We start from the raw sequence: 922,746 nt of genomic DNA on the forward strand, positions 1-922,746 counted from the left end.
TAATTGCTTATCTGAAGGAAAGAAGTGATGGAATAAGCTTCTTTCCTTTCGTTCGTGTAAGTGTACTTTTACGAACGGTTTCTTCCTGAAAAACTTCATCCAAATTATGTTAAAATTAATATGAGAGTATTTGAACTACTTAAGAATAATTCTTGAATAGTCAAAGAGATAATTTAAGAAGAAGGAGCTTAGTAAATGAAGCATATTTATGCCTTTGAGGAAATAAGAGAGTATGAAAAATTTCAAAATATTATTCAGCGTTTCAGTAAGCGACTAAATGATTATCAATTCCTCTTAGAAGAAGAGTATGCCTTAGTAGACAAACCAAAAGGCGTGGTTTGGACTTCAGCAGAAGCAGCAACTACTATTTTTTCTGATCTACCGATTCCTGCATTTACGAATAAAGACACGATATACATAACACCGGATGTAAAAGCTTGGAGAAAGCTATTTATCCAGCAATTGGACGGGAAGGATCTTCCTCATATTCAACGGTTTTACGAACGGCTTTCTGAGAATCACATCCTTACAATATTAGGTCACGAATTGACCCATCACTCAGATTTATTTTTAGATGAATTTGGAGATGATCGAGAAGACGGCATATGGTTTGAGGAAGGCATGTGTGAGTACTTACCGAGGAAAAACCTTTTAACGGAAGGTGAGTTCGAGACGATATCAGCAATCGAAAAAGAATTAGTAAATGTATTTACTGAAGCATATGGGGATCGGTCCCTTGATGAATTTGGAAGCAACTCATATACAGCGAGTTTGTCCAGCATCATGTTTGATTACTGGCGAAGTTTTCTTTCCATAAGATATCTTGTGGAAGAATGTTATGAAAATAACATTAAGGCAGTTTTTGAAGAATATCATAAGTGGGATATAGAGGGACGTGTGGTCTCTCTAAGGGAACATTTTGGATTAGACAAGGTATCGATATAGAACAAGATAGCAAGCAGAAATGGGGAAATGAATGTAACTTAAGTGCAGTTAAGTTACATTCGAAATTCAATTTTAAGAGATTAAAGCGAATAGAGGTGTAATTAATGAAAAAATGGACTGTAGTTTGGATAGTAATTTTCGCCGCAATTTTAGAAAGAGTTGTCCATCATTTATTTTTAACAGACAGCTTTATAATTCGTTTATTTACTGCGCTCATATTCGTAGCAATAGGCATTGGAATTGGTTGGATCTCACTGAAAAAGAAGCAATATAAACAAGTTTAATTTTTTTTGATAAGCTTATGAAATCAGTTTTGAATGTAACTTAATGTGAATTAAGTTACATTCACTTCCGAAGAAAATCAATCTTAAAATATAAAGAGGATGCTCTAGAAGAGAGCATCCTCTTTATATAAACCCATTAATCTTCCACAACATCGATCAAGTCATTATGTATTTCTATAAAGTAATTTTCCAATAAAGTTTCTATTTTCCCATTTTCTGCGTAATACGCATTGTCCGCGGACTCTACCTTACTGTAAAAATTCTCTTCCTCAATTTCATTCTCTTCCAGAGCCTGGTACAGTTGCCACAAGTGCTCAAGGTAAGTCTTTTCAACGACGGCATAATCAGCAGCGCCGATTTTTTCCAGGATGTTTACAAGTTCTTCCCGATACTGTTGGATCCCAACTTCCTTGATATAATCTCCCAGCCAATGGAGGAGCATCTCATGTCCGCCACTTTCGAGCTCTGAATAATAATGATAGACAACCCATGCTTCATTGACTCTCTTGCTTTCAAACGGGAAATCCTTTTCGCTAATCACACGAATAACAGCATTCCATATATCATCATTGGTCATCAATTCTTTTCTGTTCATTTTCAGCTTCACAATCGTCCCTCCAAATGTATGCAGTGAGCAGTTCTTTGCAGATATTTGACTCAATACTCAATTCGCCATGCTCCAGGAAAATCCTCTTAAGACCTTCTTTGAAAAATGAAGAGTTTCAATTATCATCAAAAGTAATTTATAGAGCTGACGATTGAGTTTTTTAAAATTCTGAATGTAACTTAATCTAAATTAAGTTACATTCAAAAACTTGATTCTACTGGATTCACCAGAAAATCATTCAGAACTAATTTTATTAGAAAAAATGATACATTCAGAATGCTTTTCTATAAGGTTTTAAAACATGAATCTCAAAAAATGTAGGTTTACATATCAAAACTTATCGGAAGCTGTACAAATAGAAAGGGGGAGTAGATACATTTTTGTTCGCATATACTCTCCCTTTTGTTTGCAAAAATGAACTTTTATGAACGGTCAATTTAACAAAGAATACGATTTATGAATACTTATGGAGAATTAAATATTTATAAAGAATTGAGACCTGATTGTGATATGGTATTTATATGGAAGTGAAATTACTGAAAATAGTAATAAAGAAAATTGGTTTTAGGTGATGAGGTATTGAAATATAGATTTTGGCGGTCCGTCAATTAGTTTTAGTGGTGTATCTTTAACTTCATTTAGCATTCAAGATAACACATACTATACAAATATTATGCTGATTTAGGGAGTGAGTAAAATTGAAAAAGAAAAATATTTTATTTCTTATTACTGTCGTAGTATTCCTAACATTATTTATAGGTGTTAGCGGTTATGTGTATCCTTTTTCACCCATCGGCTACACAAAATCCGTCACCGTTCAGCATGGTTTTACGGATAAATACGATAGCAAATTTGAAGAAATAGAAAGTATGCTCAATAATACAAATTCGAATGATATTTTTCTGGATCAAATAGAGGTTACTCTAGAGACAGTAGATTTAAACTGGCTACGGTCAAATGAAATGCAAAAAGTGAATCTAAATCAATTGCAAAAAATGGAATTGGAAGCTCAAGATCAATACCAAGGAAATTTAGGATTATCGAGAGGGTATGAAAATATTGACGCGAAATCTTTGCAATACTTAAACGCATTAACAGATGGATTTAAGAAAGCGGAGGATGAACTACAAAGAATTATATACCCTGAATTAAGCTCACGATCCAACATCGAAGAGAAAGTGTCTCATTTACCGTCAATCTATTACGTTATCCTTGTTAACATTGAACGTTTAGTTGAAGAATACCAAAAAAATTAAAGGGCTTGTCATAACAACAATAAAGCTGCACTCAAATTAGGTGAAACCTAAAAAGTGCTCCCCCTTGGAACAAACCCAAAAAGTTAGAGAAAGAATTAAGCCATAGGTTCGGTATTCGTCCGGACTCATGGTTTTTAATGATTCTCCACTAACTATCGAGATGTTCGAACAGGATGAATGAAACTATATGCAATAAAAGGATTTACTTATTTACATGTAATTCTTGACGGTCTCATTTGGAATTTAACTTAATATCAAGTAAGTTATATACCAAAACTTAATTCAAGAAGCTTCGAAGCTCAAGAAAAGAAAGTAGATTAGCTAGAAAAAATCATACATTCAAAAGATCGCTCCATAAAGTTTTTAAGGTTGAATTCCAAAAGAATATAAGTTTACATATGACCAATTATCGGCAGGGAAGAAGTGATGGAAAAGCTTCGTTCCTGCCTTTTGTTCTTTTAAGTGTACTTTTACGAACGCTTTTAATCATTAACAAGTAAATATGAAAAAGCAGTGGTGAAAATATTGAAGTTGCACCTCTGTTTTAATTAGAAATGATTAACTTATAGATGTGACGCTGTTTCTTTCACTAGTTTTAACCCTGTGGAAATGATCGTTGCTACGTTTTCGGAACCTTGGACATGGCCTTCCACAATCACTTCGTCTATGATTTCAAAACTGAAATAGTTTTGCATTACAGCACGCATAGATATTTTTATAATTAATTTTATGAAGCTTTTTGCAGACATTATTACTTTATTTGTATAAGAATCATGTATCATAATATAATAGTAAAGAAATAGAATCAGGAAAATTGGGGGGTGATTTAAGTATGAACTTAGAAGAAGAACTCCAATTATTCATCCATAATTTAGAAGGAATGGATAAATACCGATTGCCACAAAGAGCATATCATACGATTCGACTGGCCATCCGTGACTTAATTCTACCACCTGGAACAACCCTCCTTGAACGTGAAATCAGTGAAACGCTTCAAATGAGTCGTACGCCTGTCAGAGAGGCACTGGTTCGATTGGAGATAGAAGGTGTTGTTCGACTGGTTCCCAGACGGGGATTTATCGTAGAGCCGATCGAGCAGCATGATCTAAAAGAAGTTTATGAAATTATCACCACATTGGACAGCCTTGCCATCGAAACAGCCACTGCTAATGCCACTATTGGAGAACTGGATTATCTGGAAACCATTATCGAGGAACAGCAAGCCGCACTGATAAAAGAGGATTTGAAGCAGTGGTCGGTACTGGATGATTTGTTCCATACGACAATCACTGAGTATGCACAAAATAAGCGCTTGAAAGCGGCGATTGACAGCTATGCTGATCAATCGTACCGGGCGAGATTGTTCACAATCAAAGAACGGCCCATTCCACAGCGGTCGATCATCGAACATAAAGCCATTGTTTTCTGTATGCGTGCAAAAGATGGCAAGGCGGCTAGTATGCTGATTCAATCCCACCGGAGGCGTGCTCAGAAAGAAATACTGGAAGTGCTGGATAACATCAATCAAATTAGAATCGCAAGCAACTAAAAAGCGGCCTTCTCTATCAAAGAGGAGACCGCTTTTTTATTGCATCATCAGTTTACATCAAATGCCCAAAAATGATTGGCACGTAGAAGTAGGCGATGATAACAGAGAAAACTATGGAGAATAAATTAAGCCAAACACCGGTTAAGGCCATAGTGCTCATTTTTACATAACCGGTTCCAAACACAATCGCATTTGGCGGAGCGGCAACAGGGAACATATAGGCAAATGTAGCGCCCATATTGGCTGCAACCATAAGGATGATTGAATCAGTCCCAAGCGTTGTAGCAGCAACAGCAACAATCGGATAAACCATCGTCGCAGTAGCTGTATTTGAAGTAAACTCGGTCATGATAGTGATGGTCCCGACAATTAAAGCGATAGTAACAAAAAGCGGGATGTTTCCGAATCCGGTCAACTGTCCGCCAATCCATTGATCAAGCCCCGATTCCATAATGCCGGCCGCTAGTGCAAGACCACCGCCAAAGAGCCATAATATTCCCCATGGAAGCTTTAAAATCGTATCCCAGTCTAAAATATTTCCATCTTTATTCTTGGCTGGAATGGCAAATAAGAGAATCCCTGCGATTAAAGCAATTAAGGTATCGTCCAATCCAGGAATAAACTTGTTAAGGATAAAGCTACGAGTAATCCAAGCCACACCTGTTAGAGTGAAAACTGTTAAAATGACTTTTTCTTCATAACTCATTTTTCCTAGACCAACCAATTCTTTCTTAACGATTTCCCTGCCACCTGGCATACTTTGCAATTTCATTGGAAAAGCAATTTTTGTCAGGTAAAGCCAAATAAGTGGAATTAGAATAGCCACCATCGGAAGTCCGAAAAGGAACCAGCGGGCAAAAGTGATTTCAACGTCATATAAGCTTTTGACTGTGGCGGCTAGGATGATATTAGCTGGAGCTCCTACCAAAGAGCCAAACCCACCAATAGTTGCGGCGTAAGCGGTCCCAAGCATTAATGCAGTTCCGAATGGGAATTTTCCGGGAGTAGTATCGACTTCAGTTTTACCTTTAAGTGAATCGGCAACGTGCTTTGCAACAGCCAGACTTATAGGAACCATCATCATGGTTGTAGCGGTATTTGAAATGAACATAGATAAAAATGCTGTAGCTACCATAAAACCGAGAATAAGCATATTTGGATTGGTACCGACAAATGAAATGATGGATAAAGCAATACGCTTGTGTAAATTCCATTTCTCCATTGATAACGCTATCATAAAACTTCCAGCAAACAAGAAAATTAACGGATCTCCATAATTTGCGGAAACAACACCCGTCTCCATCACTCCGAGAAGCGGGAATAGTAATAATGGAAGCAAGGAAGTGATTGGAATCGGCATGGCTTCCGTAACCCACCACGTAGCTACCCAGGCAACGATTGCCAAAACGGTTACTGCTGTTGCTGACATATCAGCGGGAGAAACCAGTAACTTTATCAGGAGAAAAAGAATCGGGCCAAGTAACAAACCGATTAACTGAGGCTTAGTATAACTGGTCGATCGATCATGGGGTTCTTTTGAATTCGCGTATTTCGTCTTTTCTTCTTTAGAAAGATCGGCAGTTGAGCGAGCGGCCGTACTCATAGCTAGGACATTGAGTGTTAGAATTGCTTTCATCATTGCTTTGGCCTGGTCATTCCAAGCCCACATTTGAACCCACCATTTTTTTGCAACTGTCATAAATACTTCCCTTCTTTCTTCTTAAATATTATCGAAAAATGATACCGCTTACACAATTGGGGAAGAGCTTTTAAAAATGCTGTTGACGTCTTACTTAAGTAGAATTCTAACTTTATGTATACGTTAATGTCAATGCAAAAATAAAAATATTCAAAAAACTTAATTAAAATCTCATATTTAAGGGTTGAATCAATTACTATTAAATTATTTTTGAAAATTAAAATATTTAATTGACATTAATGCATACGTTAATATAATATACAGCTTAACACTAATAAATATGCCAGTGATGGCAACTATAGGAGGAATTGCAGATGAGTGAAACTAAAAAATTTCGATTGGCGGTTATCCCAGGTGATGGAATAGGGAAAGAGGTAGTTAGAGAAGGAATGCGTGTACTGCAGCATATGGCGGAAGAGTCTGATGGTAATTTTTCTTTTGAAAGCGATTACTTTCCGTGGGGTTGTGAATATTATTTAGAACATGGCAAAATGATGGACGAAGACGGCGTGGAGAAAATCAAAGATCATGATGCGATTTACTTTGGAGCAGTTGGGTTCCCGGGCGTGCCAGATCATGTTAGTTTATGGGGATTGCGCTTGGCAATCTGCCAAGGTTTCGATCAATGGGCAAATATTCGGCCGGTTGAATTTTTACCGGGAGTACCCAGAAGATTAAATCATCCGAATGTTGATGATTTAAATTGGATATTGGTACGTGAAAACTCCGAAGGAGAATATTCAGGAATTGGTGGTCGCAATTTTGCTGGTCGCGGCACTGGAAATGAAGTTGCTGTTCAATCGTCTTTATTCACGGAAAAAGGCTGCGAACGAATTATCCGCTTTGCATTTGATTTGGCCCGCACACGGGATAGAAAAAAAGTGACAAGTGTGACGAAGAGTAATGCACAGCAATACGGCATGGTATTATGGGACGAAGTCTTTGCTCGGGTCAGCAAAGACTACCCGGATGTTGAAACAGATCAGTGGCTCGTTGATGCTATGGCCGCTCAGTTCGTATTGCATCCCGAAGAACTGGAAGTAGTAGTGGCATCCAATTTATTTGCCGATATTTTGTCGGATCTGGGAAGTGCTCTCGCTGGAAGCTTGGGAATCGCTGCAAGCGCGAACTTGAACCCGGAAAGAAGAACGCCAAGCATGTTCGAATCTGTCCATGGATCTGCCCCGGATATTGCGGGGAAAGGCGTAGCCAATCCAATTGGCACTATTGGAAGCGCGGCATTGATGCTTGATCACTTAGGATTGAAAGACGAAGCAGTCCAGTTGAATAAAGCAATTGAAGAAACTACGAGACAAGGCATCCTGCCCCGTGATTTAGGCGGTTCATTTGATACAGTAGATGTGACAGATGCCATCATTAAAAATTTAGCAAAAGTGAAGACAGAAGCTTAATTTAAAGAATGTCGTAATCGATTCAGTTCGATTGCGACTTTTTTCTAAGTCGGAAAAGGCAGGTGTGAACTATGAAGGTATTAATTGCAATGGATTCATTTAAAGGAAGTTTATCTTCTATAGAGAGCAGTACAGCAATTGCGGCGGGAATTAAAGAAGTTTATCCACATGCCGATATCGAAGTGCTTCCATTGGCTGACGGGGGCGAAGGGACTGTGGAAGCGCTTGTAAACGCAACGGATGGAACTCTTGTTACGATTCCAGTAACAGGACCACTTAATGAAACAGTAAAAGCAACCTATGGGATTCTTGGAGATGGGAAGACAGCGGTAATTGAAGTGGCTGAAGCTTGTGGATTGCCACTTGTTCCTTACGGTGAGCGCAATCCATTAAAAGCAACCTCTTATGGGGTCGGGGAAATCATTTCTGATGCCATCGAGAAAGGGTCTCGCGAGTTTGTCATTGGACTTGGAGGCAGTGCGACAAACGATGCGGGCATTGGGATGCTCCAAGCATTAGGATTTTGCTTTTACGACATGAACGGTGAAAAAGTAGGAATAGATGGCCAATCGCTAACCGATATCTGGAGCATAGACTTGAAGCAGGTAAATCCTATGTTGAAAGAGTGTAGATTCAGAGTCGCTTGTGATGTAAAAAATCCTCTTTACGGGCCGGAAGGCGCAGCTCATATTTTTGGGCCGCAAAAAGGAGCGACGCCTGAAATGGTGGAACAATTGGATAAGGGACTTAAACATATCGCAGAGATTGTCCTTGATACCCTTAAGACCGATCTCAATCAGATTGAGGGAGCCGGGGCTGCTGGAGGGTTGGGTGCTGCTTTTTCAAGCTTCTTGCATGCCGATCTCCAATCTGGAATCGAATTGGTGATGGAAATTATTGAAATGGAAAAGAGCATGCAAGGGGCAGACTTCGTCATTACGGGCGAAGGGAAGTTAGATGGACAAACCTCTATGGGAAAGGCGCCGCTTGGCGTAGCAGAGCTAGCTCAGAAGCATAACATTCCGGTCATTGCCCTTGCGGGGGGGATTACGGAAGAAACGGCAGTTCTAAACAAGCTGGGGATCACTTCTTATTTTTCCATCTTGAATCAGCCGATGACGCTGGAAGAAGCTATGGATTCGAAGGTGGCCTACAACAACTTACGCGCAACAACAAATCAATTATTCCGGTTGATTCAAGCAGTTCGCACTACTGTGAAGATATAAGTGGTTATTCCTTTTTCTTGGTTAGCTAAAAGACAAGTTTAGAAACGAAAGGGGGCAATGCGATGAAAAGAAAAGTGGGCGTTAGCGGCACGGGAAGAATCGGACGCTTAGTGATCAGGCAAATTTTATCTGATGCAAACAGCCAATTGGAGTTAGAAGCTATCAACTCTACTGCCCCTGCAGAAACTGTGGCTCATTTATTAAAATACGATACTGTCCATGGAACATGGAATACAGAGATCTCCGTGGAACACGGGAATCTATTAATTGATGGCCAGCTCATTCAAGTGGTGTCTGAACGCGAACCTGAGAACATCCCATGGGAATCTTTAAACGTAGAGATTGTGATAGATGCCACCGGTAAATTCAATCACCGTCAGGGCGCACAAAAACATCTGGCAGCAGGGGCATCTTATGTAATCATAACCGCACCTGGAAAAGGGATGGACTTAACCGTCGTAATGGGTGTAAATGATCACCTATTGGATCTTTCGAAGCATACACTTTTATCAGCTGCTTCTTGCACGACAAACTGTGTTGCCCCTGTGTTAAGTATATTGGATCAGGCTTTTAGAGTAAAAAGAAGTTGGATGACGACCGTTCATTCCTTTACTTCTGACCAAAGACACATGGATAATCCCCATAAGGATTTGAGAAGGGCAAGAGCTTGTATGCAATCCATTATTCCAACCACAACAGGAGTAGGCAAAGCACTTCGGGATGTGCTTCCTCATCTCGCGCCTTACGTTGAAGGACTCTCACTGCGTGTTCCCACCCAGGATGTTTCTTTGGCTGATTTTACTGTTGAGGTGCCATGTCAGGTATCGATAGATGAAGTGAGGTCGGTTTTTAAAACAGCTGCGCACGAAAACCGTTATGTCGGTTATACAGAAGAACCTTTAGTATCGGCCGATTTCATTGGCTGTGATAAATCAGCAATTGTTGATGGGCTTTCAATCATGGTTGCAGGAAATCAAATTAAAGTACTTGCCTGGTATGACAACGAATGGGCTTATGCCAACCGGGTCATCAATTTGGCTCAAGCAATCCAACAAAGAATAGAGAAAGCAAAGTCGCTTCAGTTATAGAGTTAACATTGCCGACTCTTATAAACTTCTGTTTTTACAGTCTCATTCAATTTTAAAGTTTGATTTACAGCTTGATAGGGCCTAGGTTAGTATCCAGAGTCATTAAATTGATACTAGTTTACGTCACTCATATCAATAACTTAGCACTATCAAAATTTGAACTCCCTTAGAGTTTACATATCATCAATTTATCGGAAGTGAAGAAGCTAAACTAGAGATTGTCCTTTTTCGGTATTGAAGAATACTTAAAAAAGACTTCCTCTGTTTAGAAGAAGTCTTTTTCTAGTGTAGTATTCATTTAATCTCCTGCTACTTAGCAAATTTACCGGACATTCTCCTACAAGCACTGAGAATCCTTGAGAGAAGAAGTATACATTGGAAATAGGTACCTTTTTCTTAAAAGTGTTTATACTTGATTCTTTTTCTTATTTCTCTAGCTTCTGAGCTTATGCTTTCGTTCTTGTCTGCGATTAATTTCTCGATTATTTCTTTAAGTAAAAAATGCAAGTTTTTATCCGACTCAATAATGTAGATTTCAAGATTGTTATTTAAGATATTAGTAACAGTTTCCCTAATTAGTACCTCTGAATGAATAGCGCATTTCAAGAGCTGTTCGAAATACCATTTGTGGTTTTCTGGATATTGAAGATTTAATAAGGTCACTTCGATTAATAGAATATCATTCCCCGAAAAGATCGTTTCAGCTGCTTCTTCAGAAGTACCCCAATCTTCGTTGTCTTCGTCATTTTCGAAGAACACTTCTTCTTTTGAAAGGTTATTTAAGAAATCATCAAATGTATGGGCTACTTCAATTATTTCTTCAGTTTCTGGTTCCAAATAAATCACCGGAGGGTTTACTGAATCCTTTCTGTAATCAAGAGCAAAAAAGCTATTCCCATCTCCGCTGAAAATAAGAATATTTTTCGGAAGACCCCATTCATCAATGAGATAATCTGAATCTAAAATACCACCTTGACCACAACCATAAATGTGATTAATCTCAAAATACGCATTGGTTTCAAGATGGTTTTCTTTTTTTACCGAGTTAAACTTTATGGTACCGCCATTTTGTTCTAAAAGAATCTCTTTATAAGAAGCTGGCAATTCCGTATTTAGTTGTTTTTCTATTTTGTTAATCTCTACTTCTGAAGTTTTTGGTAACTTATAATCATCTTCTACTTCGTTAACCCATACGAACATCAAGTAACCTCCTTAGGTTTTAATGAATAGTCTTCTTTAATATAGTTAATAACCATAATAAAACAAAATGATTCAAAAGATACGTTTCACAAAAATAGGAAGTCAAATTTTTTTTACTATCCATACGTTTACATAATGCCGGATTATCGGAAGTCATGTGTATTTCAAAGGAGAGAAGGTGTGCTAAGCACATCTTCTCTCCTTTTTGTGAATCTGTACTCTTACGAACGATTTTATTCAATAAAGTAAAGGTAATTATTTCATATACATATTATGGGAGTTGGTGTTAGTCTAAATGTAGTTGATGTTTGAAAAAGTCGAATGTAACTCACCGCACTTAAGTTACATTCAACTACCAAAGATTAAAAGAAAGTCTTTATGGCAATGACTTTGAAATTCAAGAAACCAAAATTATGTAAGGAAGGGTTAAATGACTTACTTTTTCTTAATACTTCTGGTTTTCTTTATAATTGTCGCAAATATTATTGGGTTTAAAGGCTATAAGAAAAAGAAAAATCTATATTCTGTAGCGTTTACAATACTATTATTAGCGATATTATTTGGGACAATCGGCGGTGCACTGGCACTATTTCTTATTCGTGATGCTTTTGCAATATTTTATGGCATGCAAGTAGGTTACTGTCTCTTAATAAATAGTTTCATCGTTTTTATAATTGCGATTGTAGCAACTTTAATAAAAAACTATAACAGTAGAAAAATATAATTTAAAAAAGCATAGAACTAAGTCGTACTTAGAGAGCGTAAAATATCTTGTGTAAATGAATAAATAGAAAAAGGAAGACCTTTTCTTGTAGAATTAAATCACCACAACCAATTCACAGAAAAGAGGCCTTCCCTATGACTCAGTTTACAACAGATATTATGCAAGCTCTAGTAAAAAAAGAAGACATCTCCGAAGTTTTTCGCAAACATTTGGAGACGGCGGTGAATACGCTCCTTCAAACGGAACTAACGGCGTTCCTGGATTACGAGAAATACGACCGCATTGGGTTCAATTCGGGCAATTCACGGAACGGTGCCTACGCGCGGACACTCCATACGGAGTATGGGGATTTAGAGCTTTCGATGCCACGGGACCGGAACGGCGAATTCAACCAACAGACGGTCGCTCCGTACAAGCGCTCAAACGATACGCTGGAAGCCTTCGTTATTCATATGTTCCAAAAAGGCGTGACCATGTCCGAGATTTCGGACCTGATCGAGAAAATGCACGGCCATCATTACACGCCACAAACCATTTCCAATATGACGAAAGTCATGAGCGAACAGGTCGAGGCGTTTAAATCTCGTCCGTTAGAACAGCGTTACGCGTGTGTCTATCTGGATGCAACTTACATTGCCCTCAAGCGCGACACGGTCTCGAAGGAAGCCGTCTATATTACGATTGGCATCCGAGAGGACGGCTCAAAAGAAGTGTTGGCCTATACCGTGGCACCTACGGAATCCGCATTTGTTTGGGAAGAAGTCCTGTTGGACTTGAAAGAGCGCGGTGTCGAAGAGGTGCTTTTGTTTATCTCCGACGGCTTAAAAGGCATCACTGATCGCATCTTCTCGGTCTTTCCCGATGCTCAATACCAGGCGTGCTGCGTCCACTTGTCGCGCGGGATCCGCCACAAAGTTCGCGTTACCGATCGCAAGGAGATTCTGGATGATTTCAAATCGGTCTACCGGGCAGAGAACCGAGAACTGGGTGAAAAAGCGTTGAAAGTCTTTGTCGATAAATGGAAAACGGCCTATCCCAAAGTGGCGAAATCGTTGGAAGCGAATCCCTATATTTTCACTTTCTACAGCTTCCCAAAATCCATTTGGCGAAGCATCTATTCAACGAACCTGATCGAATCGTTCAACAAGAACGTAAAGAAATACAGCAAGCGCAAGGAGCAATTTCCGAACGAAGATTCCTTGGATCGCTTCCTGGTTTCCCAGTTCGAAATCTATAACCAGAACTTCTCCACCCATTGCCATATCGGATTCGATCAAGCTCGTGCAGAGCTGGCTGAGATGTTCAAGCAAGCCTAATCGATATACATACAAGAAAAGGATTTACTTATTTACACATAATTATTGACGGTCTCATGTAATTTCTTGATACGTTTTTAAGTACTCTTTTGTTTTGTAATTCGCAATCGACACTAAATTCCATTGACTCATGCCAAATGAATGATCGCAGTGATGATGGGTGAGAACCAAGTACTTAATTGGCGGCAATTCCATTTTTTCTAGCTCAAGCTGAAATTCACGTGCATGTTTAGGCGAATTTCCTGAATCGACAATTAAACAATGATCATCTCCAATTACAAGTCCAATCAATGGCCTGCCTGTTTCATTGCTAGGCATCATGTAGTAAATTCGCTCAGTTACTTTCTCCAACATTCCTGTCACTTCTCCTATCGTGATTATTTGAATCGATCCATTTTTAGCAGGCGATCCATTAATTTTACACTAAACCAAGCCTATGAATTTTTTATTGACAGAAAAATCTGCGTAAATTGACAATATTTAGAGATGAACAGTGTAAAGTGGACGGGACGGTTCAAGAAGGGTTCTATTATGTAGTGGAAGTGGAAAGTTCAGTGCGTGAATACGAGTTTCTGTTCGATGCCGCTTCGGTTCGCTTTTCGCAAAGAAAACCCATCAAGCTTTAAGCAGCTTGATGGGTTTTTGGTATTCACGTCAATACAGAATCTGAAGTGGTGCCTGTTTTCGCGGACTGCCGCGCCTCTTTTTCTTCCAATGCTTTTAATTCTTCCTCGGTCAGGAATTCGACTTTCAGCCCGACGAATGCCATGAAGATGGAAATGATCGGGACGGTGTAGTTTAGTACAGCATACGGGGCGTATGCGAAAGTGCTGACGCCGAGAGTCGCCACGATAAACACGCCGCATGTATTCCAAGGGATCAAAGGCGAAGTGACGGTGCCGCCGTCTTCCAATGCCCGCGATAAGTTCTTCGAATGCAATTTTTTGTCCCGGTACGCTTTGGCGTACATTCTTCCCGGGAGAAGGATCGATATGTATTGTTCAGAAGCAGTCGCATTCGTGAAAAAAGCCGAAACGATCGTTGCGGCAATCAGGCTGCCCGCAGATTTTGCCACTTTCAGGATTTGGTTGACGATGGCCTGGAGCATCCCGACTTGTTCCATGATGCCACCGAAGATCATCGCGACAATCGTCAAGGACACCGTGTACATCATCGACTCGATGCCGCCGCGGTTGAACAAATTGTCGACCATTTCATTGCCGCTCGAGATCACGAACCCGTCGTGGAGTGTATTGACGGCGTCCGCCACACTGCCGCCTTGGATAAAGACATAACATAGCCAGCCGAGCAAAACGCCGATCGTCAAAGCGGGGAGTGCAGGAACTTTTTTCGCTACCAAGACGATGACCGCAAGCGGCACGAGCAGGAGCCACGGAGAGATCACGAAATTGCTTTCCAACGCGGATAGGATGCTGTTGATGTTGCCGATATCCACGGCCGTGCCGGCAAACTGCCTGCCGAGGATAAAGTAAACGACTAACGCAATAATGAGGCCTGGAATCGTTGTATACACCATATGCTTGATATGCGTAAACAAAGGCGTTTCGGTAATGCCGGCTGCCAAATTGGTCGTGTCAGACAGCGGGGACATCTTGTCGCCGAAATAAGCGCCGGAAATGACTGCGCCGGCTACCATGGCGGCAGGGATCCCCATGCTCACGCCGATGCCCATTCCCGCAACGCCGATCGTTCCCATGGTCGACCACGAACTGCCGATGGCCAAAGTGACGATTGCGCAAATGATGCAGATGGTCACGAGGAAGAGGGAAGGGGCGATGATTTTCAATCCGTAATAGATCATGGTGGCCACGATGCCGCCGCCGATCCAAGCCCCGATGATCAAGCCGACGAGAAGGATGATGACAATCGCCGGAAGCGCCATGCGAATGCCTTTGTAGGCGCCTTCTTCGATGATTTCCCATTTGTGCCCGTAGCGCCAGCCGATCAAAGCGGCAATAGCTGCCCCGATCAATAATGGGATGTGCGGGCTGCCTCCGAATTTAATGATGGTGATGGCCATGATGCTGATCATCACAACGAATGGAATTAACGCCATAATAAATGGAATTTCTATTTTCTGTTGATTCTTCATGGTTCATCTCCTCAATGCAAGATAATGAAAGCCTTTTCAACTATTTTGCCATGAGCTTTGAAGAGGTGCAAATGATTTTTTCAATAATTTAAAAATCTAAAATTTTTGCGCAAAAAATTTTTGCACTATTTTGAAAGTGATTTTTTTGACGAGTATCCCGGAGGATGGTGATTTTAGGTGATCGAAAAAGAAGCCCAGCCCGTTATGGATGGACTGAGCTTCTGTAGTGCGCAAAGGGAACCCGCTTACTGTTTGTTCAGATTGATTTTGGCCAGCCAAATGTTAAACACAATGAACACTCCACACGACAGGATGCTGAAATGATTGACCTCACCACCCGGCAGCAATTGGTTTTCTGCGACGTTCAAGACGCCGCCTGGGGACAGCTGAAACACAAGATGGTTAAAGCTTTTGATCAGGATCAAGAAAATGGAGACGGCAATCGTCGTGACCGCGATGAGAATGGGCCCCTTGATGAATGTGCTGATTAGAATCGCTAGGCTGATGACGTAGAGAATCCACAAACTGTACATCAAAAGAAATAACAAGAAATCGGAAAAAGAGAACGAACCGAATAAAAAAATCGTGTAGCCGTAGGAAACGGCGGCTCCAATGGCAATGGCGAACATGCTGATGAGCCAGTGGCCTGCAAGCTTTGACAATAAATAAGACGGAATGGCAACCGGGCGGGTCAAGATAAAGTCCTGCATGCCGCTATTGCGGTCGGACGCAATGAGCCCCATGAAGCTGATGATTAAAATGATGAGTCCGATTTGATTGAACTGCCCGGAAATGGTCGACAGAAGAACTTCTCCGGAACTCGGTACCGGCCGGTTCGGTTCAATGGTGATGCCATCTGCGCCGCCTACGTTTTCGAGGATCACGTCCATATAGTTATTAATCAAAGGCTGGGTGACACCCAAAATGACGAAAAACAATGTCAGCCAAATAAATTTGTATTCTTTTGCGGCTTCCGCCAGCTCGGTTTGGGTTAGCGTATAAAAGTTGGTCATGTGTCCGACACCATCTCCAGGAAAATTTCCTCGATTCCTTTTTCATAAAACTCGATGGACGTGACATCCAGCTCTTGTGCATCCAAGTCATGGACGACTTTTTTCAAATCAAGTTGTTCAGTCCCTGTCAAAAGGAAAGCGGTAGGGGACAGGCGTTCAATATACGCCACGCCATCACCGGGCCAAATGCCGCTTGCTGGTGGAGTCTTCGCTGTCTTCACCAAAACTTGTGTACGGTCTGCATGCTGAAGTTGGCTGTCGATGGTTCCAGAAATCGCGCCATCTTTGATCACAATGTAGCGGTCGCAAAACGCACTGGCATCATCCAGGATATGTGTGGAAATAATGATGGTCGTCCGTTTCTTCAAGCGGGCGATCAATTTTTTCACTTCGTTCCGGCCGATCGGATCGAGAGCTGAGACCGGTTCATCCAAAATCAATAATTGCGGCTCGTGCAAAATGGCTTGTGCGATTCCGAGCCGCTGCTTCATGCCACCGGATAATTGCTCCACTTTATAGCCCTCTTTATCCTTCAGGCCAACTTCCTCCAACACCGCGGGGATAGCCTCCTGTAAAAATACCGCATCCAGGCCTGATAGTTTTCCGAAGAAACGAAGCGATTCCCCGCAGCTCATCCACGGCTTGAAGTCTGTATGCTGGGACAAATAGCCGATATCTTGCTTGTGCTGGGCAATGGGCTTGGAATGGAAGGTGATGTTCCCTTGTTCATAGTGCAAAACGCCAGTCATGCATTTAATAAGCGTTGTTTTGCCGGCACCGTTTGGCCCCAATAAACCAATGCATTCCCCTTGTGCAACCGTAAAAGAGACATCGCTCAAGATTTTTCGTTTTTTGATCCTCTTATGAAGTTTCTCGACTGTAATCATGGCGAATGACCTTCCTTCCGATGACCAAATACAAGATCGGCCCTAATGATTGGAATAATAAGATGGCGGCGAGCCAAGCATACGGTGCCGCAATCCGATCTTTCCGCTTAAACCAGTCGTACAGTGCGACGCCAATGAGCAATAAGTTGAAAAAGATAATGGGCAAGGCGAACGGCAGGATTTTTGCCCAATCGATTTCCAGTAAAGCAGTAATATCAGTATTCATATTTATCACCCTTTCTATTATCATTATCAATAATGATAATAGAAACGTCAACTACTTTATGCATGCTCCGTATTTTAATCAGGTTTCGAGTTGCCAGCCGGCCATTTAGGTGGAGTTGGTAAATCAACGGAAAGAATATATAATAGCTAATTAAGCGCACTCAAAAAGGGGACATTGCACATGGAATTTGATTTATTTAAAAACCAAGTTAGGTTTAAAATAGCTTTGGAATTGATCGATGTTGATGAGGGCTTATCGATCCTGCAGCTGAATAAACTATTGAAAGAAGTGTCGCAAGCGACTTTGTACAGACACGTGAATTCCATGGTGGAGGATGACTTGCTGAAAGTGGTGGGCATAAACCGCAGCGGGAAAGTGGAAGAAAAACTCTATGCACTGAACACGCAAGCTTATAAAGTGAGTCAGGAAGACTGGCAGTCAGCTACTTATAGCGAGAGAATCCGGTTCATCACGTACTATTTCATGTACATTCTGCAAAACTATAAAAATTACCATGAGCGCAGCGTGGAAGAGCAGTCCCAGGATCAATCGACATTTTCTTTAGTGAAGCTGAATTTAACAGACGATAGATTCAATGATTTTCAATCGGAGCTTGGCTCATTAATGGAGAAATATTATAATGCGCAGGAGCCGGAACAAGGAACCGAACGCGCTGTTTCGTTGGTGATTATTCCATAATCCGAAAATAAATATGAACGCAATAAAGCACAGCTGAATGGGATCAGCTGTGCTTTATTTATTGAGAAGGCAGTGATGCGCAAATGAAAGCTGCACTTATAGCTGCGTTATGTTGCTTTGGCCGATCGATCAGTTAACCCCGACAGCCGAGAATGCTGCTTTGACGCTTGCGACTTCAGCGCTCGATGCGCCGTACAGATCCGTTGCCGCTTGAATAGTAGAAACGCGGAAATGGCTGTAGTTGGAGTTCGGCGTCAAGTATTGCGTCAAAGTCCGGTAGTAGATTTCGCCCGCCTTGTCGTTGCCGATGCCGTTCACGCTGACACCGTAGTGCGTGCCGCCATTCGCGAGCAGATACGCCGCTTTATTGCTGATGCCGGAGTTGATATGGACGCCGCCATTATCCCCTGTGCCGGTATAGCGCTTCGAATAATGATCCGGATCTCCGCTCAAGGTCGGATCTTCCATGGAACGCAATGCATCGCCTGCCACGTTCGGCGTATAGATGTCTTCGCCGACCTGCCAGTCCGGGTTATTATTGAAATGGTGTTCGACAAGCGTTCCGAAAATATCGGACATCGATTCGTTGATCGCGCCGGATTCGTTCTGGTAGATCAAGTCCGCGGTCGTGTCGGTTACAGCATGCGTCAATTCGTGTGCGATGACGTCCAGCGCACCGGACAGCGGAACGAAGGTATTGCCGTCACCATCGCCGTAAACCATTTGGGAACCGCTCCAGAATGCGTTATTGTAACTGCGGCCGTAATGGACAGTCGAGATCAGCTCAGCCCCGTTGCCGTCATAGCTGTTGCGGTTATGGACATCCTGGAAATAGTCATAAGTCTGGCCAGCGTAGGCATGGGCATCGACCGCAGCCCCGTCATAAGCGGCATTATAGACATTATCGCTGTCGAGCCATAGGGTGCCAGGAATCCGTGTGCGGTTTTTGGCATCGTAAGTGAAAATGCCGTTGCCGCGCGTCCGGTCGACCAGGTAAGAACCTTTGCTAATGACCAGGGTATTGAATGATTTCGTATCGCCCAGCACGCCTTTGCCGGTCGCTGTCGAATCTTCTCCCGTCAAGTTCGCCCTATCAGATGGCTTCGCTTCATGGATCTGGTTATAGGAATCGAGGATGTCGCCCGTCTTGGCGTCCACGAAGTATTGATAATTCCCGGGTTCCGGGTAAAGGAACTCGAATTCAGCGCTGTATGCATAATGCGCTTGGCCGTCTTTGGAGTAGATGACCAATTCCGGTGCCACTTCAGCCTCAAGTTCCGAGGAACTGCCGATTTTTTCTTCCAGGTCTGCCGCTGCTTTTTCAACAGCTGCATCGGCTTTCAATGTCGCGCCTTTTTTCAAGGATTGCTTATCGTATAATTCCGGCGCCAAATTGCCGGAGATGGACATGAGGACGCCATTTTGGCCTACATGTGCGTTAATTACGGAACCGAAAACAGGCACGCCTTTGAATTTCTGCTGGAGCTTCACTTTGGTGAAGCCGAGATCGTCTTGTTCCTGGCTGATGACCTTGAAGCCGGCAAGTTCTTTTTTGCCAAGTTTAAACGTGTCCTGGTTTTCCTCCAAATATGTAAAAACGATATCTTTTGCTGCTTTATCGGACGGATCGGTCAACTTCCCGGAAATGAAATCAGGCGTCTTTGTGTCTTTATTGACGTGGACGTTCTCCGTTGCCTGATTGGATAAGGTATCGGCGGAAACCGCTGTGGCGGAAAATGCCAATGATGCTGCCAAACTTAAGGTCAGTAATTTCTTTTTGCTCATCAAAAGTCACTCCTTCTCGTCTTACCGGTATTGCAACTCGGTAAAAACATCATAACTATTTAATTATTCTGAATATATAGGTTGGAGTAAGCATTTTGGCGAGACCCAAAAGTGATGATTGCCTCTCTGGCGAAACGGCAGAAAAAGCGGTTTGCCTATTTTATAGGCCGATTGGATTCCCTGGTAGCGCATTATTGCTACATGGAGAAAGCGCCTGCGCTCTGAACGGCCAAGGATTCTTAAAAAGCGGTTTATTGAAAAAAAGGCACATGGGTTTTTCTGTAAGAAAGAAACAGGTAATGATCGATAGTTCATGCTGGATTTCCTGCAATGCTATACTGGATGGAACAACCTGGCTTATACAGCAAGGCCAATTCCTGGATGAAGAGGTGTGGAGATATGGAAACTGTGTACTTAGCGGGCGGCTGCTTATGGGGAGTGCAAGCCTTCATCAAAACCTTGCCCGGCGTCGAGTTCACCGAAGCGGGACGGGCGAATGGCAGCACCGGCACACTCGAAGGCAAGTACGACGGCTACGCGGAATGCGTGAAAACCGGCTTCGACCCTTCGCGCGTGTCGGTGGAGGAATTGATGGTGTACCTGTTTGAAATCATCGATCCCTATAGCGTCAACAAACAAGGCGAGGACGCCGGCGAGAAATACAGGACCGGCGTCTACAGCGAAAAGCCGGAGCACTTGAGGGCGGCGCAAGCTTTTATCGATGAACGAAGCGACGCATCGCGCATCGCGGTCGAAGTCCTGCCGCTTGAAAATTATGTGAAGAGCGCAGAGGAGCATCAGGACCGGTTGGGCAAATGCCCGGATGATTATTGCCACGTACCGAAATCTTTGTTGTCCAAGTATGCGTAAGCACTGCGTGGATGAAAACTTTTTGTGGAATAGGGGGGAGAGCCAATTGCCTGGCTCTCCTTTTTCGTGTTGGAAATTAGGCGGGTTTACGCGGCGGCCGGCTAGCTCGGCACAAAAAATGCCCATCCCGAAAACAAGCGATTCAAACCGTGGATAAAGCCATGCCCCCTGCTGCCGATTGCAATAGTCAAAGCGCTTGTAGTATCTTTAGAAAAAGTGTAAAAATATATTCTTTTGCATTTTCGGAAGAGGAGGGATCAAATGCACCACCAGACAGTCAGCCCTTCCAGAAAATTTCAGAACTTCAATGATGCAGCCAATCAGATTTTGAGTATGCTGAGCAAGCAAATGGACATCAATACGCTTTTCATTGCTGAAAATGATGGAAAAACCAATACGATCAAGAAGGCGTTCAATAGAGAAGAGGAGTTGGTGGCGGAAAACAGCCAGTCACCGCTTGACCAGACCTTCTGCAGTTTGTCGATCAATTACGGGCAGGAGCCACTGCTGATCGAAGACATCTCGCAAGATGAAAATGCAGGCAAACTCGAGATTTCAGCGCAATTCGGAAACGGCGCATTCATCGGCATCCCGATCTATTTCGAGAGCGGGGAAGTGTATGGCACTATCTGCGGATTGGACAAGCATCCGGTCCGTTTTACGGAAGAGCAGCAGGAGATGTTCGAGATGATGTCTTCTTTATTGAGCTATATTTTGGAGCTCGACAAAGCCCAAAAGGAAATCCAGACCTTGTCGTCGCCACTCGTGCCTTTGACGGATGAGATTTCGATCCTGCCGATCATCGGCCACATCACGCTGGAACGCGCTTATCAGCTGATCGATGATGTCGTGATGAAAGCGAGCGAAGGCGTTGATTTTCTCATCCTGGATTTCTCCGGCATTACGCAAATCGACCCGCGCATCGAACAGCCTTTGCTGGATTTGATCAAAGCCTTGAAGATCATGGGCATCACCCCGATCATCACCGGCATTTTGCCGACGATGGCGATGAAAGTCCCGCATTTCGCCCATTCCCTGAAAGGCGAACGGATGGAAGCGACACTGAAAATCGCCATCGACCAGCTCGGGTTTGCCTTAATCCGGAAAAATGCGTTTGGGTCCGCTTCCGTGAAATAAAGGAAAATGGATAAATGGACAGGCCTATACCCCGGCGAAACCGCTTCTGGCGGATTCACCGGGGTTCATTTTTTTCTGTCTTCAGGGCGTTAAAGGCACTGTCCAGAGGGTAATACACAAAGACAAGCTTGGTTGAACGATCAATCAGGGCATGCCGAAGCGTGAGGAGGGATTGCCATTTCATTTGAATGGCTTAGCACCATAAGCAATGTTTTCATTTTCATCAATTTAGTGTTGGCGTTTTTCATTTTATTTTTCGAACGGAAAACGGCTTCATCGGCATGGGCATGGATTTTGATCCTGTTCTTTATCCCGATCCTCGGCTTTGTGCTGTACTTGCTGTTCGGGAAACCTTTGAGGCGCAGCCGGCTGAATCGGCCGGTTGCCTATGAGAACCGGGATTTCATGGATGAAAAAGACCGCCAGCTGGCGGAGATGAAATCAAGAAGCTTCCAACCGCCCGCGGCACTTGAAGGGAAATGGCTGGACATTGTCCAAATGAATGCTGCGCGGACCGACGCGCCTTTGTCGGCCGCTACCGATATCCAGATCTTCAACGACGGCAAACGGAAATTCGACGCCTTGTTCCAGGATATCCGTTCGGCGTCGAAGCATATCCACTTGCAGTATTTCATCCTCAATGACGACGATTTGGGGCGGGAACTCATGTCGCTACTGACTGAAAAAGCGGATCAAGGCGTAAAAGTGCTGTTTTTGTATGATGACCTGGGGTCGAGCAGCCTGCCGAAGCATTTTTTTGATGCATTCCGTGAAGCGGGAGGAAAGACGGCCGCTTTTTTGCCGGCCATGCTGACGAGCATCAACCCGCGGCTCAATCACCGGAATCACCGGAAACTGGCCGTTATCGATGGCCACACGGGCTATATCGGGGGATTCAATGTCGGCGATGAATACATCGGGAAAAAGAAAGAGTTCGGCTACTGGCGCGACACGCATCTGCGCATTGAAGGGGAAGCGGTGCATTCCTTGCAGAACCGCTTTTTCATCGATTGGAACCAGGCCGCTGAAAAATATCCGATGAAGTATGCGGAAACTTATTTTCCGAAGATGGACCATCGGGAAGGCGCTCCCATGCAGATCGTGTCGAGCGGGCCACTGGATACCCATGAAGACATCAAAAACGGTTATCTAAAACTGATCCATCATGCGCGCGACTCGATTTACTTGCAGACGCCGTATTTCATTCCGGATAAATCCATCATGGATGCCCTGCGGACCGCGGCGCTTGGCGGGGTGGACGTGCAGCTGATGATCCCCCACCAGGCAGACCATCTATTCGTCCATTCGGCGACGCTGTCATTTGCCCGTGATTTGCTCGAAGATGGCGTCAAGGTCCATAGCTATAAGAACGGCTTCCTGCACGCCAAAACGCTCGTTGTTGACCGGCAAGCTTATTCGGTGGGCTCAGCGAATATGGATGTCCGCAGTTTCGCCTTGAATTTCGAACTGAATGCCTTCGTCTACGATGCTGGGTCGGCACAGGAAATGGCGGATCTGTTCCTGCAGGACCGCAAACTCGCTGTCGAATTAACCGATGCGGACTTCAAGCAACAGCATTGGATTGAAAAAGCCAAACAGGATATTGCAAAACTGGTGTCGCCGATCCTATAAAGCCGGTGATCATTTCTACAGATAGAACATCAAAGCTTGAGCCATTTTTGGACTCAAGCTTTTTTTGGTGGTTTGGCTGCCCGCTATCAGCTGAACAGCAAGAAAAAAAGATTCTATAAGTACGAAAAATCGTATACTATGACAAGAGAAGAAATTTTACAATGAAGGTTAAATTTTGAAATTTTTTTTACTATATAAAATCAGCGAAGAGCTGGGGGCGGGGCATCATGCATAAATCATCGGAAAAAGGCATCAGGCATAAATATCTTCGATTAACATTATCTTCTTTGCTTGTTTGTTCATTATTGATTGCCGGAATATATTTCTACATGAACAAACAACAGGAGGATAAGCAGGCGGAATACGATCAGCTCACAGAAAAGCAGGAGACGCTGCAAGGGCTTTCCGAAGCCTTAAATCAGCTTTTTTTCCGCACAAGAGGGTATTATGCTTTTCAAAATCAGGAAGAGCTGAGACTGGCGTATGTAGAGCTGGAAATCTTGAAGAGCGCGATTGAAAGGCTGGAAAGTTTGTCGATTACGAATGAAGAACAACAGGAAATTTCGGATTTGTCTATATTTATAGCGACATTCGAGCAACAAGTATTTCCCAATGCGCTTGAAGCGGTACAAAACGATGATTATCAAGCGTTGAGGAACCTGTCCAATGATGGCACCAATGCTGCAGTAAATGAATTTGTCGCTTTTGCCGACGAATACAAAACCGCATCCGAAGCAGAATTGGAACAATTGAACGAAGACATGATCAGGCAGTCGGAGAATTTTTCGTTTGCGTTGATTTTATTGTTCATCCTGCTGTTCATTACCACGGCCTTGATCATTTATCGGGCCATGAATGATATCGTCAAGCCGTTGGAAGGCATGCGCGAATCCATCGAAGGGTTCGGCAATGGCGAGCAAATGTCTTACGCTCCTATCGAACGGAAAGATGAGATCGGCTTATTGTCGATGACTTTTTACCGGATGATGAATACCATCCGCGAAAATCAGGAAGACCTTACTGCCCAAAACCAGGCATTATTGGTGAACAAGGGCCAGCTGCAGGAAAAGCAGGCAGAACTGCAAGAGGCACTGGAAGAAACCGGAAAGACGAAAGACCGCTTGATCCGCTTCAACGATTTGAACCATATCCTGTCGTTTACATTGGATAAACAGAAATTGATCAATGCCACGCTCAAGTACTTTACCGATACCTACGAGATCGATACGGGCGTGCTCTGGCTGCCGGGTTCTGGCGAATACGCGCTCAAGGGCTTCACGGAGAACATGTTCGAGCAATTCCAGGAGCAGCAAATCCCTTATCTATCGGCCCGTTTGAAAGAAGATGAATCCTTTACGGTCACAAGGGAAGCGCTGGAGCAAAAAGGCTTTGTGGACGGGCCGGTCTATATTCATGATTTATACGCATCTGTAAAAAATGAGCAAAACGAAGGCATCGCGCTGATTGGTTTGTCGCGCGTCGGCAGAGCCTTTTCAAAAGAGGAAGAAGCCGATATCGACGGATTGTTGAAACGCATCCATTTGGCAATCGACCGGATCCAATTGTACGACGCGGCAATCCATGAACGGACATTGAACGAACGCATCGTCAATAATATCAATGAAGGCATCCAGTTCATTGCAAAAAATGGCAGCATGGTGCAGCGCAATGAAACGATGTGCACGATGCTGAGCTGCGGAAATGCATCGCTGGATGCAGTGATTCCACAAAACGAATGGGTCCACCGGATGGCGGAACAAACGACTGCTCCAGAAGCGATGGCTGAGTTCCTCACCATGTGCATCCGCAACAAAGAAAGTGAAGCGAAGACCTTCCAATATACGGTCAAAGCCCCTTATGAACGGGTCATCGATGTCTATAGCACGCCGGTCATCGTTGACGGTGAACGGACGGGCACGATTTTTGTTCACCGCGACATCACGAGAGAGCACGAAGTCGACAAGATGAAGTCCGAACTGGTCAGCACTGTCAGCCACGAGCTGCGGACGCCGCTTTCCAGTGTGCTTGGGTTTACGGAGCTGCTTCTTAATAAGGAATTGAAACCGGACAAGCAAGTGCGTTATTTGAAGACGATCTATAAAGAAGCGATGCGCCTGACCAATTTGATCAACGACTTTTTGGATTTGCAGCGGATGGAATCCGGTGACCAAGTGTACCGGATGGATAAGCTGTCGATGAATGAGCTAGTCATCGAAGCGGCAGAAAAATTCAGGACGCAGTCGACGCATTCTGTCGTTTTGATCGACGATGCATCGGATGTGAAAGTGGAAGGGGACCGAGAACGTCTCGCCCAAGTATTGATGAACCTGGTCGGCAATGCCATCAAGTTTTCCCCGGAAGGCGGCAACGTGACCATCTGCATGAAAAACCATGCGAATCACTTGCGCGTATCTATCCAGGACGAAGGAATCGGCATTCCAGCTGAAGACATTCCGAAGCTGTTCTCCAAATTCCAGCGCATCGACAATAGTTCACGCCGCAAAATCGGCGGAACCGGGCTGGGCCTTGCGATATGCCAGGAAATCATTGTCAAGCACGACGGCAAGATTTGGATCGAATCACAGGAAAGACAGGGCACGACCATCCACTTCGAATTGCCGCTTGTGTCCGGCATGCAGGAATATGCCACACAGGAAGGCGCGGAAGAAAATCCGCCTGTGATGATTGTGGAAGACGATATGAGCCTCGCGCTGTTGTTATCGGAAGAGCTGAAACTCAACGGCTTTAAAGTGATTTACCATACTTCACCGAAAGAAGCATTTAAAGAAGCGAAGCGCACGCCTTTGGTCGGCGCTGTCGTGGATATCATGCTCGGCGAGGAATTGAGCGGCTGGGACCTGGTCGATATGATGAAAGAAGACCCGGCGACACAGAATATCCCGATCGTCATCTCTTCTGCACTCGATCCATCAACCGATGCCAGTAAAATCAGCAAGATCAATCATTACCTGACCAAACCGTATGCTCCGGTGAACTTATCGAAAGTGATGAAAAACCTGCAAAACGGACAGGAGCAAAACGGCGTCATCTTCTACGCCACATACGGCCTGGACGACGAGCCGGAGAGCTGAGAAATAGTATACAACATAAAAAAACGACCAGCCCATAAGATAAGGGCTGGTCGTTTTTTTTATGACACCAATATATCTTCCACAAGCGCCAATAGTTCCATCGGACTGAAGGGCTTGGACATAAAATAATCCGCCCCGTTCAAGATGGCTTTTTCGCGGTCCGCGTCTTGCGCTTTTGCTGTCAGCATCAACACTTTCGTGTCGTTTTGGTCTTTCCTGACCTCCTCGAGCACTTCCATGCCAGTGAGGTAAGGCATCATATAATCCAGCACGACCAAATCGTAGTCATTAGCCCGGATCTTCTCCAGGGCTTCTTTGCCGTCTTCAGCCTCTTCAATCAGGAAGTCATCTTCCAATGTATCCGCGATCAGGATGCGCAAAATATCTTCATCATCTGCGACTAATATTTTCTTCATAAGTATCCTCCTTGCAATTAAGTCGAAATTCCTTTGCGTTTCATATCGCCCCAATGTGCTTTCTTTTGGAAAGTGGCAATAATTCCTCTGACTCGCCACAATACCATAAGCGGGCGGTACCAAAAGGCTTCAGTCAATGCCCAGAAATAAAGGCGCATCAAATGGGAAACCTTCGGGTATTTGTGGAGCGTTAATTCTTCTAATAATACAGCAAGTGCCGAAATGAGCGAGCCGTAGAACACCGTCACCAAGAACATGACGCCGGCGACTTGCGGATCGACCAATGAGAAGAAAAAGCCGCCAAAAATGATGAAGTAGCCGATAAATTCGAATACGGCGCCGAGCAATTCGACAAACAGGAAATAAGGCATCGAAAACAAACCGATCGAGCCGTATTTCGGATTGAGCATCATTTTTCTGTGATTCCACAAAGTTTCAAGCAGCCCGCGCTGCCAGCGGATCCGCTGAGACCTGAGCACTTCCAGTGATTCAGGGGCTTCTGTCCAGCAGACAGGGTCTGGGATATATTCAATGCGCTGCTTGGATTTTTCTTCCCTCAGCAAACGGTGCAGCCGGACGACCAATTCCATATCTTCGCCGACGGTGTTCTTATTGTAGCCACCGGCTTGGATGACGCGTTCTTTGTTAAAGACGCCGAAAGCCCCGGAAACGATCAGCAAAATATTCAAATGGCTTAATGCCAGGCGGCCGATCAAGAAGGCGCGGAAATACTCGACGATCTGCATGAGGACGATCGGGCTTTTCGGCAAGCCGACAATTTCCACTTTGCTTCTGGAGATGGTCGAGCCGTTGGCGATTCGGACAGATCCGCCGGTGACGATAATTTGGCCGTCTGATTCGATAATCGGTTTCATGCATTTTAACAAGCCGTCGTTTTCCAAAATGGAATCTCCATCAATCGCACAGAAGTAAGGGAAGGAAGAGAGATTGACCCCGGCGTTCAACGCATCTGCCTTGCCGCCGTTTGCTTTTTTGATGAGGCGGATATAAGGGAAGATCGAGGATTGGTAAATGGCCTCGACTTCCGCGGTCTCGATGTGTGTGCGGACGGCGAAAGGAATTTTTTTCATCTTGAATTCTTCAATCATGCGCAGCGATGTGCTGTCTTTCGAGCCATCATCAATGACGATGATTTCTTTTTCGGGGTATTCCAGTGCCAATAGCGAACGCACCGTGCTGACAACGCCGACTTCTTCATTGTACGCAGGCACTAGGATCGACACCGGATAAGTCGATTGGTTTCTTAAAAAATCTTCTGTAGACTCTCGCTTATCGAGCTTATTTTCTTTTTTGACTTTCCCGTATGCAAGCGCAAAGAGCCCGAGATAGCTCAGGCTTGAAAAAAGCATATAGGCGATGACGATATAGGATAAAATCAGCGCTACTTCCTGCATTATTGTTCACTTCCTAAAAGGGAGGTTTTCCATTGATTCGCCATGTCGCGTGCATAGCGGTCGGGATGGCTTTCTGCGAGATGGGTAAGCACGATATCCCCTTCAGAAAACTGGGTCAAGGCTTCGGCTGATGAGTAGCGGACCCACCACACCGGGTCCCCGAGCAGCTCACTGAGCATTTCCTTATAGCGCGACAATTGCAGCTTTCCGGCAATTTGGGCAGCGAACATGCGCTCAGGCCAAGCGGTCGACTCGAAAAACGGCGCAAGGGCGCTTGGGGAATTCATGTATTGCAGGTGAAGGATCGCTTTCAGTGCCTGAATGCGCATCTCCATCTCGGGGTTCTGCAATTCTTCTTCAACGCGGGGAAGAAACAGCGTCATGCCGGCCATGCCGATATAGGAAACAGCAGAATGTTTCAACGTCTGGTTGTTATTTTCTTCGTTTAAAGCAGCATTCAACTCGTCCAGTTTCGTCAGTTCGTCCAACCGTTTGAAAACATCGATATACAGACGGGCGGGGGCATCGGGGTATTTCGCAAGCGCCTCAATGGCCACCGTCTCATTCAAAGAAGCGAGCGTGCGGATCAATTGCTGCGTCTCCTGGTCGAGCCGGGAACTTTTCGCTAATTTTTCCTTTAGCTGTGGAACGAGCGACTCCATCCGAAAGTCTTCGATGAAATATAAAGTATTCATTCGCATCGCCCAGTTTCCGCGCTTGAGGAGCTTCATATAGCGCTTGGAAAGGAACTCTTCCGACAGGCGTGAGACAGCAGGCGAATCAGCGCCACCCTTGGTGACGGATACGTAATGGTTCAATAAGCGTTCCAGCACGACCAAATGGTAAGGGGAAGCTTTCAATTCTTCGATGAACCGTTCGTCTGAAGGGTCCATCATATAAGAGCTGAATGAATCAGTTAAGGCATCGTATTGGCCGTTGATTGCGGCTTCCCGTTTATTCGAACGCTGCTTGCGCCAAGCTAAGATCAACAAGAGAAGCAATTGGCCGAGGAACAGGGAGGCAATGAGGATCCAGAAATGGGATAAGTTCACTGGAACATCCTCTTCGTGAGCCGCTGTACACGGGCTACGACTTCCTGTGCATAAAACGGTTTGACGATGTAATCATCGGCTCCGCTCTTCAAGGCCAAGACGATATCGGATTCGTTGTTGCGGGACGTGAGCATGGACACGACGATATTGTCGTGCGGATATTGCGAGCGCACATGGCTCAGCACTTCCAGCCCGTCCATTTTTGGCATGACGCCGTCCAGCAGGATCATGTAATTCTCATCCGGACGGTACCAGTCGGAATCGACCAGCGCGAGACCGTCTGCGTATTCTTCGATCTGGATATCGAAATCCTCCGCTTTCCAATTGGAAAATTGCTTGGCGACCAATTTGCGCACGAGTGAGTCGTCGTCGACAATGACAATATTCAGTTTGCGTTTCAAGTCATGTTCTTCGGATTCATAAACCATCGTCTGGTTGCGCCCGTTTCGCTTGGCTTGATACAAAGCTTTATCGGCTTTATTGACAATCGTTTCCTGCTTGAGCCGGTATTCGCTGACTCCTGCGGAGAAGGTCAAGCGAATCGGGGCGTTGGCGTGAATAGCGAATTCCGTTTCAGATAGTGCCTTATGCAGGCGATCGATGAATGCGGCAGCTTCCTGCGGCTTGGTCTCGGGTAGAATCAAGGCGAATTCCTCTCCGCCATAGCGGAAGAACGAGTCCGATTCACGTTTCAAGTTCAACACAAACTGGCTGAAGGAACGTAAAACCTCATCTCCCACTGAATGCCCGTGGTCATCATTGATTTTCTTGAAATGGTCCAAATCGAGCAAGGCCAATGTAAACGGCTTGCCGGTTCTTTCAGCGAGATTGGTCATTTGCAGCAGGACCTCATCAAAGGCTTGGCGATTTCCGGCTCCGGTCAATTCATCAATTCGCGTGCCTTGCAAGATGATTTCCTGGCCACGCAGGCGATTGGCTAAATAGGGAAGGAAATACGCCATATTCAATGGCTTGACCAAAAAATCGGTGGCGCCGACTTCCATTGCCCGGATATGGTGATCGATCCGGTCATCTTCACTCATGACGGCGAGGGGAAGGTGGCGGCTTCTGCCGGCTTCGGCAATTCTTTCGGCCAGGCTGAAGCCGTCAACATCCGGCAGCTTCGCATCCAATAACACCATCTGCGGATGCAATGTGTAAAATAATTCCGTGCCTTTTTGGCCATTCAAAGCGATGACGACAGGAATGCCTTTAGGCTCCAATGTCTCTTTGAGCTTCGCGGCGAATTCAGCATCGGAATCGATGACCAATACGAGGGCTTCTTCACTCGAGGCTTTGCTTTCCGGCGCCTCCAACTCGGTCTCTTGTTGGCTTGCAGGCTCGTCAGCTGCAAAATAATTTCGGAATGAAGACATGAATCCTGCCAGCAAATCGACAGCAAGCAACTCGGTGCTGTGTTCTGAGAAAGCATCCAGCTCGCGTGCGCAAAAATCGGACAGTTCCATCATGCCAATCGTTCCGGCAGTGCCTTTCATCGTATGCAAAAACCGGTAGACTTCGCGTTCTGGAATTGTGCCTTGAGCAGCCCATTTCGAGAAATCCCGTTCCATTCGTGTAGCAAGTAAAGCTTTATAATCTGTTTGGGCCAATTTCTTTCACCGTCCTTCAAAGAATGTCCCGAACTTGATGTGGGACGATATGCGGAGTTTTGGGCTTGAAAATGATGTTCATTAATATGTCATTTGAATAGTTAAATAGATAATATTTTCCACTTATAGAATAACATCAATCGGCTTCCGAGTAAGTGATTTATCCTTTGAAACATGACTTTCCAATGACGCTTTCCAGGTTCTTTGCAAAAAAGAGTGCCAGAAATGAAAAAAATAAAAAGACACTTCCAAAAATCATGAGAAGTGTCTGATCTTTTCATGGCTTGAGCGTCATCCAACTGCCAACATGGTGGATAGCAATTCCTTCGTAGGCGGAGTATCCCGAGTAATGGGCGGCCACTTCAGCCAACTGCACATTCATGAACGCTTCGCCTTCTTCGGCAAAAGTGATGATGCTGCCTTCATCGGTGACGCCTGTTTCTACGCCCACTACCACATGTTTGCCGTATTTTTCGGCCATGGCAATTTCAGTTTTGACGATATCGATGATCATCGGCGCGGAATCCCGGTAAGCCATCAATGTCACTCCGTCCGTATTGGCGATCACCCATTCGGCCAATAACCCGCTGCCGAACGTATTTTTATAAGAGATCTCGTCGAACCAAAATGGCATGTCGGCTTCGAGCGGTAAGTTCAACTGTGCAGAGCTCACTGCGGCTCTTTGCAGAAGCGATTGATAGGATTTCACAGTAGCGGCGCGGTTTGAATTCCATCCGCTGTATAAATAAGGCTCCACATCCAAATGGATTCCATCAAAAACTGCCTGTTGTGTCGATCCGCTTTGATAATTACCCAGCCAGTTCATCAACATGTTCTGGTTCGTATAGCCTTTTGGCGCAACCCAGGCCGGTGCTCCATCGAGTGCAAATGCGGCTATGCCGCGTGCATGCGCTTGCGTGACAAAACTGCGGTACGTATTTTTAGGAATGTCCCGATCGATTTGCACATAGACTTTATTGACGTTTTTATTTTCGAGAAAAGTGAGCACAGCTGCTTCATCTTCCACGAACATCCACGGATTCCATAGCCAAGTGGCACGGGTATCAGGCGCATCGCCGCTTGCCTGTACGTTTTCTGCATGGCTTAACGCTAACATAAGGGACATCGCGAACATCAACATCGCCGCTTTCTTCAACATATTCTTTTCCTCCATTCTGTCAGCCGAGGTCCACAGAATGGGTGCCTGGCAACCTGACAACCGTACACTGTGCGGGCAGTGGGTAGGCTCATGGCTTTGCGTCCTTCCTTTTCAGGTAAGTTTGCCTTTTTCAGTTTTTTTCTTATTATAATTCCAGTATGTTGCATTAAAATAGTAACTATGTACCTATTAAAGCTTTTACATGACACTTATCGAGAAGTTTGAAATAAAAAGCTGTGCCATGTCCTTTCTTTTCTTGATTTCGCGATTTTTAAAAAGAAGATTGTATGAGAAAGAGCGCGGACAAACCGAACAATGCAGCAACGGACATAAAAAGGATGCCCCCAGCAATTCGCCTCTTTCTGGCATCGTCGGCATATTTTTCTTGGATATAAGCGGCCCATTTCCAAACTAGAATGTGAGTTATCACGATAAAACCAAGAATGAGCAAGCTGATAAGAGATTGTGTCATAACAAATCCTTTCCATTGAAAGTTATTTCCTGTTATCCCTCCTTACCCGTAAATGGGTGGATCACGCTAAACTTTTAGGAATGAAAAGTTTATAGTTCACCAGTTTGGTAATCAAGTATCAACGGCCTTCCAATTTCCTGCCGTCCTGCAATTAATACTAGAGCCTTCGCGGAAACTGCTATAGACTGGGAATATAGAGAAATTCCTTCCACATACCCGTTTGATCATTACGCTTTTCAGGAATTTGCTTTCAATTGAATTCAATTAAGACATATTACTTGAAGGAGGATTCCGCATGATCAGTTCAAAATACTTGGATCTACTGGCAGAAAAATACGATAGTGAAGAAAAAGTGGCGACGGAGATCATCAACCTGGAAGCCATCTTGAATTTGCCGAAAGGGACGGAGCATTTCGTCAGCGATCTCCACGGCGAGTACCAGGCATTCCAGCATGTGCTGCGCAACGGCTCCGGCAATGTCAAAGTGAAAATCAGGGATCTGTTCAAGAACGAGATGAGTGAAGAAGAGCTGAATGAATTCGCGACGCTCGTCTATTATCCGGAAGAGAAATTGAGCCTGATCAAAAACCATTTCAGCAGCAAGAAAGAATTGAAGGAATGGTACATCGATACAATCGAGCGGCTTTTGAAGCTGGTGTCTTACGCCTCGTCCAAATACACGCGCTCCAAATTGCGCAAAGCTTTGCCGAAGCAATTCGTCTACATCATCGAAGAGCTCTTGTACAAGACCGATGAGTTCACCAACAAGAAGGATTATTACGCGAAAATGCTCGAGCAGATCATTACCCTGGGGCAAGTGGACAAGCTGATCGTCGGGCTGGCCTATACGATGCAGCGGCTGACGGTCGACCATCTGCACGTCGTCGGCGATATTTACGACCGGGGGCCGGATCCGCATAAGATCATGGATACGCTCATCGACTACCATTCCGTCGACATCCAATGGGGCAACCACGACGTCCTGTGGATCGGCGCCTACTCCGGCTCCAAAGTCTGCCTCGCGAACATCATCCGCATCTGTGCGCGCTATAATAACCTGGACATCATCGAGGATGTGTACGGCATCAATCTGCGGCCGCTGTTGAATCTGGCGGAGAAATATTACGAAGACAATCCGGCCTTCCACCCGAAGCGGATTTCCGGTGAATATTTGACGGATCAGGAACAGCTGCAAATCACCAAGATCCACCAGGCGATTTCGATCATCCAGTTTAAATTGGAAAGCCCGATCATCAAACGGCGCTCTTGCTTCGCGATGGAAGACCGCTTGCTATTGGAGAAAGTCGATTACGATAAAAACGAAGCGACGATCCACGGCAAAACCTATCCGCTTGAGAACACGTGCTTCGCAACGGTCGACCCGGAACATCCTGACCGCTTGCTTGAGGAAGAGCAACAAGTGATCGATAAATTGCTGTTCTCCATCCAGCATTCCGAGAAACTGTCGCGGCATATGAACTTCCTCATGAAAAAAGGCAGCCTGTATCTCCAATACAACGGCAATTTGCTGATTCACGGCTGCATCCCGCTCGAAGAGAATGGCGATATGAAGAAAATGGACATCGAAGGCGAAAGCTATGCAGGGCGGAAACTGCTCGATGTCTTCGAAGAGTATCTCCGCTATGCATTCGCGCATCCGGAAGAAACCGACGATTTCGCGACCGACATGGTGTGGTACCAATGGACAGGCGAAAATTCCTCGCTGTTCGGCAAACGCGAGATGACGACGTTCGAACGTTACTTCATCAAGGATAAAGAAACGCATAAAGAACGGAAAAACCCGTATTACCATTTGCGTGAAGACGAAGACATGTGCCGCAAGATGCTTGCGGAATTCGACCTGAATCCCGACCATGGCCGCATCATCAACGGGCATACGCCGGTCAAGGAACGGGACGGCGAGGATCCGATCAAAGCGAACGGCAAAATGATCGTCATCGACGGCGGGTTTTCGAAAGCCTATCAGTCGACGACTGGAATCGCGGGCTATACGCTTCTGTACAATTCCTACGGCATGCAGCTCGTCGCCCATCAGCGCTTCAATTCCAAGGAAGAAGTATTGCAAAACGGTACCGATGTCTTGTCGATCAAACGATTGGTCGACGAGGAACTCGAGCGTAAAAAGGTGAGGGAGACGAATATCGGGCAAGAGCTCCTGCAAGAAATCGCCAATTTGAACAGCTTGAGAAAACATCGCTATATGAATTAACCGTATCAAGAGCAAGAACTGGCATCCAGTTCTTGCTTTTTTTTTCAGTGAAGATAGATTCGAGAGAGCTCTTAACTGAAACAGCGAAACCCAGTTAATTGGAATTTGTGTTGTGGGAATTTTTGGTTATCTCTGTTAGTCTAATAAGGACAAGGTCTTAAAGAATATGAATTTAAAAAAGCTCACTAGGAGGGAGTCCATGCCGATTTGTCAAAATTGCCACAAGCAATGGAGTTGGAAGCAGACGGTCAAAAAGATGTTCACATTGGATACGGGAATGATTTGCCCCTACTGCGGGAAAAAGCAATTGCTTACTACCCAATCGAAAAAAAGGGCCGGTCTTACCAACTTTCTGACGCCATTGGCTATGCTTTTCGGGGTTTTATTTAATCTTTCGTTCGTTACGATATTCCTGCTGATCATCGCTAGTGGAGTCATCGTTATAGCTGCCTACCCATTTTTAGTCGAATTGACAGAGGAAGACGAACCGCTTTGGTAAAGTAAGCGGGAAGAAGGACGTGTTCATATCTTTTATCCATTCAGTTTTTACATAGCCATTCTAATAGCCCTCCTGTACTGCGTAGTCTTGTGGATACTGCGAAACCTAGGGAAATTCAGGGTACCTTTGTTTTTCTACGGGCTTGCGGTGCAATTGTCGTTTCTCGCGTTCTTTTTTGGGATGAGCCGTTATTTCAGGACCAGCGACAGTGTGAACCGGGATTATTTCGATGTCTTTGGGAACGGCCTCGCGATCTTCTATCTATTGATGGTCGTTCCATTCGTCGTTGCGCTATGGGTGCAGGTCTATAAAGGTGTATGGCGGCTTGATATCGGCAAAATTTCCAAAATCATCATGATGGTGTTATTTGTCCTGATGACTTTGGTAGTCGGGTTCTTCGGTTTTTATGCACATATCCTGTTCTACTACGGTTTTGCGCCGTGATGATTAACAGCGGGCTTTCTTGAAAAAGGGGGAGATGAGATGTTCAGTAAATATTCAATTGGACTCGTCATTTTGGGAAGTCTATTGCTCATGCTCAACCGTTTGATCTCTGGGTATTCCGAGCCGCTTGCACTTATCGGTTTCCTGCTGCTGTTTGGAGCGGCGGGCACCGTTTTCATTGCCGTGTTGAAAAGAGAGCCGGGCCAATTGAAGGTTTGGTCGCTCTCAGTTTTTTTCGTCATTCTTTTTGTCATCACATGGGCAGAACCCTTCGAGATTTTGCGCCTGATGACGTGGCTGAAAAATATTTAATGAAAAAACGTGGGGCACCGATTGATTCGGTGCCCCACGTTTTTGAAATATAAACTTAAGCGGTCGTCATGCCGCCTGTGATGCTGTAGATTTGTCCCGTAACATAGCTCGATTCGATGGAAGCGAGGAATACGTATACGGAAGCAAGTTCTGCCGGTTGTCCTGCGCGGCCGATTGGCGTCTCTGGTGTGCCTTTGCCGAATTCAGGAATGTTTTCCTGCGGCTGTCCGCCGGAAATTTGAAGCGCTGTCCAGATTGGGCCTGGCGCGACCGAGTTGACACGGATGCCTTTGTCCGCCAATTGTTTGGACAAGGATTTCGTGAAGCCGATGATCGCGAATTTCGTTGCTGAATAATCGAGCAGCATCGGGCTTGGGTCAAAGCCTTCAACCGAGCTCGTCGTGATGATCGACGCGCCTTCTGGAAGGTATGGAAGCGCCGCTTTCACTGTCCAGTACATGGAGTAGACATTGACTTGGAATGTTTTTTCGAGCTGTTCTGTCGGAAGGTCAGCAATGTCTTTGACGGCTTGCTGCTTGCCGGCAACGAGTGCCAAAATGTCCAATCCGCCAAGTTCGGTGTTCGCTTTTTCAACCATTTCCTTGTTGAACGCTTCGTTGCTCAAGTCACCAGGGATCAAGACGGCTTTGCGGCCTTCCGCTTCGATCAATTGTTTCACTTCATCGGCATCGGATTGCTCCGCCGGCAAGTAATTGATCGCGACGTCTGCGCCTTCTCTCGCGTAAGCGATGGCAGCAGCGCGGCCGATCCCGGAATCGCCGCCGGTAACTAAAGCTTTGCGGCCCTCGAGCTTGCCCGAACCTTTATACGTCTTCTCGCCGCAGTCCGGCACCGGCGTCATTTGGTTTTGTACGCCAGGGGCTTCCTGGTATTGTTTCGGAAAGTCTTCCGTCGTGTATTGTGTTCTAGGATTTGGGATATTCGCCATTTCAATCTCTCCTCAGTTTGGTAATAGTTGGTTCCTCCCTTTATCTACCACTTGAAACAGGCGTGAAACCTCCACGGGAAATGTAAGCGCTCCAATGGTGAAAATTGAAAAAAACGCATTAAAACAAGGGAAGTTCAAGTCGGATGAATGAAATGCGCCGTGGAAGTGTGTTATAAAGAAACAGGAAAATACATAGGTACTGCGCCGATTGGGTTCTATTGAAAGCGGTGCAAGAATGTGAAAGGAATGATTGTTTGTTTGATTTTATCGATATTGATTGGGGACACTTATTAGTCGAAGCGGGAATCATTGCCGCTCAAGTCATCGGGATCATCATTGCGTTTGCGATTGTCCGGGCAATCGGGAAAAAGTTGATCAACCGCTCGTTTGACCGGTTGACGAAAAAAGGTGATGTGACAAGCGGCCGTGCATTGACGCTTCGCTCCCTATCCGAGAACGTCTTTTCTTATGCGCTGGTTTTCGTATTGGTCGCCACATTGTTCAATATCTTCGGGCTGTCCGTCGCCAGCCTCATCGCCGGCGCGGGAATCGTCGGCCTGGCGATCGGTTTCGGCGCACAGGGCCTTGTCAGCGACGTGGTCACCGGTTTCTTCCTGTTGCTGGAGAAACAGATTGACGTCAACGATTATGTAACGGTCGGCGCAATCGACGGCGTAGTAGAATCAGTCGGGCTGCGGACAACGCAAATCCGCAGCTTCGACGGCACCTTAAATTTCATCCCGAACCGCGATATCACGACCGTCAGCAACCATTCGCGCGGGAATATGCGTGCACTTGTCGATATTGGCGTATCGTATGACGAAAACATCGACGAAGCGATGGCCGTGCTGAAGACGGTATGTGAAAAAGTCGCGAAAGACAATGCGGCTATCGTCGAAGGGCCGGATGTCATCGGCGTGCAAGCATTCGGTGCATCGGATGTCACGCTGCGCATCATTGCCAAAGCGAAAAGCGGGGAACAATGGGGAGTCGAGCGCGAACTGCGCAAAGCGATCAAAGAAGCGCTGGATGCGAACAGCATCGAAATCCCTTTCCCTCACCAAGTGACGATCCATAAAGGCTTGGGGAACCCTGTCCAGACCTGACAGAATAGAGCGAGTAAATGATCGGCACCGTTAAACGGGGCCGATCTTTTTTCGTGCAAAGAATCAATGCTTAATTGCTTTTTAAAGGGTAAAGATGGCAAAAAACTTTCTATTGTTAATATATTGACAATAGTCATCAACAGATGTAGATTTTAGTCAATTGACCATGAAAGCCTATAGAGAAATCAGGGCTGACACGGAATTTAAACGAAGGTTCATCAAGGGCTGAGCAAGCTTTGTTCTTGTGCGGAACTTTTTTAGCGGGATATGGAAATGAGGAACTGATTTGAAGAAGCAATTTATCGTGATCGGCCTTGGAAGATTTGGCAGCAGCATCTGCAAAGAGCTGTTCAAACTGGGACATGATGTCATGGCAATCGATTCATCGCCGGAACGCGTAGACTTGATGCGCAATTTTTCTTCCCATGCAGCGGTGGCGAATGCGACTGACGAGGCGAGCTTGAGGGAACTCGGTGTGCGCAATTTTGAACATGCGGTCGTGGCGATCGGCGAGAATATGCAGACGAGTGTATTATGCACATTGATGCTTAAGGAAATCGGCGTTCCGCTCGTATGGGTCAAAGCGAAAGACCTGCAGCACCAGATGATCCTTGAGAAAGTCGGGGCGGATCGCGTCATCCAGCCCGAAAAAGAGATGGGCATCCGCATCGCCCATCATATGGATTCGGAAAAGGTCGTGGATTACATCGATTTATCGGAAGACTATAGCATCGTGGAGCTGGTGGCTTCAGAGAAATTGATGGATCAAAGCTTGCTGGAGCTGGACATCCGGGCGAGATACCAATGCACGATTCTCGCCATCAAGCGAGGGGACGAAGTAAATGTCGCGCCGATGCCGGATGATCAAGTGAAGTTGGACGATGTGCTCGTCGCCATGGGGCATCGCGATGATTTAAAACGATTTGAGGCAAAAGGAATTTAGAATAGTATCGGATGTGGGGAAGTCCCCGAAGAGAGGCACACTTCAATGGAAGTATGCCTCTCTTTTTTGGCTGATGGAAATGAATAAAAGGAGAATGAGGGAGTGTGTTCTTCTATTTAGGGTTAGGCGATAATTCTCCGTACAATTGGGTATAATAAACGTATTGCGCAATGGATCAATGAAAGAAACAGGAGGATTACCATTCATGAAAAACTTGCAAGCGACTGTCACGTTAAATAACGGAAGTGAAATGCCCTGGCTCGGCCTCGGCGTATTCCGTGTAGAAAACGGCCCTGAAGCGGCCGAAGCCGTCAAAACGGCAATCGTCAACGGCTATCGCAGCATCGATACCGCCGCCATTTATGGAAACGAGGAAAGCGTCGGGGAAGGGATCCGCCAGGGAATGAAAGCGGCGGGGATCTCGAGGGAAGACTTGTTCATCACTTCAAAACTATGGAACGACGATTTCGGCTACACGTCCGGCATCCAAGCTTACGGGACGAGCCTGAAGAAATTGGGGCTGGAGTATCTGGACCTGTACTTGCTCCACTGGCCCGTTGATGGCAAATACAAAGAGGCATGGAAAGCGCTCGAGCATCTCTATATGGACGGCCAGGTCATAGCGATCGGCGTCAGCAATTTCCAGATCCATCATCTGGAAGACCTGATGAAAGACGCGGACATCAAGCCGGTCGTCAACCAAATCGAGTACCATCCGCGCCTGACGCAAGAGAAGTTGCTCGCGTTCTGCCGCGACAACGGCATCCAGGTGGAGTCCTGGTCGCCGCTCATGGCAGGCGAAGCGCTCGAACAGCCGGAGCTGAAAGAAATCGCCGCAAAATACGATAAATCGGTCGCCCAAATCATTTTGCGCTGGAACCTGCAAAACGGCGTAGTGGCCATTCCGAAGTCGACCAATGAACGGCGCATCGTGGAAAACTCGCAAGTGTTCGATTTCGAATTGGCGGAGGAAGACATGGGGCGGATTTCCGCATTGAACGAAGACCGCCGCGTGGGCCCCGACCCGGACAACTTCGATTTTTAAGAAATGACAGACGCTGACATTAGGTGATTGTTTTCATCTTAGTTATAACAAAAGGAAGCGAAAAGCCCTGGAGCTTTTCGCTTCCTTTTATGTTTCCAATCTATAGCCGATTTTATTCAACGCCGATTCAATGTCGGCGACGTACCCGGTTTTCAACTGCGGCAAGTCCATGGCAAACGAATGGATGCCTTCAACGGCTGTATGGCGCGAACTGCATGCCGTGATTTCACTCCTCGAGCTTGAATGAGAGTTCTGCTCCAAATATTGAAAAAGGCGTACACAAAGTGATTGTGTACGCTTTTTTCGATGGGCAGTTTAAACTGCAGACACCGTGTGAAGGTAGCTGCCTTTAGTATGGACATAGCCTTCCAAGATGAGGCGGGCGGTTCGGACGACCTTGATATTGCTGATGTGCCCGGCAATGAGGTCCACTTTCGTTTCGATGATTCCGGATGGATGGCCAAGACGGACGATATTGGCATCGATCCGGATCAAGTCATTTAGGATCGTATCGGGCAAGAACGCGCCTGCTGTGGTGCAGATAGCGCCGGTTATGGCCAATGCCTGATGCGGTTTTTGCATGGACATCATCCGGATTCGGCAATCCATAGTATCGGCTTCCCGCCGAATGCCGTTGACGTCCGAGTAAGCGGCAGGCGGGGCTACGAGCGTCAACTTTGGCACTGCGGGGGATTTGATTGTTGCTTCTTCTTTCGAACAGAATCCACATAATTCTGCCGCAGCTGCCCGGATTTCCTCCAGCTGCCCGAGCATTTGCGGAGTGAAATCGGCAGGCAGTTCAGAGCCGGTCAATCCCACATCCTGCGCTTTGACGAACACCAAGGGATTGGCCACATCGATAATCGAGACGGCAACCGTGCCGAAAGCGGTCTTGATGTGATCGACTGGATGGCCAGTCGGGAAGAGCTTGCCCGTGACGGCGCCTTGCGCGTCGGTGAAAGATAAATAGATGGGCGAGCCGGTGCCCGGGACGCCTGGAATTTCACATTCACCTTCCGTTTTCACTTGCCCGTGTTCGACTTCCACTTCGGCGATGATCACTTTTTGTGTATTGGTATTGAAGATTTTGACGCTCGTCATCGGCTCTACTGCCGGAACGAGCCCTTGCTCGATAGCATAAGGGCCGACTGCGGAAGAAATATTGCCGCAATTGCCGCGGAAATCGACCAATTGATTTTCGATGCTCACTTGCGCAAACGTATACTCCACATCGATGCCTGGAATCGCTGACTTTTTGATGATGGCGGCTTTGCTCGTCAATGAATTGCCGCCTCCCAAACCGTCAATTTGCCGTTGATCCGGGCTTCCCATGATATCCAACAGAAAACCATCCCACAAAGTTCGGTCTACGGGCATATCCTCAAAATTAATAAAAATCCCTTTGCTGGTTCCTCCACGCATTACTGATATTGGTACTTTCATGCTGCAGCCACCTTTCGTAAGTTCGATTGCTTATGAAAAAAGCTTATGGTATTTTTAGTCATAAGTGAAATAGATATTATTAAGGTGTTGTTCTAAAAAAAACTTATAACCTGATCGGAGTGGACAGAATGGATGAGAAAGATTGGGAAGCCATGCAAGTGTTGCATGAAGAGAAAAACATCAGCCGCGCTTCGGAACGCTTGTATATTTCGCAGCCGGCTTTGACGTATCGCTTAAAGAATCTGGAGAAAGATATGGGGACAAAGCTTTTCTTCAAAACCAAAAAAGGCATCGAGCTGACGGCAGAGGGAGTCTATCTCGCCCAATACGCGGATGAAATGATTACGAAATTGCAAAACGCCAAAGATTATATCCAGAATATGAACCAAGAAGTCCAAGGGATCCTGAGGCTCGGGGTATCGAGCAATTTCGCGCAGTATAAATTGCCTGCCTTATTGAAGGAATTCATCACGGCCCATCCGAAAGTGCAGTTCAGCGTGAACACGGGATGGAGTGCGGACGTTATGGGATTGCTCAATTCATCGGAAGTCCATTTGGGGATTTTGCGCGGCGACTATAACTGGACCGGGTCAAAATCGCTGTTGCATACGGAACAACTGTTTTTAATCTCAAAAAATGAAGTGAATATGGAAGAAGTGCCTGAATTGCCGTTTATCAATTACAAAACCGACAGCTCCTTGAAAGACATCATCAATAAATGGTGGCACGATCAATACAACGAGCCGCCGATCATTACGATGGAGACTGACCGGCAGGAGACGTGCAAGGAAATGGTCAAGAACGACTTAGGAATCGCCATCCTTCCGGAAATTTGCCTGCGCCCTTCCGACGAGATCCATAAATACCCGTTGTTCTATAAAGACGGGGAACCGGTTATGCGGGATACGTGGCTGATGTACAACCAGGAATTTTTGAAGCTGTCGACCGTCCAGAAGTTTGTGGAATTCTTGAAAAACCACCCGTCGCTTCTGTCCGAAGTTTAGGTTATAAGTTTTTTTGTGTCTTTATTATAAATTCTCTCTATTTTACTTATTTTAAGTAATAGAATATTCTTAAAACTAATTCGTATCGCTAATTTGCCAAGGGGTGGGAAATTTAATTGTTATGTAAGCGAATACATTTAGAGGGGGAATTTATATTCTTACACTATTAGGGGTTTCAATGGTAATTGTATTTACGTATTTGATCATGGCGAAAAAAATGTCGCCGGTCTCCGCGTTGGTGGTGGTGCCGATCGTCTTTGCAGTCATCGGCGGCTTTTGGTCAGGTTTAGGGACGATGATGATGGACGGGCTTAAACAAGTCGCCCCGTCCGCAGCTTTGTTACTGTTTGCGATTTTATTCTTCGGGATTTTGATCGATGCCGGGCTGTTTGATCCTTTGATCAATCGAGTCATGAAGCTGGTGAAAGGGGATCCAGTGAAAATTGCGATCGGGACAGCGGTCATCGCCATGATTGCGTCATTGGACGGCGATGGCACGACGACGCATATGATCACCATTTCAGCGATGCTTGCCCTTTACATCCGCCTCGGCATGAACCCGCTGGTGTTAGCGACCATCTCCATTATGTCCGTCAGTATCATCAGCGGCATGACGCCGTGGGGCGGTCCGGCGACAAGGGCTATCGCTGCGTTAGGCTTGGATGCCAATGAATTTTTCATTCCGATTCTTCCAACGATGTTTGCAGGAATCCTGAGCATTTTGGGAATTGCGTACATGATGGGGAAAAAAGAACGCGAACGGCTCGGCATCATTAAAGTGGAAAACATTCCTGCTAATTCCGAAAGCATGCTTCAAGTTGCCGCTACCCATGCCTTGGACGAAGATTTGAAAAAGCCGCAATTGATCTGGGTCAACCTCGTATTGGTACTGGCCGTCATGAGCGTCTTGGTAACGGGGATCTTGCCCGCTGCCGTCAGTTTCCTGATCGGCTTCGTGTTGGCAGCTGCCATTAACTATCCCGACCTGCAAATGCAAAAAGAACGCATTTTGGCGCATTCCGGCAATGCCATCACGGTCGTCGTACTGGTCTTTGCGGCCGGTATCTTCTCCGGAATTTTCTCCGGCACGCAAATGGTCGATGCCATTTCCAACTCGCTGATTTCGATCATTCCGGCGTCTGTCGGCTCTTATTACCCATTGATCGTCGCCATTACGAGCATGCCGTTTACGTTTGCTTTGTCGAATGATGCTTATTATTTCGGCGTGTTGCCCATCTTGGCAGAAGCGGGCGCTGCGTATGGCGTGAGTCCTCTTGAAATCGCACGTGCTTCCGTCTTGGGGCAGCCGATCCACTTCCTGAGCCCATTGGTGGCTTCGACCTTATTGGTAGTGGGAATGATCAGAAAGGATTTCGGGGAAATGCAGAAATTCGCATTCAAATGGGCGTTCCTTTGCTGCTTATCCATTATTGCGGTGGCTTTCATTACCGGGGCCATTTAACTTTAGGGAATTTTAAGAACTCGTATTTTCCGAAGCTTATCGCTCGCTTTCCGCGGGCGGGAATCGAGCCTCCTCGTCACTTCGTTCCTGCGGGGTCTCTCAAACCCGTCGCTTCGCTGCTCCCGCAGGAGTCGAGCGAACGCTTCTCCAAATACTTAGGTAGATCATTGATTTTTGAATGTAGAAAAGATAATTCTTTTTAACTCATAGCGAATTATAGGCTTCTTCCATACTAAAAAAAAGATTCCGCCCGGCTGGGACGGAATCTTTTTTATTGGCTTGCTTGTTGTTCGCTTTCGGTGATGACGCGAGCGATTAATCGGGACAGCTTCATAACGGTGTGGAGGCGAGTGTCGTTCAGGAACTGGGAAGTCGGAAGGGGATCCAAATAATTCACGATTCCCTGGAAATGATAGTCGCCAGTTTCTGGAAGCATTCTCTCCAGCGCTTTCCCGGGCATCAGCGGAGCGTCTACAAACAGAACATCGCCTACTTGTTCTTTCGCGCCAAGGCTCGCATCTACGCAGATGATCAGCGGATGGTGATAGGTTTTTTGAATGTCTTTTAAAGCAGGCTTTAAATTGAACGCATGGATAGGCTCTTCCAATGTCCCGTATACGCGCTCGATTTTGGCATTTTCCACAATCAAGCTTCCGGTGAGAGGCCCCAAGGAATCGCCGATATACCGGTCAGACCCGATGCACAAATAAACGATTTCGCGCTGCTCGGAACGTGCTTCGCGGAGAATTGCCGACAAATTGTCGATGATTGCCTGCAATGCTTCAGGTGCAGTCTGCTCATTAAACTGAAGCGTATTTTTGGGTTTGGTTGCAACTTCGTGGAGTTTATGTCTGCGGAAGGTATTCATCATGTTATACCACCTCTATACGTACTTTTATCAATTGCTTTCATTATAACTTTAATTAAACTAAGAGCATAAGATGAAGGTGTACCTTGTAGAAAGTAAAGTAAAAAATCTCTTTTGGGCTCTATTCGTTAAAGCCACAAGTATCAAAAAAAGCGTATTCGAATTTACCGAATACGCTTTTGTTCATTTCAAATTTTTCATTATCATGAAAGCAACTAGAGTTACTACACCCACAAGTAAGAACCCCATTGTTTAGAGGTGTTTTTCGCGTAGCTAGGTAAGCAATGAATTCTCACTTCTCCTTTAGCAATGGTTCGGCAGGGCGCTTCAAAGTTTCAAGCATCTTGTGAATTTCCTCAATGACTGCTTGAGGGTTATCGATGTGAACGGCGTGTCCTGCGTTTTCAAGAACGACGTGCCGGCTATTCGAACTTAAAGCTGCTAAATCTTTCTGGAAATCCATCCAATGGGCCCAAGATTCAGGGGTGTGGACAGGCTGGTTGCCGCCGGTAACGACAGTCAAGGGCATATCGCCGAGTGTTTTGTGTTTCCGTACTTGCTCCAAGCTTTCTTCGAAGTCTGCTAATGTGCCTTCTACCGCAAATTGCCTGAAATACTGCTTCTGGTTTGGGGGAGACAGCGCCGGGGCCATCAATTTGTTTTGATCTTCGTGGCAAGCGTCTAAGAGCAGCACGCCTGCCACTTCTTCAGGGTATAGACTGGCGTATAAACGGACGTTCAAGCCACCGAAAGAATGGCCGACTAAAATATAGGGCGGTTTTGCGTTCGCTTTTTGAAGCAGCAGCCGTAAATTTTCAACGTTTTGCAGACTATGGCGCGGTCGGTCGTCGATGGTGCTTTTTCCGAGACCCGCCCGGTTGTACACGAGCATTCTGGAAAATGCAGAGACCTCCGCCTTAATCGGGTTCCAGCTTTTCGTTCTCCATCCATTGCCTGAATCAAAAACAATGACAGGACTCTCTTTGCTTTCACCGAGTTCTTCAAAGTAAAGCTGGATTCCTCCAATATCTATACACTGGCCTATCCATTGCTTTGTCATGTTCTTCCTCCATTTCATTAGACAAGCTTCTAATTGCTGCTTAAAAATATTCTCTTAATTATACTACAATATTCTGTAAATTGATTGGATGTGTATACAAAAATTGGATATAGTAGAAAGGGATGAAATTCATTTACGAAGTTTTAAATTGGGCTTTCGATTACGAGTTTTAACAATACAGAAATCAAAAGTTTATAGCACTCACTTGTCGAAGATACTAGCCGCACTATTATGTAAGCGACGTTGAGAGATCAAATTTAATGTTAAGTGGATTTAGAAAGGTAGATTATAAAAAATGGTTGATATTAAAGGGAGAAAAATTGAGTTAATCGAAAATACAGCAGAGAGCTTAGATGAACTATATTTCTGGCGGTTTGAAGAAAAACAGCAGGAAGCAAAAAAGTGGAACGGGCCATATATTCCTGAAGAATACATCAGCAAAGAACAGCACAGGGAAAAATGGCTCGACGATGAGGCGATTGCTGCGGGTGTTCCGACTTCCCTAACGATTAGGGCAGGCGAAAAAGTGATCGGTTATGTAGGTGCGTATTGGGTGGACGAAAACACCAATTGGCTCGAAACAGGAATCGTCATCTACGATAAAGATTACTGGAATGGCGGTTATGGCCGAGAAGCTTATACCTTATGGATTGATTTTCTTTTCGAATCGACGGACCTTCACAGGCTTGGAATGTCGACCTGGTCAGGCAATGAAAGAATGATGAAAGTTGCCGAAAAGATTGGCATGAAAGAAGAGGCGCGCATCCGAAAAGCGCGAATGGTAGAAGGGCAGTACTTCGACGCCATCAAGATGGGGATGCTGCGAGAAGAATGGGAAAAGTAGGCGATGGATTTCTTCAAACAGCCGATGCAAGGATATATTTTAAGAGGAGTGTTTCGTTGAACAAAAAAACTCATATATTTTTAGTCATTGCCCTAGCGCTCAACACGCTAAGATACGGCACTTATCTAATGGAAGGCGACGCAAACATCTATTAAATTATTATGTTTTTAGCCAATCTAATAGCTATGTTATTTGTCATTATCTCTAGAATGAACAAAAAAAGATCGGAAACTGATAGTTCCATAAGAGAGAGCCGGTGAACGAATTGAAAAAGCCTATTATTATAGCAATTACGGGTGTTTCAGGCGGTGGTAAAACCGCGCTCGTCACTCATTTGGCCAAGCATATCAATAATGCCGAAGCGCTGTTCTTTGATGATTATGACTTGCATGGACCGGAAGATGTATTGGAGTGGGTCGACCGCGGCGCCGATTCTCATGAGTGGAATCTCGAGCCGTTTGTTGCTGATTTCGTGGAATTGCTGAAGCAACCGTTGGAATACATATTTTTAGACTATCCGTTTGCGTATCAACATACGCAAATGAAAGAATTTATTGATCTGGCTGTCTTCATTGAGACACCGCTCGATCTTGCCTTGGCCAGGCGGGTTAGTAGAGACTTTCAAAATAGTTCCGGAGAAGAAATAGTGGCACAAGTGAATCATTATGCAAGTCACGGAAGACGCGCTTATCTCAACATGATTGAAACTATTCAGCCGGATTCTGATTTACTTGTAGATGGAACTTTAGCTGTCGAAGTTCTTGCAAATCAAATCATGAAGAGTGAAAAGTAACTGTCGTAGACGCCGTTCGTGAACTACAAAATTAAGACGGTGAATGGAGAAAATTTTGAATTTATGTGTCACTGGATCATCGTAAGAACAGGCTGTCCATATTGATAGCGCATACAATTTTTTGTGAACAAAAAGTCGAAATTTACAACAACACAAAAGCAGTTAAATGCCGTTCCCGCCGTTCCGGGGTTGAGGGCAACTGCCGGGTAAAAGTAAGCGTATTCCTGTTCTTGATCCGCATAAAATAGCCGAGCGGATATATTCATTCAACAGCCCGAAAGGCGTATAATCCTCCTTGCATAAAATACAGTATTTAAAAAGGAGAAGTAGGATGAATACTCAAAAACAAGGAGAAGTGAACTGGAAGTTGCTCTTGATTTGTGTCGCCATTGGGGCGACTATCTGGTTCATTCCCGCACCTTCTGGATTGGAAACGGATGCCTGGCATTTGTTCAGTATCTTTGTGGCTACGATTGTGGCATTGGTGATCAAACCGATACCGATGGGAAGCACGGCGATTCTTGCGCTGACAATAATTGCGCTAACCCAAATTCTCACCTTGGAACAAACGTTAAGCGGATTTCAAAATACGACCATTTGGTTGATTGTCATCGCTTTTTTCATTTCCCGCGGATTTATCAAAACCGGCTTGGGGACACGGGTTTCTTACCTGTTTGTCCGGCTGTTCGGCAAGAAAACGCTCGGCTTGTCGTATTCGATGCTGCTGAGTGATTTGATTTTGGCACCAGCTATGCCATCAAATACGGCACGGGCCGGCGGAATCATTTTCCCGATCATTCGCTCGCTTTCTGAAACGTACGACTCGAGAGTTGGAGACGGCACAGAGCGGCGCATCGGGGCATTTTTGGTCAAGGTCTCTTTCCAAGGAGATATGATCACTTCGGCGATGTTCGTCACGGCTATGGCCGCAAACCCGCTCGCTGTCCAGATTACGCAAGAAATTACAGGAGAAACAATCACCTGGGGTGGTTGGGCACTTGCCGCATTAGTGCCTGGCTTGATCAGTTTAGCGCTCATTCCTTTTGTCATTTACAAATTGTACCCTCCTGAATTAAAGGAAACACCGGAAGCCTCTGCCATTGCGGTAGAGAAATTGAAGGAAATGGGGCCGATGAAAAAAGAAGAACGCTATATGATCGGCGTCTTCGTCCTGCTGTTATCGCTCTGGATTTTTGGCGGAAACTTCGGCATCAGTGCGACGACCAGTGCGTTCGTCGGACTCTGTGTGCTGCTGCTCAGCGGCGTGTTGACCTGGTCGGATATCAAGAAAGAACAAGGTGCCTGGGATACGCTCGTCTGGTTCTCTGTACTTGTCATGATGGCGACATATTTGAACGAATTGGGCATGATTCCTTGGTTTAGCGATTTGATGGGGAATGCCGTTGGACAAATGTCGTGGATGATGACCTTGGTCATTTTGGCGATCGTCTATTTTTACTCTCATTATTTCTTTGCCAGCAACACGGCCCACGTCAGTGCGATGTATGCGGCGTTCTTGTCGGTCATTGTCGCTTCAGGTGCACCGCCGCTATTGTCAGCACTGATCCTCGCGTTCTTCTCGAACTTGTTCAGTTGCTTGACGCATTACGGCGCTGGCCCGGCTCCCGTCTTTTTCGGAAGCGGCTATGTCAGCCAAAAGAAATGGTGGAGCCTTGGGTTCATCATTTCCCTTATCCACATTGTGGTCTGGTTTGGCGCAGGCGGCCTATGGTGGAAAGCGCTTGGCCTTTGGTAATAAAGAATAAATTTCTCGAACTTTTTTCTACTAACGATGACTTTGGAGGATATCGATGGAGCACAAAATGAAACTTTACGAAGAACCTTTCCGGGCAATCCAGTCCGGAAAGAAAACGGTAGAAATCAGGCTATACGATCCAAAGAGACGAAAATTGAAAGAGGAAGACACAATAGAATTCACGCAACTGCCAGGCGAAGACGAAAAACTAACGGTGAAAATCACAAAGTTATGCACATATCCGACGTTTCGGGAAATTTTTGAAGATATTCCTGCTGAGAAATTCGGAATTGTGGATAACAATATTGAAAAACGCGTTGAATCCATCCACACCCTCTATTCACCAGCGCGTGAACAAGAATGGGGCAGCTTGGCAATCGAAATCGAGCTGCTTTTCCCCTGAAACGGTGGATAAACTGTTGAAGGAGCTGGAAGAAATGACAAAAACCATAATTATGTTTTCCACAGGCTTAATAATGTTTATGGCAGGTATGTATATATCCACATACTTATCCACTTTTGCGGTGGCTGTTGGTACTGCGCTTGCTGTAGCAGGTGGGTGGTTTATGGGAAGCAGCGCCTTTTTCTTGCTGAAAACCCAAAAGAAGTCAAACTAGGATAATCGATTTAATTATAGGTGAGTTATGCACCTAAAAAGAAACGGAGCCGATCGACAAGATCAGCTCCGTTCTTTGTATTGTTTTTTATTTTGAAACCAGCTGTGCGAGGCCATCGTGGATCGGTGTTAGCGGACGTCCGAGCACTTGTTCAAAATCGCTGTTTGCGACTTCGAGCGAACCGTTGCGTATGCTTTCCTGGATGCCGACGACAATCGGGATGGCGAAGTCGGGCACGCCGGCACCTTTCATCACTTCTGCGTATTCTGCGTCGCTTACTTGCTGCACGGAAACTGGTTTATCCAGTACGTCACCAAGTGCCGAAGCCAGTTGTTCCTGTGTTAACAAGGGACCAGAAAGTTCGTAAGTTTTGTTTTCGTGGCCGCTGCCAGTCAATACGGCGACTGCTGCGTCGGCATAATCCTGCTGCAAAGCCCAGCCGACTTTTCCTTCCCCAGCCGAAGTGACCCAAGGCGCGCCTGCTTCTACAGCTTGAATGCTGCCCAGTTCATTTTCCAAATACCAATTATTGCGAAGGAAGACATAAGGGATACCCGTTTTGATGATAGCGGCTTCTGTCGCTACGTGCGGCGGGGCCATCAGGTTTTGGCTTTCTGTTGCATTGGCGAGGCTCGTATAGGCGATAAATTTAACGCCTGCGCGCTCAGCGGCGTGAACCGCATTCTCGTGCTGGCGGATTCTCGTTTCGTTGTCGCCGTCGGTTGAAATGATCAGCAAGCGGTCGATTCCTTGAAAAGCTTGATCCAATGTTTCCGGAGAATCGAAATCACCGTGGCGAACGTCGACGCCTTGAGCGCGCAGGTCTTCAGCCTTTTCGGGATTGCGGACACTTACGGCAAGATCGCTAGCAGGCACTTGTTTCAATAAAGATGCCACTACTTTGGAGCCCAGTTTTCCTGTTGCTCCTGTCACCAAAATTTTCATCAATAATTCCTCCTGTTCATTCGTTCTTGTAACTGTGTTGATTACATGTTTAGTTTATTCACTTGTAACCAATTTGTCAACAGGTTGGATTTAATATATTTTCGTCTCGAAATTTGTTACAATTACTTGTAACCGAAACAATTACATCATGTGAAATTCAACATAAATACACAATGGAGGGCTCAACATGTCAATCAGCAGTCGATTTGCCGTCGGAATCCATATACTGGCGTTAATTGATTTGAATAAAGAAACCGCCTCATCTTCCGAATTCATCGCGGGCAGCGTCAACACCAATGCAGCGGTCATCAGAAAAATCATGGGAATGTTGAAAAAAGCAGGATTGATCGACGTGCAGCCAGGGGTGGCGGGCGCTAAACTTTCGAGAGAGTTATCGGAGATTACGCTGTTCGATATTTACAAGGCAGTGAACGTGGTCGAGGAGAATGAATTATTCAGCATCCACGACAAGCCGCATCCCGATTGCGTAGTCGGTAAAAACATCCAAAACACCATCGAGCCGATCTTCATGGCCGCCCAGTCGGCAATGGAAAAAGTGCTTCAGAACCTGACGCTCGAAGACATCGTAAAAGATATTGAAGCGAAAGAACATATTAAGTGAAAAAGACATTCCACGTGGATGTCTTTTTTAGTTAAAAAGTGTATAAAAGTTTTAGGTATGAAAAATTTAGTTGTGTTGAAGGGATTTTTCAAAGGTTATGATAATAATTAATAAAGAGACGATTTACTACAAAAACTGAAGGAGGATGAAAAATGCCCCATCTCTATACAGATAGGTTAGAGTTGATGACTTTCACGACAGAAATGATGCAAGCCGCGACTTCGACTAGGGAGGAGCTGGAAGTAGCAACAGGCTATTCCGTAGCTAGTGGGTATCCAAGTGAAACCTATAAAGAAATTCTTCCTTATAAAATTCAGCGCTACCGGCATTTCCCGGAGGAAAACGAATGGGAAGGGCTCATTATCCATAAGCAAGACCAGTGCGTCATCGGGGATATGGGCTTTCGGCGAAGCACCGACAATCCAAAAGAAATCGAATTGGGCTATAGCATCGTTCCCGCTTATGAAGGCTATGGTTATGCGACGGAAATGGCCGAAGCAATTATTGAGTGGGGGCTTAACTTAGAGGGAGTAGAGCGCATTATCGCGAGCTGCGACCCCAACAATGCGGCTTCGGCAAGGGTTTTGGAAAAAGCGGGTTTCACCAGTTTGGGTGAGCGTGAAGGGAAAATTTACTGGTCGACATGAAGACCTTGGGAATGAAGAGGTGAATAGCGGATGGACTATATTTTTCAAGCCATGACGCAGGAGCAAGCGGAGGATATTGCAGCAAGCTGGCGTTATCAAGGAGAGTATTCCTTTTATGACATGAACGCAGACCCGGAGGACTTAGAGGAGTTTTTGGATCCTGAAAAACGCGAGGGCGTATATTTTGTGGTTCTTTCCCAAAATGAAATCATCGGGTTTTACAGCTTTCAACAATCTGATAAAGATACGGTGGATATCGGGCTTGGAATGAAACCGGAGTTGACCGGTAAAGGCAACGGTGCGGCATTCTTGGCAGCAGGCTTGCAGTTTGCCGAAACAAGGTATCGCCCGAAGAACATAACTTTATCAGTAGCGGCGTTCAATACGCGGGCCATAAACTTATATGAAAAGCTTGGATTTAAAAAAGTGGCATCTTTCGTGCAGCCGACAAACGGGGGGCAGTACGATTTTGTGAGGATGAAACGTAATGAATAGCGAATCATTGTTTTGCTAAACATGTATTTACGTTAAGCTATTCAAAATTTGAGAGGGAAATAATAATGGGGAGCGTAGGATTGGTGCCGCACGATGACGCCTATTGCGAAGAAATTTTCAGGCTTTCTTCTATGCCGGCTGTAAAAGATGCTTTAGGTTTACCGGATGGAACCCTGGAAGATACTATTCGTTTCAGCCAGCTGGTAAGGGAAGAAGAAAAGTCAGGAACGAGAGTACCGCGTGTGATTTTGGGGGAGCAAAACCAATTGGTCGGCTTAACCGACTTGATGTTTATCGATTACTCGAAGAATTCCTGCCATATCGGAACGTGGATTGGCCAGGAATATTGGGGACAAGGGTTAAACGAAGCGTCTAAAGTCGCCATATTGAAAATTGCTTTTGGGGAGTTGGGATTGTCGCGTGTCTTCGCGGGGGCAAGAACGGTCAATATCCGTTCTCAAAAAGCGCAGGAAAAATTGCCTTTCATTAGCCTGCATGTGGAAACTGAATTCCCGGAAGAACATAAGGCGCTTGAGGACAAGGAAAAGCAAGCATGCGTCCTGCATGTTTTTCGGAAAGAGGATTTTGATGCATACCTCGCAGATAAAGAGAATCCGCACATGATATAGAGAAAGGATGAACACAAAAAAACCGGCGCTGCCGGTTTTTTTAGTGTGGCTCCACATGCACATGGACAGCCGAAATATCGTAGCGTTTCATGAGTTTGACTTCCACTTTGGTCGAGATGTCGTGTGCGACGGCGATGTCCAAATCGCCCGGCACCAAGACGGTGACATCGACTACGGCCCGGTTGCCGTAATTTCTCGCGCGGATTTCGCGGACTTCGGTGACGCCTTGTGTGGCGAGTGCAGTTTCTTTGAACGATTTGATGAGTTCCTCGTCAAAGCCGTCCGTCAGTTCGTGTGTCGCTTCCCAAAAGATGCCCCAGCCGGTTTTGACGATCAATACACCGACAAGAAGAGCCGCAAGCGGATCGAGCCACGGCAGATAAAACTGCGCGCCGACGATTCCGACGACCGCGGCGATGCTTACCCAGGCATCGGATAAATTGTCTTTAGCTGCCGCTGCAACGGCTTTGCTATTGATGCGCTCGGCTAGCTTTTTGTTATATCGATATACCAAATACATCACGATAGCAGAAAATCCTGCGGTCCAGGCCGAAAGCAGCCCAGGTGTTTCGCTGGTCCCTTGGAAAACCGACACGACGGCTGAGTAGGTAACTTGCAACCCGACTGCGACGATAATGAACGACGCCACCAAGGAAGCTACCGTTTCTGCCCGCCAATGCCCGTAAGGATGGTTGGCGTCTGCCGGCTTTTGGGATAATTTCAAGCCGATCAAAACTGCCGTTGATGCAACGATATCGGTGACGTTGTTCAAGCCGTCCGCTTTTAAAGCTTCTGATCCTGCTATATAGCCGATCCATAATTTAATAACTGATAAAATAATATAGGTAGCAATGCTGAGCATCGCGCCCCGCTCGCCTAATTTCAGATTGTCGAATCGTTCTTGTTCCACCTGTAATTCCCCCGTCCTGCAAGTACTTGAGTAGGATACCATCCGTAAATCGAGTGTGTCTACGGCAAAGTTTTTTCAGTATAGCAACTGAAAAGGGGCGAGGAAAGAAAGTTTCTGAAGGGAAAACGGGAGAATATTTGGTCAATGAAACTTTGGGTATAAAGGGAGTAGCGAATAATACCACAAACCAGAAAGCGGGGCGGACAGTGATGTGTACAGCGATCAGTTTCGAAACGAAAGATCATTATTTTGGCCGCAATCTCGATTTAGATGTTTCCTATACCGAAATGGTGACCATCACACCGCGGAATTTTCATTGTTACTTTCGTAAAGCCCAGGACATGATGAGTCATTACGCCTTGATCGGCATGGCAGCGGTCATCGACCATTATCCGTTATACTACGACGCCACCAATGAAAAAGGCTTGAGCATGGCGGGGTTGAATTTTCGGGGAAATGCTCATTTCCATCGAGAAGATCCGGACAAAGACAATATCGCGCCTTTTGAATTCATTCCATGGATTTTAGGCCAATGTGAAACGGTCGAGGAAGCAAAAATGCTGTTGTCGAAACTGAATTTGGTGGATATTCCTTTCAGTGAACACCTCCCAATCGCACCGCTTCACTGGATGATTTCCGACCAGCAGCAGTCGATTGTCGTGAAGTCTGTAAAAGAAGGGCTGAAAGTTTACGATAATCCAGCCGGCGTGCTAGCGAATAATCCCGAATTCGGCTACCATTTGTTCAATTTGAACCAGTATTTATCGGTGACAGCTTCCGCCCCTGAAAATCGCTTTTCGAAACAATTAGATCTCAAGCCATACAGCCTTGGAATGGGCGGCATCGGCTTGCCGGGGGATTTGTCCTCGACTTCGCGTTTTGTCAGGGCCGCATTCGCCAAATTCAACTCGGCATCCGGCAGCAGTGAAGCTGACAGTGTCGGGCAGTTCTTCCATATCCTGAAATCGGTGGCGCAGCCGAAGGGGCTCAATGCGCTAGAGGACGGGAAATTCGAATACACTTTATATTCTTCCTGCTGCAATATGGACAAGAGGATTTACTATTACACAACGTACGACAATAGCCAGATTACGGCGGTCGATCTGCACGCCGAAGATTTAGACAGCGCACAACTCGTCTCTTATCCGCTCATTTCGAGCCAGCAGTTCCGTTTCGTCAATTGAAAACAGCGGAGCATGCCAGTGAGGAGCTGGACACTTGCCGGTTTTAGGTTGATTTTATACGGGTCTATCAGGAAAGCGGCACTGGCGTTTATCGGAAACACACGGACATTCCATTAGGGGTATAAAAAGTTAAACTGAGGATAGGAGAATGAGGCAAATATGTTCAAATCATATGTAGCGGCAATCGAAAAGTATCGGGGCTTCATCATTGCTTTCAACTGTTTGATCGTACTTATTTCTTCGGGGGGCAATAATTGGGCCCTGACATGGATCATGGTGGGTGGCCTCATCATTTGCCCATTGATTGGCATTTCGGATTTGAAGCAAGCTCGTGCACAGCAACATGACAGGTTAAACGATGTGCAATAATGAAAAGTCCCGCTGCAAAAAAGCAGCGGGACTTTATCTATTTAATAGAAAAAGCTAAAAGTTTAACCATCGCAATCAGTTGCTTAAAGTTTACATGCGCAAAAAAAGACGAAGCCTATTCCAAGGTTTCGTCTTGTTCGTGTAATTCGATTTTGCGTGTGCTCATTCGAACCGTTTCCTGCAAGGCGGCGAGTTCCTGTTCGATTTCCGGGAATCCCGGGATTTCCGGAATCACGTGCTCCGCAAATGGCCAATTGCCTTCCAACGCATTCGCCATCATTTCGAAAAACAAATGGAGCTGTCCGAGCTGAACGGGAGATAAGGCAAGCCGGTCTTTTTGCGCAGCGTTCTCAAGCAGGAAGGCGAGCTGTTCGGAAGCGAAAAACACCTGCTGCAAGAGGGCGAGATTTGGTGGCCGCTGCGGCAATTCACCTTGAGCTGTGTCGAGTACTAACTTCAAATTGCTTAGGTTGGTGCGCATTTTCTTTTGTTCGATCGGTTGTGCCTCGATGTCTGGGCTATAGGGTGAAAACAGCAGGCTCATGAAGCGCTGCTGGCTTCGCAAAGTTTTGGACATGAGCGGAGGGAGCAACGTTGACGCACGGCGCCTGCCGATCAATAAGACCCCAATCAGCCCGATAGCAGAACCGATCAAGACGTCGACAATGCGCGCGGAAGCGAAATAGGAAAGGTCTCCGATCTGCGACGTGCTTTCCGCGATCATCAATGCGTTCGGCGTGATGAAGAATGCCGCAACGGCATAATTCAGCACAATCGCAAGCTCCGTGAGCGCCGTCAATGCAAAAATCATCAACGCAATGAACAGCCCATCCGGTTGAAAGGACAGAATGACAGCGGCAACTACAATGCCGACAATGGTGCCAGCCGACCGCTGAAGCGAGCGGTTGAATGTCGACAGGATCGTGGCGCCGGACATGACAGCGGCAGCCGACAATGGCACCCAATACGATGGGGCGATCGGCAAGAAGTGGGCAACGAATGCCGCAAACGCCAAGACGACACCAAAGCGGATGGCGGCGAAAAATACCATGGAATGTTTATTGAAAGCATTGGCAAAGACGGCCTTGAACGGTTCCGCTTTTAGTTCTGTATCACGCGTCCGTTTATCGCGCTGGCCTGTAAGAATGTCATAAGCTTTTCGAGTGCTTTCGGTTAAGGCATCTCCTGTTTCCGTCTGCAGGCGCGGTGCCGCGGCAAAGGATTTTTTGCCTGACGCTTCGACTGATGAAGCGATGAGCCGCAAATTCTCCACGGTTTCTTTCGATACGGCTGAATAGCGGTCGCCGCGTTTGATGATTTCGGCATAAACCGATGTTGCTTGCGCATGCAATAAGGTCAACTGGACGAGCCGGTTCGAGCGCGTCCATTTAGCGCTTGCATTGCTGAGAGCCGTTTCGGCGGATTTCAAGGTGGACCAGGCATGTTGGCGGACTTCATAGAACTCAGCGGACCCGGCCGATTCAGCCAAAGCGGTGAGTGCCATGTATCCCTGTTTCACGGCCTTTGCTTCTGCTGCATGGGGCTTGAAGGGAAAAGCCCACATCGCCATCAGCCAGGACAGCATGCCGCCCAGGAACACAAGAAAGCCATGCAATAGGAATAGCGCCGGATTGTCTGTCATATTATTGTTGATCAAAAACACCAGAACGAAAAAAATCGCGGTCGGCCCTGTGAATTGATAGGCGCCGAAGATGAACACCGCCAACGCGCCGATTAGGCCGACAGCGGCTGCCGCAAGAATTGGTTGTTGCAACAACAGCACGCCGAGCCCTGCAGAAAATGCCAAGCCGAGCGCGGCGAAAAAGATTTTTTTCGATCGAAGCGCGTACGGTTCATTGAACATATAAAGAAATGCCAAGCCCCCGAGCCCTGCGATCAGCCCGTATTGCAACTGGCCCAATAAGACCCCAATCAGTACAGGAAGCCCGGAACTGATGCCGGCAGCCAATGCTTTGGCCCAAGGGAGCGGGCGTTGGTTGATGGCGAACGCCTGCTTCAGGAGCCTGCGGAATTCACCATTTTTTGCGATTCGGTTTCGTTTCATTCCAGCGCCTCCTAACGAATAAATTCTCTTATGCCCATTATTCCACAGATCGATTTTGAAGGGCGAGTCCCAGCTGTTCGCTTGAAGAAAACTCTTTGTAACAGCTCTGTTCATCATCAGATTTATTATTCATTTTTTAACGTTTTTCTTATCTTTTTGAAGCTTTTACTTTTTTCCCAAACAACTAGAGAGCTGAGGGAATACCGAGAAAACAGTTACCACAAGATGCTGCAGTAGCATTAGGCTTCTTATTTCCTAGACAGTACATGACTTATGAATCGGAAAGCTACTAAAAATATTATGCAATTAAAAGTATTTACCCATTCATCTAAACTATTGGTACCTAATACTAATGTTAGGTGCTAAAATGAGGTGAGTAAGCTAAAGGGGTGTATGAATGAGCAGATCAGCAGCACGAATCACAGCCATCGGATCGTATGTACCCGAAAAGAGGCTAACAAATTTGGACCTGGAACAATTGGTTGAAACAAATGACGAGTGGATCCTCCAGCGCACCGGCATCAGAGAGCGCCGCATTGCGGGAGAACACGAATTTACGAGTGATATAAGTACAAAAGCAGTACAGGATTTGGCAGAGCGCTACGGAAAATCGTTCGACGATGTCGATTTGATCATTGCCTGTACGATGACGCCTGACTTCAAAACGCCAAGCGTGGCCGCAATGGTCCAGGCGAAACTGAACATCCCGAACGCCGGAGCGATCGATTTGAACGCGGCCTGCGCCGGCTTTTCTTACGGCCTGCAGATGGCGAACGGCTTGATCACTTCCGGATTGCATAAGAAAATCCTAGTAATCGGCGCGGAAACGTTCTCGAAGATCCTCGATTACACCGACCGCTCGACGTGCATCCTGTTCGGCGATGGCGGCGGGGCAGTGCTAGTCGAACACGACGCAGACAACCCGAGCTTTATCGAATCGCATATGGGAACGAACGGAGCCTTGGCGAACAACCTGTATTGCACAGACTTGGCTGGCGAGATGTTCGGCGAAGACTTGGCTGCACGCAACGTCGTCTGGCAAAATGGCCGCGAAGTATACAAATGGGCGGTCAATACAGTGCCAAAAGGTGTTAATGCTTTAATGGAGAAAGCAGGCGTCACGCCTGGCGAAGTGGATTGGTTCGTGCCGCACAGCGCCAATTTGCGGATCATCGAATCGATTTGTACAAGAAGCGGGCTATCGCTCGACAACACCATCTATTCACTCGAATATTACGGCAATACGTCTGCCGGCTCGATTCCGTTGTCGCTTGCCGAAGGCGTGAAAGACGGTCGCATCCAAGCGGGCGACCAACTGCTGCTGTACGGATTCGGCGGCGGCTTGACCCATGCCGGGATGCTGGTGAAATGGTCCATTTAACTGACAGAAGCACAAAATCCATAAATACTGAGCTCTGAACTCTCCTGGAAAGGGGAGTTTTTTCTATATGCAAATAAGCCAAATCATCCCCGCGACAAGATTAAAACGATCAAAGGTTTCGAAAAATTTTTAAGGAGTATTAGTTAAGTCCTAGGACACTTCCTGATTTTCATTAAGCTGGTAGTACTTTCTATTCTAATGACTGAATATTCTATAACTTTGTAACCGTTTTCAATATTTCGGGAAGGGAAATTTTCGGGTAGAAGGGAATACTTGTTAGGGCTGTAACTAGAACCCATTAAAAGGAGGAAGATGAATTGAAAAACATGAAGTGGAAAACGGCGTTTTTATCGGCGTTGCTCGTCACGTCCAGTTTTTACGCAGCACCGGCCGGCCTGTTCGAACAGCAGGCCGCACAAGCAGCTCCAGGGAAAAGCGGCGCGGCATTCGACCAGAAAGTGATTGCGCGCATCGACCAGGAGCGGATGTATGAAGATGTCTACCATCTGACTGAAACAATCGGCCCGCGCGTCGCCGGGACGGAAGCGGAGAAAGAAACCGCGGATTTCCTGGAACAGCGCCTTGAATCTTACGGCTATGAAGTCGAGGTGCAGGAATTCAGCATCCCGGATTTGGTGATGGGGCATTTGCATACCGAATCAGGAGATGAAGTATTGATCAATATTCCATCGGGGTCCGCAGCGACAGCCGATGATGGCTTGACGGCGCAGCTGTACGATGCGGGGCTTGGCTATCCGGCTGATTTCAGCGCGGACGCGTCAGGGAAAATCGCCTTGATCCAACGCGGCGGCTTCACCTTTGCGGAAAAAGTACAGAATGCCGAAGCAGCAGGAGCTGCGGGCGTCTTGATCTATAACAATGTCGACCAGGCAGGGCCGCTCAACCCGTCACTCGGCGGCAATGAAATGGCCATCCCGGTCGGCGGCATCACCAAAGTGAGCGGGGAAGCGTTGAAAACGGACGTCCTGGCAGCGGACGCAACTGTCACGTTGACCGTCCAGGCGTTTGAAGGCGCGACCTCGGAAAACATCATCGCGACACGCACGCCGAAAAAAGGCGGCAGTGACGGCATCGTCCACGTCAGCGCGCATTACGACAGCGTGCCGTTCGCGGCCGGTGCGAGCGACAATGCATCCGGTACGGCCGTGGCACTCGAAATTGCACGCGTCTTGAAGAGCTATCCGATCGATGAAGAAGTGCGCTTTGTCTTTGTCGGCGCTGAAGAAATCGGCTTGCTCGGCTCGCGCCATTACGTCAGCGAACTGACAGAGGACGAAGTGGCGAGAAGCATCGGCAACTTCAATATGGACATGGTCGGCACGTCTTGGGACAACGCCACGGCGATTTACATGAACACGCTCGATGGCCAGGCGAACATCGTCACGGAAACCGCGAAAGCGACCGGCGAACGCATCGGCACGCCGTCTGAACTGATTCTGTATCAGCGCGGATCGTCCGACCACGTGCCGTTCTACGAAGCGGGCATTCCGGCAGTGAACTTTATCCGCAGGGAGCCGGGCACGGCGAACCTTGAGCCGTATTACCACACGCCGCTTGATACGATTGAATTCATCAGCGCAGAACGCCTGAAAGAAGCAGGCGATTTGGTCGGTGCATCCGTTTACCAATTGATCCGAAAATAATCCAGACGAGGGAGTGGCTGTCGAATGAAAAAAGACCATCTATCAAATGAAGTGAAAACCACAGGGCTGAAAAAGAAATTCCTGAGCTATACACTGGCCGGGGCGCTCGTCTTGAGTGTCTCCCCAATGGCCTTGCCGGTCGCGGATTCGGGCACGGCAAGCGTCGCCTATGCGGCGAACGGCAATTCCGGCGCAGCGCATGATCAGAAGATCGTCAACCGCGTCGATGCGGAGCGGGCGATTGAGCACATCCGCTACTTGTCTGAAGAAATCGGTTCCCGCCCGGGCGGACTCGAAGGGGAGAAAGAAGCGGCTGATTATGTGGCGGACACGTTACAAGGGCTTGGCTTTGACGTCGAGTACCAGTACTTCCCGGTAGCGGACCAGTATATCGGGGAAGCTGCATTTTCTGACGGCACCGTTTGGGAAATGGGCGCTGCGCCGAACGGCAAAGTGAGCCAGCAGGCAGTTGAAGCGCCGGTCATTTACGTGGAAGGCGGCGCAACAGCAGCCGATTTCCCGGCAGATACCGAAGGCAAGATTGTCCTGTTGACGCGCGAGTCATCGACCGCTGCTTATCGTACACAAGTCGATAACGCGATCGAAGCGGGAGCAGCGGGCGTCATCCTGCAAAGTGTCGTCGGCGGCCGCGGCAACTACGGCTCGACGTTCAACCCGAACTTGACGAAATCCTATGGCGTGCCGGTATACGGGGCGGCGTACATCCAAGGCGAATGGCTGAAAGAACAGCTCGCGGATGGGCCGGTCAGCCTGAACTTGACCGCGACGCATTATACGGACCTCGAATCGGTCAACGTCATCGGAACGAAAAAAGCGAAATCGAAAGATGCGGATGCTAAGGAAGTGCTGCTGACGGCCCATATGGATAGCGTCGTCGGTGCACCGGGCGCGAACGATAACGCGTCCGGAACAGCCCTGATGCTCGAATTGGCACGCGTCTTCAAAAGCTACAACACCGATAAGGACATGAAATTCATTGCCTTTGGTTCTGAGGAGCGCGGCTTGCTTGGCGCACGTTATTACGTCGATCAGTTGAGCCAGGCGGAGCGTGACAAGATCGAAGCGGTCTACAATCCGGACATGGTGGCGACAAGCTACGAGAAAGCGGAAAATCTGTATGCGATGACCGTCGACGGCTCAAGCAACATCGTCACTGAATCGACCGTCGCTGCCGGTGCACGCCTCGGGAACTCGGACATCCTCCCAGGCCAGTTCGGCTCGAGTGACCATGTACCGTTCCATAATGCAGGCATCCCGGCCGCCCTCTTCATCTGGATGGGTATCGACAGCTGGAACCCTCTCGTCTACCACATTGAAAAAGTCTATCACACGCCACAAGACACTATTGAAGACAATGTCTCCGAAGAACGCATGCAATCAGCGCTTGAAGTGATCGGCGCAGGCCTGTTCGATGTGGTCCGGAAAGATGTGCCAGGGGTTAAGCATTGAGAAGTAAAACGTGACGCATCAACTTACGAAGCCGTTCCGGTATCATTTTCGGAACGGCTTTTCGTATAGCTTTTTTAAACCGGTATTTGTCCCTCTTTTTCCATCAATTGGATAGGAAAGTCAGCAAGCATGTCGAATATAAGGAGGAATAGAAACTGCCGGCGCCTATGGATTTGAAATCCTGAGGAGGAGAAGAAAATGGACGTGATCAAGCATTCCGAATGGGCCGATACGAAGTTCACTTTGCATTTGCTGTCACAGATCCTCGGCAAGATCAAGCTCGAAACCGCCGAGCAGGAACCGCAATGGGCACATGTCACGCTTGCTGTGACGCCAAACGGGTTTACGACGGGTTTGTTGTTCCATCAGGATCAGGCGTTTCAAGTCGACTTGGATATTTACGAAAGCCGCATTCTTATCAATGTCGAAGGCAATGTGCAAGCTGTGCCGATCGAAACGGCCAAGTCGATCAAAACCTATTTCGAAGAGATTTTCGAAGCGCTGGCATCGAAAGTCGTCGAGTTGAAAATCAACCCGAGGCCGCAGGAGATGGCGTATAAGAACAATCTCAACGAAGACGCCACGCCGCTGACCTTCAATTGGGAACAGGCGATACGCGGGCTCAAACTCTTTCATTTTGCGGCCGCAGCACAGCTGAAGTTTATCGGCCCGTTGCGCTCCCGAAAAATGAAGCCCGCGTTGTTTTGGGGAACCTTTGACGTTTCCTCGCTCGTTTTGCCCGGCATCCGCCAGCCGTATCCGGAAGACAAAGTCATCGAAAAAGCGGCGTTCGATGAACACTTCATCGAATACGGTTTCTGGACCGGCGACGCCAATGTGGATGTGCCGGCTTTTTTTGTACTGCCCTATCCGTTCGTCAATAAAGAACTCGACAGCGAGCGGTTAAAGCCTGCCGATGCGTATTTTGAAGCTTCGATGAGCGAATACTTTCTGATGCTCGATAAAGTTGCGGGCTCGCCCGACCCGGCGTAAGCGATGCAGGAATTTTTCCGCTCGACTTTTGACATCCTCAGTGAAGAATTGGGCTGGCCGGACTGTTCATATTATTTTACGCCGCTCGATATGCCAAAACAGCAAGCGAAAAAATGAAGGAAGAGACGAGGAGAAGATATGCCGATTCAAGCATATTTTCTCTGTTTTTTATTCGCGGTTCAGTCACAGTGACGAAGATTCCGAGGGCATCAAAAGTCCCGAAAAAATATTTTTGAAAGTATCTATTTTTATGTCTTCCGATGTGCTTTAATGGATTTAATGAAATTGTAAAAAAATTGAAATGGGGATGGTAGGATGGACCGCGCGTTCAAGATTGCGACGAGTTTTTTAATGGGTGTATCACTTTTTGGGGTTTTACCGGCAACACAAACGGCGCAAGCCGAAGATTTGGTGGATGCAGATGTACTGGAACAAGGAGATGACGTGAGCGATACGTTTTCTGCAGAAGATAACGAGCATTGGTACCAGATCGACGTCGATCCTGCCCAAGTCACTGCACATACACATTTTGAAGTTTCCCTCCAGTCTGATGACGAATTGACCTTTACGGTTTACCCCGACGCAGAACGCGCGACCGCCGACCAGCCTTTCGATCCGTTCAGCAACTACAGTTTTGCAGAAATGAAATCGACTGTGAAATTCCCGATTGCCTGGGAAGGCCCTTACTACATAAAGGTCTCGTCTTACGCTGACGAATTGCCCGTGGAATTGCCTGAAGGCGAAGAAGCGGAAGATGCGAGCTACACGATCGGCTTTGACGGTGTCACTGTGAAAGCATCGAAACCGACAAACGATGAGCAATGCCCAGCAGAACTTGTCATGGGCGACGCAGCTGGCGACCAGGCGCTGCTTGACCAATTGCGCGTTATCCGCGGCGAAGTGCTTTCCCAAACAGAAAGCGGCAAAGAATTGACTAAGCTCTACTATAAACTGGCGCCATTTATCGGCTACCAGGCCGTGAAGGAAGCAAGCGTCCGTGATTCATTGAAGAAAAACCTCAATCAGCTCGACGGCTTGATCACGAGCATTGCGGAAAATGGTTTCCAAAGCTCGAAGACGATCACCGCAGCAGACCAGAAAGCGATCAGCGAATTGTACGCGCTCGCATTGAAAACAGCGCCTGCGAATTTGAAAGATGATGTGGAAGCAGCAGGGCAAGCGATCAACATCAACAAACTGGCTGGAAAATCGGTCATGTCGGCCATGCTTCCGACTCCATACGTTGTAAAAGATGCTTCCATCAATAAAGTTATCGTGAAAGTAAAAGAAGGCGAAACACTGACAAAAGCGGAAGCCGGAACAGCCGGCATCCAGTCCGTTTCTGAGTTTGACGCTGATGCACCGAAATTCGACCAGTTCTTTGTGGTGGATTTGAAGTCAGGAATGTCAGCCGCTTCAACGGATAAAACTCTGCAGTCGCTTGAAGAGTTGCCGGAAGTTGAGTTCATCGAACCGGTACAGCAATACAAGCTTCACTCAGAAGATGCGTATTATAACGAGCAATGGTCGCTTGAAAACAAGGGCGACGGCTTTGGCATTGAAGACGCGGACATCGATTTCGAGGAAATGACGTCGCTTGCAGCCCAAAAAGGCCAGTCAGAAGTCATCACAGCGGTCATCGATACCGGCGTTGATTACACACTGGCTGATTTGAAGAACCAAGTGATCAGCACAGGCTATGATTTCATTAATGACGACAATAAAGCATTCGATGACCAAGGACACGGTACGCACGTTTCCGGCATTATCGCAGCGGAAGCGGGCAATGATTATTCGATGACAGGCATCAACCAGTCTACGAAGATCCTGCCGGTGAAAGTGCTGGATGCATCAGGGTACGGCGATACGGAACAAATCGCATACGGAATCATCTGGGCAACTGACCAAGGAACGGATATCATCAACATGAGCCTTGGCGGCGGCTACAGCCGCGTCTTGGAATACGCCATGAAATACGCAAGCGAGCGCGGTGTGACGATTGTCGCAGCGTCCGGAAATGACGGATGGGAAGAAGTGTCCTACCCGGCTTCATCGAAATACGCCATCGCAGTCGGCGCAACGAACAAACTCGACCTCGTCTCGGATTACTCGAGCTACGGTGAAGAGCTTGACTTGGTCGCACCGGGTACGGATATTCCAAGTTTGCTGCCGGACGGCAATGTAAGCTTGATGTCCGGAACATCCATGGCAGCTCCGCACGTCGCGGCAGTTGCGGGTGTCTTGAAATCGATCAATCCGGATCTCACGTCAGGTCAGCTCGAGAATTTGCTGACAGCATCCGCGGATGATGTCACGTTCATCGGAGAAGACGGGCCGCCGAGTTTCGAGGACGAGTGGGGCTTCGAAGAAGATTTCCCGTATGAGATGGAAGAATTGGCACCAGGCTTTGATCTTGTCTCCGGTTGGGGCCGTTTGAACGGCGCACAAGCGATTCTGGCACTGAATGATAAATGGAATCTTGCTGACCGCATCAGCGGGGCAAGCCGCTACGATACAGCGGTGGAAGTATCGAAAAAAGGCTGGAGTACATCTAAAAAAGTTGTTTTGGCAACAGGCGGCGATTTCCCGGATGCCTTGAGTGCAGCGCCGCTCGCGGCATATCAAAACGCACCGCTATTGCTCACGAAAACCGATTCGATTCCAGCCTCGGTAAAAGATGAACTGAAACGTTTGAAAGTGGAAGAAGTGACATTGATCGGCGGACAGGGCGCAATCAGCCCGATGGTCGAAATGGAACTGAACGAACTTGGCATCAAAGCAGCAGGGATCAAACGCATCAGCGGCAAAAACCGCTACGAAACATCCGTCAATATTGCGAAAAAAATGACGAACTCGACACAAGCAGTCGTCGCAACCGGTGCAACATTTGCGGATGCCTTGTCGATCGCACCGGTAGCCGGCAGCCAGAAAATGCCGATCCTGCTGACGAAACCGAATGGCTTGCCAGCGGAAGTGAAAGCACACTTCGCGGCAAAAGCTTATAGCAAAACCTTCATCGTCGGCGGTAAAGGCGCTGTTTCCGACAGCACGGCGAAAGAAATCAAAAACCCGATCCGCCTATCCGGCGCATCGCGCTACGAAACGAACAGCGCAGTCATCAACCATTTCAAAGCATCTTTCGATAAGCAGAACATGTACTTGTCGACCGGCGCGAACTATCCCGATGCACTCGCAGGATCCGTTCTGGCAGCGAAAACGAAAGCACCACTCGTCTTGACGGCACCGAACGGGCCAAAAGCGGAAACCGTGAAAACGGTGCAAGCGCAGCTCGAAAACGTCACAGGGATCTACATCCTTGGCGGTGAAGGCGCTTTGCCGACATCAAACATCCAGCAATTGTTCGAGTAAGACATGAAAACAGGCGGTTCGGATTCCGGACGCCTGTTTTTTGATAACGTAAATGGGAGGTAACTTGATGAGAGAATTGATTGCAGGCGGGATCGGCGTCATTTCTGGGATTTTATTGTTCGGCTTTACGTCGATTGCAGCGGCGGTGTATTCGATGCATTTGAGGGAAGTCGGCTATTCAGGAGAGTTTGGCCTGTATTTATCGGCCTTATGGGAAGTAGGGATTGTGCCAATCATTTTCAGCCTGATTTTCTTCTTGTTAGGACTGAGGTTTTTGTTCAAGGCGACCGACCGGGAATGGCGGGCCAAATACTTTTTAGTGGAAGAAGAAAAAAGTACTGGCGACAAAGAAGCATGAAAGGGCGATTAGATGGAGAACGATTATGTATTCGAATCCGAACACCTTGGGTTCAGGCGGTGGCAAGCGTCCGATTACGCGCCATTTGCGGCGCTGAACGCAAACCCTGACGTAATGGAGTTCTTTCCAAATACCTTGAGCCGCGGCGAATCCGACGCATTGATCGGTCGCATTGAAGCGCATTTCGAGGAGAAGGGCTATGGGCTTTGGGCGGTGGAACGGAAAGAGGACGGGGCGTTTATCGGCTTTATCGGTTTATTGGATGTCAATTTCGATATCGGAATTGAAGACGCAACTGAGATCGGCTGGCGCTTGGAAAAGAAGTTTTGGAAAAAAGGCTATGCGACAGAAGGGGCGAATGCTTGCCTGGCGTATGCATTCGAAGAGCTTGGCAAAAGAGAAATCTACTCGTTCACTTCAACGGTCAACACACCGTCTGAAACCGTCATGAAGCGGATTGGCATGGAGAAAGCAGGGGAATTCGAGCATCCACGCGTTCCACAAGGCAGTCCGTTAAGAAAGCATGTTTTGTATAAAAAAGAGTTAACACAAGAATGAATAAGGTTTTCATGTACATTGAATCACGATAAAGACTGTTAAGGAGAGTGGCGCATGAAAAAAATGCTTTTACTGGCAGCGGTGACTTTAGTGATTAGTATCGGTATTTATGAATTCAATGATAGGGCGAGCTTTAAAAAAGTTCATATGCTGCCTTATGATGTTCAGGTAAACGTGGATACAGACCTCAGGCTCCAACAGATCTATCGAAACAATTATTCATTTATAGTGTTTCACAGTGCTGGAATTGTTGAACACGAACTGCAAGTAGAGGGTGATATGGTGAAGATGTTGCTGAATGTTTCGGATGAAGGAGCCCACAACGAGCTTCAGCAGTATTCGTACAAATTGGAAACGGGCGAAGAACACGATAAAATCGCTGTTTTTTTAGATGGCCAACTTATCCCCTTCGATAATGTTGTAGCAGGAAAATAAGGAAGCTATAAGTCAAAGCATAAAAACTGTTTGCATGCTCTGGCAAGCGTTTTTTCTGTTTATTGACATAAGATTTAATGACATCTTTAGCACATGGTAACTTCCTAAAAAAGAAAAGTCCGGAACGGAAATTTAGCTTCAAAGCAAATTCAGGAGTATCGGTTAACGCCTCAGAATGGAAAAGGAGAGATCATTCAGAATGAGGGAAGAGATTAGTAGAGGAATGGATAGAATGAAACATACTTTCTTAGCCATGCTTATACTGTCACCCTGATCACCTGGTATTTATCTTCTTTGATCTGAGAGCTTTTCTGTCGGACCTTTCGGCAAATTTAGCTGTCGCGGTACCTAATTTTGTATTGCTATCGGGCGTGATTTATTAAATCGGGCAATAGAGCTGGAAGAGGGATGCGCTGAACGATGGCGCATCCCTCTTTTTGGTGGGGCGACATTTCATAAGTTTTGCCAAGCTTTAATCTAAAATACGATTTTAGGCGTTTACTGAATAGAGTCGAAATAATACATACAATATCACCAATTCATTGTCGGGGAACTTTCCGAAAGCGAACTCGACAGTTTGAAAGAAGGGCCGGAACCGGATGAGGGAAGTTCCGGGCATCATCATTAAAAGCGATTTTGTTGCCGAAACCTTCTTCTCGAAACGCAGACAAAGTCCTGATTAACTAAAATTGTTAAAAGGGCATGAGTAAAAGGTTTAGAAAAATTTTCATTGAATGGGAAAAAGCAATAATTTCGGGTATAGGACATTATGGAAAATTTTTGGATCCGCGGAACAGGACGAAAGGACGGTATAAGTGAACGAAGAGTTATTGATTGCTGATGAAGTACAAAGAACCTTGAAGGCACGCTGCGAATACCGTGAAGGAAAGTTCCATTTTACGAAAACCAAGAAACTGGACATTTTCCTCGGCTCCAGTCTTTTCGTTTTCAAACTGGATATGGAAATCAGCTTCGGGCATTTCCAGCAAGACGGGGCGGCTGTCAATAAAGCCCGCGTATACATCTTGCCGGAAGAAATGCTGGCTTTTGAAGACACCTTGCGCAAATTCCCGATTCCGCTGCCAATTGCATTTCGCCAGTGCATCCACATGAATCAAAACCTTGTTGAAATCACGATGGAATCGCTCGAGCCGCCGCGGAATTTTGCCTTGCGGCTGGCCGCAGCACTGAAAGAAATCGAACCATGATCCATCTCCGATCCAACTCAAGCAATGTTGACTTCGCATATGACAGAAACCAACCCTTATAGATCGGAGAGAATGAACATGAACCACTTAAAAACAGAAATCAAAAGCGAGTTGCTAGAAGCCATGCTGAACGGCAGCCAAGTAGCGGCCGTCGTTACAGACCCCGAACAACAAGACAATCTGATCATCTACTATAATGAAACCTTCGCACAACTGACAGGGTACGCAGAACACGAGATCATCGGGCGAAACTGCCGCTTTTTGCAAGGCGACAACACCGACCGTTTCACCATCGGAAAGATCCGGCAGGCCATCCAAGAGCGCGAGAAAATCACCGTTACGCTGGAAAATTACCGAAAAGACGGAACAACGTTTTGGAACCGGCTAAATATTGAACCCGTCACCATGGACGGCCACTTGTATTTCATCGGCACACAAACGGACATCACCCAAGAAGTCGACCAGCAAGTCGAGTTGAACGAAAAAGAACAGGAAATTAACGAGCAGATGCTGCCGATTTTGCCGATCGACGACAATATCGGAGCAGTGGCCTTGGTCGGGAAAATGAACAATTTGCGTTTTGACGTCCTGACCTCGAAGTTGAGCCATTTCGTCCGCGATACTCGCACGCGGCACATCATCATCGATGTCACGGGTGTGCTGTGGGAGAAGAATTTTCTCTATACCAACCTCTTGATGATCCAGGATGTGCTGAGGCTGATGGGCAGTAAATTGTATATTTCCGGCATCAGTCCCAAAACCGCCATGGAGATCGTCAATATCAAAGATGACGATCAAACTTTATTGACCTTTGCGACGGTACAGCAAGTCATTCAGCGTTTGCAGGTGAAATAGAAAATGCTTGGTAAGCAAGGATGAAATATGCTGCTGTGATAAACTGGAAATGTTAATCAGATGATAAAGCATTGAAGGGGAGAAGACAGTGGCAGAAGCTGAAACGTTCGAAGCAACATCAGAAACAAAGAGGTTAACTATCCGGCCGCTGGAACGAGCGGATTATGCCGAGTGGCTGGCAGGCTTTAACGGCCGTTCGCCCTCGAAGCATGTCTACGATCCGGGCAGACTGGATATGAGTGCGTGTACCGAACACTGGTTTCAGGAGCTGGTCGACAAGCACCAGCAACTGGCGCATGACGACACGGCCCACGTGTTCGCCGTATTCCGAAAAGAAGACGGGCGCCATATCGGCATGGTCGATTTTTCGACATTGGCGCGCGATGATTTTCAATGGGGACGCATCGGTTACACCATCCATAACCAATATTGGAACCAAGGCTTCGGAAAAGAAGCGGTCACAGGAGCGCTGGATATTGCTTTCACCGAGCTTGGCTTCCACCGGATTGAAGCACATATCAATCTCGACAACGAAGCTTCTGTTCGGCTGGCTGAAAGTGCGGGCATGAAGTTTGAATGCGTGCGGGAAGCTTTTCTGTATGAAGGCGGGGCGTGGGTCGATCACTTGATCTACTCAATCAATCATAAATAGACAAAGAAAATCCCCTTGTTCCACATCGGAACAAGGGGATTTCTGCGTTCTACTGCTGTGACTTTGTGTAATCGTGATAGCCTTGCTTGAAAAACCCGTACCATTCATCGATTTCCGCTTGCGGTGCGGCATTCAGCGCTTCGAGCACTTCTTTCCCGAATTCGAGGAAGGCGGAGCCGTTGGCGGTAATGAGCTGTCCGCTGCGGACGGCTTGCTGTTGGAGATAGTGCGCTTCGTTCGTGTAGCGGTCGCCTGAAGTTTCCTGCAAATCTTCCAAGTGATTGCTCGTATGCGGCACATCGTTTAACAAGCCGTTCTTTCCGAGAAATACCGAGGCGTCGCAAATAGTGCCAAGCACGGCTTGCTGGCTGATTGCTTTGTCGACCAGCTCCATAACGCGTTCGCTGCCGTCTTTGCGCCAGGAATTACCGCCGATGAGGATCAATCCCGCGAATTCCTCCGGTGCATCGTCAATACTATAATCGGGCACTACGGTAAAGCCGCCGATTGATCGAACCGGCTCTTTTGTCAGCGATACGGTCTTCACGTCGAATCTGCGGCCGTCGCCTTCCGGTTCTTCGTTCAATGCCGCCGCCAAAGACGCTGCTTCCCAGTCCGCATACTCGTTCAATAGCACAAAAAGGACATTCTCGTTCATGCTGCTCATTCCTTTCGTGTGAATATTCGCTTCTTCGTTAAGCGAATTATAGCACAGTCGTATGCGTTCACTGCCGGGAAGTGGCTATGTGTCAGTGGCCGCCGGTGATTTCCAGGTAGAAAATCATAAACAGGCTGATGAGGCCGATGACTGCCATGATGCCGTATGCGATTTTTCGGAATATGCCTTTTTTGAAATAAGCGAACAAGACGAAAAAGTACAGCACCGCTGCCGGCACGAGGAAGGTCAAAAAGCCGCTGACGTCTTCGATGTGATGGGCGAAAATCGAGATCGCGAGACCCAGGAACAGGGCGGCGCCGTAGAGTGTCATGATTTTCTTTAAGCTTTTTTCAGGATCGTTGTTTTGTGAAGCAGCCATAATATCCAAACTCCTTGTCGTTTTTATCAGTCCCAATGATTGAATATCAATTGGCCTGTCGTTTTCGGTTTCCAATAAGCCGCTTGTTTCAATTCGGCTTTGTTTAACTGTAGCGCGTTTAGCTGTTCGCTATCAAGCGGCACGTCGCAACAAGCTTCATTTTCTGCTAACCGGATGCCTTCACTGTGAGAACTTCATTGCCCGGGAAATAAAAACGAAGTGTTTCTCGTTGACGGGAACATTTACGAATGGTAAATTGGGTTTAATTACAGACAACAAGAGTCTTTAATATCCGCAAAAGAACTTGAGGAGGATGCCCGATGAAATATTCCAATGCCACGAACTACGCCTTGCATACGATGGTGCAGCTGATTCGCCTGCCTCGGGATGCGGTGATCGGCGTACAGGAACTGGCGAAAGCCCAGCAGTTATCGCCGACTTATTTGTCGAAAATCTTGACGAAGCTGACAAAAGCCGGCTTGATTGAATCGACGCCGGGCGCAAAAGGCGGCTACCGGCTGGCGCGCGGCGAGCGGAACATCTCGTTTTTCGATGTGATCCAGGCGATTGAAGGCGAGAGCCATTTATTCGACTGCACGCTCCATCGCCACGAGGGCTGCCTGATCGAGAAAGTCATGCGGGACGCCGAAGCCAATATGAAACAAGAACTCCAGGAACAGCTGTTAGTGGATATTGCGAAACAGGCAGGACAACACCAAGGAGGCGATGGGAAATGAATGATTCGTTTGCAAACCAGGAAGCGCTGCTCGATTGTGCGATTATCGGCGGCGGGCCGGCGGGGCTCAACGCAGCGCTCGTGCTCGGCCGTTCATTGAAAAAGACCTTGCTGTTCGATGACAATCAGCCGAGAAACCGCGTGACGCATGAATCGCACGGATTTTTGACACGCGACGGCATCAATCCCCAGGAACTGAAACGATTGGCGCAACAAGAACTCACGCATTATCCGGATGTCGAGATCAACACGAGCCGCGTCGCAACGGTCACGAAAGAACCAAAAGCTTTCCGCATCGAAACGGAAGGCGGGGAAGTATTCCACGCGAGAAAAGTGATTCTGGCGACCGGATTCACGGAAACCTTGCCGGACATTCCAAGACTCACAGAATTCTACGGCACGAGCCTGTTCAGCTGTCCGTTCTGCGACGGCTATGAAATGCGTGGCGAGCCACTGGTCATCATTTCGGAAAATGAAGCAGCGGGGCATCTCGCAAAAGTCGTCTCCAACTGGACGAACAATTTGATCATCGCGACCAACGGCAAAAAGCACATCACGCCGACGGAACAGAAAACGCTTGAGCATCACGGCGTCCTCGTCTACGAAGAACCGATTCGCTCACTGGACGGCGAAAACGGCAAGCTGCGCGTCGTCACGTTCGAAGACGGCACGACGATCGAGCGCTCCGGCGGGTTTGTCACAGCCGAGTGGCACCAGTCGACATCCATCGCGAAAGACTTGGGTTGCTACATCAACGAACGCGGCGGCGTCGAGACCGACCCGATGCAGCGCACCAATGTCGAAGGCGTCTTTGCCTGCGGCGATATTTCCATGGGGCCCGCGCAATTGATCATCGCAGCCGGACAAGGAAGCCTTGCTGCCACCAGTGTTGTCGCGGCCTTCACGGAAGAACGGTTCGGCGAATGAACCATGGAGAAAAGAGGGAGCCTATGCACAAGCACCATAACAAAATTGCCTATTTGGACGATCCGCAGCGAAACGGCGGGCTGACAGCGGAAGTTTTGCTCGACCAGCTGGCAATTAAAAAAAGCGACCGCATCCTTGATTTCGGGGCAGGCACCGGCTATTTCACCTTGCCGCTCGCACAGCGAATCGACGACACCGTCTTTGCACTCGACACGGATCCGGCAATGCTTGAATTGATCGACGAAAAAGCGCAAGCGGCAGCTATTGAAAATATCGAGTTTGTATCCGGAGAATTAACAAACGCAGCGCTCGCAGAAGACTCGCTCGACATCATCCTCGCGTCGCTCGTCTTGCACGAAATCACGCCGCTCGATCCGGTGCTCGACAATATGCACAGCTTATTAAAGACAGGCGGGCGCTTGATCGCCATCGAACTCGAACCGAAAACCGGCGGGCCCAAAGCGCCGCGCCTAACGTCGAGTGGCTTGGAACAGCAGCTCATAGCAGCGGGATTTGAAGTGGCGGAGAAATTCTTCCCGGCACAATCCTTATATGTGCTGGTGGCACAGAAATAAATCAAAAAAATGCTCTTCCTTAGCGGGAGAGCCTTTTTCAATCAATGGTTATCCTTGTTGCGCTTCCTCTTCCTGCGCTTTCCGGTACGTCCTGCGGAACACGGCGAGCGTCACGATTACGCCGATCCACAAAATCGGGCTCGTGAGCGACAAGCCGCTCGCGGATTCTCCGCCAAGTGCCGTCAGGACAACCAGCAACAGGAGCGGATAGATGACCGAAACGACAGGAAAGGTGATCAAGAAATGCTTTTCTTTGTCCGGCTTCAAGCTCAGCGCGGACAACACGATCATGACTGCCATAATCGCAAACAATAGCCACACCGGGATGCCGATTGCTTCGAGTGTGCCCGGGAAATAATCGTTGATCAACAGCAGCGATAGATTGAGCAGGAGGACAACCGAGATGAGCCAATAGGTTTTCATGAAAAAAATCCTTTCTGTGATTCACGGGATAAGTCCTTTCAGTGTAACAAAATATCCACTTTGGCAGGCGTCTTTCATTTGCAGCGAACATCCCCAAAATGATATTGGATGTCTTATAATGAAGAAAACGACGGGGAGCGATGAACATGCCTGCTGAAAAGACATTGCGCATTTGCGATAAAGGCCACCGGTATTACAAAAGCAGCGACTGTCCGACATGCCCGGTATGCAACGAGGAAAACAAGCCGCAACGCGGATTTCTCCGAGAGCTCAGTGCGCCGGCGAGAAACGCGCTGCTGCAGCAACAAATCGATACGCTTGAGAAGCTGTCCGGTTATAGCGAAAAGGACATTCTGGCGCTTCACGGCGTCGGGCCCGCGTCTTTGCCGGTTTTGAAGCAGCATCTAACGGAAGCGGAATTGACGTTCAAAACTTGATAACGCATGAAAAAAGGCACTCCCAAATGGAAGCGCCTTTTTTCATGCAAAACTTTATGCGTTCTCTGCTTTTTTCTCGGATGCCCGCACATACTCGAGCCAGGAAATCCACAACGCCACCGGGACACCGATCCATAAGACCGGGCTCGATAGCGAAATGCTGTTTTGGGATTCTCCGCCAAGTGCCGTTAATACGGCCATGACCAACAGCGGCACGCCGACCATCAATGCAGGAAAGATGATCATGTAGCGCTTTTTCTCGCGGCGCGGCTTGACGGTGGCCCAGCTGAGGACGACCATCAAGGCGATGACCACGAACAGGATCCACGGCGGAATGCCCAGTTCAGCTAAGGTTCCCGGGAAATAATCCTCGATCAACAGCAGAGACAAGTTCAGCAATAACACAGCAATAATAAGCCAATAGGTTTTCATTATAAAAATCCTCTCATAGATGGCATATATTCGCCTTCCCCTCAGTCTAACAAAAATATTTCGATGTGAAAGGGCATGAGCGGAATCGATTGTTCGCTGTGAAGATTCAGTGACACGGAAAGCCGAAAACGCCAAGAGCCCTCCGGCGAAGGAGAGCTCTTTTTAGTGGAATCAGGATTGTCGATCGGCTTCTTTGGACTCTTTTATGTGCTGCCGCCAGTTGGACCATAAGAAGAACAAAAGGATAACCCACAGGAATGGGCTAGCCAGTGAAATTCCAGATGACGATTCGCCGCCGAGTGCCGGAAGCAGGATGAGCAAGAAAGCCGGATAAAGGGTCAGAAAACCAGTAGTGAAGATGCGGAAGCGTTTCTCGAGTTCCTTATTGTAGGTCAGGAGATTGGTGAAGGCGACGAGCGCCAGCGCCGCGAACAGCGTCCACAGCGGAATACCGAGCGCATCTAATGTTCCAGGGAAGAAGTCGTTGACGAGCAATAAGGTGATATCGGCAAGTAAGACGATCCCGGTCAGCCAGTAGATGATCACGTTGAGACCCCATTTCATGCATCGATTTACTGGAAAATACGCATGGCAGCCAGAAAAGTTTCAAGCCGCGCAAAATAAAACCTCATCTATTCAGCTGCTACGCTCCCGCGTATCGGCCAAATTCGCCGTCCAGTCGGCGAAGATGATTTTCATCAGCTTGTCCGACGCTTCCTGCGGCCCCATCGTAAAGCCGCCTTTGACCCAGGACGCCAAATAGCCGATCGTGCCCCAGCCCGCGAAGACGGCCAGGTCCTCATCACCGAAGGCATGCTCGAGCTGGCAGGCAAAGCGGCTCGTGAGTTCATGGATGCGCCCGGCATCGGAAAATTCCTGGCGGTAGAACGAACGGTAACGGAAAATATGCCGGCAGATCTTCAAATTGATCGTCTCCGCATCCGACGGTTCGGCGTAGATCTGCAGGAGCCGCCCGTTCAACTGGCTGCGCACGGTGTCCATCAATTCGTATTTATCGGTGAAGTGCAGGTAGAACGTGGAGCGGGAAATGCCGGCATAGGCGACGATGTCCTTGACCGACAAGGCTTCGAAGTCTTGTTCCGAGAGCAAGTGGATAAAAGTTTCGGTAATGGTTTGTTTCGCTGTTATCATTTATGTCACCTCGTTGGACAAAATTGCAGAAAATGTCTCGTGTTTTTTACGGAAATTACGCTTACGCTAATTATAGTAGATAACGGGGGGAATTGCTCATGACGAAGGATGTTTACGTGATCACAGGCGGTTCGGAAGACCTTGCCATCGCATTGGCACAGCACATCGGCCAAAAAGGCACACTGCTGTTGGTGGATGCATGCGAAAAATGCCTCGGACAAGTGAAGCAACAGCTTGAGCAAAAAGGCATCAACGACGTCCGCTGCGAGACGGCCGACCTGACATCGAAACAAGCGGTCGGAAAGTTAGCGGAAAAAACGTCGGCACTTGGGTCTTTGAGAGGGCTCATCCATGCAGCCGGCATGTCGAACACGAGTGATTCCAAACGCATGATGGCCGAAAACGTCATCGGCATGAGCCACGTGCTCGAAGCGTTTTTGCCGCTTGCGGATGAAGCGACGTCCGCCGTCATGGTGTCATCGATGAGCGCCTATATGGTGCCGCAAAACGGCCAGTATATGGACGCTTTGAAACAGCAGCTCTCAGCCAACTTGCTTGAGACACTCAACCAGTTTACGCAAGGGGATGCGGGTGCGGCCAATAGCATGTCAAAGCTCGCTGTCCAATTGATCGTCGAAGACCAGGCATGGGCGTGGGGCGAAAAAGGCGCCCGCCTCAACTCGGTATCGCCTGGCCTGATGAATGAGCCGGGTGCTTGCGAGGACATTCAAACCATGCTTGACCACACGCCGCTGCGCCGGACAGCGGAACCGGAAGAAATCGCCTCCGCGATTGGATTCCTGTTGAGTGATTCGGCTTCCTATATCACCGGCATCGACTTGCGCATCGACGGCGGGGCAATCGCCAACTATCCGCGCATGAAAGCCGCGATATCACAACAGAAGACCAAGCGGTTTCAATAAATAAGCGAAATATCGCCATAAACCAACCCTGCTGACAGACGGCAGGGTTTTTTTGCATGAAGATTTTAGGGATTATCTATAACATTTTTTCCAATAAATGTTACCATCAATAGACAGTTTATTGATTTCAATGAAGGAGGAAACAAATGATGGTTTTAAGCAACCTCGCCTATTCGATTAGAGGGATTCTTGATTATATTTCACTGTTCGGGGAGCTGTTTTTCATAACGAGCTGCCTGGCAACGATCATCTACATCACAACGAAAAACCAGTACATTTCCTATTTAGCGGCAGGGCCGATCTATTTTGCGCTCGCTCATTTCTTCTACCAAACCTCGCATTTGGTCCTCGTCATTATTGCCATGTCCATTCAAGCACTGGTCATCTTGTTTATCCAAAAGAGGGGCTTGCTTGGGAAACTAGCAACCAAAACGCAAGCGCCAAGAGCGGAATAAATAGATAAAAGTAGGGATTGAACTATCAGAACAATTAATGACTTATCGCTTTTGACAAACATAAATCATTTCATTGGAAGAGGAATATAAGGGCTTTTTATCCCAGGAACTATATGCTTCCAATATCGCAAAACCGTTGTCTGTGAGAAGCCGTTCCATTTCCAAGGGGAACACATAGCGCAAGGAAATACTGTCTTGTTCTACAGAATTCTTGTTGGAACCCTCGAGTATTTCACGGACTGATGTACAGTGCAAAATCTGAGTCAATGGATGATAGGTTTCGGTATTTTTCTCGCGGATCTTGCGATGGCGTTTATCGGTATAAGTTCGTGTTGATTCTTCGACGTGTGCAAGTTCACTTAAAACAGGGAATCTGGTATTGAAAATGAAGACGCCGTTATCGGTTAAATGAGCTTTTACAGACTCCAACAACTGATCTTGTGATTCATTGGTGAGAAAGTGCTGAAAAGAATTTCCTGTCATATAAATAAGTGGTGCTTCAGTGTTCAAAACAAGCTGTGTACAATCCTGTAAAACCCAATCGATTGATAGATTGGTATCGAGTGTTTTTTCTCTAGCCCGGCCCAGCATGCCCTCGTGCAGATCCACGCCAATTAATTGATGCCCTTGCTGAGCTAAAGGGATTGTGACGCGTCCTGTGCCACAGCCTAAATCAATAATGGGACCAGTCGATTTTTCAGCCCATTCAGCGAGAAACGGCACATCGCTTAAATAGTTCTGGTACTCCAGATCGTAGTATTCGGGGTCTTCGTATTTCTCAAAGTTATTATTAAAATCATTTCTGCCAGAATTATTCAACCAGATCCCACCTCTTTGTTTTTATAAGTACGCTTTAGATAATTAGTTGTTTATTTTACATAATATACCACAATGTTGAATAGGATATTTAATTTTCATGAACGATAGATAAGCCTTATAAAACACAGAACTAGAGGAGGGGGAGATTAGATGAGTACAACGATTGCAGTTATAGCCGATGTCCACGGAAATAGCCGCGCTCTGCTTTCAGTATTGGCAGAAATCGATCAGCATCCTGGAGTGGAGCGCATCTACTGCATAGGCGATATGGTCGGAATAGGGTACGAGACCAACGAAGTGCTGCGAATTTTGTTTTCCCGAAAAGACGTTTCGTTTGTCGTCGGAAATCACGAAGAAGAATTAATGGCGATTTTTGAAGGGAGGAATGGGGAGAGCCGAGGTGGCGAAAAGCTTCATCACGAATGGTTGGCAAAACGATTCGATCAGCGCCTGCTTCCGAAATTGAAAGCCATTCCGAAAGAAATAGCGGCGGAATACGAAGGGCACAAAATTTTGTTTACGCATTATCATTTGGACTCTGAGCAGCAATTTCTTTCCATCGAGGCTGAGCCGACAATTGAAAAGTTGGATCAACTCTATAGAGAATCACCATTCGATTTGGTCTGTTTCGGCCACCATCATCCAGTCCATCACTTTTCTTCTGCACACCGAACTTACTTGAATCCAGGGTCGCTTGGCTGTTATGACAAGCCGTCTGCCAGATATGCCATCGTTGAGTTAACGGCCAGAGAGATCAATGTCGCATTAAAGCAAGCTCCTTATGATAATCAAGATTTTCTCTTGGGATATGAACGATTGGATGTTCCGGAAAAAGAATTTATTTTAAACGTCTTCCATGGCAATCAAACATCAAACAAATAAAGTCGATGTAACTGTGGAACGCAGCCATTGATAAAATATGCATTCAAGTTAACGGAAATTATTTTTTATCGATTATAACTCCTGAAAAAGAAGGTGAGCCCATGTGGCTGGAAATCGGATTGGTTATTTTAGGGATTGTAGCATTGAACTCTCTTATAAACTTTGCTCTTAGAAAACTATTGAAAATCGATAAAGAAAAGAAAGAATTTTTTTCGTTCGATTATGTCAATGAAAGACACGAAGAAATAGATAAGTGGCTCAGGTGGGTCTGGCTACTCTTAAGCGCCGTTATTATTTACTTAGTGTTTATCCATGAATTCCCTATTATTCTCTACCTCATGTTGTTCATCATTTTGATGGCATTGGACTATTTCGTCAGAGCCTATTTCCAATGGAAGCACTCCGATCAGCCGAAACAGGCCGTTTTGACTATCAGCGAGATGATAGTTTGGATATCTGCAGTCACCTTCGTAATCTATTTCGACGTCTTTAACTTTTTGACTTAAGTCTCATGCTTTTTGAAAGGAGCGGAAAGATGACAGAAGAAAAGAAAGTACAGTATTTCAACATGATTTTATGCAAAGCCGGCATGCTGTTGGTTGGGCTAGGGCTCATTCGCGTGCTCTCGATTCATCAGGATCAGCTCGGTTTCCTGCTTGGATTTGGCGGTTTCTTAATGGTCTCGATTCACATTCAAGCACTCGAGAAAAGATGGGACATTCCGAAAAAGCATACTTGGATCAGCACCGGCATCTTTGCATTGCTCTTTATTCCGCTTTCCTATTGGCTTGCTTTTCCACCCATATAATAAAAGAAACTGGGGGACTGAGATGAAGAACATCGAAAAGTTCGTTGTTTCAATGTTATTTTTCATTGTGCTTGGGGGCTGCTCCTCGCAGCCGAAATTCGTGCCTTACGAAGGAGCAGGTTTGAGTATCGCCGTAGTGGGTCAAGCACCAGATGTGAAAGAATCGCAAGTCGAGTTCGATGAAATTTCATTTGATGAATTCAATGAAGTAGCATTGAGAAAATACGATGCGGTGTTCATCATGAAGGAGAACCTTTCAGAAGCTGCGGAAAGTGAATACGCTTTGATCTATACGGGAGTCCATATTCCGTTTTTCTTTATAGAATCAAATAAAGACGCCTACCCGTTCATTGATCCGGAATTGGCCTATGAAGACTCGAGGGAAATACCGTATCATGATTACTATGCGACAAGCTTCCTACAAATGGACACCGGTGAACAAACTACGGTGACATATGGTTTACATAACGATGAAGAAACTGAGGAACATGTCCAAGCCCTGTACTCACAACTATTTTCATCCATTGAAACAAGTGGCAAGGGCCAATAAAACGCGAGTGCGAATAGAAAGAGGCATACTTATGAATATCCACTACCAAAAATTCAGTTCTGAACCGCCCCAAGAAATAGCGGAGGAAATCACCGCGCTGCACCGGCTGATTTTTGGCGGACCGGGACACTGGCTGGAGAAGCTGAACCGCCAGGAAACGGCATGGACCTATGTGGCGTCAGTAGATAATCGCGTCGTAGGCTATAAAATTGGCTACGCACTGGACGGTCAAGTTTTCTATAGCTGGCTCGGCGGTGTCCGTCCCGATTGCCGCAAGCTCGGAATCGCCTCTGAACTGATGCGCAGGCAGCATGCAGACCTCCGGGCAACAGGCTACGAAATCGTCCGCACCAAGACGATGAACAAATGGCGCGGCATGCTGCTGCTGAATATCCAGACGGGTTTTGACGTCTTGAAGACGGAAATCGATCCACGCGGCCAATTGAAGATTGTGTTGGAGAAGAAACTGCTTTCTTGAAGCAAACAATCAGGACAAGTATTTCAGATCGTTGCAGCGTTTAACTTGAAAATTGGCACAAGCGAACAGGCAGGCCAGCTGTATTTCGACCTGGCCTGCCTGTTGTTGCTGTTACTGCTCTACTTAGCAGTCCATGAGGAAAACAGTACATGGCAAGGTAGTCATTGATTCGCAGGGGGAAGGAGGCGCTGTTTTTGGTAATGGCAATTGCGATAGTATTTTTCTTAGGAATTGCAGCTATTTCCTATCAGCTAGAAGTTCTCTCCTATCTTATATTAACGGGATTTGTGATTTTGTTATTCGTCAATAATAAAAACCGGTTCCTTATCTCGCTAGTGTTGTCGTTTCTCATCGGCTTTGCGGTATTTATGATTGCCAATGGTTTTGTTGAAACGATGTCCGTCCCACAAGAACTGAAGATTATCCTTAATCGTTTGTTTTTAGGTTTTATCCTCATCGGCATCGTTTTCAATCATCTGTTATTTAAGAAAAAGTTAGTTTGGTACAATAGAAAACCTGATTGGACCAATCCGATCCGTCTGCCATTTCATCAAGTGAATGTATTTTGGTTTTGGCTGATCGGGATCGCCGTGAATGGAATCGTATATTCGTTTTTCATCGCCCGACAAGACCCCGAGTCCATCCAATCGCTGCTGGTGTTTTGTTTGGTCTTTTCGCTGATCAATGCGGTGTTCGAGGAAGTCATTTGGCGAGGGATCATGCTTTCGGCTCTTGAGGAATGCGTCTCCACCGGATATGCCGTTGCCGTTACGAGCATCGGGTTCGGGCTTCTCCATCTCGCAATCGGTTTTCCCATTCTTCTCAGCTTGTTGATTGCACTTGCCGGAGTCATCTACGCAGTAATCACACTTAAAACAAAGAGCATCTACCCGAGTATCGTTTTTCATTTCGTCATAAATATTGGCATGGTGTATAGCGGATTGATCATCTGACAAAAAAGCTGCCTTAACTAAAAAAAGCTCAGCACCTTAAAAGAGGGCTGAGCTTTTAATATGTGTGAGTCCGCGATGGAGTTGCGAACCTTATTCTAATTAGAAAATACTGTACTGTTCAACCGACCTTGCTAATAGCAATGGTTGGTTTTTGAAGCGGAAAAATTTCCGCTCTGGTCTGATTTAATAGATCAATACACTTTATCGCCGTTAAAAATCGAATTCTTGACGATGACATAATCCACTTGGCGGATAGCGAGCAAATGGTTGCCGCCTGCATAGGAAATCGCCGACTGCAGATCCTGTTCCATCTCAACCAAAGTGTCTTTCATCGAGCCTTTGAATTCCACGAACATTTTCTTGCCTTCAACGTTTTTCTTTTCGCCTTTTTGGAACTCGGACGCTGAACCGAAGTATTCCTTCAGAAGCTTGCCGTCCTGTTCAACGGTTTGCCCAGGGGATTCCTCGTGACCTGCGAACAACGAGCCAATCATGACCATCGACGCGCCGAAACGCACCGATTTCGCGATATCGCCGTGCGTGCGGATGCCACCGTCTGCGATGATTGGTTTACTCGCAGCTTTCGCGCATAAGCGCAGTGCAGCCAATTGCCAGCCGCCCGTCCCGAAGCCGGTTTTGATCTTCGTGATGCATACCTTGCCTGGACCGATACCCACTTTCGTCGCATCCGCGCCCGCATTTTCCAGTTCGCGCACCGCTTCCGGTGTCCCGACGTTTCCGGCGATGACAAAGCTTTCTGGAAGCGATTTTTTGATGTGCCCGATCATGTCGATCACGGAATTCGAATGGCCATGTGCCACATCAATGGTGATGTATTCCGGCGTGATTCCAGCGTCCACTAGCTCTTGAACGAAATCGTACTCTTCCGGTTTGACCCCGACGCTGATTGACGCATACAGCCCTTGCTCTTGCATGTCTTTCGCGAATGCCAAGCGTTTTTCTGGTTCGAAGCGGTGCATGATATAAAAATAGTTATTTTCTGCCAAAAATTTAGCAATCTTTTCATCGACGATTGTCTGCATATTGGCCGGCACGACCGGTAATTTAAACGTGCGCCCGCCAAACTCTATGGATGTATCACATTCTGAACGGCTATTTACCACTGCTTTTGCAGGAACGAGCTGGATATCTTCGTAATCAAACACATTTTCCATTAATTACACCCCTAAAAACGAATATTATTCGATAGAACGAATGTTATTGTTCGTCCATATGATAATTTACTCTATTTATTGGGGAATGTCAAAAGTTCTTTGACTGGAGCGACAAACTTTCTATCAGCTTTCTTTTTCTGCTATCACACTGCTTCGCGCGGGATGTTGTAATGAACTTTTCACTCGCTTCAGTTGGGCGACGATGATGACCGAGATGATGACGAGCAAAAACCACGAGCTGATTTTGCCGATGTGGACGAGCGACCAGGCCGCTTCCTGGTTCGGGTATTGCCAAGCGCCGAGCAAGGTCGTGATGTTTTCCGCGATCCAGATAAAGAAGCCAATCAACAGGAACAACCGATTCAACGGCATCTGTAATGGTTTCCTCTTAAGGCGAAACGTCACCAGGGTACTTATAAACATTTTGCTGAACTCCTTGCCTCTCACTCGCAAAAAAATCGTCAGCTCGAAATACGTTGGCGGCATCCTGATTGCACTGCTGATTGTCTTGCTTTCTTACATCTACAGCGTTAGACTGCTACGCTTTATCCTGAAAGTTGTCTATCTAGACTTATGACCAAAGAGCTTTCTGATAAAAGGTATAATTTAAATCGACGTAACAATCTAAAGGTCGTAATGATTTTTTAATTAGGTCTCTTATAATGAATAACTGCAAAAAAAAAACTCACATGAGATTTTTTTGTGAAATCATCAAAATTGCTTTGCACAAGGAAAAAAGCGGCCATTTCAGAAGGCCGCTTTTCAAATGCTCTATATTATCTTTTAATCGACTTTACTCCCGTTGAAAATCGAGTTCTTTACGATGACGAAGCATTCAGAAAGCGGTTTTTGAGGTGGTGGATTATATCGATTACTGCATTCGTATAATATGCACCACATCAATTTTGATTTATTTCTGAGTGATTCCAGCGTCCACTAGTTCTTGGACGAAATTGTACTCTGCTATCCCAACGCTAATCAACGCCTACAGGCCGCGCTCTTGCATGTCTTTTACAAACGACAAGTTTTTTGCGGTTCAAAGTGGTGCATGATATAGAATTGACATTCCCACGGCTAGAGCCGCAAGCTCGATTCCTTTTAGTTTCGAGTGAGATTCCAAAGTACCTAAGCGTCCGCACTTCATTTCTGCTTTGGACAGGTCTTTAGATGAGGGTATGCCATTACCCTTCCTAAGACAGTGCATATAGCATCTTAGGCTGATTGACTTTTACCATCAATCACAGGTGCGTATCGAATGTTCATTGCACCAACGATATCTCTGTGTTTTTCGAATCCACATTTACACTTATACCTGCGATCATTTGCTTTATTCTTTTCAGAACAAGTTGGGCAGGTTTGGCTTGTGTACGCCGGATTCACATACTCTACTTTGATGCCTTCTAAATTCGCTTTATACTCGATGAATTGGGAAAGGCGGTAGAATGACCATGTGTGCAGGTTCTTTTCGTTTTTACGGCTTGTTCTTGCCGTCTGTCGGATGTTCGCTAGTTTTTCTAAGCGAATGACAGAAACGTTCTCTTGTTTTGCAAAATTTATAATCGCACGACTGACTTTGTGGTCTTGATCTTTCATCCATCGTTGTTCTTTGTCATCGAGGTTTCGGATGGCGTTTAGTTTCTTTTTGTGTCCGAGCCTCTTCCGTTTAGCACGGAATCTCCGTTTGACAAATTTATTCTGTCTGCCATTTCCGAAGAAGCGAGATTTGTCATTGTCTGTTATAGCAACAGCTGGTATTTTTAATCCCAAATCGACTCCCATGATTTTTTTCCCGGTCTTTTCCATCGTTTGAATAGTGACAGCAATTTGAGCAATCCATTTTCCTGACTTTTGGTTGATTCGGAGCGTACCTAATTTGTGATTCAACAAGTCATAGTTGCGGTTATTTTTGTCGGTTAATAACGCGCGGACAGGAACTTTTTTTGCTTTTCCATCAATCATCAATGGCAAATAGATATGGGAAAAATCGAAGGAGTAATTTTGGTTGTTCCATACACAAAGGGGTTTTTTGAGAAAAGGAATAATCGAATAGTTACTTTTTACGACTTTCATGCCGAAGATACTTTTTGCGTCTTGAATGGCTTGGCATTTAACGGCACTCGGAAGGTTTGATATCACATGTTTTGAAGTCTTCCTTGTTTTTTTCTTCTCGAGTACCATTTCCTCAACTAGTTGGTTGATGAGAGAAATGTAATCTCGACTCATTTGACCGAGGACACGTTTTTGTTCTTTAGTTGGAAGTAATTTCACCTTAACCGTAATCGTCTGACTCATGGGTTTCACCCCCTGGTTTTTTGGAGTTCAACGTAACGTTTAATCATTTCACTCGATACGCTTTCTGAGGTGGAAACAAAATAGGAACGTGTCCAAAGACTTGGGAGATGGTTGAGATGTGAAAACTCTTCTCTCAATATTCTTGATGTTTTTCCTTTAATCTTTGCCATTATTTCGGCGGGACTTAAGGTGGGCGGAGCATTCAGAACCATATAGGTGTAATCTTGATTGCATTCTAAGGTAACGACATCGATATCCAATTCTCTACATATTTCATTCGTTAGAAACTCGAATCGTTTCTCTACATTTTCCTGAAGAAAAATCTTTTTTCTGTATCGTGGACAAAAGGCAAAATGATAATTAATTTGGGAGAAGGTTGTCTGGATTTGTCTGTAAGTGTTAAACATATTAATAATGTATCAGTAAACGATGTTTACTGCAACAATTTGTATTACTCATATTTATTAAAAATTTCAGATGATAAGTGGTTGAATCTATTTAAACGTTTTTTCCGAGGGCTATTTCTACGGTAAATATAATACATTCTCATTTATAGATTTCATTGTTATATTAAAGGTGTGAATTGTGCCATACTCCATTGCCACAAAAGTTGGATTTTCATTATCAGTCATCGAGAAATCCGTTGGTCCGGAGTAAAATGAAAGGGGATAAGTATGGGGAATATCGGGAATTTATCTGAGGAGAAGATTTTTCAAGTGTTAAAATCCTATTTGATCGAGGCTAAGAGTCACAGGTCTATTCAGGAAGAGATACTGAATATGGATGCACCAGCTCGTGGGGGTGGCTTCGTTGCTATGCAAATTCTTCATCATTACGGAATACGGGGAGATCGAAAAGGTATACTGTTAAGAAATTCACTTGAGGAAGAATACGCTAAAGCAGAAGGGGATTATAAAGCAGCTTTAGAGATATTAAAGCATCATTTATAAAAATAAATAACAGCTAATCTTAATGAAGAAATTAGAAATACAAAAATCAATAATTAAGATGACAAAAAGGCTCTCCGAATGGAAGCCTTTTTGTCATCTTAATTATAGTTTATTCAAAATCGACCCCGATTACCCAGATGGGGAATTTGATGATGTTTTTAAATTCTTCCAATGTTGATTTTGCCTTGCCGATATTGACTGTACCATCACTGATGAAATTCTGTAAATCACCGGCCGCGGTAATATATATCAGTAAATCTATCTCGAAAGTCTGTTCTATTTGGATGGTTTTCAAAAGGTCATAGTAAATCAATGCCCAGTTACCGAATTGGACTTCTCCAATTATTGTGGGGATTTTTTTATTATAAGTGATATCAATACCATTATCATAAGAATCCAAATCGTGTAAATCAGCTAACTCTCTCCAGTTGCTTCTCTGTTCCAATTCGAAATCCCATATTTTTGCTCCACTATGTACACTTCTTCTACCAAAGCAATAGTTGCGGAAATTTATCAGGTTATATAAATCATCATAAATTCCAAAATCGAACCCTTTGATTTTAGGCGTATCATAAAATATGCCATCCCTATATTCCACCTCAAACTTCATGTGGGGAATATAGTCTCTCAAATTACTTTTTAGGGCGGTATTCAATGTATCAGCAGTTATACGTTTTCTGAAAGAGTGGGTGTCCTTCTTTTTCACTGCAGTTGAAAAGTGCTTAACATTCTTCAATTCCTGTTGGAGTGCCTCCAGAATATCACGCCTGATTTCTTCGAAGTTTGTAAGAAATAGATCTGCATGGCGGAAATGGAGCTGATGTTCTTCTTTGATGATTAGCCTACCATCAATTTTATTATTCCAGTCTTGTTCAGTTATTGGTTTCTTTTCATTGTACTCTATGGCGTCGTCCCCCTGAATATAACCTCTTCATATTAAAGGAATCCTAATATTAACAAAAATTATAAGATTGTTTAAATATGCGTTTATCAAAAACATAGCATAATTACTTCGTAGGTTAACATACCTATCCCTTGTGTAGTATAGTGTAAGTGGAAATATTATACTAGTTTATTACAGTATATAGGAATTAATGTTCAACAAGGTCTCATAGACGAACAGACTAAAGAATAAAAGGAGACTTTGATTATGGTAAATATGAAAAGTTACGAAAAAAATTTAGGTTCTTCAAGCAGCATCGAAAAGGTGTTGGCGGAGACCTATATCGAAAATCCTGAGGAATTGAAGATACTATCAATTGAAAAACATGATTTCGCTACAAATGGTGTACCAATTCTGGTGACAAGATTGCACAGGCAAATCACTGAACTTGAAAGGCTGCCTTCTGTAAGCGAATTCATGGATTACTATGCTGATTATTCCTTAGAGAAGCGCAATAGTTCTTTAGCGAAAAGGGAGTTTCTCAGATATGCTGCATTCAAAGGTTATCTAGGGTTAGTCAGAGATCTTCATTTTTTCATGGTGTTGAAAGAATCGGAGTTGTTTGAAGACGTTATCCTAGACGAAGAGTTGGATTTATACGGAAAGATGGACATCATCGTACGGAATCAAGGAACAACGATGGGAATCCAGCTGTTCGCTGGTGGGAAATTGGATATAGATGAAAAGTTGAAGAATGCAAACCGGATGAAAACAATCCAGTCGGGTTTCGAGGACTATTATTTTCCACTATATAATGATTACGTCTCCACACAAAGAATCGAATTAAAAAGCGGTAGAAGCATAGAATTATATAGCCATGAAGCTGCTCGACATATCGCACAAGTGATGATATCGGAGAATCCCTATAAATATTCCGCTCCGATAGACCCTCCGAAATATGTTGTGCCGGACATACCTGTGCATAATCCAGCTGGTGACTCGGCGGAGTGGGACATCAGACATTCACTGCTCTTTGCAGGTGAGCTTGAGATGTTCAAAAGCAGGTATGATATTGTCTCTCTTCTTGCGAAAGGGATAACTGTCCATCTTCTATGTGAAGAAGAACTGGGAATCGAGCATCCTTCGCTGAACATGCACGTTCTTGCAGTGATACCGGAGCAAGTGATTATAATTGACGGAGTTTTCGAGACAGGAACTTATAACCGACTCGAGCATCTTGGGATGACTAGCACTTTCAATCATCAACAATATATCATAGAGCACGCTCCTCTAAATAATCATTTGATAGTGAATGCTGGAGCAGGAAGTGGAAAGACGACTACAATGGTATCGCGAATCATGTTTCTTCTGAATACGGATGATTCAATCAACCCGGAAGATATAGTGATGATTACCTTTACAAGGGAAGCTGCTGACAATATGAGGAAGAAAATAATGGAAGCGCTGGAGATACGTTTTCGCAGCACTAAGGACGATAAATACCTCACTTGGCTTGAGCGGGCAATGGAGATGAGGATAATGACTATCGATGCGTTCTCTAGGTATCTATTCCAAAGCGTCGGGTCTATAGATGGTTGGGGACAAGATGTGAAAGTGACCTCTTATATATACAAGAGAGAGGAGATTTTCCGGGAAGAATTTTCAAGATTTCTAAATGGATGTAACGAGAAGGATTACAACCATCTCCTGGAGTTGAAAGATTACGATCTCTTCAAATTCCTCGCACAGATTTACGAAGAAATAGAGAAGAAAGGCCACTCCTTAGGGAAGCCTTACTTGCAATGGGACGTATCACAGGATAATTTACGATTGGACACACTTGTCCGCACGGCAAAATCGGTGATACCCGATACTTACAAGAGAATGGAGACAAAGAAACTGGAGTCGAACGAAGCCACGCTGGCAGACTTGAAGAGGAAAGTCGGCGAACTGCGGGATAACCTTGAGCCGGGTAGGTTGAACCACCCTATCAAATACCTTTTCGTCGATGAATTCCAAGATACGGATGATGCACAAATCGACTTGGTCTCTACGATTGTTGAGAAGCTGGGTGCCCGGTTATTTGCTGTAGGTGACATCAAACAGTCCATTTACAGATTCAGAGGGGCCAATTCGACTGCATTTCGGGTGCTCGAGGATAAATTGGGCAAAGCTAATATAGATACATCTTCATTTGCACTGAATACAAATTATAGAACCGATGGTCATCTCTTGGATTGGATGGAAGATATTTTCGATTCATGGCGTAACGGAGAGGAGCGATATCTTCCACAGGAAGTCGATTCGAAAGGCCGGAACATAGGAAGGCTGACTCCTTATAAAAAGAAGGCGTCCTCAAAAACGGCCCCTATACATCGAGTGAAGCATCGGAAGCTAAATGCATTCCTTGAAGAACATATCGAAAGCCTGTATCGAGATTTGTGGGAAGGGCATGAACTCAGAGAAAGAGGAGATAACCGATCTTTGGCGATTCTGGTCAGAGAAAATTGGCAGGTCAAGGAAATCGGGAGAGTTCTGGAAAAAATGAGATTGAAAGAAGGGTCGGGCGAGTCGATCGCTTATGAACTGTCGGTTGATGGTAATTTATTCGCTTCAAAAAGTGCTAAAGATGTATTGATTCTAATTAATGCTTTAAGGCTAGAGGATAATCCGGAAGGGTATTTCGCTTTGCTTCAGACTCCCTTTATTGCGGGAGACTTCGACTTGACCCAGCTTGTATCTCTGGAGGGCGATAAGGAAAAGTTGCTCGAAGCGATCCAACAGTTTTTCCGTGCTGTAGCTGCGGATTGGGTTTTCGATGCTCAGCGGGAGTTGCGTTTCGAACCGGCGATGAAAGTCCTATACGGCATATTGATGAAGGTAGAGATTGAAGGGAATCTCAAGGGGGTTGAACAGAGCCATGAAATCATAAGATATAGGAAAAACCTTTCGAAACTCCTTTCGGAGGCTCATAAGACACTAGGGCAGGCTGCTGATGATATACAGCTTCTATATGAATGGTTGAAGATACAAGTGGCGACTAACCGGAACACCGATGAAGCTGATATTATGGAAAACTTGGATAAGGACATCATCCGTGTCATGACCGTACACAAAGCAAAGGGGCTGGAATTCCATACTGTTTTACTTCCATATACAGGTCTCCCATTCATCAAGAGTAATGACCAGAAGAATAAGGTGATAATCCATGATGGGGAACAGAGCGATGAACCGAAGGTGACCTTGAAGTATAACTGGCCAGGCGTTACCGAACCATTGCTTACTGATGAATTCGAGTCAGCTGATCAATTGGAGGTCACTGAGACAGTAAGGGAAGAAGCACGACTCCTGTATGTAGCTATGACGAGAGCCGAAAAGAAACTTTCCGTCATCTTACCGGCTACCAGGAAGAAAAGCCTATGCTGGGCAGATTTGCTTGAAAGGAGTGATGGAAGATGAGGCAGGTATTGACCTATAGGGTGCCGGGAGACCTTACCTGGAAGGAGTCCGTTTTCCAGAAGGAGTATGCTGATGTCATGCATATCGTGGCCACTCCCACTTTACTCGAATCTTTATCTGAAGGGTGCTGGTGGATAAAAGCACCGATTGTCACTATCGGAAGTGTATTGGAAGGGATATTCGGAAAGGGGTGGAGTTCCCCAAGAGCGCAGATGAAGCAGTTCCTGGCAGTCTCTTCCGCTTTAGAAGAGCTGTGGGGAGAATCAGTTTCTACAAGTGAGAGGAAATTGATATTTTCCTTTAAGAAGAATAGAAAGGAAATAATCTATACTTTAAGGATTTTATGTGAATTAAGGCTGATGGATTCAATTGAAAGTGGAACAGAAGAGGAAGAGTTATTGGTTAAGCTATGGGGAAAGGTGAAAGATCAGTTTGAATTGCGGGATTGGGAAGCGGTGTTATTGAAGAAGGAGGGGGCTTTCGAGAAAGTGCTCGTTGACATATTCAAAGATATGGGTACACCGAGTGAATTGGAGAAGCATAACATTTTCGATGAAGCCTTCCAATCCGATAGAAGCGTCGTGAAAAGCCTACAGAAGAAAAAATTGATTTTACATGGATTCTATTTCATCACTCCTATACAGGAATATCTCTTTAAAATACTTGAAGAGAAGTATGAATTGGTTTTTTTAAACTTATATAATGAAGATTATCCAGCAACTTTTCGTATTGTAGAAGAATTTCTTCAGAAAGGTAAGTGGACATGGCAGCCTTCCTTTAACGAACCTGGCTATAGAATCCATCCATTGGCAGCTTCCTTGCTACTCGGTTTTGAAGGAGAGGAAGTCTCAGCGAGAAAAAAAGATGTCACTGTCCACCGTTTCACTGATTTAACGGAATTCATCCGAAAGGAAAAGAGTAGGAGGGAGGCATCCGATAAGCCATTCGAGCATGTGGTCACGTCTAGGGGAGGCCAGGCGCGTGAACAACTCTATTATTCGGACCTTCTCGTGAAGAAGAACCATAGCCTTTTGGAATATCCGATAGGCAGGTTTCTGTTTACACTCCATGGCATTATCCACGAGAAGAAGAATCCGGAAGATGGGGAGAGCCGTTACTATGAAGCGGTGACCCCTGAATCCATGAAAACTCTCTTCTCGAGTGGCTACCTTGTCTATAAAAATCCGGAAAATGGCCAGACAATCAATATGAAATCATATCTGAAAGAACTGGAAATGTTGCTGCCTTATTTCTCTCTTGGAGACGGATATATTCAAGGGAAGGAAAAAAACGAGCCGGCGATCGAAGAGTGGATCGTTAAAATCGATGAAATCATCGAAGAGAAATTGTCCTGGAATCAGGAGGGGATTCCAGATTCAAGGGTACACCGTCTGCATTCCAGACCTTTTGAACAGCTATCGTATTTCAAGTTGGGAATCGAGGATTTAAATGTGGTCAAGAAAGGTTTCTTGGCGGTGAAAGAGATGGGCGAAGACCTGTTTGGAAGCCAATCGGAATTGAACATCACCGGGTATATCAAGAAGTTGAAGAAGTATACTGAAGCGCCGCTTGATGCTGAAATAATACGAGAGGAAAAAGAAGTGATTCATGGACTGCTTAAACAGATGGATGAACTTACTGAAGATGAATTGACCTTCAGAGTATCGGACATCAGCCAAGGACTACGTTATTTCCTGACGTCCGGGCTTCCAAGTGAAAAAGATGATGAGAGTGAAAAGATTGACCGGCTAGGAGGACTATATCTAGGGGATGGTATCCCTTTCAAGTCGAATCGTGATATACATTTGGCATTTGCTGATCACAAATCCCTGCCGAGTATCGTGAAATATAAACTTTGGCCATTAAGTTCGAAGACGGAAGAAAGGCTCATTGAGCACCGACCTGAATTGGGCCTCTTTAGGGTACATTCGCGCTTTGCAGGAAGTATGAATAGATATCTCCTCTACGCGATGTTTTCTTCAGCCGATAATGTGAGGATAAGTTTTGTCGAAGATTTGAATGAAGAAACTGGTTTAAGGTTGGCTGCTTATTTCAAGATGATAGGATTAGAGGGGGAGACTACATCCGTTAAGGCAGACAAACACAAAGCAAACCTGATTGAAGCTGTTGCACCAAGCATGGATTTTTCCAATTGGAGCGAAATGATGGAGGAAGAATGGAAACTATGTAAAAAAAGGGCCATCTTCAGTTATATCTTAAATGACTATAGCTCATTCCAAGAAGATTTCCATCAGAGAAATATCTTTTCAGGTCTTTTGTGGGAAGCTCACAATGTTTTTGGGGATTGGGAGAATGCATATAATTCAATCGAAGCTCTTTTCCCGCAATATAGCAGTGAGTATAAAAAGTTCGTCAAAAAGCAAAACATGAAAAAAAAGAATCGTCGATATAAAATTAAATATCATAAAGTGGAAGACTACGAGTATGCGACTGTCGTAAGGACGTCGCGTCTCCTAGGTATGTTAAAAGAGAATGACGATACAAGTGAACAGAAAGGCTCTATAGCATCACCGGGATATAACTGCAGGTTCTGTCCTCATCTGAACATCTGTGCGGAGGGGGTCTATCCAAAAGATGGGAGATAAAATTAAACCCCCAGCCGGTAACGAATTAAGGCAAAAACTACTTGATGGATGGGTAATTGCCCATTTATCGGTTTCGGAAAATGAAGGACAGAAATATGACATCTCTAAATTAAAAAGTCAAGAAATGGATAGAGAGAAGCAGAAATTCGATGACTTGATGGATGATGATTGGTTTTAAGAAAGGGGATGAATTTGAATGGTGAAAATGATAATGACCAAGGTGCAGAACGATGCAATCGATTTCGAGGCGGAACATATACTCATAAAAGGCGCTCCCGGTAGTGGCAAAACCACAGTCTTGCTCTATAAATTATTGAAATTGATGAAGACGGATCCTGAAGCGAAAATCCTTATGATCACTTACAATAAGACGCTCACCAAATATGTGAAAGACTTCTTTGAATCGAAGGGTGAAGCTACGGAAGGAATCACGATTTCCACATTCCATGGGTGGGGATGGCGTCTTCTTTTGAAAATGAATGGTCGGAAGCCTAATTCCTCGCCGAAAACTGTAGACGAAGCCTTTGAAGAAATCTATTCACAAAGAAAAAAGGTTTCCAAGCATAGATTCTATAAAGAGGATAAATTCAAGAAATTCCTTGAAGAGGAAATTCAGTGGATAAAAGGTCAAGGCATAGGCAACTTGGAAGACTACAAACAAGTGAAAAGAAGTGGGCGGAATGCTCGGTTGAGTCAAGAGGATCGGAAAGAAGTCTATCGATTCCTAGAAGCCTTCGATTCACTACTGGCTAAGAAGGGAATCATTCCGTTCGATGATTATGCCAACATCCTTTCCAGCAGAATTGATGAGATACCTTCTAGCTTTAAATACGACTTCATCTTGATTGACGAAGCCCAGGATCTTAATCAATCGGAGCTTTCACTATTAAGGAAATTGAATCCAAAAAGTCTGGTTGTTTCAGCTGACATGGGGCAGAAGATATACAAGACAGACTTCACCTGGAAAAGCGTAGGTATCAACGTGGTGGGAGGGCGGACGAAGTCATTGGAGGAAATGCATCGTTCGTGCGTAGAGGTTGTGAAGCTAGCCCAGCCCCTTTATAAAAAGAATCTTTCAATTGAAAGTAATAAACAGGCCGATGACAAAGAAGAATTGCTTATGCCGACAAGGGAAAGCGGTATTCCTCCCGAGCTTCACGTCTACAAGGATACAACAGCTGAATTCCAGGGAGTTGCAGCTTCCGTCAATGAAATCTGGCGAAACAGTAAGCGGGATATAACCATCGGGATATTAGTGCGTAATGTAAAGAGCCTTTATGCGTTGAAAAGGGTATTGCCCCCGAATCTGCCTGTTGAAATAATCAATAAGGACGATGGGAATTCTTTAGAGCCCGGAATTAAATTGGTAACGATGCATTCAGCTAAGGGGTTGGAATTCGATGTAGTCTTCATCGTAAGACTTACAGAAGGGAACTTGCCGTATTTGACCAAAGAAATGGATAAGGAAGATGTAGAAGAAGCGGCCCAGTCAGACAGGAGATTATTGTATGTGTCCATGACACGGGCCAAACATCAATTGGTGATGACGACCTATGGAGATAAGAGAAGTCGTTATCTGGATGAATTGAATCCTGAAGATTACAAGTTAAAAAGAAAGTAAGTTGCTGTAGGAAGAGGAAAGGGAAGCTGAAATGAATTCATTTCAGCTTCCCTTTCCCCATTTCTGTAAATTCATTTAAGTTCCTTTGTTATTTCCCCTATATATTCCCGATCAATCCAAAATGCTTGTTTCGTTATAGGCTGTCCATCAGGCAAGATAATTCGGTCACCAGCATTACGCGCTCTAGGTCTGACATGACAAAGTCCGTTAGTTTGCGGGCCTGGAAGATTGTTCGAGATTCCCCTATTGGTCTTCTTCAAAAGAACTCCTTTTTCGAGAATGGCTCGTCCTTCCAACCAAAAATCTTTTAGCCTACCCTCAATTTCCTCCATGGGCATGTTCCAGAGGTGAACGCCTTTAAAATAGAGGTTCCTGTCAGGGTTTTCGCGTAACGTCTCTTGGTATCCGAATACAACCAATAAATATTTCGTTTCTTCGAACATAGTGCGTAACAAAGAAGTTTCCCATTCTTCATTTATCCATTCCTGGAAGTTGATAGTATGGAACGACATATGTTCCTTCGGTTTCCCGTCCGGCTCTAGCCTAACGGTCTTGAATTTGATGTTGGCCTTGGAGAATTCCTCTATATCTTCCAGAGAAGTCCCTTTGACCCCCAGGAGTGAACTGACGAACAGCGGTAGGAAGGATTTGGATTTTGTATTCAGTGGGGCGTCAGCTTCCTTGGCGATATCTTCAATAGCCATTCCTTCATATTTCTTGAACCGATTTGACAACAATTGGTCGAGACTTTTCTGCTGCAATTCGTCGGGCTCCGCGATGGGAACAAGATGTTCAGCTGTAATCAATTCACGGATAAGTGTTGTCATATATGACGCCTTCAAAGAAAAAGCGCGCTGCATGGCCGGTTCGTGACTGAATGGCTGGGTCCGAATGGATTTTCGGTTGGCCCCCTTGGTGCATGCACTGAGGTATGCAGTGTCGCCTTCCGAAATGAGGTGCGCTTGTCCTGCCTTTATCTTGGCAACGATTATCGACCAATCATTCCGGATTACTTGAAGGTCGGATTCTGAAAATCTGTGCAAATGGGATTTCAATATCCTGTAATCGCCTCTTGGAATATCGGGAAGCCATTTATAGAACATTAGAAGGAGGGATTCGTTCTTTCTCCAAAAACTAGAGTCCTCGAAGGAATTGAGTGCTTCTTTGTGAAAATCGATGATATTAAGAACGAGTCGCTCTTTGGCGCTTAGTTGCCCATTTTTCAACTCCTTGACGGGAGTAACCTTCAACTCGATACCGAGTTCTGCAAAATCAGCCTCTGCATTGGAATTGACTTCATATCCAAAAAAACTTTCTTCTATGATTTGGCCGAGATGCCCCTTGGCTTTCTCATTATCGATACGTCCCGTTCTATCAATTTCATAAAAGCTCATACCTTCGGCTTCCTGAGCCCTAGATAATAACTCAATTTCACTCTCGAACCTCATGGAATTCCCCCCACTCTTTTATTTCCCTATATTTTAACATGAAAAAAGCTGACATCTATGATGATGTCAGCCGAACACTGGGAATTCCATTTGGATTTCATGCACTTCATTAGCTTTTTCTATTTCTTCGATACGGATCCCCATGCGCTCTATCAAGTCGACTACGAGGGCATTGCCCATACAGAAGTACCGCATGCGATCGTTCATGCCGGCGGTCCAGTTGTCGGGGAATCCATTAAGCCTTTCACATTCGACCGGGGTCAGGAAGCGCTTCTTCCCATCCACTTCAACGATATGTGTGCTCCGGTTGATGGAGCCTTCGCTAGTCAACATGGTACGGCCCGGCTTATCCAAATCGTCCGTAGGGGACATCCCGCCTTCGGAGAAGTGATAGACATGACCGTCGGCGGTCTTGCGTTCAATCTTCTTGGGCCCGCGCAAGTAAGCGAATTTCTCGCTGTTCGCTTCGGTGAGATAGAACTTCTCGGGCACCGCTTCTTCATCGATTAAAATATCCTTCAACGGAATCGGTTCTTCCAATGTAGGTGAGAGATGGGCAGTGAAGACCTTGCCTTCACGCATATATCCTGAGGTGTGGAATCCGTATGAGAATTCGTCTGAAATCTCCACGATATCCGACGGTAATTCGACGGAGGAGATACGATTTTTGTAAGGCTCTTTCTCAACCGGGAAAGGCTTGGCGAAGAATCCCTCATTGAAGACTATCTCATCGGGTGAGAAAACCTTCTGGTTATTATCGAAAGATATCCCGTTCCTATATGCAAAGATGAAGACCCTGCGACGCCGTTGAGCCATCCCGTATTCGGCAGCATTGATCACTCGCCACTCGACGGAATAGTTCAAGTCCCGGAAGGTCGCCAGCATGACCGCGAAGTCCCTGCCTCTCTGGGAGGAAGGGGATTTCAAGAGGCGATCGACGTTCTCCAATAGGACATATTTGGGGTGTGTGTTCTCAATCACCCGCTTGATTTCCCAGAAAAGGACGCCTTTCTTTCCCTGAATCCCTTGTTCCCCTGATTTGCTGCGGGCTACCGAGTAGTCCTGGCAGGGGAAGCCTCCGACAAGCAGGTCGGCACGGAGGTCATGGAATGTATCGTCGGATACCTTGGTGATATCCTCGTTTGAATGGATTCCCGTATCGAAGTTGCGCGCGTAGCAATCGAAGGCATCCTGGGCTTTCCGTGAAGGTTCCCACTGGTTGCCCCAGACCACTTCGAAGAGTTCGTGGTTGGCTTTCTGCAACCCCAGGCGGAAGCCGCCGACACCGGCGAAGAGTTCGATGACCCTGAGTTTCTTTATTTGTTCCATTTACCGAACATCCTTTCGGTTTTTCTTAATTATAGCGAATTATCGGGGAAAGATCAATAAATATCCGTGAAAACCTTAATTTTATATAAAAACTTTCGGTTATGCCATCAATCCGACTCCTTATATCTTCTCATAGCTGCCTGGATGAATTCCAGTGTCGAATCGACTGTTTCATCCAGGTTCTTGCGTATGTCATGTTCCCAGACGCGGAGTACATGCCAGCCCAATTCAGTGTAATGGGCATCGACCTCTAGGTCGCGTTCCTTATTGCGTGCTATCTTCGCATCCCAGAATTCCTGGTTGCTCTTCGGGCGTTTGTAATGGAGGGGACAGCCGTGCCAGAAGCAGGAATCGACGAAGATGGCCCCCTTGTATTTCTTTATGGCGATGTCCGGGGTGCCGCGCAGGTTGCGAACATTCTTGCGGAATCGAACGCCTTTATGCCAGAGCGCTTTGCTGAATAGATTTTCTAATTTAGACTGTGCACGAATAGAGCTCATCGTCCGACTTCGTTGTTCTTGTGTCATTCGGTCTGCCATAGAGCGTCAATCCTCCTTATCAATTTTATTAAGAGGATGTCAAAAATCTATCTTTTAATGCTTTTAGTTTAAATTGATATTAAATAATAGTTGATCACACTATTTAGATTAGAATGAAAAAATTGTTATAATTTTAATAGAAGTATATTTAGTAATAAGAGAAACTATTTCCAAGTTCCTGGATTTATATAGCGAGACATATAATATGTAATTTTTTCATACCGAGACTTATAAGTTTTGAAATAGTTTGGAGACATATAAACATAGTTTTCGCACCGTATATAATCTGCTTCTTGAAGATAATCTAGGATGATTATAGGGTCTTGATTTCTTTTTGTAATCAAATCGCACATTTCAAAAGTATCTATTGTTATTCCCAAAATCACATTAAGGTGCATTTTATTGTATCTCCAGTCTTTTTAGTCAGTGTATTTAATTCAAGGGATAAATGCAAAAATAATTCAAAGAAATTTTTAGGAGGAAATGAAATGGCTTTTTGGAACTTTCCGGTTGTAATAGGTGGAAATATTAATTCAATAAATAATGCTGGTTTAGAGACTTTCCGCGATGATCCGATTGATTCCCTTACTAGAGAAATATGTCAGAATTCACTAGATGCTGTTGAAGATGAATCGAAACCAGTCATAGTAGAGTTTAAAAAATTCACGTCAAATGTATTTCCAGGAAAAGACGAATTACGGAATAACTTTGAGCGAGCAAAAATGACGTGGGAGGGAAAAAATAAAAAGAGCACAGAATTTATAGAAAGTGCATTGAATATTTTATCTGAAAGAAATATGCAATGGCTTCGAATAAGTGATTTTAATACAAGGGGGTTGGAAGGAGCTCGCGCAGGTGAAATAGGAAGCCCTTGGAGTGCCTTGGTTAGAGAAGCCGGTTCATCCAATAAAAACGATTCTTCAGGCGGAAGCTTCGGGATAGGGAAGGCCGCTCCTTTTCTAAGCTCGGGATTAAGAACAATCTTTTACTCTAGCTTGGATCGAACGGGCTATCGTTCTTATATAGGAGTGTCGGATATTATGTCCTTTCAAAAAGATGGGGGAGGGATGACTGTCGGGAAGGGTTACTATACCGATGGAGAGGATTCGAGGGCTATACCCGATTCTCTGAAATTGGATTCCGGCTTTGAAAGAGAGGAAGCCGGTACTGATATATTTATCAGCGCTTTTATAGATATTTATGATTTAGAGAAGAAAATACTTCATTCTATTCTTCATAATTTTTTTCTTACAGTTTACTACCAAAAGCTTATTGTTAGAGTAGGAGATTCTGAAATTAATCATAAAAATATTAATGAACTTATTAAAAAGCTAGAAGAAGATAGTAAAGAAAATAAAGATTTAAAGAATTTCTTTAACCTCCTGAGTTCTGAAAATACTCTTAGGATTGAGTACCCTTCCAAAAGATATGACCAAGGAAGAATAGAATTCAAAGACGGAGAAGCTGTTTTCTTGCTGATGGAAGGAGAGGACTTTAATAGAAAAGTTCTTATGACAAGAAAAACAGGAATGAAAATTTTTGAACAAGGGCATATCAGCGGCAATATAACATTCACTGGAATGTTAATGATACAAGGGGAAAATATGAATCGTATTTTCAAAGAGATGGAGAACCCTGCCCATAATAAGTGGGTTCCAAGCCGGTATGAAGAAAACCCTAAAATAGCTGAACAAATTTTTAAGGACTTGAGAAAATTCATGCGTGATACTGTCAAAGAATCATTCTCGCCACCAATCTCTGATCAAATGAACGCCTTTGGACTCAGCGATTTTATACCAGATAAGCGAAACCTGAATCAAGGCGACGAGCAACTGGTGGAAAGCCTTGACTCAGTGGTCACAAAAATAGAAATGAAAAAGAAAAATCGAAAGGCTGCTTCTACAATTTTTGAAGATGAGAGAGAAAGTGAAAATGAGGCTTCAATAGACCGAGGAGAAAATGCATTGGGAGATGGAGAAAGGGGCGGATTTGGAGAAGAAGAAGCGGGAGAAGGCGACTCTTCCAATAATGGAACTCAATTACCGGAAGGAGAAGTGGGTGTAGACCCTAATTCAGATGGAAATGTAGATATAAGTGAATCTCGCCGCAAAAGAAAGCTAGTAGCTAATAAGTGCCGGTACATAAGCTTGAATCAAAAAGAAGGCTTGTACAGATTTTCGGTAGTACTTGATAAAGCTTTTGAAAAAGGGACTATTGAATTTAAGCAAATCGGTGAACAAAATATAGTGAAATTGCCAATTGAAAATGTGGCGTTTGATCAGCAAGATATAAAAATTGAAAAAATCAATAATAATGAAGTGGTTTTTTTAAATGGAAAAAAGGTCCAGAAATTAAGTTTTTTATTAAAAATAAAGTATTCGAATTTATGTGCAATGGAGGTGCAAGTGTATGAAAATAGCTGATTCTTATCCATACCCTGTACTAGATCAGAATACTGAGGACTATATAGATTCAATTTTTGAAGTGGAATATAAAGTGATTCCGGTGTTCGGTGAATTAAAGATTAATCTTAGTCTGAAACTTAAAAATCCCGGTATTGAAGCATTAATCAATAAGGGTGCGGCTACTTTCACTCTCCATGTGGAGTGTCCTCAAACGAGCTATAGAAGAATGTTTAAACACTCCGAAAATGTTATTAGTGAGACAATTCCACTATCTACTTTACGTGGAAAAATATTTATCCATACATTCATTCTTGCGGAAACGAAAATTGAAAAATATACCAATGAACTATTGAGTGATTGGTTTAAAAATGTAAATCTGACCTTTGAAAAAGGCTATATAATGGGGATAGCAGAAGCTATAGAAATAATAGTGCCAGATGATAACACTGACCTACTAGAATTTCCTTCTATTATTGATATTCATCGCTCCATAGAAGGAGAATATATGGAAGTCGATATGTACTCACAAAACATTATTATTTCTTTACCCGCATCAGAGTATGATGTGTACGCTCGAAATGGAGACAAAAAGTTTAAAAGCACTATTATAGCAGCAGTAATCTTTCCAGCGCTCATTTCTATTTTTGGAGAGTTGAAGGGGAATGTCGGAGAATTTGAAGAGCATACTTGGTACCAGGTTATGGATAAAACTTTCAAAGATAACAATTATGACTTGACGACTATGGGCAAAGGATCGCTCACTCCTTTGAAAGCCGCACAATTAGTTTTAAGAAAACCATTAAGTGCAGCTTTATCAGAAATACAAAATAACATGTCAGAGGAGGAAGAGTAGTGAAGTTAAAATTCCTCTCGATTGATACTTTAAGTGACTTGAAAATTAATAATAACGCTTATCTTAAATATTATTATAGAAAAGATTCAGAGTGGTTTGATAAATACTTGTCAGAAAAAGGTAGGGTATTAGAGAGCAATATTACAGTTGGAGATGAAGATTTAAAGCTCTCGCGAAATCCAGAATACTCGCTTAGTGATAGCGAAAATGTAAAGATACTATATACAGCATTAATTCACTTAACGCCTTCGCAAGCCACACAAGAAAGATTATGGGCAGGACTTGCTCATATTCATTTGAGAGACTATATTTTTTACAGACTAGAAAAAGAACTGGAAGAAGAGAATAGCACAAGGATATATTCTGCTCTATTTTATAAATATGGACCTAAACGCTCTATTTTTATTCACATTATTTCGCGACTCTGGTGGGCAGGCTTCATGACATATGATGAAAAAAATGAAAAAAACCCATTCTGGTTGACCGATTTCTTCACAAAAAGCGATTTTTCAGCTAGGTGTACAGTCTTTTTCTCTAGTAACTTCACATCGAATCGAGACATAACTCTAGGTATTCTGGAAGCATTATATAATTGGTCTGAAAAGGGGCATCATATTAAAAGAGAGCATTTTATACAAGCTACCAAACATTTGAATATCATGGGCGGTGCAACCATACTTGATGTATTAACAAGAGAAGACGTAATAAAGATTGTCAATGACGAAGTACTTGAAGTGCCAGAGGAAAAAGTAACAGAAAATACTTTATAGAAAATCGAATGCGAAAAAAATAATATTTAGTAGCGAAAGTTGGTAGGGGAATGCCTAATTACCTCAAATTGGTAAGAGATAAAATTCCACAAATAATCGAAAATAGTGGTCTTCAATTCGAAACCCGTATTTTATCAGAAGAAGAGTATAAAACGGAAGTGACGAAGAAACTCGCTGAGGAGCTTCAGGAATTCGAGAAAACGGAAAACCCAAAAGATGCAGTCGAAGAACTCGCAGATATCCTAGAGCTGATTCACGCAGCCGCTGAACTCAACGGATCTTCGTTCGAAGAAGTCGAAAAAGTTCGTGTCAAAAAAGCGGAAAAACGTGGAGGCTTCAAAGAGCGCATCTTTTTGATCGAGGTAGAGGATGAGTAAACTGCAGCTGGTCACCTCGCAGCTTGTGAGCCACTTGAGTCGGTTGGCACGAGAAGCTGTAGAAATCAATTGGATCAACGCGTTTGCGATGAAGTCGGGTGTGAGAATCGTGACGCCGTTTATGAAAGAAGCCGCAGACCGAGGTGTGCCGATCAAGCTATTGATCGGTGATTATCTTTTCGTAACGCAGCCGGAAGCACTTGAGATTCTGTTGGATGAAGTGCCTTCCGCTGAAATTCGTTTGTGGAAAAGCGGCGGTGCTTCGTTTCATCCGAAATCCTATCTGTTTCGGGGAAAAGAGACTTCGCATCTTATCGTTGGATCATCCAATTTGTCCCGCTCCGCATTGACCGAAGGCGTGGAATGGAATTTGATCGCCCCAACTTCAGTGGATGAAACGGTATTCGATGAGGCAGTGGAACAATTCCAGGCACATTTCTATGCGGAGGAAACCATTCCGTTGAATAAGGAAACGCTCCAAGAGTATAAAATGCTTCATGAAAAAGCGAATCTTAAGCGGCCGGTCAGCCCCGTTTGGTCGGAAGCGGAAGAAGTGGGGCTCACGCTTGGAGAATCGCAGCCGCAAGAAGCAATCGAAACAGGCGTTTCGTACATAACCGATTTAACTCCGAGGCCCGCCCAGCAGGAAGCGCTTGATGCACTCGATAATGTCTTGGAGGAAGAGTATAACCGGGCGATGGTCGTGCTTGCGACAGGGCTAGGAAAAACTTATCTAGCGGCGTTCTTCGCCAAGAAGTTCAAGCGTGTATTGTTTGTCGCGCACCGCCAGGAAATTCTCCAGCAGGCAAAAGAGTCGTTTCAAAATGTGCATCCAAATAAAAAATCTGCGTTCTATCATGCAACAGAAAAGGACACGTCCGCCGATTTTCTGTTTGCATCGATATATACGCTAGGCAGTGAGTATCACCTGAATCAATTTGAGCGAGATTCGTTTGATTTAATCATTGTGGATGAATTCCATCACGCCGCTTCCCCGACCTATAGAAGGCTGCTGGAGCATTTCAACCCGCAGTTTTTGTTAGGGATTACAGCAACTCCTGACCGCATGGACAATCAGGATGTGTATGCCTTATGCGATGGCAACGTCGCGATTTCCATTCATTTCCTCGATGCCATCGAACGCAATTGGCTCGCACCGTTTCGTTATTTCGGGGTATACGATAATACCGATTACTCGAAGATTCGTTGGCTCGGGAATCGCTATGATGAAGAAGAACTGCTTCAGGCGCAGTTAAGGGAAGACTATGCTGAAGCGGTATTTGAGGCGTGGCAAAAGCATAAGCAGACCCGCACGATCGTCTTTTGTTCGACGGTCCGGCAGACGCAATTTATGGACCAGTTTTTCCGGGAGCGTGGCATCCGTTCGATGAGTTTGTCGGGCGGTACTCCTGCAGAAGAGCGGAAAGCGGCGAGAGCACAATTGGATTCAGGAGAGTTGGAAATCATCTTCACGGTCGATCTGTTCAATGAAGGTGTCGATATTCCGAAAGTCGATACTTTGCTCTTCATCCGCCCGACCGAGTCGCTCACAGTCTATACCCAGCAGATCGGCCGGGGATTGCGCATTGCGGACAAAAAAGATCATTGCGTGATCATCGACTTTATCGGCAATTACCGCAATGCCGATCTGAAGCTTTCTGTCTTCGATACACAGCCTCAGGCTAAAGGAAAAACGCAAGGCGTGGAGCCGCTCGTTCCTGCGAACTGCGATTTTCAGCTGGAACTCGAAGTCGTCAATCTTCTCGAGGAGCTGCGGAAAAAACGCGCGCCGCGAAAAGAGGCGATGGTTCTTGCATACCGGGAGCTGAAGCGCGAGCTCGGCAGGCGTCCGACCTATTTGGAATTTCATCTACAGGGGACTGCCGTTTCGAAAACGGTCAAGCAGGAATTCGGCAGCTGGTTCGGCTTGCTTGCCTATGCGGCGGAACTGAATGCGACAGAGATTGAAGTATGGACTAAACATCAGAATTGGTTTTTGGAAGTCGAGAAGACCGGCATGAACAAAAGCTATAAGATGGTCGTCTTGAGTTATATGTTGTCGAAGGACGTGGAGAGCTGGCTAGATCCGATTACACCGGTGGAAGCCGCTCCTTATTTCCATGAGTTCCTAACGGCTAAACAATACAGACTGAATGCAGATTTCAATGATGTGCAGGGCAGGAAGCTCAGAGACTATGATGAGAAGAAAATTGCAGATCTGATTGAACGGATGCCGATGACGAAATGGAGCGGCAGCGCAAAAGGCGGTTTAGTGACATTCGATGAAGGATCGTTTTCGTTGAATCTATCGCCAAGTATTGAGCATCAGCGGATTCTTTTTGACTGGACAAAGGAAATTGCTGAATATCGTTTGCATGCTTATTTTGAACGTAAGGCAGCGAATAGAAATTAAAAGGACCACAAGAGAGTGGCTATACTTTACTGCTCTCTGTGGTCCTTTTGATATTAAGTAAATTTTTAAGAAAATTCCAGGAAGAAGTCTCTATTGATGTCCTCGATACTCATGTTTGTTTGGTTGGAAAGGAATTCGCGGATTTTGCCGGAATCATTTTCTGTTAGCAGTTTCTTAAAGATGGCCGTATTTTGTTCATAGCCTTCGAAATAAGCACTTTCACTTTCCGGATTATGGTAGAGCTTCAAGTACTCCTCGTAGTCTTTTGTGTTCAACTTACCTTCGATTTGGGACAACACTTGCTCCCATTTTTTACTTTTCTTATTGTGAAGAACAGCTTTCGGCTTGGCGTCTTTTGCTTTATCTGCACTGATCTGGACGAGTGTTTTTTGGACATCCAGTCTATAGCTGAGCAATTCGCTTCTTTGGCAGGTGTCTAAACTTGGTAAAATTTCGTCATTATATAGCTTATAGTGCTGCTCTAAGTAGGGAATTGTTCGTGCTGCTTCTTTTTTTTCCTTGCGTTCATTTTGCCACTGAGCAACTTTGTCAATTTTGTCGATAGCGGGTTTAATAAGATGGGGATTTTTAGCAATTTGATCAACAACTTTCGGTCCATGCTTTATTGCAAAATCGGCAACGGGTTTTATAGGTATCTTAGCCATGGTAGAAGATCCTCCTCTTTGTTTATATCTACATTATAGTAAAAATGTTCCTGTTGGAAGAACTATCTGGGTTGATGCTAACTATATTAGTGATGCGTTTTAAACGATGAGCAATCTGCTTGAAAATATATACCCTAAGGGGTATTATAAAGTTAATCAAAGATATCACTTACACGGGAGGAATCCACATGACTAACCAAGTAACTGTCTATTCAACTAACACATGCCCTTACTGCACAATGCTCAAGAATTTCCTGGATCAAAACGGCATCGCCTACACCGACGTCAACGTCCAGAAAGATCCAGTAGCGGCGAGCCGCCTTGTCCAGGCAACTGGCCAGATGGGGGTTCCGCAGACGAACATCAACGGCGAGTGGGTGCTCGGCTTCGACCCGCAGCGCGTCCAGTCTTTATTGAAGCAGTAATCTAGGAATGAAATAGCTGCTGATTCCATGTTTTACAACTAATCGCAAGTTTTGCAAAAAAACTTTCGAAACACTGTCTCCTTTTCCGCAGTTTCCATCTATCTAAGAGATGAAAGGCAATTTTCTTAGACGGGAGGAAAGCTGATGGAAAAGGAGTTTTTTGTTGAGGCGATTGAGCATTCGGAGTTTGGGGAAGTGTACCGCTTTTTTGAGGTGGATCCGGCGACGGGGGAGGAGCAGGCGGTCGATCCGTTCGACAGCGGGATGGTGAAGCGCTACCAGGAGCCGCCGCCGGAATTGTTCTACATCACGTCGAAACGCGGGGCGGATGCGAGCGGGTTTTACGAAGGCGAGCGGTTTGTCGTACAGCGCGGCTCGAAGTTTGCGGGCACGACCTCGCCGAAATGCCCGAAGCGTTATTTGAAGCTGCGGGAAGAGCTATTGCTGTCGGGGAAATTGATGCCGCTCGGCCACCAGTATTTGGTGATGGAAGATGTGGAGTTCGCGTCGCCGCTGATTGCGATGGGTGTCGCAATCGGCGGCTGGGCGAAGGGAGCGCATGATTGGAAGAAGATTTAAATGTCGGGACATGTGAAGTTGATGGCCAGCGGATAATTGAACACAAAACAGTATAAGCATCGCTCATGGCGGTGCTTTTTTGCGTTTTTTCACAAAGAAAAAAACACTGAAAAGATCTCAGTGTTTTCCTATATTAATTTTGAGTTGTAGTCACTGCACTTAACTTTATTCCCCAACCATCCCGTCATTATCGTTATCCCGCATATGCGGATACAGCCAATGGTCGCTCATGATGGGCATGGTGAAACCGGCGTCTTTCGCTTCCTGGATCGTCACTTGGCCGTTGCCGTTGGCGTCCACGCTTGATACATCACCGCTTGTTTCGGGACCGCTCGCTTCCGGGGTGGTGGATTCCACTTCTGCGGGCTCACTGTCCGTCAAGCCGAGGGAGGCGTTGACTTCATCGGGGTTGACGTTGTCGAAGGTGTCGACCACTTCGTTGCCTCTGACGGTGTAGCTGTATTGGTAGCTGGAAGGCACTTGCGTTTCGGTATCGGGATAGGTGATGATGGCTTCGAAATTCGTGGCGCCGCCCGCATCGCGAATGACTTTTTCCATATACGCCTGGTCGCCGTGGCGGTTCAGCGTGCTTTCTTGCGGAGTGATGTTATAGGCGTTCGATACCCCGCCGAGTGAATCCGCAATGACGTGCCCTTCGTCCAATATGCCACTTTCGACGCCAGGAACTTTTGCTTCGTCGGAATAATAGCGGCCGGATTCGAGGACCGGTTCGTTCGTGTCATCTTGCAGCACAATTTCATCCGCCACGACGCGTTCCAATTGGCCATGTTCATTCGTGAACGCCCAATATTCGCGGTCGCCGTAACCGACTGATACGACGGTGTTCGCTTCGCGGTGTCCGGACAGGTCGCCTCCGTCCACTTCAATCAGTTTGTATCCCGCGAACCGATCATCTGCTGGTTCCGCGACAGTTTCTTCTTCGGGGCCATCCGCAGCTGACTGTTCTGTTTCGCTTTTGGCAGTTTCATCGTCCGTGCCGGTTTCTTGCGTTTCGTCTGCCGGTTCTTCCGATGTTTCCGTTTCAACGGCGGTTTCATGTTGCATCTCGGTTTCTGGAGTCGCCGCTTGTTCTGTTTCGGTGCAGCCAGCCATAAAGACGGTTAGCAACAGGATGATCCAGTAGGTCATTTGCTTTTTCAATTCAAGACACTCCTCTAGTTGTGAATTCTTCAGCTGGGTTTCAGTCGGCGATTGGGCCGTTGTCAATTGGCAGAGACCGGCCCATGAAGAAGGAATATAATCCTTTTTAATTTATTATACCAAAAATTAACATTAAATGCAGAGGGAATTCCAGGCTTTGACGCAATAAGACATAAGGGATTGGTGTATTTAATTGAGAATTATTTTCAATTAGAGTATGCTAAATGTATTAAAGGATTCTACAGGAGGAATTTGGATGCACATCTATTGGACGAAAATCAATCAAATCATCGACGAAAGCCCGGAAGTGAAGACTTATCTGCTCGACTTGCCGGCAGGCTTCTCGTGGGAGGAAGGCTCGCATACCCATTTTGCGTTTGAAGGCTTCAACGCCGGAGACAAACCGAACCGCGGCTTGATCCGCCATATGTCGATCTGTACCTTGCCGCATGAAAACGCCATCGGCATCACGACGCGCATCAAGGATCAATGCTCGGAGTTCAAGTCGATTTTGCGCGAGATGAAGCCGGGCGATGAAGTGGCGATTTTCAAGACGCATTCGAATGTGCCGTTAAAGCGCGAAGGAAAGAACGTCTATCTCTTGTCATCAGGCGTCGGCCTTGCGACGTTCCGTCCGCTCGTGCTCGAGTATTTGAGCAATGCGGAAAGTGTCTTGTCGATGCATTCCTTGAATGTCGATTCGTCGAAAGCTTATTTATTCCAGGATGTCTTCGCTACATCTGACGACGACAATTTTACCGTGCAATTCGCCGATAGCCGCGCTGAGTATTACGAGGCAGTAAAGCGTTTCGCGGATGATGCGGACGGGTTGTTTTATATCGTCGGAAGCGATGACTTCCTGAAAGAGAACATTGAGCTGCTTCGCAGAAACGGCGTCAAGCGTGAACAGATCCTGCTCGATAAGCGCGAACAGTCGATCGCTGAATTTTTGCCGGTTGAATTATCGGTCTAACCCACAGTAAAAGCCTGACCCTCCGTCGAAAAAATGGGGAGTCAGGCTTTTTTTATTGTGGGAAGGGTTTCCAGATGTGCAAAACGAATGCCATTCCGGCTATACTGAAAGCCAGGAAACGGATCAATTACATTTCCATTTTGGAGGAGCCATGAAAAAAATTGCCTTGTATTCTCTTGCGGGCGTTGCGGCCGCATCTGTCCTATCGACCGTGTTTTTGAAAGCGCACGCGCCGCTCGGATCGACGCCGACTAAAGTGCAACAGGCGTCGTTTGTGAAGCGCGGCCATTACCAAGACGGGAAATTCACCAATCTGGAACAAGCGGACATGAACATCAGTGCATCGGAAGGCTTTTCGATGCTGCGGGAAACTTTGTTTTCAAGCGACGAGGGTCGAGCGCCAGTTGCCAAGTTGCCTGTGGCGGATATCGACCGGGAGGCGGTCAACGGCCCGGAAGACAGCCTGACCTGGTTCGGCCATTCGACGTTTCTGTTAAGTATTGACGGAAAAAAACTGTTCGTTGACCCGATGCTTGGAAAACGGGCGTCTCCTTTGGCTTTTGCCGGAAGTGCGCGCTATAGCGTGGACTGGCTGGAGAATGTCGAGCGGCTGCCGGAAATCGACGCGGTGCTGTTGACGCATGACCATTACGACCATCTCGATTACGGATCAATCCGTGCGCTGGAAAGTAAAGTCGGGCATTTCTTCGTGCCGCTCGGCGTCGGGACGCATCTTGAGCGCTGGGGAGTGGAATCGGCGCGCATCACCGAACTTGACTGGTGGGAAGAAATCCACTTTGAAGGCTTGACTCTTGTGTTGACCCCGTCGCAGCATTTCTCGGGACGCGGCTTGTTCAACCGAAATTCGACATTATGGGGCGGCTGGGCCGTGCTGGGCCGCGATTTCCGCTTCTATACGAGCGGTGATGGCGGCTATGGCAGCCATTTCAAGGAGATCGGCGATAAATACGGGCCGTTCGATCTCGCCTTGGTGGAAGGCGGCCAGTACGATCCGCGCTGGGAAACTTCGCATATGGCGCCCGAGCAATCGGTGCAGGCAGTGCTCGACGTCCGGGCGGATAAGATGATGCTCGTCCACTGGGCGGCGTTCACTTTGGCGTTTCACAGCTGGACAGACCCGGTGGAGCGCGCCTCACAAGAAGCGCAGCGATTGGGTGTGGAATTGCTGACGCCAAAAATTGGCGAGACGCTTTCTTTGGAGGAGCTTGATTCCTATACGTCGGCGCGTTGGTGGGAGCAGCAATAGAAGACTCTGCTTGGGTTTCCAAGATTTGAGATTCAGCTCGTATTCTTCTAAAATAAAAGGAATACCAAGATATTCGGAAAGAGGGATGACATGACTTTAACTAAAATTTCCATGCCGGACGCGATCCGCATCGAAAAGGCTCGACGGGAAGGCGTAGAAATCGGCGAGCTTTTGAAAAACGATAATTTCGCATCGCTCGGTTCAGAACTCGAGGCGATATTCCGTGACGGCTACCAAGTGAAATTCTTGACGATCAACGGCGCGAAGAACCTGTTGCGCTTGAAGTTCGGCCAGGAAGCGGACCTCGACTACACGGAAACCGAACAGGGGCTGTCGGGCATCATGCTGGACGAAGCGCAAGCGGAGACGTTCCGGCAACTGCTTTCCGATAATTGCCGCCTGGAACAGGAAACTGGCGGATCGTACCGGATCTTATGGGCGTAATGATTGGGAGCTAAAATGAAACCGGGGACGAAGCGAAAGCTTTGTTCCCGGTTTTTTATTTGCGCAAGGATTCGCGGCATATCTATTGCAGGACAATGAAATGCCCCCTTTACGTGAAGGGCATTCCGGCTTTGTTTAACGGGATTCGGAAAGGGTATTTAATCCTCAAGAATCGAAAAGCGATAAACGGGGAGGATTTTTTCAATGGATTATATTAACTTAGGCAAATCGGGGCTTCGCGTCCCGAAATACATTCTCGGCACGATCCCGTTCAGCGGGACAAACGGGTTCGAAGCGGCAGGGAATGTACAGGAAAATACAGCAAACCGCATGATCGACATGTCGCTTGATGCGGGCATCAATATGTTCGATACCGCGAATTTGTATTCACAAGGCAATGCCGAAAAAGTGCTCGGCGCGGCGATCCGCGGCAGACGTGACAAAGTATTGTTGACGTCGAAGACCGGATTTCCGTTTGACGACCACCAAAATTCACGCGGCGCCTCGCGCATGAATTTGTTGAAATCGATCGATGAATCGCTGTTGCGCCTCGGCACCGATTACCTGGATCTGTATTTCGTCCATTTATGGGACGGCCAGACGCCGGTCGAAGAGACGGTCGAGACGATGAACGACTTGATCAAAGCCGGCAAGATCCGCCATTGGGGCGTGTCGAACTACAGCGGATGGGCGCTAGCGAAGACGCATACCTTCGCTGAACAGAACGGCAAAATTCCGCCTGCGACCCAGCAGATCTACTACACGCCGGAAGCGCGCGAAGCGGAGTACGAATTGCTTCCAGCCGGCGCGGAGCTTGGCGTCAGCTCGATGATCTGGAGCCCGCTCGGCGAAGGCTTGTTGAATGGCAAGATCGGCCGCGGCAAAGAAGCGCCGAAAGATACGCGCCAAGGCGGCGGCTGGCCGGAGCCTTGGGTGTATGACCAGGAGCGTTTGTATACCGTCATCGATGCCTTGGAGGAAGTGGCGGCAAACCACAACGCCAGCGTGCCGCAAATCGCCTATGCGTGGGTGCGCGACCGCCCGAACGTCGGGCCGATCGTCATCGCGGCGCGCAACGAAGAGCAGCTGGAAGAAAACATCGCGTCTTACAAGATCAAGCTCAAGCGCGATGAGCACGACTTGATCGAAGCGGCAGCCCGTCCGGCGCCATTCTATCCGCATTGGCACCGCGCCATGAGCGGGCCGGACCAAGCGAGCCCGTCCGAGAAGGTGTATTTGGACGCTTACAAGAAAACGATGGGCATTAAATAAGTTGCAAAATCTGGCCGGTGCGCAAATGCGTGCCGGTTTTTTGAATTGAAAAGGTATTTCCTTAGAATCCGGGAACTTTTTATAGGATTTGCGATCTTTATAGAAAGAACAGGGGGGAGGCAGATGAAAGCAATCATTTTTGATATGGACGGGACTTTGTTCCAGACCGGCACGATCTTGGAGCAGTCCCTGGAAGAGGCGTTCTCGGTTCTTCGCGAGCGGGGCGCTTGGCAAGGCGCGGCGCCGGTGGAGGAGTACCGGAAGATCATGGGTGTGCCGCTGCCTGCGGTGTGGGAAGCGCTGTTGCCGGGGCAGTCGGAGGAGACCAAGCGCGAGATGGATGCGTATTTTCTCGAGCGGCTGATCGCAAATATCGGCCAAGGCAAGGGGGCGATGTATCCTGACGTTACAGGAGTGTTCAGTGAGCTTTGTTCGGAAGGCTACCGGATTTTCATTGCGAGCAATGGGCTTGTCCGTTATTTGGCGGCGATTGTTGAGTATTACGGCTTAGATGAATGGGTGACGGAAACCTTCAGCATCGAACAAGCCGCCACATCCGATAAAGGGGAACTCGTGCGCATGATCAAAGAGAAATACGGCGTGACGGAAGGGGCGGTTGTCGGAGACCGCTTGTCGGATATCCGTGCGGCGAAAGCGAACGGTTTGTTTGCGGTCGGCTGCCGCTTTGATTTTGCGCAGGAACAGGAACTGAAAGAGGCGGACGCCATAATTAATGGCTTGGCGGATCTGCGAAACGTTTTGGAGCAGTCGCCGGCAAAGGGCTGATCGAAAATATGGCGGAAAAGGCGCATTTGGATATTCCCTTCCACCAAGAGATGTGATAATATTGAGATAATTAAACGGAACGGAGGTGAAAAGAATGGAGAAATGTGCTGCGGTGATGGGTGTGAAAATGGAGGAAGCTTTGTATTTCACACGTGTCATTACGTTTGATTTGACGCCGACGGGAGAAGTCTGCCCTTTTTTAGTCAATTTCAAAATTACGCGCAGCTGATATCTGACATTCTTTTCACCAGTAGAGAAGACTGCCCGATACGGGCGGTCTTTTTTTGTACCGATTTTCAGCTGCGCCCTGGAGGCGTAAACGATGCAAATCACAGCACAACAACTAACGAAATCCATCGGCGGCAATGAAATCTTCACCAATTTATCGATCGAAATCAATGAAAAAGAACGAATCGCAATTGTCGGCCGCAACGGTTCAGGCAAGACGACTTTATTCCAACTGCTGGCGGGGCTGGAAGAGCCGGATGCCGGCACGATCATCCGGACGAAGAATACCCAGATCGGCTATCTGCACCAAATCCCTGACTATCCGGGATATAGCGTCTACGAAGTGTTGAACGAAAGCTTCAGCGAATTGCACGGAATGCAGAAGCGTCTTGGCGAACTGGAAATCCAGCTGGCAAATGGTGCGGACGAGCGGGTGCTACGGCAATACGGCGAGCTGCAGGAGCAGTTCATGGAGGCCGGCGGTTATGAAACGGAGTCCAAGATAGCAGCCGTGGCAAACGGACTTGGTGTCGCACATCTGACGGCCCAGCAGTTTGATTCGCTCAGCGGGGGCGAGAAAACGAAAGTGATGCTCGCGCAGCTCATTTTGCAAAAGCCTTCCGTCCTGCTGCTCGATGAACCGACGAACCATTTGGACCTGTCGGCGATCGAATGGCTCGAACATTATTTGGAATACTACAGCGGTACGGTCGTCGTCATATCGCATGACCGGCAATTCCTCAATAACGTCGTGCACAAAGTCTATGAAATCGAAGACGGCGAGATGTGGGAAAGCAAAGGCGATTACGATGCCTACCTGCGCAATAAGCAAGCGAAGATGGAACAGCAATTTGCGGCGTATAAAGAACAGCAGAAGAAAATCCAGAAAATCAAGGAATCCATACGCCGCCTGCGCCAATGGGCGAACGAAGCCTCACCGCCGAATCCGGATCTGTTCCGCAAAGCGAAAATGATGGAGAAGATGCTCGAGCGTATGGAAAAAGTGAAGCGCCCGGCAGCGGAAAAGGCGATGAAGTTGAAGCTGCAAGCCAATGACCGCAGCGGCAAAAGGGTGTTCGAGCTGCAGGATGTGTTCCACGGCTTCGGCGATGAAGTGCTATTTGCTGATGTCGAGCTATCCGTTTACTGGCAGGATCGCTTGGCAATCGTCGGCGACAACGGCACCGGCAAATCGACTTTGCTGAAGATTTTACTTGGTGAAATCGAACCGGTCGGCGGGGAAGTGCGCCTCGGCAGCAATGTCAAAATCGGCTATCTCGCCCAGCAGTTTGAGGCGTTCGACGGAGAGGCGCGCGTTATCGAAGCATTCCGCGATAAATTGTCGGTGACAGAAGGCGACGCTCGCCATTTGCTTGCGCAATTCCTGTTCTACGGCCACGACGTCTTCAAGCGCGTCAAGGATCTCAGCGGGGGCGAGAAGATGCGTTTGCGTCTCGCGCAGCTCATGCAGGAAGATTGCAATGTGCTCATATTGGATGAACCGACCAATCATCTCGACATCGAATCGCGTGAAGTGCTTGAGGAAACCTTGAAAGAGTTCAACGGCACGATCATCGCGATCAGCCACGACCGCTATTTCCTGCAGAAGCTGTTCACGAAAATCGCTTGGATTGAAAACCAAACCCTCACGTTGCATGAAGGTTCTTACGAGTGGGCAGTGGACAAGCAGAAAAACGCTAACGGGATTCTGCAATGACCAACTGAATTACTGGACAAAAAAACGTTCCTGGCATCGTGCCGGGAACGCTTTTTAATGATCTTTAGTTGCCGTGCGGTTGAACAATAATACAAGAATCGGCCCGACCACCGGCAGCAAAGCCAATTGCTTGAAGTTCGCGTCCGGCAAGAAGCGGTACATGGCATAGATCGACAAGCCCCATAGCACGAACCAGTCGATGGTCATGACCGACACCAAACTGGAAGTTTGGAACGCTTCCGCGTAGGCTTCTGGCGAAAAGCCGCGGAAGACGGTGAGGAAATTGATGATGCTGATGGCAGCGACAAAGATCAGCCACGCTTTCGAGCGCAGGATTCTGTGCAGCCAATTCGGGCCGCGGCGCTTTTTCTCTGGCGGCTTGTCGCCGAATGCGAAATACGGCAAGAGCGAGAATGCCCCGACTCCGAACGACACGAGCGCGAACGGCCACGCCGGCCAGCGGAAGCGGTCATTCGGCACAAGAAGCGTCAAAAAGACGAGCGGGAAGATGCCGAGCGAGTTGAAGACAGCGAGTATGAGCGGGTCGACCCCTTCCCAATAGCCCATGAGAAGCGGGCCGAACTCGATGCCGCCGGAACCCGAAGGCGCGAAAAAGACAGCGTATGCAATCATCATCAGCCAAATCACTAGAAATGCCATGCGTGTCACCTCGATTTTCCTTGGTTTTTCCTTATCATAACGCATACAGCTCCGGCTGTCTTTGCCGAGCCGAAACGGTATAATGGATATATTCAGCAATGAGGGGGAATGGAACATGGATGCATTGACGAAAAAACGCGGCAAGGCGATAGCGATTGATTTTGTGGTATCCGGTGCATTGACTGCAGTCGTGGAACCGCTGTTACGCAAGAAAATTAAACAAGAGTGGGTGCATGCGCTTGTGACGCCGACTGCGGTGTTCTGGGGACTCGAATACGTCCAGTTGAAGACAAGCGGGCAGACGCTCGGGCAAAAGGTGGCAGGCATTAAGATCGAAAATGCGGACGGTGGGGAACTGACGGATCAGCAAATCCTGAAACGCCTCGCACACCGCGATTCGATCATGCCGCTCCAATGGTTCAAACAACGCGGGCAGGACATGGGCGCACAAATGCCGCATGACCGATATGCGCACACCTTAGTACGTGAACTCGATAAGTAAACAGCAAGGCGGCATCCAATGGGGCGCCGCCTTTTTCGTGGAATAGAAAAAACGCAATTTCCAAAAGCGAAACTGTCTCTAGCGGCAAAAGAAAGGTTACAATATATGTAAGAATTTTTTTTTCGTTAGACAGGAGGAACCTATGAACATTCGAGAAATGAACGTCAACGGACAGAAAATCATCCCGTCGCTGGAATTGAGCATGGAGAAAGGCAAAGTGCTGGGTATTCAGACCAATGTCCAGCGCAAGAAAATCCTCCTGGCCCAATTTGCAGAGCGGGGAGATGCCTATTTGTCGTTTGCGGAACAAGGCGAATACACGCGTTTGACCGTCGAGGAATTGCTGCGCTTTATGAAGTCGGTCAGCGGCCACGACAAGCCGGTCCACTCAATGCTTCAGTTGTTTCAATTGGGCGACTACCACAAAGTGAAAATTGCCGATTTGCCGTCGTCGAAGAAAATCTATTTGTCCTTGCTGCGCGTTTATTACGCACAGCAGCCGATCATCATCTTGGAGGAGCCGTATTTTCAACTGGAAGAACCCGATCAATTGGCATTTAAGCGGCTGTTGGAAGAATTGTCGGAAGAAAAACAAATCCTGATTCTCACTGCTAATCTGGAAGATGCGTTGATCAGCTGCGATGCTATTTACCGTTTGGATGAAGCGGGGTTGCATCTATTGGATATAACGGATGCTGAAGATGAAGCGGAAAATGCTCACGAAACTGGCGAAGCGGAGTTCAAGATCCAAAAAATCCCGACGAAAAAGAACGATAAAACCATTCTGTTCAACCCGCCGGAAATCGATTATATCGAAAGCATCAATAGCTCGGCTATGGTTCATGTGGCAGGGGAGACCTATACGTGCGCACTCACCTTGGCGGAATTGGAAGACAAACTCCAGCATTACGGGTTTTTCCGCTGCCACCGCTCGTATATCGTTAATCTGCAAAAAGTGCGGGAATTGATCACGTGGACGAAAAACAGCTATAGCCTGCGTTTGACGACCGGAAAAGATTCCGTCGTGCCGCTGTCGAGGACGAAATTAGCCGAATTAAAAGAGTTGCTGAACATTTAATTTCCCGGGAAATAATCACCGAATCACGGATTTTACGGTACAGTTCGGCCGGGAAATGGTACATATTAGCGGAATCACAAAGCGTCTGCTCCTTTTTCTTACTATGCTGGTGTTATCAACGAAAAGGAGTGGCGCACATGAATGCAATTTCCGTACAGAATATCCAAAAAGCATTTGGCGGCAATATGGCTTTAAAAGATGTATCTTTCGAAATTCCGAAGGGAGAGATTTTCGGCTTTCTTGGGCCGAGCGGTTCCGGAAAAACGACCTTGCTCAAGATTTTGACTGCCCAATTGGAAGCGACGGACGGGCATGCTGCTGTCATGGAGATGCCGTCTAGAATGATGCAAAAAACAGCCCAGAAACGGCGCTTCGGCATCTTAACTGACAATAGCGGCTTGTATGAACGGTTATCTATTGAAGAAAACCTGGATGTGTTTCGGCGTTTGTATGATTTACCCAAATCGTCCATTGACCAAGTGCTCCATTTCGTCAATTTGAATGCCGACCGCAAAAAGCGGGTCAGTGTGCTGTCGAAAGGGATGCGCCAGCGCGTCACGTTGGCGTGCGCAATTATCCACGAGCCGGAATTGCTGTTTTTGGATGAGCCGACGTCCGCGCTCGACCCGGTCAACACGGCGCATATCCATAAAGGCTTGCGCTATTTGAATGAACGGGGGACGACGATCTTTTTGACGACCCATGATATGACGGAAGCGGAATCTCTGTGCGAACGCGTAGCGATTTTGCATAAAGGAGAAATTCGTGCGATTGGGGCGCCTGACGAATTGAAAAAGGTGCATCGCGATGGCACGCTGACGGTGGAATTGACGTCGGGAGAAAAAGAGCGCTTGTCGATGAACGAAGATTCGGCGACGGCCATTGCCGGGTGGATGAGCCGTGGGCAAATCGACCGCATGTACACGAATGAGCTGAGCCTTGGTGATATTTTTATCAAACTGACGGGGAGTGAATTGGTATGAACGTGTCTTTAAAGCGTATCCAAGCGATTTTCATCAAAGATTATAAAGAGTTCTCCAGGAACTATGCGGTGTCCATCATGATTTTGTTTCCGATTGCGTTTGCGCTCCTTTACCGGTCGGAAGCTGGCGATCAGGCAGCGATCTATGCGTTCATCATGAACTTTTCGCTGGCGATGCTCACCAGTTTCGTACAGGCCTGTTTAATTGCCGAGGAGAAAGAGCGCAATACGCTGCGTTCGCTCATGATGACCCCGGCCTCGATGCTCGATGTGCTGATCGGAAAAAGTGCGCTCGTCTTCCTTATTTCAGCGGCTGTCCTGGCGTTCACCACCTACTTATTCGGTTACGAGACCTCGAATGTGATGCTGCTGGCGGCGGCGCTCGGGATTTCCATCTTGCTTTATACAGCGATTGGGACGATTTGCGGCTTGTACTCAAAGACTTTGCTGGAAGCCTCGCTATCGGTTTTTCCGGTGCTGATCATCTTTACAGCCGGGCCGTTTGCGTTGGCCTTTGAAGAACAGTATCCGTTTTTGGAAGTGCTGCGCTATTTACCGAGCAGCCAATTGAGTGAGTTGCTCGTGGCGATGGAAGTTGGAGCGGCTGCTGGGGAACTCGCCAGACCGCTTGTCATCATCTCGGTATGGGCAGTGGTGTTGACCATTATTTCGTTTATCCTTTATAAAAAGCGCTTGATGGACCAATAAAAAAATCCGGCTGAACCGAAAAGTTCAGCCGGATTTTTTATGGTTATTTTTAAAGGGAAGCCCGGTGCATGTGATTAGTTTTTCAAGAACTCCGCAATTCTCTCCACCAGACCGTCTGCAAGCGGCAGATCGGGGTCGGCATAAGCTGCCATATTGGCTTGCTGGTCATCCGGTACGGGTTTCAGTACGTGGTTCATGTCGTCGACAATCAATAGTTCGGAACCGGATTTCGCTTCGTGCAGCAGTTCTGCATCCCGTGCCGGCACTTGCAAATCACGCGTGCCGCCGACAAACAATGCCTCCGCGTCGAGTTTTGCGGCTTGTTCAATCGGGTCATACGCCATCCATGACTGGAGGTATGGCTGAACGGAAAGACGGAAGATTTGCTGCAGTTCCGGGCTCACCTCGTCCACCGTTTCGCCTTGTGCGAGTTGCCCAAGAATCGCATCAGCTTCCTCCCGCTGTGCGGCCGGCAAAGTACTGAGCTGTTCTTTCAACAGTTCATCCGCTGTGCGCCCGACGCCCGTCAGCGATACATAGGAGTCGACGCCTTCCTGGTTGGCTGCGACGAGCCCGACGAGCGCGCCTTCGCTATGGCCGATGACCGTGATATCCGTAAAGCGCCCGTCTTCTTTAGCGAAACGGATCCAAGCGGCGGCATCTTCCGCGTAATCGTCAAAGCGCAGTTCGGATTCGCTTTTGGCGAGTGCGGCATTGTCCCCGACGCCGCGCTTGTCGTAGCGGATGACCGCGATGCCCTCGGCTTTCAGTTCTTCAGCGAGCATCTTCAGGCTATTGTTCTTGCCGGTGAGTGTCAGCGAATTGCCGTCTTTATCGGTCGGCCCGGAACCGGCAATAAGGATCGCTGCGGGGTGTGGCCCGTCCGTATCAGGAATTTCTTCCAGCGCCTGCATCATGCCGCCCTCGACTTCCGTTTCGATAATTTTCTCGGGATCGGCGGCTTGTTCTTTCTCGCCCCGCTCGAGTTCAAACGGGAATTTCTGGTTTTGCTGCGTCATGTTGCCGGTGATTTTTTCTGTATTCAGTGCTCCTTCGAACACCAAACGTTCGCCTTGTATGGTAGTGTCAAAAGCCACTTCCGGATCATCAAACTTAACCGTCGACAAAGGATAGTTTTCGATGCCTTGCAGCGGAATACTCAAGCTGCCTTCGCCTTCAGTAAATTCAATCGAAAACGGGATCGGCTGTCCTGGAACTTCAATCGCGCCTTGCCAAAATCCATCGATTTTCGAAGGCGTTGCGCTTTCTGCTGTGTCTTCGTTGTTTCCGCCTGAACATCCGGCAGCGAGCAGGATTCCTGCAAGCGCCAGTGCGGCGGCTGTCCATTTTTTCATCTATTGGCCTCCTAATGCTATAACTTTGAGTTTGTTTTACAACGAATAGAATATTAGAGATTAAAGAATGGAGGGCGGCGACTCCTAAGGGAGCAGTGACGGAGCACAGCGAAGGAGCGACATGAGTCTGGAGACCCCGCAGGAAATAAATGGACGAAGCAAAGCTGAGCACATTTATTTGCGTCGCATCTGCTGTGCAGATGTGAAAGCACACGGTTTTCGTAGCGACCGAGGAGGCTCCAGCCATGCCCGCGAAAAGCGTCCGTCCAGAACGAGTTTAAGTTTTTCACTAATATACACTTCACTAGAAGAGCCCCGTTTTCCTCCCTCTTTTCAGCCGAATGGATGATTTCCACACCGCCGCGCGAGCCGTTATACTGAAAAGGATTGGGAAAAGCAAGGCGAAAGGATGGAGAACATGGAACAATACCGCATCAATCCGGACAACGGTCTCGAGTTCGGCATCTATACACTCGGCGATCATCTGCCGGACCCGCATACAGGAAAACGGCAATCGGAAGGGGAGCGGGTCCGCGAGATCATCCGCTTCGCGCAGCTTGCCGAACAGGCAGGCGTCGACTTTTTCAGCGTCGGCGAAAGCCATCAGGAATATTTCGCGACGCAAGCGCATTCAGTCGTCCTCTCGGCGATCGCGCAGGCAACCGAAAAAATAAAAGTGTCGAGCTCTTCGACGATCATCTCCACATCCGACCCGGTGCGCGTTTTCGAGGATTTCGCGACAATCGATTTGATCTCGGAAGGGCGCGCTGAAATCATCGCCGGGCGGGCGTCGCGTGTCGGGCTGTTCGATTTGCTCGGCTATGACATCCGCTACTACGAAGAATTGTATGAAGAGAAATTCAAGCTTCTGTTGGAAATCAACGAACAGGAAACCGTCAATTGGAACGGCCGCTTCCGCGCATCGCTAAAAGACGCGCAGATTTTGCCGCGCCCGGAACACGGCCGGCTGCCGATTTGGCGTGCGGTCGGGGGACATCCGTCAAGCGCCGTCAAAGCGGGGCGGGCTGGCGTGCCGATGATGCTCGCGACGCTCGGCGGCCCAGCGGAAACGTTCAAGATGACCATCGATGCCTACCGCAATGCCGCGACAGAAGCAGGATACGACGCAGCGCAATTGCCGGTTGCGACAGCCGGCTTCTTCAACGCCGCCGAGACGACCCAGCAGGCGCTTGCGGAATATTATCCACATGTGGATAAAGGAATGGTCAAAACCAATGGGCGCGGTTATCCACAGGAAGCGTTCCAGCACGGGGCGACGAAAGAAAGCGTCATGAATATCGGCAGCCCCCAGCAAATCATCGAGAAGATCCTGTATCAGCACGAACTCTACGGCCATCAGCGCTATATCGCGCAAATGGATTTCGGCGGTGTGCCGATGGAGCGCCTCGAGCGCAATCTCGAATTATTGGCGACGGAAATTTTGCCGGCAGTGCGCAAGTATACGCGCAAGGATTGAGGGCACAGGAAAAAGGCGCGCAGCCGGATCAGCTGCGCGCCTTTTTATTATTCCAATGGCTTCGCTGAGGTGCTTGCCGCATTATAATCAGGCTCGCTGAGAAAGGCGTCGAGGCTTCCCGGCGGCAATGGGCGGCTGAACAGATAACCTTGCCCGACGATGCCAAAGGGCTGCAGTAATTCTGCCTGTTCCTCGAGTTCAATGCCTTCGATGACGATACGGGCATCGAGGTTCTTCCCGACTTCGATGATGGCCGCGAGGATGAACAGATTGCGCCGGTTGATGAGCACTTCATCGATCAGGGATTTGTCGATTTTCAAGGTATCGATTTCGACATTTTTCACGACGTTCAGCGAAGAATAGCCGGCGCCGAAATCGTCGATGGCAATGCGCAGCCCGAGCGCTTTCAGTTCGCAGATGATGCGTGCGGACCGTTCGATATCGAGCATGACGCTTTCCGTGATTTCGATCTCGAAGCGCCTTGGGTCTGCGCTCTCCTGTTCGAAGATGGCGCGTACCTTTTCACTGAAGTCGGGATCCTTGAATTGGCGCGCCGAGACATTGACGGAAATGTTTTCCGCCGCATGGCCGAGCGCACGGAACTCTTTGGCGTCACGGCATGCCTGGCGCAGCGCCCATTCGCCGATCGGCACGATCAAGCCGGTCTCTTCTGCGATCGGGATGAATTCCGATGGCGGCACATTGCCATAAGGCGATTGCCAGCGCAAAAGCGCCTCATAGCCGATTACTTCGCCGCTCGCCAAATTCACTTGCGGCTGATAATGGAGGGCGAATTGCTGTTCATCGAGCGCTTTTTTCAGCGCCTGTTCCATCTGGCTCCGGCGTGTCATCAAGCTGTCGAGTTCGCGGGTGAATACCTGGAAATTGTTTTTGCCGTTCTGCTTTGCGGCATACATCGCGAAATCGGCTTCTTTGATCAGTTCCTCGCCGTCGCTTTCACAGCCGGTCTGGACAGCGATGCCGATGCTCAAGGTCACGGAAAATTCCTGTCCGAGCAATTGCACCGGTTCGCGCATCACTTGGAGGATCGCCTGGGCGAGTGCGTGGGCTTGTGGTTCGCCCGTATTTTCCGACACGATGATGAACTCATCGCCGCCGAAGCGCGAAATCGTATCATCCGGGCCGAGGCAGGAATGGATGCGGTTGGCGACGATTTTCAGGAATTGGTCGCCGCCGAAATGACCGAGCAGGTCGTTGACGCTTTTGAAATCGTCGAAATCGACCAGCAAGACCGCGATTTTTTGCTGGTGCTCCTCGGTTCTGGCAAGGACATTGCGGATATTCTGGTAAAACCAGTGGCGGTTCGGCAGCCCTGTCAGCTGGTCGGTGAAGGCGAGCCGGTTGATTTCCTGCTCGTTCGATTTTTTCTCCGTGATGTCACGGACGATGGCGAAGACGCCGTCGATTTCACCGTTCCTGCGCTTTGGCACGGCGTTGATGTCGACTTCGAGGATGTCGCCGTCTTTTCGTCTAATGCGCTGTTCGAAATTGACGGCTTCGCCGTTGAGTGCGGAGGCGAAAAAGCCTTGCACCCGCTCGACCTGTTCGGCGATGAGCGGGGTGAAGTCGAGGCCGATCAATTCGTCGAGCCTGTAGTCGCTGAGCTGCTCGGTCATCGCGTTGGCGTTCACGAAACGGCCTTCCCTGTCCATCTCGAAAACGGCATCGAGGTTGTAGTCGAACAGTGAACGGTATTTTTCTTCACTTTCGGCAAGCAGGACGAGCGCCCGTTTTTCAGCGGAAATGTCTTTGGCGATCCCGTACACGCCGGTCACGGTGCCGTCGATCAAAATCGGCATATTGGTGATGCGCAGCGACACGCGCCGCCCGGATTTATGGATGCCGACTGTTTCGTAATTCTGCGTCACGCCCTCAAGTGCCAGGCGGAACTTCGCTTCGGTCGCAGAAAGATGGCAGCTTTCGACGACTTTATGGAAAGTCGTTTCGGTCAATTCTTCCCTCGTATAGCCGAGCAGGCGGACGAGCGAATCGTTGACATCGATCAAGCACCCGGAAGCGTCCATCGAAAAGATGCCGTCCGGGTTGTTGTGGAACAGCGATTCATAGCGTTGGCGGTTCAGTTCTAGTTCACGGTTGATTTGCTTCTGTTCGGTGATGTCGCGGATCAACAGCTGCGATGCTGAATTGCCTTCGAACTCAATGCCCATTCCGGTCACTTCCACATCGCGGGCTTCGCCTTGCGGAGTGATCCAGATCTGTTCAGCGGGCTGGGTGCTGTGGCCGCGGTTCATCGACTGGATGCGCGACTTCGCCAGTTCACGGTAATCGGGATGAACATAAGCCAGCACATCTGTCCCGATCAGTTTTTCGGCGTCGGTTTCCCCGAACAAGTTCAAACAGGCTTGATTGACGAATAACAGCCTGCCATTGCTGTGGATGGCGATCGCTTCCGGCGATAATTCCGCAAGTCTCCGGAAGCGCCGCTCGCTTTCACGGATTTTCTTCAAATAGCGTTGTTCATTCATCAGCTGTTTCTGGTCGAGATACGCCAGATAGCCGGCGATGGCGAGCATCAGAAGAATCAGCGCCGAGACGACGAAAGCGAGGCCCATATTGCTGAAGGAATGCGGCCCTGTCGGCATTTCGGAATAACTGACCGCTTCCATGCCTGTATAATGGGCCGCTGAGATCATCGCGCCGAGGATAGTGGCGCTGGCGAGTTTCCTGCGCGCCGATTCCGGAGCTTCACGGTTGCGGGAGAAAATCCGCAAGGCGACCAGTGAAAAACCGAACGCCACTAGGACCGACAAAGCGAACGGCGTCACATGGAAGCTGGGTGTGCCGACTGCTTGTGCAGCGGCCATGCCGGTGTAATGCATGAACAATACGCCGAAGCCGATGGAAAATCCGCTGAGCACAAGCCGGGATTTTGGCGGATCCGGCAAGCGAAGTATATAAAAAGCCGGGACCGTGGCACCGACTGCACCGATAAAGGAAACGCTCAGCAAAAGCGGGTCATATTGCACGGGTGCGGCGGAATGGTGGGTCAGGATGCCGATAAAATGCATGGAGAAGATGCCCGCGCCGAACACGAGCGAGCTGCCGCCGACCCACCATAGCGGATGGGTGCGGCTTTTGTCGGTAATGCGCCCGATCAAGAGCAGGGCGATATAGGAAGCGGCGATGGCCGTCAAGACGGAAAAGCCCACAAAGACCAGGCGCGCGAATTCCAAAGGCATGAAAAACAGTCCTTTCGCAATCATGTTGTGGGGACTATTATACCTCACTTGAATAGCAATAAAGTACAGAAAAAATATCCATAAGTATTATATTTTAAGAAATTTATGGCAATAAACAATGAAAAATAAAAACGGCTGCATGCGGCGAAAACCGTCAGGCAGTTATCCGTTTTTCCGTTGCCGCAGATAATCGATGGCGTTGGTGATTTCCTTGACGACTTCCATCTTTGTGCCCGTTCCTTGGATGCGCCGGCACCAGATGAAGGCAGAGACTGGCGTAGCGGGCGGATGCTCGATGACGAGAATGTCGTAAGGCGGGACTTCCGTTCCTGCTGTAGGAACAAAGTAAGCTGAGTAGAGCGTCGTCTCGACGACCGTCCGGCGAACGGGATAGTCTTCACCGAATGTATCGGGATTCAATTCCTTTATGCGCGAGAGGTCGGGCTGGTTTAATGGCGGTATATAGTTGCACCTGTCTTTCTGTAGAATTTCGTTTGGGTCTTTGTCCATACCCGATACCGAAAAATGTATGCGAAGCACCGCGGGTTTTTTGGGGTGTTATCCAAACAGCGCTGCCTTCGGGTCTTCGCCGGGATTGTGGGCAACCATCGCATGCGATTGGCCGCGATGATGGGAAGGGGGCGATGCGCCGGGCAACCGGCTAGTCCCTTTCAGCCGGCTGCACATTTCACTTGCATTTTCCTTGTGAAAAAGCGCCCAGCATGAAATCGGGACGAGAGAGTTTGCGGGGTGCTTGCGCTGGCAATAACAGGGGAAATGGGCAACGCATGGCTGCATGTGCCGGCCGACAATACTGGGAACGGATAGGAGCTTGCTTTATGAAGTTTTCGGGAAGCGCGATGATCATTTTGGCTGCGATTTTTTGGGGAATTACAGGAGGGCTTGCAGATATTCTAATGGATAAAGGCTGGGATCCGCTGGTCATTTCATTTTACCGGGGAGCTGTCGCGCTGCTTTGTTTTACGGGCTGGTTTTCCCTTAGCCGAAAAGGCGGGAAAATATTCTCTGCTCCGTTGATTCTTTGGTCTATTGTGGCGGGCATCGGGGTAGCGGGGAATTTTACGTTCTACTTTCTGAGCATCGAGTCGACAAGCGTCCCGATTGCGGCGACCTTGATGTATACCGCCCCGTTATTCGTCATGCTCGCTTCTTTCCTGTTGCGCATCGAGCGTTCGACCTGGTTTAAATGGATGTGCATATTCAGCGTGCTGGCAGGCATCGTGTTATTGACCGAAGCATATGATACCGGTTCTTCGGCAGTGAATCTGGCGGGCGTCGCGACAGGCTTGGCAGCTGGCTTATCCTATGCCTTGTTCATCTTCGGGTTCAAGAAGTCGGCGGAAGCCGGCGAGCCGCAGACGGTGCTGGCCTTGGCGTTTTTGGCATTTTGTGTGGCCTTGTCTTTCTTTGTGAACTTCGAGAAAGCGGCTTCGGTCTTGAAGTCTGGAGATATCGGCTGGTTTATCGCCATCGGCATCCTTGGCGCCGGCTTGTCGTTTGCGCTGTATACGATCGGCATCAAACGGACGGCGCCATCCACCGCTTCGATCATCGCAATGGTGGAGCCTGTGACAGCGGCCTTGTTCGGGATCGTGTTGCTTGGTGAGGAATTGAGCATGATGCAATTAGCCGGCATGGCGGTCATCCTTCTGACGATTACCGTGTTGAGTGTCAAAAAAGGCGATTGACTGCCAGCTTGCCCGGCGGTTGAGCGATCAGGTACAGCGGCATTCATATCGGAACCGAATCGCGAACATGCGCCGCTGCAGCGTGACATCCTCTTAGGCGCTGCAATCGATCCGGTGGCGTAAAAATCTTGGGCGGCGTCAATGCCTCTCTCCTAGAGCGTCATTCCACAAGTGCCGCTCTTTAAATATGGGGAAATCCGGTACCAACCCTAACCTTAGGTAGGTGTTTGGGCGGGTCCCGTATAACAATGGCTAAACCCTTAGCACTGTTCTTTTCAACTCCCTCCGCGAAGCGTTTCCTGGGCGTTTAAAAGGGGTATTTAAATACAAAATTCTGCGCTTTTTTTAAGAAGGAGGCGAGCGCTGTGGGGGCCAAGCAATCGAATCAAGGAAAAGTCGTGGTCATTACAGGAGCGTCAAGCGGAATCGGCCGTGGGCTGGCGGAACGTTTGGCGCGTGAACAAGCGAAATTGGTCATTGCTGCCCGCAGGACACGGCTGATCGAAGAGCTCGCGGACTCGCTCGGGCCATTGGTCATTCCCGTGACGGCCGATGTCAGCCGGATCAAGGATGTGGAAAGTCTACACAGGGCGGCGGTGAATAATTTCGGGCGCATCGATGTGTGGATCAACAACGCCGGGATCGGCGTCTACGGCCCGTTTATCGATACGCCGCTGCGCGATTTGAACCGGACGGTGGAAGTGAATTTGCTCGGCACCATTTATGGCAGCCATTTTGCGCTGCGCCGCTTCAAGGAACAGCAGCATGGCACCTTGATCAATGTCTCTTCCTTTGCGAGCAAGATCCCGATGCCTTACGGGGCTGCCTATACCGGCAGTAAATTCGGCGTCAGCGGATTATCGAACGGCTTGTATGAAGAGCTTCGGCTCGAAGGTTATCCCGATATCCACATCTGTTCGATCGATCCATGGGTCACCGACACGCCGTGGACAGAGCATGCAGCCAATTATTCGGGACATGAAATCCTCGTCGGGCCGCCGGATGACCCGGCCAAAGTGATCGATGCCATCCTCGGGTTGATCGAGGAGCCGAAAAAGGTTCTGGAAGTCGGCGGCAAGGGAAAAGCCGCAGCCTTTTTCGGGCAGTTGCTTCCGTCATTTTCGAAAGGGCTCAGCGGCGAGGAGCTCAAAGAGATGATCGAATCGGCGCCGGCAACGGAATTGACTGCCGGCAGTTTGCACGAGCCGGTTGAGGAAGGGCGTGCGGTCACAGGGGATTTGCGGGAACGCTTTGAACAACAAGAAGAACAGTGAAGAAAGGAGGAGTCGGCATGGTACAGGAAAAATCACGGCGCGGCAAGACGATCGTCATCACCGGCGCCTCCAGCGGGCTCGGCAAAGAAGTGGCGCGCCAATTGGCGAAGGATGGCGCGAATCTTGTCCTGGCGGCACGGCGTACCGGCTTGATCGAAGCGCTTGCGAGCGAACTCGGGCCAAACGCCATTGCGGTCACGATGGATGTCAGCCGCGAAGCGGACGTCGCGTGGCTATTCGAGGAAGCGTTGAGCAGTTTCGGCAAGATCGATGTCTGGATCAACAATGCGGGCGTCGGAGTCATCGGCCCGTTTACGGAAATACCGCTTGAAGATCTCGCGCGCATGGTGGAAGTGAACGTCAAAGGAACGGTCAACGGCAGCCATTTCGCGCTTCGCCATTTCAAGGAAATCGGCAGCGGCACCTTGATCAATATCGGGTCGGTGGCGAGCGATGTCGCATTTCCTTATTTCACCGGCTATAGCGCCAGCAAGCACGCTGTCCTCGGTTTCAGTTCGGCACTCAATGAAGAAATGAAACTCGAGGGATATCACGACATCCATGTCTGTTCCGTGCTTCCGTGGGCGACCGATACCCCATGGTTCGAACACGCCGGCAATTACTCGGGCCATGTGGTCGACATGAAGCCGATGGATGACCCGGCGCAGGCGGTCAAGGTCATCATCGATTTGATCGATGAGCCGAAAGAAGTCGTCGAAGTCGGCCGGAAGATGAAGACCGTTCGCTTGTTGACGCGGATCGCGCCGAAGATGCTGGAGAAGCGCTCGGCAAAATTCATCAAGGTAGATTTAGAGAAAATGCCATCTGAAGCACCGCATAGCGGAGCGCTCCATGAGCCGGAAAACACAGCGAAAGAATCCGGGGACCAAAACCCGAAAGCTTAAGCAACAGCTGCTTAAGCTTTTTTTCTTGGTCGGCAGCCAGCTCACCTTCTTCCAGTCATTTACAAGGACACAAGAGTGTGATTAGATGGAAATAAAAGGGGGAATATTCCATGGGTCTTCAAGAAAAAGGAAAAGAGCAGAGGATGCTTCATGAATGAGCCGACTGCTTACGCTGAACTGAATCCATTTACGGCCATTTGGACGCGCCCTCGCGAGACGGTGCGCTATGTCATCGAAGAAAAAACCACACGCTTCATCGTGATCCTTCTCATTTTGGCCGGTTTTACAGGCGGGCTTTCCGGTGCGTCGAGCGAGGAGCAACTATTTCCTGCGGTGGCAGTAATCTTCGGATCTTTAGTGCTCGGGCCGCTTGCTGCGGCCGCAGGGATCGGGATCATCTCGGGCATCTATATTTTGCTCGGTAAATTGTTCGGCGGAGTCGGGACGTATGCGGAAATGTTCCGGGCGGTCGTCACTTCAAGCATCCCGCAAATTTGGCTATTGCCGATGTGGCTGATTTGGCTGCTCATATCGCCTTCGACATTCTATACGGAAATCGAACCTAGTGCGGCAGAACCGGATACGGGACTTGGCATGGTCATCGGCCTGTTGCTGCTGGCAGCCGCATTTGTCGTCGGCATCTGGACTTTCGTCATCCAATGCAAGGCCGTGGGGGAAGCGCAGCGATTTTCAGCGTGGAAAGGGTTTTTCGTAATTGTAATCCCGTCCGCGCTGCTTTCGATTGTCATCATTGCCTTGTTGGCGCTGGTGTTCTTTGCAGCGTTTTGACCGGTTCATGGAAAAAGCGATCCCGGAAAATGTCCGGAATCGCTTTTTTTATGGTTTTTCGTAGCGCTGGACATTGTTCTCGTCGATATCGACCGTCTCGCGCTGCACCGTTTCAGTAATATGCTTCGTCTCCTGTACTTTGCGTTTATGGACGACGATTTCCTCGCTGACGTATTTCACTTTGCGCACTTCCAGGCGTTCTTCAATCACGGGAATGTGCCAGAGGCCGTCTTTTTGATAGGCCTCAGCGGAGTGGCCGCTTGATTCATATTCCGACAGCTCCTGATTGACGGGCCGGCGTTCGACTTCGACTTCTTCCCGTTCATACGGAACATCGAGCTCCTGTTGTTCTTCGACCGTCTTTTTGCGGATATCGACACTTCCGGTTTCGACCCAGTCCTTATCGACCGCGAGACGCTCTTCGTGAAGTTCCATCTTCTGTTCATCGCTCAGATCGGGCGTTTCGCTTGTGTGCCGGGCATCCGGTGTATGCTTATTTTCACTCAAGCTGGCTGCCGCGGCATCGAAGTTCTGGTAATTCATGCCGTATTCGCTGTCGACGTACAATACGAGCTTGCCGCCTTGGACTTGCTTGTAATACTCGTCGGCTTCCGAGTCGGAGAGGCCCATTTGCTTGAGCGCATCTTTTGTTGGGTCTTCCCCGGAAATGAACGATTTGAATTTGTCCATGAAATCGCCCTCGTCCGTATTCAGATGGACATCCGTCTGCCCCTGCACCATCTGCAGCTGCTGGCCGTTCAAGGCGATGACGTACATGTCCTCTTCTTTATATCCCTGTGCTTTCAATTCACCGATTTCATGGATCACTTCCGCTTGCACATCGAATGTGCCGATCAATTTATGGCCGTGTTTTTGCATATTAGCATCCTCCTGTAAGGTCAATGATTTGCCGTGTCTGCGTTATGGCTTATGTACCCGGAAAACCGGGAGTCATAAACCTTGGGCAGCGCAGTGCTGGTTCGATTGAAAGTGAAAGGAGGAGGCTTGTGATTGTGATGATTTAAGAAATTATTGCCTGTAAACACTGAAACGGAAAGGTATTTAGACCTACTGAAAAATATTTTTGTAACCCTATTGTAATGTTCGTAAAATATCATATAATTGGAAAAGAAATGAATACATTACAGAATGGGGAAACGATTAACGATGATTTACGGCAAAGTATTGACGACTGCGGCATTGGCTGCAGCTTTGGCTCTTGGAGCGGTTTTACCGACCGGGGCAGCTTCTGCGGCTACACTTACTGAGGGCAATTCCTACCGCGTCTTTGGGAGCGATCGCTACCAGACGAGCTTGGAAGTTTCTTGGTATGGCTGGGGAGACGGAGAGGCGGAAACGGTTGTCGTCGCAACAGGCGCTGACTTCCCGGATGCTTTGGCTGCAACACCGCTTGCATCTTCCTATTATGCACCGCTGCTTTTGACGAAAAAAGATTCTTTGCCTGCAGGATTTGCGGATGAACTGAAGCGCTTGGGCGCGAAAAATGTTATTTTAATCGGCGGTACTGGAGCGGTTTCCGAAAAAGTCCAAAATGAAATCGCGAAGCTTGGCATTGCAGTAGACCGCATCAGCGGGAAGAGCCGTTACGAAACTGCAGTGAAAATTGCTGAAGAACTCGGAATGGATGGCTCTTTATTCGTTACGACTGGCGCAAGCTTTGCCGATTCGTTATCAATCTCCCCATCGGCAGGTTATATTGAAGAACCGATTCTTCTTGTGCCTGCAACAGGCGCGGTCCCGGCGGTAGTTGCGGACTATATTAAAGCGAATCAGCCAGAATGGCCATTCATCATCGGCGGCGAAAAAGCAGTTGCTCCTTCAGTGGAAGCATTGTTCACGGAAGAACCGATGCGCCTCGCAGGTGTCAGCCGTTACGACACAAACCAGGCAATCAATGATTTCATGTATGAAGTTGGGGTCTTCGAGGAGAAGTATGATGTTTTTGTCTCGACAGGGACCAACTTCCCGGATGCTTTATCCGGCAGCGCACTCGCTTCACTTTACGCGGCTCCACTTGTCTTGACTGCGGCAAATCCGACTGCGGCTTCTAAGGAACAAATCGTTGAATATTCAACAGAAGATACTTTCTACACGATCCTTGGTGGGGAAAAAGCCGTTTCATCTGATACGTTGAAAAAATTGTTCGCAAAATAATATCAAAAAAATACCTGCCTAATAGCGGGTTTTTTTGTCCCGAAAATCAAAATGCTATTTCTTGTATCAGATTGTAGGTATAATGAATCTGTTGTACCAAATCAAGCAAGCAACAATTGATAGAGGTTCCAATGGAAAAAGAGATGGCTTTATTCGGTAAACGAGTGGAAGAAGATAGATATATGATTGCGCAACTGATCCAAGAAGAACGGCTGTCGGTATTGCCGGAGAAAGAAATGGAGGAAAAACGTGAGTTCTCGGAGCTGGTATTGGAAGAGCGCGCCCGTTTCATCGACCTGCTTGGAAAGGCGATGCAGGACAGCTGCAATGAAGCAAAGAACATGGCTGTAATCACGGAATGGGGCAATGCGACGGGGAATTTCTTTCTGGAGCAGGGCATGACATTGGACATGGCACTCGCAGAAACGGCGTTATACCGGAAGCATTTGGCAGCGGTGATCAAAAGTGAAGGCCGCCGCTTGGATATTTCCCCGGAAATAACGTATGACGCCGCGGAGTTATTGCATGCGCTTCTGGATTATGCAATATATGCATATACGCATGCCTATACGGTTTCCTATCAGGACAGCTTGACTGCAGCACGCCAGGAGTTTCTGGAATTGTCGGCGCCTGTCGTCCCGATCAGCGATTCGGTCGCCATTTTGCCGTTAGTCGGCAGCATTGAACTGGACCGGGCACAGTATATTTTGGAGCGCACCTTATTGTCGGCCAGTGAATTGAAGATCAACACATTGATTGTCGATTTATCGGGTGTCATACGGGTGGATACGATGGTGGCGGAACAAGTCATCAAAATCATCCAGTCGCTCGGGCTGATCGGCGTCGGGGCCATTCTGACGGGAATCCGGCCGGAGACGGCGCAATCCTTGACCGCCCTTGGCGTGGATGTGCGGACATTGAACATCGGCGGCAGCTTGAAGCGTGCCTTGGAGAACGTCTATAACTGAACTGAAAAAAAGCTTCGCGGGCCCTCGGATGGGCCTGCGAAGCTTTTTCAATTGGTGATCGCGTCCTGTTTAGCGGAAGGCAGGAATTGCTGCAACGTGGCGGTTTCTTCTTCTGTTAACGCGAGCATCGGCAAACGCACGCCGCCGACCGGCACATCCATTAGGTTGAGTGCCGCTTTGACAGGGCTTGGGCTCGGTGCTGCGAACAAAGCTTTCATCGTCGGCAAAAGTTTGCGGTGAAGCGCAGCGGCTCCGGCTGTGTCGCCCATGCGGAACATTTTGATCATGTCCTGCATTTCGTTGCCGATGATATGTGCTGCGACAGAGACGATGCCGGTTCCGCCGACAGAAAGCATCGGCAAGGTCAGGCTGTCGTCGCCGCTGTAGACGGCAAAGTCATGGCTTGTCCGTTCGATGATTTCAGAAGCGGCATCCAAATCACCGCTTGCTTCTTTGACGCAGGTGATATTGTCGATCAGCGACAGGCGGACGATGGTATCGACCGATAGATTGACGACGCTGCGGCCTGGGATGTTGTAGAGCATCACCGGGAGCGCCGTGGCGTTTGCGATGGCTTCGAAATGGCGGTACATGCCTTCCTGTGACGGTTTATTATAGTAAGGAGTGACCAGCATGATGCCGTCGACACCCGCTTGCTCCGCTTGCTGGGTCAAGGCGACCGATGCCCGCGTATTGTTCGAGCCGGTGCCTGCGATGATTTTCGCGCGCCCGTCTGCCGCGGTGACGACATGGGCGAACAGCGCCACTTTTTCGTCTGTCGACAAAGTCGGTGATTCGCCGGTCGTCCCGGCGACGACGATGCCGTCCGATCCGTTATTGATTAGATGTTCCACGAGATTTGTTGTTGCCTGAAAATCGATTTCACCGTTTGCGTCGAATGGCGTCGCCATCGCAGTGATCACTTGACCGAATTTCATAGAGAACACACCCTTTTCTAAGTTTTTTTCAAAAGTTAGAGGTGGGGGCCGGTCCGGAGTAAACAAAAAGGCAGCAACGGGGGCCCGTTGCTGCCGTTAGAAACAATGTTTACCAATCGTTCCTGTTCGTCAGATAGCCCTCCATATAGTTTCCTATATGACAGTCCGGCACTTCTTCAGTGCAGAACCAGCGCACAGGAATATGAGCATCCTGCCGCTTCGGCAAATCCCCCTTTCGGCAATCGTCCTAAGAGCTCATACTCCTCGGATTGCGTACTGATGGTTTTTGCGCCTCTATCCTCGCTCCGCTAAGGAAGCAAGAAATTATTGAATTAGCTGTAATATAACAGAAAGAAATGGGAATGGCAAGAGAAAGAATGTTTTTCTTTTGCGGAAAGCGGCGAAGGAAAATTGGGGTTTTATGTGGCTGCACAAAAGAAAGGAGGCGATTTCATGGGCGATCATCAGTTGGACCGGCAATTGAATATCCAAACCGGAGGTGGGCAGATGGGCTTTAATGCATCGATGCATGAGCACCGTTTTGAAGTGACGCCTTATGCATGGTTGGACGTGTTGTTCAAGGCGCATCCGCTGAAAGGGGAAGGCAGGCTGGTCGATTTCGGAAGCGGCAAGGGGCGCTTGAATTTCTTCGCGCATCATTTGTTCGGGACCCCGTCTGCTGGCGTGGAAGTTGACCCGTCGCTTCACGAAGCTTCGCTGCGGAACGGGAAACGTTTCAAAGGAAAGGGCGACATCGAATTCATCAACGGTTATGCGCAGGATTATGAAATCGATCCAGAGGACCGCTGGTTTTATTTTTTCAATCCGTTTTCGGATCCGGTGTTCATGACCGTAGTGGACAGGATCCTGGCGTCGGTGGCGGAACATCCGCGGGAAGTGGAAGTGATCTTATTTTATCCGTCAGTCGAATATACCGATTTTCTCGACCGGCGCACCGCTTTTGAATTGATCAGCGACATTGCACTTCCAGTGGAGGCAGACGATCCGCGCGAACGGTTTTTGGTCTACCGTTTGCCGAGATGGGATTAAAGTTTCTAATGAAACGGGTATAGCTTTATTAAAATGGATGCGGAAAGAGGGTTTCGGTTATGAAATGGAGAGGGCGAGCGGGAAGCAGGAATGTAGAAGACAGGAGGGGGCGCGGCGTCGGCGGGCCGGTTCTTGCCGGCGGCGGGATCGGCGGCTTGCTGATCGTCCTGTTGATCACGTTTCTTGGGGGCGACCCGGGAGCGATACTCGGCGATGGCGGAGGGGCTTCTAGTTCGGAACCGTATGTCGCGAGTGAACGGGAAGAAGAACTGGCCGATTTCGTATCGGTCATCCTTGCGGATACGGAAGAGGTGTGGGCGGAAGTATTCGCGGAAGAAGGCATGGAGTATGTCGAGCCGACTTTGGTGCTGTTTTCGGGAAGCGTGCAATCAGCGTGTGGCATGGCCGGTTCTGCGACGGGGCCGTTTTACTGCCCGGCGGATTCCAAGCTGTATATCGATTTAAGCTTTTACGATGAACTCGAGCGGCAGTTCAATGCCCCGGGTGATTTCGCGATGGCGTATGTCGTCGCGCATGAAGTCGGCCATCACGTGCAGAACCTGCTTGGCGTGCTTGGGGATGTCCAGCAGGCACGCAATCAGCTGAGCGAGACCGAATACAATCAATTGCAAGTGCGCCTGGAATTGCAGGCGGATTACTTATCGGGCGTCTGGGCGCATCATGCACAAGGCATGGGCTATCTGGAAGAAGGCGATCTGGAAGAAGCCTTGACCGCGGCCAGTGCGGTCGGCGACGATACGATCCAGAAGCGGACGCGCGGCTACGCCGTTCCGGAAAGCTTCACTCACGGCACATCCGAACAACGCAAGGAATGGTTCTACAAAGGCTTCCGCGCCGGTGATTTGAATGACGGAAATACGTTCAATGCTCCGGAATTATAAGCTTTCGAAAAGATTGATATTTTGCGCTTGGTGATTCATTATAAAGAATAGACAGTCTTTTTCATCGGCAACTGTAAATGAAGAAGAAATCCTATTCTATGAAGGAAGTACACTCATGACAGAAGAAATAATGACGGAAGACAATATCACCCGTCTCGAAGTGGACGGCAAACAATTGATTTTGATCGGCACCGCGCATGTTTCGAAACTGAGCGCAGAGCAAGTAAAGGAAGTCGTCGAACGCGAACGGCCGGATTCGGTGTGCATCGAACTCGATGCACAGCGCTATGAATCGGTCATGCAGGATAAGAAATGGAAAGAGACCGATATCTTCAAGATCATCAAGGATAAGAAAGCGAGCCTGTTATTGATGAACTTGGCCATTTCCTCGTTCCAGAACCGTTTGGCGGACCAATTCGGCATTAAGCCCGGTTCTGAAATGATCCAGGGCATTCGTTCGGCCGAGGAAACAGGCGCGGAACTGGTCCTTGCCGACCGCAATATCCAAGTGACATTTTCGCGCATTTGGGGCAATATCGGCCTGATGGGCAAGGTCCAGCTCATTTCTTCCGTGTTCTTCAGCATTTTCAGCAAGGAATCGATTTCCGAAGAGGAGCTCGAGAAGATGAAGCAGCAGGATACGTTGAACGCGGTGATGGATGACTTCACGAAAGCCTTCCCGCGCATCAAAAAGCCGCTCATCGATGAACGCGACCAGTATTTGGCGCAGAAAATCAAAGAAGCACCCGGCAAAAAGGTCGTCGCGGTGCTCGGTGCCGCACATGTTCCGGGCATTACGCGGGAGATCCACCGGGAACAGGATTTGAAGGCGCTCAATGAAGTGCCGAAGAAGTCGAAATGGCCGAAGATCATCGGCTGGGCCATTCCGGTGATCATTTTGTCCATTATCGCCTATACCTTCTACGCGAACCCGGCGGCTGGCTTGGACCAAACCGTCAGCTGGATCCTATGGAACGGCACGCTTGCCGCAATCGGGGCGGCGGTCGCATTCGGCCACCCGCTGGCGATCCTCACAGCCTTTGTCGCAGCGCCGATTTCCTCGCTCAATCCGCTCGTTGCGGCCGGCTGGTTTTCAGGCCTGACACAAGCGTTTATCCGCCGGCCGAATGTCGGGGATTTTGACACTTTGTCAAAAGACGTCTTCACGGTCAAAGGCTTCTGGGACAATAAAGTGACGCGTGTCTTGCTGGTCATCGTATTGACCAATCTCGGCAGTTCGCTCGGCACATTCATCGGCGGGGCAGACGTTCTGCGGCTATTTTTCGAAAACCTATAAACGGGTTCATGTAGGAACTGATACAAAGATATCAGAAATGGAAAAGCCGGAGAAAAAGAAGTTCTTTTTCTCCGGCTTTTCTAATTTCGAACTAATTTTTTAATACTTTCTAGATTCATAAGAGCTGATGGAAATGGAGACGGTGACTCCTGCGGGAGCAGTGACGGAGCAAAGCGAAGGAGCGACGCGAGCTGAAGACCCTGGACTGAGCGTAGCGAGGGAAGCGGCTGAAGCCGTGCCCGCGGAAAGCGTCCGTCGCAATGGACATCAGCTCTTCTTTTGGGGATAGGTTTTTTACTAGTAATTTCACATGATAAAAATATGCAAAAAGCATCGAAAATGAATGATTTTTAACAGAAAAAGGAGTATAACTAAAGTATAAAACCGAACGGAGGCGCATGAAGATGGATTTCCTGTTGATGGGGATCTTGTTATGGTCACTGGTCATTGCTGCATTGCTGCTCGGATTGTACGGAGTATGGAAAAGATCGTGGAAAGCGTTGTTTTGGGGAGGGATTGCATCACTTTTGCCGATGGGCCTCATCTTCATGGGAGATGACAGCTGGGTGTTCAAATTGAGCATCTTGCCGCCGCTTTTGATGTTTATCGGGGCATACTTCCTGAAACAGCGGCATCCTGAAAAAGTTTGAACGAAAACCGGCCGAAAAAATTCGGCCGGTTTTCGAGTGTTTAAAGTGGTGATTTCCGATTTGTAGTTATACAATAGTTATACAATAATCGGAGGGAGCTAATCCTTATGCAGTACATACTTGAACGCAGTAAATTATTCATCTTTTTGATTTTGATCCTCATGCTGGTCGGGGTCTACACTTTCCTGACACTGCCGCAGCGTGAAATTCCCGAAACGCCTCCCGGGCTTGTGCTGGTCTCCACGATCTTGCCGGGCGCGGAGCCGGAAGAAGTGGAAACGAGCATCACGAACCCGATTGAAAGGGAGTTGCAAAGCATTGACGGCATCGCCTCGATGGATTCCATTTCAGCGAATTCGGCTTCCATCATTACATTGGAAATTGAAGACGGCGTCGAACCTGATGGCTTGATCAATACGATCCAGCAGCAGGCACAGCGCGCTGCCGGCAGTTTCCCGGAACAAGCGCAGGATATCAGCGTTGAAAAGCTCGACCTGACTTTCCCCTTGGTTTCCTATATGTTCTATGGAGACGAAGCGGAACTTGCGGAACTTGAAGAACCGCTTGCGGATTTGTCGGATGAAGTGGAAGCGGTATCCGGCGTTGCCGGCACGCAAGTCAAAGGCTTGAATGGCGAGCAGGTGGTCATCGAACTTGACGGGGATGCGCTGGCGGAAAACCGATTGCAGCCGTTCGAAGTGCTTGAAAGCCTTCAGCAAGCGAATCAGCCGCTGTCCCTTGGCACCCATAGCGACGGCGAGCAGCAATTCGTCTTGACCGTGCAGCAAAGCCAAGGCGTCGAAAAGCTGCGTGAACTGCAGGTCGGGCAGGCAGCCGTCCCGCTCGCTGATGTAGCCTCGGTCGAATTGGCCGAAATGACGGCGGAAGATATCGTCACGTTCGAAGGCGAGCCCGCAGTGTCCTATACGGTCTTTTTGCAGACTGGTCAGGATGTTCCGTCTGTCGATGACCGCGTCAGCGAAGTGATCGAAGGCTTCAATGAAGACTTGCCTGCGGGCATCTCGGCTGAACGCTATGTGTCACAGGCCGAAAACGTCAACGAGATTTTCGGTTCGCTTTATATTTCGCTCTTGATTGCGGTGCTCGCGGTATTGGTCGTCACGACCGCGGGATTGACGCTGTACGGTGCGTTTGCCGTCGCGCTGACGGTGCTTGCGTCCGTCTTGATCGGGCTTATCCCGATTCCGGCACTCGGCGTCGATTTGAACCAGATCTCGGTCATCGGCTTGATTATCGCGATCGGGATATTGGTCGATGACAGCATTGTCGTCAACGATAATATCCAGCGCCGCTATAAGCTTGGCGACAACGCGATGGCAGGGGCCATCAACGGTGTCCGGGAAGTCTACCCGTCGATTGTGTCGTCCAGTCTGGCAATCGTCGTCACGTTCTCTCCGCTCTTGTTATTATCAGGCGGAAACGGCGCGTTCATCAAAGCGCTGCCGAGTATTTTGATTACCACCATCTTGGCTTCGACGGTATTGTCGATTACGCTCGTGCCGATGATGCAGTATTTGCGCACGAAACGCAAAAAACGCAAAATTTCCGATACTCCTGGATTCCTTGGCAAACCGCTTGAAAAGCTTGCGCAAGTGTATTCCGGAAAAGTGCTGAAAGGTGTCCTGAAACACCCTTGGTTGACGGGAATCGGCGGCTTGGTGATTGCGACAGCCCTGCTCTCGCTCGCCTTGTTCACGCCGTTTGAATTCTTCCCGGAAGCGGACCGCGAGGAAGTGACGATGAACGTGCGCCTCGCGGAAGGCACGACCATCGAAGAAACCGACGCGTTCATCCGTGAAGTGACGCAGGAAGTGGTGCAGGAAGACGGCGATGTGAACGAAACGGCTGTCTTCACGGGTGAAGGCCTGCCGAACCTCTTCGCTTCATCCATGGACAACACCGGCGCCAATACCGGCCAAGTGGCGTTCCGCGTCGACCGTGAAGCGACTTCCGCTTCCGCGTTTATCGATAAATGGGAACCGGAGCTTCGCGAACGCTATCCGGATGCGGAAATCTTCCTCGACACGATCGTCCAAGGGCCGCCAGTCGGCGCACCGGTGACGGTGACCGCGACAGGTGAGGATATCAATGAACTCGCAGCGCTCCGTGACACGCTCGAAGAAGAAATGCTCGCAAACGGTGCGACCATCATCACCGATAACTTGGGCGCTGCCGTACCGGCGATTGAATATGTGCCGGAGCAGGAGACGCTTGAAGACAATGGCATTGCTTTGTCGACGGTCACCAATCAATTGCAGCTCCTGACGCAAGGCGTCCCGCTTTATACGCTGTACGAAGGGCAAACACCTTACGAAGTCGTCTTGAAGCAAGCAGGCATCACAGAAGGCGAACCGATCGACCTCGCTGACTTCAGTTTGCCGGCATCCAGTTCCGCTGCAAGCGGTGAACAAGCGGAAGCCGGTGGCGAAGCAGGGCCGCCTGCTGCCGCGCAGCCAGGGCCGCCTGAATTGATCGGCCTGGACGAGTTACTCACTGCAGAAGAAACGACGGTACTAGCACAAGTGCCGCATAAATCAGGGGACCGTGCGATCACGCTCCGCGCGTTCGGCGAAGCGGAGGACTTCGAAGCGCAGATGCTCGACGTCGTCGATAATGCACGCGCTGACTTGCCTGCCGGCTATGAACTGTCGACTGGCGGCGAGAACTCCGACCAGGAAGCCTTCTTCGCTGAAATCGGCATCTTGTTCCTGGTCGTGCTGTTGCTTGTCTATCTGGTCATCGCATTCCAGTTCAAGTCGTTCGGTTTGCCGTTCCTTGTATTGATTGCTGTCTATCTCGGCATTTCCGGCGCGATCCTCGGCTTGTTCCTGACGCAGACACCGCTCAGCTTCCTCGGCGTCATGGGGATCGTCTCCTTGACGGGGATTGTCGTCCGGAATGCGGTCGTGCTCATCGACTTTGTGGAAGCACGCCGCCTGACGGGAGACTTCAACATCGAAGAAGCGATCATCGAATCAGGGTATGCGCGCATCAAGCCGATCGTGCTGACGTCCTTGACTTCAATTGTGGCGCTCTTGCCGGTCGCGTTTTCCGGCGACCCATTGTTTGAACCGCTGGCCGTGACGATCATTGCGGGGCTTGCGTTCTCCGGGATTTTCACATTGGTCATGATTCCGGCGCTGTATCTTTTATTCCATCGCATCGTGCGCAAGGAGAAGAAACAAACCGCCTGATGGAAAGCTGCAGGGTCTTCGGACTTTGCAGCTTTTTTTGTTTTTTAGTGGCAGAGTAAAGCTTGTGTGATGGGGTAAGCAGGAGATAAAGGGCGATTTTTGAGAAAGGGGGGAGATGCGCTTGGGGAAAGTGGAATTAGAAGCGCGGCATAGGAAACCGCTGCTCGCGGTATTGATGGCCGGCGTGTTTGTGGCGATACTTAACCAGACGCTGCTCGCCACCGCTTTGCCGCATATCATGGAAGATCTCGACATCACCGCCAACACGGCGCAATGGCTGACGACGGTGTTCATGCTCGTCAACGGCGTCATGATCCCGATTACGGCTTTCTTGATCAATAAATACACGACACGCCATTTGTTTTTCGTGGCGATGGGCTTGTTCGCGGCAGGGACGATCATCTGCGCGCTCGCACCGGGCTTTGCGACTTTGATGGTCGGGCGCATCGTCCAGGCCTCGGGCGCTGGCATCATGATGCCGCTTGCCCAGACTGTGCTGTTCGTCATCTTCCCGGTTGAAAAACGCGGGCAGGCGATGGGCATGTTCGGCTTGATCATTTCCTTCGCACCGGCGATCGGCCCGACTTTATCCGGTTATTTGGTCGGGCAATACCCGTGGCGGTCTTTGTTCTACATCGTCATTCCAATCGCGCTCCTTGATTTGGTGCTGGCGTATTTCTTCCTGCGCAATGTGACGGAACGGACTTTCCCGAAAATCGACATTTTGTCGATCATGCTATCGACTTTAGGGTTCGGCGGCTTGTTGTATGGCTTCTCAAGCGCAGGGGCAGCGGGATGGGGCAGCACTTCGGTCATCGCATCAATCGGTGTCGGGGCTGTCGCTTTATGGTTCTTCATCCGCCGGCAGGGCAGGCTTAAGCAGCCGATCCTTGAATTCCGCGTCTTTAAATACGGCTTGTTTACTTTGTCGACGATCCTCAGCATCATCGTCTTCGTCACGATGATCGGCAGTGCCACGATCTTGCCGATCTACATGCAGGACATGCATGGGTTCACGGCGCTTGAATCCGGGCTCATGCTGCTGCCGGGCGCAATCATCATGGGGCTCATGAACCCGATCGCAGGGCGTATTTTCGATAAAGTCGGCGGCAAATGGCTGGCGGTTGCCGGGCTGTCGATCGTGACGGGCTCGACCTTCCAGTTTACGGTGCTGACAGCCGAGACGGCATTTGTTTATTTGACCATCATGCACGCCATCCGCATGTTCGGCGTCGCGCTCGTCATGATGCCGGTGACGACGGCGGGGCTCAATCAATTGCCGGACCGGCTTATCCCCCATGGCACGGCGATGAGCAATACGATGCGGCAAGTGTCGGGTTCGATCGGCACGGCGCTGCTGGTGACAATCATGACCAGTGCGGCGCTTGACCCGGGACGCTACGGCGTGGAAGGGCTGATCCGCGGCGTCAATATCTCGTTCATGGTGACGGGGGTGCTAAGTGCAATCGGGATCTTGCTGGCATTTTTCATGAAAAACCCAAAAAAGCAGGAAAGCGGGAGCGCATAAATATATGAAGAAAAGCTGTCACAATATGTGCATTTACATATTGTTTAGGATTTGGTAAGATGTCTGACGACAGACAATGAATAACAAAAAATTGTTCAATTTTCTGATAAAACTACTTTTAATGAGGTGAAGTTGTGAATTTATTGTGGGGCATCTTCGGTATCATCGTCGTTCTTGGAATCGCTTTCTTGTTCTCCGATGGAAAAAAATCCATCAAGCCGCGGACGATTCTCGGCGGATTGGCCATACAGATTACGTTTGCATTTATGGTACTTGAGTGGGAATTCGGCAGAAATGCCTTGCTCGGATTGTCTCAAGGCGTCCAGAACATCATCAACTATGCCGGTGAAGGGATCGCGTTTGTTTTCGGTCCTGCAGCTGACACGGAAGGTTTCGGTTTTGTTTTCGCTTTCCAAGTGCTGACGATCATCATTTTCTTCTCGTCTTTGATTTCAGTCCTTTATTATCTTGGCATCATGCAATGGATCATCCGTTTGCTCGGTGGGGCGTTATCGAAGCTGCTCGGCACGAGTAAAGCGGAATCCATTTCGGCATCTGCCAACATCTTCGTCGGCCAGACGGAAGCGCCGCTTGTCGTCCGCCCGTTCCTTCCGAACATGACCAAGTCCGAATTGTTCGCGGTCATGACCGGGGGCCTTGCATCGGTCGCAGGTTCCACGCTTGCGGGCTATGCGCTTCTCGGTGTCCCGCTTGAATACTTGCTCGCTGCCAGCTTCATGGCGGCTCCTGCCGGATTGATCATGGCGAAAATCATGATCCCTGAGCAGGAAGAAATCGAGGAAAAAGAGTTTGTCATGGAAAAAGACGACCGTTCCGTCAACGTCGTCGATGCGGCTGCACGCGGGGCTTCAGACGGCCTCCAGCTGGCCTTGAACGTCGGGGCGATGCTTCTTGCATTCATCGCGTTGATCGCATTATTGAACGGCGTCCTTGGCGGCATCGGCGGCTGGTTCGGTGCTGAAAACATCACCATCCAAGGCATTCTTGGCTTTATCTTCGCGCCGCTTGCATTTGCGATCGGTGTACCGTGGGAAGAAGCGGTCCAGGCCGGAAGCTATATCGGCCAGAAGCTCGTCTTGAACGAATTCGTCGCGTACACGGCATTCGCTCCTGAAATTGCGAACCTGTCCCCGAAAACGGTCATCATCGTCAGTTTCGCGCTTTGCGGATTCGCCAACTTCAGCTCACTCGCCATCCTTCTTGGCGGCCTCGGTGCGATGGCGCCAAGCCGCCGCCCGGATATTGCACGCCTTGGCATGCGCGCGATCGCAGCAGGTATGCTTGCATCGCTATTGAGTGCGGCAATCGCTGGGATGTTCGTTTAAGCAATAATTCATTGTCCGATTCAAGCAAAAATCGCCTGTTCCTTTCTTCATCCTACGTGATGAGCGGGGAACAGGCGATTTTTTCATTTGCAAAGCTATGGCCTGCTTCTTGGAAATGAAGCATTTATGCCTGTCATTTTGCGTTTCCATGAGTGGCTCCCTTTCAAGAGGAAAGCCTTGACAGCGACTTTTTTTAGGATTACACTTCTATCTTGGCTCACCTGATTTTTCAGGCAGAGCGGGTAGGGAGAGGGCTAATTTCATAGAAGGTATGTCTTATGGCAAATTGGATGGACCGGTTTTTCGGTCTTAACGAAAACGGGACGACCATCAAGCGGGAAATGACAGCCGGCTTGATCGGGTTCTTCACCGTTGTCTACATCATCGCCGTCAACTCGCTGATTTTATCGGAGTCCGGCATGCCAATCGAGTACGCAATCATCGGCACCATCGCCGCTTCCGTCATCGGGGCGTTGTTGATGGGCTTTTGGGGCAATGCGCCCATCCTGCTCATTCCGGGCATGGGGATCAATGCATTGTTCTCCTATACGCTCGTCCAGTCGATGGGGCTGAGCTGGCAGGAAGCGCTCGCTGTCGTCTTCGTCTCGGGTGCGATTTTCGTCTTTGTCGCGTTTACGCGCTTTTCGAAAATGCTCAGCGAGGCGGTGCCGAATTCACTGAAAGAAGCGATCACGGTTGGGCTCGGGCTGTTTCTGATGCTGTTAGGCCTTGAGAAAGGCGGCCTTGTCGGGCCAGGCGACGGGGCGATCCTTTCGCTCGGTTCGCTGTCGGACCCGCTCGTGCTGTCGACGGTATTGACGTTTTTGCTCGCGATCATTTTGTTCATCCGCAACGTGCCGGGGAATTTTTTGATCACCATTGTGCTGGGAACGGCCATTGCGTATTTCTTCGGCATGATCGATCTCGGCCAATTGAGCGAGCCGGGCGTCAATCCGGCAGAAGCGTTCGCGGTGTTCGGTTCGATGTCGTTCGGCAATTTTTTGTCGACGACGTTCTGGGTTGCGGTATTTTCCCTGACAATGGTGTTGGTGTTTGAAAACATCGGCCTCGTCCATGGGCAAGTGAATTTCATCAACCGTCCTGAAAAGTATTCGCGTGCGTTCCAGGCGACGTCGGTATCGACGATGGCGTCTGGTTTTCTTGGCACAAGCCCGACCGTTGCAAGCGTCGAAAGCGCGGCAGCGATGGCTGCTGGCGGCCGCACCGGTTTGACTTCGTTGACGGCTGGCTTTTTGTTTATGGGCGCGGCGTTCTTCATTCCACTGATCAAGATCATTCCCGACAGCGCGATTGCGCCGATTTTGATCATCATCGGCGGGTTGATGCTCCAGAATATCAAGAACCTCGACATGAAGGACATGAGCGAGACCTTCCCGGCATTGTTGATCATCGCGCTGATCCCGTTTACGTACAGCATCGCGGACGGCATCGCAATCGGATTTATCCTGTATCCGGTGCTGAAAGTGGCGATCGGCAAATGGCGTGAAGTTTCCCCGGCCCTTTATGTGATTGCTTGCCTGTTTTTCGTCAATTATGTATTCCACGTGGTTGGCTGAAGAAAGCGCATATTTTTTTAACCACTTAGAATAAGTCGCTAAAATTAGAAAGCAACTGATTTTATGCAACAAATAGTCTATAAACTTTCTAAGTGTTTGGAGAAGCGTCCGCCCGACTCCGGTGGATCAGCGAGACGACCGAGACCCCGCAGGGAATGAATGAGCGAGGCAACGCCGAGTTCATTCATTTGCGATGCTTGAGCACAGCGAAAGTAGCGCAAACTGAGGAGGCTTGGGCGCGAGCCCACGGAAAGCGGGCGGTTTAAGCTTCGGAAAACACGATTCAAGAATCCCAGACATGTTAAAAAGCGCATCCGGTTGATGGGTGCGCTTTTTCTTTGCTTTGCCGTGTTATAATAAAAGAAAAGGAGCGGATTACGATGCGCTATTTTAAATCGAATATGGAGAAACTGGTCAACCAGGAACCGGAACTGAAAAAACGGCTGAAGGTATTGATGAAGGAAATGGAGCTTGAGAAAAGCTTTGCTTTGAAGGCGCTCTACCACTCCGAAGTGGCAGACAGCGGCCCGTTCATGACGCAATACCAGGAACTCGATAAGCAGTAAAAAAAGCCATGCGCGAAGGATTCCTTCACGCATGGCTTTTCTGTTCTTTTAAGATGTACGGGTGGCTTTGAATCCATCGAGCCATTGCTGCCAGGATTCGAGCGTCGTGCCGATGCAATAGCGGTTGACCTTCTCGTCATCACAGTCGATGCCTTGGCCGCCGAGCAGGAAGCGGAGGCCCGGAATCGCTGCAGAAAGTTCTTGGATGTACTGTTCTGCGACAGGCCGGCTTTTCGGTGTGGTGACGGACATGCAAACGAGTTGGAAATCCTGCTTTGCCGCCATTTCTGCAAGGCCATCAAGCGGCGTATCGGGACCCGTATAGACGACGTGAAAGCCATTTTCACGAAGGAATAGCGAGAACAGCAGCAGGCCGAGCTGGTGATGTTCCCCGCTTGGGCTGAGTGCCAGCACTTTCGGCAAATGAGGCGCAACCGGGAAGACACGGAAAAACTGGTTAAAGCGCTGCTGGATGATGTTGGTGATCATGTGTTCATGCGCTACACTGATTTGGCCTTCTTCCCACTCGGCACCGATCCGTACCATGAGCGGCGCGATGATCTGGAAGAACACGGTCTGGTGGTGGAATAGCGAGAACTTCAAATCGAGCAAGTAATTAAAGCGGTCAATGTCTATCTCTACAGCGGCTTGATACAGTTCTTCAATTTGCTTTGCATACTCGATAGGTTCCGTGGAATCAGTGACTTCGGGATGATAGAACTTTTTCCTTGAAGTGTGCAATTGCTTAACAGCTTCACTGATTTTCATGCCGTTTTCCTGGACTTGGATTTTCAGCCATTTCAAGTCTTCCAAATTTTGGTCGGAATACAGCCGATGGCCCGATTCTGTGCGCGCAGGCGTAATGGCATTGTAGCGCGTCTCCCAGGAACGGATGGTCACTTTTGGCATATCGAGTATTTTGGCAGCAGCTTTGATATTGTACATAGCATGACCTTCATTCCGTAGTTTTTTGTTATACAAAGATTATACAACCAACAATCCCCAGCGTAAAGCTATTGGCTTTCTGGCGTAGCAAAAAAAAGGCCAGAAAAAACAAATCCATAAAGGAAACAGGACTTTTGGTAGTGCAAGGCATTACAGCACATCCTTTAAATGGAAAAAAGACAGTGCAGTATATCGGCTGCATTGTCTTTTTGCGAATATATTAGTGATACAAACCTATTTCGTTTTCACGGTTAGTTGAAGGGTTTTTATTTATTGTTCCACGGCCTGGGCTTGCTTAGAAGCTCTTGAGCGCTGCCAGCCGGCTGTAATGACGAGTGTTGCCAACAGCAGCAATAAGCCGAGGATGAACGGGAAGATGATGTTGATGTCGAACAGGATGCCGGCAAGCAGCGGGCCCATGACATTGCCGATGCTCATATAGGCATTGTTCATGCCCATCGCAAAGCCGACTTCGCCTTCTGCGAGTTTCGAGATCAAGGTATTCAAGACCGGGCGCAAAATCGAAGTCGCCAGGAAGATGATCAGCGAGACCCCGAAGAACATGGCATAGCTGCTGGCGAATAGCGAAGCGAGAAAGCCAGCCGCGGCGACGCCGATGAATGTGATCAAGACGCCGATTTCCCCGAAGCGGGAGACGATGCGGTCAACGACGAACAATTGAACGATGACACTGACCGTACCGGTTGCCGTGATCATGAACGCGATATCTTTCGCGGTGGAATTGAATTGATTGTCGAGGTAAAGCCCGAGGACGGACTCATAGGCGAGCAAGCCGAAGCTCATGACCAGCGTGATGACCAGCGGCAAGAAGTACGGAACCGAAGTCGAGCGTGCAATCTTTTTGAACATCGATTCGGACTGTGTCATCGTCAAAGCAAGATCAGGATCCGCTTTCTCGGCATCGCTGTCTTTCAGGACAAACACGGAAAACAGCACCGCTGCGAGCGACACGAGCGCTGATACGAGAAACGGCAGCTTCAGGCTGAAGTCGGCAAGAAAGCCGCCGATTCCAGGCCCGATGACGATGCCGAGTGACATCGCTGCAGACACGAGGCTCGTGCCTTTAGCGCGCTGATCGAACGTCGTGATGTCGGCAATATAGGCGAAAATGGCCGGTACCAGCATAGCGGCGCCGATTCCGCCGATAACGCGGGAAAAGTACAGCACCCAAATGAAGTCGGAAGCATAGAAAATGAACATCGATAGGGTCAGCCCCGCAAGGCCCCAAATGATCATGATGCGGCGGCCGTATTGGTCGGCCCATTTCCCCGCGATCGGCGAGAAGAGGAACTGCGCAGCAGCGAAGATGGCGATCATCAAACCGGCTGCCATGCCGCCTTGGTTGATGGAGACGAGATACGATGGCAGGATCGGGATGATGATGCCGAAACTGGCGATGGCGATGAACATATTGATCATCAAAATCAGGATTTTTTTGCGTTGGTCTTTGGACATTGAAGTGCCTTCTTTCTTATATATATGTACACATGACAGTTATATTGACTTCCCCATATTATGGATACTTCCAAAGCTTGTCAATTACTTTGTAACGGCAAGGTGAATTTTCTTTCCAAGAAAGGAAGGCAGCTTTCGTGCAGCCGAAAATCGAAACGGGTTGAATGGCGTGTATTCAAGGGTATAAGGGTAATATCCAAGACAGATAAAGGGAAGGGGATGGCGATGGATCAACGACTGGAACGAATCAAACTGGCGGCTTTGCACGAACGGGTGGTTAGCGCTGAACAGGCAGCCTCCTGGATAAAGGATGGCATGGCAATCGGGCTCAGCGGATTCACGCGCGCAGGGGACGCGAAGGCTGTGCCGAATGCCTTGGCGGAACGAGGGGAGAAAGAGGCGTTTCAAATCGATGTCTATACAGGCGCATCGCTCGGATCGGGAAGTGATGGGCGTTTCGCAAAAGCGGGCATCGTCCGCAAACGTGCGCCCTATCAATCCGACCCCTTGATGCGTTCTGCGATCAATTCGGGAGAGGTACGGTTTGTGGACCATCATTTATCCCAAACAGCGGAATGGGTCAGGGCAGGGGTTATAGGCCTGCTTGATTTTGCCGTTATCGAAGCGCTTGGCATCACGCAGGACGGCTTGCTCATCCCGACCACTTCCGTCGGCAACTCGGCTGCATTTGCCCTTCACGCAAAAGAGCTCATCGTTGAAGTCAATACCGCACAGCCTATGGAGCTGGAAGGGCTCCACGATTGCTGCGAACCGCAAGCGATCGGCGTGCGCCAGCCCATTCCGCTCGTCTCGCCGCGGGACCGCATCGGCACGAAAGGCATCCCGATCGATGTATCCAAAGTAAAAGGCATCGTCTGGACCCATCAAACGGATTCACCCTCGCCGATCGAGCCGCCTGATGCGGAAACGGAAGTCATGGCTGGCCATTTGCTCGATTTCCTGCGGGGCGAAGTCCAGGCGGGGCGTTTGGGCAAAAACTTGCCACCGCTTCAATCGGGCGTCGGATCCATAGCGAATGCGGTATTGCATGGCCTGCTCGATTCGGAATTCGAAGGGCTGGAACTGTATTCCGAAGTGCTGCAGGATGCAGTGTTCGATTTGCTGGATTCGGGCAAGGCGTTATTCGCATCTGCCTCGGCGATCACCTTATCGCAGCCTTATATGGAAAGGATCTATCAAAACTTCGGCCGCTACCGGGATCGGCTTGTGCTGAGGCCGCAGGAAATCTCCAATCACCCGGAAATCATCCGGCGCCTGGGCCTCATTTCGATTAACACTGCCCTGGAATTCGATTTGTACGGCAATGTCAACTCGACCCATGTCGCCGGAACCAAAATGATGAACGGCATCGGCGGATCGGGCGATTTCGGGCGCAATGCGCAGCTCGCCATTTTCGTCACCAAATCCACCGCCAAAGACGGGCGGATTTCCTGCGTCGTGCCGTTCGCTTCCCATATCGACCATACCGAGCATGATGTGGATGTGTTGGTAACAGAGTACGGCTTTGCGGACATCCGGAATTTGGCGCCGCGTGAACGGGCAGAGCGGATCATCGCGAATTGCGTCCATCCCGATTACCGTCCGCAGCTGCAGGATTATTTCAACAGGGCAACCGCACAAGGCGGGCATACGCCGCATATCCTCGATGAAGCTTTATCATGGCATGCCAGGTATACGCGTGCGGGCACGATGTTAAAGAAATCGCCATAATTGGCAAGAAACTGATGGGGCAGCCGCGAAGCTGTCTTTTCTGTTCAATCAAAGTCATGTATACTGATAGCACTTGAATCTTACTGGAGGCCCATGCGCGATGGAAAAAATTACACCCGGCCCGTTATTGGACGTGATGGGGGAACTATTCTCCGATGAAGTCTCGATAGCGGTATCCAATATGGAAGAATATACCTATTACCGTCCGAGCAAACGGATCGATTTGAAAATCAAGGCAGGGGATAAAGTGCGTGAAGGCACAATCGCCCATAAAGCGCTGACGACCGGCCAAAAAGCGTCTGAATTCATCAACCGTGAAGTGTTCGGCGTGCCTTATCATGGCATGGCGGTCCCGTTCGAAGAAGACGGTGAGCTCGCGGGCTGTGTCATGGCGATCTACCCGGCGTATACGGAAGGGAAATCGGTCGTGACGGTGAAAAGCCCGGACGGCTGGAAACCGATTCCTTTTACGGAAGTCCGTTACCTCGAAGTGAAGGACCGCAAAACCCACGTCCATTCGGCGGATTTTTCCGGCACGAATAAAAACTCCCTGCAGGAATTCGAATACTTGTTGCCGAGGGATTCGTTCATCCGCTGCCACCGGTCGTTTATCGTTAACGTCCATCATATAGAAGAAATTCATCCCGATACCCATTCCACATTCGTGCTGGCAATGGATAACGGAGACCGCCTGCCGGTCAGCCAATCGTATTCCAGCTATTTCCGCAAACTGCTCGGCTTCTGAGGGCGCATGAAAATGCTGTCTCGGACAGCCGATTTTCTGTTTTACCCGGGATATGCACTCTTCCATTCGGATATCCCCTTTTTCGCTTCCGCACAAGTTAATATTATCTAATAATCAGACAAATAGATTGGGTGTTTTGCATCCTGTCTTTTTTAATGGAAGAAAATATAACCCATCGTCAACATGAAAACGCTTCAACAAACGCCATACATTAGACAAAAACATACAGAAAGAGAGCGTGGATAGAATGGAAAAGAAACTTGAGCGTATCAAAGCGGCAGAATTGCAGGACCGAGTTGTCACAGCGCAGGAAGCGGCTGCGTGGATCCAAGACGGCATGACACTTGGGCTTAGCGGATTTACTAGAGCGGGAGATGTGAAAGCGGTTCCTTATGCATTGGTTGAACGCGCTGAAACGGAAAGCTTCAAAGTCAACGTCTTCACCGGTGCATCACTCGGTTCCGATATTGACCGCCTGTTTGCGGAAGCTGGAATCGTCAACAAGCGTTTGCCTTTCCAAGCAGAGCCGGCAATGCGCAAAGCGATCAATGCAGGCGACATGTATTTTGTCGACCATCACTTGTCCCATACGGCGGAGTGGATCCGTTCTTCGGTCATCGAGCCGATCGATTTTGCGATCGTCGAAGCCTTGTCCATCACAGAAGACGGCATGATCATCCCGACGACTTCTGTCGGCAACTCATCGGTCTTCGTGAAACACGCGAAAAACATCATCGTGGAAATCAATGCGGCCCAGCCTGAGCTATTTGAAGGCATCCATGACATTTACGATACCGGCAAACAAGGCGAACGCAACCCGATCCCGTTGACTTCCGTTGACCAGCGCATCGGAACGAAAGGCATCCCGGTCGATATGGAACGCGTGCGCGGCATCGTCTTCACGCACCAGGAAGATTCGCCGTCGAACATCGTAGCGCCGGACGCGGAAACGAAAATCATGGCTGACCATTTGCTGAACTTTTTCCGCAGTGAAATTGAAGCAGGGCGCCTGACAGAAAAACTGGCCCCGCTTCAATCCGGAATCGGCTCAGTCGCCAACGCAGTGCTGCATGGCATGATCGATTCGGAATTCAAGAATCTGGAAGTCTATTCGGAAGTGCTTCAAGATGCCGTCTTCGATTTGATCGATGCAGGCAAAGTCGATTTCGCTTCGTGTTGCTCGATCACTTTGTCCGAGCCGAAAATGAAGCAGGTATTCAGCGAGTTCGACCAATACCGCGACAAGATCATCATGCGCCCGCAAGAGATCTCGAACCATCCGGAAGTCGTACGCCGACTCGGATTGATCTCGATCAATACGGCACTTGAATTCGACATGTACGGAAACGTCAACTCGACACATGTATCCGGCACGAAAATGATGAACGGCATCGGCGGCTCGGGTGATTTCGCCCGCAACGCACGCCTCGCCATCTTCGTCACGAAATCAACCGCGAAAGACGGCAAGATTTCGAGCGTGGTGCCATTCGCCTCGCACGTCGACCATACAGAACACGATGTTGATGTAGTCGTCACCGAGCAAGGCTATGCCGACCTCCGTGGCTTGGCGCCGCGCCAGCGCGTTGAAGCCATCATCGAAAACTGCGTGCATCCGGACTACCGCCCGCAAATGCGTGAGTATTATGAAGAAGCATTGACACGCGGTGGCCAGACGCCGCACGTCCTCGAGAAAGCTTTCTCATGGCACGAATCACTCGCCAAAAACGGCACAATGCTTGTGAAAAAAGAGCAATTGGTCTAAACAAATAAAACCGGACAGCCACATAGGCTGTCCGGTTTTAAGTTGATTTTAATATCTTCAAAAGTGATATCTCATAAGTTTCTTGAATGAATGTAACTTGAGAAACTGGTTAGGTTATTTCCGATAATTTGTTTATTAAAAGCTCCAGCGGTATTTGCGAAGCATCTGCTTCGCAGATGTGGGAGCAGATCTTTTCTGCGATGCTTGAGCATAGTGAAAGTTGAGCAACGAAGTTACACGCTACCATGCCCTGGCAGCTGGCAACGCGACGTCCTGTCGCGCCAGTCGCATGACCCGCAACCTGTGGGCTGGAGCGCGTCCGGCGCAATGGACATCAGCTGTTTTCTATCAAATATTCTCTTGTCTGTTCAACGGTTGCCGTACATTTCTGAAGTGTTGCGGGAATACAATTCGATGATATTGCCGAACGGGTCTTCGGTGTAGACGAGATAATGCGGTTTGCCTTTATTGATATTCCACATTTTGCTGCGCTGGCGCCCGCCATGCTGGACAATCTGTTCAATCGTCTCGACGATGTCATCGACAACCAGGGCGATATGGAAGAATCCCGCATGACGCGGCGGCTCTTCAGAAAAAGAGGGGTCCTGGAATTCGAATAGTTCAATGCCGAAGCCGTCGGAAGACATGAGGTGGACGTTGCGCATCTTGCGGATCTCAGGCCCCTGCAAATCGTTCGTCATGGAGCCGGGGCCTTCCGCTTCTGCATCGAAATCAAACGGCCCCGCCAAAATATGAAAGTCGAATACTTTCCGGTACCATTTAATTGCCTTATCTAAATCGGGGACCGCCAGCCCCACATGTGTAATTGCTGCCATGATGATTCTCCTCCTTTTTTCTGTATTGATTCTGTACCCTTCCGGGGGCGGGAATATGCAGGAAATTGCACGTCCAAAGGAATTAACCCAAAATAGTTGTTGCCAGACTGGATTTTTAGTATTATAATAAGCAATTGTGAAATTCTGAAATGAGGGTCCTAATATGAAAAATTCCATCTATGGATTGACGATAGAACAATTAAAAGATTGGTTTGTAGAAAATGGCCAAAAGAAATACCGTGCGGAACAAGTGTGGGATTGGCTTTACATCAAACGTGTCACTGAATTCTCGGAGATGAAGAACCTGTCGAAGGATTGCATCGAGCTTTTGGAAAACAATTTTGCGATCCGTACATTGGACCAGGCAGTCAAGCAGGAATCGTCTGATGGCACGATCAAATTCCTTTTCCGTTTGCAGGATGGCAACTTGATCGAAACAGTTCTCATGCGCTTTAAATACGGAAACTCGGTATGTGTTACGACACAGGTCGGCTGCAACATCGGCTGCAGTTTCTGCGCCAGCGGCCTGTTGAAGAAGAGCCGCGATTTGAACGCGGGCGAAATCGTCGAGCAGATCATGCAAGTGCAGGCGCATTTCGATGCGGAGAAAAAAGACGAGCGCGTCAGCCATATCGTGGTCATGGGCATCGGCGAACCGTTCGATAACTACACGAACCTGATGGATTTCCTCCACGTCGTCAACTCCCAAAAGGGGTTGGCAATCGGGGCGCGCCATATCACGGTTTCAACGAGTGGCATCGTGCCGAAGATCTACGATTATGCGGATGAAGGTTTGCAAGTCAATTTGGCGATCTCCATCCATGCACCGACGAACGAATTGCGTTCACGCATCATGAAGATCAACAAAGCTTACCCGATCGAAAAGCTGATGGCTGCAATCGATTATTATTTGGAGAAATCGAACCGCCGCATCACGTTCGAGTACATTTTGCTGCGCGACGTCAACGATCATGTCGAGGAAGCGAACAAGCTGGCGAAATTGCTTGAAGATAAGCGCCACTTGTCTTACGTCAACTTGATTCCTTATAACTCGGTCGATGAGCATGACCAGTACCAGCAAAGTACGCCAGAAGCGATCAGCGCATTCTTTGACGCGTTGAAGAAAAAAGGCATCAATTGCGGTGTCCGCCAAGAACAAGGCGCCGATATCGACGCGGCTTGCGGACAGCTTCGCAGCAAGCAGATCAAAAAAGAGAAGAAACCGGCAACGGTCTAATCGCGTGACAGGCAAAAAGCCCCCGAATGATTCGGGGGCTTTTTTTGTTGGGCGCAACGATAAAAAGCTTGCAACCTTATTGGCTGCAAGCTTTTCATTATTTTCCGCCGGACTGCAGATTGATGCCTTGGATAAAATACTTCTGGAAAAAGAAGAAAATGATGATGACTGGCAGCAATACGAGCAGCGAGCCGGCCATGAGATAGTTCCATTGGGTATTGAGCTGGCCTTTGAAGACCTGCAAGCCGATCTGGAGGGTGTACAGGTTCTCGTCGTTCAAATAAAGCAGCGGGCCAAGGAAGTCGTTCCAGGCGCCATTGAACGAGAAGATGGCGACAGTAGCAATCGCCGGTTTGGTGAGCGGCAAGCCGATCTTGCGCCAAATATAGAAATGGCTGGCCCCTTCCATCTTCGCGGCTTCAATCAGTTCATTCGGGATTGTCATATAGAACTGCCGGAGCAGGAAGATGTTGAACGCACTGCCGAAAAAGGCCGGCACGACCAAAGGATAATAGGTGTTGACCCAGCCGAGCTTGGCGAACAGCACGTATTGCGGGATCAAGGTGACGAACCCGGGAATCATCATGGTCGCCAATACAATCGCAAACAGCAAATTCCGCCCCCGGAACGGGATCTTGGCGAAGCCGTATGCGATGAACGAGTTCGACAGGACATTGCCGATGACGACCAGTGTGGTGATGACGAGCGTATTGATCGTGTACTGTGTAAACGGCGCCGCTTCCCAGGTCCGGATGTAATTGGACCAATTCCAGGATTCGGGGAAGAAGGTGGGCGGGAACGACATGACTTCCGCCATCGTCTTCAGGGAAGTCGACAACATCCACCATAAAGGCGATAAAATCATCAGGCTCCCTGCTGCAAGCAGGACGAAATTAATGAGTTTGAGCATTTTTTTCCGGTTGCCATGATGCTCGAAATAGCTTGGGTTTTTGATATCCCTGGTCGTGCCCGCTTCCTCTACATAACGGGTATCTTCTTGCGGGGAGGTCATCGGTTATCGCCTCCCTCGTAATGGACCCAGCGCGGGGCAAGTTTCAAATTGATCATGGTCAGGATGAACACGATGATGAACAAGATCCATGACATCGCCATCGCGTAGCCCATATTGAAGTTTTCAAAGGCCTGGCGCCACATGTACAGGTTGTAGAATAACAAGGAATTCGCGGGGCCGCCTTCGCCGTTGCTGGACATGACATAAGCTTCCTGGAAGATCTGGAAGCCGCCGATCAAGCTAGTCACCACATCGAAGAAAATGACCGGCGTGATCATCGGCAAGGTGATATGGAAAAACTGGCGGAATGTATTGGCACCGTCGATTTCCGCCGCCTCATACAAGGTCTTGGAAACGCCTTGCATGCTGGCGAGATACAAGAGCATCGCGCCGCCGACACTCCATAATTTCATGAAGATCAGGGACGGCTTGGTCCAGGCGGGATCGAATAGCCAGTTGGGCCCGTCGATGCCGAACCACCCGAGGATCAAATTGATCATCCCGGTGCCTGGATCAAGGAGTTGCATCCAGAGCAGGTATACGCCGACGCCAGAGAGCACTGCAGGCAAGTAATACAGCGTACGGAACACGCGGATGCCCGGGACGTCCTGGTTCAGGAGCGCAGACAGGAAAATTGCGCCGATCGTCGTCAGCGGGACAGAAAACAGCACATAGTATAAGGTGTTCCAAAGGGATGTCCAAAACAACCCGTCTTCTGTAAAGAGCCCTTGATAGTTTTCGGCTCCGACAAAGTCCATCTGGGATGTGATATTGTAATTGGTGAAACTTGCGAACAGTGAAAAGAGCAGGGGCCCCGCCGTAAAAGCAAGAAACCCTACGATCCACGGCATGACGAAAATATAGCCGTACATCGTTTCTTTCCGCCGCATAGCAGACTTTGTTTTAGCCATGCGAAGCCCTCCTTACTCGCGTGTGTTTTTTTCGACCAGTGATTCGACATCGGCTTGTGCTTCTTCAAGTGCCTGTTTCGGCGTTTTCGAACCAAGGAACACTTCATCGATTTTCGGGTTGACGCTGCCCATGAAGTCAGGGGCAGATACCGGCACCGGTGTAAGGAGCGTATCGCTCATGTATTCAGTTGCCATGCTGTAGACCATGGTGCCATCTTCCGTGAATTCATCCGATTGCGCTGCACTTTCGGCGGCTTCGATATTGGCGACATTGTCGAAGTTCTGGACTGCCCAATATTCCTGGGCTTCTGCGCCTGTCAGGTATTTGATGAATTCATAGGAAGCTTCGGGATTGGAAGCGCCGGCCGGAATCTCGGCGACAAACCCGCCGCCCCAGCTTGTATGGCCATTGCCTGGTTCCATCTCCGGCAATTTCGCCACGCCGAAGTTCAGGTCATCTGCATAATCGCGGATTTGCGTATAGAAAGTCGGTGCGCTGACATACATGCCAAGGCTGCCGTTGAAGAATGGGTTGCCTTGCTGGCTGTCGATCTGCGCTTTATAGGAGTTGATGACATCGTCGCCGTATTTATCTTGCCAGCCTTTCAGCCATTCGAGCGTCTCGAGGTTGGTTTCGGTGTCGATCAGGACTTCATTGTCTTCATTGATGAAATTATGGCCGTTGGCATTCAGCATCCAGACATCGTAATTGATTCCCCACAATGGATAGAATCCGATGCGTTCGTAATCATCCCCGTTTTTCACATCCAGCTTCGCAGCGTATTCCTCAAGCTCATCCCAAGTGGTAGGGGGCTGTTCGGGGTCGAGGCCGGCTTCTTCAAATGCGTCTTTGTTGTAGAACAAGACCCGTGTATCGGTGTTGAACGGTATGCCGTAGGAATCGCCTTCATAAAGTGTGGCATCCCAAAGCTCTGGATAGAACTGATCCGAAATATCGTCTTCTGCCAGGAACTCGGACAGGTTCATGGCCTGATTTTGTTCGCCGCGGAGAGCGGTCGCGTTAATATCGTTGATGACCACATCAGGCGGGTCGCCGGCTGCAATCGCTGCCAGTTCTTTCGTCCAGATGTCTCCCCAAGGCAGGTAGGTGTGCTGGACTTCGATTTCATCCTGTGATTCGTTGAAGTCGGTGATGATTTTTTCGATTACGGGACGGCGGATTTCAGAGCCCCAGAACGTCCAGAAATCAAGAACGACTTTGCCTTCTTCGTTTTCTGCAGAACTGTCATTATTGTTTCCGGTCTGGAAACCGGCACAGCCAGTAAGGAACAGTGAAGACGCTAAAAAGGCTGCGGGTATTGTGTACAGTTTTTTCATGATTTTCCTCTCCTTTTTCTTATATCTTCGGTTACCATAATTTTTGCCTATCGAAATAATGGCCGGAAAGATGGGAAGGAGCTCGCTATTCATGTCTCTAATAGTACAGAATATTCCAGCTTCATTAAAAACGAGTATACAGTACAATCCATGGCTTGCCAAACATGTATTTGCAATTTACTGCTTATTCTCTATAATAGAAGAAAAAGAATCAGAGGAGAATGGGACATGGCAGAACTTAAGATCAACAATTTAGGAAAAAGGTATGATAAAGGGGCGCTGGCTGTCAGCGATTTCAATTTACATATAAAAGATGAAGAATTTATCGTGTTTGTCGGTCCTTCAGGGTGTGGAAAATCGACGACCTTGCGCATGATTGCAGGGCTCGAGGAAATCACGGAAGGCGAATTCTTCATCGACGGCAAACGGATGAATGATGTGGAACCAAAAGCGCGGGACATCGCGATGGTGTTCCAAAACTATGCACTGTATCCGCATATGACCGTCTACGAAAATATGGCATTCGGATTGAAGCTGAGAAAGTTCAAAAAGCCGGAGATCAAGCGCCGCGTAGATGAAGCCGCAGCGATCCTTGGCCTGGAAGAGTATTTGAACAGAAAACCGAAAGCGCTCTCAGGCGGGCAACGCCAGCGTGTGGCACTTGGACGCGCCATTGTCCGTGATGCAAAAGTCTTCCTGATGGATGAGCCCTTGTCGAACCTCGATGCCAAGTTGCGTGTGCAGATGCGCGCGGAAATCTCCAAACTGCATAACCGTCTGAAAACGACGACGATCTACGTCACCCATGACCAAACGGAAGCAATGACGATGGCATCGCGCATCGTCGTCATGAAAGACGGGTTGATCCAGCAGGTGGGAACACCGAAAGAAGTCTATGATTTCCCCGAAAACCGCTTTGTCGGAGGTTTCATCGGTTCACCGGCGATGAACTTCTTTGAAGGCAAGCTAGTCGATGGCGCTTTCGCCATTGGGGAAAAGAAAATGGCCATTCCTGCGAAACTATTGGATGTGCTGAAAGCGGAAGGCTATGACAACACGCCGATCACGCTCGGCATCCGCCCGGAACATATCCATGTCAACAACGAAGACTTGTCCGGCATTCCGGCCAGTGAATTCGATGCGACGATCACCGTATCCGAACTGACAGGGGCTGAGACGATTCTCCATGCAATCTATGAAGACCAGGATTTCATCGCCCGTGTCGACGCATCGACTTCGATCGAAGCAGGCCACCAGGCAACACTGGCTTTTGACATGGCGCATGTGCATTTCTTCGATGCAGAAACAGGAGCACGCATCAAAGCTGCAGAACGCGCGGAAGTAACTGTATAATATCCATCGGCCCCGGCCGGCAAAAACGCCGGCTGGGGTTTTTTATGTATGTATCGAATGTATAGCCCGAAAGCAAGAGAATGAATAATGGTCTGAAGCCTGAACAGAATTCAATCGTTTCCGCTCGAAAGGTTCCACTGTCGGCCCCGAAGCAGGAAGCGATTCCCCAACCGGCAGATGAATAATCGAGAAGCAGACCCATATAAATACATCTGTTTCAATGAAATCTCAAAGCCGACCAGCGCCAAGGGTGAGCCGACGCCAATGGTAAAAATTTTATCCAAGCATCATGTGAAACGCCTTGCTCCCACATCTGCCATGCAGATGCGTCGCAAATGAATTGTCTCAACTTCCTCTCGCCAATTCATTGGCTTGCGGCTAAAGGCCATCCCAAAGCAGGGAGGCGGCTGCCGTCTAATGCTAAAACCGGTTCAAAATACTTTATTATGAATAAGCCTATTCACACGCTATTCGAAGCATGAAAATTTGAAAAAAATGGGGGAGTTCGCAGAGGATAAGTTTAGAGCGGCGGATTAGGGGAAAACAATTTAACATAGAGTTTTCAAAAAAAGGAGTGGACACAGAATGGTGAAAATTGCAGTTGAACATCCATTTACATCCGTACGCGATGCGTTAGTACAAAAAGGGTACCGTGCAGAAATGCTTGAAAAGAAAACAGATGCAACGGATTACGACGTAGTGGTCGTCCGTGACCAGGAAGATTTGACGGATTTCCACATGAGCGTTTCATTGGTTGAAGCAAGAGGGCGCACATTATTCGAAATCGTAGAGGAAGTCGAAGAGCGTCTCGTGCGCCAGGGCAAAATCCAATCGCCTGCACCGATGGCACCGGAATACGGTTCTGATTCAAGCGGAGGCGGCGGAAGCTTCGTGGCCGGTGCTGTGACAGGCGCTTTGATCGGCGCTGCAGCAGGCCTCTTGCTTGCGCCTAAGAGCGGCAAGGAATTGCAGGAGCAAGTCAAAGCGAAGACTTCGGATTCCAGTGAAAAAATGAACACGTCCATCGAACAGGCGAAAGTGAAAGCTGACGAACTGAAAGCGAAGCGCGAAGAAAAGAAAGAAGAAAAAGAATTGAAGAAACAAGAAAAAGCGATTGAAAAAGAAGCGAAGCAGCAGGAAAAAGCTGAAGAAAAAGAAGAGAAGAAAGAAGAAAAAGCCCAGAAAGAGCATGAAAAGGCTGAAAAGAAAGTTGAAAAAGAAATTAAGAAAGCCGAGAAAGAGTCCGGCGGCGTAGATGTCGTGGAATTCGGCGAATCATCAATCGGCAAAAACTCAGACGGCAAGATCAAAGTCGAGCCGACTGACGCCAAAAAGAATAACTAATCATGAATAAGAGCCTCCCGCGATGATGCGGGAGGCCTTTTTATGTGCAATGGATTATTCAGCGGCGACTTCATCGACCGGATCGTGGGGCTCAGGTTCCGGAACGAAGATGAGGACGGCCAGCCCGATGATGAAAAGCACGACCAAACTCAAAACCCCTAAACTGGAGTTGCCGGTAATCTGGGAAGTGACGCCGACAAGCAACGGGCCGGTAATCGCGGCGAATTTGCCAAAAATGTTGTAGAAGCCGAAAAACTCATTGGCGTTTTGCTTGGGCACCAGCTTGCCGAAATAAGAGCGGCTCAAGGCTTGGATGCCGCCTTGGCTAGTGGCGACCAGCATCGCGAGAATCCAGAAATCCATGATCGTTTCGATAAAGACCGCATAGACGCAGACGATAATATAGACGAAAATGCCGACATACAGCATTTTCTTTCCGGTAAAGCGGTCGGCGAGCTTGCCGTAGAGAATCGCAAAAGGAGCGGCCACCACTTGAGTGGCGAACAAGACGATCAACAGGCTGGTCGCACTAAGCCCAAGGTCGGTCCCGTAGGCAGTGGACAGCGAGATGATCGTGCCGACTCCGTCGATATAGAAGAAATACGCAACCAGGAACAAGAACAAGGCGCGATATTGGCGAATTTCCCTGATGGTTTTATTGAGCCGGCGGAAGCTTTGGGCGACGGGACTAGCTTCGCGTTCAATGAAATGCTTCTGTTTTACGTGGCGGAACAATGGAATCGAGAAAAGGATCCACCAAGCGGCGGTGATCAAGAAGGCAAGCCGGCTGGCATTCGTGACAGACAGCGGCAGGACTTCGTTTTGGGCAAGCAGGATGATCAGGATGGCGAGCGCAAAGGGAATGGTCGAACCGATATAGCCGAGCCCATAGCCGAACGCAGAGACGCGGTTCATGCGCTTTTCGGTCGTGACGTCGACAATGAAAGCATCGTAGAACAGATTTGCGCCGGTCGCTCCAAGTGCGGCGAACACGTAGCAGATCAAGAGCCATAGCCATTGCCCTTCCGGAACGAAGGCGAGCATCGCCGTCGAAACTGTCCCGAGCAGGAAGAACGCCGTGAAAAATTTCTTTTTCATCCCTTCGTAATCGGCAATGGTGCCAAGAAGCGGTCCGAGCATCGCCAGGATGAATGTGAAAATAGCGATGGTGTAACTTAAATAGGCAGTGGAATCCGCAAGTTCCACACCGGCATCTGTTGCGGCTGCTTTGTAGAAAAGCGGAAACACTGCGGTCGTAATGATGATGGAATAGGCAGAGCTGCCCCAATCGTACAACGCCCAGCTTTTTTCCGGTTTCGTAAACTTCGCCATAGCCGAAAGCCCCCTTTTTCATTAAGTCTATTGTACAAGATAGGTTTATAAAAAAGTCGTTTTTGACTGAATATTTGCTGAAATTTTACAATAAAAAGCTTAAGAAACCGGAAGCTCCGTCATTGAGGGAGAGCCCTCATTCCGCTAAACTGGAAAAAGAAAGTGAGTGAATGGGATGAAATTGGTATCATGGAATGTGAATGGCCTGCGGGCCGTGATGAAAAAAGGGTTTATGGATTTCTTTGAAGCAGTGGACGCCGATATTTTATGCCTCCAGGAAATCAAATTACAGAAAGGGCAAATTGATTTGAAGCTTCCGGGATATCATACATATTGGAATTACGCAGAAAAGAAAGGTTATTCAGGGACAGCGGTGTTCACGAAGCATCAGCCATTGGATGTCCGCTACGGAGTAGGGCTTGAAGAACATGATGCGGAAGGCAGGCTGATTACGTTGGAGTTTCCTGGATTTTATTTGGTGAACAGTTACACGCCGAACTCCCAGCATGGGCTGCTGCGCCTGTCGTATCGCCTGCTGTGGGAAGATAAGCTGCTTTCCTACATCCAGCAGCTGGACCTCGAAAAGCCTGTCGTTTTATGTGGGGACTTGAACGTGGCTCACCAGGAGATCGATTTGAAAAACCCTAAAGCCAATAAGAAGAATTCAGGCTTCACGCCAGAAGAGCGCGGGAAGATCGATGATTTCCTCAACAGCGGATTCGTCGACACGTTCCGCTATTTCCATCCGGATGAAAGGGGCCATTATTCGTGGTGGTCTTACCGTTCGAATTGCCGTGAGAAGAATGTCGGCTGGCGTATCGATTATTTCATAGCCTCCAATCGTCTCATGGGGCAAATGAAGAGTGCATCGATCCATACGGAAGTGTATGGATCGGACCACTGCCCGGTGGAATTGCAATTAAGCGATTCAATGACTTAATGGCTTATTCATGATTATTCATTTTTATAACGAAAGAAAACCGGCAAGCTTGGATTCACTCCAAGCTTGCCGGTTTTCTTGTCTCATTATAAAGTTTCACGTGAAACATTTATACGTTCATGACGCGTTGTGCCAGGCGTTTGCAATTGTCCTGGTCGAAATAATCGATATACTCCTCGGCTTTCCCGTACCACTCGTTATGGGTGATATTGTTTTCGAGCATATAGGAAAGCGTGCGATAGACGTCTTCTACAGTCTGGGATTTATAACCGTAAAGGTCTTTGTCGAGGTCGAGGTAGGAACCGCGTTTTTCCGTGTATTCCTGCTGGTCGAACATGAAGAAAATGATCGGCTTATTCAAATACAGGAAGTCCCAGGAAACACTGGTGATATCCGTCAGAAGCATATCGTTTTCTTCAATCGAGCGTTCGATGGAAGTGTGGTTGAAATCCAGGAATTCGATGCCGTAATCCTGGTCGGCAAGCGGGAAGAAATGTTCTTCAAAGCGCTTCATGAATGGGTGGAGTGCGATTTGAAGGTGGATGCCGTTGGATTTCAGGAGTTCGCGTATCCCTTCGTGCTCCAATAAGCCGATCGTGCTGCGGAAGTAATTGCTGTCGAGAAATTCTTCTCTCGACAGGTCAAACAGCCATTCCCGCCAAGTCATCATCATCAAAATGCGCTTCATCTCTTTTGGCGGCTGGTCCGGCAAATAGCGGTCAAAGCGGGGGAATCCGGTGATGATGAGTTTTTCTTCAGGGATTTTCCATTTGTCGCGTTTCAGCTCGTATTCGTAGCGCGATGCGCAATTGAAATAATCCGTCCGCTTGAGCAGCGGGACGTCTTCTTTTTGGATGAGGATTTTCTTGAAGCCCTCGATGCCGTGGCTGACGTGCGTGATGACCGTCCGCCGGTTCAAGTTCAGGAATTTGTCGGCTGATGGCACGATATCGTAAAGCAAGGAGTGCCCGTGGAATGTGTAATCGGCGCGGAAGAACAGCAAATAATTGCGGAAGCTGCCAAGCGGCACGGCATTTGGAATCCGCCCATTCTTCGCATAGTCGGTCGATGGATCATACATCCAATAGGCCGTGACTTGGTCTGCGTGGTTATTCACCAGGTATTTATGGAAAACGGAAGCATTGTCTTCGTATTTTTCTCCGAGGTTCCCTCCCACCAGGGCGATTTTAGGGCCTTGTGCATTTCGGTAAAACCGGGAGAGAAGATAGGCCGCTGATACTTTCAAAAAAACTTTCAAAGGGTCCCATCTCCCTTTCTCTTTCAAGGTAACACTCATTTCCAGCCCTGCTTTCTGTAAGTCGATTCCATTCTAGTTTTCCATATCCAGTGGGATTTGTCTATTCCAAGGGGGCGGCACCGGATTTTCTTGGGTGGAGAGGGCACGCCTAATTTGAAGCGGATGCGTCCAAGGGATGATTTAGGGGAAAAAAGGTTTATGGGAAGGCTGGGGGGGGAAGAGGGAAATGATGGCATTAAAATGAAGGAGGATTATCATGAAGGACACGAATGAAGAGCTTAAGAAAAAGATGTCTGAAGGTGAAAACGAAGAGACCTTGACCAACCGCCAAGGGCACCCGGTAAAAGATAACCAGAATTTGCGCACTATCGGAAACCGCGGTCCGGCGACTCTTGAAAACTATAACTTCATCGAAAAAATCTCTCATTTTGACCGTGAAGAAATACCTGAACGCATCGTCCATGCACGCGGTGCCGGGGCATTCGGTTATTTCGAGACTTATGGAACGGTCGGCGATGAGCCGGTCGAAAAATATACACGCGCTAAAGTATTTTCAGGCAAAGGCAAACAGACGCCCTTGCTCGTGCGCTTCTCTACGGTGGCAGGATCCCGCGACTCGCCTGAAACGGCACGCGACCCGCGCGGTTTTGCCGTGAAGATGTACACCGAAGACGGCAACTGGGACCTTGTCGGGAATAACTTGAAGATTTTCTTTATCCGCGATGCGATGAAATTCCCTGATATGATCCATGCCTTTAAGAACGATCCGGTTTCAAATGTTCCGGATCCTGAGCGGATGTTCGACTTTGTCGCCCGTTCCCCTGAAGCGACGCATATGATCACGTTCCTGTTCTCCCCTTGGGGCATTCCGGCAACCTACCGCCATATGCAAGGCTCTGGTGTCAATACCTACAAATGGGTCAACGATAAAGGCGAAGCGGTCCTCGTCAAATACCATTGGGAGCCGAAACAGGGCATCCGCAATTTGACCCAGGCAGAAGCCGATGAAATCCAGGCGAAAAATGTCGGGCATGCAACGGAAGACCTTTACGATTCAATCGAAAATGGCGACTATCCGGAATGGGAGCTGTTCGTGCAGATTATGAGCGATGATGAGCATGCCGAACTCGACTTCGACCCGTTGGATGATACGAAACTATGGCCGATGGATAAATTTCCGTTCCTGCCAGTCGGCAAAATGGTCTTGAACCGCAACCCTGAAAACTACCATGCGGAAATCGAGCAGGCAGCATTCGGAACAGGCGTCCTTGTCGACGGCATGGACTTCTCGGACGATAAAATGCTGATTGGCCGCACGTTCTCGTATTCCGATACACAGCGCTACCGTGTAGGCGCGAACTACTTGAAGCTGCCGGTCAACGCACCGAGAAAACGTGTGGCGACCAACCAATACGGAGGGGCGATGGATGTGCCGCGCGGCGAGAATGCGAAGAATCCGCATATCAATTACGAACCGTCCGTGCTTGGCGGATTCAAGGAAGCAGATCGCCCGAATACGCCGGATTATGAGCCGGAATACCACGGCAAACTGACGAAGGCGCCGATCGACCGGACGAATAATTACGGCCAAGCCGGGGAGACGTATCGCAGCTTCGAGGATTGGGAGCGCGATGAACTGATCAACAACCTCGGCGATGCCTTGTCTGCGTGTGATCCGCGCATCCAGGAGGAAATGGTGCATCACTTCACGCAGGCGGATGAAGATTATGGCCGCCGCGTCCGTGAGAATATCGACATGAAAGTGAAGAAGATGAAAGAAATGAAAGACAGTGAAAACACTGAACCGAAGCTTTATGGAAAGCCGGCAGCGAGTAAAGTGGCTCAAGCCGCGAGTTCCAAAGGGCACGGGGCAGAGCGTTATTAAATAGGAAAACCGGTGCGCCTCGGAGGCGCACCGGTTTTTTCATGGATTCAATGAAGAGTGGTTGACGCCGAAAACATTTTCCACGTCGATCAAGAAGGCAATGCCTTTTCCGGGAGCATCGAGGTCGACTGCCTGTTCGATGCTGGCGACCACTTTTTCTGCAAACACGGCCGGCACCAAGGTCAGTACGACATCTTTTTCCGGATCGATCGTAAAGTTCATGAACTTCTTCTGTTCGTTGACTCCGGTACCGCGCCCTTCCAGGATCGTTCCGCCTTCAGCGCCGGCTTTTGCCGCCGCTTTGACGACTTGCCCGGAATCCCCGGAATTGACGATGGTGACGATCAATTGAAAATCTTTCGGTTCTGGCATTTGTTCCACTCCTTGCTTCTTTTTTCGGTCGTCTTCGCGGTCGTTGAGATGGGGGACCCCCAGCAATTGGCTGAGGTGGACGGTAAAGCCGAGGCCATGACCGGATTTGCCCAGTTTTCCGGCATGGCTGATCGCTTCTGCAACGGCCAGTTCGATTTCACCGTCGACAGCGATAAAGACCACATCTTTTTCGTGTGTGGCGGGAAGCCCGAGGAACGTGGGCTTTTCGTTTCGGCCGATCCCTTCCGCGTACAGTACCGTCGCCCCGTCAGCGCCGGCTTCTTTCGCCGCTGCAATGACATCCCTCGAAGCGCCGCGTTTTACGATGGCAATCATCAGTCTATGATTCAGATTCATGGTTTTGTTTTCCTGCCTTTCGGTTAAAGAGTAAGCCGACTACAAGTACGGAGATGATCGGCGTCAATGCCACCAACGCAATCATCCCAAAGCCATCGACGAGCGGGTCCCGGCCTTCGGTGACTGAAGCGATGCCGACTGCCACGGAGACGATGAACGTGACGGTCATCGGCCCGGTAGCGACACCCCCTGAGTCAAAGGCGATGGCGATGAATGTGCGCGTGGAGAAAAAGATTAGAATGAGGACAAGGATATAACCCGGCAAAATGAAATACCAGATCGACCAGCCTGTCAGGATCCGCAGCATCGACAAAGCGATGGACAAGCCGACCCCTGTCGATAAAGTGTAGAGCATGATTTTCGAAGAAATATAACCGCCCGTTTCGCGGTCGACTTCCTCGTTCATGATGCGGACAGCCGGTTCGGCAAATGTCGCCACAAAGCCGAGCACAAATCCGATCGGAATGATCGCCCAGCGATATTGCCAATCGCCCAGTTCCGCACCCATCAATTCACCGAAGGGCATGAAGCCGATATGGACGCCTTGCAGGAAAAAGGACAACCCGAAAAATGTCAAAACGAAGCCGAGTCCGGTTTGCAGCACGCGTTCTTTCGGCAATTTAAGCATGAACAATTGGAATACGCTAAAGAATACGACAAGCGGAAGGAGGGCCATGCTGACTTCGATCAGCACTTCCCCGAAACCATGGAAAATATGCAAGTTCACCGGTACAGCACCCCAACAGCATGACAGCGATAATGGGGCCGATCGAGGCCAGCCCGATCAAGCCGAAACCTTCGCCGCTGCTTGGCTTATCGGAGCGCAGGACGGAGGCGACACCGATGCCCAGTGCCAGGATGAAAGGCACTGCCATCGGACCGGTCGTTACCCCGCCGGCATCGAATGAAATCGGGATGAATGCTTCAGGGACAAAGAAAGAAAGAAGGAAGACAATAGTATATCCCCCGATCAGCAAATAATGGATCGGAATGCTGAACAGCGTCCGGACCATCGCCAAGGCGACGAAGATCGCCAGGCCGATCGAGACGGATAAGATCAGGATGTTTCTTGAAATATCGCCTCCTGATACATCATCGATTTGATTGGCCAGGACGCGGACATCCGGTTCGGCGATCGTGACGGCGAGCCCAAGCACAAGGCCTGTCCCGATGACCAGCCATGGTTTACGGGTCAAGGGCAGCTTTTTGCCGATCAATTCACCGATCGGGAGCAGCCCTGCATTGACGCCGAGCAAAAACAGGAAAAAGCCGGTACCGACAAAAACGACCCCGATCAAGAACTGGAGCAGCGCTTCAAACGGCAGGCGGATGATCAGGACTTGAAGCAAGACGACGACAATCGTGACAGGAAGAATGGCAGATGCGACTTCTTTAAACGTGCTTTTGACATTTTCCATGCAGCATCTCCTTTACAGCGGATTTGGGTTGAGGCAATTCTCGCGGCGGATGGGACAAGAAACTGGATTGTCGTTAAGATGAAGAAAGAACATACGCAAGCCAGGAGGAATGATGATGAAAAAGAACAAGAAGACCGAACCGATGCTTCCCCCGGAATTAGAAACATTTTCTTTTATTGAAGCATTAGATGATGGATATGTCCATGATTGCCGGATCGTTTCCGAGGAATTACCGGCAGGGAACGTCCATTTTGACCGGGTGCTGTTCGAGAATGTCCGTTTTTTGGATGGCGAGTGGGAACGCAGTGAGTTCGCGGATGTGGTGTTCATCAATTGCGATTTATCGAATGCTGATATGAGGCGGGCGGTGTTCCATCGGGTGAAGTTCGAGAATTGCCGGTTGTTGGGAACGGATTTCACGGAAAGCGCGATCCGCTATGCACGTTTTAAAGAATGCCGTATCGATTATGCAGTTTTCGGATTTTCCCATATAGGCGACGTGATTTTCGAGGAAAGCATGCTGCGGCAAGCGGATTTCTATGAGGCCGATCTGAAAAATGCGCAATTTTTGGCCAGTGAGTTGAATGAAGCCAATTTTACGGGAACGTCCCTTAAAGGCACGGACTTCAGCTCAAGCCGCTTTGCGGAGCTGCAAGTGACTCCCGGGTTGCTTGAGGGGTGCAAAGTATCCACGGATCAAGCCTTATTGTTTGCGCGTAAACTGGGATTAATTATCACAGAATAAGAGTTTTTTAATTATTACATGCTTTATGACCCTTTTAACTTCCAGTAATTAGATTAAATAGATACTGTTCACTAAATATTCATTCTATTTTAAAAAATTATCCATAAAATGATTGCTCATTCACTTTAATTGCAGTATATTTAAAATAATTAGAAATTTACTAAAAGGAGCAGGAATCAACCATGAAGCAATTAAGCAAAAAAATAAAAGATTTAAGAGAAGCGAGAGGACTTTCCCCGGAAGAGCTTGCAGACCGTTTGGGCTTTGCGAAAAGCACGGTATGGGCGTATGAAAGCGGAAAGAAACAAGTGTCAGTTGTACATCTGGAACGCCTCGCCGATTTCTTTGAGATTTCTGTGGACAGCCTATTGGACCGCAACGACCGCACGATCAATGTTGATCTTCAAAATACGAATTTCCTGAACGAATATACAGTGATGCTCGATGACCAGCCGTTGAACGAAGCGGAACTCGCCGAGGCGGCTTCCTTCATCCAAGTGAAAAGACGCATGGGCAGCTATGGCTTGGCGACTTGATAGACATGTACAAGCACTTCTTGGCCTGTTCTCCTGTAATGAGGAGGACGGGTTTTTTTGTGTGATTGAAATCATTGATGAATTGTTTTTGACAGAATTATCTGTCAAAATAAAAAGGAGACTTGAGGAAATGGCGGTGGGGATTTGAGAAGATACATAATGTACGAAACATACCGGCTGGGCATTCTCATCGACCATTTAAAAGCGGAAGACTTAATCAGGCAAATCGATGAATATATTGAAGAAACGCCAGTCGATCAGATCCCCCACATCTTTTACGTCCTGTCGCTGGCAAGTAACCGGCGCATCATGATTGAATTGCTGACGGATCTGGCACGTGGGGTCGACGAAGAGCTGCCGGCGTCGATTGTAGCCGGCATCCTGTATAAGGACCGCGAGCGTTATACAGTGGAAGAGCTTTACGGAAAAATCGGGATGCTGGCTTCGCTGCTCGCCGATGAAGATGGTGAAATCGCGGCAAGTTTCCGTGAATTGAAAACTTCCTACGATGAATTGCAAGCGGTTTACGGGCGGCGCTTCAAGAGAAAGAAGGCAAGGGAGCGCATGCTTGCCCGCAGCGAAAAGGTGTTGGAGGAGACGCTGTCTGAATATGCCCATTTCGCGGAGGAAATGGACCGGAAAGAATGGTGGCTCAATTAAACCTGTTTATTCTGGTTGCTAGGGGGAAGACAAATGATAGCAACTTACAGAATCAGGAGGAGATCACGATGAGCAAAACGATTTTCATTACAGGAGCCGGAAGCGGGCTTGGTAAAGGCACGGCACTGGGCCTTGCGGCAAAGGGGCATAAAGTGATCGCCCCCGTCGAAACAGCGCCGCAAGTGACATCGCTTCGCGAAGCGGCAACGGACGCCGGGGTCGAATTGACAACATTTAAGATGGATATTAAAAATCCGCAGGACCTGGCACAAATGCTTGACTATGATTTCGACATTTTCGTCGCGAACGCTGCCGTCAATGAAGGCGGGCCGCTCGGTGAAGTGCCGATGTCGAATTTCCGTGAATTGTTCGAAGTGAACGTATTCCAGACGCTTGAGACGGCGCAAATTGCGGCACGCAAATTCGTGGAGAAAGGAAAAGGCAAAATCATTTTCCTGTCTTCCATGGCAGGCATCATGTCGACACCTTATGTCGGCCCATATACGGCGACGAAACATGCCATCGAAGCGATCGCGAAAACGCTGCGCAAGGAAATGGCGGAGTTCGGCGTGCAAGTGGCGACGATCAATCCGGGCGCTTTCGACACGGGCTTCAATGACCGCAGTGCGGAGGCGAAGTGGAAATGGTTCGATGAAAAAACCCACTTCACGCGTCCTGAAGACATGAAGGAAGCGGAGAAGGGCTTGGAAGACCAATTCGACCCGCAGGACATGATCGACAAGATGGTCGAAATCATCCCGCTGGATGCCCATAAATTCCGCACGGCTTATCCGGAAGAAACCGAACAGCAGATGAAAGACGAAGAAGCGAAGCATTGGGAACTTGAGATCTAACCGGAAAGGGAGAAGGCCATGAAGCCGGATCGATGGATGTGGAAAGTGTTGGAGCAAGGCGGAACCACTGCCGATGAAGCATGCCGGCTGTTCGATGCGCTGGAGCCAGTTGAACCCCCCGCGATGTTCGGCACATGGAAAGGGCACGAATTGGCTACAGGGCATCCATTGGACGGCTGGCTTGAAAAATCGGGCTGGTATGGCAAGGCTTTCCACAGCACCAAGCATGTCGACCCCTTATTATTCAAGAGCCCGCTCGGAAAGCCGTTCCCGCTTCATCCGTTTCCGCCTGGCTTGATCTTCAATCTACTGAGCGGAGCGAGAGGGGCGGCGCGTCTTTGCAAGATGGAGTGGCGCGGGAAAACGAGTGCGGTAATGATATACGATCAATTGCCGATCCAGGATCATTTCCGCAAAGTGAACGACGATGTGCTGATGGGGATGATGGACTGGAAAGGCATGAAGCGGCCTTATTTCTTCCTGTTGGCAAGAGTCTACACATGAGATCATTTTCACTGCCTCAATCCGAATGAAAAGGCCTTTTCAGCCACCCCGGAAAATAATCGGTTTTCCGGGGTGGCTTTTCGTATGCCAAAAAAGAAATAGCCCTTCAAATATGGTAAGCTACGTTCATAGCAAAACAGTATGGGGAGTGTTCAAAGGTGTTGGAACAAGCAAGAAAACTACTGCAGTCGCATTTCGGGTACGACAGCTTCCGGACCGGCCAGGAGCAGGCTATTACACAAGTATTCGACGGCCAAAATACGATTTGCGTCATGCCGACAGGCGGCGGGAAATCGATGTGCTACCAGATTCCTGCGCTCGCCATGGAAGGAACGACCATCGTCGTCTCCCCGCTGATCTCCCTCATGAAAGATCAAGTCGACTCATTGCAGGCAGCTGGAATCCCGGCTGCTTCTATTAATAGTTCACTCGATGTCCACGAAGTCCGCGACATCCTTCATCAAGTGCAGATGGGCATCATCAAGTTATTGTATATCGCGCCCGAGCGCCTCGATTCGGAAATGTTCCTGGATGGGCTGCAAGGTGTCAAGGTACCGCTCATCGCAGTCGATGAAGCGCATTGCATTTCGCAATGGGGCCATGATTTCCGGCCGAGCTACCGGCTGATCAGCCGCATGCTGGAGATTTTCCCGGACAATCCGACGGTGCTTGCGTTGACGGCGACGGCGACGCCGCAAGTGCGGGAAGATATTTGCCGCATCCTGGACATCGAAGAACAGAATACCGTCATCACCGGTTTTGAACGGGCAAATTTAAGTTTTTCCGTCATCCAGGGCCAGGACCGCGAACGTTTTATCCGCGATTACGTCCAGAAAAACGATAATGAGGCGGGCATCATTTACGCAGCGACCCGCAAAACGGTGGACTCGGTCTATGAATCGCTCATCAAGCGTGGCGTCAGGGCAGCGAAATACCATGCAGGCATGCCCGACGACGAGCGCCGCCTTGGGCAGGAGCGGTTTTTGAATGATGAAGTGAATGTGATGGTGGCAACCAATGCATTCGGGATGGGCATCGATAAATCGAATATCCGTTATGTTGTCCATTACCAGCTGCCGAAAAACATGGAGAGCTATTACCAGGAAGCGGGGCGCGCCGGGCGCGATGGCTTGCCGAGCGAGTGCATCGTCCTCTATGCATCACAGGACGTCCAGACGCAGCGCTTTTTAATCGACCAGGCGCAGGACCCGTCGCGCATACCGGGCGAGCTGAAAAAGCTCCAGGGCATGGTCGATTATTGCCATACGGAAAACTGCCTCCAGCAATTCATTGTCCATTACTTCGGCGACGGAAGTGCAGCCCCGTGCGGCCATTGCGGAAATTGCGTCGACGAGCGCGAGGGCCAGGACGTTACGGAAGATGTCCAGAAAGTGCTGTCGTGCGTCATCCGCATGGGCCAGAAATTCGGCAAGACGATGACCGCCCAAGTATTGACCGGCTCGCGCAATAAGAAAGTGCTCGATTTCCGGTTCGATCAATTATCGACATACGGCGTGCTGAAGCATATGAATTCGAAGGAAGTGTCGAACCTCATCGAATTCATGATTTCACAGGAATTGCTAGCAGTCGAACAAGGCAGCTTCCCGACGATCTTCGTTCCGGATGGCGGGCGCGATGTGCTGCTCGGGAAACGCCGCGTCATGAGAAAAGGCGCTGTCGTCACAAAGCGGATCGCCACCAACGATCCGTTATTTGAGGAATTGCGCACGGTCCGCAAGAAATTGGCGGATGAGGCAGGCGTCCCGCCGTTTGTCATCTTCTCGGACAAGAGCTTGCAGGATATGGTCGCGCGCAAGCCGAAAGATGAAGAAGCCTTTTTGGAAGTGAATGGCGTTGGCGCCAACAAACTGGAGAAGTACGGGGAGCAATTCCTTGAAGCGATCCGGATGCATGAGACAGTGAACAACCCATAATCCGTCTTCGTGGGTTCGGGACGGCGAAACGCCGGTGAATCTTTGGCTGGCGAATATTCTTGCAGGGGGGTTCTCGCCAGCTGCCAATAAAAAAATCGCTTCGATAAACGAATCGGCAAGTGATATAGGAAAAACCGGGAAGAGAGAGCCTTCTTCCCGGTTTATTTTTTTTTGGCTTTTTTTTTCGCTTCAGGGCGACTATGGGGAAGAGATGCTCTCTGCTCCTTATTTTCTGTATTAATATGCATAAATAACGAATAAAGAAAACCTAGTTATAGCGTAAATTGAAAGCGTTTCCACGAAAAAATGTCGATATGTCAATGAATCTTCATGCATGAATTAGTTTTCTCACTAGTCTAATTTGTATATATATTCAATTATATGATATACTATCAAAACATTATGACAATGAATGCGTATAAAGGAGGCGGTTTTATTGAGAAAGAAAGAGTATCCGATCGCACAAGGTCTGTATCATCCCGATCAGGAACATGAAGCTTGCGGCATCGGGATGATCGCTAATATAGACGGAAGAAAATCCCACAATATCGTCCAGAATGCAGTCAACATCCTGTGTAACCTGGAACATCGCGGCGGCCAATCATCTGATACGAGCACAGGGGACGGGGCCGGCATTTTGACGCAGATTCCGCACCGCTTTTTCCTGAAGCAATGTGAAAAAGAAGGAATCGTTCTTCCGGAAGAAGGGAAATACGGGATCGGCATGATTTTCATGCCACAGGATTACGATCTCCGCATGAAAGCTAAGGACATCATCCAGCGCATCGTCGAAGAAGAAGGCCAGGAAGCACTTGGCTGGCGCCCTGTGCCGGTCAACGATTCATTCGTCGGCAAAGTGGCGGCGAAAACCAAGCCGGTCATCCGCCAGATCTTCATCGGCGCATCAGCGGAACTTGAGACACGCATGGACTTGGAGCGCCGGTTGTACATTATCCGTAAACGCATCGAGCAGGAAATGGGAGGTCAGGAAGAGTTCAAGGATGTCTATTTCAGCAGTTTGTCTGCCGGAACGATCGTCTACAAAGGCATGCTCATCCCGGAACAACTGGATTCCTTCTATATCGACCTCAACCATCCCGAATTCAAATCGGCGTTGGCACTCGTCCACTCACGGTTCAGTACGAATACCTTCCCGAGCTGGCAGCGTTCCCACCCGAACCGCTACTCCATCCATAACGGCGAATTCAATACGCTTCGCGGAAATGTCAATTGGATGAGGGCCCGCCAGTTTGCCTGCAGCTCCCCTTATTTTAATGACCAGGACCTGCAAAAAGTCCTGCCGGTCATTGACGAGACAGGAAGCGACTCATCCATGTTTGATAATTGCTTTGAATTTCTTCATCTGTCAGGGCGTTCCCTTGCGCATACGGCCATGATGATGGTCCCGGAGCCATGGGTCAACGACAAATCGATTGACAAGAAAAAACGGGACTTCTATGAATACCACAGCACATTGATGGAACCTTGGGACGGCCCGGCCGCTTTGGTCTTTACAGACGGCCGCCAGATTGCAGCCTGCCTCGACCGTAATGGCTTGCGCCCGGCACGCTATTATATTACGAAAAGCGGCATGATCGTACTTGGTTCAGAAGTCGGTGCGCTCGATATCTTCTCTGATGATATTATCTACAAAGACCGCTTGCGCCCGGGTAAAATGCTATTGGTCGACCTGGAAGCCGGAAAAATCGTGCCGGATGAAGAAATTAAAATGCAAATTGCCTCCGAACTTCCTTACAAGGATTGGGTCGAAAATAACTTGCTCGGCCTGGAGGACCTGCCGGAGCCGAAAGAGCCGGAACATATCCGCGGTGAGGAATTGCTGAAGCAACAGCTTGCTTTTGGCTATACGCAGGAAGAAGTCCAGAAAATCATCAAACCGCTGGCATCCGACGGGAAAGACCCGGTCGGTTCGATGGGTTACGACTCGCCGCTCGCGGTATTATCGAAAAAGCCCCAGCTTTTGTATAACTATTTCAAGCAATTGTTTGCACAAGTCACCAACCCGCCGATCGACGCCATCCGTGAGCAGATCATCACGGCAGCGCGCACGACGATCGGGGCAGAAGGCAATCTGGTGGATCCGAAGCCAGAAAGCGCCCGGCATATCCGTCTTGAAACACCGGTATTGCTGAATGCAGAGCTTGAGAAGCTGCGCCAGCAAAACTTGCCGGAGTTCAAGACAGTGACGCTTTCCATCCTCTTCAAGGCAGATGGGGGAGCGGAAGCGATGGAAGCGCGTCTGGAAGCTTTGTTTGCTGAAGCGGACGAAGCGAGTGACAATGGCGCGACACTGATTATTCTCTCCGACCGTGGCGCAAACAGCGAATATGCAGCCATTCCGGCATTGCTCGCAGTGTCCGGCCTTCACCACCATTTGATTCGGCAAGGCACACGGACGCGCATGAGCATCTTGCTGGAATCTGCGGAACCGCGCGAAGTGCATCATTTTGCGATGCTGATCGGATACGGTGCCGAAGGGATCAACCCTTACCTGGCATTTGAAACAATCGAAGACCTGGTAGCGAAAGACGATATCCACGGCATGAACGTCGAACAAGCCGAAACGAGCTATGTACAAGCCGTAACGGATGGCATTATTAAGATACTGTCTAAAATGGGCATTTCGACCATCCAAAGTTACCGAGGCGCGCAGATTTTCGAAGCGATCGGGATCCATATGGATGTCATAGACAAATACTTCACCCGCACATCATCGCGCCTTGGGGGCATTGGGCTCGATATTATCGCCAAGGAGGTCCTGCTGCGCCACGCGTCTGCTTATCCGGACCGCGAAGGGGCGAACCCAGCGCTGGAGTCGGGCGATGAGTATCAGTACCGTGAAAACGGCGAAGACCACCAATACAACCCAATGACGATCCACACGCTCCAACAAGCGTGCCGGACGAATGATTACGATACATTCCGCAAGTACTCGAAACTCTTGACGGATGAAAAAGCCAATCTCCAATCCTTGCGAGGTTTGCTGAAATTCAAGGAACGCACGCCGGTCCCGATCGAAGAAGTCGAATCGGTCGAAGAAATTTGCGCACGCTTCAAAACCGGCGCCATGTCGTACGGTTCGATCAGTAAGGAAGCCCATGAAGCGCTGGCAATCGCGATGAATAAAATCGGCGGCCGGAGCAACTCAGGAGAAGGCGGCGAAGAAGTTTCACGCTTTATCCCTGACGATAACGGGGACAGCCGCAGAAGCGCCATCAAGCAAGTCGCATCGGGCCGCTTTGGCGTCACGAGCCATTATTTGGTCAATGCCGACGAAATCCAGATCAAAGTCGCGCAAGGGGCGAAACCTGGAGAAGGCGGGCACTTGCCAGGCAAGAAAGTCTACCCTTGGATTGCGGAAGTGCGCGGTTCGACGACGGGCGTCGAATTGATTTCACCTCCGCCCCATCACGATATCTATTCGATCGAAGATTTAGCGGAATTGATCTTCAACTTGAAAAACGCCAACCCGCGTGCGCGCATCAGCGTGAAATTGGTATCGGCCGTCGGTGTCGGAACGATTGCGGCAGGTGTCGCGAAAGGCCGTGCCGATCTCGTCTTGATCAGCGGCTACGACGGCGGAACGGGTGCTGCGCCGAAAACGAGCTTGAAGCATACCGGCTTGCCGTGGGAGATCGGCCTTGCGGAGACGCACCAGACGCTTCTATTGAACGGCCTGCGCGACCGCATCGTCGTCGAAACAGATGGCAAGATGATGACCGGCCGCGATGTGGTCACGGCAGCGCTTCTCGGAGCTGAAGAATACGGCTTCTCGACAGCACCGCTTGTCGTGCTTGGCTGTGTCATGATGCGCGTCTGCCATCTGGACACATGCCCAGTCGGGATTGCGACGCAAAACCCGGAACTGCGCAAGAAATATACGGGCGAAGCGGACCACGTCGCGAACTTCATGCGCTTTATCGCCATGGAAGCACGCGAATTGATGGCGGAGCTCGGGTTCCGCACGATCAATGAAATGATCGGCCGCACCGACGTTCTTGAAACAAATAAAGCGATCAAGCACTGGAAAGCGGAAGGGCTCGATTTGACACAGCTTCTCTATCAGCCGGACCTGCCGGAAAAAGTCGGCCGTTATGCAACAGTCAAGCAAGACCACGGCTTGAAGCATACGCTCGATGTCCAGGAACTGCTCCCGCGCTGCCGCAATGCGATCGATACCGGCGAGCCGGTCGAAGTATCGACGGCCATCCGCAATATCCACCGCGCGACCGGGACGATCATCGGCAGCGCCATCTCCCGCAAATACGGCGCAGAGGGCTTGCCGGAAGACACCATTACATTGAACTTCCAAGGTTCTGCCGGCCAAAGTTTCGGTGCGTTCATCCCGAAAGGCATGACGCTCAATTTGATCGGAGACTCCAATGACTTTGTCGGAAAAGGCTTGTCCGGCGGCAAGATCGTCGTCAAGCCGGCGGCGGATTCGACATTCCTCCCTGAAAAGAACATCATCATCGGCAACGTATCGTTCTATGGTGCTTCAGCAGGCGAAGCGTATATCCACGGCATGGCCGGCGAACGTTTTGCCGTCCGCAATTCCGGCGCCAAGATCGTTGTCGAAGGTGTCGGCGATCACGGCTGTGAATACATGACTGGCGGGCGCGTCGTCATTCTCGGGGATACCGGCAAGAACTTCGCGGCCGGCATGTCAGGCGGTGTCGCCTATGTCCTTGATGAAGATGAAACATTCAGCGCACGCTGCAATGCGGAAATGGTGCATATGCAGCCGCTCGCAGACCCCGTTGAAATCGCGGAACTGAAAGAGATGGTCGAAAACCATGTCCGCTATACAGGAAGCCTGAACGGCAAACGCGTATTGGATCATTGGGAGATTCTTTCTGCCAAATTCGTCCGCGTCATTCCGAAAGCCTATTTGAAAATCAACGAGCGCATAAGCAAGCTGCAGGACAGCGGCATGGCGAAATTCGACGCTGAAATGGCCGCATTCGAAGAAAGCAAAATGGCTTCGGCCGGCAAGTAACAGCACCGGCCACTGCTGCCTTTCATAGAGAAAAGCTTGATAAATATGCGAACTGGAGGGAAACGATGGGGAAGATAACCGGATTTATGGAATATGACCGACAGACTGTAAAAGAACGCGACCCCGAACAGCGGACGCATGATTGGAAAGATTACACGATTCCGCTATCTGAACAGGAAGTACAAAAGCAAGGGGCGCGCTGCATGGATTGCGGCGTCCCGACTTGCCAGACGGGAATGGATCTCGACAATGGCACGACCGGATGCCCCGTCAATCACTTGATCCCCGAATGGAATGATCTGGTCTACCGGGGGCAATGGAAAGAAGCGCTTCACCGGGAACACCTGAAGAACAACTTTCCGGAATTCACCGGCGTCGCTTGCCCGGCGCCGTGTGAAGGGGCTTGCGTCCTTGGCATCAACGAACCGCCTGTCGCCATCCGTACCGTCGAGCGATCGATCATCGAACGCGGATTTGCGGAAGGCTGGGTGGTGCCGGAACCGCCGAAACAGCGAACGGGCAAGAAAGTGGCGGTTGTCGGATCGGGTCCTGCGGGACTAGCGGCGGCAGCCCAATTGAACAAAGCCGGCCACATGGTAACGGTTTTCGAGAAAAGCGACCGCGTCGGCGGCTTGCTGACTTACGGCATCCCTGAAATGAAATTGCCGTATGATATGGTCATGCGCCGCGTCAAGATCCTCGAGCAGGAAGGCATCACATTCGTGACGAATGTCGAAGTCGGCAAAAACTATCCTGCAGCGAAATTACGCGATGATTTCGATTCGGTCATCATGGCGGCCGGGGCGACTGTCCACCGCAATATCGATGTCGAAGGGCGTGAGTTGGAAGGCATTCATTTCGCGATGGACTTCCTGCATGCCAGCACAAAAAGCTTGCTCGATTCCGACTTGGAAGACGGCAATTACATCTCGGCAAAAGGAAAAGACGTCATTGTCATCGGCGGCGGTGATACAGGAACAGACTGTCTTGCAACATCCGTGCGCCATGGCTGCAAGAGCCTTGTGCAATTCGATGTGTACGATCAAAAAGGTGCCATCCGTGATGAGAAAGGCAACCCGTGGCCGCAATACCCAAAAATCCATCGTGTAGAGTACGGCCACAAGGAAGCAGCCGCAACGTTCGGCGACGACCCGCGTGCATATGCGGTCATGACGAAGAAATTCGTCGGCGATGAAAACGGGCACGTGAAAGAAGTCCATACCGTCAACGTCAAGCTGAAAATCGATGAACAGGGCAACCGCATCCGCGAGGAAATCCCGGGCACGGAAAAAGTCTGGAAAGCGGATCTGATCCTGATCGCGATCGGCTTTAGCGGGCCGGAACAGCTGCTGATCGACCAATTGAATGTCGAAACGCATGCCAATTCACGCGTTAAAGCTGAATACGGCGATTACCGCACGAATGTCGAAGGCATTTTCGCGGCCGGCGATATGCGCAGGGGCCAGAGCTTGATCGTCTGGGCGATCAACGAAGGCCGTGAAGCCGCACGGGAATGCGACCGTTATTTGATGGGCAGCACCGTATTGCCATAAAAGAGTTTCATTGAATGACAAGCCTGCAATTTTTCCTTGCAGGCTTTTTTCTTTTGGGGTTACAAATCGGAATAAAGGGGAATGAATAATAAATTGATTATTTAAATAACTTTAAATAATCATCTCGTTTCTTTATTGTAAATTTTTTCAGGAGTTGTTGTGCAAAAGTCCTAGCGTGTATATACTGAAGGATGTAGGACTATCGGTCGCTTATATCGCCAGTAACAGAAATATAAAAAGGATAAGCGGTCCGCAATTTCTTCAAAAAAAATTAAATCAACCCAGGAGGAATACGCATGTTCAAGAAAAGTATCGCAGCCGTCATCTTCTCATTCATAATGATTTTATCAATGGGAACAGGAGCGTTTGCATCGGGAATTCCAGTCGTAGATGATGTGCCGCAACACAGTATTGATGGGACAATGACAAAAGAAGTGCAAGAAGCGATGAAAGATATCAATAAAGTGAATGCAAAAATCGAAGCGGAAATCGCTAAAAATGAAGAAAAAGCCGCTAAGCTTTATGCTCGCTACCAAGCTGAACTTGAAAAAGAAACAGACATGGAACAGAAAGCGGAATTGACTGCAAAGTACGAAGAAAAAATCACAAAGCTGATCACGAAACTCCAGGAAAAAGCTGAAAATATGACGGAAAAAGGCATTGAGAAAGCTACCGAAGCCGGAATCGATGCAAAGATTGTCCTAGTTGAAGGATTCTTCGGTGACAGAACTGCCCTTATTGACCCTATCGTAGTAGTTTCTTGGTGAGAATATTGTAGATATCAGTTAAAAAGAGTAGTATGAGAGTAGAGGAAACTTTGCTCTCATTTTTTTTATATAAGGGAAGTGAATTTGTGAGAGGCTTGGATATATTAAAGGGGAACTATCTGGAAAAAATTGAAAACGACACCACCACTCTGTCTCTGTTAGGAAGAGGGGGAGGTCTAGAACTTCTAAAACAAACAATTCTTAAAGATAATAGCTTTATCCTTTTTCCAAGTGAAGTTGCCGATGCTCATGAATTTTATTACATATTAGAAGGAGAGATTCAGGCGGAAGTTGAAGGGAATATCATTACCTTAAGCAAGGATGGTTTCTTTTCATGTAACGAATTGGAAGTGCCTGTTTCTTTCAGAGTCATAGAAACAGTAACATTATTCTCAGTATCCACTGCTCCTGTATTTCATTATTTAAGTAAAATCATCGAAGAACTAAGAAAAATTGGCGAACGTGTTGAGCAAAAGGACCGCTATACTTTTAACCATAGTGCCCGAGTCGCCAATTATGCTGTTAAGACTGCTGCAAAATTAAAATTAACAAGAGAACATATGGAGTCATTATTCCTGGCTTCCATCCTTCATGACATCGGCAAAATCAATATTCCGGAAGAAGTCTTGAAAAAGCCTTCCAAATTGACGGATGCAGAATTTGACCTGGTGAAAAAGCATCCAGGAGATGGCGCCGATATGATTCGGGACACCCCTTATAAAGATATCGCCGACATCGTCGAGCAGCACCATGAACGGGTGAACGGACGCGGATACCCATTCGGCTTGAAAGGCGATGAGATCTTGATCGAGGCAAAGATCATCGGGGTCTGTGATACTTTCGATGCGATGACGGAAGATCGTGCCTACCGTTCTGCGTTCACCGCCCAATATGCGATGGAGGAACTCGAACGTCTGATCGGGATTCAATATGATGAAGAAGTCGTCAAAGCATTCAAGCAAGTATTGTTAGAAGAAGGCAAATTGATAGATACACCTTAAAGGGCGCCCTGTTACAAGGGTGTCTTTTTCCTTTTTAGGGAAGCGATGTTTGAAAATAGGCAATTCCGTCTATACTTACTACACTAAGTTTTATTAAATGAAGGAGGAGATTATAAAATGGCACGAAAATCAGGCGGATTTTTCAGCAAACTCGTATTGCTGGGGGTAGGCGCGGCAATCGGGGCAGCAATGACACAGAAAAAGTCGGAAACCGGCAGCGCACAAAATACCAGCGGTTCTTCGACGGGCACGGCCGACATGAAAGAGAACATCAAGAAGAATTTGGATCGCTTCAATGAGCAGTCGGGCGGTATGGTCGATAAAGTGAAGCCTCATATCAACAAAGCGGTCGACACGGTCAAGACGACAATCGAGAAGCAGCAGCAAATGATGGATAAGGAAAAAGACGCGCTCGATAAAGCGAACAAGACCGTCCAGGATGAAGTCGGTGAATCGAAAGGCTCGGATTCTTCATCGGGCAATACAGCATCATCCGCCAATAAAGATGCGTTCTCTTCCACTTCTTCCTCTACGGATGCCGATAAGCCGAGCGGCGGTTCGTTCGGCGGCAGCACGGATTACACCGAATCGCTGAAAAAGAAGCCGGAAACCGATTCCGCTTCGGGCAAATCTTCAAATGGCGGCACAACGAAAAAATAACTTCGGTTATAATAGAACAAAGAACAGCTATGCCGAGCATGGGCATGGCTTTTTCTTTCCCTCCAGTAGACAGAAAATTCATACCTTTTGAAAATCAGCGGGATTTACTGGCGGCATTCTGATAGAGGGGGTTCGGCCACGTGTTTAACGATTATAAAACCAGTCCATTTTTTGATGAGATGTTTACGCCAGACGGAAAACCGAAAGCCCATTACGAAACCTTCCATGAAGTGATCAAGCGATTTTCAGAAGATGAACTAAGGGAAAAGCATGAGACAGCGCAATTATCGTTTCTTCGCCAAGGCATCACTTTCACTGTCTACCATAATAATGTAGGGACCGAGCGGACCATGCCGTTCGATTTCGTGCCGATCATCATCCCGCCGGAAGAATGGGAAGTGGTCGAAAAAGGAATGACCCAGCGCGCGGAAGCGCTGAACCGCTTTTTGGACGACGTCTACCACGACCAAAGGATTATCGAAGCGGGAATCGTGCCGCGCCATTTGGTCGAAGACAATCCTTATTATTATGAAAAACAGATGAAAGGGGTCAAGATTCCGCTCAGCAATCACATCTTCCTGGCGGGGATTGACTTGATCCGTGATGAAAATGGGAAATACCATGTGCTTGAAGATAATTTGCGCAACCCCTCCGGTTTGTCTTATGTGTACCAGAACCGGTATGTCATGCGCCAAGTGTATCCCGAGTTTTTCGTCAACCATTCGGTGAGGACGCTCGAGCATCAGATGAGCTTCCTGCATGAGGCGATTTTGGATCATGCCCCGAAAGAACGGAAAGACAAACCGTTTGCAGTGCTTTTGACGCCAGGGATGTACAACTCGGCTTATTATGACCATGTCTTTTTGGCCCAGCAGATGGGCATGGATTTAGTGGAAGGCCGCGATCTGGTCGTCCGCAACAATATCGTCTATATGAAATCGATTCGGGGGTTGAAGCGCGTCGACATCATCTACCGCCGTATCGACGATGATTTCTTGGATCCGGAAGCTTTCCGTCCGGACTCTGCGCTCGGGGTACGCGGCGTGATGGAAGCTTACCAAAAGGGCAATGTCGCGATTTTGAATGCGGTCGGCAACGGTGTCGCGGATGATAAGGCGATCTATGCATATGTGCCGGAGATGATCCGCTATTATCTGGGTGAAGAACCGATCATCGACAATGTGAAAACTTATTTGCTTGATAAGCCCGAAGACCGCGAATGGGTGCTTGAGCATCTTGAAGAGCTTGTCGTCAAAAATGTCGGGGCATCCGGCGGTTACGACATGCTCGTCGGCCCCCATGCCTCGAAGGAGCTGATCGAAAAGTTCAGGGAGAAAATTATCGAAACGCCTCATCAGTATATAGCGCAGCCGACGATCAAGCTGTCCCGCGCACCGGCTTTTCAAGGAGACAAGTTCTACCCTTGCCACGTGGATCTGAGGGTATTCGTCATGAGAGGCGAAACGACGCATGTCCTGCCCGGCGGATTGTCCCGTGTCGCGCTGAAAGAAGGGTCGCTTGTCGTCAACTCTTCACAAGGCGGAGGCGGAAAAGACACGTGGGTGTTCAAGAAGAAAGAAGAAGGGGAGGATGCGTAAATGTTAAGCCGTGTCGCAAATTCATTGTATTGGATGTCCCGGAATGTCGAGCGGGCGGAGAACAATGCGCGCATCCTCGACGTGCAATTGCTGCAGATGATCGAAGCGGCTGATGAGGAACTCGTGCGCGATTCGGATTGGAGGCTGATTTTTGAGATCTGCGATTCGACGGAAACGATGCGCCGCATCAAAGCCAACCCATCCTATGAAGAATCGGAACTGGTGCAATACTTGGCGATGGCACAAGAAAACGCCAATTCAGTCGCCAGCTGCGCGATGGTCGTCCGGGAAAATGCCCGCATCAGCCGCGACCATATCCCCGATGATTATTGGGAGACCTGGAACCGTTCGTATTTGGCGCTCAATGACATGGACTTGAAGAACAGCTCGGTCCGTGAAATGAGGTCGTTCCTGGAAACCATCAAAACGACTTCGCTTATTTCCCAGGGAATTGTCGAGTCCTCGATGTCCCGGGGTGTGGCGTATCAAATGATCAAAATCGCCAAATGGCTCGAACGCGCGGAAAAGACGGCGCGCATCTTGAATGTCGTCTGCGAGCGGACGCGTGAGCGCGTCAGGAAAGAGCAGACGGATGATTATTATTTCTGGCTGGCGGCTCTCAGGATGACCAATGGCTATAATGCATATTTGAAGAGCAATCCGCCGCGCATGGAACCGAAGAAAGTACTGGGCTTTTTGATATCGGACAAAACCTTCCCGAGATCGATCCGCTATTGCCTCGACCATGTGCGGGACGCAGTCGAAGAACTGGAAGAAGGCAAAGTGTCCCATTATTCGTGGGAGTTATATGCAAAGCTTGATGAAGTGCGGACTTCCTTCAGCGAGACGGATATCGAATCGCTGGATTCGGATGAATTGATGCATTTCCTGAACCGTTTCCAGGATGGCTGCAACGAAATCAGCCGGATTTTCTCCAGCACTTATTATTTGACCGATCCCGAGGCGGAAACAGCGATGGCGTTCCAATCCCAAAGGATGGATATGAAAGGAATAACTTCTATGAAATACAAAATCGAGCATACCAATATTTTTGATTATGAAACCATCGTCGACCAAAGCATGAACACGATCCGTCTGAAACCAAGAACGGATGAATGCCAACGCCTCCTGTCCTACCGTGCAGATATTACGCCAGCGACATTGACAAAAGAACATGTCGACATTTTCGGCAATAACGTCGAGACGTTTTTCATTGCCGAACATCATCAGCATCTGGAAGTGAAATCGACTTCCATCGTCAGCATCCAGAAAAGCCCGTTCATCCACCGCATCGACTATTCGCCGGAAATGAACGTCATTTTCCATTCCCAATTGTTCACGGAGCATTATATGGCGTACTTAAGCAACACAGCCTATACGTATATCACGCCGGAGCAGATGGAATTGGTCGACCGCGAGCTCGGGGAGATGACCAACCCGGTGCAATACGCGATTGATGTGACCGAGTATGTCTTTGACCATTTCACCTATGACGGCGAGTCGACGACCGTCACAACCAAGGCGAGCGAATCGTTCGATTTGAAAAAAGGCGTCTGCCAGGACATTACGCACGTCATGCTCGGCATCTTGCGCAGCAAGAACATCCCAGCGCGCTATGTCAGCGGATATTTGTATGTAGGGGAAGATTCAGCGCTTGTCGGCGATGCCGCAAGCCATGCGTGGGTGGAATTCATGGTGCCGGGCATCGGCTGGGTCGGGCTCGATCCGACCAATAATGTCGAAGCGCTGGAAAACCATATCCGCGTCGGCGTCGGCCGCGATTACAACGATGTCAGCCCGGTTCAAGGCGTCTACAGAGGCGGCAGCCAGTCGCTCGATGTGAAAGTCTCCGTGAGCCTGCTCGACCAATAATGCCAATAATCGCTTAACTGCAAAACTGCCCGATCCGTGCCATAATGAAGAGATAAGACAGATGAACGGAGAAGGAGAACTTATGAACATGAACCAATTCAAAGAGTACGGCATCAGCGAGCCGATCGTAAAAGCGCTGGAAGGCCTGGGTTATACGGCACCGACCGAAGTGCAGCAGCAAGTCATCCCGGCCGCTCTTGAAAAACACGATTTGACCGTCAAATCGCAAACCGGCAGCGGCAAGACCGCCGCATTCGGGATCCCGCTGTGTCAACTCGTCGATTGGGAAGAAAACAAGCCCCAGGCGCTCGTTTTGACCCCGACGCGTGAACTTGCCGACCAAGTAAAGGAAGACATCACCCATATCGGCCGCTTCAAGCGCATTAAAGCTGCTGCAATCTACGGAAAGCACCCGTTTGCGTACCAGAAGGAAGAGCTGAAGCAAAAATGCCATATCGTCGTCGGGACGCCGGGACGCGTGCTCGACCATATCGAAAAAGGCACCTTGAAGCTCGAGAAAATCGAGTATTTGGTACTCGATGAAGCAGATGAAATGCTCAATATGGGCTTCATCGAACAAGTCGAATCGATCATCAAACAGCTCCCGAAAGAACGGACGACCATGCTGTTCTCGGCAACTTTTCCGGCACATCTGGAAAAGCTGCAGCGTGATTTCATGCGCTCGCCGCGCTATATCGCCATCCAAGCGGCCGATACCTTGGAAGAGCGCATCGAGCATTCTTTGTATATCGTGAAGGAACAGGATAAATTCCAGTTGCTGCGTGATGTCACGGTCGTCGAGAATCCGGATAGCTGCATCATTTTCTGCCGGACGAAAGACCAGGTCGATGCCGTGTCGGAAGGTTTGGAGCGTTTGTTCTATACAAGCGATCAATTGCACGGCGGCATGACCCAGGAAGACCGTTTCGGCGTCATGGATGATTTCCGGCGCGGCGAGTTTCGTTATTTGGTGGCCACCGATGTCGCGGCGCGAGGCATCGATATTGACGGCATCACCCATGTCATCAATTATGATTTCCCGCTCGAGAAGGAAAGCTATGTCCACCGTGCCGGCCGCACGGGGCGTGCCGGCAAGAGTGGCAAGGCGATTTCATTCGCCACACCGTTCGAAGACAAATTCCTGAAAGAAACGGAAGATTATTTAGGGTTTGGAATCCCACGTGTCGAACGGCCGTCAAGAGAGCAAGTCGCCTTGGCAAAACCGGCATTTGAAGACAAGATCGAGAGCCGCCAGAAGCCGAAAAAGCACAAAGCGGCTGCACTCAACCAAGACATCATGAAGCTGTATTTCAATGGAGGCAAAAAGAAAAAGCTGCGTGCAGTCGATTTTGTCGGGACGTTGACCAGCATACCGGGCATCACGGCGGAAGATATCGGCATCATCAAAATCCAGGACACCGTTACGTACATCGATATCCTGAACGGCAAGGGGCTGCATGTCCTGAAAGCGATGAAAGACAAAACCGTCAAAGGCAAAACCTTGAAAGTCCATAAAGCGAAAAAATAAGAGAGGCCTTTTCCGCAAGCTTTGGAAGCTTTGGGAAAGGCTTTTTTTCTGTTTTGGGCTGCTGGTTTTAATGGGATGGGTTCTTTTGTCACGAAAAAAAGCGGAATTGTAATCAAATATGCCTAACGCTGTCACATGATTGTAACCTTGCCGTGCTATTTTATTTTTACTGAAAAGCTTTCAACCGATTTACGCAAGGCGCAATTATCCGATACGCAAAGGGGATAGGAACTTGAAAAAATTATTGGCGGCTTTAGGAATGGCAATGCTCTTATTGCTTGGCACTTCACTTACGGCTTCTGCAGCATCGAATGTTTATACAGTCAAAAGCGGCGATACGCTTTATAAAATTTCCCAGCAAACGAAAGTATCCGTCAATAACCTGAAATCCTGGAACGGTTTGAAATCGAATCTGATCTACCCGAAACAAAAGCTGAAATTGAAAAAATCAACTGCTAAACCAACACCCGTATCTGCTAGCAAAGATAAAGTGGTGAAGGAATTCACTGTTTCCTCGACAGCCTATACGGCATATTGCAAAGGATGCTCAGGCATCACGAGAACCGGCATCAACTTGAAGAAGAACCCTGGAGCTAAAGTGATCGCAGTCGATCCGAAAGTCATCCCGCTTGGCACGAAAGTATGGGTGGAAGGCTATGGCTACGCCGTCGCCGGCGATACAGGCGGCGCTATCAAAGGCAAAAAAATCGATGTCTTCATCCCAGACCGCAACAAAGCACTGAAATGGGGACGCAAGAACGTAAAAATCAAAATCCTGAAATAAGCAAAACCCGGCTGAACCATCAGCCGGGTTTTTTTATGGCGTTTTTCACGAGAGAAGTATATAAGGCGGGGGAGTCTTTGATATTTCAAGGCATTCATCATCCAACTAGCTTTCACTTGAAGCACTTCATTACAACACACCATTCTTCAAGAAGCGATTCCCCCACTAGCCGGTAACTCCGCAAAAAAGCAGATCTGTTTAAACAAACTCGAATCAATGAAATCACTAAGCCGCCCAGCGACCAGGGTGAGCCGACGCAATAAGACAGGCGTTCTTCCTGGCTTATTGCCAAAGGCCAACCCAAAGCCGGGCGGCGAATAATCAAACGAAGCTTCATTCCAGACGCCAAAACAATTCCACAGCAAGCTCTTGCTATCCTTTTCCATACACAGCCTCGGAAGCGATTCTCCCGTACACACCGCTTTCATTCGCCGCAAACCTTGAATAAAAAAACAAGCGCCATAAAGAGGTTAAATGATTAGTCTTTTAGGGAAGAGATGTATATACTGTTTGTATAGATATTGTATAACTTTTACAAGGTGAAACGGGGGCTTACGCAATGGCGAAACGAATGATTATTATAGGAGCGGGGCCAGGAGGCTTGGCAGCAGGAATGCTCTTGGCGAGCAAAGGGTACCAAGTCGATATTTACGAAAAGAATGACCGCATCGGCGGGCGCAATGCTGCATTGAAATTAGGCGATTTCACGTTTGACACAGGTCCGACGTTTTTGAGCATGCTCCATTTAGTTGAAGAATTATTTGAAACAACAGGGCGCAATGTCCACGATTATATGGAAGCGGTCGAACTGGACCCGATGTACGAACTGCGCTTTGAAGACCAGAACTTGGTGATGACGCGCGATCCGGAAGCGATGCGCAAGCAAATCGATAAAAACTTCAAAGGTGACGGGGAAGGCTATATGCGTTTCATGAAAGACACGGGCAAGAAACTCGAAGCGCTGTCTCCGCTGTTGCAGACGAAAATGGACCGCATGACAGACCTTATGCAGCCAAAAGTGATCAAAGCGCTGCCGGAACTTGAAGCAGGCAAGACGCTTTACGATGTGTTATCCCAGTACTTCAAAGACGAGCGATTGAAGATGGCGTTCGCGTTCCAGTCGAAATACCTTGGCATGTCGCCTTGGGAATGCCCGGGTGCGTTCACGATTCTGTCCTATATGGAGCACGCATACGGCATCTACCATCCGATTGGCGGGGTCAACCAATTATCCGCGGCGATGGCGAAGGCGGTCAAGGAAATGGGCGGCCGCATCCATCTTGGAAAAGGCGTCCAGAAATTATGGGTAGAAGGGCGCGAGGTGAAAGGCGTCGACCTCTATGACGGCAGCCGCGAAGCGGCGGACGAAGTCATCATCAACGGCGACTTTGCACATGTCATGACTCATCTCGTGGAGCCGGGCATCCTGAAAAAATACACGCCGAAAAAGCTCGACAAGAAAAAATATTCCTGTTCCACGTTCATGCTTTATCTGGGGCTCGACAAGAAGTATGATTTGTCGCACCACACGATTGTCTTTGCAAAAGACTACCAGAAGAATGTCGAAGAAATGACGAAATCGCGCATCCTGTCGGCAGACCCGTCGATCTACATCCAGAATGCCAGCGTAACGGATCCGACTTTGGCTCCGGAAGGCAAGTCGGCGCTTTATATATTGGCACCGGTGCCGAACAATTTCAGCGACATCGGCTGGGAAAACGAGCAGGAAGCCTTCCGCGAATTGGTATTGGATATTATCGAAGAAAAGACCGATTTCAAGAACTTGCGCGACCACATCGAAGTCGAGAAGATGCTGACGCCGTTCGGTTGGGAATCGGATTACTCCGTATACCGCGGCGCCACATTCAATTTGGGGCATCAATTATCGCAAATGATGGTGTTCCGCCCGCATAATAAATTCGAAGAGCTTGGCAATTGCTGGCTGGTCGGGGGCGGAACGCATCCTGGCAGCGGCTTGCCGACCATTCTTGAATCCGCCCGCATCACGGCGAACGGCATCTTGAAAGAAGACGGCAAATCCGGTATTCCGATAGGCCCACTTCCAAAAGCGGGGGGATATGCATGAAAATAGCCATGATCGGAGGCGGAGTCGGGGGCTTGATGGGCGCGCTGTATTTAACGAAGCTCGGCTACGAGGTCACCATTTACGAAAAAGAACACAAACTCGGCGGCAGGATGGCGTTTGTGGAACGGAACGGCTTCCGGATCGATGAAGGCCCGACCATCGTCTTGCTGCCGGAAATGTTCCGGGATTTGTTCGCCCAGGCAGGAATCGATCCCGAAAGCATCGAATTATTACTATGCGACCCGCTTTATACAATCCGTTTCACAGACGGGAAAGTGTATACGAAATACCCAGGGCGCGAGCGGCAACTGCAGGAGGTCGAAGAGCAGTTCCCGGAAGATAAAGATGGGTTTCTCCGCTTTATGGATGAAGGGCAGAAGCGCTTCGATATCGGCAAGCCTGCTTTTCTCGAACATGATTTTGTCCGCAAAGCGGATTTTTGGACTTTCCGCAATATCCGCAACTTGATGAAACTGAAACCCCAGCAATCCGTCCATCAATTGATGGAAAACTATTTCAGGGACGAACGGCTGCAGCTGGCCTATTCCCTGCAGGCGCTCTATATCGGCGGCGATCCGTACCGTGCACCGGCCATGTATTCACTTGTGCCGTTCAGCGAACATGAGCACGGGGTTTACTACGTGAAAGGCGGCTATGCGAGCATCATTCCCGTCATGGAGCAGGAATTGCGCAGCCGCGGCACTGAGATCCGTTTGGAGACGCCTGTTAAGCGCATCTTGAAAAAAGATGGCCGTGCGACAGCGGTTGAAACCGAATCGGGCATCGAGCCTTATGATGCAATTGTCTATAATGGGGACTTCCCGGGAATCAAGGAATTGGCGCCAATGAAGAAACAGAAGGAATTTACGCCTTCTTCGGGCTGTGTGCTGCTGTATTTTGGGTTGGATAAGGTTTATGATGACGTAAATGTCCACCAATTCTTTATCGGTGATGATTATAAAGAACATATGGAAGATGTGTTTGTCAGAGGGCAAAAAACGGAGAACCCGGCGTTCTACACATTCCATCCTTCTGTCATTGACGATTCGCTTGCCCCTGAAGGGAAGTCGGTGCTTTATGTACTCGTGCCGGTTCCTTCAGGCACAGAGATCGATTGGAAAAATGATGAAGAATGGATTGGGCGTATTTTGGACCGGATGGAGACGCTGTCATTCCCGGGCATCCGGGAGTCGATCGAGTGGATGGACGTGCGTACGCCGCAAGATGCAGAAGCGTTCGGCTTGTTCAAAGGCGGCAGTTTCGGCATCGGCCCGACATTGCGGCAATCCGGGGTCTTTCGCCCGCAGGTCAAACCGGACAATACTGAAAACTTGTACGCGGTCGGCGCTTCTGTCCATCCGGGCGGCGGCATCCCGATTGTCATGCAAGGCGCGAAATTGCTGGCCGACAGAATCCACAGCGATTTGAAAGAAAGGGGCGGTTCATGATGGAATTGAAGCAAGCCTATAGCTATTGCGAACGCATTATCGCCGATAATTCAAAGAGCTTTTATAAAGCATTTTCCCTATTGCCTAAAGAGAAGCGCAAAGCGGTATGGGCGGTGTACGCCTTCTGCCGGAAAGTCGACGATATCGTCGACGAAGGCAGCCACCCTGAACCTGAGCTGAAGGCATTCCGGAAAGACTTCGACGAATTTCTGGCCGGTTCAATCCAATGGGACGACCCGATGTGGCTTGCGCTTGAAGATGTATTTGAAAGTTACGATATGGACGCCAGCGCCTTTTATGGCTTGATCAAAGGGCAGGAAATGGATTTGACGATCAACCGTTACCGCACGCTCGATGAGCTATTGGACTATAGCTACCACGTCGCGAGCACGGTAGGGCTGATGCTGCTGCCGATATTGGCGCCAGGTCGCACGGCTTTGTTGAAAGACGGCGCGATTTCGCTTGGTTACGCCATGCAGATCACCAATATCCTCCGCGATATCGGAGAAGACTTGTCTATGGACCGTATTTATTTGCCGCAGGACATCATGCGGAAATACGGCCTTGCCGAAGAGGCGCTTGGAAGCGGGACGGTTTCGGAATCGTTCGTCCAGGTCTGGGAAGAACTCGCCAGCATAGCGGAGTTCCATTATGACCGCGCATTTGAAACGATCAACGATTATCCTTTATCTTCCCGCGTGCCGGTCAAAGGGGCCGCGCTTGTCTACCGTGAGATCCTGTCGACGATCCGTTCGAAAGAATATACGGTGTTCCACGAAAAGCATTACGTCACGGACGATTCCAAGCAGTCCATCCTGCAATGCTTATAAAAAAGAAAAAAGCTGTTTCCATCCGCCAGTTGTGGCGGCTGGAAACAGCTTTTTTTCATTCTACCTACGGGGAAAAGCTTTCGATCAGGCGCCGCGCTACATTCAAGCCGCTCAAGGTGACCATTGGGGAGCCGCCGCCTGGATGGACGCTTCCGCCGACAAAGAACAGCCCCTTGATGTCGCGGCTTGCATTCGACGGGCGCAAAAAGGCATCTTTAGGGCGATTCGATGAGGGCCCATATAAAGCCCCGCGATAAGACCCGAATTTATCGCGGATGAATTCAGGAGTGAAGATCCGTTCTTCCTGCAGGTGGTCGCGTATTTTAATTCCGTAATATTCCAATAAATCGTAAATTCGTTCTTTGTATTGTTGCGGGTCAATCTGCAAATCGCCTTGCGCTGTCAGGGACGGGGCGTTGACGAGAATGAACAAATTGTCCCCGAGCGGCGAAACGGCCGGATCTGTGTGGGACGAGTTGCTGATGTAGATGGTCGGTTCGCCGCTGTATTGCTTGTCGGCAAACAATTCACGGAACTCACGGGGGTAATCAGCCGAGAAGAAGACATTGTGGTGCTTCAGTTCGGGCAAGCGCACATCGAGCCCTGCCGTGATGACGAAAGCCGAGATCGACGGTTCGAACCGGTCGCGCTTCGCATCACGGAAAGACGGGCGCTCTGCTTCATCCACCAGTTCAGGAAAGGCCGACAATAGATCTCCGTTCAAGATGACGGCATCGGCGGCAATCCGTTCGCCGTCCGCGAGTTCCACGCCGCAGGCTTTTCCTTGTTCCGTCAGGATGCGGGCGACCACCGTTTCAGGGTGCATCTCCACGCCGCATTCCGTTGCAACAGCCGCAAAGCCCTGCGCAATCGAGACGTTTCCGCCTTTTGCGTAAAAGACGCCTTGAGAAAGTTCAAGGTGGGCGATCATCGCAAACGTGGCCGGGGCTTTATAAGGCGATGACCCGATATAAGTGGCGTAGCGGCCGACTGCCTGGCGCAGGCCTTCGTGCTTGAAGTAGCGGCTGAAAAAATGGTCCATCGATTCAAGCGGTCGCACCTTCAGCATGGCCATCCCGAGTGATGGGGACAAATAATCCCGGAACGACTGGAAGCTGAGCGGAAAGAAATATTGTTCGGATGAACGATACAGGCGTGCGACTTCAGCCAGGAATGCCTCGTATTTGCCGGCCGCAAAAGAATCCAAAGTTTCGAGCTGGCGGATCATCTGTGCGCGGTCTGTCGTAAAGTCGATGTGGCTGCCGTCCGCGAAATGGTTGCGCGTATGGACAGCGAGTTTTTCGAGCTGGAAATACTCATCAGGGTCGCGGCCCGTCTGCTCGATGACCTCGCGGAAGACGTTCGGCATGGTGATCGTGTTCGGCCCGAAATCGAATCGGTGGCTGCCGAGTTGAACAGGCATCAGCTTGCCGCCGAAATGGCTGTTTTTTTCAAATAGGCTGACACGCATCCCGGCGTTCGCGAGCGTGATTGCGGCGGACAGGCCGCCAAGGCCGCCGCCGACGATGGCGATATGTGGTCGGTTCATGAATAATGCCTGCCTTTCCATGTATAGGGCTCATTCTTCAAGGATTTTTTCATGGCCGTCAGCAGTACCGCGAGCATGGCTGCCGCTTGGAGCGGGATGAGAAATGCCAAATACCAGCGCTGGTTGGTCACCATGTCGACATACCAGCGCTGCAAAACGGTCAGTACGTAGGGCACGAGCCAGATCCAGTTGGCCGTCATAAGGCCGGCTGCTGCGAGAAACAACGGGAAGATGTAAAAGACGCTGTAAAACAAGGTCAGGAGGAGGGCGATCAACGGCGAACGCCCGATCCCGGTGTAGCTGTTCTTTAGGAAGCCTTCCCATACTTCCGCTGGCGTTTCGTACATCCGGCATTTGACCGATGCGGTGATGTTGGCGAGCAGCACTTTATGGCCTGCTTGCTTCAAGGTGTGCGCAATATGTACATCTTCCACGAGTGAGGTGCGCACCGCTTCATGCCCGCCGATTGCATCATATGCTTTTCGCTCGAATGCCATCCACATGCCGTTTGCCGCGGTAGCCGCCGGGAATTTTGCGTAATTCGCCAGCGCCAATGGCAAGTGGAACAAAATGACGAAATGAAGCATCGGCACAAGCAATTTGCTCAAGAACACCGGCACTTCAAAAGCAGGGAAGCCCGACAATAAGGCGGCCCCCCGCTTTTCCATCAAGTCGAGTGTCTGCCGCACCGCCTGCTTGCGGAAGCGGACATCGGCATCGACGAAGAATAAGTAATCGCCGGAAGCGTGTTTCTGCAGCTGATGGCAGGCGTGGACTTTGCCGACCCACCCGTCAGGCAATTCGACGCCCTGCAGGACGGTGAAGCGCTTGTCGCCTGCGATTTCCCGGTCGAGTGCCGCTTGGGTGCCGTCGGTCGACTGGTCGTTCAACAGGATGAATTCGGCCTTTTCCCAGTCGGTCTCTTTCAATGAGCGGACAATCGTCGGCACATTGCGTTCTTCGTTGCGCATCGGCACAAGAATGGATACGGATGGCTCTGCTTTCACTGCAGGCTGTTTGGGCAGCGCTGGCAGAAACAGGCGGTTGAAGGCGATCCACAAGAAAAAGGCGATATGGATGACGATCAAAGCCGTAATCATGGTTTGCGCCTCCTTTTCAGCATCTCTTGGAATTCTCCGTAATTCTCTTCGAGCACTTCCTGTTTCAACCGGTCGAGCGCGGCGGTTTCCCGCTCCTGCAGCCATAAGGTCCTGTCGTGTCTGGAGCCCGCGGGAATGTCATCGAGTCTCAGGCTGTCGCCTTGGTCGATCCACACTTCGGGATGTTTTTCGCGGCGCATTGAATAATAAAAGCGTACCGGAACAAGTGGAATCTCCGGGCATTTCTCCATCAAATACAGGACGCCTGTATGAAATTCCAGCGGGCGGGTCTCCAAATGGTATTCATCGCCTTGCGGAAACAGGATGACCGTTTTGCCTTGTTTCAATAACTTCTCGGCATAGCGCAGTGAAGCCAAAATATCTTTCGGGTTGCTGCGGTCGATCGAAAAAGCGCCAAGCCGGCGGAAAAAAGGAAATTCCTTCAGCCCGCGTTCGTGCATCATGATATGGACGTCCAAGTTCCAGGCGCGCCGGTTCAGGAAAAAGAACAACAACCCGTCCCACCAGGAGCTGTGATTTGAAATGATCAGCGCCGGGCCTCCAGGCGGGCGGATGTTCCGGCCATAAAGGTGGGAAAAAGACCGATGGATCGACGGCATCAAATACATTGCGAATGCGCGTTCAAAAAGCGCTGATTTTTTCGCCTGGATCATTGCGGGCGCCTCTTCCATGCCAAGGCAACGATCGCTGCCGTGAGGACGGAGGTCAATAGGGCTGCCAGCCATAAGCCGCCGATCATCCCAAGCAGTACGAACAAGGCGATCATCAATACATACAAGAGGGCCATGCGCTTTTCGGGCTGTCCAGCCGATACTTCAAGCCCCTTCATCTTGAATGCCGCATCAAGGACAAGGTGAAGGGCGAACGCCACGATAAACCAGCCGGTGAAATTGGTCCAGGGGATTCCATAGTAGAACCCTGTAACTTCCCATAGCCAATAGCCCTTTACTTTATAGGCAACCGGATCGATGATCAAGTCGATGATGACCGCTGCCACGCCTCCGGCAACTGCGTAAAGAAGGCCGCCGGCTGGCACGATCCATCGCGCGATGACGTGGCTTGTCGCCATGACCATAAGCCAGGCAAACCCGATCGCGATCGGGACGCCGAAGACATTCGGTGCGAAACGGTCGGTGTAGTCATACGACCCGAACAAGAAACCGCTGTCTGCGCCAGCCCATTCGACGATGAAAGTCGAGAAGAAAATGAGCACGCCGACCGACCCGCCGACTGCAGGGCCGAAGCGCCGCCATAAGTAAAGGAAGCCGAGTGTTCCGGCCAGAATGAGGAAAAAGGCATTTGCCCATTCCAGCCAAGGCGGCAATAGGTCGAAACTCAGCAGGATGACGCCGCAGACATACCAAAAAATGAATAGCTTGAAAATCCGATTTTCCCATTTCACGAACAGCACCCCATCTAAATTAGTTATACAAATAGTGTACAACAATAGCTGGAAAAGGAGAAAGAAAAGGACAGGGCAGTTGGCATGCGGGGGGATAAAAGTTTTTGTCTTGTGTATTTTTGCTGTAACACGTGGTCTGGGGGTATATTCATGAGGAAAATGACATAAACAATAGCAGAATTTTCAGCAAAATATTGCAGGGAATCCTGCAAAAGTATATACTAAATGACAAGCAACTAAGCGTGTTCTTGCGATGGGGGAATGAATATGCAGGATTTACTGCGAAATGTGTCAGCTTCTTATAAAGACTTCAGTGCCAGGCAAAAAAAGATTGCAGATCTCTTTTTTCGTGAACCGATTTTCATCGCTTTTTCGCCCGCATTGGAAGTGGGCAAGCGCGTACAGGTCAGCGAGTCGACCGTCATCAGGTGGACCCAGAAGCTCGGTTACAGGGGTTATACAGAATTTCAGCACACGCTTCAGCGGAAGCTTGCAGAGGAACGGCTGGACAATGCGCAGCAGGAACAGCCTGCCGGTGCGGACCAGTCATTTCTTGAAAACCTGCTCGATGCAGACATCACCAGTATCCTGAAGCTCAAGCAAACGATCGATGAAGAAAATTTGTTGCAAGTGGTGGACCGCATCAGCAAATCTGAACGGCGCTACGTCACTGGCAATTTCTTCGATTTCGGCTTAGCCCAATGGTTCGGGGGCTGGCTTGGCAGTGCGCTCGGGAATACAGCGATGATGCAGCCTGGCACGGCCGCTTACTATGGGCAAATGGCGGAACTCGGGCCGCATGATACGATCATCGCGTTCGCGTTCCCGCGCTATACGCGAACCTTGATGGATACATTGGAGCAAGCGAAGCGCAAGGGGGCGGAAGTGATTGTCTTGACAGATAGCGAGGAATCACCGGCCGCGAAAAGTGCCGATAATGTGCTCGTCGTTTCCGTCAATGCGAACCTGAATATCGATTCCTATACAGCGGTCCATGCGTTATTGACTTCCGTCATGCGTTTTGTCTATGTCAAAGAACATGCAAAAGTGAAAGAGAAACTGGCGCAGCTTGAAGCGGCTTACACGGATCAGGATATTTTCATATGACATAACTCATTGCAGGCACGTCCCGAATCGCTCAGGCGTTTTGGTCAAACATACACGAAAAGGGGAGAGCAAGATGAATAGAAAATTTACAACGGCAGGCGTAATTTTAACGGCAGGCATGCTTTTGGCAGCCTGTGGATCGGATGACTCAACCACCGGCTCGGAAGGATCAAGCGAAGGGGCGGCAGGAAGCGATTTGAACCTTCTGGAAGAAGGCAAGTTCACGACTGCATCAAGCGGTTTGTACAAGCCGTTCAACTATGAGGAAGGCGGCAACTTGACCGGTTTCGATATTGAGATCGGCAACGCCATCGCAGAAGAAATGGGGCTTGAGCCAAACCCGGTGACGACGCCTTGGGAAACGATCATCCAAGGGTTGACCACCAACCGCTTCGATGCGATCTTGGGATCGATGGCCATCACGGAAGAGCGTGAAGAGCAAGTCGCTTTCTCGGACCCGTACTACTACTCAGGGGGCGTGATCTTCGTCCGCGAAGGCAATACGGAAATCCAGTCGGAAGAAGATCTTGAAGGCGCAACCATCGGCGTAGTCGGCCAAAGTACGTACGATACAGCGGCACAGAAATACACGGATGATATCCAATACTACAATAGTGACGTTGTCGCTTTGCAGGATTTAACGGTTGAAGGCCGTTTGGATGCCGTCATCACGGCAGACGTTGTCGGCTTTGAAGCACAGAATGCAGGGCTTGAAATCGAAATGGTCGGCGATCCGCTATGGATCGAGCAGGCAGCTGTAGCGGTGCGCCCTGAAGACGAGGAATTGCTCGCGGCGATCAATGAAGCCTTGGCGGCCATCATCGAAGATGGAACGTACACAGAGATTTCGGAAAAATGGTTTGGGCGCGATCTCCTCGATGTCGATCTTGAAGGCATCGAAATTCTCAATTAAAAACAGCTGGGGATAGAAGGGGGATTCGTCTATGTTTGAATTGTTCGGGACAGTTTTTGAAGTGTTTATGCGGACATATCCGGGCTTCCTTGAGGCTACGGTCGTCACGCTTCAATTAACGGCGGTCGGCGTCATTCTGGGGACGCTCATCGGCCTAGTGTTTGCTTTGATGAAGATTTCAGGATCCAAAATCCTGCAAGGCATCGCCAATGTCTATATCACGATCATCCGCGGCACGCCGTTGATCGTACAGATCATGTTCTTGTACTTCGGGATCGTGGAAATCTATACGATGTCGAACTTCTGGGCAGGCGCCATCGCGCTCGGCGTCCATAACGGCGCCTATATCGCGGAGATTTTCCGCGGGGCGATCCAAGGGGTGGACCCAGGGCAACGCGAAGCGAGTATGTCGCTCGGGATGAACCGCAAGCAGACGATGCAGCGGATCGTATTCCCGCAGGCGCTGCGGCGCTCCATCCCGCCGCTCGGCAACCAGTTCATCATCACGCTGAAAGATTCGTCGCTTGTCTATATCATCGGCGTCGCGGAGATTTTCTCCCTCGCTAACCGGGAAGCGGCACAATCATTCCAGCCGTTTGAATCGTTCATTGTCGTTGCGCTTTATTACCTGGTGCTCGTCATGATCTTCACGTACTTGCTGCGCTGGTATGAAAACCGGCTTGATGTGGACAAAACCTAAGGAGGAGCAGTTATGATTATTGGAGAGAATATACACAAATCCTTTGGTGATCTCGAGGTGTTGAAGGGCGTGGATCTCCACGTCCAGCCCCAAGAGGTGGTTGTTCTGGTCGGGGTCAGCGGATCCGGCAAAAGTACGCTGCTCAGATGCTTTAACTTCCTGGAGATGATCAACGAAGGATCCATCACGATCGACGGCAAGAAAGTCGATCCGAAAAAAGATAATTTGACGAAGATCCGTGCCGAAGTGGGCATGGTCTTCCAGCATTTCAACCTTTTCCCGCATAAGACGGTGCTCGAGAATGTCATCGAAGCACCCATTACGGTCAAGAAAATGAACAAGGAAAAAGCGAAAAAGCTTGGCCTGGAACTATTGGAGAAAGTCGGCTTGAGCGACAAGGCGGATGTCTACCCGAGCAAACTATCAGGCGGGCAGAAGCAGCGCGTCGCCATCGCCCGCTCGCTTGCGATGGAACCGAAAGTGATGCTCTTTGACGAGCCGACTTCAGCGCTCGACCCGGAACTTGTCGGGGAAGTGCTCCAGGTCATGAAGCAGCTCGCTGAAGAAGGCATGACGATGGTCGTCGTGACACACGAGATGAAATTCGCCAAGGAAGTGGCCGACCGTATCATCATGATCGACCAAGGAACCATCATCGAATCCGCGGACCCGAAGACCTTCTTCGGAAATCCGCAGCATGAACGGACACGCCAATTCATCCAATTGGTTGAATGAGCGTTTCGCCGGCCGGCAAATCGTTTATCCCGTATAGCTGACAAAAAAACCAGATCCGGAAGAACCGGATCTGGTTTTTTGTATTAAAGATTAATGGTGACGTCCGCTTTTTCACGGAGTTCGGCTACAAGCATTTGGGTCGCTTCGTTTTCTTTTTGCATTTTGACTTGTTCTTCAAGTTCCGGTTTCAGTTCTTCAAAAGCAGGGAGTTCTTCCTCACTGCCCATTTGTTCCTGCTGGGCTTTGACTTGCTCATAGGCTGCTTCCAATTCCTCGTTGCTTGGGTCGGTATTGCCGGCCGATTGAGCGATCAATTGGTCCACTTTCACTTGCGTTTCGATTTGGGACATGACTTCTTCTTCTGGCATGCCCTGATCGTTCAAGGCTGACAGGAATTCATCTTTTGATTCGAGCCCGTTTTGCTGTGCCAACTGTTCCAAGGTCTTGTCCACTTCTTCATCGGATGCGGTAAGTTCTTGCTTTTCAGCTTCCTGGATGAGCAATTTCTGGCCGACCATGCTTTCCGCCAATTGATTTTTCAATTGAGTCTGGTCGATTTCCTGGCCGGACATTTGGGCTTGCATGGCCGCTTGCTGGAATTGCCCTGTATAGGCTGTTTCGAATTCCTCTTTGCTGACTTCTTCATCGTTCACTTGTGCCACGACATCAGGGATGCCTTCCAAGTCAGGCTCAGGCATTTCGGGCTGCCCGGCACTTTCCTCGCCGCTTTGGGCTTGTTCTTGCGTTTCAGGTTGCGCGTTTTCGTTTTCTGCGGATTCATCGGCACCGCCGCATGCTGACAAGACGATGAGCGATGTACCGAGGGATAGGCCTAAAAACCATTTCTTGATCATTGTCATTCTCCTTCCAACGCATAATGTCCGGTAGTGTAACATAGCCCCGGATTCGATGGAAAGCAGGAACCCTTTAAAGTCTGTGTGAGTTCCGAAAAACAAATGGCGACCGGGATCCAGAGGGACAAAACCCGGTTTCTTTTGGCGATTGACGTTTTCAGTTCCGAAAAGAGGATAAAGACTATTAATAGAGTGAATTCGAGGAGGAGACGGCATGAAAATAGCGGAAATCATGACAACTGATGTAGAAACTTGCCCGCCGGATGTGACGATCCAGGACATTGCCGCCAAGATGCGTGAAATAAATGTCGGTTCGATTCCGATCTGTGAAGAAGGAAAGATTGTCGGCATCGTCACAGACCGCGATATCGTCTTGAGGGGCATTGCGGAAGAACTGGAAATGGACGCACCCATTTCAGAAATTCTTTCGGAAACCTTGATTACCGGAACGGGAGAGATGCTGGTCGAGGAAGCGGCTTCTTTGATGGCCATGCACCAAATCCGGCGTTTGCCGATTGTGCGCAATGAACAGATTATCGGCATCGTTTCCCTGGGGGATATTGCGGTAAGGGGAAAGACGCCGCAAGAAGCGGAAACGGCGCTTGAAAAAGTTTCAGAACCGGCGAAGCCGCGGCGATGAGCCAAGCGGAGTCGAGAAAGGAGGCGTGAAATGGAGACCAAAGAAACCCCGAATGTATTGGGAGAGAAGGCGAAGAAAAGCGCAGCGGTGCTGAAGATGGCCAATGCCAAAGTGATGAACATCCAATTGCGTGAAGGTGAAGCCATCCCGGAGCATAATGCGGACGCAGAAGTCGTCATTGTCGTACGGAAAGGGCGGGTGCATTTCACATCGGAAGGCAGCACGGTCGAGGCGACGCCCGAAAACGTACTGCATCTGGCCCCGATGGAAAATCATCAGCTGTTGGCAGCGGAAGACAGCGACTTGCTGGTATTTCAGATTAAAGCATAAAAACCTCTCGAGCTTGGGCTCGAGAGGTTTTTTTACCATTCAACTTGTTCGGGATATTCAGCCTGTATGCCGATTTCATGGATCGGCCGTTTTTCAGGGGCGGCCGCGCTGATGACTTGTTTGCGGAAGGCTTGGTAGTCGGAATCCTGCAGCGCAAGTTTCATGGCGATGGCAGATAGGCTTTTTTCACGCTGTTGCCTGTTCATGCCGATGTATTTCAAGTTCAGCATGTCTACATATTGAATGGCGTAATCGTTGACCGAAGGGGATTTGCGGAATGCTTCCAGAATCGCCGCATATTCTTCTTTCGGCACATGGCCTTGCAGGCATTCGAGAACGAGTGCCTGGAACTTCGCAATCACCGGGGCGTAGGCATCAGCCAGCAAATCGCCGCGCTTGTCCCCGTATAGCCGGACGAAATCACGAAGTGCATAGGCTGCATACAAAAGCTCTGGCCATAGTACTTCCACTGAAAAGTAGATGTTCTTGTCAGGTGCGATAAAGCCATGCTGTTTTTTCATGTGCTCATGCAAGCCGTTGAAAACGAATTCGACATTGCGGTCACCTTGTGCGGCGTGGCGGATTTCGTAGGAAACGCCGAGTATCCGCAAGCGCGATCCTTCATAGCCGTGGTATTCGCCTTCTTTGCCGATGACTTTATAGATGGCTTGGTTCAATTCGTCCAAATCGAAATAATCCCCGCTGATCTTGACGCCGGTATGGTTCGGCGTGGTTTTCATGCTTAGCATAAAATGCCTCCTTAGCGTTTCGGCTGATAGTCGAGCTGCCGGAACAGTTCCTGTTTTTCTTCTTCTGTCAGGTCGCGCCATTCGCCCACTTTCAAATTGCCGAGGCGGATGTTCATGATGCGGATACGCTGCAGGCGTTTCACTTCATAGCCGAGCGCTGAGCACATGCGGCGGATCTGCCGGTTGAGCCCTTGTTGCAAGGTGAGCTTAAACACGTGCTTGGCAATCCGTTCAGCTTGCGCAGGAAGCGTCACCGTGTCGAGGATTTCGACGCCGCTTTCCATCTTCTCCAGAAATTCATCGGTGATTGGTTTATCGACCGTCACGATGTATTCTTTTTCGTGCTCGTGTTCCGCCCGCAGGATTTCATTGACGATATCGCCGTCATTGGTCATGAGGATGAGCCCTTCGGAATCTTTATCGAGCCGCCCTACATGGAAGATGCGCTCGGGATGGTTGATGAAATCGACGATATTGCCTTCGATGTGGCGCTCGGTCGTGCTCGTGATGCCGACCGGTTTATTGAGCGCAAGGTAAACATAGGCGCGTTCCGGCTGCTGGATCACTTTGCCGTCGACCCTCACTTCGTCATCGTGCTCGACTTTGCTGCCGAGCTCCGCTTTCTGGCCGTTGATCTCGACGCGCCCGGCTTCGATGAACTTATCTGCACCGCGCCTTGAGGTGATGCCTGTTTCACTGAGGAATTTATTGATTCGCATAAAAAAATCCTTTCGGTTGTATATTTCCACTGTCTGGTCCCATTATACTCCAGATGGCCCTCATAATAAAAAAATTTGTAGGCTAACAGTTGCAATTTTCCGATTTATTTGACAATATATAGAGGCGAGCCCTGAAATAAATTATGCGCCCAGGCAATTTTGAAAGCGTATACATAACCGGGCCAAAACATGCAAAGGGGAGATGTAGTAATGGTATATGCAGTTCCAAACACAGACGGTGCGAAAGTAAATTTCAAAGAGCAATACGATAATTATATAAACGGCGGATGGCAAGCGCCGAAAAACGGCCAGTACTTCGAAAATCTATCGCCTGTAAACGGCAAGGTGTTCACGAAAGTGGCACGTTCAAGCGCTGAAGACGTCGAGGCGGCGCTGGATGCTGCGCATGCAGCGAAAGAAGCATGGGGGAAAACGTCCACGACAGAACGCGGCAATATCCTCCTGAAGATCGCTGACCGCATGGAAGAGAACCTGGAGATGCTGGCTGTAGCTGAAACTTGGGACAACGGAAAGGCGGTCCGTGAAACCTTGAATGCCGATTTGCCGCTTGCAATCGACCATTTCCGCTATTTTGCCGGCGCGATTCGCGCGCAGGAAGGCGGAATCAGCCAAATCGACAACGACACGGTCGCTTACCATTTCCATGAGCCTCTTGGGGTGGTCGGCCAGATCATTCCATGGAACTTCCCGCTTCTCATGGCGGTATGGAAATTGGCCCCAGCGCTCGCAGCAGGAAACTGCGTCGTCTTGAAGCCGGCTGAGCAGACCCCGGTCAGCATCCTCGTTTGGGCTGAATTGGTCGGCGATCTGCTTCCTCCGGGAGTCCTCAACATCGTCAACGGATTCGGGATCGAAACGGGCAAGCCGCTTGCATCGAGCCCGCGCATCAGCAAAATCGCCTTCACCGGTGAAACGACGACCGGCCGCATGATCATGCAGTATGCGTCGCAAAACCTGATTCCGGTGACGCTCGAACTTGGCGGGAAATCACCGAACATCTTCTTCAAGGATGTCATGGACCAGGACGATGCATTCCTCGATAAAGCAGTGGAAGGATTCGTCATGTTCGCGTTGAACCAAGGCGAGGTATGTACGTGCCCATCCCGCGCCTTGATCCAGGAAGACATCTACGAGGAATTCATGAAGCGCGCCATCAAGCGTGTAGAGGAGATCAAGACCGGCAACCCGCTGGACCCGGCGACGATGATGGGAGCCCAGGCATCCACTGAGCAATTGGAGAAAATCCAGTCCTATCTCGAGATCGGCAAACAGGAAGGCGCAGAAGTGCTGGCAGGCGGAGACCGCAACCGATTGGAAGGCGATCTTTCGGAAGGCTTCTATATCCAGCCGACAGTCTTCAAAGGCGACAATAAAATGCGTATTTTCCAGGAAGAGATTTTTGGGCCGGTACTCGCGGTCGCTACCTTCAAGACCAAAGAGGAAGCGATGGAAATCGCCAACGACACGCTTTACGGCCTAGGTGCCGGCATCTGGACGCGCGACACGAACACGGCTTACCGTTTCGGCCGCGGCATCCAGGCGGGCCGTGTATGGACAAACTGCTACCACCAGTATCCTGCACACGCAGCATTCGGCGGCTACAAAATGTCCGGCTTCGGGCGTGAGAACCATTTGATGATGCTCAGCCATTACCAGAACACGAAGAACATGCTCGTCAGCTACAGCGAAGACAAGCTTGGGTTCTTCTGATCAGAAAGAAGGGCTAGCCATGACAGAACGGGTAATCGCCTCAGATGCCGCCTTGGAGCTGATCAACACCTTGAAGGAAAAGCATGGCCCGTTGATGTTCCATCAATCGGGAGGCTGCTGCGACGGCAGTTCGCCGATGTGCTATCCAAAAGGTGATTTAAAGGTCGGCGATCAGGACGTATTGATGGGTGTCATCGGCGACAGCGAGTTTTATATGCATAAGAGCCAGTTTGACTATTGGAGCCATACACAATTGATCATCGACGCCGTGCCTGGGCGCGGTGGGATGTTTTCACTCGAAGGCGCAGAGGGGAAACGGTTCTTGACCCGCTCGCGTGTCTTCACGGCAGAAGAAAACGAAGAACTGCAAAATCAATAAGAGGAAATCCCGGATGCTCGGCATCCGGGATTTTTTTGCGTTCATAAGCAGAAACGGAAGCGAGGCGGGAAAAGCGTCAAGGGAGCCGTTTCCGGCGTTTTTAAAGAGGGGCAATCGTGGAAAAACGAGCCGTAAAATGGTATAATAGCAGAATGAAAGGTGGTCATCCATGTGACGAATTTAGCTAACCGGGTATCCCATGAACAAGCAAATCACGCGATTTCCTGTGCCGCACACTCTCTCGTAACGGAAGGGTTTGATGTGACCCATGAAGACCGGAATTTTGTCCGCTCTGTCCTGACTGGAGAACGGACGGAAGCTCAATTCCATCAGGCCATCAAAGCACGCTTCGATGTCTAAATACCAGCATACGTCGATGTATTGCTATCCCGGAACCGATGTGCTCGTGAATGCATTCGATATCCGGGACGAAGACAAGCTGAAGGAATTGGAAACGGTCTACGCGCTTTACCGATTGTCGGAACTGCAATTGAAAAAGGCGGAAGACCCATCCGGCCTCAAGGTATTCCTCGATATCCACCGCTGCCTGTTGCAGGACGTCTACCCGTTTGCAGGAAAGCTGCGCGAGGAAATGACATCAAAAGGAAGTTCGACATTTGCCCATCCCAAACATTTGGCAGCCCAGTTGAAGCAGCTTTTCGATGAATTGGCTGGAGAGGGGTATCTGAAGGGGTTAAGCAAGGATATGTTTATCCAGCGCCTCGCACATTATCTGGCGGAATTGAATGCGCTCCATCCTTTCCGTGAAGGCAATGGCAGGGCAATCCGGGAGTTTGCCCGCCAGCTTGCGCTGAATGCCGGCTACCGGCTGGATTGGGCGAAGATCGAAGAACCCGCTCATATCATTAACGCATTTGTGGACTCTTTTAATAAAGACAATGAGCGGCTGGAAACTTTATTGGGAGAAATTATCAGTTGAAGAAGCCAACAGGGCATCTCCAACAGCCAAAAGGCTGAAGCAGCGGAACTTTCCGCTGCTTCAGCCTTTTTCGATAGTTCCCTTATTGGTTTTTCAATTCTTCCTTTTCCTGAGGAGCTGGATTTTCCTTGAGCCATCCAATAGCGAATTCCACAAGCGGGCGCATTTCGGTGAGCTGGGTTTCGGCTTGCCCCAGAATCCCTTTTTCGATAGTTCCAGGAAAATCTTTGATGATTTCCGGGAATCGGTCCGAATCCATATCGACGCAGTCATACGTAGCCCATTGCCGTTCCCCGTTAATGTACATCGCTGCGCCTTGAGGGGAAGTCGTGCGCTCGGGCTGTGAAAATTCCGCATAATGGAGCGCTGTGCACGAATCGAATCCTGTGCCGATGAGCAGGATTTTTACTTGACGGCGCATCATTTTTCCGAGCGGCGAAGCAGGGCCGAACGAATCGTCGAGCGGCTGTTCAGCCATCCATTCAGCGGCAAGGCGCCCCCAGGCGATAAATGAATGGGTCGGATGGGGGCTTCGGATCGTCGCCGGATGGCGGTGGAGGCATTCAGGTATTTTCCCCATTCCGCGCATTGGCGTCAGGTCAGGGTCATAAGCCGGCATCTGTTCGCGTGTCGGCTGATGCCAATTCTCAGGGATGGGCGGAGCCATCCAGTAGCTGGGATCGGAATTATCGGCAGACTGGGAAGGCATGACGAGTGTGCCTTCGGGAGTGATGACTTCCATCAAGGCTTCAACGACTGCCTGCGCGCCCCCGGCAATCCAGCCCATCGATTTCAGCGAGGAATGGACCATCAGGTGATCACCCGCAGCTACCCCAAGTTCCTGCAATTGCAGCTTTAGTGAATCCTTAGATTGAAAGTCCGGTGTATTCAGAATTTGAAAAAGATCAGACATTGATTTGTTTCCCCCTTTTTTCCATTTTATCATTAAGGAGGAATTTCGGTTTTTATTTTTCGCTGGCAACGCCCCAGTGGAGGATTGAAATTTTTATACAGCGGGAATAGCTTTAATGAAGACAGAGGAGGAACATAGATGGAAGCGAAACCTATGCGTGAATCACGGACGATACAGACAAAGCTTGTGCTTCCACCTGACACGAACCATATGGAATCAATTTTCGGCGGGAAAGTGCTCGCCTATATCGATGAAATTGCAGGAATCTCGGCGATGAAACATGCGAGCCGCCATATCGTGGTGACTGCCTCGATCGACTCGGTGGATTTCCTGTCGTCCGCGAAAGTCGGCGACGTCCTCGAGTTGGAGGCGAATGTTACATCAACCGGCAGAACATCGATGGAAGTGTATGTACGCGTTAAATCGAAGAATCTCGAAACCGGGGAAGAACGTCTGACAACCGAATCGTTTCTGACTTTGGTCGCCATCGGTGATGACGGAAAGCCGACGCCGGTACCGCCGGTCTATCCCGAGACAGAAGGCGAGAAGCTGTTTTTCGAATCGGCTCCTGCACGCCGGGAACATCGGAAACAACGCGCAAAGACGCCAAGATAAAAAAGGATCCTACATGGGATCCTTTTTTACGTTCTCTTTGACATTTGCCAGCGCATTGCCTGCCTGATTGGTGATGACCGACATGCTGCCGTCCGTCTCGAGGATGACAGCTTTAACGTTCTGCAGATCGCCTTCGCCTGAATTACGCACGGCCTGCATGATCTCAATGTCCTTGACGCGTTCGTCGCGCATGGCCTGTTCCAGGAATTCGCCTTCCGAAAACAGCAGCCGCGGCTCTGATTTGATCAATTTGTTGAAGCTTTTCGAACGCACTGCCGTGAAGGTGATCAGATACTGCAGGACGATCAGGACGGCAAATGCGGTAAGGCCTTCCCATAAGCTCAGCTTGCTGTCGAGCAGGATCGTGGCCAATGTGGAGCCTAAAGCGACGGTCACGACGAGGTCGAAGGCATTCAACTTCGTCAAGGTCCGCTTTCCTGAGGTTCTCAAAAACACCAATAACCCGATATACGCCAGGACACCCACTGTGACGATTCGGGTAAAACTATCCAAGCTTATTTCAAACATAAGGCTCTTCCTCCTTCGGTAAGGCAAAAAGATAAGATAAACTTATCAACATGTGGATAACCCCATTATTAATAAAAATCGACTGTAAATTTAGTCGTTTACCCACATAACCCACGGTTTTTTAATAATTTTTGTGCATAATTGCGGTTTTTTCGCGCTTATTAAAGAGTTTCCCCCGAAAGTGGCGTATAAAACAGCGTTTTGTGGATAGTTTCGGAAAAGGAGAAAATAGGAAGAGGGAAATAAAAGCCGTATACAGGCGTTTTTTCTGTTCACGCCAATTTATTTCAGGAATAGGGGAGTAAAGGAAATAAAGAGAGGAGAAATGAAAAGATGGAAGCTGTCCTTAATTTTTTCCGTTTTTTAGGCATGGGCGTATTTTTTCTGGGCATTGCCCTGTTTCTTATTACGGTGCTGAACAATTGGCTTGATTTTGCATCAGCCACTTGGCTGGGCGGTGCGTTTTGGCGTGTCTATTTGTTCTTTGCGGTTTCCGGAATTTTACTGTACATCTTGATTACGTTCAGGCGAAAAAAAGACGATTAAAAAAAGCACCGGATCCTTCCGGTGCTTTAAGCATTTATTTTTTAGCTAGCAGTTCTTCAAAGTAAGATCCAAATTCTTTAGAACGTTTCAGGATTGTGCTTGACGAAACGCCGAATTTTTCACTCAAGTCTTTTGCAGAAAGCATCGGCCCTTGAATCAGTTCATGGTCCTGCAGGAAACGCCAGTAGCCGGCAACAAGTGCTTCGGGTTTCTGGACGGTCGGCTGCTGGCTGACCAGATAGCTGTTGAGGATGCTTGTCACATTCGTTATGGTTTCTTCATCGAAGTCCGCTTCGTCGATGTGTTTTTTCAATTCGTCCATGACGGATTGATGCTCCGGCGAAAGCTCGATGCTTTCCTCGACAGCGCCTGTCGAGTACTGGACGACATGCTCGACCACTTCAAGGTAATGCTCGCGAAGATAATCTTCGTTCGCGGATGCGGCTTTTTCTTCGATGCGTTTTTGGAGCTGCTCAAAGAATGGGGCGAATTTGCCGACGATCGTCAAATAGCCGTTCAAGAACAGGATGCCTTGTTCGCCTGCACGCGCGTCCGGAAGAAGAATCGCAAGAAGCCCTTGGTTTTCTTCCATGTCCGTCGGCGGCTGGTCTGCCATGACGTAGGTTTCGCCAGTGAAGGCGTCTTTCAATTCCGCTTTCTCTGTATCTCCTGAGACCAATTGGCCAAGGAAGACGCGGAAGTTAGGCCATTGTTCCAGCACTTCTTTCGTCGTCGGGCGCTGTGTCTGTTCGATATGCTTAGCCAGGAAGTTTTCCCATAGTTCCGGTTTTTGCATGAACAGGAAGTTTTCGATGACAAAAGCTTGTGCATCGTTTTCTGCCATCGATTTCATCAAGCGCGGCTGCCATTCCTGCTGGAGCGCGCGGAAATCCGTCAGTTGGTCACGGTTCGGGTTTTCCGAGAAGAATTGCTGCCTTACTTGGAACAGCTCTTCGTTCACCAGATCATTGATGGAAACTGTCTGTTGTTTCCCGTGACATTTTTTATATTTCTTTCCGCTGCCACATGGACACGGATCATTTCTTCCTACCATTCTAATCACCTACATTTTTTCTTGAGTGTAACATAAAATCTTTCGGCGCTCAAAAGTCTGACGATTCAGACGGTTAAACAGCCCGACATTGCCTTGCAATTTCCCTATTCCGCAAATAAACGGAAGCCTAGCCCTTCCAGCACATGACGCGGAACAAAGAACCTGGCCGTCACCAGGGGATCGACCACTTGGCTGATCTGTGTTTCCCCGGCTGCGCTCATGAGCATGGTCATTTCGCTGACGGACAAATCGGATTGAGGCAGCAACAGGTCGATCATCTCTTCGGCCGCGGTGGAAACGGCTTCGTCCAAGGTCATCGCCGAGACGAGAAACGCCAAGCCCTCTTCATTTTCTAGCAAGGGATGCTTCAGGTGGCTGCCTTTGATCACATCGAATTGGACAGTGGCACTGCCGGGTACTTCAATTCCGGAAACACTGATTTCCCCGTCGCCCATCGCGGCATGGAAATCGCCGAGTGCAAACAGCGCGCCTTCAACCGCTACAGGAAAATAAAGCGTGGCCCCTGTTGTGATCAGCTTTGTATCCATATTGCCGCCATGTGAACCCGGCGTGCCGCATGAAATGGGCTCGCCTTCCGGTGCAACACCGATGACGCCGATCATCGGATTCAGCGGAAGCTGCAAACGTTCGTTGAAGACCGCCTTGCCATTTTCGATGGGGATGATTTTCGATTCCATCGCTTCCATCCGGTGGCCCATCACGCCGAGATCCGGCCCGGTCACCATGACGCCCTGGTTTCCGATTTCAAGGTCTTTGATCTCCACTTTCAGTACATCACCGATTTCGGCTCCTTCGATAAAGACCGGCCCTGTCGCTGGATTCACTTGGTCCCAATCGATGGCCGCGACTTCCTGGTCGCCCGACTGGATCTGGTTTTTAAAGCAATCGAAGGTGTCGATCTTCACGGTATCGCCCGCTGATGCACGCAGGCTCGGTTTATGTGTTTTGGAAAAAGCGTAAATAACGTCTTGTGCAGCTAATGTTTTCATCAATCCCACTCCTTTTGAATTAAGATGGAAACTTATTCGTGTCTGATAATTCTTTCAACTCCTGCCCTTTCATTATCGAGCAAGAAATCCCCGAGTGCAAGGTGTGGAGGGCTATAGTAAACTAGAGAAAAAAGGGCGGAGGGAGAATCTGTGTACGAAGATCCGGTCAAAGAAATGCTCTTATGGATGAAAGTGCTGCTGCTGACGGCATTCATCCTCCTTGGGGTCCGCCAGTTCCTGTTCGAGCCGGTCATCGTCGAAGGCGGATCGATGCAGCCGAGCTATCATGAAAACGACAAACTAGTGCTAAGCAAAGCTACGCAGATTGACAATTTCGATACGATTGTATTCCGGGCACCGGATGGCAACCGTTTCATCAAACGGGTCATTGGCGTTCCGGGTGACCGAATCGAGATGTCGGGCGGGGAAATCGTGCTGAACGGGCAGGTACTGCACGAACCTTATCTGGATAAAGCTAAGAATGATGGAATTACTGGCCAGCCCCCGATGGCCAGTGAATTTTCGGTTCCTCCGGATTGCTATTATGTCCTAGGGGATAACCGTGGCGATAGCACGGATTCCCGCGTGCTGGGATTCATCCAAAAACAGGATGTGATCGGTGAAGTGAAATTCCGCTTCGCGCCATTGAGGGATTTCGGGTTCGTGGAATGAATGGCAAATCATTTAAAAAAGCTTTTTCTGTCGAGCATGCGCTCTTCGGAAAAAGCTTTTTTTAGCTGGCTGCGATTTTATTTTCATCACAGATTGACGAAGTCTTGCTTAAGGAAAGGCCGTGGGTATATAAAAATAATTTCAATTCCTTTTAATTAGTTCTAAATATTCACATTTTGTTTCTTTTTAGTTCAATTGAATTATGCTAAGATTTAATTACTGAATATTTGAAAAACAATAGATCGGATTGTTTATGAAGGGGTGGGGAAATGAAGACGATGTGGCGGAATGCAGGGCGATATTTTCTTATGGCGATGGTTGCGGGAAGCGCAGCTTTTCAACTGGGAGAGCAGCAAGCCGAAGCGGCAGAAGGCGAACTTGAAATCGGGGCAGCGCAATTGATGGAAGGACAGCGCCAAGCCTTCCATTCGCATCTTTCCAGTTCGCTGCTATTTATGGACAGGGGCTTTTTAGGTGGTGAACCGGATGATTTCTATCCTGCGTCCCATATTGCCTTTGCGCCTGGGAGCGACGAGTCGGAGATGAACTTTTCATGGTATTCACCGAGCACAACGCGTGCCGGGCAGGTGCAATACGCAAAAGTGCCTTCCGGAGCTGAAGATTTTCCGGAAAATGCGGCGGTGACGGTCAATGCATCGTTAAAAAAAGCAACGTACGGTTATTCTGCCCATGAAGCGGTGATCACCCAGCTCGAAGATGAATCGGATTATATGTACCGTCTGGGGGATGGGCGCGGCAATTGGACTCAAGCTTTTCATTTCAAGACACAAGATCCATCGTCCTATGAATTCGTGATGGTCGCCGATCCGCAAATCGGGGCATCGGGTGACATTGCGGAAGATCAAAGAGGCTGGGAAAGGACTTTGCGCCAAGCAATCGACCGCAGCCCGGATTCAAGCTTCATCCTGTCGGCAGGCGACCAGGTGGATGCCCGCTATTCAGAAAAAGAATATGCGGCCTATTTTGCGCCTGGGCCGCTGCGCAATTATCCGACGGCGACTACCATAGGCAACCATGACGATACCTACCATTACGCCTATCATTTCAATGTGCCGAATGAAAACTGGGAGTTGGGAAATTATGATAATTCGGGCGGGAATTATTATTTCTCATATGGGGATACCTTGTTCATGAACTTGAACTCCAACAGCCAGAATCCGGAAGAGCATATTCAGTTCATGGAAGAAACGGCTGAAGCGATGGAGGAAAAGGAATGGAAGTGGAAAATCCTCGTCTTCCATCACTCGATCTATAGCGCCGCCGCCCACTCGCAAAGTGAGATGGTGCTGAACCTGCGGGAGGAACTCGTGCCGGCGATCGACAAGATCGGCTTTGACGCGGTACTGATGGGACATGACCATTCCTATGTAAGAACGTATCAGATGGAAAACTTCCAGCCGCTGAAAAATCATATGATGCAAGGCGACGTGCCGGTCAATCCCGAAGGCACCTTGTATATCACCGGCAGTACAGCGAGCGGCAGCAAGTACTATGGCATGCAGGCTGAACGGGAGCCGTATTCGGCGGTCCGTGAACAATGGGGCGTGCCGACTTACATGAACATCCAAGTGGAGCCGACGCGCCTGCGTTTTGAGACTTACCGGACGGATACCGATGAATTGGTCGACGAGTACGAAATCATCAAAGATCCGTCCATTGAAACAGTCGTGCCCGCGCTTGAGAAAGTGGAACTTGAAGCGAGCAGCACCGTGCTGGCTACGGAAGAGAATTCCTTCTACCCGGCAGTGGATTTGAAGCTTAAAGGCGAAAACGTCGAAGGCGGGCAATATGATATTTCGCCCGAATCGGTCACATACCGCACAAGCGATGGCGATATTCAAGTAAAGGACGGGAAAGTAGTGGCTGCAGAAGGTGCGGATCCAGGGAAAGTGGAAGTGTTTGCGGAAGTAAAAGACGGCGACAAAATCTGGGAAAGCAAGGCAATTGAATTCGAATTGGTGGAACATGAAGAAACCCGGCTGCTCGATGCGGGCAGTGAATGGCGCTATCTCGACGATGGCAGCGACCAGAAAAAAGACTGGATTGAAGCCGGTTTCGATGATAGTGATTGGGCGCAAGGCGCTGGCCCGTTAGGCTTCCCGGAAGATGAAGAACGGCCGGAATTCGGTCCTGTCGAAACGCTCGTCGGCTTTGGCGGGGATGAGACCGAAAAAATCGCTTTGACATATTTCAGAACGGAATTTGAAGTGGAAAACGCGGAAGAAATCGGCAATCTCGGCTATGTGGACTTCGGGGTCGATGATGCGGTCATCCTGTATTTGAATGGAAAAGAAATCATGCGCTTCAATATGCCGGAGACAGGCGAATTCGGTTTCGAGGATTACCAGGAAGCGGTAAGCGATGAAGATGTCGGCAGCGAAGACCGGATTGAGCGCATCTACTTGGATGAAGAGGCACTCGCCCATCTGAAAGAAGGCGAGAACGTACTGGCTGCACAAGTGCACCAGGACGACCGCTTCAGTTCCGACTTGTATTGGGACATGGAAATGGTGGTTAATAAAAAATAAAAAAAGAAGGCGTGATGGTGGTGCACCCTAGAAGTTAGAGTTCAAATCTAACTTTAAGGGGCCACTGCCGATGCCTTCTTTTTCTATGCCTGTTTAGCGAAAATGCCCAATTTCTCGATTCGTCCGATCGCTTCTGCAATGCGCTGTTCATCGACCAATAGCCCGACCCTGACGAAGCCTTCGCCGCCAGCGCCGAACCCGCTTCCCGCGGCCACGGCAATATCCGCCCGGTCGAGCAAGTAATCGGAGAACTCGACGCTCGTGAAGCCTTCCGGAACGGGCAGCCAGGCAAAGAACGAACCCTTAGGCGCTTCCACGTTCCAGCCGATCCGGCGGCATTCATCAACCAATACTTGGCGCCTTTTTTCGTACAATTCGACCAATTCGCCGACGCATGCTTGGCTGGCATTGAGTGCTTCAGCCGCAGCGAGCTGGACAGCTGGGAAGATCCCGGCAAACAAATGGTCCTGGATCAAATTCAAGGCTTCGATCATCTTGGAATTGCCGACCGCAAAACCGATGCGCCAGCCGGCCATATTATAAGTTTTCGACAAGGTATACATTTCGATCCCGACTTCCTTGGCGCCTTCTGACTGCAGGAAACTGACCGGTTTTTGCCCATCAAACCCGATGCCGCCATAGGCGAAGTCATGCACTACCGCAAGATCGTTTTCCTTGGCGAACTGGACGGTCTCGTCAAAGAACGCCTGGTTCGCTGTAGCGCCGGTCGGGTTGTTCGGGTAATTCAAATACATGAGTTTGGCGCGCTTGCGGATGGACTCTGACACTGCGTCATAGTTCGGTAAATAGCCATTTGCCTGCTCAAGCTCCATCAAATCAAGTTCGATGTCGGCAAGCGGGGCGCCGGACAAGTAATCCGGATAGCCGGGGTCGGGGAGTAGAAGCGAATCGCCCGGGTCAAGAAGGGCGATCGGCAATTCGACAAAGCCGATTTTCGTGCCCGACATGATGGCGACTTCAAGGTCCGGGTCGATATCGACATTGTATTCCCGTTTATAGAAATCCGCGGCGGCCTGGCGCAAAGTGCCAAGCCCGCGAAAAGGCGAATAGCGGTGTGTCTTCGGGTCTGCCACTGCTTCCTGAAGCGCTTTGACGATATGCGGCGGTGTCGGCTGGTCAGGATTCCCCTGGCCCAGGTTGATGACATCACGCCCTTCATCGGCGGCTTTCGAAACTTTCGCGACAAGCGCGGCAAAAAATTGATCCGGAAGGTTAGTTAAGCGATTTGAAAAATCCATGGAATCCTCCTTGTTTTCTAAATAATTGCACATCTATACCAAATCTTATAGAGTTTAAACTAAACTGTCTACAGGGGGAGAGAACATGAAGATCGCTTGTGTGCAGATGGATATCGCTTTCGGGGACCCCGAAACGAATTTTCAGCGCGTAAAAGAATACTTGGAAGAAGCGGCAGAAAACGGTGCAGAGCTCATTGTCCTGCCGGAAATGTGGAACACGGGTTATGCCTTGACCGAGCTGGATACACTCGCGGACGGGAATGGCCGGACTGCCGCCTTCCTGAAACAATCCGCTAAAGAGCATGGCGTCCATATCGTCGGGGGATCGGTGTCGACGAAGAAAAAGGACGGTTTCTACAATACGATGTATGTAGTCGACAACACGGGCGCACTCGTTTCGGAATACGATAAAGCGCATCGCTTCGGCTTGATGGACGAGCATATCCACCTCGAGGAAGGCCAGTCGCTCGGCACGTTCAAGATGGGCGGCGAGACCTATGGCGGCGTCATCTGCTACGACATCCGCTTTCCGGAATGGCTGCGGGCACAAGTGCTGAACGGGGCGAAAGCCATCTTCGTTCCTGCGGAATGGCCGGCTGCGCGCATCGATCATTGGCGCATCCTGCTGCAGGCGCGCGCAATCGAGAACCAATGCTTCATCATCGCCGCAAACCGCATCGGCAGCGATCCGAAAAATGAGTTCGGCGGCCATTCGATGGTCATCGCGCCGTGGGGAGAAGTGCGGATGGACATGGGCCAGGAACCAGGCATCGGCTACATCGACATCGATCTTGCGGAAGTAGAGGAAGTGCGGGGCCGCATCCCCGTCTTCGATGACCGCCGCGTGCCATTGTACAAAAAGTTTGAAAAATCGCATTGACAATCCTGGACCCATGCAGGTAATATTGAAAACAACCAAATACGCACGCTTATCAAGAGAGACTGAGGGTAAGGCCCTATGACGTCCGGCAACCCCCATCCATTGGGAAGGTGCCAAGTCCTGCAGAATGGAATCCATTCTGAAAGATAAGTCGGAATTCTAATTTTCGATGTCTCTTTTTGATAAAAGAGGCATTTTTTATTTGCCTGGGGGAGTGGACAGCATGATTCAAATCGAACAACTGAGCAAAACTTATCAAACCAAGCACGGCACGGTAAAAGGCGTCGATGATGTCACCTTGGAAGTGAAGACGGGTGAAATCTTCGGCATCGTCGGTTATTCCGGCGCCGGAAAAAGTTCCCTCATCCGCTGCATCAATTTACTTGAGCGGCCAACGTCAGGCACCGTGAAAGTGGGCGGCCAGGATTTGACGAAGCTGCGTGGCGACGGCTTGCGGAAAGCGCGGCTCAAAATCGGCATGATCTTCCAGCATTTCTATTTGATCAGCCAAAAGACTGTCGCGGAGAATATTTCATTCGCCCTTCGTGCAGCAGGCACACCGAGCAAGAAAATCGGCCCGCGCGTCGATGAACTGCTCGAAATGGTGGGCTTGTCGGACAAACGGGGTGTCTATCCGGCCCAGCTGAGCGGCGGGCAGAAGCAGCGCGTCGGCATCGCCCGGGCCCTTGCCAATGAACCGGCTGTCCTATTATGTGACGAAGCGACATCCGCTCTCGACCCGAATACGACTTTATCAATCTTGCGCTTATTGAAAGACATTAACCGCAAGCTCAATATCACGATTGTATTGATTACGCACGAGATGAACGTCGTCAAGGAAATCTGCGACCGGATGGCGGTCATGCAAGCCGGCCGCGTCATCGAAGAAGGCCGTGTCTACGATACCTTCGCCGACCCGAAGACCGCGTTGACGAAGGAATTCATCTCGAGCGTCGTGTCGTTCAATGTGCCGGAAGAAATCCTGGGGAAATGCGATGGCACGATCGTCAAAGTATTATTCAAAGGCGAGGTCGCCGGGGAAGGCATCATTTCCGATATGCTGCAAAGCTATCCGGTCAAAGGGAATTTCCTGCACGGGGCGATCGAATACATCCAGGAATTGCCGCTCGGCATTTTTGTCATGGAACTAAAAGGCGGCCAAGCAGAAGTGAGTCAAGCGATTCACTATCTGGAGCAGCGTGAAGCGATTGTGGAGGTGATGGACCATGGGAATTGAGTGGGGAAGAATCATTGAGTTATGGCCGGAAATCCAGGTGGCGTTTTACCAGACCTTGATCATGATCGGCATCTCGCTTGGCGTTGCGCTTGTCATCGGTTTGCCGCTCGGCATTTTATTGTTCATCACAGACCGCGGCTTGTTCTGGGAAAATCGCCCGGTCAATTCCGTCATCGGATTTGTCGTCAATATCGTCCGGTCGATTCCGTTCATCATTTTGCTCGTCGCGCTCATCCCGCTGACGCAATTGATTACCGGCACGACCATCGGGCCTGTCGCAGCGAGCGTTTCCTTGTCGGTGGCGGCGATTCCGTTTTTCGCGCGCATTGTGGAAACGGCGCTGCGGGATATCGATAAAGGCGTCATCGAAGCGGCGATCGCGGTCGGTGCGACGCCTTGGATGATCATCAAAGATGTGCTGTTGCCGGAAGCGAAAGCGAGCCTGATCCAAGGCATTACGCTGACGGTCATCAGCCTCATCGCCTATTCCGCGATGGCGGGCGTCGTCGGGGGCGGCGGCATCGGCGATTTGGCGATCCGCTTCGGCTATTACCGATATGATAATACGATCATGATCGTGACAGTCGTCATTTTGATCGTGCTCGTCCAATTGATTCAACAGGCCGGCGACTTTACAGCCAAAAAACTCGATAAACGATAAGGGGAGAAGGACATGAAGAAACTTACATGGATATTGGCAGCGAGCGCGCTGGCACTGGCCGCATGCGGCGGAGAAGAAGCGGATACCGGAACGACGGAAGGCGGCGAAGCGTCGAAAGACATCAAGCTCGGTGCGACAGCCGGCCCTTATAGCGACATGCTGAACGAAGCGATCGTGCCTGCACTTGAAGAAAAAGGCTATACGGTCGAGACGATTGAATTCAGCGATTATATCCAGCCGAATAATGCGCTGAACAACGGGGAAATCGATGCGAACTTGTTCCAGCACACGGTGTACTTGGAGAACTTCGAAACAGAAAACGATATGGATTTGAGCGCATTGATCACGGTCCCGACCGCGCCGATGGGCATCTACTCCAATGAATTCGATTCACTGGATGCGGTATCCGACGGGGCGACCATCGCGATTCCGAACGATCCCGTCAACGGTGCACGTGCATTATTGATGCTGCAGGACGAAGGGTTGGTCGAACTTGACCCGGAAGCGGAAGTGCTCCAGGCGTCTGAACGCGATGTAACGGAAAATCCGAAGAACTTGGTGTTCCAGCCGATTGAAGCGGGGCAATTGCCGCGTGCGGTTGAAGGCACGGACCTTGCAGCCGTTCCGGGAAACTTCGCGCTCGCAGCGGATATGGACCTGCTTGATGCGTTGGCGCTCGAGAACATGCCGGACCAGTACCGCAATGTCGTAGCCGTTACAGCCGAAAATGAAGACAGTGAACTCGCGGCGGATTTGGTCGAGATCGTCGAGTCGGAAGAATTTGAAACGGTCATCGATGAGCAATTCGAAGGCTTCGGAAAACCGGAGTGGATGGCTGAATAATCGGAGAGCCCAGCCGGAGAGATTTTTCTCCGGCTGTTTTTTTATGTGAAATACCATTGTGACGCGCTTTTCAGGCTTTTTCCTTGCCCTGCCCGTTTCCTGCTGAAATAATAGGGAAAGTGAATTTCAACAGGCTGCTGCAAACAAAGCTGCAGCTAAGGGTTCTTTGGAGAAAGGGAGAGGATTATGGAAGCTAACAGGCACGTCCTGACTTACGGCGACGCGTTTGTCGACTATATCGCAACGACCAAAAACAATGATCTATTCGATCTATATCTCGGGGGCGCCACCGTCAACGTCTCGGCCGGCGTCAGCCGCCTCGGAGTACCGTCGGCATTCATCACGATCACCGGCGACGATGAGATTTCGGACTTTTTCTGCCAGGCGCTGCGGGCGGAAGGTGTCGATTTGTCACATTCAATCAAACATCCTGAAAAGCGCATCAGTGGGGTATACATTCATTTAACGGAAACGAACGACCGCGTCTTCGCTTCCTATGATAATGAAACGCCTGATTTGCAAGTGAAGGCTGGCGAGTTGGCGGGAGAAGCGTTCGAATCCGCGAGCCTGTTCCATTTTTGCTCAGGGACGCTGTTTCACCCGGAAGCGCGTGAAACGACGGCCCAGGCTTTGGAATTGGCCAAGTCTCACGGCGTAATTTGTTCGTATGACGTCAATATCCGGCCGCTGCGCTGGGAAAGTGAAGAGTTGTGCCGTCAGACCGTCCTGCGCTTTTTGCCGCAGGCGGATATCCTGAAACTGACCGTCGAAGAATTATTATTCCTCATGGAAGCTGATTCGCTGGAAGCAGGAATCGAGCGCCTGAAGGCTTACGGGCTTCCTGTCGTTTTCGTCACGGATGGTGAGCATGGCACGCACGCGGTATTCAAAGACGAGACGGTCCATGTACCGGTCGTGCCGGTCAAGCCTGTAGATACGACGGGCGCCGGCGATGCATTCATGGCAGGCATCATCCGCCATGTCCATTTGAACGGCATGCCGGAAGACCGGGAAGAACTGATTGCTTGCGCTGGATTCGGCAATAAGCTGGGGGCGCTTTGTGCAACGCGGGCGGGAGCCATCACAGCGATGCCTCGAAGCGAAGATATGGAAGACTGGGAATAGAAGAGGAGGAAACAGCAATGGCTTTGCATAGTTTTCATTTAACGGCAGACTGGCCCGGCAACCGAAATGATGTCGGGACAATCGAATCGGGGAATTTAAAGACGCAAGTCTCGATTCCACCCGAAATGGATGGCCCAGGGGTCGGCACCAATCCCGACGAGATGCTGCTGGGGGCGGCAGCGACCTGCTATATCATCACGCTTGCGGCGATGATGGAGCGCAGCAAGCTGGCGAAAGAGTCGCTGACGATGGAATCGGAAGGAATCGTGGAAGTAGAAAATGGCGTCATCACTTATAAAAAAATCATCCACCGCCCGAAAGTCGTCTTGCCGGCAGCGGCAGGGGAGAAGGAATTCAAACTGGCCCGCAAACTCGCGGAAAAAGCGGAATCTTCCTGCATGATCACGCGCGCCATCCAAGGCAATGTCGCAGTCGAACTGGAAGCCGATATTACAAAAGCATAACGACAAGCCCTGATTTCCATTTTGGAGAACAGGGTTTTTTATTTGGGAAATGGTGTTTTTAGATGATTCTAAGAATTTTTTCTTCCGGACGTTTCGGGATATGGTAGACTACATCTAATGAAAAATGGGCTATACAGGGGACGGGTGACATGAAAAAACTATCGCTGCAGACAAAAATCATCCTGTTGACGACTTCGCTTGTGCTGTTGACGACAGTGGTGTTCGGCGGGATTTTGAGCTATCAGGAAATTGCGGAAATCAAAGAGAACATCGGCCAGCGGGCACAGGAAACGGCGATCGGCATTTCGGCCATGCCGACGATCGTCGAGGCGATGGATGATGAGGAGCCGGCACTGCAAATCCAGCCCCTCGCTGAATATTTGCGCAAGCAGGTGGGCGCAGAGTTCATCGTCATCGGCAATAGGGAGAGCATCCGATATTCGCATCCGGATCCCGACAAAATCGGCAAAAGAATGGTCGGGGGTGATAATGAGCGCGCTCTCCAAGATGGCAAAGTCTATGTGTCCGAAGCATTCGGCTCGCTCGGCAGAAGCCTGCGCGGCAAAGCGCCGATCTATGATGGCGACGGGCGGGTCATCGGTGTGGTGTCAGTAGGGTATATGATCGAAGATATTGAAGCGATCATTTTCGGCAATATCATGGACGTGATGTCATTGGCGTTATTGACGCTCGTCATCGGGATACTTGGCAGCATATTGCTCGCGAGGAATATCCGGAAAGATACGCTGGGGCTCGAACCCCGTGAAATCGCCCGTTTGTATCAGGACCGGGAAGCTTTGCTGTCATCGATTATCGAAGGGGTCATCGCCATCGATAAAGACGGCCGCATCACCGAACTGAACAGTTCCGCAGAAAAGATGCTTGCCATGGACCAAAGTTTTCTGCACACTCCGGCGGATGATATCCTGCCGGAACTTAGGATGGGCGAAACCTTGAAAACGGGGAATTCCTGGAAGAATAAAGAAATCCTCATTGGCGGCATTGTTTTTATCGTCAACCAAAAGCTGATTTGGGCAGAAGGGGAAATGGCCGGTGCCGTTTCGACATTCCGTGAAAAAACGGAAGTGCAGGAAGTGCTGGAAACCCTGTCGGAAATCCGCCAATACTCCGAAAGCCTGCGGGCGCAAACGCATGAATACGCCAATAAACTCTACGCCATATCCGGGCTTCTGCAATTGGAGGAAACCGAAGAAGCGGTCCGGCTGATCCAGCAAGAGACGAATCATCATGAAAAACAGACGAAGCATACGCTGAATCATATCGAAGATAAGAAAGTCCAGGCGATCCTGCTTGGCAAAATGGGGAAAGCTTCCGAAGCGAAAGTCGAGCTGTCAGTGGACGAAAACAGCTCGCTCGCCAAATTGCCTGCTCATGTCGATATTTCCAAAGTCATTCACATTGTCGGGAATTTGATCGACAATGCCATCGAGGAAGTCGAATCGTGCGACCGGAAAGAAGTGTCTTTCTTCATCACCGACATCGGCAACGACTTGGTCATTGAAGTGCAGGACAGCGGGCGCGGCATCGAAACCGGCAACCTCGATCAATTCTTCACGCAAGGATTCTCCACGAAACTGGAAAAAGCGGATAGGGGCTACGGCTTGGCGATCGTCAAACAAGCGGTCGAAGATTTGGCGGGCTGGATCGAGGTGGATTCCACGCCGCAGCGCGGGACGATATTCAGCGTCTTTATCCCGAAAAAAACGATGGAGGTGGCATAATGCTGCGGGTAGTGATTGCAGAAGATGATTTCCGTGTCGCGCAAGTGCACGAGAAATTTTTAGCGAAGATTGAACAAGTGGAACTGGCAGCGAAAGCGAAAGATTGCGCAGAGACGCTGGCGGCGGTCAAGCTAGAGCGTCCGGATTTGGTGCTATTGGATAATTACATGCCGGATGGGCTAGGTATTGAGCTGATCGATGAGTTAAGGAAAGAAAGCCCGGAGACCGACATCATCCTCGTGTCGGCAGCGAACGAGCGGGAGTATATCGAAACGGCACTGCGCAAAGGGGTAAAAGGCATCATCATCAAGCCTGCCGAGCTTGGCCAGTTCACTGCGACCATCGAAAAATACCGGAAAGACAGGGAAAAGCTGGCAAGCCAAGAAACCATCGGCCAGGAGTATTTGGATGAACTGTTCGGCGTCAAGGCCGTCAAAAAAGAAGCGCCAGCGGTCAAGGGCATCGACCCGCTGACGATGCAGAAAGTGCAGAAATTGTTGGCGCAGTACGAAGATGGGGTAACAGCCGAGAAAATGGGCGAAGAGATGGGCGCTTCCCGCACGACCGCCAGGCGCTATCTGGAATATTTGGTGTCGACGGACGATTGCTACGCTGAGCTCGGTTACGGGATTGTCGGAAGGCCGGAACGGAAATACTTCGTTAAATGAAAGAGAACCGGTGCTGCGTTCTGGCAGACATACCTCTCTAGATTTTTCAAAAAAGCAACTTCCCTGTATAGGGGAGTTGCTTTTTTGCGTGGTCGTTTCGTTTTCGGCAATCAGTCGGTGCGGCATTCGAAATGGGTCATTTGCCAACCGCTTTTTTCGATTTCGGGAAATCCGCCCAGATCATAGCAACGATCAGCCGCTTCGGTCACTTCTACATAGCTGAAATAGCTTTGTGCGGTAATTGCGATCCCGATGGCAAGAAATAATGTGATGCCGAGCACAAAGGCCGCCATGCCGGGAGTAATGGCTGTGATGCGTTTCATTTTCAGCCTCCTCAATATTCATTCAATACTATATATACCCTAGCACAATTCCCTTCTGTTTCCTATAAATGAAATATCAGTAAAATACCAACTTCCTGGTGAACTTTATGAACAAAATGTTCAAAAAATCCTTTATACAGCTTATTTTGTAAACGGTTACATTCTGAAAATTCGCAGTTATACTTCAACACATAAGAAAACTACTTGAACTGAGGGGGAAATAACATGAAGAAAACGATTTTTGCAAGCGTCTTGACGATGAGCGCTTTGGCATTCGCGGGTTGCGGATCCGACGATACGGCTAATACAGGGGGAGAAGGCGGAAGCTTCGAACCATCGAAAACAATTGAAATGGTAGCACCGGCAGGATCAGGCGGCGGCTGGGATACGACAGCCCGCGAAGTTGCCCGTGTATTCGGCGAAACGGGAATCATCGATGAGAACATGACCGTCATCAACCGTGAAGGCGGCGGCGGGGCAATTGGCTGGGCTTATGTCCACGGTAAAGAAGGCGACGCCCACAGCATGTTCGTCGCTTCACCGCCATTGATGTTCGTGCCGCTCAACGGCCAATCGGAACACGGCCATGAAGACTTTACGCCGCTTGCCAACATGATTGCCGACTACGGCGCGTTTGCTGTCCGTGAAGATAGCGAATTCGAAGATTTGAACGACCTATTCGACCAGATGAAAGATGATCCGGAAAGCGTCACTGTTATCGGCACATCCGCTCCAGGAAGCATGGACCATATGCAATTTGTCCGCATCGCCAAAGCGGCAGGCGTTGACCCGACAAAGATCAAATACGTTTCTGACCAGGAAGGCGGCGCTTTGACAGCGGTTCTCAACGGTTCAGTCGATGTCTTCTCCACAGGTGTCGGCGAAACGATCGAACAAGTGCGTGCGGGCAATATCAAGGTTCTGGGTGTAACGGCGGAAGAACGCATGGAAGGGGAAGTGCTTTCCGAATTCCCGACAGCGATCGAGCAGGGCATCGATGAAAGCTTCGTCAACTGGCGCGGATTCTTCGGGCCTCCAGGCATGGACCAGGCAGCAGTCGATTATTATGAAGCTAAATTCCAGGAATTGAGTGAATCCGAAGAGTTTGCAGAAGTCCGCGAGAAGTACGGCTGGAACGAAATGTACATGGGCAGTGAAGAATATAACGAATTCCTCGAAGGCGAGAAAGAAGAAATTGCCGCATTGCTCGAGGAAATCGGATTAGGCCAATAATACAATTACTTAATAAAAGAAATTACAGCTGCCTAAGCAGTTCAAAAGTAAAAAAGTCAACAAGTGAAACCGGATCTTTGGCATTCGGTTTCTCTCTTTTCAGTTAAAAGGAGGCGTTTCGTTTGCTAGCAAGCATAAATCGGAAATTAGGGCTGCTGCTTTTCATTGTTGCGGCCGTCTATCTATATTTAAGTTTTCAATTGCCCAATTATGAATATGCCCCGATCGATGCGGATGTCATTCCGAAGGGCTTGGGCATCTTGTTATTGGTGCTGTCCGTTTTCCTGTTCTTTTCCCGTGTAGCGGAAACGGATGCGGAAAAGGCGAAGCGCAATATCCCGAAAAAAGAACTGGGGGTCATTGCCGCAGTATTCGCCATGATTTTTGTCTATATTCTATTGTTTGAAACGATCGGCTTCATCATCACGACGGCATTGTTCATTTTCTTCTGTTCGTGGTTTTTAGGTTATAGAGCATGGAAGACAAATATATTGGTCTCTCTTCTGTTCCCGATTGTTATGTATGCTATTTTCGTTTTCGCGCTGGGGATCGTATTGCCGCGCGGCATCTTGCCATTTTAAGGAGGGAGCTTCCATATGGATGCATTTCAAGGTCTAATGACCGGTTTTCAAGTTGCCTTAAGTCTAGAAGGGATTATGTTCGTGCTGATCGGCGTTGTCGTCGGTACCTTGATCGGGATGATGCCAGGGCTTGGCCCGATCAGCGCCATCGCGATCATGATCCCGATTACATACGGGATGGATCCGGCACCGGCACTCGTCATGATGGCGGGCGTCTATTACGGGGCCGTGTTCGGGGGGTCGACTTCTTCGATCCTGTTGAATGCACCGGGAATTTCGGGTACTGTCGCTACAGCTTTCGACGGCTATCCAATGGCCCAGCAAGGAAAGGCCGGAAAGGCGTTGGCCATTGCGGCGATTTCTTCATTCGTCGGAGGCACCGTCTCGGTTGTCATGCTGATGTTGCTCGCTCCAGCACTCTCAAGTGTAGCGATTTCGTTCGGGCCGCCAGCTTATTTCGCTTTGATGTTCATGGGCCTAACCGCGATATCCAGTCTTTCTGAAGGCTCGACGATCAAAGCGATGATTGCAGCGGTCGCAGGTTTCATGGTCGTTACGATCGGCATCGACCCCCAGACAGGGACACAGCGTTTCACATTCGGGAACGTCAACCTGTTCGACGGGTTCGACTTTTTGATCATCGCACTCGGCCTCTTTGCAGTCGCTGAAGTCTGCATGCTTATCCTGAACCGGAAAAACCGCAGCTTAAGCGACGACCAGAAACTGGGTAGCCTGAAACTGTCCAAGGCGGACTTGAAAGAAATGAGCGGGCCAGTCAGCCGCCAGTCGTTCGTCGGCTTCTTGCTCGGCGTCTTGCCGGGGGCAGGGGCGACAATCGCTTCTTTCATCAGTTATATTTTCGAAAAACGGATCGCTAAAAATCCTGAAGAATTCGGGAAAGGTTCCGTCAAAGGGCTCGCAGCACCGGAAAGCTCCAATAACGCCGCGACAAGCGGCGCGTTCGTCCCGCTGTTGAGCTTGGGTATTCCAGGTTCGGGGACGACGGCTGTCATGTTGGGCGCGTTCCTGGTGCTAGGCGTACAACCTGGTCCGCTGTTGATGACCGACCGCCCGGAAATCTTCTGGGGCATCATCGCTTCGATGTATCTCGGGAACGTCTTCCTGTTGATCTTGAACTTGCCACTGATTCCATATTTGGCAAAAATCTTGAGCATTCCGCGCCCTTTGCTCATTTCACTCGTCATCATGTTCAGTTTGATCGGGGTCTATTCGATCAGCTTCAACGTCTTTGACCTATACATGCTGCTGGTATTCGGCGCATTAGGATTTGCGATGCGGATCTTTTCATTCCCCGCACCGCCTTTCATCCTGGCCTTTATCCTTGGCGGCATGATGGAGCAGGCTTTCCGCCAATCCATGACCATCTCCAATGGCAGCTTGAGCATTTTTGTCGATAGCCCATTGCCGCTATCCCTGCTCTTGGTCGCACTCGTTTCACTATTGGTTCCGGCATTCCTGAAATGGAGAAGCAATAGGCTGGCATATAAACAACGTTAAGGGGTGGGAAAGTGAGAAACTCTAAGCTAGTGCCGCGTATTCTTGCTTTTCTGCTGGCCGCCGCATTCGCCCTCTTATGGGCGTTCGGTTTATTGGATGCTTATACGGATGACCAGAAACTGACGCTGTTATTGCTTGGCATCGCCATCGGTTTGTGGACGGTAAGCGCCATGCCGCTCGCTGCTTCGAGTCTTCTGGTGCTTGGCCTGCTGCTGCTTTTCCGTTTGACGGAGGAGCCGGAGCAGGCTTTTGCCGGTTTTCTGTCGGATGCGCTTTATTTCATCCTGGCGCTGACCTTGATTTCCAAAGTGCTGGTAAAAGCGAAAGCCGATCAAGTATTTGTCGGCGTACTATTGAAAATGAGCAAAGGAAAAGTCCAGCGGCTGTTGGTCGGCTTGCCGCTATTGATCGTCTTTTTGCCGATCCTGCTGCCTTCCGCTGTCGCCAGGTTCCGCATTCTTGAGCCGATCATCGAGCAAGTGAACGACCGTTTCGCGCTCGGCAAGAGAAGCCTGTTCCGCCAGTTCAGCTTTTATGTCATCGGCATGATGAACCAGAACTCGACGATGATTGTCTTCACGGGCGGTGGGTTCCCGATTCTCGCGGCTCAATTGCTGAGTGATTTCGGGGGTATCCAAATCTCCTGGCTCGGCTGGTTCGTTCGCATTGCACCGGCGCTTTGGCTGTCGCTGCTGTTGGTCAGTTTCGGTGTCTGGTTCTTTTTCAAACGGCACAGCGGTATAGGGCTTCAGATGGAACAGATGGAATTCACGCCTGCCGCCCGCTTGCCGGAACGTTTCTGGTGGGTGATCATCCCGTTTTTCGCCATGATCATCAGCTGGATCGTCATCGATCAGGAACAGATTCCGCTCATCGTGGCGCCTTTCCTGCTGCTTGCCTATTATGCATTGCCGGTGAACGGGCTAGTCGATGACCGGCTCGTCCGGGATTACGATTGGGAAACTTTCCTATTGCTCGGAGCTTCCTTTTCGCTCGGCTATTTAATAGAAGAAAACGGAACGGCGGGTGTGCTGGCAAGCCAATTAATCCAATTGCTGCCGCCGGGGGTGGGGCAGGCGGGAAATATTATATTTGTCGCTTTTCTCATCTTCATCTTACGCTTTCTGTTTGTCGTGCCTTCCACTTCGATGATTGTCATTTTTCCGATCATCGTCAGTTTTGCAGAAATATTAAGTTTATCGATTTTGCCGATGGCGTTTTTATTGATCATGATCATCGGGGGCGTCACCATCTTGCCGATCCATTCCCCCACTACTTTTTTGGCTTTTCAAAAAGGGGCATTTTCCCAGCGCGAACAATTGCTCGTGGGCGGTTTTTCGAGTGCGGTAATGACGGGAATCGCCATTCTTTTTGCCATTTTCATCTGGTGATGAAGAGGGCGCGCAAATAGTAAGGCCAGCCTTTAAAAATAAAGGCTGGCCTTTTTTTCTGTGAAGGGCCGGTATGTCTAGCTGAATGAATAGGGGGTAGGGTAATGCTAGAAGCGTTTTAAACAAGAGGAGGCAGAAAAATGTTCGATTATACAGTGACTACGAGTAAATCTGTAGAAGAAGCAGTGGCATCACTCGAGGAAAACTTGAAAGAAGAGAAGTTCGGCGTCTTATGGAATTTTGATTTGACGGCAAAGCTCCAGGAGAAGGGACAGGACTTCGACACCCCGTATAAGATCCTGGAAGTATGCAACCCGAAAGAAGCGAATACGGTACTCTCTGAAAACTTGATGGTCGGCTATTTCCTGCCATGTAAAATTGTCGTCTATAAAGAAGGGGAAGAAACGAAGATCGGCATGCCGAAGCCAACATCGTTGATCGGCATGGCAGAGGATGGCGGCAAGTTGAATGAAGTGGCTGCAGATATCGAAAACCGCCTGATCGGCTGTATCGACCGGACCGCCTAGGCTTCAAAACTATTAAATGGAGGGATTTTCTCATGGCAATCAAATTTACATCTGCTGAAGAAATTGCAGAGAAAGTGATGAACAATGAATCTGTTGCCATTCTCGATGTCCGCAGTAAAGAAGATGTGGAGAATTGGCATGTAGAAGGCAGCAATGTCGAGCTGCATAATATTCCGTTCAATAAAATAGAAGAAAGCAGTGAAGAAATCGGCAAGCTGCCGAAAGAAAAACCGTTGTACACGATGTGCGCGAAAGGCAATACTTCGAAGAAAGCGGCCGAATATCTGCAGAATCAAGGCTTTGAAAACGTCATTTCGATTGAAGGCGGGATGGCATCCTGGAGCGAGCAGCTGGAACCGGTGAAAATCGGGGACTTGAAGAGCGGGGGCGCCATCTATCAATTTGTCCGTGTCGGCAAGGGCTGTTTGTCTTACTTGGTCGAATCGGATGGCGAAGCGGCACGAATGACCGAACCGTATGAAAACTTCGCAAAAGAGCATTCGGCGAAAATCACTCATGTGTTGGATACCCATCTCCATGCCGACCACATTTCGGGAGGCAGAAAACTGGCCGAACAATTCGGCGCACAGTACCATTTGCCACCGGAAGACGCAGATGAAGTGGTATTCGGTTATGAACCAGTTGAAGACGGAACAACCGTGGAAGTAGGAAAAGCCAAGATCAAGGCATTCTATTCGCCTGGCCATACGATCGGCAGCACCTCATTTATCGTCGACGATGAATACTTGCTGACAGGCGATATTTTGTTCATTGAATCAATCGGCCGTCCGGACCTTGCAGGGAAAGCGACAGATTGGGCAGAAGACCTGCATGAAACCCTTTATGGACGCTACGATAATTTGCCGAAAGAACTGATCGTTTTGCCTGCCCATTATGCCGACATCAAAGAAATGAACGAGGACGGCAGTGTCCACAAGAAACTCAGTGAGCTGTACAAGCAAAACGAAGGGCTCAATATTGATGATGAAGAACGCTTCATCAAGCGGGTGACGGAAAACTTGAAAGAGCAACCGAACGCCTATGAAGATATCCGTAAAACGAACATGGGGAAAATCACCCCGTCGGAAGACGAGCAAAAAGAAATGGAAACCGGCCCGAACAACTGCGCAGTCTAAGCAGTGCCGGCTATATAAAGGTCCCCGCTGTATTGGCGGGGACTTTCCGTGTTAAACTAACATCAGGCAAAGCGAAAAATACCCAGTGAGTTTTTCGTTTGACATTATACCCTAAGGGGTATATTATTGAACATAACAACTTCAATATATATTTTGAACAGGAGGCTTGTCTGATGGAATACGATAAAAAGATTGAAAACCGCCTCAAGCGGATCGAAGGCCAATTGCGCGGCGTCATCAAAATGGTCGAAGCAGACGGTGAATGCCGTGATGTAGTGACCCAGCTTTCGGCAGTGAGAAGCGCAGTGGACCGGACGATCGGAGTCATTGTCAGTGAAAACCTGCAATCTTGTGTGCGCGACAGTCTGCAAAAAGGCGAAAATACAGAAGACGTCGTGAAAGAAGCGGTCGAGCTTCTCGTAAAAAGCCGATAAGGCAGTATAAAAGAAAAAAGAAGTTTGCTGTTGACATAGTAGAATAGATGCTTTAATATACCCTATAGGGTATTAGAAAGAGTGCGGCGCCACTATAAAACGTTCTTTTTTTTGGAATAAAATATACCCATAGGGGTAATTATTGGAGGGATTTACAGAATGGCAGAACAAAAGAAGACAACAATCGTACTTTTCAGCGGAGACTATGACAAAGCAATGGCCGCTTACATCATAGCAAACGGAGCAGCGGCTTATGATCACGAAGTTACCATTTTCCATACGTTCTGGGGATTGAACGCATTGCGCAAAGAAAATCCGCCAGCCATCAAAAAAGGCCGTCTCGAAACGATGTTCTCGAAAATGATGCCGCGCGGAGCCGATAAGCTTGGGCTTTCCAATATGCAATTCGGGGGCATGGGCCCGAAACTGATCAAGCAAGTCATGAAAAAGCATAACGCAATGCCTTTGCCGGACCTGATCGAGATGGCGCAGGAGCAAGACATTAAATTGGTTGCCTGCACGATGACAATGGATCTTCTCGGCTTGCAAAAAGAAGAGCTCTTGGATGAAATCGAATACGCTGGCGTAGCTGCTTATCTTGGCGACGCAGAAGACGGCAACGTCAACTTGTTTATCTAACTCCCAAACGTGGAAAGGATGAAGAATAAATGGAATGGTTGCTATGGATTGCAGTCGGGATCATTGCCTATTTCGCGATCTCCCGCTTTACTGCCCCGACTAAAGGAATCAAGACGATGTCCACTGACGAACTGAAACCTGCACTCGGCAAGAAGGACAAGCAGTATATCGATGTCCGGACGCCTGCAGAGTTCAAGGCTAACCATATTAAGGGCTTCAAGAACATTCCATTGAATGATTTGCCGAAGCGTGTAAATGAATTGTCGAAGGACAAAGAAACGCTGGTCATCTGCCAAAGCGGCATGCGCAGCAGCAGAGCGAGCCAATTATTGAAGAAAAACGGGTTTACCAATATAGTGAATATCAGAGGCGGAATGAGCAGTTACCGCGGATAATTTGAGGAGGAATTTAACATGAAAAGCATGACTACACAAGAAGTTCAGGAATACATCAAAAACAACCCCGAGGCATCGCTGATCGATGTGCGCGAAACGGAAGAAGTCGCTGCAGGAAAAATTCCTGGAGCTGAGCACATTCCATTAGGCTTGTTGGAATTCCGTTTGCAGGATATCGATAAATCAAAAGAGCATATCATGGTCTGCCGTTCGGGCAACCGCAGTGGACAGGCGACCCGCTTTCTTGAAGACCGCGGCTATAACGTCATCAATATGGACGGCGGGATGTTGGACTGGGAAGGCGACACCGAGTAATCTTCAGCCGCAGGCACTGATTTATAAAAGGAGGAAAATGATTAATGGTTCAAACAGATAAAGTATTGGACGCTAAAGGGCTTGCATGCCCAATGCCGATCGTTAAGACGAAAAAAGCGATGAAAGACCTGGCTTCCGGCGATGTGCTGGAAGTCCAGGCAACCGATAAAGGGTCAACAGCCGATTTGCAGGCATGGGCAAAGAGCTCAGGCCACGAATACATCGGCACGGAAACAGAAGGAGACGTCTTGCTTCATTATTTGCGCAAAGACGGCGCAAATGAAGTAGAAGAGACGATTGAAATCCCTGAAGTATCACTCGCTGATTTTCAAGCACGGGTTGAAAACGGTGATTCGTTGAACATTTTGGATGTTCGCGAGCAAGAAGAATACGATGAAGCGCATATCCCTGGCGTCAAGCATATTCCGCTCGGTGAAGTGGAAAACCGCATGAACGAATTGGATCAAGACCAAGAAATTTACATCATCTGCTATTCAGGCCGCAGAAGCGGAGTTGCTGGCGATATGATGGCGAAAAAAGGCTTTAAAAACTTGTACAATGTGGTACCAGGCATGCGTGATTGGACTGGCAAAACCGAGTAATCGGGCCAGTCCTGGCACCAAGCCGGAATGTTCTATGCAAGCTTGAGAAATATAGGCATTAATTTTTTTTGAAATAAAAAATACCCCGGGAGGTAATTAATAGATGTCAGTAAAAGCAATGACCGCGGCGCAAGTAGCCCGCAAAGTAATTGATAACGAACCATTGTTCATCCTTGATGTCCGCAACGGCGACGCATTCGCCGATTGGAAAATCGAAGGCGGCAACATCCAGTACTTGAACATCCCATATTTTGATTTATTAGACGGCGTTGAAGAAGTCATCGATCAATTGCCGAAAGACCGCGATATTTTGGTTGTCTGTGCCAAAGAAGGATCTTCCATCATGGTCGCAGATATGCTTGCAGATGAAGGCGTGGAAACGGCTTACCTGTCAGGCGGCATGAAAGCATGGAGCGAGCACTTGGAGCCGGTGAAAGTCGGCGATTTGAACGATGGCGGAGAGCTTTACCAATTCGTCCGCATCGGCAAAGGCTGCTTGTCTTACATGGCGATTTCCGGCGTGGAAGCGGCAGTCATTGACGCGACTCGCATGACGGATGTCTTCTTGAACTTCGCGCAGGAAAAAGGCGCACAAATCAAGCACGTATTCGATTCACATCTTCATGCAGACCATATCTCAGGCGGCCGCAAAATCGCACAAGCGACAGGCGCTACGTATTACTTGCCGCCGGCTGATGCTGAAGAAGTGGTATTCGAATATACACCACTTGAAGGTGGCTTCGAAGCAGTAGTTGGCAGCTCGAAAGTCGAAGCGCTCTATTCGCCAGGACACACCATCGGTTCGACTTCATTTATCGTCGATGATCAATACTTGATGACAGGCGATATCCTGTTCATCGATTCCATCGGACGCCCGGACCTTGCAGGACTAGCGGAAGACTGGGTCGGTGATTTGCGCGAATCCCTATACAGCCGCTACCAGGCGCTTGCAAACGAATTGTCTGTTCTGCCGGCTCACTTCATGATCATGGATGAGTTGAACGAAGACGGTAGCGTCGCCAAAAAATTGGGCGACTTGTTCAACGAAAACCACGGCTTGAATATCGAAGATGAGCAGGAATTCCGCGATATGGTAACGAAAAACTTGCCACCGCAGCCGAATGCTTACGAAGATATCCGCAAAACCAATATGGGCAAGATTACACCAGAAAACGAAATGCAACGTGAAATGGAAATCGGCCCGAACCGCTGCGCCGTACGTTAAGTTTTACCGATTACGAATTGGATAAAGAGTCAAAAAGAGCGATGAAATCAATCCAGGCGGTCGCTTTCATCTGAGATAGTCAAATAGATATGTAACAAAACAGCGCAGACTCCTTGGGGAGCAGCGAAGTGCTGAAATCCATTCGGGCGCCTAGCCCGAATTAGTTCAGCGCGAGCCCCCAGGAAAGCTAGCTGTTTTGTGGAATATCGACTGTAGTGAAATTGCATTTAGACTTATATAGCAAGTAACTATAATAAAACATTCTAAAGGAGAGATTTTGATGAACGCAGATAAAGTACTAGACGCAAAAGGCTTGGCTTGCCCAATGCCGATCGTAAAAACAAGAAAAGAAATGAAAGACATGGATTCCGGGCAAGTCTTGGAAATCCAAGCAACAGATAAAGGCGCTTCAGCAGATTTGACTGCTTGGGCAAAATCAGGCGGCCACGAGCTCTTGGAACAGCAAGTCGATGGCGACGTGCTGAAGTTCTGGATCAAAAAGGGCTGAAGAGTGAAGGGCATCGAATGATGTCCTTTTCTTTTTACCGTTTTTTAGCTGAAATTGTTGACACAATGCAAAAATGACCGGAACGGCGGGAGCTGATGCGGCTGTATCCCTCCTGCAGAATAGGCTTTTGCGATGGGCGTTCATGCTTCATTGCATAGGCATGCCATACAAGCGTTGCTTATTCGATAGGAGGGGGTAATTGTGTTGAAAAAATGGATTCCGGCTATTGAGTGGCTGGGCAGCTACAAAAAATCAGATTTGAGCGGTGACTTGAATGCTGGCTTGATCGTCGCCATCATGCTCATTCCGCAGGGGATGGCTTATGCGATGCTGGCGGGATTGCCGCCGGTGATCGGCCTTTACGCCTCGACGGTCCCGCTCATCATTTACGCATTGTTCGGTACATCGAGGCAGCTCGCTGTCGGGCCGGTGGCGATGGTCTCCTTGCTGGTACTGTCCGGTGTCTCGCTATTGGCGGAACCGGGCACGGACGAATACATCTCCCTGGCGCTGTTGCTGATGCTGATGATCGGGGTGTTCCAGCTGCTATTGGGCGTCTTCAAGCTTGGCTTCGTCGTCAATTTCCTGTCCCATGCAGTCATCAGCGGATTTACGTCTGCGGCTGCCATCATTATCGGCCTCAGCCAATTGAAGCATTTGATCGGCGTCAGCCTGGAAGCCGATAAAAACGTCTTCCTGATTATCGGTGAAACGATTCGGCGTGCCGGGGAAATCAATCCTGCAACATTGGCCATTGGCGTGGGCAGTATCGTTTTGTTGATCCTCATGAAAAAATACGTCAAGAAAATACCAGGCCCGCTAGTGGTCGTTGTATTGAGCATCTTGGCTGTCTATCTTTTCAATCTGAACGGCCTAGGGGTGAAAATCGTCGGGGAAGTGCCTGCCGGCTTGCCGTCTTCATCCTTGCCTGCCTTTCAGATGGATGCATTGATAGCGCTAGTGCCGATTGCCTTGACGATTTCGTTTATCGGGTATATGGAATCGATTGCAATGGCTAAGGCGATCGCAGCGAAAGAAAAGTACAAGATCGATCCCGACCGTGAATTGATCGGGATCGGCTTGGCCAATGTCGGGGGCTCCTTTTTCGCAGGCTATCCCGTAACAGGAGGGTTTTCGCGGTCTGCCGTCAACTATCAGGCGGGGGCGCGGACACTACTCGCATCGATCATCACCGCCTTGCTGATCATCCTGACCTTGTTGTTCTTTACAGGCTTGTTCTACTATTTGCCGAATGCAGTGCTGGCTGCGATCATCATGGTCGCTGTCTACAGCTTGATCGATGCCAAAGAGCTGAAATACCTGTTCAAAGTGAATAGAGTGGATGGCCTGACATGGTTATTGACGTTCCTGGCGACATTATTGATCGGCATCGAGCAGGGCATCATTGCAGGGGCGATTTTTTCCTTGCTCGTCTTTATCCGCCGCAGCGCTTACCCGCACGTAGCCGAACTCGGTTATTTGCCGGAAGAAGACGTGTACCGCAATACGGATCGGTATCCGGATGCCGAGACGGATCCCGAAATTCTCATTTTCCGTGTAGATGCCTCGCTTTATTTCGCCAATATGACGTTTTTGGAAGAGCAGCTTTGCAAAAGGCTCGCAGAAAAACCCGAGACGAAATGGGTCGTCTTCGATTTCTCCAGTGTCAATTCCATTGATGCCGTCGCAATCCATGCGCTTGAAGACCTGATGGAGCAATGCCAGTCCGGCAAAGTGGAAATGGTCTTCTCAGGCATCAAGAATACGGTATTGGATGTCCTGAAACGTGCGGATTGGGAACGTAAATACGGCGGCAGCATCCATTATATGAGCATTGAAGATGCATTGTCTTCAATCAAGGGCAAGGAGGAGCGGCAGTGAAAAGTGCGGAGCTGAAAAAGCAGAACGAAGAGTTCATCCAAAAAATCAAGGCTCAGGACCCATCCTATTTCGATGAATTGAAGAAAGGGCAGACGCCTGAATACTTCTTGCTGTCATGCAGTGATTCGCGCGTCAGCCCATCCGTCATCATGCAGATGCCGCTTGGGCACATGTTCGTCCATCGCAACATCGCCAACCAAGTGGTGGAAGAAGACGAAAGCTTCTCTGCCAGTTTGTATTATGCAATCCTCCATTTGAACGTCAAGAAGCTTGTCGTCAAAGGCCATACAGGCTGTGGTGGCGTAAAAGCCGCTTGGGAAGGCAATGAAGAGCCGGAACTGCAAAAATGGCTGGCTTATATCAGGAGAGGCTTGCCGGAGAAAACTGGCGGCGGCGAACCGACCCTTGATGAGCTGTCAAAATTGAACGTGCTCAGCCAAGTGGAGCGATTGCAGCAGCATCCGGTCTATCGGCAATATGGAAAAGGCGTTGAAATTTCCGGATGCATTTTCCATGTCGAAACCGGTGAACTGGAACAGATCTATCCAACATAGCTTTTGGAATATAAGAAATTAGCAGGTTTTCTTTTAAAGAAGATAGCTGATTTCTTATATTTCAAGCACTTTTTTATGTTTCAGCTTGACTCCGAAATGATTGCAGAAGTGTAAAGTTTCCATTTTTTAAGCAAAATCACTTTGCAAATTTACCCCAGGGGGTATAATAGGGAGTGACATTAAATAGAGGCAAGAAAAAGCATAGGGCTTTTTCAGAAAGGTGAGTTTCCATGAGTATTGATTTTATGATTGTTATTTTCTTGATCGGCTTTGTCGGTTCCTTCATTTCAGGAATGGTCGGAATCGGCGGATCCATCATCAAGTATCCGATGCTTTTGTATATTCCGGTCATGCTGGGGTATACGGCATTTTCGGCACATGAAGTGTCAGGCATCAGCGCCATCCAGGTATTCTTTGCAACGATCGCAGGGGTATGGGCATACCGGGGCAGCGGGTATTTGAATAAATCCCTCATTGCCTATATGGGCGGCGCCATTCTAGTCGGGAGCTTTATCGGCGGTTACGGTTCGACACTCTTATCCGAGTCCGCCATCAACATCGTCTATGCCATTCTGGCGACTATCGCAGTCGTCATGATGTTCATCCCGAAAAAAGGCTTGGATGACATCCCGGCAGATCAAGTGACGTTCAACAAATGGATTGCTGCAAGCCTGGCGTTCATCGTCGGGATCGCGGCAGGGATTGTCGGTGCAGCAGGCGCCTTCATTCTGGTGCCGATCATGCTGGTCGTCTTGCGGATTCCAACTCGCATGACCATCGCGACTTCACTGGCGATCACATTCATCTCGTCCATCGGTTCAACGGTCGGTAAAATCGTCACCGACCAGATCCTGTACGGGCCGGCTGCAGTCATGATCGTAGCGAGCATCATCGCCGCCCCGATCGGCGCAAAAGTGGGCCAAAAAGCGAACACCAAAGTATTGCAATGGATCTTGTCGCTGTTGATTTTAGGTACAGCAATCAAAATCTGGCTTGATATTCTATAAGAGCGAAAAGCTTCCGGCAGCTGCCGGAAGCTTTTTTAGTGAGTAGAAAAGTTTCCGCTTTTCAACTGCGCTCCAATGGCTGCTTTCCGGGGGGCGGGTGCCCGGCCAAGGTGGCAAAAAACGCCACCTTTGTCTTGCCAGCCCGCTCGGTCCCCCAGGCGTCGCCCCCCTTCCACTCCGACTTCTGGTTTGAGAGTGGAAAATCGTTTCTTCAGCTCACAAAACAGACGGTGTGGAGATGCATCGTATTCTGTCGCTTGCTTCAGCCAGGTCAAAGAATAAGGTTATGCTGGTCTCCGCCAACTAAAATACATCAAACTTTCTGATTGGAGCATCACAGGACCAGGCGCCGCGTCTCGGGAAGCGATTTCCCCATCAGCCGGCAACGGACTGCAAAAGCAGATCCACTTAAACAGTTTCGACACAACGAAATCTCCAAGCCGCCGAGCGCCAAGGGTGAGCCGACGCAATAAGACAAGTGCTCTTCTTGGCTTATGGCGAGAGGCCAACCCAAAGCCGGGCGGCGAATACCAAGGCGAAGCTCTGAACAACTCGAGAAACATTACCACAAGAAACCCCTCGCTAGCTTCATTTAAAACCTGCCCGACAAAACAGTTACTTGCAGAAATACAAATTAGCTTTCATTTGGATTTTTCAGTGGAAAGAGTACAATGAAACAAAGAGCATGGGAAAGGAAGAACAGCATGAAACCAGTAATTGTAGCCGAAAAGCCGAGCCAGGCGAAAGCGTATGGCGATGCGTTCAAGACGGTGAAGCGGGAAGGCTATATGGAAGTGGCGCCGAATCCGATCTTTCCGGAAGGCGCATTCATTACCTGGGGCATCGGCCATCTCGTCGAATTGAAAGAGCCGAAAGCCTACGACCCGAAATGGGGCAAATGGTCACTCGCTTCCTTGCCGATCCTGCCGGCTGAATACCAATTCCAAGTCGCGCGCGGCAAGTCGCAGCAATTCAATATCATCAAGAAACTCCTGAAAGGAACCGATACCGTCATCAACGCCTGCGACGTGGACCGCGAAGGCTCGAATATCTTCTATAGCATCTACCGCCAGACCGGTGTTCGCGGCAAACACATCAAACGGCTGTGGATCAATTCGCTTGAAGTGGACGAAGTGCGCGAAGGCTTCCGGAATTTACGCGACAATAAAGAAGACCTGCGCCTGTATGAGGAAGCGCGGGCGCGCCAGATCAGCGACTGGCTGGTCGGCATGAACGGCTCGCGGCTCTATTCACTGCTGCTCCAGGAACGCGGCATCCATGAAGTATTCGCGATCGGGCGGGTCCAGACGCCGACCGTGTTTTTGATCTATCAGCGCCAAAAGGAAATCGAGGCATTCAAGCCGGAGCCGTTTTACGAAATCGAAGGGAAATTCAAGACCGCAAAAGGCAGCTATAAAGGAAAAGCGAAACTGAAAGCCAAAGAGCGAAAAAAAGCGGAAGAGCTCTTGGCCGCCCATGAATTGACGGATGGCAAAGCGCAAAGCCATATCAAAGAATTGAAGACAGCGGAAAAGCGCATCCCCCCGCAGCCGCTACATTCCTTATCGAGCCTCCAGGCAGCCGCGAACCGGAAATGGAAATACAGCCCTCAAAAAGTGCTGTCGGCAATGCAGAAGCTGTATGAGAAGAAGCTCGTCAGTTATCCACGGACCGATTCACGCCATATCACTTCGGCGGAATTCGGCTATTTGGCCGCCCAAGTAGAGAGTTACCAGAAGCTCATTGACACGCCGTTTCCGATTGACTCGAAACTGCCGAAAAAGCGCTTTGTCGACAACACGAAAGTACAGGAGCACTATGCCATCATCCCGACGAAGAGTTTGCCGACAGCGCGTAAAATAGAAGGGTTGCCGCAAGATGAACGGAATTTGTACGAAGAAGTGATGCGGACGACGCTCGGCATGTTCCACCGGGATTACCGTTATGCGGAAACGAAAGTCGTGACCGATATAAAAGGGCTCGAATTTCACACGACGGGCCGGACGGAGCTCGATAAAGGCTGGAAGTCACTGTTTCCGGCCGCCAAAGAAGCGAAGCAGGACCCGCCGCTTCCTGAATTGTCCCTGCACGAGCAAGTAGCGGCAGCGATTGCAATCGTGGAAGGCATGACCACCGCCCCGAAGCCCTATACGGAAGGGCAATTGATCGCCATGATGAAAACCTGCGGAAAGTTCGCAGAAGATGTGGCGGACAGCGAAATCCTCAAGGAAGTCGAAGGGCTCGGGACGGAAGCGACGCGCAGCGGCATCATTGAAACGATCAAACGCCACAATTATATCGAAGTGAAAAGAAACATCGTCTCCGTAACAGAAAAGGGGCGATTATTGTGCCAGGCGATTGAAGGGAATCTGCTGTCGAGCCCGTCGATGACCGCAAAATGGGAAAGCTACCTGAAGAAAATCGGCAAGGGCGAAGGCTCGTCGGAAGTGTTTCTTACCACCATCGGAAAATTCATCGAGAAGCTGTTGCAGGATGTGCCGGGGCAATTGCGCAGCAACGGCATGCCGGACCAGATGCCGGCCTTGCAGGGCACGGCGATTGCGATATGCCCGCGCTGCCGGAAAGGCTCGATTGTATCCCGCAAAGGTTCATACGGCTGTACAGAACACGCAAGCGGCTGCAAGCAATCATTCCCGGCGGTGTTCTTGAAAAAAAGGCTGACAGCCAAGCATATCGAGTATTTATGCACGAAAGGGAAAACGCCGGTCATCAAAGGGTTTGTTTCGAAGAATGGCAAAAAGTTCAATGCCAGTCTCGAATTGGAAGAGGGCAAATTGAAAATGAAGTTTTAATATTTCCCAGGAAATAGACAAGGAGGAGTGGATAGAATGAGAAGATTGACGATTTATGTAGCGGAAGCGAAATCGGAACGGCCGATTCATGAACTGGAGGATTTATTGTTGAAAGAGCCGGGGATCGAACGGGCTTTGGTTGATGTTGAGGACGGCGAAGTCAAGTTGGAACTGGATGAAACGAAAATCAAGGAAAGCCAGGTCATTGGGCTGATTGAACGTGCAGGGTTTCACATCGAGTGATTTCTTGCCCTAAGGTAAGTGTTCATGTACAATGGGAATTATCATGAAGCAATAACTGTATACAACAGGTCAAATGTCGCGGACAATAGTGCCGAAGGCAAAGCCGGAAAGATTTCCCTCATTAGTGGGAGACTCTTTTCGGCTTTTTTTATAGGGGGGAAGCGGAAATGGGTTATTTTGTGGATCATCGAACGAAAAAAATCCATCACAGCCAGTTTGCAGGAGATAGCTGCGGCTTTTTGCAAACGCCCATAGAACAAAGGGAGTTTACCGATAAAATGGAGTATGTGGAGAGCTTGGCAGAAAAGGAATATGAACATTGCCCGCATTGCCAAACCGCACAGTCGACTGTCGGGTAAATCGGATAGAGAAAAAAGCCGCCTCATGGGCGGCTTTTTCATGTTAAGAATGTTTATTCGGTTCAAGAAGCACGAGGATGTAACTGATATCCATCGAAAATTCCCAATCGAGGAAAATTTCTCGGATGTCCCGGTTGAGCAGTTCAGGGAATTGGGTTTCCTTCAGCAGCAAGCGTTTTTCAAGAGGCCGCTTCACTTGTTTCAATTCTTCGGCCAATCCTCTGCGTATGAGCTCACGTTCGATCTCCACCAAGAAGCCTGTGCGTTCGATTAATAAGGTCCGGTCATTCAACCAGAACAGCTCGGTGCTTTCGGGTTTCTTTTCGGCTTTTCGGCTGGCTTCCACGACTGAATCGTGGAGAGCTTCTTGCGTCGCGTCAGACTGCCAGTCAAATTCAGTTGCAGCATCCCGGCTAGCCATGACCCCGATAAGCATGCCGGTCTGGTTTTCCAGATGCCAATCGGAATAAATCGATTCGACTTTTTCGCCAGAAGCACGGGAGAAGGCAGCGCAAATATCCGGCTTCAGTTCTTCGATCAGCAAATGGCGGATCTCCATTACGCGCCTGAACTCATTTTTCTGGAGCAATATCTTTTCAGTCGGGCTTAGGAAACCTCTCAGGTGGACGATGACAAAGGGTGGTTTCACAATAACGAATACAGATGTCGGGCCTTTCCCGAAGTGTTCGCGGATGACGGTTGAAATATAGCCGCCGATTTCACTTTGCATGGTTTTGGAATTCTGCAAATGGTTCGCCTCCTCGATTAAGTTAATGGTTGTGCCGTGTATGGCATTGTGTTTATTGCTGCTGGCCGCGCCATGCAATGTACGCCCATCAGCAACGGTTAAATGCCTGGCAGAACGGGTATAATTGGAAAAACGGATACGGGCGGAATTCAGAAGGGGTGGATCGTATGGTTTCGGCAGAACGAAAGACGGACCTCACAACAGCAAGAAACCGGCGCGTCCACACTTCACGGAATTTTTGGGCGGGCTTATTGTTCGGAGCCGGGATGTTTTCAGTGCTCGAGCAAAGCATTTTCCATTTCTTCCTGCAATGGCATCATTTCTACGAAGGCAATGGCCCCCAAGCGATTTTGACCGGGGAAGGAATTTACCAGGTCATCGGCTGGGCATTGACGGTTTTGTCTCTATGGATCGCTGCCGATTTGGCCAGGCGCAAAGCCTTCTGGCCAGCGCGCTTTTCAGGCAGTGCATTGATTGGAGGCGGCGTGCTGCTGATATTCGACAGCCTGGTGTTCCGCCTGCTGTTGAATCTTCATACCGTCAGGGACATTGGGGACCCTGTTTTCTACGAATCGCTATGGCTCGGAACAGCCGCTTTCCTTTTTTTGCTTGGCTGGTCGGTCTTGCGCAATGCTTCAAAAGATGGAGATTAATCCTCGTCACTTTACTATACCCTAATTTTCATACTTCCCTTTTAATGGGACAAACCGGACCGCTTCAAGCGCTGTCTTTTCCAATCTCCCATCGCTGGATTTGTCGATGGCGAGAAGGTCCTGGCTGTACTGATGGCCGACAGGGATGAGCATGCGCCCGCCGTTTGCCAATTGGTCCACCAATTCTTTCGGAATATCCGAGGCGGCAGCAGTGACGATGATCCGGTCGTACGGTGCATGTTCAGGCCAGCCGAGGCTGCCATCGCCCAGCAGGAACGAGATGTTTTCGAACCCTTTCGCTTCGAGCCGCTTTTTTGCGCTCTCAGCTAGCTGTGGAATCTTCTCGACTGTATAGACTTCACGTGAAAAAGCTGCCAGAAGCGCTGTCTGGAAACCCGATCCTGTGCCGATCTCCAACACTTTGTGATGGTCTTCGAGATCGAGTGCAACCGTCATTTCCAAAACGAGTGAAGGTTGTGAAATCGTCTGGCCATATCCAATTGGCAAAGCTTCGTCTCGCCCGGCATCTTGCTGATGGCGATCCATGAACGAACCCCGGTCAAGTGAGCGGAAATAAGCGGTGATGTCCTGTTTACGTGCAGTCATGCAGATACACCTGCTTTCGTTCGATTTGTCTTATACATTCCTTGCTACTATCATAAGGAAAAACGGCATAAAGCACAAAGAGCGACACTTAAGGAGAGGAGCCGGTTATGGAGAAAAAAACGATCTCAACGATTGAACAGGAGTTGCCGGATACAGGGGAACTTGAAACCGCAACTTTCGGGATGGGCTGTTTCTGGAGCCCGGATGCACGGTTCGGGTCCTTGCCTGGCGTAATCCGGACACGGACGGGCTATGCAGGCGGCACTTCGGTCAATCCCACATACCGGCAAATGGGGGACCATACGGAAACCATCCAAGTGGCATTTGATCCCCGGCAGATCGGTTTTGAAGAAATCGTCAGGGAATTTTGGCGCAGCCATTACCCGAACCGCGATGCTTACAAAGGGCGCCAATACATTTCCTTGCTGTTTTGGCAGTCCGAAGAGCAAAAGCGCGTCATTGAGAAACTGAAGATAGAAAAAGAGCAGGAACTGAACGAGCCGGTCGAAACGGAAATCCGGCCGTTCGATGGATTTACGGAAGCGGAAGAGCGCCACCAGAAATATTACTTGAAGCGCTATCCGAAAGCGCTTGAGCAATTGGCAGAACTTTATCCCGAGATGGCTCTTTTGACGCCGTCAACTTTCGCTGCACGGCTGAACGGATTCGTCAAAGGCTTCGGCAGCCGTCAGCAATTGCAGGAGGAAATCAGCGGATGGCCGATCAACAAAGGACACAGTGATGCTCTTCGGCAAGTGCTGCTTAAACTGAAATGGTAATTTGATGAGTGCTGGAAAGACCGCTGATTGCGGTCTTTTTTTATGCACATGCAGGGAGAGCAGACAGCCGCAACGAAATAACACTAGAGGAAAAAAAGATGCAGGGGGGAACAGGGACATGGTGGATGAACGCACAATTCTTTTGGTGCTGCCCATTCTGGTTTTGCAGATCGCCTTGATGATATTCGCATTAGTGGATTTGATCAAAAACCCGGATCCGAACGGCCCGAAGTGGATGTGGGCGGCGATCATCGTCTTGCTGAATATTATCGGGCCGATTCTGTACTTTGTCATAGGGAGGCGGAATTATTGAACGTATTGGAAGTCAGGTCATTAACGAAGCGCTTCGGTACTGAACAAGCAGTGGATGGATTGGGCTTCGAGCTTGCAGAAGGCAGTGCGACGGCCTTGATCGGGCCGAACGGTGCCGGAAAGACCACAACGCTGTCAATGCTGGCAGGACTGCTGGAAGCGACAGAAGGAGAAATCCAGCGCAAGAAAAATTTATCGATCGGTTTTCTGCCGCAATATCCGCGTTTCTTTCCGTGGCTGACTGCCGTGGAATTTACCGAAATGGCCGCTAAACTGAGCGGAGTCGATCAGAAAAAAGCCCGCCAGCAGGCAGAACGGACGTTGGGGTTTGTGGGCCTTCGCCAAGTGGCCAATAAGAAAATCGGCGGTTTCTCAGGAGGCATGAAGCAGCGGCTCGGGTTGGCGCAGGCGATGGTGCACCAGCCGAGCTTGCTGCTGTTGGACGAACCGATCTCTTCCTTGGACCCGACCGGTCGAAGGGAAGTGATGGAACTGTTGAAATCACTTCTCGGGCAAACCACGATTCTTTACTCCACCCATATCTTGAACGATGCAGAAGAAATGACAGACCAATTATTGTTTTTGCAGAACGGGCGCCTTGTGGAACACGGTTCCCTGGACCAGGTGCGCAGCCGCTATGCGGATCCCCAAATCCGGATCCGTTTCGAAAATACGAACGCTGCGGAAAGGTTTGTGCGTGAATCGCCGTGGCCAGCTGCCGTTCAAGGCACAGCAGTTATTGTGCCTGTAAAAGCGGAGGGGCCGATCATGCAGGATGTGTTCCGTTTCCTGTCAGTGAAAAGCCTGCCTGTTGTCGGAGTGGAGCAGGAGACAGCCAGCCTGGAAGATATCTTCCTTAAGGTGGTGGCAGGAAAATGAAGCAATTTTCGACACTGTTATTGAAGGAATGGCGTGAGAACCTGCGCAATTATAAGATATTCTGGATTCCTGTCGTCTTTATTCTGCTGGGCGTCACAGAGCCTTTATCGAATTATTATCTACCCCAGATTCTCGACGCTGCAGGTGGCCTGCCGGATGGCGCCGTCATCGAACTGCCCGATCCTGAACCTGAACAATTGCTGGTAGCGGTCATGGGCCAGTTCCAGCTGATCGGCATGCTTGTCCTCGTGCTTGCTTATATGGGCAGCATAGCTGGTGAGCGCAAAAACGGGACGGCCACTCTTTTATATGTTCGGCCTTTATCGTTTACGTCCTATTTCCTCAGTAAATGGCTGATGGCTTCCCTTGTGGCATTGATCAGTGTATGGGCAGGCTTTTTGGCCGGTTATTATTACACCGCGGTACTGTTTTCAGCGGTGCCGTTCGGCGAATTCCTGTCATTTGCGGCAACTTATAGTATATGGATGGTGCTGGTCGTTACTTTGGTGTTATTCGCAAGTGCGGCTATGCCGAACGCGGGATTGGCTGCTGGGTTGACGCTTGCCGCTCTGCTCATTTTGCAGCTCGTCGACAGCCTTTTCGGCAGCCGCTGGGAATGGTCGCCGCTGAAGCTTCCGAATTACGCAGCGTCTTTCCTGGATATCGGGCCGGACGTGACAGCGCTGGTCTGGACGCTTGCGATCTCGCTTGCATGTTTGATAGGATTGGCTGCACTGGGCATTTGGCTGTCGAAAAGGAACCGTGCGAAAACGAAAGTATAAAAGCAATCAGCGATTAGCTGATTGCTTTTCTTTTGGGCGAATGCTGGTAGAATAAGAACAGGATTTGGCGCAGCGCTGGAGAACTTACATGCTGCAGTGGATAGGCCGTAAAGCTATCCATGCCAAACCGGGACTCGTGCGCAGTGGCCAATAAAATGGGCGCATGGGCCATACTAATGAATTGAGGAATAGAATATGAAGAAATTGATTGCATTGATTTTGGTGGCATTGCTCCTGCTGGGGTTTGCCTGGGTCAATAATAACTGGATTGTCACGACCGAATATTCGGTCCAAACGGAAAAGTTGCCGGATGCATTTGCCGGCAAGCGTATCGTCCAAGTATCGGACCTCCACAATGCTGAATTTGGGAATCGACAGCAATCCTTGTTGGATAAAGTGGCAGCGGCGAATCCGGATGCCATTTTCATTACCGGAGATTTGATCGACAGCGACCGCTACGATTTGGAAAGGAGCCTGGCGGCTATCGACGGGCTGGTGAAGATGAGCGAAGTGTATTATGTCATCGGCAACCACGAAGTATCATCGAACCGGCTGGATGATGAAATCGTCCCTGCCCTGGAAGAACGCGGTGTCCAAGTGCTGCGCAACCGCTCACTCATGTGGGAACAGGGCGGGGAAGCCATTCAAATTGCGGGCATTGACGATCCATTGATGGACATCTACCTTCATGAAGAGGAATTCACGCGCAACAGCATCGCAGAAGCGGGGCTCAACGACGCGTTTACCTTGCTGCTTGCCCATCGTCCCGAACAGTTGGAGACTTATGCAAGCGAAGGCATCGATGTCGTTTTTTCCGGTCACGCACACGGCGGCCAGATCCGCATTCCTGGCCTGGGCGGCTTGATCGCCCCAGGCCAGGGCTGGTTTCCGAGCATGACAGAAGGCGTCTTCGAGTCGGGGGATACGCAGCTTGTCCTGAGCCGTGGCCTTGGGAACAGCGGGTTTCCGCTTCGCGTTTTCAATTTACCCGAAGTGGTGGTCGTAACGTTGGAGAATGAATAACTAATTTAGGGGGACCGATTTTCGTGATCAGAAAAAGTGAAGTGACGCTGCATTGCTATACAAAAAGAACGGATGTCTCCTACAATCTCCCGGCGGATCAGCAGGAATTCACCATGATGCCGCAGGAGCTCATCAAGCGGGATGCGGGAAATCCCGAAAAGCATCTGATCGTCATCCGCGCGCGCGGCGAAGTAGCCGGATTTTTCGAACTGGATGAATCGGCAGACCGGAAACGCTATTCCGATAACCCGAAAGCCTTGCTTTTGCGAGGCTACTCCGTCAACCCGAAGTATCAAGGGCGAGGGATTGCGACCGGCTCTCTCGAAGCTTTGCCTGCTTTTATGCAAAAAGAATTCGAAGCTTTTGACGAGATCGTACTCGGCGTCAATGCACGCAATACCGCTGCGCAGAACCTCTATAAAAAAGCCGGTTTTGAAGACACCGGCCGAAGAGTAATGGGCAAAAAAGGCGAACAATTCGCGATGTGCCTGAAAGTGGAATAACCTATCCAAAAATCGCCCGAAACGCTGTGGAAAAACAGCTTCTCGGGCGATTTTTTGTTTTCTGGAATTAAATCCCAAAAACTTAAACTTCAAAATACAGGTGCTTATGAAGGTTGCAGCCCGGATTGAACGCGGCGGCGCAATGCGGACAGGAAGAAACGCAGTCGAGATATTCACGGATGGACAGCTCGGTTCCGCATGCCCCGCAAAGAACCGCTTTTTCATCGAACCGCTCTTTCGGCCAGACGGAAGCATTGCCGCAGCCGACAGCAGCGTGGCATTCAAAACAAGGAAAATATTCTCCGCAGCAATGAAAGCGGATGGCGATCCGGTCAATTTCCGAATGATAATGGCGGCAGCGGGTTTCGGAATCGACCTCGAGCCCGGTGACGGGGGGACGTGCATACATGGCAGACACTCCTTCTGAATTCATGTATTTCTTTCATGCTACTATGAAAAAGACCGGCTGGCGAGTGCCGAATGATAGCTGAAAATGGTCGAGAGCGCCGTAAGCCTTTATAATAGGGATAAGTATCTTGAAGGAGGAGACGGGGCAATGGTTAAGGAATTCGAAGATGAAGTCATGCGTGCGATGGACAAAGTGTTTGAAGATGAGATGAAGAAAGTAAGCGAGACGCTCGAGCAGGATTTATTGATCTCATTGATCGGGGAGGTCAATGCCGGGAAATCGACAACAGTGAATAAAATCATCGGTGAAGACATTGCCAGCACCAACCCGATGCCTGGCGAAACGGTCAGCGTGGACCCTTACAATATACGCGGCCTCGAAAACATCAAGTTCATGGATACACCGGGGCTCAATGACCCGAATGACGAAAATCCCAAAAAGACCTTGGAGTTCGTCCAGCAATCGGATGTCGTGCTATTTTTCCTGAATGCTGCCGGCACGGTCTTTTCAGATAGCGAAAAGCAAAAATTTGCTGAAATTGAAAAACATAATAAAGACATCCTTATCGTCCTGAATAAAATCGATGCGGCGGAAGATATCCCGTCGATCATTAAGTTCATTAAAGGGCACACAAACAATAAATACAAAGTGATCCCGGTTTCTTCGAAAACAGGAGAGAACCTGGATCTGCTGAAGAAGGAAATCTTGCTGTTGCTGGAAAAGAAGGGGAAAGACCTGCTCTTCGCCAAAAGCATGAAAGAGAAATCATCCGCTGCCACGCGCTGGATCGTGGGAGCCGGGGTCTCAGCGGGAATCATCGGCGCATCACCGATTCCTGGATCGGACGTATTGCCGCTGACGACGCTGCAGGTCGGACTCATCGTCAAATTGTCGAATCTGTACGATAAGCCGTTGACGAAAAAAGCGGCAAAAGACATGATTGTCATTACTGCCACGCAGACGATCGGCCATACCCTTTACCGACAGGCGTTGAAATTCGTTCCGGGGGCAGGTTCGATTATCGGCGGGACAGTGGCGAGCTCGATGACACTCGCGCTTGGCTATGGCGTAAAATACGCGTACGAAAACAATATCGCTATCGATTATGATATGATCGGCAGCCTTTATGAAAAGCTGAAAAAGCGAGAAAAGAATGCTTGAACCAAGTAGCCGTCCCGTTTTCAGGGCGGCTTTTTGGATTTACGCATAGATTGAACCGGAAATATGGAGGTGGGAATCGTGAAAATATTGGTAGTGGAAGACAACCCGAGTGTCAGCTCGATGCTGGAATTGTTTTTTTCGAAAGAAGGGCTGGCAGGTGAATTCGCTGGAGATGGGCTGGAAGGCTACCGTAAGTTCCAGGAAGGGGATTTCGACTTGCTGATCCTCGATTGGATGCTTCCGGGAATGGACGGCATCGCTTTATGCCGGAAAATCCGCGAGACGGGAAGCGAAGTACCGATCATCATGCTGACAGCGAAAGACAGCGAATCCGACCAAGTGATCGGTTTTGAAATGGGGGCGGATGATTATGTGACCAAGCCGTTCAGCCCCTTAACCTTGATGGCGCGCATCAAGGCGGTGACCAGAAGGGCGCGAAAAGGCGAAGCGGCAGAGGACGGCATCCGTACCGCTCATTTCCATGTCAGGAAAGAAACACGCGAAGTCGTGAAAGACGGCCAAGCGATCGACAATCTAACGCCGAAGGAATTCGATTTGCTGGTTTTTTTCCTGCAGCACCCGAAGCAAGTGTTCAGCCGTGAGCAATTGCTTGAACAGGTATGGGGCTACCAATTCTACGGCGATGAACGGACAGTAGACGTCCATATCAAACGGCTGCGCAAGAAAATTCCGGAAGGGGACCAGCTCTTCCATACGGTGTGGGGAGTGGGCTATAAATTTGAAGAACTTGCGGGTTAAGTATTTCTATCAATTGATCGCGAGCCATATGGGCGTCCTCGTGTTTGCGGTGGCCATTTTAAGCACGCTATTCATCTTCTACGGCGAGCGGGTGGCGTATTCGGATAAGGCGGAGGAGCTGGAGCGCTACGGCGAGCAGATCCTGCAGGAACTGGAACAGGCGCGCCCGGGGACGGACCTGCAATCCTATGTAACGGTGCTCGAAGCGCAGAACATCAATTTCATCGTTTTCGACCAGCAAAGCCGGATCCTTTATCCGATCAACGGCAATTTCCCGTCAGTCGAGCTGACGCCGGATGAATGGAACGTCATCGAGCGCGGCGAAACTTTGGTCGTCTACCGGGATGTCGAACGCTTTGAGCGGTCGATGACGTTTGTCGCGCTGCCGTATGTCGAAGGCAGCACGCTCGCTGGCGGAGTGTTACTGGCTTCGCCTGTAAGCGGCATCCGGGAAATGGTGGCGGAATTGAACAGGACGCTCGTTGCGGTGATCGCCATTTCCTTGCCGTTTGCCCTATTGCTCAGCCTGCTATTGGCGAAGATTCACGTTACGCGCCTGCAGCGCATGCGAAAAGCAACTTCGATGATCAGCGAAGGGCATTACCAAGTCAATTTGCCGGAATCGAATTTTGATGAATTCGGGGATTTGGCGCATGACTTCAATGTCATGGCGGACAAATTGCAGCGTTCGAATGAAGAAATCGAACAGCTTGAAAACCGCAGGCGGCGCTTTATGGCAGATGTCTCGCACGAGATGAGAACGCCGCTGACGACGATTGCCGGTGTGGTCGAAGGCTTGAAAAGCGGCATGATCGAAGAACAGCAGCGCGAAAAAGGCATCCGCCTTGTGAGCGATGAGACGAAGCGCCTTATGCGCCTCGTCAATGAAAACCTGGATTATGAAAAAATCCGGTCGAATCAAGTGACGCTCATGAAAGAGGAGATCGAAGCGGCCGAACTGTTGGAAATCATCCAGGAGCAGCTGCAATTGCAGGCGGCCGAAAAAGGAGACCGCTTATTGATCGAAGCCGAGCCTGGCGAGATGATCTATGGGGATATGGACCGGCTGATCCAAATCCTGGTGAACATCGTCAAGAACAGCATCCAATTCACTGATGGCGGGGACATTTTCCTGCGTGCCCGTGCAGAATCGGAGGTGACCGTGCTGGAAGTGGAAGATACCGGGAACGGCATCGAGGTTGATGAACTGGAGATGATTTGGCGCCGTTTCTATAAAGCGGATGTTTCGCGCGGAAGCGGCCAGTTCGGGCTGGGCCTTTCCATCGTCCGGCAATTGGTCAATTTGCACGACGGGGAAATCTCGGTGGAAAGCGAAAAAGGCAAGGGCACCAAGTTCACCATCCGCCTGCCGCATAAACCATCAGATAAGTAATTGAAACAGTGAAAGCCTGCCGTGTGTTGCGGCGGGCTTTTTCGCATCCGTCCACCTCGAAAACTTTACATTTCTGTTGCATGTTTGGTCATAATTTTTTCATATCTGCTTTGTATGATAAGACTATCGAAAGCCACAAGGCAGACGGCCAACAATCATTAAAGGGGATGGGAAAATAATGGGTTACTATAATACACCGCGTCAGAATGACCAAAAGAATCCGTGGAAACGCTATATGGCTTCCAGTTTCGGGGGCGTACTGGCAGGCGCATTGCTGGTCGGGACACTGGTCACAGGAACGGATTTGGGCGAAACAGAATCTGCGACTGCGGGCGTTCAAACCAGTGAACTGCAAAACGAGTCAGCGATTGTCACGACAGACGTCACGGAAACCGTCGAGCAGACGGCAGATGCAGTGGTTGGCGTTTCCAACCTGCAAGCGGACAATAATCCGTTCGCACAAACTTCTACGCAAGAAGCAGGGGCGGGATCCGGCGTCATCTATAAAAAGCAAGGCGATGATGCATACGTTGTCACGAACCATCACGTAGTGGAAGGCGCTAAAGAAGTCGTCGTGACCTTGGCGGACGGTGAAGAGCTTGAAGCGGAAGTGCTCGGTTCGGATGTATGGACCGATCTCGCAGTCCTGAAAGTCCCGGGAGCGCAAATTGACACGATCGCAGAGTTTGGCGATTCCTCAGTGCTGAAATCAGGAGAGCCCGTCATTGCCATCGGCAACCCGCTCGGCCTTCAATTTTCGGGATCGGTGACGACAGGCGTCATTTCCGGTACGGAACGTGCTGTCCCGATCGACATCAATAAAGACGGCCAGGAAGACTGGCAGTCGGAAGTGCTTCAAACCGATGCCGCGATCAATCCCGGCAACAGTGGCGGCGCATTATTGAATGCACAAGGCCAAGTCATCGGCATCAACTCGATGAAAATCGCACAGGACGCAGTGGAAGGAATTGGCCTTGCCATTCCAATTAACTCCGCGATCCCGATCATCTCCGAACTTGAAGGGGAAGGGGAAGTGTCCCGTCCGTCTCTAGGTGTCGCATTGCTTGAACTCGAACAGATACCTGCAGAAATCAGAAATGCGGAATTGAACCTCCCGGCTGAAGTGGAAGACGGCATTGTCGTCCAATCTGTACAGGAAGGATCCGGCGCCGACGAAGCGGGAATCGAAGCGAAAGATACCATCGTTGAATTGAACGGACAGGCAGTCACTTCCGTCTTGGAACTCCGACAATATCTCTATACGGAAGTGAAAGAAGAAGGGGCAGTGACGGTCAAGGCTTACCGGAACGGCGAACTGAAAACTTTTGAAGTCCAGTTGAGTGAACAAATTTAATGTGGCATATAAAAAAGCGGCGGACAGGAAATCCTGTCTGCCGCTTTTTACGTGAACTTGGCAATGCAATTAATTCCCGAACAGGCCGAACCAGTCAAAACCGATCGCAAATCCGACAATCACCAAGACAGCGATGGCGAAAATGATCAATCCGAGCTGCAATGGCTTGTAACCTGTTGTTCTTGGCTCTTCAAGCCCTTCCTTTTCTACGGGCGGCTTGCGCTCCAATTCCTGCTCGCTCGTTTTCATATATTCCTGTTCTTTGTCCTTGTCGTTGTGGTTATTTTTGTTATCCATTTGTTCTCCTCCTCCAATGCTTGCTATATTTTTCAGGCCTATCGCTTCGGCGTACTCACTTCAAGTGTTTGTCGAGTTGATGTTCTTCCATTTCGGTCAGCTTCCTCGCCAACTCGCGGCCGAATGCCTGTGAGGAACCGGGATCGCGGCCAGTCAGGAGGCGGTCGCTGCCCCAAACAATGTATTCATCTTGCCCGTCGCCTTTGTCGTATTGCGCAATTTTTCCCATTTCATCTTCCAGGCTAAACGGCAATAGCCCGTCCACTTCTTCCGGTTCCATATCATTCGGATAGCCCGTCACTTTCAATCCTTGCAATAAGGGCTTGCCGTCTTTCGTTTTTGTAAAGACGAGCGGGGCTGGGCCGTGGCAGACAGCGGAAATGATGCCGCCTGTTTCGTGGACGACGTTGATGACGGCGTGAAGATTTTCATCATGTGCCAAATCGAACATGGCGCCATGGCCGCCGACAATCATGATGGCATCGTAATCGCTCGCTTTGACATCCACGACTGGGGTTGTCTTATCCGCAATGCCGGAGTCGTATAATTTTTTGTATTTGCCCTCTGGATCGTATGCTGAATCGAGGCTCAGGGGGTCGACAACCGGTTTGCCGCCGTCGATGGAAGCGAGACCTACCGAATGGCCCGCTTTCTCAAGTTCCGCCAAGGGCTCGAATAGTTCTTCTGCCCACCAGCCGGTTACGTAATTGTGCTCTTCGTTTGAATAGCCGCTTGATAATACTGCCAATACTTTTGCCATTTGGGTATCCTCTCCATTTCTTTAGAAAGCTCTTGTTCCTACATTTACCCTTTGACGGATTCCTGAAACTTCCGGGAGTTCCCGGTTTTGGCTGCATGCAAAGCTGTGCTAAAATAATATGAGTAAAAATTTGAGGTGAACTAATTTATATGGAGAAAATGGAAGTGGATACACAGATTCAGCTGCTTGAAGCAATGCTTGACGGCAGCAAAGTCGGCACCATCGTCACGGATCCTGCAAAGGAAGACAACCCGATCATTTACGCAAACCACACATTTACGGAAATGACAGGCTACGAAAAAGAAGAAATTCTTGGGCGCAACTGCCGGTTCCTGCAAGGGCTGAAAACGGCTCCGGAAGCCGTCGACCAAATACGGCAAGCGATCAGGAGCCAGGAAAAGTTGACCGTGGTTCTGCGCAACTACCGGAAAGACGGAACGCCGTTTTGGAACCGGCTGGCGATCTCGCCGGTGACAGTCGAAGGAAAACTCTATTTCATCGGCACCCAGACGGATATCACGGTTGAGCGAATGCAGCAGGAAGCGATTACCGCCAATGAAAGCGAAATAGAGAAACTGATGCTGCCGATTTTATCGATCCAACCGAACGTGGCAACGGTTGCGCTAGTCGGGACGATGAACCTGCAGCGTTTTGAAACCTTGAAAGTGAAGTTGTGCGAATATGTCAGCGAGCACAGGATTGAACACGCGCTTCTCGACATAACAGGATTGACCTGGAACGAGGAATCTCCGCTCCACTGGTTCACGCAAATTTGCGAAGCGCTCCGCATCATGGGGAGCCAGCTATACATCACGGGCGTCACCCCTCAGGCAGCAACTGAATTGGTACGTGACCTCGACCGGGAGAATATGCTGAAAACTTATTCGAGCATCGAGAAAGCCTTGGCTGAGATTAATGAATAAAATAGCGTTTTTGATTGAGCCTCATTCAAATGGAATGAGGTTTTTTCTGTAAAAAATTCTAATTAGCGGCGTTCCATTGGGGCTTTACGCTCTATAACTTGTACAGTTCTATTACTATAGGGTCAATTAATTGAAAAAATAGTTTGTTTCGTTTCGATTTGGTCTTTCGGGGTACATAACTAGGGAATGGAAATTCCAGATTTTCCAAGGAGGCGTAACGATGGGTAAAGAGCAGAACCAGCGTGAAGGACCTGAGAATCAAGTGAATTCAGACACGGATGAAAAGAAATTCAATGCAGGCGGAAATAGTTCGGATTATGATGGAGGCCAGCCTCAGGACAGTATTCGAGGCAGCGAAGGCCGAGTCGATGAAAAGCAATCGATCGAGAAAAAACAGCAGCAGAAGAAAGAATTCAATGCTGGGGGCAACGATTCGGATTACGATGGTGGCCATCCGAAAGATGCCAACAAAGGCAGCGAAGGACGGATAGAGGACGATAAATGACCATACTAAGAGGAGGAAGTTAAATGTTCTTCAATAGAAAAGAGCTGCAATTCGAAGCAAAACCGGATAAGCCGGATCCGATATTTGCAAAGCAGCTGCAGGAAGTCATCGGCGGGCAGTTCGGCGAAATGTCTGTGGCCATGCAATATTTATTCCAGGGATGGAACACAAGAGGAAATGAAAAATACAAAGATTTGCTGATGGACACGGGGACAGAAGAGCTCGGCCATATTGAAATGCTCGCGACCATGGTAGCCCAATTGCTCGAAGGCGCACCGGTTTACGAACAGGAAAAAGCGGCAAGCGATCCGGTGATCGGGGCGATCATGGGTGGCATGAACCCGCATCATGCAATCGTTTCGGGTCTTGGCGCGACACCTGAGAACAGTGCAGGGGTGCCGTGGAGCGGGGGATATATCATTGCAAGCGGCAATTTGCTTGCCGATTTCCGCGCGAATGTCACGGCAGAATCCCAAGGCCGCCTTCAAGTCGCACGCTTGTACAGCATGACCGACGACAAAGGGGTAAAAGACTTGCTGTCCTTCTTGCTGGCTCGCGATACTATGCACCAAAACCAGTGGATTGCGGCAATCCGCGACTTGGAAGAAAAAGAAGGTAGCGTGATCGTGCCTTCCACAGTGCCGCCGGAATGGGAAGCGACGGAGTATTCCCATACGCTTTATAATTTCTCGGAAGGCGAAGACAGTGCACAGCTTCCGTGGATGAGCGGCAATGCGCCAGACGGCCATCCATTCAAGTACGGGCAGCCGGAAGCATTCGGCCAGAAACCGGTCTTGAAGCCGGGACCGCTGGAGTCGCATGATACACTTCCGGAAGACAAATTAAAAGGTTAGAAACATCGAGCGGGACGGGGAATCTATCTTCGTCCCGTTTTAGTTATGGATCTTTTTAAAAGGGGGAGGCATAGATGAAAAAACCATGGATCATGGCACAGACATGGCGGGATCTCGTGTTTTTGCATTGGCCGATTTCGCCTGAGGCACTGCGCCCGTATGTACCGGCAGAGCTCGAAATCGATTTATTCGAAGGCCGGGCATGGATCGGGGTCGTCCCGTTCATTGCCGATCACACGCGCCTGCGCTTTTCCTTGCCTTTTCCCATCGCAGGGACGTACCGCGAATTGAATGTAAGGACATATGTAAAATACAACGCCCGGTCTGGAGTCTACTTTTTCAGCCTGGATGCCGATAGCCTGCTAGCTGTAAAAGCGGCAAGTGCAGGAGGGTTTCTTCCTTATCGATATGCCCATATGAAAGTTGTGAAAAAAGACAGACGCTATGTGTTTATGAGCCGTCTTGCTGCATCCGGAACCGGAGAGGGGTTCCGGATGGGCTTTACGCCAAGCGCCGGGATATTGAAGGCATCTAAACTCGAGCAATGGCTGACGGAACGTTACTGTTTATGGACAAAGCCGAAAACTGTCCTGTATCGCGTAGATATTGCGCATACACCTTGGCAATTGCAGAATGTCCATATTGAAATAGCTGAAAACTCACTTGCGCAATTTCTGCCTGTTGGCTGGCATGCCAAGGAACCGCTAGCCCATTTCTCAGCGGTCCAGAAAACACGGTTTTATCCGCCTGTTCCTGAAAGCAAAACAAAAGCCGATCATTAAAAATGATCGGCTTTTGTTTATTTGTTTTTATTTTCGGTTCGGCTCTTGTTTTAAAGTATGGGATGTTTCTTTTTGCTCCCATAGGCGTTTTTTCAAGTAGATATGGTAGAACCATTCGCCCGCAGCAATCAGCAACGCTGTGTAGATAGCTGCAGCGACCAAGGAGAAATCCGGATTTTCGATCAGGAATTCTCCAAGGAGCCAAACAATCAGGAATGCGAGCACTAAATCGCCGCCAGTTGCGATCTTATTGGATGTACGGGGAAATATCAACATATCGCCGGCATATCCAACGGCTGTAATCACTAAACTGATTACGAAAATGTCGAATACACGAACTCCGTAAATCAGTCCAAGAACCAGAAATACGACCGCAAAGCTCATTGCAAATTTCATCAAGATTGCTTCGATGTGCTTCATGCCATGCCCTCCTATACAACTTTTTTGAATAGGTGTCTTCATTCCAATACTCTATTGGATTTTGTTATGCAAAAAGATCATCTCATGAACTGATAAAGTCTCCTCCGTTTACGTGAATCGCTTGGCCAGTAACGTAAGTCGAGTCAGCGGAGGCGAGATAGACATAAGCCGGAGCGAGTTCAGCAGGCTGCCCGCGCCGCTCCATCGGCGTATCGCCGCCGTGTTCGCCGACTTTTTCGGCGCTGAATGTTGCCGGGATGAGCGGTGTCCAAATCGGGCCCGGGGCGACCGAGTTGACTCGGATGCCCTGTTCGCTGATATTGGCGGATAAAGAACGGGTGAAGCTCGTTATCGCGCCTTTGGTGGACGAGTAATCAATCAATTCAGGCGAGCCGCGGTAAGCGGTCACCGATGAGGTATTGATGATGCTGTCGCCTTTGGATAGGTGCGGCAAAGCGGCTTGGGTCAAATAAAACATGCTGAAAATATTTGTCTCGAAAGTTTCCCGCAATTGTTCGGGGCTGATATCAAGGAAATCGTCTTTCGGGAATTGCTTCCCCGCATTGTTGACAAGAATATTCAATTGGCCAAATTCACCGATTACATCAACCACCAATTGATGGCAATTCTCGACTTGGCTCACATCCGTTGCGAATTTCTGGGCTTCTGCACCGTAGGCTTTCACGGCTTCGATGGTTTTATCCGCGTCATCGTGTTCATCAAGGTAGGCGATGGCGATACTGGCACCTTCTTTCGCATAAGCGATTGCTACAGCACGCCCGATTCCACTGTCGCCGCCTGTAATCAATGCGACTTTCCCTTCCAATTTGCCGGCGCCTTTGTAATGCTCGTCATCATATATCGGTTCCGGAGACATTTCGCTTTCTATCCCAGGCTGATGGTCTTGTTCCTGGGGATCAACTTGGTCATGGATTTTTTCATATTTATCTTTTGACATATAGATGTCCTCCTCGTTATCAATATATGGTAGTTATTCCCGTTCCATTTCATGCTAAACGCGAAGAAAACCTTAACTCCAGCCGGCAGAGAATTAAGTGTCACCCTAAAAAAACAGCCGGAGAAGATTCCCAGGCTGTTTTAAAAATTACTTATTCAGCTGTCACCACGCCGCAAGCGACGCGTTCACCGGAGTCTCCGGAAGGATCGGTTTGGCCGTCATCTTCCGAAGCGTGAATCACAAGCGCTGTACCGCCTTCTTTCAATAGGGAATTATCTTCGCCAATTTGCAACGTGACGTTTTCTGCAGTCAGTTCATCCGTTGAAGTGCCATCGTCGGCAACTTCAATATTCTGGAGGTCGCCTGCATGAGGGCCGTCCGGGTTATCGTGACCATGGCTTGCGCTGGTCGGATTGAAATGACCGCCTGCTGATTCAAAATCAGGTGCTTCACACATTCCTTCTTCATGGAAATGGATGCCGTGCATTCCAGGCTCCAATCCTTCCACATTCAATTTGACCATGACCCCGTTGTCCTCTTCCGTCAATTCGGCAGTGCCGGTCGCATCCCCATCCGCGTTAAGGAATTCAACCGTCAGCAATTGAACCTCACTGGCCCCTTCCGAATCGCCTCCTGAACCATCCTGCGGTTCGCCTTCCTGTTCTTCCACTTCCTCTTCCTGCGGTTCGGCTCCGTCCGTTTCCGTCGGAGGTTCCGTTGTGTCATCCCCACATGCCGCGAGCAGCAGTAAAAGGCCTAAAAGCATCAGCGTCAACCATGATCTCATCGCTTTTTCTCCTTCCTCCTAAAAAATGTTATTACCTTACCTTACACATGTAGGAGGGGGTCTAAACCCGTCAATTCGTCATGGTGTCTTTTGGCTCATGCCCGCGGGCTTCTTTTCTTTTTCGCCGGCTCAGCCAAAACAGGCCGATCGCGAGCGATAACAAACTGATGAACAGGGAAGGCAAAAAGAACGGCGGGCGGTAGCGCAGCTCAATATCGTTCACGCCGTCTTCGAGCGGAACGGCTAAAAAGGCGTAATTGGCTTTCAGTAAATCGACCGGTTCTTCATTGATGGTTGCCTGCCATCCTCTTTCGTAAGGAATCGATAAATTGAGGAAAGGGGCCCCTTCTTGATTATCGTAAGTGACGTCGACCTGGCTGCCGTCGATCTTCAAGTTGCTGGTACGGTCTGCCAATGCATTTTGCTCTCTCAAAAGGGCGTAGGGCTCTTTCACTATTTCAATATCCGTAAGTTTGTAAGTTCCCTCAGGCATGCGGATTTCAATTCTTTCTGCAGCCTCGACACGGATCGTCAAGTCATCGACGAAAGTCTTGTAAATCGACTGGTTGGACTTGCGGGTCGTCCGGTACTCATTGACTTCGAGCGGAAAACCTTGGTCTGCTGCGGTATTCTCCAGATGGAAAGAGATGTACAAATCGCCTTCTTCAGGAACTTCATCGAGCAGCAAATCGATCCCGCCGGTTTCTTCGGAGATATCGAGCAAGCCCTCATCATAGCTTGCGCCCGACTCTTCGATTTCATAATCAGCTTCTCCGGGGAAGCGGTCGGGAAGGGGCTCAGGTTCTATGTTTTCATCCAAGACGATTCCGCTGAGCATGGCGTGTTCACGCAGCAATGGCGGCTCATCCGCTAGCTGGGCCTCTTGATAAACCTGGAAGGCCGGGCGTGCGAAAGGCAGTGGATAGCGGTTTTGGTAGGCGATGAAATTTTCGGTAGCGGCAAATTTGCGGAAACCGTATGGCACATTCGGATCGTTCCGCTCGCGTATCGCATAATTGCCTTGCAACAGGCTATGAAGGTTGCTGCGGTTGCCGAGTGTGGCGTAACGGCTGACGCTTTCCCGGCCCATATCGATTTCCAAATCGTATAAATAGAAATACAGCAAGTTCTTGTTCAAGATGCTGGAGTATGCACTCAGCCCTTGGAAATCCTGGACAATCGGCGTGTTATTGCGGACGCCTTCCATCCAGTCGATTCGGTACATCTCGCTCGTTTCCCGTTCTTGGATTTCATTGATCAAGGCGCGTACTTCGGTGTTATCGTAATCATCGCCTGTGATCAAATCTTCATCGACATCCGAGATGTTTCCAGCATCCAGCAGTTTTTCGCTCTGATAGATATTCGCAGTCACCAAAACCAAAGCGAGCAGCAAAGCCGCCAATAACGGTTTTTGCAATCGCTGCCGAATGGCGGGCGCTGCCAACGCGGCTGCCAAGGTCAAGATGAGGCCGGCCCATGCCAGGCGGGGGTAAAGTGTGGTGAATTCAAGTGTGCCGTCTTGCCATGCAAACCAGCCATAAAAGAGGGCTGCCAAAATCGCGGCTCGGACAACTTCCTCCAAGCGAAGCTTATGGAAATGATCCAGGCCGCTGGCGATTGCCCCAGCCGACACAAACGAGATGAAATATTCCCAGCGATGTTGCGGGGCCGAGAACCCATTGAAGATACTGCCGACCATGGGGCTGTGGTAAAGAACAATAGTCACTATGCCGATCAACGCAAAAAGCCGGAAACGGTGAAGCTTGTACAGCGATGGAATGAACAAAAATAGCATGAACATGGCCGGCAACAGGACATAGCGGCTCATGAAGAGGATGTTTTCCGTCGCTTCGAACCATGGAATATCCTGCTGGAAAGCGGGGCGGTGATTGTTCAAGAACGCATAGACGGAAGGGATGAACGACACCATGGACATGCCGGCGCCAATCACTCCCGCCATCAAGAACAATGCAACGGCCTTTTTCCATTTCGTTTCCGTCTTTTCAAGCGGAATGAACATGCGGAATAAAATATAGATGCCTGCCAACAGGAAATTGATGTATGCGAAATAGAAATTGTCGATCATCGAAATCGCGATCGCGAACATAAACCAGCCGGGTTTTTGTTCCCGGAAGATTTTTTCAGCTCCGAAAATCAGCAAGGGCAGCCAGATGAATGCATCCGCGAAAAACTCCCAAAATGCGGTGTGGCGGAAGTACATCCCTGAAATCCCGTAGATGCTTGCCCCGACAAATGCCGATAAACGTGTTATACGCATATAGCGGAATAAGATGTAGGCGACGATCAAGACGATTGTCAACCTGGCGACGCTGATGAACACAGAAGCATTAGCCCAGAACAGGACATCGGGGTCCCCGATCAATTGAAGGGCATCAAGCAGATAAACAATCAAGATTGTAGTGATATACACGAAAGAAGTGGAAAAATAATAGGACAGTTCGCTGAATATGCCAGCGCCGAGGCCGAAATCAAAGGAATAAAAGAATTCGCCGCGCGTGTAGTGGTCATAAAGCAATTGCTTGAACGGCATCATCTGGGCAAGGCCGTCGTTGGGCCCGGCCATGTACTGGTTTTGAGTCCATTGAAACAGAAAGACGCCATGGCCGATCACGGCCATGGCTAGAAATGCAACTGTCAGTAGAAGATAGGGACGAAAAGAGCGCATAATGCCACCGTCTTTATGGTTATTTGGATTGCGCCGGCGCTTTAAGGATTTTCCCCGAAACGGCAAAGGTCACGGGAATAGTGAAAATCACTGCGGCAAATGGCGCGATGTTGCTGTTGATATGAAGAAATTCCACAAATATGAAAATCAGGAATGTAGAAACCGACATGTTCACGACTTGTGTCAGCGGGAAATACAAATATTTCTTCAAGGTCGGTTTCACCCGATACGTTACGTAAGTGTTCAGGAAAAACGAAATGTTCAAGCTGATCAAAAATCCGATGATATGGGACAGCATATAGGCCCAGTCGAGCACATTATGCAAAAATAGGTAAATGGAGTAATAGCTGAGCGTGTTGACAACCCCAACAAAAACAAAGCGGGTGAACTCCGTATTCAAGCGCTTAAGGTTCATCGTATTCATCCACATTGCTCATCTCAACCAGGAAATGCGGCCGCTGTTTGGTCTCGTTGTAAATCCGCCCGACGTATTCCCCGATAACGCCTAGGCTGATCAATTGGATGCCCCCAAGCAGCAGGATGGCGGTGATGGTCGTGAAATAGCCGGGGGCGATGACGCCCCGCACCATGATTTCGTAGAACGTGAAAGCGATATAGAGCAAGGACAGGAACAAAACAAGAAAGCCGGTGTAAAAACAGATGCGCAACGGTTTCATATTGAACGAAATGATCCCATCGATGCCATAATTGACGAGGCTGCCCAAGGACCATTTGGAATCGCCTTCTGCACGTACGACATTTTCATAGCTGATGGTTTTCTTGCTGAGGCCGATCCACGAATAGATGCCTTTGGAAAAGCGGTTGCTCTCACTCAGCGATAGGATGGAATTGATGGCTTTGCGGCTCAAGAGGCGGAAATCGCCTTCGCCGTCTTCGAAGCTGACATCCGTTACAGCATTGACGACTTTATAGTATAGGGAAGACAACGCGCTTCGCAATTTTGAATCCCCCTTGCGCGAACGTTTCGCGACCACTTGATGGAAGCCTTCTTCATAGCCCTTGACCATTTCACAGATCAATGTCGGGGGATGCTGCATATCGCTGTCCATCAGGATGGCAGCGTCCCCCTTGATGCGTTTCATCCCTGCGAACATAGCGGCTTCCTTGCCGAAATTGCGGGACAGGGAAATATATTTCACGGTTTCGTGTTCATTGGCGAGTTTGAGTATTTCATCTAAAGTTCCGTCACTGCTGCCGTCATTGATAAACATGATTTCATACAGATAAGGAAGCGGCTCAAGTTCTTGCACCAAAGTCTTGTACATCGAAGCGATGTTCGCTTCTTCGTTGAAAGCTGGCACAATAATAGAGATCAGCTTCATGATGGTGTTCTCCTTTCAATGGGCATTCAAAATCTCCCCTGAAAATCCATTTACCCATTTTTCAGGACATTATTCCTGAAAAATGCAACAAAGGAACAGGGAGCTCTTTTCATTATACGCAAAATACGGTGCACTGGCATGCGCGGGCCATTGCAAGTGAATGATTGCCGAATGCTGAATTCTCTGAAAGGGGAGGTGCGCAGGAAATTTTTTTTTGCTGCAATGCCTATAGTGGTTGCGGCATTGGAAACGCTTGCAGAGAAATCTCAATATTTTTTATATATTGACAATAGTTTTTCCCCTATATATGATGGACTCAATTCACTTATAACGATTAACTATTGCGACGGAGACAGGCCAACTGCAGAGGAATCCAAAGAGAGCTGATGGGTGGTGCGAATCAGCGGTTCCGGCAATTGGCAGCACTCCCGAATAGATGTGCTGAAACTACAGTAGGCCCATCCGCTGCATGCCCGTTACGCATGATATTTAATGAGGCTGCCTGCGTGCTGGGCAGTGAATTAGGGTGGTACCGCGACTGGAGACTCTTCGCCCCTTGCATCTTGGATGTGGGGCGTCGAGTCTTTTTTTGTATACAAATTTCCAGAATGAATTTTTTCAAATCGAAAGGGGACATTATCATGCTGACAGACCAACAAATTTTGCGAATTCCAGGACCGACACCGATTCCGCCGAGCGTAGGGCGTGCCATGGCACAGCCGATGATCGGGCATCGAGGGGAAAGCACGTATTCATTGATCAGAGATATCCGCCCGAAAATGAAAAAAGTATTCGGCACAAAAGAAGAAGTGATGATTTTGACGGGCAGCGGGACTTCCGCGCTGGAAAGTGCAGTGGTCAATACCGTTGCGCCGGGCGACGAAGTGCTGGTGCTTGTCACAGGTGCCTTCGGCGAGCGCTTCGCTAAAATCTGCCAGGCATACGGAATCACGACACATGTGTTCAATGTGGAATGGGGGCAAGCAGTGGATCCGGAAGCCGTCAAAAATTTCCTCGGCGAGCATCCGGAGATCCGCGTCATTTTCTCTACATTCTGTGAAACCTCAACCGGCGTCCTGAATCCGATCAAAGAACTTGCCGAGACGGTAAAACAAGTATCCGATGCGCTGATTGTCGTTGACGGCGTTTCGTGCGTAGCGGGTACGGAGACGGAAATGGACAAATGGGGCGTCGATGTTGTCGTGACCGGCTCCCAAAAAGCGTTCATGCTGCCGGCGGGACTCGCGTTCATTGCAGCGAGCAAGCGGGCGTGGAAAAAAATCGAAGCCAATCCGCAGCCGCGCTTTTATTTGGATTTGAAAAAGCACCGCGACAATATCGAAAAAGACACGACGCCGTTCACGCCGGCCATCTCCATTCTTTACGGCTTGCAGCAAGTATTGAATTTATTGGAGGAAGAAGGACTGGAGAACGTTTACCGCCGTCACCGCTTGATGCGCGACATGACGCGCGCCGCATTCAAGGCGCTGAACGTCCGTTTGCTGACAAGCGATGAGGATGCATCACCGACCGTCACCGCTGTATATCCGGAAGATTTTGATGCAGAACAGTTCCGCAAAGTGCTGAAAGAAGAGTTTGCCATTGAATTTGCGGGCGGCCAGCAGCATCTCGCGAAGAGCATCTTCCGCGTCGGGCATATGGGCTATTGCTCACCGGCAGATGTGCTGCAGGCCCTTGCCGCATCGGAAGTCGTCTTGAAAAAGCTTGGACAAGATATCACACTCGGCGCGGGCATTGCCGCCGCGCAGCAAGTCTTTTTGGAAGGGAAGGATAAATAATGACATTTCATGTATTGATCAGCGACCCGTTATCGGAAGAAGGCATCTATCCGCTTCGCCAGGCGGATGATATTAACATTGTGATGGAAACGAATTTATCCGAAGCGGAGCTCGCCCAGCGCATCGATGGATTCGATGCATTGCTCGTCCGCAGCCAGACGCAAGTGACGCGAGAACTCATCGAAAAAGCTTCCAATTTGAAAATCATCGGCCGCGCAGGCGTTGGGGTCGATAACATCGATTTGGAAGCAGCAACCGAGCATGGCATTATTGTCGTCAACGCACCGGACGGTAATACCAATTCGGCTGCCGAACACACGATGGCCATGCTCATGGGCATGGCACGCAAAATCCCACAAGCCTATAATTCCCTCAAGCAAGGCAAATGGGACCGTAAAGCCTATGTCGGCGTCGAATTGAAGAACAAGACGCTCGGCGTCGTCGGCTTCGGGCGGATTGGCCAGGAAGTGGCGGCGCGTGCCAAAGGCCAGCGCATGAATATCATTGCCTACGACCCATTTTTGACTGCTGAAAAAGCGGAAAAACTCGGCGTCGACTTCGGGACGGTGGAAGACGTCTTGAAAGCGGCTGACTTTGTCACGGTCCATACGCCGCTATTGAAGGAAACGAAGCATTTAATCAATGCGGAAGCCTTCAAAGTGATGAAAGACGGCGTGCAGATCATCAACTGCGCACGCGGGGGCATCATCGACGAAAGTGCTTTATATGACGCGGTGAAATCCGGGAAAGTGGCCGGTGCCGCGCTTGATGTCTTCGAACAAGAGCCGATGGTCGATTTCCGCTTGCTGGAATTGCCAGAGATCATCGCGACGCCTCACCTCGGGGCGAGCACGTTCGAAGCGCAGGAAAGCGTCGCAGTCGATGTCAGCCAGGACGTCGTCAGCTTTGTGAAACACGGAACGGTCCGCAATTCAGTGAACTTGCCGTCTGTGCCGAAAGAAATCATGAAACGCATCGAGCCTTACTTCGATCTTGCAGAACGCATCGGTACGTTCCTCACGGACTTGACAGGCGAAACGGCCGATGAAGTGAATGTCCATTATTCAGGCGAACTTGCCAACCTGGAAGTCGGCCCCTTGACGCGCAATATGCTCAAAGGGATGCTCAAGCGGCACTTGGGCAAACACGTCAATGATGTCAATGCGATGTACATCGCGAACCAAAAAGGCATCCATGTCAACGAACATAAATCGACCGAATCCCGCGGCTTTACCAACCTCATCACGGTAGAAGTGAAAACGCTGAGCGGCATGCGGAAAGCATCCGGTACGCTTTTGAACGGACAAGGCGCACGCATCGTCAAAGTGGATGATTATATCGTCGACTTCCTGCCGAATGGCCACCTGCTGTTCATCCGCCATAATGACCGCCCGGGAGTCATCGGCCGCGTCGGTACATTGCTCGGGGCAGAAGACATCAATATCGCAACGATGCAGGTGGGGCGTTCGAATATTGGCGGCGACGCCATCATGATGCTGTCGATCGATAAGCACGCCGACCCGGAAGATCTGGAAGGATTGAAGAAACTCGAAGAAATCGAAAGCGTCACGGCGATCGATCTGTAAAACAATAAAGCGCCCCTCCCGATTGGCCTTCAGGCACTTTCAGGAGGGGCGCTTTTCCTATACAGATGCAGTTTCCAGCTTATCGAGCAAGGGCAATAGCTCTGTCAGGTTTTTAATTTCGTAAGTCGCGGCAACCGTTTCATGGGGTGCTTTTTGCTCCCGGTTCAACCAGACGGAAGGGATGCCGGCACGCTTAGCCCCGAGGATATCGGTCAATGGATTGTCACCGACCATCAAGACGTCTTCCGGGGCATAACCGAACTTCGACAAGGCGTGTTCGAAGATGGAAGCATCGGGCTTGCCGCGTCCGAAAGCGCCCGAGATGACAATATGGTCGAAATACGGCGCGATTTCCGGCGTGATGTCGAGTTTAATCTGCTGGAGGCTTGGCGAGCCATTGGTCAGCAGCAATAAATCGAAACGGCCTTTCAATTGGCCGAGCACTTGCAAACTGTCTTCGTAAAGAATGGGGTTGCGCTTTCTGGCTTCCGGGAAATATGCAGCGAGCCGTTTGCCCAATTCCGGATCTTCGATGCCGAGGCGTTTCAGCCCGAGCGTCCAGGCTTCTTGCTGGTAGCCTGGGGCAACTTCTTTGAGTTTTTGGAAATCGTCTCCCGAATCATCGAAGCGGCCCCATAGCCCTTCGAATGGATTGATGCCGATCATTTGCGTAAAGACATGTGTCGGATAACCCGCATATAGTTTGCGGGCTTCTTCCCGCACCGCCTGTTCCAACCCGCTGCAATCGGCGTCCGTTTGTTCCGCTGCCCATTCACATGTTTCGCGAAACGCTTCTTTTACGCTTTGCTGATCCCATAATAACGTGTCGTCCAAGTCAAAGAAAATCGCTTTCACCATATCGCGCCGCTCCCTTGTTTTTTTATTATGTCCCAGTTACATAAATCTTATAAAAGAGTGGAAGGCGGCGACTCCGGCGGGATAGCATGAGCTGAAGACCCTGGACTGAGCAAAGCGAGGGAAGCGGCTGAAGCCATGCCCGCGGAAAGCGTCCGCCTTGAGCGAATGCATCGCTCTCTTTTAATTTTCAAAATACTTAATTCACTTTATATAGTGTACTAAAGCGCGGCTGAAAATCAAAGAGTTGTCACAAATCCGTCTTCCGGCGCCAGTTTACGGTGGTACGATGTACGGAAAGGGGTGGAATGCATGGAAAAGCTCAAAGAAAGCACTCTTCTATTGGAAGAAGCCGCTCATTTCATTGAAACGTGTTATCTGGAACTGGGAAAAAGTGAACAGCAAATACGCCGCCGTGTAGCGGAGATCGAACAGGAAATCGGATCTTCGGGCAGCTATGTACATACAATGGAAGAGTTGCAGCACGGGGCGCGCATGGCTTGGCGCAATAATAACCGCTGCATCGGGCGTTTGTTTTGGCAGACTTTGGAGATTTTTGATGAACGCGATGCAGAAACGGAAGAACAAGTATTTTCGGCCATCGTCCGCCATTTGCGCTTTGCATTCAACGGAGGTCAAATCCGCCCGGCCATTACGGTTTTCAAGCAGTCAGACAAAAGCCGGATGCGCATCTGGAACCATCAACTATTACGTTATGCAGCCTATGAACGGGACGGCCGGATCATCGGGGACTCTTCTTCTCTTGCTTTAACCCAGCAATGCGAGGCGCTCGGATGGCGAGGGGCGGGAAGTGATTTCGACCTGTTGCCGGTGGTGATCGGCGAAGCCGGCAAGCAGCCGAAATGGTTCGAGTTACCAGCTGATGCCAAGCCTGAAGTCGAGATCAGCCATCCCGACTGGCCGGTTATGGCAGAGCTCGGGGTGAAATGGTATGCGGTGCCGCTCATCTCCGATATGAAGCTCGAGATCGGGGGCATAGAATACTGTATGGCCCCTTTCAACGGCTGGTATATGGGAACGGAAATCGGCGCCCGCAATTTAGCGGATGAAGATCGCTATGGCCTGTTGCCGAAGATGGCGGAAATCATGGGGCTCGACACAAGCTCACAGCGGACGCTATGGAAAGATAAAGCACTCGTCGAGCTGAATGTGGCGGTGCTTGAGTCATTTGCGGAGGCGGGCGTGACCATCGTCGATCACCATACCGCCGCCAAGCAGTTCAAGAATTTCGAGAAAATCGAAGAACGGGAAGGGCGCAAAGTCACGGGGAATTGGGCTTGGCTGATTCCGCCGGTGTCGCCGGCCACAACGCATATTTTCCATAAACCGTATAAGAACGACATCGTCAAACCGAATTATTTTTACCAGCAAACCCCTTATAAAGGATAAAAACGAAACCGCATTGACTGTCCCGCTGAGATTTTAACAGTCCGGAGAGCCAATGCGGTTTTCAGTATGCGCATGGAAAATAAGAGGATGTAAAATGGGTTTTTAAGGCTGAAGGTCGATAGAGCGGAAGGTATTGTATTATAATAGAATGAAATGATGTTCTTCATCGTAAGAAATTTGAGAAAGAAGGAATAACAATGGGACGCAAATGGAATAATATTAAAGAGAAAAAAGCTTCCAAAGATGCCAACACGAGCCGGATCTATGCAAAATTCGGCCGTGAAATATATGTAGCCGCCAAGCAGGGCGAACCGGACCCGGAATCGAACCAGGCGTTGAAAGTCGTGCTGGAGCGCGCCAAAACCTATAATGTGCCAAGAGCCATCATCGACCGCGCCGTCGAAAAAGCAAAAGGCGGATCGGAAGAGAACTACGACGAGCTTCGCTACGAGGGATTCGGGCCGAACGGCTCGATGGTCATTGTCGATACCTTGACCAATAACGTCAACCGTACCGCTTCCGACGTGCGAGCAGCATTCGGTAAAAATGGCGGCAACATGGGCGTCAGCGGATCGGTGGCCTATATGTTCGACCATACGGCGGTCATCGGCGTAGAAGGCAAATCGGCTGACGAAGCGCTGGAGTTATTGATGGAAGCGGATATTGACGTGCGCGACATCCTTGAAGAAGAAGGAACCGTCATCGTCTATGCAGAACCGGATCAGTTCCACCTGGTGCAGGAAGCGTTCAAGGCGGATGGCGTAACAGACTTCACGGTCGCTGAATTGACGATGCTCCCGCAGAACGAAGTGCCGCTGTCAGAAGAAGACCAAGCGCAATTCGAAAAGATGGTCGATGCCATCGAAGACCTCGAGGACGTCCAGCAAGTCTACCACAACGTCGACTTGGCATAAGGAATTCCATAAACCATTCAACTTCTGTCCGACAACGGGCAGAAGTTTTTTTACGATAATTAATAAAAAGAATATTTAAAATAATTTAAAAATTGACTTGTAATTCAAAAAGATAAAACGTATACTTTTTTTGAATCAATGTTTAATAAATGACCGGAAAGTTTATTTTTTTCCAGTACGTTGAAAGGGCTTACATTTTCTTTAAAAGGGGGCTTTCGTTTGGCAGCTATTGAAACGATGGAACTTTTCGGGCGTCCGGAAGTGAAGGTGTTTGCGGAACGTCCATCGACAATCGGCCAATTGCTAACAGATACTGCGGCACGCTTCGGGGAAAAGCAAGCGGTCGTTACAGAAGAACGGACTTTGAGCTACCAGGAACTGGACGGGCAATCGACGACGCTAGCCGCCAATCTTCAACGGCGCGGCATCCAAGTGGGCGACCGGGTGGGAGCGGTGATCGGAAACTGTGCTGAGTTCCCGATTGTCGTCTTTGCTTGCGCCAAGGCCGGGGCAATCATGGTACCGGTCAATGTCAAACTGCAAGTTGAAGAACTTCAATACATTATCGGCCATTCCAAGCCGAAGCTATTGATTGTGGAAGCTGAATACGCGGAGAAAGTGAAAGAAGCAGTACGAAAAAGCGGGCTGCAGGATTTGGAACAGCCTGAACTCTTTGTAATCGGGAACGAAAATTCCTATGGAGAATTACTGGATGAATCAGCTGCATTTGAACAGGTGGACGTCGATGAAGTGGACGGCGCGTTCATCCTCTATACATCAGGGACGACAGGGCGCCCTAAAGGCGCGGTGCTTGCGCATATCAATGCGGTGCACAGCGTGATGAATTACAAACGCCGCTTTGAAACGGACGATTCGATGAAAACGCTGGTCGCTGTCCCGATGTTCCATGTGACAGGGCTGGTCGGGCAGCTGCTTCATATGTTTTATGTGGGCGGTACGGTCTACAGCATGAGGCGCTACCAGAACGAAGCTTATATCCAGCTGATATTGAAACACGAAGTCAATTTCCTGTTCAATGTGCCGACCATTTTCATCATGATGTCAACAAGCGAAGAATTCCAGAAGCATTCGTTCGGGTTTGTGAAGAAAGTGGCTTTCGGCGGTTCCCCGATTTACCAGCAGACGTTCCAGATGCTGAAGAAAGCATTCCCGAAGGCGCAGCTCCATAACGCGTACGGGGCGACGGAAACGACATCCCCCGCTACGTTGATGCCAGTAAGCTATCCCGAGTCGAAAGTGACGTCGGTCGGCTTGCCGGTTGATGTGGCGGACATCAAAATCGTCGACCCGGAAGGACGCACCGTGCCGGATGGGGAATCCGGCGAATTGTATATCAAGGGGCCGATGATCATCAAGGAATATTGGGACAACCCTGCCGCCAACCAGTCAAGCTTCACGGACGGCTATTGGCATTCGGGTGACCTCGGCATCATGGACGATGACGGATATGTCTATATCCGCGACCGCAAGAAAGACATGATCAACCGGGGCGGCGAGAAGATTTTCTCCATTGAAGTGGAGGATGCGCTGAAAAGCCATCCCGACGTCGTCGAAGCAGCCGTCATCGGGGAACCGGACCCGGTGTTCGGCGAGAAAGTGAAAGCGTTTGTTGTGGGGCAGAACTTGGATCCGGACGACTTCTCGGAACTGCAGGCGCATTGCAAGAAGGCTCTTGCGAAATTCAAGGTGCCTGAAGAGTTTGTTCTATTGGAAAGCCTGCCGCGAAATGCGTCAGGAAAGATCCTGAAAAACACATTAAAAGAAACAGGGGGCCGATCAAATGCTTAAGGAATTATCGCCAAAAGCGGAACAATTACGCCAGGAACTGCTGAAATTCATGGATGACTATGTCTATCCGGCTGAACAGACAGTGAAAGAATACCAGGAAACCGCAAGCGACCGCTGGACCATCCCGCCAATCATAGAAGAACTGAAGCAAAAAGCGAAAGCGCAAGGCTTGTGGAACTTGTTCCTTGACCACCCCGAATATGGGGCCGGACTAACGAATTACGAGTATTCCCATCTATGTGAAATTATGGGACGATCGCTCATCGCTCCGGAAATCTTCAACTGCAATGCGCCGGATACCGGCAATATGGAAGTGTTCGTCAAATACGGCACCGATGAGCAGAAAAAGCAATGGCTCGAGCCGTTATTGAACGGCGAAATCCGCTCGTGCTTTTCCATGACAGAGCCGGATGTCGCTTCATCCGATGCCACCAATATCCAAAGCAGCATCGTCCGCGATGGCGATGAATACGTCATCAACGCCAAAAAATGGTGGACAACAGGCGCCATGGACCCGCGCTGCAGCATTGCCATTGTCATGGGGAAAACCGACCCGGATGCCGAGAAGCATAAGCAACAATCGATGATTCTCGTGCCATTCGATACGCCAGGCGTCAAGATTGTCCGACCGCTCACCGTATTCGGTTATGACGATGCGCCGCAAGGGCATGCGGAAGTACATTATGAAAATGTCCGCGTCCCGGCAAGCAATATGCTGCTTGGGGAAGGCAGAGGTTTTGAAATCGCACAGGGCCGCCTTGGGCCAGGGCGCATCCATCACTGCATGCGTGCAATCGGCGCTGCGGAGCGTGCACTTGAACTATTGTGCAGACGGGCGGAAAGCCGGGTTGCGTTCGGATCGACATTGGCTGAAAAAGACGTCATCAAGGAAATCATCGCCGAAAGCCGCATCGAAATCGAACAGGCGCGCTTGTTGACCTTGAACGCCGCGCACAAGATCGATGAATACGGCGCGAAAGCCGCGCGTAAGGAAATCGCCATGATCAAGATCGCCGCACCGCGCGTCTCGATCAATGTTATCGACCGTGCCATGCAAGTATTCGGCGGAGCGGGGCTGACAGAAGATTTCCCGCTCGCAGAACATTACGCAAACGCACGCACGCTGCGTCTTGTCGACGGGCCGGACCAAGTCCACTTGCGCGATGTCGGGCGCCTCGAACTGCGTGAGCAATTGAAAGCGAATGAAGCAAGGCAATAAGGGCCTCTAAGCGAAGCGGAAGGAGTGGTGATAGTGAAAGCATGGCAAGTGAAAGAGCTCGGGGACCCGCAGCAGGCTTTGGCGATTGCAGAGTTGCCGGAGCCGATGCCTGGTGCCGGGGAAGCACTCATCAAAGTGGAAGCGGCGGCACTCAATTTTTTCGATATTCTGCAATGCCAGGGAAAATACCAGGAACGCCCGGAGCTCCCCTTTACCCCGGGGGCAGAAATTGCCGGAACGATCGAAGCACTCGGTGAAAGCACACAAGGCGAAATCGGCCAACGCGTCCTCGCGACGCCGATGCTGCCAAGCGGCGGCCTTGCCGAATGGGCGGTCGTCAAACAGGAAGGGATCTTCCCGATTCCGGATGAGCTGTCCTATGCGGAAGCGGCAGCGCTGTTCATCACGTATCAAACAGCCTATTTCGCCCTGCATCGCTCAGGCCATTTGAAAAAGGGAGAAGTATTGCTCGTCCATGCCGCATCGGGCGGTGTCGGCTCGGCCGCGGTCCAGCTCGGCAAAGCGGCAGGCGCGACCGTCATCGCGACCGCCGGAAGCGAGGACAAGCTTGCGGTATGCAAAGAACTTGGAGCGGACATCGTCATCAATTACCGCGAAGAGGATTTCGTCCCGAAAGTGAAAGAAGCGACCGGTGGCAAAGGGGCGGATGTCATTTTCGACCCTGTCGGGGGTGACACCTTCGACCGGTCGAGAAAATGCATCGCCTTTGAAGGGCGTATCTTGGTGATCGGTTTTGCCGGAGGACGGATCGCCGATGCACCGACCAATCATGCCTTGATCAAAAATTACTCGATTGTCGGCGTCCATTTCGGCTTGTTCCGCAATTTGATGCCGGACCAAGTGATGAAAGCCCATCACGAGTTGATGGCGCTGTATAAGGAAGGGGCTATCAAGCCGCTCATCTATAAAGAATTCGCATTCGATGAAGTCGTCGATGCACTCGATCAGCTCGGCAGCCGAAAAACATACGGGAAATTAGTCGTTACACCATAAAGGGGGGAAAGCCTATGGGAAATCTCGTCCAAACAGAAATGAACGGATCCATCGCACGTCTGCGTATGAACCGGCCGGATAAACTCAACGCATTGTCTCGGGAGATGGTCGAAGAAATGCTCGCCGCTCTCAAGCAATTGGAAAGGGATCCGGCAGTGAAAGCGATCGTCCTCTCAGGGGAAGGGAAAGCATTTTCTGCAGGAGGCGATATTGCATCGATGAAAGAATTGGACAGCGCGCATGAAGTTGCTGAATGGATCGATTTTGTCTCCAGCTTGTCGAAGGCCTTGATGGACAGCGATAAACCCATCATCGCCGCTGTTCACGGTTACGCTGCAGGAGCGGGCTTCAGCTTGGCGCTTGCCGCGGACTTCATCGTGGCAGACGAAGACGCGAAATTCGCTTTGAGCTTCTCGAATATCGGCCTCATTCCCGACCTCGGGCTCATCAAAGCGCTTCGCAAACGGATCAGCCCGCCGCTCGCCAAAGAGTGGATCGCATCCGCAAAAGTGGTCAGTGCACAAGAAGCTGAACATCACGGTTTGATCAATCGCGTCTCGAGCGGGGATGCCGGCCAGGCCGCTGTGGAGTTTGCGGAATTTCTTGCTAAAGGGCCCGCCATCAGCAATAAATACGTCAAGTACCTGGTCAACCATTTGGATGAATTGCCGCAGGAAGCGGCCTTCATGCAGGAGAATCTCATCCAGGCACTGCTTCTCCAGACCGAAGACCATAAAGAAGGCATCGCTGCTTTCTTCGAAAAGCGCAAACCTGAATTCCAAGGGAAATGATGTAAGCGTTACCATTTGATGCGGCCACGGCACAAAAACCGGACGGAGGTATTTTCTATGAAAAAACACGGTTCTCGCTATTTAGCAGCAGGTGCAGCAATGACCCTTCTACTTGCAGGATGCGGCGGCGGAGATTCTGCCGGCGGCGGTTCGGAAGGGGAAACGATCACGCTTCGCGCAGCCACGGGATTAAGTGCGCAGCACGCATGGTGGGAAGCTTCGATGGTCCCCTGGATGGATCGGGTCGAAGAATTGACGGATGGCCAAGTGCAATTTGAAACTTTCACTGGCGGGGAATTGGTTTCGGTTCCGGATGAAGGCGACGCCCTTCAAAGCGGGACGGTCGACGTCGCGTTGGTCTTGCCGATCTATCAGCCGGACCAATTCCCGATGGCCGAAGTGACGATGTTGCCGCTTAACCATTCCGATACCTTGATCGCTTCAAATGCCTGGAAAAAGCTTTTGGAGAGCGAGGAAGAACTGGCGGATGGCCAAACTTATAGTGAAATGCAATTCGGCGATTTTAAAGTTTTCCCGGTTTCGACCACACAGGAATATTCGATATCCACAACAGGGCATGAATTCAATTCGGTCAGTGATGTCGAAGGCACATCCCTTCGCACGCCTTCCCGCATCCACGAAATGTATGCCGCGAAAACCGGCATCAACAGCGTGACCATGCCAGCTGTCGAAATCTACGATGCCCTCAGCCGCGGCACGTTCGAAGGCGCATTCTACAGCATCGCCGACTGGACCGGATACGGCTTCCAGGATTTGTTCCGCTATACGGTCACGGGCATCAACTTCGGCCATTTCAATGCATTTATCGGCATGAGCCAAAGCCGATGGGATGAACTCCCGGAAAATGTCCAGGAAGCGATGACTCAGGCCAATGAGGACATTTTCGAAGCCGGCGCACAGGAATGGATGGACCGTGCTGAAGCGATCATCCCTGAAAATGAAGAAAATGGCGGGAAGTTCGTCGAGTTCAGTGAATTGGACCAGGAAGTACAGGACCACTTCAATACAGGGATTGAAGACACATGGACAGATTACGCAAAACTTCTGGAAGACAATGGGCTGCCGGGCAACGAAGTGGTCAAAATGTGGAGAGATCTCTTGATTGAAGAAGGTGGAGAAGTGCCGGAAGCGGTCATGAATTTGGAATAAGCAAGCAAGAAGAGGATAGCGCATTGAGGTGTCGCGTATCCTCTTTTTCCATAATGGAGGCAAGGAGGCCAGAGAATGGACAATTTACTGGTTATTGGAATCATTTTGGCCATGATGATCATTTTGCTGCTGGCGGGGCTGTATATCCACTCCGTTCTGCTGGCGAGCGGCATCATCGGGCTGATTCTTTTGGAAGGGTTCGGCATTCTGCCCGGTCTTCTCGGCAATGAACCGTTCAACCGTGTGGCCAGTTATACTTTGACGACCATCCCATTGTTTGTGTTGATGGCACAATTCATCCTGCAATCTGGGCTCGTCCAGGACATCTTTTACATGGTTCATAAAGTATCAAAAGGAAAGAACAGTTTACTTGGCATCCTGACCTTGATTATCGGCGGGTTGTTGGGGGCGGTTTCGGGATCCGGGACAGCCACTTCCGCATCGCTCGGCCAGGTCGCCATCCCGGAACTGCGCAAGCACGGTTACAGTGCGCCGCTCGCCGGTGCGGTCGCCGCTTCCGGCGGGTCGCTCTCAGGGATCATCCCGCCGAGCATCATCCTGATCCTTTACGGGGTCGCGACCGAAACGCCGGTCGGAAGTTTGTTCGTCGGCGCCTTCATCCCCGGGATTTTGACGATGCTGGTGTTTATCGCTGTCATGCTCGTCTATTTCCAATTGGGCAAAAAGAAACAGCATGCCGCACAGGAAGAAATGATCGGAGAAGCGGCGACGCAAGAGAAGGTGCCCGCCATTCGCTTGATCATCGCCAGCGTCATTGCCGTTGCAATCGTCTTCATCATCTTCGGGGGGATTTATACAGGCGTCTTCACGCCGACGGAAGCGGGTGCTGTCGGGGCCTTTGTCGGGTTGATTGCGGCATTTCTATTGGGCAAAGTGAACTTCGCGTTCTTTAAAACTTCTTTGATTGAAACGGTGAAGCTGACAGGGATGGTCATGATCATCATGATCGGCGCGCAGATTTTCGGCCGATTTGTTTCCCTTTCGCTGCTGCCGAGGCGTTTGATCGAGTTGATCGAACCAATCATGGACACGCCGGTGCTCGTGCTGATCGTCATTTCCATCGTCTTGTTCATCATGTTCATGTTCATTGAAGGCGCAGCCGTCATTTTGATGTCGATTCCGGTGGTCCTGCCGATCATTCAAGAGCTGCAAGTCGATATATTATGGTTCGGTGTATTTGTTTCAGTCATCTGTACGATCGGATTGATCACCCCTCCGGTCGGGTTAAGCGTCTACGCAGTCGCCGGTGTCAGTGGCATCAACTCAGGTTCGATTTTCCGCCTGACGACGGTCTTTGCTTTGGTGGCGATGGCGGTCGTGACAGGGTTGATGATCGCATTCCCGGGCCTTGCCACTTGGCTGCCGAATTCAATGTAGGAAATGGAGGGAAGCATGATGAAAGGTGTATGGAAAGCGTATCGGCTTTTTCATTATTTAAAGCTTATCGGCATTTGGATCAGCGGCATCGCCGTGGTGGCAATGATGTTATTGATCGTCTATGACGTGATGATGCGAACGCTGTTCTCGAGTTCGATCCGCGGAGGGTTTGAGATCATCCAGAACTATATGATGCCATTGGTCGTTTTCCCGGGTCTCGCTTATGTCTATTCTTCCGGCGTCTTGCCGAAGATGGATTTGCTGCTTGACCGTTTCGGGGCAGGCATGCAAAAAGTGATCATCCTGCTGATGATTCTGCTGGAGCTTTTCGTCCTGGTGCTGATCGTCCAGTTCAGCTGGGCTTACGCAATGGACGGGCTCGAGAGGGAAATTGCATTCCCGGCGGCAGGAACACTGTATCCGCTGTATCCATTTTTCTTCTTGATCCCGATTGCCTTCGGAATGATTGTCATTGAAAACCTGTTCATCCTGATCCGGAACATACTGGAGAAAAAACCGAGCTTATTGATGGAAGAACCGAAAGGGCCAGTGGAGGATCTCTAAAAAAACAGTAAATGAGGGAGTGGAATGAATCTACGTGAACGAAAAGCAGCGAAGAAACGGGAAGATATCCTTCGTTCAGCCAGTTTGGTCATTTCACGGCAGGGCTATCACAACGCAACGATGGAAGACATTGCCGCGGAATTATTGATGACAAAAGGGGCGCTCTATTATTACTTCAAAAACAAGGAAGAATTATTGTACCGCTGCCACGACCTGATCTTGACGGAAGCGAAAGAAAAGATGGAAGGGATTGTGCGGATGGATGTCTCTTGCGAGGAAAAAATGCGCATGGCTTTGCGCCACCACATCGAAGTGGCGATCCGCGAAAAGGAAGTCTTCAATTTGATCGTCAAACCCGAAACGACCTTTTCACAGGACAATATCCCGGAAATCATCAAAAAACGCGATGAATACGCAGGGCTCTTTGACCGGATCATCGATGAAGGCGTCGAAAGCGGGGAATTCGAAGTGCCGGAAAAGAAAATGGCGCGCATGATCATCTTGGGGGCCACCAACTGGATACAAGTATGGTATTCGCCTGAAGGCAAGTATTCGCCTGAAGATGTGGAAGAGATCTATGCTGGGCAATTATTGAAGATGCTGAGGAAAATATCCTGATTTGAAGGAATTGATGGAATGAGAAAAATACATGTCATTACCCAAAAGGAAGCGGTGAGGGAAGAACGGCTTGTGGGATGCACAGCCGCTGTGATCGACGTGTTCCTGGCGACATCGACGATCATTTTCCTATTGGACCGCAATTACGAGCCGGTGCATGCGGTTCTCGGAAGCGAGCAGGCGTTAGAGCTGTCGAAGCTGCAGGAGGCTGAGCATCTATTGCTCGGCGAGTCGAAAGGCGAAGGGCTCGAGGGCTTTGATTATCCTGATCCCTGCGCGCTGGAATACAGTGCGGAGCGGCAGGCAGCCATCATTTGTTCGACGAACGGCACGATCGCCATCGAAAAAGCGAAAGAGGCAAAGAAATTATACATCTCCTCGTTGGTGAATGGGCATCGTGTAGCTGAGCGCATCCACCAGGAACAGGATGGCTCATCGATTGTGCTCATCTGCTCGGGAAATGACGACCGTTTCTCGATGGAAGATTTCATCGGTGCCGGCCAATTGGCTGATCATCTGGCTAACTGGGGAAGCTATGAACTGTCAGATGCTGCGAAGCTGGCCCGGAAAGCTTACCGCAGTTCTCTGGCGGAAAGGTTCAATGAATTGCTGGACAGTGAGACGGCGGATTTGCTCAAGCGCTTTAATTTTCCTGAAGCGGCAGAATTCATCATCCGCCAACATGAACAGCTGGATGTGGTGCCGGTCTATAAAGACGGCATGATTGTCAAAGAACTCGAACAAGTGAGAAATGGTGAATAAAGGAGGAACCCTATGGCGAAGCAGTGGGATTCTGTGAGTGTGGAGATAAATGATGCCATCGGAGTGGTCACTCTCGACCACCAGCCGCTCAATGTATTGAGCGATGCAGTTTTGGATCAGCTGGAACAAGCGATTGATGCGCTGCAGGAAACAGAGGTGCGGGCGGTCGTGCTGCGCTCGGCAAGTGCCAAGGCATTCGCTGCCGGTGCGGATATCAGCCAATTCCCGGAGTTGACTAAAATGAGCGGCATCGAATTGGTGGAAAAAGGAAAGCGGATTTTCGACAAGCTGACGGAAGGGAAAGCCCCTGTCATCTGCGCAGTCCATGGCCTGGCGCTCGGTGCAGGGCTGGAACTGGCACTTGCCTGTGACATGCGCGTCGCCGAAGAGAACGCGAAAATGGGGCTGCCTGAAACTGGTTTGGGCATATTGCCTGGATACGGCGGAACACAGCGGCTTTCCCGTCTGGTCGGACCCGGAAAAGCCAAGGAGCTCGTCCTCTCAGGAGTCTGGCTCAACGGGCAGGAAGCATACGAAGCAAAACTCGTCGAGCGGGTGGTGCCAGAAGGGCAAGCGTTCGAAACGGCTTATGCGATGGCGGAACAAATCGCCGGAAAAGGGCCGCTTGCTATCGCCTTCGCGAAAGAAGCGATCGATGAAGGTTTGGATTTGCCGCTGCCCGAAGCGCAATTTCTGGAAACGCGGATGTTCGCGAAGCTAGTGGGAACAGAGGATATGGATGAAGGTGTCAAAGCTTTCAATGAAAAGCGTAAACCGAATTTCACAGGCAAATGATTAGGGGGATGGACATATGGAGCGATTGGCAGTAATCGGTGCTGGAACCATGGGGAATGGGATTGCACAGGTCGGGGCGGAAGGCGGCCTGGATGTCATTTTATACGACGTCGATCCGGCAGGGCTGGAACGCGGGATGCAGCGCATCGATAAAACGCTGCGGCGTAACGTTGAAAAAGGGCGCATGACCGAAGAGCAGCGTGAAAGCGTATGGAATCGGATTCGTCCAAGCACGGAGATCAATGACTTGAAAGAGATGGATATCGTCATCGAAGCGATCATCGAAAAACTCGAGCCGAAAAAGGAATTATTCGAAAAGCTCGATGAGATCTGCAAAGCGGAGACGATTTTCGCGACGAATACTTCGGGGCTCAGCATTACAGAAATGGCCGCGAGTTCGGGCCGCAGCGCACAAGTTGTCGGCATGCATTTCTTCAACCCGGTGCCGATCATGAAACTGGTCGAAATCATCCGGGCCGAACAGACAAGCGACGAAACATTTGACCGGGCGCATGAAATCGCGCAGCGTTTCAACAAGACCGCGATTTCCGTGAAGGAAGCGCCTTTGTTTGCGGTAAACCGGATCTTGACGCCGATGATCAACGAAGCGGTCTTTGTGTTGATGGAGGGAATCGCTTCAGCGGAAGACATCGATAAAGGCATGGAACTCGGCGCAAACCATCCGATCGGCCCGTTGGCGTTGGCTGATCTGATCGGGCTCGACACGATGCTGTTCGTGGCAGAAACACTTTACGAGGAAACGAAAGACTCGAAATACAGGCCGGCGCCTTTAATGAAACAATACGTACGTGCCGGCAAGCTCGGCAGAAAGTCGGGAGAAGGATTCTTCAAATACGAATGACATGGAGGGCATCAATATGAGCGATGCAACACCGAGAACGAAAAAAACACAGGAAGTCGATTGGGAGAAAGTCGAGCGGTTCCTGCGAAATGCAATGCCGGACTTGCCGGAAGGCGAGATGACAGTGCGCCAATTTTCGGAAGGTTATTCGAATCTCACGTACCTGCTGCAAATCGGGGACTGGGAAGGTGTATTGAGACGCCCGCCATTTGGGGAGATTCCGCCGAAAGCGCATGATATGGAGCGGGAATTCAAGATGCTTGAAAAAGTGCATCCCGTGTTTCCGCTTGCACCTGAACCCTACGTATATTGTGAAGATCCCGAAGTGATGGATAAGCATTTTTACGTCATGGAGAAAAAACAGGGGCTCGTCATCGATGAAGAACTTCCGGAAGTGTACGGGAGCCCGGAACAGGCAGGGCCAATTATTTCAAAGAATGTGATTTCGACATTGGTCCAGCTGCAGGCAATCGATTATAAAGAAGCCGGCCTCGCCGATATGGGCAAACCGGAAGGATTCATGGAGCGCCAAGTGAAAGGTTGGATCAAACGCTATCATCACTCAAAAACCGATGACATCGAAGGCCTTGAAGAGCTGGAGCAATGGCTCACGGCGAATATCCCGGTCAATGAAGAAACGACGATCGTCCACAATGATTTCAAATTGAACAATATGGTGATCGATGAAGAAAATCCGGGGCTTGCCACGGGCGTTCTCGATTGGGAATTGTCGACAATCGGCGATCCGCTGAGCGATGTCGGCTCGACATTGGCTTACTGGGGACAGGCGGAAGACGCTGATATCGGCATCAACATCATCTCAAGCCAGCCAGGCTTTTACAGCCGCAAGGAATTCGTGGAAGAGTATGCGAAGCAAAGCGGGCGCGATGTGTCGAATATCAACTATTACCTAGCGTTCGGGTTCTATAAACTGGCAGGGATTTTGCAGCAAATATACTACCGCTGGAAAAACGGCGAAATTGAAGATGAGCGTTTCCGCCATTTGAATAAGGCAGTCGCGAACTTGATCGATATGGCGAACCGGACGCGCAGGGGCGAAGTGTTATGACAAGCAGCCGGGGTGATTCTTTTCGCTTGATGAAGTGAAACGGACCGGCCGGAATGAGGAGGGAAAAGAATGGGACAGGAATTTCACTACGCGCCGTTTCGCGTAGAAGCGGGCAAGGTCCGGGAGTTCGCATTGGCCCTCGGTTTAAGGGATCCGGTTTATTTCGACAGAAAAGCAGCAGTGGACGCGGGATATCGGGGTATTCCGGCTCCGCCTACATTCACGACAGTCATCGATTTCTGGAATGAACGGGATTTCTATCAATTGTTCGCAGTGTGGGGGCTAGACCCGAATGACATTCTGCATGGGGAGCAAAGTTTCGAATACGGACAGGACATCATCAGCGGGGATGTCATTTCAGCGAAGGCCGTGCTGACCGATCGATTTGATAAAAAAGACAAGCGCTTTTACCAGATTGAAACGACTTACCGCAATCAGGACAACGACGTGGTCTGCATCGGGCGGGCAACTTTAATCGAAAGGCGGGAACAGCATGGCGCAGAAATTGCGGGACATTCATAAAAAAGCACTTGCGCCCATCGATATGGTGCGCTATTCAGGTGCTTCAGGCGATTTTAATGAAATCCATACTGTTCCGAAAGTCGCCCGCAGCAAAGGGTTGAAGGAGCCGATTGTCCATGGGATGTTGTTGATGGGATGGGCTGCAGATGCCATCGAAGAGTGGTTTCCTGAAAGGAAGCTGAAGAAATTCACCGTGCGCTTTGTCGGCATGGCACACGCAGGTGAGGCATTTGTCATTGAAGGGATGCTGACGACGGGCAATGCCGGAGAGTTGCAGATCAAAGATGCTTCCGGCGCAGGCAAGCTCGTCGGGAGCTTTGAAATGGACTGATTATCTATTTAATTAACGGAATATTTTGCGAAATGAAGGGAGAGAATATAATTGGAGGAGTTTACATACCCAAGCTTCGACCTGACCGGGCAAAAAGCACTCGTTACCGGAGGCAGCAAAGGCATCGGCCTGGCCATTGCAGCTGGGCTCGCCCATGCCGGTGCTAAAGTGCTCATTACCGGACGCGATGAAACAGTGCTCAAGGAAGCGGCGGATGAAATGAAAGCCCTAAAACTGGATGTTTCCTGGAAGTCTGCGGACGTAACATCGAAACAAGCCGTCTCCGAATTATTCGAATTCATCGATGCTGATTTCGGGGGAGTGGACATTCTCGTCAATAATGCCGGAATGAACATACGTAAGCCACTTGTAGAAGTGGAGGAAGAAGACTGGGACCTGGTGCTCGGTACCAATTTAAAAGGCATCTTCCTGGTCGGCCAGCAAGCCGCAAAGCGGATGATCGGCCAAAAAAGCGGCTGCATCATCAATATTTCTTCTATTATGGGGCAAGTTGGCAATCCGCTCCAGACGAGCTATGCGGCAAGTAAAGGCGGGATCAACCAATTGACGAAAGTGTGGGCAGCGGAACTCGCTGAACATAATATCCGCGTCAACGCCTTGGCGCCCGCTTATATCAAAACACCGATGACAGAACCGTTTCTAAAGGATCCGGAACGGCTGGAAAAATTGGTCAGCAGAACCATGCTGAAGCGGATGGGTGAAGCGGGCGAGATGATCGGGCCGGCTTTATTCCTGGCATCGGAAGCATCCAGCTATGTGACGGGACAGATTCTTTATGTAGATGGCGGATGGACCGCCAATTAGATACTGGGGGGAAAGACGATGGCAAATGGAAGAAATACGGAGAGAGATCCAGTTTTAGAGAAACAGCAGAACAATCCGCTCGCCAAAGTAGCGAATGTGTTCGCCAAAATCGCCGAGAAATGGCTGCCGGATGCATTCGTATTCGCGGTATTGCTGACGGCGATCGCATTTATTGCAGGGGTGCTCTTTACGGATTCCGGGCCGATCGATATGATGCGCCATTGGGGAGACGGCATGTGGGGCCTTTTGACTTTTACGGCCCAGATCATCACGACCTTCGTATTGAGTTATGCTCTGGCTTTGACGCCGACCGTTTCGAAGGCGCTTGAGAAAATCGCCGGCATCCCTAAAGGGCCGAATTCCGCGATTTTGATGGTGACTTTCACGGCGCTTGGCGCGTCTCTCATCAGCTGGGCTTTCGGCCTTGTCGTGGCGGGCATCATCGCGAAACTGGTCGCAAAGAAAGTGCGCGACGTCGATTACCGTGTGCTCGTCGCTGCAGGATATTCAGGGTTTTTGATCTGGGAAGGCGGCTTGTCTTCTTCACCAGCACTATTTGTCGCGACCGCAGGGCACGTGTTTGAAGGGGATATCGGAATTGTCCCGATATCGGAGACGCTATTATCGGCAGTGAATATTGCGATTGTCGTAATCCTCTTCTTCACGCTTCCTTTCGTCATGCGCTTTATCCATCCGCGCAATCCGGAAGACCGCTATTTGGTAGATCCGGCGCGTTTGGAAGACCCGGTCACAGAAGAAGCCGTACAAGATCATGAGGATTATCCAAACGACAAAATCGAGAAGTCCCGCCTCATTCCATTGATTGGCGGATTCCTCGGCTTAAGTTATTTGATCAACCATTTCTATATGAATGGCTTCTCGCTCGATTTGAATACAGTCAACTTGATCTTCTTGACGGCCGCGCTTCTCATGTTCGGAAATGTCCGGGAGCTGACAGCAGGATTATTGAAATCCGTCAGCAGCGTCGGCCAGTTCGTGCTTCAATATCCGTTCTATGCAGGGATTATGGGCATGCTCGGTGCGTCAGGGCTGGCTGTCATGATGTCGAATTTCTTCATTGATATTTCAAATGAAACGACCTTGCCTCTCTTTACCTTCTTATCGGCAGGAATATTGAACATCTTCATCCCGTCAGGCGGCGGACAATGGGCGGTTCAGGCACCGATCATGCTTCCGGCCGCGCTTGAAATGGGCGTCGATCCGGCGAAAATCGTCATGGCTGTCGCTTGGGGAGATAGCTGGACGAATATGATCCAGCCGTTCTGGGCGATTCCGCTGCTCGCGATTGCCGGCTTGAAAATCCGCGACATCATGGGCTACACGATGATCGCCTTGATCTATGGCGGCTTGGTCATCGGTGCCTGCTTGCTGATTTTCTAATGAAAGGGGCATTCATATGAAAGCGATCATTGCAGAAACGACCGGCCCTCCTGAAGTGCTGAAGCTTCAGGAAGCGCCGAAACCAATAGCGAAAGACCATGAAGTGCTCATTAAAGTCGAAGCGATCAGTGTCAATTTTGCCGATATTAAAGCGCGTCTCGGACAATATCATGGCGTGGCAAATAACGAGCCGTTCACGCCAGGGCTGGATTGCGCAGGCATCGTAGAAGAAACAGGCAGCGCAGTGACCGGCTTTTCAGCAGGAGACCGGGTGCGCGCTTTCCCAGCTTCCGGGTCCTATGCGGAATATGTCGTCGCTTCTGACCAGCTTGTCTACAAGATCCCGGACAGCGTCTCCTTTGAGGAAGCGGCAGCGACCTTGACTGTCGGCATCACTGCCTATAATGTGCTGCACGAAGTCGCCCGGATACAGCCGGGTGAATCAGTCTTGATCCACGCAGCAGCCGGCGGCATCGGCACGACCGCGATCCAATTGGCGAAACTTGCTGGCATCTCGGAAATCTACGGAACGGTCGGCAGTGAAGAGAAGATGAAAGTGGCGGAAGACCTTGGCGCTATTGCGGTCAATTATCGTGAGAGTAACTTCGCGGAAGTGGTCGCTGAACTGACGGGCGGCAGGGGCGTAGACGTCATCCTGGACACGATTGCCGGGGAAAATTTCGAGCACAGTGTTGAGGTTCTCGCTCCTTTCGGCCGCATTGTCTCCTTCGGCCATGCCAATGAAGGCTCTGTTCCAGGCATTGTCAAAACAGACGAACTTCATTCAAGCTGCCGGGCGGTGCTCGGGTACAGCACTGGCACTTACCGCAAGCAGCGTCCCGGATTCTTGAGAAAGGCAGAAACCATAATCAGCGAATTGCTTGAACAGCGACAGCTGGAGGTACCGATTACCGGCCGTTATACGCTTGAACAGGCGGCACAAGCCCATGCCTTGATGGAAAGCCGGAAAAGTACAGGGAAACTGGTTTTGCTTCCTTAATAAATTCAGCAGATGCACTGCCCTCTGGAGCAGGACAGCGCATCTACTTGAATTGCAATGAACCCCAACATTCTTCCCCAGATTGAAACCTCAAGAAGTGAAAATCCCAAAGCGCCATGAGAACTCTGAGAAAAAAGGAGGTTGGAATTCTGTGATTTGAACTGAAATGAAATGTATTTTAGATGTGCTTGCTAACCGCTTGCCTGTGTATGGAGGAAGGCAGGAAGCCGGAGTTGTTGACGGTCTTATAACATCCTCAAAACAAGGAGTGAAATCCAAATGGCGAAAACCTATGAAAAAGATATTAAGCTTAATGATTACAGTAAAGAAGTTTTAACGGATTTCTACAAAACAATGGCTAAGATCAGGAAGTTCGATGAAAATCTCATAAGGTTGATGCAAGAAGGAAAAGTATCGGGGTTTTATCATTCTGGCATAGGATCTGAAGGACTGTCAGCGGGTTCCATCCGGCAGAATCTTCGTGATGAAGATTATATCTTCTACAACCATCGCGGCTGTAACCAAAAAATCGCTAAAGGTGTTCCCTTATCTAAAATTTATGGTGATTTTTTAGGGACAATCGAAGGCACAACACGGGGGCTTGGCGCGGGGATTGTACATAGCGCCGACCCGGCAAGGGGAGTATTGGGCCAAGCAGGAACTATCGGCTCGCAACTTGGAATAAGTGTCGGAACAGCGTATACATCTAAATTGACAGGTACCGATCAAGTGACTGTCGTTTATTTTGGAGATGGTGCAGCTTCCCGGGAAATGCTCCACGGCTCTTTGAACTGGGCAGGCTTGTATAAATTGCCGGTCATCTATATTTGCGAAAATAATGAATACGCTATTTCCTGCCATGTCTCTGAAACGCATGCCGTGAAAGAAAATATAGCCGATTGGGCAGAAGGGTATGGAATCCCAAATTGTGTCGTAGATGGAAATGACGTCTTGCTGATGCACGAAGTGGTGAAAGAAGCAGTCGAACGTGCAAAACGCGGAGAGGGTCCAACATTCATAGAAGCGCAAACCTTCCGGCATCGGGGTCATTTCGAAGGCGATCCGTATGATTATGTCGATGTTGAAGTATTGCAGGGATGGAAAGATAAAAAAGATCCGATCAAAAACTTTGCCGCTAAATTAATGCTGGAAAAAATTGTTTCAGAAGAAGATTTAGAGAGCATCAATGCCGAGATTGATTCAGAGATTGCTGAAGCAATTGAAAAAGCTGAATCCGCACCGCTTCCGGACCCGAAAAGAATCTATGAAGGCCTATTTGCGTAAAGGGGGATGAACTGATGAGAAAAATCACGATGCGTACAGCGCTTATGGAAGCTTTGAATGAAGAAATGGAACGGGACGAAACTACGGTCCTGTTCGGTGAAGACGTCGGGAAATTTGGCGGTATCAATGCGGTAACAAAAGGGCTCTATGAAAAATTCGGCGGGACACGCGTATTTGACACGCCAATTGCTGAACCAACCATTGTTGCTGCTGCTGTAGGAATGGCCATTACTGGAAACGCCCGCCCGATCCCTGAATTGCAATTCGGCGATTTTGTCGGCATCGCTTTTGATGAAGTGTTCAACAAAATGGGGAAATGGCGCTTTATGCACGGTGGGCAAATGGAGATGCCAGTTACGCTCCGGCTGCCAATCGGCATCGCTGGCGGAGCAGGACCTGAGCATTCCCAAAGCCCGCAAGCTCTATTTATGCATGGGCCAGGGCTGCAGATTGTTATCCCGTCAACACCTTACGACGCCAAAGGCTTGTTGAAAACCGCCATCCGCGACAATAATGCCGTGTTGTTTTTCGAACATAAAGTGCTTTACGACATGAAAGGTGAAGTGCCGGAAGATGAGTATTTGATTCCTTTCGGGAAAGCAGATATCAAAAAAGAAGGCGATGATGTCACGATTATTGCGACAGCCCTACAGGTCCATACGGCTCTTGATGCGGCGGAAGAGTTATCCGCTAAGGGAGTCGAAGTGGAAGTGATCGATCCCCGCACACTCGCGCCGCTCGATATGGAAACGATCCTGCAATCGGTGAAAAAAACCGGACGTGTGCTCATTGTCCATGAAGAGCCCAAAACGGGCGGATCGGGAGCGGAAATTGCAGCGCAAATCCAAGAGCAAGCACTGTTTGATCTGAGTGCCCCAATTAAAAGGCTGGGCAGCCCAGATGTTCCGATTGCCCAAAGCATTTATTTGGAACCATTCTATACCCCAAGTAAAGAACAAATCGTACAGGCGGTCGACGAATTAATGGAATATTAACTGCTCGATTCAAATTGAGGGGAGTGTGGATGCATGTATGAAGTGAAAATGCCGCGCTTAGGGACCACGATGAAAAATGGGCTGATTTCCCAATGGTTGGTCGAAGAAGGGCAAGAAGTAAAAAAAGGTGAATATCTGTTTGAATTGGAGACTGAAAAATCAACACTTGAAATAGAAGCGCAGGAAGATGGTGTGCTCAGGAAAATTATCGTTCCTGAAGATGAGGAAGTGCCCGTCAACACAGTAATTGCGATTCTTGGCAAAGCGGATGAAGAAATCGATTTCTCTGTTTACTCGGGTGCTGAAAAAGCGGAAACACCGAGTGAACCTCAAGTGCAAGCTGCTGCTGAAACGGAGCGGGATGAAAAGCCGAAAGCCGCAGCAGGAGGAGGTGGCGTGTCCCCGAGGGCAAGAAGGGTAGCTAAAGAGCTCGGGGTGCCGCTTGATGGAATTACCGGAACAGGGAAGAACGGTATCATCACGGAAGATGATGTGAAGAACGCTGCAGGATCAAAGAGTTCGGGGCTGACTGTAAAAGAGACCGTGAAATTGAATAATGTCCAAAGAACAATGGCTGAAAATATAACGAATAGCTGGCAGACCATTCCGCAATTTACGCAGATGGTCACAGTCGATATGAGCAAGGCGTTGGAAGTGAAAAAAGAAATATCGGGAATTTCCATGAACGACATCATCGTCAAAACCGTCAGCAACGCTGTGAAGAATTATCCGTATGTCAACAGCCGGTTCAAGGATAATGAAGTAACTGTCTTTGAGGAAATAAATGTATCTGTTGCCGTTAACAGCTCGCATGGGTTGGTGGTGCCGGTCGTCCGGAACACTGAATCGAAATCCATTGGGGAGATAGCTTCAGAAATCAAAGAGTTGGCTGAAAAAGCGGAGAGTAAATCACTTGGCATGGATGATTACGCGGACGGGACCATTACAGTGTCGAATCTGGGAAGTCTCGGCATCGAATCCGGAACGCCAATTATCAATGCGCCGCAATCGACAATTGTTTTCGCAGGTGCTACCCGTAAGATGCCAGTAGCCACAGAATCCGGAGAAGTCGAAGTTGTTCCTGTCATGGGCTTATCCATCTGCTATGACCATCGGTTTATCGATGGGGTGGCAGGAGCTGGTTTCACAAAAGAACTTCAGAAAGCTTTCGAAAATATTAAAGCGGAAGATTTGAAGTGAAGGGGGATTTTGAATGAGGTTGCAAGACAAAGTTGCTATTATTACAGGGGCAGGCAGCGGGCAAGGAAAAGCATCAGCTCTTATGTTTGCACAACAAGGCGCGACAGTCATCGTTGCGGAAATGAATGAACAGGCCGGAAAAGAAACGGTAAAACAGATTACGGATGCCGGGCAGCACGCTTTCTTTTACCAAACGGATATTTCGGATGAAGAAAATGTCCGCCAATTAGTGGAAACGGTCCACGAGAAATATAAGAAGATTGATATTCTATTCAACAATGCAGGCATCGGGTTTTCTGCCAGGTCAAAATACAAGATGGCTTCCGTCCTAGAAACCCCTCTGGAAGACTGGAATAGCATACTAGGGATTAATTTGAACGGAGTTTACCTCATGTCGAAATACGTCCTGCCGATAATGATCAAACAAAACAAAGGCAGCATCATCCATAACGCTTCCTTGAATGGGATCATAGGAGTCTCGGGAGCAGACGCCTATACCGCTTCAAAAGGCGGCGTAGTGGCATTGACACGGGTCATGGCAGCAGACTACGGAAAACATAATATACGGATCAATTGTATTTGTCCGGGAGCCATCAATACTCCGATGATCAGTGAAGTTCTGGATGATCCTGAAATCGCAAAGAATTACGAGACAGGTCCGCTTGGGAGAGTTGGGGAACCTGAGGAAATAGCGAGCGCTGCATTGTTTCTTGCTTCCGATGAAGCGAGCTATATTACGGGATTGATCATGCCGGTAGACGGTGGTTGGAGTGCCGTCTGATGAGCGGAGGAGAGAGAAGTTTACTTCTCTTTCTTTTTTATATCCAGCCGAAAAGTGAAAGGCTGTAATTAAACAATGCGTTAAATTTTAAATTAAAGGTAAAATATTTTTGCAAATGCACATACTGAGCGGTATGATGGAGTAGAAAATTAAATTTTCTGACAAGTGAACGAAAAATATGTAAGCCCTTTCATCTGGGCTTGAAAAGGAGAAATGGACATGAAACATGTATATCTAGTAGACGGTGCAAGAACGGCGTTCGGGGCTTTTGGCGGGTCGTTTGCGAATACCGATGCGACGGAACTTGGCACGGCGACAGCGGTGGAAGCGCTCAAAAGGGCGAATGTCAAAGCGGAAAATGTGGATCACGTCATTTACGGGAATGTCATCCAGTCGAATGTCAATGCAGCTTATCTTGCGCGCCATATCGGTCTCAATGCGGGTGTTCCCCAGGAAGTGCCGGCCCTGACATTGAACCGGCTTTGCGGATCCGGTGCGCAGGCGGTCGTTTCCGCAGCGCAGCACATTCTTCTCGGAGAAGCGGATATCGTTCTGGCGGGCGGCGCAGAGAATATGTCGATGTCGCCTTATGCGAATTTCACGCAGCGTTTCAGCAAAGCGAAGATGGGGCCGATGCAGTTTGAAGACATGCTTCTCGCGACATTGACCGATCAATACACGGGCAGCGGCATGGGCATGACGGCCGAGAAACTGGCGGAGCAATACGATATTTCCCGTGAAGCCCAGGATGAATTCGCGGTCGAATCAAACCAGCGGGCGGCTAAAGCCGCGACGGGCGGGCAGTTCGACGAAGAGATCGTCGGAGTCGAAGTGAAAACGCGCAAAGGCACAGTGGTGGTCGATAAAGACGAACATATTAAACCCGATGCCAATACGGAAGGCTTGTCAAAGCTGCGCCCGTCGTTCAAGAAAGACGGCTCTGTGACAGCGGGCAATGCTTCCGGCATCAATGACGGCGCCGCATCGCTTGTCGTGGCAGGGGAAGGCGCAGTCCAAAAGCATGGCTTGTCGCCTGTTGCCCGCATCGTGTCTTGGCATGTTGCAGGCGTCGACCCGACCATCATGGGCATCGGCCCGGTTCCAGCCATCCGCCGTGCGCTCGAAAAAGCGGAGCTGACAATTGATGACATTGATTTGGTCGAAGTGAACGAAGCTTTCGCTGCCCAATATTTGGCGGTGGAAAAAGAGCTCGGGCTGGATCGTTCGAAAGTGAATGTCAACGGCGGGGCGATTGCGCTTGGCCATCCGGTCGGCGCGAGCGGCGCACGTATCTTGTTGTCAGCGGCGTATGAACTGAAGCGCCGCGGCGGGAAATATGCGGTCGCGAGCCTGTGCATCGGCGGCGGACAGGGGATTGCGGTGGTGATCGAACATGCCTAAACTGCCGGTTATCGTGGCGCCGATGTTCCTCGTCTCGACGCCCCAGATGGTCATTGAATCTGGGCGCGCAGGCGTAATCGGCTCGTTTCCTCTTTTGAATGCGCGTCCCGCCGAAGAATGCGCGAAATGGCTCGTTGAAGTGAAAGAAGCGCTTGGCGATATCCCATGGGCTGTCAATTTCATTAGCCACCGCGGTTCGAACAAACGCTACGACGAAGATGTGGAATTGATCCGCGAGCACAAGCCGCCGATTGTCATCACTTCGCTCGGGTCGCCTGCCGAAGTGCTGGAAATCGTCCATGGGTACGGCGGACTTGTCTACTCCGACGTGGCGAACGTCAAGCATGCGAAAAAAGCGGCGCAAAGCGGCGTCGATGGATTGATCCTTGTGTGCGCAGGTGCTGGTGGGCACGGCGGCACACTCAATCCGTTCGCTTTCATTGCCGCGGTCAAGAAGTTCTTTGACGGCACGATCATCCTGTCAGGTTCTTTGTCCACTGGGCAAGACGTCGCAGCTGCTTTATTGATGGGCGCGGATTATGCCTATATGGGTACGCGCTTTTTGGCGGTAGAGGAAAGCAGCGCGCCCGAAGATTACAAACAGATGGTCATTGATTCCTCAATCGAAGATATTTTGTATACCGATTCGTTCAGTGGCGTGCCGGTGAATGTCCTCATCCCGAGCCTTGAAAAACAAGGCATCGACCCGAAAACCTTGAAGCCTAAAAAAGATGTCGACCTTTCCCACCTTGTCAATGCCAAGGCATGGCGCGATATTTGGTCGGCTGGGCATGGCGTGACGACGGTGACGAAACGAGAGACGGTCAAGGAAGCCGTCCGCCAATTGGAGCAGGAATATGATGAGGGAGTGAAGGCGCTTGTACGAAACGATTAAAACCGAATTATCGGACGGGATCATGACATTGACATTGAACCGACCTGATAAAATGAACGCCTATACGGTGAAAATGAATGAGGAATTGCTCGATTTCTACCGCAATGTGGATGCGGACGACGAAGTGCGAGTCATTGTCGTCACAGGGGCGGGCCGGGCGTTTTGTGCCGGGATGGATCTTTCGGATGGCGGCTCGACTTTCGCTTCCGAACAAAGCGCGGAAGAATACCGGGACCTCGGCGGCCAGGTAAGCAACCAGGTCTATGAAGTGAAAAAGCCGATCATCGCCGCCATTAACGGCCCTGCGGTCGGCATCGGCATGACGATGACCTTGCCGATGGATATCCGCATCGTCAAAAAAGACGTGAAAATCGGTTTCGTCTTCGGGCGCCGCGGAATCGGCCCGGAAGCTTCATCCGGCTGGTTCTTGCCGCGCATCGCCGGCATCGGGAAAGCGCTCGAGTGGACCTTGACGGGGCGTTATATCCCGACTTCAGAAGCCGTGGAAGCGGGGCTCATGCAATATGAGTCGGAAGATCCGCTTGAGAAAGCGTATGAAATCGCGCGGGATATCGTTGACAACACCGCAGCTACATCCAATAGCTTCACGCGCCAATTGTTATGGAAGATGCTCGGTGCGGACCACCCGCATGAGTCGCATCTGGCGGAATCGAAGTTTCTCCATTGGGCAGGACAGAATGCTGATGCGGATGAAGGCATACAATCCTTTGTCGACAAGCGCAAAGCAGAGTTTCCGATGAAAGCGAGTGAGCTTCCGGATTTTTTCGGTGAAGGAAAATAAGTTGCCCTCAAGTTCCCGGCATGCAGCTGCTGCATGCCGGGAACTTTTTTATGTGAAGGTAAGCATCAGGAATGGATGACGAAAAAAGATGAAGCAACTATGTTTACATCTTATACCCTATGGGGTATATTAAACTTAAGAAAACGAAAACAAACAAAAGGAGAATGATTCCATGTTATTACGATATTTCTATGACGAAAAATTGGCTCACGCATCTTATGTAGTAGGGTGCCAAAAAACAGGCGAAGCAGTAGTCGTTGACCCGATGCGCGATATCACAGCATACGAAGAACTGGCGAAAAAAGAGAAACTGAATATTGTCGGCGCTCTTGAAACGCACATCCATGCTGACTTTGTATCCGGTTCACGTGAACTGAATGACCGGTTCGGCACGAAGCTCTATATTTCGGATGAAGGCGATGCCGATTGGAAATATCAGAACCTGGATGGAATCAGCCATCAATTGTTGAAAGACGGTGACCAGTTCAACATCGGCAACCTGGTATTTGAAGTGATGCATACGCCAGGCCATACCCCGGAAAGCATTTCATTCCTATTGACGGATAAAGGCGGATCCGCGGACAAGCCGATGGGCATCTTTACAGGCGACTTCGTCTTTGTTGGCGATGTCGGGCGCCCGGACCTTCTCGAAAAAGCGGCAGGCATCCAAGGCACGTCCGAATCCGGTGCCGTGGCGATGTTCAAATCAATCGAACGGTTCAAGGCGCTTCCGGATTATTTGCAAGTTTGGCCAGCACATGGCGCCGGATCCGCTTGCGGTAAATCACTCGGCGCAGTGCCGTCAACGACAGTCGGTTACGAAAAAGCCTTTAACTGGGCGATGCAATTCGATGATGAAGCTTCCTTCAAGAAAGCATTGCTCGAAGGCCAGCCGGAACCGCCGTATTATTTCGCAGTAATGAAATCGGTCAACAAAGTAGGGCAAAAATTGATCAAAGACTTGCCGGAACTGAAAGAAATCACATCAGCGGCAGATATTGAAGCGCTTCTTGCTGAAGGCAAGCAAGTACTCGATATGCGCCCGGCAGATGCTTACAGCAAAGGCCATATCCAAGGAACGATCAACATCCCGTTCAATAATTCCTTCACGAACTGGGCAGGCTGGGTCGTCGATTATGATAAGCCGCTCTACCTCCTTCTCGACACGAAAGTGCTCGATGAAGCATTGGTCGCCCTCCGTTCAGTCGGAATCGACGAAGTCTACGGTTTCGCAGAAGCGGAAAGCGTCATGGCACAAGCTGAAAACCTGGCTTCTTATGAAAACGTCTCGCCATCCGAGGCGAATGAGATGGTCGAAAAAGGTGAAGCGTATGTGCTCGATGTCCGCAACCAGACGGAATTCGATGAAGGGCATATCGATAACGCACAGCACATCATGGTCGGTACCTTGAAAAACCGGATCGATGAAGTGGACACTGATAAAACAGTCATTGTACAATGCCAGGCAGGCGCACGTTCCGCAATCGCGGCGAGTGTCCTGAAGGCGAATGGCATCGATAACCTGGTCAATATGACAGGCGGCTACAGCAAATGGCAGCAAGAAGTCGCGTCTGTTAAACAATAATAAGGACACAACCGCTTAAGCTTCGGCTTCGGCGGTTTTCCTTTGAAAAACACAATCCAGAAGGGGAAGATCTAAACAATGAGTATTGGCATCCCGATCGCGCTGCTGGCTCTTGCCGGCTCCAACGGTTTCTATAAACGCTATGTCACGGCCAAAGGGGTCAAGCACGACTGTGCCGACAACCTGAAAGAAAATGATGATATTCTCTTGCTGGATGTGAGAGCCTATAATATTTCCTATAAAGATCCAGTCGAAGGCGCATTCGAACTGCCCGTCGCTTATTTTATCCGCAGCTATGATGAAATACCGGACCGGCCGATCCACGTCATCGCTTCTGATGAAATGGAAAAGAATATGGCTGTCCGGTTGCTCCGGAAAAAAGGGAAAAACGTGATCAGCTATAGCCTAACCGAAGAAAATTGCGGCGAGCCGATGCTCGCCAACTAACCCTAAACACCCCGACAAGTATTGTCGGGGTGTTTTATGTATTTTGAAAAATACCAAAATATCAAATCGCGTTGACAAGAGGAAAGGGACGTTTTATAGTATGTGTAACCGGTTACACATACAGCGAGGACGGAGAAGGATTATGACGACAATCAGAGATGTGGCGAAAAAAGCAGGCGTTTCCGTTGCGACGGTTTCACGTTTTTTGAATGGCAGCGGTTATGTTAGCGCCGATGCCGCCAAAGCGGTGGCAGAAGCAGTGGAGGAATTGGAATATGAATTGAATCCGGTTGCCCGCTCCCTGAACACGAAGCGTTCCAGTTTAATCGGCCTCATTTTGCCGGACATCACGAACCCGTTTTTTCCGGAGCTTGCGCGGGCGGTGGAAGATGTCGCTTTGAGCTACGGCTATACCGTCATCTTGTGCAATTCGGACGAAGACCCGAAAAAAGAGAAAAACTATATCGAAACTTTAAAGAAGAAATACATCGCCGGCTTTATCGTGACCTCGAACCAACTCGACGCGCCGCATTATGCGGATACGAAGCTGCCGATTGTGGCGCTGGACCGGGCCATCAACGAAAAAATCCCGGTCGTCGCATCGAACAATAAAGAGGGGGCGGTGCTCGGGACAAACGCATTGCTTGAGAGGGGATGCAAGAACATCCTGTTCCTGCGGGGGCCTGAAGCGTTGAATCCTGCAAATGACCGGTATGACGGGTTCATGGAAGCCATCGGGAAATCGGATGTCGATTACCGGATCGTCACGTGCCCGTTCCATTACGCGGATTCACAGAAAATCGTGGAGCGGGAACTGCAAGCCAACCCTGAAATCGACGGCATTTTCGCTTCGAGCGACGTGTCGGCGGCTGGGGCTTTGAAAGCGGCGGCAGTACTTGGCAGAAACGTGCCGGATGATTTGCAGATTGTCGGATTCGACGGCATTGCGATGGGCGAGATGCTGTCTCCCGGCCTCTCGACCGTCGCACAGGATGTCTATAAGATGGGCGCGATCGCGACGCGCGTCTTGATCAAGCGGATCGAGAATACCCCATTGGAAGAAAGCTTCTATGAGGTTCCGGTCAAGCTCGTATTACGGGGCACAACAAGGAGTGTGGAATGATGATTACAGTAGTGGGCAGCATCAATATGGACCTTGTGGTCGGCACTGAACGGTTCCCGAAGCAAGGCGAAACCGTACTCGGAAATTTATATACGACCGTCTCCGGCGGAAAAGGCGCGAATCAGGCAGTAGCCGCAGCCAGGCTCGGCGAGGAAGTCCGCATGGTCGGCGCAGTCGGAAGCGACGCATTCGGCGCGCAGCTTCTCGAGGGGCTGGAAAAAGAACGAATCCATACAGATGGCGTCAAACATACGAATGGCGCGAGTGGAATCGCCAACATCCTATTGTCGGAAGGCGATAACCGGATCATCGTCGTTCCAGGAGCCAATCACGAACTGACAGAAAGCGATATCGATGCACATAAGGAAGTGCTCCAGAACAGTTCGATGATCATTTTGCAGCTGGAACTGCCGATTGCGGTCGTGGAATACACCTTGTCTCTGGCCAAGGAACTCGGCGTACCGACCGTCCTGAATCCTGCCCCGGCTGCAGGATTCACTCCCGCGATGAAAGAGGCGGGCTTTTTGACGCCGAATGAAACCGAAGCACAAGAGTTATTCGGCGAGAACTGGGAACTGGAATTGGAACGCTACCCGAACCGCATGGTAGTGACACTCGGCAAGAATGGGGCACGCTATTTCGACGGTGAAAAACACGTGACGGTTGAAGGTTTCCCGACAAAAGCAGTCGACACGACAGGCGCGGGGGATACATTCAATGGCGCGTTGGCCGCCGCATTAGCTGAAGGCAGGGAGTTCAAGGAAGCTGTCCGCTTCGCCAACGCCGCTGCTTCGATATCGGTTGAGAAATTCGGGGCGCAAGGCGGCATGCCGAACCGAGCGGATGTCCTCAAACGAATGGGGGAAGCGCAATGAAGAAGCAAGGAATGATCAACCGGGATATTGCCGGGCATATGGCAAGGTTCGGGCATACCGATCTGCTCGTCATCGCGGATTGCGGATTGCCGGTGCCGGGCCATGTGCCATGCGTCGACCTTTCGTATCGCATAGGAGAGCCGTCGTTTGAAACGGTGCTCGCTGCGGTGCTTGAGGATTTCGAAGCGGAAGCGGCATTTATTGCCCGGGAAATAAGCGATCACAATCAAGGATTGGAAGCCCGTATGCAAAAACAATTGGACTGCCGTTACCTCAGCCACGAGGAATTGAAGGCAATGAGCCATAACGCCAAACTGATCATCCGCACAGGGGAAGCAAGCCCGTATGCGAATGTCATTCTTCAGTCAGGCGTCATCTTTTAATGGGGCAGGTGAGCGAAATGATTAACATGACCGATATATGCAAGTCGTTCAGCGGCAATGCTGTCTTGAAAAATGTCCATTTTTCGCTTCAGAAAGGGGAGATCCACGCCTTGATGGGCGAGAACGGAGCCGGAAAATCGACCTTGATGAAAATCATGTCCGGCATCTATACGCGCGACTCCGGAACGGTGGAAGTGAAAGGGAAAAAAGTCGAATTCACGTCGCCGAAACAGGCGGAAGCGGAAGGCATCGCCGTCATCCACCAGGAATTGAACATCCTGCCGCACCTGTCGATTGCGGACAATTTGTTTCTCGGGCGCGAAGAAACAATCGGCCGGACAGGCATTTTGAAGACGAAAGACATGGAACGCAAAACGAAGAAGATTTTGGGGGATTTAGGGCTCGATATAGACCCATCCCTTCCTGCGAGCAATTTGTCTGTCGGACAGCAGCAGTTGGTGGAAATCGGTAAGGCCTTATCGATGGATGCAGAAATGATCATCATGGACGAACCGACAGCAGCACTTACGGACCGGGAAATCGAAACTTTATTCGTGACAATCCGCGATCTGCAAAAACGCGGTGTGTCTTTTGTTTATATTTCGCATCGCATGGAAGAAATCTTCTCGCTATGCGACCGCATCACCATTTTGCGAGACGGGGAATATGTGGGTGAACGGAAAATAAGCGGGACGAGCTTTGAGGAAATCGTCCAGATGATGGTCGGCCGCGAACTCGGCAGCCGCTTTCCGGAACGCAGTTCAAGCATCGGGGACGTCAAACTATCGGTCAAGGGCTTATCCCGCAAAAATTGCTTTGAAGACATTTCGTTCGATATCCATAAAGGCGAGATCGTTTCGATCGCCGGGCTTATGGGCGCAGGGCGTACAGAAGTCGCCCAGTCTTTGTTCGGCTATAAGAAAGCGGAAGGCGGAACGGTCGAGCTTGACGGCAAGCCGGTGAAAATCGATAATCCGAAAAAAGCGAAAGAACTCGGCATAGGTTATGTAACCGAAGACCGTAAATCGGAAGGCTTGATCGTCGATTTTACAGTGGAAGAAAACATCAGCATGGCGAATTTTGAGTCAATTTCCAACAAGGGCTTACTGTCGAAAGACAAGGAACGCAAATTGTACGACCGGATGGTGAAGCGCCTCGGTATCCGGACCTCGGGGCCTGACCAGGCAGCCAAGTCGCTCAGCGGGGGCAACCAGCAAAAAGTCGTCATCGCCAAGTGGCTTGGCATCGAACCGGATGTGCTCATACTGGATGAGCCGACACGGGGAGTCGATGTAGGGGCTAAAAAAGAGATCTATTCGATCATCAACGAATTGGCCGCTCGTGGCGTCGCCATCCTGATGATTTCTTCCGAACTTCCCGAAGTGATCGGCATGGCAGACCGCGTGCTCGTCATGCATGAAGGCAGGCTGACGGCTGATTTGCCGAAGCAGGAAATGACGCAGGAAACAATAATGCATTATGCAACAGGAGGTGGGAAACTTGCAGTTGAAGAACGCTAACACAAACTTATTCCAAAAAATCGCGCCGTTCATCGGCTTGATCCTGATCATTATCATCATCACCGCAATAAATCCGAGTTTTCTATCCATGAGCAATATCTTGAACGTCCTGCGGCAAGTATCGATCAACGCCCTGATCGCGTTCGGCATGACCTTTGTCATCCTGACCGGCGGGATCGATTTGTCGGTCGGGTCGATCTTGGCGCTGACGGGTGCCGTGACAGCCGGCATGATGGCTTCAGGAATTGACCCGATCCTCGCGATGCTGCTCGGTTTGTTCCTTGGCGCAGTTCTAGGTGCCATTAACGGCGTCATCATCGCGAAAGGGAAAGTGGCTCCGTTTATCGCCACGCTCGCAACGATGACCATATACAGGGGGCTGACGCTCGTCTATACAGAAGGCCGCCCGGTTTCAGGTCTTGGCGACAGCATGGCTTTCCAGATGCTTGGAAAGGGCTATTTCCTGGGCATCCCGGTGCCGGTCGTGACGATGATTGTCAGCTTCGGGATTCTCTACTTCATCTTGAAGAAAACGACATTCGGCCGCCGCGTCTATGCGGTCGGCGGCAACGAAGAAGCATCGGTGCTGTCGGGCATCAATGCCGACCGCATCAAGATTTATGTCTATTCATTGGTAGGTGCGCTTGCCGCACTTGCATCGCTGATTTTGACTTCGCGCTTGAATTCCGCACAGCCGACTGCGGGGAATATGTTTGAACTGGATGCCATCGCAGCTGTGGTGCTCGGCGGGACGAGTTTAACAGGCGGACGCGGATGGATTGTCGGCACCTTGATCGGGGCGCTGATTATCGGTGTCTTGAATAACGGTTTAAACTTAATCGGGGTTTCCTCCTTCTTCCAGCAAGTGGTGAAGGGTGCAGTTATATTGCTTGCAGTATTGCTAGACCGTAAAAAAACAGCATAAGGAGTGGTAGAAATGAAGAAAATGCTATTGATGTTCGTCTTGCTTTCAATGATGGTTTTGGCCGCATGTTCCATGGAAGCACCAGGTTCGGATTCAGAAGAAACAACAGAAGGCGGGGAAGCGAGCGGCGATTACACGATCGGCTTCTCGATTTCCACATTGAATAACCCGTTCTTCGTGACATTGAGTGAAGGGGCGGAAGCGAAAGCTGCAGAGCTTGGCGCAACACTTTCGGTAGTTGACGCACAAGATGATGCATCGAAACAGGCAAGTGATGTGGAAGACTTGATCCAGCAGGGAGTGGACATGATCCTGATCAACCCTGTCGATTCCGAGGCAGTAGCTTCAGCGGTGGCATCTGCGAACAACGCAGATATCCCGGTCATTACTGTAGACCGCAGCGCTGAAAGCGGAGAAGTCGTTTCGCATATCGCTTCAGATAACGTAGCGGGTGGCGAAATGGCGGCTGAACACTTATTGTCACTTGTCGGAGACGGCGCAAAAGTAGCGGAACTGGAAGGGGTTCCGGGATCTTCCGCAGCACGTGAACGCGGGGAAGGATTCAATAATATTGCCGCAGACAGCTTGGATGTAGTCGCCAAACAAACGGCGAACTTCAACCGTGCAGAAGGCTTGTCGGTCATGGAAAACATCTTGCAGGCAAACCCTGACGTAACGGGAGTGTTTGCACACAATGACGAAATGGCGCTTGGCGCGCTTGAAGCGATCGAAGCTTCGGGCAAAGACGTTACAGTCGTCGGATTCGATGCGACGGATGATGCTGTCGCAGCAGTAGAAGAAGGCCGGCTCGCCGGGACGATTGCCCAAAAGCCGGAAATGATCGGTGAAATGGCTGTCGAAACAGCGGTCCAGCATTTGGGCGGCGAAGAAGTGGAAGCATCGATTCCAGTGGAATTGGAATTGATCCAGCAGTAAATAGAGATGAACCCGCATTGGCAAGTTGCCGATGCGGGTTTTTTGATGCGGCTAGGCTAAAAGAACGTGCCGCAAAAGATTTTGAGGAAAACTGCAAATTTTATTTGGATTTATTTACTATTACTATAAAATAGTAGTAAGCCATTAGTTCTGATTATTCAGGTATCAGAAAATTCTTACTTCGTATATGGTACATTTTTTGTAAACCAATTGGAGGAGGAAGCAAAATGGCGAAATTGAATCGATGGAGAGCAGCGGGATTGCTCGTGCTGGCAGGGGCTTTGGCGGCATCCCCGCTGCAGATGGGAAGTGATGGGAAAATGGCAGGGGCAGACGGTGAATACGCAGCATTGACCGCTGAAGTGAATGATATTTTACAGGACGAAAGTTTGGACGGTGCTTTAGCAGGCGTCAGTATCCGAAAAGCGGACAGCGGGGAAAAGATATACGATCATTTTGGCGACATCCGCTTGAAACCGGCCTCCACTATGAAGCTGTTCACCTTGGCGGCAGCACTTGAAACCTTAGGGGAAGAACACCGGTTCTCGACAGAAATCCATACCGACGGGGAGCTGAAAGGAAAAGTGCTGCACGGCAATCTGTACTTGAAAGGCAAAGGCGATCCGACATTGCTCGAAGAGGATTTTGAGCGTTTTGCACAAGAATTGAAAGCACAGGGCATACATAAAGTGAAGGGCGACCTGGTCGGCGACGACAGCTGGTTCGACGATGAACGCTTGTCTGAAGACATGACATGGAAAAATGAAGTGTATTATGTCGGGGCGCAAGTCTCTGCGTTGACCGCCTCCCCGAATAAGGATTACGACGCGGGATCGATCATCGTGGAAGCGAACGCTGGGGATTCGGCAGGAGATGAGGTGCGGGTTAGTTTGTCGCCGGAAACGGATTATGTGACGATCACCAATAATGCCAAAACGGTGGCAGCTGGAGAACCGAAAACGCTGAGCATCACGAGAGACCATGGCACGAATGAAATTATCGTAGAAGGCAATATCCCGGAACAGGGCAGCCGGACGCGTGAGTGGATCGCGGTTGACGAACCGTCCGGATACGCTCTCAGCTTGTTCGGGAAAGCACTCGATAAGGAGGGCGTCGAGCTGATCGGGAACTCACAAACCGGGATGGGCGTGACACCTGAAGGCAGCCGCATGCTGGTGGAACATCAATCGATGACGCTGGCGGAACTGTCGATTCCGTTCATGAAACTGAGCAATAACGGACACGGCGAAGCGTTGGCGAAAGAGATGGGCCGCGTGGTGAAAGGGGAAGGCAGCTGGGAAGCGGGGCTTGACGTGATGGAAGCAACCGCCGGCAAGCTTGGTGTCAATAATGACACGATCCACCTGCGCGATGCTTCCGGAATGTCCCATGTCAATTTAATTCCAGCGAATGAAATTACGCAGTTATTGGCTGGAGCACAAGGCGAGCCATGGTTCGACACTTACCTCGAATCATTGCCGGTTGCAGGGGCATCGGAACGCTTTGTCGGCGGCACATTGCGCAACCGCATGAAAGGAACGGCGGCGGAAGGCAATGTCCAGGCAAAAACGGGCAGCTTATCCGCGGTTTCTTCCTTGGCGGGTTACGCGACGACACAGGACGGGGAACGGATGATTTTCGCCATCATCCTGAACAATGATTTGGCAAATGTCACACCGATTGAAAATGCGATTGCCGAAGCGATTGCCGGATACCAAGCCGAGTGACAGGCAGAAGCCTCGAAAGATAATGAAAAATCTGTTCTGGCAGAAACAGCGGCGGAAGGCTTCGCGTCTTTTGCGGGCTGTTTCTTTTTGATGGGAAAGATTGGATTGTTCTTTCCATCCTGAAAAAACTTCTGTATGGTGAATATATCAAGTATTCAAACAACTTAGGAGTGATGGAAATGAGACCGATCATCGGCATTACCGCGTCAAAGGAATTAGGGAAAGATGAATACAATGTAGAGCTTGCGGACACAGAAGCGATTGTCCGGGCGGGCGGCTTGCCGATCATGCTGCCGCATATTGAAGGGCAGGCAGAACTAGAGGAACTGGCCGAGCATATCGACGGGTTGTTCCTTGCGGGCGGCTGGGATATTGACCCGACTTTATTCGGCGAAGAGCCACATCCGGGCTTGGGCGTCATCATTCCATCCCGCGATCGTTTCGAGCTGGAACTATTGGAAAAAGTGCTGGAGAAGAACAAGCCGGTGCTGGCGATTTGCCGCGGCGCCCAGATCTTGAATATCGCAGCCGGCGGGGACATGTACCAGGATACGCCGTCCCAGCTTGCGGGCAATCTGCTCCAGCACCAGCAGCGTGCGCCGAAAGAGCACGGTTCGCATTTTGTCGAGGTGCAGGAAGGTTCGCTATTGCACCGGCTGACGGATTCGTTGAAGCTCAAGGTCAATAGCCGCCACCACCAGTCGAACCGCCGAGTGCCGGATCACTATCTCGTTTCGGGGATCGCGAGTGACGGAGTCATAGAAGCGATCGAGAGCAAAGAACATGGTTTTGCGCTGGGGCTGCAATGGCATCCCGAAAACATGGCGCGTGCAGGCGACGCAGCCTCTTTGCGTATTTTCGAGGGCTTTGTTCGCGCATGCACGGAAGAGGGGGATGAGTGAGTGCAGATCATCGATACACATTGCGATGCGCTCTTGAAATTACAGGTGGCGAAGCGGAACGAATTATTCCGTGGAAAGCCGGTCCATTTCCTCGATGCGGAAGAACTCGACACCAATTTCCTGCGTCTGCAGCAAGGCGGCGTGAAAGTCCAGTTCTTTGCGGTATTCGTCCATCCAGAGCTTCCGGATAACGAAAAATGGCAGCACTGCCTGGAACAGGTCGATTTGTTCTACAGTGAAGTGCTGGGGCAGCCGCTCATGAAGCAGATTCGCCGTTGGGAAGACATCGATACACTGGCCCCGGGTGAAATCGGCGCAGTGCTTGCGCTTGAAGGGGCGGATGCGTTCGGAAACGACCTTGTGAAATTGCGCCATCTCTACAGGCTTGGCGTACTGTCGCTCGGGTTGACATGGAATTTCGCCAATCTTTGCGCGGATGGAGTCGGGGAACCGAGAGGCGGCGGGCTGACGCTGCTCGGCAAGCAGGTGGTGCAGCTGAATAACGACCACCGTGTGTTCACGGACGTGTCCCACCTGTCGCCCGCAGGGTTTTGGGACGTGATGGAACTGGCTGATTATCCGATTGCCAGCCATTCCAATGCACGGAAGTTATGCGATCATCCACGCAATCTGGATGATCGGCAAATCCAGGCGATGTTTTCGCGCAATGGCCTGATCGATGTCGTTTTTTGTCCCGAGTTCATCAATGCAGGAAGCCAGCAGGCGGAGATCGATGATTTGCTGCGCCACATCGACCATTTTTGCTCGCTTGGGGGAGAGCGCCATATCGGCCTGGGTTCGGATTTTGACGGCATTTTCGATCATGTTGCCCAGCTTGAAGATGCTTCAGCTTATCCGAATTTAATCGAAGCCTTGCAGAAACGCTATTCGGAAGACCAGGTGGAAAGATTTGCGTTCCGGAACTTCCTGGCGCATCGGCCGGGCATAGGAGATGCAAGCAGCAGGACATGAAAAAGCCATCCGCTGATGAGTCAGCGGATGGCTTTTGGCCTTAATACTTATTCATGGAAGACTCTGTTTCGCCAGATTCGGCAGCTTGCAGTTTGCTTTCTTCCGAATCGCTCTTGGCGTGTTTCCGGCGGTGCAGAATCGCATTGATTTCAGCGCCGATAACCAGGATCAAGCCTGTGAGGAAGAACCACAGGATCAAGACAATCAATCCGCCGAGGCTTCCGTAAGTGGCTGAATAGCTTCCGAAATTCGATACATAGAATGAGAAGCCAAGGGAGACCAGCTGCCACAGGATCGTAGCGATGACTGCCCCGATGAGGACTTCCTTGAACGGGAAGTGCTTATTCGGCGCAAATTTGTAAAGTAGCGCCAATACGAGGCTCATGACCACGATGGAAATGACCCAGCGAAGCACCTGGAAAATGATTTCTGTCTGCTGCGGAAGATTCAGGAATTGATTGATTATATCGATGATCGTGCCGCCGAAGATCGGCAGTACAAGCGCAACGATGACAGCAACCAGCATGAACAGCGTCAATACGATTGCCAGCCCTTTCTTCACGAAGAAAGAACGGGTTTCTTCCACGTCATATGCTTGGTTCGTTGCATCCATGAATGCAGTCAGGGCATTCGAAGCGGACCAAAGCGTACCAAGGATACCGAAAGTCAATAGGCCGCCGGACGGTGTCGTCACGACGCTGACGATGGTATCTTCGAATGTTGAAGCGACTTCACCTGGCAGGACGGTGCCGATAAAATCGACAGCCCGCTGCGGGTCGATCTGTAAATACGGCAGGATGGCCAGCAATAAAATCAATAATGGGACAATTGCCAGTAGATAGTAATATGCCTGGGCTGCCGCAAGTGTCGTCGCATGGTCTTTCTTGAATTCTTTGCCAAGTTCCTTGGCAAAAGACGTCACTTTGCTCATAACTTTATACCTCCATTTGTTTTGTAAAGTTATTAAGTATATGCCCGCTGCAACCAGGAAATAACCTTAAAAAAGAAAATTGTCCGTTTTTTACTTCATTCAGGAAGAGTTTTAATCGATCATTCTGACGCCAAGAAGGTCGGCAAAAGCGATTCGGACAACATCAGCACCCGATGAAATCTCTATGGTTTGATTGGATAGGCCGACTGAAGCGATGGTTCCGGATACGGCTCCCGGCCCATCGTCCCAATATCGCATTTCGACCATGCATTGCCGCTGGTAGGCGATGCCGATTTCCTCCTGCAATAAACCGAGCTCTTCTTCATCGAGGCGGGGTTTATGCTTGGAAGGCTCATCGGCTTGCCACTCCCGCAGCATCCGGACATGTTCCGGCAGCATCAGCGCCCCCCATTTCAATTGCCCCCTGTCCAATACGTCCCCTTTAACCGTCAAATGCCGGTTCTTTTTCATCTTCAGCACTCCTTTCTAAAGTATAAGAACACTTGTTCTTATCGTAAAGAAAGAACGGCTAATGGTCAATTACTTCTTTTCCATAAAAAAACAAGGCGCCTAAAGGCAGCCCTGTTTATGCGTTGATTTCCGGTTCTTCGAGTTTCTCGAAAGCGATCTTGAGGATATGGTGGTTTTCCATAGCAACGATTTCCCAACGATAGCCGCCTTTTTCGAATGAATCTCCAGCTTCAGCTTCGATGAGCTGATGCTGCATCCAGCCGGCGATGGTATCGATTTCGTCGCTGTCGGCAAATTTCAGGCTGAAGCGTTCTTCCAAGTCTTTCAACAGGACGCGGCCATTCACCACATACCGGGTGTCGCTTTCTTTCACGATTTCAGCTTCCTCTTCTTCATCAAACTCATCCCGGATTTCCCCGACGATCTCCTCGAGAATGTCTTCCATCGTGATCAGCCCCGACGTGCCGCCGTATTCGTCGATGACCAGCGCGATGTGGGTGCGGTCTTTCTGCATTTTCACGAGCGCCATCTGCAGCGGTGTCGTTTCGTGGAAATACGGAAGGTCATGGACGAGTTCGGTCATCTGGACATCGTTATTGATCGCATAATGGGTCAGTACTTCCTTGGCATTGATGAAGCCGATCAAGTCGTCTTTATCACCGTCGCGCGCAATCGGATAGCGTGTAAAGCGGTGCTCCCGAAGTTCTGCCAGCAATTCATCAGTGGACAAATCATCCGGAAAAGCGACCATTTGCGTACGCGGGATCATGACATCCTTGGCGCTGCGTTCATCGAATGCAAAGATGTTCTGCATATAGGAAAGTTCCGTCTGGTTGATTTCGCCGCTCTGGAAACTTTGCGCCATGATGATCTTCAGTTCTTCCTCTGAATGGGCTTGCTGTTCGCCGGCGGGTTCAACACCGAACATGCGGAGCAGCAAACGGGCAGAGCCGTTCAGGACGAAAATGAACGGATACATGATTTTCCCGAAGATATAAAGGGCAGGGGCCAGTGTCAAAGTCATCCGTTCCGCAAACTGCAAGGCCAGCGATTTTGGAGCCAATTCCCCGATGACGACGTGCAAAAATGTCACCAGTGCAAAAGCGAGGGCAAACGAGATGATCGCCGAAACAGCTGAAGGGACGCCGAGCCAGTCGAATAGCGGATGGAGAAGCGTTTCGACGGTCGGTTCCCCGAGCCATCCAAGGCCAAGGGCGGTCACGGTGATGCCGAGCTGGCATGCGGATAGATAATAATCCAGGTCACTGACGACTTTCTTGACGGTGACGGCTTTTTTATTGCCTTCCTCGATCAGCTGTTCGATGCGCGACATGCGGACTTTGACGACAGCAAATTCCGTACCGACGAAAAATGCGGTTAATGCAATGAGTAAGACGAGTAAAGCTAAATTCAATAAAAGTATGGGGTCCAATAAATTCCCTTAAATAAGGGATTCACCTCCGAGATAGTTTCTTCTAATTTATCACAATTTGCTTGGCGCTGCTGAGGAATTGCATCAATGGGCTTCGAGCACGCGTTTGGTGATCTTGCGGATATCGATCGCCGTATCTTCTGTCATGATGTCATCAAGAATGACATCGCGGAAATAATCAACGCTTGCGGTAAGCGGCAGGTCGAGGATCTTGCTGAGGGCGATCCGGTACATTTTCAGGAATTCCTTGTCGGTATTGCCGCGTTTCAGTTCTGCAAACGCTTCATAGAATTGGTCGAGCTTATCGGCGAATTCCAATAGCCGGCCTTCGAGCGACTCGTCCTTGCCTTCTTTCATGCGGTCGAAAAACACATCCTGGAATTCTTCCGGGATTTCTTTCAGGATGAACTTCTCCATCATCCCTTCCTCGACTTTCGCAAGGATTTCCTTGAGTTCGGGGGATGCGTATTTTACGGGAGTTTTGATGTCCCCGATAAACACTTCGGCAAAATCGTGGTTGATGGTCCGCTCATACAGCGATTTCCAATCGACAGGGCGGCCTTCGCGCTCTTCAATCGTGGCGAAGAACATCGCATACTGGCTGACTTTCCAGGAATGTGCAGCGACATTATGCTCTTCAAATTTAAAGCGGCCCGGCGCCCGGATGATCCGCTCCAGATCATTCAATGAGGTGAAAAAACGGTGAATTCCCATGAAAAACGACTCCTTTTTGCTGATTTCGATGTCTTCAGCATACCTGAAAAACGGTATAATAGAAATTATAGAGTGATCTAAGCGGAAAAGGAGCGCAATCAGCTATGACAGGAAAAACACACATCACGGGCGGCATCGCAGCGAGCCTGGCATTTGCGCAAGTTTCCCATTACGAGCCAGCCATCTTGTTGATCGGCGGGGTTGTCGGGGCCTTGATCCCGGATATTTGCCATGGATCGAGTACGATCGGCAGGAAATTGCCATTCTTATCGAAAATCATCAACGGCCTTTTCGGCCATCGGACTTTTACGCACAGCCTATTGTTTTTATTACTGGCGGTCTTGCTGTTCGAAACGGCCGGGCTGGACGAAGCGCTGGCGGCCGGGACCATCGTCGGGATGGCCAGCCATCTTGTGCTCGATATGGCCACCAAGCGGGGCGTAAAGCTATTGTTTCCACTGCGCGTGACGGTCCGCTTGCCGCTTACCACCTCGACCGGGAGCCTTACGGAACATCTGGTGTTTGCAGCCTTGTCGGTCCTGTCGGTTTATTTCGGCTATCATCTGTTCAACTTCGCTTAATGAGTTTCAAGCGGGATCGTTCGGGAATAGGAGGGGAAAGCAGTCCAAAGGAGGAAGCGTAATGCCTAGAGACGAATTTTCCAAAGATGCCAACCCGTCAAGGGATACCGATCGAAGAAAACGGGAAGAGTTCGAAGGGATCGGCCGTGAGTCCCAGGAAGACGGACAGAAGATGAGAAAAGAAGGCGCCCACAGCAACACAGGCGTCGGTGATGAACGGAATCCGATCGGCGAATCGGAAAGTGAATAACGAATCATTTAAAACGAGCTGCCGAGCCCAACCTAGCAGCTCGTTTTTATTGGATTTAGAGAACTGAAAATATGCTTTGGCGGTGCAGGCTTTTCTCATCCACTAGGAAGATTATCGTTATGCGGTTAGAGGATCCGAGGAAAATCGAGTTTCTTTGCTGTTTGCCCCAATAAGGCAGTAAATTCTGATAAAATGGCAAGATAATCAATTTTCTATCCGCCGAGGCTGAAACAAGATGCATCGAATTTCAGCTTTGCAGCGATTGAAGAAATAGTTAGGGAGATGAAGGATGAAAACCATAAATGTATTAGTCACTGGAATCGGAGGGCCTACTGCACAAGGCGTGCTCCGAGGGTTTTTGGAAAAAGACAATGTGCATGTAATCGGGGTAGATAGAAGGGCTGTTACGTCGGGAAATCAATTTTGCGATAAGACCTACACAATTTCCAGGTTTAGCGATTTGCAGGCTTATAAAGCTGAAATAAAGGAGCTGGTGGAAAAAGAATCAATTGATGTGATTTTCCCGGCGTTGCATGAGGAAATTGAGGTTTTTCAGGAATTCAGGCATGAATTGGATGTGGCAGTAGCACTTCCTGAAAGTGACCATTTTGATGTGCTTGCAGACAAAGAGAAAATCTACGGGTTTTTGCAGGAACAAGGCCTGTCCCGGTACATACCGACATATGTCGGATTCAGCAATACAGAAGAATTGAAGCCGATCGCGGAAAAAGAGTTTCCAGATGAGGAATACATTGTCGTAAAACAAATCAATGGTTACGGTGCGTTAGGGTTCGCCATGTTGACGAACCGTGAGAATTATTTGCGGGCTTTGAAAGAAGGCAAGAGCAAAATTGTCAATATCGATGATTACGCTGATATCCCATCGGCCGACAGGCGCATCGTGATGGAGTACCTGGGTGGAACGGAATACAGCGTGGATGTCTTTATGCACCAAGGAGAAGTGGTAACAGCAGTCCCTCGTGAGCGGACGGGCGTATCGAACGGCATTGTCCTCGATGGCAAAGTGGTACATAACGAAGAGTTGATCGAAGCAGCGGCGGAGATCTCAAAGGTACTTGTGACGGATGGATTCATCAATCTTCAATTCTTTTCCACAGCCAGTGGGTATCGATTAACGGACGTCAATGCCCGTTTCTGCGGCAGCCAAGTGATGAGCCTGGGGGCTGGCGTCAATTTCCCTTATTTATTCATCCAATACAAGCTGCTCGGGGAGCGTGAAGAAGTATCGCCGAGATGGAATACACGGATGATCCGTTTCCGCGATCATTTCTATGTATACGAAGATTAAAGGAGCAGCCATGGCACATAAGAAAAAAATTTTGACTAGCCTTTATATACATTTCCCGCTTGGCCTTTGGCAAGACAGGGAGGCGGTGGAATGAAAAAAGCCGTCATTCTCATCATGATACTGACCATTTTTTCGAAGTTCATCGGCTTTTTCAGGGATATCACCTTAGCTTATTTTTACGGAGCTTCAGGCGTCAGTGACGCGTATTTAATCGCATTGACGATCCCGACGGTCATTTTCGGTTTTGTGGCCACCGGCATATCCACCGGCTATATCCCCATGTACAGCCGGATAGAAGCCGATCATGGCGAAAAGGACAGCAAGGCGTATACAAATAATCTATTGAATATTCTCTGGGCATTATGCACGGCAACGGTCATTCTGGGGCTAATCTTTACCCAGCCGCTCGTCAAAATATTCGCTAGCGGTTTTGAAGGGGAGATCTTGGAACTGGCGGTCAGCTTTACGCGCATCACTATCGTCGGGATCTATTTCACGATGACGATCCGGATTTTGAGCAGTTATTTGAATATGAAAAAATATTACGTCGTCCCTACATTGATCGGCCTGCCGCTGAACATCGTCATGATCATCTCGATCATCATCAGTTCGAAGTTCGATCTCGTAATTGTCCTTGCAATCGGCAACCTGGCGGCAATTATGATCCAATTCGCCATCTTGATGTATTTTGCGTACAAAAAAGGATTCAAGTACCAATTCATTTTCAAGCCGAAAGACAAGCATATAAAAAGCATGGTCATCTTGGCAATTCCGGTCATCATCGGTTCGTCGGTCAACCAGATCAATAAACTGGTCGACCGGACATTGGCTTCGCAAATTTCCATCGGCGGCATCTCGGCCTTGAATTACGCAAACACCTTGAATTTGTTTGTGCAAGGGGTTTTCGTCGTCTCCATTTCCACAGTCATGTACCCGCTCATCTCGAAGATGGCTTCAAAAGGCAATATGGAGGGGTTGAAGCGTTCCGTTTCCCAGGCAATCAATGGCATCAGCTTGCTTGTCGTCCCGGCGACGGTCGGTTCGCTGTTATTCGCAGAACCGATTGTTGCATTGCTCTTCGGGAGAGGGGCATTTGATGACTCGGCAATCGCCTTGACCTCCAGCGCGTTTTTCTTCTACTCGATCGGCATGGTTGCCTACGGTTTGCGCGAAGTGTTGTCGAGGGCGTTCTATTCGCTTCAGGACACGCGGACGCCGATGGTCAATGCAGCTATTGCGATGGTGTTGAATATTATCCTGAACTTTATACTGGCCAGGTATATGGGGATTGGCGGTTTGGCGCTGGCGACAAGCATTGCGGCGATATTCGGGACCATCCTGTTGTTTTTGAGTCTGCGAAAGAAAATCGGCGCTTTCGACATGAGGCAGATGTCAATGTCTTTTCTGAAGATCACTATCGCATCAATAGCGATGGGTGCAGCGGCTAAGATCTTATACAATGGCTTACTGCCGTTGTTGGGTTCGCCAATTTCCTTGGTGTTGTCTATTGCAGCGGCAATCGTCTTGTATTTTGTTTTCGTCTACATATTAAAGATTGAAGATGCGCAAGAGATGACGCACGCAATTAAAAAGAAATTGTCAAGACGTCCGAAATGAGGGTTTGGTGTAGGATTACAAACAGAAAGTTGGAAGACAAGGAAAGCCCTTGTCTTCTAGCTTTTTTTCTTGTCCTGAAAAATGAAAACGGCTACACTTTAACAGGTGGAATAATTAAACAATTTTTATTTTTTAAAATGGAGGGATAGCATAATTTCGACAACTTGGAATTGGATGTGGGAAAAGCACCATCAAGCAAAAGACATGCTGCGCTTTTTCGCCAAGCCCGGCTCAACAAACCAGCCGGACGACCGCGACCGCGCAGAGGATGCTGGTACATACGATGAACGTTTCAAGAAGAAAAGCTATAACACGCCGCAGCTGATCGGGCTGATCCTCGGACCTTTATTGTTCATCTTGACGATGCTGTTCGTGAATCCGGAAGGCTTGGCGCCTGAAGCGAAAGCGATCCTGGCCAGTACCATCTGGATTGCGACATGGTGGATCACTGAAGCGATCCCGATTCCAGCCACTTCGTTATTGCCGATCGTCTTATTTCCTTTAACAGGGGGTTTGGACGTGGGAGAGACCACTTCCCCTTACGGCAACGACACGATTTTCCTGTTCATGGGCGGCTTCATGATCGCCTTGACGATGGAGAAATGGAATCTGCATAAACGCATTGCCTTGACCATCATTTCATTGATCGGCACGAACACCGAGCGGATCATCCTCGGGTTCATGGTGGCGACCGGGTTCTTGTCGATGTGGATTTCCAACACTGCGACTGCCATGATGATGGTGCCGATCGGGCTGGCGATCATTTACCAGGTGTCGGAAGCGCTGAAGCATGACGACTCGATCGACACGTCCCAGGAAAACTTCGGGTTCGGCAAAGCGCTCATGCTGGGGATTGCCTATTCCGCATCACTCGGCGGAATCGCGACATTGATCGGGACACCGCCGAATACTTTGCTTGCCGGTGCGGTCAATGAAATCTACGGCATTGAAATCACTTTCGCCGAATGGATGCTGTTCGGCGTGCCGCTTGCCTGGATCTTCATCTTTGTGGCCTGGTTTTACTTGATCAAAATCGCGTTTCCGTTGAAATTGAAAGAATTGCCTGGGGGCAGCGCCGTCATTAAAGAGCAAAAGATGGAACTCGGAAAAGCTTCCTACGAGGAAAAAATCGTTTTCGCGATCTTCCTCTTGGCAGCATTTTCATGGATCACCCGCTCGTTCCTCTTGGTGGAATTTTTGCCTGGCTTGAACGATGCGATGGTCGGGTTGATCGCCGCCTTGATCTTGTTCGCCGTCCCTTCGAAAAACCGCAGAGGCGATCATTTGCTGGACTGGGCGACAGCCGTTAAATTGCCGTGGGGCATCCTGTTGCTCTTTGGGGGCGGTTTGGCGATCGCCGCCGGCTTCACCCAATCGGGCCTTTCCGAATGGATCGGCGGCCAGTTGATCGGCCTTCAGGGAATCAATGTCTTGATCATCGTTCTTGTCGTTGCGGCATTTGTGCTGTTCCTGACAGAAATCACGTCCAATACCGCCACGGCGTCGATGATGTTCCCGATCATGGCCTCCTTGGCGGTCGCACTCGGCATCCATCCGTATGCACTGATGGTGACGGCCGCTGTCAAGGCCTCCTGTGCCTTCATGCTGCCGGTGGCGACACCGCCAAATGCCGTCGTCTTCGGTTCGGGTTATTTGAAAATCATCGATATGGCCCGTGCCGGGTTCATCCTCAACGTCTTCGGGATCGTCTTTGTCGGCCTGGCCGTCTACTACTTCCTGCCGCTCGTCTGGGGCATCGATTTATTGAGCACGCCTGCAAGATTCCTGGAATGAACATAGAAGAGCCGCCTCATGCAATCGAGGCGGCTCTTTTTCTGTACCAGGTAACGGCCAACACGTAAAGCGTGGGCATCAAGGCGCAAAGGAGGATCAGCACATTCCAGCCGAAGCGGGTCCAGACGGGGCTGAGCAGCGAACTTCCGGCGGCGACGCCGATATAATAAGACACGAGATACAAGCTTGATGCGCTGCCTTTATGATGCGTGGCCTGCTGGCCCACTGAAGCGGCAGTCAGTGAATGGGCCGTGAAAAACCCGAGGCAAGTCACGCACAGGCCGGTTGCCACCATCCACAGTTCAGGGCCGAGCGTCATCAACACGCCGGCCGAAAAAATGAACACGCCGATGATGCGCACGCGCCTCAAGCCGAATGCTTCAGCGGCGCGCCCGGCCATAGGGGAGCCGATGACCCCGATGCCGTAGGCGAAGAACAGATAGGAAATCGCCTGCAGCGACATGGAGAAAGGCGGCGCTTCGAGATGAAACGGCAAATAGGTCCAGACGCCGGTGAAAGCGATCTGAAGAATCGCCCCAAGGCCGAACACAACGAGCAGTGCCGGGTTTTTCAAATGGAACAGGAAGCCTTCGATATCTTTTGAGAAGCTCAGTTCGCTCGGTTCGAAATGATAAGAAGGCGGCAATAGGAAAAGGACGGCGATAAACAGGGCGATGCCTGTTGCGCCGAATGCCAGAAACGTGAACTGCCAGGAGAACGCATCGGTCAAAAACCCGGTCAGGACGCGGCCAAGCATGCCGCCGAGTGCGTTGCTCGATATGTATAAAGCGGTAGCATAGGCAATGTTTTTCCGGTCGATCTCTTCGCTGATATAGGCGAGCGCCGCAGCTGGAACCCCGGCAAGCGCAAAGCCCTGGATCAAGCGCAGCGCAAGAAATACCGTGAACGATTCGACGAATGGCAGGATGAAAAATGGGATGGCGGAGCCGAGCAGCGACCAGATGATATAGGAACGGCGCCCATTGCGGTCAGAGAAAAAACCGAGAATGACCAATCCGGCGATCAGCCCGATGATGGTCAGGGAGAGGGATAGGCTGGAAGTCGAGACCGATACCCCGAACTCCGAGACGAATACCGGCAGCAAAGGCTGAACGGCATACATATTGGCAAAAATAAATAGCGAAGCCAACAGCAGGCTCGCAATGATTTTCCAGAATTCGCGGTCCCGTACCGTGTATTTGCGCTGTTCCATGGGAGACAATCACTTCCGTTTCGTAGTAGCTTCTATCGTCCATTCTATCACTCATTGACCAGTGATTGTGAACGCAAAAAGGTGCAGAAAAACCCGCACGGAAAATGCGGGCTGGGCGTTAAAGCTTATTGAAATACGCGAGGATTTGTTTACGGCTGGGTTCCTGCAGGCGATAGCGCAATTCCTTGTTTTGGGTATTCACGAGATGATAGGCCGGGTTTTCGACAACCGTAAACTTCCAATGCGGTTTCACGTTCTTTTTCTTCAATTGCAGTTCTGGAGGCATCATCTTGCCAGTGAAACTTTCAAGTTTAGCCATCAGGAACGTATCCATGTAGCGGACGATGACAAACCCTTGGTGTTTCTCCGGGTCATATTTCGAGAGATTGTATTCACTTACATCAAAACCTTTTTCATAACGTTGTACAGACGGAGAAAGGACGAAAAATTCCTCGTTGTAAAACACATTCGAGTTGCCGAATTGCTTGAGGCCCAATTCCTCAACCAAAAGATCCTTATTGACCAAATTCATTTCGCGCGCAGTAGCCATGCAATTCCTCCTCATTTCCTTATAGTCTCTCCATTATAACATTCTTTTGGCGTGTACGCTGAAAGCGCGCCCTTAAAGGGGTGGGCAGCGGATTGCTAGAGAAGTTAGAAAAATCTGTTATATTGGAAGTAAGCTAATCCACTTGAGAGAAGGGGAGGATTTCAGTGTGCGGAAGATTTGCGTTATATGCAGATTACGGAGCTTTGCTCGAGCGCTTTGGCATAGAAGAAGCCACGCTCGCCCAGGCGTCCTACGAAGAGAATTACAATGTGGCGCCTTCCCGGCAGATCGTTGCGGTCATCAATGATGGCGAGCGCAACCGGCTTGGGACATTGCGCTGGGGGCTCATCCCGCCATGGGCGAAAGATGAGAAAATCGGCTACAAGATGATCAACGCCCGGGCTGAAACGGCTGCAGAAAAACCCAGTTTCCGCCATGCTTTCAAGAAAAAGCGCTGCCTAATCCCGGCGAATGCGTTTTACGAATGGAAAAAAGGCCAGGACGGCAAGACGCCGATGCTCATCCATATGGCGGACGGTGAGTTGTTTGCATTTGCTGGACTATGGGAGTCATGGAAGTCGCCGGAAGGGGAAATGGTCCATAGCTGCACGATTCTGACGACGCAGCCGAACGCATTGATGGCGGAGATCCATGACCGCATGCCGGTGATTTTGGCCAAGGAAGCGGAGAAGGACTGGTTGGACCCGAATATCCAGGACCCCGAAATCTTGCAAAAACTCATCAAGCCTTACGAAACGGCAGGGTTGGAAGCGTATGAAGTATCCAGCGCAGTCAATTCGCCGAAGAACAATGGGCAGGAATTGATTCGGGAAATCGGATGACCACACTTTCATGCAAAGGGGAGGGGCATGGTGAAAAGCGGATTGATCTTGGAAGGCGGCGGCATGCGGGGGGTCTATACGGCTGGCGTGCTGCAGAAGTTCATGGAAGAGGACATATTTTCGGATTATGTGATCGGGGTATCGGCTGGCGCTTGCAATGCCGTGTCTTACCTTTCCCGGCAAAGCGGCAGGAACCGGACGGTGATGATCGATTACGTCACGCATCCAGATTATATTTCAATGAAAAACTTGCTGAAGAAACGCGAACTATTCGGCATGAACCTGATTTTCGACGATATACCGAACCGGCTGGTGCCGTTTGATTATGGGGGGTTCGGCGCTGCTGCGGAAGAATTCGTCGTCGGGACGACAGATTGCATGACTGGGGAAGCGGTCTATTACCGCAAGCCGCTGCCTCCCGAAGAACTGCTCACGGTCGTGCGGGCATCGAGTTCACTGCCGTTCATGTCACGCCCTGTGGAATTCGGCGGCCGCCTCCTCATGGACGGCAGCCTGGCCGACCCGCTGCCGATCAAACAAGCCTTGTCGGATGGTGTGACCAGGCCGATCATCGTGATGACACGTGAAAAGAGCTACCGGAAGCGCAAGACGCCCCTTATGCGCCTCGCCCCGGCATTCGCCCGGCAATATCCGGGCCTTGCAAAGGCGCTCGAGGAGCGGCAGCGCATTTATAACGAATCGCTTGGGCAGATAGAAGCGCTCGAAGCGCAAGGTGCTGCCATTGTCGTACGCCCCCGTAACTTGCACAAGCTGCGCGGCATCGAGCGGGACCAGGAGCGGCTTGCGGCTTTGTATGTGCAAGGGTACCGGGATGCAGAACTGGTCGTGCCGCGCGCTAGAAAATTTATCGGAGCACAAAATGCCTTGAGTTCAGAGAGGAGTTCGTGATGATTACCGAAATAGACCAGACAGATGAGAAAATTGCACGCGATGTCCAATCAATCCAGCGTCCGGCGTACCGGATTGAAGCAGAGCTGATGGGATTTCATGATATCCCCCATATATCCGAGACGATCGACGAAATCCAGCAGAGCGAAGAGACGTTCCTCGGCTATCAGGATGGGTATTTAAAAGGTTTCATTTCCTTTAAGGAAGAAGATGGTGTCGTCGACATTTACCGGCTCGTTGTGGATCCGCTCCAGTTCCGCCAAGGGATCGCCCGGAGTTTGGTGGACCACTTGCTCCAGCAAAAGAAAGCAAAGGAATTCGTTGTCAGTACGGGCACAGCGAATGTACCTGCCCGTAAACTGTACGAATCATTTGGCTTCCGGGAAGAAGAAACTTTCGAAGTTGCGCCAGGTGTAACATGTACCCAATTCCGCCTGGCAGTTTGAGAATTTGCCGCCACAGTCCCCTTAAGGGCTGCAGGCGGCTTTTGCGGTTTTGGGGCTGCAGGCACATTTATTTATTTTTAATTCGAGATAATATAAAATGAAGGAAGTGGATATGTCCCTGTCCGCACAGAAAGGAGTGCGATTCAGATGATTAAGATCTTGCCGCGCATTAACGAATTGGCTCAAAAAGAGCGCAGCTGCGGATTGAGCTATGAGGAAATCCGGGAGCAGCAAGTGCTCCGCCGCGAATATCTTCAGGAAATCCGTGGACAAGTTGAGTCGACAGTAACGAATATGACAGTTATCGACCCGCTTGGTGCAGATGTCACACCGGGTAAAGTCAAAAACTTGAAATAAAACGAACAAACCCAAACGATTTCAGAGAGGAAGAAAAATAGATGAACGATTATTTAGTGAAAGCATTGGCCTATGATGGCCAAATCCGCGCCTTTGCCGCGCGCACGACCGAAACGGTGAATGAGGCGCAACGCCGCCATTACACATGGCCGACCGCCTCCGCGGCACTTGGCCGTTCAATGACAGCAAGTGTCATGCTTGGTGCGATGCTGAAAGGCGAAGAAAAATTGACGATCAAGATCAATGGGGGCGGCCCGCTCGGCACGATTCTCGTGGATGCCAACGCAAAAGGCGAAGTGCGGGGATATGTTTCCAATCCCCAGACCCATTTTGACTTGAACGAGCAGGGCAAGCTCGATGTCCGCCGGGCAGTCGGGACAGAAGGGACGCTGACTGTCTCCAAGGATATCGGTTTACAGCATCCGTATGTCGGCCAAGTGCCGATCGTCTCGGGCGAACTCGGGGATGATTTTACCCACTATATCGTGACTTCTGAACAGACGCCTTCCTCAGTCGGCGTCGGGGTTATCGTCAATCCGGACAATACCATCCTGGCTTCAGGCGGCTTCATGATCCAATTGATGCCGGGAACCGACGAACATGTGGTCAGCCAGCTCGAGCAGCGGCTTACCGAGATCCCGACCATTTCGAATATGGTCCGGGCGGGCTTGACGCCTGAAGATATCCTGGAGGAAGTCCTCGGCAAGGGCAATGTAAAAGCGCTTGATACGATGCCGGTGAATTTCCAATGCCAATGCTCGCGTGAGCGCATCCATAACGCGATCCGGGGCCTTGGGCAAGAGGAAATCGAAGACATGATCGTGACAGACGGACAGGCGGAGGCACAATGCCATTTCTGCAACGAAACGTATCTGTTCACGAAAGACCAATTGCAAGACATGTTGTCTTGATTGAATGCAAAGCCTGTGGAAAATTCCGCAGGCTTTTTGATTTGGAAGCTCAAGGCGGATATGATATGATGTTATTATCTCGAATTAAAGATATTATAAATAGGAGGTTTTTACATGATGAAACATATTTACAACCCGCCTGCGGATGCATCCAAGCCGACATTCCTGCTGCTGCACGGGACCGGCGGAACAGAGACGGACTTGCTGCCGGCAGCAGGGCATATCGATCCGGAAGCAGGCGTGCTGAGCGTTCGCGGGAATGTGTCGGAAAACGGCATGCCACGTTTTTTCAAACGCTTGTCTGAAGGCGTGTTCGATATGGAAGATTTGCGCGAACGGACAGAAGAATTGCATCAGTTTATCGGCCAGGCAGCCGATGAATACGGCTTTGACCGCAATAATGTCATTGCGCTCGGCTATTCGAATGGCGCAAACATTGCCGCGAACCTGTTGTTCTCGTACGAAGATTCATTGAAATCAGCGATTTTGCACCACCCGATGGTACCGGACCGCAATAAGGAATTGCCGAATTTGGATGGCACCCGCGTCTTTATCGCCGCGGGGACGAACGACCCGATTTGCCCGAAAGAAGAATCGGAAGATCTGGAAAAGCTGCTGAGTGGAGCAGGCGCAGAAGTGAGCCTGCATTGGGAAAATAACGGGCACCAGCTGACGATGGACGAATTGGTTGCAGCTAAAGCTTGGTACGAAAAAGGGTAAATAAAACTCCTCCGGCTCTGGGGGAGTTTTTTTTTGAGCCTGATTTCGTTCCGCATGCTTTGACAACCACGACATGCTTCGGTCATGATTAATGAAAACGAACTGGAGGAGGGATGGCGGTGCAAAACAATCCGCGCATCACCGAGCAACTTGAAGCTTGGGTGAAAGAAAACAAAGGGCATGCCGTTCTCGGCACCACGGCCCAGTACATACCTGCCTTGGGAAAAGTCGACCCGGGCAAACTAGGGATTTGCATGATCGATGAAGATGGCCATTATTATTGTGCGGGGGACACCGACGCCGAGTTCACCCTGCAGAGCATATCCAAAGCACTGACGTTTGTTGCGCTCAGTTGCCATTACGGTTTGGAGTTCGTATTGGAACGGGTGGACGTGGAGCCGACAGGTGAAGCATTCAACTCCATCGTGCCATTCGAGATCCATCGGCCGAATAAGCCATTCAACCCGTTCATCAATGCGGGAGCCATTACGATCTCGTCCTTGTTGCCGGGACAGAATGCGCAAAAGAAGTTCGAGTACTTAAAGGGCTTTCTCGAAGAATTGCTCAGCCACCCGATCGAAATCGACAAGGAAGTCTATGATTCGGAATGGGCTACTTCCCACCGCAACCGTGCGCTGGCTTATTATTTGAAAGAAGCGAACTTCCTGGAACTCGAAGTGGAAGAAGCGCTCGACATCTATATCAGCCAATGCGCCATCAAAGTGTCAGTGAAAGACCTGGCGCTTCTCGGTTTGATCCTTGCCTATGACGGCTACAACCCGATCACTAAAGTGAAGCATTTTTCCGAAGAAATCGCACAGGTGACGAAAGTATTGATGGTCACTTGCGGCATGTATAATTCATCCGGGAATTTCGCTGCGCATGTCGGCATTCCGGCGAAAAGCGGCGTTTCAGGCGGCATCATGGCGGCCGTTCCACCCAAGCTCCATTCGCAAACCTATGAATTCCGCGCAGGAGCGGGGATCGGCGTTTATGGCCCGGCGATTGATGTTCAAGGGAACAGCGCAGCCGGCACAATGATGCTCCGGCAAATTTCAAAAGAGTGGGATTTAAGCATTTTTTGATAAAAATACCAAAACCGTGCAGGGCCTTGCAGTGAATCTATTTCACTGCAAGGCCTTTTATCATGGTTTTTTTCGATTTTTCTATTTATTCGTTTCCGGTTATGGATAGGGGGTACAGAAAGACTAAGGGATACATAAAAAGATGAGGAGTGGAAAAATGGCACAAGATCCGAAAAAAGTCGATGAAAACAGCAAGAACGAGCAATTGGAGCAGTACCGTTCAGATGACAGCGGCAAGGATTTGACGACGAATCAAGGGTTGAAACTATCGGAGGATGAATTTTCCTTAAAAGCGGGTGAACGCGGGCCGACGTTGATGGAGGACTTTCATTTCCGGGAAAAAATGACCCATTTCGACCATGAGCGCATTCCAGAGCGCGTGGTCCATGCGCGCGGATTCGCGGCACACGGTGAATTCGAAGCTTATGAGTCGCTCGAGCATTTGACGAAAGCGAAGTTTTTGTCGAAAAAAAGCAAGAAAACGCCGGTCTTCGTCCGTTTTTCAACCGTAGCGGGATCACGCGGTTCAGCAGAGACGGTGCGGGACGCGCGCGGCTTTGCGACGAAGTTCTACACGGAGGAAGGCAATTACGATTTAGTCGGCAATAACATCCCGGTCTTCTTTATCCAGGATGCGATCAAGTTCCCGGACTTGGTCCATGCATTCAAGCCCGAGCCGCATAATGAAATTCCGCAGGCTGCGACAGCCCATGATACGTTCTGGGATTTTGTCGCGAACAACCAGGAAGCAGCCCATATGGTCATGTGGACGATGTCTGACCGCGCCATTCCGAGGAGCTTCCGGACAATGGATGGATTCGGCGTCCATGCATTCCGTTTCATCAATGCCGAAGGAAAATCCCATTTCGTGAAATTCACGTGGAAATCCACGCTCGGTGTCCATTCGCTCGTATGGGATGAAGCCCAGAAGATCAACGGGAAAAACCCCGACTTCCACCGGGCTGACCTGCATGAAGCCATCGAAAGCGGCGATTATCCGGAATATGAATTGGGCGTCCAGATCGTTCCGGAAGAGGATGAGCATAAGTTCGATTTCGATTTGCTCGATGCGACAAAAATGTGGCCGCAGGAAGAGATTCCGATCCAGATCATCGGCAAGATGACCTTGAACCGCAATGTCGATAACGTCTTTGCGGAAACCGAGCAAGTCGCATTCCATCCAGGCCATGTGGTCCCAGGAATCGATTTCTCGAACGACCCGCTTCTTCAAGGGCGGCTGTTCTCCTATACGGATACACAATTGATCCGCCTGGGCGGGCCGAATTTCCATGAATTGCCGATCAACCGAGGCGTTTGCCCGTTCCACAATAACCAGCGCGATGGCTATGGCCGCCAAACCATCAATAAAGGGAAAGTATCCTATCAGAAGAGTTCCTTCACCAATAACACGCCGGCGCCTGTCAGCGAAGCGGAAGGCGGGTATGCCCATTACCAGGAAAAAGTGGAAGGCCGCAAAGTGCGCAAGCGCAGTGAAAGCTTTAAAGACCACTTCTCGCAAGCCACGATGTTCTGGAACAGCATGAGCGATGCGGAAAAACAACATATCATCGAAGCGTTCAGCTTCGAGCTCGGCAAATGCGACAGCATCGATATCCGCCAACAGATCGTGGACATGTATGCGAACGTCAATCTCAAGCTGGCACAGGAAATTGCTGCCAACATCGGCGTCAAAGCCCCTGAGACAGGAAATACCGATACGAGCAAAAAATCACCTGCGTTAAGCCAGGAAAATACGGTTAAGTCAGCCAAGACGCGCAAGGTTGGCGTCATCGTAGCCCCTGACTTCAACGGCAAGGAAGTCATGGAAGTATTGGAGCAGCTTGAATCCAAAGGCCTTCAATATGAAATCATCAGCGAGAAGCAAGGGAAGCTGGATGCAGGAAACGGCAAACAACTGAAAATCGACCATACCTTCACGACAGCGGACCCGGTATTGTTCGACGCCATCTATGCAGTAGGCGGCCCCGATGTCAGCAAGAAGTTCGCCCGGAACACCGCTTATTATGTAACGGAAGCGTTCGGGCACTTCAAGCCGATCGGTGCAACACATGAAGGCAAGAAATGGCTGGATGCCAATGGCTACACCGGCGAACCGGGAGTCGTCACGGATGATTCCATGAAAGGATTCGCAGATAGCTTTATCGAGGCAATCACAGCGCACCGCCACTGGACTCGGGAAGTTTGATAAAATATGGTGGAAAAGTAGTATTTTGGCACATTTCGAACCGGATATGTTTAATAACATAACTGAGGGGTATTTTCAAGACTAGAAAGCAAAAAAACTTCTCAAAAAAATGGAGGAATTTGAAATGGCTAACAATAAATTCATGGGAACATTCGACACAGAAACAGAAGTACTGAAAAAAATCGAAGACATGAAAGCGCAAGGCTCACGTGAAGAAGACATGTACGTGATGGCCCGCAACGAAGACCAGATTTCAATGGTGCGCGGAAGAACAGACGTGGATTATAAATCATCTGAAGGCAATTGGATGGATAAATTCATGGGCTTCCTATCAGGCAATGAACCGACGCGTGAAGCCTTCTCCAATATGGGTGTAGACGAAGCGGAAGCAGACCGCTACTATAACGAAGTGCAAAACGGCAAGATCCTCTTGTTCGTCGACCGCGAGTTCGGCGCGAACTATGAAGGGGCAGCGCCTTACGATAACACAAGCTACGGCAATGTCGACAGCACGACAAGTACTACGAAAGTCGACAACTCGGCAGTGGCACGTGATGGCTTGACTGTAGATACAAATGAAAGCAATGACATGGCGTACAACACAGAGCGCGACGCACTCGGCTCCGAAACGGCCGGCGTCGACAAAGAGCGCGGTACAGGATTTGGCCTGGGAGCGGAAGACCGCACTACAACTGACGCCCATGCGGCAGGCACTCACCGTGCAACTTCGGATTTCAATGATGATGTAACGAACCGCAACCGCACAGTCGAAGATATCGACCGCGACTTGGAACGTGCAGGATCTGAAGAAGAACGCCTGCGTTTGCATGAAGAGCGTTTGCAAGTCAATAAAGAACGCGTCCAAACGGGCGAAGTCCATGTCGACAAGCATGTCGTCGAGGAAGAGCAGACACTTGAAGTGCCGGTGGAGCGTGAGGAAGTATATGTGGAGCGCCGCCCGGTGAATGAAGAAACGACGACTGGCACGCATAACTACACGGAAGGCGAAGATATTCACGTACCGGTTTCCGAAGAGCGTGTAGACGTGACGAAGAAAGATGTAGTATCTGAAGAAATTTCCATCGGGAAAAACAAAGTACAGGATACAGAACATGTCAGTGAAACAGTCCGTAAAGAAGAAGCTGACATCCATAAAGACGGCGACTTGGTTGAAGAAGACGAATTTGACCGCAAAGACCGTACAGACCGTACAGACCGCGACAGATTATAAGCAAGCTGGATGAAAAGCGGAGGGGCCTTCCCTCCGCTTTTTTGTATGGCCAGGGTAATTCGATTATAATGGAAGCAAGCTTGGAGGGATGGAGATGGACGGGAAAAAAAGAAGCGATGTAAAGCCAGGGCTTGAAGTGAACGTGATCTTGAAAAAAGACCAGCGGACCGGCAAGAAAACGAAAGGCGTCGTCAAGGATTTATTGACGAACTCCGCGACGCATCCTCACGGCATTAAAGTGCGCCTCGAGGATGGGCAAGTCGGCCGTGTTTGTGAAATTCTGGACGGCAAGTGAAAGGAAGGGATTTGCATGAGCGATCAAAAGAACAGCGATCTGCAATCATCTGACCCGAGAAGGATCGGGGCGAACCGCACGAGCAAAGCACAGGACGAAAAAGAGCGTGTCCATGAAGATCTGGCGACTAGAAAAGACAAGCGCCAAACAGGCGACCCCGCCAAACCCCATGAACGCAATTTTATTTGAACGGAAAGCAGGCCGCTTAAATGGGCCTGCTTTTGTGCTATCATGAAAGAGATTGCCACGCAAAAAGGAGTCTACCATGAGCGATTTTTTTGAACGGAAAAAACAAGAGCTCGGAGTCGAGCTGAATAAAATACAGAAAAAAGCGGTGACCAAGACAGAAGGGCCGCTATTGCTTCTCGCATGTCCCGGTTCCGGGAAAACGACAACCATGATCATGCGGATCGGCTATTTGATCGAGGAAAAAGGCGTCCAGCCGAAGCGCATCAAAGCCATCACGTTCAGCCGGGCATCGGCAACCGATATGCTGGAACGCTATGCGCGGTTCTTTCCAGGCCTTGCGCCGGTGGACTTTTCGACTATACACAGCCTGGCTTTTCAAATCACCAGGGAATACTTATCTGCCGGCGATTACTTGATGATCGAGGGCGGCGACTCGAACCGCCTCAACAAAAAACGCTTATTGAAGGATATTTATGCCCGTGAGAATGACGAGCCGATCACCGACGACCAATTGGAGGAATTGGTGTCGTTCATCAGTTTCGTGAAAAACAAGATGGTGCCGAAAAGAAAGTGGAAAACACTTGATGAACCATTCCCGGGTGCCATCGATATTTTGACGGTCTACGAAGAGTTCAAAGAAAACCACGAACCGCGGCTCGTCGATTTCGATGATATGCTGACGATCGCTTTTGAAGCATTGGACACAGACCGCAAACTGCTGTCGAAGTATCAGAAACGCTGGGATTACGTCATGACCGATGAAAGCCAGGACACTTCCATGGTCCAGCACGCCATCGTTGAAAAGCTGGTCGAAAACCATCGCAATCTATGTGTCGTGGCGGATGACGACCAGTCGATTTACACGTGGCGTGCAGCGGAGCCAAGCTATTTGCTCAAATTCCGCCAAGTGTACCCGGATGCCTACATCATGAAGATGGAACGCAATTACCGCTCATCCGGCACTATCGTCAGTACAGCCAATCAATTCATCAAGGCCAATAAACTGCGTCATGATAAAAACATGTTCACCGACAGGCCGGAAGGCGGACCGATCGTCATTCGCCGCCTTGCTTCCCAAGAAGCGCAGCTGAAGTATCTGTTGAAAGAACTTTCCGCTCTCGAGGAATACGGAAATGTTGCAATTCTGTACCGCAATAACTCTTCGTCAACTTTATTGATGGATGAGCTGGACCGCCTCGGCATCCCTTTCTATATGAAAGATGCGGACAACCGCTTTTTCAGCCATTGGATCGTCCAGGACATCCTAAACTTCATGCGTTTCAGTTTGCGCCCGGAGCGGGTGGATTTATACTCCAAAGTCGCTTCGAAGACGAACGCCTATTGGTCGGCGTCCCAGCTTAAGCAATTGGGGAGGATGCAGCCGACAAAGCGGCATGCTTTCGAAGAAATCACGTTAGCCATCACGATGAAGGATTACCAGCTGCGGATTATTACGGAACAGCGCAGATCGATGGACGCATTGAAGGACATGAAGCCTTTGAAAGTGATCCAGGCAATTCGCCGCGATATGGGCTACGACCAGATGCTCAAGAGCCGCGCAGAGAAATTCGGCATGAAGCTCGATTATTTGCAGCAGATCCTCAGCACGCTCGAACAAATCGCCGAACCGCTTCCCACGATGATGGCTTTTGCGAAACGCTTGAAACAGCTCGAGGAAGTGACAAGGCAGGCGAAAACCGAAAAGGCCGAAGATATGCTGACATTGTCCACGCTGCACAGCTCAAAAGGTTTGGAGTTTGACCGGGTCTATTTGATTGACCTGGTCGAGGGGATTGTGCCGACAGAAGAAGATGCCGATGATCCTGCTTTGCTGGAGGAAGCAAGACGCTTGTTCTATGTCGGCATGACACGGGCGAAACGCCACCTGGAATTGCTCAGTTACGACAAGGAGTCGCGCTTTGTGGAAGAAGTGCGGCGCATCGCCTTGCCGAAAATGAAGAAAGCGGAAACGTTCAACCGTTCCGCAACGAAAGCGCCGAAAACGAAAATTACAGTGCCGCACAACCCGGACGCTGTCAGTTCCACAGAGGAATTGCAGGTGGGGGCGCAAATTCGCCATCGCGTCTTCGGGAATGGGCGGATTACGGAGTTGGACGACGAGAAAGTCGGCATCCAGTTTGCCAAAGAGCATAAAGAATTTCTGTTGGAAATTTGCCTGCAATATCAATTGCTTGAACTGGTGTGATGAAGATAGACGCAGAAGTGAGGAAATATAAATGAAGATCAGGGATTGGAACCGCAGCCTGAAAGTCCGGCTGGTGGGCGAGTTTTTCATGAATACAAGTTTTTGGATGGTATTCCCGTTCTTGGCGATTTATTTTGCCGAAGAGTTCGGGAAAGGGCTGGCGGGGCTATTGTTGATCGTCTCCCAAATGTTTTCCGTAGCTGCCAATTTATTTGGCGGCTATTTTGCTGACCGTTTCGGGCGCAAGCGAATGCTCGTGTCCGCTGCTGTGGCACAGGGTTTTGCGTTCTTGCTGTTCGCTGCGGCAAACTCGCCGTGGCTCAGTTCGCCCGAACTCAGTTTCGTGGCGTTCACGCTGGCCGGCATGTGCGGTTCCTTGTACTGGCCAGCGAGCCAGGCGATGATTGCGGACGTCATTCCTGAAAAATACCGGAGCGATGTATTTGCGGTGTTCTATACGACCTTGAATATTGCCGTCGTTATCGGCCCTTTATTCGGTGCTGTGCTGTTTTTCTCTTATCGTTTCGAGTTGCTGTTGGCAGTTGCCATCATTTCGATGCTGCTCGGGCTATTATTGCGCCTGTACACTGAAGAGACCTTATCGGCTGAAGTTATGGATAAATGGAAAGAAGGGGGAGCGACTGGATGGAGAGGCGCATTGCTTTCGCAAGTGAAGGATTACGGCATCATCTTGAAAGACCGTGTCTTTTTATTGTTTGTCGTAGCGGGAGTATTGGGAGCGCAGACCTTCATGCAACTGGACCTTGTCATCCCGGTCTACTTGAAGGAAACGATTGACCGCCAAACGATCCTGGACTTCCTGGGTCGTGAATGGTCGGTGACCGGGGAAACGTCTTTCGGTATCCTGCTTGCGGAGAATGGCTTGATTGTGGCACTTCTGACAGTCGTCATTACACGGTGGATGACCAAGTTCCCCGAAAAATGGGTGTTCTTCTTCTCGGCCGTATTGTTCGGCTTATCGATGGCGATTTTCCCGATGACTTCGTGGTTTTGGATATTCTTTGTGGCGATGGCGGTCTTTACATTTGCTGAATTGATGATTGTCGGGCTGCAGCAGAGCTTCATTTCCAAACTTGCGCCCGAATCGATGCGCGGCCAGTATTTCGCCGCGGCGAGCCTGCGCTATACGATTGGCCGGATGATTGCGCCAGTCTCCATCCCGATGACTGCCTGGTTCGGGTTCGGCTGGACCTTTATCATCCTTGGGGCATTCGCGGTGTTGAGCGGATTCGTTTATCTATGGATGTTCCATTTATATGAAAAAAGAGCTGCCATAAGCGCATAGCTGAGCATAGGAAAAAGCCTGAGCGGTTAAGCTCAGGCTTTTTGCGTGATCAGTTCTGTTCTTTTGCCAACTTGACTAGCATATGGGCGAGCATATGCTGCTCTTCTTTGTCGCCTACTTGCCATAAGCGCTGCAATAGGTACTCTTCGCTATTTTTCGGGTCTTCTTTTTTCGCCAGGTAATCGGCTACTTTAGACGCCAGCTGCGCGATGCGCTCTTCGCTTAAGCCCATTTTCTCGCCCATCTGAACTTTATCGCCCAAATAATCGATGAAAGTCGAGAATTCCGCTAAAATCTGTTCTTTCTTCTTATTATCCGTATTGCTCAATTTCTCTTCTACTTTTTTATCAATGTTTTCCATGTATAATTCACTCCTCGTCATTTTTGTTGCTAGTCATTGTTTACCACAGACAGGACAATTTAAACGTTGGAATATTGAAAAAGAAAAGGGTGGCTGCCGTTTAAGCACAGGCGGTTGGGGTATTCAGATAACAAGTAAGGATTAAAGGAGGATGATGGGTGAATGACATTATACGACGAAATCCAAGAGCTGAAACAATTCGAATGTGAAGACCGCTGTGTATTGAGTGTATATCTCAATACGAACCCGGCAGACCGTGAAGCACAGAACGGGGCCTGGAAGATCCAGTTGAAGAACGGCCTGAAGCGCCTCGACGAGTATTTGACCGCCTCAAAAGATGAAAAGGAATTGAAAGCCTACAAAGAATTACGTAAAAAAGTGGAAAAGGAAATATTGGACAATCAAGGCGACCTCCAGAAGGGTGTCGTTATTTTTGCATCCACTCAAGACGACCTGTTTTGGGTGAAGCATTTGCAGATTTCCGTCAAAACCGATTTCCAATGGGAAAACAAACCGGCACTCGACCAATTGCGCTATATCTACAAAGCATATCCATATGCAGGCGTGATCCTGCCGAGCTTCAAAGGCATCCGCGTGCTTGATACATCTGTCGGCATCGTCAATGAAGAAGTCTATTACGAATTCGACGCAGGCCTTGAAGTATGGACTGAGCAAAAAGGCGTCAGAAGCTCGGGGCGCATCCAAGGCCGCAGCGGCGCTGGTTCGACTGGCGGCGGCGCTGCTGGCGGAAACAGCCCGGTCATCGGGGGAAGCGGCGGGGGAAGCCCTGTCGATGAACTCGACCACCGCTTAAAAGAAAACTTGGACCGTTTCTATAAAGACATGGGCGCGAAAATCGAGAAGTTGAAAAAAGAGCGGCGCTGGGAAGAAATCCACGTCATCGGGGAAGCTGAGCACGCCCAGTCATTTTCGAAAGCGCTCCACAAAAAGCCCAACAGCTGCATCCATAAAAACCTGATCAATAATAGTGCAGACAAGATTCTGCATGAAGTTTTCGAGAAATAATAAAAAGCTCCGGCCCAGCCGGAGCTTTTTTAATGGGGTTGTGGGCAAAACGTGCATGTATCGAACGCCGCCAATTCCTTATACAAGCAGCAAGTTTTCCGCATTGGCACGGAGACTGCCCGTTCAAGGGGCGTGGTGCCGATGAAATTGCGCCACTGGGATTTGCGGAGGGGTTCCCAATTCTGGTCTTCCATCAGCCATTCGAGATCTTCAGCGGCCATCCGCGGATAGTGTCTTTGAAGGTTTGCGTAATACCAAGCAAGTGAGCCGAGCACATTTTCCCAGCACGTAATCGGCGATATCTTTGCGTGGCGGCGCAATTGCCGGAGCAGCGCATCTGTCTGCCCGATCAATACATACCGGAAAGCTTCGCTTCTTTGTTCAGCGGGAATTTCAATGAAATCAGCTGACTCGACGTGAAAAGAAATGAGCGGCAAGCCGTAATTCTGTATCCGGCCATAGCCAAGTTTTTCAGGCGGGGTCTTGAAATATCCGCCCTGCTGGTGGATTAAGCTGAATTGGGCCGTCACGAATAATGCGATTTGGCGAAAAAAATAAGAAACAGCCACTCCATTGTTTTCCGTTCCGCTCCAGTCCTTTAACTCTTCAATCAATATCTCCGGATTGGAAGAAGAAAAGGGATGGGCAGGAAGCCGGTCGACGATGACCGATTGCATTTGGAGTGCTTGTTTAACGGCCATAGGCAAGTGCATCTCAATTCCCCCTTTTTCTCCATGCTACCGGAATAGGGCGGGGCTGCCAAGCATCAAAAAAGCCGCTTCCCTCGATCGGGAAGCGGCTTTTGCTGTTTAGACGGATTGCAGGGCTACAGCAGGGCCGAAGAATTCATAGTGGATCTGTTCATCGGACATGCCGAGTGCACGCAATTCGCTGATCATTTTCTCCATGAATGGAACCGGTCCGCAAACGTATACTTCGCCGCTTGCATCGACCATATCTTCCAGGATTTCACGAGTGATATAGCCTTGCGGTTCATCGGAATACAAAGTTTTGTATTTTGCATTGTCCATTGTGGCGACGTATTTTTGGACGTCTTTGTCGAATGCATGCAAAGTTTCATTACGTGCTGCATGAAGGAATGAAACCGGGCGTTCCGGTGTTTGCGTTGCAACGGTTTCGAACATGCTCATCATCGGCGTGATACCTACGCCGCCGCTGACGAATGCCACTGGCGTTTCGCGTTTTGTATCGAGCACGAATTCGCCGGCAGGTGCACTCACTTCGATGGTGTCGCCTTCGTTCATGTTTTCGTGCAAGTAGACGGAAACCATTCCGTTCGGGTCGTTATCGGCTTCGCGTTTGACGGAAATGCGGAACTCATCCGGACGTGATGCTTGTGACAAGCTGTATTGGCGGTTGAAAAGGAACTCTTCTCCCGGGATTGCAAGACGGACCGTGATGTATTGTCCAGCTTCATAGCTTGGCACATTTTTACCATCAGCCGGTTTTAGATAGAAAGAAGTGATGTTTTCGCTTTCTTTGACTTTGCGTGCGATCGTGAAGTCTTTGAAGAAGCTCCAGCCATTTTCCTGGGTTTCCGCTTCTTTGTACATGCCGTTTTCCATATTGATGAAGACATCGGCAATGACACCGTAAGCTTCAGCCCACGCATTGATGATTTCATCTGTCGCTGCATCGCCGAGTACTTCTTTAATCGCTTTCAGAAGATATTCACCGACGATTGGATAATGTTCCGCTTTGACGCCGAGGCTCACGTGTTTGTGGGCGATCTGTTCGACGGCCGGAAGAATAGCTTCCAAATTATCGATATGGACAGCAGCCGCATATACTGTATTGGCAAGCGCTGTTTGCTGGCGCCCTTGTTTTTGGTTGGCTTGGTTGAAGATATTTAAGAGTTCTGGATGGGCTTCGAACATATTGCTGTAAAAAACGGTCGTGATGGTTTTACCGTGTTCAGCTAATACAGGGGCGGTGGATTTGACGATTGTTCTTGTTTGTTCGGATAACATAGTCAATCTCTCCTTTTGTTTTCTATAGTCCCACTATAACCTGAAAAAGTGTTTAAAGATATATTTAAAATACATCTTTAAAATTTAGACACATTTCATTTCACAGAAAAGTCACACATGGAATATTGGCGCAAAAAGCCTGGATTCCGCAGATGCGTTTCCTTTCCAGAAATTCAGGCGGCGAGTATAATGGACGTGCAGGGAAGGTGAAAACAATGAGGTTAACGATGTATACGGATTATTCATTGCGCGTACTCATTTATTTAGGAACGAAAGAAGACGGCAAGCTGACAACTATACAGGAAATTTCCGACGCTTATCATATATCCAAAAACCATTTGATGAAAGTGACATTTGAACTCGGCAAAGCAGGATTCATCGAAACGGTCAGGGGCCGGGGAGGCGGTATCCGTTTGGCGGACCGCCCTGAGAATATCAATGTCGGAATGGTCGTCCGTCGAATGGAAGAAGACTTCCATTTAGTGGAGTGTTTCAGCTCAGAAACCAATACATGCCCAATCTCCCCGATCTGCGGGTTGCGGGGCGTCCTCGGCAGAGCATTGCACGCCTATTTGGCAGTATTGGATGAATACAATCTGCAGGATTTGCTATTTAATAAAGATGCGTTGCGCGACTTGTTGCGCACATGAAAAAGCCTCCGATGCCGGAGGCTTTTTGTTTACAGTTCAATGGTTTTAGGGTCTTTGCCTTTGCGGTTCATCAAGCGCACGCGCGTCGGCGTGATGGCAAGAATGATCAAGTTCGGGTCTTCAGGGCCATCGAACCAGCCGGTCAAGTGTTCATTCCACACTTTATCGATTAGCTCACGGTCATCCCTCAGCGACATTTGCCCCTCGATTTCGAGAAAGCTATCGCCTACGCCTTCGCCTTCATAGCCGAGCAGGATGTGGGCGTTTGGATTCTTCTCCAATTCATCGACTTTCTGCGTCTGCTTGCTTGTCGCCGTGTATAAAGTGAATTCGTCATTGAAGAAAGTCATATAACGGGAATGCGGTTTATTGTCTTTAATGGTCGCCAATGTGCCGATCATGCTGTCTTCCAGTATTTTCAAGGCTTGTTGTTTCAGTTCTTCTTGTGCCATTCAACTCTCTCCTTTGCAGTGATATCGTCTGCTGAAAAAACTGCGGGCGAGACGCCCGCAGACAAAATCATTCGCGATGTTCTTCCTCGCTGGCTGAATCATCTTTTGTATCACGGGGATTCTTTTCGTCTTTCATGTCCTGTTTCAAATCTTCCAACGGGATGGAATCCACGTTCATTTCTTCCTCGTGCATCTCTGTCATGGTTTCTTTATCGGTTTTGACTTGTTCAGGATTGTCCATTGGGGCTCCGTCGCTTGTTTTTCGTTCTTTTTCGTTGAAACGGTCTTTTTCTGCCATCGTTAGCACCTCTCCTTTAGCGTTCTTCTCTATCTATTCCTTAATTGAAGTGCTTTAAAACATTAGAACTTGCTGGGAATTACGGGCTGGCGTATGATTATCCAATAGGACTAAATAGGGAGGATGGCTATACAATGACGCAACAAACGAAGATAAACGTGGGTGGCCTGGACTTTGAATGGGACCTCACGCAAGGGCGCTTCCTATTTGAAGGGCAGAATTCCGTGTTGTTTTGGACTTCCACTGCGATGAAAATGTTCTTTGATTCCATCGAGGAAATCTCTGGGGAAGACGCGGCAGCTGTCGTGCTGGAAACGACAGGATTTCGCCAAGGCCAGGTAGTGGGGGACTATTTCCACAAAATGGGCGGGATTTCTGTTTTTAAAGCTTCTGAACTCATTACCAATACATATGCATCAGCCGGGTGGGGGTTGGCATCCATCCGCAACCTGGATATAGAAGCCGGCACGTTGGAAGTGACGCTGAAAAACAGCTGGGAATATCAGATCAATGTGGCACAAGGCAAAAAGACCGGCGGCAGTTTCTTGCCGGCGCATTATGCAGGAATCTTCAGCTCACTTTTAGGCCGCAGCATCTGGTATGAAGTGGCCCATTCACAGATTGAAGGGCACGAGGAATGTTTGATCCGCTATTTCCCGTCGGATGAAACGATCGAAAAGAACATCCATTCGTTGGCGCGCCGTAAGGAATCGGAGAAAATCCGCGAACTCGAACAGCTGGTGGACGAAAAGACAGCGGATCTCCATGACATGATCCGTGAACTTTCTTCACCGCTGATCCCGGTCCTGGAAGACATCGTGGTAGTACCGCTTCTTGGGCGTTACGATGAAGCGCGTGCCGAAGAGTTACTGAACAAAACGCTTGAGAATTTGCCGAAACACAAAGCACGCTACTTGCTGCTCGATTTGACCGGGCTGAATGAAAGCTTCAACCAGCACGCCGCAATGCTGATCGAAAAATTGGGCTCTGCAGCCGGTTTGATCGGCACGAAAACGGTGCTGGCCGGCATCTCTCCGCATACCAGCATGACAATCACGGAAGCGGGCGTCGATCTTTCAGGCTACGAATGTTTCCGTACGCTTCAGCACAGCATTCATTTCGCTTTAGCGCAGAACGGCAAGACCATCATCTGAGATAACAGCTCTCCCTTTTCCGTTTTCATGGAAGGGAGATCTTTTTTGGATTAATTTTTAAAAAATGGATGAATATGAAAGAAAGAACTATTTTGTATATTGAGATTTCTTTCAGGAAATGATAAGCTCGAGAAGAACTATACATAGCTGACCACTGGGGGAGCCGGAATTGACTGGCTGAGACGAGCGAATGCTTGGACCCCTTGAACCTGATCTGGACCATGCCAGCGTAGGGAAGTGGTGCGTATGCTTCCTGTTGCCTGCATACACCGCTTCCCCATGGGAAAGCGGTGTTTTTTTATGGGGTTTAGGAGTCATGCATAAGCTGAGAGGAGTTGAGGCATTTTGGAGGAAACATGGGGCTATATGGAGTCGGGGTTTTGTACGCCGGCCCACAATATGGCAATGGACGAAGCGTTGATGAATTGGCAGCGCAAGACAGGCATGAAGCCTGTCCTCAGGTTTTACGGCTGGGCGCCAGCCGGGATTTCAGTAGGATTTTTCCAGAAACTGAATGGCAGCATCGATCTCGAAAGAGCTGCGCAATTGGGTATTCCCCTTGTCAGGAGGCAGACCGGCGGAAAAGCCGTGCTGCATGACCAGGAATTGACTTACAGCGTGGTGATTCCGGAACATCATCCAACCATGCCGAAATCAGTAAAGGAAGCGTATCTGGTCATTTCCCGCGGATTGCTTGAAGGTTACCGCAATCTGGGAATCCAGGCACAACTGGCTGCTGAGACGAAGCGCTCGAAAGAATCATCGGCGGTATGCTTTGAAGAACCGTCCTGGCATGAACTGACTGTTAAGGGAAGAAAAGCGGCAGGCAGTGCGCAGACAAGAAAGCAAGGCATCATTTTGCAGCACGGCTCGATTCCGCTGCAGCTTGATGAAAACTGTTTATTCGAGTTGTTCGTCTACCCGAATGAAGCGGTGAAGGAAAGGGCGCGCCAAGCTTTCCGTACACGCGCCGTAGCGATCAACGAGCTGATGGGGGAACCGGCAAGCATGGAAGAAGTACAGCAGGCGTTCAAGGCCGGATTTGAAACCGGGCTCGGCATCCGGTTGGAAAAGTTCGAACCGCCAGCCGAATTATTGGAAGAAGTACGTGTGCTCGAAGCCAAATACGCGAGCGAAGAATGGAATCACCGACGAGAAGAGAAAGGGGAACTTATGCGATGACAAAAACAAAGCAGCGTGAACGTAAACCCGACTGGCTGAAAGTGAAATTGAACACGAATGAAACTTATAATGATCTGAAGAAATTGATGCGCGAGAAAAAATTGAATACGGTATGTGAGGAAGCGAGGTGCCCGAATATCCATGAATGCTGGAGCGAACGACGCACCGCGACCTTTATGATCCTCGGGGATACTTGCACAAGAGCGTGCCGGTTCTGCGCCGTCAAGACGGGATTGCCGAACGAACTGGATTGGGGCGAGCCGGAGCGCGTAGCGGAATCGACGGAAATCATGAACTTGAAGCATGTCGTCGTCACAGCGGTCGCCCGTGATGATTTGAAAGACGGCGGGGCTGCAGTTTTTGCGGAAACTGTCCGTGCCATCCACCGTAAAATGCCGGAAACTACTGTCGAGATCTTGCCGTCCGATATGAAAGGCGATTACGAAAGCCTGCATATGCTGATGAGCAGCGAGCCTGATATTTTCAACCACAATATCGAAACGGTGCGCCGCTTGACCAAGCGTGTCCGTGCGAGAGCGACCTACGACCGTTCGCTGGAACTGCTGCTGCGGGTCAAGGAAATTGCGCCGCATGTGCCGACCAAGTCGAGCATCATGGTCGGGCTTGGCGAAACGAAAGAAGAGATTATCGAAGCGATGGATGATCTGTTGGCGCACAAAGTCGACATCATGACGATCGGACAATATTTGCAGCCGACATTGAAGCATCTGGATGTCGTCCGCTATTACCACCCCGATGAATTCCAGGAATTGAAGGAAATCGCATTGGCCAAAGGATTCAAGCATTGCGAGGCCGGCCCGATGGTGCGTTCTTCATACCATGCGGATGAGCAAGTGAACGAAACGGCTGTCCAGAAACGCATCAAATACATGAAAGGCGTCGAATCGACAGGCGCAAAAATCGACCGAATCGAATTTTAAATAATGGAGCTGATGTGTGGAAACCTTTCCTAGAGGAGGGCTTGAATTGGGAAAAACACTTGCTGCGGCCGTACTGTTATCCGCTGCGTTGCTTATTATGGGCGCATGCAGCCCTTCACCTGCGGGTGGCGAGCCGAATCTCTTCGAGTATGAAGGGGCGGAAGTCGGGGATAATAGTGCCGTCGTCAACACCGTTATCCAGCTGCCGGGTGCGGAGAATTTTTCAGGAATAGAACTCGAGATTCAAGAACAGCCTTACGGAATCATCGTCTCTTATGATTGGGCGGAGGCTTCATTATCCGACAAGGAAACCGCGGCCCATAATGCCACTTATTTGTTTGCGCTGATCGATAATGTCGATTGGGTCCAATTCGATTTCGATACAGGTACAAGCGTGGAGCAGTACCGGTTGACGAGAGAACAATTGCAAGCTTGGCATGGCGTGGCAATGGCCGGAATTGATGATCAAAAGAAATTGGAAGAATTGCTCAGTGAGTCTTTGGGTAAAGAGCAAAAAATCGAAGAGCTATTTGCAGGGGCGTAAAACCTTTATGCAAATAGAGAAAAGCAGCGGCATAATACCGCTGCTTTTTTGATGTTGTTGTTGAAAAGATTTCCCGGGAAATGGATAGAGGAAACCGGTTATTTTGCGATCTTTGCGACCTCCACAATCACTTGAGTCGCTTTTTCCATGTTTTCGGCGGAGATGAACTCGAATTTGCCGTGGTAGTTTTCGCCGCCTGTGAAGATATTCGGTGTCGGCAAGCCCATATAGGATAATTGGGATCCGTCTGTGCCGCCGCGTACAGGGATGATATCAGGAGATAGACCCAATGTTTTCATCGCTTGCTCGGCTTGGTCGACGATTTCCATTACCGGCTCGATTTTCTCGCGCATATTATAGTACTGGTCCTCGAGCTCGAGTTTGATCGCTTGTTCCCCGAATTCTTTTTGCAATTCGGCCGCGACTTGTTCCATATGGCGCTTTTTCGCTTCGAATTTGCCCTTGTCGAAATCACGCACAATGTACTGAAGCACTGCTTGTTCGACAGAACCATTGAAATTGTTCAAATGGATAAAGCCTTCGTAGCCTTCCGTTTTCTCCGGCACTTCATCAGACGGCATTTCCGCCTGGAAGCGTGTCGCGACCGTGATGGCATTGACCATCTTGTCCTTTGCGGAACCGGGATGGACGCTTGTTCCGTGAACAGTCAATTTTGCGCTCGCGGCATTGAAGCTTTCGTATTGAAGCTCCCCGAGCGGGCCGCCGTCCATCGTATAAGCATAGTCGGCACCGAAACGCGCGACATCGAATTTATGCGGGCCGCGGCCGATTTCCTCGTCCGGCGTGAAGCCGACGCGGATTTTGCCGTGTTCGATTTCAGGGTGTCCGATCAAATATTCCATCGCCGTCATGATTTCGGCAATTCCCGCTTTATTGTCGGCACCGAGCAAAGTCGTGCCGTCTGTCGTGATCAAAGTATGGCCGACGTAATTCTGCAAGGCCGGGAAATCAGCCGTTTTCATCGTCACTTTGTCGTTTAGCGGAATGTCTTTCCCGTTGTAATTTTCGACGCGCTGCGGGTTGACGCCTTTTCCGGTGTAATCGGTTGCCGTATCGACATGTGCCAGAAAGCCGATGACAGGGCGCTGTTCTTCAGTATTTGCCGGCAAGGTGCCGAATAAATAGCCGTGATCGTCCACTTCAACTTCCTCCAAGCCGATGTTCTTCATTTCTTTTTCCAATTCAGCGAGTAAATCCCATTGCCCCGGTGTAGAGGGAGTTGCGTCATTTTCGAAATCGGATTGCGTGTCGATTTTGGCGTAGCGAATCAGGCGTTCGATCAAGTTTTCGATCATGGTAGAGCCTCCTATGTATGTAATGACTACATTTTAACACGAAATTCGAAATACATAGAAAAACCTCGAAAGCCTTTCAAGTTACGTTCCAGCCGGACGCTTTCCGCGGGCACGGCCTCAGCCGCTTCGTCGCTGACGCTCCTGCAGAGTCTTCGGCTCGCGCTGGTCCCGCAGGAGTCGCCGGCTTGCACTCCACTAGCGTCGAATAATTATTTATTCAACTCGCTTTTATTTTTCATTAGAATTAACTAGGATATTAAATAATTTGTAAATGAAAAGCTATGACTTCCTTAACACCTCTAAAAAACCAGCGCAGGGGCGCTGGTTTTTAATCTTGTTGTTTGGTGGCAAGTGACCGGATATGGGCTTGCTTGACTTGCGCCAATAACGCGTGTTCAGTCAGCAAACGGTAACCTGTTTGCGCCAATGCTTTGGCGCCTTTGATCAAGGCTTCATCGCCTGCTTTCGAACGGGCGGCTTCCCGGAATTCTTCGGTATGGGCAATGAGGCTTTCGGGTCCGATTTTGATATAGCCGTGGGCAGTCGGCACTTCATAGCTGATATTGCCGGCATCGGTCGAACCGAGCCCGGAAATGCGCGAAGCGGCTACTGTGTCGCCTAGTGTTTCAAGTTCGGCTTTTAGGATTTCATCGAGCTCAGGCGTGACAACAAGATCCTTCACTTCATTCTGGAAACGTTCGATTTCGACACGGGCACCTGTTGCAAGGGCAGCGCCTTCAGCGATGGCACGCACTTTTTTCGCCGTCTCGGAGGTCTTTTTCCAAGAATCTCCGCGGATGTAGAAGCGGGCAGAGGCGTATTCCGGAATGATATTCGGCGCGTCGCCTCCGTGCGTGATGATGCCATGCACCCGTGCATCATCCGGTAATTGTTGGCGAAGGGCATTGATGCCGTTGAACAATTGAAGCACGGCATCGAGTGCATTGATGCCTTTTTCAGGAGACCCGGCAGCATGGGCCGGCTTGCCGTAGAAATGAAAACTCAGCGGGTCGACGGCGAGCGAAGGGCCTGTAACCGCCGAGTTTCCAGACGGGTGAAGCATCAATGCGGCATCGATTTTTTCGAGAAGTCCGTGTTTGACGAAACTTCCTTTCGCGCTGCCATTCGGCCCGCCTTCTTCAGCGGGGGTGCCGAGGACGACGACGCGCCCGCCGGTCAATTCCAAGGTTTTACTGAGCGCAATCGCGGCTGCAACACTGGTCGTGCCGATAATATTGTGCCCACATGCATGCCCGATGCCCGGCAAGGCGTCGTATTCAGCAAGAAACGCGACGGTCGGTCCAGGCTTTTGGCTGTCGCGGACTGCGTAAAAAGCGGTGTGGTGGCCAGCGACACCGTATTCAACCTGGAATCCCGCTTCTTCAAGCAATCCGGTCAACAGTCCGCTCGCGAACACTTCTTCGTTGCCGATTTCCGGATTTTCATGGATGGCATGGCTGATGCGTAAATACTGTGCACGGTTCTTGTCGATCGATTCCGTAATTGTCTCGCGCGCTTCGCTAATGATGGTCATGTGATCGTCCCCCTCAAATGAAATTTCTTTTTTTAACGGCATGCAACTGCAGTTCGTTCGTTTATTTATTTGTAGTCGACTAATTCTTCAACTGAAACGAAAGTCGGGATTTGAGCGCCTTCTGTATGCTCGATGACAAATTCAGCTGTATCTTCTTCCTGGTACAATTCGACGATGCGCTGATACGCTTCGTTATCTTCTTCGCCAGCTTGTGCGGCGATCAGGTTGATATAAGGTTTTGCCGTATCGCTTTCACGGGCAATCGGATCTTCTGTCGGGTTCAAGCCTGCGTCGACTGCGATGCCGTTATTGACGATGGAAGCAGCGACGTCAGCCATAGCGCGAGGCGTATGGGCGGAAGTCATCGGGACAACTTCGATATTTTTCGGGTTGTCGATGATGTCTTCTTCCGTTCCGGTCAACCCGGCATCGTCGGATAACGTGATGAGCCCGGATTCATCGAGCAGGAGCAATGCACGGCCCATGTTGGTCGCTTCGTTCGGCATTGCGATTTGTGCGCCTTCGGGAAGTTCTTCGATCGATTCGTATTTATCGGAATACAAGCCCATCGGTGCAATGACGGTAGAGCCGATCGGCACGATGTCGACATTATGCTCTTCGACAAACTCATCGAAATAAGAGATGGTCTGGAAAGCATTCAAGTCAAGTTCGCCTTCAGCGAGTGCCAAGTTCGGCGCAACATAATCCGAGAAGGTGATGATATCGAGCTCGATGCCTTCTTTAGCGGCTTTGTCGCCGACATAATCCCAGATCGTCGTGTCCGATCCGCTGATGCCTAGTGTCACTTTCGTTGTTTCGCCGGCTGAACTATCGTTTCCGCAAGCGGTAAGGAGTGTAGCCAATCCGGCTGTTGCTAAAAGTGCTGTCAGTTTTTTCATGATGAAATCCTCCAATGTGTTTTTAAAATAGTGGTGCTGACGAATAAATAAATCGCTTTATTGAATTTGATTGACGTGCATAAAAGAACTTAGCTCCGGCGCACTCTGCGGGACATGAGGTTGCCGAGTGATTGGACGCCTTGGACAAGGACGACCAGAATGGCGACAGTCAAGAGCATGACCAATGTGTCGAAGCGCTGATAGCCGTAAGTAATGGCCAAGTCGCCGAGCCCGCCGCCACCGATCGCACCGGCCATGGCGGATGCGCCGATCAAGCCGACGATGGCGATGGTCAATGCCAGGACAAGGGAGCTGAGCGCTTCTGGGATAAGGAAGCGGAAAATGATCTGGCCGGGAGAAGCGCCCATCGCCTGGGCTGCTTCGATGACGCCTTTATCAACTTCAAGCAATGAGTTTTCGATAAGGCGGGCGATATACGGCCCTGCGTAAAATACCAATGGAACGATGGCGGCGGCCGTGCCGATCGATGTGCCGACAATGACGCGCGTCAATGGAATGATGGCGACCATCAAGATGATGAACGGAACCGAGCGGAATATATTAATGACGATGTTCAATACGTTAAATACGGCTTCATTTTCGAGCAGGTGGCCCTTTCTCGTGACGACCAGCAAGATGCCAAGCGGCAAGCCGATGAATAGTGAGAAAACGAATGATGCACCCGTCATGTAAAGTGTCTCCCATAAAGCTTCTAAAATTTGCGATTGATCAACCTGCATGTTGCTGAACCTCCTCTACTTGAATATTGTCGTTTCGGATTGAGGCGAGTGCCCGGTCGATTTCTGCGGGTGCGCCGTCGAACTCGACAATCAAGTTGCCGTATGGAATGCCTTGGAGTTCTGTAATGTTACCGAACAGCACATTCAAATCGAGCTGGAATTCACGCGATACTCTTGACATGAATGGTTGGCCGACTGAATTCCCGGTAAACTGCACACGGTATATTGGCCGGGTGCCGTCGTTATAACGGATCTGCTCAAGCAGCGAATCCGGCAATTCGTCGTTCATGACAGAACGGACGAAACGCTTTGTCGTCGCGTGCTGAGGATTGGTGAACACTTCAAACACGCTGCCTTGCTCGATGACGCGGCCTTCTTCAAGCACGGCCACTTTGTCGCAAATTTCCCTGATAACGCCCATTTCGTGAGTGATGAGTAAGATGGTGATATTGTATTCCTGGTTGATGCGGCGCAGTAGATCCAGTATGGACTGAGTCGTCTGCGGGTCGAGTGCTGAGGTTGCTTCATCGCACAGCAATATCGAAGGGTTCGTTGCGAGTGCTCTCGCAATGCCAATGCGCTGCTTTTGCCCGCCGGACAATTGATCCGGGTATTTTTTCGCTTGGTCGGCAAGCCCGACAAAATCCAAAAGTTCCGCCACTTTCCGGTCGACTTCCGCTTTTGGGGTCTTGGCCAGGAGCAGCGGCATCGCGATATTATGGTGCACTGTTTTGGAGTTCAGCAAATTGAAATGCTGGAAGATCATGCCGATGTCTTTTCGCGTATCGCGGATTTTGCGTGCGCTCAAAGTGGAAATATCTTCTCCGTGGATGAGCACGCGTCCTTGCGACGGCCGCTCGAGCAAATTCACCGTGCGGATCAATGAGCTTTTCCCCGCGCCGCTAAATCCGATGACGCCGTAAATTTCGCCGGTCTCGACGGTCAAATCGATGCCATTGAGTGCATGGACTTGCTGCTTGCCGGATACGTAAGTTTTCTTGACTGCTTCAAATTGAATCATGGTGTCCCTCCTGTGGCTGCAAATAACGATTCGAATGAGTGCGAACGAACACTTTCTTGAAATAACAACAAAAAGCCCTCTTTTTTCTTGTCCACAAGAAAAAAGAGGGCTCCAAAATATGAAACCATCTCATTCTCATCTTCCAAATGCTAAAGCATTTGCAGGAATTAGCACAGTTTTCACGGATTTGCGAATCTGCTGCCGAAACGTCATAGGGCCTGTCCCTCGATTTCTCTGGATAAGAAAGTGATGTAAGCTATTCAATTCGTGATTCCTACTCTATTTCGAAATAGCGAAAAAGTCAACAGCTTTCACGTAATTTTTTTTCGGAAGATGAGTTACTTATAGTAGTTAAAATTTTTAGAAAAATACACTTGACTTTATCAGGCGATGTCCCCTATACTTTTCCTCAAGCAAAAAAATAACTGAATACTCTTATCACGAGAGGCGGAGGGAATAGGCCCTATGATGCCCGGCAACCGACAGACACATGTCTGGAAAGGTGCTAAATCCTACAGCGCGCATTTGCGTCGCTGAAAGATAAGAGGAGGCAAATCCGTATATGACGGCCCTCTTCTTTCTGAAGAGGGTCTTTTTATGTCCTCCTCAAACCGAAAAAACTACCAGAAAACAGGAGGAATTGACAATGACAAACTTCAAACCAGAAACTCTTCTATTACACGGCGGGCAAGAACCGGATCCGGTCACAGGATCGCGAGGCGTGCCGGTCCATAAAACGACTTCCTATGTATTCAAGGATACAGAACATGCACAAAACCTGTTCGGTTTGAAAGAAGCGGGCAATATCTATTCGCGTATCATGAACCCGACAGTTGATGTATTCGAACAGCGCGTCGCACTTCTGGAAGGTGGAACTGCTGCAGTGGCACTATCTTCGGGGATGGCAGCCATCGCTTTCTCTATCTTGAATATTGCTGAAGCGGGAGACGAAATCATTGCTGACAGCAACCTTTACGGAGGCACTTATAACTTATTCGCCAATACCTTGCCGCGCTATGGCATCACGACGAAATTCGTCGATGCGACGGAGCCCGAAAATTTCCGGGCTGCGATTACCGATAAAACGAAAGCGTTCTTTGGTGAAGTTATCGGAAACCCGAGCCTGAATGTCTTCGACGTCGAACGCGTGGCGGACATTGCCCATGAGAATGGCATCCCTCTATTGATCGATAACACGTTTGCCTCCCCGTTTGTCAGCAACCCGATCGAATTCGGGGCAGACGTTGTCATCCATTCGGCAACGAAGTGGATCGGCGGACACGGTACGACAATCGGCGGCGTAGCCGTTGATGCCGGGCGTTTCAATTGGGATAACCCGCGCTTCCCGAACTATACACAGCCGGATGAAACATACCACGGCATCCGCTTCGGAATCGACGTGCCGGAAGCAGCCTTTGCAACGAAGCTGCGTGTCCAGCTATTGCGTGATTTCGGCCCCACTTTAAGTGCGGACAGTGCACACGCCCTTCTTCAAGGCTTGGAAACATTGCATTTACGGATTCCACGGCATGCAAGCAACGCACAGAAGATTGCCGAATACTTAGAGGGCCATCCTCAAGTCGAATGGGTGAATTACATTGGCCTCGAAGGCCATCCTTCAAAAGAACTTGCGGATAAATACTTGAAAGACAGCTACGGGTCGATCGTCAACTTCGGCATCAAAGGCGGAAGGGAAGCCGGACGCAAAGTCATTGACGGCATCAAGCTATGGTCTCACGTGGCGAATGTCGGCGATGCGAAATCATTGATCATCCACCCGGCTTCGACCACACACCAGCAATTGACAGCGGAAGAACTGAAAAACAGCGGCGTTACGGAAGAATTGATCCGCTTGTCTGTAGGATTGGAAAACCATGAAGATTTAATCGCTGATTTGGAGCAAGCAATCCAAGCGGCAGTACTCGAGAACGCGTAAGGAGGGATTCGGATGACGACAGTATCCATCGGCCAGCTGAAACTTGAATCAGGCCAACTACTGCCCGAAGTGGAATTGGCGTATGAACGTGCCGGGGAAAGTTCTGCGCCGGCGATTCTGGTTTGCCACGCGCTGACGGGCGATCAATACGCAGTGGGAACTGCGGATCAACCGGGCTGGTGGGCAGGGCTGATCGGACCGGGAAAAGCGGTGGATACCGGGCAGTTCCAAGTCATCACGTTCAATGTGCTCGGGGGCTGTAGCGGCTCGACAGGCCCGCTTTCGATCAATCCGGAAACGGGTGAGCCTTACCGTGCGGCATTTCCTGAACTGACCATAAGGGATATGGTGAAAGCGGAGCGGAAAGCTTTGGAAGCATTGGGCATCGATCATTTGGCAGCGGTGATCGGCGGTTCTCTCGGCGGCATGAAAACACTGGAATGGGCGCGGCTATACCCCGGATTTTTGGATACGGCGATTACACTAGCCGTGACACCGTATTACGGGGATTATGGTGTGGCGTTCAATCATATCGGCATCCAAGCGATCGAGAACGATCCGGAGTTCCAGTCAGGCAATTATCGCCCGGGAACCCGGCTGAAAGGGTTTGAAATCGCCCGGATGGCCGGGATGGTGACATACCGGAGCAGCCAGTTATTCAATGGGCGCTTCGGCCGTGCGCGCTGCGGAGAGGATTTCGAGGTTCAATCCTATTTGGATTACCAAGGGCGCAAATTGGCAGGGCGCTTTGATCCGAACAGCTACCTCGTTTTACTGAAAGCCATGAATACACACGATGTGGAAGAGGCGGAACTAGCCACTGAACTGCTCTCGATTTCTTATAGCCACGATCTATTGTATCCAGGGGAATTGATGATTCCTTGGGTCGAAAGCCAACCGAATGCCAAATGGGAGAAAATCGAAACTGATTTTGGCCACGACGGGTTCTTGGTGGAATTCGAAAAATGGGCACATCACGTACAGGCTCAACTGCAGAAAACGGTGAATACCAAAAGCCGCGTATTAGCATAAACCTGTGCATAAAAAAGATCGGAGCCGTTTCGGCTCCGATCTTTTTTTGCGTTTCGTCAATCCTCGTCTTTAATATCGATGTCATCGGGGATTGGCGTAGCGCGCCATTCTTCCAGCTCAAGTTTGGCGATTTCAAGCTGTTGGAAATGGCTTTCGAATTGGGAGGTGTTGATCAAGTATTGTTCTCCGTCATGGACTGCGCGAATCCGGCCTTCAAGTACATAGCGGTTGACTTGTTCTTCCGGCATCGACAAAAAAGCAGCAGTTTCCGGGACTGTCATATACATGCGATCGCCTCCTCTTTTCTTCTATTATAATCTTATTTACAGCCTATCTCAAACCATCTGCGCCGTGGTATCTTTATGGGGTGCGCGTGGATTTCCATAATCTATTGTAAACATGGCCAGGTCCACAGCCATGGCATTAAAAAAATGACAGCTTAAATATAGAATGGGAAAGTGGTGGGAAGCTGATGCAGATTAAGGCATACATATGGGTGTTATTCGCGGCAATGCTTTGGGGGACGACAGGGACTGCCCAGACGTTTCTGGTGGGGGATGCGCATCCGTTGACGATCGGTGCAGCCCGTCTCGCGATCGGCGGTTTTGGCCTTCTGGCATTTGTGTGGATTTCAGGAAAACTGAGGGGCGTACAACTCCCGTGGCTTTGGGTCGGGCTTTCAGCATTGTGCATGGCCTTGTTTCAACCTTTCTTTTTTTCAGCCGTGCAATTGACGGGCGTCGCGATCGGGACGGTCGTGGCAATCGGCAGCGCGCCAGCTTTTTCGGGAATATTGGAAGCGCTCGTATTGAAGCGCAGACCTGAACGTGTGTGGGTATTTTCAAGCACTCTGTCGGTCGTTGGCTGTATTTTGCTTTTTGCGAACCGTGATAGTTATATCGTCGACCCGCTCGGCGTGATGCTCGGGTTGCTGGCAGGTTTGGCATTTGCAGGATATGCCATGTTCAGCAAAAATGTCCTGGGTCTCATGGAAGTAATGCCCGCGGTGGCTGTAATCTTTTCACTCAGCGGGCTTGGCTTATTGCTGTTCCTGTTTTTCCTGGATACCGGCTATTTAGCAGTACCGCAAAATATGATGATCGTGGCATATTTGGGCCTTGCGGCGACAAGTCTTGCTTATTTATTATTCTCGAGCGGATTAAAAAATATTCCTTCCTCCTCTGCGGTCACTTTATCGCTAGCAGAGCCGCTGACAGCTTCTGTTTTGGGAGTTGCCGTAGTTGGTGAAGCGTTGAGCGGGCAGTCTTGGGTCGGGGTAGCGCTGTTGATCGGCGGCATTGCGCTGCTCGCATTCGGCAAAAACCGCAAAGCTTAAGAATTTCTTCAGAATTTGAATGGGCTTTGCTTAAGAATTTCACTTTATACTTAAGCCAGAAATGAAAAGAGGTGGAACGTGTGGAACAGCTGACAGTCATGGTGGCGGATGATGACCAGGAAATACGTGAGGGCATCAGCATTTATTTGAAAAATGAAGGCTTTCTGGTAGTAGGGGCAGCAGATGGCCAGGAAGCACTTGATTTGCTGGAAACGACGCAAGTGCATCTGGTCATTATGGATATCATGATGCCGAAGCTTGACGGCATTCATTCAACCTTCAAGATTCGCGAAAACCGAAATATCCCGATTATCATGCTGAGTGCCAGGAGTGAGGATTCCGATAAAATCCATGGGTTGTCAATCGGGGCGGATGATTATGTAACCAAGCCTTTCCATCCGATGGAATTGATGGCACGGGTGAAATCCCAACTCAGACGTTACGTGACTCTTGGGGATTACGGACAGTCCGGCCAAAAGCTTGAAATCGACGGATTGACGCTGGATTCAGAGTCGAAAACGGTTACTGTAGACGGCACGGAAATCCGGATGACGCCGACGGAATTCAATATAACCGAGTTGTTGATGCAGCATCCCGGACGGGTATTTTCCATCGGTGAAATCTACGAACGGGTCTGGCGGGAACCTGCATACAATGCAGAGAACATCGTCGCTGTGCATATCCGCAAAATCCGGGAGAAAATCGAGGCGGATCCAAAAAATCCGAGGTATGTGAAGGTGGTGTGGGGCATTGGCTACAAAATGGAAAAATGATCTTTGGTCTGTCGCCGCGATCATCGTGGCTGTACTATGCCTCATCTACTGCTCTTCTTTCATTTTGGACTTTGTATTCAAATCTCCGGAAAATTTGCTTGCCACACTCCGCCACTTAACAAAAGGAGACATATAATATGAAGAAATGGATGTGGCTTGCAAGCATTTCCCTATTGCTGCTATGCCTTTGGACGGTCGTGGAAGAAGCGCCAGGGTATTTCGGCAAAGCTTACACGGACACGGAAGCTTTCCGATATGATTTTGACAGATTTACGGAAGGGCTGCTGTTATTCGAGCTGGCCCCGCCCGAAGCCTCTGTCGATCAATCGGTCGCTTCCTGGGAGCTTGACCAGTACCGCATGGACCATCATTCGCTGACTGATCAAATCCAGGCGGTGCGGGAACAATATGCGGATGCGATTTCTGCGGCAGAGGAAGAAGGCGATAGCTCCTTAGCGGAAGAATTGGAAGAACAGCGTGGAGAGGGAATTTCGGCTGTGCGTGAAAACTTTTCCGACGACGAAGCAGCGAAAAAAGCGATTATCGAACAACGCGAAGCGGATCATGAGGAAGCGCTAGGGCAATTGGCTGCACAGAAAGCCCAATTTGAGGGCCAAGCTTCAGGCTATGCCTATCAACTAAGGGATCTGGATAGCGGTGAAGTATTCACAAAAGGAACAATCGCCGATTCGCCTTTTTTTGAACAAGTGTATTCTTCGCAAGAGCCGCTTCATTTCAGCAACGGCTATTGGAGTTATGATTTTCATTACGATGATGCCAATAGCGCGCTGGCAGAAAACCGGTTTTCAGGAATCATTCAAATACCGGAAAAAGCAGTGGCAGGGGCATCGGTAAAGAGTGGGATGAATCAATTCCAGCTGGTCAAGTTCCTGCTGTATTTCCTATTGGCCTCGGCAGTAGCCGGCGCTTGGTGGTTTTTTAAAAAGCGCCCCATGCGGACAGCCTGGTATACCGGGTTAACCAGCTATGACAAATGGCGAAAACTTCCCGTTGAATGGAGGCTTATCGGGTTCATCGTATCGGCTATGTTCGCCTTGGCCGGTGCGGACCATTTCGCGGCAGCGTTGACAAGGCCGTGGCAAAGCGGGAGTGGCTCCTTTCTGGAAGTCTTCATGGCGCTGGCATTCGCAGTGCTGTTCTTGTCGCTATGTATGTTGCAGGCAATATGGCTGTGGCAGCATTTCGGCAAGTGGAGTTCCTTCAAAGAAGAAATTCAGCAAAGTTTTACAGCGTCTCAGGTTCATTCGGCAAAAGATGCCTTTCTCGACCGGACGATCGGTTTCCAGATGGCTTGGGTGCTCGTGTTGGTATTCTTTTGGGGCGCCGGGACTGCGCTCATGGCAGTTCAGCCGTTCTTGCTTATTATCTGGCTGCCGGCTACATTCTTGGTCGGGCTGCCGTCGCTGCTGTTTTTGATGACGCGTTTCGGTTATTTGAACCGGCTGCTTAAAGGGACGGAACAGCTTGCTGCTGGAAGCTTGGGAGCGGAATTGAAAGTGAAAGGCAAATCGCCGTTTAGCCGCCATGCTGAACATTTGAATGTTTTACGGGAAGGCTACAAGGAGTCGGTATCTGAAAGGGCAAAAAGCGAGCGCCTGAAAACGGAACTCATTACCAATGTCAGCCACGACCTCCGCACGCCGCTCACATCGATCATCACCTACACCGGCCTTTTGAAGAATGAAGACCTCGGAAACGAAGAACGGCGGAAATATGTCGACATTCTAGACCGGAAATCAGAGCGGCTGAAAGTATTGATTGAAGATTTATTCGAGGTATCGAAAATGGCCAGCGGAAACGCGGAGATCTCGAAACAACGCCTGGATATGAAACAATTGTTAATGCAAGCCTTGGCAGAACACGAAGAAGCGATACAGGAAGCGGAACTCGATGTCCGCATCAAAGCGCCTGGCCATCCGGTATACGCTTCGGTCGATGGGCAAAAGTGGTGGCGCCTTCTTGACAACCTGATCCTGAACGCTACCAAATATTCATTGCCGGGAAGCCGTGTTTATATCGCACTTGAAGAACAATCAGATGAACTGGCCATGACGATGAAGAATGTCACGCGCTATGAATTGGGCGACAATACGGAAGAATTACTCGAGCGCTTCAAGCGCGGCGACACCTCGAGGCAAACCAAGGGTTCAGGGCTTGGGCTCGCCATTGCCCAGTCCATCGTGGACCTTCACGGGGGGCAGATGAAACTGGCAGTGGACGGGGATTTGTTTAAGGTAACCATCATGCTCCCGAATCATTCATAGTATGTAAAAACGCATAAAACCGCCTGCCAGAAATCCGGCAGGCGGTTTTTTCATTGAGCCGGTATACACATCAGCCGTGAATATAGCCCGGGGTTAGAAGCGGAAGGTGGTGAGATTGTGTTTACGAAGAATATAAGGGGGGATACTAAATATGAACCATTAAATTGTAAAGGAGATGACACATTTGAATGATGTAACCAACTCATTCCAGAATGTCGGGAATACGATCATCAATTACATCCCGAACATTCTCGGCGCCTTATTGTTGCTTGTCGTTGCATGGCTCGTCGCTACGATCGTCAAAGCGATTTTCTCGAAAGGGCTGAAAAAAATCGGCGCCGACAACGCTATGGTCAAAGGCCATATGGCTAAAACGAAGGAAGACGCGGATGATAAACTGGACTCTATCGGAAAAATTCTTTATTATTTGATTTTCATTCTGTTCATTCCAAGTGTATTGCAAGCGCTCGACATGCATAATGTCGCCCAGCCGATCTCGAACATGATGGACAAGTTCCTGGCATTCCTGCCGAACCTGTTCATGGCGATCCTGATCTTGGTGATTGGCTACTTCATCGCGAAATTCGTCAAGAAATTGGTAGAGAGCTTATTGGCCACGATGAATATCGACAAATGGTTCAATAAAATGACCAATAAATCCGGAACGAACGAGCGGGTGGCTCCGAGCGACCAAAACACGCTCGCTAAAGTTTTGGCGAATGTAGTCTTTGTCATCGTGTTGATCCCGATCGTGACGGTGGCGCTTGAAACCTTGAACATCCAATCGATTTCACAACCAATCGTCTCGATGCTCAACCAGGTGCTGGGCATGATCCCGAATATCTTTGTCGGCATCATCCTCATCCTTGCCGGTGTTTTCATCGCGAAGTTCGTCGCGGATTTGCTGATCGGCCTATTGAACGGCACAGGGATCAACCGCTTCTCTTCCTATTTGAGCCCTGACAAGAACAAAGAACCGTCATTCGATATTGCACAGATCATCGGCAAGGTCGTCCAGGCGATCATCGTCATCTTCTTCGTGGTGGAAGCCATGAATGTCTTGCAGCTCGACGTGTTGAATTCCATCGGCAGCGCAATCATCGCTTACTTGCCTCTATTGATCAGTTCATTGATCATCCTGGGGCTCGGTCTCATCGGTGGCAGCATGCTCGGTAATTACATCACACGTGCATCGGGGAATAAGTTGTTCGGCGGCATCGTGAAATATGCGATTTTCATCATCGCGATTTTCATGACGCTCGACCAATTGAACTTCGCTTCGAGCATTGTCAACTTGGCCTTCCTGTTCATCATTGCAGGCATTGCAGTTGCTTTCGCCATCGCATTCGGTATCGGCGGCCGCGACTTTGCGAAAAACCAGTTGGCTAAAATGGAAAAGAAAATGAAAGAAGAAGACAATAAACCGAATATGTAAGCCATCTTCAGCTGCGCCCGGCATATGCCAGGCGCAGTTTTTTCATGCAATCATATGCCAGTAGAGTGGAAATGGATAAGAATATCAGGTGGAATGAATAAATAAACATTAATATACATATCGCTTGTAAAAAAGTTCCTTTTTTAATTTGGATAAAATATATATTCATATAACATTCGGAAAATCGGAATGACAAGCTGAAAAATGATAGTAAAAGAGATAAAGGGAAAAAAAGTTTATTTTTACAGGTCCATCAGAAATAAAATAGTCCAAAAAGGTTATTAGTATAATTGTTCAAATTTTATAAAAATTCAGTTGACTATCATTTATGCAAACGGTTACAATCAAGGGAGTTATTACGATAATAATTTTTGAAGGGGGATCGTTTGAACAAAATCTGAGCGAACGCTCAGTCTGGGGTGTATGAAAAGAGAGATTACACAAATTGGAGGGGAAAACATGAAAGCTTATAAAAAAGAAGTCCAGTTTACCATTTGGATGACAGCGGCGTTTATTCTGGTGGGGAACGTCGGCTTGATCTTTTCCATTTTCCCGGTAGATGCCATGCTATTAGGCTTTCCGGTCATGTATATCGTGCCTATTTTGATGGGCTGGTTCGGCGTTTTCCTGCTGACGCTCATTGCAGGGAAAATCGGCAACCGGATCGATGATGAAATCGATCGAGAAAATGATGCGCTCGGCAATGCCGACGAAGTAAAGGAAGTGTAAGCGATGGAGCAGAACTGGCAACTGGATAATCCAATAATGGGCCTCGCCGTAGTTGGGGCAACGTTCGTGCTATTTTATATCGTCGGTTTCATTTCAAACCGGAAAAGCAAATCGGCTAAAGAATTATATGTAGGCGGCTCGAACGTCGGGGCGATTACAAACGGTTTGGCGATGGCTTCTACATATATGAGCCTTGCAACATTCTTAGGTATCACCGCTCTTATTTTGCAATTGCAGGTTCCTTTTATCATGCTGTGGATTCAATTGATCTTGGCGATTCCGTTGATCACGATCATTTACGGAACAAGCTTGCGCCGCATGGGTGCGTTTTCACCGACCCATTTCATCCGTGACCGTTATGGTGTAACGGCTTCCATCATTGCAGCGTTATTCATGATCTTGGTTTCGATCATGTACGCATTAGGACAGATGATCGGCATCGCGATCACTTTCGAGACTTTGCTCGGAATTCCTTACATCACTGGACTATTCATCTTCGGGATCTTGATTGTCGGATACATCACGATCGGGGGCATGGCTGGAGCGACGAATAATGCCGCCATCCAAATGGTCATCATTGCATTGATGTTCATCGTGCCGCTTGCTGCCATCATGAAAGCGATCGGTGCTTCGGGCTGGTATTTCCCGCCATTGCTTTATTCGGACATGGTTCCGGCCATGATGGATGCATTGCCTTCATTCTTTGATTACCAGTTTTCACCTAAATGGTATTTCTCCATCATTCCTGCGCTGACGATCGGGGCGCTCGGATTGCCTCACTTGGCGATGCGTGTCTACACGGCTTCTTCATTGAAAAGTGCGCGTTCTGCCATGGTCTGGTTTGCCTTCATTCTCGGGCTGGTCTTCTCGGCGACGTATGCGATGGGCTTTGTCGGGGTCTTTGCGACAACTACGCAAGGCGTCACGATTTCCGATGGAGATGCAGATAAACTAACGATTATTTTGAATATGGTCTATAACCCTGAATGGGTGACGGCGCTTGTCATTGCAGGGGCGATTTCTGCTGGCCTTTCGACGTTGAGCGGAAACTTGCTGGCGATCGGCGCATTGATCTCACAAGATATCATCTCTACATTGAAACCGAATATCCCGCAGCGCTTGAGCTTGCGCATCGGATTTATCGCAATCTTTGCAGGGGGTATTGCGAGTATCCTGCTTGCGATTAACCCGCCGGCGTTTCTCGTCGTCAGTATTCTCTGGGCGTTCGGTTTGGCCGGTGTCACCAATGCACCGCTGATCATCGTCGGCGTCTGGTGGAAAGAGGCAAATAAATTCGGCGCAATCGTGGCATCTGTCGTCGGCGGCGCCATCTATATCATCGTCTCTCCATTCGTCTTCCCGAGCATCGTCTTGACGGGCCACGCCGTGACCGATGGCATGGGGTTATCCGGCGCGATGCTTGCGGTCCCGATCAGCTTTATCTTGCTGATTGTCGTTTCTTATATCACGAACCGCATGCCGGCGCTTTCCGGAAAATTGACGAAGCAAGCCGATATCGAATTGATCGAGCGCATCCATGGCTGGAAAGATATCAAAGCTTATCGTTATAACAGCACACTCGGCGCAGGAATCACGGTCGTCGTATCTGCTGCTGTGGCAATCTGGGCATTAATGCCTTGGGGAATGTAAATGGTAAAGGGAGTGGCAAAGTTGGTTGGAAAAATGATAAGCCTGGATGATCCATCTTACCGGTCATTCCTGGAATTACCGAAAACCGAAACGGTGAGCCGGATTTTACTGCTCCTCGTGGGAGTGGGCTACGGCGCGATCTCGATCGCGTCGCAAGCCTCATACATAAGCAGTTTCGATTCCGCTTTATTGCAGAATTTCCTTGTTCCCGCTATCTTCATCATTTTCGGGATCTTGACGGCGTTCATTACGAAAGTCGGCATGGCAGCGCTGCTGTGGGCGGGATCAAAGGCTTTAGGCGGAACTGCGAAATACCGCGCCATCAGCCTGGCAACACCAGTTGCGCTATTGCCGGGGCTTCTCGGTGCCCCGTATTTGGCCGGTCTTGGGGACGGCTCATTATGGGTTAACCTGTTTCTCGTCGCCGGTGTGGTTTGGATGTATCTGGTCAGCGTGAAGATCATCCAGGCAGTCCAGGGCTTTACGGCAGCGAAAGCATATATGTCTGCGGGACTGGCGTTCCTGTTTTTGGCAAGTATCTATTATTTAATCGTCCCGGCGAGCTGATTAGGAAAAGGAGGAAATTAGATGAATGTCGAACAATTGATAGCACCCGAACAATACAACATCACTTCTGAATTGGAAACATACAAGAACGATGCCGAGCGGATTGCGGTGCGCTGGTTCGATGCGGAAAACAACCGCATCGAACTGTCCTACCAAAAGCTTTTTTCCGAAATGAACCAGTATGCACAGGCGTTAATGAAGCTCGGCCTGGAAAAAGGCGACCGTGTCTTGATCATCTTGCCGCGTATTCCGGAAGCGTATATTACGTATCTGGCTTGCTTGCGTGCAGGGCTTGTCGCGATTCCATGTTCTGAAATGCTGCGCAAAAAAGATTTGAGCTACCGCATGGAGCATTCCGGTGCGAAAGCGATTATCGCGCATTATAAAACAACGGCTGAAACAAATTCCATTGAAGAGAAATATGCCGCGCTGGACAATAAATTGATTGTTGGCGGCAAAGAAGAAGGGTGGCAGTCGCTGGAAGAACTGGCTTCTGTGGAATCGGAAGACTTCGAAGCGGTCGACACGAACCGGGAAGACATGGCATTTTTATCGTATACATCCGGAACGACCGGCAATCCGAAGGGCGTGGTCCATGTCCATGGCTGGGGATATGCGCACGTCCGGACGGCTGCAACCGAGTGGCTTGGGGTGCAAAGCGGCGACATCGTTTGGGCAACTGCAGCTCCGGGTTGGCAGAAGTGGATTTGGAGCCCATTCCTTTCTACGATTACGCTTGGGGCGACGGCACTCGTCTATAACGGCGGGTTCGATGCACTGAAATATTTGGATATCCTGAAAGAAGAAAAAGTCAATGTGCTGTGCTGCACGCCGACTGAATACCGTATCATGGCGAAGGTCGAAAACTTGAACGATTATAAATTGCCTCATTTGCGCAGTGCAGTTTCTGCCGGCGAGCCGCTAAACCGTCAAGTGATTGATGCTTTCCAGGAAGCATTCCAATTGAATGTGCGTGATGGCTATGGACAGACGGAAAATACTTTGCTCGTGTGCATCCTGCAGGATATGGACATGAAGCCCGGGTCGATGGGCAAACCGACGCCAGGAAATCCGGTGGAAATCATCAACGAAGACGGGCAGCCCGCTGCATCGGGAGAAGTCGGCGATATTGCCGTACACAAAAGCTGTCCTGCGCTCTTCCGTGAATATTACCGGGATCCGGAACGGACGCAAGCGTCTTTCCGCGGCGATTGGTATTTGACAGGCGACCAAGCTTCACGTGATGAAGATGGCTATTTCTGGTTTGAAGGCCGCAGCGACGATATCATCATTTCTTCCGGCTATACAATCGGGCCGTTCGAAGTGGAAGACGCGCTGATGAAGCATCCTTCCGTACAGGAATGTGCAGTCGTGGCAGCCCCGGATGAAATCCGGGGCAATATTGTCAAAGCGTTTGTCGTGTTGAGAGAAGGGGGCAAACAGGACGAGGCGATGGTCAAGGAATTGCAGGATCATGTCAAAGGAATTACTGCCCCTTACAAATACCCGCGTGTCATCGAATTTTTGACGGAACTTCCGAAGACGACTTCCGGAAAGATCCGCCGCGTGGAACTAAGGAAGATGAACGCATAGGGAAAGCAAGCCGCGCCGATATAAGCGCGGCTTTTTTATGCTGTTTAAGATGGATGGTTTACGTCAATATATATAGGTAGACGGACATGAAAGAAAATTGGGGTTCGTGGCGTTTAAAGGGGGTACCTATGGAGCAGTGGATTACATCGGTAATGGAGAATTACGGCTATTTCGGGATTTTCCTGCTTATTTTGCTGGAAAATATATTTCCGCCAGTGCCTTCTGAAGTGGTTTTGACGGCAGGGGGATTTATGACATCGACGACCAGCCTCACTGTGTGGGGAGTCATCCTGTCGGCTACGGCAGGATCGGTTGCCGGTGCTGTCATGCTCTATGGGCTCGGGCTTTTACTGGATGTTGAGCGGTTGGAACAAATTATCGAAAAACACGGCACTTGGCTGCGCCTTAAAAAAGCGGATCTCTACAAGGCGGATCGCTGGTTTGACCGCTTCGGCGGTTTTGCCGTGTTCATCGGGCGCCTGATTCCGCTGGTCCGCAGCCTCATATCGATTCCCGCAGGCATGTCCAATATGAAATTCATTTTATTTCTGGCTTTCACGACAGCCGGTACCTTGATCTGGAACACGGTGCTCGTCTACGTAGGACGCGCTGTCGGTGAAAACCGGGAAGAAATTCTGCAGCAATTGGGCGTTTATTCGAATATTGTCTATGCCTTGCTCATTGCCGGTGCCATAGTGGGATTGTGGATGTTTAAAAAAAGGCGCAGTGCCGGGCAGTGAACCTTTTGCGATAGGCAAGCTAATCAGGAGAAGGGTGGAGGAGTTTCATGAAACCGATTTTATTCATTACACAGAAATTGCCTGAACAGGCAGTGGCAGAACTGCACGAAGTCTACGAAGTGCGCATGTGGCCGGAAGAGGAACGCAATGCGCCGCGTGAAAAATTGCTTGAAGAAGCGAAAGAAGCACATGCGCTATGGACGATGCTGGGTGATCGAATTGACCGTGAGCTGATTGAATCTGCACCGAACTTGAAAATCGTCGCAAATCTGGCGGTCGGCTATAATAATATCGACCTTGATGCAGCCAGGGAACATAAAGTGATCGTCACCAATACGCCGGATGTCTTGACCGAAACGACGGCTGATTTAACATTCGCGCTGATGCTGGCAACGGCCCGCCGTTTGGTAGAAGCGGAAAAAACAGTCAGAAACGGTGAATGGAAAGCTTGGACGCCGATGGGATTGACCGGACAGAATGTGCACGGCACCACCGTCGGAATCGTCGGCATGGGGCGCATCGGGGAAGCGGTATGCATGCGGGCGCAAGGTTTCAATATGGAAGTCATCTACCATAACCGGACGCGCAAAAGCCTGGAAGAGGCGCAATACGCGGAACTTGATGACCTGCTGAAACGCTCGGATTTCGTGGTGATCCTGGCGCCGCTGACCGAACAGACGAAAGGCATGATCGGTGAACGCGAGCTATCCTTGATGAAGGACACCGCCATTCTCATCAATTGCGGCAGAGGCGGAATTGTCGATGAACAAGCTTTATACGAGGCGTTGAAGAATAAATCCATTTGGGGAGCAGGGCTAGATGTGTTCGAACAAGAGCCGCTGCCGCTGGACCATCCGCTTCAAACGCTGGACAACCTGACTGTCACGCCGCATATTGGAAGCGCGACGGTACAGACACGCTATGCGATGATGGAACTGAACAAAGAAGCGCTGCAAGCTTGCGCAAACAGCAAACCCGTCAAGAACCGGGTGTGTTAAGGCCGACAGTCCCGGAAACCGGGGCTGTTTTTATATGCCTTTGGAGGAGAACTTCAAGGGAAGTTGAATTTTTTCGCATGGTGGGGTAAAATAGGCTAGGTTTTTCCTGTGTCAAAGGGATGGGCCAAATCGAAAATCAGGAGGTATGATTCATGCAAAATCATACACATAATGTCTTATTGTACTATCTATACACCCCAATCGAAAATCCGGAAGAGTTTGCAGCCGAGCATTTGGCAGCCTGCAAGGAAATCGGATTGAAAGGCCGCATCCTCGTATCCCACGAAGGAATCAACGGCACATGCTCCGGCACGATCGAGCAAACTGAACAATACATGGATATGGTGAAGAGCGATCCGCGCTTTGCTGACATCGTCTTTAAAATCGACGAAGCGGATGGCCATGCTTTCAAAAAAATGCACGTCCGTGCGAAAAAAGAAATCGTCCACCTCGGACTTGAAGAAGATATCAACCCGAACGAATTGACCGGTAATTATTTGGAGCCGGAAGAATTTTATAAATTGATGCAAGATCAGGATACAGTGGTTATCGATGCACGCAATGACTATGAGTACGACTTGGGCCATTTCCGCGGTGCGGTGCGTCCCGACGTGGAAACTTTCCGTGATTTGCCGGAATGGATCCGCGACAACAAAGAGCAGTTCGAAGGCAAGAAAATCCTGACGTATTGCACAGGCGGCATCCGCTGTGAAAAATTCTCGGGCTGGCTGAAACGCGAAGGCTTCGAGGACGTCAACCAACTTCACGGTGGGATCGTCATGTACGGCAAGGACCCGGAAGTGCAAGGGAAGCTTTGGGACGGGCAATTATACGTCTTTGATGAGCGCATCGCTGTGCCGGTCAACCGCGTCGAGCATACGATTGTCGGGAAAGACCATTTCACGGGCGAGCCTTGCGAACGCTATGTCAACTGCGCAAACCCGGAATGCAACGCGAAAATTTTGTGCTCTGAAGAAAATGAGCATAAATACATGCGTTCATGTTCAGATGACTGCCGCGAGCATCCGCGCAACCGCTATGCTTTTGAGCATGGCTTGACAGGGGAGCAAGTGCAACAGCGCCTCGACGCATTGAAAGAAACAGCACAATCATAAGCAACCCAAAAAGCCTGAACGGAAATTTCCGTTCAGGCTTTTTTTATGGATTAATTTTCGAGTTCTTCTGCACACTCGTGGCAAATCAATTCGCCGTCGATATAGACGCCGTCCAAAAATCCGTCACGGCAATAGACATCTTTTCCGCAATTGCTGCAAGGGCCGATAAGTTCACGCATGCTGCAAAGCATTCGCGTGCACATGCATCGCGTCCTTCAGGTAATCGGACAAACCTACGCCATGCTGGTCGATGGTCCGGGAGAAGCGGCTGTTGTTCGCATAAAGATTAGCCAAGTTGCGGAACATATTCGGCGTGCATTCATAGAAGCGGTCAAGCAAATGGTAATAGGCGGCCATTTCCTTTTGGACTTCCTGTGCGTCGGCCGGCAAATGCATGAGGCCGGCCACGGCGCTGTATATGCGGTTCGCTTCGCGGTCGATTTCTTCCAGGTTTTCCGCTTCTTTTTCGGGTTTAGCCGTTTGGGGAGCTGAAGCTTCAAGAACGGAAGTTTCATCCTTGATGTTTTCAAGGTCTTCCTTGACGGATACTTCAATTTCCGGTTTCTGGTACAGGTCGATGCGGTCTGGCGTATGGCGGATGGAAAATGCGGAAAAGCGCTGTTCATTGCTGAGGGCTTCCCCTGATGAAAACTCGTTTTGTGTCATGCGTGCATTGTCGATCAATTGCTCGATGCGGAACTTTTTCTGTTCGAGCAACTCGATGTGGCGCGCCATGGCATATTCTGCATCATAGCCATTCTTTATGATTTCCTGGATCTTCTTCAATGAAAACCCGAGTTCTTTGAGGAACAGGATTTGCTGAAGCAATTTCAAGTCTTCGTCGCTGTAATAGCGGTATCGGTTCGATCCTTTATTGCTCGGTTTCATTAAATCGATGCTGTCGTAATGATGCAGCGTCCGTACGCTGACGCCTGCGATTTTTGCCACTTCTTGTACTTTGTACATTTCAATTCACCTCTACTCTTGATTAGACTATGACGAATGGTAAGTGTCAACCGTTTCCGGGCAATTTTCTTGCAAAGCTTGACGGATGTGCAAAACTTTACAAAGTTATGGAAGGAACTTGTGAAAGCACGTAGGAGTTTTTTGTTTTGTAGGGAATACAGTTAATAGTGAAAGCGTTTACACTTATCACGGAAAGGGGTAATTCGATGAAACTGAAGAATTTTGTGAATGGGGAATTCCAGCAGGAGGCAGGCGCCGAGTTTGTGCCGGTCACCAATCCGGCAACAGGTGAAGAGTTGGCCAGCGTGCAGCGTTCAACTGCCGCGGACGTGGGGGAAGCAGTAAAGGCGGCCAAGAAAGCACAAAAAAAATGGGCGCTTGTCCCCGCACCGAAACGCGCGGATTATCTTTATGAAATCGGGCGCTTGATGAAAGAGCGGAAAGAGCATCTCGCGTCGGTGCTGACAAGGGAAATGGGAAAAGTGATCGAAGAAGGGCGCGGCGAAGTTCAGGAAGGTATCGATATGGCGTTCTATATGGCGGGTGAAGGCAGAAGGCTATTCGGTGAGACGACGCCTTCGGAACTGGCGGATAAATTCGCGATGAGCGTCCGTGCGCCGATTGGTGTCGTCGGGCTTATCACCCCATGGAATTTTCCGGTGGCAATCGCCACGTGGAAATCGTTCCCGGCAATCGTAGCGGGCAATGCATTCATTTGGAAGCCAGCGACGGAAACGCCGATGATGGCTTATGAAATGGCTAAGATTTTCAAGGAAGCCGGCTTGCCGGACGGCGTTGCGAATATCGTTTTCGGTTCCGGTTCGGAAGTCGGGACAGCGATGATCGAACACCGGGATATCCGGGTCATTTCATTTACAGGGTCGACCGATACGGGGCGCAAGGTGGCAGAACTCGGCGGGCGCCATTTGAAGAAAGTATCGCTCGAGATGGGCGGGAAAAACGCAGTCATCGTCATGGACGATGCCGATCTGGATCTAGCGGTGGACAGCATTCTTTGGAGCGCGTTCGGCACCGCCGGCCAGCGCTGCACGGCCTGCAGCCGCGTCATCGTACACAAGGATGCGAAAGAGCAGCTGCAGCAACGCCTGCTCGAAAAGATGGATAAGTTGACGATAGGCGACGGCATGGACGAATCCGTCAAAGTCGGCCCCGTCATCAATAAGAAAGCGTTGGAGAAAATCCATTCCTATATTGAAGCCGGAAAAGAAGAAGGCGCGGAGCTCGTCAGGGGCGGCGAGATTTTAACGGGTGGCCATTACGACAGGGGCAACTATTACGCACCGACATTGTTTACAGGCGTAAAGCCGGAGATGCGCATTGCACAGGAAGAGATTTTCGGGCCGGTCATTTCCTTGATCGAGGTCGCAAGTTTTGAAGAAGCGATCGAAGTGAATAACGGCGTCATTTATGGCTTATCGAGCTCGATTTTTACAGCGGATGTCAACCGGGCATTCAAGGCGCAGCGCGATCTCGATACCGGAATCGTTTACATCAATGCGGGAACGACGGGTGCTGAAATCCATTTGCCATTCGGCGGGACGAAAGGCACCGGCAATGGGCACCGCGATTCAGGCGTCGCCGCGCTCGACGTCTTTACCGAATGGAAGAGTGTCTATGTGGATTTCAGCGGCAAATTGCAGCGGGCACAGATTGACAACGAAGCATAAAAGGGGGCGGCGGAGATGAAATTTGCGGTACTCGGGGCAGGATTGATGGGGAAACAAGCAGCGCGTGATTTGCTGGGCAACGAACAGGTGGAAAAAGTGATTCTGGCGGACCGGACAACAGATAAAGCGGAAGCATTCCGTCAGCAATTGAACGATCCGCGGCTAGAGATCGCCAAGATGGATGCAAGCCGTGACGGCGAACTGAAGCAAGTCATCGCGCAGGCAGATGTCGTGATCAATGCGCTGTTCTATACCTTCAATGAACAAGTAGCGAAAATCGCCATCGAATGCGGTGTTCATTCCGTCGATCTCGGCGGGCATATCGGCGGCGCTACGGATAAGGTACTCGCCATGCACGAGCAGGCGTCCCGCCAAGGCGTGACCGTCATTCCGGATCTTGGCGTTGCGCCGGGAATGATCAATATTTTAACAGGCTACGGGGCAAGCCAATTGGACGAAGTCGAATCGATCCGTATCTATGTCGGCGGTATCCCGCTCCATCCGGAACCGCCGCTTGAATACAAACACGTTTTCTCGCTCGAAGGCGTTTTCGATCATTATACCGACCCGTCGCACGTCATCCGCGATGGCGAATTGAAAGAAGTCGAATCCTTATCGGAAATCGAGCCGATTGCGTTCGAAGGATTCGATGCGTTGGAAGCGTTCCATACATCAGGAGGCACGTCGACCTTGACGAAGACGTTCGGGGATATCGATTCGTTGGAATATAAAACGATCCGCTACCGGGGGCATGCCGATAAATTCCGTTTGCTCGTCGAACTGGGGTTGACCAGCCGTGAAGGGAAAGTGACAGCCGGCGGGCATGAAGTGTCGCTGCGTGAAGTGTTGCTGAAAGTGCTTGAGCCGATAACGGAACTCGGGGACGAAAAAGATGCAGTACTTTTACGCGTTGCGGTTTCCGGGGTGAAAGAACAAGAGGAATGCACGTACCGATATGAAATGGTGACGGTCCGCGACGAGTCGACCGGTGTGACGGCCATGGCGCAGGCAACGGCATACAGTATTTCCGTTGTGGCGCAGATGATCGCCGACGGGCGCATCCAAAAACGCGGCGTCTACCCGCCGGAGCAAATCGTGCCGGGGGCTGAATACATTGCGGAAATGAAAAAACGTGGGGTAACCATTAAAGAAACAGTGCAGCGGGCAGCGCATCACAACTAGCAAGGAGGAAAACGGCATGGACTTTGAACATAGCGAAGAACAAGCAATGCTGCGCAAAACCGTCCGGAAATTTGTCGATGAAGAAATCATGCCTTCTATAAAAGACTGGGACGCAGAAGGAAGTTTCCCCGCAGCGATTTGGCAGCGCTTGGCCGACCTCGGCTTGATGGGGGTGTGCATTCCGGAAGCTTACGGTGGCAGCGGAATGGATTATAATTCACTCGCTATCGTCTGCGAAGAGCTGGAACGCGGCGATACCACATTCCGCACGGCCGTTTCTGTCCACACAGGCCTGAATTCGCTATCGCTTCTGCAATGGGGGACGGAAGAGCAAAAGCAGCGGTTTTTGGTCCCTCAGGCCAAAGGCGAAAAAATCGGGGCGTTCGGGCTGACGGAACCGGGAGCCGGATCGGACGTGGCGGCGCTTTCGACGGCCGCGAAACGCGACGGGGACGACTATGTGCTGAACGGGCAGAAGACATGGATTTCCCTATGTGACCAAGCGGACCATTTCCTGGTCTTCGCTTATACCGATAAAGAAAAAGCGCATAACGGCATTTCGGCATTTATCGTGGAACGTGACAGAGAAGGTTTTTCATCCAAGGCGATCAAAGGGAAATACGGCATACGGGCCGGCAATACGGGTGAACTGTTCATGGAAGATGTGCGTATCCCGGCAAGCAACCGGCTCGGCGAAGAAGGCGAAGGGTTCAAGATTGCGATGGCGTCACTCGACAATGGCCGGTTCACGGTGGCTGCCGGGGCTTGCGGTTTGATGATGGCCTGCCTGGAAGCGAGCCTGGAATATTGCAAGACGCGCAGTACCTTCGGCAAGCCGATCGGCGAGCATCAGCTCGTGCAGCAAATGCTTGCCAATATGGAAGCGGGTTATCAGATGAGCCGTTTGCTCGTCTATCGTGCCGGTGAATTGAAAAACAGCGGCAAGCGCAATACGCGCGAAACTTCACTCGCGAAATGGCAGGCCTGCAATTTCGCCAATAAAGCCGCAGACGACGCGGTGCAAATCCACGGCGCTTACGGCTATTCCGATGATTATCCGGTCGCCCGCTACTTGCGGAATTCCAAAGCGCCGGTGATTTACGAAGGCACCCGTGAAATCCATACGCTCATGCAGGCGGATTATGTGCTCGGCAAGCGGCAGGACAAGGAATTGAACCGTATGCTTCCTGCCTGGCCGTTCGAATGAATGCTGGCCGCGTGGCGGTCTTTTCAGTGGAAAATAAAAAAGAACGGGCATTGAACCCGTTCACCCAACTGCCGGGCACAAACCGGCAGTTTTTTTACGTGAAGATATCTTCTTCGTCCGGCACAAGCAAATTTAGTTTTCCCGGCTGGACACGGATCGACGCCGGCGTCTTCATATAGACTTCGCCGTCCGTGTCGATATCCATCGGGGCGTCAGTATGGATGTCGATTTCGCGGCCCTGCAGATGGATGATGTGCTCGAGGCCTTCTGCAGGAAGATCCGGTTTGGATAATGAAAACCATTCGCGTATGGCGGCGAACGACGAGCTTTGTATGATGAAAATATCCAAGAGCCCATCAGCGGGGTCGATGCTCTGCATCGGAAACAAATGCGTGCCAATGGATTTTCCGTTCATGACCAGCACCAAAACAGCTTCTTCTTCGTACGCTTGGCCATCGATCGACAGCGAGACGTCAAAAGGCTCTGCTTGCCTCATCGTTTGCATCGCACTCATGAAATAGCTGAGCTTGCCATAGCGTTCCTTCAAATCGGGATCGATATTGAAAGAAGCGTTTGTGATCAAGCCGATGCCCGCGAAGTTCAAGAACGTGCCTTCGTTGATGGTGGCTGTATCGACTTGCTGCAATTTGCCTTGGCTCAAGCTTATCGCCGCTTCGTCAAGGTACAAAGGGATGTTCATCGTGCGTGCAAAGTCGTTGCAGGTGCCGCTCGGTAAAATCCCGAGCGGCGGCGGGTCATCGATCGTGCTGAGTGCACGGGCTGCCAAGTGGACGGTGCCATCGCCCCCTGCAATAAACAAGGCATCGGCGCGCCCGGCGGCAGCACGACAGACCGATTCCAGTTCTTCAGGGGAATCGGTCTTGATCAATTCCAATGTTTTCGAGGATGCGGCGAGTTGCGGCACAGCCAAGCCCATGACCGCCTCTAACGTGGACGCACCTGCCTCGGCATTATACAATAATACGGAATGCGTGAATCCGGCCATGCGTATGTCCTCCATTCTTCATCATTACTTCACCATTCCACCAACGAAGGGACAGTAAACGCATCGGCGGAATTCCGTGAAAAGGAGTGCTCACATGACGAGAAAATTATATTACGAAGATCCTTTCTTGAAGCAAGGGAACGTTCAAGTCACCAAATCGGCAGCAGATGAACGCGGGCAATACGTGATTCTCGACCGGACATATTTTTATCCGGAAGGGGGAGGGCAGCCTGCAGATCATGGAGTGATCGGCACAGCCTCGGTGCTTGATGTGCAAAATCATGGCGGAGAACTCCGCCATTACCTGGACCGGCAGCTGGAGCCGGGGGAATACATGGCGTCGCTGGATTGGAATAGGCGGTGGGACCATATGCAGCAGCATGCGGGCCAGCATCTTCTGAGTGCTTTATTGGAAGATCGGCACGGCTACCGGACCACCAGTTTCCATCTCGGGCAAGAGCGGGTGTCGATCGATTTGCATAAAGCGTCAATCGACCTGGAAACCTTGCGGCAAGTGGAACTTGAAGCCAACCGGATCATTAGCCGCCATTTGCCGATCCGGACACGTTTCGTAAATGAAGATCAGCTCGTGCAATTGAACCTTCGCAAGCCGCCAGCAGTCAGCGGCGACATCCGCCTGGTGGAAATGGACGGCATCGATTTGAATGCGTGCGGCGGCACGCATCCTGATAATACCGCGGGAATCGGCCTATTGAAAATTCTTGGGACGGAAAAAGCGAAAGGCGGCACGCGGCTTTATTTTCTATGCGGCGAACGCGCGCTTGAACATTTCGGCAAGTTGAGCGACACGGGCGATGTGTTGATTGGCAAGCTGAATGCCCCGCTCGCTGAACTGGTGCAAGCGGCAGATGTCTTGCTGACAGAAAAAGTCGCAGCGGATAAGGAAATTTTGGAATTGAAAAAACAGCTGTTGCTGGCAGAAGCAAAAGCGTTAACACCGGAAAACGGCGTCATGATCCGGAATTTCGGCGACCGTCCAATCAAGGAGCTGCAGCAATTGGCACGCCTGGCCACCGAAGAACATCCGGCCGCCTGTGTCTTGTTTGCAGCGCAAGCGGAAAGCCGTATTCGATTGGTATGTGCGCGCGGCGATGAATCTTCTGCCGACATGCGGGAGACCTTGAAGCGCTTGCTGGCTGAAACAGACGGCAAGGGAGGCGGGACTCCTGCACTTGCGCAAGGGGGCGGCCATACAGAAGCGCCGTTCGAACGCTTCCAGGAAATTTTCAACGACATTCATGCGGCTGGCTGAATGCAATTTGTAACTTTTTCAAGGCGTTAAGGGTCTAATGGATAAATGGCACGGGAAAGGTCGTGATTTTCGTGAAATGGAGCAGAGCTTGGTGGATCGCAGCGATTCTTTTGGTGTTTTCCGGAGCGGCATTTGTCTTTCTGACGGAAAATGTGGCAATCAGCGGCTCGTCCACAGCCCTATCAGAATCGGGATGGCGTGCAAATTTCTCAGCGCCGCTCGACATGGATGCAATCGAGAAAGGAGCCGTCTATCTCACGGACGCGGATGGCCGAAAGATTGAGTTAGAAATGCGGTTGGCGAATGGCGGCCGGACGCTTGAAGTTCCGGACATCGCTAGTGGAGATTACACGCTTCACGTCGCCAAATCCGCCTTATCGAGCAGCTTCTTGAAAACCCTGTCGACCAACCAGCTCGAGTTCACGATACAAGACGAAGTCCAGAACCTGGCCGGGGAAGAAGAGCTGCGCACGTATTTCAGCCGATTGCTGAAGCTGCAAAAAGATAATCCGTTCTACCGGGGCTTCGGTGAAGGGGTGGATGAAGCGGAAGACAGCGCTTCTGGCGAATCGGGCGGAATGGGGGGCGGGGACCATTCGACGACCAATAACCAAGTCGAAGGCATTGATGAAGGGGACCTTATACAAACCGACGGCGACTATCTTTATTCTGTCAGCGAGTCGCGCGTTATGGTCTCGGATATCAGGGACCCCGAAAATATGGCCCTTGCAGCAGCCCTGGAGTTTGACGGGGAAACGTATCCGCAGGAATTATTCCTATCCGGCGATACGCTTGCTGTCATTTCAAGCCGCTTTTCGCTCATGGAAACCGAAGGAGAAGCGGAAATGGAAAGCTTCATGCCCTATTCAGGCATGACCGTCGTCTCGCTTTATAATATAGCTTCGCCCGGGAATCCGGAGCTGATTCGTGAATTCGGCAACGAAGGCGCATTCAATAATGCTAGGCTATCCGGCGGCATCTTGCATTATGTCAGCAATGTGTTTCCGAATTACTGGGTACTGGAGGAGCGGCCGGATACTGAATTGCGCCCCCGGCTATTCGATTCCAGGGAGGGCGGGGAGCTTGAACCGCTGCCCTATGAAGACTTGACCATCCTGCCAGGAACGATGGAAGGGAGCTATAGCGTCATCACCTCCATCAGCTTAGAAGCCCCAGAGTCCAATGAAATTTCCACAAAAGGCTTTTTGGGAGGCAATGAACAGATGTATATGAACGAACAGCATCTCTATTTGACGGCTTCTGCGTTTGAGACGGCTGAAGGGGAGTTCGAAGATACGGCGCTTTGGGTGCCGCAACAAGCGGATACGGAAATCTTCAAATTCAGCTTGGATGGCATCTCAGTAGAATTTATCGCTTCGGCCCGCGTGCAAGGATTCCTGTTGAACCAGTTTTCGATGGATGAATTCGAAGGACATTTCCGTCTGGCGACAACAGAAGGCGTTGCCTGGGCACCGGCTTCCGAACCGAAAAACCATCTGTTCATTTTGAACGAACAATTGGAACAAGTCGGTTCAGTGGAAAACTTGGCACCGAGCGAACGCATCTACTCGGTCCGCTTTATCGGCAGCAAATCCTATATGGTGACGTTCCGGGAAACCGACCCGCTGTTTGCCATCGATGTCTCAGACCCTGCAGCGCCGAAAGTATTGGGCGAATTAAAGATTCCTGGATTCTCCAATTATTTGCATCCCTTAGATGAGAATCATTTGATCGGTTTCGGCTATGACACAAAAATTGAACCGGTTAAAGGGGGCGGCGAGCCGCGCATCGTGACCGGCGGAATGAAAATCTCGCTGTTTGATGTCAGTGACATGAGTGACCCGAAGGAAACCGATACGGAAATCATCGGCGGCCCCGGCACCTATTCTGTTTTGCAGTACGACCACAAAGCCTTGTTCCGCCATGATGCACAAAGCTTATTCGGTTTTCCGGTCTCGATCTACACGGGAGACGGCACGGAGTACATTGAATTTCAGGCGGAAGGGGCTTTGATTTATTCGATCACGCCGGAAGGCATCGAGCTGGCGAGTGACTTGACCAAATCGCCAGGCCAGCCGTACGAAGACTGGAATACCTCGGTCCAGCGCCTGGCTTATGCGAAAGACGCATTGTATACAGTGGCGAATGCTGAAGTCATAAGCTATAGTTTATCGGACTTCGAACAGCTCGGCACCTTGGCCCTGCAATAAAAGTGTGAAACAGCAAACAGCGGATCTCCAGGAGAGGCCCGCTGTTTGCTGTTTCCATACGGGGCGAAAAAAATTGAACGTTTGTATTGATAGAAAGAGGGAATAAGAGAAATATTCTGATATCAAAACACGGGAGGGAAAAACATGAAGGCAGTAACGTTTCAAGGGACAAAAGATATGCAAGTCAAAGAGGTAAAAGATCCGGAACTCCAAAAACGTGATGACATCATCGTGAAAATAACTTCCACTGCTATTTGCGGGACAGACCTGCACATTTATCAAGGGGCATTGCCCACTACCAAGGATACGGTCATCGGCCATGAACCGATGGGCATCGTAGAAGAAGCCGGCCCGGACGTCACCAAAGTGAAAAAAGGCGACCGCATTGTGCTGCCGTTCAATGTGAGCTGTGGCCATTGCTTCTATTGCTCGAATGAAATGGAAAGCCAATGCGACAACTCGAACGGAAATCCCCATTTCGATACAGGCGCTTATTTCGGTTTGACAGAGCGCTATGGTGATTATTCAGGAGGGCAGGCTGAATATTTGCGCGTGCCATATGCGAATTACATGCCCCTGGTCATTCCGGAGTCTTCGGAACTCGAAGATGAGCAGGTCCTTTTCCTGTCGGATGTATTGCCGACCGCTTGGTGGAGCGTCGAGAACGCAGGAGTCAAAGAAGGCGACACGGTCGTTGTTCTCGGTTGCGGGCCGATCGGGCTCATGACCCAGAAGTTTGCCTGGATGAAAGGTGCCGCACGGGTCATTGCAGTGGATGAGTTGCCGTACCGCATGGAAAAAGCGAAGAAAATGAATAATGTCGAGATCGTCGACTTCAGCCAGCATGACAATACGGGGGCGCTGATCCATGAAATCACAAAAGGCGGCGCGCGTGTCGTCATCGATTGTGTAGGGATGGATGGCAAGAAATCGACTGCCGAAGCCGTTCAGCAAAAGCTGATGTTACAAGGCGGGACGCTGAGCGCAATCGATATCGCGAAGGATGCCGTCAGCAAATTCGGGACCATCCAATTGACGGGTGTCTACGGATTGACCTATAACCAATTCCCGCTCGGCAATCTGTTCGAGCGCAACGTAACGATGAAGATGGGGCAAGCGCCGGTCATCCATCTGATGCCGATGCTGCTCGATAAGATCGAAAAAGGCGAGTTCGACCCGCGCGAGATCATCTCCCACGTCGTGCCGCTTGAACAAGCGAGTGAAGCTTACCGGATTTTCAATGACCACGAAGACGAATGCACCAAAGTCATTTTAAAACCTTAAAAAATGCCGATGAAACGCTCCGGTTGCCGGAGCGTTTTAATTTTGCCTTGCCTGCGGTATGATGGTACAGAAGAAAAAGGGGGGAGACCAGATGGCCGAAATATCGGAAGTCAGAAGAGAACTTGCGCTGGATTGTTTCCTATTGGCCGGAAAAGTCATGATGGAGAGCGGAGCGGAGACTTACCGGGTGGAAGATACGATGATCCGGATGGCGGTCTCGCAAAATATGATGGATTCCCATTGCTTTGTGACTCCAGCGGGCATCATGTTTTCCCCGAGCAATGATTTGCCGACGCGCTTTGTCCGCATCCACGGGCGCCGCACAGACCTCGAACGGGTAGCGCGTGTCAATGCCGTCTCGAGGCGTCTCGTTGCAGGGCAACTGACATTGCAGCAGGCGTATGATGAAATGACGGAAATCGAAAAAAACCATTATTTGTTTCCTTTATGGCTGCAGGTCCTTGCAGCTGCAGTGGCCAGTGCTTGCTTCCTGATCTTGATGGGCGGCGGCTGGGCGGACATTCCGTTCGCTTTCCTGATCGGGGGCATCGGGTTTTATATTGTGGAAATGGTGCTCGTGAAAACGAGGGTCAAATTTTTCGCGGAATTTATCGGAGCGGTCGCCATCGGTACTTTGGCGGTACTCGTTGTATACAGCGGTTTCGGAAACGATCCCGATACGATCATCATCGGTTCGGTCATGCCGCTGGTGCCCGGCTTGCTGATCACTAACGCGGTCCGCGACATGATGGCGGGCCATTTTGTATCGGGGCTGTCGATGGGCGCGGAGGCATTTCTGACGGCGTTCGCCATCGGGGCCGGCATTGCCATCGTATTGTCATTTTAAGGAGGAGATCGAATGAACTGGCCTTTGGAGGCGTTTCTAAGTTTTTTGGCAGCCGGCGCATTCGGCATCATTTTCAATATCCCCAGAAAAACGCTGGTTAGTTGCGGCCTTGTCGGGATGAGTGGTTGGCTTTTCTACCGGAGCTATTACCTTATGTTCGATGACCCGATCCAAGCGACATTCATCGGTGCCTTCATTGTCGCGATCGTCGCGCACATCTTGGCGAAGATCTTTAAGATGCCGATGATCATTTTCAGTGTCGCCGGCATCATCCCGCTCGTCCCGGGAAGCCGGGCATACAATGCGATGCGCAATATCGTGGAAAACGATTATGCCGAAGCGGTCGATTTTGCCGTGCAGGCATTGATGATTTCAGGCGCCATCGCCATGGGGCTTGTATTTGCCGAAGTGCTCATGCAACTGTATTTCAAGTATCAAGCGCGGCGCACCCAGAAAAAAATGGGCTTTACCCAGGAATAATCCATAATCAACAGGCTGTCTCCTTTGCGGGCGGCCTGTTTTTTTGTAGATAATAGTCTATACAGGATCTAACAATAGCGCCTCAATCCGATACTAACCCCGGAAAGTGATTCCCCCACTGGCCGGCAACTTGTAAAAAAAGCGGATTCCCGTAAACGCTACGCAACCAGTGAAATGTATTAGCTGCCAATCCAAAGCCCGGCAGCGGATGCCTGAGTGATGCTATCTCCGCTAATTTAAAATCTTTATGCCAAGTTTCCAATCCCGGCACAATAAAAAACCCCACACCACGGAATTTCCGCAGTCTGGGGTGGGAATGGCTATTTAAGCCATTTTTCGAGTTCCTGGGCATTCATCGGGCGGCTGATGATATAGCCCTGGATGCTATTGCAATCCATTGCCCGAAGCAGTTCAAGCTGTTCGTTCGTTTCGACGCCTTCAGCGGTCACTTGGAAATCAAGCGATTTGCCGAACTGGATCATGCCGTTGATCATTTTCTGCATTTTTTCCTGCTTCGTAATCGACTGGATGATGGTCCGGTCGATCTTCAACGAGGAAATCGGCAATAACAACATATAACGGAAGGACGCGTAGCCCGTCCCGAAATCATCCAATGCAAATTGCACGCCTTGCTGGTTCAGGCGGTTCATCTGCTGCATGATCGGGCGTTCGGCCTCCGCTTCAAGCGCGAACTTCTCCGTGATCTCGATCATGAGGGAATGGGGATCGCAATTATTCGCTTTCATTTGCTCGAGCAGCATGCTCGCCATATCCTTATCGCGGAATTCGCGGATGGAGGAGTTGATGCTGATGCGCAAATTGATGCCTTTCGCTTTCCAATCCTTTAGCTGCGCACAGGCGGTCTCCAATACGAAGCTGCCGATTTCATGGATCATGCCATTTTCTTCTGCAATCGGAATGAGTTCGTCCGGCGTCACGACACCGATTTCATCATCATTCCAGCGGACGAGCGCTTCCACGCTTTCGACGTTGCCGGTCGAGAGGTTCACTTGCGGCTGGTACAGCAATTGCAGGTTTTTCCGGTCCAGTGCGTGGACAAGGCGTTTTTCAATGAGCGCTTTCCGGTTCAGGCGTTCGTGGTCGTCTGCCGTCAAAGTGGAAATGGCACTGCCGCCGCGTTCTTTGACTTTCTTGATCGTCGCATAGGACGCTTTGATCAAATGGACGAAGCTTTGCTGGTCTTCGGGATATTTCGTGATGGCGCCACTGACGGTCAAAGGAACTGCCGTGCCGCCGATATAGATCGGGTGCTGCTGCAGATACGGCAGGAAGCCTTCGATGAACCAGTTCGGCAACGGCGTGATCAATGCGAATTCATGAAGCCCGGCGCGGGTGATCAATGAATCCGAGAAATACATGCGCAAGCGTTTCGTGAATTCGATGAGCAATTCGTTTTCAGTATCCGTATCCGATACATCACGCAAGGTGTAGAAACGGTCGATGTCTAGGAACAGGAAGGAGAAGTGGCGGCCTTCCTTAATATGTTCAGCGACGGCCTGTTCGAGGCGGTGGCGATTTTCAAGCCCTGTAATCGGGTCGATAAAAGCGATTTCCTCGAGGTGCTTCTGTGCATGCTTTGTTTCGGTAATATCTTTTTCGAGGAAAATATAATACGCATCTTCCTCTGATAATTGCATTGGGATCGCTGTCAGGTCGACCCAATAGGTTTCACCGTCTTTTGTCGCTTTTTTCGCTTCGCCGTTCCATACGTGCCCGTCCTTCAAGCTTTCCAGGATAGAATCGACAAACTCGAGGTCTTCTTCGCTGTCATGGAACATCTGCCAGACAGGTTTGCCGAGTACGCGTTTCGGGGTCCATTTGCTGAGCTTGAGGAAATGTGGATTCGCGTAGGTGACCAGGAACTCCTGATCGAAATAAGTCATCATGAACGAATCATCCAGCCCGTGGCGAAGATGGCTCAGTTCTCTTGCTGCCGAGTCAGCGCTTGCGATGTCATCGATTTCATAAATGGTCATGAGAAAACGCTCGCCATGCGATGTGAACGCTTTCGTAACGACCGTGGAATAGCTTTGGCCGCCGCTGCCAAGGCCGATTTCCATGTTTTCGAACCGGACAGGGTCTGAGCTTTCCAACAGCATTTCCCAAGGCTGCTTATGGAGTGCGGCTTGTTCGGGATTCATATAGGAAAAGGTTTGGCCTATAGCGGTTTCCGTATTTAGTTGAAAGATGCGTTCGGCATGCCCGTTGAACCAAGTGACGAGTCCTTCTTGATCGAAAATGATGATGGGGAAGGGAATATGGTTATATGCTAGGGTTTGTGCCAAAAAATCCTGCTTTTCACTCATTAACTGACGCTCCTTAACCGTTTTGTACTTTCATTATAAAGAAGAAAAGGTCTTTCGTCACCACTTTACAAAAATATAACACGGGAATTTTAGCATAGAAATTACACTATCCTTTTTTGCACTCTCATGAGAGAATAGGCATGATTCGATTGAAAATTGAGGGAAACGACCAATTTGTCCCGATTCCAAAGGATTTAAACGATAAAAAGAGCTGGAATAGGCCAATTCGTCACGGGTTGGTTTTTTCATATGGAAGGAGTGCTGGCGAATGGAACGTTTAAAAGGAGTATCCATGATACTGATAGGTGCAATGCTTTGGGGAGCGACCGGGCCGCTCATGGAATGGACGCTTGATGTCTACCCGATCACTGTGCCGTTTTTGCTGACCATCCGGCTGATCGTCGCCGGCATTGTGCTGCTACTGTTTTTGAAAATGAAGAAGGTGCGGGTGACATCGATTTTCCGGCAAAAGATATGGACACGCCCCTTATTGATCTTTTCAGTGGCCGGCATGCTCGGCGTCCAATATAGTTTCGTCGCAGCGATCGATACGAGCAATGCGGTCTTTGCAACATTGATGCAGTTTCTTGCGCCTGTCTATGTCATCGTCTTCGTTTCCATGCGCCTGCGCAAATGGCCGCCGGTCTATCAGGTGCTCGGCATGCTCGGCACGCTCGCCGGATTGTTTTTATTATTGACCGATGGGCGCCTGGATTCCTTGGCCATCAGCGGGGAAGCCTTGTTCTGGGGTGTTCTTGTCGGCTTGGCGTTCACGTTCTATACGCTTTATCCGGCCCGTCTGATGCAGGAATGGGGCGTTTTGCTGGTCGTCGGCTGGTCGATGCTGTTCGGCGGCATCTTCCTTGGGCTCATCAACCCGATTTTCCTTTCGGACGAGTGGGGGCTATTGGCGGACCCGACGCTCATCGTTGCGATCATTGCCATTATCTTGGTCGGCACGATGGCATTTGTGCTGTTCCTCAGCAGCATGCGGTTCATCTCCCCTGTAGAGACGAGTATTTTGTCTGCGATGGAGCCATTGACAGCGATGGCCATCTCGCTGGTCTGGTTCGGCCATTTTCTTTCACCGCTGCAGTTCGGTGGAGCTTTTCTCATGTTGGTTTTCGTGACATGGCTGTCTTTTGCCGGCAATGAAAAAAAAGCGGAAGAACGCTCGTGATCATAATTATTTAAAGAAGCATGCAGCAAAACGCTGTGTGCTTCTTTTATTTTGCCTTTACATCATTTCGTTCTTTAAGCATGACAAAAAAAGGGATATCTCTACCTGATATCTGAAAATTATGGCATACTAGTTTTAATTAAAGTTCGAGTTTCGAAATGTTCAGGAGGCACCTTTATGAAAACTGTTTTTTCCTACACTAAACCATATTCATTGCTGATCGGCGTCGCCTTGTTCCTGATGCTCCTGGAACTGACTGTCGAGCTCTTGCAGCCGCTGGTCATTGCGAGCATCATCGATGACGGCATCGTGGCTGGGGACCAGGACACGGTCATTCGGCTGGGCCTTGTGCTCATGGGGCTGTCATTGATCGCTTTTTTATCGGGCGTTGTCAATTCGTATTTTGCTTCCCACGTGTCCCATAGCTTTTCGTTCGATGTCAGGCGCGAAGTCTATGGGCGCGTCCAGTCTTTCTCGCTCGCGATGTTCAATAAGTTTCCTGCTTCCGGGCTCATCACCCGGCTGACGAGTGATGTGCAGCTGATCCAGCAGGTGCTGTATATGAGTTTGCGCATCATGCTGCGCGCGCCGCTGCTGGTGATCGGCAGCATGGTCATGGCGTTTGTCGTCAATGCGCAATTGGCGATTTATTTGATTATCGTTTTCCCGGTTTTGCTGGCGTTTTTATACTTCATGGTGAGAAAAGGCGTCACCTATTTCAGCTTTGTGCAGCAGCGGCTTGATAAAGTCAACCGCATGGTGCAGGAAAACCTGCAGGCGGTCCGGCTGATCAAAGCGTATTTGCGCGGCAAGTATGAAGCGAACCGTTTCTCGGAAGTAGCGGGCGCGCTCAAGACCGATACGGTCAAAGCGTTCCGCATCATGGAAATCATTTTGCCGATCTTGCTTTTTGGCATGAACGTATCGCTTCTGGCGGTTATCTGGTTCGGGGCTTTTGAGATCCGCAGCGGCGATGCGCAAATCGGTGAATTGGTCGCCATCGTCAATTATGCGATGCGCATGACCGGTGCATTTTCGATGTTTTCATTCATCATCATGGCCTTTGCGCGCGCCAAGGCATCTTCTGGCCGCATCGAGGAAATCCTTTTGGCAGATGATGGCGGCGAGGAAGCGCAAGGGGCGACAGCGCCAGTCGAGGAAGGGGCTGTCCGTTTTGAAGGGGTGTCCTTTACGTATCCAGGCACTTCGCGAAGAGTGCTTCAAAATATCAGTTTTGAGCTGGCGCCGCGCGAGAAACTGGCCATCATGGGCGCCACGGGATCCGGCAAGACATCCTTATTGCAGCTGATCCCGAGATTCTACGAGGCGACGGAAGGAAGCGTATCCGTGCACGGCCGCGATGTGCGTGAGTGGGACCTTCAGGATCTGCGCAAGACAATCGGGCTTGTGCCTCAACAGTCGATGCTATTCACCGGCACCATTTCCGATAATCTATCGTGGGGCAAAGAGCAGGCGGAGCTTCCTGAACTTACAGGGGCGGCGGAGAAGGCGCAAATTGACGAGACGGTCAGGCGTTTCCCGAAAGGCTATGAAACGCGCGTCGGCCAAAAAGGCGTCAATTTATCGGGGGGGCAGAAGCAGCGCTTGTCGATTGCCAGGGCATTGGTACGCAAACCGTCGATCTTGATTCTCGATGACAGTACGAGCGCGCTTGATGTGAAAACTGAATCTGCGCTATGGGCGGAGCTTGATAAGGAACAGGCGACAACGCTGCTGGTGACGCAGAAAGTGCGGACGGCGATGCGTGCAGACCGCATCCTGCTGTTGGAGGATGGCGTCGCATCAGCTTATGGCACACACGACGAACTATTGGAGATGTCTCCTTTGTATCGTGAGATTGCGCAGTCCCAGCAAGCGGAGGAGGTGGATGAATATGTTTGATGCAATTCGCCGGCCTTTTGGCTACGAGCCGGTATTGACGAAAGAAGATTTGAAGAAATCACCGGATAAAAAGAATGAACGCGCAAAAAACTGGAAATCCACCTTGCTGCGGATCTGGAAGCTCGTGGACGAACAGCGCACCTTATTGATCATCGTCCTGGCGCTTGTGTTTGTCAGTTCCGCGATGGCGCTGCTCGGTCCATTTTTGATCGGTTATATCATCGATACCTATATCGTTCCCGGCGAATTCGAAGGCATGGGATTGATCATCGGCTGGCTCATCATGGTCTATGTGCTCCATTCGGTTTCTCTCTATTTGCAGAACTACTGGATGGTCGGCATCGCACAGCAAGTCATCTATCAAATGCGCGCGGGGCTCTTTGGCCACCTGCAGCGCTTGCCGGTGTCGTTTTTCGATAAGCGCCAGCATGGCGAATTGATGAGCCGCGTGACCAATGATATCGAGAACGTTTCATCCACACTCAACACTTCGTTCATACAGGTGTTCTCGAGCATTTTGACACTGGCCGGGACGGCAGTGGTGATGGTGATGCTGAGCCCGATCCTCACGGTACTGACATTTATCATCATCCCGCTCATGTACTGGTCGATTCGCTGGATCACCAAGCGCACGGGCCGTTTGTACAAAGAACAGCAAAAGGCGGTCGGGGATCTGAATGGCATGATCGAAGAAACCATTTCGGGACAAAAAATCGTCAAGGCCTTTTCACAGGAAGACCGCGTCATGGATGAGTTTCTCGTCAAAAGTGAACGCCTCCGCCGCACCGGTTTCTGGGCTTGGACGTATGCAGGGTTCATTCCGAAAGTGATGAACTTTTTGAACAACGGCAGTTTCGCGCTGGTGGCGGGTGTCGGAGGATTGCTCGCCTTGAACGGCTCGGTCACGATCGGTGTGATCGTCATCTTCACTGAGTATTCCCGCCAGTTTACCCGGCCGTTGAACGATTTGGCGAACCAATTCAATACCGTGCTCTCGGCCATCGCCGGGGCCGAACGCGTATTTGCCATCATGGACGAAGCGGAAGAAGCGGACGATACGGAAAAGAACGCCGATAAGCGGCTTGAAGGAAAAGTCGAGTTCGATAATGTGTCTTTCAAATATGAAGGCGCCGAAGAAGAGTGGACCATCCGTGATTTGAGCTTTACGGTGGAAACCGGGCAGACGGCGGCATTCGTCGGCGCGACAGGCGCCGGTAAGACGACCGTCATGCAGCTATTGGCCAGGTTTTACGATGTCGATGAAGGCGAGATCCGCATCGATGGAACGCCAATCGGTGCGATGCCGCGGGAAACCTTGCGCAAGCAGATCGCTTTCGTCTTGCAGGACCCGTTCCTGTTCGAAGCTTCTGTCAGCGACAACATCCGCTACGGCAAGCTCGATGCGAGCGACGAAGAAGTGCTGGAAGCCGCGAAAAAAGCCAACGCCCACGACTTCATCTCCAAACTGCCCGAAGGCTATGACACGGTGCTGTCTGGCGACGGTTCGATGATCAGCCAAGGGCAGAAACAGCTCCTGTCGATCGCCCGGGCGCTTATCGCCGACCCGGTCATATTGCTGCTTGATGAAGCGACGAGTTCGATCGATACGGTAACGGAGCTGAAAATCCAGGAAGCGCTCGAACGCCTCATGGAAGGGCGCACGAGTTTTGTCATCGCCCACCGCTTGAATACGATCAGGAAAGCGGACCGGGTTTATGTCATGGAGCTCGGCAAATTGGTCGAATCCGGCAGCCAGGACGAGCTGCTGGAAAAAGGCGGCTTGTACGCCAATATGCTGGCAGATGCCAAATTATGATAAAACCTAAGCAGAAGGCGGGACCTTTCCCGGCTTCTGTTTTTGGATGGAAATGATGAATGGGGGATGAAGCCTTAATTTCGGGAATCGGGTGGCGGCTTGCGCTTTGGGCGGTTATGATAAGAAGAAAAGGGAAGGCGGGATGGAAATGGAATTGTCCCTGTCGATTGCGTCGTTTCCGCTTGATGCGGAGACTGCCGGGGAAATGGAACGGCTGATTGATGGCGAGCCGGAAGAATGCCGGACTTTGCTGCAGCATGAATTGTGGCAGAAACCGTTTGCGAAAGGATTCGCTGTACTCGCCTACACTGATAGCGGGGAATTGGTAGCCTGTGCGGCAGCGGCGGACCTGGTCGGCGTGCATCATTACGAATGGTCGGCGTTTGTTGTTCCGGATTACCGCCGGCTAGGGCTGGCAACGGCTTTGGCTGACGGTGTGCAGCATTCACTCGAACAGCGGGGGGCGGAAAGCGAACTCGCTGCTTTCACTGAAAACGAAGCAACGGATGCTTGGTTGATGGGCCTCGGTTATAACCGGTCTTTCCAGGAATTGCAGTTTGAAGCTGCCCCTCTTCCTGCTTACGAACTCGGTGGGGGAGTGGAGATTGTTCCGTATGAAGAAAAACATTTAGAACAATTGGGGGCCCTGTTGCGTGAGGCTTTTGATGAGTCGGTGCTTCCGGTACTTGAGCATAACCTGGCCGATCCGGAACGCCAGGTCTATGTGATGTGCCGAAATGGAAACCTTATAGCTACAGCTACCACGAGTACGGAAGAACAGGCCTTATGGCTGACGGCGCTTGCCGTTTCCCCGGAAATCCAGCGTTCAGGCTATGGGCGTATCTTTTTGTACTGGGCACGGCATCTAGCGCACGAGAAAAATTTAACGCGCGTATTGATTGAAGTCGAGACTGAAAACAGGGCCTGGCCAGTCTATGAAAAGGCGGGCTTTTCGAAACTCTATACGATTTCATATTGGCAGCGCCCGCTGCAATGAAAAACCGCCCGGCTGATGATCCAGCCGGACAGTTGAACTTTAGCGCTTATTGATTTGTTTGTTCGTAGTTTTTATCGGAGCCGTCAGCGTAATCTACTTCAATTTCGATTTTCTTGAAGCCGGAATCGATGCCGAAAGCTTCGACGACTTGGCTGATGACTTCATCATCCGGCGTGTCAGGGGTTATATCCAGCTGGGACAAGCCTTGTTCCATTTCATTGAAGGCCTCGTCGCCTGATAGGTCAACGCCGTCGATTTTGTTCTCATACTCGGCCTCTACCTGGCCGCGTTCTTCTTCGTAGCTAAGGTCCAGGGCGTCATCCTGTTCGGGCATATCGACATCGACAGACAAGTCGGTAAATCCGTAAGTTTCGCCGTCCGCAGTCCCTTCAGTCCCGCCGCTTGGAGAAGCATCTTCCGTCGATTCTTCTTCCGGTAATGTCGTTTCTTCAGGTGCCTCATCTGTTACAGGCTGCGTGACTTCCTCATCATCGCCGCAAGCCGCTAGGGCAAGTGTGGTGGACATGATAAGAACTGGGAAGAGCATTTTTTTATGGGTGGCCATAGTATACAAACTCCCTTTCAATTTTTAGTGTCTACCGCTCTATTCCCGAAATCCCGGAAAATAAGCCATGAAAACGACAAAAAAGTATCGTACGATAGGAATCAATAGTAGAGTCGAGCACAAGCTGAGTTTGAATGGAGCCATTTAAATGGACAAATACAAAAACGGCCAGAATATAGCCGCTGCAAACGAACAGAATATCCGCACCGATTTCAAGGAAAGCATGACCTACGGCGATTATTTGCATCTCGACAAGCTATTGTCGGCACAGGACGGCGTCAGCGGGCATCACGATGAATCGCTCTTCATCATCATCCATCAAGTGTCCGAATTGTGGATGAAGCTGATCCTGCACGAACTGTCGGCTGCCATCCGCCATATCGAGGCAGACGATCTGCAGCCGGCATTCAAGCAGCTGGCACGCGTATCGCGCATCCAGTCGCAGATCATCCAAGGCTGGGACGTCCTGTCGACCTTGACCCCTGCTGAATACCTGGAATTCCGGGATGACCTTGGCAATGCGAGCGGCTTTCAGTCCTATCAGTACCGCATGATCGAATTCGCGCTCGGCTACAAAACCAAGCATGTCTTGAGCATCTATGAAAAAGATCCGGTCTTGCACGCGCAATTAACAGAAGCGTTCCACGCACCGGGCTTGTATGATGCCGCCATCCAAAAATTGGCGCGCAGCGGATTCAAAATCGACGAAAGCGTACTATCGCGCGATGTCAGCACCGTATATGAACCGAATGACAGCGTCCGGGAAGCGTGGAAGGAAATTTACCGCAACGTCGATGAGCACTGGGAGCTGTATCAATTGGCGGAGAAATTGGTCGATATTGAAGATTGGCTGCAGCAATGGCGTTTCCGCCATATGAAAACGGTTGAGCGGATCATCGGTTTCAAACAAGGGACAGGCGGATCATCCGGCGTCAATTATTTGAAGAAAGTATTGGATCAATATTTCTTCCCGGAACTTTGGCAAATCCGGACAGACGTCTAAAAGCAGGGGGTTGGCTGATGGAAATTTTTGCGCATCGCGGAAGTTCGGGCACGCATCCGGAAAATACGCTGCCCGCTTTTATGGAAGCGGCAGCACTGCCGGTTCATGGCGTGGAACTGGACGTGCATTTATCGAAAGACGGTGAACTTGTCGTCATCCATGATGAAAAAGTGAACCGCACCACCAATGGCAAAGGCTATGTAAAAGACATGGCGCTTGGCGAACTGAAACAACTGGACGCCGGAAGCTGGAAAGCGGGCAATTGGCATGGCGCCACGATTCCATCCTTGGCTGAAGTTTTCGGGGTGTTTAAAGACACTCGCCATGTGCTGAATGTGGAGCTGAAAACGGACGTTTTCCCGTATGCGGGGGCGGTGGGAAAAGTGGCCAGGCTAGCGGCTGAACAGGAGATGGAACATCGTCTCGTCATCTCTTCATTCAACCACCTGGATGTGAGGGAAGCGGTCCATCACCACCAGTTGCCTGGAGCGATTTTGGCTTCCAATATTTTGGTGGATATAGCTGCTTATGCTCAGGCAGTCGGGACGAAACGGCTTCATTTGTCCTTGCCGTATGCGCTTCGCCACGGTGCCGAATTGATCGGGAAAGGTTGCGAGGTCTACGTGTATACCGTCAATCGCTTGGATTATGCCGAGCAATTGCAGCAGATTGGCGTCTCAGGCATCTTCACCGATTATCCCGAAAAAATGCTGCAGGAATTAAAATGAAGCAAGCTGCCTTCATCATATGGATTATTGGAGCGCTCATTCTGGGGGTTGCAGATACTTCGGGCTGGCCGTTGGTTGCAGGAATAATCCTGCTCCCTGCATTTTTTATCGGAAATCCTTGGTATAGCAGCTTTAGGAAGAAAACAGCGGAACACAAATAGAAAACCGCCTGATGGATGTCGGATTGACATCCATCAGGCGGTTTTTTTATAGGAAGTTAATTACCATTTCGCGTAATGCTCTTCTGCAGAACCTAGCAATTGATGGATTTTCAGTTTCTTGCCGTCTGCATAGCGGACATAGCCATTGTAATAGCCGAATAATTGATGGACTTCGGATTTCACAAGACGCGCATCCGATTTGGACACGCGCTCGTAGAATGGCGTGAATGTCAATTTGACATCGTCGGTCAGTTTCGTATGGATCAGCCACGGTTTTTTGAAATCTTCGGGATCGTAGCGGAAAATGACGTCTTCACTGATTTTGGTCATGCGCCCATTGACGAAAAAGGCATTTTCCGTCATGCCGGTACCGTCTGTCCACTTGCCCCCGAGATTCAAGCCGATCACTTTGCCGAGAGAGCGTTGGGAGGCCATTCCCCAATTCCAGACCGCTTCACGCGGCCAGACGCCCCGGCCATAGTCCAATACCGAAAAACTGTCCAATTCATCGAATTCATAGCGCTTAGCCCCGATCTGGACCGTTCCAGTTGTCGGCAGGGCGTGATGTTTTGCAGTGAACTGGAAGGTTTGGCGATTCCATGGAATCACGACATTCAATGATTCCATGTCTTCCGGATGGGCAATCGTCAGCGAAGCATGCAATTTTTCGCCGTCGAAATCAGGCACGGTCACTGCCAATCGGGTTTTGCCATCTTCATAGATGGAATGGACGGACATGTCCGAATGGTGGAACAGTGAGTTGTCCAATACGCTTTGAGACAAACGCAGGCTCCTCGAATACGGTACCATGACCGTCTTTTCGAAAAAGCGCTGCGTTTCATAGTTAAGGAAATAGACAAAGCAGACAGCTGCATAATCCAAGTGGCAGATGGTGGCCGAGAAAACGATCTCATCGCCGAATACGCACCAATAATTCCATTTTTTCTTGCGCAGGAAATTGCCTTTCAGGTTGCTTTCGACTATGGGCTTTTTTGCATAGCCGATGGCGCTTGGATTCAATTGGCCTTTGGCATCACATAATTTAACGTGTTCTGTAAGTTCCCGTTCAACATGTTGCATCGAATCCACCTCACTGTCTTCATATGCCCTTATTGTATCAGAAATCCCCAGATTTTCCCGGGGAAATGCTGCAAGATGGGGCCAAAGGCCAACTCTGCCTTATACGTGCGCAGGCGGCCTTCTCCACATGAATGCCAAGGTGCCTTCTCCGGCATGGACGGCCAGAGAGGAACTCAAGTTGCCGATCAGCACTTCCGCTTCAGGCGCGAACTTCAAAAGTTCCGCCTTCAATTCTTCGGCCTGTTCAGGGATATGGCCGTGCATGATCTGGAAATAATTGATGCCATATTGTTCGTGGTCGGCTTTGGCGCGTTCCAGCAAATAAGAGAGCGCTTTCTTATGGGAACGCACTTTGTCGATCGGCTCAAGCTCGCCTTTCTCCGTGATCTGGACGATCGGCTTGATCTTTAGGACGCTGCCGATATAATACTGCGCACCGCTCATCCGGCCGCCTTTATACAATTGGCTCAAATTGCCGATCAGGATGAAATTGCGGAAATTAGCCGTTTCCTGCTCCAGGCGCTGGGTGATTTCTTCAGCAGAAAGCCCTTGGCCCTGAAGTTCCAAACCGCGTTCGAGAAGGCCGGATAGCCCGTATGACAAAGCGAGGGAATCGACGGTATATACCTTAAAATCCGTCATTTCCGCGCCGGTCATGGAGGATGCGATCGTGCCGCTCAACTTGGCCGAGGCATGGACAGCGATGGCGCATTCATATTCCTCTTTCAGCTTTTCATAAAGTTCGGCAAATTTCCCCGCGGAAGGCTGGGAAGTTTTCGGGAAATCCTTCGAACTTTTCATGCGTGCGTACAATTCATCGTTTGAGAGGTCGATGCCGTCATCGATAAATTCTTCCGAGCCGAAATGGATATTCAACGGGACGATATAGACATCGGGGTGCGATTTGAATTGTTCTGTCACGTAGCCGGTTGTATCCACAATCCATGCAATTGGTTTCTTCATCTATAAAACCCCTATCTATTGAGTATTTTGAATAATAAAACTATAACACGGATAATAATATGGTCCTAGTATTCTGGGAGAAAAACCTGCAACAGCGAAACGGTCATGCCTTATTCGCTGGAAAACGTTTTTCCATGGAAACTTTTAAATCAGCTTTGTGGCGTATCACGATCACAATAATCGCGACAAACAGCGGCCAGACAACCGGCTGTACTTGCAAAGCGAAAGCGACGGCGAAAAATGCGCTGAATCCTGCAAGCATCGATAACGTGGCGCTTTTGAGCCACGGGTAGAAAGCGAATGACAAGACGAGCATCGCCAAGAACAAATCGGGCGTAAGCCAAAAAGCGACCCCGGCAAAAGTTGAAATGCCCTTGCCGCCGCGGCCTTTGCGCCATAGCGGATAGATATGGCCGATAACGGCAAGCAACCCGGCGACAGCCACGGACAATAAAGAAAATTCCAGCCAAAATCCTGCCCACACGACGACTGAACCTTTCAGGAAGTCGCCGAGAAACACCAATAGGGAGGACTTGCGCCCGAGGACGGCCAATGCATTGCGGGCACCGGGATTCCCGCTGCCTGAAGAAGCCAGGTCTACACCTTTCCATTTCCCTATCCACAATGCAGTCAAAACAGTGCCAAGTAAATAACTGCCTATCCAATACAAAATAACCATCTTATCCCTCCAGCAAATAAATGCAAATTCATAAAAATAGCCTCCCCAAATCGGGGGAGGCTATGAAAATTATTGGGCTAATTTTGATGCTTCGAACAAATAATCGCTGATGACGCGAAGCCCTTTATCGAAGTTTTCCAAATGGAAATGTTCGTTCGGCGCGTGGAAATTTTCCGATGCCAGCCCGAAGCCCATCAAGACGACGGGGAACCCGAGAATTTCATCGAATGCGGCGACGATCGGGATCGAGCCGCCCATGCGCGTGAAGGCGGTCGGCACTTGGTACACTTTTTCATAGGAGCGGCCCGCCGCCTGGATGGCCGGATGGTCATATGGCGTCAGGAATGGCTTGCCTTTATCGAATTCGGTGATGTCGACCGTGACACCCGCTGGCTTATGCGCTTCAACATGCGCTTTCAGCTTGGCGATGATGTCATCCGGATCTTGGTCAGGCACGAGGCGGCAAGTGATCTTAGAGCTGGCTTCTGCCGGCAAGACGGTCTTGATGCCTTCCCCGGAAAATCCGCCGGTGATGCCATTGACTTCGAGCGTCGGGCGGATCCATGTGCGTTCGACGAACGAATAGCCTTTTTCGCCGAAATCTTCCGTAATGCCGATTGCCTGTTTTTCATTTTCCAAATCGAAATCAAGCGCGGCGAATTCCGCGCGTTCCGCGTCCGAGACGGGACGGACATCGTCATAGAAGCCTTCCACTTGGATGACGCCTTCTTTATCGCGAAACGATTCAAGGATTTCCACGATGGCGTGGAGCGGGTTCTGGACAGCGCCGCCGTAAAGGCCGGAATGCAGGTCGCCTTTGGGGCCTTTGACGTCGATCTGGATGCCGGCGAGACCGCGCAGCCCGTAGCAGACAGCCGGTCGCCCGGGGCCTTGCATGCCTGTGTCGGAAATGACGATGATGTCAGCCGACAGTTTTTCTTTATTGTCTTCGACGTATTTCGGCAAGCTCGGGCTGCCGATCTCTTCTTCGCCTTCAAGGATGAATTTGATGTTGACGGGAAGTTCGCCGTTCAAATCAAGCAAAGCTTCGACTGCTTTCATATGCATGAACACTTGGCCTTTATCATCGCTTGCGCCGCGTGCATACAATTTATTGTCACGCACATGCGGGTCGAAAGGCGGTGTTTCCCATAAGTGGAGCGGGTCGACCGGCTGGACATCGTAATGGCCGTAGACGAGGATTGTCGGTTTCCCTTCGGCGTGGAGCCAGTCGGCGTAGACGACCGGATGGCCATCGGTTTCATCGATGCTGGCATTTTCAAGGCCTGCTTTCGTCAATGATTTAATAAGCCATTCCGCGCCTTTTTGCATATCCGCTTTATGTTCGGAAAGGGAGCTGACGGATGGAATGCGCAGAAAGTTTTTCAATTCTTCGAGATGGGCCTGGCGGTGATCTTTGAAGTACTTATCGATTTGTGTGGCGTTCATAAAATCCCTGCTTTCCAGTATTTTTAGTATGTGGAAATTATAGCATAGCTAAGTTGTCCTTTTCGACAAGAGGAAAAATGCTGTGGTATTATGGATAATACGGAAACAGTTCGAAAAAATTTGATATGTATTTTACTGGAGGAAGTAAATTTGTTTATAGCATTGGCATTATTTCTGATCATGTCGTTTTTCCTGTCGGGAAGCGAAACGGCACTCACGGCGGTTAATAGGATGAAGGTCCATCTTCGCGCGGAGCAGGGGGATATCAAATCCCAGAAGCTCGAAAAATTGATCGCGAAGCCGGACCGGATGATCACGACTATTTTGATCGGTAATAATATTTCCAATATCATGCTGCCTACGCTCGTCACGACCATCGCCATTACGGAAGGATGGGAGGTCGGATTGGCGACAGCCATCTTGACGGTTGTCCTCATCATTTTCGGTGAAGTTTTGCCGAAGACCATTGCCGCGACTTTTGCGGATAAAATCGCTTATATCGTTGCGCCTATCATTTCATTCCTGGTGGTTATCTTTAAACCGTTGACGTGGCTGCTTGCGCAGTTTACGAATATCTTCATCCGCATCATCTCCAAAGGCAGCGTCAAAGAAGCGACGATGACCAAAGAAGAGCTGCGCACGATGGTCGATATTGCGTCGACAGAAGGAACCTTTGAAGCCGACGAATCGGAACGTATCAAAGGGGTGCTCGACTTTCCACATAAAGACGTGTCGGATGTCATGTCGACACACCGCACGGACACGGTCGGCATTTCCATAGAGATGACCTACGAAGAAGTCCGCGACTTGATTTTGGATTCTTCATATACGCGTTACCCTGTCTATGAAGAAAGCATGGACAATGTCGTTGGGTTGTTCTATTCCAAAAAACTCATCGAATGGTCGATGAACCCGAACTTGACCTTAGCGGAATTGATGGATGACAATCCATTATTCGTCGTGCAATCGGTGAGCGTCGAAAAAGTATTCAAATTGATGATGGCAAAGAAAAAGCATATGGCTGTCATCTTGGACGAGTACGGTGGAACGCTCGGGATCGTCACGCACGAAGACATTATCGAGGAAATGATCGGCCAGGACATTGAAGACGAGACGGATGCCGAAGACGATGAACTGGTCTTTGAAATCAACGACAGCCAATTGTCATGCCATGGCCGCCTGGAAATTGAAGATGTCAATGAAATGTTCGGAGTCGAAGTGCCGGAAGACCATGACACGATTGCTGGCTTTGTCATGCAGCAGCTTGGCCATGTGCCGGAAGTCGGCGAAGAATTCACTTACGAAAACTTGCACGTAGTCGTCAATGAAATGGACAGAAACCGCATCGAGCGGCTGACGATCACAAAACTCGCTGAACCTGAAGAACGGGAAACGATCAGCGAAAACGCAGCCAAAAGACAATAAGCAAAAGTCGTCCCGAATGTGGGGCGGCTTTTTTATTTCTTACAACATTGTAAGGAGACTGAAAGAGGGAACGATAGAGCGTAAGCCGAAACTCAGGCACAATAAGGGCATAAGATCACCGGACGGAGGTAACACCGATGGAAGAGCTATATGCCGAATATAACCGCTATATCTATCATTTATGCCTGAAACTTACCCGCAACAAAGCCGAAGCAGAAGACTTGATGCAGGAAGTATGGCTGAAAGTAGTACGCTACGAATCATCAATCGCTGAAGTCGACCATGCCAAAGCCTGGCTGACGACCATTTGCATGAATACATTCCGTGACCGCTACCGCAAAAACGTGCGCCGCAGCAAACACATCGCCAACCAGCCGGAAGGGCTTGACGTCTCGCTGCTGGATTTGATCCCAACCGATGAGACCGGGACAGCTGAATTATTGGAAAAACAAGATGTCTCTGTCATGATCCGCCACAAGATTTCGGAACTGGATGCGATTTACCGGACGACGATCGTTTACTTTTACGTCCATCAATATTCACTCGTTGAAATCGCAGAGACGATGAAAGTATCGATCGGTACGGTGAAATCCCGCCTGCACCGAGGCAAACAGCGCTTGAAAGACATGCTCATGGAAGACGTAAGAACACGCGAATACGTCGTAATTGCCTAATATACTCCGAACCCCAGCCGAATAGTGGCTGGGGTTTTGATATGGAAAATAATAACTGATATTTTTCTGTGGCCCTTCCGCTTATAATGAAGCAAAGGGGCGGGAACTTAATGAAAAAAATCAAGAATTACAGCAAGCGTCGACGCATTATCATGGGTGTCGTGGGAGTGCTTGCTGCGCTGTACATAATTGTCATCATTTGGCATACGTTTAAACCCTTGCCGGAAGGCGTGTCATTCGCAGGCGAGCTGCACAGTGCCGAGCAAGTGGAGATGATTTATGACCTCAGTTTTGCGCAGGATAAAAACGGCAAGGGCTTGCAACATGAAATGAGGATTTTTGATGAAATTAACGGTTTGATCAATCGGGCGGACGAATTTTTAGTCCTCGATTTTTTCTTATTCGATAATTTCAATGACCAGGACGAAGAGTTTCCTGCCATTGCGGAACGTTTGGCCGATCACTTGATAGCAAAAAAGCAGGAAAATCCGGATTTTCAAATTTATTTTATTTCGGACCCGTTGAACACGGGTTATGGGTCGTACGACAGCCTCCTTCTTTCTGCACTTGAAGCGGAAGGGATAGAAGTCATCCTGACAGACCTCGACAAATTACGCGATTCGATGCCGCTGTATTCAGGGCTTTACCGTGTGATTTTCCAATGGTTCGATATCGACGGAAAAGGCTGGATAAAAAATGGGATGTCGAGCGATGCTCCCGATATGACACTCTCGTCCTATATGAAGTTGATGAATGTTAAGGCGAATCATCGCAAAACCATCATTTCTGAAAAAGAGGCGATTGTCAGCTCCGCCAATCCGCATAACGTAAGTGGCTTCCACGGCAATATGGCTTTTCGGGTGAGCGGGCCTGTACTAGACGATATGCTCGAAGCTGAAGAAGCGGTATCCCACATGTCTGGAGGCCCCGATTTCCCGCGGGCACAGGCGCCTGAACAGCAGGGAGAGTACGGTGTTCAATACGTCACCGAACGCCAAGTGCAAAAAGCTTTGCTGGAGCATATCAATGATACCGAGCCGGGCGACAGCATCCGCATGGCCATGTTTTATTTGTCCGAAAGCGATATTATGGACAGTTTGGTCGAGGCTACCAACCGGGGAGTGGATGTCCGGCTCGTGCTGGACCCCAATGCGAACGCATTCGGAAACGAAAAGACCGGGTTGCCTAACCGCCCCGCGGTCCACGAAATGCGCGCCGCAACCGATGATGAAATGCAAGTGCGCTGGTACAACGCTGTGATCGGGCAATTCCATACAAAAGCGACAATGATCAAGAAACAGGAAGAAACGGTCATTGTCAGCGGAGCAGCCAATCTGACAGAAAGGGCCTTAAGGGATTATAACCTGGAAGCGGATATCCTGATCAAAGCGCCGACCGACAGCGAACTGGTCGGGGATCTCAACACTTATTTCGACCGGCTTTGGGACAATGAAGATGCTCTTTATACGCTGGATGTAGAAGAATATCAAGACGACTTCACCTTCTGGCAGCGCGGCATCTATAACTTCCAAAAACTCTTCAAGCTGACGACTTATTGAAAATAAATAAGTAAGTAATATGAGAAACAGAGTAAGTATGAATAGCTTGTGCTATTCGACTGCGTTCCATGGGCACGCTTTCCGGAGGGCTCGCATTGAGCCGCTTCGTCGCTGCGCTCCTGCAGGGTCTCAATTGTCTCGCTGATCCTCCCGGAGTCGGCCCCTTCCACTCCGTCTCTATTTTAGAGCGAAAAATCATTTCTTCGGTCCACTCAGAAGAAGTTGTGAAAAAGCACTACACTCTGTAACTTGCTTCATTCAGATAGAAGGAAATGATGTCACGATTCTCCACTCACATAATAAAAAACCTTCTATTCAATAATCTGCTTGCCAGTCGCTAGATTCAGGGAAGCGATTCCCCCGCTAGCCGGCAACTACCTAAAGAAGCAGATCTATTTAAACGCACCGGAATCAATGAAATCTTCAAGCCGGCCAGCGCCAAGGGTGAGCCGATGCAATAAGACAGGCGTTTTTCCTGGCTTATTGCAAGAGGCCAACCCAAAGCCGGGCGGCGATTAATAAGCTGAAGCAAAATAAAGGTTAGGAACGAGTCCACAATCAAACTCTAATATCTCAGTCGAAACTAGACCAGGGAAGCGATTTCCACACTAACCGGCAACTCGTACAGAAGCAGATCTGATTAAACGCACCCCCATCAATGAAGTCTTCAAGCCGGCCAGCGCCAAGGGTGAGCCGAAGCAGTAAGTGAAAGCTGCATCCAATCATCATATAAAACGGCTTGCTCAACTTTCGCTACGCTCAAGCATCACAGATGAATTGGCTCAACTTCCTTTCGCCAATTCATTACTGCCAGAGGCCAACCCAAAGCCGGGCGGCGACTAGTGAGCTGAAGCAAAATGGAGGTTGGGAACGATTCCACAAACAAACTCTAATATCTCAGTCGAAACTAGACCAGGGAAGCGATTTCCCCACTAGCCGGCAACTACCTAAAGAAGCAGATCTATTTAAACGCACCGGAATCAATGAAATCTTCATGCCGGCCAGCGTAAAAGGGTGAGCCGATGCTGTAAGACAGGTGTTATTCCTGGCTTGCGGCAAGAGGCCAACCCAAAGCCAGGCGGCGACTAGCGAGGTGAAGCAAAAATAGAATTTAGGAACGATTCCACACACAAAATTCCGCATCAAAAAACCGCTGCACACGAAATTTCACGTGTGCAGCGGTTTTTAAATTTATTCTTCGTTCTGCTTGCCGGCTTCGATCCATTCCTCGACGTTCCAGACTTTCGTGGCAAGGCCGTCGTAGAAATCCGGTTCGTGGCTGACGAGAACGATCGTGCCTTTGTAAGCTTGCATTGCACGCTTGAGCTCGGCTTTCGCATCGACGTCCAAGTGGTTCGTCGGTTCATCGAAAATCAGCCAATTGCTTTCTTCGAGCATCAATTTGCACAAGCGCACTTTCGCCTGCTCGCCACCGCTCAATTGGTTCATCGGGCGGCCGATATGTTCGCTCTTCAATCCGGTGCGGGCAAGGGCGCCACGCACTTGGCCCTGGTCCATCGAAGGATAGGCATCCCAGATTTCATCGATCGGGCGGTGCGTCGGTGCCTTCACTTCCTGTTCAAAATAGCTAGGCGTCAAATATTCACCGCGGATGACGTCTCCGTCAAGCGGCTTGATCTTGCCGAGCATCGTCTTGAGCAAAGTCGATTTCCCGACACCGTTCATGCCGACGAGCGCGATTTTTTCGCCGCGTTCGATCATGAAGGACAAAGGCGGCAACAAAGGCTTGTCGTAGCCAATGCGCAGGGCTTCCGCTTCAACGACATAGCGGCTTGGGCTGCGTGTTTCCTTAAAGGAGAATTGCGGTTTGGCCGCCATTTCCGGTTTTTCGATGCGGTCCATGCGGTCCAATTGCTTCTGGCGGGATTTCGCGCGTCCCGTCGTCGAAGCACGCGCTTTGTTTTTGGCGATGAAGGTCTCGGTTTTCTTGATCATGTCTTCTTGTTTCTCGTAAGCCTCGAGATGCTGCTTTTTCGCCAGTTCCGCAAGCTCGATGAACTTTTCGTAAGAGGCAGTATAGCGGTTCAGGCGGGAGAATTCCAAATGGAAAATGACGCCGGTCACCGAACTCATGAATTCCGTATCATGCGAAATGAGCAGGAAAGCATGCGGATAGTTCTTCAAGTAATTGACGAGCCATTGGATATGTTCTTCATCCAGATAGTTGGTCGGCTCATCCAGCAATAGCACTTTCGGTTTTTCCAGCAAGAGTTTTGCTAGTAGCAGCTTGGTCCGCTGTCCGCCGGAAAGGGATTCAACGCTGCGTTCGAGACCGATGGCGTCGAGCCCGAGCCCGCGTGCAATTTCTTCCACCTTGACGTCCAAAGTATAGAAATCGCCGGCATCCAGTGCATCCTGGACTTCAGCCATCTGCTCGAGCAAAGCTTCGAGCTGTTCCGGATCGGCGTCGCCCATTTTCATGGCGATGTCGTTCAATTCTTTTTCTTTTTCATAAAGCGGCAAGAAGGCATCCTGCAAAGTTTGGCGGATGGTGCGTCCAGGCGCCAGCTGTGTGTGCTGGTCCAAATAGCCGTAATGTGTCTTCGGTTGCCATTCGACTTTGCCTTCGTCATGGATTTGCTTGCCCGTCAAAATATTCATCAGTGTCGATTTCCCGACGCCATTCGCCCCGACAAGCCCGACATGTTCCCCTTCGACTAAACGAAAAGAAATGTCATTGAATAAAGTACGGTCACCGAATGTGTGGCTCAGGTTTTCTACTGTCAATAAACTCATGTATATGTTCCTCCACTTTCCATAAAAAAAACCGCGGTTAAAGTTCCGCGAGTTTTTTGTTTAATTCCGCAAGACGCTGTTCCATTTTTTCAAGCCGTTCTTCGGCTTTATCGACCATTTTATGGTGGCCGGTCGTTTCCAGTTTTTCAATATCACCCTGTTGGCGTACGTAATCGCTCTTCAGTTCGGCGATGGCGTATTCGATTTCCTGCTTGTTCAACAAAATCACCCTAGTTTTTCTCTGTATTGTACCACAAATAGAGAAAATTTAAATCGATACGCTCGGCTTCTCGCTTTCATTGCGCACTATAACTCCTTTATAATAACAAAAAATGAAAAAGGAAGTGAGATGCCATCGACAGTTTATTGTTTGATCTCATGTTAATTATTTTCCTCGGCGTTCTGTCGCAATGGATCGCCTGGCGTCTCCGCCTTCCAGCGATTGTGTTGATGTCGATTGCGGGGTTATTGATCGGCCCGATTTTCGCCGTGATTTCCCCGGAAGAGAGTTTCGGGGAATTATTCCGGCCGCTTGTGTCGCTAGCTGTTGCCATCATCCTGTTTGAAGGCAGCTTGAACTTGAATTTCAAGGAGATCCGCGGATTCAATAAGCCGGTGTGGCGGATCGTTACATTCGGCGCTTTGCTTGCCTGGGCAGGCGGGACCTTGGCTGCGCATTATGTAGCCGGTCTTTCGTGGGCAGTTTCGTTCGTCATCGGCGGCTTGTTCATCGTGACCGGCCCGACTGTCATCATGCCGTTGCTTCGCCAAGCCAAGCTGAAATCCCGGCCGGCAGCCTTATTGAAATGGGAAGGCATCATTGTCGACCCATTCGGTGCATTACTGGCTTTGTTTGCGTTCCAATTCGTGTTATTTGCAGAAGGGGATGTAACGGCTGCAGCATTCGGCCTATTCTTCCTGGCATCGCTGTTTGCGACGGTAATCGGCGCAGGGGCAGGGCTTGGGATGGGCTGGATGTTCGAGCGCGGCCAAATCCCGGAATTCCTTAAATCGCCGATGGTGTTCGGCGTCGTGCTGTTGACATTTGTCATCTCGGATATCGTGATGCACGAAACCGGCTTGCTAGCGGTTACGGCGATGGGGATGGTCATGGCGAATATGAACATCACCTCGATCAATGACATGCGCCATTTCAAAGAGACAATGTCCATTCTCTTGATTTCCAGCGTGTTCTTGATGCTGACGGCTTCTCTCAGCATGGATGTGCTGTTCGAAATCTTCAATTGGTCCATCATTTCATTTGTGTTGGTCATGTTATTTATCGTCCGGCCGCTATCCATCTGGCTGGCGACCATCGGTACCGACTTGAGCTGGCAGGAAAAAGCCCTGGTCGGGTGGATCGCCCCGCGGGGCATCGTCGCGTTGACTGTCTCGGGGTATTTTGCCAGTGTCTTATTGGATGCCGGATTTGAAGATGCGGAACTTTTGACCGCGCTGACCTTTGCGCTCGTATTCTCCACGGTAGTTGCGCATGGATTTTCCATCACCTGGGTCGGCCGCAAATTGGGTTTGGCTTCAGCGGAAGATCCAGGGATCATCGTCATCGGGGCCACCAGGTTCACGACTGCGATGGCGAAAGCCCTGTATGATATGGAGAAGAATGTGCTGCTCGTCGATGATTCCTGGGGCCGCCTGCAAAAAGCGCGCCAGATCGGGATCAAGACCTATGTGGGGAATATCCTTTCCGAACATACGGAATATGAAGTGGACTTGACGCCATACGAGAAAATGATCGTCGCGTCGGAGACGGATTCGTTCAACGCGCTTGTCGTCAATAACTTCGTGCCGGAAATGGGGCGCATCAATTTGTTCCAGACGGCGCTTCATCAAGGCGATCCAGACGATTTCCATTCCTCATTGAGCGGCAGGATCCTCTTCACGGAAGAGTGGAACATCCATGCACTCGATGAAAAGGCAGAGCAAGGCTATGCCATCCGTTCCACGAAGTTGACTGAGCGCTTCACTTATGAGGAATTCAATAAGAAGTGGTCAGCCAATACGATTCCGTTATTCATAGAAACGGCGCAAGGAAACATTGAGTTCTTCACGTCCGATAAAGTACTGGAACCGAAGCAAGGCGATACCATCGTCAGCTTCACAGGGCCAGAGCGCGATTCCGACCGCATCCAGGAGCGCCTGGAAATGAAGCGCATCAAAAAAGATTCTCAGACTAAAGAATGAAATCTTTCATTATAAGCCCTATCGATACGCAAGGGGAATGTGTCTTTGCTATGATAAAGAATAGCTGCAGCAAGCACTGCACCAGATAAATCAATAGGGAAGGGCAGTTTCAGTTTCGCTGCCTGCTTATATGTAGTCGAGGAGGATGCAGGATCATGAAGATTTTATTAGTGGATGGAACAATAATCGGGCGCAAGACCGGCGCTGTATTGGAACAGGTCAAAGTCTATCTCGAGCAAGCGAATCCAGAGATGGAATTGAGCATTTTGAGCATGGGTGAATATGAACATCAATTCGTGGATGGGCGGCCGACTGCGGAATACAACGACAGCATGCGTGAAATGGTGCAGCGCTTTGAAGAAGCGGATGGCTATATCATCGCGTCGCCGATTTTCCAGGGATCGATTCCAGGTGTCTTGAAAAATGCATTCGATATGCTTCACCCGCGGACGATGCGCTATAAACCGGTATCGATCGTCGCAAACGGCGGCACCTACCAGCATCACTTGGTCATCGAGAATCAGCTGAAACCCATTCTGGATTATTTCCGCTGCCTCGTGACGCCGAATTATGTCTACACGCATACGAGCCATTTCGATGATACGAATGCCATCATCAACGACGATGTCCATGACCGCCTGCGCGAACTTGCACGCGTGTTCGTGCAATACGCAGAAATGAGCACCCATCTCTCAAAGGAATCACTCGATAATCATTAAGAAAAACCTCCCGCGGGAGGTTTTTTTATGGCCTGGATTCCAGAGATCATGAAATAAACGATAGGGCTCGGCAATGCGCTTCCTCCACAAAAACGGGAAGAAAATGCTATACTAGACGCTGTAGAAAAGGGGTTTTAGCTTATGAAATCAGTAGTTCTTGCAGAAAAGCCATCCGTTGCGCGCGATATTGCGCGAGTGCTCGGATGTTCCCAAAAGGGCAACGGCTTTCTAGAAGGCAAGCAATATATCGTCACGTGGGCACTTGGCCACTTGGTGACGCATGCACAGCCTGAACAATACAATAACGACTTGAAAGAATGGAAAATGGACAGCCTGCCGATTCTTCCGGAGCCGTTCAAGTTGGTCCCGATCAAGCAGACCATGAAGCAATACAATGCAGTCAAAGCGCAGCTGAACCGCAGAGATGTAAAAGAAGTCATCATTGCGACCGATGCCGGGCGGGAAGGGGAGCTGGTCGCGCGCTGGATCTTGGAACAAGCGAAAGTCAAGAAACCGGTGAAGCGGCTATGGATCTCCTCCGTCACCGATAAAGCGATCAAAGACGGTTTCCAAAACCTGAAAGACGGCAAAGCGTATGAAACCCTGTACCAGGCGGCAGTCGCCAGAGCGGAAGCGGACTGGGTCGTGGGCATCAACGCGACGCGTGCGCTGACGGTAAAGCATAATGCCCAATTGTCGACAGGGCGCGTGCAGACACCAACGCTTGCGATGATCGCACAGCGCGAACAGGACATCCGCAATTTCCAACCGAAACCGTACTACGGCCTTCAGGCGATCAGCGACAACGCGTCGTTCACCTGGACGGACGGGAAGTCGACGCAGAGTTTCGAGAGAGAGCGGATCGACCGCTTGTTCGCCAAGCTCGATAAGGCGGACAAAGGCACGGTGGTGGACGTGAAAATCACGCCGAAAAAACAGCCGGCGCCGCCATTGTTCGATTTGACCGAGCTGCAAAAAGAAGCGTATAAACGCTATGGCTGGTCCGCAAAAGAAACGCTCAATACCTTGCAGAATCTATATGAGCGCTATAAAATCGTCACGTATCCGCGGACGGATTCGAAGCATTTGACGAGCGACATGAAAGGTACCTTGAAAGACCACATCAAGGCGGTGCAGGTCGGGGAATACCGTTCGCTCGCGAATGCCGCGCTGAAGAATTCAGGCGTGCCGCAAAAAGGCGTCATCGACGACAGCAAAGTATCCGACCACCACGCCATCATCCCGACAGAGGAAACGCCGATGCTCCACGAACTGAGCGATAAGGAATACAAGCTGTACGACATGATCGTCCGCCGTTTCCTCGCCGTCTTCCTGCCACAGCATGAATACGACCGGACGACTGTCACATTGGACGTCGCAGGTGAAACCTTCCAGGCCAAAGGCAATACGATCCGCAACGAAGGCTGGAAGCGCGTCTACAAAGATGCCGATGAAGAGGGCGAATCGACCTTGCCGCCATTCGAAAAGGGACAGGCCGTGGAATTGAAAGGCATCACCTTGACAGAAGGCAAGACCAAGCCGCCCGCGTTCTTCAATGAAGGAACATTGCTCGGAGCGATGGAAAACCCGGCCCAGTTCATGGCGGGCGAATCGAAAGCGCTCATCCAGACGCTCGGGGACACCGGCGGGCTCGGCACCGTCGCGACGCGCGCAGACATTATCGATAAATTGTTCAACAGCTTTTTAATTGAGAAAAAAGGCAAGGATTTGACGATTACGTCGAAAGGGCGCCAATTATTGGAGCTCGTTCCTGAAGATTTGAAGTCACCGAAATTGACGGCGGACTGGGAAACACAATTGACGAAAATCGCCAAAGGCCAGCTGAAGAAAGAGCAGTTCATGAAAGAAATGGTCGCGTTCTCGAAAAAGTCGGTAGCCGAGATCAAATCCAGCGATAAGAAATTCAAGCACGATAACATTACCGGCAAGATGTGCCCGGACTGCGGCAAGCCGCTTCTTGAAGTGAATGGCAAACGCGGCAAGATGCACGTATGCCAAGACCGCGAATGCGGCTTCAAGAAAAACGTCTCGATGCAGACGAATGCCCGCTGCCCGAATTGCCATAAACGAATGGACATGGTCGGAGATGGCGACAATAAAATGTTCGTCTGCAAATGCGGACACCGTGAAAAATTATCAGCATTTGAAAAACGCAAAAAAGCAGGACAATCGAAAGCAAACAAGAAAGATGTTAACAAGTATTTGAAGAAACAAGACGAGCCGCCGCAAAACACGGCAATGGCGGATGCCTTGAAGAAACTGCTCGAGCAAAACGACTGACAGGAGGGGGCAAGGTGGCGAAAAAAGCAGCAAAAACCAACGCCGCACGCATATTGGACCGTGAAAAAATCGATTATGAGCCGCTTCAGTACAGCACCGATGACGGGAAAATCGATGGGGTATCGGTTGCGGCGAAAATCGGAGCACCTGTAGAGACTGTCTATAAGACACTCGTGGCAGCGGGGTCCTCCAAGGATCATTACGTATTTCTCGTGCCGGTCGCCGAAGAGCTGGATTTAAAACTGGCCGCAAAAGCCTGCGGCGAAAAGAAAATCGAGATGGTGCCGGTCAAAGAGATTTTACCGCTCACGGGTTACGTGCGCGGAGGCTGTTCCCCGTTCGGCATGAAAAAGCCGTTCAGGACATTCGTCGCCGAACAAGCCTCCCAGTTGAATGAAATTATCGTTTCTGCCGGAAAAGTCGGGGCACAGTTGAAACTGGCACCGGAAGATTTGCTGAAAGCAACACGAGGTGAGTTTGCGGAATTGACGGTGAAGCCGTAAGTGTTTCCTGTTCGCTGCTCCGGCGTATAGGATTCAGAAGAAAGAAGGATAAAGAATGAAAGTATCTATGTATTACCGATGGCTGTTTTTCCTGTTCGGCATGATGTTGCTGGGCCTCGGAATCTCCATGACCATCAAAGGCTATCGTCTCGGCATCGGGCCGTGGGATGTTTTGCATGTCGGCTTGTACGAGAATTTCGGCCTGACAATCGGCACGTGGTCAATCATTGCGGGATTTACACTGATCAGCACTACGTCTCTCGTGCGCCGAAGATGGCCCCAGTTCGGGACGTGGCTAAATATGCTGCTGATCGGTTTGTTTATCGATTTATTCAATTTCCTTCTCCCGGATATCCATTCGCTAATCGGGCAAATCCTGATTTTTATAGCGGGGATTTTTGTGATGGGCTATGGTGTCGGCATGTACGTCTCACCCAAAATGGGAGCTGGCCCACGAGATGACTTGATGCTGATCTTGGTTCAGAAAACAGGGTTCAGCGTCAGCACCATCCGGACAGCGATTGAAGTGATTGTTGCGCTTCTGGGTTGGATGCTCGGAGGACCTGTGGGAGTCGGTACCGTGGTGAGTGCACTATTGATCGGCAGGATTGTACAGAAATCACTCGTGCAATGTGAATCTTTATTGAAATGTCTCATTTTAAAGCATCAAAAAGACGTTCCACCGGTGTTGAAAATATAAAGTTGAAAGGCCTGGCGGATGCTAGGTCTTTTTTATATGTGGTTCTAATGAACCCAGAAAAAACCTGGCAGTTGAACTAGACAATAGCATATGTTATAAATAAAACCAAGTAACATTATTGGTTTAGTTTAAAATAACATCCAAGAGAGCGAGAGTGCCGATATGGGAAGAGAATTTGTTGAGATATTTGATGAATGGGTGCACACATATGATGACTCGGTAAGTGGGCATGACCCGGAATATAAAGCAGTTTTCGAAAATTACCAGGAGATTCTATCGGCGGTCGCGAAGAAAGCTAAGGAGCCAGTCGTGGAATTTGGCGTCGGCACGGGCAATTTGACTTCAGCACTTCTCCAAGAAGGGTACACCGTAACTGGCATCGAGCCGAATGGCGCCATGAGAAACGTAGCCGCACAAAAATTTCCTGAGCTCGATATAATGGATGGCGACTTTTTGGCATTTGATTTGCCTCAAAAGCCGAACAGCTTCGTCAGCAGTTATGCCTTCCATCATCTGACGGATGAAGAAAAAGCTCAGGCAATTCAGCAATATGCCGAGCTATTGCCTTTGGGCGGGAAAATCGTTTTCGCCGATACCGTATTCGAATCAGCTGAGGCCAAACTCGGGCGCATCGTTTACGAAGAAGGGGAAGGCCATGCGAATCTTGTCGAAGACTTGAAGCGCGAACATTATACAACTGTGCCTGTATTGGAAATGATTTTTCAGGAACATGGATTTGACGTTATATTTACACGCTTAAATGACTATGTATTTTTGATCGATGCGACTAAACGATGAGAGGGAGATTCCAATGAAAAAAATGAATGTAGAAAGCTTTAACCTAGACCATACAAAAGTAGCGGCACCTTATGTCCGCCTAGCTGGTGAAAAAACAGGATCAAACGGAGATACCATCAAAAAATACGATATCCGTTTCAAGCAGCCGAACAAAGAACATATGGATATGCCGGGGCTTCACTCACTTGAGCACATGATGGCGGAGCATAGCCGCAACCATTCGGACCAAATTATCGACATCGGGCCAATGGGCTGCCAAACGGGCTTTTACTTGTCAGTCATTAACCACGATGACTACGAAGACATTTTACGCATTCTCGAAGCGACTTTGACGGATGTCATTGCGGCAGACGAGGTACCAGCATGCAACGAAGTGCAATGCGGTTGGGCAGCAAGCCATAGCTTAGAAGGCGCACATGAACTAGCTAAAGAAATGCTGGCGAAAAAAGACGAGTGGCGCCAAGTATTCAAAGAAGAAACTGCATAAGGGGAATCAGCATGGAATACGCAACAGAGATTCAGCAATTGATCGGCCGTACGCCGGTCCTGGAGTTGACACATAGCGCGATTCCGAACGGCTGCCGAATATTCGCCAAGTTGGAATTTTTCAACCCGGGTGGCAGCGTCAAAGACCGACTCGGTGTAGCGTTGATTGCTGACGCGGAGAAACACGGAGAGCTCAAAGCGGGCGGCACGATTGTAGAGCCGACTGCCGGCAACACGGGCATCGGACTCGCGATTGCGGCAATCGGCAAAGGTTATCGCCTGAAGCTGGTCGTTCCGCAAAAGTTCAGCATGGAAAAACAAACGCTCATGCGTGCATTAGGTGCTGAAGTGATCAATACGCCGACCGCCGATGGCATCAAAGGCGCCATCAAAAAAGCGACTGAAATAGCTGAGCAAGAAGGCGCGTTCATGCCGGCGCAATTCGCAAACGCCGCCAATCCGGACACCTATGTCCAGACGCTTGGCCCTGAACTTTGGGAGCAGATGGACGGCAAGATCGACATCTTTGTCGCTGGTGCAGGATCCGGCGGTACGTTTATGGGCACGTCGCGTTTTCTGAAAGCACAAAAACCGAAAATCAAAACGGTGATCGTGGAACCGGAAGGATCGATTTTAAATGGCGGCGAGTCCGGCCCGCACAAAACTGAGGGCATCGGCATGGAATTGCTTCCGCCGTTTATGGACACGCAGTATTTTGATGGCATCCACACGATTACAGATAAAGAGGCGTTTGCAGCCGTAAGTGAGCTTGCCCAAAATGAAGGGCTTCTCGTCGGCAGTTCATCGGGCGCTGCATTTGTTGCGGCTTTGCGTGAAGCGCAATCAGCAAAACCAGGCAGCCATATCGCCACGGTCTTTGCCGATTCAAGCGAACGCTATTTGAGCCAAGATATTTACGGAGCTCTTTTTGAGGAGGAACAGCAATGAAACCGAAAACTAGATTGATTCACGGCGGCATCTTCGGAGACGAAGCGACCGGCGCTGTATCGACACCGATTTATCAAGTGAGCACCTACAAGCAGGAAGCTGTAGGTAAGTTCAAAGGCTATGAATATTCACGGACCGGAAATCCGACGCGCCACGCGCTGGAAGAGTTGATTGCGGATGTGGAATACGGGCACGCAGGATTTGCATTCGGTTCCGGGATGGCGGCCATTTCTTCTGTCATGATGCTGTTTTCAGCAGGCGACCACGTCATTTTGACGGACGATGTGTACGGCGGAACTTATCGCGTCATGAATAAAGTGCTGAACCGCTTCGGTCTCGAATTCACATTCGTCGATACGGGTGACTTGGAGCAAGTGAAAGCTGCCGTTCAGGAAAATACGAAAGCGATCTTTATCGAAACACCGACCAATCCGCTTTTGAAAGTGACGGATATCGGAGCAGTCGCGACGTTCGCTAAAGGAAACGGGCTGTTGACGATTGTCGACAACACGTTCATGACCCCTTATTTCCAAAACCCGATTTCTCTTGGGGCGGATATCGTCTTGCATAGCGCAACGAAGTATATCGGCGGCCATAGCGATGTCGTCGCGGGGCTTGTCGTTGTCAATACGGCACAACTGGCAGAAGAATTGCATTTCGTCCAAAATTCCGTTGGCGCAATTCTTGGGCCGCAAGATTCGTGGCTGTTGATGCGCGGACTGAAAACGCTCGGTATCCGCATGGAAGAGACCAATACCAACGCCCAGCAAATTGCGGAGTTTTTGGATGGGCACGAGGCGGTCGAAGCGGTCATTTATCCGGGGCTCGAAAGCCATTCGGGCAAAGCCTTAATGGAAAAACAAGCGCGCGGCTTCGGCGGAATGATTTCCTTTGACGTCGGCAGCAAAGAAAAAGCGGATGCGCTGTTGGCGAAACTGAAATACTTCACCCTAGCGGAAAGTCTAGGGGCGGTAGAAAGTTTGATCTCAGTTCCGGCGCAGATGACGCATGCCTCGATTCCTGAAGACCGCCGTGCAGAACTCGGCATCACAGAGGGCTTGGTGCGAATTTCGGTTGGAATTGAAGATGTAGAAGATCTAATAGAAGACTTGCAGCAAGCATTATCGTAAATGTTAAAGAAGCGGGCAGATGCCCGCTTTTTTTAATGGAGTTCTATAGATTTTATTAAAATGAAAAGATTGTTAAATCAGAATATTAATATAATTTACCTAATAAACACACCGTTAGGGTATGATGAATCTCCTGTATTTCGGTTAACGAAATAAATAATTTACCCTATTCTTCAAGGATGGAAGAAGTGGTAATCTTTAGAAAGAAAAAATATTCAGATATTTCTGGAAGGAGATACATATTCATGAAAAAAAGCAAGTGGTTCCCTATTCTATCAGCGAGCGCATTGGCGCTTTCCCTATATTCCCCAGCAGCAAGTGCGGCACCGGTCGAGGAGCTGCCGTCACTCGGCGCTTGGGATGAGGAGCGTTATGGCGAACGCATCGACATCGACCAAGAGCTGAATCACCTGACAAATGACGAGGCGTTCCAAAAAGAAGCAGAGCAGCGCATCAAAGACCAAGCTGGAGCATTGAACGATGAAACAGCAGACGGTGGAGAAAATGCTGCGGCAAGCGAGCATTTCACTGAAGATCACGGAACGAAGCTATTCTTGGACCGCAATTTATCATTTAAGGAATTCACGCTCCGCAGCGTCGGCGACAATGTGGAAATCTGGGTCGCCAATGATTTAGCATATGGCCCGGACAACCCGAAACCGGCTGACATCGTCACGCAAGCGCAAGTGGATAAACTGCGCGATGAGTTCGACAGCAATATCTATCCGGTAGCGACCGACTTCTTCGGCACGCCGGATACGCTGGATGGCTCAAAGTCGCCGCTTCCTGGCATGGTTGGCCTACCAGAAGGTTATTATGAAGGATCCGATAAAGTGATCATGCTCGTCGATAACGTCCAGGATGAAGGCTGGAACAATCCGTCCTATCCGTTCTTCGTAGCCGGCTTCTTCTGGCAGACGCTTGAAAACTATACGGACCGCAATATCATCACGATCGATACGAATTCATGGGAAACGCGTTTGGAGAGCACGTTCTTCGGCACGACAATCCACGAGCTTCAGCATTTGATCCAAGCGGACAATGACGGTGCAGAAGAAACATGGCTCAACGAAGGGATGTCAACATTCTCTGAGTTCCTTGGCGGCTATGGCCACGGCGAAGGATCGATCAACTTCTATTTGGACCACCCGGAAAACTCGCTCGTCAACTGGGATGAGCACGGAACAGCGGCAACAGGACCTGAAACGATCGCAGATTACGGACAGGTTTATTTGTTCACGCTTTATATGTACGACAAGTTCGGCCAGGAGTTCATCCGTGAACTGGCGACAGACGGCACGTCTCAAGGCATGGCGTCAGTCGATAAAGTATTGGAAGACTACGGCACAAACAAAACATTCACTGAGCTATACCAAGACTTCATGACCGCATTGACTTTGGATGACGACACGGTCAGCAAAGATTACAAATTCGATAGCATCGATTTACGTGAACTGCCAGTCGGTGACGGCGTCCGCGGCAAGACTGTGGACTTTGAGAAAGCAAAAACTTTTGAAAAAGAAGGCGTTCCGGCATGGGGCGGAGACTTTAAGGAATTCGATTTGGACCGCACAGTGCGCGGCATGAAGTTCGACGGCGTGGACTTCCTGCCATTGCAATGGGAAACGGTCGCCAATCCGCTTGACGCTTCTGAGCAAGTGCTTCATGCAAACAATGGCGACGAAGCGGACCAAGCCTTGATCTTCGGGGCAACAGTTCCAACTGAAAACCCGACTTTGAGCTTTGAGCATTATTACGACATCGAAGAGCAATGGGATTTTGCGACAGTCCAAGTGTCTACGGATAACGGCGAAACGTGGAAATCACTCGACAACGAAAACACGCGCGACGACGTAGTGGAAGAAGGCTACCCGACGATCAAAGAGAATTTGCCAGGCTTCACAGGCAAGAAAACGAATTGGTCTACTGAAACATTCGATTTGTCGGCATACGCAGGGCAAGATGTATTGGTCTCGTTCCGCAACTTAACGGACTGGGGTTCCAACGAAGCAGGCTGGTTCGTGAAAAATATCGAACTAGGCAGCTTCACGGCAGATGGAACTTCTACGGAGCCGTTCCAATCACTCGGACAGTTGAAAGGCGAGTATGTCGACTTCACAACGACATTCATTCAAACGAAGAAAAATGGCAAGCAGCGCGTATTTAATGTCGATCCGTACAATGTAACGGAAAAAGAAGCACTCGACTTGCAGCAAGTGCTGCGTGAAGGCAATTTGAAAATGATCACTTCTTATGCAGCAGCGCCAGACCAGAAAGAAGCAAAAGAATTTACGTACGAAGTACTGTACAAAGAAGATAAAAGCAAAGGTAAAGGAAAAGGCAATAACAAAAAATAAGTGATGATGAGAGCGGGCAGTTGCCCGCTCTTTTTTTGCTGTGTTTTTTACAGCTAGATCCATCGTTACAGCAAAGAGCGAAGTAAATACTTGAATATATAGTACAGCGGGTGTACTATAAAAAGAAATAAGTACAGGGGGTATACTAATGTCTCAGGAACTATTCACGGCGTACTCGAAATTCAGTGAAGCCATTTTGGAAGTAAATGCCTATGTAGCAGATATATTCGCTAATCATGAAGAGTTAAAAGCCTATTCTCCGCAACAATTGCAGACTTTGCGGATCATCAAAAAAAATCCAGCCATTTCCCAAAGTGAGATCGCGGATATCCAGGGAGTCTTTAAAACAGCCATTTCCAACCGGATCAAGAAATTGGAGCAAGATGGCTTGATTGCCATATTGACTAATCAGGATTTACGTAAAAAAGCCATTTCAATTACTCAAAAAGGAACGGAACTATTGGTGATTAGCGAGACAGTCATCTTTGAAAATCTGAATGAGTTGCTGGCGGAACGCTTTACAGGTGATGAGATCATAAAGTTCACTAGCCAATTGGACGAAATCGTAAAATGCTTAAAAATGAAGAAGGACGGCGACAAACAATGATTCATGAACTGAAAACGGTTTTCTCGAAAAAAATGCTGATTATCTCGCTAATAGCCGTCATGTTTTTACCGGTTATCTACAGCGCCTCGTTTTTGACCTCAATGTGGGATCCATATGGAAAAACGGAGGATCTTCCAATTGCGGTCGTCAATGAAGACCAAGAAGTTGAATTAGAAGGGGAAAGCATTCATATCGGTGAGGAGATTGTGGCCGAGCTTAAAGGCAATGATGATTTTGAATGGCATTTCGTCGGAAGTGATGAAGCACATGCTGGTGTGGTCAAAGGGGATTATTATGCTTCCATTACTTTGCCCGAAGATTTTTCGAGTAATGCTTCCTCACTTTTGACCGACGAGCCGAAAGAAATGGCTTTGGATGTGGAGACCAATCCAGGCTATAGTTACTCTGGTAAATCGATTGCGGACCAAAGCATCTTGGCCGTGGAAACGGCAGTAGCTTCCGAAGTCCGGGAATTATACACCGAAAAAGTATTTGAAACGGTAAACGACATGAATGACGGCTATAAAGAAGCTTCATCCGGTGCAGGGGAGTTAGCGGATGGAGCGGAGCAGCTGGCAGAATCGGCAGGGCAATTAGGGGATGGCATGGAAGCCCTTGCCGCCCAAGCACCTTCACCGCTAGCTGCAGAGCTTGAAAAACTAATCGAAGGAAACAAGCAGATCAGCCAAGGCATCGATGAATTAGGCAGTGGATCAGCGAGTTTGAGCGATGAGTTGTCCGCAGCGTCGGAAGAAATTTCAGCGTATGCGTTTGAAACGGCAAATGCCAAGCTCATCAGCGAACCCGTGGAGGTAAATAAAGAGACCGTAACTGAAGTCGAAAACTATGGCCAGAGCTTTGCGCCTTATATTATTGCGCTCAGCTTGTTTGTCGGGGCAATCGCTTTTTCGACCATTTATCCTTTCCGGACACGCGACCGTGAATCGACGACACTGCTTATTTGGTGGGGCAGTAAACTATCGGTCATATTGGCACAGGGAACGTTCCAAGCGGCTTTATTAGCTGTGTTCATATTGAAAGTCTTGGATATCCCTGTGGAAAATCTAGGGTCTTTCCTGTTGATTCTCTTTGTCATTTCGAATACGTGGATGTTCATCTTGTCTGTTTTGGTTGCTGCATTCGATAAAGTGGGAAACTTCCTGGGAATCTTGCTGTTGGTTTTGCAGCTTGGTGCCAGTGAAGGAACCTTTCCGATCCAATTGACGAATGGCTTTTTCCAAGCTGTCCACCCATATTCCCCCATGACGTATGCAATCAAAGCATTGAGAGAGTCGATTTTCGGCTTTGAAGGAAATGTTCCGTTCGAACAAGCATTATGGATTCTTGTGGCTATTTTATTGGCGATGATTTTGCTCTTAGGGGCCGTCTATTATTTCCGCTTCCAGAAAGAACGGAAAACAGCATCTGAATTAGCAAAAAGAGGAGCGGCCGTCTGAGGCCCGCTTTTTCTTTTGGAAAAAATCCCGGTGTGATAAGATGGAGTCAGAATTCGTTTTTTGAAAGGAAGAGGACTGTGTCGAAAAAATTGGATGCGTTTTTGGAAGAAAACTTAACGGAATTGAAAGAGCAAGGCCTATATAATGAAATCGACCCGGTAGAAGGCCCGAACGGAGCGATTATAAAAATCGGCGGCAAGGACCTGATCAACTTATCATCAAACAACTATTTGGGGCTTGCAACAGATGAAGACTTGAAGAAAGTGGCGATTCAAGCGATCGAGAAATACGGAGTCGGCGCTGGCGCTGTCCGCACCATCAACGGGACGCTCGACTTGCACGTGCAACTGGAAGAGAAATTGGCTGAGTTCAAAGGAACCGAAGCGGCGATTTCATTCCAATCCGGCTTCAACTGCAATATGGCGGCGATTTCCGCGGTCATGGACAAGAACGATGCAATCCTGTCCGATCAATTGAACCACGCTTCGATCATTGATGGCTGCCGACTGTCGAAAGCGAAAATCATCGCGTTCAAGCATTCCGATATGGAAGACCTTCGCCAGAAAGCGAAAGAAGCGACTGAATCCGGCCTTTACAATAAAGTGATGGTCATCACGGACGGCGTCTTCTCAATGGACGGCGATATCGCAAAACTTCCGGAAATCGTGGAAATCGCAAAGGAATTCGACTTGATCACGTATGTCGATGACGCGCACGGTTCAGGCGTCACGGGCAAAGGCAAAGGCACCGTGAAGCATTTCGGTTTGGAAAAAGAAGTCGATATGCAGATGGGCACGCTGTCTAAAGCGGTCGGCGTTGTCGGCGGCTATGTAGCCGGCAAAAAGCAATTGATCGACTGGCTGCGCGTGCGCTCCCGCCCGTTCTTGTTCTCGACAGCGGTAACACCAGGAGACGTCGCGGCGACGACGGCCGCAGTCCAAAAGATCATCGACTCTACAGAACTTCACGACAAGCTTTGGGACAACGGCGATTATTTGAAGAAAGGCTTGAAGGAGCTTGGCTTTGATATCGGCGATTCTGCAACACCGATCACGCCATGCATCATCGGTGACGAGAAATTGACCCAACAGTTCTCGAAACGCTTGTTCGAAGAAGGCGTCTACGCGAAATCGATCGTCTTCCCGACGGTTCCACGCGGCACTGGCCGTGTGCGCAACATGCCAACAGCGGCACATACGAAAGAAATGCTCGATGAAGCGATCGAGATCTACGCAAAAGTCGGCAAAGAACTGAACGTCATCAAGTAAGACGACACCCGCACAGCTCATTCGAGTTGTGCGGGTTTTTTGAGCGTGAATAGTAAGAATTAGTTGGGTAGATTTCGCTCCAAGGGGACGCTTTCCGGAGGGCTCTCATTGAGCCGCTTCGATCGCTGCGCAAAACCCCGCCTGCTCAACTCTCACTACGTTCGTGCTTCGCAAACGAATACGCTCAATATCTTTCGCGGATTCGCTTGCAGGGTCTCAATTGTCTCGCTAATCCTCCCGGAGTCGCCCCTTTCCGCTCCATCTCTAGTTTTAGAAAGGAAATGAAATTCATCACACGTTGAAGTAAGCACAAACAGCTTTGGAAAGCTTCATAATTACAAGAAGAATAGTCAGTGAAGCATCTTTATTACTATCAAGTTCAACTAAGCGTCTCCACCAACGGATGCATCCAATCAACAGCGATACTTTCTCGCACACAACACCCATTGAAATCTAAAAGCCGAACCGCGTCCAAGGGCGTGCCGGAGCAATGAGACAAGCGTTCTTCTTGGCTCATTGCGGGAGGCCAGCCCAAAGCGGGAGGCGGCTGGCACAGGGCGAAACATACATCGGAATATCCACTACGCTCACAAATCCAATTAAGCTACACCTAGTGGATGAAACGGATAAAGCTTGTGGCTCGATTTCTAAGGCAAGAAAAAATCCCCCTTCAGCTGATCAGCTGAAGGGGGATATGCTTTATGATTCTGCAGAATCAGTGTCTGCTTGCTGGGCATTGAAATAGATGGATGCGAAGACTTTTGCCGCCGTGTTCATCGCGTCTTCATTGAAATCGAAATTTTCGTGATGGTGTGGATAGACGAGCGTTTCGTCTGCCATTTTCGCGCCGACAAAGAAGTAGGCGCCTGGTTTCACTTGCGTGTAATACGCAAAATCCTCGACCGGCATGATCGGGTCGATGTCGATGACATTGTCTTCACCGACGACAGGGCGAGCGGAAGTGCGGACAATTTCCGCGGCTTCCGGGTGGTTCCAGAGCGAATCGTAGCCCGTCTCGACAATCACTTCAGCTTGTGCGCCCATGGCAGCGGCGACGTTTTCAGCGACTGAGCGGACGCGTTCGCTGGCGAGCTTGCGCAGTTCCGGATCGAACACGCGGATCGTGCCTTCCATGACGGCTTTGCTTGGGATGACATTATCGGCATCACCGGCATGGAATTTGCCGATCGACACGACGAGTTCTTTCAGCGGGTCTGCATTGCGGCTGACGATCGATTGCAGTGCGACCATGATGTGGCTCGCGGCAAGGATCGGATCGATGCCGGTATGCGGTTCGGCGCCATGGGTTCCGGAGCCGTAGACATTGATCTTGATGGCGTCTTCAGAAGCTTGCAGGTAGCCATCTCGGAGATAGACTTTTCCTGACTCCATCTTGCTTTGAAGATGCGCGCCGAATACGAGGTCGACGCCGTCGAGGCAGCCGTCTTCGATCATCGCGCGTGCACCGCCTGGGGACAGTTCTTCGCCGAATTGGTGGATCAGCACAATCGTTCCAGGGAGTTCGTCCTTGATCGCCATCATCGCCTTCGCAAAGCCGAGAAGGCCGGCGGTGTGGCCATCGTGGCCGCAAGCATGCATGACGCCTGGAATCGTCGATTTATAAGAAGCCTCTTTTTGGTCGTCGATCGGAAGCGCGTCAAAGTCAGCGCGGAAAGCGATTGTCTTGCCGGGTTTGCCGCCGCGGATCGTTCCGACGACGCCTCGTCCGCCGACACCCCGGCGCACTTCAACACCCATTTCCTCTAAGCGATCTGCGATATAAGCGGGCGTTTCCACTTCCTGATGGGACAGTTCCGGGTGCATATGGAGATGGCGGCGGATGCCCACCATTTCCTCTTGTAGGGAATCGATCAATGTATCGGTTTGTTTTAATAAGCTCATCAACAATAAACTCCTTTATCCTGAATAAATTTTACAAACACACTGACGCCATTATACGCCGTATTTCCGGAAGCATCAAAATTATTACGCTATTTCAAAAGTTTTTGTAGTATAATCATACAATACTACTTATAAATGGGGGCTTCATTATGAAAATCACTCAAGCACGATTGCATGCAGTGCGCTTTCCTTTGCATGAACCATTCATCATTTCCTATGCGACCTACCCGGACATGCCGTCTCTGATCCTTGAACTGGAAACGGATAACGGCTTGGTCGGCTATGGGGAAGCGGTGCCGGATGAGCATGTGACAGGCGAATATTTCACGGCGAGCTACGAAGTGCTGAAGGAATTGTTCCTGCCGGCCGTGATCGGCATGAACCCATTCGATATTGAAGCGATCCATCATAAGATGAAAGGGATTTTGGCAGGTAACCCGGCAGCGAAAGCCGCGGTCGACATCGCTTGCTACGACTTGATGGGGAAAGCTTCGGGACAGCCTGTCTATAATTTGCTCGGCGGGCAGTCGAAAGAGCATTTATCCTATCCGCGCGTTTTGAGCATCGAATCGCCTGAAATCATGGCGAAAAAAGCGAAACAGGCAGTCGAAGCGGGCTATGGTTCGTTGAAATTAAAAGTCGGGTCAGGAAATGCGCAATTGGATGTTGAACGAATCCTGGCAGTACGCAAGGAAGTCGGGGACTCCGTGCCGATCCGCGTCGATGTCAACCAAGGATGGAAATCGGTCGGGACAGCGGTCTCGGCGATCCGCCAGCTTGAAACTGCCGGGCTCAGCTGGGTCGAACAGCCGATTCGCATGGGCGATATCCGCGGCTTGGCGGAAGTGCGGCAGAAAACAGCGGTGCCGATTATGGCGGATGAAACAGTCCAATCGATGGAAGATTTACTCGAAATCATCCGTCTCGATGCAGCCGATGTCATCAATATCAAATTGATGAAATGCGGCGGGATTTTCCATGCGGTGCAAATGGCGAAAACCGCTGAAGCTGCCGGTATGCTATGCCAGATCGGCTCGATGGTCGAATCGTCGGTTGCATCAAGCGCCGGCTATCACGCGGCGATGTCACGGATCAATATCGAAAGCACGGAATTGACAGGGCCGCTATTATTCAGCGAAGAAATCGGCGACCTGGAATATGAACATCCATATGTACTCCTGAGCGGCAAGCCTGGGCTTGGCATTGAAGTCGATCCGGAGAAGCTGGAGAAATTGACGGTCACATCTTGCGCGGTGGGAGGCGATCTTGCATGACGGCAAAACCCGGAAAGCTTAAAAAAAGCGGAGGCAAGATCCCGCATACATACGCAATTTTATTTTTGATCATGATTGCGGCGATGGTCGCTTCGTATTTGATTCCAGCAGGGCAATACGAGCGGGAGGAAGTGGATGGGCGCACGGTCGTCATCGACAATTCCTTCGCGGAAGTCGAACAAAGCCCGGTCGGATTCTTTGAATTGTTCAAAGCGATTCCGACTGGGATGTCTGAAGCTTCAAGCATCATCTTCTATATCTTCCTGGTCGGCGGTGCGTTCGGCATCATCCGTGCGACAGGGGCGATCGAATCCGGTATCGCCAAAGTGGTCGATAAGCTTGAGAAGCGCGAAAAGTTTTTGATCCCGATCATCATGATCCTGTTTTCGGTATTAGGTGCCACAATTGGGATGGCCGAAGAAGTCATCATCTTCGTGCCAATCGGCATTGCAGTTGCACGGGCAATCGGCTTTGACGCCATGACGGGAACTGCGATGGTATCGCTCGGTGCGGCATCCGGTTTTATCGGCGGCATGCTCAATCCGTTTACCGTTGGGATTGCACAAGGCATCGCGGAATTGCAGATTTTCTCTGGAATCGGCTTCCGCTTCGGGGCGTATATTTTCTTCCTCGGCTTCGCGATCTGGTATGTCATGCGCTATGCGGCGAAAGTGAAAAAAGACCCGACGCAAAGCGTCATCTATGAAATTGAGAAACGCGCACAGAAATCATCGACAAAAGACCAGGCGGAAGCGCTCGGTGCGTTCAACTGGCGCCACGGCATGGTGTTCGTGTTCCTTGCAGTCGGCCTTGGCATCAATGTCTACGGCGTCTTTGAATGGGGCTGGTATTTGACGGAACTTGCCGCTTCGTTTGTCATCATTGGCTTTGCGGCAGGGCTTGTCGGGAACTTAGGCGTCAACCGCATGTTCGATGCTTTTGTCGACGGCATGAAATTGGTCGTCTTCGGTGCATTGATTGTCGGGTTTGCCCGTGCGATCCTGGTCATCATGGAGCAAGGGGTCATCATGGATACGATGATCCACGGCTTATCAAGCGTCATCAGCGGCTTGCCGAATGCTTTGACGGTCATCGGCATGTTCTTCACGCAAGTCGTCATCAACTTCTTCATTCCTTCCGGAAGCGGCCAGGCGGCAACGACAATGCCGATCATGACGCCGCTGTCGGATCTATTGTCCATCGAACGCCAAGTGGCGGTGCTTGCGTATCAATACGGGGACGGAATCACCAACTCCATCATCCCGACATCCGCTGCGTTAATGGGTTATTTAGCAGTGGCGGGTATCCCTTATGAAAAATGGGTGAAATTCGTTTGGAAACTGGTCGTCGGCTGGCTATTGATTGCGCTCGTCGCACTCGTCATCGCCGTCATGATCGGCGTATCCTGAATACAAAAAATCCCCAGTGCCAAGTGCACTGGGGATTTTCTTTGTTTAAATGGTATCCGTGTCTTGAATTAAATTCAAGAAGCGTTTGGTGCGTTCTTCCTGAGGTCGATTGAACACGGCGTCCGGTGTGCCGCGTTCGACAATCCTTCCACTGTCCATGAACAGCACTTCGTCGGCGGCGCCTTTCGCGAAACGCATTTCATGGGTTACGACGACCATCGTCATGCCTTCTTGTGCCAAATCTTTCATGACTTGCAACACTTCACCGACGAGTTCCGGGTCAAGTGCGGAAGTTGGCTCATCGAACAGCATGACTTTCGGTTCGAGTGCCAGCGCGCGGGCGATGCCGACGCGCTGCTGCTGTCCGCCTGACAGCTGGTACGGGTAGGAATCGGCTTTGTCCGACAATCCGACTTTCTCGAGCAGCGCCAAGGCTTTTTCTTTCGCCTGTGCTTTCCCTTTTTTCTGGACGGTTACCGGCCCTTCCATGATATTGTCGAGCACGGTCATATGAGGAAACAGGTTGTAATGCTGGAACACCATCGCCGATTGCTTACGGAATGCCGTGATCTGCTTTTTGGACATCGGCTTCGAGAAATCAGCGACAAGCCCGCCGATTTCAACAGTACCGGCGCTCGGCTTCTCAAGGATGTTGAGGCAGCGAAGAAATGTGGTCTTCCCTGAACCGGAAGGGCCGATGACGACAATGGTCTGCCCTTTTTCGACGTCGAGGTCGATGCCTTTAAGCACTTCCAGCTCGCCGAAGCTTTTATGCAAATTTTTAATTGAAATCATAATAAACTCCTATCTATGGATCGATCTGGATTTAACGGGAAACATAACGGTCAAAGCGGTTTTCCAATCGTCCTTGGACGAGTGACAGCGAGAAGCAAATGATCCAGTAGATCAATGCCGCTTGCCCGTAAAGAAGCAGGAATTCGTAATTGGTTGCAGCGATCTGCTGGGCGACGCGGAACATTTCCGTCACCAAGATCAACGCGGCAAGGGATGTGTCCTTGACCAGGCTGATGAAAGTATTTGATAGCGGTGGGACCGAGACGCGTGATGCTTGAGGCAAAATCACGCGCCGCAAAGTTTGGGAATAGGACATGCCGATTGTATCGGCTGCTTCCCATTGGCCTTTAGGAATCGACAAAATCGCCGCACGGATGACTTCCGAAGCATAGGCGCCGACGTTCAATGAGAATCCGATGACGGCAGCCGGGAAGGGGTCGATGGTGACGCCGATCGTCGGCAAGCCGTAAAACAGGATGAACAATTGGACGAGAAGCGGCGTTCCTCGGATGATCGAGACATAGACGCGCGCAATCCATTGGAAAATCCGGACGGTGGAGATGCGGGCAAGCGCAGTGACGATGGCCAGGAATAGCCCGAGGATAAAAGAAATGACCGAAAGCGGCAAAGTGAATTGCACAGCCGCTTCGATCAAAGGCAAGAAGGAGGACTGGGCGATGTCGCCGAGCCGCTCCAACCGTTCAGGGTTTGAGAAAATACTATTCAAGTACATTTTCGCCGAACCACTTATTAGAGATTTCTTCGTATGTGCCATCTTCGATCATTTCAGCAAGTGCCTCATTTGCTGCTTCAACGAAGGTGTCATTGCCTTTTCTGAACAATAACGCGCTTTGCGCCGCATCGCCAGATTCATCGACTACTTTAATGCCCGCATCCGGACGCTGGTTCTGGAAATCAAGCACAGTCAAGTTGTCGTTGACTGTCGCATCGACACGTCCTGATACCAATAATTCGATTGCCTGGTTAAAGCCTTCAACGCCTTCAAGCTCTGCGCCGTAAGAAGTAGCCATTTCGGCGTAATTGCTTGTCAATGACTGTGCCGAGAGCTTGCCTTCCAAATCATCGAAGCTTTGGATTTCTTCATTGCCTTCGGCTACGACGAGAACTGCCGTCGAAGTGATGTATGGATCTGAAAAATCATAGCTTTCCTGGCGTTCTTCGTTAATGCCGACTTGGTTGGCGACCATGTCAAAACGCTCTGCATCGAGACCTGCAAACATTGCATCCCATTGCGTTTCGAGGAATTCGGCTTCGACGCCGAGGCGTTCAGCGACTTCACGGGCGATTTCTACGTCAAACCCTGTCAATTCTCCGCTGTCATCATGGAATGTGAAAGGAGGGTATGTTCCTTCAGTGCCGATGACCAAAGTTCCTTCTTCCTGGATTTCAGCAAGCAAGTCCGTTTCGCCTTCTGTGCTGCTGCCCGAGTCTGTGTTGTCTGCATTATCGGAAGAGCCGCAAGCTGCTAGGAATAATGCAGCTGCACCGATCGGCAAAAATGCCCATTGTTTCTTCATCGATGGTTCCCCATTTCGTTAAATTATTGCCTTTATGGCGTTGTTGTTCTATTTAAGCATAATAAAGCTTACCTGTATAGTAGGTTTAATCAGCGGAGCAAAATAAGCAAAAGCCATTGTTTTTTTAAAGAGAACAATTTATAATGACTCTAACGAAAAGGTTGATATGAAAGCATTTAGAAAGATAAAAATGTCTTTTTAGGGCGGACAAATGTTTTATAGAAAAGGAGTGCTTGAAAATGAAACGAATCATGGTGACAGGAGCTTTAGGGCAAATCGGCTCGGAATTAGTAGGCAAATTGCGCGACACATATGGTGCGGAAAATGTATTGGCAACCGATATCCGGCCATCCGATAATCAGGACGGGCCATTTGAACTTTTGGACGTAACGGACGCAGAACGCATGCTCACTTTAGCGCGTGACTTCAATGCGGATACGATGATCCATATGGCAGCGCTATTGTCTGCGACTGCAGAAGAAAAGCCGCTGCTTGCATGGAACTTGAATATGGGCGGATTGGTCAATGCCCTTGAAGCAGCCCGTGAACTCGATATGCAATTTTTCACGCCGAGCTCGATCGGCGCATTCGGCCCCTCAACGCCGAAAAACGACACTCCGCAAGACACGCTTCAACGCCCGACGACGATGTACGGCGTCAATAAGGTAGCGGGGGAATTGCTTTGCGATTATTACTTCACGAAATTCGGCGTCGATACCCGCGGCCTTCGTTTCCCTGGCTTGATCTCGAACGTTGCGCCTCCAGGCGGCGGAACGACAGACTATGCCGTAGATATCTATTACCAGGCAATCGAAAAAGGCAGCTACACTTCCTATATCGCAGAAGGCACCCGCATGGACATGATGTACATGCCGGATGCGCTTCAGGCTATCATCGACTTGATGGAAGCCGATGCAGATAAGCTCGTGCACCGCAACGCATTCAACGTCACGGCGATGAGCTTTGAACCCGAAGAAATCGCGGCTTCGATCCGTAAGCATCTCCCGGATTTCAAGCTGAACTATGACGTCGACCCGGCGCGCCAGGCAATCGCAGACAGCTGGCCGGACAATATCGACGCCAGCGCTGCAAAAGACGAATGGAACTTCAAAACAGAGTATGATTTGGATGCCATGACGGCGGACATGCTGGAAAAACTGAAGCAAAAATTACAGCAGGCATAATGAAAAGGCGCTTTTCCGAAACTGGAAAAGCGCCTTTTGCATGAAGTGATTAGAATAATAAATGTGCGACACCGACGACGATCGGCAAAGCGATGACTGTGCGCAAAAGGAAGACGACGATCAAATCGAAAATATTGACCGGGATTTTGGAGCCGAGCAACAAGCCCCCGACTTCGGACATATAGATTAATTGCGTAACGGACATGGTCGCGACGACAAAGCGGGTCATTTCGGATTCGATGCCTGCACCGAGAATGGCCGGCAGGAACATATCGGCAAAGCCGACGACCATCAATTGCGCGGCTTCAGCGGCTTCAGGCACGCCAAGAAGGTTCAAATACGGCTCGAACGGTGCGCCGAGAATGACGAAAGTCGACGTGTATTCAGCGAGGATCAAGGCGATCGTACCGAAAGCCATGACGACAGGCGCTACACCAATCCACATGTCCAATACATTCTTCATGCCATCTGTGAAAAAATTGGCGACAGAGCGGTTGCGGTCCGCTTTTTCAAGCGCTTTTTCAAGGCCATGTGATGCCAGGCCTTGCCCATTCGGCACATCTTCAGAAACCGATTCCTGCGGTGAGCCATCCATGAATTCCGTTTTTTTCTGTGCCAGCGGATAAATGCGCGGCATAATGAGCGCCAAGATCAATCCGGCAAGAATAACGGTACCGTAATATGGAAGGAAATAAGAGCCAAGGCCGATTTCTTCGATAACAACGATGGCAAACGTGATCGAGACGACAGAGAAGGTCGTTCCGATAATCGCGGCCTCGCGCTGTGTGTATTTATTGTCTTCATATTGCTTGCTCGTCAGCAGGACACCGATCGTGCCATCGCCGACCCATGAGGCAAGCGCATCAATAGAAGAACGGCCCGGGAGGCGGAATAGAGGGCGCATGATTTTGACCATCATGGTGCCGAAAAACTCAAGCAGGCCGAAGTTCATCAAAAGCGGCAAGAACAGGCCGGCAAAAAGGAAGATCGTGAATAGGAATGAAAGCAGTCCGCTTCCTGACAACAGCAAGCCGCCTGTATTTTCGTTCCAAACTGGCTCAGGACCGACTTGGAATAATACCATGAAAGCAAAAACAGCAGCGACAACCCGCGTCAATGTCCAGAACAGGTTGACGTTGAACAATTTCTCGAAAAATGGGACGGTATCGGATGTATTTTCCTTTTTGCCGATAAAGAGCAACGAGCCGACTGCGGCAATCACCAGGATGGCGAGAACGACCCAAGGGACAAACGATTCGATTGCCCCAGCCATGAGATCAGCCAGTACGGCAATCGTGACTTTCCAGCCTTCATCCGTCGGAATCGGGATGAGGAACAAAAGGATCCCCAGTAACGAAGGAATCAGGAATAATAACCAAGTAGAAGCTGAAAACTTTTTCAAAATAGTATTCCCCTTTTCTCTTTATTGTATGATTAAACGAAAATTATACTAATTATACAACACTTTCCCCTTTGAAATCGCTGTCATTAGTAATGTTTATATTATCTGAAAACGACAGAAAATAATAGTATTTTTAAGAAAGAAAAACTTAGTGCTGAATATGGATAATATTGGCGTTATGTATTCATATATCCGCTTTTAAGGGTGGATGGCCGGAACAGGTTAGCGGGGCTTGTGCCGGGTTTCCAGGATTTATTGGTGATGCCTGGGCTAGCCGAAGGCCGATCATAAAAAAAATCCCGCCCCGCATGACAAAAAAATCCCGCCCCGCATGACAAAAAAATCATGCGGGGCGGGATTCGATTTAGGAACTTATTCGAAATCCTGGTCCCAACGGTAAGTATAGAACCGTTCAAGGGTCAGCCAGTTCTCGGTTTCGGTATCGCCATTTTGCAGCTTATGCTCCATTTCCTCGAGCATCCAGGCGGTTTGCGAGATATGCGCTTTCATCGAATTCATCTTATGCTCGCGTACGTCCTTGATATCATAGACGATGTCAGGCTGGCCGAGCACATCCAGCGTATTGTTGGCGAACGCCACGCAATGGAGTTTCGGGCGGTCTTCCATGCGGCGGACAGCTCGTACGACGGCGCGTGCCGTTGCTTCGTGGTCAGGATGCACCGCGAAATCGGGATAGAACGTGATGATCAAGGAAGGGTTGGTTTCTTCGATCAGCTCTTCCATCATGCGGACCATTTTCTCATCGTCTTCGAATTCAAGGGTCTTGTCGCGAAGGCCCATCATGCGCAAATCCGTCAAGCCCATCGCTTCGGCGGATGCGAGAAGTTCTTTCTTGCGGATGGCAGGCAAAGATTCACGCGTCGCAAACGGCGGGTTGCCGAGGTTGCGGCCCATTTCGCCAAGCGTCAAACAGGCGTATGTAACGGGCGTTCCTTGTTGGATGTGGGTCGTGATCGTTCCCGACACTCCGAACGCTTCGTCGTCGGGGTGGGGGAAGATGACCAGTACATGTCGTTCTTTCGGGATGGTCATTGAAATTCCTCCTTAATAGCTGAACGGTGTTTCGCTGAGCTGCAGCGCCACCGCCAATTTTCCAGATCCGTCATGCCCTGCGAGCAGCAAACGGCCTTGTTCATCGATTTCAAAATGGGTAATGCCTTGTGCATAAACCCAGCCTTGCGGGAGTTTCAGCCCGACGCGGTGCGGGCTGTCGCCTACGACTTTGCCCAATTCGAAGTTGATGACGACATTGCGGATGAATGCCCCGGCATTAAAAAAGCCTTCATTGAAATGGCTGGCGTAGCTGCCATTCGTCGTTTCCAGGTGAAGGTAGACATCCTTGCCGGCGAATGAATCGATCGCCGCTTGGAGTTGGTTGACTTCTACTAGTTCCATGGTGTGCCTCCTAATTAAATCGGTATTCTATCAGTATAAGGAACTCTGCGGATGAATGCGATTCCTACGCTCTAGGGAGAACAGAATAATGATAGAATGGGGGAAGAAGGAATTTTCCAAAAAAGGATGGGGAACATGAAAGCCTTATTGAATATTTTGATAGCCATTGCCGGAATCATCCTGGCCGGCAGCTTGCCGCTCCTGATTGCGGGATGGCTGGTGGGTGAGTGGAGATGGCAAGTATATTTCGAATCCATCCGAACCACGTTGGAGGGGCTTTGGCCGATTGGCGACATCGCCTTTTTTAATTTCAGGGCGGGACAGGAAATGGCGTTATTCCCGAATGTCTTCGCCTATATCGCCTATTCGCTTGAAATTTTATTTCTGGCTTTGATCGTGGCGGTTGCCGTCTCGGTGGCCTTGACGGTCATGACGATGCTGCTGCAGGAAAAAGTGCGCGAACGGGTGAAGATGGCGCTTTATTTTTTGGAATCGATCCCGGATCTCCTGATCATCATGCTGGCGCAGCTTCTGGTCATCGCGTTTTTCAAGCAGACGGGCATTTTGGTGTCGAAAATCGCTGTGGCTGGGGATGACCGCATCTACTGGTTGCCGGTCCTGTGCCTCGCCATTTTGCCGACGATTCAGCTGTATCGCCTGTCGATGCTGACGTTCCAGGAAGAAGAGCGCCAAATGTATGTGGAACTGGCGCGCGCACTCGGCTTTTCAAAAGTGTACATCGTGCTCGTCCATATGTTCCGCAATGCAATCATCAGCGTCTTTTTCCAGTCCAAAAAGACGATGTGGTTCATGCTGTCGAACCTGTTTGTATTGGAATTGATGTTCAATCTTCCAGGCATCATGTTGTTTCTGAGCGGCAATATGCATCCGATGGGCTTTTTGGTCACCATCTTCAGCTTTTTCCTGCCGATGTTCCTGCTATATGCATTCGGCGAATGGTTTTTCGTTTCCCGCCGGAACCAAAAGGCGGTGGGGTAAATGTGGAAGCAGCCTTATTTTGTCATCGGCTTCAGCATTCTCGCCTTTTTCCTCGCCGGCAGTTTTGTCTATGAATGGATTTGGGGAAATGTCCCCCGTCAAATCCATTACGTGATGGAAAACGGCCGGGCGGTGGAAGGAGCCCCTCTTTCACCAAGCTGGCAGTATCCGCTCGGGACAGACCAATACGGCTATGACTTGCTCGGGAAACTGATGCTCGGCGCCAAATACACCATCCTGGCCGCATTGGCCGTAGCTGCCTCGCGCATGCTGATCGCTGTGCCTGCCGGTTACCTACTCGGCACTTATTTGGACAAGCATCGCAAATGGCTTTCAAGCTTTGCCGATTCGATGCATTATATCCCGCTGACTTTGTTCGCGGCTTATGTGCTGACACCGGTATTGTGGATGCCGGAGGAAGGGTTTTCGACCACATTATGGGAACGCATTGCCATACAAGTGGTGATGATGGCGCTATTGACGGTGCCGATCGTGTCGATCCTCATCGCCAATGAAGCGGCATTGCTCAGGGACAAGGAATACATACTCGCCGCCAAGACACTCGGCGCCGGGCGTTTTCGCATCATCCGCAAGCATCTGTATCCGCAAATGCGCGAGAAAATCGCTGTTCTGTACGGCCAGCAAGTGATGGAAACCTTTATCGTCCTTGCGCATCTCGGCTTGCTGAATCTGTTTCTCGGCGGCACCAAAGTCAGCTATGACCCGTTGTTCGGGGACCCGCCGATGTCGATTTCCTATGAATGGGCAGGACTGTTCGGCTCGACTTTCCGCTATCTGCAAGGGGCGCCGTGGCTGCCGCTTATGCCAGTGTTGTTTATCGGGCTGGCCATCTTCTCGGTATCCTTGATGATGGAAGGCTATTTGCGTTCGAAAAATCCGGACATCAAAAGAACCCGCCAAACGGCACAAGACGAGCCAGTGGTCGATTGGAACCGGCAACAGCTGCGTGAAAAAATGGTCCGGTTGAAAAATGAAGATTTCCCTAAATGAATCTGCATATATGAACATTCACCCAAGGAGAGAGTTCGCGGGCGAAACATTTCCAGTCGGAATACGGCAATATAAAAGGAGGGCGCCCAGGCGCCCTCCTTTTATATCTTATTGACTTACAATTCCACAACCTCGACTTCAGCTTTGTGGAATTTATTCGCAGCGCCATGCATGACAGGGCCGACATATTCATTGAGCTTCCAGCCATGTGCAATCGCTGTAGAGACGAAGATTTTCGCGTTGTAGACCGCATCTTTGACCGATTGGCCGTTAGCCAGATTGGCTGTGATTGCCGCGGCGAATGTACAGCCGGCGCCATGGTTGTAGGTCGTGTCGGTTTTCTCAGCCGTCAATAGGTAATGTTTTTCCCCGTCGTATAATAGGTCGGCTGCTTTTTCATGCTTCAATTGCTTGCCGCCTTTGATGACGACGAATTTCGCGCCGTGTGCATGGATCTTTTCCGCCGCTTTTTGAAGGTCTTCAACCGTGTGAAGCGTGCCGAGACCGGATAATTGGCCGGCTTCGACGAGGTTCGGTGTTACGACTTTTGCATTCGGCAGCAAGTATTTGACCATCGCATCGACGTTTTCAGGGAACAGTACTTCGTCTTCGCCTTTGCATGCCATCACCGGGTCGATGACAACATCGGTGATGCCGGATGCTTCGATGGCCTTGCCAGCCATTTCGATGATATCGACGGTCGGCAACATGCCGGTCTTCAAGGCGTCGATCCCAGTCGAGAACGCTGTTTTCAATTGGGCATCAAGCGTATCGAGAGCGATTGGGTGGATGCCGTGGCTCCAATGATTGTCCGGGTCCATCGTGACGATGACCGTAAGTGCGTTCATGCCGTAAGTGCCGTGTTCCTGGAACGTCTTCAGGTCGGCCTGGATGCCAGCGCCGCCGGAAGTATCGGATCCTGCGATGGTGAGTGTCTTTTTGAGTGTCATAAGTCAATCTCCTTTAGGCTATTTAGTCATTGAGCTAATTTTATAGAAATTTTGCATCTTTTACAAAGGTTTGGGCCTGTGCGGCCAAGCTAAAGCAAGGGCTGTCGCGATAGAAGCCAGCGAAAAGGCAAGCGTGAAGCCCCCGATCACCCAGTGGCCGCTAGTGAAGAGGCCCAAAGCCATCACCAATGTCAAAATGGCTGCTATAACAATCAAGCCGATCAGGCAGCCCATGCCGGCGCGTTTTGCGCTTTCAGGTGCACTATCGCCTTTCGTTTTGGAAATATCAGAGATTCGTTGCCGCCAGTCTGCCATATGATTCCGCCCCTTTTCTCCATCGTAACACGGCGGGGGGGCAAATTGAAGCGCTTGCAGACGAAGAAGACTAGAGAAAAAGAGAACGGGTATTGAAAAGAAAAGTTATTTATCGGAGGAGTAGATATCATGGCAAAGCAAATTTTCAGCAATGATTGGCAGGAAATCCTAGGGGGGGAATTCGGCAAAAGCTATTACCGGGAATTAAGGGAGTTCCTCAAAGAAGAATACGCAAAAGAAACCATCTACCCGGTAAAAGAAAATATTTGGAATGCTTTTGAACATACGGCTTATCAAGACGTCAAGGCGGTCATCCTTGGCCAGGATCCATACCACGGGCCGAACCAGGCACAGGGCTTAAGCTTTTCCGTTCAGCCAGGCATCGCACATCCGCCGAGCCTGCGTAATATCTTCAAGGAACTCGAAGACGACATTGGCTGTGAAAAGCCGGTGGATGGGACTTTGACGAAATGGTCTGACCAAGGGGTGCTCATGCTCAACACCGTCTTGACGGTAAGGCAAGGGCAAGCGCATTCGCACCAGAAAAAAGGATGGGAGCAGTTTACGGATGAAGTGATCCGGAAATTATCGGAACGTGAAGCGCCGGTTATCTTCATTTTATGGGGCAAACCGGCGCAGATGAAAAAACGCCTGATCGATACCGAACGCCACGACATCATCGAAGCCCCGCATCCGAGCCCACTCAGTGCACATCGCGGATTTTTCGGAAGCCAGCCCTTCTCAAAAGTGAACAAGCTGTTACAATCGCGCGGCCAGGAGCCGATCGACTTCTGCCTGGACTGACGGACAGCGCCTGCGCGTGGTAAACTGGATAAGACAAATAGCGAGAGGGGGCCATGACCAATGGGCATCGAAACGACACGCATTTTAGACGAAATCGACAAGCATACGGCCCGCGCGCGGGAAGGCGAACCCGAGAAGATCCGGGAATCCCTCGCCGCTATACGGGCCTTGTGCGACCTGCTTCTCGAAGACGGTATTCAAGCGCCGAAAAAACCGCGCGCCATGCCGCTTGCAGTGGCGGAACCGGTGAACCGGCCGCAGTCGGTTCCATCAGCCACGAGGCTTCAGGAAGAAGGCGCTAACGGCGATTCGCTTTTTGAATTTTAACAGGGAAAGAGGACAAAACAAATGAAATTTTTCTTGATAGCGGGAGCGGTCAATGGGCTGCTGTCCGTCGCTCTAGGCGCTTTCGGGGCACATATGCTCGAAGGTCGCGTAGCGGATAAATATTTGGATACATGGCAGACGGCGGTGCAATACCAAATGTTCCATTCGATCGGCTTGATCGCCATCGCTATTTTGATGAGCTCGGCGCTCCTCGGCCCGCTCGGTTCACTCAGCTGGGCAGGGTATTTGATGCTTGCTGGAATCGTGATTTTCTCAGGCAGCCTGTACGTCCTGAGCTTGACGGGCATCAGCGTTCTTGGGGCCATCACGCCCATCGGCGGCGTCGCGTTCATCGCGGGATGGGTTATGCTCATCATCGCAGCGTCGAAAGCATTATAATCAGAGGGAGAAAACTGCCTGCATGGCATATGCAGGCAGTTTTTATATTGGCAAGAACATTTCCATTGCTCAGAAGAATGGAAATTTTAGCAGATTAGGTTAAGTTTTTGTAAATATGTTGTATCTCTATTATGGCTAGTCATACAATGGATAAGGTTTGATTAACGGATAAGGGTGTAGATACATATGAAACAGCAAGCTCATATTTTTGACATACATGTGATGAGGGCAGTCGGCTGCTTGATGGTCGTGCTCGTCCATGTATCGGCGTTATATTATGTCCAGCGCGGGGAATGGGAGGATGTCATTTTATTCCTCAACCAGGCAAGCCGATTCGGCACACCGATCTTTGCCATCGTCAGCGGGCTATTATTGTTTTTACAAGTGAAGAACAAAGGGTTTTTCTTCCGGCGATTCTTCTCGTCGCGTTTGCAGAAAATCGTCATTCCCTTCCTGTTCTGGACAGCCTTTTATTTGTTTTACCTTTGGCTGGTCTTCGGGGCGAACCCGCTTGACGCAGGAATCAAGCGCTTTTTATTCGAAGTGGCGTTCGGGGAGACCTATTCCCATCTTTATTTCATTTCCATCGTGCTGCAATTCTATTTGATTTTCCCTTTGTTGCAGTTGATCAAGGGCAAGGCGGCTTGGATTATTGCATTGATAGGATCAGCGATCATCCATGTTTACGCGATGAAATTCATGGACCCGTCGCAGTTTGACGGTTTGCTTGGGATGATTATGGAACAGCGCGCCTTTTTGCCGAAATGGATTTTCTTCTTCATCTTCGGCGGTTTCCTTGCTTATAACTGGGAAGCGGCGAAGCGATGGGCGTATAAATGGAGAGTCGGTTTATTCGTCGGGGTGCTGTTGATTCTCTATTTCGCGGCGGTCGAATATGAATGGGGACGTTACATAGGATCCAACCGGGTTTCCAATATCATCAATTTGCCGATCCTCATTTTATTCATCATGGCCATTTCCGGGAAAATCGCACGAAATCCATTGCTCCATACTCTAGCATCCAAGCTTGGGGCTATGTCGATGGGTGTCTATTTAATCCACCCCTTCGTCATCAATATGCTGCAGCGCAATTTGCCTGAAGGCGTATGGACGCTTTCCTTATTTCCGCTATGGTATGTAGTGGTGATGGCGATTACGGTCGGAATCATCATGCTTGTCCAGAAATTGCCGTTTGGCCGCGTCATATTGACGGTGCCTTCTGTCAAAAGGGTCAAGCCGTCCACGGATAATGGTAATAAGGGCTTAACGGAAGCTTGATGAAAGCCCGGCAGTAAAAATGAACAACATAAAAAGTTGCCTGCAATGTGCAGGCAACTTTTTATGTTCGTGTTATGGAGCTTAGCAATTGCTTTAATTTTTCAGGATTGTCCACTTTTAGCGCGATTTGCGAGACTGGGCGCGTCTTTCCGAAAAACAGCACCGCTTGCTGGGAAATTTTGAAATTGATTACCACTTCAGGGTCAGTTTCTTCAAAATCCTTGGCGACGAATTCCAGCGCATCGGCTTCAGGTTCAGCACCCCAACGAACCGCTCCAATCGAGTCGAGGGGTACGCTGATTCGTTTGTTCAACCCTAACGATACATTCAAGTTTCCGTTTGTGACGGTTAAGGGGTTCAAGCGGGTAGCCTGTATATCACCGATGAAATAGATGACGCTATAGATATTCAAGACGAGCAGGACAATTGAAAGCAAAGCGGATTTATCGTGCAGCCACCAATGGATGCCGATGGTCTCGATGATGATGGCATGGATGAGCATGACGGTAAATGCGATGGAACTCGTATTTTTATGGAGGGTGATGGACGTCGCATCCTCGACCGGCCGCCTTTTCCAAGTGAAGAAAGCATAGTAGAAAGCGAGTGCTTCGGATAGCAGGATATTGATGAGTGGGTTCGGCTTGATTTTCCCGTGCACTGCTGGAAACAGTGTGAAAAGCGGGCTGCCTGCTCGCTCGGCCATGGCACGCCGGATTCCCGGGATATGGATGAGCAATAAGCCGAGTAGGGCCAGTTCCGCTGCCAGCACAAGCACTTCAATCGCGAGGCCGAAATAGAACAGCAAGGCAAACGGTTCGAAATAGAGAGCGGGAATGATGAGGCGTGCCGTGATCAGCCCGGCTGCAATGAATCCGATCAATTGTTTGGCGTTCAGGCGAAAAGAAGCAAGCAGCAATAATGGCGCGACTACGGCGAAATCTACCAAAGAGCCGGCAACGAGCCAAAATGTGTCATCGGGAACAATGGATGCGGAAAAAGGAGAGCGATAGACTAAAAAATTGCTGAGGAGTACGAGAAGCAATAAAGCGAAAGCCCATTTTGCATAGTTTGTCTGGCGCATCACGAACATACAAACACCCCATTTTTCTTTTAATATACCCGAAGTGAGGGTGGAAGTGTCGATAGACATGTGGCAAAAACAAGAAAAACGGGGTTTTTTTGAAGAGATGCCAATGGTGTTCTGTGGATGAAAAAAAACGCCGCATCCCAATGAAGGGATGCGGCGTTATGGTTGAATTTATACTTCGAGGAATTTCTCGGTTTTCTCTTTGTCGAGAATCGTGCCGACATAGAACGAGCCGAATTCGCCGTAACGGGCGGATACTTCGTCGAAACGCATTTCATAGACGAGCTTCTTGAATTGGAGAACGTCTTCTGCAAACAAGGTGACGCCCCATTCATAATCGTCGAATCCGACAGAACCGGAAATGATCTGTTTGACTTTGCCGGCATAGCTGCGGCCGATTTTGCCGTGTGACAGCATCAAATCTTTGCGCTCCTGCATCGGCAGCATGTACCAGTTGTCATTGCCTTCACGGCGCTTGTCCATCGGGTAGAAGCAAATATACTGCGAACGCTGGAGTTCCGGGTACAGGCGCGAGCGGACATGCGGGTTTTGGTAAGGATCTTCATTGCTTTCGCCTGACAGGTAGTTCGACAATTCCACGACTGAAACGTAGGAATACGTCGGCACGGTGTAGGCGATCAAGGTCAATTTATTGTATTCGGTTTCGAGCTCGCGCAATTCGTCCATCGTTTCACGCAAAAGCATAAGCATGATATCAGCTTTTTGCCCGATGATGGAATAAAGTGCGTGGGCACCGGTTTTGTTTTCGTCGGCTTGATTGACTTTCTCCATGAAGCCGTTGAATTCGTCGATCGCGAATTGACGCTCTTCGTCGGTCAACATTTTCCATGCGACCCAGTCCATGGAACGGAAATCGTGGAGCACGTACCAGCCGTCTAATGTGATTGCTGCTTCATTCATCAGTAGAACACTCCTTTTATATGAATCTCTCTTCCACAGTTTATCATATGCAGGACATAAGTTCCTATCCGAATGCGGCCTGTCACCAATTTGACATGGGCACAGTGCCTTTTCAGCCTGCACTGAAAAGGGTAAACTGAGAAGAGCGAACTTAAAAGAGGAGAATGACAGCATGGCTTTATTTATGGAAGACAAAAACTGGCGCTTTTGGGACCAGTCATTGAGCGCGCGCAAGCGCTCGGCGCTCGAATCGTTTGCAGCGGACGATACGCTATGCGAACTGGTCGGCTCGCAGAAAAGCCCGCCGACCGTCCGGACCTGGGTGCACGATGACACGGTCGTCCTTGGCATCCAGGACCATCGCTTGCCGCATATCGATCAAGCGATGGCAGTCTTGGAGGATAATGGCTACCAGGCCATCGTCCGCAATTCGGGCGGCCTTGCCGTCGTCCTGGATTCCGGCGTGTTGAATATTTCCATCGTCCTGTCGGAGAAAGAGGGAGCCATCGACATCCCGCAAGGCTACGATATGATGGTCGAGCTCGTTGAAGCCTTGTTTCCGGAAGCGGAAATCGATGCTTACGAAATCGTCGGTTCGTATTGCCCGGGCAGTTACGACCTGAGCATCGGTGGCAGGAAATTCGCGGGCATCTCACAGCGCCGCATCCGCCGCGGCATCGCGGTGCAAGTATATCTGTGCATCGAAGGAAGCGGCGCGGAGCGGGCGGAAGTGATCCGCGAATTCTACGAAGCGGGCAAGCAAGGGGAAGAGACGAAGTTCAGCTACCCAGAGATCCAGCCGGCAGTGATGGCATCGCTCAGCGAATTGCTCGGCCGCGACATTACAGTCCCTGAAGTGGTGCTCGATTTGCATGCGCTGCTCGGTTCGCCGGCTCCGCTGCCGCTCCAGGAAGAAGAGTTCGATTTGTATTCGTTCTATTTGAAGCGGGTGCTTGAGCGCAATGAAAAAATGCTCGAACGGACGCTTGAATGAGCGTTCAATTCGTGTAGAATAACCAGTACGATTTGAGGAGGAGTGCCCGTGAGCTACGCGACACAGAAATTAACTGAAGAAAAAGTGTTCAAAGATCCGGTTCACCGGTATATCCACGTGCGCGACCAGGTGATATGGGACCTCGTCAATTCGAAAGAGTTCCAGCGCCTGCGCCGTATCAAGCAACTCGGGACGTCCTACCTCGTGTTCCATGGAGCGGAGCATAGCCGCTTCAACCATTCGCTTGGCGTCTATGAAATCGTCCGGCGCATCTCGGACGATGTGTTCCACGGACGGCCGGAATGGGATGAAAGCGAACGCTTGACGGTATTATGCGCAGCGCTCCTGCACGACCTCGGGCATGGCCCGTTTTCGCATTCGTTTGAAAAAGTCTTCAATGTCGACCACGAGGAATTCACGCGCGCGATTTTGACAGGCGACACGGAAGTGAACAGCATCTTGAAAAAAGTGTCGCCTGATTTTCCTGGCCACGTGGCGGAAGTCATCGCGAAAACGTATTCCAATAAACAAGTCGTCTCGCTCATCTCCAGCCAGATCGATGCCGACCGGATGGATTATTTGCAGCGCGACGCGTATTATACGGGTGTCTCGTACGGCCATTTCGATATGGAACGCATCTTGCGCGTCATGCGGCCGCTCGATGACCAAGTCGTCATCAAATCGAGCGGCATGCATGCAGTCGAGGATTACATCATGAGCCGCTACCAGATGTACTGGCAAGTGTATTTCCACCCGGTCGCAAGAAGCGCGGAAGTCATCTTAAGGAAGATCCTGCAGCGGGCGAAAGAATTGAGCGAAAGCGGCTATCAATTCCAGCAGCCGCCGACCCATTTTCTCGCCTTTTTCGACCGCAGCTTCACACTGGCCGATTACCTGGCGCTCGATGAAGGGGTCTTGATGACTTACTTCCAGTTGTGGATAAACGAGCGCGACCCGATCCTTGCCGACCTGTGCGACCGCTTCGTCAATCGCCGCTTGTTCCAGTATGTCGATTTCGATCCCGGGACGGATTATAAAAAACTTGGGGAGCTTGCGGCTTTGTTCAAGAAGGCCGGCATCGATCCCGAATATTATTTGATCGACGACTCGACTTCCGATTTGCCCTATGATTTCTACCGGCCGGGGGAAGAGGAAGAGCGCCTGCCGATCCAATTATTGATGCCAAACGGCGATATCAAGGAATTGTCGCGGCTGTCCCAGGTCGTCGACGCCATTTCCGGCAAGCGCCGAACCGATTATAAATTATACTTTCCGGCGGAACTGCTTATCGATGGCAAGAAAAAAGCCATCAAGCAGCAAATCCTGGAAATGCTTAGAGAAGGAGGGATTTAGTTGCTCCAAGAACATGCAAGAATCGTCGATTTTATCGCGACGGCCGAAGGAGTAACCGGCCGAAAGAAACTGCAGAAAATGGTCTATATCATGAAAAAGCTCAATGTCCCGTTCAAGGAGAAATATGAATTCCATATTTACGGGCCGTACTCGGAAGAATTGACGGCGCGCATCGAGGAATTGTGCGATATGGGCTTTTTATCGGAAGCACTTGAAGACAAAGGATCTTATGTGCAATATAAATACGCTGTAACGGACGAAGGCATGGAATTCCGCAATGCCGTCGGCGCGTCGATTCCGCAAAATCCTGAAGCCGCCGCTTTGCTCAATGCCAAAAGCGCGCGTTTCCTGGAACTGGCCTCGACGCTTTTATACTTCGGCCATCTGGAGCGTGATGAGCAGATCGCCAAATTACATAGCGTTAAAGGCAAGCTCAACTTCACTGAAGCCGAAATCGAGGAAGCCTATCGTTTTCTCGGCGAACTCGAGCAATTGAAGCTCGCATAAAACTGCACGCAGCAGGATAGTTAGTTATGTTGTTTCTTTTATATTCAGCATGAGTAGTTGAGAATGTGATAAAATTTCTATTCAGCTCTAAAACTAGAGACGGAGCGGAAGGGGCTGACGCCTGTGGGACCGAGCGGGCTGGCGAGACAAAGGCGGTGCTTTTCCGCCTTGGCTCAACACCCGCCCCACGGCAAGCAGCCCCTGTAGCGCAGTCGAATAGCGCCAGCTATTGCCATCTTTTCTTATAGAAGACTTATACTGCGATAGCTGCTGTGTCGAATCCTTTGGTGAAAAAGCAACATAGATTTTCTCCCACCCTTAAATTAGAAACCAAGCGGAAGGGGCTGGACGGGTACAGTGGGTTGAGCCCATTTATTTGCGCATAAAAAAACTCCCCAAGGGGAGTTTTTGCCTACTCTTCGCTCAACAGCTTGCCGTTGACGGCGTATTCGCTTTTCTTCAAGTCTTCGAGGAAGACGACAACCTTTTCAGCCGGGGCGCCGGTCGTTTCGGAAACCGCGGCCGTCACTTTCTCGACAAGCGCGCGTTTTTGTTCAGCGGTGCGTCCTTCGATCATTTTTACAGTTACGTATGGCATAATGGATGCAGCTCCTTTTCATTGGATGTTAGGATTATCATATCAGAATGGAGGAATTGTACAAATGGCAAATGAAGAAAAGCCCAAAAAGAAATTGGGATTCACCATCATAAAAGACGATCCGACAGACGGGCACAAAGGCTACGGCATCGGTTCCTTGTCACTGGAGAACGTTTCGCCGCTCATCATCGATGTCGAAGAACAGGACGCGGTGCTTGATATCGGCGCGATGCACGCGAGAAGCCAGACCGAACGCGGCATCAAATTCACGACGAACCGCGAAGACTCCGCAGGCGGAAAAGATTATTGGCTTGTTTGGATCACCATCGATTTCAATCCGGCAGGGCCTTATTATGCCGGTGTCACGGCATGCGAAATGGTCGTTAACCGCGAAAAGCGGCGCGGCTACAAAATCTTGGCGGACCATGTCAACTTGATGGACAAGTCGATGAAGCGAAAAATCATTGTCGACCATATGGACGCGCCGTCGAAAAAAGTGCTCGCCGATTATTTGAAGACCCACAATCCGGAAATGTGGGAACGCAGCTCGGAACAATTGCATCATGACTTGTCACAATAAGCATGGATTCTTGAACGAAATGTGAAAGATGAAATTCGGCCCTTCCGGCAGTTGAAGTTGAGCCGAAAAGAAAGTAAACTGAGAGTACAGCTTTTCATCTAGAAAGCTAGGACACCTGATAGCGGGCAAGTGCTGTGAGCCATTGCGACAAACCCAAGCCCAATGCCTCATGTCACTTTCTCCGCGCCCATCAGGCCAAAAAGGTTTTCTGTGCAGGGAATCGATTCCCTTTGCAGAAAACCTTTTTGCATGCAATGAAGCAGAATCCAGCCCATGCCACTTCGACGGGCATAGTCTGCATTCACCATGCATAGTCTGCGCCGAATCGGGTAAAGAAAAGTGGCGGAAAATAGTATTGCACTTTTGCGGAAAACACTTATACTTTGAAAAGTGATTTCAATCTGATGAATAAAGGAGTTTGATTATACATGGCAGGATTCTGGTATACCGAAAAACAAACCGAAAATTTCGGCATTACAATGAAAATCAATAAAACGCTTCACACGGAGCAAACGGATTTCCAATATTTAGAGATGGCTGAAACGGCGGAATGGGGCAATATGCTGTTCTTGGACGGCATGGTCATGACTTCCGAAAAAGACGAATTCGTCTATCACGAAATGGTGGCACACGTCCCGCTGTTCACGCATCCGAACCCTGAGAACGTATTGGTTGTCGGCGGCGGGGACGGCGGCGTCATCCGTGAAATCCTGAAACACCCGTCCGTGAAAAAAGCGACACTTGTCGATATTGACGGCAAAGTCATCGAGTATTCAAAGAAATTCCTGCCATCGATCGCGTCAGGACTTGAAGATGAGCGCGTGGAAGTGATCGTCGGCGACGGCTTCATGCACATTGCGGAAGCGGAAAACGAATACGACGTCATCATGGTCGATTCCACTGAACCAGTCGGGCCGGCAGTGAACTTGTTCTCGAAAGGCTTCTACGCTGGCATCTCGAAAGCCTTGAAAGAAGACGGCATCTTTGTGGCACAATCCGACAACCCATGGTTCACGCCAGACTTGATCAAGCAAGTGCAAAGCGATGTCAGAGAGATTTTCCCGATCACGAAACTGTACCTTGCGAACATCCCGACATACCCGAGCGGCCTGTGGTCGTTCACGATCGGTTCGAAAAAATACAACCCGCTGGAAGTGCCGGCAGAGCGTTTCCACGATATCGAAACGAAATACTATACGCCGGAATTGCACAATGCGGCATTCGTCTTGCCGAAATTCGTGAAAGATTTGACGGGTGAATAAGATGCGCTTCGACGAGACCTATTCAGGAAAAGTGTTCATCAAAAGCCACCCGAATTATGAAGAATCGAAAGCAGTGCTCTACGGCATGCCGATGGACTGGACGGTCAGCTACCGCCCGGGATCGCGTTTCGGCCCGAATAAAATCCGCGAAGTCTCCATCGGGCTGGAAGAGTACAGCCCGTACCTCGACCGCGAGCTTGAAGACGTGAAATTCTTCGATGCAGGGGACATCCCGTTGCCGTTCGGCAACCCGGAAAAATCCCTTCTCGAGATCGAGACCTATGTGCACACTTTGTTGGCAGACGGAAAAATCCCGATGGGCATGGGCGGCGAACATTTGGTATCGCTTCCGGTCATGAAAGCGGTCGCGAGCCAATATGATGACCTTGCCATCATCCATTTCGATGCGCATACCGATCTCCGTGAAAACTACGAAGGCGAAGAGTATTCGCATTCGACGCCGATCCGTAAAATAGCGGACCACATCGGGCCAAAAAATGTCTACTCGTTCGGCATTCGCTCCGGCATGAAAGAGGAGTTCGAATGGGCGAAAGAGCAAGGCATGCATTTGTATAAATTCGAAGTACTCGAGCCGTTGAAACAAGTACTGCCGACACTCGACGGCCGTCCGGTCTATATCACGATCGACATGGACGTGCTCGACCCGGCGCACGCTCCTGGAACGGGAACGGTCGATGCTGGCGGCATCACATCGCGCGAACTGCTTGCGTCGATCCATGCCATCGCGGCATCCGGCGTCAATGTCGTCGGCTTCGACCTGGTCGAACTGGCTCCGGTCTATGACCATTCCGACCAGACAGCGAACACCGCAAGCAAACTCATCCGCGAAATGATCCTGGGCTGGGTTAAATAAGAAAAGCGGAAGCGCCCATCGAGTTTCAAAAATGAAAGCAAAGCCGGCCTGTGGTTTAAGAGGCCGGTTTTGTTTTTGCCTAAAACTAAATTACGGCAATGGAGAGCCCTTTGTCATTTATAGAAGCATCGAAGGAGCTGGCTCGGATTAGATTGAAAAAACGGCGTCAATCGGGCTATAATGAAAAGGTTATTATTTATCGGAAAGGCGGATGCACATGAAGAAATCGGTGAAAATCAAATTGAAGACGATCATCCGCCAGCCGGGTGCCGAAGATCAGGTGATGGAACTGCGTTCAGAAGGCGTCCTGACCGAGAAAAACGGGCGCCGCTATCTGCAATACGATGAGCGGCAGGACGATCTCGATATCCGGACAACGGTCAAACTCGGTGAAACAGATGCCGTCGTGATGCGTAGCGGAGGCTTGCAGATGCGCCTGCCGTTCCTATTGGATAAGGAACAGACCGGCAATTTGCGCCACGGGGAAGAATCGTTCATGCTGACGACCAAAGCACATGAACTCATCATGACGGAAAGCCGTTTCAAAGTGCGCTATGACTTGGCGCTCGGAAACGATTTTGCCGGCGAATACGAAATGGAAATACAGTTTACGGAGGGAACCAAATGAACGCAGTAGAACAAGTGCAGCAAAACATTAAACAGGCGATCGCCGAAGCGGTCCAAAAAGCGGGGCTTACAGAAGAACCGGTTCAGGTCCAATTGGAATCGCCGAGAGACAAAGCGAACGGCGACTACGCGACGAACGTTGCGATGCAATTGACGCGCCTTGCGAAAAAACCGCCACGCGCGATTGCAGAAGCCATCGTGGAAAATTTGGACACTCAATCAGCGAATATCGAAAAAGTCGACATCGCAGGGCCTGGCTTCATCAACATCATCATCAAAAAAGATTATTTGAACGATGTCATCAAAACCGTCCTTGAGCAAGGCACGGAATATGGCCGTTCAAATTCAGGCAACAGCCAGCGTATCCAGGTCGAGTTCGTCTCTGCGAACCCGACAGGCGACCTTCACTTGGGCCATGCGCGCGGTTCCTCGGTCGGTGATTCCATGTGCAATATCCTGGATCTGGCCGGCTATGACGTGTCCCGTGAATATTACATCAACGATGCAGGCAACCAGATCAATAACTTGGCTTTGTCGATCGAAGGGCGTTATTTCGAAGCGCTTGGCAAAGGCGAAAGCATGCCTGAAGACGGCTACCGCGGACAGGACATCATCGATATCGCAGCAGCGCTTGTTGAAGAGCACGGCGATAAATTCCTTCATATGACGGAACAAGAACGCTACAAAGCATTCCGCGAACACGGCTTGAAAGTGGAGCTTGCGAAATTGCAGAAAGACTTGGCGGATTTCCGTGTCCATTTCGATGTATGGTATTCCGAAACGTCCCTTTACGAAAACGGCAAGATCGATGCGGCACTGAAAAAACTGCGCGACAATGGCCATATCTACGAAGAAGACGGCGCGACGTGGTTCCGCTCGACGACATTCGGCGACGACAAAGACCGCGTGCTCATTAAAAACGACGGCACTTACACGTATTTGACGCCGGATATCGCTTACCACGAAGACAAGATCCAGCGCGGCTTCGACAAGCTCATCAACATTTGGGGCGCGGACCACCACGGCTACATCCCGCGCATGAAAGCGGCAATCGAAGCGCTTGGCTATGACCGCGATACGCTTGAAGTCAGCATCATCCAAATGGTCCAATTGTATAAAGACGGCGAAAAGATGAAGATGAGCAAACGTACCGGCAAAGCCGTCACGATGCGCGAATTGGTCGAATTGGTCGGCCTTGACGCTGTCCGTTATTTCTTTGCGATGCGCTCCGGCGATTCGCATATGGATTTCGATTTGGATTTGGCCGTTTCCCAATCCAACGAAAACCCGGTTTATTATTCCCAGTACGCACATGCGCGCATCTGCTCGATCTTGCGCCAGGCAGCGGAACAGAACTTCACCGCTTCCACTGGACATCTGGAATTGCTGACACATGAAAAAGAAATCGAAGTCTTGAAGAAAATCGGCGATTTCCCGCAAGTCATCGCAGATGCGGCAAAACTGCGTGCGCCTCACCGCGTCACAACGTATATTCACGAATTGGCGTCAAGCTTCCACAGTTTCTATAACGCCAATAAAGTGCTCGATGCCAGCAATGAAGAGTTGACGCGTGCACGCCTGGCCTTGATTGAAGGAGTTAAAACGACACTTGCAAATGCATTGAAGACAGTCGGCGTCCAAGCTCCTGAAAAAATGTAGAAGACAATTAGAACTTTCGGTGTATAATGGAATCATCAAATCAACTGAATAGCAATCATGAAGGTGCTTATGTCTAAGAACATGAGTTAAAAGGGAAGCCGGTGCGATTCCGGCGCGGTCCCGCCACTGTATGTGAGAGCGAACTGCAAATTGTCACTGGGAATATCCCGGGAAGGCGCAGCGAGCGATGACCACAAGCCAGGAGACCTGCCTTCATGAACAACGAACCGTAAGCTTGCGAGGACAGGCCGGACGCGCATGCTCTTTCGCGAACCGTCCTGTAAGTCCCCCGCAGTTTCACTGCAGGGGACTTTTTTTATCGAAAAGCGGAAGTGCCCGTTTAGCTCCGACAGGCATAAGACGATCTGGCGAAGCGGCGCTTTTTGCCGCACAGCCAGAATGGCTTATGACCCGAGGAGCTGGGCACTGGAGTCTAGACAAGAAGAAATGTGGAAGAGGCCGCTTTGCCTCGACAGGCGTAAGACGGATGCCCGAAGTGGCGCTTTCCAGCCGCACAGGGCAGTCGGCTTATGACCCGAGCGAGCGCTTGGTAGGCGAAATACAAAAACAGGAGGAAAAAAGATGGGAAACATATGGAAATTTGGGGCGGCTGCAGGGATGGCCGCCATGGTACTGGCTGGATGCGGCGACGGGGCAGAGCCTGTCGAAGATCAAGATGTAGAAACACCGGCAGAACCGCCGTCGGAAGTAACGGAATCAGAGTTCCCGGTCACCCTGGTCGATGCCATGGGCGATGAAGTGGCCATTGAAGAAGAGCCGGAATCCTTCGTCTCGATGCTGCCTTCGAATACGGAAATCGCTTATGAACTAGGCCTTGGGGAAAAGTTGGTCGGTGTTTCCGATTTTGATAATTATCCGGCAGAAGTTGCGGATATCGAAAAGATCGGCGGCCAGGAGTTCAATGTCGAGAAAATCATCAGCTTGCAGCCAGACCTAGTGCTGGCACATGAGTCGGGAATCGGCACTTGGGCTGATGGGCTTCAGCAATTGCGCGATGCAGGGGTGAACGTCTTTGTCGTGGATAACGCTGAAACTTTCGAAGAAGTGTATGACACCATTTCGGTCATCGGCCAAGCATCGGGGGCTGTAGAGGAAGCGGATGCCTTGATTGAAGAAATGGAAACCCAAGTGGCGGAAATCGAGGAACTCTCGGCGGGTGTGGAAGAGAAGAAATCGGTTTTCGTTGAAGTCGGAAGCGATCCTGAGCTATATACCGCAGGAACTGGGACATTCATCGATGAAATGCTGTCGATGATCCAAGCTGAAAACGTGGCAGGAGACCAGCAAGGCTGGGCGAACATGAGCCAGGAGGCAGTGGTCGCGGCAGATCCGGAAGTCATCATTACCACTGAAGGAACATATATCGAAGACGCTGTCGAAAAGATCAAGGAGCGCAATGGCTATGGGCAAGTAACTGCGGTTCAGGAAGATGCGGTTTTTGAAGTGGACCCAGATACACTGACCCGTTCAGGCCCACGTTTGACAGAAGGTTTGATGACGATGGCAGAACTGATTTATCCGGAGACCTTCGGTGAATAAACCAGCACTCGCCTATCTGGTCTCCTTGATTTTATTGGGCGGGGCAGTGGTGCTCGGAGTGACGGTCGGCACGGTGCCGATTTCACCGGCAATCATTTGGAATCCTTCTTTGGACGAAGCGGCAGCGAATATTTTATGGAATATCCGCATGCCGCGCGTGGTTCTTGCAGGACTGGTCGGTGCGGCACTTGCGATTGCGGGCGCAGCTTTTCAAGGCTTGCTTAAAAACCCGCTCGCTGATCCATATACTCTGGGAGTGTCGTCCGGTGCCGCTGTCGGTGCCGTGATGACGCTTTTTTTCGGCATCTCCATCCCGTTTCTCGGCCTGTTCACTTTGCCGGTCATCAGCATGATCGGCGCATTGATCACGATGCTTACTGTCATGGGCTTTGCACGGCTTGTCGACCGGTCGATGAAGATGGAAACGGTCATTTTGACCGGCATCATCTTCAGTTCATTCCTGGGATCGATCATGTCTTTGATGATCGCTTTGACCGGGGAGGAATTGCGGCAGATCATCGGCTGGCTGCTCGGCAGCGTGTCGATGCGCGGCTGGCCTTATGTCCAGATGGTGTTGCCGTTTGTGTTAATCGGTTCATTCGTCTTATGGCTTTACCGCCGGGAATTGAACGCGATGCTGTTCGGGGAAGAACGTGCACAGCATCTGGGCGTGGACGTCAAGCGGAGCAAGATGGCGATTTTGATCGGCGGATCGGTGCTGACCGGCTCGGCGGTTGCCGTATCCGGAACGATCGGCTTTGTCGGCTTGGTCGTGCCGCACATGACTCGGCTCGTTTGGGGTTCTGACCACCGCCATGTCTTGCCCTTGTCATTCATCAACGGGGCCGCGCTTTTGATCGTCTGCGACCTGGTGGCGCGGACGATCATTTCACCGACCGAATTGCCGATTGGTGTCATCACCGCGTTTATCGGTGCTCCAGTCTTTGCATTCATCTTTTTCCGCCAGCGCAGAGGAGGGCTATAAATGTTGCAAATTGAAAACCTGTCAGGCGGCTATGGCGACAAGAAAATCGTCGACCGCATATCATTCGGTGTCGAAAAAGGCCGCATGCTCGGCATACTGGGGCCAAACGGCAGCGGCAAATCCACGTTGATGAAATTGATCAGTGGCGTCTTGGAGCCGACCTCCGGCGTTGTCCGGGTCGAGGGCAGGCCACTCGGCGATTTCCCGGCCAAGGAATTGGCCCGCAAGATGGCGGTATTGCCCCAGCTGCACGCACATGCTTTTTCGCATACTGTCCGTGAAACGGTTTCTCTCGGCAGGTATCCGCACCAAAGCGGCTGGTTTTCCTCGTGGTCCGCGGAAGATGAAGCGGCAGTCCAGGAAGCGATGAAGCTCATGGACATCAGCCAGTACGAATCGACATTGCTTGAGGAAATGTCCGGAGGCGAACAGCAGCGCGTCTTTGTGGCACAAGCTTTGGCTCAAAACGCAGCGGTCCTGTTGCTGGATGAGCCGACCAACCATCTCGACATCAACCACCAGAAAGAATTGCTGGACACCATCAAAAAACAGGCGATTGAAAAAGAATTGACGGTCGTTTCCATTTTCCATGACATCAATTTGGCATCTATGTATTGCGATGAACTTCTTTTGATGGATGCCGGGCGCGTCGTCCGTAAAGGCGAGCCCCATGAAGTCGTCCGGGCCCATGATGTCGAGTCGGTCTACCAGACACGTGTCAGCAACCACCCGCATCCTGAGTTGCCGAAACCACAGATCACCTTATTGCCGGGCGTGCGCAGGAAAACGGCGGGACAGCAAGTAAAAGCCGAAGATTTTCTCGTGACCCCCGAATTCGTCGCTTATCAAAGCCAGCTTCCCCTGAAGACGGTTTCATCGGCTGTCGTCAATGCGGGGTCCGGCTGGTTCCGCAATTTCCTCAACCGCCGAGTCGATGCCAGCTATAATATCGACAATAGTTTTGAGGAAATGGTCGAGTACATCGAAGGCAGCGGGTTGAAAGCGACGGATACCGTAGCGATGATGACCGCTGTCCGCACAGAGCATGCCATTGTCCGTGAATACGCAGGCGATTTCGGCAGCATCGTCGTCGCAGTGACAGCCGGTGTCGGCAACGGCGTAGATGTATCGCAGGCAGTGGCGCGCGAGCAACGTGTCGGCACCATCAACACGTGGATCATGGTTAACGGCATGCTGTCGGATGAAGCTTTTATCCAAGCGATGATCACTGCAACTGAAGCGAAAACGAAAGCTTTGCAGCATGAAGAAGTCATCGACCCCTTGACCGGCACGATCGCGACCGGCACCTCGACCGATAGCTGCCTGGTCGCCGCGACGCAGCAAGGGGAAGCGCTGCCGTATGCAGGGCCGATCACCGAAGTCGGGAAGCTGATCGGCACGGGTGTCTTCGAATGTACAGTCGAAGCGATCCAGCTATACCGCGAGGCGAAAAAAGCATGATCCACCATGTGCTGGCAATCGGCCTCGGCGTATTGCTCGATCGCCTGCTCGGGGATCCGCCGGCGTGGCCGCACCCTGTCCGCTGGATCGGTTCATTGATCAATTGGCTGAAGAGCCGCCTGAACGTTCCGCAATATGCTTTTCGCAACGGCTTTATCATGCTTTTGATTGTCGTGGCGATTGTCGCTTCAGCTGCCATTGCTGCCGTGGCTGTTGCCTATTCATTCAATCCGGTGGTCGGGATTTTAGCAGAAGCCTTGCTGATCGCTTCCGGCTTGTCGCAGAAAAGCTTGAAACAGGCAGCGGAAGATGTCTACACGCCACTTGTCCAAGGTGATTTTGCGCTTGCCCGCCACAAGCTGTCATGGATTGTCGGGCGCGATACGGAAGCTTTAGGGGAAAGCGAGATCACCCGCGGCGTCGTCGAAACGGTTTCCGAAAATACAAGCGATGGCATTACCGCCCCGATGTTTTGGGCGCTATTGTTCGGCGCGCCTGGGTTATGGATCTACAAAGCGGTCAATACGTGCGATTCGATGGTCGGCTATAAAAATGAAGAATTCCATGATTTCGGTTTTGCTTCCGCAAAATTCGATGACGTGTTGAATTATGTGCCGAGCCGTATGACCGGCTTGTTGATCGTGTTATTCACTCGAAATGAAAGCTGCATGCCGTTGAAACAACGCCTGTCGATCTGGCTGCGCGATGCCAGGAAACATCCGAGCCCGAACAGCGGCTGGCTGGAAGCGGCAACGGCCGTGCAGTTGGGCATCGAGCTTGGGGGCGTGAACTCCTATGGTGGCGTCCGGTCGATCCGCGCTAAAATGGGCGAGCCATTGTCCAAACTCGAAGCAAGACATATCAGAAGCGCAGTGAAGCAAATGAATATTGCCGCAATCAGTTTTTTCGCGCTGATTGCACTAGGGGGAGTCCTGCTTGAAATTGCCTGAACACGGAGCCAACCCGCACCGCCTATACGAACAAGCGGGGCATAAGCAGCCTTCGGAAGTGATCGATTTCAGTGAAAATGTCCATCCATTCGGCCCGCCCGTTTTTTTGAAAGACCGATGGGGCGACTTTTTCGGTTTGATCAGTTCATACCCGGACCCGCAAGCAGAACCGTTCCGTTCAGCGGCTGCCGAATACCACGGCGTCGAAAAAGAACAAGTTGCTGCTGGAAACGGCGCAGCGGAAATCTTCACCTGGCTTGCAAAGCGTTACCGGGGGAAACGGGTGGTCTTGGTGGAACCAGCATTTTCGGAATATCGGAGCACTTTGGAATCTCAAGGTATCCATATATTGGAAATTAATTTAAAACCTGAACATGCTTGGCAATTGCAGCTGGAAGACGTAAAAAAACAGGTGGCAAATTGCGATGCATTGTATATATGCAATCCGCATAATCCAACCGGGCGCTTGCTGGATTTGACGGAAATCGAAGAAATCGCAACGTTGTGCAAAGGAAAGTGTGAGCTGGTCATCGATGAAGCGTTTATCGATTTTATCGGGGAACATGCATCGTTCATTCCGCTTTTGAAACGGTATCCGCATGTGATTGTCGTCCGTTCGATGACCAAAATGTATGCGCTAGCGGGTCTCCGGCTCGGCTACGTCGTTTCCGGATCCAGTATCATACAGGAATTGACAGGCGCGGCAGCCCATTGGAATGTCAATGGTTTGGCGGCGGCAGCCGGGGCACGGTGCTTTCCGGAAGAGGCGTACCGTGCACAGGTTATCGGGACAGCCGCAAGTGAACGCACAAAAATGGAAGCTTACCTGGAGGCGATGGGCTGCCCGTTCGTGCCTTCAGCCGCCAACTTCCTATGTTTTCAATTGCCTGATCCGGAGCGTTCGGAGCAGTTTTTCCGTGCGATGCTGGAAGCAGGGATCGTCTTGCGCCATACCTATTCATTCAAAGGGATGGATGGCGAATGGTTCCGCATCGGCATCAAAAACGCATCGGCGATGGAACGCCTGAGAAAGGAGATGCATCGATGGTTCCAGGACAATTAACGTTCATATCGGGAGGCGTGCGCAGCGGTAAAAGCGCATACGCTGAAACGCTTGTCCGGGGAGCGCAAGGTAAACGAAATGTATACATTGCCAGCGGTGTCGCCCGTGACAGGGAGATGGCCGAACGCATCGCGCGACACCGCAAGGACCGTGCCCAAGACGGCTGGTGGACAATCGAACAGCCTCAGCAATTATCCGAGGCCTTGCCGCTTATCCGGAAAAATGACGCGGTGTTATGGGATTGTGTCACGACCTGGCTTGCGAATGAATTATACGAAGGATTTGAGCAAGGCAGTTTATGCGCAGATACGCCCGGCTGCATGGAGCGGAAATGGCAGGAACTAAAAACCGCCATCGATTCGATCCGTATGAAAGCTGTTTATGTTGCAGTCGTTTCTAATGAATTGTTGGATGAACCGCTTGTCGACCAGACTTATCAGGAGTGGCTCGGAAAGATTCATCAATGGCTCGCAAGCAGCGCGGATGAAGCGATCGAAATGGAAAATGGCCTTGCCATTCGAAGGAAGTGAAGGTGATGCGGATGGCGAATCGGGCGCTTGGGGGATTGCTGCTCGCATTCCAATTCTTTTCCTCCATTCCGGTACATAAAGAGATTGATGTAAAAAAGCCTCAAGTGACGGCAATGTACAGCTTATTGCCTGTAGTCGGGGTGCTGATGGGGGCAATCACTTCAGCCATGATCTGGTTTTTACAGGACGCGACAGATATTGGCCCCTTATTGATTGCGTTTCTGGCCGCCTCAACGCTATGGGCGATGACAGGGGGCTTGCACCTGGACGGGCTGGCGGACACCGGTGACGCTTATTTTTCATACCAGGACAAAGACAAGCGCCTGGAAATCATGGGAGACCCGCGCATTGGCGCATTCGGGGCGATGGTGCTGATCTTTGCGATTGCCGGGAAGATCATCGTGCTTGCGGAACTGATTCCGTCTGTTTCACTGATTGCCCTCGCTGCGGTGCCGGCCGCCAGCCGGATCGGGCTGTCCATATTGTCAGTTGCGGCAAAGCCGGCAAAGACAGAAGGGCTCGCGGCTTATTTCCAGCGCCAGATCGACGGCAAGACGATAGTGCCAGCAATGTTCGGTTGGTCGCTGGTGGTGCTTGCCACCTTATTTATATTCTGTGGATGGGCAGTGGCGCTCGCCTTTTTTGCTGTTGTGGCCTTTGCGACAGTTGCGTATAAAAAATGGTGCGACAAGAATTTCGGCGGTGTTACGGGCGATTTGCTCGGGGCATACGCAGAAGGAATGGAGCTGTTGTTATGGGGAACGCTTTTGTTCTTCGCCTGATCCGCCACGCGCCGACCGCCGGGAATGTGCGGAGGGCGTATATCGGCTGGACCGATGAACCAATTTTGCCGTTCGAAGCAAAAGCGGATCGTAACGTCCGTCTCGTGTGGGGCAGCGATTTGCTGCGCTGCAGTCAAACGGCGCATATTCTGTTTCCGGATGCCCGTTATGTGGCCAATGCCGATTTGCGGGAATTGAATTTCGGGGATTGGGAAAATATGACGTATGCCGATTTGCGTTCCAATCAACACTACCGCAATTGGATCGATGACCCTAAGGCGGTACAGCCCCCGCACGGGGAAAGTTTACAGCAACTGGCTGAACGGGTGGACCGGGCAATAGAAACTCTTCTCGAAACAGGGGATTTTACGCTCGTCACTCACGGCGGGCCGATCCGCTATCTTCTGTCCAAAGCAAACGGGCAGCCATTCTTTTCACAGCAAGCAGCACATGGGATTTGCTATACCGTCACATGGGCGGGCAAGTCGGCGTATAAGGAGGGCCATCCATGCACATCGTATTCGGCGGAGCCTTTAACGGCAAACGAAAGTATGTAAAAGAACAGCTGAAGCCGGATCCAAGCGTTTGGCTCGAAGGCGAACTCCCGCAGCGGGGTGAGACCGCAGTGATTGCAGGGTTGGAGCAATGGATCCGCAAGCAGCTGGAACAGCAATGCCCGGAACAGGACATAATAGCGGCGATCCGTGAACTCGCGGAAAGCGCCGGCGACCGCATCTGGATTTTGACCGATATCAGCCGGGGCATCGTGCCGATCGATCCGCTTGAACGCGAATGGCGCGACGTCACCGGACGGAGCTATCAGTATCTATTCGGCAAGGCGCAGCACATCACACGCATCTGGTACGGCATACCGCAAACAATCAAAGGAGATGGTCGAGATGAATATTTACACGAAAACTGGGGATAAAGGGCAGACAGGATTGATCGGGGGGCGGACGGACAAAGACGATCCGCGCGTGGAAGCATATGGGACGATTGATGAAGCGAATTCATTTATCGGAAAGGCGATGACAGAACTCGACCGCGGCATCTTCGGCGACCTACTGGAAGATTTGCAGACGATCCAAAATGAGTTATTCGATTGCGGCGGCGATTTGGCGGATGTCCGCAACACGCCGCAATACAAGACCAATGAGGAATCGGTCAAGCAGCTGGAAAGGCGCATCGATGTCTTGATGGACGAACCGCCGCTTCTTGAGCGCTTCATCCTTCCGGGAGGCACGCCTGCTGCAGCGACTTTGCATATCGCGCGCACGACTACACGCCGGGCGGAGCGCCAGACCGTCAGCCTGGCTAAAGCCGGCGAGGAATTCCCGGCGGTCATCCAACGCTATTTGAACCGTTTGTCCGACTATCTTTTCGCGGCGGCGCGTGTTGCCAATTCGCGATTGGATGTAGCGGACAATGAATATGTGCGCAGTGCCAAAGTCTTCAAGGACGGCGGGCGTTCGAAAAAGCGGGAGGAATGACAATGAAGACACAACACATTGCCCTTGCCGCTATTTTTATCAGCTTGTCCGCAATCGGCGGAATGGTGAAAATTCCGCTCGGCATCGCGTCGATTGCGCTCGATGCCATGCCGGCGCTCGTTGCCGCGCTGTTTCTCACAGCACCGCTTGCCGGTTTTATCGCTGCTGCGGGCCATTTACTATCAGCCTTGTTCGGCGGCATGCCGCTCGGCCCGTTTCATCTATTGATCGCGCTTGAGATGTTCGCGGTCGTCTGGCTGTTCGCGAAACTGCATAGAAACGGCAAGATGTGGTTGAAATGGGGAGCATTCATTATCGGAAACGGCGTGTTGGCGGCCGTGCCGTTTTATTTCTTGCTGTCCCCCGCCTTTTTCTATGCCTCCGTCCCGGGCTTGTTGCTGGCTGCTTCGATTAATGCCGCAGCTGCGATACTCGTCGCCGCGTTCGTCACGGAAGCGGCAAGGAAATTTGCCTGATGCGCAACGAATTGATGGTTGATGGGATGGTCATCACAACGGATAATTCAGCGGCCATCGGGGAAAAGGCGGACGACTTCGTGCATGTGCCGGACGAAATCGCCGCGAAGTTCGCCGCGCGCGTGGCATTGGCTGAACAATGGGCAGCTGGAGGGGAAGCAACTGCCATCCTGCTCCATAATTTCAGCGGTGAAGAGCACTGGCCGCGTTATGTCTCGGGCATCACGCAATTATTTTCCGAGCTGGATCTGCCGGTACCGCCTGTGTCAGGAAGTACTGAAAGCAATATGGAGACTTTGCAATCGGCGCTTGCGGTGACCATGATCGGTCGACGGGCTCGAACGCTCGCTGATCCTTATGAGCTGGAATGGTTTATGTATGGAGAACCGCTCGTCGGGGAAGCGGTCCTTAATCACCCCGAGCGGATTGCTGATTTGCGGATCGTGAAGAACGCACTCGACCGCAATCAAGTCGAGCGCATCTGGCCGATTGGGTCAGGGGGAATCGAGCGGGAAGCGGAAAAGCTGTTCGGCCGCAGGATGCCGCTATCCCGATGGATTTCTAGAGAAGCGTCGGGCGGCCCTGCTACTTGCCTGTTGATCGGTGTCAGAACAGGCAAGGTTCCGGAAGCGAAGCATATTTTCGGAAAGTATTTCCGTGAATTGATCAACTAGCACCTCAGCCGCCAAACCAGCGGCTTTTTTTTATGGGAAAACAAAATGCGTACAGCTCTAAAAGTCCATTTCAGCCGAAAATGAGGAGGCTATTTAAAAATAATTGCTTCAATTGTTTCGGGCGTGCAGGAATGCGGTGGGAGTGTGTGGAATATCAGTTATTGGAAATTATATTTTGGCAGCTTGCAGATTTCTATTGACTGAATGCTCATTCACTTTTAAACTGGAACATAGTATCGACATTCTGCCACAGTTCACGTAAACTTTGGATTAGAATCGAGGATTTACACATTCAACAAGGGGGGACTACACGATGGAGTTTTTGCTCATCGCTAACTGGGTTTTATTTATACTTGTAACCGCTTACGCTGTTTACTTGTTCATCTACTTGCTGAAGTCGCGCTATGACTATATCAAGCTCGGCAAAAAAGTGGATTTTGAAGAAAACTTCAATGAACGGGTCCGCAAAGTAATGGTCAACGTATTCGGCCAGAAAAAATTATTGAAAGACAAAAAGAGCGGCGCGATACACGTGATGTTCTTCTATGGCTTCCTGCTTGTGCAGGCAAGTGCCATCGATTTCATCATCAAAGGCTTGTCGCCGGATTCGCATTTGCCGCTCGGCCCATTGTATCCGGCATTTACTTTATTCCAGGAATTCGTGACCTTGACGATCCTGGTCGCTGTCGTATGGGCATTCTACAGACGCTATATCGAGAAATTGGTCCGTTTGAAGCGCGGCTGGAAATCGGGGCTGGTCTTGATATTCATCGGCGGTTTGATGGTCACGGTTCTTGTCGGGAACGGCATGAGCATGATCTGGCATGGCCATGAAGGGGCTTGGACAGAACCAGTCGCAAGCGTCATCGCAGCGGCATTCGCTTGGCTGCCGGAAACGGCTGCGGCGGCCATCTTCTACATTATGTGGTGGGCGCATCTATTGTTCCTATTGACATTCTTGGTCTACGTTCCGCAATCGAAGCACGCCCACTTAATCTTCGGGCCGGTCAACACATGGTTCCACCGTTTGGATCATGTCGGCCGCTTGAAGCCGATTAATTTCGAGGATATGGAAGAAGAAAATGAAGAAGATCCAGACGCCATGCCGACATTCGGCGTCGGGAAAATCACCGATTTCACGCAAGCACAGATGATCGATTTCTACGCATGCGTAGAATGCGGGCGCTGCACGAATATGTGCCCGGCTACCGGAACCGGCAAAATGCTGTCGCCGATGGACCTGATTACTAAACTCCGTGACAACCTGACGAACACGGGTGCTGTCATGACCCAGAAAAAACCGTGGGTGCCAGCGATGGCATTCAGCAATACGCAAGGAAACCAATTGGCGATGGCTGCAGGTGCTGAAGGCATCTCAATCGATGAACTTTACAGCCCGAGCTTGATCGGTGACGTAATCACTGAAGAAGAAATCTGGGCTTGTACGACATGCCGCAACTGTGAAGATCAATGCCCGGTCATGAACGAACACGTCGACAAAATCATCGACCTTCGCCGTTACCTGGTCATGACGGAAGGCAAGATGGATAAAGACGCACAACGCGCCATGACCAACATTGAAAAACAAGGCAATCCATGGGGCTTGAACCGCAAGGAAAAAGAAAACTGGAGAGACGCTCGCCCGGATATCTCGATCCCGACGGTCAAAGAAGTCAGCAAAGCCGGAGAAGAGTTCGAGTACTTGTTCTGGGTCGGTTCGATGGGCTCATTCGACAACCGTTCACAGAAAATCGCGCTTTCCTTTGCACGCTTGATGAATGAAGCAGGCGTCAAATTCGCGATTCTCGGCAACAAAGAAAAGAACTCCGGCGATACACCGCGCCGCCTCGGGAACGAATTCCTATTCCAGGAACTCGCGGCTGCCAATATCAAGGAATTCGAAAAAGCAGGCGTGACGAAAATCGTTACGATCGATCCGCATGCTTATAATATCTTCAAAAACGAATATCCTGATTTCGGCTTTGAAGCGGAAGTCTATCACCATACAGAAATGCTCTTTGACCTTGTCCAGCAAGGCAAGTTGAAGCCGCAGCATGCAGTGAACGAGAAAATCACGTTCCATGATTCCTGCTATCTCGGCCGTTACAACGATGTCTACGATGCGCCGCGTGAAATCCTCAAAGCGATCGAAGGCGTCGAGCTCGTGGAAATGAAACGCAATCGCCAGGACGGCATGTGCTGTGGAGCCGGCGGCGGCCTCATGTGGATGGAAGAAGACGCCGGGCACCGCGTCAACGTTGCCCGCACCGAGCAGGCGCTTGAAGTGAGTCCGACCATGATTTCATCCGGCTGCCCATACTGCTTGACGATGCTGTCAGATGGAACGAAAGCGAAAGAAGTCGAAGAGCAAGTCGGCACATATGATGTCGCTGAACTACTCGAGATGGCCGTTCTTGGAAAAAACACACCGCCAGTTGAGGAGATCGTGCAATAAATAGATTTGCCAACTGACAGAAAATTGAGTAGAATAACAGCATAGAGAAAAAAGAAGGGAGTGCTACACTCCCTTTTCTTATGTAAACAAGCCGAGCGAGCGTTCAGTCAACCAAGAAAAGCAAAAACAGCCGTTTAGGTTCGACAGGCATAAGACGGGATGGCGAAGTGGCGCTATTTGCCACACAGCCGGGTTGGCTTATGACCCGAGAACCTGGCTGGAATTTGCTAGACATCAAGAAAAGCAAAAACAGCCGTCAGGGCTGAAAAAATTTTAGGCATTATGAAAACGTTTCCAAAAACCGAGGAGGAATTCAAAATGGCAAAAACGGTCATCATTGATGGTGCACGCACAGCATTCGGGAAATTCGGCGGTGCACTCAGTTCATTCACCGCAAGCGACCTTGGGGCAGCGGCTATCAAGGAAGCACTGCAACGGGCGCAAATAAGTCCTGAAGATGTACAGGAAGTCATCATGGGCAATGTCCTTCAGGCGGGCCAAGGGCAAATCCCTTCCCGCCAAGCAGCTTATAAAGCAGGCATCCCATACAATGTGAAATCCGAAACAATCAATAAAGTGTGTGCATCCGGTTTGCGCTCAGTCACTTTGGCGGACCAGATCATCCGCTTGGGAGACGAGGAATTGATCGTCGCAGGCGGCATGGAATCGATGTCGAACGCACCGTATTATTTGCCGAAAGCACGCTTCGGCCTGCGCATGGGCGATTCACAAGTCATTGACGGCATGGTCCACGACGGCCTGTCGTGCTCATTCCATCCGGACAAAGTGCATATGGGCACCTACGGCAACTCGACAGCGGAAGAATTCGAATTGACACGTGAACGGCAAGACGAATGGTCAGCACGCTCGCATGAACGCGCATTGAAATCACGCGCTCATTTCGCAGAGGAAATTACGCCGATCGAAGTGCCGCAGCGTAAAGGCGACCCGGTCATCGTCGACCAGGATGAAGCGCCGCGTGAAGGGACAACTACAGAAGTGCTGGCGAAACTCCGTCCGGCATTCGGAAAAGACGGAACGATCACAGCCGGGAACGCACCGGGCATCAATGACGGGGCTGCAGCACTTGTGTTGATGAGCGAAGAACGCGCCCAAAAAGACGGGAAATCCGTATTGGCCCATGTAATCGCACACACAGAAGTTGCGGTCGAGCCGCATCGTTTCCCGGAAACACCAGGAATCGTCATCAACGATTTACTGAAGAAAACAGGCAAAGCATTGGAAGAAATCGATTTGTTTGAAATCAACGAGGCATTCGCTGCCGTGGCGCTCGCAAGTTCGAAAATTGCCGGGCTAGATGAAGAGAAAGTCAACGTCAACGGCGGGTCCGTCGCACTTGGCCACCCAATCGGGGCAAGCGGGGCGCGCATTATCTTGACGCTCGCTTACGAATTGAAACGCCGCGGAGGCGGCATCGGGATTGCCGCAATCTGTTCAGGCGGCGGGCAAGGCGATGCAGTGATGATCGAAGTACCGAAGGAGGAAAACTAAACATGTCTATCCAAAACGTCATGGTCATCGGAGCCGGCCAAATGGGCTCCGGTATTGCGCAAGTCTGCGCACAAGCTGGATTTAACGTAAAACTGAACGATATGAAACAAGAAGCCTATGATCGCGGCATCGCGAACATCACGAAAAACCTATCACGTAATGTCGAAAAAGGGCGGATGACAGAAGATGAGAAATCGCAAGTGCTCGAACGCATCCAGTCTTCGTTGGACCTGAAAGATGCACACGATGTCGACATCGTCATCGAAGCGGCTGTCGAGAACATGGAAATCAAATCGACGATCTTCAAGACTTTGGATGAAGTGGCGCCAAAGCACGCCATTCTCGCATCGAACACTTCTTCGCTTCCAATCACGGAAATCGCAGCGGCGACAACCCGTCCGGAACAAGTCATCGGCATGCATTTCATGAACCCGGTACCGGTCATGAAATTGGTCGAAATCATCCGCGGCCTGGCGACAACCGACGAAGTGTACCAGGCAGTCGAAGACATGACGGTGAAATTGTCGAAAACGCCAGTCGAAGTGAACGACTTCCCTGGATTCGTCTCGAACCGCATCTTAATGCCGATGATCAACGAAGCGATCTTCACGCTCCAAGAGGGTGTCGCAACGAAAGAAGCGATCGACGAAGTGATGAAGCTCGGCATGAACCATCCGATGGGGCCGCTCCAATTGGCTGATTTCATCGGCCTGGATACTTGCCTTTACATCATGGAAGTCCTGCATGACGGTTTCGGCGACAGCAAATACCGTCCAAGCCCGCTCCTGCGCCAATACGTGAAAGCCGGCTGGCTCGGCAAAAAGACCGGACGCGGTTTCTACGAATACAACTAAGACCTAGGAGGAGCCTTAATGGACCTGCATTTTACAGATGAACAATTAATGATGCGCAATATGGTGCGCGATTTTTCAAAAGAAGAAATCATGCCTTTTATCGAACGCATGGAAGAAGGCGAATTCCCGACAGAAATCATCAAGAAGATGGGCGGCCTCGGTTTGATGGGCATCACCGCTCCTGAAAAATACGGCGGCTCGGAAATGGATTTCACATCCTATATCACAGCCATCCACGAACTGTCGAAAGCAAGCGGCGTCATCGGCGTCATCCTGTCGGTCCACACATCGGTCGGCACAAACCCGATCATGAATTTCGGGACCGAAGAGCAAATCGCCAAATACGTGCCGAAGCTAGCGAGCGGCGAGTACTTGGGCGCATTCTGCCTGACAGAGCCATCTGCCGGGTCCGACGCGGCGGGATTGAAGACAAAAGCCGTGAAAAACGGTGACCATTATGTAGTCAATGGCTCGAAAGTATTCATCACGAACGGCGGCGAAGCCGATACATACATCGTTTTCGCCTCCACAAATCCCGAAGCCGGAGCCCGCGGCGTTTCAGCGTTCATCGTTGAAAAGGATTTCCCCGGGCTGGTCATCGGGAAAGACGAGAAGAAAATGGGGCTTCACGGTTCCCGTACAGTGCAATTGACCTTCGATAATATGAAAGTGCCGGCAGAGAACCTGCTCGGCGAAGAAGGCAAAGGTTTCTCGATCGCCATGGCGAACTTGAATGCAGGCCGCATCGGCATCGCCGCGCAAGCGCTTGGCATCGCAGAAGCAGCTTACGAATATGCGGTCGCTTATGCCAAAGAACGCGAGCAATTCGGCAAGCCGATCGCCCAGCAGCAAGGCATCGGATTCAAGCTTGCCGATATGGCGACTCAAGTCGAAGCGGCTAAATTGCTCGTCTATAACGCAGCCGATATGTACGCTAAAGGCATCGAGTGCAATAAGGAATCGTCAATGGCGAAGTTGTTCGCTTCAAAAGCGGCGATGGATATCACGACAGAAGCCATCCAAGTTTACGGCGGCTACGGCTACACGAAAGAATATCCGGTCGAGCGTTTGTTCCGCGACGCAAAAGTGACCGAAATCTATGAAGGCACAAGTGAGATCCAACGCATCGTCATCAGCAAACAACTACTAAAATAATTGGGGGAAATTAAACAATGAACTTTCAACTATCTGAAGAACATAAAATGATCCGTAAAATGGTTCGCGACTTCGCGAAAAACGAAGTGGCGCCGACAGCAGAACAGCGTGACGAAGAAGAAAGCTTCGACATGAAAATCTTCCACCAAATGGCAGAGCTCGGCCTGACTGGTATTCCATGGCCGGAAGAATACGGCGGAATCGGTTCCGATTACTTGGCATACTGCATCGCGGTTGAAGAATTGTCCCGCGTGGACGGTTCAGTGGGCGTTATCCTATCTGCCCACACATCGCTTGCGGGATGGCCGGTTTATACATTCGGGACGGAAGAGCAAAAGCAGAAATACTTGCGCCCGATGGCTGAAGGATCGAAAGTCGGCGCATACGGCTTGACTGAACCGGCTTCAGGTTCAGATGCAGGAAGCATGAAGACGACTGCCAAAGAAGACGGTGACCATTACGTCTTGAACGGATCGAAAATCTTCATCACGAACGGCGGCATCGCGGACATCTATGTCGTCTTCGCGGTAACGGATCCGGAATCGAAGCATAAAGGCACAACCGCATTTATTGTCGAGAAAGATTTCGAAGGCTTCTCTGTCGGCAAGAAAGAGAAAAAACTCGGAATCCGTTCAAGCCCGACGACGGAAATCATCTTCGACAACTGCCGCGTGCCAAAAGAAAACGTGCTTGGCGAACTTGGCCAAGGCTTCAAGATCGCAATGCAGACGCTTGACGGCGGCCGCAACGGAATCGCAGCCCAGGCTGTCGGAATCGCTCAAGGCGCAATGGACGCAGCGGTCGATTACGCGAAAGAGCGCGAGCAATTCGGCAAGCCGATTGCAGCGAACCAAGGCATTTCCTTCAAGCTTGCCGACATGGCAACATCGATCGAGGCGTCACGCCTATTGACGTACCAAGCAGCTTGGCTCGAGTCGAACAAACTGTCCTACAGCAAAGAGTCGGCCATGGCGAAATTGATGGCCGGTGATACGGCGATGAAAGTGACGACAGAAGCGGTCCAGGTCTTCGGCGGCTACGGCTACACGAAAGACTACCCGGTTGAGCGTTTCATGCGCGATGCGAAAATCACGCAAATCTATGAAGGCACACAGGAAATCCAGCGTTTGGTCATTTCCCGTATGGTCACGAAATAAACGGAGGGTCGGCCTATGGCGAAAAAGCGTGAAATTCAGTCCTCCGTGAAAGACGAAAGCCTGATTGAAAAGCGCCGTGAACAGATGATCCGCGGCGCTGTCACGCTTTTTAAGGAAAAGGGCTTTCACCGGACGACGACGAGGGAAATTGCAAAAGCAGCCGGTTTCAGCATCGGCACATTATATGAATACATCCGCACCAAAGAAGACGTGCTCTATCTTGTGTGCGACTCGATCTATGACGAAGTCAACGCACGGCTCGACCGGCTGGATTTGGAGGAAGGGTCGCTCGAGACGCTGGTCAAAGCACTCGAGCAATACTATACATTGATCGACGATATGCAAGATGAATTTGTCGTCATGTACCAGGAATCCAAATCCTTGCCGAAAGACGCGCTGCGTTACGTGCTGAACAAGGAAATCGAAATGACGGCCTTGTTCGAGCGGCTTCTGTCGAAATGCGCTGCGTCAGGGGAATTGTCGCTGTCGCAAAAGGAAATCGTCCTGGCGTCCCATCATTTGTTCGTGCAAGGGCAGATGTGGGCGTTCAGGCGCTGGGCGCTGGATGATTTCACTATTGGGGAATTTATCGAAATGCAAACGAAGTTTCTGCTGCAGGGGATGGCAGGGGAGAAAATCACCATACAGGGGGCTTGACCATAATGGCTACTATACAAGAAAACACCACTTATCAGCCGAAGCACCATATCCGGTTCGTCACGGCATCGAGTCTTTTCGATGGCCACGATGCATCGATCAATATCATGCGCCGGATCTTGCAGGCAAATGGCGTCGAAGTAATCCACCTCGGGCATAACCGTTCCGTGGAGGAAGTCGTCAATGCGGCAATCCAGGAAGATGTCCAAGGGATTGCGATTTCTTCTTACCAAGGCGGACACGTGGAATATTTCAAATACATGCATGACTTGCTTCAAGAGCGTGGAGCGGGCCATATCCACATTTACGGAGGCGGCGGCGGGGTCATCTTGCCGCGCGAAATCCGCGAATTGGAAGATTACGGGATCGCTGGCATCTTCTCTCCGGAAGACGGCCGCAAAAAGGGCTTACAAGGCATGATCGCGGAAATCGTCGAGGAATGCGATTTTTCCACAGCGAAAGAAGATGTTTCGCTGGACGGTTTGACAGCTGAAAACCCGGTGGCACTTGCCAACATCATCACGACGGCAGAAGAAGCACATACACGAAACTTCGATACGGGCGACTTGATGAAAGCGGTCCGCGAAAAATCGAAAAACACGCCGGTTCTCGGGATCACCGGGACAGGCGGAGCCGGAAAAAGCTCCTTGACGGATGAATTGATCCGCCGCTTCCTCACTGAACTTCCGGACAAGAAAATCGCCATTTTGTCCATCGACCCGACAAAACAGAAAACAGGCGGTGCGCTTCTTGGCGACCGCATCCGCATGAACGCCATCTTTAACAAACGCGTATTCATGAGAAGCCTTGCAACGCGCGGCTCGCGCACGGAATTGTCCGCTGCGATCGGCGATGTGCTGGATGTCGTGAAAGCGGCAGGGTTCGACTTGATCGTCGTGGAGACGAGCGGAATCGGGCAGGGCGATGCCGAAATCGCCGGCATCTCCGACGTGTCGATGTATGTCATGACGAGTGAATTCGGCGCGCCGACCCAGCTCGAGAAAATCGACATGATCGATTACGCCGATTTGATCGTCATCAATAAATTCGAACGCAAAGGTTCGGAAGATGCATTGCGCCAAGTCCAAAAACAATACCAGCGTAGCCATCTGCTATGGGAAAACGATTTGGACGACATGCCGGTTTACGGCACGATCGCAAGCCAGTTCAACGATAAAGGCACCAATGCCCTGTTTGCTGCACTTGTAGCGACAGTCAACAAGAAATGCGGCATGGACTGGGAAACGAGCTATGAAGCTTTCGCCAAGACGCAGAAAGAAAACCTCATCATCCCGAATGACCGCCGTTATTATTTGCGTGAAATTACGGATTCCGTTCGCGGCTACCATGCGAGAAGCGCAGAGCAGGCCGCATTTGCACGCCGTTTGTTCCAGCTCGAAGGCGCGATTGAAGAAGTCCGGAAAAACGCGCCGGATGATGCACTTGTCCAGTCCCTGGAATCGCTCGCACAAGGCGTGCGCGATGAACTGACGGCTGAATCGAAACGCATCCTCGATAACTGGAATTCCCTTCAGGAAGATTATGCGGGCGATGAATTGGTCACCAAAGTCCGCGACAAGGAACTCCGCACATTGCTGCGTACAGAAAGCTTGTCCGGCATCAAAGTGCCGAGAGTGGCCTTGCCGAAATTCAAGGATTACGGCGAAATCCTCCGCTGGGTCTATGCAGAAAACGTACCGGGCTCGTTCCCTTATACGGCAGGCGTCTTCCCGTTCAAACGCGCGGGTGAAGATCCAAAGCGCCAGTTTGCGGGAGAAGGCACGCCGGAACGCACGAACAGAAGATTCCATTACCTATCCAAAGGTGACGAAGCGAAACGCTTATCGACGGCATTCGATTCCGTCACGCTGTACGGCGAAGACCCGGATTACCGCCCGGACATCTACGGAAAGGTCGGGGAATCAGGCGTTTCCATCTGTACACTGGAAGATATGAAGAAACTATATGACGGCTTTGACCTGTGTGCGCCGTCGACTTCCGTTTCGATGACAATCAACGGGCCGGCGCCGATCATCCTGGCGATGTTCATGAACACGGCCATCGACCAGCAAGTGAAAAAACGCGAAGAAGAGCTTGGCCGCACATTGACGGTCGAAGAATTCACCGAAGTGCGTGAAGGGACGCTGCAAGTGGTCCGCGGAACAGTCCAAGCGGATATCCTGAAAGAGGACCAAGGGCAGAACACATGCATCTTCTCGACGGAATTCGCACTGCGCATGATGGGCGATATCCAGCAATACTTCATCGACCACAAAGTGCGCAATTACTACTCTGTGTCGATTTCGGGCTACCATATTGCAGAAGCTGGCGCGAACCCGATTTCCCAATTGGCGTTCACCTTGTCGAACGGCTTCACCTATGTTGAGTATTATTTAAGCCGCGGCATGCACATCGACGATTTCGCGCCGAACCTATCGTTCTTCTTCTCGAACGGTCTGGATCCTGAATACACGGTCATCGGGCGCGTCGCTCGCCGTATTTGGGCAATTGTCATGCGCGATAAATACGGCGCAAACGAACGCAGCCAGAAACTGAAATACCACGTCCAGACATCGGGCCGAAGCCTCCATGCACAGGAAATCGATTTCAACGATATCCGTACGACTTTGCAAGCCTTGATGGCGCTTCAGGACAACTGCAACTCGCTCCACACGAACGCTTATGATGAAGCGATCACGACACCGACGGAAGAATCCGTCCGCCGCGCGATGGCCATCCAGATGATCATCACGAAAGAGCACGGGTTGTCGAAAAACGAAAACCCGCTGCAAGGTGCATTTGTTGTAGAAGAGTTGACGCAATTGGTCGAAGAAGCCGTCCTGACGGAATTCGACCGCATCAACGACCGCGGTGGTGTTCTTGGCGCGATGGAAACGCAATACCAGCGCGGCAAGATCCAGGAAGAATCCATGCACTATGAAATGAAGAAGCATACGGGCGAATTGCCGATCATCGGGGTCAACACGTATTTGAACCCGAACCCGCAATCGGACGACGACATCAACGCGATGGAAATCGCCCGTGCAACGAAAGAAGAAAAAGAAACGCAAATCAACAACCTGCGCGCATTCCAGGAACGCAACCCTTCAGATGAAGCGTTAGAGCGCTTGAAGAAAGTCGCGAAAGACGGCGGCAACATCTTCGAAGAACTGATGGAAACCGTCAAAGTCGCAAGCCTTGGCCAGATCACTTCAGCCCTCTACGAAGTAGGCGGCCAGTACCGCAGAAACATGTAAGATCCCATCCCTTTGCTTGGAAACAGGCGAGGGGATTTTTTTGTGACGCTTGAGCATAAGCTCTCATTAGTGCTTAGCTAGAATGGGGTGTGGAGAAGTGAGCGAGGCAAGTGAATGAGATGGGTGGTTCGTTGATCGTTTCATCGCGAATGAGCCGAGAAGAACGTTCGTCTCATTACTCCGGCTCGCCCGTTTACGCGGTTCGGCTTTTAGATTTCATTGGATGTTACTTGCGAGGACGCGTCTTTTTTTTGTATTCGTCCGCTGGTGAAGACGCTTAGTTAGAGTTGATAGCGAAAAAGATAGTACACTAGCTATTCTTTATGCAATTACAAAGCTGTCCAAAACTGTTCATGCTAATTTCAATGACAGATGAATTTCATTTCTACTCTACATATAGAGATGTAGCGGAAAGGGGCCGACGCCGGAGGGACCGCGCGGGCTGGCGAGACAAACGTGCACAGCACGTTGGCTCAACACCCGCCCCTCGGCAAGCGTGCCCCTTGTAGCGAAATCTCCTCTCCCATTCCACTGCTCGACACATTTCATTCATCATAACAGCAACAAATGGAATCATCCGGCACTTCGGTCGATTTGGCGGTGCAAGTCCGTTATAATGGAAGAAGTTGAAACTCTAGAGAAAAGAGATGGATGACGCCATGCCCAAAGCTGCCCATTACACCATCATCATTGCAGCGGTCGTGCTGCTTATTGTTCTGTACAATAGAGCGCTCGGCTCGATACCGTTTTTAATCCTGTCCGCCTACTTTTTCTATTTCGGGTGGGAGCAGCTTATGCGCAGAAAAAAGAAATCCCGGTAGCGGACAGCAAGGACTTTGTATATAATGGATTAAGTTACGATACAAGAAGGGACGTGCACGAATGAACATCCGTGAATTAACGAAAGAAGAATTGCTAGAAGAGTCGTTCGTCGACTTAACATATGCCATTTTGGAAGAAACCAAAGAAACGAAAACTTTTTCAGAGCTGGTCGCTGAATTGCAGCAATTGATCGGCCTCTCCGAAGAAGAGATGAAGTCTCATCTTGCACAGTATTATACTGACATGAATATTGATGGCCGCTTCCTGATCCTCGGGGAAAACCGTTGGGGCCTTCGCGAATGGTATCCGGTGGAACAGATCGAAGAAGAATCGGCACCGACGGTCAAAGCCCGCAAGAAAAAGAAATCGAAATCGTTGGACGACGACTTTGACGATATGGATCTGGAGTTGGAAGATGAATTGGACTTCGAAGACTTTGGCGAAGACGATGGCGATGTTTCTTCAGATGACGACGACGATGACGATGATGACGAAGTGGCTGTCAAAGCACCGGTCGCCGATCTTGATTTCGATTCGACAGATGACGATGACGATGTCGACGAAGTGGAAGATGTCGGCGTGCTCGTAGAAGACTTGGACGGCAACATCATTGACGAAGAAGATGACGAAGAGGAAGAAGAAGAGGATGGGCTGAAGTAGCTTGAACTTTTTTCACCTTGACGGAAACGGCTGTACGAGATAAGATTTTACTGGGCTCCTTAAAACAGGAGAGATGATTCGTATAGCTAACGCGCTCCCCCTGCACGCTTTGCAGGAGGAGCGCTTTTTTATTTTTTAATGCCGCCGGCTGGCGGTAAAGACCCGTGCCATCCGCCTTTTTGGATGGCCGAAGCTTTTTCTGGCTGAACACGATTCGGGACTGCAAGTTGTAGAGCGATCACATTTCATTTCAATACTCGAGGAGGAAACAGAGCATGACAAAGTATATATTCGTAACGGGTGGAGTGGTTTCATCATTAGGGAAAGGAATCACGGCAGCTTCTCTTGGGCGCTTGCTGAAAAACCGCGGCCTCAGTGTCACGATCCAGAAATTCGACCCATACATCAATATTGACCCAGGCACGATGAGCCCTTACCAGCACGGGGAAGTATTCGTGACCGACGACGGCGCGGAAACGGATTTGGACCTTGGGCACTACGAGCGATTCATCGACATCAACTTGAACAAATATTCGAACGTGACGACAGGGAAAGTCTACTCGACAGTCATCCAGAAAGAGCGCCGCGGCGACTATTTGGGCGGAACGGTCCAAGTCATCCCGCACATCACGAATGAAATCAAGGACCGCCTGTTGCGCGCAGCGAAAACGGCTCAAGCCGATGTGGTCATCACGGAAATCGGCGGAACGGTCGGCGATATCGAGTCGCTGCCATTCCTGGAAGCCATCCGCCAAATGCGTTCGGACCTTGGCCGCGAGGAAGTCATGTATATCCACTGTACATTGATTCCTTACCTCGGCGCTGCAAAAGAAATGAAAACGAAACCGACACAGCACAGCGTAAAAGAATTGCGCAGCCTTGGCATCCAGCCAAACTTGATCGTAGTGCGCACGGAATATCCAGTACCCCAGGACATGAAAGATAAAATCGCGCTGTTTTGCGATATCAAATCCGAAGAAGTCATCGAATCCCGCGATGTTGACGTCATCTATGAAATGCCGCTTCGTTTGCAGGAACAGCACATGGACCAAATCGTCCTGGATCATTTCGGCATCGAAGCGCCGGAAGCGGACTTGACCGAATGGAACGAACTCGTCGAGAAAGTGAAATCCTTGAAGAAATCCGTGAAGATCGGCCTTGTCGGCAAATACGTGGAACTCCAGGATGCTTACATCTCCGTCGTGGAATCGTTGAAGCATGCCGGTTTCGCATTCGACTCGGACATTGAAGTCGACTGGATCAACGCAGAGCACGTCAACGCAGAAAACGTAGCGGAAACGCTCAAGGATTGCGACGGCATCCTTGTGCCGGGCGGCTTCGGCGATCGCGGCGTGGAAGGGAAAGTCCTTGCGACGCAATACGCACGCGAAAACAACGTGCCGTTCTTCGGCATCTGCCTCGGCATGCAGCTCGCTTCTGTAGAATTCGCACGCAATATCATGAACTTGGACGGCGCGCATTCGTCTGAACTGGACCCGAAAACTTTGTACCCGGTCATCGACTTGCTGCCGGAACAAAAAGACATCGAAGATTTGGGTGGCACATTGCGCCTTGGCTTGTATCCGGCGAAGCTCGATAAGACCTCGAAAGCGTACGAAGCATACGGGGAAGAGCTCGTTTACGAAAGACACCGCCATCGCTATGAGTTCAACAATGAATTCCGCGAGCAGTTCGAAAAGGCGGGATTCAAATTCACCGGCACGAGCCCGGATGGCCGCCTCGTTGAAATCATCGAAGTCGCTGGCCACCCATGGTTCGTCGCTTGCCAGTTCCACCCGGAATTCATCTCGCGCCCGAACCGCCCGCAGCCATTGTTCCGTGAGTTTGTTCGCGCATCATTGGACAACCAGCAATAAACATGTAAAAGCCGCTTCATTACCTGGAAGGCAGGCATCGGCCAGATGGAAAAAGCCTTCCCTATTCCAGGGAAGGCTTTCTTTGGAGCTCGTCAATCCGCGAGCATTTCATCAATTGTCAATTTAACCGCATGGTAGACATACAAAGCACCGAGCCCGTGGGGGATCATGATACGGCCGCCGTCTTCGCCCGGCAGCAAGCCCTTGTCGATCTTCATGGAGAGAAAGGCATCCGCCGCTTCACTGCCGTGGCTTTCAGCTGTCAGCATCGCAAAAGGAATGGAACGTCCAGCGAGTTCCTGCGCTAAGGAATCGCCTTCATCCCGGCGCGCCAGTATCCATACCCGGTCGGCAGTCGACAATTCGGCGGCTGGGTCATAGCGCACTGCCGATCCTAGCGTTTCCGGGCCGTTCAAAGCGGCCGCTGCGACAGCTTCGAGTTCACCGAAAGCAGCCAGATGGATGCGGCCTTCGCCGATGGCGGCTTGTGCGAGAAGCCGCGCCGTGTCTTCGATGGCTTGCTCTTCTTTGTTGATGCGCTGGAACAAGCCGGTCAATTGGGTCGTCAATATTTTCAAATGGATTCACCTCAAAACGAGTATAGCAGATGGGCTGCTCTTCGAAAAAGGTGGAAAGGAGTGGCTGATGTGAAAAGGATTCTAATAGTAGATGATCAACAAGGCATCCGCCTGTTATTGAAAGAAGTATTCGAGAGGGATGGATATGAAACCTTGGTGGCGGGCAGCGGGAAAGAAGCGCTGGAGCTCACTGAAAACACGTGCCCCGATATGGTGCTGATGGACATGAAGATGCCCGGGATGGACGGCATTGAATTGCTGAAGCGGCTGAAAAGCCGCAAGCATGATTGTAAGGTGATCATGATGACGGCTTACGGCGAAATGGGCGTGATCGAGGAATCGATGAATTGGGGCGTCATGCGCTATTTCACCAAACCCTTCGATGTTTTTGAATTGCGCGATGCCGTCCGTGAGCTGGTTGGCGATTAAACAGGCACTGAGTGGCGAAACGGCGCCATTTTTGATATAGTGAAAAAGATATTGGGCTTGTGCCTACCCTGAGGAGGAAGAATTGTAATGCCATTGGTTTCGATGAAAGACATGATGATTAAAGGTAAGCAGGAAGGTTATGCCATCGGGCAATTTAACCTGAACAACCTGGAATTTACGCAAGCGATCCTGCAGGCGGCAGAGGAAGAAAAATCCCCGGTCATCTGCGGCGTCTCAGAAGGTGCAGCACGCTATATGGGCGGATTTACGACTGTTGTACATATGGTGAAAGGCCTGATGCACGATTACAATATTACAGTTCCGGTCGCTATCCATTTGGATCACGGTTCCAGTTTTGAAAAATGCAAAGAAGCGATCGATGCAGGCTTCACATCGGTCATGATCGATGCGTCGCACCATCCCTTTGAAGAAAATGTTGAAATTACGCGTAAAGTGGTCGAATATGCACACGCTAGAGGCGTTTCCGTGGAAGCGGAACTGGGCATAGTGGGCGGGCAGGAAGATGATGTCATCGCAGAAGGCGTCATCTATGCAGACCCGAAAGAATGCCAGATGCTCGTTGAACAGACAGGCATCGATTGCCTGGCGCCAGCGCTCGGCTCGGTCCACGGGCCGTATAAAGGCGAACCGAACCTCGGGTTTGCCGAAATGGAAGAAATTTCACAGCTTTGTGATGTGCCGCTCGTCCTGCATGGCGGAACCGGCATCCCGGTCAAAGATATCCAGCGCGCCGTCTCGCTCGGTACGTCGAAGATCAATGTCAACACGGAAAGCCAAATTTCCGCTACAAAAGCGATCCGCGAAAAATTAGCGTCTGACGCAGAGGTCTATGATCCGCGCAAGTATTTGACGCCGGCGCGCGATGCGATCAAGGCAACCGTCATCGGCAAGATGCGCGATTTCGGAAGTTCGCAACAAGCAAATTCATAAAAACGGGAAAGAGAGGCGAATCCGTCTCTTTTTCCACATACAGGAGGAAACCATACATGAAATTTTTCATTGATACAGCCAATTTTGACGAAATTAAAGAAGCACATTCCTGGGGCATTCTCTCAGGCGTGACAACCAACCCATCGCTTGTCGCAAAAGAAAAAAATGTTTCGTTCCACGACCGCCTGAAAGAAATCGCCGACCTGGTCGACGGGTCGATCAGCGGTGAAGTCATCGCGCTTGATGCGGAAGGCATGATCAAAGAAGGCCGCGAACTGGCTGAACTTGCGCCGAACATCACCGTGAAATTGCCGATGACGCCGGAAGGCTTGAAAGCATGTGCGGTTCTCGCCGGCGAAGGCAAGAAAGTCAACGTTACCTTGATCTTCAGCGCCAACCAAGCCCTTCTCGCAGCACGCGCTGGAGCAGCATACGTTTCCCCATTCCTTGGGCGCCTTGATGACATCGGGCACAATGGCATGGATTTGATTGCACAGATCGCTGAGATTTTCGCAATCCACGACATCGATTCAGAAATCATCGCCGCTTCGATCCGCCATCCGCAGCACGTGACGGAAGCAGCGCTTAACGGCGCGCACATCGGGACGATGCCGATGAAAGTGCTTGAAATGATGTTCAAGCATCCGTTGACGGATAAAGGCATCGAAGCATTCCTGGCCGATTGGGAAACCCGCTCTGTGAAATAAGGCTGACAGGGAAAAGGAGAAATACAATGGACGTTTATAAAATAAAAGGCGGCAAACGCCTGTCCGGAACGATTAAAGTCAATGGCGCTAAAAACAGTGCCGTGGCTTTGATCCCGGCTTCGATTTTGGCGAATTCGCCGGTATCGATTGAAGGCTTGCCGGAAATTTCCGATGTTTGGACATTGAAAAGTATTTTGGAAGAAATCGGGGGATCCGTAACATTCGAAGACGGCGTCATGCAAATCGACCCGACTGAAATGGTCGACATGCCGCTGCCGAACGGCAACGTCAAGAAACTGCGGGCTTCCTACTATATGATGGGTGCGATGCTCGGCCGTTTCAAACATGCCGCCATCGGCCTGCCAGGCGGCTGCTTCCTCGGGCCGCGCCCGATCGACCAGCATATCAAGGGCTTTGAAGCGCTGGGTGCGAAAGTGACTAATGAGCACGGGGCGATCTATTTGCGTGCCGACGAACTACGCGGCGCGAAAATCTACCTGGACGTCGTCAGCGTGGGCGCAACGATCAATATCATGCTCGCTGCCGTTCGCGCGAAAGGGCAGACGGTGATCGAGAACGCGGCGAAAGAGCCGGAAATCATCGATGTCGCGACGCTTCTGACCAATATGGGCGCAAAAATCAAAGGTGCCGGCACAAATGTCATCCGCATCGAAGGCGTGGATGAATTGCACGGCACCAACCATACGATCATCCCTGACCGCATCGAAGCAGGCACATTCATGATCATGGCAGCCGCTGCCGGCGACGGCGTGACAATCGACAACGTCATTCCTTTCCATATGGAAGCCTTGACGGCGAAGCTTCGTGAAATGGGCGTCGATGTTCAGGAAAATGAAGAGTCGATCCATATCCCGAAAACCGAGAACCTGCAGCCAATCGACGTGAAAACTTTGGTATATCCAGGGTTTGCGACCGATTTGCAGCAGCCGTTCTCGGTCTTGATGACACAAGCGCACGGGTCTTCGATGATCACCGATACCATTTATTCGGCGCGCTTCAAGCACATCGATGAGCTGCGGCGCATGAATGCGGTGGGGCGCGTCGAAGGGCGCGCTGCGATCATTACAGGGCCAACACCGTTGAATGCGGCGACCGTTGTCGCATCCGATCTGCGTGCAGGCGCGGCACTCGTGATCGCTGGCTTATTGGCAGAAGGCGAAACGGAAGTGCGGGAAATCTATCACATCGAACGTGGCTACTCGAACATCATCGAAAAGCTGCGTGGCCTTGGCGCTGATATCCGCCGGGAAACGATCGACCCGGTGGCGAGCGGGAAGTCCGACCTCAGTTCTGACGTGAATTGACTCTCTAAAGGCGTTTGCATATATGCTACAATGTAGATGGCATATACAAAGATTGAACGGAGGAAATGAATTATGGAACGAAGTCTTTCGATGGAATTAGTGCGGATTACGGAAGCGGCAGCAATCGCCTCTTCAAAATGGATGGGCCGCGGCCTGAAAAATGAAGCGGATGATGCGGCAACGGAAGCGATGCGCACCGTATTCGATACGATCCCGATGCGCGGCACCGTCGTCATCGGTGAAGGCGAAATGGATGAAGCGCCAATGCTCTATATCGGTGAAGAACTTGGTTCAGGCGACGGCCCTGAAGTGGATGTTGCGGTCGACCCTGTAGAAGGCACGAACATTGTCGCTGCAGGCGGCTGGAATGCGATTGCCGTTTTGGCCATTGCGGATCGCGGAAATCTGCTCAATGCACCGGACATGTACATGGACAAAATTGCGGTCGGCCCTGAGTCGGTCGGTAAAATTGACATCAATGCACCGGTCATCGACAATTTGCGTGCGGTTGCCAAAGCGAAGAACAAGGACATCGAAGACGTCGTCGCAACAATCCTTGACCGCCCGCGCCATGCGCAGATCATCAAGGAAATCCGTGAAGCGGGAGCGCGTATCAAATTGATCAACGACGGCGATATTGCCGGCGCCATCAATACAGCTTTCGACCAAACGGGTGTCGACATCCTATTCGGTACAGGCGGTGCTCCGGAAGGGGTTATCTCTGCAGTCGGATTGAAATGCCTGGGCGGCGAAATCCAAGGCAAGCTGGTTCCTCAAGATGACGAAGAAAGACAACGTTGCCTCGATATGGGCCTTGATGTCGACAAAGTATTGATGATGGACGACCTGGTCAAAGGCGACGATGCGATCTTTGCAGCGACTGGGATCACGGACGGAGAACTTCTTCGCGGCGTTCAGCTGAAAGGTTCCTTCGCCGAAAGCCATACTTTGGTCATGCGTGCAAAATCCGGCACCGTCCGTTTTGTCGAAGGGCGCCACAGCCTCAAGAAAAAACCGGATCTCGTCATGAAAGATTGATTTCCATACTCCAAACCTGAGTCCGGCTTTATGCCGGGCTCCTTCTTTAATGACTCCAGAACAACAGAAATTCCCCAGAAATCTTGAAACTAATGATAAGTGTGGTGTCCAACTAGATGGCAACGATGACAATTTCCGCATTGGAAAATATGACGCTCAAAGAGCTTTACAACCTGGCAAAAGAATACAAGTTGAACAATTACAGCAAACTGACGAAAAAAGAATTGATTTTCGCCATTCTGAAAACCCGTGCGGAACAGGAAGGCTTCTTTTTCATGGAAGGCGTCCTGGAAATCATCCAATCGGAAGGCTTCGGGTTCCTTCGCCCGATCAACTATTCCCCGAGTTCACAGGACATTTACATTTCAGCTTCCCAAATCCGCCGGTTCGACCTCAGGAACGGGGATAAAGTATCCGGAAAAGTCCGCCCGCCAAAAGAAAATGAACGCTATTTCGGCTTGCTCCAAGTAGAAGCCGTCAACGGCGAAGACCCGGAAGTCGCAAAAGAACGGGTCCATTTCCCGGGACTGACGCCGCTCTATCCAGATCACCATATCCGCCTGGAAACCGGCCCGGAACATTTATCGACGCGCATCATGGATCTCGTATCCCCGGTCGGCTTCGGCCAGCGTGGGTTGATCGTCGCTCCGCCTAAAGCCGGAAAAACGATGCTGTTGAAGGAAATCGCCAATGCCGTGACGACGAACCATCCGGAAGCGGAACTGATCGTGCTGTTGATCGATGAGCGTCCGGAAGAAGTGACGGACATCGAACGCTCGGTCGACGCTGATGTGGTGTCTTCGACTTTCGATGAAGTTCCCGAAAATCATGTCAAAGTAGCCGAGCTGGTTCTCGAACGCGCCATGCGTCTCGTCGAACATAAGCGCGATGTCGTCATCTTGATGGATTCGATCACGCGACTGGCGCGTGCGTATAACCTGGTCATCCCGCCAAGCGGGCGTACGCTTTCCGGCGGAATCGACCCTGCCGCATTCCACCGCCCGAAACGCTTTTTCGGTGCGGCGCGCAATATCGAAGAAGGCGGCAGCTTGACGATCCTTGCGACGGCACTCGTCGAAACGGGATCGCGCATGGACGAAGTCATCTATGAAGAGTTTAAAGGAACCGGCAATATGGAGCTGCATCTCGACCGCAGCCTCGCCGAACGCCGCATTTTCCCGGCACTCGACATCCGCCGGTCGGGCACACGCAAGGAAGAATTGTTGATGGACCCGGAACAACTTGATAAACTATGGGCAATCCGCAAAACCTTCTCGGATTCACCCGATTTTACGGAGCGCTTCATGAAAAAGCTCAGCCATTCGAAGACGAATGAAGAGTTTTTCAGCCAATTGCCGAGAGACGGCAAATCATCGCGCACCCCGCGAAAGACGATTTGATTGCTTGCAAAAGCCATTAAGTTTTGATATGATTATAAGAGTGAAACAAAACAGTACTATTGCATATACGGCCTAACGAGCCGTGTAAGGCAATAGGCAAAATAGATTAAACTCTGTTCCAGATGGTTCAGGGCGGGAGGAGAAAACATTATGAAAACAGGTATTCACCCAGAGTACAAAAAAGCGACAGTGACTTGCTCATGCGGCAACTCATTCGAAACAGGTTCAGTAAAAGAGAACATCAACGTTGAGCTTTGCTCAGAATGTCATCCATTCTATACTGGACGCCAAAAATTCGCAGCTGCAGATGGCCGCGTAGACCGTTTCAACAAAAAATACGGCCTCAAAGAAGAAATCAACAACTAAGTCACTATTATACCCGTCCGTCGCGAAAACGCCGGATGGGTATTTTTTTTGTTAAGGAACGGAAAAAATCAATTACATAGCAGAAAAATGATAGTCACATCCGCCATTTTTGGTATGATATTAACAGCAAATGTTTGAAAGGGGTCTCCACTATGTACGTCATGAAACAGACCGGATGGGTCGAGTTGATTTGCGGAAGCATGTTTTCCGGGAAATCGGAAGAACTGATCCGCCGCATCCGCCGCGCGCAATTCGCCAAGCAGAAAATTGCGGTATTCAAGCCGAAATTGGATAACCGTTATAGCGAGGAAGCGGTCGTCTCCCATAACGGAACCACTGTTATCGCCTTGCCAATCGGGCATTCCGGTGAGATGAAAGAATATATAACCGACGAATTCGATATCATCGCCATCGATGAAGCACAATTCTTCGATATGGAAATCGTCGACCATGTGCAAAAATTGGCCGACCATGGTTTCCGCGTGATTGTCGCAGGCCTCGACCAGGATTTCCGCGGCGTGCCATTCGGTCCGATGCCATCCCTTCTATCAATTGCAGAGCAAGTGACCAAACTGCAGGCTGTCTGCACGGTCTGCGGATCTCCCGCAAGCCGCACGCAGCGCCTGATCGACGGCAAGCCTGCCGGTTCGGATGACCCGATCATCCTGGTCGGCGCTTCCGAAGCCTACGAACCGCGTTGCCGCCATCACCATGAAGTCCCGGCCGGCGTTACGGTTACAGAATAAAAAGCACCAATTAGTTTGAAGAAGCGTTTATATAGACAAATCACAGACCTTAAGAAATCAATGGACTTGAATTTTTGTTGTATTTTTTGAGAAAAGATATGAAGCGAAATAGCGCAGACTCCTGGGGGAGCAGCGGAGTACTGAACTAATTCGGGCGCCTAGCCCGAATTAGTTCAGTGCAAGCTCCCCCGGAAAGCCAGCTATTTCGCGGAATATCGTAAACAATGGAATCTTATGCACAGAGTTATCGACTTTATATAGAAGAAACTAGAGGTGAAAACAATGTTTGACCGTTTACAGTCTGTCGAGGACAGATACGACCGTCTCAACGAAATGTTGAGTGACCCGGATATCGTCAGTGATACGAACAAGCTGCGCGATTATTCCAAAGAACAATCCGATCTGCAGGAAACTGTAGAGACATACCGTGAATACAAAGACGTCCAGACGCAATTGGCCGATTCAAAAGCCATGTTTGAGGAAAAAATGGATGCCGATATGCGTGAAATGGTCAAAGAAGAAGTCGCGGAACTCGAAGCGCGTTCCAAGGAACTGGAAGAGCGCCTTCACATTCTGTTGATTCCGAAAGACCCGAACGATGATAAGAACGTCATCATGGAAATCCGCGGCGCGGCGGGCGGCGATGAAGCAGCCCTGTTCGCAGGCGATTTGTTCAAGATGTATTCCCGTTTTGCGGAAGCCAACGGTTGGAAAGTGCAGATCATGGACTCGAATCCGACGGAAATCGGCGGATTTAAGGAATTGGTCTTTATGGTGACCGGTAAAGGCGCCTATTCTAAATTGAAATACGAAAACGGCGCCCACCGCGTACAGCGGGTTCCTGAAACCGAATCCGGGGGGCGCATCCATACTTCGACAGCGACGGTCGCATGTTTGCCGGAAGTGGAAGAAGTCGAAGTCGACATCCACGATAACGATATTCGCGTCGACACCTATGCATCATCAGGTGCAGGGGGCCAATCGGTCAATACGACGATGTCGGCGGTGCGTTTGACACATTTACCGACGAATATCGTCGTCACCTGCCAAGACGAGAAATCCCAGATCAAGAACAAAGCGAGCGCCATGAAAGTTTTGCGCGCCCGCGTCTATGAAAAGTTTCAGCAAGAAGCACAAGCTGAATATGATTCCGTACGTAAATCCGCTGTCGGTACAGGTGACCGTTCAGAGCGCATCCGCACTTACAACTTCCCGCAAAACCGAGTGACGGACCATCGCATCGGATTGACCATCCAGAAGCTGGACCAGATCCTGCAAGGCAAGATGGATGAAATTGTTGACGCCCTGGTGATCGATGAACAATCAACGAGGATGGAGAGCTTAAACAATGAACAAAGTTGAAACCTTAACGACAGTGGAATTCATATATCAAGCTTTGGAACAGGCGGCGAGCTATCTAAAGCAACACGGCCGTGAAGAAACGCCAGCCCGTATTCTCTTGCAGCATGAGCTGGGAGTGGATTACTCGGGTTTGGTCGCGTCTATGCGCGATAAAATCGAAGATCGCCAGTTCGAGTCCTATTGGGCCAATATCGAAGAATTGGTGGAAGGCGTGCCGGTACAGCATTTAACTGGTGTTGAACAGTTTTACGGCAGGACCTTCCAAGTGTCGCCAGCCGTCCTCATCCCGCGTCCGGAAACAGAAGAGTTGATTGAAGAGGCTTTGAAACTGAAGCGTGAGCTGTTCGGAACGGAAGAAGTGCAGGCAGCGGATATCGGAACGGGCAGCGGGGTCATTGCAATTACATTGAAATGCGAATTGCCTGAAGCGGAAGTGATGGCGACGGATATTTCCGAAGAAGCCTTGTTCATGGCTGAACGCAATGCAGAAACCTTGAATGCGGATGTCCATTTCACTAAAGGGGATTTGGCAGCGCCGCTTGCGGGAAGAAAATGGGATATTATCCTGTCCAACCCGCCCTACATCGCGCATCATGAAGCACCGGCCCTATCGGATACTGTCCGTGAATTCGAGCCGCATCAAGCGCTATTCGCTGACCGTGATGGGCTTGCGGCTTACGAAACATTGGCACAGCAAGTGCCGGAATTGATTAGCCGCCCAGGCATCATCGGGCTGGAAATCGGCAGCAGCCAAGGTGCCGCTGTAACTGAATTGTTCCAAAAAGCCTTGCCAGATGCACGTGTCTATTGCAAAAAAGATATCAACAAACACGATCGCATGGTATTTTGTATTTTAGATTAAATTGTGCACAAATCATCTGATGTTAAGGGGTGTTATCCACAAATTGTGGATATTGTCCCGAAAACCTTATTGTACTGGAGATGTTTAGGTGGAAACGAAAACAATTCTTGTGGATGAACATGTGAACAACGATGAAAGTTATACACAAGCTGTGGATTATATCCGCGGGGGGGAAGTCGTCGCATTCCCGACCGAAACCGTTTACGGCCTCGGGGCGAATGCGATGAACGGCGAAGCTGTCGATAAAATTTTCGAAGCGAAAGGCCGCCCGACCGACAATCCATTGATTGTTCACGTGGATTCCAAAGAAACCGCCTTGGAGTATGTCGAAGATGTTCCGGAAAAAGCCCTGCAATGCATGGATGCTTTTTGGCCGGGGGCATTGACCTTGATCATGCAGGCGAAACCGGATACCTTTGCTTCTAATGTAACAGCAGGCTTGCCGACAGTAGGGATTCGCGTGCCGAACCATCCGGTCGCGTTGAATTTACTAAAGCGCTTGAAGCAGCCAGTGGCCGCGCCGAGCGCTAACACAAGCGGCAAACCGAGCCCGACTTTGGCTGAGCATGTCTATTTCGATATGAACGGCAAGATTCCCCTCATTCTGGATGGCGGCCCGACCCAGGTCGGCATCGAATCGACGGTGCTGGATATGACGAGCGCACCGCCAGTCATCTTGCGGCCTGGACAAGTGACGAAAGAGCAATTGGAAGAAGTGATCGGGACTGTCCGTCTGTCTTCCGAGACGAAAGGCAACACACCGAAATCTCCCGGCATGAAGTATGCCCATTACGCACCACGGGCGCCGCTTTATCTGATCGAGCACAATACCAAGCTGATCGAGAAAGCGATTGAGTATATGCACGGCAAAAAGAAAAAAATCGCCGTGCTGAGCCGCGAAAAATTCGAGACGGCGGATTACTGCTTCCCGCTCGCTGTGGATAAGTTATACGACAGCCTGCGGAAATGCGACCAGACAGATGCCGATCTGATTTTGGCATGCGTATTGCCGGAAAATGAAGACGCCGCGCTGATGAACCGCCTGGAAAAAGCGGCGGACCATAAATGGTTCAGCTGATTCAAGCAAGTGAATTAGATGACAGCATATGAAGCCGCCGGGAAATTCCCGGTGGCTTTTTTTGTTGTTTGAAATTGAGGGAGCGGGGGAGATTCCGCTCCAAGGGGACGCTTTCCGGAGGGCTAAACCCTTGTGCTCCCACATCTGCATGCAGATGCGTCGCAAATGAATGGACTCGGCTTCCCTTCGCCATCCATTCGCCCCTTTCCGCTCCATCTCTAAGTATAGTGGGGAAATAAAATTCAACTGTCACCGAAATTAGCATGAATAGTTTTGGGCAGCTTTGTAATTACATAAAGAATAGCTAGTGAACCATCTTTCCCGCTATCAACTCTCGCTAGGCGTCTTCACCAGCGGATGAATACAATAAAAAAGACGCGTCTTCGCATGCAACATCCAATGAAATCTCAAAGCCGAACCGCGCACAAACCCGTGCTCAACTTTCGCTATGCTCAAGCATCGCAGAAAAACCGTTGCTCCCACATCTGCGAGCAGATGCGTCGCAAATGAATTGGCTCAACTCCCTTTCGCCCATTCATTGGCTCATTGCGGGAGGCCAGCCCAAAGCGGCAGGCGGCTGGTTCGTGATGAAATGTCCAATAGACAATCGATCCCGCTCTCAAGTCCAGCTATCCACAACAACTGCTACACCAATCCGCATCCATACAATAGCTCGTTAAAATGCGGTATAATAATAGTCAGATACACACCATCTCGAGAGTTCATTGAACACTAGATGGGGAGACTGAAGCTCGGATGAGGGGGGATTGGATGAAGATTTTATTCGTCTGCACGGGAAATACGTGCCGCAGCCCGATGGCGGAAGCGATTGTGCATACCCGTTCCATCGAGGGGGTAGAAGCACGTTCGGCAGGGATTTTCGCAGGGCAATCGCCGCTGTCAGCCAATGCGCAGAAAGTATTGAGCGAGCAGTCCATCGAATTCGACCATGTTTCGAAGCCGCTGGATCCGCGTGATGTAGAATGGGCGGAACTGATTTTGACGATGACCTATTCACACAAAATGGCGCTCATGCAATACTATCCAGAAGTAGCGACTAAGCTGCACACGGTAAAGGAATTTGCGGAAGGCTCGACAGGGGATATCAGCGACCCATACGGCGGGTCCTTGGATGATTACCGCAGGACGTATAAAGAACTAGAGCAATTGATTGATAAGATGGTAAAGCAATTAGGCATTACCTAACTGGAAAGAGCTGCCCAAGAGCATAAAATGCATGTGCTTGAGCAGCTCTTTTCCATTGAAGGGGCCACAAGATTTCAGTTGCAGAAACCAGGCGTGAGGAAGTAACATGGAACTGTTCAAAAATGTTAGAATTAAATAAAAGCGGCGGCGCTTCCACAAGAACTGTCCGCTAAATGAAAACGAAAAGAGGGTTAATCATGAGAATAGCAATTTCATCAGACCACGGCGGCAATAATCTGCGCAAGGAGATTGTCAATCTATTGAACGAGATGGGCATTGAATACAAAGACTTCGGGCCTCAAACGGACGATTCTGTCGACTATCCGGATTATGCACAGCCGGTAGCGGAAGGCGTCGCAAGCGGGGAATTCGATAAAGGCATTTTGATTTGCGGGACTGGGATCGGCATGTCGATTTCTGCCAATAAAGTGAAAGGCATCCGCTGTGCGCTTGTCCATGACGTCTTCAGCGCCAAAGCGACGCGTGAACATAACGATTCGAATGTCTTGGCGATGGGCGAGCGTGTCATCGGGCCAGGGCTCGCGAAAGAAATTGCGAAAACATGGCTGACGACTGATTTTGAAGGCGGACGCCACGAAAACCGCGTCCAGAAAATCAGCGCACTCGAAAACTAAGAAGGAGGAGTAAGCATGCAAAGCTTATGGCAGTTGCAGCTTGAAGAAGTTCTCAGCGAATTGGAGCAACAGATTGCATTCAAGGAAGGCCAATTATTCGTCGTCGGCTGCTCGACTTCTGAAGTGGCCGGGGAGCGCATCGGCACGGGCGGCGGGCTCGATATTGCAGAAAGCTTGTTCGAACCCTTGCGTGTGTTTGCGGAACGGCATGGATTATTTCTGGCCTTTCAAGGCTGCGAGCATATTAACCGCGCGCTGACGATTGAGCGGGCAGCTGCCGAACGCTACGGCTTGGAGCCGGTATCGGTGGTGCCTGTGGCGAAAGCAGGCGGTTCGATGAGTGCTTACGCCTTCATGAATATGAGTGACCCAGTCGTCGTCGAGGAAATTGCTGCCCACGCCGGAGTGGACATCGGGCAGACGATGATCGGCATGCATTTAAAAAGAGTCGCCGTTCCGGTGCGGACTTCTGTTAAACTAATAGGGGAAGCGATCGTATCAAGTGCGACGACACGGCCGAAACTGATCGGCGGTGTCCGTGCGAGCTATGATCGCCAGGTTCTTCAATCACGGGAGGGAAAGACAGATGGAATTGATTAAGGCGCAGGATCAGGCAGTATACGAAGCAATGAACGCGGAAAAAGAACGCCAAGAAGCGAATATCGAATTGATCGCATCGGAAAACTTTGTATCCCAGGCAGTTATGGATGCACAAGGGTCCGTGTTGACCAATAAATACGCAGAAGGCTATCCGGGCAAACGCTATTACGGCGGTTGTGAATTTGTAGATGTAGTGGAAAATATCGCACGCGACCGCTTGAAAGAAATTTTTGGCGCAGAGCATGCAAACGTCCAGCCTCACTCCGGTTCACAGGCGAATATGGCTGTCTACACGGCGATGCTTGAACAAGGCGATACCGTCCTTGGCATGAACTTGAACCACGGTGGGCATTTGACGCACGGCAGCAAAGTCAACTTCAGCGGCATGCAGTATAATTTCGTTGAATACGGCGTCGACAAAGACACGCAATTGCTTGATTACGAAGCGGTTCGCCAGGCAGCTCTTGAGCACAAGCCGAAAATGATCGTTGCTGGTGCCAGTGCCTATTCCCGCACATTGGATTTTGCGAAATTCCGTGAAATCGCTGATGAAGTCGGCGCATACTTGATGGTCGACATGGCGCATATCGCAGGGCTTGTCGCAACCGGTGCACATCCAAACCCAGTGCCTCATGCACATTTTGTTACTTCCACTACCCATAAAACCTTACGCGGCCCGCGCGGCGGCTTGATTCTTTGCAAAGAAGAATTTGCGAAAAAAATCGATAAAATCATCTTCCCTGGCATCCAGGGCGGCCCGTTGATGCATGTCATTGCAGCAAAAGCCGTCGCTTTCGGCGAAGCCCAAAAGCCGGAGTTCAAGGATTATATCGAGCAAGTCGTCAAAAATGCGAAAGTGTTGGCTGATAGCTTAACAGCTGAAGGCGTCGATATCGTTTCCGGCGGCACTGACAACCACTTGCTGCTGCTCGACCTCCGTTCGCTCAACTTGACGGGGAAAGTAGCGGAGCATGTGTTGGATGAAGTCGGTATCACGACCAATAAAAACACCATCCCGTTCGACCCGGAAAGCCCATTCGTCACCTCGGGCATCCGTCTTGGAACAGCAGCAGTCACATCCCGCGGCTTCAAGGAAGAAGAAATGAAGGAAATCGCTTCGATCATGGCGCTTCTATTGAAAAACCCGGAAGACGAAACTGTGAAGAAGGAAGCCGCTGAACGGACAGCAAAATTGACGGCTGCCCATCCTTTGTATAAATAAGCAGCTGGTTATCTAGATGAATACAGAAATGAATAAAGCCGCCGCATGCATTGGCGGCTTTTTTTCACCATACATATTGAAAAAAACTGGGAGGGACGCGTATGCATCAATATGAAATCCAGGAAGACCGGAAAGTGATCATAGATTGGCTGCGCCGTCTCGGGATCGAATTCCACACGAGTTTTGTCGTCGTGAACCCGGATATTCCCGATCACCCCATCGCCTATGCAAATCAAGCATTTTTCGAGATGACCGGTTACAGTGAAGAGGAAGTTATCGGAAGAAACGGTAAATTCCTCCATGGAATAAAAACAGACACCAATACTGGAACCCGAATCCGCGAAGCGACGGCCACGGCGCAGCCAGGGATTTTTGAAATCGTCAATTACCGTAAAGACGGTACGCCTTTCTGGAATGAAATCACGGTCCAACCTTTGGCGTTTCCTGAAAAATCATTGCGTTATATCCTGATGCTTCAACGGGACATCAGCGACCGCCGGCGGGCTGAAACTTTGATCGAGCTGCAAAAGGAAACGTATAAAGGGATTGAAAAGGGGCATATGCTCGGGATGCTCCTTCAGAACATCTGTGAAACGGCTGAATCATTTTTCCTTGACGGTTCTCGGTGCACGGTCCTATTGGTGGACGAGGCGAAGCGTTTCCAGGTGGGTGCGGCGAAATCGATGCCGGAAGAATTCACTCTCGGGATGCGCGGCTTGGAAGTAGCAGCTGATGTTAGCCCTTGCGGCGCGGCATATCTGCGCCAGCAACCAGTCGTTGTTGAGGATGTGGCACAAGATGCGCTTATGGACGGGCAGCAGGACCTGCTCGATCAGTTTGGGATCAAAGCGATCTGGTCCGTGCCGATTTTTAACGGCCAGGAAGAAACGATCGGCACTTTCGGGATCTATTTCCCATCTGTCTATAAGCCGTCGGAAAAAGATCTGGTCTTTATGGAAGAAATCGCGTCGATCGTGTCACTGGCGGTGAAATTCTCACGCCAGCAGGAAGAGATCCTTCGCCTTGCTTATATTGACGAGGAATCAGGGCTGCCGAACCGGCATTACTTCCGCACCGAACTGGAAGAGCTGTTGAAGGACGGAAAAGAAGGCTTTGTCGCGTTTATCTCGGCAGATGAATTCATCAAGATCAGCGATCAATATGGCCACAAGGCGGGCAATGACCTATGCCGGGAGCTTGGCCGCCGTCTTGTGCTGGCAGGAGGCACCCGGGAAAAACTGGTCGCACGCTTTTCCGATTCGAGGCTATCGCTCTACAGCACCATACCTTTGACGCGCGCGCCCGAATTCCTGGAGGATATCTTAAGCAGCCTCCGGGAGCCGGTGTCGATCGGCGAGATGGATTTGTTTTTGACTGTCAAAGTCGGCGTGGCAATCGTCACGCCTGCACAGCAGAACGCGGAAGAATTGGTCCGCTGTGCTGACAGCGCGTTATCGAAGGCAAAGGAACGCGTGGGCGAGGCCATCTGTTATTTTGAAAATGAACAAGATGAAGTGATGATGCGCGATTTGCGCGTCGCCAATGCATTGACCGCGGCACTTAAACGAAAAGAGATCAGTGTCTTCCTGCAGCCGAAAGTAGCACTTGAAAGCCGGGATATTCTCGGCTTCGAAGCGCTGGCCCGCTGGAAATCACCGGAGCTCGGGGATATTTCGCCTGCCATCTTCATACCGGCCGCAGAAAAGAACGGAAAGATCCGCCAGCTGGAGCAGCATGTCATCGAGCAGGTCCTGTCTTGGCTGAAAAAGCGCCAGGAGCGGGAGCTGGAGCTGCGCCAAGTGGCGATCAATATCTCAGCGGAACATTTTTTCCACCATTCCTTCGTCCCGCACCTGGTGGATGAAACGAAAAAGTACGGCGTGGACCCGAAATGGATTCAGCTGGAGATCACCGAGCGCATCGGCGTCGTCGATATCGATACGGCCGGCACGGTGTTCGAGCAGTTGAAAAAATACGGCTTTGCGACATCCATCGATGATTTCGGGACAGGCTATTCGTCGCTCAGCTATCTCCAGAAGCTGCCTGTCGAAGAAATCAAGATCGACCGTTCCTTCGTGTCCAATATGGACGAACACGGGACGCGTGCCGTCATCCGGACCATCATCCAGCTGGCGGACAATCTCGGGCTTCGGGCAGTGGCGGAAGGCGTCGAGACCGAAGACGACCGGACGCAATTGCTCGGGATGGGTTGCACCATCGCCCAGGGCTTTCTATTCCACCGGCCGATGCCGCTCGATGAAGCGCATCTACTCTAACCGGGGCACTTGCCCCGGTTTTTTATTTTGCCGATGGAAGTTGACTGAATAATTCTAATGCAGGGGTGAAGCTCTAATCCCTTTCATTTTCTGTTATACTGTTTAGGAAAATGTATGAAAAAGGAGAGATACACTGTGGGAAAAGTATTCGTTTTTGATCATCCGCTGATTCAGCATAAACTGACGTATATCCGCGACAAATCGACTGGAACAAAGGAATTCCGTGAATTGGTTGACGAGATTTCGACTTTGATGGCCTTTGAAATCACGCGCGAGCTACCGCTTCAGGAAATCGACGTGGAAACGCCGGTGCAAGTCGCCAAGTCGAACGTTCTTGCCGGGAAAAAATTGGGCATCGTCCCGATTTTGCGTGCAGGAATCGGGATGGTTGATGGCGTCTTGAAATTGATTCCGGCGGCAAAGGTCGGCCATATCGGCTTGTACCGTGACCCCGAAACTTTGCAGCCAGTGGAATATTATTTTAAAATGCCTTCCGATGTCTCTGAACGTGAATTGATCGTGGTCGACCCGATGCTCGCGACAGGCGGTTCCGCAATCGAAGCGGTCAATTCCCTGAAAAAACGCGGGGCGACGAAAATCAAGTTCATGTGCATCATCGCAGCGCCAGAAGGCGTGGAAGCTTTGCAAAAAGCACATCCGGATGTTGATATCTATATCGCGGCACTCGATGAGAAGCTGAACGAAAAAGGGTATATCGTACCTGGCCTCGGAGATGCCGGAGATCGCTTGTTCGGAACAAAATAAGAAAGCGGGTTGATCAGCAGTGACGAAAAAATGGAAAGTGATGACGATTTTCGGTACACGTCCGGAAGCGATTAAAATGGCGCCGCTCGTTTTGGAATTGCAGAAGCATCCAGAGACGATCGAGCCTCTTGTGACCGTGACCGCACAGCATCGCCAAATGCTTGACCAAGTGCTTGAAACATTCGGCATCACCCCAGACTTTGACTTGAACATCATGAAAGACCGCCAAACCTTGAGTGATGTCACGGTGCGGGCTATGCAAGGCTTGGATGATGTGATGAAAGAAGCGAAACCGGATATCGTGCTGGTCCATGGAGATACGACGACGACATTCGCGGCAAGTTTGGCCGCATTGTACAACCAAATCTCAATTGGGCATGTAGAAGCCGGGCTTCGGACCCACAATAAGTACTCTCCTTTCCCGGAAGAGATGAACCGCCAATTGACGGGCGTCATGGCGGACATCCATTTTGCGCCGACCGAAAAATCTGCGCAGAATCTGCGTGATGAGAATAAAAAAGAAGAAACGATCTATATTACGGGCAACACGGCAATCGATGCCTTGCAAACGACGGTGCGCGATAATTACCATCATCCGGTGCTCGATAAAATCGGCAATGACCGCATGATCCTATTGACTGCCCACCGGCGTGAAAACCTCGGCGAACCGATGCGCAATATGTTCCGTGCGATCAAGCGCCTGACTGAAGAGCATGAGGACATACAAGTCGTCTATCCGGTACACATGAATCCGGCTGTCCGTGAAGTGGCGGATGAAGTGCTCGGGCGCGACCCGCGCATCCATTTGATCGAGCCGCTTGAAGTATTGGATTTCCATAATTTCGCGGCCCAGTCTTATTTCATCCTGACCGATTCGGGCGGGGTGCAGGAAGAAGCACCCTCTCTTGGAAAGCCGGTATTGGTATTGCGCGATACAACGGAACGTCCGGAAGGCATCGATGCGGGCACTTTGAAACTTGCGGGCACGGATGAAGAAACGATCTACCGCCTCGGCAAGGAATTGCTGACGGATGCATCCGCGTATGAAGCGATGTCACAAGCATCGAACCCGTACGGTGACGGAAAAGCATCCCAGCGGATCGTGGAAGCCTTGCACAAGTATTTCGGCGAGTTGTAAGGAGTGGGGAGTGCGGAGGAATGTTGTTTGTCCGCCCGCTTCCGCTTTTCTTGATGTCTAGCTCGAGCGCCTAGCTCCTCGGGTCATAAGCCGTTCCAGCATTGCGGCAAAGAGCGCCGCATTGCTGATCCGTCTTATGCCTGTCGGAGCTGGACAGGCGCTCTCGCTTTTCTTGATGTCCAGCGTCAGCGACCTGGCTCTCGGGTCGCAAGCCAACTTCCCTGTGCGGCAAAAGGCGCCGCTTCGGGAATCTGCCTTGCGCCTGTCGAGCCAAAACGGCCGCTTCCGCTTTTCTGGTAACAAATTTGTCAATCGTATGTCGGCGGGTTTTAGCTTGTGAAGTTTTTCACTACATGTAATTGACATGATTTTACCCCTATTGTATGCTTACAAAGGGTCTGCATGAGAGGGTTTTCATACATAATGGATGTGCTATTGAAAGCCGGATGCGACTGCTCTTTTTATGGGCGTGAATGTCAAATCATTATGAATTTCGAGGGGTTTATCATGCACCCGAAAAAAAGTCCCTTACAAGCAATGGCGATTTATTCAGCCATTCTCTCGCAACTTGTCGGGTCCGTACTAATCGGGGTCTTTACAGGGATGTGGCTTGATGAGCGCTTCGGAACCGCCCCGCTCTTTTTGATCATCTGCCTGCTCGCCGGACTTAGTGCCGGGGTTTGGGCGATGCTTCAGACCGTCCGAAAATTCGAATCAGGAGACATGTGAAAAATGGATGGACTTCAAGAGATCTATAAAAGACTGAAGAGGCTGATGTATTTCATCCTCGCTGCGTTCGTGTTGGGATGGGGAGTTACTCCTTACCCGGAAGTGTTCGCGGGCTTGATCGTCGGATCTCTGTTCGGCATTTATAATATGTGGATCCTGGTCCGCAGAATGGAAAAATTCGATCGGGCGGTGGCAGAAGGCTCGAAAGTCCGTTCTCTTGGAACGGCATTACGGTTCGCATCAGGTGTAGCCGTTGTGGCGATCGCTATTTTATTCGCTGAGCACATACACTTGGTCAGTGCGGTAATCGGGTTGATGATCCCTTATGGTCTCCTTTTGGTGGAGCGGGTCGTTTATCACATGAAACACCATTAAAGAAAGTGGAAAGAGAGGTGAATTTATCGTGGATCATGGCGCTCCAATGCTCGAGGTGTTCGGAATCTGGTTCAACCTATCGAACGTTATGATGCTGCTTGTAGCCGCTCTTATTGTTTTCCTTATCGCGTTCTTTGCTACCCGCAACTTGAAGCTGAAGCCGACAGGCATGCAGAACTTCATGGAATGGGTCATGGACTTTGTCAAAGGAATCATTAAAAGCAATATGGACTGGCGGGACGGCGGACGATTCCATATTCTTGGGATTACGCTGATCATGTTCATCTTCGTTTCGAACATGCTCGGGCTTCCATTTGCTGTTGTCGTCAACGGAGACCTTTGGTGGAAATCACCAACAGCGGATCCAGTCGTGACAATGACATTGGCTGCAACAATCATTATCTTGAGCCACTATTATGGTATTAAGCTGAAAGGCTTGAAAGGCTACAGTTCAGATTTCCTGAAACCGATGCCGTTCTTGTTCCCGCTTAAAATCATTGAGGAATTCGCAAATACGCTGACACTCGGTCTGCGTCTTTACGGTAACATCTACGCTGGTGAGATCTTGCTTACTTTGTTGGCAGGGCTTGCTTCAGCAAGTATCTTCGGATTCGTCGGTGCAATCTTGCCGATGATGGCATGGCAAGGGTTCTCGATCTTTATCGGGGCTATCCAAGCGTTCATTTTCGTTATGTTAACGATGGTTTATTTATCGCATAAAGTCAGCGAAGACCATTGAGTATAAACTGCCTTCGGGCAAAACAAAAAAACAATTATCCTGAGGAGGACATTTTAAAATGGGTTTATTAGCAGCAGCAATTGCAGTAGGTTTAGCAGCACTAGGTGCAGGTATCGGTAACGGACTTATCGTGTCAAAAACAGTTGAAGGTATCGCTCGCCAGCCAGAAGCACGCGGCGTTCTTCAAACAACAATGTTCATCGGTGTAGCTTTGGTCGAGGCATTGCCGATCATCGCCGTAGTTATCGCGTTCATCGTAATGAACCGTTAATAAAGAAAAGCGAAAGTGCCTATTCAGCTCTGACAGGCATAAGGCGAACCAGCGAAGCGGCGTTCTTTGCCGCACAGCTGGGTTGACTTATGTCCCGAAGAGCTAGGCACTGGAGTCTAGACATCGCGAAAAGCGAATCTAGACAAAGCAATTTATTACTGAAAAGCTAAATGGCGAGAATGCTCCGGCATGTTTTTCGCCATTTATGCTTGTATGATGCATTTTGGATTTCGACAGCACATCTAACGATTTTAAGGAATATATAATAGAAGAAAAAGTATTTTAGGCTCTTGAAGGGAGTGAAACAATCGTGTTTTTTGATCACCTCGTACTCGGTGCAACCGGGGAGTTTTTGAATATTGGAGACATCATCGCAACATTGGTCATCTTTTTGCTCCTAATGGCCCTGTTGAAGAAATTTGCTTGGGGTCCATTGATGGGCGTTATGCAGCAACGTGAAGATTTGATTGCAAGTGAGATCGAAACTGCTGAAAAAAGCCGTCAGGAATCACAGCAAATGCTTGATGAGCAGCGCAACCTTTTGAAGGATGCCCGCAACCAGGCGCAGGAAATCGTTGAGAATGCCAAGAAACAAGGCGAAGTTTCTCGTGAGGAAATCATTACGACAGCGCGTGCTGAATCTGCCCGCATGAAAGAATCCGCAGTGGCAGAAATTGCTAACGAGCGTGAAAAAGCGATCGCAGCAGTCCGCGAAGAAGTTGTGGCTCTGTCCTTGTTGGCAGCTACGAAAGTATTGGACAAGGAAATCTCTGAGGAAGACAACCGTCAGTTGATTAACGAAACGATTGCGAAGGCAGGCGAAGTGCAATGAGCCAAGTCGCTGAGCGCTACGCATCGGCATTATTCCAGGTAGCCAAAGAGCACAATGTGACTTTGGAAATCGAACAGGATCTCCGTGAAGTACGTAAAGTTTTCAAGTTGACTCCTGAACTTTACCAATTGATCGTGTCACCGAAACTTTCAGCTGAAAAGCGCACAAACCTCATCAACGAAGTATTCCAAGGGGCTAACCCTTATGTCGTGAATACACTTCAGATGTTGGGTGATCGCAGACGCATGAACGAAGTCAGTGATTTGACACAAGCATATATCAAGCTTTCCAATGAAGAGCAGGGAATTGAAGATGCAACCGTTTATTCGACCCGTCCGTTGACGGAAGAAGAAACCGCATCTATTTCCACGGCTTTCTCGAAAAGCATCGGCAAGAATTCTTTACGGATTGAAAACGTAATCGACCCATCATTGATCGGTGGATTGCGCCTTCAAATCGGGAACCGCATCTTTGACAGCAGCGTCAGCACAAAACTTGCCCGCCTGCAGCGTCAATTGATCGGCTAATTTATGAAATTATGAGAGGGTGAAATACATGAGCATCAAAGCTGAAGAAATCAGCAATCTGATTAAGCAACAGATTGAAAACTATCAATCAGAGATGAAAGTTGACGAAGTCGGTACAGTCATCACGATTGGTGACGGTATCGCTCGCGCTCATGGCCTCGACAACATCATGGCTGGAGAACTTGTAGAATTCTCTAATGGTGTAATGGGTATGGCACAGAACTTGGAAGCCAACAACGTTGGTATCATCATCCTTGGGCCATTCGCAGACATCAAAGAAGGCGATGAAGTACGTCGGACTGGCCGTATTATGGAAGTACCGGTAGGGGAAGAACTTATCGGACGCGTTGTAAATCCACTGGGACAGCCGGTTGATGGTCTTGGACCGATCAACACGACTAAATCCCGTCCTATCGAAAGCCCAGCACAAGGCGTTATGGCACGTAAATCCGTGCACGAACCGCTTCAAACTGGGATTAAAGCAATCGATGCTCTTGTGCCGATCGGCCGTGGGCAGCGTGAGTTGATCATCGGTGACCGCCAGACTGGTAAAACTTCTGTCGCGATCGATACGATCTTGAACCAAGCTGACCAAGACATGATCTGCATTTACGTAGCAATCGGCCAAAAAGAATCGACTGTCCGTAACGTTGTTGAAACGTTCCGTAAAAACGGGGCGCTTGATTACACAATCGTCGTGACAGCTTCTGCTTCACAGCCAGCTCCACTTCTATACTTGGCTCCTTACGCGGGTATTTCCATGGCTGAAGATTTCATGTTCGACGGCAAGCACGTTTTGATCGTCTATGATGATTTGACAAAACAAGCTTCCGCTTACCGTGAACTTTCACTCTTGCTTCGTCGTCCTCCGGGCCGTGAAGCTTACCCAGGTGACGTTTTCTACCTTCACTCACGCCTTCTTGAGCGCGCAGCGAAGTTGAACGAAACGCTTGGTGCAGGATCGATCACTGCTTTGCCGTTCGTTGAAACGCAAGCAGGCGATATTTCTTCATACATTCCGACAAACGTAATCTCGATTACGGATGGACAGATCTTCCTTCAATCGGATCTTTTCTTCGCAGGTGTTCGCCCAGCGATCAACGCCGGTCTTTCTGTATCCCGTGTAGGTGGTTCAGCACAGATCAAAGCGATGAAGAAAGTAGCCGGGACTTTGCGTCTTGACTTGGCTGCTTACCGTGAATTGGAGTCATTCTCACAATTCGGTTCCGACCTTGACCCAGCGACAGCTGCAAAACTCGAGCGTGGTAAACGGACAGTTGAAGTTCTCAAACAGGACTTGAACAGCCCGATCAAAGTTGAAAAACAAGTTGTTATCTTCTACGCATTGACTCGCGGATTCCTCGACGATATCCCAGTACAAGACATCACTCGTTTCGAAGCTGAATTGACTAGCTGGTTGGATACAAACCACACGAACGTTTTGGATACCATCCGTACAACTCAGGGATTGCCATCTGACGAAGAATTCAGTGCCGCAATCAACGAATTCAAGCACACATTCGCTAAATCAGAATAAGCTCCCTGGCAGGATCGGAAGAAAAAATAACAAGGTGGTGAAATACCAGTGGCATCTTTACGCGATATAAAAACACGAATTACGTCAACCAAGAAAACAAGCCAAATCACGAAAGCGATGCAGATGGTTTCCGCTTCTAAATTGAACAAAGCAGAAATGAGCGCGAAAGCTTTCGTTCCATATATGGAAAAGATCCAGGATGTGGTCGCTTCGATCGCAGCCGGTTCCAGCGACGTGTCCAATCCGATGATGATGACACGCCCTGTCAAGAAAACGGCATATTTGGTCATTACCTCTGACCGTGGCCTTGTTGGCGGCTATAACAGTAACATCTTGCGTACTGTGATGGCTAAAATCAACGAGCGCCATGCGTCAAGCGACGAATTTGTTATCCTCTGCGTCGGGCGGAAAGGCCGTGACTTCTTCGCGAAGAAAGGCTATAACATCATCGAAAGCTCAATCGGGCTTCCGGACCACCCATCGTTTGCGGATATCAAGGAAATAACGCGCAAAGCTGTTGGTATGTTCGCAGACGGTACGTATGACGAAGTTTATATGTACTATAACCATTATGTTTCTGCCATCTCCCAGGAGGTTACCGAAAAGAAAGTGCTGCCGTTGACTGACATTCAGCCAACAGGATCGACTGCTTCTTACGAGTTCGACCCATCAGCGGAAGCGATTCTGGAAGTTCTTCTTCCACAATACGCGGAAAGCTTGATCTTTGGAGCCTTGCTGGACGGCAAAGCAAGTGAGCATGCTGCTTCCATGACAGCAATGAAGAGCGCAACCGACAATGCATCAGAATTGATCGATGATCTGACGCTTGTCTACAACCGTGCACGCCAAGCTGCGATCACTCAGGAAATCACAGAGATCGTCGGCGGAGCTGCGGCTCTGGAATAGAATATTAAGTTCAAAAGCGGACGCGGCTGATAAAGCCGCTCGAGCTTTTCATAGGTTCAATAAAAGTAAGACAGGAGGGAACAGCATGAACACAGGACACGTTCTTCAGGTTATGGGTCCGGTTGTAGACGTTAAGTTTTCCAACGGCCAACTTCCAGCGATCTACAACGCCCTAACCGTTAATATCGATCGTCCCAATCAAGCTCAAACTACTTTGACTCTTGAAGTAGCTTTGCACCTTGGCGACGACACAGTTCGTACCATCGCAATGGAATCCACTGATGGATTGCAGCGCGGTTCAGCAGTAACCGATTTGGGCAGAGCAATTTCTGTTCCTGTCGGAGAAGCTACACTTGGCCGGGTATTTAACGTACTTGGTGAAGTAATCGACTTGGGTGAGGAAATTCCGGCATCAGAGCGCCGCGACCCGATTCACCGTTCAGCTCCTACGTTTGAGCACCTTTCCACAGAAGTTGAAATCCTTGAAACTGGTATCAAAGTAGTTGACTTGCTAGCCCCTTACATCAAAGGCGGTAAAATCGGCCTCTTCGGTGGTGCCGGTGTAGGTAAAACTGTTTTGATCCAGGAATTGATCAACAACATCGCACAAGAGCACGGCGGTCTTTCCGTATTCGCCGGTGTTGGTGAGCGTACACGCGAAGGAAACGACTTGTTCCACGAGATGAGCGATTCCGGCGTTATCAAGAAAACATCAATGGTCTTCGGCCAGATGAACGAGCCGCCGGGCGCACGTATGCGTGTTGCCTTGACTGGTTTGACAATGGCTGAATACTTCCGTGATGAGCAAGGCGCAGACGTTCTTTTGTTCATCGATAATATCTTCCGCTTCACGCAAGCAGGTTCTGAAGTATCCGCCCTTCTTGGCCGTATGCCATCAGCGGTTGGTTACCAGCCGACACTTGCGACTGAAATGGGTCAATTGCAAGAGCGTATCACGACAACAAGCGCTGGTTCTGTAACATCGATCCAGGCAATCTATGTCCCTGCCGATGACTACACGGATCCGGCTCCAGCGACAACATTTGCCCACCTTGATGCGACAACTAACCTTGAGCGTAAACTTTCTGAGATGGGTATCTACCCAGCGGTGGATCCGCTAGCTTCTACTTCACGCGCATTGTCTCCTGAAATCGTCGGCGCTGAGCACTACGGTGTTTCCCGCCAGGTTCAAGAAACGTTGCAGCGCTACAGAGAGCTACAGGATATCATTGCGATCCTTGGTATGGACGAATTGAGCGATGAGGACAAGCTGACGGTTAACCGTGCACGCCGCGTCCAAAACTTCCTTTCTCAAAACTTCCACGTTGCTGAACAGTTCACAGGCCAAAAAGGTTCTTACGTTCCAGTTCAGGAAACGATCAAAGGCTTCCAGGAAATCCTTGCCGGCAAATACGATCACCTTCCGGAAGATGCTTTCCGCCTAGTCGGGCGCATCGAAGAAGTTATCGAAAAAGCCAAAGGCATGGGCGTACAAGTCTAAAATCAGGGACCAGGAGGGAAAAAAATGAAGACCATTACAGTCAATATTGTCACTCCCGACGGCCCAGTATACGATTCAGAAGTTTCTATGGTGATTGCAGTTACAGCAACCGGTGAGATGGGCGTTTTGCCTGGTCACATTCCGACAGTAGCTCCTCTTGGAATCGGCGCAGTCCGGTTAAAGAAAGAAAACTCGACGGAATTGGTCGCTGTAAGCGGTGGGTTCCTTGAAATCCGCCCTGAAAAAGTGACGATTCTTGCTCAATCAGCAGAAACTGCGACTGAGATCGACTTGGCGCGTGCGCAGGAATCTGCAAAACGTGCTGAAGCACTTCTTCAGGCAAGAAAAGATGAGATCGACTACAAACGCGCGGAATTGGCGTTAAAACGTGCGATGAATCGTATCAACGTTTATGAGGGTAACATTTAATAAAATGGGACGGACGGAAGCGATTCGCTTCTGTCCGTCTTTTTTATTGGATTATGGACAAGATTTCACGAAAAACTCATGAAGTTTTATATCATATGAAATATTTTCAGCTATACTAACAGCAGGGGTTTCAACAAATAGGATATGAGACGAAAGGAGAGGGCGGAGTGGAATTATACATTGGCCAACAAGCGTTGATTTCAATCATCAGCCATATCTTTTTCACCGGTGTTTCATTTTATGCATTGCGGGCTGTTATGTTCGATAAATGGATAGCTAAACACCATGTATTGCAGGCCCAGATCTTATACATATTCTTGAGCATTGTAATCGGGACGGCTGTCTCCAATTTCTTTTTGGATATTTCGGCATGGTCAAGGCAATTGCCGTATTTATTCTAGTATTGCCGATTTGCCATGGTAATGCGGATGCATGCCGTTCCTATGGCAAATCGGCAATGATTTACTATTTCCCGGGAAATATTCACTGTCTGAGGGTTTATTTCTATTGAAGTGGGGAAACAATTAACTGTAATCATTTTGTAATATTTCTTTTTTCGCAACGGACATAAAAATACCTATGTCTACGAACAACATGGGGTATATTGAGTTTTTGATAAGAAAGCTTTATAATGCTTGTTTCTTATCAAAAAACAAGGTACTATAGATAAGGTTTTCATTTTTAACTACCATAAACTACAGAGATTATTCAATGAGAAAAATATACGTGAAAGCTGTATAAATAAGGGACTATTAAACACATGGAGGGCTTTGCTTTGGATCATATCATCGTTAAAGGCGGAAAAAAATTATCAGGGAAAGTACGGGTAGAGGGAGCGAAGAATGCAGTGTTGCCGGTATTGGCAGGCGCACTTCTTGCGAGTGAAGGCAAGAGCTTCATTACGGAAGTGCCGAATCTCGCGGATGTCTATACCATTCAGGAAGTATTGAGAAGCTTGAATGTCGATATCGAGTATTTCCCGGAGAAAAACGAAATGCACATCGATGCATCTTCACAATTATCAAGTGAAGCACAGTTTGAATATGTCCGCAAAATGCGCGCATCCATTCTCGTCATGGGGCCGGTACTTGCACGCAACGGATTTGCCCGTGTCGCTTTGCCAGGCGGCTGCGCAATCGGATCCCGTCCGATTGACCAGCACCTAAAAGGCTTTGAAGCGATGGGAGCGAACATCACATTCGGCAATGGCTTCGTTGAAGCGAAAACGGATGGCCGCCTGCGCGGCGCTAAGATTTACCTCGACTTCCCAAGTGTCGGTGCGACAGAGAACATCATGTCAGCCGCAGCGCTTGCAGATGGGGTAACGATTATCGAAAACGCTGCGAAAGAACCGGAAATCGTTGACCTTGCGAACTATATCAATGAAATGGGCGGAAACGTCAAAGGTGCCGGTACCGATACAATGCGCATTGAAGGCGTGGAGACGCTTCACGGTTCGAATCACTCGATCATTCCTGACCGTGTGGAAGCTGGGACATTCATGGTGGCAGCTGCCATCACAGAAGGCGACGTCATCATTGAAAACGCTGTTCCAGAGCATATGGCTGCCTTGATCTCGAAAATGGGTGAAATGGGAGTCGATATCCAAGAGACGGATGAAGGCTTGCGCGTCCGTGCGACACGCCCGCTCCGTTCGATCGACATCAAGACGATGCCGCATCCGGGATTCCCGACAGATATGCAATCGCAAATGATGTCATTGATGCTGACAGCACAAGGCAACGGCATCTTGACTGAAACGGTTTTCGAAAACCGCTTCATGCATGTAGAAGAATTCCGCCGCATGAACGCTTCCGTCAAGATCGAAGGACGTTCAGTGATCATGGAAGGCCCTTCTAAATTGCAAGGCGCACAAGTATCCGCGACAGATCTCCGTGCAGCTGCTGCATTGATTCTGGCTGGGCTTGCTGCTGAAGGAATTACACGTGTACACGAACTTTATCATCTAGACCGCGGTTATGTTGATTTCCATTTGAAGCTTGAAGCTTTGGGTGCAGACATTGAACGTGTATCGACTGAAACTAGCGAAGTAAAAGAAGAGCAAATGGTTTAATTCATCAGGACTCATACTTCATAAGATCAAGAGCCTGCCGCACAATTGAGCGGCAGGCTTTTTTTGTAGAGAAACGGGCTGAAAGTATTTTCGGAGAATTTTGTCAGCGGTTGCAGGATTATGATAAGATTTTAACTAGACAAGTTGAAAGGCACACAAATTCGAGAAACTGGAATTCACTCAAAGTCTTGGAGTAATGGAAGGGGACGGCGTAATGTTTTCGAAAGATATAGGCATCGATCTCGGGACAGCCAATGTGCTGATCTATGTAAAGGGCAAGGGCATCATTTTAAACGAGCCGTCCGTTGTAGCAGTCGATAAGAAATCCAACGAGCTGATCGCCGTCGGGACGGAAGCCCAGAAAATGATGGGCCGCACACCCCAGCATATCGCGGTAATACGCCCCCTGAAAGATGGCGTCATCCACGATTTCGATATCACGGAACTGATGCTCAAGCATTTTATCCAAGTATTGAAACTGAAAGGCTTCATGATGAAACCGCGCATCCTCATCTGCTGCCCGGCGAACATCACGAGCATCGAGCAGAAGGCCATCCGTGAAGTGGCCGAAAAAGCGGGTGCGAGGAAAGTCTACGTTGAAGTGGAGCCGAAAGTGGCAGCTATCGGGGCAGGGCTCGATATTTACCGGGCGGATGCGAGCCTCGTCATCGATATTGGCGGCGGTACTTCCGATATTGCGGTTTTGTCGATGGGCGAAATCGTCAAAAGTGAAACTTTGAAAGTCGCAGGCGATCATTTTGACTTGGACATACTTCATTACATAAAGAAAAAATATAAATTACTGATCGGCGAACGGACGGCTGAAAAGCTGAAAGTCGAATTCGGGACACTCAGCGGTGATCAAGAAGCCACGATGGATATCCGGGGACGGGATATGCTGACGGGCTATCCGCGGACCATCACGCTGAAAGCGCAGGAGATCACGGAAGCCTTGCAGGAATCTGTCGAGTCAGTAGCGGAAGGCGTGCGGCTGGTGCTCGAACAAACGCCTCCCGAACTTGCCTCGGACATCATCGACCGCGGCGGGGTGTTGACCGGAGGCGGGGCCTTACTCGGCGGATTGGACCGGCTTTTATCGGAACGTCTCGGCATTCCGGTCGCCATTGCGGAACAGCCGAAAGAATGTGTCGTTCTCGGGACCGGGAAGATGCTTGAAGCAAAACAGGATATTTTCCGCACAAGGAGATAATATTCAAATTTTTGTTCCACAGCCCACGCTTTTTAGTATAATGGCAGATAGTGAAGAAACTTGAATTGGGCATTTAAAGAGGAAAGGTTGACATAGCAATGGCACAATCAAAAAAAACTGGCTCCACCCAGCCAAATAAACCGAATACGCAAGCCGGGAAGCCGCAAAAGAAAACGCGCTGGGTGCAAATCCGGATGTTTCCGATCTGGCTGAGGATCCTCCTTGTAATCGCGCTCCTCGTCGTCATGGCAGCTCTTGGCGCCATGGTCGGTTACGGCGTCATTGGAGACGGCAATGCAGGAGATGCCTTGAAATGGGAAACGTGGCAGCACATCTTTGATATCATGCGCGGAGTCACTTGATCGGGAAAGATAAAGCCTGGTGAAGAGACAAGCAGCAAGTGCAGAAGGGAATGGAATATATGTTGACGACAGAACAAGTACAGGCAATTTTGCCTCACCGATACCCATTTTTGATGGTCGATCGGATCCTTGAAATCGAAGCGGGGAAAAAAGCGGTCGGGCTGAAAAATGTTACCGCCAACGAAGATTTCTTTAATGGCCATTTTCCGGGCTATCCTGTCATGCCGGGCGTCTTGATCGTTGAAGCGCTGGCGCAGGTCGGTGCGGCTGCCGTTCTTCAGATGGAAGAAAACAAAGGCCGCCTAGCCTTCTTTACTGGCATCGATAATTGCCGCTTCAAGCGCCAAGTCACGCCAGGGGACCAATTGCGCCTGGAAGTGGAATTGACGCGTTTGCGCGGTTCTATGGGCAAAGGGCATGCCATCGCGACTGTCGATGGCGAAATCGCTTGCGAATGCGATATTTTGTTCGCACTTGGGCCAGTCCAGGAAAAATAGCATGGAAATGGAAAGTGCCTCCCGCAGCCGACTTGGCTGCGGGAGGCACTTTTTTAATTGGATTTGGTTTCATCTTTCCGCAATACGGGACGTTCCCGCATATCCGTTTCAAAACGCTCGAGCAGTTCCTGTCCTTCGAGCCCATCTTCCAGCAGCTCCGACAATAACGTCTCGGCGTATTTGCGGCGTGCCCGTTTCAAAGTCCCTTTCATCAGCACGGATACGTGTTCGCCGATCGTCTTGACGGCATGGATGATCACCTCAAAAGTAGCTGGTTCATTCCCCGGATAGGAAATGACGACTTTGACATCGTACACCTTTCCGGTTTGTTGCATATCGAGAAAGACGGATTCGTGTTTCTGGTCCACCAGCATTTCGAGCACCCAGGAACGTTGGGAATTTTCCTGGTTGATGATCAGGCCGTCATGGAGCGGGTAGTCTACGAGTTGATCCCCGTCTACAACGGCGAGCGACAGCATTTTAAAGGTTTTCATGCGATTCCCTCCAGATAAAGCTTTGTTTCAGTATAGCATAGCGGGGAAATGGCCGGCGAATGTCTATGGAAAAAAACATATTTCAACAAAATGGCGATTTTGTATAAAAGCCCCTTGTTCAAGCAAAGCCGGTTTTCATGCAGCGGAAGGGCAGGAAAATTTTTTTGCCCTTTCCGGAATTCCGCAAATGATGCCCGAAATCCTTTCAAATCCGCGATTTCCCACATTGCCAAGGAAATGGCGGTATTAGTATGCTTTCATTACCGGCAGGACAGCAGGCAGGCGATTAGGCCAGCAGCTGAATCGGCCTTTCCGGCAGGGGGTGAAATCAATGAATCAAGTAGGCATTGTAGGACGATTAACGAAAGACCCGTCGATGCGGGTGCTGGGGGAAGGGCGCGTACATACTACCTTCGTCGTGGCCATTTCCCGCAACTTCAGAAATCAGCGTGGTGAAATCGAAAGCGATTATGTCCTTTGCTCCACCTGGGGACGGACAGCCCAGAACGTCGCCAAGTATTGCATGAAAGGTTCACAAGTCGCCATTACGGGAAGAATCCAATCACGCCATTACGACAAGGAAGATGGCACCCGTGTCTATGTAACGGAAGTGATCGGCGACCAAGTACGTTTCCTCGATAAACGAAAGCCCTCAGATGATCTTATCCCCAAGCGGACGGAAACGGATTCTAATGCGGAGTTCGATTTCCAGCCGCCCGAAACTGAGCAGGTGAACAGTTGATGCATAAGGAGGCAAGTGGAATGCCGAAAGAACTTCAGCTCCAATTGGAAGTCCATATGGAGCAATTGATCAAACTGACCGCATCGCTTCATCAACGCATGATCGAAGCGGAGCGGGAGCTGTCAGAACTGAAACGGGTCTTCGCCACAGGCGACAAAAACTGATCAACGCTGTCCAAAAGAAAAAATCCGTCCAGGTGGGGTCCTGGCCGGATTTTTTAGAAGCTATACGTGAACAATTCTTTCAGTTCGTCATCGGACAGTTCCGTCATCCATTGGCTCGATTGGATAAACTGGTCCGACATCGACTGCTTCTGCGTAAGCAGCGAATCGATTTTCTCTTCGATTGTCCCGATCGTCACAAACTTATGGACGTGGACGAATTGCGTCTGGCCGATGCGGTATGCCCGGTCGGTCGCCTGATTCTCCACAGCCGGGTTCCACCAGCGGTCCGCATGCAGCACATGCGTAGCGGCCGTCAGGTTAAGCCCGGTCCCGCCCGCTTTCAAGGATAGGATGAATATCGGGAATTCGCCATTCTGGAATGCAGCGACAAGTGAGTCCCGCTGGTGTTTCGGCATATGTCCGGTCAAGAACGGCACTTCATGCCCGTATAATTCATTTAGCGCCTGCTGCAGCAGATGGCCCATCCCGATGTACTGCGTAAAGATCAAGCACTGCTCCCCGCGTTCCGCGATTTCCCCCGCAAGTGTCACGATACGCTCGAGTTTCTGGGAGCGGGGCAATAACTCGTCTGCGGTCGTATACGGCTCTTTCAAATAAAGGGACGGGTGATTGCACAGCTGTTTCAGCTTGCTGAGCATTTTCAGGACGAGGCCTTTTTTCTCGAAGCCTGTGAGCGTCCCCATCTTCTGCACCGTATCCTGCACCAGCCCCTCATACAGCGCGGCTTGCTCCGGCGTGAGTGGGCAATATTCCAATTGCTCCAGTTTTTCAGGTAAATTGAGCTGGAGTTCGGGGTCTTTTTTCGTCCGGCGCAAAAGAAATGGCTGTATGCGCTGCCGCAGCTTTTCTTTGGCCTGTTCGGAGTCATCCCGCTCAATCGGCACCATAAAGGCTTCCTGGAACTGCTTGATGCGGTACAGGTAGCCTTTATTGATGAAATCGAAAATCGACCACAGTTCAGACAAGCGGTTCTCGATCGGCGTCCCGGTCAAGGCGATGTGATGCTGCCCTTTGAACTTGCGGATCGTCCGCGATTGTTTCGTATACATATTCTTGATGTTTTGTGCTTCGTCGAGCGTGATGCTTGTCCACGTGAGGGACTGGATCTCATCGCTATCGGACGAAGCGATGCCGTATGTCGAGAGCACCACGTCCGGCTGTTCCGACGCCAGCGAATCCAAAAAGGCCTGGCCTTTCGGGCGGTTGCTGCCGTAATGCGTCGCCACTTTCAAATCGGGCGCAAACCGCTCCAGCTCTTTTTGCCAGTTGCCGAGCACGGAAGTCGGGCAAATGATGAGCGATGGCTGTTTCGGCTTTTCGCTGTGCACGTGGAGCAGGTAAGCGATCAATTGAACGGTCTTGCCGAGCCCCATATCATCCGCAAGGCATAAGCCGAAGCCTTCTTCGCGCATGAAGGTTAAATAATCGAAACCGGTCTTCTGGTAAGGGCGCAGTTCCGTCTTCAAGTTCTCCGGCAATGGCGTTTCCGGCAAATCGCGTTTATCGAGCAATTTATCGAGCAGGACCTTCAAGGATTTATTCAAATGGAACTCGACGAGCGGATCGTCTTCCTCGCCCGGTTCTTCGAGCATGACGTCCGGCACATTCTGGAACAGCATGTCTTTCAGCGTCCAGTCGGCGTCTTCCGCTTCTTCGATCATCTGGCGCAGCTGCATCAACAGGTTCGAGTCGACACGCACCCATTCGTTGCCGACGCGGATGAACTCGCGATTTTCCGTCACCAGCTGTTCGAAATCCTGCATGCTCAAATCATGGCCGTTGAGCGAGAACTTCCAGTCGAAGCTGATGATCTGGTCCAGGCCAACGACTGATGCTTTTTTCGCCGGGGAAGTGACATTCGCTTTGACGCGTACTTTCGATTCCTGGACGGCTTGCAGCCAGGAAGGGATCGACACTTCCACGCCGAATGCCTGCAATAGGTCGGCATCGTTGCGGAGGAAGTTCAGCACTTCTGCATCGGTCCAGCGGGTGATATACATCTGGTCCGCCTCGTAGCGGTCGACAGAAGGGCATAAGCTGAGAATCAGGCTTTGGCGCTTCTGGATGTCACGCGCATGGGCGCGCCACTTTTCAGGCAGCACTTTTTCCATCACTTCGTTTTCACGGCGTTTCGAAGGCGTCCAATAAGCGCTCCCGCGTTTCGTGCGCAATGCTGTGCGGAAAGCCCACAGGCCGCTATCATCCGGTTCGGTCAATTGCATCGCCATCACATAATCATCCGCGGGTTTGAGCCCATCCCAGCCTGCATGTTCGACAAAATGTAACAGGTACGGCAGCTGGGCGGACGTGAGCCCTTTTTGGCGCAGCTGATGCTGGATGGTATCGGTCAGGAACGAACGGATTTCCGCATCGCCATATCCCGGGTCAATGGAAATGACGCCATCTTCGACTTGCACGTGCTGCCAAAGGGACGGATCGTTCAAGGAATCGGCGACGCGGCGCGCAAGTTTCAACCAAGCCTCGTCCTGCAGGCGGCGCCCCGAAAACTGGACGTAATGATGCGGGGGCTGCTGGAACAAACGGACAAAATCGGCAGGCGTCAATAACAGGTCCAAGCCGTCCGTCTGGGCATTCATGCCGAAAAAGCTGTCCTTATCGGCGAAATACAGGAACGGGGACCAGATTTCCGGAGGGATCCGGTTGCCGCTGTCATTATAAGCTTGGAGCCGGAACATGTCCGACTGGTCTATTTTTAAGTAATACGTACGGCTTCCTTCGGTTTGGAATTGATTCATAACAGCTTTCCTTTCTCGATCTCTTCCTGGAGTGCGCGCAAGCGTTTATAGCGATGCTGGATTTCCTTCATATAGTCATTCCAAAATGGCATCTGCCCGCTTTTCTTGCACGCGGCTTTCATCTTCTTCCATACACGCACCGCCTGTTTATAACTCGTCCGGCTGCGCTCTTCGAGATGCTGCAGCGCATAGCGGTGGTATAGTGGCAGCGCAAAATCAGGAGCGGCATTATGCACTTCCTTCAAGCCGCATTCCTCTGCAAAATACAAAGGGGAATTATGCAGCTGGTGAAGTTCCGCCCATTGCTTGTACATGCCTTTTTCGACGAGGTAAGCGGAATAGGCAGGCAAGCCGTAATGGCCGAACTGCGTAAACAAATCTTCCCAATCCTCTTCGGTCAAATCGATCAATGAATACAGGCGGCTCAATACCCGCACATAATGATGGCGGTACTGCGTATACAAACCGTCGAATAGGAAGCTCCGGACGTGCGGCTTGATGGCCATCAAGATTGCAGTGAGCCCTTGCTGATGGCCTTCTTCTTCAGCGAGCACGGCGAGTTTGACCCAGTCAGCTGCAGCGCCTGGCGTAATGGCGCCAGGCGAAACCTCATTTCCGAGCAGCAAGGCGAAAAAGGCCTTGACCCGTTCGTCCGGGCGGCGGAATTCCTCTAGCCCGCTCATCCGTTCGCGCTTGCTGACAAATAATTCGGTCCAGAACAATTGATAGATTTCAAAGCGTTCAGAGAATGAATCGTCGTTCGTTTCCGCGAATTCGCGGACCAATTCACGCAAATGGGTGAAAAAAGCATCCGATTCGAACGTGCGGTGCAGGCCGCGCAATTGGCCAAGCATATCACGGAGTGCATGCAATTCATCCGCGAACCAGGTTTTGAAGAAGGAATGGTGCACTTCTTTCGTCCCGGCACTGAACGTATCCCAAACCTCTGTCAATGAAATCAAGTGGGCGTAGGTTTTATATAAAGTTTTCCATTCACGCTCGATGGGCATGAAGGACAGGGCATTTTTCAAGCGCCCTTCGTATAGTTGCTCGAAATAAAAATAATTGCGCGTGACATAATCATTGATCGGTTCGCGCCACGTGCTGCGGATCAGTGCTTCCCATTGATCCGGTGAGCGTTTGTTGGTCAGTGTCGCCAATTTCTCATTCTCCTTATCACGCCATTTCGCTACCCATTCGGAAAGCGAGTCGATTTTTTGGTAGAGCGAAAAAATGACCGCCAAACGGTGACGGCAGGTTTGATCCTGCGGGCAAGCGCATACGGCGGTGAGTTTCCCGAAGTTGAGCACTACTTTCACCGTATGGGCATCTTTCACGCTCGCTTCAAGCAGCAGGCGTTCTTCATTGAAGGAATGTATCTGCACGCCGTCGTGGCGCACTAAAAAGACTGCTTTTCGAACCATTTCCTCATCCAGCGCGCGGGCGGGATGAAGCGACTTGTCGATAGCAGCCATATAATTGCGGATCGTGTCTTCGTATTGTTTCGCTAAGGATAAAACCGTAGCCATCTGCATCGCCCCAAATAAAAACATTTCCTTCTATTATACGGCTTTGGGGCAAGACAGTAAATGAAGAAGGAAAAAGAAGCGGAAAAGCCATCGTTTATCCATACTTATTTCTATCCGTATCGCCCAATTTATGGTATGATTCATGTAAGCAGAATATTCTGAAATATAAGGAGGGGAGTCAGATGTTGCATGTCAAATTGATGAAGCCGTTTTATACAAAGAGAGAAGGGCACCGCATCAAGTTTGTGTTCGCCTATCAATATTTTTCGATCCTGAAGGACGATGAAGTGTTCCATTTCATCCCTGTCGAAGGGAAGGAAATCATCGTCAACTTGAATACGTTCCAAGTGGAAAACCTTTCCGAAGTCTTTGTATTCCAAAAAGGGAACCGCTTTATCCGTTTGCCGCTCTACCAATTGCTGCTGGTCTCGGACATCCATACACACCTTCAGAGCATACTGAAGGAAGAAAGGGCGGAATTGATCGAAGTGAACGAACAAACAAAGAAAGAAGCGACCGAAGCAATCCAGTTCCTGGAGCAGGAAAACTTCAACCGCATGATCGACCAGGCGTTAGCCGCGGGGGATAAGGAACTGTTTGAGAAGCTGCTGTCCCAGCAAAAACAATTACTCGATGGAGGTCTATGATGAAGCATACAACAGCCTATGGATAAGAAACGTCTGCCCAGGAATTTGAGAGCAGGCGTTTTTATATGGAAAGAAACAAGCAAAAAGCCCTCTTCCGCCTATCGGAAAAGGGCTTTTACGTATGTTCGGAAACCATAAGGTGCTCCTTTCTACATGAGCATGAAGTAATTGAGTGCCAACATGACAACTGCAGAACCCGTCACGCCCAGCGCAAGATCTCCCCATTGCATCTCCAGTACTTTGTCAAAATTATTCATGATGATCCGCTCCTTCTCTGATTGTTGGGAAACCCTGTTTGCCAGTTATAGTGTCCGGTTGAACTATTTATAACTTATTTACAGTGTATAAGGGACTGGAAGAAAATGCATGAGACTAAATTACCAAATATTCTAAAAATTAAAATAAATAGAGAAAGACCTTTCCATTCTACAGAAATGACACACCCTTTTGCAGTGGAAAATGAGCGGTCACCTGAAGAATATCTGTTTGGCGGGTGATTAACAATATACTGAAAAAATCACAGAGCCAATTTCATGCATCGCTTATACACGGAGACTGGAAAAGAAGTAAAGGAACAAGAGATTTTGAATTGATTTTTATGGCTAGGTGCATAAAGAATAGGACAATTCGAATAAAAAATTATATTGAAATATTCTTACAATATTGCTATATTAGTACATAGAAAGTTTCAAAAATATTCCGAATTAGACAAACAAAGGGGAAATACGCAGCATGAAATTTTACTTGTCGATGGACATGGAAGGCGTGACGGCACTTCCGGATTATACATATGTGGATTCCAAAGAAGCGAATTACGAAAGGGGGCGCCGCCTCATGACAGGCGACGCCAATGCCATCATCCGTGGGGCGTTCGATGCAGGAGCGGAAGCGTTTCTTGTCAACGATTCCCATTCCAAGATGAACAATTTGATCGCTGAAGACCTCCACGAAGAAGCGGAGCTCATCACTGGGGGCGTCAAAGCGTTTTCGATGGTCGAAGGACTGGACGACAGCTACACGGGCGCTTTTTTTGCTGGATATCACGCACGTGCCGGCCAGAAAGGCGTCATGTCCCATGCCATGATTTTTGGCGTCCGGTCGATGTGGATCGACGAGGTCGAAGTCGGGGAGCTCGGCTTGAATGCATATGTCGCAGGATACCACGGCGTCCCGGTACTGATGGTGGCGGGAGATGACTGCGCATGCAGGGAAGCGGAAGCGCTCATCCCGAATGTCACGACTGTCGCTGTCAAAGAAACCTTGACGCGTTCTGCAGTCAAGACGCTGCATCCGAAAAAGGCGCAACGGCTGCTTCACGAGAAAACGCAGCAAGCGATCCAAAACAAAAGCCGCGTAAAGCCGCTCGTGCCGCCGGAGCGCCCGACACTTCGCATGGAATTCACCAATTACGGCGAAGCGGAGCTGGCGGCAATGATGCCCGGAACCCATATCGAAGAAGGCACGACGATCGTCCGCTACGAAGCACAAAACATACTGGAAGCTTATCGCGCTATGCTGGTCATGACAGAACTGGCGATGCAAGCGAAGTTCTGTTAGGGGGAAGAAACAATGGGCAAATACATATTCAAACGATTTTTGATGATGCTCGTGACGATTTTCATCATCGCGACATTGACGTTTTTCCTGATGCACGCCGTTCCGGGATCACCGCTTGAAAGCGACCGCAACACGAACGAGACGGTGCAGGCGAACCTGGAGCGCTTCTACAAGCTCGACCAGCCTTTACATATCCAATACTTGAGTTATATGCAGTCGATCGTCACGTTCGATTTCGGGCCGTCGATCAAAGACCCGAACCGCACCGTTAACGAACTGTTGGCAAGGGGCTTCCCGATTTCCTTCGAACTTGGGATCATCACCATTCTCGTTGCGGTCGTCTCCGGGATCATTCTCGGGACGATGGCTGCGCTGCGGCACAATAAGATGATCGACTACGCGGCAATGGCTTTCGCGGTCATCGGGATCTCGATCCCGAACTTTGTACTCGCAACGGTGCTGATCCAGCAACTCGCGGTCAACTGGAACCTGTTCCCGCCCGCGACCTGGACCAGCCCGATGCATATGGTGCTGCCGGTGCTGGCGCTCGCGACCGGGCCGATGGCAATCATCGCCCGCCTGACGCGTTCGAGCATGCTCGAAGTGCTGACACAGGATTATATTAAAATGGCACGCGCCAAAGGCATCAAGCCGATGCGCATCGTCTTGCGGCATGCGCTGCGCAATGCCTTGATGCCGGTCGTGACGATCATGGGTACTTTGCTTGCCGGCATCTTGACCGGAACTTTCGTCATCGAGAAGATTTTCGCGATTCCGGGGATGGGCAAATACTTTGTCGATTCGATCAATAACCGCGATTATCCGGTCATCATGGGCACCACAGTGTTCTATAGTGCGTTCTTGATATTCATGCTGTTTCTTGTCGACATCGTCTACGGCATATTGGATCCGCGCATCAAGCTCCATAAGAAAGAAGGTGATGTGTGATGACTCAGGTCCGTGATGAATGGTTCCGCCCTTCTGACAACAGTGCGGATGAAAAAGAAGCCGTCGTCCGCCCGTCGCTTTCCTATTGGAAAGACGCCTGGCGCAGGCTGAAACAAAACAAACTGGCGATGCTCGGCCTGATTTTCCTGGCTTTGCTCGCCGTGATGGCGATATTCGGCCCTATTTTCTCGCCGCATTCCGTCACTACGCAAGACTTGCCGAACCAAAACCAGCCGCCAAGTGCGACGCATTGGTTCGGGACCGATGAAGCGGGGCGCGACGTCTTTACCCGCACCTGGTACGGCGCGCGCATTTCCTTATTCGTCGGCTTGATGGCCGCATTGATTGATTTTGTCATCGGCATCGTCTACGGGGGAATCGCCGGCTATAAAGGCGGCAAAACCGACGGCATCATGATGCGCATCATCGAAATCCTATACGGCTTACCGTATTTGCTCGTGGTCATCTTGCTGCTCGTCGTAATGGGCCCGTCTTTATGGACCATCATCCTCGCGCTCACCATCACAGGCTGGGTCGGCATGGCCCGGATTGTCAGGGGGCAGGTGCTGCAAGTGAAAAACTATGAATTCGTCACCGCTTCGAAATCATTCGGGGCGAAGACGCCGCGCATCATCCGCAAGAACTTGATCCCGAACTCGATGGGGCCGATCATCGTGCAGATGACCTTGACTGTACCGAGCGCCATTTTCGCTGAAGCGTTCCTGAGCTTCCTTGGCCTCGGGATCCAGGCGCCGTTTGCAAGTTGGGGCGTCATGGCGAACGACGCTTTGCCGGTCATCATCACCGGCGACTGGTGGCGCTTGTTCTTCCCGGCATTATTTATTTCATTGACGATGTTCGCATTTAACGTACTTGGAGACGGGCTGCAGGATGCACTCGATCCGAAGATGAGGAAGTGAAGACATGACAGGAAAGCAGATAGCTGAAGAGTTGGCGCGGACCCGCCTGGAAGATGGGGCGGATCTCGATGCCATCGACCATACCGGCAAACGCGGCAAGGTCGTAAAGCCGAAAAAGCACAAGACCGTCACGGACGAGCGGATCCTTTCCGTACAGGACCTGCACGTGACCTTCAATACATACGGCGGCACCGTCCAGGCCGTCCGCGGCGTCAATTTCGACCTCTATAAAGGGGAAACGCTGGCCATTGTCGGGGAGTCGGGCTGTGGTAAATCGGTGACATCCAATGCCATCATGGGCTTGATCCAGCAGCCGCCCGGAAAAATCAGTTCCAAAGGCGTCCATTTCAAAACACGGGACCTGACGAAATTGTCGAAGAAAGAAATGCGCAAGATCCAAGGCGTCGACATTTCGATGATTTTCCAGGATCCGATGACTGCGCTCAACCCGACCTTGACGATCGGCGAGCAATTGACAGAAGGCGTCAAGCAGCACAAGAACTTGGGCAAGGCCGAAGCGAAAGAGCGGGCGATCGATATGCTCAAGCTGGTCGGCATCCCGAATCCGGAAGAGCGGCTCAAGCAATATCCCCACCAATTTTCGGGAGGCATGCGCCAGCGCATCGTCATCGCGATCGCCTTGATCTGTGAGCCGGAGCTATTGATTGCGGATGAGCCGACGACGGCGCTCGACGTGACGATCCAAGCGCAGATCCTGGAATTATTCGAGGAAATCCAAGCAAAAACCGGCGTATCGATCATCTTGATTACGCACGACCTCGGCGTCGTCGCGAAAATCGCCGATCGCATCGCCGTCATGTACGCCGGAAAGGTGATCGAAACCGGCGACAAGCGCGAGATTTTCTACAATCCGCAGCATCCGTACACGAAAGGCTTATTGAATTCCGTGCCGCGCCTCGACTTGGCGGGAGGGGAGCTCAAGCCAATCGACGGAACGCCGCCTGATCTGTTCGCACCGCCGACAGGGTGCCCATTCGCAGCGCGCTGCCCGTTTTCGATGGACGTCTGTACGAATGTCTATCCGGAAGTGACGGCTTTATCCGGGACCCACAAAGTGGATTGCTGGCTGCAGGATCCACGGGCCCAAAAATTGATCGAAGAACAGGCTTTTGCAAGGTAAATTTGGCTGGGGGCGCATTTGCGCATTCACATAAAAGAAAACACAAGGGGGAAATCACATGAAGAAATGGCTCGTATTGTTCCTGATGGCGATGTTCGTGTTCGTTCTCGCAGCTTGTACAGCAAGCGAAGACGCGGGTGAAGACACAAGCAGCGATTCAGGCGAAGAGGGTTCCGCTGATTCAGGCGGAGAGAAAGTATTGTATATGAATAATGGGGAAGAACCGACTTCGTTCGATCCATCGATCGGCTTCAACGCTGTATCATGGGGCGCTTTGAACAACTTGATGGAAGGTTTGACACGCCTGGATGAATCGTCTCAGCCGGTCGAAGCGACAGCTGAATCGATCGACATCTCTGAAGACGGGTTGACGTACACATTCAATATCCGTGAAGACGCTAACTGGTCGAACGGCGAACCGGTCACAGCCGGCGATTTCGTCTTTGCATGGCAGCACATGCTGGACCCGGAGACAGCTTCTCCGGCAGCTTTCCTTGCTTACTTCATTGAAGGAGCGGAAGCGTATAACAACGGGGAAGGCGCTGTAGAAGATATCGCGATTTCTGCGGAAGACGACAAGACCTTCGTCGTGAAATTGACAGAACCGACAGAAGCATTCCTGAACATCATCACTAACCCAAGCTTTTTCCCGATCCACGAAGCGACAGCTACTGAAAACCCGGACTGGCATACAGAAGCGGATAGCTTTGTCGGAAACGGGCCGTTCAAATTGGCTTCCTGGAGCCACGACGAAGAATTCGTCTTCGAGAAGAATGAAGAGTATTGGGATGCTGAAAACGTAAAATTGGATAAAGTCCACTGGGCAATGGTCAACGACCCGAACACGGAATACCAAATGTACGAAGCGGGTGAACTGGACGTATCGAGCGTGCCAGCTGAAATGTCCGAGCAATTGCAGGATTCTCCTGAACTTGGCGTAATGGACCAGGCGGGTACGTATTTCTACCGTTACAATGTGGAAGAAGAGCCATTCACGAACAAAAAAGTCCGCCAAGCATTCGCTTATGCGGTGAACCAGGATGATATCGTCCAATACGTGACGAAAAACGGCGAAAAACCGGCATACGGCTTTGTTTCTTACGGATTTGAAGGCCCGAACGGCCAGGAATTCCGCGACGAAGCAGGCGAATTGGTGAAATTTGACGCTGACAAAGCGAAGCAATTGCTTGAAGAAGGCATGGAAGAAGAAGGCTGGGACGAATTGCCGCCAGTGACGATTTCCTACTCAACAAGCGAATCACACCAGAACATCGCGGAAACATTGCAAGACCAATTCAAGACTGCTTTGGATGTAGATGTTGAACTTCAAAATGTCGAAGCGAGCGTCTTCCTGACAGAGCAAAAAGAATTCAAATACCAATTGTCGCGCAGCTCATTCCTGCACGACTACGCTGACCCGGTCAACGCACTTGAAAGCTTCATCACGGATTCTTCCATGAACCGTACACAATGGTCCAACGAAGAATTCGATAAGCTGATCGCTGACGCAAAAGCGGAAACAGACTCTGCAGCACGTTGGGACATGCTTATCGAAGCAGAAAAAATCCTGATGGACGAAATGCCGATCTTCCCGATCCATTTCTATAACCAAGTCCAGCTGCAAAAAGAAGGCGTCGAAGGCATCCTTCGCCACCCGGTCGGATACATCGACCTAAAAACAGCGGATAAACAATAAAAGCTGAAGCGGCCGTTCTGGCTCGACAGGCATAAGACGACTTCCCGAAGCGGCGCTTTTTGCCGCACAGGGAAGATGGCTTATGACCCGAGAGACAGGCCGCTGAAGCTAGATATGAATAAAAGCGATCACGCCCGTTCAGCTCCGACAGGCATAAGACGATTCCCCGAAGCGCGCTCTTTGCCGCACAGGGGAAGTGGCTTATGACCCGAGGAGTTGGGCGTGAGAGCTGGATAAAAATAAAAGCGACTGCCCCCGTTCAGCTCCGACAGGCGTAAGACAGACCAGCAATGCGGCGCTCTTTGCCGCAATGCTGGGTTGACTTACGACCCGAGGAGTTGGGGGCAAGGAGCTGGATAAAACTAAAAGCGATCACGCCCGTTCAGCGGCCGTAATCATATGAAAAAACAGAAGCGCGGCCATGCGCCGCGCTTTTCTGTTTTTCACTGAGGAAAACTGGTAGTTTTAATGAGTGAAGAACAGAAAACTAGAGGAGTGAGCAATATGCGCACAATGCCAAAACGATTGCAAAAAGGGGATACAGTGGGGATCATCTCGCCATCGAGCCCGCCGAACTTAGAGAATTTGAAAAAGGCCTTGCCGTTTCTGGAGGAAATGGGCCTGAACATCAAAATGGGCAAATCGGTCGAAGCGAAAAACGGCTATCTTGCCGGCACAGACGAAGAACGGCTTGCGGATCTGCATGCCATGTTCGAGGACCCGGAAGTGAAAGGCATCATCTGCGCGGGCGGCGGCTACGGGGCGGCGCGCTATGCGGACCAAATCGACTACGGGATGATCAAGGAAAACCCGAAAGTTTTCTGGGGCTATTCAGACGTGACTTTCCTGCATAATGCGATCGGCATGTATGCGGAATTGGTGACGTTCCACGGCCCGATGCTGGCGTCGGATGTCGGCAAGCCCGAATTCCACGAGCGCAGCGGCCGTATGTTCGGTCAATTGTTCCAGCCGTTCGAATTGCATTACGATGAATCCATATCGGAATTGGAAACCTTATCCGGTGGCATGGCGGACGGAGAACTTGTCGGCGGCAATTTATCATTGATCCGCGGGGGCATCGGGACAAAGTTCGAACTCGACACGAAAGGCAAGATCCTGCTGATTGAAGACACGGGCGAAGAACCATACCAGGTCGACGAAATGCTCAACCAGCTGAAACAGGCCCGCAAGTTCGAGGAAGTGGCCGGTATCGTCATCGGGGATTTCAAGAACGCTGAACCGAAAAAGCCGGAACAATCGTGGACGCTCGATCAAGTGCTGGATGATTATTTCAAGGACATGGGCATCCCGGTCGTCAAAGGTTTCAAGATTGGCCATTGCGAACCGCATTTCTCAGTACCGCTTGGGGTGAAAGCGCGTCTCGATGCCAATGCGAAAACCCTGACCATTCTGCCGGGGGTCGAGTAAGATGCCCGTCTTAGCATCTATCGAGACTTACCGGATAGCCGTTCCATTAAAAAAACCGTTCAAGACGGCGCTCCGGACGGTCGAAGCCGCAGAGGCGGTCATCGTCCATCTGGCGACACAAGACGGGCGCTCGGGTTTCGGGGAAGCGCCGCCGACACACGTCATCACAGGCGATACGCTGGACGGAATCGAACGGGCGGTTCAGCTGATTGGCGCCGGGCTGATCGGCATGGACATCCGCAGGCATGAACAGCTTTTCGAAAAGCTCCATAAGACGCTGGTCGGCAACACCAGTGCCAAAGCGGCAGTCGATATGGCGCTCTATGACCTGATCGCCCAGCAGGCGGGCTTGCCCCTGACTCAATATCTTGGCGGCTACCGCGAATCGATTGAAACCGATTATACGGTTTCGGTCAATTCACCGGAAGAAATGGCGCAAGATGCCGAGGGCTATGAACAGGACGGTTTTACGGTCCTGAAAGTGAAAGTCGGCATCGATACCCCTGAACAGGATTTGAAGCGCATCCAGGCAATCCGGGACCGCGTCGGCAATAAAGTGACATTGCGCTTGGATGCGAACCAGGGATGGGACCCGAAATCAGCGGTGCGCACGATCCGGAAGATGGAAGACGCCGGATTCGATATCGAATTGATCGAACAGCCGGTTCCGGCGAATGACATTGAAGGGATGAAGTTCGTCACCGAACACACGATGACGCCGATCATGGCCGACGAGAGTGTCTTTTCTCCAGCCGATGCAAAGCGTGTCCTGGAATTGCGCGCGGCGGATCTGATCAACATCAAATTGATGAAAGCAGGAGGCATCCACCGCGCCTTGAAAATCAATGCACTCGCCGAAACCTTCGGTGTGCCGTGCATGACCGGCAGCATGATCGAAACGAAGCTCGGCCTGTCCGCAGCGGCTCATTTCGCGGCGAGCCAGCCGAATATTACGCGTTTTGATTTCGATGCGCCGCTCATGCTGAAGGAGGATCTCTTGCCGGGAGGCATCCAGTACAGCGGCAAAACCGTCCGCTTTTCAAGTGAGCCAGGGCTTGGCATCGATGCAGGGCGCTTCCTGGAAACATTACGAGAACGGAGAGGATAATATGACACAGCCAGAACCGACAACATGGGTCTGCCGCGTTCCGGTGACGAGCGTCTGGACCCATCCCGACAAAGTACGCGAAGTGGACGCTCAAGGCGTCGCGGATATGCCGGACATCAATAAATGGCGTGAAGCGATGAACCAGCAGGAAACAAAGGACCTTACCGAAAGCAATCGCCTTCAGACACAGCTGCTTTACGGGGAGCCTGTATTAATAGAAGAAATAGATGGCACTTGGGCAAAGATCATTGCGCCTTGGCAGCCATCCCATAAAGACGAACGCGGCTATCCGGGATGGGTGCCTTTAGCGCACCTGAAAGAACTCGGTTCAGCCGCGGATCGAGGCTATGCGCGCGTAACAGCCGATAAAGCGCAATTATGGTCGCCAGAACGCCGGCCGGTCGCGCAGCTGCCATTCAACAGCCTGCTTCCGGTCAAGGACGCAGACGAAAGCCGTGTCCATGTCCATACTCCGGATGGCGACGCTTATATCGAAGCCAAGCATGTCCAGCTCGTCCCATCGCCTGAACAGATTCCGCTCGGGAGCGGCCAGGCGATTGCAGACGCGGCGGAGCGCTTTTTAGGCTTGCAATATTTCTGGGGCGGCATGTCGAGCTTCGGCTATGACTGTTCGGGATTCTCCCATCATATGCTGAAAGCGAATGGCCTATACATATCACGCGATGCCGGAGACCAGTCAACGGAAGGAATGGAAATCGACCGCCTCGACCCTGGGGCCTGGCAAGCAGGGGATCTATTATTCTTCGCTTACGAAGAAGGGCAAGGGCAACTCCATCATGTCGGCATTTACTGCGGCGATGGCATGATGATCCATTCGCCGACATCCGGCAAAGCCATTGAAATCATCCGTCTCGAAGGCACGGTCTACGACAAGGAATTATGTGCCGTCCGCAGATTTACACAGGAGGAAACAACATGACGAACGAAACTTTATTGTCCGTACAGGAACTCAAGCGCCATTTCGACCTCGGCAAAGACACGATCTTAAAAGCGGTTGACGGCATTTCATTTGATATCAAGCGCGGCGAAACCTTTGGGCTCGTAGGAGAGTCAGGCTGCGGCAAATCGACAGCCGGCCGGACCATCATGGGCTTGTACAGCTCGACCGACGGCAAAGTCGAATACGACGGCGTCGATATCCATAAAATGTCCGACAAGGACCGCTTCGATTATTTGCGCAATATGCAGATGATCTTCCAGGACCCATACGCATCGCTCAATCCGCGTTCAACCGTCTTTGAGATTATCGCTGAACCGATGCAGGTCCACGGGCTGCATAAAAATAAAAAGGAATTGCAGGCGCGTGTCCATCAATTGCTGGAAGATGTCGGCTTGAACCGCGACCATGCCAACCGGTACCCGCATGAATTCTCCGGCGGGCAAAGGCAGCGCATCGGCATCGCCCGCGCGTTGTCGCTTGACCCGGATTTCATCATTGCGGACGAACCGATCTCGGCACTCGATGTTTCGGTCCAAGCCCAAGTCGTCATGCTCCTGCAGAAGCTACAGAAGGAAAAGGGATTGACGTATTTGTTCATCGCGCATGATCTCAGCATGGTCAAATATATATCAGACCGCATCGGCGTCATGTACTTGGGACATATGGTCGAACTCACGACAGCCGACCAGCTGTATGACAAGCCGCTTCATCCCTATACGGAAGCCTTATTGTCGGCGATTCCGATTCCCGATCCAGACATCGAGGAAGCCCGCGAACGCGTCATTTTGGAAGGCGAATTGCCCAGCCCGATCGACCCGCCGAGCGGCTGTGTGTTCCGGACGCGCTGCCCGCATGCGATGGGCATCTGTGCAGAGAAAAAGCCGGCATGGCAGGAAAAAGAACCCGGCCATTATGTCGCCTGTCATTTATATGAGTAAGTGAAACAGGTGAAATCACCATAAATTTATGCTATAATAGAAAGATAATGTTTTCATTATAGAGAGGCGTGGATAACTATGGCATTTCAACCCCATGAAAAAGAAGTATCTGAATTTGTAGCGGCCCGCAAAATCGGCGAATGGATTTCATTCACCCGTAACGGCGTCGACGTCAACGGAACCATCTTCAAAATTATGGACAACTCGGTGATCGTCGAAATCTCACCAGAAGACGCCAAGGAAATCGGCGCTGCTTCCAACATGACCGTAATTTCACATAAGAAATACAAGATTGTCGCAGATCAATAAACGAAACCTCCGCAGCTGCGGAGGTTTTTTCGTTCTATGAAATTAAGTGAAGTTAGCGAGTGTTTTTATGTGGAAATATTGCTATTTTCTATTTGAGTTTGACTTAATAGTCGCCGCCTTGCTTTGGGTTGGCCTTTGGCAGTAATGAATTGGCGAAAGTCAATTGAGCCAATTCATCTGCGATGCTTGAGCGTAGCGAAAGTTGAGCAAGCCGTTTCATACGATTATTGGGTGCAGCTTTTCTCCTGCTGCGTCGGCTCACCCTTGGCGCCGGCGGCTGAGAGATTTCATTGAGAAAGGTGCGATTAGTTGAATCCGCTTCTGTAACTAGTTGCCGGCTAGTTGGGTAATCACTTCCCGAGATGCGGCAACTGGTACTTTGGCGGTTGTATCGAAAATATTGTTGGTGGAACAGAATTAACAAGACTCTGCATAGCAAAGGTGACGTGAACTACAAAACATCACGCATTTCCACATTTTCTATTGAGTGGACAAAAGAAGTTTTTTTACCTTTAAAACTGACGACGTAGTGGAAGGGGCCGACTCCGGGAGGATCAGCGAGACAATTGAGACCCTGCAAGCGAATACGCGAAAGGTATTGAGCGTATTTGTTTGCGAAGCTCGAACATCGTGAGAGTTGAGCAGGTGTGGTTTTGCGCAGCGACGAAGCGGCTCAATGCGAGCCCTCCGGAAAGCGTGCCCCTGCAACGAAGTCGAAAAGCGGAAGCTTTTCCAATCACTTCTCTTCCAATCACTTCTTTTTCATTACTTCGCCCTTTACTAATTTGAAATTCACCACAATCCTATGCCATTCGTCTCAAAGCCACCAAATATTGAAAATTGTGGCAGGGAATCCGTTTCAAAGCGTATGTTTTTTTGGTAAAGTAAAACTAAGCAGAACGCCATTTGCCTGAAAGGACTTAGACGCATGATATCTGATTTTAAATTTTGGCATTTCTTCCTGAATCAAGGCCAACTCATACATAATTTACGGCACACTGAAATGAGGCAAATCAATAAGCGGCTGGCCGTCATTCTTGTGCTCGGTTTGATCGTATTCGCCTTGCCTGAAATCTGGGGGATGAACACCGGATCGCTCACGCCGCTGCTTGCGGCAGGCATGTTCGACGGCTACACACTCGCGCGCTGGACTTCGCTTGTCGGCACCTTGCTGTGGGGCGGCTTGTATTTAAGTTTCCATCTCTACATCGCCGCGTATCTGTACGGCCGGATCATCGGCATCCCGTGGAAGGCGATGATCGTCATGCAAGCTTACGTTACGGCATTGTTGGTGCTGGAAAAAGGCTTGATTTTCGGTATATTCGCATGGAACGGCTACACGATGGCGTTTTCCCCGTTTTCATTCGGGCCGATCGCGGCAACGCTCCTGGAAAACAGCTACCTGATTTATTTCTTTAACCAATTGACCTTATTCACCTCATTGATCATCGCGATTCAATACCGCTTCATCAAAAACTTTTCACGCGTATCACCGAAAGTTATCTTGCTTTCGCTGATCATCATCCATCTGCTCTCGGCATTGTTCGTCGCGCTGTTCAGCCAGATTCCAGTTGACGAAATGCTCCGTGACTTTATGCAAGGGGGGCCGATCCTATGAACCGCTTTTTCTTTATCGGCTTGTCCATTGCCGTCGTCGCGTTTTTGACCTCGAACTTCCTGTTGCTGTTCGGTGAGAAAAGCATCATTTCAAAAGAATTGTATGTCAGCGAATACGAACAGGCGTATACCCATACATATACGGAAACTTTGCCGAAGGAAGCATTGACGGCACCGCAGGAGACGATGGAAATCTATGTCCAGGACCATGAAGCGCTCGAACAATGGCTTGTCAAAGAAGGCGATGCCGTAACGGCGGGTGCTGAACTGGCACGCTTGAATGAAAGCGAATCGGAAGACCAGCGCGCCATTTGGCAATCCGAACAAAGTGCGCTCCAGTCAGAACGCAGTGAAGTCCAGTCCACGTTGCAGGAACTGGCGCAGGCGCGCGCATCGCAAGACAGCAGCGTCTCCGAAAACTCGAATAACAGCTCCAGCTATCCAGGGCTCGGCCCAGATATGGAACAGGAACTGAGCATGGACGTCAACGTCTCGGTCGGTGTGGAAGTGCCGGAAGACGGCGCATATGCTTCGGGCATCGCCCAAGCCCAGCAGCGCCTGGCAGCCATTGATTCGGAACTGGCGGTCGTCGAAGCACAGCTCGCGCAAAGCCAGGAAAATCCGGCGCTCATCAGCCCGGTCGAAGGGACGGTCGCGAGCATCAACCGCGACACCGAACCGCTTAGCATCGAGATCTACAATAACGAAAGGGAATTCGTCACCTATCTATTGGAAGATGAATGGCACGAAGTCGAACAGGCAGACCGCGTATTCATCCAGGCGCCAGGCATTGAAGGCGCGATTGCTGGAACGGTCCGCAGCGTGTCCGAAATCCCGGCGGAAGAATCGAAATGGTTCGAAGCGTACCGTAATCTCGGCCGCATCGAACAAAACAACCCGATCGCCTTTTACGAAGTGCGCATCGCCCCTGAAACCCCCTTGCAGGACACGATGCCTTTTGGCAGCAATGTCAACGCGGAAATCACGCTGGAGGAAGCACAAGATGCGATTGCCCTAAGCGATGGCTGGGTTTATGATGACGACAACACGGCAGGCACTGCCTATACCTTGAACATCGACGGACGCCCGAATGCCGTACCAGTCGAAATCGCTTTTGCCCAGCATGGACGCGTCGTTCTTGCGGGTGGCATGGAAGCGGGGAACATCGCCATCAATGAAGAACAGCTTCACGATTATCCAGGACGGCCGAAGCTCTTCATGCCGTTCCCGAGCCGGACGCCGGACTTCAACTATGCGAAGAACACAGAATGGCGCGCCTATATCGAATATTTATTGGCGCGCTAAGCAAAACCTCCGGGATTTCCGGAGGTTTTTTTGGTGGCGATGAACTAGGGAGAGCACAAACTCTGCTCTTTAAGTAGGCGCAGCGAAAGCCCCGGCGAAACTTGCGCTTAATTTACGGGCGCCATTGGTGTACGATAGACACAATACATTACAGCCATTGATCGGAGTGGAATATCCATGAAAGAAACAGATTGGCGCTTCCGCGTCGCGCACCGGGAAGCCTGGATCGGCCTCGGCCTTGCGCTCTTCAACTTCATCTGGTGGTTCGCTTTCGCCTACGGGCTCGGCAATCGCCCGGTCGAAGAATACACGTACATATTCGGCTTGCCCGATTGGTTTTTCTATAGCTGCATCGTCGGCTTCCTGGTCATGGCCGTGCTCGTCACGGTCGTCGTCAAGTTTTTCTTTGTCGATGTGCCATTTGACGAAGAACAGGAGGAGAACCGATGAACTATTCAGTCCTCATTCCCATGATCGTCTTTTTGATCATCATCTTTTTCATTGGCTATTGGTCGAGCAAGAAACTGGCCGGCTCTTCGAATTTCATCAGTGATTACTTCCTCGGGGGCCGCGAGCTTGGCGGTTTTGTGCTGGCGATGACGATGGTCGCGACATACGGCAGTGCATCAAGTTTCCTCGGCGGGCCCGGGACCGCCTATACGATCGGCTTTGGCTGGGTGCTGCTGGCGATGACCCAAGTCGTCACCGGTTACTTCGTCTTGATGATCCTCGGGAAAAAATACGCCATCATGGCGCGGCGCTATAACGCGGTGACGATGATCGATTTCCTGAAAGCCCGCTACAATAGCACAGCTGTCGTTTTATTATCGGCGCTTAGCATCATCATCTTCCTGTTTTCCGCGATGGCTGCCCAGTGGATCGGCGGCGCGCGGCTGATCGAGTCCTTGACCGGTCTCAGTTATCAATCGGCCTTGTTCCTGTTTGCCGTCAGTGTCCTCGTCTATGTGACGATCGGCGGTTTCCGCGCTGTCGCTTTGACCGATGCGGTGCAAGGGGCGGTCATGCTCGTCGGCACGCTCGTCTTGCTAATCGCGGTCATCATCTCGGGCGGCGGGATCTCGAACATCATGCAGGATTTGATCAACGAAAACCCGAACCTGGTCACGCCGTACGGGGCGGAAGGCAATCTCAGCGCCGCGTACGTATCGTCTTTCTGGATTCTCGTCGGTGTCGGCGTCGTCGGGTTGCCGCAAATCGCGGTGCGTGCGATGTCCTATAAAAATGCGCGCTCGATGCACCGTGCGCTGATTATCGGCACGATCGTCACCGGCTTCATCATGCTCAATATGCATTTGATCGGCGTTTTCGCCCGCCCGATCCTTCCGGGCATCGATGTCGGGGACAAGGTCATCCCGCTCATCGCGCTGGAAACTTTGCCGTCTTGGGTTGCGGGCATCGTCCTCGCAGCTCCGATGGCGGCGATCATGTCGACGGTCGATTCACTGCTTCTGCTCGTCAGCTCATCGATTGTCAAAGATGTCTATTTGAACTACGTCAAACCCGATGCAAGCCTCAAGACCATTAAACGCATGTCGTTCGGGGTCACCGGGATTCTCGGGGTAATCGTCTTCTTGCTGGCGCTCGATCCGCCTGATTTGCTGATTTTCTTGAACTTATTCGCGTTCGGCGGCCTCGAAGCGGCGTTCATCTGGCCGATCGTACTCGGGCTTTACTGGAAATGGGGCAATAAATACGGGGCGATCGCGAGCATGGCGACAGGGATATTCAGCTATATCGCACTTCATTTCTATAACATCGAAAACGGCAATTTATTCGGCGTCCATACGGTGACCTTGCCGGTCATCTTGTCGCTTCTTGCCTTTATCGTCTTCAGCTTGCTGATCAACAGGCAGGCATATGATTACAACGCCATTCTATACAGAAACGAAAAACAAGCGTAAAATAAAGGGCTATATCTGGAATAAGGGAAAGAAGGGCTGCACTTTTGACTCCATGGAAAGTTTACGGCATCTTAACATCGGTCATGGTCGTGTGGGGCTTCAACCTCGCGGCGGTCAAGTATTTATTGGTATTTGTCGACCCGGTCACGCTGACGGCATTTCGGATCTTGCTGGCAGGGGTGACGGTGCTGATCATCCTGGCATCGCTCGGCATGATGCGCTGGCCCAAGCGCAGCGACTGGAAATATATATTGCTCGGGGCCTTGCTCAATGTCGTGGCGCATCATTATTTCCTGTCCCAGGGCTTGGCGATCACTTCCGGGACGAACGCCGGTTTGATCCTCGGGACCGGGCCGATGCTGACAGCGGTCCTGGTGTCGCTGATCATGCGCAATGTGCCGTCCAGGCTGCAATGGCTCGGGGTGGCCATCGGTTTTGCCGGTGTCGCCACAACGGTCATGGTCGGAGGCGACTCGGCGTCCGGCATGAGTATTGGGGATTTATTGGTCTTCATCTCCATCTTGGCTCAAGTGTTCAGCTATATTGTCATAGCGAATGCAGCGCGTTCACTTGATCCGCGCCTGCTGACGGGATACATGCTCGTCACGGGAGCGGCCGTATTATTCATCATCGCGCTCATCCAGGAACCGGGAGAAATTGCCGCATTCGGGGATGTGCCAACATCGTTCTGGCTGGCGTTCTTCTTTTCGGGGATGCTCGGGACAGCGGTCGGGCATATGCTCTATAATTACTCGATTGGCCAGGCAGGACCGACAAAAGCGGCAATTTTCATGAACCTGAATACGCTGTTCTCGCTCGTGGCAGCAAGCCTCATTCTTGGCGAAACGATTACACCCGGTCATTTGGTGGGCCTTGTGCTCATTGTCATTGGCGTGATATTCGGATCAGGGGCAGCGGAAGATTTGCTTCGCAAACGCAGGAAACGGCTCCCCGTGTGAGCCGTTTTTTCTATAGTGGAATAGTGAAAGGAGAATGATTGATGGCAGGTTTATGGGGAACTCCAGAACAATTGCGGCAGTTGACGGAAAAATTGGTCGGCTGGGAATCACAAGGGCTGACAGAAGGGGAAGTGAAGTTCCCCGAACGATTAAAAGACGAGTTGATGGAAACGGAATATTTTCGGAACCACCCGGAACGCATATCGCTGGGAGAAGTCAATTGGGAACGCCGTTATCTCACGGCCTTGTATAAGCACGAAGAAGCCTCACGCACCGTCGTGCTGCTCAGCCATTTCGATACCGTGGCCGTTCATGAATACGGGGATTTGGCGCCGCTCGCCTATCAACCCGCAGAACTGGAGAAAGAATTCCAAAAAATAAAGAGCGAATTCAAGCCCGAGATGCAGGCCGATCTTGCGTCTGGCGACTATTTATTCGGCCGGGGCATCATGGACATGAAATCGGGGCTGGCGATCCATATGGCATTGATCGAGCGGGCAAGCCTGGAAAATTGGCCGGTCAACATCTTGCTGATGTCAGTGCCGGATGAGGAAGTGAACTCGGCGGGCATGCGCTACGGCGTGTCGAAGCTGCTCGATTTGGAGCGCCAATATGGCTTGGAATATGTGTTGTTTTTAAACGGCGAGCCGGTGTTCGCAAAATCCCCGGGCGACGAATCGCAATACATCTACACTGGATCGATCGGGAAAATCATGCCAAGCGCCTTGTTCTACGGAAAGGAAACGCATGCAGGCGAGCCGCTTGCCGGCATGACCTCGAGCTATCTTTCCACATATTTGACGCGGAAAATGGAATGGAACCCAGCGTTTTCCGAGACTGTCCACGGGGAAGCAACGCCGCTACCGGTAACCCTCACGCAAGGGGATATGAAAGAGGAATATTCGGTCCAGACGCCTTACCGCGCCAAAGCGCTCTATAACGTATTCACCATGGACAGGAATGCTGAAGACATCATGGATATTTTTGAGGGCCTGGCGAAGGAATCCGCTGCGGAATGCATGGGAGATTACCGTGCCTTATGCAAAAAAGTCGGCATGGAACCACGGTTCGACGAGATCCGCGTCATCCGTTACGAAGAGCTTGTGGAATACGCCAAAGAGAAATTCGGGCTCGATTACATCAACCGATTGATCCACGACACGCTGGTGGACCCGGAACGCGACGTCCGCGATAAATCGTTCCATATCGCGGACATCCTGCTGCTCAATTGCCAGGAGTTGACGCCGGGTATCGTGTTATTGTTCGCGCCGCCTTATTACCCGGCGGTCAATTCGAGCGAAGACCCGTTCATCGAAGAGTGTGTGGCGCACGTCACGCGTGATGCGCTCGAACGTTTTGATTTGGAGCTCGAGCAAGTGCATTTCTTCAATGGCATTTCCGACCTCAGCTACGTCAATTACCAGGATACGTCGAGTGGCTGGGTGCGCTACGAGAAAAACACGCCGGTTTACGGCGATCCATACAGCATCCCGTTTCAAGCGATGCAGCAGCTTAAGGCACCGGTCCTGAATATCGGCCCATTCGGCAAGGATCCGCACAAACGCACTGAACGGCTGCATATCAAGAATGCTTTCGAGGAAATCCCGGAAATCATCGCCAGCCTGATTTTGCACATCGGAGAAGACGCGGATTAACATCGTGAAAACCACAAGCTCTACAGGGCCCGGTTTGTTTTGAATGGAGAAGACAGGTACAATTCAAAAAGATGAAAAAATGAAGGAGCGGATCTTTTATGGAGTTCAAACAGCAGACCGAAACGTATTTCGACCATTTCCATGCGCATCCCGAAGTCAGCTTCAAAGAAGTCGAGACCACGAAAAAACTGGCGCAGATCATGGAAGGGCTCGGGGTGGAGTACCGGACATTCGATGATGTCACGGGCTTGTTTGCAGAAATCGGGGAAGGCGAGGAAGTGATCGCCGTGCGTGCGGATATCGATGCCTTGTGGCAGGAAGTGGGCGACAAGGTACAGGCGAACCATTCCTGCGGGCATGACGCCAATATGTCGATGGTTTTGGGGGCGCTCCTGCGTTTGAAAGATGAAGCTTTGAAGAAACGCATCCGCTTTATTTTCCAGCCCGCTGAAGAACAGGGCAATGGCTCGCTTGCGATGATCGAACGTGGCGCCTTGGAAGATGTGACGCATCTGTTCGGTGTCCATCTGCGCCCGCAGGAAGAGCTGCCGTTCGGCAAAGTGACACCTGCGCTCCATCACGGGTCGGGCATTTTCCTGAAAGGCAAGATCACGGGGGAAGACGCGCACGGCGCGCGGCCGCATCAAGGGAAAAATGCCATCGATGTCATCGCGGCGATCCATCAATTCGTGAAGACGATCTATTTCTCGCCTTTCGAATCGTATTCGGCCAAGCTGACGAATATCCAGACCGGCGGGGAAAGCTTGAACATCATTCCCGGGAGTGCCACGTTTGCGCTTGATGTGCGTTCACAGTCGAACGAACTGATGGATGCGATGAAAGCGCGTCTCGAAGAAGGCCTGCGGGCGATCGCCGCGCTTCATGGCGTTCAAATCGAGTTGGAATGGGACGATTACACACCCGCTGCTGAAGTATCGGATGAGGCGATGGAGATTGCTGCAAGAGCGATCCGCAATGTGCTCGGGGAAGAGGCCTATGCTGAACCGATCCAGACGACCGGAGCGGATGATTTTCATTTCTACACGATCAAAAAGCCCGAATTGAAGGCGGCGATGGTCGGCATCGGGGCGGATTTAGCGCCTGGCTTGCACCATCCGGATATGGAATTCAACCGGGAAGCGCTCGACATCGGCGCCCGCGTATTGGCGGAAACGCTGCGCTTGGCATGAATGCCTTGCCGCGGCCTGATTTCTTGTTTCCATTCGCCCGATTAAGGGTATGGAACAATTGTTCATACAATAGAATTTAAAGGGGTCATCAAGATGGATGCGATATTAAATGGGTTGACGTGGATCGTCGACGAAGGCAATAACTTACTGTGGACATACATATTGATCGGGCTCCTGCTCGGTTTAGGGCTTTACTTCACCATCCGCACGCGCTTTGTCCAGGTGCGCTTATTCGGTGAGATGTTCCGCGTCATCGCGGAAAAGAAAGACGGGACAGGCGGGGTCTCCGCGTTCCAGGCATTCACGATCTCGACCGCATCGCGAGTCGGTACCGGAAATATTACCGGCGTCGCTTTAGCGATTGCCATCGGCGGGCCGGGCGCCGTTTTCTGGATGTGGGTCGTAGCCCTCATCGGGATGGCAACGGCCTTTATCGAAAGCACGCTCGCCCAGGTCTATAAAATCAAAGACGGCGAGCAATTTCGCGGAGGGCCGGCTTATTACATGGAGAAAGCGCTCGGCACACGGAAACTGGGAATCGTTTTTGCCATTCTCTTGACGCTGGCATTCGGTTTCATCTTTAACTCGGTGCAATCGAATACGATTGCCCAATCGGTCGGCGATGTCTTTGATATCCCGAACTGGGTGGTCGGCGCAAGTTTGGTCGTCCTGGCAGCAATCGTCATTTTCGGCGGCGTGCGACGGATCGCACACGTGACGCAAGTGGTTGTGCCGGTCATGGCAACAGCTTATTTGCTGGTCGTCCTGTACATATCCATTTTGAACTTTACCGAAATCCCGGCGGTGTTCACGCTGATCATCCAGAACGCATTCGGGCTTGAGGAAGTCGTCGGCGGCGGTATCGGTGCAGCGATCATGCAAGGGATACGCCGCGGCCTGTTCTCGAACGAAGCCGGTATGGGGTCGGTCCCGAACGCTGCCGCTTCCGCAAACGTATCGCACCCAGCCAAGCAAGGGCTTGTCCAAAGTTTGGGGGTTTTCTTCGATACGATCATCATCTGTTCGGCGACTGCATTCGTCATCATCTTGGCGGATCTATACCGCACGAGCGAACAGGAAGGGATCCTTCTGACGCAAGCTTCGCTTGATGTGCATGTTGGCGCATGGGCTCCCTATTTCCTGGCAGTGGCGATTACATTCTTCGCCTTCAGTTCGATTGTCGGGAACTATTATTACGGCGAGACGAATATCGAATTCATCAATGCCCACAGCATGTGGCTGACAGCTTACCGTTTCGGTGTGCTGGCGATGGTCATGTTCGGTTCGATCGCGCAAGTCCAGCTCGTCTGGAACATGGCCGATTTGTTCATGGGCATGATGGCAGTCATCAACTTGGTCGTCATCGCATTGCTCGGGAAGATCGCTTTCCGCGTCCTCGACGATTATATGGGGCAAAGGAAAGCCGGCAAGAACCCGGTGTTCTATGCGAAAAATTTACCTGGCCTGAAAAACACGGAATGCTGGGGAGAAGAAGCACATCGTCACGACGAATAACTTCTGGCCTCTTCCGCATCTGCGGAAGGGGTTTTTCTTTGGGAACCCATAGAGCGGCCGTGCGTCCTGTAACGAAACCGTAATGAAAAATACACCAAAACGATTTCTGCCGGGGCACATGCTATGGTAGAATGAACTATTGATAATATGTGAGTTGAACAAAAAATGAACCAGTCAAAGAGAGCGATGCAATCGTTACAGGCAGACGCTTTCCGCGGGCATGGCTTGAGCCTCCTCGGTCGCTGCGCTTCCTGTGGGGTCTCAAGACTCATGCTATTCCCGCAGGAGTCGCTGCCTTGCACTCTTAATATCTGGATTATATCAATAGATATGGAGCAAAATAGCGCAGACTCCTTGGGGATCAGCGAAGTGCTGAAATCCATTCGGGCAGTAAGCCCGAATTAGTTCAGCGCAAGCCCCCAGGAAAGCCAGCTGTTTTGCGGAATATCGTATGCAATGAAGTCTTAAAGACAACGTATTAGTTCAACTTATTTAGCAAAACTATTGAACCAAATCTCTGCTTGCAAAGCAGGAGATAAAAAATTACTGGCAATTGAGGAGAATTAACGAAATGGAAAAAATCTGTGTAGTTGGATTAGGATATATCGGCTTGCCGACAGCGGTCATGTTCGCAAACCATGGTTATGAAGTTCACGGCGTGGACGTCAATCAAAAAGCGGTGGACATGCTGTCGGCCGGGCAAATCCATATCGAAGAACCGTTCCTTCAGGATTACTTGAACAAGGCATTGGAAAAAGGCACTTTCACAGTGGCGACAACACCTGCAGAAGCGGACATGTTCATCATCGCTGTGCCGTCTCCAATCGCGGAAGACAAAACGGCTAACATGGATTACATCCGTGCAGCGACGGAATCGATCGTCCCATTCCTGAAAAAAGGCGATTTGGTCGTCTTGGAATCGACCGTCCCGCCGCGCACCGTGCTGGATGTCATGATGCCGATCCTTGTGAAGAGCGATTTGGAAATCGGGACGGAATTGTTCGTTTCGCATTCCCCAGAACGCGTCATTCCAGGCAAAGTTTTCGAGGAGCTCGTGAAAAATGACCGCATCATCGGCGGCATCAACGAGGAATCTTCAAAGCGCACGCAAGTTTATTACGAATCATTCGTGAAAGGCGAGTTCATCTTGACGGATGCGACGACTGCTGAAATGGTGAAAGTCATGGAAAACACCTACCGCGACGTCAACATCGCTTTCGCCAATGAAATCGCGAAAATCTCTGATAGTGTCGGCGTTGATGCTTGGGAAGCGATCCGTTTGGCCAACCATCACCCGCGCGTCAATATCCATTTGCCAGGCCCTGGGGTGGGCGGGCATTGTATCGCAGTCGACCCGTGGTTCCTGGTCGAGAAAGAGAAGGATCTTTCGCAGATCATCCATCTGTCGCGCAATACGAACGACGGCATGCCGCAATATACGGCAGACAAAGTCGACGAAATCCTGAAAGATGTGAAAGATGCGAAAGTTGCTGTCTTCGGTTTGGCTTTCAAAGGCAATATCGACGACATCCGCGAAAGCCCGTCAATGGAAGTGCTGGAATACCTGAAAGCGAAAAACTTGCGCATTGCTTCCTTTGACCCGCATGTCAAAGAAAACAAAGCGCCATTCCAGACGCAATCCTACGACGAGGCAGTGGAAGGCGCAGATTTGATCGTCATCTTGACTGACCATAAAGCGTTCAAGGAATATGATCCGAAAACACTTGGCGGAACGATGCGCCATAAAGCCATTTTTGACACGAAGAACGCTATCAGCCGTGAAGCTTATGAAGAGGCTGGATTCACGGTCTATCGTCTTGGCGACGGCAAAGGCAATCCGAAAAATTAAAATACACAGCCGCATTTTCAAGCTCTTGGAAATGCGGTTTTGCATGGAGGCGCGAACTGCATGAAAGAAGAAATTTTAGGTGTTACTGTCAATAAGGAAACCGAACAGCAATTGCTCGATAAGATCCAGGACGACATCGAAATGGGGCGCAAATCACGAATTGTCGCCATCAACCCGGAAAAAGTCATGATGGCTTCAAAAGATCCGGCACTCCGGAAGCTTTTGAACGAATCCACCTATCAGATCCCGGACGGTGTCGGCATTAAAATCGCTTCCCGCATGCGCGGGGGCGAAATCCGTGAGCGTGTCACGGGAATCGGCATGATGGATGCCCTGCTTCAGCTCGCCAATAAGCACGGCCACCGCATTTTCATGTATGGGGCGAAAAAAGCGACTGTCGAACTGGCAGCCGACAATATCCAGGCCAAATACCCGAACCTGGTCATTGCCGGAACGCTCGATGGCTATGAAAAAGACACCGATAAAATTATCGGAACGATCAACGGGGCGAAGCCGCAAATCCTGTTCATCGCTCTCGGCAGCCCGAAGCAAGAGCTGTTCATCCGTGAAAATATGGAACGGCTCGACGTCAATATCTTCCAGGGTGTCGGCGGCAGTTTCGATGTCTACAGCGGCAATGTGAAACGTGCGCCGAAATTGTTCCTGAACACCGGAACCGAATGGCTTTACCGTCTCGCGAGCCAGCCGTCCCGCATCAAACGCCAAATGGCGCTTCCGCAATTCCTCATCAAAGCCGTGCGCGATAAAGGCGGAAACCGCTGATGAAAGTATTGCATGTCATCAGCGGGGGAGAGACCGGCGGCTCGAAAAAGCATCTATTGCAGCTATTGGCCAACTCTCCTGTAGAAGCAGAGTTGCTGTTATTGACGGAAGGCGCGTTTGCGGAAGATGCACGAAAAGCGGGGATTCCCGTGACGGTTGTCCAGCAGAACAGCCGTCTTGACCGCTCGGCACCGAGAAAGATCTTGATGGTCTTGAAAAAAGGCGGATTTTCGATCGTCCATTCCCACGGGGCACGGGCTAATTTTCTCATCGATTCGGTTTATAAAAAATTCGGCATGCCTTGGTTCATCACGGTTCACAGCGACCCGACGCTCGACTTTCTCCATCAGCCCAAGCCGCTTGCCAAGGTATTTACCATCTTGAACCAGCGGGCGATGCGCCGTGCGGACCATTTGTTTGCCGTATCGGAGAAATTCAAGGACATGTTGATCCAAATGGGGGTCGAACCGAAGAAAATCACCCCTGTATTCAACGGCATCAATTTCCATGAAACCTTGCCCGGCTTCGACAAACGCGCTATCCGCAAGGCGCTCGATACGGAAGAAGGCGAATTCGTCTTTGCGATCGTGGCACGCCTCCATCCGGTCAAAGGGCATGATATTTTACTGAACGCCTTTTCGCAAATCGAGCGCCCTTGTAAACTATGGGTCATCGGAGAAGGCAGCCTTCGTGAGAAGTTAAGCGAACAAGCAGCGGAACTGGGTATTTCCGAGCGGGTCCAATTTTTGGGAGCACGGAATGACGTGGACCAATTATTGTATGCGGCGGATGTATCGTTATTGACCTCGCATAGCGAAAGTTTTCCGCTCGTGCTTCTGGAATCCGCAGATATGGCCACGCCAGTCATCGCAACCAATGTAGGGGGCGTGCCGGCACTCGTCGATCCAGGAAAAACCGGATGGATTATCGAACCAGGGCGTGCCGACGCACTCAAACACGTCATGGAAAAGGCGATAGACGCGGATACGCAAGAGATGGGAAGCATGCTTCGGAGCTTTGCGAAAGAAAATTTTTCCAATGAAAACTTGCAACGGGAAATCAAAAGAGTTTATAGCGCTGTTTTGAAGTTAAACTAGGTAAAAGTTCGTGTTTATTTTAAACTGTAAATATTATGAAATATACCGTTCAGCCTATGCGGGACGTGGTTTTAAAGCCCTTTGAGCACTGTCTCAAGGGGCTTTTTGTTGTTCCTGTAATATAAATGTAATATTCATCTCATAAATTCAATGATAAACTCTGAGTTATTCAGAATAAAAAATTGCCTAATAAATACAGATAAGCAGACTATAAAACTCAGGGGGAAGAAGAAGTATATGAAAATGACAAAATGGTTTGGAACGATGATCGCCGCAACTGCTTTATCAGTTACTGCTTTCGCTTCCAGTTCAGAAGCAAGCGTTTTTACAAACTTCGATCGCATTTCAGGATCAGACCGCTACGAAACAGCCATCCAGGTATCGCGTGAAGGCTGGACTGCCAACAGTACGGATCACGTCGTGCTGGTCATTGGCGACAACTACCCGGATGCTCTTGCGGGTGCACCGCTTGCCAAAAAATTGAATGCGCCCATCCTATTGGTGAAAAAAGATGTTGTACCGGCGTCGATCATGTCCGAAATTGGCCGTCTAGGGGCTAAAAATGCAACCATCCTCGGCGGTGAAATGGCGATTTCGGAAAAAGTGGTCCAGCAATTGAAGTCAAAAGGCATTAATGTCGATCGGATTGCAGGAAGCAGCAGAGCGGCCACATCGGCCTTGATCGCCAAACAAGTCGGCGGTACCTCTGCCATTGTGGCAAGTGGGGCTGGATATGCGGATTCCTTATCCATTGCATCGCATGCTGCAGAAACCGGGAAACCGATCTTGTTGACGTCAGGCAAAAACCTATCCGCTGAAGTGGAAAATGCTTTGAAAAATTACGACAATGTCACTGTAGTCGGAGGGGAAGTAGCCGTCAGTGCCGCAGTCTATAACCAAATCGGTAAATCCGCTAAAGTGCAGCGTATTTCAGGAAAAGACCGTTACGCTACGGCAGCGGCGGTAGTTTCAAAATTGTATCCAACGACCATTGATGATTCCCTCGTAGCCTCTGGCCAGCAATTCGCAGACGCGCTTACAGGTTCTGCGCTTGGCGGGAAACAGAACAAGCCAATTTTACTCGTTAAACAATCGGCATTGCCTTCCCATACAAAAGACATCATCAATAATAAGAACGTTAAAGCATTGACAGTTATCGGCGGGGAAGTGGCTGTTTCAAAAGAAGCCTTGAACCCGAATCCGAAGCCAGCCCCGATACCGGTCGTCAAGCCAGCTGTGGATGTCCGTGCCAATATCATCACTGAAGCAAAAAAACATATCGGTACACCATATCGCTGGGGCGGTACGACGACGGCAGGATTTGATTGCTCCGGTTACTTGATGTATGTCTTCAATAAAAACGGGATCTCGATCCCGAGAACGACTGCCTTGATGGCCCAGTCCGGCAAGCCGGTCAGCTATTCGAATATTAAAGTCGGCGATATCGTATTGTTGGATTTGGTCAGAAGCACACCGACGCGTCCGACACATGCAGGGATTTATGTCGGCGACGGCAAAATCATCCATGCTGGGACCAGCACAGGCGTTACGATTACACCGCTTGATACTTCATGGGGCCATTGGGACAAGAAAATCGTCACCATCCGCTCGTACACAGATTAAAAAATGGCTTAGGCCATTTTTTTTTGCCCCGATAGAGAGAGAAGAAGGGCAAGTATCATAACCTTAATATTTCATAGTGGAATAATTTACAAATATTTAGAAAATTTATGTACCTTTTAATAAAATTCTAGAATATACTGTTAAAAAAAGAGGATGTTCATCTGAAATAATTCAATTAGGGGGAAAAGCATTGAGAATTTTATTGAATGGCCTGGCGATGCTATTGTTCATCGGTGTTCTTGCGGGAGGGGCGGCAAATGTCTCGGCAGCCGACGATTTTACAGTCAAAGTCCGGCTCACCAATAGCTTGGGGACAAACAGCAGCTACGATTTCGTTCCGCAGGGCAGCTCACAATTAAAAGAAGACAAAACCGTTAAATTGGATAAGGGAACCCGTTACCAGGTGCACGTATCATCTGGCAAACTGGTATTGAAAAAAGGCGGCCAAACTTTGAAAAGCGGCTTGAATACGGTAACGATCGAGCCGTCCGTCTATTCAAAGGCAAATAATATCCACCTCTATAAACCAGGATCCCAATCCGTATACCCATATCTTGGGACAATCCTGTTCCGCATGTCGGGGACAACAAAAATCCAGCCGGTCAACTCCTTGCCATTCGAAGATTACCTTAAAGGCGTCGTGCCATCTGAAAGCCCCGCCAGTTGGGGAGCGAGCGGGGGCATGGAATCCTTGAAAGCCCAAGCAATAGCAGCCCGTTCCTATGTTTTCTCCAAGATGAGCCAAAGCACATTGGAAATCGATGACACGACAACTTTCCAAGTGTATAAAGGCTTTATGTGGGACCCGTTATCCCCGCATTATACTTCGGCTTACGAATATACAAACCGTGCAGTCGACGAAACACAAGGGCAGATTCTCACATACAAAAAAGCGGACGGCCAAAAAGGCTTTGTCACCGCCTATTTCTCATCGAGCAACGGCGGGCAGACTGAACTGCCCGAGCAATACTGGTCAGGAAAATTGCCATATCTCTCGACTACACAAAAAGATGAATTCGATACGAAAAGCCTGTGGAAACTCAACTGGCTCAAAAACCAGCTTCCTGCAACTGCCGACTTGATGGCTCCGGCCACTTGGTGGAATACGACAGGCGAGTTGAACTTGAATAGCGCGCTCGTCGGTGAGCAAAGCAAAAATGCGTTCACCAATTTCAAGAAGGATTTATTGAAAAAGGCGAAAGACCAGGATTCCACTGTCGAATCGATCAAAATCGCTTCCATCAATAACATCCAAACCGAGAACTTCGCAAACACCGGGAAAGTCCAGTCCATCACGCTTGAAATGGACTATTATATCCGCACCAGCAATAACGGGGCGCTAAGCTTCGATATGGCAGCCGGTGCAGCATCCAAGACACTGGCAGGCAAAAGCCGTTATGATACGGCGATTGAAATCGCAAAAGAATTAGTAGGTGCTGAAAAAGCGCCAGCTATCGTCCTGGGCCGGGGCGATATACCTGCCGATGCATTGGCGGGAACGGTTTTGGCCCACAAATACGGCGCGCCGATCCTCCTTACCAAGAGTGACGCCTTGCCGTCTTCTGTAGAGGAATTCCTGGAAAAACAAACCGTCCAGGGAGCCACCATCTACCTGTTGGGGGGCAAGCTGGCGATTTCTGAAAATGTCGAAGAGGCTTTGATTGAAAAAGGCTTTAATATCAAACGCTTGGCAGGCAAAAGCCGTTCCGACACTTCGTTATTGATCGCACAAGAAATCGGCCAGACGCATACTGTATTGATGGCTACTGGAAATGACAATTCTTCTGACGCATTATCCGCTTCCGCTTACGCGGCTGTGCATCAGCTGCCGATCCTGATTCATACAGGCAAGAAGCTTTCGGACAATACCGCCGCGTTCATGGAGCAGGGCGGGACCGAGAAAGCGCTGATCATCGGGGGGAATGAAGCGATTCCTGAAAATACGGCAGATGCCTTGAATGCGCTCAATATCCACAGTGACCGCATCAGCGGGAAAACCCGCGTGGATACCAGCCTTGAAATCAACCGCCTGTTGCCGATGAACGGCAAAAACCTTGTGGTCGGCAATGCCCATTCATTTGTCGATGCACTCGCGGGATCAGTGTTAGCCGCGAAAACGAGTTCACCAATCCTCATGCTGCATCCGGATCCAACCCGTTTGCCGGCTGAACACATGGAGCAGATCAGCCAGCTGACAAAAGACCAGGCCTATTATCTTGGAGGCGAGTCGGTCATTCCAAGTGCCTTGAAAACGGCGAGCAATGAATACATCGGCTCTTCGTTGAAAAAGCACCAGGCCGTTGTCACATATAAAACCGGCGAGAAAGTGAGTATGACCACTTTCCGCACATTGATGGGCGCAGCGAACCTGAAGAGCGTCGATTTTGACATCGTGGATGCACCAGACCGTTTCGTCATGGACGGAAGCGGCTTCGGCCACGGCATCGGCATGAGCCAGTGGGGATCTTACTACCGCTCAAAAGCCGGCCACAGCGCTGAGCAAATCTTGAATTTCTATTACCAGAACGTATCGATCGAACACACATCGCAATTCGTGAAATAACTAGGGCATCGACGATATAGTAAAAAGCCGTCCTCATCAGGGCGGCTTTTTTGTGTGGAAATTTAGTAATGAAGTGAGTGGAAAGCTTCCGCTTTTCGACTGCGTTGCAGGGGGCTGCTTGCCGTGGGGCGGGTGCCCGGCCAACGTGCCAAATTTCTCTGTGTTCGAGCATCGCTTGATATGCGTTGCTCAATTCTCACTGCGTTCGAACATCGCAGAAGAACCGTTGCTCAATTCTCACTGCGTTCGAACATCGCAGAAGAACCGTTGCTCCCACATCTGCTCAACCCTCACTATGTTCGGGCATCGCACAAAAACATTTGCTGCGCAGATGCGTCGCAAATGAATGGACTCGGCTTCCCCTCGCCATCCATTCACCCCCTTCCACTCCATCTCTAGTTTTAGAGTGGAAGGGAATTTCTTCTGACCACTTATTTTTTTATGTGAAAGTGCGTCACGTTTATTAGCTTGAGTCATTTTATCGTAAGAATGTGCTCATTAATTCTGACCTATCCACAATTTAGAAGTAAGCAACTATGTGCAGGATCCCCCGTCCCTGGAAGCGATTCCCCCATATTAATTTTTGGTAAAATCACGATGCCGCCAAAAACCATCCAAGTCTTGCCGTTCAAGGGATGGGAGGACATAAAGGAACCCTGTCCAATAGTCTGGCGTCTTTACCTAATATTAGCTCTATTGTAACAATTGTAATATTAATGCTATGATGGATTCATTAATTATGAGGTGTTTATTATGAAAAAGACAAAAAAATTTAACTCCCCGTTGCTTGTATTAGTGATTTTGTCCGTCATTCTGCTCATCAAGCTGGGGGTATTCCGCAACCTGGTCTACGGCGAAGTCTCCTTGCTGCGCCTTGTAGCGATCGACTTTCCGGTCTTCATGCTGTTGCCGGTACTGCTGTTTGTCGTGCTTCGGCGGGTCAGCCCGCTCGTTGCGTTAGTCTATAACCTGTTCGTATCGGCGCTTCTCGTATCGATTGTCTGGTATGAGCGTTATTTCCAGACCGTGCCGAGCTATTTTGACCTTCAGCAAGGCGATCAAGCGGGATCGGTCATGGAGACGGTCAGCTTGCTGTATGCGCCGCTCGATTTCCTGTTCTTTGCCGATATAGTGGTCTACATCGCATTGTTCGTCCTGTACTGGAACCGGCCGCTGACGATGAAAAACCGCAAGAAAATCAGCGTGGTTGCTTTCGTGCTGGTGGCGGTGAGCTTGGTGACGACAGTGGTGGCGCTGCAAAAGCCGATTCTGGATATGACTTTATTCGCCAAGGAGCAAGGCTTTGTCCAGACGCAATTGGTCCAGGCGGCTCAGCAAAATAGCGCGTCAGCCCAGATGCATTTAATCTCGGATGAGGAGCTGGCAAAGCTGAAAGGCAATGAATTCGTGCCTTACACGGAACACGAACGCTTCGGTATCGCAAAAGATCGCCATCTATTCGTCATCCAGGTCGAATCCTTGCAGAACTTTGCCATCAACCAATCGATCGGCGGGCAGGAATTGACGCCGAACCTCAATGAACTGCTTGGCGACAGCCTGTATTTTGACCGCATGTTCCAGCAGATCGGCGCAGGCAATACGTCCGATGCCGAGTGGCTATTGCATATGTCGCTATTGCCGAAAGGGCTGGACCCGACAGTCAATTACTTGAATGGCACCCCTTTGCCATCTCTTGTCAACATGCTCAATGAGCAGGATTATTACACGACGACGTACCATGCGGACAAGCTCGAATATTGGAACCGCAAGGAATTGTATCCATCGCTCGGTTTTGATTATGCCTACTCGAGTGATGAGATTCCGGATGAGGACTTGATCGGTTTATGGCCATCCGACCGGACGATGTTCCAGTTTGCCGAAGGGGAAATACGGGAACAGGCTGCATCCGGGAAAAAGATCTATGCGAATTTGATGACCGTGACAAGCCACACGCCATTTGAGGTGCGTGAACAAGATAAGTATCTGGAATTGCCGGAGCAGTATGTCGATACGTACACCGGGAATTACCTGCAGTCCATCCGCTACGCAGATGAAGCGGTCGGGGAATTTATCGCTTTCCTGAAAGCGGAAGGCATTTATGAAGATTCCTTGATTGTCATCAATGGAGATCATTCGGGGCTTCATGGCCGCCCGATGACGGTCAATGACACCGATTTGATGGGCGAGTTGCTAGGGCACTCGTATTCCTTGAAGGACCGTTTCCTGCTGCCGTTCATCATCGCAGCCCCTGGCCTTTTTGAGTCGGAAGTGAATTCGAATTTCGGGGGGCAGGTGGATATGATGCCAACCATCATGAATTTGATGGGCATCGAACCGCAAGCCCCGATGGTCGGGCATAATATGCTCCAGTATGAGAACAACTTGCTCGCAGTACGCTATTACTTGCCGGGAGGCTCTTATATCACGGGTGACCATATGTACTTGGGGCAAAACGCCAGGTATCCGGAACGTTATTATGACTTCGATACGATGGAACGGATCGAACCGGACAAAGAGACCATTGAACAGAAACAGAAAAACGCCTTGAAGATTCTAAATCATTCCGACGCCTTGCTGAGCAACTTCCTGGATGAAGGCGAAGAAGAAGCGGAAACCGGAGAAGAGAGCTAACTCTTCTCTGGCTTTTTTTGTTAATTCAAATTTACGGATTTTAATGCAAATTTATTACATAATCAATATAAAGATATTGAATATAAATACCTAAATTGTATGCAGAAATTACATGTATTTCGTAAATTGCATAGGACTATTATCTTCGTATCGAAAAATTTCAGTTTTAAACGCTGTATAAAGAATCATTTTAAGAAAATATTGTAAAATTCTCTTGTTTCTCCTAATTTTCCCCCGTACTATTAGTTCAGAAAGAGGGGAATTTAGCATTGAAAAAGAAACTTTTGTTCGTGCTGTTGTTGCTGCTAGCCATTGGAATGGGAACCGGAACTGCTTCTGCAGCCGGTAAGCCAACTGTTATTTTAGACCCGGGACACGGGGGAGTTTACGGCGGAACGGCTGGTTACTCAGGAAACCGGACCGGCTATTACGAAAAACACGCCAATATGGAAGTGTCGAAGCGATTGAAATCCGAGCTAGAGAAAAGAGGATTTGTCGTTCACATGACCCGGACATCCGATGTCCAGTTTTCACGCATTTCATCCAGTGCGGATCTCGTCGAGCGGATGAAAGTCGCAAACGGCATGATTGCAAGCGGAAATAATGACAATACCATTTTCATGTCCGTGCACCATAATGCGACTGGTTCACCTACATACGGTGGATACGAAACGTATTACTTCGATAACCGATATGCGAGTTCGTCATATCCGCCATCCGTATTGCAGCGCCATTACTCGCCGGAAAGCGGCCGTTTGGCAACAAACACGCACCGCGCAGTCATCAATTCAGGGATTAAGGAAGGCCGCGGCATTGTCGCGAACAGCCTTTACGTAACACGTACAGCGAACATGCCATCTGTCTTGCTTGAAGTCGGTTATATGTCCAACCCGACAGAAGAAGCGATGATCAAGCAAGCGTGGTTCCAACAGAAAGTCGCAGCGAACGTTGCAAAAGGCGTGGATGATTTCTTCAACGTTTACGTCGTCAATGACAAAAACGGCAAAGCGATCAAACATTACACATCGAAAACCGATGCGTTGAATTATTCGAAAACTGTTTCAGGCAGTTATGTAATCCATAAGAAAACCGGGAAAGTGGACGGTGCGACGAAGCCGGATCCTGAACCGGTCGACCGTCCGTTAGTCTATGGCATCTATCATCCATCCGTAAAAATGAGCGATAATCTCTTCGGTACGGAGCAAGAAGCGATCAACGAAGCGAAAAAATGGAAAAACACGCGCGTTGTCCATACGACAACGGGAATCGTTTTATGGTCCAATTACTTGCCGAAGAAATTCGTGGTCTTAGACGGCAGCGATAAAGAAGTGACGCGTTTCTATCAAGAAGAAGCCGCGATTGCCCATGCAGGCAAGTTAGCGCAGGCATCTGTCATCGACGAGTCGACGCTTGAAAACGATATCGTCTGGTCGAACTTCAAACGCAAAAACTTCATCGTCCGTTCGAAAGACAAAGGCGAGATGATCCACCTTTACAACCGCGAGGAAGCCCGCGACTATGCACGCAATTGGCCGAACTCGGAATTGTATGATGTGTGGGCCAAGAAAGTCATCTATACGAACACAGATAAAACCGGGTACTCATATACGCCGCAAAATGTTCAAGGCAAGAGCCGCATCGATACAGCTGTTGCGGTGTCTAAACTGCTCTACCCGAATGGTTTTGCATCCACGAAAGCCCAGAAAACGGTCGTCTTGGCTACTTCGAACCAATATGCTGACGCCTTGTCGGCTGGCCCGCTTGCCGCTCATTACGGCAATGCACCGATCCTTTTGAGCAGAACGGATGCCCTTACCCCGGCTGTCGAACAAGAACTGAAACGCTTGAAAGCAAATAAAGTGATCATTGTCGGCGGTACAATTGCGCTCTCCGGATCTGTCGAGAGCAAGTTGAAAAATATGGGCTTGGCGGTTGAACGCTTATCCGGCCAGACCCGTTATGACACAAATGCGAAAATCAATGAAAAGCTTCCTGCTGCAGATGGCGTGTTCGTCACGGCGGGCAATAACTATCCGGATGCTCTAACTGCTGCCAGTATAGCTGTAGTCAAGAACTGGCCGATCGTCCTTGTAGGCGAGGGGCAAGCTGTACCGAACAGTTTGAAAACAGCTTTCGGTGAAGAAGTCGTCATCGTCGGCGGGACTACTGCCGTTTCAACATCGTTGGAGAAAGCTGTAAAACGTGAAATCGGTGCTGACGCTGTGCGCCGCCTATCCGGCAAAACGCGTTACGATACAGGGACGGCTGCGATCGATTACTTCGCAGATGAATTCATCTCAAACCGCTTGATCGTCTCAACCGGCACAAACTACCCGGATGCACTTGTGTCATCCGCAGTCTCTGCGCGCTATAACGCACCGCTCTTCCTGGTGCCGGACAACTCGATGCCAGCGACTCTGACGGATTCATTGACACAACACAGCACAGAGAAATTGATCAATCGCACCTATTACATCGGTGGAGCTGTCAACTCGTCCATTAAAACGACGATCAACGCAATGCAAAAATGATAAGGTGGTTATATACATGAAAAAATTCAGTGGTCTCTTGCTCTCGGCCGTCATTCTTGGCGGCTGCGGCACCGCTGTGACCGATTCTGCAGAAGACGATAAAGTCAACGGCACAGGCGGCACAGAAACAACCGAAACCGAAGCCGCGGAAACAGAAGCAACGGAAACAGATGTGGAATCAACAGAAAACGCGCCGATCGAAGTGACAGACCCGACAGGCATGCAGCTCTATATGCCTGAACTCGGCCTCGTCAAGAATTTCCAGGTGGAAGAATTCAAGTTGACACGCGAAGTGCTTGAAGTCTCCGGAAACAAAGTACTCGAAGAAATCACATTCGGGGAAGCTACTACAGTCGAAGTGACGGAGTGGACAGAGTCGTCCATGAACATGCTGATCGAAACTTCTGAACTCGAAGGCGAGCGCGACATTTCAATCGAAGGTTTGGTGCCGATGGATGCGCCGGTCGTCATGATCGATGAAGCCAACAGCACAGAAGGCGAATGGATCGTCACATCGAACGGCGAAACGCTGGAAACCCAAGCGGGCACGTTCGAAGACGTATTGGTCGTCGAGCAAGTCCTGAAATCCGAATCATCCGACCAAGTAACGACGATGACGCGTTATTTCGCGCCGGGTCTTGGGTTCATCCAGGAAAAAACAGTAGTCGCTAACGGAGATGACAAACAGGAGTCTGTTGTTGAATTGGTGAGCTACAAATAATAACGAAGAACCATCCGCCTCTCTTGGTGGATGGTTTTTTTGTGGGAATGAAAGAGAAGAGGCTATTCAGTTTTGGCGACTGCGTTGCAGGGGCGCGCTTTCCGGAGGGGGCGTAGGATAAGGGTCATGCAGCTGATGAGACATAAATTGTGAAGTAAATAAAAAAGAGGTAGGAAAAGCTTCCGCTTTTCGACTACGTTGCAGGGGGCTGCTTGCCGTGGGGCGGGTGTTGAGCCAACGTGCCAAAGAGCGCAGCACGTTTGTCTCGCCAGCCCGCGCGGTCCCACAGGCGTCAGCCCCCTTCCACTCCGTCTCTAGTTTTAGAAGTAAAAGAAATTTTCTTGTTCACTCAATTAAAAATATGAAAATGCGTCATGTTTTGTAGCCTATGCCACCTTAGCTTCGAGTAGAAGCTAATAAACTCTGACCCATCCACAAGATTTATAAGTAAGCACCTGTGTACCCGGACGCCAAGTATCGGGAAGCGATTCCCCCGCTAATCGGCAAGGTATACAGAAGCAGAACTGCTTAAACACTCTTCACACAATGAAATCTTTAAGCCGGCCGGCGCCAAGGGTGAGCCGGCGCGGTAAGACAAGTGTTCTTCTTGGCTTACTGCGGGAGGCCAACCCAAAGCAAGGCGGCGACTGCTAGTGTGAAGCACCAATAGAACATCGAAACAATTCCGCACGCAAACCCTCACCATTTACTCTTAAGACGAAGCAGTATCTCCCGCAAAGAATCTCCTGGACTACACAAATAAACTTCGTTCGTTAAGAAAAAGCGCAAGAAAAGGAGATAGAAGTTAAAAAAATACTGGAAAAAACAAGATATATTTTCTTGAAACCAGACGTTTCATAAAAAAAATATTTATACCTAGTAAACTTTAAAATTTCAACTAAAAGAAAAAGGATTAATTAAATATAGGCTAAAATACCCTGTATTATTCGGAAATCGAAATTTTTCTTTTACGAAAAGGTCCCTTCAGCACATGCGTTTTGCAGGAATATATTGTCCTATTAATCATCTTTTGTGCTTATATGATTTCTATTAAATTCCATTAATGCAATTCACAAGAATATTCAAATAACATATTGACATAATTGTATGACTATTGTTACTATTTTATCTGTGAGGAAATACGTACATAAGTGGGAATCAGACATAGGTGAATTTCCTCGAAAAAAACATTAGGGGAGGCTACATTGTGCAAAACGGTTCAAAGACTTGGAAAAAGTTTGTATCTGTTGCCATGATCGCAGGTTTAGTTGCAAGTAACGGTGTTATGACTGCAAGCGCTACATCTGGCGATAAAGAGAAAGCCAATGAGAAAGACCTGCAGGCAATCAACGTTCTTTCCAACGAAAAAGCGGAATTGATCAAGCAGCTTAAGAAAAAAGATAATGCTGAAATGGTTCAAAAGGATGCATTGGACCCGAACGAAGAAGTTCGCGTCATTGTTGAAATTGAAGGCCAGTCAGCGGTTGAAGTGGCATCTGCAAAAGGTGTCCAATACAAAGAGCTTGCTAAAACGGAAAAAGAGCAGATTGAAGCTCAATTAGTGAAAGCGCATGCAAACGTGAAGAAAACGATTTCTTCCAAGGGCGTTGAACTAAACTCCGAATTCGATTATACGACGGCATTCAACGGCTTCAGCGGACAAGTGAAATACAGCGACGTCCAGAAGATCAAGGAATTGCCGAATGTTAAGAACGTATACATTGCAAATGAATACGAAAGACCGGAAGTCACTCCAGACATGACCACGAGCCACGATTTCATCCAGTCACGCCAAGTATGGGCGGACAGCAAGTTCCAGGGTGAAGGCATGGTAGTCGCGGTCATCGATACGGGGGTTGACCCGACTCATAAAGATTTCAACATCACGGATGAGTCGAAAGTTGATTTGTCGAAATCGGATGTTGAAGGGCTTGTTTCGAAAGACGGCTTGAAAGGCGCTTACAAAAACGTAAAAGTCCCTTACGCTTATAACTATTACGATAAAAACGATGAAATCCAAGATGACGGGCCAGGCGCTTCCATGCACGGCATGCACGTAGCAGGGACAGTCGGCGCGAACGGCGATGAAGAAAACGGCGGCATCAAAGGGGTGGCACCTGAATCCCAGATCCTGGGCATGAAAGTGTTCTCGAATGACGTCAACTTCCCATCAACGTTCTCCGATATCTACTTGGCAGCAATCGATGATGCAGTGAAACTTGGAGCGGATGTATTGAACATGAGCCTAGGTTCAACTTCTTCATTCTATGACGCTGACAGCGCAGAAGACAAAGCCATCACCAATGCTGTAAACAACGGCATCGTGGCTGCGGTATCTGCAGGTAACTCAGGGCATATCGGCTACGGCTACGATAACCCGCATTATGACAACCCGGACTACGGTTTGGTCGGATCTCCTGGGCTTAACAAAGACACGATCCAAGTCGCAGCTACAGGGAATGTCGTCAACCACTATACGCATGAAGTGGAATTCGATGGTTTCACAGTCGAAGGATTCGGCGTAGATGATTGGACGGATTTCGAAGTTCAAGGCGATGACATCGAAGTTGTATCCTTGAAGGAATTGACAGGCAATCCGAATGCATTGGGTGCTGCTTCCGATTATGAAGGCATCGATGTGGAAGGCAAGGTTGTTGTCGTTGAACGCGGTGAGCATACATTCATCGATAAAACGAACTGGGCAGCAGCAGCCGGCGCAGCTGGCATCATCGTTTACAACTCTACAAGCAATGTTTTCTACAAAGATCAGGGCGGCTGGGATATTCCGTTCATGAAGATTTCCCGTGAAGACGGTTTGGAACTTGAAGCGGCACTCGCTGAAGACGGCGAACTTGGCGCAGATGTTGAACAAACGAATGTTGAAGAAGGACCTGAAGTGGGCCGCGCGACTGACTTCACTTCATGGGGCGTAACGCCGGACCTTGAGTTCAAACCGGAATTGTCTGCACCAGGCGGAAATATCCTGTCGACGCTTGAAAACGACAAATACGGCGTGATGAGCGGGACGTCCATGGCAGCTCCACACGTTGCGGGCGGTGCGGCACTTGTCCAGCAATACCTGAAAAACCATGACGAGTTCAAAAACCTTTCACTTGAGGAACGTACACGCCTGGCGAAAGTATTGCTTCTGAACACTGCTGACATCACGCACGGCAAATCAGGCGACACGATCTCACCTCGCCGCCAGGGCGCTGGAATGATGCAGCTTAACGGCGCTGTCACGACGCCAGTCGTCTTGACTGAAAAAGCGACGAACGAAGCGAAAGTGAATGTCAAAGACTTCACTGAAGATTCCTTCACGTTCACATTGACAGCTGAAAACTTGACGGACAAAGAAGCGACGTATTCAGTCGACACTTCCGTGCTGGTCGATATGTTCCAGGAAGAAGGCGAAGTAACGTCCAACTTGCTGAAATCCGGCGCACTAGAAGGAGCGAAAGTAACGGCTCCGGAAACAGTGACTGTACCGGCTAACGGAACGACAGACGTAACAGTGACGATCGATATCAGCGAAGGCCAAGTGCCGGGGCTTGATAAAGACGGCAACTCCATCACGAAAGCGCTTGAAGAAGATGTCTTCGTGGAAGGTTTCGTGAAATTGACTGCTGAAGAAGGTTCATCGAATCCTGATTTGGTCTTGCCATACATCAGCTTCTACGGCGAATGGGACCGTCCGGACATCATCGATTCCTTTGGTGTTGAAGAAAAAGATGAGCCGCATTTCTACCAGCAATACTATGATTTATACAAGATCAAAGATGCTGATGATGGCCTTTACTACTACGACCTAGTGGAAGTTGACGGCGAGCTCGTTTATCCAGTATCTCCGAACAACGATGGCTTGAACGATAAGATCAACGGAAACATCACGCTGCTCCGTAACGCGGATGAGCTGCAAACGAATATCTTGAATGCAGAAGGCGAGAAAGTCCGTACGGTCAACATCGAGAAAGACGTCCGCAAGAACTACTTTAACGGCGGATCCGGCACATTCCTCAGCTATTCGGAAGCCCGTGCTTGGGACGGAAAAGTGAAAGGCGAAGTGGCGGCTGACGGCTTGTACGAATACGAGTACAAAGCGAAAGTCGACTACGAAGAGGCGGATTGGCAGAGCAAGTCATTGCCGGTCTACATCGACACAACTGCACCGGAAGCTACTGTGACGGTGAATGAAGATGACAACACATTGGAAGTTTCCTTGTCCGATGAAGGTGTCGGCGTTGCATTCTTCTCCGTGAACGTTGACGGCGAGCGTTTACCTGTCGAAGGATACTTCGATGCTAGTGAAACTGTCATCGATCTAGATGAGTTCGGTTTGGATGCTTCAGAAGCTGACTTGATCGAAATCATTGCATATGACCACGCTTATAACGCTGGTTACGCAATCTCGAATGCAGATGACACTGTGAAACCAGTCATCTATGTGGATGATAATGGCCCAGCGGCTCTTGGCCTTTACGGAACGAACACTGTGCCGGTCAAAGGTTATGTAGTTGAAGAAAACTTGAAAACATTGAAAGTGAACGGCAAAGAAGTGGCATTCACTGAAACGGATAAAGGCTTTGCGTTCGATACAACAATCGAGCTTGAAACTGGCCGCCACGATGTGAAGTTCGAAGCGACGGATTACAACGGCAACACGTCTTCGATCATCCGCCCAGTCTATGTGGATACAGTGAACCCGACGCTTGCAATCGACGCTCCTGGCGTTGTTGACCAAGACGAGGAATCAGTGGAATTCGACATCACGGTAAAAGACAACTTCAACTTGGTGAAACTATCCCTTGACGGAGATGTTCTTTACAACCAGGATGTTTTTGACGAAATCACTGTAGCTGATCCAGTAAGCAAAACAGTAACGGCGAAAGTCGACTTGGCACCAGGCCTTAACACATTCAAAGTGGTTGCTGAAGACGGCGCTGGCAACAAGGTCGAAAAAGAAGTGAAGATCGACCGTTCTGATTCTGAACTTCGCGCTGAGCGCATTTCCGGCGTAAGCCGTTATGACACAGCTGTTGAATTGAGTAAAGAAGGATGGGAGTCTTCAGACACAGTCGTCCTTGCACGTGGGGATAACTATGCTGATGCACTAGCAGGCGTACCGCTTGCGAAGAAACAAGACGCACCGCTTCTTCTGACTCGCACAGCGAAATTGCCATCTGAAACATACGAAGAAATCAAGCGTCTAGGCGCGAAGAAAGTTCAAGTCTTGGGTGGAACAATCGCTATTTCTGATGATGTCGTGAAGCAATTGAAATCTGACGGCATTGAAGTGGAACGTATCAGCGGGGCAAGCCGTTATGAGACAGCAGCTAAGATTGCTGAGAAATTCGGCAAATCTGATTCTGCGATCGTCGTAAGCGGCGAGAACTTCCCGGATGCACTCAGCGTAGCAAGCTATGCAGGGTCTGAAGGCACGCCAATCCTATTGGCACGCGAAGGATCTATCCCGAATGCCACGAAAGCGGCATTGGTGAAAATGGGAGCTGAAAACAGCTTGATCATCGGTGGTACTCAAGCGATCAGCGAACAAGCGGCATCCGAACTTCCGAATTCGTTCCGCATCAAGGGATCTAACCGTTATGAAACTTCCCTAGAAGTGGCGAAATACTTCGGCAGCCCTACTGACACAGTGTACATTGCGACAGGCACAGCGTTTGCGGATGCTCTAGCAGGCGGCGCGCTGGCTGCGAAACATGACACTGGGGTTTACTTGGTAGGAAAATCCGTACCAGCAGAACTTGGCGAACACTTGCAGAAGAATGGCGTCGAATACGCGAAAGTGATCGGTGGATCGCAAGCGGTATCCGATGAAATCCTCAAGCAATTGGACGAGTACTTGAATAACAAGTAAGATTTATGAAAGCGGAGTGCCTGAGGGCGCTCCGCTTTTGTGTTGTAGTCTGATTTAAAGGGAAATTAGTACCTCTATTATAATAATAGTAGAAACTCATCATACGGGGAGAATGAGATAGAGTTTTAACCGATTTCAGATGCACAAAGAACTAATTTAAATTACCTTTATATGGTATTAATTCAAATCATTTAATACAAACAGAAAAAATGTAAACGTTTTCAAAAATTTTATCATAATTTTACTTACCTTCGAAATCTTTTGTAGTATTATGGGTAATAGGGACAAACGTCTTCATACATAGTCAGAAAGATACATCCCTGAGAGACGTTCGTCAAAAAAAATTGATAGGATGGTGTAGAAATGCCGAAAAAGATTTTCACTTCTGTAATGGCGACGACATTGGCTTTGACAGTCGTCGGAATCTACGATTCGCAAAAAGCGGAGGCAGCTGAAGGCGATTTCGAGTTAACGATCATGCACACGAATGACACGCACGCGAACCTGGACAACGCGCCAAAACGCGCAAGCTTGATCAATCAGCTTCGCGCGGCGAACCCGAACAACCTATTGCTTGATGCAGGGGACGTCTTCTCGGGCACATTGTATTTCAACACATCACAAGGGGAAGCGGATTTGGCATTGATGAATCACATGGGTTATGACGCCATGGTATTCGGTAACCATGAGTTCGATCTTGGTTCGAGTGAAGAAGGGCACGCTGCACTTGGTGAATTCGTCGGAAATGCAGATTTCCCGATGCTTGGGGCGAATATTGATTTTTCTGGAGATACTACAATGTCACCGCTTGTAGCGGATGAAGCGTTTACGAAAACGGCTGCTAACGGACAAATCTACAGTGGCGTCGTGAAAGAAGTGGACGGCGAGGAAGTCGGGATCTTCGGTTTGACGACTGCTGAAACCGCGGACATTTCCAGTCCTGGCAATGTTGAATTCACTGATTATCTTGAAGCGGCAGAAGAGGCTGTAACATGGTTTGAGGGGCAGGAAGTCAACAAGATCATCGCATTGACGCATATCGGCTACGATGACAACGCAGCAGTCGACAACGACCGTACGCTAGCTGCAGAAGTTGAGGGCATCGATGTCATCGTCGGCGGGCATACGCATACGAAACTATTGCCACCGCAGCAAGTCGAAGATACAGTGATTGTCCAAGCGAATGAATACAATAAATTCCTCGGCCAACTGGACGTAACTTTCGATGAAGCTGGAAACGTGACAGATTTTGCCGGCGAACATCATGAAGTTGCACTTGCAGAAGAAGATGCTGAGGCAGCAGCTATTCTTGCGCCGTATAAAGAAGAAGTGGATGCATTGAAAGACACGGAAATCGGTGTTGAAGCGAATGTCTTCTTGAACGGCACGCGCGGAGAGTTTGGGGTCCGTGCAAGCGAAACGAACCTTGGGAACTTCATCACGGATGGCATGCTCGCAAAAGCGAAGCAAATCAACCCTGATACGACAATCGCGCTTCAAAACGGCGGCGGCATCCGTGAGTCTATCGACGAAGGGCCGATCACTTATGGTGAAGTCTTGACAGTTATGCCATTCGGCAACGCTTTGGCAATCATGGAAGTCACTGGCCAGGAAATCAAAGACGCGCTTGAGCACAGTGTCCGAGAATACCCGAAAGAAAACGGCGGGTTCCTTCACGTGTCCGGCATGTTCTTCAACTATGACGGCAAAGCGCCAGCCGGCGACCGCGTCTTGTCTGTCTTCGTAGACAATGGAGAGTATTACGGCGAGTTGGACCTTGAAGAAACCTACACAGTCGCAACAAACTCCTTCACCGCTAAAGGCGGCGACGGCTATGACATGTTCGGAAAAGCTTACGAAGAAGGCCGTGTCACTGAGCCAGGATTCACGGACTGGGAAATGTTCGAAGAGCACGCGCAATCATTTGCTGACGAGGGCGTAGAGCCTTACGAAGAGCGCCGCATCAACCAAGTGCGCTTGTCCGGTGAAAACCGCTACGACACAGCGATTGCCGTATCGAAACAAGGATGGGATTCTGCGGATACTGTAGTCATCGCTCGCGGCGACCAGTATGCAGATGCATTGACAGCAGCGCCATTGGCTGACCAGGAAGATGCGCCAGTGCTATTGACTCGTTCAGGTTCATTGCCGGCAACGGTAGCGGAAGAAATCGAACGTTTGGGTGCAACGAAAGCGATCGTACTGGGCGGTAACTTAGCTGTCTCAGAAGATGTTGCTGACCAATTGGGCGATTTGGGCTTGGAAGTAGATAGAGTCGGCGGGAAAACACGCTACGATACAGCTGTAGCGATTGCCGATGAATTGGAAACGGATGCTACTGATGCAGTTGTGGTAAGCGGAATGGACTTCCCGGATGCATTGTCAGCGGGATCTTACGCAGCGGTTAACGACAAGCCGATCTTATTGACACGCCCGGATAGCGTCCCGGCTGTCATTGAGGCAGAGCTTGAAGGATACGAAACGACTACTGTAATCGGCGGAACTTTGGCTGTTTCCGAAGATGTAGCGGACTCATTGCCGAATGCTACACGTGTCAGCGGCGCAAACCGTTACTTGACTTCACTCGCTGTAGCGGAACAATTGTTTGAAAATGCTGTAGAAGGCTTGGCTGCAAACGGCCAGAACTTCCCGGATGCTTTGACTGGAAACGTTCTTGCGGCAGCTTATGACGCGCCGATGCTTCTTGTGAAACAAGACAGCGTCAATGAAGCCGTTGAAACAAGAGCCCATTACTATGGCACAGTATTCACGACAGGCGGAACTTTGGCAGTATCTCCAGAAGTCGTGAAAGCTTTGCACGAAGAGTAAATTACGGTTCATCACCACGCTTTAACTGAATGCTGCTGGGAACGATAAAGTTCCCAGCGGCATTTTCTTTTCGGCCCGATTCACGAAAAAGGAGCTCCCATTATAGATGGAAGCTCCGTTTTTACTTTCATTCATTCTATTAATCCGACGAACTCTTCGACGTTTTCAAGTGTGCCTTCGATCGCCATTCCTTTATCGTGTAGGTTCTGCTCTTTCACCTTGATCAAGTGATCGAGTGTTTCTGAAGAAGCGAGGCCCAGGTCGTTTCGCAGCTTTTTCGTGTACAGCAAATCGTAATAAGTGACCAGGTTATAATCCTTGCCGCTCATTGTGCCATCCGGGCGCATTTGGTAAATGATCGTGTTTTCATCATTGACCCATCCTGTGCCTGTGTGAAGGAGGGCAGCGAATTGATCCTCAGCGCTCTCCAGATATTTCGCATCCCCAAGATGGAGATAGGCGTCGTACTGATAATTCATCAAGCTAAGTGCATGGTTCAGCGAACTGTGGGTATCATGCTCCATATCGAAATAATCCATTAAGTAATAACCTGGGCCTTGGGGAATCGTATAGCCGGCTTCAGTCATCTCGATCAGGAAATCGGCATAGACAGAGCGCTCTTGCGCATACGCATCGTATCCCAATTGTTCGGCGCGTTTTAATTGGGCGCGGAATAGATTGTCGTTATGCCTCGTGTCGATATAATTGGGGCCAATTCCATAAGAGCGTTCGAGCCAAGTGCTTGTGTAATCGCTATGCCATAAACCGTCTTCGTTACGGGCAGTTTCCAAGGATGCAAACTGGGCACGGTTGATATTCTCCCAAATGCGGGAAGGGGCGGTTTCCAGCATGACGGCGCTGGCCCTTCCGCTCTGCCTGACAAGGGAGCGCACAAATGCACGGTCAGTTCTTGGGAAAATGGCATTCAACCCGTGCGACCATAAAGTATTGGGGGTGACCCAGCGGAATTCATCTGTAGCTATTTTATGGACTTGTTGAAATTCAGCTTCGCCATTCACCAACGCTTCGTCTGAAATCATCAGCCATGTCGAAAAATTCTCTTCGCCAGGCTCGAATTGGACTGTGATTTCCCATGCCTCCTCGCCTGTCTTCAAACTTTCCGCTTCCCGCTGGAGTTCGATCACGCGGCTTACTTGGCCATCTTCGTAACTATGGGAAATATCGTTAAAATAGGCGGATGTGCCGACAAGCACGCTATTGGTTTCATTTTCGATATAGCGGAGGGTGGTCGACAATGGATCGTCAAACTTCCGTTCCTTGCGATGTGGATACAATTCGGGCACCGTCTTGTCTTCCGTATAGTCAAGCGCGGGCTCGCCGGTGGCCGGAAGTTCGACATGGATTGGCTCGAGGTACCCATCCGATGCCCCTTCAATATAGACCACCGCATCCCCATTCGGGAATTCCCGTGTCGTTATAGTGATCGTTGCTTGATGATTTCCCGAATCGGAAATGGCATAGGCGGTTTTTGTTTGATATATATCTTCGATTGTCAGTTGTTCAGTATCGCCACTTGAAATGCTTTTACCGTTTGAAGTCAATTTGAACTCATTCTTGGCGGTGAAAGGCGAATAGGCGATAAGCAATAAGGCGATAAGTGCAATGCTGCTGAATAAAACAACCCGTTTTGTAAGAGTCAATAAAAAAATCCTTTCTATTTCTTTCATAGTCTTATTATAAGCTGAAATAGGAAATAAAATAAATAGATGAAAAATTGCTCAGTTAATACAGTTATATCCAGAAGGATTATTGAGCGAAGTGGCCTGCTTATAGACTGAAAGCTATCCAATACCCAAAGCTTTATTAAAAGCTTGTGAAGAAATGGTTAAGAATCCATGAGATTCCGTATTTTTTCCATATTTTATAGTAGACTGTCCATAGAGATCTTCTATAGAAACGGACGTGACAAGAATGCAGAAAATCGTGACATTATTAGCGGCAATAATGGTCGCCTTTACCGCTTTCCTCATTTGGCCGCAAAAAGACCAAGGCGAGGGTTTCGGGGACGCAGAAGCACCGGACCGGAAAGAAACAGCTTCGGCAGGCCCAGCACCGGAGAAAACGCCGGAACCGGAACCGTTTGAGTTAGCGCTGATCCACACGAACGATACCCATACCGTCCTGGATAATATCGCCCGCCGTGCCTCACTGATCGAAGAGATTCGAGGAGCGCACACGCATCATCTTTTATTATCGGCAGGGGACGTGACTTCTTGGGAAATCGGCCGAAAAGCCCAGGACTCGCTTGCCAATGCCGTCTTCATGAACCATCTTGATTATGATGGGATGGTGCTCGGAAACCATGAGTTCGACATAGGCGAAGGCGTGGTCGATCACGGCCCGCTCAGCAGCTACGTAAAACACGCCGCGCACCCGGTTCTCGGCGCCAATGTCGACTTCTCGCAAGACCAATTCCTTGCGCCCTATGCTGACTACAGCTATACGGGCGAGCCGGTCGATGGCCGTATCAATAAAGGCTTCGTACAAACAGTAGGCGGCGAACAGATTGGCATATTCGGCATCACGCAATACAAGGAAGTCGTGACGGTTCCAGGCGATGTCTCGTTTTCCGATTACACGCAAGCGGCCAAACAAGCTGTCGCCCATTTCGAATCAATCGGCATCGACAAGATTGTGGCACTGACCCATATCGGCATCGGCCATGACCGCACTTTGGCTGAGGAAGTACCAGGCATCGACGTCATCATCGGCGGCCACTCGCATGTCACCACCAACCCGCCAAACCAAATCGGTGACACGCTCGTCGTCCAGACTGGTGAGTATGATACAAATCTCGGCGAACTGAAGGTGGTCTTTGACGAAGAAGGCAAGATCATTGACCATTCAGGCAAATTGCACCCAACCAAAAACGCAGAAATCCATCCAGACACCGCACGCGTACAGGAATTGTTCGATGAAGCCACAGCACTCGGCATCGTCAGCTACGAAGACTTTATCGGACATGTCATCAAAGCCGGCGAACTGGGTACATATGAAGCGTTTATCGAGTGAATAGAGAACAGGCACCCATTTGCAATGAATGGGTGCCTGTTTTTTAATGAGGTGGGATACATGGAATGACAAGGAGAGAGTAGAAAAGCTTCCTCTTTTCGACTGCGCTCCAATGGCTGCTTTCCGGGGGGGCGGGTGTTGAGCCAACGCGCCAATGAAAAAACCTGCGACATATCTGCAAACAGATATGTCGCAAATGAATAAGCTCAGCTCCCCTTCACTTATTCATTCGCTCGGTCCCCCAGGAGTCAGCCATTTCCGCTCCGTCTCTAGTTTTAGAGGAGAAGAAAACTTCTTCATTCCACTCATTGTTATGTATGAAATTGCGTCCTGTATTATAGCCTATATCTTTTGGAAAAAAGACAATGCAATTATGTGTGCTAATTCACCACAAGCTTTTCGATTCAAACAGTACAGCACCAGACGTTGCGTTCCGGGAAGCGATTCCCCCGCTAGCCGGCAACCTGATATAGAAGCAGATCCGATTAAACAATCTACAACAATGAAATCTCTCAGCCAGCCGGCGCCAAGGGTGAGCCGACGCAGTAAGACAGGTGCTCTTCCTGGCTTGCAGCAGGAGGCCAACCCAAAGCAAGGCGGCGACTACTGGAATGAAGCTAAAATCTAACAAAGTAACAAGTCCACAAACAAACCCTCACTATCTTCTCCTGCATCTCCACACAAAATTCCCAACCCATAAAAAAACCTCCTCCCGGAATCCCGGAAGAAGGGCAAGCGTTAATACGAATCAACATCCGACTGCGACAAATGCCAATCGGACAGTTCGTCATATGAACCCGTGCCGGTGAAATCCTTGATGACAAACGGCATCGGGCTATTGATATGGAAAAAGCCGGCTTTCTTGAGTGCGCGGTAGCGCGGGCTGTCCGGCACTGCCCAGCAATTGAGCGCATCCGCTTTTGTGAAGCGGCGGATGGCTTTCAATTGGTCCGCAATGATGGCTTCATCGTTCGGGCCGAACAAATCGACAATCGTCGCGAACGTAACCCCATTATCTTTCGTCTCCTCATGCAGCACGCAATAGCCTTCTGCATAGCCATTCTGTTCCAGCGTATACACTTGGTAATCCTTCGTCGGGTGGTCCAGGAAGCGGCGTTGGAGATAATCGCCATTTCGTTTTGCATGAAGCGGGTACTGTTTTTCGAAACGCCCGTACAGCATATCCGCCACCGCGAGACGGTCGCCAAGTTCACGCAAATGATGCGTGCTCTTTTTCGGGACGCTGACAGAGAATGCTTTATCGAGCGGGGCCTGGATCTTTTTCAATTTGCCTACTTTTGCCGCAAGCAGAGCGCCTGGCTTGTTGACGGCAAGAAAGCGGGGAACGTTTCCGAGATCCTTGCCGCCAGCCACTTTCATGAACACTTGCTTCGCCGTTTCAGCAGGGAAGCCGTAAAGGATGTCAAGCCCCTCGGCTTCACATTCCTGGGTCATGCGGGAAACGATTTGGTTATAGATGCCGCGGCCTTGGAAATCTGGATCGACCATGATGTCGACCCGTTCGCCAAGCAGCAGTTCCTTGCCTTGCTTCCGAGCAGTGAGCTTCAAGAATGCGGCGTGGCCGTTGATCTGGCCGTCTTGTTCTGAGACGACGATCGTGGCACTCTCCGGAAATGTTTCGAACTTCCATTGCCATTCGGCAAGCGAACGTTTTTTGCTGAACACTTTCTCGTAAAGGGCGTTGATGCCAGTTTCATCGCCTGGCTGGTATAGGCGGATCATAAGGATTCACCGTCATCCTGCAGGCCGAAGTCTTCACGGCGGGACGCTGCGGCCAAGAGTGCAAAGAACGCAAGCCCGAAAATATCGGATTCCCATAAGTTGTAGACAATTCCCATGAAATACGCGCCGAGCAAGATGCTGGCAGTCAATGAATACAGATAGCTTTCTTTATGCTTCTTCGCATACCGCCAAAGCATCGACAATAGGAAGGCGGCAAAGGCGATCACGCCGAGCACGCCGGTTTGGACGATGATTTGGATATATTGGTTATCGGAATAGAATTTATGGCCGATTTCGTATTCATCGTAGATCGGCGAACCGTTCGAAAGGGTAGTGGAATCGCCGAACGTGGCAAATCCGGTCCCGATGATCGGATGATCCTTGAATACTTCGAAGCCGGTTTTGACGATGAACAAGCGGCCGGAACTTTGGCTGCCGGTGACAGTATCTTCACTGAAAGTACTGCCGATGCGGTCACGGAACCCGGACTCGCCGCCGACGTCGAATTGCTGGATATTGTTCACTTTTTCGGAACCGATGTCTGTGCTTTCAAAGTAATTGGTCAAAAGATTCAGCGGCAGCACGACGAGGACGAGTGCGATTACCAAGTATTTGACGAAGTCGATGAGCACTTTCATCTTGCGTGTCATGATCAGGAATGCGGCGGCAGCGATCAAGAAACCTAGCCATGTACCGCGTGAATACGTCAACACAAGAATCCCGACCAGGAAGACATTCAGGATGTCCATATAGCGCGGGTTGAATTCCTTCAATTTATTCTTCGCATAATAGAAGGCGATGAACGCGAACATCAAATAGATGCCGAGCACGTTCGGGTTGCCGAGCATGCCGTAGATACGCACGCGGTTTTTCGCCGACAAGGCCATTGCCTGCCAGGATTCAGGCAGGAAGAAATTACGGATGGACAATTTTTCAGCCATTGCCTGGATGATGACCAGGATTGCTGTCCAGACGAAGATCCACACGAGATTGACCAAATCCTTGCGCGTGATCCCCAGGCGATAGACGATGTAATAGACAAGGTAAAAGAGCAGGAATTGGCGCAAAGTCATCGCAATCAGGACCGGGCTGATGCCTGTGATGAGTGCGGAAATCGAACCGATGGCAAGGAATGCGAAATAAGCATATTCGAAATTTTTGAAGTGGAATAATTGCCCGATCGATTTACGGTTCATCCAGAAAACGTGGAACAGCGCACCGAATACGAGGGCTTCGGTCAAGTAATTGAGTCCTGGATTGTACTGCGTGATAAATTCACGGATCGGGATGTAGACGAACAGCAGCAGGATGCCGTGTTTCGGGTTGATGAACGCATAGGCGAACAACACCACTGTCAGGGCATAACCGATGATGGGGAACTCTGTATACCCTATTAGCATGATCGCGATCAAGGCGATGAGCCAAAACCATTTTTCGTTATCGTTCTTAAAAAAGTTCATAATATCCTCCAGATGCATTTATAATTAGCGGCTTTGATAAATCGCCTTTTTCAATTTCAAATTCTTGAAAATCGCCCACCACAAAGTGACAGTGCGGTTTGCTTGCTTGAAATGCTTTTCGTATTGGCGGTCTTCGGCCTTCAGGTGGTCGGCCGCCTGGATGAACTGCTGTGGCGTGTTTTCGATGAAAGTTTCCACGTAGCGCGCATGTGCTGCGTTGGTCTGCGCAGCTTTGATCTCCGCAAGCGCAAGAAACCCATCGAATGCGATCACTTGGCTTTTGAACGCTTCGGTAGCGCGTTGTTTGAGCGGAAATTGATCCGTAATGTCCAGGATACAATTGATTTCCTCCGGCGGTACAGGGCAATTGATCTCATATTCGCGCACGATTGCCGGCTGATGGGCCGTATGCTTAAGTGCGTCGGCCACCAAATGCGCGCTGTAGACATGATCGGGATGGGCGTCGATCAAGCTCGTCGTATAGATTGTATCAGGGCGGATCTCGTCGATCAGCTCCCCGAAGCGGGCGCTTGTTGTGACGTGTTTGATCTCGCTATCGGGATAATCGAGGTAACGAACGTCCGTAAAACCGAGCAAGTCCTGGATTGAACGCAACTCCTGTTTACGGGTTTCGGCCAATGCATCGGCTTCCACAGGGGCAGCATTGCTATTTTTGCCATCGGTGATGATGGCGATGGTGACTTGCGCCCCGGAATCGGCATAGCGGCGGATGGTCCCGCCGAGCCCGATCGTTTCGTCGTCGATATGCGGCGCGAATACCAATACGCGCTTGGCCGGTTCAAGGGGAGTGAGCGGCTTATCCGCTTTGTAAAAGCGTTTCAAGGATGTTTTGATCGCCGGATTCAGCACCGGCGCAGCGTTTTTTATTAATGCCTGTTTCATAATGCGAAAAACTCCTTATGATTTTCTGAGCTTGCTGATGAGGAAGCGGGCGATCTCCGTTTTCAAGGCCAGCGCCGCGATCACATAGACAATGGCGCCAACGATGGCAGTCAAGGCGAATCGGATATAGATGTGCAGGTCTTCAAGAATTCCTGAAGCGAGCCACAAGGCCAATAGCATAGCAGCGGTCGCCGCAAAAATCTTGGCTGCGTCTTTTACGATAAAGCGGGAGTTGAGCTTGCCCTGCGTCCGGTTGAAGACAATCCAGTTGAGCGCGAAATAGACGAGCGCCATGACGGACGAGGCGAGCGGAATCGCCAAATACGAATCGAGCAATGCGATGAACAGGAAGTTCAAGGCGACATTTAGCGCGATCGAGAACAAGGAAATGCGCAAGATGACATGGCCTTTCTTTTTCGAATAGAAGGCTTTGTTCAGGATGTTCTGCAAACTGAAGAACAGCACCGATCCCATATAGAGATAACCGACTGTCGCAGTGGCCGCCGTCGCGTCCGCCGTGAAGGCCCCGCGCTCGTAGACGATCGTGATGAGATCTTCCATCAGCCACATCATTCCCGCCACAGCAGGAAGCAAAACCAGAAGCGTCAGCATCAAGCCGTATTCGATGCCTTGCTTGAAGCTTTTCTCGTTGGCGTTCGCGATCGCTTTCGACAGGATCGGGAAGATGATCGTCCCGATTGTCACGCCGATGATCGCCTGCGGGAAGTGGACGATGTTTTTCGCGAAGTTGATATAGTTGATCGCGGAATCGCTGAACGAGCCGGCGAAAATATTATCGATCGTCAAGTTGACTTGCCCGACCATGACCGTGATGGCGACAGGCACAAAAATGATCGAAAACGGCTTGATCTCTTCCCAGTCGAGCTTACCGAACACTTTATGGCTGTCTTTCGGGACGAACCATAAACGCTTGACGATATACGACAATAGCGCGCCGGTCAAATAACCGAAGGCGAGCGAGTAGGCCCCGAGCTCATCAGCGAATAGAACGGCACCGAGAATGGTGCTTCCGATGACGATGATCTGCGAGATGACCGATAGCGAGAACTTGCTTTCTGCGTCGAGATAGGCTTCGTAAACCGAGTTCAATGAAACAAGGAACACGGCGATGAAAAAGACGACCGCTAGGCCGACACTCAACTTGATGGCCTCAGCCTGAAGGCCGGGCTCCAGGTTGGAAAACGGGAATAGCTGCGGCAATAGTAGCGGTGAGACCACAACGCCAATGACGGAGACGATGAAGCCGAGCACCATCGTCCCGCGGATGATCTGCGAGAAATGATGATGGCCCTTGCCGTCCGCCTGTGCATGGATGAAACTTGGCACGAACGCGTTCTTCATGCCGGTCGTGAAAAACAGTATGAACATATTCGGCAATGTGAAGGCCGCGAAGTATGCTGCCGACTGATAGGAATCCCCAAACTGGAAGGCGATCACCATATCGCGCAGCAATCCTGAAATTTTCAGGAACAGCGAAGCGATGACGAACAAAATGCCGGTAAGTGCGAGTTTTCTGCCCAAAACAAAATCCTACTTTCTTCAAATGGTTTAGCGGTGAAACGCGAAACCAAATTCTTTCCTTATATAATAGGAGCGATAATCTCCCAATTCCATTTCCCTATCTTATCACGAAACCTCCCTTTTAGACGTCCCGGAGCCGATTATGTTGCGGAAAAATTCACATCTGATAAGGAAGTGGGCCTATGGGATTATATTGAAATGAATGTTGTGTCTAAAAACAGTTTCAGGACTATTGTGGAGGATAAAAAAGGAAGAAAGGTGAATAATTTGGGTACAAATAGTTAGAATTTACAATTTATTAATAAAGCGCTTACAAATTTTTAGTATACTGGTTTCGTATGACAATAAATTATCAGAGGAGTGAAAGTTTGTGACAAAAAGCGCGTTCAGCAAGATCTTTTTGAGTCTCTTACTGGCTTTGTCAGCTGCTTTGCCGTACATGGCAACAGCCGATGCAGCGGAAACCATTTCGGTTGCAGAAGCCATTGAAAACAATACAGGAACAGCAACGGTGAAAGGATTTATCGTTGGTACTGCAAATAGTGGAACCAGCTATGATCAGGAAGCACCTTTCACAGCAGCAACCAATGTTGGTTTGGCGGATTCCTCGGATGAAACTGACCCGGCGAAAATCCTGCCGGTTCAATTACCATCAGGATCCGTGCGTGCTGGTTTGAACTTGGTCGATAACCCTGCTAATTTCAAAGCAGAAGTGACCATCAGCGGAACGCTTGGAGCTTATTTCACAGTTCCTGGTTTACGTTCAGCTTCAGCTTACACGATCCTCACTGAGGGCGAAGAGCCGCCGACCGCGACACCTGTAGACAGTGTCCAGGAAGCACGCGACTCTGAAGGCTTGATTTCCGTGGAAGCGACCGTGACGACGGGAACAGGTTTCTGGGGCGGCAATGGCTTCTACGTGCAGGATGAAACAGCAGGCATTTATGTCTTCACATCCAGCGCAACTGTAGCGCCGGGCGATAACGTCCGCTTGGAAGGCACCGTTTCTACATACAGCGGCGAGCTTCAATTGCAGCCGAACACAGTAGAAGTGCTCCCTACCGGCAACGAATTGCCGGAAGCACAAGTGATCTCGCCAGCAGGCGTCAATGAAGAGACTCAAGGCGAACGCATTTCGATCGAACGCGTCGAAATCACCGACTTGAAAGCCGTTAACAATTACGGGACGTTCGAGTTCACGGCAGTCGCGGAAAACGGCGAGCAAGTCGCCGTCCGCAACGACAACCGCAATGGCTTGACGTTCGAAGACTTCACGAAGCGATACAAAGAAGGCGACTTGATCTACCTTTCAGGCATCGCTTCGAAATATTACGATACGTATCAAGTGAAAACGCTCGGCTTCGAGAGCTTCGAGCTCGTCAATAAGCCGGCTGTGTACACAGACATCTTCCCGGGCGTCGTTTCGGAAGGCACTGAAATCACGCTCGCAAGCGGGTGGGATAACGCAACGATCCATTACACGACAGACGGGTCAGAACCGACAACGGAGAGCGCAGTTTACGCTGAGCCGATTGTCCTGACGCAAGATACGGTGATCAAAGCGATCGCAGTGACAGGCGAAACGTCTGAAGTATTTTCATTTGATTACACGGTCCTGAAATCAGAGGACTTGAAGATCCGCGACATCCAAGGGCAAGGCCATTACTCGAAATATGAGGATGTAACTGTCAATGAAGTAACGGGCGTCATCACGCATTTCTATAACGGCGCAAACTTCGTCATGCAGGACACAGAAGGTGACGGCGACTGGAAAACGTCTGAAGCGATCATCGTCAACCGTTCATCTGCATCAAGCGACTTTGCAGTTGGGGATGTCGTAACAGTCGCAGGTACGGTCGAAGAATGGTTCTATAAAGGCTATTCCGATATGCGCGACAACGACTTGCCACTCACGCGCATCCGTTCAACGGACGTCGTGAAAGCTGGGACGGCGGAACTTCCAGAGCCGATCATCATCGGTGAAGACGTGTTCCCGCCGACTCAAAACATCGAAAATGACGGCTTGACGGAATTCCAGCCGGAAGAAGACGGCATCGATTTCTGGGAAGCGCTTGAATTGATGCGTGTCGGAGTAGCCGATGCACAAATCGTCGGCCCTCAGAAATACGGTGAAGTGTTTGTCGTATCGGAAAATGCAACAAATAACGAATTCCACAAACAAGAGGGAATCCTTCTGGAAGAAGATGACTTCAACCCGGAACGTATCACTGTCACTACAGGTGAAAACGTCGTCGCAAAAGCGGGCGATACATTCGCTGAAGCGCCAGTCGGCGTTCTCGGCTACGGATTCGGCAACTACCAGATCTGGACGGAAGAAACGGACGTGCCGGAAATCGTAGACGGCGGAGTGCAGGCGGAAGAGACTTGGATCGAGAACGCAGACGATAAATTGACGGTCTCCACGTACAACGTCGAGAACTACTCTGCAGACCCGAGCCACACATCGGACGAAAAAGCACAGCGCATCGCTGAATCATTCGTCAACGACCTGAACTCACCGGACATCATCGCGATGGTCGAAGTGCAGGACAATGATGGGCCTGAAAAATCTGGGAATAGTGATGCATCGGCTTCTTATGAGCGCCTCATCGCAGACATCCAAGCAGCAGGCGGGCCTGAATACGCTTGGACAGACATCGCACCGGAGTACAACCAGGATGGCGGAGAGCCAGGCGGTAACATCCGCGTCGGCTTCCTGTACAACCCGGACCGCGTCGATTTGTCTGAAGGCGAAAAAGGCACAGCTACTGAAAACAATTCATGGACGGATACAGGCGACCTCGTCTTGAACCCTGGACGCGTCCAGCCGATCGCAATGCCGAACACACGCAAGCCACTTGCGGCACAATTTGAATTCCAAGGCGAAGAGATTGTTGTCATCGCCACGCATTTGAACTCCAAAGGCGGAGACCAAGCCTTGTTTGGGCAAAACCAGCCGCCGGAATTCACGTCTGAAATCGAGCGCATTGAATTGGCGAAAGCCATCAATGACTTTATCGCAGAAGGGCTCGAGAAGAATCCGGAACTCAATGTCGTCGTCACTGGCGATATGAACGATTTCGAATTCACGCCGGCACTTGATGCACTGGAAGGCGACATCTTGACGAACAAAGTCAACGATGTGCCGGAAGAAGACCGTTTCTCTTATTACTACCAGGGCAACTCACAAGTGCTCGATCACTTATTGGTGACGAACAACTTGGCGGACAACACTGAACTTGATATGGTCCACATCAACTCGATGTTCATGGAAGAGCATGGACGCGCATCGGACCATGATCCACTCCTTGCACAGATCACGTTCGACAAACCGCAAGTGCCGGGCGAACAGGAAGCGGATCCTGATCTAACCGGTGAAGAAGCAGTCATCACAGCTGGTGAATTTGATGAAGAAGGCACACTCGACATCACGTTCACGGAAGGCACGATCGATGAACTTCTTGAAAGCGGCAAGGATTTGACTGTTCAACTGGAACAAGCGAACTTCACATTCACTGCAGCCAACCTCCAGCAATTGGCTGAAGCGGCAGGCGCGGAAATGACGCTTGCACTGGCAGTCGATGACGCAGAGCAAGTCGATAACCGTCCGGCACTCAGCGACCAGCTTGATATCGCTGTGCTCGGGGCTGACGGTGAAGAAATCGGGTTGACGCTCAGCGAACCGATGGAATTGAACTTCCTGACGAACCCGGATGTCAAAGTCCAGTTCGGCGCACGCCAGGACGATAAAGGCAAATGGAAGATCATCCAAGGCGAGCTGGACGGTGAAACATTCACGCTCGAAGTGAACGAGTTCGGAAACTACACCGTCATCACAAACAAAGGGCAATTGAAGAAGAGCAAGAAGTAATGGAAACAGGCTGCCAAAAATCCAGTAATTGCTGGATCTTTGGCAGCCTTTTGCATGGAAAGAATCAGAAATAAGAATGGCATGCTATTCTTATCATGAAATAGTGAAAATTTTTGTCAGGATTTATGATATAGAAGGAAGAATATGCTAATATGAAATTTGTGTGATTTACCCAATATGCAAGGAGCTGCAAAATTTTATGGAACCTGAAAGACGCATACGGCCTGAATTAGAAGGAATACGGACCATCGCCGCGTTATTGGTGGCGGTGTATCATATATGGTTTAACCGGGTATCCGGAGGAGTGGATGTGTTTTTCGTCGTCTCAGGCTTTCTGATCACGACCTCACTGCTTTCGATGTACCGTAAAAATGGCCGCATTTTATACTTTTCCTATATTGTGAAACTATTAAAACGTTTATTGCCAACGGCATGGCTGATAGGGATTACCGTCCTGGTCGCAAGCCTGTATATCTTGCCCCCGTTTACAAAACAACAGAACATCAACGAATTTTTAGCCTCGGTGTCTTACTTCCAGAATTGGCGGCTTGCGATGGATTCGGTGGATTATTTAGCGCAGAACAATAGCGCTTCCCCGTTTCAGCATTTCTGGGCGCTGAGCATCCAGTTCCAATTCTACCTGGTATGGCTCGTCGTCTTCTTTGCGGCCATTTCCTTGCTGAAGTTGATTTCCGGAAACCACATGAAACGGATGTTGACGGTATTGATTGCCCTCATCGCCGTTGCATCGTTCAGCTACTCAGTCTATTTGACGGCCGCCAATCAGCCCGTGGCCTATTACCATACATTCACCCGGGTTTGGGAGTTCGGGATCGGCGGTTTGGTGGCATTGACCATCCACAAGCTTGCCGTCTCGAGCCGCGTAGCCTGGTTCTTCGGCTGGCTTGGCTTGATCGGGCTTATCAGCTGCGGCATCATTCTTCAAGTGTCCGAGTTGTTCCCGGGCTATGCCGCACTTTGGCCGGTGCTGTCAGCTGTCCTGATCATCATCGCCGGGAACCAGTCCACGAATTTCTCGGCTTTCCAAGTGCTTAGCTGGAAGCCGCTCGTCAAGTTCGGGAGCATCTCTTACGCTTTCTATCTATGGCATTGGCCATTGCTGATTTTCTACTATGCGTTATTCGGCGTCGAATCGGTGTCACTCCTGGGCGGATTAGGGATTATCGCTACAGCCGCGGTTTTTGCCTACTTCACCATTTATGGTTTCGAGTTGCCGATCCGGAAGATCCAGTTCCCGGTCTGGAAAACCGCCAGCATTATCGCGGTCTTCTCTGCCGCCATTTGGGTCTCGACCATCGCTTATCAAGAAACTTACTTGGCGGGGCCGCCCGTCAGTTCCGAGTTGCTGAGTGAAAGTTTCGAGACACATCCGGGTGCCGTCACTTATCTGGAGGATGGGCGGTTGACGCCTCCATCGGAATTCGAGGAATCCTTCCTGCCGGGTTTGGACTTCGTGAAGCAGGATCGCTCTGAAATATATGAAGATGGCTGCCTGTCGGGCAAAGGGACTACAGAAGCCGAACCGTGCGAATACGGGGCATTGACTGATTACGACTATACAATTGCCTTGGTCGGGGGATCGCATGCGGCCCATTGGCAGCCGATGCTTGCGGAGTTGGCTGAAGCCCATGACCTGAAGATTGTTACCTACTTAAAAGGGAATTGCCGATTTACCGAAGAGAGCCGGAAAGGTTTTGAAGAATGCGACACCTGGTTCCAGAACGTCAAGCAGGAATTGGTGGCGGACAAACCCGACCTGATTTTTACCGTCGGGAATGTAGGCAGTTCAAAAGAAGATTTTGATGAAGTTTCGGATGGGTTCATTGAAGCCTGGAAGTTTTTCGAACAGCATGAAGTTCCGCTATTCCTTGTCCGTGATACGCCTTGGTATGATCAAAACGTTTTGACGTGCCTGAGTGAAAATCCAGACAATCCGGAACACTGCAAATCCGATCGGGAGGACATCATCCGTGACCCGAGTCCTTTGGAAGAAGTGGACTATATGCCGGAAAGTGCTGTCACCGTCGACTTGACCGATTATTTCTGTGACCAGGAATCCTGTTATTACGTGATCGGAAACATCGTGACGCATTTCGACAGCAATCATCTAACGGCGACTTTCTCCAGAACCTTTGCGCCGGTATTCGAAAAGCCGTTGCTGGACGCATTGGAAGCTCAAGAACGATAAGGAATTGAAAACTGTCTTGGATACTGCGAAAGCAGTGCGCCAAGGCAGTTTTTTTGATGCCGGCCGTGCAGTGGGGGGCCGGCAGTGAATGCCGGGGGCCGGCCTGTCCGAGTGCCCTTTCCCGTTCCTTTTTCAATTACGGCTTGCTATAATGAACTCACATTAACGGAAGCGGGTTGAGACTATGGAAAAACGGATGATGCAATGGCTGATGGTCTTCTTGTCAGCGATGGTCCTCGCAGCTTGCGGAGGGACGGATACCGAAGCGCCGCCGCAAGCTGAAACCGAGCAGGCGGATTCGCCGGTCGATACGGCTGCCCAGGAAAAAGCGGTGATGATTGCGAATGCCAAGACGCATGTCTACACGATCTATACCGATTTCGAGCAAGGGTCCGGTTTTCTATACAATGACCAAGGCGATATCTTGACGAATGCCCATGTTGTGCGCGATGCGACTTTTATCTCGCTCGTCAACAGCGACGGCCAGGAATTCGCCGGCAAAGTGATCGGCATATCGCTCGATGAGGATTTGGCGCTCGTCCGCGTCGGGGAACTCGCCGGCAAAGAGCCGCTCGAGCAGGAAATGGAGCCGGTCGATATCGGCACGCCGGTCATCGCCATCGGCAGCCCTGAAAACGCGGCGAACACAGCGACGGAAGGGGAAATCACCGATACCGGCGTCGACTTCTCGGAAGTGTTCGTCTATACGGACCTCTATGAAATGAATGCCTCGATCAAGCAGGGCTCAAGCGGCGGGCCGCTGCTGGACGCAAGCACCGGCAACGTGCTCGGCATCAATTCGGTCATGCTTGAAGACAATCCCGAAATCGGCTATGCGATTCCGCTTTATTTGAAAAAGGAACTGTTGGATGGCTGGGCGGACAATCCAGACCCGCTGCCCGATTCGCAATTGGTCGAACCGTCGGTGAAGGATGCGTATTTTGATGAAGCGCTATTGTCGAGTTTCATCGAAGCCTATTATGACTTGCTGCCGTATTCGATGAATGACGAGGAGCTGAATTATTACTCTTCGTATTTAGTGCCCGGAAGCCAGGCGGTGGAAGCGGTGGACAGTGTGATACAGGAGTATTCCGAAGAGGGCCGCGTATTCGATTCGGTTGTGCCCGACGTCAGTTCCGTGGAAATTGAAGGCGACCGTGCATACGTTGAAGCAGGCGCGGTATTCAATTATCATGAAGCAAACGGCGAGACCGGGACGATCGACCACCGGAGGCGCTACACCATCGTGATTGATGAGTACGGGGATTACCAAATCGAATATGTGGAAGAAGTGTAGGAGCCTCCAGTTGTGGAGGCTCCTTTTTAATGATTCCGGGAAACATTCCCACTCAAACAGGTGCAGGAACTGGAATTTAAGGGGATTGAGAAACAGGAAATTTAAGCATATGATGGAATACATAGACAGCTAAGAGCGACATGACAGACAAACGCCGGAAATGGGGGAGGAAGCGTATGAACCTAGAGATTCTGAAGGATAAAAAAACCTTGTTGGGCTTTTCATTGGCATTTCTGATGAGCATCAGCGCCATTATTTTGGCGGTGGCCGGAAATGGCTTGTGGGTCGTATTCATCTTGTTGAACCTGCTGCTATTGGCATTCAGCGTCCGGCGGGCAGACCAACTGTCAAAAGCACGGGGCAGTTAGTGCCGCTATTGGATTTGTTATTTCCCAGGCAATCTTTGTTAGCCGCATATTCGCGTCTCAACCGAGCGGAATAAATCCGGAGAAAATCCTGTTTGACCTTGCTTCTTTGCCTCGAAAAATTGATGGCAGAGAAGTTTTTTTAATCGAAAAAAGACTACTATCAGTTTCATTTTGACAACTATATTAGTCAAAATGAAACTGATTCGTTACAATGGATGTATAAAGAGGTGAGTCTTATGAAGACGAGATTGAAGGAATTGCGGGCGCGTCACGGCATCAACCAAACGGAGCTGGCGAAGCGCGCCAATATCTCGAGACAGACGGTCAGTTTAATCGAACGGGAGGAATTCATGCCGTCTTTGCTGATTGCGATGAAGATTTCCAGAGTGTTCGGGGAGCCGATCGAAGAGATTTTTCAATTCGACGAGGAGGAATTGCGATGAAGAATGGAATGAAAATAGCAATCCGCATGCTTATCGGTGCAATCATTGGATTTACAGTAGCCCATGCCGCCATGGAGGGGAGCTGGCAAATGGATCTGCAGCCGCTCGCCTACCCAGTGACGCTAGTGCTTGTCGCGGCAAGTGTCGTATCCGTTTTGCTGACGGTTTATTATTACTTGAAAATCCGCAAGAGTGCAGGCATCGAACTGTACGGGGAAGACGAGGATTTAGCGGAAGGGCGCATGTACCGGCAATATAGCGATGCAACCTTGGCGGGCAACCTGGGGATGATTTTGGGCTTGGCGGCACTCAGTTTAATCGTTATTGCCGGCCAATCCGGCTGGCTTGCGCTCATCGCGATTGCTGCGATGCTTGTCAGCGTTGCCATGACGTTCATTATGCCAGGGCTCATGAAGAAAATGTATCCCGAACGCCGATTCCCATCAGTCAGTGATAAAGACTACGCAGAAAAACTGCTGGCAATGTCCGACGACGGGGAAAAACACGTCATGCTCGGCGGCTTGTACAAAAGCTTCCTTTCCATGAATACCTTATTATTCGGGGCGATCCTGCTGCTACTATTCTATTCGGTCATGAGCGGGACCTCCCAATTGGTCGGTATCTTCACCATCGCCGCCATCATGGCAATTGCCAACACGCAGTATTTGATCCATATCCGCAATAAATGACCCAACAGCCTGGCCCAGACGCCAGGCTGTTTTTAATGAACAAGCGAATGAACTCGCGGCTTCCACCCATTCGCATTTGCAGCTAAGCGAACGAATCAAAGCGGATGAAATGCACAAGCCCATTCACAGTTTCTCTGGCCAATTCAGCAAAATCTTAAAGCAGCCCCGCGCCCAAGGGTGAAGCGAAGCAGTAAGACAGGCGTCCTTCCTGGCTTACTGCGAAAGCTCAACCCCAAGCGGGCTGCGGACCCCCATCACACAAAAACGGTGAACCTCCTTCCAGACTAAAGACCAAAACTCCCGCTAAAAACTCCTGCGGTAAAATCATCAATGTCGAAAAGTTTTGAATTCATCCGTAAGCTATGGTATTCTATTGCCGACAATAAAAAAATATCGCTATTCCACTAGGGGAGCCATGTTGGCTGAGACGGACAAGAGTCCGGACCCTTTGAACCTGATCTGGATCATACCAGCGTAGGGAAGTGGGCGAATTGTGAGCCTTTCTCCAATTTCTTAAGCTGACCTTTATCGCCGCTTCCTTACCTGGGAAGCGGTGTTTTATTTTGCCCAAAAAAGGAGAGAGCGACATGACATTTTGTAAAGAAGTCCGGTTGGAATGCGCAGATTTATGGGACGCAAGTTTTGAACACCCGTTTGTGAAAGGCATCGCGAAAGGCGATTTGCCGCTTGATGTCTTCAAATTTTACGTCATGCAAGACGCCTATTACCTGACCCATTTCGCGAAAGTGCAGGCGATCGGTGCCACGAAAGCCAAAGATCTTAAAACCACACAGTCTTTCGCGCATCATGCCGAACAGACCTGCGCCGCGGAACTTGCGCTTCATGAATCGTTTATGGAATTGCTTGGGGTGACTGAAGAAGATTGGCAACTATTCGAACCGTCGCCGCACGCCTATGCGTACGTTTCGCATATGTACCGCTCGGCAGAAGGGGATTTGGCGGATGTGCTCGCAGCCTTGCTTCCGTGCTATTGGCTTTACTACGAAATCGGCGAACGCTTAAAGACCGCAACGCCGGAACAACCGATATTCCAGAAATGGATCGGCACATACGGCTCCGAATGGTTCGGGGAACTGGTCAATGAACAAATCGCACGCATGGACCGGTTGGCTGAAGGCTTGCCGGAAGAACGCCGCGAGGAATTGAAGACACGCTTCAGAAGGAGCAGCTATTATGAATGGCAGTTCTGGCAGCAGGCGTGGACGATGGAAACTTGGGAGCTGCCGGCGCAAAAGGAGAGTGCCCGCCATGCTTAGGGAGTTGCGCGCACGCAAACCATTGATCCATTGCATCACCAACCACGTCGTCTCGAATTTCCAGGCAAACGGACTCCTCGCGCTCGGCGTCTCGCCGGTCATGGGCGATGAACGGCAGGAAGTCGCGGAATTAACGGGACACGCCGATGCCCTATCGCTCAATATCGGCACGGTCACGGAGCGTTCATTCGAAAGCATGCTCATCGCGGGACGCGCGGCGATGGAAACAGGCATCCCGATTGTATTGGATCCGGTAGGTGCCGGGGCGACGAGCTACCGGCTGAAATCAGTAAAGCGGTTGCTCGCGGAACTCGATATCACGTTGCTCCGCTGCAACGCCGGCGAACTCGCGGCGATTGCAGGAGCCGGCTGGCAAGCGCGCGGCGTCGATGCCGGGGAAGGCCAAGGCGACTTGGAAGCCCTCGCGAAGCAAGTGGCTGATGAATATCAAATTTTGGTCGCGGTGACTGGGACTAGCGATTTAGTGACGGACGGCGAACGCACCGGTCACATCACAGGCGGAGATCCGTTAATGGCGTCGGTCACCGGGATGGGCTGCCTGCTCAGTGCGGTGCTTGCCGCCTTCTTGACGGACAAAGAATCTACCCCGATAGATGCGCTTGCTTATGGTTTGCAGATGTATGCGAATGCAGGAAGCCGTGCCTCGAAAATCGCCTTGAATCCAGGAACTTTCCAGATGGCCTTTTTGGACGAACTATCCAAACGACAGGAGGCGGTTCTTTATGGAAACTAAAGCGCAAGTACTGACGATCGCCGGATCCGATTCAGGCGGCGGTGCAGGCATACAGGCCGATTTGAAAACCTTCCAGGAACTCGGCGCATTCGGCTGTTCAGTAGTAACGGCGGTGACTGCCCAAAACACATTGGGTGTCCACGGCATTTATCCCATGGACCGAAAAGCAGTGAAAGAACAGCTCGATGCGATCGGGACGGACTTCGATATCCGCGCGCTCAAGACCGGCATGCTGTTTGACGCCGGCATCATCGAAGAAACAGCTCAAGGCATCAAGCGCTACGGTTGGGAACAGCTCGTCATCGATCCCGTCATGATCGCAAAAGGCGGCGCTTCCTTATTGCAACAGGAAGCAGTGGAAGCCATCAAAACGATGCTCGTGCCGCTCGCTGCGATCATCACGCCGAACATCCCGGAAGCGGAAGTGTTGAGCGGGATAGACATCATAGACAAGGCATCTCGAAGAATGGCGGCGGAAGCGATTTTATCGCTCGGTGCCGAAGCCGTGATCATCAAAGGCGGCCATAGCACCGACCCTGACATAGCGGAAGACTTCTATCTGGATCAGCAAGGCACAGCGATTTTGCTGCGCTCGGAACGGCTCCAGACGGAACAGACGCATGGGACCGGCTGTACGTTTTCAGCGGCGCTGACAGCTGAACTCGGCAAAGGCAAGCCGGTGGAAGAAGCCCTGTTCACTGCCAAGGAATTCATCCAGGCAGCTCTCGCGCATCCGCTTCACATCGGCCACGGCCACGGCCCGACACATCATGCGGCGTACAAAGAATCTATCGAAAAGGAAGTGGTTCATCTTGTTCGGGAATCCAGCGATTTATTTTCTAATGGGTACGGCCAACGCCGGTACTAAAGAGCCGCTTGCGCTGCTCGAAGAAGCGCTTCAAGGCGGCATCACCCATTTCCAGTTACGCGAAAAAGGGCGTGGGGCGTTGACGGGCGATGCGCTTGTAGAGTTCGCCGCAGAATGCAAGGGCCTATGCCGCGAATACGGAGTTCCGATCTTCATCAATGACGATGTCGAACTGGCTTGCACAATCGAAGCGGACGGCATCCATATCGGCCAGGACGATATGGACTGCGGACAAGTGAGAAAACAAATCGGCGCGTCGATGGCTCTTGGCGTTTCGGTACATTCAGTCAAAGAAGCGAATGAAGCGCTGACGTGCGGCGCCACGTATCTCGGCATGGGACCGGTATTTGGCACACGCACAAAAAGCGATGCGAAACCGCCGGCGGGTGTTGCTGAAATCATTAAAGTGAAAACCCAATATCCGCACGTACCGGTCATTGGCATCGGCGGCATCGAACCGGGCAACGCCGAAATGGTCTGGCGGGCAGGTGTTTCGGGCATCGCCGTTATTTCCTCCATTGCAGGGGCACAAGATGTCGCGGAACAAATCGAACGGTTTAAACAATCGATTCCGGGGAGGCGTGTCGGATGAATACGAAAAAACTCGTACTCATGGCGATGTTCGTCGCACTCGCCGTCGCCGGATCTGCGTTCGTCTGGTTCCCAGCCGGCATCGCCCGCGCCTATCCGGTACAGCATGCCATCAATGTCATCGCAGCTGTCGTCTTCGGGCCAGGACCTGCAGTCGTCATCGCCTTATTGACAGGTGCGGTTCGTGTCTTAACGGGGACCGGCTCGCTGCTCGCTTTTCCGGGAGGCATGATCGGCGCCTTGCTTGCTGGTGTCTTTTACCGCTACAGCGGACGGATCGGTTTTGCGGCAGCGGGTGAGATCCTTGGAACCGGCATCATCGCCTCGCTCGTCGCGGTGCCTTATGCGCGCATTCTCATGGGAACCGAAGTCGGTGCCTTGTTCTTCATGCCGCCATTTCTCGTATCGAGCATCAGCGGTGCAGTACTTGGCGTAGTGTTAGTGTACCGTTTGAAGAAAACGAAAAGCAGTAAATTATTGGCGTGATAAGTATGGAGTTATCGATAGCACACTAGTAGCCCGCCGAAATATCTGGCAGAAGATCGGCATTATGATTATGAAAAAGACCGTGTTCACGCAAAAGCGCAGACACGGTCTTTAGTTATTTCCTTACTTTAATGATAAAGCTCGTCGGGAATTTCTGCGCTTTGTAAAGCGAGTAATAACGGTCGGACACTTTCGCCTTCACAGCCTTCAAGTCTTGCGGAACATCCGGTTCGACGACTTGCTCGATCGAAAAACCGGCTTTCACCAATGCGTTCAAATACGTGCTGAACTTGCGTTTCGGGATGGTCATCGGCGCATTTTCGCCTTTAAAATTGGCATAATGCACGCTGCCTTCATCCTGGTAAGATCCATTCAGTGAAACAAGCCCATCTTCGCTTTTCAAATGGACATAGAGCGGGTGGTCCCAACTGAAAACGAACGACCCGCCAGGCTTTAAGTACGAATAGATTAACTCAAACGTCCGGTCGAGATCCACCGTCCAGCCGATCGCATAAATCGAGTAGACGATATCGAAATAGGCTTCCGGCAACCCGATATCTTCTTCCATCGCAGCGCAATAGAGCTGTGCATCCAAGCCATCCAACAATTCGGTCGCCTGTTCGATTTGCTTATCGGACAAATCGACGCCCCAAATATCTTTGGCGCCTTGCGCATTCATATAAAGCAAGGAATGGCCGCTGCCACAGCCGATATCGAGTACATTTTTCCCTTCAATCGAATCAAATAAGCGCAATTCTTCCTCGCTTTGGGTAAATGGCCCGTAGCCAGGCAGCGCATCGACACCGTTGAAATGGCCGGCGACCGTGTTCCAGCTCGTGCGGTTTTGTTTCAGAATGTCTATGTTCACTTAAACTCCCCCTGTCCTTTAATCATTCTCGGGAAGTGAAAGAATCTCCTTCCTGTAGAATAAGGGAGCAGCGAATAACGCGGGGACGTTAAGGGTAATGAAGGAGAAAGACAAATAGCCAAAGTAAGGAATGAGGGAATCACATGCCCATGATCTACCATGAAACGTATATTGAAGCACCGATTGAGCGCGTATTCGACTTGGCGCGGAGCATCGAAGTGCATATAGAAACCGTCCCGAAAACCAACGAACGCGCCATTGCCGGCACGACAAGCGGGCTGATGGAGTTGGGCGACTGGGTGACATGGAAAGCGACGCATCTCGGCGTCCGCCAAAAGCTCACGTCGAAAATCACCGAGATGGAGCGGCCGTACCGATTCAGCGACGCCATGGTCAAAGGCGCTTTTCATTCCTTCCATCACACACATGAATTCACTGAAAGCGGAAGCGGCACGCTGATGAAAGACTGGTTCGTCTACCGGGCACCGTTTGGCGTCATCGGAAAAATCGCCGATAAATTATTTCTCGAACGCCATATGGAGAAATTCCTGTCGACGCGCGCAGCTGAATTGAAGCGCATCGCAGAAAACCGATAAGCATAAAAAAATCCATCCGCATATATGCCGCGGATGGATTTTTCAAAGCGTTAGACAAATCTAACTTCTTACTCGACAGTCAAAAATCAATGAGATAGCTAAGTATTTGGAGAAGCGTTCGCTCGACTCCTGTGGATCAGCGAGACGACCGAGACCCCGCAAGCAGCGAAGCGAATGAGGAGGCTTGGGCGCGAGCCCCCGGAAAGCGAGCGATAAGCTTCGGAGAATACGGTTTCTTGATTCTTATGGGAGCAGCTTAGTTATTCGTAAACTCCAATTGGTGATGACGCAAGGCCTGGTCCAATTTATTGTAGATATCGATCTCACCGAAGTTGACGCCCAATTGGATCGCAGTCTGGGCGATTTCCGGGCTGATGCCGGCAAGTGCCGTGCGAACGCCGATGATTTTCAAGCCTTCGATCAGCTGGAAGATCTGGTGGGCGACCATCGTATCGATGATGGGCACGCCGGAAAGATCGATGAACAGCCGCTCGATCGATTTCTCATGGCATTGCTGCAGGACGTTTTCAAAAATGATTTTAGCACGGTATGTATTGATCTCGCCGATCAACGGAAGCAAGCCGCTGTCTTTGGAAAGCAGGATGACGGGTGCACTCATTTCGACGATCATTTCCTGTTGTGCATTCAGCCGGCGTTCGGCCGCTTTCGTGTTCTGGTCGATGAATTCAAGGATGATGGCATTCGTCGTGTCGACCACGGCTTGATTCCATGCATTCAACTGGGCATGCGTAATGGTCTCTTCCTGCAATACCGCAAATTCCTCGATCAGCTCCAAATACTGCTTTTGTGTGCGGAAGAATTCCTTGATGACCGCGTTGAACGGTGTCGATAAATGCGCTTCGTCATTGGCGACGCGCAAGATCCACTCTTTGAAGATCTCGATGCAATCGCTTATCTCCTTGCTGAGGGCCGAGCAGAACAGCTCGTGGAACTCGTAATTCTGCTGCTTCAGCTTCTCGATTGCCTGGGGTTCTGTATCCCCGTAGACGCCGCCCGCGTCCTTATCGAGCGTTTCATACCATTGTTCAGTCAATCCCTTAGTTCTTTCCAATAAAAAATCCTGCAATTCAAGGTTTTTAAACATTTTCTTCTTCCCTTCAATGGAATGGTCTTCTCAAATGAAAATCATGCGCTAAAAGAACTTCACGAATTCAAACGATCGATACTATACATCTTAAAGCAATTGAAAAAAATATGCACGAAGACTGAGGGGACTGGCGGTTGGATTTTGCGCAAAGTCTGGAAGCTGAATCATTACCGTCATTTGCTTCGTACTGGGTTGCCGGCTGATCATTACGCTACGAAAGGACAAAAGTTACGGAATGGGAATTACCATAATTATGTAGAAATGCCGGTGTCTTATTAGTATAGTTAAAGCAATAAGCATAATGAAGGTAACAGGAAGAAAGCGAAAGGGGAATTGCATGAAATTCAAACACATCATTTACCTGATCGGCGCAATACTGGTATTTGTATTTGCAACACTCGCCAGTTGGTATGAAGGCGGGCAGCTGAGGGACATCTCGTGGGAATGGAAGTACTCAGCGGTATTTTCCACTTGGCTGAACGGGCCAGTGAACGAGGCAAGTGATATCTTGGTAATCGACCATTTCGTCTACGCGGCGAAATTCGAGCCGCTGTTTCCGTTGTTGATGGCAGCATCGTTCCTGTTCATCGTCTTCGAGCTATCGGCTTGGCTGTTGAGGGACCGGAAAACCATGCATATCGTCTTTTTGTCGCTGATGGCGGTGGGCTTGCTCTTGATGAGTGCGATGCTGCTGAACTCGCCGACGGCCGGGCTCACTTTGTTCTCCGGTTTCTTCGGGCTTTCAGGCCTCTTGACGCTCCTCCTGATCCTGTACCGCAACAATAAGAAATGGATGCGCCGGGCAGCCGAACGGACGGATTAAGGATTCATGATCCAATTCGGAGGTGTTCAAATGGAATGGTTGGTGAATATCATGCCGATCCTATTCATAGCAGGGTTTGCATATGAATTGATTGTGCAGATCAAAAAATCTCTGTTCATCGTGAAGTCGGTGCCATGGGATACAACAAGCAATAAACGAGCGGTTTTTGGAAATCACCTATATACATTGACTCTTGCAGGATTTGTCCTGTCATTGATTGTCAATCTGCTTGTATTCAATCAATACATTCAACAGCCACAAGGCACGGCCAATGCGGCTAGCTTAAGCGCATTCGTCTGCTTGCTGGGGATGTTCATTGCCAAACTCGGCATCATGCCAAAAGAACAAGACTTTAAAGCATTGTCTTCCAGCAAATAAAATAGCCTCCGGTTCGAGCCGAAAAATGGTCTCAACCGGAGGCTTTCTTGTGGAATTAAAGAAGGAACAGCAATACGCACAAGCTCACGAAAGTGGCACCGAATGAGATTTCGATTTTCGTTTCTTTCGCACTTTCGTGTTTCACTTTATGCACCACCGAAAGCACAAACAGGCTGTAGAGGAATAAAAAGAAATAAAGAATCCCGTATAGAATCCAGCGGGCATCCGTGATCCAGCCGCTCAAAGGAGTGAAGACGGCAGCTGAAATGAACAAAACAACAGAAACCGCGAGCAACAGTCCCGACAGCACGTTCATCTTGTTCCACAAGGGGGGCGACAGGAAGCGTCCGCTTTTTTTGCTGTGGAAGATGAAAAACAAATGGATCAAGCTCGTGCTCAGCAAGATGAAGGTCAGCACGATCAGCATTGAGCTGACGGCACCCGACGTAAGCACGTTTCCGATATTGACTGAATAGAATTCGGCCAGGAAAGCCAGGGCGATCAAGCCTGCCAAAGCGGCCACTTGGTAAACAGTCCATTTTGAAAATAGCATCCAATTCTCCTTTTGGCAGTTTCGATTGAGTTCTGTGTGAATATCTTAAAAGCCTTACCTTACTGTACGGGATAACAGGGAAATGGTTTCGATATTGAAGGGAATAGAGCGGTTGCCTATCTCGATTTTGTGGCAGATTTTCTACTAAGCCGGTAAACAAGGGCGCGATTCTCCGTCATCGGTGGCATTTGCGCCAAGAAACAGCTATCATGAAACCAACTGATACAAGCCGCATGATCAGAAATTTTCATGGGAAACAGTCAGCTATCAATCCAGGAATTTATAATTTGCTGAAAGGGGAGTTGAACGGTGGCTTATCAATTAAGAGAAAACTTCAAGCTATTCTCGTTGAATTCAAACCAGGAACTGGCTAAGGAGATCGCGGATCAACTCGGCTGTGAGCTGGGCAAAAACTCCATCACCCATTTTAGCGATGGGGAAATCCAAATCCATATCGAAGAAAGCGTGCGCGGGGCAGAAGTCTACGTCGTGCAATCGACTTCGCAGCCAGGCCATGAGCACGTCATGGAGCTATTGATCATGATCGACGCCTTGAAACGGGCATCGGCAGACTCCATCACAGCGGTCATTCCATATTATGGATACGCACGACAGGACCGGAAAGCAAGTTCACGCGAACCGATCACGGCGAAGCTCGTGGCGAACATGCTGGTGAAAGCGGGCGTGGACCACGTCATCACGATGGATTTCCATGCGCCGCAAGTGCAGGGCTTCTTCAATATCCCGGTCGACCAATTGCTCGGCATCACCGAACTCTCCGAGCATTTCATCAACAAAAAGCTCGAAGACGCCATCGTCATGGCACCGGATAACGGCGGATTGAGCAGGGCGCGCAGGCTTGCGGATCGCCTCAATGTGCCGATCGGCTTCATCGACAAGCGCAAGATGCCGGATGAAACCGAAAGCATGAACATCGTCGGGGACATCAAAGGCAAGAACGCCGTCATCATCGTCGACATCGTCGATACTGCGAAGACCGTTTCCGATGCAGCGAACCTGCTTGTGGAAAATGGCGCAAAAGCGGTCTACGCTTGCTGTACGCATGCCGTGTTGTCGGGCGATTCCGTCCAGCGCATCCAGGACTCCGCATTGACGGAACTCGTCGTCACCAACACGATCCGCGTGCCGGAGGAAAAGCAAATCCCGAAAATCACCATCCTGTCCGTCGCGCCATTGCTCGCAGAAGCGATCGAGCACGTGCATAACGAAAAGCCGGTCAGCCCTTTGTTTGAAGGATGATCATAGAGAAATGAAGCGAACCCCAAATGCGTGTCAGCTAGACGGCGCGTATTTGGGGTTCGTTTTTGTTTGGTGCGGAACAAGGAATTACAGATTCGAAAGTCCAGCAATTGAAGAGTTAAAGGTCAAACAGCGTATAAACCTTAGGGAAATCCGCTGTTTTCTTTATGAATAGGAACCGCTGCAAAAACTGAATATGTTAGAGTGAAAATATGGAAATGTATCTTGTTCAAATCCATTTTAATTTTATGTGAAACAATATTTTCTTCTTGTTCCATTCTGCTAGTTCGAAACAAAACGAAACGCAATCTTAAATTAAACGGTATATAGAAAAAGCAATCAATAGAAGGAGGGAAGGACAATGAAACGATTTTTCTATTATTTCATCTGGAGCATCGCCATCGTACTCGTAGTGTATTTGGGATTGCAGCTTCAGCAAGTATTGGACGAAAGAACAGACATGACCTTCAATCCGATTCCTTACTGGATTTATGTCACGATTTTCCCGGTCGTCATCGGCTTGTTATTGCGCACACCGAAGTTCATGCTCGAACGAAAACAGCACCGGATCCAGGGCTTCGATTGGAGCAAGTTCCTGGCCGTCGGGATTCCTGCCTTTATCGTGCTTGTTTTGTCTCTTCTGCCGTTTCTGCCGTTCGAAAATGTGGCGTATCCGGAATTCTACAGCCGCATCAGCTTACTCCTCTTCAGCAGCACGACCGCCCAGACAATCGCCGGGCTCGTCTTCGGCTATACCTTATTGGACAGCTTCAAGAGCGAGGAGCGGGGATTGCAGGAAACCACTTCCGACCTGTTCAACGCGGTCATGAAATTCACGCCGAAATGATCGTTCGTGGACTGAAAACTGTCTGTTCAAAACCTATAAGGGGTGGCGCTACATGAAAAAACATTTGAAATTCGCTTTGGCAATCTGATGGTCTCGGCACTGGCAGGCTGTTTTGCCGAAGATTACGATGTCGGTGTGCCAAGGGCATATTTGCTGGCAGATGATGGCTTGCGAGGCCAACCCATGCCACTGACAGAAGCCAACATCAGCTGGAGTTCATCGACTGGGGAAGTAACGGAAAAGATAGAGGACATTGAAGAACTCGGCTTATCGCAAGAGCCTGTCAAAGTTTCCCCAAACCAGCCGGCCACTTTGGATTTCAAGGAGAATGAAGAAAACGGCGGGGACATCTGGACGGATCCGACGATCACGGCTGCTTTATGGAAAGACGGAGAAGAAACGAAGCTTGAACTGGACGATATAAGTGAATTCCGCTTTCCGCAAACCGAAGGGAATTATGTTTTGGAAGTGGAATTCATTGATCGAGCCAATGAAGCCCAATATCTAGGGAATATCGTCATTGAAGAGCCAGCAGAGCAAAAGGCTGGGCATTTGCCCAGATTTACACATGTCGAGATGCCTTCGCTCACGAAACTTGATTCCGCTGACCCAAATGGCGAGATATTCGACCATAGCTATTCAGAAGTCTGCTGGAACGATTGTGAAGATAAGAGAGCCTATAATATGCCCGATGTTCACTCTGGCGATGCGGAAGCAGGGGATAGAATCGTGGTTGACTGGGGAATGATGGAACCAAATCCAAGCGAAGTCCAGTTGATCGAAATAGTCGATGGAGAAGAAGCAAGCGAAGAAGCCATCGCGACTGACCTTACTGCAATAACGATCGAGGTAAGCGAACAAGAGCTTGGAAAACAATATTCGGTTCAATACTTATGGCGAGATGGGGAAGAACTTATCGGCCATAGCAGGCTCGATTTCAAGCTGCAATAAATTGCCCCGTAACCGTTTGGCCAGCGGAGAGCCTGATGCCTTTATTCATTCAAGAAGATCTTAGCTCTTGAATCGGATGCATGTGAATTTCTGGCGTTCCAAAATCGACATCCAAGTCCTTTTATACGCCAGTGACTCTTGAAGCAGGCTGTAACTTATGTTCAATCAAATTACAGCCAAGCTTTGAATCATACATAAAACTTTTATCTAGAGGAGGAAAAATTTCATTTTGAAAATAATTAGGATCATATTGAATGTAATCGTAATTGTCTTTGCAGCTTATGTACTGTTCATCGAGGATTTTACGTTAATGCCTTACGTCATGCTGACAATGGGGATTTTTATGCTGGTAGCTGGATTTGAAAAAATTCAAAAGGATAGAAAAGAGTTTTGGGGTTACATGTTTGTCATTGTTTCTATATTTATTTTCTTTGTTTCGGCACAGGGATTCATAGTGAACGCTTAAGATTTCACTTAAAACTGCATGTAACTCATTGATAGGTAAACCGCATTCAATTCAAGCATTGGATACATCTTGTATTCAGCAAATTTCAAAGGAGATTACCTTGAAAACTCTCTTGGAGAAATTCATTTATTTTTTAATAAGCCTTTTTGTTTTCTTGTTGCTTTTCAAGATTGTTGCGTGGATAGCAAATACGCATATCCCTTTGAACACTCAGGCACAATTGATATCCGGCATCATCATTCTTCCTGTTATTGCTGTTCTTTCGATTATTTTATCGAATTTGCTAGTTAAAAGCATAAAAGAATCCAAGTGAAAGTGACTTTTTGGCAGGAAGTTACATTCGCTTTTTTCGATTGTGCCGATTTCAGCAAGAACTTGGATAGCACGGGTTTTACTAAGGAAGGATGAATTCAAGGCCATTCTTCCATCGACGTATGTGCAGTGGTTACCGTTGCAAGGCCGTGGCAGAAGCGCTTAAAGGCAGGCACATTCCTTTCAAATATCCGATCGGATATATGATGATCCAAGTTGCTTGCATTGATAATATCCTGTGGAAATAATACAATTTATTCAAGAAAGCGCTTTCATTATTGGCGAAATTCTGCTTTTATAAAGGGGAATGAGAAAGATGGCAAAGATGGAGTTACCACGGGGGAAAAGTTATATTCGGCTCGACCAGGTCAGCGAGGAAGACATCGAAAACTTGATTTTGAGGGTCAATAGCTGCGCGTGGCGGCAAACCTTCCATATCCAACCGGTGTCTGGGCTTCTCAATGACCCGAACGGCTTCTGTTTTTACCACGGTGAGTTTCATTTGTATTACCAATGGCATCCGCTCGGGCCTTTCCATGGATTGAAGTATTGGTACCATACGAAATCGACGGACCTGGTCAACTGGGAGAATGTCGGGATCGCCATCAAGCCGGACGAGTATTTTGACAGCCACGGCGCGTATTCGGGAAGTGCTGTGGAGCATGACGGAAAATTGTATTTGCTGTACACCGGCAACACGCGGGATGAGAATCTTGTGAGGCATCCTTACCTGTGCATCGCGCAGATGGATGACGAGGGGAATATCATCAAATCGAAGAAATCCGTGCTCGATAAAGTGCCGGAGGGCTATACCGAGCATTTCCGCGACCCGAAATTATGGAAAGTGGAAGACCGGTATTACGCGGTCATCGGAGCGCAGCGAACCGATGAAACAGGGGCTGTCTGTTTATTGAGTTCATCCGACTTATTGGAATGGAAGTTCGAAGGGGAACTGGCCACCAACTTGGACAATTTCGGGTTTATGTGGGAATGCCCGGATTATTTTGAAATGGATGACCGGGGCATCTTGATCTTCTCGCCGCAAGGGCTGGAGCCAGAGGGGGATCTTTACCAGAATATTTACCAGGCCGGTTATGTGCTGGGCGAGAAAATTGATTTAGAGCGGCGCAAACTGACTCACGGGGATTTTATCGAATTGGACCGCGGGTTTGATTTTTACGCCCCGCATACGATGAAAGACCCGAGTGGCAGGCGGCTGATGGTGGCCTGGATGGGCTTGCCGGAAATCGAATATCCGACCGATAGCAGCGGATGGGCGAACTGCCTGACCATCCTTCGGGAATTATCGCTTCGGGACGGGAAAATCATCCAGGCGCCGATTCCGGAACTTCAATCACTCCGTAAAACCAAGACCGAAGCACAAGGCGAACTTCGGGATGAAACGAAAGTGATTGAAGGATTCTCAGGAGTCACGTACGAACTCGTCTGTGAGTTTGAACGAGGGGACGCCCTGGAATACGGCATCGAATTCCGTGCGGGCAATGAAGAAAAAACGGTCATCAAATTCGATGCGGAACAGGGAAAAGTGGTCATGGACCGCACGTCGTCGGGCAAAGTGATCGGCAGCAAGCATGGCACCGAACGCAAATGCCGGATCGATGGCGATGTCTACAAATTTCATTTGTTTGTCGATTCCTCTTCGGTGGAGATTTTCGTGAACGACGGGGAAGAAGTGTTTACCGCACGGATTTTCCCGGATACCCGGAGCCAGGAAATCCGGTTCTTTGCAACAGGCGGTAATGCTGCGTTTAAAGCGGTGAAATGGGATTTTGATAAATGAAAGTCGGAAGAAGGAGAGGTGCTGAATGGGAAATCTGTTCTCGATTGGCGAAATATTAATCGATTTTATTCCCCATCAAAAAGGCATCGCGTTAAAGGACGTGGATTCTTTTACGCGAGTGCCTGGCGGTGCGCCGGCCAATGTGGCAGCGGCGGTTGCGAAGTTTGGCGGGACGGCTTCACTGATCACCAAAGTGGGGCAGGATGCCTTTGGCGATTTTCTATTGGAACGGCTTGCCGAGGCAGGAGTGAAGACCGATAAGATTGCACGAACAAAAGAAGCGAATACAGGGCTTGCGTTTGTTTCGTTGCGCGAAGACGGGGAACGGGACTTTTCGTTTTACCGGAACCCTTCTGCGGATTTGCTTTTGGAAGCTTCCGAAGTGAACGCCGGCTGGTTTGGGCCGGGCGATGTGCTGCATTTCGGCTCGGTCGATCTCGTCGACAGCCCGATGAAAAAAGCCCATGTGAAAGCGATCATTGCCGCCAAGACGAATGGCGCGTTCATCAGTTTCGACCCCAATGTACGCCTGCCGCTTTGGGACAATCCGAAGCAATGCCGCGAGACCATCCAGGAATTCATCCCGACAGCCCACATCCTTAAAGTCGCCGATGACGAGCTGGAGTTCATCACCGGCATCGCGGACGAGTCGGTCGCCATCGCCTCTTTGTTCACGGGCGATGTATTGGCGGTGGTGTTAACAAAAGGCGCTAATGGCGCAGATCTTCATGTACAAAATGAAAAATTCACGTCCGCGGGATATTCGGTGAAAGTCGAAGACACCACAGGGGCGGGCGATGCCTTCACTGGCGCTTTCCTGTACCAATTATTGAAGTTGGGGGCAGGACAGGACAATGTGGAGACGTTGCTGAAAGACCATCACGGAGAGATTCTCGCTTTCGCGAACGCCAGCGGGGCGCTGGCCACGACTGGAAAAGGGGCGATTTCTTCACTGCCGACGAAAGATGAGGTGCTGGAATTGATGAAATAAACCATTGAGGGAAGGGTAGGGTATTGATTTGACTGCCCAATATTTCGTCTTGCAAGAACCACTTTAACGGTGGTTCTTGTTTTAGCTTTTTCGATAAACGGGTAAACATGGAGCAAGACAATTCACTGGAGGCTGGTTAGTATGAAATCGACAAACCATGTGTTTGAAGTAGCTTATACTGAACAGGAACTTGAAGCGAAAGTGGAAGGGATGAAATCGCATGGGTATGCCAAAAATAATATCCATGTCTTAGCGGAAAATGCGGATATCCTAAATGCGATTGAAACCCAGGAAGAAGTGCAGACGCACGAAACGGAAACCCTTACCGACAAATTCAAATCGGTATTCACGGGACAGGACGCGGTACGCGACGAATTAAACAAACTGAATCTAACCGAAACGGAAATCGAGGAATTCCATGACATTCTTGAAAATGAAGGAATCGTCCTATATGCCGAGCAGCAAGCTCACGGCCAATAGTGTTTGCATGTGGCGGAAACGACACCTCTAGGCATAAGCTTATCGGTCATAACCGCCAGAAACTGAAGAAACCCGCAACCCCACGTGTGGATCGCACATGGGGTTGCGGGTTTTGCTATGTCATTCCTTCAAGAAATCCGGATCCATATAACGCGGGTTCGGGTAATCATAGAAGCCTTTGCCGTTCTGGATGCCCATGCGGCCTTTGTCGAGGAATTCCGTTTTCAGATAGTCCGCAACTTTCGCCGCTTCCGCGTCGCCGGCGTTCGCCTTGGCGACAGACAAGTGATACGGCGTGTTGATGCCGATCACATCTAAGATTGCAAAAGGCCCTCGCGGTGCACCGGTTGCGATCATCCAGGTCTTGTCGACGGTATGCGGGTCCGAAATGCCGTTGACGACCAAATACTGCGCCGAATTGAGGAATGGCACGAGCAAGGTATTCAAAATATAGCCCGGCTGTTCTTTATGGAGTGGCAGCGCGACCATGCCGATCGCTTTGGAAAATTCGACGACGTCGTTAAAGACGGATTCGTCCGTGCCGCCATGTCCCATAACCTCTGCGGTATTGCTGCGCCAGATGTCGTTGGCGAAATGGAGCGCCAGGAATTTCTCAGGGCGTCCCGTATATTCCGCGAACGTGCTCGGCAGCATCGTCGAGGTATTGGTCGCAAAGACGGTCTGTTCCGGTGCGACTTTCGCCAAGTCCGTATAAAATTCCTTTTTGATGTCGAGCACTTCAGGCACCGCTTCGATCATCAAATCGGCATTCTCTACTGCTTCGCCTAAATCGGTATGGAACGACAAACGGCCGTATGCCGCGTCCAATTGTTCATCTGTCGCTTTCAAGTCTTTCTTGAAATGCTTCTTCAGCACCTCGAAACGTTCTTTCGCACGAGTTAAAGCGTCATCCGTGATATCGTATACCGCGACATCAAATCCGTGATACGCAGATTGAAAAGCGATTTGGCTCCCCAACACACCGCTTCCTGCGACCGTGACATTCTTGAAATCCATTCCATCCCACTCCCTTTGAATAGATGATGAAAGTCTTGGTGTATTGGCAGAAAAGGATGTTTCTGCCAAAGAATCTCTAATTCCCATAGTAGGGGAAGCGGAGGAGTTTTGCCATTGATAAATTAAGAAACGAGCTTCAGCCCGACCGCAGAGCCAAGCACCATCGCGATAAACAGGATGCGCCGCCAGTCTTTCGATTCGTTGTAGAACATCATGCCGATAATCGCGCCCCCCGATGCCCCGATACCTGTCCAAATGGCGTATGCCGTACCCATTGGAAGTGTTTCCATCGCAAACGACAAGAACAAGAAGCTCGCGACAAAACCGCCGATGAGCATGGCGAGCGATTGCCATTTGCGGTCGTGATGCCATTTATTGATCATGGCCACGCCGGCCATTTCAAAAATCCCCGCAAATATTAACGAAATCCAAGCCATCACGCTTCACTCCTTTCAGGTGCAGAATCCGGTGTCACGAGTTTCAATCCAATGACGCCGAGCAGCAAAATCCCGACCAGCACCAGTTTTGCGGTGTTGATGGGTTCACCGAAGAACAGGATTTCGGACAAGACCGTCCCGGCCGTCCCGAGCCCAACGAACACGGCATACACCGTGCCGACCGGCAATTTGTTTCCGGCATCGATCAGCAAAGTGAAGCTGACGCCGATCGCAACGACGGTAATCAGCCAATCGCCGAGCGAATCCGCATGCTTTAATCCCACGACCCACGCCACTTCGAACAATGCCGCGATCAATACTTTTCCCCATTGAAGATTCATTGGAATTCCTCCTGTACGTACGAATTAATTAAATTTCATTAGAGTGTAAAGTAGCCTATACAAAGTCCAAATTTCAGCTTAATTATTTTTAATGTGCTGAAGAAATGGAGCAAAATAGCGGAGACTCCCGTGGGAAAGCGAAGTGCCGAAATCCACTCGGGCGATAAGCCCGAGTTAGTTCGGCGCAAGCCCACCGGAAAGCGCAGCTATTTTGCGGAATGTTTGTCGTTGAAGAAAGCTACTAAGCAAAATAAAAAGCCCGGGAGAACTGTAAAAACAGTTTCTCCCAGGCTTTTGTCCCTCCGTGTCACAGCAAGCGCTGTGTGTTTTCTCTCGGACCAGGCCAGCTATGCTGCGGAACCCTAGAAAACTTTTTTTGTAATTCAATTACCTTATTTATATAAGAAATGGGCCCGAACTTCAAGCGAGAAGGGTCGAATGCTTAAGGGCGCCTGTTGTCCATGGCGTCCGCCACTCCGTGTGAAGCGGGATGTTCTTCTTTCCGCAATCCATCGATGACGTTCTGGTAATCTTTCGCTGTGCGGTTCTGGCTCAACTTATAGGCCGCTTGGATTTCGGTGATTTTCAGCTTGAACCCGACGATGCCTTTGATTTCCTGCTCGAGCATCTCTTTTGGCAAAGTATCCCACAGTACCGGCTCGTCGCGATGCTGCTCGTAAGTTTCCAATAGCGTCACCAAGTCCTGGCGCAGTTCATCTTCCGGCAACAAGCGCCCCGTGCCGTATACATGCGCTGATTGGTAGTTCCAGGTCGGCACGTTTGGTTGCTCGTACCAGGAAGAGGAGACATAGGAATGCGGCCCTTGGAACGTGACGAGCACTTCATCCGTCTCTTCGATCGTACGCCATTGCGGATTGCCATAAGCGAAATGGCCGGTCAGGTAATAATCCTCGCCTTCTTTCTTTAACTGCAAGGGGAGATGGGTCGCAATCGGCCGGCCTTTTCTCATCGTGATGAGCGTGCCGAACGCATTCGCCTGGATAAACTCGCGGATCTCTTCCGGGTCGTTCACTTTATAGTATTTTGGAATATACATGACGCACCGCCTTTAAAATATTGATAGTGCATGTATAGATGTTTTTTTAGAGATACTACACAAAACCGCTACGCTTTCCTGCGGGCGAGCGCCGAGCCTCCTCAGTCGCTTCGCGCCTTGCGGGGTCTCGGCTGTCTCGCTTTCCTGCGGGAGTCTCCGCGCTTTTGCTTCGTATCTTCATAGCAATCTACACAGTAGTATTGGTTATATTAGAGTGTCTTCGTCAAGATCAAATCCGTCTGCTCGTCGTCCCCCATGAAGAATGAATGGCTGCCGGTTTCGACAAAGCCTTTCTTTTCGTAGAACGCGCGGGCGTTATCGTTATGCTCCCAGACGCCGAGCCAGATTTTTTCTTTGCCGAGTCGTTCCGCCATCTCGAACGCCTGGTTCATCAGTACTTTCCCGGTGCCGTTTTTCTGGAATTTCTTCTTGATGTAGATGCGTTCCACTTCGAGGGCCTGATCGCCCATCGGTTCCGTTTGCGCTTCGTCTGTATTGATTTTCAGATAACCCGCCGCTTCATTGTCGACCATCGCGAAATAGAAATGGGAAGAAGGGGTGGCAAGTTCTTTCTCGAGCTTCGGTAAATTATAGGCCGCTTCAAGATAAGCGTTCATGTTCTCTTCGCTATTGTGTTCGTCGAAGGTTTCCTTATAGGTAAGGATGCTGATATCCTGCAGTTGTTGTAGGTCGTCTGCTGTGCATTTACGTATTGTCGCCATGAAGATTCGCTCCTTTTATTCGTTAATAATCGCGCTTATGGCCTTTTTTGACCGATTCGAAATCGACTTCGATGTTCTCTCGGATGCGGCGCAAATAGCGCTCGATTTCTGCTGCTTCCTGCTCTGTAAAGCCATCGAGTGCGACCGCATTGGAATGCTCGTTTTCCCGGATGATGAAGGGGTAGGCCTGGCGTGCTTTTTCAGTCGGGTAGATCTTTTTGATTTTCTTGTTGTCCGGGTCATTCCGTTTTTCAATAAAGCCATTGCTCTCCAATTTCTGGAGCGCGCGCGTCGCGGTGGAGCGGTCGACTTTGATGAGGTCGAGCAATTGCTCCTGGATGATACCGGGATTTTCGCAGATACGGACGAGGTAGAGATATTGCCCTTTCGTCAGCTCCAGTTCTTTGAATTCGATATTGCTGATGGAATCGAGGGCACGGGCAATCATGCCGAGTTCACGCAGGATTTCTGCCATAGGAATACTCCTTATATTATGTTGCATTTGCAACAATAATGAATTATATTGAGTGTACAAGAACCAATCGGCCAATGCAAGAAGGGGGAGCAAAAAATGAAATATTTCTTTTACGTCATGGGGCTGCTGTTATTGTCACTTGGTATTGCACTGACCATTCTGTCGGACCTCGGCACATCGCCGTTCGACGCCTTGCTCGTCGGGCTTAGCTTCAATATCGGCTTGACGGTCGGCAGCTGGGAAATCATCATCGCCGCCATCATGATTGCCGGAAACGCCATGCTCGGCTGGCAAAAACCGGAACTTCTCGGGATCGTAACGGCCATCATCGTGGGCATCGGCATCGACTTCTGGCTCCATACATTGGTTGGAGTCATTGCGCCAGTGGGCATCACGGGCCAGATATTGTATTTTACAGCGGGGCTGTTTGCGGTAGGGGTCGGCACGGCGATATACCTCCACACGAATTTCGCGCCGATACCGGTTGACCGCCTGACCCTGCTCGTTAAAGAGCTCGCTAAAACCAACCTGTTCGTTTCGAGAACGGCGATTTATCTCTTATTCCTTGGCTTGGCAATGGCTTTTGGCGGCCCGATCGGGATCGGGACCGTCCTGACGGTGTGTTTTGCCGGCTTCATCTTGAATGCCATCATGCCGTTTACGGCGAAGACTTTGGATCGGGTGCTGCTTCCGAAACAGCCATTCGGCCACCAGTAATTGCATTCGGAATAGTTCGTCAATTTTAATTTATATGGTAAAGTTGTTCCAGGAGGTGTTTTTTTGGATGTTAACAGAAAAACAGCTATTCTTACGTTTGTATCAGGTGTCGCAGCGACACTGATTGTCTTGCCGCTCTTGTATGCGCTAGGCGTACCGTCTTTTGAGGTGATCCTTACTGGATTGTTCGGGGAAGGAAATCCGTGGGCGCTCGCTTTCGCAGCATTACTGATTCTACTCGTGCTCTTCAGTCTGCGAAAGTCATTCAAAAGCTCGGAATGAGCGTTTCGGATGTGTATGTACAACTTGTTAAGCAGCACCTCATAGCATGGAATCTCCGATAAGATGGACGATCATTCGGTGAGGTGCTTTTATGTATTCAGTTTATGTGAGGGAGATGGCGATGGATGAAGGAATACTTCAATGAAAACAAAGCTTACCATCTGTCATTCCTCATCGGCGCCATTATCGCTTTGGCGATAGCGGGTATTTTTGCCGACGGGGCAGGGTATAGTTTGGTCCCTTGGGTGCTCGGTGCATTTTTCGTCAGTGAAATCGTGCGGTATATCGCTTGGCGTATTGAACAGAAAGAGTATTAGAAATCATAACTGCCATAAACAAAACGACGCAACTTATTGAAAAGCTGCGTCGTTCTTTTGAGATCCAAATCAAAAATCCAGCTCTACTTCCTCAAACAAGGTAACGCCGAAATAGCTGTACTGGATATGGACGGTACGAATTTCCTCGTCATGCATCACACTAAGCCCGTAGATTTCATCGTCTTCAGAAGCGCTGCCGTCGTTCTGCTTTTCCAGTGTCTCGGTAGGAGAGGTTCCGGTTTTAATCGTGGCCTCATCGATATCCGTGAAGCGGTAAGGCTGTGCTTCATCAGACCGGAAATCATCCGTGATGATGAACCCTTGCATCGCATTGCTCATCTGGATTTTGTTTTCCATCGGCTCTTCGTAATTATTGACTGCCACCTCCGTCAAATGGATATCGCCCCATCCTTTATTGCCAAACCCGACAATGACAGAATGCTGGTTTTCATTCGAAGCCAATGTATTCGTTTCAAGCGGCGGGTTGCTCTTCAAAAAAATAAGCGTCCCACTCGCTAAAGCAACAAACACCATTAAGCTTAACACCACGATCAAAATCTTCTTATTCAACTTCCCCAATCCCTTCTGCTTAACGGCCGCCTCAACCGAAAAATACCTGATACAAACCATAGGCAATCACCAAGATCACCAGCAGCAAAATGACCCCGCCGATTTCTTTCAATCCCATGCCGCGCGTATCGGGCATGCCGCTTTGCGCACGGTTGGCCGAATCGCTGACATTGCTGCCTGCGTGGTCGTTTTGGTCTTTCAGCTGCAGGCGGTCGCGCTGTTCCTCGGGTGTATTGTTTTCGGACATACTGATTCCTCCCTCTATCTATTGTGCTGAACGAACTTAGGAAGCGACTGATACGCTATCATCAGGAAATGCAGTTGTACAAGCTCTATCTATTAACTCCTTACCCCAAAACGATTTTGCTTAACTCCCTTGTCCAGGCTCCGCCAACCCGGCCTTTATGCAAAATTGCAGGTGATCGGCTATGTTCTGTGCTGATTATATATGATAAGATGAATCTATCAATATTTTCCATATAAACCATATTAATTGAAGTAGAGCAAAGGGGGCAAAATCATGGGGCCAGTTGCAATGCTCGCGATGCTTGTTCTGGCCATTGTGTTCGTCTATTTCGCCATCAAAGCGATCAAGAAAACGATAGATGGCTTCAAATGACCAGTTCATGCATTGGTGATCAGTATAAAATGTTTCGGGGATGGGAGTGGGAACGATCAAAAAGCTGATTGGCTTATTAATCATTTCATCGGTGTTATTGGCGGGCTGCGGAAGTTTACAAGGCACGGTAGCAGAAAAGGCAGAGGCGAGCTTTATATTGGAAGTCAGCTCGGATGACTCAAGGCAGCCGCCATCCGAAGAAATCCATCTTACCGATCATACAGTTTTCAGCGGGGCCATTAACACATTCGAAGAATTGGAAGTGGGAGACCGCGTGGAGGTGGCTCCATTCAATACGAGTCCTGAAATTCCTTATTTTCTTGCTGCTAGGGTAATTGTCGAATGAATGTTGGTAAAACGGGAAGAAATTTATTATGTCCCGCTTTAATCACTTCATCGTCATCTAATGAAAATCAACAGGCAGTGCGTTGAAGAGAACAGGATCAGGCGCATCCTTTTCCTAGAGAGCTCCGGGGTGGTGGAACGGGGCAAAAGGGTGCGGGCGAAGCAAGCCTCTGAGCACCGCATCGGAACCTAGTGGATGATGCGGCGTCCGCTCCCGTTATCGTGCTAATGGAATCTGGGAAGCTTTGCTCATCATCGGGACGCCCGCAGCTATCGGGCTGGCGTCAGAACTCGCCATCGCCCAATGAGCCGTCATCGCTTCAGCTGCGGGCGGTGAGTCTCAAGCAATCCAAAGAAAGCGTCTTGGCTTAGGCAGTATTGGAAGGCGGAACGCCAGCCACAACATAAAGAAAGGCTTGCCGGACATCCGGCAAGCCTTTCTTTATGTTTATTCTCCATTCTCCAAATCCTCGATCAATTGTTCCATCTCCGCGATTTCCTTACGCTGCGCTTCGATGATTTCATCCGCGAGCTGTCTCACGCGCGGGTCGGAAATGTTCGCGCGTTCACTCGTCAAGATGGCGATCGAGTGGTGAGGGATCATCGCTTTCATCCAGCCTGTGTCTTCAATGAGCACTTGGCTGCGCACGAGATAAAGCGATAAGGCGAAAATCAGCGCGCTACCGGCAAGGATTCCGGCATTCGCTTTCTTGTTCTTGTACATCGGCCACATGAACAGCATCATGACAATCGCCATCACCGAGCCCATGATCAAAGCCATATAGAGCCGCGTTTCACTATAGCTGACATGCGCAAATTCAAAGACATTCAAATACATCAGCCAATACATAATAAATGTGGATGTCCCGATCATGATTCCGAATTTCAAATAATTGTTCATCATCTCTCTCCTTTATGATTTTTTGGTCGTGTGTTACTCCACAGGCGCTAATTCATCTTCGGTGACCCATTTATGGTTGGTCACTTCTTCTTCAGTATCGGTTGTTGTGAAATCAATCATGTAAACAGTCGTCTGTTCGGCAGAATCGATGGTTGCAGAAGCACCGTCCATGCCTTCCATGTGGTCGGCATCGAGCACGACTTCATCTCCGGCTGCATAAGGTTCTTCAGGTGCATCTTCTAATTCTTCGTGGATAACCCATTTATGGTCTTCGACAGGATCGCCACTGCCCTCAGACGTATAGCTCACCGCGTACACGGTCGTATCATATGCGCCAGCGATGGTTGCTTCAGCACCTTGCATACCGCTCATATGATCTGTCTCGATAATGGCTTGTTCTCCAACTTCATACGTAGGATCTTGTGCTTCCTGCAAATCGTCCGGAACTTCGCCGGAACTGGAATGATCCATCATATGGCCGTCATCGCCGTCCATATTCTCGTCCATTTGGTCGTTCATCTCATCGGAATTCTCTCCCATGTTTTCATCCATCTGCTCGTCCATATCCGTCGGTGCATCGGAAGGCGAAGGATCTGCGTTGCACGCACCTAGCGCCAAAGCAGCCACAATCGACATCGCACCCATCATCATCTTGTCTTTAATCATTTTCTACCCCTCTTTTCTTAGTTGTATGCTTCCTGGAATTAAATTGAATACTATACAAGTTGAACTATACACTTAGAGAAAGTGATGAAATCGCTCCAGGCGGACGCTTTCCGCGGGCATGGCTTGAGCCTCCTCGGTCGCTGCGCTTCCTGCGGGGTCTCAAGACTCATGTCGCTCCGTCGCGATGCTCCGTCACTGCTCCCGCAGGAGTCGCCGCCTTTCGCTTTTTCATCTGACTTACTCAATAGATATGAAGCAAAACAGCTCAGTCTCCCTGGGGATTAGAAACGGAAGTAACTTTCCAACTCCGTTTCAACGAAGTGCTGAAGTCCATTCGGACACGTGCCTAAATTAGTTCAGCGCGAGAGTTGAGCCGAGCTTTTCATCTGTTTTGCGGAATATCGATTGCGATGGAATCTACAAAATAGTAATTCAACTTATATAAAACGAGCAGATTACATTTTTGGCTTTCAAGACAATAGAGTACCGCAATGCAGACCACCCACAGCTTAAAGCCTTAATCATGCCCTTATGATTAAGCTACCCCGAAGTTCTGCATAATGTGTGCAGGAAACGTGACAATTTATATTTATGGAAATTAATTAAGTTTTTCTGGGACAGAAGCAAGCTGTTTTTCCCGGATATGCACAAAAACTCGAAACTTATCCGGTACACTTAAAAGGATAAACATGCTTTGTCTTTGCTTAGGGCAGGACAAAGGAACGCGTAGCTCGAAGTTTAAGCATAAGATGAAAGCGCAAGCCTGATGAATTTCTGGCGGACACGCTGAAAGAGGGAGTATATGTTCAATCGACTGGCATTAAAAATCGGCCTATTATTTTTCGTCTTCATCGTCAGCATCGAATTGTTCTTGTTTTCGACGCTCTATATCACCTACGTCAATGAACGCGTCGATGAAGTGATGTCGAACTTACTCGCGAGGGGCAATACCCATAGCGAAGTGCTCGAGGACAGCTTCAACGAAACGACATTGTCCCACGTCGCTATGATGGAATCTTCTTCGGACTTCATTGTCATCATCACCGATGAAACCGGCAACGAATTGACCCATTCCGACAGGATCGAACCGGAAATGCTCGACGTGCTCGGCCATGCCGATATCGAACATATACCGGACCAAGGCGAAATCCTCGAGGACAATTGGCGCGATGAGCGCTTTATCGCGACCGACAGCCCGATCACCATCGGCGGCGAGCACCGCGGCCATGTCTTCATGTTCGCGGAAACGAATCATATTAAAGAAATGGTCGACCGCATGAGAAATCAATTCATTCTCGGCGGCTTGATTTCGGTGCTGTTGACGGTCATCACCATTTTCCTATTGTCGCGCTTTATCACCTTGCCGCTCATTCACATGAAAGAAGCGACCGAGAAACTGGGCAAAGGCCAAAGCGAAGTGGCGCTTCATATCGAACGCAATGACGAACTCGGTGAACTGGCGAATGCCATCACCCATCTATCCGATGATTTGGACCGTCTCAAGCAAGAACGCAACGATTTTCTTGCGAGCATCTCCCATGAACTGCGCACGCCGCTCACCTATATGAAAGGCTACGCAGATATCGCAAGCCGCCCGGGACTGACAGAACAAGAGCGGGAGGAATACCTCGCGATCATCCGCGAGGAAACCGGCCATTTGACGAAGCTCATCAAGCAATTATTCGAACTGGCACAACTCGACCATAACCAGTTTTCGATCCAAAAAGAACAAGTGCAGATCGATGCGCTATGCCATTCGGTCGCCGCGCTCGTGCGCCCGGCATTCAATGACAAGAACATCACGATTTCGGTCGAATGCGATCCGGAAATCACCGCGTGGATCGACCCGGCGCGCTTCCAGCAAGTCTTGCTGAATATCCTCGACAATGCGCGCAAGCATTCCGAGCCGAACACTACGGTGATCTTGCAAGGGCGCCAAAACGAGGAATCCATCACCATCACCGTGACCGACGCGGGCGAGGGCATCCCGCAGAAAGATTTGCCATTCGTCTTCGACCGCCTGTACCGTGTCGACAAATCCAGGTCCCGCCAGTCCGGCGGCAGTGGCCTTGGGCTCGCGATCGCCAAGGAGCTGGTCGAATCGCACGGCGGCCACATCAACATCGATTCTGCGCCGAAATCGGGAACGACGGTCACCATTACATTGAAAAGGGGGGACGGGCGTGCATAAAATCTTATTGATCGATGACGAGCAGCGCATGCTCGATTTATTGTCCTTATATTTAACGCCCCATCAGTATCAATGCACAAAAGCGCAAGGGCCACGGGAAGCGTTGCGTTATTTGGAAACGCAGGCGTTCGATATCGTCTTGCTCGACATCATGATGCCCGAGATGAGCGGTTTTGAGCTATGCGCCAAAATCCGCAGCTTTTCCGATGTGCCCATCATCATGCTGACGGCGCGCGAGCAGCAGGAAGATATCGTCAAAGGGCTCAAGCTCGGAGCGGATGACTATATCACCAAGCCGTTCAACGAAGAAGAATTGCTCGCCCGCATCGAAGCGCTGCTCAGGCGGCAGGCGCCGAAAAACATCATCGAAGTGGGCGGCTTGAAATGGGACGAGGAACGCTTCGAGCTGAGCTATTTGGGCACGCCGATCAAACTGACGCCTAAAGAGTTCTTCATGGTCGGGCAATTAGTGAAAAACCCGGGCAAAGTGTTTTCACGCGACCAATTGATTTTGCTCATCTGGGGCTATGACTCGGAAACAGAAGGGCGCACGATCGATTCGCATGTCCGCAACGTCCGGGAGAAAATCCGCCAATCCGGCTTTCCAATCGATAAGCATTTTCTGACCGTTTGGGGCGTCGGCTATAAATGGTTGAACGAAGCCGAATAAACGCACAAAAGAGCCAGCGGGAAACGTTCCAGCTGGCTCTCTCTGTCTTATGCGATTGAACGGCAAGCTTCCGCGCATTTATGGCAAGCTTCTGCACAGCGTTTGCAATGGTCGTGCATATCGGCGTGTTTCTGGCATTCGTCGCCGCAAGTCTGGCAGATTTCTGCACATACTTTAGCCAGTTGGGAAACGAACGGTGAATTGCGGGTAATCGCTTGTTCCAGATACGCGCACATATCTGCGCATTCCCGGTCCAAACGGATGCATTCCGCCATCATCTTGACATCGTCTTCCTGTAGGCAAGCATCAAAGCAATGGTTGCACGCTGCCATGCAATCGTGCAGCGTTTCGAGCAATTGCTGGTGTTGTTCGTGAGCCACTCCAAAAACCTCCTCATTAGATTTAACTTGTCAGTAAGGAAATTTCCCGCTTGAACTGGAAGTAAACGGAATGTGCCGAACTCCATAAAAATTCCATAGAAACTGCACAAATTCCGGATAGGGAGTGCTTGGCGGTTCTCGATAATTTCTCGATAATTGGCGCTTATAATGTAGTCAAGAGAACCGAAAAACAATCCGAGAGGTGAAAGCTAATGGCAAAACATGACGAAACGAAACCGCATGCAGACGATCAATCACCAGGTACAGGCCATCACGGCATGCATGAAGACGATTCGACCGTGCAGGAAGAGCATGTGCACACAGAACATGAGCATAACGGACATGACTCGGAAGATCACGGAGGCGGACACGGCCATCACGGGCACGGCGGACATGAAGACATGGTGGAGGATTTCAAGAAGCGCTTTTTCATCTCGCTGATCCTGACCCTCCCGATCCTTGCGATTTCACCGATGATTCAGCATTTTCTCGGCGTCGATTGGCGCTTTGCCAACGATATGTACGTATTGTTCGCCTTGTCTTCCATCGTCTTTTTCTACGGCGGCTGGCCGTTTCTTGTCGGCGGCATCGCCGAATTGAAAGACAAAGCGCCGGGCATGATGACCTTGATTGCGCTCGCGATCACCATCGCCTACAGCTATAGCACTGTCGTCGTGTTCGGCTGGGACGGCAATCAGCTGTACTGGGAGCTCGCGACATTGGTCACCATCATGCTACTGGGGCATTGGATTGAAATGCGCTCGATCATGGGGGCGTCCAACGCGCTCGAACAGCTCGTCAAATTGATGCCGAATGAAGCACACCGTCTGGATGACAATAAACAAGTCGAAGATGTGCCCTTGTCCGAAATCCGCAACAAGGACTGGGTATTGGTCAAGCCGGGCGAGAAGATCCCGGTCGATGGCGTCATCGTCGAAGGCCGTTCCACAGTCGATGAATCGATGCTGACGGGTGAATCGATCCCGATTGAAAAAGAAGACGGCGATGCGGTCATCGGGGGCTCGGTCAATAAAGAAGGTTCGCTCGTCGTGGAAGTCGAGAAAACCGGGGAAGATTCGTATTTGTCCCAAGTCATCACGATGGTCAAGGAAGCCCAAGAATCGAAATCGAGAACGCAGGATTTGACGAACCGTGCCGCGAAATGGCTGTTTTATTTGGCGCTCGCCGCCGGATTCGCCACGCTGTTCGCCTGGCTTGCACTCGGCTATGCCTTTGACGTTGCCATCGAACGCATGGTGACGGTCATGGTCATCACTTGCCCGCACGCACTCGGGCTTGCAGCGCCGCTTGTCGTTGCGGTATCGACCTCGATTTCAGCGAAGCAAGGCTTATTGATCCGCAACCGCGCGGATTTCGAAGGCGCGCGCAATTTAAACGCCGTCGTCTTCGATAAAACCGGAACCCTGACTAAGGGCGAGTTTGGGGTTACCGACATCATCGCGAGTGAAGGCTATAGCGAAGAACAAGTCTTGCAGCTCGCTGCAGCGATCGAGCAGAACTCGGAACACCCCATTGCGACGGGAATCGTCCAATCGGCAAAAGAGCGGAATTTGACGATCGGCAAAGTCACCGATTTCGAATCGATCACCGGTAAAGGCATACAAGGGCAAGTGGACGGGATGAAAGTCAACGCCGTCAGCCCTGGCTATATCAAAGGCGAAAACCTGGCTTATGACGAATCTGTCTTTAACTCATTATCGGAAGAAGGCAAAACGGTCGTCTTCGTCCTGGCCGATGACAAGCTTGCCGGCATGATCGCGCTTGCGGACATGGTGCGCGACACGGCGAAACAAGCGGTCGCGGCTTTGAAGGAAAAAGGCATCCACTCGATCATGCTGACAGGCGATAACCAGAAAGTCGCCAACTGGGTTGCCGCACAGCTCGGTATCGAGGAAGTATACGCCGAAGTGCTGCCGGACGACAAAGCGAACCAAATCAAGAAAATCAAAGACAAAGGCTGGCGCGTCGCCATGACCGGTGACGGCGTGAATGATGCCCCGGCACTCGCGACCGCCGACCTAGGCATCGCAATCGGCGCTGGGACGGACGTCGCGATGGAAACGGCAGACGTCGTCCTCGTCAAAAGCAACCCGAACGATGTCGTCGCGCTCATCGACTTGTCGAAGAAGACCTACCGCAAAATGGTCCAAAACTTATGGTGGGCGACCGGCTATAATATTTTCGCGATCCCGCTCGCAGCAGGCGTCCTGGCACCGTGGGGCATCATCGTCAGCCCGGCGGTCGGCGCCGTGTTCATGAGCTTGAGCACGGTCATCGTCGCGATCAATGCGAAACTGCTGAAAGCGTAAAGAAGCATTAGCAAGAGCCTATACTCGTGATGAGTATAGGCTTTTTTGTAGAGAGAATGCGATTGTAAAATGAAAGAGAAAATTTCTGGGCGGCTCTAAAACCAATCAAACCGAGCATAGTTACACCTAAGCTGCTGTTTTGAAGCGTGTTAACTCCCTTTTCCGCAAAAACTCATCAAACAGGAAGAAAACCACCGCCACAAGTAACACAAAATACATGAGCAGGCCGAGAAATAAATAAGAGATTAAGCCGAATCCCAAATGGATAAGGAAAGCGAGCGGAAAGCGATAATGCTGTACATTGGAAGTCGCTAAGTCAGATAACGATGAAACGGGAATCCCATAAAAGACGCACCCAAATAGTAAAATCATGAACAAAAAAACAGCAAGCCATAACGCTGCAAAATCTACACCGCTACCCATAATGATTGAACCAATAGTCAGCAACAATACGAAGGTGGTCAAAAGCAGTGAAGCATAGAGCGCTGCTTTGCCTTTGCGAAATACAGAATCGTCTTTATAAAGCTTTTTTCGGATAGTCGGCAATAAGGTCAACGCAATCAGGCTTAATGTGATTTTCACTTCAATTTCTAAAAAACTGCCCCACACAATAAATGCCAATACGGAAAAAACCAGTGTATATAAAAAAACTTTGTACATTTAAATTCCTCCTGCTTTTATTGTAACAAGCCGAAGTCTATGGAACTATGCGAAATAAAAACCGGCTGAGATGAGGATGTGCAGACACAGCCTAAAACAAAAAAGGACAAAGCAGCTGCTTTGTCCCTTTTAAGCGTTCGGCGGCGCAGGCCGGAATCCTGCACCCACCAGTCTCAGATACCAGCCGCAATCACCGGTTCCATCGCTTCGTATTGCGGCTTTTTGTTCTGTTCGCCGCATCCTGCAAGCAATAGAACACCGGCCAGAAACAGCACAAATAATCGGCGTTTCATCGGAACCCCTCCTCAAATTTTATGTAAGGAGCATGGGGAATGGAGGGGGATGCATGGCGGCTGCCTATCGTTCGGCATAGCTGGGTGGATTAATAGTTGATTCCATTATACCACCAGGATGAACAGAAACCTGTCACTTTGTACTGAATAATCAGGGGAAATAAGTTACACTAGAATTAACCATATTTTCAATATTATCAATTTTAAAAGATTGGCGATTCAGCGGACGGATTTACAGGCAAGGGGAGATAAAATGATTTTACATACCGAAAGTTTTGGCGAAGGAGAAGCGATCGTGTTTCTCCATAGCGGCTTGCAGACAGGACTCACCGATTTTGAATACCAGCGCAATTACTTCAAGGAGCAGTACCACGTCGTTGTGCCGGACCTCCGGGGACACGGGAATTCCGTCAGCACGGATTTAAGCGATATCTTTGAACGCAATGCAGAGGATTTGGCAGAGACGCTGAAGCAGCTGGGAATCGGCGCAGCCCATATTGTCGGGGCGTCGTTCGGTGCTTTGGTCGGTATCGTGTTCGCAAAACGCTTTCCATCCAAAGTGAAAAGCCTGGTGATTTCTGGCGTGATGGCGGAAAAGCCGGACAACTGGGAGTTGCTGCGCGAACAGGAATGCCGCAACCAGCAACAGATTTTCCAATACGAAGAAACGAATGCTTATTTCAATCAGCTGCATAAAGGCGATTGGCGAAAACTCATCGCGCTGGGGCAGCAAGAAGAATGGTACCCGTTCGAAGAAACAAAAGATCTGTCAGGAATTGATTCGCCGATCCTCTACATCTCCGGAGAAGGCAACCCGAACGAAACGAAAGGCGTCCTTTATTATCCGGACAAGCATGACAATGTACACGTCTCGATCATCCCATTCGCATCCCACTTGGTTCATGCCGAACAAGCTGAACTGCATGCGAAAACACTTGAACTGTTCCTAAGCCACATCGACTAATCAGGAGAGGGGCTCATATCTCATGAAAAAACTCGCTTCACTTTTAATCGGACTGCTCATCCTTGGCGGCTGTTCAGAGAGCGACCGTTACAACTTCAAAGGAAGCGGCGACAATTGGGATGTCTTCTATACGGTCGACGTCACTTCGCAAGACAGCAAGGAAGCGACCGGGAAAATCGTCTACACCGGAAAAGAGCCGTCTCCTGAAACCATCATCTATTCAATCGAATCGACTGCCGGTGCATCGAGTGGAAATGTCTTGGTCGATGAAGGTGAAGTGCTGGTCGGCAAGAGTGCCTGCGAAGGCTGTGCGGTCATCCAACGAGATGAAGAGCTGGATGTGGAGATCAAATGGGACGGGCAAGTCGAGGAATTCGTCTTGAGAAATGAATAGCAATCGATAGAGGAGTTCATTAATCTTGTAAAAGAACGGGGTGGCATAGGTGAACAGAGTAGCGGTCATCACCGTCGGCAAAACCCATAGCGGCAAAACGACATTCGCGAAAGCCCTCGAAAAAAAGCTTGCCCATGCCATTGTATTCGACCAGGACAACCATGCGGAAATCCTGCAAAGCTATTATCCGGCGCTTGTCCCGAAAGAGGGAGCGAACGCGATCAAGTATGCACTGACCGAGACGATCATCAATCACGCCGTCGACCAGACCGATTGCCACATCATCTTGTGCAACGCCAACCGCAACCAGCAAGGCCGTTCGAAGCTGCTGGATTTTTACCGAACGAAAGGCTTCACCACCATTTTGGTGAACTTTGAGATCGCGGACGATATTCTGGAAACAAGAATCGACCAGGCCGGGCGCAGCACAGCCATCTTGCGCACCGTTTCTTCATTTAAAGAAGTGCTTGCCCGTCAACAAGCTGAATCTCTAAGCAACCCTGGCGTCACTCCCACACCAGGCGAAGCGGAGTATCTATTCATTGTGGCGAATGAAAAACAAGCGGAAAAAGCCATTTCCGAAATCACGAAAATCGCTTGCCGGGAGGGTGGCCCTTGAGAAGATTACAAGTCATACTGATGCTTTTTGTGATGATGGGCATCCTTTCGGCATGCCAGAACGATTTGCTTAACTCCGCACAAAAAGAAGCAGAGAAAATCGTCCTGCATCAAATGGAGAGTTTCGGGGAAGTGAAAGAAAATTCGCGGTTCGAAGTGACGGATGAACAAACAATCGAGTTATTCGCCAAAGCCATTTCCCGTGCCGATCAAGTATCGGGCGTTGCGGATGTAGCAGACCCCGATTTCAAAGTGGAGTTCGGTGAGAAAGCGTTCTATTTGTGGATTGCGGAAGATTACGGTTCCGTCATGGATTTAGAGGATACCTATACTCTCTATACCTTGGAAGAGAATGACGCTGATCAGCTCTACAGTTTTCTTTTAACGGAAAATCAGCTCGATTGACTGGGCAGCATTAAAGAGGAGGTGGCTGCGGGGTGAAGAAGTTTTTCTTATCGATAGCAGGTGGCCTCGCCCTGGGGCTCATCCTGTCCTTCAGTTTCATGGATTATGAGAGCAGCTGGACACACCACATCCAAAGGGCTGGCGTCGACCAAGTGGTGGAGGAGATGGATTTCGAGTTTGTCTTCATTGCTTCGCTCCTTGTTCTCGGGATATCGGCATTGATTTTTCTCGTTTGGAGTTTCGTTGAAAAGAAGAAGGATGAAAAGTTCATCAGGGACTTTGAGAATGACAAAAAACGGGATAACTAAATACACGCCCATGGCATCTCGCAGAAGATGCTTTTTTTGTGCCGTTATTTTTTCGCTCAACAGGGGATACAAGGAAAAGCAGTACAATCCATCAGTGGAATCAAAGGAGGGAAACCTATGGACAAACCGATCAAAGCGTTCGTCTTCGATGTCTATGGCACCTTATTCGACGTCATCGCCATCAAAGAGCAATGCGAGGAACTGTTTCCCGGGCACGGCGACGCCATCAGCCAAACCTGGCGCACGAAGCAAGTCGAATATTTCATGATGCGGCAGCTCATGGGGAAATACGATGCCTTTTCGGCCGTCACCCGCAGCGCCTTGAAATACGCACTCGAAGGCGAAGGGCTAGAATCGACGGAAACCATCGAGCAGCAATTGATGGACGCCTATTTGCAGTTGCCGCTGTATAAGGAATCGGAAGCGGTATTGCGTGAACTGCAAGATCATCAGCTCGTCGTGTTCTCGAACGGTTCCCACGATATGCTCGACCCCTTGATCGAAAATGCAGGAATCAAGGATTTGCTCGACAAAGCCGTCAGCGTCGATGAAATCAAGCAATTCAAACCGGCACCGGCCGCCTATCAATACGTCTTGGACCGATTGGGCATCGAGCGCGACGAAGTGCTGTTCATGTCCTCGAACGGCTGGGATATTTCCGGTGCGAAGAATTTCGGTTTCCGCACCGCCTGGATCAACCGCAAAGAAGCGCCGGTCGAACAACTGGGGCTCGAGCCAGATCATGTGTTTTCGGACCTCACCGGCTTGCTCAAGTGCCAATGAAGTTCAGGGCATCCATTAGCCGCCAAATTCGGCAGGGCGCATACAAAAGAGCTTGGAGAATCCCCTCCAAGCTCTTTTTCGTGCCTCAATCCGTCTCCTGCACCGCGAAATAATTGTCTTCCGCATCCGCAAAATTGAACGTGCGGCCCGTCGGCATCTCGACAATATCGCCGACCGTGACGCCATTTCGGCCAACTCGTTGCGCAATTGCTCGAAGTTCTTCGCGTAAAACAACAGCGACGGCGTCTCCAAACTCAAGCCCGTATCCATCTGCTCAAGCAAATTCTTGTCGTGCAAAACGATGCTCGTCTCCGCATCTTCCCGGGGCGCAATTTCAATCCACCGCATGCCATCGTTTTCTTCGTCATGCAAGACCGTAAAGCCCATCTTCTCCGTCCAAAACTCGACTGCTGCATCCTGGTCGCGGACATACACCATGACCTGCCCGATTTTCGCAATCATTGAGTCTCCTCCTCCGAATGAAATGATACTTCCCGTCTCCATACAATTCGATGGGGAGATGGAAATCCCTTTCCACTCCAGCCATTTAAGCGGAGCGTTTTAACCCAAATGAAACGAGGAAGTTTTCGGCGAATGAAAGGACGCCGACGAGAAAGCATAGAAAGCTCACAAGAAACACTTCAACCCAGGAAGCGCCGATGAAGCGGAACAATAGGATGGCCAGAAAGCCCACGATGAAATACACCGGAACAAACTTCTTCGATAATAGTAAATCACGCATAACGATCACTCCTTGATTGGCTCAATACTTAGCCATTGTTAAATAAAAGCGCAAATCCCATCTTTACATAAAAATGGAATATCCACAATCCCAGCCATGGAGTTTTGATACACTGATCATATAGCGAATTTACAAGGAGGAGACCAATGAAGAGAACACCTAAACTCATTCTGTTTTTCACACTCGGCATCATCACAGGCATGATTTTAACAGCTATTATCAAATGAAGGAGAAAACCGAAATGGAAATCCGTAAAGCGCAGCCAAAAGACGCGGCAGGCATCCGAAAAGTCTGCGCAGCCGGCAACCGTGAAACATACCCCGGCTTGTTGCCTCATCAAGAAATCGAACGCGTCATCGAGAAGTTCTACAACGAACAACGCATACTCCATGAAATCGACAACACGAGCCAGGACTGGAACGGCTGGTTTGTCGCGGTGGACGAAGGGGGAGTGGTGGGAGCAGGAGGCGGCGGCTTCACAGATGAAACGGTTGCGGAAGTCTATGTCCTGTATTTAGATCCGGAGCGCAAATACCAAGGCATCGGCACTAAACTGCTCGAAGCGATCACGGAAGACCAAAAAGCCCGCGGCGCTGAAACGCAATGGGTAGCGGTCGCCAAAGGCAACCAAATGGCGATTCCGTTCTACGAAGCGCGCGGTTTTGCCTTTCAATACGAGGAACCGGCTTACGACATGCCGGAAGACTCGGGCAACATGTCGGTCCGGTATATGCGGAAACTTTAAAGAAGAGAATCGAAAAACAGCAGCAGAAGCCAGGGCCTTTGCTGCTGTTTGCGTTCATCTCAAAAAATGCGCAAAAAAAAGAGTACCCGAGATTTCGGATACTCCCTGAATCCTGTATTCAACTTAGAAACGTCTGAAGCTGTGGAATTTCTTGCCCCAGTATGGGCCGTTCAAGCTTTTCACTTCTGATTTAGAGCCGCCAGAGTGTACGAACTGGTTGTTCCCGATGTAGATCCCAACGTGTGAAATCCCTGGGCGGTAAGTGTTTGCGAAGAAGACCAAGTCTCCTGGGCGCGGGCTTGAAACTTTGTAGGACTGGGCATATTGGGAAAGCGTTGTGCGTGAAACGCTTTTGCCTGCTTGTTTGAATGCATATTGTACGAATCCTGAGCAGTCAAAGCCAGCTGGCGTCGTGCCGCCGAAACGGTACGGAATGCCTTTAAGCGCTAGTGCTTTGGAAACGACTGCTGAAGAAGAAACGCTTGATGATGCTTGGACTACGCCAGATCCTGATGATTTCGTGACGAGTGAGCTGTGCACCCAGCCGTGCGTTCCGCCAGTGCGGACTTTGAACCATTTGCCGCTGCCGATTGTAGCGGATTTTGTCACAGTTGCAGATGCGCCTTTAGAAGCGACTTTGATGACGCCGTGGCTTGTGCCGGCATCTCTGCGGACGTTTGTTGCGTATTTGAATTTATAAGTGCTGTTAGAGACCTGAACGATCGCTGGCTCAGATGCTTTTTGTGCTACTTCAGTCTGTGGCTGTGCTTGTACTGTATCTTGTGCGTCTGTAGCTGAACTTGAAAAGACCAATGCGCCTGCTGCGAGTAAAGTAAAGAATGCTTTTTTCATTTTGTCAGTACCTCCGAAGGATAGTTTTTTTAAATTTATGTTATCTGGATATAAAGATTATCATTAATTTGCTCTGCCACTTACTATATAGACTGCATCCTACAAAAACAATGTCTGATCAGTTTCATTTAGGTTACAGTCATATTACAAATGAATGACTGCTAATAAAACCAGTCACAGCAAGGGTTTGGAAAGTGGTAATATTTACAAGCCGATGTTTATTTCTCTGGAAAACGGGAAATAAAAGTGATTTTCGCATGTTGAAATACATAAAATATTACGAGAGAATAAATTTCATTCGGAAATTAAGACCCTATAATTTCCAATTTGGGACAAAGAGTCGCTCTATAGCAGTTTTTTAGTCAGTTTAATCATATAATTAATAGAAAAATCAAAAATTATAGCAATAAAGCTTCGTTACACAATTGTAACAATCCATTCAGTGCTTTATTTTCGTGGGTTGGGGGTATACGGGAATTAATAGGAGTTTTAAAGTGGGGGGAGATTGCGCTGCAATCGGACGCTTTCCGGAGGGCTCGCATTGAGCCGCTTCGTCGCTGCGCTCAGTACTTCATTGTTCATAGCATCACGTAAATAACGCTGCTCAACTCTCGCTGGGCTCGAGCTTCGCAAATGAACATGCTCAGCCAAGCTTCGCATATTCATTAGTCGCCGATTTCCGCTTCATCTCTAGTTTGAGAGGGATTAATAAGGAGCATATTCCACTGGTGAGTAGGTGTTGCTTGCAGAGAGTTTGTTACGGATTTGGGTCTCTGCTCACTAATTATAGAAGTAAGTAGTTTACCGAATCACAGATCGATTCTAGAAAATTTCACTTCACCGTTCGTACAATTCACCGCGACTCAGCGTGAAGCGCTGGGAGCACTCTCGCATTCTACATATCACCACAAACTAATAACAACGAAATCCAAATGATCCACCCATTTCACAATAACCTGACCCAAGCGCAGGCGCGTCCAAGGGCTAGGCGAAGTGATGAGACCGATGGTTTTCCAGGCTTGTCACAAGAGCCATGCCCAGAGCGCCAAGCGAAGAGATTCACTAGAAAACTATCCCAGAGCAGAAGCTACTAAATCTCTTCTATCAACTAGCTCACCGCGACTCAGCGTGAAGCGCTGGGAGCAGTCTCGCATGCTTCGTCTCGCCACAAACATAAAACAATGAAATCCAAGTGATCTACCCATTTCACAATGAACTGACCCGAGCGCCGGCGCGTCCAAGGGCTAGGCGAAGTGATGAGACCGGTGGTTTTCCGGGCTTGTCACAAGAGCCATGCCCAAAGCGCCAAGCGCTGCGTTACCGGACCCTATATCCAATAGTCTCAATTCACCTATCACACCTATCACACTTATCACTCATTCATTAGCTAATAGAAAAAACGAAATACATATCTATAGAAGGAGGCTGTCCATATGAAGAAGATTCTATCGATCGATGGCGGGGGCATACGGGGGATTTTGCCGGCGATGATGCTGTGTGAGCTGGAGCGGCGGACGGGAAAACCGGTCTCTGAACAATTCGATATCTTCGTTGGCACCTCGACCGGTGCGATCCTGGCACTCGGCCTCTTGGTTCCGGACGGCAAGAAGCCGCGCTATACAGCAAATGACATCCTCAGCCTCTACGAACAAGAAGCTGAGCGCATGTTCCGGAAATCCTTCCTTCACCGCTCGTTCGGCCTCGTCGGGCGTTTTCTTCACACGCAGTACAGCCACCGTGAATTCGAACAAGTGCTCAAATATTACTTCAACCGCTTGAAATTATCGGACCTCCTGAAGCCGGCCGTCATTCCGGCTTACGACATCCACAGCCGGCATGCCCATTTCTTCAAAAGCACCGTCATTGATCTGAACGAACGCCAGCCCGACAGTGAGATCCGCCACATCATCCGGGCAGCCACGGCCGCGCCGAGTTATTTCGCGCCGGCGAAAATCCCGGATTATCCGAAATCCACCTTCATCGATGGCGGCGTGTTCGCCAATGACCCCGGGATGAGCGCTTATACGGAAGGGCTCGAACTCTACGGAGACGAAGAAGAAGATTTCCTGCTCGTGTCGCTCGGTACCGGGGAAGCGCAGCGCGAAGTGGAAGTGACCGGCTGGCGGGCATGGTTTCATTACGGCTGGGCACGGTCTTTATTGAAAGTGATGATGGATGGTAGTTCCGACTCGGTCGATCATCAGCTGCGCCACCTGTTGAAAGACGAAGGAATCGACCAGCGCTATTACCGGTTCCAGGAAAAACTGCCCGCCGACGATTCGGGCATTGAACAGCTCGACCGCGTCACGCCTGAAAACCTCGCACGGCTTCGCCGGGTAGGAAAGCGGATGATCGAGAAGCAAAGCGCTGAACTCGATAAATTATGCCGCTTGTTATGACTTGTCATCGAAGTGTAATGCGTTTGTCGTGGTAATTACAGTGGCGCCTCGTTAAAATAAGCGAGGAATCATTACGAAAAGAGGTCAACCCAATGGCACGAAGATACGGATACATGGATTGGATGCGGGTTTTCGCGATCGTCACGGTCGTCGGCGTCCACGTCGTCTCGAAAATCATCAATAACCACACCACCGGCGATTGGGAATGGCATTATGCAAATGCAATCGATAGCGCACTCCGCTGGTGCGTGCCGATCTTCTTCATGCTGAGCGGCGCCTTGCTTTTAACGCGCGACAGCAAAGAACAAATCGGCGAATTCTTGCGCAAGCGCCTCGGCAAAGTGCTGCTGCCGCTGGTGTTTTGGAGCGCGGTCTACATGGCCTATAATATCTTCCAGCTCGAAGAGGAATACACGGTCGGGCAGATGCTCGGTGCATTCGTGTCAGACGATGTCTACTATCATCTCTGGTTCCTCTACATCATCACGGGCCTGTACTTGATGGCGCCGTTCCTGCGCCTCCTCGTCAAGCATATGGACAAGACGATGTTCCATTATTTCTTCGCGTTCTGGTTCTTGTTCTCGGCAGCGGTGCCGGTCTTCACGCGGGCGACCGGCTATGAAGTCGCCTTCGCCGGGCAGATGTTCGCGCCGTACATCGGCTATTTCCTGCTCGGGGCCTATCTTGTCATGTACCCGATCCCGAAGCGCTGGCTTCCGACACTCGGCGTACTCGCGATCATCGGCTATGCCGTGACGCTTTACGGCACCGTTTCCGCGAACACGGGGCGTGAAGCGGGCGATTTCGACGATTTCTTCTACGAACATTATTATCCGCATGCGATCTTCATCTCGCTGTTCGTCTTCGTGGCATTCCAGCAGCTCGGCAAGAACCTCAAGTCGACACCGCTCATCACGCGCATCAGTACCGCCACGTTCGGCATCTACATCATCCATCCGCTGATCCAGACCTACTTGAACCGCCTGTTCGATTTCAATGAAACCACGATCAATGTGTGGGTTGGCGTGCCTTTGTCCTGGATCGTCATCTTCATCGTGTCGTATGCCGTCATCCGCTTGATGCAGAAGACGCCGGTTGTCAGGCGGCTGGTGCCATAGCAAAACTGCCGGTTCAGCCGTTTCTCTCAGTGGCTGAACGACGGGGTGGTTAGTGTGGCAGTGCATGGTAAGGGGAATTGGTTAAGAATTTGATGGATCTGATAGAATAACTCGTATTTGAATAAGTATCATGATAAGCTGTATTTAATTGTAAATTGAGGCGGTTTTATGGGTATAAAGGGGTGATAGCATCAAGAAATCGATTTGGCTGGGAGTACTGGCAGCGGTGGCGATTATGCTGTCGGCATGTTCAAACAGCAACGAAGTGATTCGGGTCGGGGTGCCATTCACGGATGGCTTGACACAAGGCGTGCATTATCAAAAAGATATCAAGGACCGGGCTTCGATCGTCACGCTCAGGACGATCCTGCAAAACGAAAAAGAGTTCGACTCGCTCGACAGATTGGCGGTCGAACCGCAAGCCGTCTTCACCATCGATCGCCCGGATGACGGCGTGCAGGAAGTCCGCCGGTTCGTCTGGTACCGCGACAGCGGCCGGGCGATCATGTCCAATGAACGCAACGTCCTGTCCCCGAAAGAAAACCAGGAGTTCTTCAGGCTGACGGCGGAACAGACGCAAGACTTGAAAAAGATCCTTCAATAGAATGTATAAATGGCATAAAGGTGATGAAGCTCTGTTATTTGCAGGGCTTTTTGTTTTAATTTATATAGGGATGGATAGTGGGGGAGATTGCGTTTCGGGCGGACGCTTTCTGAGGGGGCCGGCTTCAGCCGCTTCCAGCTCGCTCGGGAAGTAGTAGTAAATCCCACTGCTCCCACATCTGCGAGCAGATGCGTCGCAAATGAACAAGTTCAAGTATCTTTCGCTTGTCATTAGTCGCTGCCCTACGCTACATCTTTATAAATAGATCATATGTTAAAAGTGTCATATTCTTTAATAGGTGTTTAGAAAAAATATTCTACTGGATTTAATACCTGCAGTAAAATGAGCAAGCTTTCGAATTTCATCCTATCGATTGAGCTTCTATACGGTCATGTGATCATTAGAGAACCAATCCCGCTTCACTAACTTTTCTCAATGAAATCTAAAAGCAGTTCCGCGCCAAGGGTGAAGCGAAGCAATAAGACAGGCGGTCTTCCTGGCTTATTGCGAAAGCTCAACCCCAAGCGGACACTGCGGCTCCTCAAGCAGATGCTACAAATTGAACCTATCTCATTTGTCTTTCAGTATAAGGTAAGCAGCATCCCTTAAAGGATTTCTTCAGTCAAAGCCCGTCCCATCCCACACAACTAATCAAATAGCCATAACTCCTCCGTGACTATTTATACTCCAGGTTCCCCTCAAAATGTATCCCTCACGTAAACCTTATTACAATAGATGCAATTTTATGTAAACGCATTCTTTTCTGGAATCCGAAATAGTATAATAAGCTTGCTTGACCATTATGAATTAAGAGGAGATGGACAGATGAGCAAGAAACTATCCTTGACGCTCGCCGCTTCGGTGTTGGCGCTTGGCAGTTTGACGGCAGGTGCTCCGGCGATTGCCGCAGGAGAAGGCAATCCGCAAGCACAGGAGAACCCTGGAAAAGGCAAGGGGCAAAGCTTTAAAGAGCACATCCAGGAATGGAAGAACAACGGCAAAAAAGGGAAGCTTAAAGAAGTCGAACTACAGATTCTTGGCACCTCGGATTTACATACAAACTTCGTCAACTACGATTATTACCGCGACGCGAAATCCAATGCATTGTCGCTCGCGAAAACCGGCGTATTGATTGAAGACGCACGCGAAGAAAATGACAACACTTTGCTGTTCGATAACGGCGACTTGATCCAAGGCACTCCGTTCGGCGGCTATAAAGTGAGTGTCGACCCGCTGGAACAAGACGAATTGCACCCGGCATTCGCAGCGCTCGAATCACTTGATTTCGATGCCTCGACACTCGGCAACCACGAGTTCAACTTCGGACTTGATTATCTCGACAACGCGCTGGAAGAAGCGCCGTTCCCGGTACTCAACGCCAATGTCTATGACGCAGAAACCGGCGAGAACCGTTTCACGCCGTACACGATCATGGATAAAGAAGTGACGGACCGCAAAGGCAAGAAACACACGATCCAAGTCGGCGTCATCGGCGTCGTGGCACCGGGCATCATGGAATGGGACCGCGCGCATCTTGAAGGCGAAGTCATCGCAAAAGATGCTGTCGAAACGGTCGAGAAATTCATTCCGGAAGTCGAGGAAGCAGGGGCTGACGTCGTCGTCGTGCTGTCCCACTCAGGCATGGGCGATGAGGTCCATACGGTCGGTGAAGAAAACGTCACGTATCAATTGACGGAAGTGGACGGCGTGGATGCGATCATTACGGGCCACAACCACGACGTCTTCCCGGGGTCGTTTAGCGAACTGGCGAATGTCGACCAGGAAAACGGAACGATCAACGGCGTCCCTGTCGTCATGCCAGGTAAATTCGGCAGCCATCTTGGCGTCATCGATTTGACGCTCGAGCCGCGCGGCAAGAACTGGCGCATCCTGAACGGGGAAGCGGAACTGCGCGCCATCGACTCCACGACGGATGAAGTGGCAGAACAAGTCATCGAAGCGGTGAAAGAAACGCATGAAGGCACGGTGGAATACATCCGCAGCCCTGTCGGCGAAACGACGGCTCCGATCAACAGCTATTTCTCACTCGTGCAGGATGACCCATCCGTGCAGATCGTCAACAATGCACAGCTTTGGTACGCCGAGCAGCAACTCGCCGGCACGGAAAACGCAGAACTTCCAATGTTGTCCGCAGCGGCACCGTTTAAAGCAGGCGGGCGCAACGGCGGCGATTATTACACGAACATCGAAACCGGCGAAATCGCCATCAAGAACGTCGCTGACCTCTACGTCTACGACAATACCGTCTTCGTCCTGAAAATGACAGGCGCGGACGTCAAGGAATGGCTCGAAATGTCTGCTGTCCAGTTCCAGCAAATCGACCCGAATGCGACAGGCGAGCAGGAGTTCATCAATGAAGAATACCGCACGTATAACTTCGATGTCATCGACGGCGTGACCTACGATATCGACATCACACAGCCGGCGAAATACGACGCTGAAGGCGCGGTTGTCAATGAAGGCGCTGAACGCATCGAGAACCTGCAGTACAACGGGGAAGCGATCGACCCGAACCAGGAATTCCTCGTTGTGACGAACAACTACCGTGCGAGCGGCAACTTCCCGGGCGTGCGCAATGCAACAGAAGCGATCGACTTCGCGTATGAGAACCGCCAAGTGCTCCAGGATTACATTTTGGATGTCGGTACGATCGACCCATCCGCTGACGGCAACTGGCAGTTTGCGCCGGTAACAGGCGACCCGAACCTCGTGTTCGAAACGTCGAACTCGGCACAATCCTTAGCTGAGAATGAAGCAAATATCCAGTACATCGAAGCCACACAAAACGGCTTCGCAAAATACGGCTACACGATCCAGTAAACACAAAAACAGACCCGAGAGATTTTATCTCGGGTCTGTTTTTTGGTTTTATATAGGAATAGTATGGAGATTCCGTTACAAGGCGACGCTTTCCGCGGGCACGGCCTCAGCCGCTTCGTCGCTAACGCTCCTGCAGGGTCTTCGGCTCGTGCTGTTCCCGCAGGAGTCGCGCCTTTACACTCCATCTCTATGGGGAGAGTGAGTATTAAAAATCGTCACGTTCTGCAATGAATGATAAAAAATGCTAGCCCTCTGAATGATTTTCTTGGAAAATGTAATAGCCAAACTTTAATAATTCAGACCAAACATTCCAAACATTAAGCGTTGATAAAATCATGCGAAAACTATAGGACCACTCACATCTAACTAACTCTTCACAATGAAATCTACAAGCAGTTCCGCGCCATGGGTGAAGCGAAGCAATAAGACAAGTGTTCTTCTTGGCTTATTGCGAAAGCTCAACCCTAAGCGGCGACTGCGGATAGAACCAAATTGTATATGACAACCCAGTCTCTAATTACTGTAACTAGGGATTGGTGAAAGAGAAGAGGTAATCCTCCGACGGGGCTATCCCTTTAATCCTATAGTTCCCTCGGCTTTCAATTTCCGATACGCCGCAATCCCGAAGAATAGGTAAATCACAAACACTGTCATAGCGAGCGGCACGGAGATTGTGGACAGCGAGAACATCTGATAGAAGAACCAAAGAACGAGCAACACGCCGAGGAAGACGCCAACCCGTTTGTTCTTGCGGTAAATATTCATGAAAATAATGGCAGACAGTGCCCCCATGATGAGCGCAGAACCTATAAGCAGAATATACATAACGATGGATAATTCGATATGCGACAGCCCCTTTCTGTCCAATCACCATAACATACCCCATTCAAATTCCTCTATGTATCAGCAATACGCTTCTTCAAACCAGATTCCTCCTCGACCTTTCTTCCCGATCTTTCATACAAAACTCGATTTGGAATAACATTTCCTTTTCTAAAAGCTGGATTTGTCTAGATACTGGTCACATATTAATAGATAAATGGATAATATCTTGAAATAATTAAACCGAAAGTCACTTTAAAACTGCCGAAAGTATTCCATAATACCTAAATGTTCTGTATACTTAAACCACTATTTAAAATACAAGTTTTAACTTGTTTTTAACTTCCAGCCAATAGACTAAAGAAAACGGCGGAAGAGGTGGGGGCACCATGAGAACTGTTCTGGGATTCAACACAGCAGGGAAGGAGGAAGAGCCAACCATGAGAACGATTTTGGTAACGGGCGGGCACGGCTTTTTAGGTTCGCGCTTTATCCATGAACTCTTGATCAAATACCCGGCGTACCAGGTGGTGGCGATCGACGTGGAAGCGGAGAACGTGCCGGAACTGGTACGGCCGTTATTTGCGAGCAAGCGCTATTCTTTCCATCAACTCGATATCCGCAATAGCGACGCGGTCGAGCAGGTATTCGAACAATACGAAATTACGGACGTCGTCCATTTTGCGGCGAAAACGCATGTCGGCGAGTCATTGAGAAATCCGGGGATCTTTGCGGAGACCAATGTGCTCGGCACGTTCCACGTGCTCGATACAGCGCGCAAGCAATGGATGGACGGCCCGTTCGAGATGAAAGAGCGCTACCAAGGCTCGCGCTTTTTGCACATCTCGACAGACCAAGTCTATGGGCCGCGCGAACATGGGTTTGCAGATGAGACGATGAAATACGATCCGATCAGCCCGTATGCGGCGAGCAAGGCGAGTTCGGATTTGATGGTGACCGGGTTCCACGAAAGCTACGGAATGGATGCGGTCGTTCTGCAGGCGTCGAATGTCTTCGGCCCGCATCAGCAAGACGATAAGCTCATCCCGATCATTCTGCGAAAAGCCCTATCCGGCGGCGTCATTCCCGTCTATTCAGGTGGCGAAGATGTCCACGACTGGGTTTCGGTCCATGATTTCTGGCGGGCGGCGGATACCATCTTCCACTTAGGGGATGCAGGGGAAACGTATCTCGCGGGTGGCAATGCGCCACTTAAGACAATAGAAATCGTCGAGAAAATCTGCGAATCACTCGATCGTCATTTCCCGGGAAATGAATCGTATCAAAACCAGATCCGCTTTGTTGAACCGGCAACAGGCGCGAAACCGCCTCATCGCTTTGCGGTCTCTGCCGATAAGTTGAAACAGCAATTCGATTTCGAACCCGAGACGGCGTTCGACCAAGGCATCAAGGAAACAATCGATTGGACGCTTTCGAAAAAGCGCCTATGGGAAGTTGTATAACACGTAAACCACATGACAGTTGCCACGAGGTGTCCCATGATTCCATTTGAAACGTTTGATAAACAAGAGAACAACAGGACGGGCGGGCAGATCCGAAAAATCGCCCTCGTCCATAAACATATGAAAGCGGGCGGTGTCGAAGCGCTCATCGTGCGGATGGCCCGCTGGCTGGCGGAAAACGGCTTTCGCGTCAGCCTCTATCTCTATAGCAGCGGCGGGCCCCTTCTGAAACATCTCCAACAGATCGACGGGCTCGAAATCATCGTCCGGGATAACGGCAAAGAACCGACGCTCGATTTGTCGGTATTGAACCAGCTCGTGCGGTCCGATCAATACGACCTGGTCTATTCCTTCAGTCCATCGGGCTTGCTGTTGTCGTATGCGATGCCGGCAAAAGTGCGGTTATCAGGCGTCTATCAGCCCGAGATGTACAAGCTCGAGCGCAATAAAAAAATCATCCGTGCGCTGAAGGCGATCGATAAAGAGTTCCATCAAAAACTCGTCTTCATGAATCCGACGGTGCGGCGCTATACGGAACGGGCGCTTGGGACGGAACTGCCGGAACAGTTCATGCCGCCGCCTGTCGAACTGGGCGCACAAACCCAACAGCTCGGCAGCCCGAATTCGAGGCGCATCGTCTCGGTCGGGGCCATCCAAGCTTTCACGACGCATTACGCGCAAGTGATCGAGTTGATGGAAGAACTCATCCAGATCGATCCGGAATTCACGTACCATATCTTCGGTGAAGGGCCGGACGAAGCGCGCCTCCGGAAAAGCATCGCGGAATCCGAAGCGCGCGACCATATCTTCCTCCATCCGATGCCGCGGAGCGGCGCGATCGAAGACGTGCTGCAGGACTGTTTTTGCTTTATCGGCTCCGGTGCGGTGATGATCCAAGCGTGCGGATTAGGAGTGCCGGGGATCACGTCGCGGGCGAATGATGCTGAAGCTTTGTCGGAAGGCTATTTTCATGAATTGCCGCCTTACGAAGTGGGGGAATCCTACTGGGAAGCGCCGGAGACGTATGAAATCGGCGAGCTCGTGAAAAATCTGCTGGTGTCGGAAAACGCCTACCGAAAAGTGGCGGAGCGCTGCAAGCATAAAGCGCGGAAATTCGAGATTGATGCGGTGATGACGGACTTCATCGAGCTAGCGAACCGCCAGTTGCCTGGGGGAGGAAAAAAGTAACGGATCATCATCATAAGTAATTTGTCTGAAAGTTCTTTCAAAAATGTCGGTGTTATGGACATTTGATGGAAACGGAAATTTTTTATCGCCAGTTTGTGCCCTTTGGTCTAGGAATCGTGCAAATCCTGCTGTATACTCAAATTAGATGATACAGGAAGGGACTCCAGTCTCTACCTGAATAAGCAGAAAGCAGGTGGAGCAGGATGGATTTTGCTGAATACCAACACCGCTTAGAGAAAAAGCACGGGGAACCGATCGAACAAATCATGCGAACCGTCTACATCGACAAAGATTTGGGTCCTGGAACAGGTGCCCAGGAACTCGGGATCCCGAGGCAAGCATTTATGCATTTTGTCCATGAATTCAATTTGAAAGCGGAAAAACTCGAACGGCTCTAAACGCTGCAAATCCCGGGAATCGGGTTTGCAGCTTTTTCATTGCCTGGATAACCGTGACAGAAAACTGTCTCAAAAGGGACTTAAGCCTAGATGGACAGGGACGAAATGCACCGATGAGATTCGAAATTACATGAAAAAGTGAAAAATATAGGAATTAATGTGTAAAAAGGGCTAGTCAAATCAGGTAAAAAGAAATATAATGAATACATATTACAAATAAAGAGAGAATTCGGTTCGGGGGAACTGGAAGTTGAAGGGGGTTGATTGGCAATGACTGACTTCGAAGAGCTAAAAGCACAGTTAGAGGCTAAACACCAAAAAGAGATTGGGTCAATCATCAGCGATCTCTATATCGGAAAAGATTTAGGGCCGGCAGTAGGGGCGAAAGAATTAGGGATCCCGCGCCGCGCGTTCGTCTACTTTGTTCAACAATGCGGCCTGCAATCCGCAAAGTACGAGCTAATCAAAAAAAAAGCGCTGAGCTCCATTAGCTTAGCAGCCGCCGCCTTCTGAGGCGGTTTTTTTGTGCTTTTAAGTAATGGGGCCGAACTATCATCTGAATTGTCAAACCGGTGCTAAAGCCGGTTTGTTAGGATAAAAGAAAGGAGGTTGCCTATGATTAAGCTGCTGTTATACGCACCGTTTGCCATCGTGCTCGGGTTGGTTATTTGGGCTAGGCTGGAGTTCATAGAAGTCTATATTGCGTTAGGGATCATCGCGCTTAGCTACATACCGAACATCAGGCGGGCACTGTATAAGCCGGTGCTGGTGAAAAGAAAAGCGAAAGCAGCTATATGGTCAGCTGTCGGACCGAACCTTGTCTGGTGGCTGTTATATCTGGCTAGCGGGCCCATGATCTCGCACATGACATATGCAGATTACATGTTCGGGGTTTACATTTTCCTCGCATTTTTATTCGGCAATTTCGTCTACGGCCTGCCGGTATCGCTCGTATCCGACTGGGCGACTGCAGGCGCCGGTAAATGGCGTTTTGTGCTGGCGTTCGTCATACATATGGGCTTCGCGTTCGCCTCTTACTTTTTCCTTGATGGTTTTGCCTTCTTCGCGGTGATTTCAGCCTTTGCATTTTTCTTGATCGATGAGCTGTTAAGGAAGCGGAGCAAGTCTGTAGGGGAAGCCGCCCTTCAGATGAACGAGCTTAACACCTATTCATCATGGCGGATTGAATAAGTTTCGTGAACGATAGCAATGAAGCGCTGATCAGCCATAGGAAAAGTAAAAAAGCACTCAAAGTTCGCATACAATCTTAAATGAAATTCCCAAGCAGTCCCGCGCCACGGGTGAAGCGAAGCGATAAGACAAGTGCTCTTCTTGGCTTATCGCGGGAGCTCAACCCAAAGCGGGCACTGCGGTTCGTCCAAGCGAAGCTCAAGGTAGAACGGCTCACTATACCTAAAAAAAGACAGCTGCACGAATGGCTAACCGGCCAGTGCAGCTGTCTTTTTGTTATTCCTGTGTCTCTTCCAATTCCAGATGCTCTTTCAACGTGGACTGGATCTCCGCGAGTTCCGCATCGTCCATCATGTAGTACCAGATGCCGTTGATGGTTTCGCCGTAGCCGTCTTCAACGATCATCTGGTCGACATTAGTGACGGCGTCCTGGTAATTGCGCTGGACGTCGACCATCTCGTCGAATGTCATGTTCGTGCGGACGTTTTGCCCGAGCGCGTCAAAGATGTCTTTGTAGTTCCACAGGCTATTGATGGAAGCACCTTTTTTCATGATGCCTTGGATGACTTGTTTCTGGCGGTCCTGTCGGCCGAAGTCGCCGCGCGGGTCTTGTTTGCGCATTTGGACGTAATCGAGAGCTTGTTCGCCGTTCAAGTGGATCTCGCCTTGAGCGAAATTGTCGAACGCCATCGGGTTGTTCACATCGACACCATCTACTGCGTCGACGATATCCTCAAAACCTTCCATATTCACTTGCACGACGTAATCGATCGGGATATCGAGCAAGTTCTCGGTCGTGTTCATCGACATTTCAATGCCGCCGAATGCATAGGCATGGTTGATCTTGTCCGTCGTGCCGCGCCCGACGATTTCAGTGTAGGTGTCGCGCGGGATGGACACCATTTTCGTCGACTGCGTTTCCGGGTTGACGGTCATGACGACCATCGTGTCCGAGCGGCCGCGGTCGTCTTCGCGTTCGTCGACGCCAAGCAACAGGACAGAGAATGGGTCTTGCTGGTCGAACTCGATGATTTCGGTCCGTTCGACGGAAGGCTGTTCGCGTTCGACAGGTTCGTGCATCGTGTCGATGGTGTTGGTGAAATTCGAGTAGACGCTATAGACATAGATGCCGCCAGCGATGATTGCCAAAAGCAATGCGATGAGCACGTACTTGGGCCATTTGCGTTTCTTCTTCATATCGATCCTCCGTTAGTTTGCGATAAAATAATTGCTCAATTCGGTTGCCCAAGTTTCAGCGCCCTTGTCATTAGGGACGGCGTCTTCGGTCAAATGTTCCTTCAACGCGACATCATCCGTATCCGGCCATGCATCCCAATGCTCGATGTAAGGGTAGCTGTAAAGATTGGCGAATTCCTCGAGTGCCTGGACTTGCGAACGGTAGAATCCGGCACCGTAGATCGGCTGCGGCGCATGCAAGACGACTAGCGCATCAGGATTTTCCTCTTCCAGACGGATCGAGAAATCCTCGACATGCTTGCGTTCGTCTTCAATGGAGATACGGTCATTATTCATAAGTGTCATGGGTTCCAATAACACCAAATCGTAAGCCGCATCCAAGTCTACATATTGAAGATCATAAGAGGTTCCCTCGATCGCCTGGATGGTTACGTCGATGGTTTCCCCGTAAGCTTCTTCAAGGGAAGTCTTCAAGCGTTCCGCGTATCCCGGGTCACCTGACTCGAGTGCTTCGGATCCCGCGATCAATAATTTCAGCGTTTCGCCTTCGGAACTTTTTTTGATGAACAGCTTCTGGACTTGTTCGTCCATATTGGCGATCAGATCGCTGTTCACAGATTCGCCACTTTTTTCTTCGATTTGGGTGTTTTCGGTTTCGCTAGTGGTGTTTTTGCTCTCGGTGCTCGCTTCAGCGTTTGTGCCGGCAGCTCCTTGCAATTTGTCCTGCCAGGATAAGTAAGAATAGACAAGGATTCCTAGGCAGATAAGGACTGCCACGAGCCCACCTAATTTATACAATTTCATACTTTACTCCTTTCAATAAAAGCCATTTCTATAAATTAAAGATAGCATAAATCCATCCTTGTTCCTATATAACTTTTTAAAATTGGAAGTCCAAATGATATATTCCTGTGATATACTGTCTTATGTTGTTTAAATTTGTCTATTAATTAAATTGAAATCATAGAAGGAGCCTTTTACTACATGGAAGAGACGATTAGCTTACAGGATTTATTCAAGACATTGAAGAAGAACATCGGAATCATTGCCCTGACGACCATCTTGGCGATCACCATTGCAGGAGCGGTTTCGTTCTTGTTCCTGACACCGATTTATGAGAACTCGACACAGATCCTCGTCAACCAGGAACAAACCGAAGCAGCGCAGCTGACGAACCAAAACATCCAGACCGACTTGCAGCTCATCAATACTTATTCGGTCATCATTAAAAGCCCGGCTATCCTCGATCAAGTCATCGAGCAGATGAACTTGGATATGAGCGCTGAAGCTTTGACTCAAAAGATTACAGTAAATACAGCAGAAAACTCTCAAGTGGTGAACGTCGTCGTACGTGACGAAGACCCAGCACAAGCCGTTGAAATCGCCAACACGACAGCGGAAGTATTTGAAAATGATGTTAAAGAACTGATGAACGTCGATAACGTATCGATTCTATCGCCTGCCGTATTGAAAGAAAACCCGAGCCCGGTCGAGCCGAATCCTATCCTTAACATGGCAATCGCAGCGGTTGTCGGATTGATGCTAGGCGTCGGGATCGCGTTCTTGCGTGAATACCTCGATACATCGATGAAGACTGAACAAGACATTGAAGACATTCTTGGAGTTCCGCTACTAGGTGTGATTTCACCGATTAAAGAAAAAGCAGAACTTGAAACAACAACGAGCAATCGCAGAAAGGCGGCGGAATTGAATGGCTAAGAAAAAACAGAGTTTGCAAGCAACTGCACGGAAAGTCGTTACGCACACAACGCCTCGCTCGGTCGTCTCTGAACAATTCCGTACCTTGCGTACGAACGTCAATTTTGCATCCCCTGATCAGGAACTGCGTTCAATTGTGGTTACTTCAGCAGCGCCAGGAGAAGGAAAGTCGACAACTTCTGCCAACCTAGCGACTGTATTCGCGCAAGAAGGAAAGACAGTCTTGTTGGTAGATGGTGATATGCGGAAACCAACAACTCACTATACGTTCCACATGCCGAATACAATCGGCTTATCAAACGTCTTGACACGTCAAGCAACCGTGGAAGACGCAATTCGTCCGACGACGATTGAACGTCTAGATTTGATGACATGCGGACCGATTCCGCCGAACCCGGCAGAGCTATTGGCATCCAACGCAATGGGTATGCTTATCTCTGACTTGAAGAAACGATATGACGTCGTGATTTTTGACGCCCCACCTGTATTGTCTGTAACGGACGGACAGGTACTTGCGAATAAATGCGACGGAGCCATTTTGGTTGTCAATTCCGGAAGTACAGAAAAAGAAATGGCCGCTAAAGCCAAAGAAGCAATCGAAGCGTCCAATAGCAAATTGATCGGCGCCGTATTGAACAATTTTGAGCTGGCAAAAGACAGCTATTATTACCAATACTACGGCAATGCTGAGTAAAAGGAGGGTTCCCTCCTTTTGCTTTTTCTTTTAAATGCTATAGCCAATTTTTTCAAAGAAAGAATAAGAGATAGCCATATTTGACAGATTTCTACCTTAAAACGAATACATAGAGAACGCTTATAGAGAAATGAACACCTGGACATGAGAAATGATTGCCTAGCAACAGGAGGGAACCAAACATGATCGATACGCACTCACATATTTTACCTGCACTTGATGACGGCGCAGAAACGATGGAACACACGAAACGGTTACTCGATATGGCGGTCAATGAACAACTGACCGGCATTATCGCGACACCGCACGGCCACCACCCGAACTTCAAGACGGACATCGCAGCACTTCATGTGCAATTAAAAGCAGTGAAAGACTATGTAAAAGAAGCGCAATTACCGCTTGAAATCTATAGCGGTCAGGAATGCCGCTTATCGGATAAATTGCCCCAGCGTCTCGCGACGGGTGAAGCATTGACCTTGGCAGAATCGCGCTACGTCTTATTGGAGCTGCCTTCATCCGGCATCCCGGCTTACACTGTGCCAGTCATCCAGCAATTGATCACTTCCGGCTACATCCCGATCATCGCACACGCAGAGCGCAACCAAGGCATCATCCAAAAGCCTGAGCGCTTGAAGAAGCTTTTGATTCATGGTGCCATGGCGCAAGTAACGGCTGGATCACTCGCCGGAAGCTTCGGCAAGAGTATCCAAAAGACGGCGCTTCAGCTGGTCGATGCCAATATGATCCATGTATACGGTTCGGATGTGCACAGTGAAGATGTGCGGCCGTTCCATTTCAATGCGGGGCTCGACGTGCTCGAGAAAAAGAACCGTCACCAGATGATTGACATCCTGCTCGAGAACAATGACCGTATCCTCCTGGACCAGGACTTGTACGTTCTTGAGCCACAAGACATAGAAAAGAGCAAATGGTGGAATATCTTTGCTTAAAACATAATAATTTAGTATGAATTTTACATTTATGCTCTATCTTTACTGTAAAAGTCATGTTAAAATTAGCAACAGATTTCCAGCACTTGTGTAAAAAGTAACGCCTCGTGAAAGGATGGACCCGCATGTCCCTGAAAAACAGAATGTCTTTACTCATAGTAATCGATTCGCTAATCGTCTTTTTCTCTATTTTCGTCGGCTACTACATCCTCTACCCTTATGTAGATATCTTCCAGAACCAATTCCTCTTAGCCAGCGCGTTAACCATCTTTATCGCTCATCATGTTTTTGCCATGTACTTCGGACTTTACCGAAAAGTATGGGAATATGCCTCAATTGGTGAACTTTCTTCTATTGTAAAAGCAGTAACTTTATCAGTATTAGCGGTTGGACTGGTTCAACTGCTAGTTCGTGAGGACATTTTAGTCCGAGCTCTTGCCATAACATGGATGCTCCACGTGCTATTGATCGGCGGATCTCGCCTTTCTTGGCGGATGATGCGTGGTCGAGCTTTCAAGTTGAAATCTTCAAATCAGGAACTTAAGCGCACAATGATCGTAGGTGCTGGAAAAGCCGGCACGCTTGTCGCGCGGCAGCTGTTGAACAATCCTGAAAATGGATTTTTGCCAGTCTTGTTTGTCGATGATGATAAGAATAAACATGGTTTAGACATTTATGATGTACGAGTGGTGCATGGTCAGACAAAAGATATTGACTCTATTGCAAAAGATAATGCCATTGAACGGATTATCCTAGCTATTCCGTCACTTACCAAGCAAGAATCAGCAGAATTAATCAAACATTGTATGGATACTGGGATTAAGACACAAACCATCCCTCTCATCGAAGATGTGATGACTGGTAAAGTCTCTGTTACCGATATTCAAGATGTAAAAATTGAAGATCTTCTTGGCCGTGAAGAAGTAAAGCTCGATATGAACATGATTGCTGACCAGTTGACTGGAAAAACAATTTTGGTAACTGGCGCAGGGGGATCGATTGGGTCTGAAATTTGCCGCCAAATCTCTCGCTTTGGCCCAAAACAGCTCCTTTTACTAGGTCATGGCGAGAACTCTATTTACTTAATTGATATGGAGCTGCGGAAAGCTATCGGAAATGAAACGGAGATTATTCCTTTAATTGCCGATATCCAAGACCGGGAACGTATTATAGCAATCTTGGATGAATACAAGCCAGATGTTGTGTATCATGCTGCAGCACATAAACATGTTCCTTTAATGGAAGGAAATCCAATGGAAGCTGTGAAGAATAATATTTACGGCACTAAGAATGTAGCAGAAGCATCTCATATGGCTGGAGTGAAGAACTTCGTTATGGTCTCTACTGACAAAGCGGTCACCCCCCCTAACGTGATGGGAGCATCGAAACGTTTTGCGGAGATGATTGTGCAGAATCTGGCGAAGCGGAGTGAGACGAAGTTTGCGGCAGTACGATTCGGGAATGTGCTGGGATCACGGGGGTCGGTTATCCCGCTGTTCAAAAAGCAGATTGCTGCAGGCGGCCCTGTAACTGTGACGGATATGAGAATGACAAGATACTTTATGACGATACCGGAAGCATCACGCCTTGTAATTCAGGCAGGGACTCTTGCGGAAGGCGGAGAAGTTTTCGTGCTGGATATGGGCGAACCTGTAAAGATTGTTGATCTTGCGAAGAACTTGATTCGGTTGTCTGGATATGCGGAAGGCGAAATCGAAATTAAGGAAACGGGCATGCGTCCTGGTGAGAAGCTGTTTGAGGAGCTTTTGAATGAGGATGAGATTCAGAGCGAGATGGTGTTTCCGAAGATTTATATTGGGAAGGCCAACCCGGCTGCAGAGCTGGAGTTGCTGTATTTGATGGAGAAGCTTGGTGAGATGGACAGTTTGGAGCTTCGGGATGTATTGGTGGATTTGGCTAATAGGAAGAATGTTGAGAGTTCTAAGTTATTGGTTGGAAGCAGTAAGTAAAAGAAAATGTAAAAGCAGAAAGGGGAACTGAAAGTGTTCTCAATGGCCAAAAGGATTGTAGATTTTTCTTTATCGTTATTTATTCTTATTTGTTTATCCGTGGTCTTTCTCATTTTATGTTTAATCATTAAAATAGATTCACCTGGCCCGATTCTGTTTAAACAAAAGCGCATCGGCAAAGGCAAGAAAGAGTTCCATATTCTGAAGTTCAGAACGATGAAAATTGATGCACCAAATGATATGCCTACTCATATGCTGGATAAGCCGGACGCATACATAACTCGAGTGGGCAAATTCCTGCGTAAAACAAGTTTGGATGAGCTTCCTCAGTTGGTGAATATTTTAAAAGGTGAAATGAGCATTGTAGGGCCAAGACCTGCTTTATGGAATCAGGAGGATCTGATTGCGGAGCGGGACAAGTATAAGGCGAATGATGTTCTTCCAGGACTGACTGGTTGGGCACAAGTTAACGGCAGAGATGAATTGCCGATTGATGTGAAAGCCAAGCTGGATGGATATTATGTGGAGAAGAGGAATCCGTTTTTGGATTCGGAGATTTTTGTTAAGACGGTTTTTGGGGTTTTAAGAAGTGATGGGGTTAAAGAAGGAAAGTAAGTCTGTACAAAATTGATTCCGCTATTTCTTGTCTTTCACTAGGTGAGAAAAAAGAAGGAGAAGGAGTAAATATTAATGAAAAAGGTTTTAGTTACAGGAGCAGCAGGTTTTATAGGGTCACATCTTTCAAAAAGGCTGTTAGCTGATGGATTTAAAGTTATTGGAATTGATAACTTGAACGATTATTATGATGTGAACTTAAAACTTTCTAGATTAGAGCCAATTAAAGAAAATGAAAATTTTAAATTTGAAAAAATATCACTTGAAGATAAAGAAAGTATGGAAAATCTTTTTTCTAAATACAAACCCGAAATTGTTGTCAATTTAGCTGCACAAGCAGGCGTAAGGTATAGCTTGGAAAACCCGCATGCTTATATTGAGGCAAATATAGTTGGGTTTACGAACATTTTAGAAGGTGCGAGACATAACCAAGTCGAGCATTTAATTTATGCATCTTCTAGTTCTGTTTATGGAGCCAACACTAGCCTTCCTTTTTCTGTTCATGATAATGTGGATCATCCTATGAGTTTATATGCAGCAACAAAGAAAGCAAATGAATTAATGGCGCATACATATAGTCAGCTATACAATATTCCGACCACAGGCTTACGATTCTTCACAGTGTATGGCCCATGGGGCAGACCGGATATGGCGTTATTTATGTTTACGAAAAACATCATTGAAGGCAAAGAAATCAATGTTTTTAATAATGGTGAAATGATGAGAGATTTTACATACGTAGATGATATTGTAGAGTCTATTAGAAGACTAGTCGAAAAACCGGCAATAGCAAATCCAGAGTGGACAGGAAAAAATCCTGATCCAGGTACAAGCTACGCGCCATACAAAATTTATAATATAGGTAATAATAGTCCGGTCAACTTAATGGAGTTTATTGAAGCGATTGAAGAAAAAGTTGGAAAAAATGCAATCAAAAACTACATGCCTCTTCAAGATGGGGATGTTCCCGCAACTTATGCGGATGTAGCGGATCTTTATAGAGATATAAATTTCCAACCTAAAACAAATATTAAAGACGGTGTAGGCAAATTTATCGACTGGTATGTCGAATATTATGGAGTGAGATTATAATGGATAGAAAAATCGGTGTAGTAGGACTTGGATATGTAGGATTACCTGTGGCAGTGGCTTTTGGAAAAAAACATCAAATTGTGGGATTTGATATTAATGAGAACCGTATTTCTACATTAATTAATGGAACTGATTATACTAATGAAGTAACTGCTGAAGAATTAAAAGCGGCAACAATAGAATTTACATCAAATCCCGAAAAATTAAAAGAAGCGGATTTTTTGATTGTTGCAGTACCAACTCCAATTAATGAGCATAACCAGCCCGATTTAACTCCACTAGTTAAAGCGTCTGAGACAGTTGGTAAGAACTTATCTGAGGGAACAATTGTTGTTTTTGAATCTACAGTATATCCGGGAGCTACAGAAGAAGTATGTGTACCTGTGCTTGAAAAATTCTCAGGGTTAGAATGCGGAAAGGATTTCTTTGTAGGTTATTCTCCTGAACGAATCAATCCTGGTGATAAAGAGCACACATTTACAACGATTACCAAAGTAGTTTCCGGACAAACTCAGGAAGTGCTTGAAGTTGTGGCAGATACATACTCTAGCGTAGTTAAAGCTGGTGTACATAAAGCAAGTTCAATTAAAGTTGCAGAAGCAGCAAAGGTAATTGAAAATACACAGCGTGACGTAAACATCGCTTTAATGAATGAACTGGCATTGATTTTCGATCGTCTTGATATTGATACTTCTGAAGTGTTGGAGGCAGCGGGAACGAAATGGAACTTCCTTAAATTTTCTCCTGGCTTAGTTGGAGGTCATTGTATCGGAGTAGATCCTTATTATTTAACTCATAAGGCTCAAGCTGTTGGTTACCAACCGGATGTAATTCTAGCTGGTAGACGTATAAACGACGATCTTGGGAAGTATATTGCGAGAACTTTAGTTAAGAAACTTATTAAGCAAGGAATTGGCGTGCAAGGAGCCAATGTCACAGTTTTAGGACTAACATTTAAAGAAAATGTGCCAGATTTGCGAAATTCAAAAGTTATTGACGTAATACGTGAACTCCAAGAATTTGATGTAACTGTTAATGTTACAGATGCTGAAGCAGAAAGTGCTGAAGCAATGAGAGAATATGGAATAAATTTAATCGATATAGCTAAAATAGAGCCAGCTGACGCAGTTATATTTGCTGTACCACATCAGGAATATCTTGATGGTGGGTGGGAATTCATAAAAAACTTGCTTAAAAATGAATCCGGAACCTTAGTTGATGTAAAAAGTTCTTTGAAGAAAGACGAAAAACCTGAATCAATTGAGTTGTGGAGATTATAAAAAGAGTTTGTCAATAAGGGGAAGTAAAAATTTATGATATTAATAACAGGATTTACTGGTAATACTGGGACGTTGGTTTTAAAAAAACTATCAACAATTATAGATACGAATGAAATTGTTGGCGTTTCTAGAACACCGGTACAGGATAATGCATATAATATCAAGGTCTTTGTTGGAGATTTAAATAATGCTAACTCTTTAAATGAATTGTTTGAAAAGTATCCTATTAAGTCAATAATCCACATTGCTAATATAAGGTATTCTCCTTCTTTACTAATTAAAGCAAATGAGTACGGAGTTGAAAAAGTTGTTCTGATTCATACAACAGGAGTCTATTCTAAATACAGAAGCTATAGTTCTTTGTATGAACGAATAGAGAAAGAGATATTGAATAATACTTATCCGAATACAAATTTTATTATATTACGTCCGACTATGATATATGGAAATCATCGTGATCATAATATGCATAAGTTAATTAAGTTTATAAATAGAAGTCCTATTTTTCCAGTCTTCGGAGATGGTTCTGCTCTAATGCAACCAGTACATGTAGATGACTTAGCAACTGCCACAGTGGCAGCTCACCAATCGGATGGTCTATATAATGAAGATTTCGATTTATCAGGTGGGAGCGTGGTTACATACAACGATGTAATCACTGCTATAAGAGATGGTTTAGGTAAGAAAACGAAATTAATTTATATTCCAATTAAGCTTGCGATTTTCGGTGCCGAAGTATCAAGTAGGATTATGCCTAAACCCATAATTTCTGTAGAGCAGGTTAAACGCTTGCAAGAAGATAAAGCTTATTCTAATGAGAAAGCTAGAAACTTATTAAAATATAGCCCAAGAACTTTTAATGAAGGAATAATCCAAGAAATAAATCTACTAAGAGAAAAAGGAATAGTTAAATGAAGATATTACAGGTTACTGCTGTAGATTTTACCGTGAAAAAGTTTTTATTACCTTTAGTTGATGAATTAGATAACAAAGATTATGAGGTTCATATAGCGTGCAATGTGAATGAGATTGGTGAAGATCTTAGGAATAAAGGCTATGCTATTAAACACATACCTTTTTCAAGAGATATAAACGTTTTTAATCATTTTAAATCATTGATAAAAATGGTCACCTTAATTCGAAAAGAGAAATACGATATTATCCATTCTCATACACCTGTTGCTAGTTTGATTACAAGATTGGCTGCAAAAATAACTAATGTTCCTTTGAATGTGTATACTGCACATGGATTTTATTTTCATGAGAATATGAAGCCATTTGTTTACAAGATGACTTATTCTCTGGAAAAAATTTGGGGTAAGTATCTTACTGACTATATATTTTTCCAGAGCAAAGAAGATTACGAACTAGCACTTCAAAAAAAATTCAATAAGCCAGATAGATTAGTGCATATAAACAACGGTGTATCAGGTAACAAATTTAATCCTCTGGATTATGACAGAAATATAATACGTAGAGAGCTAAATGTAGAAGGAAAAAAAGTAATTTTGTTTATAGGAAGATTGGTAAAAGAAAAGGGGATTCGTGAATTACTCGCAGCTTTTGAAATTCTTTCTTCTAAACATAGTGACTTAGCACTTCTGTTAGTTGGAGGAGGGGTCACAGGGGATAGAGATGGACTCTCTCCTCAAGCAATAGTTGATAAAATGTCTAGTTCTGTGAGACAAGATATTCATTTGTTAGGCCTAAGAGATGATATACCTAAAATATTAGCAGCTTCTGACGTATTTACCCTTCCCTCTTATAGGGAAGGGTTACCTCGATCGATTATTGAAGCGATGGCTATGGGGAAACCCATTGTTGCTACTGATATTCGAGGATGTAGAGAAGAAGTTTTTGATGGGTTTAATGGCTATCTATGTAGGGACAGAGATGTAGATTCATTAGTAAGTGCATTAGAAAGATTGCTAACAAACGATGATAAGTTAAATGATTACGGGAAACAATCTCGAAGTATATTTTTAGAAGAATTTGAGGAACAAAAAGTTTTGGATAGACAGCTAAGAGTATTTGAAAATTTTAAAATTAACAAAAAATAAAAACTAATAATAATTATCCTATAATCTTTACTTGTTTTAAGACCTATTCGGCATATTATTAAATCTTGAGAAATACTAAATATAATTAATGGATTCATGACTTCAACGCATATAGATATGTTAGTTGTTTTGATTGATTAAAGGATTGAACAAATTATGAAGAAAAAGAAAGTTTTGTTTATAGCACCAAATCTGCACCATGGAGGTGCAGAAGCAGTGCTTATAAAATTAATAAATAATATTAATCTTAATTTATTTGAAGTGAAACTTGTACTATTTAAAAAACAGGGAGATCATTTATCAAAAATAGGAAAAAAAGTGGAGGTAGTTGATTTACAATCTACTAATACATTGTTATCAATCCCTAAACTGGTCCAAACAATAAGAGAAGAAGAACCGGATTATGTATTTTCTATTATAGGACACATTAATTTAATTATGGCATTCTTAAAAGTTATGTTTTTTAAAGAAATTAAGTTCATTGGAAGAGAAAATGTAGTATATAGCGAATGGTTGTATAAAGAGAAAACTCCTAAAAAAATAATAATGAATATATTATACAAAATACTATTAAAAAAACTAGATGTTGTTGTTGTGCAATCAAAATTTATGGCAGAAGAGATTAAAAAATATTTTAAAGTGAATGAAAAAAATATAATTATTATTAAAAATCCAATTGAAAATGATAAGATACACCAGCTTTCGTTAGAAACGGAACTTTCAAATTGGAATAGTGACAAGAAAAATTTAGTAGCAGTAGGAAGGATTGAAAGTGTAAAGAATTTCCCAGCAATGATTGATATATTAGAAGAGCTTCCAGAAGCTTACCATTTAAACATATTAGGAGACGGCAAAGAAAAAGAGAATCTGTTGTCGTATATTTCAAGTAAAAAAATGAGTCATAGAGTAACACTTCATGGTTATGTCACTAATCCGTATAAATTTATAAAAGCTTCAGAGTTATTACTATTGACATCCCACAGAGAATCTTCTCCAAATGTAGTTATCGAAGCAAATGCTTGTGGAGTCTATGTAATTTCCTACGATATGCCAGGGGGAATAAGGGAGATGATAACTCAGAATATAAATGGTTCTTTAATTCCTTTAGGAGAAAAAGAACGCTTTGCGAAAGAAGTTTTAAAAAAGACGGAAAAAGTAAATCGAGAAAAATTAAAAGTTCATAGCAAGAAGTTTTCTATAGAAAACTTTATGGAGAAAATATATAGTATTATATAAATAATCCAATTTGGTAAATATTACACCAAAAGCTACAATTATAATGCTCGGTTTTTAACTTCAAAAAATAGCGTTAAATTATATAAGAGTATAGATAGCTTTCGCATATTTAGCAGCTTATCTTTCTTTATAATAGGCATAAACCATTTATCTATTAATTGCTAGATATGACAAAGTAAGTTAGCTATAGAATTTAAAAAGTAATTTAGTTTTAAACTTTTTATTCCTAGTGCCAAAACTCCTTTGAATATTCAGGCTCTAAAACTACAAGTTTGACTCAAATATAAACAATGATTTCTAGTTTAAGAAATGGATTTAGATTTTAGATTTCATGATTTTTCTCTTGACTTTTATATACTAAATTTCATTTGTTTACAATGAAAATTCATTTAACATAGTAGCTTTTTATGTTACTAGTGGAGGGATCTAATTGAGAGGATTATTAAAAATCTACAAAGCTAAAAATTTCACAAAGAAAAATATTAAGGTTGGTAAAAATACAAGAATACTTACATCTTTTAACAACTTTGGTTCAGAACCTTACTTAATTGAAATTGGCGATAATTGTACTATCACTTCGGGTGTTAAATTTATTAATCACGATGCTTCAATAGAAGTTGCGTTAAATTTTCATAACATACCAAGGATAAAAGAAGGTTTTAAAAAAGAATTGATGGGAAGAATTGTTGTTAAAAATAATTGTATGATAGGGGTCAATAGTATTATCATGCCTGGAGTTACTATAGGCCCTAACAGTATTGTTGGAGCAGGATCAGTTGTTACGAAAGATGTGCCAGAAGGATGGATAGTTGGAGGGAACCCAGCGAAAAAAATAGGAGAAATAGAAAGTTTTGCAAATAAGATTAAGCAAAGTATTATTGAATTGCCCGTCACTAAAGACATAAATAAAAGAAAGCAAAGTATTTTAAAAAATTTTATGTAATACATTAAAGTCACTAGGAGAAGTTTGGTGTGAGTAACAGAATTAAAAGTAAATTAAACAATAAAAATAATAATTTCTTCAAGAACCTATTGATATTAATTAGTGGAAGTACACTTGCTCAATTGATTACTATATTAATTTCGCCAATTCTTACAAGAATTTATAGTCCAGAAGAATTTGGCGAGTTTGCTATTTTTATGGCGATCATTAGTATATTGACGGTTGTAATTACATTAAGATTTGAAATTGCAATTATTTCACCACAAAAAGATGAAGATGCGGCAAGTATTTTATACCTGTCTATATTTTTAACATCTATAATTAGTTGTATTATTTTCATTGCATTAATAATTTTAAATAAATTACAACTTATTAATTTTTGGACTAGTAATGCATCTGTTTATATTTTCCTTATACCTTTCTCTATGTTGCTATTAGGTACATATAATTCATTAAGATACTGGAATATCAGAAAACAAAATTATTTTAGAACGACTCGCTCACAATTAGGAAATTCTGTCTCGACAAATATTTCTCAAGTGACAATTGGTTTTTTAAATATTTTACAGTCTGGATTGGTTTTAGGTAAAGTAATAGGATTAATAGTATCGGGGTTTATAATTGGTTTACAATTTTTGAAAGAAGATTACAGATTCACAAAGAAGTTTATTAACTTTATAGACATAAAAAGAAACTTTATAAATTATTATCAGTATCCTTTGTATAATGTTCCTCAAGCCCTTCTAAATTCACTATCTATCAATTTGATTCCTATCTTAATAGGAATTTTATATAATTCTATGATTGTTGGAGTATACGCTTTAACAATCCGAGTGCTTTTTGTTCCGGTTGGGATAGTAGGCAATGCCTTTAAAGACGTTTTCTTTCAAAGAGCTACTGAGCTAAATAATAAAAAGATCGATTTGGAATTATTTTATAAAAAGTCTTTACTCACGTTGACGTTTATATTTGTGCCTTTTTCGTTAGTGTTCTTAGTATGGGGCCCTCAGATTTTTAGTACCTTATTTGGAGAAGAGTGGACAGAAGCTGGAGAAATCTCTAGATGGGTATCTATATGGGTTATATTTATTATGATTTCTCGCCCGGCTGTCGCTCTAATCCAGATATTTGGAAAACAAGGATTAAATTTAAAAATAGAATTAGTTAGTTCAATCTTAAAGATTTCTTTTTTCATAATTGTATCTTTAATCACACACAGCCTCATGTTAAGTTTAATTTCCCTCATTTTCATAAACGTTTTACAGTATCTAACTATTATTTATATAGGGTTTGTAGAAATTAAAAATACTAGGAATATGAATTCAACTTCACTTTAAATAAGTCATAAAATTTTTTAGAAGAAAGGTATAATTAATGGGTATATATTCTACAGTAATTGCATTTGCTCTAGGTTTTATGATTGTGTTCAACGAAATTTTTAGGAAGAAAAACAGTAACAAGCATATTGAAATTTTGACAATGGTAAACGTTATTTATCTTTTAAGTTTTTCTATTGTTCCAATATTAGTATATTTTTATTTTGAAAATCTGCATATTTGGACTCAAAAAAATGATATTAATGAAATATATTATTTATATGGATCTTTCATTTCGCTTATAGTCTATCTTCTGATTATTTTAGCTTATTCTTTTTCCTTGAAATTAAGTGTAAAACCCTTAAATTTAGTTGAAGATCAAAAGAAAAATTTTTCTTTTGCAATATCTTTATACTTTGTAGGATTCTTTTTTTTAATCTTATTTATTCAAGGAGTAGGAGGATTTTCAAATTTCCTTGAAACAAACACCTTATATAGAAGTGGAGATATTGAAGTTAGTTCAGTTGCCTTTGCACGAAATTTATCGATGTTTATTCCAGTTGCAAGCCATATTTTTTATTATAATTTAATAAAAAACAGAAATTATATCTTTTCTTTCCAATTACTTATGACTATTTTAAGCTTTCTAACAAGTTTGCTTATCTATTATAATCGTGCGGGTAGATTGTCTTTGCTTATCTATCTAGCTACTTTTTTTGTAATTTATAATTTAGTTACTAAAAGGAATATAAAAAAGTACCTTCTTATATTCTCGCCAATAATTCTTTGGTTTATTATGTATGGAAAATCAATATATAACATTTTTTTTCAAAACAATCGCCCTATAATAAATAGGGAGTTTAGTTTAGAAATTATTTTGAGTGAGTTTGTTTTTCCTTTTTATACTCTTGCAAATACTTTAAAGTATCCGTTTTTTAATGATTCACCTAGGCTTTTTGTTGATTTTATAATAGCTTTTGTTAATTTACTACCTTCAGCTCTTATTCCATTCGATGTGCCTAAAAACGTAACACAATTAAATACAGAATCTTTTGGTGATATTTCTGGTATACCGATAGATATGATTTCTCTTGGATATCATAGTTTTGGTCTTGCTGGAGTGATTCTCATTACAATATGCTTTGGTATTTTAATTGGATATGTTCAAAGGAAATTTTCACTTAAAGAAGTAAACATTACTATAGTTTTTTATGCACATTTTTTATTCTTTCTTCCATTAAGAATCCCTTATGCAGAACCTACTAATTTTTTGAAAGGAAATTTTGCGCTTCTAATTAGCTTTTTATTATTATTGTTATTGTATAAAGGGAGGCACATTAATAAATTATAATAGCAAATGTCTGTTGTCCTAGTATAGGAAGCACCAAATAGGCTCTTTCCATCAGCAAATCACTCTTCGTTGAAAAATTGATTATATATGTTACTTGCATGTCGGAAAGGTCAAATATAAGAATCGCAAGTTTTTTAAGTTCGGCTTTCGCCAGGCATGGGAGGCAATATGTCATCTTTATACAACAGAAAAAAAGATGAAGTTGGAGATTAATAAAAAGAATAGAAATGCTGCCGATTGTAAATAAATCGAATATCCACAATACATAGTTGAAGAAACTATTGCTTGGTGTATTGAAGATATAATCATTGTAACAGGTAAAGGAAAGCGAGCAATTGAAGATCATTTCGACCATGCTTTTGAACAGGAAAATATTTTGATACAAAAAGGCAAGTTCGATGTATTGAATTCAGTCATGCAAACTTCTAAAGTAGAAATTCATTATATTGGTCAAAATCAGCCTTTAGGATGCGGTCATGCAATTTGGTCAGCCCTTAAATTTATCTGTGATGAGCCATTTGCCGTTTTACTCGGCGACGACATTGTTGAAAACGAAGAACCTGGTTTGCTTCAGTTGATAAAACAGCATGAGGAAATCGGTAAAAATGTCATTGGAGGTAAACAAGTATCTGATGAGATACGCAGCGCTATGGAATTATCGATCTAGTGACTGTTGACGGCAAATTGATTAAAGTTAACAAATTCTTAGAAAAACCGGCTGCAGGAATGCCTCCTTCGAATTACGCCATCATGGGCCGCTATGTCCTTACACAGGAAATCTTTGATTTTCTGGGTGAACATCAATTAGGTGCTAGTGGAGAAATTCAATTAACTGATGCGATTCAGAAATTTAATGAAACTCAATCATTATATGCTTATGAATTTGATGGCCGGCGATTTGATGTTGGAGAGAAGTTTGGATTTATAGAGACGACGATTGAGTTTGCTTTGAAGCGTCCTGAATTGAGAGATCAGTTGTTGAAGTTGTTTGAGAAGAAGATTCAGGAGTCGTATTCATATAAGAAGTAAAAAATTTAGGATAACTAGAATTAGTTATCCTTTTTTGGTTAACAGAGTTATTCTTTTAGTAACTAAAAATTCATATAACTTAAGATAATCGGTTTTGAAAGGGTATAAAAATATTTACAACATCTTTAAAATTTTAATACAATAATAGCTACTAAAGGAGATCTAATGAAAAAAAAATTATGTACATACCATTACTATTTAAGTTAATCGTTCTAATAGTACCTTCGTTTTTATTAATAGGTGTCTCCCTATACGTTATGAGAAGGGAATATTCTTCAATAGATTTTTACACACAACTTTCTGCTGTATCAACAACGTTTGCAGCTGTTGGAGGGATATCACTTTTATTTGTTACTTATCTTACTTTTTCAGATAGTAAAAAACAGCGTATTGTAGAAAAAGAACCTATAGTAACTTTAAGTTTAGTTCCGGATACTAAGAATTCTAACTTTGTTAATTTCTCTATCAAAAACACTGGCGGAGGGCCTGCTGAAAATCGCGCCCCTGTGTTAGAGACAATTCTGTTTATAATCAACAAATGCATGCTATGAAAATCTGTCCCAGTAAAATTCAAGGATTTAGGTTTTGGTATATCTATAATTATTGAGATAATCGAATATACATAATTGTTCTGGGCACAGGGGCGATATGGGAACTGCTGGAAGTATAGATTTCATCTGAATTCGTTTCTTTGAGGAAAGATCAATAGACAATATGGAGCCGCCGGTCATATGACCGGCGGCTCCATGTCTTCGATATGTGGGTCTTCCTCGGCATTCTGCGCGAAGGTCAGGCAATACATGCATAAGGCGGTATTGTTTTTCTCGAACGGCTCTGGCAACAATTCCTTTAATAACGTCATGTTCAAAAAAGGCGGGACAGGAAGGGACTCGTCCCAGTACAGTGGGAACGAGCTATACAGGTAGTCTTCCAAGCGTTCGACCATCGGCACTTTTGTCTGAATCGGGTTGCGGCGGATATAGCTGCTGACGGTGAGAAGGCCAAGTCGTGAATCGACTTCCTTTGCGAAATAGCGCTTCTGGTAAATGCGGCCGATATGCCCGTAGCGCTTCGAATAGGAAGAACTGTAGCGCCGGTTCACTAAGCTCATAATCTTGTGGAGCGGGTCCCGTTCAGCTTTAATCAACAAATGGTAATGGTTGGTCATGAAGCACCAGGCCAGCATGGAGAACGGGTAGTCGTGGTGTACGTGTAAAAAGGCGCGCTTCAGTTCGAACATGTCTTCTTTAGTCTTAAAAATCGGCTGTGGGTTATTGCCACGCACGATAACGTGGTAATAGGAGTTGGGGTTGAACTCTCGTTTTCTTGTCATGGAGGTTCACCGCAATAAGGAACTCTGCATGGTCGCTGCAGAGATTTTCCATTTCAGCGCTTCATCGAGTGCCATGTCCGACACTGTCTCTTCATCCATCACATCGGTAATCGTCCTTGCAAGTCGCAGAACCTTCAATGTGGACCGACTGCTCAGATTTTCGCGGAAGCTTTCTGACTCAATTCGCTCCAATTGGGCAGCGTTGAAAGAAACCTTTTCTTCGAATAGTTTGATCGGCACGATGGCGTTCGTGTAATTTGCGCCGTAACGAAGTCGTTGCCGGTTACGTGCGCACGTGACGATTTTCCTTAACTGTTCTGAAGTGGCTGAGGGCGTTTCTTCGATCATGCTTTGGCTTCTTTATAAAAGTCCAAGATTAGAGTCTATGCTGGATGTTTACTTTTATAATATCCATTATCAAAAAGATGGAACACATTGAAATTTATGCCTCGATTATTGATATAATTAGCTAAGGATAAATCTTACATCAGAGAGGCGGATGGGGATGAATGAATTTGTGGAAACGGTTAAGGATTCGGTAGGCTACGAAATCCTTTGGATTTTACTGGGTCTGTTATTGGGAGAGCTCATAAAGTATGGCATCAACTGGAGTGACAAGAAGTTAAAGAAACGCAAATTGCATAAGGCATTGAAGAACCATAACAATATTGTCTTAGAGGGGAAAGATATTATTTCGTTGGATCATGCGGATCCTACATATGAGATGCACGATATTTTTGTGAGAGAGTCAGGAAAGAAGCTGTTTATTGATTGTCCGGAAGAGTATAAAGAAATCATTCGTCTGCATGATCCCGATTTTGTCTTTTCTCAGAACACATCCTTTAATCGCTCTTCAGATTTTAATGATTTAGCAGAGATTACGGGCATAGCAAACTTGCCAGGCTTGATTGACAAGCACAGTAGAGTGGCGGTCGGGCATTTTATCGCCAAACTGGAAAATGGCCATACGATCTTTAATGGCAAAAAGTACAGGGTATTCAATATTCGGCGAAAGCGTGTGGCCGATGGAGAAGAGAACGCCTCATTAAAATTGGATTTATTTGAAACGGATTATTTCACTCATCACGTTTTCCGCTCCATCTATAAAGAGTTGAAAGCAGAAGGGCATCCTATCAGTAAAATCGAAAAGATGGAGGAGATCCATCGCTATTCGCCTTTCCTGACTTCGTTTGGCATTAATGCATTTATCTTACTAGAGAATCACGCAGAGAGTGAGATCGTCTTTGCAAAACGATCGAAGTACTTGAATACAGGAACTGAAGAAAGCCTGTGGCATGTGTCGATGAACGAAGGATTGACAGAGACGGACCGGGAAGGAAAAGAAGTGAGCCTGATCAAATGCCTTCACCGTGGACTTCGCGAGGAGCTGGGCATCCGCGAAGAGCATCATAAATACATAATAGATGAACGTTTCATGGACTTATTCCTTGAGACCAATAGATTCGAAATCGGTCTTACTTCATTTGTTCGTTTGGATATGCGGAGGAATCAACTGAACTCTTTATATGACATTTCAAAAGATGGAGAGCTTGAGACAGATGGGATCGTATCCATTCCGTTCAAGCAAAAAGAACTGAGTCGCTTCGTGAAGGGTCATTCTCTCACCAATGCTGCTAAGTATACATTGAAGATGTTGCTGGCTAGAAGGAAGTTTATGTTGTAGGTGTCCCTGTTCAGTTCAAACTGTTTACTGTAGAGAATATGACTATAAAAACTTGAATGGAGTGGTTAATATGTTTAACGAAATCGATCCAGTTTCAAATGGGAACACAAGGTCAGTACATAATCAAATTTATAAAAAGGGAATTCAGAAAGATGAAAAGAAAGTTAATGAAAAGACCTTTCAAGATATGCTCGATAAGTCTATGAGAATTAATCCAATTAATAAAGAAAATCAGGAAGAGAAAAAAACTGCTAATTTCGATCAGTTGGCTGAATTAAAGGGCATACCACCAGTTTTTCATCAGCTTTCTTCAATGCATAATAATGAAGATAGAGAGAAAAGCATCTGTGAACTCGATAAAGATACTGAACAAGACTCAACGTCTTCTATAGAAAATAGAGACGAACCAGCGAATGGTATCAATCAAGTTGATGAAGAGCCCTCAGTCGAACCTCAAGACGATGGTGAAGATATTCATGAAAAGGAGCCTTTGTGTGAAGTGTGTATGAAAGAACAGGCCGTTTATCCTCTAAAAATTAACGGAAATCTGGCAAACCTCTGTAAAGCATGTTACAAAAAGTTTTAAAATACTATTGATGATTGATGAATTTTTCATTATTTTTCTCTGTGTATCAAAGAACTAGAAAGCAGGCAGATAGATGGCAAAACTAAAAGAAAACCCTAACTTCATCCCTTGTGTGCCGGTGGTTGATGATGAAACTTTTGGCGGCTTTCCGTTTACCTGGAATATCACGCGCGCTGAGTCGTGGATCGAGGAAAATTTAGATCAAGTGGAGCGGTCGTTCGTGCAAGTAGCGCTGCCTTCACCGGGAGCCGACTCGGATTTTTTGGACGAAGCGTGGATACCAGAGGCGGACCTCACGAAACCGATACTGGCCGTTCGGATGCGGCCCGAGTTTTTTAAGTTGATCGATGGCAATCACCGAGTGGCAAAGGCAAGGCGTATGGGCGTGACGGAGCTGCCGGCTTATTATTTGACCGAACAGCAGCACCGGCAATTTTTCACACGCGAACAGGCAGATGGGCTGTATGTGAAGTACTGGAACGAAAAGCTGGAACAAGTGGAGCGAGGCTGGGGTGAGTGGGCTGTTGTTGGAGAGATGAAAGTTTGAATGGTTTTATGGAAGCTTTAGCTGTATGGAACAATAAATTCGCATCCCTATGTCAAAGACGATTCAGGGTATTCACAATACTATAATGTGAATGATGGTGATAAAATTGAAAAAATATGTGATTGTTCTAATGGTAGTGATGATCTGTGCGGCTGTTTATCTTTTAGGGTATGCTGGTAAAAATGATCAGCATTCTGCTTTATTGGATGAAGATGCTTTTCTTTTGATTGCCCATCGGGGGGCGAGCGCCATTGCCCCTGAGCATACGTTGGCCTCCTATCAGCTGGCGATGGATATGGATGCAGATTTCATTGAAATTGATTTACAAATGACACAAGACGGTGTGCTGGTTGCCTTACATGACGATACTGTGGACCGCACGACCGATCGCAGCGGTAAAGTAGCGGAAATGGACTTGGTAGACATTAAAAGAATGGATGCAGGTTCCTGGTTTAATGCCGAAAAACCGGACAGAGCAAAAGACGAGTACGTAGGCATTCAAGTCCCGACGCTTGAGGAAATCTTTACAGCTTTCGGTGATAGTGCCAATTATTACATCGAAACCAAGCAGCCGGATGAAAGTGAAGAAATGGAAGAGAACCTGCTGGAATTGCTCGATCAGTTCAAGTTGTTGGAAGAGTCTCAACCGGATGGCAAAGTGATGATCCAGTCGTTTAGTGCAGACAGTTTAAAGACGATTCGTCAATTGGACAACAATATACCACTCATCCAATTGATGGACGACTTTGAGCAAGTAATCCCTTCTTCTGAAACTTTTGAGTTGTATAGGGAATATGCCGTCGGTATTGGAGTTAGTCACAGGAAGGCGGACGAGGCATATATTGCGGCTGCAAGAGAAGCTGGCTTATTGGTCCACCCTTTTGTTGTCGACAAACTGGCAGAAGGGGAGAAGCTGAAATCCTGGGGAGCAACTGGGATCTTCACGAATGATCTTGAAGCTGTCAGCAGTTTAAAATGATGGAAATTACAATCGCATCCCTGTTTCAGGTAACATTCAAAGTCAAGCTCCAAAAGGAAAGAACTGACACCATGATCCGCAACCGGAAGAGAGGAGAGCCTGCTGAAAAGCCGGCTTTTTTTGATCGAATCATGGAATTTAAACAAACTGGCATCATGCAAAGTATGCTTAATTCATAAAGAATTCAAGCGAATAATAGCAAAATTAAGTCCTCATGAAGATTAAAATGTGGATAATTTAAATTTAAAATAACAAGTTATTATTTCTTAAATAATAGGAAAATAATTGTATACAAATGATACTAATAAACTATATAATAATAAAAGTTAGAATAGAGTGACAAATTAATTCCGCTTTGGCGGCCGGATGGAATCCAGCACGATCCGCTGGAGATCAACGGCCGCGAAAGCCCGATTGGATTGACGAAGAGTCAGTTGAGTTTTACTGATGAGGGTTTATCTAAAACGTGGAAGAAGATGATATGCCGCAATAGGGATTGCGGCATATCGTTGAATCGGATAGCTGTTCTCGAAACTGACGGTGAAATGAGAATTTGGGGATGGGGAGGTGTGCTGTGTTCGCTGCAAGGGGGATGAAGGCAAAAAGAAACCTCCGGATGTAATGGTCTTGGGAGACAGACATCCGGAGGCACTCAGTTGGAGTGTACCAACTATTAGTTAGTATACTCCTTTTTCGGTTAAGAAATAAACCAAAAACCACAAAAGGGGATAGAAAGATGAGAAAGCGCAAGAATTTCAAGTTGGATATGAACATAGAGAAGGAAATCGGGCAAGATACCGTATTGATTTTGCCGGACTACGATGAAAATGGCTGCTTGAACTCGGTGATTTACCATACGGACGGCATGATCAAGATCGACTCGAAGCCTTTCGATTTGATCGACACGAATTTGCGCTTCCGCGGCTCGAGCATGCGCGGTGCGGTGGAAGGATCGGCGGCGATTCTCGGGAAGCTCAACAAGAACCCGATCATCATCGACCGCGATCAAGGGATTATCTTGTTGCCGAGCAAGTCGGCGCTATTGGAGGGCTGCGTTTGGCTGTCATTGCAGCACATCATGGAATGCACCAGCATCGATGGCTGCACGACAAAAGTGAATTTGAGCAATGGCAGTTCGATCGTCCTCGACGGCAGCAAGAAGTCCATCCAGCGCCGCATGGAAAAAGCATACGAGCTGCAGTTCAAGATGGAAGCGCAAAAGCGGTTTTTCGAAAGCGCCCGGGCGCTGCCGGAAACGAAGTATCATTTGGTGAAGCAGGCGGGCCAAGTGAATTATGAGCATCAGGCGGAATAAGTTTTTGAGAGGAGAGTGGGCGTTTTGCCTGCTCTTTTTTTAGTGTCCCTGTGCATGGCACAATTCGGGTGATCTTACGGCATGAGAAAGACCGTCAGGTATGGGTTCTTACGGGGGATGCTTGCTTTTTCGCCCCTGTGTAAGACACAATTCAACGCATACGGTAGACTGGATAAAAGGCATAGAGAAAGGGAGTAGTATATGGACAGTATCATTTTTGATTTGGACGGCACGCTTTGGAATCCGCTCGACGTGTCGGTGGCGGTGTGGAACCGGGTATTGGCGGACAACTGTGTAGAGGAAACGCTGACGGGAGATGACTTGCGCGGCATCATGGGGCTGCAAGCGGATCAAGTCGGCGAGAAGCTGTTTCCCCATTTGCCGAAAGAGCAATGCGAGAAACTGACAGAAGAAGCCTCGCAATTGGAATGCGTGTATTTGCGGAAACAAGGTGGACAGTTATATCCTGGCGTGGAGTCTGTGCTGGAGCGGCTGTCGCAGCAATACGAGTTATACATCGTCAGCAATTGCCAGGAAGGCTATATCGAAAGCTTCTATGAGTACCATGGGCTGGGGAAGTATTTTGCCGATTTCGAGAATCCGGGAAGAACAGGCTTGTCGAAAGGCGAGAACATCCAACTGCTTATGAAGCGCAACAGTGTGGAGCGCGCCGTCTATATCGGTGACACAACAGGCGACCGGGAGGCGGCAGAACTGGCGGGGATCCCGTTTGTCTATGCGGCGTATGGGTTCGGCGACGTGGAGGACTATGATTACAAGGTGGAGCGCTTCGAGGAATTAGTGGAGTTGTTCGATTGAAAAAAGCCGGAAGTCTCGTCACCTCGAGACTTCCGGCTTTTTGTATGCAATTAATGGGGCCTATCGTCTTTTAAGGCATGGAAGATTTTCTGGATGGCCGCGAAGAAAGCGGGAACGATGCCGCCATGCGCTTTCACATACTCGCTCAAGCGATGCGCCGCATAAATGCCTGCGATGTCGATGACAACATCCGACAGCCTCCCGCTCCGCTCGAAGAACAGCTGCAGGAACTCGGTGAACAAGGCAAACAGGCTGCACAGGACGATGGCGACGCGATGCTCTTTGATGGCTTGGTTCATTAATAAGTACAGGATGCCGAACGACAAGGCGTGGCCGGTCTTCTGGAACACATAGAGACGGGAGTCGAGGTGGATATCGCTCGTGATGAGCAGGTCGGACAGGTCCGGGAACAGCCGAAAATTGAAGTCGATGTCGCTCACAAACAGCGCCGTGAAATTGTAATTATTGGTGGCGATGAGGATGCACAGCGCCCACAGCAGGGCGGGGGTGTATTTGGCTTTCATGTAATGGTTCCCTCCGCAATGGATGTTAGTTGATTAGCTCGTCTTTCGTATGCCGTCTTTTCACCGCTCCATACGGGAAGTTAAAAAGAATCAAGCCCAGCCCCGCGATTGCCGTGACCCGTGGGTAGAGCAGCGGGTACAACAGCGACGGGTAGTAATAGCCTGGGGGCAAGTAATAATGGATCGGCCCGATAAAGTCTTCGGTGATCAATTGCGTCTGCAGCTTGGATTTGTTTTCGAAGGTGAACAGCTGTTCCGAGACGGTGCCGTCCTTTGCGATCTTGATGAGCTTGAACTCCCGGTCTTCCATGTCTACATAGCCGGGCATCACTTCGCCGTCGCGGTGGAAGCGCATATCGTAGCCGTTCCGGGAGACCGTGATGGCGAAGAAATCCCTGTCTGTGAACTTGTCTTCCACGGTCCAGTACGTAATGGCGCCATTATAGCGGTCGAGGCCTTCGACGGCGAGTTCTTCGTATTCAAGCAATTGGACCGGATAGCCGTTGAGAGTCTCGACCGTTTCGCCGTTGACGGTGATGCGGATGTCGCTCGGATGGACCAACCTGTCCCAGGCGTTGAAATACGGCTCGCCGGTCGTGATGTGCGAGGCGCGGATGATATGGCCGTAGTAATTGGCATCATCCGGTGCCCCGGCGTAATCGGTCCGGTGGCTATTCAGCTCGTCGATATCGTAGCGGGTGTCCATTTCAGTCTTATAGGCGATTTCCATGAGCATCGGCGTCATGGACGGAAGCGAGACGATAAGCAAGAGGATACCGATGATGAGGCGTTTGCGTTTCTTGTGGTTCATAAAATTCCCTTCATTCAAAAGGTAATATGTACGTGTATAAATGCTTATGTAAAGTATAGCAGGTAGAAGTTCGGTTGCTGCCGGATGATTGAATGAAAGATGGATTATTTTTAATAAGTGGAAGAATAGAAGTGCTGTAGTAATGGTGGAAGAAAAGTCTAATAGGAAAAAAGATAGGAGAAAAACAACATTTCACAGAAAATTACTGTATAATGGTCCTTACTGATTTAAAATGCTTTGATTGGGTGAAGGGCCCGATGAAAGGAAGGACGTGTCTATTTGAAGACTGTATTACGGACGATCATTATCCTGCTGGTAGGGCTGGCTGTGCTCGCGGGAGCGGGATACTGGGCGTATAAGAGCTTGACCTCGACCGATGAGCAGCAAATCTCCAAAGCCGCAGAAGAGGCAGACGAAAAACTGCAGCGAGGAGAAGATACAGAAGCGCCGAAAGCGAACGACAAGGTTGAAACTGTGGGCTTGAATGAAGTCCAGTTCCAGGTCAAGCTTCACCAGATGACCCATCAGAAAATCGAAGCGACCGAAAAGCGGGGGGCGATCGAAATGACGCCGGCACGTATCGACGAGATGATCAAAATCTTGCGTGCGAACGAAGGAGCCTATGAAGCGTACGACTTCTACGAACAAAGCTTGACTGCTTGGGAACAAGGCGATTTCTCCAATGCCGTCAAGGTGCACAACACCATTTGGGAATGGCATAACGGTACCGTCGGACGCGCGACGGGCATGATGTCGAAAGAACAAGAAGCGGAATTTGTGGAGAAGCATTTTAACTAATAATGGTCTGCCTTTGGCAGGCTATTTTTTTATAAAATAATAGGTTTAATGAACTTAACCCCAGATGAAGGTCACTTATTAAAAAGTGTCTGACACCTGGGGTTTTTATAAGATTAGAGTTATGAATTAGTTAGAGCGCAAGTGAAAAATATAAGAGTAAAAATTAATAGTGAAAATCTCTAAAATTTCGTGAAGATAAACACAAAAAATAAAAGTTTAATGGGTTAATGTAAAAGCAGTTTTTCATATTGTTAGATTATAAAAGTATGTATAATTAGATTTTTTTGTAAAGTTATAGGTATAAATTCTCATGAAAAATTATGTATTTAATAAGATAATTATCTCATATAAAGTGCTTAATTTTATCATTAAAGAACCAAAAAATGGCTATAAAAGATAGTTCTTTATGGTTGAGAGAGTTTTATTAATGAGATTAACAAATAGTCAATATCTTACATAAGGAAAATTTCCTCTCACACCATGATCAGTGTGAAAGACGTAGCGTGATTTCTTTCGAATATAAATTGTAGAACGGGTGAAGAAGATGATAGAAAAAGAAAGTATTATTAAAGGGATTAATAAGTGGATTTTATTGAATGATAAGGATCATTACGCGGATTTTCACAAAAAATTGAACTCTATTAAGGAAGACTTCGAAGATCGATTGATGATCATGGTAAGTGGAGAATTCAATGCCGGAAAATCGACTTTTATCAATGCCATACTGGGAGAGGAATTACTGACAGTCGATATAACTCCTGCAACAGCAATGATTACAAAGCTAACATATGGTGATAAAAAGAGAGTTATAGCACATTACACTAACGGCAGTCAGGAAGAATTTGATTGGTCGTGGATTGAGAATTTAACAGCTGAACGTGAAGGAGAAGGTGAGTGTATCCGTCAGCAACTTTCTTATGTTGAATATCAATTACCTGCGGATTTTCTAAAAAAATTCACGCTAATCGATAGTCCAGGTTTAACTGCCCTTCACTCCCATCATACCGCTGTTACTGAAAGATTTATGAAACGTAATGAAATTGGAATATGGCTATTTAATGCCATGAGTGTAGGAACTGCTTCGGAGTTAGAATGGCTGAAAAAAATGCACGATTTGAATATACCTACATATGGAGTAGTGAATGCAATTGACCGTTTAGACGAGGAAGAGGATTTAGATCAATTCCTTGAATATAATGAGCGCAGATTGTATCCGCTTATTAATAAGCTTTATGGAGTTTCAGCCCAGGATATTTTGAAGGGCAAGATGGAGCGAAATGCTAATTTGCTTGACTGGGGCAATGCGCAAGCGATTGAAGAATTACTGAATGATATCGGTTCTGTCGAAGAAAGAAAAATTGAGAGTTTTTATCGAAAATTAGTACCGATACTTGAAGAGTTTAAAGAAATACATAAAGGTGTGAAATCTTCATTGCTATTTGTTGGGGACTCAAAGTGCTATAGAATATTTAACGAAATTTCCTATCCATCATTTTTGAAAGAACAAAAAGCTTATGAAAAGAGTCTTAAACAAGTTGAAGATGACCGTGCAACATGGAGCAATTTATTAACCGAAAGTCCTTATATTTTTACTAGAATAGAGATTATCATAAAAAGATTAGGTAGTCCGACAAAGTTGAACAGTATGTGGAGTAAAAAAGTTTTGCCTGAAATAAAATCTTTAAAAGAAAATTATGAGAAGATGGACAATTTTTTATATATATTATTAAAGGAAAAAGAGGATTTAGAAACTGAATGGTATTCCATTATTTCAAATAAGAAAACACTCACTCAGGAAATTAACTTCACAAAATACGAGATTGAGCACATGGACAAAGTGAAGAAATGGAACGAAGATGTGCAACAGATAGAAATAAAGACAAGGCAAATAGAGAAAAAAATCACTGCATTTAAAGCTCTGCTGGAAAAAGAAATTGAACAGAAGTTAATTGCATCGTTAAATAAATCATTGCCATTCAAGGAAAATCTTCAAAAGACTATTGAGTTAGTGAAAAATCGATTCGAGGGAATTTCTCAAGAAGAAATTAAAATTATCAGAAATCATATTAGACTACATGAGAGCTTCCATCAAGATGTTTTTCCGTTTATATTTCCGAAAAAACTAAATTTAGTGAACGTTAAAGAACTAAGTAAAGTAAGAGACGAGTTAAATGCAATCTCATCGATTTACTTTAGAGAAAACTATGAACTATCTCTTGATCGTTTGCAAAGAGTAATAACATATAATTTCAATGAGTTGAATGGCTCGAAAATTGACTTGAATTTTATTAAAGGAAGTGCATTCGGTTTAAAACTTTATCGGCCGTTGGAAGTTGAATATAAAATTACTGAAGAACGGAACAGAGAAAATATTGAAAAGAGGGCTTTTAATAATTCGTTAATATTGTCAGCAGTAGTTGCAGTTTTTTTCGTAATACTTGGGTTAATTTTTTCAAATGGAATAAACGATGCAGAGGCTAATATTTCTAATCCAAATATGAGCACAGGAAGTTATTCAGTACAAGACGATTCTTCCGATACAGAAGAATGGTTTGTAGAAGATGGAAATATTACATCAGAAAGTACTGAACCAGGTACCGTTGAATATGCTTTTGAAGAAAGTGAGTTCGAGGAAGAAACTGAAAACGAAGAATTAGAAGGAGCAGTTGCAGCAGAACAGTGGGAAAAAGAACAATTTGATTTCAGTAACATTGAAATTGAACAGTTTTTCCAAGAATATCGAACAGTTTATATGAGCGATTTGAATGGTGAGTCAACTGACAGGATAGCTGATTATATCGATACGGATAGCGATTTATACGCTGCTTTAAGTGATTTTGTAAACGACAATAACTACACCGATAATTATTACGATTTTGAAGAAAATGAAGTTCTTTCTATCCAGCGAGGAAAAGCTGGAGAATATGAAATGCTCGCTCGAGAGACTTTTTATTTATACGGGGAAGATGGCGGCGAATTTTATAATAGCCGAACTAAGGAGTATACCCTTGCTGCTGACATTAATGGAGAATTATGGATTTTAGGGTATGAAACGATTGAAAAGTCCAATGAGATGATCAAAGCGGCTGAAACAGAAGATGAAGAGTTTGATACCGATACAGAAAGTATAGAGACAGTTTATCAAGTAACGGAAGAGCAGATAAACAGTATGGTGAGGTCTTATTACATCGCCTTGGAAAATGGGTTTAATGGCGGCGGATTTGGAATGGTTGATTATTATCTTTCTTATGATGGGGCAGAGTATGAACCAACTAAAGAATATATTGAGAAAGCCATAGATAAAAATATGAAGATGATCAATCACGAACTGATCGTAGAAAATATTGAAATACATGATTCAAATCATTACGTAGCGACGGTTTATCTGGAAGATGAGTACCATTATCAAAGCGGTGCGGGAGATATAAAGGAAGTCCGGGCACAATACTTAATAAAGGTGACGGAATACGGGGATATGCTAATAGAAGAAATGCTGTCATTGGATATCCTGAATAAATATGAACTTTAAACAAGTGGAAGGGAGCAGGACGTGGGTATCAGTTTAGATGAATATCAAAAAAACAGGAGCTTATTGATCAAAGAATTAGACAGCTATAATAATTGGCTCCAAAAAATGGAGCTGAAAGATGATCAAAAAAAGCTTACTCACTACAAAGAAGATATCTTAAGAGATACTTTTCAATTGGTTGTAGTGGGTGAATTCTCTAGGGGGAAGTCAACTTTCATTAATGCATTATTAGGGACAAATATTTTACCTTCGTCGGCTAAACCGACAACAACGATTTTAAATAAAATAACATATAGTGAAAAGCCGGCCATCAAGTTGCATTTCCACGATCGTAAGAAGAAAGTAGAAACGATTTCAGAAGATGGATTTAGAAGTTTGGTAGCGCCGATGGATCCTATTCCTGGAAATTCTGAATCTGAAAAAGAATATGCTAAGCAAGTGAGTTTTGTGAAAGGGATTCAGTACGCTGAAATCGGAAGAAATCTAGGAATTTGTCAAAATGGAGTGGAGATTATAGATACCCCAGGGACAAATGATTTGGATCCTTTACGTGAAGAAATAACGAATACGATAATCCCGCGTTCGGATGCTGCAATTTTGGTATTGAGTGCCGTAAAAATCCTTTCTGAATCGGAATTAAGTTTATTGCGGGACCGCCTGTTGGCGAACGATATTCAAAAAATATTTCTTGTTATAAATTTCAAGGATGAATTGAAATCTGCAGAAGATGAAAGAAAAGTGCTGGACTTCGCTTACGCCAACTTAAAAGAGATCTTAGGAGACCCGAAGATATACCTAGTCTCTGCCAAGCATGCTTTAAATGCTAGAAGAAAAGCTGGTGGCGAAGAACTCAAAGGTAGAAGAGGAAGACCATTGGAAGTATGGGATTTTGAAAGAACAGGATTCCCGGAGTTGGAAGAGCAACTTGCTGATTTTCTACAGTTCGAAAGAGGCAGTATTAAATTGATGAAGCCTATTAAAAGAACTTTAGAAAACATCAAGGATGTGAAGAAAGAATATATTGAATTCGAGAAGAAAATCTTAAATTCACAGATGAACGGATTAAAAGAAAAGGTTGAAGCGTTTAAGCCGAAAGTGACTTTAGCTGAAAAGCATGCCAACGATTCTCTTAAAGTATTGAAAATGCAGTTGCAGTCTAAGGAAAAAACATTAATGGAATGGCATGAGCTCGAATTAGCTAAGATTGCAAAGAAGGCATTGGTAGCGTTCGATCAGCATCCTCATCTTTCTCAATCAGAGATAAGTCAAAAAGTGGATTTAGCAGTAGCCAAATACGAGAAGACACTTTTTGAGGAAAAAAAGAAAAAGATGAATTCAATTGTGAAAGATGCGATTCAAACAGCTTCAGGAAAAATCAATGAAGAATGGGCAAAGATGGATTTTGAAATGAAGAGTATGCCTGAAAGTGAATCGTCTTACGAATTGTCGACAATAGTTGACCAAGATCCTGCATCCGATGGTGTAGACGACTTCTTTAACTCCATTTACGAGGAGTTAGACAATGCTTGGAGCAGTTCGCGTGGATTTTGGGATAAAGCAGCAGTGGGGGTAGGCGTAGCTGTCAGTGTATTGGCGCATGGGCTTACCAAACTTTTTAGCTGGGGATGGTCTCACCTCACAGGCGTGGATGAAAAAATTCAACTGAGGGGCCAGTTGGTCGCTCATTATAATAGCGTAGCTAATCAAAAAATGATCACTATGAAGTCCGAATATCGCACTATGAGTAAATATGCAGAAGAGCAATATCAAGGAATCATAAAAGAACATTTATTGATGATTGAAAAACAGCTGGAACAATTAATCGGATCAACTGAACTAGAAGGTAATGAAATTACAGAAAGACAGTTAGTTCTGTTAGAACAGGAAGAAGAGCTGAACCGTATTGCTATTACTTTGGAGAGATTAGCTTTAACGCTTAAACGGCAATCTGCAGGGAAAGTAGGCGTCTGATGTGACTTATATTGATGAGAAAGAACGAATTAGAAAATTAGCTGAGGCCGCTTTAACAAAGCTCGAAGGTACCCTGCCAGGAAGTTCGCAGATGAAAGTCTTAACGGATTTGATTGAAGACCTCGATGAAGATTCCTATACGATAATGGTAGTGGGAGAATTCAAACATGGAAAGTCTACATTCGTTAATGCACTATTGGGACGGGATATTATGCCGAGAGGAGTTACACCTACCACAGCTACGATAAATGTCATTGAGTATGGTAAAGAAGAAAAGGCGTCAGTTCATAAAAGAAACCAAACCATTGAGGAATTCGATACCCTTGATATTTTAAAAAACTATACGGCTGATGATGATTTTGATTCAGATGAAATTAGGCATATCAAACTGACTGTGGATTCTACTCTATTGAAAAATAAGGTTGTATTAATCGATACCCCAGGGGTCAATGATTTGAGTGAGCAGCGATCTGAAGTTACCCATCAATTTTTGCCACGGGCTGATGTTGTACTTTTTATGGGGTCATTGACCTCCCCCATTAAGGCTTCAGAGGAAAAGTTTATTAGGGAACGGTTGATTAAGAATGGAATTGACCGTGTAATTTTTGCTGCTAATTTCATGGATAGTATCGATGAAGAAGAACTGGACGAACTAACTGAGTTTGTCGAACGACGTCTCGAGACGATTACTGGTGTGCATTTGAACTCTTTATATCCACTGTCTGCACTCGAAGCTGTGGAAGGAAAGCTGGAGAACGACGCTGAACTATTAAGGTATTCGGGATTGCCAGAATTGGAAGAGGAAATACTTCGGCGTATCGAGTCTGGCTCCAGAGGTGAGGAAAAAATTAAAAACTTCACAGAACGATTAGTTAATATTTGTGAAGTCATTGAAGATGAAATAAAGACTGCTTCAATCGCCTCATCGCAGACAATTACAGAATTAGAGCTTCAATTTGCGGCCATTCAGAAGTGGTTCGGTGATTTAGCTGCACAAGAAACGGACCTACAAAACTATTTGTACGATCGGGAAGCTGAAATTAATTTTATGGTCAGTAAATCATTAAGCCACTTCGGTGAGCGATTGAATGATGACATAGAAACGCGTATACATACTTTCCAAGGTGCTGCTATAAAGAATTTAGTAGAAAATCAACTTCCCATGGTAATTAAATCTCAATTCACCACATGGATTGATCAATATGAAGATAAAATCCATCAATTACTAATTAAATTGGAAAAGGAAGTTTCTCAAGGACTTACACGTTCTTTCAACCAATCAATTCAGTTACAAAAAAACCAGCGCGCTTCCTTTAATCATTTGTCCACAATTCCTATTTTCGACGCGAAAAGCGGGAACGCTCATGTAAAAGCAGGGGTAATTCTTGGAAGTGTTGGATCTGTTGCCTTGTTATTGGGAGCTCCATTCTTCTTGCCGATTGTCGGCATGGCCGGGTTGCCTTACATTTCAGAGAAAATAGCAGAAAAACAATTGGCTGCGGTAAAACCGGAACTTATTATGACAGCAAGGCAAAAAGTAAATGAAATGGTAAAAGACTTTGACCGGCAGTTGAGTGAATATATTAAAGAGGCAACAAATGATATTAGGGACCGCTCTTTAGAAGAATTTAAGCGCTTGCTATACTCCTATGAGACTATCTTAAATGATGAAATGGATAAACATCACAATGAGACGGCTGATATTAAGAAACGAGAGTCTAAGCTTGAAGAATTAAAAAATATTGTAACATCCTATAGAAGTGGAGTTGAAATTTATGGATAATGACTCAATTGGTGAAGTCTTTTCTGAAGCAATATACGAAGTGCTTTCTACGGATAACTCAACACAAGTCGATGTTCTTCCAGCTTCAACGTCCCTGGGCAGCCAAGAGGTATTTGCTTATAAGGATCCATTGAAGTACGCCCACCTTTTTGATTTCACGCCGTTGCAATTGAATGTTGAAGGGTCGCATATCGTCAAACCTCATTACGTAGCTCCCTATATTCGAGAAGACGGGACATTGGTAGAAGGCTATTATCGAGACGGGGACGGAGATACATCAATTGACCGTCCGTTTGGAATGGGCGGCGGATATACACGCTCAAATCCTGGCGGAGAGTAGATAATAAATTTCTATGTAAATTCCATACGTGTAGTATTTCAACAATCGTATGGGAAGGAAGAAGAGGAATTATGATTAAAATAATAGCCTACCTAATGGTTTTTATTGGTATGATAATGGGCGTAATTCATCTAGTAAATATCTTAATGGAATCAAGTTTTTTTATATTCTTATTTGTTCTATTTATTTTATTTGGAGTAGTAAGTACTGTTTATAGTGTTTTGAGATATTGCTACCGTTTACTTGTGGGCTATACTCCAGAATCAGAAAATCCAATTGTCGCCGAGAGAGGAACACCAATTATTGCCCCCATTCAAAGTACGGTGAAAGAAGTGGTAGAAACTAAGGAATATTCAGAATCCGAAAGTGGAATAAAATTTGTCAGAGTAAATGAAAAGTGGGGATATGTTCAAGGAGAGCATAGACAATTTCGTTTATTTAATACCGGTCTTTGGAAATTTGGGTTTCGAATCGAAGTCATTGTATCGAACAATCATAGTAATAGCGTCGATGTGGTTGATATTTTGCTTGATGGAAAATCACAATTGACTACTTGGTTTTTAGAAAAAGATAAAATGGAAAAAGAGTTTTTAGAATTAGTAATGATCAAGCTTTGGAAAATGGCTTATCGAGAAGAAATCCCATTTCCGAATGTAAAAGAATTAGATGAATTCTTAGAAGAAGTTTCTTTTAACAATTACTTGCTGAAAGAAGGTCTACTTACGCAAATTGAATCTGAAGAAAATCTTCAGATTGAATATCAATGGGTAAGCTAACAGAATTAAACTATATTTATGAAATAAGGTAAACTTTTTTGAATATCGGACAAAAGCCTCGGATTCCTTGATGGAATCCGAGGCTTTTGTAGTTGATGGCGGGTTGATTGGATTAAAAGGGTCTTTGCCGTCTGGGCTTAATTGCCGATTTCTGCTGGATTTACAAAAGATTTTCCTGAATACTGTTTAACCCTTATGTAGTAGGGGAATTATTTCATATCTTGAAATACTATAGGGGGAAAACAATTGGAGCGATTTTTACAGGGGGTAGCTGACTTTTCAGCATGGTTATGGGGCATCCCGCTCATCACAATGTTATTGGTTTCTGGACTTTATATGACGTTTAAACTAGGGTTTTTCCAATTCCGTTATATCGGCTACATATTCGGCCAAACCTTCGGCAGCATTTTCCGGCGGCCGAAAGGCGAAGGGACGGTTACACCGTTCCAGGCATTGACCTCTGCCTTGTCCTCGACAATCGGCGCGGCTAACATCGTCGGTGTTCCGGCGGCGATCATGTTCGGGGGCCCGGGCGCCATTTTCTGGATGTGGGTCATCGCATTGATCGGCATGGCGCTCAAATTCGCAGAAAGCGTGCTGGCGGTTGAATACCGCGAGAAAAATGGCAACGGCGAATTCGTCGGCGGGCCGATGTATTACATGACGAAGGGCTTGAACATGAAATGGCTGGGCGTCTGGTTCTCGTTCGCGTTGATGATCGAATTGATCCCGAGCATCATGGTGCAAGGGAACTCGATCGCGAACACGGTCCAAGCAACATTCAATGTACCGGTATTATGGACGGGAATTATCACAGCGGTGCTGGTGTCCATCGTCGTCTTCGGCGGCATCAAGCGCATCGGTAAAGTGACAGAGATTTTCGTTCCGTTCATGGCCTTGCTGTATGTCGGCGGGGCCGTGGTCATCCTCTTGATGAACGTCAAAGCGGTTCCGGAATTCTTCATGCTGATCTTCAGCAACGCCTTTTCACCGGCGCCTGTCATGGGCGGCTTTGCCGGTGCGGCGATTGTGGAAGTCATCCGCTGGGGCTTTGCCCGCGGCTTGTATTCCAACGAAGCAGGACTCGGGACGGCTCCGATTGCCCACGCAGCTGCGACAACCGACCACCCGGTGCGCCAAGGCTTCTGGGCGGTTATCGGTATCGTGGTCGACACGCTGATCGTCTGTACGGCAACAGCATTCGTCATCTTGTCTTCCGGCGTGTGGACAGAAGAAGGTGCGATGGAGAACTCCTCCGCTTTGACAAGCTTAGCGTTCGAACAGTACTTCGGTGACTTCGGCGCGATCCTCGTGACGATCGCACTCATCTTTTTCGTCTTATCAACGATCTTGGTCGTCGTGTTCTACGGCGCCAAGCAAGCCGAGTTCTTGTTCGGCTTGAAAGCGGCACACGGCATGCAAGTGGTCTACATCATCGCCGTCGTCTTAGGCGCAATCGGTGCAGCTGAAGTCATCTGGGGCTTCCTCGACATCATGCTTGCCGCGATCCTCATCCCGAACGTCATCGCGATTTTGCTCTTGAGCAACAAAGTCAAAGACTTGAAGAACGAGTTCTTTAGTTCGGATGAGTATTACCGAAAAGACCTGAAAGTGAAGAAACGCGCGAAACGCCAGAAAGCGGCAAGGGAAGGATACGAATCGTAGGCAGGGATTTGTCCCTGTGCACGGCACAATTTACGGCTGCCGATTCGCGGCGTAGAGGGATTCTGCTCTTTGCTTGTCCCTGTGCGCCACACAATTCCAAGCAAAAAAGTCTTGAACTCTATCGAGTTCGAGGCTTTTTGTGTAGGGCAGATGCTCGGGGAGAGCAGCGACTTATTGGGAAGCCGCTGTCTCCAGGAAAACTTCCAAATCCGTTTTCAAAAGGCGGCGCATAGTATTTTATGCAATGTTTACACAGGAGAGAATATAGATTTTCTGCATGAATAGAGCTCTCCAGCTTCAATTTCTGCATGTTTATGAATCAGGGTGGATAGCCATAATTGAGTGGGAGGGATGAAATCGCGGGAAACAGGTGGAAAAAGTTTTGAAAAAACATTATTTCAATTTACCTTTTAATGGGAACCCGCCAGGGTATCTTTAAGGAATGGCTGAAATCCATAAGGGCCAGGAAAGCTGTAGGCAGTGGAGTCTGGTGGATTAGGATTTCATCTGTTCCGCTTAGTTAATTGATGAACTGACATTAAAAGTATATAAGAAAAACAAAATATTATCTGAATTATAAGATTTTTCATAAGCCACTTTACATATTTTGGACCTTATTGTAGGTTTAATGTAGTGGTAAACATTAATTAAATTTAATTATTTAATAAAAAAGTGATATTAAATAGTTTATTTTTGTTAATTTCAATTCATTTCAGATTATTCAAATTAATATTACGCAACAAAGTTTTCAGGCAGAGTTTTTCACAGCTCAATCCAATTTCTATGGTAAGAGTTACGCAATAAGAGACGCAAAGGGACACGGACGGATAGATCAAAACGAGCGGGGGAATGGTGACATGATGGGAACACACCACGCAACATCAACCATTGAGAAGGCAGCGGAGTCTGCGGCTGAAGAAGTGGTCACGCAAACGGGGCATTGCCGGATGGGCGACAAGCCGGAAAGCGCAGTGCAGGCGGGCCTTCATCAATTTATCAGCTGGCCGCTGGACCGGGAAGTTTCCGTTCAAGTGTCCCGGGACGAGCAAGAGGGATTGAACGAGGCGGAAATGCTGATTTCACTCGAGAATATGCAGCGTTTCACACAGGCGCTGATTGAGCATCCGATTCCGTTGCCGACGAGTTATTCCCAAAGTTCTATGGCGGAAGGCGGGACGTATATGCTGCGGATCGCATCGAAGGAAGCTTTCCCTGACTTCGTCAAACGCCTGGCGGACGCGCTTAGTGTACTGCCGCGACAAAAGTGAATACGGCAAATCCTTTCTTTCATTCAACAGAAGGAATGGCTGCCTTTATTTTAGTATCACCCGCAATGCCGAAGTAATCTGTTGCCGGCCGCGTGATCAACACTTGTAAGGACCAAAATCGAGGAGGATGAATCGGATGACTGCAATTGTAAAAGAAGAAATGACAATGGAGATCCCGAACAAAACCTATTTGCAAACTTATGAGGAACATATCAACGGCTACAAGCAATACAAGCTGGAAAAAGCTGATTTGCAGGGGCGTACATACGTGGACAGCGATAGCGTGGACGTGCGCGTGGAGGCGTAGGATTTGTTTTTGCTGTCCCTGTGCATGACACAATTCGGGGCAGGAGATTCGCATCGCAGCGGGATTCTGGTTCTTGAATGTCCCTGTGCGCCACACAATTCAATCGTCAAAAAGCCGTGAACTCATTTGAGTTCACGGCTTTTTTGAGGATAAATCTTATTCATTCAGGAGCTCCTCGTAAAAGTCTTTTGGATGTATTCTTTTCATTTCTCCTATTTCAGCAGGGAATCGGCGATGATTTGAAGTCAGTATGAAGTTGCAGTTTTCCCGTAAGGCTGTTACCCATACATGAAAATCATCTTGATCGAATTTAGAGAGCGGTTCAGACATTTCTCGCTTTTCCGCGATATTCTGTGCAGTGACACGGTCACATCCGCTTAATTCGATTAAAACGTCACCTATGGATAAATGCTCCCGAAGAATCGTTTCCACGCTATATCGCCCTAATATGCTATTGACCGGCTGACCCTCGTAATACTCAAAGATGGGGTTTAGAAATGCTTGGAAAAATTCTTCAATCTCGTCTGCTGAATAAATCACGCGATTTTTTCCTTTGCCTAACCCTTCAGACGCGGTGCGGATAAATTCGAACAAGCATACTTTAGAAAAAACAGGCTGAAAGAGATGTGGGAATCTAGCAGCTTGCAGAACTTTTCGGTTGATTCCATCGGTTCGCAATGCCCCGCACAATATGGTGGTATCAATATAAACTTTCGGTCGCATAGGCGAGTCATAGATCGAATTCATCTACGTTCCCTGCTTCCTGGTTTTTTAGGTCGATTCGGTCGAAAAAAGCTTTTGCTCGCTTATCTTGTTGATCTGTTGTGATGAAGTTTTCCTTTGGAATTCTCCAGTGACCGCCATCTGTCTTATAGGCACCGGCAAATTTACCTTTCTCGCACATTCTCCTAATCGTTTGATCGCTCAACCCGATTTTCTTAGCCGCTTCACTAGGAGAATAAAAAGAGTTTCCTGCTTTCTGATGTCTATTTGGGCGATTAACGAGAGATGCTCTTAGCGAGTTCTTGGCACTGTTCGCCATGAGGGAGGCAATCAGCTTTTTGTGGGTTAATGACGGATCTTTGTCGGTCATCTCGCTTAGTTTTGACAGATAATCAATCAACAGTTCATAAGCCATTTCGAGATTTTTATTATTTAATTGAAGATTTATTTCTCGTTCGATTCGATGCAATTCTATTACCGATTGAGGATCGGTTATTTTTAATGCAAGACTCGAGATGGCGGGAGTTGTGAAACCCATTTGTTTCAAGGAACGTTCAACTGTCGTTTTTAAGACAGCTTCAGCTTGTTCAGTATTGATAGAGGACAAGGTTTCTACACTAGCCCAGAGTTTTTCTTGTTCTTGATCGATGGTAGGAATCATTTTCTCCACCTCCTGTTTGATGTAATTATACAGTTTAAAGTCAACAAAATCAACAAACTAAACAATCGGTAGCTTGAAGCTGTCCCTGTGCATGACACAATTCAGGGCGAAAGATTCGCGTCGCAGCGGGATTCTCGTACTTGAATGTCCCTGTGCGCCACACAATTCAATCGTCAAAAAAGCCGTGAACTCAATCGAGTTCACGGCTTTTTTCTGCATTATAGGTTTTTCACGTAGTCTTCAACTTCCTGGGAAGTCGAAAGGCCGAGGATGTGTTCGATATGCCCTTCCATGTCCGCTTTGGAGAGGCGGCTCAGCTGGGAGCGGGCTTTCAGGATAGACGAAGCGCTCATCGAGAATTCGTCCAGGCCGAGGCCGAGGAGAATCGGGATGGCGATTTCGTCGCCGGCCATTTCGCCGCACATGCCGGTCCATTTGCCTTCTTTGTGGGACGCGTCGATGACGGTCTTCACGAGGCGCAGGATGGCCGGGTTGTACGGCTGGTACAGATATGACACGGATTCGTTCATGCGGTCGGCGGCCATCGCGTACTGGATCAGATCGTTCGTGCCGATGGAGAAGAAGTCGACTTCTTTGGCGAAAGTATCGGCCATGACGGCAGTCGATGGGATCTCGACCATGATGCCGACTTCGATTTGGTCGCTGACCGGGATGCCTTCCGCTTCGAGCTTCGCTTTCTCTTCCATTAGCAGTGCTTTCGCTTCGCGGAACTCGTCGAGTGTCGCGATCATCGGGAACATGATCTTGAGGTTGCCGTGGACGCTTGCACGAAGCAGTGCGCGCAATTGCGTGCGGAACATGTCCGGCATCTCGAGGCACAAACGGATTGCGCGGAGCCCGAGGAACGGGTTGAGTTCTTTCGGCAATTTCAAGTACGACAATTCCTTGTCGCCGCCGATGTCGAGCGTGCGGACGACGGTCGGTTTGCCGTCCATGCCTTGCAAGACTTCCGCATAGGCATCGGTTTGTTCTTGCTCGGTCGGGAACTCGTCACGGCCCATGTACAGGAATTCCGTCCGGTACAAGCCGATCGCTTCGCCGCCGTTATCCAAGACGCCGACCAAATCTTTCGGCGTGCCGATATTGGCGCCGAGTTCGACGGCGACGCCGTCTTTGGTGACGGTCGCTTCGTTTTTCAGTTTGGCCCATTCGGCTTTTTGGCCAGCGAATGCTTGTTGCTTTTCTTTGTATTCGGCAAGTGTCGCCTCGTCCGGGTCAAGGAGGACTTCGCCTTCGAGGCCGTCGATGATGACGATCGTGCCGTTATCGATGGAACTCATCGCCGATTTCGCGCCGACCACTGCCGGGATTTCCAAAGTGCGCGCGAGGATCGCGGAGTGGGACGTGCGCCCGCCGATATCGGTGATGAAGCCTTTGATGTATTTCGGGTTTAATTGCACCGTATCGGAAGGCGTCAAGTCTTCTGCGATGACGACGACTTCATCGGTGATCATGCTCGGGTTTTGGATCTTGACGCCTAATAGATGGGCGAGCACGCGTTTCGTGACATCGCGCACATCGGCGGCGCGTTCTTTCATGTATTCATTGTCCATCGCTTCGAACATGTCGACGAACATCGTCGAAGTTTCGTGAAGCGCGAACTCTGCGTTGACGCTGTCGGTGTTGATCTTGTCGGTGATCGGCCCGATCAATTCCGGGTCTTCCAACACGAGCAAGTGGGCGCCGAAAATGGCCGCTTCCTTGTCGCTGATTTCTTCCGCGGTGCGTTTCTTGATGACTTCGAGTTCAGCGATCGATTCATTGACCGCCTGCTGGAAGCGTTCGATTTCCGCCTGGGTGTCCGCTACGTTTTTCTTGTCGACTGTCAGTTCCGGATGTTCCAGGCGGAAGGCCTTGGCGATGGCGATGCCGTTGGAGGCTGCGATTCCGGAGATGCGGTTCATTCGTTCGAGATCCCTTGTTCTTTAAGTACGCGCTCGATCGTTTCCATCGCTTCCGCTTCGTCCGCGCCATCAGCGGCGATCTGGACTTGCGACCCGGAAGGAACGCCAAGTGACATGACGCCGAGGATCGATTTCAAGTTGACTTTCTTGTCCTTGAATTCCATCGTGATGTCCGACTGGAATTTCGTCAGGGAGCCCACGAGCGCTGAAGCCGGGCGTGCGTGCATGCCTGCCGGGTCTGTGATTGTGAATGTTTTTTCTACCATGAATAATTCCTCCTTGGGGTGATTGAATTGTAAGCGAATTTATCAACCATTATGACATTTTCCGCGCGAATTGCATAGCGGTGGCCTTCTGGCTGGAAAAAACAGAAAACACAGACTTGTCGGGGGATGGGCGACAGGAGTGGTTGTGTCCCTGTGCACAACACAATTCGGGAGGCGGGATTCGCGGTGTGGCGGGGTTTTGGTGTTCGGGTGTCCCTGTGCGTGACACAATTTGCAGGGGAGAGACGTGTCGTTTGAGGGGGCAGGTTTGTGCCGTCCCTGTGCACCGCACAATTCGGGAGGCGGAAATGCCGGCATGGCGGGGTTTTGATTGGCGCACGCCCCTGTGCACGGCACAATTCACGGCAACGACAGCCTTGTCCGGACAGCGGCGACAAAGATGGTTTTTCATTGAATTGAATACGCTTACAACTTAGGCGTATAATCTGAATTAACAGATAAAGACGAGGGCATAGGCCCAAAAGAAGGAGGATGAAAGGAATGGAACGTGAACGTTCGAGCGTTAAAGTGAAAGTCCAGAAGTTCGGGAACTTCCTCAGTTCGATGGTCATGCCGAACATCGGCGCGTTTATCGCCTGGGGGCTAATTACGGCCTTGTTTATTCCGACAGGCTTTTTCCCGAATGAGCAATTCGCGTCACTTGTCGGGCCGATGATTACGTATTTGCTTCCGCTATTGATCGGTTACACGGGCGGTAAGCTTGTGCACGACCAGCGAGGAGGCGTCATTGGCGCGATCGCCACGATGGGGGTCATCGTCGGGGCACCGGATACGCCGATGTTCCTCGGCGCGATGATCATGGGGCCGCTTGCGGCTTGGGTCATCAAGCAGTTTGACCGTTTGATCGAAGGCAAGATCCGCTCGGGTTTCGAGATGCTCGTCAATAACTTCTCATCCGGTATCATCGGCGGGGCATTGGCGATCTTCGCTTACCTCGGCATCGGGCCGGCCGTCAGCGCGTTGACGCAAGTCTTGGTCGCAGGCGTCGACTGGCTTTTGGAAACAGGCTTGCTTCCATTAACAAGTATCTTGATCGAACCGGGGAAAATTTTATTCCTCAACAACGCCATCAACCACGGCATCCTGACGCCGCTCGGGCTTGAACAAGTCCAGCAGGCAGGCCGTTCGGTTCTGTTCTTGCTCGAAGCGAACCCGGGGCCTGGCCTCGGCGTCCTGCTCGCGTTCATGTTCTTCGGAAAAGGCATCGCGAAGCAATCGGCACCCGGGGCAGTCATCATCCACTTCCTCGGCGGGATCCACGAGATTTACTTCCCGTACGTGTTAATGAAACCGATGCTCCTGTTGTCGGTCATCCTCGGCGGCATGAGCGGCGTGTTCACGCTGGTCTTGATGGGCGGCGGCTTGATGGCCCCTGCATCACCAGGCAGCATCTTCGCGATTGCCGCGGTCACACCGCCTGAAGGCATGGCGTATGTCGCGAACTTCACGGCGATCTTGGTCGCAGCGACGGTTTCATTCTTGATTTCAGCGGTCATCTTGAAGCGCAGCAAAGACACGGCATCTGATGAAGACGTCGAAGCGGCAACAAGACGCATGGAAGAAATGAAAGGCAAGAAGAGCTCGGTTGCCGGCGCACTTGGCGCGAGCGCTGGTGGAGCGGGTACGGCTTCTGCAGCTGGGACGTTCCCGGAAGATGTCCACAAGATCGTCTTTGCGTGCGACGCCGGCATGGGGTCGAGCGCGATGGGCGCTTCGCTCCTCAGCAAGAAAGTGAAAGAAGCGGGCATGGACATCAAAGTCACCAATAGCGCGATCAGTTCCATTCCAGCCGATACGCAGATCATCATCACGCAGGACAAATTGACGCCGCGTGCAAAAGACAGGCACCCGGATGCATACCATATCTCGGTCGACAACTTCCTGTCGAGCCCCGAGTATGACCATTTGATCGAGCGTTTGCAGCACGGCGTGACACAAGAGCAGAGCGAACTGGTCGAAGACAGCGAAGCGAATGCAGCGACTGGCGACGAAGGCGATGCTCCGCTGCTGACGGAAGACAATATCTTCATTAACAAGAGCTTCCGCACGAAGGAAGAAGCGATCCGCTTCGCCGGAGACGCACTTGTGGCGGCTGGATACGTCGAACCGTCGTATGTCGACGAAATGATCAAGCGCGAGGAAATCACAACGACTTATATGGGCAACGATGTCGCGATTCCGCACGGCACCGAAGAAGCGAAAAAAGCGGTTATCAAATCCGGCTTCACGGTCGTCCAAGTGCCGGATGGGGTGGACTTTGACGGAGAGAAAGCGAAATTGATCTTCGCCATCGCCGGCAAAGACGGCACGCACCTGGAGATCCTGTCAGGCATCGCGGTCATCTGCGCCGAGCAGTCGAACGTCGACGAACTTGTCGCCGCCAAGTCCCCTAAAGAGCTGCTCGACATCTTGAACAGCAAATAAGCGGCACCATGAAAAGGCAGGGGAGCTCCTGCCTTTTTGTGCTATTTCTTTGGGTTATTCAAAGTGAGCAAGATCAATAAGGAACCAGATATAGTAAATGTTAGTGGGGAAATCGCTTCAGGCGGACGTTTTAGGCCCGCAGGATGCGGGTCATGCAGCTGATGCGACAGGACGTCGCGCTTTCAGCTGCCCGCGGTTTCAGCCGCTTCCAGTTTACCAATGAATCAGTTTGAAACGCTGCTGCTCCCACATCTGCGGGGCAGATGCGTCGCAAATGAACAAGCTCAACTGCCTTTCGCTTATTCATTAGTTGCCGCCTGCCGCTCTTTAAATTTAGTTTGAATACTGGGTAAGTGTTTCTAACTTTATTGAGATAAAAAATGAAAGCCAGCTGTTTTGCGGAATATGTGGAGTAGTGAGAAACTGTATATAGGATAGATAAAGAAATTGATAAGCTTCTAAAATTATATTGAATAAGTAGGTAATATAAAAAGCTAGTGAACCTGCTAGAAATAATCCTTATTGAAATGGCTTATAACCCTAGATATGGAGCAAAATCACGGAGACTCCCGCGGGAAAGCGAGACAGCCGAGACCCCACAAGGCGCGAAGCGACTGAGGAGGCTTGGCGCTCGCCCGCAGGAAATGAATTAGCGATGGGTAAGCTGAGCTAATTCATTTGCGACGCATTTACGCAGTAAATGTGAGAGCAAGGGTTTCGTAGTGGTTTTGCGGAATATCTTCAGTAGTGAAATGCTGTTATTGAAAAACTTGTATATTCTTTATCAATGAAAGGTGACAAGGGAGCAGGTGAAGTGGATGTTTGTCACGGCGAGGGAAAAGGCCATCATTGAGCTGGTGACGCGCATGTCGGCGAAGCATACGGTCAATTCCTTGGCGACGTATCTCGATGTCAGCGCGCGGACGATCCAGCGGGATTTGAAATCGGTGGATAAGCTATTGGAGCAGTTCGGGCTTACGATGAAGCGCAATGCGGCGGATGCGCTCTTTATTGACGGCAATAACGAGAAGATCTACCGGCTGATGCAGAAGCTTGCGGCATCGAGCGCGCCGGAAGCGACCCCAGAGGAGAAGAAGCTGCGCTTGTTGGTCATTTTAATGGAAGAAGGTTCGTTTTTTAAACGGCAGGTGCTGTCGAATCAGCTCGGCATCAGCATGACGACGCTGACGTCTTATTTGGATGAACTCGGCAATTGGCTGCGCAAGTTCTCGGTCACTTTATCGCGTCAGCGCGGCGTCGGCGTGGAAGTGGACGGTGCGGAAGCGCATAAGCGCCATGCGCTCGCGGCGTATTTCCTCATTCATTTCTACGAAGAGCTCATTGAAAGCCTGTACTACCTGCAGCAAGGCAAGGCCCTGGGCGACAAGGTGCTCGGCTATTTCAACCCGGACTATCTCGCTGCGGCGAATAAATTGGTCGGCGAGCACATCAGCGAAGAGCAGATCCGCTTGGCCGACAGCGATTATACCGGATTGGTCGTGCATCTGGCCTTGGCGCTGCAGCGCACCGAAAGCGGCTTGTTGCTCGATGCGCAACTGGCCGACAGCGAGCCGAACGGGGAGTACCAAGTGATCGAAGCGATTTGCCATGATTTGCGGGAGCGGCTCGGCGTGCAGTTGACGGAGCGCGATATCGAGTTTCTCGCGGTGGTGTTGAAGGGCTCGAAAATCCAGGCGTCGAATGTGCTGTATTACGATAGCGTGCTGCTCGGGAAACTCGTCAAGAACATGATCCGCGATGTGTCGGGGCAGCTCGGCGTCGATTTGACGAAGGATTTTTCCTTGTATCAAGGCTTGCTTGCGCATATGGAGCCGCTCATTTTCCGGCTCAAGCAAAAGCTCGAATCGTTCAACCCGCTGACGGATGAGATCAAGAAGAAATACCCGATGCTGTTTCTCGCGGTCAAGCAGGCTTTGGAGACCGAGTTTGACGACCTCGAGTTCTCGGCGGATGAAGTGGCGTTCATCGTGCTTCATTTCGGATCGGCCTTATTGATGAATGAAGAACGCGTGCAGATCGACGCGGTCGTCGTGTGCCCGACCGGCATCGGCACGTCGAAAATGCTCGCGAGCCGCATCCAAAAAGAACTGCCGGAAATCGATTCGGTGAAGATCTTGTCGATCCACGATTTCGAGGCGGCGAATTTTGAGGACTACGATCTCGTCATCTCGACGATCCGTTTGCCGGTGACCGATGTGGATTATTTGATGGTCAGCCCGCTTTTGAACGAACAGGACATCAGCCATATCGAGAATTATTTGCAGCACAATATCCAGAAAGTGACGCGCAACAAGCAGTATTTGCCGGCGGAGGATTTGGGCGAGCCAGGCAACAAGCACCGGCCGGATCTCGGGCAATTGCTCGAAGACATCAAGCAAGTGCAGGGCGGCATGGAAGCGATTCTCGAGCATTTCAGTGTCGTGAAAATGCGCGGCACCGATTATTGGCGGGTGCTTTCGGATGTGCTCGCCGGGATGGAAGCGGACGGCTTGCTGGATGCGCCGAGCACCTTGCGGCAACTGAAAGACCGCGAGACGAAAGGCGGCCTCGGGATTCCCGGGACCAATATGGCGCTGTTTCATTGCCGCGACGCATCGGTCCGCCAGTTGATGTTCCAAGTGGTGCATCTGGATACGCCGAGTGCGGTCAAAGGGATGGACGGCCGAGACGTGCACATGACGAATCTGTTGTTGATGCTGACGCCGGTGGAATTAAGCGAGCGCGAGCAGGAGATCATGAGCTTGATCAGTTCAAGCCTCATTGAAAGCGAAGCGGCGATGATGATTTTCTCGTCGTCGAATGAAGGCGCCATCCGCGGCAAGCTGGAAGAGCTGTTTTACGGCTACCTACAAAATAATTTGATGAAGGACTGATTGGAATGAAACAAGCGATCCATTTTGGGGCAGGAAATATCGGCAGAGGGTTCATCGGGGCGTTGTTCTCGGAATCCGGCTACCACGTCAGTTTCGTCGATGTGGCGGAACAGGTCATCGACGGGTTGAACGAACAGGGCCAGTACCGCGTGAACATGGCGCAGGAGACGGAAGAGAGCGTCTTGGTGGAGAATGTGTCGGGCATCAATAATATGAAAGACGAAGCGGCGGTCATCGCGAAGATCCAGCAGGCGACGTATTTGACGACAGCGATCGGGCCGAACATCTTGCCGCGCATTGCGCCCTTGATCGCGCGCGGCATCGAAGCGCGCGTCAAAGGGAATTTTGCGACGGGAGCGGATCTGGAACCGATGTCGGAATTGGACGTGGCCTCGGACATGAGCGCGGGTTCGGAAAAATTATACATCATTGCCTGTGAAAACCAGATCGGCGCGACCGATATCTTGAAAGGCCATATTTTGAGCCATTTGAGCGACGAAGCGAAAGCGGATCTCGCCGGCAAGGTGTATTTCTTTAATTCGGCGGTCGACCGCATCGTGCCGATCCAGGAAGGGCACTCGCTCGATGTCTTGGTCGAGCCGTATTACGAGTGGGTCGTCGAGACGACGGAAGACATCCCGGAAGTGAAAGGCATGACGATCGTCGACGACTTGGCGCCGTTCATCGAGCGCAAGCTGTTCACGGTCAACACGGGGCACGCGGTCATCGCGTATTACGGATACCTCGCCGGCAAAACGACGATCGATGAAACCTTGGCGGACCCGGAAATCGAACGCGAAGTGCGCGAAACCTTGAAAGAGACCGGCGCGTACCTCGTGAAGCAATACGGCTTGGACGAACAGGAGCACCTCGCGTATATCGATAAAAACATCGCGCGCTTCAAAAACGCCTATTTGAACGACGGCGTCACGCGCGTCGGCCGTGCACCGATCCGCAAGCTCGGGCCGGAAGACCGCCTCGTGCGCCCGGCCGTGCAAGCGCAGAAAGCGGGGCTGTCGTATTCGCATCTCGCCAAAGCCATCGCCGCGGCGATGCTGTTCGATTATGCAGAAGACGAAGAAGCGGTGAAAATCCAGGAGATGATCGCACAAGGCGGGCCGGAGCGCGTGTTGACAGAAGTCAGCGGGCTCGCAGCCGACAGCGAACTGGCGCAGGAAGTCGTGCGGCAGTATCGGGCGTTGAAGAAGTAGTAGGGGTTGTTACTGTCCCTGTGCACCACACAATTCCAACCGCATCCCGGTGGCCGAAACGGTGCCAGGATGCGGTTTTTGTATTGCGGGTTGTGGTTTGCGTCCCTGTGCGCTACACAATTTCGGCGGGGAGTGGCTTGCTTGTCCCTGTGCACCACACAATTTATTGGACAAAGCGCTCACAGAGGTGCAAAATGGGTGGTTTAAGAGAACTGCGGTGACAGAGTGGGTTTAATTGAAACGAATGATGGGCCGCTGAATGCTGAACCTGGGTAAACGGGATGGCCCGTCGAAGAAAAGAATACGATGAGAAGGAGCAACTGTATGTATAAAATGATCGCGATTGATTTGGATGGCACCTTACTGACGGATGAGTTGACGGTGACGATGGATACGATGGCGGCGATTCGGCAATCGATGGAACTTGGCGTGGTCGTGACGATTGCGACGGGGCGCATGTACCCGTCCGCACAGCGTATCGCTTTGGAATTGGGCCTCGACGCCCCAATGATCACGTACCAGGGGGCGATGATCAAATCGGCGACGAGCGGAGAAGTGCTGCGAGAGCGCGTCGTGCCGTTCCACATTGCGCAAACGTGCATCCGACTGGCAGCGGAGAAACAAATGCACATCCAAGTCTATCAGGACGATGTGCTCTACAGTGCAGTGGATAACGAGCAGGTAAGGGCTTATTCGAAAGAGGTCGGCGTGGGGTATAAAATCGAACCGGATCTCCTCGGGCTCGCGAAAAATGGCTTCATGAAATTGCTGTTTATCGATGAACCGGAAGCGCTCGCGCCGATGCAGGCGGAATTGAAGGCGGTGCTCGGCGACGAAGCGTGCATCGAGAAATCCAAACTGCGCTACCTCGAAGTGACGCATCCGGAAGCGAACAAAGGCAGTGCCTTGAATTTCTTGGCGGAACAGCTCGGTATCGACCGTTCACAAGTGATCGGCATCGGCGACAACCACAACGATGCGGATCTGGTCAAAGCAGCCGGCTTCGGCATCGCCATGGGCAACGCTGTCGACGAATTGAAAGAGCTCGCGGACTATACCAGCTTGTCGAACAACGAAGAAGGCGTGCTGCACGTGCTCAATAAGTTCATTCTGGAAACCCGGACAGCAGCTGTTGACTGATTGCGTGCTGGGTGTGTCCCTGTGCACCACACAATTCCAACCGCATCCCGGTGGCCAAAACGGCGCCGGGGTGCGGTTTTTGTGTTGTGGGTTGTGGTTTGCGTCCCTGTGCGCCACACAATTCGGCGCAAAAAAACCGCCTCCCTTGCTTTCAAGGGAGGCGGTTTTATTCGCTCAGTACAGGCCGAGTGCCTGCAAGCCGATTTCAGCGAGTTTCGCTTGCCCGGCGTTGGTCGGGTGAATATCTCCAGGCAAGACGTACAGCGCTTGATCGTTTCCGAATGCCATATAGGCATCCGCCAGATGGACGTTTTCATTCGACAAGGCGAGCCCGGCGAATGCATCATTAATGCCCGGCAGGATGGCATCGGCGACGTAATGGAGCGGGTCGTTCAGCTGGAACGGGTTGTAGACATTATAGAGCACGATCGGTGAATCGGTGAGGGAGCGGGTTTCCGTGATGATTTGCTGGATATTCGAAAAGACGTCGCTTTGGCTGAGTTTCAGCTGGAGAAGCTGCTGGAACAGGGCTTGATTGCCGCCGCTTTCGGCCGCTGCTTCACGCAGGATGGCGAGCAAGTCGTTATTGCCGATCGTCACGGCGACATAATCCGAATGGATGACGGCTTGGCGGTACTTCTGGTCGCTCTGCAAGGCTTCGAGCAGCTGATGCGATTGCCAGCCGGAGACGCCGAGGTTGCGTACCCGGAGATCGGCGAGTTTGCCGATCAGGTACGGATAGCTGGTCTTTGCGGGATTTTGGTTGGTCTGGCCGAGATTCAAGCCGAACGGAATCGAATCACCGACTGCGACGAGCGACTCTTTGGCGTTATCGCTCTTGGCAAAAGCGCTTGGCGATGCAAGCAAGCTGGCGAGCAATACGACGACGATGGTTTTGATGAGCTTTTTCATAGAACCCTCCCTTTCTTTTCATTCAACTATAGTATAAAATTAGTAGTCTGAATATTCTATCTAAATTAGATGCATTCGTTTCGTTTGAGCCATAAGTCACGGTTGGGGAATGAAGGAATCGCTGGATTAATGGAGAACATAGGGGAAAGCGATGAAGTGGATGGGGGAGGGACGGGCATGAAAAAAACGGGATGACGAAACTTGCGGGCGCAATAATCGGATTGATTATAGGGATTCTGGTCGGCGCTTTTCTCGGGCTGGTCATCGGCGGGACGTTTTTGGGCGGATTTGATATTTACGAAAATACCGGGATGGAAGGCTATGAGCTGGCGGCTTATGTGGGGGCGGGGATTGGCTTGGTGGTTGGGGCAGTTATGGGTGTGAGGATCGCGGCGAGAAAGTGACGTTTCGGGATGGATGTGCAGAAGCCGTTTAAAAAACGAGACAGGCGGGAACTTCCTTAGCAACGACATTTTTCAAGGAGGTTCTTCCATGAAACGAAATATCGGCACTTACAACTCGATGTTCCGCATTGCCGGCGGCCTGACCGTGCTGGCGTATGCGACGGCCAAGATGGCGCGCGAAGGCACATCCGGCGCACAGCTCGGCCTGGCATTTCTCGGCGCCCAGAAAGTCGGGGAAGGCGTGACGTATTACTGTCCCGTCGCGGATGCATTGAATCTGGAAGGTTCGAAGTTCTTGAAATGAAGGGAAGGAGCCGCTCCTGGATGTCTATAGGGGGCGGTTCCATTATGCGTGGCGCAAGGAGGGTGAATCGCTATGGACAAGAAACTGGAACTCGTGCTCTACACGCGGCCGACCTGCTCGGATTGCAGCGACGCGAAAGCCTATTTGGCGGAGCATGGCATTCCATACGAGCACAAAAACGTTGAAGAAAAGCCGGAGCTCGAGGAAGAGATGAAGAAAATTTCCGGCGCCAAGATCGTCCCGGTGTTTGCGTTCTATAAGAAAGGCCTGTTCGGCAAGAAACTGGCGCATCAATTTATCGGATTCGAACGGAACCGGGATGAGATCCTTGGCTTAGTGCATGGGAAATAAAAAGATGAAAAGCTTCTCCGCGACGGAGAGGCTTTTTTTGCGGTGATTTTCGGGGTGAATTGTGCGGTGCACAGGGACAAGCGACAAGCAAAATCCCTCCACGGCGCGATTTGGGTCCCGAGAATTGTGTGGCGCACAGGGACACTGCTGAAGTGCTGGGGCTTTCCGGGCTGCCGCGCTATACTGGAAGCATAAGCGCCGGCCGTTATGTATCCTGCGGTACCGGCAAGTCAGAGGAGTGGCACAATGGACATGGTATTGACGTTTGCGATCGTGGGGGTCACGATCGTGCTGTTTTTGGTGAATTGGCTGAGGTCGGATCTGGTGGCACTGCTTGCGCTCTTGGCGTTTGTGGTGTTCGGGCTGCTGGAGCCGGAAGAAGCGCTCGCCGGATTCTCGAATTCGGTTGTCATCATGATTGCGGGGCTGTTCGTCATCGGGGCGGGCATCGTCCGCACGGGGCTCGCCGCGATGGTCGGCAATCAATTGCTGAAATGGTCGGGGGCGAACGAGACGAAATTATTCGTCCTGATCTTACTCATCACCGGGCTCATGGGCTCGTTCATGAGCAATACGGGGACGGTCGCCTTGATGCTGCCGATTGTCATCGGGGTGGCGCTGAGTTTAATGAAGAGCCCGACGCAGTACTTGATTCCGCTGTCGTACATCGGCAGCCTGTCGGGGCTCATGACCTTGATCGCGACGCCGGCGAACTTGATCGTCAGCCAAGTGCTCGCGGAAGCGGGCTATGGCCGCCTGGCGTTTTTCGATATCACCCCGCTCGGCGTCACGGCGATCGCTGTCGGCATCCTTTATTTCGTGCTGTTCCGGAAATGGGTGCTGCCGCAGGAAAGCCGCAAAAACCAAGTGAACGAGGGGCATAAGCTATCGCCGAAGCAGCTTGCGGCCGATTATGCGCTCGGCGGCAATCTGCATAAAGTGATGGCCAGTGCGGACTCGGAAGCGGTCGGTCAGGTATTGCGCGATTTGCAGATTCCCGCGCACTACCAGCTGGCCGTCTTGAAAATCGAACGGCGGACGAAAAGCGGCTTCGATATCCTGCCGATGCGCTTCGAGGAAATGGCGGGGCCGCAAAGTGAAATCCAAGCCGGCGATAAGCTGTACGTCCAAGGGTCTTTGGAGAACGCCGAGCGCTTTGCGAACGATTTCGGCTTCGATTTTGATGAAGCGGTGACGGAAGGCGATGCGCTCGTCAGCCGCCAGTTCGGCATCGCGGAAGTGCTGTTGACACCGCATTCCAGCTTTATCAATGAAACGCTGACCTCGTTGAAGTTTCGCGAGAAATACAATGTCAACGCGCTCGCGATCAACCGGAAAGGCGATTACGTCGTCAAGGACATGATCAAGGAAAAGCTGCGCTTCGGGGATGCGATACTCGTGCAGGGACGTTGGGAAGACATCGAATTGCTCCAGCGCGCGACGATGGACGTCGTCGTGGTCGGCCAGCCGCAAGAACATGCGGGCACGGCCGTGGCGTCCGGTAAAGCGCCGGTCGCCGGCGTGATCCTGCTGGCGATGATCGTCCTGATGGTACTCGAAGTGTTCGCGCCGGTATTCACGGTCCTGCTTGCGGCCGCGGCGATGGTCCTCACCGGCTCGCTGCGCAATATGGACGACGCCTACAGCAAGATGAACTGGGAAAGCATCATCCTCATCGCGGCGCTGCTACCGATGGCGACGGCGCTCGAGAAATCGGGCGGCATGGAGCTCATCTCATCCGGGCTCGTCTCCGCACTCGGCGGCTTCGGGGTCATCGGTGTGCTCGCCGGCATCTACATGATCACGATGGTGTTCGGCCAGTTCATCAGCAACACCGCGACCGCCGTCCTGTTCGCGCCGATCGCCCTGCAGGCGGCGGTGTCACTCGACGCCAACCCGGTGACCTTCCTGATCGCCATCGCCGTGTCTTCGAGCATGGCGTTCGCGACACCGATCGCCTCGCCGACCAATGCGCTCGTCATGACCGCCGGCGGCTACAAGTTCAGCGATTTCGCGAAAGCGGGCATCCCGCTCCAGTTGATCATGTTCGCCGTCATGATGGTCATGATCCCGCTGCTGTTTCCGTTGTAGGTGTGTAGAGTGTCCCTGTGCACCACACAATTCACAGGGTGCGAATGCTGGTATAGAGGGGTTTGTTTGTTCGTTTGTCCCTGTGCGCCACACAATTCAACGCCGTATCCTTCTTGCCGAACTGGCGGATGGATGCGGCGTTTTATTATTGGATATACCGAAAAACTGCTGTCTTTAGCGGTGAATATCCTGTGTCGTGTATCCAAGTGCGGATCGTCAAAAAGAGTTCACATTTTTAATAATATTTTGTTGATTTTGTATCGGTAATTAGCAAGAATTTATTAAAAGATGTATTCTTATCTTAACAAGAAGAATATGCGCGGCCCATAGGCGACTCAGTATTTGATGCGGTGAAAACTTGAGTGGCGCAGGGATATTTAATTATGAAAGGAAAGAGAACCTGGCATGAAGTTGATCAAAGCGGCGGACTACAATGAAATGAGCCGGATTGCAGCTGATTACGTTATCGCTAAACTTCACGAAAACCCGCAAATCAAATTGGGGATGGCAACAGGCGACACGCCAAAAGGACTGTATAGGGAACTGGTTTCCGATCATCGGAAGAACGGCACTTCATATAAAGGCGTCCAGACATTCAATCTGGATGAGTACATCGGATTGTCCAGCCGGGATAGCCAGAGCTATAGATATTATATGGACAGCCACCTATTCGACCATATCGATATCGATAAAACGAACACCCATCTCCCGAAAGGCGATGTAGAGGATGCCTTTGCGGAAGCCGAGGCTTACGAACAGCTCATTCGAGACAGCGGAAAGGTGGATTTGCAGATTCTCGGGTTAGGCGGCAACGGCCATATCGGTTTTAACGAGCCGGGGACCCCGTTCGGCTCGACGGCGCATGTCGTGGAATTGACTGTAGCTACGAGAAGCGCGAATGCGAAGTTTTTTGGAAGTTTGGATCTGGTGCCTAGGCGGGCGATCACCATGGGCATCGCCACCATCATGGAAAGCAAGGAGATTTTAATGCTCGTGTCGGGTGAGGGGAAAAGTTCGGCTTTGTGCCGCTTGCTCGAAGGGCCGGTCGAAGAGGGGTTTCCAGCTTCTGTGCTGAGGCGGCACCCCCATGCTATGGTCATCGCTGATGACGCCGCCTTGTCCCTGTGCAGCACACAATTCGCGGAGGCGAAATGCTGATGCGACGGGGTTTTGGCAGGGGATCGCCCCTGTGCACGACACAATTTGAAAGCCTGGGAAGCGTCTGCTTTCCGGGCTTTTTGTATGGCGGAATTTTTATTTTCAGCAAATGCGCGGCTGTACTTATGCCCATCGAATCAAAAGGGGGCGCATGCGTTTATCGCGATGCGCACCGGGAAAATGTCATTAAGATCTTAAAGCATGCGGGAAGGAGAGAAGAGTCAGTGGAAATACATCCCTTGTTATTGGTGCTGATCATTTTCAGCATCAGTTTGAGTTTTGTCACTTTGTCGACAATCCGCATGATTTTGATGGTAAAGGGTTATCAATATTCAGCTGCCGGCTTGTCGATTCTCGAGGTCATCATCAACATCCTGGGGCTTGGGCTGGTCCTGGATAATTTAGCGAATGTGCAGAATCTATTGGCATACGCGCTTGGTTTTGCGGCCGGCATCATCGTCGGTTCGAAAATCGAAGACAAATTAAGCCTCGGCTATGTGACGGCGAACGTCATTTCGCAGGACAGCAGCGGCCGGCTTGCCATTCAATTGCGCGACAAAGGATACGGTGTCACGGATTGGGAGACCAATGGCTACGAAGGGAAGCGCAGTTCGCTGCAGATCCTCATGCCGAAAAAACAGGAGCCCGAGCTGTACCGTGTCGTCAAGGAATTGGATCCCCATGCATTTATCGTTGCCTATGATGCGAAGACCATCTACGGCGGTTTTTGGATCCGCGCGCTGAAAAAGCGGACGATAACAGTGAGTGATTAGTTGTTAGTTGTCCCTGTGCACGACGCAATTCGCAGAGGCAGAAACGCATAGTGGCGGGATTTCGCTTCCCGCTTGTCCCTGTGCGTGACACAATTCAGCAGAAAAAAAGCATCCATCCGCCCGAAAGGCGGATGGATGCTTCTTTAAATTGTCTGGTGCACAGGGGCGCGTCAGAAAAAGAAACTCGCCGAACCCTTGTGGCATCAGGGATTCCTAGAAAAAACGACGTTGAAATTGTGTGGTGCACAGGGACACAGGCCGATGCCGATGCCGCCCGAGCATCACATACCGCCTGCACACTACATTTCCGGCGGTTCGAGCTCTTCTTCTTTCATGTCTTCTTCCGCTTTCTGCCGGTACTTCAAGCAATACTGGCAATAGGAGGCGTTGGTTTTTTCGTGGGGATGATGCATCAGCGTGGAGAGGAAGTGGCGGTCCAAAAACGGCGGGGCAGGAAGGTCTTCGTCCCAATAATACGGAAACGAGCTATACGGATAATGCGCGAGACGCGTGACCATGGGCGTGGAAGTCTGGATGGGGTTGCGGTGGATATAGCTACTGACGGCCAGCAATCCATGCGCCGAAGCGATCTCCCTGGCGAAAAAGCGCTTTTGGTAGATGCGCCCGACATGGTTGTAGCGCTTGCTATAGGAGTAGCTATAGCGGCGGTTGATCATGGCCATGATTTTGCTGAGTGAATCCTCTTTCGGTTTAATCAAGATATGATAATGGTTGGTCATGAAACACCAGGCGAGAATCGTGAACGGATAGCGGTCGTGGACATAGGAGAAGGCGCGCTTCAATTCGTTCATGTCTTCTTTTGTACTGAAAATGGGCTGCCGGTTATTGCCGCGCATGATGACGTGATAATAGGAATCCGGATTAAACTCGCGTCTTCTCGTCATGGGCAGCCGCCTTTCGTTCGGGCGGCCTCGGCAAAATGAGGGGGACCGGAATTTTCGCGAAGTGGGGAGTTTTGCTGGGGGAATGTTGAGTTTGCGCAAAGTGCAGAATCGGGATACGGGGGAATGAAAAATGTACTTATAGAAATCCCTTCTTTCTATGGAAGATGTAATCTCGTCCAGTATAATCGACGGGTGAAAAATAGTATACAGAATTTTATAAGGCACACGGAATAATATATGGTGCACAAGAGGACGAAATTGTGTGGTGCACAGGGACCTTCACGCGCCAAAATGCCGGCATGCCGCGAATCTGGTCCGATAAATTGTGTGATGCACAGGGACAAGAACGGCAAGCAGTGATAATATGAGCTTAACGGCCTAGCCGATAGACGATAATGGGGGAATGGATTTTGAAGACGATGGGATTTGTAATCAGCCGCAAGAATAACGAGAAGCGGCGGGCGATTTTGCCGGTGGATTTGGAGCAAGTGAAGCACGCGGCTCAATTGGTTTTTGAGCAAGGGTACGGCGATGTGCTCGGTTTGTCGGATGACGATTACCGCGCAGCAGGCGCCCAAATCGCGACGCGGGAAGAAGTACTTAAATGCGATGCGATTGTCGACGTCAAGCTGGGCAACGCGGATTACCTGGACCAGCTCGAAGAAGGCAAGCTTCTGATCGGTTGGGCGCATGCAATCCAGGACATCAAGTTCACGGACGGCGCCATCGCCGGCAAGCATACGGTCCTCGCTTGGGAAGAGTTGTTTGAAGGCGGGCGTTATATTTTCTATCGCAACCGCGAAGTGGCGGGGGAAGCGGCTGTTTTGCAGGCGTACCAGCATTGCGGCAAGATGCCATACGAGACGCGTGTCGCGATTCTCGGCAATGGCCACACGGCAAAAGGCGCGATGCGCATCCTTCATGGGCTCGGCGCGGAAGTGGATGTCTACGGCAAACGGCTTGAGAATCTCTTCAAGGAAAAGATGGTCGATTACGATGTGCTCGTCAACTGCGTCATGTGGGATACGACACGCACCGACCGCATCATCTACCGCGAAGACCTCAAGCGTTTGAAAAAAGGCGCTATGATCATCGATGTGAGCTGCGACCCGGAACTCGAAATCGAGACATCGACGCCGACGACGATCGACAACCCGGTCTACACGGTGGACGGCGTCATCCATTATGCGGTCGACAATACGCCGGCGATGTTCCCGCACACGATTACGAAAGTGCTAAGCGAAGGCTTTGCGCTGATGCTTGATGAGTTGCTTGAAGGCCATATTTCCGAAATGGTCCAGAATGCCATCGTCATCGAAGGCGGCGTCATCAAAGACCAGCGCATCACTGAATTCCGCCAGGCACGCGGATTGACTGTATAATAGAAGAAAGCTGAAACCGTTCCCGCATCCGTTGCAGGAGCGGTTTTTTTCAATATGCTGGAATATGAAGGGAAAGAAAAATAGTAATTGCGACCTAGAATTTCCCACTATATAATAAATCAACTGCTTTATTTGCCAGAAAGTGAAGCGTGTTTGGAAATTCAATGGTTCATTTAAAGAAGGACTTACCAGCTATAGATCGTTAGGATTTTTATAGATAGTCAATGGGGAATGAAAAAGGGGATAGAGACATGATGGCGACGGTTCACATCGAAACGGCGGATGATATGGTCCGGGTGATTGGGGAGTTATGGAAGAAGAGATCGTTGCGGGCGGCCAAGGAATTCTTGGCGGACATCCCGTCTGAAGATGAATTTTACCGCTTGATCAAGATTGCGGATGAGGCGGATCTATTCGGCTACAGCAATTTGCTGGCGACGGCGAGTTATAAGCGGTTCGGCACCTTGCGCTCGTATGCGTGGCATTGCGCGCGGCTTGCCGAAAACGGCCGCAGCCTGGAGGCGGAAGAGAAGATGCTCGCCCGGCTGTAAGGCATCCATGCCCATGCGTATGGCAAGGAGGATTTATTGCATGCGCATCATCTATTGCTGAAAGTGTATTGCCAGCTGAACCGCATCCAGGAAGCGCAAGGACAGCTTGCGCGCATTGAAGAGCTCGGGGGCGCACGCCCTGACCAGCAGGCATTTTTTGCGATTTACAGCGGCGATTGGGAACAGGCGCAGCAAATTCTCGACGGGGCGCTAGGCGATACGGGGAGCCGGTGGAGCGTGACGGTCCATTTATTGTATGCGGATTTATTGTCGATGCGCGGCGCGCCGGAACGAGCGCTCGATTTATTGGCAACGGGCGAAGAACGCTTTCCGCATGTCCATGCCTTCCGGACGGAACGCGTCGGCCGGCTTCACCAGCTCGGCCGCTATCAGGAATGCCTGAAGGAAATGGATGCGGTGCTCGAGCGCAATCCATATCACTCGCGGCGGCGGCAGTTCGTCCATCTCGCGGCACATTGCTTGTACGAGCTCGAACGGTTCGGGGAACTCGAGAAATGGATCGGTGCGAATCCGGATGAGCTGAAAGAAAGCCTCTACACGAAAGCGCAGATCGACCCGCAAGGCCGGCATAAAAAGCTGGCGCTGACGCCGGAAGTGCAGAAGCTTAATTATTGTGTGCCCGCGTCCTTGTCGTTGATGCTGCAGGCCTTCGGCAAACGGGCGACGCAGGACGATATCGCCTTGCACGTGTTTGACGTGACGGGCTCGAAATTGCAGACAACGATGAAATACATGGAAACGCAAGGCTTCACGGCGCATTATTTCAAAGGGACGGTCGCCCAGTATCAAGCGTTCATTGACGCCGGCGTTCCGGTGTTGGTGAGCATGATGATCGAAAACAGCGCGCACGTCCAGGTGGTCGTGGGTTACGATGACCGGCTGCAGGCGCTCGCCATCCAGGACCCGAACGACCTCGGCCCGTTACTTGTCGCATATGACGAAGTGCCGAAAATGTACCGGCTGACGGATGGCTTGAGCATGGTGTTCCTGGATGAATCAAGGCAGGAGCTCGCCGCGATGCTCAACCCGTCCGAACACCGCTTCTTCACGGAACTGTATGACCTTCTTGACGTCGAACCGATCGAGGAACAGGCGTTCACGGAATTTTTGGCGCAGCATGAAAACGAACGCTATGCGGCGGTCGTCGGCTTGATGCTTGCGCTTCCCGGCCAGGATGAAAAATGGCATGGGCAATGGCTTGCGCGTCTAGCCGATGAGTTCGGGGAAGACGACGCAGAGATCGCCTTGCTTGCGGCGCATCTGTATTTCCAGAAAGAACAAGGCGAAAAAGCGCTCGAAGCCTTGAAGAAAGTGCCGCACACCAGAAGCCCGTATGCCTTGTTCTTGCAGGCGGCGATTTCGATGAATGAAGGGCATACCGAACAGGCCATCCCGCTGCTCAAGCGCTCAATCGAAATCGACCATTACCAGCCGCTCGCCTATAGCCATCTGGCTCGCTGTTATCTAGAGAGCGGTCGCATTTTCCAGGCTTATAAATGGTCGTCCATTGCCATCCATCAATTGCCGGAAGACGTGTTTGCGCAAATCACCCATGGCCTCATCCAATTCGAATACGGCGCGATCGAACAGGCCTACCGACGCTTTGAAGCGCTTCATGAGAGCTATCCGGACGATGGCTATTTCCTCTACGAAGTGGGGCGCTGCGAACAGGCGCTGGAAAAGACGGAAGCAGCACTGAAGACCTATCGCCGCGCGCTTGAACTGGATCCCGGCTTGCCGTTCGCGTATTTGCGCATGGCGGAATTGTTCATGGAAAACGAGCGCTGGGGAGAAGCGCAAAAGATCATTGAAGAAGGCTTGGCGGAAGACGGCAAGCAGGACATTTTGCATCTCTACCTCGGCCATATCGCCATCGAACAGCATGAGTACGGGGAAGCGGAAACGGCTTACCGGCGTGCGCTGGCACTCGATCCCGACGATTTGTTCACGCCGGTCCACGTTGCGCACGCCTTGTTCAGGCAACAGCGCAAGATACAAGCGCTCACGTTTTTGGCGGGCTACCTCGAAAAAGCGGACGCCGCATACCGCTTGCGTGCCGCGGATATTACCTGGGATCAACTGGCCGATGCAGACGGAAAAGCGCAGGCGCTCCAATTCATCGAAGGCGGATTTGCCGGGGCAGAGGCCGACGATTTGCGCATGCTCGCAGAACGCTACGCGAAGTTCGGCAGCGACCCATCCGTCCGGCACCGCGTCATCCTTGGCTTGAAACAACTGCGTAGCCGGAACGATCCGCATATTTTCTGTATGGAGGCGGGGCTTCACGAGGCGGCGGGCAACCCGCGTTTTGCGAAACGTTTGTATGAACAGGCCGAAAATTACCCGCTTGCCTTGCAGCGGCTCGGGCTCTTGCAGGAACTGGCAGGGCGCTACAGGGAAGCGATCCGCCTCTATGAGCAGGCGGCCGAACAGGAAGCCGGGTTTGCCGAAGCGCTCGGCGGTTTGGTGCGCTGCTACCGTGAACTCGGGAACCAACAGAAAGCGTTCGCCGCAGCACTTGATTATTTAGCGGCGGAACCCTTATCGGCGGTGTTGCCGGAACTTGCCGAGTTTGCGGAAAGCGAAGCGGATTTCAAGCGCCTGACGGATACCTTGGCGCGCCTCGAAGACCAAGTGCCGGCGGAATGGCTATTGGCCGCGCGGGCGCATGTCGCAGAAGCACAAGGGGACTTGGCCGCGGCGGAGCAGCTCTTCGAACAGGCCGGCCAGGAACCGGGCGCGTTTCCGTCGCGCTATCAATATGCCCAGTTCTTGAACCGCACGGGCGAAGCGAAACGCGCCGCTGCCTTGCTGGAAGAATTATTGCGCCAGGAGCCGGAAGAAACCGATTTATATGCGGAATACATCGCAGCGCTCGACGCTGTCAATAAAGTGCCATATGCGGCGAAGCGCCTGAAGAAGGCATTGCCTGCCGATATGCTCGGCAAAGCGTATTTGCTCGCGGCGGACCAAGTTGCTTTATTCGTCGAAGAACTCGACAGCGCACAGGCACAGGGATTCATCAGCCGCATGCGCCTCAGGAGCAAGCGCGTCGTTTATTCGGGAGTGGTCGTCAGCCTGTGCGAGACGGCGGCGAAACTATTGCCGGGCGGCGAAGAAGCGGCGATCCGGCTCAGCCAGTTTTACCTGCTGCTGGATTTGCCGAAAGATGCCATCAAGGAAGTGAAGCCCTTTGCGGATGAAGCGGGCGGGGCGAAACGCCTGTTCATTTACGCGAGTTTGCAATACGCCCATGAAACGGGGGCGCAGGAGCGTTTCAAGGAAGTCATCCGGCAGCTGGAACAGTACGGGAAACAATTGCCGCTAGACGGCGAGATGCTCGTCTGGTGGAGTGAGGCCTTGGATGTTTTAGAGGATACTTCCGGTGCGCTCGAAAAACTGGAAACCGCTATTGCGCTGGAGCCGTTCAATCCGGAATTCTATACGCGTAAATGGAATGCCATGGAGCCGCTGGATTGTGAAATGCGCGCTGCGTTTGAAGACAATTTGCCGGAAGAGATGCGTTACGCGGAATGGCTGATTCTTGCAAGGGCGTCGAGTTACTCGACGAAACGGCACGGGCAGCGGGCGAAAGAGCTGATCGAGCCGCTCCTTGCCGACATGCCGGGCTTCGTGCCGGCGAAATACGAACTGGCGCGTGCGCAAGCGGCACGCCATCAGCCATTGGCCGCCAAGGCGATTCTAAAGGAACTACTCGGGACGGAGGAGGCTCCTGCGATTTGGGAGATGGCAGTGGAAGAGGACCTATTCGCTTCATTTCTTGTGGAACTTTCTAGTCCATAAAGAGGAAGAAAGTCTCTCGTGAATCGGTCCTGCCTGTGGTACTCTGTAGGAGAATAAGACTGCACGGATTACGAGTCACGGGCCTTAAAACGGAAAGGGGCGTTTCGTATGAAGTTAGAGAGTATCCGCACATTTCTATCCACGCTACTCGAATATCGCGGCGTTCGCATTACCCAGACTTTCAACTCCGAAGACGGCAAAACGCTCATCGTCCAATGTGAGCCAAGCACCGGGGAGCTGGTTATCCGCGAGGTGTCGAGCGGCATGGCGTGGGAATACAAAACGCTTGAAGAAGCGGCGCAGTTCATTGACAGCTATTTACACCCAGAGACACCCAAAGTCAACGCCTGAACATTTTTGTTCAGGTGTTTTTTTGAGCTTATAAATAGTAATCGGAGGCGGAATTACATACAATTCGAGTAGAACGATGTGAAAGGGAGACGCAGGATGAAAAGACTGTTGGGACTGATTGTGCTGCTGGTGCTGATGCTTGCGGCATGCGGCAGCGGGGAATACGAGACGATTGCGATCGATGAGGTATCGGCGAAGCAGGAGGCGGGCTATACGGTGCTCGATGTGCGTGAGCCGTATGAGTATGAGGAAGCGCATATTGCCGGGGCGGAGAACAAGCCGCTCAGTGCGCTTCGGGAAGAGGAGTTTTCGGGCTTGCCGGAAGACCGGCAGTATGTGGTGATTTGCCAGTCGGGCAACCGTTCCCAGGAAGCGAGCGCGATTTTGCATGAGGCTGGATATGATGTGGTGAATGTATCGGAAGGCATGTCGTCATGGGAAGGCGATGTGGAGTAAGGGCCGCTCATTAGTGGCTCTTTTTTTATGTAGACTTTTAACAGTAAACTTTGTGTAGTGGAGATTACTTCAAGGCCTGCAAGATGCCATAGGACAACGCATTCTCGTCTGTCTGGGTATAGGACAGGCGATTGCTCCGGATGAAGGCAAAATCAAATTCAATGACGCGAATTTATTAATTGATGAATGACGGGAAACAGGGAATGACAGGAAAACGCAGCCTTTAGATAGGCTGCGTTTTTTGTGCAATTATTCAATTGACTAAATTACTCGATGGGTTTGCCGAAGCGGTTTTTCGCATTCGACAGTTTAAAGACGAACGGCATCAATAACGAAGCCACTGGCAAATAAACGATGAACAGCAAAATGATCGGCAGCCAGCCGACGCCGTGGGAGAGCCGGAGGTAATTCATCAGGAAAACGAAGGGCATGGAAAAGAGCAGGGAGCCCCAAAAACTCGATTTGCCCGAGACGTACTGTTCCCGCCCGCAGTTTGCGCATGGCCATTTCCCTTTGAAGTTGAGTTTCATCGTATCCTTCCAGCTCCATTTGAAGCCGCAGTTTTGGCAAGTCGGCATAGGCTTCTTCCTTTCTTTATCGGGTTTTCGGCTGGCTGGAGAGACGGACATTGAACGGCAGGATAACCAGGACCGCGATAATGTAGAGGCCGATGGAAACGGCAAAAACAGTGGAGGGGATGTCTAAATAAGGACGCAGGATATTCAAGATGAACGGATACGCGGCGGCCGCGTAAAATGCTTTCGCATTGGCGTGCGGTTTCAGATGCTGGGTCTCGCCGCAGGCCGGGCATGTTCGTTTCGTGAGGAATGAAATGATAAATGCGTCCCACCAGCTCCATTCCATTCCGCAGTTTTCACACTGTGGCATCGGCTTGCTCCTTTCTCCATGTACCTCAATACATCCAGTTAACTATGTATACCCTTAATTTCAATGGGAATTCAAATTACTGGGAATAAAGGGGAAAAGGTTGCCAGCCTGCAGTATGTTCGGAAATGCTTTTTCGAGAAGGTGTGACACGTCCAAGCAGAACCGGCTAAAAGGCGGCAAATTCATTGCCTGTGCAATAAGACCTTGCTATTGCATGACAATATTCTTAGAATAAAGGTATAAGTTGTAAATGGAGAGGGTGCGTGGGATGAAGTTAAATATGGAGCAGCGGCGCATAGTGGAATTGGAGCCGGGCGGGCCGATGTTGGTGAAAGGCGTGGCCGGATCGGGCAAGACGACGGTGGCGATTCGGCGGATCCATTTCTTGATGGACCACTACTGCCACGAGGAAGATGACCGGATTTTATTGGTGACGTATAACAAGACCTTGCTTAATTACATAAAATTTCAATACGAGCGTCTGGCCGATGCGGCTGCTGGCGAGGCGGAGCGGCTGTTTGCGTCGAATGCGGAAGTGAAGATCGCGACGATCGATTCGCTGATGTACGGGCAGTTCAAGAAATACTTGCAGCGTTCCAATCGCAAGCTGGCGGTTGCGCCAAAGGAAAAAGAATGGTCCATCCTGTTAAAGGCGCTCCATGAAGCGAAAAAGTCCTATCCGGATGTGAAGCTGTTGACGCCGAAAAACCAGAAGTTCCTGAAAGAAGAGGCAGAGTGGATTACGGCATGTTCGATGACCGATGTCGAGACCTATCAAGCTGCGGACCGGATCGGGCGTGCTTCCGGCAATAGCGGTACGCCGCAGAAACTGCTCAAGAATTCTCCGACGCGCGAGGCGATTTTCGAAATGGCCCGCCTGTACCGTGAATTTCTTGAAAATGAAGGCTATGTGTCGTTCAAGCAATTAAATGAATTGGCACTCGCCGAAGTGAGGCGAGCGCGCGGCGGCCAGTATACCCACATCATCATCGACGAAAGCCAGGATTTGACGCGCGTGCAGCTGGAGTTCTTGAAGGAATTGTACAAAGAGAAAGACCATTCGTCCTTGATGTTCGTAGCGGACAATACACAAAGCATCTATCCGGATTCCTGGCTCGGCAAAGGGCGGCCGTACACGACGATCGGCTTTGACATGAGCGGGAAATCCCGTGCCTTGAGCAAGAACTACCGGACGACGACGGAAATTTCGCAAGCCGCATTCGATTTGATCGAAGCGGATGAAGCGATCCAATCGAACGTCGATTTCGTCAAGCCGGCGCTCATCGACCGGCACGGCCATCCGCCGATTTACCAATTCTTCCGGCAACCCGAACAGCAAGCGGCTTTTCTGGCACGGGAGATCGAACGGCTGCGCGGCGATTACCGCTTGTCGGAAATGTGCGTCGTCGCCAAGAGCAAACGCTCGGTCGATAGTGCCGCCGCTGATTTAGCGAGCCTCGGGATTCCTTGTGAAGTTTTGCAGGGCAATAATCCGAACTTCGAATCGGATAAAGTGAAGCTCGTGACGATGCATTCGATCAAAGGCTTGGAATTCAAGGTCATTTTCCTCATCGACTTGAACGAGGGCGTCATTCCGATGGAGCTTTACGACGACCCGGAAGACCAGCAGACGGTCGATTCCGACGAGCGCAAGCTGTTGTATGTCGGCATGACGCGCGCGAATGAACTGTTGTATATGTCATCGGTGAAAAAGCCGTCGAAATTCATCAAGGAAATCGACCGCAAGCATTTGCGCATGCGAAAAGATGCATCGCTGCGCCCATTCGAGTCCATCAGCATGACCGAGTACCGGTTGGCCGATCAATTGGTCGACTTGCATTCCAAAGAGGAATTGACCCGCCAATGGCTCATCCGTGAACTTCACGAAACTTACGGCTATCCGTACGAACTCATGCAGCTCGAATACCCGGTCCAGCAATTTTCGAAAAAAGGCTATTGCGATATCGCCGTGGAAATCCATGCAGACGGCGAAGCGCGGCCGTACATCATCGCTGAAGTGAAGCGTTTCGGCACGGGCATCGAGGACGCGGTGAATCAGCTGAAGAGTTATTTGGAAGCGGACGGGAAGGCGTTCTACGGCATCGCAACGGACGGCTTGTCGGTGAAAATCATCGACCGGCAAGGCGAAGAAGTGCAGGACTTGCCGAAATGCCAGCCGCGCTTCTTGCCGGATACGAAGCAGTGCAGCCTGTACAAAAACTTGAAGAACGGGCGCGATTACGAATACGCCCAGGAACCCGGCGCGGACATCGAAGTGCGTGAAGCGGGTGAAGACGTGTTGATCCAAGTGCACGAATTGGTGGAAGTGCCGCTCATCGGAAACGTCGCGGCAGGCATCCCTGCGCTTGCCGCCGAGAGTTACGAGACGGCACATACCTTGCCGCGCGACTGGCTTGTCTCCCCGAAAGACAGCTTCTTGCTGACGGTGACAGGCGACAGCATGATTGGTGCCGGCATCGACAAAGGCGATATGGTCGTCGTCCACCAGCAGAATACCGCCTCGAACGGCGACATCGTCATTGCGGTCATCGACGGCGAAGCGACGATGAAAAAATACATGCCGATGGGCAGCGAGATCCTGCTCGTCGCGGAAAATCCCGAATTCGAACCGATCATGATGCGCAGCGAAGACGTCTATATCAACGGGCGGGTCATTGGGGTATTGAAGAAATAGCGATGGCCTCCTTCATTTTCCTATAACAGCCAGTTCCATTGAGTGAAACCAACAAGCCCCACGAATCCGCAGTGGTTTCGTGGGGCTTGTTTTGGTTTAACTGCCGGATGGCAGGCTCCAATAGATTTTCGTGTGTTTATTGCAGTAAAAGCCTTCCAGGCCGCTCAAACGGACCAATTGCTCCACTGTCTCTTTATCGGAACATAGGAAGGAAAAATGGCTGTCCCAATGCGTGGTGATTAAAATCCCGTTATCGTGTGTAAATAAGTTTTTGCCTTGGTCAAGCATATCATTGTCGCGGATCAACTCATCGATATACACTAACTTTCTTTCGGTACAGAATTCATCCCCGAACCAAAGCCACTCATGGCCCAGTGTTTTGAAGGCCTCAAGCAGATCGTTCATGATTATGTCGGGAAAACTTCCCTCACTCGGCGCTGACATCCCGTTTTTCATGCAAGTCTCGTGGATTAACTCAGCTGTCCGTGCATCCTGATATTCTTCTTTTAACCCCGAGATGCTTGTCCTTAAGCCGATATCCAATTGCTTGTAATCGTCTATCCCAGCTAGCGTCAAAAACTGCTTCCACGCAACGGATTCACAATTTTTCCGGATTTCATTTCTGCTGGTATCGGCAGCTGGATCGAATAAATCATAAGCGCTTGACTTTGGCTTGATAAAGGGATGGAAGAACACGAACACTTCTTCAAATATGCCTTGATAGAATTCCTTGACCGCCATGCCCTCCGGAGCACAAACGGCATATCGGTGAGGTGCAGGCAATACTCTTGTATGTTCCATCAATCACACCTCCTTGAGAATTTTTTAACTTCAGTTACAGCTCGTGTATGATGGAATGAATAGCCAATCGGCTCAACGGGTCTTTTCATCAAGCTTCACATCAGGGCAACGTTTCTTCAGTTCTGCTAAAAATGCCTCCTGGTTTTCCGGAGAGATTTTCACCGTCCCGAACATCGTCGTGTTATTGATGAGTTCGAGCGCATCCCGAGACGACAACAGCCGGTAGCCGGTGAAAATGTCGCGTGTCGGGGCGACTTTCAAGATGCTTCCGTACGGGATGCGGCTTCTGAAAGGGCCGGCTTTCACGAGCAGATGTTGTTCCAGAAAGACGTATCGGATGTCGAAAGTGACCCATAGGATGAGCGCCGCAGTCACAAGGAATGTGGTTGTGACGATCACGACAGCCGAGAACGGTGCATCATCGAATAAAAGCGGAAGAAATGACACTGCAGCGATGAACAGGATGGCCGCCAGGATGAAACGGAGAAAGGACGAGTCGATTTTTGAATGGAAAGTCATGTATGCTCACCTCTATGTATCTTTACGGATGAAAGCGCTGAAAGCTTCATTTTAGACGCATTTTTAAATGCAATTTTATAAACATCCGGCAAGTAATGAAGCTTGGGCTTAGAAATAAAAAGGGGGAGAGCATATGCTAAAAAAAAACGTGAAAATAGCCTTGGCAGTCGTTCTCTTTTTCTCGATCAAGGACCTTCTTTCGGGCGGAGAAATCCAATGGGCCAGCACCTTGGTGTTCGGGATTATCATATTCCTTTTATATTTCTTATGGGATTGGGCGAAAGAGCCTTACGATTGGAGTAAACATAAACGATAAGCAGCCACACTTCACCCATTTTCAACTCATTCACCACCAAACGGCTCCCATTAACAAGAAAATTGTTTAAGCGTCCCCTGTTTGGTCTATAGGAATAACTGAGGCAATTCCAAACGAGACCAATTGAAGGAGGAATTTTGATGAGCATGCAGAAAATCGAACAACATGATTTGGTGCGCGACGAGTACGGCAATTACTATAAAGTGGTCGGCTTACATAAAGACGAAGACACGCTGAAGGCGATCGAGATCTCCAATTTGTACTTCGAGACTTCTTTCCAATACGGAGCGTCGCAGATCACGGATCCTGATAAACCTGTCGGCGTCTTCCTGCAGGAGAAGCTCAACGAATTCGTCGCGGGCGTCGAAAGCCGCGAACGCCCGGTCTATGGCATCAAAGATCTGATGGTCAATAAAATCGAAGTGTATGCGGTCGATATCACGCAGCCCCATCCGAAACGCGAAGAAACGGTATGACTTAACTTGCGCCCTGACTGGATTCCATCAATCCGGACGGGGCGTTTTCTCGTTTTTTTAACATTTCCTTAACCTTCTGTCATTAGGCTGAAAGAAGACAGCCAGGAGAAGAGGGGGACGCACATGAAACAGGTCAAGATCGGGATAGGCATCGCCTTGCTCGCAGCGGCGGGCGGGGCGGGCATCTTAACGCACGGAGCGCTCGCTGCAGAAACGGAATACCGGGAACTGGTCAAGTTGCCGGACGGGGTCAAGGCGGGCGAGCTATCGGTTGTGGATGACCAGGTCATCGCAGTGCTCGAAAACCAGCTGGGGGCGCAAGCGATCGTCAGCTACGGCGGTGACGGCAAGGAATTATGGCGCAAAGAGCTTGAGTCCGCCCATTATGCGGTCGGCGATCAGGCTTTTGTCGTGATTTCCGGAAATGAAGTGGCGGTGCATGATTTGTCGGACGGCAAGGAAACCGGAACCTTTCCGCTTTCGGAAGGCTTTCGCATGAGCGGTTCGGGAGCGGATGTCGCGCTCGAGTCCGGTCACGTGATCATCACCGGCAACCTGGGCGCGCGGTTGCTCGTGCATAAGCTCGACGGCACGCCGGTCGTGGATGTGACGGGCGGTGATTTGCGGCAAGCCGCCATTTCAAGCGGCCATTTAATGTATTTTGATGGTTCGGTGCTCCACGGCCGGTTGCTGTCAGGCGGCAAAGAATGGCAGTCGCCCCATGTGCTGGAGCCGTATGCGGTGAAAGATGGCATCATCTACTATATTAAAGCGCCGAACGAAGAAGTCGAAGTGCCGACTTTGATCGCACGCTCGCTTGACGATGGAAAAGTCGAGTATGAGAAAGCCTTGCCTGCGACGCAAGATGTGCGGCTGGCGGGGACCGATGAGGACGGGGCGATCGTGGAATTTGCGGATTCGGGTGAATGGGCGTTCCTGGACGCCAAAGGAGGCGAGCGCTTGCGCAAGCCGATCCGCTCGGCTTCATTCCGCGCGCTGGAAAACCGTTACCGCCCGGTCGTCACCGAATCCGCACTGAGCCATCAGCAACAAAGCGATCACCGCTTGCTGTTGCTCCAGGAACAGGGAACGAGCGCGTTCGGCAATCCGTATCATCTCGGCGCCTTGCAAGTAATGGCGCCAAGCGGCGGGTTCACTAAAGTGCTGGAGCATTCCGTCGAAGCGGCGGCATTGTCACCCTCCGGCGGCGCAGCGGTACTGGGCGGCGGGACATTGAAGTTCTACGATGCAAAAGGCAATCAAGTGGCGCAGGAGAGCGTCCCGCAAGGCAGTGAACTTCTCGCTTCCGCTGGCGGCACGATGTATGTCTACGGCGGCAGCGGCATTGCGGCGTACAGCGGGGAACCCGACCCGAAAGCGCCAGCCGTGACCAAAATCAGTGGTGAGGATGGTTACGAGACGGCGGCTTTATTGTCGGAGGCGGTATGGGATTCGGCTGAGACGGTCGTGCTTGCGACAGGTGAAGGCTTCGCGGATGCATTATCCGGTGCGCCACTCGCCTATCAGGAAGGCGGGCCTTTGTTGTTCACGGAAAAAAATGAGCTGAACGCGTCTACTAAAGCGGAAATCGAGCGCCTCGGGGCCACGAACGCCATCATCCTCGGCAGCGAACCGGTCATTTCCGATGCGCAGCTGGAGGAATTGGCCAGGATGGGCGTTGAGCCCGAACGTATCGGCGGCGGCAACCGCTATGAAACGGCGGCGCTGGTTTCCGAGCGCATCGAGTCGGACGGCGTGGTCGTTGCGGACGGTGCGACCTTCAAGGATGTTTCACTGGCATCCGTATTCGCAGCGCAACACCAATATCCGATCTTGTTGTCAAAAGGAAACCGGATGCCGCGCGAGACAACCGAAGCGATGGCAGGGCGCAGCGATATCGTGCTGGCCGCTGACCGCTTGTCGATCGAAGCGCGCACGAAAGAGGAAGATGCAGAGCGGCGGGTGGCCGTTTTGGCGCCTGCATCGAATTTCACCGATGCCTTATCGGGGGCCAACGCAGCCGCAAGGCGCAACGCTTCTTTGTATTTGATTGGCGATGGCGGCTTGACGAAAGAACTGAAAGAGCAGCTTGAGCGGTATGAATCGTTTTTGGTCGTCGATTCGGGCGACCTGATCGATGAAGGGATGGTCCGTTCACTCGAAGCGCTTGTCGATTGAGCGCCTTAGGGTATAATTGAAGAACGACAAGAAAGAAAAGGATTTGGCAGGATGAAAAAGCAATTGCTGGCTTGGCTATGGCCGGCCTTATGGATGGTTCTTATCTTTTCTTTATCGCATCAGCCAGCCGGGGTTTCCGGGGGCATCAGTTCGGAAATCGTCCGGCAAGTGTTCGAGTCGATCGCATCGTTCGTCCCGGTAGCGTTCGATACGCTCCATACACTGTTCCGTAAAAGCGCACATTTCTTCGCCTATCTCGTGCTTGGGCTGCTATTCGCGAGGGCACTCCGAAAAAGCAGTGTGGCCCTGCAGCGTGCGGTTTTTATGGCATTCGCCTTGAGCGTGCTGTATGCGGCGTCCGATGAATTCCACCAATTGTTCATCCCGGGGCGCAGCGGGGAATTGCGCGATGTCTTGATCGACAGTGCAGGGGCGGCGACAGGCTTGATGGCCTATTGGCTCTTCGCATCGTTCAAATGGCAACAAAACAAAAAGGCCGAAACCAGTTGGTGAATGGCCTTTTTTGTTTTGTGGAAACCCGGTGTTTTTGAACGCGTACAACGGGAATAGGACAAGCAGGAGGTGGATATCGATGAAAGATAAAGATAAGCTGAAAGACAAGGAAGAGAAGCTGGCGGTGAGCACGGAATACCGCGAGAACTTAAAGCAGACGATCCACGTTTTGCAGGAACAGGTGGAGATCACCGAACAGTTCGAAGACGATAAAGACGTCGACGCCATGAAAGGCAAGCTCGGCGATCTCGTGAGAAAGCACGAGGAGCTCGACGAACAATCGCACCGCCTGTCGAAATTATTATTGGATATGTAAGGAATGTGCCGCAGCGCCAATTGAAGGCGATTGCGGTATTTTTGTGCCATTAACTAAGCGAAAGTCCTTATATTTTTATATTATTTTCTAAATCCATGTACCAAAAGATATTTCCTGCTAAACTTAGGAGACTGACTGGAGCGGGGTGGATGGATGGAAGCGTACTTCTTTTATTTCCTTGAAAATATGGCATTGATCATTGCGATGATGTATCTCGGCTTGAAAGCCCGGGAATACCTCGTGCTGAAACTGGCGGAGTCGAAAAAAGCGCCGCTGTTGAACGGCTTGCTGACGGGCTTTTTGGCGTTCGCCATCATGTATAACCCGCTGCTTCACGAAGGCATGCGCATCGACCTCCGCGAAGCACCGCTTTATTTCATCGCGTTTGTCGGCGGCTGGCTGCCTGGCGCCATCGCCATCGTTATTCCGTTTGTCTACAGGATGGTGATGGAAGGGCCGACTGTATGGCTCGGCATCATGCAGGCAATCTTTTTGCCGGTGCTCATCGGCAGCCTGTTCCATGACTGGAAAAACTACCGGCCGCCTTATGCAATGGCCAATATCAAACGCATGATGATCGGCTTTGCGGTATATGAAATCATCAAATCGATCTGGATGGTGTGGTCGACGCCTGCGACTGCGGGGATGGCGCTCATGATGGCCTTGATGGCCATGATCGGCGTATTGGCGCTGGGCTTGATCCTCAACGATACGCATCGCCACATCATCCGCTGGAAAACGCTTGAACACGATTCGACCCATGACTTGTTGACGGGCTTGCCGAATCTCCGTTTTTTCCATGAAAAGGCCCGCCAATTGAAGTACCGGGGGGTCCCGATGGCGATTGTCATGATGGATGTCGATCATTTCAAGAACTACAACGATACGCATGGCCATCCGGCAGGAGACGGCGTGCTCCGGTCGATCGGCCAATTGATGGAAGAATCGACCCGGCCGGGGGATATCATCGCCCGCTACGGCGGGGAAGAATTCATCCTGTGCTACACGGGTGTAGCCACTGAACAACAGGCCTACGAACTGGCCGATGCCTTGCGGGAACGAATCGCAAACCATCCGTTCTATGGTGCCGATAAACAGCCGGGCGGGCGCTTGACCGTGTCGCTAGGCGTTGCCATTTCCGAAACGGAACAGCCGCTCGACGAATTGATCGAACAGGCTGACCGCGCGCTTTACCAATCGAAAAAATCGGGACGCAACCAAGTGACGGTTGCATCAAGCAAAGCGAGCGCCAAAAAAGAAGACGGATACCGGGTGAATGCATGACGGAAGCGCAGGGCTATTGAATAGCTCCTGCGCTTTTATGTTTGGATATACGCCGACTCCCTGATGGAAGTGCTTCAAAATAATAGAAGCGGGTAAAGCTAAATTAAGAAGCAAGGACGGGGAGGTAGTGGATATGTATTTGGATATTGCAGGGAAACTGTTTTTTGGGTTTATTGCATTGATGGTCATGGCGAGACTGCTCGGAAAAAAAGAGTTGGCTCAACTCACCCCTTTTGATTTCATTTATGCGATTGTCCTAGGCGGCATCGTGGAGGAAAGCATTTATGAAGACACGGCATCTTGGCGCCATGTTTGGTTTGCGGTGGCGGTATGGGGATTGCTTCATTACGTGACAGGAAAGGCAACGCTGAAATCCGACCGCTTGAGGGTGTGGTTGAAAGGTGAATCTTCCATTTTGATTAAAGACGGTAAATTTAACGTAGGGGAGCTGAACCGCAACCGGTTGGAAATGGAGCAATTGCGTATAATGCTGAGGCAGCAAGGCATTTTTTCATTCAGGGAGGTCAAGGATTTGTATCTCGAGCCGGGTGGGGAGATTTCGCTTCAAAAATACGCAGCACAAGATCAAGTCACGCCTGAGATGCTCGATCTGAAACCGAAGGATAAAGCCTTGAATTTTTTATTCATCGATGAAGGGGAAGTCAATGAAGGTATCTTGAATTATCTTGGAAAAGACTTGAAATGGTTGAAGGATGAACTCCATTCGCAGGGAGTCGATGATATCGAAGAAGTTTTATATGCTGAATGGGCGGAAGACGAAGGCTTATATATCCAAAGTTATGAAACGAATGAGCAAGGCAATGATGATATCGTCAAAGGAAATTAATCCTAATTGACAACCTGTTTGTTGTGTCCAATTGAAAAGACCCGGCTATTCCATAAATAACGGAATAGCCGGGTCTTTTCAGTTTTCAGCCCTTCGCCGATTTGTACTCGTTATACCAAGGGACAACGCTGTGGTCGACGTATTGGTGGAAGAACCATTCGCCTGCCGACAGCACCAATGCGCTGACGAGTGCAGGGGCGACCAGGGCGGCGAATTCGCCGGTCAAGAGCCAGCCAATCAGCAAGATGACGGCTAGTGCCATAATGAAATCGGTGAATGTCGCGATCGTGTTGCGGGTTGATTGGTTTTCCGGCTTCCCGGCATTCAGGAAAATGAGCAAATCGCCGATTGCATAGGACAAAGCCGTAAGCGCAAGGCTGATCATTAAGGTGTTCATGAAGCTGACATCAAATGCCCACGTCAAAACGGCCAACAAGACAAGGGTGATGATCACGAATTTCACAGCGAGTGCGATGAGATGTTTCACGGGACCCCTCCTCTTTCTTGAAATAATTTATAGGAATCTTTACCCGTTCCATTAAAAAGGTATGCGTAATTTCTTTGCGAAAGAAAGATGGACCGAAAAAACCAATAATTAATCAAAAAATGGAAATATGGATTTTTATTATGGTAAAATTATGAGAAAAAGAGAAAAGGGCGTTTTGTGATTGGAAAAAGTGAAAGCGGCCGGGAAATTTCTGCTCAGCCAATGGGATTATGCGTTGTTTGTATTATTGCTGTTAGGAAAGGTCTATTATTTTTCGAATGTCAGCGGCACGCTGTTTACGACACTCGGCCCGTTCGCGTATGCTAGGGAATTCGTTTCTTGGCTGTTCGGCGGTGACAATGAACGGATTTTTGAAGGGGTGCTAATGATCAGCGTTGGGACGCTCCTGCTTGGCACGTTTTGGCTATTGCTTCTGCACGGCCGGAAACGGCTGTTTTGGATGGCGGTCACCAATCTGGTGCTGAGTTTCATCATTTTGGCGGATACTTTGTACTTCCGTTATTTCGAAGATATCATTTCCGTGACGGTATTGATGCAGATGCGCCAAGTGGGCGATGTCGGCGAAAGTATTTTCGCTTTATTCCGCTTGAGCGATGCGCTGCTATTGGTGGATGTCCTGCTGATGGCAATTCTATGGCTGGTTATCAGCCGGAAAAAAGCGGCTGTCCGGAAACCATCCCGTTGGGCGAAAGTCGGGACGGCACTATTGGTGCTCGTGCTCGGCTGGCAACTGACGGCGGTGCCGTTCAATAAATCGATGGAAAACGGCGGCGCCTGGCAGTTCAATAAATTGATCTCGAATATGCGGGTGTATAATTTCACCGGTTTGCTTGGATTCCACAGCGCCAATATCACGCGTTATATCGACGATAATTTCATCAACCGCAAAGTCTATAGTGAGGATGAGATCTCAGCGAGCCAGGATTGGTTCGACGGGCGCAATGCCGAGCGGCTGTCTGGCCCTTATTCGGGTGCGGCAGAAGGCAAGAATGTCGTTGTCCTGCAAGTGGAGGCGCTGCAGAATTTTGTCTTGAACCGTGACGTCAACGGGGAGGAAATCACGCCGAACCTGAACCGCTTGGCCAGGGAAAACCTGTATTTCCCGAACTTCTACGAACAGACGGCGCTCGGCCGGACTTCGGATGCCGAGTTCCTGTTGAATACCTCCTTGTATCCGACAGCTGAAGGTTCCGCCTATATGCTGCATGCCGAAAATACATTCGATGCGCTTCCGGGCATTTTAAAAGAGCAAGGTTACGGGACCAGTGTGTTCCATCCGTACAAAGCAAGTTTCTGGAACCGTTACATCATCTATCCGCAGCTCGGCATCGACCGGTTCTATTCGGATGATGATTTCGAGGAAGCGGAAGTGATCGGCTGGGCCATCAACGATGAAGCGATGCTCGAGCAATCGCTCGAGGAGATGGCAACATTCGCGGAACCGTTCTATTCGCATATCGTCACCTTGACGAGCCATCACCCGTTCGAGATGCCGGAGGATTTGCAATTGCTCAACACGGAAGGCTATGGCGGCTATCACGATCGCCACTTCAAGAATTATTTGCAATCGATCCATTATGTCGACCAGGCAATCGGCAAGTTTGTCGACGGCTTGGAACAAAAAGGCATGCTCGATGACACGATGCTGGTCATTTACGGCGACCATAGTACAGGGATGACCGATAACACAAAAGCGTTCATCGAATTCACCGAAGCGAATGACCCGCTTACTTATTTCGAAATGAATAAAAACGTGCCGCTCATTGTCCATATCCCGGGAGCGGAGCCGAAAACCTTCAGCCAAGTGGCAAGCCAGCTTGACCTTGCACCGAGCTTGCTCGATGTGCTCGGCGGCGACCCAGCACAGCATCATTTCATCGGCCGCAATATGTGGGATGCAGAAGGCGGGCGCGCGACGTTCCGTGATGGCTCGTTCATCACGGGCGAACTGAGCTTTATCGCATCATCCGATGGGGTCTTCAGCAACGGGAGCTGCTTCTGGCGCATGACAGGTGAAGAATTGGGAGTCGAGGCGTGTGAAGAACCGTTCAAGGAAGGCTCGAAAGAACTTCAAATCTCGGACGACGTCCTGCGCGGCAACTTGATCAAGAAATTCGAGCGTTGACCATAAGCAAAATTCACCAACTCACCGGACAGGAGCGGTACACTAGATGTGTTGAATCCATTCGAGAAAGGGAGTTTTTGCATGAAGTATAATTTTGATGAAACGGTCGAACGCCGCAATACCTATTCACTGAAATGGGACGGCGCGGAACTGATCAAGCAATTCGGCATCACCGACCGCTACGACGAAGACACGATCCCGCTGTTTACAGCGGACATGGACTTGCCGGTCGCACAGCCGATCGTCGATGCGCTCCATCAAACGGTCGACCACCGCATCTTCGGCTATACGATTTTGCCGGATGCCTATTTCGGGGCGATCCAGCAGTACTTCCAAAAACGTTACGACTGGGCGATCGACAAAGAACAGATCGTTTTCAGCCCGGGAACGGTGCACGCCTTGAATATCGCCGTAAAAGCATTGACCGAAGAAGGCGACGGCGTCATCATCCAGCGCCCGGTCTATCCGCCGTTCACCTCCGCTGTCGAAGGCAATGGGCGCGTCGTGAAAAACAATGCGCTCGTGCAGGATGAAGATGGCCGTTACACGATCAACTTCGAGGAATTCGAGGAACTCGCAAAAGACGAGAAGACGAAGCTGTTCATCCACTGCCATCCTCATAATCCAACGGGGCGCGTGTTCACGCCGGAAGAATCGAACAAGCTCGCGGACATCTGCAAGCGCCATGATGTGACGATCATCGCCGATGAAATCCATGGCGACTTGGTGCGCAGCGGCGAAACGTTCACGCCGATGGTACTCGCAGCGGATGAAACGGGCCATATCATCACGTGCACGGCGATCAATAAAACCTTCAATGTTGCCGGGCTTCATTGCACGAACGTCATCATCGAAAACGAAAGCCTGCGCGAGAAATTCACCGCAGAGCTCGGCATGCAATTGCCGACGCCGTTCACGGTCGCGGCACTCATCGCTGCCTACACGGAAGGCGATGACTGGCTCGAACAAGTGAACGAATATCTCGACGGCACGCTCGAATGGGTGAAAGAGTTCCTTGAGGAGCGCATGCCGAAAGTGAAAGTGCGCATTCCGGAAGGCACTTACGTCATGTGGCTCGATTTCCGCGGATACGGAATTGACGATAAGGAAATCCATGACCGCATCTACAATAAAGCGAACGTCATTTTGGAAGACGGCACGATGTTCGGGGAAGAAGGCGCCGGGTTCCAGCGCATCTGCATCCCATCGCCGCGCCCGCTCATCCAGGAAGCGATGGAACGGATCGCCAAGGAATTCGATGATTTGAACTAAGGTTTCCGCCCCTCTCTTTCAGGGAAACCTAAAGGCAGACGGAAAATGAAAGGATGTGCTCTTGTGGCATTGAAAGCAGTATTCCTCAATTGTTCCTTGAAGAGTTCAGAAGAAGAATCCAACACGGACGTGTTCATCAAAGACGTCCAGGCACATTATGAAAAACTCGGCGTCGAATCCGAAGTCATCCGGCTGGCCGATTATTACATCGCCTTCGGTGTCGAAGAAGACATGGAAGATGGCGACGAGTGGCCGGAAATCCTGGAATTGGTGAAAGACGCCGATATCCTGATCCTCGGGACACCTATCTGGCTCGGCGAAAAAAGTTCGATCGCGACGCAAGCCATTGAGCGCCTGTATGGCTCGAGCAGCGTGACGAATGATAAAGGCCAGGCAATTTTCTATAATAAAGTCGGCGGTGCGGTCATCACCGGCAATGAAGACGGCGCGAAGCATTCAGCGGCGTCCATCCTGTACAGCTTGTCGCATATCGGCTTTGCCATCCCGCCGAATGTGGATGCGTATTGGGTCGGGGAAGCAGGGCCGGGGCCGTCGTACGGCGAGACCGGCGGCAACGACTTCTCGAAAGCCGCGATCCAGCGCTTGGCCTATAATACGTACCATCTGGCGAATATGCTGAAGGAGCACCCGATCCCGGCAGAAGGCAATACCTTGTAAGGCAGAACCCCTTTCTCTTTGTGGAGAAAGGGGTTTTTGTCAAAAACGATATGGTTTGGGAGTCCGCTCCTGGCGGATGCTTGCCGGGAGGCGCCGAGCCAATGTGCCGCAAAGAGCGCGCCACATTTGTCTGGCCAGTCCCACGCAGTCCCCCAGGCGTCACCGCCATCCGCTTCATCTCCAGTTTTAGGGAAGAAAATAAATTCAACATCACCAATAACCCATGTTCAGTAAATTAATATAAGTTAAATCTGAAATCTTTGTAGGACGGATTCTCTTTTTCTTTGTGGAGAAAGGGGATTTTGTCCTGGCATCAGAAAAAACTTAAGTTCAGAGAGCTGAATATACGTGGAGGAGACTTCGTTTCAGGGCACGCTTTCTGAGGGGCGGGAATCGAGCCTCTTCGGTGTGCGATACTTTTGCTGCGAGCAAGATCGCAAATGAATATACTCAGCACTGCTCCGTATATTCATCCCCTGCGGGGTCTCTCAAACCCGCTGATCCCTCCAGAGTCGGCCCTTGCACTGCGTCTCTAGTTTTAGAGAAGAAAAGCAATTCATCAGCCTTTATAGTCAATGTGTATATAAAGATCAGCCAAGATCTGAAACATAATGGATTTTTTAAGGGGGAGAGTCTATGAAGACGATTGCGGGTTTTGTTGTTTTGATGGGAATCGTTCTGTTTTTCGCGGATGCGGAAGTGCTGGCGCCTTTGGATGGGCTTGCGGTTTATTTCGTTGTCAGCGGCTTGCTGGTGCTAACCATTGCCCAGCTGGCGGGGAGTCGTGAGAAGCATTGGCTGTGCCGGATCGGGTTCCATGATTTCGAGCGCCAGGAACGGGTCGAAGAGCTTCCGGCCATGCGCTGGTATCGCTGCAAGCGCTGTGGCAAGGAGAAGCATGCGGCGTCGATCGTCTGATCCATGTATAGAAAAAAGCCAGGAATCAAAATTCCTGGCTTTTTGATGTTTACAATTCGAATGCTTCGCCGTCTTCAGGGACGTGCAATTTATCGGAGAAGCCTTGCTCGGCTGCGAAGGCTTTCAGTTCTTCGCGTGACAGGGCCCAGTGGTTGACGGCTTCCATATGGCTCGCGATCAATATTGCTTGCGGGGCCGCTTTGTGCGTTTGCAGGACGTCCTCTTTGCCCATGACGAGCGAGCCGCCTTCCAGGAATTGATTGTCGCCGGCGTTGACGACGATGACTTCCGGCTGATGCGCCTCGATTTCTTGTTGGACGCCCGCGTACCAGACGGTGTCGCCTGCAATATAAAGCGTCTTTTCATCTTCGTGTTTAAAGGCAACACCGCAGACAAGCCCTGTCATTTTCAGGATTTCGCCACGCCCGTGTTCGCCTTGCGTCTTGATCAGGGAAATGCCTTCGAAGCTCGTGTCTTCACCGAGAACGGTGACATTCGTGAAGCCGTCGTTGCGGAGCACTTGGGCGTCTTCCTCGTTTTGGCTGAAGAGCGGCAAATGTTTCGGCAGGATTTCTTTAGCTGCTTCATCGTAATGGTCCAGATGAAGGTGGGTGATGATGAGCGCGTCGATGCCTTCGATGAGCTGTTCTTTCGGGATAGGCAATTCCGACAAGGGATTGTTTTGGTCCTGGCGTGCGGAATTCGGGAATGGCGGGTAGCTTCCTTTGTCGCCGAGAAACGGGTCGACGAGGAAATGCTTGCCTGCGTATTGGATGCGTAAAGTGGCGTTGCGGATCTGTTCGATTTTCATGATTCGAACTCCTTTCATGAGGTGTGCCCCTAGTATATACTGAAACTCACGATAGAGACGATGGCCTCGTGAAGGTCTTTTGGCGTTTTCACTTGATTAATGAAAGGAATTGACCGTGCAATGGATCCGACAGATCAACTCATCCTGCGTGAACTTTCCCAAAGCGGCCGAATGACGATGAAAGAGCTTGGCGAAAAGGTGCATTTGACCGGGCAAGCGACCGCTGCGCGCGTCTTGAAACTAGAGGAAGCGGGAATTATCGATGGTTATACGATCCGGGTGCCCAAAGAAAAGATTGGGTATCCTGTACATGCGTTCGTCACGGCCATTATGCACGAGCCCCGTCACCAGAAGTTTCTCGACGAGCTGGACAGCCAGCCGGACACCGTCAGCCGTTATTTCAAGACGAGCGGTGAGGGCTGTTATTTGATCGAATGCCATTTCCCGACGCATCAGGAACTCGACGATTTCCTGAACGGCATCAGCGAGTTCGCAAGCTATAAAGTCACCATCGCTATCCAGCAATATGGGCAATAAGAAAGGTTAGAGATCGTATTTTCCGAAGCTTATCGCTCGCTTTCCGTGGGGCGGGAATCGAGCCTCCTCGTTCGCTATGCTCCCTGCGGGGTCTCTCAAACCCGCTAGTCCCACAGGAGTCGAGCGAACGCTTCTCCAAATACTCAGGTAGCACATTAAACTTGAATGTAGAAAAAAGGGAATTTCTTTTTATTTGTAGCGGATCATGGACTTCTTCAACACTCTGAAAAACCGTGCAGCAAAAACTGCACGGTTTTTTGATTTGCTTATTTCTTGCCGATCGCCAAGGCGAATTGCAAGTACATCATGCCGTTGCGCGCTTTTTGGGTCATGGCGAGCGTCATGCGCTCCAGTTCTGCTTCCGTGATGTGGTGGCTTTGTGCGCGGGCATTGTCTTTATCGAACGGCTCCGCTTTTTCGACCACTTGCAGGTAGCTGTTGTCGATACGGTTGCGGATGTGCAAGGCTTTTTTCACGAACAGGCTCTGTTCGTCGGATAACTCATAGCCATACACTTCTTTCGACAGCCAGTACAAAGCTTTCAAGGCATCGTTTTTCGTGTTCTGGACGAATGGCTTGAGCGGCTTTTTCAAGTCTTCTTCCTCGAACCAGATGCGCTGGAAGTTGACGCGTGGTTCTTCAACGCCGAGCTGCATCGTCTGGTTCAACAATAGCGCCATTTTATCGAATAAGGTATAGGCTTGGCGGTAGATTTGCTTCAGGTCTTCGTAACGTTTCGTGTAGCGCGTGTTGTCGCCGTCCATCTTATGGTCGTCCGCGACTTCTTCGCTGTTCGATGCGAGGTAGAGCGAACGGCGCATCGATGTGAATTCATGCGTCAGTGAATCCAGGAAATTCCCGAGGAATGCGTTGTTCTGGATGCGCAGCGGCAAATCGCGCTTCGCCATCGTATCCGGCTCGATGTCGTTGCCGCTGTTGAGGAATAATTGCTGTTCCGCGCACCAGTCAAGGTAACGCTGCTCGTCTGCAGCCGGTTCCGGCTGCTGGGCCAGTTTCACCGGCTCCACCTCGCCGAGCTGGTCGATCATGTTCTCGGCAAGCTTGATGCGTTCGTCATAAAGGGCTTGGCCTTTTTCGTCTTTGATGTCAGTTTTGGCCGTCTTGAACAAATCGAGCGCTTTTTCAAGCGCGCTGAGGCGTTCCGCTTTGACCGGCAGGAAAGTCGAATAGAAAATCAAGGTCCAGCCGAACTCGCCGTTCAAGCGCTGGTAGGACGGGTCGTTGTCATCTTTCACCATTTCCTTGAGCACCGCCTGTGCGTCGATCGAGCGACCCGTGTGGACGAGCGTTTCCGCGAAGTTCAGGCATACCTGGTTCCAGACATTTGACGGAATGCGCCCGCGGTAGGTTTCGACCGTATTATCGTATAGATATAATTGGCGCTGTTTCAAATCGGAATTCCAATCTTTTTTAAATTGGTGCTGGATCGACAGATAGCTGGTCTCGAGCAGCACGGCGAGTGGATACGCCGCCTTTCCTTGAAGGCGCTCCTTCAAGTGATTGATCATGGCGTTGATGCGTCCCGGGAAAGCTTCGGCTTTCGCCTGTTGCATTTCCTGCAGGAGCTGATGCGTCGCCCCGTAAATTTCCTTTATTTCAAATTGCCCTAAATCGTCAGATAGAGCGATATCGCTTAAAGTTGCCATCCCATTTCCTCCTTGATGCGTTTTGATGTGTCTCTCTCCATTCTAAGGGAAAAATGTCCATTGGTCACCCCGCGGCAGGAAATTGGCAGAAAATATGGAATATAGGAGACATTGCGAAAGGAGGGATGGGCATGGGCGAATCCAATGAGCCGTTCATCTGGCTGCCGGTCGTCAAGGAAGAGCAGGGAAAGGATGTTCAGGTCCAAAGCAATATCGCCAGCAAGGAATTCAAGATGGCTTCTGGAGGTGAAAGCCGCGAGCATGCACCGATTTCCCGGGACAAACTGGAAGAGCTGGTGCGCGGTTTTGAAGGGTATGAAGTAGAGACGATCGAATTGAATGTGGTCGGGGCGGTAGAAACAGGCGGCCTGTTGCAATTCATCGTCGCAGGTAAAGCAGAGGCGGGGATGACCGTGACTTTAAAGAAGAAAGGCCACAGTGGTAAGGCGGAAAAATAATGGGGATGCGAGGCGGCGCTGCAGAAGCGGCGCTTTTTTAATTTCAAGAAAGGTGGGTATATTTCAGGGTTTTTGAAGTTGATTTGGCCTGTTGTAGTAAGTTTTTGTGAATTTTGAAGGTATTAAGGTCTATGTAAAAAGAAGGGAATCGCCGGTATAATGTTTACTATATTCCAAAAAAAAGAGTGTTAAGTATCAGTGTAATAACTGATTGTTGGTTATAAAGTCCTTTTATCAAAAGATTTTCTTCTACAATCATGGAAAAGCCTGCTGATGAACAGCAATGGTTTGCCAAGTCAGGGGGGATTGCATGTCCATGCTTCCGCATATCAGTTTGATTTTTCTAACCATCATCGTTTCGATCGCGACCAGCTATACGGTACTCATTATGATCGAATACGTCAATAAGCGGAAAGCGGCTGTCAACTCGCGTTCCTGGCTGCTGGCGGTATTGGCTTTGGGCAGCGGCTTTTTTGGCATGCAAGTGATCGGGATCCTGACCTTCATGGCGGAATACCGGTTCACGCCGCGCTTTTGGCTGCTGGCTTTGTCGTTGGCTGCCGCTTGTTTATTGGCGGCATATGTCTTGAAGATCCTCCCAAGAGGCATCCGCAGCCGGGGGGAGATGGTGAAACGCGTGCTTATTACGGCGTTTTTCGTGAAGGCTGTCCAATTTCTCGGGTTGGCGGGCGTCCTGGACGTCCGTTTCTCGGCAATTTCGCCCGGCTATTATCTAGTATCGGCGGTTATGGTGCTGGGTATCTGCTATTTCAGTTTCCGCTTTATGCTGGAATCCAACGCGAAGCAAGTGACGGAGAAGCAGCGGCTCCGGAACGCAGCTGCTTTAGGGCTTGTGCTGACCTTGCTTCATTACACCTCGACCAGGACCTTCTATACAAATATGGCTCTTCCGGAAGCGGCGGCGGGCGGTGTTTGGGCCGTCGGTACAGCGGTTTTGGTGGCTTCGATCGTGACCTTGCTGCTATTGTCTGCGGCGAATCTGGCATTGGTCGATCTGCATGCGCTTGAGACGGAGAATGGGCTGTTGCGGCAAGTGAAAGCAAGCGAAAGCCGATTCCGGACGCTCGCGTATACCGACCAGTTGACGGGCGTCCCGAACCGCCATTGGTTTTTTGCCCATTTCCGCGAATTGATGGATCGGGCGGACGGGAAAATCGAATCGGTCGGTGTCGTGCTGCTCGATTTCGATGATTTTAAATCCATCAATGAATTGATCGGCCATGACGGCGGCGACCAGTTCCTGAAGAAAATCGTCGAACGCTTGAAATCGGTGCTGCCGGAGAGTGTCTCGCTCGCAAGGCTCGGCGGGGACGAATTTGTCTTTGCGGTGCCGAATGCCAATAAAGCCTATCTTGGGCAGCTGTGCCAGGATATTTTAAAGGTCATGCATGAGCCGATTCAGATCGGGGAGCGGTCGGTCGCTTCGGGCATCAGCCTCGGCATCAGCTGCCAAAAAATTGCGGAGCTTAATGAGGAGAGTTTGATCAAGCAAGCGGACCTTGCGCTGTTCATGGCGAAAAGCACCGGCAAGGAGAACTACGAATTTTTCTCCCCGGAACTTTTGGACAGTTCGATCCGCAAGCAGGAAATAACGGCGGCGCTGCAACAGGCATTGGTGAACGGGGAGTTCTCGGTCCATTACCAGCCGCAAGTGGAGTTGTTGAGTGGCCGGGTCATCGGGTTCGAAGCCTTGCTGCGCTGGAATTCCGCACTGGGCGCCGTGCCGCCAGCCGAATTCATCCCGGTGGCTGAGGAATGCGGGGCCATCCATCCGATCGGCGAATGGGTGCTGCGTGAAGCATGCAGGCAATTGGATGCCTGGCGCCGGGAAGGCCGGCCGGACATTCACGTGTCGGTCAATGTTTCCGCGAAGCAGTTCCTGGATCCCGAATTTGCGGAAAAAGTGGCCCGGGTGTTGAATGAAACGAACGTGCCTGCGGGATGTGTGGAAATTGAAATCACTGAAAGTGTCATGATCGATCTCGATACCGCCGCTGGATTGGTCGAAGAGCTGCAGGAAATCGGCGTCAAGCTGGCGATCGATGATTTCGGCACCGGTTATTCTTCGCTCAACGCGGTCAAGAACATCCAGATCGATACCTTGAAAATCGATAAGTCCCTGGTCGATGAAGTGCTCGGCAGCGACCGCAGCATGGCGATTCTGGCGACCATCATCGAGCTCGGTAAGAACCTGGGCGCGGAAGTGGTGGTGGAAGGGCTCGAGACGATCGAGCAAGTCACTTTGATGCGGCAATACGAAGTGATCGGGCAAGGCTATTATTTCAGCCGGCCGCTCCCTGCCGATAAGGCGGCGAGGGTGTGGGATAAGTATCTCGAGCAGCCGAACGGGCTGTTCCATGCACCGGTTTTATATTGAATATGAAAAGGCGCAGCGATCAGCTGCGTCTGTTTTTTGTTTTAATGAAGCGATTTTTGCTGGGTATAAGGGGCAGGGGGAATCGCTTTCTTGGACAAGTGTTGAGGAGATAGTGAGTGTTTGCATGTTGAACTATTCCGGTCTTCTGTTTGTGCTTCACCTGAGTAGTCGCCGCCGTGCTTTGGGTTGTAAGCCAGGAAGGACGCCTGTCTTCCTGCGTCGGCTCACCCTTGGCGCTGGTCGGCTAAGAGATTGCCTTGCTACTTTTGAGTTTAATCGGATCTGCTTCTATATGAAGTTACCGGCTAGTGGGGGAATCGCTTCCCGGGTATTGCATCGGGTGATGGGTGGTTTTGGAGTCGCGAGACATCTAAGCTGCTCAGCTAATAAGGAACGTATAAGATCAATTCAGTAACGTTAATGAGCCCTGCAATAGTCGAGCAGGATTTTCTTCAACACTTGCTGCTGGATATCGGGTTGGATGTCTTGATCGAGATAGGAAATGGATGATTTGAGCGCGACGTTGTTGGTGAAGCTTGAATAGCTGTTGATGACTGTGACAATGAGTGGCTTGATGGCGATGGACCTGTTGATCGAGCCATCATTTTCACCGTCTGTGATGAGCGGTTCCAGCAAATCCATGATCTGGCGCTGCCTTGCCAGGTAGCGGTCAATCTCAGGAAGCGGTTCGGTGCGGAACGAGGCATAGCTTTCGAACGCTTCCCGGAAACGTGCGGCTTTATAATGATCGGCTTTTTGGGCATCGAGCAAGGTGTCGAGCAAGAGTTCGAGCCGGTCGAAGGCGCTTGATTCCAGGGAGACAATGCGCCGGAATTCAGCTTCCACGGCGTCAAGTGACCGGATGGCGACTTCGACGATCAATTCGTCTTTCTTCGGGAAATAGCGGAAGACGGTCGCAACGCCGGCACCGGCGCGTTCGGCGACGTCTTTCATTTGCACGTCGTTCAGCCCGCGTTCAGTGAAGAGTTCTTTTGCGGCTTTGACGATTTTATCGGTTTGCAGTTGTCTGTTTTCTTGTCGTTTTGATGGCATTCCGTTTTCACTCCTTGCATATTAGTATAGCGCTTTAATTGATGGGATGGCGATATGGGAGTATACTTGGAATAAATTGATAGTCAGACTATCAAAATTTAATTTGAGGTGATCATAATGAGATTGAAAAACAAAGTAGCCATCATCACAGGTGGAGCATCCGGCATGGGCGAAGCGGCCGTGCGCTTGTTTGCGAAAGAAGGAGCGAAAGTCGTTGCCACTGACATTAATGTGGAAGCGGCGGAAAAAGTGGCGCACGAAGTAAGGGAAGCAGGCTTTGAAGCGGTGGCGATGAAGCAGAACGTGGCCGATCAATCGGATTGGGAAGCGGTCATCCAGCAGACTATGGAAACGTTCGGCAAGATTGATATTCTCGTCAACAATGCGGGCATTTCAGTCGCTAAAGATTTCCTGGAACAGACGGAAGAAGATTTTGCGAAAGGCTTTGCGATCAATACGAACAGCGTCATGTATGGCATGCAGTTGGCGATCCCGCGCATGATCGAAAACGGCGGCGGCTCGATTGTCAATGTGTCATCTATCGCTGCTTTGACCGGCATGTCGGGTGCCGGCGTCTATACAGCTTCAAAAGGCGCGGTACGGTCGATCACGAAAGCGGCAGCTGTCGATTACGGCAAACATAATATCCGCGTCAACTCGGTTCATCCGGGTTATATCGTGACGCCGATGAGCGCTGAATACATGGAAAGCGAACAGTTCCGCCCTCATTTCCTGGCACAGATCGCGCTGCCTGAGCTCGGCAATGCAGTCGAAGTCGCCAATGCGATGTTGTTCCTCGCATCAGATGAAGCGAGCCACATCACGGGCATCGAGCTTCCGGTAGACGGCGGCGTGACGGCGAAATAAATAGTAGTTGATAGAAGATACGGCTTTGGCTGTGTCTTCTTTTTTCGTTGCAGTTTAGTTGGTTAAGGGTTTCTCAAGAAAAAATGGAAAGAAGGGTACAGTAGTTTGATAGTGAGAATGTTCTTACATTCTATTTCTGCGTCAGCTTACTATTCGCCACCTTGCTTTGGGTTGGCCTCTTGCCATAAGCCAAGAAGAACTCTTGTCTTACGGCATCGGCTCACCCTTGGCGCAGGCGGCTGAGAGATTTCATTGGTTGAAGACTGATCAAACAGTTCTGCTTCTAAATGAAGTTCCCGTCTAGTGGGGGAATCACTTCCTACGATGAAGCATCTGGTCCTATAGCGTTTAAGTCAAAAAACTTTTGGTGAAACTAGTACTCACTATCACCTTCTCTTGTTCCAAATGATATGAGCTACAAAGCATGAAGCATTTCTACATTTTCAGTCGATCGGATAGAAGAAATTCTCTTCGTTCTAAAACTAGAGACGGAGTGGAAGGAGGCTGACGCCTGTGGGACCGCGCGGGCTGGCGAGACAAACGTGCCGCGCCCTTTGCGGCACGTTGGCTCAACACCCGCCCCACGGCAAGCGGCCTCCTGAAACGTAGTCGAAAAGCGAAAGCTATTCCAATCACTTCTTTTACCTTACATATAAGTCATTTAATTTCAGAACAATCTGTTAATTTACAAATAAGAATGGTAAACTGTCGGTAATCAGCAGGACCTACACCTCAGAAAAAATTCAGGAATGGGGGATTCATGTGGCGTTCGACATTCACGAAGTTTTGGAGAGGAAAGGCATTGACGTCCCGGATCATCACAAGGAAATGCTTGCAGGGCAGATGGCAGGATTCGAGGAGTTGCGCAAGACGGTGAACCAGGAACAATTGAAAGACCTGGATATGGCATTGACGCATGTGCCGGGAGGTGAGCAGAAATGAGCAATGAACTCGCGCAAAAATCCATCGGGGAACTGGCGCCGCTCATCCAATCGAAACAAGTGTCGCCTGTCGAGCTGACGGAGCAGGTATTGTCAAACGTCGATTTATATGACGGGGAGGTCAATGCGTATATAACCGTCCAGAAAGAACAAGCGCTGGAAGCTGCCGCCCAGGCTGAACAGGAAATCCAAAGCGGCAACTACCGCGGCGCGCTCCACGGCATCCCGATGGCGTTAAAAGACATTCTCTATTTTAAAGACGAGAAGGCGACGATGGGATCGAGCATCCACAGTGAGTTCGTGGCGGATTTCGATGCGACGGTCGTCTCGAAGCTGAAGATGTCAGGTGTGACATTCACAGGCAAACTCAATATGCACGAATACGCGTGGGGCGCGACAACGACCAATCCGCATTTCGGGCCGTGCAAGAACCCGTGGGACCTGACGAAGATTCCGGGCGGTTCGAGCGGCGGGTCAGGTGCTGCGGTGGCGTCCCATATGTCGATTGCGTCGCTCGGTACGGATACGGGCGGATCGATCCGCATCCCGGCGTCGAGCTGCGGCATCATCGGGCTTAAGCCGACGCATGGGCGCATTTCGAAATACGGCTGCTTCCCGCTCGCCTGGTCGCTCGACCATATCGGGCCGATGACGAAGACGGTGTACGATGCGGCCTTGCTATTGGAATTATTGAGCGGTTACGATCCGAAAGACCCGACTTCGATCGACCGCCCGGCGAAGAATTTCTCAGGGCTACTGGAAAGCGATGTGAAAGATTTAGTCATCGGCATCGAGGAGGAATATTTCTTCAAGAACGTCGATAGCCGTGTGGACGAACAAGTGCGGCTCGTGTTGAAACAGCTGGAAGATGCGGGAGCGGTCATCAAGCCGGTCAGCATCCCATCCTTGAAGCAGGCGGAATTCGCGGAACTCGTGACGATCACGACAGAAGCGAGCGCTGTACATCATGCGAATTTGTTGAAATCGCCGGAGAAATTCGGCGAAGACGTGCGCTTTTTGCTCGAAGTCGGCGAATTGATGAGCGGCGTCGATTATGTCCAGTCCCAGCAGATCCGGCGGAAACTCGACTTGGAATTCGCCGCGGCGTTTGACAGCGTCGATGTGCTGATCAGCCCGACCCTGCCGTTCCTCGCGCCGCCGATCGGTTCACAGACAGTGGATGTCAACGGCCAGGAATTAAGTTTCTTGGATGAAGTGATCCGCTTTACGGGGCCGGGAAATCTGACCGGCTTACCGGCACTCAGCATTCCAGTGGGGGTGAAAGACGGCTTGCCAGTAGGATTGCAGATCATGGGTCCGGCTTTTGAAGAAGAGAAAGTGCTGCGGGCAGCGGCACTGATCGAAGGAATGGAATTGATGAAAGGCCATGCACCGACCTTAGTAAAATAGAACCTTTCATGGGCAGCTCCCGCCGGCACAACTCCGGTTATTGGGAGCTGTTTTTCATTTTAAAATTTTTTAACCGTTTTTTAACATTTAGCAGGTAGAATCGTCGTACGACATTCAGTGAGCAAAGGGGCGGCACAATCATGGCATTTTGGAAAAAACCGAGGGAGAAAGAATTGCTTCCGCGCAATAAAGAGGATATCGTCCGCGAAATGTGGAGCCCGAAAAAGACTGCAGACCAATTATTCAACGTGAAATCATACGGAGCGATCGGCGACGGCAAAGCCGATGACCGGAAAGCGCTGCAAAAAGCGATCGATGCCGCATATGGCACGAGTAAAGGCGGTAATCTGTTTTTTCCGCCAGGCTTGTATCGCATCAGCGGCCCCATTGAAGTGCCGGAATGGGGCATGGGGGCAGCTGTCTCGTGGATCGGGCATAGTTCGGAAACGACGCGCATCGCACCGTCTGAACCGATGGATTATTTGGTGCGCATGCGCGGCGGCAGCGGCTCGGTCAAAGGCATCCAGTTCATGGGGACCGATCCTGAAAACGGCTATACGCAATTGGTCAAGGTCTGTATGGTCGCAAGCGAAATCCGCGATAAATTATTCTCAGGCGCGGCGTTCATGTGGGGGTCTGTCCATGGCTTGCAGATTTTAGGGGAAGGCAATAACAATCTGTGCGTATTCGACCGGCTGTGCCAGTTTTCCCAAAACGGCTCGGTTATCGAAGGCAGCGGGGCTTCAGGGAGGGGGGCGAATGTTTCATTCATGAAACTCGACCCAGCCGCGCGCGATGTCCATGTCGGCGCTTACTTCAAGGTAGGATCCGGAGAAGGGTCTGTCTACCACATCGATGAAGTCGGGCCGCGCAGCATTAAAGTATCGCCGCCTCTGAAAGAGACGATTTCGCCGGGAACGCCGTATAAAATCCATCTTGGCTGCGGATTGCAGACGGACCGTGGCAGCGATAATAACGTCTACGGGATTTACGATTGCCATTTCGTCGGCAACGCCGCGACCGGCCTGATGGTGCGCGGGTTGTATGGCCACCATATTCAAGGCGGCAATTTCGATTCGAACGGCATCGCGGGCATCCATATCGGCAGCGGCGCGATCAACACGACGCCAGCGTATTCCGGCAGCATCAACCACAGCTATTTCGAGAACAACGGCTATGCGAATGTTTTGCTCGATTATGCGGCAGGGCTCAGCGTCATCGAGCCGCTCCTCGCGAAACCGCGCGATGGCATGGCGGGCGGCCTTGCTTCGATCACTTCCCTATACAATGAGGAATACCAATACGATACGACAAGCATCCTTTATAACGGGCGCCTGCATCAATACGTTCCGGAAGGGAGGCGCTCGCCGATCGATATGAAAGATGAGCCGCGTATGACGGTCAATAAGAAAAGCGGCGCGTCCGAAGCAGAAACCGTCAAGCTGCCGCCAGCGCCGACCCATAAATTCAGCGAAGAAGTGGAGATTTTCGTCGAACACAGCGGCGGCCAGGAAGTGAGGCTCGTCTGCGATAATGCCAAAGTCAATAACCGGCCGGGTAGCGAGGGGGTGCTTGCGCCGGCGGGAATCGGGTATAAAATCACCGCCTATTACAATAGGAGCGATAAGAGCTGGATGGTTTCCCACACGACACCCCTAGCTTAAGACGCATTTTATACCTGAATTTTCAGATTTCAATTGACCTTTCTGTTTTTAATTGGTATTTTTGTATTACACCTATCGAATTACTTAGTTATTTTGAATCAGCACTTATACTATGTATGCATGATTATCGCGAAGTGGAGGGTTTGAGATGGATAAAAAGAAAATTTTGATCCTTGGCGGCACATTCCATATGGTCAATGTAGTCGAAACGGCCAAACGCATCGGCTATTACACGATTGTCACCGATAATATGGCCGGTTCGCCAGCGAAGAAAATTGCCGACCAATCGTACGACATCAGTACCGCAGATATCCGGAAGCTTGCTGAAATCGGAAGGAGCGAACAGATCGATGGCGTTTTCACCGCATTCGACGATATCAATACATGGCATGCAGTCGCGCTGTGCAAGATGCTCCATTTGCCATTCTACGCCACGCCCGCGCAGCTTGAAATCACTTCGCATAAAGACCGATTCAAGGAATGTTGCCGGACATTCGGCGTCCCGGTAATCGAGGAATACGAATGCGACCCAGCGCAGGACCTCGAGCTTCCGGTTGTGGAATTTCCGGTTATCGTCAAGCCCGTCGATAGTTACGCAAGCAAAGGGATCACGGTGTGCTATGAGGAAGAGGAACTTACAAAGGGGGTCGAAAAGGCAGTCGGGGAATCGAAGTCAGGCAAGATTATGCTCGAGCGCTTTGTTGATTCGGACATCGGCGTCCAGGCATTCTATACCGCACGGGATGGCCATCTCGTCCTGACTGCCGTCACTGACCGCTTTACCCATAAACAGTCCAAAGAACATCCGCCGCTGCCGGTGGCGATGTTGTTTCCTTCGCAGCACCAGAAGCAGTATATTGAGGAAGTCGATCCGACGGTGCGCAATATGATCCGCAATATGGGCATCGAAAATGGATTGGTGTTCATACAGACGATGTATGATGGCGGCAGGATTTATGTATATGAAATGGGCTTCCGTTTCAGCGGGGAGCAGCATTATCATATTATCCACAAGCAGACAGGCGTCCATTTATTGGAGATGATGCTCGATTTCGCTGTCGGTGAAGATACGGCCAGCCATCCGATCGAGCAATTCGACCATGCACCGATGCCGTATCCTTCCGCCAATTTGCCGATTTTGCTCGGTCCGGGGACGATTACGGAAATCCGCGGCTTGGAGACAGTGAAAGCGATGCCGGAAGTGATTTCCTGTGTCATCAACCGCTCCGAAGGCGAGACGATCGAGCGGACAGGCTCCTATTCGCAAATGTTCGGCCGCTTCAATGTGGTCGCAAACTCTCAGCAGGAACTCCTGGAAACCATCGAACGGATCTATCATACGCTGGACATCCGTTCTGAAGACGGCGGCGATATGATCATGGCCCGTTTCCAACCCGCAAGAGTGAACGTTTCGTAATAGTATCATTGAAACAGCGGAAGAGTGCTCACCGCTGTTTTTTTTTATGCCTATAGAACGGCATGAAAAAAGCGCGGGCCCGCTACGGGGTCCAGCGCTTTTTCAGCCTCTGTATAAAGGGAAATGGCCGGGGTTCTGAATACCGGACTGGAGGCGTTTCAGCTCTGTCAGCCTGCCATACATATCGGTGTTGCGAATGCGCTTGCCAGTCAGGATCTCAAGCGGTTCCGTCTTGGTGAATCGCCGTTTGAAGCGGTACAGGGCTTCGGTTGAAGCACCGCCCAGGTGAAATTGGGAAAAGCCATGTTCTTTGCCGTAACGGCAGGCTTCCGCCAAAATCAGAGAATTGCCGGCACAGCGGAAATACTCGGGGTCATTCGCGACCAGATGGTAATGCATATAATCGCCATGGTGGACGATCAATGCCGAGGAGACGGTCTTGCCTTCGTATTTCGCGTTGAGCAGGAATTGCTTCCCTTCAAGATGCCGGAAGGATTCCTTCAGCAGTGCCGGATCGAATAGATAATGATCAGGAAACTCGTTGCGGTCCGCGGTAAGATCATATAGCCTGCAAAAATCATCCAGGGTCTCCCCCGTGAAATCATATTCCACCGTTACGCCATTTTTCAACGCCCGGCGCACTTGCTGCCGGGCTGCAGAGGAAAATTCATAGCGGAAGGGGTCGTCGACCGTCAAATCGATGTACATGACGATGCCACGCATATCCAAGCCATAGAGCGGGAAGAAATCTTCCGCATTCTTGATCCATGAACTGAAACGGATGTATTCGGAAACGATGTGCTGCTGATCGCAAAAATCCTGGAATGCCGCGTCGAATTCGTCGACCAATGCGCGCTCCTTTCCTTCTTCGGCATGGATGATGACAGGGCCGCTTTGGCCGAATGCGGTAATCGTATCGAACCAGCCTTCCAATAGCGGGACCGGCCGTTTGATGAAAGGGTAGATGATGTGCCCAAGTTCACTTTTCCATTCAAACTGATGGTATTCCCCTCCCTCGTGTGCGGCATATGCTGCGTTCCATTCGGGCGTAAAGAAGATATCGGGAACCGCTTGTTTAGTAGGAACTGCCATGGTTCTCTGCCTCCTTAAAATAAATGGTATGCTTGCTACTTTTACAGTAGGGTTTTCAAGTTAAAAAGAGGTAAAGCTTTTTAAATAGGAAGAAATATTATTTTTTTCAGATTTTCGGATTGACAAAACAATACCCCGGTTGGTAAATTTGTTCTACAAACAAAGGCGGAAATTGAGTCATTTCATAATAGACCGAGTAATTACTAGTCAATATTACCCGAAAAGACTGAAGGGGGTGTTTCCCGTGGGAAAACAGAAAAAGCTGCTCATTCTCAGTGGCATAACGCATATGATCGATGTGGTCGAAACCGCTAAAAACATGGGCCTTTACACAATCGTTACGGATAACAACGAGGAATCCCCGGCAAAGAAAAACGCCGATAAAGCCTATCATGTCAGCACTGCAGACATTGACGCATTGGAAAAATTGGCGCGAAAAGAACAGGTCGACGGCGTGCTGACGGCTTTTGATGACATCAACACGTGGAATGCCCAACTATTGACTGATAGGCTTGGATTGCCGTTTTATGCCACGAAAGAACATTTGGAAATCAGTTCCAATAAAGACCGCTTCAAGGAGTTTTGCCGAAGATTCGATGTGCCGGTCATCGAACAATATGAAAAAGGCGACGGGGTGCCGGTGCGTTACCCGGTCATCGTCAAGCCGGTCGACAGCTACGCAAGCAAGGGTATCACGGTGTGCCAAAACGAAGCGGAACTGTATGAAGCAGCCGAAAAAGCCAGACGCTTTTCACGGCATGGCCGCGTGCTCGTCGAACGCTTTATCGATACGAACCACGGCGTCGAAATGTATTACACCTTGCAAAATGGGGAAGTGATCTTATCCGCTGTCACCGACCGTTTTGTCCATAACCAAGGGTACCAAAGCCCGCCGCTGCCGGTCGCAACGATCTACCCTTCCAGCCATCTCGCTGAATTCATCGCGCTTCACGACGCCAATATCCGGGAGATGCTGAGGGGGATGGGGCTCAAGAATGGGCTCGTGCTGATCCAGTCGCTTTATGACAATGGGGAGTTCTTTATTTACGAGATGGGCTACAGGCTGAGCGGGGAGCAGCATTACCAGATCGTCAAACGCCAGACCGATGTTAACTTATTGGAGATGATGATTGATTTTGCGGTAGGGGAAGACATCTCGCAATATGATTTAAGTGATTTCGATGATGGATTCATGCGCTACCCATCCTGCAATCTATCGGTGTTGCTCGGTCCAGGGACGATCCACGAGATTCGCGGCTTGGAGGAAATCATGGACTTGCCGTCGGTGATTTCCTGGGTGCCTACGCGTGAAGTGGGCGATGAGATCACGGTGACCGGCTCCTACTCACAGATGCTGGGCCGTTTCAATATCGTGTGCCAGACGATGGAAGAGCTGAATGGGACGATCCGCGAAATCAACCGGACGCTTAAAGTCGTCTCGGAAAACGGTGAGGACATGGTGCTCGCCCGTTATTTGGCAGGAGAAAAAGTGGGCTAAACCGCAGCGGCTGCTGCGGTTTTTTTCTTTTCTGCTCCATGGCTAAGTGTAGAGTAGAAATTGAATTCATCCAGAAATAAAATCGAGATGAGATTGAGTAAATGCTCGTGCTAGAGATTGCGCTCCAAAGGGCACGCTTGCCGAGGGGCGGGTGTTGAGCCAATGTGCAATCGCACGTTTGTCTCGCCAGCCCGCATGATTCCTCAGGCGTCGGCCCCTTTCCGCTCCATCTCTAAGTTTAGTGTGGAAATGAAAGAGATTCATCTGTCATCGAAATTAGCATGAATAGTTTGGACAGCTCTGAATCAACACATTGAATAGAGACCAAACATCTTCGTAGCTACCGAGTCCAACTAAGCGTCGCCACCATCGGATGAAGACAATGAACAGCGACACTTCTTCGCATGCAAAATATAGTGAAATCTATCAGCCGAACCGCGCACACGGGCTAGCTGACGAAGAAATGTCCAAAGGCATTCCACTTTGCGCACCTGTCCAATGCACTCAAATCTATCGATGCACACATACTTCTCCACAGAAAAAGAGGCTTCCAACTGGAAGCCTCTTTGCTATTTGGAATAAGTGGTGACGAACGATGGGCGCGGGAAGATGTTCGGGCGTTTGTCGATGCCTTCTGACGTGCCGCGCTTTTTATGTGCGTGTGAGTAAGCTTGGGACGACTGCCAATTAGTGAAGGCGGATTCGTCTTCCCACATCGTGAGAATGACATACGTGTCGGAATCGAGCGGGCGCAAGATGCGGATCGCTGCAAAGCCGGGTTCTTTTTCGACAAGGCCGGCGCGGTTCTGGAAGCGCGACTCGAACAATTCGCGGCCTTCTTCAGTGAGCGGGATGTTATTGAATACGGCGAAAGCCCCGTCTTCGAGCTTCCCTTTTTGGTCAAGGACTTCGTAAGATTCGACCTTGTCGCCAGCCGGAGCTCCTTGTTCATTGATGGCTGCCGCGTCGCTGCCGCTTGTGAGAATCAACCAGCCATTGTCTTTCAGTGTATCGGTTTCCTGTTCATTGCCGAGCCATTTATAAAGCTTCATCGGTATGCACCTCTTCTTTGGAAGTTCTACATTTCTTATATTAAGTAAATTAATTCATTTTCGCAAAGAATGTTGTCTCCTTTTCAGGCAGTTTTGTCTATATATAAGCCGAAAAAAATATTCCTGCCTTGTTTAACCTGACTTTAACCTGGGCCTTTTAGGATAGGTGCTAATGAAAGGTTTCATTTGGAAAGGAGTGCATGCGATGTCAGGAACTCCACCAATCGCTGGAGGAATCATTCGCAACTTACAATGGGAAAGAAGGAAAAGATGATGGGGGATCTTTATTTCGATGAACGTTATGGAAAGCTGTACGAAGAAATAGAGAAAGGCGTTTGCCAAGTATTCGAGTTCGATCATTCGCTCGGGCGCGTCCAGCATCTGTTCATCAAGCGGGAGATTCCGATACTGCTCGGGTCTGAACGCTACTTCGATATCGTCACGCCTTATGGATATGGTGGCCCGTTGATGACGGGCTGTAAGCCGGAACATCGGGAAGAGCTGGCATCCGCTTTTGCGGAAGCATTTGCTGTGTATTGCGAAGCTGAAGGCGTGGTCAGCGAATTTATCCGTTTCCATCCGGTACTCGGCAATGCGCAGGATTTCGAAAACAGCTACGAAGTGCGTTATCTGCGCGATACGGTCGGAACCTCGATCACGGCTCATGACGATCCTGTCAAAGCGGAATTCAGCTCTTCAGCGCGCAAGAACATCCGCAAAGCGCTGCGAGATGGCGTTGAGTTCAGGGTGACGCTCGGGCCACGCGACCTGCGGGAATTCCAGCGGATTTATTTTGCGACGATGGACCGCAATCATGCCGATCCATTCTATTACTTCAATGAAAAGTATTTCAATCAATTGCTCGAGTCGTTCAGGGAGCGGCTGTTGCTGGTCGAAGCGCTTTATGAGGGCGAAGTGATCGGCATGGAATTGCAATTTGTCTACAACGATTTAATCCATACGCATTTGTCTGGAACCTATGAAGCATTTCATCATTTATCGCCCGTTTACATCATGCAATATGCAACGGTCTTGTGGGCTAAAGAACATGGGATTACCCTCATCCATGGAGGAGGCGGGCGGACCAATAGCCCGGACGATAGCTTGCTCCGGTTCAAACAGCAATTTGCCCGCCATACGAGCTTTTCGTTCTATAGCGGCCAGAAAGTATGGAATGAGGATGTCTACAGAAGGCTTTGCCAGGAAGCGAATACTGCCGTGACAGATGATTTTTTCCCGGCTTACCGGAAACGGCCGGCGAAAGAGACGAGCGAGGTTTGACAGAGAGAAACCAGAGGGGGAGCACGCAAACAACAAAAGAAGAAATGGGGTTTAGCATGTGAAGGATTTGTTTTTCGAAAAAAATTACGGCCGATTGTACGAAGTGATCGAGAATGGCCGATGCGAAGTGTTCGAGTTTGAACATCCGCTCGGCCGTGTCCATCATCAGTTTATCCGCCGTGAGATTCCGATTCCCGTAACAGGTGGACCATATTTCGACATCGTCACTCCGTATGGCTATGGAGGCCCGGTCATCAAAAATTGTACAGAAGGCAGAAGAGCCCAATTGGTGGAGGCATTTGAGCAAGCTTTCGGGGAATATTGCGCGGAACATGGCATCATCAGCGAATTCGTCCGGTTCCACCCGGTCATTGGCAATGCGCTGGATTTTGAAGATTGCTATGAGGTGCGGTATTTGCGCGAGACGGTGGGGACCAATCTGGGGGACTACGAGGATCCGGTCCAAAGCGAGTTCTCCAAGTCGACACGCAAGAATATCCGCAAAGCGCTTGAGGCGGGTGTGGTTTATGAAATCATCGAAAATCCGCGAAGCCTGGGCGAGTTCAAAGACATCTACCATGAAACCATGAAACGAAATAATGCGGATGCCTATTATTATTTCGAAGAGGATTATTTCACGGAATGCCTGAAATATTTTGCCGACCGCATCGTGTTGACGAAAGCGATCTACGATGGGCAAGTAATCGGGATGGGCTTGAATTTCACTTACGAAGACCGCATCCACACGCATCTATCCGGGACTTTGAGTGATTACAACCATGCTTATCCTGCCTACGTACTGCAATACGCGCTGACGGTCTGGGGGAAAGCGAACGGTTACCGGCTGATCCATGACGGCGGCGGGAGGACCAACGACCCGAACGATAATTTGTTGATGTTCAAGCGGCAATTCGGGAAAAATACCCGTTTTGATTTCTATATCGGAAAGAAGATATGGAACAAGCCGGTTTATGAGGAATTATGCGAACTGAACGCGGCGGACGCAGCGACCGATTATTTCCCGGCCTACCGCTGCAAAAAGCATTTGGAAGCGAGCCGTGTCTAAGCGGCGTATGATGAAAGGACGTGGACCCATTGAATGACCTGTTTTTTGAAGAAGCTTACGGCAAGCTCTATGAAAGGATGGAGCATGGAGCCTGTGAGGAATTCGTATTCCAAAGCGCATACGGTGAAATAAGGCATCTGTTTATCAAGCGTGAAATTCCGATGCTGATTCACGGGGAGAGATGGTATGATGCCATCACTCCGTATGGGTATGGAGGTCCGCGGATCATGCACTGTACGACCGGCTGCCATTCCGACTTGGTCACTGATTTTGAGCTTGCGTTCCGTGAATATTGCAAGGACCAGCGCATCGTCAGCGAATTCGTCCGCTTTCATCCGATTTTCGACAACGCTCGCGACTTTTCCAATTGCTACGACGTCACATTCCAGCGCGAAACCGTCGGAACGACACTCGACGGCTTCGACGATCCGGTTGCTTCCGAGTTTTCGAAATCTGCCCGAAAAACGTTGCGCCGTTCGCTGAATGCGGGGGTCACGTGCCGCATTACCGTAGCGCCGAGCGACCTTAACCGTTTCAAGGAAATCTATTATGAAACGATGAGCCGTGTCCATGCCGACGCGTATTATTTCTTTGACGATGATTATTTCGATAGCTGCCTGCTGAAATTCGCCGACAAAATTGTCTTGGCTGAAGCCATGTATGAAGGGCAAGTGATCGCTGCAGAGCTGCACTTTCTTTATGACGGCATCATGCACACGCATCTTTCGGGCACTGTCCACGATTTCCACCAGCTGTCGCCGATCTACGTCCTGCAATACGGCGCCGTGCGCTGGGGCAAGGAGAACGGCGTCAAGCTCATCCATGCGGGTGGCGGCCGGACGAACGATGCGGAAGATCCGCTTTACAAATTCAAGAAAAAATTCGGCCAGCATACCGGCTTCCGTTTCTACACCGGCCGGAAAATCTGGAACGCCGAGATTTACGAAGAACTGTGCAAAAAGTCCAGAGCCAACGCGGACGAACCTTTCTTCCCGGCGTACCGGGCGAATGCCAGCAAGCAATTGAGCAGCGTATGAAACTTCATGAAACCCCCAAGCGCCCGCCGCGTTTTTGGCTGGCGTTTTTTTTATTGTCTTGTTGTTGATGGGGGTCTTTATGTGAGTGAAAGTTTAGCTGGACTTGAGAGTAAGCTGGATAATTCATTGATCTTTTCAATTTATGCTAGCCGCCTCCCGCTTGGGGCTGGCCTCTTTGCACTAAGCCAAGAAGGGCGCTTGTCTTATGGCGTCGGCTCGCCCGTGAGCGCGGTTCGGCTGATAGATTCCATTGGAATTTTTGTGTGAAGTAGTATCTTTATCCATCGATTTCGTCGACTTGTTGGAGACTCTTATTTAGGCATGTCAGTTGTAAAAAAACTGTTTCTTTCCAATTTTATTTCGAAGCGCTGACAAAAGTATTCACGCTAATTTTAACGCCTAATGAATTTTATTTCCTGACTAAAACTAGAGATGGAGCGAAGGGGAGGCGACGCCTGGGGGACCGAGCGGGACTGGCGAAACCTATGCGGCTTGCCGCAAGGGTTCGACGCCCGCCCCTCGGCAAGCGTCCTCCCTGTAGCGCAATCTCCGCCACAAAAAACTTTAATCACTCTTTCTTCACTAAAAAGTTGCTGAATTCACCAAAGCTTTTTCAAAACGCCTAATCAGTTTAACCCTCTTTTAACCTCCGCCCCATAGGATTAACAACAACAGGATTCCATCCGCGCCAAACTAAGGAGGATCGCCGCCGCAAACAGATGGCCGGATCAAATGATATGCTGCACCACTGCTTCGGGAGCGGATCTTGGCTTCCAGAATGAACGCAAAAGAGGTTGAAACTATGGAGAAAACAGTCATCGCCATCATGTTCGTCGTCATCATCACGAAAGTTCTCGGCTTTTCACGGGATATCTTCCTATCTTTTTTCTACGGTGCCGATGGATTGACCGACGCCTACCTGATCTCGACCGATATCCCGACGGTGTTCTTTGCTTTTATCGGCATGGGCATCGCCGCGAGCTATATACCCGTCTACACGAAAATCCGTGAAGAACGGGGCGATGTAGCGGCAGAGCGCTTTACCGCCAACGTCACCAATGCGGTCTTGCTGCTGTCGACGGTGCTGGTCATCCTGCTCTTGGTGTTCCCGGTGCCGATCGTCAAACTGTTCGCCTACGGGTTCGAAGGGGAGACGCTGCGCATCGCGGTGCTGTTCACGCGGATCATTTCGCTGACGCTTTACTTCACTGCCTTGATCTTCATTTTCACCAGCTACCTGGAAGTGAAAGACCGTTTCCTGCCGACGGTGCTGAGCGGGTTGCCGCTGAATGTGCTGTTGATCACGACGATTGTGGTCAGTTCGAAAATGGACATCATGATGCTTGCCATCGGCACAGTCATTGCGGTCATCGTGCAATTTCTGTACATGGTGCCGGCTATACGGAAAAGCGGTTACCGCCACCAATTGGTGCTGAACCTGAAAGACCGCGACCTGAAGCAGATGATGATGCTCGCAATTCCGGTCATCATCGGGGTATCGGCGGACCAAATCAACATCCTGGTAGACCGGACCATCGCTTCGCAGCTAGCAGAAGGCGGGATTTCCGCATTGACCTACGCACACCGCATCGTGTTCTTCGTCCAGGCGATTTTCGTGCTGGCGGTCGTGAAAGTGATGTTCCCGAAAATCTCGAAATTGGCAGTAAGGAAAAATATGGAAGAGTTAAAAGCTGTAGTCGGGAAGATCATCACGACAGTGTCGTTGATTGTCATTCCCGCTGCGGTCGGCATGATGATTTTCGCCCGGCAGATTACGGAGCTGCTGTTCGGCCGCGGGGCATTCGAGGAACGGGCGATTGCGATGACAACCGGATTATTGTTCTTCTACGCGCTGGGCCTGCTCGGGTTCGGGCTGCGGGAAGTGCTGTCGAAAGTGTTTTATTCCCTGGAAGATTCACGGACGCCGATGATCAACGCATTCGGTGCCATGTTTTTGAACGTCGCGTTGAACCTGGTGCTATCGCGTGTGATCGGGCTGAACGGCTTGGCGCTTGCGACCAGCATCGCGGCGATCGTCAGTACGGTGCTGTTATATGCATCGCTGGTCCGGAAAATCGGCTCGCTCGACAGTCGCCGGCTTATGGTCGACTTGGCGAAAGGCATAATCGCCGCCATCGTCATGGGCATCGCGGCCAGGACGGCATTTACGGTTTCTTTGCTCGCTGTGGGTGACATTCCGGCATTGTTCATCGGCGTGCTGACAGGGGTCATAGTCTATGCGGCGATGCTGTGGCTGCTGCAATTAAGCGATATCGCTTATTACAAGGCACGGTTGATGGCCTTGGCCAGACGTTGAAAAGAGGGGGTGGGGTTCATGATTTATGTACTTGGGTTTTTTGTGATACAGATTCTCGCAACATTTTTAATCAAAGATTTTCTTCCGCCGGGTGATGGATATGCGATGCTTCTCGTCTTCACTGGAATCGTCGCCATATCCTTGTACCTGTACCGCACTTTGAAGAATGAATGGCTGTTTGTCATTTTTGCGGGGTTCGCGGTGCGGGTGGTCATTTTATTCATCGATTTGTATGTACCGTCCATCGGGATTTTCTCGAGCGGCACGGATACGGAATATTTCCATGAAGTTTCCGTGCTGGTAGCGAACGGCCAATATCCGCTGGACCAGACTTCGACGGTGTATGTGCCGTTTCTTTCAGGGCTCTACTACATGATCGGGGACCAGCGTGCTTACTCGCAATTCCTCAATATCGCCTGCTGGGTGTTCTCGGCCGTATTCCTCTTCAAGTCGCTGAACTATTTGCAGATCGAAAAAAAGTTGAGCTTTATCGCATTGCTCATCTTCACGCTTATGCCGAACAGCATTTTCATGTCGAGCATCCTGCTTCGTGAAGCGCTGATCATTTTCTTCACGACGGTTTCGCTTTATTACTTCCTGCGCTGGATCGGGGAGCGTTCGTTCCTCCAATTCGGCTGGGCCGTGGTGCTGTCGATTCTTGCGATGATGTTCCACACCGGCATGATCGGCTTGCTGCTCGTCTATATCGCATCGTTCGTCTGGCTGGAGCGCGGGAAGATGGGCAGGAAAATTTCAACTCCGCTCATCTATCTGTTATTTGTCGGCGGCATCGCATTTCTCGTCTTCCAGAACGCCGATGTCTTCTTGAGTAAATTCGTCACGGAAGAAGGCGGGACGGTCGACTACGAGATTTTCGCTGAAGGCGGTTCGGTCTACCTGGCGAGCTTCAGCGGATTATCCGGCATAGCGGCGTTGCTCGTCGCACCGCTTAAAATGTTCTACTTCCTGTTTTCGCCGCTTCCGCTCGATTGGCGGGGAGGCGGGGATATCGTCAGTTTCCTGTTTGATTCCACCGTTTACCTGTTCCTGATCGGCGCTACGCTTTACGGCCTGTTCCGGAGCGAAATGCCGGTGAGGACGAAAATATTCATCCTGCTGGTGATCGGGATGACCGTTTTCATCTATTCGTACGGGACGCAAAGTGCCGGGACGGCGATGCGCCACCGCAATAAAATCATCCCGCTATTATTGCTGTCCTATGCGGCAGCGAATAGCAAGCAATTGCTGGAATTCACCAAAATGAAATGGACGGGGAAAAAGGGGGAGAAGGTGGGCTCATGATGGAAAACCTGAAAATCGCAATTGTTGGGGCCGGGGAGACAAGCTTGCTTGCAGCGGCGACATTCGGCACCGTTTATCCGGTCATCGTATTCGATCCGGATCGCTCCAAAAGGGCAAGGTTTGATGAAAAGGGCATCGCTTTTACAGATCAAGCCAGCGAACTGGCTGATGCCGGCATCCTCCTGATCACTGGTTCCAAGCGCCCTGTCTATACATTGGACGGGCTTTCGGAGCTATGCCGGATCGTCGGAAGCCATATGAAAAAAGGCTCGGTGCTCATTTTCGAAGCCCCGGTCTATCCTGGCACAACCGAAGAAACCTGCATCCCCCTGCTCGAGCAGCATTCCGGCCTTGCCGCCGGAAAGGAATTTTTCGTCGGTTTCGTCCCGGCGAGATGGCAGGGCGGTGAAGCCCAGGGGAAGGTGGCGAAAATGCGCAAAGTGATCGCCGGGCAAAGCGGCCCGGTCACCGATTATCTCGCAGATCTATTCGCCCCGGTCCATGACGGCGGCATATACAAAGCGAAGTCGATCCGTGTCGCCGAAGCGGCCCAATTGCTCGAGATCGCGCAAAAAGAAGTGAATATCGCTTTGATGAACGAAGTGGCGCTGACCTTGAACCAGCAAGGAATCGATACGCATGATGTATTGGAAACCGCCAACACCAGGCGGGGCTTTATCAAATTAGAACCCGATCTCCTCGGGGACCATGCCGTGCCCTGGCATGGAATGGACCAATTCTGGTGCAAGGGGGAACAGAAGGGCCGGCAAGTGGCACAGCGGGTCATCAAGAAACTGATCCAAAACGAAGTCATCATCCATGAAGCGCGCATCACGGTGCTCGGTGTCACGAGAGAAGACGGGACAAGCGAAGCGCCGGAAGCGGGGGTGATCGAACTTGTATCGGAGCTCCAGGAATATGGCATGGATGTCCAGGTCGCGGATGCCAGGCTCGAAATGTGGCAGGCGGAATGCGCAGGCGGCGTTTTGCTGACGAAGCAGGAGGAATTGCTTCCGGCGGTTTCGGTCATACTCGCGGTGCCGCATGAAGCTTACCGGAAAGCGGGATGGAAGTTATACGAGCGATTGCTCGACGGCAAGTCAGGTTATGTATTCGATGTCAAAAGCATACTTGAACGGAATGAAAAACCCGAGAAGGTGACCTTATGGAGAATGTGAGGAGGGGGCAGCCCATGATTGTTGGAGATTTCAGTGAAGAAAAAAAGCAGCCGAAGCGCTCGAATGTGGCGGTAAGGGTACTGGAAGCCGTCATTGCCGCTTTGATGCTATTGGCCTTATCGCCATTATTGGTAACGGTCGCTCTATTGATCCGTCTCGAGTCGAAAGGCCCTGCAATGTTCAAGCAGCAGCGCGGAGGGCTTTACGGACGGCATTTCACGATTTATAAATTCCGGACGATGGAGCACGGTCGGGATAGAAAACGCAACCGCATCGACCCGTTCGACGGTGACCCGAGCATTACGAAAATCGGCAACATTCTCCGCAAAACAAGCATCGATGAATTGCCCCAGCTGATCAACATCGTCAAAGGCGATATGTCGTTCATCGGGCCACGCCCGACCGTCACCGACCAGACCGACAACTACAACGATTACCAGAAGCAGCGGCTGATGGTGAAGCCGGGAGTCACGGGGCTCGCGCAAGTGAGCGGGCGCAACAGCTTGAGCTGGGATGAAAAAATCGATATCGATATCGATTATATCAACCGCAAAAGCCTGCGCCTGGATTTATATATCTTGGCCCAGACGGTGGTCAAAGTATTCCGGACAGAAGAAATTTATGAAAAAAGCTGAGCGGAGGGTAATGCCATGACAACGAAACTGATCCATGCCGTCACTGTTTCGGAAAGTTTGAGCTTTATGGATGGCCAATTGCGCTACTTGAAAGACCGGGGGTTCGAACCGAAAGCGTTGAGTTCCAAAGGGCCGGGTTTCGAGGAGTTCCGTGCAAGCGAACAAGTGGAAATGCTCGAATTGCCGATGGACAGGGGCATTTCACCGCTGAACGATCTCCAATCGCTTGCCCGTTGCGTCTCGCTGTTCCGGCGGGAACGCCCGTCAGTCGTCAATGCCAGCACACCGAAAGCGGGACTGGTGGTCACGATCGCTGCCCGGATTTGCCGTGTGCCCGTCCGGGTCTATACGATGCGGGGCTTGAGGCTGGAAACGACAGCAGGGTGGAAGCGCAGCTTGTTGTTGAACATGGAAAGGATGGCCGCATCTTCCGCCACCCATTGCTTGGCGGTATCCGATAGCTTGCGGGCGCGGGCGGTCGAATTCGGGATTGCCGGTGAAGGGAAAATCAGCGTGCTCGGAAAAGGCAGCGGCGATGGTTTTAATGTCGCGAAATTCCAGGAGACCCCGGAAATCGCGGCAGCCAAGGATGAACTTCGAGAACGATACGCCATCCGAAAAGAGCATACTGTTCTCGGGTTTGTCGGCAGGCTGACAAAAGACAAGGGAGTCAATGAACTGGTTGCCGCATTCAAGCAGCTAAGCCTTGGAAACGAGCAGCTGCGCTTGCTCATCGTCGGCGATTATGAGGATGATGACCCGGTGGAAGAAGGCGTGAAATGGGAAATCGAGAACAACCCGAAAATCATCAAAACCGGATTTCTTCCGGATCCGGTGGCTTATTACCATTTGATGGACATCTTTGTGTTCCTGACGAAACGTGAGGGTTTTGGCAATGTGTCGATCGAAGCCGCTTTATGCGGGCTGCCGGTTGTGGCATCCAATGTCACGGGTGCACGGAACACGATTGTCGATGGAAAGACCGGCTGCCTGGTGGACCCTGAAAACCTTCAGGAAATCACCGAAACGGTTGGGCGGTTGATAGCATCCGAAAGTTTGCGCGTACGGTTTGGGGAAGCCGGGCGGGAATGGGCAAACACCCATTTCAGCAACGAGGTGCTATGGAAAGAGCTGGACAGTTTTTATAAAAACTGTCTCGGCGAATCGCTGGTACCAGCCGGCGAATTGAACTAAGGGTTCAGGTCATGCGGGGAAAATCAAAAACAAAGGGGAGTTTCATTTGAAAACATATTATTATATTGCGTCTGCCGGAGTGCTTGGGGTCAAGACGAATATCAAGAATTTCGGCTGGTCATACGGCCATAACGTTCCGGAAGGCACCATGGAACAATACGAACGCTGTGCGGTCCGCATGCAGGTCGATTTAAGGGAATTCAATGAAGATGCCCAACACGAGACGATGGGCAAATACCATTATTTCAGCGGCACGCCAGGAGCGGACAAAATCTATTACACACGCAATTACGCAGGCAAAGGGCGCATGCGCATCCGCGCGGAAGGGTTTTTGACGGATGAGCCGAAAATCACCGTCAACCGCGCTTACTATAAACTCATTACCCACCGGATCATGAACCTTCATTCCATAGGCTATATCATGACCGATCTCGCGACGCTGCTGTTATTGAAGAAAGGATATGCGCCGATCCATTGTTCCGCGTTCAAGAAGGATGAATCGACTTTGACGGTGTTCGCCCCGCCGGATACCGGCAAGACATTGAGCAGCATGACGGCTTGCATGGAGCACGGCGCTGAATTCATCGCAGAAGATCTGGCCATCACCGACGGCAGGACGATCCATTCCGTTCCGTGGACCAGCACATTCCGCTATTATTCCACTGTTGAGCAGGGAATGGGCGCGAAGATCAAGAACCGTGTCGATAAACTGTTGCCGGTCATGGAATACATCAGCTTCAAAAAGCCGGACCCGATTACGGAATATGTCGGCGAACAGACATTGCTCGATCAACAGGTTGTGACGCATGTCGCCATCCTGGAACGCGGTGAAGACTATGTCGCAGAACAGGGCGAAGCGGTGGCGCTCCAGAAACTGATGAACTTGAACCGCTATGAATTCAACTATTTGCGTTCACCGCTGTTGACGGCTTATGAATTCTTCAATCCCGAATTGAAAATCGACCAAGCGCTCGCCAATGAACGCGAAATCTTGACGAAATTGATCCGGGGAAGCGAGAAAGTGTTCTCCGTGAAAAAGAATAACGCCACCCATTATGCGGAGGAATTATTGGAACAAATCGGCAGCCCGGTCGCACCAGCCCAAGCGGTGCAAGGCGCCTGAAAGGGAGCGGTCCATCATGTCAGCAAAAGTGTTGCACGCCATGACCATTGCCCAAAGCCTGCAATTGGTAAGGGGGCAATTGAAAACTTTGGAAACGCGCGGCTATGAAGTGAAAGCTTTGACTTCGGAAGGAAGCTACGCGGAGATTTTCGAACAAGAGGAAGGCGTGCGGGTGCTCCATGTCAATATGGAACGCGAAATCGCCTTGAAGAAGGACCTGGACTCGCTGTTTGAGTGCATCCGTGTCATCCGTTCCGAAAAGCCGGATATCGTCAATGCCGGGACGCCAAAAGCGGGATTGATCGTGTCGCTCGCTGCGTATTTCTGCAGGGTGCCGGTGCGCGTCTATAATGTGCTCGGGTTGCGCCTGGAGACGACCGGGGGCATCAAGCGCCAAATCCTGCTGATGGCAGAGAAAATTGCCGCTGCGTCGTCGACACATATGCTTGCAGTATCACCGAGTTTGAAGCGGCAAATCGTCGAACTCGGCATCGCGCCAGCCGATAAGATCAAGATTCTCGGCCATGGCAGCGTCAACGGCTTCGACCTGCAGCGTTTTGAACTGGATGCGGACATGAAAAGGCGTGTGGAAGAAAAACGCCTCGCTTATGGGTGGACAGGTGAAGAGCTTGTTCTCGGTTCGATGGGCCGGATCACCAAAGACAAAGGCATCGACGAAACGGTACGGGCGTTCACTGAATTGAATGAGCGCCATCCGAATTTAAGGCTGCTCATCGTCGGGGATTATGAATCGGCGGATGCGGTTTCCGAATGGACACGCAATACGATCACAGATCACCCCGATATCGTCCACGAAGATTACCAATTGGACCCGGTGCCGTTTTATTATTTGATGGATCTGTTTTTATTCCTGACAAAGCGCGAAGGCTTCGGCAATGTCTCGGCGGAAGCTGCGCTGACGGGAATTCCGGTCATCGCGGCGGACGTGACGGGCGCGCGCGACACATTGGTGGACGGGAAGACCGGCTATTTGGCCGACCCCGACAACCACAGGGATGTCATGGAGAAACTGGAAATATTGATCGATGATCCCGCACTGCGCAAAGAATTGGGTTCCGCCGGGCAGGAATGGGTGCGCCAGAATTTCAGCAATGAAGCCTTGTGGGAAGAGATGGATACTTATTACCGGACTTGTTTACTGGAACGGTCAAGTGTGCTCGGGGAAGCGCAGTGAGTGTTGCCTGTGCAAACTCGTTTCCCTCTTGGAGACGGATGTAAGCCAAAAGAAAAACCCGGCATGCTGTATGCCGGGTTTTGTTTATGCCTTCATTCTTCCCTTGGGGCGATGCTGATCGGGCGGATGGAACCCCAAGGCGCAACGTCGATAGTGACTTCGAGGTCGACCGCTTCTTCAAGTTCAGGGCCGCGGCCTTGTTCGACATAGAAATTTTCAAGCTGCGGGGCGACGACACGGCGGTCATATTTGCTGCCGTTGATGGCACCGAAGAACGGCTGCTCTTCGATCCGGTCGATGACGGCGTAGCCATCTTCGCCCTCGGCCAGAGTGAAGTAGACGGTTCCGTCGCTTATTCCGGCAGGCGCGTCAAGATCCGGGTACTGCAGCATGACGTATTCGCCGTAGAATGGATCGAACGGGTCGAATGGTTCAGCACGCAGCAAATATTGGTCGCCGAACCAGGAAGTAGCGTAGAAGCTGACAACGAGCAACGCGACGAATATGGTCTGCAAGGCAGGCATTAGCCATTTCTTCATGTCACTGCACCTTCTTTCTTGCGGTTAAGCCACCAGGCGATGCCTGACAGCACGAACAACAGGATGGCACCGATCAGGAAGAACAGCGACATGTCGAGCCGTTCCCACGCATAGATGACATAGATGACGAACTGGACAACGATGAAATAGACGAATCCCAAGGCGAGCGGCTGGTCCTGCCGCTGCGCGATGATCAAATAGCCCAGTGCGGTCAATTCCGCGGCGACCGCTAAAGCGATGGCCGTTTCATCGTAGAGCATGAAGCCGACCAGCCCGATCACGCCGAGCCACATCAAGCGGCGCTCCCGGAAATACGCAAGTGCCGCGACTGCAATACCTGCGGCGGCGAGGGCGATCGATTCCGGCATCGATAATTCGACTAAGGCCAGGTCGCTTTCCCCGCGTATCGCCAGGAAGACGATCAGCTGGATCCCGCCCACAATCAGATAGAGCGGGGCCAACAGCTTCTGCTTGTCTTTCGGGATCAACAGTAACAGCAAGACAAGCGCGAACAAAGTCCAGATCGGGACGAGTGGGCTATCGATGTCCCATATGCTCCAGACGAGAAAACCGGAACCGAGCAGCAAAAGCCAGCTGAAGATCATCACCGGCCCCTCTTTGCTCAAAAAGAACCAGCTGAGCGTGACGGCGATGATCAGCAGCCATTCGATCAAGCCGATACCGGGAGCCGCCGATGTCAGGAGGGAAATCCCGCTGATGAACGCCAATACAGTGAATGCAGCGTGGCGCCAAATGAAGAAATGCGCGATGGCGGCAATGAACAATGCCCACGGGACGATGCTGGATCCGGTGCCGAGGTGGAAAGTCTGGCCGGTCACGACTAAGCTTGCACCGAACATCAGATAACCGAGTATGCGGAAAATGATCGGATGGCCGAAATGCTTTTTCTCCGAGAAATGGCCGATTACATAGAAAACCCACATGAGCAATACGACCATGCCGACTTTCGCGATTGCCGGGATGGCTTGCCAGTTGGCAGCGATGAAACTAAAGACGGCGAGGGCGAAAAAGATCAAGCCGATGATGAGCAAAAGAGGCAATTTGCGTTTTTTCGGCTGGCGGGTTTCAAATGCCTGGATGCGCTCGACGGCCTCTTGGTCGATCAGCCCTTCCGCGCGCCATTGGGCGAGTTTGCGTTCCCATTCCATACAGGACACCTCCCTAATTATTAACTGTATTATAAACCTATATTGTCAGAAATGACAGAAAGCGTTCTTGTTTTCTAGGCCTTTTCTAGTGATTCGGCAAGCGTAATATTGGATTTCGAAGGAAGCATCCCTGCCATGCAAGCTGTCTTTTTTGCAGGAAAGTAATCATATAAAGAGGGTTCAGGCTGCTGCATGGCGAAAGTTAAAATTACTATAGAATAAATGAAAGAATATCGGATCGGCGCTGGGAGTCCGGCTACATGATTTTGTAAGGGCGGAGTGTGAGAGAAGTGGAGTTCGTGTATGAATGGATGGGCCACATCCAATTGGGGGTATTCCTGCTGGCGCCTTTATTATTGCCATGGTGGCTGAAGCGGTATATCTGGCTTGGTTTTGTGGCAGCCGGCTATTTGTTTTATATCGCGTGGGGGCTTTATCTGCAGGCTGCAGGAACTATGGAAGAGTACGGAACCGGTTTCGGCATGATGATCCTGCCTTATTTGGCGGGGATCTCGCTATTCGGTTATATACTCCAAAAATCGGTCGGCCATGCGAAGCAGAACGATTCCGAAGAATAGAAAAGGGAGTGGACATCGGTGATCATCGATCCAACACAACAAACGAGCAAGGAAAATTATAAACTGTTGATCGGCAGTGTCTTGCCGCGCCCGATTGCGTGGGTCTCATCCGTATCCGGAGGGGGCGAATTGAATCTAGCCCCTTTCAGCTTTTTCACGGTCGCTTCGCGCAACCCGCCGATGCTGGCCTTCTCGATTGGCGAAGGTGTCGAGGCGCGGGCTGGCACGGTAAAAGACACGCTCACGAATATCCAGGAGCGGGGCGAATTTGTGGTCAATATCGTTTCTGCCCATCTTGCGAATGAAATGGCGAAAACCGGCGAACATCTTGCGCCGGACGTCGATGAATTCGCATATTCCGGATTGACGCCTGTCCCATCTGAAGCAGTTTCGGTGCCACGCGTAAAAGAATCGCCCGTCAGCATGGAATGTGAACTGGTGCAGGTCATTCCGCTCGGGGACGACCATCTTGTCATCGGCAAAGTGCTGCGCTATCACATCCAGGATGAATTATACGACAAGGGCAGGATCGATACGAAAAAGCTGGCGCCGATCGGGCGGCTTGCGGGGAACTACTCGCCAGTCGAATCGATGTTTTCATTGCCGAATGAGCATTTGGAGGAATATTTGCGGCCGCCGGTAGACAAAGACCGGGAGTAGCTGCGCCCACGGGGAGGGATGCTTCATGGCCTTGCAGGTTGAACATGTCAGTTTCCAACGTTTGCGGCGGGAACATTTGCCGCAACTTTATGAATGGATCACGAAGGAACCGCAAATCAACCGTTTTTGGGGATATAGCTATAACGGCACTTACGGGGAGTTCGTGCACGAATTTGTCGGCAGCATCAAAGGGCGGGATCCGACCGAGCCGTATCTCATTTATTACCTGGAGGAACCGATCGGCTATATCCAGACATTCCGCTGGAGCGATTATCCGGGCAGCGAACAATTCATGGAATTGCAGAAGGCGGCCGGGCTCGACATCCTTATCGGGACGCCAGCCTACCGCGGCAAAGGTTTCGGGCAAGCGATCATCCGCCGCTTTTTGGAGGAAGTGGTGTTTCGTGACGGATCGGTGACTTGCTGCGTCACCGATCCCGATATCCGCAATAAACCGGCGATCCGGGCATATGAAAAAGTGGGGTTCGAAATCGTCCGGCGCGTGGAAGAAGTGTCGGAAATCACGCGGCCGGTCTGGTTCATGCGTGTCGGGCGAAAGCAGCTGGAACAGAAGAAACCCTAGCCAAAAACGGCTAGGGTTTCAATTTTTGCTCGGCATCACGGATTGCCTGTTCCATGAAGCGTATGGGATGGTCGAGCATGCGCCCATGACCGACGGCGAGGAAGCTGGGCTGCAGCAAAGTCAAGTTCTTTGCGCTGTCGAGTGCCGTGCGCTTGTCCCAAGTCGCCATCGCCGGAAACGGGAACAGCGGCTTGAATGTCCCGGAAACGGCTGTGCCGCCGCGTGTCTGGAAAGCATCTCCTGCGAGGAGGACGCCGGAGCGTCTATCGAAAAACGAGATGGAGCCCGGCGAGTGGCCGGGGGACAGGATGACTTCGAGCGAGCCGACCCGGTCGCCTTCTTCCAGCAGGCGGTCAGGTCTGGTCTGGATGTTCTTCGGGATTCCGCCTTTGACGGGTTTGCCCCCGTCTTCCGGGGAAGCGCTCTTATCCCCGGCGAGGATTTTCGCTTCCCTTTCAGAGACGGAAACCTGTGCTGCGGGAAACTGTTTCTTCAATGCATCGAGTGCGCCGACGTGATCGATATGGGCATGCGTCAGCGCAATTTCGGTAATCGGCTTGCCGATGGTTTTCGCTGCCAAAGCGATGTCCCTTGCCGCAAAACCCAAGGCGCAATCGATGAGCGTCAAGCCTTCCTGTTCTTCGACCAAATAACAATTTACCGGAAATACTGAAGGCATAAAAGCCAATTGATAGACATTCTGCACTTTCTTGACCCGCATGGCCGCCAACTCCTTTTGGATGATTACTGCCATTTTAGCGCAATCGGCCGCTGAAATGAAGCCGGTGGCAAATAGTTGTGCCGGATACGAAGCTGGCGCATAATATCCCTAGATTGTTTTTAACGGAGGAGGAAAAGCTGTTGGTTAAGTTAAAAGGCGTGGTGCCTGTCATGCGCAACCTGAAGGAATTCGAGCGGCTGCTTGCAAGCGACCAGGAGACCATCATTTTCCTGGAAGTCAGGCTCGCCCAGCTAAAGCCGCTTGTCGCCGCTGCCAAGAAAGCGGGCAAGAAAGTCATCTTGCATGCGGATTTGATCCAAGGCTTGAAAACGGACGCTTATGGCATTGAGTATTTGGTCCGCGAAGTGAAACCGGACGGCATCGTCTCGACAAGAAGCAATGTCATCGCGCTCGCGAAGAAAAACAAATTGACGACGATCCAGCGCTTGTTCCTGCTCGACAGCCATGCGCTCGAGCATAATTTGAGCTTGATCGACCAAGTTAAGCCCGATTACATCGAATTACTGCCTGGGCTCATCCCGTCGATCATCAAAGAAGTGCATGAACGGACTGGCATTCCCATCATTGCAGGGGGCTTGATCCGCACGAAAGAAGATATCAAACTTGCTTTTGAGGGCGGGGCGGAAGCCGTTTCGACGTCCCATGCCGAACTATGGGATACATGACCAGCCGATAGCCCGGTCATTGGGCACTGCCCTTGAAAGAAGGGGCACGCTCATTTTTCAGCGGGCTTCCCCCGAAGTGCCCGATTTAATTGTTGACAGCGTTTTCAATAACTGCTAAATTGTTTTTACAAGTTAAGGACCGTGCAGGAGATTAGGAGATCCGCATCGGACAAGGCCCCATTTCAATGGGCCTTCGTTCGGTGCGGATTTTTTTGCGTTCGGGACTTAAATTATTCATGGAGATGCTGCTTGAATCCTTGTCCTGCCGGATGGCAGGTGGCGATAAAAGCGGGATGTCCGAAAAGGGGTGTATGGAAATGACAATGTTTTTAGCGGAATTGATCGGTACGATGATTCTCATCATTTTTGGTGCAGGTGTTGTAGCGGGTGTAGTTTTAAAAGATTCGAAAGCGGAAAACTCCGGCTGGATTGTCATCACGATTGCGTGGGGCCTCGCAGTGACAATGGGCGTCTATGCGGTCGGGAATTTCTCGGGCGCGCATTTGAACCCGGCGGTCACCTTAGGTTTTGCATTTGTCGGTGAATTTCCATGGTCACAGGTGCCAACCTATATTGCCGCACAAATCCTTGGCGCCATCATCGGTGCCGTGATCGTCTTCTTCAACTATCTTCCGCATTGGAACAAGACGGAGGAAGCGGAATCGAAACTTGCTGTGTTCGCAACGATTCCTGCTATCCGCCGGCCGTTTTCCAATTTGATCAGTGAAATCATCGGGACGTTCGTGCTCGTCATGGGCTTGTTGTTCATCGGGGCCAATGATTTTACGGAAGGCTTGAACCCGCTGATTGTCGGCGCGCTCATCATCGCGATCGGCATGTCGCTCGGCGGCACGACAGGATACGCGATCAACCCTGCGCGTGATCTGGGCCCCCGCATCGCACATGCCTTGCTTCCGATTCCGGGTAAAGGGCCATCCGACTGGAGCTACGCCTGGGTGCCTGTTGCCGGGCCTGTCTTGGGAGGCATCTACGGGGCGGTTTTCTATAAAGCCTTGTTTACGGGAGATTACGGATTGCCGTTCTACGCATTAAGTTTAGTGCTGCTCCTGGTATTTGTCGGGGCAGCCAGTGTAGAATTGAAAAATGGCCGTGTGAAGGCCAAGCAATTAAGAGAAAAAACCATTTCATAAGTTTGTGGAGGAGATTCCAGTGAGTAAAAAATATATTTTATCGATCGACCAGGGAACAACCAGTTCACGGGCGGTCCTGTTGAACCATGACGGCGAGATCGTCGGCACGGGCCAGCAGGAATTCCAGCAATTTTTCCCGAAACCGGGCTGGGTCGAGCACGACGCCAATGAAATCTGGACTTCGGTCCTTGCCTGCATCGCAGAAGTATTGCGGAAGACAGATGTCGCCCCATCCGAAATTTCGGGCATCGGCATCACCAACCAGCGCGAGACGACCGTCGTCTGGGACCGCAATACCGGCAAGCCGATCTATAAGGCGATCGTCTGGCAATCACGCCAAACGGACGGCATCTGCAATGAATTGAAAGACCAGGGATTGAACGAAACATTCCGCAAAAAGACCGGCCTTCTGATCGATGCATACTTCTCGGGCACAAAAGTGAAATGGATCCTCGACAATGTCGAAGGCGCGCGGGAGAAAGCGGATAATGGCGATTTGATGTTCGGCACGATCGATACATGGCTTGTCTACCGCTTGTCTGGCGGCACGACGCACATCACGGATTACAGCAATGCATCCCGCACGCTCATGTACAATATCCACGATCTTGAGTGGGACGAGGAACTGCTCGACATCTTGACTGTACCGAAGAGCATGCTTCCTGAAGTGCGACAGTCATCTGAAATCTATGCCCATACCGTCAACTATCATTTCTTCGGGCATGAAGTGCCGATTGCCGGAATTGCCGGCGACCAGCAGGCAGCCCTGTTCGGACAGGCTTGCTTCGAGAAAGGCATGGCGAAAAACACCTATGGCACTGGCTGCTTCATGCTGATGAATACCGGCGAAAAAGCGGTTGAATCCGAGCACGGATTGCTCACTACGCTCGCGTGGGGCGTCGACGGCAAAGTCGAATATGCACTCGAAGGCAGTATTTTCGTGGCAGGTTCTGCGATCCAGTGGCTGCGTGATGGGCTGCAAGTCATCGAGACAGCGCCTGAGAGCGAAGATTATGCAAAGCAAGTGGAATCGACAGACGGCGTCTACATGGTGCCGGCATTTGTCGGGCTCGGCACGCCTTATTGGGACACCGATGCCAGAGGCGCAATCTTCGGCTTGACACGCGGCACGACAAAAGCGCATTTCATTCGCGCGACGCTTGAAGCGCTCGCATATCAGACAAAAGACGTTGTAGATGTTATGATAGAAGATGCAGGGATTGAATTGAAAACTTTGCGCGTCGATGGCGGCGCAGTCGGCAACGACATGTTGATGCAGTTCCAGTCGGATCTGCTCCATGTTCCTGTTGAACGCCCGAGCATCCAGGAAACGACGGCGCTTGGCGCTGCTTATTTAGCAGGCCTCGCTACAGGATTCTGGAAAGACAAAGACGAGATTGCCGCACAATGGCAGCTCGATAAAACGTACGAGCCGTCCATGCCGGAGGAAACGAGCGAGCGCCTTTACACGGGGTGGCAGAATGCGGTAGCCGCGACTCGTACATTCAAGCCCATCAATTAAACTTACAAGTTAATTACCTGAGAGATAAATGGCCGGAGACGAGGAGAGACCATGCCAGTACAGCAGATGCAAATCTGCAGCTGTGTACGGGTCTCTCTTTTTAATGTGGAAAATATTGGATAAGGAGTCGGTTAAGAATGAAATTCTCAAGCCTAAAACGTACAGAAACTTATGGACAGATGAAACAAGCACCACTCGATGTATTGATCATCGGGGGCGGGATCACGGGAGCGGGGATTGCGCTCGATGCTGCAGCACGCGGTGTCCGCGCGGCCGTCCTGGAAATGCAGGATTTCGCAGCAGGAACCTCAAGCCGCTCAACGAAACTCGTGCACGGCGGTTTGCGCTACTTGAAGCAATTCGAAGTGAAGATGGTTGCAGAAGTCGGCAAAGAACGTGAAATCGTCTACGAAAACGGGCCTCATGTCACGACGCCTGAATGGATGATGCTGCCTTTCCATAAAGGTGGAACTTTCGGGCCGCTCAGCACGAATATCGGCCTGCGCGTCTATGATTTCCTGGCGGGCGTCAAGAAAACCGAACGCCGCCGCATGCTGTCGCGCGAGGAAGCGATCCGCCGCGAGCCGCTCGTGAAACAACAAGGGTTGAAAGGCGCCGGGTATTATGTCGAATACAAGACAGACGATGCGCGTTTGACGATGGAAGTCATGAAAAAAGCCGTTGAAAAAGGCACGCTTGCGCTGAACTATGTGAAAGTGAAAGGGTTCCTTTATGACAATGGAAAAGTGGTCGGCGTGGTAGCGGAAGACCAGCTCGACGGCACGATCCACGAAATCTTCGCGAAGAAAATCGTCAATGCGGCCGGCCCGTGGGTCGACACCTTGCGTGAAGAAGACAAATCGAAAAACGGCAAGACCTTGCAGCTGACGAAAGGGATCCATTTGGTGTTCGACCAAGCACGCTTCCCGCTCAAGCAGGCCATCTATTTTGATATGCCGGACGGCCGCATGGCATTCGCCATCCCGCGCCAGGGCAAAGTGTATGTCGGAACGACCGATACCGTATACAAACAGGACATTGCACACCCGACGATGACGGCGGAAGACCGTGACTATGTTCTCGAAGCAGTCAATTTCATGTTCCCGGACGTGGCGATCACGGCTGCTGATATCGAATCGAGTTGGGCAGGGTTGCGCCCGCTGATCCACGAAGAAGGCAAGGACCCATCCGAGATTTCCCGTAAAGACGAGATCTTCGTATCGGATTCGGGCTTGATTTCCATCGCAGGCGGCAAGCTCACCGGCTACCGTAAAATGGGCGAAAGCATAATGGACCTGGTCACCGGGCAGCTCCAAGAGGAATATGGCGTCGCTTTCAAGAAAGTATCGACGAAGAAAATGGCGCTTTCGGGCGGGGAAGTCGGCGGATCGAAAGGCTTTAAGGCATTCAAAGCCGATCGCTTGAAACGTGCCGCTGAGTTTGGGTTGACAAAAGATGCGATGGAATTGCTCGTCAACCGCTACGGCGCGAACGTCGATCATGTTTTGCGCCATTACACGGACGGATTGGCTGAGGCCGCTGAGCGTAATCTCGATCCACTCGTCTATGCGATGCTGCGCTATGGAATCGAATCGGAGGCTGTCTGCAAGCCGGCCGATTTCTTCATCCGCCGTACCGGCGCATTGTATTTCGATATCCACTGGGTGCATGCCCATAAAGAAGCCGCTGCGGATTACATGGCAGGCGTATTCACTTGGACCGCCTCACAGAAAGCGCGTTATATGGAAGAGTTGGAAATCCTTCTTCAGGAAGCTGTCATTCCGACCCCGCAATCCGAATTAAGTAAATAAGTTCTAATTGCATTGCCAGCCCCTTATCATCCATTTGATAAGGGGCTGTTTTTTTGATTGAAAAAATAAAACTTATGCCATTAGTGCTAAAAGCTGGGTTTCAACGGGTAGAGATTAATATCCATTTTTTATCGGAATTCCAAAGAATTTTTACATAGTCTAGGCATTTGTCCGGAAACGACGTATAATTTTCGTAAATATCTATTTGAATTATCAGAAAATATAGGGTGGAAAGACTATGGGATAGTGAGGGGAATGACCATGAAACAGACATCTATAGCATTGGCGGCTATGACAATAGCCCTTTCTCTGATCGGTATCGTTACAACGGCACAAGCGCAGGGGCCGACGGAAAAACCTGCAGAACGGGTCATCGTCAAACTGCGGGAAGAAGCCATCATGGAAGGCGCAGCTGCTGCACAGAAAGTCATGACAACGGAAACAGGCAACGGGCAAATCGTCACGTTCGATGTGCCAGAGGGCCAGAACATGGAATCGTTCATGGCGAAGCTCGCCAAGCAAGGCGATATAGAATATATCGAACCGGACCGGCGCGTGGAATTGGCCGCCATCCCGGGCGACCCGTATTACGCGGGGTATCAATACCACCACCGGCTGATCGGTTCAGAATCCGCCTGGGATAAGACGACCGGAAAAGCGGATGTGCTCGTGGCGGTAATCGATGATGGATTCGATTTGCTGCACCCCGATCTGAAAGGGCGTACCGTTTCGCCATTCAATATCATCACGGGGAAACCCGGGGATGTGAGCGTAGAAATCCACGGGACACATGTTGCAGGGCTTATCGCCGGCAATATGGATAATGGATCGTTCGGTGTCGGCGTGGCACCGTCGACGAGTATCATGCCGATTGATGTATTCGACGGGGCGGATGGTTTCATCTCGGATGTGGCCGCCGGCGTTTATCACGCAGTGGACCATGGGGCAGACATCATCAATATGAGCCTGGTCGCTTATGCCGACACGGAGGTTTTAAGAGAAGCTGTGCAATATGCGCATTCCAAAAATGTCCTCGTTGTAGCTGCGGCCGGCAACGATGGCATCAGCTCGCCATATTACCCGGCTGCCTATAAAGAAGTCGTTTCGGTCTCCTCGACCGATGCGGCAGATGCGCGCTCCGGATTTTCGAACTTCGGCAAAACGATTGATATCGCTGCCCCGGGCTCAGGCGTTTTCTCCATATTACCTAATGAATTATTCGGCGAAATGGACGGTACTTCCATGTCTACGCCGATCGTTTCGGGAGCTGCGGCGCTGGTCAAAGCGAATGAGCCGAACCTCAGCAACTCCGATATCGCGGGGCGCTTAATGCTGACCGCAAAAGACTTGGGGGCAGCTGGAAAAGATGATTATTACGGCCACGGCCGCGTGAATGTCGACCGTGCCCTCACTTTGGATGCCGGCCATTGGTCGGACCGGCTGGCCGGCGCGAGCCGCTACGATACGGCAGTTGCCATTTCCAAAGCTGGATGGAATTCCGCCTCGACAGTCGTCATCGCGACAGGCACTGACTTTCCGGATGCATTGGCCGGCGGTCCGCTTGCCTACCAGGAAAACGCGCCGATCCTGCTGACGAAAGGGGATGCCCTCCATCCGGCCGCTGCCGCTGAAATCCGCCGATTGAAGCCCGTCAATGCCATCCTCCTCGGCAGCAGCGGGGCGCTATCGGCTACGGTTGAAAAGCAAGTGCGCCAGCTAGTGGCCCATGTCGACCGCATTGGCGGCAAGACGCGCTATGATACGGCCGCCTTGATCGCTAAAAAAATCGACAGTGACCGGGCAGTGGTCTCCAACGGGCAAAATTTCCCGGATGTCCTTTCCGTTTCCCCGTATGCGGCGAAAAACGGCATCCCGATTTTGCTGACGCGAACCGGCACATTGCCAGCTGAAACAAAAGCCGCCCTGTCCGGTAAGACTTCGACGATCGTCACCGGGGGGACCGGTGCAGTCAGCAATGCCGTCATGGCGCAATTGCCTGGCGCCACACGCTATGGAGGGACCAGCCGCTACGATACCGGCAAATTGATCAACCAAGGCTTGCCGATGGGGAAACAGAAAGCCTTTATCGCAACCGGAACGAATTTTCCCGACGCTTTAGCGGGCTCGGTCCTGGCAGCGAAAAAGGACGCGCCAATTTTATTGACTGCCGCAAACTCGGTGCCGTCCCCGACAAAAAGCTTGCTTCCCGTGTATCCGGCATTTACGATCTTCGGCAGCAAAGGCGCAGTGGCGCCCGATGTGAAATTCGAAGTCGATTTGCAATTAAAATAAAGGGCAAAACACTTTTTCCGGGCGTTTCCTCCAAAAATATTCCCTGCCTTTACATATCTTTGGGGATTTCAGGGTAAAGGGAATTATCAGGCGGCACTTGCCGCAGCAGCTACTGTATTGGAGGATGAAAAGATGAGAAAGATGAACCGCGGAATGATCACGTCGCTCGGGGCGATCGGCATCGCACAAGGCTTGAAAATCGTCACGCATAAAGTGGTGGCAGGAAAATGGGATTGGCAGCAAGCCTTCACGACCGGCGGCATGCCAAGCTCCCACTCGGCGGGGGTCTCGGCACTTGCCGCATATGTTGCATCGAATAAAGGCGCGCGCCACACGGAAACGGCACTCGCTGTCGTGTTCGGTGCGATCGTCATGTACGATGCACAAGGCATACGGCGCCACACAGGCGAGATCGCCCAGCTGGTCAATGACCTCGAGGACAGCTTCACGAAAATTTCCGGGGAGTTCCCGAGCTTTGAATTTGTGGAGCGTGATAAAGAATTGAAAGAACTGCTCGGCCACCAGCCGATTGAAGTATTCGCGGGAGCCGCATTCGGCACCTTGCTCGGCATCGTTGCCGCCAAGATCGAGAACCGTGAACGTGATCTGGAGCAGCAAAAACGCTTGCCTTACAATGGGCGCATGACCCGTGAAGATTACAGATAAGGAAAAACCGCTGTCGAAGCGGTTTTTTTCTTTGTGCTGAAAACGCAGTGTAAAGTTTGTTAAGTATTGATGAAGACTGTCGCCAAAGGGGTTACGGAAACGGGAAAATCGGTTAGCCTAGAAGTGAAAGCAGACCCATTCGAAGGAGGACGATCGTTTGAAGATTTCTGCTCTGAACATTTCACTTTCGGCATTCGCTTTTGGACTGGTATTCACGGCACATTTCGATCCTGCGACTTTGGCAAGCGAGAATTCACCGGGCGGCAAAAAACATGAGCCGGGGCGTGAAGTGATCGAACGCTTAGGCCCTCACGGCGATGTGGATCAAGAATTGGAACAGCTGGAACGGCAGGTGGGCAGCAAAGATATATTGACGATCGATGAATATCAGGATATTCAAAGCCAGTTGGACGAATTGCTGCAACGCGTGAATGAGCAAGCTAAAGCGAGCGGGAAAGCGGACGCAGAATTATTCGGCGAGGTCTTGGAGTTGCAGGAATCGGTGAACGGAATCGATGTCCGCTGACTCTGTAGAGGGTTGCAATAGGCACGAGTGCAGGAAGCGATGCTGAGGCATTGCTTTTTTTAGTGGAAATTACACTTATTAGGGGGAGGCCAGCCCAAACGGGAGACAATTATTCGGGGATGGGACAGAACGTAAACTATCCATTTGGCTGTCTGGCCCAATTAAGTGACATAAACCGCAAAAAAAGAAGCTTTTATAATGTACCGAAGCTGGCAAGCCCTAATCTCCTACTCCATATTTCCAAAGCATTTCCCAAAAGAACGAGACCTTATTTTTATTCGATTTTTGGAGAAGGCAAGAAAATCAACGCTTCAAACGCTTTTCATACATACAAAGGCCTACTGATTACCGTTCTGAATTTTGAATTTTATTACCAATTGAGAACAAAATATTACAAAGGCAACCTAAGGTGGAGGTTTGGCGTTCTAAGGTTTATAATGAAGAAAATTCGGGGATGAATTATGTCCGGCAGGAGGTACAGCTATGAAATGCACTAAGTGTGGCACGATGAATGATGAGTCTGCAAAGTTCTGTGATAATTGCGGAGCGCCGCTTGCCACAAGAAAGCAACGCAAACCGAAGCGCAATAAATTCGTTTATGCGCTCGTATTGTTGGCCGTATTATTGGGGCTTGGATTTGGACTAGGGCAGCTATTGGGCGAGGAAGAGCCGGAAGTGGCATTGCCGCAGGAAGATACCGAGGCGTCTGAGGAGGTTCCTGAAGAGGTGCCTGAGGAAGAACCGGTGGAAGAAGAGCCGGCGGAAGAGGAAATGCCGGTAGAAGAACCGGAAACGCAAGTGTCTTCTGAAGAACCGGTAGAGGGTACCGTGACAAAAGCGGAAAATATCACCCATCCTTCCGACCAGGAAGAAAAAGTCGAGCCGAAGAAAAAAGACAAGACGGCCATCATTAAAGACGCACAGTCACGCGTCTACACCATCTTGACGGAAGGCGGCCAGGGGTCCGGGTTCCTGTTTACGGAAACGGGCATGGTCGTGACAAACGCTCACGTTGTGTCAGGGTACACGGATGTCATCGTGCGCAATATCAATGGCCAGGACCATGAAGGGACAGTCGTCGGTATTTCAGCTGAATCCGACATCGCCTTGATCCAAGTGAATGATTTAACGGGCATCGAGCCTTTGGAAGTCGAGATGGCAGCAACCGATGTGGGGACCGAAGTTATCGCGCTCGGCAGCCCGTCCGGTTTTGAGAATACCGCGTCTATGGGTTATTTGACGGGCATCGACCGTGATTTCTACCAGGAGTTCACGTATGAGAATATCTACCAGATCGATGCGGCGCTTGCGCCGGGTTCAAGCGGCGGTCCGCTTCTTGACGCAGGAACAGGGAAAGTGATCGGCATCAATTCACTGCTTTTCCCTGAAGGGGATTCAATCGGATTCTCCATCCCGCTCTATTCGATGTATGACCAATTGGATGCGTGGGCGAAGAATCCGATGAGCCGTGAAGCGGTCGCCAAGATTTTCCCGGTCTACGATGATTTCGACAGCAGCTATGAAGATGAAAACTACGAATTCGATTACAGCACGACACATGAATTCACCGAAGAGTCGTTGACGGAATTTGTCGTGAGCTATCAGGAATTCTACGAACTGGCATTGCAGGAAGAAGATTTCTATTATGTCCAGAACTTGCTGGTCTACCAAAGCGATATCTACAATAGCATGATCGAGTACATCGACCAGATTGCCGGCAAAAACATGGAGCATATTTTCAACAAGCTTGATATCACCAATATCGAAATCAAGGAAGACCATGCCCTTGTCCATACGGAAGAAGCATTCGAGTTCAAGGATGCGGAAGGCAATTGGTCGGTGCAGGAACGCACGAAAGTTTATACGATCGTCATGGACGATTACGGATTCTTCTATATTTCCGATATCGTCAACGTGGAATAGTGAAAAGCCCTGAATGAGAATTCAGGGCTTTTCTCAGCTTGTGGAGAAAGGTAAGAAGTGGTATTTTCCGAAGCTTATCGCTCGCTTTCCGTGGGCTCGCGCCAAAGCCTCCTCAGCCGCTGCGCATCTTGCGGGGTCTCGGTCGTCTCGTCGCTTACGCTGTTCCACTGGAAAGATAAAATTGACCTGCGGGAGACATTATCTTTGCGAAAGTAATGCGCGGCATTATTGAGCAGAAGGGTTTACGAGCGAACGCTTCCCCAAATACTTAGATAGATCATTGATTTTTGAAAGTACTAAAAACCAATTCCATTCTAATTCGAAATGTATTAATAGACTTTTCTATTGAATAAAAAAGACCGCAGCTTCCTTTAGGAAGTCTGCGGTCTTTCGTTTAGCTGCTCGAGATGAGGTCAGCTACGAGAATATAGCGTTCTGGCGCATAGCCGACGAAATCGAAAGGATAGCACGTCGAGACCGTCAACGTCGCCCTCGGTTTCGGGACGATGACGGTACGGTCGTCTTCATCGACAATGCGCACTTGGCGGACGCGGTAAGTGAACGTGCCATCAGCGGTATTGACGATGAACTCGTCCCCTTTGCCGACTTTTCCAAGTTCCCGGAATACCGTATCGCGATGCCCCGACAGAACGGAGTTGTCGGATTGCCCCGGCAGGACGCTTCCCGCATAATGGCCGACGCCTTTCTCCAATTCGTCTTCATCGGTGCCGTGGATGATCGGCAGGCTTGCCCCGAGTTTCGGGATGATCAATTCGCCTATCAAGTCACCGATTTGTGGATCTGTCGGATACTGGATGTCTTTCGGGAGTTGGGCTACTTCTTTAGTTTCTTCGATTGGACCCTGTGGGGATTCATTCGGCGCAGCATCCGGCAGAGAGACTTCAGCGTTTGTCGTCTGGAGCTTGGGCGCGAAATCCTCTGCAGCGACTGAATCCGCTTTATATAGAAGGTAGCCTTTCGCGAAAGTTGCTGCTTGCGTGCCGCTGAACCAAAGGCCGAAGCCGATCATTCCCGCTGCCGCCATTGTCATTAGCCAGGAAATTTTCTTTTTGTTCATGCTGCGCGCTTCACCCGCGAACGCCTGAACAACCAGACACCGAATGCGGCAAAGCCAAGCCCGACAGCAGCGTTTTGGGCGAAATCACTGGCCGTTTTCGGCAACTTTCCGCCCTTGACAGTTTGGTTCGTGTTATCAGCGGGCTTTTTGGGCGGCGGTGTAACCGCCGGTGTGCTGTCTTCCAATTCTTTTCCGGTATCGATGATGAGCTCCGACCCGAACATGTCCGCTGTCAACAAGATATCCGCCAGAAAATCGCCTTGCAGATTATAGAGTTCGATCAGGAGGTCATATCCGTCCGTCGACTCAAGGGAAATGAGGGATTGGACGCTCATTTCTTTTTTCTCATCGCCTTTGACGAAATAGTACTTGGCTTCCATTTCGAAGATTTCCATGAATTCGTCGTAGATTGACAGGAGTTCCGCGATTTGTTCGGCGGATAATTCGGTCACCGTGGAGAATTCCTCGATTGCCATCATGCGCTCGCTGAGTTCCATCAAGCGTTCTTCGAATTGCGGATTCGTGTAATCAAGCGTTTCAAAATGCTGGGCGAGGCGTTCAAGTTCCTGTTCAGTCAAGCCGAATTCAGCGAATACGCCCTCCAAATCCATGTCAAACAGCCAGTCTTCCTGATAGAACATGATGGAGCTCTCCAAGTCCTCGATGAATTCATAATTGGCGATTGAATCATCGAATAAGTTAAGGAATTCCTCCAGTTCTTCTTTGGAAGCAAAGCCGAAATCCTCAAGCAATAAAGCTAAGTTCGCCTCGGTGATCGGCGTCAATGTTTGATCGAAATTCACGTAGAAATCGACCGAGCCTTCCAGTTCTTCCATAAAAATAATGAAATCCCCATCCAATACATCCACACCTTCATCCAAGTCGCCGAATTCCTCTAGAAGGCTGTTCAATTCAGCCCGTGTCAAGCCGTATGTGTCCATGATTTGTGCAATGCCCTCTTCTGTGAGAGGTGTGCCGAGTTCCCTGGAAGAATAAAAATCATCCAGCGTCCAACCTTTGCTATCCAGGTAATCGATGTAATCCGCTTTTTCCCAGCCAATTTCGGCCAATAAGCGGTTAAAACCGCGGTCGTCCTCTGAAATGGCAAGCGCCGGAACCGTCCCGATCGCGATAGCCAATAAGAGGGCAGTGATCATTGTTAACGCACCCTTCATTTGAATCCTCCTATATGTGTAATAAATGGAATATCTAGAATAGTATAGTCTTGAAGTAAGTCTTCTGGAATAGGTCTATTTGATTATAAAAAGTGTTTTCCAATTGAAAATCGTTAGCTTTTCGAAATTAAAAGAAATAATTGTTCGAATTGTCTTGCTTTTTAATTATTCATTATCGTATAGTCTATACAATAATGAATAGATGAGGTGAAAACATGCACCGACATTTACTTGTGCCGGACGCCGTTGAAGAGGTCATGGCCATGCACGATGAAGACATCATCATCACTAACCGGGAAGGGCGCATCATTAAAGTAACGGAAATGAGCGGCTTGCATTATGGGTTGGAACCTTCCGCTTTGCTGGGCCGGTCGATCTATGAGTTGGAACAGGAAGGTGTCTTTACGCCAGCTGTCACGCCGCTTGTGATCGAACGAAAGAAAAAAATGGCGCTCGTCCAGCAGACCGCAGCCGGCAAAAAAATGCTCATCACCGGAATGCCGGTATTCGATGAACAGCGTGAAGTGGAATATGTCATCAGCTATTCCTATGAAGTGTCGGAGTTGATGGTCATGAAAGAATACCTGGAATCGCTCGAAACGGAGATGGACCGGGTCAAGGGGGAGTTGGCATATTTGCGCGGCAGGCAGTTGCCTGTGGAGGGAATCATTGCCCACAGCGCACAATCCGAACGTGCGCTGCGCAGCGCCATGAAGATGGCGGAATACGATGCTTCCCTCGTGATTGAAGGCCCGCGTGGAACCGGCAAAAGCCTATTTGCCAAATTGATTCACCAACATAGCGCCAAAAGGGATGAAGCCTTTATCGAAGTCGATTGCGGATCTATCCCGGAAACGATCTTCATTGAATCGTTCGAAGGCGAAGGCGGCTATTTCAGCCTAGCGGAAGGCGGCACGCTCGTTTTGAACGAAATTGACCAGCTATCAGCCCGGACGCAGTCGATACTTGAAAAAATGCTTGCGAAAAAACGCGACATCCGGCTGATCGCCATCAGCGAAACTTCGCTGGAAGAGCGTATGCAAGATGGCGGATTCCGCGAAGCTTTATTCTACCTATTGCATGTTTCACTTATCAGGCTTTCGGGGCTGCGTGAACGGCCGGAAGACCTGGAAGCGTTCTTGTCGCAGACGCTCGAGGAACTCGGGGATAAATACGGCACCCGGAAAAAGCTGGCGGATCCGGCGTATGTCCATCTATTGCAGCTTGAATGGAAAGGCAATTTCCGGGAAGTGCGCAATGTGCTCGAACGCAGCTATCTCGAAAGCGAGCACGCTGAAATCCAGCTCGGGGATCTTCCCGCGAGCTACCGCCCGGCAAAAGACGAACAGGTCGGCATCGAACTTGAAGGCCGCACCTTGCCGCATCTGCTTGACGTGGTCGAGAAGAAAGTGCTGGAGAACGCCAAGAAACGCTACCGGACGACGACTGAAATGGCGGAAAGGCTCGGCATCAGCCAGCCGTCCGTCGTGCGCAAACTGAAAAAGCATGCCATTGCAACAGGAAAGGATGAAGACTTATGACAACGAAACAAACACAGGGCTGGATGGAAATGACGAACTCGATCGGCAATCTGCTGGCGCCGAGCATGGCGAAAGACCACCCGAATCTTCCGGTCGTCAAAGCGGAAGGATGTTATTACTACGGGGCGGATGGGCGCACCTATTTGGATTTTACCTCAGGGATCGCGGTGGAGAATGTCGGCCATCGCCATCCGAAAGTCGTCCAGGCAATCAAGGACGGGGCGGACCAGTTGATTCACGGCCCATCCGGCGTCATCATCTATGAATCGATCTTGAAGCTGGCATATGAACTCCAGCAAATCATGCCCGGAAAACTGGATAATTTCTTTTTCGCCAATAGCGGGACAGAGGCCATCGAAGGCGGCATCAAGCTTGCGAAATACGTCACGAAACGCCCGTACGTAGTGTCGTTCACCGGCTGTTTCCATGGCCGGTCGATGGGCGCGCTCAGCGTGTCGACGTCGAAAAGCAAATACCGCAAGCACATGCAGCCGTCTTGGCTGACCTATCAATTGCCTTATGCCCATCCGGATGATTTGCCTGAAGGGGCGGATCCTTCTGTGTTCTTCCCTGAAAAACTGGAGCGCGATATGGAAAAGCTCTTCAATCACCAAGTAACGCCCGAAGAAGTCGCCTGCATCATCCTGGAGCCGGTGCTCGGGGAAGGCGGTTACATCATCCCGCCGAAAGAATGGCTCGAGAAAGTCCGTGAAATCTGCGACCGCCACGGTATCCTGTTGATATTCGATGAAGTGCAGACCGGCTTCGGCCGCACCGGCAATTGGTTCGCTGCCCAGACCTTTGGCGTCACGCCTGACATCATGGCTGTGGCGAAAGGCATCGCTGCCGGGCTTCCGCTCAGTGCGACAGTCGCATCGAAAGAATTGATGGATCAATGGCCGCTCGGCACGCACGGGACGACATTCGGCGGCAATCCGCTCGCTTGTTCCGCAGCGCTTGCATCGATCGAAGTGCTGAAAGAAGAGCGGCTATTGGAGAATGCCCGGACGCTCGGTGCTTATGCATTGGAGGAGTTGGGCAAGCTGAAGCGAAAACATCCGGCCATCCGAGAAGTGCGTGGCGTCGGGCTGATGATCGGCATCGAATTGACGGACCCCAAAACAGGGCGCCCGGACGGCGAAGCGGTCATGACGGTATTGGACGACTGCCTGAAGCAAGGGGTGCTGTTCTATTTGTGCGGCAATTCAGGGGAAGTCATCCGGATGATTCCGCCGCTGACGGTCACAAAAGAACAGATCAATGAGGGCATCAAAGTACTGGACAAGGCATTGGCGAATTTGCAGTAACAATTGAAGGGGATTTTACAAAAGGGGGAAACGTTCATGACCAGCATTCCAAAAGAGAAACAGGCCTTATCGTCATCCGCAACATGGAAATTCATCATCCCATCCTTGATCGGGGCATTATTATTCCTTGTCCCAGTTTCATATGATGGGCAAATTACGATCGGGGTCGGCATTCTGGCCTCATTCCTGCTATCGACATTCGGGGAGTGGATTCCTGGCTTCATCTTAATTCTTCTCGGCTTCTCGGCATTCGCAGGCTTGGCGGCGACGGTCGCGAAACCCGGCTTTATCCGGAATTCAGAAATGCTTCGCCCGATTTTCATCATCGTGCCCGTCAGCTTGGCAATCCGCTTTCTCGGATTTGCGGTCGGCATCATGGCGTTCTATGAAATCGGCCCGCAAGCGATTGCATCGCGCAATACAGGCGGCGTCGTGCTTTACGATCTGGCGCCGGTGCTGTTGACCTGGTTCTTGTTTGCCGGCATTCTCCTGCCGCTCCTCGTCGAGTTCGGCTTGATGGAATTCGTGGGAACTTTGCTCAATAAAATCATGCGCCCGGTGTTCACGCTTCCGGGGCGTTCTTCGATCGATGCGATGGCTTCCTGGATGGGCGCTGCGCCTGTCGGGGTCTTGGTAACGATGAAACAATACGATGAAGGCTATTACACGAAACGCGAAGCTGCGGTCATCGCGACGACGTTCTCGATCGCTTCAGTCGCATTCAGCCTAGTCGTCGCAAATGTCATCGGGATCGGCCACCTGTTCCTGCCGTTCTATCTGGCGGTTTCAGTCGCCTGCCTCGTCGCGGCTGTCATCATGCCGCGCATTCCGCCATTGTCGCGCAAAACCGATACATACCGGGAAGGTGTCGGGAAACAAATCGACGACAGCGTTCCGGAAAATGTTTCCTTGCTCAAATGGGGATTTGAAGCCGCACGCTTGAAAGCGAGCCAAGCCGCAAGCGGCAAGAAACTGGCGCAGTCGGGCATCGGCACGGTCATGGATATCTGGCTTGGCTTGATCCCGCTGGTCATGGCTCTCGGAACGGCCGCTTTGGTCATCGCGGAATATACGCCGATTTTCCGCATCATCGCTTATCCGCTCATTCCGCTGCTGACGCTTCTGGGCTTGCCGGAAGCGGCGCAAGCGGCACCGACTTTATTGGTCGGATTCGCGGATATGTTCCTGCCCGCAGTGCTCGGGAGCGGGATCGAAAGCGATTTGACGAAATTCGTCATCGCCGGCATGTCGCTTACGCAATTGATCTATATGTCGGAAATCGGCATCTTGATCCTGCGTTCGAACATCCCGGTAAAGTTCTGGGAACTGTTGGCCATCTTCCTGTTGCGCACAGCGATCACCTTGCCGGTCATCGTCCTGTTCGCCCATCTTTTCATATAAGCAGGAGTCTCCGCAATCGCGGAGGCTTTTTTGTTTTTGGAAATAAATGCTATACTCACAAGTAAACGACTGTGTTTGGAAAGGTGAGGAGAACCATGAAGATTACAAAAGCGATCATCCCCGCAGCTGGCCTCGGGACCCGTTTCTTGCCTGCGACAAAAGCGATGCCGAAAGAAATGCTGCCGATTGTCGATAAACCGACCATCCAGTATATCGTTGAAGAAGCGATTGCATCAGGCATCACCAGCATCATCATCGTTACGGGAAAAGGGAAACGTGCCATCGAAGATCATTTCGACCATGCCTTTGAACTCGAGCATATCCTCCAAGAAAAAGGAAAGCTCGATATGCTCGATTCGGTTCTTGCCACCTCGAATGTGGAAATACACTACATCCGCCAAAAACAGCCCCTCGGCCTTGGCCATGCGATTTGGTCGGCGCGTCATTTCATCGGTGATGAACCGTTTGCTGTGCTGCTCGGGGATGATATTGTCCAAAATGATCCGCCAGCGCTCCTTCAGTTAATCGAGCAGTTCGAGAAAACAGGCAGCCCGGTCATCGGCGTCAAGGAAGTAAGCGAGGATGAAACCCATCGCTATGGCATCATCGCCCCGTCCGATATCGTTGGGCCGCTCATGAAGGTCGACCATTTCGTCGAAAAGCCTGGGCCTGGCGACGCCCCTTCCAATTTTGCCATCATGGGCAGGTATGTCCTGACTCCGGAAATCTTCCGTTTGCTTGAAGAGCAGGAGCCGGGGGCTGGCGGGGAAATCCAATTGACCGATGCCATCGAAAAGCTGAATGCGATCCGCCCCGTCCATTCACTCGCTTTTGAAGGCAAGCGTTTCGATGTAGGAGAAAAATACGGGTTCATCGAAACGACGATCGAATTCGCCCTGCAGCGCCCTGAACTGAAAACACAGTTGCTCGAACTCTTCGAGAGGAAACTGGCTGAAGAAAAGAAGAGAGAATAGTTCCCGATAGTGATTGAATTTTCAGACAATAAATGACATACTTGATGTAAATAACTGAATAGACACTGTGAAGGAGGAGATTCGATGATTACAGAAGACGATATCCACGTCGACTATCGGATGGAGATGCGGCCGGGGACTGAAATCTTTGCCTGTAAAGCAGATTGTATCTTGAAAAGCCAGGAAGAGCAGGCGCAAGTCGGTGATGCCCATTTCTATTTGTTCAATCCCCAGCGCAGTTCGCTTGAATCGCTGGCCATGTATGCAGAACACATCTCCGAAGGCCTGGGGGAAGTTTACCGGGATCTGAAGCATATACCGGATATTGATGATGTCTTTGGCTTAGTTGCCGTATTCGACGATCTGCAGGTTGTCGAGGGAGAGCGCAACAAAGGCATCGGGGAATCGTTCGGGCAGAAGATGCTTGATGAGCTGCGTTTTCTGGATGTTGAACTGCTGGTCGTCATTCCGGGCTATTATACGAATACATCCAAGCAGGATGAAGCCTATAATAAAAAAATCCGTGCCTACTATAAGAAAAACGGTTTCAAGCGCTTAAAGAAAAACATGGACAATCCTGTCATGTATACGTATTTATAGAAAAAAGCTGCCAACCAGGCAGCTTTTTTATTTGCCTGTAGATGGAAAAGGCGGGGGACATGGGTGCGGATCGGAAAAATTCTATCAAATAAATCCAGAAATCCATGCGCAATCTTTGCATCCGCTTTCATCAGCTTTGGATTGGGCTTAATATGCCTTTTTGCATGGCAGCAATGATATCTGAAAATTAGAATTATATAGTCATTAATGACTACTAAAATTAAAAAATAACAGGATATTATTACTGACAATACTATTTATACTAGTTTAAATTACCGTTCTGTAGTAGTATAGGTTTATGATATTTCAATATTTATAATATTGGAATAAATAACAGGTATATTAACCTATGCGATGGGGTGGGCGGAATGAAAAACAATTTGAAGCTCGGAATTCTGATTTTGATGGTGCTTGGATTCGGTTGGGCGTTATTCTCGCTGGTTCTGCCTTTTTCCACCGAAATGCTGCTCGTGGCGGGGCTATCCATCTTATTCATGACATTGATCCATGAGCGTTATGTATTCCTGTACGGCATAAGCATCATTTTGAGCTATGGGGTTTTCTTGACGATATTTGCGTTTTTCTTCACGCAGCGGCCGGATTTGGAACTCATGTACGTTTACAGCCATCTGCTGTTTACCGGCTTCATCTTGTCTTTTTGGCTCCTGCTGAACCAGATCAAGCAAATCGGCTACGAGGCGAGTGAATTGCGCCGGCAAGTGCAGCTTCTCCAGAAATATCATGGGGAAACGGACATCCTGACCGTCAATGAGTTCACGGAGCAGGCGCAATGGGTGCTCAAGACCACAGAGCGCCGCCAGGAAGAGGCGTGGTTCGTGGAAATCATGATCACTACGAAAAACAAGCGCACCCAACAGAATATCAAAGAATCATTGGAGCGGGCGACTTTGTCGACAATCCGCCAGAAGTTCGACCTGGCCACTTCGACCGGGCAGTCGATCTACCTGTTGCTTAAGGATATAGACGAGGAAGGCGTGCGCCTCATGATGGAGCGCTACCGCGATAAAGTGAAACAGGAATTGAATTTACTGGATTCGCCCTATGAAGTCAGGAAGGAGCAGGTGTCCAATCTGAATGAATTGTCACGTGCTTTGGGTAAAGCGATATGAATATACTCATCACAGCCACAGTTGTCCTGTTTTGGATTTTGCTGCTGTTCTATTCCGCGGTGACAATCGGAGGTGTCTGGTATCGGCTGCGGTTCCGCAATCCGCCGAAAATCGAACATTATCCGAGCGTGGCCGTGTTGATCCCTGCCCATAACGAAGAAATCGTCATCGAAAATACATTGCGTGCCATGGCGCGCTTGAAATACGAAGGCAAGCTCGACATCTATCTCTTGGATGACAGTTCCAAGGATGGGACAGCTGCCATCGTCCAGGAATTCGCTGAAGTCTTTTCCCGCATCCATTATATTCCTGTGCCACCCGGTAACCCGAAGGGCAAATCGCGGGTCTTGAATTACGGGTTGAGCGTAACGGAGTCGGATTATTTTGTCGTCTATGACGCCGATAATGAACCTGAGCCGGACGCATTGGAAAAAATGGTCCAAGCAGCAGAAACGGTTCCGAACGCAGCAGGGGCTGTCGGATACGTCAAGACGAAGAACGTTGATACGAATGTCTTGACCCGCATGATCGCACTTGAATTCCAAGTGTTCCAATTGCTGATGCAATGCGGCCGGTGGGCACTTTTCAGACTTGGATCCCTGGCTGGGACGAATATGCTTTTGCGCCGATCGGTCATCGAGAAATTGGGAGGCTATGATGTGTATGCCTTGGCGGAAGATGCCGAATTGACTGTGCGGCTGACGGCTGCAGGCTATGTCTTGCCGGTCATCCCGACTTCGCGCACATGGGAGCAGGAGCCCGAAACGCTTAAAGCTTTCATCAAGCAGCGGACACGCTGGCTGACGGGCAATCTGTATTTGCTGGAGAAATCGATGAAGGATTGGTCGCATTGGAAAGGCAGGACTTTCGTGCTCAGTTTGCAGCATCTCTTCACGTACCTTATTTTCGTGTTGATGCTGCTGATATCGGACATCTTCTTCATCCTGAGCATCTCGGGAGTGGATATCCCGAACATCGGCGCACCGCTCATGATGCTGTGGTTCATGACCTATATCGTCTATACCGCGCAGCTTTTGAGTGCGCTGGTCATTGACCGGAACGTCTCACTGACTAATGTGCTGTATGTGCTGATCATGTATTTCACCTACGCCCAATTGTTCATCTTGTTGCTGATCCGCAGCGTTGCCACTTACACATGGAGCAAATTGCGCAGGAAAACGATTGCCTGGGACAAAACCCAGCGCTTCAAAGGGAGAGTGGATTCATGAGGAAATGGCTCTTGCCGGTGATGGGGGCAGCGATGCTCGCTGCCTGCAGCGAGGAAGCAAGCGAACCCTCACCTCAACCTGATGGACAGGAGGCGCCGGATGAACAACAGCCGGTGGAGCAACAAGCGGTGCCGGAAGGTTTTGGGGAAGCCTATTTTGATGAAAATGGGTTCATCCATGCCTATCCGTCCACTCCTGATTCCCAATATTTGTCCGAAAGCATCGGTTTGTATATGGAATACCTGGTCATGATGGAAGACGAAGGGAAATTTGCAGAGCAGTATGAAAATCTCATGGATGAATTCGTGGTGGAAGAAGGGGATAACTTTTTCATCAACTGGCTGGTTTTTGAAGACGCAACAGTCAATGCGCTTATCGATGATATACGCATAGCGGCAGCGCTTAGGCAGGCAGACCAATTATTCGGCCGGCCAGAGTACTCGGAAACCGCGGATCGGATTATCGAAACCATTTCACGTATCCAGACGAATAATGGATATACAGTCGATTATTATGATTGGGAAGTGGAGTTCCCGGCACAGAGAGTGACCTTGAGTTATTTAATCGATGATGTGCCGAAAGACATGAACGCAGACCGTGTGCTGGAGAACGTAGACGAGGATGAAGTGTTTTTCCCAGAATATTTCGATGTGGTAGAGGAAGTGTATGTGAAGGGCGATGTAGTCCATCCGATTGACCAATTGCTCATCGCCATCAACCGGGAACGCATCGGTTTATCCTCAGATCTTTTTGAGGAGTGGCTTAAGGCCGAGTGGGAGGAGGAAGGCCGGTTATACGGAAGGTATGACCGTGAGACCCTTCAACCGGCAGTGACTTATGAATCGCTCGCAATGTACTTTTTCATGAACGAATATTTTCTCATGATCGGCGAAGAGGAAGCTGCTGAGGAAGTGAAAGTCCGCGCGACAGAAATGATAGAAGAAAATGGCGAAGGCGAAACGCATTTCTTCGACTTCATCCATTACCATCTCATGATGGAAGATGAGTCAAAGTAGGAAAGGGGGCGCTGTCGATGAAGAAACTCATGTCTTTCGTATTGCTGCTCACCATCCTGGCCGTGAGCCCGTGGCAAATGGCAGCTGCTGATGGTGGGCCAGGCAAGGAAGCGAAAGTGCTGATACTGTATCATGCAGAAGAACAGACGCAAAGGGAAGAAGTGCCGCTTCTGGATATGCTGGCGGGGCATTTCAGTTCGGACATCACCGTCCAGTCCATTGAACAAGCTGCTGCTGAATATGTGAAAGGCGATTACAGCCATGTCATTTATTTTGGCCTTGGGAAACGGCAATTGACAGAAGAGGAATTATTCATTGTCGACCAATACGATGATGTCAAGAAAATGTTCATCGGAAACTATTTTGAGTACTTCAAAGAAGCACCGGAGCTGTCTATCAGGAATTATCGTGCAATTGATGGCGTAATCGGTGATGGGAAAGTGTTCGATTTGAAGGAAGAGAAGGATATGATGCTCATCAATGGTATCGAGCAAATGGATGTCCTGTATGAAGGGCAGGCAGCCGATGGCACATACCCACTGATCTTTAAAAATGACAATCTGTATTATGTCGCTGCCAACTCGATCACTGGCAGGCTCAGTGATATCGTAGGTGAATCTTTCTTCGACTTTTTCGATGAAGAGAAATCACCGCCGAAGAAATTAATCCGCCTGGAAGACATCCATCCGAGAAGTGATCCGGTTCTCGTCAAGCAAGTCGGCGATTATTTGGCGGAGCGGAATATACCTTATGCGGTGACGGTCGTTCCAGTCTATACAAATCCCGAAACTGGCCAGCGAATCCATCTATCCCAAGCGATCGAATTGGTGGATGTCCTGAAGGAAATGCAGAAAAACGGCGCCAGCCTGATTCAACATGGTTACCTTCACCAGTATCGTGAAGATGAAACCGGTGAAGGATTCGAGTATTGGGATGTGGAGAATGACCGTCCGATCTTCCAGTCGAATACCGATGAAGTAAAGCTGCGTGAAGATTTCGCAACAGATGAAGAATACGGGGATTTCGTCCAGAATGTCGGTTTGCCCTACGAACAGGAGCATATTTACGATTCCATCGTGAACGGGGTCTATGAAATGACGGCGGAAGGATTGTATCCGATTGCTTTCGAAGCGCCCCATTATTCCATGTCGCAGACCGGCTATAAAGAGCTTTCCAAGTATTTCACGACTTATGTCGGCCAGATCCAAATTTCCGACCGGACCTATGATGGAACTTTCGTGCCGGTATATGAATCGACTCCGGCAGGCCTTCACGGCATGAAAGTCATCCCGGAAACGATGGGCTATATCGATCCGGAAAATGATAAAGCGGTCGATGAAATGATCGAGCAAGCCGATTACACCGCTCAATTCAGCGATAGCTATTTAGCGTTTTTCTATCATCCATATTTGGGAATCGAGAAATTCGATGAAGTGATGACCAAATTGGAAAAATACGATCAATACGAGTGGGTCGACTTGAAAGAGATGGACCATAAAACCGAAGTGGACGGAATGGTGGTGGAAACCGCGGATGGCGACATTAACGTTTCACGGCCGATGAGTGTGCTTGTTGCCCAGACGACAAGGGATCTTTGGTGGGCGTCCATCCCGATAGTCATTTTCGTTCTCATTGCAGTAGCTGCTGTGGCGCAAAAATTCCGCAGACGCAAAACAGACAGTGAATTCTGGGAAAAACAATGACGCCGGTTATCTGGGAAAGATTGGGGCAGAGAATTTCTCTGCCCCATAGTTTTTTTGTCCGAGCTAGTGTAAGATAATTTTGGTAATGAATCTCAATATCTTTTTGAGTTTTTACCAATTATTTTACAAGGAAGATAATATAATGAATAAAATGAAATTTTTACCACTTCTAATATGCTTAGCCTTTTTTTCTGGCGTTGCTTTGCTTTATTTCCGTTGGCCCCTATATGAATATGCTGTAGCGGCTGCACTCCTATCCGTCCCTTTTATCTTATTATTGCCCAGGACATGGCTGCCGGCATTTCTATTTTTGATCCTGGCCGCAGCGTTGGGGATGGCCATCCAGGTACCGGCTGCTTCACTGACATCGATCGGCACTTATTTCCTGATGTCGGTCTTTCAGTTTTCACTTTGGGCTGTTTCCGAACAAGTAAAGTCACTGGAAGAGGAAACAGGGCAGTTGGAGGCGCAGCGCCAATCACTGCTGCAAAAAAACGGGGAACTTCGCGCGCTGGATCTACAGGAATTTGTCGAACAGGCTTTATGGATGTTGAAAACGAGCAAACGCAAAGAGCGTGCTTGGCTGATGGAAGTCACGCCTTTCGTCAATTGCCCAGTACAGACTTCGGAATTGGAACGGGCAGCTCTCCTGTCGATCGTTCGGCAACGCGATCTCGTGACAAGCAGAAATGGTGCGGTGTATGTGCTGGTCAAGGAAACGGGAGAAGATTCGGTGCAGCCTTTATTGGAGCGAATCGAGCAATTAATGGGTGCAGAGAACGAACCTGCACGATATAAAATCAAAAAAACAGCGATTACTACGGTCGGTGAAATGGGGAGCTTACTCAGTTGAAGCGATTAAAAGAAAGCAAATTATTGATGTTGTCGGTTTTGGGAAGCTTGGCGATGGGGGGATGCGGAATGGCCAATGGCCAAGGAACGACCGTCCAGGAAACAGTCGATGCCCATTATATGAACGATGATGGTGTCATCCATGCCTATCCAGATAATAGGGAATCTGAATATTTATCGGAGAGCCTTGGCTTGTATATGGAGTATTTGCTACAAGTTGGGGATGAAGGGGATTTTGCGGAACAAGCAACGATATTAAAAGACCGTTTCATAGTCGAAACTGGCGGCCAGGTGTTTATCCCTTGGCGCCTATACGAAGAAGCGAACGTGAATGCGTTGATCGATGATGTGCGCATTGCAGCTGCTCTTGAAGGGGCGGCTGGGCAATTTGATGAACCCGGCTATCTGGAACTTTCCCGCCGGATCATGTCTGCAATCGAAGACCGGCAGCACCAGCAAGGAACTGCGGTTGATTATTACGACTGGTCCTACAAACTTGCGGGGAACCGGATTACGCTCAGTTATTTGATCGAGGAACTGACAGTGCTTCCCGAGTCGTTTGCCGTATTGGATACAGGCGAAACTGAAGTTTTTTTTCCCGAGTATTATGACTTCGAAGGACAAAAATACATGAAAAGCGATGAAGTCCATATGATCGACCAATTATTGATTGCGGTCAATCGCTATGACCAGGGGATTGAATCCCCGGAATTCGAAAATTGGCTGATTGAAGAGTGGGATCGCCAAGGCCGATTGGCAGGGCGGTATGACCGTGAAACAGGCAAGCCTGCTGTCGATTATGAATCACTTGCGGTCTATTATTACTTATGGCAGTATTTCGAGCGCATAGGCCAAGCGGAATTTTCAGAACAGGCAGTGCAGCGTGCGGAATCATTGGCAGGGGAGGAATTGCCGGGTGAACTGCATTTCTTTGATTACATTCATTATCAGATGATGATGCAAGCTCAATAACCGGGCCGTTTTGGCGGAAAGGATGAAAAGGGGCACTTTTCATCCTTTTTTTGCTGCGGAGGTTTTGCGTTTTCTTGCCGGGTAGTTAGTTTACTTTCCAGAAGGGTATGGAATCGGTAAGGAGAAGATTTCTGGAGGTGTTTGTATGGAGACGGCAATGGCGATACTTATCGGCCTTGCGTTAAGCGCGACGGTCGGATTCCGCATTTTTACCCCCTTATTGATAACTGGGATTTTCGAACGGGTGGATTGGATCACCTTGTCCGAAGGTTTCAGCTGGGTTGGCAGTACACCGGCGCTTATCGCGTTCGGTGCTGCTACGATATTTGAAATCCTGGTCAATTACATTCCGGCGGTCGGGTCGTTCATGAAATTGATTTCCACCCCTGTTGCAGCGTTGGCGGGAATTTTACTGACCGCATCATTTATCGGCGATATGAACCCATTTCTCGAATGGGCGATCGCGATCATTGGGGGAGGCGGTGTGGCTACTGCATCACATTCAACTTTGACGGCGGTTAAGGGAGTGAGCGACACTGCCTTGATGGGCCCGGCGGTGTCCGTTGCTGAAGACGTCACGGCCACCATTGCGCCGATTTTGATCTTCATCGTCCCTATACTGGCTGTCGTTTTTCTACTGTTGATGGCAATCGTCATTTTTCGCTTGTATAAACGGTTTCTGTATAGGAAAAGCCCAGCGTCATAATTTGCCCGATCAATAGTCGGGTCTATAAGGGAACGTAAAAAAAAAGCCATCCGAGGGGATGGCTTTTTTATGTTCGATATCAGCGTGGGATGATCAGCACCTGGCCGACGCGAATGGAATTGACATTGGTGATGTTATTTGCTTTGGCGATGGCGGTGACGGTCGTATTGTATTTTCTGGCGATGCTGTAAAGCGTGTCCCCGGCTTTGACCGTATACTTGATGGTCGTCACTGGCGGCGGTGCTTGTTTGACCGGAATGATCAGGACTTGGCCGACGCTGATGAGATTGACGTTGGTGATTTTATTGGCAGATGCAATAGCTGCTACCGTCGTATTATATTTACTGGCGATGCTATAGAGTGTATCCCCGGCCTTAACGGTGTATTTCACGGTCGTTGCAGGCGGCGGTGTCGGTGCGGTTGTGCCAGGAATCACCAGCACCTGGCCGACGCGGATCAAATTGTAATTCGTGATATTATTGGCTTTCGCAAGAGCGGCTATAGTGACATTATACTTTTTGGCGATGCTGTAAAGCGTGTCCCCGGCTTTGACGGTATAAGTCGTTCCGCCGGTTGGCGGCAATTTCAAGAGCTCGGATACGGTGACGAATTTATAGCCTTTCGCTTTCAGTTTGCTGATCATGCCTGGCAGCGCAATTGGGGTACCAGGCGCGCCTGCTCCGGTGTGCATCAATACGATGGAGCCGGGCACGATATTATTGACGACTTTATTCGTTATTTCAGTTGAAGATATGCCTTTCCAATCGACCGTATCGATATTCCACTGGATGGTGTGGGTATAGCCTGCATCTCCAACGCCTTTCAGGACAGTGGCGTTATATGCTCCAAAGGGTGGCCGGAAAATCGGTTTAGTGGATTTGCCGGTGACGTTTTTGTAGGCAGTTTCTGTTTTTGCCAGTTCGCTTTGCATAGCAGCAATGCTGATTTTCGTGAAGTCAGGATGCGTATAGGAATGGTTGCCGACTTGATGCCCTGCGTTCGCGATATTGCGGATCCAGCTTGGGTGATGATTGATGCCGGTTCCCGTCACAAAGAAGGTGGCCTTGACGTTATTGGTTTTCAGGATGTCGAGGATTTTATTGATATTCGTCCCGTCCGCCCCATCATCGAAAGTCAGCGCGACAACTTTGCTGCTTGTGTTGCCTTTCGTGACGAACGTCGAGGAGGCTGCATCAGCCTGGCCCGTGAACGACAGCAGTGTAAAGAGCAATAATCCTGTAATCGCTAGCAACTTGCTCCATCTGGATAACATTCTGCTCACCCCTCATTTGAATTAGCCGTCAGACGGCTTATGTATATGGAAAAGATTGTGTGAACCAAGGCTTATCTTTTATGGAATTCTCGATAAAAAAGGATTTTTATAGTCTTATTATATCACGTTCTGTCTTAAAAACTATCTTTGTGTTTGAAAATTCAGTCAATATTGAGCAGGAAATGAGAAATCTTTACTACTACTTGGAAACCTTTCGCGGGCAGGCCGGACAATGGTTTTCCTTGCCGGAAAAGATGAGTGACTGAAAAAGGCCCGCTGCGGGTATGGAATAGCAAATGATGGAATGGGAGGGCTATGTGCATGCAATATATGAACGAACCGACCATTGAAGAGCGCGGTGAACAGCCGTATGTTGGCATCACTGCCAGGGTTACCGAGCAAGTCGAAGAAGCGCCTGAACTCGCAGCGGAAGTGCTGGCATGGTTGAGGGCGCGCAATGAAGCGGCTGCCGGTCTGCCGTTTATCCGTTTTTGGTGTTTGGAGGATCATGAACAACGGCTGATCGAAGTCGGCATTCCGACAAAAAAGCTGCTGCAGGGGGATCATCATATCATCTCGGGGTACTTGCCGGGAGGGGATTTTGCCCACGCGATCCACAACGGGCCGCCGGAGCATTTTTGGTCATCTGCCGACCATTTGGCGGGCTGGCTGGAAAGCGAAGGGCTTTCGGCAGCGCTGCGCTACGAAGGCGAGACGAAGATATGGGATGGGCACATGGCTTTTTTTGTGACCGACCCGGTTGAAAAAAGGACGCCGGACGCCTGGGCAATTGAACTATTCATCTTGCTGCTCGCTGACCATGCTGCATAAAAAAGGTGTCTCTTTCCTTACTGGATACTACTGCCGGTAAAGAAAGGGGCATCTTTTGAATTGACCGACCAAAAAAATAAACGGTAAGTGATAAAAAGATCAATTGACAGATAATTATAAAAACAATAGGGATTATTGGATATACAAATACTAGTAAATGGTTTTTTTATCCAATTCAATAAGCATTCTTTTGCAGATTCCAATATGGACTCAGCTGGCAGGCTTTCATAAGCTGTACTCACCCGGGAATAACAGGACGTCCAGAAGGAAAAGAAGATGGAAGCTTTTACGGAAGTGGCAGAACAATACGCACCGATGATCTCATCGATTATCCGCAAATTGAATATTTACACAGATTATGAAGCGTTTCGTCAACTGGGGTTTATCGCATTATGGCAGGCATGGGAAAAGCACGATCCTGAAATCGGCCATTTTGCGCCGTTCGCCTACCGCAGCATCAAAGGCGCGATGAAAGACGAATTGACCAGGCGGCAAAAAGGAGGGAAGAAGGTCAAGAATTCGGATTTGTTTTTGGAAGAAGAAGAAGCGGTGGAGTGGGTGGCTGAACAATTGCCTTACTGGCTGGATGATGCTCTCTTGAGCCCGAAAGAAAGGCAGTTGCTCCAGGAGCTGTATGTCGATGGGTACAGCCTCACGGAATTGCAGAAACGTTACGGCGTCACCTTATCCGCCATGAAGAAACGCAGGGAGCGAACCTTGTCTAAAATACGGGCATCCATCCACCATCCGTACAAGGATCGCTAAAAATAACTGGAAGGCTAGGGGAAGTTATCGGTATAATGGTTATCTGAAACGGTAAAGGGAGGTACGCACATGGAAGCGATGATGACCGGCATGATCAACAATATTTTCTTCATCATTTTTCCGATCATCCTTTACCAGATGTTCGCGACAGCCGGGCAGAGAAACTTCTTTGTCAGCCACCGGATTACCATGACCATCCTGTTTTCGATCTCCATCATCCTGTGTATGGTATTTCCATATCAATTTCTGACGGAGGATTATATATTCGACCTCCGGCAAGTGCCGATGATTGTCGGCGCTTTGTACGGCGGCCCCTTGGTGAGTGCAGTGCTATTCATTGTATCAGCTGTCGGGCGCATAGCCCTTGGTGGGGATGGCATGTATATCGCCATCCTGAACCAGCTGTTAGTGGCAGCGGGCGTGCCTTTCCTGGGGCCGATTTACCGGAAAGTCAACCGCTGGTGGAAAGCCGGGCTCGTTTTCTCCATTTCGATCGTGTCGCTGTTATTCAATTTATTCGCAGGCTATTTCTTTTTTGGGGATCCAATCCACGACTTGATCGGAATTTGGTTGATGTTGATGCTCAATCAAGGCGGCATCATCATATTGACCGCTCTGCTTATCGAACATCTTCAAAAACAGGAGTATTTATATAATTCGCTCATGCGCCATGAAAAGATGGAGACGGTCAGCCATTTCGCAGCCGCCGTGTCGCATGAATTGCGTAATCCGCTGCAAAGCGTGAAGGGGTTTGTCCAATTGCTTCAGCAATATGATTACCCCCGTGCGAAACAGCTGGAGTTCCAGCAAACCATCCTGGAGGAAATCAAAGTAGCCGAGGACCTGATAGATGATTACCTGGTCTATGCAAAACCGATCTATGGCGAACTGAAACGCATTGAAGTGGAACCGGAACTATCCCATGTCATCAAAATCATGACGCCTTATGCCAATGCCAGGAACGTTGAAATTCTTGTGCAGCCCGGTGATTCGGCCAGCCCGATCTTGGGCGATTCGCAAAAACTCCATCAAGCTCTTGTAAATGTCATCCGGAACGGAATAGAAGCAATGCCGGATGGAGGGAAGCTGATGGTCGAGCTGGAAACATCTGCGCAATCGGTTTGTGTGCATATCGAAGATGAAGGCGTGGGCATGACAAAAGAACAGCTCAAGCGTCTCGGCGAACCTTATTTCTCCAATAAGTCGAAAGGGACCGGTCTTGGGCTCATGGTCACTTACAGCATTCTCAACCAGATGGGCGGGGAAATCGAAGTCGGATCCGAAGCCGGTAAAGGCACAAGATTTACATTTGAGTTCCCGAAACTCCCGGATGCTTAAAAAACCGCCTGGGCGGCCGATTGACGGCTGTCCAGGCGGTTTCCTATCGGTTTTGGAGTTTGTGGAGAAACGGAAGCACCGCTTGTTCCTTCAATTTCGCTTCAAACATGATATCTACTTCATAGCCTTCGACCAGCTTCAATAATTCAGAAAAGTCCTCTTCTGAAATAAGGTCATGATGGCGCAGGTCAGTGAAACCTTCGCGGCCGGTGCTGATATGGATTTTCGGCCTCCCGGATCCTTCCCAGGTAGCCATGATTTCCGAAAAATCGACTGGTTCCCCGTCATTATTGCAATTGTGGTGATGGATATCGAAACAGATCGGAACTTTGCACATGGCGTGCACATCGAGCACATCGCGCAATGTAAAAGTTTTATCATCGTTTTCTAGCCTGAGCCGCTGCCGTATGCTATCTGACAGCGCCAAGTAATTTTCGGCGAAACGACGTTTGGCGGTTTCCTTGTCGCCATATGCGCCGCCTGTATGCAATATGATATCTGTGCCCCCAAGCAATTGGATCAATTTGTCGTGGTATTCAAGGTCTTCGATCGACTTGCGGACTACTTCGGCCTTAGGTGAATTCAAGACTGTGTACTGCCCAGGGTGAACGGAAACCCGCATGCCGTGTTCGTTCACCAGCCGGCGGATTTCACTGGCGATCGCCAGGAAGTCTTCATCTTCCCACCAGCGCCAATCGTTGATCGGATGCGTTGAAAGGGGGACGATGGAACTGGAGGCGCGATAGAAAAGAATGCCTTGCTCCAAATTCCAGCGAATGACCTCTAAAGTGGTTTCCATGTTTTGGATCGTCAATTCCTTAATTTTTCCGGTTCCTTCCTTTTCAGCCGTAGCTAGACGCAGCGTACGGAAAACCGTCTTAAGCTCTGTGTTCATGCACGCATATCCTAATCTCATCGTTTTCAGCTCCTCCCGCACAATATACCCGATTTAAGTAGAAAACACACGGAACTTGGGTATACTAGTAATAAAGACGAGTGGAGGAGGAATTTCAATGACAGCAGAAATCACCAAAAATCCTACCGGCTATAATGCGACATTCGACAGATATTTTGAGCATTCCCCAGAGCAAGTATGGGCGATGCTGACAGACAACCAAAAAATCCATCGCTGGTTTTCAGGGCTCCAAATGGAGGAAGAGGGTGAATCAGGCCACCTGACACTGGAAATGGGCCACGGTAAAAAGAAGGAATTTCCGATTACCGACTATAAAAAAGGGGAAATCCTCGCCTTTGAATGGGGAGAAGACCATGTACGTTTCGAACTGGGCCCGGATGGCCAGGGAACGAGGGTGAAGATGGTGGAGACTTTGCCGGACATTACAGGGCAAACCCCAAAAGACGTGGCGGGATGGCACGTAGCGCTGGATATTATGGAAGCTATTTTAGATGGCCATGGAATTGAGCGCACTTCCGAATGGGAGCGCTGGTATCCTGAATACAAGCGCCTGTTCGAAAGCATGGGCGTCGATTTTGCGTAGAAGTTTGAAGAAACCCCAAGCGGCCGGTCCGCTTGGGGTTTCTTATGGGCTAATTTTATCGGGGTCATTTCCAAGGAAAAGAAGGGGGTAAATTGCATCCTATGAATTCGATGAAAAGCCCCGGGATGGGCATGTGCGTCGCTGCCCGCTGCTTCAGGAAATCTGGAACTCATATTTACGGTCTTCACGGAACTCGCCATCTTCATAGCTTCGTTCAGCGAAAGTGACAAGCCCGTCGTGGCCGACGAGCAACACTGTTGCGGACCGTGTCCCGTAGTCAGGCATTTTGATGAACATGGGAGAAAGCGCTCGCTCCAAGTCCAGGCCGACTCCGGTTTCTGGAAGCAAGTGGTCGGGCGCTTGTTCGGCATCCGCTAAAATTTCAAACAGGCGGTCGAGTTCCAATTGTTCATTTACCGCTACATAAGCTTCGAGTTTTTCTTTTCCACGCTCGACTTTCGGCCATGGCGTGTTCAGGAAATGATTGCTCAATCCATGCGTCCCAGGCGGGATTTCCACTGGTTCCCCGTGGATATTATTGTAATAATACAAACCCTCGGCATCCCCGGCGATCAAGTTGAATCCTGCATACTCCCGGTCGTCGATTGCCTGCAGGTAATCTTGCGGGGAGAGATGGCCATCAAGGAATTGTGTGACCAGTTCGCCGCGTGACTTGGCGCCAGCTGCCATATGTCCGGGGTCACGGTAATTGGTCAGCGCAGCGAAGCGTCCAGCTTTATTCACGCCGAGCCAGGTGCCCATCTGGCTTAAATCACGGCCTGCGAGAATCCGGGGTGAATCTTCCCAGAAATGGGCGGGCGCAGCGGGACGGCCGTAAAATTCATCGCGGTTTGCGGCGACGATTAATTTATATCGCGGATGCTGTTGGAATTGCAGATTGATCAAACACATAATGGGCCTCCTTTGTCGATTCGACAGGAAATGGATGCAAAAGCCATTCGTCTGGATGAAGCTGATTTAATTATAGCGGATACGGATGCGCTTGGCTCACGCAGCGCTCGGAAGCTGGGACGGGGGAACCGGTTGGGGTGAAAGCGGAAAAAGGCCGGCAGGTTTTTCAGCTGGGCAGAAAGTTCCTGCTGGATTGAAAATCTGATAAGATATAAAGAAATCAAAACAAGCCAGTGGCATCACGCGGAGTGGGGGGATTGAAGATGGGGAGCAGGCCTGAACGATTGGCATTGGAACGTGTATTGTTCGAAGGGATAGAAGAGATGGTTTTCATTGTCAGAGTCGAGCCGGATGCTTGGGTTTATGAATTCATCAACGAGGCGGTGAAAGCCCATACTCAGATGGATGAAACAGCTCTCGGGAAGTCTTTCCTGGAAGTGCATGAACCGGAAGTTGCCCGACAGCTGATTTATTATTATGAGAAGGCCTTAACTGAAGGGGCGAGCATTTTCTATGAAGATTCCTATCATGCTCCGAACGGGGAGCTGCGGTATTCCAAGTCACGCTTAACGCCGATGGTGGACGAATCAGGCCGTTGCAGCCACGTCGTCAGCGTGGTCAACGATGTGACGGAAGAAAAGCTGGCAAAGCATGCACGGGAGGAAGCGCTCAGCCGTTTGGAGGAAAGTAATGCCAAATATCGTTCCCTGTTCGAAAGCAATGGCGATGCAGTATTCACTTTAACATTGGCTGGGCAGATCAATGGCGGGAACCGGATGGCCAGGGAGCTTGTGAAGCGGCCGATCAGTGAATTGGCTGGAAGGGATTTCTGTGACTTGGTCGAACAAAACGAACGCATGAGGTCGAAAGAAATCTTCGAGGAAGCGGCCTCAGGGCTCTATAAAGACCATCGGCTGAGCTTGCAGCCCAAGGGCGGGAAAGCGATCGGATGTCTCGTGAAATTCATCCCGATCAGCATCAACGGCAAGGTCACAGGCTATTATTTGATGGCTAAAAACATGACCGAGCTGGATATGCTGGTCAGCAAATATTTGGAGAGTGAGAAGAATTTCCGGGTGATCGCGGAAAATGTTTATGATGTGGTCATCTTGATGAACAGGCAAAAGGAGTATCTATACATATCCCCGTCGAGCCAGGAAATTTTCGGCATCGCGTCTGAAGAAGCTATTGCACAGAAGCCGTTCTTTAACGTGCATCCCGATGATTTAGGGCTTGTGCACCAGCAGTTCCAGGAGGCAGTGCAAAAGGCGGGGCCTTATTCCTTGCAGCTGCGCTTCGACCATCCGGAAAGTGGCTGGATTTGGGCCGAGATGAACGGAACGCCCGTCTATGACGAGGAAGGCATATTCTCGCATATGGTCATGATTGTCAGAGACATTTCGATGCAGAAGAAATACGAAGCCCAACTGGAATATTATGCATTCCATGATTCGTTGACCGGCTTGCCGAATCGACGCTATTTTCAGGAATACAGCAGCAAATTGAAAGAACAGGCTAAAGCAGGCGAAAAAATAGCCCTGGCTGTATTGGATCTCGATGATTTCAAGCAGATCAACGACGAATATGGCCATGATTTCGGGGACATGGTATTGGCCGAGTTTGCCATGCGTTTAAGCAAACTGGAAGAGGAAGGATACATTCCCATCAGGATGGGCGGTGATGAATTCCTCGTCGTTCTTGAAGGGGGCGGGACGGATTCGGCGGCACAAAGGGCTGCCGCAAAAATCCGGTCGGTGCTTTCAGGCGGCTTGGCTATCAATGGCATTTCAATCCCGGTCAATTTCAGTTTGGGTGCGGCTTCAGCATTATCTGCAGAAGAAAGCATTTCCTCGATTTTAAGGCGTGCGGACGAAGCGATGTATAAAGCAAAAGGAAGCGAAGCGAATACAATAGAAATCTTACAGCCATAAGCGGAAGCTTATGGTTTTTTGATGCTTTCGAACCAACCGTTAAAAAGAGGTGTATTTATCATAGTTCTAAATATATATTTGAATATTCGGAAATTAAAATGGTTTTCTTTTCCTGTGATAAATGATATGATTTCGTTAAATCTATAAACCTAGTTAATATACATAATATGGATTAAAAAAATTAAAAGTAAATCTTTTGCCTTAGGTCAAATGATTATTGCTGCTGATTCCTTGTTCCAATCAACGAAAGAGCTGCTGTCAACTATAGATATCTGATAATTCGGATAAAAGAGGTGCTGTGCTGTGAGTGATTCCAATAGAAAGATAAACTCAGTTCTATTCTTTTTTCTTATATGCTGTATAGCCATCTCAGGTACGGGAATGAATATATCCGCCGATTCCGGCAATCAGCTCATCCTGGATAACGATCAAGAAGAAGTTGCTGCGGGCAGCCGGCTTTCCGTTCTGGAAGATGTCTCAGGCAAGCTGCAAATTGAAGATATCCAACAGCCTCCCCATGTTTGGAATTTCATGCCTGCCGGCGATCATCCGTTGAATATCGGTTTCAGCCCATCGGTGTATTGGCTGATGCTGGAAGTGGAAAACAAGGCGCAAGCCGAGAAGGAATGGCTTCTTGAACTGGGTTCTTCGAGTGTCGATCAAGTGAGCCTCTATACGGAAGATGGTGACGGAGGGTTTACGGTTGAGCGGAGTGGCCAGGAGACAAGGGCGGAAATTGTCCACAGGACGGCCGTGTTTCCAATAGCGCCGCCCACAGGAGAGCGTACCGTTTACTGGATGCGCATTGAATCTTCTGCCCCGATTCAATTACCGGTGACCGTCTGGGAGCGGGAAGTATTTGAGAGCCAGACGAGGCAACAGGTCGCGTTTGTCGGGGTGATCGGCGGGCTCGGCTTAATGTTTTTGTTCTATTATATCCACCGTTTCACTATGATCCGGCAGCGTGCCTATCTGTATTTCGTGATTTATGCCATTACAGCCTTTTTCCTGTTTTCTTCTGCAGGCGGGTTGAGCTTGGACGTCATCTGGCCGGAGCTGGATTTATGGAATGGCCATAGCGTGTTCTTCGCGGTCGGGCTTGCTGCTTTATCGGTGACGCTGCTGACAGAAGGCTTATTGAACACGAAGCGCCATTTGCCCGAGACGGACCGGATGATCAAGTCGCTGCTTTTATTGAATGCAGTGGTTCTGACGACTTTATTCATTTCACTCGAATGGGCCAGGCTGCTGCTGACGCTGGCTCTCGGTGCCACTTTGGTTGTCAGCCTGTTATTGGCGGCCTATGGCATGAAGAGGGGAGTCGTGCATGCCCGTTACTATTTGGTATCTTTACTCTTCTTTCTAGCCGCTGCCATATTAAATGCCTTGTATGTGTCGGGGATTCTACCGATCACAATGGCGGCGCAAGGCTTGATTTTCTTCTTTGGGGTATTGGCTGTCCTGTTCGCTGCACTGGCGGTGAGGGACAAAGAAAAAATCAGGGAACAGGAAAGGATTCAGCGTGAGCGCAATTCCGCTGAACGGCAGCGCATTGAAATCGAGCGGCTCCGGCAAATCAATGAACGCAAAGATGAATTGCTCGCCATCACTTCGCACAGCTTGCGGACGCCGCTTTACGGGATGGTGGGAATAGCGGAATCTCTCCAGGAATCGGCTTACAGCAAAATGCCGCCTTCCGTCATACAGCAGTTGGAAACGATTTCTGAAAGCGGCAAAAAACTGGCACGGATGATCAATGAAACCTTGGATTTCTCAGGGCCGAAACACCATATGCTGTCATTGCACCTGGAAAAAGTGAAGCTTCCTGCGGTTGCGGACTCTGTCATCCGGCTGTGTACACCATTGCGGAAATCAGCGGAAGTCAGCTTGAAGCACACGATACCCGCTGATTTCCCGGAAGCGATCGCCGATCCGGAACGGGTGCGCCAAGTCCTTTATAATCTGGTCGGAAATGCAGTGGAGCATACAGAGAGCGGCGAGATCATCATCTCCGCAAAAATCATCAAAAAACAAGTTGCCATTACGGTCAAAGACACTGGGAGCGGAATGGAAGAACAACAACTGGATAGCTTGTTTGAACCGATCGGCACTTCAACGACCCCTCACCTGGGCATCGGGATGGGGCTGAAAATCACCAAACGGCTTGTGGAGATGCAAGGGGGCTGGCTGAAAGCGGAATCGGTCCCGGGAAAAGGCTCTTCTTTTACATTCACGCTGCCGCTCACTGAAGAAGAACGGGCTGCGGAGTCTGCACCGTCCACTGAGATCAGGGAATTGACGGCTTCCCAGCTGGCAGACTCGCTGATCAAAGAAAAGAACGTCAAGAAAGGTTTGCGCATTTTGGTCGTCGAAGCGGAAGAAGTCAATCGCCTGATGCTGGTCCATCAGCTTAAAGGGGAGGGCTATAAGGCGGAAGGGGTCAGTTGCGGTGAAGAAGCGCTCGTGCATTTGGATAACCGGCCGGCGGATTTGGTCATTCTCGACGATGAACTTCCGGATATGGCTGGGGACGAATTATGCCGGCGCATCCGGGTCAATGCAACCTTGACGGAATTGCCGATCTTGATGCTATCCGATAAAGAAGGCGTTAAGGAAAAAACAAATGCTTTCAGTGCGGGGGCCAATGATTATTTAGTTAAACCATGCGATGTTGAGGAATTTCTCATGAGGGTGGAAACACTCGCCACGCTTCGCAGCATGACACAGGAAATCACCAATTTGAATTTCTTCCTTGAGCGCAATGTCAAAGAGCGGACGATGGCCTTGGAGATCACCAATATGAACTTATTGACAGTGAATGACGAAATCCAGGAAGTCGAAAAATCACGCAATGAGATGCTGTCGGCGATTTCGCATGAACTGGGCACTCCGATCACCTTGATCCACAGCTATATCCAGGCAGTGAAGGAAAGCTTGATCGAAGAGAACAACCCCCGCTATTTGGATATGATCCACAAAAAACTCTTATTGCTGGAGCGCTTGACGGAAGATCTGGTCGAACTGTCGAAATACAAATCGGGCAATATGACCTTGCGTTTCGGTGAATTGCAGCTTGATGAGTGGCTGGAGCGGATTGCAGCTTCCATGGAAGCTGACCTTGCGCAAAGCGGCAGGCGCTTCCGTTTTGTAGGGCCGGGCGAAAAAGAACGGCCTGCGGATTGGCGGCTTATGGTCGATGTGGACCGCGTCGATCAGGTTTTCTCGAATTTATTATGGAATGCGGTCAAGCACACATCGCCGGAAGAAGGGCGCATCACTTTGTCGGCAAGCATCCGGGCGAGCGCGAATGTGCTGGATGAAACAGAGGCGGACGGCGAGTTGATCATCCGTGTAGAAGATAATGGTTGCGGCATCAAAAAAGAGGCGTTGCCGCATATATTCGACCGGTTCTTCAAAATCGACGAATCGATCCATTATAAAGGAAGCGGTCTTGGGCTTGCGATCGCAAAAGAAATCATCCAATCGCATAAAGGCGAAATCTGGGCGGAAAGCGAAGAAGGCGCAGGCAGTACATTCATCATCGCCCTGCCCTTGAGATACTAACAACCCATGGGAGGGATCTTCATGAACAGTGCGACTGTATTGATTGTCGAAGACGAAGACGGCATCCGCGAATTGATGCGTTTGTTCTTGGTGAAGAAAGGCTATGAAATCATCGAGGCCGAAGACGGTTATGAAGCGATGGATGTGCTGTCGAAAGAAAATCCGGACCTGATTTTGCTGGATATCGAAATGCCCGGCATGAGCGGTCTGGAATTGTGCGAGAAAATACGGATACGGACCAAGACGCCAATCCTCTTCGTCAGCTACCGGAAAGAGCTGGCCTATAAAATACAGGGTCTTGAAGTGGGGGGCGATGATTACATCACCAAGCCTTTCGATTTCACGGAGCTGGAAGCGCGCGTCAAAGCGATCTTGCGCCGCAACGGCTGGAAAAGCGGGGAAGAAGACAAGCTGTCAATCCTGAAATTCGGCGATCTCCATATCCATGTCGATGCCCGCGAGCTGTATGTGAAAGGCAAACCCGTGAAACTCTACCATAAGGAATTTCAATTATTGCTCTTGATGGCCCAGACGCCTAACCGTGTCTGGACAGCCGAACAATTATACGATCAAGTATGGGGATATTATTCGGAAGGCGATGTCCAGACGGTCAAGGTCCACATCAGCAACCTGCGCCGGAAAGTGGAGAACGATCCGGCAACTCCTCGCTACATCCAGACCGTCCGGGGATTCGGTTATAAGTTCACGAATTGAAAATGGCAAGGCCGATCATTTTTGCTGCAGAGGCAAAAGGGATCGGCTTTTTTCATTGCCGCAATTCCAAGGAATTTTCGATATGGGCATGACAAAAGCGCCACGGGAAATTATTTTTTTAGATAAATGAAACTAGTTGAACTATTTAACTTTGTTTTAACCTGCTCTCCTTAGTATGGGTCTTAACCGATAGGAAGACAGATATCAAGGAGGAAAAGCAGATGATTGAGAACAAGATCAAGATGACGAATGAACCGCCTGTCGATTTCGAGCAGCAAACCGTCTTCAAGCAAAGCCGGGAAGCCCCGAGCACACAGCCTTCCATCACCGGGCTTGGCCTTTCGGAAAATGTCGCAGGGTCGCTCGCGTATTTGCTCGGATTTTTCTCGGGCTTCATCCTGCTGATGGTTGAGCGGGAAAATCGTTTTGTCCGTTACCACGCTTTCCAGTCCGTATACGTCTCGATTCTTTTTTTCACATTGTTTACAGCAGCCGGCATGATGCCGATGACAGGATGGGTGGCCGAAGTGCTGTTGATGCCGATCGGCTTGGTAATGTGGATCATCCTCATGTTGAACGCACATAACGGCAAGGCGCTGCGCCTGTGGATCATCGGCCGCTTTGCAGAAAAACAGCTCCATTGAACAAGCAAAATCACCCCGTACATGGGGATATGAGGTGAAGACATGGAAAGTACATTCAATATGAAAGAGTTTTTCAAGAACCTGAAGAAACGCTTGCCGCTCATTATCGCGATGACGGTCGCATTTGTCGCCATCGCGGCAGCTGTCAGTTATTTATGGATGAAACCGGTCTATCAGGCATCGACACAGATACTGGTCAATAAGGCCCCTGCCAATGCCCAGGAGTTCAGCATGCAGGATATCGATACGAACCTTCAATTGATCAGCACCTATAACGTCATCATCAAGAGCCCGGCGATTTTGACGGAAGTCATCACCGAACTCGGATTGAACGAAACGGTGCAATCGCTGAATGAACGGATTGAAGTCTCCAGCATCGAGGATTCACAAGTCGTGACGCTCGAAGTCGAAGACGGGTCGATGCAGCAGGCGGTACTGATCGCCAATACGACCGCCAAAGTATTTGAACAGGAAATCCGCAATTTGATGCGTGTCGATAACGTCAGCATCCTCGCCCCTGCCACGATGCCTGCCAGCCCTGAGCCGGTCAAGCCGGACCCGTTGTTCAATATGGCAGTCGGCGCGATCATCGGCTTCATGCTCGGAACAGGCCTTGCGATCGTCCTGGATCAATTGAACACGACGGTGCGCACGGAAGAAGACATCGAAGAATTGCTTAGCCTGCAAGTGCTCGGCGTGGTGAGCCCGGTCGGCGACTTGGACAAAACGGATAAACCATCGAAACATACTGACAGAATGGAGTTGGATGAGAATGTTGAACCAGACAGCGTCAAAACAGCCGCTCGCCCGAAAGTTGGTAGCACGTATTAAACCCAATTCGGTGATCAGCGAACAATACCGGACAATCCGCACAACGATCAATTTTTCCTTGCCTGGAACCGAAATGAAAACTTTATTGTTCACATCCGCTTCGAAAGAAGAAGGCAAATCGACGACTTCAGCCAATATGGCCGTCGTTTTTGCGGAATCGGGGAAAAAGGTGCTGCTTGTCGATGCCGATATGCGTAAACCGACGCTGCACCATACTTTTAATTTGAACAACCATATCGGCTTGTCGAATCTATTGGTCGGCAAAGGGGAGCTTGAGCAAAGTGTCCGCGACAGCGGCATCCGCGGCCTGGAACTGCTGACATCAGGGCAGGTTCCGCACAACCCGGCAGAGCTGCTGGATTCGCCGATGCTGGATCGATTGATCGCTGAAATGAAAGAACGCTACGATTTGATCATTTTCGACTCGCCGCCGATCCTGTCGGTGACGGATTCCAAGATCCTGGCGAATAAATGCGACGGCACTGTGCTGGTCGTCAATACAGGGAAAACCGAAAAGCAAAGCGCAATCAAGGCGCGCGACAGTTTGGCGACTTCGAGAGCCTTTATTGTCGGTGTCGTGATGAATAATTACAAACTCAGCAAGGACCATTATTACAGCCATGAATACAATTGATAAGCGGTACCTGCGCGAGGTGAAGGAGCTAATGACATGACGATTACTAAACGCTATACATCATTGTTCATAATCGACTCGCTGATCATCCTCTCAGCAACGTATCTCTGCTATTTGTTCTTGCTGCCGTTCGACAATATCATGTCGAACCAGCTACTGCTGTTTATGACGGTTACGTTGTTCATCGCCCATCATTCCTTTGCCTGGCATTACGGGCTATATCGGAAAGTGTGGGCGTACGCTTCGGTACATGAGCTGCAGTCGATCGTCAAAGCGGTCACCTTGACAATGTTCGTGGCGACGGTCATGCAATACATCCAGACGGGCGGTGTGTTTGTCCGCATCCTGGCGCTGACCTGGATGTTCCTCATTCTATTCCTGGGGGCCTCGCGTTTTTCCTTCCGCCTGTACCATGAGCGGGAGCCGCGCAAAAGCGAAGGGCAATTGAGCCGTACGATCGTTGTCGGAGCAGGGGAAGCAGGGCGCATGATCGTCAGGCAGATGAAGCAGAACCCCCAATGGGGAAGAAAGCCGATTCTTTTTATCGATGATGACCGCACGAAATGGGGGTTGGAAATTTTTGGTCTAGGGGTAGCAGGGCCGATTTCGGAAATCCCTCGATTGGCTGCCGAGAACGAGATTGACCAGATCGTCATCGCCATTCCATCGCTGTCGAAAAGGGAAATGGCGGAAGTCACCAAATTGTGTATCGATACGGGGCTTAAAGTCCAGACCATCCCACGGATTGAAGATCTGATGGTCGGCAAAGTCAAAGTCAGTGATATCCGGGACGTGAAAATTGAGGATCTTCTCGGCCGCGAGGAAGTGCGTCTGGATATGGAAGCCTTGACTGAAAAGATCGAGGGGAAGAGCATCATGGTCACGGGTGCAGGGGGATCGATCGGTTCGGAGATTTGCCGCCAGATCAGCATTTTCAAACCTGCACGCCTCCTGTTGCTCGGCCACGGTGAAAATTCGATTTACACGATCGACCGTGAACTGCGGTCAAAAGTGCCGAAAGAAATCGACATCGTGCCGATCATCGCCGATATCCAGGACCGCGAACGGATCTTCGAAATGGTCGGCAAATTCAAGCCCGATATCATTTATCACGCCGCTGCCCATAAGCATGTGCCTTTAATGGAAGCAAATCCACTCGAAGCGGTGAAAAACAATATTTTCGGGACGAAAAACGTGGCAGAAGCGGCAGATCGCCACGGCGTCGGCAATTTTGTCATGATATCCACCGATAAAGCCGTCAATCCTCCCAATATCATGGGGGCTTCCAAACGATTTGCGGAAATGATTGTCCAGAATTTAGCGGTTTCGTCCGATACGACATTCGCTGCGGTGCGTTTCGGCAATGTACTCGGCTCGAGAGGAAGCGTCGTGCCGCTGTTCCGTGAACAAATCGCAAAAGGCGGACCGGTGACCATCACCGACCCGAAAATGACCCGCTATTTCATGACGATTCCCGAAGCTTCCCGCCTGGTGATCCAGGCAGGCATGCTCGCATCCGGCGGGGAAGTGTTCGTGCTGGATATGGGAGAGCCGGTGAAAATCGTCGACTTGGCACGCAATATGATCCGTTTGTCCGGTTTTGAAGAGGACGAGATCCAAATCAAATACACCGGCATGCGGCCTGGGGAAAAGCTCTACGAAGAGCTGCTGGACCCGAGTGAAATCCAATCGGAGAAAGTATTCGCGAAAATCCATATCGGAAAAGCCACCCCGATCAGCCAAGTGGAAATCAGCCGGATTTTGAAGAATCTTCCTGAAATGGAAGAACAGGAAATACGCGAAACTCTATTGAAACTTGCGAATCGCCCGAAAGAAGACAAAAAGAAGGAACCAGCATGGAAAGAAGAATGGAAGATCGAAGGGGGATTTGCCTGATTACAGTTTCTGCCTACAAGCGCAGGGGGGATGTAAAGTGAAGCTGCTATCAACGGAACTGTATGGGAACTCTCCTATTTACCTCCAAAATCTGTTGCTCAGTTTTCGTGAATACGCCAGTTCACGAAAAAGGTACGGCATGGGATATTATCGCTTTCTTCATCAGCTTTCCGGCATGGATGAGAAGGACCGGCAATCAGAAGAAAGATACCAGGACCAGGAACTTCGCTCGCTCCTTCGCCATGCTGCCGAACATAGTGCGTTTTACCGGGAGGTTTTTGGGGATGACCTAGCCGATATTCGGTTTGCCGGTGATTTGCGGCAGCTTCCGGTTATCGAAGAAGAGCTTTTTAATGAACGGATCGATGACATCCGTACACACATTGTCCGGAAAAAAAGGGGAGAAGCTGAAAGTCCAGAACGAGGCCAATTGCCCCGTTTGTGGCTGAGCAACTTGGATCTGCAAAAACAAACCGCAGCTGTAGACCATTTCAAGAAGCAGCATGGCGCCATTAACTTGGATATGAAGCGTGCGACATTCTATCATGGGGATTTTGTGCCCCTTGGCCAAAAAGAAGGAGCGTTCTGGCGCGATATTTACTATCTCAATCAGCGCCTGTATTCAGCCCATCATTGCACGGAGCCATTCCTCTCGGCTGTGGTCCGGAACCTGGATGGTTTCCGGCCCGATTTCATCGATGGCTTGCCTGAAGCGATTTTGGCAATAGCCCGTTTTATCAACGATCATCGACTGCTTTTGGATTTCCAGGTCGTTGCCATTTTTGTGGAAACGGAACTGTTGTCTGAAAGCGAACGGCTGGAAATCGAAAATGCGTTTGGCTGCTCGGTCCGCCGGTGGAGCATGAAAACCGAGCGTTCGCCATTTCTTTCTGAATGCCCTGCAGGGAATCTGCATTTCAATATGCGCACAGGGGTGCTGGAGTTTACCGAAAAAGGTGAAGTCCTCCTGACCCGCTTCCATACAAAAGGGACGCCGCTGATACGGCTGAAGATCAAGGACCAATGGATGCCCGTGCATTGCCAGTGCCCATGCGGGAGCGTCCATCCGGTAGTCCGCAAGCCGCTGAAGCCGGTCTCCGCCTTTTTACAATCGAGGAGCAGGGGCAGGGTGACAAGTTTGTACTTGGCGACCGTGCAGGAGAAATTCCAGAAAGCCGCCCCATCTATGCAGTTCGTCCAAAATTCTTTGGATGCAATTGAAATATGGCTTAGCGGAACCGATTTCATTCCTGCAGAACTTGAACAGAATATTATCCGGGAGATGGCCGGGATCTTCGGCGAAGACATGAATTTCACGGTGAGGGGCCGCTTGAATGGCGCATCGGAAGAACCGGGGCCTGCTGGCTTGATCATCAATAACCTGCAATTCCCGCAAACTTGCCAAAGTGATTACAGCACGGACTGAACGTGCTGAGGAAGAAGAGGAGGCTGTTGTACATGAACATTCGACAGGATACAGGAGCATCGGTTATGCCATTTCCGGTTCCGGTTAAAGAAACAGGAGATAGGATTTTTCTTTCTGCCCCGCATATGACAGGGAACGAGCAGAAGTATATCAGCGAGGCTTTCGAGTCCAATTGGATCGCGCCGATGGGGGCGAATGTCAACCAGTTTGAAGCGGAAATGGCGGCGTATGCCACGACCCAGGCAGCAGCTGCTTTATCTTCGGGGACTGCTGCAATCCATCTGGCTTTGCAACTATTGGGCATCGGTAAAGGAGACCGTGTTTTTTGTTCCAGTCTGACGTTTGTGGCAAGTGCCAATCCGATTCTGTATGCTGGGGCAGAACCTGTCTTTATCGATTCAGAAGAAGAAACGTGGAATATGTCTCCCTGGGCGCTGCAAAAGGCATTTGCAGCAGCAGAACAAGAGGGCAAACTTCCAAAAGCGGTGATCATTGTACATATTTATGGACAAAGCGCCCGCATGGACGAACTCATTGCCCTCTGCAATCATTACGGGGTGCCGATCATCGAAGATGCAGCTGAATCTCTGGGATCCACCTATAGAGGAAAAAAGACAGGGAGTCTCGGGACTTACGGGATCTATTCATTCAACGGCAATAAGATCATTACGACGTCCGGGGGCGGCATGCTGGTGTCGAACGATAGAAAAGGCGTGGCGCAAGCGAGATTTCTCGCTTCCCAAGCGAAAGATGATGCACCGTTCTATGAACATAGCCGCGTCGGCTATAATTACCGGATGAGCAATGTGCTGGCCGGTATCGGGCGTGCGCAGCTCGAAGCGATCGAACTGCGCGTCTCAGCCCGCCGTGCTGTCTTCAACCGCTATTTTTCCGCGCTCGGCAAGCACGAAGCGGTGAAATTCCAGCCTGAACTAGAAGGCACCCGCTCGAACCGCTGGCTGACAGTCATGCTGCTCGACCCGTCCAAAACGGACCGGTCGCCTGATGCTGTCCGGGAATTGCTGGAGTCCGAAAACATCGAATCGCGCCGTGTATGGAAGCCGCTTCATCTGCAGCCTTTGTTTGCAGGCTGCAAGTTCTACTCCCATAATCCACATGGCAAGACAGCTGTCAGTGAAAAATTATTTGCGGAAGGGCTATGCCTGCCTTCGGGATCTGACTTGGAACCGGAGCAGCAACAGCACATCATCGGGCTGCTTGAAGAAATCTTGGCCTAAACGCCCTTAGACGGAGCCCCATTTTGGTGGTACGATTAGTACGAAATCAAAAGACGGTTCGCGAGGAGCAGATGAGCGTGGGAAAAAACACGAAAAATCAGCGAATGGTCAGGCTGCTTCCAGGCCTGGCCATTTGTTTGTTGGTTATATGGGCAGGAATTTACGGAGCGGATTTGATCGGTGCGGCACTTGGGGCGATCGGGCTATTGCCGGAAGGCGGAAAAAGCCCGGTATCCGGGATTTTTGTGGCGATACTGATCGGCATCCTCATACGCAATACAATCGGTTTGCCGGAGATCTTCATTAGCGGCGTCAGTTTTGCGGTCAAATACGCCTTGCGCATCGGCATTATCCTGCTTGGTTTGCGCTTGAGTTTGACGGAAGCCTTGACGCTCGGGGCGTGGGGCCTGCCGCTTATCGTGGCTTGTATCACAGTGGGCATCGGGGTCACTTTGTTTTTCACGAAACTTCTTGGCCAGTCCAACCGGCTCGGCGCATTGATCGCCAACGGGACGGGCATATGCGGCGTCACGGCGATCATGGCGACAGCACCGGTGATCCGCGCAAAAGAGAACGAAATTTCATACGCCATCGCCAATATTACGGTGTTTGGCTTATTGGGCATGTTGTTCTATCCATATCTCGCTCATTTCTTTTTTGCAGATGAGCCGATCAAAGCGGGGCTGTTTCTCGGCACGGCCATACATGACACGGCTCAAGTGACTGGTGCTGCCTTGATGTATGAGCAGATGTACGGCTCGACATTGGCCCTTGACGTAGCGACCATCACGAAATTGACACGCAACTTGTTCATCATTGCCGTGATCCCGCTGATCGCTTATTTATTTTTCCGGAGTGAAGGGCAAGGGGGAGGCACGATGCCAAAATGGTATAAATTGTTTCCTTTCTTCATTCTTGGATTTCTTTTGCTGTCGTTTCTCCGCACGGTTGGGGATGCTACGCTCGCTTCAGGCGGACAGGCATTCGGCATTTTCGGCGCCGCGGGCTGGGAAGAGTTCTACAGCTTTTGGAGTTCTTTCGGCTCGACATATATGCTCGGTCTTGCGATGGCAGGCGTCGGGTTATCGACCAATTTGAAAATATTCCGCGGGATGGGATTGAAGCCTTTCTATATCGGCTTGATTGCAGCCATCTCTGTGGGGGCGGTCAGTTTATTGCTCATTTCGCTGTTCGGCGACCTGGTGCAGCTGGCTGCCTGAACGGAACCTGGGGCCTTTCAAAGGCTCCAGGTTTTTTATATGCGTTAATTCAAGTATTTACCATAAATAATTCTCATTAAACTCTCAGAATAGTCTCAGTGCTTTCTCAGTTTCAAAATCTATACTTTTTCTATGGCATACAAATTACTATCCATTAAGGAGGGAGCAAGTGGCTATTGAAATTTTCAGCAGGAGGGAACAGAAGTATTTGATAACACGGAAACAGTACCAGGCATTGATCGCTGAACTGGCTCCGTATATGCGCGATGACCGGAATGGGGAAGACGGCCGCTATACCGTGAGCAGCCTGTATTTCGACAACGCAGAACGGGCTATCTACTACGAGACGAAAAACAAATTGAAATACCGGCAAAAGCTGAGGCTGCGAATATATGGCGATACTGGCCCGGATGGCTTGGCATTTTTCGAGGTCAAGCAAAAACACGGCAAAGTCGTCTATAAACGCAGGCTGACGATGCCCCTTTCAGAAGCGCACCGTTATTTAAACGCGCCAATATTCGAATCAGTGGATGACTACGAAAGCTCCAATCCGCAAGTCCTAAGGGAAATCGACTATTTTCGCCGTTTGTACCGGCTAGAGCCGACAATGATTGTCGCTTATGACCGCCACGCCATGCACGGCAAAAGCAATAGTGATTTGCGGATCACCTTCGATTTCAATTTACGTTGCCGCCGGGATGAATTGCAGCTGGAGAAAGGCCCGCATGGCAGCCATTTCATCGATCCGGATCTGGTCGTCATGGAAGTGAAGGTCGACCAGAGTGTACCGCTTTGGCTTGCACGGATCTTGCAGCAGCAAAATTGTGAACAGCGCAGTGCTTCAAAGTTCTGTACATCGACTGAACAGCTGGCAGACACTGTGCTCGCACCGGCGGGTTTCACTGAACAAACCACTATAGGGGGAGATTCGCATGGAAAAGATCAATGAAATTTTTAGTGTTAATGCAGAAATTGGGGAATCGACATTGTGGATGAGTTTAATGGCGATGGCCATTGCGCTTGTCTTGAGCTTGATCATCACGCAAGTATACCAATTGACATTCACGGGGCAACATTACTCCCAGGACTTTGTCCACACGATCGTCATGATGAGCGTGGTCGTCTCGGTTGTCATGAACGTCGTCAGTGGCAATGCCGGCGTCGCTTTCGGCTTGTTCGCAGTCTTCTCGCTGATACGATTCCGCAGCGCCGTCACCAACGCGAAAGATATCGCATACATTTTCTTCGGCCTCTGTGTCGGGATGACTGCAGGGCTGTTTCAATTCCAGTTGGCAATCGCTTTGACATTGTTTGCATCTTTCGTTTTCTATTTCCTTTTCAAAAGCAATTACGGAAAAGGCCGCAGCACCCAATTGCTTAAAGTCATGGTTCCGGAAAACTTGAATGAAGAACAATTGCTGGATGATATTTTGGTCGAGCATACCGATGAGTTCAAGCTATGCCAAGTGGAGACGGCGAATCTTGGGACGATGATTCTTTATACCTTCTCGATTCGCGGGAAACAAGGTGTTAAAGACAGGTACTTGCTTGACCGGATCCGCGAACGCAATGCTAATTTGAAAGTGACTCTTTCGTATATGCAAGCCACAGAATGACGTATACGCCCCAGCCCGCTATTTCAGGCAGCTGGGGCATTTTCAGGCTAAACGGGAGAGACGGAATTCCTGTTTTCGCCAAGCTCCCTCAGGGTATGGACAAGTAATAGTGTTTAAAGGAGGAGAAGAGAATGGATATACAGGCTGAGCGCGATCTTCTGAAAGATGATTATGGCAATTATTATGTCGTTTCCTATGCGACCAAGGATTCTTTGACGGTGGTGAACGCAGCGCTTTACCATGCTTTCAACCAGGAACTGACAGACGAATTCGTGGCTGAAGTGAAGCGCAAATATCCGAAAGGCGTGGCTATCGGCGTTTATTTCGCAGATCTTGTGCATGAGCAGATCGAGAAGCTGGAAGACCCGGAATTCCCTGGGCACATATACGACCTGAACGAAGTGCGAAAAGAATACGATATCCATCTGAAGCCGATTTACCACGATTCACTCCACCTGTAATCAGCTAAAGGGCTTTTCGTTTCCAATTAATTACACTGATAAATAACTGAATATTCGGTTATTTTATTGCCCGGTAACTGTCTATTTAGAAAAGGAGGAGAGCTGATGAAATATTGGAGTGGTTTAGGAGGGGTGGCGCTGATGCTTGCAGTGGCCGGCTGCGGAACGCAGGATACAACCATTGAACAACCTGAAGAAGGCGCGGTACAGGAAGAGGCAGCCCAGGAAGAGGCGCCAGAAGCAGAAATGGAGGAAATGCCAGCGGAAGGCACGGGCGGTGACAGCCATGGCAGTGAACAGGCCACTGTCGATCCGTATGATTACTTCCTTGAGGATGGGTCTACTGCTAAATTTGAAGGATACGGAAATGAGTTCGCCGAGTTTACGCTGAAAACCGATTACATGGAAGCGAATCATGTGGCAACTTACGAAGACAATGGCGGAACCGTCGTTCTTAAAGTCTTCCGACTGCATGAGGATCGCATCGAGCTCGTTAAACAGGAAGGTGAGTTTTACGATGACTACACGGCAAGTTTCGAAGAATTGGAAGCCTTGGAAGTGATTTCAACTTACCTGGAATTTCCGATCGAAGAAGGCCAGGAAATCGGTGACGCGACTGTGGTGGAAACTGGCACAAGCTTAGAGACGCCATATCAAAATTTTGATGATGTTTTCGTGCTTGAATCAATGACAGAGGACGGTTCGATCAACCGCAATTATTTCGTGGAAGGTTACGGAGAAGTGAAACGTGAATTCCGTGCAAATGCCGATGACTCCGATGAAATGGCGATCACATCTACACTTGCCTCCGTCGAGCTTGCCGAAAAAAAGAAGTAGACAGATGAATTCATTGGAAAGCCCGCTGATCTGGCGGGTTTTTTGACTGTATAATGGGCATATTACCATTACCTAAAGGAGAGGATCAAGATGAAGAAAATCGCGATTATCGGGGCAGGGACGATGGGCCATTCGATTGGATTATCGGCTGCATGGAGCGGCCAGTCAGTGAAAATATTCGGCGTGGACGCCCGCGATTTGGAAACGGCGCAAAAAGGCTTCGAAGCGAAACTGCGCCTTATGGCAGCCAATGGGCTGATCAGCGATGAGCAGGTAAAAGAGATAGCGGAACGAGTTGTATTTACAAATTCCTTGGAAGAGGCAGTGAAAGAGGCGGAATTCATCATCGAGGCAGTACCTGAAAATATGGAGTTGAAGCATAATATCTACCGCCAACTGGAAGGGCTTGCCGCGAACGATATTATCATCGCCAGCAATAGCTCTGGGCTTATGCCCACTGCACTCGCTGAAGGAATGAAACATCCGGAACGCTTCGTGTTGACGCATTTCTGGAATCCTGCGCATTTAGTGCCGCTCGTGGAAATTGTCGGAGGCGAAAAGACCGATGAAAAAACTTTGCAGCAAACAAAAACACTCATTGAACAGATGAAAAAGCAGGCTGTGCTGCTGAACAAAGAACTGCCGGGATTTATCGGGAACCGCCTTCAGTTCGCCATGTTCCGGGAAGCACAAGCCTTGCTGGATGCGGGGGTGGCAACAAAAGAAGATATCGATGCAGCCGTCACTTATGGCATCGGCCGGCGCTTGCCGGTGACCGGGCCGCTGCAGACAGCCGACCTCGGCGGTTTGGATATTTTCCATGCGATTTCCGATTATCTGTTCGAAGACCTGTCGACAGACCAAAAACCTGGCCCTACATTGAGTTCGTTGTTGGAGAAAGGCGAACTTGGGACGAAAACGGGAAGCGGGTTCTATCAGTGGCCGCAAGCTCAATCGGAAGCGGTGCAAGGGAAACGGGAAGAAGCCTTGATTCATTTCCTTAAACAGGATATGGAAAAACAGTGATCGGACTTCACTCTTTCTCTATCAGCCTAAAGTCTGAAATTAATCAGAATTATAAGAAAAGTCTTTCAATTTGACGTGAAGGCGATATAATAAACAATTATAATCAAAAGGGAGATGAGGCAAATGACCGATTTGAAAAACGATTCGCTGGACTTGCATAGACGGCATCAAGGGAAATTGGAGATTCGTTCAAAAGTGGCTGTGGAAAACGAGAGGGATTTGAGCCTCGCCTACTCTCCCGGCGTAGCGGCACCGTGCCGTGAAATTCATGCCGATCCAAGCAAAGTGCATGACTACACGATGAAAGGCAATACGGTTGCAGTCATAACTGACGGCACCGCCGTGCTCGGGCTCGGCAATATCGGCCCGCAAGCGGCGCTCCCGGTGATGGAAGGGAAAGCTTTATTGTTCAAGGAATTTGCCGGTGTGGATGCATTCCCGATCTGCCTGGATACAACGGATGCCGAAGAAATCATCCGAACCGTCAAATTGCTCGAGCCGGGCTTCGGCGGCGTCAATCTGGAAGACATTGCCGCCCCGACTTGCTTCATCGTGGAGCAGCGTTTGAAACAGGAAATGAATATCCCTGTATTCCATGATGACCAGCACGGCACTGCAATTGTGACCTTGGCAGGCCTCATCAATTCCTTGAAGTTGGTCGAAAAGGAAGTGGAAGACGTGAAAGTGGTCGTGAATGGCGCCGGCGCAGCAGGTATCGCCATCGTCAAATTGCTTGCAAAGTTCGGTTTTGGCCATATCGTCATGTGCGATACGAAGGGTGCCATCTATAAAGGGCGCCAGAACGGCATGAATCCTTTCAAGGCAGAAGTTGCGGAGATGAGCAATTACCAGATGGAGCAAAGCCAGCTCGCGGATGTCATCGCCGGTGCCGATGTCTTTGTCGGCGTATCGGCAGAAGGCGCTTTGACGGAAAGCATGGTCCGTTCGATGAACGAAGATCCAGTCATCTTCGCAATGGCGAACCCGAATCCTGAAATCCTGCCGGATGCCGCAAAATCGGCCGGTGCACGGGTCATCGGCACAGGGCGTTCCGATTTCGCCAACCAGGTCAATAATGTACTGGCGTTTCCAGGGTTATTCCGGGGTGCCCTTGATGTACAGGCGAGCGATATCAATGACGCGATGAAAATCGCGGCAGTCGAAGCGATCGCTGCGTTGATCGCTACCCATGAGCTTCACGAAGATTATGTGATACCGAAGCCGTTCGACCCGCGTGTAGCACAGGCGGTCGCTGAAGCAGTCTCAAAAGCTGCCGAAGAAACGGGCGTTGCCAAAGTATCGCTTAAAGAGCCTGCCCAGCAGATTGTTTTATGATAAATAGAAGAAAGCCTGAATTCCCCTCCCCCTGGAATTCAGGCTTTCTTAGGTTTGAGGGGGAATGAGTAGACACAAAAAAGGCCGCCCGGTTCGTCAGCTGACGAACCGGGCGGCCTTTAGAATGAACACAATCAATCAGCGACGCTAAGCCCTTTGGCGATCGCGATTTTCTCGAGTGCCTGGCTGAAGTCGTTGATCAAGTCATCGGGATGCTCGAGTCCTGCGGAAAAGCGCAAAAGCCCATCGGTGATCCCGCGCTTCTCGCGTTCAGCGGGCGGCATGGCAGCATGGGACATCGTGGCCGGATAGGACAGGATTGACTCAACAGCGCCGAGGCTGACGGCAAACACAGGGATTTCCAAAGCATCTACGAGAATACGGGCGGCATCCTTATCCGCCAGGCGGAATGACAGCACACAGCCTGCATGGCTTGCTTGGCGGCTATGGATCGGATTTCCGGGATGAAACGAAAAGCCGGGATAATAGACTTCTTCGACAAGCGGGTGCCTATGCAGATACTCGGCAATGCGTGCGGTCGTCTCGCCGGATTGTTTTGTGCGGGCGCCAAGCGTTTTGATGCCTTGGATCAATGTATAGGAATCCTGTGCGCCGAGCACAGATCCGAATGTATTTTGGATGAATGCCAATTGTTCGCCGAGGCCGGCATCTTTTGTCACCGCAAGGCCGGCCGTGATGTCACTATGGCCAGACAGGAACTTCGTCGCGCTGTGGAGCACGATATCTGCGCCGAGTTCAAGCGGGTTCTGGTAAAGCGGCGTCATGAAGGTATTGTCGACGAATGTCATCGCATCGTTTGCTTTGGCCAGTTTCGCAGCCATTTCGATATCGGTAATTTTCATGACGGGATTGGAAGGCGTTTCGATGTAGACTACTTTCGTGTTCGGCTGGAATGCTGCGGCGACTTCGCCAAGGTCGGTCATGTCGACGAATGTGTAATCGACTTTGAATTTTTCCAGCACTTCCGTGATGAAGCGATAAGTGCCGCCGTAAACATCTTCCGAGACCAGCACATGGTCGCCGGCTTTCAATAGCATGAAGGCCGATGAGATGGCTGCCATGCCGGAAGAAAAGGCCAAGCCCCGCGCGCCGCCTTCTAGTTTGGCGATCGTTTCTTCAAGCGATTTGCGCGTCGGGTTGCCGGAGCGGCTGTAATCAAAAGGCCCGAATGAATCGATGCTTTCCTGATGGAAAGTCGATGATAAATAGATCGGCACATTGACTGCGCCTGTTAATGGATCGATGCCTGCTGAATGGATCAATTTCGTCTCGCGTCGTTCACTCATGGGAAACGACCTCCTTTTCCAGTTTGGCCAAGGCTTGTGACAAATCAGCGATCAAATCTTCTGCCTGCTCGACGCCTACAGAGAAGCGGAGCAGGCGGTTACAGACGCCGCGTGCCGTGCGATCTGCGACCGGCATATCGGCATGGGTCTGGGTCGCGGGATACGTGATGAAACTTTCCACACCGCCAAGGCTCTCTGCGAATGTGATGAGCGACAGGCTCTCGAGGAATTCCCCCACCCATTGTTCTTCACGCAGGCGGAACGACAGCATGCCGCCTTTCCCGGGATACAGCACGTCTGTCACGGTATCTTGAGCTTCCAAAAAACGGGCAAGTTCTTTGGAGTTCGCTTCGTGCTGGCGCATGCGCAGCGGCAAGGTTTTCAAGCCGCGGATCAACAGCCAAGAATCGAGCGGCGACAGCACAGCGCCGGCTGAGTTGTGGGCGTTGAAAAGCTGCTCGCATAAATCCTCGCCTTTTGCGGCGACTAGCCCAGCGAGCACGTCGTTATGGCCGCCGATGTATTTGGTGGCGCTGTGGAGCACGATATCGGCGCCGATTGCGAGCGGCTGCTGCAAGAAAGGCGTCAAAAAAGTATTGTCGACAATCAATAAAAGATTGTGGCGCTTAGCCATTTGTGCATACAATTCCAAATCGATTTCCTGCATCAACGGGTTGGTCGGGGTTTCGATGAAAATCGCTTTTGTGTTGTCATTGATTTTTGCTTCGGCCGTTTTCGGATCGATGAAGGAATCGTATACGGGGCGGATATGGTATTTCTCTTCATATTGTTCCAGCAGGCGGTAGGTGCCGCCATAAATGTCTTCGGGAAGCAAAATCTCATCGTTCGGGCGGAACAGGGAGAGGACCAGCTGGATCGCGGCCATTCCAGAGCTGCACGCAAAGCCTGCGTCGCCGCCTTCTAGATTCGCGATCCCTTCTTCGAGAAGCTGGCGTGTCGGATTTTTCGTCCGCGTATAATCATAGCCTGTGGATTTGCCAAGGCCTTCATGTTCGTAGGCGGTAGAAAGATAAATCGGGGGATTGACCGCCCCTGTGCGTTGATCGCTGCGGTTGCCGAGTTGTACCAGGCGTGTTTCTAGGCTATGTTGCGTCATGGTCCTCATCCTTTCAAATCAAAAAGCAGGGGCTTTCTTCTATGATAAGAAGAAAGCCCCTGCCGTATATGCTATCTTCTCATCTACTAGGCTTCACCTATTGGAATTAGCACCGTGACAAACACGTCCGGTTGCTGAGACTTCAAAGGGCCAAATCCCTCCATCTCTCTCGATAAGAATCGTTTTATATAGTTGTGGTTAGTTGATGTTTTCCATCATACGGCAATTACTTTCGAAATACAAGCGGAATATTGAAAAAACTCTTATAATTGCCTTAAAGGCGCTCGCTTTTATTTCGGAAGCTGAAATGGTATGCTGAGGTAAACTTTAATCATGCCCGGCCGTCATAAGGCCAGTTGCAAAGGGGTTCTGACTTATGTACATCGTCACATCGACCGTCATTGTACCGGAAGACAAAGTGCAGGACGTCATTGAAATATACCAAAAACGATCGCGCCGCGTGGACCAGGCGGAAGGCTTCACTTCGTTCCGGCTGATCCAAAACACGAAAAAACGGCATGAATTGACTGTCCATCTGGAATGGCAGTCCAAACAGTCATATATGAACTGGGTCAAGAGCCAGGAGTTCAAGGAGATCCATGATTTGGAGAAGAACTATCCCGACCAGGAACTCGCGGGCATCGTGCCGAAAGTCCATCAATACGAAGTGGTGGCCGAATGAACCAGGAGCAGAAACAGCAAATCGCGGAAGTCACGACAGACGGCATTTACGAAGCGTATCCGAATTTATGGGAACGTTTTGGGGACCGGGGCTATGCCCACACGGTCAAAGACAACCATCACCACTTGGATTACCTTGAAACGGCTTGGGAGCTGCAGAGCGAACAATCCTTTCTTGATTACGCCATCTGGCTCGAGACGGTGCTCGTGAGCCGCAATGTCGAAACTGCGCTCATCATCGATAATTTCCAGCGGCTTATCGAAATTGTGCCGCGCTACACCGAAACAACGCAAGGAGATTTCATGCGGGGCTGCCTCGATCGCGCAGTCCGGTTATTGGAGCTCCCTCACCACAAAAGGGGCTGATCAAATGAACGAGTCAACACAGCTTTCGGATCTTTTCCTGCAAGGGCAGGAAGAGGAAGCTTTGAAATACGTCCAGGATTTCCTGGAAAGCCATTCGCATGAACAGCTTTATGGCGAACTTTTGACCCCGGCGATGTACCGCATCGGTGAACTATGGGAACAAAATGAGATTTCGGTTGCGGAAGAGCATTTGGCAACCGCCGTTTGCGATTTTGTCTTGTCCGCTACGGAACTGCGCAATAAAGATAAAGAGGGCCGCAAAAAGGCGATGATCTTCGGCCCGGAAGGCGAAGAGCATTATATCGGGCTCAAGATGGCCGCAGCCTTGTTCCGTGAAGAGGGATACGAAGTCCGCTATATGGGGCCGAATCTGCCGCTCGATTCAGCACTTGGGTTGGCGGAAGATTGGCAGCCGGATGTCGTTGCGTTATCAGGAGCACTTGCACACCGCTTGCCGGTTTTGAAAACCTATGCGGAAGCATTTGCGCAAGTCGGCTCCAAGCCCGCCGTCCTGATTGGCGGCAGGGCCGTCACATTGCCGAGCTTTACAGGCCTGCACATAAAAGGAGCGGTGATCGTCCGGGGCCTTGGTGCGCTCAGGGAATGGATCCGCACTGGAAAGGGGCCGAACGATGACACGCTCTCCATTGGCTGAATGGCCGCTTCCCGCTTTTCAATTGAACAATAGCTTTGCGGTCGTCGACTATTCCCAGGAGGCAGAACGGCTTTTTGGAAAACCGGGCGGATTCTTTGAATTGCTCGATGAAGGCAGCCGCCCGAAAGCGGAACGCTTGCTGAAAACCCGAGACGACAATAAGCCTGTAGAACTGAATTTCACCACGGAGGCCGGCTTTTTCTTGGCGGATGTCTATTACCGCTGGGACAGCGACTTTTCGCTGAACCTCGTGCTGGTACCGAAAGATGGACAAATGGCTGCCATCGCCGCGCAATTGGCCCGCCTGCGCGACCGCTTGAAAGAAACGGATTATGAATTGCTCAAGGAAAAGGAACGTTCGGATGAGCTGCTGGAGAAAGTGCGCGAACTTTCCGCACCGTGCATCGCAATCGGTGGAGGGTATGTGCTGATACCTCTATTCGGCAATTTGGACGCCAAAAAAGTTGAAGCGATCCGCCCGTATATTGTGTCGCGAATCTACGAATACGAAGCTGAGACAGTTGTGGTCGATTTGACGGCGATGGGTTCGGTGACGCAAGAAGGCGTCAATTACCTGGAATCGCTCGTGCAGACCTTGGGCGTCATGGGAATCGATGCGGTCATCACCGGCGTGAAGCCGGACCATGCCCAAAAATTGCATCTGTTAAAACGGGAAATGAATCTGCGTTTCGAAGCTTCACTGGAATCCATCCTGACAGCAGCGTCAGCAAAGCATTGATGAAACCGGCCATCAGAGCCGGTTTTTTCATGGCCAGGAAGCCCGGTGAATGGATGATTGTTTATTTCCCTGTAGTATATTTGAATATATTTCGGGAATACACATATAGAAGAGGATTATTAAGAAGCTGCAGTGGAGGTGTTGGCGGTGGGATCATCACATGACCATGCGCATAGCCGCAATAAAAAAACATTGTTGATCGCCTTTCTGATCATCACCGGTTATATGGTGGTCGAGGCGATCGGCGGATATTTGACGAACAGCCTTGCGCTGCTGGCGGATGCCGGCCATATGCTGAGCGATTCCATTTCGCTCGGTGTCGGCTACCTGGCTTTTTCCATTGGCGAAAAAGCAGCCGACCAAATGAAGACTTACGGCTATAAACGCTTTGAAATTCTGGCGGCAGTCTTTAACGGCGTGACGCTCGTGTTGATTTCGTTCTATATTTTCTATGAAGCCTATCACCGATTTTCCGACCCACCTGAAATTGCGACTTCGGGCATGCTGGCCATTGCGGTTATCGGCTTGCTCGTCAATATCCTCGTTGCGTGGATTTTGATGCGCGGAGGCGATACGAAAGAAAATTTGAACCTCCGTGCCGCTTTTTTACATGTCTTAAGTGATTTGCTCGGATCGGTCGGCGCGATCACGGCGGCCCTGTTGATCATTTTCTTCGGGTGGGCATGGGCAGATCCGCTGGCGAGTGTAGTTGTCGCCATCCTTGTCTTGATCAGCGGCTGGCGCGTAACGAAAGAAGCGGTGCATGTCTTGATGGAAGGCACGCCGAAAAATGTCGACCTGGAACAAGTAGCGCAAACGATCGAAGCGCTGCCTGCCGTGAAAAGTATCCACGACCTTCACGTGTGGAGCATCACGAGCGGGAAGAATGCCATGTCGGGACATGTGGTCATCAAAGAACATATCTCGTTCAAGGACAGCCAGCAAGTGCTTAGGGATATTGAACATGCGCTGTTGGAGCTGAAAATCGGCCATGTCACCGTGCAGTTGGAAACCGAAGATCATCCCCATGACGACTCGATCCGCTGCCAAGGGCAAGAAGAGACTGAAGCGGCTGGGCATCATCATCATTGAAGAAAAGATTCAATCAGGAAGGAGCGGGAGCATGCCGCTCCTTTTTTCTATGAAAAATACGCGCTGTACATGTTTTATCGTCCAGATCGCCACTTGAACATATAAGCATATGCTGATATGCTGTGTTTGACATTACAGTATTTAACCAGACCTAAGTATAGAAGCGGAGGGAATCATCCGATGGAAGTGAAAACGCGCGAAATAGAAATTGACAAAGCGAGCATGCTGCTGAAGCTATTAGGTGACAAGACAAGATTGTCGATGGTCAAATTGCTCGAAAAAAACGATTGCTGCGTCTGCGAATTCGTGGAAATCTTTAACGTCAGCCAGTCCGCGATCAGCCAGCACTTGCGCAAGCTTCGCGATCTCGGTTTAGTGAAGGAAAAACGCAAGGGGCAATGGATTTTCTATTCATTGAACCAGGACAGTGAATTATACGACATGCTCATGCAAGTCTTGGCATTCATTCCGAACCAGGATGAGCGCATCGAGAGATTGGTGGAGCAGGGATTGCGCATTCGTTGTGAGTAATAGTGATACGGAAAAGGTATCACGTTGAATAAACATAGAGATACTAAAAACCATTCATGGAACAAGGGAGCTAATCAATATGACGAAAAAAACATTGTACTTTTTATGCACGGGCAATTCATGCCGCAGCCAGATGGCAGAAGGCTGGGGGAAGGAAATTTTGGGCGATGACTGGCAAGTATTGAGTGCCGGAATCGAAGCACATGGCTTGAACCCGAACGCCGTAAAAGCGATGAATGAAGTGAATATCGATATTTCGAATCAAACATCTGATGTCATCGACACCGAAATTTTAAACAATGCGGATTTTGTGGTGACACTTTGCGGCGACGCGGCAGATAAATGCCCGATGACGCCGCCTCACGTAAAACGCGACCACTGGGGCTTTACGGATCCGGCGAAAGCGCAAGGCACCGAAGAAGAGAAATGGAAAGTGTTCCAATCGGTACGCGATGACATCGAAGCGCGCATCCGCCATTTCGCTGCAACTGGTGAGTAAGAGATGTAGTTCGAAAAGGATTTTGGTGTGAAGAGGCCGTCTGCAGCCCGAGCACTTCAAGTCATATCATGCGTTCATCCTTTTTTCAAATGAATACCGCCAGTTTGTGCAAGAGATTATATGAACAACACATTTTTCTACGGACATCCCGGAATCTCGGGACCGGACAGCCACAATAGCTCTGAAGAAGCAGTCAATTCCATATACGTTCAACAGCGATCCAAAAAATGAATCGAGTGCCGGGGGCGTCTGTCTCCGGCACTTTTTTTAGTGAAAAATAAAATTCCAAAATGAGTGAAAAAAGTCTGTTAATTAATGGGAATATTCTTTAAAGTATAAACAGGACTAACTACTTGAGGAGTATATGTTGGGAATTCACGTTCAAGGGATGGGAGCAAAGGGAAATGGAAGTTTGGGATTTATATGATGGAGAGCGGAACCCGCTCGGAAAGAAACATATGAGAGGCAATAAATTGCGTCCTGGCGAGTTCCACATTGTCGCGGAAGTCATCACGCTCAATGCAGATGGAAGGATTTTCATGACGCAACGAGATCCGGAAAAGCCGCTTCCGATGCTTTGGGAAACGACACGCGGCTCCGTGGTGGCGGGAGAAAGCAGTTTGACGGGGGCTCTCCGCGAGCTGGAGGAAGAAACGGGTTTATTGGCAAGACCTGATGAACTACGCTTTTTAGGCCAGATGAAAGGCGGCAATTATTTCCTGGACAGCTATGTCTGGAGATGCAAGGAACGCATCGACATGGATGCCCTGCAGCTCCAGCCGGGTGAAGTGTGCGCCGCGCAGCTGGTCAATTGGATTGAGTTCCAGCAAATGAACCGGGAGCGCTTGATCGTGCCTTCGGTCTATCAGCGCATAGAGCATTATTTCGAGAAATTGGCCTCTTTTTCGACTTATGCATGGGATGGTTCATTCCGGTAAATGAAAATATTCAATACTGACAGCCGAGGAGGGCGATTGAAATGAGAACCATCACCTTGGCAAATGGCGAAACCGTCGAAGTGGAATGCTTGAGCTGCGCGTTGGTGAATGGATTGATCGAACCGGAAGGCGGCGTCGTGATGGAGACGGAGCATTTCCATGCCCATCAGGATGTGGCATATCCCATCCCTGGCTTGATCATCCTCGCCTCGAAGCGCCATTTGAAAAGCCTGGACGAATTGACTGAAGAAGAGCGGATCGACTACATCACGGTCCTGGCGGAAATCCGCAAAGCACAGCAAAACGTGCTTGGCATCGAATCGGTCTATTATTTCTATAATGAAGACACGACGCATCATTTCCATACGTGGATGGTACCGCGCTATGACTGGATGTACGCATTCGGGCATTCTGTCGAGTCGGTGCGGCCGGCGCTTTTGCATGCGCGAAATGAGATGAACGATGAAGCGAATCTAAAGAGTGTCAGGCAAGCGATTTCGGCATTGACGGAAGAACTGGAGCGATGAAGAAAGTGAAAATCTTCGATGCCCATTTACATATCATCGATCCGAGATTTCCGGTAGCCGAAAACCACGGCTATCTGCCGCCTGCATTCACGGCTCCGGATTATATGAGGTCTGTTGAAAACTTCAATGTATCCGGAGGCGCCATCGTGTCGGGATCGTTCCAAGGCTTTGACCAATCGTATTTACTGGATGCGCTCGACATGCTCGGTGAGCGGTTTGTCGGCGTGACGCAATTGCCGGCGGGCACATCGGACGAAGAAATCCTCAGCTTGCATGAAAAAGGCGTTCGTGCAGTGCGATTTAATGTGAAGCGCGGCGGCTCGGAAACGATTGAACGGCTCGATCATTTCGCAAGGCGCATCCATGACATCGCCGGGTGGCATGCAGAGCTGTACATCGATTCGAAAGATCTCGTGGAACTGAAAGACGTAATCAGCCGCTTGCCTTCCGTTTCCATCGATCATCTCGGCTTATCGAAACAAGGATTCCCCGAACTGTTGAAGCTGGTGGAACAAGGTGTAAAGGTGAAAGCGACCGGGTTCGGGCGGATTGATTTCGACCCGTCGTAAGCAATAAGAGCCATCCATGAACTCAATCCTGAAGCGCTGCTTTTCGGCACCGATCTTCCGTCGACTCGGGCAAAGAGGGTGTTTCAGGCGGGTGATGTGACAGTGATCCAAGAAGCTTTGGGCGACAAGGAAGCGGAAAAGGTTCTCTATCACAATGCGTTGCAATGGTACAAAATTGAATAATTTCATTTGGAGCCAGCAGCCTGTCCATTCGACAGGCTGCTGGCTTTTTTTATGCAGATAGCCCTTGCGCTTTACGTTCAATGGAACATACGAACAATAGGCGGGGGAAATGAAGACCGTGAACTATTTCAAAGAAGTGATGGATAAGTAAAAAAATCACCCGCTGCAATTTTTTGCAGCAGGTGATTTTCTGTCTAGTAAGCAGTCAGGCATATGGTAAGCTGAATTCAGGAGTGACAATAGACATACAACAGCAGAACCTTTTCATTCAGCAAGCGTCCAGTTATTAACATATTGAAAAGGGGTGGGCAGATGGGCTTCTGGTATATGCTGTTGTTATTCATCGGGATTTGTGTGTTTTTCGCTGGGATCTTGCCGAAAAGAGGGTTTCCGCTCGTTGTGAAAATCGGCTTGCTTGGGGGCGGCGCCTTATGTATTGGGTTTTCGCTATTCATGTTCTCGCCAGGCAGTGCAGAGATCATGGCGGATTTGCTTGGTCTATAAACGGAAACGGGGTGATTTAAAGTGACAAAAATCTATATCATCCGTCACTGTGCCGCAACTGGACAGGAGCCGGATGCAGAACTTACGGAAAAAGGAATGGCACAAGCTGTAGAATTAAGCGGCTTTTTGAGTGAGCTGGGGATCGAGCGGGTCGTCTCGAGCCCGTATACACGAGCCGTTCAATCGATCGCACCGTTCGCGGAGACGTTGGCTGTTGAAATCGAAACCGACGAGCGTTTGAAAGAACGGGTCTTAAGTTCAGGAAACCTTCCCGATTGGTTCGAACGCTTGAAAAGCACATTCGATGACCACAATCTCGTGCTTGAAGGCGGCGAATCCAGCAGACAAGCACTGGACCGTATTTCACAAGTAGTAGCTGAGCTTGAAAAGAGCGGCCAAACAGCAGCAATCGTCACCCACGGCAACATCATGGCACTGCTTCTGTCGCGTTATGTGGAAGGCTTCGGATTTGAAGGATGGCGTGCTTTAAGCAATCCGGATGTGTTCGTTTTAACTGACGCACCTGATGGAAAGAGTGGGGAACGATTGTGGAATGAGGGATCTCAATGATTCAAGCGGTGCTGTTTGATTTGGACGGGACCCTGCTCAACCGGGATGCTTCAGTGATGTCGTTTATCGACGATCAATACGATCGGATGCATCAGTCTCTCGGGCATATTCCTAAGGAAGTGTATGCCGAGCGCTTTATTGAATTGGACAGGCGGGGATATGTATGGAAAGACCAGGTCTATGCTCAATTGATCCAGGAATTTAATATCGAACAGATAACGATGGAAAATTTATTGGAAGATTATATCGCCCATTTCCGCTTCCATTGCCATCCTTTCGATGGCCTGCAAGCAATGCTGGAGAGCCTGAAACAACAAGGCGTGAAACTAGGCATCATCTCGAATGGCAAGGGGAAATTCCAGATGGATAATATTAAAGCCTTGGGAATCGAGAGGTGGTTTGATGCGATCTTGATTTCTGAAAGCGAGAATTTACGGAAGCCGGATCCACGGATTTTCGAAAGGGCGATGGCCCGTTTGAATGTCTTGCCAGCCCATAGCTTGTTTGTCGGGGACCATCCAACGACGGATGTGGAGGCCGCCAAAAAAGCCGGCATGATCGGGGTATGGAAAAAAGATGCTGGTTGGAGTGAAGCCGCGGCGGATTACACTATAGATGAGTTGGACGAACTGAATAGGATCGTCCAAGGGTTAAATGCATATATTGATTAACCTTACGTTTGGATAAACATTTTCTTCAGTACATGGGTACGCCTGCGCTGGGCAGTTTAGCTTAAGTGACACAATGGAATGGGATCTCTGAGCATTTTCGTACGCCTTCCGAAACTTGAGCGTTACAATAGGGAGGGTAAAGGAGTGCTTAAAGATATGACACAAAAAACATTTCAGCAGATTCCTGTGGCCGTGCTCGACTTGGCGCCGATCAATGAAGGCAGCACCGCAACAGAATCATTTGCAAATAGCGTAGAACTTGCGCAACACGTAGAGAAACTGGGATTTAACCGCTACTGGCTGGCCGAGCATCACAATATGCCAGGTATCGGCAGCTCGGCGACGTCTGTGTTGATCGGGCATATCGCCGGAAAAACCAACTCAATCCGCGTAGGTTCAGGTGGCGTCATGCTGCCGAACCATGCCCCGCTTGTTATCGCCGAGCAATTCGGGACGCTCGCGTCGTTGTATCCAGACCGCATCGACCTCGGCCTTGGCCGTGCACCTGGCAGTGACCAGGCGACTGCTTATGCTTTGCGCCGTACCCTACACAGCACGGGAGACGAATTCCCGCAGCAAGTGATGGAATTGGAGAATTATTTCTCCGATAAACCGGTCGGCCGGGTCAAAGCGTACCCGGGAACAGGCATGGACATTCCAATCTGGCTGCTTGGATCGAGCGGATTCAGCGCTCAACTCGCCGCGCAAAAAGGCTTGCCGTTTTCATTCGCCAGCCATTTCGCGCCGGACTTCACGATGCAGGCGCTGCAATTGTACCATCAGAATTTCAAGCCATCCGCGGCGCTCGACAGCCCGTATGCGATGGTCGGCGTGTCAGTGATCATAGCTGATACGCAGGAGCGCGCGGAATGGCTCGCCACGTCTTCACAGCAGCAGATGTTTGCGCTGATGAAAGGCGAACCGACGACGTTCCAACCACCGATTGATGATCTTGGCTCGGTGTGGACGCCGCGTGAAATCGTCATGTTCCGGGATAAACTGAAGTCCGAATCGATGATCGTCGGCACGCCGGAATTGGTGCGCGAAAAACTGGCAGCTTTCATCAATAAGACACGCGCTAATGAAGTCATCGTCAATTCACCGATCTTCTATCAGGAAGACCGCCTGCATTCTTATTCATTGCTAGCGGAAATGATGGAATAACCTGAGCTGGTGCTTTGGCTATCGAGAAAATTTACAAACCGTGTTTTACGAAGCTTACCGCTTGCTTTCCGTGGGGCGGGAATCGAGCCTCCTCGTCACTAAAAACGTTGCTCAACTCTCACTGCGTTCGAGCATCGCAAATGAATGTGCTCAGCATTGCTTCGCTCATTCATTGCCTATGGGGTCTCTCAAACCCGCTGATCCCACAGGAAAGATAAAGTCGAACTGCGTGAGACCTTATCTTTGCGAAGTAATGCGCAGCATTATTGAGCAGAAGGTTTTACAAGCGGACGCCCTCCAAACGCTCTGAAAGCTCATTGATTTTATCATGCGAGAAAAGCATTAATTTCTACCAGTCTGAATGAACTGCCAATATAATCAATATTTTGAGGCACCAGCCCTGAGCTGGTGCTTTTTTTAATAGAAAATCCCCTCCGGTTAAGAAGGGGGAGCAATCAGTGAAGGTCTTGGGATTTGGCCTCGTCGTGCTTCATGATTTGCATTTCGATATCTTCATCGTTCCTTGCATAGTCCGGGCCGCCTTCGCCGATCATATTCAAGATCGAATCGAATTCTTCAGCAAGCCAATCCCTCAATTCCTTCGGTTCCATGTCTTCGTCGATTCTTGCATAGTCCGGGCCGCCTTCGCCAATCATGTTCAGAATCGCATTGAACTCTTCATCGAGCCGCAATTCAACTTCTTTCCGTTCCACCCATTTGCGTTCCATGACGATATCCTCCTTCTTTAAAAATCGCAAGAACGACGGACCATCTCTATGTTCATATTTTATTATACAGAGTATTCTGTCTTTTTGATATTAATTTGATTTAAAGGATTGGCCCGATTTTTGCCGAATTGAATCATCAAGGAAAGGTGTGTGGCAGCAGTGGAGAATGCGATAAAACAACTGATTGGCAGATCTTCAGCCCGCGTCAGTGTGGCAATTGAATTCCGGTCAAGCCGAGTGTATATCAATAGTGGGGCCCCGATGCGCGCAGCGAGCACGATTAAATTGGCCCTGTTATTCGAAGCGTGCCGGCAAATCGCAAATGGCACGCTGTCGGGCGGCCAGAAAATTGCGTTCGGAGACAAACCGGCCGGAGGCGCAGGCGTACTGGACCATCTGCCATCACTTAGAGAATTAGCCTTATGGGATGTATTGGCCTTGATGATCATCGTTTCCGATAATGCCGCTTCAAATGCGGTGCTGGAACTGCTCGGGAAAGAAACCGTCAATAAGGCGTGCAGCGACCTTGGCTTGCACAATACGAAAATCGATCGCCGCTTCATGGATTTCGAAGCGGTTGAACACGGGATCGATAACCGGACCTCCGCAGGTGATATGATCCGTTTAATGGAATCGTTTGCCATGCCGGGCGTTTTGCCGGAACAGGAGCGAAAACGGGCCATGGAAATATTGGGCAATCAGCAAAGCCGCAAGCTGACTGCGGCGATCGAGGAAGATGAAGTGGAGTTTTATGGCAAAGCCGGTGAACTGGCTGGCCTGCAGGCGGATGTCGGGGTTTTTGGGAACGGAGAAAAATTCGCCATCGCTGCGGTTTTCGTGGAAGGGGCGAGAAATCCACTGGAAGCCCATCATTTGATCGCGACCATTGGGCTCTTAATCCATCAACAGATGGAATCGGTCACTTAAGGTATTTTAAAAAATCCCCCTGGCCAATTTCGAGGCGAGGGGGATTTAAGGTTATTCAGCTAAATATTGTTCCATCGATTCAAAAAAGCGCGAAGACGTTTCTTCGAACCATTCAGGATAGGCCGATTCCGCTTGTTCCGGAATCGTGTAAGCAAGCTCGGTCCGCAAGTCATCCGTCAATGCCATCTTTTGGCGCGGGCCATCCGGCGTCAGCCAATTGAATTGCGCGCGGCGATTGGCATTGGCGAATTGCGCCCATTCAGTCTCGGTATCAGCTGAATCGAACAGCGCTTCGCTTGAAATGAGCATCCAGCTTTCGCTTTGGTGTTTCGGCGGGAGCCATAAGCTCTTTTCCATCACGCCTTCTTCGATAGGGAAATCGTAAATCTCATGGCGCAGTTCCTGTACACGTTCGCCGTTTCCGAGCGACAAGCCACGGGAAACATAAATATTGCCTTGCAGCGTTTCAGTGTCTGCACTGCGGATGACACCGAATGGATTGCGCGTCGCATCGGTGCCGAAGGTCGCTTCCTCTTGCTGCAACATCGGCTCCTCGTTCCAGCGTGTCACTTCAGCATCGGCCATGCCACTGCGGTTCATCGAAAACGTAAATGGCATCCAGCCGGTGTTTTCGGCTGTATCGAAGAGGAAGACATCTCCGTTTGGCAAGGTTTCCTCTGTGATGCTTAGCGAGCCGACCGACAGGGTCAGGAAGGTCAGCGGGTAGACCATGGTTGTGGCATTTCCATCCGTTTCCGTTTGTGCTTCGCCAAGCGTGATGAAGGTCGGCTTGTCGATGCTGAGTTCAACGTCTTCGTGGGTATAAAGCGTTTCCTCATTTTTCAAGAACATGACCGCTGTGAAGATGATCAGCGCCATGAAAAACAAAGTAATAATCAGTATGACAGTCTTTCTGAACAAAATTTCCACCTCAAATTTCGGGTATTTCCTGCACTACCGATTATAGCACGGGGACAGGCCGAAAAACGGGGAGAGTTTTGAGCATCACATGAACGTTTTCAATTAAAGCACTTTATCCAGGAAGTCGCGTGCGCGTGCGCTTGCCGGATTCTTGAAAAAGCTTTCTGGTTCGCCTTCCTCAACGAGGATACCATGATCCAAAAACAAGACGCGGTCTGCGACTTCCCGGGCAAAACCCATCTCATGCGTCACGATGACCATCGTCATGCCGGATTTTGCAAGATCTTTCATGACCTCCAGCACTTCCTTGACCATTTCCGGATCGAGTGCAGAGGTCGGTTCGTCGAACAGCATGAGTTCCGGTTCCATGGCGAGTGCGCGCGCAATCGCGACACGCTGCTTTTGGCCGCCGGATAAGCTGTTCGGGTAGGCAGCGGCTTTTTGCGCCAGGCCGACGCGGTCGAGCAATTGGCGTGCTTTCTCTTCAGCGTCGTATTTTTTGACGCCTTTCGCTTTCAGCGGGGCATACATCAAATTCTCCAGTACTGTCATATGGGGAAACAAGTGGAAATGCTGGAATACCATGCCGATCTGTTGGCGGATTTTATGGATTTCTTTTCTAGAAGCGGTCAAGTTCTTGCCGCTGATTTCAATCGCGCCGGAAGTGGGTGTCTCCAGTAAATTCAAGCAGCGCAGGAATGTCGATTTGCCGGAACCGGACGGGCCGATGATCGCGACGACTTCGCCTTTTTGGATGTTGGTGGAAATATCGCTCAATACGAGGTTGTCCCCGAATTTTTTCGATAAGGCTTGTACATCAATCACTAAGCTTCAATCTCCTTTCGACCATGCGTCCGATTACCGTTAAGCCCATGACCAGGCACCAATAGATCAGGCCCACAAACAATAGCGGCTCAAAATTGCGGAACAAGTCTGCCCCGACCACTTGGGCACGGCGCATCAAATCCAGATAGCCGATCGTCGAGACGATGGCGGATTCTTTCGTTAAGGTGATGAATTCATTCATCAAGGCAGGCAGGATATTCTTCAGCGCCTGCGGCAAGATGATGTCTTTCATCATCGCGCCGTACGGGACGCCGAGGGCCTGTGCTGCTTCCAGCTGGCCTTTGTCGACGGCTTGGATGCCGGCACGGATGATTTCCGAAATATAGGCGGATGAATTCAAGCCGAACGCGAGAATCGCGGACAGGAACGGCGAGATGTCATAGCCGGTCAATTGCGGGATGGAATAATAGATGATCATCAGTTGCAAGATGAGCGGCGTTCCGCGAAAAATAGACGTGTAAGCATCGGCGAACCATCGAAGCGGCTTTGCCGAACCGATCTTAAACAGCGCCAGCACCGTTCCGAGAATGGAGCCGAGGATGATCGCGAAAAAGACGAATTTCAAGGTCACCCAAATTCCTTCGAGCATGAAGGGGATATACGGGACAATTTGTGAAAAATCTAGATTCATGACAGTTCCAACTCTTTTCTAAAGGCGAATTTTACTGCTCGTCCGTGAGCCATTTCTCTTTCAGTTCATCGAGCTTGCCGTTTTCTTCCATCTCGGCGAGCACTTGGTTGACGTCTTCTACCAAATCGCTGCCTTTCGGGAATGCAACGGCCATGCCAGGAGAAGCGGTGGTCGGGTCATCGAATGCATCGAGCCCTTGTGCTTCGATATAGCCCAGTGCGACTTGCTTATCCATATAAGCGGCATCGATGCGGCCCGAGAGGATTTCCTGGATCAATGCACCGGAATCGTCGAGCGCCTTCAATTCGAAATCGATGCCTTCGTCTTCAATGATGCTCTTCGCGCCTTCTTCCTGGATCGTGCCGAGCTGAACGCCGACCGTCAATCCTTCGAGGTCTTCAAGTGTTGTGAGCCCGGATCCTTTTTGGGAGACGAACATTTCGCCGGAATGGTTGTATTCAGTGGAGAAGTCGACGTTTTCCTTACGGGCATCCGTCGCGGACATGCCAGCCAATACCAGGTCGACACGGTCATTTTGCAAAGCGCCGATCAAGCCGTCGAATTTCATGTCCGTGATTTTCAGTTCAACCCCCAGTTCACCTGCGATATAATTAGCAAGGTCGATATCAAAACCGACGATGTCGCCTTGTGGGTTGCGTGATTCAAAAGGCGCGAACTCAGCGGATGTACCCATTTCCAATACCTCTTTTTGTTCGGCAGCTCCAGTCGCTGTGTCTTCCTGGCCGCAAGCTGTCAATAGCAGTGCAGAAACGCCGCCTGCAAGTAAGTATGATTTTTTCATAATAATTCCCTCCGTTGTATGTTTATTCGATAAAATGAATCTTAACACGACGACATGACAAGCGAAAGAGTTTTTATACATATTTATGAATAATTATTAATTCAAATAGTTCAGAAAATTGGAGTGTGAAATGATGAAAACTTTGCTTTTGACAGGATTCGAACCTTTCTTGGAATACACGGTCAATCCAACGATGAGAATTGCGGAGAAATTGGACGGCGAACAGATTGGCGGATACCGCATCATCAGCCGCATCTTGCCGGTCGATTTTAATCATTCAGGTGAACTGATAGTGCAATGGATCGATGAGTTGAAGCCTGATGCAGTCGTTTCTTTGGGGCTTGCAGCTGGCCGCTACAAGATTACACCTGAGCGTGTCGCACTTAATGTGAAAGATGGAGATGCGGATAACGAAGGCTACCAGCCGATTGATGAACCGATTTCTGCGCAAGGGCCCGCTGCTTATCTGTCGACTTTGCCGGTGCGCAAAATGACGCAAGCATTGCTTCAGGAAGGGCTCCCGGCGGAAATCTCCAATACTGCTGGTGCATATCTATGCAATAATATTATGTATGAAGGGCTTCATTACGCCGCCGTGAACGAGTTGGACATGCCGTCTGGCTTTATCCATATCCCGGCGGACCACCAATTGGCGATCGAACACGGAAAACTTCCGAGTTGGTCCCATGAAGACCTTTTACGCGGTGTGCGGATTTGCTTGGAAACGATGGATTAAAGTTAAATAGAAAATGAAAATCGAAAAGACAGAGCCTTTGCGCTCTGTCTTTTTTTATTTGTAAACATGGGTAGAATAAGAAGTTCACAGAAAAAGAGTGAATATTCCTATAGAATATAATGGCATTTTTTGTGAATTGCAGTAGGATGGATTTATCAAGAGTTTTAGGATAGGAGGTGCCTTATGCTTGAAACGGAGCAGCTGACAAAAAAGTTCAAAGACACCATTGCGGTCGATGACGTGAGTTTGGTGCTCAGGCAAGGGGAATCGGTCGGTCTATTGGGGCCGAACGGTGCGGGGAAGTCCACGGCAATCGCCATGATCTCCACGTTGATGAAGCCGAGCTCGGGCGATGTCAGGCTGAATGGCGAGAGTGTATTGAAGAAGCCGGGTGACATGCGCCGTGTGCTTGGCGTCGTGCCGCAAAAAATCGCCTTATACGAAGAGTTGAGCGCTTATGAGAACTTGAAGTTCTTCGGCCGGCTATACGGATTGTCGGGAAAAAAACTCGAACAGCGCATCGATTATGTAGTCGAACTCGTCGGTTTGGCAGACCGGAAAAAAGAGCTGGTCAAGAATTATTCAGGAGGCATGCAGCGGAGGATCAATCTGGCAGCAGCGATGATGCACGAACCGGAAGTGCTCATCATGGACGAACCGACTGTCGGCATCGACCCGCAATCGCGCAACCATTTGCTCGAAACCATCCGCAAGCTCAACCGGGAGGAAGGAATGACGGTCCTGTATACAAGCCATTATATGGAAGAAGTCGAAAAGCTCTGTGACCGGGTTTATATCATGGACCACGGCAAAGTCATCGCCGAAGGGACGAAAGAAGAGCTCAAAGCGATTTTGTCGGATCAGGAAACGGTGTTGATCGATTTCGACCAAAATTATCCGGAGCTTTTCGCGAAACTCAGCGAAATAGAGGGAGTGCAGCATGCGGCAGCAGAGGAGCATAGCTTGAAGCTGATCATCCCGAAAGGAACAAGATTGCTTGCAGCTTTGTTCCACGAAGCGGAACGCTACGGGGCCCAAGTGGTCAACGTCAATGTCCAGACGCCGACCCTTGAAGATGTATTCCTGCGGCTTACCGGGCGCAAATTAAGGGACTGAGGAGGGGAGCTTTATGGGCGCTTTTCTAATAAAAGACATCATGTTATTGCTCCGCGACCGTTCCGAACTATTGATACTTTTAGCGATGCCTTTTTTACTCATTGCGATTCTCGGCTTTTCACTGCGCGGCATTTTTTCAGGGGATTTGGAAGCTTTGGAAATGGACATTGCGCTTGTATCACAAGGGGACGAAGCGCAGGCAGTGGCATCGCTTCAAAACGAAATCGAGGAAATGGGGCTGCCGCCTGGAGAAACACAAGCGCTGAAACAGGCGGCTGAATCGGCCAGTCCGCAAACGATGCTCGTCTCCCTTCTGGAAGATGAGAGTTTGAGCGAATTGGTAACGATTGAACGGATGAGCCGGGCAGAGGCGCAAGAAAGCCTGGATGAAGAAACGGTGGATGCGGTCATTACCTTGCCGCAAGGGTTTACAGAAGATTCCCTGAGAAATATGCTGTTTGGCGAAAGCAAAAGCGGCGAACTGGAATTGCTGGTAGCGGATTTATCATCTCCACAAACAGATGTTCTCAAGTCCATCCTCAACGAATTTGTGCGCACCGTAAATTTTGAAGCATCGATTTCCAGGCTGTCGGGACAACAATCGGCAACGGAAGTGTCTGGCGGCATTGAAACGATCACTGCACGTCAGCCGATCACTTCGTTTCAATACTATACGATCGGCATGGCCGTCATGTTTGTGTTGTTTGTCGGGTCCACAATTGCCCGACAGGCAAATCTTGAACAAAAGCAGATGGTTTTCGACCGGATCCGTTTGTCGAACCGGCCGCCGCTGCTGTATTTGAGCAGCAAGGCCATCGCTGCAGCGGCAATTGTCTCGGTGCAGCTTATTTTATTGTTCGGGTTGTCGGCGTTGTTGTTCCAGACATTTGCAGCGGATTCTTGGGCTTTTTGGTCGGGGATCGCCATCATTTCCATCGTACTGGCATTATCGGTCGGTTGCCTCGCAGCCCTGATGGTCGCTATAACCTTGAGACTTGAAAGCGATGCCGTGCCGGCGATTTTCTCCGGCGGCGTCATTTCACTGATGGCGTTTGTCGGCGGCAGCTTTATGCCGCTTGATGGCATGCCGGAACTGCTGCGGGCGATCGGCAATTGGACCCCGAACGGAGCGGCACTGTCCGCCTATTTTTCCTGGCTATTGGAACCTGAACTCAGCCAGTTGGCGGGCCCGCTTCTGCGGATTGCAGCTGTGGCAGTAATCTTTTTGCTATTGGCACTCGCCATATTTCCGAGAAAGGGGGGAGCGGCATGAAAGCTGTATTTTTGCTGCAATGGCGCCGTTTTTACCGAAAACCCCTGCTCGTGTTGGCGATGTTCGGGCTGACTGTCATTTTCGTCTCCGTCACAGCGGCGGGCGAGCAAAGCGGGCCGCAACTGATTCCTGTCTATGCGGATGGATCGATGAGTGAGCTGCAAGCGCAAACTTGGCTGGAGCGCTTGAACAGTGAAGAGCAATTCCAGTTCGAATTAATGCCCGAATCCGAAGCCCGTTCGTATGTAGCGGAAGGAGACGTCTCCCAAGCGGTCAATTTGCTTGAAGCGGATTACCGGTTGCTTGTCGGCAGGGAAGATCCCGCGCGTTTTGCCTTGGATTCGTTCCTGCGCCGCATCTATTCAGAAGAAATGCGTCTCGAAAATGCGGAACAAACAACGCCAGGTATCAGGGCGGAAATGGAATCGGCGTTGTCTGGCCCGGCGCTAACGCTATCGGTTGAATCGCTGCAAGGAGCGGATGACAGTTTTCAATACAACGGGCAGCTTCAGCTATTGTTTGGCATGACCTTGTTTTTTGTCATCTATACAATCATGTTCAGCTTGGTGCGCATCGTCGATGAAAAGAGGGCGGGTACCTGGAGCCGGATGATCATTTCGCCGGTCCGGAAATGGCAAGTGTACCTTGGACATCTCGGCTATAGTTTTTTGATCGGGTTTTCCCAGATTACCCTTATTTTCCTGTTGTTCCGCTTTGCGTTCGGCTTTGAGCTGGGAGACCGGTTCTGGCTATTGGTCGCCATCGCGGCGTGTTATACATTTTCCATTGTTGCGCTTGGGCTGTTGATCATCTCGCTCATCACCAAACCGCAACAGCTTGGTGCTGTCATTCCGATTGTCGCGACGGGAATGGCGATGGTGGGCGGGGCATTCTGGCCGATTGAGCTGGTGACCAATGAAATCCTGCTTGCGGTCTCGAAAGTGCTGCCCATCACATACGGCTTGCAGGCGTTAACGAGTGTCGCCGTCTATGGAAACGGCCTGCAGGCAGTCGCGATTCCATTATTGCTGCTGCTTGGTTTCGGCAGCATCTGCATGGCGATTGCCATTCGTTTGATGGAATGGCGCAGCGCTTCATAATAAAAAGAACCGCAGCTGCGGTTCTTTTTAGATAATTTCCCAATTGCGTTCAGAGGCGAGTGTTCGCAGGCGCGGTTCGGGGCGTACGGCGACGGGATGGCCGACCAGTTCGAGGACCGGAACATCTGACAGGCTGTCGCCGTAGGCATAGCTGTTTTTCCAATCGACCGCTGCATCACCGAGCGCTTCCAGGATTTTCTCGGTTTTCAATGGCCCCTGGATATGGACGACCGGTGTTTTATGGTCGAGAATGTCCGCTTCATAAGGGACTTCCGTGCCGATGATTTTCTTGATCGGCAATTCCTTCGTCACGGCATGCAAGAGCGGCGTGAATGCGCCCGAGACGAGCATGCAATAATCTTCATTGGACACATGTCGCTTCAGGCGCTCGACGACTTCATGGTTGAAATCATCGTGCATGAGCTCTGCGATTTCACCGAAATAATCTTCCAGTTCCTGTTTTGAAAAGGTCTCGAGTGCGGCCAAGTATGCCTGGACGGAACGGGCCCGCATTTTGGCTTCCGGGTAGATCTTCAGTTTGTGGCCGATATAAGGCGGCATGATGGCCCGGTAGAATTTACGGTATCTGCGGCTATGGACCGGGTGGTTCTTCAAATGGTCCATCATCAATTGAAATGTTTCTTTTGCATATAAAGTGCCATCGAAATCGAATATGGCGACGCGCATATAATCCCTCCACTCTCATTTTCCTGCTGTTTCCATCATAGCGGAAATCTCCAGTTTTCACCAAGCATGTTTAGACGTTTTCTTCGCAAGGGTATGGAAAAGAAACAATGAAGCTGGAGGGGTAGACATGGCAAAACAACGAATCACGGTCGGTTACGTGGAATTGACGCAAGACGAATCGGACCGCCTGTTTGAACAAGTGAAAAAATCGAGGGGCATCGATTCCTATGGGGAACTCCAGAGTTTGATGGAAGACTACGATGCGACTGTCGAAGAGCCGGTCAAGCAGCCGCTCAAGGAAGTGCTCGATGAAGAGGAAGCGCCGGAAGAACCTGCTCAGCAAGGCATGCGTTATATCAATATTTTCAACGCTATCGAAGCTGATGAAAGCTACCGCATTGAAGCATCAAACCAGGAATGATCTCTCTTTTTTCAAAGTGTTGAATAAGTATGAAATCTACTATGCTTTTAATAAAGTGATTTCTTTTTAACAATTAAAATTCAATAATCTAGCTTAGTATTTGGAGAAGCGTTTGCTCGACTCCGGTGGATCAGCGAGACGACCGAGACCCAGCAAGACGCGCAGCGGCTGAGGAGGCTTGGGCGCGAGCCCACGGAAAGCGAGCGATAAGCTTCGGAAAATACGACTGCTTACCTTTCTGCACAAGCTAGAAAAGGGAGATCCGAAATCGGATCTCCCTTCTTTATTGTCTATTCGTCTTTATTCGCGATGCAGCGTTCGCATTCGTAGATGATCGATTCGCGGCGTTCCTTGATTTCACAACCGCATTCCCGGCATTCTTTGCGTGTACGCGTCTCAAATTTTTGCATGTTTTTCATAGTGATCTCCTCCAGTTGTTAGGTTAGTTTTTCGTACCCTGGCAGCGTCAAGAATTCAGCAAAATCACTTTGCAACGTGAGACTTGTAAACAACTCGCGGGCTTCCGCGTAGTGTCCGGTGTTATAGCGCTCTTCGCCGACGGCTTGTTTGATCAAGGCATCTTCTTCTTCGATGACTTCGTGGAACAAGCTGACGTCGACGTTGCGGCCATCTTTCAGAACGCCTTTCGGATGGCGGATCCATTGCCACACTTGGGAGCGGGAAATTTCCGCTGTCGCTGCATCTTCCATCAAATTATTGATCGGTGCAGCCCCGTTTCCGGAGAGCCAAGAGGCGATATACTGGATGCCGACCGAGATATTGGAGCGGAGGCCTTGTTCAGTGATCGAGCCTTCCGGTACTTCCACTAATTGCTCCGCTGTCACGTGGACATCGTCGCGCTGTTTGTCGATCTGGTTCGGTGTCGGCATGTACTTGTCGAATTGCTCCATCGCCGTCTGTACCATGCCAGGGTGGGCGACCCACGTGCCGTCATGGCCGTCCGTCACTTCGCGGCGCTTGTCTTCGGCAACTTTGTTGAATGCTGCCGTATTGGCTTCGTCATCCCCTTTGACCGGAATCTGGGCAGCCATGCCGCCCATCGCCGGAGCGCCCCGTCTGTGGCAGGTTTTGATGCACAGGGATGTGTACGCCTTCATGAATGGAACCGTCATGGTCACCTGGGAGCGGTCCGGGAAGATGTATTCCGGGTTGTTGCGCATCCGTTTGATGACAGAGAAGATGTAATCCCAGCGGCCGCAGTTGAGGCCGGCTGAATGGCCGCGCAGTTCGTAAAGGATTTCGTCCATTTCGAATGCTGCCATGATCGTCTCGATCAGGACCGTCGCCCGGATCGTGCCTTGCGGGATGCCGAGCTCATCTTGTGCAAAGATGAATACGTCGTTCCAGAGGCGCGCTTCCAGATGGCTCTCAAGCTTCGGCAAATAGAAGTAAGGGCCGGTGCCGCGGTCGATCAATTCTTTCGCATTGTGGAAAAAGTATAGCCCGAAATCGACCAGGCTGCCGGAAGTCGGCTTTCCGTCAATGAGAAGGTTCTTCTCGGGCAGGTGCCAGCCGCGCGGGCGGACCATCAAGACGGCCGTTTTTTCATTGAGTGCATAGTTCTTGCCGGTTTCAGGGGCCGTAAAATCGATTTGGCGGCGAATCGCATCGCGCAAATTGATCTGTCCGTCGATGACGTTGTACCAGCTTGGCGCTGTCGCGTCTTCGAGGTCCGCCATGAACATCTTCGCGCCGGAGTTCAGCGCGTTGATGAGCATTTTGCGATTGGTCGGGCCGGTGATTTCCACTCGGCGGTCTTTCATATCTTCCGGAAGGGGAGCGATCTTCCAGTCCCCTTCACGGATTTCTTTCGTTTCAGGAAGGAAATCAAGCTTTTTGCCGCTATCGAGTTCTTGTTGCCGCACCTGGCGTTTTTCCAGAAGTTCGATCCGACGCTTGTCGAAACGAGTGTGCAGCTTTTCAATGAACTCCAGCGCTTCGGGAGTCAGGATCTCCTCCATGCCTGGAACCGCTTCACCTGTAATCTGTACATTCGATTTCGTCAGCAATCAAATCATCCTTTCACTGTCTGGAATTGTTCTGTTTCAGTAGAGCCTTGCATCGCCGTCGTGGAGCTAGTTCCGCCAGAGACGATTTGCGAGATCTCATCGAAGTAGCCAGTACCTACTTCACGCTGGTGGCGCGTTGCTGTATAGCCTTTTTCTTCTGAAGCGAACTCAGCTTGCTGCAACTTCGAGTAAGCGGCCATGCCGTTGTCCTTGTAGTCGTAAGCAAGTTCGAACATGCTGTGGTTGAGTGCATGGAAACCAGCAAGTGTAACGAATTGGAATTTATAGCCCATCTTGCCAAGTTCAACTTGGTATTTCGCGATGGTTTCCTGGTCAAGCTTCGCAGCCCAGTTGAATGAAGGCGAGCAGTTGTATGCGAGCATCTTGCCAGGGAACTGTGCATGGATCGCATCAGCAAACTGCTGTGCTTCTTCCAAGTTCGGGTGGGAAGTTTCGCACCAGATCAAGTCAGCGTATGGTGCATAAGCAAGGCCACGGGCGATAGCCTGGTCGATGCCGGCATTTGTACGGTAGAAGCCTTCAGGTGTGCGTTCACCTGTGATGAACTGGTGGTCGCGCTCATCGATATCGCTGGTGATCAAGTCCGCTGCATCTGCATCTGTGCGGGCGATGATAAGTGTCGGTACACCCATGACATCAGCTGCGAGCCTTGCGGAAACGAGGTTTTTCACTGCGTTTTGAGTCGGCAGCAATACTTTACCGCCAAGGTGGCCGCATTTTTTCTCGGAAGCGAGCTGATCTTCGAAGTGAACGCCAGCTGCGCCAGCTTCGATCATCGACTTCATCAATTCGTAGACGTTGAGCGGTCCGCCGAAGCCAGCCTCAGCATCCGCTACGATCGGTGCGAACCAGTCGAAGCCTTCCGTGTTTTCAACACTGTCGATTTGGTCTGCACGTTGAAGGGCACGGTTGATTTTGCGGACAACATCCGGAACCGAGTTGACCGGGTACAAGCTTTGGTCAGGATACATCTGGCCTGCGGAGTTTGCGTCCGCCGCTACTTGCCAGCCGCTCAAGTAAATCGCCTGGAGCCCTGCTTTTACTTGCTGTACTGCCTGGTTGCCAGTCAGTGCTCCGAGAGCGTTGACGAAGGGCATTTCGTTAATCTGGCGGTAGAGGCGATCTGCGCCGCGTTTCGCGAGTGTGTGCTCGATCATGACCGATCCCCGGAGCTTGACGACATCTTCCGCTGTATATGGACGCTCGATATTCTCCCAGCGTTTATCTTCCTGCCATGCTTTGTTCAATTCCTCGATTTGCTGTTGTTTGTTTACCATTCCAACCATCCCTTTCCGGTGTAGAAATATTTTTTAGTATCAACTGTATTAATACAGTTTGTTTTGATGTATATTAATATATAACAGAATATTCAGCCTGTCCTGAAAAAATGACAAAAGCCGATATAGGCTGATAAGAGGCGGAATATTCGGACGAATGGACTTGAAAGGGGAAATGGCTATGGCAAACACTGTATTGGAACAGGTAGGATTCATCATCGGGGACTGGATTCCGAAAGAGGCATCGATCGCGGTTGCGGCCGAAAATCAGTATATCTACTATAAAGCCGGTGTCCACGATCTCTCCATTAAAGAAGGGCAGCCCGTGTCATCCGGCACCATTGCCGCCCGCGTCGCAAAAGAAGGCAGCAAAGTCGAAATGTATGTCGAAGAAGCTGTTCTTGGATCTGCTTATTACGGCATCGGCTATCCGATCACCATCGATAACCAGGAGGCGGTGCTGGTCATTACCTTGCCGCCGGATTACGTAGTGGGGAGAAAAAAGCCGCTCGCCTTTTTGACAGGCAAGCAAGACGACAGTTGGCGGCCGATTCCCGTCGAGAAAGTATCCCATATCGAAAGCAGCCAAAAGAAAACCTGGTTCTATGCAGATGAAGATCCATATTGTTCGGGCCATACATTGAAGAACCTGAAAGAACAATTGCCCGATTATTTCCTGACCGTCCATCGTTCATTTATCGTCAACGTGCATTATATAGAAGAAATCGCAAAAGACGTCGCTTCGAATTATGTTTTGACTTTGCGTGACGGCTCGACGATTCCCGTCAGCCAAAACTACACAGCGGAAGTGCGCAGCCGCCTCGGATTTTAACAATTTTTACAATTCGTTCGGCAGGAAGTGGGGGCGGCAAGTGGAATACACTATGCAGAACATAAAACGAGGGGAAAGGTGGAGGCTGATATGACAATCTGGCCTAAATCCAAGCTCGGCAATATATCTGTTGTCTTCACGGTCGTCCCGCTGCTATTGGCACTGCTCATCGCGCTTGCCGGTGCATTCCAGGAGTTGCCGCTGGCGTTCGGGGGGGAGATGTCCGATAACCTGCTCTTGTCGTTTCTGCTGCTGATGTCCCTTGCGTCCTTTGTGGTCGCACTCCTTTCTGGCATCGGCTCGATGTTGATCCGGAGGGAACGTTCGATGTCAGTCATTGCCTCGATTATCGTCTCCGTGATCGCGCTTGCCGTTTCATGAAGCTGGTGGGTGTAGATTCCTTCTATAGAAAAAAGCCGTTGAGAGAGTTCAACGGCTTTTTCTTATTCGCTATTTTCTTTTTGGTGCTCATGTATTTTCTCAACGATTTCTTCCTGTTCTTTCTCGATATCCGATGTTGCCGGAATGAAAGGACTTTCATTGAAATCCGTTCGTTTTCCGTATCGGATCATTTCATAGATGATCATCCCGTTATTGGGCATCCCGCCTTGTGTCTTCATGGGCACTGCATCGAACAATAAGTAGAAAAATGCATAGAAAACAAACCGTTCCCAAAAGGTGACGAAAGATTGGAGGATGCCATTGGCAAGGAGGGCATTAAGGGTCAAGCCAAGCGTAAGGGTCATCAAGATAGGGCTGGCATAAAGGAAGATATAAGCGATTTTGCTGTCCCTCTTCAAGGAATCGTAAGAAAACCAGCTATACAATTGATAATACTTGCGCACATCCACGATCCCGATTTTGAAGACACGCGGCCCCGAACCAATCGTCAGTCTGGGATTTTTCACTCCAACAAGTTCACTGGCAATCAAGTAACCGGATTCCCTCAATAAAATCGTCAGCGGCAAAATGATAAAAGCGGAGATAACGAGTGAAATAAAATCGGATAAGCCGAACATCGAATTCTCCTTTCTGTCTTAAGTAAAAACAAAAGTAAACAAATAGGATGATTGGCAAAATAAAAACGCCAAAAAGAAGCTTGCACTCTCTTGGCGTTACTCCAGCTCAATCGTCTGGCTCACTCAACCGATATATTTAAGTAAAGAAAATCATCTGTTATCAATAGGACCAACGCCGACGCATGAAGAATGCCCGCCATTTAAATCAACCTGTTGCATGGCTCGACCGCTGCACTCCATTTCATGGTTTTATGATAGCCATAGATATCGGCAAAGTCAAAGTATCCATCATGCGATTTTGACTATTCAATTGGAGAGGCGACGCCCAATAAGTATATAAAAACTGGCTAATTATTGGGTCTGTTTTATGTATGGCAAATCGTGAAAAAATATTATAGGTAACAAAATAATGATTGTTTATTTTGATAAAAGGGTACTTAAGGAATAATGGCAACAAAAATTAAACAGGAAAGTAGGGAGGTAAAATGACCAAATTTCATTTGACGCCCGTCCCTCCAGCCAAAAAGAAAGAGCCTCGAACGCCGAAAGGAAAAAAGCGGTTATCCAAAGTTCTCTTATCGTTTGCGCTAGTCTCGTCTGCAGCAGCGGCAGGCCCTGTCATGTCGCCCAGTGCGGCTACTGAAGTGGCCAGCTATTACATTGTGCAAAAAGGGGACACGTTCTACAGCATCGCAAAAAAATACGGCTTGGTGGTCGAGCAGCTGATGGCGGCAAACTTCACAACAAGCACCAAAATCATCGTTGGGCAAAAGCTTGCCATCCCGCATAAAACCCAACCGTGGTCAGGAAATCAGGAAGACTTGGATGCAAGAAATTATCAGGTGGTTAAAGGGGATACTTTGTATTCCATTTCCAAACGAACAGGCGTGTCGATCGACAGCATCAAGAGAATGAACAACTTAACCTCCGACCTGATCATGATCGGCCAAGTCTTGACGCTGTATCCCGATGTCGGGGTGATTCATCGCACTTCCGCAACATACTACGTGAAGTCTGGCGATACGAAATACACCTTGCGAAACAAATTCGGCAGCACGGTCACTTTGCCAAGCGGAGAATTACAAGTGCTCCAGCCGCTTAAAATTTCAGGCGAAGTGCTCGAAATCACGACCGAAGAACCTTTCGGGCTGGCAGATGGCCGAGTGATCGAAGTGAAAGTCGGCAATGATTATTACGCGGTCAACCTTTACCAAGGAAATGAATCCATCCAGCATTTGGCTGACCGCAATGATCTGAGGCTGACATTTACGGTCGTCCGTGTAGGGGAGCGGTATGAGATGGTTTCTTATGCGGTGCAAGAGTTGGAATAGAAATGAATATCGGTATTTAAACACCTAGAGAAAAATCACCCGGACGAGATTGTCCGGGTGATTTTTTATGGCCGTGCCTTGTATTTACGCTTGCTGGTATTGTTGACTGGAAATATGTGCTGTCCCCGTTTTCTCGCAGACAAGAATTTCCCGCAGAAACAAGGATTTTTTTGCGATGCAACGGTCGATTATCGTGAATCCTGCTCGCTCGATCATATGGTCGATCGGTTCGATGGTGACAACCAGGAGTTTTTCAGTGACCGGCAAGGCATGTTTCAGGATTTCCTGTTGTTCATCGGGCGTTGCGTGCGTATACAGATTGTAAGGCATATCGATGATGGCGACGTCGTATCGCTCTTCAATGTCGGCAATGGCGCCCAAGTCGACCGATCCAGACAGGCCGAAATGCGCTATGTTTTCCCGCGACCCGTCGACGACGAGCGGATTGATGTCACGGCCGACGATGTCGATGCCCATCGATAAGGCTTCGACGAGAACCGTCCCGATGCCGCAGCAAGGGTCGATCGCTTTGACTCCCTTTGGATCCGGTACGGCGATATTGGCGATGGCGCGGGCGGTTTTCGTGCTAAGCGCAGTGGAGTATTCACGTGGTTTTTGCTGATGTTTGAACCAGACCGATTCACTTAATTGATAGGTCCCGAAATGCCAGCGGCCGTTAAATGGGATCAATCCGAAAATGATGTCGGGATTATGGACATCCGCTTTTCCTTTAATGACAAAGCCGATTTGGCGTTCCATGTCACGCTTTTCCTCAAAATCCACTTGCTCGGTTGCGGCCAATCCGTTGATTTTCGGGAAAATCACTTTGAAAGTGGAGTCTTCCATGTCCAACTCCGCAGCCTGTTTCACAATATCCGCAAATTTCGTCCCTTCAAACAAGAGCTCGATCCGTTCCTTGATGAACGGGCTCCTGCCCGGATCGATGGCGCGGCTGCTTTTGAGAACTTTCCCGTTGCTGTCTTTCCCAAAGAATGCGCGCATTTCCAATTGGCATAAATCCTTTTCGTCTTGATGATAGGCATATGTGTAAATGAATCCGCCTATTGGCGATAATGGTTTCAATTCATCCCGTCCTTCTTTGATGGATCTTGTCTTGAACAGTATACCAATTGCCTTGAAACAAAAGCGATAAAAGCGGATATTCCGGCTCCCTGTGCTGAGCCAGTTCGTGAAACAATAGAGGCGTTATGGCAAAGGAGGAATAGGGAGGGGGAGGGCCGAATGGTAAGGGTGGAAGAAAACGGAAAACATTTTCGTTTTCCAGATCAGTCGAAAGGGTGAAGGGATGAAAAACATCGGTTTATTGCCAGTGATCGGCATAATCCTTATGGCCGTTTTGTCGTTCGCAAATTTTACAGGCGTCACGATTGCGGGACTCGCCGTGATCATCGGCATCATTTTCTTTTTCGTCAATAAGCTGCGCGAGAAACAACCATCGCGCGAAAGCGGTTTGGACATCCGGAATGTGGGGCGGGATTTGAAACAGAACGGCCTATGGCTGTGGATCATTCTTCCTGTGGGGATGAACTTGATCAGTATCGGTATTGCCCTGCTCTTTTTACCTGATTATCTCAGGCATGTCATCACAAGAACGGAAGCTTTTCTTACTTGGGATTTGCTGGTTCTGCTGATTTTCCAGCTGGCCTTTTTCGCTTTAGGGGAAGAAATTGCGTGGCGTGCTTTTTTCCAAAAACAATTATACAAGGTGATGCCCATCCTTCCGGCCTTGCTGCTATCATCCCTGCTCTTTACTTTGGGCCACACTGTTTTGGGTGATTCGGCTGTCGTTGCCTATGACCTGATGTTCGTTTTCATCAACAGTGTTTTATTCGGCATCGTTTTCTATAAAACAAATAACGCCTGGGTCAGCGCGATTGCCCATTTCCTGGCTAATTTCTCGTCCGTGGTGTTCTTTTTGTGGTTTTATTGACTGGATTAAGTAGAGAAATATTGGAATAACTGCAAAAAGAGAGAAAGCATTGAGCTTTCTCTCTTTATTTATCACTTCGGTTGCATGGCATTTTAGGGCCACGGGATAAAAACTTATTCAACCGGCCCTTTATTGATTTTTGTCAAAGCTTCATTGACAGCGAAAACCTTGCCGTTGACTGCCGGGATGCCAAATCCTGCTAGGCGTTCCGTGTGCATGGCCAAATACTTTTCAGCAGCCGCTTCCGTTTCGAACAGATAAATTCCGCCTGCTTCATTTGTTTCGGGGCTTTCCGTCCAGATTTTCCAGATGAAGCCTTCTTCGCTGTTTATGCTTTTTGCCAAATCGGAAAAGGCTTCCGCCATTTCATTTCCGAATGGCCCATCCATTTTAAAATCCACTTGCAAGACATACGCCATCATTTCTCCTCCTCATTGATCCATGTATTCAAGATAGGGTCCGCTTAGTGTAAATTTAACCAAAAATCTTCCCGGGATTCAAAAGATTGTCCGGATCGAGCATGTGCTTCATGTTTTTGAAAAGAGCCATGGCCTCGCCATGTTCGCGTTCCTGGAATTTTTGTTTGCCAAGGCCGACGCCGTGTTCACCTGTGCAAGTGCCGCCGAGTTCGATGGCGCGGAATGCCAGTTGGTCGTTGATTTCGAAAGCCGCTTGTTTTTGCTTGGCAGATGCCGGGTCGTAAACGATGCATGTATGGAAATTGCCGTCGCCGATATGGCCGAGCAGGCCGCCTTCCAATCCGCTTATCCCGATCAGTTCGCGCCCGTATTCCAAAAGGTCCGGTAATTTGGAAATCGGCACACAGACATCTCCGCCGGTGACGGAAATACCGGGCTGGTGGCGGTAGGCATAGGCCATCTCGTGGCGTGCTTTCCAGATTTTGGCGCGTTCTTCAGGATCGGCAGCTACGTGCCAATTCTGTGCGCCCAAGTCCATCATGAGTTCCTTGGTAAGGCGGGCATCTTCAATGGCCGACTGCGTCAATCCGGCAAATTCAAAGAACAGTGAATGCTTTTCAGGAAGCCCATAGCCTCCGTATTCATTGACCTTTTTGATGCTCGGGGCATCGACGAATTCCATGCGCTGCACCGGGATGCCCATCAACAGGACGCTGTTCGCGGCTTGCGCGCATTCACGGGGCGTATCGAAGGTGCAGGATGCGGCGATGGTGTGTTCCGGAATGGCGTGGAGTTTCAGAGTGATTTCAGTGATGATGCCGAGTGTTCCTTCGGAGCCGACAAACAGCCCGCCGACCGAATAGCCTGAAGATGATTTCTTTGCTTTCGTACCGGTATGGATGATGCTGCCGTTTGCAAGAACGACTTCCATGTCCAAGATCTGGTCGCGCATGACGCCGTAGCGGACGGCAGTCGTTCCGCTTGCGTTGGTTGCCGCCATGCCGCCGATTGAAGCATCCGCGCCTGGGTCGATCGGGAACTGCAGGCCATGGCGGTTGATGCGCTGGTTCAAGGCAAGGCGTGTGATGCCGGGCTGGACGGTTGCAAGCAAATCTTCAGGCGCAAAATGAAGCACTTGATTCATCCGCTCAAAATTCAGCGAAATGCCTTTTCTGATCGGGATGGCGGATCCTTCTAGGCCTGAGCCCGCCCCAAAAGCCGTGACTGGGATGTGATGTTCTTTCGCGATCAACAGCACCTTCTGGACATCTTCCGTACTTTCAGGAAAACACACTGCATCGGGTTCGACAGGGAGGTGGTCGGATTCATCGTGGCTGTGGCGATAGCGTTCGCCTTCACTTGTGTATAATTGGTCCGGCCTTAGGCTCCCTGATAAGATTTTGATCCAACCGGCTGTCGTTTCAATGGACATTCAACCATCTCCTTTAGTGTTTATGCAAGAGTATGCATTCCTTTTTTTCGTGTGGTGGAACCATGACTTTAAAGTATAGGATCTTCAACGGGAAAATGATGTGTCGAAAATGTGAATTTATTCTGAAATTTATGTTTACAAACAAAATTGATTATTCTATACTTTCTGTATACAGTATACACTGTGTAATTTCTGGATGGGAAGGGAGGAATCATGAGAAAAATCGTCAAGCAGCCGACATTGGCTGAACAGGCATATGAATCCATAAAACGAATGATCATCACTGGGGAGTTGAAGCCTGGAGAAGAATTGCCGGAAGAAAAGCTTGCAGCAGAGCTGGGCATCAGCCGGACGCCTTTACGTGAGGCGCTGAAAAGACTCGCTGTTGATGCGCTTATCGAGTTGAGGAAAACAAAACCGGCGCTTGTCGCCAAATTTACCCACCAGGACGTCAAGGAAATCATGGAGCTCAGGAGATTGCTTGAGATTTACGGGATTGAAGGGTTATCGAAAGCAGATCAACAGCATGTCTTAAAGGAATTGCGTTTTGCCCATGAACGACAGTGGGAAGCGATTCAAGCGCATGATTTTGCGGAATTCATGGATTGGGATCAATGGTTCCATGACCAGTTCTATGAATACCATCCGAACAAACGCTTGCGTGATTTGATCCACGCAGTGAATACAGGAGGCAGCCGTGCATTTTTGCTGCTGTCGAGAAAAGTATTCGATAGTGCAGTGATCGCCCATCGGGAACACGGGACCATCATAGAAGCATTGGAACAAGGGGATTTGGGAAAGGCGAAAAAACAATTGGCTACCCACCTCGAAAATATCGAGGACAGGCTGCTGAAATACATTTCACAGGAGGAACTATGAAAAAACTTACAGGACTAATTTTACTTATGCTGGTATTGATCCTTGCTGCTTGCGGCCGCCCGGACAGCAGCGGTTCGTCTAGTGAAGAAGGCGGGGATGGCGAAACCTATACAATCCGCCTTGCGCACTTGGTGCCGGAAGAGCAGTCATCCCATGTAGCGGCAGTCGACTTTAAAGAAAAACTGGAATCCGAATCCGACGGGCGCATCAAAGTGGAACTGTATCCGAACGGGCAGCTTTACGGGTCTGACCGCGAAGCGATCGAAGCGGTACAGCTCGGCAATATCGAAATGACCATTCCGGCAGTAGCTGCGATGGCGTCATTCAACGAGAAGTTCCAGGTATTCGATTTGCCGTTCTTGTTCAATAACAACGAAGCGGCGTACAAAGCGCTTGATGGGGAACTGGGCCAGGAATTGATGGCTGACCTTGAAAGCAATGGATTAAAAGGGCTTGTCTTCGGTGAAAACGGCTTCCGCCACGTGTCCAATAATGAGGGGCCGATCGAGAAACCGGAGGATATGGAAGGCTTGAAGATGCGTACCCTTGAGAGCCCGCTTCATACCGATACATTCAACGCATTCGGCGCCAACGCTTCGCCATTTGCATTCGGTGAATTGTACACAGCCTTGCAGCAAGGCACATACGATGCAATGGATTGCCCGATTTCGCTTTACTACACGAATAAATTCTACGAAGTGCAGGATTACCTGACGTTGACAGGTCATGTCTATGCAGCGACTTCGCTTCTCATGAACGATGATTTCTACAACAGCCTGCCTGAAGATTTGCAGGAGTTGCTGATGGAAGCGTCTGAAGAGTTCCGCGACCAACAGCGTGAACTGGCTCAACAGCAAGACACCGAGTTCATGGAGCAACTGGAAGCGGAAGGCATGCAGATCAATGACTTGACCGACGAACAGCGCGACGCATTCCGCGAAGCGGCAGCACCGGTTTATGAAAAATACGAAGGGCAGATCGGGGCAGACTTGATCGACCGTGCACTTGAGGCGAATAACTGAGCGATGACAGATGAAAAATCAAGGACGTGGTTCCTTGGTTTTTCTTTTTAGAAAGGAAGATTCTGATGATGAAGAAATTCGCGAAAGCAGAAGAAGCATTATTGGTGCTGACGCTTGTTGCGATGGTCGCCTTGATCTTCGGCCAGGTGGTCGGGCGCTATGTATTCTCCAACGCGCCGAGCTGGACGGAAGAAATGGCGCGCTATATCCATATTTTCCAAGTATGGATCGGCGCAAGCTATGCAGTGAAGCTGCGTGAGCATATCCGTGTGGAAGCTTTCATTACACGGTTCCAAGGGCTCCCTAGAAAGATCCTGGAAACCATTTCCTTGACTGTTTGGTTTGCGATGGCTTTATTCCTGGCGTATTTCGGCACGATTCTGGTCATGCAAAGTTTATCCAACGGTCAAGTGACGCCTGCCATGCAGTTGCCGATGTGGATCCCGTTCTTGGCGATTCCAATCGGCGGCATCGGGATGTGCATACGTTTGATTGTGCAATTGCGCCAAATCTGGAAAGGTGATTACGAAATGCATAAAGACGGGGGTGTCCAGGCATGACAATCGCCCTGTTATTCGGTACTTTATTTGTCTGTTTATTGATTGGCGTGCCGATCGCCATCGCACTCGGCGTATCGGCGCTGACAGCCATTTATTTCGGGACGACGATGCCACTGAGCATCATTACGCAAAAAGCGTTTACTTCGCTGGATTCATTCCCGCTGCTGGCGATTCCGTTCTTCATGCTTGCTGGCGTCTTGATGGGCAAGGGCGGCGTCTCGAAACGCTTGTTGAACCTGGCTTCTGCGATGGTCGGCTGGATGACGGGCGGGCTCAGCATGGTGACGATCGTTGCCTGCATGTTCTTCGCCGCGATCTCCGGCTCCGGCCCAGCGACCGTTGCGGCGATCGGAGGCTTCATGATTCCCGCGATGGTGGCACGGAAATACAGCGGCGGTTTCGCTTCCGCCATAGCGGCGTCTGCCGGGTCGATCGGGGTCATGATCCCGCCGAGTATCCCGTTCGTATTGTATGGGGTCATCGGCAGCGTCTCCGTCGGCAGCATGTTTTTGGCCGGTATTCTGCCGGGGCTGTTGGTCGGTGCGGCGTTGATGCTGACGGCCTATTTGATTTCGAAAAAGCGCGGCTATAAACCGGAACCCGGCAAAGAATCGGAGTTTCATTTAAAGGATGTCGGAAAAGCGTTCTGGGATGCCAAATGGGCGCTGCTTATCCCGGTCATTATCCTTGGCGGCATCTACGGCGGGGTGTTCTCGCCGACAGAAGCGGCAGTTGTCGCAGTAGTGTATGCCATCATTATTGGTAAATTCGTCTATAAGGAACTTACATGGACAGGCTTATATGAAAGTTTCCGTGAAACGATTGTCATCAATGCAACGACGATGATCATCATCGGATTGTCGGTTTCGTTTGCTTATTTCATGACCATCCAGCAAATACCGGGTGAGATTTCCGATTATTTGACGGCTTTATCGACCAATCCATTCGTTATTCTGCTCGCAATTAATGTATTATTGCTCGTAGTGGGCATGTTTATCGACACGATTTCAGCGCTTGTCGTGCTGACGCCAATCTTGCTTCCGATTGTGACAGAAGTGGGCGTGGACCCTGTCCATTTCGGCGTCGTGCTTGTTGCGAACTTGGCGATCGGCTTTGTCACGCCCCCACTCGGCGTCAATTTATTTGTCGCTTCGAGTGTGGGCGGCGTCAAGTTCGAGCGAATCGCTTATGCGGTCCTGCCATTCTTATTCACAATGATAATCTGTTTGCTGGTTATCACGTTCGTCCCGCAGCTCTCCCTATGGCTGCCAGGTCTTTATGAATAAGGGCTATTTCTAATTTAAGAAAGGTTGTTTTTTCTATGAGCATGACAATTAACAAACGGGCGGAGTCGATTGTCTTCTCAGGCATTCGCCAATTCGCCAACCAAATGGTGGATTATCCGGATGCGGTCAATTTGACGGTCGGCCAGCCGGATTTCCCGACACCCGATGCGGTCAAGCAGGCAGGCATCGACGCCATCCGCAATAACCAGACCAATTACACGCATAACGCGGGCGTCCTCGAACTGCGCCAGGCCATCCAGTCTTTTTTCAAGGACAGCTACGGCTTGTCTTACCGGACAGAAGATGAAATCATCGTCACGAATGGCGCAAGTGAAGGATTGGATTCCGTATTCCGGACGATACTGGAAGAAGGCGATGAAGTCATCCTGCCGGCACCGACTTATTCCGGCTATGGGCCATTAGTGGAACTATGCGGCGGCAAAGTCGTCTACTTGGATACATCGGATACCGGCTTCAAACCGGATCCGCAAGCGCTCGAGCAATTGATCAATGAGCGGACCAAGGCGGTGTTGATGAACTTTCCATCAAACCCGACAGGCGTCACGATGACGATGGATGAACTATCCGCTTTAAAAGAAGTCTTCGAACGCCATGAATTGTATATCGTGACAGACGAAATTTACAGTGAAAACACATTTGGCGGAACCCATTGCACATTTGCCTGCTTCGAGAGCTTGCGCGACAAAACGGTTCTCATCCATGGCTTATCGAAATCCCATTCGATGACAGGGTGGCGCATCGGCTATATCCTGGGGCCTGCGGAATTGATGGAACATGTCTTGAAAGTGCATCAATACAACGCAATTTGCGCTTCCGCCCCGGCCCAGTACGCCGCAATTGAAGCATTGACGAACCAGCGGCACGTGCCGGCGGAAATGAACAAAGCCTATATCGAGCGCCGGGATTTCGTTTATGAGCGCTTGAAGGGGATGGGCATTGATGTCATCAAGCCGAACGGGGCTTTCTATATTTTCCCTTCGATTGAAAAATTCGGGCTGCCTTCCTATGAATTTGCTATCCGTTTGTTGAAAGAAGGCGGGGTGGCCGCCGTTCCTGGTTCTGCCTTCACTGAATATGGGGAAGGCTTCCTGCGAATTTCCTATGCATACAGCATGCCGGTATTAGAAGAAGGCATGGATCGGCTGGAAAAGTTTGTATCTACCCTCAATAATAAATAAGTCAATCGGCGATAGCTTCGAACAGCCCGCGGCGGAATACACGCACGGGCTGTTCGAAGCATTTAAGGGCATCGATGGAGTTTAACGCTATCATGATAAGGAAAAATCATATATTCAAGTTAAATGGAATAAGGAAAGGGTTGGTCGACATGGAGCGTTTCTGGGATACACCGGAGAAATTGGAGGATTTGCTGTGCGAGCTGGTCAGCTGGGAAAGTATTTACCTGACGCAAGGAGAGGCGGAATTCCCGGTGAAATTAAAAGGATTATTGGGTGAATTGGATTATTTCAAACAGCATCCGGACCACTTGGAGCTGGGCGAAGTCAACTGGGGCCGCACGTTCCTGACGGCGCTCTATAAACATGAAGAGGCAATGGATACGGTCGTTCTGATCAGCCATTTCGATACGGTGTCGACAGAAGATTATGGGGTTTTGCGCCCTCTTGCCGCAAGCCCGCGCTTGTTGACGCGTGCGCTCCATGACCGGAAGGAAATGCTCACTGAAGAAGCTTTGGCTGATCTCGAATCCGGCAATTATCTGTTCGGCCGCGGCACGATGGATATGAAAGCGGGGCTCGCCTTGCATATGGCCTTGCTCGAAAAGGCGTCTACGGAACATTGGCCGGTCAATCTGGTGCTGCTGACGGTGCCGGATGAGGAAGTCAATTCCAATGGCATGCGCCACGCTGTCCCGTTCCTCTTGGAATTAGCTGAAACGCATCAGCTCCATTACTCCCTGTTCTTGAACGGTGAACCGGTATTCGCCCAGGACCCGAAAGAAAGCGATTTTAAAGTATATAGCGGAAGCATCGGGAAAATCATGCCGAGTGCCTTATTCTATGGGAAAGAAACACATGTCGGCGAACCGCTCAGCGGGCTAACTTCTAATTACATGGCTTCGTATTTAACCCAGGAAATGAGCTGGAACCCGAAATTCCGCGAAATGCTTTACGGCGAAACGTCCCCGCTGCCGGTCACGGTCTTGCAGCGCGATGTTAAAATGGAGTACTCCGCACAGACGCCGTACCGCGCAGTGTCCATGTACAATGTTTTCCTGCTCGAACGCAATGCGGAAGAAACAATGCAAATGTTCGAGGAAACGGCTCGGGAAGCGCTGTCTAAAATGAGCCGCGATTACGTCGAGATGTGCTCGCGTGAAGGAATCGAGCCGGTCAACGAAGTGAAAGTGTTCCGCTTTGAAGAGCTGAAGGAATATGCACTTGAAAAACTGGGCGAAAAAACAGTCGAGCAGATCATGTCGAATGTAACGGAAGATGTGGATCACGACGTACGCGAACAATCCCATGCCATCACCGATCAATTATTGATCCAATGCCACGAGCTGACGCCAGCAGTCATTCTGCTGTTTGCGCCGCCTTATTATCCACCCGTCAATTCGAGTGATTCAGAGCTCGTCCAGAAATGCATCAAGCAAGTGCAGGAAACGGCGCTGGAACGCTTCGGGCTGGAAGTGAAGCAAGGCCATTACTTCAACGGCATCTCCGATTTAAGTTACGTCAATTTCCAGGACCAGAATGAAGGCTGGCAGACATATGAACAAAACACGCCAGTTTACGGCAGAAGCTACAGCGTCCCGTTCGAAGCGATGCAAAAGCTGAAGGCGCCGGTATTGAATGTCGGGCCATTCGGGCGGGATGCGCATCAGCGCACAGAGCGTTTGAACCGCAAGAGTGCATTCGAGGAACTTCCTGTCCTGCTGGAAGATTTGTTGCTGTCTCAATTCACGCCAGTATTGTCGAATAAACAAGCTTAAGCTTCAGCATGCCGGGTAAAGGTAGGCAAAAGGAGCTGATCGGAATGAAGGATGCACAGTTTTTCCATTTTAAAGATGACGGCGCAATACCGAATAATCCCGCTCTTCCGGCGGTCTTATATCCCGGCGCATTCAGCGGGGAGCCAGGCCGGATCGAGCAGGCATTCCAGCAGCACGGTTGGGGCAATACGTGGCAAGGCGGCTTGTTCGGCTATCACCATTACCACAGCAATACACACGAAGCCCTGGGGGTGGTGAGCGGGTCAGCGCGCTTGCAGTTGGGCGGTGAAAGCGGCGAAGAAGTGGAAGTGAAAGCTGGGGACGTATGTGTCCTGCCGGCCGGGACAGGGCATAAACGCTTGTGGGCAAGCGAGGATTTCCGCATTGTCGGGGCGTATCCGGGCGGTGTGGAATACAATTTGAAAACCGGCGAGCCCGATGAGCGGCCATATGTACTCGAGGACATCCGGAATACGCCGCTTCCGAAGAGCGATCCTGTATATGGCGATGTGGGGCCATTGCTTTCCGAGTGGAAGGCATGAATGAAGCAAGGAATAAAAAAAGACGAAGCGCAAGGTGGTTGACCTCGCACTCCGTCTTTTTCGTTTAGGGGATTTCACTGGCCGACAAGTGCCGGGGCGAAAAACTCTTTGTACAATTCATTGAGGATTTTGCTTTCGTCTTCTTTCAGGATGCCGAACACCAGGCTGACTTCCGATGAACCTTGGTTGATCATTTCGATATTGACACCGGTGCGGGCAAAGGCGGCGGCTGCGCGGGCAGTCAGGCCTTTGTTGTTGTTCATGCCTTCACCGACCAACACGATCATCGAGAAATCGTTGCGGATATGGACATCGTCTGCATGAAGTTCGTTCTTTACCCGTTCGATGATGCGCTGTTCTTTTTCGTCATCAAGCTGGTGGCTTCTGAGAATGACCGATAGATTGTCGATGCCGGACGGGATATGTTCATAGGAGATCTCTTCTTCTTCAAGGATCTGCAAAAGCTTGCGGCCGAATCCGACTTCGCGGTTCATCAAATACTTGCCGACATATAATGTGGAGAAGCCGCTGTCCGCGGAAATACCGGTAACGGGGTGCGGTGAGCTGGCGCGTTCCGCAACGATCATCGTTCCGGGCGCAGACGGATTATTGGTGTTGCGGATGCACAGCGGCACGGATGCCCGGTATGCAGGCATCAAAGCTTCATCGTGAAGGACTGCGAATCCGGCATAGGACAATTCACGCATTTCACGGTACGTCATCTGCTCGATTTCCACGGGGTTATCGACGACTTGGGGATTGGCTGCAAACACACAGTCGACATCCGTGAAGTTCTCATACAGCTCGGCCTTGACGGCAGCTGCCAGGATGGACCCCGTGATATCGGAGCCGCCCCGGTCAAACGTCCGGAGCATTCCCGATTTCGTGTAGGCGAAAAATCCGGGGAAGACAGTGATCGACGGTTTGCTGCTTAGAGCGGAAAGCCGGCCGTAGGATTCCGGCAAAGCCTGTGCGCGTTCCGGCGGGTCGTTGACGAACAAGCCAGCTGTGTGCGGATTGACATATTCCGCCTGCATTCCGATGGAAGTGAAATAAGCGGCGATCAATTTCGCAGAATTGTCTTCCCCCGCCGCTTTGATCGAGTCGATATACAAATCATGCTGGCCGCTGTCTGCACGCAAGCGGCCTGTGAGGTCAGCACGGATGATGTCGATGATATCCCGGTCGAGGCCGAGTTCATCTGCGATTTCCGTGTAACGGTCAATGACTGCCTGCAAGGGCTGCTGGATGGATTCGCCCATTAATGCGGCGGACGCGAGACGGATGAGCAGGTCGGTCACTTTTACATCTCCACTATGGCGTTTGCCTGGAGCTGAGACGACCACAATCCGGCGTGCCTGGTCCGCTTTGATGATACTTGCGACTTTTCTGATTTGCTGCGCGCTAGCGACTGAAGTTCCACCGAATTTGCATACTTTCATCCTATCAAGTCCCATCTTTTTTAATAGTCTGTGAAAAGGGTTGTTTTCACTAAAATATAATACTATAATGTCTCTATGACAAAAACAGCTGTTTTTTCACAGTGTACACACCATGGGAGGAATCGTCAATGAAAAATGAAATTTCAATCGGATTATTAGGTTTCGGGACAGTAGGGGGCGGCGTGGCAAAGATCATCCAGGAGCATCAGGAAGATCTGCAACATAAACTTGGCGCTCAAGTCGCGATCCGAAAAGTGTTGGTGCGTGATGCCGGGAAAGACCGGCCGTCGGGCCTCGATCCGAATATCTTCACGACAGATATTGAAGAAATCTTGAATGATTCTTCCCTCGACATAATTGTGGAAGTGATGGGCGGTATCGAAGGCGCCAGAGCCGCGATGGAACAAGCGTTGAAATCGGGCAAGCAAGTCGTGACCGCCAATAAGGACGTCATGGCGGAATATGGCCATGATTTATTGAAACTGGCAGACGCAGAGAAATGCGATCTTTTCTATGAAGCGAGTGTAGCCGGCGGAATCCCGATTATCCGCACGCTAGAAGACGGCCTGGCTTCCGACCGCATCTCGAGCATGATGGGAATCGTCAACGGGACAACGAACTTCATCTTGACGAAAATGAAGCAGGAAAAGAAAAGCTATGAAGATGCGCTTGCGGAAGCGACCGAACTCGGCTTTGCAGAAGCTGACCCGACAGCGGATGTCGGGGGCCTCGATGCAGCGCGCAAGATGGTCATCTTATCCTCGCTCGCTTATTCGACAGAAGTGAAGCTGGATGATGTCAACATCCGCGGCATGGAAACGATCAAGGACGGCGATGTGGAGATGGGCGAGAGCCTCGGCTATACGATGAAAATGGTCGGCTCTTCGACAAAGGATGAAGACGGCATCGATGTTTCGGTTGAACCGATTTTCCTGGCGAACAGCCATCCTCTGGCTTCGGTCAATAATGAATTCAATGCGGTTTATATCTATGGCGATGCGGTCGGTGAAACGATGCTTTACGGGCCGGGGGCCGGATCGTTGCCGACAGCGACATCTGTCGTATCCGATATCATCGCCGCCTGCAGGAACTTGCTTCTTGGAGTGAACGGGAAACGTGAACACGCAGCCCAGCACGAACGCGTGATCAAGCCTGCGGATAAAAGCTGTTCGAAATATTTCCACCGTTTGCTCGTGGACGATGTCGTCGGCGTATTGTCCAAAGTGAGCGCCATCTACAGCAAGCACGGCGCAAGCATCCAGTCCATCGTACAGAACCCGGCGACTAATGAGACGGAAGGAAAAGCGGAGCTCATTTTGAAAACGCATGAAATTTCCCGCCAGCAGCATTTGGATGTCTTGAAAGAACTTGAAGGGATGGCAAGCCTGATCAGCCATTACCGCATTGAAGGGGAGGATGCAGCATGAGATGGCCTGGACTGATCGAACAATACAAAGAGTGGCTTCCGGTGACGGAAGCTACACCTTCACTGACATTGCAGGAAGGCAATACACCGCTAATCCATCTCGAGAAACTATCTGCTGATTGGGGCATCGAGGTCTATGCGAAAATCGAAGGTGCCAACCCGACCGGTTCCTTCAAGGATCGCGGCATGGTCATGGCGGTCGCCAAGGCGAAAGAAGAAGGCAAAAGCGTCCTTGTTTGTGCATCCACAGGAAATACATCGGCTTCGGCCGCTGCATACGGTGCGAGAGCGGGCATGCGGACGATCGTCGTCATTCCGGAAGGCCGCATTGCCCTTGGGAAATTGGCCCAGGCGAAAATGTACGGAGCGGAAATCCTGGAGATTAAAGGGAATTTCGATGAAGCCTTGGAAATGGTCCGCGAAATCGGCAAGGAACCGGGCATCGCCCTTGTCAATTCCGTCAACCCGTACCGTCTTGAAGGCCAGAAGACAATCGCTTTCGAAGTGATCGAGCAGCTCGGGAAAGTGCCGGACTTGTTTGCGCTTCCTGTCGGCAATGCCGGCAATATTTCCGCCGCTTGGAAAGGCTTCACAGAATATGCGGAACGTACTGGCGAAAAACGCCCTGAACTGCTGGGTGTCCAGGCTGAAGGCGCTTCGCCGATTGTCCAGAATAAAATAGTGGAACAGCCGGAAACGGTCGCGACGGCGATCCGCATCGGCAATCCGGCGAGCTGGCAATTGGCACTCAATGCACTCGATGAATCGAATGGCACCATCTTGGCAAGAAGCGACGACAAAATTCTCGAAGCATACCAGTTGCTTGCCAAGACAGAAGGCGTCTTTGCGGAACCGGCATCCTGCGCATCTATTGCGGGACTCAAAAAACAAGTTGAAGACGGCCTCATCAAAAAAGGGTCGACTGTCGTCTGCGTGTTGACAGGGAACGGTTTGAAAGACCCCGCAACAGCAATTGAAGTCAGCAAACAGGATGGCATGCTCGAAGCGGCGAACATGGAACAGTTTTGGGAGGAGTTAAAAAAGGAGGTCAAAGTATGAGCGGTAAAGAGTTTTCGATAGCAGTACCTGCATCCACTGCCAATTTGGGCCCGGGATTCGATTCCATCGGCCTTGCCCTGGACCTCCATATGAATATTCATGTGTCGCCTGCCGATTCGTGGCAGTTAGATTATAAAACACCTGAATACGCCCATCTGTCCGGTGTCGAAGATAATTTGATCCTGCAGGCAGCGGAACGCACTGCTGCGGCCTACGGTAAAGAATTGCCTGCAGCCAAACTGGAAATCGAGACAGATATCCCGCTCGGGCGGGGGCTGGGCAGCAGCGCTTCTGCCATTGCAGCCGGCATTGAATTGGCCAATCGTTTGCTTGGCCTGCATATGTCCGATCAGGAAAAAGTCCAAATCGGCACGGAGATGGAAGGCCATCCGGACAATATATCCGCATCGCTACTCGGTGGATTGACCATTTCCTATTACGATGAACAGCAGATCGAGACTGTGCATGTCGAACAAGTCGATATCGGGGTCGTGCTATTGATCCCACAGGAAATTTTCCTGACAGAAGAGTCAAGAAGCTTATTGCCTGAACAACTTGACCACGCCGAAAGCGTGCGGGGAAGTGCTGCGGCCAACGTGCTATCGGCAGCGATGGTACGTGGCGATTGGGAAAAAGCCGGCAAGCTCATGAGCAAAGATACATTCCATCAGCCTTATCGCCAAAATCGCTTTCCGGACTTTGAGGAAATCGGTGAGGCCTGCCGTAAACTGGGGGCTTTCGGATATGCAATCAGCGGGGCGGGACCGTCCCTTTTCATCCCGGTCAGTGCTGGAGATGAACAACGAATCGCCGGGGCGCTCAGCGAGCTATTCCCGCATTATGAAAGTATGGCCATGAAGCCGGCTCAAGCCGGAACGAAATCATGTGAAACAGTGGCATAACGAAAAGCTCCGGATCAGCTGATCCGGAGCTTTTTTGCGGTTGAGCCGCCATGTCTATAGTTTGATCGAGATGTATTTGGTTTCGAGGAATGCGTCAAGCCCTTCCTGTCCGCCTTCCCGGCCGATGCCGCTTTCTTTCATCCCGCCGAATGGGGCTTGCGCGGTGGATGGCAAGCCGTCGTTCCAGCCGACGATGCCGTATTCGAGGTTCTCGGCGATGAAGGTGCCACGCGACATGCTTTCCGTGAAGAAGTAAGAGGCCAGGCCGAAGCGGCTGTCGTTTGCGAGCTTGACCGCTTCCTCGTCGGTTTTGAAGCTCATGACCGGCGCGACCGGCCCGAAGGTTTCCTCGTTCATGACAAGCATATCCGCTTTCGCATCAACCAGCACGGTCGGGTTATAGAAATAGGCGTCACCTGCCGATTTGCCGTCTCCGCCGACCAGTACTTTTGCGCCTTTATCGACTGCGTCTTTTACGTGGCGTTCCACTTTTTCGTAACCATCCTTGTCGACGAGTGGGCCGATATCCACTCCGTCTTCAAGGCCATTGCCGACTTTCAATTGGCCGACTGCTTGCTTGAGTTTCTCGGAAAATTCTTCGACGATTCCTTCCTGGACGTAAATGCGGTTGCCGCATACGCAAGTCTGCCCGGCGTTACGGAATTTTGACGCCATGACGCCTTCGACCGCTTTGTCGATATCCGCATCATCAAGGACGATGATCGGCGCGTGCCCCCCAAGCTCCAATGACAGGTTCAGCATCGTCTCGGCGCCTTGCTTCATCAATTCCTTGCCGATTTCAGTCGATCCGGTGAAGGTCAGCTTGCGGACCGATGGGTGGCTCGTAAATACTTTGCCGATTTCGGATGCGCTGCCGGTCACCAGGTTGATGACGCCTTTCGGGAATCCGGCTTCTTCTGCGAGTTCAAATATGCGCACCGCTGTGAGCGGCGTCATCTTCGCGGGTTTCGAGACGAAGGTGCAGCCGGCTGCGAGAGCGGGCGCCATTTTCCGTGCCATCATGGCAGCGGGAAAGTTCCACGGGGTGATGGATGCGACTACGCCTACCGGCTGCTTGTTGATTTGGATCCGTTTGCCATCTTTGGTTGCGGGAATGGTCCGGCCATATACCCGTTTGCCTTCTTCGGCGAACCAGGAAATGAACGAGGCGGAATACTCCACTTCACCGATCGCTTCTTTCAGAGGCTTGCCCATTTCCTTGGTCAGGATTTCCCCGACTTCTTCTTTATGGTCCAATAGGAGATCGTGCCATTTCATTAAAAGTTCTGCGCGTTCATAGGCCGTTGTCTTCGACCAGGAAGAAAATGCCGCAGCGGCAGCTTCGACAGCTTCAGTCGCTTCGGCTTCGCCGCCGTTTGGGACAGTGCCGACTTGTTCACCGGTCGCCGGGTTCATGACTTTGATTGAATCATTACCGTTATCTGTCCATTCGCCATTTATATAGTGTTTGCCGTTCATCCATAACTCCTCCTTAAATTATGCTTCTTGTAGTCAATACCTCTACTGGAAATTGTCTAAACTTGCGGCAATTCATGCAGAGGAAGCTCCAGGCTTGAAAATCCAAGGAAAAAAATTAAGCAGTGACGAAGAAAATTCACATTTATGAAATACGCAATATATCGCTGTTGGTTGCGCTTACATGAAAAATGAGCGTTAATACAATTTAAAGTTATTTCAAAATAGTCTATAAATTATATTTCCGAACCTGAAATTCTGTGCTACTATTGCTTAAAACTAATAAGCTTCTTAAAAAACTTGCTTTCGTATAATGTTTTGAAGCTGAGAGAGGAATGAACTACAATGCCCCAAATGTTAGCCTTAGCCATTATGGCTTTCATCCTGTTTATTGGAGAACTGATCTCCATCCGCACCAAAGCCTGGATTCCATCGATTTTTGTCAGCGGGGTATTGTTCTTGATCGGATATTGGACGTTCTTCCCCGAAGATATCGTGACCATCGGCGGGATTCCGCCGGTCGTCGCCACATTGCTGATCTATCTGCTGATCACCAACATGGGGACTTTATTATCGCTGGATGAATTGAAAAAGCAATGGCGCACGATTTTGATCGCCTTGTCCGGGATTTTGGGGATTGTCGTGTTCCTGCTGTCCATCGGCACGCTGCTGTTCGATTTCCAGACGGTCATCGTCGCGATTCCGCCGCTTGTCGGAGGTTTGGTGTCTGCATTGATCATGTCGGAAGGGGCAACTGCTGCAGGGCTCCCGACGCTCGCTGTATTCGCTATCGTCATTTACGTCATCCAAGGTTTTGCCGGCTATCCGCTCACATCCGTCATGTTGAAACGGGAAGGCCGCAATTTGCTGCAGAAATACCGCAATAACGAATTGACGGATTATGAACCTTTAGCTGTGGGAACGGCGGAAGAGAAAGTGCAGGATGAAAAACCGAAACTATTCGCTGCGCTGCCGGAGAAATACAATACCGATTTCTTCAAATTCTTCCGCCTTGCGTTAGTGGGGTATGCAGCCTATCTGGTGTCGACACTCGCAGCACCTGTAGTTGAGATCAGCCCTTACGTGTTGTGCCTGTTATTTGGGGTATTAGCCCGTTCGATCGGCTTCCTGGAGCGCCATCCGCTGCAGAAAGCGAACGGTTTCGGCTTTGCGATCATGGCTTTATTGCTGTTCATCTTCGACGGCTTGAAAACCGCGACGCCGCAAATGATGCTCGAGATCCTCTATCCATTGATCGGCTCCATCATCATCGGCCTGATCGGCATGTACATCTTCTCGTTCATCATCGGGAAGATCCTTAAAGTCAGCAAGGAAATGGCGTTCGCTTGTTCGTTGACGGCGCTATACGGATTCCCGGCAGATTATATCATCACTGTCGAAGTCATCAATGCATTGACACAAGATGAAAAAGAACGCGAAATGCTGACAAGCCGCATGCTGCCGCCGATGCTTGTTGCCGGGTTCATTACGGTCACCATCGTGTCGGTCATCCTGGCAGGGATCTTCGTCGGATTCCTGTAGGAGAAAACTAGGAGGTTATGGAAATGATTCTTGGAAAAATCAAACAATACATTGCAGAACATAACGAAGAATTGACCGAGATCCGGAGAAAACTTCACAATGAACCGGAGTTGTCATGGGAAGAGCACAATACAACGCAATACGTCTTTAACTATTTAACTGGACTGGGCATCGAATGCCGCAAGACCGAACCGACTGGTGTCATCGGGGAGTTGGCCGGTGCTAAACCTGGCAAGACCGTTGCGCTGAGAGCGGATATGGATGCATTATCCGTAGAGGAATTGAATGCGGATTTGCCATACCGATCCAAAGAACAAGGGAAAATGCATGCATGCGGCCATGATGCGCATACAGCGATGCTGTTGATTGCCGCAAAAGCGCTCGTATCGGTCAAAGGCCAGCTCGAAGGGACGGTCAGGTTCCTGTTCCAGCCGGCAGAGGAAGTCGCGACAGGCGCGAGGGAAATGGTAAAACAGGGCGCGATGGAAGGCGTCGATAATGTGTTCGGGATGCACATCTGGTCGCAGAGCCCGACCGGCAAGATATCATGTACGGCTGGCCCGTCATTCGCGTCCGCTGACATTTTCAATGTCCGCTTCACTGGCCGCGGCGGCCATGGAGCCATGCCCCAAGATTGCATCGATGCATCGGTGATGGCTTCCGCGTTCGTCATGAATGCCCAATCGATCGTCTCCCGGACCATCGACCCGAAGCAGCCCGCCGTCGTCACTGTAGGGAAAATGACGGTCGGCACGCGGTTCAATGTCATCGCAGAAAACGCAGTGATCGAAGGGACCGTCCGCTGTTTCGACCCGGAAGTGCGCGACCATATCGAGAAGCAGCTCGAAGTGTATACCAGAAATACTGCCGAACTCTACGGTGGGGCTGCTGAACTGGAATATATCCGCGGCACGCAGGCGGTCATCAATGAAACGGAAAGTTCACGATTGGCCCGATCGGTAGCAGCGGAAGCTTTCGGGGAAGATGCCTTGTACCATGAAGAGCCGACGATGGGCGGAGAAGATTTCTCATTCTTTTTGGACGAAGCGCCAGGCTGTTTCGCATTGGTCGGAGCGGGGAATCCAGAGAAAGACACAGAATGGGCGCATCATCATGGGCGATTCAATATCGATGAAGATGCGCTTTCAACCGGCGCGGAACTGTATGCGCAATACGCTTATAGTTATTTGAATGAAAAATAACCGAATCGATGGAGGGGCTTATGGCAAATAGCACATTATACGAAGACTTAATCAAAGGATACGATAAGCAATTGGACCATTCAGGAGTCAGCGGGGAACGTCTTGCGAAACGCTTGCATGCCTTATCGGAGATCGGTTATACCGAACCCGGCGGAATCAAGCGGCCGGGGTTATCCGATGAAGAAAAACAAGCCAAGCAATTGGTCAGGGCGTGGATGGAAGAAGCCGGCCTCAATGTGAGGGAAGACGGAGCGGGAAATGTTTTCGGCTCTCTGCCGGGCCAGTCGGATGGCCCGGCTATCGCCTCGGGATCCCATGTCGACAGCGTACCGAATGGCGGCAACTTTGATGGGCCGCTCGGCGTGCTGTCAGCGCTCGAGGTGGTGGAAGCCTGGAAGGAAGCCGGCTTTGTTCCCGCAAAACCTTATGAAGTGGTGATTTTCAGCGACGAGGAAGGCTCAAGATTCAATAGCGGCCTGACTGGAAGCCGTGCGATGACCGGGGATATTACCGAAGCGGAAATGAAACAATTGCGGGATTACGACGGGCTAGGCTTGGAACAAGTTCTTGAATCCTATGGCAGTTCCATCGAAGCTTTCCGTGGCTCGGCCCGAAATTTATCGGAGCTGGAATTGTTCGCAGAAGTGCATATCGAGCAAGGGAAAAAACTTGAACAGGAAAATCAGCCGGTCGGTATCGTCAGCGGAATTGCCGGCCCGGCCTGGATGGAAGTGCGGTTTTCAGGACAGGCAGGCCATGCCGGCAATACGCCGATGATTGGCAGGACGGATAGTTTGGTGGCAGCAGGTGAGTTCGTCAGCCGCTTGCCCGAACTTCCCCCAGCGATCAGCGAGACGGCTGTGGCGACTGTCGGGAAGTTGGATGTCTCGCCAAACGGCATCAATGTCATCCCGGAGCAAGTCGTGCTGCATGTAGATGCGCGCGATATCCATAAAGAGCCGCGGGATCAGCTCGTGGAGCGCATCCGAAGCCTGGCGGAAGAAGTGGCCGAAAAGCATCGAGTTGCTGTTTCGCTCCAGCAAAACACCAGTATCCTTCCGGTGCCGATCACAGAGGAGCTGCAGCAAGAACTGGCAGGGATTCTGGAGCGGCAGGGCATCGAACCGGTTCGGATCCCGAGCGGTGCCGGCCATGACGCCATGATCGTAGGACGCCATGTTCCGGTCGCGATGCTTTTTGTCCGCAGCAAAGAAGGCATCAGCCATAATCCGAAAGAATGGTCGTCGCTATCGGATTGCGTTCACGGCGTCCATGCCTTGAAAGCGTTTATCGAATCTAGAATGGCAAATGCATAGTAATTTCCGTAAAGAAGGCAGAGGGGCTCCTCTGTCTTTTTATTATGAAGATTTTTTGAAAAATATGGATGAAATAATCCTTATTATGGAATTATCAGGTTAAATTGATATAGAGTGTATATTTAGCGGTAAATCGGGTATGTAAAATACAAGAAATGATATAAAATTTGCACGGAGGTGATGAACGTGAAAGCAGTTGAGAATAATGCTTCCAATAGTGCGCGCCCATTTTCAGAAGAAAAGATCTTGAAGGAGTGCCGCCATTATTTTTCATCGGAAACTGCTCGAACAGCAGAAATCGCTGAAAGGTTTATGGAATATTTCATTAGGAATGCTTCGTCGGAAGGCGTGCTTTTTAAGACCATCAAAGAAATCACGCACGATCTGAATATTTCTCACCAAACCTTGACCAAGGTTTTGAAACGGCTTGAGGAAGAAGAGATTATCTATAGAAGAAACGGCATCATCGGTTTGTGGCAGGAATAATTTAAACCGGCCGTAGAATCGGCGCAGCTAAGACTGGCGGGTATCCCGCCAGTCTTTTTGTTATGTCCGCCTTTCACTAGAATGGGTACGAAAAGTCGCATAGCTTGGAAGATTTTCATTTCTTCAATAAGGGGAAATGGAACTATATTATCAGTTATTAAAATAAATAGAGGGTTATGTACAGTCTATTTACTTATATTTATTCAGATTTTTTATGTAAATACGCTTAAAAGTGTAGAACGAACCAAGAAAGTGTGATATAAAGGTACTAGAATAATCTGAATTTTTAGATATGAAGTTCGGTAACACCATAGCAAGGAGGATGGGAAATGGGGAAACAACTAATCGGCCGCCGGCTGTTGGCTTGCATCAGCAGGAATTTCATGCTGGTAGCCGGTACAACCGTATCAACAGTCTTTGCCGTATGGCTTGTATCAGTCTTTGTTTATGAGCCTGAATACATGGCGACAAGCCAAGTGTTTGTCGAACCGCTAACATCCGAGACTGTCCATGGGGAAACTTTAGCCGCATCCGATTATCAAACGCTCGAAGCCTACCAAGTACTGGCGAAAAGCCCGGCTGTGCTGTCCCAAGTGCTTGAACGCACAGGAAGCGAGTATTCGATGGCCGACCTTCATGAGCGCATAATGATCTCCCGGCCTGAAAATTCCCAGGTCCTAAATATCGTTGTCTCGGCAAGCGATAGAAATGAAGCCGCTTCAATCGCGAATGCCATAGCATTCAGCTTGCAAGAAGAAGTGAAGCATGTACTGAAAGTCGACAATGTGAGCGTCATCTTGAAAGCGGGCACGTCCACTAATGCGATGGAAGAGAACAGCAGCTTGAGTCTACTGCTATCTTTTGCAGCAATTGCAGGGTTGGCGGCGGGAGTCTTGCTGAGCTTGACAATCGAGCTGTTGGGCTTCGCAAGACGATATGCCCAATTTGGAAGAAGGAAGAATGCACATTTACAAACCGTCTTCAAATAAGCGGCAGTTAAAGCAGAGGTGAGAATATGTACAAGCTGGTTTCCATCCAAGAGCATATCGAATGGCAGGAAATACTTGATGCCTTGGACATACAGGATATTTACTACACGACCCAATACTTCCTGAGTGCCCTTAAACTGGATCCCGGAGAAGCTTACCTCTTTTATTTTCAATGTGAAGACGGGGAAGTGGCATATCCTTTCATCAAGAGGAAAGTGAACGAGGGAATGCCGCAGTATTTCGATATCGCGACGCCATTCGGCTATGGCGGGTCGGTATTGAAGATCCGTTCCGACGGCGCGTCGCTTGTAGCTAACTTCAGGGAGGCATTCGCCGTTTTCTGCAGGGATGAGCAGATCGTCGCTGAATTCGTCCGCTTTCACCCTTACCGGGAAAATGCTGAGTTCTTTAAAAATTATTTGCACTTATTGCCTTTATACGAAACTTTTGCAGTTGATTTGAAAAGATGGCGAAGCCATTTCGCCAAAGAAAAAACGGCTTCATCTGAAGTGGAAATCCGGAAGTTAGGGACTGTGCGGCATATGTTCGAATTTCTGGTCCTTTATTACTCGAATGCCAGGAGACGGGAAGAAGCTGATAGTTATTATTTTTTCACCAATGACTATTTCGAAGCTTTAGTCAGTACATTAGGGCCGAACCTCCATTTATTCGGCGCCTATATAGAAGAAAAATTGGTCTCCGCCTGTTATGTCCTGGCGATGGGCAAGACCATCCATTTCCATTTGGAAGGCAATTTGCCGGAAGGGAAAAAGCATCAGGCGGACCGTGAACTGCTAGCGAAAGTGGCTGAATGGGGCCTGGATAATTATTATGAAGAATTTCATTTGGGAGGAAGCCTGGACAGTGATCTAGGGGATGCGAAGCGGGCGATTGCCAATATGCCGCCATCCACCTTCTTTATCGGAAAATGCATCCATGACCGAGAGGTATATGATCAATTCATTTCCATGGACGACGAAGACATTATCCGGCGCTACCGCAATATCTGAGCCGTGTACAGTAAATACAGGGAGGTATAATAATGAGATATACGCAATATAAAGGGGTAGTGGAACGGGAATACAAGAAGTCGCTGCGAAAAATCATGTATGAATTATGTGTTGTGGAGGGATTGGATTCTGTTAATGGGGCGCTGCGGCTTGGCGTCGCAAAAACCATTTTCGAATACTGGCGTAATTTTTACAGATACGATGATAACCAGCGCCTATTCGACGAGAAAGTGCGGGAACTTGACAAGATGAATTTTCTTTACGTAAATGAAGGAAAGAAGAAAAATGTCCAAGAACCGTTGAAGCATACCGATGAATCCAGTTTGGATGGGTTCAAGGAGCAGGTGGAAAAAATGGGTGCCTATTACCGCCAAATCCATGCCGAAAGCGGAGGATTGGCTGTGGAAGCCACCAACCTGCCTTTGTTTGAATTCGTCGAAGAACTGATTCAGCGATATGAGGCAGGGGATTTGCTTGAGGAAATCAAGAAACATTCGGCAGACGCCAAAAAGGGGTAATCATTAAGCGATGCAGCCATTTACAAAGAAAGCGATCGAAGTAATGAAAAGCATACCGGAAGGCAAAGTGATGTCTTATGGGCAAGTAGCCCGGACGGCGGGAAGCCCCCGCTCTGCCCGCCAAGTTGCCCGGATCCTTCACAGCATGAGTGAAAAACAGGGTATTCCGTGGCATAGAATCGTCAATGCGAAAGGCGAAATCGCCATCAAGGACGGAGAAGGGCGATTCACCCAAAGACAGCTATTGGAAGAGGAAGGGCTTTGTTTTGAGGAAGAAGGGAAAGTCTCTTTAAGCCGCTACCAACACTTTCCGGATCTGTAAGCAAAAAAATGTAAGTTTATCATTTGCCCTAAAAAGGGTATAAACCTGCATCGACAAATTTTTGTTGCAGAAATGGGGAATTATAGTGGCTACAGAAAACAAACCGGTTATCGGGATTACGGCTCGTGTAGAAGAGGACCAAATGTATTCTTTGGACCCTGTTTACGCAAAAGCCATCCTGCAGGCAGGCGGATTGCCTTTGATCGTCCCGATTGTGGACGAGGAAGATATTCCGCTTCTTTGCGAGCGATTGGATGGGTTGATCGTCACCGGAGGCGGGGATATCAACCCTAATATTTATGGGGAAGAGCCTCATGTCCGTTTAGGCGCCGTCTATCCGGGCAGTGATAAATACGAAGAAGAACTTATCTTGAATTTCCTGAAGTTGGATAAACCGTTTATCGGAATGTGCCGGGGCATGCAAATGTTCAACGTGGCATTCGGCGGAACCGTTTATCAGGATCTGGAATCCCAATACGAAGGAACGCTTTATCAGCACAAGCAAATGGCCATGCGGACACACCGTACGCATTCCGTAAAATTGGAAGAAGACAGCTTGCTCTATGAAATCATGAAAGAAAAGGAATTCCATGTGAATTCCTTCCATCACCAAGGTGTCAAAGATGTTGCAGAAGGCTTGGAAGTGGCCGCCCGCGCGGCAGATGGGCTTGTAGAAGCATTGCAAAGCCCGAACCATCAATTTGCGATGGGCATCCAATGGCATCCTGAAGAATTCGCGCTGCAAGGCGATGAAGCTTCTTGCAATATCTTTTCATATTTCGTCAAAGAATGCCTGATCGACAAAAAACAGAACCAATAAGAAAAAACGCTGGGACTGCCCCGGCGTTTTTCTCATTCCACCATCAAAAACCCGCCCTTCCATTATGGAAGGGCGGGTTAAAAGTGCTATCCGTAAATTATGCTTTCGGGTTGACGGACCAAGGCTCAGGAATGCGAGCTTTCGCAGCGAACTGGTCTTCAACGGACCAAGGCTCAGGAATGCGAGCTTTCGCAGCGAACTGGTCTTCAACGGACCAAGGCTCAGGAATGCGAGCTTTCGCAGCGAACTGGTCTTCAACGGACCAAGGCTCAGGAATGCGAGCTTTCGCAGCGAACTGGTCTTCAATGGACCAAGGCTCAGGAATGCGAGCTTTCGCAGCGAACTGGTCTTCAACGGACCAAGGCTCAGGAATACGAGCTTTCGCAGCGAACTGGTCTTCAACGGACCAAGGCTCAGGAATGCGAGCTTTCGCAGCCAATTCTTCAGACGCTGATATACTATTAAAATTCGGTAAAGTACTAAGGGCAATAGCAGACATAAATAATATAGCAATACCTTTTTTCATCATTATCCACTCCTATTTAATATTAAGAACCTCTTTGTAAGCGTCTTTCGATTTTTCGAAGGCTACAGCAGCCTCTTTATAACGTTCCTGCCTAAAATACATCTTACCCAAATAACCCAAATAATATCCCAAATCATGATAACTATTTGAATTTGTGAAGCTGGTCATCAATTTGTCTAATATGATTTCTTCAAATTTCTCATCTTCTTCATTTAATAAGTAAGTTAGAGACACAAACTCCATATAAGCATCTTTGAAAACAGCATTTGAAGGGGAATCTATTCTCACTTCTTTAGCTTCTACTAATCTTTGGCCAACTTCCATTATTTCTTTAGCTTTAGCTTTATTGCCTAGTTCTAAATGACATTTAATTAAAACACAATGAGCAGAAATACTATCGGCTATATACTCGTCAGGTATATATTTCAGCGAATTGTTCAAGTGCGGTATAGCCTCTTCGTATTGTTGATATATGAAGTTTGAATATCCTACATTGTATTCGGTAGTGAACTTTAAAATGTCGATATCTAATTTACTGCCTATAGTCAGAGCGTTTTTATAGTGCTCCATAGATAGCTTGTGATTCCCGAAATATTCGTGAGTGATCGCTATATTCAAATGGCACTCTACGATCCGTTTAGGAACAAACTCTTGCTGGTAAATTTTCAATGCCAAGTCTGAATACTTATAGGCTAGTTCATGTTCTTGGCAATAATTGCTTGATATACCGATAGAATAGTATAAATCCCCTATTTCAGCCGCTGAAATAGACTTCGGCGCAATCTTTTCAGCAATCAAGTAAGTTTTCAAAGCGTTTTCATAATCATTCAGGATGTAGTTATAGTTTCCGTTATATTTATGGAACAGGTAATACTGTTCTTGGTCCATGAATTCCTTGAACCGGTCCATTTCTTTGATTTTCTTTTCTGCGCTTTCCAAATCGCCGGTAATGATGAAATAGCGGATTTGCTGGATGTCGAATTCAAGTTCGACGTCTTCGTCTGCGCGCAGGAGAGGGTGGTTGCAGATGTCTGCATAGTGTTCCATGATCTTGCCTTTGTTCTGTGGATGAAGCAGCGAATTCTTAAAGTTTTTCACTAGCACCTTGCCGATTGGGTTATCTTTGGCGGCTAGCGGGATTTCAAGTTTTTTGCACAATGCTTCCAATTCTTTAAGGGCAGGTTCTTTCAATCCTGCTTCAATCTTTTTCAGTTCCTTCGGAGAGAAAATGCCCGATGCAGTTTCTTCCATGCTGAAACGTTTTTTCAGCCGATGATATTTCAGTCGCATTCCAGTGTCCATGTCCGCTCTCCTTTCCGTTTGCATGGGCAGTACTTCAATCATCCATGTAGGAGAGTTTTCCTCCGCTTGGCCAGGCGGCCCTGGCAAGCGTATATCCGAGAGATTGTTAAGTACGATAATTACCGCCTCCACATCCACATTTTACTTTAATTACATATATTAAATCTATGATAGCATCAATTTTCAAAATAAACTGCTTTTTTATAGCTATAACTCTTGTTTTGAGAAAAAAGGTAAAAAGTGCCTAATGGCTAAAATTATAGCCAAATCATTACAGTAATTGGACTTACTACTAGTCCTTTTGTTCTACCGCAATAATTTCATGAAAGTTTAGATAAAGTGCCTTGAAGGGTAAGGAAGAATAATGCATCAGCCAATTCAATAAAACGGGGGTATTTATCATGAATTCATCAAATAAAAAGGTACTAGGAATTGTTTATTCGCAGGAAGACCTTGACCGTAAATTGCGCCAATTCAATGAACAGGGATATTCCGCCAATGTAATCCATGCGGTGGCTGAACAGCCGGATCATTTGGAAGGCCGCCAACTGGAAGTGGAGCAAGCGGGATCGCTCGGGGATAAGATGAAAAGCTTCGTGACGGGTAAAAGTGCCGTCAAGGAATCCATTGATTCGCTCGGCTTGTCTGAAGAGGAGTCCAAGCGTTATACGGAAGACGTGGCTAAAGGCGGTATTTTATTATATGTAGAAAATGAACGGAAAGGGATCATCGATGCGCTGGAACAATCGGAAGGGGCGCCCGGGCAGGAACCGACAGATGCGGAACGCCAGCAATTCATCCAATCTGTCGATAATAATTACGACGAACAGGAAGACCGTTTTGCCCGCGGGGAGACTTTCCTCCAGGATCCGACATTAGTGAAAGACGAGCGCCACGTTTCGTTTACGACACAGGAAAAACCGGAAGTCGAAAAAGCCAGAGGCGGAACGAGCAAGACCGAAGCACAAAGCAAAACCAATAAAAAATACAGATGAGGCCCCAGCCCCGATCGTTTATGGATCGGGGTTTCATCATGCCTAAAGTCCATCTGTGCGGAAGCCTAAAATGATTATGTAGAAGAAACGAAATGTTTTAGTACCGATAAAGTGCGGGTAAACAGAAAGCAAGACAAGTTAAATCAGGAGGTTTTATGAATGGCACAGACAAACCGTCAATTTGAAATCGTTTATTCACAGGATGAAATGGAACGGGCTTTGGAGTCGCTTATTTCAAAAGGCTATCGGAACGAAGATATCCACGTACTCGCAAATGATAAAAATTTAGTGAACGAAGCCCATGACCGCTATGGGGTGGATTCGAACAAAGCCAATTCTTTCGGCAACCGCATCAAAACCCTATTGACTGGAGAAGATAAAGCGCGCTCTAAACTGGATGAATTCGGAGTCGATCGCGACACAGCAGACCATTATGAGCGCGAAATCGAACGCGGCGCTGTCCTTTTGTATACGGATGGTGCACCAGGCGGGAATGCAGAAAGCGAACATTTCTCTTCCCATTCTGACGACAACAACCCAATGGATATGGATGCTGGAGGACGCAATACGGCATTTGCGCCATTTGGCCGCGATGTCGAAAGGGATGGCAGGATGCATGATGATGAAAAGCTCATCGACAAAGACATCCAAAAGCATGAAGGGCGCCACGATACGGGCGTTGACGGGATCTATACCACCGATGCCACACGTGAGCAGACGAACAAATCCCAGTTGCACAGCAAGTCCCAGGATTCACGTTTGAAAGGCGCTGAAATTCACCCGACCAGCGACCGTGCCAAGCCATCGGAGGCGGAGAAACCATCCGAAAAACGGATGGAACACGAACCGAAACTTGGAGACCGGGACGGTGAAAAGGAACTGAACCGGGAAGATGGCGTAAACCGCCGGCAAGATGAACCTTCCCCGGGAGTCGACCCTAACCTAGGGCCAGCACCGTTCGGGCGCGATTCGGAAGAAGAACGTCTGGCTGAAGCTGAACGCCACGACGATTTCGAATCACCGAAGAACCCTAGGGACGTCGATAATTTCCATAAAGATGTGGAGAAAAAGACCGGTACGCCACCGACGCCGCGTCTATTCTAATAAGAAAAAGGCCAGGGAAATGGTATCATTTCCCCGGCCTTTTTTGTCTGCATTTATCGTTTATGTGTGCTGCGCGCGATGACGATGCCTGCAAGCGTTCCGACGATTGCAGGGACAAGCCAGCCGATTCCTTGTTCATAGAGCGGCAAGTAAGAGAAGAGCTGCGTGGCTGCATTGAATTCGAACCCTGAACTCTTAAGTGCATCAAAGACGCTTACGATGCCCGTAAGCACAAGCGGGATGATATAGACGTAAGACCTTTGATAAAAGGAATGATCGAAAAACGATAGGACGACAAGCACGATCGCGAGCGGATAGATGGCCAATAACACCGGCAAGGAAATAGCGATCAATTGGGTCAATCCGACATTGGCAATGATGGTTGAGAATCCTGCAAAAACGAAGACATAAGCTACATACGGCAATTGCGGGAAGATTTTATTGAAGAATTGGGAGGTCGCTGACACTAGCCCGATGGAAGTCGTCAGGCAAGCGAAAGTGATTGCCGCAGCCAAAATGATCCCGCCGATTTCGCCGTACAGCACGCGTGAAGCCAGCGCGATCACTTCTCCGCCGTTTTCCTGCATTCCGATGGCTTCCACGCTGGTCGCGCCGATATAGCTTAAGGAAATATAGACCAGCGACAAACCGGCTGCCGCGATGAACCCGGCATAAGCGGTCGTTTTCAGGATGGTGTTCTTGTCTTCGACTCCTTTAGAGCGGATGGACTGGATGATGACAATTCCGAATACGAGGGCGGCAATCGCGTCCATCGTCAAATACCCCTGGAGGAAGCTCTCGAAAAAGGCTTCCGTATCATAATTCCCAACAGCTTCACCCATCGGGCCCATGGGCGTCAAGAAGCTTTTGACAGCCAAAAAACCGATGACGATGATGAGAATCGGCGTCAGGATTTTACCGATGCGATCCACAAGCTTGGTAGGGTTCAAGGCGAACAGCACCGTGATGGTGAAGAAAATGATGGTGAACAGGAACAAGGACCAGAATGATGACGCCATTTCAGCGGACAGAAATGGCGCAGTGCCGATTTCGAACGCGACAGTGGCTGTCCGGGGGATCCCGAAAAACGGCCCGATCGCCAAATAGACGATCATCGTGAAGACGATGCCGAAGACCGGATGGACCCGGCCGGCGATCGATTGCAAGTCACCGCCGGCTTTTGCGATAGCGAGTATGCCCAAAAGCGGCAAGCCGACGCCGGTCAGCAGAAAGCCGATGATGGCAGGAAGCAGTTGTTCCCCGGCCAATTGGCCGAGATAGGGAGGGAAGATTAGATTTCCGGCCCCGAGGAACAGCGCGAAAAGCATAAGCCCAATGGTCAAGGTTTCAGAGTTTGTAAGCGTTTTCTTATTCATAGGAGTTCTCCTTTTAAATTAAACATAGTCGCACAAGGACTTATTATAACTGAATTCACGCAGTTATGAAAATTAAAATTTGGAAATAAAAAACCCGGCACTTATGCCGGGTTTCATGAGCTTATTTATCCTTATTGAGACCTTCTTTGAACTTGCCGACCGTATCTTGCACCTTGCCTTTGGTTTTGTCGGCCTTGCCTTCAGCTTGCATGTCCGGGTCATCGGTCGCATTGCCGACCTGGTCCTTCAATTCGCCCTTGCCTTTGCTGACGGCACCTTTCAGTTTGTCTGAGAATCCTTCTTTATCAGCCATTTGAATGCCTCCTTTTGAATATCCTTATTGTTTGTATAGCCTTTTTGGAAGGGGATAAACCTTTAATGGAATTGAAAAAAGCTTCCCAGCGCAGCGTAGGGAAGCCTCAATTTATGAGTTGAGGGGTTGTTCATCGAGTGTTTCTTTTGCCTTTTCCTGTACGGAGATGCATAAATCCTGTTCTGCCAAGCGTTTCAATGTGGTCAAAGGGGTTGCTGCATTGGCAGCGACGCCTTTGCGGACTTCGGGATGTTGGTCGAGTGACAAGTCCACGAGAAGCCCTTCGCAATTGATCGATTGTGCGAGCTCAGCCCGTTTATAATAATCCATTTTCAATACAGCTGCTTCATCAGAAGGAGACCATTCTTTCTTGAATGCATAAAATAGAAGATTGCTGTCCATATTCCGCACTCCCGCTCAAATTAGTATGATATTCGTGACCTATGTGTTTATTATAGCATAATATGGATATAATACTATAAAAGTGCCTATTAATTCTGAAAATTAACAAAAGAATTTATTGCCCATGCTAAAAGTTTCACGGAGATCATTATTTTTCCGGAAAGCTGGAAAGCCGGAAACTTTTTTCCATGAAGGCCGTCTATTACTTATAGGGAAGATAATGGAACGGCACATAATATCACTTCCCTTTTCTACCGACCATGCTATAATAATGATGGATATGTATGCAAAATGAGAGTTTTTTAAGGAGGAAGGACATGCTATACCTTACACTGGTTGTGGCATTTATCGCTTCGATTCTCCTGACACCCCTTGTGAAGAGATTGGCATTTCGCATCGGGGCAGTGGATCGGCCCAATTACCGAAAAGTACACGCAAGGATCATGCCGCGTCTAGGCGGATTAGCCATATTCGGGTCATTTTTGATTGCTTACCTTTTCCTTCAACCAAAGGATCCGGTTTCAGCTGCATTTGAATCGTCGCTGATACCGATCGAAATAGCCATCATCATCGGTGCGTTTTTGATCATCGTGACAGGCGTCTTGGATGATATGCTCGAAATTACAGCAAAAGCCAAGATGCTCGGACAATTGGCTGCGGCCGGAGTCGTAGTCATTGGCGGAGGGCTTGAAATTTCATTCATTAACTTGCCGTTCGGTGGCGTCTTGGATTTCGGCTACTTCAGCATTCCGCTGACGATCATTTGGATCGTGGGCATCACCAACGCCATCAACTTGATTGACGGGCTCGATGGGCTGGCTGCAGGGGTCTCCACGGTAGCGCTATTGACGCTGACGGCGATGGCCTTCATCATGGGCGATGTTTTCGTCATGTCGACAGCAGCCATTCTTGCCGCCAGCTCCATCGGCTTCCTGTTCTACAATTTCCACCCTGCAAAGATCTTCATGGGGGATACAGGGGCGTTATTCCTCGGCTTCATGATTTCGGTACTCGCATTGATGGGTTTCAAGAACGTGACAGTCGTTGCACTGATCATCCCGATCATCATGCTCGGCGTGCCGATTTCGGATACGTTCTTTGCCATCGTGCGCCGCGTGCGCGAGAAGAAATCCATTTCAGAAGCAGACAAATCGCATTTGCACCATTGCTTGCTGAACATCGGATTCTCGCATAGCCAGACCGTTTTGATCATCTACGGCATTTCCGCATTGTTCGGGCTTGCAGCCTTGTTGTTCTCCCAGGCGACTTTATGGGGAGGCATCCTGTTGATCGGCGTCATGCTTCTGGCGATCGAATTGTTCGTGGAAGTAGTCGGGCTGGCAGGGAAGAATTACCGCCCATTGATCAATCTGGTGAGGATGATAGGGAAGTAAAAAGCGGCTGCGGCCGCTTTTTTATTTAGGGCAAAATGATTGAAGACGAAAAAACTGGCAACCGCTATCGGTTGCCAGTTTTTTTACTCTTCCTCTGATCCGGTGGCTGGAAAAGCCTGTTCGGCGAGGTCCTCTTCATTCAGCGAAAGGTTGGAAGTGTCGGGTTTCAAGCCGAGGTGGCTTTGAAGGATGTCTTTCAATTCCTCAAGCGCTTCTTCATCAGGCATATAATAGTAGATGCCTGTCGACATATCATCGTAACCTTGGACACTCAATGTTTCTACGTCCGGTTTGCCATTTTTCGCGTATTCGAAGAATGCCTGCATATCGCGGAAACTCATATTGGTTTTCATATTGTCACCGACTGCATCTATGACATTGCCGTATTTGCTGATGGATCCTGCTGATAAGGCTTTGTCCATGATCGACTCAAGAATCATCTGCTGGCGCTTGCCGCGTTCGATGTCATTGTCATAATGGCGGGTTCTGGCCAGGGCCAATGCTTCACTGCCGTCGAGCTGCTGGATTCCTTCTTCGAGTTCGATTGCGTTATGGGAATCGGTTTCATCTTTTTCTTTCAAGTCATAAGGCACTTCTGCCGTGATTCCGCCGAGTGCATCGACGACATCGACGAAGGCATCGAAATTCATCGTCATGTAATAATCGACCGGCACATCAAGCAAGCCTTCAACGCTTTCGATCGTCGAGCGCGGGCCGTTCAATGCATAGGCGTGGGTGATTTTGTCTTCATAGCCGGAGTCAGGAATGAGTGTGTAAGTATCCCGGGGGATGCTTACAAGCTTTACTGATTTATCTTCGTTATTCAATGTCGCCAAGACTAAAGCATCCGAGCGGATATTGTCGCTGCTTTGGTCTCTTGCGGCACTGTCATCAATGCCGATGAACAAAATCGAGATATTGTCGTTCAGCGGTTCTACTTGTTCATCCCGGAGGTCGGATTTGTCACGGCCATCCGCAGATTCATATGCGTTGTTCGCGGCAAACTCGGCTTTCTTCACGAGCCAAATTCCAAATGCGGATAAACTGATCAACAGCGAGACGGCCAGGATGGCGGAAATTTTGATGATTTTCCGCCGCCGGCTGGATTTTGCCTCCCGTTTCATTTTTCTGCTCATTATAGTTGCTCCTCTAAAGGGGATTATGTGCGGCTTTGGAATTAGCCGGGCACATGCATGTTTCTATTCACTAATCTTAAGGGCATAGTGAATTTACGAATTTTCATTTTTTTGTGCTGTGGATATTATACAGTGATTTTCACTGCGCGTAAATGAAAAGAAACTAGGCGTGGGGGAATTCAAGGAATTCCGTATGGGCTGACTCGATTTCAGCTTGCCCGTTCGTCAGTTCATTGACCCAGTCGATAAACTGCTGTTCTTTTTCGACTGGCACATGGATGGCCAACGCCACCGCTTCGGAATAATCGATTCCAGCCAGCGGATAATCCGACTGGCGGATTTCATTCTCGATCTTGCCGAGCCACGTATAATCGATGGATACCTTCATCAAATGATGCAAGCGGCGTTCCACTACGCCTGAAGCGGCAATCGCTTCCGATGCGGATTTTCCGTATGCACGGATCAGTCCGCCACCTCCCAGTTTGATGCCTCCATAATAGCGTGTCACTACCAACACCGTGTCTTTCAATCCTTGTTTCTTCAACACTTCCAGCATAGGGACGCCTGCCGTTCCGCTTGGTTCCCCGTCGTCATTCGCTTTTTGGATGGAATCATGTTCACCGATGATGTAAGCTGAACAATTATGGGTAGCCTGGCGGTGTTCCGATTTGATGGATTCGATGAAAGCGATCGCTTCAGCTTCCGTTTCAGCCCTTGCTGCATGGCCGATGAAACGGGATTTATTTATGAGTATTTCTGCACTGGCAGAAGAACCTACTGTTATGTAATTTTCTCGCATTTTTACTCCCCCTGTTGTAAAATGAAATCAGATAATTTGTAATGTATTCTTAATATGCCGTTGCGTATATAGTGATATACTTGTTAAAGCCCGTAAGGCGAAAGAAACAAGGAAACGGATGGTTACAGTAAGTATAGCTAAGGCGGTTTTAGAATGGCAAAGAAAAGTGATGGAACATCGTTAGATTCCATCTTTGACGAGCTGGTCGCAAAGATGGACCAGTCGAAACAGGATATTTTCGCCATTAGCGAAGAAAGTCGCCGCAGCTATGAAGAGATGAAGGATGAATTGGAGAATGTCAGGACGAACATCAGCCGCATTATCGCGGCAGGCGACGCACTTGAAGAGCGGACCCGTTCGGCACGGAGGAGACTCGCGGAACTCTCAGGTTCATTCGAGTCTTTCACTGAAAGCCAGGTTCGCGAAGCTTTTGAGTTGGCCAACGAACTGCAAGTCCAATTATCCTTGAACCGCGCCGAGGAAAAAAAGTTCCGGCAGAAGCGGGATCGCCTGCAGCGCAGACTCCAGAAACTTCTTCAGACGATCGAACGTGCAGAGCGGTTGGTCAACCAAATCAATGTGGCCACCAATTATTTGTCGTCGGATCTTGAAGATTTCGGGGACGCGGTCGACCAGTCGAAGAGCAAGCAGGATTACAGCTTGAGAATCATCGAAGCCCAGGAAGAAGAGCGCAAGAGACTGTCGCGTGAAATCCATGACGGCCCTGCCCAGATGATGGCGAATGTCCTGCTGCGCTCGGATTTGATCGAAAAGACTTACCGTGAAAAAGGTGCGGATAAAGCCTTCAAGGAAATTTCCTCGTTAAAGGATATGGTACGGCAAGCACTCACGGAAGTCAGGCGCATCATCTATGATTTGCGTCCTATGGCGCTTGACGATCTCGGGCTGGTGCCGACTTTAAAGAAATACCTGGAAACGATTGAAGAATACAATCGCGGTGTCCGGCTGTACTTCCATTCCAATGGAAACGAGGTCCGGCTCCCGAATAATTTTGAAACTTCCATTTTCCGGCTTGTGCAGGAAGCGGTCTCCAATGCGATTCGCCACGGCAAATCGACGGATATCGAGGTCAAGATGGAATGGCTTGCCGAACAAGTGTCCATTATCATTAAAGATAACGGATCCGGTTTCGACCAGGAAATCGTCAAAGACCAGTCATTCGGGTTGACCGGCATGAAAGAGCGGATCGAGTTGATCGGCGGGGAATTCTTCATCAATTCCACGCTCGGCGAAGGAACGGTGTTAATGTTTCATATCCCGCTGAAGGCGGGTATGTAATATATGGTATTTTGAGGAGGACGACATAATGACAAAAATTATTATTATTGATGACCACCAATTGTTCCGGGAAGGTGTTAAGCGAATCCTGGATTTCGAAGAATCGTTTGAAGTGGTCGCAGAAGGCGGCGACGGCGAGGAAGTCATCAAACTATATGAAGAGCACCAGCCGGACGTGGTATTGATGGATATCAACATGCCGCAAAAGAACGGCGTCGAAGCAACGGGTGAATTGATCGAAAGATTCCCGGACGCTAAAGTCATTATGCTGTCCATTCACGATGACGAATCGTATGTGACGCATGCCCTTAAAACAGGCGCACTCGGCTATATGCTGAAAGAAATGGACGCGGACGCCATCATCCAGGCGATCAAAGTGGTCGCAAAAGGCGGCTCTTACCTGCATCCGAAAGTGACGCGCAATTTGGTGATGGAATTCCGCCGCTTGAGCGAGCGTGAAAACAAAGGCTCTTTCCATCAGACGGAAATCCGCCGCCCTTACCATTTATTGACCAAACGCGAGAGCGAAGTTTTACAGCTATTGACGGACGGGCAGAGCAACCGTGTCATCGGTGAAACTTTGTTCATCTCCGAAAAGACAGTCAAAAACCACGTCTCGAGCATTTTGCAGAAAATGCAGGTCAATGACCGCACGCAAGCAGTCGTAACAGCCATTAAAAACGGTTGGGTGGAAGTACGCTGAAAAAATCAGCGGCAGTGGTTCAACCACTGCCGAGAACGAAAAAGCGCAGGAAGCATTTGCTTCCTGCGCTTTTTTCAAAGTGTTGAATAAGCCGGTAAACTACTGTGATTCAACAAAATGGCGGCTTTTTCAACATTCAAAATCAATGACCGATCTGGGTATTTGTAGAAGCGTTCGCTCGTAACCCTTTCTGCTCAATAATGCTGCGCATTACTTCGCAAAGATAGGTTCTCACGTAGTTCGACCTTATCTTTCCTGCGCTTTTTTACATGCGCCCAATGCAGAATTGGTAAATCGATGCCGTAACCAGGCAATCCCCGAGTGCATCGTGGGCATTGTGCTCCAGCTCGAGATAGGCGGATAGTGTCGTCAGTTTGTGGTTCGGCGTTTCCGTGATGAATTTACGTGCCAGCCTGACTGTATCGATGACTTGGTAAGGCGGCACCGGCGTAATGTGCTCAAGCGCATAAAGGAATCCCATATCAAATGGCGCGTTGTGGGCGACAATCGGCAAATCGCCGATAAAGTCGATCAGTTGGGGGGCGATTTCCTCGATGACCGGCGCATCCCGGACGTCTCCGTTGCGGATGCCGGTGATGCGTGTGATCGTGCTGGAAATCGGCCGTTCCGGATTGATCAACAGATACATCGTGTCCTGTTGCTGGTGGCCGATATATTTGACGGCACCGATTTGGATGATCTTGTCATCGCCCGCCCGCAAGCCGGTCGTTTCAAAATCCAGCACGATATAGTCGTCTGCCGGTTCCATCGTCAAATTATATTTTTTCGCTCGTGCAGCGGTTCTTCTTTTCGGATAAGCGCGTGTGTGCTTTATCTTCTGGTTGAGCAAACGCTCTGCTTCCCGTTTTTCCAAACGATCGCCTCCTCTGGGTTTCCTTCCATTGTACATGACAGCTGCAGGAATTGTCCCGTCGCATATTGACACCGTTTCTCCATTGTATTCCGGGGATAGCTGTGGCAAAATGAGCGCAGGAGGAATGCATCATGAAAAAATGGATAATTGCAACTGGGCTCATGCTGGCGCTCGCGGGATGTTCAGGCGAAGACGAAGCGCCAGTGAACGGCAATACAGCAGAAGACGGCAATGCCACCAATGAAAATAATGCGGTTGAACACGGCATCAAAGACCAAGACGTAGGGTTTACATTGGATGATGAGGGAGACGTCATCGCTGCGGAGGTCCCACAAGCCGAAAAACAGGAACTCCTTGGCGCGTATGAAGAATACATCGCGGCTTTTAATGCCGAGGATATGGACCGTTATATGGCAACTATCGCTGAAAACCCGGATGGCTTCGACCGTGAAGAAGACCGGCAGGCTTTGAGTGAGGCCTTTGCAAGCTATGATACGACATATACGACGAGCGATGAAACGATCGTCAAATACGAAGAGGACCGGGCGGAAGTCTTTGCCACTATCAATGTGGAGATGAACGAAGCCGGAACGGAGCAAGGGATGCAGCAATCCGGGCGCCAGGTGGTCGTTTTCAAGAAAGAGCAGGGCGAATGGAAAGTGACGAGCCTCCATTTTATCGGGAATCAATAATGGATCATTGAACGAAGGGCTTTTCCTGGCAGGCGAATTTGTGCTTGTTTCCGGAAAAGCTTTTTTTGGTTCGCGCCAGTGGATGAAAATAGATCCATCAATGGGCCGGAATTTTTGTCTATTGGCAGGAGAGTTTTGGTAAACTAGCAATGGAGGCTGATTGAAAATGAAAACAGCAATTGTAACTGACAGCACAGCATATATTCCGCAGCAGCAAGCAAATGATAAGGGCATACACGTCGTGCCTTTACAGGTCACTTTCGGCACAGAGTCCTATGCGGAAACTGAATTGGATACTGGGGAATTTTACGGAAAAGCGCGGGAAGAGCTTCCGAAGACCTCGCAGCCCCCGGTCGGGGAGTTTGTCTCGTTATATGAGAAGCTTTCTGAACAACACGATGAAGTGGTTGCGATTCATTTGTCGAGCGGCATCAGCGGGACGATGGCCGGATCGAAGCAGGCAGGGGAGATGGCCGAGGGCGTGAGTGTCCATGTGTTCGATTCTGAAATCGCTTGCGCAGTCCAAGGCTTCTATGCGCTAAAAGCAGCGGAACTGGCTGAGCAGGGGATGGATGCTAAAGGGATTCTTGCAGAGCTCGAGGAAATGAAACAAACGCTGCGTGCTTATTTTATGGTGGAAGACCTTCGCCATCTGCAACGCGGCGGGCGTTTGTCAGGGGCCCAGGCTTTGGTCGGCAGCATGCTCCAGATTAAACCGCTGCTGCATTTCCAGGATAAGCTGATCGTCCCGTATGAAAAGATCCGCACCCGGAAAAAGGCGATGAACCGCATTGCCGAAGAATTGAAAAAAGACTGCGGCAAAGAACCGCTTCAAGCGACAGTTATCCATGCCAACCGGCTGGAAGAAGCGGAAAAATGGAAGGCGGAGCTTGAACTCGCCTGTCCGGATGTGGAATTCACGATTTCGCATTTCGGGCCGGTAATCGGCACGCATTTAGGAGAAGGCGCAATGGGCCTTGGCTGGGCAAAGAAATGACCGGTCAAGGCCTTTCGGCTATAAAAAAGGAGGAAAGCCATGCAAGCAATCGAAGCATTTTTAACAGGGAGGATATGGATAAAGCAATTCGTCCCGTTCCCCGAAGAACAGGTTCAAGCCGCAATCGATAAAGGCCATGTGAAAGTGGTCAGCGGCATATCGGCTGATGGCGAGTGTGCAAGGTGCCTGGAGAAATCACCCGATTATGTAATCCCGTTCCAATGCGCCAGGTGCGGCGAAGTTTGCCATTATTGCCGGAGGTGCATCAAGATGGGGCGCATCAGCAGCTGCACGGAATTGGTTTTGTGGACAGCCCCAGCCCCTTCAAAAGCTGCCCCCCGTGCATTCGGATGGGCCGGCAATCTGACGTTGTTGCAGGAAAACGCATCGAAAGCCATCTCAGGGAGCATTCGGGAAGAACAGGACCATCTCCTGTATGCCGTCTGCGGGGCCGGCAAAACGGAAATTCTGTTTCTCCCGATCCATGAAGCGCTGCAAAGGGGAATGCGCATCTGTGTAGCGGCGCCGCGCACCGACGTCATCCTTGAACTCTCCCCGAGATTCCATCAGGCGTTCCCGGACGCTGCCATCCACACACTCTACGGCGATAGTCCCGAACAGTCCGGATACGGGGAAATCGTCCTCGCCACCACCCATCAATTGTACCGATTCCAGGAAGCTTTCGATTTACTATTCGTCGATGAAGCGGATGCTTTTCCATATTCGCTTGACCCGTCGCTAGAACGGGCGGTGAAAAAAGCCGCCAAGCCGTCCGCTCCTGTCATCTACATCTCCGCCACTCCATCCAAAACTCTCCGGAAACAGATTGCAGGCCACTCCACCATATTCCGGCGCTATTATGGCGCGCCCCTGCCAGTTCCCGCATACCGGGCACTGTGGAATTATGAACGCCAGATCCGAAAAGGCAAGATTCCTCCCCCGTTAAAAGGCTGGATAGAAGACAAGCTCCGGAAAAAGCAGCCGTTCCTTTTATTCTTCCCGTCCATCCAGTTGATCGGCCAAGCATATCCGCTCCTTCGCCAAATCGATCCAAGGATTGAATCGGTCCATGCCAACGATCCGCAGCGCAAAGAAAAAGTGATGCAATTGAGGGAAGGGACCCTGTCAGGTCTTGCTACATCCACCATATTGGAACGCGGCATCACCATTCCCCATTTGCAGGTGGCGGTCATCGGCGCCGATCATCCTGTATTCGACCGGGCAGCGCTCATCCAGATTGCCGGGCGGGTCGGGAGAAGCGCCAAAGACCCTACTGGGGATGTCGTCTTTTTCCATGGCGGCATCACGAGGCAAATGGATGCGGCAAGACAAGATATCCTTTTCTACAATAAGGAGGGGGAGGCGTGAACTGCTGTTTATGTGACCAAACACTGCGCCCTAAATCCTCGTGGCGGGGCATCCTTCTCTACGAACCGCCGGAAGTGGCGTGTCAGCCATGCCGAAATGAATTTGCGAAAATCACTCGGCCCGGCTGCAAGATTTGCGGCAAGGAGGGCGAAATGATATGCCCCGATTGCCATTATTGGCAAGCGCACGGCTATCGGGATGTCATCCAGTCGGGGAAGAGCCTTTTCCACTACAACGATGCCATGAAAGACTGGTTCCACCAATATAAATTTTTAAAAGATATTTTACTGGCGCAAGTATTTGCAGGCGATTTAAAGGAAGCTTTGAAGAATGAGCGGGCAGTGGCCGTGCCGATTCCGCTGAATGAAGAAAAGCTCCGCGAACGGAGCTTTTCACAAGTAGATCAATTGCTGGAAGCCGCAAATATCCCCTATCGGCATCTTCTTGAGAAGTGCGGTGAAACCTTAGGCGGGAAAAACCGGCAGGAACGGATGGATGCACAGCAATTGTTCCGCTTGAACGGGGAAACGGTGCCGAAACAGCTGGTGCTGGTGGACGATCTTTATACGACCGGCACGACGATGCGCCATGCCGCAAAAGTATTGCAGGAAGCTGGGGCCGAGTCGATCCGCATCCTTGCCTTGATCCGTGCTTAAGCGAAGATAATCCGTAAAGGCAAAGAAAAACAGCCGCATGGCAGCCGTTTCCGTTAATGCTCGTAAATCATTTTCCGTGTCATGCCGCCGTCGATCGTCAAGCATTCCCCGGTGATGAAAGAATTCTCGGGATTCGACAGGAACAGGCACGCTCTGGCAATATCGTCCGTTGTCCCGACGCGGCCGCTCCAATGCTGTTCGTGGTCGACTTTGCGCAACTCCGCGGCATCGCCCGTATGGATCCAGCCGGGGGCGATGGAATTGACGCGTATGCCTCTTGGGTGAAGGCTCGCTGCGAGCGAATGGCTGAGCGCAAAAATGCCGCCTTTTGAAGCCGAGTAGCTTTCTGTCCCTTGTTCTGACATGAACGCTCGCGTCGAGGACATATTGACGATCGACCGGATGTCCTCATCCATATAGCGTGCAGCTTCGCGGCTGCAAATAAAGACGCTCTTCAAATTCGTATCGAGCACACGGTCCCAATCTTCTTCCTTCAGCTCCCAAAGGGGCGTGAACTCTGAAATCCCGGCGTTGTTGATCAGCACATGGATGCTGCCGTGTGCTTTGTGGATGTCGGAAAAGACGCGTTCGACTTCCGGAAAGCTCCCTACGTCACAGCGGCGGTATTCCACTCCATCGATCTCCACTTCTGCAATGTCCAAGCCGATGACAGTGGCTCCTTCTTTCTGGAAATAGTGGGCTACCGTTTTCCCGATGCCTTGCGCAGCGCCAGTGACTACTACTGTTTTATTTGTAAACATGGGCTTCATCTCCTTGTCACATAGTTTACCTTTTTACTATAGTGCTGAAACTTTTGAAGTTTCAAGAAGGATTACACAGGGAACTAATAGAAATAGATAGATAAGCAAAACAGAAGGAGGAGTTTACATGCTGCAATTCAACATCAGAGGCGAAAATATTGAGGTAACTCCCGCAATACGCGAACACATCGAGAAGAAAGTAGAGAAAATCGAACGCTACTTCACCGATGGGGCGAATGCAACAGCGATGGTGAATCTAAAAACTTATAATCATAGCCAAACAAAAGTGGAAGTAACAATTCCGATGAAAAACCTTACACTGCGTGCTGAAGAACGGCACGATGATCTTTACGCAGCGATCGATTTGATTGTTTCGAAACTGGAGCGTCAAATCCGCAAGTATAAAACGAAAGTCAACCGCAAATTCCGTGACCGCGAAGGCATGGGCCTGGCCTTTGCAGCAGCAGAGAGCGAAGCCCAGAACAACGGCGCGGCAGAATCGGACGACGAGGAAGATTTGAAAATCGTCCGTACAAAACAATTCGACTTGAAACCGATGGATGAAGAAGAAGCTGTCCTTCAGATGAACATGCTCGGGCATAGTTTCTTCGTCTTCACGGACGCGGAGTCGAACGGCACGAACATCGTCTACAAACGAAAAGACGGTTCATACGGATTGATCGAGACAACTTCATGATGATGAAAGCCTCCTGTAACGGGAGGCTTTTGTTATGCGCTTTTTGAGGCTTGTCTTCCATAAGCCGGTAAAGGGCATGAAGTTATAGCAATAATCGCTTCTTTTGGATATTCTTTTGCCATTCGGAGGAAAATGCATTGTTTGCACGCTTTATAGTGCAGTGTTAAAATGAATGGTGAGATTTTTTTTGAAAATGCTGCATATGATTAAGATAAACCCAAAGAATGAAAATATGAGCAATAGCGGTTTTAAGGCTTCTTACAGCCTGAATCGCCATGCAGGGAGCGGTTAAACATGCTTGGAGTATTGAACAAAGTATTTGACCCGAATAAACGGGATTTAAAACGATTGGAAAAAGTGGCAGACCAGGTGGAGGCCTTGGCCGACGAGTATACGGCCAAGACCGATGATGCCTTAAAAGCAAAGACAGCCGAATTCACATCACGTTTCGAACAAGGCGAGTCGCTCGATGACATGTTGCCTGAAGCATTCGCGACAGTGCGTGAGGCATCGAAGCGCGTGCTTGGCATGTATCCATTCCGTGTACAGATCATGGGTGCCGCATCGCTTCATCAAGGGAACATTTCCGAAATGAAGACCGGTGAAGGTAAAACCTTGACCTCGACGATGGCCGTCTATTTGAACGCGATCACGAAAAAAGGCGTCCATGTCGTGACCGTCAATGAATACTTGGCGAGCCGCGATGCCGAAGAAATGGGCAAGTTGTACAACTGGCTCGGATTGACGGTCGGGCTCAACATCAACAGCTTGACGAAAGACCAGAAACGCGAAGCTTATCAAGCGGACATCACGTACAGCACGAATAATGAGCTGGGCTTTGATTATTTGCGTGACAATATGGTCCTCTACAAAGAAGACATGGTCCAGCGGCCTCTTCATTTTGCCGTTATCGATGAAGTCGATTCGATCTTGATCGATGAAGCGCGGACGCCGTTGATCATTTCAGGCCAGGCAGCGAAATCCGCCCAGCTGTATATGCAGGCCAATGCCTTTGGGCGCCTGCTGCAGAAAGACACCGATTACGCTTATGACGAAACGACGAAAGGCGTCGTGCTGACGGAAGAAGGCATCGAGAAAGTCGAGAAAGCCTTCAGCATCGACAATTTATTCGATTTAAGCCATGTGCGCTTGAACCATGCGATCAACCAATCGCTTAAAGCGCATGTCACGATGCAAAAAGATGTCGATTACGTCGTCCAGGACGGCGAAGTGGTCATTGTTGACCAATTCACGGGCCGCCTCATGAAAGGCCGCCGCTATTCGGACGGGCTTCACCAGGCGATTGAAGCCAAGGAAGGCCTCGAGGTCCAGAACGAATCGATGACCATGGCAACGATCACGTTCCAGAACTATTTCCGCAAATATGAGAAACTGTCAGGCATGACCGGTACGGCGAAAACGGAAGAAGAAGAATTCCGCAATATCTACAATATGAACGTCATCTCGATTCCGACAAATAAGCCGATTATCCGTGATGACCGCGTCGATTTGATCTACGCGACAACCGAAGGCAAGTATAAAGCGGTTTCCGAAGATATCATCGAGCGCCATAAAAAAGGGCAGCCGGTCCTCGTCGGTACCGTAGCGATTGAAACGTCCGAGATCATTTCCGCCTATTTGACGAAAAAAGGCATCAAGCATTCGGTCTTGAACGCGAAAAACCACGCACACGAAGCCGAAATCATCCTGGATGCCGGCCAAAAAGGCGCCGTCACGATTGCCACGAACATGGCTGGGCGCGGAACGGACATCAAATTGGGTGAAGGTGTCATCGAAGCCGGTGGACTTGCGGTCATCGGTACGGAGCGCCACGAATCCCGCCGCATCGATAATCAGCTGCGCGGGCGTTCCGGGCGCCAGGGAGACCCTGGCGTGACGCAATTCTACCTGTCGCTTGAAGACGACCTGATGCGCCGCTTCGGCTCGGATTCCATGCGCAATATGATGGGCAAGCTCGGCATGGACGATTCCCAGCCGCTGCAATCCCGCATGGTGACGCGTTCTGTCGAATCCGCCCAAAAACGTGTGGAAGGCAATAACTTCGATGCGCGGAAACGCCTTTTGCAGTATGATGATGTCTTGCGCGAACAGCGTGAAATCATCTATAAAGAACGGATGGAAGTGCTCGAGACCGACAATATGCGCGAACTTGTCGACAATATGATCGACAGTTCGATCGGCCGCATGGTCGCGAGCTATACAACGGCTGAAAAGCCGGAAGAATGGCATTTGAAGTCATTGACGGAAGTAATTTCCGCCAATCTTTTGCCGGAAGATACCATCACCGAACAAGACCTGGAAGGCAAGACGCAAGAACAGATCATCGAGTTCGTGCGCAGTAAAGCAACGGCGCATTACGATGAAAAAGAAGCGGAAATGACGCCTGAACGCATGCGTGAATTCGAGAAAGTCGTATTGCTGCGTTCAATCGATACGAAATGGATCGACCATATCGATGCGATGGACCAATTGAGACAAGGGATCCACCTGCGCGCATACGGGCAAAATGATCCGCTTCGGGAATACCAGAACGAAGGCTTTGCCATGTTCGAAGCGATGATCGAGGCGATCGAAGACGACGTCGCGAAATACGCGTTGAAAGCGGAAATCAAGAACAATCTCGAACGTGAAGAAGTGGCGAAAGGCCAAGCGGTCAACCCGAAAGAAGGCGGCCAGGCACCACGCAAGAAGAAAGAACCCGCCCGCCGGGAAATGGAAGTAGGCCGCAACGACCTATGCCCATGCGGCAGCGGCAAGAAATTCAAGAACTGCCACGGGGCAGCTTCGTAAACAAGTGTTTGATGGCCGAAGAGCAACAGCTCTTCGGCATTATTATGAGGAGGAACTTTATATGATGGAATTAGCGGATATTCGCAACCAGCTCGACAAAACAGCCGAAAAATTGGCGGACTTCAGGGGGTCTCTTTGACTTAGAAAACAAAGAAGCCCGCATACAGGAATTGGATGAACGGATGATCGACCCGAATTTCTGGAACGACCAGGAAGAAGCTCAAGTGGTCATTTCCGAACTCAATGCTTTAAAGGATACAGTCAATCGTTACCGCAAGTTCGAAGAAGGCCAGGAAGACATGGAAATGACACTCGAACTTTTGCGGGAAGAGCCCGATGAGGACCTGCATGAACAATTAAGCGAGGAAATGAAGCAGTTTCTGGACGATCTCGGCAATTTCGAGTTGGAGCTCCTATTGAGTGAACCGTATGACAAAAATAATGCCATTCTGGAACTGCATCCCGGCGCTGGGGGAACGGAATCCCAGGATTGGTGTTCGATGCTGCTTCGCATGTATACGCGCTGGGCTGAGAAACGCGGTTTCAAAGTGGAGACTTTGGATTACCTGGCAGGAGATGAGGCCGGGGTCAAATCGGTCACGCTCGGCATCAAAGGCCATAATGCTTACGGCTATTTAAAAGCTGAAAAAGGCGTCCACCGCTTGGTCCGTATTTCACCGTTCGACTCCTCCGGCCGCCGCCACACATCGTTTGTATCGTGTGAAGTAATGCCGGAGTTCACTGGCGAAATCGAAATCGATATCCGCACGGAAGACTTGAAAATCGATACCTACCGTGCAAGCGGTGCCGGCGGTCAGCACATCAATACGACGGACTCCGCTGTCCGGATCACCCACTTGCCGACTGGCGCAGTCGTGACGTGCCAACAGGAACGCTCACAGATCAAGAACCGCGAAAAAGCGATGCAAATGCTGAAAGCGAAGCTATATGCATTGAAGATCGAAGAGCAAGAAAAGGAATTGCTGGAAATCCGCGGGGAACAGAAAGAAATCGGCTGGGGCAGCCAGATCCGTTCTTACGTCTTCCACCCGTATTCCATGGTCAAAGACCACCGGACCAACCATGAAACTGGAAATCTCCAAGCTGTCATGGATGGCGACCTGGATGGATTCATCCATGCAATGCTGCGCTCGAAAATGCAATAAGGCTGAACAAACCATCAGTGGATTTCAAAAGCAAGGGCCCTGGAAGCGGCTGCTCAACAGAGTGGCGGCTTCCGAGGTTTTTTTATTTGCAGAAAGGCAATAGAAGTAGAAGATGCTTGAATTTGCCAAGGAGGGGTTGGGCATGATGACCCATCAATTATTGATTTTGCTGGTTATCGGCTATATCGTCTATACAATCGACATCAAAAAGAACTTTTTCCCAGTTCCAGTAGTGCTGGTAGGAATCGGGCTGGGACTGTCATTTATTCCGTATTTCGCCGGATTCAATATTTCAAAGGACATCATCTTCAACGTCTTCTTGCCGGCAATTTTATTTACGTCGGCCTATCAATTTCCTTTAAAGCAATTAAAGGAGAATATCGGCATCATCATCACATTGAGTACGCTAGGCCTGATCTTCACTGTCGTATTGCTTGGCTTGTCCATATACTTGGCGGGAGGTATATTTACCGCGTTGTCCCTTACTGCCGCGTTTTTGCTGGCAGCTATCCTGACTCCGACGGATCCGGTATCTGTAACGACCATCCTGAAGGAAAGCAGCGGGGCGGAACAGATTGCTGACGTCGTCGAAGGGGAATCGATGATCAATGATGGCACGAGTATTGTCTTTTTCACCATTTTCCTGTCGATGTATCAAACCGGGAACGGGTTTTCATTAGGGAAATTCACTGCGGAATTACTGCTCGTTTCAATCGGGGGCGTCATTCTCGGAATCGCGATCGGCTGGTTGATGAGCAAGACAATCCGTTTTACACATGATAAAAAGTATCAAGTCATGTTGAGCGTCGTTGGCGCTTACGGGGCATTTTACATTGGCGAAGCCATCGGGGTGTCGGGCGTGCTTGCGACGGTGGGAGCCGGTATATTCGTCGCTTATGAAATGGGCAAGGAAATCAAGGAAGATACGCTACCGCAATCGCTGGATGGTTTTTGGGATATCGTCACGCCAATTTTATTGGCGGTGCTGTTCCTGTTAATCGGCATACGCGGTGCGGAATATCTCGCTTTTTCCGGCTGGTGGTTCGCGATCGTCATTTTCCTGTTGGCCGTCATCGTCCGCTTTATCGTCATTGCCCTGTTCATTTACGGGGTGCCTAAGTGGAGACATGAGTTCAAGAATGATTTTTCGACAATCACATTAACTGCCTGGTCAGGAATCAAAGGCGCCATGTCAGTCGCGCTGCTCCTATGGCTGGAAGAAACGGCCTCGGGACAAGACCAAGTACTGATTTCACTGGCCTTTGCGGCAATTTTGCTTTCTCTCGTTATTCAGAGCATCGGCATCTATCCCTTGTCGAAAGTATTGAAAAACCTTCAATGAAAATGCGCACACGGAAAAACAGGGCACGACAAACGACACAAGCAAAACGGCTGTCCAGTTTCGGAAGCCTCAATGCTTTATCCAGATGAAGTTCACAAAAAACGGGGGGTCTGCTATACTCTGACAGGGTTCAAGTGAATATAGAAAGAAGAGGAATAACAGCTTATGGGTAAACGAAATATACGCAAATCAAAAGATCCACATCCAGTATTGACGAGTGTGCTGGATTATCTCGCTGTTCTGGCTGGCGCAGCGATTGTCGCCATTTCATTTAACGTGTTCCTATTGCCGAACGAAGTGGCCTCGGGCGGAGTCAGCGGCATCAGTACGATTCTATTCGGCTTATTCGAATGGAAACCGGCATTCGTCCAGTGGGCATTCAATATACCGTTGTTCATTGCAGGCGTCATTTTGCTCGGAAAGAATTTCGGCATCAAGACTGCCGTCGGTACCGTGTTTTTGCCATTTGTCGTATTCCTGACTGAAGACTGGGAAGCGTGGACGTTAGATCCGCTGCTCGGCTCATTGTTCGGGGGCATCATGGTCGGTCTTGGGCTGGGGATCGTATTCCGCGGAAAAGCTTCAACTGGCGGAACGGATCTTGCAGCACAGATCATCACCAAGTATACCGGCCTGACTCTCGGCACGAGCGTTGCCATCATCGACGGCATGATCGTACTGGCAGCTGCCATCGTGTTTGATATCGAAAAAGGATTGTATGCATTGATCGGGCTATATTTGACGACTAAAACCATCGATTTGGTGCAGGTCGGATTCAGCCGTTCGAAGATGGTGTATATCATCACGAACAAGCAAGTGGAAATTCGGGATGCCATCTACGAGGAAGTCGATAGAGGCGTTACGGAATTGACTGGAACCGGAGGCTATTCGGGAAATGAAAAACCGATTTTGATGGTCGTGATCCCACAGACGGAATTCACGAAGTTGAAACAGCTGGTCAAATTAATCGACCCGCAAGCTTTCGTCATCGTGTCGGACGCTTCTGAAGTGCTTGGGGAAGGTTTCAAACGTGCGTAAATTTGGTATACTCCTATAGAAGGTAAAAATAGCAAGACAAAGAGGAGGATTTCCATGAAAAAGCAATTGATGACCGTATTGTTCGGTTCCGTTCTGGTCCTTGGCGCATGCGGCGGCGGTGAAGAAACATCTCCTGAAGAGCCTGCTGATACTGGCGGCGAAACGGAAACTGAAACAACGACAGTGGATGCAGAAGCAGTCATCCAGCAAAACTGTATCTCATGCCACGGTGAAAACTTGGAGGGCCAAGGCAACTTCCCGGCATTGAATGACGTGGGATCTCGCTTGTCACAAGAAGAAATCCTATCAATTATTGAAAACGGGCAAGGTGCAATGCCTCCGAACATCATCGAAGGTGAAGAAGCAACAGCTGTAGCAGAATATCTTGCGAACCAACAATAAACCGGCATTGAGCCCGGTTTATTTTTTTTGCACAAAACAAGGCATTATTATAGATATATGGTAAAAATAAGGTAATAAATGATGAATTAAGACCTGATAATATTAAAATTTCAGATAATTCTTTGTATCGAGACTGAGTCTGAATTGAAATGTAACTGTAACAAAAAAGGGGTTTAGGAGTGTTATAATAACCGTGCTGCAAAATTTGCTATGTACTTGGGAAATCTAATTTTGGCATAAGGCTGAATAATATAGGTGGTTTATTAATGATACAAATGAAGAATGTCTACAAAAAATATCCGAACGGCATTGTGGCACTCAACGGGTTGAATGTTGAGATTGACCAGGGCGAATTTGTCTACATCGTCGGGCCGAGCGGAGCCGGTAAATCCACGTTCATCAAAATGATGTATCGTGAAGAACGGCCATCATCAGGACAAATGCTCATCAATGGAAAAGATATCGCGAAATTGAAGAACCGGAAAGTGCCTTTCCTGCGCCGTGACATCGGCGTTGTGTTCCAGGATTTCAAACTTTTGCCGCGCTTGAATGTCTATGAAAATGTTGCGTTTGCACTCGAGGTCATCGAAGAAAAACCGCAAGTCATCAAAGAGCGGGTCATGGAAGTCCTGGACATGGTCGGGCTGAAGCATAAAGCGAAAATGTTTCCGAGGGAATTATCCGGCGGTGAACAGCAACGCGTTTCCATCGCCCGTTCAATCGTCAATACGCCAAAAATCATGATTGCCGACGAACCGACGGGTAACCTTGACCCTGACACGTCTTGGGATATCATGAATCTTTTTGAACAGATCAACTCGACAGGGACGACCATCATCATGGCGACCCATAACCGGGAAATCGTCAACAAGTTAAGACATCGCGTCATTGCCATTGAAGGCGGGCTGATTGTGCGCGACGCAGCCGGAGGTGATTACGGCTATGAAGATTAGAACATTTGGCCGCCACATCAAAGAAAGTCTAAAGAGCCTGGGCCGGAATGGCTGGATGACCTTTGCGTCTGTCAGCGCCGTCACCGTCACTTTGCTGCTAGTAGGGGTATTCGTCATGATCATGATGAACCTCAACAAAGTGGCCGATGACCTTGAAAACGATGTCGAAATCAAGGTTTTCGTGTCGCTTGATGCAGGAGAAGAGGAAGTCGCAGGGCTTGAGGAAGAAATATCCGGTCTCGATGGCGTCGAGTCAGCCGATTTCTCAACAAAAGAAGAGGAATTGACCGACCTCGTCCTCGATTTTGGCGAAGAGCTCAGTTTGTTCGAGCAGAGCAATCCATTATTTGACGTTTTCTATGTCAAAGCGACAGAACCTCAACAGACAGAAACAGTAGCGAAAGAAATCGCCCAGCTTGAATACATCGAAGACGTGGAATATGGGGAAGGGAAAATCGAAAAGCTCTTCAATTTCCTTAACGCAGGGCGCAATGTCGGCCTGGTCCTCATTTTGGCATTATTATTTACAGCGATGTTCTTGATTTCGAATACGATCCGCATCACGATCGTGGCGCGCCGTACGGAAATCGAGATCATGAAACTCGTCGGGGCGACCAATTGGTTTGTCCGCGTTCCGTTCATTCTGGAAGGCATGTGGCTCGGGATTCTCGGTTCTATCATCCCGATCGGGCTTGTCGTCTTGCTTTACCAGAAAATCACCGAATTCGCACAGCCTCGACTAAGCGGAGAACTCTTCCAGCTGCTGGAGTTTTCACCTTTCATTTACCAAGTGAGCGCGTTGATTTTGGCGATGGGTGTCTTTATCGGTATTTGGGGAAGTTTTATGTCCATTCGCAAGTTTTTGCGTGTATAATCAATCCAAGGCCTATGGTCGCATGTTAACCATAGGCCTAAAGCTTACATAAATTAGGAAATAAAATACAGACATAGAAAAAGAACGTAAATCCAAAGGGGGAAAACGAACTTGAATTCGAAGTCTAAATGGATGTTGTCCGGTGTTTCATCTATTCTTGCATTATCTTTGCTGATGCCTAGTGCACACGCAAACAGCAGCAAGCTGGATGAATTGGAACAGGAGCAACAGCAAGTCCAAAAAGAACAGCAAAAATTGGAAAAAGAACGAAAAAAAATGGAACAAAAAGAAGAGGAATTAAGCTCGGGTATCCAAAAGAAAGAAGGCGAGATCAAGGAAACGTCTTCAAAGCTCGACCGTATCGTCTCTGAAATCCAGCAGTTGGATAAGAAAATGCAGGAAACACAGGCCAAGATCAATACAGTCCAAGCAGAAATCGACCAAACCAAAGAAGAAATCGATGAATTGAAAGAAGCGATCAAAGAACTTGAACACAAAATCGATGAACGTACGGAATTACTGAAAGAACGTGCACGCGCTATTCAAATGAGCGGCGGGTCTGTCGAGTACATAGATGTCCTGTTGGGCGCCAATAGCTTCATCGACTTTATCGACCGTTTTTCGGCAGTCAACACCTTGATCGAAGCCGACCGTGAAATCATGCGAGAACAAGCGGCCGATAAAAAAGAATTGGCTGCCAAAAAAGAGGCGGTTGAAACGATCCTCGCCAACCAAGAAGAGCGCCGTGCAGAACTTGTTTCATTGAAAGCTTCATTGGATAGCCAGAAAAAAGAACAAGCAGGCTTGAAAAAACAAATGGAAGCAGAACAGAAGCGTTTAGCTTCAGAAAAGAACAATTTGGAAGCACAGCACGAAGAAGCGCTTGAAGTCAATGCTGCACTCGAAAAGCAGATTATGGGACAGCAATCCCGCATGGCGAAATTGGCCCAGCAAGAAGAAGCTGAACGTGCGCGCATCGCAGAAGCTGAACGCAAAGCGGCAGCAGAAAAAGCCGCAGCGGAAAAAGCGGCAGCTGAGCGTGCGGCAGCAGAAAAAGCGGCAGCTGAACGGGCAGCGGCGGAAAAAGCGGCAGCTAAATCTTCTGCAGCAAGTGCCAGCAAAGCTAGCGCCGCACCAGCACCGGCGCCGGCGCCGGCTCCAGCTCCAGCTCCTGTCGCCAAGCCATCGGCAAACTTTGTCATGCCGGCATCAGGGCGCCACACTTCAGGGTTTGGCGGGCGTGACATCGGGGCGGGTGCTGAGACGCACCTTGGCTACGATATCGCCAATAGCCCAGGAACGCCTATCGTCGCATCAGCTGCAGGATTCGTTTCGTATGCAGGTTCAATGAACGGTTACGGCAATGTCATCATCATCAACCACTCGATCAATGGCCAGCCATATGCGACGGTGTACGCTCACTTGAGCTCGATCGGTGTATCGGTCGGCCAGAAAGTCGGCCAGCGCCAATATATCGGTGGGATGGGCAGTACCGGACGTTCGACAGGCCCACACCTACATTTTGAAATCCACGTTGGGTCTTGGAACGGTTCGCGCAGCAATGCGGTAAATCCAGCCAATTACCTTTCTTATTAAACCGAAAAGCCGTCAAGGCCATTCCCTCTGCTTCAGTATTTGTGAAGTTGGGGAAGGTGCCTTGGCGGTTTTTTTCAATGACACAATTTGTTGCGGAATAATTACGGCGAATTTACTGGCTACAGGCAGTTTGTTTATCGTATGATGGTAACGGAATGGAGTGAAAAGAATGTCGAAAAAAATGACCGGGCTCCTGATAGCCGCCGTTTTGGTTATCATTTTGGCTGTATGGGCGGTTTTTGACAGCCAAAAAGAGGACCGGGCCCTGAATAACATGGCACTTGGCAGCAATGTCGACTTTTTGCCGACCGATGAAGGCCTGGCAAGAGGCGAGCTGGCTCCCGACTTCGAATTGACGACCTTGAAAGGCGAGGAAATGCGCTTGTCGGATTACCGCGGAAAAGCGGTTATCCTTAATTTCTGGGCAACATGGTGCCCGCCTTGCCGTGCAGAGATGCCGCATATGCAAACTTTTTACGAGAAACAGCAAGACAACGATGTCGAAGTGGTAGCTGTCAATTTGACGACAGAAGACCGGGGCATGGCGGAAATCGAAAACTTTGTCGAAGAGTTCGGCTTGAGCTTTCCGATCCCGATGGATGTGGATGGGGATATTGGCGCGCTCTACCAGGCGTTCTCCATACCGACTTCCTACATCATAGATAAAGAGGGGCGTGTCCTGCATAAAATTGTCGGCCCGATGGATGAAGAAATGATGAATGGATTTATAGACGAAATCAATGAGGGGGAGTCTTAATGACATCAATCGATACGAAATCTGTACACACGGCAAGTATGGAAGAGCGGACAATCCGCCCGAAAGTCATGCCGATCTACCAGACATCAGCTTTTGCTTTTTCTTCTTTGGAAGAGCTTGAAGGCTATTACGAAGGAAACGGGACTTATCTCTACACACGGACAGCCAACCCGAATACGGATGTACTCGGCCAGACGGTCGCACAGCTAGAAGGTGCCCCGAGAGGCGTTGCTGCGTCTTCGGGGATGTCAGCTATACTCGCCGGCATCCTGTCCGTTGCGGAAGCAGGAGACCACATCCTCGCTGCAGAGGATGTATACGGGGGGACTTTCCATTTATTGAAAGAAGAGTTGAGAAGGCTCGGCATTACGGTGCATTTCGCGGATTTCTCGGAAAGCGGCACGATTGAACAGATTTTGGTTGATTTCCCTGAAGTGAAATTGATGTTGAGCGAATCGATCACCAATCCATTTCTGCGGATCGAAGACATCGAGGGGCTCGTCCAATTGAAAAATCAATACGGCGTTAAAGTGATGATCGATAATACATTCGCGACGCCTTATACGTTTACACCTTATACACAAGGCGTGGATTTGGTCGTACATAGCGCCACCAAGTACCTTGGCGGGCATAGTGATGTCACATCAGGCGTATTGGTAGGCGATCCTGCTTTAATCGAAGAAGCCACAAAACGTGTCGTGAATCTCGGCATGAACTTAAGTCCTTTTGAAGCATGGCTAACGATACGCGGCATCAAGACATTGGCGCTTCGTATGGAAAAGCAAAACGCCAATGCACAGGCGATTGCCGACTTCCTGCAAGACAAGGCACGGGTGTGGTATCCAGGGAAAGGCGCGATTGTTTCATTTGAACTTCCTGAAACTGCCGACGTCTCAGCCTTCTTTTCTTCACTCGGCTGGATCAAGATTGTTCCGACTTTGGCTGGTGTCGAAACGACCGTCTCTTATCCATTCGGCACGTCTCACCGTGCATTATCCGCAGAAGAAAAAGCGCGGATCGGTGTAACTGAGCGCGTCGTCAGGCTTTCCGCCGGAATCGAGGGCATTGAAGATATCCTTGGGCAGCTGCAGCAGGCGTTTAACTGATTGAAAAAGATGTAGGGCTATCCCTGCATCTTTGGTACAATGGAAGATAAGTTCATTTAGCTTAAGGATGGTGTCAGTGGAGTGTTAACGGATTTTTTGATGGCGATTGCCATGTTTTTTCTTAACCCTGTTTTTTATGTCGCATTATTTGCTGCGACGATGCTTGGATATTTTCGCGTTAAAAAAGAACGCCGCATTTTCCGCACGCGGATCGTGTATGGCGGAACAGAATTTAAACGCTTGCTGAAAGATGGCTGGTTGTATGCGTTGATCTTATCGGCCATCGTGGCTGCTGCCGGTTTGGCAGTGCCGATGGAATGGTTGATTGCACTCAGCATCGTGAGCATTATCGTCATGCTGACAGGTTTTTACCACCTGGCTTCTTTTGTCTATTTGGCGGGAGCGGCTGCGCTGGTCGTTTGGTTGTTCGAAGCCAATGATTGGGTGATCAATCTAGGGTTCGCCGAAATGACGGGCAGGGGGCTTGCGGACGGCTGGCTCATTTCAGTCGCGTTGATTGCAGGGCTTTTGCTATTCATCGAAAGCCGCATGGTCGAAAAGTCAGCTGCCGCTGCCGCTTCGCCGCGTTTGCATAAATCGGCTCGCGGATTGCGTGCCGCTGCCTATATTTCACGCCGCCTATGGCTGATACCGGCTGTTCTGGTCGTCCCTGGAGAAATGATTTCCGAATACGCACCGTACTGGCCACAGCTGCCGATCGGGGAAACGGCCTTTTCATTCATTTTGTTCCCGCTGGTATTTGGTTTCCAAGGGCGCAGCAAACGCACGCTGCCTGTTTATTTGTATCCAAAAATCGCGAAATCGGTCGCTTGGTCAGCTGTGTTGACGATCGTCCTTGCCTTATTCGGTTTTCTTTGGCAGCCGATGGCGATTATCGCGCTGGCCGCCGGAGCATTGTTCCGTTTGGGAATTAGCTTGTATTATGCACAGAAAGAGCGCAGCGGAAATTACACCGTGACACCACAAGCGCAAGGCGTCATGATCATCGACGTTCTTCCGGGATCTCCTGCAGAGAAAATGGGGCTTGTGCGCGGGGAAATCATCCGCAAAGTAAACGGCACGACCGTTACGAATGAAACGGAACTATACGAAGCAATCCAGCTCAATGCAGCGCATTGCCGCCTGGAAGTAATTGATCATAACCTGGAAATGCGTTTGCGGCAGCATGTCGTCTTCCGCCATGACCATCACCGCCTGGGTCTCTTGATTGTCGAGTAAGGAGAGAAGAATATGGAGTCAATGGTGACCAAGTTTTTCCTATCGCTGTTTGTGCCCGGGCTTCTTGTTATCCTGTTTACGCGCGTGACGTTCAACCATTATGTCGGCCTCATATTGACCGTGGCATTGATTGCCGCGGCCGTTTATGCCGGTTTTACCCATACATGGCTGTTGTTCGTCGTCAACGCCGCCTCTTTAACAGCTGGTTTCTGGTATGCGAGCAATATGTATCATAAAAGAAAAAAAGCCGAAGCTCATGAAAATGAGTGACGGCTTTTTTCTTATCCGAACCAAAGTCCGTATACGGAGAGAATGGCGATGGTCCCGAGTACGACAAGGATAACGTTCGCCCCGGCAAACGCGATGGCGAAGGCGGAAACGGCCCCGATGACGCCGAACCAGACGTTTTCCTGTATGAAGAAAACGGCAGGGAAAATCAATGCGCCGAGCACGGCATAAGGAATATTGCGCAAAACATTCTGCACGGCTTCCGGCAACTCGCGGCCTTCCAGAAAGGTTAACGGTATTGCACGTGGAATATATGTAACAACGGCCATTCCAAAAATCATCCACCAAAACCAAGCACCCATCAGGCAGCAACTCCTTTCCGTGAAATCATTTCAATGACGATGGCTGAAGCGAGAGTCGAGACCATGATTGCCCAGCCGGTGGACAGCCAGCCGGTGAAATAGAACATCGAATTGAAGAGGGCGGCGATCAACGCCAAGCTGACGACTTTCCGGTTGCCCTTCATGGACGGCACGAGCAAGCCGACGAACATCGCATAAAGTGCGATTGACATGGAAGCCTGCAAAAACGCAGGGAGGCTGGCGCCGATCAAATGCCCGAGAGAGGTGAACACAACCCAGCTTCCGTAGGAAATAACGATGACGCCCGCGGCAAATGAGGTGCGGATCTTGTCGCCCGGCTGAGTGGCTAGCACCGTAAACGTTTCATCGGTAATGCCGAATGCGTACAGCGCTTTCTTCCAGCGGGCATCTGGTTCCATCTTTTCATTCAGCGCAGCAGTCATCAGAAAATGCCGGATGTTGACGATGAATGTATTGACGACTATGAGCACCGGGAGTACGCCGGCTGTGATAAGGGAAAGTGATATGTATTGGGCAGCGCCGGCAAAAACGAAGATGCTCATGGCGGTCGCTTCGATGAGCGATAAACCTGTCGTCTTCGCCAGCAGCCCGAAAGTCAATGCCACCGGGAAATAGCCGATGGCGATGCTGGCACCTGCTTTCAATCCCGAAGAAAATCCGTGTTCCTGCAATTTGTTCCGCTCCTTTTGCCGCAAGTATTTCTCTTTTCCAAAACGGGAGAAAGAGTGTAAAGTAATTATAATAGCATAGCATATTTTATCCCGCTTTTTGGATTCATTATTGAAAAATCGCGCAATTTAAAAGGAATGAGCCTATGTCGGATTTTTTTACTATGGAAAACATCGTCGAGTTAACACAATCTTACCGGGCATTCGGCCCCTTTATCGGCTTTTTGCTGCCATTCATTGAGTCCTTCTTGCCGTTTTTGCCGCTTTTTGTCTTCGTCTTCGCCAATGCGACAGCTTATGGTTTGTGGCTCGGCTTTCTCCTGTCGTGGGGCGGGGCAGTCGCCGGTTCGTATACCGTTTTCCTGCTGATCCGCAAGTTCGGGCAGGCGCGATTCATGAATTTCATGACGCGCCATGAGAAAGTCGAAAGGCTCATCCACTGGGTGGAACGCAATGGCTTCGGCCCTTTGTTCTTGCTGCTGTGTTTCCCGTTTACGCCATCGGCATTGGTCAACTTGGTGGCCGGGTTATCGAATATCAGCCGCCATTATTATTTACTGACATTGATGGCCGGAAAGTTCGTCATGGTCTTGACGATTTCCTATGTCGGTTACGATATCCGCGCATTGTTCACCCAACCGGTCCGCACAGGCATCGTCATTGCCGTCATCGTACTGCTGTATGTCATCGGTAAAATCCTCGAGAAGCGGCTGAACAAGAGAGTGGAAGCCGACTTCAAGAGAGCGAAAGAAGAACGCGAAAAAGAAAGGCTATCTTAACAGGAAAGTCGTTCTTTTCGATTATTTATTGTATAATAGGAACAGATGTTCTTATTTGGAAGGGGTGCGTTATATGTCTTTGCGAATTGTCTACGGGCGTGCCGGCACCGGCAAAACCCGTTTTGTCCAGGAAGAAATTGCCGCAAGTTTAAAAGACCAGGCGGACGGTGACCCGATCTTTCTTATCGTGCCGGACCAGATGTCATTTTCCACTGAGTATCGATTGTCGGCAGCATACGGCATGAACGGCATGATCCGTGCGCAGGCTGTCACTTTCAAGAGGCTCGCTTGGCGCGTCTTGCAGGAAGTCGGCGGGATCAGCCGCAAGGAAATCGATACATTCGGCTACCGCATGCTGATCCGCAGCCTGCTCGAGGAACATAAGGACGAATTTAACTTATTCAGGAGAGCTGCAGGAAAACGGGGGTTCACTGACCAAATCGAGCAATTGATCAAAGAGTTTTCGCGCTATTGCATCGATTGCGATGAACTCGGCACCATCCGCTCATCCCTGGAAACAGCCGGAGCCCCGAGGACACTGCGGGACAAGGCAGCGGATTTAGAGCTCATCCTGCTGGAAATCGACCGCAGGCTTGGCAAGGTGTTTGTGGATTCCGAGGGGCATCTTGGCTTATTGAGCGAGAAAATCCGCCATTCGGAAACGATCAAGCAGTCGGCTATTTATATCGACGGTTTCGTCAGCTTTACAGCGCGTGAGTTCCAGATCATCGAAGAATTGCTGAAGCATGCCAAATCGGTGACGATCGTCTTGCCGATGGATGATACGAGCAGTACAGAGGACGAACAGTCTTTATTCTACCAATCCGCTGTCACGGCAAGCCGTTTAATGGAACTGGCCGCATCGGAAGGGATCGGGCTCGAACCGGAAGTATACCTGCAAGAGCCAAAACGTTTCATGAATGAAGAACTTAGGCATGTCGAGCGCTATATCGAGACCTTCCCTGCCCCTTCCATCCAAGGGCGAGGGGCGGTCGAATTGGTCGAAGCATCGAACCGGCGAGCTGAGATCCATGAGCTTGCACGGTCGATCCGCCAGCAGGTGATGGCGGGCTGCCGCTATAACGATATAGCAGTGCTGTACCGACAGCCCGAAGTCTACGACGAATTGATCAACACGATCTTCCCGCAATACGAGATCCCTTATTTTATCAGCCAGAAAAAATCGATGCTGCATCATCCGTTGATCGAGTTCAGCCGTTCTGCGCTTGAAGCCGTTATCGGCAATTATGCCTATGAACCGGTCTTCCGGGCCTTGAAGACGGATTTGTTCTTCCCTGAAGGCAATATCGCCAAATGGCGGGAGCGGGGCGACCAGCTGGAGAATTTCGTCCTTGCCAATGGCATCTATGGCGATCGCTGGTTTGATGATAAGCGCTGGATCTATAAAAAATACCGCGGTCTCGAATTCCATTCGGGCATCCAGACAGATGAAGAATTGGCGCTCCAGATGGAATTGCAAACCGTTCGGGATGTGGTGCGCGACCCGCTTGAGCGACTGAAAACACGCCTTGGCGATTGCGTCACCGGCCGCGACTTTGCCGCTGCGCTGTTTCAGTTTATCGAAGAGCTCGATGTCTATTCGAAAATACAGCTGCTGAAAGACCGCGAAGAAGCCGAACATCAATTGCTTGCCGCGACGGAACACGAGCAGGCATGGAATCAATGGATCGGTGTGCTCGACCAATTTGTCCTGATGTTCGGGGACAAGGAATTGGATCTCCAAAGCGCAGCGCGGATTCTCGATGAAGGCTTTGAAACCTTGGAGTTTTCCCGCATCCCGCCGTCGCTCGACCAGGTGACTGTAGCGAAAATGGATCTTGCGCGTTTGATGGATATCCGTTCGGTCTTCATCATCGGCGCGAATGACGGCGTCTTGCCACAGCGCATCGAACACGAAGGGCTCTTGACGGATGTAGAGCGGGAGTGGTTCCAAAAGATCGGTATCGAACTCGCGCCGAGTTCCCGCATGCGTTTGATGGATGAAACCTATATGGCATATCGGTCATTCTCTTCCGCTTCCGATCGGTTGAGCGTGTCCTATCCCATTGCGGACGAAGAAGGAAAAGCCTTATTGCCTTCTTTATATATCAGGAAAATTGCCGACCTGCTCCAACTTGAGCCGAAATTGGCTGCGATCGGCCCGGAAGAGCTTCATGAGCCGGATGCATTGGAATACATTAGCCATCCGCGTGCGACACTGTCGCATCTGGCTTCACAAATCAGGGCCGGGGAACTGGCCGGGCACTGGCAGGCCGTCCTCGATTACTACCGGGAAGACCCGTTATGGTCGTCGATTATCGACCAGATTTTCAAGCCCTTGAGCCATGCAAAAGCAGAGAAGTTATCGGAAGGGATCGCTGAATCGCTTTACGGTGCCCCGATCGCCTCCAGCGTATCCCGCATCGAGACGTATCACAGCTGCCAATTTGCCCATTATGCCGCATATGGCTTGAAACTCGAAGAGCGCAGCCAATACCGTTTGGCGGCACCGGCGATGGGGGATTTATTCCATGCCGCAATCAAATGGATTTCCGATGAAGTAATGCAACTCGGCGTTTCCTGGTCATCGCTGAGCAAAGAACAATGTGCGGATCTCGCGAAACGGGCGATCGAACAATTATCGCCTTATTTCGTCAACCAGATCCTGTTGAGTTCGCATCGCTACCGGTATATCCAGTACAAACTTGAAGGCATCATCCGCCAGACGGCTTTCATGTTGAGCAAGCATGCCCAAGTATCAGGCTTCGTACCGGTCGCGCTTGAAGTGGGCTTCGGGACGAAAGAAGCGATTCCGCCGCTCGACATTCCGCTCGAGCGCGGGCGCAAGATGAATGTCAGGGGCCGCATCGACCGCATCGATTCGACCGATATCGGCGGCAAGCCGTATTTGCGGGTCGTCGATTATAAATCCTCCAAGCAAGGCCTGGATTTGGGCGAAGTCTACCACGGGCTGGCCCTTCAAACCTTTACTTATTTGGATGTGGCGCTGACCCATTCGAAGCGCTGGCTTGGGGAGCAGGCGGAACCGGCAGGGGTGCTTTATTTCCATATGCACAACCCGATGTTGAAAATGACAAAATTATTAACTGCCGAAGAACTGGAAGAAGAACTTGCGAAGTCATTCAAGATGAACGGGTTGGTTGTGGAAGACCCGGAAGTCATACAGGCGATGGACGCCCAGATCGACGGGTATTCGAATGTCATCCCAGTGCGGCTCAACAAAAACGGCTCGGTCTCGAAGGGCTCATCGAAGACAGTCGAAAAAGACGATATGGAGACGATCCGCAAATTTGTCCGGAAAAAACATCAAGGGGCTGGCAACGGCATTCTCGATGGCAATACGGAGGTATCGCCATACCGGTTGAAAGATGACACGCCTTGCCAATTCTGCAATTTCCGCGCGGTGTGCCAATTCGACCCGAGTGACCCGGAACAAAGCTACCGGAAATTGCCGGTATTGAGCCCCGACCAGGCAGTGGAGAAAATACGCAAGGAGTTGAGCGCTGATGATACCGGAAAAACCGAATGATGCAACGTGGACCGACGAACAATGGCAGGCGATATGGGCAAAGGGGCAGGATATGCTCGTATCGGCTGCGGCAGGTTCCGGGAAAACGGCTGTCCTGATCAACCGGATGATCGAAAAAGTGCTCGACGAACAGGACCCGATATCAGTCGATGAGCTATTGGTCGTGACCTTCACGAACGCCTCGGCGGCTGAAATGCGCCACCGCATGTCTGCCGCTCTGGAAAAAGCGGTTGCGGCACAACCCGAATCCGCTCATTTGAAAAAGCAGCTGCGGCTGATCAACAAAGCACAAATTTCCACCCTGCATTCGTTTTGCCTGCAGGTCGTGAAACAATACGCTTATCTGCTGGAAATCGATCCAGGATTCCGCATCGCGGGAGATACGGAAGCAGCCTTGCTTCGTGATGATGTCATGGAAGCGGTGCTCGAATCCGCATATGAAGGCGAAGAGCGTGAGAAGGTCTACAGGCTCGCGGACAGTTTCACTTCTGACCGCAGCGATCAGGCAATGGAGATCCTGTTGGGCAAACTATATGATTATTCGCGTGTGCACCCGGAACCGGAAGCGTGGCTTGAGCAATTGCCGACACTATACGATGTGCCGGAACACGCAACGATCGACAATCTGCCGTTCATGGAAGATCTGAAAATGACGATCCGCCATAGTTTCGAGGCGGCGCTTGATTTGCTTGATGAAGGTTGGGATTTGGCCACCCGTCCGGACGGCCCTGCCGTACTGGAAGACAATTTCCGGATGGATGCCACGCTGATCCGCGCTGCACTCGATGCATTGGATGAATCCTGGGCGTCGCTCCATGCATATGCCCGGAACATCAAATGGGAGCGTCTGGCATCCGTAAAAAAAGACTCCTGTGACCCGCAGCTGGCGGAAGAAGCGAAAGCACGGAGAAATGAAGCGAAAAAACTCTTCAATGACGTAAAAGACGGGTATTTCACGCGGGCGCCAGAGCGTTTGCTTGAGGAGATGCGGGAAATGGCGCCGCTCATGCAGACTTTGGTCGATTTGACGAAACGCTTTGCTGAAGATTATAAAGCCCTTAAAATCGACCGCGGCCTGGTGGATTTCTCGGATCTGGAACATTATGCACTGGAAATCCTGAGTGATGGCGGGAAGCCTTCTGCGATTGCACAGGACTATCGCATGCGATTCAAGGAAGTATTGGTCGATGAATACCAGGATACGAATATGCTGCAGGAAACGATCCTAGGCCTTGTGAAATCAGGGGATGAACAGGACGGCAATTTGTTCATGGTGGGAGATGTCAAACAGTCCATTTACCGCTTCCGTTTAGCGGAGCCGATGCTGTTCCTCGGCAAGTATTCCCGCTTTAGCCGGGAAGCTGGCGGGACGGGCCTGCGAATCGATTTGAACGCCAATTTCAGGAGCCGTAAAGAAGTGCTCGATGGCACCAATTACATCTTTTCGCAAATCATGGGCGAGCGCGTCGGTGAAATCAGCTACGATGAAGATGCGGCTTTGAAGCCAAAAGCGCCGTACCCCGAAGAGGATGTGCCGATTCATCTGACGCTCATCCACGAACCGGAAACCGAAGATGAAGAAACGGCTGCGGATATGGACAAGTCACAGTGGGAAGCACGCTGGATTGCACAAAAAATCCGCCATATGATGGATTCAGGGACGCTCGTGCACGATCCGTGGAGCGGAAAAGAACGCCCCTTGGAATACCGGGATATTGTCATATTGATGCGTTCGATGACTTGGTCGGGTGACTTTTCCGATGAGTTCAAAATGGCTGGAATCCCCATGTACGCGGAGTTGAGCGGCGGTTATTTCGATGCCCTCGAGGTGATGATCATGCTCAATACATTACGCGTCATTGATAATCCGTATCAGGATATTCCGCTTGCCGCCGTTTTGCGCGCACCGTTTTTCGGCCTCCAGGAAAATGAATTGGCGGCAATCCGCCTCGCAGACACCAAAGGCACATTTTATGATGCGCTGAAAGCGTTCATCCGCATCGGTTCAATGGATGAGACGACGCGTGTAAAACTCGGCCGTTTTACGAATTACTTGAAAAAATGGCGGGATTTGGCGCGCCGGGGCTCACTGTCTGAATTGATCTGGCGAGTTTACATCGATACGAATTATTATGAAATGGCGGGTGCCATGTCGAATGGCAAGCAACGCCAAGCGAATCTGCGTGCGCTTCACGACCGTGCACTCGAATACGAAAAAACCGCTTTCCGAGGCTTGTTCCGGTTCCTGCGCTTTATTGACCGCATGCGGGAGCGCGGGGATGATCTTGGGACAGCAAAATCATTGAGCGAAAAGGAAAATGTCGTACGGCTCATGACCGTCCACAAGTCGAAAGGCCTGGAGTTTCCTGTCGTCTTTTTTGCGGGAACCGGAAGGCCATTCAACGAAATGGACTTCCATAAACCGTATTTATTCGATCAGCAATACGGGCTTGCAGTCAAGGCCGTCAATCCGGATACGCGAATCGAATATACATCGCTGCCTTATCTCGCCGTTAAAGAGATGAAGCAATTGCAGGCGAAGGCAGAAGAAATGCGTGTGTTGTATGTAGCCATGACGCGTGCAAAAGAAAAGCTCTATTTGACCGCCTCGGTAAAAGACATCGACCGGTTGTTGGAAAAGTGGAAGACCGCATCAGGCGACGTTCTGTTGCCTGATTTTAAACGATCGCGTGCAAAATCCTATCTGGATTGGATCGGCCCTGCCGTTTCCAGGCATCCCGATGCCGCAGCGCTCCATGCGGGCGGTGAAGTGCTCGAACATCATTCAAGATTCCACATTGACATTGTCGAGACCCTTTCCTTGGAAGCGCCTCAGCCTTTGCTTGAAGCGCAACAAGACCGGCCGGAAGCGGAAGAAGATGCAGGATTGATTCGCAGCCGATTCGATTTTGTTTATCCCCACCAGGCGGCAGTCGAAAAACGCTCCAAGCAATCGGTGACGGAAATGAAGAGGTTGCAGTTATTGCAGCGTGCGGACGAGCCTGAATCGTTCATCCAGAATTACCAGCCGAAAGCACAAAAAAAGGCGCCGCATCGCCCTGATTTCCTGATGGACCGAAAACTCTCGGCTGCGGATGTCGGTACGGCAGTCCATACCGTCATGCAGCATCTGCCGCTTGAGCGGCGCTTGGATGCAGAAGAGATCCGCCAGTTTCTCGATGAGCTGGCAGGTCGTGAAATTCTTACGAAGGAAGAAGCGCAGGCCGTCAGGGCCGAACAAATCGAAGCATTTTTCCATAGCCCCATCGCACAGCGCTTGATGGACGCAGAGGACGTCAGGCGGGAAGTCCCTTTTACTTATGCACGGGCTGACGAAGACGGCGACCACCAGATCGTCCAAGGAATCGTCGATTGCCTGTTCAAGGAGAACGGGGAGTGGATCCTGCTCGATTATAAAACCGACCGGACGCGCGGGATGGGCAATGTCCAATCGGTGATGAAAGAACGCTACTCCATCCAATTATCGGTTTACCAAGAAGCCGTGGAAGCGATTTTGCGCATTCCGATCACACAGCGTGTCTTGTATTTGTTCTCTTCAAATGAAGAAGTGGAAGTCTAGGAGGATTATTTTGAAATTACAGCCGATCTCTTTACGCGAACGGGTGGATGCCATCGATTTGATGAGAGGATTTTCGTTATTCGGGATCCTGCTCATCAATATGCTGGCCTTCCACACGCCCTTATCTTATATCGATCCGTATAAATGGTTCAGCGGAAATATGGATCAGACCATTTTCACCGGCTTGGATATTTTCGTCCAGGCAAGTTTCTATCCTTTATTCTCGATGCTGTTCGGCTATGGGCTGATGATGCAGTTTCTGCGCGCAGAGGATTACGGCCAGCCATTTATGCCGATTGCCGTCAAACGCTTATTAGTCTTGCTGGCGTTCGGCATTATCCATGCTTTTCTAATCTGGTATGGGGACATTTTGATCACTTATGCGCTCATGGGCTTATTATTGATCGGGATGCTCCGGCTTCCGCCGGGCTGGCTTCTCGGCCTTGGTGTATTGCTTTACATGCTCCCGCACCTGATGTTTACTGTCATCATGTTTCTGGCGGTCATGGTTGACCCGAACATCTACATCGGATACCAGGAAGCTGAACAATCCGTGGCTGCTTATCAATCAGGCACGTTCGCTGAGATTTTCAGCCGGCGGTTGACCGATTGGTATTATGTCAATAATCCATTCAGCTTCATCATTCTGGCAGTCACGATCCTGCCGCTCATGATGATCGGGGCGGCAGCGGCGAAATGGCGGATGATTGAACAAGCTGCCGTCAAGAAAAAGACATGGCTCGTGCTTGCCGCCAGTTCGCTTGCGGCCGGGTTGCTGCTGAAATCGATGCCTTATCTTTTTGATAAGAATTACGCTTATCAATATGTCCAGGAGATGTTTGGCGGGCCGCTTGTGGCGATCGGCTATGCAGCAATCATCGCTTTGTTGTCACTGAACCTGAACTTCGTGAAAGCCCTATCGCCACTGGTCAAAGCGGGCAGGATGTCGATGACGGTCTATATCACGCAATCGGTCATCGCAACCAGCATTTTCTATTCCTTCGGCCTGGGCTTATATGGCCAAGTGGATCTGTTGACCGGCACCTTGATCGCTGTCGGTATATTCGTTATCCAATTGATCTTTGCCGAACTGTGGTTCAGTAAATTCAACCGGGGGCCGATCGAAATGATCTGGCGCCGCTGGACATACGGAAATAATTTTGAAAAAAGCAACAATTCAAAACGCTGAATGTGTATAATGAATGCAATCATAGAAAAGGAGTGTTTGACGAATGAAACTTCTATCGTTTCGCTTTCAAGGAGAAGAACGTTTTGGACCAAAGGTAAAAAAAGAAGAAGCCGTGTGGGATGTCCTCGCAATCCAGGAGCAGCTGAAAGTCTTGCCGGAGTTTCCGGAAAAGCTGATTGATGGAGTGGCGCAAGGGATGGAGTTTGTGGAACAGATCCGCAAATTGACGGAGGCGGCTGTCCAATCGGAAACCCCTGAGCAATTCAAACACTCTTTTTCGGAAATCGAATGGCAGGCACCTGTCCCAAGACCACCGAAAAACTTCATGTGCATCGGCAAGAACTATGCCGACCATGCACAGGAAATGGGCAGCCAGGCGCCAGTCGACATGGTGGTCTTCACGAAAGCGCCGAATACGGTGGCGGCCGATGAAGAAACCGTCTCTGTCCATGCGGATGTGACTGAGTCATACGATTATGAAGGCGAACTGGCTGTCGTGATCGGGAAAGCGGGGCATAAGATCCCGAAACAGATGGCTTACGATCATGTGTTCGGATATACTATCGCGCTTGATTTGACGGCTCGTGACCTTCAGGAAAAGCATCAGCAGTATTTCTTGGGCAAAAGCTTGCCGGGATCTTGCCCAATGGGGCCTTATCTCGTCACCAAGGACGAGATTCCGCAATCAGAGAACCTGTCGATTGTCACCAAAGTGAATGACGAAGTCCGCCAGAACGGCAACACGGAAAACATGATCCGCCCAGTCGACGAGCTGATCGCGGAAATCTCCAATTCCGTAGCGCTCGAACCGGGCGATGTCATTTTGACGGGTACCCCTGCAGGCGTCGGCAAAGGATTCAATCCGCCGAAGTTCTTGAAAGCGGGCGATACGATCAAAGTGTCGATCCAGTCGATCGGCACACTCGTCACACATTTGTCATAAGGAACAATCACTTCCAATTGTCCTGCATGTGGTAAACTTGAGGGGACTATATTAAATGAGGTGAGCTTTTGGGATTTTTAACTGATACAACACATCTACACATTACAACATGGGTAGTGGGCATCGTGCTTTTCCTCGTGGCTGCATTTATGCACCGCGACAGCAAGGGGCGTAAAATCGTCCACATGATCACGAGATTGATCTATGTTTTGATCATCATTACCGGGCTGACATTGTTCATCGAGCATTCGTCCTACGATGCCATGCTTTATGGATTGAAATTCCTGTTCGGGCTATTGACCATCGGCATGATGGAAATGGTGCTCGTGCGCGGCAAGAAACAAAAGCCGGTAACAATATTCTGGGCCTTGTTTGCTGTATTCTTGCTCGTGACTTTATTCCTCGGCTTCAAATTGCCGATCGGATTTAACTTCCTGGCATAAGATGGCCGTTCTATCCAATTGAAAGCTGTGCGTTCTTTGTCGGTTCTTACTGACGGGGAACGCGCAGCTTTTTTAGGTTGCCATCAAAACAGGGGAATTGGGACCGTCCATCTTGGCGATTTCACAGTTTGGACGAAACTAGTCATAAACAGCCGCGCTTTCATGAATCCGACATAGCGGCAAACAGGCGAGTTTGATAAAATAGACCGGGTGAGCATCATCTTGGCCTCATTGAAGGAGGAGTACGGACTTGAAGAGAAAAACTATGATTTTGGCGTTGGCAGCAGCATTATTATTGCCGTCAACAGCCAGTGTGGCGGCTGAAGAGACCCGCACAATCGAAGACGAAAGCATCTACGATGTGCTCGTAGACCGCTATTTCAATAAACAGATCCAGAACGATTACGAAGTGGACGCCACAGATCCAGGGGCTTTCAGCGGCGGTGATTTCTCGGGAATGGAAAGTGAAATTGCGCATGTCCGGGATATGGGCTTCACCGTGCTGTCGATCGGCCCTGTTTTCCAGACCGCCAGCTATGATGGGCGGCAAGTGCTGGATTACAGCCAATTGGAGCGCCATTTCGGAACGGCGGAAGAATTCCAGTCGCTCATCGATGAAGTGCATGAAGGCGACATGAAAGTCATCGTCGATCTGCCGACGCAAGAAGTGAGTGCGGAACATATATGGGCTGAGGAAAATCCTGGCTGGTTCATTGAAAACGGCGACCAGACACTTTCTTTGGATACAAGCAATGAAGAAGTGCAGCAAGCCTTGACCCAAATGTTCGGCGATTTCCGTGATACATACGGGATAGACGGAGTCCGCCTGCAGGATTCAGAAGAACTGGACCCGGCATTCGTCGAGAATTTCTCAGCTGCGATGAAACAGCAAGAAGGTTTTTATGTATTGGCAGATGCGGAGATGGAGAGTCAGCCTGGATTTGATGCAGTCGTGCAGGAAGGTGTAGAACAGGCACTCCGCGACAGCTATCGTAATTTCGACCAATCTTTGGAGGGAATCCCTGAATTGATGCAGCAAACAGAAGGGCGATTGATCCGCGTCGATTCGCTCGATGGGTCCCGATTCACAGCTGACATCGTCGAGTCGAGAGGCTATCCGCCGACCCGCTGGCGTATGCTCTTTGCGCAATTATTGACGATGCCGGGCATTCCGGTCGTCCAATACGGTTCCGAAACTGCAATGAATGGTGAAGAATTGCCGGAATCGCATCAGATTCTGGACATGGCGGTCGAAAAGGAATTGATTGACTACATCACCAACCTGAACTCATTGCGCAATTCATCTGAAGCATTGCGTACGGGCGAATTGGAGTTGCTTCACGAAGAAGAGGGCTGGATGGTCTATAAACGTTCGAGTGAAGAAGAGGCATGGATTATTGCCATCAACAACTCTTCTGAAACAAAAAGCTTGAGTTTGGCGCCGGATGTCATCGGCGAAGGAATGGAACTTCGAGGACTGTTCGAAAGCGATATCGTCCGCCCGGATGAAGACGGGCAGTACCGTCTCACTCTGGACCGCGAACTGGTGGAAACTTATCATATTACGGAAAAAAGAGGCTTGAATACAGCTTATATCGTCACTCTAGGGCTGATGTACTTAATATTCATGGGCTTCTTATGGATTGTCTGGAAAAAAGGCAAGCAGCGGAAAGCTGATGAAGCGGCAAAAAAGAATAATTGATCAAAAGGCTGCGAACAGGCGATTCCTGTCCGCAGCTTTTTTTGCATGAAAAAAGCACCTGTTTCCAGGTGCTTTCAGTGAAAATCAGCCGATCGCTTTGTAGCCGGCCATATTGACAGGATCTTTCGGTGAAGAGAACGGGGGAGCATAGCACAATTCGAGTGCTTGCAAGTCATCGACAGCCAACCCTCCATAAATGGCAGTCGCAATCACATCGATGCGCTTGTCGACACCTTTGCCGCCGACGCATTGTGCCCCCAGAATCTGTCTTGTCTCAGGGTTATAATGGACTTTCAATGTCAGTTTTTCATGATCCGGGTAATAGCCGGCATTTGAATTTCCTGAGTGGATCACTGTTTTCGCAGTCAGCCCTTTTTCTTTGATCGCCGTTTCAGTCAAGCCCGTCATCGCTGCATCCAATTCAAAAACCTTTAAGATGGAAGTTCCGAGAAGGCCTTTTTTTGGGATTGGATTGCCGGTAATATGCTGAGCGGCAAGGAATGCCTGACGATGCGCAGGAACTGCGAGCGGGACACGTTTGGGGTCTCCTGTGATGAAATCGAAGTTCTCTGAAGCATCCCCGATGGCATAGATCGATTCATCATTGGTCTGCATGAATTCATTGGTCCGGATGCCGCCGGTTTCGCCGATGCTGAGGCCGGCATTCTCGGCAAGTACGGTGTTCGGTTTCAATCCGATGCTCATGATGACGAAATCGGTATCCAGGCTCGTTCCAGTGGATAGGCGGACGTTTCGTTCATCGATTTTTTCAATGACGGTTTCAGTATGGATGCGGACGCCGTTTTTCTCCAGTTCAGCATGCAGGAGCTGTGACAAGTCCTCGTCCAGAATCGATAGAATGGCACTCGATTTATGGACGATATCAACTTCCAATCCAAGATGCTTAAGATTCTCCGCCATTTCGAGCCCGATGAATCCCGCACCCGAAATTGTGGCATGAGCAGGCTTTTGGTTTTGTATATAGTCATGTATGGCTTGCATATCACCATAACTGCGCAGTGTAAATACATTGCCCTTTTCTGTGCCTTCTATTTCCGGCATGATGGCGCTGCCGCCTGGAGACAAAATCAAGGCATCATACGAATCGTTAAATTCGCCGCCGGTCTTCAAGTTGCGGACACGCACTTTTTTCTCGGATCGAAGAATTTCCACGACCTCGTGCTCGAGCCGGACATCGATGTTTTTCTTTTGCCGGAATTGTTCCGGGTCGGCCATCAGGATCGATGTTTCATCCTCGATGACTTCCCCGATCACATATGGGGTTCCGCACGCGGCATAAGACATCGTCGAATCACGGTCATACACCGTAATATCCATTTCCTTATCGTAGAACCGCAGCTGGCCTGCAGCGGTTGCGCCGCCGCCTACCCCGCCGACTATGATCACTTTTTTCATCAACAGTCCACTCCTCAATCGGTTTTATTAAAGAAGAACAAAGCAAGCGTGCCGGGCCCTGTATGGGCACCGATTACCGAACCGACCATATGGATTTCGATCTCTTTCGGATGATAGGCAGTTTCGATTTCGTTTTTCAATGCCGTAGCGAATTCAAGGTCATCCGCATGGCTGATGGCCATCACTTGCTGGTCCAAATTACTTCCGCGCTCTTTCATCAGCTCGACCATCCGCTTGATGACTTTTTTGCGCCCGCGCAATTTTTCGATCGGCACCAGTTTGCCGTCCTCGACATGAAGCAACGGTTTGATATTCAACAAGCCGCCGACGAATGCGCTTCCTTTTGAAATGCGGCCACCTTTTGCCATATAATCCAAATCTTCGACTGTAAATAGGCTTTGGAGTTGATCGGCCTTGGCTTGGACTTTCGGGATGATGCTGTCCAACTCTTCACCGGCATTGCGCAAGTTCACAGCTTCTTTGACAAGGAGCCCATAGCCGAGCGAGGCCGCTTTTGAATCCACGATCGTCAAGTTCAAATCCGGGTACTCTTCGCGGACCTGATCTGCCACCATGACGGCTGTCGAATAGGTGCCGGACAATTCAGAGGAAAAGGCGATGTAGAATCCTTGTTCCCCGTCTTTTGCCAATTGCTCGAACGCCTTCAGCATTTCTTCCGGAGAGGCTTGGGAAGTCTTCGGATAGACGCCCGAGCGGATGGCATCATAGACTTTCATGGAATCGATGGACCGGATATCTTCGTACTCCGCGTCTTCGATATGGACGCGCAAAGGGAACAGGACGACCTGTTCCTGCTCAAAAAATTCTTTTGGTAAATCAGATGCGCTATCTGCAAATAATCTCATGGGACTTCCTCCTTTAGAGTTTCAGTTTCAAACGGTCCATCAGCAATTCGGCGATGCCGTCCTCATTATTGTTTAATGTGATTTCGTTGGCGATGTTTTTCAGTGGCTCGATGGCATTTCCCATAGCAACGCCGACACCTGCGAAATCGAGCATTTCAAGATCATTGTCTTCATCGCCGAATGCGATGATGCGGTCTTTCGAGATGTCCAGTGATTTCGATACGCGGTCGATGCCGACTGCTTTGTTCATGCCCGAGCGGACGATTTCGATAACGTGCCACGGGGCGCCCCAACGGCGATGGTCTATGACTTCGGCATGCACTTCCGACAGGTGGTCATGGATGGCGTGGACTTTCTCGTAAGGTGCGTGGATCAGCATCGAAGTGGGATCGGTCTTTAAATAATTGCGCAAATCCCCCGTCGTGATGCTCGGATCGCCAAAACTGAAGATGTCCATCAATTTTTCGTCGTGATGGTGGACATAGACATCATCCAGCACTTCCGCGACGATATTATGGAAGTCGAAACTGTGCATCGACTCGACGACTTCGTGTACGACATCCAATCCGATCGGGGTATGGTGCAGCCCCCAACGGTCATCTTTCGGATGGTGGACAAAGGCCCCGTTGAAATTGACAATCGGCGTGTTGAGGCCAAGTTCCCGGTAATAGATTTCACTTGCCCGGTATGGCCGTCCTGTAGCGATCATGACTTGATGTCCCGCTTCACGCGCTTTATTCAATATTGATTTGGTTTTTGGTGAAATGACTTTTTGGTCGGTCAACAATGTTCCGTCCAAGTCGAGTACGATTAGATGTTGTTTCATATAAAAATCCGGCTCCCTTCTATCTATCTTCAGTTTAGCGATAACAGAGGCTATCCGTCAAAAAAACCTGACGGCGATGCCGGAATTTGCGGGAATAGAGAAAAATTGGTAGGATTTAGAGTGAGGAGTGAAATGCATGAAAGTAGTAAACGAAATATGGGGGCATATCCCGATTTTACATATAACACCCGAAGGCCATGAAGGCGGCCCGTTGCCGACTGTTATTTTTTTGCATGGGCATACGAGTGCAAAGGAACATAATTTGCATTACGCCTGGCAATGGGCGAAAAAAGGGATCCGGGTCATTTTGCCGGATGCGCTGCTTCACGGGGAGCGGGACCAGTCGCTTGACGAAGTCCAGATTAGCCTGCGCTTTTGGGAAGTCGTTTTGACATCGATCGAGGAACTTGGATTTTTGCATGAAGAATTGCATAAACGCCAATTGATAAGCGGAGAACCGGCTGTAGGCGGCACATCCATGGGGGGCATCACGACGCTCGGTGCATTGACGGCCCATCCGTGGATCGAGGCGGCAGCCGTCATGATGGGTTCCGGCAATTACGTAGAGCTCGCAAAAGCGCAAATGCGCCAGTACGAGTCGCGCGGTTTCGACTTGCCGCTTACGGACGAAGAACGCGAAGGCATGCTTCAGGCTCTGTCCCGTTTCGATATCAGCTTGAACCGTGAAGCTTTTGGCGGGCGCCCAGTCTTTTTCTGGCATGGAGTGAAAGACCCGACTGTTCCTTTTGAACCGACCAACCGGCTATTCCATGCATTGCAGCAGGATTACGCCGACCACCCCGAACGTTTGGCCTTCATGAAAGAAACAGAAGCTGCGCATGCGGTCAGCCGCAAAGGGATGCTGTCTGCGACTAGTTGGATTGCCGATCGTTTAAAGGAATAAGCAAGTCGATTTCATTTCACTGTAATGTTTGGTAAGATAAGCACTAACAGGAAAAGGAGGGATTCCGAATGGATCAAGAAACAAAAGATTACCTATTAGGCGCATTGGAAAATGTCATCGACCCGGAACTAGGTGTTGATATTGTCAATTTGGGCCTTGTCTATGATGTGGAATTATCCGAAGATGGTTTTTGTGTTGTCACTATGACACTCACTTCCATGGGGTGCCCGATGGGGCCACAAATCGTGCAGATGGTTAAGACATCCTTATACGAATTGCCGGAAGTTGAAGAAGTCGATGTAAAAATCGTCTGGCAGCCTGTCTGGAGCAAAGACCATATGTCGCGCTATGCCAAAATGGCGCTCGGCGTTCGATAAAAGAACCAACAAGAAGCTTTTTCATTGCGTGATGGCGCAAGTGAAAGCATGCAAAAAAGCCGCAGGGAATTTATTTCCGGCGGCTTTTTTTGATGAGCATTTCCGTTGCAAAAGGAGCCGATCAATCATATAATCTAATTAGTCAAAGATGGTCAAATTAATCAGAGGAGCGTGATTTGATTGGTTCAATTCCAAAATCCAAACGAAGAACAAAAATCGCCATTGAAGCAATTCGGCCGTAATTTGGTTGAACAAGCACAGTCCGGAAAGATGGATCCGGTCATCGGGCGCGACCAGGAAATCCGCAATGTCATCCGGATCCTTTCCAGAAAGACAAAGAATAATCCGGTATTGATCGGTGAACCGGGCGTCGGTAAAACGGCAATCGTCGAAGGGCTGGCACAGCGCATCGTCCGCAACGATGTGCCGGAAGGATTGAAAGACCGCATAATCTATGAACTCGATATGAGTGCGCTGATTGCGGGCGCAAAATATCGGGGGGAATTCGAGGAACGGCTGAAAAGCGTATTGAAGCAAGTGAAAGACAGTGAAGGGCAGATCATCCTGTTTATCGACGAGATCCACACCATCGTCGGCGCCGGAAAAACGGAAGGCGCCATGGACGCAGGAAATATGCTCAAGCCGATGCTTGCGCGCGGTGAACTTTATTGCATCGGGGCTACCACACTCGATGAATACCGCATGCACATCGAGAAAGATGCTGCACTTGAGCGGCGATTCCAGCAAGTGATGGTCCGTGAGCCTTCTGTGGAAGATGCAGTATCGATCCTACGTGGATTGAAAGAGCGTTTCGAGTTGCATCATGGCGTGCGCATCCATGACCGGGCGATCGTTGCAGCCGCTACGATGTCGGACCGGTACATCACGGAGCGTTTCTTGCCGGACAAGGCCATCGATTTGATCGATGAAGCATGTGCGATGATCCGGACGGAAATCGATTCCATGCCGCAGGAGCTCGACGAAGTGACGCGGCGCCTTATGCAGCTCGAGATCGAAGAGCAGGCACTGCGAAAAGAGAAGGACGAGGCGAGCAAAACACGCCTCGCTGCGCTGCGCGAAGAGATTGAAGAGCTGAAGTCTTCTTCTGAAGGCATGCAGCAGCAGTGGAACGAAGAGAAGCAATCGCTTCAGAAAATCCAGGAAAAGCGCGAGCAATTGGATCAATACCGCCGCCAGCTGGAAGATGCGGAAAACAAATATGATTTGAATACCGCCGCGATGCTGCGCCATGGCAAAATTCCAGAACTTGAAAAAGAACTGGGCGCCATGGAAGCCGAACTTGCAGGGGACGGCGGGGAACGTTTGCTTCGCGAAGAAGTGACCGAAGAAGAAATTGCCGGCATTGTCGCCCGCTGGACGGGCATCCCGGTTACGAAATTGGTCGAAGGCGAACGCGAAAAGCTATTGCGCCTAGGGGATACACTGAAAGAACGCGTGATCGGCCAGGACCGAGCCGTCGAACTCGTGACAGAAGCGGTGTGGCGTGCACGGGCCGGTATCAAGGATGAACAAAAGCCGATCGGGTCGTTCATTTTCCTTGGGCCGACCGGTGTCGGTAAAACGGAGCTTGCCAAATCGCTGGCAGCGAATTTATTCGATTCGGAAGACCATTTCATCCGCATCGACATGTCCGAGTATATGGAAAAGCACAGCGTCTCACGCCTGGTCGGGGCGCCTCCTGGATATATCGGCTACGAGGAAGGCGGCCAATTGACAGAAGCGGTCCGCCGCAATCCATACTCCGTGGTGCTGCTCGATGAAATCGAGAAAGCCCATCCGGATGTTGCCAATATCCTTTTGCAGATCCTGGACGACGGGCGCATCACCGACAGCCAAGGGCGGCTCGTGAACTTCTCCAATACAGTCGTCATCATGACATCGAATATCGGCTCCCAGCACATAAGCGCAAGTAGCAGCGAGCACGATACGGAAGACATCGTCATGATGGAATTGCGCAAGCATTTCCGGCCGGAGCTGTTGAACCGCATTGACGATATCGTCATTTTCCATGCCTTGTCCAATAAGCATTTCTATGGCATTGCCAAGAAAATGATCGGCGAACTGGCCGCTCGCATGAAACAACAGCAAATTTCCTTGGAAGTCGATGATTCGGTCATCGATTACATCATAGAAGCGGGTACAGACCCGGTCTTCGGGGCTCGCCCGCTGAAACGCTTTATCCAGCGTGAAATCGAGACGCGCATCGCCAAGGAATTGATCAAGGGAGAGATCACTCCGGGTTCGACATTGAAAGTATCGATGGACGCCAATAAACAATTGATGATCACTGTATAAGGAAAGCCGCATTTCATTGGAATGCGGCTTTTTTCTATGCAATCCTTCAGATACAGCCAAATAAAAAACGGAAGCCACTGAGGCTTCCGTTTTTATCGTCATTAATACTCTTTTGCTGCTTCTTTCGGGATGATGGCATCCATCACGATGACCAATACAGTGACTACCACTGCCATGAAGATACCCATCATGAAATTGAATGGCACGTTTTGCACGGCACTTACGACATAATTCAACATGGAAATAATAAGGACAGACCAGAAAAGTGTTCCGATATATTGCATCTATTTTCACCTCTATATATAGAATAACTAGTTTTATCATAGCATAAGGAAAGCTTTTCAGAAAGAAAGTTTCGCGCGTTTGAAAAGTTTTTGTCGGAAATATGGCGGCAACTTGAAATCATCAAGAAAAGGGCGTATCATTAACACCAGGTACTAATAATTGATGTTAATCGAAATGAGGGACATAGATATGAATGCTGGAATCATCGGTACCGGCAGATGCCTGCCGGAAGACAAATTGACCAACTTTGATTTGGAGCAGCGCATGGATACTTCGGATGAGTGGATTCGGACCATGACCGGGATCGAAGAGCGCCGGATCGCAAACGATGAACAAGATACATCCGATATGGCACGGGTCGCGGCGCAAAGCGCGATTAAGGATGCCGGCATCGATCCAGCAGACATCGGGTTGATCCTGGTTGCGACAGTTACGCCAGACCGTCCGTTTCCTTCTGTCTCGTGCGATATCCAGCAGCAGATCGGCGCAGTGAATGCAGCCGCTATGGATATCTCAGCAGCATGCGCAGGATTCATGTACGGCGTCATCACAGCTAAACAGTTTATCGAATCGGATACGTATCGCTACGTCCTAGTAGTTGGTGTTGAGAAACTGTCGAAAATCACCAATTGGGAAGACCGCAATACCGCTGTCCTATTCGGTGATGGAGCCGGAGCTGCGGTGATTGGCAAAGTGTCGGAAGGACGCGGGATCCTGTCGTTCGAACTCGGTGCAGACGGATCAGGCGGTGAACACCTATACCAAGACAAGCATTTGGTGATGAATGGCCGTGAAGTGTTCAAATTCGCGGTGCGCCAAATGGGCGAATCCGCCATCAATGTCATCGAAAAAGCAGGATTGGATAAAGAGGATGTCGATTTCCTCATACCGCATCAGGCGAATATCCGGATCATGGAATCTTCCCGGGCACGTCTTGATTTGCCGGTTGAGAAAATGTCGAAGACCATACAAAAGTACGGAAACACTTCAGCTGCGTCAATTCCGATTTCCCTTGTGGAAGATCTAGAAGAAGGCCGCATCAAAGATGATGATGTCGTCGTCATGGTCGGCTTCGGAGGCGGATTGACATGGGGCGCAATTGCTATGAAGTGGGGGAAATAATCGGATATGCGAAAGGAAGTAAAAGAAATGGAAAATCGTCGTGTAGTCATTACAGGTATCGGTGCCGTAACACCGCTTGGAAATAGCGTAGAATCTACGTGGGAAGCGGTGAAGGCAGGGCGTTCGGGCGTCGGCCCGTTGACGCGTATCGATGCGGATCAATACCCTGCAAAAGTCGCTGCTGAGCTGAAGGACTTTTCAATTGAAGATTATATCGAACGCAAAGAAGCGCGCAAGATGGACCGCTTCACCCATTATGCACTCGCGTCTTCCATCATGGCGATGAAAGATGCAGCGCTCGAGCTGGATGAAAAGACCGCTCTCCGCACAGGTGTCTGGATCGGCTCGGGAATCGGCGGGATGGAAACGATCGAAAACCAGATGGATGTCTTGAACTCACGCGGTGTCCGCCGCATCAGCCCGTTCTTCGTGCCGATGATCATCCCGGACATGGCGTCTGGACAGGTGTCGATCCATTTCGGCGCGAAAGCGATCAATTCCTGTTCGGTAACAGCTTGTGCATCAGGCACGAACTCAATCGGCGATGCCTTTAAAGTCATCCAGCGCGGGGATGCCGATGTGATGATTTCAGGAGGCGCAGAAGCTCCGATCACCCGCTTGTCTGTCGCTGGGTTTACGGCGAACACCGCATTGACGACAAATGAAGATGCATCCACCGCATCACGCCCATTCGATAAAAACCGTGATGGCTTTGTGATCGGTGAAGGCGCCGGGATTGTCATCCTGGAAGAATATGAACACGCAAAAGCACGCGGCGCAAAAATTTACGCAGAACTTGTTGGATACGGTTCGACTGGCGATGCCCACCATATTACTGCCCCAGCTCCTGGCGGCGAAGGGGCTGCGCGTGCCATGCAGCAAGCCCTTGAAGATGCAGGCGTCGAAAAGACCGATGTCGGCTATATCAATGCCCATGGGACGAGCACTCCGTATAACGATTTGTTCGAGACGATGGCAGTCAAAACCGTGTTCGGCGACCATGCCTACAAACTTGGCATGAGCTCGACGAAATCGATGACAGGGCATCTGCTCGGTGCTGCAGGCGGAATTGAAGCCATCTTCACGGCCTTGGCTTTGAAAGAAGGCGTCATGCCGCCGACGATCAATTACGAAACGCCGGATGAAGAATTGGATTTGGATTACGTGGCGAACGAAGCAAGAACTGCTGACTTCTCTTATGCCATGAGCAATTCACTTGGCTTCGGCGGACATAACGCTTCACTCGTATTGAAAAAAGTTTAGGAAATCTTGAAGGCCCCCGGCGACGGGGGCTTTTTTTATTATCCATTTCTTATAATGATAAAAAATATACAGTGCGTGAATAAGCAGTGAAACCTAAGAGCAATAAGGAACGAAAGGGAACAATGATTATCTATTTTGGTAATCATTGCTTAAAATACAAAAATTATATTGCGCACGTAATACTTTTGTAATATGCTTAAAACTAGTTAGAATTGACAGAAAAAAAAGAATTTTGAGGTGTTTTCATGGCAGCTATGTATGGATCTAAAGAGACTACACCGCTCTTGCGGGTCAAGAACCTTCAGACAGGGTTCAAAATAGACGGTGAATATTATAATGCGGTCGAGGGAGTCAGTTTCGATGTCCGGCCTAAGCAAATCGTCGGGGTCGTGGGGGAATCGGGCTGTGGCAAAAGTGTCATGTCATTATCCATCATGCAGTTGTTGCCGGACGGCATCGGCAAGATCCGGGGCGGCGAAATTGAGTTCGAAGGGCAAGACATCTCCGTATTTTCAGACAAGCAGATGAACAGCATCCGCGGAAAAGACATCTCGATGATTTTCCAGGAACCGATGACTTCGCTCAATCCGGTTTTCACCATCGGCTATCAAATAGAAGAAGTGATCTTAAACCACGAAAATCTCACGAAAAAAGAAGCCAGGCTTCGCTCTGTCGCACTTTTGAAGCAAGTGGGAATTCCGCGTGCCGAACAAATCGTCACGGAGTATCCGCACCAATTGTCCGGAGGGATGCGCCAGCGGGTCATGATCGCGATGGCCATTGCCTGCCAGCCGAAACTATTGATCGCCGATGAGCCGACGACCGCATTGGATGTCACGGTACAAGCGCAAATCCTCGAGTTGATGAAAGGCATTCAGGAAGCGAACGATATGTCAATCATCCTCATTACACATGATTTAGGTGTCGTGGCGGAAATCTGCGACGAAGTGCTGGTCATGTATGCCGGCAAAATCGTGGAGCGTGCACTTGTCGAAGACTTGTTCCGGGGGCCAAAGCACCCGTACACAGAATTATTAATGAAAGCGATTCCAAAAATGGACGAAGATGTAGAAGAACTTGCAACGATTGAAGGCTTGGTACCGTCGGTCGTCAATATGCCGCCAGTAGGGTGCCGCTTTGCGAACCGCTGCCCAAAGGCGATGCCTGAATGCCTGACTGTGACACCGCAGCTTGCGGAAGTGGCTGGCCGGCATGAAGCTGCGTGCTTATTATATGAAGAAAGCTGGCCTACGGACGGAAAAAGAGAAAGAGAAGGAGTCGCCGCATTATGATCACGAGAGATTTCATCCAGGACCGCATCGATTATTTAGATAAACGGGAAAACCTCCTTGAAATCCGCAACCTGAAAAAATACTATCCGGTAACCGGTGGATTTTTCAAGCGGACCATCGGCAATGTCAAGGCCGTGGACGATGTATCATTCTCCATAAGAAAAGGCGAAACGCTTGGTTTGGTCGGTGAATCGGGCTGCGGCAAATCCACTGCCGGACGGACCATCTTGAGGTTGATGAAACCGACGGGAGGCGAAATCCTCTTTGAAGGGAAAGACATCACCCGATTATCTGGATCCAAATTGCAGAAGGCACGGCGCGATTTCCAGATGGTATTCCAAGACCCATACGCGTCGCTGAACCCGACGCAGATGGTAGGCGATATCATCGCCGAGCCGATCCTGAATTATGAAAAGCGCAATAAAAAAGAGCTGGAGCTGGAAATCAAAACACTCCTGAAACGAGTTGGCTTGCCTGAAGAGGCTTATTATAAATACGCCCATGAATTTTCAGGCGGCCAAAGACAGCGCATCGGAATCGCCCGGGCGCTGGCACTGCACCCGAAGCTGATTGTAGCGGATGAACCGGTATCTGCGCTCGATGTGTCCGTGCAATCGCAGGTGTTGAACTTGTTGAAAGAACTGCAAATCGAATTCGATCTGACCTATCTCTTCATTGCACATGACTTGAGTGTCGTAAAGCATATGAGCGATCAAATCGGCGTGATGTATTTGGGCAACCTCGTAGAGCTTGCTTCAAATAAAGATTTATACAAAGAGCCGCTTCACCCCTACACGCAAGCGCTCATATCCGCGATACCGGAACCGAATCCATTGAAGCGGAAAGAGCGGATTGTCTTGAAGGGGGATGTGCCAAGCCCGCAAAACCCGCCTGCCGGATGCCCGTTCCATACGCGCTGCCCGGTGGCGATGGAAATCTGCTCGCAAGAGAAACCAGCGCTGGCAGAAGTAAGGCCTGGCCATCAAGTTGCGTGCCATTTGTATTAAATCAAAAAAATTTTTTTAGGGGGAAAAGAGATGAAGAAAAAATCCTTGCTTTGGCTCTTCGCGCTTGTGCTCATCCTATCCGCGTTCCTTGCGGCATGTGGCGGCAGCGATGATGCATCCAGTGAGTCTGGCTCAGAAGGCGATGGTTCTTCTGAAGGAACAGCAGAAGGCGAACCGCAAAAAGGCGGAACGCTCGTGTACGGCCTTGATGCACCACCGGAAGGTTTGTTCTCTTCCGCATTTTACGGCATCGCCACGGATGCAGAAGTCATCGATCTATTCGATGAAGCATTGATCAGCTATAACGAAAACTTGGAGCCGGAACCGAACGTCGCTTCTTGGGAGACCGAAGACAATAAAGTCTTCAACTTCAAATTCGAAGAAGGCGTGAAATGGCATAACGGTGAAGAATTGACTGTCAACGACTGGGTATTTGCGCTTGAAACGATCGCAGACCCTGACTATGACGGTCCCCGCTACGCAAACGTGCAAACGATCGAAGGCGCTGAAGCATACCGCAGCGGCGATGCCGATTCCATCTCAGGAATCGAAGTGGTCAGCGATTATGAAATCAACATCACTTTCGACGAAGCACGTGTCAACAACTTGACCAACCTATGGGCTTATCCGCTGCCTGAATCCGTCCTCGGCGATGTACCGGTTGCCGAAATGTCAGCTTCGGAGTGGGTGCGTTCGACTCCAATCGGAATCGGGCCATTCAAAGTCGACAAGATCGTCCCTGGCGAGTCAGTCGAATTCTCGAAATTCGATGAGTACTGGAACGGTGAGGTCAACTTGGACAAAATCGTCCTGCGCGTCATCGATAACTCTTCTGTTGTCGGCGCGTTGCAGAACAATGATATCGATATGATCTCCCTTCAGCCGGTATCCGGCCCTGAAGTAGAGCCATTGGAAAATGTTGAAATCGTTACTTACCCTGGATTGACTTATTACTATGTAGGATTCAAGCTCGGCAAGTTCGACAACGAATCCCAAACGATTACAGAAGAACTTCCGAAATACCAAAGCAAAGAACTCCGCCAGGCGATGATGTATGCGTTAAACCGCCAGGAATGGGTGGATGCATTTTTCTTCGGCTATGCTGATGTTGTCAACAAGCCAGTACCGTCTGCCCACTGGAACGCTGCTGATGACAGCGAATTGATTCAATACGAGTACGATCCTGAAAAATCGAAGCAAATGCTGGATGAAGCAGGATACGTCGATACGAACGATGACGGATTCCGCGAAGACCCGAACGGCGACGAGTTTGTCGTAAAATTCTCCCATTATGCAACAGGTAACCCGACCTTCGAATCCCGCGCTCAACAAATTGCGCAATATTTCGAAGAAGTTGGATTGCGTTCTGAAGTGGAAATGGTCGAAGTGAACCTTTACTACGACATGGTCGAAAAAGATGATGCTTCCATTGAAACATTCTTCGGCGGCTGGGGCACGGGAACTGACCCGGATCCATCCGGCCTATGGAAAGCAGACCAGCTTTGGAATTACCCGCGCTACAACAATCCAGAAGCGGACCAATTGCTCGACGACGCACTTGATATCGAAATCGTCGGCACTGACCAGGAAAAACGCAAAGAATTGTATGTAGAATGGCAGAAGATCGTCAATGAAGAGCTCCCGATGCTCTACATCGCGGAACTAGAGGAAATTAAGGCATTGAACACGCGTGTCGGTGGAGTTGAATATGACGTATCCGGTCAAAACAGCCCTGCTGAATGGTTCGTGACAGAATAAAATCAGCAACAAACCTTCAACGATGGGCGAACCCGCCCATCGTTGAACCTTTATATGAAGCTCTTATGCACGGTAAGGGCTGTTTCAAAAAACAATCCTTACCGTGCACGAGAGCACAGCCGAGAACCTATCAGACAAGGAGAGTACCTATGCTTAAATATTCGATTAGACGATTGCTTGGAATGATTCCGATGCTGATCTTGATTTCCATCGTGGTCTTCAGCCTCGCTAAACTGATGCCCGGCGATTCACTCAGCGGGGAAATCGACCCGCTTAATACCAGCCCGGAATACATAGCGGAAATGCGTGAAAAGCTCGGCTATAACGACCCGTTGCCGGTGCAGTATTTTAACTGGATCACCGGGTTCATGCAAGGGGATTTCGGAAAATCCACGCGCTTTCAAATACCGGTTTTCGATTTAATCATGGAAAAAGTGCCGAATACTTTGTTATTGGGCGTGACAGCGCTCGTCATCACGTATATCATGGCGTTCATCATGGGCATGTATTCAGGCAGGCGGCCATACACTTTGGGCGATAACGCCATTGCCGGCTTCAACTATGTCATGCTGGCGATCCCATCTTTCGTCGCTGCCGTTTTTGCGATTTACATTTTTGCATTCCAGTTGAATTGGTTCCCGTTTGCAGGATCGGTGGATATCTTGGTGGAAGAGGGCAGCTTTGAATACTATGTCAGCCGCATGCACCATGTATTGCTGCCGGCAATTGTCCTCGGGGCGATGAGCACGGCGAGCTATACGCAGTTTTTGCGCAATGACATCATCGAGAATTCCCGCAAGGATTTTGTCAGGACAGCACGCGCGAAAGGAACACCGATAAAGAAAATCTACAATGTCCATATCCTGCGCAATTCGATTATTCCTTTGGTCACCTTCCTTGGCTTCGATTTTGCCGCATTGATCGGCGGAGCCATCATCACGGAGACGATTTTCACATATCCTGGCATCGGCCAGCTGTTTTTGGAATCCGTTACGAGCCGGGACTACCCGACATTGATGGCCTTGACCATGCTTTTATCGTTCCTTACGTTATTCGGTAATTTATTGGCAGATATTCTATACGGCGTCGTGGATCCACGAATTCGCCTGGATTGAGGAGGAAGCAGTAAAATGGCATCATCAACTACCATCACCCAACAGAAGAAGCCGGAAAGAAGCTTGTCTCCTTGGCAAATTGCGAGAAGGAAGTTCGTGCGCAATAAGCTGGCGATGATCAGCTCCTTTTTCATCATGCTGGTGACTTTAATGTCGCTATCGGCACCATTCATCGCACCGTTGTTGTCGCCGCTGCCGGACATTTCAAAAGTCAATATCGGCGCAATGAACATCGAGCCGAACGGTGAACACCTTCTTGGGACGGATAAAAGCGGGCGCGATGTGTTGACGCGCTTGTTCTACGGGGGCCGGATCTCGCTATTGGTCGGCTTTAGCGCAACACTTATCGTCATTACTTTAGGAACAGTAGTCGGGGCACTTGCCGGATTTTTCGGCGGCTTTATCGACAGCCTCCTGATGCGCTTCACGGATTTCGTGCTGAATTTTCCGTTCCTTGTTTTCGTCATCGTCCTGAACACGATCCTTTATGGTATCGTGGACGGATTATGGGTCTTGATCATGGTCATCGGTGCGCTCAGCTGGGGCGGTGTCGCCCGCTTGGTGCGCAGTAAAGTGTTGGCGGAGAAAGAGAATGAGTATATCCTGGCGGCTTTATCGATCGGCTGTTCTCCGTTCAAAGTCATCACGAAACACCTGTTGCCGAACGTCATCTCGACCATCATCGTTCAAGGGACCTTGATTTTTGCGACGATGATCGTTATCGAATCGGCCCTCAGCTATCTGGGCTTCGGTGTTCCGCAAGCAACGCCAAGCTGGGGCAATATGCTGTCATCCGCAAACGAACCTGACGTCTTGCAAGGCAAGCCATGGATTTGGATGCCTCCAGCCATCATCATTACTTTAACGATTTTGTCTATTAACTTTATCGGAGAAGGATTGAAGGATGCATTGAATCCAAAATCATTGCGATAATTATGACAGAACAAAAAAGGATGGACGCGTGGCTTGCAGCGCGTCCATCCTTTTTTATATTCATTTGTTAACGTTTGCGCTTGCGGCCAAGACCCATCGCGTTCTCCATTTTTTTCAATGTTTTATTGGCGATGAAATTGGCTTTTTCTGCGCCTTCGTCAAGGATCGTGTCTAGTTCCTCAGAGTCGAGCAGCTTATAGTAGCGCTCCTGGATCGGTGCCAAATGCTCAGTGATGGCCTTCGCTACGCCTGCTTTGAAATCGCCATAACCGCCGCCTTCGTATTTAGCGACGAGTTCATCGATGGAGGCACCGGTCAAGGCGGCTTCGATTGACAATAGATTGGATACGCCAGGCTTGTTTTCGGGATCGTATTTAACGATTCCTTCCGAGTCGGTGACGGCGCTCTTCACTTTCTTTTCGATCGTCTTCAAGTCATCGAGCAAAGTGATGATCGCTTTTTTGTTGGAATCCGATTTGCTCATTTTCTTGGTCGGATCCTGCAAGGACATGACACGTGCCCCGTGTTTCGGGATACGGATGTCCGGAATCGTGAAAATGTCATTGTATTTCCTGTTGAAACGCTCCGCCAAGTCGCGGGTCAACTCGATATGCTGTTTCTGGTCATCGCCGACAGGGACGATATCCGTTTGGTACAAAAGAATATCAGCAGCCATCAGGGGCGGGTAAGTCAGCAGACCGGCGGAGATGGAAGCGGCTTTGGATGATTTGTCCTTGAACTGTGTCATGCGCTCGAGCTCGCCGATCGTCGACACGCATTGCAGCATCCAGCCGGCCTGTGCGTGCGCCGGGACTTCCGATTGGATGAACAATGTCACTTTTTCCGGGTCGATGCCGACAGCAAGATAAAGCGCGGCGAGCGATTTGATGTTCTTTCTTAATTCGAGCCGGTCTTGCGGCATGGTGATGGCGTGCTGGTCGACGATGCAGAAAATGCAGTCGTATTCTTCCTGCAGCTCAGTAAACTGCTTGAATGCCCCGATGTAATTGCCGAGTGTGACGGTGCCGGTCGGCTGTACGCCTGAAAAGATTTTCTTCAATGCAATTCCTCCTCTAATGGATAAACTAAAAATGGATATAAAAAAGCACATCTTCGTCCCTAAAACTAAAGGGACGAATGATGTGCGGTTCCGCGGTACCACCCTGATTGCCGCAATGCGGCCACTTGTCTCCATAACGCGGAGAACACGAAAACGGCTACGTATTTTCACCGTTTTAGCTCGAAAGTCCATTCAATGCAATCTTCTGCTTGTTTACACCGGCCACAAGCTCTCTTATTATAGAAGAAACTGCATTTACTACTCTTTGTCAACGCCCGTTTTGTATTGATTTTATTATAATACAAAAGAGAATATCGACGCAATATCCAATTCTACGATTGGTAAATCGCCAAGGAAACGGCCATGGCAATCAATGTCGCCCCGCCCACGATTAAGAGGGGGGAACTTGAGAATGCCAGCACCTCCGACGGCAAGCGCATTTCGTCGTCCTCGAGGGTGGATTTACTTTTGAATACTTTGCGCATGCTCATTGTAAATACATCGAACACCCCAGTCCGGACCACAAAGACCCAGGCACCGAAAAATACGAGGATTCCCCCGTAGATAAAGGAATTATTGATGTATGACAGCAATGAAAACGGCTCGCTGCGCATGAGCATCGTCAACACGATCAGCAATTGCACGGCGAAGATTCCGATGATTATTTTTTTCATTTTGGCACCCCTATCCGTTCTTATTGTAGAAGAAATAACAAAAAAAATCAAAAAATTATTCGGAAATTAACTGAGAAGAAAACGCTTACATAGCGCGCTTTTCAGCCTATTAGTGATATTTGGAACAGCATGATTAATGGTGAAAGTGTAAAATATTCCAAAAAAAACGCTGTACAACAAAAAATATTTATGTATAATTAATCATGTACCAATTTTTCAGAAAATTTAAGGGGGCAAAATCAGTGAAAAACAGCAAGATTTTATGGCTACTTGGCCTGGTTTTGGTACTTAGTGCTTTCCTAGCTGCTTGCGGCGGCGGAGACGACACTGATACTGGGACAGAAAACACAGAAACAGAAGGTACAGAAGGCGCAGAAGGCAACGGCGGCGAACCTGACTCTGTACAAGAACTAAACTTGATCGAAGGAGCAGAGATTCCATCAATGGATTCTTCGATTGCTGAGGATGCAGTGGCATTCAACATCCTTAACAACGTAAACGAAGGTTTGTTCCGTTTGAACCAAGAAAACATTGCAGAACCTGCACTTGCTGATGGCGAGCCTGAGATCAGTGAAGACGGCTTGACGTATACTTTCAAACTACGTGATGCTAACTGGTCGGACGGTACACCGGTCACAGCTAACGATTTCGTTTACGCTTGGCAACGCGCGATTGACCCAGACACTGGTTCACCTTACGGACCATACATGATGGCTGGAACAATCAAAAACGCTAAAGAAGTTTCTGAGGGAGAAATGGAAGTCTCTGAACTAGGAATCAAAGCTGAAGACGACAAGACTCTTGTCGTGGAACTTGAGCGCCCGACTCCTTACTTCATGTCATTGATGGCTTTCGGTACATTCTACCCATTGAACGAAGAGTTCGTAACTGAGCAAGGCGATAACTACGCTTCTAACTCTGAAACAATCCTATACAACGGCCCGTTCACTCTTACAAACTGGGACGGCACTGGCTTGACTTGGACAATGGAGAAAAACCCTGAGTACTGGGATGCGGAAACTGTTCAACTTGAAACAGTTAACGTAGACGTAGTTAAAGAAACATCAACTGCAGTAAACCTTTACCAATCTGGTGAAAAAGACCGTGTAGGCCTTTCTGGTGAATTCGCAATGCAATACGCTGAAGACCCAGAAGTTGTGCGCGAGCTTGAGCCAACTTTGTTCTACTTGAAATTCAACCAAGAACGTAACGGCGAAGAAACTCCACTTGCTAACGAAAACATCCGTAAAGCGATTGCTACTGGCTTCAACAAGCAAGATCTTGTAGATGTAGTTCTAGCAAACGGATCTCTTCCAGCTAACTACCTTGTACCAACTGAGTTTGCTTTCAACGAAGCGGGCGAAGACTTCCGTGATATCAACGGAGACATGCTTCCATTCAACGCTGAAGAAGCGAAAACTTACTGGGAAAAAGGCCTAGAGGAAATCGGCGAAACAGAAGTCACTCTTGAACTTCTCGGCGGCGACTCTGAGCTTGCTGGTAAAATGGATGCTTACTTGAAAGAGCAGCTTGAAACAAACCTTGAAGGTTTGACAGTTAACTTGAAAGCTGTACCATTCGGCGTACGCCTTGAGCTTGATGAAGCACAAGACTACGATATCCAGAACTCTGGATGGGGCCCTGACTACCAGGATCCAATGACATTCATCGACCTATTCGTAACTGGCGCTTCTCACAACTTGATGTCTTACTCTAACGAGGAGTTCGATAACTTGGTAGAGCAAGCTAAAGGCGAATTGGCACAGGATGCTGAAGGTCGCTGGGAAGCAATGGCTCAAGCTGAAAAAATCTTGATCGAAGAAGATGCTGCTATCGCACCGATCTATCAGCGCGGTATCATGTCCCTTCAAAAGCCATATGTTAACAACATCGTTAAACACCCATTCGGTGGAGACTACAGCTACAAATGGGCTTACATTTCCGGTAAGGAATAAGAATTCCCAACTGAATGTACTTTAGGAAAACATAATAGAAAGAGAGTATATCAAGGGTTTGATATACTCTCTTTTCTACTGTGAATAAATTCACCGAAAATTAACGGTATTCTGCTTAATCAGAAAAGTACAGGCGTCAATCGATGCTTGATATAATAGAGTGATTTTATTTTGGAGGTGCACCATGGCACGCTATATTGGAAAAAGATTAATTTATATGTTCATCACCTTAGCGCTTATTGCCACGTTTACATTTTTCTTGATGAAAATATTACCAGGTTCCCCAATTGCTTCCGCAGATAAGCTATCTCCTGAACAACGGGCAGTCGTAGAGGCACGGTACGGACTGGACCAACCCCTTCCTGTTCAATATTTCGATTATATGTTTGGTTTGCTAAAAGGTGATTTGGGTATTTCGATTAACCAATTCAAAGGCGCAAACGTAACGGATGTTATTTTAAGCCGCATGGGGCCGTCAGCCCAGATCGGATTCCAAGGGATGCTCCTCGGGACTGTTCTAGGAATCCTGTTCGGGATGGTCGCGGCACTCAGGCAAAATACTTGGGTGGATTATGGAAGTACGATTGTCGCAATCATCGGTATATCCATTCCATCGTTTGTTTTTGCATCCATGCTACAATATTGGCTCGGTTTAAAATGGGACCTGTTCCCAGTGGCGCTATGGAAAGACGGATTCATGTCCAGCGTATTGCCGTCAATAGCATTGGCGATGTTCCCGCTGGCAACGGCTGCACGGTTTATCCGTACAGAAATGATCGAAGTTCTTGGCTCGGATTACATTACTTTGGCAAAAGCTAAAGGGGCCAGCGGTTCTGAAATCGCTTTCAAACACGCATTCCGTAATGCCTTGATTCCATTGATCACGGTTCTTGGGCCGATGGCAGTCAGCATCTTGACAGGCTCTCTCGTGGTCGAACAGATTTTCGCGATTCCTGGAATCGGTGAGCAGTTCGTAAAATCAATCATGGTCAATGACTTCTCGATCATCATGGGTACGACCATTTTCTTCTCGGTTTTCCTGATCGTTGTCATTTTGATTGTAGATATTTTGTATGGCGTCATCGATCCTCGTATTCGTCTTTCAGGAGGTAAGAGTTAATGACACAGAACTATGAAAAGCTTCCTCAAGATGCGTTTACCCGCATCCCGAGGGACACCCAAGAGGCAGAGAAAATCTCCAAACCAAGTGTCAGTTTTTGGCAAGATGCTTGGCGCAGCCTTAAGAAAAACAAAGGCGCAATCATCAGTTTGATCCTATTCGGCTTGATTGTTCTCATGTCCTTTATCGGACCAATGATCAGCCCTTATGAACCGAACGACCAGACCATTACACATGCCAACTTGCCGCCGAAAATGCCGGTCATCGAAAACCTAGGCATCATGGACGGGGTAGGTACCCTTGGCGGGCGTGAAGTCGATATGTACGAAATGAAGAATGTTGAACAGAATTACTGGTTCGGGACAGATGGCCTTGGCCGGGATATGTTCTCGCGTGTATGGAAAGGGACACAAGTGTCCTTGTTCATCGCGTTCGTTGCAGCAGCGATCGATATGCTGATCGGCGTAATCTATGGCGGGATTTCCGGCTACTTCGGAGGCCGTGTGGATGATGTCATGCAGCGTATCGTCGAGATTTTGACAGGTATTCCAAACTTGGTCGTGGTTATCCTCTTCATCCTCATCATGGATCCGGGGATACTCGCAATTATCATTGCCTTGACGATAACCGGTTGGACCGGCATGTCGCGGGTAGTGCGCGGGCAGGTTCTTAAATACAAGAGCCAGGAATTCGTACTTGCCGCCCGCACGCTCGGCGCAAGCGATAGCCGCATCATCTGGAAGCATTTGATGCCGAACGTTCTCGGTGTCGTCATCATCAACACGATGTTCACGATTCCAGGCGCTATTTTCTTCGAAGCATTCTTGAGCTTTATCGGGCTCGGGCTCCAGGCTCCGGATGCGTCTCTAGGGACATTGATCAATGATGGATATAAACTGATCCAGTACCGGCCGCATATCCTTTTGTTCCCGGCAGTAGTGTTGAGTTTAATCATGATTGCATTTAACTTGATCGGTGACGGCTTGCGTGATGCGCTCGATCCGAAGATGAAAGATTAAGGAGGAAAGCCTTAGATGGAAAAAATACTTCAAGTAAAAGACCTCGAACTTTCCTTCCACACATTTGGTGGCGAAGTAAAGGCAATCCGAGGCGTCAACTTTGATCTATATAAAGGTGAAACATTGGCAATCGTAGGTGAATCCGGTTCGGGTAAATCCGTTACAACCAAATCGATCATGCGTTTATTGCCCGAAGCAACTTCAGAATTCAAAAACGGTGAAATCCTTTTCGGCGGGCGTGACTTGACGAAATTGAGCGATAAGGAAATGCAGAAAATCCGCGGAAAAGACATCTCGATGATTTTCCAGGATCCTATGACATCGCTCAACCCGACGATGCCGATTGGCCGCCAGATTACAGAGCCGATTTTGAAACACCAAAAAATCGGTAAAGATGAAGCGAAAAAAGTGGCGATCGATTTGCTGCGTTTGGTCGGCATGCCGAAACCTGAACTTCGCATGAAACAATACCCTCACCAATTCTCGGGCGGGCAGCGCCAGCGGATCGTAATCGCGATCGCTTTGGCCTGCAATCCGCAGATCTTGATCGCCGATGAGCCAACGACTGCTCTCGACGTGACGATCCAAGCGCAAATCCTTGAATTGATGAAAGACTTGCAGAAAAAAATCGATACATCGATCATTTTCATCACGCATGACCTCGGAGTGGTGGCGAACGTCGCAGATCGCGTAGCAGTCATGTACGGAGGGAAAATCGTAGAAATCGGCACAGTCGATGAGATTTTCTACAACCCGCAACATCCATACACATGGGGCCTTCTCAGTTCAATGCCTTCAATGGATGCAGAAGATGCAAAACTGTATGCGATTCCTGGCACGCCGCCGGATCTTCTCGACCCGCCAAAAGGCGATGCATTCGCGCTGCGCAGTGAATACGCCATGAAGATCGATATGGAACAGCCGCCTCCGTTCTTTAAAGTCAGCGATACGCACATGGCGGCCACATGGCTTCTTCATCCTGAAGCGCCAGCAGTTGAACCGCCTGAAATGGTTATCGAACGGATGAAAAAGTTCCCTGGAAGCCGTTATTATGAAGGGAGCGCGAACTGATGGCTGAAAAATTGGTTGAAATCAAGAACCTCAAACAACATTTCAATGTCGGCAAAGCAAACGAAGTAAAAGCAGTCGATGGCATTTCTTTCGATATTTATAAAGGGGAAACGCTTGGCCTTGTAGGCGAGTCAGGTTGCGGAAAATCCACAACTGGCCGCTCGATCATTCGCTTGTATGATGCGACGGATGGCCAAGTGCTTTATGAAGGGGAAAGTGTGCACGGCAAGAAAAACAAGAAAGACCTAAAGAAATTCAACCGTAAAATGCAGATGATTTTCCAGGATCCTTATGCTTCCTTGAACCAACGGATGAAAGTCATGGATATCATCGCTGAAGGCATCGATATCCACGGTTTGGCAAAAGACGCCAACGACCGCAAGAAAATGGTCTATGACCTATTGGAAACGGTTGGCTTGAACAAAGAGCACGCGAATCGTTATCCGCATGAATTCTCAGGCGGGCAGCGCCAGCGTTTAGGTATTGCGCGTGCTTTGGCGGTAGATCCGGACTTTATCATCGCGGATGAGCCGATTTCTGCTCTCGATGTTTCCATCCAAGCACAGGTAGTCAACTTGTTGAAAGAGCTTCAGGAAGAAAAAGGTTTGACGTATCTGTTCATCGCACACGATTTGTCGATGGTTAAATACATTTCGGACCGCATCGGCGTTATGTACTTTGGTAAGTTGGTGGAATTGGCGCCAGCTGACGAATTGTACGAAAACCCTATGCATCCATATACGCAATCATTGCTTTCGGCGATACCGCTTCCGGACCCGAACTATGAACGCAACCGCACGCGAAAAGCATACGATCCGGCAGTCCATAACTACACGGATGCGGATGATGTGAAAATGCGTGAAGTATCACCGAACCATTTCGTGAACTGTTCAGAAAAAGAATTCGCAGAGCTCCAGGAACGCATGGCAGCCAAAAAATGAACCTGAAAGCACGCCTCCTTATAGGGGCGTGTTTTTTGGTGGAACCAAAGCTTTCTGTCAAGTTCGACCCTAAGGCAAATAAATGTCCCGACGACTCTAAATTTACTAAATTATCCTGTTAAAAGTTCATAAAAATGGTAAACTGAAGAAAAGCTGAAAAGGTGTGTGAATCTGTGTGAAATCCTTGAAATGGCTTGCGGCGCCCTTAATCCTATTGGGAAGCGCCAGCTCAGTACAGGCGGCTGAAACCGCAACAGAAGACTTTTCGACCCGTACATATGAAGTAGCGAGCATCGACTCGGGGTTGCTTGGGACATCGGAACGTTTCCGGTTCGATTCGGGATTGAATTTCGATTATCCTGACGCAGTCCGGGGAATATTTGTCACTGGAAACTCAGCCGGGGGAGAGCGTTTTTCTTCGCTTGTCAACCTCATTGGGAACACGGATTTAAATGCAATGGTCATTGATGTCAAGGAAGATAAAGGACATTTGACGTATATGCCTGAAGAAGGGTCTTCGTTGGCTGGCAAAGGAATCGGGACGTCATTGATCAAAGATCCGCGTGCGATGCTTGAACAAATGGAACAAGAACAGATTTACCCGATCGCCCGTGTAGTTGTCTTCAAGGATACGGTGCTTGCCGAACAACGCCCTGAACTTTCCTTTACTTCGGGAGGCCAGGTGTGGAAAAATCGCCGCGAAGAAGCATTCGTCAATCCGTTCATGCGGGAAGTTTGGGACTATAATGTGGAAGTGGCAATAGAAGCTGCAAAAATGGGATTCAAAGAAATCCAATTTGACTATGTGCGTTTCCCGGAAGGTTTTGAGCGTTACGGTGAGCAGCTGGACTATTCGATGGGTGATTACGCAGAATCCAATTTAGACCCGGTGCAGCGCCGCGTTGAAGCTGTAACGGACTTTGTTGCCTATGCAAGGGAAAAACTCGAACCTTATGATGTAGAGGTATCAGTTGATATTTTCGGCTATGCCGCAACATTGCCGGAAGCGCCAGGCATCGGGCAGAACTTCTCGAAAATTTCCGAGAATGTCGATGTCATCTCATCGATGATTTATCCAAGCCATTGGACGTCTTATTTCGGTATCGCAAAGCCTGACCTGGAACCGTATAAGTTGGTCGCAGAGTATGCGAAAGTTGAAAATGAGGTTCTTGCCAAACTGGACGAAGCGCCTGTATCGCGCCCTTGGCTGCAAGATTTCACCGCCAGCTATTTAGGCGCCGGCAACTATAAGCGTTACGGCAAGGCGGAAGTGGAAGCCCAGATCCGTGCATTGAATGATCAGGGAATCGATGAATTCCTTCTTTGGAACGCCGGGAATCGTTATTCGGCTGGCGTCGACTATACACCTGAATAATCGAAATGCCCCTCTGGACGTCATTGTCCCAGGAGGGGCATTTTCGTTTCCGGACCGCTATTTAAAATAAGCTGGAATTGAAACCTTTTCAGTGATAAAACGTACTATATAATAGAAGCTTCATTTTCAAAAAAAAAATCGTAAATGAGAATAAATTTTTCTTATAGAAGTTTAATTGATAAACGAAGCGGGTAAATTTCTAATGTATAAGTTTTACAAAATCTCTGAAAATGTAGCGAGACTGTGACACAATCGATGTTTTTTTAAAATTCTCGCTGTCAGCTATATATTACTGAAGCCTAATGTTGTATAATGATTGTAGAGCTTCTAAACGATAGTGATTCTAATTTAAGAATGAATTCCCTCAACACCTATGAATCCGAAAGGAAGTGCTCCATTATGATGGTTACATTATTCACTTCTCCAAGCTGTACGTCTTGCCGCAAGGCGAAAGCGTGGCTGGAAGAACATGATATCCCATATACAGAACGCAATATTTTCTCCGAACCTTTGACAATCAGTGAAATCAAAGAAATTCTGCGTATGACAGAGGACGGGACGGATGAAATCATTTCGACTCGTTCGAAGATCTTCCAAAAACTGAATGTAGACGTAGAGAGCTTGCCATTGCAGCGCCTCTATGAATTGATTCAAGAACATCCGGGCTTATTGAGACGCCCGATCATCATGGATGAAAAACGCCTGCAAGTCGGTTATAACGAAGATGAGATCCGCCGATTCCTTCCAAGAAAAGTGCGCGCGTATCAATTGCTGGAAGCTCAGCGCATGGTCAACTGAGAATAAGGAGAAAAAGCTGTCCGGTCTTTATGGTTTTTCATAAGGGATCATGGGGCGGCTTTTCTTTATCCTGTTAATATATCGCCCCGTCCATCTTTTCCTCAGGGGCGTGTGTTTCTGTCCTGATTAGTTGCAAAAGTCTGTCGATTCGATTAGACTCTAAGTTAATTATCTTCTCGTGCCGCCTATAGGCAGAAAAATGTTTTTAAGCCTTCAGGAAAGGTATAATGAAGGTAGTAATAAATCACGGCTTTTGAGGAACTTCCTCTTAATCCGATCCGAAAAGGAGAGGTGTAGAATGGAAATAGAACGCATTAACGACAACACAGTGAAATTTTACATTTCCTATCTTGATGTTGAAGAGCGAGGGTTCAGCCGTGACGAAATTTGGTTTAACAGAGACAAAAGCGAAGAGCTTTTCTGGGAAATGATGGATGAAGTCAATGAAGAAGCCGATTTCGTTATGGAGGGGCCGCTGTGGATCCAAGTACAAGCCATGGACAAAGGACTTGAAGTCACTGTCACTCGTGCGCAATTGACGAAAGACGGGCAAAAACTTGATTTGCCGGATGATATAGAAGAACGACGCAAAATGTTTTCTGGAGAAGAAACTGGTTCGCCGGAATTTGATGAATTCGAACCGGTTTATGACGAAGGCGATGCAAAGAAACTCGAATACTCATTTGTCCTCTCGGAAGTGGAAGAATTGCTTCCGATAGCGAAGCGCCTCATGTACATGCCAGTCGATACGGCATTGTACCACTTTGACGGCAAGTATTATATGCATGTGAAGTTTGATGAGATCTTGCATTCGGAAAAAGACATTAAAGACCAATTGAGCGTCATCACTGAATATTTGCAGCAAACTCCGATGACGATTCACCGTCTGGAAGAGTATGGCAAGCCGATCTTCAAAGAAGATGCACTGTCGAATGTATTGCATTATTTCGGCTAAAAAACCTCCTTTACAGGAGGTTTTTTTTGCCTTTTTGCCTTTTTCATAGGGAGCGAAGGCGATTTCAAAGAAGCAGACAGCCTTTTCTGTATTGCGCACATTGACTCTTCCGCGTAAACTGAAAAAAAGGAGAGTGATTCATATACTGACAGCGCTCGTCAAAGGCCGTTTATTTACGCTGCAAGCTTATCACACAAGGCAACAACTGATTCAGCTGCGAAGGGACTGTACTTTTCAATGTCCCGCTTGCGAAGCCCCGGTCGTCTTGAAAGTCGGCACAACGAAAATCCCCCATTTCGCCCATCTCCAGCAATTCTCCTGTACGCCAGGCAGTGAACCGGAAACACCGCTTCATCTGCTCGGGAAATCCCGTTTAGCTTCTTTTTTTCATGTCAAGAAAATTCCGGTCCATGTCGAACATTACTTACCCCGTATTAAACAGCGCCCCGACCTGTTAGCCGGGAACTCGGCAATTGAAATCCAGTGCAGCCCATTGCCCGCAGAGCAGGTTATCAAGCGCAGCCAAGGATATGCCAAGATGGGGCTCCATCCTGTCTGGATCAGGGGGACGGAACACATTCCGGCTCCTGGCCTCGGTGTTTTCCAAATCCGCCCGTTTGAACAAGCGATGTTCCGCGGTACTCAATTCCACCCGCATCTCCTGCAATTCAACCCCGATCATTCACTCTTCGTCTATTACTCCAATCTTTTTTATATACAGGGCAACCGTTGGGTCGCGAAGGCATCGCTCCTGCCGATGATTGAACAAGTCCATCCTTTTGCCGTGCCGAAAAAATTGAACGAAACCGAATACTATCAGGCAGCAGCCCTGATGCGGGTAGAAAGGAATAAATATATCCGTTCCCAATTATTTGCGAAGAACCGGATGAGGAATCCTTTCTGGCGCTTGAGCTATGAGCTTCAGCTCGACAGGGAAGCCATCCCGGAAATTTTCGGTTTGCCGCTTACAGGGGGCCACCTGTTTTTGGAGCCTCCCTTGCTATGGCAAATGAAAGCTGCGCTGATGATCGAGTGTGGAAAACCGGTGGAAACGCTTTTAGATGAAAAGCTGGTCAAGACTGCGCCTTCTGGTATAGAAAACCGTCCATTATTGCAGGTGCTTTCAGCATATGAAACCCTCTATAGAAATGGGCGTTCCATGTGCTTTTCGGAAGTGGTGGATATTTCCTATCATCTGCTTGCAAAAGCGTGGGAAAATTGAGAAAATAAGGTGTAATTCGTTTCCCGAAACAAGGGAAAGAGGAGGCAGCCAAATGACGGAAAAACTGATGACAAGAGATCAAGTGCCTGCAGAACTGACATGGCGCTTGGAGGATATTTTTGCTACAGATTCACAATGGGAAGAGGAATTCAAAGCTGTCTCGGCGTTGGCTGAGAAAGCTGGACAATACGAAGGCACTTTATCGGGCGGGGCAGATGCCCTATACGATGCGCTTAGCTATAAAGATGAATTGTCGGAACGGCTGCGCAGGCTTTACACATACGCCCATATGCGCTATGACCAGGACACGACGAATTCTACTTACCAAGCGATGGACAGCCGCATCAAATCACTGTTTGCCAAAACCGCGGCAGGATTATCTTTCATGACACCTGAAATCCTATCCTTGGATGAAACGGAACTGAATCGCTACGTCGAAGAACATAAGGGGCTGAAGCTTTATCAGCACGCGCTCGAAGAACTGAATAAGATGCGCCCGCACGTCCTGAAAGCGGAGCAGGAAGCCCTGCTTGCGCAATTATCCGAAGTGGTGGGGGCATCTTCTGAAACTTTCGGCATGCTCAACAATGCGGATTTGGAATTTCCGGAAATTGAAAATGAAGACGGCGAAAAAGTGCAGATTACGCATGGCAATTACATCCGCTTCATGGAAAGCAAAGACCGGCGTGTGCGCGAAGACGCATTCAAAGCCGTATATGCGACATATGGAAAATTCCGCAATACGTTTGCTTCCACTTTATCCGGAAATGTCAAACGCGATAACGTCCATGCTAGAATCCGCAATTACTCGTCAGCCCGGGAAGCGGCGCTCTCGGATGACCATATCCCGGAAGCGGTGTACGATCAATTGGTCGAAACCGTCAATGACAATTTGCATCTATTGCAGCGCTACGTAGCGCTGCGTAAGGAAGTGCTGGGCCTCGACCAGGTCCATATGTACGATATGTATACACCGCTCGTCAAGGAAGTCAAAATGGAAATCCCTTATGGCAAGGCGACGGGCATGATGCTCGAAGGTTTGCATGCGCTCGGTGAGGAGTATGTCGGCATCGTCAAATCCGGGATCGATAACCGCTGGGTCGACGTGAAAGAAAACAAAGGCAAGCGCAGCGGGGCTTATTCTTCCGGGGCTTACGGAACAAACCCTTATATCTTGATGAACTGGCAGGACAATGTAGACAACCTGTTCACTTTGGCACATGAATTCGGCCATAGCGTCCACAGCTATTACACACGGCAAAACCAGCCATTCATTTACGGCGATTATTCCATTTTCGTGGCGGAAGTCGCATCGACGACAAATGAAGCACTGCTCAATGAACATTTGGTCAATACGACAGAAGATGAGCAGGAGCGCATCTATTTGCTCAACCACTGGCTGGATGGTTTCCGCGGAACGGTCTTCCGCCAGACGATGTTTGCTGAATTCGAACACATGATCCACCAAATGGACCAGAACGGCGAAGCCTTGACAGCCGACCGCTTGACGGAAGTGTATTACGAATTGAACAAAAAGTATTTTGGTGAAGACATGGCAGTGGATGAAGAGATCGGCCTCGAGTGGGCGCGCATCCCGCATTTCTACTATAATTACTACGTATTCCAGTATGCAACCGGCTTCAGTGCCGCTACGGCGCTAAGCAAAAAAATCCTGGAAGAAGGCGAGCCTGCCGTGGAGCGTTATATCAACGAATTCCTGAAAGCCGGCAGCTCCGATTACCCGATTGAAGTACTGAAAAAAGCCGGCGTTGACATGACTTCTTCCGAGCCGGTAGAAGAGGCATGCAAAGTCTTTGGGCAAAAGCTTGAAGAGTTGGAAGCTTTATTATTGAAGAAATGAAGCATCATTGAGAAAAGCCTCTGCGGTTACATCCAGCAGAGGCTTTTTTGGGCTTCTCCTTATGAGTTGAAGAAGGCGCCCAATTCACCCAGGAATATATATACAGGACTCGATAAAGTCCTCGCCATCATTATTGCAAAATGAAAAAATGGAACGGGGAAAGCAAATAGGAACTCTTAAAACGCTAATTAAAGTTATTTAAAAATAATTTATCTAGAAGAGAGTTATATGTAAGCGCTTGATATTATGACAGATTTGTGAAATGATTTGTGATTTATTGCATTAACTATTATGGCGTGATATTATTAGGTTGTGAAATTAATCACATACAAACATACACCCCTTTGTTTGAGCGTGAACATTTCTCCCATCCCCTTTGTGTAAGATAAGAAAGGCGCCTTCCGGACGTGGAAGGCGCCTTTCGCTGTTATTTATGGAAGAAAAATAAGCTAAGCCCCGTTTACGGGAGCTTAGCTTATTTCACTTTCCATAATGTTTCGTCCTGCATAGGGATGCGTTCCAGTTTCTGCTGCAGCACTTGCTTTTTCAGCTCGCGTTCTGCGGTTTGTTCGCTGATATTGTAGATGCTCGCTACTTCGTGCGTCGCCATCGTCGGATACTTTATGAACAGGTCATCGAGAGAAGGCGGGGATTGCCGGTTGAGCCGGTCTTTTCCCAGCATTTCCTGTAGGATGGTCAAATAGACGTCGTATGAATAAAGGCCTGAAACTTTGACGCCTTCGTCTTCGATGCATTCGTTGAAAAAGACGATGCTTGGCACTTCGGAAATTTCCATTTCCCTTGTGATGCGCAGATCGCATTGAAATGCTTTTGCGCTGTGGGCCGAGTGGAAGTCATCTTTGAATTCGGCTTGGTCCAGTTCTGCTTCTTCCGCTATTTCAAGCAGTACATCGTAGGATGTGACGTTCCGTGATTGCAGGAAGAGATGCTCTTGCAGTTTGTACATGAATCGATTGCCTGCCCGTTTTCCCTGGAGCTCCGCCGCTTTGATGGCAACAGAGGGAAGTGCGGGGTGTTCAAGCTCGCCGCCGGCCATATCGGTATTCTTCATGCTCATATTCAGGGCGGATAATTGTGTGCTTAAGATCATCCGCATTGAAAAATAATGGCCATACTCGATTTGCAATTTGCGGATGATGGATTGAAGTTCCCAGCATGCGGGATTCATCGGGTCCATGAACACGTATAATTCCATCGGTTTGCAGGAAGCTTGGTGTTCGCGGATGTCCTCTGCCAGATCCAGGTTGCTCACTCCAACTCCTCCTCACTGTCGTAATCATTCACCATGTGGTGGGCTGTCAAAACGAGCCGGTTGAAAAACGTCTCGCGAAATTGGCCGCTGAGCCCCACTTCATCCATCGCTTCACTCATGCACTCCAACCAGGCTTGCGCGCGGTCGGGAGTGATCGGGAAAGGATGGTGGCGTGCTTTCAGGCGCGGGTGCCCGTGTTCTGCCGAGTAAATGTTCGGGCCGCCTAAATATTGTGTTAAGAACTGTTTTTGTTTTCTCGCTGTTTCGGTCAGGTCGTCAGGGAAAATGGGTGCAAGTTTCGGATGGGCTGAGACGCGCGCATAGAAGGCGTCCACCAGGTTTGATAATGTTTCCGCGCCGATTTGATCGTACGGGAGAAGCGGTTTTTCAGTCATCAGTCTTGTCCCCTTTGTGGTTGCTGTAAATCCATTCTATCAACGCATGGTAAATATCTCAAACAAATCGCATGCCACCGAACGGTTGTGCCAGCTTTAACGTTTGGAAGCCGCCTTCATGAAACGAGCGATTTTCTTGTCTGCCGGGCGCATCGGGATGCGTTTTTCTTCGAGCAAAGAGATGAATATCCGCTTGCCGGCCGCCTCATCTGTGACTTCGTATTCCAGTTCAAAATCTTCCACGCCTAAGTATTCCGAATGGTCCAGGACGAGAAGCCCGCCTTTGTATTCAATTTCTGCGCGATGGGTCGTCAACGAACCGATATGCGTCAAATCGGAGGGGGAGACACCAAGCCGTTCGAGTTCAGCGGAAACTTCGGGTGCATCGAACTGCCTTAAACCTAACATGGCTGACGCCTGTCCTTCGTCCAAGCTATCGGTCGTTTCGTAATTTCCTGAAGCGGCGGGTGTTTTGAGCGTACATTCATACCGGCTGCCGATGGTGCGCAGGCGAAGAGCTGCCTTTTGGTCACGCAGACGGAAATCGGCCGTGTCGAAATAATGGTTGGTCTGGCTGATGGGGGCCAATTTTTGTTCTCCCAGTAATTCGCTATACTCTTCTTTCGTCAGCATATTCTTGAATTCGATTTCGAGTTCTTTTGCCATTTGTTCACCTCATTATGATATAGAAACCCCTTTTCTATCAGTTAAGGAGCGGTTTTTTTAAAAAAAGCAGGACAGCTTGGCCGGACAAGGGCGGAAATCATGCTTGCGCCGTTTTCCCGTGGCTTGGCCGTTAATTTCATTATCGGATAGTTGGATGCAATCTGCAACGCAGAGCATTGCTGTGGTAAAATAGCGGTATGTAGAGACGGCCCTGTGCTGGGCTTAAAGGATAGTAAACAGGCAAAGCAGTGAGGAGGGCCAGATATGGGGCAATGGAATCGTTTTTTGGCGCCGTATAAACAGGCGGTCGACGAGATGAAAGTGAAATTCAAAGGAATGCGCAAGCAATTTGAAACGAACAATACGAATTCTCCGATTGAGTTCGTTACCGGCCGCGTTAAGCCGCTGGCGAGCATCTATGATAAAACCTTGGAAAAGGGGCTATTGTTTGAACCATCGGAAGAGTTGGCCCGCAATTTACAGGACATCGCCGGTTTGCGGATGATGTGTCAATTCGTCGGGGATATCGAGACCGTGGTAGAGCTTTTGCGCCAGCGCAATGATTTGCGGATTGTCGAGGAAAAGGATTATATCTCCCATGAAAAACAAAGCGGCTATCGTTCTTATCATGTCATCGTGGAGTATCCTGTACAGACCATCGACGGCGAGCAGCTGATTCTCGCGGAAATCCAGATCCGGACCTTGGCGATGAATTTCTGGGCTTCGATCGAACATTCCCTGAACTATAAATATAAAGGCGTGTTTCCTGAAGAAATCAAGCTGCGCCTGCAGCGTGCAGCGGAAGCGGCATTTCAGCTCGATGAAGAGATGACGCAGATCAGGGATGAAATCCAGGAAGCGCAAGCGTATTTCAGCGAATACAAAGAATCCCCAGGAACGCGATTTCCCGGAGAGGCAGAAGGAGGTCGAAAGGATACATGAAATTTTATATCATATCCAGAAGTGATGATTTATCCAATCGATTAATGGAAGAAGCGCGCACGTATCTAGAAGATTTCGGCATGGAATGGAGCGAGGCGGAACCGCAGATCGTCCTGTCGATCGGCGGCGATGGTACCTTGCTGCATGCGTTCCATAAATACAGCGAACGATTGGATGCCGTGGCATTCGTCGGCATCCACACCGGCCACCTCGGTTTTTACGCCGACTGGAAGCCGATCGAAATCGAAAAGCTCGTGATCGCCATCGCGAAGAAGGAATTTGAAGTCATTGAATATCCGTTGCTGGAGGTGACGGTGCGTTACCGGAGCGAGCAGGAATCATCCACTTATTTGGCGTTGAACGAATCGACCGTCAAATCGCCGGATGTCACGCTTGTCATGGACGTCTTTTTGAATGATAGCCATTTTGAACGTTTCCGTGGAGACGGCTTATGCATGTCTACGCCTTCGGGAAGTACGGCGTATAATAAAGCACTCGGCGGGGCGATTATCCATCCGTCCTTGCCTGCGATGCAATTGACCGAGATGGCATCGATCAACAACCGCGTGTTCCGGACAGTCGGTTCGCCGCTGGTGTTGCCATCGCACCATCGCTGCACGCTGCTTCCGGTGAAGGCGCCTGATTTCATGGTGACGATCGACCATCTTCAATTGCTCCATAAAGACGTCGAGTCGATCGAGTACCGTGTGGCGAAAGAAAAAGTGCGCTTCGCCCGTTTCCGTGCATTTCCATTCTGGCGCCGTGTCCATGACTCATTCATCGATAGCGACCTGTCGGAGGATTGACCGCATGAAAGCATTTCAAATCGAATTTACAGCACGAGAGCATGGGCTATTGCGGGAAGCGCTGCAAAACTATGGCATATCCAAAAGGACGCTGGCTTCCGTGAAATACGGCGGGGGCCATTTGCTGGTTAACGGTTCGGAAGTGACGGTCAGGCATCCACTTGAAATCGGGGATGCCGTGACCGTTATTTTTCCGAAAGAAACACAAGGCAAAGGCTTGACGGCAGAAAACGGGCCGCTTGCCATCGTCTATGAAGATGAGGCCTTATTGATCGTCGAAAAACCGCCAGGGCAAAACACCATCCCGTCGCGCGAACAGCCTTTCGGCAGCCTGGCGAATTACGTTGCCGGCCATTTCGGGCGGCATGGCATACCGTCGACACTGCATATCGCTACACGGCTTGATAAAGACACTTCAGGGTTGGTATGCATCGCCAAAAATCGCCATGTCCATCATTTGCTGTCTGTGCAGCAGCAGGAAAAACGGATGAACCGCCGCTATGAAGCGTTTGTCCATGGTGAAGTGGCGGCTGAAAAGCTGGTAATCACCGCTCCTATCGGCCGCAAAGGAACGAGCATCATCGAGCGCGAAGTGAGGGAAGATGGCAAATTTGCCGAGACCGAGATGGAATTGATCCAGTCGGATGGCGGCATCAGCCATGTCCGGCTGAAATTGAATACCGGCAGGACCCATCAGATCCGTGTCCATATGGCCCATATCGGACATCCATTGCTGGGAGATGATCTATACGGGGGCGGACGCGAATTGATCGAAAGGCAAGCGCTGCATTGCACTGAATTGCAGCTCGATCATCCTGTCTCCGGGAAGCGGCTGTCGTATACATCCGCTCTCGCCGGCGATATGCATGGATTGATTCAATCGTAGTGATGGAAGCGATCCGGCTGATAGGGCTGTCTTGACGGGACTTGATGAATATCCATTTCCGGAAATCGCAATGCGGTTAGGGCGCCGCCGAATACACATCCGGTATCGATGTTAACGGTATTGTTTTGGAAGTAAGGCGTCTCGACAGGGGTGTGCCCGTAAACGATCCAGTGGTCACCCTTATAGCCCTTCGCCCAATTGCCGCGTACCGGACGGCCGTCGGCATGATATTTGCCGGTGATTTCGCCGTATAAAGCAAAAGTGATCATTTTGCGGCTCAGTGCTTTTCCGATCATGTCCTGGCGCAGGCCCGCATGGACGACAATCAGCTCGTCCCGCAGCTGATGGTAAAGGGGGAGGGCCTCATAAAACCGGAGATAGCGATCCTGGAACTTTTTTTGCTCTCTCTTATCCAGTCCGCGCCATTCGGCAACCGTCACTTCCAGGCCATGCAGCAGCTCCACAGGATTGCCTTTGAAAAAGCGGTATAGTTTATTGCAATGATTGCCGGGGGAATAATAGAGGATGCCCGCGTCCTGCATGGCGAACAATAGCCGCAACACCGCGAGGGATTCGGGGCCGCGGTCCATGGCATCTCCCACAAATGCAAGATTCCGGCCTTCCGGATGCACCGGGAGGCCATTTTCGAAACGGTAGCCGAGCTGTTCGATCAGTTCGGCCAGTTCATCGAAGCAACCGTGGATATCACCGATAACATCATATTTCATATTCTTCAGCTCCTATATGGTGTACATTGATTTTAGTGTAACGCATTTCGGGAAAAAAGCTGAAACGATTGAGGGGAGGGAGTATACATGATGGAAGAAACGAAGATCCGTGATGAAGAACTGAACGAAGAATTGATGCAGGAATTACTGGAAAAAGGGGATGTTGAAGCATTCCGAGAAGAATTTTTGTCCCACCATCCATACGACCAGGCAAGCTTTTATGAGAAAGCAGACGGTGAAACGAGGCAATTGCTCTATCAGTATCTCTCTCCGAAAGAAATGGCGGATATTTTTGAAGCCATTGAAGTGGACGATGACGAATACGAAGATTTATTCAAGGAAATGGATACGCGCTATGCATCGGATATCCTGTCTTATATGTACACCGATGATGCAGTCGATGTGCTGAATGAACTGAATAAAGACCAAGTGGCCAGTTATTTAACAATCATGGACAAGGAATCCGCCCAGCAGATCAAGGACTTGCTGCATTACGAAGAGTACACCGCGGGTTCGATCATGACGACGGAATTTGTCGCCATTCCGAAAAACTCGACGGTCCGCTCCGCGATGAACATCCTGCGCAATGCCGCACCGAACGCAGAAACGATTTATTATGTTTTTGTCATTGATGAAGAGCGAAAGCTATCGGGTATCGTGACTTTGCGCGACTTGATAATAGCGGATGAAGACACATTGATCGAAGCGATCATGAACGACCGCGTCGTCAGTGTCCAAGTAAGCGAAGACCAGGAAGAAGTCGCGCGCATGATCAAGGACTATGACTTTCTCGCATTGCCGGTGGTGGATTTCCAGGACCATCTGCTGGGCATCATCACGGTCGATGATATCATCGACGTGTTGGATGAAGAGGCGTCTGATGACTACTCCAAATTAGCTGCCGTCTCCGATATGGATACTTTTGACCGCGGCCCGCTGACAGCAGCGAAAAAACGCTTGCCATGGCTCATCTTGCTGACCTTCCTTGGCATGCTGACAGCGAACTTGATGGGCATGTTCGAAGCGACGCTCGACCAAGTGGCGCTGCTTGCCGTATTTATTCCTTTGATTGCCGGGATGGCGGGAAATAGCGGCACCCAGGCACTGGCGGTGGCCGTGCGCGGTATTGCAACGGGCGACATCGAAGAAGAAAGCAAGATAAAGCTGTTGTTCCGTGAAGCGGGGACAGGCCTGATCACAGGCGTCATCTGCGGCATTGTCGTCGTTGGGCTCGTTTACTTCTGGAAATCCGAATTGCTGATCGGGATGCTGGTCGGCACTGCGGTCGCCAGTTCGATATTTGTCGCGACTTTGGCCGGTTCATTTATCCCGTTGTTAATCCACCGGATGAAGATCGACCCAGCCGTCGCGTCGGGACCATTCATCACGACATTGAACGACATCATTTCCATCCTCATTTATTTGGGCTTGGCGACGACGTTCCTGACGAATCTATAGGCCGGTAAATGGCCAAAAGAAACAAGATCCCGGAAAGTGCAATTGCACTTTCTTTTTTTATGGGGTAATATTAGTACCAGGTAATAATATTAGGAGGTATATATATGTCGATTTCATTAAAAGATAAAACATATGTCATCATGGGTGTTGCCAATAAGCGCAGCATTGCATGGGGGATTGCGCGTTCATTGGATGCGGCCGGGGCGAACCTGATCTTTACATATGCAGGGGAGCGCTTTGAAAAGTCGGTGCGTGACTTGGTCGCGACACTTGATGGCAACCATGAGCAGATCTTGCCGTGTGATGTGACCAGTGACGAAGATGTGGAGAAGTGCTTCAATACGATCAAAGAAAGTGCCGGGAAAATCGATGGGCTTGCGCACTGCATCGCATTCGCCAAAACGGAAGAATTATCAGGCGACTTTTCCGATACATCCCGCGATGGCTTTTTGCTTGCGCATAACATCAGCTCGTACTCATTGACAATCGTTTCGAAATACGCGAAACCATTGATGACAGAAGGCGGCAGCATCGTGGCTTTGACTTATATCGGCGGAGAGCGCGTCATGCCGAACTACAATGTCATGGGCGTGGCCAAAGCGTCGCTTGAAATGTCCGTCCGTTATTTGGCAGCGGACCTTGGGAAGCACGATATCCGTGTCAATGCGATTTCATCAGGCCCAATCCGCACATTGTCTTCCAAGGGTGTCAGCGACTTCAACTCGATCTTGCGTGAGATCGAGGAGAAAGCACCGCTTCGCCGCAACACGACGCCTGAAGAAGTCGGTGACACGGCCGTCTTCCTGTTCAGCAATATGTCCCGCGGCATCACCGGTGAAGTCCTGCACGTCGACAGCGGCTATCACGTTTTGTAAAATGCATGAAAAAAACCTTCCGGAGTTTTTCCGGAAGGTTTTTTATTATAGTGTTTTCTCCATTTGGCGATGGGGAATGCCGGCGTCCATGAATTCGGGAGAGATCACATCATAGCCCAGCCGTTCATAAAACGGGATTGCATGGCTCTGTGAGTTGAGCTGCAGGCGGAAATAGCCGATAGAGCGGGCATATTCCTCCAGCTGTTGCATCATCTCGGCGCCGAAATGGTGGCCGCGGTATTCAGGCAAGACGCAAACGCGCTCGACTTTGCCGACGCCTTGTTCATATTCGCGGATCCGGGCAGCGGCAATCGGCTGTTCCAGTTCATAACCGATAAAATGGGTGGCGCTGTCGTCATGCTCGTCCATTTCCACATGAAGGGCGACGCCTTGCTCGTCGACGAAAACTTTGCGGCGGATTTCAAAAGCCTGTTCTTTTTCGAGTTCGGTTTCAACAATTTTCACTTTCTGCAATTAAGCTTCATCTCCTGACAAGCGGAATGTATCGTACACTGTCCACGAACCATCTTCCAATTGATAGAGCAAGTGGATGCGGTCGATCGTTTCTTCGTGGTCGATGCCAGCCATCTTCAATTGGCCATAGACATCGGCGTGCTCCGAATCCGATAATTTTTGTGCAATGGTGATATGCGGCACAAAAGGATGGTCCGGCATGCCGCCAAGAAAATCGGAGTGGAGGTCTTCGTGAAGATCCATCAGCTCTTTGGACGGCTCGATTTTGAAGTACAGGGCGTTCGTTACCGGCGTGAATGTGCTGACGCGCGTTGCGTGGATGCGGAAAGGCTTTTGGCGCTTGGCGATATTGGCAAGTTCCTCAGCCATCGCTTTGACTTCCGTATCGTCCGCTTCAAAAGGCCCTTTCAATGTAATATGGGGTGTGATCAATTCATAATGCGGATCATAGCGCTTCCGGTAGGAATTCGCCAAGTCTTGTAGTTTTTTGGATGGAAATGCTGCAATGCCATATTTCATAATCAATAGACCTCCTCATCTAATAAATGCTTTTCTCTTCAATTGTATCAAATTGTTCGGTTTGTTTCCTTAAGGCCTACATGCCGAAATTCATCAGCAGCGCCCTTTTCAGGTCGGGCTGCCAGTATTTCCATGTATGGTCTCCTTTGAATTCTTCGTAAAAGAGCGAAAACCCTTTATTTTTCATCAACTCATTCAACTCACGGTTCGGCGATAAAAAGTCGGCGGTTTCCCCGTTGGTCAATTTCACGTCCGTTTCTTCCGACCCGATGACATGGTAGACCGTGAACGAATTGTTCATCGGAAATTTCTCGACAGCTTCCATCATTTCCGGCCCCACTTTCGGCGACTGAAGAATGACGCGCCCGAAAATATTCGGATATTTAAGTGCGGCCATCAAGGAAACGGTGGCTGCAAGCGAATCGCCGATCAGCGTCCGGCCCATGCCGACTTGGTAAGTGGGGTATGTTTCGTCCAGATATGGCACCAGTTCATGTGCCAGGAAACGTAAGTAAGCGGCATGCTGTTCGCCGTCCGGCTCGTATTTGCGGTTGCGGTCTTGCACGCTTTTATAGGGGATGCCGACGAAGATGATGTTCTCGATTTCCTGATTTTCCAACAGTTCATCGACAACGCGCGGCACACGGCCGAGCTGGAAATAATCCTTGCCGTCCGATGCGATGACCAAGCTGTATTTATAGAGAGGAGAATAATTTGCCGGCAGATGGACGAGCACCTGCATATCTTCTCCCAAAGCATCGCTGTGAAGCGTGAAATCCTCTACGCGTCCTTTGTTCATGATGTTGCCTCCTTCTAATTCTATTGTACAAAAATTGTAACATATTCCCCCTGCAAGGTATAATGGACAGGAAGAGAAATCCAAATAGAGAGAGGGGATCGCACCATGGATGGAGGACATTTCCGTGTACATTCAGAAGAAGTGAATAAAGCGACGCATGAAGCTTTGGAAAGAAGAGGCGTCACGAAAGAAGATATCGCAAAAATCGTGTTGGACATGCAATTGCCCTTTAATGAAGGATTGACCTTGGCGCATTGCATCGAGTCGGTCGAAAGCGTCTTGCGCAAGCGGGAAATGCAGCATGCGCTCTTGGTCGGCATCGAACTCGATGAACTGGCTGAGCAAGGGAAACTATCCCAGCCGCTCCAGCAAATCGTCGGTTCCGACGAAGGCCTGTTCGGGGTCGATGAAATGATCGGGCTTGGCGCAGTACTCACTTATGGCAGCATCGCCGTGACGACGTTCGGCCATTTGGATAAAAACAAAACCGGCATCATCCATACGCTCGATACGAAATACGGGGAGCATGTCCATACCTTCCTGGATGATTTGGTTTCGAGTGTCGCAGCTTGTGCTTCAGCCCGCATCGCACACCGCACGCGCGACTTGGAGGAAGAGGGCAGAAGCTTTGAGGATCTTACTCCTGAAGAGACAACGCCGGAAACTCATGTTCCTGGCGCAGAATACGATTGATGGATAATATTAACAATAATTTGGTTTGAAAACGATTCCATTGTAAAAAATTAAATTGACAGATGGACAGAAAGTCATGGTATTATGAAGGATGAAAGAAACTATAGATAAAGGGAGGCCGATTTATGTTAAACAAAAAGTTTGGATTCTACGCGACTGTCGCTTTGGCCGGATCCGTATTCCTAGCAGGCTGTGGAGATGATGCAGCAAATGAAGAAGGCGGCGGCGGAGCAGCTGAACCGGAATTCATCAGTGTATTGACTGGTGGAACGACGGGAACTTATTATCCGCTAGGCGGAGCGATGGCGACAATCATCGAGAACGAGACAGGCATCGATACGACTGCTGAAGTGTCCCAGGCATCTGCAGCCAATATGACATCACTTGCCGATGGCACGGGCGAGATCGCTTTTGTACAGACAGATACGGCTTTCTACGCATCTGAAGGTTCGAACATGTTCGAAGGGGAAGTCATCGACAGCGTGTCCGCAATCGGGGCTCTTTATCCGGAAACGATCCAGATCGTAACGACTGAAGGATCTGGCATCACTGCATTTGAAGATTTGGCAGGAAAATCGGTATCCGTCGGGGCACCTGGCTCTGGTACGTATATCAACGCTGAGCAATTGCTTGAAATCCACGGCATGACGATGGATGACATCGACGCGCAGAACTTGGACTTTGGCGAATCTCAGGAAAGCTTGCAATCCGGACAGATCGATGCAGCATTCATCACAGCCGGAACGCCGACTGGCGCAGTTGAAAGCTTGAGTGCAACTGCCGATGTCAACATCGTTCCTGTCGCAGCTGATAAAGCAGCTGAATTGATTGAGAAATACCCATATTATGCAGAGGATGTAGTACCATCCGGCACTTATGGATTGACTGAAGAAGTTCCGACGGTTTCCGTTCTTGCGATGCTTGTTGTACAGAACGACATCTCCGAAGACACAGTCTACGATATTACAAAAGCAATTTATGAAAACACAGATCAAATCCAACACGCCAAAGCTGAGTTCATCAAAGCCGAAACAGCTCTTGATGGAATCGGGATCGATATCCATCCTGGCGCACAGCGTTACTTCGATGAAGTAAACCAATAAGAACTGATCAAAATAACTGACGATAAAGCGCAAGCTTTATCGTCGTTATTTATTTTTTGTCGGTAGGGGGATTATCTTGCGGAATAAAAGAATTCTCAAAATCCTTCTTATATTTACCATCCTCATCCTTATCTGCTCCGCACTTTTCTTCATCCCATACAAGAAACACTTCGTCTTCATCGAATCGGAAACAAACGAGATCACAGCGCATGTTCCCGTTATAGAAGACCGCTTCAAGATCCGCTATACCCATTCGATCCATCTATCGGATGTGATTGAAAGTTACCGCCTTGATGATGAGGGGAATTTGGTGATGACGGAACTTGAGTACGAAGATTTCAATATCGGCATGCCGTCGAATGCAGGAGAAGGGGAGCGCTTTGTCGAAAAAGACGGGAAATACTTTATTGAGGATATGAAGCGGAAGCTGCCCGAATTCCGATTGCTAGTCGGGGACGTGGACGCGGAACTCGTTTTCCTATTCGCAGGAAAAGAACTCGATTTGAAGAAGAGTTTGGAAAGAGGCAAGATCTACACATTCCGTGCCCAACGCCTTTCCATTTATCAGCAATTAGAAGGAGTGAACATCTATGAGTGATAAACTATCGCCAGAAGAAAGAGAAGAGAGAAAGCTTCCGCCTGAAGACGAAAGCTATATCTCGGAGGAGAAGCAAAAAGAGATTCTCCAGAAGTACGATCCAGAGTCGAATACCCGTGATTTGTCAGGCATCATCAAACATGTCGTGTTTTTCGGGCTTTTGGCATTTTCCTTGTTTCAGCTATACACAGCCATTTTCGGCCAATACACAGCGTATATCCAGCGTTCTGTCCACTTAGGATTCGCTCTGTCGCTGATTTTCATCCTATTCCCGATGCGCCGCCGGAAAGGGGCGCGCCATAAGGTGGCCTGGTATGATTACATACTTGCCCTATTGTCTATTGGGATTGGTGCTTATTGGCCGATCATGTATGACGACTTGGTGTTCCGCATCGGGCGCGTTACCGAACTGGATTTGATAGTCGGGATTTTAGCCGTCATACTGACGCTTGAAGCAACGCGCCGGGCTGTCGGTATGCCGATTACGGTTATCGGTGCGCTATTTTTGACCTACGGTTTCTTCGGCCCTTATTTCCCGGGATTCATGAGGCACCGGGGGCAGGACCTGGAATCCTTGATCCAATTGATGTTCTATACGACGGACGGGATTCTCGGTACCCCGATCGGCGTTTCCGCAACGTTCATCTTTACGTTCCTATTATTCGGTTCCTTCCTGGTTAAAACAGGAGTGGGCCAGTATTTCAATGATCTCGCTGTATCGCTGGCCGGAAATTTGACCGGCGGACCGGCAAAAGTAGCGATTTTCTCCTCTGCCCTGCAAGGGACTATTTCGGGGAGTTCGGTCGCGAACGTCGTAACATCTGGGTCTTACACGATTCCGATGATGAAAAAGCTCGGATATAAGAAAGAATTTGCTGGCGGCGTCGAGGCAGCCGCTTCGACAGGCGGCCAGCTGATGCCGCCGATCATGGGAGCGGCAGCGTTCCTCATGGTCGAGTTCATCGGCGGTGTCACTTATTGGGAAATCGCCAAAGCGGCGGCCATCCCAGCACTCCTTTACTTCACGGGTGTTTGGATCATGACCCATTTCGAGGCGAAACGAATCGGCTTGAAAGGCCTGGCGCCGGATGAAATGCCGGACCGCAAAGAAGTCTTGAAGAAAATCTATCTGTTGACGCCGATCCTTGCAATCATCTTGTTCTTGTTAGTAGGGATCCCGACGATGCAAGCGGCTTTATATGGTATTTTGCTGACGATTTTCGTCAGTGCCTTCAATAAGGAAACCCGTCTTGGCTTTAAAGACATTATCCACGCTTTGGTTGACGGTGCCAGAACTGCACTTGCGGTCGCAGCAGCTACAGCAACGGCAGGGATCATTGTCGGGGTTGTCGTGAAGACCGGCCTTGGACTGTCCCTGGCAAATGGGCTTGTGTCAGCGTCCGGCGGGAACGTCCTGTTGACCTTGTTCTTCACGATGCTTGCAGCTATCGTTCTCGGCATGGGTTCGCCGACCACGGCAAACTATGTCATCACGTCCACCATTGCTGCTCCTGCCATCATTACTTTGTTGATGGTCGATGAGCCTGCTGGCGCAGCTGTTCCGATCGTCGTTGCATTGTCTGCGCATTTGTTCGTCTTCTATTTCGGGATTATCGCAGATATCACGCCGCCGGTTGCCCTCGCTGCTTTTGCAGCTTCCGGGATTTCGGGAGGGGAGCCGATACGGACAGGGTTCAACGCGGCGAAACTTGCGATTGCGGCATTCGTCATTCCGTATATGTTCGTCTTGTCGCCAGAACTATTGATGATCGATACGACCTGGACCGAGCTGATATGGGTATTGATCACCGCCATCACCGGCATGATCGCCATCGGTGCCGGCTTGATCGGCTATTGGTACCGCAAGCTCAATTGGCTGGAGCGTATCATCACATTCGTTACCGGGATCGCCTTGATCTATCCGGAAGGTTTCACAGATCTTATCGGGGCGGCTGTCTTTATCGTCTTGTTCGTGATCCAATGGATGTCGAGAGACAAAAAGACAAGAAAAGCCCAAACGGCATAATAAAAAAAGATGGGAGCCCTCGGGCTTCCATCTTTTTTGGTTTTCGCAAGGTAGTGGAATAATAAAAAACCCCAGCCGATTTTCCGGCTGGGGTTTCGTGCAGCGCGCAGCATGCATATGATGATTCCTACTGGGCTCGAACCAGCGACCTCTACCCTGTCAAGGTAGCGCTCTCCCAGCTGAGCTAAGGAATCGCAATCTCAAGGACATTTATTATTATATATGCCAGTTTGAAAAAAGACAATAGTTTTTGTGAAAAAACTTTCAGCTTTTTAGAACCGGTATAATTTTTCAGCTGTCCAGGAACAGGCTCCATTCAATCGTCGTTCGCTTGCCGATTACAGACCAGCATTCCAACGCAGCAACGGTACCATCCAGCGGATTGAACTCCAGAGCCAATCTTGCAAACAACGGGCCCCAAAATGGAGCGGGGATGTCGCCGATGAGCGGAATATAGGGCTGCCACTGCGCATCAGCCCTATTGGAAAATCCATGTCCCGCCAATTCCAGCGAACTGTAAAGTTGATCGAGTTCTTCATTCGGATGGATCTGCAGGTAAAATTGCGCGCCCTCTTTGGAGAATCCGATATCGCTGGTGTGGAAAGAAGGGGCAGCGGTTTGTGTGGCAATCGGTTCCAGTGCCGTCTTCAATTGAAGCGGGGCGGTATTCTCATAAGAGAGCAGCGGGATATGCGGCAGTTGCAAGGCCAGTTTGGAATTGGGCTGGCGGAGCTGTCTTTGAAGGCTTTCGATTGTTGTGGAACTGCGGTAATCAAGGCGCAGGACAAGCAATTGCATCGTATTCCTCCTCTCGTTATTGACCGGAACTGCGGAATCCAGCATCTCTTGCTTGCTGCTCTGTACAGAACCATTGTTCAGGGTTGGTTTCTTCATATGAAGGGGAGCCGGGCATGTGGTAAATTTTATTTCCGCTCCGGTTGATATTGCCTTTGATTCGGCAGTCATCGTCACGATCCGGGCTCACAGCTTCGGAGTGCCCGTAAGCATCCTCATTGAATCCGCGGTCCGTTGAATAATTTTCGTATTCCCATATACCGATTCCGGCATTTTTCGCTTCGGCCTCGGCTTCCCGGAATTCATCGACATAGCGGGTATTGGGCGGGAAGACATAGGCGACTCTCGCGAAGCCTTCTTCAAGCAATTGCTCCTGTATGCTTTCCCCATCCGCATAGAAATAGGCGAGAAGGCGGTCATAATCATCGAAACGGTCGCCGACATCGAATTCGATTTCGATTTGCTGCGCCTGTTCGATCAGTTCGCGGTTGCGCTCTGTCGCTTCGGGCCCTAGCGGCTGCTCGCCGAACCTCGGGTGATTCGTTTCAGGAGTATCGACCAGCAAATAACGGACTGTTGTTTCTTTGCCATCATACAGGATTTTCACCGTATCACCATCTATGACCTCAGTGACTTCCACAGCGGCCCTGTCGGTGGTACCCCCAGTGTCGGTGGCGCCTGGTATATTGCATCCCGCCAATAATAATAAGGTGATTATTAAAATGAATGCTTTCATGGCTATCCCTGCTTTCTATAACGAATTATAGCGAAAACCATTGCAGACGACAATGAGCGGCCCGGATTCCATGAAAAAAGCGCTTGCTCCGCATGAGGCCGGATCAAGCGCTGCTATGTACATGCAAAATGCTTAGGCATCGGTTATTGCTCCAAGCTGCCAGCTGTTTCACCGAAGTATAATAAGCTATCTTCGTTGATCGTTTCCAGTCTTTCTTTATCGACGCCCATTTCCAATGTGCCCGTGAAGATCGGCTCCCACCAATTTTTCTGTTCATTCATGATGATTCCTCCTATTTTTGTGAATGTAATTGTTTGACTATTCTATACCCTGGAAGGTTACACTTATAAACAATGAAACGAAAAAGGGGCGATGGTTTTGATAGCGATTGGAATTATTGGCGCTGGAATTGTCGGGGAACGCATCATCAAGCAAATCCAGCAAGATGATGCCGCACAAGTCGAAGCGGTTTATGACACGGACAAGAATCGGCTGAATTATATCAAAGAGCATTACGGCGTAGCCGTCACTGATTCCTTGGATGGGTTGTTCCAGGCTGACATCGATTGGGTGTACATCGGGACACCACCGAACAGCCATGCGGAGCTTGCGGAAACTGCGGCGAGAAGGGGCTTGCATGTGCTGTGTGAAAAGCCGCTAGCCCATGACGCACAGGCGGCGGAGGCGATGGCCGAGTCCGCGACGAATAACCGCATCCATACCGCCATGCATTTTCCATTGATGTATTCGCCGATCGTCCGCGATATGGCGATACGCATTAAAAGCGGGGATATCGGAAAAGTACGCCGCATTGAACTCCATACGGTGTTTCCTGAATGGCCGCGGCCATGGCAGCAGAATCCATGGATCGCTTCGAGGGACCAGGGAGGATTCGTGCGTGAAGTCTTTCCACATTATCTTCAGCTGATGCATCGGCTTTTCGGCACTTTGGAGATTGCCGCACATCAAGTGGACTTCCCGGAAGATACCGAAAAATGTGAAACGGGGATCATCGCCCACGGCAAGACCCAGCAAGGTTCACCGTTTTTATTGTCGGGCATGAGCGGGGCGGGGCAGGACGAGCTGCTGCAATTTAAAGTGTACGGCGAGGACGGGGTGCTGACGCTCGAAAACTGGTCGCGTTTGTACCGGGAAGAACGGGGGAAAACACGTGTGGAGCTGCAAACGGAAAAACCAGTGCCTTCCCTTTTCGATGAAATGAAAGAACAATCGACTTTCCTCGTCGGGTTTGATGAAGGATTAGTCGTCCAGCGTTATATTGACCAATTATTGCGATGACCCATAGGAGGTATTTAATATTGAATTTTACAGCTAATGAAGTAGAGGATATGATAGCCGACCAACGAGGCTATTATTTTACAGGCGTGACGAAATCGGCGGATTTCCGCATTGCCCAGCTTCAGCGTTTGAAGTCGGCAATCCAAGCCCACGAAGATGACATTATCGAAGCGCTGCAAATGGACCTGGGGAAAAGTGAATTCGAGGGGTATGCCACGGAAGTAGGCTTTGTGCTCGATAGCATCGGTTACATGGCGAAGAATCTTGAAGAGTGGATGAAGCCTGAACAAGTGAAAACGCCGATTCACCTGCAGCCTGCCAAGAGTTTCATCATCCGCGAACCCTACGGATCGGTACTTGTCATCGGCCCGTTCAACTACCCATTCCAATTGGTGATGGAACCGCTCATCGGCGCATTGGCTTCAGGCAATTGCGCCATCGTCAAACCATCCGAAGCGACGCCGAACGTCGCACGCGTAATCCGAACAGTCTTGGAGAGCAGCTTTCAGCCGCATTACGTGAGAGTGGTCGAAGGTGAACGCGATGAAGTGACGGCACTGATTCACGCATCATTTGATTACATTTTCTTCACGGGCAGCGTGCCGGTCGGGAAAGTGGTCATGAAGGCGGCATCCGAGCGCCTTACCCCGATTACCTTGGAGCTCGGGGGCAAAAGCCCGGCAATCGTCGACCAGACCGCTAATCTGGAGCTTGCGGCAAAACGGATCGCATGGGGCAAATTCATGAATACCGGACAAACTTGTGTGGCGCCGGATTATATTTGTGTACATGAATCGGTGAAAGAAGCCTTCATGGAAGTTTTCATCAAGACCATTCGTAGTTTTTACGGCGACAACGCCCAGGACAGCCCGGATTACGGCCGTATCGTCAATGAAAAGCACCACGACCGGCTGACGGGAATCATCGAAAAAGAAAAAGCCCACATCGTCTATGGCGGTAACTCGGACCGTGCCGACCGTTATATTGAACCGACATTGCTCGACAACATCCATTGGGATAGCCCATCGATGGAGGATGAATTGTTCGGCCCGGTGTTGCCGATCATCACTTATAACGATTTGCCGCAATTGCTGCGGGACATCCGGCGCTTGCCGAAACCGCTGGCTGCCTACCTGTTTTCCGAGAATGACCGGGCTGTCCGGTTCTTCCTGGATCAATTGCCATTCGGAGGCGGCTGCATCAACGATACCGTCTCGCATGTCGGAAGCGTCTACTTGCCGTTCGGGGGCGTCGGGCCATCCGGCATGAACTCCTATCACGGCAAAGCAAGCTTCGAAACTTTTACACATGCTAAGTCGATCGTCAGGAAGTCCACGAAATTGTCGACCAACCTGACGTATCCCCCTTATAAAAACCGGGCGAAGTGGATCCGGACAGTATTGAAATAGAAAGCGGCCTTTAGGTCGCTTTTTTCTTTTTGAACCTGCTATGATTAAGGAAAAGGGGGTGCGCAGATGACGGAGCGCATATTGATCGTGGAAGATGAAAAAAGCATCGCCCGCGTCTTGGAACTGGAATTGAAATTCGAAGGCTATGACACCGCTGTCGCATTGACGGGTTCGGAAGCCTTGATCCACTTCAGGGAACAGGAATGGAATCTGGTGCTGCTCGATTTGATGCTCCCGGAGATCCATGGCCTCGATGTCCTGAAACGGATCCGTGCGTCTGATGCCGCATTGCCGGTCATTTTGCTGACCGCCAAAAACGATGTCAGGGATAAAGTGGCGGGGCTGGACCTTGGAGCGAATGATTATGTAACAAAACCGTTTGAGATCGAGGAACTGCTTGCCAGGATCCGTGCCAATCTAAGGATGAAAAATCCGGCTGATGAAAATGTGCACCGTTTTGAAGACCTTACGCTGAATGAAAGCACGAGGGAAGTCGAAAGAGCGGGGCGGCAGATTGAATTGACCCCCCGTGAGTTCGACCTGCTATTGTATCTGATGCGCCATCCGAAACAAGTACTGGGGCGCGAACAGCTGCTGAATGCAGTATGGGGATACGATTACTATGGTGACACGAACGTCATCGACGTCTATATCCGTTACTTGCGCAAAAAGATCGACTATGGTGAAAACGCCACCTATCTACAGACGGTGCGGGGCGTCGGCTATGTCTTGAAGGAGCAGCCGCATGAAACTCAAGCATAAGATCCACCTGTCCTCGACTTTATTGATGTTCTTGGTGCTGCTTATTTTGGCTGTCGTCATTTACTATTCCTTCAGCAGCTTGGCGTATGAGACAGAAATCGAGCGGCTGGAATCCGAAGTGGAAGTGATGGTCTCCACATTCAATGCCAATAACAATGAAGAATCACCCGATAATATTCTACGCGCCTATGTGCCGGTCGACGGCTTGATCAAAGAGAAAAATCAAAGCAGCGGATTACTGGATACAATCATCCAGGATCCATCGGTTAATGTTCAAATTCCAAATGATGTCGAAGGGAATTCTGGAAGAATGGAGGTTGAAGGGGAGCAATTCGCCTACGTCACGACGCCCGTTATCTGGCCTGGCGGTGAAGTCGTAGAGTTGATCGTGGCCCAATCTCTCAGGGAAGTGACGGCGAACCTTTCGGCTTTGCGGCTGGTCCTCATTTCTGTCACCCTGCTTTCGATGATCCCGATTTTCCTATCGAGTGCCTTGCTCGGGCGTGTGCTGACACGCCCGATTGAGGGGCTTACCGGAACTATGCGGCGCATCCAGCGCGACGGTTCATTCGAGAAGCTCCCCGTTGCAGGGGAGTCGCGGGATGAATTGAGCCAAATGGGGCTCACCTTCAATGAAATGATCGGTTTGTTGGAAGAAAATTACCGCAAACAGGAAGAATTCGTTTCAAATGCTTCCCATGAATTGAAAACGCCGCTTACGGTCATTTCAAGCTACACTGATTTATTGCAGCGCCGGGGCTCTCAAGACCCTGCCCTGCAGGAAGAAGCCTTGACGGCCATTCGTGCTGAAACGGAACGCATGCGCCAATTGATCGAACAATTGCTGCATATCGCAAGGCGCAGCCAGGCCCAGATGGATTGGCGGAAAATGGATCTGGAACCAGTGCTCAGCCAAGTCGTGACGGCGATGAACGCTTCCTACGACAGGCAATTTCATTTGCAGCTAAGCGGGCAGCCGCTCATAGTCGAAACCGATGTCCAGCAGCTGAAGCAATTGCTTTATATCCTGTTGGACAATGCCCGCAAATATAGTGAAGACCGCATCGACCTGGAAGCGGGGACGGACGGGGCAGTGTATATCAAGATCCGTGATTACGGCGTCGGCATCCCGAAAGATGCTTTGCCTCATGTGTTTGAACGCTTTTACCGTGTCGATAAAGCAAGAAGCCGCGAGACTGGAGGGTTTGGGCTTGGCCTTTCGCTCGCCAGGGAATTGGCTGATTCGCTGCGCCTTCGTCTCGAAATCGACAGCATTGAACGATTGGGGACAACGGTTACGATCGTTTTCTCAGGGGATTTTAATGTTGGGGAGTTACAATCAGGGCAGGAGGGATGATCATGCGAAAATGGTGGGGTATTGGAATATTCATCATCGTATTGAGCGTTGCGGCGCTGGCCTTTTTCCTGTTTCCGAGAACAGCTGCTGATTCTGTGACAATGGATGAAGCGCAACTATCAATTGAACAGCTTTATGGCGGGGTGATTGAGAATGCTACAGAAACGAATGGGTTTTACCAGATTGAATTCAAGCGTGATGACGGGACATATATAGCGGCGGTCAATCGTGCCGATGGGCAGGTCGAATCGCTTGAATTGCTGGAGAAAAGCGGACAGGCAAAAACGCTATCCGAAGAACAGGCAAGCGAAGCAGCTTCTGCAGCAGAGCCAGGTGAAGTAAAGGAAATCCAATACGTGGAAAATGGCAATAAGTATGAAGTGGAAATCCATAGCGACACGGAACGGAAAGTACTGGCCATTTCTGCAGAAACCGGGGAAGTGCTGGATGTCCAGAAAGCAGCGCTGGAAGCCCCGGCTGAACCGGATTCAGCACCTGAACAACAAGAGCCGGAACGCATCATCAGCCAAAATGCGGCAATCGCAATTGCAAAAGAGACCTTGAACGGGACAGTTGACGATGTCGAGTTCACCCAAACCACGGATGGTGGATATTATTTGGTTGAAATGGATGATGATACATCCGATCGGGAAGCGACTATCCAAATCCATGCCATTCGCGGAGAGACGATGACAGTGGAATGGGATGATTGAGAAGAATGAATGAGTGAATACCGTTTTCATGGAGCCACAGCTGATTTGCCATCAGCCCGATTCCATGAAAACGGTTTTTTATCGACTTTGCTGAATGTTTCCGGTCTCATGAATTTCTCATCTTAGTTTAAGCACGGTTTAAGCTTTGATGGCTATATTCAAAGTAACACCAGAACAGGAGGAGATTAAATTGAAAAAATTGATCTATGTTTCAGCAGCGGCAGGTATTTTGGCGTTTGGCGGAATTGTGCTCGCAGATTCGGAAAATACTGCGCCAGCGGTACAAAAGTTCCAAGACGCGGCATCGTCCAACAACGGGACGGGAAATTTAAACAGGGGAGCTGCACCTGAATCCAAAACAGCGCAAGTTGCCCCAATCGAACGACAATCTACGGGCAATGGACAGCAGTTGATCGGCAAACAACAAGCTATCGAAGCAGCAAAAAGTGCAGCTCCGGGAAAAATTGATGATGTCGAGCTTGAAAAGGAAGATGGCTGGGCGTATTACGAAGTGGAGCTTGAAGATGGAAAAACCGATTACGATGTCATTGTGGATGCAGCGGATGGGACCGTAGTGTCAGTAGAATCCGATGATGACAACCACAACGACGATAATGACCACGATGACTACGACAACGATGATGATTAATGTGAAACCCTAAAAAAACCTCCCGCCCTTAAAATCGGCGGGAGGTTATTTTAGGGTTTCATTGCCCCGTCAATAGCGGCAAAGTGACGATCACGCAGGCGCCCTTTTCTTCCATGTTGCCGATAGGCAAGCTTCCGCCATGTTCTTGGACAATTTTCTGTGAAATCAATAAGCCGAGGCCGGTACCTGTCGCTTTTGTCGTGTAGAACGGTTCGAAAACGCGTTCTGCCAATTGGGGCGGAATGCCTGGTCCATCATCTTGAAAATGGATGCGCAGTTTCCCTTCATTGTTACTGGCAGTAATACGTAAAGAGCCGCCTTCTTCCATTGCTTCGATCGCATTCTTCAATATATTGATGAATACTTGCTTTAAATGATGCTCTTCGCCCTCAGCGACGAACGGGCCTGAAACATCTGTATGGACCGAGATGCCATGGAGCACGAACTCGGGCCCGAACAGGAATAAGCATTCGTCGAGAATTTTCCCGATATCGATTTCTTTCTTTTGAGGCGCTTGCGGTTTTGCGAGGATCAGGAATTCGCTGATGATCAAATTGATACGGTCGAGCTCCGATTGCATCAATGAGGTATAGCTTGGGTAACGGTGGTTCGGGTCGTTATGCATCATTTGGACAAATCCCGAAATGACCGTCATCGGGTTACGGATTTCATGTGCGACCCCAGCCGCGATCTCACCGGCCATCTTCAATTTTTCCGTTTGGAGAAGCATCCGCTCGGTCTCTTTCCGGTAACTGATGTCCCTGGAAATGACCGATGTCGCAATGACTTGCCCTTGCGAATCGAAGATGGGGGATAGCGTGATCTGTGCCGGGAAACGCGTGCCATCTTTTTTGATATCGTCCGTTTCGAGCGTGAAACTTTCGCCTTGCCGGACTTTTTCTGCCCGCAGTTCCGCTGCTTCGGCATGTTCAGGCGGGTAGAGCGGGAGCGCTTTCCCAAGGCATTCATCGGCAGTCCAGCCGTATAATTGCACAAAAGCAGGATTGATCGCGATAATGCGCCCTTCGAAATCGAAGACGGCAATCGCGTCTTTAGCGGCTTGGAAGAACAAGTCGAGATAACCTTCTTTTGAGGTGAGCGCTTTTTCCATCGACGCATTGCGCAATTCCAGCTGACGCCAATAATTGCTGAAATAAAAGCTATGCAAAATCGTCAGTAGCATCACCAGGCTGAAAAACACCACCATCGACACATGGATATATTCCAATGAACCGCTCGTTTGAAAACGGCCGAAAACGAAAGTTAGAAGGATCACTTCGATAATGGTCAGGAACGAAAGTGCGATGATGGACCGGGTATCGTTATAAAGGGAAGCGGCAACAATGGGGATGATAAAGTAAACAGCCGTAACAAACGACAATGATTCGAATTGCAGTATCAAAATATAGGCATTCAATGCAAACAATATGGCAAAACGCAACCGGGAAGGGGGCAATTTCGTATATAGTAAGGTGAATAGGATCGAGTAGGCGAGCATGCCGAATATCGGCGCTATAATGGAAGCGTTGAAGTCGACGAAATAATTCAGCACCAAATGTGACAGGCTGCCAAAGCCGAACAGATGGATAAATAATTGATTGCGCTTGCGGGTTGTCAGTGAGCGTTCCATAATTGCACCTCATCTTGCTAAGAGTCTTACTCATCTTACTATAGTCGGGGCTGTGCGAAAATGGCTGTTTTTGATATGATTAAAAAATCAGGGAGTGATTAGAATGGATTTTAATTGGAAAGAAGAGGAAACACTCAGCACTTTGGAGAAACTGGTGAAGATCCCAAGCCCCTCAGGGTATACGATGCAAGTGATGGATTTCGTGACGGATTTTTTCGATCGGGCAAATGTACCATACATAACCAGCAATAAAGGCGGCGTCATCGCTACGATCAAAGGCCAGGACGATCAGCGCCACCGCTTGCTCACGGCGCATGTCGATACGCTCGGAGCGATGGTCAAGGAAATCAAGCCGTCGGGCCGTTTGAAACTGTCACTTGTGGGCGGATTCAAGTTCAATGCCATCGAAGGCGAGAATTGCCTGATCCACACGGCAGGCGGCGGGACCATCACCGGCACGATCCTGCTTCATCAGACAACTGTCCATGTGTACCGCGATTCCGGAACAGCGGAA

881 protein-coding genes, 1 tRNA gene, 5 pseudogenes, 10 riboswitches and 1 other annotated feature (1 of these 898 only partly in view) are annotated in these 922,746 nt (G+C 49.5%); of the genes and pseudogenes, 663 read left to right on the forward strand and 224 right to left on the reverse strand.

Annotated features, from left to right (window positions below; all coding sequences use genetic code 11):
- Positions 1-195 precede the first annotated feature (195 nt).
- Together DP119_RS00005 and DP119_RS00010 are read left to right on the forward strand one after the other, a co-directional pair.
- Positions 196-945, forward strand: a complete 750-nt coding sequence (locus DP119_RS00005; RefSeq protein ID WP_112229717.1) for a hypothetical protein — start codon at positions 196-198, stop codon at positions 943-945.
- Positions 946-1,049: 104 nt separating this feature from the next.
- On the forward strand, positions 1,050-1,229 hold the full coding sequence (locus DP119_RS00010; protein ID WP_112229719.1) for an ABC transporter permease: 180 nt from the start codon (positions 1,050-1,052) through the stop codon (positions 1,227-1,229).
- Between the two features lie 136 nt (positions 1,230-1,365).
- Here DP119_RS00010 and DP119_RS00015 read toward each other — a convergent pair whose 3' ends face one another.
- On the reverse strand, positions 1,366-1,836 hold the full coding sequence (locus DP119_RS00015; RefSeq protein ID WP_112229721.1) for a hypothetical protein: 471 nt from the start codon (positions 1,834-1,836) through the stop codon (positions 1,366-1,368).
- A 698-nt stretch (positions 1,837-2,534) separates the two neighbouring features.
- Between DP119_RS00015 and DP119_RS00020 the strand changes: the two genes are divergently transcribed.
- Together DP119_RS00020 and DP119_RS00025 are read left to right on the forward strand one after the other, a co-directional pair.
- Positions 2,535-3,092 (forward strand): hypothetical protein, encoded by a 558-nt coding sequence (locus tag DP119_RS00020; RefSeq protein ID WP_058380782.1) that lies wholly within the window; start codon positions 2,535-2,537, stop codon positions 3,090-3,092.
- 832 nt (positions 3,093-3,924) lie between these two features.
- Entirely contained in the window at positions 3,925-4,641 is a 717-nt protein-coding gene (locus tag DP119_RS00025) for a GntR family transcriptional regulator (RefSeq protein ID WP_112229723.1), read from the forward strand.
- Between the two features lie 52 nt (positions 4,642-4,693).
- Here the strand turns inward: DP119_RS00025 and DP119_RS00030 are convergent, their stop codons facing one another.
- Positions 4,694-6,340, reverse strand: coding sequence for an SLC13 family permease (locus DP119_RS00030; protein ID WP_112229725.1), 1,647 nt, complete (start codon positions 6,338-6,340; stop codon positions 4,694-4,696).
- Positions 6,341-6,654: 314 nt separating this feature from the next.
- Between DP119_RS00030 and DP119_RS00035 the strand changes: the two genes are divergently transcribed.
- The 3 genes from DP119_RS00035 to gap all read left to right on the forward strand — a co-directional run bounded on the left by DP119_RS00035 (position 6,655) and on the right by gap (position 10,066).
- Positions 6,655-7,752: a tartrate dehydrogenase gene (locus DP119_RS00035; RefSeq protein ID WP_112229727.1), complete on the forward strand. Its 1,098-nt coding sequence runs from the start codon at positions 6,655-6,657 to the stop codon at positions 7,750-7,752.
- A gap of 71 nt (positions 7,753-7,823) precedes the next feature.
- Positions 7,824-8,978 (forward strand): glycerate kinase family protein, encoded by a 1,155-nt coding sequence (locus DP119_RS00040; protein WP_112229729.1) that lies wholly within the window; start codon positions 7,824-7,826, stop codon positions 8,976-8,978.
- A 62-nt stretch (positions 8,979-9,040) separates the two neighbouring features.
- On the forward strand, positions 9,041-10,066 hold the full coding sequence (gap, locus tag DP119_RS00045; protein ID WP_112229731.1) for a type I glyceraldehyde-3-phosphate dehydrogenase: 1,026 nt from the start codon (positions 9,041-9,043) through the stop codon (positions 10,064-10,066).
- A 396-nt stretch (positions 10,067-10,462) separates the two neighbouring features.
- Here the strand turns inward: gap and DP119_RS00050 are convergent, their stop codons facing one another.
- A complete protein-coding gene (locus tag DP119_RS00050; RefSeq protein ID WP_112229733.1) occupies positions 10,463-11,266 on the reverse strand; it encodes an SMI1/KNR4 family protein in 804 nt (267 codons plus the stop codon).
- A gap of 430 nt (positions 11,267-11,696) precedes the next feature.
- Here DP119_RS00050 and DP119_RS00055 point away from each other — a divergent pair, with 430 nt between their 5' ends.
- Both DP119_RS00055 and DP119_RS00060 read left to right on the forward strand, forming a co-directional pair.
- Positions 11,697-11,990, forward strand: a complete 294-nt coding sequence (locus DP119_RS00055) for a 3-isopropylmalate dehydrogenase (protein ID WP_112229735.1) — start codon at positions 11,697-11,699, stop codon at positions 11,988-11,990.
- A 134-nt stretch (positions 11,991-12,124) separates the two neighbouring features.
- On the forward strand, positions 12,125-13,306 hold the full coding sequence (locus DP119_RS00060) for an IS256 family transposase (RefSeq protein ID WP_112229737.1): 1,182 nt from the start codon (positions 12,125-12,127) through the stop codon (positions 13,304-13,306).
- Positions 13,307-13,360: 54 nt separating this feature from the next.
- On the opposite strand, the gene DP119_RS00065 is transcribed toward DP119_RS00060, so the two are convergent.
- The 5 genes from DP119_RS00065 to DP119_RS00085 form a co-directional block, all read right to left on the reverse strand.
- Positions 13,361-13,660: an MBL fold metallo-hydrolase gene (locus DP119_RS00065; protein ID WP_112229739.1), complete on the reverse strand. Its 300-nt coding sequence runs from the start codon at positions 13,658-13,660 to the stop codon at positions 13,361-13,363.
- Between the two features lie 295 nt (positions 13,661-13,955).
- Entirely contained in the window at positions 13,956-15,419 is a 1,464-nt protein-coding gene (gene nhaC, locus DP119_RS00070; protein ID WP_112229741.1) for a Na+/H+ antiporter NhaC, read from the reverse strand.
- A 245-nt stretch (positions 15,420-15,664) separates the two neighbouring features.
- Positions 15,665-16,432 carry an ABC transporter permease gene (locus DP119_RS00075; protein ID WP_112229743.1) on the reverse strand — a complete coding sequence of 256 codons (768 nt, stop codon included), beginning with the start codon at positions 16,430-16,432 and terminating at the stop codon, positions 15,665-15,667.
- Positions 16,429-17,319, reverse strand: coding sequence for an ABC transporter ATP-binding protein (locus DP119_RS00080; protein WP_112229745.1), 891 nt, complete (start codon positions 17,317-17,319; stop codon positions 16,429-16,431). The genes DP119_RS00075 and DP119_RS00080 overlap by 4 nt, the downstream gene beginning before the upstream one ends.
- The gene (locus tag DP119_RS00085; RefSeq protein WP_101191920.1) at positions 17,294-17,545 is read right to left on the reverse strand and encodes a PLD nuclease N-terminal domain-containing protein; all 252 of its coding nucleotides are present in this window, start codon (positions 17,543-17,545) and stop codon (positions 17,294-17,296) included. The genes DP119_RS00080 and DP119_RS00085 overlap by 26 nt, the downstream gene beginning before the upstream one ends.
- A gap of 180 nt (positions 17,546-17,725) precedes the next feature.
- Between DP119_RS00085 and DP119_RS00090 the strand changes: the two genes are divergently transcribed.
- The gene (locus DP119_RS00090) at positions 17,726-18,244 is read left to right on the forward strand and encodes a helix-turn-helix domain-containing protein (protein ID WP_101191919.1); all 519 of its coding nucleotides are present in this window, start codon (positions 17,726-17,728) and stop codon (positions 18,242-18,244) included.
- Between the two features lie 129 nt (positions 18,245-18,373).
- On the opposite strand, the gene DP119_RS00095 is transcribed toward DP119_RS00090, so the two are convergent.
- Positions 18,374-20,029 (reverse strand): M4 family metallopeptidase, encoded by a 1,656-nt coding sequence (locus tag DP119_RS00095; RefSeq protein WP_112229747.1) that lies wholly within the window; start codon positions 20,027-20,029, stop codon positions 18,374-18,376.
- Positions 20,030-20,428: 399 nt separating this feature from the next.
- Here DP119_RS00095 and DP119_RS00100 point away from each other — a divergent pair, with 399 nt between their 5' ends.
- The 4 genes from DP119_RS00100 (at position 20,429) to DP119_RS00115 (ending at position 26,760) form a co-directional block, all read left to right on the forward strand.
- The gene (locus DP119_RS00100; RefSeq protein ID WP_112229749.1) at positions 20,429-20,899 is read left to right on the forward strand and encodes a peptide-methionine (S)-S-oxide reductase; all 471 of its coding nucleotides are present in this window, start codon (positions 20,429-20,431) and stop codon (positions 20,897-20,899) included.
- A 261-nt stretch (positions 20,900-21,160) separates the two neighbouring features.
- Entirely contained in the window at positions 21,161-22,036 is an 876-nt protein-coding gene (locus tag DP119_RS00105; protein WP_112229751.1) for a GAF domain-containing protein, read from the forward strand.
- Positions 22,037-22,237: 201 nt separating this feature from the next.
- On the forward strand, positions 22,238-23,668 hold the full coding sequence (cls, locus tag DP119_RS00110) for a cardiolipin synthase (protein WP_112229753.1): 1,431 nt from the start codon (positions 22,238-22,240) through the stop codon (positions 23,666-23,668).
- A gap of 329 nt (positions 23,669-23,997) precedes the next feature.
- Entirely contained in the window at positions 23,998-26,760 is a 2,763-nt protein-coding gene (locus tag DP119_RS00115) for an ATP-binding protein (RefSeq protein WP_240616342.1), read from the forward strand.
- A gap of 59 nt (positions 26,761-26,819) precedes the next feature.
- Here DP119_RS00115 and DP119_RS00120 read toward each other — a convergent pair whose 3' ends face one another.
- The 5 genes from DP119_RS00120 to DP119_RS00140 form a co-directional block, all read right to left on the reverse strand.
- On the reverse strand, positions 26,820-27,176 hold the full coding sequence (locus tag DP119_RS00120; protein ID WP_112229757.1) for a response regulator transcription factor: 357 nt from the start codon (positions 27,174-27,176) through the stop codon (positions 26,820-26,822).
- Positions 27,177-27,193: 17 nt separating this feature from the next.
- Positions 27,194-28,591 (reverse strand): glycosyltransferase family 2 protein, encoded by a 1,398-nt coding sequence (locus tag DP119_RS00125; protein WP_112229759.1) that lies wholly within the window; start codon positions 28,589-28,591, stop codon positions 27,194-27,196.
- On the reverse strand, positions 28,591-29,643 hold the full coding sequence (locus DP119_RS00130; protein ID WP_112229761.1) for a HEAT repeat domain-containing protein: 1,053 nt from the start codon (positions 29,641-29,643) through the stop codon (positions 28,591-28,593). The genes DP119_RS00125 and DP119_RS00130 overlap by 1 nt, the downstream gene beginning before the upstream one ends.
- Positions 29,640-31,253, reverse strand: a complete 1,614-nt coding sequence (locus tag DP119_RS00135) for a diguanylate cyclase (protein WP_112229763.1) — start codon at positions 31,251-31,253, stop codon at positions 29,640-29,642. Before DP119_RS00135 ends, DP119_RS00130 begins: the two co-directional genes overlap by 4 nt.
- A gap of 277 nt (positions 31,254-31,530) precedes the next feature.
- On the reverse strand, positions 31,531-32,412 hold the full coding sequence (locus DP119_RS00140) for an amidase (protein WP_240616343.1): 882 nt from the start codon (positions 32,410-32,412) through the stop codon (positions 31,531-31,533).
- Between the two features lie 44 nt (positions 32,413-32,456).
- Positions 32,457-32,548: riboswitch (cyclic di-GMP riboswitch) on the reverse strand.
- Positions 32,549-33,182: 634 nt separating this feature from the next.
- On the opposite strand from DP119_RS00140, the gene DP119_RS00150 reads away from it, so the two are divergent.
- From DP119_RS00150 to DP119_RS00165, 4 genes are all read left to right on the forward strand, one after another.
- Positions 33,183-35,114, forward strand: coding sequence for a fructose-1,6-bisphosphatase (locus DP119_RS00150; protein ID WP_146747860.1), 1,932 nt, complete (start codon positions 33,183-33,185; stop codon positions 35,112-35,114).
- 199 nt (positions 35,115-35,313) lie between these two features.
- A complete protein-coding gene (locus DP119_RS00155; RefSeq protein WP_112229769.1) occupies positions 35,314-35,613 on the forward strand; it encodes a TIGR04104 family putative zinc finger protein in 300 nt (99 codons plus the stop codon).
- Positions 35,614-35,739: 126 nt separating this feature from the next.
- The gene (locus DP119_RS00160) at positions 35,740-36,057 is read left to right on the forward strand and encodes a hypothetical protein (protein WP_112229771.1); all 318 of its coding nucleotides are present in this window, start codon (positions 35,740-35,742) and stop codon (positions 36,055-36,057) included.
- 39 nt (positions 36,058-36,096) lie between these two features.
- Positions 36,097-36,369 (forward strand): hypothetical protein, encoded by a 273-nt coding sequence (locus tag DP119_RS00165; protein WP_112229773.1) that lies wholly within the window; start codon positions 36,097-36,099, stop codon positions 36,367-36,369.
- A gap of 55 nt (positions 36,370-36,424) precedes the next feature.
- On the opposite strand, the gene DP119_RS00170 is transcribed toward DP119_RS00165, so the two are convergent.
- Positions 36,425-37,318 carry an SDR family oxidoreductase gene (locus DP119_RS00170; protein WP_112229775.1) on the reverse strand — a complete coding sequence of 298 codons (894 nt, stop codon included), beginning with the start codon at positions 37,316-37,318 and terminating at the stop codon, positions 36,425-36,427.
- A 254-nt stretch (positions 37,319-37,572) separates the two neighbouring features.
- Here DP119_RS00170 and DP119_RS00175 point away from each other — a divergent pair, with 254 nt between their 5' ends.
- The 3 genes from DP119_RS00175 to DP119_RS00185 all read left to right on the forward strand — a co-directional run bounded on the left by DP119_RS00175 (position 37,573) and on the right by DP119_RS00185 (position 40,412).
- A complete protein-coding gene (locus DP119_RS00175; protein WP_112229777.1) occupies positions 37,573-38,424 on the forward strand; it encodes a mechanosensitive ion channel family protein in 852 nt (283 codons plus the stop codon).
- A gap of 286 nt (positions 38,425-38,710) precedes the next feature.
- The gene (locus tag DP119_RS00180) at positions 38,711-39,367 is read left to right on the forward strand and encodes a potassium channel family protein (RefSeq protein ID WP_112229779.1); all 657 of its coding nucleotides are present in this window, start codon (positions 38,711-38,713) and stop codon (positions 39,365-39,367) included.
- 205 nt (positions 39,368-39,572) lie between these two features.
- A complete protein-coding gene (locus DP119_RS00185; protein ID WP_167399166.1) occupies positions 39,573-40,412 on the forward strand; it encodes an aldo/keto reductase in 840 nt (279 codons plus the stop codon).
- Between the two features lie 315 nt (positions 40,413-40,727).
- Here the strand turns inward: DP119_RS00185 and DP119_RS00190 are convergent, their stop codons facing one another.
- Entirely contained in the window at positions 40,728-41,855 is a 1,128-nt protein-coding gene (locus tag DP119_RS00190; protein ID WP_112229783.1) for a 2-methylaconitate cis-trans isomerase PrpF family protein, read from the reverse strand.
- Between the two features lie 128 nt (positions 41,856-41,983).
- Between DP119_RS00190 and DP119_RS00195 the strand changes: the two genes are divergently transcribed.
- Together DP119_RS00195 and DP119_RS00200 are read left to right on the forward strand one after the other, a co-directional pair.
- Positions 41,984-42,859: a LysR family transcriptional regulator gene (locus DP119_RS00195; RefSeq protein WP_112229785.1), complete on the forward strand. Its 876-nt coding sequence runs from the start codon at positions 41,984-41,986 to the stop codon at positions 42,857-42,859.
- 154 nt (positions 42,860-43,013) lie between these two features.
- The gene (locus DP119_RS00200; RefSeq protein ID WP_058382540.1) at positions 43,014-44,321 is read left to right on the forward strand and encodes a CitMHS family transporter; all 1,308 of its coding nucleotides are present in this window, start codon (positions 43,014-43,016) and stop codon (positions 44,319-44,321) included.
- Positions 44,322-44,592: 271 nt separating this feature from the next.
- On the opposite strand, the gene yyaC is transcribed toward DP119_RS00200, so the two are convergent.
- Both yyaC and DP119_RS00215 read right to left on the reverse strand, forming a co-directional pair.
- Complete coding sequence (gene yyaC / locus DP119_RS00205; protein WP_240616344.1) at positions 44,593-45,192, reverse strand: spore protease YyaC; 600 nt, start codon at positions 45,190-45,192, stop codon at positions 44,593-44,595.
- 289 nt (positions 45,193-45,481) lie between these two features.
- Positions 45,482-46,249 carry an alpha/beta fold hydrolase gene (locus DP119_RS00215; RefSeq protein ID WP_112229789.1) on the reverse strand — a complete coding sequence of 256 codons (768 nt, stop codon included), beginning with the start codon at positions 46,247-46,249 and terminating at the stop codon, positions 45,482-45,484.
- Positions 46,250-46,544: 295 nt separating this feature from the next.
- On the opposite strand from DP119_RS00215, the gene DP119_RS00220 reads away from it, so the two are divergent.
- From DP119_RS00220 to DP119_RS00245, 5 genes are all read left to right on the forward strand, one after another.
- On the forward strand, positions 46,545-47,093 hold the full coding sequence (locus tag DP119_RS00220) for a GNAT family N-acetyltransferase (RefSeq protein WP_112229791.1): 549 nt from the start codon (positions 46,545-46,547) through the stop codon (positions 47,091-47,093).
- Positions 47,094-47,349: 256 nt separating this feature from the next.
- Complete coding sequence (locus DP119_RS00225; RefSeq protein ID WP_112229793.1) at positions 47,350-47,886, forward strand: nucleoside/nucleotide kinase family protein; 537 nt, start codon at positions 47,350-47,352, stop codon at positions 47,884-47,886.
- Between the two features lie 331 nt (positions 47,887-48,217).
- The gene (locus DP119_RS00235) at positions 48,218-49,642 is read left to right on the forward strand and encodes an anion permease (RefSeq protein WP_112229796.1); all 1,425 of its coding nucleotides are present in this window, start codon (positions 48,218-48,220) and stop codon (positions 49,640-49,642) included.
- Between the two features lie 55 nt (positions 49,643-49,697).
- Entirely contained in the window at positions 49,698-50,045 is a 348-nt protein-coding gene (locus DP119_RS00240) for an ASCH domain-containing protein (RefSeq protein WP_112229798.1), read from the forward strand.
- Between the two features lie 34 nt (positions 50,046-50,079).
- Positions 50,080-50,259: a hypothetical protein gene (locus DP119_RS00245; protein WP_112229800.1), complete on the forward strand. Its 180-nt coding sequence runs from the start codon at positions 50,080-50,082 to the stop codon at positions 50,257-50,259.
- An 87-nt stretch (positions 50,260-50,346) separates the two neighbouring features.
- On the opposite strand, the gene DP119_RS00250 is transcribed toward DP119_RS00245, so the two are convergent.
- Positions 50,347-51,204 carry an SDR family oxidoreductase gene (locus DP119_RS00250; protein WP_112229801.1) on the reverse strand — a complete coding sequence of 286 codons (858 nt, stop codon included), beginning with the start codon at positions 51,202-51,204 and terminating at the stop codon, positions 50,347-50,349.
- Positions 51,205-51,391: 187 nt separating this feature from the next.
- On the opposite strand from DP119_RS00250, the gene DP119_RS00255 reads away from it, so the two are divergent.
- The 4 genes from DP119_RS00255 (at position 51,392) to DP119_RS00270 (ending at position 53,597) form a co-directional block, all read left to right on the forward strand.
- Positions 51,392-51,826, forward strand: a complete 435-nt coding sequence (locus DP119_RS00255) for an Rrf2 family transcriptional regulator (RefSeq protein ID WP_112229803.1) — start codon at positions 51,392-51,394, stop codon at positions 51,824-51,826.
- A 152-nt stretch (positions 51,827-51,978) separates the two neighbouring features.
- A complete protein-coding gene (locus DP119_RS00260) occupies positions 51,979-52,473 on the forward strand; it encodes a GNAT family N-acetyltransferase (RefSeq protein ID WP_112229805.1) in 495 nt (164 codons plus the stop codon).
- 30 nt (positions 52,474-52,503) lie between these two features.
- The gene (locus DP119_RS00265; protein WP_112229807.1) at positions 52,504-52,968 is read left to right on the forward strand and encodes a GNAT family N-acetyltransferase; all 465 of its coding nucleotides are present in this window, start codon (positions 52,504-52,506) and stop codon (positions 52,966-52,968) included.
- A 65-nt stretch (positions 52,969-53,033) separates the two neighbouring features.
- Entirely contained in the window at positions 53,034-53,597 is a 564-nt protein-coding gene (locus tag DP119_RS00270; RefSeq protein ID WP_112229809.1) for a GNAT family N-acetyltransferase, read from the forward strand.
- 40 nt (positions 53,598-53,637) lie between these two features.
- On the opposite strand, the gene DP119_RS00275 is transcribed toward DP119_RS00270, so the two are convergent.
- Positions 53,638-54,507, reverse strand: a complete 870-nt coding sequence (locus tag DP119_RS00275) for a cation diffusion facilitator family transporter (protein WP_112229811.1) — start codon at positions 54,505-54,507, stop codon at positions 53,638-53,640.
- A gap of 209 nt (positions 54,508-54,716) precedes the next feature.
- Between DP119_RS00275 and bsh the strand changes: the two genes are divergently transcribed.
- Both bsh and DP119_RS00285 read left to right on the forward strand, forming a co-directional pair.
- Positions 54,717-55,691, forward strand: coding sequence for a choloylglycine hydrolase (bsh, locus tag DP119_RS00280; protein WP_112229813.1), 975 nt, complete (start codon positions 54,717-54,719; stop codon positions 55,689-55,691).
- A 159-nt stretch (positions 55,692-55,850) separates the two neighbouring features.
- Complete coding sequence (locus tag DP119_RS00285) at positions 55,851-56,060, forward strand: hypothetical protein (protein ID WP_112229815.1); 210 nt, start codon at positions 55,851-55,853, stop codon at positions 56,058-56,060.
- A gap of 115 nt (positions 56,061-56,175) precedes the next feature.
- On the opposite strand, the gene DP119_RS00290 is transcribed toward DP119_RS00285, so the two are convergent.
- Positions 56,176-58,125: an FUSC family protein gene (locus DP119_RS00290; RefSeq protein ID WP_167399167.1), complete on the reverse strand. Its 1,950-nt coding sequence runs from the start codon at positions 58,123-58,125 to the stop codon at positions 56,176-56,178.
- Positions 58,126-58,522: 397 nt separating this feature from the next.
- Here DP119_RS00290 and DP119_RS00295 point away from each other — a divergent pair, with 397 nt between their 5' ends.
- The 11 genes from DP119_RS00295 (at position 58,523) to DP119_RS00345 (ending at position 71,068) form a co-directional block, all read left to right on the forward strand.
- A complete protein-coding gene (locus tag DP119_RS00295) occupies positions 58,523-59,506 on the forward strand; it encodes a ketoacyl-ACP synthase III (RefSeq protein WP_112229819.1) in 984 nt (327 codons plus the stop codon).
- Between the two features lie 326 nt (positions 59,507-59,832).
- Positions 59,833-61,170, forward strand: coding sequence for a M20/M25/M40 family metallo-hydrolase (locus tag DP119_RS00300; protein WP_112231847.1), 1,338 nt, complete (start codon positions 59,833-59,835; stop codon positions 61,168-61,170).
- A gap of 24 nt (positions 61,171-61,194) precedes the next feature.
- Positions 61,195-62,640 carry a M20/M25/M40 family metallo-hydrolase gene (locus DP119_RS00305; RefSeq protein ID WP_205853822.1) on the forward strand — a complete coding sequence of 482 codons (1,446 nt, stop codon included), beginning with the start codon at positions 61,195-61,197 and terminating at the stop codon, positions 62,638-62,640.
- A gap of 198 nt (positions 62,641-62,838) precedes the next feature.
- Entirely contained in the window at positions 62,839-63,633 is a 795-nt protein-coding gene (locus DP119_RS00310; protein ID WP_240616345.1) for a DUF5996 family protein, read from the forward strand.
- Positions 63,634-63,948: 315 nt separating this feature from the next.
- Complete coding sequence (locus tag DP119_RS00315) at positions 63,949-67,002, forward strand: cell wall-binding repeat-containing protein (protein WP_112229821.1); 3,054 nt, start codon at positions 63,949-63,951, stop codon at positions 67,000-67,002.
- Positions 67,003-67,069: 67 nt separating this feature from the next.
- Positions 67,070-67,360 (forward strand): hypothetical protein, encoded by a 291-nt coding sequence (locus tag DP119_RS00320; RefSeq protein ID WP_112229823.1) that lies wholly within the window; start codon positions 67,070-67,072, stop codon positions 67,358-67,360.
- 12 nt (positions 67,361-67,372) lie between these two features.
- Complete coding sequence (locus tag DP119_RS00325; protein WP_112229825.1) at positions 67,373-67,918, forward strand: GNAT family N-acetyltransferase; 546 nt, start codon at positions 67,373-67,375, stop codon at positions 67,916-67,918.
- A 54-nt stretch (positions 67,919-67,972) separates the two neighbouring features.
- The gene (locus tag DP119_RS00330; RefSeq protein ID WP_101191863.1) at positions 67,973-68,353 is read left to right on the forward strand and encodes a hypothetical protein; all 381 of its coding nucleotides are present in this window, start codon (positions 67,973-67,975) and stop codon (positions 68,351-68,353) included.
- Between the two features lie 815 nt (positions 68,354-69,168).
- Complete coding sequence (locus DP119_RS00335; RefSeq protein WP_058382602.1) at positions 69,169-69,561, forward strand: hypothetical protein; 393 nt, start codon at positions 69,169-69,171, stop codon at positions 69,559-69,561.
- A gap of 78 nt (positions 69,562-69,639) precedes the next feature.
- Positions 69,640-70,416, forward strand: coding sequence for a YtvA family blue-light photoreceptor (ytvA, locus tag DP119_RS00340; RefSeq protein ID WP_240616346.1), 777 nt, complete (start codon positions 69,640-69,642; stop codon positions 70,414-70,416).
- Positions 70,417-70,504: 88 nt separating this feature from the next.
- Entirely contained in the window at positions 70,505-71,068 is a 564-nt protein-coding gene (locus tag DP119_RS00345; protein WP_058382603.1) for a GNAT family N-acetyltransferase, read from the forward strand.
- A gap of 49 nt (positions 71,069-71,117) precedes the next feature.
- Here the strand turns inward: DP119_RS00345 and DP119_RS00350 are convergent, their stop codons facing one another.
- On the reverse strand, positions 71,118-71,726 hold the full coding sequence (locus tag DP119_RS00350; RefSeq protein WP_112229827.1) for a type 1 glutamine amidotransferase family protein: 609 nt from the start codon (positions 71,724-71,726) through the stop codon (positions 71,118-71,120).
- A 91-nt stretch (positions 71,727-71,817) separates the two neighbouring features.
- Positions 71,818-72,105 carry a hypothetical protein gene (locus DP119_RS00355; RefSeq protein ID WP_112229829.1) on the reverse strand — a complete coding sequence of 96 codons (288 nt, stop codon included), beginning with the start codon at positions 72,103-72,105 and terminating at the stop codon, positions 71,818-71,820.
- A gap of 320 nt (positions 72,106-72,425) precedes the next feature.
- Here DP119_RS00355 and DP119_RS00360 point away from each other — a divergent pair, with 320 nt between their 5' ends.
- The 3 genes from DP119_RS00360 to DP119_RS00370 are packed head-to-tail and all read left to right on the forward strand — an operon-like array spanning position 72,426 to position 74,343.
- On the forward strand, positions 72,426-72,842 hold the full coding sequence (locus DP119_RS00360; protein ID WP_112229831.1) for an Rrf2 family transcriptional regulator: 417 nt from the start codon (positions 72,426-72,428) through the stop codon (positions 72,840-72,842).
- Entirely contained in the window at positions 72,839-73,768 is a 930-nt protein-coding gene (locus tag DP119_RS00365; protein WP_112229833.1) for an NAD(P)/FAD-dependent oxidoreductase, read from the forward strand. The genes DP119_RS00360 and DP119_RS00365 overlap by 4 nt, the downstream gene beginning before the upstream one ends.
- 23 nt (positions 73,769-73,791) lie before the next feature.
- Positions 73,792-74,343: a class I SAM-dependent methyltransferase gene (locus DP119_RS00370; RefSeq protein WP_112229835.1), complete on the forward strand. Its 552-nt coding sequence runs from the start codon at positions 73,792-73,794 to the stop codon at positions 74,341-74,343.
- A gap of 48 nt (positions 74,344-74,391) precedes the next feature.
- Here DP119_RS00370 and DP119_RS00375 read toward each other — a convergent pair whose 3' ends face one another.
- Positions 74,392-74,766 (reverse strand): hypothetical protein, encoded by a 375-nt coding sequence (locus tag DP119_RS00375; RefSeq protein WP_112229837.1) that lies wholly within the window; start codon positions 74,764-74,766, stop codon positions 74,392-74,394.
- Positions 74,767-74,912: 146 nt separating this feature from the next.
- Between DP119_RS00375 and DP119_RS00380 the strand changes: the two genes are divergently transcribed.
- Positions 74,913-75,203, forward strand: a complete 291-nt coding sequence (locus DP119_RS00380) for an RNA polymerase alpha subunit C-terminal domain-containing protein (RefSeq protein ID WP_112229839.1) — start codon at positions 74,913-74,915, stop codon at positions 75,201-75,203.
- 54 nt (positions 75,204-75,257) lie between these two features.
- Here the strand turns inward: DP119_RS00380 and DP119_RS00385 are convergent, their stop codons facing one another.
- The 3 genes from DP119_RS00385 to DP119_RS00395 form a co-directional block, all read right to left on the reverse strand.
- Entirely contained in the window at positions 75,258-75,635 is a 378-nt protein-coding gene (locus tag DP119_RS00385) for a hypothetical protein (protein WP_112229841.1), read from the reverse strand.
- A gap of 171 nt (positions 75,636-75,806) precedes the next feature.
- Positions 75,807-76,181 (reverse strand): hypothetical protein, encoded by a 375-nt coding sequence (locus DP119_RS00390; RefSeq protein WP_112229843.1) that lies wholly within the window; start codon positions 76,179-76,181, stop codon positions 75,807-75,809.
- 90 nt (positions 76,182-76,271) lie between these two features.
- Positions 76,272-76,787: a TetR/AcrR family transcriptional regulator gene (locus tag DP119_RS00395; protein WP_112229845.1), complete on the reverse strand. Its 516-nt coding sequence runs from the start codon at positions 76,785-76,787 to the stop codon at positions 76,272-76,274.
- Positions 76,788-76,885: 98 nt separating this feature from the next.
- On the opposite strand from DP119_RS00395, the gene DP119_RS00400 reads away from it, so the two are divergent.
- Together DP119_RS00400 and DP119_RS00405 are read left to right on the forward strand one after the other, a co-directional pair.
- Positions 76,886-77,710: an SDR family oxidoreductase gene (locus DP119_RS00400; protein ID WP_112229847.1), complete on the forward strand. Its 825-nt coding sequence runs from the start codon at positions 76,886-76,888 to the stop codon at positions 77,708-77,710.
- A 146-nt stretch (positions 77,711-77,856) separates the two neighbouring features.
- The gene (locus DP119_RS00405; protein WP_112229849.1) at positions 77,857-78,165 is read left to right on the forward strand and encodes a hypothetical protein; all 309 of its coding nucleotides are present in this window, start codon (positions 77,857-77,859) and stop codon (positions 78,163-78,165) included.
- Positions 78,166-78,207: 42 nt separating this feature from the next.
- On the opposite strand, the gene DP119_RS00410 is transcribed toward DP119_RS00405, so the two are convergent.
- A complete protein-coding gene (locus tag DP119_RS00410; RefSeq protein ID WP_112229851.1) occupies positions 78,208-78,984 on the reverse strand; it encodes a class I SAM-dependent DNA methyltransferase in 777 nt (258 codons plus the stop codon).
- A gap of 150 nt (positions 78,985-79,134) precedes the next feature.
- On the opposite strand from DP119_RS00410, the gene DP119_RS00415 reads away from it, so the two are divergent.
- From DP119_RS00415 to DP119_RS00440, 6 genes are all read left to right on the forward strand, one after another.
- A complete protein-coding gene (locus DP119_RS00415) occupies positions 79,135-79,866 on the forward strand; it encodes a metallophosphoesterase family protein (protein ID WP_112229853.1) in 732 nt (243 codons plus the stop codon).
- Positions 79,867-79,967: 101 nt separating this feature from the next.
- Entirely contained in the window at positions 79,968-80,372 is a 405-nt protein-coding gene (locus DP119_RS00420) for a DUF4181 domain-containing protein (RefSeq protein WP_112229855.1), read from the forward strand.
- A 29-nt stretch (positions 80,373-80,401) separates the two neighbouring features.
- Positions 80,402-80,674, forward strand: a complete 273-nt coding sequence (locus tag DP119_RS00425; RefSeq protein WP_112229857.1) for a hypothetical protein — start codon at positions 80,402-80,404, stop codon at positions 80,672-80,674.
- Positions 80,675-80,696: 22 nt separating this feature from the next.
- A complete protein-coding gene (locus DP119_RS00430; protein ID WP_112229859.1) occupies positions 80,697-81,224 on the forward strand; it encodes a hypothetical protein in 528 nt (175 codons plus the stop codon).
- A 31-nt stretch (positions 81,225-81,255) separates the two neighbouring features.
- Positions 81,256-81,702 (forward strand): GNAT family N-acetyltransferase, encoded by a 447-nt coding sequence (locus DP119_RS00435; protein WP_112229861.1) that lies wholly within the window; start codon positions 81,256-81,258, stop codon positions 81,700-81,702.
- 200 nt (positions 81,703-81,902) lie between these two features.
- Entirely contained in the window at positions 81,903-82,655 is a 753-nt protein-coding gene (locus tag DP119_RS00440; protein ID WP_146747845.1) for a CPBP family intramembrane glutamic endopeptidase, read from the forward strand.
- A 191-nt stretch (positions 82,656-82,846) separates the two neighbouring features.
- Here DP119_RS00440 and guaC read toward each other — a convergent pair whose 3' ends face one another.
- Positions 82,847-83,830: a GMP reductase gene (gene guaC / locus DP119_RS00445; protein WP_112229865.1), complete on the reverse strand. Its 984-nt coding sequence runs from the start codon at positions 83,828-83,830 to the stop codon at positions 82,847-82,849.
- 123 nt (positions 83,831-83,953) lie between these two features.
- Positions 83,954-84,253, reverse strand: a pseudogene (locus DP119_RS00450) (DUF817 family protein); the annotation flags it as partial.
- Here DP119_RS00450 and DP119_RS00455 point away from each other — a divergent pair.
- Positions 84,144-84,407, forward strand: coding sequence for an ABC-2 transporter permease (locus DP119_RS00455; protein ID WP_112231853.1), 264 nt, complete (start codon positions 84,144-84,146; stop codon positions 84,405-84,407). The pseudogene DP119_RS00450 and the gene DP119_RS00455 sit on opposite strands and share 110 nt — an antisense overlap.
- Positions 84,408-85,042: 635 nt before the next feature.
- Here DP119_RS00455 and DP119_RS00460 read toward each other — a convergent pair.
- Both DP119_RS00460 and tnpA read right to left on the reverse strand, forming a co-directional pair.
- Positions 85,043-86,122 (reverse strand): RNA-guided endonuclease TnpB family protein, encoded by a 1,080-nt coding sequence (locus tag DP119_RS00460; RefSeq protein WP_112229867.1) that lies wholly within the window; start codon positions 86,120-86,122, stop codon positions 85,043-85,045.
- A gap of 5 nt (positions 86,123-86,127) precedes the next feature.
- On the reverse strand, positions 86,128-86,529 hold the full coding sequence (gene tnpA / locus DP119_RS00465) for an IS200/IS605 family transposase (RefSeq protein WP_084632940.1): 402 nt from the start codon (positions 86,527-86,529) through the stop codon (positions 86,128-86,130).
- 267 nt (positions 86,530-86,796) lie between these two features.
- Between tnpA and DP119_RS00470 the strand changes: the two genes are divergently transcribed.
- On the forward strand, positions 86,797-87,072 hold the full coding sequence (locus DP119_RS00470) for a hypothetical protein (protein WP_112229869.1): 276 nt from the start codon (positions 86,797-86,799) through the stop codon (positions 87,070-87,072).
- Positions 87,073-87,181: 109 nt separating this feature from the next.
- Here the strand turns inward: DP119_RS00470 and DP119_RS00475 are convergent, their stop codons facing one another.
- Positions 87,182-87,994 carry a BglII/BstYI family type II restriction endonuclease gene (locus DP119_RS00475; RefSeq protein ID WP_476704070.1) on the reverse strand — a complete coding sequence of 271 codons (813 nt, stop codon included), beginning with the start codon at positions 87,992-87,994 and terminating at the stop codon, positions 87,182-87,184.
- Positions 87,995-88,222: 228 nt separating this feature from the next.
- On the opposite strand from DP119_RS00475, the gene DP119_RS00480 reads away from it, so the two are divergent.
- The 4 genes from DP119_RS00480 to DP119_RS00495 are packed head-to-tail and all read left to right on the forward strand — an operon-like array spanning position 88,223 to position 95,641.
- The gene (locus DP119_RS00480) at positions 88,223-91,414 is read left to right on the forward strand and encodes a UvrD-helicase domain-containing protein (protein WP_112229873.1); all 3,192 of its coding nucleotides are present in this window, start codon (positions 88,223-88,225) and stop codon (positions 91,412-91,414) included.
- Positions 91,411-94,020, forward strand: coding sequence for a hypothetical protein (locus DP119_RS00485; protein ID WP_112229877.1), 2,610 nt, complete (start codon positions 91,411-91,413; stop codon positions 94,018-94,020). Before DP119_RS00480 ends, DP119_RS00485 begins: the two co-directional genes overlap by 4 nt.
- The gene (locus DP119_RS00490; protein ID WP_112229879.1) at positions 94,010-94,198 is read left to right on the forward strand and encodes a hypothetical protein; all 189 of its coding nucleotides are present in this window, start codon (positions 94,010-94,012) and stop codon (positions 94,196-94,198) included. The genes DP119_RS00485 and DP119_RS00490 overlap by 11 nt, the downstream gene beginning before the upstream one ends.
- A gap of 18 nt (positions 94,199-94,216) precedes the next feature.
- Positions 94,217-95,641: a UvrD-helicase domain-containing protein gene (locus DP119_RS00495; protein ID WP_112229881.1), complete on the forward strand. Its 1,425-nt coding sequence runs from the start codon at positions 94,217-94,219 to the stop codon at positions 95,639-95,641.
- A gap of 71 nt (positions 95,642-95,712) precedes the next feature.
- Here the strand turns inward: DP119_RS00495 and DP119_RS00500 are convergent, their stop codons facing one another.
- The 3 genes from DP119_RS00500 to DP119_RS00510 form a co-directional block, all read right to left on the reverse strand.
- Positions 95,713-97,089 (reverse strand): Sau3AI family type II restriction endonuclease, encoded by a 1,377-nt coding sequence (locus tag DP119_RS00500; RefSeq protein ID WP_112229883.1) that lies wholly within the window; start codon positions 97,087-97,089, stop codon positions 95,713-95,715.
- Between the two features lie 66 nt (positions 97,090-97,155).
- Complete coding sequence (gene dcm / locus DP119_RS00505; protein WP_112229885.1) at positions 97,156-98,418, reverse strand: DNA (cytosine-5-)-methyltransferase; 1,263 nt, start codon at positions 98,416-98,418, stop codon at positions 97,156-97,158.
- 107 nt (positions 98,419-98,525) lie between these two features.
- Positions 98,526-98,957, reverse strand: a complete 432-nt coding sequence (locus DP119_RS00510) for a very short patch repair endonuclease (RefSeq protein WP_112229887.1) — start codon at positions 98,955-98,957, stop codon at positions 98,526-98,528.
- A gap of 488 nt (positions 98,958-99,445) precedes the next feature.
- On the opposite strand from DP119_RS00510, the gene DP119_RS00520 reads away from it, so the two are divergent.
- Genes DP119_RS00520 through DP119_RS00540 form a run of 5 tightly spaced genes read left to right on the forward strand, consistent with a single transcriptional unit; the run spans position 99,446 to position 105,775 of the window.
- Entirely contained in the window at positions 99,446-101,380 is a 1,935-nt protein-coding gene (locus DP119_RS00520) for a hypothetical protein (protein ID WP_112229891.1), read from the forward strand.
- Positions 101,367-102,215 carry a hypothetical protein gene (locus tag DP119_RS00525; protein ID WP_112229893.1) on the forward strand — a complete coding sequence of 283 codons (849 nt, stop codon included), beginning with the start codon at positions 101,367-101,369 and terminating at the stop codon, positions 102,213-102,215. The genes DP119_RS00520 and DP119_RS00525 overlap by 14 nt, the downstream gene beginning before the upstream one ends.
- Positions 102,215-102,985 (forward strand): DUF6339 family protein, encoded by a 771-nt coding sequence (locus DP119_RS15960; RefSeq protein ID WP_240616347.1) that lies wholly within the window; start codon positions 102,215-102,217, stop codon positions 102,983-102,985. Before DP119_RS00525 ends, DP119_RS15960 begins: the two co-directional genes overlap by 1 nt.
- Positions 102,986-103,035: 50 nt before the next feature.
- Positions 103,036-103,362, forward strand: a complete 327-nt coding sequence (locus DP119_RS00535; RefSeq protein ID WP_112229895.1) for a nucleoside triphosphate pyrophosphohydrolase — start codon at positions 103,036-103,038, stop codon at positions 103,360-103,362.
- Positions 103,355-105,775 carry a DEAD/DEAH box helicase family protein gene (locus DP119_RS00540; RefSeq protein WP_112229897.1) on the forward strand — a complete coding sequence of 807 codons (2,421 nt, stop codon included), beginning with the start codon at positions 103,355-103,357 and terminating at the stop codon, positions 105,773-105,775. The genes DP119_RS00535 and DP119_RS00540 overlap by 8 nt, the downstream gene beginning before the upstream one ends.
- Before the next feature lie 65 nt (positions 105,776-105,840).
- On the opposite strand, the gene DP119_RS00545 is transcribed toward DP119_RS00540, so the two are convergent.
- Positions 105,841-106,440, reverse strand: a complete 600-nt coding sequence (locus DP119_RS00545; RefSeq protein WP_112229899.1) for a hypothetical protein — start codon at positions 106,438-106,440, stop codon at positions 105,841-105,843.
- Between the two features lie 188 nt (positions 106,441-106,628).
- On the opposite strand from DP119_RS00545, the gene DP119_RS00550 reads away from it, so the two are divergent.
- Together DP119_RS00550 and DP119_RS00555 are read left to right on the forward strand one after the other, a co-directional pair.
- Positions 106,629-106,865, forward strand: a complete 237-nt coding sequence (locus DP119_RS00550) for a glutaredoxin family protein (RefSeq protein ID WP_068870638.1) — start codon at positions 106,629-106,631, stop codon at positions 106,863-106,865.
- Positions 106,866-107,009: 144 nt separating this feature from the next.
- The gene (locus tag DP119_RS00555; RefSeq protein WP_112229901.1) at positions 107,010-107,444 is read left to right on the forward strand and encodes a DUF4357 domain-containing protein; all 435 of its coding nucleotides are present in this window, start codon (positions 107,010-107,012) and stop codon (positions 107,442-107,444) included.
- Positions 107,445-107,609: 165 nt separating this feature from the next.
- Here the strand turns inward: DP119_RS00555 and DP119_RS00560 are convergent, their stop codons facing one another.
- Positions 107,610-108,605, reverse strand: coding sequence for a DNA/RNA non-specific endonuclease (locus DP119_RS00560; RefSeq protein WP_112229903.1), 996 nt, complete (start codon positions 108,603-108,605; stop codon positions 107,610-107,612).
- Positions 108,606-108,861: 256 nt separating this feature from the next.
- Here DP119_RS00560 and DP119_RS00565 point away from each other — a divergent pair, with 256 nt between their 5' ends.
- From DP119_RS00565 to abc-f, 7 genes are all read left to right on the forward strand, one after another.
- Entirely contained in the window at positions 108,862-109,578 is a 717-nt protein-coding gene (locus tag DP119_RS00565) for an FAD-dependent oxidoreductase (protein WP_112229905.1), read from the forward strand.
- Positions 109,579-109,729: 151 nt separating this feature from the next.
- A complete protein-coding gene (locus tag DP119_RS00570) occupies positions 109,730-110,845 on the forward strand; it encodes an MBL fold metallo-hydrolase (protein ID WP_112231857.1) in 1,116 nt (371 codons plus the stop codon).
- Between the two features lie 90 nt (positions 110,846-110,935).
- Entirely contained in the window at positions 110,936-111,289 is a 354-nt protein-coding gene (locus DP119_RS00575) for a hypothetical protein (RefSeq protein ID WP_112229907.1), read from the forward strand.
- Positions 111,290-111,493: 204 nt separating this feature from the next.
- Complete coding sequence (locus DP119_RS00580) at positions 111,494-112,561, forward strand: aldo/keto reductase (protein WP_112229909.1); 1,068 nt, start codon at positions 111,494-111,496, stop codon at positions 112,559-112,561.
- A gap of 123 nt (positions 112,562-112,684) precedes the next feature.
- Positions 112,685-113,347, forward strand: coding sequence for an HAD family hydrolase (locus tag DP119_RS00585; RefSeq protein ID WP_112229911.1), 663 nt, complete (start codon positions 112,685-112,687; stop codon positions 113,345-113,347).
- Positions 113,348-113,441: 94 nt separating this feature from the next.
- Positions 113,442-113,576, forward strand: a complete 135-nt coding sequence (locus DP119_RS16015) for a hypothetical protein (RefSeq protein WP_257721097.1) — start codon at positions 113,442-113,444, stop codon at positions 113,574-113,576.
- 93 nt (positions 113,577-113,669) lie between these two features.
- Positions 113,670-115,292, forward strand: coding sequence for a ribosomal protection-like ABC-F family protein (abc-f, locus tag DP119_RS00590; RefSeq protein ID WP_112229913.1), 1,623 nt, complete (start codon positions 113,670-113,672; stop codon positions 115,290-115,292).
- Positions 115,293-115,346: 54 nt separating this feature from the next.
- On the opposite strand, the gene DP119_RS00595 is transcribed toward abc-f, so the two are convergent.
- Positions 115,347-115,997 carry a hypothetical protein gene (locus DP119_RS00595; protein ID WP_240616348.1) on the reverse strand — a complete coding sequence of 217 codons (651 nt, stop codon included), beginning with the start codon at positions 115,995-115,997 and terminating at the stop codon, positions 115,347-115,349.
- Between the two features lie 70 nt (positions 115,998-116,067).
- On the opposite strand from DP119_RS00595, the gene DP119_RS00600 reads away from it, so the two are divergent.
- The 4 genes from DP119_RS00600 (at position 116,068) to DP119_RS00615 (ending at position 119,222) form a co-directional block, all read left to right on the forward strand.
- The gene (locus DP119_RS00600) at positions 116,068-116,454 is read left to right on the forward strand and encodes an RDD family protein (protein ID WP_101191774.1); all 387 of its coding nucleotides are present in this window, start codon (positions 116,068-116,070) and stop codon (positions 116,452-116,454) included.
- Positions 116,455-116,596: 142 nt separating this feature from the next.
- Positions 116,597-117,532 carry a LytTR family transcriptional regulator DNA-binding domain-containing protein gene (locus DP119_RS00605; RefSeq protein WP_112229916.1) on the forward strand — a complete coding sequence of 312 codons (936 nt, stop codon included), beginning with the start codon at positions 116,597-116,599 and terminating at the stop codon, positions 117,530-117,532.
- Between the two features lie 137 nt (positions 117,533-117,669).
- Positions 117,670-118,515 carry an ABC transporter ATP-binding protein gene (locus DP119_RS00610; RefSeq protein WP_112229918.1) on the forward strand — a complete coding sequence of 282 codons (846 nt, stop codon included), beginning with the start codon at positions 117,670-117,672 and terminating at the stop codon, positions 118,513-118,515.
- A complete protein-coding gene (locus DP119_RS00615; RefSeq protein ID WP_112229920.1) occupies positions 118,512-119,222 on the forward strand; it encodes an ABC transporter permease in 711 nt (236 codons plus the stop codon). The genes DP119_RS00610 and DP119_RS00615 overlap by 4 nt, the downstream gene beginning before the upstream one ends.
- A gap of 74 nt (positions 119,223-119,296) precedes the next feature.
- Here DP119_RS00615 and DP119_RS00620 read toward each other — a convergent pair whose 3' ends face one another.
- Complete coding sequence (locus DP119_RS00620) at positions 119,297-120,577, reverse strand: alpha/beta hydrolase (RefSeq protein ID WP_112229922.1); 1,281 nt, start codon at positions 120,575-120,577, stop codon at positions 119,297-119,299.
- 418 nt (positions 120,578-120,995) lie between these two features.
- On the opposite strand from DP119_RS00620, the gene DP119_RS00625 reads away from it, so the two are divergent.
- Entirely contained in the window at positions 120,996-122,054 is a 1,059-nt protein-coding gene (locus tag DP119_RS00625) for an LLM class flavin-dependent oxidoreductase (RefSeq protein ID WP_112229924.1), read from the forward strand.
- A gap of 47 nt (positions 122,055-122,101) precedes the next feature.
- Here DP119_RS00625 and DP119_RS00630 read toward each other — a convergent pair whose 3' ends face one another.
- Positions 122,102-125,275: a bifunctional diguanylate cyclase/phosphodiesterase gene (locus DP119_RS00630; RefSeq protein ID WP_167399168.1), complete on the reverse strand. Its 3,174-nt coding sequence runs from the start codon at positions 125,273-125,275 to the stop codon at positions 122,102-122,104.
- 162 nt (positions 125,276-125,437) lie between these two features.
- Positions 125,438-125,785 (reverse strand): hypothetical protein, encoded by a 348-nt coding sequence (locus tag DP119_RS00635; protein ID WP_146747846.1) that lies wholly within the window; start codon positions 125,783-125,785, stop codon positions 125,438-125,440.
- Between the two features lie 329 nt (positions 125,786-126,114).
- Here DP119_RS00635 and DP119_RS00640 point away from each other — a divergent pair, with 329 nt between their 5' ends.
- The 4 genes from DP119_RS00640 to DP119_RS00655 all read left to right on the forward strand — a co-directional run bounded on the left by DP119_RS00640 (position 126,115) and on the right by DP119_RS00655 (position 129,952).
- Entirely contained in the window at positions 126,115-126,984 is an 870-nt protein-coding gene (locus tag DP119_RS00640) for a DMT family transporter (RefSeq protein ID WP_112229930.1), read from the forward strand.
- Positions 126,985-127,349: 365 nt separating this feature from the next.
- Positions 127,350-128,258, forward strand: coding sequence for an SDR family NAD(P)-dependent oxidoreductase (locus tag DP119_RS00645; protein WP_112229932.1), 909 nt, complete (start codon positions 127,350-127,352; stop codon positions 128,256-128,258).
- Between the two features lie 17 nt (positions 128,259-128,275).
- Positions 128,276-129,163: an SDR family NAD(P)-dependent oxidoreductase gene (locus DP119_RS00650; RefSeq protein WP_112229934.1), complete on the forward strand. Its 888-nt coding sequence runs from the start codon at positions 128,276-128,278 to the stop codon at positions 129,161-129,163.
- Between the two features lie 150 nt (positions 129,164-129,313).
- Entirely contained in the window at positions 129,314-129,952 is a 639-nt protein-coding gene (locus tag DP119_RS00655; RefSeq protein ID WP_112229936.1) for a YIP1 family protein, read from the forward strand.
- A 48-nt stretch (positions 129,953-130,000) separates the two neighbouring features.
- On the opposite strand, the gene DP119_RS00660 is transcribed toward DP119_RS00655, so the two are convergent.
- Entirely contained in the window at positions 130,001-130,831 is an 831-nt protein-coding gene (locus DP119_RS00660; protein WP_112229938.1) for a DUF2382 domain-containing protein, read from the reverse strand.
- A 270-nt stretch (positions 130,832-131,101) separates the two neighbouring features.
- Between DP119_RS00660 and DP119_RS00665 the strand changes: the two genes are divergently transcribed.
- Positions 131,102-132,127, forward strand: coding sequence for a cell wall-binding repeat-containing protein (locus DP119_RS00665; protein ID WP_112229940.1), 1,026 nt, complete (start codon positions 131,102-131,104; stop codon positions 132,125-132,127).
- 131 nt (positions 132,128-132,258) lie between these two features.
- A complete protein-coding gene (locus DP119_RS00670; RefSeq protein ID WP_112229942.1) occupies positions 132,259-133,095 on the forward strand; it encodes an STAS domain-containing protein in 837 nt (278 codons plus the stop codon).
- A 47-nt stretch (positions 133,096-133,142) separates the two neighbouring features.
- On the opposite strand, the gene dapA is transcribed toward DP119_RS00670, so the two are convergent.
- The gene (gene dapA, locus DP119_RS00675; protein WP_112229944.1) at positions 133,143-134,033 is read right to left on the reverse strand and encodes a 4-hydroxy-tetrahydrodipicolinate synthase; all 891 of its coding nucleotides are present in this window, start codon (positions 134,031-134,033) and stop codon (positions 133,143-133,145) included.
- A gap of 126 nt (positions 134,034-134,159) precedes the next feature.
- A riboswitch (Lysine riboswitch) is annotated at positions 134,160-134,338 on the reverse strand.
- Between the two features lie 148 nt (positions 134,339-134,486).
- Between dapA and DP119_RS00680 the strand changes: the two genes are divergently transcribed.
- The 9 genes from DP119_RS00680 (at position 134,487) to DP119_RS00720 (ending at position 146,164) form a co-directional block, all read left to right on the forward strand.
- A complete protein-coding gene (locus tag DP119_RS00680; RefSeq protein WP_112229946.1) occupies positions 134,487-135,083 on the forward strand; it encodes a class I SAM-dependent methyltransferase in 597 nt (198 codons plus the stop codon).
- A 59-nt stretch (positions 135,084-135,142) separates the two neighbouring features.
- Positions 135,143-135,985 (forward strand): KPN_02809 family neutral zinc metallopeptidase, encoded by an 843-nt coding sequence (gene ypfJ / locus DP119_RS00685; protein ID WP_112229948.1) that lies wholly within the window; start codon positions 135,143-135,145, stop codon positions 135,983-135,985.
- Between the two features lie 130 nt (positions 135,986-136,115).
- On the forward strand, positions 136,116-137,282 hold the full coding sequence (locus tag DP119_RS00690) for a TraB/GumN family protein (RefSeq protein WP_112231861.1): 1,167 nt from the start codon (positions 136,116-136,118) through the stop codon (positions 137,280-137,282).
- Between the two features lie 404 nt (positions 137,283-137,686).
- Positions 137,687-137,932 (forward strand): hypothetical protein, encoded by a 246-nt coding sequence (locus DP119_RS00695; protein WP_112229950.1) that lies wholly within the window; start codon positions 137,687-137,689, stop codon positions 137,930-137,932.
- A gap of 107 nt (positions 137,933-138,039) precedes the next feature.
- Positions 138,040-141,147, forward strand: a complete 3,108-nt coding sequence (locus DP119_RS00700; protein ID WP_112229952.1) for an efflux RND transporter permease subunit — start codon at positions 138,040-138,042, stop codon at positions 141,145-141,147.
- 175 nt (positions 141,148-141,322) lie between these two features.
- Positions 141,323-142,675, forward strand: coding sequence for a DHA2 family efflux MFS transporter permease subunit (locus DP119_RS00705; protein ID WP_240616375.1), 1,353 nt, complete (start codon positions 141,323-141,325; stop codon positions 142,673-142,675).
- A 134-nt stretch (positions 142,676-142,809) separates the two neighbouring features.
- A complete protein-coding gene (locus DP119_RS00710; RefSeq protein ID WP_112229956.1) occupies positions 142,810-144,021 on the forward strand; it encodes a NupC/NupG family nucleoside CNT transporter in 1,212 nt (403 codons plus the stop codon).
- A gap of 278 nt (positions 144,022-144,299) precedes the next feature.
- Positions 144,300-145,598, forward strand: coding sequence for an NCS2 family permease (locus DP119_RS00715; protein WP_112229958.1), 1,299 nt, complete (start codon positions 144,300-144,302; stop codon positions 145,596-145,598).
- Between the two features lie 380 nt (positions 145,599-145,978).
- The gene (locus tag DP119_RS00720; RefSeq protein WP_112229960.1) at positions 145,979-146,164 is read left to right on the forward strand and encodes a hypothetical protein; all 186 of its coding nucleotides are present in this window, start codon (positions 145,979-145,981) and stop codon (positions 146,162-146,164) included.
- Between the two features lie 48 nt (positions 146,165-146,212).
- On the opposite strand, the gene DP119_RS00725 is transcribed toward DP119_RS00720, so the two are convergent.
- The gene (locus DP119_RS00725) at positions 146,213-147,109 is read right to left on the reverse strand and encodes a MerR family transcriptional regulator (protein ID WP_112229962.1); all 897 of its coding nucleotides are present in this window, start codon (positions 147,107-147,109) and stop codon (positions 146,213-146,215) included.
- 270 nt (positions 147,110-147,379) lie between these two features.
- The gene (locus DP119_RS00730) at positions 147,380-148,585 is read right to left on the reverse strand and encodes an MFS transporter (protein ID WP_112229964.1); all 1,206 of its coding nucleotides are present in this window, start codon (positions 148,583-148,585) and stop codon (positions 147,380-147,382) included.
- Positions 148,586-148,810: 225 nt separating this feature from the next.
- Here DP119_RS00730 and DP119_RS00735 point away from each other — a divergent pair, with 225 nt between their 5' ends.
- The 3 genes from DP119_RS00735 (at position 148,811) to DP119_RS00745 (ending at position 152,823) form a co-directional block, all read left to right on the forward strand.
- Positions 148,811-150,316: an acetyl-CoA hydrolase/transferase family protein gene (locus DP119_RS00735; protein ID WP_112229966.1), complete on the forward strand. Its 1,506-nt coding sequence runs from the start codon at positions 148,811-148,813 to the stop codon at positions 150,314-150,316.
- A gap of 100 nt (positions 150,317-150,416) precedes the next feature.
- Positions 150,417-151,061, forward strand: a complete 645-nt coding sequence (locus tag DP119_RS00740; RefSeq protein WP_112229968.1) for a LytTR family DNA-binding domain-containing protein — start codon at positions 150,417-150,419, stop codon at positions 151,059-151,061.
- 247 nt (positions 151,062-151,308) lie between these two features.
- Positions 151,309-152,823, forward strand: a complete 1,515-nt coding sequence (locus DP119_RS00745) for an acetyl-CoA hydrolase/transferase family protein (protein ID WP_112229970.1) — start codon at positions 151,309-151,311, stop codon at positions 152,821-152,823.
- A gap of 368 nt (positions 152,824-153,191) precedes the next feature.
- Here DP119_RS00745 and DP119_RS00750 read toward each other — a convergent pair whose 3' ends face one another.
- A complete protein-coding gene (locus tag DP119_RS00750; protein ID WP_112229972.1) occupies positions 153,192-153,659 on the reverse strand; it encodes a VOC family protein in 468 nt (155 codons plus the stop codon).
- Between the two features lie 163 nt (positions 153,660-153,822).
- Here DP119_RS00750 and rlmN point away from each other — a divergent pair, with 163 nt between their 5' ends.
- Complete coding sequence (gene rlmN / locus DP119_RS00755; RefSeq protein WP_112229974.1) at positions 153,823-154,896, forward strand: dual-specificity RNA methyltransferase RlmN; 1,074 nt, start codon at positions 153,823-153,825, stop codon at positions 154,894-154,896.
- A 97-nt stretch (positions 154,897-154,993) separates the two neighbouring features.
- Here the strand turns inward: rlmN and DP119_RS00760 are convergent, their stop codons facing one another.
- From DP119_RS00760 to DP119_RS00770, 3 genes are all read right to left on the reverse strand, one after another.
- A complete protein-coding gene (locus tag DP119_RS00760; RefSeq protein ID WP_112231863.1) occupies positions 154,994-155,806 on the reverse strand; it encodes a carbohydrate ABC transporter permease in 813 nt (270 codons plus the stop codon).
- 98 nt (positions 155,807-155,904) lie between these two features.
- Positions 155,905-156,819 (reverse strand): carbohydrate ABC transporter permease, encoded by a 915-nt coding sequence (locus DP119_RS00765; protein WP_112229976.1) that lies wholly within the window; start codon positions 156,817-156,819, stop codon positions 155,905-155,907.
- A 12-nt stretch (positions 156,820-156,831) separates the two neighbouring features.
- Complete coding sequence (locus DP119_RS00770; RefSeq protein ID WP_112229978.1) at positions 156,832-158,157, reverse strand: ABC transporter substrate-binding protein; 1,326 nt, start codon at positions 158,155-158,157, stop codon at positions 156,832-156,834.
- Positions 158,158-158,385: 228 nt separating this feature from the next.
- On the opposite strand from DP119_RS00770, the gene DP119_RS00775 reads away from it, so the two are divergent.
- Positions 158,386-159,510 carry an ABC transporter ATP-binding protein gene (locus DP119_RS00775; protein WP_112229980.1) on the forward strand — a complete coding sequence of 375 codons (1,125 nt, stop codon included), beginning with the start codon at positions 158,386-158,388 and terminating at the stop codon, positions 159,508-159,510.
- Positions 159,511-160,095: 585 nt separating this feature from the next.
- Positions 160,096-160,854 (forward strand): YkuS family protein, encoded by a 759-nt coding sequence (locus tag DP119_RS00780; protein ID WP_112229982.1) that lies wholly within the window; start codon positions 160,096-160,098, stop codon positions 160,852-160,854.
- Positions 160,855-160,908: 54 nt separating this feature from the next.
- Here the strand turns inward: DP119_RS00780 and DP119_RS00785 are convergent, their stop codons facing one another.
- Positions 160,909-162,186 carry an MFS transporter gene (locus DP119_RS00785; protein ID WP_112229984.1) on the reverse strand — a complete coding sequence of 426 codons (1,278 nt, stop codon included), beginning with the start codon at positions 162,184-162,186 and terminating at the stop codon, positions 160,909-160,911.
- A gap of 175 nt (positions 162,187-162,361) precedes the next feature.
- Between DP119_RS00785 and DP119_RS00790 the strand changes: the two genes are divergently transcribed.
- Positions 162,362-163,126, forward strand: coding sequence for an exodeoxyribonuclease III (locus DP119_RS00790; protein WP_112229986.1), 765 nt, complete (start codon positions 162,362-162,364; stop codon positions 163,124-163,126).
- A gap of 109 nt (positions 163,127-163,235) precedes the next feature.
- Here the strand turns inward: DP119_RS00790 and DP119_RS00795 are convergent, their stop codons facing one another.
- The gene (locus tag DP119_RS00795; protein WP_232787100.1) at positions 163,236-164,384 is read right to left on the reverse strand and encodes a CDP-glycerol glycerophosphotransferase family protein; all 1,149 of its coding nucleotides are present in this window, start codon (positions 164,382-164,384) and stop codon (positions 163,236-163,238) included.
- A 256-nt stretch (positions 164,385-164,640) separates the two neighbouring features.
- Here DP119_RS00795 and DP119_RS00800 point away from each other — a divergent pair, with 256 nt between their 5' ends.
- Positions 164,641-166,269 (forward strand): catalase, encoded by a 1,629-nt coding sequence (locus tag DP119_RS00800; RefSeq protein ID WP_240616349.1) that lies wholly within the window; start codon positions 164,641-164,643, stop codon positions 166,267-166,269.
- A 39-nt stretch (positions 166,270-166,308) separates the two neighbouring features.
- On the opposite strand, the gene DP119_RS00805 is transcribed toward DP119_RS00800, so the two are convergent.
- From DP119_RS00805 to DP119_RS00815, 3 genes are read right to left on the reverse strand one after another with little or no spacing between them, the layout of a single operon-like run.
- Positions 166,309-166,998 carry a P-II family nitrogen regulator gene (locus DP119_RS00805; RefSeq protein WP_112229988.1) on the reverse strand — a complete coding sequence of 230 codons (690 nt, stop codon included), beginning with the start codon at positions 166,996-166,998 and terminating at the stop codon, positions 166,309-166,311.
- A complete protein-coding gene (locus tag DP119_RS00810; protein WP_112229990.1) occupies positions 166,982-167,725 on the reverse strand; it encodes a DUF1538 domain-containing protein in 744 nt (247 codons plus the stop codon). Before DP119_RS00810 ends, DP119_RS00805 begins: the two co-directional genes overlap by 17 nt.
- Positions 167,643-168,416 carry a DUF1538 domain-containing protein gene (locus tag DP119_RS00815; RefSeq protein ID WP_112229992.1) on the reverse strand — a complete coding sequence of 258 codons (774 nt, stop codon included), beginning with the start codon at positions 168,414-168,416 and terminating at the stop codon, positions 167,643-167,645. The genes DP119_RS00810 and DP119_RS00815 overlap by 83 nt, the downstream gene beginning before the upstream one ends.
- 115 nt (positions 168,417-168,531) lie before the next feature.
- Here DP119_RS00815 and DP119_RS00820 point away from each other — a divergent pair, with 115 nt between their 5' ends.
- From DP119_RS00820 to DP119_RS00905, 19 genes and pseudogenes are all read left to right on the forward strand, one after another.
- Positions 168,532-169,161 carry a pentapeptide repeat-containing protein gene (locus DP119_RS00820; protein WP_112229994.1) on the forward strand — a complete coding sequence of 210 codons (630 nt, stop codon included), beginning with the start codon at positions 168,532-168,534 and terminating at the stop codon, positions 169,159-169,161.
- A 182-nt stretch (positions 169,162-169,343) separates the two neighbouring features.
- Positions 169,344-169,697: a helix-turn-helix domain-containing protein gene (locus DP119_RS00825; protein WP_058382696.1), complete on the forward strand. Its 354-nt coding sequence runs from the start codon at positions 169,344-169,346 to the stop codon at positions 169,695-169,697.
- 159 nt (positions 169,698-169,856) lie between these two features.
- On the forward strand, positions 169,857-170,357 hold the full coding sequence (locus DP119_RS00830; protein ID WP_112229996.1) for a hypothetical protein: 501 nt from the start codon (positions 169,857-169,859) through the stop codon (positions 170,355-170,357).
- A 68-nt stretch (positions 170,358-170,425) separates the two neighbouring features.
- The gene (locus DP119_RS00835) at positions 170,426-171,211 is read left to right on the forward strand and encodes an SDR family oxidoreductase (RefSeq protein ID WP_112229998.1); all 786 of its coding nucleotides are present in this window, start codon (positions 170,426-170,428) and stop codon (positions 171,209-171,211) included.
- A gap of 18 nt (positions 171,212-171,229) precedes the next feature.
- Complete coding sequence (locus tag DP119_RS00840; RefSeq protein WP_112230000.1) at positions 171,230-171,715, forward strand: DUF4334 domain-containing protein; 486 nt, start codon at positions 171,230-171,232, stop codon at positions 171,713-171,715.
- 158 nt (positions 171,716-171,873) lie between these two features.
- Complete coding sequence (gene recQ, locus DP119_RS00845; RefSeq protein ID WP_112230002.1) at positions 171,874-173,649, forward strand: DNA helicase RecQ; 1,776 nt, start codon at positions 171,874-171,876, stop codon at positions 173,647-173,649.
- 436 nt (positions 173,650-174,085) lie between these two features.
- Positions 174,086-178,669 (forward strand): glutamate synthase large subunit, encoded by a 4,584-nt coding sequence (gene gltB / locus DP119_RS00850; RefSeq protein ID WP_205853824.1) that lies wholly within the window; start codon positions 174,086-174,088, stop codon positions 178,667-178,669.
- A gap of 65 nt (positions 178,670-178,734) precedes the next feature.
- The gene (locus DP119_RS00855; RefSeq protein ID WP_112230006.1) at positions 178,735-180,222 is read left to right on the forward strand and encodes a glutamate synthase subunit beta; all 1,488 of its coding nucleotides are present in this window, start codon (positions 178,735-178,737) and stop codon (positions 180,220-180,222) included.
- Positions 180,223-180,518: 296 nt separating this feature from the next.
- Entirely contained in the window at positions 180,519-180,989 is a 471-nt protein-coding gene (locus tag DP119_RS00860; RefSeq protein WP_112230008.1) for an OmpH/Skp family outer membrane protein, read from the forward strand.
- An 86-nt stretch (positions 180,990-181,075) separates the two neighbouring features.
- Entirely contained in the window at positions 181,076-181,990 is a 915-nt protein-coding gene (locus tag DP119_RS00865) for an HD-GYP domain-containing protein (RefSeq protein WP_112230010.1), read from the forward strand.
- Positions 181,991-182,107: 117 nt separating this feature from the next.
- Positions 182,108-182,650, forward strand: a complete 543-nt coding sequence (locus tag DP119_RS00870; protein WP_112230012.1) for a hypothetical protein — start codon at positions 182,108-182,110, stop codon at positions 182,648-182,650.
- A 140-nt stretch (positions 182,651-182,790) separates the two neighbouring features.
- Positions 182,791-184,248, forward strand: coding sequence for a circularly permuted type 2 ATP-grasp protein (locus DP119_RS00875; RefSeq protein WP_112230014.1), 1,458 nt, complete (start codon positions 182,791-182,793; stop codon positions 184,246-184,248).
- Positions 184,249-184,281: 33 nt separating this feature from the next.
- Positions 184,282-185,133, forward strand: a pseudogene (locus tag DP119_RS16065) (alpha-E domain-containing protein); the annotation flags it as partial.
- Between the two features lie 135 nt (positions 185,134-185,268).
- Complete coding sequence (locus tag DP119_RS16070) at positions 185,269-186,120, forward strand: transglutaminase family protein (protein ID WP_476704071.1); 852 nt, start codon at positions 185,269-185,271, stop codon at positions 186,118-186,120.
- 82 nt (positions 186,121-186,202) lie between these two features.
- On the forward strand, positions 186,203-187,648 hold the full coding sequence (locus tag DP119_RS00885) for a DEAD/DEAH box helicase (RefSeq protein ID WP_112231867.1): 1,446 nt from the start codon (positions 186,203-186,205) through the stop codon (positions 187,646-187,648).
- A gap of 232 nt (positions 187,649-187,880) precedes the next feature.
- Entirely contained in the window at positions 187,881-188,432 is a 552-nt protein-coding gene (locus DP119_RS00890; RefSeq protein ID WP_112230018.1) for a 3D domain-containing protein, read from the forward strand.
- A gap of 559 nt (positions 188,433-188,991) precedes the next feature.
- A complete protein-coding gene (locus DP119_RS00895) occupies positions 188,992-190,518 on the forward strand; it encodes a phytoene desaturase family protein (RefSeq protein ID WP_112230020.1) in 1,527 nt (508 codons plus the stop codon).
- Positions 190,515-191,966 carry a phytoene desaturase family protein gene (locus tag DP119_RS00900; RefSeq protein WP_112230022.1) on the forward strand — a complete coding sequence of 484 codons (1,452 nt, stop codon included), beginning with the start codon at positions 190,515-190,517 and terminating at the stop codon, positions 191,964-191,966. The genes DP119_RS00895 and DP119_RS00900 overlap by 4 nt, the downstream gene beginning before the upstream one ends.
- Positions 191,963-192,796, forward strand: coding sequence for a phytoene/squalene synthase family protein (locus DP119_RS00905; protein WP_338066430.1), 834 nt, complete (start codon positions 191,963-191,965; stop codon positions 192,794-192,796). The genes DP119_RS00900 and DP119_RS00905 overlap by 4 nt, the downstream gene beginning before the upstream one ends.
- Positions 192,797-192,860: 64 nt before the next feature.
- Here DP119_RS00905 and DP119_RS00910 read toward each other — a convergent pair whose 3' ends face one another.
- From DP119_RS00910 to DP119_RS00925, 4 genes are read right to left on the reverse strand one after another with little or no spacing between them, the layout of a single operon-like run.
- On the reverse strand, positions 192,861-194,345 hold the full coding sequence (locus DP119_RS00910) for a phytoene desaturase family protein (RefSeq protein WP_240616350.1): 1,485 nt from the start codon (positions 194,343-194,345) through the stop codon (positions 192,861-192,863).
- Positions 194,342-195,445, reverse strand: coding sequence for a glycosyltransferase family 2 protein (locus DP119_RS00915; RefSeq protein WP_112230026.1), 1,104 nt, complete (start codon positions 195,443-195,445; stop codon positions 194,342-194,344). The genes DP119_RS00910 and DP119_RS00915 overlap by 4 nt, the downstream gene beginning before the upstream one ends.
- Positions 195,442-196,119, reverse strand: a complete 678-nt coding sequence (locus tag DP119_RS00920) for a lysophospholipid acyltransferase family protein (protein WP_112230028.1) — start codon at positions 196,117-196,119, stop codon at positions 195,442-195,444. Before DP119_RS00920 ends, DP119_RS00915 begins: the two co-directional genes overlap by 4 nt.
- On the reverse strand, positions 196,116-196,868 hold the full coding sequence (locus DP119_RS00925) for a carotenoid biosynthesis protein (RefSeq protein ID WP_240616351.1): 753 nt from the start codon (positions 196,866-196,868) through the stop codon (positions 196,116-196,118). Before DP119_RS00925 ends, DP119_RS00920 begins: the two co-directional genes overlap by 4 nt.
- A 267-nt stretch (positions 196,869-197,135) precedes the next feature.
- On the opposite strand from DP119_RS00925, the gene DP119_RS00930 reads away from it, so the two are divergent.
- The 4 genes from DP119_RS00930 to DP119_RS00945 all read left to right on the forward strand — a co-directional run bounded on the left by DP119_RS00930 (position 197,136) and on the right by DP119_RS00945 (position 200,323).
- Entirely contained in the window at positions 197,136-197,975 is an 840-nt protein-coding gene (locus tag DP119_RS00930; RefSeq protein ID WP_112230029.1) for a MurR/RpiR family transcriptional regulator, read from the forward strand.
- A 73-nt stretch (positions 197,976-198,048) separates the two neighbouring features.
- Positions 198,049-198,888, forward strand: coding sequence for a transporter substrate-binding domain-containing protein (locus tag DP119_RS00935; RefSeq protein ID WP_112230031.1), 840 nt, complete (start codon positions 198,049-198,051; stop codon positions 198,886-198,888).
- A gap of 31 nt (positions 198,889-198,919) precedes the next feature.
- Complete coding sequence (locus DP119_RS00940) at positions 198,920-199,588, forward strand: amino acid ABC transporter permease (RefSeq protein WP_068870493.1); 669 nt, start codon at positions 198,920-198,922, stop codon at positions 199,586-199,588.
- Positions 199,589-199,600: 12 nt separating this feature from the next.
- Entirely contained in the window at positions 199,601-200,323 is a 723-nt protein-coding gene (locus tag DP119_RS00945; RefSeq protein ID WP_112230033.1) for an amino acid ABC transporter ATP-binding protein, read from the forward strand.
- Positions 200,324-200,406: 83 nt separating this feature from the next.
- Here the strand turns inward: DP119_RS00945 and DP119_RS00950 are convergent, their stop codons facing one another.
- Entirely contained in the window at positions 200,407-201,177 is a 771-nt protein-coding gene (locus DP119_RS00950) for a SurA N-terminal domain-containing protein (RefSeq protein WP_112230035.1), read from the reverse strand.
- A gap of 214 nt (positions 201,178-201,391) precedes the next feature.
- Between DP119_RS00950 and DP119_RS00955 the strand changes: the two genes are divergently transcribed.
- Together DP119_RS00955 and DP119_RS00960 are read left to right on the forward strand one after the other, a co-directional pair.
- Positions 201,392-201,817 (forward strand): CBS domain-containing protein, encoded by a 426-nt coding sequence (locus DP119_RS00955; protein ID WP_112230037.1) that lies wholly within the window; start codon positions 201,392-201,394, stop codon positions 201,815-201,817.
- Between the two features lie 30 nt (positions 201,818-201,847).
- The gene (locus tag DP119_RS00960) at positions 201,848-202,147 is read left to right on the forward strand and encodes an AraC family ligand binding domain-containing protein (protein WP_112230039.1); all 300 of its coding nucleotides are present in this window, start codon (positions 201,848-201,850) and stop codon (positions 202,145-202,147) included.
- Positions 202,148-202,179: 32 nt separating this feature from the next.
- On the opposite strand, the gene DP119_RS00965 is transcribed toward DP119_RS00960, so the two are convergent.
- Together DP119_RS00965 and rluF are read right to left on the reverse strand one after the other, a co-directional pair.
- Positions 202,180-202,896 (reverse strand): DUF6904 family protein, encoded by a 717-nt coding sequence (locus DP119_RS00965; RefSeq protein ID WP_112230041.1) that lies wholly within the window; start codon positions 202,894-202,896, stop codon positions 202,180-202,182.
- Positions 202,897-202,907: 11 nt separating this feature from the next.
- Positions 202,908-203,615, reverse strand: a complete 708-nt coding sequence (gene rluF, locus DP119_RS00970; RefSeq protein ID WP_112230043.1) for a 23S rRNA pseudouridine(2604) synthase RluF — start codon at positions 203,613-203,615, stop codon at positions 202,908-202,910.
- Positions 203,616-203,825: 210 nt separating this feature from the next.
- On the opposite strand from rluF, the gene adh reads away from it, so the two are divergent.
- From adh to DP119_RS00990, 4 genes are all read left to right on the forward strand, one after another.
- A complete protein-coding gene (gene adh, locus DP119_RS00975) occupies positions 203,826-205,346 on the forward strand; it encodes an aldehyde dehydrogenase (protein WP_112230045.1) in 1,521 nt (506 codons plus the stop codon).
- A 19-nt stretch (positions 205,347-205,365) separates the two neighbouring features.
- Complete coding sequence (locus DP119_RS00980) at positions 205,366-205,725, forward strand: DUF779 domain-containing protein (protein ID WP_112230047.1); 360 nt, start codon at positions 205,366-205,368, stop codon at positions 205,723-205,725.
- A 171-nt stretch (positions 205,726-205,896) separates the two neighbouring features.
- Entirely contained in the window at positions 205,897-206,085 is a 189-nt protein-coding gene (locus tag DP119_RS00985; protein ID WP_058382723.1) for a hypothetical protein, read from the forward strand.
- On the forward strand, positions 206,078-206,665 hold the full coding sequence (locus DP119_RS00990) for a Fic/DOC family protein (protein ID WP_112230048.1): 588 nt from the start codon (positions 206,078-206,080) through the stop codon (positions 206,663-206,665). The genes DP119_RS00985 and DP119_RS00990 overlap by 8 nt, the downstream gene beginning before the upstream one ends.
- Positions 206,666-206,747: 82 nt before the next feature.
- Here the strand turns inward: DP119_RS00990 and DP119_RS00995 are convergent, their stop codons facing one another.
- Positions 206,748-207,578 (reverse strand): AAC(3) family N-acetyltransferase, encoded by an 831-nt coding sequence (locus DP119_RS00995; protein ID WP_112230051.1) that lies wholly within the window; start codon positions 207,576-207,578, stop codon positions 206,748-206,750.
- 138 nt (positions 207,579-207,716) lie between these two features.
- Between DP119_RS00995 and DP119_RS01000 the strand changes: the two genes are divergently transcribed.
- On the forward strand, positions 207,717-208,193 hold the full coding sequence (locus tag DP119_RS01000) for an acyl-CoA thioesterase (RefSeq protein ID WP_112230052.1): 477 nt from the start codon (positions 207,717-207,719) through the stop codon (positions 208,191-208,193).
- A gap of 9 nt (positions 208,194-208,202) precedes the next feature.
- Here DP119_RS01000 and DP119_RS01005 read toward each other — a convergent pair whose 3' ends face one another.
- The gene (locus tag DP119_RS01005) at positions 208,203-208,721 is read right to left on the reverse strand and encodes a DUF421 domain-containing protein (RefSeq protein WP_112230054.1); all 519 of its coding nucleotides are present in this window, start codon (positions 208,719-208,721) and stop codon (positions 208,203-208,205) included.
- Between the two features lie 333 nt (positions 208,722-209,054).
- On the opposite strand from DP119_RS01005, the gene DP119_RS01010 reads away from it, so the two are divergent.
- Entirely contained in the window at positions 209,055-209,267 is a 213-nt protein-coding gene (locus DP119_RS01010; protein WP_112230056.1) for a hypothetical protein, read from the forward strand.
- 34 nt (positions 209,268-209,301) lie between these two features.
- On the opposite strand, the gene DP119_RS01015 is transcribed toward DP119_RS01010, so the two are convergent.
- Both DP119_RS01015 and DP119_RS01020 read right to left on the reverse strand, forming a co-directional pair.
- Complete coding sequence (locus DP119_RS01015) at positions 209,302-210,321, reverse strand: SEC-C metal-binding domain-containing protein (protein ID WP_112230058.1); 1,020 nt, start codon at positions 210,319-210,321, stop codon at positions 209,302-209,304.
- A 104-nt stretch (positions 210,322-210,425) separates the two neighbouring features.
- Positions 210,426-211,331 (reverse strand): acetamidase/formamidase family protein, encoded by a 906-nt coding sequence (locus DP119_RS01020; RefSeq protein WP_112230060.1) that lies wholly within the window; start codon positions 211,329-211,331, stop codon positions 210,426-210,428.
- Positions 211,332-211,481: 150 nt separating this feature from the next.
- Here DP119_RS01020 and lepB point away from each other — a divergent pair, with 150 nt between their 5' ends.
- Together lepB and DP119_RS01030 are read left to right on the forward strand one after the other, a co-directional pair.
- Positions 211,482-212,003 carry a signal peptidase I gene (gene lepB / locus DP119_RS01025; protein WP_112230062.1) on the forward strand — a complete coding sequence of 174 codons (522 nt, stop codon included), beginning with the start codon at positions 211,482-211,484 and terminating at the stop codon, positions 212,001-212,003.
- A gap of 269 nt (positions 212,004-212,272) precedes the next feature.
- Positions 212,273-214,552, forward strand: a complete 2,280-nt coding sequence (locus DP119_RS01030; RefSeq protein ID WP_112230064.1) for a purple acid phosphatase family protein — start codon at positions 212,273-212,275, stop codon at positions 214,550-214,552.
- Between the two features lie 83 nt (positions 214,553-214,635).
- Here the strand turns inward: DP119_RS01030 and DP119_RS01035 are convergent, their stop codons facing one another.
- Positions 214,636-215,811 carry a pyridoxal phosphate-dependent aminotransferase gene (locus DP119_RS01035; protein WP_112230066.1) on the reverse strand — a complete coding sequence of 392 codons (1,176 nt, stop codon included), beginning with the start codon at positions 215,809-215,811 and terminating at the stop codon, positions 214,636-214,638.
- An 85-nt stretch (positions 215,812-215,896) separates the two neighbouring features.
- Here DP119_RS01035 and DP119_RS01040 point away from each other — a divergent pair, with 85 nt between their 5' ends.
- The 8 genes from DP119_RS01040 to DP119_RS01075 all read left to right on the forward strand — a co-directional run bounded on the left by DP119_RS01040 (position 215,897) and on the right by DP119_RS01075 (position 223,431).
- Positions 215,897-216,691: a carbon-nitrogen family hydrolase gene (locus DP119_RS01040; RefSeq protein ID WP_112230068.1), complete on the forward strand. Its 795-nt coding sequence runs from the start codon at positions 215,897-215,899 to the stop codon at positions 216,689-216,691.
- 46 nt (positions 216,692-216,737) lie between these two features.
- Positions 216,738-216,844: riboswitch (SAM riboswitch) on the forward strand.
- 70 nt (positions 216,845-216,914) lie between these two features.
- On the forward strand, positions 216,915-217,928 hold the full coding sequence (locus DP119_RS01045) for a methionine ABC transporter ATP-binding protein (protein ID WP_112230070.1): 1,014 nt from the start codon (positions 216,915-216,917) through the stop codon (positions 217,926-217,928).
- Positions 217,918-218,589, forward strand: coding sequence for a methionine ABC transporter permease (locus tag DP119_RS01050; RefSeq protein WP_101191632.1), 672 nt, complete (start codon positions 217,918-217,920; stop codon positions 218,587-218,589). Before DP119_RS01045 ends, DP119_RS01050 begins: the two co-directional genes overlap by 11 nt.
- Positions 218,590-218,601: 12 nt before the next feature.
- Positions 218,602-219,432, forward strand: coding sequence for a MetQ/NlpA family ABC transporter substrate-binding protein (locus DP119_RS01055; RefSeq protein ID WP_112230072.1), 831 nt, complete (start codon positions 218,602-218,604; stop codon positions 219,430-219,432).
- A gap of 186 nt (positions 219,433-219,618) precedes the next feature.
- Entirely contained in the window at positions 219,619-220,557 is a 939-nt protein-coding gene (locus DP119_RS01060) for a carbohydrate kinase family protein (protein ID WP_112230074.1), read from the forward strand.
- A 17-nt stretch (positions 220,558-220,574) separates the two neighbouring features.
- The gene (locus tag DP119_RS01065) at positions 220,575-221,021 is read left to right on the forward strand and encodes an OsmC family protein (protein ID WP_112230076.1); all 447 of its coding nucleotides are present in this window, start codon (positions 220,575-220,577) and stop codon (positions 221,019-221,021) included.
- A 149-nt stretch (positions 221,022-221,170) separates the two neighbouring features.
- Positions 221,171-222,763, forward strand: coding sequence for an ATP-binding protein (locus DP119_RS01070; RefSeq protein ID WP_112230078.1), 1,593 nt, complete (start codon positions 221,171-221,173; stop codon positions 222,761-222,763).
- Complete coding sequence (locus DP119_RS01075; protein WP_112230080.1) at positions 222,763-223,431, forward strand: response regulator; 669 nt, start codon at positions 222,763-222,765, stop codon at positions 223,429-223,431. The genes DP119_RS01070 and DP119_RS01075 overlap by 1 nt, the downstream gene beginning before the upstream one ends.
- Positions 223,432-223,541: 110 nt before the next feature.
- Here the strand turns inward: DP119_RS01075 and DP119_RS01080 are convergent, their stop codons facing one another.
- Positions 223,542-223,754 carry a hypothetical protein gene (locus tag DP119_RS01080; RefSeq protein ID WP_112230082.1) on the reverse strand — a complete coding sequence of 71 codons (213 nt, stop codon included), beginning with the start codon at positions 223,752-223,754 and terminating at the stop codon, positions 223,542-223,544.
- 225 nt (positions 223,755-223,979) lie between these two features.
- On the opposite strand from DP119_RS01080, the gene DP119_RS01085 reads away from it, so the two are divergent.
- The 19 genes from DP119_RS01085 to DP119_RS01175 all read left to right on the forward strand — a co-directional run bounded on the left by DP119_RS01085 (position 223,980) and on the right by DP119_RS01175 (position 241,115).
- Complete coding sequence (locus tag DP119_RS01085; RefSeq protein WP_112230084.1) at positions 223,980-224,987, forward strand: tripartite tricarboxylate transporter substrate binding protein; 1,008 nt, start codon at positions 223,980-223,982, stop codon at positions 224,985-224,987.
- Positions 224,988-225,109: 122 nt separating this feature from the next.
- Complete coding sequence (locus DP119_RS01090; RefSeq protein WP_112230086.1) at positions 225,110-225,568, forward strand: tripartite tricarboxylate transporter TctB family protein; 459 nt, start codon at positions 225,110-225,112, stop codon at positions 225,566-225,568.
- 15 nt (positions 225,569-225,583) lie between these two features.
- Positions 225,584-227,086 carry a tripartite tricarboxylate transporter permease gene (locus DP119_RS01095; RefSeq protein WP_112230089.1) on the forward strand — a complete coding sequence of 501 codons (1,503 nt, stop codon included), beginning with the start codon at positions 225,584-225,586 and terminating at the stop codon, positions 227,084-227,086.
- Positions 227,087-227,097: 11 nt separating this feature from the next.
- A complete protein-coding gene (locus DP119_RS01100) occupies positions 227,098-228,477 on the forward strand; it encodes an SLC13 family permease (RefSeq protein WP_112230091.1) in 1,380 nt (459 codons plus the stop codon).
- 140 nt (positions 228,478-228,617) lie between these two features.
- A complete protein-coding gene (locus tag DP119_RS01105) occupies positions 228,618-229,004 on the forward strand; it encodes a DUF302 domain-containing protein (RefSeq protein WP_112230093.1) in 387 nt (128 codons plus the stop codon).
- 32 nt (positions 229,005-229,036) lie between these two features.
- On the forward strand, positions 229,037-230,140 hold the full coding sequence (locus DP119_RS01110; RefSeq protein ID WP_112230095.1) for an MBL fold metallo-hydrolase: 1,104 nt from the start codon (positions 229,037-229,039) through the stop codon (positions 230,138-230,140).
- 173 nt (positions 230,141-230,313) lie between these two features.
- Entirely contained in the window at positions 230,314-230,574 is a 261-nt protein-coding gene (locus DP119_RS01115) for a metal-sensitive transcriptional regulator (RefSeq protein WP_068870429.1), read from the forward strand.
- Positions 230,575-230,733: 159 nt separating this feature from the next.
- Positions 230,734-231,213: a DsrE/DsrF/DrsH-like family protein gene (locus DP119_RS01120; RefSeq protein WP_112230097.1), complete on the forward strand. Its 480-nt coding sequence runs from the start codon at positions 230,734-230,736 to the stop codon at positions 231,211-231,213.
- Positions 231,214-231,242: 29 nt separating this feature from the next.
- Positions 231,243-231,608: a rhodanese-like domain-containing protein gene (locus DP119_RS01125; RefSeq protein ID WP_112230099.1), complete on the forward strand. Its 366-nt coding sequence runs from the start codon at positions 231,243-231,245 to the stop codon at positions 231,606-231,608.
- Between the two features lie 18 nt (positions 231,609-231,626).
- Positions 231,627-231,923 carry a rhodanese-like domain-containing protein gene (locus tag DP119_RS01130; RefSeq protein WP_068870424.1) on the forward strand — a complete coding sequence of 99 codons (297 nt, stop codon included), beginning with the start codon at positions 231,627-231,629 and terminating at the stop codon, positions 231,921-231,923.
- Between the two features lie 44 nt (positions 231,924-231,967).
- Positions 231,968-232,525, forward strand: coding sequence for a sulfurtransferase TusA family protein (locus tag DP119_RS01135; RefSeq protein ID WP_068870422.1), 558 nt, complete (start codon positions 231,968-231,970; stop codon positions 232,523-232,525).
- A 103-nt stretch (positions 232,526-232,628) separates the two neighbouring features.
- Complete coding sequence (locus DP119_RS01140) at positions 232,629-233,750, forward strand: MBL fold metallo-hydrolase (protein ID WP_112230101.1); 1,122 nt, start codon at positions 232,629-232,631, stop codon at positions 233,748-233,750.
- 280 nt (positions 233,751-234,030) lie between these two features.
- Positions 234,031-234,258: a sulfurtransferase TusA family protein gene (locus DP119_RS01145; protein WP_068870419.1), complete on the forward strand. Its 228-nt coding sequence runs from the start codon at positions 234,031-234,033 to the stop codon at positions 234,256-234,258.
- Between the two features lie 201 nt (positions 234,259-234,459).
- Positions 234,460-236,139 (forward strand): SulP family inorganic anion transporter, encoded by a 1,680-nt coding sequence (locus DP119_RS01150; protein ID WP_112230102.1) that lies wholly within the window; start codon positions 234,460-234,462, stop codon positions 236,137-236,139.
- Complete coding sequence (locus DP119_RS01155; RefSeq protein ID WP_112230104.1) at positions 236,136-236,693, forward strand: carbonic anhydrase; 558 nt, start codon at positions 236,136-236,138, stop codon at positions 236,691-236,693. The genes DP119_RS01150 and DP119_RS01155 overlap by 4 nt, the downstream gene beginning before the upstream one ends.
- 230 nt (positions 236,694-236,923) lie before the next feature.
- Complete coding sequence (locus DP119_RS01160; protein WP_112230106.1) at positions 236,924-237,700, forward strand: sulfite exporter TauE/SafE family protein; 777 nt, start codon at positions 236,924-236,926, stop codon at positions 237,698-237,700.
- Positions 237,701-238,404: 704 nt separating this feature from the next.
- On the forward strand, positions 238,405-240,513 hold the full coding sequence (locus DP119_RS01165; RefSeq protein ID WP_112230108.1) for a type IA DNA topoisomerase: 2,109 nt from the start codon (positions 238,405-238,407) through the stop codon (positions 240,511-240,513).
- 36 nt (positions 240,514-240,549) lie between these two features.
- A complete protein-coding gene (locus DP119_RS01170) occupies positions 240,550-240,756 on the forward strand; it encodes a heavy-metal-associated domain-containing protein (RefSeq protein WP_112230109.1) in 207 nt (68 codons plus the stop codon).
- A gap of 167 nt (positions 240,757-240,923) precedes the next feature.
- Positions 240,924-241,115 (forward strand): hypothetical protein, encoded by a 192-nt coding sequence (locus DP119_RS01175; RefSeq protein WP_112230110.1) that lies wholly within the window; start codon positions 240,924-240,926, stop codon positions 241,113-241,115.
- Between the two features lie 43 nt (positions 241,116-241,158).
- On the opposite strand, the gene DP119_RS01180 is transcribed toward DP119_RS01175, so the two are convergent.
- Complete coding sequence (locus DP119_RS01180; protein WP_112230111.1) at positions 241,159-241,863, reverse strand: Na-translocating system protein MpsC family protein; 705 nt, start codon at positions 241,861-241,863, stop codon at positions 241,159-241,161.
- A gap of 167 nt (positions 241,864-242,030) precedes the next feature.
- Here DP119_RS01180 and DP119_RS01185 point away from each other — a divergent pair, with 167 nt between their 5' ends.
- Positions 242,031-242,516, forward strand: a complete 486-nt coding sequence (locus tag DP119_RS01185) for a DUF2243 domain-containing protein (RefSeq protein WP_121298687.1) — start codon at positions 242,031-242,033, stop codon at positions 242,514-242,516.
- A 21-nt stretch (positions 242,517-242,537) separates the two neighbouring features.
- Here the strand turns inward: DP119_RS01185 and DP119_RS01190 are convergent, their stop codons facing one another.
- Positions 242,538-243,122 carry a protein-L-isoaspartate(D-aspartate) O-methyltransferase gene (locus DP119_RS01190; protein ID WP_112230114.1) on the reverse strand — a complete coding sequence of 195 codons (585 nt, stop codon included), beginning with the start codon at positions 243,120-243,122 and terminating at the stop codon, positions 242,538-242,540.
- Positions 243,123-243,229: 107 nt separating this feature from the next.
- Here DP119_RS01190 and msrA point away from each other — a divergent pair, with 107 nt between their 5' ends.
- From msrA to DP119_RS01220, 6 genes are all read left to right on the forward strand, one after another.
- Positions 243,230-243,901 (forward strand): peptide-methionine (S)-S-oxide reductase MsrA, encoded by a 672-nt coding sequence (msrA, locus tag DP119_RS01195; RefSeq protein WP_112230115.1) that lies wholly within the window; start codon positions 243,230-243,232, stop codon positions 243,899-243,901.
- Positions 243,902-244,019: 118 nt separating this feature from the next.
- Positions 244,020-244,214 (forward strand): PLD nuclease N-terminal domain-containing protein, encoded by a 195-nt coding sequence (locus tag DP119_RS01200; protein WP_205853826.1) that lies wholly within the window; start codon positions 244,020-244,022, stop codon positions 244,212-244,214.
- Complete coding sequence (locus DP119_RS01205; protein ID WP_112230117.1) at positions 244,211-245,092, forward strand: ABC transporter ATP-binding protein; 882 nt, start codon at positions 244,211-244,213, stop codon at positions 245,090-245,092. The genes DP119_RS01200 and DP119_RS01205 overlap by 4 nt, the downstream gene beginning before the upstream one ends.
- Entirely contained in the window at positions 245,089-245,874 is a 786-nt protein-coding gene (locus DP119_RS01210; RefSeq protein WP_112230119.1) for an ABC transporter permease, read from the forward strand. The genes DP119_RS01205 and DP119_RS01210 overlap by 4 nt, the downstream gene beginning before the upstream one ends.
- Positions 245,875-246,069: 195 nt before the next feature.
- Positions 246,070-246,897, forward strand: a complete 828-nt coding sequence (locus tag DP119_RS01215; protein WP_112230121.1) for a metallophosphoesterase — start codon at positions 246,070-246,072, stop codon at positions 246,895-246,897.
- Between the two features lie 23 nt (positions 246,898-246,920).
- Positions 246,921-247,400: a GNAT family N-acetyltransferase gene (locus DP119_RS01220; RefSeq protein WP_112230123.1), complete on the forward strand. Its 480-nt coding sequence runs from the start codon at positions 246,921-246,923 to the stop codon at positions 247,398-247,400.
- Between the two features lie 82 nt (positions 247,401-247,482).
- Here DP119_RS01220 and DP119_RS01225 read toward each other — a convergent pair whose 3' ends face one another.
- Positions 247,483-247,809: a CHY zinc finger protein gene (locus DP119_RS01225; RefSeq protein ID WP_112230125.1), complete on the reverse strand. Its 327-nt coding sequence runs from the start codon at positions 247,807-247,809 to the stop codon at positions 247,483-247,485.
- Between the two features lie 147 nt (positions 247,810-247,956).
- Here DP119_RS01225 and DP119_RS01230 point away from each other — a divergent pair, with 147 nt between their 5' ends.
- From DP119_RS01230 to DP119_RS01245, 4 genes are all read left to right on the forward strand, one after another.
- Positions 247,957-248,970, forward strand: a complete 1,014-nt coding sequence (locus tag DP119_RS01230; RefSeq protein WP_112230127.1) for a GTPase — start codon at positions 247,957-247,959, stop codon at positions 248,968-248,970.
- A gap of 78 nt (positions 248,971-249,048) precedes the next feature.
- Positions 249,049-249,729: a response regulator transcription factor gene (locus tag DP119_RS01235; RefSeq protein WP_112230129.1), complete on the forward strand. Its 681-nt coding sequence runs from the start codon at positions 249,049-249,051 to the stop codon at positions 249,727-249,729.
- Positions 249,719-251,122: a sensor histidine kinase gene (locus DP119_RS01240; protein ID WP_112231875.1), complete on the forward strand. Its 1,404-nt coding sequence runs from the start codon at positions 249,719-249,721 to the stop codon at positions 251,120-251,122. The genes DP119_RS01235 and DP119_RS01240 overlap by 11 nt, the downstream gene beginning before the upstream one ends.
- 178 nt (positions 251,123-251,300) lie before the next feature.
- Positions 251,301-252,476, forward strand: a complete 1,176-nt coding sequence (locus tag DP119_RS01245) for a S1C family serine protease (protein ID WP_112230131.1) — start codon at positions 251,301-251,303, stop codon at positions 252,474-252,476.
- 69 nt (positions 252,477-252,545) lie between these two features.
- On the opposite strand, the gene DP119_RS01250 is transcribed toward DP119_RS01245, so the two are convergent.
- Complete coding sequence (locus tag DP119_RS01250) at positions 252,546-252,773, reverse strand: hypothetical protein (protein ID WP_101191568.1); 228 nt, start codon at positions 252,771-252,773, stop codon at positions 252,546-252,548.
- 55 nt (positions 252,774-252,828) lie between these two features.
- A complete protein-coding gene (locus DP119_RS01255) occupies positions 252,829-253,533 on the reverse strand; it encodes a type 1 glutamine amidotransferase domain-containing protein (RefSeq protein WP_101191566.1) in 705 nt (234 codons plus the stop codon).
- 158 nt (positions 253,534-253,691) lie between these two features.
- Here DP119_RS01255 and ytvA (DP119_RS01260) point away from each other — a divergent pair, with 158 nt between their 5' ends.
- The 4 genes from ytvA (DP119_RS01260) to DP119_RS01275 all read left to right on the forward strand — a co-directional run bounded on the left by ytvA (DP119_RS01260) (position 253,692) and on the right by DP119_RS01275 (position 256,597).
- Positions 253,692-254,456, forward strand: coding sequence for a YtvA family blue-light photoreceptor (ytvA, locus tag DP119_RS01260; protein ID WP_240616376.1), 765 nt, complete (start codon positions 253,692-253,694; stop codon positions 254,454-254,456).
- A 220-nt stretch (positions 254,457-254,676) separates the two neighbouring features.
- Positions 254,677-254,961, forward strand: a complete 285-nt coding sequence (locus DP119_RS01265; protein WP_101191564.1) for a hypothetical protein — start codon at positions 254,677-254,679, stop codon at positions 254,959-254,961.
- Positions 254,962-254,984: 23 nt separating this feature from the next.
- Complete coding sequence (locus DP119_RS01270) at positions 254,985-255,815, forward strand: manganese catalase (RefSeq protein WP_101191562.1); 831 nt, start codon at positions 254,985-254,987, stop codon at positions 255,813-255,815.
- 74 nt (positions 255,816-255,889) lie between these two features.
- Positions 255,890-256,597: a YqjF family protein gene (locus DP119_RS01275; protein WP_112230135.1), complete on the forward strand. Its 708-nt coding sequence runs from the start codon at positions 255,890-255,892 to the stop codon at positions 256,595-256,597.
- Between the two features lie 27 nt (positions 256,598-256,624).
- On the opposite strand, the gene DP119_RS01280 is transcribed toward DP119_RS01275, so the two are convergent.
- The 6 genes from DP119_RS01280 to DP119_RS01305 form a co-directional block, all read right to left on the reverse strand.
- Positions 256,625-257,017 (reverse strand): YndM family protein, encoded by a 393-nt coding sequence (locus tag DP119_RS01280; RefSeq protein WP_101191558.1) that lies wholly within the window; start codon positions 257,015-257,017, stop codon positions 256,625-256,627.
- An 82-nt stretch (positions 257,018-257,099) separates the two neighbouring features.
- Positions 257,100-257,975, reverse strand: a complete 876-nt coding sequence (locus tag DP119_RS01285) for an SDR family oxidoreductase (protein ID WP_101191556.1) — start codon at positions 257,973-257,975, stop codon at positions 257,100-257,102.
- A gap of 151 nt (positions 257,976-258,126) precedes the next feature.
- Positions 258,127-258,762: a superoxide dismutase family protein gene (locus DP119_RS01290; RefSeq protein ID WP_112230139.1), complete on the reverse strand. Its 636-nt coding sequence runs from the start codon at positions 258,760-258,762 to the stop codon at positions 258,127-258,129.
- Between the two features lie 70 nt (positions 258,763-258,832).
- On the reverse strand, positions 258,833-261,448 hold the full coding sequence (locus DP119_RS01295) for a YfhO family protein (protein ID WP_112230141.1): 2,616 nt from the start codon (positions 261,446-261,448) through the stop codon (positions 258,833-258,835).
- A 19-nt stretch (positions 261,449-261,467) separates the two neighbouring features.
- Complete coding sequence (locus tag DP119_RS01300; protein WP_101192217.1) at positions 261,468-261,863, reverse strand: GtrA family protein; 396 nt, start codon at positions 261,861-261,863, stop codon at positions 261,468-261,470.
- Positions 261,853-262,791, reverse strand: a complete 939-nt coding sequence (locus DP119_RS01305) for a glycosyltransferase family 2 protein (protein WP_112230143.1) — start codon at positions 262,789-262,791, stop codon at positions 261,853-261,855. The genes DP119_RS01300 and DP119_RS01305 overlap by 11 nt, the downstream gene beginning before the upstream one ends.
- Positions 262,792-263,432: 641 nt before the next feature.
- On the opposite strand from DP119_RS01305, the gene DP119_RS01315 reads away from it, so the two are divergent.
- Both DP119_RS01315 and serA read left to right on the forward strand, forming a co-directional pair.
- Positions 263,433-264,590 carry a pyridoxal-phosphate-dependent aminotransferase family protein gene (locus DP119_RS01315; RefSeq protein WP_112230147.1) on the forward strand — a complete coding sequence of 386 codons (1,158 nt, stop codon included), beginning with the start codon at positions 263,433-263,435 and terminating at the stop codon, positions 264,588-264,590.
- Entirely contained in the window at positions 264,590-266,176 is a 1,587-nt protein-coding gene (gene serA, locus DP119_RS01320; RefSeq protein ID WP_112230149.1) for a phosphoglycerate dehydrogenase, read from the forward strand. The genes DP119_RS01315 and serA overlap by 1 nt, the downstream gene beginning before the upstream one ends.
- A gap of 57 nt (positions 266,177-266,233) precedes the next feature.
- Here the strand turns inward: serA and DP119_RS01325 are convergent, their stop codons facing one another.
- Positions 266,234-267,034, reverse strand: coding sequence for an HAD family hydrolase (locus DP119_RS01325; protein WP_112230151.1), 801 nt, complete (start codon positions 267,032-267,034; stop codon positions 266,234-266,236).
- A 309-nt stretch (positions 267,035-267,343) separates the two neighbouring features.
- Here DP119_RS01325 and DP119_RS01330 point away from each other — a divergent pair, with 309 nt between their 5' ends.
- The 37 genes from DP119_RS01330 to DP119_RS01510 all read left to right on the forward strand — a co-directional run bounded on the left by DP119_RS01330 (position 267,344) and on the right by DP119_RS01510 (position 304,258).
- On the forward strand, positions 267,344-268,441 hold the full coding sequence (locus DP119_RS01330; RefSeq protein ID WP_112230153.1) for a nitric oxide synthase oxygenase: 1,098 nt from the start codon (positions 267,344-267,346) through the stop codon (positions 268,439-268,441).
- A 197-nt stretch (positions 268,442-268,638) separates the two neighbouring features.
- Positions 268,639-269,355, forward strand: a complete 717-nt coding sequence (locus DP119_RS01335; protein ID WP_112230155.1) for a YebC/PmpR family DNA-binding transcriptional regulator — start codon at positions 268,639-268,641, stop codon at positions 269,353-269,355.
- 219 nt (positions 269,356-269,574) lie between these two features.
- A complete protein-coding gene (locus DP119_RS01340) occupies positions 269,575-271,164 on the forward strand; it encodes a class I adenylate-forming enzyme family protein (RefSeq protein WP_240616352.1) in 1,590 nt (529 codons plus the stop codon).
- A complete protein-coding gene (locus tag DP119_RS01345) occupies positions 271,157-272,383 on the forward strand; it encodes an acyl-CoA dehydrogenase family protein (protein ID WP_112230157.1) in 1,227 nt (408 codons plus the stop codon). The genes DP119_RS01340 and DP119_RS01345 overlap by 8 nt, the downstream gene beginning before the upstream one ends.
- Before the next feature lie 33 nt (positions 272,384-272,416).
- Entirely contained in the window at positions 272,417-273,397 is a 981-nt protein-coding gene (locus DP119_RS01350; protein WP_112230159.1) for an NADPH:quinone oxidoreductase family protein, read from the forward strand.
- Between the two features lie 14 nt (positions 273,398-273,411).
- Positions 273,412-274,188 carry an enoyl-CoA hydratase/isomerase family protein gene (locus tag DP119_RS01355; RefSeq protein WP_112230161.1) on the forward strand — a complete coding sequence of 259 codons (777 nt, stop codon included), beginning with the start codon at positions 273,412-273,414 and terminating at the stop codon, positions 274,186-274,188.
- A 57-nt stretch (positions 274,189-274,245) separates the two neighbouring features.
- A complete protein-coding gene (gene dctP, locus DP119_RS01360; protein WP_112230163.1) occupies positions 274,246-275,358 on the forward strand; it encodes a TRAP transporter substrate-binding protein DctP in 1,113 nt (370 codons plus the stop codon).
- 75 nt (positions 275,359-275,433) lie between these two features.
- A complete protein-coding gene (locus DP119_RS01365; RefSeq protein ID WP_112230165.1) occupies positions 275,434-276,756 on the forward strand; it encodes a TRAP transporter large permease in 1,323 nt (440 codons plus the stop codon).
- A gap of 15 nt (positions 276,757-276,771) precedes the next feature.
- The gene (locus tag DP119_RS01370) at positions 276,772-277,320 is read left to right on the forward strand and encodes a TRAP transporter small permease (protein ID WP_167399169.1); all 549 of its coding nucleotides are present in this window, start codon (positions 276,772-276,774) and stop codon (positions 277,318-277,320) included.
- 24 nt (positions 277,321-277,344) lie between these two features.
- Entirely contained in the window at positions 277,345-277,938 is a 594-nt protein-coding gene (locus DP119_RS01375; RefSeq protein ID WP_112230169.1) for a TetR/AcrR family transcriptional regulator, read from the forward strand.
- 18 nt (positions 277,939-277,956) lie between these two features.
- A complete protein-coding gene (locus DP119_RS01380; protein ID WP_112230171.1) occupies positions 277,957-278,700 on the forward strand; it encodes a 2-phosphosulfolactate phosphatase in 744 nt (247 codons plus the stop codon).
- Positions 278,701-278,712: 12 nt separating this feature from the next.
- Positions 278,713-279,495 carry an enoyl-CoA hydratase/isomerase family protein gene (locus DP119_RS01385; protein WP_240616353.1) on the forward strand — a complete coding sequence of 261 codons (783 nt, stop codon included), beginning with the start codon at positions 278,713-278,715 and terminating at the stop codon, positions 279,493-279,495.
- A gap of 16 nt (positions 279,496-279,511) precedes the next feature.
- Positions 279,512-280,357, forward strand: a complete 846-nt coding sequence (locus tag DP119_RS01390) for a 3-hydroxybutyryl-CoA dehydrogenase (protein ID WP_112230173.1) — start codon at positions 279,512-279,514, stop codon at positions 280,355-280,357.
- Between the two features lie 16 nt (positions 280,358-280,373).
- The gene (locus DP119_RS01395) at positions 280,374-281,426 is read left to right on the forward strand and encodes a phosphotransferase family protein (protein ID WP_112230175.1); all 1,053 of its coding nucleotides are present in this window, start codon (positions 280,374-280,376) and stop codon (positions 281,424-281,426) included.
- 69 nt (positions 281,427-281,495) lie between these two features.
- Positions 281,496-281,948, forward strand: coding sequence for an FAS1-like dehydratase domain-containing protein (locus tag DP119_RS01400; protein ID WP_112230177.1), 453 nt, complete (start codon positions 281,496-281,498; stop codon positions 281,946-281,948).
- On the forward strand, positions 281,920-282,279 hold the full coding sequence (locus DP119_RS01405) for a MaoC/PaaZ C-terminal domain-containing protein (protein ID WP_112230178.1): 360 nt from the start codon (positions 281,920-281,922) through the stop codon (positions 282,277-282,279). The genes DP119_RS01400 and DP119_RS01405 overlap by 29 nt, the downstream gene beginning before the upstream one ends.
- Positions 282,280-282,330: 51 nt before the next feature.
- Entirely contained in the window at positions 282,331-283,104 is a 774-nt protein-coding gene (locus DP119_RS01410) for an SDR family NAD(P)-dependent oxidoreductase (protein WP_112230181.1), read from the forward strand.
- Between the two features lie 18 nt (positions 283,105-283,122).
- Positions 283,123-284,505 (forward strand): short-chain fatty acid transporter, encoded by a 1,383-nt coding sequence (locus tag DP119_RS01415; protein ID WP_101805566.1) that lies wholly within the window; start codon positions 283,123-283,125, stop codon positions 284,503-284,505.
- Between the two features lie 16 nt (positions 284,506-284,521).
- Positions 284,522-285,505: a quinone oxidoreductase family protein gene (locus tag DP119_RS01420; RefSeq protein ID WP_112230183.1), complete on the forward strand. Its 984-nt coding sequence runs from the start codon at positions 284,522-284,524 to the stop codon at positions 285,503-285,505.
- 279 nt (positions 285,506-285,784) lie between these two features.
- A complete protein-coding gene (locus tag DP119_RS01425; RefSeq protein ID WP_112230185.1) occupies positions 285,785-286,789 on the forward strand; it encodes a thiamine pyrophosphate-dependent dehydrogenase E1 component subunit alpha in 1,005 nt (334 codons plus the stop codon).
- Between the two features lie 14 nt (positions 286,790-286,803).
- Positions 286,804-287,784, forward strand: coding sequence for an alpha-ketoacid dehydrogenase subunit beta (locus DP119_RS01430; protein ID WP_112230187.1), 981 nt, complete (start codon positions 286,804-286,806; stop codon positions 287,782-287,784).
- Between the two features lie 33 nt (positions 287,785-287,817).
- On the forward strand, positions 287,818-288,984 hold the full coding sequence (locus DP119_RS01435) for a dihydrolipoamide acetyltransferase family protein (protein ID WP_112230189.1): 1,167 nt from the start codon (positions 287,818-287,820) through the stop codon (positions 288,982-288,984).
- Positions 288,985-288,997: 13 nt separating this feature from the next.
- Positions 288,998-289,765 (forward strand): SDR family NAD(P)-dependent oxidoreductase, encoded by a 768-nt coding sequence (locus DP119_RS01440; protein WP_112230191.1) that lies wholly within the window; start codon positions 288,998-289,000, stop codon positions 289,763-289,765.
- A 219-nt stretch (positions 289,766-289,984) separates the two neighbouring features.
- Complete coding sequence (locus DP119_RS01445; RefSeq protein WP_112230193.1) at positions 289,985-291,166, forward strand: acetyl-CoA C-acetyltransferase; 1,182 nt, start codon at positions 289,985-289,987, stop codon at positions 291,164-291,166.
- Entirely contained in the window at positions 291,159-292,061 is a 903-nt protein-coding gene (locus DP119_RS01450; RefSeq protein ID WP_112230195.1) for an NAD(P)H-dependent flavin oxidoreductase, read from the forward strand. The genes DP119_RS01445 and DP119_RS01450 overlap by 8 nt, the downstream gene beginning before the upstream one ends.
- Positions 292,045-292,863, forward strand: a complete 819-nt coding sequence (locus tag DP119_RS01455) for an enoyl-CoA hydratase-related protein (RefSeq protein ID WP_112230197.1) — start codon at positions 292,045-292,047, stop codon at positions 292,861-292,863. The genes DP119_RS01450 and DP119_RS01455 overlap by 17 nt, the downstream gene beginning before the upstream one ends.
- A gap of 172 nt (positions 292,864-293,035) precedes the next feature.
- Positions 293,036-294,448, forward strand: coding sequence for an MBL fold metallo-hydrolase (locus DP119_RS01460; RefSeq protein ID WP_112230198.1), 1,413 nt, complete (start codon positions 293,036-293,038; stop codon positions 294,446-294,448).
- Positions 294,449-294,526: 78 nt separating this feature from the next.
- The gene (locus tag DP119_RS01465) at positions 294,527-294,895 is read left to right on the forward strand and encodes a hypothetical protein (protein WP_112230200.1); all 369 of its coding nucleotides are present in this window, start codon (positions 294,527-294,529) and stop codon (positions 294,893-294,895) included.
- A 142-nt stretch (positions 294,896-295,037) separates the two neighbouring features.
- Positions 295,038-296,018: a LacI family DNA-binding transcriptional regulator gene (locus DP119_RS01470; protein WP_112230202.1), complete on the forward strand. Its 981-nt coding sequence runs from the start codon at positions 295,038-295,040 to the stop codon at positions 296,016-296,018.
- Positions 296,018-296,893: a ribokinase gene (gene rbsK, locus DP119_RS01475; protein ID WP_112230204.1), complete on the forward strand. Its 876-nt coding sequence runs from the start codon at positions 296,018-296,020 to the stop codon at positions 296,891-296,893. Before DP119_RS01470 ends, rbsK begins: the two co-directional genes overlap by 1 nt.
- On the forward strand, positions 296,890-297,276 hold the full coding sequence (gene rbsD, locus DP119_RS01480; protein ID WP_112230206.1) for a D-ribose pyranase: 387 nt from the start codon (positions 296,890-296,892) through the stop codon (positions 297,274-297,276). Before rbsK ends, rbsD begins: the two co-directional genes overlap by 4 nt.
- Before the next feature lie 17 nt (positions 297,277-297,293).
- Positions 297,294-298,796: a sugar ABC transporter ATP-binding protein gene (locus DP119_RS01485; protein WP_112231882.1), complete on the forward strand. Its 1,503-nt coding sequence runs from the start codon at positions 297,294-297,296 to the stop codon at positions 298,794-298,796.
- The gene (locus tag DP119_RS01490; protein ID WP_420812288.1) at positions 298,783-299,721 is read left to right on the forward strand and encodes an ABC transporter permease subunit; all 939 of its coding nucleotides are present in this window, start codon (positions 298,783-298,785) and stop codon (positions 299,719-299,721) included. The genes DP119_RS01485 and DP119_RS01490 overlap by 14 nt, the downstream gene beginning before the upstream one ends.
- 12 nt (positions 299,722-299,733) lie before the next feature.
- On the forward strand, positions 299,734-300,657 hold the full coding sequence (rbsB, locus tag DP119_RS01495; protein ID WP_112230210.1) for a ribose ABC transporter substrate-binding protein RbsB: 924 nt from the start codon (positions 299,734-299,736) through the stop codon (positions 300,655-300,657).
- A 227-nt stretch (positions 300,658-300,884) separates the two neighbouring features.
- On the forward strand, positions 300,885-302,384 hold the full coding sequence (gene dacB / locus DP119_RS01500; protein ID WP_112230212.1) for a D-alanyl-D-alanine carboxypeptidase/D-alanyl-D-alanine endopeptidase: 1,500 nt from the start codon (positions 300,885-300,887) through the stop codon (positions 302,382-302,384).
- A 179-nt stretch (positions 302,385-302,563) separates the two neighbouring features.
- A complete protein-coding gene (locus tag DP119_RS01505) occupies positions 302,564-303,286 on the forward strand; it encodes a gamma-glutamyl-gamma-aminobutyrate hydrolase family protein (RefSeq protein ID WP_112230214.1) in 723 nt (240 codons plus the stop codon).
- A complete protein-coding gene (locus tag DP119_RS01510) occupies positions 303,287-304,258 on the forward strand; it encodes a dipeptidase (RefSeq protein WP_112230216.1) in 972 nt (323 codons plus the stop codon).
- 40 nt (positions 304,259-304,298) lie between these two features.
- Here DP119_RS01510 and DP119_RS01515 read toward each other — a convergent pair whose 3' ends face one another.
- The 4 genes from DP119_RS01515 to DP119_RS01530 form a co-directional block, all read right to left on the reverse strand.
- Positions 304,299-305,189: a YihY/virulence factor BrkB family protein gene (locus DP119_RS01515; protein ID WP_112230218.1), complete on the reverse strand. Its 891-nt coding sequence runs from the start codon at positions 305,187-305,189 to the stop codon at positions 304,299-304,301.
- Positions 305,190-305,300: 111 nt separating this feature from the next.
- Entirely contained in the window at positions 305,301-305,660 is a 360-nt protein-coding gene (locus DP119_RS01520) for a YolD-like family protein (protein WP_112230220.1), read from the reverse strand.
- Positions 305,661-305,775: 115 nt separating this feature from the next.
- Positions 305,776-307,092: a hemolysin family protein gene (locus DP119_RS01525; RefSeq protein WP_240616354.1), complete on the reverse strand. Its 1,317-nt coding sequence runs from the start codon at positions 307,090-307,092 to the stop codon at positions 305,776-305,778.
- Positions 307,093-307,176: 84 nt separating this feature from the next.
- A complete protein-coding gene (locus tag DP119_RS01530; RefSeq protein ID WP_112230222.1) occupies positions 307,177-307,806 on the reverse strand; it encodes a YfbR-like 5'-deoxynucleotidase in 630 nt (209 codons plus the stop codon).
- Positions 307,807-307,910: 104 nt separating this feature from the next.
- Here DP119_RS01530 and DP119_RS01535 point away from each other — a divergent pair, with 104 nt between their 5' ends.
- The 5 genes from DP119_RS01535 to DP119_RS01555 all read left to right on the forward strand — a co-directional run bounded on the left by DP119_RS01535 (position 307,911) and on the right by DP119_RS01555 (position 313,357).
- Positions 307,911-308,387 carry a metal-dependent hydrolase gene (locus DP119_RS01535; protein ID WP_112230224.1) on the forward strand — a complete coding sequence of 159 codons (477 nt, stop codon included), beginning with the start codon at positions 307,911-307,913 and terminating at the stop codon, positions 308,385-308,387.
- A 61-nt stretch (positions 308,388-308,448) separates the two neighbouring features.
- On the forward strand, positions 308,449-308,637 hold the full coding sequence (locus DP119_RS01540; RefSeq protein ID WP_112230226.1) for a hypothetical protein: 189 nt from the start codon (positions 308,449-308,451) through the stop codon (positions 308,635-308,637).
- Between the two features lie 289 nt (positions 308,638-308,926).
- Positions 308,927-309,946, forward strand: coding sequence for an ATP-grasp domain-containing protein (locus tag DP119_RS01545; RefSeq protein ID WP_112230227.1), 1,020 nt, complete (start codon positions 308,927-308,929; stop codon positions 309,944-309,946).
- Between the two features lie 90 nt (positions 309,947-310,036).
- Positions 310,037-311,563, forward strand: coding sequence for a murein biosynthesis integral membrane protein MurJ (murJ, locus tag DP119_RS01550; protein ID WP_112230228.1), 1,527 nt, complete (start codon positions 310,037-310,039; stop codon positions 311,561-311,563).
- 150 nt (positions 311,564-311,713) lie between these two features.
- The gene (locus DP119_RS01555; protein ID WP_112230230.1) at positions 311,714-313,357 is read left to right on the forward strand and encodes an SLC13 family permease; all 1,644 of its coding nucleotides are present in this window, start codon (positions 311,714-311,716) and stop codon (positions 313,355-313,357) included.
- Between the two features lie 16 nt (positions 313,358-313,373).
- Here DP119_RS01555 and DP119_RS01560 read toward each other — a convergent pair whose 3' ends face one another.
- Complete coding sequence (locus DP119_RS01560) at positions 313,374-314,570, reverse strand: MFS transporter (RefSeq protein WP_112230232.1); 1,197 nt, start codon at positions 314,568-314,570, stop codon at positions 313,374-313,376.
- Between the two features lie 118 nt (positions 314,571-314,688).
- Positions 314,689-315,120 (reverse strand): hypothetical protein, encoded by a 432-nt coding sequence (locus tag DP119_RS01565; protein ID WP_112230234.1) that lies wholly within the window; start codon positions 315,118-315,120, stop codon positions 314,689-314,691.
- Positions 315,121-315,284: 164 nt separating this feature from the next.
- Here DP119_RS01565 and DP119_RS01570 point away from each other — a divergent pair, with 164 nt between their 5' ends.
- From DP119_RS01570 to mdrP, 13 genes are all read left to right on the forward strand, one after another.
- The gene (locus DP119_RS01570; protein WP_112230236.1) at positions 315,285-315,962 is read left to right on the forward strand and encodes an SOS response-associated peptidase; all 678 of its coding nucleotides are present in this window, start codon (positions 315,285-315,287) and stop codon (positions 315,960-315,962) included.
- A gap of 27 nt (positions 315,963-315,989) precedes the next feature.
- A complete protein-coding gene (locus DP119_RS01575) occupies positions 315,990-316,871 on the forward strand; it encodes a patatin-like phospholipase family protein (RefSeq protein ID WP_167399170.1) in 882 nt (293 codons plus the stop codon).
- Positions 316,871-317,317, forward strand: coding sequence for a GNAT family N-acetyltransferase (locus DP119_RS01580; RefSeq protein WP_112230238.1), 447 nt, complete (start codon positions 316,871-316,873; stop codon positions 317,315-317,317). Before DP119_RS01575 ends, DP119_RS01580 begins: the two co-directional genes overlap by 1 nt.
- Positions 317,318-317,464: 147 nt before the next feature.
- Positions 317,465-317,674, forward strand: a complete 210-nt coding sequence (locus tag DP119_RS01585; protein WP_112230240.1) for a DUF896 domain-containing protein — start codon at positions 317,465-317,467, stop codon at positions 317,672-317,674.
- A gap of 41 nt (positions 317,675-317,715) precedes the next feature.
- Complete coding sequence (gene hslO / locus DP119_RS01590; protein WP_112230242.1) at positions 317,716-318,585, forward strand: Hsp33 family molecular chaperone HslO; 870 nt, start codon at positions 317,716-317,718, stop codon at positions 318,583-318,585.
- A gap of 117 nt (positions 318,586-318,702) precedes the next feature.
- The gene (locus DP119_RS01595) at positions 318,703-319,305 is read left to right on the forward strand and encodes an alpha/beta hydrolase (protein ID WP_101192207.1); all 603 of its coding nucleotides are present in this window, start codon (positions 318,703-318,705) and stop codon (positions 319,303-319,305) included.
- Between the two features lie 113 nt (positions 319,306-319,418).
- Entirely contained in the window at positions 319,419-320,390 is a 972-nt protein-coding gene (locus tag DP119_RS01600) for a glutaminase (protein WP_146747848.1), read from the forward strand.
- Between the two features lie 157 nt (positions 320,391-320,547).
- Complete coding sequence (locus DP119_RS01605) at positions 320,548-322,596, forward strand: catalase (RefSeq protein ID WP_112230246.1); 2,049 nt, start codon at positions 320,548-320,550, stop codon at positions 322,594-322,596.
- Between the two features lie 124 nt (positions 322,597-322,720).
- A complete protein-coding gene (locus tag DP119_RS01610; protein WP_112230247.1) occupies positions 322,721-323,827 on the forward strand; it encodes a YsnF/AvaK domain-containing protein in 1,107 nt (368 codons plus the stop codon).
- 94 nt (positions 323,828-323,921) lie between these two features.
- Complete coding sequence (locus DP119_RS01615) at positions 323,922-324,122, forward strand: YwbE family protein (protein WP_068870287.1); 201 nt, start codon at positions 323,922-323,924, stop codon at positions 324,120-324,122.
- Between the two features lie 15 nt (positions 324,123-324,137).
- Positions 324,138-324,311: a hypothetical protein gene (locus DP119_RS15780; RefSeq protein WP_157101670.1), complete on the forward strand. Its 174-nt coding sequence runs from the start codon at positions 324,138-324,140 to the stop codon at positions 324,309-324,311.
- A gap of 76 nt (positions 324,312-324,387) precedes the next feature.
- The gene (locus DP119_RS01620) at positions 324,388-326,517 is read left to right on the forward strand and encodes an ATP-dependent helicase (RefSeq protein ID WP_112230249.1); all 2,130 of its coding nucleotides are present in this window, start codon (positions 324,388-324,390) and stop codon (positions 326,515-326,517) included.
- A 31-nt stretch (positions 326,518-326,548) separates the two neighbouring features.
- Complete coding sequence (mdrP, locus tag DP119_RS01625) at positions 326,549-327,823, forward strand: multidrug efflux MFS transporter MdrP (RefSeq protein WP_112230251.1); 1,275 nt, start codon at positions 326,549-326,551, stop codon at positions 327,821-327,823.
- 49 nt (positions 327,824-327,872) lie between these two features.
- Here the strand turns inward: mdrP and DP119_RS01630 are convergent, their stop codons facing one another.
- On the reverse strand, positions 327,873-328,184 hold the full coding sequence (locus tag DP119_RS01630; RefSeq protein WP_068870281.1) for a DUF3243 domain-containing protein: 312 nt from the start codon (positions 328,182-328,184) through the stop codon (positions 327,873-327,875).
- 162 nt (positions 328,185-328,346) lie between these two features.
- On the opposite strand from DP119_RS01630, the gene DP119_RS01635 reads away from it, so the two are divergent.
- Positions 328,347-329,210, forward strand: coding sequence for a VLRF1 family aeRF1-type release factor (locus DP119_RS01635; protein WP_101191475.1), 864 nt, complete (start codon positions 328,347-328,349; stop codon positions 329,208-329,210).
- Between the two features lie 29 nt (positions 329,211-329,239).
- On the opposite strand, the gene DP119_RS01640 is transcribed toward DP119_RS01635, so the two are convergent.
- Positions 329,240-329,923: an IucA/IucC family C-terminal-domain containing protein gene (locus DP119_RS01640; RefSeq protein WP_101191473.1), complete on the reverse strand. Its 684-nt coding sequence runs from the start codon at positions 329,921-329,923 to the stop codon at positions 329,240-329,242.
- Positions 329,924-330,019: 96 nt separating this feature from the next.
- Positions 330,020-331,201, reverse strand: a complete 1,182-nt coding sequence (gene hmpA, locus DP119_RS01645) for an NO-inducible flavohemoprotein (RefSeq protein ID WP_112230253.1) — start codon at positions 331,199-331,201, stop codon at positions 330,020-330,022.
- A 215-nt stretch (positions 331,202-331,416) separates the two neighbouring features.
- On the opposite strand from hmpA, the gene DP119_RS01650 reads away from it, so the two are divergent.
- On the forward strand, positions 331,417-331,851 hold the full coding sequence (locus tag DP119_RS01650; protein WP_112230255.1) for an RrF2 family transcriptional regulator: 435 nt from the start codon (positions 331,417-331,419) through the stop codon (positions 331,849-331,851).
- A gap of 29 nt (positions 331,852-331,880) precedes the next feature.
- On the opposite strand, the gene DP119_RS01655 is transcribed toward DP119_RS01650, so the two are convergent.
- Both DP119_RS01655 and DP119_RS01660 read right to left on the reverse strand, forming a co-directional pair.
- Positions 331,881-332,303, reverse strand: a complete 423-nt coding sequence (locus DP119_RS01655; RefSeq protein WP_112230257.1) for a pyridoxamine 5'-phosphate oxidase family protein — start codon at positions 332,301-332,303, stop codon at positions 331,881-331,883.
- Between the two features lie 67 nt (positions 332,304-332,370).
- On the reverse strand, positions 332,371-332,601 hold the full coding sequence (locus DP119_RS01660) for a hypothetical protein (RefSeq protein ID WP_112230259.1): 231 nt from the start codon (positions 332,599-332,601) through the stop codon (positions 332,371-332,373).
- A 134-nt stretch (positions 332,602-332,735) separates the two neighbouring features.
- Here DP119_RS01660 and DP119_RS01665 point away from each other — a divergent pair, with 134 nt between their 5' ends.
- The 4 genes from DP119_RS01665 (at position 332,736) to DP119_RS01680 (ending at position 336,422) form a co-directional block, all read left to right on the forward strand.
- Positions 332,736-333,755 (forward strand): STAS domain-containing protein, encoded by a 1,020-nt coding sequence (locus DP119_RS01665; protein ID WP_112230261.1) that lies wholly within the window; start codon positions 332,736-332,738, stop codon positions 333,753-333,755.
- A 146-nt stretch (positions 333,756-333,901) separates the two neighbouring features.
- Positions 333,902-334,008: riboswitch (TPP riboswitch) on the forward strand.
- Positions 334,009-334,097: 89 nt separating this feature from the next.
- The gene (locus tag DP119_RS01670) at positions 334,098-334,937 is read left to right on the forward strand and encodes a lipoate--protein ligase family protein (RefSeq protein WP_167399197.1); all 840 of its coding nucleotides are present in this window, start codon (positions 334,098-334,100) and stop codon (positions 334,935-334,937) included.
- Complete coding sequence (gene lipA, locus DP119_RS01675) at positions 334,934-335,878, forward strand: lipoyl synthase (protein ID WP_112230263.1); 945 nt, start codon at positions 334,934-334,936, stop codon at positions 335,876-335,878. Before DP119_RS01670 ends, lipA begins: the two co-directional genes overlap by 4 nt.
- Before the next feature lie 46 nt (positions 335,879-335,924).
- Positions 335,925-336,422, forward strand: a complete 498-nt coding sequence (locus tag DP119_RS01680; protein WP_112230265.1) for a DUF4825 domain-containing protein — start codon at positions 335,925-335,927, stop codon at positions 336,420-336,422.
- 98 nt (positions 336,423-336,520) lie between these two features.
- On the opposite strand, the gene pepT is transcribed toward DP119_RS01680, so the two are convergent.
- From pepT to DP119_RS01705, 5 genes are all read right to left on the reverse strand, one after another.
- The gene (pepT, locus tag DP119_RS01685) at positions 336,521-337,738 is read right to left on the reverse strand and encodes a peptidase T (protein WP_112230267.1); all 1,218 of its coding nucleotides are present in this window, start codon (positions 337,736-337,738) and stop codon (positions 336,521-336,523) included.
- Between the two features lie 328 nt (positions 337,739-338,066).
- On the reverse strand, positions 338,067-339,272 hold the full coding sequence (locus tag DP119_RS01690) for a M20 family metallopeptidase (RefSeq protein WP_112230269.1): 1,206 nt from the start codon (positions 339,270-339,272) through the stop codon (positions 338,067-338,069).
- Between the two features lie 65 nt (positions 339,273-339,337).
- On the reverse strand, positions 339,338-340,171 hold the full coding sequence (locus DP119_RS01695; RefSeq protein ID WP_112230271.1) for a MetQ/NlpA family ABC transporter substrate-binding protein: 834 nt from the start codon (positions 340,169-340,171) through the stop codon (positions 339,338-339,340).
- 89 nt (positions 340,172-340,260) lie between these two features.
- The gene (locus tag DP119_RS01700) at positions 340,261-340,911 is read right to left on the reverse strand and encodes a methionine ABC transporter permease (RefSeq protein WP_101191457.1); all 651 of its coding nucleotides are present in this window, start codon (positions 340,909-340,911) and stop codon (positions 340,261-340,263) included.
- The gene (locus DP119_RS01705) at positions 340,901-341,932 is read right to left on the reverse strand and encodes a methionine ABC transporter ATP-binding protein (protein ID WP_101191455.1); all 1,032 of its coding nucleotides are present in this window, start codon (positions 341,930-341,932) and stop codon (positions 340,901-340,903) included. Before DP119_RS01705 ends, DP119_RS01700 begins: the two co-directional genes overlap by 11 nt.
- A gap of 132 nt (positions 341,933-342,064) precedes the next feature.
- A riboswitch (SAM riboswitch) is annotated at positions 342,065-342,177 on the reverse strand.
- A 187-nt stretch (positions 342,178-342,364) separates the two neighbouring features.
- A riboswitch (SAM riboswitch) is annotated at positions 342,365-342,479 on the forward strand.
- Positions 342,480-342,578: 99 nt separating this feature from the next.
- Here DP119_RS01705 and DP119_RS01710 point away from each other — a divergent pair.
- Both DP119_RS01710 and metX read left to right on the forward strand, forming a co-directional pair.
- Entirely contained in the window at positions 342,579-343,868 is a 1,290-nt protein-coding gene (locus tag DP119_RS01710) for an O-acetylhomoserine aminocarboxypropyltransferase/cysteine synthase family protein (protein ID WP_112230273.1), read from the forward strand.
- Between the two features lie 12 nt (positions 343,869-343,880).
- Complete coding sequence (gene metX, locus DP119_RS01715; protein WP_112230275.1) at positions 343,881-344,900, forward strand: homoserine O-acetyltransferase MetX; 1,020 nt, start codon at positions 343,881-343,883, stop codon at positions 344,898-344,900.
- A gap of 56 nt (positions 344,901-344,956) precedes the next feature.
- On the opposite strand, the gene DP119_RS01720 is transcribed toward metX, so the two are convergent.
- Positions 344,957-345,187, reverse strand: coding sequence for a helix-turn-helix domain-containing protein (locus DP119_RS01720; protein ID WP_068870250.1), 231 nt, complete (start codon positions 345,185-345,187; stop codon positions 344,957-344,959).
- Between the two features lie 185 nt (positions 345,188-345,372).
- On the opposite strand from DP119_RS01720, the gene DP119_RS01725 reads away from it, so the two are divergent.
- From DP119_RS01725 to trhO, 11 genes are all read left to right on the forward strand, one after another.
- Positions 345,373-346,236 carry a DMT family transporter gene (locus tag DP119_RS01725; RefSeq protein ID WP_112230277.1) on the forward strand — a complete coding sequence of 288 codons (864 nt, stop codon included), beginning with the start codon at positions 345,373-345,375 and terminating at the stop codon, positions 346,234-346,236.
- A gap of 80 nt (positions 346,237-346,316) precedes the next feature.
- A complete protein-coding gene (locus DP119_RS01730) occupies positions 346,317-347,009 on the forward strand; it encodes a response regulator transcription factor (RefSeq protein WP_112230279.1) in 693 nt (230 codons plus the stop codon).
- A gap of 137 nt (positions 347,010-347,146) precedes the next feature.
- Positions 347,147-349,294: a sensor histidine kinase gene (locus DP119_RS01735; RefSeq protein ID WP_112230281.1), complete on the forward strand. Its 2,148-nt coding sequence runs from the start codon at positions 347,147-347,149 to the stop codon at positions 349,292-349,294.
- A 175-nt stretch (positions 349,295-349,469) separates the two neighbouring features.
- Positions 349,470-350,729: a mechanosensitive ion channel gene (locus DP119_RS01740; protein ID WP_240616355.1), complete on the forward strand. Its 1,260-nt coding sequence runs from the start codon at positions 349,470-349,472 to the stop codon at positions 350,727-350,729.
- Between the two features lie 459 nt (positions 350,730-351,188).
- Positions 351,189-351,458 (forward strand): hypothetical protein, encoded by a 270-nt coding sequence (locus DP119_RS01745; protein ID WP_112230283.1) that lies wholly within the window; start codon positions 351,189-351,191, stop codon positions 351,456-351,458.
- Between the two features lie 3 nt (positions 351,459-351,461).
- Positions 351,462-353,108: a solute symporter family protein gene (locus DP119_RS01750; protein WP_112230285.1), complete on the forward strand. Its 1,647-nt coding sequence runs from the start codon at positions 351,462-351,464 to the stop codon at positions 353,106-353,108.
- A 12-nt stretch (positions 353,109-353,120) separates the two neighbouring features.
- A complete protein-coding gene (locus DP119_RS01755) occupies positions 353,121-353,675 on the forward strand; it encodes a hypothetical protein (RefSeq protein ID WP_240616356.1) in 555 nt (184 codons plus the stop codon).
- 21 nt (positions 353,676-353,696) lie between these two features.
- On the forward strand, positions 353,697-355,268 hold the full coding sequence (mbcS, locus tag DP119_RS01760) for an acyl-CoA synthetase MbcS (RefSeq protein ID WP_112230289.1): 1,572 nt from the start codon (positions 353,697-353,699) through the stop codon (positions 355,266-355,268).
- 128 nt (positions 355,269-355,396) lie between these two features.
- Entirely contained in the window at positions 355,397-356,008 is a 612-nt protein-coding gene (locus DP119_RS01765) for a DedA family protein (RefSeq protein WP_112230291.1), read from the forward strand.
- 47 nt (positions 356,009-356,055) lie between these two features.
- Complete coding sequence (locus DP119_RS01770; protein WP_112230293.1) at positions 356,056-357,006, forward strand: 2-hydroxyacid dehydrogenase; 951 nt, start codon at positions 356,056-356,058, stop codon at positions 357,004-357,006.
- Positions 357,007-357,158: 152 nt separating this feature from the next.
- Complete coding sequence (trhO, locus tag DP119_RS01775) at positions 357,159-358,121, forward strand: oxygen-dependent tRNA uridine(34) hydroxylase TrhO (protein WP_112230294.1); 963 nt, start codon at positions 357,159-357,161, stop codon at positions 358,119-358,121.
- 50 nt (positions 358,122-358,171) lie between these two features.
- Here the strand turns inward: trhO and DP119_RS16020 are convergent, their stop codons facing one another.
- Positions 358,172-358,300 carry a hypothetical protein gene (locus DP119_RS16020; protein WP_276308700.1) on the reverse strand — a complete coding sequence of 43 codons (129 nt, stop codon included), beginning with the start codon at positions 358,298-358,300 and terminating at the stop codon, positions 358,172-358,174.
- Entirely contained in the window at positions 358,293-359,087 is a 795-nt protein-coding gene (locus DP119_RS01780) for a MerR family transcriptional regulator (RefSeq protein ID WP_112230296.1), read from the reverse strand. Before DP119_RS01780 ends, DP119_RS16020 begins: the two co-directional genes overlap by 8 nt.
- 206 nt (positions 359,088-359,293) lie before the next feature.
- Between DP119_RS01780 and DP119_RS01785 the strand changes: the two genes are divergently transcribed.
- From DP119_RS01785 to DP119_RS01795, 3 genes are read left to right on the forward strand one after another with little or no spacing between them, the layout of a single operon-like run.
- Positions 359,294-360,775, forward strand: a complete 1,482-nt coding sequence (locus DP119_RS01785; RefSeq protein ID WP_112230298.1) for an aldehyde dehydrogenase family protein — start codon at positions 359,294-359,296, stop codon at positions 360,773-360,775.
- Positions 360,776-360,790: 15 nt separating this feature from the next.
- A complete protein-coding gene (locus DP119_RS01790; protein ID WP_112230300.1) occupies positions 360,791-361,957 on the forward strand; it encodes a saccharopine dehydrogenase family protein in 1,167 nt (388 codons plus the stop codon).
- 16 nt (positions 361,958-361,973) lie between these two features.
- The gene (locus DP119_RS01795; RefSeq protein WP_112230302.1) at positions 361,974-363,164 is read left to right on the forward strand and encodes an acyl-CoA dehydrogenase family protein; all 1,191 of its coding nucleotides are present in this window, start codon (positions 361,974-361,976) and stop codon (positions 363,162-363,164) included.
- A gap of 94 nt (positions 363,165-363,258) precedes the next feature.
- Here the strand turns inward: DP119_RS01795 and DP119_RS01800 are convergent, their stop codons facing one another.
- On the reverse strand, positions 363,259-364,170 hold the full coding sequence (locus DP119_RS01800) for a diacylglycerol/lipid kinase family protein (RefSeq protein ID WP_112230304.1): 912 nt from the start codon (positions 364,168-364,170) through the stop codon (positions 363,259-363,261).
- A gap of 94 nt (positions 364,171-364,264) precedes the next feature.
- Between DP119_RS01800 and DP119_RS01805 the strand changes: the two genes are divergently transcribed.
- The 5 genes from DP119_RS01805 (at position 364,265) to DP119_RS01825 (ending at position 370,264) form a co-directional block, all read left to right on the forward strand.
- Positions 364,265-365,443 (forward strand): alanyl-tRNA editing protein, encoded by a 1,179-nt coding sequence (locus DP119_RS01805; RefSeq protein WP_112230306.1) that lies wholly within the window; start codon positions 364,265-364,267, stop codon positions 365,441-365,443.
- 71 nt (positions 365,444-365,514) lie between these two features.
- The gene (locus tag DP119_RS01810) at positions 365,515-367,653 is read left to right on the forward strand and encodes a beta-propeller domain-containing protein (protein ID WP_112231892.1); all 2,139 of its coding nucleotides are present in this window, start codon (positions 365,515-365,517) and stop codon (positions 367,651-367,653) included.
- Positions 367,654-367,797: 144 nt separating this feature from the next.
- Positions 367,798-368,937 carry a zinc-dependent alcohol dehydrogenase gene (locus DP119_RS01815; RefSeq protein WP_112230308.1) on the forward strand — a complete coding sequence of 380 codons (1,140 nt, stop codon included), beginning with the start codon at positions 367,798-367,800 and terminating at the stop codon, positions 368,935-368,937.
- A gap of 91 nt (positions 368,938-369,028) precedes the next feature.
- Positions 369,029-369,784, forward strand: a complete 756-nt coding sequence (locus DP119_RS01820; protein WP_112230310.1) for a threonine/serine exporter family protein — start codon at positions 369,029-369,031, stop codon at positions 369,782-369,784.
- 12 nt (positions 369,785-369,796) lie between these two features.
- Complete coding sequence (locus DP119_RS01825; protein WP_112230312.1) at positions 369,797-370,264, forward strand: threonine/serine exporter family protein; 468 nt, start codon at positions 369,797-369,799, stop codon at positions 370,262-370,264.
- Positions 370,265-370,584: 320 nt separating this feature from the next.
- Here DP119_RS01825 and DP119_RS01830 read toward each other — a convergent pair whose 3' ends face one another.
- Positions 370,585-372,591 carry a sensor domain-containing protein gene (locus DP119_RS01830; RefSeq protein ID WP_112230314.1) on the reverse strand — a complete coding sequence of 669 codons (2,007 nt, stop codon included), beginning with the start codon at positions 372,589-372,591 and terminating at the stop codon, positions 370,585-370,587.
- 268 nt (positions 372,592-372,859) lie between these two features.
- Here DP119_RS01830 and DP119_RS01835 point away from each other — a divergent pair, with 268 nt between their 5' ends.
- The 4 genes from DP119_RS01835 (at position 372,860) to DP119_RS01850 (ending at position 378,486) form a co-directional block, all read left to right on the forward strand.
- Positions 372,860-373,771 (forward strand): DMT family transporter, encoded by a 912-nt coding sequence (locus DP119_RS01835; protein ID WP_112230316.1) that lies wholly within the window; start codon positions 372,860-372,862, stop codon positions 373,769-373,771.
- 177 nt (positions 373,772-373,948) lie between these two features.
- Entirely contained in the window at positions 373,949-375,673 is a 1,725-nt protein-coding gene (locus DP119_RS01840) for an ABC transporter ATP-binding protein (RefSeq protein WP_112230318.1), read from the forward strand.
- Positions 375,666-377,489 carry an ABC transporter ATP-binding protein gene (locus tag DP119_RS01845; protein WP_112230320.1) on the forward strand — a complete coding sequence of 608 codons (1,824 nt, stop codon included), beginning with the start codon at positions 375,666-375,668 and terminating at the stop codon, positions 377,487-377,489. The genes DP119_RS01840 and DP119_RS01845 overlap by 8 nt, the downstream gene beginning before the upstream one ends.
- A gap of 142 nt (positions 377,490-377,631) precedes the next feature.
- The gene (locus DP119_RS01850) at positions 377,632-378,486 is read left to right on the forward strand and encodes a GNAT family N-acetyltransferase (RefSeq protein ID WP_240616357.1); all 855 of its coding nucleotides are present in this window, start codon (positions 377,632-377,634) and stop codon (positions 378,484-378,486) included.
- Between the two features lie 46 nt (positions 378,487-378,532).
- Here DP119_RS01850 and DP119_RS01855 read toward each other — a convergent pair whose 3' ends face one another.
- Positions 378,533-379,051 (reverse strand): YusW family protein, encoded by a 519-nt coding sequence (locus tag DP119_RS01855; RefSeq protein WP_112230322.1) that lies wholly within the window; start codon positions 379,049-379,051, stop codon positions 378,533-378,535.
- Between the two features lie 148 nt (positions 379,052-379,199).
- On the opposite strand from DP119_RS01855, the gene kynA reads away from it, so the two are divergent.
- The gene (kynA, locus tag DP119_RS01860; protein ID WP_112230324.1) at positions 379,200-380,054 is read left to right on the forward strand and encodes a tryptophan 2,3-dioxygenase; all 855 of its coding nucleotides are present in this window, start codon (positions 379,200-379,202) and stop codon (positions 380,052-380,054) included.
- A 17-nt stretch (positions 380,055-380,071) separates the two neighbouring features.
- Positions 380,072-380,782 (forward strand): glycerophosphodiester phosphodiesterase family protein, encoded by a 711-nt coding sequence (locus DP119_RS01865; RefSeq protein ID WP_112230326.1) that lies wholly within the window; start codon positions 380,072-380,074, stop codon positions 380,780-380,782.
- A 221-nt stretch (positions 380,783-381,003) separates the two neighbouring features.
- Here the strand turns inward: DP119_RS01865 and DP119_RS01870 are convergent, their stop codons facing one another.
- From DP119_RS01870 to DP119_RS01885, 4 genes are all read right to left on the reverse strand, one after another.
- Positions 381,004-382,023 (reverse strand): DUF2804 domain-containing protein, encoded by a 1,020-nt coding sequence (locus tag DP119_RS01870; RefSeq protein WP_112230328.1) that lies wholly within the window; start codon positions 382,021-382,023, stop codon positions 381,004-381,006.
- 99 nt (positions 382,024-382,122) lie between these two features.
- The gene (locus tag DP119_RS01875; protein ID WP_112230330.1) at positions 382,123-382,986 is read right to left on the reverse strand and encodes a DegV family protein; all 864 of its coding nucleotides are present in this window, start codon (positions 382,984-382,986) and stop codon (positions 382,123-382,125) included.
- A gap of 103 nt (positions 382,987-383,089) precedes the next feature.
- On the reverse strand, positions 383,090-383,665 hold the full coding sequence (locus tag DP119_RS01880; protein WP_112230332.1) for a glycerol-3-phosphate acyltransferase: 576 nt from the start codon (positions 383,663-383,665) through the stop codon (positions 383,090-383,092).
- A gap of 69 nt (positions 383,666-383,734) precedes the next feature.
- The gene (locus DP119_RS01885; protein ID WP_112230334.1) at positions 383,735-385,114 is read right to left on the reverse strand and encodes a dipeptidase; all 1,380 of its coding nucleotides are present in this window, start codon (positions 385,112-385,114) and stop codon (positions 383,735-383,737) included.
- Positions 385,115-385,264: 150 nt separating this feature from the next.
- Between DP119_RS01885 and DP119_RS01890 the strand changes: the two genes are divergently transcribed.
- The 3 genes from DP119_RS01890 to DP119_RS01900 all read left to right on the forward strand — a co-directional run bounded on the left by DP119_RS01890 (position 385,265) and on the right by DP119_RS01900 (position 388,772).
- Complete coding sequence (locus DP119_RS01890; protein ID WP_112230336.1) at positions 385,265-386,539, forward strand: hemolysin family protein; 1,275 nt, start codon at positions 385,265-385,267, stop codon at positions 386,537-386,539.
- Between the two features lie 137 nt (positions 386,540-386,676).
- Complete coding sequence (locus DP119_RS01895; RefSeq protein ID WP_068870191.1) at positions 386,677-387,213, forward strand: RNA polymerase sigma factor; 537 nt, start codon at positions 386,677-386,679, stop codon at positions 387,211-387,213.
- 110 nt (positions 387,214-387,323) lie between these two features.
- Positions 387,324-388,772 carry a phospholipase D family protein gene (locus tag DP119_RS01900; protein WP_112230338.1) on the forward strand — a complete coding sequence of 483 codons (1,449 nt, stop codon included), beginning with the start codon at positions 387,324-387,326 and terminating at the stop codon, positions 388,770-388,772.
- Positions 388,773-389,963: 1,191 nt separating this feature from the next.
- On the opposite strand, the gene DP119_RS01905 is transcribed toward DP119_RS01900, so the two are convergent.
- The gene (locus DP119_RS01905; protein WP_112230340.1) at positions 389,964-391,529 is read right to left on the reverse strand and encodes an ABC-F family ATP-binding cassette domain-containing protein; all 1,566 of its coding nucleotides are present in this window, start codon (positions 391,527-391,529) and stop codon (positions 389,964-389,966) included.
- A gap of 37 nt (positions 391,530-391,566) precedes the next feature.
- On the reverse strand, positions 391,567-391,749 hold the full coding sequence (locus tag DP119_RS01910) for an SE1832 family protein (protein WP_112231896.1): 183 nt from the start codon (positions 391,747-391,749) through the stop codon (positions 391,567-391,569).
- Between the two features lie 158 nt (positions 391,750-391,907).
- On the opposite strand from DP119_RS01910, the gene DP119_RS01915 reads away from it, so the two are divergent.
- The 13 genes from DP119_RS01915 to DP119_RS01975 all read left to right on the forward strand — a co-directional run bounded on the left by DP119_RS01915 (position 391,908) and on the right by DP119_RS01975 (position 407,005).
- Positions 391,908-393,731 (forward strand): cation:proton antiporter, encoded by a 1,824-nt coding sequence (locus DP119_RS01915; RefSeq protein WP_112230342.1) that lies wholly within the window; start codon positions 391,908-391,910, stop codon positions 393,729-393,731.
- 155 nt (positions 393,732-393,886) lie between these two features.
- Positions 393,887-394,450 carry an NADPH-dependent FMN reductase gene (locus DP119_RS01920; RefSeq protein ID WP_112230344.1) on the forward strand — a complete coding sequence of 188 codons (564 nt, stop codon included), beginning with the start codon at positions 393,887-393,889 and terminating at the stop codon, positions 394,448-394,450.
- A gap of 141 nt (positions 394,451-394,591) precedes the next feature.
- A complete protein-coding gene (locus tag DP119_RS01925; protein ID WP_112230346.1) occupies positions 394,592-396,751 on the forward strand; it encodes a DNA topoisomerase III in 2,160 nt (719 codons plus the stop codon).
- Positions 396,752-396,765: 14 nt separating this feature from the next.
- On the forward strand, positions 396,766-397,254 hold the full coding sequence (gene ybaK, locus DP119_RS01930; RefSeq protein ID WP_101191387.1) for a Cys-tRNA(Pro) deacylase: 489 nt from the start codon (positions 396,766-396,768) through the stop codon (positions 397,252-397,254).
- Between the two features lie 55 nt (positions 397,255-397,309).
- A complete protein-coding gene (locus DP119_RS01935; protein WP_112230348.1) occupies positions 397,310-397,954 on the forward strand; it encodes a YczE/YyaS/YitT family protein in 645 nt (214 codons plus the stop codon).
- Positions 397,955-398,116: 162 nt separating this feature from the next.
- Positions 398,117-398,752: a class I SAM-dependent methyltransferase gene (locus DP119_RS01940; RefSeq protein WP_112230349.1), complete on the forward strand. Its 636-nt coding sequence runs from the start codon at positions 398,117-398,119 to the stop codon at positions 398,750-398,752.
- Between the two features lie 13 nt (positions 398,753-398,765).
- Complete coding sequence (locus tag DP119_RS01945; RefSeq protein ID WP_058382886.1) at positions 398,766-399,239, forward strand: S-ribosylhomocysteine lyase; 474 nt, start codon at positions 398,766-398,768, stop codon at positions 399,237-399,239.
- Positions 399,240-399,250: 11 nt separating this feature from the next.
- Complete coding sequence (locus tag DP119_RS01950) at positions 399,251-400,186, forward strand: PLP-dependent cysteine synthase family protein (RefSeq protein WP_112230351.1); 936 nt, start codon at positions 399,251-399,253, stop codon at positions 400,184-400,186.
- Positions 400,183-401,316, forward strand: coding sequence for a bifunctional cystathionine gamma-lyase/homocysteine desulfhydrase (locus DP119_RS01955; protein ID WP_112230353.1), 1,134 nt, complete (start codon positions 400,183-400,185; stop codon positions 401,314-401,316). The genes DP119_RS01950 and DP119_RS01955 overlap by 4 nt, the downstream gene beginning before the upstream one ends.
- 245 nt (positions 401,317-401,561) lie before the next feature.
- Positions 401,562-403,673 (forward strand): immune inhibitor A domain-containing protein, encoded by a 2,112-nt coding sequence (locus DP119_RS01960; protein WP_112230355.1) that lies wholly within the window; start codon positions 401,562-401,564, stop codon positions 403,671-403,673.
- Between the two features lie 148 nt (positions 403,674-403,821).
- Positions 403,822-404,280, forward strand: a complete 459-nt coding sequence (locus tag DP119_RS01965; protein ID WP_068870172.1) for a MarR family winged helix-turn-helix transcriptional regulator — start codon at positions 403,822-403,824, stop codon at positions 404,278-404,280.
- Positions 404,277-405,737: a YhgE/Pip family protein gene (locus DP119_RS01970; RefSeq protein WP_101805554.1), complete on the forward strand. Its 1,461-nt coding sequence runs from the start codon at positions 404,277-404,279 to the stop codon at positions 405,735-405,737. Before DP119_RS01965 ends, DP119_RS01970 begins: the two co-directional genes overlap by 4 nt.
- Before the next feature lie 77 nt (positions 405,738-405,814).
- Entirely contained in the window at positions 405,815-407,005 is a 1,191-nt protein-coding gene (locus DP119_RS01975) for a glycine C-acetyltransferase (RefSeq protein WP_112230359.1), read from the forward strand.
- Between the two features lie 699 nt (positions 407,006-407,704).
- Here the strand turns inward: DP119_RS01975 and DP119_RS01980 are convergent.
- On the reverse strand, positions 407,705-408,907 hold the full coding sequence (locus tag DP119_RS01980; RefSeq protein WP_112230360.1) for a M20 metallopeptidase family protein: 1,203 nt from the start codon (positions 408,905-408,907) through the stop codon (positions 407,705-407,707).
- Between the two features lie 149 nt (positions 408,908-409,056).
- On the opposite strand from DP119_RS01980, the gene DP119_RS01985 reads away from it, so the two are divergent.
- Positions 409,057-410,181 carry a mandelate racemase/muconate lactonizing enzyme family protein gene (locus DP119_RS01985; protein WP_112230362.1) on the forward strand — a complete coding sequence of 375 codons (1,125 nt, stop codon included), beginning with the start codon at positions 409,057-409,059 and terminating at the stop codon, positions 410,179-410,181.
- Positions 410,178-411,590, forward strand: coding sequence for a YfcC family protein (locus DP119_RS01990; protein ID WP_112230364.1), 1,413 nt, complete (start codon positions 410,178-410,180; stop codon positions 411,588-411,590). Before DP119_RS01985 ends, DP119_RS01990 begins: the two co-directional genes overlap by 4 nt.
- Before the next feature lie 45 nt (positions 411,591-411,635).
- On the opposite strand, the gene DP119_RS01995 is transcribed toward DP119_RS01990, so the two are convergent.
- From DP119_RS01995 to DP119_RS02005, 3 genes are read right to left on the reverse strand one after another with little or no spacing between them, the layout of a single operon-like run.
- Positions 411,636-412,385, reverse strand: a complete 750-nt coding sequence (locus DP119_RS01995) for an amino acid ABC transporter ATP-binding protein (protein WP_112230366.1) — start codon at positions 412,383-412,385, stop codon at positions 411,636-411,638.
- 31 nt (positions 412,386-412,416) lie between these two features.
- Positions 412,417-413,118, reverse strand: a complete 702-nt coding sequence (locus DP119_RS02000) for an amino acid ABC transporter permease (RefSeq protein ID WP_101191360.1) — start codon at positions 413,116-413,118, stop codon at positions 412,417-412,419.
- The gene (locus tag DP119_RS02005) at positions 413,105-413,923 is read right to left on the reverse strand and encodes an amino acid ABC transporter substrate-binding protein (RefSeq protein ID WP_112230368.1); all 819 of its coding nucleotides are present in this window, start codon (positions 413,921-413,923) and stop codon (positions 413,105-413,107) included. The genes DP119_RS02000 and DP119_RS02005 overlap by 14 nt, the downstream gene beginning before the upstream one ends.
- 239 nt (positions 413,924-414,162) lie before the next feature.
- Between DP119_RS02005 and DP119_RS02010 the strand changes: the two genes are divergently transcribed.
- Positions 414,163-415,107, forward strand: coding sequence for an L-threonine 3-dehydrogenase (locus DP119_RS02010; RefSeq protein ID WP_112230370.1), 945 nt, complete (start codon positions 414,163-414,165; stop codon positions 415,105-415,107).
- Positions 415,108-415,156: 49 nt separating this feature from the next.
- On the opposite strand, the gene DP119_RS02015 is transcribed toward DP119_RS02010, so the two are convergent.
- From DP119_RS02015 to DP119_RS02025, 3 genes are all read right to left on the reverse strand, one after another.
- Positions 415,157-416,509: a YjiH family protein gene (locus DP119_RS02015; protein WP_112230372.1), complete on the reverse strand. Its 1,353-nt coding sequence runs from the start codon at positions 416,507-416,509 to the stop codon at positions 415,157-415,159.
- 372 nt (positions 416,510-416,881) lie between these two features.
- Positions 416,882-417,562, reverse strand: coding sequence for a bacillithiol biosynthesis deacetylase BshB2 (bshB2, locus tag DP119_RS02020; RefSeq protein ID WP_112230374.1), 681 nt, complete (start codon positions 417,560-417,562; stop codon positions 416,882-416,884).
- Positions 417,563-417,574: 12 nt separating this feature from the next.
- Positions 417,575-417,925: a YojF family protein gene (locus DP119_RS02025; RefSeq protein ID WP_112230376.1), complete on the reverse strand. Its 351-nt coding sequence runs from the start codon at positions 417,923-417,925 to the stop codon at positions 417,575-417,577.
- A 135-nt stretch (positions 417,926-418,060) separates the two neighbouring features.
- Here DP119_RS02025 and DP119_RS02030 point away from each other — a divergent pair, with 135 nt between their 5' ends.
- Both DP119_RS02030 and DP119_RS02035 read left to right on the forward strand, forming a co-directional pair.
- A complete protein-coding gene (locus DP119_RS02030) occupies positions 418,061-418,924 on the forward strand; it encodes an ABC transporter permease subunit (protein ID WP_240616358.1) in 864 nt (287 codons plus the stop codon).
- Entirely contained in the window at positions 418,925-419,935 is a 1,011-nt protein-coding gene (locus DP119_RS02035) for an ABC transporter permease (RefSeq protein ID WP_112230378.1), read from the forward strand. It abuts the gene before it with no gap.
- 116 nt (positions 419,936-420,051) lie between these two features.
- On the opposite strand, the gene pdxK is transcribed toward DP119_RS02035, so the two are convergent.
- Both pdxK and DP119_RS02045 read right to left on the reverse strand, forming a co-directional pair.
- Positions 420,052-420,885 (reverse strand): pyridoxine/pyridoxal/pyridoxamine kinase, encoded by an 834-nt coding sequence (pdxK, locus tag DP119_RS02040; RefSeq protein ID WP_112230380.1) that lies wholly within the window; start codon positions 420,883-420,885, stop codon positions 420,052-420,054.
- Positions 420,886-420,945: 60 nt separating this feature from the next.
- On the reverse strand, positions 420,946-421,200 hold the full coding sequence (locus DP119_RS02045; RefSeq protein ID WP_112230382.1) for a hypothetical protein: 255 nt from the start codon (positions 421,198-421,200) through the stop codon (positions 420,946-420,948).
- 129 nt (positions 421,201-421,329) lie between these two features.
- Here DP119_RS02045 and DP119_RS02050 point away from each other — a divergent pair, with 129 nt between their 5' ends.
- The 4 genes from DP119_RS02050 to DP119_RS02065 all read left to right on the forward strand — a co-directional run bounded on the left by DP119_RS02050 (position 421,330) and on the right by DP119_RS02065 (position 424,008).
- Positions 421,330-422,004, forward strand: coding sequence for a uracil-DNA glycosylase (locus DP119_RS02050; RefSeq protein WP_112230384.1), 675 nt, complete (start codon positions 421,330-421,332; stop codon positions 422,002-422,004).
- A 60-nt stretch (positions 422,005-422,064) separates the two neighbouring features.
- Positions 422,065-422,331, forward strand: coding sequence for a YwdI family protein (locus DP119_RS02055; RefSeq protein ID WP_112230386.1), 267 nt, complete (start codon positions 422,065-422,067; stop codon positions 422,329-422,331).
- Between the two features lie 21 nt (positions 422,332-422,352).
- Positions 422,353-422,730 (forward strand): DUF423 domain-containing protein, encoded by a 378-nt coding sequence (locus tag DP119_RS02060; protein ID WP_112230388.1) that lies wholly within the window; start codon positions 422,353-422,355, stop codon positions 422,728-422,730.
- Between the two features lie 186 nt (positions 422,731-422,916).
- Positions 422,917-424,008, forward strand: coding sequence for an acyltransferase (locus DP119_RS02065; protein ID WP_112230390.1), 1,092 nt, complete (start codon positions 422,917-422,919; stop codon positions 424,006-424,008).
- Between the two features lie 61 nt (positions 424,009-424,069).
- Here DP119_RS02065 and DP119_RS02070 read toward each other — a convergent pair whose 3' ends face one another.
- Together DP119_RS02070 and hemQ are read right to left on the reverse strand one after the other, a co-directional pair.
- Complete coding sequence (locus DP119_RS02070; RefSeq protein ID WP_112230392.1) at positions 424,070-425,098, reverse strand: beta-carotene 15,15'-monooxygenase; 1,029 nt, start codon at positions 425,096-425,098, stop codon at positions 424,070-424,072.
- A 168-nt stretch (positions 425,099-425,266) separates the two neighbouring features.
- Positions 425,267-426,016 carry a hydrogen peroxide-dependent heme synthase gene (gene hemQ, locus DP119_RS02075; protein WP_112230393.1) on the reverse strand — a complete coding sequence of 250 codons (750 nt, stop codon included), beginning with the start codon at positions 426,014-426,016 and terminating at the stop codon, positions 425,267-425,269.
- A 172-nt stretch (positions 426,017-426,188) separates the two neighbouring features.
- Here hemQ and lipL point away from each other — a divergent pair, with 172 nt between their 5' ends.
- From lipL to DP119_RS02090, 3 genes are read left to right on the forward strand one after another with little or no spacing between them, the layout of a single operon-like run.
- Positions 426,189-427,010, forward strand: coding sequence for an octanoyl-[GcvH]:protein N-octanoyltransferase (gene lipL / locus DP119_RS02080; protein WP_112230395.1), 822 nt, complete (start codon positions 426,189-426,191; stop codon positions 427,008-427,010).
- A gap of 48 nt (positions 427,011-427,058) precedes the next feature.
- A complete protein-coding gene (locus tag DP119_RS02085; RefSeq protein WP_112230397.1) occupies positions 427,059-428,363 on the forward strand; it encodes an HD domain-containing protein in 1,305 nt (434 codons plus the stop codon).
- On the forward strand, positions 428,364-428,870 hold the full coding sequence (locus DP119_RS02090; protein WP_112230399.1) for a YwgA family protein: 507 nt from the start codon (positions 428,364-428,366) through the stop codon (positions 428,868-428,870).
- A 412-nt stretch (positions 428,871-429,282) separates the two neighbouring features.
- On the opposite strand, the gene DP119_RS02095 is transcribed toward DP119_RS02090, so the two are convergent.
- Positions 429,283-429,468 carry a 2-hydroxymuconate tautomerase gene (locus tag DP119_RS02095; RefSeq protein ID WP_112230401.1) on the reverse strand — a complete coding sequence of 62 codons (186 nt, stop codon included), beginning with the start codon at positions 429,466-429,468 and terminating at the stop codon, positions 429,283-429,285.
- Positions 429,469-429,532: 64 nt separating this feature from the next.
- Between DP119_RS02095 and DP119_RS02100 the strand changes: the two genes are divergently transcribed.
- From DP119_RS02100 to DP119_RS02225, 27 genes are all read left to right on the forward strand, one after another.
- Positions 429,533-430,048 (forward strand): YwhD family protein, encoded by a 516-nt coding sequence (locus tag DP119_RS02100; protein WP_112230403.1) that lies wholly within the window; start codon positions 429,533-429,535, stop codon positions 430,046-430,048.
- 428 nt (positions 430,049-430,476) lie between these two features.
- Positions 430,477-431,310: a spermidine synthase gene (gene speE / locus DP119_RS02105; protein ID WP_112230405.1), complete on the forward strand. Its 834-nt coding sequence runs from the start codon at positions 430,477-430,479 to the stop codon at positions 431,308-431,310.
- Position 431,311: 1 nt separating this feature from the next.
- Positions 431,312-432,184 carry an agmatinase gene (gene speB / locus DP119_RS02110; RefSeq protein WP_058382918.1) on the forward strand — a complete coding sequence of 291 codons (873 nt, stop codon included), beginning with the start codon at positions 431,312-431,314 and terminating at the stop codon, positions 432,182-432,184.
- Between the two features lie 217 nt (positions 432,185-432,401).
- Positions 432,402-432,812: a YwiB family protein gene (locus DP119_RS02115; RefSeq protein ID WP_112230407.1), complete on the forward strand. Its 411-nt coding sequence runs from the start codon at positions 432,402-432,404 to the stop codon at positions 432,810-432,812.
- Positions 432,809-434,470: an arginine--tRNA ligase gene (gene argS / locus DP119_RS02120; protein WP_112230409.1), complete on the forward strand. Its 1,662-nt coding sequence runs from the start codon at positions 432,809-432,811 to the stop codon at positions 434,468-434,470. The genes DP119_RS02115 and argS overlap by 4 nt, the downstream gene beginning before the upstream one ends.
- 44 nt (positions 434,471-434,514) lie before the next feature.
- Positions 434,515-434,699: riboswitch (cobalamin riboswitch) on the forward strand.
- A gap of 353 nt (positions 434,700-435,052) precedes the next feature.
- Positions 435,053-436,030, forward strand: a complete 978-nt coding sequence (locus tag DP119_RS02125; RefSeq protein WP_112230411.1) for an ABC transporter substrate-binding protein — start codon at positions 435,053-435,055, stop codon at positions 436,028-436,030.
- Entirely contained in the window at positions 436,023-437,015 is a 993-nt protein-coding gene (locus DP119_RS02130; RefSeq protein WP_112230413.1) for a FecCD family ABC transporter permease, read from the forward strand. Before DP119_RS02125 ends, DP119_RS02130 begins: the two co-directional genes overlap by 8 nt.
- The gene (locus DP119_RS02135; protein WP_112230415.1) at positions 437,016-438,476 is read left to right on the forward strand and encodes an adenosylcobinamide amidohydrolase; all 1,461 of its coding nucleotides are present in this window, start codon (positions 437,016-437,018) and stop codon (positions 438,474-438,476) included.
- Entirely contained in the window at positions 438,473-439,426 is a 954-nt protein-coding gene (gene cbiB / locus DP119_RS02140; RefSeq protein ID WP_112230417.1) for an adenosylcobinamide-phosphate synthase CbiB, read from the forward strand. Before DP119_RS02135 ends, cbiB begins: the two co-directional genes overlap by 4 nt.
- Entirely contained in the window at positions 439,413-440,489 is a 1,077-nt protein-coding gene (cobD, locus tag DP119_RS02145; protein WP_112230419.1) for a threonine-phosphate decarboxylase CobD, read from the forward strand. The genes cbiB and cobD overlap by 14 nt, the downstream gene beginning before the upstream one ends.
- Positions 440,471-441,019, forward strand: coding sequence for a bifunctional adenosylcobinamide kinase/adenosylcobinamide-phosphate guanylyltransferase (locus DP119_RS02150; protein WP_112230421.1), 549 nt, complete (start codon positions 440,471-440,473; stop codon positions 441,017-441,019). Before cobD ends, DP119_RS02150 begins: the two co-directional genes overlap by 19 nt.
- Before the next feature lie 5 nt (positions 441,020-441,024).
- Positions 441,025-441,801 carry an adenosylcobinamide-GDP ribazoletransferase gene (gene cobS / locus DP119_RS02155; protein WP_240616359.1) on the forward strand — a complete coding sequence of 259 codons (777 nt, stop codon included), beginning with the start codon at positions 441,025-441,027 and terminating at the stop codon, positions 441,799-441,801.
- Complete coding sequence (locus DP119_RS02160) at positions 441,774-442,358, forward strand: histidine phosphatase family protein (protein ID WP_112231901.1); 585 nt, start codon at positions 441,774-441,776, stop codon at positions 442,356-442,358. The genes cobS and DP119_RS02160 overlap by 28 nt, the downstream gene beginning before the upstream one ends.
- Positions 442,310-442,729 carry a bifunctional adenosylcobinamide kinase/adenosylcobinamide-phosphate guanylyltransferase gene (locus DP119_RS02165; protein WP_112230423.1) on the forward strand — a complete coding sequence of 140 codons (420 nt, stop codon included), beginning with the start codon at positions 442,310-442,312 and terminating at the stop codon, positions 442,727-442,729. Before DP119_RS02160 ends, DP119_RS02165 begins: the two co-directional genes overlap by 49 nt.
- Positions 442,701-443,291, forward strand: a complete 591-nt coding sequence (locus DP119_RS02170) for a cob(I)yrinic acid a,c-diamide adenosyltransferase (protein WP_112230425.1) — start codon at positions 442,701-442,703, stop codon at positions 443,289-443,291. The genes DP119_RS02165 and DP119_RS02170 overlap by 29 nt, the downstream gene beginning before the upstream one ends.
- A 2-nt stretch (positions 443,292-443,293) precedes the next feature.
- The gene (locus DP119_RS02175; RefSeq protein ID WP_112230427.1) at positions 443,294-443,767 is read left to right on the forward strand and encodes an ECF transporter S component; all 474 of its coding nucleotides are present in this window, start codon (positions 443,294-443,296) and stop codon (positions 443,765-443,767) included.
- On the forward strand, positions 443,767-444,441 hold the full coding sequence (locus DP119_RS02180; protein ID WP_112230429.1) for an alpha-ribazole-5-phosphate synthase: 675 nt from the start codon (positions 443,767-443,769) through the stop codon (positions 444,439-444,441). The genes DP119_RS02175 and DP119_RS02180 overlap by 1 nt, the downstream gene beginning before the upstream one ends.
- 313 nt (positions 444,442-444,754) lie before the next feature.
- Positions 444,755-446,896, forward strand: coding sequence for a (Fe-S)-binding protein (locus DP119_RS02185; RefSeq protein ID WP_112230431.1), 2,142 nt, complete (start codon positions 444,755-444,757; stop codon positions 446,894-446,896).
- A gap of 318 nt (positions 446,897-447,214) precedes the next feature.
- On the forward strand, positions 447,215-448,408 hold the full coding sequence (locus tag DP119_RS02190) for an acetyl-CoA C-acetyltransferase (RefSeq protein ID WP_112230433.1): 1,194 nt from the start codon (positions 447,215-447,217) through the stop codon (positions 448,406-448,408).
- 2 nt (positions 448,409-448,410) lie between these two features.
- A complete protein-coding gene (locus tag DP119_RS02195; RefSeq protein ID WP_112230435.1) occupies positions 448,411-449,262 on the forward strand; it encodes a 3-hydroxybutyryl-CoA dehydrogenase in 852 nt (283 codons plus the stop codon).
- Between the two features lie 18 nt (positions 449,263-449,280).
- Positions 449,281-450,417 (forward strand): acyl-CoA dehydrogenase, encoded by a 1,137-nt coding sequence (locus DP119_RS02200; protein WP_068870091.1) that lies wholly within the window; start codon positions 449,281-449,283, stop codon positions 450,415-450,417.
- Between the two features lie 17 nt (positions 450,418-450,434).
- Positions 450,435-451,574 (forward strand): acyl-CoA dehydrogenase, encoded by a 1,140-nt coding sequence (locus tag DP119_RS02205; RefSeq protein ID WP_068870089.1) that lies wholly within the window; start codon positions 450,435-450,437, stop codon positions 451,572-451,574.
- A gap of 15 nt (positions 451,575-451,589) precedes the next feature.
- Complete coding sequence (locus tag DP119_RS02210; protein ID WP_068870087.1) at positions 451,590-452,231, forward strand: TetR/AcrR family transcriptional regulator; 642 nt, start codon at positions 451,590-451,592, stop codon at positions 452,229-452,231.
- A gap of 5 nt (positions 452,232-452,236) precedes the next feature.
- Positions 452,237-455,488 carry a fused isobutyryl-CoA mutase/GTPase IcmF gene (icmF, locus tag DP119_RS02215; protein WP_112230437.1) on the forward strand — a complete coding sequence of 1,084 codons (3,252 nt, stop codon included), beginning with the start codon at positions 452,237-452,239 and terminating at the stop codon, positions 455,486-455,488.
- A 647-nt stretch (positions 455,489-456,135) separates the two neighbouring features.
- Complete coding sequence (locus DP119_RS15785) at positions 456,136-456,309, forward strand: hypothetical protein (protein WP_167399164.1); 174 nt, start codon at positions 456,136-456,138, stop codon at positions 456,307-456,309.
- Between the two features lie 61 nt (positions 456,310-456,370).
- Entirely contained in the window at positions 456,371-456,970 is a 600-nt protein-coding gene (rpoE, locus tag DP119_RS02220; RefSeq protein ID WP_112230439.1) for a DNA-directed RNA polymerase subunit delta, read from the forward strand.
- 275 nt (positions 456,971-457,245) lie between these two features.
- Positions 457,246-458,847 carry a CTP synthase gene (locus DP119_RS02225; protein WP_112230441.1) on the forward strand — a complete coding sequence of 534 codons (1,602 nt, stop codon included), beginning with the start codon at positions 457,246-457,248 and terminating at the stop codon, positions 458,845-458,847.
- A 92-nt stretch (positions 458,848-458,939) separates the two neighbouring features.
- Here the strand turns inward: DP119_RS02225 and DP119_RS02230 are convergent, their stop codons facing one another.
- Positions 458,940-459,425, reverse strand: coding sequence for a DUF2529 family protein (locus DP119_RS02230; RefSeq protein WP_112230443.1), 486 nt, complete (start codon positions 459,423-459,425; stop codon positions 458,940-458,942).
- A gap of 69 nt (positions 459,426-459,494) precedes the next feature.
- Between DP119_RS02230 and DP119_RS02235 the strand changes: the two genes are divergently transcribed.
- The 33 genes from DP119_RS02235 to fabZ all read left to right on the forward strand — a co-directional run bounded on the left by DP119_RS02235 (position 459,495) and on the right by fabZ (position 489,520).
- A complete protein-coding gene (locus DP119_RS02235) occupies positions 459,495-459,854 on the forward strand; it encodes a response regulator (protein ID WP_112230445.1) in 360 nt (119 codons plus the stop codon).
- Between the two features lie 87 nt (positions 459,855-459,941).
- Positions 459,942-460,805, forward strand: a complete 864-nt coding sequence (locus DP119_RS02240) for a class II fructose-bisphosphate aldolase (protein ID WP_112230447.1) — start codon at positions 459,942-459,944, stop codon at positions 460,803-460,805.
- A 56-nt stretch (positions 460,806-460,861) separates the two neighbouring features.
- Positions 460,862-461,512 (forward strand): fructose-6-phosphate aldolase, encoded by a 651-nt coding sequence (fsa, locus tag DP119_RS02245; RefSeq protein WP_068870073.1) that lies wholly within the window; start codon positions 460,862-460,864, stop codon positions 461,510-461,512.
- A 26-nt stretch (positions 461,513-461,538) separates the two neighbouring features.
- On the forward strand, positions 461,539-462,837 hold the full coding sequence (locus DP119_RS02250) for a UDP-N-acetylglucosamine 1-carboxyvinyltransferase (protein ID WP_112230449.1): 1,299 nt from the start codon (positions 461,539-461,541) through the stop codon (positions 462,835-462,837).
- 72 nt (positions 462,838-462,909) lie between these two features.
- Positions 462,910-463,875: a class II fructose-bisphosphatase gene (gene glpX, locus DP119_RS02255; protein WP_112230451.1), complete on the forward strand. Its 966-nt coding sequence runs from the start codon at positions 462,910-462,912 to the stop codon at positions 463,873-463,875.
- A 116-nt stretch (positions 463,876-463,991) separates the two neighbouring features.
- Entirely contained in the window at positions 463,992-465,275 is a 1,284-nt protein-coding gene (rho, locus tag DP119_RS02260; RefSeq protein ID WP_112230453.1) for a transcription termination factor Rho, read from the forward strand.
- Between the two features lie 150 nt (positions 465,276-465,425).
- Positions 465,426-465,641: a 50S ribosomal protein L31 gene (rpmE, locus tag DP119_RS02265; protein ID WP_058382951.1), complete on the forward strand. Its 216-nt coding sequence runs from the start codon at positions 465,426-465,428 to the stop codon at positions 465,639-465,641.
- 152 nt (positions 465,642-465,793) lie between these two features.
- Positions 465,794-466,387, forward strand: coding sequence for a thymidine kinase (locus DP119_RS02270; protein WP_058382952.1), 594 nt, complete (start codon positions 465,794-465,796; stop codon positions 466,385-466,387).
- Positions 466,388-466,669: 282 nt separating this feature from the next.
- Positions 466,670-467,749, forward strand: coding sequence for a peptide chain release factor 1 (gene prfA, locus DP119_RS02275; protein ID WP_112230454.1), 1,080 nt, complete (start codon positions 466,670-466,672; stop codon positions 467,747-467,749).
- Entirely contained in the window at positions 467,736-468,611 is an 876-nt protein-coding gene (prmC, locus tag DP119_RS02280) for a peptide chain release factor N(5)-glutamine methyltransferase (RefSeq protein WP_112230456.1), read from the forward strand. The genes prfA and prmC overlap by 14 nt, the downstream gene beginning before the upstream one ends.
- Before the next feature lie 88 nt (positions 468,612-468,699).
- Entirely contained in the window at positions 468,700-469,689 is a 990-nt protein-coding gene (locus tag DP119_RS02285) for an L-threonylcarbamoyladenylate synthase (RefSeq protein WP_112230458.1), read from the forward strand.
- 771 nt (positions 469,690-470,460) lie between these two features.
- Entirely contained in the window at positions 470,461-470,895 is a 435-nt protein-coding gene (locus DP119_RS02290; RefSeq protein ID WP_112230460.1) for a low molecular weight protein arginine phosphatase, read from the forward strand.
- 197 nt (positions 470,896-471,092) lie between these two features.
- A complete protein-coding gene (gene rpiB / locus DP119_RS02295) occupies positions 471,093-471,530 on the forward strand; it encodes a ribose 5-phosphate isomerase B (RefSeq protein ID WP_112230462.1) in 438 nt (145 codons plus the stop codon).
- Positions 471,531-471,545: 15 nt separating this feature from the next.
- Positions 471,546-472,130 (forward strand): TIGR01440 family protein, encoded by a 585-nt coding sequence (locus DP119_RS02300; protein ID WP_058382958.1) that lies wholly within the window; start codon positions 471,546-471,548, stop codon positions 472,128-472,130.
- A complete protein-coding gene (locus DP119_RS02305) occupies positions 472,117-473,352 on the forward strand; it encodes a serine hydroxymethyltransferase (RefSeq protein ID WP_112230464.1) in 1,236 nt (411 codons plus the stop codon). The genes DP119_RS02300 and DP119_RS02305 overlap by 14 nt, the downstream gene beginning before the upstream one ends.
- A gap of 101 nt (positions 473,353-473,453) precedes the next feature.
- Positions 473,454-475,628 carry a bifunctional diguanylate cyclase/phosphodiesterase gene (locus DP119_RS02310; protein WP_112230466.1) on the forward strand — a complete coding sequence of 725 codons (2,175 nt, stop codon included), beginning with the start codon at positions 473,454-473,456 and terminating at the stop codon, positions 475,626-475,628.
- Positions 475,629-475,763: 135 nt separating this feature from the next.
- Positions 475,764-476,393: a uracil phosphoribosyltransferase gene (gene upp / locus DP119_RS02315; protein WP_058382961.1), complete on the forward strand. Its 630-nt coding sequence runs from the start codon at positions 475,764-475,766 to the stop codon at positions 476,391-476,393.
- 19 nt (positions 476,394-476,412) lie between these two features.
- Entirely contained in the window at positions 476,413-477,531 is a 1,119-nt protein-coding gene (gene wecB, locus DP119_RS02320; protein ID WP_112230468.1) for a non-hydrolyzing UDP-N-acetylglucosamine 2-epimerase, read from the forward strand.
- A gap of 507 nt (positions 477,532-478,038) precedes the next feature.
- A complete protein-coding gene (locus tag DP119_RS02330) occupies positions 478,039-478,260 on the forward strand; it encodes an AtpZ/AtpI family protein (RefSeq protein ID WP_112231903.1) in 222 nt (73 codons plus the stop codon).
- A gap of 3 nt (positions 478,261-478,263) precedes the next feature.
- Positions 478,264-478,635 (forward strand): ATP synthase subunit I, encoded by a 372-nt coding sequence (locus DP119_RS02335; RefSeq protein ID WP_112230473.1) that lies wholly within the window; start codon positions 478,264-478,266, stop codon positions 478,633-478,635.
- A 28-nt stretch (positions 478,636-478,663) separates the two neighbouring features.
- On the forward strand, positions 478,664-479,374 hold the full coding sequence (gene atpB, locus DP119_RS02340) for a F0F1 ATP synthase subunit A (protein ID WP_112230475.1): 711 nt from the start codon (positions 478,664-478,666) through the stop codon (positions 479,372-479,374).
- 58 nt (positions 479,375-479,432) lie between these two features.
- Positions 479,433-479,645 carry a F0F1 ATP synthase subunit C gene (atpE, locus tag DP119_RS02345; RefSeq protein WP_008433003.1) on the forward strand — a complete coding sequence of 71 codons (213 nt, stop codon included), beginning with the start codon at positions 479,433-479,435 and terminating at the stop codon, positions 479,643-479,645.
- Positions 479,646-479,955: 310 nt separating this feature from the next.
- Positions 479,956-480,477, forward strand: coding sequence for a F0F1 ATP synthase subunit B (atpF, locus tag DP119_RS02350; protein WP_112230477.1), 522 nt, complete (start codon positions 479,956-479,958; stop codon positions 480,475-480,477).
- The gene (locus DP119_RS02355) at positions 480,474-481,004 is read left to right on the forward strand and encodes a F0F1 ATP synthase subunit delta (RefSeq protein ID WP_112230479.1); all 531 of its coding nucleotides are present in this window, start codon (positions 480,474-480,476) and stop codon (positions 481,002-481,004) included. Before atpF ends, DP119_RS02355 begins: the two co-directional genes overlap by 4 nt.
- A gap of 28 nt (positions 481,005-481,032) precedes the next feature.
- Positions 481,033-482,541, forward strand: a complete 1,509-nt coding sequence (gene atpA / locus DP119_RS02360; protein WP_112230481.1) for a F0F1 ATP synthase subunit alpha — start codon at positions 481,033-481,035, stop codon at positions 482,539-482,541.
- Positions 482,542-482,589: 48 nt separating this feature from the next.
- Complete coding sequence (gene atpG / locus DP119_RS02365) at positions 482,590-483,447, forward strand: ATP synthase F1 subunit gamma (RefSeq protein ID WP_112230483.1); 858 nt, start codon at positions 482,590-482,592, stop codon at positions 483,445-483,447.
- Between the two features lie 85 nt (positions 483,448-483,532).
- Positions 483,533-484,948 carry a F0F1 ATP synthase subunit beta gene (atpD, locus tag DP119_RS02370; RefSeq protein ID WP_112230485.1) on the forward strand — a complete coding sequence of 472 codons (1,416 nt, stop codon included), beginning with the start codon at positions 483,533-483,535 and terminating at the stop codon, positions 484,946-484,948.
- A gap of 24 nt (positions 484,949-484,972) precedes the next feature.
- Entirely contained in the window at positions 484,973-485,377 is a 405-nt protein-coding gene (locus tag DP119_RS02375) for a F0F1 ATP synthase subunit epsilon (RefSeq protein ID WP_058382971.1), read from the forward strand.
- 167 nt (positions 485,378-485,544) lie between these two features.
- Entirely contained in the window at positions 485,545-485,778 is a 234-nt protein-coding gene (locus DP119_RS02380; protein ID WP_112230487.1) for a DUF1146 family protein, read from the forward strand.
- Positions 485,779-486,152: 374 nt separating this feature from the next.
- Complete coding sequence (gene murA, locus DP119_RS02385; protein ID WP_112231905.1) at positions 486,153-487,451, forward strand: UDP-N-acetylglucosamine 1-carboxyvinyltransferase; 1,299 nt, start codon at positions 486,153-486,155, stop codon at positions 487,449-487,451.
- A 214-nt stretch (positions 487,452-487,665) separates the two neighbouring features.
- Complete coding sequence (gene mreB, locus DP119_RS02390; protein WP_112230489.1) at positions 487,666-488,661, forward strand: rod shape-determining protein MreB; 996 nt, start codon at positions 487,666-487,668, stop codon at positions 488,659-488,661.
- A 98-nt stretch (positions 488,662-488,759) separates the two neighbouring features.
- Positions 488,760-489,023: a DNA-directed RNA polymerase subunit beta gene (locus DP119_RS02395; protein WP_112230491.1), complete on the forward strand. Its 264-nt coding sequence runs from the start codon at positions 488,760-488,762 to the stop codon at positions 489,021-489,023.
- Between the two features lie 59 nt (positions 489,024-489,082).
- Positions 489,083-489,520: a 3-hydroxyacyl-ACP dehydratase FabZ gene (fabZ, locus tag DP119_RS02400; RefSeq protein WP_112230493.1), complete on the forward strand. Its 438-nt coding sequence runs from the start codon at positions 489,083-489,085 to the stop codon at positions 489,518-489,520.
- Positions 489,521-489,573: 53 nt separating this feature from the next.
- Here fabZ and DP119_RS02405 read toward each other — a convergent pair whose 3' ends face one another.
- Positions 489,574-490,014, reverse strand: a complete 441-nt coding sequence (locus tag DP119_RS02405) for a YwpF family protein (protein ID WP_112230495.1) — start codon at positions 490,012-490,014, stop codon at positions 489,574-489,576.
- Between the two features lie 331 nt (positions 490,015-490,345).
- Here DP119_RS02405 and DP119_RS02415 point away from each other — a divergent pair, with 331 nt between their 5' ends.
- Together DP119_RS02415 and DP119_RS15790 are read left to right on the forward strand one after the other, a co-directional pair.
- Positions 490,346-490,756, forward strand: a complete 411-nt coding sequence (locus DP119_RS02415; protein WP_112230499.1) for a single-stranded DNA-binding protein — start codon at positions 490,346-490,348, stop codon at positions 490,754-490,756.
- 20 nt (positions 490,757-490,776) lie between these two features.
- Positions 490,777-490,920 (forward strand): hypothetical protein, encoded by a 144-nt coding sequence (locus DP119_RS15790; protein ID WP_167399171.1) that lies wholly within the window; start codon positions 490,777-490,779, stop codon positions 490,918-490,920.
- A gap of 53 nt (positions 490,921-490,973) precedes the next feature.
- On the opposite strand, the gene DP119_RS02420 is transcribed toward DP119_RS15790, so the two are convergent.
- The gene (locus DP119_RS02420; protein ID WP_112230501.1) at positions 490,974-493,697 is read right to left on the reverse strand and encodes a DEAD/DEAH box helicase; all 2,724 of its coding nucleotides are present in this window, start codon (positions 493,695-493,697) and stop codon (positions 490,974-490,976) included.
- On the reverse strand, positions 493,694-495,226 hold the full coding sequence (locus tag DP119_RS02425) for a hypothetical protein (RefSeq protein WP_112231907.1): 1,533 nt from the start codon (positions 495,224-495,226) through the stop codon (positions 493,694-493,696). The genes DP119_RS02420 and DP119_RS02425 overlap by 4 nt, the downstream gene beginning before the upstream one ends.
- A 182-nt stretch (positions 495,227-495,408) precedes the next feature.
- Between DP119_RS02425 and DP119_RS02430 the strand changes: the two genes are divergently transcribed.
- The 29 genes from DP119_RS02430 to DP119_RS02570 all read left to right on the forward strand — a co-directional run bounded on the left by DP119_RS02430 (position 495,409) and on the right by DP119_RS02570 (position 539,544).
- Positions 495,409-495,873, forward strand: coding sequence for a hypothetical protein (locus tag DP119_RS02430; RefSeq protein ID WP_058382979.1), 465 nt, complete (start codon positions 495,409-495,411; stop codon positions 495,871-495,873).
- 732 nt (positions 495,874-496,605) lie between these two features.
- Entirely contained in the window at positions 496,606-497,430 is an 825-nt protein-coding gene (locus tag DP119_RS02435; RefSeq protein WP_112230503.1) for a M55 family metallopeptidase, read from the forward strand.
- A gap of 12 nt (positions 497,431-497,442) precedes the next feature.
- Positions 497,443-498,378: an ABC transporter permease gene (locus DP119_RS02440; protein WP_101191239.1), complete on the forward strand. Its 936-nt coding sequence runs from the start codon at positions 497,443-497,445 to the stop codon at positions 498,376-498,378.
- Positions 498,378-499,298 carry an ABC transporter permease gene (locus DP119_RS02445; protein ID WP_112230505.1) on the forward strand — a complete coding sequence of 307 codons (921 nt, stop codon included), beginning with the start codon at positions 498,378-498,380 and terminating at the stop codon, positions 499,296-499,298. The genes DP119_RS02440 and DP119_RS02445 overlap by 1 nt, the downstream gene beginning before the upstream one ends.
- Positions 499,299-499,302: 4 nt before the next feature.
- Positions 499,303-500,439 carry an ABC transporter ATP-binding protein gene (locus DP119_RS02450; RefSeq protein WP_112230507.1) on the forward strand — a complete coding sequence of 379 codons (1,137 nt, stop codon included), beginning with the start codon at positions 499,303-499,305 and terminating at the stop codon, positions 500,437-500,439.
- A gap of 58 nt (positions 500,440-500,497) precedes the next feature.
- Entirely contained in the window at positions 500,498-502,135 is a 1,638-nt protein-coding gene (locus DP119_RS02455; RefSeq protein ID WP_112230509.1) for a peptide ABC transporter substrate-binding protein, read from the forward strand.
- A 504-nt stretch (positions 502,136-502,639) separates the two neighbouring features.
- Positions 502,640-503,563: a S66 peptidase family protein gene (locus tag DP119_RS02460; protein WP_101191234.1), complete on the forward strand. Its 924-nt coding sequence runs from the start codon at positions 502,640-502,642 to the stop codon at positions 503,561-503,563.
- Position 503,564: 1 nt separating this feature from the next.
- A complete protein-coding gene (locus DP119_RS02465) occupies positions 503,565-504,671 on the forward strand; it encodes a dipeptide epimerase (RefSeq protein ID WP_112230511.1) in 1,107 nt (368 codons plus the stop codon).
- Position 504,672: 1 nt separating this feature from the next.
- On the forward strand, positions 504,673-505,611 hold the full coding sequence (locus DP119_RS02470; protein WP_112230513.1) for a C40 family peptidase: 939 nt from the start codon (positions 504,673-504,675) through the stop codon (positions 505,609-505,611).
- Complete coding sequence (locus DP119_RS02475; RefSeq protein ID WP_112230515.1) at positions 505,608-506,570, forward strand: ABC transporter ATP-binding protein; 963 nt, start codon at positions 505,608-505,610, stop codon at positions 506,568-506,570. The genes DP119_RS02470 and DP119_RS02475 overlap by 4 nt, the downstream gene beginning before the upstream one ends.
- Positions 506,571-506,648: 78 nt before the next feature.
- Entirely contained in the window at positions 506,649-506,879 is a 231-nt protein-coding gene (locus tag DP119_RS02480; protein ID WP_058382988.1) for a DUF2187 family protein, read from the forward strand.
- Positions 506,880-507,882: 1,003 nt separating this feature from the next.
- Entirely contained in the window at positions 507,883-508,497 is a 615-nt protein-coding gene (locus DP119_RS02485) for a hypothetical protein (RefSeq protein WP_112231909.1), read from the forward strand.
- Positions 508,494-509,801, forward strand: a complete 1,308-nt coding sequence (locus DP119_RS02490) for an efflux RND transporter periplasmic adaptor subunit (protein ID WP_112230516.1) — start codon at positions 508,494-508,496, stop codon at positions 509,799-509,801. The genes DP119_RS02485 and DP119_RS02490 overlap by 4 nt, the downstream gene beginning before the upstream one ends.
- A 177-nt stretch (positions 509,802-509,978) precedes the next feature.
- Positions 509,979-510,251, forward strand: coding sequence for a YhdT family protein (locus DP119_RS02495; protein ID WP_112230518.1), 273 nt, complete (start codon positions 509,979-509,981; stop codon positions 510,249-510,251).
- Positions 510,248-511,723: a sodium/pantothenate symporter gene (gene panF, locus DP119_RS02500; RefSeq protein ID WP_112230520.1), complete on the forward strand. Its 1,476-nt coding sequence runs from the start codon at positions 510,248-510,250 to the stop codon at positions 511,721-511,723. Before DP119_RS02495 ends, panF begins: the two co-directional genes overlap by 4 nt.
- A 44-nt stretch (positions 511,724-511,767) precedes the next feature.
- Entirely contained in the window at positions 511,768-512,682 is a 915-nt protein-coding gene (locus DP119_RS02505) for a DMT family transporter (protein WP_112230522.1), read from the forward strand.
- A 41-nt stretch (positions 512,683-512,723) separates the two neighbouring features.
- Positions 512,724-514,337, forward strand: coding sequence for a M20/M25/M40 family metallo-hydrolase (locus DP119_RS02510; protein ID WP_112230524.1), 1,614 nt, complete (start codon positions 512,724-512,726; stop codon positions 514,335-514,337).
- A 98-nt stretch (positions 514,338-514,435) separates the two neighbouring features.
- Entirely contained in the window at positions 514,436-515,527 is a 1,092-nt protein-coding gene (locus DP119_RS02515; protein ID WP_112230526.1) for an amidohydrolase, read from the forward strand.
- A 93-nt stretch (positions 515,528-515,620) separates the two neighbouring features.
- A complete protein-coding gene (locus tag DP119_RS02520; RefSeq protein ID WP_112230528.1) occupies positions 515,621-517,042 on the forward strand; it encodes an alanine/glycine:cation symporter family protein in 1,422 nt (473 codons plus the stop codon).
- 571 nt (positions 517,043-517,613) lie between these two features.
- Positions 517,614-518,891, forward strand: a complete 1,278-nt coding sequence (locus DP119_RS02525) for a nucleotide sugar dehydrogenase (protein ID WP_112230530.1) — start codon at positions 517,614-517,616, stop codon at positions 518,889-518,891.
- Positions 518,892-518,951: 60 nt separating this feature from the next.
- Positions 518,952-519,674, forward strand: coding sequence for a WecB/TagA/CpsF family glycosyltransferase (locus DP119_RS02530; protein ID WP_112230532.1), 723 nt, complete (start codon positions 518,952-518,954; stop codon positions 519,672-519,674).
- Positions 519,674-520,771, forward strand: a complete 1,098-nt coding sequence (locus DP119_RS02535; RefSeq protein WP_112230534.1) for a glycosyltransferase — start codon at positions 519,674-519,676, stop codon at positions 520,769-520,771. The genes DP119_RS02530 and DP119_RS02535 overlap by 1 nt, the downstream gene beginning before the upstream one ends.
- A 243-nt stretch (positions 520,772-521,014) precedes the next feature.
- Positions 521,015-522,394, forward strand: a complete 1,380-nt coding sequence (locus tag DP119_RS02540; protein WP_167399172.1) for a cell wall-binding repeat-containing protein — start codon at positions 521,015-521,017, stop codon at positions 522,392-522,394.
- Positions 522,395-522,584: 190 nt separating this feature from the next.
- Positions 522,585-524,957, forward strand: a complete 2,373-nt coding sequence (locus DP119_RS02545) for a SpoIID/LytB domain-containing protein (protein WP_112230538.1) — start codon at positions 522,585-522,587, stop codon at positions 524,955-524,957.
- 753 nt (positions 524,958-525,710) lie between these two features.
- The gene (locus DP119_RS02550; RefSeq protein ID WP_112230540.1) at positions 525,711-527,588 is read left to right on the forward strand and encodes an LTA synthase family protein; all 1,878 of its coding nucleotides are present in this window, start codon (positions 525,711-525,713) and stop codon (positions 527,586-527,588) included.
- A gap of 269 nt (positions 527,589-527,857) precedes the next feature.
- Positions 527,858-530,119: a cell wall-binding repeat-containing protein gene (locus DP119_RS02555; protein WP_112230542.1), complete on the forward strand. Its 2,262-nt coding sequence runs from the start codon at positions 527,858-527,860 to the stop codon at positions 530,117-530,119.
- A gap of 16 nt (positions 530,120-530,135) precedes the next feature.
- Entirely contained in the window at positions 530,136-530,840 is a 705-nt protein-coding gene (locus tag DP119_RS02560; protein ID WP_112230544.1) for a hypothetical protein, read from the forward strand.
- 1,207 nt (positions 530,841-532,047) lie between these two features.
- Positions 532,048-536,715: a cell wall-binding repeat-containing protein gene (locus DP119_RS16025; RefSeq protein ID WP_276308702.1), complete on the forward strand. Its 4,668-nt coding sequence runs from the start codon at positions 532,048-532,050 to the stop codon at positions 536,713-536,715.
- Between the two features lie 363 nt (positions 536,716-537,078).
- Positions 537,079-539,544, forward strand: a complete 2,466-nt coding sequence (locus tag DP119_RS02570; RefSeq protein ID WP_112230546.1) for a cell wall-binding repeat-containing protein — start codon at positions 537,079-537,081, stop codon at positions 539,542-539,544.
- Between the two features lie 131 nt (positions 539,545-539,675).
- Here the strand turns inward: DP119_RS02570 and DP119_RS02575 are convergent, their stop codons facing one another.
- Positions 539,676-541,205, reverse strand: coding sequence for a hypothetical protein (locus tag DP119_RS02575; RefSeq protein WP_112230548.1), 1,530 nt, complete (start codon positions 541,203-541,205; stop codon positions 539,676-539,678).
- A 271-nt stretch (positions 541,206-541,476) separates the two neighbouring features.
- Here DP119_RS02575 and DP119_RS02580 point away from each other — a divergent pair, with 271 nt between their 5' ends.
- Both DP119_RS02580 and DP119_RS02585 read left to right on the forward strand, forming a co-directional pair.
- Positions 541,477-542,577 (forward strand): bifunctional metallophosphatase/5'-nucleotidase, encoded by a 1,101-nt coding sequence (locus tag DP119_RS02580; protein ID WP_112230550.1) that lies wholly within the window; start codon positions 541,477-541,479, stop codon positions 542,575-542,577.
- Positions 542,578-542,731: 154 nt separating this feature from the next.
- On the forward strand, positions 542,732-543,205 hold the full coding sequence (locus DP119_RS02585) for a hypothetical protein (RefSeq protein WP_112230552.1): 474 nt from the start codon (positions 542,732-542,734) through the stop codon (positions 543,203-543,205).
- A gap of 110 nt (positions 543,206-543,315) precedes the next feature.
- Here the strand turns inward: DP119_RS02585 and DP119_RS02590 are convergent, their stop codons facing one another.
- From DP119_RS02590 to murJ (DP119_RS02605), 4 genes are read right to left on the reverse strand one after another with little or no spacing between them, the layout of a single operon-like run.
- Positions 543,316-544,320 carry a GNAT family N-acetyltransferase gene (locus DP119_RS02590; RefSeq protein WP_112230554.1) on the reverse strand — a complete coding sequence of 335 codons (1,005 nt, stop codon included), beginning with the start codon at positions 544,318-544,320 and terminating at the stop codon, positions 543,316-543,318.
- Positions 544,317-545,780, reverse strand: coding sequence for an O-antigen ligase family protein (locus tag DP119_RS02595; RefSeq protein WP_112230556.1), 1,464 nt, complete (start codon positions 545,778-545,780; stop codon positions 544,317-544,319). Before DP119_RS02595 ends, DP119_RS02590 begins: the two co-directional genes overlap by 4 nt.
- 24 nt (positions 545,781-545,804) lie before the next feature.
- Positions 545,805-546,683 (reverse strand): PIG-L deacetylase family protein, encoded by an 879-nt coding sequence (locus DP119_RS02600; protein ID WP_112230558.1) that lies wholly within the window; start codon positions 546,681-546,683, stop codon positions 545,805-545,807.
- A 15-nt stretch (positions 546,684-546,698) separates the two neighbouring features.
- Positions 546,699-548,225, reverse strand: a complete 1,527-nt coding sequence (gene murJ, locus DP119_RS02605; protein WP_240616360.1) for a murein biosynthesis integral membrane protein MurJ — start codon at positions 548,223-548,225, stop codon at positions 546,699-546,701.
- A 370-nt stretch (positions 548,226-548,595) separates the two neighbouring features.
- On the opposite strand from murJ (DP119_RS02605), the gene DP119_RS02610 reads away from it, so the two are divergent.
- From DP119_RS02610 to thiW, 11 genes are all read left to right on the forward strand, one after another.
- Positions 548,596-552,096 (forward strand): DUF6359 domain-containing protein, encoded by a 3,501-nt coding sequence (locus DP119_RS02610; RefSeq protein WP_112230560.1) that lies wholly within the window; start codon positions 548,596-548,598, stop codon positions 552,094-552,096.
- A gap of 199 nt (positions 552,097-552,295) precedes the next feature.
- The gene (locus DP119_RS02615; RefSeq protein ID WP_112230561.1) at positions 552,296-554,305 is read left to right on the forward strand and encodes an acyltransferase family protein; all 2,010 of its coding nucleotides are present in this window, start codon (positions 552,296-552,298) and stop codon (positions 554,303-554,305) included.
- A 184-nt stretch (positions 554,306-554,489) separates the two neighbouring features.
- Positions 554,490-555,602: a S1C family serine protease gene (locus tag DP119_RS02620; RefSeq protein WP_112230563.1), complete on the forward strand. Its 1,113-nt coding sequence runs from the start codon at positions 554,490-554,492 to the stop codon at positions 555,600-555,602.
- Positions 555,603-555,778: 176 nt separating this feature from the next.
- Positions 555,779-555,970 carry a hypothetical protein gene (locus tag DP119_RS02625; RefSeq protein WP_112230565.1) on the forward strand — a complete coding sequence of 64 codons (192 nt, stop codon included), beginning with the start codon at positions 555,779-555,781 and terminating at the stop codon, positions 555,968-555,970.
- A 236-nt stretch (positions 555,971-556,206) separates the two neighbouring features.
- Entirely contained in the window at positions 556,207-556,413 is a 207-nt protein-coding gene (locus DP119_RS02630; protein ID WP_112230567.1) for a helix-turn-helix transcriptional regulator, read from the forward strand.
- A complete protein-coding gene (locus DP119_RS02635) occupies positions 556,410-557,102 on the forward strand; it encodes a DUF3169 family protein (protein ID WP_112230569.1) in 693 nt (230 codons plus the stop codon). The genes DP119_RS02630 and DP119_RS02635 overlap by 4 nt, the downstream gene beginning before the upstream one ends.
- 396 nt (positions 557,103-557,498) lie before the next feature.
- Positions 557,499-557,600: riboswitch (TPP riboswitch) on the forward strand.
- Between the two features lie 89 nt (positions 557,601-557,689).
- Positions 557,690-558,379 carry a thiaminase II gene (gene tenA / locus DP119_RS02640; protein ID WP_112230571.1) on the forward strand — a complete coding sequence of 230 codons (690 nt, stop codon included), beginning with the start codon at positions 557,690-557,692 and terminating at the stop codon, positions 558,377-558,379.
- Entirely contained in the window at positions 558,372-559,133 is a 762-nt protein-coding gene (gene thiM / locus DP119_RS02645; RefSeq protein ID WP_112230573.1) for a hydroxyethylthiazole kinase, read from the forward strand. The genes tenA and thiM overlap by 8 nt, the downstream gene beginning before the upstream one ends.
- Positions 559,123-560,001, forward strand: coding sequence for a bifunctional hydroxymethylpyrimidine kinase/phosphomethylpyrimidine kinase (thiD, locus tag DP119_RS02650; RefSeq protein ID WP_112230575.1), 879 nt, complete (start codon positions 559,123-559,125; stop codon positions 559,999-560,001). The genes thiM and thiD overlap by 11 nt, the downstream gene beginning before the upstream one ends.
- Positions 559,946-560,593, forward strand: a complete 648-nt coding sequence (gene thiE, locus DP119_RS02655; RefSeq protein ID WP_338066435.1) for a thiamine phosphate synthase — start codon at positions 559,946-559,948, stop codon at positions 560,591-560,593. The genes thiD and thiE overlap by 56 nt, the downstream gene beginning before the upstream one ends.
- Complete coding sequence (thiW, locus tag DP119_RS02660; protein WP_112230578.1) at positions 560,590-561,078, forward strand: energy coupling factor transporter S component ThiW; 489 nt, start codon at positions 560,590-560,592, stop codon at positions 561,076-561,078. Before thiE ends, thiW begins: the two co-directional genes overlap by 4 nt.
- A 115-nt stretch (positions 561,079-561,193) precedes the next feature.
- On the opposite strand, the gene DP119_RS02665 is transcribed toward thiW, so the two are convergent.
- On the reverse strand, positions 561,194-561,946 hold the full coding sequence (locus DP119_RS02665; protein WP_112230579.1) for a class I SAM-dependent methyltransferase: 753 nt from the start codon (positions 561,944-561,946) through the stop codon (positions 561,194-561,196).
- Positions 561,947-562,089: 143 nt separating this feature from the next.
- On the opposite strand from DP119_RS02665, the gene DP119_RS02670 reads away from it, so the two are divergent.
- The gene (locus DP119_RS02670) at positions 562,090-562,542 is read left to right on the forward strand and encodes an SRPBCC family protein (protein WP_112230581.1); all 453 of its coding nucleotides are present in this window, start codon (positions 562,090-562,092) and stop codon (positions 562,540-562,542) included.
- A 256-nt stretch (positions 562,543-562,798) separates the two neighbouring features.
- Here the strand turns inward: DP119_RS02670 and DP119_RS02675 are convergent, their stop codons facing one another.
- The gene (locus DP119_RS02675) at positions 562,799-563,614 is read right to left on the reverse strand and encodes an STAS domain-containing protein (RefSeq protein WP_240616361.1); all 816 of its coding nucleotides are present in this window, start codon (positions 563,612-563,614) and stop codon (positions 562,799-562,801) included.
- Between the two features lie 373 nt (positions 563,615-563,987).
- On the opposite strand from DP119_RS02675, the gene DP119_RS02680 reads away from it, so the two are divergent.
- Both DP119_RS02680 and DP119_RS02685 read left to right on the forward strand, forming a co-directional pair.
- Entirely contained in the window at positions 563,988-564,473 is a 486-nt protein-coding gene (locus DP119_RS02680) for a DUF4306 domain-containing protein (RefSeq protein WP_167399173.1), read from the forward strand.
- A 30-nt stretch (positions 564,474-564,503) separates the two neighbouring features.
- Positions 564,504-564,851, forward strand: coding sequence for a hypothetical protein (locus DP119_RS02685; RefSeq protein WP_112230587.1), 348 nt, complete (start codon positions 564,504-564,506; stop codon positions 564,849-564,851).
- Between the two features lie 55 nt (positions 564,852-564,906).
- Here DP119_RS02685 and DP119_RS02690 read toward each other — a convergent pair whose 3' ends face one another.
- Positions 564,907-565,404, reverse strand: a complete 498-nt coding sequence (locus tag DP119_RS02690; protein ID WP_112230589.1) for a hypothetical protein — start codon at positions 565,402-565,404, stop codon at positions 564,907-564,909.
- A gap of 309 nt (positions 565,405-565,713) precedes the next feature.
- Here DP119_RS02690 and DP119_RS02695 point away from each other — a divergent pair, with 309 nt between their 5' ends.
- The 7 genes from DP119_RS02695 to DP119_RS02730 all read left to right on the forward strand — a co-directional run bounded on the left by DP119_RS02695 (position 565,714) and on the right by DP119_RS02730 (position 572,512).
- Positions 565,714-566,664 carry a ribose-phosphate diphosphokinase gene (locus DP119_RS02695; RefSeq protein WP_112230591.1) on the forward strand — a complete coding sequence of 317 codons (951 nt, stop codon included), beginning with the start codon at positions 565,714-565,716 and terminating at the stop codon, positions 566,662-566,664.
- Positions 566,665-567,025: 361 nt separating this feature from the next.
- Positions 567,026-567,511 carry a hypothetical protein gene (locus DP119_RS02700; RefSeq protein WP_112230592.1) on the forward strand — a complete coding sequence of 162 codons (486 nt, stop codon included), beginning with the start codon at positions 567,026-567,028 and terminating at the stop codon, positions 567,509-567,511.
- Positions 567,512-567,694: 183 nt separating this feature from the next.
- On the forward strand, positions 567,695-568,462 hold the full coding sequence (locus tag DP119_RS15920; protein ID WP_205853827.1) for a hypothetical protein: 768 nt from the start codon (positions 567,695-567,697) through the stop codon (positions 568,460-568,462).
- Between the two features lie 310 nt (positions 568,463-568,772).
- Positions 568,773-568,928: a DUF3953 domain-containing protein gene (locus DP119_RS02710; protein ID WP_240616362.1), complete on the forward strand. Its 156-nt coding sequence runs from the start codon at positions 568,773-568,775 to the stop codon at positions 568,926-568,928.
- 637 nt (positions 568,929-569,565) lie between these two features.
- Positions 569,566-571,041 (forward strand): glycoside hydrolase family 32 protein, encoded by a 1,476-nt coding sequence (locus DP119_RS02720; RefSeq protein WP_112231915.1) that lies wholly within the window; start codon positions 569,566-569,568, stop codon positions 571,039-571,041.
- Positions 571,042-571,066: 25 nt separating this feature from the next.
- Positions 571,067-572,032: a carbohydrate kinase family protein gene (locus DP119_RS02725; protein ID WP_112230598.1), complete on the forward strand. Its 966-nt coding sequence runs from the start codon at positions 571,067-571,069 to the stop codon at positions 572,030-572,032.
- Between the two features lie 141 nt (positions 572,033-572,173).
- Entirely contained in the window at positions 572,174-572,512 is a 339-nt protein-coding gene (locus tag DP119_RS02730; protein ID WP_112230600.1) for a general stress protein, read from the forward strand.
- A gap of 120 nt (positions 572,513-572,632) precedes the next feature.
- On the opposite strand, the gene DP119_RS02735 is transcribed toward DP119_RS02730, so the two are convergent.
- The 6 genes from DP119_RS02735 to DP119_RS02760 form a co-directional block, all read right to left on the reverse strand.
- Complete coding sequence (locus DP119_RS02735) at positions 572,633-573,529, reverse strand: 3-hydroxyacyl-CoA dehydrogenase (RefSeq protein WP_112230602.1); 897 nt, start codon at positions 573,527-573,529, stop codon at positions 572,633-572,635.
- 122 nt (positions 573,530-573,651) lie between these two features.
- Entirely contained in the window at positions 573,652-573,966 is a 315-nt protein-coding gene (locus tag DP119_RS02740; protein ID WP_112230604.1) for a DMT family transporter, read from the reverse strand.
- Entirely contained in the window at positions 573,966-574,307 is a 342-nt protein-coding gene (locus DP119_RS02745) for a DMT family transporter (protein ID WP_112230605.1), read from the reverse strand. The genes DP119_RS02740 and DP119_RS02745 overlap by 1 nt, the downstream gene beginning before the upstream one ends.
- Before the next feature lie 281 nt (positions 574,308-574,588).
- A riboswitch (guanidine-I (ykkC/yxkD leader) is annotated at positions 574,589-574,684 on the reverse strand.
- A 65-nt stretch (positions 574,685-574,749) separates the two neighbouring features.
- Positions 574,750-575,364, reverse strand: a complete 615-nt coding sequence (locus DP119_RS02750) for an FMN-binding negative transcriptional regulator (protein WP_112230607.1) — start codon at positions 575,362-575,364, stop codon at positions 574,750-574,752.
- Positions 575,365-575,573: 209 nt separating this feature from the next.
- The gene (paiA, locus tag DP119_RS02755; protein ID WP_112230609.1) at positions 575,574-576,086 is read right to left on the reverse strand and encodes a spermidine/spermine N(1)-acetyltransferase; all 513 of its coding nucleotides are present in this window, start codon (positions 576,084-576,086) and stop codon (positions 575,574-575,576) included.
- 22 nt (positions 576,087-576,108) lie between these two features.
- Positions 576,109-576,561 (reverse strand): MarR family winged helix-turn-helix transcriptional regulator, encoded by a 453-nt coding sequence (locus DP119_RS02760; RefSeq protein ID WP_112230611.1) that lies wholly within the window; start codon positions 576,559-576,561, stop codon positions 576,109-576,111.
- 96 nt (positions 576,562-576,657) lie between these two features.
- Here DP119_RS02760 and DP119_RS02765 point away from each other — a divergent pair, with 96 nt between their 5' ends.
- The 3 genes from DP119_RS02765 (at position 576,658) to DP119_RS02775 (ending at position 577,877) form a co-directional block, all read left to right on the forward strand.
- On the forward strand, positions 576,658-577,278 hold the full coding sequence (locus DP119_RS02765; RefSeq protein WP_112230614.1) for a YczE/YyaS/YitT family protein: 621 nt from the start codon (positions 576,658-576,660) through the stop codon (positions 577,276-577,278).
- A 63-nt stretch (positions 577,279-577,341) separates the two neighbouring features.
- Entirely contained in the window at positions 577,342-577,560 is a 219-nt protein-coding gene (locus DP119_RS02770; RefSeq protein WP_112230616.1) for a hypothetical protein, read from the forward strand.
- A gap of 125 nt (positions 577,561-577,685) precedes the next feature.
- Positions 577,686-577,877 (forward strand): hypothetical protein, encoded by a 192-nt coding sequence (locus DP119_RS02775; protein ID WP_112230618.1) that lies wholly within the window; start codon positions 577,686-577,688, stop codon positions 577,875-577,877.
- Between the two features lie 69 nt (positions 577,878-577,946).
- Here the strand turns inward: DP119_RS02775 and DP119_RS02780 are convergent, their stop codons facing one another.
- Together DP119_RS02780 and DP119_RS02785 are read right to left on the reverse strand one after the other, a co-directional pair.
- Positions 577,947-578,447, reverse strand: coding sequence for a hypothetical protein (locus DP119_RS02780; RefSeq protein ID WP_112230620.1), 501 nt, complete (start codon positions 578,445-578,447; stop codon positions 577,947-577,949).
- Positions 578,448-578,478: 31 nt separating this feature from the next.
- Positions 578,479-578,694 carry a DUF6366 family protein gene (locus tag DP119_RS02785; protein ID WP_112230622.1) on the reverse strand — a complete coding sequence of 72 codons (216 nt, stop codon included), beginning with the start codon at positions 578,692-578,694 and terminating at the stop codon, positions 578,479-578,481.
- Between the two features lie 418 nt (positions 578,695-579,112).
- Between DP119_RS02785 and DP119_RS02790 the strand changes: the two genes are divergently transcribed.
- A complete protein-coding gene (locus DP119_RS02790) occupies positions 579,113-579,412 on the forward strand; it encodes a hypothetical protein (protein WP_146747850.1) in 300 nt (99 codons plus the stop codon).
- A gap of 447 nt (positions 579,413-579,859) precedes the next feature.
- Here DP119_RS02790 and DP119_RS02795 read toward each other — a convergent pair whose 3' ends face one another.
- Both DP119_RS02795 and DP119_RS02800 read right to left on the reverse strand, forming a co-directional pair.
- The gene (locus DP119_RS02795; RefSeq protein WP_112230626.1) at positions 579,860-580,312 is read right to left on the reverse strand and encodes a DUF305 domain-containing protein; all 453 of its coding nucleotides are present in this window, start codon (positions 580,310-580,312) and stop codon (positions 579,860-579,862) included.
- A gap of 33 nt (positions 580,313-580,345) precedes the next feature.
- On the reverse strand, positions 580,346-580,978 hold the full coding sequence (locus DP119_RS02800; RefSeq protein WP_112230628.1) for a YdhK family protein: 633 nt from the start codon (positions 580,976-580,978) through the stop codon (positions 580,346-580,348).
- A gap of 802 nt (positions 580,979-581,780) precedes the next feature.
- On the opposite strand from DP119_RS02800, the gene DP119_RS02805 reads away from it, so the two are divergent.
- Together DP119_RS02805 and DP119_RS02810 are read left to right on the forward strand one after the other, a co-directional pair.
- Entirely contained in the window at positions 581,781-583,169 is a 1,389-nt protein-coding gene (locus DP119_RS02805; RefSeq protein WP_112230630.1) for a sensor histidine kinase, read from the forward strand.
- Complete coding sequence (locus DP119_RS02810) at positions 583,162-583,839, forward strand: response regulator transcription factor (protein WP_112230632.1); 678 nt, start codon at positions 583,162-583,164, stop codon at positions 583,837-583,839. The genes DP119_RS02805 and DP119_RS02810 overlap by 8 nt, the downstream gene beginning before the upstream one ends.
- A gap of 47 nt (positions 583,840-583,886) precedes the next feature.
- On the opposite strand, the gene DP119_RS02815 is transcribed toward DP119_RS02810, so the two are convergent.
- Positions 583,887-584,219, reverse strand: a complete 333-nt coding sequence (locus DP119_RS02815) for a four-helix bundle copper-binding protein (RefSeq protein ID WP_112230634.1) — start codon at positions 584,217-584,219, stop codon at positions 583,887-583,889.
- 212 nt (positions 584,220-584,431) lie between these two features.
- On the opposite strand from DP119_RS02815, the gene DP119_RS02820 reads away from it, so the two are divergent.
- Positions 584,432-586,549, forward strand: coding sequence for a heavy metal translocating P-type ATPase (locus DP119_RS02820; RefSeq protein ID WP_420812282.1), 2,118 nt, complete (start codon positions 584,432-584,434; stop codon positions 586,547-586,549).
- A 126-nt stretch (positions 586,550-586,675) separates the two neighbouring features.
- Here DP119_RS02820 and DP119_RS02825 read toward each other — a convergent pair whose 3' ends face one another.
- Positions 586,676-587,209 carry a hypothetical protein gene (locus DP119_RS02825; protein WP_112230637.1) on the reverse strand — a complete coding sequence of 178 codons (534 nt, stop codon included), beginning with the start codon at positions 587,207-587,209 and terminating at the stop codon, positions 586,676-586,678.
- A gap of 546 nt (positions 587,210-587,755) precedes the next feature.
- Here DP119_RS02825 and DP119_RS02830 point away from each other — a divergent pair.
- From DP119_RS02830 to DP119_RS02855, 6 genes are all read left to right on the forward strand, one after another.
- Positions 587,756-588,466 carry an alpha/beta fold hydrolase gene (locus tag DP119_RS02830; protein WP_112230639.1) on the forward strand — a complete coding sequence of 237 codons (711 nt, stop codon included), beginning with the start codon at positions 587,756-587,758 and terminating at the stop codon, positions 588,464-588,466.
- Positions 588,467-588,488: 22 nt separating this feature from the next.
- Complete coding sequence (locus tag DP119_RS02835) at positions 588,489-588,860, forward strand: hypothetical protein (protein WP_112230641.1); 372 nt, start codon at positions 588,489-588,491, stop codon at positions 588,858-588,860.
- A gap of 49 nt (positions 588,861-588,909) precedes the next feature.
- Positions 588,910-589,479: an AAA family ATPase gene (locus DP119_RS02840; RefSeq protein WP_112230643.1), complete on the forward strand. Its 570-nt coding sequence runs from the start codon at positions 588,910-588,912 to the stop codon at positions 589,477-589,479.
- Positions 589,476-589,883, forward strand: coding sequence for a YhfM domain-containing protein (locus tag DP119_RS02845; protein WP_146747851.1), 408 nt, complete (start codon positions 589,476-589,478; stop codon positions 589,881-589,883). Before DP119_RS02840 ends, DP119_RS02845 begins: the two co-directional genes overlap by 4 nt.
- Before the next feature lie 32 nt (positions 589,884-589,915).
- The gene (locus tag DP119_RS02850) at positions 589,916-590,191 is read left to right on the forward strand and encodes a hypothetical protein (RefSeq protein ID WP_112230647.1); all 276 of its coding nucleotides are present in this window, start codon (positions 589,916-589,918) and stop codon (positions 590,189-590,191) included.
- A gap of 117 nt (positions 590,192-590,308) precedes the next feature.
- Complete coding sequence (locus DP119_RS02855) at positions 590,309-590,974, forward strand: haloacid dehalogenase type II (RefSeq protein ID WP_112230649.1); 666 nt, start codon at positions 590,309-590,311, stop codon at positions 590,972-590,974.
- 85 nt (positions 590,975-591,059) lie between these two features.
- On the opposite strand, the pseudogene DP119_RS02860 reads toward DP119_RS02855, so the two are convergent.
- Positions 591,060-591,436, reverse strand: a pseudogene (locus tag DP119_RS02860) (VOC family protein).
- 85 nt (positions 591,437-591,521) lie between these two features.
- Entirely contained in the window at positions 591,522-591,716 is a 195-nt protein-coding gene (locus DP119_RS02865; protein WP_112230651.1) for a hypothetical protein, read from the reverse strand.
- A gap of 241 nt (positions 591,717-591,957) precedes the next feature.
- Between DP119_RS02865 and DP119_RS02870 the strand changes: the two genes are divergently transcribed.
- Positions 591,958-592,461, forward strand: a complete 504-nt coding sequence (locus DP119_RS02870; RefSeq protein WP_112230653.1) for a GNAT family N-acetyltransferase — start codon at positions 591,958-591,960, stop codon at positions 592,459-592,461.
- Between the two features lie 123 nt (positions 592,462-592,584).
- Here DP119_RS02870 and DP119_RS02875 read toward each other — a convergent pair whose 3' ends face one another.
- Entirely contained in the window at positions 592,585-593,313 is a 729-nt protein-coding gene (locus tag DP119_RS02875) for a C40 family peptidase (RefSeq protein WP_112230655.1), read from the reverse strand.
- Positions 593,314-594,746: 1,433 nt separating this feature from the next.
- Here DP119_RS02875 and DP119_RS02880 point away from each other — a divergent pair.
- The 4 genes from DP119_RS02880 (at position 594,747) to DP119_RS02895 (ending at position 600,275) form a co-directional block, all read left to right on the forward strand.
- Entirely contained in the window at positions 594,747-595,712 is a 966-nt protein-coding gene (locus DP119_RS02880; protein WP_112230657.1) for a patatin-like phospholipase family protein, read from the forward strand.
- A 92-nt stretch (positions 595,713-595,804) separates the two neighbouring features.
- Complete coding sequence (locus DP119_RS02885; protein ID WP_112230659.1) at positions 595,805-596,830, forward strand: acyltransferase; 1,026 nt, start codon at positions 595,805-595,807, stop codon at positions 596,828-596,830.
- Between the two features lie 226 nt (positions 596,831-597,056).
- On the forward strand, positions 597,057-597,434 hold the full coding sequence (locus DP119_RS02890) for a hypothetical protein (RefSeq protein WP_112230661.1): 378 nt from the start codon (positions 597,057-597,059) through the stop codon (positions 597,432-597,434).
- A gap of 825 nt (positions 597,435-598,259) precedes the next feature.
- Positions 598,260-600,275, forward strand: a complete 2,016-nt coding sequence (locus DP119_RS02895; protein ID WP_112230663.1) for a bifunctional 2',3'-cyclic-nucleotide 2'-phosphodiesterase/3'-nucleotidase — start codon at positions 598,260-598,262, stop codon at positions 600,273-600,275.
- A gap of 567 nt (positions 600,276-600,842) precedes the next feature.
- Here the strand turns inward: DP119_RS02895 and DP119_RS02900 are convergent.
- Positions 600,843-601,142 (reverse strand): hypothetical protein, encoded by a 300-nt coding sequence (locus DP119_RS02900; protein WP_146747852.1) that lies wholly within the window; start codon positions 601,140-601,142, stop codon positions 600,843-600,845.
- A gap of 395 nt (positions 601,143-601,537) precedes the next feature.
- Here DP119_RS02900 and DP119_RS02905 point away from each other — a divergent pair, with 395 nt between their 5' ends.
- The 5 genes from DP119_RS02905 to DP119_RS02925 all read left to right on the forward strand — a co-directional run bounded on the left by DP119_RS02905 (position 601,538) and on the right by DP119_RS02925 (position 605,337).
- Complete coding sequence (locus tag DP119_RS02905; protein WP_167399174.1) at positions 601,538-602,560, forward strand: dTDP-glucose 4,6-dehydratase; 1,023 nt, start codon at positions 601,538-601,540, stop codon at positions 602,558-602,560.
- A gap of 36 nt (positions 602,561-602,596) precedes the next feature.
- Positions 602,597-603,748, forward strand: a complete 1,152-nt coding sequence (locus DP119_RS02910; RefSeq protein WP_167399175.1) for a glycosyltransferase — start codon at positions 602,597-602,599, stop codon at positions 603,746-603,748.
- A gap of 203 nt (positions 603,749-603,951) precedes the next feature.
- Positions 603,952-604,146, forward strand: a complete 195-nt coding sequence (locus DP119_RS02915) for a hypothetical protein (RefSeq protein ID WP_112230671.1) — start codon at positions 603,952-603,954, stop codon at positions 604,144-604,146.
- A gap of 270 nt (positions 604,147-604,416) precedes the next feature.
- Positions 604,417-604,659 (forward strand): hypothetical protein, encoded by a 243-nt coding sequence (locus tag DP119_RS02920; protein ID WP_112230673.1) that lies wholly within the window; start codon positions 604,417-604,419, stop codon positions 604,657-604,659.
- Between the two features lie 102 nt (positions 604,660-604,761).
- Complete coding sequence (locus tag DP119_RS02925) at positions 604,762-605,337, forward strand: hypothetical protein (protein WP_112230675.1); 576 nt, start codon at positions 604,762-604,764, stop codon at positions 605,335-605,337.
- Between the two features lie 276 nt (positions 605,338-605,613).
- Here DP119_RS02925 and DP119_RS02930 read toward each other — a convergent pair whose 3' ends face one another.
- Both DP119_RS02930 and DP119_RS02935 read right to left on the reverse strand, forming a co-directional pair.
- Positions 605,614-606,534 (reverse strand): LCP family glycopolymer transferase, encoded by a 921-nt coding sequence (locus tag DP119_RS02930; protein WP_112230677.1) that lies wholly within the window; start codon positions 606,532-606,534, stop codon positions 605,614-605,616.
- A gap of 12 nt (positions 606,535-606,546) precedes the next feature.
- Positions 606,547-607,338: an SGNH/GDSL hydrolase family protein gene (locus tag DP119_RS02935; protein WP_112230679.1), complete on the reverse strand. Its 792-nt coding sequence runs from the start codon at positions 607,336-607,338 to the stop codon at positions 606,547-606,549.
- A 180-nt stretch (positions 607,339-607,518) separates the two neighbouring features.
- Here DP119_RS02935 and DP119_RS02940 point away from each other — a divergent pair, with 180 nt between their 5' ends.
- The 15 genes and pseudogenes from DP119_RS02940 (at position 607,519) to DP119_RS15760 (ending at position 623,340) form a co-directional block, all read left to right on the forward strand.
- Complete coding sequence (locus tag DP119_RS02940) at positions 607,519-608,253, forward strand: YveK family protein (protein WP_112230681.1); 735 nt, start codon at positions 607,519-607,521, stop codon at positions 608,251-608,253.
- Positions 608,246-608,947 carry a CpsD/CapB family tyrosine-protein kinase gene (locus DP119_RS02945; protein WP_112230683.1) on the forward strand — a complete coding sequence of 234 codons (702 nt, stop codon included), beginning with the start codon at positions 608,246-608,248 and terminating at the stop codon, positions 608,945-608,947. Before DP119_RS02940 ends, DP119_RS02945 begins: the two co-directional genes overlap by 8 nt.
- A 182-nt stretch (positions 608,948-609,129) precedes the next feature.
- A complete protein-coding gene (locus tag DP119_RS02950) occupies positions 609,130-609,897 on the forward strand; it encodes a tyrosine-protein phosphatase (protein WP_112230685.1) in 768 nt (255 codons plus the stop codon).
- A gap of 125 nt (positions 609,898-610,022) precedes the next feature.
- On the forward strand, positions 610,023-611,867 hold the full coding sequence (locus DP119_RS02955) for a polysaccharide biosynthesis protein (protein WP_112230687.1): 1,845 nt from the start codon (positions 610,023-610,025) through the stop codon (positions 611,865-611,867).
- A 42-nt stretch (positions 611,868-611,909) separates the two neighbouring features.
- Positions 611,910-612,482 (forward strand): sugar transferase, encoded by a 573-nt coding sequence (locus tag DP119_RS02960; protein WP_112231920.1) that lies wholly within the window; start codon positions 611,910-611,912, stop codon positions 612,480-612,482.
- A 75-nt stretch (positions 612,483-612,557) separates the two neighbouring features.
- Positions 612,558-613,574 (forward strand): NAD-dependent epimerase, encoded by a 1,017-nt coding sequence (locus tag DP119_RS02965; RefSeq protein WP_112230689.1) that lies wholly within the window; start codon positions 612,558-612,560, stop codon positions 613,572-613,574.
- Entirely contained in the window at positions 613,574-614,854 is a 1,281-nt protein-coding gene (locus DP119_RS02970; RefSeq protein ID WP_112230691.1) for a nucleotide sugar dehydrogenase, read from the forward strand. The genes DP119_RS02965 and DP119_RS02970 overlap by 1 nt, the downstream gene beginning before the upstream one ends.
- A 33-nt stretch (positions 614,855-614,887) precedes the next feature.
- On the forward strand, positions 614,888-615,769 hold the full coding sequence (locus DP119_RS02975) for an NAD-dependent epimerase/dehydratase family protein (protein WP_112230693.1): 882 nt from the start codon (positions 614,888-614,890) through the stop codon (positions 615,767-615,769).
- Positions 615,766-616,914, forward strand: coding sequence for a glycosyltransferase family 4 protein (locus DP119_RS02980; protein WP_112230695.1), 1,149 nt, complete (start codon positions 615,766-615,768; stop codon positions 616,912-616,914). Before DP119_RS02975 ends, DP119_RS02980 begins: the two co-directional genes overlap by 4 nt.
- Positions 616,915-617,070: 156 nt before the next feature.
- Complete coding sequence (locus DP119_RS02985) at positions 617,071-618,150, forward strand: glycosyltransferase (protein ID WP_112230697.1); 1,080 nt, start codon at positions 617,071-617,073, stop codon at positions 618,148-618,150.
- 430 nt (positions 618,151-618,580) lie between these two features.
- On the forward strand, positions 618,581-619,093 hold the full coding sequence (locus DP119_RS02990) for an acyltransferase (RefSeq protein ID WP_112230699.1): 513 nt from the start codon (positions 618,581-618,583) through the stop codon (positions 619,091-619,093).
- Between the two features lie 29 nt (positions 619,094-619,122).
- Positions 619,123-620,430, forward strand: a complete 1,308-nt coding sequence (locus DP119_RS02995) for a lipopolysaccharide biosynthesis protein (protein WP_112230701.1) — start codon at positions 619,123-619,125, stop codon at positions 620,428-620,430.
- Between the two features lie 85 nt (positions 620,431-620,515).
- Entirely contained in the window at positions 620,516-621,760 is a 1,245-nt protein-coding gene (locus DP119_RS03000) for an O-antigen polymerase (RefSeq protein ID WP_167399176.1), read from the forward strand.
- Between the two features lie 224 nt (positions 621,761-621,984).
- Positions 621,985-622,789: pseudogene (locus tag DP119_RS03005) on the forward strand (UTP--glucose-1-phosphate uridylyltransferase); the annotation flags it as partial.
- Between the two features lie 179 nt (positions 622,790-622,968).
- Positions 622,969-623,340, forward strand: coding sequence for a hypothetical protein (locus tag DP119_RS15760; protein WP_146747853.1), 372 nt, complete (start codon positions 622,969-622,971; stop codon positions 623,338-623,340).
- A gap of 176 nt (positions 623,341-623,516) precedes the next feature.
- On the opposite strand, the gene DP119_RS03010 is transcribed toward DP119_RS15760, so the two are convergent.
- Complete coding sequence (locus DP119_RS03010; protein ID WP_112230705.1) at positions 623,517-624,122, reverse strand: transposase; 606 nt, start codon at positions 624,120-624,122, stop codon at positions 623,517-623,519.
- 6 nt (positions 624,123-624,128) lie between these two features.
- On the reverse strand, positions 624,129-624,470 hold the full coding sequence (locus tag DP119_RS03015) for a magnesium chelatase subunit ChlI family protein (protein WP_112230707.1): 342 nt from the start codon (positions 624,468-624,470) through the stop codon (positions 624,129-624,131).
- Between the two features lie 157 nt (positions 624,471-624,627).
- Here DP119_RS03015 and DP119_RS03020 point away from each other — a divergent pair, with 157 nt between their 5' ends.
- The 7 genes from DP119_RS03020 (at position 624,628) to DP119_RS03050 (ending at position 630,052) form a co-directional block, all read left to right on the forward strand.
- On the forward strand, positions 624,628-625,806 hold the full coding sequence (locus DP119_RS03020; RefSeq protein ID WP_112230709.1) for a hypothetical protein: 1,179 nt from the start codon (positions 624,628-624,630) through the stop codon (positions 625,804-625,806).
- A gap of 70 nt (positions 625,807-625,876) precedes the next feature.
- Positions 625,877-626,392 carry a hypothetical protein gene (locus tag DP119_RS03025; protein ID WP_112230711.1) on the forward strand — a complete coding sequence of 172 codons (516 nt, stop codon included), beginning with the start codon at positions 625,877-625,879 and terminating at the stop codon, positions 626,390-626,392.
- Positions 626,393-626,465: 73 nt separating this feature from the next.
- Entirely contained in the window at positions 626,466-626,939 is a 474-nt protein-coding gene (locus DP119_RS03030; RefSeq protein WP_112230713.1) for a ParB N-terminal domain-containing protein, read from the forward strand.
- 97 nt (positions 626,940-627,036) lie between these two features.
- Positions 627,037-627,918, forward strand: a complete 882-nt coding sequence (locus DP119_RS03035; RefSeq protein ID WP_240616363.1) for a glycerophosphodiester phosphodiesterase family protein — start codon at positions 627,037-627,039, stop codon at positions 627,916-627,918.
- Positions 627,918-628,097, forward strand: coding sequence for a hypothetical protein (locus DP119_RS03040; RefSeq protein WP_112230715.1), 180 nt, complete (start codon positions 627,918-627,920; stop codon positions 628,095-628,097). The genes DP119_RS03035 and DP119_RS03040 overlap by 1 nt, the downstream gene beginning before the upstream one ends.
- Before the next feature lie 557 nt (positions 628,098-628,654).
- Entirely contained in the window at positions 628,655-629,233 is a 579-nt protein-coding gene (locus DP119_RS03045; RefSeq protein WP_112230717.1) for a competence protein ComK, read from the forward strand.
- Between the two features lie 201 nt (positions 629,234-629,434).
- Positions 629,435-630,052, forward strand: coding sequence for an HAD family hydrolase (locus DP119_RS03050; protein WP_112230719.1), 618 nt, complete (start codon positions 629,435-629,437; stop codon positions 630,050-630,052).
- Positions 630,053-630,102: 50 nt separating this feature from the next.
- Here DP119_RS03050 and DP119_RS03055 read toward each other — a convergent pair whose 3' ends face one another.
- Complete coding sequence (locus DP119_RS03055; RefSeq protein ID WP_112230721.1) at positions 630,103-630,576, reverse strand: VanZ family protein; 474 nt, start codon at positions 630,574-630,576, stop codon at positions 630,103-630,105.
- A 25-nt stretch (positions 630,577-630,601) separates the two neighbouring features.
- Complete coding sequence (locus DP119_RS03060) at positions 630,602-631,387, reverse strand: hypothetical protein (RefSeq protein WP_112230723.1); 786 nt, start codon at positions 631,385-631,387, stop codon at positions 630,602-630,604.
- Positions 631,388-631,666: 279 nt separating this feature from the next.
- Between DP119_RS03060 and DP119_RS03065 the strand changes: the two genes are divergently transcribed.
- The 9 genes from DP119_RS03065 (at position 631,667) to DP119_RS15795 (ending at position 643,824) form a co-directional block, all read left to right on the forward strand.
- The gene (locus tag DP119_RS03065; protein WP_112230725.1) at positions 631,667-632,185 is read left to right on the forward strand and encodes a DUF6241 domain-containing protein; all 519 of its coding nucleotides are present in this window, start codon (positions 631,667-631,669) and stop codon (positions 632,183-632,185) included.
- Between the two features lie 544 nt (positions 632,186-632,729).
- Positions 632,730-635,714 (forward strand): dynamin family protein, encoded by a 2,985-nt coding sequence (locus tag DP119_RS03070; protein WP_112230727.1) that lies wholly within the window; start codon positions 632,730-632,732, stop codon positions 635,712-635,714.
- Positions 635,715-635,735: 21 nt separating this feature from the next.
- Positions 635,736-637,685, forward strand: coding sequence for a dynamin family protein (locus DP119_RS03075; protein ID WP_112230729.1), 1,950 nt, complete (start codon positions 635,736-635,738; stop codon positions 637,683-637,685).
- Between the two features lies 1 nt (position 637,686).
- Positions 637,687-639,468 (forward strand): dynamin family protein, encoded by a 1,782-nt coding sequence (locus DP119_RS03080; RefSeq protein ID WP_146747854.1) that lies wholly within the window; start codon positions 637,687-637,689, stop codon positions 639,466-639,468.
- On the forward strand, positions 639,461-639,808 hold the full coding sequence (locus tag DP119_RS03085) for a hypothetical protein (protein ID WP_112230733.1): 348 nt from the start codon (positions 639,461-639,463) through the stop codon (positions 639,806-639,808). Before DP119_RS03080 ends, DP119_RS03085 begins: the two co-directional genes overlap by 8 nt.
- A gap of 71 nt (positions 639,809-639,879) precedes the next feature.
- Entirely contained in the window at positions 639,880-640,584 is a 705-nt protein-coding gene (locus tag DP119_RS03090; RefSeq protein WP_112230735.1) for a hypothetical protein, read from the forward strand.
- A 246-nt stretch (positions 640,585-640,830) separates the two neighbouring features.
- Positions 640,831-642,249, forward strand: a complete 1,419-nt coding sequence (locus DP119_RS03095) for an alanine/glycine:cation symporter family protein (protein ID WP_112230737.1) — start codon at positions 640,831-640,833, stop codon at positions 642,247-642,249.
- An 857-nt stretch (positions 642,250-643,106) separates the two neighbouring features.
- Complete coding sequence (locus DP119_RS03100) at positions 643,107-643,517, forward strand: hypothetical protein (protein WP_112230739.1); 411 nt, start codon at positions 643,107-643,109, stop codon at positions 643,515-643,517.
- 136 nt (positions 643,518-643,653) lie between these two features.
- Complete coding sequence (locus DP119_RS15795; protein ID WP_167399178.1) at positions 643,654-643,824, forward strand: hypothetical protein; 171 nt, start codon at positions 643,654-643,656, stop codon at positions 643,822-643,824.
- Positions 643,825-643,980: 156 nt separating this feature from the next.
- On the opposite strand, the gene DP119_RS03105 is transcribed toward DP119_RS15795, so the two are convergent.
- The 4 genes from DP119_RS03105 to DP119_RS03120 all read right to left on the reverse strand — a co-directional run bounded on the left by DP119_RS03105 (position 643,981) and on the right by DP119_RS03120 (position 647,399).
- A complete protein-coding gene (locus tag DP119_RS03105) occupies positions 643,981-644,571 on the reverse strand; it encodes a PIN domain-containing protein (protein WP_112230741.1) in 591 nt (196 codons plus the stop codon).
- The gene (locus DP119_RS03110) at positions 644,555-645,208 is read right to left on the reverse strand and encodes a helix-turn-helix domain-containing protein (RefSeq protein ID WP_112230743.1); all 654 of its coding nucleotides are present in this window, start codon (positions 645,206-645,208) and stop codon (positions 644,555-644,557) included. Before DP119_RS03110 ends, DP119_RS03105 begins: the two co-directional genes overlap by 17 nt.
- A gap of 218 nt (positions 645,209-645,426) precedes the next feature.
- Positions 645,427-647,133, reverse strand: coding sequence for a phosphoenolpyruvate--protein phosphotransferase (gene ptsP / locus DP119_RS03115; RefSeq protein WP_112230745.1), 1,707 nt, complete (start codon positions 647,131-647,133; stop codon positions 645,427-645,429).
- Positions 647,130-647,399: a phosphocarrier protein HPr gene (locus DP119_RS03120; RefSeq protein WP_112230747.1), complete on the reverse strand. Its 270-nt coding sequence runs from the start codon at positions 647,397-647,399 to the stop codon at positions 647,130-647,132. Before DP119_RS03120 ends, ptsP begins: the two co-directional genes overlap by 4 nt.
- Positions 647,400-647,900: 501 nt before the next feature.
- Between DP119_RS03120 and DP119_RS03125 the strand changes: the two genes are divergently transcribed.
- The 4 genes from DP119_RS03125 (at position 647,901) to DP119_RS03140 (ending at position 655,089) form a co-directional block, all read left to right on the forward strand.
- Complete coding sequence (locus DP119_RS03125) at positions 647,901-649,844, forward strand: PTS mannitol transporter subunit IICBA (RefSeq protein WP_112230748.1); 1,944 nt, start codon at positions 647,901-647,903, stop codon at positions 649,842-649,844.
- Between the two features lie 818 nt (positions 649,845-650,662).
- Complete coding sequence (locus tag DP119_RS03130) at positions 650,663-652,738, forward strand: BglG family transcription antiterminator (protein ID WP_112230750.1); 2,076 nt, start codon at positions 650,663-650,665, stop codon at positions 652,736-652,738.
- 5 nt (positions 652,739-652,743) lie between these two features.
- Complete coding sequence (locus tag DP119_RS03135; protein WP_112230752.1) at positions 652,744-653,949, forward strand: mannitol-1-phosphate 5-dehydrogenase; 1,206 nt, start codon at positions 652,744-652,746, stop codon at positions 653,947-653,949.
- A gap of 324 nt (positions 653,950-654,273) precedes the next feature.
- The gene (locus DP119_RS03140; protein WP_112230754.1) at positions 654,274-655,089 is read left to right on the forward strand and encodes a Cof-type HAD-IIB family hydrolase; all 816 of its coding nucleotides are present in this window, start codon (positions 654,274-654,276) and stop codon (positions 655,087-655,089) included.
- Positions 655,090-655,263: 174 nt separating this feature from the next.
- Here DP119_RS03140 and DP119_RS03145 read toward each other — a convergent pair whose 3' ends face one another.
- Positions 655,264-656,001 carry a GDSL-type esterase/lipase family protein gene (locus DP119_RS03145; RefSeq protein WP_112230756.1) on the reverse strand — a complete coding sequence of 246 codons (738 nt, stop codon included), beginning with the start codon at positions 655,999-656,001 and terminating at the stop codon, positions 655,264-655,266.
- A 191-nt stretch (positions 656,002-656,192) separates the two neighbouring features.
- Here DP119_RS03145 and DP119_RS03150 point away from each other — a divergent pair, with 191 nt between their 5' ends.
- The 6 genes from DP119_RS03150 (at position 656,193) to DP119_RS03175 (ending at position 661,082) form a co-directional block, all read left to right on the forward strand.
- Positions 656,193-656,405: a hypothetical protein gene (locus DP119_RS03150; protein WP_112230758.1), complete on the forward strand. Its 213-nt coding sequence runs from the start codon at positions 656,193-656,195 to the stop codon at positions 656,403-656,405.
- An 88-nt stretch (positions 656,406-656,493) separates the two neighbouring features.
- Positions 656,494-656,709 carry a YgaP family membrane protein gene (locus DP119_RS03155; protein ID WP_167399179.1) on the forward strand — a complete coding sequence of 72 codons (216 nt, stop codon included), beginning with the start codon at positions 656,494-656,496 and terminating at the stop codon, positions 656,707-656,709.
- 72 nt (positions 656,710-656,781) lie between these two features.
- On the forward strand, positions 656,782-657,060 hold the full coding sequence (locus tag DP119_RS03160) for a glutaredoxin family protein (RefSeq protein WP_112230762.1): 279 nt from the start codon (positions 656,782-656,784) through the stop codon (positions 657,058-657,060).
- Positions 657,061-657,306: 246 nt separating this feature from the next.
- Positions 657,307-659,151 (forward strand): SLC13 family permease, encoded by a 1,845-nt coding sequence (locus DP119_RS03165; protein ID WP_112230764.1) that lies wholly within the window; start codon positions 657,307-657,309, stop codon positions 659,149-659,151.
- 405 nt (positions 659,152-659,556) lie between these two features.
- Complete coding sequence (gene nagB, locus DP119_RS03170; protein WP_112230766.1) at positions 659,557-660,309, forward strand: glucosamine-6-phosphate deaminase; 753 nt, start codon at positions 659,557-659,559, stop codon at positions 660,307-660,309.
- 224 nt (positions 660,310-660,533) lie between these two features.
- Complete coding sequence (locus DP119_RS03175) at positions 660,534-661,082, forward strand: DUF2179 domain-containing protein (protein WP_240616364.1); 549 nt, start codon at positions 660,534-660,536, stop codon at positions 661,080-661,082.
- Between the two features lie 299 nt (positions 661,083-661,381).
- Here the strand turns inward: DP119_RS03175 and DP119_RS03180 are convergent, their stop codons facing one another.
- Entirely contained in the window at positions 661,382-661,987 is a 606-nt protein-coding gene (locus tag DP119_RS03180) for an REP-associated tyrosine transposase (RefSeq protein WP_112230768.1), read from the reverse strand.
- 419 nt (positions 661,988-662,406) lie between these two features.
- On the opposite strand from DP119_RS03180, the gene DP119_RS03185 reads away from it, so the two are divergent.
- From DP119_RS03185 to DP119_RS03205, 5 genes are all read left to right on the forward strand, one after another.
- Complete coding sequence (locus tag DP119_RS03185) at positions 662,407-663,369, forward strand: N(5)-(carboxyethyl)ornithine synthase (protein WP_112231926.1); 963 nt, start codon at positions 662,407-662,409, stop codon at positions 663,367-663,369.
- Between the two features lie 251 nt (positions 663,370-663,620).
- The gene (locus DP119_RS03190) at positions 663,621-663,920 is read left to right on the forward strand and encodes a hypothetical protein (RefSeq protein ID WP_112230770.1); all 300 of its coding nucleotides are present in this window, start codon (positions 663,621-663,623) and stop codon (positions 663,918-663,920) included.
- A 36-nt stretch (positions 663,921-663,956) separates the two neighbouring features.
- Positions 663,957-667,745: a tetratricopeptide repeat protein gene (locus tag DP119_RS03195; RefSeq protein ID WP_112230772.1), complete on the forward strand. Its 3,789-nt coding sequence runs from the start codon at positions 663,957-663,959 to the stop codon at positions 667,743-667,745.
- 108 nt (positions 667,746-667,853) lie between these two features.
- Complete coding sequence (locus DP119_RS03200; protein WP_112230774.1) at positions 667,854-668,096, forward strand: hypothetical protein; 243 nt, start codon at positions 667,854-667,856, stop codon at positions 668,094-668,096.
- A gap of 96 nt (positions 668,097-668,192) precedes the next feature.
- Positions 668,193-668,552: a rhodanese-like domain-containing protein gene (locus DP119_RS03205; RefSeq protein WP_112230776.1), complete on the forward strand. Its 360-nt coding sequence runs from the start codon at positions 668,193-668,195 to the stop codon at positions 668,550-668,552.
- Between the two features lie 266 nt (positions 668,553-668,818).
- Here the strand turns inward: DP119_RS03205 and DP119_RS03210 are convergent, their stop codons facing one another.
- Positions 668,819-669,130: a TIGR04104 family putative zinc finger protein gene (locus tag DP119_RS03210; protein ID WP_167399180.1), complete on the reverse strand. Its 312-nt coding sequence runs from the start codon at positions 669,128-669,130 to the stop codon at positions 668,819-668,821.
- 16 nt (positions 669,131-669,146) lie between these two features.
- Positions 669,147-669,440 (reverse strand): TIGR04104 family putative zinc finger protein, encoded by a 294-nt coding sequence (locus tag DP119_RS03215; protein ID WP_112230780.1) that lies wholly within the window; start codon positions 669,438-669,440, stop codon positions 669,147-669,149.
- Positions 669,441-669,708: 268 nt separating this feature from the next.
- Between DP119_RS03215 and lexA the strand changes: the two genes are divergently transcribed.
- The gene (gene lexA / locus DP119_RS03220; RefSeq protein ID WP_112230782.1) at positions 669,709-672,135 is read left to right on the forward strand and encodes a transcriptional repressor LexA; all 2,427 of its coding nucleotides are present in this window, start codon (positions 669,709-669,711) and stop codon (positions 672,133-672,135) included.
- A gap of 96 nt (positions 672,136-672,231) precedes the next feature.
- Here lexA and DP119_RS03225 read toward each other — a convergent pair whose 3' ends face one another.
- Both DP119_RS03225 and DP119_RS03230 read right to left on the reverse strand, forming a co-directional pair.
- Complete coding sequence (locus DP119_RS03225; RefSeq protein ID WP_112230784.1) at positions 672,232-672,936, reverse strand: DUF2711 family protein; 705 nt, start codon at positions 672,934-672,936, stop codon at positions 672,232-672,234.
- Positions 672,937-673,008: 72 nt separating this feature from the next.
- Positions 673,009-673,455 carry a PH domain-containing protein gene (locus DP119_RS03230; RefSeq protein ID WP_112230785.1) on the reverse strand — a complete coding sequence of 149 codons (447 nt, stop codon included), beginning with the start codon at positions 673,453-673,455 and terminating at the stop codon, positions 673,009-673,011.
- A 133-nt stretch (positions 673,456-673,588) separates the two neighbouring features.
- On the opposite strand from DP119_RS03230, the gene DP119_RS03235 reads away from it, so the two are divergent.
- The 7 genes from DP119_RS03235 (at position 673,589) to DP119_RS03265 (ending at position 679,385) form a co-directional block, all read left to right on the forward strand.
- Complete coding sequence (locus DP119_RS03235) at positions 673,589-673,771, forward strand: hypothetical protein (protein WP_112230787.1); 183 nt, start codon at positions 673,589-673,591, stop codon at positions 673,769-673,771.
- A gap of 140 nt (positions 673,772-673,911) precedes the next feature.
- Complete coding sequence (locus DP119_RS03240) at positions 673,912-674,247, forward strand: hypothetical protein (RefSeq protein ID WP_112230789.1); 336 nt, start codon at positions 673,912-673,914, stop codon at positions 674,245-674,247.
- 123 nt (positions 674,248-674,370) lie between these two features.
- The gene (locus DP119_RS03245; RefSeq protein WP_112230791.1) at positions 674,371-676,425 is read left to right on the forward strand and encodes a cell wall-binding repeat-containing protein; all 2,055 of its coding nucleotides are present in this window, start codon (positions 674,371-674,373) and stop codon (positions 676,423-676,425) included.
- Positions 676,426-676,476: 51 nt separating this feature from the next.
- Positions 676,477-676,938, forward strand: coding sequence for a VanZ family protein (locus tag DP119_RS03250; protein ID WP_112230793.1), 462 nt, complete (start codon positions 676,477-676,479; stop codon positions 676,936-676,938).
- 79 nt (positions 676,939-677,017) lie between these two features.
- Complete coding sequence (locus tag DP119_RS03255; protein ID WP_112230795.1) at positions 677,018-677,254, forward strand: hypothetical protein; 237 nt, start codon at positions 677,018-677,020, stop codon at positions 677,252-677,254.
- Between the two features lie 153 nt (positions 677,255-677,407).
- Complete coding sequence (locus DP119_RS03260) at positions 677,408-678,538, forward strand: GGDEF domain-containing protein (RefSeq protein WP_112230797.1); 1,131 nt, start codon at positions 677,408-677,410, stop codon at positions 678,536-678,538.
- Positions 678,539-678,671: 133 nt separating this feature from the next.
- Positions 678,672-679,385, forward strand: a complete 714-nt coding sequence (locus DP119_RS03265) for a DUF421 domain-containing protein (protein WP_112230800.1) — start codon at positions 678,672-678,674, stop codon at positions 679,383-679,385.
- 85 nt (positions 679,386-679,470) lie between these two features.
- Here the strand turns inward: DP119_RS03265 and DP119_RS03270 are convergent, their stop codons facing one another.
- Positions 679,471-679,872, reverse strand: a complete 402-nt coding sequence (locus DP119_RS03270) for a DUF2512 family protein (RefSeq protein ID WP_112230801.1) — start codon at positions 679,870-679,872, stop codon at positions 679,471-679,473.
- A gap of 190 nt (positions 679,873-680,062) precedes the next feature.
- Between DP119_RS03270 and DP119_RS03275 the strand changes: the two genes are divergently transcribed.
- From DP119_RS03275 to DP119_RS03290, 4 genes are all read left to right on the forward strand, one after another.
- Positions 680,063-682,018 carry an LTA synthase family protein gene (locus tag DP119_RS03275; protein ID WP_240616378.1) on the forward strand — a complete coding sequence of 652 codons (1,956 nt, stop codon included), beginning with the start codon at positions 680,063-680,065 and terminating at the stop codon, positions 682,016-682,018.
- 81 nt (positions 682,019-682,099) lie between these two features.
- Complete coding sequence (locus DP119_RS03280) at positions 682,100-683,290, forward strand: MalY/PatB family protein (protein ID WP_112230805.1); 1,191 nt, start codon at positions 682,100-682,102, stop codon at positions 683,288-683,290.
- 69 nt (positions 683,291-683,359) lie between these two features.
- The gene (locus DP119_RS03285) at positions 683,360-683,968 is read left to right on the forward strand and encodes a flavodoxin family protein (protein ID WP_146747862.1); all 609 of its coding nucleotides are present in this window, start codon (positions 683,360-683,362) and stop codon (positions 683,966-683,968) included.
- A 636-nt stretch (positions 683,969-684,604) separates the two neighbouring features.
- Entirely contained in the window at positions 684,605-684,886 is a 282-nt protein-coding gene (locus tag DP119_RS03290) for a PHD finger domain-containing protein (RefSeq protein ID WP_112230809.1), read from the forward strand.
- Between the two features lie 49 nt (positions 684,887-684,935).
- Here DP119_RS03290 and DP119_RS03295 read toward each other — a convergent pair whose 3' ends face one another.
- Entirely contained in the window at positions 684,936-685,697 is a 762-nt protein-coding gene (locus DP119_RS03295) for an MBL fold metallo-hydrolase (RefSeq protein ID WP_112230811.1), read from the reverse strand.
- 120 nt (positions 685,698-685,817) lie between these two features.
- On the opposite strand from DP119_RS03295, the gene DP119_RS03300 reads away from it, so the two are divergent.
- Positions 685,818-686,234 carry an Lrp/AsnC family transcriptional regulator gene (locus DP119_RS03300; protein ID WP_112230813.1) on the forward strand — a complete coding sequence of 139 codons (417 nt, stop codon included), beginning with the start codon at positions 685,818-685,820 and terminating at the stop codon, positions 686,232-686,234.
- Positions 686,235-686,500: 266 nt separating this feature from the next.
- Here DP119_RS03300 and DP119_RS03305 read toward each other — a convergent pair whose 3' ends face one another.
- Positions 686,501-687,901, reverse strand: a complete 1,401-nt coding sequence (locus DP119_RS03305; RefSeq protein WP_112230815.1) for an LA2681 family HEPN domain-containing protein — start codon at positions 687,899-687,901, stop codon at positions 686,501-686,503.
- A gap of 131 nt (positions 687,902-688,032) precedes the next feature.
- Here DP119_RS03305 and DP119_RS03310 point away from each other — a divergent pair, with 131 nt between their 5' ends.
- Positions 688,033-688,359: a hypothetical protein gene (locus tag DP119_RS03310; protein ID WP_112230817.1), complete on the forward strand. Its 327-nt coding sequence runs from the start codon at positions 688,033-688,035 to the stop codon at positions 688,357-688,359.
- A gap of 310 nt (positions 688,360-688,669) precedes the next feature.
- Positions 688,670-690,757, forward strand: coding sequence for a putative bifunctional diguanylate cyclase/phosphodiesterase (locus tag DP119_RS03315; RefSeq protein ID WP_167399181.1), 2,088 nt, complete (start codon positions 688,670-688,672; stop codon positions 690,755-690,757).
- Positions 690,758-691,174: 417 nt separating this feature from the next.
- Here DP119_RS03315 and DP119_RS03320 read toward each other — a convergent pair whose 3' ends face one another.
- Positions 691,175-691,810, reverse strand: coding sequence for a TetR/AcrR family transcriptional regulator (locus DP119_RS03320; RefSeq protein ID WP_112230821.1), 636 nt, complete (start codon positions 691,808-691,810; stop codon positions 691,175-691,177).
- A 117-nt stretch (positions 691,811-691,927) separates the two neighbouring features.
- Here DP119_RS03320 and DP119_RS03325 point away from each other — a divergent pair, with 117 nt between their 5' ends.
- The 5 genes from DP119_RS03325 to DP119_RS03345 all read left to right on the forward strand — a co-directional run bounded on the left by DP119_RS03325 (position 691,928) and on the right by DP119_RS03345 (position 698,109).
- Entirely contained in the window at positions 691,928-692,677 is a 750-nt protein-coding gene (locus DP119_RS03325; protein WP_112230823.1) for an SDR family NAD(P)-dependent oxidoreductase, read from the forward strand.
- Positions 692,678-693,439: 762 nt separating this feature from the next.
- Complete coding sequence (locus tag DP119_RS03330; protein ID WP_112230825.1) at positions 693,440-693,619, forward strand: hypothetical protein; 180 nt, start codon at positions 693,440-693,442, stop codon at positions 693,617-693,619.
- Positions 693,616-695,028, forward strand: a complete 1,413-nt coding sequence (locus DP119_RS03335; RefSeq protein ID WP_112230827.1) for an amidase — start codon at positions 693,616-693,618, stop codon at positions 695,026-695,028. Before DP119_RS03330 ends, DP119_RS03335 begins: the two co-directional genes overlap by 4 nt.
- Before the next feature lie 140 nt (positions 695,029-695,168).
- Positions 695,169-696,692, forward strand: coding sequence for a right-handed parallel beta-helix repeat-containing protein (locus tag DP119_RS03340; RefSeq protein WP_112230829.1), 1,524 nt, complete (start codon positions 695,169-695,171; stop codon positions 696,690-696,692).
- Positions 696,693-696,840: 148 nt separating this feature from the next.
- Positions 696,841-698,109, forward strand: a complete 1,269-nt coding sequence (locus tag DP119_RS03345; protein ID WP_112230831.1) for an ATP-binding protein — start codon at positions 696,841-696,843, stop codon at positions 698,107-698,109.
- A gap of 102 nt (positions 698,110-698,211) precedes the next feature.
- On the opposite strand, the gene DP119_RS03350 is transcribed toward DP119_RS03345, so the two are convergent.
- Complete coding sequence (locus DP119_RS03350; RefSeq protein ID WP_112230833.1) at positions 698,212-699,201, reverse strand: GNAT family N-acetyltransferase; 990 nt, start codon at positions 699,199-699,201, stop codon at positions 698,212-698,214.
- 244 nt (positions 699,202-699,445) lie between these two features.
- Between DP119_RS03350 and DP119_RS03355 the strand changes: the two genes are divergently transcribed.
- On the forward strand, positions 699,446-700,699 hold the full coding sequence (locus DP119_RS03355) for an ATP-grasp domain-containing protein (RefSeq protein ID WP_112230835.1): 1,254 nt from the start codon (positions 699,446-699,448) through the stop codon (positions 700,697-700,699).
- A gap of 569 nt (positions 700,700-701,268) precedes the next feature.
- On the opposite strand, the gene DP119_RS03360 is transcribed toward DP119_RS03355, so the two are convergent.
- Positions 701,269-701,751: an antibiotic biosynthesis monooxygenase family protein gene (locus DP119_RS03360; protein WP_112230837.1), complete on the reverse strand. Its 483-nt coding sequence runs from the start codon at positions 701,749-701,751 to the stop codon at positions 701,269-701,271.
- Between the two features lie 273 nt (positions 701,752-702,024).
- Between DP119_RS03360 and DP119_RS03365 the strand changes: the two genes are divergently transcribed.
- The 10 genes from DP119_RS03365 (at position 702,025) to DP119_RS03410 (ending at position 714,079) form a co-directional block, all read left to right on the forward strand.
- Positions 702,025-703,032: a GNAT family N-acetyltransferase gene (locus tag DP119_RS03365; RefSeq protein ID WP_112230839.1), complete on the forward strand. Its 1,008-nt coding sequence runs from the start codon at positions 702,025-702,027 to the stop codon at positions 703,030-703,032.
- A gap of 58 nt (positions 703,033-703,090) precedes the next feature.
- Entirely contained in the window at positions 703,091-704,098 is a 1,008-nt protein-coding gene (locus tag DP119_RS03370) for a GNAT family N-acetyltransferase (RefSeq protein WP_112230841.1), read from the forward strand.
- Positions 704,099-704,118: 20 nt separating this feature from the next.
- Positions 704,119-705,135, forward strand: coding sequence for a GNAT family N-acetyltransferase (locus DP119_RS03375; protein ID WP_240616365.1), 1,017 nt, complete (start codon positions 704,119-704,121; stop codon positions 705,133-705,135).
- Positions 705,136-705,937: 802 nt separating this feature from the next.
- Complete coding sequence (murJ, locus tag DP119_RS03380) at positions 705,938-707,452, forward strand: murein biosynthesis integral membrane protein MurJ (RefSeq protein WP_167399182.1); 1,515 nt, start codon at positions 705,938-705,940, stop codon at positions 707,450-707,452.
- A gap of 18 nt (positions 707,453-707,470) precedes the next feature.
- A complete protein-coding gene (locus DP119_RS03385) occupies positions 707,471-708,754 on the forward strand; it encodes a phospholipid carrier-dependent glycosyltransferase (protein ID WP_112230847.1) in 1,284 nt (427 codons plus the stop codon).
- Complete coding sequence (locus tag DP119_RS03390) at positions 708,751-709,932, forward strand: UDP binding domain-containing protein (protein ID WP_205853829.1); 1,182 nt, start codon at positions 708,751-708,753, stop codon at positions 709,930-709,932. The genes DP119_RS03385 and DP119_RS03390 overlap by 4 nt, the downstream gene beginning before the upstream one ends.
- Positions 709,933-709,946: 14 nt before the next feature.
- Positions 709,947-710,567 carry a sugar transferase gene (locus DP119_RS03395; RefSeq protein WP_112230851.1) on the forward strand — a complete coding sequence of 207 codons (621 nt, stop codon included), beginning with the start codon at positions 709,947-709,949 and terminating at the stop codon, positions 710,565-710,567.
- Between the two features lie 15 nt (positions 710,568-710,582).
- Positions 710,583-711,761: a glycosyltransferase family 4 protein gene (locus DP119_RS03400; RefSeq protein WP_112230853.1), complete on the forward strand. Its 1,179-nt coding sequence runs from the start codon at positions 710,583-710,585 to the stop codon at positions 711,759-711,761.
- Positions 711,762-711,807: 46 nt separating this feature from the next.
- Entirely contained in the window at positions 711,808-712,884 is a 1,077-nt protein-coding gene (locus DP119_RS03405) for a hypothetical protein (RefSeq protein ID WP_112230855.1), read from the forward strand.
- Between the two features lie 16 nt (positions 712,885-712,900).
- Complete coding sequence (locus DP119_RS03410) at positions 712,901-714,079, forward strand: glycosyltransferase family 4 protein (RefSeq protein WP_167399184.1); 1,179 nt, start codon at positions 712,901-712,903, stop codon at positions 714,077-714,079.
- Positions 714,080-714,171: 92 nt separating this feature from the next.
- Here DP119_RS03410 and DP119_RS03415 read toward each other — a convergent pair whose 3' ends face one another.
- Both DP119_RS03415 and DP119_RS03420 read right to left on the reverse strand, forming a co-directional pair.
- Positions 714,172-714,618, reverse strand: a complete 447-nt coding sequence (locus DP119_RS03415; RefSeq protein ID WP_112230859.1) for a GDYXXLXY domain-containing protein — start codon at positions 714,616-714,618, stop codon at positions 714,172-714,174.
- Positions 714,615-715,787: a DUF2157 domain-containing protein gene (locus DP119_RS03420; protein ID WP_112230861.1), complete on the reverse strand. Its 1,173-nt coding sequence runs from the start codon at positions 715,785-715,787 to the stop codon at positions 714,615-714,617. The genes DP119_RS03415 and DP119_RS03420 overlap by 4 nt, the downstream gene beginning before the upstream one ends.
- A 290-nt stretch (positions 715,788-716,077) precedes the next feature.
- Between DP119_RS03420 and DP119_RS03425 the strand changes: the two genes are divergently transcribed.
- The 3 genes from DP119_RS03425 to DP119_RS03435 are packed head-to-tail and all read left to right on the forward strand — an operon-like array spanning position 716,078 to position 717,608.
- Entirely contained in the window at positions 716,078-716,365 is a 288-nt protein-coding gene (locus DP119_RS03425; RefSeq protein WP_112230862.1) for a hypothetical protein, read from the forward strand.
- A gap of 18 nt (positions 716,366-716,383) precedes the next feature.
- Complete coding sequence (locus tag DP119_RS03430; protein WP_112230864.1) at positions 716,384-717,025, forward strand: flavin reductase family protein; 642 nt, start codon at positions 716,384-716,386, stop codon at positions 717,023-717,025.
- A gap of 25 nt (positions 717,026-717,050) precedes the next feature.
- Complete coding sequence (locus DP119_RS03435) at positions 717,051-717,608, forward strand: GNAT family N-acetyltransferase (RefSeq protein WP_112230866.1); 558 nt, start codon at positions 717,051-717,053, stop codon at positions 717,606-717,608.
- 10 nt (positions 717,609-717,618) lie between these two features.
- On the opposite strand, the gene DP119_RS03440 is transcribed toward DP119_RS03435, so the two are convergent.
- Positions 717,619-718,329, reverse strand: coding sequence for an MBL fold metallo-hydrolase (locus tag DP119_RS03440; RefSeq protein ID WP_112230868.1), 711 nt, complete (start codon positions 718,327-718,329; stop codon positions 717,619-717,621).
- Between the two features lie 140 nt (positions 718,330-718,469).
- Here DP119_RS03440 and DP119_RS03445 point away from each other — a divergent pair, with 140 nt between their 5' ends.
- The 8 genes from DP119_RS03445 (at position 718,470) to DP119_RS03485 (ending at position 728,906) form a co-directional block, all read left to right on the forward strand.
- Positions 718,470-719,015, forward strand: a complete 546-nt coding sequence (locus DP119_RS03445; protein WP_112230870.1) for a glycerol-3-phosphate responsive antiterminator — start codon at positions 718,470-718,472, stop codon at positions 719,013-719,015.
- 317 nt (positions 719,016-719,332) lie between these two features.
- A complete protein-coding gene (locus DP119_RS03450; RefSeq protein WP_112231928.1) occupies positions 719,333-720,166 on the forward strand; it encodes an MIP/aquaporin family protein in 834 nt (277 codons plus the stop codon).
- Positions 720,167-720,185: 19 nt separating this feature from the next.
- Entirely contained in the window at positions 720,186-721,688 is a 1,503-nt protein-coding gene (gene glpK / locus DP119_RS03455) for a glycerol kinase GlpK (protein ID WP_112230872.1), read from the forward strand.
- A 137-nt stretch (positions 721,689-721,825) separates the two neighbouring features.
- Positions 721,826-723,499 carry a glycerol-3-phosphate dehydrogenase/oxidase gene (locus tag DP119_RS03460; protein ID WP_112230874.1) on the forward strand — a complete coding sequence of 558 codons (1,674 nt, stop codon included), beginning with the start codon at positions 721,826-721,828 and terminating at the stop codon, positions 723,497-723,499.
- 261 nt (positions 723,500-723,760) lie between these two features.
- Positions 723,761-725,791: a S8 family serine peptidase gene (locus DP119_RS03465; protein ID WP_167399185.1), complete on the forward strand. Its 2,031-nt coding sequence runs from the start codon at positions 723,761-723,763 to the stop codon at positions 725,789-725,791.
- Between the two features lie 132 nt (positions 725,792-725,923).
- Positions 725,924-726,457 carry a divergent PAP2 family protein gene (locus DP119_RS03470; protein ID WP_112230878.1) on the forward strand — a complete coding sequence of 178 codons (534 nt, stop codon included), beginning with the start codon at positions 725,924-725,926 and terminating at the stop codon, positions 726,455-726,457.
- A gap of 157 nt (positions 726,458-726,614) precedes the next feature.
- Complete coding sequence (locus DP119_RS03475; protein WP_112230880.1) at positions 726,615-726,983, forward strand: hypothetical protein; 369 nt, start codon at positions 726,615-726,617, stop codon at positions 726,981-726,983.
- Positions 726,984-727,466: 483 nt separating this feature from the next.
- Positions 727,467-728,906 carry a trypsin-like peptidase domain-containing protein gene (locus DP119_RS03485; protein ID WP_112230884.1) on the forward strand — a complete coding sequence of 480 codons (1,440 nt, stop codon included), beginning with the start codon at positions 727,467-727,469 and terminating at the stop codon, positions 728,904-728,906.
- 394 nt (positions 728,907-729,300) lie between these two features.
- On the opposite strand, the gene DP119_RS03490 is transcribed toward DP119_RS03485, so the two are convergent.
- A complete protein-coding gene (locus tag DP119_RS03490) occupies positions 729,301-729,936 on the reverse strand; it encodes a class D sortase (RefSeq protein WP_420812289.1) in 636 nt (211 codons plus the stop codon).
- Between the two features lie 44 nt (positions 729,937-729,980).
- On the reverse strand, positions 729,981-731,159 hold the full coding sequence (locus DP119_RS03495; RefSeq protein WP_112230888.1) for a processed acidic surface protein: 1,179 nt from the start codon (positions 731,157-731,159) through the stop codon (positions 729,981-729,983).
- Between the two features lie 215 nt (positions 731,160-731,374).
- On the opposite strand from DP119_RS03495, the gene DP119_RS03500 reads away from it, so the two are divergent.
- From DP119_RS03500 to DP119_RS03555, 12 genes are all read left to right on the forward strand, one after another.
- The gene (locus tag DP119_RS03500) at positions 731,375-732,700 is read left to right on the forward strand and encodes a sigma 54-interacting transcriptional regulator (RefSeq protein WP_112230890.1); all 1,326 of its coding nucleotides are present in this window, start codon (positions 731,375-731,377) and stop codon (positions 732,698-732,700) included.
- On the forward strand, positions 732,697-734,007 hold the full coding sequence (locus tag DP119_RS03505; protein WP_112230892.1) for an aspartate aminotransferase family protein: 1,311 nt from the start codon (positions 732,697-732,699) through the stop codon (positions 734,005-734,007). Before DP119_RS03500 ends, DP119_RS03505 begins: the two co-directional genes overlap by 4 nt.
- Positions 734,008-734,043: 36 nt before the next feature.
- On the forward strand, positions 734,044-735,408 hold the full coding sequence (locus DP119_RS03510; RefSeq protein WP_112230894.1) for a YjiH family protein: 1,365 nt from the start codon (positions 734,044-734,046) through the stop codon (positions 735,406-735,408).
- 95 nt (positions 735,409-735,503) lie between these two features.
- A complete protein-coding gene (gene galU / locus DP119_RS03515) occupies positions 735,504-736,382 on the forward strand; it encodes a UTP--glucose-1-phosphate uridylyltransferase GalU (RefSeq protein ID WP_112230896.1) in 879 nt (292 codons plus the stop codon).
- Between the two features lie 84 nt (positions 736,383-736,466).
- The gene (locus tag DP119_RS03520) at positions 736,467-736,982 is read left to right on the forward strand and encodes a hypothetical protein (protein WP_112230898.1); all 516 of its coding nucleotides are present in this window, start codon (positions 736,467-736,469) and stop codon (positions 736,980-736,982) included.
- A gap of 368 nt (positions 736,983-737,350) precedes the next feature.
- The gene (locus DP119_RS03525; RefSeq protein WP_112230900.1) at positions 737,351-738,112 is read left to right on the forward strand and encodes a hypothetical protein; all 762 of its coding nucleotides are present in this window, start codon (positions 737,351-737,353) and stop codon (positions 738,110-738,112) included.
- Complete coding sequence (locus DP119_RS03530; RefSeq protein WP_112230902.1) at positions 738,109-739,341, forward strand: glycosyltransferase family 2 protein; 1,233 nt, start codon at positions 738,109-738,111, stop codon at positions 739,339-739,341. Before DP119_RS03525 ends, DP119_RS03530 begins: the two co-directional genes overlap by 4 nt.
- Positions 739,338-740,357: a hypothetical protein gene (locus DP119_RS03535; RefSeq protein WP_112230904.1), complete on the forward strand. Its 1,020-nt coding sequence runs from the start codon at positions 739,338-739,340 to the stop codon at positions 740,355-740,357. The genes DP119_RS03530 and DP119_RS03535 overlap by 4 nt, the downstream gene beginning before the upstream one ends.
- 17 nt (positions 740,358-740,374) lie before the next feature.
- A complete protein-coding gene (locus tag DP119_RS03540) occupies positions 740,375-742,060 on the forward strand; it encodes a polysaccharide deacetylase family protein (RefSeq protein WP_112230906.1) in 1,686 nt (561 codons plus the stop codon).
- 334 nt (positions 742,061-742,394) lie between these two features.
- Positions 742,395-742,913, forward strand: a complete 519-nt coding sequence (locus DP119_RS03545; RefSeq protein WP_146747856.1) for a hypothetical protein — start codon at positions 742,395-742,397, stop codon at positions 742,911-742,913.
- On the forward strand, positions 742,910-743,884 hold the full coding sequence (locus DP119_RS03550; RefSeq protein WP_112230910.1) for a hypothetical protein: 975 nt from the start codon (positions 742,910-742,912) through the stop codon (positions 743,882-743,884). The genes DP119_RS03545 and DP119_RS03550 overlap by 4 nt, the downstream gene beginning before the upstream one ends.
- Positions 743,885-744,029: 145 nt before the next feature.
- The gene (locus tag DP119_RS03555) at positions 744,030-744,590 is read left to right on the forward strand and encodes a DUF4126 domain-containing protein (protein ID WP_112230912.1); all 561 of its coding nucleotides are present in this window, start codon (positions 744,030-744,032) and stop codon (positions 744,588-744,590) included.
- A gap of 79 nt (positions 744,591-744,669) precedes the next feature.
- Here DP119_RS03555 and DP119_RS03560 read toward each other — a convergent pair whose 3' ends face one another.
- Positions 744,670-745,863: a LysM peptidoglycan-binding domain-containing protein gene (locus tag DP119_RS03560; protein ID WP_112230914.1), complete on the reverse strand. Its 1,194-nt coding sequence runs from the start codon at positions 745,861-745,863 to the stop codon at positions 744,670-744,672.
- Between the two features lie 321 nt (positions 745,864-746,184).
- Between DP119_RS03560 and DP119_RS03570 the strand changes: the two genes are divergently transcribed.
- From DP119_RS03570 to DP119_RS03580, 3 genes are all read left to right on the forward strand, one after another.
- Complete coding sequence (locus DP119_RS03570; RefSeq protein ID WP_167399186.1) at positions 746,185-746,694, forward strand: GyrI-like domain-containing protein; 510 nt, start codon at positions 746,185-746,187, stop codon at positions 746,692-746,694.
- 276 nt (positions 746,695-746,970) lie between these two features.
- Positions 746,971-747,459 carry a sigma-70 family RNA polymerase sigma factor gene (locus DP119_RS03575; protein ID WP_112230920.1) on the forward strand — a complete coding sequence of 163 codons (489 nt, stop codon included), beginning with the start codon at positions 746,971-746,973 and terminating at the stop codon, positions 747,457-747,459.
- Between the two features lie 69 nt (positions 747,460-747,528).
- A complete protein-coding gene (locus DP119_RS03580) occupies positions 747,529-748,797 on the forward strand; it encodes an ATP-binding protein (protein ID WP_112230923.1) in 1,269 nt (422 codons plus the stop codon).
- A 43-nt stretch (positions 748,798-748,840) separates the two neighbouring features.
- Here the strand turns inward: DP119_RS03580 and uvsE are convergent, their stop codons facing one another.
- Positions 748,841-749,713 carry a UV DNA damage repair endonuclease UvsE gene (uvsE, locus tag DP119_RS03585; RefSeq protein WP_112230925.1) on the reverse strand — a complete coding sequence of 291 codons (873 nt, stop codon included), beginning with the start codon at positions 749,711-749,713 and terminating at the stop codon, positions 748,841-748,843.
- A 97-nt stretch (positions 749,714-749,810) separates the two neighbouring features.
- Between uvsE and DP119_RS03590 the strand changes: the two genes are divergently transcribed.
- On the forward strand, positions 749,811-750,296 hold the full coding sequence (locus tag DP119_RS03590) for an SRPBCC family protein (RefSeq protein WP_112230927.1): 486 nt from the start codon (positions 749,811-749,813) through the stop codon (positions 750,294-750,296).
- 153 nt (positions 750,297-750,449) lie between these two features.
- On the opposite strand, the gene DP119_RS03595 is transcribed toward DP119_RS03590, so the two are convergent.
- Positions 750,450-751,208, reverse strand: a complete 759-nt coding sequence (locus tag DP119_RS03595) for an NRDE family protein (protein WP_112230929.1) — start codon at positions 751,206-751,208, stop codon at positions 750,450-750,452.
- Positions 751,209-751,471: 263 nt separating this feature from the next.
- Here DP119_RS03595 and DP119_RS03600 point away from each other — a divergent pair, with 263 nt between their 5' ends.
- From DP119_RS03600 to ystJ, 16 genes are all read left to right on the forward strand, one after another.
- Positions 751,472-753,139, forward strand: a complete 1,668-nt coding sequence (locus DP119_RS03600) for a diguanylate cyclase domain-containing protein (RefSeq protein WP_112230931.1) — start codon at positions 751,472-751,474, stop codon at positions 753,137-753,139.
- Positions 753,140-753,520: 381 nt separating this feature from the next.
- Positions 753,521-756,703: an ATP-binding protein gene (locus DP119_RS03605; RefSeq protein ID WP_112230933.1), complete on the forward strand. Its 3,183-nt coding sequence runs from the start codon at positions 753,521-753,523 to the stop codon at positions 756,701-756,703.
- 21 nt (positions 756,704-756,724) lie between these two features.
- Entirely contained in the window at positions 756,725-757,417 is a 693-nt protein-coding gene (locus tag DP119_RS03610; RefSeq protein WP_112230936.1) for a response regulator transcription factor, read from the forward strand.
- 221 nt (positions 757,418-757,638) lie between these two features.
- Complete coding sequence (locus DP119_RS03615) at positions 757,639-758,061, forward strand: DUF4870 domain-containing protein (RefSeq protein ID WP_112230938.1); 423 nt, start codon at positions 757,639-757,641, stop codon at positions 758,059-758,061.
- Between the two features lie 42 nt (positions 758,062-758,103).
- Entirely contained in the window at positions 758,104-758,892 is a 789-nt protein-coding gene (locus DP119_RS03620) for a YveK family protein (RefSeq protein WP_112230940.1), read from the forward strand.
- Positions 758,834-759,526 (forward strand): CpsD/CapB family tyrosine-protein kinase, encoded by a 693-nt coding sequence (locus DP119_RS03625; RefSeq protein ID WP_338066438.1) that lies wholly within the window; start codon positions 758,834-758,836, stop codon positions 759,524-759,526. Before DP119_RS03620 ends, DP119_RS03625 begins: the two co-directional genes overlap by 59 nt.
- A gap of 36 nt (positions 759,527-759,562) precedes the next feature.
- Positions 759,563-761,422, forward strand: a complete 1,860-nt coding sequence (locus DP119_RS03630) for a polysaccharide biosynthesis protein (RefSeq protein WP_112230944.1) — start codon at positions 759,563-759,565, stop codon at positions 761,420-761,422.
- Between the two features lie 37 nt (positions 761,423-761,459).
- Positions 761,460-762,848 (forward strand): phenylacetate--CoA ligase family protein, encoded by a 1,389-nt coding sequence (locus DP119_RS03635; RefSeq protein ID WP_146747857.1) that lies wholly within the window; start codon positions 761,460-761,462, stop codon positions 762,846-762,848.
- A 65-nt stretch (positions 762,849-762,913) separates the two neighbouring features.
- Positions 762,914-764,086, forward strand: a complete 1,173-nt coding sequence (locus DP119_RS03640) for an aminotransferase class I/II-fold pyridoxal phosphate-dependent enzyme (protein ID WP_112231930.1) — start codon at positions 762,914-762,916, stop codon at positions 764,084-764,086.
- A gap of 77 nt (positions 764,087-764,163) precedes the next feature.
- Complete coding sequence (locus tag DP119_RS03645) at positions 764,164-765,306, forward strand: YeiH family protein (RefSeq protein ID WP_112230947.1); 1,143 nt, start codon at positions 764,164-764,166, stop codon at positions 765,304-765,306.
- A gap of 169 nt (positions 765,307-765,475) precedes the next feature.
- Complete coding sequence (locus DP119_RS03650; RefSeq protein ID WP_112230949.1) at positions 765,476-766,255, forward strand: polyphosphate polymerase domain-containing protein; 780 nt, start codon at positions 765,476-765,478, stop codon at positions 766,253-766,255.
- Positions 766,239-766,922, forward strand: a complete 684-nt coding sequence (locus tag DP119_RS03655) for a DUF4956 domain-containing protein (RefSeq protein ID WP_112230951.1) — start codon at positions 766,239-766,241, stop codon at positions 766,920-766,922. The genes DP119_RS03650 and DP119_RS03655 overlap by 17 nt, the downstream gene beginning before the upstream one ends.
- Before the next feature lie 131 nt (positions 766,923-767,053).
- Positions 767,054-767,383, forward strand: coding sequence for a hypothetical protein (locus tag DP119_RS03660; protein WP_112230953.1), 330 nt, complete (start codon positions 767,054-767,056; stop codon positions 767,381-767,383).
- A 105-nt stretch (positions 767,384-767,488) separates the two neighbouring features.
- Entirely contained in the window at positions 767,489-768,220 is a 732-nt protein-coding gene (locus DP119_RS03665) for a hypothetical protein (protein WP_112230955.1), read from the forward strand.
- Positions 768,221-768,310: 90 nt separating this feature from the next.
- Positions 768,311-769,246: a 3-hydroxyacyl-CoA dehydrogenase family protein gene (locus DP119_RS03670; RefSeq protein ID WP_112230957.1), complete on the forward strand. Its 936-nt coding sequence runs from the start codon at positions 768,311-768,313 to the stop codon at positions 769,244-769,246.
- Positions 769,247-769,369: 123 nt separating this feature from the next.
- Entirely contained in the window at positions 769,370-770,581 is a 1,212-nt protein-coding gene (gene ystJ / locus DP119_RS03675; protein ID WP_112230959.1) for an NADP-dependent malic enzyme, read from the forward strand.
- A gap of 134 nt (positions 770,582-770,715) precedes the next feature.
- Here ystJ and DP119_RS03680 read toward each other — a convergent pair whose 3' ends face one another.
- Positions 770,716-771,888: an aminotransferase class I/II-fold pyridoxal phosphate-dependent enzyme gene (locus DP119_RS03680; RefSeq protein WP_101190813.1), complete on the reverse strand. Its 1,173-nt coding sequence runs from the start codon at positions 771,886-771,888 to the stop codon at positions 770,716-770,718.
- Positions 771,881-773,005 (reverse strand): methionine biosynthesis PLP-dependent protein, encoded by a 1,125-nt coding sequence (locus DP119_RS03685; protein WP_112230960.1) that lies wholly within the window; start codon positions 773,003-773,005, stop codon positions 771,881-771,883. Before DP119_RS03685 ends, DP119_RS03680 begins: the two co-directional genes overlap by 8 nt.
- A 76-nt stretch (positions 773,006-773,081) precedes the next feature.
- Positions 773,082-773,184, reverse strand: a riboswitch (SAM riboswitch).
- A gap of 197 nt (positions 773,185-773,381) precedes the next feature.
- Between DP119_RS03685 and DP119_RS03690 the strand changes: the two genes are divergently transcribed.
- From DP119_RS03690 to DP119_RS03750, 14 genes and pseudogenes are all read left to right on the forward strand, one after another.
- Positions 773,382-773,687: an antibiotic biosynthesis monooxygenase family protein gene (locus DP119_RS03690; RefSeq protein ID WP_068869665.1), complete on the forward strand. Its 306-nt coding sequence runs from the start codon at positions 773,382-773,384 to the stop codon at positions 773,685-773,687.
- Positions 773,684-774,052 carry a hypothetical protein gene (locus tag DP119_RS15800; protein WP_167399187.1) on the forward strand — a complete coding sequence of 123 codons (369 nt, stop codon included), beginning with the start codon at positions 773,684-773,686 and terminating at the stop codon, positions 774,050-774,052. The genes DP119_RS03690 and DP119_RS15800 overlap by 4 nt, the downstream gene beginning before the upstream one ends.
- A 4-nt stretch (positions 774,053-774,056) precedes the next feature.
- Positions 774,057-774,707, forward strand: a complete 651-nt coding sequence (locus DP119_RS03695; protein ID WP_167399188.1) for a cobalamin B12-binding domain-containing protein — start codon at positions 774,057-774,059, stop codon at positions 774,705-774,707.
- Positions 774,685-775,446, forward strand: coding sequence for an STAS domain-containing protein (locus DP119_RS03700; RefSeq protein WP_112230963.1), 762 nt, complete (start codon positions 774,685-774,687; stop codon positions 775,444-775,446). Before DP119_RS03695 ends, DP119_RS03700 begins: the two co-directional genes overlap by 23 nt.
- A gap of 147 nt (positions 775,447-775,593) precedes the next feature.
- Positions 775,594-776,538, forward strand: coding sequence for a cation diffusion facilitator family transporter (locus tag DP119_RS03705; protein WP_112230964.1), 945 nt, complete (start codon positions 775,594-775,596; stop codon positions 776,536-776,538).
- A gap of 180 nt (positions 776,539-776,718) precedes the next feature.
- The gene (locus DP119_RS03710; RefSeq protein WP_112230966.1) at positions 776,719-777,069 is read left to right on the forward strand and encodes an ArsR/SmtB family transcription factor; all 351 of its coding nucleotides are present in this window, start codon (positions 776,719-776,721) and stop codon (positions 777,067-777,069) included.
- 79 nt (positions 777,070-777,148) lie between these two features.
- On the forward strand, positions 777,149-777,568 hold the full coding sequence (gene arsC / locus DP119_RS03715) for an arsenate reductase (thioredoxin) (RefSeq protein ID WP_112230968.1): 420 nt from the start codon (positions 777,149-777,151) through the stop codon (positions 777,566-777,568).
- A gap of 404 nt (positions 777,569-777,972) precedes the next feature.
- The gene (locus DP119_RS03720) at positions 777,973-778,506 is read left to right on the forward strand and encodes an NUDIX hydrolase (protein ID WP_112230970.1); all 534 of its coding nucleotides are present in this window, start codon (positions 777,973-777,975) and stop codon (positions 778,504-778,506) included.
- A 41-nt stretch (positions 778,507-778,547) separates the two neighbouring features.
- Positions 778,548-779,033: an HIT family protein gene (locus DP119_RS03725; RefSeq protein WP_112230972.1), complete on the forward strand. Its 486-nt coding sequence runs from the start codon at positions 778,548-778,550 to the stop codon at positions 779,031-779,033.
- A gap of 5 nt (positions 779,034-779,038) precedes the next feature.
- Positions 779,039-779,785 (forward strand): annotated as a pseudogene (locus DP119_RS03730) (amidohydrolase family protein).
- A gap of 312 nt (positions 779,786-780,097) precedes the next feature.
- Complete coding sequence (locus DP119_RS03735; protein ID WP_112230974.1) at positions 780,098-780,289, forward strand: hypothetical protein; 192 nt, start codon at positions 780,098-780,100, stop codon at positions 780,287-780,289.
- Between the two features lie 21 nt (positions 780,290-780,310).
- Positions 780,311-780,859, forward strand: a complete 549-nt coding sequence (locus DP119_RS03740) for a histidine phosphatase family protein (RefSeq protein WP_068869656.1) — start codon at positions 780,311-780,313, stop codon at positions 780,857-780,859.
- Entirely contained in the window at positions 780,856-781,530 is a 675-nt protein-coding gene (locus DP119_RS03745) for an HAD family hydrolase (RefSeq protein WP_068869655.1), read from the forward strand. Before DP119_RS03740 ends, DP119_RS03745 begins: the two co-directional genes overlap by 4 nt.
- Before the next feature lie 156 nt (positions 781,531-781,686).
- A complete protein-coding gene (locus DP119_RS03750; protein WP_112230976.1) occupies positions 781,687-782,694 on the forward strand; it encodes an LLM class flavin-dependent oxidoreductase in 1,008 nt (335 codons plus the stop codon).
- 455 nt (positions 782,695-783,149) lie between these two features.
- On the opposite strand, the gene DP119_RS03755 is transcribed toward DP119_RS03750, so the two are convergent.
- Positions 783,150-783,422 carry a hypothetical protein gene (locus DP119_RS03755; protein WP_084632837.1) on the reverse strand — a complete coding sequence of 91 codons (273 nt, stop codon included), beginning with the start codon at positions 783,420-783,422 and terminating at the stop codon, positions 783,150-783,152.
- Between the two features lie 159 nt (positions 783,423-783,581).
- On the opposite strand from DP119_RS03755, the gene DP119_RS03760 reads away from it, so the two are divergent.
- A complete protein-coding gene (locus tag DP119_RS03760) occupies positions 783,582-784,349 on the forward strand; it encodes a serine hydrolase (protein ID WP_146747858.1) in 768 nt (255 codons plus the stop codon).
- Between the two features lie 51 nt (positions 784,350-784,400).
- On the opposite strand, the gene DP119_RS03765 is transcribed toward DP119_RS03760, so the two are convergent.
- The 4 genes from DP119_RS03765 to DP119_RS03780 form a co-directional block, all read right to left on the reverse strand.
- Positions 784,401-785,270: a hypothetical protein gene (locus DP119_RS03765; protein WP_112230980.1), complete on the reverse strand. Its 870-nt coding sequence runs from the start codon at positions 785,268-785,270 to the stop codon at positions 784,401-784,403.
- Between the two features lie 102 nt (positions 785,271-785,372).
- Positions 785,373-786,095 carry an amino acid ABC transporter ATP-binding protein gene (locus DP119_RS03770; RefSeq protein WP_112230982.1) on the reverse strand — a complete coding sequence of 241 codons (723 nt, stop codon included), beginning with the start codon at positions 786,093-786,095 and terminating at the stop codon, positions 785,373-785,375.
- The gene (locus tag DP119_RS03775; protein ID WP_101190766.1) at positions 786,088-786,747 is read right to left on the reverse strand and encodes an amino acid ABC transporter permease; all 660 of its coding nucleotides are present in this window, start codon (positions 786,745-786,747) and stop codon (positions 786,088-786,090) included. Before DP119_RS03775 ends, DP119_RS03770 begins: the two co-directional genes overlap by 8 nt.
- Positions 786,748-786,778: 31 nt before the next feature.
- Complete coding sequence (locus DP119_RS03780; RefSeq protein WP_112230984.1) at positions 786,779-787,549, reverse strand: ABC transporter substrate-binding protein; 771 nt, start codon at positions 787,547-787,549, stop codon at positions 786,779-786,781.
- 133 nt (positions 787,550-787,682) lie between these two features.
- On the opposite strand from DP119_RS03780, the gene pcp reads away from it, so the two are divergent.
- The 4 genes from pcp (at position 787,683) to DP119_RS03800 (ending at position 791,774) form a co-directional block, all read left to right on the forward strand.
- Positions 787,683-788,285 (forward strand): pyroglutamyl-peptidase I, encoded by a 603-nt coding sequence (gene pcp, locus DP119_RS03785; protein WP_112230986.1) that lies wholly within the window; start codon positions 787,683-787,685, stop codon positions 788,283-788,285.
- A gap of 183 nt (positions 788,286-788,468) precedes the next feature.
- Positions 788,469-789,401 (forward strand): ABC transporter ATP-binding protein, encoded by a 933-nt coding sequence (locus tag DP119_RS03790; protein WP_112230988.1) that lies wholly within the window; start codon positions 788,469-788,471, stop codon positions 789,399-789,401.
- 13 nt (positions 789,402-789,414) lie between these two features.
- A complete protein-coding gene (locus DP119_RS03795; RefSeq protein WP_112230990.1) occupies positions 789,415-790,674 on the forward strand; it encodes an ABC transporter permease in 1,260 nt (419 codons plus the stop codon).
- Positions 790,671-791,774 carry an ABC transporter permease gene (locus DP119_RS03800; RefSeq protein ID WP_112230991.1) on the forward strand — a complete coding sequence of 368 codons (1,104 nt, stop codon included), beginning with the start codon at positions 790,671-790,673 and terminating at the stop codon, positions 791,772-791,774. The genes DP119_RS03795 and DP119_RS03800 overlap by 4 nt, the downstream gene beginning before the upstream one ends.
- Positions 791,775-791,801: 27 nt before the next feature.
- On the opposite strand, the gene DP119_RS03805 is transcribed toward DP119_RS03800, so the two are convergent.
- On the reverse strand, positions 791,802-792,461 hold the full coding sequence (locus tag DP119_RS03805) for an HAD family hydrolase (protein WP_112230993.1): 660 nt from the start codon (positions 792,459-792,461) through the stop codon (positions 791,802-791,804).
- Between the two features lie 127 nt (positions 792,462-792,588).
- On the opposite strand from DP119_RS03805, the gene DP119_RS03810 reads away from it, so the two are divergent.
- A complete protein-coding gene (locus DP119_RS03810) occupies positions 792,589-792,882 on the forward strand; it encodes a hypothetical protein (protein WP_112230995.1) in 294 nt (97 codons plus the stop codon).
- 290 nt (positions 792,883-793,172) lie between these two features.
- Here the strand turns inward: DP119_RS03810 and DP119_RS15925 are convergent, their stop codons facing one another.
- The 3 genes from DP119_RS15925 to aceA are packed head-to-tail and all read right to left on the reverse strand — an operon-like array spanning position 793,173 to position 796,210.
- Positions 793,173-793,301: a YhfH family protein gene (locus DP119_RS15925; RefSeq protein WP_205853831.1), complete on the reverse strand. Its 129-nt coding sequence runs from the start codon at positions 793,299-793,301 to the stop codon at positions 793,173-793,175.
- A gap of 18 nt (positions 793,302-793,319) precedes the next feature.
- Complete coding sequence (gene aceB / locus DP119_RS03815; protein ID WP_112230997.1) at positions 793,320-794,912, reverse strand: malate synthase A; 1,593 nt, start codon at positions 794,910-794,912, stop codon at positions 793,320-793,322.
- Positions 794,913-794,917: 5 nt separating this feature from the next.
- Positions 794,918-796,210 carry an isocitrate lyase gene (aceA, locus tag DP119_RS03820; protein WP_112230999.1) on the reverse strand — a complete coding sequence of 431 codons (1,293 nt, stop codon included), beginning with the start codon at positions 796,208-796,210 and terminating at the stop codon, positions 794,918-794,920.
- Between the two features lie 181 nt (positions 796,211-796,391).
- On the opposite strand from aceA, the gene DP119_RS03825 reads away from it, so the two are divergent.
- Both DP119_RS03825 and DP119_RS03830 read left to right on the forward strand, forming a co-directional pair.
- On the forward strand, positions 796,392-797,042 hold the full coding sequence (locus DP119_RS03825; RefSeq protein ID WP_112231932.1) for a LytTR family DNA-binding domain-containing protein: 651 nt from the start codon (positions 796,392-796,394) through the stop codon (positions 797,040-797,042).
- 90 nt (positions 797,043-797,132) lie between these two features.
- Positions 797,133-797,423 carry a hypothetical protein gene (locus DP119_RS03830; RefSeq protein ID WP_112231001.1) on the forward strand — a complete coding sequence of 97 codons (291 nt, stop codon included), beginning with the start codon at positions 797,133-797,135 and terminating at the stop codon, positions 797,421-797,423.
- 62 nt (positions 797,424-797,485) lie between these two features.
- On the opposite strand, the gene DP119_RS03835 is transcribed toward DP119_RS03830, so the two are convergent.
- The gene (locus tag DP119_RS03835; protein ID WP_112231003.1) at positions 797,486-798,061 is read right to left on the reverse strand and encodes a hypothetical protein; all 576 of its coding nucleotides are present in this window, start codon (positions 798,059-798,061) and stop codon (positions 797,486-797,488) included.
- Positions 798,062-798,546: 485 nt separating this feature from the next.
- Here DP119_RS03835 and DP119_RS03840 point away from each other — a divergent pair, with 485 nt between their 5' ends.
- Positions 798,547-799,392, forward strand: coding sequence for a LysM peptidoglycan-binding domain-containing protein (locus DP119_RS03840; protein ID WP_112231005.1), 846 nt, complete (start codon positions 798,547-798,549; stop codon positions 799,390-799,392).
- A gap of 84 nt (positions 799,393-799,476) precedes the next feature.
- Here DP119_RS03840 and DP119_RS03845 read toward each other — a convergent pair whose 3' ends face one another.
- A complete protein-coding gene (locus tag DP119_RS03845) occupies positions 799,477-800,475 on the reverse strand; it encodes a TRM11 family SAM-dependent methyltransferase (RefSeq protein ID WP_112231007.1) in 999 nt (332 codons plus the stop codon).
- 223 nt (positions 800,476-800,698) lie between these two features.
- Between DP119_RS03845 and DP119_RS03850 the strand changes: the two genes are divergently transcribed.
- Positions 800,699-801,343 (forward strand): CPBP family intramembrane glutamic endopeptidase, encoded by a 645-nt coding sequence (locus DP119_RS03850; RefSeq protein ID WP_112231008.1) that lies wholly within the window; start codon positions 800,699-800,701, stop codon positions 801,341-801,343.
- 113 nt (positions 801,344-801,456) lie between these two features.
- Here DP119_RS03850 and DP119_RS03855 read toward each other — a convergent pair whose 3' ends face one another.
- Together DP119_RS03855 and DP119_RS03860 are read right to left on the reverse strand one after the other, a co-directional pair.
- On the reverse strand, positions 801,457-801,762 hold the full coding sequence (locus DP119_RS03855; protein WP_112231010.1) for a monooxygenase: 306 nt from the start codon (positions 801,760-801,762) through the stop codon (positions 801,457-801,459).
- Between the two features lie 55 nt (positions 801,763-801,817).
- A complete protein-coding gene (locus tag DP119_RS03860) occupies positions 801,818-803,194 on the reverse strand; it encodes an FAD-binding oxidoreductase (RefSeq protein WP_112231012.1) in 1,377 nt (458 codons plus the stop codon).
- 213 nt (positions 803,195-803,407) lie between these two features.
- Between DP119_RS03860 and DP119_RS03865 the strand changes: the two genes are divergently transcribed.
- From DP119_RS03865 to DP119_RS03895, 7 genes are all read left to right on the forward strand, one after another.
- The gene (locus tag DP119_RS03865; RefSeq protein WP_112231015.1) at positions 803,408-804,073 is read left to right on the forward strand and encodes a GntR family transcriptional regulator; all 666 of its coding nucleotides are present in this window, start codon (positions 803,408-803,410) and stop codon (positions 804,071-804,073) included.
- The gene (locus tag DP119_RS03870) at positions 804,070-805,095 is read left to right on the forward strand and encodes a TRAP transporter substrate-binding protein (RefSeq protein WP_112231017.1); all 1,026 of its coding nucleotides are present in this window, start codon (positions 804,070-804,072) and stop codon (positions 805,093-805,095) included. The genes DP119_RS03865 and DP119_RS03870 overlap by 4 nt, the downstream gene beginning before the upstream one ends.
- Before the next feature lie 65 nt (positions 805,096-805,160).
- Complete coding sequence (locus tag DP119_RS03875; RefSeq protein ID WP_068869636.1) at positions 805,161-805,655, forward strand: TRAP transporter small permease; 495 nt, start codon at positions 805,161-805,163, stop codon at positions 805,653-805,655.
- A complete protein-coding gene (locus tag DP119_RS03880) occupies positions 805,652-806,941 on the forward strand; it encodes a TRAP transporter large permease (RefSeq protein WP_112231019.1) in 1,290 nt (429 codons plus the stop codon). The genes DP119_RS03875 and DP119_RS03880 overlap by 4 nt, the downstream gene beginning before the upstream one ends.
- 35 nt (positions 806,942-806,976) lie before the next feature.
- Positions 806,977-808,140 (forward strand): aminotransferase class I/II-fold pyridoxal phosphate-dependent enzyme, encoded by a 1,164-nt coding sequence (locus tag DP119_RS03885; protein WP_112231021.1) that lies wholly within the window; start codon positions 806,977-806,979, stop codon positions 808,138-808,140.
- 149 nt (positions 808,141-808,289) lie between these two features.
- Positions 808,290-809,915 carry a M20/M25/M40 family metallo-hydrolase gene (locus tag DP119_RS03890; RefSeq protein WP_112231024.1) on the forward strand — a complete coding sequence of 542 codons (1,626 nt, stop codon included), beginning with the start codon at positions 808,290-808,292 and terminating at the stop codon, positions 809,913-809,915.
- 44 nt (positions 809,916-809,959) lie between these two features.
- Positions 809,960-810,457, forward strand: a complete 498-nt coding sequence (locus DP119_RS03895; protein ID WP_112231026.1) for a cupin domain-containing protein — start codon at positions 809,960-809,962, stop codon at positions 810,455-810,457.
- Positions 810,458-810,531: 74 nt separating this feature from the next.
- Here the strand turns inward: DP119_RS03895 and DP119_RS03900 are convergent, their stop codons facing one another.
- A complete protein-coding gene (locus DP119_RS03900) occupies positions 810,532-811,899 on the reverse strand; it encodes an aspartate kinase (RefSeq protein ID WP_112231028.1) in 1,368 nt (455 codons plus the stop codon).
- Between the two features lie 128 nt (positions 811,900-812,027).
- Here DP119_RS03900 and DP119_RS03905 point away from each other — a divergent pair, with 128 nt between their 5' ends.
- From DP119_RS03905 to thrB, 3 genes are read left to right on the forward strand one after another with little or no spacing between them, the layout of a single operon-like run.
- Entirely contained in the window at positions 812,028-813,326 is a 1,299-nt protein-coding gene (locus DP119_RS03905; protein WP_112231030.1) for a homoserine dehydrogenase, read from the forward strand.
- Entirely contained in the window at positions 813,323-814,384 is a 1,062-nt protein-coding gene (gene thrC, locus DP119_RS03910; RefSeq protein ID WP_112231032.1) for a threonine synthase, read from the forward strand. The genes DP119_RS03905 and thrC overlap by 4 nt, the downstream gene beginning before the upstream one ends.
- The gene (thrB, locus tag DP119_RS03915) at positions 814,381-815,286 is read left to right on the forward strand and encodes a homoserine kinase (RefSeq protein ID WP_112231034.1); all 906 of its coding nucleotides are present in this window, start codon (positions 814,381-814,383) and stop codon (positions 815,284-815,286) included. The genes thrC and thrB overlap by 4 nt, the downstream gene beginning before the upstream one ends.
- Positions 815,287-815,340: 54 nt before the next feature.
- On the opposite strand, the gene DP119_RS03920 is transcribed toward thrB, so the two are convergent.
- Positions 815,341-816,765, reverse strand: a complete 1,425-nt coding sequence (locus DP119_RS03920) for an NAD-dependent succinate-semialdehyde dehydrogenase (RefSeq protein WP_112231036.1) — start codon at positions 816,763-816,765, stop codon at positions 815,341-815,343.
- 342 nt (positions 816,766-817,107) lie between these two features.
- On the opposite strand from DP119_RS03920, the gene DP119_RS03925 reads away from it, so the two are divergent.
- From DP119_RS03925 to DP119_RS03965, 9 genes are all read left to right on the forward strand, one after another.
- Positions 817,108-818,304: a hypothetical protein gene (locus DP119_RS03925; protein ID WP_112231038.1), complete on the forward strand. Its 1,197-nt coding sequence runs from the start codon at positions 817,108-817,110 to the stop codon at positions 818,302-818,304.
- Positions 818,305-818,327: 23 nt separating this feature from the next.
- Positions 818,328-819,506 (forward strand): amidohydrolase, encoded by a 1,179-nt coding sequence (locus DP119_RS03930; RefSeq protein WP_112231040.1) that lies wholly within the window; start codon positions 818,328-818,330, stop codon positions 819,504-819,506.
- A 20-nt stretch (positions 819,507-819,526) separates the two neighbouring features.
- Entirely contained in the window at positions 819,527-820,822 is a 1,296-nt protein-coding gene (locus tag DP119_RS03935; protein WP_112231042.1) for a Zn-dependent hydrolase, read from the forward strand.
- A 180-nt stretch (positions 820,823-821,002) separates the two neighbouring features.
- Positions 821,003-821,308: a MarR family transcriptional regulator gene (locus DP119_RS03940; protein WP_240616366.1), complete on the forward strand. Its 306-nt coding sequence runs from the start codon at positions 821,003-821,005 to the stop codon at positions 821,306-821,308.
- 329 nt (positions 821,309-821,637) lie between these two features.
- Positions 821,638-822,297 carry a YveK family protein gene (locus DP119_RS03945; protein WP_112231046.1) on the forward strand — a complete coding sequence of 220 codons (660 nt, stop codon included), beginning with the start codon at positions 821,638-821,640 and terminating at the stop codon, positions 822,295-822,297.
- 26 nt (positions 822,298-822,323) lie between these two features.
- Positions 822,324-823,307, forward strand: a complete 984-nt coding sequence (locus DP119_RS03950; RefSeq protein WP_112231048.1) for a GNAT family N-acetyltransferase — start codon at positions 822,324-822,326, stop codon at positions 823,305-823,307.
- 32 nt (positions 823,308-823,339) lie between these two features.
- Entirely contained in the window at positions 823,340-823,825 is a 486-nt protein-coding gene (locus tag DP119_RS03955) for a hypothetical protein (RefSeq protein ID WP_112231049.1), read from the forward strand.
- Between the two features lie 10 nt (positions 823,826-823,835).
- On the forward strand, positions 823,836-824,147 hold the full coding sequence (locus tag DP119_RS03960) for an MGMT family protein (protein WP_112231051.1): 312 nt from the start codon (positions 823,836-823,838) through the stop codon (positions 824,145-824,147).
- Between the two features lie 85 nt (positions 824,148-824,232).
- Positions 824,233-824,967 (forward strand): gamma-glutamyl-gamma-aminobutyrate hydrolase family protein, encoded by a 735-nt coding sequence (locus tag DP119_RS03965; protein ID WP_112231053.1) that lies wholly within the window; start codon positions 824,233-824,235, stop codon positions 824,965-824,967.
- Between the two features lie 97 nt (positions 824,968-825,064).
- Here DP119_RS03965 and DP119_RS03970 read toward each other — a convergent pair whose 3' ends face one another.
- Positions 825,065-825,406 carry a hypothetical protein gene (locus DP119_RS03970; protein WP_146747859.1) on the reverse strand — a complete coding sequence of 114 codons (342 nt, stop codon included), beginning with the start codon at positions 825,404-825,406 and terminating at the stop codon, positions 825,065-825,067.
- 99 nt (positions 825,407-825,505) lie between these two features.
- Entirely contained in the window at positions 825,506-826,795 is a 1,290-nt protein-coding gene (locus tag DP119_RS03975) for a tetratricopeptide repeat protein (RefSeq protein ID WP_112231057.1), read from the reverse strand.
- 401 nt (positions 826,796-827,196) lie between these two features.
- Here DP119_RS03975 and DP119_RS03980 point away from each other — a divergent pair, with 401 nt between their 5' ends.
- Positions 827,197-827,790 (forward strand): general stress protein, encoded by a 594-nt coding sequence (locus DP119_RS03980; protein ID WP_112231059.1) that lies wholly within the window; start codon positions 827,197-827,199, stop codon positions 827,788-827,790.
- A 159-nt stretch (positions 827,791-827,949) separates the two neighbouring features.
- Complete coding sequence (locus DP119_RS03985) at positions 827,950-828,894, forward strand: YflT domain-containing protein (protein WP_112231061.1); 945 nt, start codon at positions 827,950-827,952, stop codon at positions 828,892-828,894.
- A 53-nt stretch (positions 828,895-828,947) separates the two neighbouring features.
- On the opposite strand, the gene brnQ is transcribed toward DP119_RS03985, so the two are convergent.
- The 3 genes from brnQ to DP119_RS04000 form a co-directional block, all read right to left on the reverse strand.
- Positions 828,948-830,270 carry a branched-chain amino acid transport system II carrier protein gene (brnQ, locus tag DP119_RS03990; RefSeq protein WP_112231063.1) on the reverse strand — a complete coding sequence of 441 codons (1,323 nt, stop codon included), beginning with the start codon at positions 830,268-830,270 and terminating at the stop codon, positions 828,948-828,950.
- A 121-nt stretch (positions 830,271-830,391) separates the two neighbouring features.
- Entirely contained in the window at positions 830,392-830,583 is a 192-nt protein-coding gene (locus tag DP119_RS03995) for a CsbD family protein (protein ID WP_112231065.1), read from the reverse strand.
- Positions 830,584-830,694: 111 nt separating this feature from the next.
- Positions 830,695-830,985: a hypothetical protein gene (locus DP119_RS04000; RefSeq protein ID WP_112231067.1), complete on the reverse strand. Its 291-nt coding sequence runs from the start codon at positions 830,983-830,985 to the stop codon at positions 830,695-830,697.
- Positions 830,986-831,302: 317 nt separating this feature from the next.
- Between DP119_RS04000 and DP119_RS04005 the strand changes: the two genes are divergently transcribed.
- On the forward strand, positions 831,303-832,379 hold the full coding sequence (locus DP119_RS04005; protein ID WP_112231068.1) for a glycosyltransferase family 4 protein: 1,077 nt from the start codon (positions 831,303-831,305) through the stop codon (positions 832,377-832,379).
- 83 nt (positions 832,380-832,462) lie between these two features.
- Here DP119_RS04005 and DP119_RS04010 read toward each other — a convergent pair whose 3' ends face one another.
- Both DP119_RS04010 and DP119_RS04015 read right to left on the reverse strand, forming a co-directional pair.
- Positions 832,463-833,515, reverse strand: a complete 1,053-nt coding sequence (locus DP119_RS04010; RefSeq protein WP_112231070.1) for an LCP family protein — start codon at positions 833,513-833,515, stop codon at positions 832,463-832,465.
- A 163-nt stretch (positions 833,516-833,678) separates the two neighbouring features.
- Positions 833,679-834,314, reverse strand: coding sequence for a YigZ family protein (locus DP119_RS04015; protein ID WP_112231072.1), 636 nt, complete (start codon positions 834,312-834,314; stop codon positions 833,679-833,681).
- Between the two features lie 153 nt (positions 834,315-834,467).
- Between DP119_RS04015 and DP119_RS04020 the strand changes: the two genes are divergently transcribed.
- Together DP119_RS04020 and DP119_RS04025 are read left to right on the forward strand one after the other, a co-directional pair.
- On the forward strand, positions 834,468-835,613 hold the full coding sequence (locus DP119_RS04020; protein WP_112231073.1) for a sensor histidine kinase: 1,146 nt from the start codon (positions 834,468-834,470) through the stop codon (positions 835,611-835,613).
- Between the two features lie 28 nt (positions 835,614-835,641).
- Positions 835,642-836,316: a response regulator transcription factor gene (locus tag DP119_RS04025; protein ID WP_058383351.1), complete on the forward strand. Its 675-nt coding sequence runs from the start codon at positions 835,642-835,644 to the stop codon at positions 836,314-836,316.
- A 265-nt stretch (positions 836,317-836,581) separates the two neighbouring features.
- Here the strand turns inward: DP119_RS04025 and DP119_RS04030 are convergent, their stop codons facing one another.
- Positions 836,582-837,190 (reverse strand): 3'-5' exonuclease, encoded by a 609-nt coding sequence (locus DP119_RS04030; RefSeq protein ID WP_112231075.1) that lies wholly within the window; start codon positions 837,188-837,190, stop codon positions 836,582-836,584.
- Between the two features lie 131 nt (positions 837,191-837,321).
- On the opposite strand from DP119_RS04030, the gene DP119_RS04035 reads away from it, so the two are divergent.
- From DP119_RS04035 to DP119_RS04050, 4 genes are all read left to right on the forward strand, one after another.
- On the forward strand, positions 837,322-837,882 hold the full coding sequence (locus tag DP119_RS04035; protein WP_112231077.1) for a DUF4440 domain-containing protein: 561 nt from the start codon (positions 837,322-837,324) through the stop codon (positions 837,880-837,882).
- A gap of 166 nt (positions 837,883-838,048) precedes the next feature.
- Positions 838,049-838,879 carry a DegV family protein gene (locus tag DP119_RS04040; protein ID WP_112231079.1) on the forward strand — a complete coding sequence of 277 codons (831 nt, stop codon included), beginning with the start codon at positions 838,049-838,051 and terminating at the stop codon, positions 838,877-838,879.
- A gap of 39 nt (positions 838,880-838,918) precedes the next feature.
- Positions 838,919-840,247 carry an ATP-dependent helicase ComFA gene (locus tag DP119_RS04045; protein ID WP_112231081.1) on the forward strand — a complete coding sequence of 443 codons (1,329 nt, stop codon included), beginning with the start codon at positions 838,919-838,921 and terminating at the stop codon, positions 840,245-840,247.
- A 152-nt stretch (positions 840,248-840,399) separates the two neighbouring features.
- On the forward strand, positions 840,400-840,903 hold the full coding sequence (locus tag DP119_RS04050) for a ComF family protein (protein ID WP_240616367.1): 504 nt from the start codon (positions 840,400-840,402) through the stop codon (positions 840,901-840,903).
- A 53-nt stretch (positions 840,904-840,956) separates the two neighbouring features.
- On the opposite strand, the gene DP119_RS04055 is transcribed toward DP119_RS04050, so the two are convergent.
- On the reverse strand, positions 840,957-841,664 hold the full coding sequence (locus DP119_RS04055) for an SDR family NAD(P)-dependent oxidoreductase (protein WP_112231083.1): 708 nt from the start codon (positions 841,662-841,664) through the stop codon (positions 840,957-840,959).
- Positions 841,665-841,791: 127 nt separating this feature from the next.
- On the opposite strand from DP119_RS04055, the gene hpf reads away from it, so the two are divergent.
- The 13 genes from hpf to DP119_RS04120 all read left to right on the forward strand — a co-directional run bounded on the left by hpf (position 841,792) and on the right by DP119_RS04120 (position 855,915).
- The gene (gene hpf, locus DP119_RS04060; RefSeq protein WP_112231085.1) at positions 841,792-842,361 is read left to right on the forward strand and encodes a ribosome hibernation-promoting factor, HPF/YfiA family; all 570 of its coding nucleotides are present in this window, start codon (positions 841,792-841,794) and stop codon (positions 842,359-842,361) included.
- Positions 842,362-842,655: 294 nt separating this feature from the next.
- Positions 842,656-845,172 (forward strand): preprotein translocase subunit SecA, encoded by a 2,517-nt coding sequence (gene secA, locus DP119_RS04065; RefSeq protein WP_112231087.1) that lies wholly within the window; start codon positions 842,656-842,658, stop codon positions 845,170-845,172.
- Positions 845,173-845,236: 64 nt separating this feature from the next.
- A protein-coding gene (gene prfB / locus DP119_RS04070) for a peptide chain release factor 2 (protein ID WP_112231936.1) occupies positions 845,237-846,338 on the forward strand; the annotation gives its coding sequence in 2 pieces (ribosomal slippage) (positions 845,237-845,308 and positions 845,310-846,338; 1,101 coding nt in all).
- Between the two features lie 142 nt (positions 846,339-846,480).
- Complete coding sequence (locus DP119_RS04075) at positions 846,481-847,680, forward strand: cation:proton antiporter (protein WP_112231089.1); 1,200 nt, start codon at positions 846,481-846,483, stop codon at positions 847,678-847,680.
- A 165-nt stretch (positions 847,681-847,845) separates the two neighbouring features.
- On the forward strand, positions 847,846-848,718 hold the full coding sequence (locus tag DP119_RS04080; protein ID WP_112231091.1) for a YitT family protein: 873 nt from the start codon (positions 847,846-847,848) through the stop codon (positions 848,716-848,718).
- Between the two features lie 54 nt (positions 848,719-848,772).
- Complete coding sequence (gene cccB / locus DP119_RS04085; RefSeq protein WP_112231092.1) at positions 848,773-849,120, forward strand: cytochrome c551; 348 nt, start codon at positions 848,773-848,775, stop codon at positions 849,118-849,120.
- Positions 849,121-849,386: 266 nt separating this feature from the next.
- On the forward strand, positions 849,387-850,073 hold the full coding sequence (gene ftsE, locus DP119_RS04090) for a cell division ATP-binding protein FtsE (RefSeq protein WP_112231094.1): 687 nt from the start codon (positions 849,387-849,389) through the stop codon (positions 850,071-850,073).
- Entirely contained in the window at positions 850,063-850,947 is an 885-nt protein-coding gene (gene ftsX / locus DP119_RS04095; RefSeq protein ID WP_112231096.1) for a permease-like cell division protein FtsX, read from the forward strand. The genes ftsE and ftsX overlap by 11 nt, the downstream gene beginning before the upstream one ends.
- A gap of 111 nt (positions 850,948-851,058) precedes the next feature.
- A complete protein-coding gene (locus tag DP119_RS04100) occupies positions 851,059-852,543 on the forward strand; it encodes a murein hydrolase activator EnvC family protein (RefSeq protein WP_112231098.1) in 1,485 nt (494 codons plus the stop codon).
- Between the two features lie 169 nt (positions 852,544-852,712).
- Positions 852,713-853,300, forward strand: a complete 588-nt coding sequence (locus tag DP119_RS04105) for a redoxin domain-containing protein (RefSeq protein ID WP_205853833.1) — start codon at positions 852,713-852,715, stop codon at positions 853,298-853,300.
- Positions 853,300-854,406, forward strand: a complete 1,107-nt coding sequence (locus DP119_RS04110) for a trans-sulfuration enzyme family protein (RefSeq protein ID WP_112231100.1) — start codon at positions 853,300-853,302, stop codon at positions 854,404-854,406. The genes DP119_RS04105 and DP119_RS04110 overlap by 1 nt, the downstream gene beginning before the upstream one ends.
- A gap of 81 nt (positions 854,407-854,487) precedes the next feature.
- Positions 854,488-855,645: a PDZ domain-containing protein gene (locus DP119_RS04115; RefSeq protein WP_240616368.1), complete on the forward strand. Its 1,158-nt coding sequence runs from the start codon at positions 854,488-854,490 to the stop codon at positions 855,643-855,645.
- 12 nt (positions 855,646-855,657) lie between these two features.
- Complete coding sequence (locus tag DP119_RS04120; protein ID WP_101805147.1) at positions 855,658-855,915, forward strand: CsbA family protein; 258 nt, start codon at positions 855,658-855,660, stop codon at positions 855,913-855,915.
- Between the two features lie 11 nt (positions 855,916-855,926).
- On the opposite strand, the gene DP119_RS04125 is transcribed toward DP119_RS04120, so the two are convergent.
- Both DP119_RS04125 and DP119_RS04130 read right to left on the reverse strand, forming a co-directional pair.
- Complete coding sequence (locus DP119_RS04125; RefSeq protein ID WP_112231102.1) at positions 855,927-856,235, reverse strand: AzlD domain-containing protein; 309 nt, start codon at positions 856,233-856,235, stop codon at positions 855,927-855,929.
- Positions 856,235-856,927 (reverse strand): AzlC family ABC transporter permease, encoded by a 693-nt coding sequence (locus DP119_RS04130; protein WP_112231942.1) that lies wholly within the window; start codon positions 856,925-856,927, stop codon positions 856,235-856,237. The genes DP119_RS04125 and DP119_RS04130 overlap by 1 nt, the downstream gene beginning before the upstream one ends.
- Before the next feature lie 161 nt (positions 856,928-857,088).
- On the opposite strand from DP119_RS04130, the gene DP119_RS04135 reads away from it, so the two are divergent.
- From DP119_RS04135 to DP119_RS04165, 7 genes are all read left to right on the forward strand, one after another.
- A complete protein-coding gene (locus DP119_RS04135) occupies positions 857,089-857,703 on the forward strand; it encodes a TVP38/TMEM64 family protein (protein WP_112231944.1) in 615 nt (204 codons plus the stop codon).
- A gap of 73 nt (positions 857,704-857,776) precedes the next feature.
- Positions 857,777-861,253, forward strand: a complete 3,477-nt coding sequence (gene addB, locus DP119_RS04140; protein ID WP_112231104.1) for a helicase-exonuclease AddAB subunit AddB — start codon at positions 857,777-857,779, stop codon at positions 861,251-861,253.
- Positions 861,231-864,833, forward strand: a complete 3,603-nt coding sequence (gene addA / locus DP119_RS04145) for a helicase-exonuclease AddAB subunit AddA (protein WP_112231107.1) — start codon at positions 861,231-861,233, stop codon at positions 864,831-864,833. Before addB ends, addA begins: the two co-directional genes overlap by 23 nt.
- A gap of 10 nt (positions 864,834-864,843) precedes the next feature.
- Entirely contained in the window at positions 864,844-866,022 is a 1,179-nt protein-coding gene (locus DP119_RS04150) for a DUF418 domain-containing protein (RefSeq protein WP_112231109.1), read from the forward strand.
- Positions 866,023-866,065: 43 nt separating this feature from the next.
- Entirely contained in the window at positions 866,066-866,965 is a 900-nt protein-coding gene (locus tag DP119_RS04155) for a fumarylacetoacetate hydrolase family protein (RefSeq protein WP_112231111.1), read from the forward strand.
- A gap of 68 nt (positions 866,966-867,033) precedes the next feature.
- Positions 867,034-867,408, forward strand: a complete 375-nt coding sequence (locus DP119_RS04160; RefSeq protein ID WP_112231113.1) for a YisL family protein — start codon at positions 867,034-867,036, stop codon at positions 867,406-867,408.
- 250 nt (positions 867,409-867,658) lie between these two features.
- Positions 867,659-869,110, forward strand: coding sequence for an alpha-amylase family glycosyl hydrolase (locus DP119_RS04165; protein WP_240616369.1), 1,452 nt, complete (start codon positions 867,659-867,661; stop codon positions 869,108-869,110).
- An 84-nt stretch (positions 869,111-869,194) separates the two neighbouring features.
- Here DP119_RS04165 and DP119_RS04170 read toward each other — a convergent pair whose 3' ends face one another.
- From DP119_RS04170 to DP119_RS04180, 3 genes are read right to left on the reverse strand one after another with little or no spacing between them, the layout of a single operon-like run.
- Positions 869,195-870,526, reverse strand: a complete 1,332-nt coding sequence (locus DP119_RS04170) for a CoA-disulfide reductase (protein WP_112231116.1) — start codon at positions 870,524-870,526, stop codon at positions 869,195-869,197.
- A 14-nt stretch (positions 870,527-870,540) separates the two neighbouring features.
- A complete protein-coding gene (locus DP119_RS04175; protein WP_112231119.1) occupies positions 870,541-871,392 on the reverse strand; it encodes a DegV family protein in 852 nt (283 codons plus the stop codon).
- Between the two features lie 13 nt (positions 871,393-871,405).
- On the reverse strand, positions 871,406-872,218 hold the full coding sequence (locus DP119_RS04180; protein ID WP_112231121.1) for a Cof-type HAD-IIB family hydrolase: 813 nt from the start codon (positions 872,216-872,218) through the stop codon (positions 871,406-871,408).
- A 136-nt stretch (positions 872,219-872,354) separates the two neighbouring features.
- On the opposite strand from DP119_RS04180, the gene DP119_RS04185 reads away from it, so the two are divergent.
- The 3 genes from DP119_RS04185 to DP119_RS04195 all read left to right on the forward strand — a co-directional run bounded on the left by DP119_RS04185 (position 872,355) and on the right by DP119_RS04195 (position 875,815).
- Positions 872,355-873,122: a prolyl oligopeptidase family serine peptidase gene (locus DP119_RS04185; protein ID WP_112231123.1), complete on the forward strand. Its 768-nt coding sequence runs from the start codon at positions 872,355-872,357 to the stop codon at positions 873,120-873,122.
- Between the two features lie 68 nt (positions 873,123-873,190).
- Positions 873,191-873,499, forward strand: coding sequence for a metal-sulfur cluster assembly factor (locus DP119_RS04190; protein WP_058383381.1), 309 nt, complete (start codon positions 873,191-873,193; stop codon positions 873,497-873,499).
- Between the two features lie 180 nt (positions 873,500-873,679).
- Entirely contained in the window at positions 873,680-875,815 is a 2,136-nt protein-coding gene (locus DP119_RS04195) for an ATP-dependent Clp protease ATP-binding subunit (protein WP_112231126.1), read from the forward strand.
- A 101-nt stretch (positions 875,816-875,916) separates the two neighbouring features.
- On the opposite strand, the gene DP119_RS04200 is transcribed toward DP119_RS04195, so the two are convergent.
- Positions 875,917-876,099 (reverse strand): DUF2929 family protein, encoded by a 183-nt coding sequence (locus DP119_RS04200; RefSeq protein ID WP_112231128.1) that lies wholly within the window; start codon positions 876,097-876,099, stop codon positions 875,917-875,919.
- 190 nt (positions 876,100-876,289) lie between these two features.
- Between DP119_RS04200 and DP119_RS04205 the strand changes: the two genes are divergently transcribed.
- The 7 genes from DP119_RS04205 (at position 876,290) to opp4C (ending at position 884,590) form a co-directional block, all read left to right on the forward strand.
- On the forward strand, positions 876,290-877,222 hold the full coding sequence (locus tag DP119_RS04205) for a beta-ketoacyl-ACP synthase III (RefSeq protein ID WP_112231130.1): 933 nt from the start codon (positions 876,290-876,292) through the stop codon (positions 877,220-877,222).
- Positions 877,223-877,249: 27 nt separating this feature from the next.
- Positions 877,250-878,485, forward strand: coding sequence for a beta-ketoacyl-ACP synthase II (gene fabF / locus DP119_RS04210; protein ID WP_112231133.1), 1,236 nt, complete (start codon positions 877,250-877,252; stop codon positions 878,483-878,485).
- A 245-nt stretch (positions 878,486-878,730) separates the two neighbouring features.
- The gene (locus DP119_RS04215; RefSeq protein ID WP_240616370.1) at positions 878,731-879,777 is read left to right on the forward strand and encodes an ABC transporter ATP-binding protein; all 1,047 of its coding nucleotides are present in this window, start codon (positions 878,731-878,733) and stop codon (positions 879,775-879,777) included.
- Entirely contained in the window at positions 879,774-880,784 is a 1,011-nt protein-coding gene (locus DP119_RS04220) for an ABC transporter ATP-binding protein (protein ID WP_112231135.1), read from the forward strand. The genes DP119_RS04215 and DP119_RS04220 overlap by 4 nt, the downstream gene beginning before the upstream one ends.
- A 30-nt stretch (positions 880,785-880,814) precedes the next feature.
- Entirely contained in the window at positions 880,815-882,542 is a 1,728-nt protein-coding gene (gene opp4A, locus DP119_RS04225) for an oligopeptide ABC transporter substrate-binding protein (RefSeq protein WP_112231137.1), read from the forward strand.
- Between the two features lie 149 nt (positions 882,543-882,691).
- Entirely contained in the window at positions 882,692-883,657 is a 966-nt protein-coding gene (opp4B, locus tag DP119_RS04230) for an oligopeptide ABC transporter permease (RefSeq protein ID WP_112231139.1), read from the forward strand.
- A 15-nt stretch (positions 883,658-883,672) separates the two neighbouring features.
- Positions 883,673-884,590, forward strand: a complete 918-nt coding sequence (gene opp4C, locus DP119_RS04235) for an oligopeptide ABC transporter permease (protein WP_112231141.1) — start codon at positions 883,673-883,675, stop codon at positions 884,588-884,590.
- Positions 884,591-884,657: 67 nt separating this feature from the next.
- Here opp4C and trpS read toward each other — a convergent pair whose 3' ends face one another.
- Positions 884,658-885,650 carry a tryptophan--tRNA ligase gene (gene trpS, locus DP119_RS04240; RefSeq protein WP_112231143.1) on the reverse strand — a complete coding sequence of 331 codons (993 nt, stop codon included), beginning with the start codon at positions 885,648-885,650 and terminating at the stop codon, positions 884,658-884,660.
- 66 nt (positions 885,651-885,716) lie between these two features.
- Positions 885,717-885,931, reverse strand: a binding site (T-box leader).
- A gap of 51 nt (positions 885,932-885,982) precedes the next feature.
- Positions 885,983-886,324: a DUF3899 domain-containing protein gene (locus DP119_RS04245; RefSeq protein ID WP_112231145.1), complete on the reverse strand. Its 342-nt coding sequence runs from the start codon at positions 886,322-886,324 to the stop codon at positions 885,983-885,985.
- Between the two features lie 242 nt (positions 886,325-886,566).
- On the opposite strand from DP119_RS04245, the gene DP119_RS04250 reads away from it, so the two are divergent.
- The 10 genes from DP119_RS04250 to pepF all read left to right on the forward strand — a co-directional run bounded on the left by DP119_RS04250 (position 886,567) and on the right by pepF (position 898,641).
- A complete protein-coding gene (locus tag DP119_RS04250; RefSeq protein WP_112231147.1) occupies positions 886,567-888,279 on the forward strand; it encodes a peptide ABC transporter substrate-binding protein in 1,713 nt (570 codons plus the stop codon).
- Between the two features lie 184 nt (positions 888,280-888,463).
- Complete coding sequence (gene opp3b / locus DP119_RS04255; RefSeq protein ID WP_112231149.1) at positions 888,464-889,399, forward strand: oligopeptide ABC transporter permease; 936 nt, start codon at positions 888,464-888,466, stop codon at positions 889,397-889,399.
- Entirely contained in the window at positions 889,399-890,418 is a 1,020-nt protein-coding gene (gene opp3C / locus DP119_RS04260) for an oligopeptide ABC transporter permease (protein ID WP_112231151.1), read from the forward strand. Before opp3b ends, opp3C begins: the two co-directional genes overlap by 1 nt.
- Before the next feature lie 15 nt (positions 890,419-890,433).
- Positions 890,434-891,489 (forward strand): ABC transporter ATP-binding protein, encoded by a 1,056-nt coding sequence (locus DP119_RS04265; protein WP_112231153.1) that lies wholly within the window; start codon positions 890,434-890,436, stop codon positions 891,487-891,489.
- On the forward strand, positions 891,489-892,430 hold the full coding sequence (locus DP119_RS04270) for an ABC transporter ATP-binding protein (protein ID WP_112231155.1): 942 nt from the start codon (positions 891,489-891,491) through the stop codon (positions 892,428-892,430). Before DP119_RS04265 ends, DP119_RS04270 begins: the two co-directional genes overlap by 1 nt.
- A gap of 175 nt (positions 892,431-892,605) precedes the next feature.
- Complete coding sequence (locus DP119_RS04275) at positions 892,606-893,805, forward strand: putative glycoside hydrolase (protein WP_420812283.1); 1,200 nt, start codon at positions 892,606-892,608, stop codon at positions 893,803-893,805.
- Positions 893,806-894,207: 402 nt separating this feature from the next.
- A complete protein-coding gene (gene spxA, locus DP119_RS04280) occupies positions 894,208-894,603 on the forward strand; it encodes a transcriptional regulator SpxA (protein ID WP_008429739.1) in 396 nt (131 codons plus the stop codon).
- A gap of 298 nt (positions 894,604-894,901) precedes the next feature.
- Entirely contained in the window at positions 894,902-895,558 is a 657-nt protein-coding gene (gene mecA, locus DP119_RS04285; protein ID WP_068869564.1) for an adaptor protein MecA, read from the forward strand.
- 133 nt (positions 895,559-895,691) lie between these two features.
- Complete coding sequence (locus DP119_RS04290; protein WP_167399190.1) at positions 895,692-896,780, forward strand: competence protein CoiA; 1,089 nt, start codon at positions 895,692-895,694, stop codon at positions 896,778-896,780.
- 52 nt (positions 896,781-896,832) lie between these two features.
- Positions 896,833-898,641, forward strand: a complete 1,809-nt coding sequence (gene pepF, locus DP119_RS04295) for an oligoendopeptidase F (RefSeq protein ID WP_112231161.1) — start codon at positions 896,833-896,835, stop codon at positions 898,639-898,641.
- Between the two features lie 475 nt (positions 898,642-899,116).
- On the opposite strand, the gene DP119_RS04300 is transcribed toward pepF, so the two are convergent.
- The 3 genes from DP119_RS04300 to DP119_RS04310 form a co-directional block, all read right to left on the reverse strand.
- A complete protein-coding gene (locus DP119_RS04300) occupies positions 899,117-899,914 on the reverse strand; it encodes a ClpXP adapter SpxH family protein (RefSeq protein WP_112231163.1) in 798 nt (265 codons plus the stop codon).
- Entirely contained in the window at positions 899,911-900,309 is a 399-nt protein-coding gene (locus DP119_RS04305) for a globin domain-containing protein (protein WP_112231165.1), read from the reverse strand. Before DP119_RS04305 ends, DP119_RS04300 begins: the two co-directional genes overlap by 4 nt.
- 96 nt (positions 900,310-900,405) lie before the next feature.
- Positions 900,406-900,975, reverse strand: coding sequence for a CYTH domain-containing protein (locus tag DP119_RS04310; RefSeq protein WP_112231167.1), 570 nt, complete (start codon positions 900,973-900,975; stop codon positions 900,406-900,408).
- Positions 900,976-901,239: 264 nt separating this feature from the next.
- Between DP119_RS04310 and yjbM the strand changes: the two genes are divergently transcribed.
- From yjbM to DP119_RS04325, 3 genes are read left to right on the forward strand one after another with little or no spacing between them, the layout of a single operon-like run.
- A complete protein-coding gene (gene yjbM / locus DP119_RS04315; RefSeq protein WP_112231169.1) occupies positions 901,240-901,917 on the forward strand; it encodes a GTP diphosphokinase in 678 nt (225 codons plus the stop codon).
- Positions 901,914-902,723 (forward strand): NAD kinase, encoded by an 810-nt coding sequence (locus tag DP119_RS04320; protein ID WP_112231171.1) that lies wholly within the window; start codon positions 901,914-901,916, stop codon positions 902,721-902,723. The genes yjbM and DP119_RS04320 overlap by 4 nt, the downstream gene beginning before the upstream one ends.
- A gap of 4 nt (positions 902,724-902,727) precedes the next feature.
- Positions 902,728-903,609 (forward strand): RluA family pseudouridine synthase, encoded by an 882-nt coding sequence (locus DP119_RS04325; RefSeq protein WP_112231173.1) that lies wholly within the window; start codon positions 902,728-902,730, stop codon positions 903,607-903,609.
- Here DP119_RS04325 and prpE read toward each other — a convergent pair.
- Positions 903,600-904,337: a bis(5'-nucleosyl)-tetraphosphatase PrpE gene (prpE, locus tag DP119_RS04330; RefSeq protein WP_112231175.1), complete on the reverse strand. Its 738-nt coding sequence runs from the start codon at positions 904,335-904,337 to the stop codon at positions 903,600-903,602. The two genes, DP119_RS04325 and prpE, sit on opposite strands and share 10 nt — an antisense overlap.
- Before the next feature lie 87 nt (positions 904,338-904,424).
- Here prpE and mgtE point away from each other — a divergent pair, with 87 nt between their 5' ends.
- Together mgtE and fabI are read left to right on the forward strand one after the other, a co-directional pair.
- Positions 904,425-905,795 (forward strand): magnesium transporter, encoded by a 1,371-nt coding sequence (mgtE, locus tag DP119_RS04335; RefSeq protein WP_112231177.1) that lies wholly within the window; start codon positions 904,425-904,427, stop codon positions 905,793-905,795.
- 104 nt (positions 905,796-905,899) lie between these two features.
- On the forward strand, positions 905,900-906,670 hold the full coding sequence (fabI, locus tag DP119_RS04340) for an enoyl-ACP reductase FabI (RefSeq protein ID WP_058383409.1): 771 nt from the start codon (positions 905,900-905,902) through the stop codon (positions 906,668-906,670).
- 45 nt (positions 906,671-906,715) lie between these two features.
- Here fabI and DP119_RS04345 read toward each other — a convergent pair whose 3' ends face one another.
- The 3 genes from DP119_RS04345 to DP119_RS04355 all read right to left on the reverse strand — a co-directional run bounded on the left by DP119_RS04345 (position 906,716) and on the right by DP119_RS04355 (position 908,462).
- Complete coding sequence (locus DP119_RS04345; RefSeq protein ID WP_112231179.1) at positions 906,716-907,144, reverse strand: GNAT family N-acetyltransferase; 429 nt, start codon at positions 907,142-907,144, stop codon at positions 906,716-906,718.
- Positions 907,145-907,663, reverse strand: a complete 519-nt coding sequence (locus DP119_RS04350) for a YjcG family protein (protein WP_112231181.1) — start codon at positions 907,661-907,663, stop codon at positions 907,145-907,147.
- Positions 907,664-907,739: 76 nt separating this feature from the next.
- Positions 907,740-908,462, reverse strand: a complete 723-nt coding sequence (locus DP119_RS04355) for an alpha/beta hydrolase (protein WP_112231183.1) — start codon at positions 908,460-908,462, stop codon at positions 907,740-907,742.
- Between the two features lie 105 nt (positions 908,463-908,567).
- Between DP119_RS04355 and DP119_RS04360 the strand changes: the two genes are divergently transcribed.
- The 4 genes from DP119_RS04360 to DP119_RS04375 all read left to right on the forward strand — a co-directional run bounded on the left by DP119_RS04360 (position 908,568) and on the right by DP119_RS04375 (position 912,882).
- Positions 908,568-909,155, forward strand: coding sequence for a phosphatidylglycerophosphatase A family protein (locus DP119_RS04360; RefSeq protein ID WP_112231185.1), 588 nt, complete (start codon positions 908,568-908,570; stop codon positions 909,153-909,155).
- 125 nt (positions 909,156-909,280) lie between these two features.
- A complete protein-coding gene (locus tag DP119_RS04365) occupies positions 909,281-910,258 on the forward strand; it encodes a TAXI family TRAP transporter solute-binding subunit (RefSeq protein ID WP_112231187.1) in 978 nt (325 codons plus the stop codon).
- A 76-nt stretch (positions 910,259-910,334) separates the two neighbouring features.
- The gene (locus DP119_RS04370; protein WP_112231189.1) at positions 910,335-910,856 is read left to right on the forward strand and encodes a DUF1850 domain-containing protein; all 522 of its coding nucleotides are present in this window, start codon (positions 910,335-910,337) and stop codon (positions 910,854-910,856) included.
- A complete protein-coding gene (locus tag DP119_RS04375) occupies positions 910,849-912,882 on the forward strand; it encodes a TRAP transporter permease (RefSeq protein WP_112231191.1) in 2,034 nt (677 codons plus the stop codon). Before DP119_RS04370 ends, DP119_RS04375 begins: the two co-directional genes overlap by 8 nt.
- A 121-nt stretch (positions 912,883-913,003) precedes the next feature.
- Here the strand turns inward: DP119_RS04375 and DP119_RS04380 are convergent.
- From DP119_RS04380 to DP119_RS15805, 4 genes are all read right to left on the reverse strand, one after another.
- Positions 913,004-913,076 (reverse strand) — tRNA-Val (locus tag DP119_RS04380).
- Between the two features lie 97 nt (positions 913,077-913,173).
- Positions 913,174-913,680, reverse strand: coding sequence for a hypothetical protein (locus tag DP119_RS04385; protein ID WP_112231193.1), 507 nt, complete (start codon positions 913,678-913,680; stop codon positions 913,174-913,176).
- Between the two features lie 16 nt (positions 913,681-913,696).
- The gene (locus tag DP119_RS04390) at positions 913,697-914,413 is read right to left on the reverse strand and encodes a thermonuclease family protein (protein WP_112231195.1); all 717 of its coding nucleotides are present in this window, start codon (positions 914,411-914,413) and stop codon (positions 913,697-913,699) included.
- Between the two features lie 143 nt (positions 914,414-914,556).
- Entirely contained in the window at positions 914,557-914,694 is a 138-nt protein-coding gene (locus DP119_RS15805; RefSeq protein WP_167399191.1) for a hypothetical protein, read from the reverse strand.
- A 97-nt stretch (positions 914,695-914,791) separates the two neighbouring features.
- On the opposite strand from DP119_RS15805, the gene DP119_RS04395 reads away from it, so the two are divergent.
- The 6 genes from DP119_RS04395 to DP119_RS04420 all read left to right on the forward strand — a co-directional run bounded on the left by DP119_RS04395 (position 914,792) and on the right by DP119_RS04420 (position 920,602).
- The gene (locus DP119_RS04395; protein ID WP_112231197.1) at positions 914,792-915,712 is read left to right on the forward strand and encodes a Gfo/Idh/MocA family protein; all 921 of its coding nucleotides are present in this window, start codon (positions 914,792-914,794) and stop codon (positions 915,710-915,712) included.
- A 20-nt stretch (positions 915,713-915,732) separates the two neighbouring features.
- Positions 915,733-917,121 (forward strand): aldehyde dehydrogenase, encoded by a 1,389-nt coding sequence (locus DP119_RS04400; RefSeq protein ID WP_112231199.1) that lies wholly within the window; start codon positions 915,733-915,735, stop codon positions 917,119-917,121.
- Between the two features lie 66 nt (positions 917,122-917,187).
- The gene (locus tag DP119_RS04405) at positions 917,188-917,883 is read left to right on the forward strand and encodes a response regulator transcription factor (RefSeq protein ID WP_112231201.1); all 696 of its coding nucleotides are present in this window, start codon (positions 917,188-917,190) and stop codon (positions 917,881-917,883) included.
- The gene (locus DP119_RS04410) at positions 917,867-919,240 is read left to right on the forward strand and encodes a sensor histidine kinase (protein WP_112231203.1); all 1,374 of its coding nucleotides are present in this window, start codon (positions 917,867-917,869) and stop codon (positions 919,238-919,240) included. The genes DP119_RS04405 and DP119_RS04410 overlap by 17 nt, the downstream gene beginning before the upstream one ends.
- Positions 919,241-919,242: 2 nt before the next feature.
- Positions 919,243-919,953 (forward strand): PepSY domain-containing protein, encoded by a 711-nt coding sequence (locus tag DP119_RS04415; protein ID WP_167399192.1) that lies wholly within the window; start codon positions 919,243-919,245, stop codon positions 919,951-919,953.
- 190 nt (positions 919,954-920,143) lie between these two features.
- The gene (locus DP119_RS04420) at positions 920,144-920,602 is read left to right on the forward strand and encodes a PepSY domain-containing protein (RefSeq protein WP_167399193.1); all 459 of its coding nucleotides are present in this window, start codon (positions 920,144-920,146) and stop codon (positions 920,600-920,602) included.
- A 58-nt stretch (positions 920,603-920,660) separates the two neighbouring features.
- Here the strand turns inward: DP119_RS04420 and DP119_RS04425 are convergent, their stop codons facing one another.
- Positions 920,661-922,232 carry an ATP-binding protein gene (locus DP119_RS04425; RefSeq protein ID WP_112231209.1) on the reverse strand — a complete coding sequence of 524 codons (1,572 nt, stop codon included), beginning with the start codon at positions 922,230-922,232 and terminating at the stop codon, positions 920,661-920,663.
- A gap of 103 nt (positions 922,233-922,335) precedes the next feature.
- Between DP119_RS04425 and DP119_RS04430 the strand changes: the two genes are divergently transcribed.
- A protein-coding gene (locus tag DP119_RS04430) for a M42 family metallopeptidase (protein ID WP_112231211.1) crosses the window boundary here: on the forward strand, positions 922,336-922,746 show its 5' end (the start). Its footprint extends 639 nt past the window's final position; only the first 411 of its 1,050 coding nucleotides appear in the window; it begins with the start codon at positions 922,336-922,338; the stop codon falls past the right edge of the window.

This window comes from Planococcus maitriensis, assembly GCF_003289925.1.
In the GTDB taxonomy this organism is placed as follows: domain Bacteria; phylum Bacillota; class Bacilli; order Bacillales_A; family Planococcaceae; genus Planococcus; species Planococcus maitriensis.

What these genes read in the sequence shown, in the direction of transcription:
- DP119_RS00005 (WP_112229717.1), top strand. Translation starts at nt 196, where the DNA reads ATGAAGCATATTTATGCCTTTGAGGAAATAAGAGAGTATGAAAAATTT.
- DP119_RS00010 (WP_112229719.1), top strand. Translation starts at nt 1,050, where the DNA reads ATGAAAAAATGGACTGTAGTTTGGATAGTAATTTTCGCCGCAATTTTA.
- DP119_RS00025 (WP_112229723.1), top strand. Translation starts at nt 3,925, where the DNA reads ATGAACTTAGAAGAAGAACTCCAATTATTCATCCATAATTTAGAAGGA.
- DP119_RS00030 (WP_112229725.1), bottom strand. Translation starts at nt 6,340, where the DNA reads ATGACAGTTGCAAAAAAATGGTGGGTTCAAATGTGGGCTTGGAATGAC.
- DP119_RS00035 (WP_112229727.1), top strand. Translation starts at nt 6,655, where the DNA reads ATGAGTGAAACTAAAAAATTTCGATTGGCGGTTATCCCAGGTGATGGA.
- DP119_RS00040 (WP_112229729.1), top strand. Translation starts at nt 7,824, where the DNA reads ATGAAGGTATTAATTGCAATGGATTCATTTAAAGGAAGTTTATCTTCT.
- gap (WP_112229731.1), top strand. Translation starts at nt 9,041, where the DNA reads ATGAAAAGAAAAGTGGGCGTTAGCGGCACGGGAAGAATCGGACGCTTA.
- DP119_RS00050 (WP_112229733.1), bottom strand. Translation starts at nt 11,266, where the DNA reads ATGTTCGTATGGGTTAACGAAGTAGAAGATGATTATAAGTTACCAAAA.
- DP119_RS00055 (WP_112229735.1), top strand. Translation starts at nt 11,697, where the DNA reads ATGACTTACTTTTTCTTAATACTTCTGGTTTTCTTTATAATTGTCGCA.
- DP119_RS00060 (WP_112229737.1), top strand. Translation starts at nt 12,125, where the DNA reads ATGACTCAGTTTACAACAGATATTATGCAAGCTCTAGTAAAAAAAGAA.
- DP119_RS00065 (WP_112229739.1), bottom strand. Translation starts at nt 13,660, where the DNA reads ATGTTGGAGAAAGTAACTGAGCGAATTTACTACATGATGCCTAGCAAT.
- nhaC (WP_112229741.1), bottom strand. Translation starts at nt 15,419, where the DNA reads ATGAAGAATCAACAGAAAATAGAAATTCCATTTATTATGGCGTTAATT.
- DP119_RS00075 (WP_112229743.1), bottom strand. Translation starts at nt 16,432, where the DNA reads ATGACCAACTTTTATACGCTAACCCAAACCGAGCTGGCGGAAGCCGCA.
- DP119_RS00080 (WP_112229745.1), bottom strand. Translation starts at nt 17,319, where the DNA reads ATGATTACAGTCGAGAAACTTCATAAGAGGATCAAAAAACGAAAAATC.
- DP119_RS00085 (WP_101191920.1), bottom strand. Translation starts at nt 17,545, where the DNA reads ATGAATACTGATATTACTGCTTTACTGGAAATCGATTGGGCAAAAATC.
- DP119_RS00090 (WP_101191919.1), top strand. Translation starts at nt 17,726, where the DNA reads ATGGAATTTGATTTATTTAAAAACCAAGTTAGGTTTAAAATAGCTTTG.
- DP119_RS00095 (WP_112229747.1), bottom strand. Translation starts at nt 20,029, where the DNA reads ATGAGCAAAAAGAAATTACTGACCTTAAGTTTGGCAGCATCATTGGCA.
- DP119_RS00100 (WP_112229749.1), top strand. Translation starts at nt 20,429, where the DNA reads ATGGAAACTGTGTACTTAGCGGGCGGCTGCTTATGGGGAGTGCAAGCC.
- DP119_RS00105 (WP_112229751.1), top strand. Translation starts at nt 21,161, where the DNA reads ATGCACCACCAGACAGTCAGCCCTTCCAGAAAATTTCAGAACTTCAAT.
- DP119_RS00115 (WP_240616342.1), top strand. Translation starts at nt 23,998, where the DNA reads ATGAACAAACAACAGGAGGATAAGCAGGCGGAATACGATCAGCTCACA.
- DP119_RS00120 (WP_112229757.1), bottom strand. Translation starts at nt 27,176, where the DNA reads ATGAAGAAAATATTAGTCGCAGATGATGAAGATATTTTGCGCATCCTG.
- DP119_RS00125 (WP_112229759.1), bottom strand. Translation starts at nt 28,591, where the DNA reads ATGCAGGAAGTAGCGCTGATTTTATCCTATATCGTCATCGCCTATATG.
- DP119_RS00140 (WP_240616343.1), bottom strand. Translation starts at nt 32,412, where the DNA reads ATGTTGAAGAAAGCGGCGATGTTGATGTTCGCGATGTCCCTTATGTTA.
- DP119_RS00155 (WP_112229769.1), top strand. Translation starts at nt 35,314, where the DNA reads ATGCCGATTTGTCAAAATTGCCACAAGCAATGGAGTTGGAAGCAGACG.
- DP119_RS00165 (WP_112229773.1), top strand. Translation starts at nt 36,097, where the DNA reads ATGTTCAGTAAATATTCAATTGGACTCGTCATTTTGGGAAGTCTATTG.
- DP119_RS00170 (WP_112229775.1), bottom strand. Translation starts at nt 37,318, where the DNA reads ATGGCGAATATCCCAAATCCTAGAACACAATACACGACGGAAGACTTT.
- DP119_RS00185 (WP_167399166.1), top strand. Translation starts at nt 39,573, where the DNA reads ATGAAAAACTTGCAAGCGACTGTCACGTTAAATAACGGAAGTGAAATG.
- DP119_RS00190 (WP_112229783.1), bottom strand. Translation starts at nt 41,855, where the DNA reads ATGAAAGTACCAATATCAGTAATGCGTGGAGGAACCAGCAAAGGGATT.
- DP119_RS00195 (WP_112229785.1), top strand. Translation starts at nt 41,984, where the DNA reads ATGGATGAGAAAGATTGGGAAGCCATGCAAGTGTTGCATGAAGAGAAA.
- yyaC (WP_240616344.1), bottom strand. Translation starts at nt 45,192, where the DNA reads ATGATGAATACCTTCCGCAGACATAAACTCCACGAAGTTGCAACCAAA.
- DP119_RS00215 (WP_112229789.1), bottom strand. Translation starts at nt 46,249, where the DNA reads ATGACAAAGCAATGGATAGGCCAGTGTATAGATATTGGAGGAATCCAG.
- DP119_RS00220 (WP_112229791.1), top strand. Translation starts at nt 46,545, where the DNA reads ATGGTTGATATTAAAGGGAGAAAAATTGAGTTAATCGAAAATACAGCA.
- DP119_RS00235 (WP_112229796.1), top strand. Translation starts at nt 48,218, where the DNA reads ATGAATACTCAAAAACAAGGAGAAGTGAACTGGAAGTTGCTCTTGATT.
- DP119_RS00240 (WP_112229798.1), top strand. Translation starts at nt 49,698, where the DNA reads ATGGAGCACAAAATGAAACTTTACGAAGAACCTTTCCGGGCAATCCAG.
- DP119_RS00245 (WP_112229800.1), top strand. Translation starts at nt 50,080, where the DNA reads ATGACAAAAACCATAATTATGTTTTCCACAGGCTTAATAATGTTTATG.
- DP119_RS00250 (WP_112229801.1), bottom strand. Translation starts at nt 51,204, where the DNA reads ATGAAAATTTTGGTGACAGGAGCAACAGGAAAACTGGGCTCCAAAGTA.
- DP119_RS00255 (WP_112229803.1), top strand. Translation starts at nt 51,392, where the DNA reads ATGTCAATCAGCAGTCGATTTGCCGTCGGAATCCATATACTGGCGTTA.
- DP119_RS00260 (WP_112229805.1), top strand. Translation starts at nt 51,979, where the DNA reads ATGCCCCATCTCTATACAGATAGGTTAGAGTTGATGACTTTCACGACA.
- DP119_RS00265 (WP_112229807.1), top strand. Translation starts at nt 52,504, where the DNA reads ATGGACTATATTTTTCAAGCCATGACGCAGGAGCAAGCGGAGGATATT.
- DP119_RS00270 (WP_112229809.1), top strand. Translation starts at nt 53,034, where the DNA reads ATGGGGAGCGTAGGATTGGTGCCGCACGATGACGCCTATTGCGAAGAA.
- bsh (WP_112229813.1), top strand. Translation starts at nt 54,717, where the DNA reads ATGTGTACAGCGATCAGTTTCGAAACGAAAGATCATTATTTTGGCCGC.
- DP119_RS00285 (WP_112229815.1), top strand. Translation starts at nt 55,851, where the DNA reads ATGTTCAAATCATATGTAGCGGCAATCGAAAAGTATCGGGGCTTCATC.
- DP119_RS00290 (WP_167399167.1), bottom strand. Translation starts at nt 58,125, where the DNA reads ATGAAACGAAACCGAATCGCAAAAAATGGTGAATTCCGCAGGCTCCTG.
- DP119_RS00295 (WP_112229819.1), top strand. Translation starts at nt 58,523, where the DNA reads ATGAGCAGATCAGCAGCACGAATCACAGCCATCGGATCGTATGTACCC.
- DP119_RS00300 (WP_112231847.1), top strand. Translation starts at nt 59,833, where the DNA reads ATGAAGTGGAAAACGGCGTTTTTATCGGCGTTGCTCGTCACGTCCAGT.
- DP119_RS00305 (WP_205853822.1), top strand. Translation starts at nt 61,195, where the DNA reads ATGAAAAAAGACCATCTATCAAATGAAGTGAAAACCACAGGGCTGAAA.
- DP119_RS00310 (WP_240616345.1), top strand. Translation starts at nt 62,839, where the DNA reads ATGGACGTGATCAAGCATTCCGAATGGGCCGATACGAAGTTCACTTTG.
- DP119_RS00315 (WP_112229821.1), top strand. Translation starts at nt 63,949, where the DNA reads ATGGACCGCGCGTTCAAGATTGCGACGAGTTTTTTAATGGGTGTATCA.
- DP119_RS00320 (WP_112229823.1), top strand. Translation starts at nt 67,070, where the DNA reads ATGAGAGAATTGATTGCAGGCGGGATCGGCGTCATTTCTGGGATTTTA.
- DP119_RS00325 (WP_112229825.1), top strand. Translation starts at nt 67,373, where the DNA reads ATGGAGAACGATTATGTATTCGAATCCGAACACCTTGGGTTCAGGCGG.
- DP119_RS00330 (WP_101191863.1), top strand. Translation starts at nt 67,973, where the DNA reads ATGAAAAAAATGCTTTTACTGGCAGCGGTGACTTTAGTGATTAGTATC.
- ytvA (WP_240616346.1), top strand. Translation starts at nt 69,640, where the DNA reads ATGAACCACTTAAAAACAGAAATCAAAAGCGAGTTGCTAGAAGCCATG.
- DP119_RS00350 (WP_112229827.1), bottom strand. Translation starts at nt 71,726, where the DNA reads ATGAACGAGAATGTCCTTTTTGTGCTATTGAACGAGTATGCGGACTGG.
- DP119_RS00355 (WP_112229829.1), bottom strand. Translation starts at nt 72,105, where the DNA reads ATGGCTGCTTCACAAAACAACGATCCTGAAAAAAGCTTAAAGAAAATC.
- DP119_RS00360 (WP_112229831.1), top strand. Translation starts at nt 72,426, where the DNA reads ATGAAATATTCCAATGCCACGAACTACGCCTTGCATACGATGGTGCAG.
- DP119_RS00365 (WP_112229833.1), top strand. Translation starts at nt 72,839, where the DNA reads ATGAATGATTCGTTTGCAAACCAGGAAGCGCTGCTCGATTGTGCGATT.
- DP119_RS00370 (WP_112229835.1), top strand. Translation starts at nt 73,792, where the DNA reads ATGCACAAGCACCATAACAAAATTGCCTATTTGGACGATCCGCAGCGA.
- DP119_RS00375 (WP_112229837.1), bottom strand. Translation starts at nt 74,766, where the DNA reads ATGAAAACCTATTGGCTCATCTCGGTTGTCCTCCTGCTCAATCTATCG.
- DP119_RS00380 (WP_112229839.1), top strand. Translation starts at nt 74,913, where the DNA reads ATGCCTGCTGAAAAGACATTGCGCATTTGCGATAAAGGCCACCGGTAT.
- DP119_RS00385 (WP_112229841.1), bottom strand. Translation starts at nt 75,635, where the DNA reads ATGAAAACCTATTGGCTTATTATTGCTGTGTTATTGCTGAACTTGTCT.
- DP119_RS00395 (WP_112229845.1), bottom strand. Translation starts at nt 76,787, where the DNA reads ATGATAACAGCGAAACAAACCATTACCGAAACTTTTATCCACTTGCTC.
- DP119_RS00400 (WP_112229847.1), top strand. Translation starts at nt 76,886, where the DNA reads ATGACGAAGGATGTTTACGTGATCACAGGCGGTTCGGAAGACCTTGCC.
- DP119_RS00405 (WP_112229849.1), top strand. Translation starts at nt 77,857, where the DNA reads ATGATGGTTTTAAGCAACCTCGCCTATTCGATTAGAGGGATTCTTGAT.
- DP119_RS00415 (WP_112229853.1), top strand. Translation starts at nt 79,135, where the DNA reads ATGAGTACAACGATTGCAGTTATAGCCGATGTCCACGGAAATAGCCGC.
- DP119_RS00420 (WP_112229855.1), top strand. Translation starts at nt 79,968, where the DNA reads ATGTGGCTGGAAATCGGATTGGTTATTTTAGGGATTGTAGCATTGAAC.
- DP119_RS00425 (WP_112229857.1), top strand. Translation starts at nt 80,402, where the DNA reads ATGACAGAAGAAAAGAAAGTACAGTATTTCAACATGATTTTATGCAAA.
- DP119_RS00430 (WP_112229859.1), top strand. Translation starts at nt 80,697, where the DNA reads ATGAAGAACATCGAAAAGTTCGTTGTTTCAATGTTATTTTTCATTGTG.
- DP119_RS00435 (WP_112229861.1), top strand. Translation starts at nt 81,256, where the DNA reads ATGAATATCCACTACCAAAAATTCAGTTCTGAACCGCCCCAAGAAATA.
- DP119_RS00440 (WP_146747845.1), top strand. Translation starts at nt 81,903, where the DNA reads ATGGCAATTGCGATAGTATTTTTCTTAGGAATTGCAGCTATTTCCTAT.
- guaC (WP_112229865.1), bottom strand. Translation starts at nt 83,830, where the DNA reads ATGGAAAATGTGTTTGATTACGAAGATATCCAGCTCGTTCCTGCAAAA.
- DP119_RS00455 (WP_112231853.1), top strand. Translation starts at nt 84,144, where the DNA reads ATGTTTTCCGCGATCCAGATAAAGAAGCCAATCAACAGGAACAACCGA.
- DP119_RS00460 (WP_112229867.1), bottom strand. Translation starts at nt 86,122, where the DNA reads ATGAGTCAGACGATTACGGTTAAGGTGAAATTACTTCCAACTAAAGAA.
- tnpA (WP_084632940.1), bottom strand. Translation starts at nt 86,529, where the DNA reads ATGTTTAACACTTACAGACAAATCCAGACAACCTTCTCCCAAATTAAT.
- DP119_RS00470 (WP_112229869.1), top strand. Translation starts at nt 86,797, where the DNA reads ATGGGGAATATCGGGAATTTATCTGAGGAGAAGATTTTTCAAGTGTTA.
- DP119_RS00480 (WP_112229873.1), top strand. Translation starts at nt 88,223, where the DNA reads ATGGTAAATATGAAAAGTTACGAAAAAAATTTAGGTTCTTCAAGCAGC.
- DP119_RS00485 (WP_112229877.1), top strand. Translation starts at nt 91,411, where the DNA reads ATGAGGCAGGTATTGACCTATAGGGTGCCGGGAGACCTTACCTGGAAG.
- DP119_RS00490 (WP_112229879.1), top strand. Translation starts at nt 94,010, where the DNA reads ATGGGAGATAAAATTAAACCCCCAGCCGGTAACGAATTAAGGCAAAAA.
- DP119_RS00495 (WP_112229881.1), top strand. Translation starts at nt 94,217, where the DNA reads ATGGTGAAAATGATAATGACCAAGGTGCAGAACGATGCAATCGATTTC.
- DP119_RS00500 (WP_112229883.1), bottom strand. Translation starts at nt 97,089, where the DNA reads ATGAGGTTCGAGAGTGAAATTGAGTTATTATCTAGGGCTCAGGAAGCC.
- dcm (WP_112229885.1), bottom strand. Translation starts at nt 98,418, where the DNA reads ATGGAACAAATAAAGAAACTCAGGGTCATCGAACTCTTCGCCGGTGTC.
- DP119_RS00510 (WP_112229887.1), bottom strand. Translation starts at nt 98,957, where the DNA reads ATGGCAGACCGAATGACACAAGAACAACGAAGTCGGACGATGAGCTCT.
- DP119_RS00520 (WP_112229891.1), top strand. Translation starts at nt 99,446, where the DNA reads ATGGCTTTTTGGAACTTTCCGGTTGTAATAGGTGGAAATATTAATTCA.
- DP119_RS00525 (WP_112229893.1), top strand. Translation starts at nt 101,367, where the DNA reads ATGAAAATAGCTGATTCTTATCCATACCCTGTACTAGATCAGAATACT.
- DP119_RS00535 (WP_112229895.1), top strand. Translation starts at nt 103,036, where the DNA reads ATGCCTAATTACCTCAAATTGGTAAGAGATAAAATTCCACAAATAATC.
- DP119_RS00540 (WP_112229897.1), top strand. Translation starts at nt 103,355, where the DNA reads ATGAGTAAACTGCAGCTGGTCACCTCGCAGCTTGTGAGCCACTTGAGT.
- DP119_RS00545 (WP_112229899.1), bottom strand. Translation starts at nt 106,440, where the DNA reads ATGGCTAAGATACCTATAAAACCCGTTGCCGATTTTGCAATAAAGCAT.
- DP119_RS00550 (WP_068870638.1), top strand. Translation starts at nt 106,629, where the DNA reads ATGACTAACCAAGTAACTGTCTATTCAACTAACACATGCCCTTACTGC.
- DP119_RS00555 (WP_112229901.1), top strand. Translation starts at nt 107,010, where the DNA reads ATGGAAAAGGAGTTTTTTGTTGAGGCGATTGAGCATTCGGAGTTTGGG.
- DP119_RS00565 (WP_112229905.1), top strand. Translation starts at nt 108,862, where the DNA reads ATGCACATCTATTGGACGAAAATCAATCAAATCATCGACGAAAGCCCG.
- DP119_RS00570 (WP_112231857.1), top strand. Translation starts at nt 109,730, where the DNA reads ATGAAAAAAATTGCCTTGTATTCTCTTGCGGGCGTTGCGGCCGCATCT.
- DP119_RS00575 (WP_112229907.1), top strand. Translation starts at nt 110,936, where the DNA reads ATGACTTTAACTAAAATTTCCATGCCGGACGCGATCCGCATCGAAAAG.
- DP119_RS00580 (WP_112229909.1), top strand. Translation starts at nt 111,494, where the DNA reads ATGGATTATATTAACTTAGGCAAATCGGGGCTTCGCGTCCCGAAATAC.
- DP119_RS00585 (WP_112229911.1), top strand. Translation starts at nt 112,685, where the DNA reads ATGAAAGCAATCATTTTTGATATGGACGGGACTTTGTTCCAGACCGGC.
- DP119_RS16015 (WP_257721097.1), top strand. Translation starts at nt 113,442, where the DNA reads ATGGAGAAATGTGCTGCGGTGATGGGTGTGAAAATGGAGGAAGCTTTG.
- abc-f (WP_112229913.1), top strand. Translation starts at nt 113,670, where the DNA reads ATGCAAATCACAGCACAACAACTAACGAAATCCATCGGCGGCAATGAA.
- DP119_RS00595 (WP_240616348.1), bottom strand. Translation starts at nt 115,997, where the DNA reads ATGCGTTATGATAAGGAAAAACCAAGGAAAATCGAGGTGACACGCATG.
- DP119_RS00600 (WP_101191774.1), top strand. Translation starts at nt 116,068, where the DNA reads ATGGATGCATTGACGAAAAAACGCGGCAAGGCGATAGCGATTGATTTT.
- DP119_RS00605 (WP_112229916.1), top strand. Translation starts at nt 116,597, where the DNA reads ATGAACATTCGAGAAATGAACGTCAACGGACAGAAAATCATCCCGTCG.
- DP119_RS00610 (WP_112229918.1), top strand. Translation starts at nt 117,670, where the DNA reads ATGAATGCAATTTCCGTACAGAATATCCAAAAAGCATTTGGCGGCAAT.
- DP119_RS00615 (WP_112229920.1), top strand. Translation starts at nt 118,512, where the DNA reads ATGAACGTGTCTTTAAAGCGTATCCAAGCGATTTTCATCAAAGATTAT.
- DP119_RS00620 (WP_112229922.1), bottom strand. Translation starts at nt 120,577, where the DNA reads ATGAAAAAATGGACAGCCGCCGCACTGGCGCTTGCAGGAATCCTGCTC.
- DP119_RS00625 (WP_112229924.1), top strand. Translation starts at nt 120,996, where the DNA reads ATGGAACAATACCGCATCAATCCGGACAACGGTCTCGAGTTCGGCATC.
- DP119_RS00630 (WP_167399168.1), bottom strand. Translation starts at nt 125,275, where the DNA reads ATGCCTTTGGAATTCGCGCGCCTGGTCTTTGTGGGCTTTTCCGTCTTG.
- DP119_RS00635 (WP_146747846.1), bottom strand. Translation starts at nt 125,785, where the DNA reads ATGGACAAAGACCCAAACGAAATTCTACAGAAAGACAGGTGCAACTAT.
- DP119_RS00640 (WP_112229930.1), top strand. Translation starts at nt 126,115, where the DNA reads ATGAAGTTTTCGGGAAGCGCGATGATCATTTTGGCTGCGATTTTTTGG.
- DP119_RS00650 (WP_112229934.1), top strand. Translation starts at nt 128,276, where the DNA reads ATGGTACAGGAAAAATCACGGCGCGGCAAGACGATCGTCATCACCGGC.
- DP119_RS00655 (WP_112229936.1), top strand. Translation starts at nt 129,314, where the DNA reads ATGAATGAGCCGACTGCTTACGCTGAACTGAATCCATTTACGGCCATT.
- DP119_RS00660 (WP_112229938.1), bottom strand. Translation starts at nt 130,831, where the DNA reads ATGCAAAAACACGGCCATAAATTGATCGGCACATTCGATGTGCAAGCG.
- DP119_RS00665 (WP_112229940.1), top strand. Translation starts at nt 131,102, where the DNA reads ATGGGGAAACGATTAACGATGATTTACGGCAAAGTATTGACGACTGCG.
- DP119_RS00670 (WP_112229942.1), top strand. Translation starts at nt 132,259, where the DNA reads ATGGAAAAAGAGATGGCTTTATTCGGTAAACGAGTGGAAGAAGATAGA.
- dapA (WP_112229944.1), bottom strand. Translation starts at nt 134,033, where the DNA reads ATGAAATTCGGTCAAGTGATCACTGCGATGGCGACGCCATTCGACGCA.
- DP119_RS00680 (WP_112229946.1), top strand. Translation starts at nt 134,487, where the DNA reads ATGGGCGATCATCAGTTGGACCGGCAATTGAATATCCAAACCGGAGGT.
- ypfJ (WP_112229948.1), top strand. Translation starts at nt 135,143, where the DNA reads ATGAAATGGAGAGGGCGAGCGGGAAGCAGGAATGTAGAAGACAGGAGG.
- DP119_RS00690 (WP_112231861.1), top strand. Translation starts at nt 136,116, where the DNA reads ATGACGGAAGACAATATCACCCGTCTCGAAGTGGACGGCAAACAATTG.
- DP119_RS00695 (WP_112229950.1), top strand. Translation starts at nt 137,687, where the DNA reads ATGGATTTCCTGTTGATGGGGATCTTGTTATGGTCACTGGTCATTGCT.
- DP119_RS00700 (WP_112229952.1), top strand. Translation starts at nt 138,040, where the DNA reads ATGCAGTACATACTTGAACGCAGTAAATTATTCATCTTTTTGATTTTG.
- DP119_RS00705 (WP_240616375.1), top strand. Translation starts at nt 141,323, where the DNA reads ATGGCCGGCGTGTTTGTGGCGATACTTAACCAGACGCTGCTCGCCACC.
- DP119_RS00715 (WP_112229958.1), top strand. Translation starts at nt 144,300, where the DNA reads ATGGCAAATTGGATGGACCGGTTTTTCGGTCTTAACGAAAACGGGACG.
- DP119_RS00720 (WP_112229960.1), top strand. Translation starts at nt 145,979, where the DNA reads ATGCGCTATTTTAAATCGAATATGGAGAAACTGGTCAACCAGGAACCG.
- DP119_RS00725 (WP_112229962.1), bottom strand. Translation starts at nt 147,109, where the DNA reads ATGTACAATATCAAAGCTGCTGCCAAAATACTCGATATGCCAAAAGTG.
- DP119_RS00730 (WP_112229964.1), bottom strand. Translation starts at nt 148,585, where the DNA reads ATGTCCAAAGACCAACGCAAAAAAATCCTGATTTTGATGATCAATATG.
- DP119_RS00735 (WP_112229966.1), top strand. Translation starts at nt 148,811, where the DNA reads ATGGATCAACGACTGGAACGAATCAAACTGGCGGCTTTGCACGAACGG.
- DP119_RS00740 (WP_112229968.1), top strand. Translation starts at nt 150,417, where the DNA reads ATGGAAAAAATTACACCCGGCCCGTTATTGGACGTGATGGGGGAACTA.
- DP119_RS00745 (WP_112229970.1), top strand. Translation starts at nt 151,309, where the DNA reads ATGGAAAAGAAACTTGAGCGTATCAAAGCGGCAGAATTGCAGGACCGA.
- DP119_RS00750 (WP_112229972.1), bottom strand. Translation starts at nt 153,659, where the DNA reads ATGGCAGCAATTACACATGTGGGGCTGGCGGTCCCCGATTTAGATAAG.
- rlmN (WP_112229974.1), top strand. Translation starts at nt 153,823, where the DNA reads ATGAAAAATTCCATCTATGGATTGACGATAGAACAATTAAAAGATTGG.
- DP119_RS00760 (WP_112231863.1), bottom strand. Translation starts at nt 155,806, where the DNA reads ATGCTCAAACTCATTAATTTCGTCCTGCTTGCAGCAGGGAGCCTGATG.
- DP119_RS00765 (WP_112229976.1), bottom strand. Translation starts at nt 156,819, where the DNA reads ATGGCTAAAACAAAGTCTGCTATGCGGCGGAAAGAAACGATGTACGGC.
- DP119_RS00770 (WP_112229978.1), bottom strand. Translation starts at nt 158,157, where the DNA reads ATGAAAAAACTGTACACAATACCCGCAGCCTTTTTAGCGTCTTCACTG.
- DP119_RS00775 (WP_112229980.1), top strand. Translation starts at nt 158,386, where the DNA reads ATGGCAGAACTTAAGATCAACAATTTAGGAAAAAGGTATGATAAAGGG.
- DP119_RS00780 (WP_112229982.1), top strand. Translation starts at nt 160,096, where the DNA reads ATGGTGAAAATTGCAGTTGAACATCCATTTACATCCGTACGCGATGCG.
- DP119_RS00785 (WP_112229984.1), bottom strand. Translation starts at nt 162,186, where the DNA reads ATGGCGAAGTTTACGAAACCGGAAAAAAGCTGGGCGTTGTACGATTGG.
- DP119_RS00790 (WP_112229986.1), top strand. Translation starts at nt 162,362, where the DNA reads ATGAAATTGGTATCATGGAATGTGAATGGCCTGCGGGCCGTGATGAAA.
- DP119_RS00800 (WP_240616349.1), top strand. Translation starts at nt 164,641, where the DNA reads ATGAAGGACACGAATGAAGAGCTTAAGAAAAAGATGTCTGAAGGTGAA.
- DP119_RS00805 (WP_112229988.1), bottom strand. Translation starts at nt 166,998, where the DNA reads ATGAATCTGAATCATAGACTGATGATTGCCATCGTAAAACGCGGCGCT.
- DP119_RS00815 (WP_112229992.1), bottom strand. Translation starts at nt 168,416, where the DNA reads ATGGAAAATGTCAAAAGCACGTTTAAAGAAGTCGCATCTGCCATTCTT.
- DP119_RS00820 (WP_112229994.1), top strand. Translation starts at nt 168,532, where the DNA reads ATGAAAAAGAACAAGAAGACCGAACCGATGCTTCCCCCGGAATTAGAA.
- DP119_RS00825 (WP_058382696.1), top strand. Translation starts at nt 169,344, where the DNA reads ATGAAGCAATTAAGCAAAAAAATAAAAGATTTAAGAGAAGCGAGAGGA.
- DP119_RS00830 (WP_112229996.1), top strand. Translation starts at nt 169,857, where the DNA reads ATGTACGAAACATACCGGCTGGGCATTCTCATCGACCATTTAAAAGCG.
- DP119_RS00835 (WP_112229998.1), top strand. Translation starts at nt 170,426, where the DNA reads ATGAGCAAAACGATTTTCATTACAGGAGCCGGAAGCGGGCTTGGTAAA.
- DP119_RS00840 (WP_112230000.1), top strand. Translation starts at nt 171,230, where the DNA reads ATGAAGCCGGATCGATGGATGTGGAAAGTGTTGGAGCAAGGCGGAACC.
- DP119_RS00855 (WP_112230006.1), top strand. Translation starts at nt 178,735, where the DNA reads ATGGGGAAGATAACCGGATTTATGGAATATGACCGACAGACTGTAAAA.
- DP119_RS00860 (WP_112230008.1), top strand. Translation starts at nt 180,519, where the DNA reads ATGTTCAAGAAAAGTATCGCAGCCGTCATCTTCTCATTCATAATGATT.
- DP119_RS00870 (WP_112230012.1), top strand. Translation starts at nt 182,108, where the DNA reads ATGGCACGAAAATCAGGCGGATTTTTCAGCAAACTCGTATTGCTGGGG.
- DP119_RS16070 (WP_476704071.1), top strand. Translation starts at nt 185,269, where the DNA reads ATGAAATACAAAATCGAGCATACCAATATTTTTGATTATGAAACCATC.
- DP119_RS00885 (WP_112231867.1), top strand. Translation starts at nt 186,203, where the DNA reads ATGAACATGAACCAATTCAAAGAGTACGGCATCAGCGAGCCGATCGTA.
- DP119_RS00895 (WP_112230020.1), top strand. Translation starts at nt 188,992, where the DNA reads ATGGCGAAACGAATGATTATTATAGGAGCGGGGCCAGGAGGCTTGGCA.
- DP119_RS00900 (WP_112230022.1), top strand. Translation starts at nt 190,515, where the DNA reads ATGAAAATAGCCATGATCGGAGGCGGAGTCGGGGGCTTGATGGGCGCG.
- DP119_RS00905 (WP_338066430.1), top strand. Translation starts at nt 191,963, where the DNA reads ATGATGGAATTGAAGCAAGCCTATAGCTATTGCGAACGCATTATCGCC.
- DP119_RS00910 (WP_240616350.1), bottom strand. Translation starts at nt 194,345, where the DNA reads ATGAACCGACCACATATCGCCATCGTCGGCGGCGGCCTTGGCGGCCTG.
- DP119_RS00915 (WP_112230026.1), bottom strand. Translation starts at nt 195,445, where the DNA reads ATGATTACGGCTTTGATCGTCATCCATATCGCCTTTTTCTTGTGGATC.
- DP119_RS00920 (WP_112230028.1), bottom strand. Translation starts at nt 196,119, where the DNA reads ATGATCCAGGCGAAAAAATCAGCGCTTTTTGAACGCGCATTCGCAATG.
- DP119_RS00930 (WP_112230029.1), top strand. Translation starts at nt 197,136, where the DNA reads ATGCAGGATTTACTGCGAAATGTGTCAGCTTCTTATAAAGACTTCAGT.
- DP119_RS00935 (WP_112230031.1), top strand. Translation starts at nt 198,049, where the DNA reads ATGAATAGAAAATTTACAACGGCAGGCGTAATTTTAACGGCAGGCATG.
- DP119_RS00940 (WP_068870493.1), top strand. Translation starts at nt 198,920, where the DNA reads ATGTTTGAATTGTTCGGGACAGTTTTTGAAGTGTTTATGCGGACATAT.
- DP119_RS00945 (WP_112230033.1), top strand. Translation starts at nt 199,601, where the DNA reads ATGATTATTGGAGAGAATATACACAAATCCTTTGGTGATCTCGAGGTG.
- DP119_RS00950 (WP_112230035.1), bottom strand. Translation starts at nt 201,177, where the DNA reads ATGATCAAGAAATGGTTTTTAGGCCTATCCCTCGGTACATCGCTCATC.
- DP119_RS00955 (WP_112230037.1), top strand. Translation starts at nt 201,392, where the DNA reads ATGAAAATAGCGGAAATCATGACAACTGATGTAGAAACTTGCCCGCCG.
- DP119_RS00960 (WP_112230039.1), top strand. Translation starts at nt 201,848, where the DNA reads ATGGAGACCAAAGAAACCCCGAATGTATTGGGAGAGAAGGCGAAGAAA.
- DP119_RS00965 (WP_112230041.1), bottom strand. Translation starts at nt 202,896, where the DNA reads ATGCTAAGCATGAAAACCACGCCGAACCATACCGGCGTCAAGATCAGC.
- rluF (WP_112230043.1), bottom strand. Translation starts at nt 203,615, where the DNA reads ATGCGAATCAATAAATTCCTCAGTGAAACAGGCATCACCTCAAGGCGC.
- adh (WP_112230045.1), top strand. Translation starts at nt 203,826, where the DNA reads ATGGTATATGCAGTTCCAAACACAGACGGTGCGAAAGTAAATTTCAAA.
- DP119_RS00980 (WP_112230047.1), top strand. Translation starts at nt 205,366, where the DNA reads ATGACAGAACGGGTAATCGCCTCAGATGCCGCCTTGGAGCTGATCAAC.
- DP119_RS00990 (WP_112230048.1), top strand. Translation starts at nt 206,078, where the DNA reads ATGTCTAAATACCAGCATACGTCGATGTATTGCTATCCCGGAACCGAT.
- DP119_RS00995 (WP_112230051.1), bottom strand. Translation starts at nt 207,578, where the DNA reads ATGTCTGATCTTTTTCAAATTCTGAATACACCGGACTTTCAATCTAAG.
- DP119_RS01000 (WP_112230052.1), top strand. Translation starts at nt 207,717, where the DNA reads ATGGAAGCGAAACCTATGCGTGAATCACGGACGATACAGACAAAGCTT.
- DP119_RS01005 (WP_112230054.1), bottom strand. Translation starts at nt 208,721, where the DNA reads ATGTTTGAAATAAGCTTGGATAGTTTTACCCGAATCGTCACAGTGGGT.
- DP119_RS01010 (WP_112230056.1), top strand. Translation starts at nt 209,055, where the DNA reads ATGGAAGCTGTCCTTAATTTTTTCCGTTTTTTAGGCATGGGCGTATTT.
- DP119_RS01015 (WP_112230058.1), bottom strand. Translation starts at nt 210,321, where the DNA reads ATGGTAGGAAGAAATGATCCGTGTCCATGTGGCAGCGGAAAGAAATAT.
- DP119_RS01020 (WP_112230060.1), bottom strand. Translation starts at nt 211,331, where the DNA reads ATGAAAACATTAGCTGCACAAGACGTTATTTACGCTTTTTCCAAAACA.
- DP119_RS01030 (WP_112230064.1), top strand. Translation starts at nt 212,273, where the DNA reads ATGAAGACGATGTGGCGGAATGCAGGGCGATATTTTCTTATGGCGATG.
- DP119_RS01035 (WP_112230066.1), bottom strand. Translation starts at nt 215,811, where the DNA reads ATGGATTTTTCAAATCGCTTAACTAACCTTCCGGATCAATTTTTTGCC.
- DP119_RS01040 (WP_112230068.1), top strand. Translation starts at nt 215,897, where the DNA reads ATGAAGATCGCTTGTGTGCAGATGGATATCGCTTTCGGGGACCCCGAA.
- DP119_RS01045 (WP_112230070.1), top strand. Translation starts at nt 216,915, where the DNA reads ATGATTCAAATCGAACAACTGAGCAAAACTTATCAAACCAAGCACGGC.
- DP119_RS01050 (WP_101191632.1), top strand. Translation starts at nt 217,918, where the DNA reads ATGGGAATTGAGTGGGGAAGAATCATTGAGTTATGGCCGGAAATCCAG.
- DP119_RS01055 (WP_112230072.1), top strand. Translation starts at nt 218,602, where the DNA reads ATGAAGAAACTTACATGGATATTGGCAGCGAGCGCGCTGGCACTGGCC.
- DP119_RS01060 (WP_112230074.1), top strand. Translation starts at nt 219,619, where the DNA reads ATGGAAGCTAACAGGCACGTCCTGACTTACGGCGACGCGTTTGTCGAC.
- DP119_RS01065 (WP_112230076.1), top strand. Translation starts at nt 220,575, where the DNA reads ATGGCTTTGCATAGTTTTCATTTAACGGCAGACTGGCCCGGCAACCGA.
- DP119_RS01070 (WP_112230078.1), top strand. Translation starts at nt 221,171, where the DNA reads ATGAAAAAACTATCGCTGCAGACAAAAATCATCCTGTTGACGACTTCG.
- DP119_RS01075 (WP_112230080.1), top strand. Translation starts at nt 222,763, where the DNA reads ATGCTGCGGGTAGTGATTGCAGAAGATGATTTCCGTGTCGCGCAAGTG.
- DP119_RS01080 (WP_112230082.1), bottom strand. Translation starts at nt 223,754, where the DNA reads ATGAAACGCATCACAGCCATTACTCCCGGCATGGCGGCCTTTGTGCTC.
- DP119_RS01085 (WP_112230084.1), top strand. Translation starts at nt 223,980, where the DNA reads ATGAAGAAAACGATTTTTGCAAGCGTCTTGACGATGAGCGCTTTGGCA.
- DP119_RS01095 (WP_112230089.1), top strand. Translation starts at nt 225,584, where the DNA reads ATGGATGCATTTCAAGGTCTAATGACCGGTTTTCAAGTTGCCTTAAGT.
- DP119_RS01105 (WP_112230093.1), top strand. Translation starts at nt 228,618, where the DNA reads ATGTTCGATTATACAGTGACTACGAGTAAATCTGTAGAAGAAGCAGTG.
- DP119_RS01110 (WP_112230095.1), top strand. Translation starts at nt 229,037, where the DNA reads ATGGCAATCAAATTTACATCTGCTGAAGAAATTGCAGAGAAAGTGATG.
- DP119_RS01115 (WP_068870429.1), top strand. Translation starts at nt 230,314, where the DNA reads ATGGAATACGATAAAAAGATTGAAAACCGCCTCAAGCGGATCGAAGGC.
- DP119_RS01120 (WP_112230097.1), top strand. Translation starts at nt 230,734, where the DNA reads ATGGCAGAACAAAAGAAGACAACAATCGTACTTTTCAGCGGAGACTAT.
- DP119_RS01125 (WP_112230099.1), top strand. Translation starts at nt 231,243, where the DNA reads ATGGAATGGTTGCTATGGATTGCAGTCGGGATCATTGCCTATTTCGCG.
- DP119_RS01130 (WP_068870424.1), top strand. Translation starts at nt 231,627, where the DNA reads ATGAAAAGCATGACTACACAAGAAGTTCAGGAATACATCAAAAACAAC.
- DP119_RS01135 (WP_068870422.1), top strand. Translation starts at nt 231,968, where the DNA reads ATGGTTCAAACAGATAAAGTATTGGACGCTAAAGGGCTTGCATGCCCA.
- DP119_RS01140 (WP_112230101.1), top strand. Translation starts at nt 232,629, where the DNA reads ATGTCAGTAAAAGCAATGACCGCGGCGCAAGTAGCCCGCAAAGTAATT.
- DP119_RS01145 (WP_068870419.1), top strand. Translation starts at nt 234,031, where the DNA reads ATGAACGCAGATAAAGTACTAGACGCAAAAGGCTTGGCTTGCCCAATG.
- DP119_RS01160 (WP_112230106.1), top strand. Translation starts at nt 236,924, where the DNA reads ATGAGTATTGATTTTATGATTGTTATTTTCTTGATCGGCTTTGTCGGT.
- DP119_RS01165 (WP_112230108.1), top strand. Translation starts at nt 238,405, where the DNA reads ATGAAACCAGTAATTGTAGCCGAAAAGCCGAGCCAGGCGAAAGCGTAT.
- DP119_RS01170 (WP_112230109.1), top strand. Translation starts at nt 240,550, where the DNA reads ATGAGAAGATTGACGATTTATGTAGCGGAAGCGAAATCGGAACGGCCG.
- DP119_RS01175 (WP_112230110.1), top strand. Translation starts at nt 240,924, where the DNA reads ATGGGTTATTTTGTGGATCATCGAACGAAAAAAATCCATCACAGCCAG.
- DP119_RS01185 (WP_121298687.1), top strand. Translation starts at nt 242,031, where the DNA reads ATGGTTTCGGCAGAACGAAAGACGGACCTCACAACAGCAAGAAACCGG.
- DP119_RS01190 (WP_112230114.1), bottom strand. Translation starts at nt 243,122, where the DNA reads ATGACTGCACGTAAACAGGACATCACCGCTTATTTCCGCTCACTTGAC.
- msrA (WP_112230115.1), top strand. Translation starts at nt 243,230, where the DNA reads ATGGAGAAAAAAACGATCTCAACGATTGAACAGGAGTTGCCGGATACA.
- DP119_RS01200 (WP_205853826.1), top strand. Translation starts at nt 244,020, where the DNA reads ATGGTGGATGAACGCACAATTCTTTTGGTGCTGCCCATTCTGGTTTTG.
- DP119_RS01210 (WP_112230119.1), top strand. Translation starts at nt 245,089, where the DNA reads ATGAAGCAATTTTCGACACTGTTATTGAAGGAATGGCGTGAGAACCTG.
- DP119_RS01215 (WP_112230121.1), top strand. Translation starts at nt 246,070, where the DNA reads ATGAAGAAATTGATTGCATTGATTTTGGTGGCATTGCTCCTGCTGGGG.
- DP119_RS01225 (WP_112230125.1), bottom strand. Translation starts at nt 247,809, where the DNA reads ATGTATGCACGTCCCCCCGTCACCGGGCTCGAGGTCGATTCCGAAACC.
- DP119_RS01230 (WP_112230127.1), top strand. Translation starts at nt 247,957, where the DNA reads ATGGTTAAGGAATTCGAAGATGAAGTCATGCGTGCGATGGACAAAGTG.
- DP119_RS01245 (WP_112230131.1), top strand. Translation starts at nt 251,301, where the DNA reads ATGGGTTACTATAATACACCGCGTCAGAATGACCAAAAGAATCCGTGG.
- DP119_RS01250 (WP_101191568.1), bottom strand. Translation starts at nt 252,773, where the DNA reads ATGGATAACAAAAATAACCACAACGACAAGGACAAAGAACAGGAATAT.
- DP119_RS01255 (WP_101191566.1), bottom strand. Translation starts at nt 253,533, where the DNA reads ATGGCAAAAGTATTGGCAGTATTATCAAGCGGCTATTCAAACGAAGAG.
- ytvA (WP_240616376.1), top strand. Translation starts at nt 253,692, where the DNA reads ATGGAAGTGGATACACAGATTCAGCTGCTTGAAGCAATGCTTGACGGC.
- DP119_RS01265 (WP_101191564.1), top strand. Translation starts at nt 254,677, where the DNA reads ATGGGTAAAGAGCAGAACCAGCGTGAAGGACCTGAGAATCAAGTGAAT.
- DP119_RS01270 (WP_101191562.1), top strand. Translation starts at nt 254,985, where the DNA reads ATGTTCTTCAATAGAAAAGAGCTGCAATTCGAAGCAAAACCGGATAAG.
- DP119_RS01275 (WP_112230135.1), top strand. Translation starts at nt 255,890, where the DNA reads ATGAAAAAACCATGGATCATGGCACAGACATGGCGGGATCTCGTGTTT.
- DP119_RS01280 (WP_101191558.1), bottom strand. Translation starts at nt 257,017, where the DNA reads ATGAAGCACATCGAAGCAATCTTGATGAAATTTGCAATGAGCTTTGCG.
- DP119_RS01285 (WP_101191556.1), bottom strand. Translation starts at nt 257,975, where the DNA reads ATGTCAAAAGATAAATATGAAAAAATCCATGACCAAGTTGATCCCCAG.
- DP119_RS01290 (WP_112230139.1), bottom strand. Translation starts at nt 258,762, where the DNA reads ATGAGATCATGGTTGACGCTGATGCTTTTAGGCCTTTTACTGCTGCTC.
- DP119_RS01295 (WP_112230141.1), bottom strand. Translation starts at nt 261,448, where the DNA reads ATGCGCTCTTTTCGTCCCTATCTTCTACTGACAGTTGCATTTCTAGCC.
- DP119_RS01300 (WP_101192217.1), bottom strand. Translation starts at nt 261,863, where the DNA reads ATGAACCTTAAGCGCTTGAATACGGAGTTCACCCGCTTTGTTTTTGTT.
- DP119_RS01305 (WP_112230143.1), bottom strand. Translation starts at nt 262,791, where the DNA reads ATGAAGCTGATCTCTATTATTGTGCCAGCTTTCAACGAAGAAGCGAAC.
- DP119_RS01315 (WP_112230147.1), top strand. Translation starts at nt 263,433, where the DNA reads ATGCTGACAGACCAACAAATTTTGCGAATTCCAGGACCGACACCGATT.
- serA (WP_112230149.1), top strand. Translation starts at nt 264,590, where the DNA reads ATGACATTTCATGTATTGATCAGCGACCCGTTATCGGAAGAAGGCATC.
- DP119_RS01325 (WP_112230151.1), bottom strand. Translation starts at nt 267,034, where the DNA reads ATGGTGAAAGCGATTTTCTTTGACTTGGACGACACGTTATTATGGGAT.
- DP119_RS01330 (WP_112230153.1), top strand. Translation starts at nt 267,344, where the DNA reads ATGGAAAAGCTCAAAGAAAGCACTCTTCTATTGGAAGAAGCCGCTCAT.
- DP119_RS01335 (WP_112230155.1), top strand. Translation starts at nt 268,639, where the DNA reads ATGGGACGCAAATGGAATAATATTAAAGAGAAAAAAGCTTCCAAAGAT.
- DP119_RS01345 (WP_112230157.1), top strand. Translation starts at nt 271,157, where the DNA reads ATGCTTAAGGAATTATCGCCAAAAGCGGAACAATTACGCCAGGAACTG.
- DP119_RS01355 (WP_112230161.1), top strand. Translation starts at nt 273,412, where the DNA reads ATGGGAAATCTCGTCCAAACAGAAATGAACGGATCCATCGCACGTCTG.
- dctP (WP_112230163.1), top strand. Translation starts at nt 274,246, where the DNA reads ATGAAAAAACACGGTTCTCGCTATTTAGCAGCAGGTGCAGCAATGACC.
- DP119_RS01365 (WP_112230165.1), top strand. Translation starts at nt 275,434, where the DNA reads ATGGACAATTTACTGGTTATTGGAATCATTTTGGCCATGATGATCATT.
- DP119_RS01370 (WP_167399169.1), top strand. Translation starts at nt 276,772, where the DNA reads ATGATGAAAGGTGTATGGAAAGCGTATCGGCTTTTTCATTATTTAAAG.
- DP119_RS01375 (WP_112230169.1), top strand. Translation starts at nt 277,345, where the DNA reads ATGAATCTACGTGAACGAAAAGCAGCGAAGAAACGGGAAGATATCCTT.
- DP119_RS01380 (WP_112230171.1), top strand. Translation starts at nt 277,957, where the DNA reads ATGAGAAAAATACATGTCATTACCCAAAAGGAAGCGGTGAGGGAAGAA.
- DP119_RS01385 (WP_240616353.1), top strand. Translation starts at nt 278,713, where the DNA reads ATGGCGAAGCAGTGGGATTCTGTGAGTGTGGAGATAAATGATGCCATC.
- DP119_RS01390 (WP_112230173.1), top strand. Translation starts at nt 279,512, where the DNA reads ATGGAGCGATTGGCAGTAATCGGTGCTGGAACCATGGGGAATGGGATT.
- DP119_RS01395 (WP_112230175.1), top strand. Translation starts at nt 280,374, where the DNA reads ATGAGCGATGCAACACCGAGAACGAAAAAAACACAGGAAGTCGATTGG.
- DP119_RS01400 (WP_112230177.1), top strand. Translation starts at nt 281,496, where the DNA reads ATGGGACAGGAATTTCACTACGCGCCGTTTCGCGTAGAAGCGGGCAAG.
- DP119_RS01405 (WP_112230178.1), top strand. Translation starts at nt 281,920, where the DNA reads ATGGCGCAGAAATTGCGGGACATTCATAAAAAAGCACTTGCGCCCATC.
- DP119_RS01415 (WP_101805566.1), top strand. Translation starts at nt 283,123, where the DNA reads ATGGCAAATGGAAGAAATACGGAGAGAGATCCAGTTTTAGAGAAACAG.
- DP119_RS01420 (WP_112230183.1), top strand. Translation starts at nt 284,522, where the DNA reads ATGAAAGCGATCATTGCAGAAACGACCGGCCCTCCTGAAGTGCTGAAG.
- DP119_RS01425 (WP_112230185.1), top strand. Translation starts at nt 285,785, where the DNA reads ATGGCGAAAACCTATGAAAAAGATATTAAGCTTAATGATTACAGTAAA.
- DP119_RS01430 (WP_112230187.1), top strand. Translation starts at nt 286,804, where the DNA reads ATGAGAAAAATCACGATGCGTACAGCGCTTATGGAAGCTTTGAATGAA.
- DP119_RS01435 (WP_112230189.1), top strand. Translation starts at nt 287,818, where the DNA reads ATGTATGAAGTGAAAATGCCGCGCTTAGGGACCACGATGAAAAATGGG.
- DP119_RS01440 (WP_112230191.1), top strand. Translation starts at nt 288,998, where the DNA reads ATGAGGTTGCAAGACAAAGTTGCTATTATTACAGGGGCAGGCAGCGGG.
- DP119_RS01445 (WP_112230193.1), top strand. Translation starts at nt 289,985, where the DNA reads ATGAAACATGTATATCTAGTAGACGGTGCAAGAACGGCGTTCGGGGCT.
- DP119_RS01450 (WP_112230195.1), top strand. Translation starts at nt 291,159, where the DNA reads ATGCCTAAACTGCCGGTTATCGTGGCGCCGATGTTCCTCGTCTCGACG.
- DP119_RS01460 (WP_112230198.1), top strand. Translation starts at nt 293,036, where the DNA reads ATGTTATTACGATATTTCTATGACGAAAAATTGGCTCACGCATCTTAT.
- DP119_RS01465 (WP_112230200.1), top strand. Translation starts at nt 294,527, where the DNA reads ATGAGTATTGGCATCCCGATCGCGCTGCTGGCTCTTGCCGGCTCCAAC.
- DP119_RS01470 (WP_112230202.1), top strand. Translation starts at nt 295,038, where the DNA reads ATGACGACAATCAGAGATGTGGCGAAAAAAGCAGGCGTTTCCGTTGCG.
- rbsK (WP_112230204.1), top strand. Translation starts at nt 296,018, where the DNA reads ATGATTACAGTAGTGGGCAGCATCAATATGGACCTTGTGGTCGGCACT.
- rbsD (WP_112230206.1), top strand. Translation starts at nt 296,890, where the DNA reads ATGAAGAAGCAAGGAATGATCAACCGGGATATTGCCGGGCATATGGCA.
- DP119_RS01485 (WP_112231882.1), top strand. Translation starts at nt 297,294, where the DNA reads ATGATTAACATGACCGATATATGCAAGTCGTTCAGCGGCAATGCTGTC.
- rbsB (WP_112230210.1), top strand. Translation starts at nt 299,734, where the DNA reads ATGAAGAAAATGCTATTGATGTTCGTCTTGCTTTCAATGATGGTTTTG.
- dacB (WP_112230212.1), top strand. Translation starts at nt 300,885, where the DNA reads ATGGCGAAATTGAATCGATGGAGAGCAGCGGGATTGCTCGTGCTGGCA.
- DP119_RS01505 (WP_112230214.1), top strand. Translation starts at nt 302,564, where the DNA reads ATGAGACCGATCATCGGCATTACCGCGTCAAAGGAATTAGGGAAAGAT.
- DP119_RS01515 (WP_112230218.1), bottom strand. Translation starts at nt 305,189, where the DNA reads ATGAGCAAAGTGACGTCTTTTGCCAAGGAACTTGGCAAAGAATTCAAG.
- DP119_RS01520 (WP_112230220.1), bottom strand. Translation starts at nt 305,660, where the DNA reads ATGAAAAAGAACCGGCATTTGACGGTTAAAGGGGACGTATTGGACAGG.
- DP119_RS01530 (WP_112230222.1), bottom strand. Translation starts at nt 307,806, where the DNA reads ATGGGAATTCACCGTTTTTTCACCTCATTGAATGATCTGGAGCGGATC.
- DP119_RS01535 (WP_112230224.1), top strand. Translation starts at nt 307,911, where the DNA reads ATGACAGGAAAAACACACATCACGGGCGGCATCGCAGCGAGCCTGGCA.
- DP119_RS01540 (WP_112230226.1), top strand. Translation starts at nt 308,449, where the DNA reads ATGCCTAGAGACGAATTTTCCAAAGATGCCAACCCGTCAAGGGATACC.
- DP119_RS01545 (WP_112230227.1), top strand. Translation starts at nt 308,927, where the DNA reads ATGAAAACCATAAATGTATTAGTCACTGGAATCGGAGGGCCTACTGCA.
- murJ (WP_112230228.1), top strand. Translation starts at nt 310,037, where the DNA reads ATGAAAAAAGCCGTCATTCTCATCATGATACTGACCATTTTTTCGAAG.
- DP119_RS01560 (WP_112230232.1), bottom strand. Translation starts at nt 314,570, where the DNA reads ATGGAACAGCGCAAATACACGGTACGGGACCGCGAATTCTGGAAAATC.
- DP119_RS01565 (WP_112230234.1), bottom strand. Translation starts at nt 315,120, where the DNA reads ATGGCTACTGCGCGCGAAATGAATTTGGTCAATAAGGATCTTTTGGTT.
- DP119_RS01575 (WP_167399170.1), top strand. Translation starts at nt 315,990, where the DNA reads ATGGTGAAAAGCGGATTGATCTTGGAAGGCGGCGGCATGCGGGGGGTC.
- DP119_RS01580 (WP_112230238.1), top strand. Translation starts at nt 316,871, where the DNA reads ATGATTACCGAAATAGACCAGACAGATGAGAAAATTGCACGCGATGTC.
- DP119_RS01585 (WP_112230240.1), top strand. Translation starts at nt 317,465, where the DNA reads ATGATTAAGATCTTGCCGCGCATTAACGAATTGGCTCAAAAAGAGCGC.
- hslO (WP_112230242.1), top strand. Translation starts at nt 317,716, where the DNA reads ATGAACGATTATTTAGTGAAAGCATTGGCCTATGATGGCCAAATCCGC.
- DP119_RS01595 (WP_101192207.1), top strand. Translation starts at nt 318,703, where the DNA reads ATGAAACATATTTACAACCCGCCTGCGGATGCATCCAAGCCGACATTC.
- DP119_RS01600 (WP_146747848.1), top strand. Translation starts at nt 319,419, where the DNA reads ATGGCGGTGCAAAACAATCCGCGCATCACCGAGCAACTTGAAGCTTGG.
- DP119_RS01605 (WP_112230246.1), top strand. Translation starts at nt 320,548, where the DNA reads ATGGCACAAGATCCGAAAAAAGTCGATGAAAACAGCAAGAACGAGCAA.
- DP119_RS01610 (WP_112230247.1), top strand. Translation starts at nt 322,721, where the DNA reads ATGGCTAACAATAAATTCATGGGAACATTCGACACAGAAACAGAAGTA.
- DP119_RS01615 (WP_068870287.1), top strand. Translation starts at nt 323,922, where the DNA reads ATGGACGGGAAAAAAAGAAGCGATGTAAAGCCAGGGCTTGAAGTGAAC.
- DP119_RS15780 (WP_157101670.1), top strand. Translation starts at nt 324,138, where the DNA reads ATGAGCGATCAAAAGAACAGCGATCTGCAATCATCTGACCCGAGAAGG.
- DP119_RS01620 (WP_112230249.1), top strand. Translation starts at nt 324,388, where the DNA reads ATGAGCGATTTTTTTGAACGGAAAAAACAAGAGCTCGGAGTCGAGCTG.
- mdrP (WP_112230251.1), top strand. Translation starts at nt 326,549, where the DNA reads ATGAAGATCAGGGATTGGAACCGCAGCCTGAAAGTCCGGCTGGTGGGC.
- DP119_RS01630 (WP_068870281.1), bottom strand. Translation starts at nt 328,184, where the DNA reads ATGGAAAACATTGATAAAAAAGTAGAAGAGAAATTGAGCAATACGGAT.
- DP119_RS01635 (WP_101191475.1), top strand. Translation starts at nt 328,347, where the DNA reads ATGACATTATACGACGAAATCCAAGAGCTGAAACAATTCGAATGTGAA.
- DP119_RS01640 (WP_101191473.1), bottom strand. Translation starts at nt 329,923, where the DNA reads ATGCACTTGCCTATGGCCGTTAAACAAGCACTCCAAATGCAATCGGTC.
- hmpA (WP_112230253.1), bottom strand. Translation starts at nt 331,201, where the DNA reads ATGTTATCCGAACAAACAAGAACAATCGTCAAATCCACCGCCCCTGTA.
- DP119_RS01650 (WP_112230255.1), top strand. Translation starts at nt 331,417, where the DNA reads ATGAGGTTAACGATGTATACGGATTATTCATTGCGCGTACTCATTTAT.
- DP119_RS01655 (WP_112230257.1), bottom strand. Translation starts at nt 332,303, where the DNA reads ATGGCACAAGAAGAACTGAAACAACAAGCCTTGAAAATACTGGAAGAC.
- DP119_RS01660 (WP_112230259.1), bottom strand. Translation starts at nt 332,601, where the DNA reads ATGGCAGAAAAAGACCGTTTCAACGAAAAAGAACGAAAAACAAGCGAC.
- DP119_RS01665 (WP_112230261.1), top strand. Translation starts at nt 332,736, where the DNA reads ATGACGCAACAAACGAAGATAAACGTGGGTGGCCTGGACTTTGAATGG.
- lipA (WP_112230263.1), top strand. Translation starts at nt 334,934, where the DNA reads ATGACAAAAACAAAGCAGCGTGAACGTAAACCCGACTGGCTGAAAGTG.
- pepT (WP_112230267.1), bottom strand. Translation starts at nt 337,738, where the DNA reads ATGATCGAAAACTTGATCGAACGCCTGATTCGCTACGCCAAAATCGAC.
- DP119_RS01690 (WP_112230269.1), bottom strand. Translation starts at nt 339,272, where the DNA reads ATGACCATCATTAGCGAAGCGCGCGAGACAATTACGGAATCGATCGAC.
- DP119_RS01695 (WP_112230271.1), bottom strand. Translation starts at nt 340,171, where the DNA reads ATGAAAAAACTGACAGCACTTTTAGCAACAGCCGGATTGGCTACACTC.
- DP119_RS01700 (WP_101191457.1), bottom strand. Translation starts at nt 340,911, where the DNA reads ATGCAGGTTGATCAATCGCAAATTTTAGAAGCTTTATGGGAGACACTT.
- DP119_RS01705 (WP_101191455.1), bottom strand. Translation starts at nt 341,932, where the DNA reads ATGATTCAATTTGAAGCAGTCAAGAAAACTTACGTATCCGGCAAGCAG.
- DP119_RS01710 (WP_112230273.1), top strand. Translation starts at nt 342,579, where the DNA reads ATGACAAACTTCAAACCAGAAACTCTTCTATTACACGGCGGGCAAGAA.
- metX (WP_112230275.1), top strand. Translation starts at nt 343,881, where the DNA reads ATGACGACAGTATCCATCGGCCAGCTGAAACTTGAATCAGGCCAACTA.
- DP119_RS01720 (WP_068870250.1), bottom strand. Translation starts at nt 345,187, where the DNA reads ATGTATATGACAGTCCCGGAAACTGCTGCTTTTTTGTCGATGCCGGAA.
- DP119_RS01725 (WP_112230277.1), top strand. Translation starts at nt 345,373, where the DNA reads ATGCAGATTAAGGCATACATATGGGTGTTATTCGCGGCAATGCTTTGG.
- DP119_RS01735 (WP_112230281.1), top strand. Translation starts at nt 347,147, where the DNA reads ATGAAGAAATGGATGTGGCTTGCAAGCATTTCCCTATTGCTGCTATGC.
- DP119_RS01740 (WP_240616355.1), top strand. Translation starts at nt 349,470, where the DNA reads ATGACACATTTGAATGATGTAACCAACTCATTCCAGAATGTCGGGAAT.
- DP119_RS01745 (WP_112230283.1), top strand. Translation starts at nt 351,189, where the DNA reads ATGAAAGCTTATAAAAAAGAAGTCCAGTTTACCATTTGGATGACAGCG.
- DP119_RS01750 (WP_112230285.1), top strand. Translation starts at nt 351,462, where the DNA reads ATGGAGCAGAACTGGCAACTGGATAATCCAATAATGGGCCTCGCCGTA.
- mbcS (WP_112230289.1), top strand. Translation starts at nt 353,697, where the DNA reads ATGAATGTCGAACAATTGATAGCACCCGAACAATACAACATCACTTCT.
- DP119_RS01765 (WP_112230291.1), top strand. Translation starts at nt 355,397, where the DNA reads ATGGAGCAGTGGATTACATCGGTAATGGAGAATTACGGCTATTTCGGG.
- DP119_RS01770 (WP_112230293.1), top strand. Translation starts at nt 356,056, where the DNA reads ATGAAACCGATTTTATTCATTACACAGAAATTGCCTGAACAGGCAGTG.
- trhO (WP_112230294.1), top strand. Translation starts at nt 357,159, where the DNA reads ATGCAAAATCATACACATAATGTCTTATTGTACTATCTATACACCCCA.
- DP119_RS16020 (WP_276308700.1), bottom strand. Translation starts at nt 358,300, where the DNA reads ATGCGTGAACTTATCGGCCCTTGCAGCAATTGCGGAAAAGATGTCTAT.
- DP119_RS01780 (WP_112230296.1), bottom strand. Translation starts at nt 359,087, where the DNA reads ATGTACAAAGTACAAGAAGTGGCAAAAATCGCAGGCGTCAGCGTACGG.
- DP119_RS01785 (WP_112230298.1), top strand. Translation starts at nt 359,294, where the DNA reads ATGAAACTGAAGAATTTTGTGAATGGGGAATTCCAGCAGGAGGCAGGC.
- DP119_RS01790 (WP_112230300.1), top strand. Translation starts at nt 360,791, where the DNA reads ATGAAATTTGCGGTACTCGGGGCAGGATTGATGGGGAAACAAGCAGCG.
- DP119_RS01795 (WP_112230302.1), top strand. Translation starts at nt 361,974, where the DNA reads ATGGACTTTGAACATAGCGAAGAACAAGCAATGCTGCGCAAAACCGTC.
- DP119_RS01800 (WP_112230304.1), bottom strand. Translation starts at nt 364,170, where the DNA reads ATGGCCGGATTCACGCATTCCGTATTATTGTATAATGCCGAGGCAGGT.
- DP119_RS01805 (WP_112230306.1), top strand. Translation starts at nt 364,265, where the DNA reads ATGACGAGAAAATTATATTACGAAGATCCTTTCTTGAAGCAAGGGAAC.
- DP119_RS01815 (WP_112230308.1), top strand. Translation starts at nt 367,798, where the DNA reads ATGAAGGCAGTAACGTTTCAAGGGACAAAAGATATGCAAGTCAAAGAG.
- DP119_RS01820 (WP_112230310.1), top strand. Translation starts at nt 369,029, where the DNA reads ATGGCCGAAATATCGGAAGTCAGAAGAGAACTTGCGCTGGATTGTTTC.
- DP119_RS01825 (WP_112230312.1), top strand. Translation starts at nt 369,797, where the DNA reads ATGAACTGGCCTTTGGAGGCGTTTCTAAGTTTTTTGGCAGCCGGCGCA.
- DP119_RS01830 (WP_112230314.1), bottom strand. Translation starts at nt 372,591, where the DNA reads ATGAGTGAAAAGCAGGATTTTTTGGCACAAACCCTAGCATATAACCAT.
- DP119_RS01835 (WP_112230316.1), top strand. Translation starts at nt 372,860, where the DNA reads ATGGAACGTTTAAAAGGAGTATCCATGATACTGATAGGTGCAATGCTT.
- DP119_RS01840 (WP_112230318.1), top strand. Translation starts at nt 373,949, where the DNA reads ATGAAAACTGTTTTTTCCTACACTAAACCATATTCATTGCTGATCGGC.
- DP119_RS01845 (WP_112230320.1), top strand. Translation starts at nt 375,666, where the DNA reads ATGTTTGATGCAATTCGCCGGCCTTTTGGCTACGAGCCGGTATTGACG.
- DP119_RS01850 (WP_240616357.1), top strand. Translation starts at nt 377,632, where the DNA reads ATGGAAATGGAATTGTCCCTGTCGATTGCGTCGTTTCCGCTTGATGCG.
- DP119_RS01855 (WP_112230322.1), bottom strand. Translation starts at nt 379,051, where the DNA reads ATGGCCACCCATAAAAAAATGCTCTTCCCAGTTCTTATCATGTCCACC.
- kynA (WP_112230324.1), top strand. Translation starts at nt 379,200, where the DNA reads ATGGACAAATACAAAAACGGCCAGAATATAGCCGCTGCAAACGAACAG.
- DP119_RS01865 (WP_112230326.1), top strand. Translation starts at nt 380,072, where the DNA reads ATGGAAATTTTTGCGCATCGCGGAAGTTCGGGCACGCATCCGGAAAAT.
- DP119_RS01870 (WP_112230328.1), bottom strand. Translation starts at nt 382,023, where the DNA reads ATGCAACATGTTGAACGGGAACTTACAGAACACGTTAAATTATGTGAT.
- DP119_RS01875 (WP_112230330.1), bottom strand. Translation starts at nt 382,986, where the DNA reads ATGAAGAAACCAATTGCATGGATTGTGGATACAACCGGCTACGTGACA.
- DP119_RS01880 (WP_112230332.1), bottom strand. Translation starts at nt 383,665, where the DNA reads ATGGTTATTTTGTATTGGATAGGCAGTTATTTACTTGGCACTGTTTTG.
- DP119_RS01885 (WP_112230334.1), bottom strand. Translation starts at nt 385,114, where the DNA reads ATGAACGCCACACAAATCGATAAGTACTTCAAAGATCACCGCCAGGCC.
- DP119_RS01895 (WP_068870191.1), top strand. Translation starts at nt 386,677, where the DNA reads ATGGAAGAGCTATATGCCGAATATAACCGCTATATCTATCATTTATGC.
- DP119_RS01900 (WP_112230338.1), top strand. Translation starts at nt 387,324, where the DNA reads ATGAAAAAAATCAAGAATTACAGCAAGCGTCGACGCATTATCATGGGT.
- DP119_RS01905 (WP_112230340.1), bottom strand. Translation starts at nt 391,529, where the DNA reads ATGAGTTTATTGACAGTAGAAAACCTGAGCCACACATTCGGTGACCGT.
- DP119_RS01915 (WP_112230342.1), top strand. Translation starts at nt 391,908, where the DNA reads ATGTTAATTATTTTCCTCGGCGTTCTGTCGCAATGGATCGCCTGGCGT.
- DP119_RS01920 (WP_112230344.1), top strand. Translation starts at nt 393,887, where the DNA reads ATGAAGATTTTATTAGTGGATGGAACAATAATCGGGCGCAAGACCGGC.
- DP119_RS01925 (WP_112230346.1), top strand. Translation starts at nt 394,592, where the DNA reads ATGAAATCAGTAGTTCTTGCAGAAAAGCCATCCGTTGCGCGCGATATT.
- DP119_RS01935 (WP_112230348.1), top strand. Translation starts at nt 397,310, where the DNA reads ATGAAAGTATCTATGTATTACCGATGGCTGTTTTTCCTGTTCGGCATG.
- DP119_RS01940 (WP_112230349.1), top strand. Translation starts at nt 398,117, where the DNA reads ATGGGAAGAGAATTTGTTGAGATATTTGATGAATGGGTGCACACATAT.
- DP119_RS01945 (WP_058382886.1), top strand. Translation starts at nt 398,766, where the DNA reads ATGAAAAAAATGAATGTAGAAAGCTTTAACCTAGACCATACAAAAGTA.
- DP119_RS01950 (WP_112230351.1), top strand. Translation starts at nt 399,251, where the DNA reads ATGGAATACGCAACAGAGATTCAGCAATTGATCGGCCGTACGCCGGTC.
- DP119_RS01955 (WP_112230353.1), top strand. Translation starts at nt 400,183, where the DNA reads ATGAAACCGAAAACTAGATTGATTCACGGCGGCATCTTCGGAGACGAA.
- DP119_RS01960 (WP_112230355.1), top strand. Translation starts at nt 401,562, where the DNA reads ATGAAAAAAAGCAAGTGGTTCCCTATTCTATCAGCGAGCGCATTGGCG.
- DP119_RS01965 (WP_068870172.1), top strand. Translation starts at nt 403,822, where the DNA reads ATGTCTCAGGAACTATTCACGGCGTACTCGAAATTCAGTGAAGCCATT.
- DP119_RS01970 (WP_101805554.1), top strand. Translation starts at nt 404,277, where the DNA reads ATGATTCATGAACTGAAAACGGTTTTCTCGAAAAAAATGCTGATTATC.
- DP119_RS01980 (WP_112230360.1), bottom strand. Translation starts at nt 408,907, where the DNA reads ATGAGCTTATTAAAACAAACCGATACATTGATCGATTCCCTACAAGAG.
- DP119_RS01985 (WP_112230362.1), top strand. Translation starts at nt 409,057, where the DNA reads ATGAAAATCACTCAAGCACGATTGCATGCAGTGCGCTTTCCTTTGCAT.
- DP119_RS01990 (WP_112230364.1), top strand. Translation starts at nt 410,178, where the DNA reads ATGACGGCAAAACCCGGAAAGCTTAAAAAAAGCGGAGGCAAGATCCCG.
- DP119_RS01995 (WP_112230366.1), bottom strand. Translation starts at nt 412,385, where the DNA reads ATGATTTCAATTAAAAATTTGCATAAAAGCTTCGGCGAGCTGGAAGTG.
- DP119_RS02000 (WP_101191360.1), bottom strand. Translation starts at nt 413,118, where the DNA reads ATGTACTTGAATAGTATTTTCTCAAACCCTGAACGGTTGGAGCGGCTC.
- DP119_RS02005 (WP_112230368.1), bottom strand. Translation starts at nt 413,923, where the DNA reads ATGAAGAAACAATGGGCATTTTTGCCGATCGGTGCAGCTGCATTATTC.
- DP119_RS02010 (WP_112230370.1), top strand. Translation starts at nt 414,163, where the DNA reads ATGAAACGAATCATGGTGACAGGAGCTTTAGGGCAAATCGGCTCGGAA.
- bshB2 (WP_112230374.1), bottom strand. Translation starts at nt 417,562, where the DNA reads ATGACCATCCCGAAAGAACGACATGTACTGGTCATCTTCCCCCACCCC.
- DP119_RS02025 (WP_112230376.1), bottom strand. Translation starts at nt 417,925, where the DNA reads ATGGAACTAGTAGAAGTCAACCAACTCCAAGCGGCGATCGATTCATTC.
- DP119_RS02030 (WP_240616358.1), top strand. Translation starts at nt 418,061, where the DNA reads ATGAAAGCCTTATTGAATATTTTGATAGCCATTGCCGGAATCATCCTG.
- DP119_RS02035 (WP_112230378.1), top strand. Translation starts at nt 418,925, where the DNA reads ATGTGGAAGCAGCCTTATTTTGTCATCGGCTTCAGCATTCTCGCCTTT.
- pdxK (WP_112230380.1), bottom strand. Translation starts at nt 420,885, where the DNA reads ATGACACTCAAAAAGACACTCACCATCGCAGGATCCGATACTTCCGGC.
- DP119_RS02045 (WP_112230382.1), bottom strand. Translation starts at nt 421,200, where the DNA reads ATGGCAGACTGGCGGCAACGAATCTCTGATATTTCCAAAACGAAAGGC.
- DP119_RS02050 (WP_112230384.1), top strand. Translation starts at nt 421,330, where the DNA reads ATGGCAAAGCAAATTTTCAGCAATGATTGGCAGGAAATCCTAGGGGGG.
- DP119_RS02055 (WP_112230386.1), top strand. Translation starts at nt 422,065, where the DNA reads ATGGGCATCGAAACGACACGCATTTTAGACGAAATCGACAAGCATACG.
- DP119_RS02060 (WP_112230388.1), top strand. Translation starts at nt 422,353, where the DNA reads ATGAAATTTTTCTTGATAGCGGGAGCGGTCAATGGGCTGCTGTCCGTC.
- DP119_RS02065 (WP_112230390.1), top strand. Translation starts at nt 422,917, where the DNA reads ATGAAACAGCAAGCTCATATTTTTGACATACATGTGATGAGGGCAGTC.
- DP119_RS02070 (WP_112230392.1), bottom strand. Translation starts at nt 425,098, where the DNA reads ATGTTCGTGATGCGCCAGACAAACTATGCAAAATGGGCTTTCGCTTTA.
- hemQ (WP_112230393.1), bottom strand. Translation starts at nt 426,016, where the DNA reads ATGAATGAAGCAGCAATCACATTAGACGGCTGGTACGTGCTCCACGAT.
- lipL (WP_112230395.1), top strand. Translation starts at nt 426,189, where the DNA reads ATGGCTTTATTTATGGAAGACAAAAACTGGCGCTTTTGGGACCAGTCA.
- DP119_RS02095 (WP_112230401.1), bottom strand. Translation starts at nt 429,468, where the DNA reads ATGCCATACGTAACTGTAAAAATGATCGAAGGACGCACCGCTGAACAA.
- DP119_RS02100 (WP_112230403.1), top strand. Translation starts at nt 429,533, where the DNA reads ATGGCAAATGAAGAAAAGCCCAAAAAGAAATTGGGATTCACCATCATA.
- speE (WP_112230405.1), top strand. Translation starts at nt 430,477, where the DNA reads ATGGCAGGATTCTGGTATACCGAAAAACAAACCGAAAATTTCGGCATT.
- speB (WP_058382918.1), top strand. Translation starts at nt 431,312, where the DNA reads ATGCGCTTCGACGAGACCTATTCAGGAAAAGTGTTCATCAAAAGCCAC.
- DP119_RS02115 (WP_112230407.1), top strand. Translation starts at nt 432,402, where the DNA reads ATGAAGAAATCGGTGAAAATCAAATTGAAGACGATCATCCGCCAGCCG.
- argS (WP_112230409.1), top strand. Translation starts at nt 432,809, where the DNA reads ATGAACGCAGTAGAACAAGTGCAGCAAAACATTAAACAGGCGATCGCC.
- DP119_RS02125 (WP_112230411.1), top strand. Translation starts at nt 435,053, where the DNA reads ATGGGAAACATATGGAAATTTGGGGCGGCTGCAGGGATGGCCGCCATG.
- DP119_RS02135 (WP_112230415.1), top strand. Translation starts at nt 437,016, where the DNA reads ATGTTGCAAATTGAAAACCTGTCAGGCGGCTATGGCGACAAGAAAATC.
- cbiB (WP_112230417.1), top strand. Translation starts at nt 438,473, where the DNA reads ATGATCCACCATGTGCTGGCAATCGGCCTCGGCGTATTGCTCGATCGC.
- DP119_RS02150 (WP_112230421.1), top strand. Translation starts at nt 440,471, where the DNA reads ATGGTTCCAGGACAATTAACGTTCATATCGGGAGGCGTGCGCAGCGGT.
- cobS (WP_240616359.1), top strand. Translation starts at nt 441,025, where the DNA reads ATGCGGATGGCGAATCGGGCGCTTGGGGGATTGCTGCTCGCATTCCAA.
- DP119_RS02160 (WP_112231901.1), top strand. Translation starts at nt 441,774, where the DNA reads ATGGGGAACGCTTTTGTTCTTCGCCTGATCCGCCACGCGCCGACCGCC.
- DP119_RS02165 (WP_112230423.1), top strand. Translation starts at nt 442,310, where the DNA reads ATGCACATCGTATTCGGCGGAGCCTTTAACGGCAAACGAAAGTATGTA.
- DP119_RS02170 (WP_112230425.1), top strand. Translation starts at nt 442,701, where the DNA reads ATGAATATTTACACGAAAACTGGGGATAAAGGGCAGACAGGATTGATC.
- DP119_RS02175 (WP_112230427.1), top strand. Translation starts at nt 443,294, where the DNA reads ATGAAGACACAACACATTGCCCTTGCCGCTATTTTTATCAGCTTGTCC.
- DP119_RS02180 (WP_112230429.1), top strand. Translation starts at nt 443,767, where the DNA reads ATGCGCAACGAATTGATGGTTGATGGGATGGTCATCACAACGGATAAT.
- DP119_RS02185 (WP_112230431.1), top strand. Translation starts at nt 444,755, where the DNA reads ATGGAGTTTTTGCTCATCGCTAACTGGGTTTTATTTATACTTGTAACC.
- DP119_RS02190 (WP_112230433.1), top strand. Translation starts at nt 447,215, where the DNA reads ATGGCAAAAACGGTCATCATTGATGGTGCACGCACAGCATTCGGGAAA.
- DP119_RS02195 (WP_112230435.1), top strand. Translation starts at nt 448,411, where the DNA reads ATGTCTATCCAAAACGTCATGGTCATCGGAGCCGGCCAAATGGGCTCC.
- DP119_RS02200 (WP_068870091.1), top strand. Translation starts at nt 449,281, where the DNA reads ATGGACCTGCATTTTACAGATGAACAATTAATGATGCGCAATATGGTG.
- DP119_RS02205 (WP_068870089.1), top strand. Translation starts at nt 450,435, where the DNA reads ATGAACTTTCAACTATCTGAAGAACATAAAATGATCCGTAAAATGGTT.
- DP119_RS02210 (WP_068870087.1), top strand. Translation starts at nt 451,590, where the DNA reads ATGGCGAAAAAGCGTGAAATTCAGTCCTCCGTGAAAGACGAAAGCCTG.
- icmF (WP_112230437.1), top strand. Translation starts at nt 452,237, where the DNA reads ATGGCTACTATACAAGAAAACACCACTTATCAGCCGAAGCACCATATC.
- DP119_RS15785 (WP_167399164.1), top strand. Translation starts at nt 456,136, where the DNA reads ATGGATGACGCCATGCCCAAAGCTGCCCATTACACCATCATCATTGCA.
- rpoE (WP_112230439.1), top strand. Translation starts at nt 456,371, where the DNA reads ATGAACATCCGTGAATTAACGAAAGAAGAATTGCTAGAAGAGTCGTTC.
- DP119_RS02225 (WP_112230441.1), top strand. Translation starts at nt 457,246, where the DNA reads ATGACAAAGTATATATTCGTAACGGGTGGAGTGGTTTCATCATTAGGG.
- DP119_RS02240 (WP_112230447.1), top strand. Translation starts at nt 459,942, where the DNA reads ATGCCATTGGTTTCGATGAAAGACATGATGATTAAAGGTAAGCAGGAA.
- fsa (WP_068870073.1), top strand. Translation starts at nt 460,862, where the DNA reads ATGAAATTTTTCATTGATACAGCCAATTTTGACGAAATTAAAGAAGCA.
- DP119_RS02250 (WP_112230449.1), top strand. Translation starts at nt 461,539, where the DNA reads ATGGACGTTTATAAAATAAAAGGCGGCAAACGCCTGTCCGGAACGATT.
- glpX (WP_112230451.1), top strand. Translation starts at nt 462,910, where the DNA reads ATGGAACGAAGTCTTTCGATGGAATTAGTGCGGATTACGGAAGCGGCA.
- rho (WP_112230453.1), top strand. Translation starts at nt 463,992, where the DNA reads ATGGCAACGATGACAATTTCCGCATTGGAAAATATGACGCTCAAAGAG.
- rpmE (WP_058382951.1), top strand. Translation starts at nt 465,426, where the DNA reads ATGAAAACAGGTATTCACCCAGAGTACAAAAAAGCGACAGTGACTTGC.
- DP119_RS02270 (WP_058382952.1), top strand. Translation starts at nt 465,794, where the DNA reads ATGTACGTCATGAAACAGACCGGATGGGTCGAGTTGATTTGCGGAAGC.
- prfA (WP_112230454.1), top strand. Translation starts at nt 466,670, where the DNA reads ATGTTTGACCGTTTACAGTCTGTCGAGGACAGATACGACCGTCTCAAC.
- prmC (WP_112230456.1), top strand. Translation starts at nt 467,736, where the DNA reads ATGAACAAAGTTGAAACCTTAACGACAGTGGAATTCATATATCAAGCT.
- DP119_RS02290 (WP_112230460.1), top strand. Translation starts at nt 470,461, where the DNA reads ATGAAGATTTTATTCGTCTGCACGGGAAATACGTGCCGCAGCCCGATG.
- rpiB (WP_112230462.1), top strand. Translation starts at nt 471,093, where the DNA reads ATGAGAATAGCAATTTCATCAGACCACGGCGGCAATAATCTGCGCAAG.
- DP119_RS02300 (WP_058382958.1), top strand. Translation starts at nt 471,546, where the DNA reads ATGCAAAGCTTATGGCAGTTGCAGCTTGAAGAAGTTCTCAGCGAATTG.
- DP119_RS02305 (WP_112230464.1), top strand. Translation starts at nt 472,117, where the DNA reads ATGGAATTGATTAAGGCGCAGGATCAGGCAGTATACGAAGCAATGAAC.
- DP119_RS02310 (WP_112230466.1), top strand. Translation starts at nt 473,454, where the DNA reads ATGCATCAATATGAAATCCAGGAAGACCGGAAAGTGATCATAGATTGG.
- DP119_RS02330 (WP_112231903.1), top strand. Translation starts at nt 478,039, where the DNA reads ATGCACCCGAAAAAAAGTCCCTTACAAGCAATGGCGATTTATTCAGCC.
- DP119_RS02335 (WP_112230473.1), top strand. Translation starts at nt 478,264, where the DNA reads ATGGATGGACTTCAAGAGATCTATAAAAGACTGAAGAGGCTGATGTAT.
- atpE (WP_008433003.1), top strand. Translation starts at nt 479,433, where the DNA reads ATGGGTTTATTAGCAGCAGCAATTGCAGTAGGTTTAGCAGCACTAGGT.
- DP119_RS02355 (WP_112230479.1), top strand. Translation starts at nt 480,474, where the DNA reads ATGAGCCAAGTCGCTGAGCGCTACGCATCGGCATTATTCCAGGTAGCC.
- atpA (WP_112230481.1), top strand. Translation starts at nt 481,033, where the DNA reads ATGAGCATCAAAGCTGAAGAAATCAGCAATCTGATTAAGCAACAGATT.
- atpD (WP_112230485.1), top strand. Translation starts at nt 483,533, where the DNA reads ATGAACACAGGACACGTTCTTCAGGTTATGGGTCCGGTTGTAGACGTT.
- DP119_RS02375 (WP_058382971.1), top strand. Translation starts at nt 484,973, where the DNA reads ATGAAGACCATTACAGTCAATATTGTCACTCCCGACGGCCCAGTATAC.
- mreB (WP_112230489.1), top strand. Translation starts at nt 487,666, where the DNA reads ATGTTTTCGAAAGATATAGGCATCGATCTCGGGACAGCCAATGTGCTG.
- DP119_RS02395 (WP_112230491.1), top strand. Translation starts at nt 488,760, where the DNA reads ATGGCACAATCAAAAAAAACTGGCTCCACCCAGCCAAATAAACCGAAT.
- fabZ (WP_112230493.1), top strand. Translation starts at nt 489,083, where the DNA reads ATGTTGACGACAGAACAAGTACAGGCAATTTTGCCTCACCGATACCCA.
- DP119_RS02405 (WP_112230495.1), bottom strand. Translation starts at nt 490,014, where the DNA reads ATGAAAACCTTTAAAATGCTGTCGCTCGCCGTTGTAGACGGGGATCAA.
- DP119_RS02415 (WP_112230499.1), top strand. Translation starts at nt 490,346, where the DNA reads ATGAATCAAGTAGGCATTGTAGGACGATTAACGAAAGACCCGTCGATG.
- DP119_RS15790 (WP_167399171.1), top strand. Translation starts at nt 490,777, where the DNA reads ATGCCGAAAGAACTTCAGCTCCAATTGGAAGTCCATATGGAGCAATTG.
- DP119_RS02420 (WP_112230501.1), bottom strand. Translation starts at nt 493,697, where the DNA reads ATGAATCAATTCCAAACCGAAGGAAGCCGTACGTATTACTTAAAAATA.
- DP119_RS02425 (WP_112231907.1), bottom strand. Translation starts at nt 495,226, where the DNA reads ATGGCTACGGTTTTATCCTTAGCGAAACAATACGAAGACACGATCCGC.
- DP119_RS02430 (WP_058382979.1), top strand. Translation starts at nt 495,409, where the DNA reads ATGTTGCATGTCAAATTGATGAAGCCGTTTTATACAAAGAGAGAAGGG.
- DP119_RS02435 (WP_112230503.1), top strand. Translation starts at nt 496,606, where the DNA reads ATGAAATTTTACTTGTCGATGGACATGGAAGGCGTGACGGCACTTCCG.
- DP119_RS02440 (WP_101191239.1), top strand. Translation starts at nt 497,443, where the DNA reads ATGGGCAAATACATATTCAAACGATTTTTGATGATGCTCGTGACGATT.
- DP119_RS02445 (WP_112230505.1), top strand. Translation starts at nt 498,378, where the DNA reads ATGACTCAGGTCCGTGATGAATGGTTCCGCCCTTCTGACAACAGTGCG.
- DP119_RS02450 (WP_112230507.1), top strand. Translation starts at nt 499,303, where the DNA reads ATGACAGGAAAGCAGATAGCTGAAGAGTTGGCGCGGACCCGCCTGGAA.
- DP119_RS02455 (WP_112230509.1), top strand. Translation starts at nt 500,498, where the DNA reads ATGAAGAAATGGCTCGTATTGTTCCTGATGGCGATGTTCGTGTTCGTT.
- DP119_RS02460 (WP_101191234.1), top strand. Translation starts at nt 502,640, where the DNA reads ATGCGCACAATGCCAAAACGATTGCAAAAAGGGGATACAGTGGGGATC.
- DP119_RS02465 (WP_112230511.1), top strand. Translation starts at nt 503,565, where the DNA reads ATGCCCGTCTTAGCATCTATCGAGACTTACCGGATAGCCGTTCCATTA.
- DP119_RS02470 (WP_112230513.1), top strand. Translation starts at nt 504,673, where the DNA reads ATGACACAGCCAGAACCGACAACATGGGTCTGCCGCGTTCCGGTGACG.
- DP119_RS02475 (WP_112230515.1), top strand. Translation starts at nt 505,608, where the DNA reads ATGACGAACGAAACTTTATTGTCCGTACAGGAACTCAAGCGCCATTTC.
- DP119_RS02480 (WP_058382988.1), top strand. Translation starts at nt 506,649, where the DNA reads ATGGCATTTCAACCCCATGAAAAAGAAGTATCTGAATTTGTAGCGGCC.
- DP119_RS02485 (WP_112231909.1), top strand. Translation starts at nt 507,883, where the DNA reads ATGAGGCAAATCAATAAGCGGCTGGCCGTCATTCTTGTGCTCGGTTTG.
- DP119_RS02490 (WP_112230516.1), top strand. Translation starts at nt 508,494, where the DNA reads ATGAACCGCTTTTTCTTTATCGGCTTGTCCATTGCCGTCGTCGCGTTT.
- DP119_RS02495 (WP_112230518.1), top strand. Translation starts at nt 509,979, where the DNA reads ATGAAAGAAACAGATTGGCGCTTCCGCGTCGCGCACCGGGAAGCCTGG.
- panF (WP_112230520.1), top strand. Translation starts at nt 510,248, where the DNA reads ATGAACTATTCAGTCCTCATTCCCATGATCGTCTTTTTGATCATCATC.
- DP119_RS02510 (WP_112230524.1), top strand. Translation starts at nt 512,724, where the DNA reads ATGGCAGGTTTATGGGGAACTCCAGAACAATTGCGGCAGTTGACGGAA.
- DP119_RS02515 (WP_112230526.1), top strand. Translation starts at nt 514,436, where the DNA reads ATGGAGTTCAAACAGCAGACCGAAACGTATTTCGACCATTTCCATGCG.
- DP119_RS02520 (WP_112230528.1), top strand. Translation starts at nt 515,621, where the DNA reads ATGGATGCGATATTAAATGGGTTGACGTGGATCGTCGACGAAGGCAAT.
- DP119_RS02525 (WP_112230530.1), top strand. Translation starts at nt 517,614, where the DNA reads ATGGAAAAAATCTGTGTAGTTGGATTAGGATATATCGGCTTGCCGACA.
- DP119_RS02530 (WP_112230532.1), top strand. Translation starts at nt 518,952, where the DNA reads ATGAAAGAAGAAATTTTAGGTGTTACTGTCAATAAGGAAACCGAACAG.
- DP119_RS02535 (WP_112230534.1), top strand. Translation starts at nt 519,674, where the DNA reads ATGAAAGTATTGCATGTCATCAGCGGGGGAGAGACCGGCGGCTCGAAA.
- DP119_RS02540 (WP_167399172.1), top strand. Translation starts at nt 521,015, where the DNA reads ATGACAAAATGGTTTGGAACGATGATCGCCGCAACTGCTTTATCAGTT.
- DP119_RS02550 (WP_112230540.1), top strand. Translation starts at nt 525,711, where the DNA reads ATGAAAAAGACAAAAAAATTTAACTCCCCGTTGCTTGTATTAGTGATT.
- DP119_RS02560 (WP_112230544.1), top strand. Translation starts at nt 530,136, where the DNA reads ATGAAAAAATTCAGTGGTCTCTTGCTCTCGGCCGTCATTCTTGGCGGC.
- DP119_RS02570 (WP_112230546.1), top strand. Translation starts at nt 537,079, where the DNA reads ATGCCGAAAAAGATTTTCACTTCTGTAATGGCGACGACATTGGCTTTG.
- DP119_RS02580 (WP_112230550.1), top strand. Translation starts at nt 541,477, where the DNA reads ATGCAGAAAATCGTGACATTATTAGCGGCAATAATGGTCGCCTTTACC.
- DP119_RS02585 (WP_112230552.1), top strand. Translation starts at nt 542,732, where the DNA reads ATGAAAAAACCTGCGACATATCTGCAAACAGATATGTCGCAAATGAAT.
- DP119_RS02590 (WP_112230554.1), bottom strand. Translation starts at nt 544,320, where the DNA reads ATGATCCGCCTATACCAGCCAGGCGATGAAACTGGCATCAACGCCCTT.
- DP119_RS02595 (WP_112230556.1), bottom strand. Translation starts at nt 545,780, where the DNA reads ATGAACTTTTTTAAGAACGATAACGAAAAATGGTTTTGGCTCATCGCC.
- DP119_RS02600 (WP_112230558.1), bottom strand. Translation starts at nt 546,683, where the DNA reads ATGAAACAGGCATTAATAAAAAACGCTGCGCCGGTGCTGAATCCGGCG.
- DP119_RS02615 (WP_112230561.1), top strand. Translation starts at nt 552,296, where the DNA reads ATGGAACCTGAAAGACGCATACGGCCTGAATTAGAAGGAATACGGACC.
- DP119_RS02620 (WP_112230563.1), top strand. Translation starts at nt 554,490, where the DNA reads ATGGAAAAACGGATGATGCAATGGCTGATGGTCTTCTTGTCAGCGATG.
- DP119_RS02625 (WP_112230565.1), top strand. Translation starts at nt 555,779, where the DNA reads ATGAACCTAGAGATTCTGAAGGATAAAAAAACCTTGTTGGGCTTTTCA.
- DP119_RS02630 (WP_112230567.1), top strand. Translation starts at nt 556,207, where the DNA reads ATGAAGACGAGATTGAAGGAATTGCGGGCGCGTCACGGCATCAACCAA.
- DP119_RS02635 (WP_112230569.1), top strand. Translation starts at nt 556,410, where the DNA reads ATGAAGAATGGAATGAAAATAGCAATCCGCATGCTTATCGGTGCAATC.
- tenA (WP_112230571.1), top strand. Translation starts at nt 557,690, where the DNA reads ATGACATTTTGTAAAGAAGTCCGGTTGGAATGCGCAGATTTATGGGAC.
- thiM (WP_112230573.1), top strand. Translation starts at nt 558,372, where the DNA reads ATGCTTAGGGAGTTGCGCGCACGCAAACCATTGATCCATTGCATCACC.
- thiD (WP_112230575.1), top strand. Translation starts at nt 559,123, where the DNA reads ATGGAAACTAAAGCGCAAGTACTGACGATCGCCGGATCCGATTCAGGC.
- thiW (WP_112230578.1), top strand. Translation starts at nt 560,590, where the DNA reads ATGAATACGAAAAAACTCGTACTCATGGCGATGTTCGTCGCACTCGCC.
- DP119_RS02670 (WP_112230581.1), top strand. Translation starts at nt 562,090, where the DNA reads ATGCCCATGATCTACCATGAAACGTATATTGAAGCACCGATTGAGCGC.
- DP119_RS02680 (WP_167399173.1), top strand. Translation starts at nt 563,988, where the DNA reads ATGAAATTCAAACACATCATTTACCTGATCGGCGCAATACTGGTATTT.
- DP119_RS02685 (WP_112230587.1), top strand. Translation starts at nt 564,504, where the DNA reads ATGGAATGGTTGGTGAATATCATGCCGATCCTATTCATAGCAGGGTTT.
- DP119_RS02690 (WP_112230589.1), bottom strand. Translation starts at nt 565,404, where the DNA reads ATGCTATTTTCAAAATGGACTGTTTACCAAGTGGCCGCTTTGGCAGGC.
- DP119_RS02700 (WP_112230592.1), top strand. Translation starts at nt 567,026, where the DNA reads ATGAAACGATTTTTCTATTATTTCATCTGGAGCATCGCCATCGTACTC.
- DP119_RS15920 (WP_205853827.1), top strand. Translation starts at nt 567,695, where the DNA reads ATGCCACTGACAGAAGCCAACATCAGCTGGAGTTCATCGACTGGGGAA.
- DP119_RS02710 (WP_240616362.1), top strand. Translation starts at nt 568,773, where the DNA reads ATGCCTTACGTCATGCTGACAATGGGGATTTTTATGCTGGTAGCTGGA.
- DP119_RS02720 (WP_112231915.1), top strand. Translation starts at nt 569,566, where the DNA reads ATGGAGTTACCACGGGGGAAAAGTTATATTCGGCTCGACCAGGTCAGC.
- DP119_RS02725 (WP_112230598.1), top strand. Translation starts at nt 571,067, where the DNA reads ATGGGAAATCTGTTCTCGATTGGCGAAATATTAATCGATTTTATTCCC.
- DP119_RS02730 (WP_112230600.1), top strand. Translation starts at nt 572,174, where the DNA reads ATGAAATCGACAAACCATGTGTTTGAAGTAGCTTATACTGAACAGGAA.
- DP119_RS02735 (WP_112230602.1), bottom strand. Translation starts at nt 573,529, where the DNA reads ATGGATTTCAAGAATGTCACGGTCGCAGGAAGCGGTGTGTTGGGGAGC.
- DP119_RS02740 (WP_112230604.1), bottom strand. Translation starts at nt 573,966, where the DNA reads ATGGCTTGGATTTCGTTAATATTTGCGGGGATTTTTGAAATGGCCGGC.
- DP119_RS02745 (WP_112230605.1), bottom strand. Translation starts at nt 574,307, where the DNA reads ATGAATCTTCAATGGGGAAAAGTATTGATCGCGGCATTGTTCGAAGTG.
- DP119_RS02750 (WP_112230607.1), bottom strand. Translation starts at nt 575,364, where the DNA reads ATGTATATTCCAAAATACTATAAAGTGAACGACCCGGAAGAGATCCGC.
- paiA (WP_112230609.1), bottom strand. Translation starts at nt 576,086, where the DNA reads ATGGCGACAATACGTAAATGCACAGCAGACGACCTACAACAACTGCAG.
- DP119_RS02760 (WP_112230611.1), bottom strand. Translation starts at nt 576,561, where the DNA reads ATGGCAGAAATCCTGCGTGAACTCGGCATGATTGCCCGTGCCCTCGAT.
- DP119_RS02765 (WP_112230614.1), top strand. Translation starts at nt 576,658, where the DNA reads ATGAAATATTTCTTTTACGTCATGGGGCTGCTGTTATTGTCACTTGGT.
- DP119_RS02775 (WP_112230618.1), top strand. Translation starts at nt 577,686, where the DNA reads ATGAAGGAATACTTCAATGAAAACAAAGCTTACCATCTGTCATTCCTC.
- DP119_RS02785 (WP_112230622.1), bottom strand. Translation starts at nt 578,694, where the DNA reads ATGTCCGAAAACAATACACCCGAGGAACAGCGCGACCGCCTGCAGCTG.
- DP119_RS02795 (WP_112230626.1), bottom strand. Translation starts at nt 580,312, where the DNA reads ATGAACAATTATTTGAAATTCGGAATCATGATCGGGACATCCACATTT.
- DP119_RS02800 (WP_112230628.1), bottom strand. Translation starts at nt 580,978, where the DNA reads ATGATTAAAGACAAGATGATGATGGGTGCGATGTCGATTGTGGCTGCT.
- DP119_RS02805 (WP_112230630.1), top strand. Translation starts at nt 581,781, where the DNA reads ATGTTCAATCGACTGGCATTAAAAATCGGCCTATTATTTTTCGTCTTC.
- DP119_RS02820 (WP_420812282.1), top strand. Translation starts at nt 584,432, where the DNA reads ATGGCAAAACATGACGAAACGAAACCGCATGCAGACGATCAATCACCA.
- DP119_RS02825 (WP_112230637.1), bottom strand. Translation starts at nt 587,209, where the DNA reads ATGTACAAAGTTTTTTTATATACACTGGTTTTTTCCGTATTGGCATTT.
- DP119_RS02830 (WP_112230639.1), top strand. Translation starts at nt 587,756, where the DNA reads ATGATTTTACATACCGAAAGTTTTGGCGAAGGAGAAGCGATCGTGTTT.
- DP119_RS02835 (WP_112230641.1), top strand. Translation starts at nt 588,489, where the DNA reads ATGAAAAAACTCGCTTCACTTTTAATCGGACTGCTCATCCTTGGCGGC.
- DP119_RS02855 (WP_112230649.1), top strand. Translation starts at nt 590,309, where the DNA reads ATGGACAAACCGATCAAAGCGTTCGTCTTCGATGTCTATGGCACCTTA.
- DP119_RS02865 (WP_112230651.1), bottom strand. Translation starts at nt 591,716, where the DNA reads ATGCGTGATTTACTATTATCGAAGAAGTTTGTTCCGGTGTATTTCATC.
- DP119_RS02870 (WP_112230653.1), top strand. Translation starts at nt 591,958, where the DNA reads ATGGAAATCCGTAAAGCGCAGCCAAAAGACGCGGCAGGCATCCGAAAA.
- DP119_RS02875 (WP_112230655.1), bottom strand. Translation starts at nt 593,313, where the DNA reads ATGAAAAAAGCATTCTTTACTTTACTCGCAGCAGGCGCATTGGTCTTT.
- DP119_RS02880 (WP_112230657.1), top strand. Translation starts at nt 594,747, where the DNA reads ATGAAGAAGATTCTATCGATCGATGGCGGGGGCATACGGGGGATTTTG.
- DP119_RS02885 (WP_112230659.1), top strand. Translation starts at nt 595,805, where the DNA reads ATGGCACGAAGATACGGATACATGGATTGGATGCGGGTTTTCGCGATC.
- DP119_RS02895 (WP_112230663.1), top strand. Translation starts at nt 598,260, where the DNA reads ATGAGCAAGAAACTATCCTTGACGCTCGCCGCTTCGGTGTTGGCGCTT.
- DP119_RS02905 (WP_167399174.1), top strand. Translation starts at nt 601,538, where the DNA reads ATGAGAACGATTTTGGTAACGGGCGGGCACGGCTTTTTAGGTTCGCGC.
- DP119_RS02910 (WP_167399175.1), top strand. Translation starts at nt 602,597, where the DNA reads ATGATTCCATTTGAAACGTTTGATAAACAAGAGAACAACAGGACGGGC.
- DP119_RS02915 (WP_112230671.1), top strand. Translation starts at nt 603,952, where the DNA reads ATGGATTTTGCTGAATACCAACACCGCTTAGAGAAAAAGCACGGGGAA.
- DP119_RS02920 (WP_112230673.1), top strand. Translation starts at nt 604,417, where the DNA reads ATGACTGACTTCGAAGAGCTAAAAGCACAGTTAGAGGCTAAACACCAA.
- DP119_RS02925 (WP_112230675.1), top strand. Translation starts at nt 604,762, where the DNA reads ATGATTAAGCTGCTGTTATACGCACCGTTTGCCATCGTGCTCGGGTTG.
- DP119_RS02930 (WP_112230677.1), bottom strand. Translation starts at nt 606,534, where the DNA reads ATGAAGAAGAAACGCAAATGGCCCAAGTACGTGCTCATCGCATTGCTT.
- DP119_RS02935 (WP_112230679.1), bottom strand. Translation starts at nt 607,338, where the DNA reads ATGAAATTGTATAAATTAGGTGGGCTCGTGGCAGTCCTTATCTGCCTA.
- DP119_RS02940 (WP_112230681.1), top strand. Translation starts at nt 607,519, where the DNA reads ATGGAAGAGACGATTAGCTTACAGGATTTATTCAAGACATTGAAGAAG.
- DP119_RS02945 (WP_112230683.1), top strand. Translation starts at nt 608,246, where the DNA reads ATGGCTAAGAAAAAACAGAGTTTGCAAGCAACTGCACGGAAAGTCGTT.
- DP119_RS02950 (WP_112230685.1), top strand. Translation starts at nt 609,130, where the DNA reads ATGATCGATACGCACTCACATATTTTACCTGCACTTGATGACGGCGCA.
- DP119_RS02955 (WP_112230687.1), top strand. Translation starts at nt 610,023, where the DNA reads ATGTCCCTGAAAAACAGAATGTCTTTACTCATAGTAATCGATTCGCTA.
- DP119_RS02960 (WP_112231920.1), top strand. Translation starts at nt 611,910, where the DNA reads ATGGCCAAAAGGATTGTAGATTTTTCTTTATCGTTATTTATTCTTATT.
- DP119_RS02965 (WP_112230689.1), top strand. Translation starts at nt 612,558, where the DNA reads ATGAAAAAGGTTTTAGTTACAGGAGCAGCAGGTTTTATAGGGTCACAT.
- DP119_RS02970 (WP_112230691.1), top strand. Translation starts at nt 613,574, where the DNA reads ATGGATAGAAAAATCGGTGTAGTAGGACTTGGATATGTAGGATTACCT.
- DP119_RS02975 (WP_112230693.1), top strand. Translation starts at nt 614,888, where the DNA reads ATGATATTAATAACAGGATTTACTGGTAATACTGGGACGTTGGTTTTA.
- DP119_RS02980 (WP_112230695.1), top strand. Translation starts at nt 615,766, where the DNA reads ATGAAGATATTACAGGTTACTGCTGTAGATTTTACCGTGAAAAAGTTT.
- DP119_RS02985 (WP_112230697.1), top strand. Translation starts at nt 617,071, where the DNA reads ATGAAGAAAAAGAAAGTTTTGTTTATAGCACCAAATCTGCACCATGGA.
- DP119_RS15760 (WP_146747853.1), top strand. Translation starts at nt 622,969, where the DNA reads ATGTACATACCATTACTATTTAAGTTAATCGTTCTAATAGTACCTTCG.
- DP119_RS03010 (WP_112230705.1), bottom strand. Translation starts at nt 624,122, where the DNA reads ATGACAAGAAAACGAGAGTTCAACCCCAACTCCTATTACCACGTTATC.
- DP119_RS03015 (WP_112230707.1), bottom strand. Translation starts at nt 624,470, where the DNA reads ATGATCGAAGAAACGCCCTCAGCCACTTCAGAACAGTTAAGGAAAATC.
- DP119_RS03020 (WP_112230709.1), top strand. Translation starts at nt 624,628, where the DNA reads ATGAATGAATTTGTGGAAACGGTTAAGGATTCGGTAGGCTACGAAATC.
- DP119_RS03025 (WP_112230711.1), top strand. Translation starts at nt 625,877, where the DNA reads ATGTTTAACGAAATCGATCCAGTTTCAAATGGGAACACAAGGTCAGTA.
- DP119_RS03030 (WP_112230713.1), top strand. Translation starts at nt 626,466, where the DNA reads ATGGCAAAACTAAAAGAAAACCCTAACTTCATCCCTTGTGTGCCGGTG.
- DP119_RS03040 (WP_112230715.1), top strand. Translation starts at nt 627,918, where the DNA reads ATGGAAATTACAATCGCATCCCTGTTTCAGGTAACATTCAAAGTCAAG.
- DP119_RS03045 (WP_112230717.1), top strand. Translation starts at nt 628,655, where the DNA reads ATGAGAAAGCGCAAGAATTTCAAGTTGGATATGAACATAGAGAAGGAA.
- DP119_RS03050 (WP_112230719.1), top strand. Translation starts at nt 629,435, where the DNA reads ATGGACAGTATCATTTTTGATTTGGACGGCACGCTTTGGAATCCGCTC.
- DP119_RS03055 (WP_112230721.1), bottom strand. Translation starts at nt 630,576, where the DNA reads ATGAAAGCCAAATACACCCCCGCCCTGCTGTGGGCGCTGTGCATCCTC.
- DP119_RS03060 (WP_112230723.1), bottom strand. Translation starts at nt 631,387, where the DNA reads ATGAACCACAAGAAACGCAAACGCCTCATCATCGGTATCCTCTTGCTT.
- DP119_RS03070 (WP_112230727.1), top strand. Translation starts at nt 632,730, where the DNA reads ATGATAGAAAAAGAAAGTATTATTAAAGGGATTAATAAGTGGATTTTA.
- DP119_RS03085 (WP_112230733.1), top strand. Translation starts at nt 639,461, where the DNA reads ATGGATAATGACTCAATTGGTGAAGTCTTTTCTGAAGCAATATACGAA.
- DP119_RS03090 (WP_112230735.1), top strand. Translation starts at nt 639,880, where the DNA reads ATGATTAAAATAATAGCCTACCTAATGGTTTTTATTGGTATGATAATG.
- DP119_RS03100 (WP_112230739.1), top strand. Translation starts at nt 643,107, where the DNA reads ATGATGGGAACACACCACGCAACATCAACCATTGAGAAGGCAGCGGAG.
- DP119_RS15795 (WP_167399178.1), top strand. Translation starts at nt 643,654, where the DNA reads ATGACTGCAATTGTAAAAGAAGAAATGACAATGGAGATCCCGAACAAA.
- DP119_RS03105 (WP_112230741.1), bottom strand. Translation starts at nt 644,571, where the DNA reads ATGAATTCGATCTATGACTCGCCTATGCGACCGAAAGTTTATATTGAT.
- DP119_RS03110 (WP_112230743.1), bottom strand. Translation starts at nt 645,208, where the DNA reads ATGATTCCTACCATCGATCAAGAACAAGAAAAACTCTGGGCTAGTGTA.
- ptsP (WP_112230745.1), bottom strand. Translation starts at nt 647,133, where the DNA reads ATGAACCGCATCTCCGGAATCGCAGCCTCCAACGGCATCGCCATCGCC.
- DP119_RS03120 (WP_112230747.1), bottom strand. Translation starts at nt 647,399, where the DNA reads ATGGTAGAAAAAACATTCACAATCACAGACCCGGCAGGCATGCACGCA.
- DP119_RS03125 (WP_112230748.1), top strand. Translation starts at nt 647,901, where the DNA reads ATGGAACGTGAACGTTCGAGCGTTAAAGTGAAAGTCCAGAAGTTCGGG.
- DP119_RS03130 (WP_112230750.1), top strand. Translation starts at nt 650,663, where the DNA reads ATGTTTGTCACGGCGAGGGAAAAGGCCATCATTGAGCTGGTGACGCGC.
- DP119_RS03135 (WP_112230752.1), top strand. Translation starts at nt 652,744, where the DNA reads ATGAAACAAGCGATCCATTTTGGGGCAGGAAATATCGGCAGAGGGTTC.
- DP119_RS03140 (WP_112230754.1), top strand. Translation starts at nt 654,274, where the DNA reads ATGTATAAAATGATCGCGATTGATTTGGATGGCACCTTACTGACGGAT.
- DP119_RS03145 (WP_112230756.1), bottom strand. Translation starts at nt 656,001, where the DNA reads ATGAAAAAGCTCATCAAAACCATCGTCGTCGTATTGCTCGCCAGCTTG.
- DP119_RS03150 (WP_112230758.1), top strand. Translation starts at nt 656,193, where the DNA reads ATGACGAAACTTGCGGGCGCAATAATCGGATTGATTATAGGGATTCTG.
- DP119_RS03155 (WP_167399179.1), top strand. Translation starts at nt 656,494, where the DNA reads ATGAAACGAAATATCGGCACTTACAACTCGATGTTCCGCATTGCCGGC.
- DP119_RS03160 (WP_112230762.1), top strand. Translation starts at nt 656,782, where the DNA reads ATGGACAAGAAACTGGAACTCGTGCTCTACACGCGGCCGACCTGCTCG.
- DP119_RS03165 (WP_112230764.1), top strand. Translation starts at nt 657,307, where the DNA reads ATGGACATGGTATTGACGTTTGCGATCGTGGGGGTCACGATCGTGCTG.
- nagB (WP_112230766.1), top strand. Translation starts at nt 659,557, where the DNA reads ATGAAGTTGATCAAAGCGGCGGACTACAATGAAATGAGCCGGATTGCA.
- DP119_RS03180 (WP_112230768.1), bottom strand. Translation starts at nt 661,987, where the DNA reads ATGACGAGAAGACGCGAGTTTAATCCGGATTCCTATTATCACGTCATC.
- DP119_RS03185 (WP_112231926.1), top strand. Translation starts at nt 662,407, where the DNA reads ATGGGATTTGTAATCAGCCGCAAGAATAACGAGAAGCGGCGGGCGATT.
- DP119_RS03190 (WP_112230770.1), top strand. Translation starts at nt 663,621, where the DNA reads ATGATGGCGACGGTTCACATCGAAACGGCGGATGATATGGTCCGGGTG.
- DP119_RS03200 (WP_112230774.1), top strand. Translation starts at nt 667,854, where the DNA reads ATGAAGTTAGAGAGTATCCGCACATTTCTATCCACGCTACTCGAATAT.
- DP119_RS03205 (WP_112230776.1), top strand. Translation starts at nt 668,193, where the DNA reads ATGAAAAGACTGTTGGGACTGATTGTGCTGCTGGTGCTGATGCTTGCG.
- DP119_RS03210 (WP_167399180.1), bottom strand. Translation starts at nt 669,130, where the DNA reads ATGCCGACTTGCCAAAACTGCGGCTTCAAATGGAGCTGGAAGGATACG.
- DP119_RS03215 (WP_112230780.1), bottom strand. Translation starts at nt 669,440, where the DNA reads ATGCCACAGTGTGAAAACTGCGGAATGGAATGGAGCTGGTGGGACGCA.
- lexA (WP_112230782.1), top strand. Translation starts at nt 669,709, where the DNA reads ATGAAGTTAAATATGGAGCAGCGGCGCATAGTGGAATTGGAGCCGGGC.
- DP119_RS03225 (WP_112230784.1), bottom strand. Translation starts at nt 672,936, where the DNA reads ATGGAACATACAAGAGTATTGCCTGCACCTCACCGATATGCCGTTTGT.
- DP119_RS03230 (WP_112230785.1), bottom strand. Translation starts at nt 673,455, where the DNA reads ATGACTTTCCATTCAAAAATCGACTCGTCCTTTCTCCGTTTCATCCTG.
- DP119_RS03235 (WP_112230787.1), top strand. Translation starts at nt 673,589, where the DNA reads ATGCTAAAAAAAAACGTGAAAATAGCCTTGGCAGTCGTTCTCTTTTTC.
- DP119_RS03240 (WP_112230789.1), top strand. Translation starts at nt 673,912, where the DNA reads ATGAGCATGCAGAAAATCGAACAACATGATTTGGTGCGCGACGAGTAC.
- DP119_RS03245 (WP_112230791.1), top strand. Translation starts at nt 674,371, where the DNA reads ATGAAACAGGTCAAGATCGGGATAGGCATCGCCTTGCTCGCAGCGGCG.
- DP119_RS03250 (WP_112230793.1), top strand. Translation starts at nt 676,477, where the DNA reads ATGAAAAAGCAATTGCTGGCTTGGCTATGGCCGGCCTTATGGATGGTT.
- DP119_RS03255 (WP_112230795.1), top strand. Translation starts at nt 677,018, where the DNA reads ATGAAAGATAAAGATAAGCTGAAAGACAAGGAAGAGAAGCTGGCGGTG.
- DP119_RS03260 (WP_112230797.1), top strand. Translation starts at nt 677,408, where the DNA reads ATGGAAGCGTACTTCTTTTATTTCCTTGAAAATATGGCATTGATCATT.
- DP119_RS03265 (WP_112230800.1), top strand. Translation starts at nt 678,672, where the DNA reads ATGTATTTGGATATTGCAGGGAAACTGTTTTTTGGGTTTATTGCATTG.
- DP119_RS03280 (WP_112230805.1), top strand. Translation starts at nt 682,100, where the DNA reads ATGAAGTATAATTTTGATGAAACGGTCGAACGCCGCAATACCTATTCA.
- DP119_RS03290 (WP_112230809.1), top strand. Translation starts at nt 684,605, where the DNA reads ATGAAGACGATTGCGGGTTTTGTTGTTTTGATGGGAATCGTTCTGTTT.
- DP119_RS03295 (WP_112230811.1), bottom strand. Translation starts at nt 685,697, where the DNA reads ATGAAAATCGAACAGATCCGCAACGCCACTTTACGCATCCAATACGCA.
- DP119_RS03300 (WP_112230813.1), top strand. Translation starts at nt 685,818, where the DNA reads ATGGATCCGACAGATCAACTCATCCTGCGTGAACTTTCCCAAAGCGGC.
- DP119_RS03305 (WP_112230815.1), bottom strand. Translation starts at nt 687,901, where the DNA reads ATGGCAACTTTAAGCGATATCGCTCTATCTGACGATTTAGGGCAATTT.
- DP119_RS03310 (WP_112230817.1), top strand. Translation starts at nt 688,033, where the DNA reads ATGGGCGAATCCAATGAGCCGTTCATCTGGCTGCCGGTCGTCAAGGAA.
- DP119_RS03315 (WP_167399181.1), top strand. Translation starts at nt 688,670, where the DNA reads ATGTCCATGCTTCCGCATATCAGTTTGATTTTTCTAACCATCATCGTT.
- DP119_RS03320 (WP_112230821.1), bottom strand. Translation starts at nt 691,810, where the DNA reads ATGCCATCAAAACGACAAGAAAACAGACAACTGCAAACCGATAAAATC.
- DP119_RS03325 (WP_112230823.1), top strand. Translation starts at nt 691,928, where the DNA reads ATGAGATTGAAAAACAAAGTAGCCATCATCACAGGTGGAGCATCCGGC.
- DP119_RS03335 (WP_112230827.1), top strand. Translation starts at nt 693,616, where the DNA reads ATGAGCAATGAACTCGCGCAAAAATCCATCGGGGAACTGGCGCCGCTC.
- DP119_RS03340 (WP_112230829.1), top strand. Translation starts at nt 695,169, where the DNA reads ATGGCATTTTGGAAAAAACCGAGGGAGAAAGAATTGCTTCCGCGCAAT.
- DP119_RS03345 (WP_112230831.1), top strand. Translation starts at nt 696,841, where the DNA reads ATGGATAAAAAGAAAATTTTGATCCTTGGCGGCACATTCCATATGGTC.
- DP119_RS03350 (WP_112230833.1), bottom strand. Translation starts at nt 699,201, where the DNA reads ATGGCAGTTCCTACTAAACAAGCGGTTCCCGATATCTTCTTTACGCCC.
- DP119_RS03360 (WP_112230837.1), bottom strand. Translation starts at nt 701,751, where the DNA reads ATGAAGCTTTATAAATGGCTCGGCAATGAACAGGAAACCGATACACTG.
- DP119_RS03365 (WP_112230839.1), top strand. Translation starts at nt 702,025, where the DNA reads ATGGGGGATCTTTATTTCGATGAACGTTATGGAAAGCTGTACGAAGAA.
- murJ (WP_167399182.1), top strand. Translation starts at nt 705,938, where the DNA reads ATGGAGAAAACAGTCATCGCCATCATGTTCGTCGTCATCATCACGAAA.
- DP119_RS03385 (WP_112230847.1), top strand. Translation starts at nt 707,471, where the DNA reads ATGATTTATGTACTTGGGTTTTTTGTGATACAGATTCTCGCAACATTT.
- DP119_RS03390 (WP_205853829.1), top strand. Translation starts at nt 708,751, where the DNA reads ATGATGGAAAACCTGAAAATCGCAATTGTTGGGGCCGGGGAGACAAGC.
- DP119_RS03395 (WP_112230851.1), top strand. Translation starts at nt 709,947, where the DNA reads ATGATTGTTGGAGATTTCAGTGAAGAAAAAAAGCAGCCGAAGCGCTCG.
- DP119_RS03400 (WP_112230853.1), top strand. Translation starts at nt 710,583, where the DNA reads ATGACAACGAAACTGATCCATGCCGTCACTGTTTCGGAAAGTTTGAGC.
- DP119_RS03410 (WP_167399184.1), top strand. Translation starts at nt 712,901, where the DNA reads ATGTCAGCAAAAGTGTTGCACGCCATGACCATTGCCCAAAGCCTGCAA.
- DP119_RS03415 (WP_112230859.1), bottom strand. Translation starts at nt 714,618, where the DNA reads ATGAAGAAATGGCTAATGCCTGCCTTGCAGACCATATTCGTCGCGTTG.
- DP119_RS03420 (WP_112230861.1), bottom strand. Translation starts at nt 715,787, where the DNA reads ATGGAATGGGAACGCAAACTCGCCCAATGGCGCGCGGAAGGGCTGATC.
- DP119_RS03435 (WP_112230866.1), top strand. Translation starts at nt 717,051, where the DNA reads ATGGCCTTGCAGGTTGAACATGTCAGTTTCCAACGTTTGCGGCGGGAA.
- DP119_RS03440 (WP_112230868.1), bottom strand. Translation starts at nt 718,329, where the DNA reads ATGCGGGTCAAGAAAGTGCAGAATGTCTATCAATTGGCTTTTATGCCT.
- DP119_RS03450 (WP_112231928.1), top strand. Translation starts at nt 719,333, where the DNA reads ATGACAATGTTTTTAGCGGAATTGATCGGTACGATGATTCTCATCATT.
- DP119_RS03460 (WP_112230874.1), top strand. Translation starts at nt 721,826, where the DNA reads ATGAAATTCTCAAGCCTAAAACGTACAGAAACTTATGGACAGATGAAA.
- DP119_RS03465 (WP_167399185.1), top strand. Translation starts at nt 723,761, where the DNA reads ATGAAACAGACATCTATAGCATTGGCGGCTATGACAATAGCCCTTTCT.
- DP119_RS03470 (WP_112230878.1), top strand. Translation starts at nt 725,924, where the DNA reads ATGAGAAAGATGAACCGCGGAATGATCACGTCGCTCGGGGCGATCGGC.
- DP119_RS03485 (WP_112230884.1), top strand. Translation starts at nt 727,467, where the DNA reads ATGAAATGCACTAAGTGTGGCACGATGAATGATGAGTCTGCAAAGTTC.
- DP119_RS03490 (WP_420812289.1), bottom strand. Translation starts at nt 729,936, where the DNA reads ATGATCGGCTTCGGCCTTTGGTTCAGCGGCACGCAAGCAGCAACTTTC.
- DP119_RS03495 (WP_112230888.1), bottom strand. Translation starts at nt 731,159, where the DNA reads ATGAAGGGTGCGTTAACAATGATCACTGCCCTCTTATTGGCTATCGCG.
- DP119_RS03500 (WP_112230890.1), top strand. Translation starts at nt 731,375, where the DNA reads ATGCACCGACATTTACTTGTGCCGGACGCCGTTGAAGAGGTCATGGCC.
- DP119_RS03505 (WP_112230892.1), top strand. Translation starts at nt 732,697, where the DNA reads ATGACAACGAAACAAACACAGGGCTGGATGGAAATGACGAACTCGATC.
- DP119_RS03510 (WP_112230894.1), top strand. Translation starts at nt 734,044, where the DNA reads ATGACCAGCATTCCAAAAGAGAAACAGGCCTTATCGTCATCCGCAACA.
- galU (WP_112230896.1), top strand. Translation starts at nt 735,504, where the DNA reads ATGAAGATTACAAAAGCGATCATCCCCGCAGCTGGCCTCGGGACCCGT.
- DP119_RS03520 (WP_112230898.1), top strand. Translation starts at nt 736,467, where the DNA reads ATGATTACAGAAGACGATATCCACGTCGACTATCGGATGGAGATGCGG.
- DP119_RS03525 (WP_112230900.1), top strand. Translation starts at nt 737,351, where the DNA reads ATGAAAAACAATTTGAAGCTCGGAATTCTGATTTTGATGGTGCTTGGA.
- DP119_RS03530 (WP_112230902.1), top strand. Translation starts at nt 738,109, where the DNA reads ATGAATATACTCATCACAGCCACAGTTGTCCTGTTTTGGATTTTGCTG.
- DP119_RS03535 (WP_112230904.1), top strand. Translation starts at nt 739,338, where the DNA reads ATGAGGAAATGGCTCTTGCCGGTGATGGGGGCAGCGATGCTCGCTGCC.
- DP119_RS03540 (WP_112230906.1), top strand. Translation starts at nt 740,375, where the DNA reads ATGAAGAAACTCATGTCTTTCGTATTGCTGCTCACCATCCTGGCCGTG.
- DP119_RS03545 (WP_146747856.1), top strand. Translation starts at nt 742,395, where the DNA reads ATGGCCATCCAGGTACCGGCTGCTTCACTGACATCGATCGGCACTTAT.
- DP119_RS03555 (WP_112230912.1), top strand. Translation starts at nt 744,030, where the DNA reads ATGGAGACGGCAATGGCGATACTTATCGGCCTTGCGTTAAGCGCGACG.
- DP119_RS03560 (WP_112230914.1), bottom strand. Translation starts at nt 745,863, where the DNA reads ATGTTATCCAGATGGAGCAAGTTGCTAGCGATTACAGGATTATTGCTC.
- DP119_RS03570 (WP_167399186.1), top strand. Translation starts at nt 746,185, where the DNA reads ATGCAATATATGAACGAACCGACCATTGAAGAGCGCGGTGAACAGCCG.
- DP119_RS03575 (WP_112230920.1), top strand. Translation starts at nt 746,971, where the DNA reads ATGGAAGCTTTTACGGAAGTGGCAGAACAATACGCACCGATGATCTCA.
- DP119_RS03580 (WP_112230923.1), top strand. Translation starts at nt 747,529, where the DNA reads ATGGAAGCGATGATGACCGGCATGATCAACAATATTTTCTTCATCATT.
- uvsE (WP_112230925.1), bottom strand. Translation starts at nt 749,713, where the DNA reads ATGAGATTAGGATATGCGTGCATGAACACAGAGCTTAAGACGGTTTTC.
- DP119_RS03590 (WP_112230927.1), top strand. Translation starts at nt 749,811, where the DNA reads ATGACAGCAGAAATCACCAAAAATCCTACCGGCTATAATGCGACATTC.
- DP119_RS03595 (WP_112230929.1), bottom strand. Translation starts at nt 751,208, where the DNA reads ATGTGTTTGATCAATCTGCAATTCCAACAGCATCCGCGATATAAATTA.
- DP119_RS03600 (WP_112230931.1), top strand. Translation starts at nt 751,472, where the DNA reads ATGGGGAGCAGGCCTGAACGATTGGCATTGGAACGTGTATTGTTCGAA.
- DP119_RS03605 (WP_112230933.1), top strand. Translation starts at nt 753,521, where the DNA reads ATGAATATATCCGCCGATTCCGGCAATCAGCTCATCCTGGATAACGAT.
- DP119_RS03610 (WP_112230936.1), top strand. Translation starts at nt 756,725, where the DNA reads ATGAACAGTGCGACTGTATTGATTGTCGAAGACGAAGACGGCATCCGC.
- DP119_RS03615 (WP_112230938.1), top strand. Translation starts at nt 757,639, where the DNA reads ATGATTGAGAACAAGATCAAGATGACGAATGAACCGCCTGTCGATTTC.
- DP119_RS03620 (WP_112230940.1), top strand. Translation starts at nt 758,104, where the DNA reads ATGGAAAGTACATTCAATATGAAAGAGTTTTTCAAGAACCTGAAGAAA.
- DP119_RS03625 (WP_338066438.1), top strand. Translation starts at nt 758,834, where the DNA reads ATGTTGAACCAGACAGCGTCAAAACAGCCGCTCGCCCGAAAGTTGGTA.
- DP119_RS03630 (WP_112230944.1), top strand. Translation starts at nt 759,563, where the DNA reads ATGACGATTACTAAACGCTATACATCATTGTTCATAATCGACTCGCTG.
- DP119_RS03640 (WP_112231930.1), top strand. Translation starts at nt 762,914, where the DNA reads ATGCCATTTCCGGTTCCGGTTAAAGAAACAGGAGATAGGATTTTTCTT.
- DP119_RS03655 (WP_112230951.1), top strand. Translation starts at nt 766,239, where the DNA reads ATGGAAAAGATCAATGAAATTTTTAGTGTTAATGCAGAAATTGGGGAA.
- DP119_RS03660 (WP_112230953.1), top strand. Translation starts at nt 767,054, where the DNA reads ATGGATATACAGGCTGAGCGCGATCTTCTGAAAGATGATTATGGCAAT.
- DP119_RS03665 (WP_112230955.1), top strand. Translation starts at nt 767,489, where the DNA reads ATGAAATATTGGAGTGGTTTAGGAGGGGTGGCGCTGATGCTTGCAGTG.
- DP119_RS03670 (WP_112230957.1), top strand. Translation starts at nt 768,311, where the DNA reads ATGAAGAAAATCGCGATTATCGGGGCAGGGACGATGGGCCATTCGATT.
- ystJ (WP_112230959.1), top strand. Translation starts at nt 769,370, where the DNA reads ATGACCGATTTGAAAAACGATTCGCTGGACTTGCATAGACGGCATCAA.
- DP119_RS03680 (WP_101190813.1), bottom strand. Translation starts at nt 771,888, where the DNA reads ATGAGTGAACGACGCGAGACGAAATTGATCCATTCAGCAGGCATCGAT.
- DP119_RS03685 (WP_112230960.1), bottom strand. Translation starts at nt 773,005, where the DNA reads ATGACGCAACATAGCCTAGAAACACGCCTGGTACAACTCGGCAACCGC.
- DP119_RS03690 (WP_068869665.1), top strand. Translation starts at nt 773,382, where the DNA reads ATGTACATCGTCACATCGACCGTCATTGTACCGGAAGACAAAGTGCAG.
- DP119_RS15800 (WP_167399187.1), top strand. Translation starts at nt 773,684, where the DNA reads ATGAACCAGGAGCAGAAACAGCAAATCGCGGAAGTCACGACAGACGGC.
- DP119_RS03695 (WP_167399188.1), top strand. Translation starts at nt 774,057, where the DNA reads ATGAACGAGTCAACACAGCTTTCGGATCTTTTCCTGCAAGGGCAGGAA.
- DP119_RS03700 (WP_112230963.1), top strand. Translation starts at nt 774,685, where the DNA reads ATGACACGCTCTCCATTGGCTGAATGGCCGCTTCCCGCTTTTCAATTG.
- DP119_RS03710 (WP_112230966.1), top strand. Translation starts at nt 776,719, where the DNA reads ATGGAAGTGAAAACGCGCGAAATAGAAATTGACAAAGCGAGCATGCTG.
- arsC (WP_112230968.1), top strand. Translation starts at nt 777,149, where the DNA reads ATGACGAAAAAAACATTGTACTTTTTATGCACGGGCAATTCATGCCGC.
- DP119_RS03720 (WP_112230970.1), top strand. Translation starts at nt 777,973, where the DNA reads ATGGAAGTTTGGGATTTATATGATGGAGAGCGGAACCCGCTCGGAAAG.
- DP119_RS03725 (WP_112230972.1), top strand. Translation starts at nt 778,548, where the DNA reads ATGAGAACCATCACCTTGGCAAATGGCGAAACCGTCGAAGTGGAATGC.
- DP119_RS03735 (WP_112230974.1), top strand. Translation starts at nt 780,098, where the DNA reads ATGGGCTTCTGGTATATGCTGTTGTTATTCATCGGGATTTGTGTGTTT.
- DP119_RS03745 (WP_068869655.1), top strand. Translation starts at nt 780,856, where the DNA reads ATGATTCAAGCGGTGCTGTTTGATTTGGACGGGACCCTGCTCAACCGG.
- DP119_RS03750 (WP_112230976.1), top strand. Translation starts at nt 781,687, where the DNA reads ATGACACAAAAAACATTTCAGCAGATTCCTGTGGCCGTGCTCGACTTG.
- DP119_RS03755 (WP_084632837.1), bottom strand. Translation starts at nt 783,422, where the DNA reads ATGGAACGCAAATGGGTGGAACGGAAAGAAGTTGAATTGCGGCTCGAT.
- DP119_RS03775 (WP_101190766.1), bottom strand. Translation starts at nt 786,747, where the DNA reads ATGAATCTAGATTTTTCACAAATTGTCCCGTATATCCCCTTCATGCTC.
- DP119_RS03780 (WP_112230984.1), bottom strand. Translation starts at nt 787,549, where the DNA reads ATGAAAAAATCATACTTACTTGCAGGCGGCGTTTCTGCACTGCTATTG.
- pcp (WP_112230986.1), top strand. Translation starts at nt 787,683, where the DNA reads ATGAAAACTTTGCTTTTGACAGGATTCGAACCTTTCTTGGAATACACG.
- DP119_RS03790 (WP_112230988.1), top strand. Translation starts at nt 788,469, where the DNA reads ATGCTTGAAACGGAGCAGCTGACAAAAAAGTTCAAAGACACCATTGCG.
- DP119_RS03795 (WP_112230990.1), top strand. Translation starts at nt 789,415, where the DNA reads ATGGGCGCTTTTCTAATAAAAGACATCATGTTATTGCTCCGCGACCGT.
- DP119_RS03800 (WP_112230991.1), top strand. Translation starts at nt 790,671, where the DNA reads ATGAAAGCTGTATTTTTGCTGCAATGGCGCCGTTTTTACCGAAAACCC.
- DP119_RS03805 (WP_112230993.1), bottom strand. Translation starts at nt 792,461, where the DNA reads ATGCGCGTCGCCATATTCGATTTCGATGGCACTTTATATGCAAAAGAA.
- DP119_RS03810 (WP_112230995.1), top strand. Translation starts at nt 792,589, where the DNA reads ATGGCAAAACAACGAATCACGGTCGGTTACGTGGAATTGACGCAAGAC.
- DP119_RS15925 (WP_205853831.1), bottom strand. Translation starts at nt 793,301, where the DNA reads ATGAAAAACATGCAAAAATTTGAGACGCGTACACGCAAAGAATGCCGG.
- aceA (WP_112230999.1), bottom strand. Translation starts at nt 796,210, where the DNA reads ATGGTAAACAAACAACAGCAAATCGAGGAATTGAACAAAGCATGGCAG.
- DP119_RS03825 (WP_112231932.1), top strand. Translation starts at nt 796,392, where the DNA reads ATGGCAAACACTGTATTGGAACAGGTAGGATTCATCATCGGGGACTGG.
- DP119_RS03830 (WP_112231001.1), top strand. Translation starts at nt 797,133, where the DNA reads ATGACAATCTGGCCTAAATCCAAGCTCGGCAATATATCTGTTGTCTTC.
- DP119_RS03835 (WP_112231003.1), bottom strand. Translation starts at nt 798,061, where the DNA reads ATGTTCGGCTTATCCGATTTTATTTCACTCGTTATCTCCGCTTTTATC.
- DP119_RS03840 (WP_112231005.1), top strand. Translation starts at nt 798,547, where the DNA reads ATGACCAAATTTCATTTGACGCCCGTCCCTCCAGCCAAAAAGAAAGAG.
- DP119_RS03850 (WP_112231008.1), top strand. Translation starts at nt 800,699, where the DNA reads ATGAAAAACATCGGTTTATTGCCAGTGATCGGCATAATCCTTATGGCC.
- DP119_RS03855 (WP_112231010.1), bottom strand. Translation starts at nt 801,762, where the DNA reads ATGGCGTATGTCTTGCAAGTGGATTTTAAAATGGATGGGCCATTCGGA.
- DP119_RS03860 (WP_112231012.1), bottom strand. Translation starts at nt 803,194, where the DNA reads ATGTCCATTGAAACGACAGCCGGTTGGATCAAAATCTTATCAGGGAGC.
- DP119_RS03865 (WP_112231015.1), top strand. Translation starts at nt 803,408, where the DNA reads ATGAGAAAAATCGTCAAGCAGCCGACATTGGCTGAACAGGCATATGAA.
- DP119_RS03870 (WP_112231017.1), top strand. Translation starts at nt 804,070, where the DNA reads ATGAAAAAACTTACAGGACTAATTTTACTTATGCTGGTATTGATCCTT.
- DP119_RS03875 (WP_068869636.1), top strand. Translation starts at nt 805,161, where the DNA reads ATGATGAAGAAATTCGCGAAAGCAGAAGAAGCATTATTGGTGCTGACG.
- DP119_RS03880 (WP_112231019.1), top strand. Translation starts at nt 805,652, where the DNA reads ATGACAATCGCCCTGTTATTCGGTACTTTATTTGTCTGTTTATTGATT.
- DP119_RS03885 (WP_112231021.1), top strand. Translation starts at nt 806,977, where the DNA reads ATGAGCATGACAATTAACAAACGGGCGGAGTCGATTGTCTTCTCAGGC.
- DP119_RS03890 (WP_112231024.1), top strand. Translation starts at nt 808,290, where the DNA reads ATGGAGCGTTTCTGGGATACACCGGAGAAATTGGAGGATTTGCTGTGC.
- DP119_RS03895 (WP_112231026.1), top strand. Translation starts at nt 809,960, where the DNA reads ATGAAGGATGCACAGTTTTTCCATTTTAAAGATGACGGCGCAATACCG.
- DP119_RS03900 (WP_112231028.1), bottom strand. Translation starts at nt 811,899, where the DNA reads ATGAAAGTATGCAAATTCGGTGGAACTTCAGTCGCTAGCGCGCAGCAA.
- DP119_RS03905 (WP_112231030.1), top strand. Translation starts at nt 812,028, where the DNA reads ATGAAAAATGAAATTTCAATCGGATTATTAGGTTTCGGGACAGTAGGG.
- thrC (WP_112231032.1), top strand. Translation starts at nt 813,323, where the DNA reads ATGAGATGGCCTGGACTGATCGAACAATACAAAGAGTGGCTTCCGGTG.
- thrB (WP_112231034.1), top strand. Translation starts at nt 814,381, where the DNA reads ATGAGCGGTAAAGAGTTTTCGATAGCAGTACCTGCATCCACTGCCAAT.
- DP119_RS03920 (WP_112231036.1), bottom strand. Translation starts at nt 816,765, where the DNA reads ATGAACGGCAAACACTATATAAATGGCGAATGGACAGATAACGGTAAT.
- DP119_RS03925 (WP_112231038.1), top strand. Translation starts at nt 817,108, where the DNA reads ATGCCCCAAATGTTAGCCTTAGCCATTATGGCTTTCATCCTGTTTATT.
- DP119_RS03930 (WP_112231040.1), top strand. Translation starts at nt 818,328, where the DNA reads ATGATTCTTGGAAAAATCAAACAATACATTGCAGAACATAACGAAGAA.
- DP119_RS03935 (WP_112231042.1), top strand. Translation starts at nt 819,527, where the DNA reads ATGGCAAATAGCACATTATACGAAGACTTAATCAAAGGATACGATAAG.
- DP119_RS03940 (WP_240616366.1), top strand. Translation starts at nt 821,003, where the DNA reads ATGAACGTGAAAGCAGTTGAGAATAATGCTTCCAATAGTGCGCGCCCA.
- DP119_RS03945 (WP_112231046.1), top strand. Translation starts at nt 821,638, where the DNA reads ATGGGGAAACAACTAATCGGCCGCCGGCTGTTGGCTTGCATCAGCAGG.
- DP119_RS03950 (WP_112231048.1), top strand. Translation starts at nt 822,324, where the DNA reads ATGTACAAGCTGGTTTCCATCCAAGAGCATATCGAATGGCAGGAAATA.
- DP119_RS03955 (WP_112231049.1), top strand. Translation starts at nt 823,340, where the DNA reads ATGAGATATACGCAATATAAAGGGGTAGTGGAACGGGAATACAAGAAG.
- DP119_RS03960 (WP_112231051.1), top strand. Translation starts at nt 823,836, where the DNA reads ATGCAGCCATTTACAAAGAAAGCGATCGAAGTAATGAAAAGCATACCG.
- DP119_RS03975 (WP_112231057.1), bottom strand. Translation starts at nt 826,795, where the DNA reads ATGGACACTGGAATGCGACTGAAATATCATCGGCTGAAAAAACGTTTC.
- DP119_RS03980 (WP_112231059.1), top strand. Translation starts at nt 827,197, where the DNA reads ATGAATTCATCAAATAAAAAGGTACTAGGAATTGTTTATTCGCAGGAA.
- DP119_RS03985 (WP_112231061.1), top strand. Translation starts at nt 827,950, where the DNA reads ATGGCACAGACAAACCGTCAATTTGAAATCGTTTATTCACAGGATGAA.
- brnQ (WP_112231063.1), bottom strand. Translation starts at nt 830,270, where the DNA reads ATGAATAAGAAAACGCTTACAAACTCTGAAACCTTGACCATTGGGCTT.
- DP119_RS03995 (WP_112231065.1), bottom strand. Translation starts at nt 830,583, where the DNA reads ATGGCTGATAAAGAAGGATTCTCAGACAAACTGAAAGGTGCCGTCAGC.
- DP119_RS04000 (WP_112231067.1), bottom strand. Translation starts at nt 830,985, where the DNA reads ATGGACAGCAATCTTCTATTTTATGCATTCAAGAAAGAATGGTCTCCT.
- DP119_RS04005 (WP_112231068.1), top strand. Translation starts at nt 831,303, where the DNA reads ATGCTATACCTTACACTGGTTGTGGCATTTATCGCTTCGATTCTCCTG.
- DP119_RS04010 (WP_112231070.1), bottom strand. Translation starts at nt 833,515, where the DNA reads ATGAGCAGAAAAATGAAACGGGAGGCAAAATCCAGCCGGCGGCGGAAA.
- DP119_RS04015 (WP_112231072.1), bottom strand. Translation starts at nt 834,314, where the DNA reads ATGCGAGAAAATTACATAACAGTAGGTTCTTCTGCCAGTGCAGAAATA.
- DP119_RS04020 (WP_112231073.1), top strand. Translation starts at nt 834,468, where the DNA reads ATGGCAAAGAAAAGTGATGGAACATCGTTAGATTCCATCTTTGACGAG.
- DP119_RS04025 (WP_058383351.1), top strand. Translation starts at nt 835,642, where the DNA reads ATGACAAAAATTATTATTATTGATGACCACCAATTGTTCCGGGAAGGT.
- DP119_RS04035 (WP_112231077.1), top strand. Translation starts at nt 837,322, where the DNA reads ATGAAAAAATGGATAATTGCAACTGGGCTCATGCTGGCGCTCGCGGGA.
- DP119_RS04040 (WP_112231079.1), top strand. Translation starts at nt 838,049, where the DNA reads ATGAAAACAGCAATTGTAACTGACAGCACAGCATATATTCCGCAGCAG.
- DP119_RS04045 (WP_112231081.1), top strand. Translation starts at nt 838,919, where the DNA reads ATGCAAGCAATCGAAGCATTTTTAACAGGGAGGATATGGATAAAGCAA.
- DP119_RS04050 (WP_240616367.1), top strand. Translation starts at nt 840,400, where the DNA reads ATGATATGCCCCGATTGCCATTATTGGCAAGCGCACGGCTATCGGGAT.
- DP119_RS04055 (WP_112231083.1), bottom strand. Translation starts at nt 841,664, where the DNA reads ATGTTTACAAATAAAACAGTAGTAGTCACTGGCGCTGCGCAAGGCATC.
- hpf (WP_112231085.1), top strand. Translation starts at nt 841,792, where the DNA reads ATGCTGCAATTCAACATCAGAGGCGAAAATATTGAGGTAACTCCCGCA.
- secA (WP_112231087.1), top strand. Translation starts at nt 842,656, where the DNA reads ATGCTTGGAGTATTGAACAAAGTATTTGACCCGAATAAACGGGATTTA.
- DP119_RS04075 (WP_112231089.1), top strand. Translation starts at nt 846,481, where the DNA reads ATGATGACCCATCAATTATTGATTTTGCTGGTTATCGGCTATATCGTC.
- DP119_RS04080 (WP_112231091.1), top strand. Translation starts at nt 847,846, where the DNA reads ATGGGTAAACGAAATATACGCAAATCAAAAGATCCACATCCAGTATTG.
- cccB (WP_112231092.1), top strand. Translation starts at nt 848,773, where the DNA reads ATGAAAAAGCAATTGATGACCGTATTGTTCGGTTCCGTTCTGGTCCTT.
- ftsE (WP_112231094.1), top strand. Translation starts at nt 849,387, where the DNA reads ATGATACAAATGAAGAATGTCTACAAAAAATATCCGAACGGCATTGTG.
- ftsX (WP_112231096.1), top strand. Translation starts at nt 850,063, where the DNA reads ATGAAGATTAGAACATTTGGCCGCCACATCAAAGAAAGTCTAAAGAGC.
- DP119_RS04105 (WP_205853833.1), top strand. Translation starts at nt 852,713, where the DNA reads ATGTCGAAAAAAATGACCGGGCTCCTGATAGCCGCCGTTTTGGTTATC.
- DP119_RS04110 (WP_112231100.1), top strand. Translation starts at nt 853,300, where the DNA reads ATGACATCAATCGATACGAAATCTGTACACACGGCAAGTATGGAAGAG.
- DP119_RS04120 (WP_101805147.1), top strand. Translation starts at nt 855,658, where the DNA reads ATGGAGTCAATGGTGACCAAGTTTTTCCTATCGCTGTTTGTGCCCGGG.
- DP119_RS04125 (WP_112231102.1), bottom strand. Translation starts at nt 856,235, where the DNA reads ATGGGTGCTTGGTTTTGGTGGATGATTTTTGGAATGGCCGTTGTTACA.
- DP119_RS04135 (WP_112231944.1), top strand. Translation starts at nt 857,089, where the DNA reads ATGGAAAACATCGTCGAGTTAACACAATCTTACCGGGCATTCGGCCCC.
- addB (WP_112231104.1), top strand. Translation starts at nt 857,777, where the DNA reads ATGTCTTTGCGAATTGTCTACGGGCGTGCCGGCACCGGCAAAACCCGT.
- addA (WP_112231107.1), top strand. Translation starts at nt 861,231, where the DNA reads ATGATACCGGAAAAACCGAATGATGCAACGTGGACCGACGAACAATGG.
- DP119_RS04155 (WP_112231111.1), top strand. Translation starts at nt 866,066, where the DNA reads ATGAAACTTCTATCGTTTCGCTTTCAAGGAGAAGAACGTTTTGGACCA.
- DP119_RS04170 (WP_112231116.1), bottom strand. Translation starts at nt 870,526, where the DNA reads ATGAAAAAAGTGATCATAGTCGGCGGGGTAGGCGGCGGCGCAACCGCT.
- DP119_RS04175 (WP_112231119.1), bottom strand. Translation starts at nt 871,392, where the DNA reads ATGAGATTATTTGCAGATAGCGCATCTGATTTACCAAAAGAATTTTTT.
- DP119_RS04180 (WP_112231121.1), bottom strand. Translation starts at nt 872,218, where the DNA reads ATGAAACAACATCTAATCGTACTCGACTTGGACGGAACATTGTTGACC.
- DP119_RS04185 (WP_112231123.1), top strand. Translation starts at nt 872,355, where the DNA reads ATGAAAGTAGTAAACGAAATATGGGGGCATATCCCGATTTTACATATA.
- DP119_RS04190 (WP_058383381.1), top strand. Translation starts at nt 873,191, where the DNA reads ATGGATCAAGAAACAAAAGATTACCTATTAGGCGCATTGGAAAATGTC.
- DP119_RS04200 (WP_112231128.1), bottom strand. Translation starts at nt 876,099, where the DNA reads ATGCAATATATCGGAACACTTTTCTGGTCTGTCCTTATTATTTCCATG.
- DP119_RS04205 (WP_112231130.1), top strand. Translation starts at nt 876,290, where the DNA reads ATGAATGCTGGAATCATCGGTACCGGCAGATGCCTGCCGGAAGACAAA.
- fabF (WP_112231133.1), top strand. Translation starts at nt 877,250, where the DNA reads ATGGAAAATCGTCGTGTAGTCATTACAGGTATCGGTGCCGTAACACCG.
- DP119_RS04215 (WP_240616370.1), top strand. Translation starts at nt 878,731, where the DNA reads ATGGCAGCTATGTATGGATCTAAAGAGACTACACCGCTCTTGCGGGTC.
- DP119_RS04220 (WP_112231135.1), top strand. Translation starts at nt 879,774, where the DNA reads ATGATCACGAGAGATTTCATCCAGGACCGCATCGATTATTTAGATAAA.
- opp4A (WP_112231137.1), top strand. Translation starts at nt 880,815, where the DNA reads ATGAAGAAAAAATCCTTGCTTTGGCTCTTCGCGCTTGTGCTCATCCTA.
- opp4B (WP_112231139.1), top strand. Translation starts at nt 882,692, where the DNA reads ATGCTTAAATATTCGATTAGACGATTGCTTGGAATGATTCCGATGCTG.
- opp4C (WP_112231141.1), top strand. Translation starts at nt 883,673, where the DNA reads ATGGCATCATCAACTACCATCACCCAACAGAAGAAGCCGGAAAGAAGC.
- DP119_RS04245 (WP_112231145.1), bottom strand. Translation starts at nt 886,324, where the DNA reads ATGAAAAAAATAATCATCGGAATCTTCGCCGTGCAATTGCTGATCGTG.
- opp3b (WP_112231149.1), top strand. Translation starts at nt 888,464, where the DNA reads ATGGCACGCTATATTGGAAAAAGATTAATTTATATGTTCATCACCTTA.
- opp3C (WP_112231151.1), top strand. Translation starts at nt 889,399, where the DNA reads ATGACACAGAACTATGAAAAGCTTCCTCAAGATGCGTTTACCCGCATC.
- DP119_RS04265 (WP_112231153.1), top strand. Translation starts at nt 890,434, where the DNA reads ATGGAAAAAATACTTCAAGTAAAAGACCTCGAACTTTCCTTCCACACA.
- DP119_RS04270 (WP_112231155.1), top strand. Translation starts at nt 891,489, where the DNA reads ATGGCTGAAAAATTGGTTGAAATCAAGAACCTCAAACAACATTTCAAT.
- spxA (WP_008429739.1), top strand. Translation starts at nt 894,208, where the DNA reads ATGGTTACATTATTCACTTCTCCAAGCTGTACGTCTTGCCGCAAGGCG.
- mecA (WP_068869564.1), top strand. Translation starts at nt 894,902, where the DNA reads ATGGAAATAGAACGCATTAACGACAACACAGTGAAATTTTACATTTCC.
- pepF (WP_112231161.1), top strand. Translation starts at nt 896,833, where the DNA reads ATGACGGAAAAACTGATGACAAGAGATCAAGTGCCTGCAGAACTGACA.
- DP119_RS04305 (WP_112231165.1), bottom strand. Translation starts at nt 900,309, where the DNA reads ATGACTGAAAAACCGCTTCTCCCGTACGATCAAATCGGCGCGGAAACA.
- DP119_RS04310 (WP_112231167.1), bottom strand. Translation starts at nt 900,975, where the DNA reads ATGGCAAAAGAACTCGAAATCGAATTCAAGAATATGCTGACGAAAGAA.
- yjbM (WP_112231169.1), top strand. Translation starts at nt 901,240, where the DNA reads ATGGGGCAATGGAATCGTTTTTTGGCGCCGTATAAACAGGCGGTCGAC.
- DP119_RS04320 (WP_112231171.1), top strand. Translation starts at nt 901,914, where the DNA reads ATGAAATTTTATATCATATCCAGAAGTGATGATTTATCCAATCGATTA.
- DP119_RS04325 (WP_112231173.1), top strand. Translation starts at nt 902,728, where the DNA reads ATGAAAGCATTTCAAATCGAATTTACAGCACGAGAGCATGGGCTATTG.
- prpE (WP_112231175.1), bottom strand. Translation starts at nt 904,337, where the DNA reads ATGAAATATGATGTTATCGGTGATATCCACGGTTGCTTCGATGAACTG.
- mgtE (WP_112231177.1), top strand. Translation starts at nt 904,425, where the DNA reads ATGATGGAAGAAACGAAGATCCGTGATGAAGAACTGAACGAAGAATTG.
- fabI (WP_058383409.1), top strand. Translation starts at nt 905,900, where the DNA reads ATGTCGATTTCATTAAAAGATAAAACATATGTCATCATGGGTGTTGCC.
- DP119_RS04350 (WP_112231181.1), bottom strand. Translation starts at nt 907,663, where the DNA reads ATGAAATATGGCATTGCAGCATTTCCATCCAAAAAACTACAAGACTTG.
- DP119_RS04355 (WP_112231183.1), bottom strand. Translation starts at nt 908,462, where the DNA reads ATGAACAAAGGACGCGTAGAGGATTTCACGCTTCACAGCGATGCTTTG.
- DP119_RS04360 (WP_112231185.1), top strand. Translation starts at nt 908,568, where the DNA reads ATGGATGGAGGACATTTCCGTGTACATTCAGAAGAAGTGAATAAAGCG.
- DP119_RS04365 (WP_112231187.1), top strand. Translation starts at nt 909,281, where the DNA reads ATGTTAAACAAAAAGTTTGGATTCTACGCGACTGTCGCTTTGGCCGGA.
- DP119_RS04375 (WP_112231191.1), top strand. Translation starts at nt 910,849, where the DNA reads ATGAGTGATAAACTATCGCCAGAAGAAAGAGAAGAGAGAAAGCTTCCG.
- DP119_RS04385 (WP_112231193.1), bottom strand. Translation starts at nt 913,680, where the DNA reads ATGCAATTGCTTGTCCTGCGCCTTGATTACCGCAGTTCCACAACAATC.
- DP119_RS04390 (WP_112231195.1), bottom strand. Translation starts at nt 914,413, where the DNA reads ATGAAAGCATTCATTTTAATAATCACCTTATTATTATTGGCGGGATGC.
- DP119_RS15805 (WP_167399191.1), bottom strand. Translation starts at nt 914,694, where the DNA reads ATGAATGAACAGAAAAATTGGTGGGAGCCGATCTTCACGGGCACATTG.
- DP119_RS04405 (WP_112231201.1), top strand. Translation starts at nt 917,188, where the DNA reads ATGACGGAGCGCATATTGATCGTGGAAGATGAAAAAAGCATCGCCCGC.
- DP119_RS04410 (WP_112231203.1), top strand. Translation starts at nt 917,867, where the DNA reads ATGAAACTCAAGCATAAGATCCACCTGTCCTCGACTTTATTGATGTTC.
- DP119_RS04415 (WP_167399192.1), top strand. Translation starts at nt 919,243, where the DNA reads ATGCGAAAATGGTGGGGTATTGGAATATTCATCATCGTATTGAGCGTT.
- DP119_RS04425 (WP_112231209.1), bottom strand. Translation starts at nt 922,232, where the DNA reads ATGGAACGCTCACTGACAACCCGCAAGCGCAATCAATTATTTATCCAT.